We start from the raw sequence: 907,998 nt of genomic DNA, 5'->3' as shown, positions 1-907,998 counted from the left end.
ACATCCCGACCTCGATCGATGTCGATATTTTCCGGCTCACCGTCCGCGGCCACGTCAATAGACCGCTTTCGATCAGCCTTGCGCAGCTGCTCCGGTTGCCGCGCGTCGAGATGGCGGCGGTCAATCAGTGCTCGGGCAACAGCCGCGGCCTGTTCCAGCCGCGCGTGCCCGGCGCACAATGGGGCAATGGTGCGATGGGCAACGCCAAATGGCTCGGCGTCCGGCTATGCGACATCCTCGACTATGCCGGCGTAAAGCCCGGCGCGGTGCAGGTGCGCTTCGGCGCCCTCGACCAGCCCGTCGTTGCCGGCGCACCCGATTTCGAGAAGGCGCTCGACATCGACCATGCTCGAGACGGCGAGGTGATGATCGCCTTCGGCATGAACGGTGAGCAATTGCCCCTGCTGAACGGCTTCCCTTGCCGGCTGATCGTGCCGGGCTGGTATTCGACCTACTGGGTCAAGATGCTCAATGACATCGAGGTGCTGCCCGGCCCAGATGACGAATATTGGATGGCCAAGGCTTACAAGATCCCGGCGACCCCGGGCGCCAATGTGAAGCCGGGCGCAAAGGACTTCCCGACCGTCCCGATCAACCGGATGATCCCGCGGTCCTGGGTCACCAGTCTCGGCGAAGGCCAGGCCATCGCATATGATCGAACGATCCCGCTCGGTGGTATCGCCATGGGCGGCGATTGCGGGGTCGCCAAGGTCGACGTCTCCACCGATGGCGGCCGCACCTGGTATCACACCCGGCTCGGTCCCGATCACGGCAAGTACAGCTTCCGCCGCTGGGACACGCAGGTGCCGCTGGCGGCGCGCGGAAATGTCCGGCTGATGTCGCGCTGCTGGAACACGGACGGGGTCGCGCAGCCGATGGCGCCAATTTGGAACCCGGGCGGGTTCATGCGCGGCAATATCGAAACCACCAACATCACTGCGTCCTGAGGAGAGCCGAGATGAAAGTCCCTTCGATCGGCATGCTATCCTTCGGTGCGATCGGCCTTGCGGCCATAGTCCTGATCGCGATCGGCCCGCCCGGCAGCCACGTGCCCCCACCGCCGCCCGCACCCAGCGGCCCGGCACCGTCGAGCATCGCTTTTGGCGGGTTCGCGCTCACGTCGGACACGGTCGACCTGCCGATCGACGACCAGCAATATCCCGACGGCCCGCACGCCGACGTGATCAACGCCAACTGCACCTCGTGCCATTCGGCCAGCATGGCACTGACCCAGCCCGCGCTCACGGCCGACCAGTGGAAGGCGACGGTCACCAAGATGAAGGAGGTCTATAAGGCACCGGTCTCGGAAAAGGATATTCCAGCGATCGTCGACTATCTGACCGCGCTGAGCGCGAAGCAGGGCAGCGGGGCGCCGGCCGGCAAGGAATCCGGAAGTCAGGGCGCTCCCGACGCGCCGGGCGGGACTGGCTGAGTGACTTATCGCCGCGCGCCGCGTTGATCGGATGAAGGAGGCGCCTGATGCGTATCGAGAAATTCGTCCATAGCTGCTTGAGGCTGACGCTCCAGGGCAAGCGGCTGTTGTTCGACCCAGGCAAATTCTCGTTCGTCGATCGGCGTGTCGATCCTCGCGACCTCAGCGACGTGGATTTCATCCTATTTACGCACGGCCATCCCGATCATCTCGACGGCGAGGCGCTACGCACCATCGTCGGCGATGGCGAACCGCGGATATTCGGAGGCAACAAGGTCGCAGCCACGTTGCGCAGCCAGGGCTTCACCGTCAGCGAGGTAAGAGAAGAAGGGCTCGACCTTGGACCATTCACGGTCCGTGCCCTGCCGGTGCGCCATGAGCCGATCCTCGCCGAAGAAATCCCGGCCGTCCTGGCATTTGTCGTCAATGATCGCCTTCTCAATCCCGGCGATAGCTTCGATGAACGGCTCCGCCAATTTGCTGGAATTGAGGCGCTGGCGCTGCCGGTGATGGCACCGTTCCTGACCGAGATCGGCGCCCACGAGTTCGCCAGGTCCATGCGTCCAAGCCATGTGCTCCCGGTCCACGATGGCTATGCCCGCGACTGGTTCCTGACGCAGCGCTACGATACCTATGAGCCCTATTTCGAGAAGGCTGGCATGACCTTCCACCGCCTCCAGCAGCCCGGTGACGGGTTCGACCTGTGACGGACGACAAACCGGCCTGCCGGTCGCGACGGCCTGGTGCATCGACGATCCGAAGATCGCCAATGCGGCGATCGAGCAAGGCCAGTTGGACCTCGTCATGGTCGCGCGCGCGCATCTCGCCGATCCGGATTATCCCTATGTCGCGGCCCAGGTGCTCGGCAAGGACCGGCCATCATGGGTGCTCCCTGCGCCTTATGCTCACTGGCTTGAGCGCTACCGGGGGATCGGTAAAGCGGCGGCCCAGTGATCGGACACCTAGTGCACACAGGGCAGCGCAAGGGCCACGTCGGGCCCCTAAAATAACCCTCGTACAGCCGATCATTCCAAGCATTAGCGCAGACGACCGGCTGCCGAACTCTTAAATTATCAAGATCTCTGCACGATGACCGTATGGCGGGTTGTAGGATCGACGACTCCAATTGAGCGCTCATCTTGAGCGCACCGCTGCGAGACCGCTCACTGGAACGGAAATGGCATCTGTGGACGCCCCTTCGGATGCAAGCAGTAAATCGGGGTTTGTTGGCACGTAGTCGGATGCTGTCATCTGTCCGGCCTCGATGAGCAGCGCCATATGCTGCGGGCCAGTATGGGAGTTCGCGGACCGGATCCATTACAGGTTTACGCGCTTGGTTAGCGCTCTGCCATTCCCTGGTTCTTCCAGCCCCGTCTCGCCGACTGTTGTGCCATACCCTCCTTCGACCGCCTACGTCCCCGACGCCTCTGGCCGCTGCCTTGGCTTACGCCGCAACTGCTGCCGGAGCTCTGTAATCTTCATTTCTGGTGAGCAGTGCCCAGACCATGCGCGCCATCTTGTTGGCGAGCGCCACCGAGACGAGCATGCGCGGTTTGCGCGCGAGCATCCGCTCCAGCCACGAGCCGGCCGGCGCGCCGAACCGGCAGGCCTGACGCACCATCGAGCTACCTCCGATAATCAGTAGTCGCCTGATCGTCCGCTCGCCCATCTTCGATATGCTGCCGAGCCGCTGTTTGCCGCCGGTCGAGTGCTGACGGGGGGCGAGGCCAAGCCAAGCCGCGAAGTCGCGCCCCTTACGGAACGTCTCGACCGGCGGGGCCAGCGCGATGATGGCGGTCGCAGCGATAGGACCGATCCCTGGAATGGTCATTAGCCGCCTGGCCGCTTCATCCTCCTTAGCACGCCGTGCGATCTCACGGTCCAGCACGGCAATCTGCTTGTCGAGATCGGCCAGCATGTCGACCATGAGCTTGAACATGGGCCGTGCCGCTGCAGGCAGACTTGAAGTCATTTCCTCATCCTCGAGCAGGTCGGCGAGCATTGTCATATGCGCTGTGCCGCGCGGTGCTACCCAACCATACTCCGCTAGGTGCCCGCGAATGGCGTTGATCAGCTGAGTGCGCTGCCGCACCGCTAGGTCACGTGTGCGGAACACGAGCCCTGCGGCCTGTTGCTCTTCGCTTTTCACCGCCACGAAGCGCATGCCTGGGCGCTGCGCAGCCTCGGCAATCGCTTCAGCATCAATCGCATCGTTCTTGTTCCGCTTCACGAATGGCTTCACGTAAGATGGTGGGATCAGCCGCACATCGTGCCCCATCGTCTGTAACTGACGCGCCCAATGATGGGCGCCGCCGCACGCCTCGAGCGCTACTATGCATACCGGCTGACCTGCAAAGAACTCGAGCAGCTTTGCTCTCGTCAGCTTGCGGCTGAACACCATCGCACCCCGCTCGTCAGCGCCATGCGCATGGAAAACGTTCTTGGCGATATCCAGACCGATTGTGGTAACCTGTGACACGGACGCCTCCTCAGTGGTGCTTCAACACCTCCACTTTGCCATAAAGGCTGTCGGGGGGCGTCCACCCCATCAGGTTTCGACAGGATCGGCCATTGACGCGCCGGGCTGCGAACTTCTGGAAGTGGTCGCGAGTTGCCAGTCCTGGGCCGTCTGCACCTGAGCATTGGGAATCGTCGGCGGAAAGACCGGTATGGGCCGCTGGCAGTCAGAAGCACTGCCAGCGAGTGTCGCTTTTTCACCAACCACCGGCAACGGACTGAATGATGACGCCGGTGTTTCGGGAGATCAGCACGAAATTCGTTCCCGCATAGCACCAGATATGGCCGGTCGGTGCTGGGGACAGTCCATAGCCGACCGGATTGACGACGACATAATGGCGCATCGACAGGGGGAGGGTGCCACCGACGATCCAAACGCTATGCGCATGTCTGGGCGGGATGGGGTAATAGCCGTAGCCGGGCGCGAAATAATGGCCATGGCGCGGCCCGTGATAATGGACAAATCCGGGGTGGCCGCGCCACCAGCCGGGACGGCCGCGATCGACGATGACGGTGCGGCTGTGCACGACCCCGGCGCGGGGCGCGACGGTCGTATGCCGGACGACCTGCGCCTCTGCGGCGGGACTGGCCATGATGGCCATGACGGACAGGAACAGGGTCGCGCTGCCTGCAAAAGCGGCGCTGACGCTGACACCGTGCTTCGTGAGGGATTGGGGATTGAAAAACCGGGGCATGATCGGACTCCTTGGGTGGGAAGCCTGATATGGATGGCCTTTGCATCATCCGGTCGGGTGCCATGTATCAGTCCGTGTCGGTCATGCCGGTCCGGTTCCTCCTGCACTGCGGAGCAACAGGATGGCGCGAAACCCGCCTTCCGCGCGATTTTCCAGCACCAGGTCGCCCCGGTAGCGCTGGGTCAGTGCCTGGACGATCGACAGGCCAAGGCCCACGCCCCCCGTCCTGCGCGCGCGCGACGGCTCGAGCCGCTCGAACGGTTCGGTCAGGCGCGGCAGGCTGGGTTCGGGTACGCCGGGGCCGTCATCCTCCACCATGATGCGGATGAACGGGCCGTCGGGTTCGACAAGGATACGCGCCTGTCCGCCGCCGTAGCGAACCGCATTGTCCAGCAGGTTGGCCATCATGCGCTGGAAGGAAATATGGGAGACATGGGCATGGACGGCATGGGGCAGGGGCGCGACGTCCACATGCTGGTTGCGCTGTAGGCGCTCTTCGGCGACCAGCGCCAGTTCGGCGCGAATGTCGCATGTCGCCATGTCTAGGTCGGTCGCGGCCGATTCCCGTGCGAAGGTAAGCGTGTCGCTCAGCAGGTCGCGCATTTCCTCGATATCCTTGCCAGCGAGGGCACGCTGTTCGTCATCCTCAATAAATTCGCTGCGCAGGTCCATGCGGGTCAGATAGGTGCGATAATCATGTGCGATGGCCGCGAGCATGCGCGTTCGTTCATCAAGCAGCGTCCGCAGATGCTGGCGCAATTGCCGGAACGCTTCGCCCAGTTCCACGATCTCGCGCGGGCCGTCGGGCTTCAGCGCATCCAGCCTGTCCTCGCGGACAGCGCGGGCCAGCCGTTCGACAGGCCGCGTCGTCTGCGCGGCCAGCCACAGGATGACAGCGATATCGACAATCGCAACGGCGGCTAGGAACAGCATCAGATTGTTGACGATCTTGGTCAGCGGCGCTGCGACCATCTGTTCGATCATAATGGCATCGCCGCCGGACAGGGCGACCGATATCCGCACGGGGTTCATCGTGACGGCGGGGCGCATGTCGAGGTCTGCGGGGCCGATGTCGCCTGATGTTTCGATGCGGAACGGCCTGCCGCCCAAAGCCTCCTGATAGCGGGACAGGGTCGTGGGCGTGGCGGAGGATGCCTGGCCCGCAGGCAGTGCCGCCAGCATGGTGACGCGCATGGTCGCATCGGAAAAGGCGCGGACAAGATCGGGATGCGATCTGGGCGGCGTGCGTTCGAATGCGGTGACGACCAAAGCGACCTTTTCGGGAACGGGCACCCGATATAGCGGGGCCATCTTGCGCATGTCCGTCTGTTCCAGGAACAGCAGAATGACGGCAATCATGGCCAGCAGATGGAGCAGGACGATGAGGCCTATCCGCTCTCGCAACCGGGGCGGGCGCAGCTTCAGCATCGGGTGACGGCCGGTGCGAACAGATAGCCGTCGCCCCGCACGGTGCGGATCATCACGGGTTCGCGCGGATCGTCGCCCAGCTTGCGCCGAAGCCGGCTCATCTGCACGTCGATGACGCGATCGACCGGACTGGCATGACCGCCCCGTGTCCAGTCGATCAGCAGTTCGCGCGACAGGATGCGGCGTGGGTGTAGCACCAGCGCATGGAGCAGGTCGAATTCGCTGGTGGTCAGGCCCACCGGCTCGCCCGCCGGGTTGGTCAGATCGCGCGCGCCCAGGCGCAGCAGCCAGCCGTCAAACCGGAAACTGTCGCCATTCTCCTCGCTGGCGGCCGTGTCTATGTCACGGGTCCGGCGAATGATGGAGCGCAGCCGCGCCAGCAATTCCCGCTGGTTGAACGGCTTGGCGAGATAATCGTCGGCGCCGATTTCCAACCCGATGATCCGGTCGATCGGATCGTCTTTCGCCGTGACGATCAGGATCGGCAGGCGCGGCCAGCGGGCGCGCAGGCGCTGGCATATTTCCAGCCCATCCTCGCCGGGCAACATCAGGTCGAGGATCAGGCAATCGAGCCGTTCCAGCACGCCATCGACGTCGAGACCGGCCGAATTTTCCATGGCCAGAACTTCAAACCCCTCACGGGTCAGCAACATGCGCACCAGATCTCGAATGCCGGGATCATCCTCGACAATCGCGACCTTGCCATTTGATGCCTGCGTTTCGGCCACCATGCCATACCTCTTTGTCGTCAGCGCCTGTGCCGATGGTGCAGCGCCCCCGGAACCATCTAGCATGGTTCCAGGGGGAATTGATCATTTGCCACGTTTTGCGGCGGCGGCGCGCAGTTCGTCCGGTGTGACCTTGCCGTCCTTGTCGGCGTCGATCATCGCGAAACCACGATCGCGGCGACCGGCCGCCTTCCATTCTTCCAGCGACAGCGCGCCATCCTGATTGGTGTCGGCCTTGATGAACATTTCCCTGGCCTTTGCCGACGCATCCTGCGCCATGGCGGTCGGGCTCTGGGCGATGACCGCGGCGGCCAGCGACAGGGCGCTCGTCAGATATTTCATGTCATTCTCCTTGTATCAGGCCCAAAATGAGCGTGGCCGATATAGCGCGCGCCACCGCAGCATGTTCGACCCCCGGGTGAAGACAGATTACGGTTTGTAACAGCGCGATCCGGCGCCCGATCCCGCTGCAAATATCCGACACATTATGCGGCAAGGCCGTTCACGGCGCGGTGCGACATGTCCCGTCCCGCGCCTTTTGCTGACGCGGAGAAGGAGTATGCATCATGACATTGCGCCAATTCACCACGATCATCGTTTCGACCCTGGCCATCGCAGCCAGCATATCGACGGCCGAAGCCCGCAACCGTTCCTTTCAATATAGCCACAGCCGCAACGTGCAGGGGCCGAATGGGCGAGGGCTGCACAGCAGCTACAACGCCTCGCGCGGCGGCGGGCAGGCAGCCATGAGTCGCAATGTCCAGACCAATGACGGACGTGGCTTCAGCAGCCAGCGCGGGTATCAGGCGCAGGACGGGCAGTTCCACGGCTCCACCAGTCATGTGACCAACAGCGGAAAAAGCTGGGGGCGATCGACCAGCGCGACAGCCAATGGCGACGGGACCGCAACCTATCATCGCAACATGACCGGTCCCAATGGCGGGTCGGCCTCATGGTCCGGCACTATCGGCGACTGACCAGGCTGAACGCGCGCCTAGCGCCGCCAGCCTGTTACATAGCGTTACAAAGTGCGTATCAGATGGTTGCAGACCTGCTCCATTCCCTTGGCCTTGCATGAACCGGCCTGCCTCGGCGGCCTTTTTCCATGGGGATGGAATGGCACGTTTTGCCCATATCGTACCGATCGCGTTGCTGCTGCTTCCGGCCTGTCGGGATGAGCCGCAGGTCAGGGATGAACGGCGTGCCGTGGCCGTCCAGCGCATCGGCGCCGATGCCGGCATCGGCACAACCTATGCCGGCGAAATCCGGTCCGCCTTCGAAAGCCAGATCGGTTTCGAAGTGGCGGGCCGGATCGTCGAGCGCAGGATCGACCTTGGCAGCAGCGTCCATGCGGGCCAGACGTTGCTGCGTCTCGACAACAGCGATTATGCGCGGGCGCTGGACAGCGCGGCGGCGCAGAGCGGTTCGGCCCGGACCGCCGCCGCCGTGCAGCAGGCTGATCTGGCGCGGTCGCGCGAATTGCTGAAGCAGGGCTTCATTTCCCCCGCAGAGTTCGATCAGCAGAAGGCGGCGGCCGTTCAGGCGCAGGCGCAGTTGCGTGCCGCCGGCGCCCAGAGCGGAACGGCATCGGCGCAGCTGGGCCGCACCGTCCTCACGGCGCCGCGCGCCGGCGTCGTCACGCAGATTCAGGGTGAGGTTGGTCAGGTCGTGGGCGCGGGACAGGCGATCGTGACGCTGGCCGACCCGTCCCGGCCGGAAATCGCGGTGGCGCTCCCGGAAGGCAGTCTGGACCGGGTCCGGTCCGCCTCACGATTGAGCGTGAGCGTGTGGAGCAGCCCGGGCCGGCATTATGCCGCCAGACTGCGCAGCATATCGGGCGCTGCCGATCCCGCGACGCGGACCTTTGCGGCACGCCTGTCCGTCGATGCGCCGGCACAGGCGCTGCTGATGGGCGAAACCGCCGAATTGCGGGTCGAAGGCGATGCCGGCGATGCCGCCGTCCGCGTGCCGCTGACCGCCGTGCTGCAATCCAACGGACGCGCGCAGGCTTGGGTACTCGACCGGCGAACGATGGTGGTGCAGCCGCGCGCCGTGCAGATCGGCGCGGCGCAGGGCGACATGCTGACCATCCGGTCCGGCCTGAAACCGGGCGAGACCATCGTCACGGCCGGGGTGCATCTGCTGCGTGCGGGCGAGAAGGTTCGTATCGTGCAGGTGCCGCAGTCATGAGCATCGACATGAAGGGCATGAACCTGTCCCGCTGGGCGCTCACCCATCAGCAGATGGTCGGCTTCCTGCTGGTGCTGGCGGCCGTTGCGGGCCTGTTTTCCTACATGGCGCTGGGGCGCAAGGAAGACCCCGAATTCACCGTCAAGACGATGATGATTACCGTCGGCTGGCCCGGCGCGACGGCGCAGCAGATGTCGCAACAGGTGATCAAGCCGATCGAGACGGTGTTGACCGAGAATATCGCCGAGATCGATTATGTGAAGAGCAAGGCCCGACCGGGTCAGGCGACGCTCAACGTCACGCTCATATCGACGGTCAAGAGCAGCGCCGTCCCCGATATCTGGTATCGCATCCGCAAGACCGTGACCGACAATCGCGCGGACCTGCCCGACGGGGTCGTCGGACCGGCCTTCAATGACGAATTCGGCACGACCTACGGCAATATCTATGCCGTCACGGGCGACGGCTTTTCCTATCCGGTGCTCAAACGCTATGCCGAGACGCTGCGGGACCGTATCCAGGCGCTGCCCGATGTCGCCAAGACGCAGATCATCGGCGCGCAGGATGAAGCTATCTATGTCACCTATGACAGTGCGCGTCTCGCCATGTCGGGCATTTCTGCGCAGGCGATAGCCGACGCGCTCGACACGACCAACGCGGTCGCTGCATCAGGGATCGTAGAGGCCGGCGCGGAACGTGTGCGGATGCAGGTGACGGGCGATTTCGCATCGGTGGAGGCCATTGCCGCAACGCCGATCGTCGCCAATGGCAAGAGCGTTCGGCTCGACGCCATAGCCAGGGTCGAACGCAAGCCGGTCGATCCTGCGACGTTCAGGATGCGTTTTGGAGCGAAGGATGCGGTCGGTGTGGGCATCAGCCTGCGGTCGGACGGTGACGTTGCGCGTCTCGGCGAGGATCTGAAGCGCACGATCGCTGCCCTCCAGTCCGAAATGCCGGTCGGCGTGGGCATTCATACCGTGTCCGACCAGACCCATGTTGTCGACGAATCCGTCGGCGAATTCACGACATCGCTGATCGAGGCGATCGTCATCGTGCTGGCGGTGAATTTCCTGTCGCTGGGCTGGCGGCCGGGCATCGTGGTGGCGCTGTGCATCCCGCTGGTGCTGGCGATGACGTTCCTGTGCATGTTGTATATGGGCATCGACCTTCAGCGCATTTCGCTGGGCGCACTCATCATTGCGCTGGGTCTGCTGGTTGATGACGCGATCATCGTGGTCGAGGCGGTGGCGACGCATCTGGAGGCGGGATGGACCCGGACGCGGGCGGCCGTCAGCGCCTATAGCGTGACCGCGGTGCCGATGCTGGTCGGCACGCTCATCACCGTCGCCGGTTTCCTGCCGATCGCCATGTCGAAGGCGACAGCCAGCGAATATGTGATCTCGCTGTTTCAGGTGATCGCCATTTCGCTGGTCCTGTCGTGGATCGTCGCGGTCATTTTCACGCCGTTCATCGCCTATCATCTGCTGCCCCAGCGCGCGGATGCGCGTGACGACGCGGGAGAGCCCGAAGAACAATATGAAGGCCGCTTCTACGGCTGGTTCCGGCGCGTGCTCGACCGCTGCCTCGACCGGCGCAAGACGGTGGTGGCGGTCGCGCTCGCCATGTTCGTGGGGTCGATGCTGCTGTTCCAGATCGGCGTGCCCCGTCAATTCTTTCCCGCGTCCGACCGACCCGAACTGGTGATCGACCTTCAGCTGTCGCAAAATGCAAGCTTCGCCCAGACGCAGGCGGTTGCCGCCCGCATGGAAAAGCTGCTGGCGTGCGATGACCGGGTGACGTCCACCACTGCCTATGTCGGTGGCGGGTCGCCGCGCTTCTACCTGCCGCTCAATGTCCAGACGCCCGATATCACGCTGGCCGAACTCGTGCTCCAGACCAGGGATGAGGAGGCGCGCGAAGGCGTGATCGCCAGCATCCAGAGCCTGTTCGCCACGCATTTCCCCGAAGCGCGCGGCCGTGTCAGCCGTCTGGAAAATGGCCCGTCGGTCGGCCAGCCCGTGCAGTATCGTGTGGCGGGACCGGACCTTGCGCAGATCATGCCGGTCGCGAAGAAGCTGGAGGAATTGATCCGTGCGGACAGTCACGCGCGCGACGTGAACAGCGATCTGGGCGAACCGCTCAAGGCCATTCGGGTCGACCTGGATCAGGATAAGGTTCGCGCGCTCGGCCTGTCGACGCAGGCGGTGCAGCAATCGTTGCAGGCGGCGATTGGCGGGGCGGGTACCACCAGCTTTCGGGATCGCGATCTGGCCCTCGACGTGGTGCTTCGCCTGAGCGCGGCTGAGCGGACCGACCTTGGCCGCATCGCCAACCTGCCGATATCGACGCCCAATGGCGCGGTGCCGCTGGCCCAGCTTGGCCATGTATCGGCGGGCAGCGAACCGGCCGTGATCTACCAGCGCAACCGTCAGCCGACCATCACCATCTCCGCCGATGTCGAAGGCGAGCAGGCAAGCGACCTGACGAAGCGGATCGAACCACAGATCGCGGCGCTGCGCCGCGATCTTCCGTCCGGCGCCTCCATCGTCAAGGGCGGGTCGGAAGAACAGAGCAGCATCAACCAGAAGGCGACCATGGCCGCCGTGCCCTTCGCCATCTTCGTGATCGTCATCCTGCTGATGCTCCAGCTCCAGAATGTGAAGCGGATGCTGGTGGTGCTGGCGACCGGGCCGCTGGCGCTGATCGGCGTGGCGCTCATCATGGCCCTGTTCCGCATCCCCTTCGGCTTCGTCGCCATGCTGGGATCGCTGGCGCTGTTCGGCATGGTGCTGCGCAATTCGGTCATCCTGATCGCGCAGATCGACACCTTGTCGGGCCATGGCCTGGCGATGCGGGAGGCCGTGCGCGAAGCCGCCGTCCATCGTCTGCGCCCGATCCTGCTGACCGCGCTCGCCGCCATCCTCGCCATGATCCCGCTCACCCGGTCGACCTTCTGGGGGCCGATGGCTTGGGCGATCATGGGCGGCCTGATGGTCGCCACTATCCTTACCCTCATCGTCCTGCCCGCGCTCTACGAGCTGGTCTTCGACCGCCCGCAGCATCGCGCCGACAGCCAGGAGATTTCCGCATGAAACGCCTTTTCCTCTGTACCGCAGCGGCCATGCTCGCGCCGCCCGCCCATGCGACCGACCTCATGGAAGCATGGCAAGCAGCGGCGGCGCATGATCCCGATCATCTGGGCGCGCAGGCTGAGCGCGACGCGGGGCAGGAGGCCGCCGTTCAGGCGCGGGCGCTCAAGCGGCCCAGCGTACAGCTTCAGGGCGGATACCAATATAATGTCACAGAAACCAACGCCCGTTTCCCGGAAGAACTGGACCCGGTCTTTACCGGAAGCCGATCGAGCGGCCGGGCGACCGTTGGCGTGCAGGCGGTTCAGCCTTTGTATGATGCATCTAAACATGCACAGTCGATCCAGCTGCGCGAAAAGGCGGCAGGCGCCGATGTGCAGTTTGCCGGCGAGCAGCAGCAACTCATCCTTCGTGTATCGCAGGCCTATTTCAAGGTGCTGGCGGCCGAGGACAGGCTAAGCTCCTATCAGGCGCAGGTCGATGCGGCGGAACAGCAACGCCGCGGCGCGCAGGCGCGTTTCGATGCCGGGCGCGCGCGCATCACTGACGTGCGCGAGGCGGAGGCCCGCCGCGACGCGAGTGAAGCACAGCGCATCGGCGCCGAGGCCGAGTTGGCCTATGCCCGTGCCGATTTTTCCGAACTGACGGGCTTGCCGGCGGAAGGGTTGGACCGACCCGCCGGGAATTTCGCCGCGCCGTTGCCGCTCGTGACGCTGGAAGCATCCATCGAGCAGGCGGAGCGTCAGTCGCCGCTGGTGAAGGCGGCCGAGCATCAGGCAAAGGCCGCAGGAGCCGATATCGACCGCTACGGCCTTGCGGGACGCCCCGTCGTCGAAGGCGTCGCCGGTTATCAGGGCCAGTATCGGCTGGGCGGGGAAGGGGGCAATGGCATCATTCCCGACCGCATCCAGTCGGCGTCGGCCGGGCTGCGTATCACCATTCCGCTCTATGCCGGTGGGGCGATTCAGTCGAAGGAACGGGAAGCCCGCGCCAACGCCGTCAAGGCCGAGCGCGCCCTGGATGCCGCGCGGCGGGATGCTCGTCTTCAGGCGCAGCAGGCCTGGCATGCCGTATCGACCGGCGCGCGCCGCATAGCTGCCCTGAACACCGCAAACCGGTCGGCCGGCTTGCAGCAGGATGCGGCCAATACCGGGCGAGAGGTCGGCATCCGCACGCAGGATGATGTCCTGAATGCGCAGAGCCAGAGCTTTTCGACCGACCGCGACCGGCGTCAGGCCATATATGATTATATGACGGCCCGGCTCCAGCTCGCTGCCGCGACTGGCGATCTGGGCGATGAGACGCTGGCCGGAGTGAATGCGCTGATGAAATGATCGCCGCCTGACGATCAGGCGGCGATCAGGCCGGTCGAAGCGACGGCACGCTTCACCGGCTCGCCGCTGTCGATGTTAAAGGCCATGTCTATCATGATGTGCAGCGACCTGATGGCATGGCGGAAAGCGCTCGCCAGCGCGACGCTGCATTCGTGGACCAATTGGCGCTCGCGCCCTTCGATCATGTCGAGCAGTCGCCATTCATCCTCCGACAGGGCCAGGCCGGTACCGCAGCGAAACGGATGCCCCAGTACGAGTTCGGATAGCCTCATCAGGCTGTCGCAGGCGGGGGCCAGCTGTCCGCAGCCATGGCGGGCGAGCTTGCGGTAGAGATGCGGCTGGGCAGGGATGTGCAGGTGCCGCGCCCGACGCCACTGACGGGCGGCGGTCAGCACCAGCTGCTGTTGAATGCTGAAGGAAAATGTCGCAGCCATGGGCTGTCCTTTCGGGGCAAGATCATCTTATCGGGGCATGTGGGTCACGCGCTGTATGGTGTGTGCCGCACTGGAGCCCGACCATCGGATCGAAAATCGATAGCGGCATGGCGGCATGAGCAGTGCGATGTGGTGGCTGCGCTTGTGTCCGATGAGATGCAGTAACGGGAAATAGCTCATTGGCAGCGCATCTCCGTTTCCGCGGCCAGGGGATTGACCTGATGCTGGCTCAGAAATTGATAAAGGCCGCAAAGCAGCGCCTGTGCGGTCGGAATCGGCATGCCGATCCGGCCGACGATGACACGTTCCAGGCTGGGATCGGGGCGGCCATGGTCGGCCCTTGGATTTTCCAGCGTGACCGTTACGATGCCGTTGAGCAGTGACAGGCCAGTCAGGCCGCCAGCCAATATTTCCGGTGCGAACATATTGTCGACCAGCGGAATTTCGGGAAGCGGCGGCTGGATGGGGGGATGCATCTTCATTGCGGGAACCTTGCTGGCAAGAGGGGGAGGGTCAGCCCTTGTCGGATGGCCAGGGCCAGCCGGACGCGCGGTAAAATTGCCGCGTTTGCTTGACGATGAGAGCAGCGGATCGCTTGGCGCCTCTGTGCAGCCCGCTGCGGCTTCCCATCAGCAGGCCGACGCCACCACCGATGGCAAGGCGCGACAATTCGCCGGTGGCGGCCGCCACAGCGCCCGGCACGATCAGGCCGGGCTTGCGCCCATCCTTGGCGGTGGCGGAAAAGGACATGGCCGGGCCGGCTTGTCCGGCGATGTCGAACGAGGCTTTGGTGAGCAGGGCTGATCGACCCGCGCCGAAGCCGATCAGTAACCGTTCGGCACTGTTGCCGGGATCGGCCCGGACGATCTGGACTCTTACCGTGGCTCCGCCGGGAGAGGGCTGCCCGTCCGTCGTGACGGAGGCGGGGAGGCCAGCCTTGCGATAGGCCTTGACGAGTTCGGCCAGCAGACGATGTGCGGCCCTGCCCGCATCGGGATCGGACCGGATGTCCGGCGCCAGCGTCACCCGCACCCCAATGGCGCCGGGTATCTGCTGCGACCGCGCGGGCGCCATGCTGAGGTCATGGACGGCTGTGCCGGCGCACGCTGGCAACAACAGCAGGGCGCCGACCAGCGGTATCGCCGCTGCGCGCATCCGGCCGCTTCCCGCCATGGTCATTCGCCGCCACCTTCGCCGGCAAGGTCGACAGGCAATGCCTGGACGCCGGGCGCGTCCGCCCTTGCCGCCGCGGGCACGGGCGCAGGCACGCCGATGCCCGAGCGCGTCAGGCGAAATCCGAAGGCATAGACCCTGCCGTCAAAGGCGACATTGACCCTGATATCTGCCGGATGGCCGGCGTCCCGATCGATCGGCAGGATGACCATGCCACCAAAGCTGCTGCCGGGGTCGATCGTGGTCGTCTGTAAAATCTCGGTTCCCAACTGGTCCAGCGTGTAGTCGAGCTTTCGGTCGATGCCGCCGATTACCATCGCGCCGCCTGCGACCGCGGCCGTCGCGCCGATCACGCCGGGCGTATCGTCCTGCCAGTGAATGGCCTGGGTGAAGCCGCCGCGCGGGCCACGGACATGGCGATAATAGCTGCCCTGGTTCGATGCGGTGGATGCGACGCCTGCCAGCACGCCGGCGAACAGCGCAGTACCGATCTTCGCCTGACGTGCCTTCCGCTCGGCTGCTTCCGCCAGTTGCGCATAGGTGGGAACGGGTGTTGGAATGCCGTTCACGACAGCGGTGATATTTTCCATCCCCAGATTGGCGGGGCGGCCGTCATGGTTGAAGATGGCAATGGAAAAGGCGGCGCGTCCGTCTTCCACCGGCAGGGGCCGAATTTCGACGGTAGCCGTCGGTGATTTCAGGGAAATGGTCGCGCTGCCATGCTGATAGCGCGCCGTTTCCGCGCCAATCTGCTGTGGATAGAGCGTCATGGCCGGGGCAGCATTGGCGATAGTCGACACGCTGGCGAGCAATGCGGTCGCGACCGCGATCGGATAATGGTTCATGGTGAAGCCTTTCGAACAAGAAGACGCGGTGCGGATCCGGGGGCGAGGATCCGCACCGCGTCGGCGCTGGCCGTCCAGGGGGAGGAGCAAGGGACAACGGCCAGCGCAAAGGGGAAATTGCGGTATGCAATCAAGGGGACGGATCTGGCCGCAGGATGATCCGTGTCCAGCATCGCTCATCCTGCCGCATAACCGCCTCCTTGATGTCTGAGGCTGTTATCGGCTCGTCAGGCAACAGGAGTTGGCGACGATTGTAAATCTTTGTGACGCCCGGTCGGCTTTGGTGATGCGCAGGGTGCTGGCCGAGTTGGGTATCGCCATCTCGGTTGGGATCTTGATGGCACTTCAGATGGCAGGCGAGATCGTTGACGGGGAGTCCATGTTCGACTTACCGCACGCAGTGGACATCGTTGTCATGCTGGGAGGGCAGGGGTGCGCGTGCCGTCCGCGTCGACGACCGTGACATAGAACTGAGTGATCCAGGTGAACCGGTCGTTCCAGTTGCCCTTTAAAAGCAGAACCTCATTGCCGCTGCTCGCCGCATCGAAGGTGCTGGCGACCCGGAACATTCAATGTGCGACCGTGACGGTCAATCCGTGGCAGAGAAGCCCTTGCTTCAGGCGCAGGGACATATCTTCGATTTCACGATCCATCGATGGCGGCGGCCTTTTCTTGCCGATCATCTAGTAACAGTCTGAGTTGAGGCAATCATCTTGGTGAAGGTCGACCCTGGAGAGCTGCACCGGATCCTCCATCGCGACGCATCGATCAAACGCCATACCGGTGTCGCAGCGATTGTAATCCCTTGCTGGGCGGCCACGAAGGTTCGCAACGAGCAAACGGCAGGTTCCGAAATAAGCTGCCGTTAGAAGCCCGAGCGGTGAACGACGCATTTTGGTCGACACTTGCCGGATTAGCGTACGGTCTGCACGTGGGAAGCGAAATTTGGACGCTGAGCGGCTGGAAAGGGTCGGTTGTGATGCATCCGACCACCCGGCCGTGGGATCATTCCGCCGTCCCAACTGGCTTGGCCCAACGACAGCTTTTCATATCATCTGGCGTTCGCAGTCCGCCCTGCGAAGCCGGCCTCCCGTAAACGCGGCGCGGGGAAATATCGGTCGCGGCAAGGCAAAATTCCTGGCGCTAGCTAGGTCTCACATCCTTGATCGGGGAAAAATGAGCGCATCCATGGAGAAGATGCCGCCGCCACGGGCGACAAGGGGAAGCAGGATCGCGGCCCAGCTGAGATGGGTCGGCCATGCTTCGGGATAGACAAATGTCTGGATAACCAGGGTCATGCCCAGCAGGGCGAGCGCCGAAAGCCGCGTGAACAGGCCTAGCAACAGCAATATCGGGAAGAGATGCTCCGCCCAGGTCGCCACTGTTGCAGCAAGGTCGGGGGGGACGATCGGCAGGGCATATTCGGTGCGGAACAGCTCATATGTGCTGTCGGTGATAGTGATGATGCCATTCACCTTCGTGCGTCCCGACAGGAAAAATATCGCGGCAATGCCCAAACGGGCGACCAGCAGTAGCAGCGCATCAGGCAGCAGCGCCTCGATCCGCCGAACGAAGACATCGCGCATTTTCAGGGACAGACTCATCGTTCGTCTCCAGGAAGTGTGGCCGGGACGGAATGGCGCCCCGGCCGCCATGGTCAGGCCTTGGGGGAAAGCGCGCCGTTGCCCTTGGGCGTCTTGATCGACGTACAGGTGCCGGCCTTCACCAGTTTCCAGGCATTGCCTTGATAATCGACCTTCGACGTGCCCGCGCAGCTGGTGCCGGCACCGGCCGCGCAGTCATTCTTGCCGGCGAGCGAAACGCCGTAGCATTTCTCCATCTTGGGCTTCGTCTCCGCATGGGCGGAAGCGGCGAGCGTGGTCGCCGAAGCGATGGCGATGCTGGCGGCGAGCGCCGCATGAGTTGTACGCATAATGATGTCCTCTACGATCCAGCGCCTCTGCGCGCGGCCCGGACAGAGGGCCGGGCCGCGCGGTGATCGGGGAGGAGGCGGGAAGCCCGTGTCACATACGCGGGTTCGGGGAAGAACAAGCTGCGGTTACAATCGAACGGCGCAGAAATTTTCGTCGATGCTGTAACTGATGGCCGGTTCGGCCCGAACATGTGGGCGAGGAGATTGAATGCAGACCACAGAGGAGCATCTGCGCGCATTGATGATTGATGGGCTGGACGGTGATCCCGCCGCCCATGCGGCATTGCTGCGCCTGCTTGTTCCGCTGCTGCGGGGTTTCTATCGGCGCCGTGTTCGCGGCGCCGACGACGATGTCGAGGATATGGTGCAGGACACCCTTATTGCCGTTCACACCCGCCGCGCGACCTATGATCGCGGCCGTGCCTTCACCGCCTGGCTCTATGCAGTCGCTCGTTACAAGATGATCGACCATTTCCGCCGTGTCGGCAGGTTGCGGCCGATCGACGATCTAGAAGACTTGCTGGTCTCCGAAGAATTCGAGGCAAGCAGCATGGCGAAGCTCGACATAGACGATCTGCTGGAGCAATTGCCGCCCAAGCAGGCGCGGATGATCCGCGCAACCCGGCTGGAGGGATTGAGCGTCGCCGAAGCGGCAAGTGCGGAGGGCATAGGCGAATCCGACGTGAAGATTTCGGTGCATCGCGGGCTGAAGGCGCTGATGGTGCGGGTGCAGGGGGCAATGCGATGAACACGGACGATCTGATCCGGCATCTTGCCAGCGATACTCGCCCGGTGGCCCGAAACAGCGTCGCGCGGCGGCTGGCCATCGGTATCATCGTTGGCGGGATCGCATCAGCGCTTCTCATTCTGGCTTCGATCGGCATCCGCCCGGATCTGGGCACGGCCATGCAGGGTGCGTCCTTCTGGATGAAATGGGGATATACTTTCTCCCTGTCGATCGCCGCACTGGTGACGACGGCCCAACTCGCGCGCCCCAACAGCGGTCGATTGCGCGGATTGTGGGCGCTTGCGATACCCGTCCTGCTTCTTGCGGCGGTCGGCCTGCTCGAACTGGCGCGCACGCCCTCGTCGCAATGGCTGGCAATGTGGCTCGGCCATAGCTGGAAGAGTTGCCCCTGGCTGGTCCTGTCGCTGTCAGCCCCCATCTTCGCCGGTTTGCTATGGTCCTTCCGCAGGCTCGCCCCGACCCGGTTGCGCGCGGCCGGAGCGGCCGCTGGCCTGTCAGCGGGGGCCTTCGCGGCAACAGTTTACTGTATCCACTGCCCCGAAGTGTCGGCGATTTTCGTCCTGACCTGGTATTCGCTGGGAATATTGCTCGCGACCTTGCTCGGCATGCTGGTCGGGCCGCGGCTGCTGCGCTGGTGAAGCAGAAGCCGCCATTGCGCAGCATGTTGCCATCGGTTCGGTAAATTTCTGGCGCCTCTGTAACCGGGGGCCGCTGCAGGCCGAAAGACAGGGGCCAGATTGGCTCAACATTCTTTCGGAGAAATCATCATGCTCACCCATAACAGCGGTATCGGCATGGCTGCTTCGGCCGCCGCCATCGCGATCGTTTCAGCAGCAGCGGCACCGGCCGTGGCGCAAGACAGCGGGGATACGAAAGTCGTTCACTGCTACGGCATCAACAGCTGCAAGGGCACGTCGGACTGCAAGACCGCCAGCAACGAATGCAAGGGGCAGAATGTCTGCAAGGGGCATGGTTTCAAGGCCATGACCGTCAAGGCGTGCAAGGCCGCCGGGGGCAGCCTGACCGAGCCGAAATGACGTTTCAATGCCCGGCGTGCACAGGCGCGCCGGGCAGCCTTTATCAGCAGGAAGTTTACCCATGATCCCCTCCTTCTCCGGTTTCGGACTTGGCCTGCGCAAACAGCATTATGCCGACCTCCTGGACCATCGCATCGCGGTCGATTTTCTTGAGGTGATCTCGGAGAATTTCATGATCGACGGCGGTCGGCCGCGACATATTCTGCGCGATGTTCGCGCCCGCTACCCCGTCGCCCTGCACGGCGTATCCATGTCCATCGGCTCGGCCGACGGTCTTGATCGGGCCTATCTCACCCGGCTTCGCGCGCTGGTGGATGACGTCGATCCGCTGTTCGTGTCAGATCACCTGAGCTGGTCGCGGATCGAAGGCTTCAACTCGCACGATCTGTTGCCATTGCCCTACACGGAGGAGGCGCTCGATATCGTCTGCACCAATATCGACCAGGCGCAGGATGCGCTGGGCCGTGCGATGCTGATAGAGAACCCGTCGACCTATATTGATTTCGCTCCGGCAGACATGACCGAATGGCAGTTCATCGACGCCCTGTGCGCGCGAACCGGCTGCGGACTGCTGCTCGATATCAACAATGTGTTCGTCAGCGCTAGCAATCACGACTTCGATCCTGTCGCCTACCTCGACGGCGTGCCGCATGACCACGTGCGCCAGATTCATCTCGCCGGGCACAGCCATGGCGACCACCTGCTGATCGACACGCACGACCAGGCGGTGCCGCCGTCCGTGTGGCAGCTCTATGCGCATGTCCTGACAAAACTTGGGCCGGTCGCGACGATGATCGAACGCGACGATGCCATCCCGCCGCTGGCCGACCTGCTGGTGGAGCTTTCCACCGCGCGCGGGATTTCCGCCGGGAAGATGGAGGAAGCGGCATGAGCCTGCTGGCGCTTCAGCGCGACATGCGAGACTGGCTGCTACGGGAAGACATGGCTGCTGCCGATCGCATCGGTGCGGAGGCTGGGCCTGGCCTTGCCGTCTATCAGAATAATTACCGCACCCAGCTTGTCACCTGTCTGGAACTCAGCTTTCCGCGCTCCCGTGCGTGGATCGGTGAGGATTTGTTTCTTCATGCCGCCGTGCATCATATCGACAGCGTCCCGCCGAGCAGTTGGACATTGGACGCATATGGACGCGATTTTCCGACGACACTTGCACGGCTTCACGCTGACGATCCTGAGATAGCGGAAATCGCTGGTATCGAGCTTGCACTGGAAGAACTGTTCGTCGCAGCCGATAGTCCCGCCGTTGGGCTGGACGGTTTGGGCAATGTCGACTGGGATCGCGCGGTGTTGACGTTTTCATCGTCGATCGAACTTATGCACCTTCAAACCAATGGTTTTGTCATATGGTCGGCTCTGGTTGATCGGAAAGAACCACCCGCGCCGCAATATCTGGATATGCCCGATATGGTCATTTTGTGGCGTCAGGGCGAGCAGTGCCGCATCCGGACTATCGACGACGGCGAATTGCAGGCGCTGCTCAAATTGCGTCGTGGCATGACATTCGGCGCACTGTGCCGCGACGTCGCTTTGTCGCTCGGGGAAGAGGCAGGAATGATGCTTGTTGGACGGTGGCTGGGTCTTTGGCTTTCCGACCAAATGGTCGTTGCCATAAACGATCGCGGGCAAGCTGAGCCGCCGTGCTTATAGTCCGGTGTTAAGACCGCGTTTTGCAGATACGGCTAGCGCGGCTCTCTTTGCAGAACGACGAAAATCGGTCGCCAGTTTGCCGACAAAGCGGAAGGTTTGCATCTGGTGACCCGTATCCCGGCTCTGAGCGTCTCATAATGATGACGTGGACGGCTCTCCAACTTTCCCGCAGTCTGACCTGCGTATGAGTCGGAAGGAGAGCTCCAATGGGAACGGTCACGACGATTGGTTCAGACCTGGCGAAGAACATGTTCCAGGTGCACGGTGTGGATGCATGCCAATGGTGCAGCGGTATTGCGCCAGCGATTGACGCGCGATCGTTTGCTGAAGTTCTTCGCGAAATTGCCGTCTTGCTTGATCGGAATCGAAGCCTGGGCCTCATCACATTTCTGGGCGCGTTAGCCCATCGCTCTGGGTCATGATGTCAAGCTGATGCCCGCTTATTATGTGAAGCCGTACGTCAAACGCGGAAAGAACGATGCAGCGGACGCTGAGGCGATCTGCGAAGCAGCCGTGGAAATAATCGGTTTCACATTTTTAGATTGACCAGGCTTAGCACTGCGCCTGGTTTCATTGATCCTGATCAATATGATTTTCAGGAACGAGAGTCAGCCCTCCAGGATTATTCCGCCATATCATATGAAAGGACTGGATGTGGCTACGCAGCTCAAGGCTGACGGATCTCAATTTCTGCAACAGGAATTTCAGGAGGTGCTGAGCCGCTGGAATCGCGAACGGCTATCGCCCACTTTTCCAGAGGACATGTCAGCTAGTCGCTTCGACAATGATCGCCATATGCTTCGTCTGGAGATGGGATTTCTTGAGGAGTTGCGGCGGGAAGTCATGGTTGAGGCGCGCGAGGCGCCAACGGACCCTGATCGCTTCATCGCCTGGTTCGAGAATCTCAAGGCGAGTGGGCCTGGACAGCATGATCGTCTTTTCCCGTGGCTCGCTGAACAGGCGGACCGAGATGAGCTTCGATGGTTCCTGTCGCAGGAAGCTGCGGGCGAAGCAGGTTTCGACGATCTGGTCGCAATGACGCAAGTCAAGCTGCCGGCGCGCGCCAAGCTCGAACTGGCGCGCAATTACTGGGACGAGATGGGCCGGGGTAACGCGAAGGGCATGCATGGGCCGATGCTGGGCCAGCTGGTCGATACTCTGGACCTCGATACGCGTATCGAAAATACTGCCTGGGAAAGTCTGGCGCTCGCCAATGCCATGACGGCCATGGCCTCTTTACGTTGCTATGCTTGGCACAGCGTCGGCGCCCTGGGAGTGATCGAGCTTACCGCGCCCGATCGGTCCGCGTATACTGCCAGGGGGTTGAAGCGCGTCGGCCTGTCTGGGTCCGAACGACGCTATTTCGATCTCCATGCCGTACTCGATATCAAGCACAGCCGTGAATGGAATGATGAGGCAATCTACCCACTGGTCGCGGAAGATCCCCGCCGTGCAACCGCCATGGCGGAAGGAGCGCTGATCCGCCTGCGCTGCGGGGAGCGTTGTTTCGAGCGATATCGTGCTCATTTCGGATTGGCCTAAAAGATGAGTAACCGCATCCTGCTGGTCGAGGACGACCCTGCCGTCGCCGCCGTCATCGCTAACATATTGGAGGACGCCAACTATGCGGTAGACGGGCCTTACCAAACGCTCGCCGACGGTATCGCTGCCGTGGCTGAAGATATGCCGTCCGCTGCTGTCCTGGATATTCGGTTGAAAGATGGCGACGTCGGCCTTTTGGCAGGTGATCTTGATCTGTACGGCATCCCCTATGTCTTTTGTTCAGGCGCTCCGGACTTCGCGTTAATGCGCAAACATCCCACTGCCCCTTTGATCCTTAAACCGCTGCTTCCGACCGAACTTGAGCGCATGCTTCAAACTATGCTGCACTGAGCGCCGGCAGGCCGAACGCGAGGGATCGCCCACGGCGGCGACCGGCAGATTTTTGCCCTGGGAACTGGGCTGCAACCGGAGCGTCGAACTGAACAGATATGCTTGGCGATCGTCGCGCCTATTGGACCAGGCATCCGCGTTGTACCTTCCATTTCGTCTCGACGACGTGCCCATGGCTCAATGCCATCGACCGCTTTTCGCTAAGCTCACAGGTCGCGGTCGAAAAGACGGCATATTTCATTCCGTCGTCGATCTGCAGGCCGCCATCAACCTCTTTATCAAGGAGAATAACGAGGCCCCCCGCCCTTTCATCTGGAAGGTCGATCTGGACGAAATTATGCACGGGCACCAAATGTCGGATTCAACCCACTGGCCCAGACAGCTGGCGCTCTTCGCATCCCCTTCTTTGGTAGCCTCTCGGGGCGCTACGCCCACCCAGCTATTGACCAGCGTACCAGCCTGCCAGCGCCTTTGACCAAAATGGCCACTCCACCCCAATCCATCTCGATGGAAAAAAGCCAAAGTCGCTGCCTTCAGCGATTTCGAGCGCGCCTCGATCTGTAACGCCTTCCAGCTTTCCCGTGCCAGGGAGATGGAACCGCACTCTACGTGCCTCGGTTCTAACAAAGGGGAAAAGCGTAGGCGGGATCGGCATAGGAATGAGCGAAACAGTGACGAGCGGAAACGGCACCGCCGATGCTCAAAGGATTGAAGCGGAAGTTTTAGGCCTCGACGCAGGGACGGATCCCTTCGTAGCTGCGGTGCGCGCCACGCGCATGCCGATGATCATAACCAATCCACGTTTGCACGATAATCCGGTGGTGTTTGCGAATGACTCCTTCTGTCGGCTGACGGGTTACGAGCGCGACGAGATACTGGGTCGCAACTGCCGATTTCTGCAGGGGTCCGAAACGGATCCGACGGATGTCCAGGCGATTCATGATGCGGTGGAGGCGGTGCGCCCGATCGAGATCGACATTCGCAATTATCGCAAGTGCGGGGAGCCATTCTGGAACCGGCTCCTCCTTGCCCCCGTATTCGACGGGGCGGGAAAGCTCGCATATTTCTTCGCCAGCCAGGTCGATGTGACGCTGGAGCGCGAACGTCTTGAGGGACTCGAAAATTCGAACGCCGTCCTCATGGCCGAAATTACCAGCCGGCTCCAACGCCAGAACGAGCAGGAGCGCGAGCTCGATTTCGCCCTTCGCGCCGGAAAGTTCGGGACATGGAGTATCAATTTCGAGACCGGAGAGCTCGCCTCCTCTCCGGCGTGCCGGGCACTGTTTGGCGTAGATACGGAAAATCCGTTTACATATGATGACCGCCTGGCGGCTATTCATCCCGCCGATCGTGCGGCTAACATCGATGCGATCGACCTGACACGGCGTACGGGTGTGGACTTCGATGTGACCTACCGGATCGTCACGCCGGGGGGGGAAATCCGGTGGTTGACCTCTCGCGGTCAGCCGTTTCTCAATGCCGACGGCAAACCTGTTCGGCTTGCAGGCATATCTTCGGACGTTACGGAGCTGAGGCGCGCCGAGCGGATGCGCAATGCGCTGGTCGAACTCAGCAATGTCGTGCGCGACGTGCAGGACCCTGCAGACATCTCCTTTGCTGCATCCCGGATATTGGGCGAGGCGCTGGAGGTCAGCAGGGCGGGCTATGGCGTCATTGATCCGGCTCTTGAGACGATCACGATCGAGCGCGACTGGAATGCCGAAGGGATATCGTCCTTGGCCGGGGTGCTGCAGTTTCGGGATTATGGATCCTACATCGAGGATCTCAAGCGCGGGAAAGACGTCATTATTGCCGATGCCGACCTTGATCCGCGGTCGGTGGAGGGAGCCGATGCGCTCAAGGCCATAAGCGCGCAGGCTGTGGTCAATATGCCGCTCACTGAACAGGGCGGCCTTGTCGCATTGCTCTATCTCAATCATGCCACCGCACGCGACTGGCTCGACGACGAGATCGCTTTCGTCCGTGAAGTTGCGGAACGAACCCGAGTTGCTACCGAACGGCGACGGGCGGAAATCGAACTTCGCGAGCTGGCGGCCTCTCTGGAGCAACAGGTCGAGGAGAGAACGCGAGACCTGATAGCCGCCGAAGAGGCGCTGCGCCAATCGCAGAAAATGGAGGCTGTTGGGCAGTTGACCGGTGGACTGGCGCATGACTTCAACAACCTGCTCACCGGGATCACTGGTGGGCTTGAGATGATCCAGATTCGTCGGGCGCAGGGTCGGCATGAGGATGTGGACCGCTATGTACACGCTGCGCAAGGTGCTGCGCGGCGCGCGGCAGCGCTGACACACAGGCTGTTGGCTTTTTCCCGTCGTCAGACTCTTGCTCCAAAACCAACCTGCGTTGTCGACCTCGTGAATGGCATGGTCGACCTCGTCATGCGCACTGTGGGGCCGGCTATTGAGGTGGAGGCGGTCAACGGGGTAGGGCTTTGGCCAGTCCTTGTGGATCCGAGCCAGCTGGAAAACGCTCTTCTCAATCTGTGTATCAATGCGCGAGACGCAATGCCCGATGGCGGCAAGATAACGATCGAGACAGGAAACCGATGGCTGGATCGCCGGACTGCTGTTGAGCGAGACATGGAACCAGGGCAATATGTCTCCCTGTGTGTTTCGGATACCGGCACAGGGATGAGCAAGGAGACAATCTCCAAGGCATTTGATCCATTCTTTACGACCAAACCCATAGGGATGGGGACGGGGCTCGGCCTCTCTATGATCTATGGATTCACACGTCAGTCCGGTGGGCAGACCCGGATCTATTCGGAGCTCGGTCGCGGCTCAACGATATGTCTCTATCTTCCACGCCATCTGGGGGAAGCGGGCACTCCCGCAACACCGGAAGCCGAGCCGGCGCTGGCGCCTCAAGCACGCGAAGGCGAAACCGTTCTGGTGATTGATGACGAGCCCACTGTGCGGATGCTGGTCGTAGAGATTCTAGAAGGGCTTGGCTATGGTGCGCTCGAAGCCATAGACGGCGCGGCAGGGCTAAAAATTCTGGAGAGCGATACACGAGTGGACCTGCTTATCACTGATGTCGGCTTGCCTGGTGGAATGAACGGCAGGCAGGTGGCAGATGCAGCCCGTGTGAACAGGCCAGATCTCAAGATTCTCTTCATCACCGGTTATGCGGAAAACGCGGTATTGAGCCACGGGCATCTTGATCCCGGTATGCACGTCCTCACCAAGCCTTTTTCGATGGAGGCCATGAAGCAGCGCATCACCGATCTGCTTCACTGAGAAATTGGATGCGGAGAAAAGGGCCGATCGCACGTTTTCCGCGCTTTTCCACGCGATCGCCGCCGTTTACATTGAACTTATTCCGGCCAGATGACACTTACTCCCAGCTCGACCTCTGTGCGCAGCCGCTGAATTGCATGACGCTTGATGCACCCGCTTACTTCGCGCCGTGGGTCTTGTCGCTTGCGTCGCGATCCCCTCGAGCTTGGCCACCCACCACCCAAAGAAAGCGCCCGCGGTTGTGCCGACCGTGCCGGAGAGGATGACGAAAATGATATTGAGTTCGCCGTCAGCCGCCGAATATTCCGCAAGCGGCATGATAGCCTCGGACGGTATCGGCGGGAAAATATTCTCCAGCATCATCAAAACAGCGATCGCCCAATAAGCAAGCTGTCCAACAAGCTCGGTAATCCACTGCGTCATCGCCACGTCCTCGAATTTTGTCCTTCCCTGTGCAGGGATAGCAGGTATTGCACCATTGAGAGGGGTTGCGCCCGGGTCAGGCCAGCTTGAGCCCTTCCTGATTCATCCGACGCGCAAGATAATCGCCATCTGCCTTTTCCAAGGCCAACTTAAGCCGAGGAAAGAGATCATGCTCTTCGTCGCGCATATGAGTTTCGATGTCGCGGCGAAAATTTGCCAATTTAAGTTGGAAAGCGTCGTTATCCTTCACAAGGTCTGTAAGTTTATAAAGATATTGCTTCACATAACCATGCTCGGCATGGAGCGTGTAGGATTCCGCCAGAAGACCATGCTGGCGCATAGCGGGGTAAATTGCATTCTCCTCTTCCAGCGCATGTTTGCCCAATGCGTGCTTGAGCTGCGCTAGAAGGATGAGCCGTTTGGTGGACGTCGTACATAAGGCTCCCCCAATCTGGATGCTCGAACAGAATGAGAGGGGGAATCCAACCAACACAAGTTAGGCGGGCGGGAGCTGAACCGATTTTATCGGAACAGTCGCGTCGTTATCAGGTTGCTTACCGAGGGTTTAAGCGAACGCGCAGCGGTGGTTGACCACCTCCGGCAGGAACGCTTTGGACATCACAAAAGAATGCAGGAGACGATCATGGCAGACCTGACCGCTATTGTTGAACATATGGAAATGATCGGAGCGGATGGCGTCCACATCGGGACCGTGGACCGGCTTGAAGGTGACAGGATCAAAATGGTGAAGGCCGATAGCGGTTCTCATGGTGACCATCACCACTTCATCTCGACCGGTCTGGTTGCTGCGGTGGAAGACGATCAGGTTCGCCTTTCGGCTAATGCCGATTCCGCCATCCTGCTCGAAGAGGAACAGGATGGCGGTGCTATCATGGACGATGGCCGACAGCCTGGCGAAGGCTAAGGATTGGAGCATGACGCACACGGTAAGAAAAAGGCATGAGGACGATGTCGGGCTCATGACCGACAAGGAACTGATCGACAATTGGGAGGCAGCCTCCAGGGAGGAGATCGAAAACCCTTCTTCCTTCCTGCGAGCTGTCATCGATGCGATGGCCAAGCGGGACATCTCATCTTCATCGGATCCGCGGGTAGCGTGATGAAAAAGCCCCTGAGGCGCTGATGATGCGGTTTTGTGGAAAAGCCATGGTACCAAAGCGCATGGTACTGTGGTGAATAAAGTTATGGCATCAAACCATATCAAAATTCACAAATTATCACCCTCCCGGCACAACTGGGAATACATACTGAAAAGCAATAAAAGCAGGCGTAATGATCGTTTCGCCACAAATATTACAAATTGACGGTTTTAAACACAAATAAAACTTCTCAACTATGTTCGCTAGATGATATATCTCCGTCCCCACGCAATTGGCAATGGAGCATCCTGCCGATGGCGGGAATTTGGCTTTCTTGTATTATTCATTTTTTTGGCGGCTATTTCTGACACACATGGGCGTTGCCTGAAGACAAGATAGTCGTCAACAATAACGCTACTGTGCGTACCGACCCATCCTGCGATCAAAAGCCCTGATATGATCGAGTGTTCCGAAATTGACGTCGAAATTGGTATCCATGTCTCAATATTACGGTAGGAAACTCTCGTCCAATTAATCGGCTAATCAGTTAGCAATTGTTTCCTATTCTTTTTGTAATAATGCCCCCCGAGCACCCGGCGTGTCCTCCGACCAACGCGCACGCATCGCATATTGCTGCGCCATCTCCCAATGCAGCCGCTTGGCGAGAGGATTTGCAATTTTCTCGGCAGTGGCAAGCTCCTGAATCTCACGCCGGCGAAAGTAGGCCGCATCGTCCTGATGGTGCATCGTCGTCTCTCCTCATCTCGCCATGGAATGACTCCTGGTCACCCAGCCTTCCATTACATGGATCAATTTAAAGCTATCGCCAATTGAAGGCGTCTCGAGCCATGCATTTGATCAGAAAGCAAATTCTCGCTCTTCCTAACTTAAGTGGGAAAGTTTCTTGCGATCACAGCCGGACACGAACCCCTGTTGCCGTGTTGGGAAAAACAAAATGGAAGGAGAGCCAACATGCCACGTGGAGACAAGTCGAGCTATACGGACAAGCAAAAGCGCAAAGCGGAGCACATCGAAGAAGGCTATGAAGATCGGGGCGTAAGCCATGAGGAAGCCGAGCGCCGTGCGTGGGCAACAGTCAACAAGGAAACCGGTGGCGGCAAGAAATCCGGATCAGGACGTGGCAAGGCAGAAAACCACGATTCACCCAGAAAAGGCGGCCGCATTGGCGGATCAGATCAAAGTCATGCGAAGCGATCGCAAGCAGCGAAAAAAGGTTGGGAGACCCGACGCAAGCAGGCGAATGGCTGATGTCCATCCACAAGATGATATCGCTCCATCCAGACGTAGGGCAGGATTTTAATCCGCTTTTGGCCACCGCGGCACGCCACGCGATGTTCTGCGCTGAAATGTGTACCTCATGCGCAGACGCTTGCATGGCAGAGAAAATGGAGATGACGCAGTGCATCCGGTCATGCCTTGATTGCGCGGACGTCTGTACAGCGATGGGCCGGATCGCCGTGCGGCGCTCGGGCTTCAATATCGAAGTTGTCGGAGTGATGCTAGACAGTTGCGCCCGCATTTGTGATCTGTGCGCGGCCCAATGCGGTCGATATGAGCATGCGCATTGCAAACTTTGCGCTGACATGTGCCGCGAATGCGCGGCAGATTGCCGCGCAGCGCTTCCTACCGTCCAATGACGCCGAGCCACATGGTCCGGTAGTCGGAAAGTGACGGGACTTGCCAAGGATATCATCGACGGCTCATGCGGCTCAGTTGCTGACTTTGATCAGTAGGACCCGATAAGGCAGAGGCTGCCCCCACAATTATAATTGGCAAGACAGGAACCGAAGTTCTGAGCCAGGCCGTCAGGCGGCCTTGCCATTGACCGGATTTGGGCGGACATTTTCGTTTGCCGCCTCCATCTTGGGCAGAGTGACCGTCAAGCCGCCGTTCTTGAAAGCTGCGTTAGCGTTGTCACGGTCGATGTCCTCGGGCAGCCGGATACGGCGTTCAGAGCAGCTATCGCTGCGCTCGGGATAACCAAAGTCCTTGTTTTCAACTTGGACCGCCTCACTCCCCGGAGCGTGAGCGCACCGTCTTCAACGGTAATATCCACGTCCTTTTCGTCGAGACCCGGCAGTTTGGCCGTAGCGCGGATTTCCTTGTCGGTCTCGCCGAGCTCGACATGCGGCCAGCCGGCCGCGCGGTACAATCCAGCCAATGCGGGTACGCCGAAGGCGCGGAAGAGGCCATCGAACTGCCGGTCCACCTCGCGGTGGAGCGAGAGCATCGGGTGGGTATCGCTGTCTCGGCCGCCCTCGGCACTGACCGGGACGGGGAGCCGGTTTTCCTGCCGCCTCCAGGGAATGAGATCACGAAAAGCCATGATAGTCATCTCCTTTTGTGGCTGGAAGGGGTAGGCCTACCGGGCCGCTGGATGCGGCCCGGCAAACCCTTTGGTCGGGGATCAGGCTGCTTCGCGGACCTCATCCCTAGGTGCTTCGATCTGATCCTGGGCGGCCTTGCCCCCAGCGATCTCAATTCGGCGCGGTTTCATCGCCTCGGGCACCACGCGCCTGAGCGTGATGCTCAGCAAGCCGTTCTCGAAACGGGCATCGCCAGCTTCCACGAAATCGGCAAGCTGGAAGCGCCGCTCGAACGTACGCGTGGCGATGCCCCGGTGCAGATACTCGCCCTGGCCGTTGTCCTCGGCACCCTTGCCGGTCACGGTGAGCAGATTCTGCTGGGCCACCACTTCAATGTCCTCGGGGCGGAAACCTGCGACAGCGAGCGTGATGCGATAGCTGTCTTCGCCTTCTCTCAGAATATCAAAGGGTGGATAGCCATCGTCTTCGCGCGCGCCTGCCTCGAGCAGGTTGAACAGCCGATCAAAACCCACGGTTGAGCGTCGATACGGCGAAAAGTCAAAAGCAGTGGTTCTCATTTCCAAATCCTCCTGATTGAGCAATTCGGGCATGAGAAGCGCCGGAGAGAGCCGGCGCTCTCAATGTCCACCGGACCCAGGTTTCGGCGTCCGGCGAGGAAAAATTAGGAAGCAATAAACCGGTTTCAAGAGGCATTTTTAGCTAGCGCTGGCGTGCGTTCTTCATCCGCTCAGGGCGCCGATGGTCAAGACTAAAGCTGCGCTTGTCCCTGGAGCTGCTACAGGGCTTATGGAGCGTCCGTACTGGGTGTCCGGCGTCAGCACCCATGGCACAGATTATGGGTTGAGATTTAAGGAGGGTTTGGGCTTCGTCGTAGTGACGAAGGAACGCAGATGAAGCCCAAACCCTCCTTGCGAAAATCGCCGACGAAGGCCTCTGCCGAAGCCGTGGTGAAGGATATTCGCCGACAGACGCGGCGGCATTTCTCGGCCGAAGACAAGATCCGCATCGTGCTCGACGGATTGCGCGGCGAGGACAGCATCGCCGAACTGTGCCGGCGTGAAGGCATTGCCCAGAGCCTCTACTACACCTGGTCGAAGGAGTTCATGGAAGCCGGCAAGCGCCGTCTTGCCGGTGACACCGCCCGCAGTGCGACAACGGGCGAGGTTCAGGACCTGCGCCGCGAAGCCCGTGCCCTCAAGGAATGCGTGGCCGATCTGACGCTGGAAAACCGTCTGCTCAAAAAAAGCATGATCGCGGATGGGGGCGACGACGAATGAGGTACCCTGCCGCAGAAAAGCTGGAGATCATCAGGATCGTCGAGCAGTCGCACCTGCCCGCCAAGCACACGCTGGATAAGCTCGGCATTCCCCGCCGGACGTTCTACCGCTGGTATGATCGCTTCCTCGAAGGCGGCCCCGAATCGCTGGAGGATCGCCCCTGTGCGCCAGGCCGGGTGTGGAACCGCATTTCCGAGGATGTCCGCGAGCAGATCGTCGAGATGGCGCTTGATGCGACCGAACTCTCCCCCCGCGAACTGGCCGTGCGCTTCACCGACGAGAAGCGCTACTTCGTGTCGGAGGCCACGGTTTACCGCCTGTTGAAGGCGCACGACCTGATCACCAGTCCGGCCTATACCGTGATCAAGGCCGCCGACCAGTTCCACACGAAGACCACCCGGCCGAACGAGATGTGGCAGACAGACTTCACCTACTTCAAGATCATCGGGTGGGGCTGGATGTACCTTTCGACCGTGCTCGACGACTATTCGCGCTACATCATCGCCTGGAAGCTGTGCACCAACATGCGCGCCGAGGACGTCACCGACACGCTCGACCTCGCTCTCAAGGCCTCGGGTTGCGATAGTGCCACGGTGCTGCACAAGCCCCGGCTGTTATCGGACAACGGCCCCGGCTACATCGCGGGCGAACTCGCCGAGTACATCGAGGCCCAGCAGATGAGCCACGTTCGCGGAGCCCCGTTGCATCCGCAAACTCAGGGCAAGATTGAGCGCTGGCACCAGACCTTGAAGAACCGCATCCTGCTGGAGAATTACTTCCTGCCCGGCGACCTCGAGGCCCAGATCGAGGCGTTCGTGGAGCACTACAATCACCAGCGCTACCACGAGAGCCTGAGCAACGTGACCCCGGCAGACGCCTACTTCGGCAGGGCTCCCGCCATCATCAGGCGCCGCGAAACCATCAAGCGAAAGACCATCGAACATCGCCGCTTGCTTCACCGCAAGCTCGCCGCCTAACATCAAGCCCCAGACGAGGCCCGCTCTCCGCTAATCCACGATCCCATCTGTGCCAAATGTTTCGACGACGGACACGTACTGGGAACCATATACGTCGTAGGAACGGAGCAATGTCGAGAGAAGCCCCGTCTGCGTTGACGTCGCCGCTCGCGAGGAGAAGTTCCTTGTCAGTCAACATTGGTCAAGTGCATGAGCAACTCGCCGGGTGACCACGTGTAATCGACGTTACCGGCACTTGGCGCCCCCATATGCATATCCCAGGCCCAAACTCAAATTCCGGCCAATTGGTCAGCTTCTGCGAAGCGATCTTGAAAGCCGTCGAGTCTGGCCGATGAGTGAGCTTTAGTTTATGAGGCGATCCCCGCAAGGGATAAGCCATCACGATGGGCAATCCCCAGCTATCGTCAATGTCCAGTCCTTACCGCTGGATAGTCTATGCAAAAGCCGCCCTCGGCACGAAGCCGTAGCCCTATTAAAGGGCAGAAGGCGGCCTACGGCAAAGCGCCAGTCTTGATAAGTCAGCGTCTAGCCCATTTCTCCAGCCGGGCCTGATACTTTTTGCGCGCTCTGTCGCGGGCGGTCTCCAGCTTCGTCATACGCTTATCGCCTTCCGCCTGCAAAGCGCGGCGCTCCGCGTCGAGAGCACGCCGCCTTGCTTCGATGTCTGCCAGGCTCTGCTTGAGATTAGCAGCCGCTTGTTCGAGCGCTATTTGGGCTGCATCGAGTTTTGCGCGGCTGGGGCGCGGAACCTTCTTCCTTGGCGTCGGCGCGATGGGCGGCGCGTCGGCTTTCGCCACATTCTCCGTAGATATTCGTCTGCTTTTCGGGCGACTGCGATGTGGTGGCGACTTTGGCTCGGCAGCCTCGAAATGGTCAGCCGCACTGCCCCGGCTGACCTTAATTACGACTCCGGGCTTCGCGAGCGGCTCACCCATCAGCTTGGGGTCGGTGACCTTTTCTGCAATCCCGCGCGCAAAGAGGTCGGCGTCGGATCCCCACGCGGCCAGTGCAGCTTTCTGACTTGGCGCCGCTACATAGGCGTCGTGGAAGCCGGCGGGCGTACGGAAGACTTTGAGTTTCGCCATAGAGGGGAAACAGCTGTCCTGGCGCCCCCGTTCCGATCCTGGCCTTTGATGCAGATTATCGGTGCAACCCGTCTAACCCATCCGTCAACCGCCCATCGCCTCGTGATGATCCATAGTTGCTTGCTTGAACGACTGGTGACCAGATTAGCGCGTAGACTCATTACGCGTTGCACCAGAGGCGAACGCATATGAGTTTGATGGCGGCGAGGAAGTTGTCGGGATCCTTGTCGTAGCGGGTGGCGATGCCGCGGAACTGCTTGATGCGGTTGAAGAAGCGCTCGACAAGATTGCGCTGCTTGTAGAGCCATGGCGAGAAGGCGAAGCGCTGCTTGCGGTTGGATCGATTGGGAATATTGGCCCAGACGTTCCTGGCCGCAGCGGCTTCACGGATGGCGTTGCTGTCATACCCTTTGTCGCCCAGCAGGATTGCGCCCTCGGGAATGGCTTCGATCAGCGCCTCCGCCTCGCAGGCATCGTGAATCTGCCCGCCTGTCAGTCTCAGGCTGACAGGACGCCCGACAGCATCGACAAGAGCGTGGAGTTTGCTGGTGAGGCCGCCCCGGGAACGTCCCATGCCACGATCGCAGCTTCCCCCTTTTTGCCCGTCGCACCATTTTGGTGGACGCGCATGCAGGTGGAATCGATCATCACCAGTTCGCCATTATATCCGGCGGAAACCTCAGCCAGAAGCCGGTCCCACACCCCGGCTTTGCGCCAGCGCACGAACCGGTTGTAGCAGGTCGTCGATGGGCCATAGCGCTCGGGAATTTCCGCCCATGTCGCACCGGACCGGAAACGCCACATGATCCCGTTCAGCACTCGCCGGTCATCAACCCGCGCCACGCCACGCGGCTTGTTGGGCAACAACGGCTCGATGATGGCCCATTCCCGATCTGTCAGTTCATACCGCCGCCGTGCCATCAAGTCCTCCAAATCTGGAGGCTCCTGAATCACGCAAACGGTCAACCCTCAAGCCATTTTATGAGTTTACGGCCTAATTCCGTCGATCCATGAAAGAGGCCGCTTGAAAGCAGGACGGTCGCCCTCTTTCATCGCGCCTCCGTCGAGACTGACATCAGCAATTGTCCCAAAAGCGTGAGAAATCATGTCAGAGATTGATTTGGTTAAGCGTGATTTTTGCGGCGGGAATCGAAACTTCAAATGCGTCGGGAGGATTTTAGAGCGGAGAATAAGTCGAGGAGCAGATATGGCCGACGTGCAAAATGCCGCTTCTTACCCCACTTCCGTGGCTTCGGGGGGAACGAGCGATTTGAAGGCCCGGCTCATTGCCGCCGCCGAATTTCTCAAAAGCCCGAACACGGTCGGCTCTTCATTTCCAGCATCGCACTGGCTGATCGACCGAATGCTGCACGGCGTTGATTGGTCTCAGGTAACGACGATGCTCGAATATGGGCCAGGTACCGGCGCGTTCACTAGCGCCATTCTCGCTCACCTCCGACCGCATGCCAGGCTGATTGCCATCGACACCAGCCCGTCATTCACCGACCATTTGGCCTCGGCAATTCCGGACAGGCGTTTGCACGTCATCACTGGATCGGCCACAGATGCTCAGCAGTATATGGCGGATCTCGGCCTTTCGCAGGCCGATTGCATAATTTCGGGCTTACCATTTTCGACACTTGAGCCTGCAATCGCAACGCAGATCATTGATCGCAGCGTGCAGCTCTTGTCCCCTGATGGGCTCTTCATGGCTTATCAAATGCGGAAGGCTGTACGCCCACTTCTCGAGCAGCGATTTTCGTCAGTGCACGCCGCATATGAATGGCGCAACATTCCACCATGCTATCTGTTCTGGGCGTCGAAACCTAATAAATGATGGTTTAAAGAGCGACGGATCTTCCGGTCTGAGGCGTGGCGTGCCTCACGGTCGCTGATTATAGGAGGGGCCGGTATGCTCAGTCGCAACATTGTTGCCAACGGCTTGATCCTGCTCGAGCTCTTCTCCGTGCCACAGGTTTCTGCCGACAAATATGATGATGAAAATGGCGATGATAGTGCCGACAACAAAAGCACCGGCTTTCCCGAGCCGGTGTGCAGAAGGCTTTTCGTTGGGCGACATCACTTAATGCCTTCAAGAAGGATTTCGCCTTCATTCTCGCCGTCCCAATAATGGGCGCGTTCGCCAATCACCTGGATCAGAACCAGACCGGGAGTTTGAATGCCCTGCGGCCACCACCGTTCGAGCCCCTTCGTCCAATGGGCTTCAAACTGAGTCCGGTCTCTGATCAAGGCGGCTCGCCCTTCGACCGCGACGAAAAAAGGACGGTGGCCCAGCAGACCGGATTTGCCCTGATAGCTAAGATTGACAGCTGAATCGGCTTCCATGTCCGAAACCATGGAGGCGGTTTCGTCTGTGAAGAACCACGCCGTGCCGTCATAATCGACTTCGCGATTATTGCTCATCGGACGCGAACCAATGGCACCGCCTTTGGCATGAGTTGCAAGCATCGCGAAATCGATGTCCTTTATCTTCCGGGACAGGTCCACGAGCGACAATGACATGACTCTCTCCTTCCCTCCCTCAACGCATGACGCGGCTTGTCGGGCCAATGCGTTGGAAAAGACTATCGATCCGCAAGTCTATAAGCCTGAGATGGCATTTCTCCGGCAGCTTGCTGTTGGGGGGTAGACGATCTGCGACCTCCCCGAACCATTTCCTCGATCCAGGTGAGCAGCAACTGGTTGTATGCGCGCCGGCAGCCCTCGTTCCGCAACGAATGATCGGCTCCTTTGAGGATACGGTAGCTCAAGGAATTACTGTTGTGAAACGCCGACATATAGGAGCTGATTGTCTCATGCGGGACATAGTCATCATGTTCTGACTCCACGATGAGCACATCGCCTGCAAATCGCTCGCATGCTGCCAGCGCCTTGTCCTCTCGCCCCGTCCGAAAGCGTGCCCGATAGGCATTGATGAGGTCGCGATCCAGCATCGCCTTGGGGACATCCCAATGTTCGTCCGGATAGAGAGCGGGCACACGTAAGGCCAGCCAGTTGACCGGACGGACTGCGGTGAGAAGGGTGGCAAGATAGCCGCCATAACTTGTACCCACGACTGCAATCGCAGATGGGTCGACCTGGTCCTGGCCGACAAGATAGTCGTAAGCGGCTACGACATCGGCAAGACCATGGGATCGTGTCACTCTGTTGCGTTCTTCGGCGTGCCGGGCATGGCCTCGCAGATCAAAGGTGAAGCAGATACAGCCCAGCTGCGCGATCTCTTCGGCGCGCACCATGTCCTGATCGCGCGAACCGCCCCAGCCGTGAATGAAGAGTATGCCAGGAACAAGCTTGTCCGGAGACAGGATTGTCGCCTCAAGACTTTCCCCTTCGACATCGAAGCATATCTGGCTGCCTGTCATTCCAGCTCCATTGCATATTTTGTCATCGGTCCCGCGACCGCATCGATACCGCTATAATAGACGATGCTACCGATCGGTGCGGCGTCGATCTCACCATAAATCTCCATCGTGGCGCATGTAACCGCCGACAATTCGGGATCACGCGCAAAGGCTTTGAAAGCCGCTATTTCGGCGCCACTCGCGCCGCCCGCCCGCCAACTTTGTTCAAGGACGCCAATGCGTATTTCCCCGGAAGAATTAATCCCGGCAGCGACATCATAGTTGCGGCGAGAGGCAATCAGATCCGGGTAGAATTTCGAGACGATCGCATCATATGCGATCGCCTTTTTGATGCCCTGCTTCAGATCGTCTGCAAGATCGAGTCCGGCCAGTCGTTCAAAGCCACCCCTCACAACATGCAGGGTCGAGCCGCCATAGACGGTGGCTCCGTCATTGTTGGTGGCGAGACGCTGCGTGCCCCAATAGGAGATCAAGTCTCCAAAAAGGCATGTCATGCCGACGCTGTAGGTGATGACATTGTCGAGATTCTCTTCAATCACGACGCCATGACGGGCAACAGCCTCCGTATCAAGTTGGGCTATCGCTTCTTCCAGTTTCCGAGGCGAGGTAACGACAAATTGTCCGAGCCCTGCCGTCGCTTCAACTTCCTTCAGGCGGATTGCACCCTGTTTAAGCAAGTCGAGGCCGGCGGCGCGCACAGCATCTACACTGAAAGCTGACCAGCCGGAGAGAACATGAGGCGCGAGCGCAGCGCCCAGTTCCGAGTGCCATCCCACGGGCACTGCATCACTGCTTTGGAAAAGCGGATGAGTGATGACCTTGCTTCCCACGAAGGCATGGGGAACCACACCGCCGTAAATCTGGCTCTCATCGCTTATGCCCAGTTGCCGCGCCATGGCTAGGTCGATCGTGCTTGCCGGAATGAAGAGCGTCTTCTGCGCACTATCATCTAACGCCGAAAATCCTGGCGGGTCATGTTCGACGAATGTCGCTTCGCCAAGGCGGGCAATCCTTCGGGCAAGTTCGGCTCTGGCGACCCTGTCATGCTCGTTGTTCATCGCGCCGGACTGGGCGGGACAGATCTTCACGAAACGGGTCTGATGCGAACTGGCCATTAAACCTCTCAGATCCTTGAGGCTCTGCCGCTAGGCCGTTTTCAAACAACCAGGTGACACAGCTTATTATCCATATGCCTGGCGTGGCGACTCGGCGGGCCTTGCCCTAAATAGCGTTGACTGGCAGCATGAGCGGAAGATGGTGCATGCAATCGCTTTTGGGATGCCTAGCCAGTTCACCTCGTTCACACCCATGGAGCGCCCCTCCAACGTCCCGATCCTGGGGCGACCTCATTCGGACGGCTCGAAGCGCGGCAGGGACGGTTTTAGCTCGCGCTCGAAAAATTCGATGAAGCCCGCCTGATCGTCTCCAGGGCACGTCAGCACAATATGATCGAAGCCAGCGTCCACATACTGTGAGATCAACTGAATATGGGTCTGAACGTCCGGACCGGCTGACACCTTCGCTGCCAGATCTTCAGGTCGGACATACTGGCTAGCAGCCTCAAAGCCCTTGACCGAGGGAATCTCGCTGTTGACCGACCAATCGAAGGCAGAGAAGCGAAATCTGTCGCGTGTGATCTCCAACCCTCTTTCAGCGCTGGATGCATATGCGATGACGGCCTCCGCATAGCAGGCCCCACGATTGCCGGCCCTGGCTTCATAGCCTTTTACCAGATCGCTTTCCGGCGCGGTTGTCATGATCCCGTCACCTTTTTCCGCGGCAAGAGCGACAGACGCTGGACCGCTAACGCCAACGATGACAGGAATCGGTTTGGTCGGAAGATCGTAGAGCTGGGCATGGTCGATAAGGAAATGCTTCCCTTTCCAGCTATGGACGCCGCCCTCCCAGAGAAGGCGAAGAATTTCGACCGCTTCGCCGAGCATGTCGTGCCTCTCCGGCACTGAGGGCCACCGCACCCCTGTAACATGTTCATTCAGTCGTTCACCCGCTCCCACCGCCAGGGTGAAGCGATTGTCACTCATGATAGCGACAGTGGCGGCGGCCTGCGCAACGATGACAGGATGATAGCGCAGGATCGGGCAGGTGAGGCCGGTCGCGATGCCGATCCGATCGGTCGCATGGGCGATGGCCCCTAGGACGCTCCAGGCAAAGGGGGCATGCCCCTGGGATTCGAGCCAAGGATGGAAATGATCTGAGATAGAGACGAAGTCAAACCCCGCATTCTCTGCACGGATCGCGTTTTCCACGAGCGCTTTTGGCCCATGCTCCTCCGTCATCAGCTTATATCCGAACTTCGGCATGGTCTTTTCCTCGATATGTTCGGGATGTTGGCGAAAAACGTCGGATGCGAGCTCTCTTTCGGCACTGGAGCGCTCGAGTTCGGCCGCGCGCCCTTCGCAGTGCCGGCTCAGGTGGGGATCAGATTGACAGCTGTCGGTTTGGCCGCCGGCAAGCCTGCGGCCTTGGCCTGAACAACTAGCTCTTCCTTGCGTGCAAGCATCTGATCCCGCAGGACAATCAGGTCGACATCGGTCGCGCGACATTGCGCGAACATGCCTTCTCCACGCATTTCCTCTTCGTGGACATGGTGCTTAATCTCCTCAGACAACACCTTGACCTTGGCCTCGTAGAATTTGTCGTCCCAAGAGCCAGCCTCGATGTCGTTGATCAGCACCTTGGCGCCGTCATGCTCGACATAGGCTTCCTCTAGCGTATCGGCCTCGATCTTGCCCTCGAACGCGGGATAGAAAATCTCTTCCTCTATCAGCGTATGGATCTTGAGTTCGGTGCAGATCTGGTGGGCGATGTCGCCCTTTTTCTTGCCAGTCGCAGCTTTCTCGAACTGCTCGAAAAGCTCTTCAACCTTGCGATGATCGGCCTTTAGGAGGGCGATGGCATCGGAATATTCGGCCTTGGCCATGTGGGATCTCCTTAGTGGTTCTATCCGCTAAGGAAGCCGTAAATTGCCGAAGGGTTCCGAGCGCCAATTTCACCTAATCCACCTCAATAATCTGGATCAGGCGGAACACATTTTTTCGCATGGTCTGCGGCGTGTGCATTGACGATCGCTCAAAAGCGACTTCATCGCATTTCGCGCACAGAGATGCTCATTGTGACCTTTCCAGGTGGTCGCTGAACCTGCCTCGCTGCCCTGTCCATCGCGCAACGCCTGGCACGCAGCTTTACGGAGCCGCTTATTGGTCATTCTGAGCATAGAGTCCTGGCACAGCGTTTCTTGCGTCTCGCGACGGCATTTCGATGCCTCTTCGCACATCATTTGAGCCAAACCCGCACTGCTCTAAGATCATGCATCCAAGTCAAATTTGCCTTTCGATCGCCTACCAAAATAAGGGACAGAAAAAATCTTAGCTAATCGTCGGAACATGACCGATAATTTTCTAGTCGTGATCGCATATCCAAATATACTGGTACATCATCATGACTTATGCGCTTGCAGCGCTTGCAAGTTTTGGCGACCGCAATCGCTGCGTGCCAAGCAAACGATACAATTCCCCCAATCAGTATCTGCGATTTAATAGGAGGGCGACTTCCATCGCTGAAAGTCGCCCTCTTTAGCCTCACTCATCAGAATAGATTGATAAGGCCTGGGCCATCACTCCTAGCGCCAGTCAGGCGATATGCTTTCGTCATCCCCGTCACGTGACGGAGCCGCCTGCTCGCCTGCAGAAGCTTGAGAAAATTTACGCCTTACGCCGGCTTCTGTCGAACGCAGCTGATCAAGGCGATCAGACCAATATTGCATCATCTGCACGCGTTCGCCCCAATGCTCGCCGCGCACATAGGCACGCCGGACATCATTGCCTTCGATGTGGCCCAGCTGTCGTTCAATGGCATCCGGATGCCATTTGCCGCATTCGTTGAGCAAGGTCGCCGCCATAGCTCGGAAGCCATGCGCCGTCATTTCGTCCTGCTTGAAGCCCATCCGGCGAAGCGCTGCATTCAGCGTATTGTCGGATATCGCGCGTTTGTCGGATCGCGGGCTGGGAAACAGGAGCTGACCGCCCCCGGTCATACCCTCCAGCTTCTCCAACAGGCCAAGAACCTGACGGGAGAGCGGGACCTTATGAAGACGACGCATCTTCGTCCGGCTCGCCGGGATGAGCCAGATACAACTGTCCGGATCAAACTCCTCCCATTGCGCCAGCCGTAGCTCGCCTGGTCGAACGAACAGGTGGGCCGACAGCTGAAGGGCGATTCGGACCGCCCCATCGCCGTCATAGCCGTCGATGGCACGAAGCAGCGGACCCACCTTGGCCGGATCCGTGATAGCCGGCCTGTGCTTGACCTTAGGCGTCAGCAACGCCCCACGCAATTCGCTCGCCGGATCCTTGTTCGCCCTGCCGGTGGCAATGGCGTAGCGAAAGATGGTGCTCAGTGTCCCTCGAAGCCGAATCGCGGTTTCGTGATGCCCTCGCGCTTCGATCTTGCGCAGGATCTCCAGCACCTCCGGCGTCGAGATATCCCGCACCAGCTGGTTTCCGAGCGCGGGCCGTGCGTATTCGAGGATCCAGATATTCTTGCTGACCGTCTTCTCGGCTCGACCCCGAGCCTTCAAACGCGCGACATACTCGTCGGCAAGCTGATCGAACGTCCCGGTTTCAAGCAGCCGCGCCTGAGCGGCATCAGCCTTCCGTCGGCTCGACGGGTCTTCGCCTGACGCAAGAATGCGGCGCAGCTCTTCCCGCCGTTCTCGCGCCAGTGCGAGCGAGACATCGGGATACACCCCGACCGACAGCGTCTTCTGCTTCTTGAGGAAGGTGTAATAGAAACGCCAGTAGCGCGCCCCATTGGGCATCACCATCAGATACAGGCCCCGGCCGTCCGATAATTTATATGGACGGTGGATGGGCTTCGCGTTGCTCACGGCCATGGCGCTCAGCATGGGGTATCTCCTTCAGGGTACCCGCGAGAATAGCTACCAACTTTGGCCAGAAAAGGTTGCGAGATGCAACTGGACGCCCTGAGAGCAAAAGGCTCAAAAGGTCGCAGAAATCCGCCATTTCCGAGAGGCGGCTTGGGCATTTCCGAGATGTTCTGAGGGGAACAAATGGTGCCCGGGGACGGATTCGAACCGCCGACACTGCGATTTTCAATCGCATGCTCTACCAACTGAGCTACCCGGGCATCGGGTCTCGGCGGAGGTGGCCGCCGGATGGAGGCGTGCCTATAGGCGTCAATCCGGCTCGCTGTCCAGCCCATAATTATCATTTTTTTGCAGGGCTTCGTCGCCCGGCATGCCGGGCACGCGATAGCCCTCGCCCAGCCATTGCAGCAGGTCGCGATCGCGGCATCCCTTGCCGCAGAAGGGGCGGGTTTCCGGCTGTGCCGGCTGGCCGCAGACCGGGCAGGCGCCGGCCTTAGGCGACATGACCGGCCGCCAGCGACAGCGCGGAATCGGCGCGCAGCGTGACCTCGCCACCGCGACGGCGGGCGAGCTGTTCGATCCAGTCGGCACGCTTGTGCAGCAGGTCGATGATCGCCGGCGTGGCGGTGATCGTCGCCGCGCCGCCGGTGCCATGCCGTTCGGCACGGCGCAGCAGCGCCAGCGCGGCGGTCAGCACCGGATCCTCGCGCAGCAGTTCCATCAGATTGGCGCGCTCGCGGCGGCGGATGATCTGGACGAAGCCGAAGCCGTTGACCGCCGTCCGCTCGAACGGCAGCGGCAGATATTTGTCGATCTGCGCAGCCGCGACGATGCGCTCATCCTTGTTGTTCATGGTCGGCAGGTCGATGCCGATCGAGCCGGCCAGCCCCATGCGACGGATCGCCTGGGCAGAAAGCTTCGCGCCCTTGGGGCCGAGCTGGGCCGGCGGCAGGCTGCCGTCGATGTCGATCAGGATCATGGCAGGGGTCAGGAAGATGCGCAGCGCCGCATCCTCGGCGCCGACTTCGCCGGTTACCGCTTCCTCCATCAGCTCGCTCCAGCCAAGGGCTTCGAGCCGGTCCTCCTCATGGGCGGGACAGGGACGGATGGCGACATCGGTGGCGCGCAGCCGCTGCAGCAGGCTGGGGCCAGGATGGACCTTGGAACCGGGCTGGGCGATGCGGCCCTTGGCGCGCTTGCCCCGGCCTTCCTCGGCAATCGCCTCGCGGAAAATCTCGACTAGCACATTGGCGCCCTCGGCCACCTTGGGCGGGATCGGCTCGATCAGCACTTCCTCACCCGAGATCAGGCGCACGACGCCCCGCTTGCGCGGAATGATGGTCTGGACCAGACGGCCCTGAAGGATGGCCCCGGCGCGGGCAATCTCGCCTTCGCGCTCGATCAGCGCCTCGACGATGCGCCCTTTTTCGATCAGTGCGGCACGGGCCTCGCCAATGCCTTCTTCATAAAGCCATTCGGCCATCGTTCAGTTACCTACTTGTCGTGATTTCCGAGCCGCGAAATGTACCATTTCACTCGAAATCCCGACGGTCCAGTGGATAGCCCGCTGCCTCAAGCAGCGTGCGGGTTTCGTAAAGCGGCAGGCCCATGATCGCGCTATGGCTACCCTGGATGCTGCGGATGAGGCCCGCGGCACGGCCCTGAATGGCGTAGCCGCCCGCCTTGCCCAGCCCTTCGCCGCTGGCAATATAGCGGTCGATCTCGCTGCGCTCCAGCCGCTTGAACATGACGATGCTGGTCGACAGGCGATGCCGTGCCACGCCCGCAGCGTCGATCAGGGTGATGGCGCTGTAGACGCGATGCCGGCGCCCCGACAGCAGGTCGAGACAGGCACGGACCTCCGCCTCGCTTTCCGCCTTGGGCAGGATGCGGCGGCCGGCGGCCACCACGGTATCGCCCGACAGGATCAGCGCGCCGGGATGACGGGCGGCGACCAGCGCGCCCTTTTCGGCGGCGACACGCGCAGCATAGGCGGCCGGCAATTCGGCCTTGCGCGGCGTTTCGTCAATGTCCGCAGGATCGACGGCATCAGGAAGCACGCCAATCTGCCCCAGAAGGTCACGCCGTCTGGGGGAAGCCGAAGCTAGAATGAGTCGCATCGAAAATGCGGCTTATTTGAAGCGGTAGGTGATCCGACCCTTGGTCAGGTCGTAGGGGGTCAGTTCGACCAGCACTTCGTCACCGACCAGCACACGGATGCGGTTCTTGCGCATCTTGCCAGCGGTGTGGCCGAGAATTTCATGATCATTCTCAAGGCGCACGCGGAACATGGCGTTGGGGAGAAGCTCCACAACCTGTCCGCGCATTTCAAGCAGTTCTTCTTTGGCCATAATATCCCAGAATCGAAAAATCGCGCCGCCATAGCGCCAAAACGTGGAAAATGGAAGTCAGGACGCAGAACCGAAATAATCACCGGCTGCGACGAGGGCCGCGAAGACGGCATCGAGCTGCTGCGCATCGATGCAATAGGGCGGCATCAGGTAGATGGTGTTGCCAAGCGGCCTTAGCAAGAGGCCGCGTTCCAGGAAGAAGGCACGCAGGCGCGGCGCGAGGTCAGAGAGGTAGCCGGCATCGGCCGCTACCAGGTCGATCGCCATGATCGTGCCGATCTGGCGCGGGTTGGCAAAGGCGGCGTGATCGGCCAGCAAGGCCAGCCGATCGGCGATGCCCTGCGTCAGCGCAGCAATCCGTCCGCGCACATCCTCTTCAGCCCAGATGGCGAGATTTTCGGCGGCAGCAGCGCAGGCGATCGCGTTCGCGGTGTAACTGGACGAATGGTAGAAGAGCCGCGCCCGGTCGGTCGAGCGATGCGCCTCGAAGATGCGCGAGGTCGCCAGCGTCGCGGCGAGCGGGATGGCGCCGCCGGTAATCCCCTTGGCCACGGCCATGATGTCGGGCACGACGCCGGCCTGTTCGCAGGCGAACAGGGTGCCGGTGCGGCCCCAGCCAGTCATCACCTCGTCGGCGATGAACAGGACATCGTGGCGCGCGCAGATATCGGCCATCGCCCGCAGCACATGGGGCGGATAGATCAGCATCCCCCCGGCTCCCAGGATCAGCGGCTCGACGATGAAGGCTGCCGGCTTCTGCGCACAAGCCGCCTCCAGTGCGGCAAGCGTCTCCTGCTCGCGACCGGTATGCGGGAAGGGTATGGTGCCGACATCGAACAGCAAGGGCGTCCAGGCGGCATTATAGACACCGCGCTCGCCGATCGACATCGCCCCGATCGTATCGCCATGATAGCTATGTTCCAGCACCAGGATGCGGCTGCGCGCCTCACCCAGCCCGTCGAGCGCGCGATTATGCCAATAGCCGAGCGCCATCTTGAGCGCGACTTCCACCGCGGTCGACCCGCTGTCGGAAAAGAAGACATGGGCCAGGGGGTCGCGTCCCGGCGCCTGTGGCATGAGATCGACAAGGCCGCGCGCCACTGCCTCGGCCGGTTCATGGGTATAGCCCGCGAAGATCAACTGATCGAGCTGCCCGGCCTGATGCGCGATGGCAGCGGCGATGCGCGGATGGCAATGGCCATGGGTCGTCACCCACCAGCTGGAAATGCCATCAACCAGGCTGCTACCATCGGCCAGATGGAGAGTCGTGCCCTCCGCCCGGACGACATGGGGAATGGGCTCATTGAGGCCATGCTGGGTGAAGGGGTGCCAGACAGGAGAGGTCATCGGCGTCCCCTACGCCCGATCGGCGGCCAAGGCTATGGCTTGTCCTTGCGATCCACCGGGGAGATGCTGGGCAGCACGGCCGCCGTTGGCACCACGACCGTGGGCACCGCGACATGGATGTCGACCCGGCGATTCTTCGCCCGGCCTTCCGGATCGTCGCTGCCATCCTCCTTCGCATTGGCGGCCACTGGTCGGGTTTCGCCCAGCGCGATCAGGCTGATGCGATCCTTGGCAATGCCCTTTTCGACCAGATAGGCCTCGACCGCCTCGGCCCGGATGCGCGATGCCACGCGATTGTCACCGTCATTGCCCTTGCTGTCGCTATGACCGCGCAACGTGATCGCACCGCCGGTCTTGATTGCCGGGGTTTCGACCAGCGTATCGAGCGCCGCACGCGCCGCGTCGTCCAGCTTCAGCCCGGACGTGCCGAAAGCGATGGTGGCGTCGAGCGGTTCGATCTTCGGCGCTTCGGGTTCGGCCACTTCGGGGCGCAGGATCGAACGGACCGGCTCGGCGACATTATCCGCCTCGTTCGCGGCCATATCATTGCCGGACGCATTGGCTGCGTTGGCTACGTTATCAACAGCATTGCCTGCGGGCCGATCACAGGCCGCCAGCATGACGCACAGGGCCAGCGCGGGGGCGAGCCTCCTCATTCCTCCTCTCCTTCCGGTTTCTTGCGGGTCTTTGATGCGGGCGGCACATAAGACAGGATCGTGTCGCCCGGCTGTGGCGTCGGTCGCGACGCATGGGTGAAGAAGCGCATCGTGCCGTTCCTGCGGAGCAGCAGCAGCATGTCAGCATCGGCCGGCAAGTCGGCCTTGGCCGCCTCGAAATCGAACTGGTCGCTGATCCGCGTCTTGCGGAAGGTCCAGCCGGCATCCTCGCGGATCATGATTTCCTCGACGCCGAGGCCGGAGTCGAACAACGCGCGGCCACGCAGCGATTCCGGCAGCGCGCGCGGATCATGATCGTCGCTGGCGTCGCCCAGCTGATAGACATTGTCGCGGCCCACTTCGGGCGCGAACTCGTTGCAGACGAGCGCGTTATAGGCCTCATTTTCCGACGTGGCGGCGAGCACCTGGAACTGGGCGAGGTCCAGCCGCTCCTCGGTCGCCTCCGCCAATATCTCGCCATGATAGGTCGGGATGCCGCCATGGCGGGCGGGGGCCAGCCGCTGCCAGCTATTGTCGGCAATCATCACCGGCACCTCCAGCTGGCGCAACTGGGCGGCAAGGCTGAGGCTGAAGGGCGTGGCGCCGACCAGCAGCAGGCCCTTGTCCTGCGCGCCCGTGACCTTGAGCAGCCGGGCGACCGGCTTGATCGAGAAGCCATGGAACAGGATGGTCGCGACCACGATCGAGAAGGACAGGGTGACGAGGATCGCGCCGTCGCCATAGCCCAGCCGATCGAGCCGCAGCGCGAACAGGCCGGAAATGGCGACTGCGACGATACCACGCGGCGCAATCCAGGCGACCAGCAGTCGCTCGTTCCAGGGCACCGGCGAGAAAGCGAGGCTGAGCAGCACCGTCGCGGGACGGACGACGAACAGCAGCACCAGCAGATAGGCCAGGAAGCGCCATTCGAACTGGCGCAGCACATCAAGGTCGAGCGAGGCCGACAGGATCACGAACACGCCCGATATCAGCAGGACGGTGACATTTTCCTTGAACGGCTGGATGTCGCGCAGGGAATCGAACTTCATGTTGGCAAGCGCCACGCCCATCACCGTCACGGTGACGAGGCCGGTTTCCGCCTGGATGAGGTTGGAGAGAACGAAGACGCCGATCACCGCGACCAGCAGGATCGGCGCTTTCAGATATTCCGGCACATGGCCGCGCTGGAACGCCCAGCCGATCGCGCGGGCGGCAAGCCAGCCGATGAGGCCGGCGATGATCGCGGCCGCGACCAGCGACAGGATGACGGCCGCCAGCGTGCTGCCCTCGCTCGACCGGCGCAGATATTCATAGGTGGCAAGGCCGAGCAGCGCGCCGACCGGATCGTTGACGATCGCTTCCCATTTGAGGATGGCGCGCGGCCGGGCGGCGACGTTGGATTGGCGCAGCAGCGGCAGCACCACGGTCGGCCCGGTCACCACAAGAATGCCCGCGAACAGGATCGCCACCGGCCAGACGAGGCCCGCGACATAATAAAGGGCAAGCGCGCCCAACACCCATCCGATCGGCGCACCCAGCACCACCAGCCGGGTGACGGCGCCGTCGGTCTTGCGCAATTCGCGGAAATTGAGGCTGAGCCCGCCCTCGAACAGGATCAGGGCGACCGCCACCGACACCATGGGTTCGAGCAGTTCGCCAAAAGTGAGTTTGGGATCGATAAGGCCGGTCACCGGGCCACCGATGACGCCAGCGGCGAGCATCAGGGCGATGGCGGGCCAGCCGGTGCGCCAGGCAATCCATTGGGCGCCGATGCCCAATATGCCGATCAGCGCGATTACAAGGGCCTGTTCATGCATGGCCGGGACCATAGACAGGCGAAGCCGCCATGGTCACCCCCTTTATTTTCAACGATCTGGGGAACCGGATCGCAGAGCGGGAATGGCGGGCAAGGGAAAACCCGCCATTCCCGTGGCAAATATGCTTATTGCTGCGGCGGGGTTGCCGGATCAGCCGGGGTCGCCGGGCTGGCGGGCGCGGCTGGTGCCGGCGTGCCAGCGGCAGCCTGAATCCGCTGCTGCAGGGCCGGGTCGGCGGCCGCAGCCTGGCCGATGGCGTTGAACTTTTCGGGCGGAATGCCCTTCGACTGCAGCGCAGCCAGCATCTTGGGCTGCTTTTCCGCGGCGGCAATCGCATTGTCCGACTGAATCTTGGTCACTTCGACGGCGGCGGCGGCAAACTGCTTGATGTCGGCATCGCTGAAGTTGCTGGCGCCGGCGGCGGGGGCCGATGCTGCGGGGGCGGCAGGCGTCTGCGCCGACACGGAATAGGCTGCCAGCAGCGCGACGGACGCGACACCGGTCTTGATGATGTTCGAAAGGTTGAGACCCGTCATGTGCTTCTCCTTGGCTTTGCTACCGCCCAAAGCTGTGGACAAAGCAGGCCGGGGAAAAGTCCCGACAGGATGAAGCGTGGCATTAGAAAGATGGCGGAAAAGTTCCCGTCAGCCCGCCGCGAAGGGGAAACGATCGGTCGCGGGCCTCATTTCCATGCCGCAACGAAAAAGGGCCGCCCGATGAGCGGCCCTTCCCGATTCTGCTTACCAGATCTTCACCCGATCCTTGGGATCGAGATAGATCTTGCCGCCCGGTGCGGGCTTGAACGCATCATACCAGGCGTCGAAATTGCGCACGATGTCGGCGCGATATTGCGACGGCGCGTGCGGATCGGTGACCAGGCGCTGGCGCAGATTGGCCTCGCGATAATTGCGACGCCACACCTGTGCCCAGCCCAGGAAGAAGCGCTGGTCGCCGGTCATGCCGTCGATCACCGGCGCGGCCTTGCCGCCCAGCGAGGCATGATAGGCGTCGAGCGCGACGGCCAGGCCGCCCAGATCGCCGATATTCTCGCCCATGGTGAAGGCGCCCTTCACATGCGCGCCGGCGAAGGGCTCATAGGCGTCATATTGAGCGCCGAGCTTGGCGGTCAGCGCCTTGAAATTGGCGACGTCCTGATCGGTCCACCACTGGTTGAGCTTGCCGGTCTCGTCATATTTCGCGCCCTGGTCGTCGAAATGATGGCTGAGTTCATGCCCGATCACCGCACCGATGCCGCCATAATTGACTGCCGGGTCGGCATTGGGGTCAAAGAAGGGCGGCTGCAGGATGGCGGCGGGGAAGACGATCTCGACCATGCCGAAATTGGCATAGGCGTTGATCTCCATCGGGGTCATGCCCCATTCCCAGCGATAGATGGGCTTGCCCAGCTTGCCGATATTATAATCGAAATCGAACTGGTTCGCGCGCATCGCATTGCCGAACAGGTCGCCCGATTTGATGGTCAGGCCGCTATAGTCGCGCCAGCGATCAGGATAGCCGATCTTGGGCGTGAAGGCAGCCAGCTTCTTGTGGGCGCGGGCCTTGGCCTCGTCGCTCATCCACGGCAGGCCGTCGATGCGGCGGCCCATGGCCGACAGGACATTCTTGCCCAGCTGGTCCATCGCCGCCTTGGTTTCGGGCGGGAAATATTTGGCGACATAGACCTTGCCGACTTCCTCACCGAGCGATTCCTTGAGGAAGGTGACGCCGCGCTTCCAGCGTTCCTCGCGCTCGGGCGTGCCCGACAGGGTGGTGCCGAAAAAGGCGAAATCGGCGCTGGCGATGTTGTCGGGCAGATAGTCGGCATAGCTGTGGACGCTGCGCAGCAGCAGGCTGTCCTTCAGCACGCCGATCGGCGCCTTGGCGATCAGCGCGGCTTCGCCGGTAACGGCGGAGGGCTGGGCGACCAGCAGGTCGGTGGGCTTGAGGCCGACGGCGCCGAAATAGGCGGCGAAGTCGAAACCGGGCGCAGCCTTCTGCAGCGCGGCGAGGCTCATCTTGTTATAGGTCTTGTCCGCGTCGCGGCTGTCGACCTGGGTCCAGTGGACCTTGGCGATCTCGGTCTCGAACGCCATCAGCGCGGCAGCGCGGGCCTTGGCATTGGGTTCGCCCAGCAGGGTGAGCATCTGTTCGAGATGGGCGACATAGGCGGTGCGGATCGCCGCCATCTTCTCGCCCTGGTCGAGATAATAGTCGCGGTCGGGCAGGCCCAGGCCACCCTGCATCATCGAGAGGATGTAGGTTTCGGGATCCTTGTCGTCCTGACCGACATAGAAGCGGAACGGGCCGCGCACGCCCGCGCGCGCCGCCTTGCCGGACAGGGCGGCATAGGCCTTGAGATCCTTGACCGCGCCGATTTCGGCCAGCCAGGGCTTGATCGGGGCAAGGCCCTTCGCCTCAACCGCGGCCGAATCCAGATAGGTCGCATAGGCGACGCCGATCTTGCTGTTCGGATCGGTCTTGGCGCCGTCCAATATCTCGCGGGTGCGCTTCTGCGACAGTTCATCCAGAACAGTGAAGGCGCCATAGTTGGACTTGTCCGCCGGGATCGGCGTGTTCTTCAGCCAGGTGCCGTTGGCATATTCATAGAAATCGTCGCCGGGCTTGACCGAGCTGTCCATGCCGGCCGTGTCGAAACCATAGGTGCCATAGGTCGGCTTGGCGGCCGGGGCAGCGGCGGTCGTGGTGGCGGGCTGGTCGGCATAGGCCACGGTCGCGGCGAGCGCGAGGCCGGTGGCGGCAGCGCCCATCAGGAGGAACTTCATGAAGGCTATTCCCTTGCTTCGTCTGGATCGGACGTCATTCGCTCTGTCCGTTCTGGCGGGCAGTTCAACGCCCGTCAAAGCGGCATGTCCATGTCGTTGGTCGAAAATTATCGGCCGTTGAAATTATCGGGAAGGTGAATGTGCGCCCTGAAGGCCGCCGCCAGACTGTCCCGGTCGAGCGGATCGAGCAGCGGCAGGCGCCCCAGACTGGGCACGCCGGCGATGTGCGGGATGATCCGCTCATTCTCCTCATGCGCATCCCCGATGAAGGCGATGCCGACGACATGGACACCGCGCGCGCGCAATGCCTCTATGCTGAGTAGACTGTGGTTGATCGTGCCAAGGCCGGTGCGGGCGCACAGGATCGCGGGCTGGCCCCAATAGGCGAACAGGTCCGCCATCAGCAGGCTTGCGCTGACCGGCACCAGCACGCCGCCCGCGCCTTCGACCACCAGCGGTCCATCGACCCTGGGCAGGGCCAGGCGATCGAGCGAGATGTCGACGCCGTCGATCCGCGCGGCAAGATGCGGCGAGGCGGGCGTGGCAAGGCGATAGGCTTCGGGCAGGATGCGTTCGGGCGGCAGGCCGGACAGGGTGGCAACCCGTTCCTTGTCCCCCTGCGGATCGACGCCCGCCTGGATCGGCTTCCAATAATAGGCGCCGAGCGTCGCGGCGAGGCCGGCGGCGAAGACGGTCTTGCCGATGTCGGTATCGGTGCCGGTGACGATCAGCGCGGTCATCGGGCGACCCGGCGCAGCACGTCGCCCAGCGCAATCACGTCGGCGCGCCCGACATTGAGCGAGAGCGAGATGCGGAGGCGGCTGGTGCCGGCGGGCACGGTCGGCGGGCGGATGCCGCGCACGTCGAAGCCGGCCTCCTGCAAGGCGGCGGCGGCGGCCATGGTCCGCGCGTCCTCGCCCAGGATCAGCGGGATGATCTGGCTGCGCGGACGGGGCAGGCCGAGCGGCGCGCAGATCGCCTCGACCGCATCCTGGCGCAATGTGGCCAGCCGGTCGCGGCGATTGTCGGCGGTCTCGATCCGGTCGATCGCGGCGGAAGCAGCGACCGCCATCAGCGGCGAAGGCGCGGTCGAGAAGATGAAGGGCCGGGCGCGGTTGATGAGATAGTCGATATGGATGCGCGGGCCGCAGATCAGCGCGCCCTCCACGCCCATCGCCTTGCCACAGGTGTGGAGGGTGATGACATTGTGCAGCCCATCGAGGCCGGCCGACAGGCCACGCCCGCCGGGACCGAAGACGCCGGTGCCATGCGCTTCGTCCAGCAACAGCATCGCATCATGGGTGGCGGCCAGCTTGGCGAGATCGCCGAGCGGCGCCATGTCGCCGTCCATCGAATAGAGTGTCTCGACCGCAATCCAGATCCGGCCCTTGCCCCCTTCGGCGCGGAAGGCGGTGATGAGGTCGGCGAAGCTTTGCAGGTCATTGTGACGGGCGAAGACCGCGGTCGCCTTCGACAGGCGGATGCCGTCATGGACGCTGGCATGGATCAGCTCGTCCGCGACGATCAGGTCACCGCGCTGCGGCAGGGTCGCGAACAGCGCCATGTTGGCGAGAAAGCCGTTGGCCAGGAACAGCGACGCCTGGGTGCGGAAAAATTCCGCAGCCTTGGCCTCCAGCCCTTCATGTTCGGGGGCATTGCCGCGCAGCAGGCGCGAGCCGCCCGAGCCGACCGGCACGCCGCGCGCGACCGCGTCCGCCACGGCCTGGCCGATCATCGGATCGGACGCGAGGCCAAGATAGTCGTTGGAGGCAAAATCACGCCCGGCGCGGGGGATCAGGTGGCGCAGGCGCCCCCGCGATTCAAGCGCGGCGAGTTGCGTGCGGAAGGGTTCGCTGCTCATGGCCGCGGGCTATAGGCCCGCGCCCCGAGCCCGGCAAGCAAGCGCTTAACTTCGCACATTTCCCGCACATTTTGTCATCTTCATTCAAATGTGGGAAATTTCGTTACAAAGCTGTTCGATCGCCGAGGCCGGGCAATATAGGGTGATGACATGCTGTAGGACAGCATAAGCGCCATATCGGCAAAGGGCAGCGTGCCCTGTGCCCTGTGCCCTGTTGCTCGGTTGCGTCCGCGATGCGCGGTCGATAGCCTCGGCATCCTTCCTTCCCGACGAGTGTTCCCGTGTCGATGCCTTCTGTTGCCTGCCGTCTTGCCGTTTTCCTGTTCGCCCTGTTACCCGGTCTGGCCAACGCCCAACCCGCCAATCGGCCGACCCCCGGCTACACGCGGGTGGCGATCGATACGTCGGTCGGTACGATCATCGTGGCGGTCGACCAGCGTCGCGCTCCCCTGACCAGCGCCAATTTCCTGGCCTATGCCGACGACCAGCGGCTCGACGGCACGGTCTTCTACCGGGCGGCGCGGCGCAAGAGCGATCCCAAATATGGCCTGATCCAGGGTGGGATCGATACCGACCTGCGCCGGGCCTTGCCGCCGGTCCGGCATGAGCCGACCAGCCAGACCGGGCTCAGGCATCTCGACGCGACATTGTCGATGGCCCGGCCCGACCGGCCCAATTCGGCATCGGGCAATTTCTTCATCACGGTGGGACCGACGCCGAGGATGGACGCGCAGGGCAGTTCGATCGGCTATGCCGCCTTTGGCCATGTGGTGGCCGGCATGGACGTGGTGCGTCGCATCCTGGCGGTGCCGACCTGTTGCGGCACCGGGCCGATGCGCGGGCAGATGATCGTCAAGCCGATCACCATCCGGCATGTGCGAAGGCTGGACGGCAAGGCGCGGCCGACCGGCAAGGTGAAGCCCTGGCTGATCCCGCGCGCCAAGCCGCGGCCGAAGCAGTGAGGGATCAGGCGATCGCCGCTTGACCGCGCATCCAGTCGCGTCCGGCATTGCGCGGCGGCCGGGCGGTGAAGCGCTTCCAGGCCTGTTCGTGGAAGAAGAAGGCGACCGCATTGACCATGGGTTCGACGAGCGCGATGCCACCGGCCAGTGCGACCGATCCGGTCATCAGATAGGCGACGGTGAAGCCCACGGTCAGGTGGATCGACAAATAGGTGGCGGTCTTGATGAGATCGAGCGACATGGCGGAACCCCTTTGAAAGCTGTTGGCCGATAATTAAGAATTATTCGCAATAATCGCCAATGGCTTTTCCCGCTGGCTCTGATCGTTACGGGCGATCAATATGGCGCAGGGAGGATCTTCATGACGGGACGGATCAGGGTCGGCATCGGCGGATGGGTCTATGAACCCTGGCGCGGCAGCTTCTATCCCGCCGGCATGCGCCAGAAGGATGAACTGGCCTATGTCGGCGTGCAACTGACCGCGACGGAGATCAACGCCACCTATTATAGCAGCCAGAAGCCGGCGACCTTTGCCGGCTGGGCGCAGGCGGTGCCCGACGGCTTCCAGTTTGCGGTCAAGGCGTCGCGATTCTGCACCAATCGCCGCGTGCTGGCGGAGGCGGGCGAGTCGATCCAGAAATTCACCCATCAGGGGATCGTCGAACTGGGCGACCGGCTGGGGCCGATCCTGTGGCAGTTCATGCCGACCAAGAGATTCGATCCCGATGATTTCGGCGCCTTCCTGCAATTGTTGCCGGCGAGCGTCGATGGCGTGGCGCTGCGCCATGCGCTGGAGGTGCGGCACGAAAGCTTCGATGATCCGGCCTTTCTGGCGCTGGCGCGCGACGCGGGGGCGGCGGTGGTGCTGGCCGACCATGACGACTATCCGGCAATCACCGGCCATGATGTCGGCTTTTCCTACAGACGGCTGATGCGCAGTCGGGAGGGCGAGGAGACCGGCTATACCGCGACGGACATCGCCGGCTGGGCCGATCGCGCAAAGGCGCAGGCGGCGCAGGGCGACGCCTATCTCTTCTACATCGGCGGCGCCAAGGTTCGGAACCCGGCAGCGGCGCGTGCGACCATCATGGCTCTGGAGCAACAGCTGTGACATAATTGCGTTTGATGCAATTGGCATGTCAGGCTTTGCGATTGTTACAATGATGTGAAATCATCATATGGCGTTCCATCCCGATCCGGGATGTCGTTCCAATGATGGAGTCCAATATGCGTCAGGCCTTTCAGGCGACTGCGCTGGTGGTTGCGGTCAGCGTCCAGATGCTGACCTTCTACTCGGTGCTGTACGCTTAAGCGCAGATCGCGCTCATCCTTGTCCCGCCAATGCGGGGCATAAAAAGGCCGCCCAGGGCATATGCCGGGGCGGCGCTTTTGTATCCGGAAACCCTGCCTTCCGGTGGCGGCGAGGGATCAACCCTCGGCCAGCCAGCCGGCGAGCAGATAGGCCACGACGCCGATCGGGCCCAGGGCGCACAGGGTCAGCAGCGCCAGGGCAACGCGGATCAGCGTGACATCCAGCCCGGTGCGGTTGGCGATGCCGGCGCACACGCCCATGATCTTCGCGTTGCGGCGGTCGAGGGTGAAGCTGTTGTTCATGGATCTGGCCTTCAATAATATCTGTGATGGGAAAGGGGGCGGTTGCCCGATCAGGCGATCGGGGCAACCGGAACCGCCGCGCCGACGAACAGGCTGGCGAAGATGACAGCGCCGACAAAGGCAAGGGCGACGCTCTGGAACTTGGCGATGGACATGATACTCACTCCCTGGATATTTCCTGGCCGGACCGTCCGGCCTTGATGTCAGACGATATTGCAGGCGGCGTGCCAGTTTCGATTTTTGGCGGAAATCCGTGGGTTTTCCTCAACTGCCGATTTTTTCGTCATGCGAAAAAATCCGATGATTGGGAAAATTTGCCGTCAATCGGTGAAAGTTGCAGGTGGGCAATGAATAGGCCGTTGCTTTTCGTTTACGGCACGCTGCGACCGGGCTTTGACGGGCCGATGGCGCACTGGCTGGCCGATCGCGCAGAGTGGATCGGGCCGGGCTGGATCGGCGGGAAGCTCTATCAGGTGGCGGATTATCCCGGTTTCGTGCCGGGGGAGGCGGGGCGCGTGCATGGCGACCTGTTCGCGCTGCCCGAAGCGGAGGCGCTGCTGGCGCGGCTCGACGCCTATGAGGAATGCACGCCCGACGATCCACTGCCCCATGAATATCGCCGCGAACACTGCATCGTGGAAACGGCGGATGGGCCTGTCACGGCCTGGGTCTATCTGTACGCCCTGTCCGTTACCGGACATCGGGTGATCGCCAGCGGCGATTATCTGGCGGCGCGCTGATCCGCTGGAATGGATGGCTCTGGCCTCTGGACGGGCAGGGCTAGCTTGCGCCTGCCCGCCCCGGCTGACGATCAGAAATGATAGGCGAGGCCGACCAGGGTCTGGTGCCGGTCGAACTTGCCGCCGTCGCCAAGGTCACTATATCGATATTCGATACGCGCGGTGACCTTATCGGCGACGAAACGCTCGACGCCAGCACCCACGCCCCAGCCGTCGAAGCTATCATGGCCCGAAAGGGTGCCATTGGCGTCGCTCAACGCGATACGGGCGCGCATATTCTCGTAGCTGCCCCGGACATAGAGCAGGGTGTTGCCGCCGACGACATAGCCGGCGCGCGCGCCGATATCGAAGCTGTAATTGGGATCGATCAGCGCTCCGCCGACGCGGGATGCGTCATCGGCCGCGATGTCGAAACCGGCCTCCACGCCGACCACGATCCTGTCGGTAAGCTGATGATCATAACCGGCAAATCCGCCACCGAAGAAGGCATCGCGCGATTCATGCAGGTCGAGACGGCCGACATCGCTGTTGGCGCTGCCGATGCTGTCGCGGTTCCAGCCGGCCTGAACGCCGACATAGGGGCCCTGGAAGCTTTCGGCATGGGCGGTGCCGCAGGCGAGGGCAAGGCCGATAGCTGCCGCGGTGCCGATCATGTTTCTCATCATGTCTATCCCTTTTCCCATTTGTTCGAGATGGGCTCGAAATAGGGAAATGGGCGGGCATGATAAGCCGGCGGCGGCGCACCAGACTGTCTCGCGTTGCGAGACAATCCGGTGGCTATGCGTCAGTGCATCGCCACGTCGTGGCTGAGATAGACCTCTGCCACGCGGCCGTCCTTCATCGCGCAGGTGAAGCGGCGGGTGGTGCCTTCGGTGGCGCGATAGCTGGCGCGGGTTTCGACCTCGCCATCGATATTATAGCCGTCGGCGGTCGCGCGCGGCTCGTCGATGTGGCGGATTTCGGCATAGCCGGCCTGGCCCTGCGCCTCGTCCCGCGCGGCCAGCGCGCAGGCGTCGGTCAGCTGGTCATTGCTCTGGTTGGTGGCAGCGACGTCCGAAAAATCATCCGCGCGCGCGGGCGGTCCCGTGTTGTCGGCATCCGCTCCATAGTCGGTGCCACTGGTCGGAGGCGGGGCGTCATTGTCGGCATAGGGACGGTTGTCGGTATCGGCGCCGCGTGCGTCCTTGCGGTCCTTGGAGACGGAATTGGCGACCACCACGGCGGCGCCGAGCAGGGCGGCAATGCCGACCGCGTCGCCAAAGCCGAAGCCGTTGCCGCGATCATGGCGGTGATGCCAGTAGCGATCGTCATAGCGGGGCCGGGCCTGTGCCGGGGCGACGCTGCCCAGCAGCAGCCCTGCGCCGATCAGCGCACCCGTCATCCACCGCGTCCTGTTCCCGATCATCTGCCTGTCTCCTGCGATGGACAGAGCCATAGCCGCGTCGGGCTGTCCAGAGGCTGAATGGGCTCAGTCCGGTTTGCGCTGGATGTCGAGCCCGGTGAAATGGGCGGCGAAAGCATAGCTGTCGGCATATTCCTCGATCAGCTTGTCGATCGGCTTGCCCGCGCCATGGCCCGCACGATTCTCCACCCGCAGCAGATGCGGCTTGTCGCCGATCGATGCGGCCTGCAGCGCGGCGGCATATTTGAAGCTGTGCGCCGGCACGACCCGGTCGTCGGTATCCGCCGTGGTCACCAGGATCGCCGGATAATCCTTGCCGCTCAAGATGTTGTGATAGGGCGAATAGCCATAGAGCAGGGGGAAGTCGCGTTCATTGTCGGGCGATCCATAATCGTCGACCCAATAGCGGCCGGCGGTGAAGCGATCGAAGCGCAGCATGTCCATGACGCCGACCGCGGGCAGGGCGGCGGCGAACAGGTCGGGCCGCTGGTTGACCACCGCGCCGACCAGCAGGCCGCCATTGGAACGGCCCTCGATCGCCAGCCCATCCTTGGGGGTATAGCCCTGGGCCTTGAGATACTCGGCGGCGGCGATGAAATCGTCGAACACATTCTGCTTGTTGGCGCCGCGCCCGGCGTCGTGCCAGGCCTTGCCGAACTCGCCGCCGCCGCGCAGATTGGCGATGGCATAGGCGCCGCCCTGTTCCAGCCAGGCCATGCGGGTCGCCGAATAGCCGGGCGTCAGCGCGATGTTGAAGCCGCCATAGCCATAGAGGATGGTCGGCACCGCCTGTGCATGGTCGGCCAGCACTTTCTTGCGCAGGATCGTCATCGGGATCAGCGTGCCGTCCTTCGAGGGATAGCTGACCTGTTCGACGCCATAATCGGCGGGATTGAAGGGCAGGTCGGGCTGGGCGAAGAGCTGGGTCTGCTGGCTCGCCGTGTCGAAGCGATAGATGCTGGCCGGCGTCACGAAGCCGGAGAAGGAGAAGAAGGTTTCCGGGTCGCCATCGCGCCCGCCGAAACCAGCAGCGGTGCCCATGCCGGGCAGCGGCACGTCGCCGACCTTGCGCCCGTCCAGCTCGACCAGTTCGGCGACGGTTTCCGATTGGGTCATGTAAGCGAGGATGAAGCGGTTGCCGACCAGCGATCCGCCGGCAAGCGTATCGGTGCGTTCGGCCACCAGCGGCTTTTCGCTGCGCCCCGGCCGCAGGGCATCGAGCGTCACCAGCCGCATATGGGCGGCCTTGCGGTCGGTGACGAAATAGAGGGTCGATCCCCGGCTGCCGATCAGGCGCCAGTCATTGGCGAGGCCCTTGACCAGCGTCCGCAGCTTGACGGGGCCACCGTCGAGCGCGGCGACATGCAGCTCGCGGCGCGGATCCATGCCGGCAAAGCTGCTGACGATCAGCCAGCGGCCATCGCTCGTCACCTGGGCGGTGTGGCTGAGGCCGGGGCGATCGGGCGTCGCATAGATGAGCTGGTCCTGCGCCTGAGGCGTGCCGATGCGATGATAATAAAGCTGCTGGTCGCTGTTGGTCGACTGATAGGCTTCGCCGTCGACCGGGGCGGCGTAGCGGGAGTAGAAGAAGCCCTCGCCCCGGCCGTCCCAGGCGGTTTGCGAGAATTTGACCCATTCGACCTTGTCGTCGAGGATCTTGCCACTGTCGACGTCCAGCACGCGCAGGGTGCGCCAGTCGCTGCCGGCATCCTGCACGCCATAGGCGAGGAAGCGGCCGTCGGGCGAGGGCGTCCATTCGGCCAGCGCGCTCGCGCCGTCCCTGGCCCAGCGATTGGGATCGAGCAGCAGCCTTTGTTCACCGGCCAGTCCTTCGCGGACATAGAGCGGGGTCTGGTTCTGCAGCCCCTTGTTATAGCCGTAGAAATAGCGAGTGCCGGCCTTGCGCGGCACGGTGAAGCGGCCATGGGCGAAGAGCGCCTGCATCCGCGTCTTGAGCGCGTCGCGGCCGGGCAGGTCATCGATATAGCGGCGGGTCAGGTCGTTCTCGCGGCCCACCCAGTCGCGCACGGCGGGGTCGGTGCGGACGTCATTTTCCAGCCAGCGATAGGGATCGGTCACCTTCACGCCGAAATGATCCTCGACCAGATCCTGGCGACGGGTGAGCGGGTAATGAAGGCCGTTGTCCGGCGGCGTCGCGTCAATCGCGGCGGGGGTGACATCGCCTGAGGCAGCGGCCGCCACAGCAGAGGCCGGCGCGGCGGCGATCACTGCCAGCAGGGCCGGCAGCGGCCAGATCAGGCGGCGAAGCGCGCGCATCCTCTCGACCCTATTGTCCTTGAAAAGAAAACAGGCCGCAGCTTCGGATGAAGCCGCGGCCTGTTCGACTATCGTCTATCCACCGTTACCGGTGGAACCGCGATCAGGCGGCTTCGAATTCGTCTTCGTCGACGGTGTTGACCGGACCGGAGTCCTGGCCCTTGGCATCGACGTCACGGTCGACCAGCTCGATGATGGCGATCGGCGCGGCGTCCGAAGCGCGGAAACCGGCCTTGATCACGCGGGTGTAGCCACCGTTGCGATCCTTGTAACGCTCGGCCAGGACTTCGAACAGCTTGGTCAGCTGCGCATCGTCCTTCAGGCGGGCGTCGGCCAGACGACGGTTGGACAGGCCACCCTTCTTGGCGAGGGTGATCAGCTTCTCGACGTAGGGACGCAGTTCCTTCGCCTTCGGCGTGGTGGTCAGGATCTGCTCATGCTTGATGAGCGAGGCAGCCAGGTTGCGAAGCAGGGCGGTACGATGACCGGTGCTGCGCTGAAGCTTACGATGACCAACTTTATGACGCATGTCTCATTCCTTCGTTCGTTAAGGGGCCGGATGAGGTACCCCAGACCAGGCGGTTTTCATGGGGACCGCCTAATACCCCATTGACCGTCCGGCGACCGTCACGGGAGTAAATCCCGTGACGTCAGACGACGCTGCGCGTCGCTGGCCGGTCGTTCGCGTTCGCGTTGCGAACCGCCGCGCTGCTGCGCTGCGCGGCTCGCTCCGACTTAGCCCAGCAGCTCCTGTTCGAGCTTCTTGGCCATTTCCTCGATATTTTCCGGCGGCCAGCCGGGGATGTCCATGCCCAGGCGCAGGCCCATGGACGACAGCACTTCCTTGATTTCGTTCAGCGACTTGCGGCCGAAATTCGGGGTGCGCAGCATCTCGGCTTCGGTCTTCTGGACCAGATCGCCGATATAGATGATGTTGTCGTTCTTGAGGCAGTTGGCCGAGCGGACCGACAGTTCCAGTTCGTCCACCTTCTTGAGCAGATAGCGGTTGATCTGGTTGGTGTCGCTTTCGCCTTCCGACGCAGCGGCAGCGGCATGGCCGGCAGCCGGGGCAGCGGCGGGCAGCGCGTCCTCGAAGTGGACGAACAGCTGGAGCTGGTCCTGCAGGATGCGGGCTGCATAGGCAATCGCATCTTCCGGCGTCACGGTGCCGTCGGTTTCCAGCGTCAGCGACAGCTTGTCATAGTCCAGTTCCTGGCCGACGCGGGTGTTATCCACCTTGTAAGCGACCTGGCGGACCGGCGAGTAGAGCGCGTCGACCGGGATCAGGCCAATCGGTGCGTCTGCCGGGCGGTTGGCGACGGCGGGGACATAGCCCTTGCCGATGTCAGCCGTCAGTTCCATGTTCAGCGTCGCGCCCTGATCGAGGTGACAGATCACCAGATCGGGGTTCATCACTTCGATGTCGCCAACGACGGCAATGTCGCCTGCCTTCACCACGGCCGGGCCGGTGGCGGACAGCTGCAGACGCTTGGGGCCTTCGCCTTCCATCTTCAGCGCGACCTGCTTGATGTTCAGGACGATGTCGGTGACGTCCTCACGCACGCCGGCGAGCGACGAGAATTCGTGCAGGACATTCTCGATCTTGATCGAGGTGACCGCCGCGCCCTGGAGCGAGGAGAGAAGAACCCGGCGCAGCGCGTTGCCGAGCGTCAGGCCGAAACCGCGCTCAAGCGGTTCGGCAACGAAGGTCGCCTTGCGCTTGCCGTCGCCGGTCGGCTTGATCTCGAGGGCGTTGGGCTTCTTCAATTCCTGCCAGTTCTTCATGTTGACAGTCATGTACTTCCCCTGGGGATGTGGCCGTAACGGGTAGATCCTGGACCCATCAGGACGTTCCGGCCGATGCAAACGGGTAAGCGGGCGACGCGTCCGCCGCCCGCCTTCAAGCCTCTAGCGAAGCTTAATTAGACGCGGCGGCGCTTCGACGGACGCACACCATTGTGCGGGATCGGCGTGACGTCGCGGATCGAGGTGATGTGGAAGCCGACGGCCTGCAGTGCGCGCAGAGCCGATTCACGGCCCGAACCGGGGCCCTTGACTTCGACTTCGAGGGTGCGGACGCCGTGCTCGGCGGCCTTGCGGCCGGCGTCTTCGGCGCACACCTGAGCGGCGTACGGGGTCGACTTGCGGCTGCCCTTGAAGCCCATCATGCCGGCCGAGGACCACGAGATCGCGTTGCCCTGGGCGTCGGTGATGGTCACCATGGTGTTGTTGAAGCTGGCGTTGACGTGCGCGACGCCGGCCGAGATGTTCTTGCGTTCGCGGCGCTTAATGCGCTGGGGTTCGCGTGCCATTTTGCTCTAATCCTACAAAAATCGTTCAAAAGCAGAAGTCACCGGAGGGTCGGTCCAGAGGACATGACCCTCGACGATTACTTCTTCTTGCCGGCGATCGGCTTCGCCTTGCCCTTGCGGGTGCGCGCATTGGTGTGCGTGCGCTGACCGCGGACCGGCAGGCCCTTGCGATGACGCAGGCCGCGATAGCAGGCCAGATCCATCAGGCGCTTGATGTTCATCGCGGTTTCGCGACGCAGATCGCCTTCGACGGTCAGGTCGGCGTCGATGGCTTCGCGGATCTGCAGGACTTCGGCGTCCGACAGGTCCTGAACGCGGCGCGCATGGTCGATGCCCAGCTTGTCGGCGAGGTCGACGGCGGTCTTGCGACCGATGCCGTGGATGTAGGTGAGCGCGATGATTACGCGCTTGTTGGTCGGGATGTTAACACCCGCAATACGTGCCATGGTACTTAAATCTCCTGCTCCACGGGGCAGTTGGCGCCGCCCCATCTCAAAGCGTTCGGGCCTCTTTCCTGGCAAGGAAAAACAGGCCATGATGTTGCTTCCCGAGACGCAAAAAAGACGGCCAGTGCAGGAAGCACTGCCGCTGTTACGCGTGTAGGGAACGGCGGCCTTTATCGATTCGCCCCAAAACTGTCAATATCCGGCGCTTTTTTGAGCCTCTCCGTGCGATGAACGGAGCGTGGTCCATCCATGCGGGTGGCGATGGTCGTGGCCGGCCATCCGCCTCTGCCGTCGCCTTGCCCCTTTTCGGGTTGAGCGCTCCGGCCGGCTCGGGCATGGAAGCGCGATGCGTCTGACCCGATTTCTTGTGTCCGCCCCGGCCCTTGCAGCGCCGCTGACCCTGTTGGTGGCCGGCTGCGTCGCGCCGCCCTCCGCGCCGGCCCCGCGCCCCGCGCCAGCGCCCCGGCCTGCGCCCGTGCCGCCAGCCGAGCCGGCCCAGCCTGCGGCAGTCGAGTGGCAATATCGCCCTGCGACGCCGGGCAACTGGACCTATCGCGCCGATCCGGCCGGGCCGGTCGCGCTGTTCGGCGAGTCGGCTTCTGCCCCGCGTCTGACGCTGCGCTGCGACCGGGCGACGCGGCGGATCAGCCTTGGCCGGGCCGGCGGCGGGCAGGGGGCGATCACGGTGCGGACAAGCTATGGCGCGAGCAACTGGCCGGCGGTGATGGCGGGGACGCAGGTGCCGCAACTGACCGCCGTGCGCGGCGCGAGCGACGCGGTGCTGGATCAGCTCGCCTATAGCCGGGGCCGGTTCGCGGTCGAGGTGCAGGGGCAGGAGACGCTGATCGTGCCGGCCTGGGCCGAAATATCGCGCGTGATCGAGGAATGTCGGGGCTGAAAATCGGCCGGCCCAGGCTTTTCGGGCCGACGGTCGAGTATGATTCCAAAAAAGAATATTACAAGTCTTGATCCTGCAATCCGTCTGATTCACAGTCCGTCTCGTGGCCGATCGAGGGGTAGCTCAAAGCCGGTCACGCGGGCTTAATTAGCGAAAGGAGGTGATCCGATGTCTCATGGTTCAGCAATGGGGTCGGTCAAGTCCATTCGGGAAACGCGCCACTGACGACGCCGGAGCGTCGGTACAAACCCTTCATGGTGTAGAGACCAAGAGCGCCGACATACAGGCCGTCTCCGCCAGGGGCTTTAGCGCGAACTTGTCTTCCTTCTGGGCGGTTTCCGGCCGCTGACCATGCACATGATGGGCCGTCGGGCATTGCGTCCCGGCGGCCCCTCTCATGTCCGGGGTGTGGCGCCTTTTTTTGAGACATCGTGAAAGGGCGATATCTCGGTACGGTGCCGGCCCGCTCCCCCGCCCAACCACCCGACAGGATGACACTCGATCGGGCGGTTGGGCGGGGGAGCGGGCTGGAACCGGCTTTCTGAAACGGACCCTCAACGCCGACGGGTTGCGAACCAGATGACGTGGCGCGGCCCCTTGCCATTGTCGCGCGCCTTGACCGCGACTTCTTCCACCGCGAAGCCCGCATTCTGCAGCCGCCGGGTGAAGGCGGCGTCCGATCCCGCCGACCAGATCGCCAATATGCCGCCGGGCTTGAGCGCGCGCATCGCGCTGGAGAGGCCCGCATTGGTATAGAGCCGGTCATTGGCGTCGGCGGTCAGGCCATCGGGGCCATTGTCGACATCCAGCAGGATCGCGTCATAGCTGCCATGGCCGGCGGCGATCACATGGGCGACATCGTCCATTACCAGCCGCACGCGCGGGTCGTCCAGGCAGCCGGCGGCCAGGTCGACCATCGGGCCGCGCGCCCATTCGATGATTTCGGGCACCAGTTCGGCCAGCGTGATCTGCGCCTTTGCGTCCATTTCCGCGAGCGCGGCGCGCAGGGTGAAGCCCATGCCATAGCCGCCGATCAGCATATGGAGGCCGGCGCGCTTGCCCAGCCGCTCCAGCGTCATCAGCGCCAGCGCCTTTTCCGACCCGCTCATTCGGCTGCTCATCAGCTCGTTGCGGTCGAGCACGATCATGAAGTCGCCGCCGCGGCGATAGAGGCGCAGTTCCTGTCCGCCCGGAACGGCGGCGGTGCCCATCAATTCGCGCGGTGTCATGGCAATGGTCCTCAAACAGGGCGGGGAAAGCGGCCGCATGACAGGTCGCGGGCCGCTGCGCAATGGCGGCCCGATGGACGGTTCGCCGCCTATGGGCTGGCCAGCGGCGGCGCAGGGGTCTATCGGCACCCCCATCATGCGTTATTTTCTCGATACCGAATTCAACGGCTTTGGCGGCGCGCTGATCAGCGTGGCGCTGGTGCCCGAACATGGCGACGATGATTTCTATGCGTCGCTGCCGCTGCCCGATGTGATCGAACCCTGGGTCGAGCGCCATGTCATCCCCTATCTGCGCCATGTGCCGCCGGGGCTGGACCATGAACTCAGCCGGATCGAGGCGGCCGACCATATCGCCGCCTATCTGGATGGCGATTCCGACCCGGTGATCATCGCCGACTGGCCCGAGGATCTGGCCCATTTCTGCGCGCTGCTGACCACCGGGCCGGGGCAGATGGCGGCGGTCGACTATGGGCTGCGGCTGGAACTGATCAACGCGGCGGGCTTCAGCGCGGCGGCCAACAGCCGGGTGCCGCACAATGCCCTGCATGATGCGCGGGCACTGCGCGACTTCTACGTCAATAATTGAGGCGAAAGGGGCGGTGTTGCGCACCGCCTCTGGCTCTCAGAGACTGTTTGAGAAAGTCGGTTCCGGCCCGCTCCCCCGCCCAACCGCCCGACAGGATGACACTGGATCGGGTGGTTGGGCGGGGGAGCGGGCTGGTACCGCGCTGAAAAATCGCTCTTTCGCGATTTTTCAAACAGGCTCTCAGCGCTCCGTGCCCCTCGCCTTGCCCCAGGCATGGGCGGCGGTATAGCCGAGATAGGCGGTGCCGAAGAGCGCGTAGAGCGGCTCGGGCAGGGCGTCGAGATAGGCGCGCATGCCCGCGATGATCGCACCCGCCACCTCCGGCTGCCAGCCCGAGATCAGCCCCATCGGGATCGACCACAGCAGCAGCGCATAGATGACGTAGAGAAAGGCCGGCCGCGACCGCTGGGTCCACAGGTCGGTCGGCTCGGTGGGGAGAGGAATATCGTCGGTCTTCAACATGATCGCGCCTCCCTTCAGCCGATGCGGTTGGCGAGCCAGCCATAGAGAAAGGCCTCGTTGGCCGGGCGGCTTTCGGCCAGCGCCAGATAGCGTTCGCCCTGCAAGGCCTCGATCGCCTTGATCAGCACCGCGTCGCCGGCCGCGCCGCGCAGGGTGCGGAAGGCGCGCAGCGCGGCGAGCGTGCGGGCGCCGATCGCGCCATCGGCCTTGAGATCAGAATAGTCCCGCTGGTTGCGGTTGAGGGCGTTGAGCGCTCGCTGGAGAAAGGTGCTGGCGACGCCCGGCCCCATGTTGACGGCGGTGTCGAACAGTTCGGCGGCGAGCGCCATGCTCTGCTGCGCGACCGCGGCATAGCCCGGCTGATCCCAGTAAAGCTGGCGATAGATGGCGCGCGCGGTGGCGGGTGGCAGGCGGCGCATGTCGCCGGCAAAGCCGTTCGCCCGCGCGACGTCCAGCGTGATGCCCATATTGGTCAGCCCGCCGCGATCGGCTGGATGATCGACATAGCCGCCCTCCCGCGCGATCAGTTCGTCCAGCAATGTGTCGATGTCCATGATTGGCCCTTCCATGGTTCGTGGATGGCGAATCATTTATCCCATATGGTTATCTGTAGGACAGGGGGGAATGGCAGGTGCGCGTCTGTCGAAGTTCACAGTGTAAACGGGCTTCTGGGGTCGTTCGCGCCTGAAACGCGTCGGCAACGCCTCCGCTGCGCGTCGGTCATGCACTGGAACGCGTGCCGTCCAACGGGGGCTGGGCCATCGTGCCGCGTTAACGCCGCGCGCGGCCCGCGCCCCGGACGCGACACCCACGCGCCTTTCTTGCACGTGGGGCGCGCCGGTCGATTGGCGCGGGCGCATTCACTCGCATCACCAAGTGTAGAGCAGGGAGAGGGGGCGTAGGAAAGGGGGGCAGGTCCGGCATGGCGCTGCCCGGATAGCGCTCGGCCCGCATCCGAGCGGAAGGCTGCCTGGCGTGAAGCGAGCAAAAACTGCCCTAACCATCATCGTCACCCTGAACTTGTTTCAGGGTCCATTCCTCCCAACAGACCAATGGCTTGTTGGGCCTGATAGATGCTGAAACAAGTTCAGCATGACGGTGGTGGAATGGCGGGAAACCACCCCAACATGACCAAGATTTCATGATTGCGCGGATTGATCCGGCGCGGTGCCGGGTCTAGCTCCGCCCCTGTTCCAGCCGGAATATTCCACCCATCCTTTCGAGGAAATCATGTCCGACAACGACCATAGTCGAAAGACCGCGCGTTCGGGCATGGGGGCGAACTGACAGGTTCGGATCACCCGTCCGCCCCGAAGGCGCGGTTGCACGAGGTGATCCATGAATGCAGCCATCCGTTTTCTCGTCGGCTCCCTGCGCCGCGGGCCCCAGGCCCCTGATCTCAACCGCCTGTTCGATGACGGCCAGACCTATGGCGAGCGACTGGCCGACCGGGTCGCGGCGATCGGCGGCTCCTGGCGCTTCATCATCGGCTTCAGCCTGTTCCTGCTGCTCTGGGCGCTGCTGAACACGCTGGTGCTGGCGCGCCATGCCTTCGATCCCTTTCCCTTCATCTTCCTCAACCTGATGCTGTCGATGCTGGCCGCGTTGCAGGCGCCGATCATCATGATGAGCCAGAACCGCCAGGCGGCGAAGGACCGGCTGGAGGCGCGGCTCGACTATGAGACCAACCTGCGGTCGGAGGCGCAGATCGCCAGCCTGCACGACAAGATCGACCTGCTGCTGGCGATGGCGGGGGAGAGGGAGGATGCGGCAGGGGCGGCCGACTGATCTTCCGGCATTTCCGGGTCTTGTTTGACATTGTGGGCCATGGTCCCGCAATGTGGCTGCATGCTCAAGGGGGCGACATGGGGAGGGTCAGGTCGTGCAGAACAGGCTTATCATCGATCGGCGAACATGGCTGGCGGGGCTTGTGGGGCTGGCCGGGCAGGCATCACTGACCGGCCCAGCTCACGCCCTGAGCGCGCGGGTCCGCAGCCGGGTGATCATCGACAATGATTTTTCCGGCGATCCCGATGGCCTGTTCCAACTGGCGCATCATCTGTTGTCGCCTTCGGTGCAGATCCCGCTGATCATTGGATCGCATATCCATCCCAAGGATTTTCTCGACGGGTCGGACCGACAGGCCGACAATGCCGTGCAATGCGTCAGCGACATGATGGATTGCATGCGGCTGCCGCATCGACCGCCGGTGCTGGCGGGGCGCAATGCCGCGCCGGCGCCCGGCACGCCGCCATCGGCCACCCCGGCGGTGACCGCGATCATCGCCGAAGCGCAACGGACCGATAGCAAATTGCCCCTCTTCTATGTCGCGGGGGCTGGCCTGACCGACCTGGCCGAGGCGGTGCGCCTGCGGCCGGAGATCGCACGGCGGATCATCCTGGTCTGGATTGGCGGGCCGGAACATGGCCCCGAGCAGGGCAATATCGATCCCACCGTCCATGTCCGGGCAAGCAAGGAATATAATCTGACCATCGATCTGGCCGCCGCGCAGACATTGTTCAACGATTCGGCGGTCGAGATCTGGCAGGTGCCGCGCAACGTCTATCGCACGCTGATGATCAGTCATGCCGAACTCGACCGGGAACTGGCAGGGGCGGGGCGGCTCGGCCGTTATCTGCTGGATCAGTTGGAGCGGGCGATCAGGCGGATCGATGCGCCGCTCGGCGAAACCTATATATTGGGGGACAGTCCGCTGGTCACGCTGACCGCGCTGCAATCCTCCTTCGATCCCGACGCAGCGTCGAGCGATTATCTGATCCGGCCGACGCCGCGGATCAACGATCAGGCGGGCTATGTGGCACATCCGGCCGGGCGACCGATGCGCGTCTTCACCCGGATCGATAGCCGGCTGACCTTTGCGGACATGTTTTCCAAGATCCGGGCCGGCAGCGTCTGACGCGCAGGGACAGGCCCTCCGCCGAAGCGGCGAAAATCTTGGATTATGGCGATGTTCGGAAAATTTTGGTCGGGACGAGAGGATTCGAACCTCCGACCCCCACACCCCCAGTGTGATGCGCTACCAGGCTGCGCTACGTCCCGACCGGAGGGCGCCCAATAGAGGGATGAATTGGAAGTTGCAAGGGATTCGATGCAGGCTTTTTGCGGGGCGTGCAAATGACCGGCTTTCCCGCCCGCTGCCCGATGCTTTCAAAGCCCGTCATTCCGGGCGCGAAAAGCCAAGCTTGTTGCCTTGCCCCGGGCATCTGTGTTAGCCGCCCGCGCTTGATCCCATGCCCGCGCCCTGCGGGTTGGGGAGACCGAAAAACAAGGCGAAAGTCCCACCATGTTCATTACTCCAGCCTTTGCCCAGACCGCGGGCGGGCAAGCCTCCGGCGCCGGTATCCTGGTGCAGATGGCACCGCTGGTCCTCATCTTCGTCGTCTTCTACTTTCTGCTGATCCGTCCGCAGCAGAAGAAGATGAAGGAGCATAAGGGCAAGATCGACGCCGTGAAGAAGGGCGATCAGGTCGTGACCGGCGGTGGCCTGGTCGGCAAGGTCGCGCGCGTCGACGACATCTATGTCGAAATCGAGCTGGCGCCGAACATGAAGGTCAAGGCGGTCAAGTCGACCCTGGCCGACGTGATCGACCCGACCACCGCCAAGCCCGCGAACGACTGATCCAACCATGCTGAACTTCTCGCGCTGGGCCATCGCCGGCATCCTGTTGCCGCTGATCATCGGCATCTTCTGCGCCGTCCCGAGCTTCCTGCCCGATTCGACGGTGGCGAAGCTGCCCCCCTTCATGCAGACGCGGGTCAATCTGGGCCTCGACCTTGCCGGCGGCAGCCATCTGCTGCTGGAAGCGTCGACCCAGGATGTGGCCAAGCAGCGGCTCGCCAATATGGAGGAGCAGGTCCGCACGGAACTGCGCCGGGGCGAGACGAAGATCGCGATCGGCGATATTTCCAGCCGTGACGGGAAGCTCAGCTTCATGGTCCGCAACCCCAGCGAAGTGGATGCCGCCGTCGAGCGCATCCGCCCGCTGACCCAGGGGGCGGGCCTGACCGGCCAGCGCGACTTCAATGTCGAGGTGGTCAACAGCTCCACCATCGTCATCACGCCGACCCAGGCGGGAATCGACAATGCGGTCAAGAGCGCGATGCAGGTCGCGACCGAAGTCATCCGCAAGCGCATCGACGAAATGGGCACGCGCGAGCCGACCATCCAGCAGCAGGGCGCCAACCGCATCGTCGTTCAGGTGCCGGGCCTGCAGGATCCCAAGGCGCTGAAGGCGCTGCTGGGCCAGACCGCGAAGCTGGAATTCAAGCTGGTCGACATGAGCGCCAATCCGAGCGAGGTGGCCCAGGGCCGCGCGCCGGTGGGCAGCGAAGTCCTGCCCTATCCGACCAATCCGGCCGGGCCGCCGATGATCGCCGTCCACCGCCAGGTGATGGTGTCGGGCGAGGAGCTGACCGACGCCCAGCAGACCTATGACCAGCAGACCAACGAACCCAATGTCACCATCCGCTTCAACGGATCGGGCGGCAACAAGTTCGCCAAGGTGACGTCGCAGAATGTCAACCGCCCCTTCGCCATCATCCTGGATGGCAAGGTGCTGTCGGCGCCGAACATCAACGAGCCGATCCTGGGCGGGTCGGCGACGATTTCGGGCAGCTTCACCGTCGAGGGCGCCAACCAGCTGGCGATCGCGCTGCGCTCGGGCAAACTGCCGGTCAACTTCGTCGTGGTCGAGGAGCGCACCGTCGGTCCGGGCCTGGGCGCCGATTCGATCCGCGCCGGCCTGGTCGCGTCGATCGTCGCGGTCGTCGCCGTCGCCGCCTTCATGTTCGTGAGCTATGGCCGGTTCGGCATGTATGCGAACCTGGCCGTGGCCATCAACGTGCTGGTGATCCTGGGCGTGATGGGCATATTGGGCGCGACGCTGACCCTGCCGGGCATTGCCGGCTTCGTGCTGACCATCGGCACCGCGGTCGACGCCAACGTGCTGATCTATGAGCGTATCCGCGAAGAGCGGCGACGCGGGCGCGGGGTCGTGCAGGCGATCGAGTTCGGCTATAAGGAAGCCAGCCGCACCATCTTCGAAGCGAACGTGACCCATGCGATCGCCGGTGGCATCATGCTCGCGCTGGGCTCCGGCCCGGTCAAGGGCTTCGCCATCGTGCTGCTGATCGGTATCGCGACCAGCGTGTTCACCGCCGTGACCTTCACGCGCGTTCTCGTCTCGGGCTGGGTGCGTCGCACTCGTCCCACGGACATCCACATTTAAGAGGGGCGGGAGGAACAACCCATGAAACTTCTCAAGCTCGTCCCCGACAACACCAATATCGGCTTCGTCAAGCTGCGCCACTGGGCCTTTGGCCTGACGCTGCTGCTGACCGTGCTGGCGGTCGGCGCGACCTTCTACAAGGGCCTGAACCTGGGCGTCGACTTTGTCGGCGGCCTGATGATCGAGGCGAAGTTCCCGCAGGCGGTCGAGACCGACAAGGTCCGCGACACGATCGCGGGGCTGCGCGTGGGCGAAAGCTCGCTGCAGCAGTTCGGCGACCCCAAGACGGTGCAGATCCGCCTGCCGCTGCCCGAACAGGGCGGCGCCGGCGCCGCCAATGCCGTGGTCGAAAAGACCCGCAAGGCGATGGAGGCGCAGTTCCCCGGTGTCACCTTCTCGCGCTATGACACGGTGTCGGGCAAGGTGTCGGGCGAACTGATCCAGAATGGCGTGCTGGCGGTCGTGCTGGCGATCATCGGCATCGCGATCTTCTCCTGGTTCCGCTACGAATGGCAGTTCGGCGTGTCGACCTTCGTCGCGATCGTCCACGACGTGCTGATGACGCTGGGCTTCTTTGCGGTCACGCAGTTGGAGTTCGACCTCAATATCATCGCCGCCGTGCTGACCATCGTGGGCTATTCGATCAACGACAAGATGGTGATCGACGACCGTATCCGCGAGAATATGCGCAAATATCGCAAGATGGACATGAAGTCGCTGATCGACCTGTCGGTCAACGAGACGCTGCCGCGCACGGTCATGACCTCGGTCACCATCCTGCTGGCGCTGGGCGCGCTGCTGCTGCTGGGCGGCCATGTGCTGCGCGGCTTCACTGCGGCCATGATGCTGGGCATCATCGTCGGCACCTATTCGTCGGTCTATGTCTCCTCCTCGCTGCTGATCACGCTGGGCCTGAGCCCGCAGACGTCCGAGAAGAAGGCGAAGAAGGGCGGCATCGCCGCCCAGGCCGAGCGCATGGGTCCGCGCGACGGAGCCCAGCCCTGAGCGACCGTCAAACCGGAATCGAACTGCGCCGCGACGATAGCGGCCAGGGTCCGATCGTCACCGGCTTCCAGGGCCGGGGCTTCCGGGTGAAGGACGATGTATTCCCGGACGGGCTGTTGCTCAGCCCCGTCCGGGCACTGGCCTGGATGCAGGCGCCGGCGGTGTCGGCGATGAGTGTCGCGGCGCTGGGCGATTTGTTCGACCATCTGGAACTGAAGCCCGAATTCCTGCTGCTGGGCACCGGCAGCGGTCTGCAACAGCCGCCCCGCGCCTTCGTGCGGGAACTGGAAGCACGCGGCATCGGCGTCGAGGCGATGGACAGCCGCGCCGCCGCCCGTGCCTGGGGCGTGCTGCGCGCCGAGGAACGCTGGATCGTGGGCGCGCTGCTGCCGCTCTGATCAGCCCAGCTGTAGTAGGGGATAGCGCGCCGGCCACCGCTTGGCGCACACCCGCGCATCGAAGATCGCCCGCCTGGCGCCGAGAAAGGCCGGGCCGGGCACCAGCCGCAAGCCGAACAGATCATCAAGGCCGAAGGGGGCGTTGACCTCCAGCTGGTCGTCGGGCGTCAGACGGACGCCGATGGCGGTCGCCGTCTCGGTCCAGTGGCGCATCGCGTCGGCAGCATCGGCATAGGGCGCATCCCGATTGCGCAGGTGCATCCGCGCCTGATTCTTGACCGACCAGTCGATGTCCGGGCGCAGCGCGGCCAGTTGCCGCTGGATCTGCCGGTCGAGCGCAGGATCGGTCCGGGCGGGATCGAACCAGATGATGTCGATATCGCCGACGGGGATCGACGGGGCATGGCCGTGCAGATGGTCCCAGACCGCATCGCGCACGAAGCCGGCGGCGACCCAGCCATCGGGCAGGTCAAGCGAGCGAAGCAGATGCAGGATCGCCATGCGCCAGGGATCGGCGTTCAGCAGGTCGCGCAACCGCGCTTCCATGCGGATTACGACTTCATCGACCAGGCGGTCAGTTCCTCCAGGTCGAGGTCGCGCTCCAATTCCTGCAGCACATGTTCGTCAATGTCGCCGGCGCGGTGCAGGCGCAGCAGTTCGGCGCGGCCGGCGGCGATCGCCTCCAGCACCAGGTCGAAATGGGCATGGAGCCGGTCGGCGAACTGTTCTTCCTGCCCGGCATAGTTTTTCGAGATGACGGCGCGGCGCTGATAGCGTTCGAGCAGTTGCGGGTGGATGAGTTCGCCGGCTGCATCATAGGCAAGCTGTTCGACGCGCACGGCCTGGACCTTGGCGATGGCGGCTTCGGCATCGCTCATGCTGAGGCGGGGGCGATCATGGATCGGATCGGACAGGCCCGCCCAGCGGATCAGCAGGCCGAGCGTGGTGCCCTGGATCAGGACGGTGCCCAGGATCACGCCAAAGGCCGCGACCAGCAGGAAGTCGCGCCCCGGAAAGCCTTCTGGCACGGAGAGGGCGACCGCCAGCGTCACCACGCCGCGCATGCCGGCCCAGCCGAGCACAGTGGCGCCGCGCGGGCCGACCGGGCTGTAGCGGCGCAGCCCCATCGCGCGCAGCAGCATGATGATGGCGTCCGAGCCGAACACCCAGACAAAGCGGGCGGCGGTGAGGGCGAGCAGGATGAGCAGGACCGGCACCGCCATATTGTCGAGCACGACGGCAAAGCCGCCGACCCGGTCGACCACCCCGCGCAGCGACGAGCCGATCAGCATGAACACGGTGGCTTCCATGAGGAAGATCATCACCGCCCAGAAGGCGGTGCCGCGCATCCGCACCGAGGCGGACCAGACGATATGCTGATACCAGCCGCAGATGAGGCCGGCGGCGACGGTGGCGATGACGCCGGAGACATGGAAGGCTTCGCCCAGCAGATAGGCCGACCAGGGCACCAGCATGGAGGAGGCGATCATCAGATAATCGTCGCCCAGCCGCCGGACCAGCAGCACCCAGATGGCGCCGATCGCGCCGCCGACCACCAGCCCGCCGACGGCGAGCAGGATGAAGCTTTCGAGGCCGGCCACTGCGCTGAAGCTGCCGGTGGCGACGGCGGCGATGGCGAAGCGGAAGAGGACCAGGCCGCTGGCGTCGTTGAACAGGCTTTCTCCCTCCAGCAGGACCGACAGGCGGCGGGGGAGATGCACGCGTTGCAGCACGGCGCGGGCGGCAATGGCATCGGGCGGCGAGACGATCGCGCCCAGCGCGGCGCAGGCGGCCCAGGGCAGGGAGGGCATCAGCGCATGGGCGACCGCGGCGACCACGAGCGTGGTGAAGATCACCGCGCCGATCGCCAGCGACATGATGCCGATCAGGTGGCGGCGCAGATGGCCGAGCGCGATGAACCAGGCGCCGTCCATCAGCAGCGGCGGCAGGAAGATGACCAGGACCAGTTCGGGGTCGAGCGAGATGACCGGCAGGCCGGGCACGAAGGCGAGCAAGGTGCCGCCGGTCAGCAAGGCGACCGCTGGCGGCAGGCCCAGCCGATGCGCGGCATAATGAAGCGCGATGATCGCCAGCAGCATGGCCACCAGCAGTTCGAACAATTCCACCGGATGCATCGGCCTGGCCCCTGTCTGTCGATCGCCCTACCCTAATAGGGTGGCCGATCCTGTCCAGCGGTCCGCCCGATCATCGCACCGGACAGGCGGCGATGGCGGCGGCGATCGCATCATAAAGGGGTTTGGGTCGCAGGGCGTCGTCAAAGGGGTTGCCGCGCATGGGCAGGCCGTCGGACCGGCGCCTCCGGGTCGGATAGCTGTCGCGATTGAGATTGGAATAGCGATCGCTGAGGCCCCAGCAGATGATCTGGGAAACATTGCGATGGCTGAGCGTGATGTCGAGATAGCCCTTCACGAAGGCGGCGATTTCGGCATCGCGTCTGGCCGGCTCCTGGTCGCTCAGATGGCGGTCGGCGCAATCCAGTTCGGTGATCAGCACCGTCATGCCCATGGCGTCCAGTTCGGCAAGGAAGCGATTCCAGGCCCGTTCGTTGCGGCCGCGGCCCAGCGTATTGCCCAGATGGCTCTGGATGCCGATGGCATCGACCGGCACGCCGCGCTTGAGCGCCTGTTCCAGCACGCGCAGCACGGCGTCGCGATGATCGGGATTCTGCTCCCAGCTCATATTGCCATTATAGACGCGCTGCGCATGGGGGGCATATTGCGCCATCAGTTGAAAGGCGAGGTCGAAGAAGCCCATGCCGAGGATGCGGGTGTAGATCGAGTTCTTCAATTGTCCGCTCTGGACGACGAACGCCTCGTTCACGCAGTCCCATGATTCGATCTGGGGGAAGGTGGTCGCAAGATAGCGGGCATGGTCGTTCATCAGGGCGATGAGCGGCGCCCCCCCCTTCTGCGCCAGCGCAGCCTCATTGGCGATCAGCCAGCCGGGCACCCGATCATCCTGGTTCCAGACGAATGTATGGCCCCGCGGCGACATGCGATGGCGGCTGGCGAAGCGCAGGACGCGTAGCGCCTTCGCCGGGTTGCGCTGACCCTCCTTGGCTTCGAGATATTTCCATTTGAAATTATTCTCGGCGGTCAGCACCGAACATTCCCGGACGATCAACTGGGCAAAGGCCGGATCGTCCAGATGGGTGGGCGATACGGCGGTGCCAAAGCGCAGGCCCCGGCTGCGGGCGATGGCGTCGAGTCCGGAAGGCGGCGCGACGGCCAGGCCGGGCGCGCAGGACAGGGCCGGGATGGCGCCCGCCGTCAGCGACAGCATGTGCCGGCGGGACAGGGGCGGGCCATGGTCTTTCATGCTGCATTTGTCCGAGCGGAGAGGCGCAGAGGCAATCGGTAATTGGCCCGAGGGGGCTGCCCGCAAAAAAAAGGGCCGCCCCATGCGGGACGGCCCAATGCTTCTGTTGCCGGGGAGCTGCTGTCAGAAGCGGAATTTGAGCGCGGCGCGATAGCTCTGATAGCTGAGGTTGCCGCGCCAGGCGGTGGTGTCGGCCGACAGGCTGATGTCGACATTGCCGGTGCTGAGGGTCAGGCCGCCGCCCACTTCGCCCCAATTCTTGTCCGACCCGCCCAGCGCGAAGGGCGCGAGCGATCCGGTGCCGCCGACGAAATTGGCCAGGAAATAGGCCGGCTGGTCGCGGAACTCATGGACATAATTGGCGGTCAGATAGGGCTTGAACCCGCCGACATCGATCTTCGCCGTGGCCCCCAGGCGGCCCTGCGCGCTCTGGATCGCATGGTGCTGGATCACTAGCGCGGTGTCGCCGCCATATTCAGCGAGGTTGCCGCCGCTGATATAGGCGCCGCGCAGCGAGGCGCGCGGCGTGATGGTGAAGGCGTCGCCACCCAGCGGCGCGCCGATGCCGATCTCACCCGACAGGGCCAGCTGCTGGTCGCTGCCGCGCAGCGTGTAGGGGGTGGTGCCCACCGCAAAGGCGCGCTTCGTCTTGCTGGTGAGGGTGCCGGCGCTGCCGACGCCATCCAGAACCACGCCGCCCAGATCCCAATTGCCATAGACGGTGGCCTGGTAAAGGCGGGCACGGGCGGTGTCGCCGATGTCGGTATTGCCCTTCAGTTCGCTGAAGGAGGCGGCCAGGCCGATCACGGCATCGTCGCCGATCATCTTTTCGATGCCGGCCGCACCATACCAGCCGTCGAACTTGTCGCGGCCGGTGGTGATGGCGCCCCGCATCGGATCGCTCTTGCCGTCGATATAGCCGCCGGCGATGAAGGCGCTGACGTCTTCGGGCAGGGCATTTTCCTGGGTGACGGTTTCGTTGCCGCCGCCCTGATCCATGCCCAGGTTGAGATTGTTCATGCTGAGCGCGGCGAGCTGGAGCGGCTGACCGGTCATGGTCAGCGTGCCGCCCATGCTGCCGCCGCTGACGCGTGCCAGGCGGTCGCGATAGAAGCGGGCCATATTGTCGTTCAGCACTTCGGACATGGAGGTGCGGAGCGCTTCGGTGCGCGGCGCCATGGCTTCGAGCGACGCCTGGATCGCGGCGACGCTCAGCAGGTCGGCCTCACCATAAAGGGTGGCATAATTGCCGTAGAGGGCGCGGTTCTGATCGAGCAGGCGCGCAAAGCTGGTCTGCACCTGCGAGTTGCCGTTGATGACGCCGGCATAGGTGCCGGCATCGATCGTGACGCTGACACTGTTGGCGCCATAGGTCAGCACGGGCTTCAGGATGGCGCTGATGTTGGTCGGCGTGTCGAACGTGCCTTCGACGCCGCCTTCCGCGGTCAGGAAGGTATAGCGATTGCCATAGCGCAGCTTGGCGCCGGTGGCCGCGCCGAACACGACCTTGCCGCCCAGGGCGGCGATACCGTCGATCGGATCGCCGGCGGCCAGCAGCGACACGTCGCCATCCGCTTCCGCCGCCGTGATGCTGGCGACGGCGCTCTGTGCATTGTCATTGCCGCCCTCGGTCGGGGCGACGACATCGTCCTCGCCGCCTTCTTCCTCCGGCACGAATTGGGTCGCCTTGACGGCAAGCAGATCGGACGTGCCGTTGGCACCCAGGTCGATATGCAACGTGCTGCCCGACGTAAGCAGGGCATTGCCCTCGACCGTCAGCGTACCGACCGAGCCGATGCCACCGGGCGCGACCACGCCCATGATGTTGGTGAAATAACCGGCGCGCAGCGTGCCCTTGCCCGAGAGCAGACCCGAGAGCAGCAGATAGTCGCCCGGCGTTTCGACCGTGCCGTCGATATTCACCACGCCGGCCAGATGGGAAATGTCCATGAGGCTGGTCAGCGACCCGGCGCTGGTGACGTCGAGCGTCGAACCGCTGCCCGATATGGTGAAGCGATCGACGGTGGCGTCGATGTCGAGCGTGGTCTTGCCGGCGGCGCTCAGCGTGACGTCATAATAGCGGCCGACGATGCCCTGCGCGGCGACCGGGTCGATATTGTTCGGCACGAAATTGGTGGCGCCGGGCAGACCGTTGGCCAGGGTCGCGGCGGGCAGGACGGCATCGCCCTCCGCCTGGGCCTCGACGATGGCCTCGTCCGCCAGGCTGGCGGCACCATCGGACGGGCTGCGCTCGGCGATCTCGACCTTGCCCTTGTTGTTGGCGACGGTCTTGCTGCCGCTGGTGGTGGTCGCGTCGGTCGCCTCGACCGGCTCGCCATTGATCAGCAGCGTGTCGGTGCCGACGTCGTAACAGGCGTCGTCCGAGCCATCATTGGGCTGGTAGCAGACCTGGCCGAACTTCTGCGCATCATCCTCGCCAAAGGCGCCGGCGCCGGGCGTGGTCGGCACGCCGTTCACCAACGATCCGTTGCTGTCGATGACCATGTAATTGGGATCGAGCGCCGTCACCCAGTGGCTGGCGTCGCTCCACTTGCCGTCGCCAGCCTTGGCTGTGGCGTAGCGATAGGGGTTGTTCTGCGCGATCCAGTCCCAGAAGAGATAGAGCGGCTGATAGAAGGCGGAGCCGCCATAGGAGCTTTGCGGCTGTTCCAGGAAGTAGCGGCTACCGCCCGACAGGACGCCCAGCACCACCTTCTGGTCAAAGGTCTGGTCGAGGATCAGCGGGCCGCCGGAATCGCCGCCGGCGGTATTGCCTTCGTTGGGAAGCGCATCGTCCTTGAAGACGTTGAAGTCGAATTCGTTGGTCCGGGTCGGATCGTCGAAGTCGGTCTGGTAGAGATTCTGGGTGTAGCCACCGCCTTCGCCGAACAGGAAGATGTCGATATCGTCGAGCGAGCCGAGCATGCCGAGGAAATTCTCGGCCACCTTGCGGCGATAATCGATGCCATAGCTGTTGCCGGTGGTGCCGCTGCCGCTGCGGCCATAGCCGGTGATCGTTACATGATAGCCGGTGCCGGTCGTGTCGCTGATGCTTTCCGGCGCGGGCAGGGCGGAAAAGAGCATCGCCCAGGTCGGCACGTCGCTGGCCGGCGTGTCGAGCGTGGCCATCGCCGTGTCGCCATAGAGGAAGTTGAGCGCCGGCGGATCGAGCGAGTCCGGATTATAGGCGATATTGTTGACGTTGTAGACGCTGAGCGCGGTGTTGGTGCGATAGCCGTTGCTGATCCAGTTGACGAGGCCGGGGCGGGCGTTGCTCTGGAAGGCGAAGGCGACCGGAATGCCGTCATTCACCGTGCTGTAAGTGCTGGGGTCATAGTCATTGACGCAGTGGGCGGCGAAAATGACGGTGCGCGGATTGATCAGCGTGCCGGTGCAGACATAGCCGTCGGCGCGGTACATGATGCCGACGCCGTTCACATCGGTGCCATCGACGATGTCGGCCGGCGTATTATTGTCGTTCGGCACGACGGCATGGGCTGCCGGTGCGATGCTCAGAGCGGACAGAGCGGCCGATGCCAAAAGGGCAGAACGACCGGCGCGCGCCAACAGGCCCGCGCCATTCTTACGAATGCGCATGATGTAAACTCCCCAAAGACCGTTGCGGAGGCTATGCAGCTATTGGACGCAAGACAATTGCCCAAAAATGAAAGTTTCTGTCATGTATCCAAAAAGACACAATGTTCTCTTTGCGTTATGAAATTCTCATCTTGATTGTTTTGACCCGTGATTATGGCGGTGGGGATGTTGGTGATGTTGAGTATGTAATTTATGCAAATGTTGTAGCTTGACGAATTCGGGGGATTTTCGGGCGATTTTCCGCCCACTTGCGGAAGCGTGCGGTTCCGCTTAAGCATGAAGGCAAGTTCCGATCGGATTTGCGCGATCGGCGATTGATGAAGTGAGATACGGCCTTGGTGCAGCATAGCCGCCCATCGCCGCAGAGTTCCGGCCCGGTTGGCCGCGTTTCGGGCAAGTCCGCCCGTTCCGGTTCGGGTAATGGGAGCAAGGCTGCGGCCATTACGCCCCCGTCGAAGCAACGGGGCCTTTATCCCTACACGGCGCGTGACCGCCGATCCTATGCGGCAATCGATCTGGGTACCAATAATTGCCGTCTGCTGATCGCCAAGCCGTCAGCGGACGGCTTCATTGTGGTCGACGCCTTTTCCCGGATCGTGCGCCTGGGCGAGGGGCTGGCGGCCACCGGGCGGATCAGCGATGCGGCGATCGACCGGGCCATCGCTGCGCTGTCGGTCTGTGCCGACAAGCTGCGGCGGCGCCATGTGACGCTCGCGCGGTCGGTTGCGACCGAGGCCTGTCGGCGGGCGAGCAACGGCGCCGAGTTCATCCAGCGCGTCTATCGCGAGACCGGGATCGCGCTCGACATCATCAGTGCACAGGAAGAGGCGCGGCTGGCGGTGCTGGGGTGCCATGCGCTGCTGGAAGAGGGCAATGGCCCGGCGCTGATCTTCGACATTGGCGGTGGATCGACCGAACTGGTGCTGGTCGATTCCCATTGCGACGGCGCGCCGCGGATCGTCGATTGGGTGAGCGCGCCCTGGGGCGTGGTGTCGCTGACCGAGAGTGAATTGTTCGACCATGCCAATCCGACCGAGCGGCTGGCCGCCTATGGCCGGATGCGCGCGCGCGTGGCCGAGGCGTTCGCGCCGCTCGCCCGTCGCCTGCCGCAGGGTGAAGCCGGCATCAGGCTGCTGGGCACATCGGGCACGGTGACGACTTTGGCCAGCCTGCACCTTGACCTGCCGCGCTATGACAGGCAGGCGATCGACGGGCTGATCGTGCCGAGCAGTTCGATGCGCGCGATTTCCGAACGGCTGTCGACCATGGCGCTGGCGGATCGGCAGCGATTGCCCTGCATCGGCACGGAGCGCGCCGACCTGGTGGTCGCGGGCTGTGCCATTTTGGAATCGATCCTCGACATCTGGCCGGCCGAGCGACTGGGCGTCGCCGACCGCGGCATTCGCGAGGGCATATTGCGCGGCCTGATGGACCGCCATGGAGCAACGACGTGAGGGGTTCTGGCGCAGGCAAGGTCCGGGTGAAATCCGCCAAGGGGCGCACCGCGCAGTCGGTGCGCTGGCTGGAGCGGCACCTTAATGACCCCTATGTCCACAAGGCCAAGCAGGAAGGCTGGCGCAGCCGTGCCGCCTTCAAGCTGATCGAGCTGGACGAGAAATTCCATTTCGTGAAGGGATCGCGCGCGGTCGTCGACCTGGGCGTGGCACCGGGCGGCTGGGCACAGGTGATCCGCAAGATGGCGCCCAAGGCGGCGGTGGTCGGCATCGACCTGCTGCCGGTCGATCCGATTCCCGGCGTCACCCTGTTCGAAATGGACTTCATGGACGACAAGGCGCCCGACCTGCTGCGCGAGGCGCTGGGGCAGGAGCCGGATCTGGTGATTTCCGACATGGCGGCCAATACGGTGGGCCATGCCCAGACCGACCATCTGCGCACCATGGGGCTGGTCGAGGCGGCCGCCGATTTCGCCGTGCAGAATCTCCGCAAGGGCGGCACCTTCGTCGCCAAGGTCTTTGCCGGCGGCACCGATGCGGAGCTGCTGGCGGTGCTCAAGAAGCATTTCACCACGATCAAGCATGCCAAGCCGCCGGCGAGCCGCAAGGGCAGCGTCGAATGGTATGTCGTGGCGCAGGGATTCAAGGGACGGCCGGACGCGCAGGAATAACAGGGACAAGCGATCGGCCGCCTTCACGGGGGAAGAAGGGGGCGGGCCTTTGGTAGCGACGGTTTCGACGGTGGCCTATCTGGGCCTGGAGGCGCGCACGGTCGAGGTGCAGTGCCAGCTTGTTCCGGGATTGCCCGCCTTCATCGTCGTCGGCCTGCCCGACAAGGCGGTGGCCGAAAGTCGGGAGCGGGTGCGCAATGCGATCGCCGCGATCGGCCTGTCGCTGCCGCCCAAGCGGATCACCGTCAATCTCTCGCCCGCCGACCTGCCCAAGGAAGGATCGCATTTCGACCTGCCGATCGCGATCGCGCTGCTGGGCGCGATGGGGGTGATCGATGCCGAGACGCTGGCGGGCTATATCGTCGTCGGCGAACTGGGGCTGGACGGGCGCACCGCGCCGTCGCCCGGTGTATTGCTGGCGGCGCTGCATGCCGGCGAGCAGGATCTGGGGCTGGTCTGTCCGGCGGCGCAGGGGAGCGAGGCGGCCTGGGCGGGGCAGGTGGAGGTGGTGGCGACACCCGATCTCCTCAGCCTGCTCAATCATTTCAAGGGCACGGCGGCGCTGTCGCCGCCCCAGCCCGGCGCGGTCGAGCCGCCGCTGCGCACGGCCGATCTGCGCCAGGTCAAGGGGCAGGAAAGCGCCAAGCGCGCGCTGGAGATCGCGGCGGCAGGCGGCCATAATTTGTTGATGGTCGGGCCGCCTGGGGCGGGCAAGTCGCTGATGGCGAGCTGCCTGCCCGGCATATTGCCCGAGCTGACGCCGACTGAGGCGCTGGAAACATCGATGGTCGCCAGTGTCGCCGGCACGCTGGAGGGCGGACGGATCAGCCGCGCCCGCCCGTTCCGCAATCCGCATCATAGCGCGTCGATGGCGGCCCTGGTCGGTGGCGGCCTGAAGGCGCGACCGGGCGAGGTCAGCATGGCCCATCTGGGCGTGCTGTTCCTGGATGAGCTGCCGGAGTTTCAGCGGGTGGTGCTGGATTCGCTGCGCCAGCCGCTGGAGAGCGGCGAGGTCAGCGTGGCGCGGGCCAACGCCCATGTGACCTTCCCGGCGCGGGTGCAGCTGATCGCGGCGATGAATCCCTGTCGCTGCGGCCATTTGTCAGACCCGGCGCTGGCCTGTTCGCGCGCGCCGCGCTGCGCCAGCGATTATCAGGCCAAGGTATCCGGGCCGCTGCTCGACCGCATCGACCTGCATGTCGAGGTGCAGGCGGTGACGGCGGCCGATCTGGTGCTGCCGCCGCCGGCCGAGGGATCTGCGGAAGTGGCAGCGCGCGTCGCGGCGGCGCGTACGCTGCAGACCCGGCGCTATGCCGGCAGCAAGGTGCGGACCAATGCCGAGGTGGATGGCGAGCGGCTGGAGGATGTGGCCGGTCCGGACGAGGCCGGGCGGCAATTATTGGCGCAGGCCGCCGCCGCGATGAAGCTGTCGGCGCGCGGCTATACGCGGGTGCTGCGGGTGGCGCGCACGATCGCCGACCTGGCCGGCGCGGAGCAGGTCGGCCGGGTGCATGTGGCCGAGGCGCTGAGCTACCGGCGCCGCGCGCCGGTCAACTGAGCGCTTAGGCGGCGCTGTCGCTGGTGATGAGCTTGAGGTCGGCGGCCGCGACCGGGCCATTATCCTTGTGGGCAAAGCGACCCTCGACCCGGCTGCCGGCCTCGATCGTGATCCGTTCATAGGTCACGTCGCCGGTGATGCGGGCGGTGCTTTCGACCACCAGTTCCTCGGCGCTGATCGATCCGTCGACCAGGCCGGCAAGGCGCGCGCTCTGCGCGGTGACATGGCCGATGATGCGGCTGTCGGGCCCCTGGACCAGGGCGGCGCAACGAATGTCGCCGTCGATCACGCCATCGACATGCAGGTCGACGGTCGCGGCGAGATTGCCGGTGATCGTCACATCGCTGCCGATCAGCGAGAAGGGGGTGTGCTTAGCCCCGGTTGCCGACATCGGCGAGACGGGCCGTGGCGATTTGCTGGACTTGGAGAACATCTTTGCGGGCCTCGAGGAAACGGCGGGGATTGATGGGATCGCCGTTGACGCGCACCTCGAAATGAAGATGCGTGCCGGTCGAGCGGCCGGTGGAGCCCATGCGGGCGATCTGGTCGCCGCGCGCGACCTGCTGGCCGACACGGGCGTTGAAGCCGGACAGGTGAGCGTAGCGGGTCATGATGCCATTGCCATGGGTGACTTCCACGACATTGCCATAGCCGCTGCGCTGGCCGACATAGCTGACCTTGCCGGGGGCGGCGGCCAGGATCGGCTGGCCATAGCGGCCGGGAAAGTCGAGCCCGGCATGGAAGGCGGCGTGACCGTTGAACGGGTCGCGGCGATAGCCATAGGAGCTGCTGAGCATCGGCGTGCCGGTCGGCTGGCCCGACGGGATGCGCAGCAGGCTGGTTTCCAGAAATTCCATGCGGGAAAGCGCGGTGGCGAGCTTTTCCAGCTCGGCCGGCATCGCATCCTCGTCACCATGCCAGGGGACGAACGGGCCACCCTGGGCGCGGGCTGCATTGCGGGCGAGCGCGTCGGGATTGAGGCCGAAGCTGCGGATCGCGGCGGCGGCCTTCTGCGTACGGGCTTCGACGGTGCTGGTCAGCAGGGCGGCGAAGCGGCGCTGGCGGGCATCGACCTGCATCAGCGGCGCGGCTTCGGGCGCCATGCTGATCTTGGCGTCGAGCTTGCCCTGGCCGCCCTTTTCGGTGGCGGCGTCCGCCTTGCCGACCGGGGCATTGGCCGCGGCGTCGCCGGGCTCGCCGAAATGGGTCTTGTAGAGATCGTCGATGAAATCCTGGCGGGCTTCCAGGTCATGGGCGAGGTCGTTCACCGACTTGCGATAGCCGTCGACCTTGCGTGCCTTGCTGGCCACGGCCGCGCCCTTGGCGTCCAGCATCGCGCGGTCATGGGCGACGGCGGCGCTGCTGGCGAGCATCGATACGGTGACGGCGCCCCAACCGACCAAGCCGGTCGACAGGATGCCGAGCGCCAGCAACTGGGCGCGCTTGGAAATGCGGATGAACTTTACCTGGCCGCCCGAGCGCAGGAAGATTTCCCGCTCCGGGCACAAGGCACTGAGCCTGGCCCAGAGGGTGGCGACCCCCTTCTTCTTGCGCTGCGACAATTGCGACCCCGTAACTATTTATTTCGGTGAGTCGGGCCGGTAGCAAAAGAAGATCGGACGCGCGAATCCACAGCCGCGGACTCGTGACGAGTCGAAGCTAAACCGGGACGAAATGATCTTCGTCCCATTTGGTTCCCTGGCTTTGAAAATATTTTTCGCGATGCGCTTCAGCTTCGGCGGGCGAAGCGGGAGGGCTCAAGAAAGCTGGGTAATTGCGATGCCGGAACGGCAGCGCTCCAATAATGGCCCTGGCCATAATGGCAACCACCTGATCGCAAATATTCCAGTTGTTCAATCGTTTCGACGCCTTCGGCGACGGTTTTCACGCCCAGGCTGTAGGCGAGGTTGAGCACGGTGCGCACGATGGCGGCATCATCCGGGTCGGTTTCCAGGTCGCGCACAAAGCCCTTGTCGATCTTGATGACGTCGATCGGAAACTGCTTGAGGTGGGAGAGCGAGGCGTAGCCGGTGCCGAAATCGTCGAGGGCGATGGCCATGCCCGCCTGGCTGAGGCGCTGAAGATTGCGCTCCACCACATCGACATTGCGCCCGAGGAAGACGGATTCGGTGACTTCCAGTTCGATCCGGCGCGGTTCGACATCGGCATGGGCGAGACGGGCGAGCAACCGGTCGGGGAAGGCGCGGTCATGCAGTTCGACGCCGGGGACATTGACCGCGACATGGCCGAAATCGATGCCGGCGCTGGTCCAGGCCCGGCAATCGGCCAGCACCTGATCGATCATCCGCTCGGTGATCTTGCGGCCCAGTTCGGGATGTTCGAAGGCGGCCAATATCTGGTCGGGCATCATCAGCGTGCCGTCCGGACGGACGCAGCGCAGCAGCGCCTCGAAGCCGATGACGCGGCCGTCCTGCAGGTCGACCTTGGGCTGATACCAGGGCACGGGCTGGGCATGGGCGAGCGCGTCGCGGGCCCGTTCCAGCATCCGCGCCTCGGTCTGCCAGCTTTCCAGCAGGCTCGGTTCGAACAGGCAGGCGCGCCCGCGCCCGCTATTCTTCGCCTCATACAGGGCGATGTCGGCATGCTTCATTAGGTCGATCATGTCGCCGGCATGGTCGGGATAGAGGGCGACGCCCATGCTGACGCGGCAATCAATGTCCCGCCCGCCATGGCGCAGCGGCCTATGCAGGCGCGCGATCATGCGGCTGAGGATGGTGTCGAGGTCGGCCAGGCCGCGCAGGCGGGTGAGGATGACGGCGAACTCGTCGCCGCCCATGCGGGCGATCATGTCGGCGGGGCGTACCGAGTCGCGCAGTCGTTCGGCCACGGCGCACAGCAGGGCGTCGCCGGCATCATGGCCGGCGCTGTCGTTGATCCGCTTGAATTCGTCGACGTCGATCAGCACGACCGCCATCTGGCCGCCGGATCGTTCGGTCGACTGGGCCGCCTGCATCAGGCTGGCCATGAAATGGGATCGGTTGGCGAGGCCGGTGAGGGCGTCGGTCATCGCCAGATGGGCAAGATGGCGTTCGGCCTGCTTGCGGTCGGTGATGTCGACGATGCTGGCAAGGATGCACTGTTCGCCGGCGAGCAGGATCGGGCGGGCGCCCAGCAGGACATCGCGGATGATGCCTTCGTCATTGGCGAGGCAGCATTCGTCATTGTCGATGCTGTCGCCGCGCGTCAGCCGGTCGAGCAGGCGCAGCGGCGGGGCGTGATCGACGATCAGCGCCAGCCGGGCGACATGGTCCGCGGTGCCCAGGTTGCGTGTGGCGGAATCGTTCATGCGCAGGACGGTGCCGTCGTCGCGGATGATGATCAGCGGCAGCGGCACGGTCATGAACAGCCGTTCGAGCGCTTCGCCATTGGCGGCGAGGGCGACGCGGGCGGCCTGCGCGTCCTGGCTGGCGGTCCATTCCAGGCGTTGCAGCCGGTTGGTGCGGGCGATCGCGATCCACATGCCGCAATGAAGCATCAGCACCGCCATGATCATGCCGGGCATGGTCGGCGACAGAGGGGCAGGGGCCAGATAACCGATCAGCAGGGCGACGCCGCAGCCCAGGCCGCCGCCGACATTGCCGCGGAAGCTGGTCGGCACCACCAGATAGAAGACGAGCGGCAGCATCACCAGGACGAAGATGGCGATGTCGCTGCGCGAGGAGACGAGGAAGGCGACGCCGATGGCGGTGATGCATTGCCAGACGAAACAGATGCGTTCGACCGCCTTGAAGCTGTGCATGTAGCGGCACAGGCCCAGGCTGACGAGCGACCAGAAGACCACGACCAGGCGGGCGGGCACCGCGACCCAGAAATGGGCCGTGCCGACAAAGCGCCAGTCGCTCAGCAGGAAGAGGGTGTTGAGCAGCGCCGACAAGGCGAAGAGCAGATGGGCGTGGCGCCGCGATTCGGGCAGTCGATCGGCCTGGAAGGCGGCCTCGCGTTCCGGGCTGTGGAATTCGCCGCTAATGCGGGAAAGTGCAATCACGACTGGTCCATCTGGATATGGGGGCTGCGGGGAAAGATCCTATAATCTGCAGCATGTTAGCAAAATACTAAAATGTCATTCACTATGTGGGCAGGTGTGTCGCCATGGCCGTTCCGGTCCTGCGCTTGACCCTTCCGTCCCCCATCGCTATAGGGCCGCTGCCCCGCGTTCTGCGTCTGGAAGACTCGTTCTTCCCGCGCTTGCCGGGGCAAGCACTAGAGCTGAACATTATCGGCTGTCCTTGCGGCTCCGGGCGGATTGTTTCCGTCGGGGCCTTTGCTGTTTGGAGTCATTGGTTCCACGCGGCGGGGAACGCAGGTGGCGTCTGGTAAAGTAACTGAAAAGGTGAAGGGCTTCATGCCAACAATCAACCAGCTGGTCCGCAAGGGCCGCGAACTGCAGAAGACCAAGTCCAAGGTCCCTGCGATGGATGCGAACCCGCAGAAGCGTGGCGTTTGCACCCGTGTCTACACGACGACCCCGAAGAAGCCGAACTCGGCTCTCCGTAAGGTGGCGAAGGTGCGTCTGGTCAACCAGCGCGAAGTCATCACCTACATCCCGGGTGAAGGCCACAACCTCCAGGAACACAGCGTCGTGCTGATCCGTGGCGGCCGTGTGCGAGATCTTCCGGGCGTGCGCTATCACGTTCTTCGCGGCGTTCTGGATACCCAGGGCGTCAAGGATCGCAAGCAGAGCCGTTCGAAGTACGGCGCCAAGCGTCCGAAGTAAGGGGAGAACAGTAATATGTCACGTCGTCGTCGCCCCGAAAAGCGTGTTATCCTGCCGGATCCCAAGTTCGGTGATATCGTGCTGTCGAAGTTCATGAACAGCATCATGCAGGACGGCAAGAAGGCCGTCGCCGAGTCCATCGTTTACGGTGCGCTCGACACTGTCGAAGCGAAGTCCAAGAAGGACCCGATCGGCATGTTCCATGACGCGCTGAACAATGTGAAGCCCGGCATCGAAGTCCGCAGCCGCCGCGTCGGCGGTGCGACTTACCAGGTCCCCGTCGAAGTGCGCCCCGAGCGCGCCCAGGCGCTGGCGATCCGCTGGCTGATCACGGCTTCGCGCAACCGCAGCGAAACCACCATGGCCGCCCGTCTGTCGGGTGAGCTGCTGGACGCTGCCAACAACCGCGGCAATGCCGTCAAGAAGCGCGAAGATACGCACCGCATGGCGGAAGCGAACCGCGCCTTCTCGCACTACCGCTGGTAACAGCAGGGCGGGCGCTTATGTGCCCGCCTTGTTATTTGGTTTCCAAAATCGGTCCGTTCGCCGTGGGTGGCTACCCATGGCGAACGGATTGGTTTAGGGGCCACGCGCAGAATTAACGAATCCCCAACCGCCGGCGCGCCGGCAACGGAGAAGCATCATGGCCCGCAGCCATCCGCTCGAACGCTATCGCAATTTCGGTATCATGGCGCATATCGACGCCGGCAAGACCACCACGACCGAGCGTATCCTTTACTACACCGGCAAGTCCTACAAGATCGGCGAAGTCCATGACGGCGCCGCGACCATGGACTGGATGGAGCAGGAGCAGGAGCGTGGTATCACCATCACCTCGGCTGCAACGACCTGCATCTGGAACGACCACCGCCTGAACATCATCGACACCCCCGGCCACGTCGACTTCACCATCGAAGTCGAACGCTCGCTGCGCGTGCTCGACGGTGCGGTTGCCGCGTTCGACGGCGTTGCCGGCGTTGAGCCGCAGTCGGAAACCGTGTGGCGCCAGGCGGACAAGTACAAGGTTCCGCGGATGTGCTTCATCAACAAGCTCGACCGCACCGGTGCCGACTTCTATTATTGCGTGCAGACGATCATCGACCGTCTGGGCGCGACCCCGGCCGTCCTGTATCTGCCCATCGGCGCAGAGTCGGACTTCAAGGGCCTGGTCGACCTGGTCGAGAACCGCGCGATCATCTGGAAGGATGAGAGCCTGGGCGCCGAATTCTACTATGAAGAAATTCCGGCCGACCTCGCCGACAAGGCTGCCGAATATCGCGAAAAGCTGATCGAGCTTGCCGTCGAGCAGGACGATGCCGCGATGGAAGCCTATCTGGAAGGCAATCTGCCCGACACCGCGACCCTCAAGAAGCTGATCCGCAAGGGTACGCTGGGTCACGCCTTCGTGCCGGTGCTGTGCGGTTCGGCGTTCAAGAACAAGGGCGTTCAGCCGCTGCTCGACGCCGTTGTCGACTATCTGCCGAGCCCGCTCGACATCGAAGACGTCCAGGGCGTCAAGATGGACGGCGAAACCCCCGACAGCCGTCCGACCTCGGACGACGCGCCCTTCTCGGGCCTGGCGTTCAAGATCATGAACGACCCGTTCGTCGGCTCGCTGACCTTCCTGCGCATCTATTCGGGCACGCTCACCAAGGGCACCTACCTGAACTCGGTGAAGGACAAGAAGGAAAAGATCGGCCGTATGCTCCTCATGCATGCGAACAGCCGTGAAGACATCGACACCGCCTATGCCGGCGACATCGTCGCGCTGGCCGGCATGAAGGAAACCACCACCGGTGATACGCTGTGCGCCGAGCGCCAGCCGATCATCCTGGAGCGGATGGAATTCCCCGAGCCGGTCATCGAACTGTCGGTGGAACCCAAGACCAAGGCCGACCAGGAAAAGATGGGCGTCGCCCTCAACCGCCTGGCCGCCGAAGATCCCTCGTTCCGCGTCTCGACCGATCACGAATCGGGCCAGACCATCATCAAGGGCATGGGCGAACTTCACCTCGAAATCCTGGTCGACCGCATGAAGCGCGAGTTCAAGGTCGAGGCGAATGTCGGTGCGCCGCAGGTGGCCTATCGCGAATATCTCAAGAAGGCCGTCGACGTCGACTACACCCACAAGAAGCAGTCGGGCGGTACCGGTCAGTTCGGCCGTATCAAGGTCAAGCTGACCCCCGGCGAGCGTGGTTCGGGCTTCGTCTTCAAGGACGAGATCAAGGGCGGTAACATTCCCAAGGAATATATCCCCGCGATCGAAAAGGGCATGCGTGAAACCGCTGCCACCGGTTCGCTGATCGGCTTCCCGATCATCGACTTCGAAGTGCTGCTCTATGACGGTGCGTACCATGACGTCGACTCGTCGGCGCTGGCGTTCGAAATCACCGGCCGCGCCGCAATGCGCGAAGCGGCGCAGAAGTCGGGCATCACCCTGCTCGAGCCGGTCATGAAGGTCGAAGTCGTGACCCCGGAAGAATATCTGGGCGACGTCATCGGCGACATGAACAGCCGTCGTGGCCAGATCCAGGGCACCGATACGCGCGGCAACGCGCAGGTGGTCGAGGCGATGGTCCCGCTGGCCAACATGTTCGGCTATGTGAACTCGCTGCGTTCCTTCACCCAGGGCCGCGCGAACTACTCGATGATCTTCTCGCACTATGACGAAGTGCCGCAGAATGTTGCGGACGAAGTCAAGGCGAAGATGGCCTGACGAGTTTCCCTGTCCGGGCCGTGCAATCGGCTCGGATAGGGGCTGGTAATCTGTGAATATGCTGCTATGGACGCGCCTTCGCGAGGCGCGGCCGAGCGGTCAGACCCAAGCTGATTTTGATTAGAAGGTAGGATAAAATGGCTAAGGCTAAGTTTGAGCGGAATAAGCCGCACTGCAACATCGGCACCATCGGTCACGTTGACCATGGTAAGACCTCGCTGACCGCGGCGATCACCAAGGTTCTCGCCGAAACCGGCGGTGCGACCTTCACCTCGTACGACAACATCGACAAGGCTCCCGAAGAGCGCGAGCGCGGCATCACCATTTCGACCGCCCACGTCGAGTATGAGACCGAAGCCCGTCACTACGCGCACGTCGACTGCCCGGGTCACGCTGACTACGTCAAGAACATGATCACCGGTGCCGCCCAGATGGACGGCGCGATCCTGGTCGTTTCGGCCACCGACGGCCCGATGCCGCAGACCCGTGAGCACATCCTGCTCGCCAAGCAGGTCGGCGTGCCGCAGCTCGTCGTGTTCATGAACAAGGTCGACCTGGTCGACGACGCCGAAATCCTCGAGCTGGTTGAGCTGGAAATCCGCGAGCTGCTGAGCTCGTACGACTTCGACGGCGACAACATCCCCGTCATCGCCGGTTCGGCTGTCGCTGCCCTGCAGGACAAGACCCCGGAAATCGGCCACGACGCCGTTCTGAAGCTGATGGCTGCTGTTGACAGCTGGATCCCGCAGCCCGACCGTCCGGTCGACAAGCCCTTCCTGATGCCGATCGAAGACGTGTTCTCGATCTCGGGTCGTGGTACCGTCGTGACCGGCCGCGTCGAAACCGGCATCGTCAAGGTTGGTGAAGAAGTCGAAATCGTCGGCATCAAGCCCACCAAGAAGACCACCGTCACCGGCGTCGAAATGTTCCGCAAGCTGCTCGACCAGGGCCAGGCCGGCGACAACATCGGTGCGCTGATCCGTGGCGTGGGTCGTGAAGAAGTTGAGCGTGGTCAGGTTCTGGCCAAGCCCGGCTCGGTCACCCCGCACACCGAATTCGACGCCGAAGTCTATGTGCTGTCGAAGGAAGAAGGCGGCCGTCACACCCCGTTCTTCGCGAACTATCGTCCGCAGTTCTACTTCCGCACCACCGACGTGACCGGCGAAGTGATCCTCCCCGAGGGCACCGAGATGGTCATGCCCGGCGACAACGTGAAGCTCGGCGTCAAGCTGATCGCTCCGATCGCCATGGACTCGGGTCTGCGCTTCGCAATCCGTGAAGGCGGTCGTACCGTCGGCGCAGGGGTTGTCGGCACGATCTCGAAGTAATATAGGACCGCAGCGGCGCGAATCGCCCGATTCGCGCCGCTGAAGTTTTTTACCCGCCCCGGATCGCCTTTCTCCGGCTCGAATGAGCTAGAAGGGCAAAACGGGGCGGATATTTTTTGTTGGCGTGTTTTTGTAAATCAACGGCTGCTCCGGCTGATTCATGAAAATGCGCTGGTTATTGGCTCTTTCGCATCGGTACAGGAACAATGGACAGCAACATCCGCATTCGCCTCAAGGCGTTCGATCATCGCGTGCTCGATCAGGCGACCGGCGACATCGCCGAAACCGCCCGCCGCACCGGCGCCCTCATTCGCGGTCCGATTCCTCTTCCGACGCGCATCGAAAAGTTCACGGTCAACCGTGGTCCGCACATCGACAAGAAGTCGCGCGAGCAGTTCGAAGTCCGCACCTACAAGCGTATGCTTGACATTGTGCAGCCGACGCCGCAGACGGTCGACGCGCTGATGAAGCTGGACCTGGCTGCCGGCGTGAACGTCGAAATCAAGCTGGCCTAAGGTCGGCAAGTCCCCGCCTTCCGCAAGGTAGGCGGGGTATCGGGTATTCTGTTCCTCTTCTCTGGAGAGGCGGAAGCTCAAACGACACAAGGGATACCGCACGGCCCGCCGGTGAACCGGCCAAGGCGCGTGGTCCTGGTCCCCCGTCGCCTTTCCCGAGAGGGATCGGCATCCAACCCGGACGGGGTGATCTATACATTGGGTTGGGCCGCGAAGCAGAGATGCTGAGCGGTTTTTTCGTTGGATACGCCCGCTGCTATGGCGGGCCTCTATGGGAGTAATCAGTGATGCGCACTGGCGTGATCGCTAAGAAAGTCGGGATGACCCGCCTGTTCCAGGACGACGGACGTCACGTCCCCGTCACGGTCCTCAGCCTTGAGGGTACGCAGGTCGTCGCACGTAAGGAAGTCGAGCGCGACGGTTATGTCGCCCTTCAGCTGGGCGCTGGCGTTGCCAAGGCCAAGAATGTCGCCAAGCCGCAGCGCGGTCACTTCGCCAAGGCGGAAGTTGAACCCAAGGCGCGTCTGGTCGAATTCCGCGTCGCCGAGGATGCGCTCCTCGACGTCGGCGCTGAAATCGCCGCTGACCACTTCGTCGCTGGCCAGCTGGTCGACGTTGCCGGTCACACCCAGGGTAAGGGCTTTGCCGGTGCTATGAAGCGCTGGGGCTTCGGCGGTATGCGCGCCACCCACGGCGTGTCGATCAGCCACCGTGCGCATGGTTCGACCGGTAACCGTCAGGATCCGGGCCGCGTCTTCAAGAACAAGAAGATGGCCGGTCACATGGGTGATCGTGAGCGGACCCAGCAGAATCTCGAGATCGTCCGCACGGACGTCGAGCGTGGTCTGCTGTTCGTCAAGGGTTCGGTTCCGGGCGCCAAGGGCACCTGGCTGACCGTCAGCGACGCCGTGAAGGTTCCCCGTCACGCCGACGCGCCCTATCCCGCCAGCCTGAAGCAGGCTGCAAACAGCAATGCCGCGCCGGCCGAGACGCCCGCGGAAGCGGCCGCTCCCGAAGCGACCGAAGGCCAGGAGGGCTAAACCATGAAGGTCAATGTACAGACCCTCGACGCCGCAGCTGCCGGTGAGCTGGAGCTCAACGATGCCGTTTTCGGCCTCGAGCCCCGCGCCGACATTCTGCACCGCGTCGTCACCTGGCAGCTCGAAAAGCGTCGTGGCACTGCCCGCGGCACGCGCGAGCGTTCGGATGTCGCCCGCACCGGCAAGAAGTTCGGTCGCCAGAAGGGCGGCGGTACCGCTCGTCACGGCGATCGCCGCGCTCCCGTCTTCATCGGCGGTGGTAAGGCTCACGGTGCCCGCGTTCGCGACTTCAACCCCTCGCTGAACAAGAAGGTTCGCGCGCTGGGTCTGAAGATGGCGCTGTCGTCGAAGGTCAAGGATGGTTCGCTGATCATTCTCGACAATCTCGACGTTGCCGAAGGCAAGACCAAGGCGCTGGTCGCCAACCTGGCCAAGCTGAACCTGAACAAGGTTCTGTTCATCGACGGCGACGCCGTGAACGTCAGCTTCGCCAAGGCTTCGGCCAACATCGTCGGCGTCAACCTGCTGCCGGCCGTTGGTGCCAACGTCTACGACATCCTGAAGGCCGACTCGCTGGTGCTCACCCGCGCCGCGGTCGAAAAGCTGGAGGCCCGTTTCAATGGCTAAGAAAGAAGCCGCGACCGTGGACAACCGTCACTTCGACGTCGTTGTCGCGCCGGTCATCACCGAGAAGTCGACCCTTCTCTCGGAAAACAACGCCGTTGTTTTCCAGGTCGCCAACGACGCATCCAAGCCTGAGATCAAGGCTGCCGTCGAGGCGCTGTTCGGCGTGACCGTCAAGGCGGTCAACACGCTGGTGCAGAAGGGCAAGGTCAAGCGCTGGAAGGGCAAGCCCTACAAGCGCAACGACGTGAAGAAGGCGATCGTCACGCTGGCCGAAGGTCAGTCCATCGACGTCACCACCGGTATTTGAGGCGAGATAGATGGCACTCAAGCACTATAATCCGACGAGCCCGGCCCAGCGCGGCCTGATCCTCGTCGACAAGTCGAGCCTGCACAAGGGCAAGCCCGTCAAGGCGCTGACCGAAGGCAAGCGCAAGACCGGTGGTCGTAACAACAAGGGCCATGTCACTTCGCGTGGTATCGGTGGCGGTCACAAGCAGCGCTATCGTATCATCGACTTCAAGCGTCGCCTGTGGGACGTTGAAGGTACGGTCGAGCGTCTGGAATATGACCCCAACCGCACCGCCTTCATCGCGCTGGTCAACTATCCCGACGGCACGCAGGCGTACATCATTGCGCCGCAGCGTCTGGCTCCCGGTGACAAGGTCATCGCGGGCAAGAAGACCGACGTGAAGCCGGGCAATGCGATGGAACTGGGTCAGATGCCGGTCGGCACGATCATCCACAACATCGAGATGAAGCCGGGCAAGGGCGCGCAGCTCTGCCGTTCGGCAGGCACCTATGCCCAGCTGGTCGGTCGCGATCGTGGCATGGTCATGGTGCGTCTGTCGTCGGGTGAGCAGCGCTACATCCGTTCGGACTGCATGGGCACCGTTGGCGCCGTGTCGAACCCCGACAATGGCAACACCAACCTTGCCAAGGCTGGCCGCAACCGTTGGAACGGCATCCGTCCTCTGACGCGCGGTGTTGCGAAGAACCCGGTCGATCACCCGCATGGTGGTGGTGAAGGCCGGACCTCGGGCGGCCGTCACCCGGTCACCCCGTGGGGCAAGCCGACCAAGGGTGCGCGCACCCGTCACAACAAGGCAACGGACAAGTTCATCATCCGTAGCCGCCACGCGAAGAAGAAGAGGTAAGCGAGATGGCTCGTTCCGTCTGGAAAGGTCCGTTCGTGGACCTCAGCCTTCTGAAGAAGGCGGAAGTCGCGCAGGAAAGCAATGGCCGCTCGGGTCCGATCAAGACCTGGTCGCGCCGTTCGACCATCCTGCCGCAGTTCGTTGGCCTGACGTTCAACGTCTATAACGGCCGCAAGCATGTTCCGGTTCTCGTGAACGAGGATATGGTGGGTCACAAGCTGGGCGAATTCGCTCCGACCCGCTTCTTCCCCGGTCACGCTGCCGACAAGAAGGGCAAGCGCTAATGAGCAAGGAAAAGGCTCCCCGTCGCGTCGCCGACAATGAAGCGCTCGCCGTCGGCACGCAGATCCGTGGTTCGGCCCAGAAGCTGAACCTGGTCGCCACGCTGATCCGCGGCCGCAAGGTCGAGGACGCGCTCAACATCCTCGCCTTCTCGAAGAAGGCGATGGCTGTCGACGTGCGCAAGGTGCTGGCTTCGGCCATCGCCAATGCGGAAAACAACCACAATCTGGACGTCGACGCCCTGGTCGTCGCGGAAGCATCGGTGGGCAAGAGCTTCACCCTGAAGCGCTTCCACGCTCGCGGCCGCGGCAAGTCGACCCGAATCCTCAAGCCCTTCAGCCGCGTGCGCATCGTCGTGCGTGAAGCTGGCGAAGAAGCGGAGGCGTAAGCACATGGGTCACAAGAGCAACCCGATCGGTCTGCGTCTGCAGATCAACCGTACCTGGGACAGCCGCTGGTTCGCCGAAGGCGCCGACTATGGTCGCCTGCTGCTGGAAGATCTCAAGATCCGCCAGTACATCATGAAGAACCTGCCGCAGGCCGCGATCTCGAAGGTCGTGATCGAGCGTCCGGCCAAGCTGTGCCGCGTGTCGATCTACGCTGCCCGCCCCGGTGTCATCATCGGCAAGAAGGGTGCAGACATCGAAAAGCTTCGCAAGAAGCTGGGTGCCTTCACCTCGTCGGACGTGTCGCTGAACATCGTCGAAATCCGCAAGCCGGAAATCGATTCGAAGCTCGTCGCACAGGGCATCGCCGACCAGCTGGAACGCCGCGTTGCCTTCCGTCGCGCCATGAAGCGTGCGGTGCAGTCGGCTCTCCGTCTGGGCGCCGAAGGCATCAAGATCACCTGCGGCGGCCGTCTGGGCGGCGCGGAGATCGCGCGTGTCGAATGGTATCGTGAAGGCCGCGTTCCGCTGCACACCCTGCGTGCGAACGTCGACTATGCCGAAGCCACGGCGCACACCGCCTATGGCGTTTGCGGCATCAAGGTCTGGATCTTCAAGGGCGAGATCCTCGGCCATGATCCGATGGCTACCGACCGGCTGATGCTGGAGGCTCAGACCTCCGGCGTGCGCCCGGCGCGCTGAGAATAAGAAGGTAATAGCGTCATGCTGCAACCGAAGAAGATGAAGTTCCGCAAGACCTTCAAGGGTCGGATCAAGGGCGATGCGAAGGGCGGCACTGCGCTGAACTTCGGCGCCTATGGTCTCAAGGCTCTGGAGCCCGAGCGGATCACCGCGCGTCAGATCGAAGCGGCTCGCCGCGCGATCCAGCGCCACCTGCGCCGTCAGGGTCGTCTGTGGATCCGCGTGTTCCCCGACGTTCCGGTCACCAAGAAGCCGGCTGAAGTCCGCCAGGGCAAGGGCAAGGGTTCGGTCGAATATTGGGCGGCTCGCGTCGCTCCCGGCCGTATCCTGTTCGAACTGGACGGCGTTCCCGGTCCGCTCGCAGCAGAGGCCTTCTCGCGCGCCGCGATGAAGCTGCCCATCAAGACGAAGGTCGTTGCCCGCCTCGGCGACACCTCGCACCTGGAGGGTTAAGCTGTGGCCAACGTTGCAGACCTCAAGACCAAGTCGGACGACGAGCTGTCGACCGAGCTGAACAACCTGAAGCGCGAGCAGTTCAATCTGCGTTTCCAGGCGGCCACCAACCAGCTGGAAAAGCCCAGCCGCGTTCGTGAAGTCCGTCGTTCGATCGCGCAGATCAAGACCCTGCAGACCGAGCGTTCGCGCTCGGCCGCGAAGTAAAGGAAACACACGATGCCCAAGCGCGTGCTGACGGGAACGGTGGTTTCCGACAAGACCGACAAGACGGTGGTGGTTCGCGTGGAGCGCAAGGTTAAGCATGCGCTCTACGGCAAGATCATCCGCCGGTCGAAGAAGTACCATGCCCATGACGAGGGCAATGTCTACAAGGAAGGCGAAACGGTCCGCATCGAAGAGACCGCTCCGATTTCCAAGCTCAAGACCTGGAAGGTCATCGAGCGTGTGGACACCCACAAGTCGCCGGAATCCGCGGCCTAAGGGCAGTCACCGACTCTAGAGTCGAAAAAGTTCGGACGCGGGGCTGGCCTTTTCCTTCGGGAGGAGGTACAGGCCCGCGCTTCGTGCATTTCGATTCACCGGGTCGACTCACGAAATTCGGAACCGCCGGGATAGTCCCGGTAGGCCAAATAAGAAGGAACCGGATCCATGATCCAGATGCAATCCAATCTTGACGTCGCGGACAACAGCGGCGCCAAGCGCGTCCAGTGCATCAAGGTGCTGGGCGGCTCGAAGCGGCGTTTCGCCGGCGTGGGCGACATCATTGTCGTCTCCGTCAAGGAAGCTGCTCCGCGCGGTAAGGTGAAGAAGGGTGACGTGCATCGCGCCGTCATCGTGCGCACCGCCAAGGACGTGCGTCGCGCTGATGGCAGCGTGATTCGCTTCGACGGCAATGCCGCTGTGCTTATCAACAAGAACGAGGAGCCGATCGGCACCCGTATCTTTGGCCCGGTCGTTCGCGAACTGCGCGCCAAGAAGCACATGAAGATCATCTCGCTCGCTCCCGAGGTGCTGTAATGAGCGCTGCTAAGATCAAGAAGGGCGACAAGGTCGTCGTCCTGGCTGGCAAGGACAAGGGCCGTACCGGCGCCGTCCTCCAGGTGATGCCGAAGGACGACAAGGTCCTGGTCGAAGGCATCAACGTGCATGCGAAGCATCGCAAGCCCGACCAGTCGAACCCGCAGGGTGGCATCGACCGCAAGCCGGCCCCGATGCACATTTCGAACGTCGCTGTCGCCGACAAGGATGGCAAGCCGACCCGCGTCCGTTTCGAGGACCGCGACGGCAAGAAGGTCCGCGTCGCCGTCAAGTCCGGTGAGGTGCTGTAATGGCCGACAAGTATATTCCGCGCTCGAAGTCGATCTACGACGACGCCATCGTGAAGGCGATGGTCGAGAAGTTCGGCTACAAGAATGTGATGGAAATCCCGAAGATCGAGAAGATCACGCTCAACATGGGCGTCGGTGAAGCCACGCAGGACAAGAAGAAGGTCACTTCGGCCGCCGAGGAAATGGAACTGATCGCCGGCCAGAAGCCGGTCATCACCAAGGCGAAGAAGTCGATCGCGCAGTTCAAGCTGCGTGAAGGCATGCCGATCGGTGCCAAGGTCACGCTGCGCCGCGAGCGCATGTATGAATTCCTTGATCGCCTGATCAACATTGCCCTGCCGCGCGTGCGCGACTTCCGTGGTCTCAACCCGAAGAGCTTCGACGGCCGTGGCAATTATGCCTTCGGCATCAAGGAGCAGATCATCTTCCCCGAGATCAACTATGACCGCATCGACAAGGTGCGTGGCATGGACATCATCGTGACCACCACGGCGAAGACTGACGACGAAGCGCGCGAACTGCTGCGCCTCTTCGGCTTCCCCTTCCCGATTGAAGAGAAGCAGGCGGCCTAACAGGCCCCGCTTCTCTCCCAACGCTTAAGCTAAGGAAGAGAACTTAAGTCATGGCGAAACTGAGTTCGATCAACAAGAACGAGCGCCGCAAGAAGCTGGTGAAGAAGTATGCCGGCCGCTATGCGAAGCTCAAGGCGATCGCAGCCGATACCGCTCTCGACGACACCGAGCGTCTGATTGCGCGTCTGAAGATGGCGGAAGTCCCCCGCAACGGCAACCCGACCCGCATTCGCAACCGCTGCGAACTGACGGGCCGCCCGCGCGCTTACTACCGCAAATTCCGTCTCTGCCGCGTGCAGCTGCGTGATCTGGCCAACAAGGGCCTGATCCCCGGCGTCACCAAGTCGAGCTGGTAAGGATCATTTGAGATGGCATTGACCGATCCCCTGGGTGATATGCTCACCCGCATCCGTAACGGGCAGCAGGCGAAGAAGGACAGCGTTGTGTCCCCCGCCAGCAAGCTCCGTGCCCGCGTGCTCGACGTGCTGCAGCGCGAAGGCTATATCCGTGGTTATTCCGAGGAAACCCTCGGCAATCACCCCGGCCTGCGCATCGAGCTGAAGTATTTCGAGGGCCAGCCTGCGATCAAGCATGTTGCCCGCGTGTCCAAGCCTGGTCGCCGCGTCTATTCCGGTTCCAAGGAACTGCCGGTGATCCGCAACGGCCTGGGCATCACCATTGTCTCGACGCCCAAGGGCGTTCTGTCCGACGCCGAAGCGCGTGAACAGAATGTCGGCGGCGAAGTGCTGGCGGAGGTGTTCTGATGAGCCGCACTGGCAAGAAGCCGGTCACCGTGCCTGCGGGCGTGACCGCGTCGATCGCTGACGGTCAGCTGTCGGTGAAGGGCCCCAAGGGCACCCTCGCCATGCCGCTGGCCGACGAAGTGACCTACACCGTCGAAGAAGGCAGCATCGCTGTAAAGCCCGCCAACAACGGCAAGCGCGCGCGCGCTTTCTGGGGCATGCAGCGTACCCTGATCCAGAACCTGATCACCGGCGTGACCCAGGGCTTCTCGAAGAAGCTGCTGATCACCGGTGTCGGCTACCGTGCGAACTCGCAGGGCAAGACCCTGAAGTTGCAGCTCGGCTACAGCCACGACGTCGATTTCGAGATTCCGGAAGGCATCGAGATCAAGACCCCGGATAACACCACGGTCGAGATCAGCGGCATCGACAAGCAGCAGGTAGGCCAGGTCGCCGCCGAGATCCGCCGCTGGCGCAAGCCCGAACCCTATAAGGGCAAGGGTATCAAGTACGCCGGCGAATTCATCTTCCGCAAGGAAGGGAAGAAGAAGTAAGATGGCTAAGCTTTCCCTCTTCGCGCGGCGTCGTCGCCGCGTTCGCACCGCGCTCAAGGCTGTTTCGGGCACCCGCCCGCGCCTCAGCGTCCATCGTTCGGGCCGTCACATCTACGCCCAGATCATCGACGACGTCGCCGGTACCACCGTCGCCGCCGCTTCGACCTTGGACAAGGATGTTGGCTCGAAGGCTCTGGGCAAGACCGGCGCCTCTTCCGAAGCCGCTGCCGATGTCGGCAAGCGCGTCGCTGCCGCTGCTACGGCGGCCGGCGTCACCAAGGTCGTGTTCGACCGCGGTGGCTTCCTGTTCCATGGCCGCGTCAAGGCGCTGGCCGATGCCGCCCGTGAAGGCGGGCTGGAGTTCTGATCATGGCTGACGAAAACACCAACGAAGTCGTCGCGCCCGTCGAGGGTGCCGAGGCTCAGACCGAAGGTCGTGGTCCCGGCCGTGGCCGTGGCCGTGGCGGTGACCGCAACCGTGGCGAGCGTGGCGGCCGTGGCCGTCGCGACGACCGCCGTGGCGGCAACCGTGACGAGGAACAGGGCGAAGAGCTGATCGAGAAGCTGGTTCACATCAACCGCGTCTCGAAGACCGTCAAGGGCGGTAAGCGCTTCGGTTTCGCTGCTCTGGTCGTCGTCGGCGACGGCAAGGGCCGCGCCGGTTTCGGTCATGGCAAGGCGCGCGAAGTGCCTGAAGCCATCAGCAAGGCGACCGCTTCGGCCAAGAAGGCCATGGTTCGCGTTCCGCTGAAGGAAGGCCGCACCCTGCACCATGACGGCCTCGGCCACTTCGGTGCTGGCAAGGTGACTGTCCGTTCGGCTCCGGCCGGTACCGGCATCATCGCCGGCGGTCCGATGCGCGCCGTGTTCGAAAGCCTCGGCGTCGCTGACGTCGTGACCAAGTCGAACGGCACCTCGAACCCCTACAACATGATCCGTGCGACCTTCGCGGCGCTGGGCGAGCAGACCAGCCCCAAGTCGGTGGCGCAGCGTCGTGGCAAGAAGGTTGCTGACCTTCTGCGTCGCGGTGGTGCCTCGGCCGAAGTCGCGCAGGCTGACGCCGAAGCGATTGCGGAGTAACTGACATGGCGAAGATCAAGATCAAGCAGATCGGTTCGCCGATCCGTCGCCCCGAAAGCCAGAAGAAGATTCTGATCGGCCTGGGCCTTGGCAAGATGCATCGCGTGGTCGAGCTGGAAGACACGGCGGAAGTCCGCGGTGCGATCAAGAAGCTCCCCCACATGGTGGAAGTGGTCGAGGGCTAAGCCCTTTCGATCCGACGAAATGAAGCGAAAGAGGGGGGAACCCCTCTTTCGTTTTTTCAGCGGAAGCGCTAACGGGCGCTTCCTTTAGATGATCCCGCACGGGATCAGCGCGACAAAAGCGAAAGCGAGTGCGAACATGAAACTGAACGAAATCAACGACAATGCCGGTGCCCGCAAGGGTCGTATGCGCGTCGGCCGCGGTATCGGCTCGGGCAAGGGCAAGACCGCCGGTCGCGGCCAGAAGGGTGCCAAGGCACGCTCGGGCGTCAGCATCAACGGCTTCGAGGGTGGCCAGATGCCGCTCCACATGCGCATCCCGAAGCGCGGCTTCAACAACATCTTCGCCAACGATTATGCGATCGTGAACCTGGGTGAAGTGCAGGCCGCGATCGACGCCGGCAAGCTGGACGCCGCTGCCGTCATCGACCACGCTGCGCTCAAGGCAGCCAACCTGGCCCGTGGTGGCAAGGATGGCGTCCGCGTTCTCGCCAAGGGCGAACTGACCGCCAAGGTCAGCTTCCTGGTCGCCGGTGCCTCGAAGAGCGCCGTCGAAGCGGTCGCTAAGGCCGGTGGCAAGCTGGACGTGATCGAAGTCGTCCCGGCAGCCGAGAAGGCCAAGGCGAAGAAGGGCACCGCCCTTGCCGCCAAGAAGGCCGCCAAGGCCTAAGTCTCGCCCGAGACTTGCAAGCACGGCCCCGCTGCCCGATATGGGTTGGCGGGGCTATGTGTATCGGGGGGAGCATATGTTCGTCGCAACGGCGGCAACTCCCGTTCGACATGGTCTTCCCGCCCCGCTAAGGGGGTAGCGATTCCGCCACGGAGCCCGATGGCTCCGGCAAGAATGATTTGAAGGGCAGCCACAATGGCATCGAGAGCCGACCAGCTCGCATCCAATCTCAGCCTCGCGAAGTTCAGCCAGGCGACCGACCTCAAGAAGCGCCTGTGGTTCACCCTCGGCGCGCTGATAGTCTTCCGCTTCCTCAGCTTCGTGCCGCTGCCGGGTATCGATCCCACCGCGCTCGCGGCCTGGTCGCAGAAGTCGGCCGGTGGCATCCTCGACATCTTCAACACCTTCTCGGGTGGTGCATTGTCGCGCGCGAGCCTCATCACGCTCGGCATCATGCCCTATATCACCGCGTCCATCGTGGTGCAGCTGGCCGCCTCCCTCTCGCCGCAGCTCGCGGCGATCAAGAAGGAAGGCGAGAGCGGCCGCAAGAAGCTGAACCAATATACCCGCTATGGCACCGTCGGCCTGACTGCCGTGCAGGGCTATGCCGCCGCGGCCAACTGGCAGGCGCAGGGCGTGGTCGTGGATCCCGGCATGCTGTTCGTCGTCTCGGCGATCATCTCGCTGATCGGCGGCACCATGTTCCTGCTGTGGCTGGGTGAGCAGATCACCTCGCGCGGCATCGGCAACGGCACCTCGCTGATCATCATGGCCGGTATCGTCGCGCAGCTGCCGGTGACGCTGAGCAACCTGTTCAAGTCGGGCAGCGAAGGCTCGATCTCGGGCCTGGTCATCTTCCTGGTCGTCGTGCTGGGCTTTGGTCTGATTGCCTTCATCTGCTTCATGGAACGGGCGCAGCGCCGGGTGCTGATCCAGTATCCCAAGCGCCAGACGCGCCAGGGCCTGATGCAGGCCGATCGCAGCCATCTGCCGCTGAAGGTCAACACCGCGGGCGTAATCCCGCCGATCTTCGCCAGCTCGCTGCTGCTGCTGCCGCTGACCATCTCGCAGTTCATGGGCGTGAAGGCGGACGATGACAGCCGCTGGAGCAGCATCGTGCTGACGATCAACCAGTATCTGTCGCACGGCAGCCCCTTCTACATGGGCCTCTATGGCCTGGGCATCGTCTTCTTCTGCTTCTTCTACACCGCCGTGGTGTTCAACCCGGAAGAGACGGCCGACAATCTGAAGCGCAATGGCGGCTTCATTCCGGGCATCCGTCCGGGCAAGAATACCGAGAATTATCTCGATTATGTCCTGACCCGGATCACCGTGATCGGTGCCGCCTACCTGGCCTTCATCTGTCTGGTGCCGGAATTTGCCATCGCCCGGGCGGGAATTCCCTTCTACCTTGGTGGGACTAGCCTGCTGATCGTCGTCAATGTTACGGTCGATACCGTGACCCAGATCCAGAGCCATCTGCTTGCCCATCAATATGGGGATCTGATCAAGAAGGCGAAGCTGAAGGGCCGTCTGCGCTAAGGGGGCGCAGACAGGCAAGCGCAAGTACAAGGGGAGAATGCGCGCAATGAATATCATTCTGCTTGGTCCTCCGGGCGCCGGCAAGGGCACCCAGGCCACGCGGCTCGTCGACAGCCGTGGCATGGTTCAGCTGTCGACCGGCGACATGCTGCGGGCTGCGGTGAAGGCGGGGACTCCGGTCGGCCTTCAGGCCAAGGCGCTGATGGAATCGGGTTCGCTGGTGCCGGACGAGGTCGTCTCGGGTATCATCGGCGAAGCGCTTGATGCGCTGGCGGCCGATACCGGCGTGATCTTCGACGGTTATCCGCGGACCGAGGCCCAGGCCCATTCGCTCGACACCATCCTGGCCGATCGCGGCCGCACGCTCGATCATGTGATCGAGCTGGAAGTGGACGAGGATGCGCTGGTCGAGCGCATCACCGGCCGCTTCACCTGCGCGACCTGCGGCGAAGGCTATCATGATGTCTTCAAGCAGCCCAAGGTCGAGGGTACGTGCGACAAGTGCGGCGGGCACGAGTTCAAGCGTCGTCCCGACGACAATGAGGAAACAGTGCGCACCCGCATGGCCGAATATCGCGCCAAGACCGCACCGATCCTGCCGATCTACGAAGCGCGGGGCATCGTCAGCCGCGTCGACGGCATGGCCGACATGAACGACGTCAGCGGCGCGATCGTCGCCATCTTGGACGGCGTTCCGGCCTGAGCTATTCTCCCTCCCCGGCGACAAGGCGGGGAGGGGACATGGCCTATCCAATCAAATCGATACTGACAGGCGCCGGCATGGCGCTGGCGGCCGCGCCCGGACAGGGTGGGGTGGTTGCCAGCAGCGATGCCGGCTTTGTCGTGCAGGCGAGCGTGGACGTGGCGCTGGCGCCCGACGCGGCCTATGCGCTGCTGGCGGAGCCGGGGCGCTGGTGGAACAGCGCCCACACCTATAGCGGCGATGCGCGCAACATGGGGCTGGAGGCGAAGGCCGGGGGCTGCTTCTGCGAGACCCTTCCCGACAAGAGCGGAAAGGGCGCCTCAGGCAGCATCGAACATGCGCGGGTCATCTATGCCGCGCCGGGCCAACGATTGCGGCTGAGCGGCGCTCTGGGACCGCTGCAGAGCGAAGCGGTGACCGGCGTACTGGACTTCGCCATTGCGGCCGCGCCGGGGGGCAGCCGGGTAACGCTGACCTATTCCGTTGGCGGTTATATGCGCGGTGGCCTGGCGCCGATCGCGCCGATCGTCGACACGGTGCTGGTGGAGCAACTCGACGGCTATAAGCGGGCGGCCGACAGCAAGGGCTGAAGCACGACCGCGCCGGCAGGCAATAGCAAATCGGGGTGGAAGCCCGATGGCCTCCACCCCGATGGATGATGCTTAATTCTCGTCGCCCATCTGGCCCCGGTCGACAGCGATCCGGATGCCCGCATCCTCGTCCGCGACGGCGTCTCGCTCGGTCGGCGTCTGATCCTCCAATATCATGCCCGGCCCTGGTCGAACCGGCCGATCAACTGGTGTACGCGCTGAGGCCTGTCCTACATATAACCATATAGGTTATATATTGCGACATGACCTCGATCCCCGCGCCCCCTTCGCCCTGGCCGACATCGCCCGATGCGGCGGCCGCTGTCTCAACCCAGTCCAACGTCCTGGTCGATTTCCAGCCCGTCCCCCGACGCGGTCGGCACGATGGCTGGACCGTGGCGCGGCAGCGCATCTTCATCGCGGCGCTGGCCGATTCCGGCTCGGTCACCCATGCCGCGGCCCAGGCCGGCAAATCGACCGTCTCCGCCTATCAGTTGCGCCGCGCGCGCAACGCGGAATCCTTTGCCGCCGCCTGGCAGGCTGCACTGGATCAGGGCGTGCGCCGACTGGAGGATATCGCCATGGAGCGCGCCATCCATGGCGTCGAAGTACCGGTCTACAGCTATGGCAAGCTGGTCGGCACCCGGCGGGTCTATAATGACCGGTTGCTGATGTTCCTGCTGCGGTGCCGCGCGCCCGATCGCTTCACCCCATTGTCGCCGGCCCATGCCGGTCGCAAGGCCCCCACGCCCGATCCCAATAGCGGCCCCGGCAGCCCCGCAGCCATCGCTGCGGTCGAACGCGTCCTTGAGGAAATCCGGCGACGGCGCGCGCTGACGGGCACATGATCCGGCAATCGGAACCTGATCGTCCGAGGCGCGCGCGGGCTGGGATCGTACCGAAGAATCGCCGTTTCGCGATTTTCCAAACAGCCTATCAGGCCTCAGTCCGATTCATACTGAACGACCGATACCTTGGTCGGAAACGAATAAATTCACTATTATGTTGCATTGCTCCGTCTGAAAATAAATAATGATCCGTTAATCAATATTATATAATTTCACTATTCTCAGGCCAGCGGGGGAAAATTTGTGATAATATTGAAAAAATACGCGAAAATAACCGCAATTCTTCCGATCGCAGCGGCGATAATTGCACCAGAAACATCATTGTCGACTACATCCGTAACGACATCCAAACCCTCCGATGCGGAACTGCAGCGTCTATTGAAGCAGGCCAGTGATGCCCGGCTTGACGCGGAAGACGCGCTGCGACGGGCCAAGGCCACGGAAGCCGAACTGACCAGACTTTTGTCGGACCGGAACGATGCACCAGCTCTCGCCGCATCAGTTGCCCCCTCACCTGCCCCTCCATCGCCGCAATCACCTGCAAGAATGGACTGCATCGTCGGCTATGCCGGCTGCGAAGGGGTTGCGGCCGGATATGATCTGATGGCCTATCCCTACAAGGACGGCGAAGACCGATCCCAATGGGCGGAGACCCGGCTCACCAATTTCATCGAGACCGAGGCGCAGAAGAAGGCTGAGGCGCAGAATAAGAAGGAGAAGAAAAGGGAGATCAGCTTCGCCAGCATCGACCAGCCCTTCACCTCACGCATCTCGCTGGCCAAGGGGGATGAGGCAATGGATGCGCAATATAGCTTCCCCTTATCTCGACGCCGAATCTCTCAGGGCAATGGATTCCGACCGATAACGTCCAGCCTTGGCCTGGGCTTCTCTGCGGCCTTTGACCCCGACAACAAGAAAGTTGGCCTGATCGCCAGAAATGGCAGCTATTCGGACGATCAACTGGCCGTCACATTGACCTTCGGTCGCCAGCGCTATCCAGTCATTCCCAGCCACGATGCCGAGAATTCCGCTGAAAACCGGGCCCAGAATTTCGCCAACGCCCTGATCCGGCGCTGCGAAGAGGCGATGGCCGCCAAAGCCGATCATTTAGGCACCACATCGACCAAACCGCAGGGATGCAGTGATACGGACCTGCTTGCCTGGTCCTTCGATCCCGACGCGACAGACCGTTACAAGGCCAATGTCGCCGCCTATAACCAGGCCTTCTGGGAACCGAGCGCCAAGGCCCTTCCCGAGCTTGGCTGGGGCTTCACCGCCACAATGGGGATGCAGAATTTCAAATATATCCTGCCCGACAGCTTTGCACCGGGCATTGTCATCGACCCACAGACGCCCAACCTGCTGAGCACTTTGCTCGCCAAATCTGACGACGGGTCCAAACCCGATTTGGGTCAGCGCGAAGCCCGGCGCTTCTCGCCGTCGCTGGGCGCTTATGCCTTCCGCCATTTCGAAGGGAGGGCCTGGCTGTTCGATGGCTTGCTGATCCGCCCCTCCGCCACGGTCGCGCGCCGCTGGGACATTGATGACGCATTCAAAGGGCAGGAATATTGCGCCATCAAGCTTGCGACGATTGGCGAGTGCAAGACATTCAATACCATGGCGCCGAAAGCCAATTGGTCGTTCGAGCCGGCCCTGAACATACGGACCCGGTTTGACCTCGGCTGGGGCAAGGACAATCTATCCCGTTATTTTGGAACGATCGGCCTGTCCCCGACCATCACCTATAATAGTCACAAGGACAGCTATCGTCTCGCGGCCCCCGTCTATCTTGCAGCCGACAAGGATGGCAACCTGACCGGCGGCATCCAATTTGCCCGCGATTGGGGCAATGCCAATCCTGATAAAAATGAAAGCGTGTGGTCGATCTTCCTCTCGACGGCGTTCAGCATGAACGGCGCGAAATAGACCGACGCCTGATCGCGCCCGATGCCATCCCGTCACAGGGACAAGGCGTCGGGCGCCATATCATAGCCTCAGTTCTCGTCGCCCATGCGCAGGGCGGCGATGAAGGCTTCCTGCGGAATCTGGACGCTGCCATATTCGCGCATCCGCTTCTTGCCTTCCTTCTGCTTTTCCAGCAGCTTCTTCTTGCGGGTGATGTCGCCGCCATAGCATTTCGCCGTGACGTCCTTGCGCATCGCCGCGATCGTCTCGCGCGCGATCACCTTGCCGCCGATCGCCGCCTGGATCGGGATCTTGAACAGGTGACGAGGGATCAGATCCTTGAGGCGCTCGCACATGTGGCGGCCGCGCGCTTCGGCGGCCGAGCGGTGGACGATCATCGACAGCGCATCGACCGGCTCGTTGTTGACGAGGATGCTCATCTTGACGAGGTCGCCCTCGCGCGTGCCGATTTGGTGATAGTCGAAGCTGGCATAGCCACGGCTGATGCTCTTCAGGCGATCATAGAAGTCGAACACCACTTCGTTGAGCGGCAGTTCATAGGTCACCTGGGCGCGGCCGCCGACATAGGTGAGGTTCTTCTGGATGCCGCGACGGTCCTGGCAAAGCTTCAGGATCGAACCGAGATACTCGTCGGGGCAGTAGATCACCGCCTCGATCCAGGGCTCCTCGATCATCTCGATATGATTGGGATCGGGCATGTCGGCCGGATTGTGCAGGTGAAGGGTGCGACCATCCTTCATGTGCATGTCATAGACGACCGACGGCGCCGTGGTGATCAGGTCCAGATCATATTCGCGGCTCAGGCGCTCCTGGATGATTTCCAGATGCAGGAGGCCGAGGAAACCGCAGCGGAAGCCGAAGCCCAGCGCGGCCGAGGTTTCCATCTCGAACGAGAAGCTGGCGTCGTTGAGGCGCAGCTTCGAGATCGACTCGCGCAATTTCTCGAAATCATTGGCATCGACCGGGAACAGGCCACAGAACACTACCGGCTGCACTTCCTTGAAGCCCGGCAGCGGCTTGGCAGCGCCATTCTTCACGGTCGTGATGGTATCGCCGACGCGGGTCTGGGCGATTTCCTTGATCTGCGCGGTGATGAAGCCGATTTCGCCGGCGGCCAGTTCGGGCAGCGCCTCGATCTTGGGGCGCATGCAGCCGACGCGGTCGATCAGATGCTCGGTGCCGCCGATCATGAACTTGATCGCCTGCCCCTTCTTGATCACGCCGTTGACGACGCGCACCAGGATGACAACGCCCAGATAGGGGTCGTACCAGCTGTCGACCAGCATCGCCTCCAGCGGCGCGTTGCGATCGCCCTTGGGCGCCGGGATCTTGGTGACGATGGCTTCCAGGATATCGTCGATGCCGATCCCCGACTTGGCGCTCGCCAGCACCGCTTCCGACGCGTCGAGGCCGATCACTTCCTCGATTTCCGCGCGCACCTTTTCCGGCTCGGCGGCGGGCAGGTCGATCTTGTTCAGCACCGGCACGATCTCATGATCATGCTCGATCGACTGATAGACGTTGGCCAGCGTCTGCGCTTCCACGCCCTGCGCGGCGTCGACGACCAGCAGCGCGCCCTCGCACGCGGCCAGCGACCGCGACACTTCATAGGCGAAGTCGACATGGCCCGGCGTGTCCATGAGATTGAGCTCATAGGTCTCGCCATTCTTGGCGGTATAGTCGAGGCGCACGGTCTGCGCCTTGATGGTGATCCCGCGCTCCTTCTCGATGTCCATGTTATCAAGGACTTGCGCGCTCATCTCACGGTCGGTCAGGCCGCCGGTGCGCTGGATCAGGCGATCGGCCAGCGTCGACTTGCCATGGTCGATATGCGCAATGATCGAAAAGTTTCGGATATGGGACAGGTCGGTCATCGGCGCCCGATAGCAGCAGTTGCGGGCGCTGTCAGCAGGATCACGTTGTGCAGGGCATGCGAAATTGCCGTGCGATGACAAGCATCGTCATTAACCCCCTTTGCTTGGAAGCCCCTTGCGGCTGTGTTACGTTCCAGAAAAATATCCGGGGCGCACCAATTTCTCTCGACCAGACAGGAAACGGGGTTTTTGAAAATGCGTGTATTGAAGATGCTGACTGCGGCTGCGGTCTGCCTTGGTTCGGCCGCGCCGATGGCGATGGCCGCCGAAAAGGGTTCGTCGGCCCGTCAGGAACAGTCGCGAAAGCAGGCGGAAATCCCGCGCTGCACCCGCCGCCTTGGCACCGTCGCGATCGTCGAGCCCGACAATCAGTGGTGGCGCGAACTCAATCTGGGCAGCCCCGAGGCGATCCTGAAGATCTTCGTGCAGCAGTCGGGCTGCTTCGGCCTCGTCAATCGCGGCCGGTCGATGGCGAGCCGCAACATGGAACGCGCCATGGCCGACAATGGCGAATTGCAGGCCGGCAGCAATCTGGGCCGCGGCCAGGTGAAGGCGGCGGATTATTTCCTGGAGCCGGACATCGTCTCGTCCAACCGCAACAGCGGCGGCAATTCGCTGGGCGGCGTTCTCGGCGGCTTCATGGGCGGCAGCACCTGGGGCCGGATCGCCGGCGGTATCAACGTCAAGAAGAGCGAGGCCAATGTCACCCTCTCGGTCGTCAATGCCCGCACCACCGAGGAAGAGGCGCTGACCGAAGGCTATGCCCGCAAGTCGGACCTGAGCTTCAACGCCAGCGGCGGGTCGAGCTGGTGGGGCGGTTTTGCCGGCGCCGGTGGCGGTGGCTATCAGAATACCGAGATCGGCCAGGTGATCGTGCTCGCCTATCTCGACGCTTATACAAAGCTGGTGACGCAGCTGGGCGGCCTGCCCGACAATGCTGCGGCGGCGGCACCGGTCGCGCAGCCCTGATGACGAGGGGGCGCTGCCGCTGCGGCAGCGCCCTCATCCGCTCGGCGCAATCTCCGCAAGCGGGCCTGGCGCCCGTCGCCGCTTCTTCCACCAGCGCAGGATGATCTCTCCCGCCGGTCGCTCGACCAGGCGGTTGATGAGCGTGCCGAGCGTCAGCGCGACGAGGAAGGCAGCGGCAAAGCCGATCCAGGGACTATAGCCGGCCCTGGCGATTTCCAGCATGACGACGAAGCCGACATGCTGGTGGATCAGGTAGAAGCTGTAGCTGACTCCGCCCATCCAGACGAGCGGCCGGATCGCCAGGAAGCGCAGATGGTTGCGGATCAGCGCTGCGAAGGTCGCCATCAGCACAAGACCGACAATCGTGACGTCCCATGTTTCCATGGTCGCGATCGATAGCAGCGCCAGCGCGGCATAGGGCGCCTGTTGCTGCCAGCTGCGCTGTCCCGCCCAGATGCGGTAGGCCAGCATGCCGATGATGAAGAAGGGCGTATAGCGCAGCACCAGCAGCATCACGACCCGTTCGGGCACGATATCGGGCCAGAGCTGCATCACCCAGCGCAGGATCAGCCAGACCACCAGCGTCGGTTCCAGATGCCGCAGGCCGATCCATTTCCAGATCGAGACCATGCAGAAATAGAAGGCGATCTCCACCGTCAGCGTCCAATAGGCGCCGTCCACTTCGGGAATGAAGGCAAAGCCCTGGAGCATCGTCAGATTGGCGAGAATCGCAAAGGGGCCGACCAGCAACTGGGTCGCCTGCGCCAGATATTCGATCGACAGCGTCACCAGCATCGCCACCAGATAGGCGGGATAGAGCCGGGCGAAGCGGTTGACGATGAAGTCGGCGACCGTGCCGATCCGGTCCAGCGTGAAGAAGATCGCAAAGCCGGAAATGGTGAAGAACAGCAGCACGCGGTAATTGCCGCCGGGGAAGCTGAAGGGCACATGGCTGGCCTGCGGGAACTGCTCATGGAAGCGGGTCGAATAATGGAAGACCAGCACGCACAAGGCGCCGATGCCGCGCAACGCGTCCAGCTCCGTCAGCCTTGTCCGTTTCGGCTTCGTTTCAACCATGATGCTTCATAGCAATGATGGAGCAACGAATGGGATATTTTCTTGGTTAACGTGCAATGCGCAAATGGCGGATACGGGCGCTGTCGGTCCCGATCTGGAACGTCCCGCCGCGGGATCGCGGTCTTAGCCGGCCGCGCACCAGTTGATTGGCTTGGACGACCAGGGACGGGCATAGCGTTTGAGGATGAGGAGCTGGCCCAGCGAGACGCCGTCACGGAGCAGGATGCGGGCGGTTGGGTCACTGTCGGCGGGATCGGCATGGGCTTCGAAGCTGCCGCCGTTCAGCATGCCCTGCAACGCGGTGCGGCCGGCACGGGCAAGGGCGGCTTCCTGCGGGCAGGCAGCGCCTTCGAGTCGCGGCGCGCTGATGTCGGCGAGATGATAGCGACGGCCCTGATAGGCATAGGCGTCGGTGGCGAGGACACAGGCCTGGCCGTCCAGATCGTCACAAGCGGCAAAACGGGTGGATATGGTGGCGGGGGCGTCGACGGATGGTGCTGAGGCCGTCGTCGACGCGGGCAGCACATGGCGCATCAGGACCAGCAGCAGCGCCCCCATCAACAGGGCGATGAGGATGAGGCGCAGCGGCACGATGGCGCGGCGCTGATCCTGCTTGTCATTCAGCCAATGACCGGACCGGTCCCGGTCTTCGTCACCAATATCATGCAGGCTATAGGCCATGATTCATCCCCAATCGGAGGCTATCGCTAGTAAATATTGGGAAATTTTTGGTTAACCATGGTGGTTGCGCAGGGGGCGGCGGACTGCGCCTTGACGCCGCGCCGGGGGCATGGTGAAAAACCGCGGAAGCCAGATGAAGGAGGCGGCGTGAGCGAAGCATGGCTGTATGACGAGCATCCGGCGATGGTTCGGGCGCATCCCTTCCTGTTCCTGCTGCTGCTGGTTTCGGTGGTCGGTATCCTGGCGATCGGCGTGTGGTGGGTGATGCACAAGGGCGAGCGGCTGGCGCTGAGCGAGCGCGAGGTGCTGCTGGAACGTGGCTTGCTGGCCAAGCAGCGGACCGAAATCGCGCTGTCCAGCATCCGCAGCGTGCGGATCACGCAGACCTTCGGCCAGCGGCTGTTCGACGTCGGCAATGTCGAGCTGTTCAGCGCCGGTGACGTAGCGGAAATCGCGATCCGCAACATGCCGCGACCGGGCCGGATTCGGGCGATTGCGGCGGCCCGCAACCTGGACTTGCTGCCCCAGCGCTGAGCGGTCGGGCAGGGGCGGTGCGCACGGAAAGCGCACGAAATCCGCCATTTTCTTGTCGAACATAATGTCTAGGCCCTTGACTTGGGCGCATTTATTTTAACCAATAGGAGCCCAGGGGCCGGCAGAGCTTTCCACCCGCACGAGGACGCCAGGAACAAGCAACGTCGATCCGCATCAGGCGGACGGCGGGAAAAAGGGGGCGCCTTGATGGTGGGTTTGCGCGTAATGCCGCTGTTGCCGGAATTGACGGCCGATCAGCGGGCCGAGATTCGGCAGTCCTGCGGCTTTGCCTGCGTGCGCTGCGGGGTGACCATCTATCGTTATCTGGGTCTGCCAGACGGGCCGGGGGCGACGCTGCTCTGTCCGACCTGTCACGGGCTGGTGGAGGAAGGGCGGCTGACCGCGAATCAGGTCCACAGCTTCCATGCCAATCCGGTGGTGCGCCAGCGCCACTTCGCGCGCGATCGCCTGCCCTTCTCCAACGAATTGCCGCAATTGATCGTCGGTGGATCGCGGATGCTGCGCGATACGCCGATTCCCATCACCCTGGACGGCGAGCCGATCCTGATCTTCGCGCCGCCGCGCCGATCCATGGGGGCGACGCGGATCAGCGTCAGGCTGGGCGCGGCCGACGGCACGCCAATGCAGGTGATCGATGGCAATGAATGGAAGCCGCATGACGGCAGCTGGCATTTCCTGTTGCGCGGCGACCGCTATTCGATGATGGCGGCGCGGGGCGACGGATTGTGCGTTTTGCGTATCGTTGCGCGCAACCGGCTTGCGGTCGAGCATCTGCGAACCACGATCAACGGGCGCCGGCTGGAGGTGACGCCGGACTGGCTGGAGGTCGATGGCAAGCGCTATGTCGACCGGATCGGCAGCGGCACGCTGATCGGCCTGGAACTGTAGACGGCGCCTTTCGGGGCGCTATCCGGGTTCCCGATTGCAGCTATTGCGGATCGAGTCATGTCATGACTGGATTCCGTAACGGAAACAGGCGATGCCCGCAGGCGTCGCCTTTTTCGTCTCACCAATATGGATGAAGTGTATCTGATATAAATCAACGGCTTGGCCGGCATCATAAAAAATTGATCATAGAAGAAGTTTACATCCGTTCCGGGGCATGATTCCCTGTGGGCGATCAGAGGGGTTGGAATGTCGAATGCGGTTGCCAGTCTGGACGATAATCAGCGGGCATGCCTGCGGCTGGTGGCACAGGGCTATACCTCCAAGCAGATCGCGCAACGCACATCGCTGACCCCAGGCACGGTCGACCAATATGTCTATCGGGCGACCGTGGCGCTGGGCGCCAAGGATCGGCGCGAAGCCGCCCGGATATTGGTAGAGGCCGAGAAAAACGCGCAATTCAAGCAATTTGAATTAAAGCCGGAGCCGCTTGTTGAACCGGCGATGGCGGGTGAGAAGGAGGCGTCGGCACCAAGCAGACCGACCCGGACCGGCGATATCCCGGCTGGTGCAGAGCGGCAGGAAAAGGGTCGCTTGCGCCAATTGGGTAACCGGATTCTGGCAACCATGGGAGGGGAACCGCATGGGCTGAATCGATGGCAGATCCTGACGACCATCTTCCGGGTCGCGTTATGGGCAGGGGGTTCCCTGGCCGCGCTGATCACGATGGGATATTGGCTCAATCATCTGTTTGGCTGACGGTCTCCAACAATCCAACCATCTGATGGGCCAGCGAGCGCTGGCCTGAAAAGGGAGCCTTGCCATGTCCAATGCCCGCCGCGCCGAGCGCGCCGCCAAGAGCGAAATGCACATGTCGGACGACACCTTCTTCAACCTGAGCGGCCAGGTCCGCGATGCCTATGTGAAGCTGGACGATGTTCTGGCCCACACGCTGCGGATGAGCGCCGACATGATCGATACCGCCCGCACCATCGGCCTGGCCCCCGAACAGGGACAGAAGCTGTTCAAGCGCTTCCATGGCTGCATCGACACGATGATGCAGAGCCGCGAGCAGCTGCTGGGCGCCCATCTGGAGGCGACCAAGATCCGCATGAAGACCAACCAGGCCGAACGCGCCGACGGCTGCTACAGCCCGTGGAGCGCGCTGGAAGAAAAGCAGGCCGACGCCCTGCGCCTGGTCGCCTGACGCGACCGGACCGGAAGGCAGGATCGTGCAGATCTTCCTCGCTTATACGATCGCGCTGATCGCCACCTCGATCTTCGTGGTGCGTTATGGCGGCGCGACCGGGCGCTGGAGCATCGTTGGGGTCTGGGCAGGGTTCATCCTGGCCCAGACGGCGGTCCTGACCATCCGGCCGGAGGCGGTGCTGATCCGTACGATCCTGGCGATCGAATGCGCCTCGCTGCTGTTCAAGATCATCATTTCGATGCTGAGCAGCCGGCGCTGGCCGATCATCGTCGCCGCCTTCCAGCTGAATGTGGCTGCGGTTCAGGTCGCGGTGATCGTGTCGCCCGCCTACCTGACCAAATTCTTCTACGCCATGTCGACAATCTGGGCGGTGCCGGTGCTGGTCGTGATGGCCATGGGCACGCAGATGGACCGGAAACACGCGTTTCCGGCGTGAACAAGGGAAACAGGATGCGGAAATGCCCGTCATTCCCTCTTGCGGCTGCGCCGTCCGGCGAAAGGCATATCGTTTCTGTTTTTGTCCGATTGATGGAGGGCCGATAATTATGGCATCAAGGGACATGACCCAGCGCGTTACGCGCCATCTGAACCCAGTAGGGAGTGATGGAATGGAGGGAGAGGGTGGTTATCCGGCCGAAAGTCCGGTCGTCACCGCGGCCGACCTGGTCCGCGGCTTTTCCGAATGTCGCGACATGGCGACACGCACGCCGCTCTACATCACCCATCATGGCCGGGCGACCCATGTGCTGCTGGGCGTCAACGAGTTCCGGGCGCTCAAAGCCCAGTCGGGCAACGCCGGTCAGGAGAGCGCCGAGGAGAAATTGTTCGCGCTGGCCGACTGGGTCGATCAGGCGGTGATCATCTGTGACCAGGACATGCGCGTCGACTTCGTCAACCGGGTCGCCAGCGCCATCTGTCGCAAGCCGGTGGGACAGATGGTCGGCCCCAAGCTGGACGTCGTCCTGCCGTCGATCAGTGGCAGCCTGATGGAAGTGCATGTGCGCCGCACCGTGAGCGGTGGCGAGCCGAGCGCGGCCGATATTCCCTCTCCCTTTGCCGACGGCGCCTGGCTGCGGCTGCAGAGTTTTCCCCTTGGAAGGTCAACCGTCATCATGTTCCGCGACATTACCGAGGATGTGCGCCGCCATCGGCTGGCCGATGCCAAGGCCGCGATCATCGAGGCGATGACCGCCCATGGCGATGTCGGCTATGTCCGCCTGTCGGTGCGCGGCACGATCGACGCGGTCGATGTGCCCTTCACCGATATGCTGAGCCTGCCGCGCGAACGGGTGATGGGCGTGCAGCTGACCGACCTGGTGCTGACCCATGGCCGCGCGGCATTCCGCCAGGCGCTGGAGCGGGCGATGCAGGGGCAAGGCGCGCAATGCGTGCAGACCATGCTGCTGAGCAATCGCGGCGAGGCGGTGGCGGTGAAGGCCTCTATCGTCGCCCTGCACGGCGCCTATGGCGCCGAGGGGGCGGTGGTGCTGATCACCGCGCTCGATGGGAGCACGGTGGTGGAACTGCCGCGCGCCGCCGAATGAGGCGGGCGCGGGTCAGCCGCAGCGGGCGCTGGTGACGACCATCTGATCGTCATAGCTGACGGTCAGCCGGTCGGGGCGGAAGTCCATGGTCATGGCCATATTGGGGCCGCCCCAGCGCAGCGTCTTGGCGCCAGATGCCTTGAGCAGTTCCGCGCCCAGATCGGCCGTCGCCTTCTGGCCGGTGAAACGGTCGAGCCCGTCATTCCTGCACGGCCCTTGCGCCATGGCTGGCGGCGATGCGGAGCCGGGGCCTTCGCTGCTGGTTCCGGCACAGGCGGCCAGGGGCAGGAATATCATCGCCATCATCGGCATGGGCATCGCCATCCGCATCGTCCGTCTCCTTATTCGGTCCGCGTCATTTTCAGCCGGCCATTCTTGACGGCAAAGGCAAGGCGTCCTTCGACGAGGTCCACCGCGTCCCGGCCGAACTGGTCATAGCGCCAGCCTTCCAGGATCGCGAGATCGTCGCGCACGCCAGCGGCCAGCGCCTCGATATCGTCGGTGCGGGCGAGCAGGCGCGGGGCGACATTGATGTCGCGCGAGCGGATCTTGAGCAGCAGCTTCAACAGGTCGGCGACCAGCGCGCCATCCTTGCCCAGGCCCGGACGCTTGGGATCGCGCTCGGGCATCTCGTCCTTGCCGAGCGGCTTGTGCGCGCCGAGCGCGGCCATCAGCCGGCCGCCAATGTCGTTGCTCTTCCAGGTGGCGGAGAGACCGCGCACCTTGCCCAGATCCTCCTGCGCGCGCGGCGGGTGGCTGGCGATGTCGGCCAGCGTCTCGTCCTTGACGATGCGGCCGCGCGGCAGATTCTTGTCCTGCGCTTCCTTCTCGCGCCAGGCGGCCAGCGCCTTCAGGCGACCCAGCACATCGGCCTTGCGGCTGGCGATGCGGACGCGCTTCCAGGCTTCGGACGGATCATTCTCGTAATTGGACGGATCGCTGATCCGTTCCATTTCCTGGTCGAGCCAGTCGCCACGTCCGGTCTTGCGCAGTTCTTCCAGCATCTTGGGGAAGATTTCGATCAGATAGGTGACATCGCCGATCGCATAGTCGATCTGGCGCTTGTCGAGCGGGCGACGCGCCCAGTCGGTGAAACGCGCGCCCTTGTCGAGCTGCACGCCGAGCCAGGCGTCGACGAGGTTGCCATAGCCGATCTGTTCGCCAAGGCCGAGCGCCATGGCGGCGATCTGGGTGTCGAACATCGGATGCGGCGTCTTGCCGGTCAGATTATGGACGATCTCGATGTCCTGGCCGCCGGCATGGAAGACCTTGAGCACGTCCTCATTATTGACCAGCAGGTCGAGCAGGGGCGTAAGGTCGATGCCCGGCGCCTTGGGATCGATCGCGGCAGCCTCGCTGGAGTCGGCGACCTGGACCAGGCAGAGTTCGGGCCAGTAGCTATTCTCGCGCATGAACTCGGTATCCACCGCGACATAGGGGGATTTGGCCATGCGGGCGCAGAAATCGGAAAGCGTCTTGCTGTCGGTAATCAGCGGATGAATTTGCATATGGTCTTCGATCTTATTATGGGCTGGCCCGCGTCCTGCGGGCTGGTCGATAGTCGACAAGGCAAGCCCATAGCCGGGCCGCAACAATTTGTCATTTCCGTAAAACGAATTTGAAAGATCGAAACGCCATGCACGCCTATCGCACCCACAATTGCGGCGCCCTTCGTGAAGCCGATGTCGGCGCGAATGTGCGCCTGTCCGGCTGGGTGCATCGCAAGCGCGATCATGGCGGCGTTCTCTTCATCGACCTGCGCGACCATTATGGCCTGACCCAGATCGTCGCCAAGGCGGACAGCGAGCCGCTGCGCATCCTGGACGGCCTGCGTGCGGAATCGGTCGTGACGATCGACGGCACGGTCGTCGCGCGCGGCCCGGAAGCGGCCAACCCCAAGATGGCGACCGGCACGATCGAGGTCGTGGCCGATAAGGTGACCGTGCTGTCGACCGCGGCCGAACTGCCGCTGCCGGTGGCGGGCGAGCAGGAATATCCCGAGGATATCCGCCTGCGCTATCGCTTCCTGGATCTGCGCCGCGAGACGCTGCACGCCAATATCGTCACCCGCACCAAGATCATCCGCGACATGCGTCGCCGCATGGAAGATGCCGGCTTCACCGAATATTCGACGCCGATCCTGACCGCGTCCTCGCCCGAAGGCGCGCGCGACTTCCTGGTGCCCAGCCGCATCCATGCGGGCAAGTTCTACGCCCTGCCGCAGGCGCCGCAGCAATATAAGCAGCTGCTGATGGTTGCCGGTTTCGACCGCTATTTCCAGATCGCCCCCTGTTTCCGCGACGAAGATCCGCGCGCCGATCGCCTGCCGGGCGAATTCTACCAGCTTGACCTGGAAATGAGCTTCGTCACCCAGGAGGATGTCTGGAACACGATGGAGCCGGTCATCGCATCGGTGTTCGAGGAATTTGCCCAGGGCAAGCCGGTCACCCCGGCCGGCAGCTTCCCGCGCATTCCGCATGCCGAAGCCATGCTGAAATATGGCAGCGACAAGCCGGACCTGCGCAACCCGATCATCATCCAGGACGTGACCGAGCATTTCCACGGCTCGGGCTTCGGCATCTTCGCCAGCCTGGTCGAGAGCGGCAATGTCATCCGTGCAATCCCGGCACCGGGCGCGGGCGCGGGCAGCCGCAAATTCTTCGACGACATGAACAATTGGGCGCGCGGCGAAGGCTATTCGGGCCTTGGCTATATCAACATCAAGGATGGCGTCCCCGGCGGCCCGATCGCCAAAAATCATGGCGAGGAAGCGACCGCCAAGCTGATCGCGGCGCTGGGCCTTGGCCCGAACGACGGCGTGTTCTTCGCCGCCGGCAAGGAGTCGCAGGCAGCGAAGCTGGCGGGCCTGGCGCGCATCCGCGTCGGCGAGACGCTCGACCTGATCGACAAGGACCGGTTCGACCTGTGCTGGATCGTCGACTTCCCCTTCTATGAATATGATGAAGACGAGAAGAAGGTCGACTTCGCCCATAATCCCTTCTCGATGCCGCAGGGCGGGCTGGACGCGCTCAACAACCAGGATCCGCTGAGCCTCAAGGCCTATCAATATGACATGGTCTGCAACGGCTATGAGATCGCGTCGGGTTCGATCCGGAACCAGTCGCCCGAAGCGATGGTCAAGGCATTCGAGCTGGTGGGCCTGAGCCAGGCCGACGTGGAAGAGCGGTTCGGCGGTCTCTATCGCGCGTTCCAGTATGGCGCGCCGCCGCATGGTGGAATGGCCGCCGGTGTCGACCGCATCGTGATGCTGCTGTGCGGCGCGCAGAATCTGCGCGAGATCACGTTGTTCCCGATGAACCAGCGCGCCGAAGACCTGCTGATGGGGGCGCCGAGCGCTGCCGAGTTCAAGCAGCTGCGCGAACTGCATGTTCGTGTCGTGGAGCCGCAGGCGAAGGCATAAGCCTTTCCATAGGCTGGAAGGAACAGGGCTTCCGCCATCCGGCGGGGGCCTTTTTCTTTGCCGTCTTGCCTTGCTGTATTGTTATGATAACACACATGGCGACAAGGGAGCAGGGTGGATGATGCGGACGATCATGGCAATGATGGCGGCGGGGCTTGCGGCGGTGTCGGTGCAGGCGGCTGGTCCCGGTTTCGATCCGCGCGCTTTGAAGGCGGTTGCCGGGCCGCCCAATGAAGTGATGGTGCTGGGTACGCCCCACCTGTCTGGCTGGCCAAAGGATTTCGATGCGCAGGCGCTGGGGCCATTGATCGACCGGCTGGCGGCGTGGAAGCCGCAGGCGATTGCGGTCGAAACCCTGTCCGGCCTGCAGTGCGACGCCTTGCGCCGCGCGCCGTTCCGCTATGCCGAGACGGTGGAAACCTATTGCTGGGACGCGACGCCGGCGCGCCAGGCGACCGGGCTGGACGTTCCGGCTGCCACGGCCGAGGTCGAGCGGCGTCTGACCGCCTGGCCGGAGCGACCGACGGCATCGGACCGGCGCCATCTGGCGGCCTTGTTCCTGGCGGCGGAGGATCAGGGATCGGCGCTGGTGCAATGGCTGCGGCTGGACGGCGCGGACCGTCATGTCGGGGATGGGCTGGACGCCATATTGGTGGCGCGGCTGGAAACGCTGCGCCAGCGTCGCAACGAGGAGTTCCTGATTGCCGCGCCGCTGGCTGCCAGGCTGGGGCTGGAGCGGCTGGAACCGATGGACGACCACAGCGCCGACCGGCCCTATCGCAATGCCGAGGAGGAGAAGGCAGCGGGCGCGGCGATCATGAAGGCGTGGGACAATGAAGCGACGGCGCGGCGCAAGGCGGCCGATGCGGCGCTGCAGCCCGGCATCCGGACGGGGGCCGGCGTGCTGGCGCTCTATCGCGCCTATAATGCGCCGGATCAGGCGCAGACCATCTATGACAGCGATTTCGGCGCGGCGCTCAAGGAGCCTTCGCCCGAGCGTTTCGGGCGCGGCTATGCCGGCTATTGGGAGGTGCGCAACCTGCGCATGGCGGCCAATATTCGCGACGTCTTCGCCGCCGCGCCGGGCCAGCGCATGCTGGTGATCGTCGGCGCCTCGCACAAATTCTATCTCCAGGCCTATCTCGACATGATGCACGATGTGCGGCTGGTCGATACCGACGCCATACTGCACTGAGGCCGCGCTTGCTCTTGGCGGCGCGGTTCGATCTAATCAGGCGTCCCCTTGCAGGAGAGCGGCGCATGACGATCAATCTGTCGGACTATGAAACCGGGGCGAAGTATAAAGGCGATTATGATGCGGCGCTGTTGGCGCTGCAGCGTCGCCTGTCGAAGATCCAGGTCGCCCATATCCTGCATCGCCGCCGGACCGTCATCATGCTGGAAGGCTGGGATGGCGCGGGCAAGGGCGGCATCATCAAGCGGATGACCGCGGACTGGGACCCGCGTTATTATCAGGTCCATCCGATCGCCGCGCCGACGCGCGAGGAACTGGACCATCATTTCCTCTGGCGCTTCTGGACCCGGCTGCCCGCCAGCCAGAATATCGGCCTGTTCGACCGCAGCTGGTATGGCCGGGTGCTGGTCGAGCGGGTGGAGAAATATGCCACCAAGGCGGAATGGAAGCGCGGCTACAAGGATATCAACGCGTTCGAGGCGCAGCAGGTCGATACCGGCACCAACATCATCAAGCTGTTCGTCCACATCACGCAGGAGACGCAGGACGAGCAACTGGCGCAGCGGCTGGATACGCCGTGGAAGCGGTGGAAGACCGGCACCGACGATTATCGCAACCGGGCCAGGCGGGCCGAATATTGGGATGCGATGCACGACATGTTCGAGAAGACCGACACCAAGCAGGCGCCCTGGAAGGTGATCGACAATAATAACCGCAAGGCCGGCCGAATCGCGGCGCTGACCTATGTCGCGGAGCGACTGGAGAAACTGGTGCCGATGGATTTCCCGGCGGCCGATCCCGAAGTGGTCAAGCTGGCGCGCGAGGCATTTGGCTATAAGCCGCCCAAATAATTCCGCAAAAACAACGATCTGTAACAAAAGCGTCATCAAATACTAAGCGGTCATTTACCCTTTTCTTCTAGGCCGGGCGCCATGTACGCGCCCCAGATGCTCGATCGGCCCGACCCGGAGCCGCATGTTGCCGCCGGCACCGCCTTGCCCTTTGCCCAGAGCTGCGCTGCGGTCCGGCTGGGCCAGCCGCTCAGCCAGGCCGTCGACCGCTTCCAGGACGATGCGGCGCTGCGGCTGCTGCCGGTGGTGGACGCCGCCGATCGGCCGGTGGGGGCCATTTATGAGCGCGACATGCGGCGCATCCTGTTCAACCCTTTCGGCCATGCGCTGCTGCGCAATCCCAGTTTCGGCGGGCGGCTGGACGAACATGTGCGGCCGTGCGCGACGGTCGAGCAGAGTGCCAGCGTCGAACGGCTGATCGACCTTTATGCGGCGCAGGGGAGCGATTGCGAGGGGCTGATCGTGACGCAGGGCGGCCATTATGCCGGCGTGGTCGGCGGTCCGCTGCTGCTGCGGCTGGCGGCGGAGCGGGATACACGCGATGCGCTGGCCCGCACCCGGCGGCTGGAACATGTGACGCGCGAGAGCGGCGCATTTCGCGCGGATGTCGAGGCGTTGATCGCCGATCTGGTCGGCATGGCCGACATGCTGTCGGCGCGCGCTGAACAGGCGGTGGAGCGGGCGTCGGGCAATGGCGAGGCGGCGGCCGGCATGGCGGTCGCGGCGGAGCAGACGGCTGACAGCCTGCACGGCATCGCCAGCGGCGGGCAGGAACTGGGCGGGCTGTTCCAGGCGATGGAAAGCCAGGTGCGCGCGGCGGGCGAGGCGATCCGCGCGGCGGTGGCGCAGACGCAGGTCGGTGCCGAACAGACGGCGGCGCTGCGGGTCGAGGCGGACGGGATCGGCGCGGTCATCACCCTGATCGACGATATTGCGCGGGCGACCAGCATGCTGGCGCTCAATGCCAGCATCGAGGCGGCACGGGCCGGTGAGGCCGGGCAGGGCTTTGCCGTGGTGGCGCGCGAGGTCAAGACGCTGGCGAGCCAGACGCGCGAGGCGGCGGCCGAGATCGGCCAGCGCATCGGCCATGTCCGGCTGGCGGTGGAGACGGTGGCGCAGGGCCATCTGCACATGGACGCGGCGATGGCGACCGCGAATGAGGTGTCGGCATCGGTCTTCTCGGCGGTGGCGCGCCATGGCGCCTTCAGCCGGTCGATCGCCGCCAGCCTGTCGGAAGCCGGATCGTCGAGCGACCATATCCGCCAGAGTGCGCGCCAGATCAGCGACAATGCGAGCGCGGCGGCGGCGGGCGCCCATGATATCGGCGTTGCGGCGGGGCAGCTGGCGACGGTCGCGCACCGGCTGGACGATCGGGCGAGCCGGTTCCTGCAGGCGATCCAGGCAGGCTGAACCGCACAAAGCCTCTGGTAACGGCGCAAAAAGCAGCTAGTCTTGCACCCAATGGGTCCGGCACGGGCCGAAAATGGGAGAGAAGATCATGCTCGTCATGTTCGTCGGCGTCGATCGCACCGAAACCGCGGTCAACCCTACCCAGGTGACCTTCGTCTCATCCGTGACCGACGGCACCCGCATCCGCTTTGGCGAAGGCCGCAGCGTCACCGTGACCGAACCGATCGCCGAGGTGCTGGATTCGCTCAACCGCGCCCTGCGGCCGCACGAATAGCGGTCTTTTCCCTCTTCCCCTCCGTTGCGCCTGCATGGCGACAGCCCCGTCGCGCGCCCGGCAGGTAAAAGGCCCGCCGCGCCATCGCGCAACGGGCCTTTTCAGAGCGTGAAGCCAGAGGTGGACGAAAGGCAGGATCAAGCGCCCGGTTGATCCGGTCGGGCGCGGTCGCCCTGCTTAGTCGTCATCCCCCGCTTCGGGTCCGGCCATCATCCCTTCGGCGACTTCCTCGGTCTTGCCGCGGATCGCCTTTTCCAGGCGGTCTGCCATTTCGGGATTTTCCTTGAGGAAGGTCTTGGCGTTTTCGCGACCCTGGCCGATGCGGACCGAGTCATAGGAGAACCAGGAGCCCGACTTCTCGACCAGCCCGGCCTTGACGCCGATATCGAGCATCTCGCCGATCTTGGAAATGCCCTCGCCATACATGATGTCGAATTCGACCTGCTTGAAGGGCGGGGCGACCTTGTTCTTCACCACCTTCACGCGGGTCGCGTTGCCGACGATATCGTCGCGATCCTTGATCTGGCCGGTGCGACGGATGTCGAGACGGACCGAGGCGTAGAATTTGAGCGCGTTGCCGCCGGTCGTGGTTTCCGGATTGCCGTACATCACGCCGATCTTCATGCGCACCTGGTTGATGAAGATCACCATGCACTTGGAGCGGGCGATCGACCCGGTCAGCTTGCGCAGCGCCTGGCTCATGAGGCGCGCCTGCAGGCCGACATGGCTGTCGCCCATCTCGCCCTCGATCTCGGCGCGCGGCACCAGCGCGGCGACCGAGTCGACGACGAGGATGTCGATGGCGTTGGAGCGGACCAGCGTGTCGACGATTTCCAGCGCCTGTTCGCCGGTGTCGGGCTGCGACACGATCAGTTCGTCAATGTCGACGCCCAGCTTCTTGGCATAAATGGGGTCGAGCGCATGTTCCGCGTCGACGAAGGCAGCGGTGCCGCCGGCCTTCTGGGCTTCGGCGATCGCATGCAGCGTCAGCGTGGTCTTGCCCGAGCTTTCGGGGCCGTAAATCTCGATGATGCGGCCCTTGGGCAGGCCGCCGATGCCGAGCGCGATGTCGAGGCCGAGCGAACCGGTCGAGATCGATTCAATCTCGATCTTCTCGCGGCTGCCGAGCTTCATCGCGCTGCCCTTGCCGAAGGCGCGATCAATCTGGGCGAGCGCCGCCTCCAATGCTTTCTGTCTGTCCATTGTGCCTGTCTTCTTGGAATCGATGAGTGAGAGCATAGCGGTCATCGGCCTATCCCCTGTCAAGCGGATCGCGTCGAGTCACTCGGCGCCTGCCAATGATGTATCCTTTTTGTTCCTGCGGAACAAGAGGGGAACGGAAATTTCCTATCCTGCCTATTCAGTCGGCGAGAATCTTCTCCAGCGCGCGCTCCACGGCGCCGATGGTGAAGGGCTTGGCGAGCGTCGGGCGATCGGCATGGCCCGGCGGCAGATCATCCGCCATGCCGCCGGTGGCGAACAGGAAGGGGATCGACTGCTGCGCCAATATGTCGGCGACCGGCCAGCTTTTTTCACCCTGGAGATTGCAGTCGAGCAGGGCGGCGTCGAACCCGCCCTCGCGCGCCAGGGCGCACGCCTCGTCCACCGACGCGGCGGTCGCGTGGAGGCGATAGCCGAGCGCGTCGAGATAATCTTCCAGCATCATGCCGATCATTGCTTCATCCTCGACGATGAGGATGGACTTGCCGTCAGCCATGCGCCCTTGTCCCTTGTTTTTGCTTCCCATCGCTAGCCAAAGGGGCAGGCGATGCCCAGCATAATCGTTTGCCGGCGGGCAAGTTCATTCCGCCGCCGGTCGCATCGCCAGCGCGTCGCGCGCCGCTTCGGCCAACTGGTTGACGGAAAAGGGCTTGGGCAGGAAGGCGACATTGGCGATGTCGATCGACTTGCGCAATTGCTCCTCGGCATAGCCGGACATGAACAGCACGGGGAGGTCCGGGAAGCTGCGCCGCGCCTGTGCCACCATCGCCGGGCCATCCATATTGGGCATCACCACGTCGGAGATCAGCAGGTCGATCTTCTCGCCGCCGCCCAGCACTTCCAGCCCCTGTTCGCCGTCGCTGGCGGTCAGCACCTTGTAGCCCTGGCGGGTGAGGGCGCGTTCGGCCACGGCGCGGACCATATCCTCATCCTCGACCAGCAGCACCGTGCCGGTGCCCCAGGTTTCGCTGCGCTTGATCGGCGTCTTGGGCTTGGCCTGTTCGATGTCGCCGCCGGCATAGACCGGCAGATAGATGACGAAACTGGCGCCCCGGCCCAGTTCGGATTCGGCGAAGATATAGCCGCCCGACTGCTTGACGATGCCGTAGACGGTGGACAGGCCAAGACCGGTGCCCTTGCCCAATTCCTTGGTGGTGAAGAAGGGTTCGAAGATCTTGGACAAGATGTCGGGCGGGATGCCCAGGCCCGTGTCGGACACGCGCAGCGCGGTATAGTCGCTGATCGGCAGAATTTGCTGCCGCATCTCGCGCACGCGGTTCGCTGGCACGCCATAGGTCTGGATATTGAGCGTGCCGCCTTCGGGCATGGCGTCGCGGGCATTGACCGCCAGGTTGACGATGACCTGTTCCAGCTGGCCGGGGTCGGCGCGCACCGCGTCGAGGTTGCGGCCATGGCTGACGTCGAGCTTCACATTTTCGCCGAGCAGGCGCTTCAACAGGTTGGAAACGTCGGCGACGATGTCGGGCAGCTGCAATATCTGCGGGCGCAGCGTCTGCTGGCGCGAGAAGGCAAGCAGCTGGCGGGTGAGGCCGGCGGCGCGATTGCTGTTCGACTTGATCTGGGTGATGTCGTCATAGTCGCTGTCGCCCGGCGTATGGCGCATCAGCATCAGGTCGCAATGGCCGATGATGGCGGTCAGGATATTGTTGAAGTCATGGGCGACGCCGCCCGCCAGCTGGCCGATCGCCTGCATCTTGGTCGCCTGCGCGACCTGGCGCTTGAGCTTCGATTCCTCGCTATTGTCCTTGAGGCTGAGCAGCACGGCGGCCTCGCCCAGGCCGCGCACGCCGGCAAGGCTGAGCGCGATCGGTTCCTCGGGCTGTTCGCGCATGCGCACGGCGATGTCGCCCGACATTTGCGGGCCGACGGCAAAGCGGCGCACCGCGTCGGCCACCGCCGCCTGATCCTCGCGCACGACCAGGTCGCCGGGATAGCTGGGCGTTTCGGCATCCTTGATGCCGGCGGCGCGGGCGAACGCCTTGTTGACGAACAGCACCCGGCCGTCGCGATCGGCCATGGCGAGGCCGAAGGGCAGCAGCGAGAGCAGGGTTTCGATGTAGGAAAGGGCGGAGGTGCCGCCACCGCCGACCGGCTCGTCGATCAGCAGCAACAGCATCGGGCCGTCCTGCGCCCCATTCTGGATGCCGCCCGGCTGGGTGGCGCGGCGCAGCGGCACCTGCAGCAGGCGCAGCGGCAGGCCGCCGCTTTCCTCCCGCGCCAGGAACAGCCGGCCCTTGTCATCGACCCGCATATGGGCGGCGAAATCGCGGCCGGTGATGTTGGCGTCGATCCGGCCGGCGGCGCGCAGCAGGAAGGCGCCGTTGGCGGCGCGGATGCGGCCCTCGCCGCCGATCATCACCGCCATGATGCCGGCTTCGCCCAACTGCCGCCCGGCCTCGCCCGTCAGGACGCGATGGACATCGTCGAGCGCGCTGGGCTGGCGCATCGGGGTGAAGCGCCAGAGCAGATAATCTTCCGACCGGCCAGTGCGGGTGATGTCGACGTCGAGCCGCAGGGTCGCATGGGCGATCGCCTCCACCTTGGCCTCGCCATCGCGCCAGGCGGCGCGGGCGGCGGCGGTCAGGCTCTCGATCAGCGAGGCATCGGCATTGACGGCCGGGGGCGAGGGGTAGCCGGGGAACCATTCGCCGAACAGGTCGCTGGCGCAGACCAGCCGGCCGGCGCGGTCGGTGACGGCGATCGCCATGCTGGAGGCGTCGGCGGCGGCGCGCGCCACGGTCCAGTCGGGCACGGCATCACTGGCGGACAGCGGCGGGGGATAGAGGCGGCGATACCAGGCGAGCAGCGCGGCGATGGTGATGACCGTGGCGGCGAAGCCGGCGGCCAGCGCCCAGTCGCCGATGGCATAGAGGACAATCGCGGCGGAGGCGGCTGCAGCGAGCGCGAGCAGGGGCACGAAGCTGCGCGACGGGGCTTGTCCCATCCACGCCTCATCATCCCTGTTTACCCGCGCGACCATCGGCGCCGTCCCCTTAAGCCCTTACAATGGAACCATGACGCCACGGATCAGATCCGGGCGATCTCTTCCAATGCGCTGCTTTCATTGCGCTTGCCAATCCTCAATTTGCGCGCCTGCCACTTGCGCCCCATGCGGCGGCGCCAGAACCAGTCGGCGCCGACATAGCCAAGCACCGCGCTGGCGAGCGAGATGAGGAAGAGGCCGAGCAGCATGGCCGGGGCGGCTTCGGAAAAGAGCCAGGCGCACCATTGGCCGATCGAGGCATGGCCATCGACCAGCGCCATGAAGCCCGAGGCGTCGGCGCTGCGGCCGAGCATCCAGTTGCCGAGCCATACCGATGCCATCAGGATCAGCGGCGTGGTGGCCGGGTTGGACAGGAAGGTCATCGCCGCCGCCACCGGGATGTTGGCGCGGAAAGGCAAGGCGAAGATCGCGGCGCCGGCGATCTGCACGCCGGGGATCAGCAGGAAGATGCCGACGAACAGGCCGAGCGCGACGCCGCGCGGCACCGACCGGCGAGTGAAGCGCCACAGCGAGGGTTCCAGCACGCGATGGGCGACGGGGGCAAGGACGCGGCTCTTCTCCAGCGATTCACGGGTTGGCGCGTTGGCGTGCCACCAGCGGGAGAAGCGATTGTCCATGGATCAGCTATGCGCCTTCATGATGCGCTGCTGGTCGCGCTTCCAGTCGCGTTCCTTGATCGTGTCGCGCTTGTCGTGATTCTGCTTGCCCTTGGCCAGCGCCAGTTCGACCTTGGCCCGGCCCTGGCTGTTGAAATAGACCATCAGCGGCACCAGCGTCATGCCCTTGCGCGACACCGCGCTGTGCATCTTCTCGATCTCACGCTCGTGCAGCAGCAGCTTGCGCACCCGCTTGGGCTCGTGATTTTCGCGGTTGCCATGGCTATATTCGGGGATGTTGCTGTTCACCAGGAAGACCTGGTTGCCCTTCACCTCGGCATAGCTTTCGGCGATATTGCCCTCGCCGCCGCGCAGGGCCTTCACCTCTGTGCCCTGCAGCGCGATGCCGGCCTCGAACACGTCCTCGATGAAATAATCGAAACGGGCGCGCCGGTTCTCGGCGACGATCTTCTTCTTGTCGAAGGTTGCGGGGCGGGGGCGGGCCATATTCTGCTACTTAACTCAATTCATCATATAGGGACGCCGGCGCGTCAAACCAGACCGGCGATCTCCAGCGCGCGATCGACCGCGGCGCGGCTCGATTCCGACGGCCAGGTAATCGGCAGCCGAAGCTCGCCGGGCATGTCGGGTCGCACGCGGGTGAGGGCATATTTGACAGGGCCGGGTGAAGAATCGCTGAACAGGGCATCATGCAGGGGATAGAGACGATCCTGCAGCGCCAGGGCACCATCCCAATCCTGCGCGGTGCAGGCCGCCTGGAAATCGGCGACCAGGCGCGGGGCGACATTGGCGGTGACCGAAATACAGCCCCGGCCGCCCATCGCGTTGAAGCCGAGTGCGGTTTCGTCATTTCCCGAAAGCTGGCAGAAGTCCGGGCCGCAGGCGAGGCGCTGCGCGGTGACCCGCCCCAGATTCCCGGTGGCGTCCTTCACCCCGACGATCGACTGATATTCCTGGCTCAGCCGGTGCATCACCGGCACGCCGATATCGGTGATGGTGCGGGTGGGGACGTTGTAGAGGACGATCGGCAGGTCGCAGCGCTGCGCCAGATAGGCGAAATGCTGATAGACGCCGTCCTGATTCGGCTTGTTGTAATAGGGCGCGACGACCAGCGCCGCGTCGGCGCCGGCGGCCTGCGCCGCATACATATGCTCCAGCGCGATGCGGGTGTCGTTCGATCCGCAGCCGGCGATCACCGGCACGCGGCCGGCCGCCTGGTCGACGCAGATGGCGATGACGCGATTATGCTCCTCGACCGTCATGGTCGCGCTTTCGCCGGTGGTGCCGCAGGGGACCAGCGCGCTCGACCCTTCCTCGATCTGCCAGTCGACCAGGGCGCGGAAGGCGGCCTCGTCCACCGCTCCGTCGCGGAAAGTGGTCACCAGGGCTGGAATCGACCCGGAAAACATCATTAAACTCCTTCAATTCTCCGGGCGACCGGGGCATGATCGGGCAAGCGGCGCGCTATAGCGCGTCATTCAGGGCCTGATAAGGATGCAATAGCGATTATGTCCAGCATGCCGAAGCCCGGAGCTGTCGAAAGTTACCTGATCCGCATGCCTGTCATTGCTTTATTGCTCGCAACCGCCGGTGCCGGCGCCCAGACCGAAACCCCCACCGTCTATGCCCAGGCGATGGTGCAGCCCCTGCCGGGCCAGCCGGGCTCGACTCAGCCCAGCGCCTGGAATCAGGCGGCCAGCCGCGTCGGCATGCCGTCCGATCCCTCGATCGCCGGCACGATCAGCCAGTGGCGCGCCTTGCAGCAGAGCGATGGCCTGGGCTTTTCCACCTATGCCAGCTTCATCATGGCCAATCCCGGCTGGCCGGGCGAGGACCGGATGCGGCGGCTGGCCGAGACCGGGATCAATCCCGACAGCTTTGATCCGCGCCAGGTGATCGCCTTCTTCGCCCGCTTCCCGGCGCGCACCGCGACCGGCCATGCCCGCAATGCCGTGGCGCTGATGCAGACCGGCCGGATGGACGAGGCGCGGGTGGCCGCGCGCACCGCCTGGATCACCGGCACGCTGAGCCCGACCGACGAGGCGCGGCTGCTGTCGCTGTTCGGATCGGGCTTTACCGTGGCCGACCATGACCAGCGCGCCGACATACTGCTGTGGAGCAATGACACGATCGGCGCGATGCGGATGCTGGCCTATGTCAGCCCGGCGCGGCGGGCGATCTATGATGCGCGCATCGCCTTTCGCCAGAAGTCGCCGGACGCCGCGATCAAGATGCAGACGGCCGAGCCGGCCGGCGGGGCGAGCGATGCGGGCTTCATCGCCGACAAGGCGACCTGGCTGCTCAATAGCGGCAACTGGATTGCCGGGCGGCAATATCTGGCCAATCGCCAGCCGCTGACCTTCCGCCCCGGCAATGCCGAAAAATGGTATGAGACGCTGCTGACCCAGGCACGGTCGTCGGCGAACGACAGCCAGTGGAGCTTTGCCTATGGCATCGCCAGCCAGCTGGACGACGCCTATGCGCCGGGCACGGACGTATCGACCCGGCCGATCGGCGAGCGTGACGATTATACCAGCCTTGCCTGGCTGGCGGGCACGACCGCCTTCTACAATCTCAACCGGCCGACCGATGCGGTGGCGATGTTCCGCCGCTATGCCACCGGCGGCAAGTCACCCCAGGTCCAGGCCAAGGGCTATTATTGGGCCGGGCGCGCGGCGCTGCAGGCGGGCGATGCCGCCAGCGCCAACAGCTATTTCAACCAGTCGGCGCAATTCCCCGACCAATATTATGGCCAGCTGGCGCTGGAGCGGCTGGGCCGGCCGGTACCGCCGCCGCCCGAACGGGCGGTGTCGATTTCGGCCGCCGAACGCAGCGAGTTCAACAACCGGTCGGTGGTGCGTGCCGCCAAGGCGCTGGGCCAGATGGGCTATTGGGAGGACCAGAGCAAATTCGTCCGCGCCATCGCCAACGGCGCCGACAGCGATGGCGATCATTTCCTGGCCGCCGAACTGGCGCAGAATCTGGGCCGTCCCGACATGGGCGTGATGGTCGGCCGCCGGGCAGTATCCAACGGCCTGACCGGCTATGGCGCCAGCGCCTTCCCGCGCGTGCCGGTGCCGCCGACGGCGCAATATAACTGGACCATGGTCCATGCGATCGCGCGGCAGGAAAGCCAGTTCGACAAGCAGATCGTCAGCCATGCCGGCGCGCGCGGCCTGATGCAGCTGATGCCGGGCACGGCGCGGGAGCAGGCGGGCAAGCTGGGCCTGAGCTATGACGCCGGCTCGCTCAACGATCCCAGCTACAACATCATGCTGGGGTCGGGCTATTTCCAGCGCATGCTGGACTATTATGGCGGCAGCTATCCGCTGGCGGTCGCCGCCTATAATGCCGGGCCGGGCAATGTGAATCGCTGGGTCAAGGCCAATGGCGACCCGCGCCTGCCGGGCGCCGACATGCTGCGCTGGATCGAGCAGATCCCGATCTTCGAGACGCGCAACTATGTGCAGCGGGTGCTGGAAAATGCCGTCGTCTATGAAGCGATGAATCCGGAACGCGCCAAGTTCAAGGGCAGCAATGCGGTGCTGAGCCGCTATCTGGGCAAGCAGACGCCGGGCTGATCTTTCCGGTTTGCGCGTCGGCCAAGGCTGTGGATAAGGGGCGGCATGAGCGGTCCCTATCCCAATTATATCAGCCCCGAGGGCTTTGCGAAGCTGCGCGCGGAATATGACCATCTGCTGGGCGTCGAGCGGCCGCGCATCGTCGAGGTGGTGAGCTGGGCCGCGGGCAATGGCGACCGCAGCGAAAATGGCGACTATCTTTATGGCCGCAAGCGGATGCGCGAGATCGACGGGCAGCTGAAGCGCCTGTCGAAGAAGATGAAGGACGCCAAGGTCGTCGACCCGCGCCAGCAGCCCGACAAGGGCCGGGTCTATTTCGGCGCGACCGTCACCATCGCCGACGAGGATGATCATCATCGCACCGTGACGATCGTCGGCAATGACGAGACCGATGTGGACGCCGGCCGGATCGGCTGGGGATCACCGATCGCCCGTGCGCTGCGCGGGGCGGCGATCGGCGACCTGCGCCGGGTGCATCTGCCTGCCGGGGAAAAGGAATATGAGGTGATGGCGATCAGCTATCCGCAATAGGATTTCGATCGCTTAACTTCCCATATTTCCCGCACATTTCGACATTCTATTTCCAACTCCCGTAATATCGTTACGCGGGCCACCCCCATTATAGGGGCGATCAGCCCTGTAGGACAGCATCCGCCAGCCAGGCGCGGAAGGCGGCCATGGCGGGGCTGTCGGGGCGGGACAGCAGGCGGGTGAGCCAATAGCCGCCGACGTCGACGCTTTGAGGGAAAGGCTGGACCAGCCGCCCGGCCTGCAGATCGGCGGCGAACATCGCGACCGGGGCGAGGGCGACGCCAAGGCCGGCCCGTGCCGCCTCCACCATCAGCAGCGAGGTATCGAACATCGGCCCGCGCAGCGGCGGGCAGGGCGCACCGGCGGCGGCGAACCAGCGCGGCCATTCGTCGGCGCGATAGGAGCGCAGCAGCGGCTCGCGCGCGAGCGCGGCGGGATCGGCCATGCGGGCGGCGAGGGCGGGCGTGCAGAGCGGGGCGAGCGGCGCGCGCAGGATCGGTTGGGCATGGGTGCCGTGCCAGGCGCCCTCGCCAAAGCGGATCGCCAGGTCCAGCCCCTCGCCGGCCAGATCGACCCGGTTATTGTTGGTCATCAGCCGCAGGTCGACATGGGGGCAGGCACGGGCGAAATCGGCGAGGCGCGGCAACAGCCAGCCGCCGGCAAAGGTGCCGACCACGCCCAGCGTCAGCACTTCATGCAGCCGACCGCCCTCGATTCGCTCCAGCGTGCCGCCGACCCGGTCGAACGCATCGGCCAGCACCGGGAGCAGCGCCAGCCCCTCGTCGGTCAGAGCGAGGCCGCGTGGCAGGCGGCGGAACAGCGGCGCGCCGATCCGCGCCTCAAGCTGCGCGACCTGCTGGCTGACCGCACCCTGGCTGACGCAGAGTTCAAGGCCGGCACGGGTGAAGCTGAGATGCCGGGCGGCCGCCTCGAAGGCGCGCAGGGCATTGAGCGGCAATTGGGCGCGATCCATGGCTTATGCATAAGATCAGCTAATGACTGTGTCGAGAATTGATGCTTTGTCGCAAGCCCCTATCTCCCGCAATCTCTGCCCATCACCAAGCATATAGGGGTAGGGCGATGCGCAACTGGATGGACGTAGGTATCAGCATGGCTGCGATGTTTCTGGGCGGGCCGGCCTGGACGAAGGCGGCGGATGATCCGTTGCTGCGGCCGATCGCGCTCGCTTCGTCCAAGCGCTGGCTGGCCCCGCAGGCACCGATCCGGCTGCATGGCCAGACCTATCTGGTCGGGTTCGGCGGCCTCAATGTCGCGCTCATCAGGACGAGTGCCGGGCTGATCCTGATCGACGGCGCGGTGCCGCAGGCGGTGCGCGACGTGGAGGCGAACATCAGGGCGCTGGGCTTTTCGATCCGCGACGTGAAGCTGATCCTGAGCACGGAGCCGCATTTCGACCATGCCGGCGGGCTGGCCGCGCTGGCCCGCGACAGCGGCGCGACGGTGGTAGCGAGCGCGCCGGCAGCGGCGGTGCTGCGCACCGGCGGCATCGATCCGGCCGATCCGCAGGCGGCCTGGCTGGAACGCTTCCCCGCCGTCCGCCGGCTGCGCGCGGTCAAGGATGGGGAGGAGATCCGGCTGGGCGACACGGTCATCACCGCCGTCGCGACGCCGGGCCATACGATGGGCAGCATGAGCTGGCGCTGGAAAAGTTGCGAAGGGCGGCAATGCGCGACCATGGTCTTCGGCTCCAGCCTCAATCCGATCGCGGCCGATGGCTATGCGTTTTCCGATCCGGCGCACCGGCCGGTGGTCGACGCCTTTCGCGCGACCTTTGCCAAGGTGGGGGCACTGGATTGCGACCTGTTGATCACGGCCCATCCCGATCCGGCCGATCCGGCCAAGCTGGCGCGCCTGCGGGCGAAGCGCGTGCCCAATGCCTTCATCGATCCGACCGCCTGCCGCCGCTATGCCGACCGCGCCGCCGGGATGCTGGACAAGAAGCTGGCGGCGGAAGGGGAAACGCGCAGTTACAGCCGGGGCCAATAGTCCCTTTCCCTGCTCGCCTTAATTTGCAACAATACTGTCGTAAATATAAAGGAGAGCAGGATGCAGATCGCGGGCAGGACGATATTCATCACCGGGGGCGGCGGCGGCATTGGCGGCGGAATCGCGCAGGCCTTTGCCGAGCAGGGCGGGCGCATCATCCTGGCCGATATCGACGCGGGTTTTGCCGAGGCGGAGGCGGCGAAGCTGCCGGCGGGGACGGATGCGCTGGCGCTGCCGATCGACGTCACCAGCCGCGACAGCTGGGCGCAGGCGAAAGCGACGGCGGAAGCGCGCTTCGGGCCTGTGGATATCCTCTGCAACAATGCCGGGATCGCGTCGGGTTTCGCGCCGCTGATCGACATGGACCCGGCCGATTTCGACCGGCTGGTCGCGGTCAACCTGACCGGGGTCTATAATGGCATTGCCTGTTTCGCGCGGGCGATGGTCGACCGGGGCGCGGGGCATATCGTCAACACATCGTCGATGAACGGGCTCAATCCCTTCGGCCTGTTCGCCGCCTATTCGGCCAGCAAGTTCGGCGTGCTGGGCCTGTCGGATTCGCTGCGGCAGGAATTGGCGCCCCATGGCGTCGGCGTCTCCACTTTGTTTCCCGGCCTGACCCGCAGCCGCATGTCACAATCCGACAGGGTCGGGCCGGGCGCGATGGACCCGGCGCGGCTGGCGCAGATTCGGGCCAACATGATGGAGCCGATCTGGCTGGGCCGGGCGGTGGTGCGCGCGGTCGAGCAGGACCAGCCCTATATCATCACCCATCCCGAATATCGCGACGACCTGGCCCGCCGATTCGACACGATCCTGGCGGCGTTCGGCGAGCCGGCCCAGCCGGGCTATCGCACGGGGGCGTCGGCGACCGGGCGCTGACTGAGGCGCGAAAGCTCAGGCCCGATAGTTCAGGAACGGGCGGCGGCGAGGATCATCTCCGCCCCTTTTTCCGCGATCATCATGGTCGGGGCATTGGTGTTGCCGGACGTGATCGTCGGCATCACCGAGGCGTCGATGACGCGCAGCCCGGCAAGGCCATGGACGCGCAATTGCGGGTCGACCACCGCGCGCGGGCCGCTGCCCATGGCGGCGGTGCCGACGGGATGGAAGATGCTGCTGGCGATCGCGCCGATCCCTTCGAGCAGGGTGGCGTCATCCTGCCGATCCGGGCCGGGCCGGAACTCCTGCGGCGCATAGGGGGCAAGGGCCGGCTGGCCGACGATCGCGCGGGTGACGCGCACCGCTTCGATCGCGACCTGGCGGTCTTCCGCCGCCGACAGATAATTGGGGCGGATGGCGGGCGGGGCGAGCGGATCGGCGGAATGGATCCACACATCGCCCCGGCTGTGCGGGCGCAGGTTGCAGACGCTGGCGGTGAAGGCGGGAAAGGCGTCGAGCGCGCCACCGAACGCGGCCAGGCTCAAGGGCTGGACATGATATTCGAGATTGGCGGTGGCATGACGCGGGTCGGATTTGACGAACATGCCAAGCTGGCTGGGCGCCATCGACAGCGGCCCGGAGCGACTGGCGAGATAGTGCAGGCCCATCCACGCCTTGCCCAGCCATGATCCGGCGCGGCCGTTAAGGGTGGCGATGCCGCTCACCCGATAGGCGCAGCGTATCTGGAGATGATCCTGCAGATTTTCGCCGACGCCCGGCCGGTCGGCCAGCACGTCGATGCCGAGTGCGGCCAGCCGGGCGCCGTCGCCGATGCCCGATCGCTGGAGGATGGCGGGGCTGCCGATCGAGCCGGCCGACAGGATGACCTCGCCATCGGCCTGCGCGGTGCAGGCGTCGCCATCCAGCAGGAAGCGCACGCCGGTGGCGTGGCCCTGCGCGATCGTCACCCGGTCGATCGTCGCGCCGGTGACGATGCGCAGATTGGGGCGGTTCATCGCCGGGCGCAGGAAGGCGTCGGCCGCGCTCCAGCGCCGGCCGCGCCGCTGCGTCACCTGAAAATAGCCCGAGCCCAGATTGTCGCCGCCGTTGAAGTCGGCGGTTTCGGGCACGCCATATTGGCTTGCAGCCTGGCGGAAACGGTCGAGCAGATCCCAGCGCAGCCTTTGCCGCTCGACCCGTATCTCGCCGCCCGCGCCATGGGTGGCGCTGGCCCCGTCCTGATGATCCTCCGCCCGCAGGAAATAGGGCAGGACATCGTCCCAGCCCCAGCCGATATTACCGGCCTGGCGCCAGCCATCATAATCGGCCGCCTGGCCGCGCATGTAGATCATGCCGTTGATCGAGCTGCTGCCGCCGATCACCCGGCCGCGCGGATAGGCGATGGCGCGGGCGCCAAGGCCGGCCTGCGCCTCGGTCTTCAGGCACCAGTCGGTGCGCGGATTGCCCATGCAATAGAGATAGCCGACCGGGATCTTTATCCACAGCCAGTCGTCCTTGCCGCCGGCCTCCAGCAGCAGCACGCGGTTGCGCGGATCGGCGCTCAGCCGGTTGGCCAGCACGCATCCCGCGCTGCCCGCGCCCAGGATGATATAATCCCAGCGGCCATAATCCCGGTCCATCGCCTCTCCTCTTGTGCGCGGACCATGGCCCGGCGGGGGCGGCGGCGTAAAGGGGCGGGGCGGGCGCGGTGGCGATATCTGGCCGGGCCATGGCCTGCAAACTGGCCATGGGCGCGGGCGGGCAAGGGGCTATGGCAGGCGGGTGACGGCGCAGGAGGATGGCCCATGCAGATTGCAATACTGACGTTCGAGGGGTTCAACGAACTGGACAGTTTCATCGCCGCCGCCATCCTCAACCGGATGAAGCCGCAGGGCTGGGCCGCCCATATCACCGCGCCCGACGAGACGGTGACGTCGATGAACGGGGTGACGGTGCAGCGGCAGCGGCCGCTGGACTTTGCGGCGCAAGCGGACGCGGTGCTGATCGGCAGCGGCATCCGCACGCGTGAGATTGCGGCCGATGCGGCGATGCTGGGTCGGATCGCGCTCGACCCGGCGCGCCAGCTGATCGGGGCGCAATGTTCAGGCACGCTGCTGCTGGCGAAGCTGGGCCTGGTCGGCGATCTGCCGGCCTGCACCGACCTGACCACCAAGCCCTGGGTGATGGAGGCGGGGGGGCGGGTGATCGACGCGCCCTTCATGGCGCATGGCAATGTCGCGACGGCGGGCGGCTGCCTGTCGGCGCCCTATCTCGCCGCCTGGATGATCGCGCGGGGCGGATCGATGGCGGATGCGGAATCGGCGCTCCATTATGTCGCGCCGGTGGGCGAGAAGACGGACTATGTCGCGCGGGCGCGGGCGGTGATCGCGCCATTCGTGGAAGCGGTGCCGGCCTGACGATCGGCTATCTGCGCAGCAGGAATACGGCATGTTCAGCGAACAGATTGGCGTTCGCATGGGTGGTTTCCCTGTCCCCTTTCAGGAACCACTGGCCATCGATGGTCCAGCCGCGATCCTTCACCAGCGCGCGGAAATCATCCACCGTCACATGATGGATGTTGAGCGTGTCATACCAGGTGTCGGGCAATAGCCGCGTCACCGGCATGCGACCGCCCCACAGCAGCGACAGGCGCCCGCGCCAATGGGCAAAATTGGGGAAGGAGACGAAGGCCTGGCGGCCGATGCGCAGCAATTCCTCCACCACCAGGTCCGGGCGCCGGGTTGTCTGCAGCGTCTGGCTGAGAATCGCATAGTCGAAACTGGCGTCCGGATAATAGGCAAGGTCGGTGTCGGCGTCGCCCTGCACCACCGACAGGCCGCGGCCGACCGCGGCGGCGACATTAGAGCCGTCGATTTCCAGCCCGCGCGCGTCGACCTCACTCTTGTCGCGCAATGCCGCCATCAGCGCGCCGTCGCCACAGCCGACATCCAGCACCCGCGTGCCCGGCCGCACGGTGCGGGCGATCAGCGCAAGATCGGGGCGGAGGAGATCGCTCATGCCCGGCCACCGCGCAGGAAGCCGTCGACCACACGATTCAATTCCGGGCTTTCGAGCAGGAAGGCATCGTGGCCGAAGGGGCTGGACAGTTCGACGAAGCTCGCCTGCGCGCCCGAGGCGTTGAGGGCATGGACGATCGCGCGGGACTCGGCGGTGGGATAGAGCCAGTCGGTGTCGAAGCTGACCAGGCAGAAGCGCGCCCGCGTCGCGGTGAAGGCCCGTGCCAGCGATCCGCCATGATCCTCGGCAATGTCATAATAGTCCATGGCGCGGGTGATGTAGAGATAGGAGTTGGCGTCGAACCGCTCAACGAAGCTCAGCCCCTGATGGCGCAGATAGCTCTCCACCTGGAAGTCCGCGTCGAAGCCGAAGGTCTTGGCGTCACGGCCCTGCAGCCGTCGGCCGAATTTCTCGGTCAGGCCCGCTTCGGAAAGATAGGTGATATGGGCCGCCATGCGGGCGACGGCGAGGCCCGCGCTCGGCACCTTGCCATCGGCATAATAGTCGCCGCCGCGCCAGAGCGGATCGGCCATGATCGCCTGGCGCCCGACTTCGTGAAAGGCGATATTCTGGGCGCTGTGGCGTGCGGTCGAGGCGATGACGACGCAGCGTTCGACCCGGTCGGGGAAGAGCGTGGGCCAGGTCAGCGCCTGCATGCCGCCCATCGACCCGCCAATCACCGCGGCCAGCCGATCGACGCCCAGATGATCGAGCAGCATGGCCTGCGCCCGCACCATGTCGGCGATGGTCAGCACCGGGAAGCGCATCGCATAGGGATCGCCCAGCGCCGGATCGATGCTGGCGGGACCGGACGATCCCATGCAACTGCCGATGACGTTGGAGCAGATGATGAAATGGCGCGCCGGGTCGACCGGCTTGCCCTCGCCCACCATCCGCCACCACCAGCCCGGCTTGCCGGTGACGGGATGGTCCGACGCGACATATTGGTCGCCGGTCAGCGCGTGGCAGATCAGGATGACGTTGGATTTGTCCGCATTCATCTGCCCATAGGTCTCATAGGCGATGTCGACCGGGGACAGGCTGGCGCCGCTCGACAGCGGCAGCGGACCGGGAAGGCGGGCCTGGCGGCGCAGGCCGAAACGTGTGTCAGGGGAAACGCTGGCCATGACATCGGGCTAAGACGAGGGAAAGAGGCTGTCAATTGGCGGGGCGGGGTGGCGATCGGCCTGCGCCGTGCCTAGATGGAGGACATGACCGATCAGACCCGTCCGACCATCGTCGCCTATGGCCCGCTCTATCCCTATCTGACCGACCAGCTGGAGCAGCGCTTCACCGTCCATCATGTGGCGGCGGATGCGGATATGTCCGCGCTGCCGGCCGAGGTGCTGGAGGCGCGCGCGCTGGTCAGCTTCGGATCGGTCGGGGCGCCCGCCGCTATCATGGACGCGCTGCCGAAGCTGGAGATGATCGGGCTATTCTCGGTCGGTTATGACAAGGTCGATGTCGACCATGCCCGCGCCAAGGGCGTCCGCGTCACCAACACGCCCGATGTGCTGACTGACGATGTCGCGGACCTGGCCGTCGGCCTTCTCTATGCGACGGTACGCAACATCGCGGCCAATGATCGACTGGTGCGATCGGGCGGCTGGGCGCGGGGCGAAAAGCCGGCGCTGTCCGGCCGGGTGACCGGCGCGACCATCGGCATATTGGGGCTGGGCCGGATCGGCCGGGCGATCGCAAAGCGGCTGGAGCCGGTGGCCGGCGAGATCCTCTATCATAACCGCAAGCCGGCGGCCGACACGGCCTATCGCTATGTCGCCGACGCGATCGACTTTGCGCGCCAGAGCGAGGTCATCATCGTCGCCACGTCGGGCGGACCGGAAGCGGCCAAGTTGGTCGACGGCGCGATGCTGGACGCGCTCGGGCCGGACGGCGTGATCGTCAATATCAGCCGGGGCGGCGTGATCGACGAGGCGGCGATGGTCGAGCGGCTGGCCGACCGGCGAATCGCCGGCGCGGGCTGGATGTGTTCGCGCACGAACCGCATGTGCCCGAAGCGCTGTTCGCGATGGACCATGTCGTGCTGCAACCCCATCAGGGCAGCGCCACCGTCCACACCCGCAAGGCGATGGCCGACCTGGTGGTCGCCAATCTGGACGCCTGGTTCGGCGGAGAGGCGCTGCTGACGCCGGTGGTGTAGTATGGGTGGGTCGCGGACTGTCCGAAAATCCTCCCCAAGCAAGCTTGGGGAGGAATGAGAAACGTTAGCTTCTGGCCGCTAGCCGTCCTCGCAATCTCAATGGAAGTCGCGCGATTTGGGTAGAATGCGCACGTCGCGGGGGTGACGGGCGGCGGGGGCGGCCTGTATCGGCGGTTCGGATTGCGACAATCGGTTGAGGTCGGCGGTGCGGTCATGGATGCGGCTGGCCATCAGATGGACGACGCCCTCCTTGCTGCGCTGCACCTCGCCCTCGACCAGCATCAGACGGCTGGCCATGACCGGGCGGCGCTGCAGCTCGAACAGACGCGCCCAGAGCAGGATATTGGTGATGCCGGTCTCATCCTCGATGGTGATGAAGACGGCATTGCCCTTGCCCGGCCGCTGGCGCACCAGCACCACGCCGGCAGTGCGGACGCGCGCGCCATTCTTCGCCGCGCTGGTCTGGGCGCAGCTCAGCACGCCTTCGGCCGCGAACACCGGACGCAGGAATTGCATCGGATGGCCCTTGAGCGAGAGGCGGGTCACCGCATAATCATCCATCACCTGTTCCGCGAGCGGCATGGCGGGCAGCATCGCATCCGCCTCCTCCCCCAGTTCGCGGGCGGCGCGGTCGTGCCGGCGGGCGGCGGCGAACAGGGGCAGTTCGTCCGACGGGGGGCGCCGTGCTTCCCATAAAGCGGTGCGCCGGTCCTGCCCCAGCGAGCGGCAGGCATCGGCATCGGCCAGCAGCCGCAGCGCCCGCGCGGGCAGGCCGGCGCGCCGGGCCATATCCTCGATACTGGTGAAGAGGCCCCCCTGCGCCCGCGCCGCCACCATCTGCGCAGCCCATTGTTCGCGGAAGCCATCGACCTGGCGCAGGCCAAGCCGCAGCGCCAGCGCCCGGCCGGTGCCTTCGCCCTTGTCTGCGTGGCGGCTGCGCAACAGCGGTTCCAGGCCATTGTCCCAGCCGCTCATATTGACGTCGACATCATGGATGGCGACGCCATGCTCGCGCGCGTCACGGACCAGCTGGGCCGGGGCATAGAAGCCCATCGGCTGGGAATTGAGCAGGGCGCAGGCGAAGATGGCGGGCTGGTGGCATTTGATCCAGGCCGAGACATAGACCAGCCGGGCGAAGGACAGCGCATGGCTTTCGGGAAAGCCATAGCTGCCGAACCCTTCGATCTGCTTGAAACAGCGCGCAGCAAACTCCGCCTCATAACCGCGCGCGGTCATGCCGTTGATCATCTTCTCGCGGAAATGATGGATGGTGCCGACATTGCGAAAGGTCGCCATGGCGCGGCGGAGCTGATTGGCTTCGGATGAGGAAAAGCCGGCCGCGACGATGGCCAGCTTCATCGCCTGTTCCTGGAACAGAGGGACGCCATAAGTGTCCTTGAGCAATTTTCTCAGCTCGTCTGCAGGGCCGAAGTCGGGGGCAGGAGAAGGATAATCTATGGCCTCTTCACCGCATCGCCGTCGCAGATAGGGATGCACCATATCCCCTTCGATCGGCCCTGGCCGCACGATCGCCACCTGCACCGTCAGGTCATAAAGGTTGCGCGGTTTGAGACGGGGCAACATGTTGATCTGCGCTCGGCTCTCGACCTGGAAGACACCGATGCTGTCGCCCTTGCAGAGCATGTCATAGACGGCCGGATCCTTTGATTGCAGATCGACGGTCAGGTCGTGCCGCCCCAGCCCGTGCTGATTCATCAGCGCATAGGCCCGGCGAATGCAGCTAAGCATCCCCAGCGCCAGCACATCGACCTTCATCAGGTTCAGCGCGTCGATATCATCCTTGTCCCATTCGATGAAACTGCGGTCGGCCATGGCCGCATTGTGGATCGGCACAGTCTCGTCCAGCCGATCCTGAGTGAGGACGAAGCCGCCGACATGCTGGGACAGATGGCGGGGGAAAGGCGCCCTGATCAATTGTTGGACCAGGGTGCGCAGCCGCTGGATTTCACCATTGTCGAGGGCAAAGCCGGCATCCACGAAGCGGGCATCGCCCAGATCGCCCGAATAGCTGCCCCACACGGTCGCCGACAGGCGCATCACCACATCTTCGCTGAGGCCCAGCACCTTGGCGACTTCGCGCAGGGCGCTGCGTGAGCGATAATGGATGACGGTCGCCGCAATGCCGGCACGCGCCCGGCCATAGCGGCGATAGATATATTGCATCACCTCCTCGCGCCGCTCATGTTCGAAATCGACGTCGATATCGGGTGGCTCGTTGCGCTCCTCCGAGACAAAGCGGGAAAAGAGCAGGTCATGCTCCATCGGATCGATCGACGTGACCCCGAGCAGGAAACAGACGATGGAATTGGCGGCCGATCCGCGCCCCTGGCACAGGATCGGCGGCTTCTGCGCACGGGCGAAGCGTACAAGATCATGCACGGTCAGGAAATAATAAGCGTAGTTCTGGCGGCGGATCAGGCGCAGTTCCTGGCCAATCAGCGCGCGCACCTTGGGGGGAAGCTGGCGCCCATAGCGCCGCCTGGCGCGCCGCCGCACCATATCCTCCAGCCAGCCGTCTGGCGACCAGCCCGCCGGCACCGGCTCATGCGGATATTCATAGGCGAGATTCTTCAGCGTGAAGTCGATCCCGTCGATGAAGCGGATCGTCTCGGCCAAGGCATCGGGGCAGACGGCAAACAGCCGGGCCATCTCCGTCGGCGATTTCATGTGCCGTTCGGCATTGGCCTGCAATCGGGTGCCTGCCGTCTTGAGCGTTACTCCTTCACGGATACAGGTCAGCACGTCCTGGAGGGGACGAGTGCCGGACGTCGCATAGAGAATATCGTTGGTCGCGATCAGTGGGATCCCGATGTCGCGTGATACCGCCTGCATCATCGCCACATGCCGGGCGTCCCGCCCCTGATAGCGCATCGACAGCCCCAGCCAGACGCGGCCGGGCACCCTGTCCTGCAATCGCCGCGCGGCCTCCTGCCAACTGGGCGGCGAGGCTGGCGGGACCAGCCGTAAATGCCGGGATGGCACAGGGACAGCCTCATCCTCGAACGCATAATCGGGCGGCGCGTCATGTTCCTGCTGCGCCTGCGCCGTGGACAAAGGCAGGATGATCATGCGCCAGTCGTCGAGATAATCGAGCAGGTCGGCAAAATGCAGGATGCAGTCGCCCTTGATCGCCTTGATATTGCCCTTGGTCAGCAATCGGGTCAGCTTCCCCCAGCCTTGCCGCGACGCGGGATAGACGATGATGTCGGGAGTGCCATCGACAAAGACCAGCCGTGCGCCGACGATCAGGCGCAGGTCGGTTTCGCAGTCTGCTTCCTCTTCGGGCGTCATGCTTTCGGGTTCGCCCCGCGCCTTCTTGTCCTCCAGCAGCCTAGCGCGCGCCTTTTCCGGCGCATCACGTAGCGCGACATAGGCGCGGACCACTCCGGCGACGCTGTTGCGATCGGCAAGGCCGATGGCCTTGAAACCCAGGGCGATCGCTTCCCCCACCAGGTCGGCGGGATGGGATGCGCCATGGAGGAAGCTGTAATTGCTGATCGAGACCAGTTCGGCGAAGGGGGGCTCGGCCGGTGCCGGGCGCGGCGGGGCGGGTTTCGTTTTTTCTCGGGCTGCCTCGATCGCGTTCAATTCGCGCCGGTCGATCGATCGGGGTTTGGCGGGATCGGGCGGCGGGCGCCGGCCGCTCATGCGAACAGGCCGTGGATATACCAGCCGGGATGGACCGTCTCTGCGCCATAGAGGCCGTGGCGGAAGATCCAGTAGCGGCGGCCGCGGGCATCCTCGACCCGGTAATAGTCGCGGGTGCGGCCGGTGCTTTCGCCCTCGATCGCGCCGTCCCTGGCCTGCCACCATTGCGGCGCGATCCGCTCCGGCCCCTCGAACCGGGTGACTTCATGCAGGGTGCGGCGCCAACGGAAACGGTGGGGCGGGCCGTCGGGCACTTCCGCCACGACATCGATCGGCTGGGGCGGATCGAACAGATGGAGCGGGCGCATCGGTGGGTCGCCGGGCTCGCCGACCGGTGCCCAGCCTTCGGGCGCGCGATGTTCGACCGCCGGCAGTGCCAGCTGCGCCTGTTCGGGAATATGGCTGTCGCGCGGCTCCAGCCGCTGGATGCGCGCGCGCCCGGCGCGGATCGACAGGCGATCGACCAGCGCCTCCACCCCCTCGCTCTTGCGCGCCTCGCCCCCTTCGAGCGCGAGCTGGGTCGGCGCCATCGGATCGGCGCGTGGCACGGTGAGGCGCAGCATGTCGAAGCCGAAACCGGGATCGAGCGGATCGGACAGGCTGTCGATCCGTTCCTGGAACAGCCGCATGATCGCCGGCGCGTCGCGGATCGGCAGGCTGGTTTCGACCCGGATCGGGAAGGCGAGGCCGTCGCTGCGGAAGAAGACCGCCTCGAACCGGCGGCCGCCCTGGCCGCGCTCGGCCAATTGTTCGCCCGCTTCCGCCGCCATCTCCGCCACGACCTTGATCGCATGGGCGCTGCTGCCCATCGGTTCGGCAAAACGCCGTTCGACCCGGATCGCCGGGCGCGGGCGGCGGGGGGCCAGCGGGCGATGGCCCAGGCCCAGCAGCGCATGGAGCGCGTCCACAGCCTCCTCGCCGAAGCGGGCGGCGAGCGCGGCGGCCGGGCGGGCGGCGAGATCGCCGACGGTGCGCAGTCCCGCCCGGCGCAGCGCCACCGCGCTTTCCGCCTCCAGCTCCAGAGCCTCGACCGGCAGGCGGCGCACCGCCGCATCCTCGTCCGGCGCGGGGGCAGCGGGGAAACGGGCGAGCGCATGGGCGGCCTCGGGCGATGCGGCGATGGCGTGGCGCACGCGCATGCCATGCCGTTCCAGCCGGTCGGTCGCAGCCTGCGCCAGTTCCGCCTCACCATCCCACAGATGGGCGCAACCGCTGATGTCGAGCATCAGGCCATGGCCGGAATCGAGCGCGGCATTGGGGGTGTAGCGGGCGCAGCCGTCGCACAGTCGCTCCAGCCAGTCCTGGTCGCCATGGGGATCGGCCTCGAACACGCGCAGCTCCGGCTCGCGGGCGCGCGCATCGGCCAGCGTCATGCCGGCGGTGAGGCCCGCCGCCAGCGCATCGGCATCCAGCGTCGCGAGCCGCATCGCGCCGCGAACATTTTCCACCACCACCGCGGGCGCATCGCCCTGCGCGGCCCAGAGGTCAGGCCGCGCGATCCGCAGCCGATCGATCGGCAGGAAGGGAAACCAGAGCGCCAGATAGCGGCGCGCCGCCCTGCTGTCCGTCCTGTCCATGCTCATGGCGTTCATGCCGTCCGTCTCCAAAAGCCCCCTTTTCGCCATCCCATATCAGCCGCCAGGCCAGCCCGTCCGGCCCCGCCCGTCGCCGCAGCAGGCTGAGGGCGAAGGCGCTGTGCCCCGGCGCATTGCCGGGCAGCGGATCGGATGGGGCGGCCGCCACCTGCCAGCGGGTTTCCGCCGCGCTGGGCACCGGATCGCCGCCGACCCGCAGCAGTAAGGCGGTGACGCCCGATTGTTCGGCCGCCAGCGCCAGCCGCCGACTGGCGGTGAGGTCGAGCAGCGGCGCGCGCCCGCGCAATTCGATCAGCAGCGCGCCGAGGGCGGGGCAGCGCAGCCCCTCCACCGCGGCGCGCAGCAGCATCGCGTCATCGGCCATCAGCCCGATCAGCAAGCGGGCCGGGTCCAGCCCCAGCGCGGCGAGGCCGGGGCCATAGGGCGATCCGCCTGCCTTGGCCGATGCGGTGGTGCGCAGCCAGAGCAGCGGCGCGTCATCCGCCGCCAGCCGGGCGAGGATCAGCGCCAGGCCGGCCGCCGCCCCTTCCTCCTCCGCCGCGCCGAACAGTTCATGCACCCGCCCGCGCAGGAGGCCGCCGTCGAGCGCCGCGTCCAGCCCGGCATGGCCGGTCGCAAGCCGGGCACAGCCGGCCGTCGGCGCTGGCGTCCGGTCCAGCGCCGCGATATGCCGCTTCAGCGCGGCGAGACTTTTGATCGACTCGCTCATTGCATTTGTTCCTGATATGTTCTTATTTCACTTTATTGGCTGCCCGAGTCAATCCGCTTGCCAATCCAGAGGACAAAGAAGGATTTCCCGATGACCGACACCGCTCGCAAACGCGCCGATTTCCGTGCCCTGCACCAGGATGGCTTTTTCCTGCTGCCCAATGCGTGGGACGCGGGCAGCGCGGTGCGGCTGGCGAAGAAGGGCTTTCGTGCGGTCGCGTCGACCAGTGCCGGCGCGGCCTGGGCGGCGGGCAAGGATGATGGTGCACTGGGCCGCGACGCGGTGCTGGCGCATCTGGAGATGCTGGTCGCGGCGACCGACCTGCCGGTCAATGCCGATTTCGAAAATGGCTTTGCCGATGCGCCCGAGGATGTCGCCGCCAATGTGACGCTGGCGGCGCAGACCGGCATTGCGGCCCTGTCGATCGAGGACTGGTCGGGCGGCGCGCTCTATGACCTGCCGCTGGCGGTGGAGCGGATCGCGGCGGCGCGCGAGGCGATCGACCGGGTCGATCCGGCGCTGATGCTGGTCGGGCGCAGCGAGAATTTCCGCGTGCCCGGCATGGCGCCGAGTGAGAGCATCGCCCGCGCCGTCGCCTATGCGGAGGCGGGCGCCGACTGCCTGTTCGTGCCTTTCCTGCTGGACCATGGCGCCGTCGCCGAACTGGTGGCGGCGGTCGCGCCCAGGCCGGTCAATGTCGTCATCCATGACTATGACGCGGCCGGCATCGCCGCGCTGGCGGCGCTGGGCGTGCGCCGTTGCAGCATCGGCGCCAGCCTGGCCCAGATCAGCTGGGCGGCGTTCGACGATGCGGCCGCACGGTTGAAGGCGGCGGAGGGGTAAGGCTCCGGAGGTGGAGTAAGGGGCTAGGCGCCCTTACTCCACCGTCACCAATGTCACCGACTTGGACGGCAGGGTCAGCGCCACCTGCCCCTGCGTCAGCCGCGCCGGCAACGGGCCGGGCACGAAGGGATCGGCGCCCTCGAAGCGGATGCGGGTGTCGATGGTCGCGGCGGTCAGTGTCCGGGCGCTGGCCTTGCGCCAAGCGCCGCCCTTCAGGTCGATGCGCACCGGCCGGGCGGCGGCGGGGTCGAGATTGACGATGCTGAGGTGCAGAGCGCCCGCCGCATCCTTCGACGCCGACACGCTGAGCCCCGGCAGCTGCACCGCGCCCTCGACATAGTCGGGCGCCTGCACATCGACCGGGATCATCGTCGCATTCTGATGGACCTTGTAGAGGTCGAACACATGCCAGGTCGGCGTCACCACCATCTTGGCGCCCTGGGTCAGCACCAGCGACTGGATCACATTCACCATCTGCGCGACATTGGCCATGCGCACCCGGTCCGCATGATTGTTGAAGATGTTGAGGCTCATCCCCGCAATCACCGCGTCGCGCAGCGTGCTTTCGAGGTAGAGTTGCGAGGGCGCGTCCTTCTCGCTGTCGAACCAGGCGCCCCATTCGTCGACCGCGATCGCCACCTGCTTTTTCGGGTCATAGCGGTCCATGATCGCGGCATGGCGGCGGATCAGTTCGTCGGTCAGATGGGCGCGGGCGAGCGCGGAGGCCCATTGGTCGGTGCCGAACCCGATATTGCGCCCCTTGTTGCGCCAGTCATTGCCGGCGAAGCTGTAGAAATGGAGCGACAGGCCCCACATCAGCGGGCGTTCGGTATTGTAGGCGAGCGGTGTGGGATTGGGGCGCCATTTCATCGCCTGCGCCATGACCTTTTCGGTCCATTCATAATCGTCGGTATCCGCGCCCACTGCGATCAGCTTCGCCCGTTCACCCGAATAGGCGCGCAGGAAGGCGGCATAATGGCGGAAGGCGGTGGCATAGGTGTCGGCGGTCATGTTGCCGCCACAGCCCCAGCTTTCATTGCCCACACCGATGAAGGGCACGGCCCAGGGCGCGGCATGGCCATTGGCGGCGCGTTCCTTGCCCGGCTGGCTGTCGGCCGGCGCGGTCATGTAGCGCATCCAGTCGTCCGCCTCGCGCACGCTGCCCGACCCGACATTGACCGACACGAAGGCCTTGGCGCCGATCTGGTCCAGGAAATCCATATATTCATGGGTGCCGAACGCATTGGTTTCGGCCGACTTGTCCCAGGCGGCGTTGATGCCGGCAGGGCGCTGCGCGGCCGGGCCGATGCCGTCGCGCCAATGATAGCCATCGGCAAAGCAGCCACCCGGCCAGCGGATCACCGGCACCTTCACCTGGCGCAGCGCGGCGACCACGTCGCTGCGGATGCCGCGCACATTGGGGATGGGGCTGTCCGGCCCGACCCATATGCCTTCATAGACGCCACGGCCCAGATGCTCGACGAACTGGCCATAGATATTGGGATCGATGGTGGCGCCGGGCTTGCCGGTGTCAACGGTCAGGACGGCGCCGTTGCCGGGCGCAGCCGCCGGGGCCGATGCGCTGGCAAGGCCGGCGAGCAGGCCCGCCGTCGCCGCCAGCAGCGCCCGCCGCGTCCGCATCCAAGCCCGTCCCGAAAGCTGCACACCCATGCCATCCCCTTCCTCAATTTGTCTGAGTATAGGCTAGGCGGGCGGCAGGGCCGGGGTCAAGGGGCCGTAACGTCCCTGGGCTCTTCCACCCGCGTCACATGGATCGCCTGTTCGTTCATCTGGGCGCTGCCGAAGATGGTCATGAAGGCGATGTCGGTGGCATCGCGGCCAACGGCGATGCGGACCATCCCTTCGATCGGGGCCAATCCCGTCGCATCGACCATATGCCAGGCGCCGTCGAGCCACACCTCCACCACCGCGTGGAAATCGGGCGGGTCGAGATCGGCGGCATAGACCGACACCAGCCGGGCGGGAATGTCGCGCGCGCGGATCAGCGCGGCGGTGAGGTGCGCGAAGTCGCGGCACACGCCACGCTGGGCGACGAAGGTATCGGCGGCGGTGGTGGTGATGTCCGAACTGCCCGGTACATATTGCAGATTGTCATGCACCCAGCCGACCAGCGCCTGCACCAGCGGGCCACCGTCCAGCCCTTCGAAATGGCCGCAGACGAAGCTGACGAACCGGTCCGCCTCGCAATAGCGGCTGGGCCAGATGAAGGGCAGCACATCCTGCGGCAGGCTGGGCAAGGGCGAGCGGGCGAGCGAGAAGAGATCGGGCGCGGGCCGATCGACATCGACCAGCGCCCTGTAGCGGCTGAGCATCCGGCCGGTGCCGCTGCGCGTCCAGGTGCGCCGGCCGATCGCGCTGCCGCCCATCAAATTGGTCAGCGGCCCGGCATTGTCGATGATGTGCGATTGTTCGACGATGCGCTGGTCGGCCATGGCGGCGGCCTCGACGGCCATCAATACATCGGTCGGCCCGGAAAATTCATAGTCGAGGGTCGCTTCGATCGCGAGACGCATGGCCATCCTTCAGGAGAGATTCGGCAAGATGTCATCCTGCCGATGCTGCAGGCCGCTGTCGCGCTATTCCGGCAGCTTCCCGAACGGCAGCAGCTTGCGCGCCTGGGCGGCGGCCGCCTTGCCGTTGCCGGCGCGCAGCGCGGGCAGGATGGCGGCGGCATTGCGCTTCATCAACTGGTCGAGCGGGGCGGGGGCAGGGGCATTGGCCGCCCGTTCGGCCAGCGCCAGCGCGCCGGCGACATCATTATGATCGGCGCGGATGCGCATCAATGCCGCCAGGCCCGAATAGAAGGCGCGGTTGCCGCCCAGCGCGACCGCCTTGCCCAGGGCAGCCTCACCCACCTGTTCCTTCGCGCCCAGCACGGTGCGGGCGATGAAGCTGCCAAGCTGGTCGATCGCGTCGAGATGCCAGCCGGCGATCACCATCTGTGCCTCGGCATCGCGCGGATTGCGCGCGGCCAGCGCCTCGAACGCGGAAAGCGAGCTGCGTGCATCGGCTCGGCTGCGGGTCAGCTTGGCGCGATAGCCGATCGCGACCGCGCGTTGCAGCACTGCCTCATGATCATTGGGGGCGGTCATCAATATGCGGTCGGCGGCGCTGATGGCCTGGCCGATGAGGCTCAGCGCCCGCGCCTTGTCGCTGGTCTGGAAGGCCGCCGTGGTCAGCAGCTCGCGCGGGGTTTCCGCCAGCGCGGCCGGCGCTGCGGAGAGGGCGACGGCACAGATGATCGGGCGGCAGAGCGACGGGGCGAAGGGCACATATTCTCCTGTTATGGCGGCGCCACCCTGGCGCCGGATCAATAGTCCCTGGAATAACGAAGTGCGGCGGAAGATCCCGCATTGGTGCCGGTCTTCGACAGGATGCTCAGCGTCTTCGACAGGGCGACTTCCAGCTGGGTGGCGGTGAAGCCCTTCGAGTCCGTCACCACCTCCACATAGATATTGTTGGAGATATGCTGGCCGACGGCGAGCGACGTGCCGCGCCCGGTATCCTCGTCACCGCCGACGATGCCGATCCGGTCGAGGCCCGATGCGCCCTGCAGCTTGCCCATCGGGTTGAGCCCGCCGCTGCCGCCGCGCAGGCCGTTGAGCGCAGCCGCCAACTGGATCGCCTGAGTGGCGGACAGATTGGCGACATTGTCACCGAACAGGATGCGCGAGAGAATCTCGTCCTGCGGCAATGTCGGCGTCGATACGAATGTGATGTCGGGCTGCTGCGCGGTGCCGGCGACGGCGATGCCGGCGCTGACATCGTCAATCTCGGTCAGCGCCTTGATCGCCAGCGTCGGGTTCATCATGTCGCCATTGAAGGTGATGACGCCCTGATCCAGGTCGAACTGGTGGCCCGAGAAGCTGTAGCGGCCGCGGATCACCTCGATCTTGCCGCTGACGCGCGGCTTGGTCGCGGTGCCGGTGACGCGCATGTCGGTCTTCCATTCGGAATCGAGGCCCATGCCGGTCACATAGATCTGGTTGTCTGCGCGCAGGCGGATGTCGAGTTTCCAGTTGGTCGGCGATGCCGCGGCGGCCTTGCGGTCGGCGATGCGCTGCGCCAGCACATCCTGGCCCTCGCCCTTGCGGCGGACGCCCTGCAATTCGCGAATCTCGGTCCCGCCCTGCCAGGCGACGCGATAGCGGGTCTCGGGCAGCGACAGGTCGCCCTTGATCAGGCCGCCATTTTCCGCGCTGTTGGTGATAGCGAGGGTGCCGCTGACCACGCTGGTGATCGCTTCGCTGCGGGCGAGGCGGGCATGATCCATCTTGACCGCGATGTTCATCGGGAAGCCGCTGTCGGCGGCCAGGCCCACGGTGCCGCTGGCCTGGACCGTGCCGTTGCCGGCGCGGCCGGAAAAGTCGCGAATGTCGAGCCGGTCGTTGGTGAAGCGGCCGTCGAGCTTCATCTGGGTGACGCGGGTGCCGAAGCTCGTATTGTCATAGGTCAGCGCATTGGCGCGGACCAGGCCGTTGAGCTGCGGCGCGGTCAGCCGGCCGCCGAAATCGGCCGCGACCGCGATGCCGCCGCTCAGCCGCTGATCGGCAAGGCCGGCGAAGGAGAAGAGCACGTCGGCCGGGCCGGCATAGCGGATGCCGCCGCCCAGCGGCGCGGCCATCAGCTGTTCCGACCAGTTGGCGCCCGGTCCCGGCGGGGCCATGGTGGCGACGAAGCGGCCGATCGTGCTGTTGCCCTTGCGGATGAGGCCGCGCATGTCGCCGCCGGCGGAGGACAGCTTGCCCTCGACATTCATCGACACCGCGTCGGACACGGCGGCCAGGCTCGACCGGCGGAAATCGCTGATCGCCAGGCGCGTGGTCGCGGTCGGGAAGGCGGTGCCGCTCTGGCTGTAATCGACCATGCCGGTCGCCTTGCCACCGATGCCCAGGCCCGGATTGGCGACATTGGCGATGGCGAGGTCGAAATCCTTGAATCGGGCCTGCAGCGCCGTGTCCGTGCCGAAATGGCCGGCCAGATCGACCTTGCCCTGCGGCAGCACCAGGCTGACCGGTTCCAGCCGATAGCCGGTCTTTTCTGCGCGGATGATCGCCGGCTGGTTCAGGCGGAAATCGACATTGCTGGCCTTGCCCTGCAACGCGATGGCATAGAGGTCGGGGCGCAGCGCGGCATTGACCGCGACCGAGAAGGGCACGCCGCTGGAGCCGTCGGCGACCAGCTGGGCCTTGCCCCGCCCGCCCTGATAATCGAGCTTCGCCCGCGCCTTGCGCACGACATAGTCGCCATAGGCGGCGTTCGCCATCTGCACGTCGGCGATCACCTTGGGCTGGTCGCTCAGCAGCATGGAGGCGGTGACGACGGCACGGCCGATGACGATATCGGCCTCGCCCGGCAGCTTGGCATTGCTGGCGGTGGCGTTGACGTCGACGCCCTGCAGCTTGCCCACGGCATTGAGCTTCACCGCGCCGGTGATGCCCGATCCGTTCATCGCCAGCTGGCCGGTGAAGGGGCCGGCACTGGATTGCTGGATGCGGCCGTTCATGTCGACCCCGGCGAAGCGCGCCTTGGTCACGTCGATCGTCAGCGGGCCTTGCGCGGTGCGAATCAGCACATTGGCGAAGAAGGGGCCATAGGGCGACCCACCCGTGGCATCGAGGCGATAGCCGGCCGGTTCGCCATTCAGCTTGGCGACGACATCGGTCAGCTGCACCCCGACATTGGGGCGCGGTGCGCGCAGCACCGCCTGCGGCCGGTCCGCCGTGCCGCGCACGGTCAGGAACAACGGGCCATATTGTTTCGAATAGGCTTCGGTGTCGAAGGCGAGTTGGCCGTTGGTGTCATAGCTGCCCGAACCGGACTTGATCTGGAAATTGGGTGCGGCCCCCTTGAGCCCCGCCAGGGTGAACCTGCCCTCCGGCGTCATGCCGATCCGGCCGGACATCACCGCATTGCCGCCCAGGAAGTCGCGGACCGAGGCATTTTCCCAGCGCGCGGTGCGCACGCCGAACATGCCCGACAGGCCGAAGCCGCCCTTGGGGCCGGGGATCAGCTTGACGTCGGTGTTGAGGTTGACGATGCCGACGCCGTCGATCCGATAGTCGTTGACCCGGCCTTTTAGCGCGCCGCGGTAGATGGCGTTGTCGAGATCGGCGAGGATGATGGCGGTGGCGTCGATCTTGTCGCTGTCTAGCTTGAGATTGTCGCTGATCAGCTTGCCGCCGGCATAGGCAAAGTCGCCCTTCACCCGCAAATTGGTCATCAGCCCGCCGGCGGCGGCATTGAGGCCGGTCACGCGCTTCGCGGTCGCGTTGACGGGGATGCGGATGCGATCGGCATCGATCACGGCGCGGCCGCTGGCCTTCAGATTCTCGATGCCGGTGGCGTCGAAGGCGAGGGATGTGGCGCTGATGTCATAATCGATGAACGGCGTCGCCATCGGCCCGTCGAGGATGATCGAGGCGCGGACATCCTTGCCCTTCACCTTGTCCATGAAGGCGCCCGGCTGCAGCAGCGCGGCATTGATCTTGAGCGCGCTGAATGTGCTCTTGCCCAGGTCCACCAAACCCTGCGCATCGGCCGACATGGCGGGTGAGCGCAGCGACCCCTTGAGGTTGACGCGCCGTTCGTTGAGGCCGGCGAACAGGTCGACGTCGAGCTGCGGCCGCGTCAGCCGGTCGGCAATGTCGCCATAGACGAGGCCGGGGCGCAGCGGCCCCTTGGCGGTGAAGCTGCCGTCGCGGGCGGCGAGCGCGATATTGGCCAGTTCGCCCTTGGGCGTGGTGGCGATCAGCTTGCCGTTCCAGGCCTGCCACGTGCCCTTGCCGTCGAGCGAGGCGGTCATGCCGTCGGGCAAGCCGCTCATCGCCGCGATCACACCGCCCTTGGGTGCGGTCAGCGTACCGCTCATCGCCAGGCGATTCTGCGCCGGCACCGCGTCTAGCTTCGCCTGCAGCCGGTCGCCGCTGTCGACCACCGCATTGGCGGACAACTGGGCACGGCCATCGGCGACATGGACGACGCTGTCGATCGCGATCTCGCGCTTCTGGCCGATCACTGGCTTGGCGAGCAAGAAACGGTCGAGCCGCATCCGGTCGACGTCGATGTCGAGGTCGGGCAGGATCGGCGCATTGGGATCGGTCGGGGTCTGGTTGAATTGCGGGCTGCGCGCCAGCACCACCAGCGGGCTTTCCAGATTCTGGACCGAGATGTGATTTTGCAGATAGCGGAACGGGCGCCAGACGACATGCACCCTGGGGCTGACCGCGAACACGCCCTTGGGGTCGCGCATGATCAGGTCGTGGATGGTCATGTCGCTATAGATCGATCCCTCGATCCGGCCGACCTCGATCCCCATGCCCGATTCCATCTTGAGCGCGGCGATCTGCTTGATGAGGAAACTCTTGCCCGGCTGGGTATCGAGGAACAGCAGCAGGCCCGCGACCAGCACCACCAGCCCGACGATCAGGCCGGCCAGGCCGATGGCGATCTTCTGCCACAGCGGGCGGCCCTGGCGGATCACCACGGTCTCGGTCGCTTCGGGCGCGGGGGGAGGGGTATTTTCCGCCATCAGAAGGCCTGTCCGATACCGATGTAAAGGGCGAATTTGGATTCGCCGGGCTGGCGGTTGATCGGCATGGCTATATCTGCGCGGAAGGGGCCGAAATTGGTGTAGAAACGTCCGCCCAGGCCCACGCCATAGCGGATGTCGGAAAATTGCGGGATCTGGCTTTCATAGACCTGGCCCGCATCGACGAAGGCGACGACGCCATAATTGCCGAAGCGATAGCGGCCCTCGACCGCAAATTCATTGACCGATCGGCCGCCGATCGGATCATTGTTCGCGTCCTTTGGCCCCAGTTCCTGATAGCCATAGCCGCGCACCGATCCGCCACCGCCGGCATAGATGCGCCGCGAAGGGGCGACATCGTCGCGGGCGACGCCGTTGATCGTGCCGATCTTGGTCCGCGCCGCCAGCACGAAACTGTCGGAAATCGGATAATAGCCGGCCAGGTCGAAGCTGGCGCGGACATAGGGCGAGACATTGCCCTGCAGGGACGCTTCGGGCGATACGCGCAGATTGGCGCGGAAGCCGCTGGTGGGGTTGAGCAGGTCGTTGGAGCGGTCATAGCCGACCTGCACCGGCAGCGCGCCGATGAAATAGGTCAGCCGCTTGTTTTCGCCGCTTTCGTCGATCGTGGTATTTTCGTTCGAAAGCAGGATTTCGCCGCCATAGGTATAGGTCCAGCGCTTCTGGAAGATCGGTGTCGACTGGCGCGACCAGCTGGCATTGAGGCCCAGGGTGAAGGCTTCATAGGCGTCATATTTCTGATGGTTGACGCCGGCGCCGGCCTGGAAGGTCTTGTCGCGCTTGCCCGCATTGGACCGGCGGAAGGTGCCCGATACGCCCTGTTCCTGGGTGCCGGCGATGACGCTGGCGATCAGGGCGCCTTCGGGCGGGAACAGGTTGCGATGGGTCCAGCTGCCTTCGGCGCGGAAGCCCTGTCCGGTGCCATAGCCCAGTTCGCCGGCCAGCCGCCGGGCCGGGCCGGCTTCCTGATCGACATGCAGGTCGACATATTCGGTGCCATCCGGGCCGGGCTCGCCGGTCTGGACCGGATCGACCGCGACGCTGGCGAACAGGCCGGTCGCGACCAGCGCCTTGCGCAGATCGTCGACCTTGCGGCTGTCATAGAGGTCGCCTTTGTCGAAGCGGGCGATCACCGCCATATGGTCGGCGCCGAACGCCTGCTTCTCGCCGCTGGTGGTGATGGTGCGGAATGTGCCGCGCGGGCCTGGCTCGACCGGCAGCGTATAGTCGCCGGTCACGGTCGCGGGATCGAGCAAGATGTCGCGGTCGCCGATCCTGGCGAAGGCATAGCCCTGTTCCGGCAGCTTGAGCGCAACATTGGCCTCCGCCGCCTCGACCGCTGTGGCGACGATATAATCGCCGGTCTTCAAGGTCAGGCTGTCGCGGATCAGACCGGGTGGGATGGTCTCGGGCGCATGGATGACGATCTCGCCCATCTTGTAGCGCTTGCCCGGCGTCACCGATAGGATCGCCTTCAGCGTGCCATCCTGCTGCTGGTCGAGCGAGGCGAGGGCGGTGGCATCATAATAGCCCTCCGAATGGAACAGCCGCACCGCCAGTTGCTCGTCGGCCTGGGCGCGCTGCTGCACCATCGATGCGGTTTCGGCCTTGCCCTTGCCGTCGACCAGGGCGGATGCGGCGCGGAACTCATCCTCCAGACCGGTCTTGCCGAAGCCGTCGAGCTGGGTCGCGTAGCGGACCTCGGGCGTCTTTTCGTCGCTGTCATCATCGGCGACATTTTCGGGCACGGTCACGCTGTCGAGCGCGGGCAGCGGCTGGGCCAGTTCGGTTTCGACCGGCGGTTCGGTGGCGGGGGGCAGTTCGGCGCCGGTCGCGGGCGTCGTGCCGCTGGCCGGCGCGCTGCCCTGGACACCGGCCTGCGCCGGCATCTGCTGGTCCAGCCAGTCGTCGATTGAAGGCAAGGGGGCCTTGCTGTCGGTCCCGCTATTGCTGGCCTTGTCGTCGACGCTGCCGGCGCCGGGCAGGCGCGCGTTGAACTCGTCGTCGGGCAGGATCGGTTCTTCGTCGGCGGACGCTGTGGTGCTGGGCGGAACCGTCTGCGCCATCAGGGGCAGGGGAGAGGCGGCTGCCATGATCATGCCCAGCGCATGCCGAACATATCTCGCCTGCCGCTTCTTCATCTGTCTGCGATGCCCCTTTCGCACCGGGCATCCCATATGTCCGGCAAACAGGCAATACGCCCAATGACTTGCAACGGTTCCGCCTGCGTGACGATTTCGCCCGGCGGCGCGGCGCTTCCATCGGTGCCCCCGCCGGTCTAGAGCCGCACCATGACATTTGCGCTCAACATCACCCGTTCGATCACTGGCCAGCCCTGGCGCTGGCGCGGCCTGGGGGCGGACGCGCGTTCGCCCGGCTATCAGCCCGACGATCTGGTGGCGCAGCTGCTGCTGGCGCGCGGCTGTCCGCCCGACGGGGTGGAGGCGCATCGCAACCCGACCATCCGCCATTTCATGCCTGACCCCAGCCTGTTCCGCGACATGGATGCGGCGGCCGAACGGCTGGCCGATGCGGTCCAGCGCGGCGAGGATGTACGCATCTTCGGTGATTATGACGTCGATGGCGCGACCAGTGCGGCGCTGCTGATCCGGTTGCTGCGCGACATTGGCCTGGATGCCCGGCCCTATATCCCCGACCGGTTGATGGAAGGCTATGGCCCGTCGGGTGAGGCGCTGGTGCGGCTTGCGGGGGATGGCGCGCAACTGATCGTCACCGTCGATTGCGGCGCGCAGGCGTTCGAGGCGCTCGACATGGCAAAGGCGGCCGGCGTCGATGTCGTCGTCGTCGACCATCATAAATGCGCAGCGGCGCTGCCGGTGGCGCTGGCCCTGGTCAATCCCAACCGGCTGGACGAAAATGATGCCGCGGCCGTCCATGGCCATCTCGCCGCCGTCGGCATGGCCTTCCTGCTGGGTGCGGCCTTGCTGCGGACGCTGCGCGCGCGCGGCTGGTTCGCGACCCGGCCGGAACCGGCGATCATGGAGTTGCTCGACATCGTCGCGCTGGGCACCGTCGCCGACGTCGCGCAGCTCAAGGGGCTCAACCGCGCCTTCGTGGCGCAGGGGCTCAAGGTCATGGCCAAGCGGCGCAATATCGGCCTTGCCGCGCTGATGGACGCCAGTCGCCTTAATCGTGCGCCGCTCTGCCATGACCTCGGCTTTGCCCTCGGGCCGCGCATCAATGCCGGCGGGCGTGTCGGCAAGGCGGATCTGGGGGTGCGGCTGCTCACCACCGAAGATCCGGCCGAGGCCGCGCGAATCGCCGCCGAACTGGATCGGTTGAACGAGGAACGGCGCGCGATCGAATCGATCGTGCAGGAACAGGCGGAGGCCTTGCTGGCGGCGCAGGACAATCGGGCCGTGGCGCTGGTCGCCGGGCCGGGCTGGCATCCTGGCGTGATTGGCATCGTTGCCGGGCGGCTCAAGGAACGGGCCGGCCGTCCCGCCATCGTCGTCGCGCTGGACGAGGATGGCGTGGGCAAGGGATCGGGCCGCTCCATTTCCGGCGTCGATCTGGGCGCGGCGGTGCTGGCGGCCAAGGATAGCGGCCTGCTGGTCGCGGGCGGCGGCCATGCGATGGCGGCGGGGCTTACCGTGATGGCCGACAAGGTCGATGCGCTGGCCGAGTTCCTGGACGATCGCCTGTCGGCCGCCGTTGCCCGTGCGCGAGACGAGCGGGCGCTGCTGATCGACGCGGTGCTGGCGCCGGCCGGGGTCAATCCCGACTTCGTCGCCGCGATCGAGGCGGGCGGCCCCTATGGCGCAGGCTGGCCCGCGCCGTTGATCGCCGCCGGGCCGATGCGGGTGATTCGCGCCGATGTGGTCGGCAATGGCCATTTGCGGGCGATCATGGCGGGCGATGATGGCCGGTCGATCAAGACGATCGCGTTCCGCCAGGCCGAATCGGAACTGGGGCAGGCGATTCTGGGTGCGCCGCGTGACCGTCGCCTGTGGGTGGCGGGCCGTGCGAAGATCGACGACTGGGGCAGCCGACCCGCTGCAGAGCTGCATCTGGAGGACGCCGCCTGGGCGGATTGAGAAAGATTGCAATTTTCTTGGCGTTAGGGGGTTGACCCTTTCGCCGGTCCCGCCTAATTGCGCCCTCGCTTCGCAGCGCTGCCACGGCGGCGACAACGAACGGCCCCTTCGTCTAGCGGTTAGGACGCGGCCCTTTCACGGCTGAAACACGGGTTCGATTCCCGTAGGGGTCACCATATTTTTCAATGGCTTAGGCGACTGCCTGAGAAAGTTGTCAAATATAGGTCAAATAAGCATGCAGGAGCATGCTGGGAAAATCTGACACGCCTGTGGATTTCCTTTTTCAATTTTCCATATCGATAGTGTCTCGGTCTGCGTTTGGCCTGAGCTGGAAATTTCTGATTCCCTTTCCCCCGCTCAGGTAATCGGCGAGCAACTCTGCCTTGGCCGCACGCCACATCCTTCGCCGCTCTGCTTCCGGCTCGGGCGGCAGGATCATCGAAAATGGACTGGTTGAACGTAGTGTCCTCCCGGTCGGGGACTTCTGGAGCATATAGGCGATGATCTCATCGATGGATCGCCTCAATAGAAAGCGCCATGCCCTATTCCCGATGGTCGCGCGATGGCTTGCCAGCTGCCGGTCATTCTCCGCCTTCGCCTGAATGATGAGCTCCGGATTGGCCCGAAGCGCGGCGACATGACGGCGGGCAAGGATGAGCTTCCGCCTCTCGCCTATGTCGTGCGCGTTCAGCTCATAGGGCGGCGGCTCCTCGATTTCCCGCGTCCAGTACCGGCAAGGCAGATGAGCGATCCCGAAGGCGTTGATCTCGGCCTGGGGGTATCCATTTTCTATCAGCCAATCCTGCAAGCTCTGCCCCTCACCAAGAGTGAGGGGCTTGGGAAAGCCATAGCGCCAGCCATGGGGCGGATCGATCATCGTCACTTTACGCATGAGCCGCCCTCCTTCTGAAAGCTGATCCAGGCGTTCCATGCATCATGGCAGCCACTATCCGAACAGACGTCGCGTGCCTGGCCGGTAAACCCATTTATCGACAGCCGGCGTGCTGGAAGCAGGATATGGATGTGAGCGGCATTTGATGAACCCGCCAAATAGGGCAGATGGAGTACCATCAGTGCGGCCAACTGCTCCTGACGGACAAAGTAGCTTCGCACCCATGCCCGCACCTGCTCCCATCCCACATGCGGTGGCTGATCTGATGGCAGTGTCAGGGTGAATTGGGCGTATCCGGTCCGCTCAGCCGCGGGCAGCATCGCATCGTAGCGCTGCAGCAGATAGCTGAGGTCCATATATTCACCGCTGGCTGCGTCAGGCAGCAGCAAATCATGACGCGATGCCTTGTGCCCGGCAGGCGTCAGCTTCGCCATAACCATGTCGGCTATTCCGGCACGATGTACATCCTGTTTGTAGAAGTAGCGGATATATTTGAAGCTGCCGTCATCGGCAGGATCCAGCGTGAAGCAGGACAGCATCTCTGGCTGATCGGCCGTGGCAGGCTTCGATTTGGCTTTGCTCATGCCGCCTCCTGCCACTGCGTGCTGGTCTGCGCCGCCAGCGAGAGACCGGCTTCAAAGCGCCGGGCATCGGGGCAAGGCGCATGGGTGGAGAATTGCAGGCCGCGCCGGTGTGCCAGGATGAATGGCTGATCGACTTCATCGGGCGGGCAGAACCAGTAGCGGTCCTCAAACCATGCGCGCTGATAGCCGGTAAACCACTGATCGTCTTTGCAGCGATAAATGTCGTATTTCGCGACTGGACCAGAGAAGCGCGCGAGCAGCAGGTCCATGCCATACTGCCGGGTGACTGCGCTAACGTCATACAGCCCAATGTTCGGACCGGTCCGGGTCCCGACGATCAGGAGATTGGCGCCTTCCAGTAGCACGCCATGCCGCGCGCCCGGGAAGCGCTGCTCCGGGCTGAAGTCGATCGGCCCGCCAATATCCGCCGCCAGCATCATGATGCCGCGATAGGTCGCGGCTTTGATCCACGGCAAGCCGTTCGCGCTCCCGAAGGAGCGCGGTGTAACATTATTCTGCATTTGTAAGACTTTCGCGTTGAGGGCGCGCGGCAGCCGAGCGGTGCCGCGCCTTGCCCCTTTTTCATTCCATTTTTGCTCAGCTGCCTGAGCCACTTCAAACTTGGCCTTCGCCGCAGCAGCGGCGCCTACTCGTCCGAGATGTTCCCCGGCTTCATGTAAACCGTGACCACCGGCGGCCTGACTGGCTTGGAAAAGCCGTGGCCGTGGACCGGGCAGAGAGTGGCAACGATGCGATTCCGCATCAGCATTTCACCCGGATCGCCGCATTTTTGGCAGGTAAACTTGGACTGCTCTTCGGCCGCGGCGATATAGGGTCTTGCTTCGGGAACCATGGGCTCGAGATGAATCCGGAGCGATCCGAATTTTTCCTTCGCCTCGTCCACGCTGACATTGAGGCCGGCCGCCGCGAGATCAGACAGGAGGTCGCGGTAGAGCTGCGCCCAGCCAACCGGCAGGTGGTCCAGCCATAGGAGATTGTCGTTCCCGCTCATGCGTAATGTCCTCCGATGGTCAATTCCCAGTGGCGCCTAGCGGTCCAGAAGCCGAGCCTTTCTGCTTCTGCGGTTGACCAGGGCAGAGTTGGCAGCGGACAGATGCCGCCGCGATCGACCATGAATGCGCGCATCTCGTCGCCGCCATCAGGATTTGTGACCAGGTGGATCGGCCCGCCGGGTTCCTGAAGCCACATCCCGAGGCTCGTGATGATCTGAACCTCACCATCGCGCCACAGCAACAGCGTGATGTAGTTGCCGGCCTGCTTTCCTGAGACGTGGCTCGGCTCGACCAGGAGAAGATCAGTTCGACACTCGGCAACGGCTTTGATGAGGGCGGTGAGCGAGAGCTTCTTTTGCCAGTGCGCCATCACGATGTTGGCGCGGTCGGCATATTCGAAGTCCGCTAGCACGGACGGCATTGGCGATGTGCAAGGCTCGACCATCCAGCCGACCATCCCGGCGAATGCGCGAGCGGCCTCCTTCGCAAGCGCGATGCGCTTGCGGTCTTCTTCACTGACATAGATCATTTGAGGTGGGTTCTTTCTCCCCACCCTGCGGCGGCTGCAGCCGTCAGGGTGAGGATGAGATTTTCATTTCAATAATTGCAGCCACCTGCTGCTCTTCAAGCCCTTAAGACAATTTGTGTGGCTGTTTTCTGCCTGAAGCCCGATCAGGCCGATTTTATCGAATCCGCAATCGCTCGAATGAGGCAATGGCACTTGCGATCGATAAGAGCCGGATCGGCGATGTCAGCGTGTGCGGATCAGAAATGATGAGGGCTTTTACATCTCAGTGTGGTCTGCAATCACGCGAATAATTGCTTCGCCCAAAGGACTCCAGAATTGCACGATACTCGCTGTCGGTGATCGGCAAAATTGAGCCATGGCGCTTTAAAATTGAACCAAAATCGATGTCATCGGCAGCGATCCAACCTTTGGGCGATCCTGTACCGGATCATGCGAGGGTGGTGGACGCAATCGCGCGGCGCGATCCGCGCAAAGCCCGAACGAGCATGGAAATTCTCATCGCCCTCGCCCTTGAAGATATGAAGACCGTTCTGGATGGATGATCTGAAATTTCACTGTGGGGGAATGCGGAGCGTTAGTGGGGAGCATTGTTTTCACCTCCCTTTCTGGCGATGAGTTTGGCTGACCGGTGGATCGGCACAACGGCAACAAGGAGAAGAAGCGCATGCTCGGAGCAGGATCGACCAGGCCATTGCGACAAATCGCTGCGCTCTTTGGTATAGGCCTGTTGTCTGGGGCGGCGGCCCCTGCCACCAAATGGGAGCCCATATTCGACGGGAAGGATTTGTCCGGCTGGGTTCCGAAAATCACGGGCCATGCCCTGGGCGAGGATCCTCGACACACTTTCATCGTAAAAGATGGCGCTATCCACGTCTCCTACGACGAATATGAGGCCTTCAACGGAGAGTTCGGCCACCTGTTCTGGCACACGCAACTCAAGTCATTTCGGATTCGTTTTGAATATCGTTTCACTGGTCAGTCCATCGCGGGTATCAAGCCGTGGCAGGCCACCAACTCCGGGCTTATGCTTCTTGCTCAAGCGCCAGAAACGATGCGAAAGGATCAGGCGTTTCCGGTGAGCCTGGAAATGCAGTTGCTTGGCGTCCCTCGCCCGTCGGAGGAACCCAGCGGCAATCTGTGTACACCGGGAACGACCGTCGTCGTCGATGGCAATCGCGACCTGCCGCATTGCATCGCCTCCACCTCGCCTCTTATTCCCATCGGCCGCTGGACCGAGGCGGAAGTCGAAGTCCTTCCCTCTGGTCAGATTACGCATTTCATCGATGGGAAGCCAGTATTGCGTTATTCCGGGGCGCAACTGGATCCCGAAGATGATGACGCTCGCCCCTTGATTGCGACTGCGGGTGGCACGCTTCATCTCGGCAGAGGCTATGTCGCCTTGCAGAGTGAAGGGCATCCCGTCGAATTCCGGAAGATAATGTTGCAGCGTCTCGAATAGTCGGAGGTCTCTATCCGGCATCAGGGGGGGACGCCTGTATTGGATCCGACGCTAGGACTTTCGGAACGGGGCCCAGTAACGGAGGGCGAACTTCGGCAAGAAGATCGGCCAAATGACCGGCCAAATTGCCACTCCATAGCCCATCAGGCAGTGCGAAAAGTAAAGCATCAAGGCTGGAAAAACGGCTATTCTTGGGCTAATGTGAGCATAAGAGAACCGGCTAGAAGGATCGGCCAAAACTGTGGCAGTGAACGTCGAATCCCCCACTCAGATTGAGCCAGCACGGATCGATGCACCGGCCGGTGATTTGCCGGATCTCGTCGCCGAAATAGCAGCCAGGGCCGAAGGCCTCGGGCGAGCACTTCATCCGCAGACCGCACTCCATCTCGTCAGCCTCGTGCGAGTGATGAATACCTACTACAGTAACCTCATCGAGGGACACCGCACCCGTCCACGGGATATCGAGCGCGCGTTGGCCGGCGAACGCGATGACGATCAACGAGATCTCATGGCCGAAGCTGCAGCGCATTACCGCGTACAGGAAGCCATCGATCGCGCTGCCATTCATGGCGAACTTCCGGATCCTGCCGACCCCGATTTTATCCTGCAACTGCATCGAGATTTCTACGCGGATGCCTCGATCGACATGCTCACCGTGCGCGGTGGAGAGCGAAGCTTTGTAATGACGCCGGGCGAATGGCGATCAAGGGCTGAGCACGATGTCCAGATCGGCCGCCACATTCCGACATCGTCGGCCAGAGTGGCCGATTTCATGAGCTATTTCTTCTTGCGGTTTGCCTTTGAACCCGAGGATGGAATGCGCTTGACCGCAGTGGGAGCCGGGAAAGCAAAGCGCATACTGGCACTGGCAACAGCACACCACCGGTTCAATTGGATTCACCCCTTTCCCGATGGCAATGGCCGGATTAGTCGGTTGATGAGCCACGCCATGGCGCTCAAGGCAGGGATCGGCGCGCACGGGCTATGGTCGGTATCTCGAGGGCTTGCACGCGGGCTGGAGCCCGGAGATGCTGGCCGGACAGAATATCGCAAGTACATGGCCTCGGCCGATGCACCGCGTCAGGGAGATCGCGATGGCCGGGGAAACCTTTCCGAAGCGCATCTGGTGGGATTTGCTGAGTGGTTTCTCAAAGTCTGTCTCGATCAAATCAGCTACATGTCGAGCCTCTTCGAACTCGACACTCTATCGAAGCGGCTTGAGCGCCATGTGTTGATCACAGATGGCTTGTCTCCGGAGGGTAACTGGCTACTCCAGGAAGCCCTTATTCGAGGAGAATTCGAGCGGGGTGCTGCTCCGCGCCTTACGGGTCTGCCCGAGCGCAGCGCGCGACGCGTCCTAAAGGAGCTAACCGATGCTGGATTGCTGGCGTCGGATACCCCGAAGGGGCCCGTATCGCTTCGTTTCCCAAGTGACACCCAGGATACGCTTTTCCCAAAGCTCTTCGCCTAACAGCGACCCAAATTTGCCGTTCAAGGGGCGATTTTTGATCCCCAGGAGCAGACGGTCAGGTTTTCCCTTCCAACCGCGCGTCGAGCCGATCTCGGAATGTCAGCTTCCATCTAGCAATTGGTCCCAAGCTGCCCTCAAGCCTGACTGACGAATAAAGAATCGGGAATATCCGATATCTCATTGACGGGCCATATCGCATCGGATAATTTCGATGCATGGACACCGATGACGCCCTTGCCATTCTCTCCACCCTTGGCCATCCCACGCGGCTCGATGCGTTTCGGCTGCTGATCCGACATGAGCCGGATGGCTTGTCGACCGGCGAACTGGTCGAAGCGTCGGGGCTGACCCAGAGCACATTTTCGACGCATCTGGCCGTGATGGTGAAGGCCGGCCTGGTGCTGTCCGAGAAGCGTGGTCGCCAACAGATCCAGCGCGCCAACCTCGACGCGCTGCGCGGCCTCATGGTCTATCTGGCCAAGGATTGCTGCCAGGGGCGCGCCGAACTGTGCGAGCCGCTTCTGGCCGAACTTACCTGCTGCTGAAGAGGCAACAATGACCGATATCGTGATCTACCATAACCCGCTTTGCGGGACCTCTCGTAATGCCCTGGCCATGATCCGCAATGCGGGTATAGAGCCTCATGTTATCGAGTACCTGAAGACGCCGCCGAGCCGTGCGCTGCTCCTGGAACTCATTGACCGCGCCGGCATCACCCCGCGCGCTCTGCTGCGCGAGAAGGGGACGCCTTATGCCGAACTGGGCCTCCGCGACGAGACCTTGACGGACGAGGCCCTCGTCGACGCGATGATGGAGCATCCTATCCTCATCAACCGGCCGCTGGTCGTGTCGCCACTGGGCGTGAAGCTCTGCCGGCCTTCCGAAGCAGTGCTAGACCTGCTGCCGGCCGAGCAGCGCAGAACTTTCGTCAAGGAAGACGGCGAAGTCGTGGAAGCGACCCGGCGATGAGTCTTTCGGTTCGCCGGGCTGAGGTCGACGACGCGGACGCCATTGCCACCATTTATGCGCATCATGTTCTTCACGGCACGGCAACCTACGAAGTCGTGCCGCCGACCGCGGACGAGACCGTCGAGAAGATTTTGATGATCACCGGGCGGAGTTGGCCGTTCCTTGTCGCCTGCGATGGATCTGAGCTGGTGGGCTATGCCTACGCCACGCAGTTCCGGGATAGACCGGCCTATGCCTATGCTTGCGAGAACAGCATCTACGTAGCGCACGACCGGCGCGGTGGCGGCATCGGCAAGCTGTTGCTCAAGGCCTTGCTGGAGGCCGCCGATGCCTATGGCTTCCGGCAGATGGTCGCTGTCATCGGTGGCGGTGAACCGGCCTCCGTCGCACTGCACGGCTCTTGCGGCTTTGAGCAGGTCGGCTGCCTGACCGGCATGGGCTGGAAGGCCGGTCGCTGGCTCGACACAGTTTACATGCAGATCGCCTTGGGTGGCGGCACCGCGACCGCGCCTATCGCTTCCGGGAAGGACTGACGATCATGTCGCTGTTCGAACGCTATCTCTCGCTGTGGGTGGCCATGTGCATCGTAGTCGGGATCGGTCTCGGCCATTTGCTTCCCGGCGCCTTCGAGGCGATCGCAGCGCTGGAGATCGCCAACGTCAACCTCGTGGTGGCGGGCCTGATCTGGCTCATGATCATCCCGATGCTGCTACGGGTCGATTTCGGCGCCCTCCATAGCCTTCGGCAGCACTGGCGTGGTATCGGCATTACCCTCGTAGTGAACTGGGCGATCAAGCCATTCTCCATGGCATTGCTCGGCACCTTCTTCCTCGGCCACCTGTTCGCGCCGATGCTGCCTGAAGGCGTATCGTCGTCCTACATTGCCGGGCTGATCCTGCTGGCTGCTGCGCCTTGCACGGCGATGGTCTTCGTCTGGTCCAACCTCGTCGATGGTGAGCCGAACTACACCTTGAGCCAGGTGGCACTGAACGACCTGATCATGGTCCTTGCCTTCGCGCCGCTCGTAGGATTGCTGCTGGGCGTGGCATCGATTACCGTGCCGTGGAGCACGTTGGCGCTGTCGGTGGGACTCTACATCGTCGTCCCGGTGGTCATCTCGCAACTGCTCCGCCGAGTCCTACTTCGCGGGGGCGAGAAGCGGCTCCAGCATTTCCTGTCCGCCATTGGCCCGATCAGCCTTGCCAGCCTGCTGCTGACACTGGTGCTGCTGTTCGGCTTTCAGGGCGAGCAGATCATCCGGCAACCGCTGGTAATCGCGCTGATTGCCGTGCCGATCCTGTTTCAGGTCTATCTTAATGCCGGCATCGCCTATTGGCTCAGCCGCCGTTTTGGCGTGGCATGGTGCGTCGCTGGCCCTTCGGCGCTGATCGGTGCCTCCAATTTCTTTGAACTGGCTGTGGCCGCCGCCATCAGCCTTTTTGGCCTCAGTTCCGGCGCCGCGCTGGCAACGGTCGTGGGCGTGCTGGTCGAAGTGCCGGTGATGCTATCGATCGTCGCCTTGGTGAAGCGGACCCGTCCCTGGTACGAGAAAGGTATTTCCGCATGAGACTGCGCGAACTCGCCGCCCCCGATCACCTTCCTGCGCTAGACAAAGCTTTTGCGTTGGCTCGTCCCGCCAGCGGCCTTGGCCCGGATCAACCGCCTCCGCGTATTCTGCTGCTCTACGGCTCTCTGCGGGAACGCTCGTTTTCGCGCCTCGCCGTGGAAGAGGCGGCGCGCCTGCTAAAGTTCTTCGGCGCCGAGACGCGGATCTTCGATCCTAGCGACCTGCCGCTGCCCGATCAGATAGCGGGAGATGATCACCCGGCGGTGCATGAACTGCGGGAGCACGCGCTATGGTCGGAGGGCATGGTCTGGTGCAGTCCTGAGCGGCACGGCCAGATCAGCGGCATCATGAAGACGCAGATCGATCATCTGCCACTTCAGATGCGCGGGATGCGGCCGACGCAGGGAAGAACGCTTGCGGTCATGCAGGTGTCCGGCGGTTCGCAATCGTTCAATGCCGTCAATTCGCTGCGCTTGCTGGGCCGCTGGATGCGGATGTTCACAATCCCTAATCAGTCGTCAGTGGCGATGGCCTACAAGGAGTTCGACGAAGACGGCCGGATGCGGGCATCGAGCTACTACGAGCGCATCGTCGATGTGATGGAGGAACTGGTCCGCTTCACCGTGCTGATGAGGCCGCACGGGGTGCAGCTCGTTGACCGATACTCCGAACGGAAGGAGGCTGGGCTCCCGGTTGATAACGCAGCGGACCACTCCGCAATTGCAATCATGCCTCAATCCTGATTTTCGCCCTGACCATCGAATGACTGGAAAGAGCGCGTAGCGGCCATCTCCGCTGTCGACCCTTTGCCGCCGTTCAGCAGCCGATTTTTCATTCCCAGGTGCGGCCGGTCCGCTTTGCCGATCGGAACGTTCGAGACTGGCCGATTGCAGAATGACGGCTTTCAGCCCGCCGGTGAGCGATAGCTGCCGGTCGGTATAGGAGAGATAATCCTATGCAGTGGTTTGCGGTTAGGCGAGTGCAAGCTCAGCCTAGATCGGGATGAATCAACCTGTCCATCGCCTTCGCAGCGCGTTAAGCATAAAGTTCAGACATCTCACTATATATTTCGCTGACTGCTACCGATTGCGCGGAACATGCGTTTGAATTGCTCGGGAAAGCGATGCACGAGAATGAGATAAGCGATCATGGGTCGTACTCCATCGGGCGCGCGAGGGGCCAGCCCAACGCAACGCAGGTGTTTCCAGCCTCTGGAAATTCGGTCGAAACTCTCGACCGGCGTTCGATTTTTTGGAGAAGCGGCACCGGACATGCTCGGTACCGCTGATCACCAGTCAATATAGGGATCGCGGCGGCACATTATAAGACACAACGTCGGAGGCGCATCAAAATGGTGCCCATAATCGTTCGGCGTCATCGACCGCTTCAAACATGTCGCTTTCAGCCTGCATCTTATTGAGGTGAAGACGCACGGCGTCCGGGTCGCCATGCCGCGGAAATCCTCGATCCGCCTTGGCCGCCCTTGCTAGATCGCCGATCCAGCCGTCTCGGCCGTGCTGACCGATCAGCCAGGTGCCAAAGGCAATGTCCTCAAATGGGTCCTGTTCGATCGCTTCGCTATCCGTCATGGCCTGACCCGTCCCGCCAGTTGCCAGCCCCGTTTCGAAGGTTTGACCATGGGGCGACCACACAGCAGACATGCCGACATAAGCAAGCCATTTTCCACATGCTCCTCGACCGGATCGGGCCGATGCCGGCGCAGTAGATTGTGAAGGATCATCAAGGGGCTCCTGTCCCGCAATGAAGCGGACTTTGTCTTATTGAGGTTGCCTCCGCCACCCCCTCTGACACGACATGATTGGCTGGTTCTGCAGGCTCGGCCGCATCTTCGATCAGGAATTCTAGCGCGATCGCTGCATCCTCTGCGCTGAGCAAACGGCGCACGCCGGCTTCGATGTCGGCCGCCTCTACCGCCTGACGGCCCCAGGCCGCAGCCGCGCGCAGGGCAACGGCGCGAACATGGGCGAGCGGCGTCTCGGCCGCCCTCTGGCGGTGCAGTGCTTCTTGCTGCCTGCACATCAAAGCACTATTGAGTGCGATGGTCATGGTCGCCCGTCCGAACGCGCGTGGCGCACCCACAAAGGCACCCAGCGCCACGAGTTCATCGAAGAAGGGGGGCCAAGGAGATCGGAACCATCCGCCGCCATTCCTTCGATCCGGGCCTGGACTTTAGCCTGTTCGTCCCGCTTTTGCGCCTGCTCCAAGTCCTCCAGCTCGATCCGATGGCTCTCCAATCCGCTACCTGTTGGAATGTGGAGCGTCGTCGCAATCCACTGATAGACCGTCCCTGTATTGCTTGCAAAAGCCTCTTCGTCGGTATCGAGTGCATAGGTACCTGCAGGCAGGAACCCAAGTCCTGGTAACTGGAAAGGCGCCCTGAATGTCACGGATGTGCTGCTCGTACGCTTCGTCATGGACGTAGCCAGCAGGTTTTATCCAAGGGCGTGCATTGATGTTGCAGAGTCATCACTCTCTCCCGAAAGCAGGCGGGAGCACGATGGTCTCTCTGTCACGAAATGCCTGCGGCATTATATGGGTGATGCGTCATCCTAGCACATCTCCCGATAGTCCTTGCATCAATTCGGCTGTCTGAAGAATGATGTATGTCGCCGATACGGCCAATGTCCTGGAACAGAATAAATGAAGAGCGACAGGCCTGGGACACCCCGGCACCTCGGCTTGTCGGCTCCGTCCCTGGTAACCGGTTCAGCCGCCGATTTTCCATCCAAAAGTGTGACCGGTCCGCCTGCCGATTTTGGATGCGAGATAGTGGCAGATAGCTGTCTGTCCTTTTCCCGAGCTGGGAAAATGGTTGCGGGCGGAAATAGCTGCCAAATGGCTGTCGACCAGAAAGGACCTTGTTTCCTCTCCCGTTTACGGGAGGAGCATGACAGTAATCCATCCATCCCGCTCATTCAGCGCGCCGAATTCATCCACGCCCCTTAAATCAGGGGTTCGGGAGCGATCTTCGAAGCTGCGGAACGTCAATCGGATTGGTTGTGTCGCTGTGACTATGGTATGGCAGCTAATCGCTGCGCAAATCGCAGTGGCTGAGAGACACATGCGCTCCCGAAAATACAGGAGAGACGCATATGTGCCCGTCCACTTCCGCCATCGATCTTGCCGATATGCTTATCCGCGCGAAAGACAGGGTAGGTGGTAATCCGTCCCAATGCCTTGAACGTTTGACCGCGCTTCTCGGTGCAGCACGGGAGAAACTGGCTCGCGGCACGAATCTCTCCAATGCCGACATCCAAAAGCTGAACGAGGCTTTGGATGAATGGCAGAATAAATGGGCGAGCCCGCTTGAACCTCGGAAATGACGCAATACATCCCTCGACGAAAATTCGCGCGATGCAGAGTTTCTCCAAAAATTTACTTACTCTGCCAGATTGCTTTTCAAGAATTAGTTCGGTGCCCGGATTTTGACTTGAATGATGATGGAAGGGATCACCGTCATAATGCGTCAGTAGCGCCGTTCCGAAGGAGCGCAAAAAGCCTTTCCAACGGTTTTCCTGGCTTCATGACCAGCGGCAAGTCGGGATGCTGCGCGTGCAGCTCTGGAGGAAGGCCCGCAGCGCTGTACACTATGAAGGGTATTGCGGTTTCCATCAGGAAAAGTGCGAGAGGCGTGACGTCGCGATCCCGGAGATTTGCGTCTACGATGGCAGCGTCAATCTTCGCCTGAGTCAGGAAAGTTAGAGCCTCACCGACCGTTGAAAACGGCCCGGCGACTGTGCCGCCTACACTCTCCACATTATCACAAATCACCATCGCAATCAGCGGGTCGTCCTCGACGACCAGCACGCACGATCCTGACAGCATATGTCCTCCCTAGAAGCGGGAGCACGAGGTCTCTCAGCCGGTGACGCGCCACACATGTCACCGATAGACTGTAAGCGGATTGATATGGATTAAGTTCCCAAATTCATTTGTTATTTTAGCGACTAATCGTGGTGCCCATATATTGTTGGTCGAGACGCATTGGCTATTTCCCGCCAAATCGCAGTCTCCAAGGCTACACCGTGCGGTATAGCCTTCCTTGCCATGCCTCCAAAAGGCAGGCATGGTTCCGTGTCACCGCGTAATCGACGCCACTTCGGTTTACGGCGCGCTTGATCCAGAACGCGACAGGAATTCCATGAACTATAGCGGAACGCGCATTGCGCGGTCGTCGCCCCCTGCCTGCAATGACGCCTGGAATGGCAAAGACGCATCCCCAGAAAGGAAAGGAGTACAGGAAAACGGGGCAGGATCGGACAAAAGCCTCCCGATAATTACGGTCGATATTGCCGATATTCCGGGCGGTGGCCAGCTTCACCTCCTCCAGTGTGGGACAGAGTTCTCGATCCAGTTTGGCGATGATGAGTTGATGGGCAGTCGAGATCATGAATCCGAGAAGGCTCTCGCAAGGCTGACCCAAGAGCGTCTTGTTCAGCGCGATGGCAATATTTTGATTGGCGGCCTCGGCATGGGCTTCACCCTTGGGGCTGCGCTCGACGCCTGGTCACAAAGCGCGACCATCACGGTTGCCGAGCTCGTGCCCAAAATCATAAGCTGGGCGAACGGACCTTTGATGCACTTGTTCGGTACCAATCTGACAGATCCGCGAGTCAGAATTCAATTGGCCGACGTGTTTGATGTCATTACCCATGAGAAGGATCGCTTCGATGCCATTCTGCTCGACGTCGATAATGGTCCAGACGGTTTCATCAGAAAAAGCAACGACAGGCTTTATTCGACCGACGGCTTGGAAATGGCGTATGCAGCACTGAAACCGGGCGGCCTACTGTCGATATGGTCAGCCTACAGCGATGACGCATTTGCCGAAAGGCTGGAGCAGGCCGGATTCTGTCTGGATGAGATCTTGTTGCCAGCCTTTAGCGGCAGCGCCGAACGCTGGCACAATATCTGGTTCGCAGCCAAGGGCGGGGCCTGACAGTCCGTACCAGCTTTTCAAGCATGAGACTGAGCCTGCCAGGCTTCCATTCGCTACAGCGCGCGACCGGGCTTGGCAGGCATCGTCGTTCTCAGGTCAGTAAACCGGAGACTCCCATTTGATTTGTCGTGATGGCACTTGGCCGGGTTAGTTCAGAATTGCCACTGCTGTAGAGGCGATGAAGCCTCTTCGCGTTGCAACACGGAAATGATCTTCGCATAGGCACGAGCCAAATCCTCGTGTCTGGCTCTGATCGCAGGATTCTCCGCAAGCTCAGCATGCTTCAACTCGGCCAATCTCCGGCGGTTAAGATAGTCGAACCGACCCATGGCCATATTCATCGTGCTGACGGCGGATGGTGGCGGGCCACATGCGACCGGGAGCGTGTGACAGAACCTTCAATCAGCTTACCCTTCATTAAAACGCGAAGTGCATCGGCATCCCGTGGGTCAAGCAGAACGATCCGCACGCCGCCAGAGTCGAGCGCTTCGAGAACCGAAATCCTGAAGCCGTTTTTTTGGCAGACCAGCCGCACGGCGTCGGCTGATTCCATGATGTTCATGGCCCTGCTCATATCCGCTCCCCCCGCTGCTCGTTCAAAGCGAAAGGGGCTGAACCATCGGGACGCTGCGATCGATAGGGGTGCACATGCTCCCGAATGCGCTGCGCATAACCGTTGGCCAAACGCTGATGCGCATGGGAGGCAGCCCGGCAATGCGCGCTTTGGGCACGCAGCAACTCTTCCTGCTCGCGCTTGAGCAAATAATTTAGATCTTCCACGGATGGGCTCCCTCAGCTGGCAAGCGGGAGCACGTTGGTCTCTCTGTCACGGCGAATGCTTGCAGCAAATTTCGCGCAATAATTGTGTTTATCAAATAATATTCTCAAAGTCCATGATTTAATTTAGAAATCACATGAAAAACCTTAAGAATTATTGGATCGACATAGCAACGACATTTTATAAAATATAATGCATGATATTTGAGATTAAATATGTAGAACGCTCTTAATTATTTTAAAAATAATCATATTATACCATATTCACTTTGATATCTATTTAACATCATAAGACGTTTTATAGATTTTCATAATTCACCGATCTTCAGATCGTCCCCATCATCCAATATGCTGCTCCTCCACTCTGTTCGAGAATTCGGCATAATTGGTTGGCAACCAAGAAATGCGCTCGCTCACCTGGCGCTGACAGCAAATGCAGCGCCCGCTCATGACCATGGATGGCCTGGCGGGCTGCCTTCCCCTGCCCATCCACGCCTGTTTTGCCGCCGGCCCAATGGAACTGCCTTCATACCCATCGCCTTGACAGTGGAGATGACGGTGCTGGACTGCATCCCAAGCTTGTTGGCTTATGGTCGGGGTTCCGCATATTCATCAGCGCGACCTTGCGCTGTTCGTGACCCAGCCCTTGGCCATCGGGCAACGATGCGCGGATGCTTGAGCGCAAAAACATCAATGATAATCTGACAATATCTATCAGAGTTCTTCGAGAATTCGCTTTACCGCCTCAAGCCCCGAAGAGCTTTTTACCGCGATATCTAGTGGTCGGCCGCCGAGGCCGGGCTCTTCGCCGTTCAGAAATGCGATGGCGCCCTGAGAGCCCAATCGGGCTATGGCAAGTTCAAGAATATGCCCTTGGCGCTCGATCTGATCCGAAGATAGATATGGACCGTCGAACCGTCTTCCAGCCCGCTTAATCAAGATGCTCATCCTTTTTTCGCATCTTGTCCAGCGCTTGTCTTTTGCGGTCGATCTGGACCAGCAAAGCGCGATCAGACATGATCTGCCATGCAGCTTTTGACCGCAGACAGCGCTCTTTCACATTCGCCAGATTGGTTTCCTGCGCCTCTTTGTCACATTGTGCGACGCGGGCCAGGTAGAAGTCGATCGTGGCGGGCATGTCGATCTCCTGCGAGTTGGATGTCGTTGCGACGGACGTCAATCGATCATTTCAGCGACAGCCCTGCGCAATTCGCGCACGGGCAGAGTGCCCAAAGGGACGTTTTGGTAAAATGAACGCGGCGTTTTGCCAGTCGCGGGCGATAATTTGGCATGAGCCATATTCGAACGGATACTGAGATTCATGATATTCCTGAAACACGCATCTTGGCGTGTGATGTAATGAAAAAGTCTCGCTAAACGGCGCCTTGTGTCGGCGCATAAGGCGCACAAGAACAGCCGGAGCATAACCCGCCACAGCTTGGGCGGGGCCAAGTGGTCACATTTCGAGCGCTTGCGCGGTACGGTCTTGCCATCCAATGATCAGGCAAACCGGCGCGACGGGATGCCGCGCCGCTAATGCATTATAGGGGGCGCTTTGCCTCGACGACTATCTTAAGCAGTCTCAAGGTTCACAGCAGACTGTTTGCCCCTCCGATCTGCTTCTACTTCGTAACTCAGGCGCTGATCCTTATGCAGCGTTATCATTCCCGCGCGCTCGACAGCAGAAATATGGACGAAGCTGTCCGGTCCGCCATCTTCGGGCGCCAGGAAGCCATAGCCCTTGTCAGCATTGAAGAATTTTACGGTGCCGATAGGCATGAGTGTTTCCTTTCACGAAAACAGAGAATCCACCTGCGAAATTGCAGGCGAAGCTGATAGCGCAAGAAAGGAAGCGGCACCCAAATGGGGGAAAGCTCCGTCGCAGGCGACGTTAAGCATCAACAAAAATACGGTATAATTGAAAAATGTCAATCCTAAAATCAATTTCGCTACAGAAGTGAAATGAAATTTTTACTAAAAATGAAATTGCAACCTCTAATATTATCGATTTTTATATATAGATATGAATTACATGCGTTATTTTATAGCCAAGTGCGAAAGTGTGGTCGACGCGTTTATAATAGTTCGCATCTCCGTTCAATTTGGTGACCATTTTTGCACTCATGCTCAGCGCGGCCGGTTTTGGATGGTCAAAAAGCGGCAGTTGAAGTGCCCGTATGGTTGGCGCCGTGGAAGGCTCGTTTGCGATCTCCGCATGTCCGGAATCAACGATCCGGCCCTCAGGACCGGACGGTCGGGAAAGTCGAAGGGTTTCGGGCGCCGGCAGGCGTACGTAAACCCTGACATGTACGACCCGCGGATCGTCGAGAGAGGCGCTATGGGGATATCAGCTTCGGGACGACCAAGCGCCGGATACGCTGTGGTAAGTGTTGCAGATATTTGGTCGCCACCTGCGCAACATAATGGCGACTGGACGTGTCTGCGGCGCGTTGTTGAGCGGGAGACGGTCGTCGTTGTCCAGTGAACATGGCGATCGGCGCGACAGGGCCGAGCCCGCGAAGCCAGGTCTTGCAGGAGGGATTACGCTTGAGCCATGCCGGGTCATGACGCGTGTTCCCGGATCAGCAGGGCCGGCACAGGCGGCGCGCGCGGTTGCCGCCAGCGCTCGAAGGTCTCGATAATGATCATATGGCCGCCGCAGCATGGGCATGGCGGGCGCAGGTCCACCGGCTCTTGGGCGCTGGGTTCTTCAGGCTCGGGTGCGACGTGAAGCAGATCACGAGCAAGGGCCAGGCTGGCCTTGCGACTGGAGCCGGCGAGCAGGCCATAATGCCGGATCCGATGGAAGCCGCGCGGCAGGACATGGGTCAGGAACCGCCGGATAAACTCGTCAGCGGGGATAGTCATGATGCGCTCGCGATCAGCCCCATCCTTGCGGTAATCCTTGTAGCGCAGGGTGACGTCGGACCCATTGAAGGCAAGGATCCGCCTGTTCGATATCGCGACCCGATGCGTATAGCGCGACAGATAGGCCAGCACCGCTTCCGGTCCTGCGAACGGCGGTTTGGCATAGACCACCCACCGCTTCTTACGGACGGGAGCGATGTGACGCAGGAACGCCCGGCGTTCGCTCAGCGACGCGAGCGGTCCGAAGAAGGCGAGCTTCCCGGTATCGTAGAGCTGGGTCAGCCGGGTCAGAAACAGCCGGCGGAACAGCTTGCCCAGAACCCGGACCGGCAGGAGGAAGGCGGGACGCGAGGATATCCATCGTTCCCCGCCTGGCGCGATGCCCCCACCCGGCACGACCATGTGCACATGTGGGTGATGCGTCATCGACGCCCCCCATGTGTGCAGCACAGCAATGATGCCGATGCGCGCGCCGAGATGCCTGGGATCGGCCGCGATCGTCAGCATGGTCTCGGAAGCGGCACGGAACAGCAGGTCGTAGAGCAGTGCCTTATTGTGGAAGGCGATCGCCGCGATCTGCGCCGGCAGCGTGAAGACGACGTGGAAGTAGCCGACCGGCAACAGATCGGCCTCGCGTTCCGCCAGCCAGGTGCGCGCGGCCGCGCCCTGGCACTTGGGGCAGTGCCGGTTGCGGCAGCTGTTATAGGCGATCCGCCAATGTCCGCAGTCTTCGCAGGCCTCGACATGACCGCCCAGGGCAGCGGTGCGGCAGTTCTCGATCGCCGACATCACCTTGAGCTGTGTCAGGCTCAGATGTCCGGCATGGGCCGTCCGATAGGCTGGCCCGGCGGCGCGGAAGATGTCGGCGACCTCATGGTCAGCGCGCACGGCTCAGCCGTCTGGCGACACCTGTGGCTGGGGCGCCGGGAGCAAGGCCAGCTTGTCGAGCGGACTGATGACCGCCCGCGCAGTTCGGGTTGCAACCTTGGTGTAGAAGGCCGTGGTCTCCAGCTTCTCGTGTCCCAGCAATGCCTGGATCACCCGGATGTTCACGCCATCCTCCAACAGGTGGGTAGCAAAGCTGTGTCGCAGGGTGTGTGGACCGACCTTCTTCGCGATCCCGGCAGCCTGTGCCGCCTCCGCGACAATCCGGTAGAGATGGCGCGTGCTGATCGGCTTGAGATAATGCTGTCCGGGGAACAGCCAGCCATCGGCATGCATGACGCCCTGCTGCCGCCCGACCTTCCACCACTCGCGCAACAGGATCAGCAGGTCAGCCGGCAGGATCGCGTTGCGATATCGTCCGCCTTTGCCGCGTTCGACGCGGAGCAGCATACGCTCGCTGTCGATATCGCGCACCTTGAGCATCGCCACCTCGGCCACGCGCAGGCCCGCGCCATAGGCCACCGATAATGCCGCCTGATGCTTGAGCGAGGTGGTCGCGCCGAGCAGGCGTGCAACCTCATCGGGACTAAGGACCGTGGGCAACGATCGAGGGTGTTTAACGAAGTAAAGCCTGCGGGCGAGATCGGGCCGATCGAGTGTGCGTGTGAATAGGAAGCGCAGCGCTGATACAATGCTGTTCATCGTCGGCAGACCGACGCCTGCGTCCTGCTGATCAATCTGGAACTGACGCAGATCCTCCGGTGTTGCTGTGTCGGGAGGACGTCCGAGATAATAGGCAAAGCGCTCGACGTGGCGAACATAGTCGATCTGGGTCTTACGCGCGAACCGGCGCATGTTCATCTCGTCGATCATGCGCTGACGCAACGAACTGACTGGAAGGTCGGAAATAATCTCGATCATCGTTCGACTCCTTGGTTGAAAGGAGTTGCGATGGTCTGCCTACCCTTAGCGGGGCTCAATCATGGTGCGGCATCAGATCGATGGCCGACGTGGGGCCAGACGTCACTCCCGCGCAGCGGGTTCGTACATGTCCCAAAGATGGCTCGCCCGGCGACATTCCCAGACAGAATGCCAAGCTCGAAATCAGCGACTTGTTTCTACAACCTGCTGGCTGATGCTGCCAAATGGCGAGCCTTTGTCCTTAATCGCGGCCAGCGAAACGCGATCACCGAAGGCAAGGAAAGGCGTCTTTGTCTCTCCTTGCTCGATCACATCGATAGCGCGGCGCTCGGAGATGCAGCAGGAACCCAGTTTCGCATAATCGGCATTGGACACGGTGCCCGATCCGACGATGGTGCCGGCGACCAGATCGCGCGTGCGGGCGGCATGGGCGACAAGTTCGTGAAAGCCGAATGCCATTTCGCCGCCATGGGGATTTCCGAACCAGGCGCCGTTGACATGAACCTCCAGCGGCAGATGGACGCGGCCGTCCTGCCAGGCTTCGTCCAGCTCATCGGGCGTGACCGCAAAGGGCGCGACAGAGCAGGCGGGCTTGGCCTGAACCCAGCCGAACCCGGTCTTCATCTCGATCGGCGCGATCGCGCGCAGCGACCAGTCGTTGATGAGCAGGACCAGCTTGATATGGGATAGCGCGTCCTGTGCGCTGGTGCCCATCGGCACGGCATCGGTAATGACGCCGAACTCGCCTTCGAAATCGATGCCGTCAGCTTCGCTGGGAAGTCGCACATCCTGCGTTCCGGACAGGAAGCGATCGGACAGGCCCTGATACATCAGCGGCCGGTCGGTTTCGATCGGCGGCAGGTTGAACGCCTTCTGCATCAGCTCGCCATGCTGTGGGAAAGCGGAGCCGTCGAGCCATTGCCAGGCGCGGGGCAGGGGAGCGAGCAGCCGGCTTTCGTCCAGCACATCGCCTTCCCCCTGTTCCAGCCGGTCGGCTAGGAGTCGCAGCGCCGGCTCCACGCTGTCCCATCGCTCGATCGCCTGCTGCAGCGTATCTGCTACACCGTCCGCGGGCAGGCAGCGACGCGCATCGCGGGAGACGACTGCCAGACAACCGTCCGGCTGACTGAAATGGAGCGTGTTGCTGCCCTCCGGCAGAATGATTCTACAAGTTCGTGAATGACCGCTTTCCTGGGTGGGTTTCTCCGAAGGCGACAATGGCGAAAGTCCTATGTTCTGCCTCTTCTGGGCAGAGAGAATTCGGAGTTACACAATGATCGTCGTCACTCGATGGGTTGGTAACAAGTACGCAGTCACCTACCAGCTCCGCGGTGCTTCTGAGCGAGATGTTGAAGGTAGGCCAGATCATCCGCAATATGTTCAACATCTGGCAATTTTTTATCCGTCGGCTGTGGCGTTTCGTTCGAAATGTCGACCATCTTCTTCCTCGCAATTTGGGTTCCATGTGGCTCCTGCGAACGGATGGGCGTTTCACTTGTTTTACGCTGCGAGGACCTGTCAGCCATCGCAGATGGAGCAGCGATGAGTTGCTGGCCTTCGTGAAAAACTGAAAGGCCAAGACGGTTGGCTTCGATCCGGCACTGCTCGATAAATTCATGGTCACCGGTCAGATTTAAAGCTGAGCCGGGCCATTTTTGCGCAGCTCGCCTAAGCGCCAGCATGGTGCTTTCTCGCGAGATATTGAATGCAGCGATAGCCGCGCTGGATTCGGACAAAATGCGCCTGCCATCGATGTGATGGATGCGAAGGTTCGCGTCGCCCGAAACGCTATATGCGAAATTCTCGGTTTTCCATTGGTTTGGCAAGATAAACGCAGGCAATGTAACTGGAATTGCTGGCGGACAGCCCTCCGCATGCCAGCGGTCATGAGCGAGTTGATTGGCGGCGATTGTGCGCCGGGCGTCCTCGAAGGCTTTTTTTATCTGCGCTTCCACCTCATCCAGGATCATTTGGAGCCGTACTTCTGCAAGCAGAACCTCGAGCTCACTGTCAGCTTTTATTGATTGGATCGTCCGCAGATAGGCCTCGCGCGCCTCTTGAAGCGCCTTTTTCTTCTTCTCATTCACCCGTTTACGCTCGCGGGAGTATGCCTCTTTGTACCTATCGTGGGGCGTCTGCTGCGCGAGCGGGCTTGGCTGATAGGGGCCAAATTTCTGCTGTAGAGCAGGTAGGCTGAACTGCCGACCAAGCGTCGATGGTTTGTAGCTTTTCTTGCCAACGATGAGCATTGCGCCACTACCTTTCAGGCAGTATCGCGTGTCTTGCAGTAACAAAAGATGGTGGAGTTCAAACCACGAATTCGCCGCCGACATGGCGGATGCCACAGAACTCAGTTCTGGTTCGATGTTATCAAACCGTGCGTTTGTTTTGGCGTTACGTTTGTACAACCCAAGATGAGAGCCGTCCGCGCGACGAACCATTTGGCCGGTCTGAACATCGTATACGTCTCCGCCTTGCGCAGTATAAATAGCGTTGGGCTCTTTACTCCAGCCCTGCGCTTCCTCGATGACGGCAGCGAATTGGTGCAAACGATCAATTTCCCAACCCTCGGCAGGAAGGACCGGGCGACCGCTGATTAAATCAACCCGGGTTACGAGAATATGTATGTGGAAATTGGATGTGTTCGAGTGCGCTGACCAGAGTAGTTGGCAATTTTTGTAACCCATCATGGCAACAAAAATCTCAATGACCTGTTCGATCTGCGCCGCGTCCGGTATTTCGCCTTCACGGAAAGAGACGACATAATGTTCGATTGGGTCGCGCGCATTCGGAGCGAGGTGAAGTGCGGCGGCCATCTCGCGCTGGATTTCCCGCAGCTTTGTGGATCGAAGATTGCGGCTGCCGGAGACGGCTACCTTCTCTCCCGCCTCGGCATGTTCTCGCAGCTCATTGTAATGATCCAGCAAATAGGCTGGCAGCGCATGCGCCGCATGGTTTTCTGGCGTCGTGAGATCCAGGATGTAAGCGGCAGACATATGTACCGCCGTCATGACATGCTGGAGGTATCGCTTTTTCCGCCTGGCTTTACGGATGCGTTTGACAATCATCGATTATCAGTCCGCTGCAAGGAGGCGAGAGATGTGAATGTCTATGGCCTCGGCGAGTTCGGTCTGACCGAAGTTCGTGGCGCGATGGAGGGTTTGCAGAAGCGCAGCGAGAGCGGCAGTTCGGTGGTCCGTTGATGAAGCTCGTTGGAAAATGCGACGGCGGATGTATGCGGCGCGGCTCAAGCCGGCTGCCATCGCGTCTGCTTCGATAGCGGCAACCTCTTTGTTTGTTAGTCGAATTGTGACTGGCACCGTTTTCTCGAAGTCTACCCGACTCATTTTGAACTACCCACCAGGTGCGAGAAGGCGGCCGCCGAGCACCGTGACGACCGTGTGTACACGGTCCATCCTGCCTCGTTTTTTTGCCTCTGAGATGAGAAGGAAGTGAGATGCTGATGATACGAACGTAGGATGCTTCCGAGCCTCGTCTGATACTGCGAGCGGCTGCGATAGGATATTGGTGCGATTGCGCGGCAGACCTGCGGTACGACGAGCATCGCCACTGATGCGCGAATGGTCGACGCAGCATGCAAATTGGCTGCGGTCGCGCTGCGCTTGCAATAAGAGGAGTGCACGATGAACGGGATATCGCCCCGCGACGCGGACGCGACGAGGAGGGCTGCAGATGAGAGCTGCATTGGATGTTTCCTTCGTGATTTTGGATATGGTGTTAACCGGCTCTTTCGCCAGCTCGCGATCTACCGAGAGATCTGGACGCGACAAAAGCGATTGCCGCTCACGACGGTGACACGATGCCCTGCAGCCTTGCAGGCGCCGGTGCTGCGCAAATCGGCGTAAGGGTCTCGGCCTTCGCGATAATCGGCTGCGATCCTGAGAACCTCAGAAACAGATGGATCATGAGCGATAGCGACTCTGTTCCAGTCCCACCGCCGACCGGACGCCTGCGCGAATTTTTCGGCAAACTCGACTTTGCCCTGCTCGCGCGCATCGAGCCATGGGGGTATCATCCAGCCACAACTGAGAGTCCCATATACCGCCATCACCGCAGCAAACGCTGCGAAAATGGAGAAAAAGGCGTAGAATATCGTGGCACGATAGAAGGCAACCGATGACTGAGGCGCTGAAGCGTGGATACGCTTGATCGCGTCCTGCACCATCGCCCTGACCGCGGCTTCGGAATCTTGCTGGACGTTGGCGAGAATCTGCTGAGATGCATTTTCGACTGTGGTGCGTAGCTGCTCGAGCTGAAAATAGCTGACGACGACTTCGGCCACATAGGACTGGCTTTCGAGCAACTCGGGTGAGCCGGCAGCGAACATCTGGCTGAAGGCCAGATGATCGTGCTCGCTCATCGACCGCCCGAACACCCGCTCGAAAATCGCGTGGATCTCGGGCTTACCCATGGATTTTCTTCAAGACTGAGAGGATTTCGGCCCGAAACTCTTGGGTAAAGACCTGCAAATCACGCTTATGATAAGGTCGGAGGTCGGACGCCCGAGCTGCCGCGAACGAGAGGTCCTCATTTTCCAGCCGAAGGGCTAAGCTCTCTGGTAGCCGCGGAACATAACCCTCGGTTCCGCCACGTTCGAGAAATTCACGCCGCGTGGCGCTGTCCGACCAAAGACTGAGGTCGATATTCGAATCTCGTAGATTGATCATCACAACCATTTTTGCCGGGTCGACGACACTCATCCGATGACGCAAAGAATTAATGCTATCGTAGGATGGATACATCACCCAGAAAACTAGAACATTTCGTCCATTTTCTTCGTTCGACAGGAACCGGTTCCATTCTGTCGCCGCAGTCTTTCGAATTTGCGCTGGGAAATCGATGACTATTGGGGTGCGAGGATCGGTGTCCAGGATCAAATCATATGCGCGCTCCCACTCGGCCGGTTTTTGCCACTCGATGGTATCAACCATATTCGTATCGTGGTAGAAGCGCGCCAGGTTTGCGTTGCTCTCATCAAAATCAAGGCCTCGGAAGCGGCCGAATAGCGTGATAAGAAAATCACTGATCGCGCGAGCAAAAAAGCTCTTACCGACTCCACCTTTTTCACCGTCTACAACGGCCAAAATGGTTAGGCCGAGAATATTAGTTTCGATATCGATACTGTTATGATTTGCAGGTTCTTTTTTCATCTGTTTTCTCGCTTATAGGTTATCGCGCGTGCTATCTTGTATAGATATTGGCGCGCTGCGCGGAGGTAGATCCGTAATTTTGCGACTTTCGGAGGTTTTTTGCTCCGTAGGCGCAAGGCTACTGCCATTACTGTGCGAATGGCGCTGCTGGGCCGCGCTGCTTCGCGGCTGCGGGACTGCCTTCTCAGGCCGATAGATCTCCTGCTTTTCTTTGATCTTGCGCTTACTCTCCTGGCGCACCTCGCCGATGGCTTTGCGAAGCGTGTGAATGCTGACGCCATACTCAGCCATTTTTTCTGCGACCTCGGCATCACGAAGAACATTGGCAGGCAATCGGCCGGCTCTCGGGATGATGATGCGAGCCAACTCCCGGGCCCGTGCCATCTGGGTTGGCGCTTGTTCATTCGTTTTACGCGCGATGAGGTCCGCCAACGCCTTCGCTTCTGCGCTATGCTTGGCCATCGTCCTCTCCAAATGCTGGAAGGGCGTGCAGATATGCGCTGAGCGCAGACTGCAGAATCACCGTGCGCCGGCCGGCTTTTTTTCCGGAAAGTTGTTTACTCTTCAGCGCTCGGTAAATTGCCGACCGTGAAGATGCTGCGGCTGAAGCCGCTTCTTCAATCGTCATCGCGACGTCCCGCCCACCTTCGATGAGCGCGTCATTTTTCTCTTTGTCCACCAGTGTTTACCTCCATGTCTTGATGTGGCGAGACACGGTTAGCAGTCAGCCAAATGGGTGACTTGAGGGGAGGTAAAAATAATTTGGCGAGAAGACTCACCTGTTTTGCGAAAGCTTCAAAAGTTAACTCGAGGCAGAACGATTTGACGATGCAGTGATGCATTGAAGATCGTCGCTGAGGCGATCATCGCAGGAATTGGCGGTCGAGCCCCGTCGGCGCAAAATATGCCGAAGCCTTGTGGAAAAATTCGTAGACTTTCGAGGTCCTGCCAGACAACGGGGGGAGGGGCGAGTTGACCTTTGGCTGGATGATCCGATGGCGCTCACCTGTCGGTGATAAAGAGAAGCGCATCGATTTCTCGCAGGCCATGATCTTCGTCGCGATGGGCGGAAATCTCCCATGCTAAAACGCCCACTCCAGATTTTCTCAACAGGCCTCCGGTGCGGCTTGCTGGTGCCATGGGCCGTTATGTAGTTCGAGCGATCCGGTTTGCGTTGGTTCAATGAGCTTGATCTGCTCTCGTCCCAGGACTGGTTAACCGTATGATCAACATTGAGGCCCTTGCCGCATAGTATCAGTCGATCTCTTTGTCGGGGCCGAGACTGCGAGAGATTCGGCAGCTACGCCCGCACGCCAAGCGGTAATCTTATACCAAGGCGCTGAGTCGCTGGCGCATCACGCCATGGAAATGTTCCAGCGCCGCAATGGGCTAAACCAAAGCCCGATGATTAAGGCTCATCAACCTTTGGTATTGCGACGTCGCGCAGCATGTCGGCAGCAAAGGTTCCATGGTCGCCTATCCTAGGCTGTCAGCTCATACCGCCGTGCCATCTAGCCTTCTGAATCCAAAATGCACCAGGACGACATAAACGGCAAATTCTCAATGCTATTTTCGAGATAATCCCTAAATACTAGGTGGTGAGAATGATGAATTCTTATCGATGGATCTAAGAAGATCTTTGACAGATTGTGCCTTGATATCTCGTTCTAGAATTTTTCCTGCACAAAATTGTATGAATCTAACCAGAGGTCCGCCTTTGGCCGGGGATCCGACATTTTTATTGACGCTGACCGTTGGATTCGCCTTCCACCAAAACGTGTATGTGTTCCGAAGATTCACATAGAGTTCTTCTAGTGCAAGGTCTCTCATTGAAGGGCGTGATCCTGGTCCATTCGCATTTAACAAATCTACTTTGTTCTGTGCTAACCTGCGTAGTTTATAAACGCTGTCAGATAATTTAACGAACTCATCATATATGATTTCGTTACGGTTCACATTGAATATTCCGTATCCGTGGGTATGGCAGACAGGTATACTGCCAGATACACTGAGTCCCTCGTGGAGGGTCTCTTCAATTCCCAGTATCGATATAATTCTGTCCGCGGAGGAAATTAGCATTTCCATCTTCCGCTTATAATCAGCGACGGTTGGAATTCTTTCGTGCTTCAGTGAATCGGCGAAATCTGCAGGCGTGCCAAAAATAAGGGTTCGGCCAACATATTGCCAATAATGCTCGTTTAACTTTGCTTGGAGGTTGAGCCGCACTCGAGCAATGTCATCGCCAGCGCCCTCCGTGCTGACGGGTGTACCAACAAAATTTTCCAGCGCTGGAATATCATCTAATGAAAAGCGGGTCGGATCTATTCTTCTCGCTGCGTCGGTCAGGTCATCAAGTGTTCGCATTTATCAGATCCCATGGAGGAGTGGGTGAGGTAAATTAACCTTATTAACAATGGGTTGAGTGGTTTTTGAAAATGACTCTTTGAGAGCAGGATGGGCCAGATGCGGGAGTGCCCCCTATGGAGCTTGACCTCACAATCTTCCGACATTCCCGGTACATCATACTCAGCGTCAGCATTTGCCCCCAGTTGATTTCGGGCGATGGAGGGAGCGGCTCGCCTGCAATGCGCTCTCCGCATCCATTCGTGCATCTGATACTGCCCCTGAAGGCGGACATTGAATGCTGATTATCTGACTGGTTGCATCGAGCCGCCGATTAAAATGTCGATCAGCGTTGGAACGCGACCGCATCTTGGCAGCAGCGAAGAGGTTCGACGATTAAGGCAATCGCTGGATCGCGTGCGGACAGATGCTAATGGTGCCTCCATGCGCAAACTTATCCTAACCGCCATTATCCTCTCGATGACGTCACCTGCTTTTGCCTGGGGACCCATCGGCCACCGGGTGACCGGCGCCATCGCGGACCGCAATCTGAGCGGCCTGGCCCGTGCTAACGTCCAGCTTCTCCTGGGCGAGGAGGATCTCGCTGAGGCGGCGACCTAGCCCGACGACATGAAATCCGACCCTGCCGATTTCTGGCAAAAGCAGGCCAGCCCATGGCATTATGTGACCGTGCGCGAGGGCGACGCCTATACGAGCGCAGACGCGCCGCCCGAAGGCGACGCGATGAGCGCGCTTGACCGCTTCACGGCGACGCTGCGCAATCCCGCCGCCTCGATCGACGACAAGCGCCTGGCCCTGCGCTTTATCGTCCATATCATCGGCGACCTGCATCAGCCGCTTCATGCCGGCGGCGGCAACGACCGGGGTGGCAATGACATGAAGGTGAGCTGGTTCGTTCGCTCGACCAATCTCCATTCGGTCTGGGACAGCGCGATGATCGAGCAGCGGTCGCTGTCCTATTCGGAACTCGCCGACTGGCTGTCGCGCGCGATCACGCCGCAACAGATCATTGCCTGGAATGATCGCGATCCCGGTACGTGGATCCGCGAGAGCATCGCGCTGCGCAAGACCATCTATCCCACCGATACCAGCCTGTCCTGGGACTATGCCTATCAGCACCGGGTCGAGCTTGATGATCGGCTCAAGCGCGGTGGTATCCGCATCGCCGCCTATCTCAACTGGGTGTTCGAGAATCCGCAGGACCAGAACCCGTCCCAGGCTCAAACTCCCCGCAAGCCTTCAAGGCACAAATGACATGCCACGCGGCACGCGGCACGAACTGTTCGGCATCCTGCTTGGCGGCGATCCCTATACCGTGCTGCGTGTCGCCGATGGTGGGGAATGGCGGCTCGATTGCCCCAGATCCTGCCGGCATCTTCTTGGCCAGAAGGTCCGGGTCGTGGGAACGAGATCCGATTTCGACATGCTCGATGTCGAGCAGATCGAGCCGGCCTGAGCCGCACCGCCGGCTTGCCGCCTTTCAGCGAAAATCCCGTGTCTTGACCTTGATGCCCTCTGTCGGCTGGCCCGGAATGATGCCCGAGCCCAGGCGCAGATCAGGATCGTAAAGATCGCGGGGTCCGCGCCCGAGCGGCCTGTTCGCCGCATCGCGCGGATCGGGGGCCATGGCGCTCTTCACGATATCGGCGCGGCTGACCTGATAGATGCTCGCCACATCCGCCCGCTGCCCGACGCTAGCGAGGAGAGGGGAGAGGTCGTCGAGCCGCTGGGCGATGAGATGGATGACCTCGCCTTCCTTCTGGACCTGGCCGCGCACGCCCATCATCGAGGCGCCGAGCACCACGCGCCGATGCTTCTCGAAAAGATTGGGCCAGACGACGAGATTGGCGACATCGGTCTCATCCTCGAGCGTGATGAACATGGTGCCCTTGGCGGAACCCGGCTTCTGCCGCAGGAGAACGAGACCGGCGAGATTGACCCATCGCCCGTCGCGAATATCCTTGAGCGCGGCGCAGGTCACCATCTTCCGGCGCGCCAATTCGTCGCGCAGGAAGGCGAGCGGATGGGCGCGCAGCGAGAGCCCGATCGCGCGATAATCCTCGACCACTTCCTCGCCTTCGCCCATCTGCGGGAGAATGACGTTCGGCTCAATCGCTTCGGGGCGGAGCTTGCCTGCCCGCGCGTCCGCTGCGGCAAAGAGCGGCAGGGGCTCTTCGCCAAGACCCTTCACCTCCCAGAGGCCGGCGCGGCGCGAGAGCGCCAGCGAACCAAAGCCACCGGCATGGCCGATCCGGTCGAGCGCGCGGCCGCTGACGCCGGCGCGGCGCTGAATTTCCTCGACGCTGGCATAGGGGTCATTGCCCCGAGCCAGGACAATAGCGGCACCATCGGCATTTTTGAGCTCGCGCGCATAGCGCAGGCCGATCCTCAACGCATGATAGCGGCCCTGGGTCGGCTCGAGCGTGCAGTCCCAGCGGCTGTGATTGACATCGATCGGGCGGACCTCGACCCCATGCTGGCGCGCGTCCCGCACGATCTGGGCGGGAGCATAAAAGCCCATGGGCTGGGCGTTGAGAAGCGCTGCGCAAAAGACGTCGGGATGATGGCATTTCATCCAGGAGGAGGCATAGGCGATGAGGGCGAAGGAGGCGGCATGGCTCTCTGGAAAACCGTAGGAGCCAAAGCCCTCGATCTGCTTGAACGTCTGTTCGGCAAAGTCGCGTTCATAGCCACGCGCGATCATGCCGTTGATGAGCTTGTCGCGGAAATGGGACACCCCGCCGGTCAGCTTGAAGGTCGCCATCGCCCGGCGCAACAGATCTGCCTCCGACGGCGTGAAGCCCGCGCATTCGATCGCGACGCGCATCGCCTGTTCCTGGAAGAGGGGAACGCCCAGGGTCTTCTCCAGCACCCGGCGCAGTTCCTGCGTCGGATAGCTGATCGCTTCCTTCCCCTCGCGGCGGCGCAGGTATGGATGGACCATGTCGCCCTGGATCGGGCCCGGGCGTACGATCGCCACCTCGATCACCAGGTCATAGAATTTGGTCGGCTTGATCCGGGGCAGCATCGCCATCTGCGCCCGGCTCTCGATCTGGAAGACGCCCAGCGTATCGGCCTTGCGGATCATCGCAAAGGTGTCGGGATCATCATGGGGAATGGAGGCCAGGTCCATTGCGATGCCCTTGTCATCCTCGAGCAGAGCGAAGGCGCGGCGCATGCAGCCCAGCATGCCAAGGCCCAGCACATCGACCTTCATGAAGCCGAGCGCATCGATATCATCCTTGTCCCATTCGATGATCTGGCGATCGGCCATGGCAGCGGGCTCGATCGGCACCAGCTCGTCGAGCCGTCCCAGGGTCAGAACGAAGCCGCCGGGATGCTGGGACATGTGCCGCGGCGTATTGATGAGGGTGCGGGCGAGCTCGAGCGTCAGCGCCAGGCGCTTGTCGCTCGTGTCGAGGTTGAGTTCCTGTGCATGCTTCGCCTCGACCCCATCGCGCGCCCAGCCCCAGACCTGGCTTGAAAGCCCTGACAGCATGTCTTCGCTGAGTCCCAGCGCCTTGCCCACCTCGCGCACCGCGCCGCGCGCGCGAAAGCGGGAGATGACGGCGGTCAGCGCCGAACGTTCGCGGCCATAGGTCTCGTAAATCCACTGGATCACTTCCTCACGCCGCTCATGCTCGAAATCGACGTCGATATCAGGAGGCTCGCGCCGCTCGGCCGACACGAAGCGCTCGAAGAGCAGTTCGGATTTGACCGGGTCGATCGAGGTGATGCCGAGCACGAAGCAGACCGCCGAATTGGCGGCGCTGCCGCGCCCTTGGCAGAGAATATCCTTCGATCGGGCAAACTGGACGATCGAATGGACGGTGAGGAAATAGGGCGCATAGGCAAGCTCGCCGATCAGCCGAAGCTCATGGGCAAGCTGTTCGCGGACATTGTCGGGAACCCCATGAGGATAGCGGCTCGGCGCCTTTGTCCATGTGAGGCGCTCGAGTTCCTGCTGCGGGGTAAGGCCGCTTTCCCCGATCTCGTCGGGATAGGTGTAGGTGAGCTGCGCCAGGTCGAAGCGGCAGGCCCGCGCAATCTCGACGCTGCGGCGGAGCGGCGTCAGGTCGCCAAGATAGCGGGTGAAAAGCCGCTCCATTTCCGCGACGGATTTGAGATGCCGGTCGGCAAAACGCTCGCGGCGCTGGCCCAGCGTATCGACCGTGCATTTTTCGCGGATGCAGCTCACCACATCCTGCAGCAGCCGGCGCTCGGGCGCATGGTAGAGAATGTCGCCGGTGGCGACGGTCTGCACCCCGGCGCGCGCGGCGAGGCAGCCAAGATCGCGCAGCCGGATCGCATCGCGGGGCCGGCGCCGGATCGAGAGGGCGAGATAGGCGCGGGGCCCGAAGATGGCAGCAAGCCGGTCGAGCGCCTCCTCGCACGCCGCATCGGCGCGGTCGGGCACCAATATGCCGATCATTCCTTCCCCCCAGTCCGCCACGTCCGACCAGTCGAGATGGCAGCTGCCCTTGCCGCCACGGGCCTTGCCGATGCTCAAAAGCCGGCAGAGCCGCGAATAGGCCTCCCGGTCAGTTGGATAGACGAGAAGCGAGGTGCCGCAGACAAGGTCAAGGCGGCAGCCAATGATCGCGCGGCAGCCGGTGACCTTCTGTGCGTCCCAGGCCCGTACGGCACCGGCAAAACTGTTGCGGTCGGTGATGCCTAGCGCAGGCAGGCCCAGCAGCGCGGCAGCCGAGAACAGCTCCTCAGGGCTGGAGGCACCGCGCAGGAAGGAGAAATGGCTGGTGACCTGCAGCTCGACATAGCGGGCGCCCTCAAGATCGTCCTCGAGATCATGGTCGTGATCATTCTCGGACATCATGCAAAGGCACCATGGATGAACCAGCGCATCGGGCCGGTCGACGCCTGCTCACCATCCCCCATGCGGAACAGCCAGTATCGCGCGCCGCTCACCGTCTCGACCTGGAAATAATCCCGCACGGCATAGGGTGTGTCTGCCTCATGGCCGCCCTCACGCCACCATTCGCCATGCAGGCGCTCTGGCCCATCGGCCTGGGCGATCCGATGGCGCCGCCCCCGCCAGACGAACATGGCAGGCGGATGATCGGGCAGCATCGCCATCACGTCGACAGGCTCTGGCGGGACCAGCATGCGGGCAGGCCGGGGAAGATCATCGGCCCAGCCAGCGCCGCCGGCCGATGACAGCGGCGCGACATGCCCGACTTCGCGTTCGGGCATGCTGCTTGCGCGCGGCGCCGAGCGATAGAGGCTGCGCGCGCCAAAGCGATTGGCGAGCGCATCGACGATCGCGGCGAGATCCGGGCCGCGCTCTTCACCGGCAAGGACGCTCCCGACCTGGGCGGCCGCCATGGGCTGGGTGAGCGACGCGACCAGTGCCATGGCCTCGATCCCCATGCCCGGATCAATCGTCTCGATCTTCTGGGAGAGCAGCTTTGCCAAATGACGCACATCGCGCGAGGGGGAAGCAGTCCCGACCCGCACGGCCTGCCTGGCGCCATCGACCCGCTCGAAATGAAGATCGAGCCGGCGCGCGCCTGTCCCCGCGCGCAGCAGGAGGCGGGCAAGATCGGTGCACAGGTCCGCGATGACCTGGCCAATGGCATCGGCGGTACCGATCGGTTCGAGCAGGCTGCGCCGCACGCGCGGCAAGCTGGCGCGGTAGATCGGATCGATGGGTTCGGGCACCTGGCCCAGGGCCTGGTCGAGCCGTTTGTAGAGCTGCCGGCCGAACCGCTTGGCGAGGGGCGCACGCGGCGCGGCGATCAGCTGCTCGATGCGCTCGAACCCCATGCGGCGCAGTTCGCTCACGACGCCCGGCTCGATGCGCAGCGCCGACACCGGCATGATCGAGAGCGCGGCGCGCGTGGCCCCGGGCTCGATGATGTTCGGCCGTCCTGATGGCACAAACCGTGCCACCGCATGGGCGCAACCGGGCGTGTCGGCGACCGCGACCTGGCAGGCGAGGCCCGAGCCACTGACCCGGCGCATCATGTCCTTGAGGAGTGGCACTTCACCCTCGAAAAGATGGGCGCAGCCGGTAATATCGATCCACAGGCCATCAGATGGATCGGGCGCGACGATCGGAGAATAGCGCTTTCCTGCCCACAGAGCGAGCCGGCGCAGGCCCTCAAGATCTCCCTCGGGATCGGCATCCACGACGTCCAGGTCCGGCGCCAGCGACCGGGCGCGCGTTACCGTCATGCCGACGGCTATGCCAAGCCGGCGCGCCTCCTCGTCCACGGCCGCGATCAGGCGGCGGCCATGGTCGGCATGGGCGGTGACGAGGGGCGGTGCGCCGCCTTCAGGCGGCCTGCCGGCTTTGCGACGGATACGATCCGTCGACCAGCGCGGCAGGAACAGCGAGACAACCCGTCTCATCGCTTCCCTCTACGGTCCAGATTTGGGGTTCGGTGCCGCGCGCGCGCTCAAGCGCCAGCGACCAGCGCGGACGCGCGAGACCAGGATAGCCGAGCGCCTGGCTGGGCACGGCGCGCACCCGCCAGCGGGTCAAGGCGGCGCTGCCCTCTGCATAGCTTTCGGGCAGCATGGCGCGGCGAAAGACCATGGCCAATACGCCAGACTGTTCGGCGGCCAGTTGCAGCCGGCGCGAGGCGGTGAGCGACATTTTCCGCAGTTCCCCGACGACACCGCCAAGGCCGGGGTGACGCAAACATTCCTCCATCGCGATGAGGACGTTGGTGTCATTGCCCGCTTCCACGAAGATGACCCGATCGGGGTGGAGTCCGGCGAGATGCAGGGCCGGCGAGAACAGGTCGCGCCAGTGGAGGCACCAGATGATCTGGCCCTGCGACCGCGCGAGAATGCCGGCCAGGAAAATGGTCGCGGCTGCATCGTCGGAAAGGTCCGGACTGCCGGCGACCTCATGGAGCGCGCCGGTCGCTATGCCGCCGCCCGGCAGATGATCGTCAATGGCGTCGATGCCGAAGGGCAGCACCGGATGCCGACCGCCCACGGCTTCCACCTGCGCGATACGCGCACGCAGCTCGTCGAGGATGGCGGTTTTGGACATGGAGGCAGGGACTCGAAAATATATTCCCCATTTGTTCGCTCCAATCCTGCGCCAGAGTCAATGGCATTTCGTTCTTCATATGTTCCATGTTAAGGAGATGGCTTCGAGTCCCGGCAAGGAGGTCCCATCATGTCACGGCTGCATTGCGCGCGGGCGAGCATCGCCGAGATCGCGGCGCACTTCGGGGTCGATCCCTTGCCGTCGGTCGCGGTACCTGAGGAGACGGTGGAAGGGCTGCCGGGGCTGGTCGTCTTCGAGAAAGGCGGCCGGCGCCTGTTGCGGTCCATGACATGGGGTTTTCCGCGCCTGACCAAGGATATGCGCGCGCGCGGCGAAGAAGCGGGGCGGATCGGCTTGGTCGCTGATCTCACCAACCCAATGTGGGAGGAGATGGTGGTCGATCCGCGCTATCGCTGCCTCATCGTGCTCACCCATTTTGCCAATCCCGATGGCGTGCCCGGTGCCAAGACCAGGACCTGGTTTTCGGTGAAGCGCCAGCCGATCATTGCCTGGGCCGGATTCTGCCGAAACCTGCTGAGCGAGGGGCCGGTCTATGCCGGCATGACGATGGAGGCCAATGCCGCGATTCCGCCGACCAACGACCGGATGCCGGTGCTGCTTGATCCCCATGACTATGACGCCTGGCTGCATGGCGGCATCCAGGATGTGATCCGGTTCCAGTTCCGTTCGCCCTTTGCGGCAGAACGGATGGAGGTGCAGCAAACCGAGGATAGCTGGCGCAGCAAGGCGCCGCCGCCCGGAACGCAGGCGCAGGCGCTTTTGCTGTAGTCGGGGCGAGAAATTTGCCGGCTATCCTGCCAGACAGGCGGCTTTCCCGTCTTTCGCGCCATGATAGGATGAAGCTGGAATCGCCAACTGCTCCAGCCGCTTCGTTCGAACAGGAGGTCAGCCATCTGCAATCTCTACACCGAGCGTCTGAGCGCTGCCGAGGTGGCCGCCCATTTCGGCGTCGCCAACCCGGTCATGTCCAATGCCGGTGACGAGGTCTATCCCGGCACGCCGGGCCTCGTGATCCGGGAGGAAGCCGGGCAGCGCATCATGCAGTCGATGACCTGGGGCTTCCCGTTGCGCCTCAAGGGCATGGCCCCGACGGCAAAGCCCAAGCCTGTCAACAATATTGCCGATCTCGCCAAGCCGATGTGGAAAGGCCTGGCGGCCAAGCCGCAATGGCGCTGCCTCATCCCGCTGACGGCCTTTGCCGAAGCGGAGGGTCAAAAGGGCGCTAAGACCCGGACCTGGTTCAATGTGAAGGGACAGCCGATCTTTGCATGGGCGGGGCTATGGCGCGTGAGCGATGAATGGGGGCCTGTCTATTCGGGCGTAATGACCGATTGCAACGAAGCCATCCGGCCTGTGCATGATCGCATGCCGGTGCTTCTCATGCCAGATGATTATGAGCGGTGGCTTCACGGCTCATTTGATGACGCCGTGTCATTTCAGGACTGAACCGCACCGGGTCTGCCGGAGGCATTGGGTTGTGAGTCACGCTGCCATATCGATGTTGGCCGCGGCAGCATAATATTGTTCTTCGGCTTCGGCAGGAGGGATGTTGCCGATGGACTCCAGCAGCCGACGATGGTTGAACCAGTCGACCCATTCGAGCGTGGCATATTCGACTGCTTCGAAGCTGCGCCATGGTCCACGCCTGTGGATCACCTCAGCCTTGTAAAGGCCATTGATCGTCTCGGCCAAAGCGTTGTCATAGCTATCGCCGACGCTGCCGACTGAGGGTTCTATCCCGGCTTCGGCGAGACGCTCGGTGTACTTGATGGAGACGTATTGCGACCCGCGATCGCTATGATGGATGAGGCCGCCCCGATGGGCCGGCCGACGATCGTGAAGCGCCTGTTCCAGAGCATCGAGCACGAAGCTGGCATGGGCCGTTCTGCTGGCCCGCCAACCTACAATCCGCCGAGCATAGGTATCGATGACGAAGGCAACGTAGACGAACCCCGCCCAGGTCGCGACGTAGGTGAAGTCCGACACCCACAGCATGTTCGGCGCTGGCGCGTAGAACTTGCGGTTGACGTGATCGAGAGGGCATGGCGCCGCCTTGTCACTGATAGTTGTGCGCACCGGCTTGCCCCGGATCACCCCTGCCAAGCCCATCTCCCGCATCAACCGCGCGACTGTGCAGCGGGCGACCGGAAAGCCTTCCCGCATCATCTGCCGCCAGACCTTGCGCACGCCGTAGACCGCGAAGTTCTCGGCGAATACGCGCGCGACCTCGGGCTTCAGGGCGACGTCCCGCTGCGCCCGCGCCGACAGGCGTGTCGGATCCTGCCGCTTTGCGACGCGCTCGTGGTAAGTGGATGGGGCGATCGGCAGGACACGGCAGATCGGCTCGACCCCATAGGCATCGCGGTGATCGTCGATGAAGGCGATCATCGCCGGAACGGGCGGTCGAGCTCCGCCTGGGCAAAATATGCCGATGCCTTGCGCAGGATCTCATTGGCCTGTCGCAGCTCGCGGACCTCGCGCTCCAGTGCCTTCATCTTGTCGGCTACCTCGGTCGGGACGCCCGCGCGCTTGCCGCTGTCGACCTCAGCCTTCTTCACCCACTCATGCAGCGTCTGCGGAACGCAGCCGATCTTCTCCGCAATCGAAACCACCGCTGCCCAGCGAGAGGGGTAATCACGTTCGTGATCGATCACCATACGCACCGCGCGCTCGCGGACTTCCGGCGCAAACTTGTTCGTTGTCTTGCTCATACAGGCTCCACCTTCTCAGGAGTTGGAGCCTCCGGCAAACCCGGGGCGGTTCAGACCGCTGCTTTCCCGATGCGTTGATCGAGATGACGCGCACCAGCGAATTATGGGTGAAGAAGAAGTCGGTAGTGGTCGAAACTCCGTCGTTCCTGTGACGCGGGAGATGGAACGCTGGGCCGAAGCGCTGGCCGTGGATCGTCAATATGGCGCTGGGGCGGCGGAGTTCATCGCTGGACGCGTGAAAGATCTCGCCATCAAGGGTGACGAAGCCGGCGTCATGCGCTGGCTTGCAATCGCCGATTGCCTCGATGTCCTTGCGGCTGGAGGTACGATCCAGTGAGGTGGTGGCCGGGACGCATGGTTAGGCACCGAATTGCAGCTAGCTGAGCGAAGTGGACAATTCGAACGGACTGCAAATCCCTAAATTTGCCACAGACGAGGCTAGTGAGTTTGGTTTTTTACCCCTAGCCTCGTCTTCAGAAAAACGAATGCCTAAGTCATGGCATTCTAGTTTTCCTTAGGCTGCGCGCCCTTGGCTAAGGCCCGCATTATCTTTGAGGTCGCGCCTCATTCGGTTCACATAAGATTCGACATCAACCAGAATGGTGGGCGAGAAATGCTTCGCCATGTCCGCAGCCAACGCCGTCAATGACGCGTCTGTCGATTCGGCCGTCAAGATTACAGGGCTGAACGAATATTCGATCCGATGCGCATCTGGGTCGCCCACATCTACTTCGTCGCCTGCCTCGCAGAACGCGGTTTCGGCGGGCGCCTCTAGGATTTCAGCGACGGTGGAGAAACTGTGACCTGATACAAAGGAGTGGCAGATGTCCGAAATCTCCGCATCATCAGCATCTTCTTCCTCGATTTCAGCGAGGTAGGTCGTCAATTCTGGCAGCAGCTTATTCACGAGGTCGCGCGCCTCGCCTATGGTCGGTACTTCTCCGATTTGCCACATACTCATCTGGCCGTTGGCGACGTCGATCGGCATCGCACCTGGTTCGAACTGTTCGACCCAAGCTGCGCCATCGCGATGGTCGAGCAACAGATATACTGGCCAGTGGAGGCCAGGCAGGTTCGCGGGCGTGTAAAGTGCATGCACCTCCGCATCGCCAACACAATTTTCTGCTTTCATAAATTCTCCTTATCGTTTGTTAAATCACAGTTTTCTTCGGGATTGGGTTTTATCGCCGGTTTATCAAGGCGGTGGCAACAGCCCAGGCGGTAATGCGAGTGCCGGCGTTTGTTCAAACAGTGCTTCGAACTCGACAGTCGCGAATGTCCCAGGCTTTGCCTCTTCAAGGCCAGGAGAATTCGGATTTATGCGGTCACCTGTGTTTACCTCCGTGTCTTGATGTGACGAGACACTGATAGCAGCCGCGCAAATGCGGGACTTGAGGGGAGGTTAGAAAAGTTTCGGCGAGAAGACTCCCCTGTTTTCCAGGAGCTTCAGAAGTTACCGGCGGGCAGAATGAATGGGGAGTCAGAGAAGCGGTGCGCTATGAACAGCGGCAAAATCGACAATGACTCGGTGGACTGACGGGCCGACACGTTCGAGATGCTGGCCGATGATCTCCAGCGACACTGGACGCTCATCTTCAACGACTACCCCGACGTTGAGGACATACGCGTCATCGGGATAGATCTGACCCAGCGCGGTATCGACACCGGGGCGGCCAAAGCCGCGAAAGCCGCCAAGAAGGCGGCGAAGATGTCGGGGAAAATGGCGAAACCAAGCTCGGAAAAGGGTCATAAAAATGAAAGTAGCGAGGACAGTAGAAGCGCGGTGCGACCGAGCGTCACCGAACGTCCAGCTCATTGGATCGTTTGCTGAAAGCGGCCGGTCTGTAGCCGGCCAGAGCTGTGCGGCGGAGCTGGCGTAAGCGGCCCAGCGGCTACGCGCCCATCCCAGCCGTTCGGCTGAAGAAAACTCGCGCCTATGAGCGGTCAGTCCGGTTATGGCCAAGGCTGGGACAAAACCGACGTTCGCGAGCTGCGCCGGGAACGGCAGGTTCCCGTCCAACACCTGCCGTTCCTGAAGCACTGATGATCGTTTCCCGGAATGCGAGGGATGGCCGATTGCGGAATGGCAGCTTCTCGTCGGCCGAGATGCACTAGCTGCCAGTCCGGTTCCGGGTGGGAAATCATCGAGGCACGAAGCGTGCGATTGCCGTCGAGCATGGCCATCATCCCAGAGCAAGGGGGTAGCGGAATATTGGACCGATGTGCATAGCAAGTCATGCCCCGGCGCAAAGACATATGGAGATGCGGGATCGTCCATCAGCCGATGGCTGCAATCATCGCATCGGGCCGGATCGATAGCGCGTTGACATGGCTCCCGGAGGAGCCGGCATTCCAGTTTCTTGCCGATCCATTCGGATGGAGAGGTGCGGACGGAACGCTTCACATCTTTGCCGAGCATTATGATTATCGCCATCGTCATGGCACGATCATGCGCCTGTCGCTCGATGAGCATCTGTCGGTTGTCGAACGGCGCCTTTGCCTGAGTGAGCCCTGGCACCTGTCCTACCCCCAGATTTTCGCCGGCGAAGGTGCGACCTGGATGCTGCCCGAGGCGCATCGATCGGGCGCGCTGACGCTTTATCGCGACCATGGCGGCCTGGCTGACTGGCGGCCGGAACTGCGCATCGCACTGGACTGCGTTCCGGTCGATGCAACGATCCTCCATCATCAAGACCGCTGGTGGCTCTTTTATTCGCCGGCCACCTCAAAGCAGACAAAGATATCGCAGCTTCATATCGCCTGGGCCGAGCGCCTGGCGGGCCCCTGGATCGTGCATCCGCGCAATCCCGTGCGCGTCGATGTGACATCATCGCGCCCTGGTGGCTCGCCCCAGATCCTGTCCGGACATGTCGTTCTGCCGGTCCAAGACTGCAGCAGCACCTATGGCGGAGCCATCCGTCCTCTCTGGATCGACAGGCTGGATGAGGCGAATTTCAGCGCGAAAGCCGGCGACGCCATGCCGGTCCCATTGTCCGCCGGCGCCTATCGGGACGGCATGCACAGCCTGACCGCATGCGGGGAGATCAGCCTGGTCGATGTGAAGCGGATCGACCGATCCGCACGCGGGCTGGCGCTGGAAATCAGGCGTGCGCTTGGCGGATATGGGTGAGAATGGCTGTACCTGTTCTTTCGAAACGCTCTCTTGAGTAGCGCTGGTTCACCAGGTTTCGTGCGGCCTGCCCCATTTCTTCAAGCCTTGAAGGCGTAGCAAGCAGGGTCTCCAGCGCATGGGCGAGAGCATCAGTATCTGCCGGTGCGCAGGTCAGGCCGCTGACGCCCGGCATGATCGAATAGGGCATTTCCCCGACCGCTGAAGCGATCACCGGCAGCCCGGCCGCCATCGCCTCATGCGCGGCGATGCAAAAGCCTTCGGATCGTGACGGCTGAACATAGAGATGCAGTCCGGCGAGGAAGCTCTTGGGGGCATCGGTAAATCCGGCGAATTCGACATCGACCCCTGCGTTGCGAGCCAGCATCTCCAGGCGACCGCGCTCGCTCCCCTCACCCGCGATCGCCAGCGAGAATGGAGGCGTGGCAAGGCCCCGAGCCTTGATTTGCGCCAGGGCCGCGATCAAGATGTCATAGCCCTTGACCCGATGAAGCCGTCCCAAAGAACCGATGCGGATCGGCTCGCCGGCCTGCCATGGGGATGCCTGCGGCATGGCTGGATCGACGGCGTAGATGGGCCAGCAGCGTAGCCGCTCGTCCGGAACCTGGAGTCGATGCTGCGTCAGATCGGTGACGGACTGCGAATCCCCCACCCACAAAGCCGCCCTGGGCGCCAGGAGGCGCATCAGCCTTTCATTCCAGGGCTTGAGGAAGGCAGCATGCTGCCAGCAGACGACCGGAAGTCCGAGGGAAGGCCCGATAATGAGACCAAGGATCGTGGCACGGCTGAGCGACGTCCAGATATGGGTCGCGCCCCAGTCCATCAGTTCCCGCCGTAGCCACAAGGCGGCCGCCAGATGATCGCCTGTCCCGCCTTCCCGAACGCGCGGAAGCAGCCCCGCCTCGATAATCGCGGGCAAGCCGCGCCTGTCGCTTGGCCGAAGCGCGAACAACCGCACCTGCGCGCCGCCGGCGCGCAGCACGTCGGCTATGGCGGGCACGGGCTGCGCAGCGCCGCCGCCTTCGACCGAATTGATGACATAGGCAATGCGCATGCCGTTCACTGCGACAGGCTCCGGTGCCAGGCCAGGCCGCCCAGCAGGAGACTGGCAATCAGGGCCTGACCAACGGCCTGTATCCCTGCGCCCATCAGCCCGAACGACCCGAGCAACCAGGGCAGCGCCGGCAGGAAAATGAGGCTCGCAAAGAGGTTCGCGCTCATCGACAGGGCCGGATATCCCATAGCGGAAAGCGCAGAACTGCAGGGCGGTCCGACCAGCGCGATTACCCGCGCAATGATCAGAACCACCATGACCGCGCCGGCCGCCTGGAACGCGCTGCCCGCCAGCAGGGTAACCATCATGGTCGGGAAAAGCGCCGCCAGGATGACCACGGGCAAGGCCGCGGCGATCGCGATCAGAATGACGCGCACAAGCGTGCGGCGGAGCGGTGCGCCGCCTTGGCCGGAGGCAACCATCCCTGCCAGTTCGGCATAGGCGGTGTTCCCCAATATCTGTGCCGGCTGCGAGATGATCACGGTCGCGCGCTGGGCGACCGCGAAAAGCCCGGCGACGGCAGGCCCCATGACCCAGCCGACGATCAGCGGTGCGAGCCGCCCAGCCAGTTCCGCTAGCGTGACATCGGCATTGCTGGCCACCAGGAACCGCCAGATGCCGGCATTTTCGCTTGCCACATTACCCGCCTGTGGACGGATCAGGACCGCGCCCAGTCTTGTGTAGGCACAGATAAGCCCCATGCCCCAGAGTACCGCGAACTCGGCGATGGCGGCCAGCAGCCAGGCAGCGAGGAAGCCCTTGAGCCCCCAGCCGAACAGCAGCGCCAGCGAGGCTCCGCACAGGCGCACGAGCGGCTGGACCATATTGTGCAGGCCGATAAGGTCGAAGCGGTCGATCAGTTGCAGATAGCCCGCCGGCGTAGAGCGCACCGATCCCAGCACGGCGAAGCTGTAAGGAATGGCGAAAGCCATGGTTTCGGGCGGCCAGCCCAGATGTGGTCCGACCCAGGGCGCCAGCAGCATGGCGGCGATGATCGCCGCGACGCCGCCCGCCAGTTCGACCTTGGCACCGAAACGAAGCAGACGTGCGAGGCGGTGCGATGCCCCTTCCTGTCGCGCCTCCGCGCCATAGCGCACGATCGCCTGCCAGGCCGGAAATTCGACGATGCCGCATATCGCCGTCACATAGGCATGGACGAGAACCAATATGCCATAGTCATGCGGCCCCAGGGCGCGCGCGGCGATGACAAGATAGACGAGACTGATGAGCCCGGCGCCGGCCTTGCCGCCGAGCACAAGTCCCAATCCCCTGAAAATACGCCCTGTAACGGTTGCTCGTTCGATCATGGGCGTTGGGCAGGCCAGTCTTTCATGCGCAGGGCATCGCCCGTGCCGTTGCGTGCCGCAAGACGCCGGCCGAGGAAAGTGTAGAAATACCAGTCCAGGGCAAATCGCGGCGTGTAGCGGTAGATCAGCCGTTCGGCCCGTGTCCAGCTTACGGCCTTGCGGCATGATCGCCGCGCTGAGGGAAAACAGACATGATCCCGGTCGTAGATGGCGCGGCCATGCGTCATCACGCGATGCACGATTTCATGATCCTCAAGGACATAGGGCCATCGTTTGGCGTCGAAGCCGCCTGCTGCCCGCAAGGCATCCGTGCGATAGGCCTGGGCATAGCCACCGGCATGACATTTCGCCGAGAAACGTCGGCTCTTGCGCAGGATGAAATCGGTCCGTTTTCGTGACTCAGCGCTCTCCAGCGGCGCATAAAGGTCGATGGCCATCACCGAGGCCGCTTCCGGATCGCCCGTAAACAGGTCGAGGATGCGCTTTACATAGTCGATCGGATATTCCGTGTCCGCATCACAGATCGCCACAAAGGCGGTCTCAACCCTCGACAGGCCAAGCGCCATGGCGTGAATTTTCCCGGGGGTCGGGCACGACAATATCTCTGCCCTGGATCCGAGAGATCGGGCTGCCTCGCGCGCTTGTTCGGTGCCGTTGTCAGTCGAGCCATTGTCGATAAGAAGCAGTCGGAAACGAATATCACTTTGAATCGCAAGGGTCTGAACCGTCTTGTCGATCCAGCCTTCCTCATTGAAGAAAGGCAGAATGATGGTCAGCGAGGACATCAGGCAGCACGAAAATTGCTGAAGCCAACGACGTTGCCTCGGCGCTTGTCTGCAAGCTGCGTGATGACCGCCGCTGCCCGGTCTGACGACGGTCGGCCGTCCAGATCGAAGCTGTCGGCGAACAGATTCTCCTGAATGGCTTGGTAGTGATCGCGATGCAGACCATTTGCGCGGGCGAGAGCCGGGCCAAGATCCTTGGGATCCGAGATGACTTCGCCGGCTCGCCAGTGCGCAAAGTTCGGATCCCCCCGCCAGTCGATGCCATGGCTGTTGAGAAACACACAGGGTCGCGGACGCAGCAGAAATTCATAGACCTGGCTACTCGCGTCGCCCAGATAGACATCGGCGATCAGCGTATAGCTCATATCGGTCGATGCCCGGCTGCCGAGGTCAATATGGATATTGTCGCCATGCAGAAAGCGCTTCGCGATGGTCCCCGGGCGATTGACGCTCAACTTGTCTATCGTGACTACGAACGGCCTTTCGAAGAGCATTACATGGGGTGCAAAAATAAGCTCTTGCGCATCCCGCTCGACGAAATGATCGAGCACCTGTCTGCCATGCTTGTACCAGGAAGAAAGATGCGGCGAGCAGTGCGGATTATATAAAATGATCGGCCGCTCGCGGGAAAAATGCTGGGTTCTGCCCGCCTGCCGAACAAGATCGAATTTGGGATAGCCCACGATGCTGATGGTAGAGGGATCAATCCCGGCTTCAGCGATCAGCCGGCGACGGATCTTCTCGCCCGAACACAGAACATGGTCGAACCCGGCACTGGCCTTGTCAAAGCCGATCGCACGATCGCCCGCGCCATGACGCGTATGAATCATGAAGAGCTTGTCGAGGCCATAGCGCTTCTTGAGGAGCAGAGATGTCTTCTCCGCCACGACAAGCATGTCCAGGCTACGGAAAAATTCGAGATTGTCCCGATAGAGCAGCAATTTCCTGGCCGGGATCATGCTGCCCAGCATCCCGACAAGCCGCTCCGACCGCGTCGTCAGGCCGAGTTCGACATGCTGGATCCTTGATCCCAGTAACGGTCCCGCCAACCGCCGCACCTCATGGGCCAGGCGATCATTTGTTGTTGCGATGATGATCTCGCCGGCAAAACCGCCCGCAGCGAGTGAAATCGCTATGGGCAGGCTGTGGGCCAGTTGGTGGATCTGATCATGGTTGAACAGGAAGCCGATGCGCATGGGGCGCTGACGCCGTGGCACTGGAGCCACCTCAGCTCACGAACGAAAAATATTTGCGGAAGGCGCCATCCGATGAGTTTTGCGATCTGGAGCTTCGTTCTCTCCATATTCTGTACGATTGGCCCGTTGATAGCAGGGCGCTTTCAGACCTGTGGCTTGAAGGTCAGTTGCTGCGGGCAATTACCTTCAATGCCATTCCGGCGTTGCTGCTTTCCGCCATTTGCGCCGTTCGTTCCGTCCTGCAGAATATCCGGCAAGCCGTTGCGCAGACCCGACCTGATCGCATCGACGGGCGATGCCATATCATCCTTGGGGCTGAAGCGTCGGAAAGGTGACTTGCACACACATGCCGGCACTATCCTCACAGATTGTGCAATGTGCTTGATGCAAGTTCGCTATCGCGGCCACGAGCGCCAGCCCCAATCCGGAGCCCTCGGTGTTGCGACTGGCATCCAGGCGATAGAAGCGACCGAACACCTTTTCCCGCTCGTCTGCTGGTATGCCTGGGCCATCATCGCAGATCTCGATGACAGGCGAAGTATCCTGATAGCGGAGTCGTGAGGTGATCCGTGTGCCGGCAGGCGTATGAACGAGGGCGTTTTCGATGAGGTTGATCACCAATTGGGTAAGCAACTCGCCATCGCCATGGATCAGAATATTTCCGGCATGGTCGGCAAGGAGATGGTGGTCGCCATCTTCCGCAACAGGCTCATAGAGTTGCTGGATCCGATCCATGAGTTCGCTCAAATCCACGGCCTTGAACCGCCTGCGCCCAATTCCTCCCTCCACGGTGCCAATGCGCAGAAGGGCGTTGAATGTGGCAAGCAGGCCCGATGTCTGTGCCAGCGCTGCCTCCACTGCCGCCGGCTCGATCGGATCGGCATCCCGCATCTGCTCCAGTTGCTGGTGCAGCCTTGTGAGGGGGGTACGCAGGTCGTGGGCTATGTCGGTGGAAACCTGGCGGAGGGCCTCCATAGCCGCCTCGTTGCGATCGAGCATGATGTTGAGATTGTGGGCGAGCCCGTCAAATTCCGGGCCAAAGCCGATCATCGGCAATCGCTCCTCCCGCTCGCCTTCGACAATCCGGCTTACCGCCAGATTTACGCGTTCCAGGCGCCGCAGGAATAGGACGGCCGCCAGGAAACCGCCCACCAGAACGAACAGCGTAATGCCCACCCCGCTGAGCAGGGTGAAGGCAAGGAGGCGACTGCGCAGATCCAGCACATCGAAATTGTCGGTGGCGACGACCAGCGTCAGGCCGTCCGGTAGGCTCGTCCCCAGCGCCGTCAGCGTCTCCAACCGACCGCTGACCGGGCCGCTGTCATGCTCAACCATTTCGAGCGCATATGTGCCAACCCGGGCCGCGCTGACCGGCAGGTCGCCGGCAAGACGCCGCCGCTGCGCATCGACCAGCAGATAGTGAAATTGCGCGTCATCGCCCACGCTCTGGTGGCGCGCGATGGCATCGGTCAGGCCCGATTGTCCTAGCTGCGCATATTCGCCGCCAAGGATGGCAACTTCCGCCTTCAATCGGCCGCTCGTCGCCTCGGCTGCATAATGTCCAATCTGGCTCCGAACAGTGAACAGAAGTGCCCCAGCCCCGATCGCAAAGATCAGGGCCAGCAGCACGGCAAATCGAAACGCCGCGCTACGCAAGGGCGCACGCAGCACGGCTTCAAACGTCATCGATACGATATCCCGCCCCGCGCACGGTCTGGATCAGTTCCCTGCCAAATCCGCGATCGACCTTGGCGCGCAGCCGACTGACATGGCTTTCGATGATGTTGGTTCTCGGATCAAAATGGAATGACCAGACATTTTCGAGGAGCATCGTCCTTGTGACGATCTCCCCGGCATGCAGCATCAGATATTCGAGCAGCTTGAATTCCTGCGCCTGCAATTCGATCCGATTACCGCCTCGGAGCACCGTTCGCTTGATCCTGTCCAGGCTGAGATCGGAGACCTCAAGAACGGAAACTGTTTCGGCGATGGGCGGACGACGCGCCAGCGCATTGACGCGGGCAAGCAGTTCGGTCGCGGCGAAAGGTTTGGCGAGATAGTCATCTGCGCCCGCTTCAAGCCCCTCGACGCGGTCTTCGACGCCATTCATGGCGGTGAGGAACAGGGCTGGCGCTCTCACGCCAGCTGCGCGCAGCGCTTTCAAGACCGCCAATCCGTCAAGGCCCGGTACCATTCGGTCGAGAATGAGGACGGCATGGTCCCCGCTTGATCCCAGGAAGATCGCATCGCGGCCATTGTCGCACACATCCAGCACATGACCGGCAGCAGTCAGGACGCGCTCGAGATGGACGCGCGTCGTTTCATCATCCTCGAGCAGCAGCAGCTTCATCGCCCGTCCTCATCGCACGATCCTGGTCTTCAACAGAAGGATTTTGCTTCATCTTCCTTCGTCCCCGCAAGTTGGGGATTATCAATGTTCGCGTCACGCTGCGCGAAACTGGCGACCGCTAGAGCGGGTAATGCGCAGATTCGCGCAGGAGGATATCGCCATGAAAAGGATGCCAACCGCCCTGGCGGCTGCCCTGATTGGCAGCATTGCCACGATGCTGCCCGCCGCGCCCGCTGCAAAACTCAAGGGCAGCCAATATGCTGCTCAATCCAAGCTCTCGCTCGCTGCTGCGCGGATGGCGGCGCTCAAGCTGCGCCCCGGCACGATAACCGATCAGGAACTGGAAAAGGAAAAGGGCGGCAGCGGACTGCGCTATTCCTTCGACATCATGAGCAAGGGACGGGCCTATGAAGTGGGCATCGACGCCGTGACGGGCAAACCGCTCGAAAATGTGCCTGAAGGCCATAACCCGGATTGAGCGCCTGGTACCGGGCCAGGCCAACCGGCCCGGTCGCTCCATAAACAGGGGTCAGCCTTCTCATGCCACGTCGCCTTCCCATGTCTGCAAGCCTTAGCCTGCTGGCACTGTCGCTTGCTGGCTGCGCGCATTATACGCCTCTGCCGCTCGCAACCCAGGCGCCGCTCGCGCCTGATCTTCGCTCGCTGGATCCGTCCATCCCCAGCGAACCGCTTGGCGTGGAGCAGGTGGTTACCCTTGCCCTTGCGAACAATCCCGATCTCAGGGCGATCCGGTTCAAGCGCGGCATCGCCACCGGACAGACATTGCAAGCCGGCCTTCTGCCCAATCCGTCGCTGAGCGGCGCACTGCTGCCGCTGCTATCCGGCGCCGGCAGCGTACCGGCGTGGAATCTGGGCATTGCGCAGGATATCAAGAGCCTGGTCACCTACCGTTCCAGGCGCCGTGCCGCCGCCGACAGTGAACAACAGGTCGCAGCCGACATCATCTGGCAGGAATGGCAGGTTGCAGGCCAGGCGCGCCAACTCGCCTGCGACCTCATCATGGGGAACCGCGCCCGCCCGAGCTATGCTGGAGCCTACACGCTTCTGGTCGAGCGCAACACCAAGCTTGAGAAGGCATTGGCAGCGCATAGCGTGACGCTGGTGACGGTCGCGCCCGATCGACTGGCTTTGCAGTCTGCCCGCGCCGCGCTCGATGCCCTGGATCAGCGTCAACTTGGTCTCAAGCATCAGCTCAATGCATTGCTGGGCCTCACGCCCGACGCGCAGCTTCCATTGGCCGAGCAGGTCGATCTCCCACCATTCGACATGGCAGCGATCAGGGCCGATCTTCCCAACTTGCCGGCTCGCCGCCCCGATCTCATAGCCCTGCGCATGGGCTATGCCTCGTCAGACGAGCAAGTGCGCCAGGCGATCCTTTCCCAATTTCCCGACATGAACCTTGGCGGAAGCGTCGCAAGCGACAATGCCAAGGTCATCAATGGTGGCCCGAATATTCAGATCGGCCTGCCGATATTTGATCGCAACCAGGGCAATATCGCCATCGCCCGGGCTACCCGCGAACAGCTTCATGCCGATTATTCCGCGCGGCTCGCGGCCACGATGGGCACAGTCGAAGCCATGTTGAGCGAGGCAGAGCAGCTTTCAGCCCAGCTCATGACGGCCCGGCATGATCTTCCCGCCGCACGCCTTGCTGCCGAGCGGGCACAGGCCGCCTTTGGCGCGTCCAATCTCGACGAGCGCGGCTATGTCGACCTCGTTTCCAATCGCTTCACCAAGGAGCAGGAAATCATGACACTCGAACTTGCGCTCCTCGATCGCCAGATCGCCATACAGACCCTCATCGGATCGGGCCTGCCCAAGGCAGATGCGCTGACTGCGCCGGATGCGGCACGATGAAGGGCGCAGCTTTCCTTGCGCCCATCGTCCTGCTTCTTGCAGGATGCGGAAATACGCCAGTGGCGCCGAGCGATGCGCCGACGACATTGGTCAGCACAGTGACAGCGCGGCGTGGCGCACTGCCGGCAACGCTCGACTGCTATGGCACCGTGGCACCTGCCATCAATGGAACACAGAGCCTGAGCGTTGCGCAACCCGGACAGGTTACCGCGCTGCTGGTAGCGCCCGGCACGGCCGTGAAAGCGGGCCAATCCCTGGCGACTTTCATGGTCGCGCCCTCGGCCCGCAGCGCTTATGAGCAGGCCTCGAGCGGGCTGGCTGCCGCGCGCAAACAGGCTGCGACGACAGCGCAACTCCTCTCGCAACAACTCGCGACCCAGGATCAGCTCACCCAGGCGAACAAGGCGGTTTCCGACGCGCAACATGCACTCGCAGCCCTTCAGGCGGAAGGGGCGGGGCAGGCAGCCCGCACGCTTGTCGCGCCCTTTGACGGGATCGTGACCAGCATATCTGTCGCACAGGGCGATCGCCTGCAGGCTGGCGCCCCGATCGTCACGGTTGCCAGGGCCGGTGGGATTGTCGTCACCGTTGGGGTCGATCCCGCCGTCCATGGCCGCGTAGCGGTAGGCATGCCTGCATCGCTCAAGCGGCTTTCGGGCGGGCAAAGCCTGGCAGGACAAGTCGTTCGGGCAGACAGCGCTCTTAACCCACTCACCCGACTGATCGATGTTGATGTCAGCTTCCCGGCTGGCGCGCTGCTCCCCGGCGAAGCCATGCAGGTAGCCATCGAGACCGGCCAGGTTTCCGGCTGGATCGTGCCACATCAGTCGGTGGTGACGGCTGGCGGCCCGGCCCGCCTGTTTCAGGTGGCCAATCGCCAGGCCCGGGCGATCCCGATCCGCATCCTGCTTGCCTCCGACCGGGGCGATGTCGTCGAGGGCGCACTTGATCCAGGCAAGCCGCTGATCGTCTCGGGCGCCTATCAGGTCAGTGACGGCGACGCCGTGCGGTGGAGCAACTGATGCTGGAATATCTGCTCCGTACGCAAGCGCGTACATTGGTTCTCATCGCCATGGCGCTTGCGCTGGCAGGTGTCGTTGCATCGCTATCGCTGCCCACGGGACTGTTTCCCCAGGTGTCCTTCCCTCGGGTGGTGGTCGATCTCAACGCCGGAAGCCGTCCGGCCGACCAGACGGCGCTCACAATTACCCGCCCGGCAGAAGAAGCGATCCGCGCCATACCCGGCGTCCAGAATGTCCGCTCGGAAACGAGCCGCGGATCGGCGCAGATCTCGGTCGATTTTGGCTGGGGGCGCGACATGGTCGCCAGCACTTTGCTGGTCGACACGGCTTTGGGGCGGATATTGCCGTCGCTGCCCGCCGGCACCCAATATGACGTCCGTCGCATGGATCCTACGGTCTTTCCGATCATCTCCTATGCGCTGGTATCCGAGCATGGCGACCCGGTGGCCTTGCAGGATTTGGCCACCTATCAGATCACGCCCCTGCTTTCATCGATCAATGGCCTGGCGCGTGTCGGTGTCCAAGGCGGTGATACCGCCGAGGTACAGGTGCTCGCCGACCCATATCGATTAGCCGATCACGGCCTGTCGATGACCGACCTGGCCAGCGCAATCCGCAATGGCAATGTGTTGAGCGCGGTCGGCCAGGTGCAGGATCGCGGCCGTCTGTCGTTGGTCATCGCCGACCGCAGCATCATCAGTGCGGGCGACGTCGGCAACATCGTCATCAAGGCTGCAACTGCCGGGATCGTTCACGTCCGCGATGTCGCGACCGTCCAGGACGGCGCGGTTCCGGTTTGGCAGCGCATCGTCGACGACGGCAAGCCTGCGGTGCTGTTCAATATCTATGAGCAGCCCGATGGCAACGCGGTCCAGATAGCCCGTGAAGTGCAGGCAAAGCTGGCTGGCGTAAAACTGCCAGCCGGCGTCAAGCTGGTGAACTGGTATGATCAAAGCGAACTGGTCACCCAATCTGCAGCAAGCGTGCGTGATGCCGTATTGATCGGCCTTGTCCTGGCCGGCCTCGTCCTGTTGTGGTTCCTGCGCAGTTGGCGCGTGACGCTGATCGCGGTGATCGTCGTCCCCGCCACATTGGCAGCGACAATATTGCTGCTTTCGCTGCTCGGCATGAGCTTCAACATCATGACCCTTGGCGGCATTGCAGCGGCCGTCGGCCTGCTCATCGACGATGTAATCGTGATGGTCGAACATATTGCGCGGCGGGCGGGCGCCCTTGGCAGCGATGGGAAGCCACTCGGCGACGCCGCCGTCCTGCCCGCAGCGCGAGAGTTCATGGTACCACTCACCGGCTCCAGCCTTGCCACCTTGATCGTGTTTCTGCCGCTGTCCTTCCTGACCGGCGTGACCGGTGCCTTTTCCAAGGCTCTTTCCATCACCATGGCCGGAGCACTGGCTCTTTCCTGGGCGATGACGGCCTTCGTCGTTCCGATACTCGCGCGCTGGCTGATCGATTTCAACCAGTGGCATGATCCTGGACTGGCCGGTGACGGACGTATTGGGCGTCTACATGAGCGTACGCTCGATCGCCTTTCGGCTCGTCCATGGCTCCTTGCCATGATCGCAGGCCCGCTGCTGCTGATCGGCTTTGTCGGCTATTCCAATGTGCCCACCGGGTTCATGCCGAAGGTCGATGAAGGCGGCTTCATCATGGATTATTTCACGGCGCCCGGCACATCGCTCGAGGAGACCGGCCGACAGGTCGGGCAGATCGATGCGATGCTGCGTGCCAATCCCCAGGTGCTGACCTTCTCGCGTCGCCTCGGCACCGGGCTCGGGGGCGACCTCGGACAAAGCTATCATGGCGACTATTTTGTGCGACTGAAGCCGGATCACAGCACGCCGACCGAAGTGCTTGCCGCCTCGATCGCAAGCGAGATCGCCATCAAGGTTCCCGGTGTTGAAGTGGAAGTCGCGCAGTTGATGGAGGATCTCATCGGCGATCTGACGGCTGTTCCTCAACCGATCGAGGTAAAGCTTTATGCCGCTGATCCTGGCATTCTACAGAGCGAGGCACGCAAAGTTGCAGCCTTGATCGGGCAAATTCCAGGCGTCATCGAGGTGAAGGACGGCGTGCAACTCGCCGGCGACGCGCTCAACGTCCATGTCGATCCTGTTCGCGCCGGAATCGAAGGAGTCGCCCCCGCAGATGTCGAGGCGCAGCTTTCCACCGCTCTTACCGGGGCGATCGCCACGACACTGGCGCAGCCCAGCAAGGCGGTCGATGTGCGTGTCCGCTTGGCCGAGACAATGACGCTCAGCCAGGATGGCCTGTCTCAACTGCCGATCCGGGCTGGCGACGGTCATATATTTCCGCTCTCGCGGGTCGCCACGATCGAGGCCGTCACCGGCCAACCGCAGATTGCGCGCGAGAATCTCGAGCCGATGGTGGCTGTGACGGGGCGTATCCAGGGGCGCGGTATCGGCGCAGCCGTCGGTGACGTAACCAGGGCGCTCGACAGGCCGGGGGCACTTGGCACCGGCGTGCGCTACGAAATGGGCGGCCTCTATCAACAGCAGCAGATCGCCTTTGCAGGACTGATCAAGGTGTTCGCCATGGCCCTGGTCGCCGAACTCATACTCCTGCTGATCCTGTATCGGCGCTTCTGGCTGCCGGTCATCATCATCGGCTGTTCCCTGCTTTCGACCACCGCCGTCTTTACGGCCCTCTGGCTCGCGGGCGTGGACCTCAACATCACCGCTCTCATGGGCATGACGATGATCATCGGCATCGGCACCGAAATGGCGATCTTCTACGTGTCCGAGTTCGAGGAACTCTGCCGCGTAATGCCCGCCGCACAAGCCACCCGGGAAGCCAGCCGGAATCGCCTGCGACCGATCCTGATGACGACCCTGGCCGCAATGTTGACACTCCTGCCGCTGGCGCTGGCTATCGGGCAGGGATCGGGCATCCAGCAGCCGCTGGCGATAGCGATCATCGCTGGCCTGCTGCTTCAGTTCCCGCTCGTGCTGCTGGCGATGCCAGTGCTGGTGCGACTGACTTTGCCGCGCGGCGAAACGGCACAAGCCGGGACGGGAGCCCTACCGGCCACATGACCATATCAAGAGGGCCAGCGCCCCAGCAGCAATCTGCCCATCTGAAGGAACAGCCCATGAAACATGCCCTCCTCCTTCTCGCCGCCCTGGCAGGAAGCGGCAGCGCGCTCGCTGCAGCGAGCCCCCCTCCTTACCGGATCACCGATAAAATTGCCGGACCCGATGGGGGATGGGACTATGCCCGCGTCGATAGCCGGACACATCAGCTCTATGTCGCCCGTGCCCGCGAGGTGACGGTAATCGACACCCGCACCCACAAGATGATCGGCTCGCTAGGCGTCATCGCTCACGGTCATTCTGCAGTGCCGGTCTCGGACGATCGACTTCTGGTGACCAGCGGCGACGATGCAAGCGTAAGATTCCTTCAGCGTGCCAATGGCAAGCAACTGGCACGCTTGACCGTCGGATTGAAGCCGGATGCGGCGATCCTCTCCCACGATGGCAAGCGCGCTTTCGTCATGAATGCGACAAGCGGCACGATATCGGTCGTCGATGTCCAGAGCATGAAAATCGAAAGAACAATCAAGGCGAAACCGGGCCTGGAATATGCGGTACTCGACCGGACCGGCACCATGTTCGTCAATAACGAGGATTTCAGCGAGATCGAACTGCTCGACACCATCACGGGAAAGATGGGACAGTCGATCCCGCTTCCTGGATGCGAGGGCCCCAGCGGCCTTGCTCTCGACGGGAAGTCTACCCGACTGATCGCCGCCTGCGCCAATGGCAAGGCCGCGATAGTGGATGCGCGAAGCCGCCGCTTGGTCAAGCTTGTAGACATTGGGCGGGGACCTGACGCAGTCCTGATCGACGAGACCCATAGACTGGCCTTCATTCCTTGCGGCAAGGATGGGGTACTCGATATCTTTTCGCTCGAGGGCCCTGAGGTCCGCAGGATTGGCCGCGTGGAAACCGAAATTGGCGCGCGCACCGGCGCGATAGATCCGGCCACGGGGACGATCTATCTTCCGGTCGCCAACATGGTATCGCCGCCGAGCGGCAGCGGACCTCTGCAGCCCATGCCAGGCAGTTTCCATGTGCTTGTGATATCGCGCCGCCAAATTGCGGGTTGATCGTCAAATACCTCAGCGAGGAACCTCATGCCCTCTGTCCTGCAGAAATTATCCGCCAGGCATCGTATCGACAGCTATATACTGGTCATGTTCCTTGCGGCAGCAGCGGGCATATTGCTCTTCCTGAAGCTTGGATCCGAAATATTGGAGGGCGACAGCTTCGCGATAGACCGATATCTTCTCCAGTGCCTGCGTCGCAGTTCGGATAGCGCAATTCCGATCGGCCCCGCCTGGCTCCGATCGGCAATGGTGGATATTTCCGCGCTGGGTGGCATCAATCTGCTGACGCTCATCACCCTGTTGGCATCGGGCTATCTTCTTGCTGCGCGAAAGCAGGTAACCGCCCTCTTTCTCCCGATCTCCATTGCGGCTGGCGCCGCGATGAGCGCGCTTTTCAAAATTGAATATGCAAGGCCGAGACCGGATATCGTCAAGCATCTGGTGGAGGTCAGCTCTGCCAGCTTTCCCAGCGGGCACGCGATGAACTCCGCTATCGTCTATCTTACGGTCGGCGCCTTGCTGGCCAGAGCCGAGCAGGCTCCTCGAGTACGGATCTACATCATCTCCGTGGCAATCTGCCTCACCCTGGCGATCGGCAGCTCTCGCATCTACCTGGGCGTTCACTGGCCGAGCGATGTGGTAGCGGGATGGTGCGTAGGAGCGAGTTGGGCGGCCATGGCGTTGCTGATCGCACATCGGCTGCCGGGCGCCAGAGCAGGCGTTGGGCCAGAATCTCTTTCCGGTTCGTCCGTTTATCTGTCAAATCGCGATCATGAGTCTTAGCGACGATAGCGATCTTGAGCTCATTTATGGCGTTCATCGTGCTGATTTACGTCGCTTTCTGATCGCGCGCGTCGGAGATGCTGCCGAAGCAGATGATCTGCTTCAGGAATTGTGGGTGCGTGCCAGGAATGTGGCGGCAGGGCCGATCGGCAATGGTCGCGCCTATCTTTACAAGATGGCCCAGAATCTCGTTCTTGATCGACTTCGCGAGCAGCAGCGGCGCATGGCTCGGGAGCGGCGCTGGAACGATCAGGAAACCGATTTCACGGCACCGGGCATCGACCCGGTCGATCGGTCGCAAACCGCCGAGGACCAGATCATCGCGCGCGAGGAAGTGCAGCGCATCAAAACGGCGCTCGAGACGCTGCCGGAAGGGGCAAGAAGGGCATTCGAACTGCACAAGCTTCGAGGGCTGACACATGGCGAGGTGGCTGCGCAGTTGGGCATCAGCAAGAGCGGCGTCGAAAAACATATGGCCGTCGCCATGAAATATCTTCGCCGCGCGCTCACGGACTGAGGTAATGCCGTCACGATATCGTCACACAGTGATCAAACAGGTGGAAGGGCAATCGCCATGACGGCGCGTGCGGATTTTGACGAAGCGATGCTTGACCAGGCGATTGCCTGGCAGGCGGCGCTCGAGCACGACGATGCGGATTGGGACGGCTATCTCGCGTGGCTGGAGGCAAACCCCCGGCACCGGGAAGCCTTTGATTCGATTGCCCTGGTCGATGCTGCTGTCCGCGAACATCGGGACGTTCTGAGCCATGAGCCTTCTCCTCCTGTCGCCGAAATCGATCCAAGACACCGTTGGAAGCCGAGACTGGTGATGGGCGGTGCTCTCGCCGCTTGCCTGGCGCTTGCCGTTGCGCTCCCGACATTCTGGCAGACATCCAGACCCATTGCCTACAGCAACGAAGGCTCGGCGCCGCGCATGATCGCTCTGGCCAGCGGCACCAGCGTCACCCTGTCGCCGGGAAGCGCCATTCTGGTATCGGCAAAGAATGACGGGCAAATCGAGCTTGCGAAGGGGGAGGCCTATTTTGACGTCCGCCACGATCCCTCGCGCGTCCTGACCGTATCGGCCGGCAACTATCGCGTTACCGATATTGGCACCCGCTTTTCGGTCAATCTTGCAAACTCTGCCTTGCGGGTCGGTGTCGCACAGGGGGCGGTTTCCGTCGCCGGCGCGCAGACCGCTTCGGCAGTCAGGGTCGATGCCGGCCATCAGTTGGTCGGCAAGGATGGTCTATTGACACTCAGCACGGTAGAGCCCTCCCAAGTGGGAAGCTGGCGCAGTGGCCGGCTGACCTATACGAATGCGCCGCTTGCAATGGTGGCTGGCGACATCGAACGATATTCGGGCAAGAGGATTTCTGTCGATTCCGCGCTGGAGAACAAGCATTTTTCGGGCATTCTTGTCATCGGTGACGGATCGAAACTTGCCAGCGACCTGGCGGCCGTCATGGGGCTCGAAGTGCGTCAGCAAGGCGATCTTGTGCATATTGCTGCTGGCCGGTGAGATTGGCCCGGAAACGGTTCTTGCACGCGCACCGGTAGTCAGTCTCGATATCGCGCCCGGGCCGCTCATGGCCGCGATGGACAAATTCTCCGCCTCGACGGGTATCTCCATCGGCTTCAAGGCCAATGTCACACAACTGAAAACGCGTGGTGTGAAAGGGCGCTTGTCGCCCGAGGAAGCCCTGGCGCGGTTGCTCGAAGGAACCGGACTTCAAGCGCTCAGGATCGGTGATCGCCTCTATCGTATCGAGCCCAAGCCGGCGGTAATCGCAGTCCGACAATCCCCTCGCACGCCTGCCCCCACAGTGGCGCCTGCGGCAAGTGAAATCATCGTGACCGCGCAGAAGCGGCCACAGCCGCTCGCGAATATCCCCTTATCAGTATCCGTGCTGTCGCTTGATCCGCTGGGGGGAGCGAGAAGTCCGACGTCCCGCGACATCAGCCTCGACATGGAAGGCCTGGCCATGACCAACATGGGACCAGGGCGTAACCGACAGTTTATCCGCGGGGTTGCCGACAGCCCATTCAACGGCCTGAGCCAATCGACGGTTGCAGTCCAGGTCGATGAGGCAAGGGTGACATTCAATGCGCCGGATCCCGATCTCCGGCTCATCGATGTCGATCGGATCGAAGTCCTCAAGGGACCGCAAGGGCCGCTCTATGGTTCGGGCGCACTGGGTGGCATCTATCACATCGTCACCAGAAAGGCCGAACTGGATGACAGCTATGCCCTGGCGCGACTGTCAGCTCAGGCCGTTCAGCATGGCGAATTGGGCACGGGCGCCGAGGGCATCATGAACCTGCCTGTCGTCGATGGCCGCCTGGCATTACGCGCCGTGGGCTATCGTCTTCTGGAAGGCGGCTGGATATCCAATGATGGTTCCGACAAGGCGACCAATTCAACGGAGACCGTCGGCGCGCGGATAGCGCTGCGATGGCAGCCCTCAGAGCGATGGACGGTCGATGCAGGCTTCATGCTGCAGGACATCAATGCGCGCGACAGCCAATATGTGCTTCAATCCGACGAAATGCTGTCGCGTGATCATCCCATTGCCGAGCCCACCGACAATGATTTCAAGCTGTGGCATGGCACCGTCAAAGGCAATATCGGTACGCTGGAACTGACGTCGGCGACCAGCTATGTCGAGCATGGTTTCGACTATATTCTCGATGCCAGCAGCGCTGCCGACCAGTTCGGATTGACGGGCCAGGTCCGGTTCGACGATGATCGTCGATATACGGTGCTGAACCAGGAACTGCGCATCGCACCTCAAGGCGAGCAGCATTGGCTTGCTGGCCTTTCCTACCTTCGGGCGACCACTCGAGGGGAGGCTTCCGTCACCCCGGAAGGGGGCGATCCCGCCATAGTGGAAATCTACGATCGGCAGGTTGTCGAATATGCGATATTCGGTGAAGCGACCTTGCCGCTCTTCAATCGCCTGGATGCGACGATCGGCGCGCGCCTGTTTCAGAGCATCACGCGCGATGGAACCGGTGACGAACCCAGGATCACGCCCGTTCGTGCGCGCAAGACCATCCTGTCTCCCAGCGCTGCAATCTCCTATCGATTGAACGGATCAGGTATTGTCTATCTCCGCTATGCAAGGGCGATGCGTCCTGGAGGTCTGGCGCCTGCGGAAACCACGTCGGCGCGCCAATTCGATGCGGACGAATTGAGCACCTTCGATCTTGGCTTTCGCAAGACTGCCTTTGATGGTCGCTGGTCCCTTTCAGCTAGCACCTATTACACGCTCTGGAACGACATCCAGTCGGACTATCTGCTCGAAGATGGGCTGGTCTCTACCCGCAATGCAGGCAAGGGACGGATCATCGGAGCCGAGATCGCTCTGGATTGGAATCTGGGCAATGGCTTTACCATTTCCGCCGGTGGCAGCGCGCAGTCGGCCTTGCTCACGCGTGCGGCAGATGGCGTCAAGCTCGATGATCGCAGCCTTCCCATAGCCCCGGCCTTCGCTGGCCGGGCATCTTTTGGCAAATCCTTCGCCTTGGCCGGTGGCTGGCAGGCCAGGACCGGGCTGCAGGCCAATTATATCGGGAAAGCAAGATTGTCCTTCGACGATGATCTGGACCGAAGCATGGGCAATTATGCGACCGCGTCCGCCCATGCAGAGGCGACGCGAGGCCACTGGACCCTCAGCGTCAATATGGACAATCTGTTCGATATTCGGGGTGACAGCTTCTCCTTCGGCAATCCTTTCGCGATCCGGGAGGAAGCGCAATATACGCCAATCCGACCTCGCACCCTTACACTCGCCCTGGCGCGATCCTGGTAAGAGGCTGGCGATTGCGCAATTGATAGGTCGCAGAATAACCCACATGGTCAGACAGCATGGTTCCGTCCGGTTCATGGCCGAACGGGACATCGATGCTGCTCAACTCGAGGTCGGTACGTCGGCCAGGTGTGAAAAACTGCCAGTCGCGGGCGCGCTTCCTTGAAAAACGCGCATCGGCCGAAAGAGCGATGCCACGACGGGCCGCTTCTCCATAGGCGTCGTCAATATCGCCATCCTGACACCATCTGGACTGAGCCCTGGAGAGCAGCATTTGCTTGCGCGCTGGAACGCTGCCCACATTAAAGTCCCCAGCAACGATCAGGGGCCGCGATGGATCATGCGCGCTCGTAATGAAGTTGGTGAGATAATCGACCTGCAATCGGTAGGCGGCCAGCGATCGGTCATCCTGGACCCGTGACGCACGCCTGCTGTTCAGATGCGTCGTGACGATATCGACCCTGTCCCATTGCCCGGGGAGAGCGACGCTGACCAGCAGCGCGCCCTTGTTTGCCAGACAATCAAATCCTGCACAGGCAAAGGCCGGGAAGGCCATTTTCCGGACGCCCGCAATCGGATAATCGGACAGGATCTGAAGCCCGCTTCCGACATATTTGCCGAGCGTTTCACCATGATACCATGCGGCAGCGTCTGTCAGAGCATGCGAGCCGGACGGCAGATTTCCCTGTCCAGGCATCTGCGCGCCCGGACCTTCCACTACATATCGGTAGCCCGCTGCCCGGCCGATCGCCCGAGCGTCAGTCGTAAAGGCTTCCTGCAGAACGATGATGTGAGGTTGCGTCCCATCCTCGCGCATGGTCCGCAAATGCTGCACAATCTGCGCGAATGCCTGTGTCCGCCCTCTTGCGACGGGCCAGGGCAGACCATGGATATTATAGGTCAGCACGGACAAATGCCCGTCGAAAGGCAGCGGGAGCCTGGGCGTCAGATCCGGCGATGACGGGGTCGGTGCCGCAGCGCCGAGCATGCCCATGAGCGAAGCTGCGATCAGAACTGCCTTCGAGGTCCGCAAATTGTGTCTCCCGTATTCGCCGCCTGCGACGATGCGAATGCACGGGCACCTCAGTTTCCATCACGGAAAAAATTGCTGGGCTTGAAGCTGAGGTCTCCATCTCACCACGCCGTCGAGGCACGCAACGGGGAGATGTGAGCTGATGATTATATCTGCGCATCATGCGTTCGGGATCGTGACGCTGGTCTTATTCGGAGCTTTTGAAGCCATGCCGGCTCGAGCCGCCAATGAAGATCCACGCTATGCTCCCCTACTGGTAGCGAGCAATGCCAGGCTCTTGCACGGGATACCGGTTGCGCACGCCCCCAAGACCTACGCGCTTGCCGTCGCGACGCCCACCGATCATTTCGATCTGGCACGGGTCAGATCCCGTTCGCTCAATCTGCTGCTTGGTCCTTCCAGCCTGCGTCTGTCCGCCAACCGTGCCGCATCCTTTGTTCATCAGGATGGAAGCGCTGATCAGGATCGCTGGTCCTTGAGAAGCATATCCTTCAATGCGGCCATACCATTGATGGATATGCTGAACCTGTCGCTGAACGGGGATTACGCGCATATGGGGCGACGCCTCCATGTCGTGGAGATCAACCCCCGCCGGTTGTCGACCAATATTGCCAGTATCGGGCTTGCCATCGACGATGCGCGGGGCTCTCGCCTTTCCTTGGACTATCGGTCCATCTCTCGCCCGTCACGGCATGATGCCCTTACTCGCCTGGCGGAGACGCTGGGGGGCGCCCCATTGACCGGTTCTGGCCCTGAGCTTGCCCTTGCCAGTCCGGCACCGGGGGTCTCCGGATCGATCGATTGGCGCCTTTGCGTCAGTGACATGCGTCGCCCCGCAATGGATCTCACCGGCCTGGAGGGATCAGCCATTGTCAACGATGCGCGCGCCCTGGCCAGCTTTCGCTATCATCTATGAAAGAGAAGCGACTTCTATTCTCGATCCACGACGTCGGACCAGCTTTTGAGGGCCAGGTGGATCGCCTCGTCGATCATGTCGCCCCCTATGTGCGGCTTGACCGGACCGCGATGCTGGTGGTCCCCAACCATTGGGGCGATCATCCTATTTCGGCGCGCTCACCCTTTGCTGGCCGGGTTCGCCGATGGGCGGAAAGCGGCGCGGAGATTTTCCTGCATGGCTGGTTTCACCGTGACGGAGCCAGCCACGGCGGCCTTGGCGCCCGGTTCAAGGCTCAGCACATGACAGCTGGCGAGGGAGAATTTCTCGGACTGGATCTCGCCACGGCCCGTCAGCGGCTTGCAGACGGGCGGGCCCTGATCGAGGAGATTACCGGTCAACCGATTGCCGGCTTTGTTGCGCCGGCCTGGCTGTATGGAGAACCCGCCCTGACAGCGCTTGAGGAACTCGGTTTCCCAATTGCGGAAGATCATATGAAGATTTGGTCACCCATGACTGGGCAAACTCTGGCGCGTGGACCGGTCATGACATGGGCCAGCCGGAGCAAACTCCGCATGGCATCATCCCTGGCGGTCGCATATCTCCTACCGCCGCTATTGCACCGGTCGGAGAATTTCAGGGTCGCCGTCCATCCCGGTGACACGACCCAGCCGGCTATCATGCTCAGCATCAATGATGTTCTGCAGCGGGCGGTCCTGACCCGCCGGCCGAGCCGCTATGGGCATTTGCTGGACGATTGAACCGAATATGCGCGTGCTGACATTTCTTCACAGCTTCGAAGCCGGCGGCGTGGAACGTATCGCGCTGCGTCTTGTCCGCGCCTGGCGGGGCGCCGGTATTGAAGCCCCTCTCTTCATGGGTCGGTCCGATGGCCCGATGCGGAACGAACTCGCCCGCGCGCTCGAATTCCATCAGCCACGCCAGCCCCCCTTTTCCACCAGGCGGTTCGAGACGCTGTGGATGATGATTACCCTGCCGGCCGTCATTCGGCGGCTCCAGCCTGATCTGCTATTTTGTGCCGGCAACAGCTACACGGTCGTTGCGCTGGCGATGAAATTGCTGCTTGGCAGGCGTTGTCCCCCTATTGTCGCCAAGATCAGCAATGATCTCGAGCGCAGGGATATGCCCATGCCGATCCGCACGCTGTATCGGCTATGGGTGCGCCTCCATGCCCGGTTCATCGATCATTTCGTGGGTATGGAACATGCAATGGAAAGGGAGATATCCTCCGCCATCCACATCCCATCGAGATGCATCTCCATCATAGCCGACCCTGCGATCGACCAGCGCCAACTCGAGACTTTACGAGCCGGTGCCACTGGCCGTCGACGGCAGGAAAATGAGGGCCTTCAATTCGTGGCGGTCGGAAGGCTTGTCCCGCAGAAGAATTTCGGGCTCATGCTTCGCGCCTTCGCCGTCGCTGCAACAACGCGCGATTGCCTGACGATATATGGAGACGGGCCGGAGCGCGAACGCCTGGCTGCGCTGGCCCTGCAACTAGGCATAGAAGATCGGGTTCGTTTCAAGGGCCATGTGCCCGATCCGGCGAGGCACCTCACCGGATTCGATATTTTCTTGCTATCGTCCAATTATGAGGGCGTACCAGCGGTGATCATCGAAGCGCTCGGCGCCGGACTTCCGATCATCGCGACCGATTGCAGTTCCGCCATGTCCGAACTCACGCAACATGGACGTCTGGCGACGCTCGTCCCTGTCGGCAATCTCTATGATCTGGCTGCTGCGATCGCTGCAGCCCGCCGCATGGATCAATGCGAGGATGCCAGCTATTCCCAGGCGAAACGTTTCACGATCGAACAGGCATGTGGCGATTATATCACCTGTTTTAAACATGTTACATACAACTCTATCTCCGAAAATAATTGCCATCCGCAAGCTGAGGTTCGGTCCTGAGTGCGCCGTCCCATGGGTGACGCAACTATCAAGAGACGATCATGACGGACCCGAATTCAGGTGGTTCAGTCCTTTCCTCAAATCTCGTTTTCCAGCCCACGGTGCCAGCCATTGGCACCATGATCTCGCCAGAGCCGCTGATACGGACAGGGCGCAACTGGACGATATGGGCGGGGCCGATCATCTCGCTGCTGATCCTGCTGGCGGTCCTGCAGCAGTTCAGGGGCCTGGACACGGCCCACCTCCTGCAGCTTCTGCCGACAACACCCATATTCTGGACCGCGTTCGCCGCCTATTATCTTGCCGGCCCGATCTCGGAATGGGTCATTTTTCGGCGACTCTGGCATATTCCAGCGGCGGGCTTCGGCGCGCTTCTTCGCAAGCTGGTGAGCAACGAGATTCTGCTGGGCTATCTTGGCGAGGTCTACTTTTACGCATGGGCCAGGCGTAGCGCCGACATCAGGTCCGCACCCTTTGCGGCGCTCAAGGACGTCACCATCCTGTCTGCGCTCGCCGGCAACGTCGTGACGCTGATCATGATGATCTTCGCCTTCCCGCTTCTGGGCAGCGGCGTCGCGGGGATTGGCAGATGGGAGATATCGGGATCCATCTTCTTCGTCCTGCTGACGTCCATGCTTGCCATGCTTTTGCGCAATCGGCTGTTCGCGCTGCCTCGGCACGAACTGTGGCTGATTTCCGCCATTCACGTGCTGCGTATCCTGGCCACGACATTGCTGGCCGCCATGATGTGGCACCTGCTGCTCCCCTCGGTGGACCTGAGCATGTGGATCATCCTTGGAACGATCAGACAGTTGCTTTCCAGGCTGCCCCTGCTTCCCAACAAGGACGTCGTCTTTGCGGGTGTGGCCGCTTTCTTGATCGGACGGGACAGCGACATTGTTTCGGCGATGGCTTTGATGGCCACGCTGATTCTTGCCGCGCATCTTGTTGTCGGTCTGCTTCTGGGAATGAACGGCCTGATCAAGGATCGGACATGATCCTGTTTGCCATGATGTCCGCTGCGCCGATCCCTTCATCGCCAGATCTGGGCAAGGCTGAGGGGCTCTGTCGGCCAAATGAAAGCGGGTCAGCCTTTCTCGTGTCGGTCGAGGGACTGAAGGACCGCAGGGGACGCCTCAAGCTTGAGCTCTACCCAGCAAATGACGCCGATTTTCTCGCCGACGACAATATCCTGATTTCGGAAGGTAAGGTGTTTCGGCGGGTCGAGGAAACCGTCCCCTCCCAGGGGTCAGTGACGCTGTGCATCCGGGCACCAGGCCCCGGCGTCTACGCGATCAGCTTGATGCATGATCGCGATGCCAACCGGAAATTCTCGCTCTCGATCGACGGCGTAGGTTTTGCGGGCAATCCCAAACTCGGATTGTCGAAACCGTCAGCGGCAAAGGCATCGGCGCGCGTAGGCGCCGCTCCGGCCCATATTCCCATCAGGCTCAATTACCGGCGCGGCCTGTTTTCCTTCGGACCTTTGGAGCGCTAGCCCATGCGAATTGTCGACGTTTGCGCTTTTTATGCGCCGCAGGGCGGCGGGGTTAAGACCTATGTAGAGCGGAAACTGCATGCCGGCGCAGCGGCGGGGCATGACATAATCATCCTTGCGCCGGGCGAGAAACTGGCGCGGCGGCCTGCGCGCGGCGGGAGCGTCGTGACCATTCCAGCCAAGCGTTTTCCGCTGGATCGGCGCTATCATTATTTCGATGATGAGGCAGCGCTGCATCGCATGCTGGACGCGCTTGCCCCCGACCTGGTCGAAGCATCGTCGCCATGGTCGAGTGCCTCCATGGTTGCACGCTGGCGCGGCGATGTCCCGCGCGCACTGGTAATGCATGCAGATCCTCTGTCGGCTTACGCCTATCGCTGGTTCGGCAATGTTGCGCCGCGGGCAGCCATCGACCGGGGCTTTGACTGGTACTGGCGACATTTGCGACGGCTCGGACAGGCTTTCGACATGGTCGTGAGCGCAAATGACAGTCTTTCCGCGCGCCTGCGCGCCGGGGGCGTCGGTTCGGTCTGTACCGTCCCCATGGGGGTAGAGCCCCATATTTTTACCCCGTCGCATCGCGACGCAGCTTTGAGGCGGCATCTTCTCGCGCGATGCGGCCTGGATGAAAATGGCCTGCTGCTGATGGGGGTCGGCCGGCATGCACCCGAGAAGCGATGGCCAATGGTCATACAGGCTGCGACGCTCGCCGGTTACCGTCGGCCCGTCGGCCTGGTGCTCCTGGGTGATGGTCGGGACAGCGCGCGGGTGCGCCGTGCAGCCGCGCACAACCCGCATATCCATCTGCTGGCGCCGACGACCGACCGGCGGCGACTCGCGAGCCTGCTGGCAAGCGCCGATGCCCTCGTCCACGGGTGCGAGGCAGAGACCTTCTGCATGACCGCCGCCGAAGCGCGCGCCAGCGGCGTCCCCGTGATCGTGCCCGATGAAGGAGGCGCTGCCGATCATGCGCGTTCAGGAATCGGTCTCCGTTTCCGTGCAGGTGACACGGCAAGTCTGGTTGAAGCGATAGAAAATTTCGCAGCTACCGATCCGGACATTTGGCGTAGTCGAGCCGCAACCGCGGCAGCTTCAGTCACCACGATGGACGAGCATTTTTCTTGGCTGTTCGAGGCCTATTCCTCGCTGCGAACTGCTGTGCGCCATGCAGCCTGAAACCTCCGCATCGAAAATGGCGCCCTTACCCGGCCAACCGCCCGCACAGCGCGGCCGCCTCCGCCGCAGAAATCTTGTGAGGTTCGATGTGGAACCCGAAAAGAAGCATCCCGTCCTATCTTCCCTCGAACCCGCCTTCCAGCGCCAATGCACCTGTCGGTGCTGGCCCCTCATGGTCAGGATCATATGGTGGGCGCTCAGAAACGATCGTTGATAGCGTAGGGCAGGAGAGGGGGATGGCGCCCTCCAGATCGTTATCGGACCATTAGTTTCAACGAGCGCAACAGCATTTCCCATAATTTTCGCTGCACAGGCATTTCTCGACTGAGGCACCCCTTGGATGACGCCGTCCTGCCGGCACGGGCATCCAGCCTGGCAGGGGATCTTCATGCGGCTTTTCATCGTAATTGCAGTATTTTGCTGTGTCCTGCTCACGCCGCGATTTGCTCAGGCGTCCGACCGGACGTGGCGCGATACCAGTAATATCGGTCGAGACGCGCTGGTGATTGCCGCGCTCGGCACGCCCCTCGTTCAGGAGGATTGGCAGGGCGCGCTTCAGGCAAGTGGAAGTGTCGGTGCCGCGACGCTGGTGTCTCTTGGACTGAAGGATATCTTTCCCGAAACCCGCCCGGATGGCAGCGACCGGCGGAGCTTTCCGTCCACCCATACCGCCACTTCCTTTGCGGCAGCTGCAACGCTCCAGAACCGCTACGGCTGGAAAGTCGGGCTTCCAGCCCATCTGGTTGCGACCATCGTCGGAATCTCTCGTGTCCAGGGTACCAAACATCACTGGTATGATGTCGCTGCCGGGGCCCTTCTGGGCGAAGCATCAGGCCTGCTTCTCACGACCAGGCGCAACAACAATATTCGAATGCTTCCCTGGAGCGATGGGCAGGGGGGCGGGATTGCAATGGCTTTGCGATTTTGAGGGCTGTAGCCACTTTTCCAGCAAAGATGGACAAATGGTATAGTTGGCGAGATTTGGACGCCAGACAAGTTCGATAGGGCTCGAACCGATCCATTTATCGGTGAGCAGCATGATCCGAACGACCTCTCTCCTATTTCTGCCATTGAGCGCGCTCGTAATGCTCGGCGCCTGCAGTCAGCAGGGCAAGCAGTCTTCTTCGCCTCCATCCCATGGTGAGGTTGTCGCGCATGAGACCGAACTGGTCAGGCTGACGCTGAAGCCCGAAGCTGTAAAAAGGCTCGGCATCGAGACGACCAGGGTTGGTGCGGGAACGGCTGCGCTGGCGCGAGAAACGAGCGGCGAAATCGTCGTTCCCAATGGGACTGGTGGCGTACCCACCGGTGCTCTCAGCAATCTGGCACAAATTGGTGCCAGCCAGGCGAGCGCCGACGGCGAGGTCGAGCGGACGCGCGCGCAGGTTCGGCTCGCGCGCATTGCGCTGGAACGCGCCAGCAGGCTCGTTGCAGAAGAAGCTGGAAGCGTCAGGGCGCGGGACGAGGCTGCGGCAGCGCTCGCAACAGCCCAGGCCCAGGCCCAGGTTGCGATCGAGCAACGACGCTTGCTCGGGCCCGCGGTTGCGTCGTTGGGCAACCAGTCACGTCTCTGGGTCCGCGTTTCCGTCGCCGGCACAGATGTTGCTGCCATCAACCGCAATGCATCCATCATCGTCGCGCCCCTGGGAACAACGCAGGGAGGACGCAAAGGGACACCGGTTCAAGCCCCGCCGTCGGCCAATGCAGTAGCTGGTACGGTCGACCTCTATTATGCGCTCGATAATAGCGACCAATTCTGGCGCGTGGGACAGCGCGTCGGCATTCGACTTCCCCTCGGCAAGACCCAGGAAGGGCTTTCCGTCCCAGCCAGTGCGATCGTGCGGGACATTTACGGCGGAGAATGGGTCTATCTCCAGACGGCGCCGGGCAATTTCATCCGGCAGCGCATCGAAGCCCTGTCGAGCGGGCAGGATGGCGCTGTCGTCATCCGCGGCCTGGCGCCTGAAGCACAGGTAGTTTCGGTCGGCGCCATGGAACTGTTCGGCACCGAATTCGGAGTGGCGCACTGATGCTCGCCTGGCTCGTCCGCAGCGCACTTCAGCAGCGCGTCATCGTTCTTGTTCTTGCCGCTATCCTGGTCGTGCTCGGACTGCGGGCATCGACCGATGTGCCGCTGGATGTCTTTCCAGAATTTGCGCCGCCGATCGTGGAGATTCAGACCGAAGCGCCAGGGCTCTCGACGGAGGAAGTCGAAAGCCTCATTACCGTTCCGATCGAAACCCAGGTGAATGGCGTGCCTGGTATAGCCACGCTGAGGTCCAAGTCGGTCCTGGGTCTTTCGTCCGTGGTCATTCTCCTGGAGCGCGGCGCGGATGTCTTCCGTGCAAGGCAGATGGTGCAGGAGCGGGTTACCCAGGCACAGGCTCGACTGCCTGCTGCCGCACGCCCTCCGATCATGCTGGCCCCGCTTTCGTCGACCAGCCGCGCCATGAAGATCGGCATTTCCTCGAAAAAGCTCGATCAGATGGAACTGTCCGAACTGGTTCGCTGGACTATTCGACCCAGGCTGATGTCCGTGCCTGGCGTCGCCAATGTCGCCATGTGGGGCATGCGCGATCGTCAGCTTCAGGTTCTCGTCGACCCTGACAAGCTACGTGCGGCTGGGGTCACTCTCAACGAACTGCGCCTGGCAACCGGTGATGCCGTCCTGGTGGGAGGCGGCGGCTTTGTCGACAACGCCAATCAGCGCCTCGCGGTGCAGCAGCCAAGCGCCGTTCAAACAGCCGACGACCTTGCTCGGACTGTCGTCAAATTGACCGGCGATGCACCGATCCGCGTAGGCGATGTTGCCCGGGTGACCGAGAGCTATGCCGCGCCGATCGGGAACGCGATCATTGATGATGGGCCAGGCATCATGCTCATCGTAGAGAAGCAGCCGACAGGCAACACTCTCGAACTCACGCGCTCGGTCGAAGCTGCCCTGGAGGAGCTCAAGCCCGGTTTGCAGGACGTCAAGGTCGACAGCAGCATCTTCCGACCTGCGACCTTCATCGAACGCTCGATCGACAATCTCACCCGCGCACTCGCGATTGGTTGCTTCCTCGTGGCGGTCGTTCTGTTTCTTTTTACCCGGGACTGGCGGCAGGCGATTATCAGTCTGGTCGCCATTCCCCTGTCGTTGCTCGGTGCCGGGCTCGTCCTGCTCTGGAGCGGGGCGACCATCAATACCATGGTTATTGCCGGTCTGGTGATCGCGCTTGGAGAGGTCGTCGACGATGCCATCATCGACGTCGAGAATATTGCCCGGCGGCTCCGCCTCAACCGCGAGGCCGATAATCCCAGGACGCCATTCGAAGTCGTACTGGCAGCGTCGCTAGAGGTGCGCTCTGCGGTGGTTTTCGCGTCGCTGATCGTGATGTTGGTCTTTCTCCCCATCTTCTTCCTGGGCGGGGTCGCGGGCACATTCTTCCAGCCGCTCGCCATTGCCTATGTCCTGGCGATCGCAGCATCGCTGCTGGTTGCGCTCGTCGTAACCCCTGCCCTTTGCCTGTTTCTGCTACCCAATGCTCCGGTCAAACATGAAGGTGACACGCGTTTCGTACGAGCGCTCAAGGGGCGTTATGGAGCAATGCTGCCTCGTATCATTGCCGCACCGCGTGCGGTTATGATCGTGATCGGAGCGGGCCTGCTTCTGGCGGGTGTTGGCTATGCGACTTTCAAGGATCAGTTCCTGCCGGAATTCCGCGAAACCGATTTCCTCATGCACTGGCTCGAAAAACCCGGAGCCTCCATCGAAGCCATGGATCGGATCACCATCCGGGTTTCCAAGGAGCTTCGTGCGATCCCGGGCGTCCGTAATTTCGGCGCACATATCGGGCGGGCGGAAGCGGCCGACGAGGTGGTCGGCCCGAACTTCACCGAGTTGTGGATAAGTCTCGACGAGAAGGCGGACTATGACGGCAGCGTGGCCAGGATCAAGGAGGTGATAGAAGGCTATCCTGGGCTCTTCCGGGATGTGCTCACCTATCTGCGCGAACGGATCAAGGAAGTTCTGTCCGGTGCAAGCGCGACGGTTGTGGTGCGGATCTTTGGCCCCGATCAGAATGAGCTTCGTGCTGCTGCGGACCGGATCAAGCAACAGGTAGCCGGAGTGGAAGGCGTAGCGGACCTCAAGGTCGAGCAGCAGGTTCTGGTCCCGCAGATCCGCATCCGTCCCCGCAGCGGCGATCTGGCAACCTTCGGCCTGACGCCGGGCGAGGTGCGCCGCCAGGCACAATCCCTCGTTGCCGGACAGAAGCTTGGCGAGATTTACCGCGATCAGAAAGCCTTTGACGTGGCGCTCTGGGGAGAGGCAGCGACCAGAGGCGACATGCATGCCCTCGCTGATCTGATGATCCAGACGCCCAACGGCGGTGCGGTACGCCTGCGCGATGTGGCGGACGTGGCAGTGGTGCCTGCTCCCAATGAAATCAAGCGCGAGGATGGTCAACGACGCCTCGATGTGACGCTCAACGTCAGTGGTGCGGACCTGGGCACAGTCGCCCAGGCGGTTGAGTCCATCGTGGCCAGGACCCGCTTTGCTCAAGGCTATCATGCCAAGGTCCTTGGCGAATATGCAGCACTCAAGGAGTCGCGCCAGCGACTTTGGACGACCGGCCTATTCTGTCTTGTCGGGATATTGGTGCTGGTGTGGATGGAGTTCCGCTCTCACCGGATCACTGCGCTGGTTGCGGTCAGCCTTCCTTTCGCGCTGGTCGGTGGCGTTGTGGCGGTGGCGTTCACCGGCAGCCTCTTGTCGCTGGGATCACTCGTCGGCTTCGTCACCGTCATCGGCATCGCGGCACGCAACGGCATCATGCTCCTGTCGCATTATCACCATTTGCGTGTTCATGAGGGAGAGGCTTTTGGTCCATCGCTTGTTCTGCGCGGAGCAGAAGAGCGGCTGGTTCCCATCCTCATGACTGCAGCCTGCGCGGGCCTTGCGCTTGTGCCGCTGATCGTGGCGGGGAACGCGCCGGGCCATGAAATCGAACATCCCATGGCGATCGTCATTCTTGGTGGACTTGTATCATCCACGCTCCTCAATCTTTTCCTGATGCCTGCCCTCTACGCTCGGTACGGCGAGGATGCGGCTGGGCCGGCCGAGCCCTCGCCCCAAGATGCTCGCATGAAGGGAGCAGCAATATGAAAACGGCCATCCTTCACGCGTGCCTGATGACTGCTGGACTCCTGGCAAGCGGCTGTGTCTCCCAGCAAGGCGCGCCACCCGCATCGGGCCTTACCCAGGCTCCGCCTCCCTTTTCGCGTGGCGAACATGTGATCGACCGACCCTTGCCGGAAAACTGGTGGCAGCTTTTCAATGACAGCCAACTCGATGCGCTTGTTGAAGCGAGCCTCGCAGCTAATGCCGATCTTCGCGCAGCCTTTGCCAATCTCGAAGCAGCGCGCGCTGCGACCCGGCAGGCGGACGCAGCGCGACTTCCGCAACCGATCCTCGAAAGCAGCGCAGCGATCGACAATCCTGCAGGGCAGCCAAGCGCAGCCAATGTGTCGAGCAGTGATTATGATGCCGCAGCAACCATAAGCTGGGATATCGATCTGTTCGGTCGGCTGCGTGCGGGAGCGCTGGCCGCCCGCGCTGACGCGCAGGCGCAAGCGGCCGCGCTGGATGGTGTGCGCGTGGCCGTGGCGGCAGATACCGTGCTCGCTTACATCGATCTATGTGCGGCGCGTCAGAATGGGGCGGTGGCCTACAAGATTGTCGATGCGCAGGAACGCAATCTCAAGGCCGTTCGCGAACAATTGTCGGCAGGGGAAGTGTCTCCCCTTGAGGTCGCGCAAGCCGCCAGCCTGCTTGAAGCATCGAGAGCTACGATCCCGGCTTTCGATGCCGCTGCCGCCAGCGCAAGATTCCGGCTCGCAACGCTTCAGGGCTTGCCGCCTACCACCCCCCAGATGGCCAAGGTTGATTGCACGCTGCTGCCCAGAGCGAGCAGCGAAGTGCCAATAGGCGACGGTGCTGCACTGCTGGCACGTCGGCCCGATATTCGCGAAGCAGAGCGCAAGCTTGCTTCGGCAACAGCCAAGATCACCATCGCGCGGGCCGAACTCTATCCCAGGATCACGCTGGGCGGCGCATTGGGACTTCTGTCCGGCGCTTTTTCTGCCAGTGCCTCACCGCTAATTTCCTGGTCCTTCCCCAACCAGGCGCCGGCGCGCGCCAAGATCGCGCAGGCGCAGGCAGCCGAACGCGCTGCGCTGGCTTCGTTCGACAACGCCGTTCTGCGCGCCCTCAGGGAAGTCGAAACCGGACTTGCAGGCCTACAAAGCGAAGCCATCCGGAACCAGGCGCTTGATCGGGCAAGAGAGGCAGCAGGGCTTTACGCCCGTCGAACCAGTGCCCGGGCCAGGATTGGCGACGCGTCGCCATTGCTGGTGATCGATGCCGAACGAACCCTTGCAACGGCTGCTCTTCAAAAGGGACAGTCGGATCATCTGCTGGCACAATCCTATATCTCCCTGTTCCGTGCGCTGGGCGGTGGATGGCAGCGAGCACCTGAGCCGCTCGATCCGGTCAGGGTGATGGAGTAGAAGAACGCATGCATATCCTGATTATCGAAGACGATGGGGAAACACGCGAATTCCTCAGCCGAGGCCTCAAGGAAGTGGGGCATGCCGTGACCCTTGTGGAGGAAGGACGAGAGGGACTGTTCCAGGCAACGGACAGCAATTATGACGCGATCATCGTTGATCGCATGCTGCCAGGACTGGACGGTCTATCCCTGCTCAAGATGCTGCGCGCGACCGGCGACCTCACGCCCGTTCTCATGTTGACCGCAATTGGTCGAATAGCGGATCGGGTAGAGGGGCTCGAGGCAGGCGCCGACGACTATCTGGTCAAGCCCTTCGCCTTTTCCGAGCTCCTCGCCCGCTTGAATGCCCTTGGTCGACGGCAGGCACCGCAAGTCGAACAGTCCCGGCTGACCGTTGGCGACATCGATATCGACTTTCACAGGCGCACAGTGCATCGCGGAGGAAAGAAGGTCATTTTGCAACCGCGGGAATTCTCGCTGCTCGCCGAACTCATGCGCAATTCTCATCGCGTGGTTACCCGAACGATGCTGCTCGAACGCGTATGGGACTTCGACTTCGAGCCCAAGACCAATATCGTGGAGACCCATCTCAGTCGGCTTCGCTCGAAGCTGAATGCGGGCTTCGATGTCGATGCGATCGAGACGGTTCGCGGCGCGGGTTACATGATCAGGAGCAATTAATGCCCCGCCCATGGAAAACGACCTTTGGCCTTACGGCACTGGTTAGCCTGGCCTTCGTTCTGGCGACGCTTGTGATCGGGCTCTTGGCCTATGCGCTGACCCATGAGGCGATGGAGGTGCAACTGGACCATCGAACCGCCACCGAGACGAGCGCCTTGCTGGAGCGGGCGGGTGCTGGCGGAACCCCGGCACTGGCCGAACTCATTCATCAGCGCGATGCCGGGCACAGCACGGCAAGCCTCGGATATATTCTGGTCGATCCCCAAGGACGACGGCTGGCCGGCGCACTGGATGCGCAAATTCCGGCAAAGGCAGGATATTTCGAATTACTGCACTACGGGAAGGATGGCGCCATAGCCCAGGCACTCATCACCGATCTGCCCGACGGCAGCCGCCTTCTGGTGGCAGCAGATCGCACGGTGATTGACGAGATGGACATCACGATCCTGAAGCTGTTTTCGGCCTCATTTGCCGCCATGCTTCTTCTGGCTGTCGGGGGCGCCTGGACCGTTGGCGCTGTAACGCGCAGTCGATTGCGCCGATTCGACGATGCGGCCCAGGCCATTATCGGAGGAGACCTGACCCAGCGCATGCCGCTGGACGGATCTGACAACGAGTTCGACGGCGTCGCCAAGTCGCTCAATCATATGCTGGACCGCAATGCTGCCCTGGTCGAGAATCTTCGACAGGTGTCGAGCGATGTTGCGCATGACCTTCGAACGCCACTGACGCGCCTGAATAATCGTCTGGATGAAGCACTCGCCTTCAGCGGAGACAAGCGCACGCGCGCGATCGAGGCGGCAATAGCAGAATCCCATGAACTGCTCGAGGTCTTCTCGGCCATCCTTCGCATATCCGAAATCGAGGCGGGCACGCTCAAGCGAGATTTTCAGGAACTGGCGCTTGGAGATCTGGTCGAGGATGTGGTCGAAACCTATGCGCCCGATTTCGAGCTTTCAGGTCATGCGCTGCATTCGACCATCCATATGGGGCTTCGCATCCGGGGCGATGCCCGATTGCTGTCCCAACTCATCACCAACCTGCTGGATAATGCGCTGCGGCATACGCCGGCTGGCACGACGGTCGCGCTCAATCTGACTGCCAGCGAGGCTTTCGTTATTCTTGAAGTCTGCGATGATGGTCCCGGTGTTCCGGCAACCGAGCGTGATCGACTGTTCAGCCGTTTTACGCGGACCGAAGCCAGCCGCACCACCGACGGACATGGTCTGGGCCTGGCCCTTGTCTCTGCTGTCGCGCAAATCCATGGGGGCTGTGCGACCGTTCTGGACAAGCCCGGTTTTGCTGTAGAGGTTCGTCTCGCGCGATAAGTTACCGGAACATTGGGGGGCATATACAACATCCCAACCTTATCCCTGGGCCAGTTGCACGTCCCGACCGAAGCGCTAACCCCCCTCGCGAATGATAACTATTCGCATTAAATGAAGGGGATCTAACCTTGCAATATTCAGCGATTTTCCGATCGGCGCTGCTTGCGTCGACTGCGCCCGGCATCCTCCTTTCGCTGGTCTCCCCCTCACTCGCAATAGCCCAGGAGCAGGTTCTCGGGTCCGTAACGGTCACGGACACCGCGATCGATGATCGGGAAGCCGAAAGCTCCTACAAGGTCAGCCGCAGCATCAGCGCGACGCGCACGGATACGCCGCTGATCGATGTACCCCAGTCGGTCAATGTGGTGTCGGTCAAGCAGATCGAGGATCAGGCAGCCAACAGCATCGGTGACGCCATACGCTATGTCCCGGGCGTTTTCTCGGCCCAGGGCGAGGGTAATCGCGAAACGCTGGTGATCCGCGGCAATTCGACCACCGGCGACTTCTTCGTCGATGGCATGCGCGACGATATCCAGACCTATCGCGACCTCTATAACATCGAGAAGCTGGAAATCTTCAAAGGACCGAACGCGATGATCTTCGGCCGGGGCGGCGTAGGCGGCGTGGTCAATCGCGTTACCAAGGTTGCGGACTGGAATCTTCATCGTGCCTTCCGACTGGAAGGCGGAAGCTTCGAGCATAAGCGCGCCCAGTTTGATCTGGGCACGCCGATCAGCGATTTTGCAGCTGTCCGACTGACCGGTGTCTATCAGGACAGCGACAGCTATCGCGATGGCGTCAACTATAACCGCTGGGGCTTCAACCCGACCGGCTCATTCAAAATTGGTCCCGATACGACCATTTCGCTTGGATATGAGCATTTCGAGGATGAGCGCGTCGCCGATCGTGGCGTTCCCGCTCGGTTCGGCGCTTCGGCGACCAATATCGTTGGCCCGCTTCGCACGCCGCGCGGTCAGTTCTTCGGCGATCCGACCCAGAGCCCTACCGGTACGAATACCGACGCCGGTTCGCTGTTCATCGAACATAAGTTCAGCGACACGGTCTCGATCCGCAACCGCACCCGCTATGCCGACTATGACAAATATTATTCCAACGTCTTCCCCGGCGCGGTCAACGCAGCTGAAACGAGCGTGAGCATCTCGGCCTATCGTGCCACCACGCAACGCAAGAATTTCATCAACCAGACCGATTTCAATGCGATCTTCAATACCGGCTCCATTGAGCATACCCTGCTCGTGGGCGCTGAATATGGTCACCAAAAATCCGACAATATTCGGGAAGAAGGGCGTTTTGCAGGCAATGCAAGCTCGGTGACCGTGCCGATCTCGGCGTCTAATGTTCGTTTGCCCACCAGCTGGACCATGATTTCGAGCAGCACGAACAGCAACGGCGTGGCGGAGGTCGCGGCCGGCTATGTCCAGGACCAGATCGCCATCTCGCCCATGTTCGATATCGTCGTGGGCGTGCGCTACGAGCATTTCAAGACCACGCTGCACGATCGGCGCAGCCTCGCCTTCCGGACGAGCGGCAGCACCATATCTCCCGAATATTATGACGTGACCGACAATCTCTGGTCTCCGCGCGCCGGCCTCATCTTCAAGCCGGCCGAGAATGCCTCCATCTATGCAAGCTACTCGCGTACCTACCAGCCGCGTGGTGGCGACCAGTTGACCGGCCTTTCGCTTTCCAACGCCAGCCTGGCGCCGGAGAAGTTCCAGAACTACGAAATCGGTGCGAAGTGGGACATTCTCCCCACGTTCAACCTTGCCGCCGCCATCTATCAACTGGATCGCGACAATGTTCTGGCGCTGAGCGATCCCAATAATGCGGCCTCGCCGACGGTGCCGATCGGACGGCAGCGCACCAAGGGCATCGAACTCAGTGCTGCGGGCAGCATTACCAAGCAGCTCAGCATGGTCGGCGCCTACACCTATTCCGACGGCACCTTCCTCGACAATGTCTCGGGCACTGTCCAGGCAGGGAACATCCTGCCCAACATGCCCAAGCACAGCGCCTCGCTCTGGACCCGCTTCGATCCGATCGAACAGCTCGGCGCTGCGCTGGGCGTGATCTACCAGGGCAAGCGCTACGCCTCGACCGACAATTTCGTCGCGATGCCCGGCTATACGCGGCTCGATGGCGCCGTCTATTTCGACATCGCGCCAGAGCTGAGCCTGCAGGTGAATGTCGAGAATATCCTTGGCAAGCGTTACTATCTCTATGCCCATAGCAACAACAACATCACGCCAGGTTCACCGACTGCGGTGAAGGTCGGCCTCAGCGCGAAGTTCTGACCATGTCCAGCCGCTTCCTTCCTTTGAAGCGCTTCACAAGGGAGGAGCGGCTGGCAATTTGCCTTCTGCGTGGTGGCAGCAGTGCCAAAGTCGGAGAGGCCGCTATCCGGGCATTCGCAGCACTGGGTGAACACGCCACCGAGCGAGGCTTCGTGATAGCGACATTGTCCAGCCCATTTGTGAACCAGGATGAGATCCGGCTTCTTGGGGGCATAGCAGCATTCCAGCGCCAGATACCGCCGATGGACATCGGGCTGCCGGCGCACCTGCACGCATTGCTGGACGCGTGCGCAGCAGGCCTGACCCGGCGTGGCGGCAAACTTGATTTTCGTAATGTCGCCCGGTGCCCAGGTCTTCCTGAACAACGGGCAAAGAAGCGACAGGATCGTTCGATCCGGCTCATAAATCGCACATATGGCGCCCCCAAACAGGCAGTTGTCTTTGCGGTTTTGCGCGATCGTGACACGGCAACAATCGCCGATCTCGGCCGAATGGGCGTGTCTCGCTCGGTCGTCAGCAAGATGACCAAGCGTGGCTTGATCGAGAGGGTGGGCTACGGCGTTTATGCCTCGCCGGCCTCGAAGCGCCGAGGATAGTGCATATGTCGCGCCTAGAGGAACATGCGGCCGGACATTCGTCCGGCCTCACACATCAGTCTGAAGAGGTGACATAAGCAGGACCAAGTTCGTCCAGCGATTTCACGCCGACTTGCGCCATGGCGAGTTCGAACTCTGCCCGTATCATGTGAAGCATATGGGCAACGCCGGCCATGCCTGCCACCGCGAGGGCATGAAGTTGCGGCCTACCAATCATGACCGCGCTGGCACCAAGGCTAATCGCCTTGAGGACATCCGTGCCGGTACGCACACCGCTGTCGAGAAGGATCGGGCATTTTCCATCGATCGTACGCGCGATCGATGGAAGCGCTTTCATGGGCGTGATGAGACCGTCGGTGACGCGTCCGCCATGGTTCGACACGACAATGGCATCAACGCCATGATCAAGTGCCATGCGAGCGTCAGCAGGAGAAAGGATGCCTTTCAATATGATCGGCAAACTGGTCTGCTTGCGCAGCCACGCGATATCGTCCCAGGTTGGTGCGGCGTCGGCCAGCGCCGTTCCAAAGATGATCTGCCCGCCCGCAGCCGCGCTGTTCTGGACGCTGCGGGGCATTCCACGGAGATTGGCGGCCTCGACCCCTTCCGGCAGTGCGAATTCGGATCGCTTCATGGCCGCATCGATCGTTACCATGAGGACGCAATAGCCAGCAGCCTCGGCGCGTCGCACCAGTTCAAGCGAATGCCCTCGATCAGCCTGGAAATAGAGCTGGAACCAGAGCCGCGGCGTCTGGTCACGCTCCATGGCCTGGCGCGCGGCATGCGCAGCCCAGGCAATGTCCTCGAGAGGAATGCTGGAAAGAGTGCTCCCGTTCTGGGTATGTCGCTCAGATGGCAAAGCTCCGCATGGTGGGCGGCGACTTTATATTGGCAGCAGCCATGGCATGGCGGATCCTGGCAAAAGCTGTCGGTCACATCAATGACGCCAAATGTCTTGAGTTGGTCGGCACGAGCCCTATAGCAAGTCCTGCGCATCCTCGTCGGCAAGCGTTCTGCAGAAGGCCAATGTGGCCAAAGGAGAACGATCATGGAGATGCCTGAAACAGAACTCATCGCCACCAAGCGCCCGGTTTGGAATGCAGGAAGGACCGTGGGCGCCAAGCGGGCGCTGAAACCGAAGCAGATTTGGGAAATCCGTTTCTACCTCAATCAGCGCCGCCGCCTACGAGATCGGGCGCTGTTCGATCTGGCGATCGACAGCAAGCTTCGGGGCTGCGACCTCGTGCAGATCAAGATCGGCGACCTTGTAAGCGGCGGGCAGGTCCGAACGCGGGCAATCGTCATGCAGCAGAAAACAGGTCGGCCCGTTCAATTTGAGCTGCTGCCAGATGCTCGAGCGAGCTTGCTGGCATGGCTCGAACGCCGGGGCGGAACAGTGGACGATTATGTTTTCCCAAGCCGGGTTGATCACAATGGGCACCTGAGCACACGGCAGTATGCTCGGCTTGTCGACGAATGGGTGACAGGTGTCGGCTTGATGCGGAGCGAGTATGGCACGCACTCACTTCGCCGAACGAAGGCATCGATCATCTACAGGGCGACGGGCAACCTTCGCGCCGTTCAGATACTGCTCGGCCATAGCAAGATTGAGAACACGGTGCGCTATCTAGGGATCGACGTAGAGGACGCGCTTGCCCTTGCAGAAAACACGGAGATCTGAATCTGCTGGCGCCCGTGCCCAGGGCGTGCCGGGCACGGGCGCTGGGACATTCCCGACGTTCGCCTGTGACATGTTAAACGGCAGCCCTGATTACAAGCCGACGTTCCCGCACCTCCCGACGAACGGCCTCGGCATTATGCTCGGCTTGTAGATGAATGGTTGACAGGAGTTGGCCTGATGCGGAGCGAATACGGCACCCGCTCACTCCGCCGAGCGAAGGCATCGATCATATACAGGGCGACCGGCAATCTACGGGTTGTCCAGATCCTGCTCGGCCATAGCAAGATCGAGAATATGGTTAGCTATCTCGGGATCGACGTAGAAGACGCCCAAAAATACCGAAATTTGAGTGTTGGCCTCTCACCTATGGCGAGGGGCCATTTAGCGTAGCCACCAGCGGAGCATTCCGCCCACAAGCGCCAACGCGAAAACGCTAGCAGCCCAAATGCCGAAAAACCATCCAAGGCGACTCAGCCAGAGCGGCATCAATGATACCCCTCAATGCCAACCTTGCCCCGGAAAACCCAATAGGACCAGGCCGTATATGCCAGGATCACGGGCACCATGATCGAGGCTCCAACCAGCATGAACAACTGACTGCGGACGGGCGCTGCAGCTTCCCAGATCGTCACCCGCGCCGGAACGACATCGGGCCAGATCGAGACACCAAGGCCGACCAAGCATAGCCCGAACAGGGCCAACGCCCAGAAGAAAGGCTGCGCATCGCGCTTCAATCGGAGGCTACGATAAAACAGGAATGTTACGACGAGCGTGGCGAGCGGCACCTGCGCTGTCGCGACCACGCCCGGGAAACTCAGCCAGCGCTGAAAGTATTGCGTTTCGAGCCGCAGCGTTGCGAGGCTGATCACGCCGATCATGATGAGCAGGCCGATGCCAAGCCGCCCGGCATAGGTCACCGTCTGCCGTCGCAACCCGCCTTCAGTCTTCCAGTTGAGCCAACAAGCCCCGAGCAGGGCATAGCCGACTAGCAGCCCGACACCCGTCAGCAGACTGAACGGCGACAGCCATTCCCACCAACCCCCGGCATAGCTGCGCCCCTCGACCGTGATGCCCTGTAGCAGCGCGCCGAGCGCAATGCCTTGCGCGAAGGTGGCGACGACCGACCCTGTCGTGAACGCCTTGTCCCAGAAAGCACGGTGCGCCGGGTCGCGCCAGCGGAACTCGAATGCCACGCCGCGGAATACAAGGCCAAGCAGCATTGCGATCATCGGCGCGTAAAGCGCGGGAAGGATGATGGCATAGGCCAGCGGGAATGCGGCAAACAGGCCGCCCACGCCCATAACCAGCCAGGTTTCGTTTCCGTCCCAGACCGGAGCGATGCTGTTCATCGCGGTGTCCCGATCCTGCCCGACCTTGAAGAACGGAAACAGGATGCCGATGCCGAGATCGAAGCCGTCCATCACGACATAGGCGATGATAGCAAAGCCGATGATACAGGCCCAGATGACGGTGAGATCGATCATGACGAAGCTCCCTCGATGATAGCCGGCGCCGGGGTGATCCCCGCACTGCGAATGGGCGCATCACTGGGCGGCGGTTCATGTGCTTCAGGCGGCTTCTTCATGAGTTGAAGCAGATACCAGATGCCCATCCCGAAGACGGCGAAATAGACGACCACGAAGGCCAGCAGCGACGAGGCGACCGCAGGAGCATCCAGCGGTGAAGCGCTTTGGGCGGTCCTCAGCAGACCATAGATTGTGAAGGGTTGCCGTCCGACTTCCGTCACGATCCAGCCGGACAGCACTGCGATCAGTCCCGACGGCCCCATCAGCACAGCGAAGCGATGCAGCAGCGGCCAGTCGTAGAGCGCCTTGCGCCAGCGCGCGATGAGGCTCAGGATCCCGATCCCGAGCATCGCGAAACCGATCCCGACCATTACGCGAAAGGCCCAGAAGACGATACCGACGGGAGGACGATCAGCTGGTGGCACGGTGTCCAGGCCACTCAAGGGCGCATCGAGTTCGTGTTTGAGAATCAGCGACGACGCCTTGGGTATCTCGATGGCATAATACACCCGCTGTTCAGCGCTGTTGGGGATGCCGAACAGGATCAAAGGCGCACCGTGCGGGTGGCTCTGAAAATGGCCTTCCATCGCCATCACCTTCACCGGCTGGTGCTTGAGAGTATTGAGCCCGTGCATGTCGCCGGCGAAGATCTGGATCGGAGCAACGAGCGCCGCCATCCACATCGCCATAGAGAACATCTTGCGTGCGCCGGGATTGGTGCGGTCCTTTAAGAGATGCCATCCTCCGACGGCACCCACGATAAAAGCGGTCGTCAGATAGGCGGCAAGGACCGTGTGAAAGAGCCGATAGGGGAAGCTGGGATTGAAGATGATTGTCAGCCAGCTTGGCCCCGGCAGGAACTGGCCGTTGGCGCCGACCTCATAGCCAACGGGCGTTTGCATCCAGCTGTTGACCGACAGGATCCAGAATGCGGAAATAAAAGTCCCCAGCGCGACTGCAAGCGTCGCGACGAAGTGCAGCTTGCGCCCAACCTTGTTGATCCCGAACAACATGACCCCGAGGAATCCGGCTTCTAAGAAGAAGGCGGTCAGCACCTCATAGGCCATCAGCGGTCCGATGACAGGTCCCGCCTTGTCCGAGAACACTGACCAGTTGGTGCCGAACTGGTAGGACATGACAATGCCCGAGACGACGCCCATCGCGAACACGACGGCGAAGATCTTCAGCCAGTAGCGAAACAGGTTCGCATAGACGCCCTTGCCGGTCTTCAGCCACAGAGCTTCGAGCACGGCCAGATAGCTTGCCAGCCCGATGGAAAAGGCCGGGAAGAGGAAGTGAAAGCTCACCGTGAAGGCGAATTGCGCCCTTGCGAGAATGATGGCGTCCATGAATATCCCCGTTCAGCTGGCGAGTTCGGACCAGCTCTTGAATAGCATGTAGATGGCAACGACGAGCACGAAGACTGCGAAGAGGCTGTTCAACCGGCCCTTTTCGGCGGCCAGTACCTGCGATGCACGCGTGCCGATGACGCTCCCGACAATGCCGCCCACGATGAACACGCCGGCCAGACCCCAAAGGACGTAGCCCGAAAGCGCATAGTTGAGCGCTGTCGTCAGACCGAAGGCCGCGACCGCGACGAGCGAGGTGCCGATCGCGCGCAGGATGGGCATGTGGGTCGAGGCGATCAGCCCCGGCACAATGAGGAAACCGCCGCCGATCCCGAAGAAGCCGGAAAAGGCGCCGGTCCCGAGACCATAGCTGACAACCTTGCCGACATTCTCCCGATTGCATTGCGCGCCCTCGACGCCCTGGTCGCCGCGACCGCGAAACATCAAGACTGCCACAACGATCATCAGGATCGCGAACAGGAACAGCAGCTTGTGCCCATCGATGCTCTTGCCAAGCGTTGAACCGCCGAGCGCACCGACGACGCCGGCAGCAGCATAGATCCCCCCGCACCGCCAGTTCACGGTGCGGGCATGGGCATGGTTCCAGAGGCCAGTAAGCGCATTGGCCGCGACGGCCAATGCACTGGTGCCGATCGCCTCATGCGGATTGCGGACGCCTACGAGATAGAGCAGCAGCGGCACGGCGAGGATCGACCCGCCGCCCCCGACAAGCCCGAGGACAAAGCCCACCAGCGCGCCTGACAGTCCGCCGAGGGCATATTGAAGCGGCTCAAGCATGGCTCAGTGCGCCGCTTCGATCGCGTGCGGCGCGACCATCCATTCCCGGCCCTTGAGCATGCCATGCCAGTAAACCGGCGGCAGGATGGTGTCCTTGAGGAGCCAGGACAGGCGCGAGGGCCGCGTTCCGTCGATCAGCCAATTGGGAAAGCTGGGCAGCAATTTGCCGCCATAGCCGAACTCGGCGAGCACGATCTTGCCAGCCTCGACCGTTAGCGGACAGGAGCCATAGCCGTCATAGTCAGCGGTCGGCGGCTTGCCCTCGAGCACGGCAAGTACATTGACCGCGACAACCGGCGCCTGCTTGCGCGCCGCAGCGGCGGTCTTGGCATTCGAGGCGGAGCAGGCGTCGCCCAATGCAAATACATTAGGATAGCGCACATGTCGAAGCGTCGCCTCGTTGACTTCGATGAAGCCGGAGGCTGCTGCGAGGGAACTGGTGCGCACGAAATCCGGCGCGACCTGTGGCGGCACGACGTGAATCATGTCGAAGCGCTCTTCGACGCGTCCGGTGCCGTCGCTATCCTTGCGTTCGAAAGTCGCCACTTTTGCGGCGCCATCGATCGCGACGAGCTTCGATTCGAAGTTGAGGTGCGCGCCATAGCGCTCGACATATTCCATCAGTGCCGGGACATAGGCGGCAACGCCGAACAGCACCGCGCCGGCGGTGTGGAACTGGACGTCGATGTCTTTCAGGACGCCTGCCTTTTCCCAGCGATGACAGGAAAGGTACATCGCTTTTTGCGGCGCGCCGGCACACTTGATCGGCATTGCGGGCTGGGTGAACAGCGCCCGTCCGCCCTTGAATTGCTTCACCAGTCTGTTGGTGTAGGGCGCAAGATCATAGCCATAGTTGGACGTCACGCCGTTCTTGCCGATCGTATCGGCCAAGCCCGGAATAGCGTTCCAATCCAATTTGATACCCGGACAGGCAACGAGAACACGGTAGCGGACTTCGCCGCCATCACTGAGGATCACCTTGTTTTCGTCGGGGGCAAAATCCGAGGCTGCTGCGCGGATCCAGTTCACTCGGCTCGGCATGACCTGCGCTTCAGTGCGTCGTGTGAACTCTCTCTCGAAGACACCGGCGCCGACCATAGTCCAACCGGGCTGATAATAATGCTCCTCAGATGGCTCGATAACTGCAATATCGAGCTTCGGATTGCGCTTTAGAAGGCTTGCTGCCGTCGCAATCCCCGCTGCACCGCCGCCGACAATCACGACATCGTGAATATGGACTACAGGGGCCGATTGGCTCCGAGAGGAGGAGAGGTCATACAACTTCGTCGACCTCGCGCCGGAGCGGCAAAAGGCGAGAATCGGCCTAGGAAGGCGCGCTAGCGCACTTGCCATGGCCTCAACATTCGCATCGGTAATCGCCCCCGAGACTGCGGGCGCATGCGCGAACTCTAAGCCCAGTCGTTCGGCAGCTTCACGAAGCTCCGTAGCGGCAATCTGACCCTTCTCCTCGTTATCAGGTCGATTGCAGATGATCGCCTTGTAACCTTGGGCGGCGATTGCCGGAAGGTCGGCGAGATCAATCTGCGGGGAGATTGCAAAGTCCCGATTGAGCGGCTTGATGTCCATGGCTTCTCCTCGATCCCGCTCTGAAGCGGGCCTCTTTTCATTTTGTAATGATGCGGTGCGCGGTCATGCCGGCGAGCATGGCGGCGACGAAAATTCCGGCTTCAATTGGTGCGATGGCAAGGTCGGCGAGTGCGGGGCCGGGACATAGTCCCCCGATCGCCCAACCGATCCCGAACAATGACGCTCCGCCAAGCAACTTGGCATCCAGCAAGCTTGTACCGGGCAAGTCGAACGCCTCGCAGACGATCGGTCGCGGCATCCGCTTCTGGACCAACCAGGCGATCGCCATCGGCACCATCGCACCGACCATCACGAAGGCAAGCGTGGGATCCCAGGCCCCGAACAGATCGAGGAAGGCGCGCACCCGCGCGGGGTCAGCCATGCCGGATATGGTGAGCCCAGCTCCGAACAAGGTGCCCGCTAGCAACGAGATGGCAGGGACCTTCACTTCCCAGTGCCGCAGGTTGAAAGGCCGAGCGGGCGGTAGAGCGGACAGAAGCTGACCGCGCTTGTCAGAAGGAATATAACTGCGACGATCGCCAAGCCGACACCGAGGTCCCCGCTGATCGTTCCGGTCCACCAGAGATAACCGATCGCCAAGGCTGCGATGGTGCGCAGCATCCGATCGACCGTTCCCATATTCCTCTTCATGTCCGGTGTCCTCCGACTATCCGTTGATGAAACCGAAAGCGCGCATCAGCCCAACGGTGGCGAAGCCGCTGACCATGAAGGTCAGCGTTGCGACCATCGACCGGCGCGAAAGTCGGGAGAGACCGCAGACCCCGTGACCGCTCGTGCAGCCTGAACCAAGGCGCGTGCCGAAACCTACGAGCAGTCCGGCAATGACCAGTTGCAGGACTGATCCTGTAAAAAGCGGTCTGATACTGCTGGAAGACAGTATGACGAGGAGCGCACCAAGCGGCAGTCCGGCGATGAACGCGAGCGCTATGGCGCGCGGTGTGCCCGTATCGGAAATTCCCGACGCGCGGGCCAACATACCGCTTACACCAGCGATGCGACCAAGTCCGAGCAGCATGATCGCTGCCGCAAGCCCGATCAGCAGGCCGCCAACCAACCCCGCGACGGGGGTGGCATTGGGGAAGCCGGGCAGCATCATACTGCGTTGACCGGAATCTTGAGGTACGTGACGCCATTGTCCTCGGCAGGCGGGAAATGACCGGCGCGCATGTTCACCTGGACAGAAGGCAGAATGAGGCGCGGCATCGCGAGCGTCTTGTCGCGGGCCTCGCGCATCGCGACAAATTCGTCTTCGCTTACCCCGTCATGGATATGGACGTTGGCTTGGCGCTCGGCCTCTACGGTCGTTTCCCAGACATAGTCCTTGCGCCCTTCCGGAAGATAATCGTGGCACATGAACAGCCGCGTTTCCGGCGGGAGCGACAGAAGCCGCATCGCAGATTGATAGAGGGTTCGGGCATCGCCACCGGGAAAATCAGCACGTGCCGTGCCGTAGTCGGGCATGAACATGGTATCGCCGACAAAGACGGCGTCGCCGATCACATAGGCGATACAGGCCGGCGTGTGCCCCGGCACATGCAGCACGGTTACATCAAGATTGCCGATCCGGAAGTGATCACCGTCTTTCCACAAATGATCGAAGTCGGAACCGTTGCGCTCGAAATCGGTGCCCGCGTTGAAAAGCTTACCAAATGCCTGCTGCACCGTGATGATTTGCTCGCCGATGGCGATTTGCCCGCCCAACTTCTCCTTCAGATATGGCGCAGCTGACAGGTGATCCGCGTGAGCGTGCGTCTCCAGGTGCCAGTCGATAGCAAGCCCCTTCTCCTCGACAAAAGCGACAAGCGCGTTTGCCGAGGAGAAGGAGGTGCGACCCGAGGCGGGGTCATAGTCCAGCACGCTGTCGATGATCGCAGCGTGGCGGCTCTCGGGATCATGAACAACATAGGTCACCGTGAAGGTCGGCTCGTCAAAGAACGCCTTGATCTGGGGGGTGTCCGTTTGAGCGGCTGAGATCTGCGATGAGGCGGCTGCAAGAGCGGAGTCGGCCACGGAAAACCTCACAAATTCACATTTACATATATCGTGTAATCGAATAATCTTGTTGCGTCAAGAGGGAGGAGCGTCGAAGGAGACGTCATGGAAATGGCCCAAAGAATTGAATCTCGCTCACCGCGCATTGGAGAGCCCGCGCCAGACTTTCGCGCCCGTTCGACCGGGGGCGAAATTCAGCTTTCAAAGTTGCGTGGACGATGGGTGATCTTTTTTTCCCATCCCGCTGACTTCACGCCAGTTTGCAGCACCGAATTCGCTGAACTCGCCCGTCGGCAGTCGGAATTTGATGCCCTTGAAACGTCGCTGTTGGGACTGTCAGTCGACAGCCTTTACTCGCACATGGCGTGGGTCAGAGCGATCCGAGAGACGCTCGGAGCGGATGTCCGCTTCCCGATAATCGAGGATCCGAGCATGGCGATTGGGCATGCCTATGGCATGGTTGACGAGCAATCTGCTGACAGCATGGCTATGCGTTCGACATTCTTCATCGATCCCGAAGGGGTCATAAGGGCGATCACATGCTACCCCCATAATGTTGGGCGATCGGTCGATGAGATGCTGCGGTTGCTTAAAGCACTGCAAGTGGTGGGCAGTGCCCAGAAACTTGCGCCTGAAGGATGGCGGGAAGGACAGCCTTTGCTCTGCCCACCATCTGACATCGCAGAAGATCGCCAGGACTGGTTTTGCCGCTTTGCGGACGCGCTATGAACGAGGCATTTTACGAGGACCGCGAAGCTGCGACCGTCGCGTCCGAAAAGCTCAAGGTCTTTGCGCAACCACAGCGCCTCATGATCCTCTCTTGCCTGTTACGCGGGGAGCGCAACGTATCGGAGATCGGCGAAGCGACAGACATTGTCCAACCAGCACTCAGCCAGCAGCTAGGGGAGTTACGCCGGGCCAATCTCGTTCAAACGAGAAAGGAGGCCAAACTCGTTTGGTACGCGCTTGCTGACGAGGGGGTCGCTTTGTGCGTCCGAACAATGGAAGCGATTTTCGGAGGCCTGGGTAAGGTCGAAGAAATCCGGCCGTCTGCCAAACCGGAGCGTCGTCCATCATTACCTGAAGGGGTGGCCGGATTTGCTCAAGTGCTTGATTAAGATATTTACGCGCTGTTTGCCTCGTTTGGCTTTGTAGCGAGTGCTGCGGTGGTCGCTGCAAGCGACACGCTCTTAACGTCGTAGAAGAAGTTTCATGTGCGCAGCTTTTGGGCCTTTGTCCTAAATTGCTTTCCCGACCAAGCTGCCAATGCCAGCGGTCAAACCCATGGCCAACGCCCCCCAGAACACCACACGACCGACAGGTTTGAGCGGGTTTGCACCGCCAGCGGCAGCTCCCACCCATCCCAGGAGCGCCAGGAACAGGAGCGATCCCAGCGCTTCGCCTGTTACGGTGAGCGACGCCGGCAGCAAAGCCGCAAGGATGAGAGGCAGCAGGGCTCCGGCCGTGAACGTCGAGGCAGACGTCAATGCCGCTGTGATCGGGCGTGCGGCAGTCATCTCGGTGATGTGGAGTTCTTCGCGAGCATGAGCACCCAGTGCATCATGCTCCATGAGTTGTTTCGCAACCTCATGCGAGGTCTTTTCGTCGACCCCTCGCTGAACATAGAAACCAGCCAACTCTGCCAATTCCGCATCGGGATTGTCAGCGATTTCCTGCTGCTCCCGGCGCAAGTCCGCCGCTTCGGTGTCAGACTGAGAGCTTACCGACACATATTCGCCCGCCGCCATCGACATCGCGCCGGCCACCAGACCCGCTATACCAGATATCAACATGGAAGAACGGGAGGCACCGGACGCAGCGACGCCGATCATCAGGCTAGCCGTGGATACGATGCCGTCGTTGGCGCCTAGCACCGCGGCACGAAGCCATCCGATACGAGAGACGAGATGGGTTTCCCGGTGGCTGCGCATCGTAATCCCCTTTGAAGCCAAGCCATTTCTTTGACCCGCATTATAGCCTGTTCGCTATCTCGTGCCAGTCCGGCAAGCTCGATCCGCACAAATTTGGAGGCGCGACGCCGTATCGGATCACAAGCGTCAGAAGAAATTCATATGGTCAGGACGATGTCAGATCGGTTCGGTAATATGCCGGGTAAAACCATCGCCGGATGAGAGCATGCGCATTCTGATCATTGAAGACAATCGCCACCTGGCAGATCTGACGGCGGAGGGCCTTACGCGTCGGAAATTCGTATGCGATTGTGCCTATTCGGCAGCGGAGGCGGATCTGGCTCTTGGGTCGGCTCAGTATGATGCACTCATCCTCGATCTGGGCTTGCCCGATGGTGACGGCGTACATTGGATCAAGAAGAGGCGTGACGCGGGCCTTGCGGTGCCGGTCCTGATGCTGACAGCCCGCAGTTCGCTCCAGCAGCGGGTCGATGGACTGGACGGCGGCGCTGACGACTATGTCGTCAAACCGGTAGAGGCGGATGAGCTGGCAGCGAGGATTCGGGCACTACTTCGCCGTCCGGGAGCTCGGGCAGCGCCCGTGTTGGAGGTGGGCAGCCTATCCTATGACACGAGCGCTCATCGCGCGCGGTATCAGGGTAAGGCCATCGATCTGTCACCTCGCGAGACCAGCCTGCTTGAGTTACTCATGCGGGAGGCTGGTGCAGTCGTTCGTCGATCTCGTATCGAAAATGCACTGTATAGTTTTCGAGACGAGATATCCCCTAATGCAGTGGATGCCGCAATCTCGCGGCTGCGTCGTCGACTTGAGGAATGCGGAGCTCGCAACATGCTCCATACGATCAAGGGGCTAGGCTACTTGCTAGAAGACCGGGAACCGTGCTGAAGCGACTTTCGGTTGGCCATCGGCTCATCGGTGGCCTGCTGCTGGTTGGCGCCATCGGTACGGTGTCGCTGATCTACGCTGTCCTCTCGGAATATGGCATACCGTTTAGCGCCTTGCTCGATCCGACCATGCGCGACGCGGCATCGACGGAACTGTTCGATCATGTTCTCATCCCACTGGTGGTGCTGATCCTGCCAATGGGCCTTGCAACCACATGGGTCATCAGAACGGCGTTCGAGCCCCTGAGCAAAGCGGCGCGTCATATCGAAACCGCACCGACCGAACGCGGGATGCAGATCGATGAAGCCGATATGCCTGCTGAAGCGAAACCGTTCGTGCGATCCATCAACAACCTGCTTCACCGACTCGACACCTCAGCTCAGCAACAGGCGGATTTTGCGTCTGACGTCGCCCACGAATTGCGGACGCCGTTGGCCATTTTGTCTCTAGAGCTTGATCGACGCGAGGGATCGGATGGAGATCCTCTGAAGGCGCAGGTCAGCGCCATGCGCCGTCTTGTGGATCAGCTCCTGCTACTGGCGCAGATCGACGCGGACGCCACCATGCCCATGACGCCTGAGCCACTCGATCTCGAGACATTGGCTGAAGACAGTGTCTCGTCCCTGGCAGCGACCGTCATCGCGCAAGGACGCGAGATCGCGATAGAGTCCGAAGGCCAGGTGCCAAAGATATACGGCCACAGGGAAGCGATCGGGGCGGGAATCCGAAACCTTATTGAAAATGCCGTCCGCGCGACGCCCATGGGTGGCACCGTGACGATCATATCCGGGCCCGGAGCGATCATCAGGGTGCGCGACCAAGGCGCCGGCCTCAGCGAAGAGAAGCTGGCGCAACTCATCCGCCGCCATCAGCGAGCAGACCATGCCAGCCCCCATGGCGCGGGTCTCGGCCTCTCCATAACCCATCGGATTATGAGCGCACATAACGGTCATATTCGAACGAGCGAGACCTTGAGAGAACTCATCCTGGATTTCCGCCTGCAGTAATTTCCCATCGTCAAGACGCCGTCAGGTTGAACCCGATATCGCGGCGAAATGGAAAACGGACGCAAATATCTGGTGGGCGGCGCCATTGTAGCCGTCGCAGTCGCGGGCTTGGGCTGGACTATGTTTCCTCGCTCGGAAACCGTCTCGGCGGGAACGCAGGTCAAGACCGAGAAAGCTGCCGGCATGCTTGCCGTGCTGCCGGACAGGGCGAGATTGCTCGGCATCAAGGCCTCTCCGGCATTGCCTGCATCAGAAGCGCCGATCGCCGATCTCCCCGCCACGATCAGTCCGCCCGCTAACGCGCGTGTAGCGGTGACCGCGACACTTCCGGGTGTGGTGATGCGCACCATGGTTGTGGAAGGCGACAGCGTACAGGCCGGGCAACCACTGGCCGTGGTTTCGAGCCGTGACATTCTGACGCTGGGCGCCGATCTCGCGCGTGCAAATGCACGGTTGGGTGTCGCGCAGACGAGTGCCGCCAGGCTGTCCCAACTGGACAAGGAAGGGGTGATTGCCGGAGCGCGAGCCGACGAAGCCCGCGCAGTGGCCATGGAGGCGCGTGCGGACGTTCGCGAGAAAAGCCGCATTCTCAGCCTTGTCGGCGGGCATGGGAGCAGCGGCACCTACACGCTGACAGCTCCGATCGCGGGCAGAATTACGCGTGCCAAGATCCAGACAGGCGACCCGTTGGACGGGACGACTGCTCCCTATGTGATCGATGCGAATGGCCGTTACGAAGTCGTCGCGCAGGTTCCCGAGCGGCTTGTTGGACAGATCAGACCCGGCATGACGGTCAAACTCGGCGCGCTTTCTGGCACCGTCACATCTGTCGGCAGCACCATCGACGCGATGACGCGATCTGCCTCGCTGAAGGCGAGCCTTCCCGCCGCTCCAGGGGTCATCGCAGGCGCCACGGGCAATGTCACGATATTCGGGCCTGCACCGAAAGGCGCAGTCGTCCTGCCTGCCGCGGCCGTAGTGGATACTGACGGCAAGTCGGTGGTCTTCGTGGCGGTCCGGGGCGGTTATGTTCAGCGCAGGGTGACAAAGGGCGGCGCGGTGGATGGCCAGGTCCTTCTCCTGACCGGCGTCAGCGTCGGTGAGAACGTCGTCACTACGGGCACAAGCGCGCTCAAAGCGCTCGCCATCTCGAAATAGGTCGGGCCCATGCTTCAGTCACTCGTCGCGAAGGCTCTGTCCTATCGCCTGCTCGTCGTAGCGCTTGCGCTGGCTGTCGCCGGCCTCGGCGCATGGGCCTTCGTTCAGCTACCCGTGGATGCTTATCCCAATATAGCGCAGACGCAGGTCAAGATCATTCTCAAGGCTCCCGGCATGACGCCGGAAGAGGTCGAAAGCCGCGTCATTGCCCCGATCGAGATGGAGATGCTGGGCATTCCCCGGCAGTCTATCCTGCGTTCGTCCGCCAAATATGCGATTGCCGATATCACCATCGACTTCACCGATGGCACAGATATCTACTGGGCGCGTCAGCAGGTGGCGGAGCGCCTGTCCGGAGTGATGGCGGATTTGCCGGCGAGCGTGTCGGGTGGCCTGGCGCCGATTTCCACGCCTCTGTCCGATATCTTCATGTTCACGATCGAGGGGCCGCTCAGCCTCCAGCAAAGGCGAGAGCTTCTCGACTGGACCATCCGTCCCGCGCTGCGGACGGTGCCCGGTGTCGCCGACGTCAACGCACTTGGTGGATATGTCCGTACCTTCGAGGTCCGGCCCGATCCTCTCGCCTTGGCCGGAGCCCATCTATCCGTTGCCGACATCAAGACGGCCATCGACGGTGGCAATCGCAACGACGGAGCCGGCCGCCTCGTCACTGGCGAAGAATCCCTGATCGTTCGGGCTGTCGGCGCGATCCGATCCGTGGCCGATCTCCAGTCGCTGGTCATAACGAGCCGTGACGGGCGCATCGTCCGCCTGGGGGATGTGGCGAGTGTCGGGACGGGCAGCCTGACGCGCTATGGCGCGGTATCCAAGAACGGCAAGGCAGAGGCGGTCGAGGGCCTTGTGATCGCTCTTCGCGGTGCCGATGCACGGCAGGTTGTGACCGGCGTCAAAGACCGTCTGGCCGAGGTCGAGCGTGGCCTGCCAGCCGGAACGCACATCGCGGTCTTCTACGATCGGTCCGATCTGATCGGCCGAGCGGTTGGAACGGTTGAGGAGGCGTTGCTGGAAGCGACCGTCCTGGTCGTAATCCTTCTGATCGTTTTCCTCGGTGACTGGCGAGCCGCCGCGATCGTGGCGGTCACACTGCCGATGGCCGCGCTGGTGACGTTCCTGTTCATGAGCATGGCCGGGTTGTCCGCGAATCTCATGAGCCTCGGTGGACTGGCCATTGCTATTGGCATGCTTGTGGATGGTGCGGTCGTTGTGGTGGAGAACGTCGTAGAGCGTCTGTCGCACCAACAGGATGACTCCCATCCGCGCCTTCACCAGGTCTTCCGCGCAACCAGCGACGTGACGGTGCCGGTATCGGCGGGCATCATCATCATCGCGCTTGTGTTCCTTCCTCTGCTCTCGCTGCAGGGGCTGGAAGGCAAGCTGTTCGCGCCGGTTGCCCTCACCATTGTCTTCGCCCTGGCAGGATCGCTCCTGCTCGCGCTGACGCTCGTTCCCGTTCTTGCCTCGTTCGGCTTGAAAAGCGGACATCATGGGGACCCATGGGTGATGCGCTGGCTAACGCCTCGCTACCGTGCGCTTCTGAATGGCGCGTTTGCGCGCAAGCGCCTGGTCTACGGCCTCTCGGCTCTCGGACTGGTCCTCGCCGGATTGGCCTATGGAGCAGTGGGCAAAACCTTCATGCCGACGATGGATGAAGGGTCAGTCATCGTGCAGCTGACGAAGCTGCCCTCCATCAGCCTGGCCCAGTCCGTCGAGGGCGACAAGGCGGTCGAGCGCGCGTTGATGGGTGTCCCCGAGGTGCAGGAAGTCATCGCGCGGGTTGGTGCTGACGAAATCGGGCTTGATCCGATGGGACCTAATGAGACCGACACCTTCGTCCGTCTGAAGCCGCAGTCCGAGTGGCGCGGCAGCAAGGAGTTCGTCCTGGAGCAGATCCGCAAGGCCGTCGACGGCCTGCCTGGCATCCAGCCCAGTTTCACCCAGCCGATCGAAATGCGTGTCTCGGAAATGCTGACCGGCGCCCGGGGCGACCTGGCTGTCAAGATTTTCGGACCGGATTCGGCGGTCCTCGCGGATCTTGCAGGTCGCGTGCAGCATGAGTTGGGCCAGGTGCGCGGCGCGACGGAAGTGTTGACGGTCGCGAACGACAGCGTGGACTACCTGCAGCTCGACATCGACCGAGCAGCCGCAGGCCGGTTTGGCATGCCGATCGATCAGTTACAGGACACCTTGCGCGCACAGGTGGAAGGCGTTCGGTCCGGTATCGTCGCCGAAGGTCAGAAGCGGATCCCGATCGTCATCCGCGGTGACGAAAGCATCCGCAATGATGCGACCCGGTTTGAAGACCTGCAGATCATGACGCCGGGTGGAACGCTCGCCCGGGTCAGCGACATGGCGCAGGTGAAGCATACGCAGGGTCCGGTGAAGCTCGACCATGAGAATGGTTCCCGCTTCGCTCTGGTCCAGGCCTTCGTCTCTGGTCGTGATCTGGTGGGCTATGTGGACGAGGCGAAGGCCGCAGTCGCGAGCAAGGTGCCGCTCCCGCCCGGCTATCGCATCGTGTGGGGTGGCCAGTTCGAAAATCAGCAGCGTGCATCGGCTCGGCTCATGATGGTCATTCCCGTCGCGCTGCTCCTTATCTTCTTCGTCCTGCTCGCCACCTTGCGTTCGCTGCGGGCCGCCACGCTGATCCTGGTCAACATTCCCTTCGCCATGGTCGGCGGCCTGATCTCGCTCTGGGCATCGGGAGAGTATCTGTCAGTGCCTGCTTCCGTCGGCTTCATTGCTCTGCTTGGCATCGCGGTGCTGAACGGCTTGGTGCTGGTCTCCTATTTCCGCCAACTCCGTCAGGAGGGGCAGAGCATGACGCAGACGGTGCGCCTGGGTGCCGAGCGACGCCTCCGCCCCGTCCTAATGACCGCGAGTATTACCGCTTTCGGCCTGGTCCCCCTGCTGTTCGCGACCGGTCCGGGATCCGAAATACAGCGCCCGCTTGCCATTGTGGTCATCGGCGGGCTGGTCACGTCCACGTTGCTCACTCTGGTACTTCTCCCGATCCTTTTCGAAAGGTTCGGAGAGGGCCGCGGCGAGCAGGATTTCGAAGAGGTGCTGGCCAATGGCTGAGCTTCTGCTGGTCCTCCACTGTTCCCCTCCGGATGCGGGAACTCTGGTGGAGGCTATTCGAACCGTTGCGTCCGCGCCGATCCATCGCCGTGAGGAAGCCGTTCTCGGTCGCGACTTCAGCGACGCCGGAACGCATGAGCAGGTAAGAGGAGTCCTCCATCGGATCGCATTCGAGCTCGTCGTCGAGGATTCCATGATCCCCGCCATAATCGCTGCGGTTGCCTCATCGCGCCGCAAACAACCTGTGCGCTGGCACTCCTTGCCGATCATCGAGCGCGGGAGGATTTCATGAAGAAGCTGACTGCCCTCTTGCCGCTATCCATCTCGATAGCGACTGCGCTCGCAACTGCCGCGCACGCGCAAGCGACTGGTCTTCAATGGTCCTTGCCGCCTGAGGAGCAGGTGGTGAAGGCGCTTGACGGTCATCCGACCGTCGAGGCAGCGGGCAAGCGCGTCGGCGCTGCATCGGCGGCGAGCGATATGCTCCGCGTTGGCCCTCACGAGGTCCAGCTCACCGGAAGCTACATCAATCGCGACGTGCGGCTGGAGCGGAATTATACGGAGTTCGACGGCACGGTCAGCCGATCTTTTCGCTTGCCCGGGAAGGCTGCCCTGGATCGCGAGGCAGGCCAGCTTGGTGTCGAAGTCGCGCAAAACCGGATGGAAGATACGCGCCATCAGGCGGCCTTGTATCTGTCGCAGCTCTGGTACGACTGGCTGACGGCAAGCGAGCTCAACCGCACGGATCAATCGAACGTCGCATTACTCGAACGCGGTCTCGCTGCCGTGAAGAGGCGAGTGCAGTTACGCGATGCATCGATGCTTGACACCGACCAGGCCCAGGCGGCGCTCGATCAGGCCAAGGGTGTCGCGGCAGCCAGCCTGGCTGATATGAAACAGGCGCGAGCGCTGCTGCAATCGAACTTCCCCGATCTGGCCCTGCCGTCGGACGCACCATCCTTGGCTGATCCAGTCCTGCCTTCTCAGGACCTGACTGCACTTCATGATCTGGTGATCCAGCGCAGTCATGAAATTGGGGCTGCTGATCGCGAAGCTCTGCGTCTTGAAGTCGTCGCACGGCGGGCGAAGGCTGATCGCTTGCCGGACCCACAGCTGGGCGTCCGGGCCTTTAGCGAGCGTTCTGGCATTGAACGCGGTGTCGGTGTCGTCTTCTCGATCCCATTGGGAGGACGATACCGGAAATTCCAGCAGGATCAGGCGGAAGCCAATGCCTCCGCTGCCTCTATGGATCTCGCGCAAGCGCGCCGGATGGTGCTGGCGATGGCCGATACTGATATGGCGAACGCCTCTGGCCGCTACGTCGCTTGGCAGCGGCTTCAGGGTGCTGCCAGAAGTTCGCTCGACGCCGCCACACGGACGGAGCGCGGGTACGAAGGGGGCATTATCGACCTGTCCGATCTGCTCTATTCCCGACGGCAAGCACATGATGCGGACCGGCTGGCCATAGACGCGCGCAGCTCTGCGACACGAGCTATCGTGAAATTACTCATCGATTCTCATACGATATGGCAAGGTAACGAGAAGGAGCCATGAGGGCGTAGGTTGGCAATCGCTGTAGAGAATGAAGTCATCTTCCCATTCACGCGGAGGAATCTGAAATGCAGAGTTCAAAACCTGGAATCCCAGTCCGGCCCCTAAAAGACTCAGCCCGAGCAAAGGCGAAATGGGACCCCGTTGTTAAGGTGACCCATTGGTCAATCGTTCTTGCTGTCATCGGGAATGCAATTTTCACGGAAGAGGGTTCGGGGCCGCACGTCTGGGTGGGATACGCCCTCGCAACCGTTTTGGCGTTTAGACTGCTCTGGGGTTTCGTTGGACCCAAAGAGGCACGGTTCACAGCGTTCCCACCGAGTCCGCGTAAAGCGCTTGCCCATATCCCGGAGATTAGAGCCGGACACAATGAAATCCATCCATCGCACAATCCGTTAGGTGCATTGATGGTCTACGCTATTTGGGGAACGCTTAGCATCATCATAGCGACCGGCATTGGCATGGCTGGTCTGCCCTCCACGAAATGGATTAGCGAGGCTCCGTCCCACGCCGTTGGTCGGGGCACAGATGACAGGGACAGCGTCTTACTCAAAGGTTCTGAGCGGAAAGAGATAGGCGATGACGCAGAGGACGAGCCCTTGAAGGAAGTGCACGAGTCAGCGGTAAATTTGCTGTACGTTCTGATTGCCCTCCACCTTGCCGGAGTTGTTTTCGAAACGAGGAGGAGTGGGAAGTATATCCTTACAGCGATGCTTCCCGGCCGAGCACAATAGGATGGAGGTGATGCTGCAACGTGGCGATGGCGGCTCGGCTTTCCGATTAGTCGATGATTGAAGTGCTGGCCTACAGAACGGCTTGGACCGCAAGATCGGTGGCAGCTTCATGCTTTGCCTGTACAGCCTTCCGTTCGGAATAGCGGTTGACGAGCTGGCCGGCGTGCGGGCGGGTCAGGATCGTGAACCGCACCAGTTCCTCCATCACGTCGACGATGCGGTCATAATAGCTCGACGGCTTCATGCGGCCGGCCTCGTCGAATTCCTTGAACGCCATCGCCACGCTCGACTGGTTGGGGATCGTGATCATGCGCATCCAGCGGCCAAGCAGGCGCAGCGTGTTGACCGCGTTGAACGACTGCGAGCCGCCCGACACCTGCATGACCGCGAGCGTGCGACCCTGGGTCGGCCGCATGCCGCCGAACTCCAGCGGCGGATGGTCGATCTGCGCCTTCATGATGCCGGTGATCTGGCCGTGCCGCTCGGGGCTGCACCAAACCATGCCTTCGGACCAGAGCGCGTGCTGGCGCAGCTCATGGACCGCCGGATGATCGTCACCCTTCACCTGATCTGGGAGCGGCAGGTCGCTGGGATCGAATATCCGCACCTCCGCGCCGAAGAGGATCAGCAGTCGTGCCGCTTCCTCAGCCGCGAGCCGGCTGAACGAGCGTTCGCGCAGCGACCCGTACAGCAGCAGGATGCGAGGCGGCGGCTGATCGTCGCCCATGCCGGCGGCGGGCCGGGTGATCGCGATGCCGCGATCGAGTGCTGGCAGATGGTCGGCGTCGGGTACGTCACGAAGGCGCGTCATCCAAGATCCTTGACGAGATAGGTCGCGCGCGGACCGCACAGCGACGTGAACTGCGCGGTCGCTGCGATGAAGGCCGGCGCGGCGTCGCGATCGGCATCGGTGTAACCAAGCCTGCGAAAGAACTCCCCGGTGCCGCTGGTCAGGAGGTGCAGCCGCTCGACCGCGCCATCAGCAACGCCTTCAAGGCGTTCGACCAGCATCCGGCCATATCCTTTGCCGCGCCGGGTCGGCAGCACGACCAGCGAGCGGAGCAGCCGGTCGGTGCCGCTACCTTCCAGGCCGATGAACCCGATCAGCTCTTCATCGTCGGACAGGCTGAAGAACATCTGGTCGGGACCGCCGAGATCGTCGGTCGGGAGCTGCGCGGCGCCGAGCGCGAGCCGCAGGACATCATCGGCGTGGCGAGCCTCCGAGAAATATACCTGCGTCATGCCGCCGCTCCCGCTTCATACCAGGGACGGGTCCGCTTGACGATCGCCCAGCCACAAATGGAACTGGCGCAGGAGGATGCGACTTCGCGCAGTCATGCGAAGTGGCGAACCCGGCAAAACCAGGCAGCGATTATCATGATGGTAATCCTCGGCAGGCCTGGCAGCCGCAAGAGCGCGCATTGAGCCAAGCCAAATCGGACGCAGGTGCATGACAGCGAAGGAGGCGGACGCGATACACGCACCCGTCCCCTCAGCCCCTCATGCGACGACGAACGATCAGATTGCCGGAAGCCCCCTCAGGGGTGGACGCAGATAGGGTGGCGCTGTCGAAGCTCGCAGCACCAGAGGGCGCGTGCCGAGCGCCAGCACGAACAGAATCGCAGCCGCCAACAGAATTGGGTCCGCAGCAGCGAGGGACGGCGCCGACAAGCCTGAGAAGGCGCAAGGCTGTTCTGCCTTGCCCTGATGACCGTCGCTACCGGATTTCCCATGTTCAAGGCCGGGGATCGTAATGACCATCGTCATCGGCCCGGTACCCGAGCAAATGCTGACCACGATCCGCCCGTTCGAAACGGTTGGCATGAACCCCGCCGGCATGACGATCTTCATCATCAGCGCGAGTACAAGCACCGCGCAGGCAAGGGGCCGATTGGCAAGGACAAGATTGCGAAGTCGATGCACCGATTGCGCTCTTAGCTACGAGACGCGCTTCTGTCATGTGCCATTGATGGTGAGACAATCTGCCCATTTTTAAGCGTTGGCCGCTTTTGGGGAACCCGGCCGTTCGCGTTCCCGCTCATAAAAGGCAATTTCTGGTCGACTGCTGCCGGAAGCTCGTGGGACATTCCCGCCGTTCCAGAGCGGCCCTTGGAACCACCGGGCTTATCACAAGCTGACTTACAGCGTTCGCCGGGCGGGTTTCCCCATTCAGACAGAACAAGGGTTGGTAGCCGTCAGCGACACGTGCAGATCGATCGAAGCGAATTAGGTTTTGGACGGATGCTCCCTTTGTCGTGCGCCAGCTCACATCAGGAGATAACAGGTTTCATCCACCAACTTAGACCGGGTGGGGAAGGCAGAGATTGATGGCGGCGATTACGAGAAAAAGTCCCGATGCGAGCGCAGTGCTCAATGCGGTATCGAGTGAGGTGCTGCAGGCGTTTTTCGACGCCAAAGAGCAGTTTTTCTACTATCGGCAGTTCAACAACCCATCGCGGCGGCGGGACTTCGCGCCATCGTTCATCAGCACGATCGAGCGGTTTTTAGTAGAGTCCGCAGGGGCGCTCGACGCAATTTACGAACTCTATGTCCGGCCGCGTACGAAACCTGCACGCGGTTCATCGCCGCTCGCGCTCCTGAAAAGCGACTGGCCCCGGTTTTCTGAGTTTTTTGATGCAAAGGCGATTGCGGATTTGGCTGCGGCAAAAGCCGCTTACCGCAGGGCTGCGATACTTCTGCACCCAGATACCGGCGGCAATGCCGCTGACATGGTCGCCCTGAATGCTGCATTTGCGGACGTCCTCGATATTCTAATGCTTAGCGAGACAGAAGCAACGCTCCAGCCCGACGGGTGCACCGACCGCTCAGACCAGGACGGAACTCGCGGGGGATCGAGCTTCGCCTGCGGTCCGGTGAGCCCAGGATTCTGGCCTGGATCGGTTCTTCAATATCCACGTTCTGCGCACGAATTTGGAATCCTTCTACGAACTGAGGCGCTTCTCGCTGCGGCCGACATTTTCGATGAGGATCGACACGCGGGCCTTGCACTGGGGCTGAGGTTCAATCCCGCCTGGGCGGTCGATGCGGACGCGATCTGGGAAGCTTTCGACAAAGCGAACGCCTGCGAGCGTCTTGCCGATATCATTCGTATCGCGGTCGAGGCGACGAAGGACGCGGCGCTTCCCCATGGGCTGCAAGGGTTGGCGGCGTTGGGGCATGTCTGGATTGAGGCGGCGATAAAAGCTTGGATTGAGCATGGGCGACTTGCGGCGCGAGACAGTGCATCGGCCAAGAAGGTGCAGGCCCTTGAAGAGCAAGCGATTGCGGAGGGCCGCTACCCCTTCATAGATGAATGGCGAGAAACGCGGCTGCGTGCCCTGTCAGACAAGCTCGACCAGCCAGGAAGCCGGGCCGATGACAGGTTCCAGCTCAACCATACCCTCCAGGCGGAGAACGCCTTCAGACGGCAATTGATCACCGCTACCCGCTACAAGACGGCGGTGGAGAGGCTGGATGGAAAACGCAACGCGCTGGCAGTTGCCGCTGCGGGCATTGTAGATCTCGCGGCCAGTTCTGGCTTCATGCCGCTCGAGCATGATCCCGCTGAAGCCAAAAAGGCGGTCTCTGTGCGTTTTGTACCCGAGAGCATAGCCGGATCTGCGTTTGGAAATTGGATGCTCGACTCCAAGCAAGCCTGCCGTGCTTATGGCGAGGCCTATTATCGATCCGATACGGTCGACGGAAAACTCAAGTTCGTCCGCCAACGCCTGTGGATCATGCTCAGTTCGCTCGTCGCCAATCCTGATCGTTGGGACGCCGACCGGATCGGTGCTGCAGCGCGCGAAGTTGCGCTGCTGGAAAAGGCGGCGCGCGCTGGACGCGAGGGGCAAGCGGGCAACCACGCGGCAGACCTCCATAGCTTCCTGACCGCGTTGATCGGCGAAACGGAGATAGATCGCGGTGCTAGGTTGCGGTTGCTCGGCCGTTTTGCGCGGGAGGACTTCCGCGACGCCTTGCCTGTTGGCGTCGATCCTGCTCACGAAAGCATTCGGGCGCGCGGTCGCAGCAGTGATGGCTCGCCGTTGAGCCGCGTCATTCCGGCACCCGAATATTATCGCGCGGCGATGCGTCCGATCGGTGACCTCAAGACATTCAGTGCGGGAAAAGCATGGTCTGACCCTGATGCGGATGCTCGGCGGGACGGGGTCAGCTATTATTATGACCATATGCAGAAGTTATCGAACCGCATGTTCAAAGCGGTGGAAGCCGAGCCGGCCGTCAAGAAGATCGCCAAGCTTGGACCTCTTATTCGACAGGCTATCGACCAAGACGTGCCCCTGAACGCAGCCGGCGAATGGCAACTTGGCTATTATATGAACAAGCTAACCGGCGCGATGGTTCGTTCGCGGCAGTTCGCCGAGGCGGCGACTGCTCTGGCCGAGTATTTCGCGTTGCCAGATGCCTACCGCACACGGTCCGCCGCATCGGACGAAAAGGTGTTGCGCGCACGCCTGGTTCGCTGTCAGCGCGACGCGGTCGATCGCTGATCGGTCGGACGCCGACGAGTTGCTATTTGCAGACTCTATCAAACGCGGCGAAGCTGAGGGCAATGACATGGCAGTAGTTCGGGGGATTTTCATTCGCTGGCGCTGATGAAGGTGCCGCCAAAAGGTGGGCTGCTGCGAGTCGGCAGCCCGTGAGGCTGGGACGGCGGCTCTTGCCAGTTCCGGACGTTCGCGTCGGAACCAGCGAACGGCGGCATCTGGTCGGCAGCCGACACCGAGTGAGCGTCAGCTATCTCAGAAACCCAACTCGGAACCGGACGGTCGCCTACCGGCCAGAAATGGCCATTCAAGCTAATCTGATGACTGATTTTGCTCTCAGTTCCTCATGGGCGTCGATGATATATCGGGCATAATGCTTCTCGATCATCGCCACGCTTGTGTCATGTGCGGCGGCGACCATACGGATAGGTTGTCCGGCTACAAGACCGCGCACAATCGATGAATGCCGAAGCGCATAAGGCACACATCTTTCAATGCCGCATCTCTTCACTATTGCATTCCAGTTTCGGAGCATTTCCGACGGAGTTTTCCACGGGCCACGATCTACGCGCTCCCAAGCGAACTGGCTCACCTGCCTTAATCGCCACCGTTCAAGTAGCGTCGCAGTTGAAGGGCGACCTTCGATGATGGGACGGAGTGCATCGAGAATGTCATTTCCTAATGGCACAGCCGTAAATTCCACCGACTTGGTAGTAGAGCCTTTGTGGGACACTGGCACCAGCACACGGGCTTTATCGAGTTGTACATCGCGTACAAGGATCCGAGTCAATTGACTGAAACGTGCGCCGGTGGCGGCGAGAAGCAGCACTAGGAAGTAAAAATCACGTCCTTCGCTGTCCTCCTTTGCCGTCGAAATTAGCTTGCGGATATCATCGTCGGAAAGAATTTGATTTTCGCGTTGATCGGTATTGCGAGGAGCCGGGTCTGCATTCGCGGCGAGCCCATTTTTCACAATGAGACTGGCACGAGATTCAGGGGCTTCATGTAAACGGATCGCGCGATTCAGCGCGGCCTTGAAATCATTAACAATCCGGGCTCGAGCGGTCGACTTTAAGCTTGCAGCAAGCCCCTTTTTCCATTTTACGAGGGCGGCGGCCGTCACCTTGCCAAGAGGCAATTCGCACAAATCCTTACAGTTGAGGACATGACTTGTAAGTTTGTAGTGAGCATCACTTTTGGTGGGGAGTCCCTTGCGCAGGCTGTCGCGTTCATTCCGCTCTTCAATATACTCGTGAACCGCTTGTCCGACAGTGACCACCTCCACGAGGGTATCTTGCGATGGCCTGTTACGATATTCAGATACCAGCTCTCGAGCCGCCTTGCTGGCAGCCTGAAAATCGAGGTTGCCGGCAGCAATGGTATCGTCTGCAACCCCGAGCGGAGCCTGCTTGTACTTACCCGCTGAGAGATACCATCTCACAAGCCATTTTCCGCCGCGCTTCCCGCGACGGTAGCCAAGATGAACGTTTGCATCGAGACCGCGCCAGTAGGTGCCTTCAGGTAGAGACTGGCGCGCACTTCGTGAACTGAGTTGAGTTTCCTGGAGATTCTTGCTCATAAAACCATCAAATAACCGTCAAATATCCGCTCTGGCACGTGGTGGGACATCAATGGATTGTTTCACCCAATGTCTTGATAAATATATAGAATTTATGGGGTTCTTTTCAACTAAGCGCGCTGATTTTGCGCCCTTTCACGGCTGAAACACGGGTTCGATTCCCGTAGGGGTCACCATCTTCACAGTAAGGTGGTGCATCGCTCTGAGAGCGAACCTGTCCCTGTCAGGGACCATCCAGCAGCAGATATTCTCGATCGGTTCACGCACCGGCATCTGGGTTCCACGTGCGGCGCGCCCTCTTGTGGTTTATGGCCGAACCGCATGGATATCGCGAAAAAAAAGGCCCGAAGCCATATGAAGCTCCGGGCCAAGAAAAGGTTGCCCCACCGGGGCCTCCTTCGGGTCGCGCTGATTCCCTAGGGAAATCTCCTCGGCATGGCCGTGATGCAGATCACATATTTTCCGAGAATCATGCTGCCCTCCTGTTCATCCGGAGCGCATAGGCTATGCCGGTAACGGAACGATCGATCGTCACCGAGGAGTGGAGGATTGCAGGTCGAGGAACAGGTCGAGGTGCTGGCAGCGGTTTTCCGATGTGATCGGAAGGCGGCAGAGCTGCTGCGCCGCGTGCTGGTTCCGCAGCAGGTCGGCGCCAAGCAGATATTGGCCCGGCAAGGGGAGGCGTCGCACCATTGCTGGCTGATCGTCGACGGGTGCGTGGCGGTGCAGACCTTTGGCATCGATGGCCAGCGCCAGCAATTGGCGCGTCATGGGCCGGGGGAGTTTTTCGGCGCCTACCCAGCGCCCACGACGCACCGGGCCGAGATAGAGGTGCTGGTCGAAAGCCGCCTGTTGCGCGCGGAGGCACAATCGCTGGCCGCGCTGGTGGCGGGTGATGCGCAGATCGGCGCGGGCATGGCCTGGCTGCTGGCGCGCCAGCTCGATCGGGCGCTGGATAGAATGGCGACCCGGTCCACCTATAGCGCGGCCGGGCGGGTCTATAGCGAATTGCTCGCGCTGGCCGATGGTCGCGATCATATCGTGCCCGCGCCGCAGGTCACCACCCTGGCGCTGAGCGCGAATACGACCCGCGAGACCGCGTCCCGCGCGATCGCCGTGCTGATCCGGCGCGGCATCGTCAGTCGGGAAGATGGTCAGATGCAGATCCATGCGCCGCGCATGCTGGCGGACATGGTCGTCTGAAGGCGCGCGCCGTCAACTGGACGGCGGATAATAATGGCCGACCGGGCAATCGCCCTGGCGGGTCATCACTTCGCCGGCAATCTCGAACCGATAGCCGGGGCCTTGCAGTGACATGGCGGCGGCCTGTGGCCAGGGCATGCAGATGCTGCCGGCCGGTGCGGCTGGCGCCAGGAGCAACGCCAGGCATTCCTCGCCATCGATCGGATCATTTGGCATGACCGTTTGATATTCCAGCGCCAGCCCATGGTCCGGCCAGTCCCTCAGGATCAGGCTGGCCTGGAGCATGGCGGTGGCCATATCGTCGAATGCCTGGAAATGCAGGCCATTGGCGCTTTCGCGCATGGCTGGCGCGAGGCGTGTCGTCGATGCCAGCACAGCCTTGTTGGCGGCCATGGGCAGCGCATCGCCAGAGGGAGGCATTGATTGTTCGAGGATGATCTTGCGCACGGGCAATGTGCGTGACTGCCACAGCCGATAGGCGGGGGCAGGCTGATCCGAGGCGCGACCGACATGCAGCGCGATGGCCTGTGTCGCAAAGGCGTCGGCACGGCGCAGCGCCAGTCCCATGGAGATCTCGCACCCCTTGTCGATCGCCGCGTTGGACAGGCTGGTGATGGCGTCGGGCGCTTCCAGGCTGTCGGCCATGTCGATCAGGCGATCGAAGCGGGCGAGCCAATGGTCACCGAACCGGCCGACCGAGCTTTGCCGAAAGACGTCGAGACTTGTCGGCAGGACGATATGCAACTGGATGCCTCGGAAAAGGGCGCATTCGGCGATCAGGATATCGGCCCCGGCGGCGAGCGCCCCGAAGGCGGCGCCCGGCGCAATCTGGTCGAGCGCCGCCTCGATCTTGGTGCGGGCTTCCTCCTCATTGTCCGGCAGGCCGATGATGCCGCTGAAATAGAGGCTGGGTGGCGGGCGCAGCGGATCGAGGATTGCGGTCGAGCGCCCCTGCCTGGTCAATATCTCGTGGAATTGCCGCAGGGTTGCGGCATGATCTTCCCAGGCATCCGGCGCGGCCGTCATGGCCTGTGTCAGGGCGGCCTGGGCTGCGGCCTCGTCACCCAGCAGCAGATGGGCTTCGGCCGCTGTCGCCGCCAGCCAGTAGCGCGTCTCCTGCACATGATCGCCGCTGTCGAGCAGTGCCAGAACCTGGCGGGCGAGGTCGGCCGCGTCGGCGGGGCGATCATTCAGAAAGGCGAGGGTGGCGGCATTGATGAGCGGATAGGTGGCGCGGCAGTCGCTGGCCGCCTGGAGATAGGCCTGTCGCGCCTCGTCCAGCAGCGCGGCGCGTTCGGCGCCCTCGCTGCGCAGCGCCTGATCCTTGAGCAGCCGGCCCTTGAGGGTCAGCGCATCGCTGTCGCGTGACGGCAGCAGGCCCGCCGCGCCGAACATCGTCCAGGCGCGAACGGTGTCGCCGCTGCGTGCGACCCTGCGGATCTGCGCAAGGATCGGAAGGATCATGTCGCCACCACCCCGTTGCTGCGCTCAGTCTTCCTTGGGCGGTGGATTCTTGATGTCGGGATCGATCGACAGCGGGATCCATTTGGGTTCGGTGGCACTGGGATTTTGCAGCAGGTCGATATTGATATTGAAGCCGTGCCGCGTGCCATATTTGCCGCCCTGGTTGTAGCGTGCCTGGAACCGGACGGTCTTGTAGCGGTCCTGATCGGCGCGATAATCATCATAGATCAAGCCGCCGTAAAAGGAAGAGAGCGGCTCCTCGGTCGTGATGGCGTCGTAATTTTTCGAGAAGAACAGCTGATCGCCGATCAGGTTGATTTCCACGATCGAATTTTCGGTGATGGCGATATAGTCATGGTCGGTGACGCCGGGCTGTTCATAGCGCAGCGAAACCCAGCCCTTCTCACCCCTTAGCGCGACGTTGAACTGCAGCGGCGCGACGCCATCTTCCAGTTCGACCTCGATCAATGGCGCCAGGCCATATTGGGTATAATTCAGCGTCGACATTTTATTTGCTCCCCTTCGTCAATGGTTTGGCCAGCTTGCCCTGCCAGACCTGCCAGTCCTTGTTCGCCGGATCGCGCGCCACCAGGTCGGCGACGTCGGCGCGGGCTTCGGCGCGGAGCGCCTTGGCGCGATCGGTTTCACCCAGATCATAGAGCAGGTTCGACATGGAATAGCGTGCCAGCATCCAGTCCTGCAGATAGCCGGCATTTTTCGGATCACGCCGGAGCAGCGACCGCAGGATCGCGTCCTGCTTTTCTCGCTGCACCAGTGCCGCCCGGTCATCCCCCTGCAGGCGCAGCGCGTCCGCCATCCAGGCATGGCGATTGGCGAGGTCGGCGGCGATCGCCGGATCGCCGGGCACCAGGCGCTGGACCCGCATCATGGTGTCGAGCGCGCCCTTGCAGCTTTGCAATGTTCTGTCGGGATTCTTCCTGGCGAGGGCGATGGTGCAGATATTGCCCTGCGCATAGCCCAGTTCCCGCCAATAGGCGTCGTTCGCCGGTCGTAACTGCACCAGCCTTTCGGCCAGCGCCTGATAGGATTGGAAGCGTGTCAGGGCGGCGTCGTTCCGATCGCGGATAAAATCGACATAGCCGAGCCAGAATTCGCTCTGGGCATGGGCGAACAGGCGTTGCGGATCGTTCGGTGCGGCGGCCAGCAGGGTTGAAGTGACGCGATAGGCCTCGCGGAACTGGGCGATGGCCTCTGGCGTGTCGCCGCGCTTGAAATCATCCTCGCCCATGGCCTGCAGGATACGGGCGCGCCGTTCGAGCGAATCGCTCGGCAATGTCTCCAGGTCGGGCTGGTCGGCATAATAAGCGAGCGCACGCTTGTTCACCGTCTGCAGCACGTCGAGCCGGCCAACGCCCTCCAGCTTTTCCCGCAGATCGGTCAGCATGAATTCGATCAGTCCCTCTGCCTGCTGGCGCTGGCTTTCTGCCTCGCTCCTTGCCCGCGCGACAAAGACCAGCATCGCCGCCATCAATAGGACAAGAAAAAGCGCAACAAATGTGACGGCTATCACGCGGCGCAACTGGCGCTGGGCGTCGCGCTGGATGATCTGGTCGAGCGGTACGCCGGTCAGGCCGGCGACGATCTTCAACCGGGCCAGTTTGGGGCCGTCGCTGTCGGCGCGGAAATCGGCGGCGATCGGTTCACGCTCTATGCCATCGGCGTCGCGCGCGATCAGCGCGGCGGGAAAGCTGTCGACCGGCTCACCCGCGACCAGCGCGGCGATGATCGGCCGGTCGGGATGAAGTTCGCGAAACAGCGCGATTTCCGCATTGACCCAGCGCGAGGCCTTCGCCGCTGGCGAGCATAGCACCAGCAGGGCGTCCGACTGGGACAGGGCCAGGCGCACCTGTTCGTCGAGGCTGGAAGCGGCCGGCAATTCGGCGCGATCGCGAAAGATCGGGGTCAGCCGGCGCGGGACCGCCGCCCGGCCGGCCTGTATGCCGACCAGGCGCCTGGGCATCCGGTAGGTTTCCAGCCAATGATGCAGCTTTCCCGCCGCGCGCTCGTCGGCATGGCTGTAGCTCAGAAAAGCACGATATTGGCGCGCGCCGACCGTGGCAGGCGCCTCCTTGACCTTGTTCATGCGCGACCCGCACTCACTCCATTGTCCCCCACCTGTCATTGTCGGCCTGAGCCCGGTCGGCGATACATGGTCGCCATCTTGTCGGACCCCGCCGCAATCTCCTTGGGTGTGCCAGAAAAACATGATTCATCAAGGGGAAGCGTCGTATCGTCGGGATGACGCGGTCTTTGGCGGACGCCTAGACGTCGCTCATCCCGGCCGCCTCGCGATCGTCCGCGCCCAGCGCGACGAATTGCGCGATCAGCCAGGATGCGGCGGGGCCGGGCGGGGTGTCGCGGCGCCAGATGCCGGAAAAGCGATAGGTGCCGCCGGGATGATCGGGCATGGCGAGCCGCACCAATGTGCCCGCGACCAGATCCGCCTCGATCATCGGCAGTGGCATATTGCCCCAGCCAATCCCTTCGCGCAGCAGCGCATGCTTGGCGCCCAGGTCGGCGAGGCGCCAGGTCTTGGGGCTGGCGACCGAGAAATCGCGGCCTTCGGTAAAGCGCGACCGATCGGTCAGCACCAGCTGGGTATAGTCGCGACCGGCGCCCGGCGCGATCGCCTCCATCCGGCCGAGCGGATGATCGGGCGCGGCGACCGGGACCATCGGCACCAGCCCGGCGGACATGCTCTCAATCCCCTCGACCCCGGCCGACAGCGGCCCGGAAATGCCGATCACCGCGCCCCGATCCAGCACCATCGCCACGATCGCGCCCAGCGCCTCGGCATGGAGGCGCAACTGCACCGTGGGAAATTCCTTCGCGAAGGCGCGCAGCACCTTGCCCAGCCGTTCGGCCGGCAACATCACGTCGACCGCCAGATTGACCTCCGCCTCCAGCCCGTCGAGCAGGCCCTTCACCTTGGCGCGCAGGCCATCCATGCCATGGGCGATGTTGCGTGCCTCCGCCAGCAGCGCGCGGCCGGCGATGGTCAGCTGCGGCTTGCGGGTGCCTTCACGCTCGAACAACAGCACGCCTAGCTGCGCCTCCAGATTGGCGATGCCATAGCTGATGACCGACACGGCGCGATTGAGCTTGCGCCCGGCGGCGGCGAAACTGCCGGTGTCGACGATGGTGAGGAAGATGCGCAGCTGGTCGAAGGTCGGGGTACCGGGATTGTTCACTGTTCGATTTCCTGGAACGTTTCGATGGATTTTATCCATCTGAACGGAAATGCGTTCAAGCACTAATTGGGTCTTCGACAGGGCGGCCCCATCATGGATGCGCCGCCCGCAGGAGACACAAGATGATCGAACTTCGTCCTTTCGACAGCCTGGGTGGTGCCAATCATGGCTGGCTGGATGCCAAGCATCATTTCTCGTTCGCCGGCTATCATGATCCCGCCCGCGTCCATTGGGGCAATCTGCGCGTCTGGAATGACGACACGATCGCGCCGGGCACCGGTTTTCCGCCGCACCCGCACCGCGACATGGAAATCATCACCTATGTCCGCGAAGGCGCGATCACCCATCAGGACAATTTGGGCAACAAGGGCCGGACCGAGGCGGGCGATGTGCAGGTCATGTCGGCTGGCACCGGCATCACCCATTCGGAATATAATCGCGAGGATGTGACGACACAGATCTTCCAGATCTGGATCATCCCGACCCGCGACGGCGAAGCGCCCAGTTGGGGCTCGCGTCCCTTCCCCAAGGGCGAGCGCAGCGGCCAGTTCGTGACGCTGGCGTCGGGTTACGGGAATGACAATGACGCGCTGCCGATCCGCACCGATGCGCGGGTTGTCGCCGCGACGCTGAAGGCGGGCGAGAGCGCCGAATATCCGATCGGCAAGGATCGCAAAGCCTATCTGGTCCCGGCCACCGGTGCGATCCAGATCGACGATGTGCGGGCCAATGCCCGTGACGGCGTGGCGATCCAGGATCTGGATGTCATCCGCGTGACGGCGATCGAGGATAGCGAGATCGTGCTGGTCGATGCGGCCTGACGATAAAAAGGGAAGGGGCGCGGGTCATGCGCCCCTTCTTTTCCAGAATATAGAACAGAGTGGCCGATTTTATCCGGCTGATCCTGAAAGCATGATCGCGCTAGAAGGAAGCCAACGAAACGGTCCAGACGAACAGGGAGCCTTCTCATGCTGAACATCGCCACCCCGCGCCTCAGCTCCGCCGAATGGCAGGACGTGAAGGCCACCTTGAGCGCCGTTGCCGATTGCGGCTGTGGCGAACCGGCAGCGGCCGGCCCGGTCCGCTCGCGGATCGGCCATGCGCTCGACGCGATCCTGGGACCGAAAAAGGCCCAGCCGGTCACGCTCGCCCCGCATCTGCATAATGTCCGCGAATTTCTCTGCGAATCCGGCCGCACCCGCGCGATTGCCGAACGCCATGTCCCCACACTCGCTGTGCAGGGCTATAGCCGCGCCCAGATCGAGGCGCTGGCGCTGCTCGGCGCCTGACCCCATTTTCCGAAAAGAGGATAAGTCCCATGTCCATCCGCACTTCAGAAGTCGACGGCGTCGATCTGGTCATCCTGCCCCCGGTCCGCGATCTGGGCGATGGCTTCTCGGTCCGCCGCGCGCTGCCGTCCGCGCATCGCCGCATGGTCGGCCCCTTCATCTTCTTCGACCAGATGGGCGAGGCGACCTTCAACAGCGGCGAGGGGCTGGACGTGCGGCCGCACCCGCATATCGGCCTCGCCACCGTCACCTATCTGCTGGAGGGTGAAATCCTGCACCGCGACAGCGTCGGATCGGTCCAGTCGATCCGCCCCGGCGAGGTCAACTGGATGACCGCCGGCAGCGGCATCGTCCATAGCGAGCGTACCAGCAAGGAAAATCGCGCCAAGGGCGGCAAGCTGTTCGGCCTGCAGACCTGGGTCGCGCTGCCGACGCAGGCGGAGGAAGTCGATCCCGGTTTTGCGCATCACAAGGCTGACGAAATCCCGACGATCGAGGATGCAGGCACGCGCCTGACCCTGATCGCCGGCAGTTCCGACGGTCTGGTGTCGCCGGTGAAGACCTTCTCCGACATGGTCTATGCCGATATCGCGCTGCAGGACGGCGCCCGCTATCAGCTCAAGGCCGAGCATGTCGAACGCGCCATCTATGTGGTGCAGGGTGAGGTCGAGGTGGTCGGCCAGACCGGCGGCTTTGCGAGCGGTGAACTGGTGGTGTTCAAGCCCGGCGCAGAGATCATCCTGCGCGCCAGAGGCGCGCCCCGGCTGATGCTGATGGGCGGTGAGCCGCTGCCCGAAAAGCGCCATATCTTCTGGAATTTCGTCTCTTCCTCGCCCGATCGGATCGAGCAGGCCAAGGCCGACTGGCAGGCCCAGCGCTTCGCCCCGGTGCCCGACGAGCATGAATTCATCCCCCTCCCGGCATAAGGAGCAGCATCATGGCCCAGGGTAGCGCCCATATCGGCAAGGACTGGTATCGCACGGAAATCGTCGTCGGCGGTCATGCCATCACCGCCGACGAGCCGGAGGCGCTGGGCGGCGCCAATCTTGGCCCGGCCCCCTATGATCTGCTGCTGGCGGCGCTGGGTGCCTGCACCGCGATCACGCTGCGCATGTATGCGGAAAAGAAGGGCTGGCCGCTGGAATCGCTCGACGTGGCGCTGCGCCTGTCGGGCAAGGAGGAAAAGCGGATCGACCGGACGCTGACGATCGTCGGGCTGGATGCGGAGCAGCGGGCACGGCTGGCTGACGTTGCCGAGCGGACCCCGGTCACGCTGACCTTGAAACAGGGCCTGCCGATCGCGACGATGCTGGCCTGATCGCGTTGGTGGTCAGGTCTGGAGCCTAGCCACGATCGCCCTGGCGGCGCGGGTGACATCGTCCCAGGTGATGTCGAAGCCGGCGTCATTGCCATAATAGGGGTCGGTGACCCCGCTGCCCTCGCGTCCCGGCACCAGATCCATCAGCAGCGACAGGCTGGCGGTGCCGTCGGCGGGGCGGATGCGGCGCAGATTGGCGAGATTGTCGCTGTCGAGCGCGAAGATATGGGTGAAGCGGTGGAAATCCCCCGACTTCGCCTGGCGCCCGCGATAGCCACTGATGTCGATGCCATGGCGCCGCGCCACCCCCTGCGCGCGTGGATCGGGCGCATCGCCGACATGCCAGTCGCCGGTGCCGGCCGAATCCACGACAATATCAAGACCCGCCCGTTCGGCCTCCGCCCGCAGCGCGGCTTCGGCCAGCGGGGAGCGACAGATATTGCCGAGGCAGACGAACAGGACCGACGCCTGCGTCATTCGGCCGCGGCCGTGCTGAGGCCGAGCGCCGGGATGCCGATCGAGCGGCGGCCGCCGAAATCGGTGCGCGCGACGATCACGCCCAGCTTCTCCATATATTCGATCAGCCGGCGGACGCGGCCGGGCGAACTGGTGCCATAGGCGCGGGCCAGCACGGTGTCCTCGGGGCAGGGCTCGCCCTCCATCGCCGCGCGGGCGATCAGCAGGAAGGGCGCCAGCATATCTTCCGGCACCGGATCGGCGGCGCGGATCGGCTCTTCCCAGCGCGGGTCGGCCGAATCGCTCATGCCGGCGAGCGCCATGGCGAAGCGCTTGCGGAATGCGGGCAGGTCGAGCGGCGGCTTGCGCAGCCCCTTCATCCGGCAGCGGACGCCGAAATCCTGGAACAGGGCGGCGACGCTGGGCACGGCTTCGCCCAGGTCCGCGACGATCTCGTCCAGCACGGCGATCACGATCGGCTCATTCTCGCCGAAATCCAGTTCCGGCGCGGCCGGCTTGGCCGACGGCACATCGGCGAGCTGGCGCATGATCTCCTCGGCCGGGCGTGCCGGCGGTTCGGCGCGGGGCGGAGGCGGCGGCATCGATTCTTCCTCGACCCGCGCGAACAGCAATTCCTGAAAATCCTCGCCGGTGGTGATCGGCGGCGGCATCAGCTTGTGCGTGCCGCCGCGCGTGCCGGTCTTTACCGCACCGATCTTCACCGCCACCGGGCGGCGCGCAATCGCCGGGCCAAGCCCCAGGAAGCGGCCACGCTCCAGATCGCGGATCTGCTCGGCCTGGCGCCGTTCCATGCCTAGCAGGTCGGCAGCACGGGCCATGTCGATGTCCAGGAAGGTACGACCCATCAGGAAGTTGGAGGCTTCGGCCGCGACATTCTTGGCCAGCTTGGCCAGGCGTTGGGTGGCGATGACGCCGGCCAGGCCGCGCTTGCGGCCACGACACATCAGGTTGGTCATGGCCGCGAGCGACAGGCGCCGGGCCTCGTCCGACACATCGCCGGCGGCGACCGGGGCGAACATCTGCGCCTCGTCCACCACCACCAAAGCGGGATACCAATGGTCGCGCGGTGCATCGAACAGGGTCGACAGGAAGGTCGCGGCGCAGCGCATCTGCGCTTCCAGCTCCAGCGACTCGAGGCTCAGCACCACCGACGCGCGATGTTCGCGGATGCGGGCCGCCATCTTGACGATCTCGCGCTCATTATAATCGCCGGCATCGATGACGACATGGCCATATTCGTCGGCCAGGGTGACGAAATCGCCTTCCGGGTCGATCACCACCTGCTGCACCATCGGCGCGCTTTCCTCCAGCAGGCGGCGCAGAAGATGCGACTTGCCCGACCCGGAATTGCCCTGGACGAGCAGACGGGTGGCAAGCAGTTCCTCGACATCGACCAGCACGGGATTGCCCGTGCCGTCATTTCCTATGCTGATGCTGGCGGTCACGAACGTCCTTTGGCCCAGCCTGTGGCCTGCGCGCAACCCGTATTGGCGACTTTGCCAGCGTTGGCCGCGTAATATCTTGACCATCGCATTGTTGCGATGCAGCATCGATCCATCATGGAGAGCATAAACCCCGCCCAATCCGCGCCTGCGATCACGCAGAATCCCGACATCCGTTATCTGGGACGCCTGCTGGGCGATGTCATTCGGGCCTATGGCGGGGAGAAACTCTACAAGCAGACCGAATATATCCGCTCCGCCTCGGTCGACCGCGCGCGCGGGCTGCAGGGCGCGGACCTGACCGACACGGGCCTGGATGCCCTCAATCTCGACGACACGCTCAACTTCACCCGCGGCTTCATGCTGTTCTCGATGCTCGCCAATCTGGCCGAGGATCGACAGGGGGTGGCGGCGGAACCTGGCGCCGATGTCGCATCGGCGGTCGCCAGGCTCGAATCGCATGGCATCGGCAAGGATGCGGTGCTGGAATTGCTGTCGCACAGCCTGATCGTGCCGGTGCTGACTGCCCACCCGACCGAGGTGCGGCGCAAGAGCATGATCGATCACAAGAATCGCATCGCCGACCTGATGCAGCTCAAGGATGCCGGACGGACCGAGACGGATGATGGCGAGAATCTGGACGAGGCGATCTTCCGCCAGATCGCGCTGTTGTGGCAGACGCGGCCGCTGCGCCGCGAGAAATTGTTCGTGCAGGACGAGATCGACAATGTCCTGACCTATTTCCGCGACATCTTCCTGCCGACGCTGCCGGCGCTCTATGGCCGGTGGGAACGGGTGCTGGGCGCGCGGCCGCACAGTTTCCTGCGGGTCGGCAACTGGATTGGCGGCGACCGCGACGGCAACCCGTTCGTCCAGGCGCCGCAGTTGCGATCGGCGCTGGGCCGTGGCTGCGAGGCGGCGCTCGCTTATTATATGGAATCGATCCATGCGCTGGGCGCGGAATTGTCGGTCTCGACCGAACTCGCCCATGTGCCCGAAGCGGTGCTGGCGCTGGCGGAGGCGAGCGGCGACGCATCGCCCAGCCGGCAGGACGAGCCCTATCGCCGGGCTATTTCGGGCATCTATGCGCGACTGGTGACCACCTATGTCCATCTGGTCGGCAAGGCGCCGCCGCGCCCGTCGGCGCTGAAGGGCGAGCCTTACGCCGCGCCGGGCGATTTCCGCCGCGACCTCGTCACCGTGGCGCAGGGGCTGGCGAGCGAGGGCGATGGCGCGCTGTCGACCGGCGGCGCGCTCGGCCGGCTGATCCGCGCGGTCGAAACCTTCGGCTTCCATCTCGCCACCCTCGACATGCGGCAGAATAGCGATGTGCATCAGCGCGTCGTCGCCGAACTGCTGAAGGTTGCGGGGGTCGAGGCGGATTATGCCGGGCTGGACGAATTTGCCCGCATCGCCCTGCTGCGCAAGGAACTGGCGACCAACCGGCCGCTCGGCACGCGCTTTTCGGAATATTCCGAGGAAACGGCGTCGGAGCTGGCGATCGTCCATGCCGCCGCCGAGGCGCACCGCACCTATGGGCCGCAGTGCATCACTCATTATATCATTTCCAAGGCCGAAAGCGTGTCCGACATGCTGGAGGTCAATATCCTGCTGAAGGAAGCAGGGCTGTGGCGCGCGCCGGAAAATGGCGACCCGGCCAAGGCGGCGATCATGTCGATCCCGCTGTTCGAGACGATCGGCGACCTTGAGGCCGCGCCCAAGATCATGACCGCCTATTTCGGCCTGCCCGAAATTGCCGGGGTGGTGCAGGCGCGCGGCCATCAGGAAGTGATGATCGGCTATTCCGACAGCAACAAGGATGGCGGCTACATCACCTCGACCTGGAGCCTCTACAAGGCGAGCCAGGCGTTGGAGCCGGTCTTTGCCGAGGCCGGGGCGGCGATGCAGCTGTTCCATGGTCGCGGCGGCGCGGTCGGGCGCGGTGGCGGCTCCGCCTTCAAGGCGATCCAGGCGCAGCCGCGCGGCAGCGTGCAGGGGCGCATCCGCATCACCGAACAGGGCGAGGTGATCGCCGCCAAGTTCGGTACGCGCGACGTGGCGATGACCAATTTGGAGGCGATGACCAGCGCGACGTTGCTCGCCAGCCTGGAACCCGAAGGCGTGTCGGCGAAGGATGCCGCCCGCTTTGCCGCAGCAATGGATGAACTGTCGAAGAACGCCTTCACCGCCTATCGCGACCTGGTTTACGGCACGGAGGGGTTCAAGGAATTCTTCCGCCAGCTCACCCCGATCCAGGAAATCTCCGGCCTCAAGATCGGGTCGCGTCCGGCGAGCCGGACCAAGAGCACCGCGATCGAGGATCTGCGCGCCATTCCCTGGGTGTTCAGCTGGGCGCAGGCGCGGGTGATGCTGCCGGGCTGGTATGGTTTCGGCCATGCGATCGCCGCGTTCGAGGACAAGGCGCTGCTGGCAGACATGGCGCAGCATTGGTCCTTCCTGCAGTCGGCGCTGGCCAATCTGGAGATGGTGCTGGCGAAGTCGGACCTGGGCATTGCGGCGCGATATTTGCCGCTGGTCGAGGATCAGGCCAAGGCGGAAACGCTGTTCGGGCGTATCCGCGAGGGCTGGTCGCTGACCCATGACGGGCTGCTGGCGGCCACCGGCCAGTCGCGCCTGCTGGAACGGAGCCCGACGACCGAGACGTCGATCCGGCTGCGGCTTCCCTATATCGAGCCGCTCAATCTGCTGCAGGTCGAACTGCTCAAGCGCTATCGCGCCGGCGAGGATGATGCCCGGATCAAGGAAGGCATCGAACTGTCGATCAATGCGATCGCGACCGCGCTGCGCAACAGCGGCTGAGTTGGAACGCTACGGAGCGGGTGGGGATGGCCGACCCGCTCTGTAGGATTTGCCGCGCTTAACTTCGCACATTTCCCGCACATTTTGATCGTATCGATCAATTGTGGGAAATCATGTTGCGAGCGGCCAGCCGGTCCATCCCCCTTATAGCATCGCCCTGCTGGGTAGGACAGGCGCGGTCAGGGGAGGAGGGCGACGCGCCAGGTCTCGCCCTCGATCGGGTCGCCGAAGACGGTGTGGACGTCGCTCGACACGCAGACGAAGCCGTGCCGGGCATAGATGCGGCGGGCGGGTTCCAATATCTTGTGCGTCCAGAGCGTGACGGCGCGATAGCCCTTGTCGCGGGCGAATTGCAGGCAGGTGGCGACCAGCGCGTCGCCGATTCCGCGCCGCCGCGCAAAAGGCTCGACATGGAGCAGGCGCAGCCGGGCAAGACCGTCGCCCTCGTCGGTCAGGAATATCGCGCCGGCCATGACCCCGTCGATCTCCGCGATCCAGCATTGTTCGCGATCCGGCTTGAAGTCGCGCAGGAAGGCGGCGACGGTTTCGGCCTCCAGCGTTTCGAGCGGCCGGCCCCAGCCATGGCTGGCGGCGTAGAGGATCGACTGGCGGGTGACGACCTGGCTGACCTCGCCGGTGCGGAAGGGGCGAATGGTGAAGGGGCCGCCGCTGGCGGGATCGAGCAACAGCCGCGCGCGGGTGAGCGCCTGGAGCAGATCCTGCTGCTCGACGCTGTCGAGCCGGTCCAGATCCTGGGCGACGACGGCGCGCTGGCGGCTGTCGATCTGGTCGAAGGCGGCGCGGCCGGCGGTGGTCAGGCGGATCGGCCGGGCGCGGGCGTCGGCCGCTTCCTGGTCGCGGACGATCCAGTCCTTCTTCTCGAAGCGCGAGATCATGCGGCTCAAATAGCCGCGATCCAGGTCCAGTTCGGCCTGGAGCGTGCTGGCCAGCACCGGTTCCAGCCGGGCAATCTCGAACAGCAGCCGCGCCTCGGGTAGGTTGGCGTCGCTGTCGAGGAAGCGCGCGTCGATCGCCCCCACATGGCGGGTGAAGAAGCGGTTGAAGGTGCGGATGGTTGCAATGGCCTGTTCCATGCCGACGCTTCAGCATGGATTGTTGACGCAGTCAACTATATTGGAACAGGCGAATGCGGGACGGCCGCAGTCCATGGCCGTCCCGCACCCCAGATCCCTTTATGGAAAGGGATGAAGGCTGGACGGGCGGGCCGATCAATGGCCGGCCCACCCGTTCATGCGATCAATATTTGACGACGACGCCGGCCATCGGGCGGATCGAATGGAAATTGCCGGTCGTGTCGGCCTGGACGCGCAGGCGGACATTGCTGCGCTCGGCCGAGCTGCCAAGGTCGGCGGGCGACAGTTCCAGGCCCGCACCATAGGTCATGCCATGATAGTCGCGGCTATCCTTGCCCAGCGCGTCGAAATTGGTCCACTGATAGCCGACCTTGCCGAAGAACATGCTGTCCTTGCCGGCCTTCACGCCGACGCGGCCGGCCGCGCCATATTCCCAGTCGATGTCGCCGCTGACGCCCTTGGACACGGTGCCTTCGACGCCCAGCACGAGCGGGCCGGCGACATTATAGTTCACGCCCGCGACGCCTTCGACCATGCGGCCCTTGTAGCCGACGGGGGGAATGCCCTCCTTGCTGGTCTCGCTGTCATAATTATGCACGCCCGCCATCACGCCGACATAGGGTTCGATGCGGCGGGTGGAGCTGCTGTCTTCCTGCGCCATGGCGGCGGCAGGCAACAGGGTGGCGGCAGCAACTGCCGTGAAAAGCAGTGTCTTCATGGGGGTGACCCTTTATCTGTTTCTGAAAATTAGGCCGGGGTGTGGACCCGCCGGCATGTCCCGTGCGCTGCAAGCGTCTGCGAGGACATGGGGCATCAATGGTCGGGGCCGGCGGAAGGTTTCCTGAACGAAATGCGAAATATTGCCCGGGCCATGATTATGTGTTGGAAACGACACGGTTTCTGTCAGGGGGATGAACGAAAGTCGCTTTTTCTGAACCGCAGATAAATGCCCGATCTTGAACCGCTTTTCATTCACCACCAATTCAACCGCGCGGCGTTAACCGGGGTCATGAAGCATATGAGGAGACAGGCAATGACGCGGACCGGATCACGATTCCTGGCTGCGCTTGGTCTCGCGAGCGCGATGGCCCTGGGGGGCTGCGCCTATGATGACGGCTATGGCTATGGCGGCGTGAGCGTCGGCACCGGCTATTATGGCGGTGGCGGCTATTATGGCGACGGCTATTACGGGCCCGGCTATAATTATGCGCCTGGCTATTATGGCGGCTGGTACAACGACTTTTATTATCCGGGACGCGGCTATTATGTCTATGACCGCGCCGGGGCGCGGCATCGCTGGAATGACAGCCAGCGCCGCTACTGGGAAGCGCGCCGCAAGGACCGGCCGGGCAATGGTCGGCCCGGTGACGGCAGGCCCGGTTATGGGCGACCCGGTGACGGACGTCCGGGGGATGGTCGGCCGGGCTGGGATCGTCCCGGTGACGGGCGCCCCGATGGCAATCGGCCGGGGGATGGACGCCCTGGCGGTCGCCCCGGCTGGAATGGCGGCGATGGTCGGCCCAATGACGGCAATTGGAGCCGTCCGCGTCCGCCGCGCGGCAATGACACGCCCGGCCGCGGGCGTCCCGGCGCCAGCGGCGGCGACCAGCGCTATGTGCCGCAGCCCGGCCAGCGCCCGCCCCAGGCGGCGCGCCCGCCGCGTGACATGGGCGGGAGCGCCCGTCCGGCGCCGCGCATGCGGTCGGACGCCGGGACAAGAGGCAGTGGGCGCGATCCGGTTCGGACCCGGCCCCAATAATGCGGGAGACGTTCATGAGGGGGATGGCTGGCATGAGGGGGATGGCTGGCGCCGCGTTGTTGCTGGGTCTGACGAGTCTGGCCGCCTGTGACGGGCGGGAGGAAAGCGCGATCGACAATCTGGCCAATGGCGCCAATGCCAGCCAGGTCGAGAATAATGTCCGGGCCGAGGCGCAGGCGCTGATGGAGCCGCTGGCGCCGCCGGCGCCCGGCACGCCCGGCGGGCTGCCGGTCGAACCGGCGCCGGCCGAGGAAGGCGCGATCGACCCCGACAGCGCGCAGGGCGCGGCGCAGGTGGTGCAGGGCTATTATGGCCTGCTGGAGGAAAAGCGCTTCAGCGACGCGCAGGATCTGTGGAACGACAAGAGCGCGATCGGCGCGCAGGATGATGCGCATTTTGCCGCGCGCTTCCGTGGCTTCAGCGAGATCCATGCCAATATCGGCAGCCCGGCCGAGATCGAGGGCGCGGCCGGATCAAGCTTCGTGACGGTGCCGGTGCAGGTCTATGGCCGGCTGAAGGCGAACGGCAAGCCCTGGTATCGGCTGCGCCAGGTGGTGTTGCGCCGGGTCGATGCGGTGCCGGGCGCGAGCGAGGCGGACCGGCGCTGGCATATCGAATCGATCGGCGCCTATGTCGCGCCGCCGGCGGACGAGGCGGAGAATGCGACCCAGACCGCGCAGCTGATTTCCGCGACCGACGGCATGGCCCGGAAACACTGACCCGGAAACGCAGACACCGGCGCGGCGGGGCCGCACCGGTGTCGGGGCTTGGCCTGCCGCCAGTCCCGTCGCGGGGCTGGCAGCGGCCGGAAGGAGAATGTCGCTTAGGCGACGGTCGCCTTGACGATCTTGCCCGGAGTCTTGGGCGGCTCGCCCTTGGGCAGCGCGTCGACATGTTCCATGCCCGAGGTGACTTCGCCCCAGACGGTATACTGGCCGTCGAGGAAGGTGGCGTCGTCGAAGCAGATGAAGAACTGGCTGTTGGCGCTGTTCGGGTTCATCGCGCGGGCCATCGAGCACACGCCGCGGACATGCGGTTCGCGGCTGAATTCGGCCTTGATGTCGGGCAGCTTGGAACCGCCCATGCCGGTGCCGGTCGGATCGCCGCCCTGCGCCATGAAGCCGGGGATGACGCGGTGGAAGACCACGCCGTCATAGAAGCCGTCCTTGGCAAGGGTGGTGATGCGTTCGACATGGCCGGGCGCCAGATCGGGGCGCAGCTTGATCACGACGTCGCCGCCGCTGTCGAGGGAAAGGGTAAGGGTTTCGTCGGCCATGAAAGATCCTCTCATTGGGGAAGGCGTTGATCGCCTCATATAGAGGCTTGGGATGGGGATGGAAGCGGCTGTTTGGCAAAGCCTGTCCCATCTGTTGCCAAAGCGCGTCCAACCCCATTGCAATTATATTGTGCATCGGCGAAAGCATCGAAATGTTACAGGAACCGGACAGTTGCGCGCGCCATGACCGAACGTGGCGATTTGGCCGAGCCGCGGCCGCACGAGGAACTTGCTGACGAGAGTCTGATCTCGGCCGGTATGGAGCAGGCCGAGTCGAGCCTGGACGAGGATGACCGGCTGAAGCCCGAATTCCTGTCCGCCGTGCTGGATGCGGTGGACGAGGGCGATATCGACCATGCGCGCGAACTGGTTTCGCCGCTGCACCCCGCCGACATCGCCGACCTTCTGGAACTGACGCCCGCCGAGCAGCGTGGCGAAGTGGCCGCCGCGCTGGGCGATCTGGTCGGCGCGGAGGTTCTGTCCGAACTCAATGATTATGTGCGCGACGACCTGATCGGCGCGCTGGCGCCCGAACAGGTCGCCGAATTCGCCTCCGAACTCGATACCGACGACGCCGTCGCGATCATCGAGGACATGGAGGAGGCCGACCAGCAGGCGGTGCTGGAGGCGATGGAGCCGGAGGATCGCGCCGCGATCGAGTCCGCGCTGTCCTATCCCGAAGAATCCGCCGGCCGCATGATGCAGCGCGACCTGGTCGCGGTGCCCGAGCATATGACGGTCGGCCAGGTGATCGACTATCTGCGCGACAATGGCGACCTGACCCGCGATTTCTGGGAAATCTTCGTTGTCGATGAAGGGCATAAGCCGATCGGCACCTGTCAGCTGAGCTGGGTGCTGACCTGTCCGCGCGGCATCGCCATGGCCGACCTGATGAAGCGCGAGCAGACGCTGATCCCGGTCGACATGGACCAGGAAGAAGTGGCGCTGCGCTTCCAGAAATATGCGCTGATTTCCGCCGCGGTGGTCGATGGCAGCGGCCGGCTGGTCGGCATGATCACGGTCGACGACATCGTCCACATCATTTCCGAGGAAGCGGGCGAGGATATTCTTCGCCTGTCGGGTGCCGGCGAAGGCGACATCAACGAGCCGGTGATGGACAGCTATCGCGCGCGCGTGCGCTGGCTGCTGACCAATTTGCTGACGGCGCTGGTGGCGTCGACCATCATCGGCATTTTCGAGAATACGATCGAGAAGATGGTGGCGCTCGCCACGCTGATGCCGATCGTCGCGGGCGTGGGCGGCAATGCCGGCAGCCAGACCATGGCGGTGACGGTGCGCGCGCTGGCCACCAACCAGATTACCGGGTCGAACGCCCGCCGCACCATCTTGCGCGAAATACGCGTGGCGCTGCTCAACGGCTGCACCGTGGCGCTGGTGCTGGGGCTGGGCGTGGGGCTGGTGTTCCACAATGTCGCGCTGGGCGGCGTGATAGCCGCGGCGATGATGACCAATATCGTGACGGCCGGGCTGGCGGGCGCGGCGGTGCCGCTGGCGTTCGACCGGATGAACCTCGACCCGGCGGTGGCATCCTCCATCTTCGTCACCATGATCACGGATTCGATGGGCTTCTTCGCTTTTCTGGGGCTGGCGACGGCGGCGGGATTGACCGGCTGAACCGCCGTCCCATCTAGACGCCAATGCCGCTGCACCTGACCAAGATCGCCTTTCAGAGCGAAAGCCCCGCGACCCTCAAGGCCTGGCTGGAAAGCCATGCGGACGAGGCGCGCCTGACCACCCGTTACCTGCCCAAGCGGCTGGAGGAGATGGAGGGCGGATCGCTCTACTGGATTCACGGCCATGCGCTGGTCGGCCGCAGTCCGATCCTGGGATTTCAGGAGACCGGGCAGGGGCGCTACTGGATCCGGCTGGCGCCGCGGCTGATTCCGGTGCGGACGGCGCCCAAGCGCGCGCATCAGGGCTGGCGCTATCTGGAGGACAAGGATGCGCCGCCCGATCTGGGCGGGGGCGAGGCGGACGATCTGGAAGCGATGCCGCCCGCCATGCTGAACGAACTGGCGCGGCTGGGGCTGGTCTGACGCCAGCCCCAGCGCTCGATCAGATCATCGGCTTGCCGTCGGCCTTGACCACGGCGCCGCCCTTCATGACGAAGCCGACCTTTTCGAGCTGGCGGACATCGGCCAGCGGATCGCCGTCGACCGCGATCAGGTCGGCATAGCGGCCGGCCTGCAGCGTGCCGACATCGGCGCTGCCCAGCAGGTCGGCGGCATTGGCGGTGGCGGCCTTTATCGCCTCCATCGCCGGCATGCCCGCCCGCACCATCAGCGCGAATTCCTGCGCATTTTCGCCATGGTCGGACAGGCCGAACGTGTCGGTGCCAAAGGCGATCTTGACCCCGGCGGCATAGGCGTCACGCAGATTCTTCTGCAGCAGCGGGCCGATCACCAGCGCCTTTTCGGCGGTCGAGGGATTGAGCTGTTCGGGATGTTCCCTGGCGCGCTGATAGACGCGCTCGCCCACCAGCATGGTCGGCACCAGATAGGCGCCATATTGCTTGAAGATCTTGTAGCTGCCGGCGTCGGCATAGGAACCATGTTCGATCGAATCGACGCCCAGCGCGATCGTGTGGTCGATCGCTTCCTTGCCATGGGCATGGGCCGCGACCTTCATGCCCAGACTATGGGCGGTATCGATCACCGCCTTGATCTCCTCGTCGGTCATCAGCTGATGCTTGGGATCATCGCCGATCGACATGACCCCGCCCGATGGCATGATCTTGATGAGGTCGGCGCCCTCGCGCTTGAGCCGGCGCACGGCGATGCGGGCGGCTTCCGGGCTGTCGATCACATTGTCGCTGATGTGGGGAATGTCGGCAAATTCGACGCGCAGGCCGTTGACCGCGTCGCCATGGCCGCCGGTCGGGCCGAGCGGCGTGCCGGCCACCCACAGGCGCGGGCCGGGGATGACGGCGCCGTCGATCGATTTCTTCAGCGCGACGATCACCTGGGTGTCGGCGCCGCAGTCGCGGACCGAGGTGAAGCCGGCGAGCAGCGTGTTGCGCACGAAGCCGGTCGCCTCGATCGCGTCCTCATAGGCGCTGCGCGTCACCGCGTTGCGGATCGGGTCGCCGGCATGCCAGCCGGCGGTGATATGGTCATGTGTGTCGATCAGGCCGGGCAGCACGGTCTTGGCCGACAGGTCGATCACCTCCGCACCGGCGGGCGTGACGAATCCCGACTGGATCGCGGCGATGCGATCGTCATGGATCAGGATCGACACTTTCTCGCGCGCGGCGGCGCCGGTGCCGTCGATCATCCGTCCGGCATGGACCACGACATCCTTGGCCATTGCGGCCGGCGCCGACACCGCGGCCAGCGCCGCCATGCTGCATGCGGCCAGCGCCGCTGCCTTCCCCCAGATCATGTAACCCCCTGTTTAATTTGATAGCGGCAGCGTCGCGCGCAGCGGGCCGGCCGTCAACGCATTTATATCAGGTCCGGGCATGGAGCCGTTCGCCGACCATCCGCAGATCGGCGACGAAGCGGGCCTGTTCCTGCGCCTGGCGATCGGGGTCGGGCAGGCGCAGCAGGTAGCTGGGATGGACGGTGATCCAGGCTTCGACGCCGTCGTCGAGCGGGATCGGGCGGCCGCGCATCTGGCTGATCGTCACCGGCTTGCCCAGCAGGGCACGGGCGGCGGTGGCGCCCAGGGCGACGATGATGCGCGGGCGGATCAGGTCCAGTTCCTGCTCCAGCCACCAGCGGCAGGCCTTGATCTCGGGCACGTCGGGCGTCTGGTGCAGGCGGCGCTTGCCGCGCTGTTCATATTTGAAATGCTTGACGGCGTTGGTGACATAGGCGCGTGCCCGATCCACGCCGGCCTCCGCCAGCGCTGCGTCGAACAATTGCCCGGCGGGGCCGACAAAGGGGCGGCCGGCCAGATCTTCCTGATCGCCCGGCTGTTCGCCGATGAAGAGCAAAGATGCGTCGAGCGGACCTTCGCCGAACACGGTCTGCGTGGCCGGCCCGTGCAGCGGGCAGCGGGTGCAGGCCATCGCTTCGTTTCGCAACACCTGCCAGGCGGCGCGGCTATTGCCGGAGCGAGCGGCCGGGCGTGGCGCAGTGGCGATCATCGCCGCCTCGCGCGCCTGGGCGCCGGCGACCAGATCGGGGATAAGGGCAGCTTCGGGCAGATTGCGCCAATATTTGCGCGGCATTTCCGACAGCATTGCTCCGGTCTTCAGCCGGGCCGGGTTGAAGATGGCGGCATAATAGCCCTTCCACACATCTTCGACCGGATCTTCGGCCGGGGCGTCGCCGCGCCGCGCGCCGGGGCCTTCGGTCAATATGTCGCCATTCCAATGGATGCTGACCTCCGGCGTCAGGATCGACCAGCGCATCGAGGCGAAGCGGCAGGTGAAGAAGCCGGCATTGGCGCGGACGATATGATGGTCCGGCTCGAACCAGGCGATGAAGCGCGGGCCGTCGCCTTCATCCAGTTCACGGAAGCGGACGAAGGCCCGCATCTTGTGGATATCGCGCCGCACCGCCTTGGCCAGATCCTCGACCCGGCGCAGCAGCGGATCGGCGCGATCCTCCATCCGGCCGGGCACCGCTCGCACCACCAGCAACAGGCTGTAGAGCAGGGCGAAGCGGGCGGGGTCGCGATGGAGGATCGCGCTTTGCGCCAGTTCGACAAAGGCGCGCGGCACGGAGAAGGCCGCATCCACCGGAGCCGGGGGCAGGGGTGTTGCGTCGCTGCCGAACAGGTCTGGCGCGGCGCTGCCCGCAACGTCCCAGAGAATGGCGTCGGCGGGAATGGCGGCCAGGGCCAGCGCGCGGGCCGCATCGCGCCAGCCCTCAAAATCATCCGGCCCTGCCAGCGTCACCCGATGCATGGCCGTCCGGTCAGTCCTCCGCCTCGGCACGGGCCAGTTCGGCGGGCTTGCGGCGCGCGAACAGCTTCGCGAGCTTGTCCTCCTCGGCGGCGCTCAGTTCCTTCGCGGCGTCGGGGAACATCTCTTCCTCTTCCTCCTCGATATGGTGGAGGTAGCGCTTCTTCAGCTGGTCGAAGGTGCGGCGCCAGGCATCGCCGTTGAATTTCAGGCCGTCCAGCTCCTCCAGGAAATCGTCGATTTCCTTATGTTCGGACACGCTGTGCTGCGCATCCTCGCGCAGGTCGGGCTGGGCGAGCATGGTGGCGTAGAGCGTCTCTTCCTCGGCGGCGGCATGGGCCGTTACCTCGACCTTGAACTGGTCGAACAGCTTTTCCAGCCGGTCGTCATCCTTTTCGCGCGTCGCCTCCGCCATCTTGTCGAACAGCTGGCGATGGGCATCATGATCCTGTTTCAGGCGATCGAAAATGCTGGCCTTGGCCATGGGCAATCCTCCTTCATGCGATGAAGGGGAAAACGATGGCCCAGTAAAAAGGGTCCGGCGCTTAGCCGAACAGCGCGTGGAAGATGATCGCGACCGGCACCCAGAGCAGCGCGCCCAGCAGGCTGGTGCCCCAGAGCTGGAGCAGGTCGCGGCGGAAGCGCAGGCGCAGGCCGGCATGGGACAGGCCGCTATGATCCAGCATCTGCCAGCGATGTTCGAGCGCACGGGCGGCGATGGCGAAACCGCCGATCGCGATGATGACGCCAAGGTGCAGGACCAGCGAGCCGCCCATCTTGGCGACGATGAAGATCTGAAGCAGGCAGAAGACGACAAGGGCGGCCGCAAGATGCGTGCTGATGCGCTTGGCAAAGTCTGCGCCCTGCCGCTCCATGGCCTGATTGTCGAAAAGTGTCGCCAAAGTCCCGATCCCCTTGCTGATCGTGTTACAAGAGTTTCATGAACCGTGCTTGCGATCAACCGCAAAATTGCCTCGGCTCCCCTTAAAAAAGTTCGAGCTGGGCGGTGGGACGCCGCAATTGTGCGGACAGATCGACTCGGTCGGCCAGTTGCACCGGGCGCCAGTCGGCGGCGATCAGGAAGGGGCGCAGCTTGACGATCGACGTGGTCAGGCGCGCGACATCTTCCAGCCGCAGCCGGCGATGGCGGCGACTAGCCAGGATACGGTCGACCGCCTTCACCCCCAGCCCCGGCACCCGCAGCAGCATTTCGCGCGGCGCATGGTTGACGTCGACCGGGAAGCTGGCGCGATGCTGCAAGGCCCAGGCGAGCTTGGGATCGATGTCGAGCGGCAGGCATCCACTGTCCCGGTCGGCGGCGGCGGCGACCTCGGCCGCGGAATAGCCGTAGAAGCGCATCATCCAGTCCGACTGATAGAGCCGATGTTCGCGCATCAGCGGCGGGCGCTTGAGCGGCAGCACGCTGCTGGGCGAGGGGATGGGGGAGAAGGCGCTGTAATAGACGCGGCGCAGCCGGTGCCGGTCATAAAGGCTGCTCGCCCGCTTGATGATGGCGCGATCGTCGGCGGCATCGGCACCGACGATCATCTGGGTCGACTGGCCCGCCGGGGCAAAGCGCGGGGCATGGCGATATTTGCGGCGGGCGTCGCCCATATCGTCCATCTGGCTGCGCATCTGCGCCATCGCGCCCTCGATCCGGCGGCCGTCCTTTTCCGGCGCCAGCCGCTTGAGGCCGGGTTCGGTCGGCAGCTCGACATTGATCGACAGCCGATCGGCATGGAGGCCGGCCTGATGCAGCAGCTCCGGATCGGCGTCGGGAATGGTCTTCAGATGGATATAGCCGCGAAAATCATGATCCTCGCGCAGGCTGCGGGCGACCTCGACCATCTGCTCCATCGTATAGTCGGACGAGCGGATGATGCCGGAGGAGAGGAACAGCCCCTCAATATAGTTGCGGCGGTAGAAGCTGAGCGTGAGGTCGACCACTTCGCGCGCGGTGAAGCGGGCGCGGCGGACATCGCTCGACCGGCGGTTGATGCAATAATGGCAGTCGAAGATGCAGCTGTTGGTCAGCAGGATTTTCAGCAGCGAGATGCAGCGGCCGTCGGGCGCATAGGCATGGCAAATGCCCATGCCCTCGGTCGAGCCTATTCCCTTGCCGTCGCGCGAATCCCGCTTGGTCGTGCCCGACGAGGCGCAGGACGCGTCATATTTGGCGGCATCGGCGAGCATTTCGAGCTTTTCACGGGTGGACAGGGCGGACATATGTTCATGTTACGTTCCTGATCTCGGCTTGTCCATAATCCAGATCAGGCCGGCTCCTCGTCCAGCACCTGGCGCACCTTGCCGGCGAGCTGGTCCATGGTGAAGGGCTTGGCCAGGAAGGCGACGCCGGGATCGAGCATGCCGTTATGGACGATGGCGTTGCGGGTATAGCCGGTGGTGTAGAGGACGCGCAGCTCCGGCCGGTCGGCACGGGCGCGGTCGGCCAGGATGCGGCCGTTGATGCCGGGCATGACGATGTCGGTGAAGAGCAGGTCGACCCGCGGTTCGATCGCCAGCATCGCCAGCGCTTGTTCGCCATCGGCCGCCTGGACGATGGTGTAGCCCAGTTCGCGCAGGGAATCGACCGACATGTGGCGCACCCGGTCCTCATCCTCGACCACCAGGATGATCTCGTCCCCCTGGGCACGGGGCAGGTCGAGGGCGATGGCGGGCGCCACCGGATCGGCGACCGGCACGCCATAATGGCGGGGCAGATAGATTTTGATCGTGCTGCCCTGACCGGGTTCGGAATAGATTTTCACATGGCCGTGCGACTGGCGGACGAAGCCGAACACCTGGCTGAGGCCCAGGCCCGTGCCCTTGCCCACGCCCTTGGTGGTGAAGAAGGGGTCGAAGGCGCGCTCGACCACGTCGGGCGTCATGCCGGTGCCGCTGTCGCTGACCGACACCAGCACATATTGGCCGGGGATCACCTCCGCATGGGCGGCGGCATAGGCATCGTCGAGATAGGCATTGCCGGTTTCGACCGTCAGCCGGCCGCCATCGGGCATGGCGTCGCGGCCATTGACACAAAGGTTCAGGATCGCCGCTTCCAGCTGGCCGGGATCGATGCTGGCCCGCCACAGGCCGCCGGCCAGCACGCTTTCCACCCGCACCCGCTCGCCGATCGTCCGGCGCAGCATGTCCGACATGCCGCCCACCAGCTTGTTCACGTCGGTCGATTGCGGCGCCAGCGGCTGCTGGCGCGAGAAGGCGAGCAGCCGCGCGGTCAGTTGCGCGGCGCGCTGCGCGCCCTCGGTCGCATTGTCGAGGCCGTTGCTGATGCGCCGATCGATGTCGGCCGGCAGGCGCCGCCGCGCCATGTCGAGCGAGCCGATGACGACCGCGAGCATATTGTTGAAGTCATGGGCGATGCCGCCGGTCAGCTGGCCGATCGATTCCATCTTCTGCAATTGGCGGACCTGCGCCTCCATCGCCGTGCGCTGTTCCGCTTCGCTGACCAGCCGGTCATTGGCGTCGGCGAGTGCGCGCTTGGCGGCGATCGCCTCCACCATGCGGCGGCGGGCGTTGCGCAGCGCCAGCAGGCCCAGGATGATGACCAGCGCGCCGCTGACCGCCAGGCTGGCCGTCACCATGGTGGTCAGGCGGTTGGCCTCGGCACTGCGCAGGCGCAGCAGTTGCTCCTCGCGCGCCTTCATCCCGGCGATATGGGAGTGAATCGTCGCCATCGCCATCAGGCCGGGGGCGAAGGCGTTGGGATCGACCGGCAGGCCGCGCCGGCGCAGTTCGATGCCGCCCTCCAGCAGGGTCAGTCGCTGGTCGAGCATCCGCCCCAGCGCATCGACGGCTGCAGCCTGATCCGCATTGTCCTGCACGTCGGCGCGCAATTGCGCGATCTCGCGCGGCCAGTCCGCCTTGAACGTGTCGAACGGCCCCAGAAAGGGATCCTGCCGGGTCAGCATATAGCCGCGCTGGGCGCTTTCGGCGGCCTGCACCCGCGACAGGATCACCGACAGGCGGTTTTCGACGCGCAGCGTGTGGTTGACCCAGCCGATCTCGGCTTGCTGGCTGCGATAGAGCCAGATGGTGCCGCCTACCGCAACGATGACGGTGGCAAGCGCGAGCAGCAGAACGACGATGGATCGTTCGGGGCGGAGCGCATTCATCTGGTCTTAATGGGCAATTAACAACGGTGGGGCAACCCGATTGTGTCTGTCATGCGACGGGTCGTTGCGGTTATGTCCGGGCACTTCGTTGAACCGGTCGGCAGATAGGGGGCGGGATGATGGACAGACGCGATTTTCTGGCGCGGGGCCTGGGCGGGCTGGGCGCCCTGTCGCTGGCGGCGGGGGCCGAAGCGGCCAGCCTGTTCGATCCGCTGGCCGGGCTGGAGCCGATCCGCGCGACGCCCGACCGCATCTTCCGCATCACCGTCTGCCTGCGGCCCTTCCGCGCCGCCGGGCCGCGCATCGCGGTGGAAGAAGTCGGGCGCAAGCGGGTCGTCCATCATTATGGCCATGGCGGCAGCGGCTGGTCGCTGTCCTGGGGATCGGCCGAGATCGCGGTCGGCATGGCGCTGGCGGAGGGGATGACGGATATTGCCGTGATCGGCGCCGGCGCGATCGGCCTCACCACCGCGCTCACCGCCCAGCGTGCCGGGGCGAAGGTGACCATCTATGCCAAGGAGCAATTTCCCGACGTGCGATCGGCGCGGGCGACCGGCACCTGGTCGCCCGATTCCCGGATCGCGATGGAGGGCGGCGTCGATGCCGGCTTTGGCGATCGCTGGGAGGCGATGGCGCGGCGATCCTTCGCTTTCTATCAGGGGCTGCTCGGCCTGCCGGGCGATCCGGTGGAATGGACCGACCGTTACATGCTGTCGGACGGTCCGGCCGTGGCGCCCGCCGTCGAGAGGGTGACGCCCGAACGACCCGATCGCTTCATCCGTCTGGAAGACCGGCTGCACGACATCATGCCGCGATCGGTCGAGCTGGCGCCGGGCACCCATCCCTTCCGCACCGAGCGGGCCCGGCGCAGCAGTTCGCTGACCTTCAATGTCGCCGACCTTGCCCATCAGCTGACCAATGATTTCCTCGTCGGCGGCGGCCGGATCGTGCCGATGGAATTGCACGAACCCCAGGACGTGACGCGGCTGAAGCAGAAGACGGTCATCAACTGCACCGGCTATGGCGCGCGGGCTTTGTGGCGGGACGAGAGCATCGTGCCGGTGCGCGGCCAGATCGCCTGGCTGATCCCGCAGGCGGGCGCGACCTATGGCGTCTATCATGACAAGCTGGCGATGCTGGCGCGGCGCGACGGCATCGTGGTGCAGGAGGTCGGGGAGGACGACTGGTTCGGCTATGGCGACGCCAACGAAGCCCCCGACCGTGCCGCCGCCGAGGCATCGGTGCGAAAGCTCGCCGGTTTCTGGAAATAGCGCGCCGCCGTCCAGGCCCTCCGTCCCCGCCCGTCAGGCGAAGACCAGCGACTGGTGCGCGCCGACCCCGGCCTTGACGCCCGATGCAGATGCGAAGGTCGCATTGTGCATGGGGGAGGTGGCGTCGCCGGCGGCATAGACGCCGGGCACCGAGGTCAGGCCCCAATTGTCGATGCTGATGAAGGGACCGGTCGGGCCATCCTCCAGCGCGCAGCCAAGCTGGACCGCGACATCGCTGCTGAGCCGGGTTCTGGGGGCGGTGAAGAGGGCCGATACTTCGATCGTCCGGCCGTCGGCCAGTTGCACGGCGCTCAGCGCGGGCGCATCGCCGATCAGCGCGACGACGGGCACCCGCTCGATCGCGACGCCGCGCGCTTCCAGCCGGGCGCGGTCGGCATCGTCCGGCTCATATTGGCCCTGGGTGAAATAGGTGGATGGCCCCCAGTCGGGGATCAGCGCGGCCTGATGCGCGGACATCGGGTGGTTGGCGATGATGCCCAGCGGATGGTCGCGCACTTCATAGCCATGGCAATAGGGGCAGTGCAGCACCGTCTCGCCCCAGCGTTCGGCCATGCCGGGGATCGGCGGCAGCTCGTCGCTCACGCCGGTCGCCAATATCAGCCGCCGGGCCAGCCGGGTTTCGCCACTGGCCAGGGTCAGGGCGAAGCCGTCGCTGGCGTGGGTGGCATGGCGCACTTCGCCAGCCAGCATCCGGGCGGTGGGATAGGCGAGCAACTGGCGTTCGGCATCGCGGATGATGGCGCGGGGCGTGCGGCCATCCTGGCCCAGGAAACCATGGGCGGCGTCGGCAAAGCGGTTCCGCGGCAGGCCGGCATCGATCAGCAGCACATCCTGCCGCGCGCGGGCGAGCTGCATTGCCGCCGACTGGCCGGCAAAGCTGCCGCCGATCACGATCACGTCATGCATGGGTCTTCCTTTCAATGGCTGCGCCGAATCACGATACTTTATAAGTTACATAATCCGGCCAACCTGATTTGCAACAATTGATGTTGCGTGATAGGCGGGCGGGAAAGGAGACGCCTGCGATGCAGCTGGATGCGCGCCTGTCGAGAATGCTGCATATCCTGATCCACATGGATCGGCTGGACGGCCCGATGACGTCGGAGCTGGCGGCGCAGATGCTGCGCACCAATCCGGTGGTGGTGCGGCGGACCATGGCGGGCCTGCGCGACGCGGGCTATGTCCGCTCCGAAAAGGGGCATGGCGGTGGCTGGACCCTGGCCCGGCCGCTCGATGCGATCCGCATCCTCGACATTTATCGCGCGGTGGGCGAGCCGCGCATCTTTTCGATCGGGCCGGCCGACCCCAATCCGCAATGCCTGGTCGAACAGGCGGTCAACGCCTCCATGGCGGCAGCGATGCAGGAGGCGGAGGCGATGCTGATCGCCCGGCTGGGGCAGGTGACGCTAGCGCAGATCGCGGCGGATTTCGACCAGCGCTATGCCGCGCTGCTGGCGACCGGTGCGATCGAGCCGCTGACCGGCCATTGAGCCAAGCGGCTTGCCAACCGCCTGTGGCGCGGCCATCAGGCGGGGCATGCAATGGCAATTCTGGATCGACCGCGGCGGCACCTTTACCGACGTGGTGGCACGCGACCCGCAAGGGGTTCTTCACACCGCCAAGCTGCTGTCGAGCGACCCCGAGCGCTATGCCGACGCGGCGGTCGAGGCGATCCGGCGGCTGACCGGCGCGGGCGACGGACCGATCCCGCCCTGCACGCTGCGGATCGGCACGACCATCGCCACCAATGCGCTGCTGGAGCGCAAGGGCGAGCCGGTGCTGCTGGCGATTACGAAGGGATTCCGCGACGCCATCCGCATCGGTTATCAGGACCGGCCGGACCTGTTCGCGCGGCGGATCGACCTGCCGCCGCCGCTCCATGCCGATGTCGTGGAGATGGACGAGCGGGTGATGCAGGACGGCACCATCCTGACGCCGCTGGACGAGGCGGCGGCGCAGGCGGCGTTGCAGCGCGGCTATGATGCCGGGCTGCGCGCGGTCGCGATCGTGCTGATGCACGGCTATCGTTATCCCGCCCATGAGCAGGCGCTGGCGCGCATCGCCCGACAGATCGGCTTCACCCAGATATCGGTCAGTCATGAGGTCGCGCCGCTCATAAAGCTGGTCGGGCGGGGCGATACGGTGCTGGCCGATGCCTATCTCTCGCCGGTGCTGCGCGCCTATGTCGACGGGCTGGGTGCTGCGCTGGGCGAGGATGCCGACATGCTGTTCATGCAGTCCAATGGCGGGCTGACGCGGGGCGACCTGTTCCGCGGCAAGGATGCGGTATTGTCCGGCCCGGCCGGCGGCATCGTCGGCCTGGCCCGCACCGCCGAGCAGGCGGGCTTTGGCGAGGTGATCGGTTTCGACATGGGCGGCACGTCGACCGACGTGTCCCATTATGGCGGCAGCTATGAACGCGACAATGAGGCGCGGGTGGCGGGCGTCCGGCTGCGCGCGCCGATGATGCGCATCCACACCATCGCGGCGGGCGGCGGCTCCATCTGTTCGGTGGTCGACGGGCGTTTTCGCGTCGGCCCGGAATCGGCCGGCGCGGTGCCGGGACCGGCCTGCTACCGGCGCGGCGGGCCGCTGACCATCACCGACTGCAATGTCATGCTGGGCAAGGTGCAGCCCGATTTCTTCCCCAGCCTGTTCGGCCCCAATGGGGACCAGCCGCTGGACCGGGACGCGGTCGAGGCGCGCTTTGCTGACATCTGTGCGCAGGTGGAGGCGCAGACCGGCCGGGTGATGAGCGCGCAGGAGGCGGCGCAGGGCTTCATCGCCGTCGCCGTCGCCAGCATGGCCAATGCGATCAAGCGCATCTCGGTCGCGCGCGGCCATGATGTGGCGCGCTATACGCTGGCGAGTTTCGGCGGGGCGGGCGGGCAGCATGCCTGTCTGGTCGCCGACGCGCTGGGCATGGACCGGGTGATGATCCATCCGCTGGGCGGCGTCCTGTCCGCCTATGGCATGGGCCTGGCCGACCGGCGCGCGGTGCGCGAGCGGACGCTGGCACTGCCGCTGGACGATGCGGGCGCCGACGCGCTGGCGGCGGCGATCGCCGAGCTGGCAGAGCAGGCGTACGCCGACCTGCCGGAGGCGGAGCGGAGCGAGACGGTGCTGCGGCTGCGCTATGATGGCACCGACAGCCTGTTCGACGTGATGCTGGGCGATCGGGCGGCGATGCTGGCCGATTTCGAGGCACAATATCAGGCGCGCTTCGGCTATGGCGGCACCGGCACCATATTGGTCGACATGGTGCGGGTCGAGGCAATCGCGCCGACCGCCGAGGATATGGGCAAGGTGGCGACCATCGCGACCCAGAAGGCCGCGCCGCTGGCGCAGGTGATGCTGGCGGGCGCGCAGGCACCGGTGTTCGACCGGGCGGGACTGACGCTGGACAGCATCGTCGATGGCCCGGCGCTGATCAGCGATCCGGTGTCGACCACGGTGGTCGAGCCGGGCTGGCGCGCGCGGCTCGATGCGATCGGCAATCTGGTGCTGACCCGTCATGCGCCGCGCCCGGCGCCGGCCGCCGATGACGGCACCGCCGTCGATCCGGTCCGGCTGGAGGTGATGGGCGGCCTGTTCATGGCGATCGCCGAGGAAATGGGCGCCGCGCTCCAGCACAGCGCCTCCTCGGTCAATATTCGCGAGCGTCTGGATTTCTCCTGCGCCCTGTTCGACGCGGCCGGCAATCTGGTCGCCAATGCGCCGCACATGCCGGTTCACCTCGGCAGCATGGGGGAAAGCATCCGCGCGGTCATGCGCCGGCGCGGGATCGGCGCCGATGGCCGGGCGATCGACGGGCGCGGCATGTTGCCGGGCGACGTCTATGCGCTCAACGCGCCCTATGATGGCGGCACCCACCTGCCCGACGTGACGGTGGTGATGCCGGTATTCGTCGATCAGACGGCGCACGTGCCCGCCTTCTATGTCGCGGCGCGCGGCCATCATGCCGATATTGGCGGCATTTCGCCCGGCTCCATGCCGCCCGATAGCCGCAGCATCGAGGAAGAGGGCATCGTCCTCGACAATGTCCTCGTGGTGGATCAGGGCCGCTTTCTGGAGGGCGATCTGCGGACGCTGCTGGGGTCGGGCTGCTGGCCCTCGCGCAATGTCGACCAGAATATCGCCGACCTGTCCGCCCAGATCGCCGCCTGCGCCAAGGGCGCGGCCGAGTTGCAGCGGATCAGCGGCGATTATGGCGCCGATGTCGTGGCCGCCTATATGGGCCATGTGCAGGATCAGGCCGAGGCGGCGGTGCGCCGGCTGATCGATCGCCTGTCCGACGGGCACTATCGCTATGCGATGGACAATGGCGCGGAGGTGGTCGTCAATGTGACGATCGACCGGGCGGCGCGCGGCGCGACGGTGGATTTCACCGGCACGTCGGACCAGCTGCCGGGCAATTTCAACGCACCCCTGTCGGTTGCGCGCGCGGCCCTGCTCTATGTCGTGCGGACGCTGGTGGACGAGGCCGTGCCGATGAATGACGGCTGCCTCAAGCCCATGACTCTGGTGGTGCCGGAGGGATCGCTGCTGCGGCCGCTTTATCCCGCGGCGGTGGTCGCCGGCAATGTCGAGACCAGCCAGGTCGTCACCGACGCGCTGTTCGGTGCGCTGGGCGTGATGGCGGGCGCGCAGGGGACGATGAACAATTTCACCTTCGGCAATGCGCGCCACCAATATTATGAGACGATCTCGGGCGGATCGGGCGCCGGGCCAGATTTCGACGGCGCCGATGTGGTGCAGACCCACATGACCAACAGCCGCCTTACCGACCCCGAAATATTGGAAAGCCGATTCCCGGTGCTGCTGGAGGAATTTTCGATTCGGGCCGGATCGGGCGGCGCGGGCGCGCATCATGGCGGCAATGGCGCGCTGCGCCGCATCCGCTTCCTGGAGGATATGACCGCCGGCATCCTGGCCAACCGACGCAGCGTGCCGCCCTTTGGCCTCGACGGCGGCGCACCCGGCGGGCTGGGGCGCAACTGGGTCGAGCGTGGCGATGGCCGGGTCGAGAGGCTGGGCGCGACCGGATCGGCGCAGATGGCTCCGGGCGACGTCTTCGTGATCGAGACGCCGGGCGGCGGCGGATTCGGCAAGGGCTGATCCGCCTCCGTCCGCGGCAAGCGGACAGAGGCGGGGAAGGCAGGGCGCTAGTCCCGCCAGCTCCTGTCGGTGCGGTCGATCAGGCGGACCATCGCCTGGAAATCGGGCACGCCGACGCCGACCGGCAATTGCACGCCGGCAAGATCGCGCTGATGCACGGCGATGACGTCGGCGGGGATCTCCACCGGCGTGCCGGCGGCGCAGGCGGCAACCTGAATCTCGCAGGCGCGCTGGAGCATCCATTGCATCAGGAAGGCTTCGGGCAGGCTCTTGGCCATCACCAGCGTGCCATGATTGCGCAGCATCATGATCCGCCGCGCGCCCAGATTGGCGATCAGCCTTTCCCCTTCCTCCGGCCGGATCGTGACGCCTTCGAAGTTATGATAGGCGATCCGCCCGGCAAAGGCGGCGGCGTAGAAATTGATCGGCCGCAGCCCTTCCTGCGTGGCGCTGACGGCCATGCCCGCCGTGGTATGGGTGTGGATGATGCAATGGGCGTCGGCCAGGTGGCGGTGGAACACGCTATGCTGGGTGAAGCCGGCGCGATTGACCGGATAGGGGCTGCCGTCCAGCACATGGCCGTCAATGTCGATCTTGACCAGGTTGGACGCCGTCACCTCGCTGTAGAGCAGGCCGAACGGGTTGATGAGGAAGGCATTTTCCTCATCGGGCACGCGCAGGGTGATATGATTGTAGATCAGTTCCGACCAGCCGAAATGGTCGAAGATGCGGTAGCAGGCGGCGAGCTGCTGGCGCGCCTCCCATTCGGCAGGCGACATGTCGGGCTGTCTGGCGGCACTTGCCATGGCCATCCTCCTTTATATTATGGGCGCCACTATCCTCCGCTCGACGCATTCTGTCGAGGGAAAGGGCGTGAAAGCCCTGCAGGGGTTGAATTTGCGCGACTCTGCTGGTAGGGCGCGCCCCACATGCCTCAGGGTGACCTGTGGCGACTCACGGATTTTTATATTCGGTCGGCCCGTCGGGAGGGTTTCTTTCCTGGCGATCCGCCCGTTTTCGATTGGAGATTGACGGACTTATGCAGATCATCGTTCGCGACAACAATGTCGACCAGGCCCTCCGCGCGCTCAAGAAGAAGCTGCAGCGTGAAGGCGTGTATCGCGAAATGAAGCTGCGTCGTCACTACGAGAAGCCCTCGGAAAAGCGTGCGCGCGAAAAGGCGGCTGCTGTCCGCCGCGCCCGCAAGCTGGAGCGCAAGCGCGCCGAGCGCGACGGCGTCCGTTAAGGACTGCCGATATCAGGACGGCCGGTTCGCGGTCGTCCTGACTCTTTGCTGATTTCCCGTTCTTCATTGCGAGGCGTTCGCCCATGTCCACGACGGCTGTCCCCCTTCGTCCTATCGCCAAGGGGTCGCTGACGCGACTCTGGATCGGTGTCGCCGCGATCGCGCTGGCGGCCGGTGGTCTGGCCTGGGCAGGGCAGCAGGGCGTGGAAGCATCGCCTGCCGCCTTCCTGACGCAGAACGCCCATGCCAAGGGCGTGGTGACGACCGAGTCGGGCCTGCAGTACCAGGTGCTGGAGGAAGGCAGCGGGCCGAGCCCGACGACCGCCGACGTTGCGCTGGTGGGCTATAAGGGCACGCTGCTCGACGGCACCGTGTTCGACGAGAATCCGCAGACGCCGATGCCGGTCGACGGCGTGGTGCCGGGCTTCTCCGAAGGCCTGCAGAAGATGAAGAAGGGCGGCAAGTATCGCCTGTGGATCCCGCCGCAGCTTGGCTATGGCGAACAGGCCGCCGGCCCGATCCCGGCCAATTCGGTGCTGGTGTTCGATGTCCAGCTGCACGACTTCAAGTCGCGCGCGGAAATCATGCAGATGCAGCAGCGGATGCAGCAGATGCAGGGTGGCATGCCGCAGGGCGCCGTTCCGCAGGGCGTGCCGGGCAACTGATCCGAACGATCCGAGAGTAGAGAAGGGCCCGGTTTCCGGGCCCTTTTTCTTTGCTGGTCAGAGGGCTGTCTGAAAAATGCGCGAAAGGGCGCATTTTTGATGCGGCACCGGCCCACACCCCCACCCGACCACCGGTGCGGATGCGCCAGAGGCGCAGTCCGGACAAATGCTCAGAGGCTGGCCTGGTCGCCGGGGGCCGATGGCGGGAAGGCCAGGCCTTCGGCGCTGCCAATCTTTTCCTCACCGGTGAACAAGCGGTCGAGTCGCGCCTTCACGTCGCGCCGATATTCGACGCAGGACACCGAACGCGGCGCGCCAATGTCGATATCGTCGGCGATGGCCGACTTGATCCGTTCCAGCGCGTCATTGTCGAGGATGCCGGCCCGATGCAGTTCCCGGCAGAGCTGGACCATGCCGGCGGCGGTTGCCTGGGCCCGCATGCCGACATTGGTCAGTTCGAAATGCAGCTTCTTCTGCTGCTCCATTGCCACGGTCATGCCATTCTCTCCTTTCGCTTTAGGATAGAAGCGCAGGAGCAATCGTTACGTTCCGGGACGCATTCGTCAATCGCCGTTTTTGTCGTCGCTTTTCAGGATGGTCTGCCCTGCCAGAGCCTTGGACCGTTCCTCCAGATAGACCTTGATCATCGCGACGATCGGATCGGCCAGGAACAGGCCGAGGATACCGAACAGCGCGCCCAGCAGGATCTGCGCCGCCAGCACCAGCGCCGGGGCCAGATCGGTCGCGCGCTTGGCCACCATCGGCACGATCAGATAGCCGTCGATGATCTGCACCGCCATGTAGACGCCAAAGGCATAGAGGCCGGTATGGGTGCCGCCCGAAAAACCGACAAGGACGATCAGCACGCCGGAGATGATCGCGCCGATATTGGGCAGGAAGGCGAGCAGGCCGGTGAGGATGCCGAGCAGACCCGCCATCGGCACGCCGCCCGCCCACAGCAGCAGCCAGACGCCCACGCCCTCCACCGTCATGCCGATCAGCCGGCCGAACATCAGCCGGCGCAGGGTGAAGGCCATCTTGTCGGCGACGGTGTAGAAATGGGCGCGCTTGTCCATCGGCAGCATCCAGGCGACGCCGCGCTCGTACAGCTTGGGTTCGACCGCGATGAAGATGGCCAGCACCAGCATCATGACGCCGCTGGTGATCGCGCCGACGGCGGTGCCGACGGCGGCGGTGACCCGGCCCATGGAACTCATCGCCTGCTGGGCCAGGCCCTTGAGGTCCTCGGGCGTGGTGGTGATGCCAAGCTGCTGCATCCAGCCGCCGACCCGCTCCACCTGCGCCTCGACGATGGTGCGCATCGCCTGCGCCTGGGCGGCCAGGCTGGAGCCGGTGAGGTAGAAGGTATAGGCGAGGAAGGCGACGACGGCGAGCAGCACGATCGTCAGCCGCCAGCCCCGGCCGATCGGCAGCACCCGGCCCAGGAGGCGGGTGCCGCCATCCATCATGGTGGTAAAGACCAGCGCGCCCAGGATCAGCATGATCGGCTGGGCCAGCAGCACGATCAGCGCGATGCCGATCGCCATCGCGAACCAGACGCCCGCCCGCTTGATCTCATGCTGGACCAGCGGGCTGCGCAATTCGCTGGGGCCGGGTTGCTCGATATGCTGCTGCGCGTCGCTCAAACCCGGAACCCCCATTAATCGCTGTGAACTATTTCGCCTCGGTAACGCTCTGGGGGCGCAGGCTGTTCCCGGCACGGCCGCCACGGAAGGCATGGAACCAGCTGAGCGGGTTCCAGCTCGAATCGCCGTCCAGGCTGAAGGTGATGAATTCGGCGCGGCCGCCGATCGCTTCCCACGGCACCGGGCCGCCCAGGCCATTTTCCTCCAGCGGGGCACGGCTGTCGGCGCTGTTGTCGCGATTGTCGCCCATCAGGAAGACATGGTTGGCGGGCACGCGGACCGGGCCATACCAGTCGAGCGCGCTCGGCCCCATGTCGATCGTGACATAGGTCTTGCCGTTGGGCAGCACTTCCTGCCGCACCGGCAGTTCGCACCAGCTCTTGCCCGCCTTGTCGGTCACCAGCGCGCCGGGGAACTGCATCGGCGGGCAGGGGGCGTTGCCGTCGACCGCTATGCGCAGGGGCTTGAGCACCTTCTGCGGCACCGGCACGCCGTTCAGGATCACCTGACCGCCGCGCACCTCGACAATGTCGCCGGGCAGGCCGATGACCCGCTTGATATAATCCTCGCGCCGGTTCTGGGGCGAGACGATGACGATGTCGCCGCGCTCGGGCAGATGGCCCAGGATGCGCCCCTTCAGGAAGGGCAGCGGATGGAAGCTGGGGCTGACATAGGACCAGCCATAGGGGAATTTGCTCACCACCAGCCGGTCGCCCTTCAGCAGAACCGGCATCATCGATTCCGACGGGATGTAGAAGGGCTTGGCGACGAAGCTGTGGAAGGCCAGCACGGCGAGGATGAGCAGCACGATGCTCTTCACCTCATGCCACCAGTTCACCCCGCTGCCGCCGGCCCCGCTGGTGCCTGCCTCCTTGTCGTCGGCTGCCGTTTCGGGCGCGGCGGGGGGCAGGGGGTCGGTTTGGGTCATGTCGACTGCCGTCATGGAAGGGCTATGCTCGGATGGGGAGGGCGGCCCGCTCAAAGCGGCAGCGCCTCGATGATGACGAAGGCCTGGGCCCATGGATGATCGTCCGTGAGCGTCAGGTGAATGACCGGCTTGTAGCCCGCCGGAACCATCGATGCCAGCCGCTGTGCCGCGCCGCCGGTCAGCGCCAGCGTGGGCGCGCCGCTGGGTGCGTTGACGACGCCGATATCCTTCATGAAGACGCCGGCCTTGAAACCGGTGCCGACCGCCTTGGAAAAGGCCTCCTTGGCGGCGAAGCGCTTGGCCAGCGTGCCGGCTTTCGTGAACGGCCGGCGTTCCGCCTTGGCCTGTTCGACATCGGTGAAGACGCGCTGGACGAACCGATCCCCGAAGCGGTCGAGCGAATTCTGGATCCGCTCGATATTGCAGAGGTCGGAGCCGAGGCCGATGATCACGCTTCGGCGGCCTTCAACGCGCCAGGTCCATCTGGCGCCGCATCTCGCGGATGCTGGCTTCCAGCCCGCCGAAGATCGCCTCGCCGATCAGAAAATGGCCGATATTGAGTTCGGCGATCTGCGGGATGGCGGCGATCGGCGCGACATTGTCGAAGGTGAGGCCATGGCCGGCATGCGGCTCGATGCCGTTCTTGGCGGCGAGCGCGGCGGCGTCGGCAATGCGGCGCAGCTCGACCGCGCGGGCCTCGCCGGTCAGATGGGCATAGGCGCCGGTATGGAATTCGACCACGGGCGCGCCGAGCTGGATCGCGGCCTCGATCTGGGCGGCGTCGGCCTCGATGAACAGGCTGACGCGGATGCCGGCATCGGTGAGTGCGGCGACGATCGGGCGCAGTACCGCGATCTGGCCGGCGGCGTCGAGGCCGCCCTCGGTCGTGCGCTCCTCACGCTTTTCCGGCACGATGCAGGCGGCATGCGGCTTGTGCTTGAGGGCGATGCCCAGCATTTCCTGCGTCGCCGCCATTTCCAGGTTCAGCGGCACGTCGAGCGCCGCCATCAGCATCGCGATATCCTCGTCGCGGATATGGCGGCGATCCTCGCGCAGATGCGCGGTAATGCCGTTGGCGCCGGCCTTCACCGCCAGCAGCGCGGCCTTGACCGGATCGGGATGTTCGCCGCCCCGCGCGTTGCGGATCGTCGCCACATGGTCGATATTGACCCCCAGGCGCAGCGGAACGGCGGCCATCTTACTGCTTCCGGCTGCCGGGCTTGATCGCCGGCACTGCTTCCAGTTCGGGCGGCAGCTGATCGGCGTCATAGACCGGGAAATTGATGCTCACGAGCGGGTAGAAGGGGACGCCCAGGTCCACTTCGCCGGCCGAACGATCGACCAGCGCCACTTCGGCGACGACGATGCCGCCTTCGCGCTCGACCGCCTCGATCGCCTGGCGCGAGGACAGGCCGGTGGTGACGACGTCTTCCACCATCAGCACTTTTTGCCCCGGCGATATGGCAAAGCCGCGGCGCAGTTCGAACACGCCCTCGGGCCGTTCCAGGAACACCGCATCCTTGTCGAGCGCGCGGCCGACTTCATGGCCGATGATCAGGCCGCCCATGGCGGGCGACACGACCAGATCGATCTCCTGGCGCAGCTCGCGCGGCAGCTGCTGCACGGTGGCGCGGGCCAGCTTGCCGGCGCGTTCGGCATTCATCAGCACGCGGGCGCACTGCAGGTAATTGGCGCTGCGGCGGCCCGACGACAGGATGAAATGTCCTTCGAGCAGCGCACCTGCTGCCCGGAATTCTGCCAATACTTCTTCGTCGGTCATTCCGCCCTGTTCCACTATTCCGTTGCGGGAGGTCGCGCAAAAACGGCGCCCGGCCCGCCCATATCGCACGGGCATGACATGCCCATGATCGCGCACCTGTGCGCGAGGTGCGAGATAGGCGGGAGCGGGAGGCGTTGCAACAGCGAAGAAAATCTGGTCCACACTGACTTGAGGCAGAAAAATTCGTTGCCTATAAGCCGCCACATAGACCGAACGGGCGGGCACGACGCGAAAGTGGACGTTCCCGTTGCAGCGGCAACAAGGGGTTAGGGGTAGATGAGGCTATGAAAAAGGTGAGATCGCTCATTCTGGCCGGCTTGCTGGCAATGGCACCGGCAACGGTGATGAGCCCGATGGCATTGGCGCAGGAGAATGTCGCCGCTGCCGCCCCCGCTGCTGACAATGCAGCTATATCGACCGAATCACCCGACAATGCGACGGCCCCTGCGGCCGAAGCCGCGCCCGCCGCCAAGGTCGCCGCGCCGCCGCGGATGAAGCCGACCGAAGGCATTGGCATGCCCAAGCCCGGCGAGATCACGCTGCAGGAGCAGTTCACCTCCACCGGCCACACCGCGCGCTGGCTGCACGACAAGATGCTGCTGCCGCTCATCACCATCATCTCGGTCTTCGTGCTGCTGCTGATGCTCTATGTGATGGTGCGCTATCGCCGCTCCGCCAATCCGGTGCCGTCCAAGACCTCCCACAACACCGTCATCGAAGTGGTGTGGACGCTGGTCCCGGTCCTCATCCTGCTGGTGATCGCGATTCCCTCGATCGGCCTGCTGGCCGACCAGTATAAGCCCGCGCCCAAGGATGCGCTGACCGTGAAGGTCACCGGCTATCAATGGTATTGGGGCTATGAATATCCCGACAACGGCATCCCCGAATTCGTGTCGAACATGCTGCCCGAGGACAAGGCGAAGGAAAATGGCGAGCCCTATCTGCTCGCGCCCGACAATCGCCTGGTCCTGCCGGTCGGCCGCCCGGTCAAGCTGATCATCACCGGCGCCGACGTGATCCACAGCTTTGCCGTGCCTTCGCTCTGGGTGAAGATGGACGCCGTGCCCGGACGCCTGAACGAGAAGAGCTTCACCATCGAGAAGCCGGGCGTCTATTATGGCCAATGTTCGGAACTGTGCGGCGCGCGCCACGGCTTCATGCCGATCGCGATCGAGGCGCTGCCCCCGGCCCAGTTCGACCAGTGGGTCCAGTCGCAGGGCGGCACGCTGAAGGGCGCAGCGGCGGAGAAGACGGCTGAAGCCGCTGCCGCTACTGCTGAAAAGAAGATCTGAGGGGTAGGAACGTCATGACCACCATCACCGCCGACCATCATGGCGACCATGCCCATGATCATCATGATGCCGACCACAAGCCGGCCTTCTTCCAGCGCTGGTTCATGTCCACCAACCACAAGGACATCGGCACCCTCTATCTGATCTTCGCGATCATGGCCGGCCTGATTGGCGGCGCCATTTCCGGCCTGATGCGCATGGAATTGCGCGAGCCGGGCATCCAGTTCCTGCATATCTGGGCGCAGTGGAGCGACGGTCCCGCCGCGACGCTGGACCAGGCCTATCACCTCTGGAACGTGCTGATCACCGCCCATGGCCTCATCATGGTCTTCTTCATGGTGATGCCCGCGATCATCGGCGGCTTTGGCAACTGGTTCGTGCCGATCATGATCGGCGCGCCGGACATGGCCTTCCCGCGGATGAACAATATCAGCTTCTGGCTGCTCATCCCCGCCTTCCTGCTGCTGCTTGGCTCCACCTTCGTGCCCGGCGGCACCGGCAATGGCGCGGGCACCGGCTGGACCGTCTATGCGCCACTGTCGACCAGCGGGTCGGCCGGCCCGGCCGTCGACATGGCGATCCTGTCGCTGCACATCGCGGGCGCTAGTTCGATCCTGGGCGCGATCAACTTCATCACCACCATCCTCAACATGCGTGCGCCGGGCATGACCCTGCACAAGATGCCGCTGTTCGTCTGGTCGGTGCTGGTCACCGCCTTCCTGCTGCTGCTGGCGCTGCCGGTGCTGGCCGCTGCGATCACCATGCTGCTGACCGACCGCAATTTCGGCACCACCTTCTATGATGCGGCCGGTGGCGGCGATCCCGAACTCTACCAGCATCTCTTCTGGTTCTTCGGCCACCCCGAAGTCTATATCATGATCCTGCCGGGCTTCGGCATCGTCAGCCAGATCGTCTCGACCTTCAGCCGCAAGCCGGTGTTCGGCTATCTCGGCATGGCCTATGCCATGGTCGCGATCGGCGTGGTCGGCTTCGTCGTCTGGGCGCACCACATGTTCACCACCGGCATGTCTGTGAATGTGAAGATGTATTTCACCGCCGCCACCATGGTCATCGCGGTGCCGACCGGCATCAAGATCTTCTCGTGGATCGCGACCATCTGGGGCGGGTCGATCAGCTTCAAGACGCCGATGGTATGGGCGCTGGGCTTCATCTTCCTGTTCACCGTGGGCGGCGTGACCGGCGTGGTGCTGGCCAATGGCGGCGTCGATGACGTGCTGCACGACACCTATTATGTGGTCGCGCACTTCCACTATGTGCTCTCGCTGGGCGCGGTCTTCTCGCTGTTCGCGGGCTTCTATTACTGGTTCCCGAAAATGACGGGGCGCATGTATAATGAAGTGCTGGGCCAGCTCCATTTCTGGGTCTTCTTCATCGGCGTGAACCTGCTGTTCTTCCCGATGCACTTCCTGGGCCTGAGCGGCATGCCGCGCCGTTATCCCGACTATCCCGAGGCGTTCGCCTATTGGAACAAGATCGCGACCCACGGCTATGAGATCATGGCGGTCGGCGTGCTGATCTTCCTGGTCAACGTCTTCTGGTCGCTGTTCGCCGGCAGACGCGCTGAGGGCAATCCCTGGGGCGAAGGCGCGACGACGCTGGAATGGACGCTGACCAGCCCGCCGCCCTATCACCAGTTCGAGACCCTGCCGGTCATCGACTGATCGCCATGCGGGTGCCCGGCCTGGACCGGGCACTCCGTCCCCCTGCGGCGGAGCAGATGGGTAGGACCGTCTGTCCATTTGCCGGAATCGGTCAGGGCCTGTATGGGGCGCCGGCTGATCGAAGAGGAGTTTATGGCCAGTTCGCCGCTTTCGTCCGGGGCTAATGCCCCCGTCCTGCCCGCTCATTGGCGCGATTTCGTCGCGCTGACCAAGCCGCGCGTGATGACGCTTGTGGTGTTCACGGGCCTGTGCGGGCTGCTCGCCGCGCCCGGCCATATCCATCCGGTGCTGGGCTTTACCGCGATATTGTGCATCGCGCTGGGCGCCGGCGCGGCCGCCGCGCTCAACCAGTGGTGGGAAGCCGACATCGACGCCAAGATGAAGCGCACCGCCAGCCGGCCGCTGCCCGCCGGGCGGATGGAGCGGCAGACGGCGCTGCATTTCGGCGTCGGCCTGTCCTTCTTCTCGGTGATCCTGATGGGGATGGCGACCAACTGGCTCGCCGCTGCGGTGCTGACCGTCTCGATCCTCTTCTATGTCTTCATCTATACCATCTGGCTGAAGCCCCGGACGGCGCAGAATATCGTCATCGGCGGCGCGGCCGGCGCCTTCCCGCCGGTGATCGGCTGGGCGGCGGTGACGGGCGACATCACCGCGCTGCCGATTGCGCTGTTCATGCTGATCTTCTTCTGGACGCCGCCCCATTTCTGGGCGCTCGCGCTGTTCGTGAAGACCGATTATGCCGCCGCCGGCATTCCGATGCTGCCCGTGGTTTCGGGCGAGGTCGTGACCCGGCGCCAGATCCTCTTCTACACCTTCATCATGGCGGTTGCGGCGCTCGCCCCGGTCGCGCTGCACCTGACCGGCGCGATCTATGGCACGGCGGCGCTGGTCGGCACCGCGATCTTCGCGGCCATGGCCTTCCAGGTCTATCTGCGCCGCGAGACCGATCCCGCGCGCATGGCGCCGGAAAAGCGGCTGTTCAAATATTCGATCCTCTATCTTTTCCTGCTGTTCGGGGCAGTGGTCGTCGACCGCTGGCTGCTGGCATGACCTCGGAAGAAAAGGGGCCAGATCAGGATCAGGTGCGCGCGCGGCAAAAGTCCCGTGCGCTGGTGACCGGGCTGCTGCTCGGCTTCCTTGCCATCCTCTTCTTCGCCATCACTTTGGCGAAGATCGGCGCGAGCCATAATATCTGATGGCCTCGCTCCCGCCCTCGCCCTTTGACCGCGACCGCCGCAACCGGCGGACGCTGGTGGCGATGGCGGGCATCGGCCTGGCGATGCTTGCCCTCGGTTTCGCCTCGGTCCCGCTCTATCGCATCTTCTGCCAGACCACCGGCTTTGGCGGCACGACCCAGCGCGCGGCAGCCGATGTGAAGCTGACCCCGGTGGCCGGGCGGACCATGTCGATCCGCTTCGATTCCAATGTCCAGCCCGGCATGCCCTGGGAATTTCGGCCCGAACATCGCACCGACACGGTGACCGTGGGCGCCCGCGACATGGCGATTTTCATTGCGAAGAACCTGTCCGACAAGCCGGTGACCGGCACCGCCAGCTTCAACGTCACGCCGACCCAGGCCGGCGCCTATTTCACCAAGATCCAGTGTTTCTGCTTCACCCAGCAGACGCTGCAGCCCGGTGAGGAAGTGCGCATGCCGGTGATCTATTATGTCGATCCCAAGATATTGCAGGATCCCGACAACAAGGACACGCAGCAGATAACGCTCAGCTACACCTTCTATCCTGTTGAGCAGGGGAAGCAGCCAAGCTAAGCTGACGAGAATAACCGAAAAACAGGGAAGAGGTAGAAACCGTCATGGCAGGCGCCAAGAACCACGATTATCATATCCTTCCGCCCAGCATCTGGCCGCTGTTCGGCTCGATGTCGGCGCTGGTGATGGCGATGGGCGCGATCATGTGGATGCATCCCGACGCGATGCCTGCCGGCGGTGGCTGGATCTTCCTGATCGGTGTGGCCGGTGTCCTCTTCACCATGTTCAGCTGGTGGAGCAATGTGATTGCCGAGGCGCATGCCGGCGATCATACCCCGGTGGTCCAGCTGCATCTGCGCTATGGCATGATCCTGTTCATCGCGTCGGAAGTCATGTTCTTCGTCGGCTGGTTCTGGGCCTTTTTCGACTTCTCCCTCTTCCCCAGCGAACTGGCGCCGATCGAGGGGATGTTCCCCTCCAAGGGCATCGAGGTGATGAACGCGTTCGAGCTGCCCTTGCTCAACACGCTGATCCTGCTCTGCTCGGGCACCACCGTCACCTGGGCGCATCATGCGCTGATCCACGGCGATCGCGAAGGGCTGAAGAAGGGCCTGTGGTGTACGGTGATCCTGGGTGCGCTGTTCAGCTGCATTCAGGCCTATGAATATATGCACGCGCCGTTCCCGTTCGGCGGTTCGCCCTATAGCTCGGCCTTCTACATGGCGACCGGCTTCCATGGCTTCCACGTGCTGGTCGGCACCATCTTCCTGGTCGTGAACCTGATCCGCGCCTATAAGGGCGACTTCACCCCGCGCCAGCATTTCGGCTTTGAAGCGGCCGCCTGGTACTGGCATTTCGTCGACGTGGTGTGGCTGTTCCTGTTCGCCGCCATCTATGTCTGGGGCGGCTGGGGTGCGCCGATCCACGGCGGCTGATGGTTCAAGCATGACGGCGAAGGCGACAGGCATGGACCTGCTTGCGGCCTCCGCCCGCGGCCTTTGCCCCCGTTGCAGCGCACCGACCCTGTTCGAAGGGCCGGTGCGTTTTGCGTCGGCCTGTCGCCAGTGCGGGCTGGACTATGGCCAATATAATGTCGGCGACGGGCCGGCGGCTTTCCTGACGCTGATCATCGGCGCGGTCATGGTCGCGCTGGCGCTGACGCTGGAACTGACGGTCCATCCGCCGCTATGGCTGCACCTGCTGCTATGGGCGCCGTTGACCGCCGGCGCCGTGGTCGGCAGCCTGCGCATTGCCAAGGGCGCGCTGCTGACGGTCGAATATCGCAAGGATGCCCGCGAGGGGCGGGTGGTGGAGAAGAAGGACGCATGAGCGGACGGCGCATCCCGATTGTCCCGACCCTGCTGGTCTGTGTCGCGATCGTAGTCATGATCGCGCTCGGCATCTGGCAGTTGCAGCGCCGGGGCGAGAAGGAATCCATGCTGGCGCTGGCCGCCAGCAATGTGTCGCGCTCGGCCGTCGCCTTCCCCAAAATGCCGCCGGTGCCCGACGAACTGCTGTTCCGCCCGTCCTCGGTCCATTGCCTGCGCGTCGTCGGCTGGCAGGTGGAGGCCGGGCGCGCCGCCGACGGATCGACCGGCTATCGCCATATCGCCCAATGCGCGACCGGCGCCGAAGGGCCGGGCGCGCTGGTCGCGGTCGGCGTCGGCCAGAAGCCGGATGACAAGCCGGCCTGGACCGGCGGACAGGTCGAAGGCTGGATTTCGCAGGAGCCCGATCATCGCTCGCTGCTGTCGCGCGCCAGCGGCAAGACCATGCCACTGCGGCCGATGCTGGTCGCGCGCGCCGCGCCGCCGGGCCTGAAACCCATGGCGCCGCCCAGCACCGCCGACGTGCCCAACAATCATCTCGCCTATGCGGTGCAATGGTTCATTTTTGCCGCGTTGGCAGCAATAATCTATCTGCTTGTCCTGCGTCGGCGCAATGCGGAGCCGCCAAGGCCGTCGTAAACACTTGCCCCGGCGCGCCCGCGTCGCTACCGCGCTTTCCCATTATGCAATATGTCAGCACCAGGGGAAGCGCACCGGCGCTCGGTTTTGAAGATGTCACGCTGGCGGGCCTGGCGTCCGACGGCGGGCTTTATGTGCCGGAGAGCTGGCCGCAATTTTCCGCTGCCGACATTCGCGCGCTCGCTGGTCTTTCCTATGTCGAAACCGCCGTGCGCGTCATGGCGCCGTTCGTCGCCGGATCGCTGAGCGAAGAGGAACTGCGTGACCTCTGCGCCGCCGCCTATGGCCGGTTCAGCCATGACGCGGTGACGCCGCTGGTGCAGCTCGACAATCGCCACTGGATGCTGGAGCTGTTCCATGGTCCGACCCTGGCGTTCAAGGATGTCGCGCTCCAGCTGCTCGGCCAGCTGTTCGAGCGCTTCCTGTCGCGCCGCGACGACCATCTGACCATCGTCGGCGCCACATCGGGCGACACCGGTTCGGCCGCGATTGACGCGGTCGCCGGCCGCGAGAAGGTCGACATCTTCATGCTGCATCCCGAGGGCCGCGTGTCCGACGTGCAGCGCCGCCAGATGACCACGGTGCTGGCGCCGAACGTTTATAACATCGCGATCGACGGCAGCTTTGACGATGCGCAGGCGCTGGTGAAGCGCATGTTCAACGATGCGGATTTCAAGGCGCGCTTCAACCTGTCGGCGGTGAACAGCATCAACTGGGCGCGGCTGATGGCGCAGGTCGTCTATTATTTCTACGCTGCCGTGCGGCTGGGCGCGCCCGATCGCCCTATCGCCTTCTCGGTGCCGACCGGCAATTTCGGCGATGTCTTCGCCGGCTATGTCGCGTCGAAAATGGGCCTGCCGGTCGCCAGGCTGGTGGTCGCCACCAACGTCAACGACATATTGCACCGCGCCCTGTCGGAGGGCGACTATAGCCAGGGCCAGGTCGTGCCGACCGCCACGCCCAGCATGGACATTCAGGTCAGCTCCAATTTCGAGCGGCTGCTGTTCGATGCCGGCGGCCGGGACGGCATCGCGCTCGCCCAGCAGATGCAGGGTTTCGAGGCGAGCAAGGCGATGCGCCTCACCAATGCCCAGCGCGAAGGTGCGGCCAACCTGTTCACCTCCGCCCGGATCGATGCCGATGGCATGACCATGGCGATGCGCTGGGCGTTCGACGCCGCCGGGCAGGTGATCGATCCGCACAGCGCCATCGGCCTTGCCGCCGCGCGCGAGGCGGACATCGACCCGTCGATCCCGGTGGTGACGCTGGCGACGGCCCATGCCGCCAAGTTCCGCGACGCGGTGGAACGGGCGACCGGCACGCGGCCGCCGCTGCCCGCACGGGTCGGCGACCTGTTCGCGCGCGAGGAAAGCTATGCCAAGCTGCCCGGCACGTTCGAGGCGGTGACCGCCTATGTCGCGGAGCGGGCGACGCCGCGCGGCTGATCGCGGGTTGATCCCCTCTCGACAGGAGCGGCGCAAGAGACGATGAGGCCGGAATGGAACTCAAGACTCTCATCGGCGAACCCTGGTCCGACTATGGCCTGATCGACTCGGGCAACGGCCGCAAGCTCGAACGCTATGGCCGTTTCCGCTTCATCCGCCCCGAACCGCAGGCGATGTGGGCGCCGGCGACCGAAGATTGGCGCGCCGACGGCGAATTCATCCCCGGCTCTGACGAGGATGGCGGCGGCCGCTGGTATTATGACAAGCCGGTCCCGGCCGAAGGCTGGCCGCTGCACTGGAAGGAAGTGACCTTCCAGTCGAGCTGCACCCCCTTCCGCCATCTCGGCTTCTTCCCCGACATGGCGCCGGTGTGGGATTTCATGCGCGCCAGCACCGCCGACAAGCCCGAGGCCGAGGTGATGAACCTGTTCGGCTATACCGGCGTGGGCACGCTGGGCATGTCGGCGGCCGGCGCCCGCATGGTCCATGTCGATGCGTCGAAGAAATCGGTGGCGCAGGCGCGGGCGAACGCTGACCTGTCGGGCATGGGCGACCGGCCGATCCGCTGGATCGTCGAGGATGCGGCCAAGTTCGTCGCGCGCGAAGTGCGGCGTGGCCGCCGCTATGACGGCATATTGCTCGACCCGCCCAAATATGGCCGCGGCCCCGACGGCGAAGTCTGGCGCCTGGAGGAGGATCTGCCGGGCCTCATCGCCAATTGCCGCCAGTTGCTCGACGCCGACAGTCGCTTCCTGTTCCTCACCGTCTATGCGGTGCGCATGTCGGCGCTGGCGATCGGCGAATTGCTGCGCCAGGCCTTTGCCGACCTGCCCGGCGAGGTCGAGGCGGGCGAACTGACCGTGCGCGAGGAGGCCCGCGGCCTGCTGCTCCCCACCGCCATCTGGGCGCGCTGGAAGCGGTAAACGGAAGGGCGAGGCCTATAAACCCTCTCCCGCAGGCGGGAGAGGGCTTTCAGCTGCGCGCTTGGCTATTTCCCGACCTTGATCTCGAACAGCTTGGGCCAGTTCTTGCCGGTGATGAAGACGCGGTCGCTCTTCGCATCATATGCGATGCCGTTGGCGACGGCTTCGCCGTCGGTGACGCCGGCCTGCTTGCGCAGCGGGGCGACGTCGATCCAGTCGATTACACCGCCGCTGCGCGGGTCGATCCGGGCGATCTTCGTGTCGTACCAGACATTGGCCCAGATCTCGCCCTTGACCCATTCCAGTTCGTTGAGCCGATCGACCGCGCGGCCGTTCCAGGTGACGGTGATGCGGCGCTGTTCGTTCAGCGTCTCGGGATCGAGGAAGCGCAGTTGCGCGCTGCCGTCGCTCATGATGATCGACCGGCCATCCTGGGTCAGGCCCCAGCCTTCGCCTTCATAGCGGAAGGTGGAGAGGGGCGAGAAATCGTCCAGTTTCCAGACGAAGCCCTGGCGGTGGCGCCAGGTCAGGCTGACCAGCTTGTCGCCCCAGTTGACGATGCCCTCGCCGAAATAGGGCTGCTCGACCACGCGGCGCTGCTCGACCTTGCCGGTCTTGAGCGCGACCTTGCGAATCTCCGACTGGCCTTCGAGGCCGGTGCTCTCATAAAGCGCGCCGTCGAGGTAGAAGAGGCCCTCGGTGAAGGCCGCCGGGTCATGCGGATAGGCCTTGACCAGTGTCCAGGGCGTTTCCGCCCGCGCCGGCATGGTCAGGGTGAAGGCGCAGGCAAGCGCCAGCAGCCATTGCCTCATTCGGCGGCCTGCGCGGCGATCGCGGTGGCGAGCCAGGCGGGCAGGGTGGCGGGGTCGATCGCCTCCACCCGTTGCAGTTCGATCGACAGATTGAGGTCGGGCAGGGCGGCGCGCTGGCGCTTCTCGTCGGCCTGCTCCAGCGGCACCGCGACCAGCCGCCGGTTCACCTTGTTGCGATAATGCATGCGGGCGGTGTTTTCCTGGCCGACATAGCAGCCCTTGTCATAATCGACGCCGTGCAGTTCCTCGGCATTGGTTTCCAGCCACAGCGTCTGGTCCTGCCCCAGTTCCGCCGCGCCTTCGAACACCCCAAGCGACAGCCGATGCGCGCGGAACGCGGCGGAGGCGTCGCCATCGCTCGCCGGCGCCAGCCAGCGCGCGCCCAGGTCTGGCAGGCGCGGGTCGCGCGGCTTGTCGGCCGCATCGATCGCCCAATGCACCGCCAGCGACTCATCGCGCGCGATCACCACCTTGCGCCGCAGCCGGTAAAGGGTCAGCCGCTTCGCCAGCGCATCGGCCTGCGCCGCCTCGCAGTCGATCAATATATCGCCGTCGTCGCCCCACAGGATGAAGTCGAACAGCGCCTTGCCCTGCGGCGTCAGCAGCGCGGTCCAGCGCGCTTCGCCGTCTTTCAGCGTCAGCACGTCGCGGGTCAGCAGCCCCTGCAGGAAGGGACGCGCCTCTTCGCCGGAAATGCGCAGCACCGCGCGGTCGGTAAGGGTGGTATCGGTCATCGGCTTTAGGTAGGACGGCGGCACGACTTCGCCAAGCGGTTCGCGCGAACAGCAGACAGGAATATCGCCATGACCCAGACCTTCGACATGATCCTCAAGAACGGCACCGTCCATACGCCGGGCGGCGCGGAGCAGGTGGATGTGGGCGTGCGCGGCGGCAAGATCGTCGCCATCGGCACCAGCCTGGGCGATGCGGGCGAAGTGATCGACTGCACCGGCCTCGACGTGCTGCCCGGCTGCATCGACAGCCAGGTGCATTTCCGCGAGCCGGGGCTGGAATATAAGGAGGATCTGGAATCGGGCAGCCGCGCCGCGGTGCTGGGCGGCGTCACCGCCGTGTTCGAAATGCCCAACACCAATCCCAATACCGACACCGCCGAGCGGGTGCATGACAAGCTGAAGCGCGCCCATCACCGCATGTGGTGCGACCATGCCTTCTATGTCGGCGCGACGGCGGAAAATGCCGAGCAGTTGAAGGAACTGGAGCGCATTCCCGGCACCTCGGGCGTCAAGATCTTCATGGGCGCGTCGACCGGCAGCCTGCTGGTGGATGATGACAATGCGCTGGCCCGCGTGCTGGCGTCGGGCACCCGCCGCGTTGCCATCCATGCCGAGGACGAGACGCGGATGAACGCGCGCAAGGATTATCGGGTCGAGGGCGATCCGTCCTCGCATCCCGTGTGGCGCGACGATGAAAGCGCGATGATCGCGACGAAGCGGATCATCGCGCTCGCCCGCAAGGCGCGCCGCCGCATCCATATCCTGCACGTCACCACCCCGGCGGAGCTGGAATATATCGGCCAGAACAAGGATGTCGCGACCTGCGAAGTCACGCCGCAGCATCTGACCCTGGCCGGCGAGGATGCCTATCCGCGCCTGGGCACCTATGCCCAGATGAACCCGCCGATCCGCAGCGCGGCGCATCGCGACGGCCTGTGGTTCTGGCTCAACCAGGGCGTGCCCGACGTGCTGGGCAGCGACCATGCGCCGCACACGATCGAGGAAAAGGCCAAGACCTATCCCGCCTCGCCCAGCGGCATGCCGGGCGTGCAGACGCTGGTGCCGCTGCTGCTCAACCATGTCGCCGAAGGGCGGCTGACGCTGCGCCGCTTCATCGAACTGACGTCTTCGGGGCCGCAGCGCGTGTTCGGCCTGACCTGCAAGGGGCGCATCGCGCTCGGCTATGATGCCGACTTCACTGTGGTCGACCTCAAGAAGAAATGGACCGTCGGCAAGGACTGGCTCGCCTCGCGCTGCGACTGGTCGCCGTTCGACGGCATGGACCTGACCGGCAAGGCGATCGGCACCATCATCCGTGGCAACCGCGTGATGTGGGAAGACAGCCTGGCCAATCAGGCGGTCGGCGAGCCGGTCCGGTTCGAGGCCACCGAATTCAACTGATCGGGATTATGCCGTCGCCAGCCGGTTGCGGCGGGCGGCGGCATAGCTGTCGCTGGCGAAGAGGATGAGGCCGAGCCAGATCAGGCCGAAGCTCAGCATCTGCCCCCGGCTCAGCGTCTCGCCCAGCAGCACCACGCCGCACAGGAATTGCAGCGTCGGCGCCAGATATTGCAGCAGTCCCAGCGTCGCCAGCGGCAGGCGCTGGGCGGCGGTGGCGAACAGCACCAGCGGCACGGTGGTGACGCCGCCGGCCAGGATCAGCAGGCCGGTGGTCGGCACGTCCTGGCCAAAGCTGATGCCGCCATGGCCAGCCAGCCAGACAAGATAGCCGATCGCGGGCGCGACCAGCAGCAGCGTCTCGACGCCCAGGCCGGTCATCGGCGCGACCGGGGTGAGCTTGCGGATCAGGCCATAAAGGGCGAAGCTGATCGCCAGCGCCAGGCTGATCCACAGGGTGGTGAGCGCAGCGGCGGCCAGGATGGCGACGCCGATCGCGGCGATCGCGATCGCCAGCATCTGTCCGCGCCGCAGCCTTTCCTTGAGTATGACGACGCCCAGGCCCACGCTGACCAGCGGGTTGAGGAAATAGCCCAGGCTGCAGGCGACGACATGGCCATCATTGACCGCCCAGACATAGACCAGCCAGTTGATCGCGATCATTACCGCCGATGCCGCCAGCGGCAGGACCAGCCGGGGCGTGCGCAATGCCGCGACGAAAGCCGCCAGTCCCTTGCGCGCGGCCAGCAGCACCAGGATCAGGATGACCGACCAGATCACCCGCTGGGTCACGATCTCGATCGGGTCGACATGATGCAGCAGGCGGAAGAAGAGCGGCAGCATCCCCCAGATGCTGTAAGTGCCGATCGCGGCGATGACGCCCTTGCGGGCTTCGCTTTCCGCTATGGTCACAGGATTCCGCCGCCCAGGAACAGGCGCAGCGCGCCGAAGGCGGCGACGATCAGGCAGAAATTCTGCCCGCCCTTTTTCGACGACATCAGGCCGATGAAGGCGCCGAACAGGGCCATCGGCACCAGCAGCCAGTTGAGCGCGCCGAGCAGCGGAAACACCGCCGGGATCATCAGGACAAGGGTGACAAGACCGATCAGGGCTGACAGAAGGTTGAGCATAGTCCGACTGATGGCGGCTTTGCTGTCCCGGAACAAGACAAGCGACCATGCCACCCGGCAGAAACTGGCCCTGCGATGGGGTAGGGGCGTCTATGCACCCTGAATGCGAACGGAAAGTCCCGCTATCCGTTCTATGTGCCGGGTTATGAAGGAGCGAGGCGGATGGCGATTTCCCGACAAGTTGGTGCGATGGCGTTGCTGCTGGCGCTCGCGGCCTGTGGCAAGGGCGGCAAGGACGGCAATCTTGCCGCGCTGGACGACCAGTTGACCAACAATGCCGCGGACCCGGCGGTCAAGGGCGCGCTGGCCGATGATATCGTCGTCGATCCCAATCTGGTCGGCCAGTCGAACCGCAATGCCGTGCGCAGCGCCGATCGTGCCGCCAATGGCGCACTGCCGGTGCTGAGCGGCGACGCCGGCAAGGCGCAGGCGGAAGCGGCCAAGCTGGTCGGCGGCAAGCTGCTCTCCGCGCCCGCACCGGTCAGCGGGCCGATCAAGAACAGTCCGATGACGCTGGGCGGGCTGGCGCGCGAACAGGCGCAACTGGGCGGCGGCGGCAATGCCGGCTGCGCCAAGAAGCTGGTCTATGGCATGCAATGGGCCAGCCGCATGCCCGATCCCTTCACCCTCTATCCCGGCGCGCAGCTGACCGAGGCGGCGGGTGCGGAGAAGGACGGCTGCACCCTGCGCGCGGCGAGCTTCGTGACGGCGGTGCCCAAGCAGGGCGTGATCGATTATTATTATACCCAGGCGCGCCGCGCCGGCTTCGATGCGGAACATCGCATCGTCGAGGGCGACAATGTGCTGGGCGGCACGCGCAAGGCCGATGGCAGCGCCTATTTCATCGTCTTCACCAATGCGCCGGGCGGCAAGACCGGCGTCGACATCATCGCCGATCACGGTCGATAAAAGGGGGCCATAAGGGGGAGAGGGCATCGCCCCCCTTTGCTGAACTGGAGCGCTTTGTTTCCAAAACGGAAACGATCTGTCGTCCTTTTGCCGGCTACAAGCCCGACCCGTGCATCGCTACATCCCCTGCAACAACAGGTGGGATCAAGGCGATGCAACACTCCGTCTTCAACCGGGCCGATACGGCCAATGACAATGTCGGCGAACCCTTTGACGCGCAGGAGCGCCAAGTGCTCTGGCTGGCCGACAGCGATCCGGCCAGTTCCGTGCCTTCGGTCCGCGCGCCGCTCGGCCGGTTGCGCAGCTTCCTGCGGGGGCCGGAGCCGACCTACACCTTGGCCAATCCGCGGCTCGAAACGCTGCGCCAGAGCGCGATCATCCTGCGCACCGGCCGGTCGCTGACCGGCGAGGAGCTGGACGCGTTCGATGCGGCGGGTTTCTCGCGCGAGCAGCTCGACCTGCTGCGCGTGCTCTACATGACCGGGGATGCCCGGCGGGCGGTGGTCCGTGCGGCCTGATCCTTCCGGCAGCGCGTTGCGCCAGCCGCCGATGCAGGCGCTGGAGATGTTGCGCGCATTCCATCTGGCGCATCCGCGTGTCGTCACGCGGCTGGCGCTGTTCTTCCTGATCCTGTTCGTGGAGATGGCCTTGTTCAGCGGCATCAACGGCATGGTCGATGATCTGCTGGTATCCTTCGTGGCGACGGTGGCGGCGTCGCTCTTGTTCCTGCCGATGATGGTCAGCGGCCAGGCGCGGTGATTGCGGATGCCGCGCCCGGCTGGCGCCAGCCGGGCGGAGCGTGTAGCACCGGTCCGACGCGGCAGGAGAGCGGACGGGACGGCGCCATGGATCTGGATGATTTGCGCAGCTTTGCCCAGGTCGTGCGCCATGGCGGCTTCAGCGCGGCGGAGCGTGCCACGGGCGAACGCAAGGCGAAGCTCAGTCGCCGGGTTGCGCGGCTGGAACAGGTGTTGGGCGTCCGCCTGATCGAGCGATCGACCCGCAATCTGCGCGTGACCGATGTCGGCCGCGAAATCTATCGCCAGTGCGAGACGATCGCCGAGGGGATCGACGCCACCCAGGCGATTGCCGCGCGCGCCCGGTCACAGATCAGCGGCAATCTGCGCATCGCCTGCCCGCCGGGGCTGGCCCGCTATCTGCGCACCGATGTCTTTGCCCGGTTCCTGCTACTCTATCCCGACGTGCATCTGGAAATGCATATCAGCAGCCAGCGGATCGACCTGATCCAGGAACGGTTCGATGCCGCTTTTCGCGTGGATATCGACACCGTGCATGATCAGGCGCTGACGATGCATCAGCTGGGGCGGCTGGACCGCATCCTGGTGGCCGCGCCGGCGGTGGCGGCGCAGGGTGCGGCAACGACCATCGCCAGCCTTGCCGACCTGCCGACGCTGAGCGTGGGCGAGCATGTCGAACATGATGAATGGCTGTTGATGAACGGGCAGGGGCGACAGCATGTCGTCGCCCATCATCCCCGCTTCTGCAGCAATGATTCAGCGACGGTGCGCGATGCGGCAGTGGCCGGGCTGGGCGTGGCGCTGCTGTCGTCAGCGGCCTGTTCGGTCGAGCTGCAACAGGGACGGCTGGTGCATGTCCTGCCCGACTGGCGGACCAGCGAGGGCATCGTCCATGTCCTCTTCACCGCACGCACCGGCATGTCGCCGACCCTGCGCGCGTTCATCGACTATGTCGCGGAAAGCTTTCCGTCGCTGACGGGTAGCACGCTGGCCTGAACGGCCTTCAGCGCAAGCCGGCTTCCTTGGTCAGGCTGTACAGCCCGCCGACGATCAACCCGAGCGCCAGCATGTGCGCCGAAAATTCGAAAACAATATCAACCATAATCGATCCCCACCGATTGGAAGCGATCCTTGTGCGGCAGGGCGCCTAACAAGCCGTTAATGCTGATGGGAAAGAAGAGGCGTGCTTGACGCTGTTCTGCGCCGACAATAGCATTCCGTCCCACGCAGGTATGGTGTTGGGAGACATGTGTCCATGGAGGATATCGCCCAGGAACGTGGCCCCGGCTATCGTTACTCGCGGCGTGCCACCCTGCCGCTGATCCGGCAATTGTCGGTCGTGCCCAACTGGCGCAACGCGCTGCTGCTGGCGCTGCAATGGGCGGTGATGATCGCCGCCTGCGTGATCGCTATCCGGGTCGATCGCTGGCCGGCCTATCTGATCGCCGGCATCGTCATCGGCACGCGGATTCAGGTTCTGGCGGTGATGATGCATGAGGCCTGTCACGGGATGCTGTTCAGCAACCGGCGCGTCAACGACCTGATCGGCGACCTGTTCGTTGCCTATCCGCTGGCGCTGAGCATCGATCTCTACCGCGTCGCCCATATGGTGCATCATCGCCATACCAACACGATGCGCGACTATGATTATCGGGTGCAGCGCAAGGATGCCGACCAGCATTTCCCGAAAAGCGGGCGTGCCATGGTCGTGCTGTTGCTGCGCAGCCTGTCCGGCCTGAACTATTATCGGGCGGCGCGGGCGGCGCGAATCTGGTCGCCGTTGTCCAATTTTCACAATCCGATGCGCTTCGGCTTCGATTTCCGGCTGGCGCTGCGCGTCCGCTACATCGTCTGGGCGGTGCTGGTCTATGGCGCGATCCTGTGGTCGCCCTGGCGCTGGCAGATATTGGGGCTGTTCATGATTCCCCAGTTCATCTGGGCCAATGTGTTCAACCGGTTGCGGGCGATGGCGGAGCATAATGGCGTCACGGACGAGACGGAAATACGCGGCACGCGCACCGTCATCCCGACCCTGATCGACCGGATACTGATCGGGCCGCTCAATGTCAGCTATCATCTGGAACATCATCTGTTCCCGTCGGTGCCCTGGCATAATCTGCGCCGGTTGCACCGGCATCTGATGGCATCCGATCCGCTCTATGCGCGCGATGCGCATGTCACGCAGGGCTATTGGGGGGTGATCCGCGAACTGATGCCACCGCCCGCGGTCAGCGGTCCCGATCGGCAGCAGGTTCCGGTCGAGGCGAACCCATAACCCCAAGTGCGGGGATGAATCAGGGAATGACCAGTTCCATCCCCGCCTTCACCCGGTTGAGCGCCAGATAGCTGTGATAGCTGGCGACCGATTCATTTTCCGCGAACAGGCGGCGGGTGATCGCTTCGTAACTGCGCATGTCGGGCGCGACGATCAGCATGATGAAGCTGCGGCCGCCGGTGACATAATAGCATTGCTGCACTTCGGGCGCGTCGCGGAACAATTGCTTGGCCTTGTCGACGCGCGCCGCCTTTTCATCGACCAGATTGACCTCGACGATCGATGTGACGCCCAGGCCCACCTGATCGGGATCGACGATCGCGACATTGCGCACGATCACGCCGCTGCGCTCCATCACGGCGATGCGGCGCTGCACGGCGGCGGTCGACAGGTTGACCGCCTCGGCAATTGCGCGCTGGGGCATGCGGGTGTCGCGCTGGATCAGGCGCAGAATCGCCCGGTCGAAATCGTCGATCTTGGTGGTCTGGCTCATGAAATGAGTAATTGTTGCATTTGACCGGTCAATCAAGAGCGCCTTTCTCATGTCGATGATGATATTTCCCGTCACCTGAATTTTCGACAGGCGGAATGCGAGCATGAACCAGTCACGAGCATCCGGCGCGATCCTGGCCGGCATCTTTTGCGGCATGGGGGCGGGGGCGCTCTGGGGCCTCGTCTTCCTGGCGCCCGAGATCGTGCCGGGCTTCAGTCCGCTGGAGCAGGCGATCGGTCGTTATCTGGCCTATGGGCTGATGTCCGTGCTGCTGGTCGCGCCGCGCTGGCGGGCGATCCGGCCGCTGCTGACGCCGCGCATATTGTGGGCGCTGGCCTGGCTCGCGCTGGCGGGGAACCTCTTTTATTATGTGCTGCTGGTGAGCGCGGTGCAGATGGGCGGCATCGCCATGACCTCACTGGTGGTCGGCTTCCTGCCGGTGGCGGTGACCATCGTCGGCAGCCGGCAGGCGGGCGCGGTGCCGCTGCGGCATCTGGCGCCGTCGCTGCTGCTCTGTGTCGCGGGTGCGCTGTGCATTGGCTGGCAGGCGATCGTCATGCCGGGCGGGGGCGCGGTGGCAACGCGGATCATCGGTTTTGCCTGCGCGGTCGGCGCGCTCATTTCCTGGACCGCCTTTGCGATCGGCAATGCCCATTGGCTGCGGCGGATGGACGGTATCACGTCGCAGGACTGGAATTTCCTGATCGGCCTCGCCACCGGGGCGCAGGCGCTGCTGTTCCTGCCGTTGGTGCCGTGGCTCGGCAGTGGCACGCATGACGCGGCCGACTGGACCCGCTTTGCGGCTGTCGTGATCGCTGTCGCCCTGTTCGCCTCGATCGTCGGCAATGCGCTGTGGAATCGCATGACCCGGCTGCTGCCGCTCACCATGGTGGGACAGATGATCCTGTTCGAAACCGGCTTTGCCCTGCTCTATGGTTTCCTGTGGGAAGCGCGGCTGCCGACGCCTTTGGAGGGCACGGCATTCGTGCTGGTGATCCTCTCGGTGCTGAGCTGCATCGCCGCCCATCGCCGTCCCGTCCCGGCAGAGGCCGGCATCGCCGCCTGAATGCGTCCTTTCCCCTTTGGCGGAATCGCGATAGGGCGAAAATCATGACCAATATCTTCCTTGTTATGGGCGGCGGCGCGGTTGGCGCGGCGCTGCGCTATCTGCTGGGGCGGTTCGCCGGGCAGATGGCGCCCGGCGCGGCCTGGCCCTGGGGCACTTTTGCCGCCAATCTGATCGGCGGTTTCGCCATGGGGCTGCTCGCCGGATGGCTGGCGCGTGGCAGCACGGCGTCGGGCGAACCGATGCGGCTGCTGCTCGGCGTCGGCGTGCTGGGCGGTTTCACCACCTTTTCCTCCTTCAGCCTGGAGACGATGCTGATGATCGAGCGCGGCCAGATCGGCCTGGCGCTTGGCTATGCGCTCTTCTCGCTGGTCGGCGCGGTGGCCGCGCTGGCGCTGGGTCTCACGGTTATGCGGAGTGTTGCGGCATGAAGGGGCGTCCTCCCGGCAAATCCGGCGGTCCGGCACGGGGCGGCAAGCCCGGCGGTAGCAAGCCAGCAGGGCGCAGCGGCGCGCCCGGTCGCGCCCGCGGCGGCGCCAAGGCGGCGAGCGCGCGCAAGCAGGATGGCGACCGGCCGTTCAAGTCAGGCGGCAAGCCCGGCACCAAGTCAGTGGGCAAGCCCCGCACCAAAGCCCCCGTCGCCAAGGCGGCCGCACCGGCCCCGGCGGTCGCGGCCAAGCCCAATCCGGCCAAGGGCGTCAGCCTGGACGTGCGGCAATATCGCGTGCAGGCCGATGACGATGGCATCCGCCTCGACCGCTGGTTCCAGCGGCATCTGCCCGATGTCGGTTTCAACATCGTGTCGCGCTGGTCGCGTACCGGCCAGTTGCGTGTCGATGGCGCCCGCGCCGCGCCGGGCGACCGCATTGCCGAAGGCCAGATGATCCGCGTGCCGCCGGCCGAGCCCAAGGTGGCGGCGGCCGACAAGCCCAAGCGCGTCCGCGTCATCGACCTGACCGAGGACGAGATCGCCTATGTCCAGGACATGGTGATCCACCGCGACAAGCAGGCGATCGTCATCAACAAGCCGCCGGGCCTCGCCACCCAGGGCGGGACCAAGACCGACGAGCATGTCGACCGTCTGCTCGACGGGCTGATCTTCGACGCGGAATCCCGGCCCAAGCTGGTCCATCGCCTCGACAAGGATACGTCGGGCGCGCTGCTGCTCGCCCGCTCCAGCCGCTCGGCCGCGCATTTCGCCAAGGCATTTTCCAGCCGCACCGCGCGCAAGGTCTATTGGGCGATCGTCATCGGCGTGCCCAGCATCGACGATGGCATGATCGAACTGCCGATCACCAAGCAGCCGGGCACCGGCGGCGAGAAGATGCATGTGGACGAGGAAGAGGGCCTGCCCGCCCGCACCCGCTATCGCGTGATCGAACGGGCCGGCAATCGCGCCGCCTGGGTCGAGTTGCAGCCCTATACCGGCCGCACCCACCAGTTGCGCGTCCATATGGCGGCGATCGGCCACCCGCTGGTCGGCGACGGCAAATATGGCGGCAAGGACAGTTTCCTGTCCGGGTCGATCAGCCGCAAGATGCACCTCCATGCCCGTCGCATCCGCGTCGACCATCCCGATGGCGGCCGCATCGACATGAAGGCGGAACTGCCCGAACATTTCCTCAACAGCCTGATCGCGCTCGGCTTCGACCTGTCGCTGGGCGATATGCCGCTGGATGACGAGATCGACCGGACGCCGACCCGCGAGGACGAGAAGAAGGCGGCCCGCGCCCATGCCAAGCAGATCCGCAAGGGGCGCCGCGGCGAACGGCGTGGTCGCGGCGAGAAATAAGGGGCGGGGGCATGAGCAACCGCCTTGCCGTCTTCGATTGCGACGGCACGCTGGTCGATAGCCAGCACAGCATCTGCACCGCGATGGCCCATGCCTTCGAGGGCGAGAAGCTGGTGCCGCCCGATCGGCTGGCGATCCTGTCGATCGTCGGCCTGTCGCTGCCCCATGCGATGGCCCGGCTGCTGCCCGATGCGGAGCCGGACTATCATCAGTTGCTGACCGATCGATACAAGGCGGCCTTCCACGCCCTGCGCAGCGCCAATGCCGTGTCCGAACCGCTCTATCCCGGCATGGCAGACCTGGTGCGGGCACTGGACGGCGATGGCTGGCTGCTGGGCGTCGCTACCGGCAAGTCCGATCGCGGCCTCAACCTGTGTCTTGCCCATCATGACCTGGCGCAGCATTTCGTGACCCTGCAGACCGCCGATCGCCACCCGTCCAAGCCGCACCCTTCGATGCTGCTGCAGGCGATGGCGGAGGCGGGCGCGGTGCCCGAAACCACGGTGATGATCGGCGATACCCATTTCGACATCGACATGGGGCTGGCCGCTGGCACCCGCGCGATCGGCGTCGGCTGGGGCTATCATGCGCCAGCCGAACTGGTGCAGGCCGGCGCCCATGCGGTGGCGATGGACAGCGACGAGTTGCGCCGCCATATCGACGCGCCATGAACGACATGCCTCCCATCCCGCCGGTCGACCCGGAGAAGATCGCGCGCCAGCGCCATTTCGCGCTTGGCCTGTTCCGCCTGTCGGGTGCCTTCCTCGTCATGTTCGGTTTCCTCGCCATCATGCAGCGCTTTGCCTGGGTGCAGGGCGACAAGGCCAAGGCGTTCGGCCTGATCATGGTCGTCGCCGGCCTGTTCCAGTTCATCATCGTGCCGCGCCTGATGCTGGCCCTGTTCAAGCGGAGCCGCCCGTGAAGCGTTTCTACAAGGATGTGACGGTCGAGCCGGTCGAGGGCGGCTTCGCGATCCGGCTGGATGGCCGCCCGGTGCGTACGCCGGCCCGTGCCGAACTGGCGCTGCCCAATGCGGTGCTGGCCGAGGCGGTGGCGCAGGAATGGCGCGACCAGGGCGAAACGGTCGATCCGGCGACCATGGCCTTTACCGGCCTTGCCAATGCGGCGATCGACCATATCGCCGGCAACCGCGCGAAATTCGCCGCCGACATCGCCGAATATGGCGGTACCGACATGCTCTGCTATCGGGCCGAGGGGCCGGAGGCGTTCGTCGCGCGTCAGGCGGCCGCTTGGGATCCGCTGCTCGACTGGGCGCGCACCCGCTACGATGTCGCCTTCGTCACCACCCAGGGCATCATCCATGTTGCCCAGCCCGACGCGACGCTGGAACGGCTGGCGACGGCGGTGGACGGACTTGATCCCTTCACCCTGGCCGGCCTGTCGCGGCTGGTGACCTTGAGCGGCTCGCTGGTCTGCGGCCTGGCAGTGCTGGAAGAGGCCTTCGACGCGGATGCCGTATGGGAAGCGGCCGAGATCGACGAGCGCTGGCAGGCCGAACAATGGGGCGAGGATGCCGAAGCGCTGGCCCGTTCGGCGCGCCGCGCGGGCGAGTTTGCCGTGGGTCGAGCCTTTTGCGGGATGGCACGAGCCTAAGGGGCTGGGAACGGGACCGCTCGTTCGTTCATTCTTGTGTTGGCGGATGCCCTGACTGCATCCGCCACATTGGATCAACGACCAGGGAGACCCTGACCTTGCAGTCCCGCCTTTTGGTTCCTGCCTTTCTTGCCCTTTCCACCCTCGCCGCACCGGCCCTGGCACAGGATGCCCCCGCAGCCAGCGCTGCCCCCGCCGCCGGCCAGATGACCCCCGAACAGATCAACGCCTTCAACCAGGCGGTGACCGATTTCACCGCCGGCCAGACCGCGCTGCAGGCGGGCGACAATGCCACCGCCGCGACCAAATATGAGGCGGCGATGCCCGCCATCCGCACCGCGGTGGAAGTCGACCCGGCCAAGATCGACAATGTCAATTTCCTCGCCAACGCGCTTTATGCCGATGCCGCTGCCCAGGGCGCGCTCGGCAAGATGGACAAGGTGATCGCGCTCTATGGGGAATCGCTGCCGCACTGGCGCAAGGTGGTGGAGGCCAAGCCCGCCGATGCCACCAGCCGCAACATCCTGGCCGGTATCCTGATCCAGCTGGGCAACCAGAAGCTGGGCGCACAGGACAAGGCCGGCTCCGCGCCGCTCTATCAGGAAGCGCTGGGCCTGGCCCGCAAGTCGGCGGCGGCCAATGCGGCCGATTCGGTGACGAAGAACATCCTGCTGTCGGCGCTGATCGGCGCCAGCCAGGCGACCGACGATGCCGCGCTCAAGACCGAAGCGGCAACGATGAGCAAGGCGATGCTGGCCGACGGTTCGGTCGATGCGTCGAACAAGCCTGCCGCTCAGGCGCTGAGCGGCGTCAAGGCCGGCTGACGATGAAGATGAGGCCTCGCCCGGCGGTCCGGGCGGGGCCTTTGCCGGTCAGGCTTCGACCATGCCGGTAATCTTGTTTGCATAGACCATGCGGCCCGGCCCGAGCATGCCCAATACCTGCGGCACCATGTGGCGGGCGAGCGCGAAACAGCCCTCGCTGCGGCCGCACTTGCCCCAGGCGGCGACATGGTCCTCGCTGACATAGTCGGCGCCATGGATGACGATGGCGCGCATTTCGGCATTGTTGTTTTGCGGATCGAGCCCCGCCAGCCGCATCGACCGGCCATGCTGGCCATCATAAACGGTCAGCGTCTTGTAGGCGCCCGACGAGCTGGCGAGCGAATTGGGCTCGTTGGAAAAGCTCTGCAGCCAGCCCGAATGGCCCGGATCGGACCCGCGGCCGTGCGACACCAGATAGCTGTTGGCCTGGCCACCGATCAGGTCGACGATATGGAACCGAAATTCCTTCGACGGCGCGTTGAAGTCGGCGATCGCGATGCGGTCGCGCAAAGTGAAGTCGCGCGCATGCTGGTCGAGCGCGGCCTTCGCCTCCTCCAACAGCAGCGCATAGGGCTTGCGCGAAAAAATCGGTGCGGCCGATGGAGTCGCGGGAACCGGAGGGCGGTTCGCGGGTTCAGGCGCTACCGGAAGTGCGGCCTTGCCAACACTGTCGGTCAAAAACGAGAAGGCGAGTCCGCTCAAAGCGAACTTCGTGAATTTGCGGCGATCCATGTGCCGTCTATAACAAATCAACGCCCCCGCTCCAAGACGGGGGCGCCCTTCGTCACAGGCTGCTATTGCCCGCTTCGTCCGCTCCCTGGCTCCCCTCGCCGTTTTCGCGCAGGCGCGAGGTCATGCCGCTGGCTTCGGCATCATCCAGAATCTGCTGCTGTTCCGACACGGACGGCGGCGGTGCCGGAGTCGGGGTGACGACATTTTCCGGCTCGGGCGGCAGCGCTTCCGGCTCGTTCACGATGACATTCTCGACCGGCGGTTCGACCAGATTATTGGTCGCCGGGGCTTCCTCTTCCTTCTTGCCGCAGGCGGCAAGAAGCAGCGCGCCCGACAGGGCGGCGAAGGTCAGGGGGCGGGCAAAATGGCGCATGGGGATCAGTCCTTGGCTGCGGGGGCGGTCGAATTGACCGCAGTGGGGTCGACGCGGCGGCTGGAGGCCTCGATCTTCTGGGCCAGCAGCTTGTCCCAGTCATAGGGATCGGCGCGGAAGTTCATGGTGCCGTTGCTGCTGGCAAAGGCGGTCCAGTAGAGCAGATAGACCGCGACCTGCGAGGGCAGCGACACGCGCTGGGTCTTGTTGGTGTCGATCAGGCTCTGGATTTGGCCCGACAGGCTGGGATCGCTCGCCACCATCAGTTCGGCCAGCGATACCGGCTTTTCCAGGCGGATGCAGCCATGGCTGGCGAGCCGATCATAGCTGGAGAATTTCCCGCGCGAAGGCGTGTCGTGCAGATAGACGGCGAAGGGATTGTTGAAATCGAACTTCAGCCGGCCGAGCGCGCTGTTGGGACCGGCGGGCTGGACGATGCGCTCGCCGCCCTCGGGCGTCTTCACGATCTTGTAGCCCTGCTTGGCCAAGGTCGCGCGGCCCTTGGGAAACAATTCCTTCCTGGCGATCGACATCGGCACGTTCCAGGGCGGATTGACCACGATGGAATGGATGTTCGACGACAGCATCGGCGTCTGGTTGGTCGGGCTGCCGGTGACGGCGCGCATCGATGTGACGGGTTCGTCGCCCTGGAACACGGTCAGCACGGCGGCGGCGATGTTCACCTGGACGCGGTTGACCGGCAATTCGCGCGGCATCCAGCGCCAGCGTTCCATATTGGCCATGATCGCGGCGATGCGATCATCCACCGACACGTTGAGCGCGGTCAGGGTGCGCGCGTCGAGCAGGCCGGTGGGGTTGAGGCCATAGCGGCGCTGGGCGCGTTGCAGCGCGGCGGTCAGCGGCTCGCTGCCGGTGACGCTCTTGTCCTCCAGCGCCAGGCGGGCGCGCACGACATCGGCCGAGGCGCCGGCCGACAGGCTGGGCCAGCCGCCGGTGTCGCGGATCTTCTCATAGGTGGCGAGGCCCTTGCGCAGCCCGTCATAGCCCGAATAGGGCGGGGTCAGGCTGGCCGCCCATTGCGGCAGCCGATCCTCGGCAATCGCCTTGGCGAGCGAGGGGCGCGGATCGAAGGCCGCGGGGCGCAGCGCCCAGACCTCCAGGAAGTCGGCGGTATCGACCCGGCCGGTGCTGAGCGCGCGGCCGCGATCCAGCAATGCGTTCAGCAATTGCTGCCCGTGCATCGGCGCGGTCGGCTTGCTGCGCGCCATCAGCCCTTCGGCCATGCCGCTTTTCAGCCATTCATTCGCCCAGTCATCCTGCGCCTGCGACAGGGCGGGCAACGGCACGGGCGGGGGCATCACCGCCATCGGCGGTGGCAGCACGACCTGGCCGGCCGGCGGCGCGCTCTGGGTCGGTGTCATGGCCGGGGGCTGCGCGACGGCCGGGATGGCGGCGGCGGCCAGCAGGGGCAGGGCGAGGAAACGGATCAAATCGGGACGGTTCATGTTGGACCAGATAGCGCAAAGCGGCCATCTATCAAATCGCGATAGCGGGAAAAGATCATGCTGCACGTCGTTCACCATCCCGCCTATGTCTCCCCGGCCACAGACGGCCAGCAGGCGCGCTTCGACAAATATGGGCTGGTGATGGACGTGCTCGCCGACAGTGGCGCGCCGATGACCGTTCATGCGCCCGATCCGATGCCCGCGTCCTGGATCGCGGCGGTGCATGATCCTGCCTATGTCGAAGAGGTGCTGACGCTGGCCGTGCCGCCCGACAAGGAACGGCGGATCGGCTTTCCGGTAACCGAGCGGGTGATGCGCCGGGCGCTGCTGTCGCCCGGCGGCACCTGGCTGGCGGCGAAGCTGGCGCTGGTCCATGGCTATGCCGCCAATGCGGCGGGAGGCAGCCATCATGCGCTGGCCGACAGCGGCGCGGGCTATTGCGTGTTCAATGATCTCGCGATCGCGGCCAACCGGCTGATCGCGGAGGGGGATGCGCACCGCATCCTGATCCTCGACCTCGACGTGCATCAGGGCGATGGTACGGCGTCGCTGATGGCGGGGCGGGGCGATGTCTTCACCATGTCGATTCATGCGGAGAAGAATTTCCCGGTACGCAAGGCGCGCTCGAGCCTGGATCTGGGCCTGGCCGACGATACCGGCGACGCGCAATATCTGGCGGGGCTGGGCGAGATGCTGCCGCGGGTGCTGGAAGATTTTGCGCCGGACCTGATCCTGTATCAGGCCGGGGTGGACGGTCATGTGGACGATCGGCTGGGCCGGCTGGCGCTCAGCGACGAGGGACTGGCCGCGCGCGACGGGCTGGTGATGCGTCAGGCGCTGGCGCGCGCCATCCCGGTCGCCAGTTGCATGGGCGGCGGCTATGGTCCGGACCGGATGGCGGTCGCGCGGCGCCATGCCGCCTGCATGTTGCGGATGGCGTCAGTGGAGCGTGCTGTCTGAGGCGCTGGGCTTTGCGGCGCGCCCTTCCATCAGCTTCGCGGCGATCAGCCCGGCCACGCTCAGCGCGACCAGATCGCTCAGCGCCAGATAGAGGCTGTAGCCCCAGGGCGCATGGTTGAACACGGCCTGGCCGATATGCAGCCACAGCACGGTGGCGAGCGCGAACAGGATCGACACCCGCGCCCGGCTGTTGAAGTCGCCGGTGACTAAGCGCAGCGCCAGCGCGATCAGCACGCCGGTGGCCAGCGCCAGCAGCAGCCCGCCGATCAGGCTGGAGCCGTCCATCACCGGGAAGCCGCCATTATTGTAGAAGATCATCGCCACCGGCCCCTTGCCATAGAGGATGGTGCCCTGCGCCGTGGCGGGATCGGGGATGACATAGACGCCGGTGCCGCTGCGGGCCAGCGCCTGCGCCATTGCGGCCTGCAGATTGGCGCTTGCCTGCGGATCGGCACGACTGAGCGCCAGCGCGCTCAGGGGCGTGCCCCAGAAGAGGAAGCCGATGATGAACATGGCGAAACCGCCAAGCAGTCCGCCCAGGATGGTCCGCAGCATCATGCCTTCACTCCCCGTTCCAACGCGCTCCGACACTGGAGGCTGATCTACAAACGCCGGGAAGGCAATGTCTTTCCGTGGAGCGGATCAATCCTTTGGACGGGCGGCCTTTTCGACTAGGCCCGACAGGCCTTCGCGCCGGTCCAGTTCGTCGAGCACATCGTCGAAGGGAATGCCGCAATCGGCCAGCAGCACCAGCAGGTGGAAGAGCAGGTCCGCGCTTTCGCCGACCAGTTCGGCCCGATTGTCGGCCATGGCGGCGATCACCGCCTCGACCGCTTCCTCGCCGACCTTCTGGGCGATCTTGCCCCGGCCGCGGGCGGTCAGCTTCGCCACATAGGATGCCGATGGATCGGCCTTCCGTCGCTCGGCAATGGTCTGTTCGAGGGTTTGAAGGGTCGCGCGCATGGGCTGCATCAAGCGTCCCGCGCGCGACCCGTCAAATGAATTTTACTTCTGCTTGCGGCGCGCGAAGAAGACGCGGCCGGCCAGGACGGCGGCGCCCATGCCGAACAGCGCCATCTGTTCGGGTTCAGGCACCGGGGTCGGCGTGCCACCGCTGCTGCCGCCCGACGAAGTGCCGCCGCCGCTGGAGCCGCCGCACTTGAACCAGCAGAAGGTGGCGTTGGCGGGGGAAGGGATGGCGAGGCCCATCAGGCTGGCCGAACCCGCTACGAGAAGAAGTTTGCTGATCTGCATAAAAGTCACCCTGTTTCAAAATGGACAAATCGCTTCGAAACGACCCTGCGCCCTGTCTACGCAGTAACCGTGCCAATTTTGCCAAGTGACGCTTTTCTGCGGCTGGCGACCAATGGCCGCCAAAAGCCCTATATGGTTAATGTCAATTAACCCGACATTTTGGCGCTTTTCCGCGCTTTAATGGCCCCGAACGGGGATGCCGGCGCGGGCCAGCGCCTGATGCGCTTCAGCAATAGTATGTTGACCAAAGTGAAATATCGAGGCGGCCAGCACCGCGCTGGCATGACCCTCGACCACGCCTTCGACCAGATGGTCGAGCGTGCCGACGCCGCCGCTGGCGATCACCGGGATCGACACGGCATCGGCGATCATGCGGGTCAGCGCCAGGTCATAGCCCTGCTTGGTGCCATCGCCGTCCATCGAGGTGACGAGCAATTCCCCTGCGCCAAGCTCCGCCAGGCGCAGCGCATGTTCCAGCGCGTCGATGCCGGTCGGCTTGCGGCCGCCATGGGTGAAGATTTCCCACTTGCCTTCGCCCACCTTGCGCGCATCGACCGAGCCGACGATGCACTGCGCGCCGAAGCGGTCGGCGATGTCGGCCACCAGTTCGGGCCGGGCGACGGCGGCGCTGTTGACCGCGACCTTGTCCGCGCCCGCCAGCAGCAGGGCGCGGGCATCCTCCGCGCTGCGCACGCCGCCGCCGACGGTGACGGGCATGAAGCAGACTTCGGCGGTGCGGCGCACCACGTCCAATATGGTGCCGCGCGCCTCATGGGTGGCGGTGATGTCGAGGAAGCAGAGTTCGTCGGCGCCGGCCGCGTCATAGAGCTTGGCCTGCTCGACCGGATCGCCGGCATCCTTGAGATCGACGAAATTGACGCCCTTCACCACGCGGCCATTGGCAACGTCGAGGCAGGGAATGACGCGGGTGCGGACGGTCATGCTTCCTCCCCTGCAAGGGGAGGGGGACCGCCGGCGCAGCCGGTGGTGGAGGGGGATTTCCGCATAGGGACGCGTGAAGGGATAGCCCCCCCCACCATGCTTCGCATGGTCCCCCTCCCTGTGCCGGGGAGGAACTGGCCGGCGCCGTTCACGCCGCCGCCTGCGCGACCGCGAGCGCGGTCTTGAGGTCGAGGCGGCCATCATAGATGGCGCGGCCGGTGATGACGCCTTCGATCCCGTCATCGGCATGGAGGCTGAGGACGCGGATATCCGCGATCCCCGCAACGCCGCCGCTGGCGATCACCGGCATGTCGGTGGCGCGGGCGAGATCGACGGTCGCATCGATATTCACGCCCTTGAGCAGACCGTCGCGGCCGACATCGGTGAAGAGCAGGCTGGCGACGCCCGCATCCTCGAACCGGCGGGCGAGGTCGATCACCGGCATGTCGCTCTTTTCCGCCCAGCCGTCGGTGGCGACGAAGCCGTCGCGCGCATCGACCGCGACGACGATGCCGCCGGGGAAGTCGCGCGCGGCCGCCTTGACGAAGGCGGGATCTTTCAGCGCGGCGGTGCCGATCACGATGCGCGACACGCCCAGGTCAAACCAGCGTTCGACCGACTCCCGGTTGCGGATGCCGCCGCCGAGCTGAACATGGCCGGGAAAGGCCTCGACGATGCGTTCGACCGCTTCGGCGTTGACCGCATGGCCGGCAAAGCTGCCATCCAGATCGACGACATGGATATGCTGGGCGCCCGCTGCGGCAAAGATCAGCGCCTGCGCGGCGGGATCATCGCCATAGACGGTGGCGCGGTCCATGTCGCCCTCGGCCAGGCGGACGACCTGGCCGCCTTTGAGGTCGATGGCGGGGAAGACGATCAGGGACATTATCCGATTTCCGTTCGGTTCGAGCTTGTCGAGAACCCACGCGCAACGGTTCTCGACTGGCTCGAACCGAACGGGGGTAGGGGTGGTATCACGGCTTCCAGTCCAGAAAGCGCGCGAGGAAGGAGAGGCCGTAGCGCTGGCTCTTTTCCGGGTGGAACTGGCAGCCGATGATGGTGTCGCGCGCGACGGCGGCGACCAGCGGCCCGCCATGGTCGGTGACGGCGGCGACATGGGCCGGGTCGGCGGCTTCATAATGATAGCTGTGCAGGAAATAGGCTTCGCCGGCCTCGATCAGGGGCGGCTGGCCGTTCAGCACCACATCGTTCCAGCCCATATGCGGCACCTTGATCGAAGCATCGGTCGGTTCGATCAGCCGCACCGTGCCGGGAATCCAGCCCAGCCCCTCATGCCGGCCGAACTCCTCGCCGGCGTCGGCGAGCAACTGCATGCCGACGCAGACGCCCAGAAAGGGAATGCCGCGCTGGTTCACGGCCTCGTTCATCGCGTCGACCATGCCGGGGATCGCGACCAAGGCATCGCGGCAGGCGCGGAAGGCGCCGACGCCGGGCAGGACGATGCGGTCGGCCCTGGCCACGACATCGGCATCGGCGGTAATGATCACATCATCGGCGCCCGCCTTGCGCAGGGCATTGTGGACCGAGTGGAGGTTGCCCGCGCCATAATCGATCAGGGCAATGGTCATGGCAGCAACGTGTCCAGATTGACGCTGGCGGCGCGCGCCGGGAGGAACTCTATCAGGTCGAACGAGGCCGCGCCGTTGACGACGAAGGGATCGGTCGCTGCCTTGGCCGCGATCTCGTCACGTTCGCCGCGCGCCAGCAGGATGCCGCCGGTGCGCGGTTCGCGCCGGCCGGCGAGCAGCAGCCAGCCATCGGCGATGCCCTGGTCCAGCCAGGCCCGATGATCGCTCAGATGGCCGTCCAGCACATCGATCGGCGCCGTATAGGTCAGCGAAATGATGAACATGGGGTCGGCCTTTCTATGGAAGTGATGCTTAGAGCATGCCCTTGGTCGAGGGGATGGCGTCGGCCTTGCGCGGGTCGATCTCCACCGCTTGGCGCAGCGCGCGGGCCAGGCCCTTGAAGGCGCTTTCGACGATATGATGGTTGTTGCTGCCATAGAGCAGCTCGATGTGCAGCGTGATGCCGGCGGCCTGGGCCAGGCTGTGGAAGAAATGCTCCACCATTTCCGTGTCCCATTCGCCGATCTTGGTGACGGTGAAGGGCAGCTTGCACACCAGCCAGGGGCGGCCGGAAATGTCGAGCGCGACGCGGCTCAGCGTTTCGTCCATCGGCGAATAGACGCTGCCGTACCGGCTGATGCCGCGCTTGTCGCCCAGCGCCTTGGCCAGCGCCTCGCCGATCGCGATCGCCGTATCCTCGGTGGTATGATGCTGGTCGACATGCAGGTCGCCGACGGTCTTGACGGTCATATCGATCAGCGAATGGCGCGACAACTGCTCGATCATATGGTCGAGGAAACCGATCCCGGTGGAGACGGTGTAAAGACCGGTGCCGTCGAGGTTGACGGTCACGTCGATCTGCGTTTCCGCAGTGTTGCGGTGAATCTCGGCCGTGCGCATGCGCGCCCTATAGCGCGTCGCGCGCGCCATGCAATCTGATGATGTACCTCTCGGGCGGGGGTTGACCGCCGCTTTCGCGTCGTTAGGACATATGCCCCATGAGTGAAGACCTGCCCGACAGCCTGATTCCCTATGACGAAATCGTGCAGGAGGCCCTGCGCGCGGTCGTCGGCCGCGTGCTGGGCGAAGTGCAGCAGACCGGCGGCCTGCCGGGCGCGCATCATTTCTACATCACGTTCAAGACCCATGCCGCCGGGGTGGATATCCCCAAGCATCTGTCGGAGCGTTTCCCGGACGAGATGACCATCGTCCTCCAGAACAAGTTCTGGGATCTCAAGGTCAGCGACCGCCATTTCGAGGTCAGCCTGACCTTCAACCAGGTCGCGGCGCATCTGGTCATTCCCTTCAGCGCGATCACCGCCTTCGTCGATCCCGCCGTCAATTTCGCGCTGCAGTTCCAGGTTCAGGCCGATGAAGAGCCCGAACCCCATGACGTAGCCGAAAATGACGCGCCGCTGGTCACGACCGAGGATGGCTCCAACGTCGTCACGGTGGATTTCGGCAAGAAGAAGTGAGCCCGGCGGCCGGGATCGGCCGCAGACTCAGAATTCGTGGCGATAGGAGAAGCGCAGCTTCTGGCTCGTCCCGAAACTATTGTCGACATAGCTGATATTGGCGCCGACCGTGTCGCGACGCGTAAGATGGTAGGACAGGCCGCCACCCAGCGCCACGCCTGAAAAATCATGGGTGCCCCTGGTCACATTGCCGCCCGCCATCGCGGTCAGCTTCGGCCCCAGCGGCCGCAACAGGAACAGGCCGACATAGCCGCTATTGCTGCTGAGCGCGATCGGCAGGCCATCGCTCTGGTCGATATCGCTGACCGGGCCATGCCCCTTGGTGTAGCTATAGCCGAACGGCACGAACATCTGCAATTTGCCGGTCTTCAGCCCGGTTTGCGACAGCGGCACGAAGCCGCCGAGCGAATAGCGTGTCTGTTCCACCCCCGAATCGAAATGGCTTTTGCCGGCCGAGAAGGTCAGGATCGCGACCGGAAACAGATAGGATGCGCCGACCGACCAGAGGCCCGATTCCGAGACGCGGGCATTGAATTTCAGCTTGGGGCCGACCGCGACCGATCCGGACAGTGAAAATTCGTCGGAGGCGCGGGTGATGCCGACCTTGGTCGCGATCTTGGTGGGATCGTCGGACGATTTTTCCTCTTCTGCTGCGTGGACCGGAGCGGTCGTGGCGGCAAGGCAGAGGAGGAGGGCAAGGACGGGGCGATCGGACATGCGGTTTTCCTCCAGGATGCCGGGCAGGATATCGGGCCGCGTGCGCCGATCAATTGCGGTAAACCCCGGTAAAGGCGCAGATCCTGCGGCTGCATGACGGCGGCGGCCTGTCATGGGGATGGGCTGCGGGGATATGCGATATTCGCAAGTTTCGCCTTGGAATTTCCCGCCCCGGGCCTACATCGGGACCAGTTTTGCGATTGATTCTTAACTGGGAGTTCTGAATGTCCGCTACCCGCACCGAAACCGACAGCATTGGCGCCATCGAGGTGCCCGCCGACGCCTATTGGGGCGCCCAGACCCAGCGCAGCATCGAGAATTTCCCCTTCGGCGCGACCGAGCGGATGCCGATCGGCATCGTCCATGCGCAGGCGATCGTGAAGCAGGCGGCGGCGCGGGTGAATGCGAAACATGGGCTCGACGCGACGATCGTCGCGGGCATCGAGAATGCCGCGCAGCAGATCGTCTCCGGCGCGCTCGATGACCAGTTTCCGCTCGTCATCTGGCAGACCGGCAGCGGCACCCAGACCAACATGAACGTCAATGAGGTGATTGCCGGCTATGCCAATGAGCAGCTGGCCGGCACGCGCGGCGGCAAGAGCCCGGTCCATCCCAACGACCATGTGAACATGAGCCAGTCGTCGAACGACAGCTTCCCGACCGCGCTGCATGTCGCGACCGTGCTGGCGACCCGCGACAAGCTGATTCCGGCGCTGGAGAAGCTGACCGGCGCGCTGACCGCCAAGGCGGAAGGCTGGGGGCATATCGTCAAGATCGGCCGCACCCATACGCAGGATGCGACGCCGCTGACCTTGGGCCAGGAATTTTCCGGCTATGCTGCGCAGCTGGTCAGCAGCAAGGCGCGCATTGAGGGCGCGCTGAACGGCAATATCCGCAAGCTGGCCATCGGCGGCACGGCGGTCGGCACCGGTCTCAACGCACCCGATGGCTGGGCGGACGACATGACGGCCGCGATCAGCGACATTGCCGGCACGCCGTTCGAAAGCGCGCCCAACAAGTTCGAGCAGCTGGCCGCCAAGGACGGCCTCGTCTTCTTCTCCGGCGCGCTCAACACGCTGGCGGTGGCGCTGACCAAGATCGCCAATGACATCCGCTTCCTGGGCTCCGGCCCGCGCTCGGGCCTGGGTGAGCTGGACCTGCCCGCCAATGAGCCGGGCAGCTCGATCATGCCGGGCAAGGTCAACCCGACCCAGTGCGAATCGCTGACCATGGTGGCGGCGCAGGTGATCGGCAATCATCAGGCGGTGACCGTCGGCGGCATGCAGGGCCATTTCGAACTCAATGTCTTCATGCCGCTGATCGGCGCCAATGTGCTGCGCTCGATTCATCTGCTCAGCGTCGGCATGGAAAGCTTTGCCGAACGCTGCGTCGAAGGGATGCAGGCCAATGAGGGCCGGATCGCCGAACTGGTCGAGCGCTCGCTGATGCTGGTGACCGCGCTGGCACCGGAGATCGGCTATGACAATGCCGCGACCATCGCCAAGCATGCGCACAAGAATGGGCTGACGCTCAAGCAGGCCGGCCTCGAACTGGGGCTGGTCGATGAGCCGACCTTCGACCGGCTGGTGCGGCCGGAAAATATGGTCTGATCCAGATCAACTGGCGGAACCGGGGCGGGTGCGATACATTAATCCCCTATGAAGAAAACGCCCGCCCCGACCGCCGCAAAGCTTCCGTCCACCGCGACGCGCGTTCGCAAGTCGAGCCTGTTTCGCAAGGCGGCGCGGCTCGGCGCGACGGTGGTGGCCGCACGGGTCGCCGCCGACACGGGCAAGAAGGGCGTGATCGGCCTGATCGCCGGGGCCGGGGCCAAGCGCCTCATCATGCGCTATCCGGTCGGCGCCATGGTCCTCACCGGCGCCTATCTGGCGGGCAAGCTCTATGAGGCGAAGCGCGAAGCGGACCGCAAGATGGCGACCAAGCTGCTGACCGACGCCAGCGCCAAGCCGATCCTGATCGACGAGGCACGGGCCGCCCGCAAGAAGGCAGGCTAGAGCGCACCCTGCCAGGCCTTGATCGCGTCGATCGGCCAGGCGAGCATCAGGACATTGAGTGTCAGATTGTCGCGGATCACCGCCAGTGCCAGCAATTCGAAACCGATCGCGACGATAACCGTCAGCCAGACGGGCGCGCGCGACGCGAACAGGAATCCCAGGGCCATCATGCCGATATCGCTCATCGAATTGAGGATGGAATCGCCCGAATAGCCGAGCGCGATCGTCGCCGTGCGGTAACGGTCGATGATGATCGGTGAATTTTCAAGGATTTCCCACGCTGCCTCGATCGTCACCGCCACCGACAGGCGGATGCCGAGCGGCCGGCGGCGCATCAGCAAATGGGTCGCGCCATAGAAGAGGAAGCCGTGGATGATGTGGCTGAGGCTGTACCAGTCGGACAGATGCTGGCTGTTACCGCTGTCGATCGGCCCATGCCATAGCGCGATCGTGCCGCAGGTGCAGATCGGTGGACGCCCCATCAGATAGAGGATCGCCGCAGCCCCCAGCGCGATCAGCAGGGCGAGGATAAAGCCTCGCCGATTCATTCTGTTACGCGCTCGCGCCAAGCCTCTTCTCCCCCAACCTCTTGCAAAATGCTGTCCACGACGCCACTAGCGGCCATGGCCGACAACATTCCCACCGACACCCCCGATTTCAAGCGCCGCGGCGTTCTCTTTGTCCTGTCCTCGCCCTCGGGCGCCGGAAAGTCGACGATTGCACGCAAATTGCTGGCCTGCGAACCGGACCTGTCGATGTCGGTGTCGGCGACGACGCGGACGATCCGGCCGGGCGAAGTCGATGGCAAGGATTATCATTTCGTCGACCTGGAAGAGTTTCGTCGCATGGCGAACGACCATGAGTTCCTGGAATGGGCGCATGTGTTCGGCCAGCGCTATGGCACGCCGCGCGCGCCGGTCGAGGCGATGCTCAAGAGCGGCAAGGATGTGCTGTTCGACATCGACTGGCAGGGCGCGCAGCAGCTGCATCAGATTGCGGGCGGCGACGTGGTCCGCATCTTCATCCTGCCGCCCTCGATGGAGGAACTGGAAAAGCGTCTGCGTGGCCGCGCGACCGACAGCAATGAAGTGATCGAGGGCCGCATGGCGCGCGCCGCGGGCGAGATCGCCCACTGGGACGGCTATGACTATGTGCTGTGCAATGTCGACGTCGAGGAATGTTTCGAGCGCGTTCGCACCATCCTGCACGCCGAACGGATGAAGCGCAGCCGCCAGACCGGCCTCATTGGCTTCATCCGCCGCCTCAGCCGCTATCATCAGGAAGATTGAGGTCTAGCGGCTGACGGGGCCGCTATTTCTCGAATCCTGCCGGGTCGGCCCAGTCGGGGTGGACCCAGGCCATCACCTTGAACAATGTCCCCATCTCCGCTTCGTCGGTGAGGCGGTGGCGTTGCGCCTCCAGTTCGGCGGCGCGCTGCGGGCTGCCCTTGGCCAGCACGGATGCGCGCACGTCGATGCCCAGATGCTGGAGGAAATGGCCCTGCGTCACCGCGCCATGGACGCGCAGCCCGGCCTGGCGCGCGACATTGGCCAGCATCGTGAAATCGACATGGGTGGTAAGGTCGCTTTCGCCCGGATCGGTGAAGGGATCGGTGAACTGGTGGTTCTTCACCGCCTGCAGCGTGTCGCCCAGGGCCGGGCCTTCATAGCCATAGTCGATGATGATCGCGACGCCGCCCTGGCGCGCGATCCGGCTGGCAAGGGCATAGCCCGCGGTGGCGCCGGCCTGCGCCACTTCGATGATCGCGCCTTCGGGTGCCTGCGCGGCGATCGGCGGCAGGCCCGATTCGATCCGGCGATAGCCCGGCACCGCCATGAAGCGGCCCTCTTCCTCGCGCCGGATCACCACCCGTTCACGCCATTCGTCGCCGACGCGGATCATCTGCCGCACGGGCAGGGCATCGAAAAATTCATTGGCGACCACCAGCAGCGGCGACTGGTCGGGCAGGCTTTCCACGCTGTCATGATGGACGACATGGGGAATCTGGGCGCGCTGCCGCTCGCGCAGGGTCGGGCTGGTCTCGACGAAATGGATGCGCGAGGTGACGTCGGCCCCCTCCATCGCGCGCAGCGCATCACCCGCCAGCGTGCCGCGACCCGGCCCCAGCTCGACATAGAGCGGATCGGCGCGCCGGCCCGATCGCAGCCAGACATCGGCCAGGCACAGGCCGATCAGTTCGCCGAACATCTGGCTGATTTCCGGGGCGGTGGTGAAGTCCCCCTCCAGCCCCAGCGGATCGCGCGTGCCATAATAATGCTGGTTCGCCTCGCCCATATAATGGGCGACGGAGATCGGCCCGCCGGCATCGATCTGGCGGGCCAGGCGCTCGGGCAGGCCCATCGCGCCGGGCAGGGCGTCAGCTGACACTGGCGCTGCCCGCGATCGGTTCGACGCGCACGCGCCGGCCCTTGGCGGTGACGATCAGGTAGAGGCCGCCCAGGATCATCGGCACGCACAGCCACTGGCCCATGTGCAGGCCGGTGCGGGCGGCAAATTCCATCAGCTGGGCGTCGGCCTCGCGGAAATATTCGACGCCGAAGCGGAACACGCCATAGAAGAAGACGAACAGGCCGACCAGCATGCCCGGCTTGTAGCGCGCCTTGGTCTTCCAGAAGGCGAAGGCGAGAATGCAAAACAGGATGATGCCTTCGAAAAAGGCTTCGTAAAGCTGGCTTGGATGACGGGCGAAGGGGCCGCCGGTCGGGAAGATCATCGCCCAGGGCACATCGGTTTCCTTGCCCCACAGTTCGCCATTCACGAAATTGGCGAGGCGGCCGAAGAACAGGCCGAAGGGCACGACGCAGGCGACATAGTCATGGATGCGCAGCCAGCTCAGCTTCTCCTTGCGCGCCATGTAGAGGATGCCGAGCGATACGCCCGCCGCGCCGCCATGGAAGGACATGCCGCCATTCCACAGCTTGAAGATGTCCAGCGGATGCTGGAGGATTTCGGGCTGGTAGAAGAAGACATAGGCGAGCCGGCCGCCGATGATGATGCCCAGCGTCGCATAGAAGATCATGTCGTCGGCGTGGCGCCGGGCCATCGGCGAACCGGGCTGGGCAATGAGCTTCAGGAGATACCAGTAGCCGATCAGGATGCCGGCCAGATAGGCCAGGCTATACCATTTGAGCGTGAAGAAGCCCAGGTCCAGGGCGACGGGGCTGAGCCCCAGCTGGTCGAAGCGGATAGCGCTCGAAGCGGCGGCGACAAGGTCCAGGATCAAAATGGCATTCCCTCGGCAATCAGGCCTGTGGCCATAGAACAAGCGACCGGCAAGATGAAGGGGGGCGATCCCGATTGCAGGATGATCGGGGCAAATAGGCCGGACATGCCCGGCGCGGCGCGGTCAGGCCGCTTCGCTACAGTCCAGCAGCGCCGCGCGATCCCGGATTTCCACCATGCGGCGGCCGGGCAGGGCGATGATGCCGATCCGCTTGAGGTCGGTCAGCTGCCGGCTCACCGTCTCGATCGTCAAACCCAGCACATCGGCAATCTGCTGGCGCGACAGCGGCAGGTCGAACCGGTCGAGCGGGGCCTGGCCTTCGCGGGCCAGCCGGCGCGACATGTCGAGCAGGAAGGTCGCGATCTTCTCGCGCGCATTCTTGCGGCCGAGCAGCAGCATCCAGCTGCGCGCTCGGTCGAGATCGTCGAGCGTGCGTTGCAGCAGTCGATGCTCCAGCTCGGGATGCTCGCGGGCAAAGCCGTCAAAGGCGCCACGGGTGAAGAGGCACAGGCGCGCATCGGTGAGCGCCGTGACGCTGTGCGGCGTGCTGCGGCCGAAGGGGCGGCCGATGAAGTCGGACGGATAGACCACGCCGACAATCTGTTCGCGCCCATCACCGGTCGAGGCTGACAATTTGAGCGTGCCGTCGATCACATTGGCGACGATGGTGGCGTCGTCGCCTTCCCACATCACCGTCTGCCCCGCCGCGATCGTGACGCGCCGGCCGAGGCGATTGAGCGCGCCGCGCTCATCCTCTTCCAGCGTGGCGCAGATGGCGCGGTCGCGCACCTCGCAGCGCTGGCAGAAGCTGGCGTCGGAGCAGGGGGCAGGAACGGGCATGCCGCCGGGCAGGGTTTGCGCGAGATCAAAATGCATGTTCATGACCGCTGCTTGGCGCGGCGGCGGGGCGGGCACTATCCGTAAATCCCCTATGGGACTTTCTGTCCTATTCGAGCCCCGCCTGGAAGGCGATGCGCAGCGTTTCCGACAGGCTATGGACCTGTAGCTTCTGCATCAGGTTGGCGCGATGAATCTCGACCGTGCGCGGGCTGATGCCCAGGTCATAGGCGATCGTCTTGTTGGGCAGGCCGTCGACCAGGCCCTTGAGCACTTCGCGTTCCCGATCGGTCAGGATGTTGAGCCGGGCGCGGGCAGTCTCGCGCTGGCTGTTGCGGCCCTGGTCGGCGCTTGCCTGCGCGCAGGCGGCCTCGATCGCGGCGAGCAATGCCGCCTTCTCGAACGGCTTTTCGATGAAATCGGTGGCCCCCGCCTTCATCGCGGCGACCGCCATGCCGACATCGCCATGGCCGGTCATGATGATGACCGGCAGCATCATGCCGCGCGCGCGCAGTTCGCGCTGCACTTCCAGTCCATCAATGTCGGGCATGCGCACGTCCAGCAGCACGCAGCCGCCCTCCAGCGTCCCGACTTCCTTCAGGAACTCGGTGCCGCCCGAGAAGAGCCGCACCGAAAAGCCGCTGGTCTTGAGCATGAAGGAGAGAGACCGGCGGATCGCCTCGTCATCATCGACGACATGGATGGGCTGGTCGGTGGGCAGGCTCATGGCAGGCGGTCCGCAGAATCGAGAGTGAAGTGGAAGGCGACGCCGCCCCAGTGCGAGGCGTCGGCCCAGATCCGTCCGCCATGCCCCTCGACGATGGTGCGGCTGATCGACAGGCCCACGCCCATGCCGGCGGGTTTGGTCGTGCTGAACGGGGTGAAGAGCGATCGCGCGACCGCCGGATCGAGGCCGGGGCCACTGTCGGCGATGATGAGTTCGACCTGTCCGTCCTCGGCCGGCACCGCCGACAGGCGCAGGATGCGGCGATTGCGGCCGTCCATCGCCTCGACCGCGTTGCGCACCAGGTTGATGATGACCTGCTGCACCTGCACCCGGTTGGCGATCACCCGGCCGACGCGCGGATCGACGACGATGTCCATGTCGATGCCCCGGCTGTCGATGCCGATGAAGGCCAGCGCGACCCCCTCGGCCAGCAGCGTGGCCGCCGGTTCGGCCTGGCGATCGGCTTCGCCACGACGGATGAACTCCCGCAGCGACCGGATGATCTGGCCTGCGCGCATCGCCTGGCGCGCGGCTTCGTCCATCGCCTCGCCCAGCAAGTCGCGGTCGACCGGTGCATCGGTGCGCAGCAGGTCGCGGCCCGCCTCCATATAATTGGCGATCGCGGTCAGCGGCTGGTTCAATTCGTGCGCCAGCGCCGCGGCCAGCGTCCCCATCGCCGTGACGCGGGCGGCATGGCTGAGTTCCGCCTGCAGATCCTGCAGGCGGCGTTCGGCCTTCTGCCGATCGGTCAGGTCGCGCACGAATCCGGTGAACAGCTTCTCGCCATGGTCCTGCACTTCGCCGACCGCCAATTCGATCGGAAAGGTGGAGCCATCGCGCCGGCGCGCGGTGGTCAGCCGGCCGATGCCGATGATCCGCTTCTCGCCGGTGTCATGATAATGTTGCAGGTAGGAATCGTGGCGCTCGCGATCGGGCGAGGGCATCAGCATCGCAACATTGCGGCCCAGCACATCGGCTTCTGCATATTGGAACATGCGCTGGGCGGCCGGGCTGAACGAGACGATATGCCCGGTCGCGTCGATCACGATCAGCGCATCGGGCACCGTTGCCAGGATCGATCCCAGCAGAGCCTGTTCCCGGCTGGTCGCATTATCCTGCGGATCGCCATCGTTGAACGCCATGTCCGATCACTGACCGTAAATCAGTGCGCCAGCAAGAGCGGAACCCGTGTTTCGGCCAGAATATAGCGGGTTACGCCGCCAAAAATAGTTTCCCGCAGCCGGCTGTGGCCAAAGGCACCCATCACCATCCAGTCGATCGACAGTTCCTGGCAGGCATGGGACAGCGCTTCTTCGACGCTGCGATCCTTGCGCGGCCATTCGTGAATCTCGACCGCAATGCCGTGGCGCGAGAGATATTCGGCGGCGTCGGTCGGCGGGAAATCGCGCTTCGATCGCTCGTCGACGGTGACGACATGGACCTCGCTCGCCACGCGCAACAGGGTGCGGCTCGCGGTCAGCGCCGACGCCGCCTCATGCGATCCGTCCCAGGCGACCATCGCGCGGCCGGTGCAGCGAAAGCCCTTGGCCATGCTCGGGATCGCCAGCACCGGGGCGCGGCTGTTGACCGCCAGGTCGGCGACGATCGGCGCCGGATCATCGGTCTGCCGGCGGCCCGGCGGCGGCAGGGAAACGAGCATCGCGTCGGCCAGGCGACCGGTTTCCAGCAGCCCCTGGACCAGGTCGCCGCTGCGATAATGCCAGTCCCACGCCATGCCCTCGCGCCGCAGGCGCTCTTCCAATCCGAGCCGGATTTCCTCGTCCTGGCGGCGCACCGCATCGATTGCCTCGGGCACCAGATAGCCGCTGCCATAGAGATCGGCGGCGACCAGTTCGGGCAGCGGCGCGATCTGCAGGCAACTGATATGGGCGCCGGTCGCGCGCGACAGGTCGAACGCGGCCTGCAGCCGGCTTTCCATGCCGTTGTCTGCGCGGATGTGCAGCAATATGGTCTTCATCGAACATGTCCCGACAAGAGGGCGCCGATGCAGCGCCGCATGATCGTCATCCTGACTAGTAGCCCGCTCGGCTCGTCTCTATCCGCAAATTTCCCTATTTCGATTGCCGATCCGATGGCACATTCGGGGGGCAACGATCATAGCAAGGATGCCTTCTTCATGACCGACAAGGATATTCTGGAAACCCGCACCGGTATTCGCGTCCAGGTGCGCCCGGCGCAGGATGGCGATGCCAAGGCGCTGGCCCATTTCTTTTCGGCCGTATCCGATGATGATCGCCGCTTCCGCTTCCTCAGCAGCGCGCCGGGCGTCAGCGCCGGGCAGATTCATGATCTGATCCATGGCGACCCCGACAATTGCGAGACCTTCCTGGCGACCGACGAGAAGGGGGCCATACTGGCCGCCGCGACCCTGGCCGCCGATCCCGACCGGACCCGCGCCGAAGTCGCGATTTCGGTGCGCGTCGACCATCGCGGTAAGGGCGTGGGCTGGAGCATGCTGCGCCACGCCACCGACCGCGCGCAGGAAATGGGCGTCGGCCTGCTCCAGGCGATCGAGAGCCGCGCCAATCATGCCGCGATCGAACTGGAGCGCGAACAGGGCTTTGTCGCCCGCAGCGTCGATGACGAGCCGTCGCTGCTGATCCTGGAAAAGCGTTTCTGATCGCATCGCTGGTGAAATAATGAAGGGGCCGGAGCGGCGATCCGCTCCGGCCCCTTCCTTCTGGTCCACCCCCCGGAGGATCAGAAGCGCATGCCGACACCCACGCCGAACACGAAGGGATCGAGCGATACCTTGACGTTCTGGGTGCCGGCCGCGGCCGTGGTCAGCCGCACCTTGGTGTCGATGTCGATATATTTGACGTCGAGGTTGAGGAAGATCTTGTCGTTGAGGTCGATGTCGACGCCGACCTGGCCGGCCCAGCCGAAGCTGTCGGACATATGGACCTTGGTCTTGCCGACCGCATCCTCCAGCCCGCTTGACGCATCCTCGTTGTAGAACAGCGTATAATTGACGCCGGCGCCGATATAGGGGCGGACATGGCCCTCGACGATCGGGTGATATTGCATCGTCAGCGTCGGCGGCAGCACCCAGGTGGAGGCCAGCTTGCCGATCCCGCCGGTGGTGCCGCTGCGGCCACTGGCGCTATGCTTGGTGGTCGCGGCGATCAGTTCGAAGCCGATATGGTCGGTCGCCATGTAGGTGACGTCGACTTCGGGCGCGATGCCGTTGTTCACCGACACCTTCTCGCCGGGGAAGCCGGGCAGGATGCTGCCGCTTTTTTCGGTGGGGGCGACCATGATGCCGCGCACGCGCACCAGCACGTCGCCCTGCTTGGCCTGGGCCGGGGCGGCGGCCAGCGCCGTGCCCATGGCGCCCATCGCGGCGACAATCATCATCTTTTTCAAGTGCATGTCTTTTCTCCATCCCTGATCGTGGGTCAGTGATGGCGCTCTGCTCCCGATCGGAGCGGCCTTCCTTGATGCGGCGCAATCGGCGATTTGATCCTGCGCAATGTTCGGCATCGGGCGCCATGGCAGGCGGGACGCCATGTTCCGCTATCATCCCGACCTGCTCGCCGCGCCGGTGCCGCGCTACACCAGCTATCCGACCGCCGCCCAGTTCGGCGAGGATGTCGGGGCGGCCGACATGGCGCAGCGGCTGGATGCGATGCCGGCGGACGCGCGCCTGTCGCTCTATGTCCATATCCCCTATTGCCATGACATTTGCTGGTATTGCGGGTGCAACACCGGAGCGGCAACGCGGCCTCGTCGCCTGTCCGCCTATGTCGATGCGCTGGAGCGGGAAATGGCGCTGGTTTCGGCGCGGCTCGGCGGACGGGGGCGCGTCACCCATGTCGCCTTTGGCGGCGGCAGTCCCAATTCTCTGCCGCTGATCGACTGGGTCCGGCTCAATCATCAGTTGCTGCTCTGCTTCGACGCCAGCGCGGCGGCGATGGCGGTGGAACTGGACCCGCGCCGGATCGACCGGGCCTGGATCGACGCCATGGCCAAGGTCGGGGTGACGCGCGTCAACCTGGGGGTGCAGACTTTCGCCACCCATGTGCAGCAGCGGATCGGCCGGGTGCAGCCGGCCGAGACGGTGGCGATGGCGGTGGGCGCGCTGGCCCGTGCGCGCATCCAGGTCGGGTTCGACCTGATGTATGGCCTGCCGGGGCAGAGCGAGGCGGATCTGGCCCGGACCCTGGAGGACAGCATTCGCCTGTCCCCCTCGCGCATCGCGCTGTTCGGCTATGCCCATATGCCGCGCCTGCTGCCGCGCCAGCGGCGGATCGATACGACCGAATTGCCGGGTGTCGAACAGCGCTTTGCGATGGCGAAGCTTGGCCATGCGATGCTGACGGCGGCCGGCTATCAGGCGATCGGCTTCGATCATTTCGCGCTGCCCGACGATCCGCTCGCGGTGGCCGCTGCAACCGGACGGCTGCGCCGCAATTTTCAGGGCTTTACCGAGGATGACAGCGATGCGCTGATCGGCATGGGCGCGAGCGCGATCAGCCAGTTCCCCGACCTGATCGTCCAGAATGAGAAGAATGCCGGTGCCTATCGCGACGCCTTGTCGAACCATCGGCTGCCCGCGGCCCGTGGGGTGCGGCGCAGTGTCGACGACCAGCGGCGGGGCGCGTTGATCGAACGGCTGCTGTGCGATGGCCGGGCGGCTTGTGGCGACCTTGCTGAACCGGCGCTGCTCGATCGGTTCGAGCGGATCGGCTTGCTCCGGCGGGAGGGGGACGAGTTGCTGCTGCAACCCGGTGCGGCGCCTTATGCCCGTTCCATCGCCGCCTGTTTCGATGCCTATCTGCGCCCGGCCGAAACGCGCTTCAGCGTCGCGGTCTGATCGCCGGCCCGGCCCTCGCCGGGCCGGCGATCGCACGTCGGATCAGAAGCGCACGCCCACGCCCATCCAGACACGGGCCGGATCGATCAGATAGCCCGCCGCGTCATAGTTGAGCCGCTTGTCGAGCAGGTTCTGCACACCGGCATGGACGGTGAAGGCGGGCGTGATCTTGTAGGATGCGCCCATGTCCACCACCGTATAGTCGGGCGACACGATATTATTGCCGCTGATCTGCGCCTCGGTGACGGCTTCCTCGCCGCGATAGACGGCGCGCACGAAGGCGGAGAAGCGCTTGTCCGGGCGCCAGTTGAGCGAGGCGCTGGCCTGCTGCTTGGGCGTGTCGTTGAGCGCCGCGCCGATATTGGCGCCGCTCAGCTGTTCCGAATCCGTCAGCGTGCCGGTGGCGTTGAGCCGCAGCGTGTGGGTCAGCGGCACGTCGATCGACACTTCCACGCCGCGCACCCGTGCCTTGTCGACATTGACATAGGTCGTGGGCGGACGGCCGATCGAGCTGAGCGGTTCATCGACGCACCAGGCCCCCGCCACTTCGCAGGTCACGCGCGTGATCTTGTCGTTGAAGCGGGTGTCATAGGCAGTGACGCTGGCGTTGAAGCCGCCACGCGAGAAAAGCAGGGCCGCTTCGAGCGTGCGGGAGGTTTCGGCTTCCAGGTCGGGATTGCCATAGATGGTGCCGCCACGGCTGGTCTGGCCCCAGTCGGGAATGGTCTGGCGCAGGCTCGGCGCGCGGAAGCCCTGCGAATAGCCGCCCTTCAGCGTCAGGGACGGGGTGATGTTCCACACCGCATAGACGCGCGGGGTCCAGTGGACGCCATATTGTTCGTCATGGTCCATGCGGATGCCGCCGGTCAGCGCCAGCCCGTCGAGCAGCTTCAGCTCATTTTCGGCGAACAGCGCCCAGCTGGTGCGGGTGGTGCCGGTGGTGGTCGATCCCGACAAAAGGTTGCCGGTCAGGTCGGACAGATCCTCATAGCGATAGAATCCGCCGACGGTCAGCGTGTTGGACGGCAGCGGGATCACCCACAGGCTCTGGCCGAGCGTGTTCTTGATCCGCTTCTGCGCCTCGACATGTTCGGCATCCTCATATTGCAGATAGGATTCGGAACTGGCGAAGCCCCACTGGCCGCTATGGCTGATCGATGCGACCTTGCGCTTCTGGGTCTGGGTGGTTTCGGTGCCGAGCGGCGCGGTTGCCGACGTTTCGGTCGTCTCGCCGGCAACCTCGATCACCTTCTGCCGATAATAGCCGCCCTCCAGCAGGATCTGGTGGTTGGCGCTGAGGTTGAAGCCCAGTTTGCCGGCCAGGCTGTCATCATGCCGCTCGGGCGTGCCACCGATTTCCGTGTCGCCCTCGCGCCGGTTCATCGATCCCTGCAATTGCAGACCGATGCCGCTGGTCACAGGGCCGGACAGATAGAAATTGCCGTCGGTATAATTGCCGAAATTGTCCGCCAGCTGCATCGTGCCGTTGACGCGCGCGCTGCCGCGCCAATGGTCGCTGATCCGGCGGGTGATGATGTTGACGACGCCGCCCATCGCGTCCGATCCGTAGAGCGAGGACATCGGGCCACGCACCACCTCGATGCGCTCGATCGCTTCGAGCGGCGGCAGCAGGCCACCTTCGCTGACATTGCCGCCATTGGTGCGGGATTCGCGCGACGACAGCCGCTTACCGTCGACCAGGATCAGCGTATATTGCGGCGCCATGCCGCGGATCGAGATGTCGCGGCTATTGCCTTCGCCCGGCGTGACGGTAACGCCGGGGATTTCCATCAGCGCATCGGTCACTTCGCGATAGGGCATGGCGTCCAGCGTCTCGCGGGTGATGACGCTGATCGAGGCTGGCGCGTCGCGCACCTCCTGTTCGCGGCCGGCGGCGGTGACGACGATCTGGTTGGAATCCTGATCGGCCTCGGCGGCCAGTGCCTGTTGTGCGCTGGTCAGCGCGACAAGGGCCGCGGTTGCCCGCAGCATATGGATGGATGGCATGGAAATCCCCTGTTCTGGATAGATGGGCACCCGCCAGCCACCCGGCCGGACGGGCGCCGGAAATCAGTGGTGCGGGCCTGGCCCGATCGGTGGAGCGAATATCATGGCGGGTTCATTTTGCGATCGATTGTCAATTGCAAATGGCCGTTGCCAGAAGCGCGGGGCGGCGCCAAATATCGATATCGGATAAGGCTTATGCGGCCTTGCTATGGGGCAGGGCTGCGCCGCTGCCGCAATGGTCGGCGAACATGTCGCACAGCCAGGCGATGGCCGGGTCGCGATGCGACCGCTCGTTCCACAGCAGCCGATAGCCGAAGGTGCCGACCAGGTCCGGCGCGGGCAGGCAGGCCAGGTCATGGGTCCGGGCGATCGCTTCGGCCGCGCGGGTCGGCAGCGTCATCAGCGCGTCCGATCCCCGGATCATGTGCGGTGCCGCCTGGAAATAGGGCAGGCGGGCGATCACCCGCCGGCGCGGCGCCAGTGTGCCCAGGCGCAGTTCGATCCGGTCGAAGCCGCTGTCGCTGACAACGAAGCTGATATGCGGGCAGGACAGGAAATCCTCGACCGACAGGGATCGGTCGGTCGGATGCGCCGCCAGCTTGTGATGGCGATCGACGACGCAGCTGAACGTTTCGGTGAACAGGAAACGCTCATAGGTCTGGGCCGGATCGGGATCGAGCCCGCTGATGATGAGGTCGATCTCGCCCGCGGTCAGCCGCGCCACCATGTCGCCGGTCAAAGGCACGATGTCGATCGCCGCCAGCGGCGCCGCGCGGCCGATATGCGGCAGGGTCGGTGCCACCACGGCGGCGACGCCGAAATCGGTCGATGCGACGCGGAATCGGCGATCGAGCGTCGCCGGATCGAAACGGGGCGGTTCCAGCAGGCCGGCGGTCGTCGCCAGCCAGTCCTGCAAGGACGGCGCCAGTTCCTCCGCCCGCCGGGTCAGTTCCATGCCGCCGGCGGTCCGCACCAGCAGCGGATCGCCCAGCAGGCTGCGCAACTGCGCCAGCGACCGGCTGACCGACGGCTGGCTGACGCCCAGTTGCTGCGCCGTGCGCGTGACGCTTTTCGTGCGCAGCAACAGGCCCAGTATCACCAGGCTGTTGAGATCGAAATGCACGCCGCCAAGCAAGAGAGACCGGTCCGTTCCTTAAGGATAATGCGGACCATTCTTAACTTCAGGGGTGGTCAGGGTCCAGTCCCGTTGCATTTCCGGACTGTTGCGCGGCGCGATCGGCGCCGATTGACAGGCCCCTCCTCCGGATTTATGAAATAACCTGTATCACATCTTCGTCGATCAAGAGGCTGTGCGTCTGCAATCATTGTGTCCGGGGCAACAGGTGCGACGATGATGAAAGGGATGGGCGCCGTCTGTGCGGCGCTCGACGCCGTGACGGTCGACCCAGCATATAAGGGCCGCGCGGTCTGGATGGGAGGATGCCATGACACGCCGTTTCCGGACGTTGCTTTTCTGCGCCTGCGCGACTCTGCCCACCCTGCCGATCGAGGCCCAGGCGCAGGATAAGGCGCAGGACAGGGCCAGCGTGACCCAGGACATCATCGTCACTGCCCGCCGGACCGAGGAACGGCTGCAGGACGTGCCGATCTCGATCACTGTCTTCAACCAGGAAGAACTGGCCAACCGCAATGTCGTCAATGCGCAGGATCTGGCCGCCTATACCCCCTCGCTGTCCGCCAATGGCAATTTCGGCAGCGAAAATAGCAGTTTCGCCATCCGTGGCTTTGCCCAGGACATCGGCACCGCGCCCTCGGTCGGCGTCTATTTCGCCGATGTGGTCGCGCCGCGCGGCGCCTCCAACGGCCTGCCCTCGGGCGATGGCGCCGGGCCGGGCGCCTTTTTCGACCTGCAGAATGTCCAGATATTGAAGGGGCCACAGGGCACCCTGTTCGGCCGCAACACCACCGGCGGCGCGATCCTGCTGGTGCCGCAGAAGCCGACCGACGAATTTTCCGGCTATGTCGAAGGATCGGTCGGCAATTATGACATGTGGCGCGGCCAGGCGGTGGTCAACGCGCCGCTCGGCGACCGGGCGCGGATGCGCATCGGCGTGGATCGGCAAAAGCGTGATGGCTATATGCGCAACGGCAGCGGCATCGGCCCCGACCGGTTCGGCGATGTCGACTATATCGCGCTGCGCGCCAGCCTGGTCGTCGACCTGACCCCCGATCTCGAAAACTACACCATCGTCTCCTACAGCGATTCCAGCAATAACGGCCCGATCCAGAAGCTGGTTGCGGCCGCGCCGGAGGGGCTGGGCCAGCTCGCTTATGGCCAGTTGCTGCGCCAGGGCAGCGGCTTCTACGACGTCATGCAGTCCCTGGAAGACCCCTATTCCAGAACCGAGCAGTGGCAGGCGATCAACACCACAAGCTGGCAGGCGAGCGACACGCTGACGGTCAAGAATATCGTCAGCTACGCCCAGTTGAAGCAGCGCATGAATGCGCCGCTGTTCGGCACCGATTTCGTCGTCGATTTCGCCGCGATCAATCCCTTCCTCGCCGCGCTGGGCAGCTATCATCTGCCCTTCACCACGGTGACGTCGATTCCGGGCGGCTATACCGCCAACCAGTCGACCTTTACCGAGGAACTGCAATTGCAGGGGCGCTCGGGCGATGACCGGCTCAACTGGCAGGCAGGGGCCTATCTGGAGGTCAGCGAACCGCTGGGCATGAGCGGCAGCCAGTCGCCTTTCCTCGCGTCCTGCACCGATTCCGCCACCCTGCAATGCACCGATCCGCTGGGCTTCCTGTCCAATCTCGATCCGACCATCCCGGCGTTTGCCAAGCCGATCCATGCCGGCACCGTCAATTACACGGCGGGGCGCACCAATTTCCACAATGTCGGCCTCTATGCGCAGGCGACCTATGCGCTGACCGATCAACTGAAACTGACCGGCGGCTTCCGCTACACCTGGGATCATTCGCGCAATGTCAGCGACCAGCGCACCTATATCGTCGCCTATCCGCCGCAATATGGCGCCTTCAATCCGGCCGCGGCCTATCGCTGCACCAATCCGCAGGCGGCGGCGACCAATTGCGTGTCGCATTATTATCAGTCGTCGGAAAAGCCGACCTGGCTGGTCGACCTGGATTACAACCCGACCCAGGACATATTGCTCTACGCCAAATATGCGCGCGGCTATCGCGCCGGTACGATCGTCCCCAATATCACCGCGCCGCTCAACATCGTCGAGCCGGAGAAGGTGGACAGCTATGAGCTGGGCCTCAAGACCAGCTTTGGCGGGGCGCTGCGCGGCACCTTCAACCTGGCCGGCTTCTACAATGATTTTTCCAACCAGCAATTGCAGGTCGGCTTCAATGCGCGGCCGCTGTCGGGGCAGGCGTCCACCGCCGCGCCGGTCAATGCCGGCAAGTCGGAGATATGGGGGGTGGAGGCGGATGCCTCGCTGACCCCGTTCCAGGGACTGGTGCTGACCGGCGGCTACAGCTATCTGCGCACCAAGATCAAATCGGTGCCCGATTTCTCCAGCTTCAATGACCCCAATTATATCCTGGCCGCGCCGTTTCAGCCGGGCGATCCCGAAGTGCTGTCGCCGCGCCACAAGGTCACGGTCAGCGGCACCTACACCCTGCCGCTGGACGAGGAGAAGATCGGCCGCATCTCCTTCGGCGCGACCTTCACCCATCGGTCCTCGATGCTGGTCAACTATACCGACCGTACCAATCCCGATCCGTCGATCGCCGCGCTCAGCACGCTGGCGCCACTCGATCTGCTGAACCTCAACGCCAGCTGGAACAATATCGCCGGCGCGCCCATCGACCTCAGCCTGTTCATGACCAATGTGACCAAGGAAAAATATTACAGCTTCATCGCCGGGCTGGGATCACCCAGCGTCAATTTCGAGACGGCGACGCTGGGCGAGCCGCAAATGTATGGCGCGCGCCTGCGCTTCCGCTTCGGCGGATAAACGGGCACCGGCGACTGCGAAAATTGATCCATGTCTAGGACGGCGCTTCCGGCGGCTGATAGGTTGCATGGCAATCAAGCGGAGTCGGTTCGATGGACGTGATCACGGATGCTGCCTATCTGTTTCGCCGGTCGCGCGACGAGACGCGCAAAGCCGACGAAGCCCGCGAACGCGGCGACGCGGTGTGCGTGATTGCTGCGCACAATGAACTGGCGCTGCGCTACAAGGTTCGCGCCCTGTCGCTGTCCAGTGGCGCGGTCCCCTGCATCGATGCGACCGGGCGGCGATCGGCTTAATCCTGTTCGCCCTGCAGGCTGATGCGGCCGGGTTTCAGCCCCGGCGCGCTGACCTGTAGCGTGATCGCGCCCGGCTTGCCGGTGCCGCGCAGGAAGGCGACCGCCTTGCCGCCCACCGCCGCGCGCTGTGGTGAGGAAAAGGCGGTGTGATCGGTGACGCTGCCATTGTCGAAGGCGACGACGCGGCCCGGCCCCGATACCGTCGCGTTCAGCAGCGGCGTGGCGCCGGGCACCAGCACGCCTCTGGCATCCACCACCTCGGCCCGCACCGCGACGACATCGTCGAAGCCGCCGCCGACCGCCTTGGCCTCCGGCACCAGCCGGATCGCGGCCGGCGCACCGGCGCTGCGCAGCATGTCTTCTGCCACCTTCGCGCCGCCGCGATAGCCGACCGCGCGCAGTTCGCCCGGCGCATAGTCGACGTCCCATGTGATCGCGCTGTCGTCCGCGTTGCGCGGCTTGCGGCCCAGTGACTTGCCGTTGAGGAACAGCTCGACCGCGTCGCTATTGCTGTAGACCTCGACCTTTTCCTTGTGCGCGGCGCGATTGTCGGGCGACCAGTCGGTCAGCGCGCCCGGCCCCTTGGGCTGGGGCAGGGCGATGCCGACCATGGTCGGCATTTCGCTGATGTCGATCACTTCGGTCACGCGCCGGGCCAGCTTCACGACCGGCTTGTCCGACCACCAGCTCGCCCGTTCCCAGCCGATCGGCTTCACCCCGTCGACCCGGTCGACCAGCCCCGACGGGTTGCTGATCGCCGGCCAGCCCGCCCGGTCCGCCTCGCCCAGATAATCGACGCCGGTCCACAGGAACATGCCGGCATAGGCCGGGTCGTCCCGCACCACGAGCCAGCTTGACCGGTTCTTGCTGTTTTCGGTGCCGATGATCTTGCGGCTGGGCTTGTCGGCATGGGCCTTGGCCAGTTCCTTCTCGCGATAATTCTGGCCCACCACGTCCAGCAGGTCGGCGGTGCCATTGTCATAATCATGGGTGGTGTTGGGGCGGAACAGCGCCATCGTCACCGGCCGGGTCGGATCTTCGGCATGGAAGATGTCCTGCAAGCGGGTGATGATCGACTGCGCCACCAGCGGATAGGGCGTGTCGTGAATCTCGTTGCCGATCGACCAGATGACGATGCTGGGATGGTTGCGATCGCGCCGCACGAAATCGCGCGCATCGATCGACGACCAGTCGGTGAAATAGAGATGATAATCCTGCGGATTCTTCGCCACCGTCCACATGTCGAAGCCCTCGTTCATGACGATCAGGCCCAGCCGGTCGCACAGGTCGAGAAATTCGGGCGAGAAGGGATGATGGGCGGTGCGCACCGCATTGACGCCCAGCGCCATCAGCCCCTTGAGCCGCCGTTCATAGACGGCCAGCGGCACTGCCATGCCGAACGGTCCGCCATCGGCATGGATGGCCACGCCCTTCAGCTTGATGTTGCGGCCATTGAGCCAGAAGCCGCTCGCCGCCTCGAACCGGGCATCGCGAATGCCGAAGGGGACGCGCTCCTCATAAAGCAGCCGCCCGTCGGTCGCGCGCACGCGCAGCAGCGCCTGGTGCATCGCCGAGTCGCCAATGTCCCAGCGGCGCGGATTGGCGAGCGTGCCGGTGACATCCATCTGGGTCGCGCGCCCGGCGGGCAGGCTGATGCTCTGGCCGGTGAAGGTCGCGATGCTGCGGCCGTCCGGCCCCTCGATCACCGCCTCCAGCCGCGCCTCGACCGGGGCGCTGCCCTGGTTCATCACGCTGCTGCCGATGGTCAGGTCCGCGCTCTTCGCGTCCAGCTTCGCCACGCGCACCGTGCTGCCCCATGTTTCGGCATGGACATCGCCCAGGGTGAGGATGCGGACATGGCGATAGATGCCGCCGCCCGCATACCAGCGCGAGGCTGGCTGGGCGGAGGTGTCGGCGCGCACCGCCAGCACATTCTCCTGTCCGGCGGGTTTCAAATGCTGGGTGACCTCGTAGCGGAAGCTGGCATAGCCGCTCGGCCGATGGCCGACATGCTGGCCGTTGATCCATACGCCCGACCGCTCCATGATGCCGTCGAATTCGACGAAGACGCGCTGGCCGGCGCTGGCGGGCGGCAGGGTGAAATGCTTGCGATACCAGGCGACACCGGTGGGCAGGAAGCCGCCCGATCCGGTCGCTGGCGCATGTTCGTCGAACGGTCCGGCAATCGCCCAGTCATGCGGCAGGTCGACCGGCTGCCAGCCTGCATCGGCAAAGCCGGGCTGTTCGGCGGTCGCGACATCGCCCTGATGGAAGCGCCAGCCCGCATCGAAATTCTGCGCGCCGGTCGGCTGGGCAAAGGTGGGGGCGGGCAGGGCGATCAATAGCGCCAGCGCCAGGCCGGCGGCACTCCGCCCGATCATCCTGCGCATCCGTGCGGTCCGTCCCGTCGCCATATCGGCCCCCTCTCCAGAATATGTCCACTATGTGGCGCTATGGCGCCCTATGTGGGTATATGGCTACAGGAGTGGCGGGCCGATGCCAAGCGGCTTTGCTGGCCCTGCGGGCGGGCGGCGACGCGACAGTCAAATCTCCTACGAAGTTCACAGTGTCGTGCGCGGATTCGGTCGAAATGCGCCGCAAACGCCCCCATGACGCGCCTGCCACGCGACAGCGACGCGTCGGTTGGGTCATGATGCGGGTCGTCCCGACGCGTCGCCGACGCGACATCCAGGCGACAGCGAAGCGACAGATTGGCGCCGCTGATGCACGTGAACGCGGGGAGGCATGGAGGAGGCGGACCATCCCACAGGATAGATCAGAGAAAGGCCGAGTAGGAAAGCCGATGGCCGGAAGCGTCCCGAAGCGGACCTGTTCCCCCTCCCGCAGGCGGGAGGGGTTGATGGGAGGCGCGTGACTCCCATCAAGGGGGTGGGCTGGACGTCGCGATAGCCCACCCCGCTGCGACTAACGCGCTGCGCGCGCAAGTCTCGCTACCCCTCCCGTTTACGGGAGGGGAATGGCAGGAAACCACCCATTTCGGACCTGAAGGGGCTCGTTGAGCCGGGTAATTGTCCCCTTTCAGCGCACCTTGAAACTATATGTGCCGCTGACCGGCTGATGATCATTGCCCATCACCGTCCATTGAAGATCATAGCTGCCGGTCGGCAAGGCGCGGGGCAGGGTGATGACCAGGCCCTTGCCGTCGGCGGCCGCGGCGGTGGTGAAGCCCTTGATCGGCATCGGCGGATGATCGGCCATGCCCGGCATGCCGGTCATGGTGAGCGTGATGCTGCTATGATCGGCCTGCAGCGTCTCGGAAAAGCCCAGGGTCAGCCGGGTCGGCTTGGCGACGCTGGCATTGGCGGCGGGGCTGGCGGCAACGAGCTGTGGTTTGGCGAAGGCAGCGCCGGGCAGGGCGGTGAGGGCAAAGGCTGCGGCGATCAGGGGCAGGCGGGGCATAGGGAACTCCGGAAAAATGCGCGTCTTGCAGGGGAATACGCATTGTCCTGTCGCATCCCTCACCCCTCACGCTATTTTGTGCGAGGGATGGGCCGGCCGGATGCGTATCGTCAGGCAGGACATGAAGGACGGGACGATGGACGATCTGGATGACATGCTGGCCGGACTGCGCGACGCGCCGGCGGCGGCGCGCTTCGACGGGCTGGAGGCGGCGGTGATGCAGGGGCTGGACCGCCGCCGCGAACGCAGCGTCGCGCGGCGCAGCCTGATGCTGGCCGGCGTGATGGCGATCGGCATCGGCTGGATCGGCAGTAGCGTGCCCGCGCAGCCGGCGCAGGCCGCTCCCGGCCCGCTGCTGATCGGCATGTCCGACTATGCGCCCTCGCGCCTGCTGGAGCGATAGATATGGGCAAACGCTATTGGCTGGTGGCGCTGGTCGCCTTTGCCGCGGCGCTGGCCGCCGTGCTGGTTGCGCGCACCTGGCTCGCGCCCGTGCCGCCGGTGGAGAATGAGGTTCATGCCCTGCTCCATGATCGGCTGACGCTGGACGCCGGCCAGAAGCAGCGCATCGCCGATCTGGAAGCCGCCTTCGCCCAGCGCAAGGCGGCGCTCGACGCGGAAATGCGCGCCGACAATCAGCGGTTGGCCGCCGCGATTGCCGCCGAACATGGCTATGGCCCGCGCGTCGCCCAGGCGGTCGACCGGTCGCACCAGGCGATGGGCGAATTGCAGAAGGAAACATTGAAGCACATCTTCGCGATGCGCGGCGTGCTGCGCCCCGATCAGGCCGCGCTGTTCGACGCGGCGGTGGTCAAGGCGCTGACCCAGCCTGTCGGGTGATAGCCGACGATCCTGATGATGCCACGCTAGCGGCGCAGGCGCTGGCCGGGCGGCAGGCCGCCTATGGCGCGCTGATGCGGCGGCACCGCGATGCCGTCTATCGGCTGGCGCGTGGCCATGTCGGCGATGCCGACGCGGCAATGGACATCGTGCAGGAAAGCTTCGTCGCCGCCTTCGCCTCGCTCGCCCGCTATGATGGGCGCCGGCCCTTTCGCGGCTGGATCGCGCGGATCACGATCAACAAATGCCATGACTGGGCGCGCCGCCGTGCCGTCCGTCGCTTCTTCAGCTTCGCCCGGCCGATCGAGGACGCCGCCCATGTCGCTGATGTCGCGCCCGATCCCGAACAGGCGGCCCAGTCCCGCGCCGGCGTCGCCCGGATCGAGGCGGCGGTAGCGGCGCTGCCGGTGGCGCTGCGCGAGGTGGTTTTGCTGCGCGGGATCGAGGGCATGAGCCAGGCCGAGGTCGCGCAGATATTGGGCGTCACCGAAAAGGCGGTGGAAACCCGCCTCTACCGCGCCCGCCGGCAATTGCAGGAGATGTTGAGGGAAAGCGACGGCGCGCGCGTATAGAGCAGCATGACCGATCTGCCTTCCCTCCCTCTCGACCGCCGCAGCCTGATCCGGGGCGGCGCCGCGCTTGCACTGGCGCAGGCCTTGCCCGGCTGGGCCGCCACCGGCACGCAGGGCGTTGCCCAGGGCGCGCTGTCGGGCGAGACGATCGCGCTCGGCATCGGCGACGGGCATTTTGCGACCGGCGGCCGATCGGCCCATGCGATCAGCGTCAATGGCGGCACGCCCGCCCCGCTCATCCGCCTGCGCGAGGGACAGAGTGTCAACATCGCCGTCACCAACCGGTTGAAGGAGGATAGCTCGATCCACTGGCACGGGCTGATCCTGCCCTTCCAGATGGACGGCGTACCGGGCATCAGCTTCCCCGGCATCGCGCCGGGCGAAACCTTCATTTATCGCTTCCCGGTGCGGCAGGCGGGCACCTACTGGTATCATAGCCATTCGGGCATGCAGGAGGCGATGGGCCTTTACGGGCCGATCATCATCGATCCCGCCGGCGCCGATCCGGTGGCCTATGACCGGGAACATGTGATCCTGCTCGCCGACTGGAGCCCGGTTCATCCGCACAGGTTGCTGCAACGGCTCAAGCAGATGGGCGGCTATTACAACATGCAGCGCCAGACGCTGGCGGGGTTGCTGGCGGGGAAGGATCAGGGCCTCAAGGACCGGATCGACTGGGGCGCGATGCGCATGGACCCGACCGATATTTCCGACGTCACCGGCGCGACCTACAGCTATCTGGTGAACGGCATGGGCACGGCCGAAAATTGGACCGGCCTGTTCGCGCCGGGGGAGCGGGTACGGCTGCGCATCATCAACGCGTCGGCGATGACCAATTTCAATATCCGCCTGCCCGGCCTGCCGATGACCGTCGTCCAGTGCGACGGGCAGGATGTCCAGCCGGTCGAGACCGACGAGTTCCAGATCGGCATTGCCGAAACCTATGACGTGATCGTCCAGCCCGGCGAGGCCAAGCCCTATGCGCTGATTGCCGAGGCGATCGACCGGTCGGGGCTGGTCCGCGCCACCTTGGCGCCGCAGATCGGCATGGTCGCGCCGGTGCCGGATCGACGCGCCCGGCCGCTGCTGGGCATGAAGGATATGGGCATGGACATGGGCGGCATGGACATGGGCCATGGCGGCGTGATCGACCTCAGCCAGCCGGCCAATGACGCCATGACGGGGCATAGCATGAAGATGCGCGACAAGTCGGTCGCGCCGGGCGTGAAAATGGGGCCGGGCGTTGCCACCCTGTCGCCGATGCCGGCCGATCGCACCGCTGACCGGCCGACGGGGCTGGAGGATGTCGACCATCGGGTGCTGACCTATGCCGATCTGCGGTCGCTGACGCCGAACACGGACCTGCGCACGCCGACCCGGTCGCTCGACATCCACCTGACCGCGAACATGGAACGCTATATGTGGTCGTTCGATGGGGTGAAGCTGTCGGAAGGGGCCGAGCCGATCGCCTTCCGTCATATGGAACGGGTGCGCGTGACCCTGATCAACGACACGATGATGCCGCATCCCATCCATCTGCATGGTCATTTCTTCGAACTGGTGACCGGCGAGGCTGCGCATAATCCGCGCAAGCATACGGTGAATGTGCTGCCGGGCGGCAAGCTCAGCTTCGACCTTACCGCCGATGCGCTGGGCGACTGGGCGTTCCATTGTCATATGCTGATGCACATGCATGCCGGGATGATGCGGGTCGTAACGGTGCGCCATGGGGAGGATGCGGCATGAGGCTGCTCGCGCTCCTGCTGCTCGCCGCCGCTGCGCCGGTGCAGGCCCAGACGATGGACCACAGCCAGATGGACCATGGCGCGATGGGCCACAGCATGCCCACCACCGACGCCGCCATCCCGCAAGGCACGGCCCCGGCGGTGCCGACCGACCATGCCGCCGACGCGCTCTATGACCCCGCCGTCATGGCCCGCGCCCGCGCGGCGATGATCGCGGAAGGGGGCGGCATGACCTATTCGCAATGGATGCTCGATCGGCTGGAATATCGCGCCGGCAAGGGCGCGGATCGCTATGCCTGGGAGGGCGAAGGCTGGATCGGCGGCGACATCAACCGCTTCGCGGTCAAGAGCGAAGGCGAGGGGACGTTCGGCGGATCGCTCGAACGGGCCGAGGTGCAGGCGCTCTACAGCCGGGCGATCGACCCCTGGTTCAACCTGCAGGCGGGCGTGCGGCAGGATTTCGGCGAAGGGCCGGACCGCAGCTATGCGGTGATCGGCATCGATGGCCTGGCGCCTTACTGGTTCGAGGTCGGGGCCGAAGCCTTTCTGTCGACCAGGGGCGACGCCCATCTGCGGCTAGAGGCGAGCTATGACCAGCGTATCACCCAGCGACTGATCCTGCAGCCCGCCGCCGAGTTCAATCTGGCGGCGCAGGATGTGCCCGAACTGGGGATCGGCGCCGGCCCGTCCGATATCGAGCTGGGGCTGCGGCTGCGCTACGAGATCGCGCGCGAGTTCGCGCCCTATGTCGGCGTGCATTGGGAACGCAAGCTCGGCGATACGGCCGACCATGCCCGTGCCGCCGGCGATAAGCCATCCGCCACCAGCCTGGTCATCGGCCTGCGCGCCTGGTTTTGAGACCGGCTTGCAGCCCGCCTGATATTCGATTATCGATCCCGCCGATCCCGCGCCGTAGGGCCTGGGATCATGATCGCGCCGGTGTCCCGAAAGGGGCTTAATAGGGAACACGGTACGGATGGTTCACCATCCCAAGCCGAGGCTGTCCCTGCAACTGTAAGCGGTGAGCGCGATGTACATGTGCGGACGGCAGAGTGCCCGATCCGCCAGCCACTGGGCCGGACGCTAAATCCTGCGAGGCCTGGGAAGGCCGTGCATCAAGCGATGACCCGTGAGCCAGGAGACCTGCCGGCGTCTGGTCGCTCTTGCCTTGGTCCAGGGGATGGCCGCGGCACGGTACCTTCCGTCTGAGCGACGAACGAGCGGCTGGGGCCGCTGCGACGACGCGCGTCGGTTGCCCTTGGGCGCCCGGCCGGCGCGTGTGTCGGACGTTCGCGCGCGTGCCGCTCGTGAAGGTTGCCCCCGCCCGTCGAACGCGGCGCCAGATGGGGGAATAAATGAAGTCCAATATCGTTTCACGGGCCGCACTGGCCCTTTCGCTTGCCATCGCATCGCCGGCTCTGGCTGACGAAGGAGAAGGCGACAGCATCGTCGTCACCGGCACCAGCCTGGAAGAGACGCTGCCGCAGCAGCTGTCGCGTTATGGCCATGCGATCGAGATCGTCACCGACACGCAGATCCGCGATGCCGCCGCGATCGACACTGCCCGCGCGCTCGAAGCGGTGCCGGGCCTGTTCATCCGGTCGCAGTCCGGGCCGTTCAGCTATGTCGACATTGCGCTTCAGGGTTCGCGCACCAAGGATGTGCTGTGGACGATGGACGGCATCCGCCTCAACAACCGCCTCTATGGCGGCACGTCGCCCAACGACACCATGGCCGCCAGCATGATCGAGCGGATCGAGGTGCTGAAAGGCGGCGAAAGCCTGTTCTACGGCACCCAGGCGGCGGCCGGCGTGATCAATGTCGTCACCCGCGATTTCAGCGATGCTCTGGGCGGCCAGGTCAATGCCAGTCTCGACAGTTTTGCCGGCACCAGCCTGGACGGCTATCTACGCGGCGCGATCGGCCAGCATCGCTTCGTGGTCTGGGCCAATCGCAGCCAGTCGGACGGCTATCGTCCCTATGATGTGATGCAGCCCAGCGCGACCGATCGCGCGCGCGGCTATGACCTCTGGTCGGCGGGCATCAAATATCAATATGATATCGCGCCGGACCTGCGCCTCAACGCGCTCTACCAGCATACCAAGGCCGATCTCGACAATATCAGCGCGACGCGGACGAAGGAGAGCCGCAACGACCGCAATGAGGAAGTGGCCAGCCTGCGCCTCGACTATACCGGCGAGGATGGGGTGCAATTCTTCCTCAAGGGCTATTTCCACGACTGGAAGACCGCCTATGTCCAGATCCGCAATCCCATTCCAGCCGGCCCGCCGCAGGTCATCTACCCGGCCGGCACTTTCTGGGGCTATCAGGATTATGGCGGCAGCGCAGTGGTGCAGCTCAACATGCTGCGCGGCATCGACACGCTGATCGGCTATGATTTCCAGAGCTTCAACGGCCGCGACGACGTCCTGCTGATCGCGCCGACCGATGAACAGGTCCATGCCGGCATCTTCCAGCTGCGCACCAATGACGAATTGTCGAGCAAGGCGCGGATCGCCGCTGGCCTGCGCTACAACAAGGCGAAGGGATCGGAAAAGACGATCTGGAACGTGTCGGGCCGCTATGATGTCAGCGACGCCCTGTTCGTGGAGGCCAATGGCGGCACCTCCTTCGTGCTGCCCGACGCCTCGCAGCTTTATGGCAATGATCCCTGTTGCGAGGTCGGCAACCCGAACCTGAAGCCCGAGGAGAGCCTGAACCTCAACGCCGCGCTAGGCGGCGCGCTGGCCGGCGGGGCGATCCGGTGGAAAGCGACCTATTTCAACCGGCGCATCACCGACCTGATCGACACGACCTATGATGATCCCGCCTTTCCGGAAGGCACCTATATCAACGTCAGCGACAAGGTGCGGGCCAGGGGCGCCGAACTGGAGCTGAACGCCGACCTGACCGGCGGCTGGGGCCTGTCTGCCAGCTACACCTATTCGCGCGTCCGCAATCAGGGCAGTTCGGTGCAGCGCGATCGCAATCCGGAACAATATGGCCGCGCCGCGATCGTCTATGCGCCGGAAACGGGCCGCTTCGGCGCCAATCTGTCGGCCAATTGGGTGGGCGATGTCTGGTCGACCGCGTCGGGCTTTGGCCGGATGAACTATGGCAATTATGCCGTGGTCGATGCGGGCGCGCATCTGTGGCTGGACCAGGCGCGGCGCAACCGGTTCGGCGTCAATGTCGAAAATCTGTTCGACAGGGATTATGCCACGACGGGCTATCGCTCGGCGGTCAGCGATGCAGGGGTATTGGACGGCAGCAACAGCCGCTTCCTCTACTTCTACCGGGGCGTGCCGCGCACGCTGCGGGTCAGCTATGGCCTGAGCTTCTGATCATGTTGCGGCCGGTCCTGCTGCTGCATCGCTGGCTGGGCATCATCATCGGCGCCGTCATGACGCTGTGGTGCCTGTCCGGCTTCGTGATGCTTTATGTCGACTATCCGCGCCTGACACCGGCCGCGCAGCTTGGGGGGCTCACGCCCCTCACGCTGTCGCCGGGGCAGGCGGGGGCATTGCCCGACACCATGATGCTGTCCGCCGCCCGGATCGAGATGATGGCCGGGCGGCCCGTGCTGCGGGTGACGCCCGCGCTCGATCCGACGCGCACCATCCCGCAGATGCGGATATTCGCCGGCACCCATGACTGGGCGTCGGGGAAACCGGTCGAGCAGGTCGATCCGCAAAATATCCACAGGATCGCGACCGAGTTCGGCCGCAACAGCGCCATCGCCGGCCCGGTCGGGCAGGTCGCGCAAACGGAGATGGACCAGTGGACGGTCCAGACCTTCCGCCGCAATGCGCCGCTCTACCGTGTCGATTATGCCGATGCGGCCGGGACGCAGGCCTATGTCTCGGGCAAGAGCGGGGAGGTGGTGCAGCTGACCACCCGCTTCCAGCGCTTCTGGGGCTGGCTCGGCGCGGTGCCGCACTGGCTCTATCCCACGATCCTGCGGCAGGATGGCGCGCTTTGGAGCCAGGTCGTCATCTGGACCTCGCTGATCGGCTGCTTCCTGACGATCACCGGCCTGTGGGTCGGCATCGCCCGGCTGCGCCGCCGCCGCGATGGCAGCATCGGATCGCCCTATCGCGGCCTGTGGTGGTGGCATCATATGGCCGGGCTATTCTTCGGCATAGTGACGCTGACCTGGGTGGCGAGCGGGCTGTTGTCGATGAATCCCTGGGGGCTGCTGGACAGCGAGGCGATGATGACGCAGCGCCAGCGGCTGAACGGCGACTTTGCCTGGGGCGATGCGCGCCGGGCGATCGCGGCGCTGCCTGCCTTGCCGACGGGTATCGTCCGGCTGGAGGCGGTGCCCTTTGCCGGTGCCGTCCATCTGGTGGCGATCGATCGCGCGGGCAAGGCGCAACGCTTCGACGCTGCTGGCCGGCCCGCTTCCCTCTCCGAAGCGGCTTTGCGCGCCGCGCTCCATGACGGTCCACCGATCGCCTCGCTCGACCTGCTGCGCCAGGAAGACGCTTATTATTATGGTCACAAGGCCAGCGTCGCCCTGCCGGTGTGGCGCGTCATCCTGGCCGATGAGCAGGCGACACGCCTCTATGTCGATCCCGCGTCCGGCCGTCTGATCCGCGCCTTCGACCGCAATGGCCGCGCCTTCCGCTGGTTGCAGGACGGGCTGCACCGGCTCGACTTCCCGCTGCTGCGCACCCGTCCCTGGTGGGATCTGATCGTCCTGCCGCTGCTCGCCATGGTCACGCTCGTTTGCGGGACGGGGACGTGGATGGGCCTTTCCAAGCTGCGGCGCGACCTACGCCGCGTCCGCAATCGCCGTCGGCGCGCCCGCGCCGTGCGGCCCCTGATCGGAGAAACCGCATGACTGCCCCCCCTTTGCAGGCGTCGCTTCGGCGACGCAGCGTGCCGCTGATCGCGGCGCTCGTTATTGCCAATCTGGCCGTCTGGGGCTGGGCCTTCGCCCTGTGCGGTGATCGCCCGGTGATGATGGGCACGGCCCTGCTCGCCTGGGGCCTTGGCCTGCGCCATGCGGTCGATGCCGATCATATCGCCGCGATCGACAATGTGACGCGCAAGCTGATGCAGGATGGGCAGAGGCCGCTGACCGTGGGCCTGTGGTTCGCGATCGGCCATAGCGCGATCGTGCTGATCGCCGCGCTGGGCCTCGCCTATGCGGTCAGTGCGCTGGCCGGGCTGGAGCGGTTCCGCGCCGCCGGCGGCGTGGTGGCGACGCTGATTTCCGCCACCTTCCTGTTCGCCATCGCGATCATGAACCTCGTGATCCTGCGCCAGGTCTGGGCGACCTTCCGCCGCGTGCAGGCGGGCGGCAGCTATGTCGAGGCGGATCTCGACATGCTGACCGGCGGGCGCGGGCCGCTGTCGCGCCTGTTCCGTCCGGTCTTCCGCCTGATCTCGCGCCCCTGGCAGATGGCGCCGCTCGGCTTCCTCTTTGGCCTGGGCTTCGACACCGCGACCGAAGTCGCGATCCTCGGCCTGTCCGCCGCGCAGGCGAGTGACGGCTTCGCGCTCGGCCCGGTGCTGGTGCTGCCCCTGCTGTTCGCCGCCGGCATGGCGCTGGTCGATACGGTCGACGGCATGCTGATGATGGGCGCCTATCAATGGGCGTTCGTGAAGCCGCTGCGCAAGCTCTACTATAATATCGTCATCACCGCCCTGTCGGCGGCGGTGGCGATCGGCATCGGCACGATCGAGACGCTGGCGCTGCTGGGCGACAAGCTGGGGCTCTCCGGCGGCATCTGGGATGTCGCCGCGACGCTGGGCGAGCATTTCAACGATCTGGGCTTTGCGATCATCGGCCTGTTCATCGCCTGCTGGATCGCCAGCGCGCTCTTCTATCGCTGGAAGGGCTATGACGCGATCGAACTGACCCCGGCCGGGGAAGTGCGGGCTTAGCCTATTCCGTTCGGGCTGAGCTTCGGTTTCGCCCAGCCCGAACGGCAGTTTTTACCCCTCGCGCGCGACCTGGAAGCCGGCGAAGGACTGGCTGACCGGCATCAGTTCCAGCGTGTTGATGTTGAGATGCGCGGGCTGGTTCGCGACCCAGAGCAGGGTGGCGGCGATATCCTCCGCCGTCATCGGATTGGCATTGCCGTAAAGCGTGTCGGACGCCTTTTGGCTGCCGGTGCGGACCAGCGTGAATTCGGTCTCCACCATCCCCGGCTCGATCGATGTGACGCGCACGCCGGTCCCGTGCAGGTCCGACCGCAGGCCGAGCGAGAATTGGCGCACGAACGCCTTGGTGCCGCCATAGACATTGCCGCCGGCATAGGGATAGGTCGCCGCCACCGAACTCAGATTGATGATCCCGCCCTTGCGCGCGACCAGGCCGGGCAGCAGCTTGTGGGTGACGGTGACGAGGCCGGTGATGTTGGTCTCGATCATCTGCTGCCACTGGGCAAGGTCGGCCGACTGGGCCGGCGCGGTGCCGAGCGCCAGGCCGGCATTGTTGACCAGCATGTCGATCGCGCGGAAGGCTTCGGGCAGGCTGGCCAGCGCCGCATCGATCGCGGCCTCGTCGCGCATGTCGAACACCAGTGGGCAGAAGGCGTCACCGATTTCGGCGGCCAGCTTTTCCAGCCGATCGGCGCGACGGCCGGTGCCGATCACCTGCCAGCCATCGGCGGCAAAGGCGCGGACGGCGGCTTCGCCGATGCCGGCGGTCGCGCCGGTGATGAGGACGGTCTTGGTCATGGGGCGCTCCTGTCTTTTGTCGTCAGCCCAATAGCGAGATCAGGCGGCCCCGCCCAGCGCCTTCACCAGCGCGACGCTGGCGCGCATCCGCTGGGTCTGCGCGATCAGAACCGCGCGCTGGGCGTCGAGCGCATCGGTCTGGGCCGTCACTACCTCCAGATAGTCAGACGCACCGTCGCGATAGCGGGTCAGCGCCAGATCGCTGGTGCGCTGGGCAGCATCGGCGGCGCTGCGCTGATGGCCGATCTGGTCGGACAGGTGATGATTGGCGGCAACCGCATCCTCGACCTGGCGGAAGGCGGTGAGCACCGTGTCACGATAGCCGGCGGCCAGTTCCTCATATTCGGCACGCGACATCTTCACCTGTGCGCGACGCTTGCCGCCGTCGAACAGGTTGAGCAGCGCCGATGCCGGGCCCAGGCCCCAGAAGCTGTTGGGGGTGGAGAACAGGTCGCCATGGGTGGTTTCCCATCCGCCGGTGAGGCCCAGCGTCAGCGTCGGGAAGAAAGCCGCCTTGGCGACGCCGATGCGCGCATTGGCGGCAAACATGCGCCGTTCGGCCGCGGCGATGTCGGGCCGACGCTCCAGCAGTTGCGAGGGCGCGCCGGTCGGCACGTCCGGGGCGGCGAGCGGCTGGGTGCGGGCGGCGATGCTGAAGTCTGACGCGATCGCGCCGACCAGCGCGGCGATCTCATGCTCGGTCGCGGCGCGCTCGTTGGCGATGGCTGAGATGTCCGCCTTCGCATTGTCCAGCACCGTCTTGGCGCGATTGACGTCGATGCCCGACGACACGCCGCCCTTGTGGCGCCGGTCGGTCAGGTCATAGGCCTTGCCGAAGGCTTCGACCGTCTGGTGCAGCAGTTCCGCCTGCGCATCCAGCCCGCGCAGCCGCGCATAGGCGTCGGCGACGGCGGCCTGCAGGCTGAGCCGGGCGGAGGCGAGGTCGGCATTGCTGGCGTCGGCATCGGCCCGCGCCGCCGTCACGCTGTTGCGGATGCGGCCCCACAGGTCGAGTTCATAGTCGAGGCTGCCGCCCACCACATAGTCATTATAGGTGACGGCGCTGCCATTGCCCTGGAATCGGTTGCCCGACACGCGGCGCCGGCCGGCATCGGCGCCGGCACTGATCTGCGGGAACAGATCGGCATTTTCCACCCGCGCGGCGGCGCGCGCCTGGTCATAGCGGGCGAGCGCAGCAGCCAAAGTCGGGCTGGCCTGCGCGGCGCGGGTTTCCAGGTCATTGAGGATGGGATCGTTGAACGCCTCCCACCAATTGCCGCGCGGCGTCGCGTCGGCCGGCTGGGCGGCGGTCCAGCCGGCCACTTCCTTATATTCGGCGGGGGCGCTGGTCTGGGGCGGCTGATAGGCCGGCGCCATCGAGCAGCCGGCCAGCAAGACCGCAGCCAATGTCACGCCCGCGCCGCCGATCCGGTGGTCAGCGCGCATGCGTCGCACCCTTTCCGCCGGCGGGCGCCGACGCCTGCACCTTCACCATGTCACCGGTGCGGATCGCGTCGGGCGGGGTGTCGACGATCCGGTCATTGGGGCTGACGCCGCTGGCGATCTGCACCGTGGCGCCCTCGTCGCGCGAAATGGCGACTGACTTCATCGTCACGCGATTGTCTGCGCCCACCACGGCGACGCTGGGGCCGTTGTTGCTGTAGAGGATCGCGCTGCCCGGCAGGGTCATGCCATTGCCCTGGCCGGCGCCGACCTTGAAGCTGACCTGGGCGAAGGCACCCGGTTTCAATGCGCCGTCGGGATTTTCCGCCTGCAACTGGACCAGCACGGCACCCGACTGCGCATCGACCGCGCCTGAACTGCTGGTCAGGGTCGCGTTGAAGCTGCGGCCGGGATATTCGGGCAGGGTCAGGGTCGCGCCCATGCCCGGCCGGACCGAAGCCGAATAGCCCTGCGGCACGCGGACATAGATGCGCATGCGATGGATGTCGGACACGGTGAACAAAGGCTGGGCGGCGGCATTACCGGATACCACCAGCGCGCCGATCTGGGCCGAGCGGCTGGTGACGACGCCGTCGAACGGCGCGGCGAGGCGGGTGAAGCCCTGCTGGGCCTTCAGCCGCTTGACGTTGGCGAGCGCCGCGTTGGAGACGGCGGTGCGGGCGGCGAGATCGCCGGCCTTCTCGTCGGCCTCCTGCCGCGAGACGGCGTCCTGCGCCAGCATCGCGCTCCAGCGCTTCGAGGTGGTTTCGGCGAGGCGCTGGTTGGCCAGCGCGGTCTGATAATCGGCCTGCGCGGCGGCGACCTGCTGGTCGAGATCGGGTGCATCGAGCACGGCGAGCGGTTGGCCCGCGCGCACCCGGTCGCCGATATCGGCCAGCCAGCGGCGGACATAGCCATTGGTGCGGGCATAGATGGCGGCGCTGTTATAGGCCTGCACATTGCCGGGCAGGACCAGGTCGTTGCCCTCGCCATTCATCGTCGGCTTCACCACCGCGACGGTCGGCACCGATGCGTCGGCGGCGGTTTCGCGCAGTTCGTTGGTGGCGCTGATGCGCGAGGCGACGCCCACGCCGACCACGGCGAGCGCGACCACCGCCGCGCCGATGCCGATCTTCTTCAGCGTGCCGCTGTCGGGGCCGGCCTGCTCGGGATTTTCGATGCTGTTATGGTCAGACATGGCTCGGCTGCATTTCCATGTTGTTGGCCTTCGCAGCCTTGCGGCTATGGACGAAGGCGAAGACGGTGGGGACGAAGAAGAGGGTGGCGATGGTGGCGCAGATCAGGCCGCCGACGACGGCGCGGCCCAGCGGGGCATTTTGTTCGCCGCCTTCGCCCAGGCCGAGCGCCATGGGGCCCATGCCGATGATCATGGCGAGCGCGGTCATCAGCACCGGGCGGAAGCGGACCATGCCGGCCTCCAGCGCGGCCTTGGTCGCGTCGCCCAGTTCGGCGAGCCGTTCGCGGGCGAAGCTGACGACCAGGATCGAGTTGGCCGTCGCCACACCCATGCACATGATCGCGCCGGTCAGCGCCGGCACCGACAAAGTGGTGCCGGTCATGAACAGCATCCAGATGATGCCGGCCAGCGCCGCGGGCAGGGCGGTGATGATGACGAACGGGTCGACCCAGCTCTGGAAGTTGACGACGATCAGCAGGTAGATGAGCACGATCGCGCCGGCGAGGCCGAAGCCAAGGCCCGAGAAGGCGGTGTTCATCGTCGCATATTGGCCGCGAATGGTGATGGTGGCGCCCTTGGGCTCCTCCGCCTTCAGCGACTTGATCGCCCGGTCGATGTCGCCCGCCACCGCGCCCAGGTCACGGCCCTGCGTGGTCGCGAAGATGTCGAGCACCGGCGCGATATTATAGTGCGACACGACCGGCACGGTGTTGGAGCGGACGATGGTGGCCAGGCCGCCCAGCGGCTGAACCGCGCTGGCGCCCGCACCCGAAACCGGGACGTTGGACAGGTCGCTCATCGACCCGACCAGATATTCGGGTGCCTGCGCGACGACTGGATATTGGACGCCGTTCTGCGGGTTCACGAAGAAGACCGGCGCGGTCTGCGAGGTGCCGGCCAGCGAGCTGGCAAGGCTGGTGGTCACGTCGCGTTCGGTCAGGCCATATTGGCCGACGCGGGAGCGATCGACATCGACGTCCAGCTGCGGCGCACGGCCGGGCTGCTGGATGCGGGCGTCGGCCAGGCCCGGAATGGTCGAGATCTTCGCGAGCAGCTTCTGCGCATAGGCGCGGTTCGCCTCCGCATCCTTGCCCGCGATCTGGATGTCGATCGGCGCGGGCGCGCCGAAGTTCAGGATCTGGCTGGTGATGTCGGCGGGCAGGAAGGCGAAGGTCGTGCCGGGGAAGCGGCGCGGCAGTTTACGGCGCAGCTGCGAGACGAACTCGTCGGTCGGACGATGGCCCTTGTTGAGCGCGATCAGCATGTCGCCGTCCTGCGGACCGATGGTGCCGCTATTATTGTAGACGGTGTTGATGGAGCTGACCGGCAGGCCGATATTGTCGGTGATCGATCCCAGCTGGTCGGCCGGGATGATCTTGCGCACTTCGCGTCCGATCTGGTCGAAGCGGGCGGCCGTATCCTCGATCCGGGCGCCGACCGGCACGCGGATATGCATGGCGATCTGACCGGAATCGACCGACGGGAAGAAGTTGCTGCCCAGGAACGGCAGCAGTCCGAAGGACAGGACGACAACCGCCATGAAGCCGATCAGGAAGGGCTTGCGGGCGCCCAGCGCGCGGTGAAGCATCCCGACATAGGATGTGCGGACCTTCTCGAACCGATATTCAAAGCCGCGCTGGAAGCGGACGAGCGGGTTCCTGGACGTCGCGGTGCCGGCCAGATGCTCGTCCTCGTCACCGACATGGTGTGGTTTCAGCAGATACATCGCCATGGTCGGCACCAGCGTGCGCGACAGGATGAAGGACGCGATCATTGCGAACACCACCGACAGCGCCATCGGCACGAACAGGAAGCCGGCGACGCCGGGCAGGAAGAACATCGGCACGAACACGATGCAGATGCAGAGCAGCGAGACGAAGGCCGGCGTGACGATCTGTGCCGCGCCGTCCAGGATCGCCTCGATCACGCCCTTGCCCTGTTCCAGGTGCCAGTTGATATTCTCGATCGTCACGGTCGCGTCGTCGACCAGGATGCCAACCGCCAGCGCGAGGCCGCCCAGCGTCATGACGTTGAGGGTCTGGCCGAACATCGCCAGCGCCGCGATCGCGGCCAGAATGGCGAGCGGGATCGACAGCGCGATGATGACGGTCGAACGCCAGCTGCCCAGGAACAGCAGGATCATCAGCGAGGTGAGGGCGGCGGCGATCGCGCCTTCATGGATGACGCCCTCGACCGCGGCCTTCACGAACAGCGACTGGTCGCCGATCGGCAGGATCTTGAGCGTGTCGGGCAGGGTAGCCGAAATCTTCGGCAGAGCCTGCTTCACCCCGTCGACGATGGCGAGGGTGGAGGTGCTGCCATTTTTGAGCACGGTCAGCAGGGCCGAACGGCTGCCTTCCACATGGACGATATTCTGCTGCGGACCGGCGCCGTCGCGGACATAGGCGACATCGCGCATATAGATGGTCGCGCCGTTCACCACCTTGACCGGCAGGTCGTTGAGCGCGGCGATCGATTCCGGCGCATTGTTCAGGCGGACGCTATATTGGGTCGCGCCGATCTTGACGAAGCCGGCCGGGTTGATCTGGTTCTGCGCGGCGATGGCGTTGCCGACATCCTGCGCCGACAGTCCCTTTGACTGGAGCGCCAGAGGATTGAGGTCGATCTGCACCTGGCGCTGCTTGCCGCCCGAGGGGAAGGGCATGGCGAGGCCGGGGATCGTCACCAGCTGCGGCCGGATCTGGTTCTGGCCAAGGTCGAACAATTGCTGTTCCGACAGGCCCTTGCCCGACAAAGCGAGCTGCAGGATCGGCACCGTCGACGCGCTATAGTTCAGGATCAGCGGCGGGGTGACGCCCGGTGGCATCTGGCGCAGCACGGTCTGCGAGATCGACGTCACCTGCGCGGTGGCGGTGCGGATGTCGGCGCCGGGCTGGAAATAGATCTTGATGACGCCAATGCCCTGCAGCGACTGGCTTTCAATATGTTCGATATCGTTGACCGTGGTGGTCAGCACCCGCTCATAGGGGCCGACGATGCGGCCCGACATGTCCTCGGGCGACAGGCCGGCATATTGGAAGGCGACCGCGATCACCGGGATGCGGATATTGGGGAACATGTCGACCGGGGTGCGCGCGGCGGACAGGATACCCACGATCGCGATCAGGATCGCCATGACAATGAAGGTCAGCGGGCGATGCAGGGCAACCTTGACGATACCGATCATTCACGACTCCCGGCGCATCTCCCGGCGGAACGATGCCGGGGTGCGAAAATTTGGCGCCTCTCCAGAAGGAATGCCCTTATTTTACGGGTTCTGCAGCCGGGTTGCCAGAGCGGCATGGCGGCATGAGCCTATGAACGGCATTCATGAATGTGACGGCAATCCGCTGGTCGGCCGCAATATGACACGCGCAGCGGGATCGGGGGCGAATCCGCGCACAATGCCATGGGACGATGAGGACCACCGCCACATCCGCGATGGGCCATGCGCCCTTGGACATTCTGCGTCTAATATATAATATGGCATAATCGATATTTCTAACGAATGGATCAATGGATCTCCGCCATCTCCGCTATTTCCTGACTGTTGCCGAGGAAATGCATTTCGGCCGGGCCGCACTGCGCCTGGGCATATCGCAACCGCCGCTCAGCCAGCAGATCCGGGCGCTGGAGGAGGAACTGGGCGTGCGCCTGTTCGACCGCACCAGCCGCCGCGTCCGCCTGACCGAAGCGGGGCGGCTGTTCGAGCCGGAGGCGCGGGCGACATTGGTGCAGGCGGATCGTGCCAGCCAGACCGCGCGCCGGGCGCAGCGTGGCGAGATCGGCCATCTGGGGCTGGGCTTCACCGCGTCCGGCCCGTTCGTGCCGCAGATCGCCAGCGCCCTCTATCGCTTTCGTCAGACCTATCCGCAGGTCGAATTGATCCTGCGCGAACAGGGGCGGGACGAGCAGATCGAGAATGTGCGCAACCATCAGCTCGACATCGGCCTGGTGCGCGACTTCCTGCCGCCGGTCCTGCCCGAGGACATGGTGTCGCACTGCCTGTTGACCGAGGATATGCTGCTGGCACTGCGCGACGATCATCCGCTGGCGCTGCGCAAGGAGGATCCCAGCATCACCGATCTCGCCGGCGAGCCGCTGGTCCTTTATGGCGCGCCCAATGGGGCGGGCTTTACCGAGCATTTCTTCGCCCAGTGCGAGGCGGCGGGCTTCGTGCCGCGGATCGCGCATGAGGCGCGCAGCCTGGCGACCTTGCTGGGGCTTGTCTCCGCCGGCTTCGGCCCGACCGTGATCGCGCGGTCGATGGCGCGGCTGCATGTCGACAATGTCGTCAACCGCCGCTTCACCTCGCCCGTCACCAGTTCGCTATGGATGATCCACCATCGCACCCTGTCGCCCCCGGCCGAGGCGTTCCGCGCGACCGTGCTGGAGGACAGCCCGGCGCGCTGACATGGCTCAGGGCGTCGGGGTGGCACCATCCTGCGCGAACCAGGGTTCGGCCAATTTGGCAGGCGTCGGCCAGATTTCATCCAGCGTGGCGGGATCGTAAAGCCGGCCATTCTTCATCACCGCGCCGATCTTCTGCGCATTGGCGATGTCGGCCAGCGGGTCGGCGTCCAGGATCAGCAGGTCGGCAAACTTGCCCGGCTCCAGGCTGCCGACATCGTCGCTATGGCCGATCACCTCGGCCGACCCGATCGTCGCGGCCTTCAGCGCCTCCATCGGCGTCGCGCCGCCAGCGGCGAAGGCCTGCAATTCCCACTGATAGCCCAGCCCCTGAATCTCGCCATGGCTGCCAAGGCCGACGAGGCCGCCAGCGCGCTGGATCTTCACCGCATCGGCCGCGATCTTCTGCCAGCTCTGCGCTTCGGGCGGCATCCAGTGGCGGTTGCGCAGCTTGTCGCTGACGATCCCCGCCGGCACGAAATGGGTCCATTTCGCATCGTCCTGCGGGCGCTTGTTGATGATGAAGTCGAACAGCGCCGGGGTGGTGCCATAGGCGACCAGGATGGTCGGCGTGTAGCTGGTGCGGCTCTGCGCGAACAGGCGGACGATATCCTCGCGCAGCGGCGACACCGGGATGCTGTGCTCATTGCCGGAAAAGCCGTCGATCGCGTGGGTCAGGTTCAGCACCATGTCGCTCGCGCCCTCGGTCGTGGGCATCATGCCCAGTTCCGCCGCTGCCTCGACCATATATTGGCGCTGGGCGCGGTCGCCGATCATGTAGCTCTTGATGTTCCGCGTGCGATAATGGTCGCGATAGCGGGTGAGGACGTCGACTGCATCCTGTTTGCTGTGGATTTCCGCATTCACGAACACGCCCGGCCCGGTCGACCAGGCGCGCGGCCCCCGCATCATGCCGGCATCGATCATGTCCTGATAGGCGAAGATGTCGGTAGTGAAGGGCTGCGGGTCGAGCGCCGACGTGACACCGAAGGCCAGGTTTGCGGCAAAGTCCCAATGGCCGCGTTCCTGGATGCCGCGCCGTATCTCGAACCAGTGGGCATGGGTGTCGACGAAGCCGGGAACGATGAACTTGCCGCCGACATCGCGGATCGCCGCGCCCTGCGGCACGGCGACCGATCCGCTGGCGCCGACCGCGACGATGCGGTTGTCGGTGATGACGATATCGGCATTGCGGATCACATCCTGTCCGCCGGCCATCGGCATGACGGTCGCGCCGCGCAGCACGACGCTGCCGCGGGGCACATCGCGCGGCAACTCGACCGGCAGGGCGAAGCTCTGCGCCGCCGTCTCGGCCGCGCCCGGTGCCGCGTTCAATGCCTGATCGATCGGCAAGCGGCGGAAGGTCGACCCGACCGACCAGGTGATGGTCGCGCCCTTGTCGGCCCAGTCGATGAAGTCGGCGCCGACCCGTGTCAGCTTGCGCCGCGCCACCGCCGGCGTATAGAGATTGACGGTCGCCGGCTCGCCGCCATTGGCCGGCGGAATGTCGACCAGATAGGCCTGGCTGAACGACTTGATGAGCGCGCGACTGCCGTCCGGGCTGATCCGCACATCCTCGACCGGTGCCGGACCGGGGAAATATTGTCCCAGCCCATGGGCCAGCACGCGCAGCAGCGGCTGCGGATCGCCGCCTGCCAGCGGCACGGAGGACAGGCCGCCCGCGCCATAGAAATAGAGGGTGTCACTTTCGCTGCCGAACTGCGGCTGGCGCGCGCCCATGGCATGGGTGATCAGCCGCGCCGCGCCGCCGCCGACGGGCATGTGGATGATGTCGGTCGGGCGCGCGGGATCGATCTCCGACGCGGTGCGCAGCCGGTCATATTGGTTCGCGCGCAACGCCACCACGCCCTTGCCGTCGGGGGTGAAGATGGGTTGGCTGTAATAGGCCGCGACCTGCGTCAGCCGGCGCGGCGTGCCGCCCGTCGCCGGGATCGTCCAGACATGCCCGCCCTCCTTGGCGGTCCAGCTGACATAGGCGATGCTCTTGCCATCGGGTGACCAGCTCGGCTGGAAGGCATCGGCCGCGACAATGCGTCTGGGTGTCATGTTCGCTGTCAGCTTCTGGACATAGAGGCCGCCCAGAGCGGTGAAGGCGACGCTGCCGCCATCGGGCGACTGGCGCGGCGCCTGCACCACGCGGACGCGGACCGGGCCGGTCTCTTCCGTCTGCCGCACGCGGGTCAGCGGGCCGAGGCCCAGTTGCACCGGCGCGGTGAAGGGGATGTCGCTGATCTTGCTTGACGCAATGTCGAGCCGCCTGATCCCGCCGCCGATGCTCATCAACATCGCCTTGTCGCCCGGCATGAAGCTGAAGCGCGGCAGCAGGTCGGCATAATAGCCGCCATCCTGGCCGTCCCGGTCGATCGGGAAGGCGATCCATTTGTCCTCGCCGGTCTCCAGATTGCGGAGCCTGAGACCGTCCTTCTGGCCCTGCCGGCTGGCATAAGCGAGCAGCTTGCCGTCATGCGAGAGCGCCGGGCGCATCGCGCCGCCGGCCGACTGGATGATCGTCTCGTCCTGCCCGCTCTTGAGGTCGCGGCGCGCGATCGACCAGTTGGGCAGGTCATTCTCGGTCCAGGTATGGCCGCGCTTGGTCGCATAATAGAGATAGCGGCCATCGGGCGTCGCGACCGCGCCCATGGCATTCATCTTCGCGTCCCAATTGTCGGGCGATCCCGCCTTGGTGATCTGGATGCCGCTGCCGCCGTCACGGTCATACATGAACAGCTCGAACGCCAGGATCGAATGGACCGTGCGCGAGACATAGACAGAGCGGCCATCGGGCGACCAGGCCGGCGAGGAATAGATGGCGAGCGACTGGTCCTGCGACAGCTGTTTTAGGCCGGTGCCGTCGACATTGGCGATCCAGAGATTGGTGACGCCCGACCGGTCGGAGAGGAAGGCGAACTGCTTGCCATCGGGCGAGAAGACCGGATTGCGCTCGAACGCCATGCCGGTCAGCAGCGGCCGCGCCGTGCCACCGCCGGCGTCGAGCGCATAGATGTCGCCGAGCAGGTCGAACAGGATCGTCTTGCCGTCCGGCGACATGTCGGGCTGCATCCAGGTTGCCTCATGCGCGTCATAGCGCAGCGTCCGGGTGGGCGTCAGGCTCAGCCCCTTGCTGTCCTGCGCCAGCGCGGGATGGGCACAGAGCAGGGACGCACCCAGCAGCAGGGAGGCAAGAGAACGCATTGCGGCCTTTCGGTCAGAAGCTAGGAAGGCAGATAAGGAACGGGGCCGCAGCCTTGCGGATGCGGCCCCGTTCTTCAAGGCGGTTAGAGGCTCCAGTCGGCACGCAGGCCGATGGTGCGCGGCCGGATGATCGAGCCCTGCGGCGTCGCCGCGTCGTTCGCGAACGGGGCGTTCAGCACGCCATATTTGTCGAACACATTGTTGGCGAAGGCCATCAGCCGGACCTTCTCGCCCAGGCTGACCGAGGCGCGCAGGTCGAACACGTTGAAGTCGCCACGGCGCGAGACATCGTCGAAGCTGGTCGGCGCCGACGAGAGGTAGCGATGGGCAATGTCGAAGCTGGGCGCGCCGGTCACATCGGCGAAGCTGAGCGTCAGATTATTGGCGATCGACCATTTGGACGAACCCGGCAGCGTCGTGCCCTTGGCATAGCCGCCCAGCCCCGCGACGTCGAACGGATAGGGCAGGAATTCGGTCAGTTCCGCATCCTGCCAGGTGACGTTGGTGGTGAAGTGGACGATCTTGTTGACATTCACCGTGCCGGAAAATTCCACGCCGTCGACGCGCGCGCCACCAGCATTGACGACATAGGAATAATAGGAGGGCGCCGGGCCGAACAGACGCGCCTGGATATTGTTCCAGTCGAGGTGGAAGCCGGTCAGGTCGATGGCGAAGCGGCCGTCGGGCGTCTGCGCCTTCACGCCGATTTCGTAATTCTTGACCTTGTCGCTCTCATAGGCCTCCGGAATGCTGGGCAGCAGGCCGGCATTGGGGTTGATGCCGCCGACGCGATAGCCCTGCGAATAGGTGGCATAGACCATGACATCCTTCGAGGGACGCCAGGCGATCGTCGCCTTGGGCAGGAATCCGTCTTCCTTCTGGTTGACGCTGCCGCTGCTGTCGGTCGGCGTATAGCCGCCTTCATAGCCGCCCAGCGCACCGGCCTGGTTCAGCACGTCGGCCTTGGCGGTGGTGTCATAATAGCGACCGCCCAGCGTGATCTCGATCTGCTCCACCGGCTTGTAGGACAGTTCGCCGAACACGCCGAAATCCTCGTTCGTGCTCTTGGTGAAATAGCCATAGAGGCGGTCGCCCGGCGTCAGCTGCGCACCGGAATAGCCCCCGAACAGGTCGGGATTGGCGTCGATATAGTCGGCGGCACCGGCCTGGAAGATCTGGTCATAGCTGTTCTTCTTGGCCTGCAAATAGCTGACGCCGACCAGCCATTTGAACGGACCGTCGCCGGCCGAGGCGAGGCGGGCCTCCACCGTCTTGATGAGCGCATCGGCCTCGCCCAGCGAATAGGCCGCACCATCGCCGGTGGTGACGCCGGTCACATAGGCATAGGGGTAGGAGAAGATGGTGGTGTTGGTCTTCTTGGTGATCGACCCCAGCACCGTCAGATTGGCGATGTCGCTCACTTCCTGGTCCAGCCGCAGGCTGTTCATCCAGAACTTCGTCTTCTGGGTTTCGGCGCGCGGCAGGTTGCGGACATAGGGGTTTGGCAGGTCGAGATAGGTCTGGTCGTCCAGCTTGCTGTCCTGCCAGCTCGACAGATAGGTGACCTTGGTCGTCTCGCCCAGATTGGCGACGATCGATCCGCGCAGGCCGCGGGTGCGATAATCGTTCGAGCCGTTCACGCCGATGCCAGGATTGTCGAGATAGCCCGCGTCCGACCGCTGCAGCGCGACCAGGCGCAGCGCCAGCTGATCGGCGACCAGCGGGATGTTGATCATCGCCTTGGCGGCATAGTTGAGTTCGCCCGAGGCATTCTTGGTGGTGCCGATCAGGCCCGATGCGGCGGCGTCGACCTTGGAAGGATCGGCGACATTGGCGACATAGTTGACGAGGCCGCCCAGCGTAGAGGAGCCGAACAGCGTGCCCTGCGGCCCACGCAGCACTTCGACGCGCTGCAGGTCGAACGTGTCGACGTCGGGGATGCCGATCGGGAAGCCCGGCTCCACCACCGGCACTTCGTTGAGATAATAGCCGACCGTGGTCTGGCCCTGCTCATGATAGGTGGTGGCGGCGACGCCGCGGATCACGACTTCGGAAATGCCGGGCTGGTAATCGTTGAACACCACGCCGGGCAGGCGGACGATATAGTCCGACAGGCTGTTGGCGTTCATCTTCTTGAGCTGCTCGCCGGTGACGGCGCTGATCGGCAGGGCGACCTGGCGAATATCCTCGTCGCGCTTGCCGGCGGTGACGATGATCGTCTCGCTGTCGCTGTCGCTGGCGGCCGGGGCCTGGGCAAGGGCGGTGCCGGACAAGATGGTCGCGGCCGCGATGGCGGTGAAACTCACAGTCTTGAGATGCGTCAGTCTGTTCATTGTCATTCCCCTTATAATGTGAGAACCGGCCTTGTTCCGGCCGGCTTGCTCCCTTGCTCGGTTATTAGATGTCGCTCCCTTCGCCGAAGCGCTGGCGACCGCCGACGATCGTGCGCAGCACCTTGGTCGCGCCGATCTTCGCCGGATCGATCGCGAACAGATCGGCGTCCAGCACCGCGAAATCGGCCAGCATGCCGGGCTTCAGCAGGCCCATCCGGTCATCGCTGAAACCGGCAAAGGCGTTGGTCGCGGTATAGGCGTGCAGCGCCTGGAGCAGGCTGATCTTCTGCTCGGGCAGCCAGCCGCCCGGATTGGCGCCGTCGATCGTCTGGCGCAGCACGGCGGCGGCGACCCCGGTCAGCGGATCGAGCGGCGCCACCGGCCAGTCCGATCCGAAGGCGACCTTCGCCCCGGCGTCGAGCAGCGACTTGAACGCATAAGTGCCCTTCAGCCGCTCGGCGCCGACGCGCTGGATCGCCCAGCGTCCGTCGTCGATCGCATGATAGGGCTGGACCGATGCGATGACCTGCTGCTGCGCGAAGCGCGGGATCGCGGCCTGGGTCAGATGCTGGGCATGTTCGATGCGGAAACGGCGGTCGCGCTTGCCATTCTTCGCGGCAGCGGCGGCAAAGATGTCGAGCGCCTCGTCATTCGCCTTGTCGCCGATGCCGTGGATGGTGATCTGCAGGCCCGCCGCGTCGGCATCATTGGTCCATTGCTGCACGTCGGCGCGCTTGTGGATCGGGAAGCCTACATTGTCGGGCGCATCGTCATAGGGCTTGTAGAACATCGCCGTGCGCGACCCTAGCGACCCGTCATATTGCAGCTTCAGCCCACCCCAGCGGACCCAGTCGTCGCCGCGTCCTTCGGCATCGATCAGCGTCTTGAGCTTCGACCAGTCCTGCAACGGTACGAAGGAATAGAAGCGCATGTCGGTCTCGCCCTTGGCACGCAGGCGGCGCAGCGTGTCATGGGTGATCCAGTCCAGTTCGGTGGTGTGGACCTGGACCACGCCCTTGGACAGGCCATGGGCGATGCCCTGGCGCGCGGCATCCTCCTTGTCGGCGTCGGTCGGCGCGGGGATGGCGCGCTTGACCAGATCCATCGCCGCATCCTTCAGGATGCCGGTCGGGTTGCCATCCTTGTCGCGCACGATCATGCCGCCGGCTACATCGGGGGTGTTGCGGTCGATCCCGGCCAGTTTCAGCGCCAGCGAATTGAGCGCCAGCATGTGCAGGTCCAGCCGCTGCACCGCGACTGGGGTATGGGGCGTCACCGGGTCCATCCAGCTGCGGTCGGGCAATTCGCCGCCCCATAGCTCCGCGTCCCAGCTGCCGCCCTGCAACCATTGGCCGGGCTTCAGGCTCTTGGCCGCCTCGCCGACGATGCGGGCAAATTCCTGCGGGCTCTTCGCCTCGCGCAGATTGGGCTGGCTCAGCAGATAGGAGCCGGTGAGGAAATGGGTGTGGGCGTCGGTGAAGCCGGGCATGACGAAGGCGCCGCCCAGATCGATGATACGGGTGGTCTTGCTCGACTGCGCCTTGACCGCCGCCGCGCCGATCGCGGCGATGCGTCCATCGGCGATGCCGATCGCCGATCGCGCCGTCGGCATGCCCTCGCCGGTCCAGACCGTCGCGTTGACATAGGCGGTGTCCAGCACCTGTCCCTTCGCCCACAGGCTGCTGCTCAATGCCAGTCCGGCCAGGCCGGTCGCACCCCCGGCCAGCATTTCGCGTCGGCTGAACATCATTGCTCTGCTCCCTCGTGGCTGGTTTCGTCCAGCCGGTCCTCATTGTAGATCTGCATCCAGTCGCGCAGCCCGCCGGGGGCCAGGCTGCCGACAATCTCGTTGATGCCCTGGCGGCTTTCGTCGCGGCCCAGCTTGAATCGGCCGTCGATCGCGCGGACATGGGCGCGAAAGCCGATGATATGCTTCATCATCGGTTCCAGCCGCGCGCCGGCATCGTCGATATGCCAGGGGGCGGCGCGGCCCGCCTCCATCCGGTCGGTCAGCGTCTCGATCGATTCGCGCGTCGCCTCCGGCAACAGCTCGACATCGACGGTCAGCACCGCCATCGCATAGTTCCAGGTCGGCACCCATGTCGGGTTCGACTGCATTTCGGGTGAGATATAGCCCTGCGGCCCGTTCACCAGCACGGTGGCGCGGGGCGCCGCGCGCAGTTGCGCGACCTGGGGGTTCGACAAAGCGAAATGGCCCAGCAGCGACACCAGCGCACCGTCCACGTCGCATTCGGCCAGCAGCGGCAGCGGCGTCGCGCCGAAGCCGGCCTCGCTATGGGAAACGATCCAGCAGAGCGGATGGTCGCCGATCAGGGTGACGATGTCGTCCGGGGAACGGGGCGCATATTTCATATGCATGACACTGCGCCGGCATTGGACCCGCCCGAAACATCCAATTCAGGAAAGTGAAGGGGTCCAAGTAAGGATCAGGGTTCGGCGCAGCGGCGCAACGCCTGCAACACCTCTTTCGCCTCCTCCTCGGTCAGGCTGGCAAAGCCGATGCGCAGCCCCCGCTCGGCCCCTTCCTCGGCCGCATAGCTGTGCGAGGAGGCGAAGCTGAGGCCGATCTCGGGTGCCCGCGCTTCCAGCCGGTCGAGCGCCGCCATGTCCTTGAACTGCAACCAGAAGGCGAGGCCGCCATCGGGCAGGCGATAGTCGATCAACCTGTCCATTTCGCTGTCAAGATTGCGCGCGAAGGCGTCGCGCCGCCGGGCGTAGATTTGCGCCGTCTTGCGCACATGGCGGCGCACCTCGCCGCTCTCCAGCAGTTCGGCGGCGGCCTCCTCCGTCACGGTATTGCCCATGCCGTCGATCAGCGAGATCTGATAGGCCAGCGCGTCGACGACCTTGGGCGCGGCAGCGATATAGCCGATGCGCAGCGCCGGCACGAGCAGCTTGGACATCGACCCGGCATAGATCACCCGCGCCGGCGCGTAGCTCGCCATCGGCAGCAGCGGCTGCGCGCCGAAGTGGAACTCATGGTCATAATCATCCTCGATGATCGCGAAGGCGAATTGCCGCGCCAGTTCCAGCAGGCGCAGCCGCCGCTCGGGCCGCATCGACACGGTGGTCGGGAACTGGTGGTGCGGCGTCACGAAGATGGCGCGGACGCGATGCTTGCGACAGGCCCGCTCGACATCGGCGACATCGACCCCGTCTTCGTCCAGCCCGACCGTGACGATCTTGGCCCCACAGGCGCGGAAGGCGGCGACCGCCGGCTCATAGGTCAGCCGTTCGACCAGCACCGCGTCGCCCGGCCGGATCAGGATGCGCGCGGTCAGGAACACGCCCATCTGGCTGCCGCGGGTGATGCAGATATTTTCCGCGCCGACCATCAGCCCGCGCTGGCGCCGCAACATGCTGGCGATCTCCTGGCGCAGCCGGGGCGATCCGCGCGGGTCGCGATAGTGGAGCGCGTTGGCGCGCGAGGCCCCCTCCGCCGCCTTGCGATAGGCGCGGGCCAGCAGGTCGGCGGGGAAGAGGCGCCCGTCGGCGACGCCCTCGTCCAGCTTGCGCCATTTGCCCGCCGGGATGGCGATCAGCCGGTCGGGCGCGGCAAGGAAGGGATATTCGGTTTCGTCCGGCTGGCGGGTGTCGGGGGCGATCGGCGGGGCAGGGGCATCGTCACTGCTGGGCAGGGAGGTCGACACGATCGTGCCGCGCGTGCCTGCGCTCACCAGCCAGCCTTGCGCGATCAGTTCCTCATAGGCGGTGACGATGGTCTTGCGATTGACCTCCAGCGCGACCGCCAGTTCCCGGCTGCTTGGCAGGAACTCGCCGGGCAACAGCCGGCCGCGCTCGATCTCGTGGATCAGCCCATGGGCGATCTGCATGTAGCGCGGGCTGTCCGGCGCGATCCGCACCCGTTCCTTGAGCGGCAGGGTCCAGGGGCGCAGCATCCGTGTGGCGATCAGCGCTGCGATGCCGCCAGGGCCATGTCGGCAAGGGCGATCGTCCCGAGCGGCCCGGCGCGGTCGCCCAGTGCCGGGTGGGCGACATAGTCGTCCATCGATGCGATCGTCGCGGCCGCGCCATAGGCCGCCAGGCTGGCGGTCAGTCGATCGCGGATCAACGGCATCAACTGGGGCTGGCCCATGGCGACGCCGCCGCCGATCAGGATACGCTGGGGCAGGCTGGTCAGCGCCAGATTATGGCACATCGCCGCCAGTGCATGGGCGACGAACGACCATTGCGGATCATCAGCGGACACATCGCGTCCGCGCTGGCCGGTCCGCGCCTCGATCGCGGGACCATTGGCCAGTCCCTCCAGACAATCGCCGTGGAAGGGGCAATTGCCTGCAAAATCGTCTCCGGCGGTGCGCGGCACGCGCATATGCCCGGCCTCGCTATGGCCCAGTCCGCGCACGGGCATGCCGGACACGATGCTGCCCACGCCGATGCCGGTGCCGACCGTGACATAGGCCCAGCTGGTCAACCCCTGCGCCGCGCCCCAGCGACCTTCGGCCAGCGCCGCACCATTGACGTCGGTATCGACCATGAAGGGGCGTCCGGCCGCGAGGTGGGTGATGTCCGTTCCGCTCCAGCCCGGCTTGGGCGTGCTGACGATCGAGCCGAAACTGGCCGACGCCGGATCAAGATCAAGCGGTCCGAAGCTGCCAAGGCCCAGCGCGGCGAAATCCCATCCGGCCAATGTCGCGGCCACCGCCGACAGGGTCTCTGTGGGCGTGGTGGTCGGAATATCCACCTGCGCCCGGATATCGTCCGGTCCGGTGCCCAAGACGCAGATGCACTTGGTACCGCCCAGTTCTACGCCTGCCAGCATCGGTTCATGCTCCCCAGATGGTTTGCGCATAGGCAAGGAAATTGCCGCCCAATATCTTCTCGATACGGGCCGTCGAATAGCCCTTGGCGCGCAGCAGGCCGGCCAGCTTGCGGAACTGGTCTGGTCCGCGCAGGTCGACGACGAAGGGATAGGTGTCGGACCGTTCGCCCTTGGCGCTGATCCCGGCGGCCTGGCGCGCGGCGATTTCCTTGGCCAGCACCGCCTCATAGGCCTTGAGGTCATCAATCTGGGTCACCGTGCCGTCGGTGCCAATGCCGACATGATCCTCGCCGCACAGCTTCACTGCATGGTCGATATGGGCGACGACATGTTCGGCGCGGGCATGGCCGGACAGATCAAGGAAGGGCATGAAATAGATGCCGACGAAGCCGCCGCGATCGGCGACCAGCTTGAGTTCCGCATCGGTCTTGTTGCGGGGCAGGTTGGTGACCGCGCGGCAGCCGGTGTGATTGATCGAGATCGGCTGTTTCGAGATACGCGCCGCCTCCAGGCAGGTCTGCTCGCCACTGTGCGACAGGTCGACCATCACCCGCTGCGCATTGCAGCGCGCGACAACCTCGCGCCCGAACGGGGTCAGGCCGCGATTACCCGGCGCCATCGATCCGTCGCCCAGTTGATTGGCGGGATTATAGGTCAGCTGGAAGATGCGCACGCCCAGATTGGCGAAGATATCGACCCGGCTGGCGTCCTGGCCCATCATCGCGCCATTCTGGAATCCGTAGATCAGGCCGACTTTCCCCTCCGTCTTGGCGCGACGGATATCGGCGGCGGTCAGGATCTTCATCAGGTCGCGGCTGTTGGCGCGCACCTGCGCATCGGTTTCGGCAACTTCGCGCACGCTCTGCTCGAACGGGTCATCCGATCCGGAGACATAGCCGATGGTGATGTTGACCGCGGTCAGGCCCGAGGCATGGGCTTCGGCCAGAACGCGCGGGCTGAACTGCGGAACGAGGGAATCGGCCGGCTGGTTGGGATCGCCCAGGCCGCCGAGCGCATTGATGACGATCATGTCCTTGATCGGATCGGCGTCCACGCCCGCTGCCCGCGCGCCGCTCGCCGCCAGCATCGCGGCCGATACGCCCATGAAATTGCGCCGATCCAGCTTCATTCGTCGTCCCCCATCTCTTGCTTGGTCACCGGCACATAGGCGGTGCGGGCATAGGCTTTGCCGCGCTTCACCACCGTCTCGATCGTCTGGATATTGGCGATGTCGGCGACCGGATCGCCTTTCAGCACCACGAAATTGGCGAGCTTGCCCGGTTCGATCGAGCCCATTTCCTTGCCCTGTCCCGCTGCCTGCGCGCCGACCAGCGTGGCGGACCGGATCACCTCGACCGGCGGCATGCCGACATTGCGGGCCAGGAAGAGCAGTTCCTCATGGACGGCAGGCCACGGATCCTCGGCCTCGCCAACGAAGTCGGTGCCGGTGGAGATGGGGACACCCATCTTCCACGCCTGACGGGTCAGGCGGATGGTGAGGTCGCCGGTGCAGCGCAGCGGCTTCGCCTTGGGATCGGCCTTGCGCCTGGCCTCATATTTCACGAACAGCGCGCCGGTCGCGTCGAGGATCGTGCCCTGTTTCAGCATCGCGCGGAACAGGTCGGCCATCACCGGATCATCATCGCCCGGCGCCAGCAGATTTTCATGCACCGGCGTCCGGTCCTCATAAGCCGCCAGCATCACCGGCTCGCGCTGATAGGCGAGATAGCAGACATGGCTGATCGCATCCGGCCCGGCGGCGATCACATCGGCCGGGCGGGTGGGGAAGACGGAACTATGCGCCCAGACCAGCATATGCTGGCGATGGGCGGCGGCGGTCACGGCTTTGACCTGGCGCGGAGTGAGGTCGGCATAGACCTTGATCGCGCTCGCTGACGTGCCACGCGCCAGGGTGATGGCTTCCTTGAGATCAGTCTTGTCGTCGATCGCCTGCATCCAGGGCGCGGTGCCCGGCGCCACCCCCTGGCTGGCGGCGGCGACGCGCGGATCGGCAAAAAAGGGCCGGCCGGCCATGATCGCGGCATAATAGATGTCGGGCGCCGGAATTTCCGCCATGCGCGCCTCGCGTGCCAGTTCGCCGACCGATCGCAGATCGTCGGCCATGTCGCGCACTGCCGTCACCCCGCCATAGAGATTGCGGCGCAGCATCGCCCTGGCCTGAACCGCGTTGGGCGGGGTCGCCATATGGACATGGCTGTCGATCAGGCCGGGGATGACATAGCGCCCGGCCAGATCGACCTGCTTGGCGCCCGCGACATCGGCGGCGGGCAGGCTGCCATGCGGCGCCAGCGCGAGGATCCGATCGCCGCGCACCAGCATGTCCTGATTGCCGCGCGGCGCCGCGCCGGTGCCGTCGATGATGGTCGCGCTGCTATAGAGCACCACTTCCTCCGCCGCTTTGGGCGGCTGGGCGAAGGTGGTGAAGGGCAGGGCGCAGGCGATCAGGGCAGCAAGGCGGGCGCTTCTCATCATCTATCCTTATTCGCCGGGCCGGTAGGTGCGGACGGCATGGGCCTTTATGTCTTCGGGGTAGAAATAGACCGGGCGCAGATCGCCCCTGGCATAGAGATCGACCTGATCGGCGAAATGGGGCGAGTGGGGATCGCCGCTTTCGCCGCCAGCGCTGACCGCGCGGGCAACGACCTTCGGCCCGAACTCGACCGCCGCGACGAAGCTGTTGCCCTTGGTGCCATAATAGCGCTTCGTCCCCGGATACCGCGCCGCGCCGAAGGCCGCGAGCGATCCCCATTGCGACGAGGCGAAGGGGATGGGGGTGCTGGGCTTGGCATCGTCGAAGGTCTGGACGATCGCGCCGTCATTGCGCTGGTAGCGGTTGATCTCGCCCCAGGGCACGGCGATGCTGCCGAAATCGGCGGTCAGCCGCTCGACCGCCTCGCGCAGCGCCGCCAGCTTCTGCGCGTCGGTCGCGCGGGTCGCCATATAGTCGATGGTCGACAGGCCCGCTTCCTTGGCGGCCGGGGCGACCGTCTTCCACAGCGCCTCGCCCCAGAAGACCGCGAGCGAGGTCTGGCTCGAGGTCAGGCTCCATTTATAGTCCCAACCGCGCAGGCTCTGCACCGCATCGGCCAGCGCCGGATCGGGCGCTCTGTCCTGCGCCGCGATCAGGCCCGGAACCAGCCGGGCAAAGCCGGTCAGATAGGGATCATAGGCCGCGCCGATCAGGCTATCGAGGGTGAAATGCTCATTGGCCGACAGCACGATCTGGGCATGGGGGCCACGCGGATTTTCGCCGGCCTGGTCCATATAGCGGGGGAAGGCCGCGCGCTGGGGGCTGTCCGCGCCGGCCGCCGTCCAGGGCCAGTTATTGGTGTTCATCGCCCAGCCGCCCTTGGGGTTCACCGCCTGGGGCAGGCTCGACAGGTCGTGCAGGCCGCGCCAGTCGGTCGCCGGATCGCTGCCGTCCACGGGCTTCGTATAATCGAAGCGATCGTCGCGGATCGGCACGAATTGCGGGTGGAGATAGGCGATCTCGCCCTTGTCGTCGGCCAGCAGCGTGTTGTTGCTGCTGTTCGCCTTATTCTCCGCGATTTTGAGGAAGCTCGCATAATCGCTGGTCTTGGTGCGCAGATAGCTTTGCTCCAGCGCCGGCACCGGCTTGTTCATCAGCGCGAAGGCGATCCACTTGTCGCCCTCGGTCCGCACGATCGGGCCATGATGGGTGGAGTAGCCGGTGAAGGCGCGCTGGGCGAGCTTGCCGTCTTCGGTGCGGTAGGAAATGGCGATGGTCTTTTCGGTGACCGGGCGCAATTCCTTGCCATAGCGGTAGAAGAGGCGATCGCCCTGTTGCACGATCGTCTCGGCAAATTCGTCGACATTGTCGATGCCGCTCGACGTGTGCATCCAGCCGATATGGCGGTTGAAGCCCTGATAGATGAAGAACTGGCCCCAAGTGACCGCGCCATAGGCGTCCAGCCCTTCGTCGCTGCTCATCTGCAGTTCGGATCGGAAGAAGAAGCTGGTGTGCGGGTTGATCATCAACAGCGCATGGCCGTCCTGCGTTCGGGATGGCGCGATGGCAAAGCCGTTCGACCCCTGCGGCTCGCGATAGGCGAGGCCCTGTTCCAGCATGGTCAGCGCCACCGGTTTCTTCTCGTAAAAGGCCTGCAGCTGGGTCAGCGGCACCCGCTCGATATCGCCGCCGATGCTGCCTTCGGTGAAGCTCAGTGCCATCCACGGCTCGAACCGGGTGATGACGCGCGGCTTCACCATCGGATGGGTGGAGAGATAATAATTCAGGCCATCGGCCCAGGCCTGCATCAGCTTCTTGAGCCAGGCCGGGCTGCGGGCATAGTCGGCCTGCAACCGGGCAGGATCGATGAACAGGCGCTGGCGCAGATCCTGCCAGATCGCCTTTTCGCCCTCGGCTTCGGCGAGGCGGCCCAGATTGACCAGATAATTGGTCTCGATCCGGTTGAAGTCGTCTTCGGCCTGGGCATAGACCATGCCGAAGACCGCGTCGGCATCGGTCGCGCCATGGACATGGGCGATGCCCCACTGATCGCGCGTGATGGTGACCTTGGCCGGCGAGAGCGCGGTCGGCGATTGGGCAAGGGCAGGGCAGGCGGCAAGAGCGACCAATGCCCCCGCAAGGGAGGTGGCGCGCGGCAGGAATTTCGTCATAGAGAGGGGGAGTAATGAAGGGGGCGGGACGGCGCAAGCAGCCTCCCGTCAAGGGGGATGATATCGATGCACAGGCTTTTGATCCTGCTGGCCTTTCTGTTCGTCGCGCCGATGCCGGCCGTGGCACAGGAGGCCGCGCCGGCGCTCTATCTGCTGCGCCCCGATGCCGTGTTCGACGGCGCGGCGTCGCATCGCGGATGGGCGGTGCTGGTGCGTGGCAATCGGATCGAGGCGGCAGGACCGGGCATCGCGGTGCCGGCTGGAGGGACCGTCATCGACCTGCCCGGCAAGACTCTGCTCCCCGGCTTGATCGAGGGCCATTCGCATCTCTTCCTGCATCCCTATAATGAGGCGAGCTGGGACGATCAGGTGCTGCACGAGCCGCTGGCGCTGCGCACCGTGCGGGCCACGGTGTCGGCGCGGGCGACGCTGATGGCGGGCTTCACCACCGTGCGCGATCTGGGCACGGAAGGGGCTGGCTATGCCGATGTCGGCCTCAAGCAGGCGATCGATCAGGGCATCATCGCCGGGCCGCGCATGCTGGTCGCGACCCGCGCGCTGGTGGCACCGGGCGCTTATGGTCCGCGTGGTTTCGAGCCGGGCGTCGCCGTGCCGCTGGGCGCGGAGGAAGCCGGCGGTCCCGATCTGGTAACGGCGGTGCGGCGACAGATCGCGGCCGGCGCCGATGTCGTGAAACTCTATGCCGACTATCGCTGGGGCAAGGGCGAGCCGAGCCGGCCGACCTTCACCCAGGCGGAAATGGCAGCGGCAGTGGAGGCGGCCCACAGCGCCGGGCGCAAGGTCGCGGCCCATGCCGCCACCGACGAAGGGATGCGCCGGGCGATCCTGGCCGGGGTCGACACGATTGAGCATGGCTATGAGGGCAGCGCCGCGACCTTCGCGCTGATGAAGGCGCATGGTGTCGGCTATTGTCCGACCCTGGCGGCGTCCGATGCCACCGCCCGCTATCGTGGCTGGACCGGGGCGGAACCGGCGCCGGCGGCGGTGACGCAGGCGCGCCAGGCGCTGGATCGCGCGCGGGCGGCGGGTGTAACCCTCTGTCTGGGCGGGGATGTCGGCGTGTTCGCCCATGGCGACAATGCGCGCGAGGCGGAACTGATGGCGGCCGCCGGCATGGCGCCCCGCGACGTGCTGGTCGCCGCGACCAGCGGCAATGCGGCACTGTTTGGCATAGCCGACCGGCTTGGCGCGGTGAAGCCGGGCCTGCTCGCCGATCTGGTCGCGGTCGAGGGCGATCCGACCCGCAGCATCGGCGCACTGCGCCAGGTCGGCTTCGTGATGAAGGACGGCGTCATCTATAAGGGGCCGGGCGCGCAGCTATGAGCCAGGGCGATCACGCGTTCCTGGGCCATCCGCGGGGCCTCGCCTATCTGCTGTTCACCGAAGCGTGGGAGCGTTTCTCCTATTATGGCATGCAGTCGCTGCTGGCCCTCTATCTGGTCAAGTATCTGCTGCAGCCGGGACAGGCCGACGGCCTGCTCTTCTTCGACGCCTTTCGTCGCCTTTATGGCGGGCTGGACGGCCAGCCGCTCGCCTCCGCCATTGTCGGCACCTATTTCGCCAGCGTCTATGTGACGCCAATCCTGGGCGGGCTGGTCGCCGACCGGCTGCTGGGCCGGCATCGCACGGTGCTGCTGGGCGCGCTGACCATGATGGCGGGCCATTTCCTGATGGCGGTCCAGGCCGCCTTCCTGCCGGCGCTCGGCTTGCTGGTGCTGGGCAGTGGCCTGTTCAAGGGCAATCTCGCCAGCCAGATCGGCGCGCTCTATCGCCATGATGACCCGCGTCGCGACGGCGCGTTCCAGCTTTATTATCTGGGGATCAATATCGGCCTGATCGCCGCGCCGCTGGTGATCGGCACGCTGGCGGAAACGCGGGGCTGGCATGTCGGCTTTGCCGTCGCCGGCGTCGGCATGGGGATCGCCACGATCATCTATCTCGCCGGACGCAGGCATCTGCCGGTTGATGAGCGCGGACCACGATCGGAGGGGCGCATGCGCATGACCGGGCAGGATTTGCGCGGCCTGCTTGGCCTCATCCTGCTGATCCCGCTGCTGGCGGTGGCGCTGCTACCCAACAACCAGATATTCAACGCCTATCTGATCTGGGGCGACGCGCATCTGGAACTGACGCTGGGCGGGCTGCGCGTACCGACGAGCTGGCTCATCACCCTCGACGCAGAGCTGGGCCTGGCCATCCTTGCCGCCCTGCCCTTCGTCTATCGCCGCTATGCGCGCCACCGGCCCGAGCCCGGCGATCTTGCCAAGCTGACGATCGGGTCGCTCTTTGCGACCGGCGGCATGCTCTGCCTGGCACTGGGATCGGCGCTGGCGGGTGCGGACGGCAGGACGGGGCTGGGCTGGGCGATCGCCTTCCATCTGCTCAACGGCATCGGTTTTGCCCATATATTGCCGGTCAGCCTGGCGCTGTTCACCCGCGCCGCGCCGCCGCGGCAGGCCGGGTTGGCGATCGGCCTCTATTATCTCGTCTTCTTCCTGGGCAATATTCTGGTTGGCTGGGTGGGGGGCTTTTATGCCCGCATGCCGGCGACCGCCTTCTGGCTGCTGCATGCCGGGATCGCTGCGGGATGTGGCGCAATTTTCCTGATATTGACGCTACGGAAAGCGATTTTTCGGTCGGATTGACGCTTTTTTCACGTTCGACCGACGCCTGGCCTCACACTGGCCATGCCATTCCCGATCCTGCGAGCGCGGGCATCCGACGCGCGCCGACAGGAGGGAATGATGACTGCCGATTTCGATCCCGCCGATTTTGACGGCGACAGCGCGCTCGATACCGACATGGCCGGTTTCGACATCGACCCCAAGCTGCGGCCGGTGCGGCACCTGCCGCTGCTGGTGCAGGCCAGCGGCCGCTACAATTTCGTGCGCTCGCCGCGCTTCCCGATGCCGCGCGCGCTGCCCGGTGCGGTCGATCGCTTCGACGACGATATCAATGCGCTGGCGCTCTACACGCGCGAGGAATTGCGGCTCGACGTCGATGGCCGCTATCCGCAGATGACGGTCAGCGGCACGCGCGCCGGCCCGCTGGGGCCGGTCGTCAGCTGGGTTGCGGCGCTGACCCGGACCGGTGCCAATCATTATAGCGGCCAGATCTGGTTCAAGGATGGCCAGGTCGGCGCCATCCCCCATACCCAGATCAGCCTCAAGGTGACGAAGAGCCTGCTCGCCGCCCAGCGCAAGGTCGAAGCGACCTTCAGCGGCGGCGGCGCGGCGAGCTTCGTGCGCACCTATATTTTCAGCTCTTCGAGCTTCCGTCCGGCCGAGTTCGAATATGACACGGTGGCCGGCGCGACCCGCGTGACGGAAATCGGCACGCACGACCATCCCAATCATCCCGCGACCATGGCCAGCGAGACGCTGAGCCTCGACACCGTCTATCGGCGGGCGGGATTCAACGTCAGCGATGCGCCCAGCAATGGCGCCATCCCGCTCGGTGCGGCCGGCGCCGACCAGCGCTGGACCGACCAGGAAATGCATGATGCGATGCAGATCTACTGGTCGCGCTTTGCCGACAAGCCGCAATGGTCGCTGTGGGTGCTGTTCGCCTCGCTCCATGTGCAGGGCAGCAGCCTGGGCGGAATCATGTTCGATGATATCGGGTCGAACCATCGCCAGGGGACGGCGATCTTCACCGACGCCTTCATCGCCCATCCGCCGGCAGGGGATGCCGATCCCGACGCCTGGGTGCGGCGAATGCGCTTCTGGACCGCTGCGCATGAGGTCGGCCATGCCTTCAACCTGGCGCATAGCTGGCAGAAGTCGCTGGGCACGCCCTGGATTCCGCTGGCCGACGATCCCGAAGCGCGCAGCTTCATGAACTATCCCTACGCGGTGGCGGGCGGCCAGGCGGCCTTCTTTGCCGATTTCGACTTCCGTTTTTCCGACCCCGAACTGCTGTTCATGCGCCATGGCCCCGAACGCTTCGTGCAGATGGGCAATGCCGACTGGTTCGACCAGCATGGCTTCTCGCAGGTGGCGTTGGACCCCAATGAGGAGTTCGGCCTGACCCTGTCGGTCAATGCTCGTGACAATCGCCTGCCCTATCTGTTGCCGCCGGTGGTCGAGATGGCACTGGTCAACCGCAGCGGCCGGCCCAAGCTGGCATCGGCGGCGCGCCTGTCGGAACGGGCCGGCCTGACCCTGATCATCAGCAAGGATGGTCGGCCCGCGCGCCAATGGTCGCCCTATTCGCGCCATTGCGGCGAGAGCCTGGAAATCATTCTGGGTCAGGGTGAGGCGCTCTATGACAGCGTGCTGGTTGGCGCCGGCCGCAATGGCTGGGACATGGCCGAACCGGGCCGCTACACCATCCAGGCGATGCTGGTTGTCGATGGCCGGGCCGTCATCTCCAACCCGCTGGAGGTGAAGGTGGAGCCGCCCGAAAGCCGCGAGGAAGAGCGGCTGGCGCAGGATATCTTCACGCCGGAAGTTGGCCAGGTGCTGGCCGTCAACGGCACGCGCGGCGTCCAATCGGCGGTCGATGCGCTGCGGGCGGCCACGCGGATGCGCCAGCATCCGCTCGCACGGCAGGCGGCGATCGCGCTCGCCGGCCCGCTGGCCGACGAATATAAGCTGCTGCAGGTGGATGAGCGGGCACGGCCCGGTGAGACCCCTGCCGCTGCCGCCCGCCGCATCGAGGTTTATGACGCCGATCTCAAGGAAGCACGCCACCTGCTGGCGATCGCGACCGAGGGTAGCGCCGATGCCGCCGTCAATGCCGTCGGCCATACCCGCTTCCTGCGCGAGGCGGGTAAGCTCGCTCGCGCGCTGGATGGCGGGGTTGCCCCGGCGCTGCGCCAGACGGGGCTGGGCTTCGACGCGGTGCGGGCGGGCGATGTCATCGGTGGCTTTAACCTCGGCCAGGACATGCGGCGCATGCTGGCCCTCAAGGCGAATGGCCTCAGTATCTGATCCATGCAGGCGCATCGCCTGTCATGGCGGTGCGCCCCATCATTCCGAAAGGGGACCAACAATGTCGGAATTTCGCAAAATCACCATCGCACTCGAACAGGGATTCAAGGATGACAGCGTCCGTATCTCGATCGGCGATCGGCTGGTGCATTGGCTCGACCATGTGAAGACCCGCGCCAAGATCGGCGTCGCCCACACGCTGGAACTCAGCCTGCCGGCCGGCAATGATCCGGTGCAGGTGGAATTGCCGAGCAAGGATGTGCGCATCTCGATCGAGCCGGGGATGGGTGAGGCATGCTATTGGGGCGTGTCAGTCAGCCCGAACGGCAAGGCCATGTATGTGAAGCGCTCGGTCGAGCCCTTCGCTTATGTCTGATATGCTCCGTGCGGCGTTGATAGGGTTTTCCCTTATTGTCCTCGCCCTGCTGGTCATTACGGTCCCGCAACCTATTTTTGATCCATCACGAACTGTGGGGGTATATATGGCTGAATCCTACGACACCGACGCCAATTATGTCATCAAGCTGACCGACCCGGCCGATCCGGCCAAGGTCGTTGGCTATGCCTTTGTCGAGCAGGTCCATTATCTGGCCGCCGACGATGACAGCGATGATGCTAAGGCGGCGATCGCCGGCGTAGCCGGCCTGTTCACCGATGGCCCGGTTCTGGACGCGGTCGCCCTGCCGGGGCAGCAGCGCGCCACCCGCGCCTATTTTGCCGAGATCGGGTCGGGCAAGGCCGACTTCGCCTGAGGCCGATCGCGCCCATGAAGATGTTCCGGCGCGGGGCGCATCGCTCCCGCCGTCCTGCCGACACCCTCGCACGGATCGCGCCTGTGGCCCGTGCGCTGGGTGTCACGCGGCTGGCCGATGTGACGGGGCTGGATCGCATCGGTATCCCCGTATTCCAGGCGGTCCGTCCCCTGTCACTTTCGCTGTCCGTGTCGCAGGGCAAGGGCGCCACGCCCGATGCCGCGCGCGTCTCCGCGCTGATGGAAGCGATCGAACTGCATCATGCCGAAACCTGCTCTGCCAGCAGCCATGGCATTGCGGAGGCCGACGAAACCCGGCTCTGGAGCCAGATAGCACGGGCTGACAAGCAGGACGCTTCCTTTGATCCGGCCCGTCCGCGCGGCTGGGTCGAGGCGATCGACCTGCTGAGCGGCCGACCCATGCGGATACCCCATGGGCTGGTGACGATGGATTTCACCGTGCCCGCCGAACCCGATCTGTGGCCCAACAGCAATGGGCTGGCATCCGGCAACACCCCGGCCGAGGCGCGCTGTTCGGCGCTGTGCGAACTGATCGAGCGCGAGGATCATGCCCGCTGGCTGGAACAGGGGCTGCGCGCGCGCCGGGCAAGCGCGATCGACCCGGATAGCGTGACCGATCGGCTGGGCCGCAGCCTGATCGCACGGGTCCGGCGCGCGGGCCTGTCGCTATCCTTGTGGGACATGACCGGTTCGATCGGCGCAGCGGTGATCGGCTGCGCCATCACGGAACGCGGTGCGGCCCGCAGCGTGCAATTGCCGCCGGCAATGGGGGCAGGATGCCATCCCGATGCCGGCGTCGCACTCGCCCGCGCCATTTGCGAGGCAGCGCAGACCCGTGCCGCGCTGATCGCCGGCGCGCGCGACGATATCGATCCGGCGCGCTATCGCGATGCCGGGCAGCAGCGGCAGGGCTTCCTGCTGGCGATGCTCGATTTCGCGCCGGCCACCCGGCCCTGGGCGGCGGTCCCCTCCGTGGCGCATGACGGGGCGGAGGATGATCTGGCCTGGTTGCTCGATCGATGTGCGATGGTGGGGGCAGGGCCGGTCGCCTGTCATGACCTGACCCGGCCCGACCTCGGCATCGATGTGGTGAAACTGCTGGTGCCGGCCTTTGGCGATCATGACCGGCCATCGCGCACGGGCGCGATGCAGGTGGCGATGGAGCCGGCATGAGCAGGCATGCGATCGTCTTTGCCGGGCCGAGCCTGGGCGGTTCCGCGATGGCCTTGCCCGATGGCGTCGAACTGCGCGGGCCAGCACGGCGCGGCGACATGCTGCGCGCCGCGATCGAACGACCGGCCGCGATCGGCCTGATCGACGGACTGTTCGAAACCACGCCGTCGGTCTGGCACAAGGAAATCATCCAGGTGATGGCCGAGGGCATTGCTGTCTATGGCGCGGCGAGCTTGGGCGCATTGCGCGCGGCGGAACTGGCGCCGTTCGGCATGGTGGGCATCGGCGCGATCGCACAGGCTTACGGGACGGGGCAGATCGAGCGGGACGATGCGGTGATGGTCAGTCATGCGCCGGCAGAATTGGGCCATCGCGCGATGACGCTGGCGCTGGTCGATGCCGAACATGCGATCGCGCAAGTGGAGATGGCAGCGGGCGACCGTGCGCTGCTGCTGCGGCTGGCGCGGCGGATGAATTTCCGGGATCGCAGCTGGGCGCTGATCGGCGACGCCTTCCGCCAGGCGACCGGGCGCGACCTGCCACCGATCGATCAGGGGCTTAGCCTCAAGCGCAAGGATGCGGAGCTGTTGCTGCGGACGATAGCGGGACCGGTGGTGGCACCGCGTGTCGCGCCGCCGCCGCAAAGCTTTTTCCTGCGCAGCCTGCGCACGGAAATCAGCGCGGCGTGATGCGCAATCCGGCCTGTTCCAGCCCTGTCAGGAACAGGCTGCGTTCGGCCCGCCCCTGCAGCGGCAAGAACTGGATCATGGTGTCGACCAGATCGGCGTCACGGGCCGGAGCATCGCCCTGCCACAGGCTGGCGAAACGCTGGCGCAGTTCGTCGATCACCGACGCGGCGCGCTTTGCGCCCCCCAGCATGCCCAGATTGGCGCCCCGCACCGCCAGATAATGGATCGATCGGTTGCGCCCGATCTCGAACTGGGTTTCCGCCGCCTCATGCTCGCCCGACAGGGCATAGAGCACTGCCAGATCGGAAAAATATTCGTCCGACGGGAAAGGGTTCAGTTCGAAGGCGCGGGCGATCAGGCGCTGCGCCTCCTTCATCTCGCCCAGATGGACGAGGCCGAAGCCGATCTCGTTGATGCCGTCGGCGTGAAAGGGCGTCAGGTCGAGCGCGGTCATGAAGCCCTGCATCGCCTGTTTCATGTCGCCGCGCCGCAAATAGCACCAGGCCAGGCGCGACTGCACGCCGCCATGGGTGGGTTCCAGCGCGACCGCACGGGTGCAAAGATCGAAGGCGCGGGCGCGCAGCGGCGCGGCGTCATGGCCCGCCATCAACTGCATGAAGTCGGTGTTGTAGAGGCGCGCCAGTTGCAGATAGGCATTGGTCAGGCGCGGCTCCAGCAGGATCGCGCGTTCCAGCAGGTCGGCGCCTTCCTGCACCTCGGCCAGGCTGGCGGCGGCCAATATCTTGGCACGGGCGGTGAAATAGAGCGGATAGGCGTCCGACCCGCTGGGCACGCGTCCTTCCATCAGCTTGCCGACATCGCGTTCGACCACCGGCAGGATGGCGCCGGCGATCCGGGCGACCAGATCGTCGATCGCGGCGAGCAATTCGCCCTGGCGCACGGTCAACTGGCGCGTCCAGACCAGGAAGCCGCTGTCGATCCGGGTCATGCGCAGATTGATGCGCCAGCCATCGCCGTCGGCGCGGACCGACCCGTCCAGCGCATAGCTGGCGATCGAGGCGGGGGCGGCGGCCTTCATCCGCTCGGCCGATGGCGCGTCGACCGACAGGATGCGCAGGTCGCGCATGCCGCCCAGGGCGGTCTGCAGATCGTCATGGCAGATGCTGGTCAGCAGGGCGCCGTCCGGGCCGCCATCGCCGATCAGGCTGAACGGCGCGATCACCAGGATCGGCGGCTCGACATTGGCCTGCGGGATTGTGGCAATCGCGGGCGCGGCGGCCGCGCGCGGGGTGGGGGCGATCACCGATCCGACCGTCGTCAGTTCGCGCAGCAGCCTTTCGGTGTCGGGCGACACGCGGGCATCCAGATCGCGTTGCAGCCCGGTCTCCAACTGGCGGTAGCGGCGGTGGAGCGCGACATGGTCACCGGCCTTCTGGTCAAGCGCCATGCCGAGCCGGGCGATCCGTTCATCGCCGGTGTCGAGCCGCTGCAATTGGGTCAGGATCGCCCGGCGCAGGTCGAGCAGATCGTGTTGGCCATTGCGCTCGACGGCGTGCAGCACATCCTGGACGATGCGCTCGCGCCAGCGTTGCCGTTCGATCATCAGCCAGTCGTCGAAGCTGCGGTCCAGTCCCTCCAGCCCGTCCAGTATCGCGCTGCCCGCGCCATCCAGGATGCGAGCCAGTCCGGCCAGGTCGTTGGCGGCGGCGCAGGCCAGTATCTCGCCCAGGTCGCTGGAAAAGCCACCCTCTGCCAGATGCAGGTCGCGCCGTTCGATATGGATGAGCGGGGCGGCCGGATGCGCGCGCAGGTCGGTCAGCGCCTGGCGCAGGCTGGCGCGCGCCTGCACCTCGCCCCGGTCGCTCCACAACAGGCCGACCAGCCGATCGCGGCTGGCGCGGCGGTCGGGCTCCAGCGCAAGATGGGCGAGCAGGGCACAGGCCTTGCGGCTGCGCGGGCTATGGTCGCGTCCGTCCGCCTCGTCGATCAGGCGGAAATCGCCGAGCAATCGAAAGCGAAACCGAAGCTCGCCAGCCGCTGTCACCATCATGCCCTTTATTGCTGGCGGCCTGCAGTGCCGGGCCGCCGATCGATCCGCCCTAACACAGCTTGCTGAACAGGGCGACGGTCCGTTTAGGCTGCGTCACGATCCAGGGCCATAGCCAATTCAGCGGTCGAACAGCTTGATCTCCGCCAGCCGGATCGCCTTGCCCTGGGGCTGGCGCATCAGCACCCGCCACTGGCGCGCGGCGCGGCCGGCAAAGCGCAGGTCGGTCACGCCATTGGCGAGTGGCGCGCCCTTTGGTGTCGCGACATCGCGCCACTGGCCATCGACCATGGCCTGCAGGCGATAGGATTGCGGCACTGCAAACTGCTTGCCGTCGGCGAAGAAGGCGAGTTCGGCGCGGCCGATGAACACTGGTTTGCCCAGGTCAACGGCATACCATTGGTTGGCCTCTCCGGGCGCGGAGGACCAGCCATTGGGCAGCTCGGGGAAGAACCAGGTGCGGCCGTCGATCGCGTCATGGACATTTTCGGGGGCGGTGTTGCTGGATGCGCTGCCGATGGGGAACTGGCTGCGCACCAGTTGCACGGCGCGGTTGATCGGCCGGGCGACGGGCGCATTGGCGACGCGCGCCACCGGCAGCTCGATCCGGCCCAATGTCTCGCGCCGGGCGACTTCCTTGCCGTCGACCTCGACCGACAGGCCCTTGCCCCGGCCATAATGGCTGCCGTCCGCGTCCCATGTCACGGCGATGCGATGGCCATGATAGGGCACGTCCTGCGCCCGGAACCAGGCCAGCGCCTGCGGATCGCCGGCGTCGGGCAGCAGCGGGTTCACTTCCAGCACATCGTCCGCGCGCGGACGGATGCCGACCAGCCCGCCCAGGATCAGGTCATTATAGCCCGAATGGAAATAATGATGGCTGCGATCGAGGCCGACGATCGGCTTGCCGGTTTCGGGATGATAATCCTCCTCCAGGTCGAGCCGGTCGCCCTGATAGTGGAGCGCAGTATATTGGCGCAGCAGCCGCATATAGTCGCTGCGGCTGACCGGCCCCTGCTGGCTGTGATGATCGAGCAGATTGGCCATGGCGATCAGCACCTGTGTCGTCTGATAGGGCCAGATCGGGCCGTTCCACTGGCATTCGGGCGCGTCGCCCAGATAGCGATATTGCCGCATATAATATTCGTAATTCGCTTCGACCGTGCGCATGCCCGCCTTGCCGGCGAGCGAGGCGGGGTCGAGCAGATGCGTCCAGGCGCCGGCATATTTCGCCTCGTCCGGGACCAGGTCGAACATCCAGGGGAGGTAGCCGACCAGTTCGCGGTTGCGGATCGGATCCCAATATTTGACGTGCGGATTCTTGCGGCTCTGGTGCCGGTCGATGAAATGGCCGAGCTTCTCGCTCCACAGGTCGGCAAGGACATGATCCTTCAGTGTCTGCGCGCGGGCTTCATATTCCTGCGCCATGGCGGTGTCGCCGGCCATGGTCGCCATCTTCGCCAGCGCGCGGGCATTGGCATACATGTAGCTGTTGACCGAGGGGCGGAAGGCGTCGCCGCCCCGGAAGCCGTCCTTGCCGCCCGAGGCGTCGATCGAGGATACGGTATATTCGGTCGCGTCGAGCAGCGGTTCGACGAAATAGAGGCCCTTGTCGAAGTCGAACTTCTCGTCCCACAGGCGATAGATGTGGCGCATCACCGGCAGATGTTCGAGCACGCCCGCCTTGTCGCCATCGACCAGGTACCGGCCCCAGACCGAGTCCGCCATATAGTCGGTGAAGTGGCGGTCATTGCCGCCGCGATACATGAATCGGATATAATCGTCGGCAAAGCGCCGATCGTTCAGCCAGCGTCCTTCGGCTAGGTGAAAGCCTGTCGCGTCGTTGAGGCTGGCATAAGGATGGCGCTGCCAGTCGACATCGTCGAAAAATTCGGTGGTGATGTACCCTTCTTCGCCCAGATCGCGCTGATGCCCGCGATAGAGCTGCCAGCGATAATAATAGACGGCGTCGATCTTCGGGTCGGCGGATTCGAAGAAGGGGATGCGATCCTGATACCAGGGCGCGTCATTGCCGAAGCGCTGCACCGCGATGGCATGGGTATCGAGGCCGGCGGAGCGGGGAGGGGGCGAGGCGGCGCCCATGCCGATCATGGCAGCCCCTGCCAGCAGAAGCATCCTCATCGCGCGCATCGTCCGTCTCCCTGTATCCTGAAACAAATATGGCGGCCGTTCCGGGGAGTTGGAGAGGGTTCCCGGAACGACCGCCATGAAAATGGGGCGCAGCGAGGAGACGCCACGCCCCATCGGGCACTTATTTGAAGGTGTAGCGGACACCCAGCGCAAAGGTGCGCGACAACAGGGTGGTGCCCAGGTTGAACTGATCCGGGCCGCCGACATCTTCGAACTTATAGTAGGTCTGCTGCTTCGACTTGGTGAGGTTCACCGCGTCGAAGGTCACACCCAGGCGATCATTGACGTTCCAGGTGAGCTGGAGATCCAGGCTTTCCTCCGGGTTACGCCACACGCCGATCGGATTGGCGAACAGGCGTGCCTCGTTATTGGCGAGGAATTCCTTGCGCCAGATATAGGACAGGCGCGCGCCGATCGGACCATTATCATAGGCCAGGGTGGCGTTGTAGCTGAGGTCAGACACGCCGAAGAAGGACGAGCTTGCCTGACCGGTCACTTCGCCGGCCGAATTGGTGAGCGGGATATTCTGCTTGGAGTCGAGGACCGTGACGCTGCCCACGAAGCCCAGACCCTTGAGCGGACCCGGCAGATAGCTGGGGAAGTAGGTCAGGCCCAGTTCCAGCCCCTTGAGCACGCCGTCCGACGCATTGACCGGGCGGGTAATGGCGAAATAGTCCGTCGCGCCGGCTTCGATGCCGTTGTTCGGGATATATTCCATGACGGTCAGCGGAACGACCAGGCCGCTGATCTCGCGGCGGAAGCCCGTCAGCGTGATCGCGCTGTTGCGTTCGAAATACCATTCCAGCGCCACGTCGAAATTCTTCGAATGGGTCGGCGCCAGGCTGGCCGTGCCGGCGCTGCCGCTGCCATAGCCGACATTGGTGAGGTCACCGGTCAGGTTATAGTTCGGGTTGATATCGCCGAAGTTGGGACGACGCAGCGTTTCGCCATAGTTGAAGCGCAGGCGCAGATTGTCGAAGATTTCGTAGCGGGCGGTGAAGCTGGGCAGCCACTTGTCCGAGCCCTGCGACACACCAGTATGCGCGCCACCATTATAGCGGTCGAAGAAGTTGTAGTCGGTGTCGACCGTCACGTAGCGGACGCCAGCCTGCAGCTTGAGCGGACGGCCGAAGATCGAGACCTCGCCATCGGCCTGCACATACATGGCGATGGTGCTTTCATCGATGTCGAAGGTCTTCTGCAGCGACAGCTGGTCGGAGGTCGGCAGGCCATAGAGGCCACGCACCAGATCCGCATTGTCATGCAGCCAATAACCGTTGGCCAGCGTCCAGCTGGACGGCACGTCGGCGCGGCCCTGGTAGAAGTCCTTGTTGGTGAAGGCGGCGCCTTCGCCCAGGCCGGCCAGGGTGGTCGCCACCAGCGGTGCGCCACGATCCTGAGTGCGCACGGCGTTCGATGCCTTGCGCTGGTCGATGCGAATGCCGGCCTTCAGCTGGCGGATGAAGCCTTCGTCCCAGGTGTAATAGCCATCGAGCGTGCCGGTGATGGCGCTGCCCTTGTCGCGATTGGCATTGTCGTACATCTGCACGACGTTCCAGATGCTGGGATCGTTCAGCAGGCTGTCGTCGCTGAAGTGGTAGGACGGGATGCCACCACCGGCGTTGAAGTCGACGTCGATCGAGCTGGCGACGCGGTCGGTGCGCATCGCGATGAAGGACGATTTCACCTTGCTGGTCTGGTAGGCGAGGTCGCCGACGATCTTGCCGCGATCGCCCAGATCCCACTTGCCGTTCAGGGCATAGACGAAGCTGTCGGTCTTCGACTTGTTGAAGTCGCCGCTGTTGAAGCCATAGACGTCGGCCACGCCGGTGCGCGACTTGACGATGTTGGTGCCTTCATAGGTTTCGACGGTGCCGGGGTTACCCCACCAGTCGACGAAGCTGAACTGCAGGCTGTTGAAGGTTTCGCCGCGATAGCCGGCATAGAAGACTTCGGCGGTGTAGACCGAGCTGCTGTTCGGTGCCCACTGCAGGGCGACGTTGAAGGACGGGCGCTCGCGCTTGCCATAGAGGTCGGAGCTGAACACGGCGTCGCGCGACAGGAGATAGGGAACCTGCGCGCCGTTGATGTCGAGCGTCGAGCCAGCGGCGGTGGGCAGGCCGCGGTCGAGGCCGGGCTGCCAGTTCACATTGTCCGGGCCGGGGAAGATGCGTTCCAGACGCGAGAAGCCGTTGCCGGCTTCGGCGGCGAACGGCACCAGCGCGCCGGCCGTGACGGTCTGGTCGCGATATTTGGTGCGGGTGTAGCTGCCATTCACCAGAATGCCGATGTCGCCGATGCCGGTTTCCCAGCGGTCGCTGACCAGCAGTGCGACGTTCGGATTATAGGTGTCGGCCTGCTCGTTATAGATGCCGCGGGCCAGGCCCGAAATGGCGAAGCCGTCGAAATCGAACGGGCGGCGGGTCTGGACATCGACCTGGCCGGCGAGGCCGGTTTCGATCTGGTCGGCCGAGCGGGTCTTGTAGACGTCGACGCGGTTGACGAGGTTGGCGGAGATATCCTGCAGCGAGAAGGACTGGCCGGCAGCGGTGAAGATGTTGCGACCGTTGAGGGTGGTCAGCGCGTCGGGCAGGCCGCGGATCGAGATGCCAGCCGCTTCGCCGCCGGCGCGGTTGGTGACCTGGATGCCGGTCACGCGCTGCAGCGCTTCAATGACGTTATTGTCCGGCAACTTGCCGACATCTTCCGAGACGATCGAGTCGACGATCTGGGTCGAGTTCTTGCGGACGTTCAGGGCACCGACGATCGATGCGCGCACGCCGGTGACGACGATGTCGGCGGATTCATCTGCCGGCGCGTCCTGCGCGATGGTCTGCGGAGCGGCGTCGGTCTGCGCGAAGGCGGCGCCCGACAGGGTCAGCGCGACAAGCGACGCAGAACAGAGTGCGATCGGCCGGATAGCCATTTTCAAGTCCTCCCCAAGGGGCTGGCCCGTTGCCATGCCCACGAATTACTCGGACTAATTATTTCCACATGCTGAGAAGCGCAAGTGAAATATTGGGTCGGGGTTGCGCTACGTGGCACCCATGTTGCAATTTTGCCGCAGCGATTTTGGCCCGGTTTTTCGGGCGTTTCAGGCCATAAAAAGCCGAAAGGCCATGGGCTTGCGCGGCTTTTGGCAGCGCGAGCCCATGGCCCTATTTGTCAGACTCGGCGAGTCGCGGTCAGTCGGCGTACCATTGCGTGCGCGGATCCTTGCTGCGCGCGAGGCCGATGCGCCCGTCGATCGCGGCAAGATGTTTGCCGGCGACGGCGATAGTCGCGAAGCGCACCGTTCCCTGGGCCGCATCCTCGAACCGGACGAACTGGCTGCGCAGCGCGAAATCGGCGCTGCGATCATCCTTCATCAGGCTGACCGTACCGTCCTTGGCCGCGACCAGATAATGGTCGGGCAGCAGGATGGGGGAGAGCATCACGCTCTTCGCGCCGGCGCGGCCGGGCGACTGGCGGAACTGGGTCTGGGCGAGCGCGGGATTGCCCGCGATCAGGTCGGTGCCCTTATGGGCCAGTAGCGCCTTGGGATCGGCAGCCGAGACGAACCGTTCGGGCATGGCGCCATTGCCCACGGGCACGCCGAAGTCCGGGGTGCCGTCGGCCTGGAAATAGAGGCGCTGGACGCGGGTATGGCGGTCCGGGTTGAACAGCGGGTCGCCCTGGATCGCCTCATAGTCGCGGCCATGATAGACGAGGATGTCGCGGCCCTTCTCGTCCACGGTGAAGCTGTTGTGGCCGGGGCCATAGACGCTGGTTTCGGTGCAGGTCTTGAACACCGGCTGGGGCGACTTGGTCCAGCTCTTGGGATCGAGCAGGTCGGCATTCTCGTCCGCGGTCAGCATGCCCAGGCAATAGCGCGCGTCGGTGGCGCTGGCCGAATAGGTCATGAACAGACGGCCGTTGCGATGCAGGACGGCGGGGGCTTCGGCCACCTTGTAGCCGCGCACTTCCCAGTCGAGCGTGGGCACGGTCAGGCGGGTCGCCTTGCCGGCCAGCTTGAGCGGCGATTCGAGCTTGGCGATGTAGAGATTGCTGTTGGTGTCGATGCCCGGTTCCTTCTGGGCCCAGGCGAAATAGCGCACGCCCTTGTGGACGAAGCTGGTGGAATCGAGGTTGAAGCTGTCCCAGGGAGCCTGGAATTCACCCAGCACGCTCCACTTGCCGGTCATCGGATCGGCGCCGTCGCACACCACGGCATAGGTGCGGATGCGGAATACATCGTCGCCGCCGCCGCTCGGGCCGGCGGCGAAATACATATACCATTTGCCGTCGATCTGGTGGAGTTCGGGCGCCCAGATGAAGCCGGAGCGCGGGCCGCTTGCCTCATGGCGCCACAGCACGGCTTCCTCGGCGGTGGCAAGGCCAGCCAAGGTCTTGGAGCGGCGCAGCACCAGACGGTCATATTCGGGCACTGATCCGGTCATGTAATAATAGCCGTCGTCGTGCTGGAAGACCTGCGCGTCGGCGCGCTGCTTGACCAGCGGATTGACCGGCACCGGGGCGGCCGTGGCCGGGGCGGCGGCACCGGCGCGCGCGGCAATCGGCGCGGCGGACAAGGCGGCGGTGCTGGCAAGGAAACCACGGCGGGACAGGGCGAAATTCATTCTTCTCTCTCCTGATGCCGCGGCGGGACGCGGCGATAGTCAGACAATTGGATCAATAATCGGCGACAGGCCAGCCGTCAGCCCCCCAGCGCACCGGCGCAATGCGCAGGGTCGGGGCGCCGTTCGCCTGTTTGTCATAGGCATGGTAGACGACATAGTCCTTGCCATCGCGATCATGCAGCCAGCCGGCATGGCCGGGGCCGCGGAAGCGCTGCTGTTCCTGCAGGTCGGCGCGCAGGAAGATGCTGCCGCCGCCTTCCATCAGCGGGCTGCCGTCCTTGCCCAGATAGGGGCCAGTGATCGCCTTCGAACGGCCGATCACGGTATAATAGGTGCTGTTCACGCCCTTGCAGCAATAGTCATAGCTGACCATCAGCCAATAATAGCCGCCATGGTCGATGATGAAGGGCGCTTCGACCGGGGCGGGGCCGCCGGCGGGGGCGGGGCGGCGCGCGATCGAATAGGGCTTGGCCTTGGGATCCTTGGGCTTGCCGGTCCTGGGATCCAGCTCGAACAGCTTGATCCCGGTCCAGAAGCTGCCGAGGCTCAGCCAGTGGCGACCATCGCGGTCGATGATGAAATTGGGATCGATCGCGTTATAATCATCCTCCCTGGTCGACATGACGACCAGCCCCTCGTCGCGCCAGCCGAAATTCTTCGCCTTGGGGTCCAGTGTCGGGCTGGTGGCCAGGCCAATCGCCGAACGGTTCGATCCGAAGGTCGAAACCGAATAATAGAGGCGATAGCGGCCGTTCACATAGGAGATGTCGGGCGCCCACATGCCGTTGCTGCCGGGTATCGCCTGCTTGGCCCAGTCGGGCAGGGCGGTGAAGACGGGCTTGCCGGCGGTCCAGTGGACAAGGTCGGGCGAGGTCCGCGTCTCGATCAGCCGGTCGCCATGGCCGGTGCTGAAGACATGATAGGTGCCGCCTTCGCGGATGATGACCGGATCATGGGTGGGAACGAGGTCGCCGGTCAGCCGGTCGTTGAGCGTGGTCGCGGTCGGCGCAGTCGGTGCCTGCGCGATCGCGCTGCCGGCCAGCAGGGCACGGCTTGCCAAGGTGATGATGGTCTGCCGCATCTGCCGGCCTCTCCCCAAATTATCGAAAACGAAAAATGGGCGGGCAGCCCCGAGGAGCCGCCCACCCAGTTGGCGAAAAGCCTTATTGCAGTTCGAGCACGACCACCGACTTGGGCGGCAGCGCGACGGTCAGCGTGCCGCCGCTGACCTGTGCGCCGGTGAAGGCGACGGGCTTGACGGTTTCGGGCGCGTCGAACGTGTTGTGCGAATTGATCGCCGACGCCGTCAGGATACGACCGGTGACGCTGCTGGCGCTCAGGCCATCGAGCTTCACGGTGACGGTATTGGTCTGGTTCGGGTCGAGGTTCGACAGGCCGACATGAACCTTGCCGTCCTTGCCCTTGACCGCCGAGCCGCTGACAGCCGGCATGGTGTACTGATCCTTCGCATACCAGGGCGTCTGGATGTCGATCGGCAGCACGGTGGCGTCCTGCCAGGGCTTGTACATCTCGAAAACATGATAGGTGGGCGTCAGCACCATCTTCTTGCCGTCGGTCAGGATCATCGCCTGCAGCACGTTCACCATCTGCGCGATCGCGGTCATGCGGACGCGGTCGGCATGCTTGGCGAAGATGTCGAGATGGATCGAGGCGATCAGCGCGTCGCGCAGCGTATTCTGCTGGCGCAGGAAGCCGGGATGGGTGCCCGGATCCTGGGCATACCAGCTGCCCCATTCGTCGACCGCCAGGAAGACGCGCTTCTTGGGATCGTACTTGTCCATGATCGCGCTGTGCTTGGTGATCAGCTCGTCCATGTGCATCGCGCCGTTGAGCGCGTCGGCCCAGCCATTTTCGTCGAAGTCGACGGCGGGGGCGCGCGGCGGCCAGCCACCGGCGGGATGAACATAATAATGGAGCGAGACGCCATCGAGCTTGTCGCCCGCGACGCGCATCATGGTTTCGGTCCAGTTATAGTCGTCGACATTGGCGCCGGCGGCGACCTTCATGATCTTGGTGCCGGCGGGCGCCTTGACGAAGGTGGCGTAGCGACGGGTTTCGTCGGCGGCGAATTCGGGGCGCATGTTGCCACCGCAGCCCCACAGCTCGTTGCCGATGCCGAAATAGGGAACGGCCCAGGGTTCCTTATGGCCGTTCTTGGCGCGCAGTTCGGCAAGGCTGCCGGCGGGCGCGGTCATATATTCGACCCACTCGGCCATTTCCTGCGGCGTGCCATTGCCGACATTGCCGGCGATATAGGCTTCGGCGCCGACCTGGCGCAGCAGCTCGAAAAATTCGTGCGTGCCGACGGTGTTGGGTTCGGTCACGCCGCCCCAATGGGTGTTGACCTTGACCGGGCGGTCCTTCTTCGGGCCGATGCCCTCACGCCAGTGATATTCGTCGGCGAAGCAGCCGCCGGGCCAGCGGATCACCGGCACCGACAGGTTGCGCAGTGCGGCGACGACGTCGTTGCGGAAGCCGTTGGTGTTGGGGATGGACTTGTCGTTGCCGACCCACAGGCCACCATAGATGCCATTGCCCAGATGCTCGGCAAACTGGGTGAAGACGCGCTTGTCATAGACGGCGCCGGGCTGGTCGGCATGGATCGTCGCCGTGGTCGGCTTGCCGCCGGTCTGGGCATGCGCGGCCGGGGCGAGCGCGGTGGCGCACAGCAGCAGCGCGGCCGTGGTACGGCGCAGGGCTTTCAACATTCCTCTCTCCTCTCGAATGTCAGTCGTGAAATGCGTCGGTGGTTTCCCGCTTGCCGCGCAGGAAGGCGTCGGCGACCAGGCGCAGCGGGTCGGTGTCGACATCGCTGCGGCCGCCGCGGATCAATGTGGCGAAGCGGCTGTAGAGGCCGGCATATTCGATATCCTCGCCATGTTCGGTGCCGCTGGGCAGCGACAGCACGGCGCCGCCATGGCTGAGCTTCAAGGGGCCGGCATCGGTTTCGACGATGATGTCCCAGCTTTGCGGGCCGGTCTGGCGCCAGTCGAGATCCATGTGGATTTCGGCGCCGGCGGTGTCGCGGAACAGGATGTCGGCGGCGATCGGCGCTGCGCGGTTTTCCGGCAGCACCAGGGTCGCGTCCTTCAGGAAGAAGGGGCGCGGCAGGATATGGGTCGCGATCGACAGGGCGTTGATGCCGGGGTCGAACACGCCCAGGCCGCCGGGCTGCCAGATCCAGGCCTGGCCCGGATGCCAGACGCGGACATCTTCACGCCAGATGATCGACACCTTGTCGATCCGCCGTTCGGCGAGCCAGGCGCGGGCCGGAGCGACGCCGGCGGCAAAGCGCGAATGCCAGGCCGCGAACAGGCTGGCCCCGACCTTGTCGGCACGGGCGCTGAGCGCGGCCACTTCAGCCAGGGTCGCGCCGGGCGGCTTTTCCAGGAAGACATGGATGCCCTTGGCCAGGGCCTGCGCCGCCAGGTCGTAACGGACCTGGGGCGGGGTGCAGAGCGCGACCGCATCGACGGCCGGACCCTGTTCCAGCAATTCGTCCAGGCTGGCATGGTGCGGCACGCCGTCCAGCCCGGCATCATGCGGGCTGACCGTCGCGGCAAGACTGAACGCGCTGTTCCCACGGATGGCGGGGACATGCTGGTCGCGTGCAATCTTGCCGATGCCGATGATCGCGATGCGGATCGGGTCCATCGCTTCAGAGTGCCTGTACGGTCACTTCGACAGGTTCGGCGCGCTTGAGCGCATTGCGCACCGGCAGGGTGAAGGGCGCGGCGATGATTTCGAACACGTCGCCTTCCTGCGTCTGCACGCCGTCGCTGAAGGACAGGGTGGCGGTGCCGAAGAAATGGACATGGACGTCGCCGGGGCGGCGGAACAGATCATATTTGAAATGATGATGTTCCAGGTTGGCGAAGCTGTGCGACATATTGCCTTCGCCCGACAGGAACGGCTTTTCCCAGATGGTCTGGCCGTCGCGCAGGATGCGGCTGGTGCCTTCGATATGCTCGGGCGGGGTGCCGACCAGCAGCTCCGGGCCAAGCGAGGCCTGGCGCAGCTTGGAGTGGGCGAGCCACAGATAATTGTGGCGCTCGGTCACATGGTCGCTGAACTCGTTGGCGAGCGCGAGGCCAAGGCGATAGGGCATGCCGTCGGGGCCGATGATGTAGATGCCGGCGATTTCCGGTTCCTCGCCGCCATCCTTGGCAAAGGCGGGCATGGTGAGCGGATCGGTCGGGCCGACGAGCTGCGAGCCGTCGCCCTTGTAGAACCATTCGGGCTGCTGGCCGGTCTGGCCGGCGGCGGGCTTGCCGCCCTCCAGCCCTTCCAGGAACATGCGCATCGAATCGGTCTGCTTTTCGACGGCGGCCGCCTCGCGGTGCATCTTGTCGCGACCCTCGGCCGAGCCGAGATGGGTGAGGCCGGTGCCGGTCAGCTGGATATGGGCGCCATCCTCATGGTCGATCGGGGCGAGCAGTTCGCCGGCCTCGAAAGCGACACCGATGTTGACAGCATCACCCTTGCCCGCGGCGGCGACCGCTTCGGCCAGGCTGATCTTGCGGTCGATGGCATGCAGCGCGAGCGCGCGGATGCTGTCGAAACCAGGAACGAAATGGGCGGTGTCACCTTCGGCCGCGATCACGGACCGGACGCCATTTTCGGCGCGGTGCTGCAACAGACGCAATGTCATGAAAAACTCTCCTCCCGCGCGCCGATCCGTGGCGCTGGTATTGGCTAGACAATCCCGCTTTGCGCCATGCTGGCGCGCTGCCTGGAAAGGTCGGGCAATCAGCCGAATGGCGGCCGCCTTTTCCCTTTCCATCCCTTAATTACTCCGACATATTACAGGAAGATGGTAATGGCAATGATTGTCTTTTAAGAAGAGCTATGCCTGATGAGGGGCAGGCCGAGAGGAGCGTGAATGGAACAGGGGAAGCCGCCCGGAAATGGGGCAGGGGCGGACAATGGCGGAGGGGCGGCCAAGCCGACGCGCGGCCCCGGTCGCCGGCTGCATGGCGCGATCGCGCACAAGCTGGGCATGGCGATCTTGTCCGGCCAATATCAGCCCGGCGACACGCTGTCGGGCGAAGTCGCCTTTGCCGAGGAACTGGAAGTATCGCGCAGCGCCTATCGCGAGGCGATCCAGGTGCTGACCGCCAAGGGGCTGGTGGAAAGCCGGCCCAAGGCGGGCACCCGCGTGCTGCCGCGCAATCGCTGGAACCTGCTGGACCCCGAAGTGCTGGCCTGGGCCTTTGCCGGCGAACCCGACATCCAGTTCGTGCGCGACCTGTTCGAGCTGCGCGCTATCGTCGAGCCGGCAGCAGCGCGGCTGGCGGCAATGCGGCGCGACAAGGAGGATCTGCGCATCATGAAGGATGCGCTGACCGCGATGCGCCGCCATACGCTGGCGACCGAGGCAGGGCGCGCGGCCGACCGCGATTTCCACAATGCGATCCTGAACGCGACGCGCAATGATGCCTTGCTGACGCTGACTGCCAGCATCGGCGCGGCGGTCAACTGGACCACCCAGTTCAAGCAGCGCGCCCGCGCCCTGCCGCGCAACCCGATTCCCGACCATGTCCGCGTCTATGACGCGATCGCGGCGGGCGATCCGGTCGCGGCGGCCGAGGCGATGGGTGTGCTGGTCGACCTGGCGCTGGAGGATACGGCGAGCACGATGGGGCGCTGAGGGGAGGCGCCGTAGGCGCCTAGCAAAACAACCCAAACAGAAAAGGCCGGGGTGGCGATCCACCCCGGCCTTTTCTGTTTGGGTCCAAGCCTGACGCTTAGTGCAGTTCCGGCTCTGGCAGCGCCTGCGTCGTCTTCGATCCCCACAGGGCGTAGAAGAGGACATAGAGTTCGCAGGCGGCGGTCAGCAGGAAGCTGGTCTGCAGGCCATAATGGTCGGCCATCCAGCCCTGCACCACGACCAGTGCGCCACCGGCAATCGCCATCACCAGCAGGCCCGAACCTTCTTCGGTCAGCGGGCCGAGGCCCTTGATGCCGAGGGTGAAGATGGTCGGGAACATGATCGAGTGGAACAGGCCGACCAGGATCAGCGACCACATGGCGACCGGGCCGGTGGTGAAGACGGTGACCATCATCACGATGAAGGCGCCGACCGAGAAGGCGGCGAGGACATGGCCCGCGTCGAACTTCTGCATGATCGCCGAACCGGCGAAGCGGCCGACCATCATGCCGCCCCACAGCAGCGACAGATAATTGCCGGCCTGCTCATGGGTCAGGTTGGCGATGGTGGGCTGGCTGACGAAATTGACGAACAGGTTGGCGACGCCGATTTCCGCGATCAGATAGATGAAGATCGCCGGGATGCCGAACACCAGGTTGCGGTGCGACCAGAGCGAATGCTTCTTGCGCTCTTCCTTGGCGAGGCGCGAGGTTGCGCTGCCCATGGCGGGCAGGGGGAAGCGGGCGATGACGAAGGCCAGCACCACCAGCACGATCGCGACCAGCACATAAGGCAGGATCACCGACTGGGCGTCGGCCAGGCGTTCGGCCTGGGTCAGGACGACTTCGCCCTGCGCCGTGCCGGCCTTCGACCGGCCGAGGATCAGATAGGCGCCGAACATCGGGGCCAGCATCGTGCCGGCGGAGTTCATCGCCTGCACCAGGTTGAGGCGCGACGAGGCTGTTTCCGGCTTGCCGACGACCGCGACATAGGGGTTGGCGGCGACCTGCAGCAGGGTGATGCCGCTGGCGATCACGAACAGCATGACCAGGGTCACGCCATAGGAGGGGATGGAGGCGGCGACCGTCATGCCCAGCGCGCCGGCGGCCATGATCAGCAGGCCGATCACCAGCGACTTCTGATAGCCGACCCGCTCGATCAGCTTGGCCGAGGGAATCGAGGCGACGAAATAGGCGATGAACCAGACCGATTCGATCAAGGTCGTCTGGGTATAGCTCAACTCGAACACGCTGCGCAGATGCGGCAGCAGCGTGTTGTTGATGACGGTGATGAAGCCCCACATGAAGAAGAGGCTGGCCAGCAGCGCGAGCGCGGGCCCATAACGCGTGCCGGGGTTATGCGTTGCGACCGGCGCAGCGCCTGAGGAAATCGGTCCTGCCATTCATCCTTCTCCAGTGCAGTTCCACTAGCTGACGAGACCGATCTAGGGTTGCGTCCGCTTATTTTGTCGGAGTATATCCCCCGTAACCGCCCGTCAATGGGCGTAGGTTTCACGAGAGGAAGTCCATGCGAAAGGTCGTCGATTTGAAAACAGCGCTGTCATACGCACTGGCCCTGTCGCTCGCAAGCGGCACGGCGATGGCGGCGGATGCCAGCCGCGCCCCGGCCGGCAAGCTGGCCGACGGCACCGCGATCGAGGCGATCACGCTGAGCAACAGCCATGGCGTGTCGGCCAAGATCCTGAGCTATGGCGCGACGCTCCAGTCGCTGTCCGGCCCGGACAAGGACGGCAAGAGCGCCGACGTGCTGCTGGGCTATGACGATCTGGCCGGCTATGTCGACCATCCCAACTTCTTCGGCGTGACCGTGGGCCGCTATGCCAACCGCATCGCCGGCGGCAAGTTCAGCCTCGACGGCAAATCCTATCAGCTGCCGCTCAACGACAAGGTCAATTCGCTGCATGGCGGCGGCAAGGGCTTCGACAAGCAGGTGTGGAAGGTCGTGTCGGTCAAGAGCGGCCCGGTCGCGACGCTGGTGCTGTCGCTGGTCAGCCCCGATGGCGATTCGGGCTATCCCGGCAAGCTGGACGTCACCGTCACCTATACGCTGGACGAGAGCGGCAATCTGGGCATCGCGTTCGACGCGAAGACCGACAAGCCGACCATCGTCAACATGACCAACCATGCGATCTTCGACCTGGGCGGCGAAGGCTCGACCGACGGCGCGCTGGGCCATGTGCTGACGATTCCGGCCAAGGCCTATACCCCGGTCGATGCCAATCTGATCCCGACCGGCGAACTGAAGCCGGTGGAAGGCGGGGTGTTCGACTTCCGCAATGGTCGCCGCGTCGCCGACGGCATTCGCGACGGCCATGATGCGCAGATCATTGCGGGCCGCGGCTATGACCATAATTTTGCGCTCGACAAGGGGCTGACCAAGACGCCGGGCCTGGCCGCGCGTCTGGAAGATCCGGCATCGGGTCGCGTGCTCGAAGTGCTGACCACCGAGCCGGGCGTGCAATTCTATACCGGCAATTTCCTGGATGGCACTTTCATCGGCAAGAACCAGCATGTGTATCGCATGGGCGACGGCATCGCGCTGGAACCGCAGAAATTCCCCGACTCGCCCAACCAGCCGAGCTTCGTTTCGGCACGGGTCGATCCGGGCAAGCCCTATCATCACCAGATGGTCTATCGCCTGTCGGTGAAGCGCTGACATGGCCGCCTGGCGCAAGATTGAACGCGGCGACATCCGCGACACGCTGGGGGAGGGGACGCTCTGGTCCGCCCGTGACAATGCGGTCTATTGGGTCGATATCCTGGCCACGGCGCTCAACCGGCTCTCGCTCGACGATGGCCAGGTGTCGCGCTGGGCCATGCCCGAACCGCTTGGCTGGGTGGCCGAGCGGACGCAGGGCGGCTTCATCGGCGGCTTCCAGAGCGGCTTTGCCAGCTTCACGCTGGACCCGCTGGCGATCACCCCGATCCATGATCCCGAACCGCATCTGCCCGGCAATCGCATGAACGATGGCAAGGCGGACAAGGATGGCCGCATCTGGTGCGGCACGATGGACATGGCCGAAGGGCAGGATGTCGGCGCGCTCTATCGCCTCGATCCCGATGGTTCGGTCACGGTGATGGACGATGGCTATCGCGTGCCCAACGGCCCGGCCTTCTCGGCCTGTGGCGACTATCTCTATCATAGCGATACCGGCCGCCGGATCATGTATCGCTTCCGCCGCGGCCCGGACGGAACGATTCATGATCGCCAGCCCTTCATCACCTTCACCGAAGCAGATGGCCATCCCGATGGCATGACGGTGGATGCCGAAGGCTATTTGTGGGTGGCCCATTGGGGCGGTTCGCGGATCAGCCGCTTCTCGCCCGAGGGCGAGCTCGATCGGGCGATCGAACTGCCGGCGAAGCAGGTGACCAACATCACCTTCGCCGGTCCCGACCTCGACCGCATGTTCGTCAGCTCGGCGGCGATCGGCCTTCCCGAATCCGACTATGACGGCGCCTTTTTCGAGGTGGAATGCGGCGTGAAGGGTCTGCCGACCAATCTCTACGCCGGCTGATCCTGCAGCCGCGACAGAAAAGTAGCCGCCGATCCGCCAACGGATGGGCGGCTTTTTTCATGTCCTGCGACGAGCCGTGGCGAATCGCTGTTGCAACCCCTGCGGCGACGCGCTAATGCGCAGGACAACGTTGTCACTCCCCCTCTCCAAAAGGGGTGGCAATGCTTCATCCCGGTCGATGGCAGGCGACTGCACGCGCTACGCTGTCGGCCGGGATGTGCCTCTCTCTAAAATCGCTGGAAAATCAGGCGGGACGGCGCAGGCGCAATGTCGCGCGCAGGCCGGGCGCGGCGTCGCCCAGCAGCAGAACGCCATGATGCAGCCGAGCCACTGCCTCAACCAACGACAGACCAAGGCCCGATCCGGGCTTGCTGCGCGATGGATCGAGTCGGCCGAAGCGTTTCATCGCCGCTTCATGCTGGTCGGCGGGAATGCCCGGCCCATTGTCGCTGACGCTGATGGTGAGGGCGTCGCCCTCCATCGCCGCATCAAGCGCGATGCGGTTGCCGCCCTCTGCATAGTTGAGCGCATTCTCGATCAGGTTGGCGATCGCCTGGCTCACCAGTTCGCGATGCAGCGGGAAGGTCAGGCCAGCCGGTGCCGCGACATGGAGGGTGAAACCGCTATCCTCGATCAGCGGGCCATAAACCTCGGCCAGATCCTCCAGCAGCTCGGCGATCGGCGTGTCGCGCATCCGGTCGCTGCCAAAGCCTGCTTCGGTGCGGCTGATCAGCAGGGCGGTCGAGAGCATGGCTTGCAGCGTCTGCGCCTCACGATGGACCTTTTCCAGCGCGTCGAGCGCTTGGTCGTCGCGGGTTTGAGTGCTGGCCTGCTCGACGACAGAGAGCAGGCGGGTGACCGGGGATTTGAGGTCATGGGCCAGGCCGTCGGTCATCATCCGCAACTGGCTGACCAGCGCGTCGATCCGCTCCAGCATGGCGTTGATCGAGAGGCCGAGCCGATCGAAGGCGTCGCCGCTGCCGTCGGTGGCGACCCGGCGATGGAAGGCGCCGACCGCGACTGCATTGGCGGTGTCGGCGATCGCGGAGATCTGGCGCGTCAGCACCCGGCCCAACAGAATCGCGATGATGAGGGTGAGGAGAAGGCTCATCAGGAAGGCGATGGTCAGCGCCTCCTCATAGATGCGGGTCAGTTGCAGGCTGTGCGAAGTGACAATCCCGGTCAGCAGCCGTCCGCCATCGGGCAGGCGCGTGGCGGTCACGCCGATCGGTTCAGGTTGCTCGCTGCCAATGCGATAGAGTTCGATCGTGCGCCAGGGCGTGTCGTCGGGAATGGTGGCGGGCCAGGCGCCGAGATTGCCGGCGATGATCCGCCCATCCCGGGCGGTCAGCAGCAAAACCAGCCGTTCGCTCCGCACACTGGGCAGGCGTCGTTCGATATCCTGCTTCAGGCCTGCCGCGCCATGATAGCGAAGCACGCCCAGCAATTCGTCGCGCAGGTCGCCGACGGCGTCGCGATCGGCCGCGACGATGGTGCGCTGGCTTGCCTGCTGCACGAACAGCAGCACGCCGCCGGTCACCAGGAACTGGCAGAGGAAAGCGAGGCCGACGAACCGGCCGATGGTCGATCGCGCAAAGCCCCGCCAGTGGGACAGCAGGCTAGGTTTCAAGGCCAAGCCGATAGCCCATGCCGCGCACCGTGTGCAGCAGGGGGCGTTCCGACCCGTCGTCCAGCTTGCGCCGCAGCCGGCTGATATGGACATCGATCACATTGGTGCCGGGATCGAAATGATAGTCCCATACGCCTTCGAGCAGCATGGTGCGCGTCACCACCTGATCCGGGTGGCGCAGGAAAAATTCGAGCAGGCGGAATTCGCGTGGCTGCAGGTCGATCACCTTGCCGGCCCGCTTCACCCGGCGGGCGAGCAGGTCCATGTCGAGATCGTCATAGCGCAGGCTGGTGACCACGGCGGCATTGCCGCCCGCCTTGCGCAGCAGCAACTGCACCCGCGCCAGCAGTTCTGCAAAGGCGAACGGCTTGGTCAGATAATCGTCCGATCCGCTGGTCAGCCCCTCGACCCGATCTTCGGGCGTGCCGAGCGCGGAGAGGAAGATCACCGGTGTCTCGATGCTGGCAGCACGCAGTGCCTTCAGCACTGCCATACCATCCATCGCCGGCATCATCCGGTCGAGGATGATCGCACCATAGCTACCGTCGCTTGCCAGGAACAGGCCGTCGCGGCCATTGTCGGCCTGGTCGACGGTAAAACCCGCTTCGGTCATGCCCTTGGCGATATAGGCGGCGGTGGTGGCATCATCCTCTACCACCAGTATCTTGTGGCTCATGCGCCCGGGCCCCTAATCCTGCGAACGGTCGAAGCGCACCATGCGGATGGCATCCCGATGCCGCAAGCCCAATGTGACGCGCGGATCGCGATGCTCGGTCAGGAAGGCGCTGGCCTGGTCCAGCGTGGCTACCGGGACATTGTCGATCCGGACCAGATCGTCGCCGACGGTGATGCCGGCGCGGGCGGCCTGGCCGCTCGATTCCATGCTGGTGATGACCAGGCCGGTGCCGGGTGGTTCGGCATTTTCCAGAGTCAGGCCAGGCAGCAACTGCGTGCGAGCGCCCGCGATGCTGGCATGATCCTCGGCATCGCGGCGGACATGGACGAAGAAGGCACCACTCATCAACGCCGCGCACAGCGCCAGGCCTATCAGCAGGCGGCTGGTTGCGCTCTTGTCGATGGTGGGGGCCTCCATATTCCTGGCCATGTCCTTGGCTGTCGTCGTGGGCAGAATGATCGAGCGGGGTTCGTGAGTCATGTTACACTTTGTTCATGCCTGGGCGCGGTGACGGACACGCGGCCCGACCGCTCCAGCTTGCCCCAGCCCACCACCCAGCCACCAATGGCCGAGGCGATCGCGCGCACCACCACCCAATACATGATCTGGCGATAGACGAAGCGCTGGGCGACCAGCAGATGGGCGGGGTAGCGCACCTTGTTGCCGTCGAGCCGATAGGCCATCGCGCCACAGGCGATGTCGATGCCGGTGAAGACCAGCCAGTAGAGCGCCATGGTCGCGACGTCGCCGCTGGTCTGGTCCCAGCCATGCTGTTGTACGCGCAGGATCGTGCCCGCGATCGACAGCAGCAGCGCCAGGTCGATCAGCGGCGAGATGGCGGCAAAGACGATCTGGAACAGCCAAGCCTGCGGCATGCCCACTAGGGCAAGGCCGGTTGGCTTGCGGCTGCGCAGGATGGCGGCGTGCTTCCACAGACATTGCAGCGTACCGAATGCCCAACGATAGCGCTGCTTCGACAGTGCCTTGAAGCTTTCGGGCGCTTCGGTCCAGGCGACCGCCTCGGGATCGAAGGTGACGCGCCAGCCGGCGCGCTGGATCGCGATGGTCAGATCCTGATCCTCGGCCAGCGTATCTTCGGGATAGCCGCCGACCGCGTCGAGCGCCGCCCGGCGCCAGGCGCCAACGGCGCCGGGCACCACGGTCATGGCGTCGAAGCCGGCGAGCGCGCGCCGCTCCAGATTCTGCGCAGTAATATATTCCAGCGCCTGCCAGCGGGTGACGAGATTGACCCGGTTGCCGACACGGGCGTCGCCCGCCACCGCGCCGATGGCGGGATCGGCAAACCAGCGCGCCAGCCGCGCGATCGTCAGCGGCTCGAACTGGGTGTCGGCGTCGAGCGCGATCAATATCTCGCCGGTGGCTTCGGTCAGGGCGCGGTTGAGCGCCGCCGCCTTGCCACCATTTTGCAGCGTGAGCAGGGTGACGCGCGGATCGTCGGCAAAGGCGCGGGCGACGATCGCGCTGGTCTCGTCCTTCGACCCGTCATCGGCGACGATCAACTGCAATGCGGGATAGTCGCTGGCCAACACGCGCCGTACCGATGCTTCGATAACACGCGCCTCATTATAGGCGGGAATGATGACCGAAACGGTCGGCTGATAGATGGGCGGCGCCGGGCGGTCACGGCGGGTCTGGAACCAGGCGAGGAAGGTCATCAGCAGCGCGCGGGCAATGCCGAGCGAGATGGCGACATAGAAGATCCAGCCGAGCAGGGCGGAGATGACGGCCAGGGTGATGAACATGCCGACATCGACGCGCACGGCGGTCAGGTCGTCGGCACGGACCGGCGGCATCGCCGCTTCGCGGGACAGGCCGGCAAGGCGCGACACCGGTACGAAACGATAGCCTTCCTTCTGCAAAGTCGTGATGATCTGCGGCAGGGCGGCGACCGTCTGCGACCGTTCGCCGCCACCATCGTGCAGCAGGATGATATTGCCCGACCGGTCGGCATCGGCATTGTGAACCTGATCGATCACCTGGCGGACGATCGTGTCGGTGCCCGGCCGCTGCCAGTCATTGGGATCGACGTGCAGGCCGACGACCGTATAGCCGGCCTTCTGCGCGGCCAGCGCCGGCCCCAGTTCGTCCGCCGTGGTCGGTTCGGCGTCGCCGAAATAGGGCGCGCGGAACAGCTTCATGCTGCGCCCGGTATAGGCCTGGACCAGCCGTTGGGTGGCGTTGAGTTCCAGCCGGGTGCTCTCGTCCGACCAGGTGGCAAGGTTGGGATGGCTGTAGCTATGGTTGCCGATTTCGTCGCCGTCGGCGACGATCCGCTGCAAAAGGCCGGGATGCTCCAGCGCATTCTCGCCGATGACGAAGAAGGTGCCGGGCACATGATGCTGTTCCAGCACCGACAGGATTTTCGGCGTCCAGGTCGCGTCCGGGCCGTCGTCGAAGGTGAGCGCCAGCATCTTGGGCTGGGCGCCGCCAGTCCGCCGCACCTGATAGGGGGTGGGCAGGACATGATAGGTTTCGCGCAGGATCGTCCCCTGCGGACCGAAGGCGATCGAGCGGCTGCCGTCGGTCGGCGTGGCGGTGATGCGCAATATCTCGCCCGATCCCTCGACATCGGTGTCGAGCTTGCTCGCGACCTGGCGCAGGTCGGGCCGGCTGCCGTTGCGGAAGGCGGTGAGATCGGACCAGATGCCCGGATCCTCGCTGCCCAGCCGCCACAGCGCCACGCCCTGGATGCCGAGGCGACGGAGCGCCTGCAACTCGTTCCAGCTGGCGGCGGCGTCGAGCATCCAGACCTGATGGCGATGGCCGTCATCATCATAGGCGAAGCCGGCATTGCCGCTGGCGGGATCGAAGCTGACCGGGGCGTCGCTGTCATGGGCGGCGAGCCAGGCCTCGTCGAGCGACAGGGCGTCGGCGCCGCCATCATGCCAGTCATAGGCATAGCTGCCGAGCGCAACGATGATGCGATCGCGGCCGACGCGGCGACTGGCATCCTCGACCGCGCGGGCGAACCAGTCCTGCGCCGCGATCGGGCCGGGGGTGCCGCCCTGCCAATGCTGGTCATAGGCCATGAAGATGACATGGTCGGCAATTTGGCCGAGGCGGGTGAGCGGCCATTCCTCGCCGGCGGGCGCGGTGACCGCCAGCTTGGCGCGGGCGGGCAGGTCGCTGCGCAACTGACGCAGGAAATGGAGATAGGCAGGTAGCGCGCCGGACGGCAGCGATTCAAAGTCCATCACCAGCCCGGCATCATGATGCGCCGCGACCGAGGCGGCGAGCCGCTGGGCCAACTGGCGGGTGGCGGCCGGATTGGCGAGCAGGCGGGCGGTGCCGGCGCCGTTCCAGCCATGGGCATCGAGATTCTGGACCATCGGCAGCAGCTTGGGCGGTCGGCCCATGCTGGCGATCATCTGGTCTAGGCGCGGGTCGGCATGGAATCGGGGCGCGGGATCGCTGCCCGGCACGGTCACCAGGGCGGGCACGACCCAGTCGAGCTGGCCGACATGACGGCGCAGCGAGGCGATGCTGCTTTCGTCATCGGGGACATAGAAGCCGACATTGAGCGGACGGGCCTGTGCGACATGGCCGGGCCAGCGCGGCAGCCATTTGGACAGGTCATGGCGCAGCCGCGACATGCCGGTCAGATGCGCGGCGCGGGGCTGGGGCAAAGGCAGCGCCAGGTCGCCTTCCGACGGGACGGCGATCAGCGTCGTCGCAAAGGCGATGGTGGCGGCGATGATGGCGCACAGCAGCGCGGCGAGGGCGCGCCGCGCCCAGATGCCGCGCCGGCCGGTGGGATCGAAGAAAATGGGTCTGGTCATGGCCTGTGGTCCGCGCGTCGCTACTCCTCTGCGACGATGACGCGGCAATAGGCCGGCCCGGCTTCCCGCCGGATGATCCCATCATGAAATCTTGGTCATGAACCTCATCGCGCGGTCCAGCGATCGGCCAGGCGTACCGGCTTCCACAGGTCGGGCCCCATCAACAGCAGCGCCATCCCGCCGCTGGCACATAGAAAGGCCAGCGCGGCGAGCGACAATTGGCCGATGGTGACCGCTGGATGGCCATGGGCGAGCGCAGTAAGGGCGCGCCCTTCGGGCCAGAGCGTGGCCAGCAAGGCGAGGCCGAGCAGGCGCAGGCCGATCTTCAAGGTCCAGCGGGGACGCCAATCTTGCATCATGTGCCGCCTCCGTTGCGGCGGCATCGCAATTAAGCGGACGGGCATAGGGATGCGAGACAGGGAACCGGCAGATTGCGTAGGGATTTCATAGCATTTGAGGCGCATACGGGCCGTGCGGGCCGGAATCATATGCGAATCCTATGCCGGGGAGGGCAGACCCCTATGGTTTTCAAATGGCCTTTCATGGCATGGCGGCCCGATAGAAAGACGAAGGGCACGCATAGATGACTGAACAGGGGGATCCGGCCGCAGGCCAGGATCGCACGCCGCATGGCCGACCGGCTGCGCTTGCGCTCGGTGCGCTGGGCGTGGTGTTCGGCGACATCGGCACCTCGCCGCTCTATGCGCTCAAGGAAAGCTTCGTCGGCCATCATCCGCTGGCGGTCGATCCGCTGCATATCTATGGCGTCCTCTCGCTGATCTTCTGGACGATGACGCTGATCGTCACCGTCAAATATGTGTTCATCGTCATGCGCGCCGACAATGATGGCGAAGGCGGCAGCATGGCGCTGCTGGCGCTGATCGGCCGGCGGCTGGGCGAGACCCGCTGGACCCCGGCGATCGCGATGCTGGGGGTGCTGGCGACCGCGCTCTTCTATGGCGACGCGATCATCACGCCGGCCATTTCGGTGCTCTCGGCGGTCGAAGGCCTGACCATCGTGCAGGCGAGCCTGGCGGATATGGTGCTGCCGATCGCGATCGTCATCCTGATCGGCCTGTTCCTGATCCAGCGCTTCGGCACGGCGATGGTCGGCATGGCCTTCGGTCCGATCATGGCGATCTACTTCATCACGCTCGCCGCGCTCGGCATCGCCAATATCGTCCAGCACCCCGAAATCATCGGCATCGTCAATCCGCTCTGGGCGATCCGCTTCTTCGCGATCGACCCCAGGCTCGCTTTCCTGGCGCTTGGCTCGGTCGTGCTGGCGGTGACCGGGGCGGAGGCGCTCTATGCCGATATGGGCCATTTCGGGCGCAAGGCGATCAGCATCGCCTGGCTCTATGCCGCCTTCCCCTGCCTGATGCTCAACTATCTGGGGCAGGGGGCGCTGCTGCTCGACAATCCGGCGGCGGCACAGAATCCCTTCTTCCTGATGGCGCCGGACTGGGCACGGCTGCCGCTGGTGATCCTGGCCACCATGGCGACGATCATCGCCAGCCAGGCGGTGATCTCCGGGGCCTTCTCCGTCACGCAACAGGCGGTGCAGCTTGGTTTCCTGCCGCGCCTGCGCATCCTGCACACCAGCGCGTCGGCGGCGGGACAAATCTATGTGCCGCTCATCAACTGGCTGCTGCTGATCTTCGTCATCCTGCTGGTGCTGGGCTTTGGCAACAGCAGCAATCTGGCGGCCGCCTATGGCATCGCGGTGACCGGCACGATGGTCATCACCGCCTGCATGCTGGGCGTGCTGACCTTCAGCGTATGGCGCTGGCCGCTGCCGGCGGCGGCGGGCGTCACCGGCCTGTTCCTGATTATCGACGGCGCCTATTTCGCGTCGAACGTGACCAAGATCCCCGATGGCGGATGGTTCCCGCTGCTGGTGGCCGCCGTGGTGTTTACGGTCCTCACCACTTGGGCGACCGGGCGGCGGATCATGCGCCATTATCTGCGCGAAGGGGCGATGGAACTGGACCTGTTCGTGCGATCGACGCTGGCCTCGCTCAAGCGCGTGCCGGGGACGGCGATCTTCCTTTCCTCCACCACCGACGGTGTGCCGCCGGCGCTGCTGCACAATGTGAAGCATAACAAGGTGCTGCACGAACGGGTCATCATCCTGACCGTGCGCACCCAGGGCGTGCCGCATCTGCCGCTGCAGGGCCGTACGACGGTGGAGGATCATGGATCGGGCTTCTACCGGCTGATCCTGCGCCACGGCTTCATGGAGGATGTCGATATTCCGGCGGCGATGAAGTCGGTCCACGATTGTGGCGGGCCGATCAGCGTCAAGGACACCAGCTATTTCCTCAGCCGCCAGACGCTGATCCCGTCGGAGCGGCCGGGCATGGCGATGTGGCGCGAAAAGCTGTTCGCCTGGATGATCCGCAATGCCGAAAGCCCGATGGCCTTCTTCAACCTGCCGACCAACCGCGTCGTCGAGCTGGGGTCGCAGATCGAGATCTAGAGCCTGATCGTCTGAGGCGAAAGCGCTCTGCGCTTTCACCGATGGCGTGAATCAGGCTCTATTTTGATGTCAGTCTGCACCCTGTTTCAGGCGGTAGCCGATCCCCAGTTCATTGCTGATGATCTGGGGCCGCTGCGGGTCGGCCTCCAGCTTCTGGCGCAGGCCGCGCACCAGCACGCGCAGATATTCGACATGATGGGCATGTTCGTTGGGCCAGACATGGTCCATGATCTGCTTGTGGGTGATGACCCGGCCGGGAAAGCGCGCCAGCTGCTCCAGCACGCCATATTCCTTGGGCGTCAGATGCACTTCGACCCCGCCCTTCGTGACGATATGGGCGACCAGGTCGATCGTCAGGTCGCCGGCCGTCACCTTGGTCGATCCGCCGTCGCGCGTCATCCGGTTGCGCAGCGCCACCCGCACGCGGGCAAGTAGTTCGTCGGTGTCGAACGGCTTGGTCAGATAATCGTCGGCGCCCAGGTCCAGCGCGGCGACCTTCTCGTCGGTGGCATCGCGCGCCGACACGATGATCAGCGTCGTGTCGCTTTCCTTCTTGATGATCGGCACCAGTTCCAGCCCGTCGCGGTCGGGCAGGCCCAAGTCCAGCAGGGTGATGTCGGGCCGCTCGCTGCGCAGCTTGTCCAGTGCCTCGCGCGCGGTCTGCGCCTCGATCGTGGCATAATCGGCGCGGACCAAGGCGGCCTGGATCAGCCGGCGGATCTGCGGTTCGTCGTCGACGATCAGCAGGCTGTGGCGCGGCTTCATGCGATGTCCTTTTCCATGATGTCGGTGAGGATGAGGGATTGGGGAATGTGCAGGGTGAAGCAGGCGCCGGGCGGGGCGGCAACAGTGCGCGCCGATACGCTGAGCCCCATCGCCTCGGCAAAGGCCTTGACGATGGCCAGGCCCAGGCCTGTGCCGGTCTTCGACCGATCCGATCCTTCCAACCGGGTGAAGGTGTCGAACACGCGCGCTTCCATGCCGGCCGGGATGCCCGGCCCCTGGTCGATCACCGACAGGCTGATGGCGTCGGGCTCGCGCAGGCTGCGCACGGTCACGGGCGTGCCCGGATCACCATAGCGGCCGGCATTGTCGAGCAGGTTGATGAGGATGTGGTGCAGCAACACCGGATCGACCCGGACCAGCGGGATGTCGGGCGGGATCTGCACGTCGAGCTGGCGATCGGCCAGCGCGCTGCGGCTGTCATGGGCGGCGCTGGCGACCGCATCGAACAGGTCGGTCGCCTCCGCCCGCATCGGCAGTGCGCCGGCCTCCACCCGCGCCATGTCGAGCAGATTGGCGACGAACCGGGACAGGCGCTGGGCCTCGCCATCCAGCGTATCGATCAGCTCGGGCGAGGGGTGGGTGCGCAGCTCGCGCGTCGCCGAAATGATGGTGGTGAGCGGCGTGCGCAAATCATGGCTGACCGAGGAGAGCAGGGCGGAACGCAGCCGGTCGCGCTCGCGAATCTGCCCGGCTTCGAGCATCGCCTCCTCCAGCGCCATGCGGTCGAGCGCGATCGCCGCCTGATCGATCAGGCTCATCAGCAGCGGGAACTGATCGGATCGGACCGGTTCGCCAGCATCCTCGCGGGCCAGACCGATCACGGCCAGCACCGCGTCCTTGGCGGTCACCGGCAGGAACAGCCAGTCCGACGCGGTGAGGGTGGAGGAGCCGCGCCCGGCCGGCTCGCCATGGTCCATCGCCCAGCGAGCGGCGGCGCGCTCGATCTCGTCCAGCCGGTCCTCGGGCGGATAGGCGGCGCGTAATTGCGGCCCTTCGTCCGACGGGATCATCAGCACGGTGCGCACGTCGAACAGCCGGGCGATCTCGGCACAGATGGCGTGGCGGATTTCCTCCAGGCTGGGGGAAGCCGTGAGCTGGCGCGAGAAGCCCGCCAGCGTCGCGTTCTGCCGGGCGCTGGACTGGGCAAGGACCGACTGGGCGTGCATCCGCGCGGCAAACTGGCTGGTCACCACTGCCACCCCCAGGAAGACGAGGATGGAAATGACATTTTCCGGATTGCTGACGGTCAGCGTGCCGGTCGGCGGCAGGAAGAAGAAATTATAGGCAAGGCTGGAGGCCAGGCCGGTGGCAAGACCCGTGCGCAGGCCATGGCTGGCCGCCGCGAACATCACCGGCACCAGATAGAGAAGGGCGATATTGCCGAGGTCGATCACCTCCAGCATCAGCCGGCCGAGCAGGGTCATGCCGATCACCGCCAGCATCGACCAGACATAGCCGATCGGATCGCCCCAATGGCCGCCGCCGGCGGTGCGCGTGCGCGGCGCGCTGTCCTCGCCGGGCATGACATGGACGGCGACCGGGCCGATGTCGCGCACCAGCCGGTCCACCACCGACCCATGGCGCAGCTCGAACCACCAGCTGCGCGCCGATTTGCCGATCACGATTTGGGTGGCGCGCGCCTCGGCGGCGAAGCTGCGCAGCCCGTTGGCGACGCTGGGGGCGGGGATGGAGGCGGTTTCGGCGCCCAGGCGCGAGGCGAGGGCAAGTGTATCGGCCAGCCGTTGCCGGTCCTCGTCCGACAGCTGCGGCCCACGCGGGGTTTCGATATGGATGGCGGTCCAGGGCGCGCGCAGCGCATCGGCCAGCCGCTTGGCGGAACGGACCAGGCCGGCGGCGCTCGGCTGTTCGCTCACCGCCACGATCACCCGCTCGCCTGCTGCGAAGCTGCCCGCCAGCGCATGGGCGCGGACATAGTCGAGCATCTGGGCATCGACCGCCTGAGCGGCGCGGCGCAGCGCCAGTTCGCGCAGTGCGGTCAGGTTCGACTTTGAAAAGAAATGGTTGAGGGCGCGGCTGGCTTCCTGCGGGATATAGACCTTGCCGTCCTTGAGCCGCTCGATCAGCTCGTCGGGCGGAATGTCCACCACTTCGATCTCGGCATGTTCCAGGATCGAATCGGGCACCGTTTCCCGCACGCGGACGCGGGTGAAGGAGGCGACGACGTCGTTGAGGCTTTCGACATGCTGGATGTTGATCGTCGAATAGACGTCGATGCCGGCGGCCAGCAATTCCTCGACATCCTGATAGCGTTTGGGGTGGCGACTGCCCGGCGCATTGCTGTGCGCCAGCTCGTCGACCAGCACCAGCTGCGGATGGCGCGCCAGGATCGCGTCGATATCCATCTCGCCCAGGCTGTGGCCCTGATGATCGACGGTGCGGCGGGGGATGATCTCATGGCCATGGACCAGCGCTTCGGTCTCGCGCCGGCCATGGGTCTCCACCACGCCGACGACGACATCGACGCCTGCTTCGCGCCGTTGTCGTCCTTCGGTTAGCATCTCCCATGTCTTGCCCACCCCCGGCGCAGCGCCGAGAAAGACCTTCAGGCGGCCACGGCCTTCCTGCGCAGCTGCGCGCAGGAAGGCTTCTGGATCAGGGCGATGCTGTTCGTTCACTGGGTCCGTTTAGCGTCAATTGCATCCAGCCGTCGATTGATCACTTCGTGATCGAGCTGACGGTTCAAGTCGAACAGATTGACGCGGGGTTCGCCGATGAAGCCTAGCAGCGGCTGCTCGACGCTCTGTTCTACCAGGCTGCGGACGCGCGCCGCGTCGATCCCGCGCGCGGCGGCGACGCGATCGACCTGATAAAAAGCTGCCTCGGGGCTGATATGGGGGTCAAGCCCCGAGGCAGAGGTGGTCACCAGATCGGACGGAACAAAACGACCAGGTGTAGCAGCTTGAAGAGTCTCGACGTCGGTCTTGACGCGGTCGGCCAGCGCCTGGCTGGTCGGACCAAAATTGGAGCCGGAGGAGGCAAGGCCGTCATAGCCCTTGCCCGCCGCCGACGGACGGCTGTGGAAATAGATGTCCGAGGTGAAGGCCTGACCAATGATGGTCGAGCCGACGACCTTGCCCTGATCCTCGACCAGGCTGCCATTGGCCTGGGACGGGAACACCGCCTGGCCGATGCCGGTCAGCGCCAGCGGATAGGCAATGCCCAGCAGCAGGGCGAAGAGCAAAGTCATGGTCAGGGCCGGACGCAGAGCGGATTTGAAATCGGTAAACATGGATTTGTCCCTCCTCAGGCGAGGCCAAGGCCGTTGACGGCAAGGTCGATCAGCTTGATGCCCACGAACGGCGCGATCAGGCCACCCAGGCCATAGATGGCGAGGTTGCGGGCCAGCAGCGGACCGGCGCCGATCGGGCGATAGGTCACGCCCTTGAGCGCCAGCGGCACCAGACAGGGAATGATCAGCGCGTTGAAGATGATCGCCGACAGGATCGCGCTTTCCGGCGTGGCCAGCCCCATGACGTTGAGGATGCCAAGGCCCGGATAGAGCACCACGAACATGGCCGGGATGATCGCGAAATATTTGGCCACGTCATTGGCGACCGAGAAGGTCGTCAGCGCGCCGCGCGTCATCAGCAACTGCTTGCCCAGACCGACCACCTCGATCAGCTTGGTCGGATCGCTGTCCAGGTCGACCATGTTGCCGGCTTCGCGGGCCGCCTGGGTACCGGTGTTCATGGCGACGCCGACATCGGCCTGCGCCAGGGCAGGGGCGTCGTTGGTGCCGTCGCCGCACATCGCGACCAGGCGACCGCCCTGCTGTTCCTTGCGGATCAGGGCCAGCTTGTCCTCCGGCGTTGCCTGCGCCAGGAAGTCGTCGACCCCGGCCTCGGCCGCGATGCTGGCGGCGGTCAGCGGGTTGTCGCCGGTGATCATCACCGTGCGGATGCCCATCTGGCGCAGTTCACCGAACCGCTCCCGAATGCCGGCCTTGACGATGTCCTTGAGGAAGATCGCACCCAGCAGCTTGCCGTCCTTGGCCACCGCCAGCGGGGTGCCGCCGGCACGGGCGATCTCGTCGGTGATGCGGCGCAGTTCGTTGGCGACCGGGGTGGAACCCAGGCCCGGATTGGCCTTCAGCACCGAATCCACGGCACCCTTCTGGATCGTCGATCCATCGATGGTGACGCCCGAAATACGGGTCTGTGCGGTGAAGGGTATGATCTCCGCATTGGCGGGCAGGGCGTCTACCGACTGGTTGAAGCCTTCGCGCGCCAGCAGCACGATCGAACGGCCCTCGGGCGTCTCGTCGGCCAGGCTGGCGAGCAGCGCGGCTTGTGCGAGTTGGGCCGGGGTGGCACCGCCGACCGGACGGAATTCGGTCGCCTGGCGATCACCCACGGTGATGGTGCCGGTCTTGTCCAGCAGCAGCACGTCGATGTCGCCCGCCGCCTCGACCGCGCGGCCCGACTTGGCGAGCACGTTGAAGCGCACCAGACGGTCCATGCCGGCAATGCCGATCGCCGACAGCAGGGCAGCGATGGTGGTCGGGATCAGGGTGATCAGCAGCGCGGCCAAGATCGCCACCGGAATGGCGCCGCCGGCATAGCTGGCGAAGCTGGGGATGGTGCCGACCGCGATAAGGAAGATGATGGTCAGGCCGACCAGCAACAGGGTGAGGGCGATCTCGTTCGGCGTCTTCTGCCGCTCGGCACCCTCGACCAGCGCGATCATGCGATCGAGAAAGCCCTGGCCAGGATTGACGGTGACGCGGACGCGGATCTCGTCGGAAATGACGCGGGTGCCCGCCGTCACGGCCGAACGGTCGCCGCCTGCCTCGCGGATCACCGGCGCGGATTCGCCGGTGATGGCCGCTTCGTTGACGGAGGCGACGCCGGAGACGACCTCGCCATCGGACGGGATCAGATCGCCGGTCTGGACCAGCACCACGTCCCCCAGCTTCAGCGCGCTGGCGGCGACATTTTCATAGCTTTCGCCATGGCCCTTCAGCCGCTTGGCGGTCAGGTCCGCCTTGGTGGCGCGCAGCGAGGCGGCCTGCGCCTTGCCACGGCCTTCGGCCAGCGCCTCGGCAAAGGTGCCGAAGAGGACCGTGAGCCAGAGCCAGATCACCAGCTGCAGCTTGAAGCCGGTGGCCAGGTTGTCCTGCCCGACAAGCAGCAGGACGGTCAGCAGGACCGCGACGATCGCGGTGGTGAACATCACCGGGTTGCGGATCAGTTCCTGCGGCTTGAGTTTGCGGAAGGCGTCTCGACAAGCCGGGACGATCAGGTCCGTCGTAAAGAGCGATTTTTGTTCGGATCGGGCCATGTGGATGGATCCTTAGAAAAGCTGGCCACGGATCATCGCGAGATGATCGGCGATGGGGCCAAGGGCGAGGCTGGGCAGGAAGGTCAGGCCACCCACGATCAGCACGATGCCGACCAGCAGACCGGTCCACAGCGCCCCGGTGGTGGGGAAGCTGCCGGCGGTTTCGGGCGTATATTTCTTCGCGGCCAGGCTGCCCGCGATGGCCAGCATGGGAATGATGATGAAGAAGCGGCCGATCCACATCGCGACGCCCAGCATGCCGTTATAGAAGGGGGTGTTGGCGGTCAGGCCGGCAAAGGCCGAACCATTATTGCCGACGGCGCTGGTGAAGGCGTAGAGGATCTCGCTGAAGCCATGCGGTCCCTTGTTGAGCGGCCCGGCCAGGCCCGCATCGGTGACGCTGGCGATGGCGGTGAAGCCCAGGATGGTCAAAGGCAGCACGGCAATGGCGAGCACGGCCAGCTTGACTTCGCGGCTCTCGATCTTCTTGCCGACATATTCCGGCGTGCGGCCGACCATCAGGCCCGCGACGAACACGGCCAGGATGGCGAACAGCAGGAAGCCATAGATGCCTGCCCCGACGCCGCCGATCACGACTTCGCCCAGCTGGATGTTGAACAGCGGGATCATGCCGCCCAGTGCGGTGAAGCTGTCATGCATGGCGTTGACCGCGCCGCAGCTTGCCGCCGTGGTGACGACCGAGAACAGGGCAGAGGCGGCGATGCCGAAGCGGACTTCCTTGCCCTCCATATTGCCACCGGCGACGCCCAGATTGTGGAGCACCGGGTTGCCGGCGGCTTCCTGCCAATAGGTGACGGTGACGCCGGCGAGGAAGATCACCAGCATGGCAGCCAGGATGGCCCAGCCCTGGCGCGGGTTGCCGACAGCCTTGCCGAAGGTCCAGGTCAGGCCAAAGCCGATCACGAAGATCGACAGCATCTGCACCAGGTTGGTGAGCGCGGTCGGGTTCTCGAAGGGATGGGCGCTGTTGGCGTTGAAGAAGCCGCCACCATTGGTGCCCAGCATCTTGATCGCTTCCTGGCTGGCGACGGGGCCGAGCGCGAGAGTCTGTTTCACGCCTTCCAGCGTGGTCACGTCGACTGACCCGGCCAAGGTCTGCGGCACGCCGCTCGCGATCAGGAACAGGGCATAGACGATGCAGATCGGCAGCAGCAAATAGAGGGTCACGCGGGTGACGTCCGCCCAGAAATTGCCGATCGTCGATGCGCTGCGCCGGGCAAAGCCGCGGAACAGGGCGAAGGCGAGGGCAATGCCGGTGGCGGCCGACAGGAAATTGTGGATGGTGAGGCCCAGCATTTGGGCCAGGTTCGACATGGTCGACTCGCCCGAATAGCTTTGCCAGTTGGTGTTGGTGGTGAAGCTGACCGCCGTGTTGAAGGCGAGGTCGCCGCTGGTGCCGGCAAAGCCTTGCGGATTGAGCGGCAGCAGCCCCTGCAGGCGCAGCACCGCATAGGTGAAGAGCAGCAGCGCGACGTTGAAGAGCAGCATGTGAACCGCGTAGCGGCGCCAACTCTGCTCGGCGTTCGGATCGATCCCCGACAAGCGGTAGAAGCCCCGTTCGATCGGGCCGAACACGGCATGAAGCGGCGTGCGGCGGCCCTCATAAAGCGCGAACAGCCACAGGCCCATCGGCTTGGTCAGCGCCAGCAAGATGCCGACAAAGGCTGCGATCAGCAGCCATCCCTGGAAGGTCATGTGCGGCCCCCCTTAAAAGCGTTCAGGCCGTGCAAGCACGGCGACGAGATAGACGAGAAGCCCGGCGGCGGTGATTGCCGCAAGCCAGAGGTCGATGGTCATGGCATCCCTCCTTCAGGCGTCGCCGCACAGCCGGACATAGCCGAGGCTAGCCGCCGTGAGCGTCAGGATGATGCCGATCCACAAGAGATCCTGCATTGGGGGTAACTCCCGCATCACGCCCGCCGCGGGAGGCGGACGGGGTCGTTAGCGAGCGCCCGATTAGGCCCCTCTTCCGTTTGAATGCGAGACGCGGGCCGGGGCGGCTGCATAGTATTTGCGTATGATTTTTCAGCGGGCCGGTGCGGATGCGCCGGAGGCGCATTTCCAAACAGACTCCAAGACGGATAGCTTTTCTACCGCGACGGCCAGCATTGCTTGGGGGACGATTCTCTATACCATCGGTAGATAAGCCGCCCGAGTCGGCAGAGAGGACGCACATATGGCCTATCAGGATCAGGACGGACCGTTGACGCGCCTGCGCGATCGGCTGGCGCAGGCCCTTTTCAGGGAGCCTGCCGTCGTGCTGTTCGAGCGCGATGCCGACGATCGTGGCGCACCGGTGTCGCGTGCCGATCGCGAACGCCAGCCACAGGATGCCTGCGCCTGATCGAAGGAAACCCTGTGTTTCCAGGGCGAAAGCCAAACGCCTCTTCGCAGCGGCGGAACATCCGCTAGATAGATTTCCAACAGCATGGCGCGCCGATCGCGCCATCGCCTTGAAGGAGATCCAGATGGCCACCAGCCCGCGCGAAGTTACCCGTCCCGTCGATCCGCTGATCCTGGAGCGCTGGTCGCCCCGCGCCTTTGACGGTTCCGCCATCCCCCAGGCCGATATCGATACGCTGTTCGACGCCGCCCGCTGGGCGCCTTCGGCCTTCAACTACCAGCCCTGGCGCTTCCTCTATGCCCATCGTGACAGCGCCGACTGGGCGCGCTTCCTCGACCTGCTCTTCCCCTTCAACCAGGGCTGGGTGCAGCATGCCGGGGCGCTGGTCTTCGTCATTTCCGACACGCTGATGGCCGCGCCGGGATCGGAAGATTACAAGCCTTCGCACAGCCACAGCTTCGATGCGGGCGCCGCCTGGGCGACGCTGGCGCTGCAGGCGACGCGGCTCGGCTATCACACCCACGCGATGACTGGCGTCGATTTCGACAAGGCCCGCGCCGAACTGGCGGTGCCGGATCGTTTCCGGATCGAGGCGGCGATCGCGATCGGGCGTCAGGGCGACAAGGCCAGCCTGCCCGAAGCGCTTCAGGCGCGCGAGGCGCCGAGCGGCCGGCATGAGATCGAGACATTCGCCCATCAGGGCAATTTCATCGTCTGACAAAAAAGGCGGCGTTTTGAAACGCCGCCCTTTCCGTGTCAGGTCGTGGTCCAGCCGCCACCCAGGGCGCGGAACAGATCCACCTGGGCAAAGGCGACGGCGCGGTTGGCGGTCGCCAGGTCCGCGTCGGCCGATGCCTGGGTGCGCAGCGCGTCCAGCACGGTCAGGAAGTCGATCTGCCCCTCGCGCTGGCGTGCCAGGCTGATCCGCGCAGCCCGAGCCGCCTCGTCCCGCGCCGATTGCAGCGTCGCCCGCCGCTCCAGTGCATTGGCATAACTGGACAGCGCCGTCTCGGTTTCCTCCAGCGCCTGCAGCACCGTGCCGTCAAAGGCGGCGAGCGATGCGTCGCCATCCGCCTTGGCCGCTGCGATCTTCGCGCGATTGGCTTCCTGATTGGGGAAGGCCCAACTGATCAGCGGCCCCAGCAGGAAGTTGAGCGGCCCGGCGCCGAACAGATTGCCGCCGCCGACCGCGGTGGTGCCGATCGATCCGCCCAGCGTGATGCGCGGATAGAGGTCGGCCGTCGCGACACCGATACGCGCGGTGTCGGCCGCCAGCCGCCGTTCGGCCGCGCGCACGTCCGGTCGCCGGGCGAGCAGTGCCTGGCCGTCGCCGACCGGGATCGGCTGTGTCACATTCGGTGTCACGGTCGCATTCTGGACGGATGCGGGCAGCTCCTGCGGCGTGCGCCCGGTCAGCGTCGCCAGCCGGAACAGGGCGGCATTGCGATCGGCGACCAGATTGGGGATCAGCGCCTGCTGCTGTTCGCGCAGGGTGGTCACCCGGATCACGTCCAGCCGGTCGGACCGGCCAGCATCGAAGCGGGCGCTGGTGATGCGGATCGACTTGTCGAGCAGGTCGACCGTCTCCTTCGCGACGGCAAGCCGCTGGGCCGAGGCGGTGGCGTCGACATAGGCGCGCACCGTATCGGCCACCACCGCAACGCGGACGGCATCGGCATCGGCCTGGGCCGCGCCGACATCGCCACGCGCGGCCTCTATGCTGCGCTTTACTCGGCCGAACAGGTCGACCTCATAGGCGACGTCCAGCCCCATATCGACGGTCCAGTTTTCCCGGTCCATGCCGGGCAAGGTCTGGGCCTGCGACACCCGGCCATAGGTCGGGGAGCCGCTGATATTGGTGCTGGGCAACCGGTCGGAGCGGGCGCCGCGCAACTGGGCGCGGGCGCGTTCCAGCCGGGCGACGGCGACGCGGATGTCGGTATTGGCCTTCAGCGCATCGCCGACCAGCCCGTCGAGCAGCGGGTCATTATAGAGCCGCCACCAATGATCGTCGGCGGCGCTCTGTGCGACCGCCGGGCTCGCCGCCCCGATGAAGGGGGCGGCGGCGGTGGCCGGGGTGGCGGGCGCCTTGTAATCCGGCCCGGCGGCGCAGGCCGTCAGCGCACTGGCGCCGAGCAACAGGGCAATCAGGTTCCTTGTCATGGCTTTTGTCCTCATTCGGCCGGCTGCAATGCCGCAGCATCGTCAGCCTCCGGGCGCCGGCGGCGGGCGAAACGATCGCCCAGCGCGCGGCACACGACATAGAAGGTGGGGGTGAAGAGCAGGCCGAAGGCCGTCACGCCGGTCATGCCGAAGAAGACTGCCGTGCCCAGCGCCTGGCGCAGTTCGGCGCCGGCCCCGCTGGCGATCACCAGCGGCACCGCCCCCAGGATGAAGGCGAAGCTGGTCATCAGGATCGGGCGCAGACGGGTCTGGGCAGCCTGAACCGCGGCTTCGACCGGACTCAGCCCCTGTTCCTCTTCCGCCTGCTTGGCGAATTCGACCACCAGGATGGCGTTCTTCGCTGCGAGCGCAATCAGCACGACCAGGCCGATCTGGGTCAGGATATTATTGTCCATCCCGCGCAGGTTCACGCCCAGCATGGCTGCGAACAGGCACATTGGCACGATCAGGATGATCGACAGCGGCAAGGTCAGGCTTTCATATTGCGCCGCCAGCACCAGGAAGACGAAGAAGACCGCCATGCCGAAGACGATGCCTGCGGTATTGCCGGCAATCTTCTGCTGATAGGCAACGCCGGTCCATTCGCTGGCATAGCCGGCAGGGGCGGCGTCGGCGAGCTTCTCCATCGTGCTGAGCGACTGGCCCGACGAATAGCCCGGTGCCGTGTCGCCATCGATTTCCACCGCGGGCAGCAGGTTGTAGCGGACCACGCGATAGGGACCGGTCTTGTCGCGGAAGGTGGAGACCGAACCGATCGGCACCATCTGGCCGCTGTTCGACCGGGTCTTCAAGTTGGCGATGTCGGCCACCGTGCCGCGATGTTCGGCATCGGCCTGTGCGGTCACGCGATAGGTGCGGCCGAGCAGGTTGAAGTCGTTGACGAAGGCAGAGCCGAGATAGACCTGCATCGCTTCGAACACGCGCACGGGCGGCACGCCCAGCAGGTCGGCCTTGCGGCGATCGACATCCGCGAAGATGCGCGGGGTGCCGACGTCGAACAATGTATAGACCTGCGCGAGGCTGGGGCTCTGATTGGCCTTGCCGATCAGTTCGCCGGCGACCTTGTTGAGTTCCGCATAGCCGCGATCCTCCCGGTCCTCCAGCATCAGGCGATAGCCACCGGCCGAGCCGATGCCCTGGATCAGCGGCGGCGGCACCAGCAGGATGCGCGCCTTGTCATAGCCCGCGACCGCCTTGTTCGCCTGATCCATGATCCCGGCATAGGTGGCACCTTCCGCCTTGCGCTCGGCAAAGCTCTTGAACGGGAAGTAGATCGCCGCGCTGTTGGGCGCCTGCGTCTGCGACGGGCCGTGGAAGCCGGCGAACATCACTGCGCCGCGCAGCCCCTTGATCGGCAGGATCTTCGCCGCGACCTCGCGCGTCACCTTGTCGGTGCGCTCCAGCGACGCGCCCGAAGGCAGCTGGACGACGGCCAGGAAATAGCCCTGGTCCTGCGCCGGGATGAAGCCGCCGGGCGTCACCCAGAACAGGGCGATGGTGGCGGCGATCAGGCCGGCATAGGTCAGCAGCATCTTCTTGGGCCGGGCGACGAGGAAGCGGGTGAGGCGCGCATAGCCCGCGCTCATCCGATCAAAGCCCTGGTTAAAGCGATCCGCCGCTTTGGCCGCGACCTGGCGCCAGCGCGGCGCATTGTCGAGGTCATGGGCGCCATGTTTGGGCTTCAGCAGCAGGGCGGCTGCAGCCGGCGACAGGGTGAGCGAGAGGATCAGCGAGATGACCGTCGCGGTCGAGATGGTGACCGCGAACTGCTGGTAGAAGGCACCGGAAATGCCGGTGATGAACAAAGTCGGCACGAACACGGCGCACAGCACCAGCACGATCGCGATCAGCGCGGTCGACACTTCGTCCATCGACACGCGGGCCGCCTGCAGCGGGCTCATGCCATTCTCGATATTGCGTTCGACATTCTCGACCACGACGATCGCGTCATCGACGACGATGCCGATCGCCAGCACCAGGCCGAACAGCGACAGGTTGTTGAGCGAGTATCCTACCGCCGCCAGCATCGTTGCCGTGCCGATCAGCGAGACCGGGATCGCGATGATCGGGATGACCGCCGCGCGCCAATTCTGCAGGAAGATGAGGATGACGATGACGACCAGGATCACCGCTTCGAACAGCGTGTGATAGACGGCGTCGATCGACTGGCTGATAAATTCGGTGGGGTTGTAGATGATGCTATATTCCAGGCCCTTGGGGAAGCGCTTGGACAGTTGCTCCATCTCCGCCTTGACCTTCTCCGCCGCGTCGAGCGCGTTGGAGCCGGGGCGCTGCATCGTCGCGATCACGACCGTCGGCTTGTTGCTGAGATAGGTGTTGGTGCCATAATCCTGCGCGCCCAGCTCGACGCGGGCGACATCGCGCACGCGCACCTGATGGCCATCGGCGTCGGAACGGATGACGATGTCGGAAAACTGATCGGGCGTGGTCAGGCGACCCTGCATCTCGACGCCAAGCTGGAAGGCTTCGCCCCGGTCATAGGGGGGCTGGCCGATCGAACCGGCCGACACCTGAACATTCTGTGCGCGGAGCGCCGAGACGATCTCGCCGGCGGTCAGGTCCAGCGCAGCGGCGCGATCGGGATCGATCCAGATGCGCATCGCATAGTCGCGCGAACCGAACAGCTGCACGTCGCCCACGCCATCCAGACGAGCCAGTCTGTCGCGCACCTGGGTCAGGGCATAGTTGGAGATATAGTCGCGATCATAGGTGCCGTCGGGCGACTGCAAATTCACGACCATCAGGAATTCGGGCGTGGTCTTGCGGGTCACGACGCCCAGCCGCTGCACTTCCTCGGGCAGGCGGGGGATGGCGACGGCGACGCGGTTCTGCACCAGAACCTGCGCGGCATCCAGGTCGGTGCCGATCTTGAAGGTGACGGTGATGACGACCTTGCCGTCGCCGGTCGACTGGCTGCTCTGGTAGAGCATGTCGTCGACGCCGTTGATTTCCTGTTCGATCGGCGCGGCCACGGTCGACGCGACCGTTTCGGCCGAAGCGCCGGGATATTGGGCGGAAACCGTGACCGTGGGGGGCACGATGTCGGGATATTGCGACACCGGCAGGCCGACGAAGGCGAGCGCACCGACCACGGTGATGACCACCGCGATGACGGCGGCAAAGATCGGCCGGTCGATGAAGAAACGGGAGAAACGCATCGGATCATCCTTTGCGAACGAGCGAAAGGGATACCGCGCGATCCGGCCGGGCCGGATCACGGGCTTGGGATTTCGTTTGATTGACCCCACCCGTGTGAAGGGTGGGGCCAGTGCTTACCGGGCGAAGGTGGCCTGGGCAGCGACCGGGGCGGCGCTGTCGACCGGGGTGACGGGCGCCGGGGTCGGGGTGATCCGGGCCGGCTTCACCGCAACCTTGGCACCCGGCATCGCTGCCTGGATATTGGTCACGACCACCCGGTCCTTGGGATCGAGGCCGCTGCGGATGATGCGCAGCCCGTCGACGATCGGGCCAAGCTCGACCGGCTTCACCGCGACGCTGTCATCCTTGTCCACCACCAGCACGGTCTTGCGTGCCTGGTCGGACTGGATCGCCTCGTCCGGGACCAGCAGGGCATTGGCCTTGCCGCCATTGGCCAGGCGCATATTGCCGAACAGGCCGGGGGTCAGGAAATTGCCCGGATTGTCGAATATGGCGCGGATGCGGATCGTGCCCGACCGGGGATCTAGCCCATTGTCGGTGAAGTCGAGCCGGCCCTTGTGGTTATAGTCCGCCTCATCCTGCAGTCGCACTTCCACCGCGCCGCCATTCTCCTTGTCGCGCTGCGACTTGAGGTAGAGCGCTTCGGACGCATCGAAGTTGAAGTAGATGGGGTCGAGCTTGTTGACCGTGGTTAGCAGCGACGCGGTGCTGCCTTCGCCGCCCGACACCAGATTGCCGATGTCGACGCGGCGATCCGACACGCGGCCGGAAATCGGCGCGCGGACCTGGGTGAATTCGACGTCCAGCGCCCGGCTGCGTTCGCGGGCCTGCGCGCCGGCCAGGGCGGCCTGCGCCGCCTGCAGACGCGAGCGGAGCGAGTCCACTTCGCTGGCCGACACGGCTTCGTCGCCGGTCAGTCGCTGGACGCGGCCATAGTCATTCTGGGCCAGCAGCAGCGCACTGCGGGCGGAGGCGACGCTGGCGCGCGCTTCGGCTAGGGCGGCCTGGAACGGGCGCTGGTCGATGGTGAAGAGCAACTGCCCGTGGCGGACGAAATCGCCGTCGCGGAAATGGATGGCGGTCACCGCGCCCGATACGCGGGGGCGGATCTCGACCGTCTGGCTGGGGGCGAAGCGGCCGACATAGTCATCCCACTGCGTCACGCTGCGGGCGAGCGGCGCGGATACGCCGACCGCTGCGAGCGGGGCGGCCGCAGCCTGGGCCGACGGGCGGTCGACCAGCTTCCAGCCGATGCCGAACAGGGCGATGAGCGCGACGGCGGCGATGCCGCCATGCTTGCGCGACCATCGGCTTCCTGGTGGCGCGTGAATGTCCGACGCGGTGCCGTCGGCTGTGATCTTGGTGAACTGGTTCATGGATTAGCTCCGGGGGACGCGGGCGGTGCGGCCCGCGCTGATGGTGGCGAGCAGCAATTCGAGCTGCGCGGTGGAAAAGCCGGCTGCACGGAAGGCGGCGAGGGCGGAAAGCGACACGGCATAGCCCTTGTGCCAGGCCTCGACGGCCAGACGGCGCAGCGCTTCCAGCCGTTCGCTGGCAAGCGTGGGGCTATGTTCCTCGCCCCAGATCCACTGGCGCAGACGGGCGAAAGAGCCGGGGCCGCGCAGCGAGCGCAAACCGTCGGTGCGGGCAAGGTCGACGATCTGCCATTCCTGGGCAGAAAAGTCTGTCGCCTGTGCCTCGACACTGATGGCGGGTACGGCGGGAGTGGGGCGGGTGGCGCCGACCGCCATCTGCGGACCGGCAAGTGCCTGGGCGAAATCAAGGAAAGCCATGGCTTGTTCCTTCCTGCGATCTGAAGCGGGCGCACGGCCGCACGCGGAAAAGCGCGGGTCGCGTCCCGAAAAACTCGCCCGAAGATGCGGGCATGCGTCCTTGCGGCGCGAACGACACAAACCGTCGCGAAGAGGGCGCAAAGATGGTGAATCAGGAGGAACCCGTTACCGGGAAACCGCCCCTTTGGGTGACGCTATCGTCGACAGCGCCGATGGTGGAATTGCTGCATGATGACCTCCCTGGGCTATACACCCAGCATCATTGTGTACCGCATGGTATATATTAACGGGGGCTGTCCCGTCAACCGTCTTTTTGTACCGGGAGGTATTTTATTTGCAGTGCGGCAATTTCAAGGGGCGGACGCACGCAAAAGCGAAATAAAACCCGCTATTTGCTGGGCCACATGGTGAGGGTGGTGTCGATCAGCTGTTCCAGCCGATCGCGCGGCACGCCGGCGCCGGCCTGCACGGCCATGCCCTGGATCACCGTCGAGAGGTAACAGGCGAGCGCCTGCGGCTCGACTCCGGCGGGCAGGTCGCCCTCTGCCTGGGCGCGTTCGAACCGGTCGAGCAGGGCGCGGTCGGACGAGGCACGACGGGCCAGCACCTCGTCGCGGATACATTCGGAATGGGCGGTGCCGCCGACCGAACTGATGACGCCCATGCACCCCTGCGGATCTTTGTTGCCGGTCTGGATCGCCAGCGATCCGCGCAGCATGCGCTCGGCCACGGCCTTGGCGGTCGGTGCCTCCAGCGACGACTTCACATAGCAGAGTTTGTCGCGCTCATAGAGGTCGAGCGCCTTGCGGAACAGGGCTTCCTTGTTGCCGAAACAGGCATAGAGGCTGGGCTTGGTGATGCCCATCGCTTCGGTCAGTTCCGCCAGCGACGCGCCTTCATAGCCGCGCCGCCAGAAGACCTGAAGCGCAGCCGCCAGGGCTTCCTCGGGATCGAACTCCCGCGGGCGGCCCCTGCCACTCTGTGTTGCCGTGATTTCCATACCGACCGGTATATAGGGATGATGGCCTTCGACGTCCATAGGGCGCGCGACATCATCACTAGTCAGCTTTTATCTGATGGGGGGAAGATTTGGATGCCCGACAAGGATTCGAACCTTGATTGACGGAGTCAGAGTCCGCTCTCTTACCATTAGAGGATCGGGCATCATCAGCAGGGCTTGCCCCGCTTGGGAGGCCGCAGATAGGCGGGGATTCAGAGTCGGTCAAGCGCTTTGTGCAGCCTTTCCGCAGTTTTTTGTCGATCCTCCCGATCGCTGACCGGCTGCCTTCACCGGACAAAGAAAAGCCCGCCGGATCATCGCTGATCCGGCGGGCAATATGTCGGTCTCTCTCAAAACCGGGCTGGGAGCCGCTCCCGATGTAGGAAGCGGCTCCCGCCTTTTCAAAGTCAGTCCATGTCCTGCGTGGTGAAATCATCACCCTGCACGGCACCCAGCGGATCGTCGCCGATCGCGGCTTCCGGACCCTGGGCCAGTTCGGCCGCATGTTCCTCGGCCGCGCTCTTCGGCGCGATCAGGTCGACCTGGGCCGAAGCGCGCAGCGCGGCCCGCATCGCCGCGTCACGCGACGAGGCGGCAACGCGCAGGCGGTTCATGCCGGCACCGGTGCCCGCCGGGATGAGGCGGCCGACGATGACGTTTTCCTTCAGGCCAACCAGCGTGTCCTTCTTGCCCTGGACCGCCGCTTCCGTGAGGACGCGGGTGGTTTCCTGGAAGGATGCCGCCGAGATGAACGAACGGGTCTGCAGCGAGGCCTTGGTGATGCCGAGCAGCACCGGCTTGCCGGCAGCAGGGGCGAAGCCCGGCTGCAGCTTGCTGTTGATCTCGTCCATTTCCTCGCGGTCGACCTGCTCGCCGACCAGCAGGGTGGTGTCGCCGGACTCGATGATCTCGACCTTCTGCAGCATCTGACGAACGATCGTCTCGATGTGCTTGTCGTTGATCTTCACGCCCTGCAAGCGATAGACTTCCTGGATTTCGGCGACCAGATATTCGGCCAGCGGCTCGATGCCGAGCACTTCCAGAATGTCGTGCGGATCGGGCGAACCACCGATCAGGTTGTCGCCACGCTTCACGTAGTCGCCTTCCTGAACGTCGATCACCTTGCTCTTGGGGATCAGATATTCGACCGGCTCGCCGCCATCCTCGGGATTGATGGCGATCTTGCGCTTCGCCTTGTAATCCTTGAGGAACTGCACGCGGCCCGAGACCTTGGCAATGATCGCATTGTCCTTGGGCTTGCGGGCTTCGAACAGCTCGGCAACGCGCGGCAGACCACCGGTGATGTCGCGGGTCTTGGCCGCTTCACGGCTGACACGCGCCAGCACGTCACCGGCCTGAACCTCGGCACCATCGTCGACCGACAGGGTCGCACCGACCGCCAGCATGTAGCGGGCGGCTTCACCGCTATTGTCGTCCATCAGGGTCAGGCGCGGACGCAGATCTTCCTTCGTCCGGGCGGCACCACGATGCTCGATGACGACGCGCTGGGCGATGCCGGTTGCTTCGTCGGTCTGTTCGGTCAGCGTCTTGTTGTCGATCAGGTCGACATACTTAACGATACCCGGCTTTTCCGTGATCACCGGCATGGTGAAGGGATCCCACTCGGCGAAACGGTCGCCCTTCTTCACGGCATCGCCATCTGCGAACAGGATGGTGGCGCCATAAGGCAGGCGGTGCGTTTCGCGTTCGCGACCTTCGCTGTCGATGATCGCGACTTCGCCGTTACGGGCGAGCGACAGGCGACGACCATTCTTGTCGGTGATGGTCGGCATGTCGCGCAGCTCGATCGTGCCGTCCGACAGGGCTTCCAGGTTCGACGTTTCGTTGAAGTTCGCCGCGCCGCCGATGTGGAAGGTACGCATGGTCAGCTGCGTGCCCGGTTCACCGATGGACTGCGCCGCGATGACGCCGACGGCTTCACCGATGTTCACCGGCGTACCACGGGCGAGGTCACGGCCGTAGCACTTGCCGCAAACGCCCATGCGGCTTTCGCAGATCAGCGGGCTGCGGATCTTCACGGCCTGCGTGCCGATCGCCTCGATCTGGGTGATCATGGCTTCGTCCAGCAGGGTGCCGATCGGGATGATGACGGTGCCATCCTTGCTGTCGACGATATCCTGCGCCGTGGTACGGCCCAGAATGCGCTCGCCCAGCGAGGCGATGACCGAACCACCCTGAACGATGGCCTTCATCTCCAGCGCCTTTTCGGTGCCGCAATCATCCTCGACGATGGTGCAGTCCTGCGACACGTCGACCAGACGGCGGGTCAGGTAACCCGAGTTCGCCGTCTTGAGCGCGGTGTCGGCCAGACCCTTACGGGCACCGTGGGTCGAGTTGAAGTACTCGAGAACGGTCAGACCTTCCTTGAAGTTCGAGATGATCGGCGTTTCGATGATCTCGCCCGACGGCTTGGCCATCAGGCCGCGCATACCGGCCAGCTGCTTCATCTGGGCCTGCGAACCACGGGCACCCGAGTGCGCCATCATGTAGATCGAGTTGATCGGTGCCAGACGGCCGGTCTTGGGATCCTTGGGCTGGGCACGGATCTCGTCCATCATGGCGTTCGCGACCTGGTCGCCGCAACGGCTCCAGGCGTCGATCACCTTGTTGTACTTTTCCTGCTGCGTGATCAGACCGTCCTGATACTGCTGCTCATAATCCGCGACCAGTGCCTTGGTCTCGTCGACCATCGTCACCTTGCTGTCGGGGATGACCATGTCGTCCTTGCCGAAGCTGATGCCGGCCTGGAACGCGTGGCGGAAGCCCAGCGACATGATGGCGTCGGCGAACAGCACCGTGTCCTTCTGGCCGGTGTGACGATAGACCTGGTCGATGACGTCACCGATTTCCTTCTTGGTGAGAAGGCGGTTGACGACGTCGAAGGGCACCTTGTGCGACTTGGGCAGGCATTCGCCCAGCAGCATGCGACCCGGCGTGGTCTCGAAGCGCTTCATATACTGCTGACCATTTTCGTCGGTCTGCGGCACGCGGCTGATGATCTTCGAGTGCAGGGTGACCGCCTTGGCATAGAGGGCCTGATGGACCTCCTGCATGTCGGACAGCAGCATGCCTTCGCCCGGCTCGCCTTCGCGTTCCATCGACAGGTAATAGATACCCAGGACCATGTCCTGCGAGGGAACGATGATCGGCTTGCCGTTGGCGGGCGACAGGATGTTGTTGGTCGACATCATCAGCACGCGCGCTTCCAGCTGGGCTTCCAGCGAGAGCGGCACGTGGACGGCCATCTGGTCACCGTCGAAGTCGGCGTTGAAGGCCGAGCAGACGAGCGGGTGCAGCTGGATCGCCTTGCCTTCGATCAGCACGGGTTCGAACGCCTGGATGCCCAGACGGTGGAGCGTCGGCGCGCGGTTCAGCATGACCGGGTGCTCGCGAATGACTTCGTCGAGGATGTCCCAGACTTCCTTGCGCTCCTTCTCGACCCACTTCTTGGCCTGCTTCAGGGTCATGGACAGACCCTTGGCGTCGAGGCGGGCGTAGATGAACGGCTTGAACAGTTCGAGCGCCATCTTCTTGGGCAGGCCGCACTGATGCAGCTTCAGCTCCGGACCGGTCACGATGACCGAACGACCCGAATAGTCGACGCGCTTGCCGAGCAGGTTCTGACGGAAGCGGCCCTGCTTGCCCTTGAGCATGTCGGACAGCGACTTGAGCGGACGCTTGTTGGCGCCGGTGATGACGCGGCCGCGACGGCCGTTATCGAACAGGGCGTCGACGGCTTCCTGCAGCATGCGCTTTTCGTTGCGGACGATGATGTCCGGCGCACGCAGCTCCATCAGGCGCTTCAGGCGGTTGTTACGGTTGATGACGCGGCGATACAGATCGTTGAGATCCGAGGTCGCGAAGCGGCCACCGTCCAGCGGCACCAGCGGGCGCAGTTCCGGCGGGATGACCGGCACGACGTCCAGGATCATCCATTCGGGGCGGTTGCCCGATTCCAGGAAGCTCTCGACGACCTTCAGCCGCTTGATGATCTTCTTGGGCTTCAGTTCCGACTTGGTGACGGCCAGCTCGTCCAGCAGCGCCTGCTTCTCGCCTTCCAGGTCGAGATCCATCAGCATCTGCTTGACGGCTTCGGCGCCGATGCCGGCCGAGAAGGCGTCCTCGCCATATTCGTCCTGCGCGTCGAGCAGTTCGTCCTCGGTCAGCAGCTGATATTTCTCCAGCGGGGTCAGGCCCGGCTCGGTGACGATATAGCTTTCGAAATAGAGGACGCGCTCAAGCTGCTTGAGTTGCATGTCGAGCAGCAGGCCGATGCGCGAGGGCAGCGACTTCAGGAACCAGATGTGGGCAACCGGCGCGGCCAGTTCGATATGGCCCATGCGCTCGCGGCGGACCTTCGACACGGTCACTTCCACGCCGCACTTTTCGCAGACGATGCCCTTGTACTTCATGCGCTTGTACTTGCCGCACAGGCACTCATAGTCCTTGATCGGACCAAAGATGCGGGCGCAGAACAGGCCGTCACGCTCGGGCTTGAACGTGCGATAGTTGATGGTTTCCGGCTTCTTGATTTCGCCGAAGGACCAGCTGCGGATGCGCTCCGGGGAGGCGAGGCCAATCTGGATCTGGTCGAAGGTTTCCGGCTTCTGGATCGGATTGGCGAAGTTCGTCAGTTCGTTCATATCTCAAGTCCCTCTAGAGGGTGTAATTTTCGGGCGAAGCAGGGGAGGGGGCGCTGCCGGAGCAGCGCCCGCGCATCCCTTATTCCGCCGCAGCCGCCATGCCGTCGTCGTCAATCTCGTCCATCGCGGCGAGTTCGACGTTGAGGCCCAGCGAACGCATTTCCTTGACCAGCACGTTGAAGCTTTCGGGAATGCCGGCCTCGAACGTGTCGTCGCCCTTGACGATCGCCTCATAGACCTTGGTGCGGCCGACCACGTCGTCCGACTTCACCGTCAGCATTTCCTGCAGCGTGTAGGCGGCGCCATAGGCCTGGAGCGCCCACACTTCCATTTCACCGAAGCGCTGGCCACCGAACTGCGCCTTACCGCCCAGCGGCTGCTGGGTGACGAGCGAGTAGGGGCCGATGGAACGTGCGTGGATCTTGTCGTCGACAAGGTGATGCAGCTTCAGGACATATTTGTAGCCAACGGTCACCTTGCGGTCGAACACGTCGCCGGTACGGCCGTCGAACAGCGAAACCTGGCCGGATTCGTCCAGGCCCGCCAGCTTCAACATCGCCGAGACGTCGGATTCGACAGCACCGTCGAACACCGGCGTCGCCATCGGCACGCCTGCACGGACATTCTGCGCCAGCTCGACGATCTGCTCGGGGCTGCGCGCCTCGATTTCGGCGACATAATTGTCGCCATAGATCGTCTTGAGCAGTTCCTTCACCGCCTCGGGGGGCTGGCCCGCCTCGGGGTTCGGATTGGCTTCACGCCATGCGTCCAGAGCCTGGCCGATCTGGGCGCCCAGGCCGCGTGCGGCCCAGCCCAGATGGGTTTCGAAGATCTGACCGACGTTCATGCGCGACGGCACGCCCAGCGGGTTCAGCACGAAGTCGACGGGGGTGCCGTCTTCCAGGAAGGGCATGTCTTCGGCCGGCAGGATGCGGCTGATGATACCCTTGTTACCGTGACGACCGGCCATCTTGTCGCCCGGCTGCAGCTTGCGCTTCACCGCGACGAACACCTTGACCATCTTCAGCACGCCCGGCGGCAGCTCGTCGCCGCGCTGCAGCTTGTCGACGCGATCCTCGAACTTCTCGACGATCAGCTTCACCGCTTCGTCATACTGGGCCTTGACGGCTTCGATGCCGGTCTGACGGACATCGTCCTCGACCGCGAACTTCCACCATTCGTGACGCTCGACTTCGCCCAGCAGAGCCTCGTCGATCACAACGCCCTTCTTGACACCCTTGGGGGCGGCAGTGGCGGTCTGGCCGATCAGCATTTCCTGCAGGCGGTTGAAGGTCGCACGGTTGAGGATGCCGCGTTCGTCTTCACGGTCCTTGGCGAGACGGTCGATTTCCTCCCGCTCGATCGCCATGGCGCGTTCGTCCTTGTCGATGCCGTGACGGTTGAAGACGCGGACTTCCACGACGGTGCCGGCAACGCCCGGCGGCAGACGCAGCGAGGTGTCGCGCACGTCGCTTGCCTTCTCACCGAAGATCGCGCGGAGCAGCTTTTCTTCCGGGGTCATCGGCGATTCACCCTTGGGGGTGATCTTGCCGACCAGGATGTCGCCCGGCTCCACTTCGGCGCCGATGTACACGATGCCCGCCTCGTCGAGGTTGCGCAGCGCTTCTTCACCGACGTTCGGAATGTCGCGGGTGATGTCTTCCGGACCCAGCTTGGTGTCGCGGGCCATGACCTCGAACTCCTCGATATGGATCGAGGTGAAGACGTCATCCTTCACGATCCGCTCGGAGATCAGGATGGAGTCTTCGTAGTTGTAGCCGTTCCAGGGCATGAACGCGACGAGCACGTTGCGGCCCAGCGCCAGCTCGCCGAACTCGGTCGACGGGCCGTCGGCGATGACGTCGCCGGCCTGCACCAGTTCGCCCACCTTCACCAGCGGACGCTGGTTGATGCAGGTGTCCTGGTTGGAGCGCTGGAACTTCTGCAGCGTGTAGATGTCGACGCCCGACTGGCCGGGTTCGACATCGCCGGTGGCGCGGATCACGATACGGGTCGCGTCGACCTGGTCGATGATGCCGGCGCGCTTGGCGGCGATCGCCGCGCCCGAGTCACGGGCCACGGTGCCTTCCATGCCGGTGCCGACGAACGGCGCCTCGGCACGGACCAGCGGCACCGCCTGACGCTGCATGTTCGATCCCATGAGCGCGCGGTTGGCGTCGTCATTTTCCAGGAACGGAATGAGCGAGGCCGCGACCGACACCAGCTGCTTGGGGCTGACGTCCATCAGGGTGATGTTGTCGCGCGGCGCCATCAGGAATTCGCCGGCTTCACGGGCGGAGATCAGGTCTTCCGCCAGCGTGCCGTCGGCATTGGTTTCGGCGTTGGCCTGCGCGATCGTGTGCTTGGCCTCTTCCATCGCCGACAGATAGACGACGTCGTTGGTCACCTTGCCGTCGATCACCTTGCGGTACGGGGTTTCGATGAAGCCATATTTGTTGACACGGCTGAAGGTGGCCAGCGAGTTGATCAGACCGATGTTCGGGCCTTCGGGCGTTTCAATCGGGCAGATACGGCCATAATGGGTCGGGTGAACGTCGCGGACTTCGAAGCCAGCGCGCTCACGGGTCAGACCACCCGGCCCAAGGGCCGACACGCGGCGCTTGTGGGTGACTTCCGACAGCGGGTTGGTCTGGTCCATGAACTGCGACAGCTGCGAGCTGCCGAAGAATTCACGCACCGCGGCCACGGCCGGCTTCGCGTTGATCAGGTCGTTCGGCATCACGGTCGATACGTCGACCGAGCTCATGCGCTCCTTGACCGCACGTTCCATGCGCAGCAGGCCGACGCGATACTGGTTTTCCAGCAGCTCACCGACCGAACGGACGCGACGGTTGCCGAGATTGTCGATATCGTCGATCTCGCCCTTGCCGTCCTTCAGGTTCACCAGTTCCTTGACGACCGCCAGGATGTCCTCGACGCGCAGGGTGGTGACGGTGTCCTCGGCATCCAGGTCGAGGCGCATGTTCATCTTCACGCGGCCGACCGCGGACAGGTCATAGCGTTCCGGATCGAAGAACAGGCCGGCGAACAGCGCTTCGGCGGTTTCCTTCGTCGGCGGCTCGCCGGGGCGCATGACGCGATAGATGTCGCTCAGGGCCTGGTCGCGTTCTTCGGCCTTGTCGGCCTTGAGCGTGTTGCGGATCCAGGGACCGGTGGTGACATGGTCGATGTCCAGCAGTTCCAGGCGGTCGATGCCCGCCTTGTCCAGCTTTTCGAGGTTTTCGGGGCTGACTTCGTCGCCGGCCTCGATGTAGATCTCGCCGGTCTTCTCGTTGATGAGGTCATAGGCGCTGTAGCGGCCATAGACTTCCTCGGTCGGGATCAGCAGGGTGGCCAGGCCATCCTTCTCCGCCTTGTTGGCAGCGCGCGGGCTGATCTTGTGGCCGGCGGCGAACACGACTTCGCCCGACTTGGCGTCGACGATGTCGAACGCGGGCTTCAGGCCGCGCCAGGCTTCGGCGGTGTAGGGGATCTGCCAGCCGCCTTCGCCACGGACGAAGGTCACCTTGTTGTAGAACTGGCCCAGGATTTCCTCGGCGGTGAGGCCGAGCGCGTACAGCAGCGCGGTGACCGGCAGCTTGCGCTTGCGGTCGATACGCACGTTGACGATGTCCTTGGCGTCGAACTCGAAGTCGAGCCACGAGCCACGGTACGGAATTACGCGGGCAGCGAACAGATATTTGCCCGACGAGTGGGTCTTGCCACGGTCATGGTCGAACAGGACGCCCGGCGAGCGGTGCATCTGCGACACGATGACGCGCTCGGTGCCGTTGACGATGAAGGTGCCGTTCTGCGTCATGAGCGGCATGTCGCCCATGTACACGTCCTGCTCCTTGATATCGAGGACCGAACGGGTTTCGGTGTCGGCATCGACCTCGAACACGATCAGGCGCAGGGTGACGCGCATCGGCGCGGCATAGGTGATGCCACGCTGGCGGCATTCCTCGACGTCGAACTTGGGATCTTCCAGCTCATAATGGACGAAGTCCATTTCGGCGGTGCCGGCGAAGTCGCGGATCGGGAAGACGCTGCGCAGGGTCTTTTCCAGGCCCGACACATAGCCGATCGCGGGGTTGGAACGGAGGAACTGTTCGTAGCTCTCCCTTTGAACTTCGATCAGGTTCGGCATCTGCACCACTTCGTGGATGTCGCCGAACACCTTGCGGATGCGCTTCTTAGCGCCGGTGTTGATCGTTGGGAGAGCCTTGGTCGCCATGCGGTTCCTGCCTGTCGTCTGTTCGTCGTGTTTTTCCGCATTGCAACGGAAATTCAGTCCGGATGCTCTGGAATCCGGGGTGATTCGCACCCCATATTCCACGCAAAAAAGTGCGGGCCGGGACTGTCCGATCCGCACTGTCAGCGTCTTGTTGCCCGCCAAACTCGCCCAATTCCGCCGGTTTCGTGCGCCATGCGAACCGGACCCCGAGCGATGAGGGGGACGGACCGTCCCATCCGGGGAGGACAGGAACAGACCGATTTCGAACCGCCCATATAGGAAAAGCGGGCGGCTTTGTGAAGGGGCAGGATCAATCCATGTCGATCGTCAGATGGCGGACATCCCCTTCCAGCCGACCATGGGGTGTCGCATAGTCGATGACGGCCACGCCAATGTCCTGGCCGATGTCCAGCGTCTCGCCGTTGCCAGCCGGCATCAGGAAGCTGACCGGCAGCGAAAGCTGCGCCAATTGTGTTTCGCCGGAACTGAGCGTGACCTCTGCCGGCTTGCCAAAGCCGCTGGTGACAAAGCGCAGCCGTATCGACGTGCTGCCGGCGGGAAGAGGCTTGGCCGCTGCGACCCGTGCAACCTCCTCGGGCTTGGTCGACCGGGCGAAGACGAAGCTCGGTCGGCCATGGTCGAGATGGAGGCTCCAGCCGCCGAAATGGCTGCCCAGCGCCATGATGGCGCCTGATGCGTCCGGCTTGTCGAGGTGCAGTTGGGCAGTGATGGAGAAGGATCGGCCGACCAGGAAGGGCTGGCCGACCGCTGGCAGGCTGATATCCTTGCCCCAATATTCATAATGGCGTCTGCCGCCGCCGATAAAGGCCGCCATGCCTTCCGCCCGGCCGGCGCCGAAACGGTGATCCAGCGGGAAGACCTGGTTGCGTTCGGCCTCCGCCTGCCATGTGGCCTGCATCGCCTTGAGCCGGTCGGGCTGCGAGGTCGACAGGTCGGTCGACTGCGAAAAGTCGCGTTCCAGGTCATAGAGCGTCCAGGTGACGGGGGGATTGGCGCCGCCCGGTGGCATCGCGGCCCAGGGCGCACGGCCATCGTCCATGCTGGCAAACCAGCCATCCTGATAAAGGGCAGCCTTGCCCCCGATCTCGAAATATTGGGTACGCGGCGCCTTGGGCTGGCACTGGCTCAGGCTGGGGAGCAGGCTTTTCCCATCGATCGGCTTCTGCGTGATTCCGTTGACGCTCGTCGGCGCGGGCAGGCCGGCGGCTTCCAGCACGGTCGGCACGATATCGTTGAGATGGCCGAACTGCGCACAGATGCTGCCCGGCTTTGCGACATGCCCCTTCCAGGCCATGATCATGCCGTTGCGAATGCCGCCCAGCATCGACGCCACCTGCTTGGTCCAGCGGAACGGCGTGTCCATCGCCCAGGCCCAGCCGGCGGGATAGGTGCCATAGGTCATGGGTCCGCCCATGCGGTCGATATTCGATGCCAGCCATTGCGGGCTTTCATTATGGCGCCCGACCGTCTGCATCTCGTTGACGGTGCCTTCGACACCGGCTTCGGCAGCGGCGCCATTATCGCCCAGTATCACGCTGATCAGCGTCGTCTCCAGCAGGCCCATGCGCTCCAGTTCGTCGAGCACCCGGCCGAACTGTTCGTCCTGATAGACCAATTGCGCAGCAGCGACCTCCATCGTCCGCGCGGCAAAGGCCCTTTGTTGCGGATCGAGGCTGTCCCAGGCGGGAATTTCGGCCGGCCGGGCGGTCAATTGCGTGCCCTTAGGAAGGATGCCCATGGTCAGTTGCCGGCGATAGCTTTCCTCCCGCATGCGGTCCCACCCCTGGTCGAACCGGCCCTTGAAGCGGGCGATATAGTCGGCGGGCGCCTGATGCGGGGCATGGGTGGAGCCGGGCGCATAATAGATCAGGAAGGGCTTGTCGGGCGCGGCTGCCTTCTGGTTGTGGACATAGCGGATGATCTCGTCGGCCAATCGCTTGTCGAGCAGGTCGCCCTTATTCTCCTCCGGCGCGACCCGGCTGATCCCCCGGAACAGGGTAGGGGAATATTGATCATTATCCCCGGCGATGAAGCCATAATAATATTCGAAACCCCGGCCGGTGGGCCAGTTGTCGAACGGTCCCGCCTCGCTCTGCTCGCTCTTGGGCACATTATGGTCCTTGCCGAACATTGCGCTGTTATAGCCGTTGAGCCGCAGCATCTGGGCAATCGTGGCGGTGTCCGGTCCCATCCGGCCCATATAGCCGGGGAAGCCCGCCGGCAGGTCGCTCAGATAGCCATTGCCCGCAGCATGATGGTTGCGCCCGGTCAGCAGCGCCGCGCGGGAGGGCGAGCAGATGCCCGTGGTGTGGAAGCGGTTGTAACGCTGGCCCATGGCCGCCAGTCGCTCGAAATTGGGTGTGGGCACCGGGCCGCCAAAGGCGCTGGACATGGCAAAGCCGACATCGTCGCTCATGAACAGCAAAACATTGGGCGCGCTGGCTGGCGCGCGAACCGGCTGCACCGGCATCGGGCGTGAATTGGCGACATCGGGCGCAATGACCCCGTCGAAGGGCGCGGGGGGAATCGGCAGGGTGGTGCGCACCGTCTGCGCCGGGCTGGCGGCGGCGATCATCAGCGCAGCGGCGCCGGCGCTGGCATAGAGGAATGCGTGCATGGTCTCTCCCTGTCGTCCGTTCAGGAACGGTTGGCTTAAGGGTGCTGTGTGTGACGCATATCGTCCAATGCATATTGGATGCGATTAGGATAACATTTGTGCATGGATATTCTTCGCCTTCGCCACATCCTGACCGTCGCGCAGGCCCGCAGCTTTTCGCGAGCCGCCGAGCAGCTCAACATCACCCAACCGGCGCTCAGCCGCTCGATCGCCGCGTTCGAGACGCGCTATGGCGTGCGGCTGTTCGATCGCAGCCGCAGCGGGGTGATCCCGACCGCGATCGGCCGCCAGATCATCGATCAGGCGCGCGATCTGGTCGGACTGGCATCAGGTATGGATCGCGACCTGCGGCTCCTGGCACGCGGTGAGGCGGGAGAGGTCGCGATCGGCTTTGGGCCGTTGATGGCCAGCCTGCTACTGCCCGATCTTGGCGCCTATGTGCAGCGCACCCGCCCCGGCCTTCTGCTGCGGACCATGATCCGCACGCCCGACCAGTTGGTCCAGGCGCTGATGGACGATCAGATCGAACTGATCTTCGGCAATAGTTGGCCGCTGGCCGATGTGCAGGGGCTCAGCGTGCAGATGGTTGGGGCGATCGAGGTCGGATTGCTGGTGCGCAGCGGGCATCCGCTGGCCGGGCGCACCGGGCTTGGTCGAGCGGATCTGGGGCCTTTTGCCATTGCCAGCGCGTCCGATCTGGTTCTCGCCGGCTTGCCGGACATGACCGGTGCTTTCATCTGCGACAATTTCCATATCCTGCGGGATCTGACGCTGCGCTCGGACGCAGTCTGGGTTGGGGCGCCGGCGGCGGCGCAGGCCGACATCGCGGCCGGTGCGCTGGTCATGCTCGATCTGGTTGACCGCCCGCCCATACAGAGCGAGATCGCGCTGGTGCGACGGGCCGGCCGGTCGCTCTCACCCGCCGCAATCGCGGTGACGGACGAAGCCCGGCGCTTGCTCGCACAGGCGGCGGACCGTCTTAGCTGAACAGTTTCCGCTCCGCCCTGATCGCCGCGACCAGCCGGTCCAGCTCGGCGCTGCTGTTGAACAGGGCGGGCGTCACGCGCAGCACTGGCCCGGATGCAAGCCCGGCCTTAGCCACCACCAGCAGGCGATATTTGTCGAGGAACAGCTTGGCCGCCTGTTTGGCGCCATCCGGGCCTTTCATCCCGGACAGGCGGAAACCGGTGACGGCGCCGAAGCGGCCGACCTCCTGTGGCAGCAATATTTCCAATCCGGCGATGTCGCGAACCCGCTCGACCCAATAGTCGCGCAGCCGGACGAGATGGCGATATTTCGCCTCCAGTCCGATCGCATCCTGCACCGCGATCGCGCGCGGGATGGTCAGGCGGGCGGCGAAGTCGACCGTGCCGGTCGGGATGCGCGCGCGAATATCTTCCGGCCCATGGATGCGGTTGCCGAGCCAGGGGGAAATGTCCTGCAGCCGGTCCTTGCGGATATAGATGCCGCCGGTGCCGAGCGGTGCTGCGAGCCATTTGTGCAGCGAGAAGCCGATGAAGTCGGCGCCCGTGTCCTCGACCGTGAAGGGCAGGTGGCCGACGGCCTGGGCGCTGTCCAGGATCACGTCGACACCGCGCGCCTTGGCCATGGCGACGATCGCCTTGACCGGCGGCACCAGCCCGTTGCGGTTGGACAAATGGGTGAGCAGCAGCAGCTTCGCGCGCGGCGTTTCCTTCAATATCCTGTCATAGGCGGCCAGGATATTCGCTTCCGTATGCGGCTCGGGCAGGCTGAAGCGAACGATGCGGGCGCCCCGGCTCTGCTCCAGATAGTCGCAGGCATATTGCATCTCGTCATAGTCGACATCGGCATAGATCACCGCGTCACCGGCCTTGAGTAGCGCGTAGTTGGCGATCAGCGCATAGAGCGCCTCGGTGCCGCCGCCCGACAGCGCGATCTCCTCGGTCTGCGCGCCGAGCAGCTTTGCCACGGCCGCGCGCGACCGGTCCAGCTCCGTATCGCGCGGATGGCCGGGCGCGGCATTGCGCAGGAACAGCGAATTGTTGCGGTTGACCCATTGCGAATAGGCGCGATAGCTGGCCGCCACCGGCCGGGTCATCGCCCCATAATAGGCCGCGTCGAAGGTCGCGAAATCGCGCTCCACGTCATAGAGGGGCAGCAGTGCGCGCTGTGCCGCCTCGAAATCCGTCATGTTGCCGCTGAAGCGGAAGGGGGCCTCGTCGGGCCATCTGTCGGCGGTGGCGGAAGATGCTACTGCGCCGTCGAGCGCGATTCCAGCCACAAGGGTAGCGCCCAGCGCGTTTCTAGCTCGTCCAAGAAAGTCCCGCCGCGTATCCATCATATCCTCGGGCAATGTGGTATTTTATACCATAACGTTGTTCAGATGAGAATCCGCAACGCCATTCGATGTTTTGTTCCGCTTAAGTCACGAGCCAGAAGGGAGGGGATGGGTCGCGATCGTTGTCTCTGACGCTGGTCCCCGCTCGCTCTTTGTCGAAATCGGCGGCGGCGTGATTTTTACCGTCTCAAACCGCTCTTTGCGTCGTACGCCGCTAAGCTGCGGGAGTTGGGTTGCTGTTGGCGGCATCACGACGGGTAACCGATCACGCATGCATTCGCTTTTGTTGGAGCGAGGGGTGGCGGTGCAATTCCATAGCGCGCGCTGCAAACCATTCTGGACATCATGGATATAGGAAAAGCGCATCGACATCAGATTATCGAGTGACAGCGGCAGTTGCTTGGGCGCGTCGCTTCCGACCCAACCCATGATCCGGCATTGGGGACGACCTGCGCAAAAGGTTTGCGCACTCATCGGCCAACTGTCGGGGCGGCTACCACGCGGCAGTTCAACTAGGAAACTGCGCGCGTCGGCGAGAGCGATCAGGCGTACGCCAGCAATGCTTTTGCCGATCAGGTCCAGCCCGATCGCCTGGCGAGCTTGCGCTACAATCGCCTCGGCACTGTCGCCTACGGGTGTTAGCCGGCCGGGCAGGGGCAGGGCGCCGCCCAGATGTGCCGGGGAGAACCGCCCGATCTTGGCGATCAACGGCTCACTACCTTCATCGCCGCGACGAAAGGCCGGGGGAGTGCCCCACCAGCCGCGCCAGCGAAAGAAAAGGTGCGGACCAACTGCTGTGATCTTGTCGAGGCTGCTGCTCCAATAGGGCACGACCCAGTCGGTATGATAATGGGTGGCGTAGCCGATCGGCTGGAATACCTTGCCCGCCAATGCCGCTTGTGCGATCTCGCGCGCCCTTTCCCAAGCTGCGGTGGAGGGCATCCGGGCCAGCGCACCGTCACAGGTGAAGGTGAATTGGCAGCCTGTAGCCCGTTCCTGTCCTTGAAACACAACGCCGCATACAGTCTTAGGGAAGGCGGGGTGGCGAACGCGGTTCAAAACCACCTGGGCGACCGCTTGTTCGCCCTTCGCGTCGTCTCCTGCTTCATAAAACTGCGCGGCGGCAAGGCAATCTGTTGCTCGAGCAAGGTCGATCGCTGATCCGCGGAAGATGAAAGGCAGAGCGGCGGGATTGGGATCGGCCGAAAAGGGGATCTTGGCGTTGAGATCACGGGCCTGATTGGCGTCGAGCGTAAATATCTCGACCGGTTCGACCTTCGGCGGCGGCAGAACAGGGCGATCTCGTCGGGACGCTTTATTTGCGTCCATCGTGCCGGAATGTAGGCCATTTTCGGCGTATGGCCGGCTTTCCCAGCCAGCCACTGCCATGGGCAGGCCGACGAACAGCAACAGCCATATCAGCCACATCGCAGGATGTGGCTGGGGGAAGGGAGTGTTGCTGCTCATGCCTAGTGCGTGCGTCCGTTTATTCGGGCAGGAAGTCGGGCACCGAGAGATAGCGTTCGCCGGTGTCATAATTGAAGCCCAGAACGCGGCTGCCTGCCGGCAGTTCCTTCAGCTTCTGCGCGATCGCGGCGAGCGTGGCGCCCGACGAGATGCCGACCAGCATGCCTTCCTGGCTGGCGGCGCGACGGGCATAGTCCTTCGCATCGGCCGGATCGACCTGGATCACGCCATCGAGAATCTGGGTGTGCAGGTTCGCCGGGATGAAGCCCGCGCCAATGCCCTGGATCGGGTGCGGGCCGGGCTGGCCGCCGCTGATGACCGGCGACAGGGTCGGCTCAACCGCATAGACCTTGAGGTTCGGCCACTGCTTCTTCAGCACCTCGGCAGTGCCGGTGATATGGCCGCCCGTACCCACGCCGCTGATCAGCACGTCGATCGGCGCATCGGCGAAATCGGCGATGATTTCCTGCGCGGTGGTGCGGACATGCACGTCGATATTGGCGGGATTCTCGAACTGCTGCGGCATCCAGCTGTCGGGCGTCTGCGACACCAGTTCCAGCGCCCGTTCGATCGCGCCCTTCATGCCCTTTTCGCGCGGGGTCAGGTCGAAACTGGCGCCATAGGCCAGCATCAGCCGGCGGCGTTCGATCGACATGCTTTCGGGCATGACCAGGATCAGCTTGTAACCCTTGACCGCGGCGACCATGGCCAGGCCCACGCCGGTATTGCCCGACGTCGGCTCGATGATCGTGCCGCCCGGCTTCAGATCGCCCGATGCCTCGGCCGCCTCGATCATGGCCAGCGCGATGCGGTCCTTGATCGACCCGCCGGGGTTCGACCGTTCCGACTTGATCCACACTTCAGCGTCCCCGAACAGCCGGTTGACCCGGACATGGGGGGTATTGCCGATGGTATCGAGAATAGTGGCAGCTTTCATTGGGCCGTCTCCTGGCTGATGTCCGCCTCCCTTAAGTCGGGTGGGTCGAAAGTGCGTGCAAGGCGCAGTTCGGGAAAGAGCCGCGCCCAGAATATCGTGACGAGAATGGCACCCACGCCACCCCCGATGACCGCAGCGATAGGCCCAACGAGCGCCGCAAGGAAGCCCGATTCCGCTTCGCCCAATTCATTGGAAGCGGAAATGGTCAGCTGCGACAGGCTGGAGACGCGGCCGCGCATGGCGTCGGGCGTGTGCAACTGCACCAGCGACTGGCGCACGAACACCGACACCATGTCGGCGCCGCCCAGCACGATCAGCGCGGCGATGCCAGCCTCCACTGCGATGTCGCGCGGCAGGAAGGCGGTGCAACCAAACGCGATCGTGGCCAGGCCGAACAGGATGACCGCCGCCAGCATCTTGAGGCCGACCTGCGTCTTCATCGGGCGGAAGGAGAACCAGAGCGCGGTCAGCGCCGCGCCGATCCCCGGCGCGATCGCCAGATGGCCATAGCCGGTCGACCCGACATGCAGGATGTCGCGGGCATAGACGGGCAGCAGCGCGGTCGCGCCGGCGAGCAGCACCGCGAACAGGTCCAGCGTGATCGTCGCCAGCACCAGCCGGTTGCTCTTGAGGTAGGTGAAGCCGTCGATCATCTGCCGGATGGGATGGCGGCCCTGCTGGCGTGGCGGCTGTGGCACGGGGCCAATCATCATCATCGATATGAGGCCGACGCCGAACAAGGCCGCTGACAGTGCATAGGCGGCCCAGGGCTCGATCGCATAGGCATAGCCACCCACCGCCTTGCCGAGGATGTCGCCGGTCTGCCAGGCGACCGATGACAAGGCGATGGCGGTCGGCAGCACGGCGGGCGGCACCAGATTGGGTGCCAATGCCCCATAGGCCGGCCCGTTGAAGGCGCGGGCGATGCCGACGATGACCGCGATGCCAAATATCAGCGGCAGGCTGACCCAGCCCTCATAGGTGGCGAAGGCCAGCACGGCTGCGGCGAGCATCAGCAGCGCCAGCGTCAGCCGGGTGATGATCCGCCGGTCGAAATGATCGGCCACCCAGCCAGTCACCGGCGTCAGGAAGAAGAGCGGCAGGAACTGCGCCAGGCCGATGAGGCCAAGCTGCGCCGACGCCGCGCCCGTGCTCATCGTCTCCCGCGCGACATTATAGGCCTGCCAGGCGAGCAGGATCATCATGCTGTACTGCGCCAGCGTGGCGCAGAAACGGCCGACCAGATAGGCGCGGAAATTGCCGAAATGGAGCGGGTGGGGCGCGGCTGCAGAGGAAGACATGGCCGCGCTCTAGCCTTATCCCGTGGCGGATAGCAACGGGCCGGACATAATCGACCGGCCCCTTCCTATCCTTATTTGAACAGGCTGCCCAATATGCCGCGCACCAGCTGGCCGGCGATGCCGCCGCCCGAGGATCTGCGGCTCGATCCGCCGAACACGGCACGGCCCAGTTCATTGGCGACCTGGCGGCCGACCGAGGAGGCGGCGGAGCGGGTCGCCGACTGCACCGCCTTGTCGAAGCCGCTGGGCTTGGCCGCCTCGCGTGCGGCGGCGGCGTCGCGACGGGCCTGCTCCTTCAACTCCTGTTCGCGCTGCTTCGCCTCGACCTTGGCCTGGGCGGCGGCGGCCTTGTCGGCTTCGGCCTTGGCCTTGGCAGCCTGGGCAGCGGCAGCGGCGGCCTCGCCGCGCGCGGCCAGGATTTCCTCGGCAGATTCGCGATCGACGGCGGTGTCATATTTGCCTTCGCAGGGCGAGATCGACTGGATGATCGCCCGCTCCTTGGCATCGACCGGACCCAGACGTGACCGGGGCGGGGCGATCAGCGTGCGCTGGACCACGCCCGGCGCGCCATCTTCCTGCAACAGCGATACCAGAGCCTCACCGGTCTTGAGCTCGGTGATCGCGGTCTCGATGTCGAGATCGGGGTTGATGCGGAAGGTGTCGGCCGCGGCCTTGATCGCCTTCTGGTCGCGCGGGGTGAAGGCGCGCAGCGCATGCTGCACCCGGTTGCCGAGCTGGCCGGCAATGGCTTCGGGAATGTCGATCGGGTTCTGGGTGACGAAATAGACGCCGACGCCCTTGGAGCGGATCAGGCGTACGACCTGCTCGATCTTGTCCTGCAATGCCGCTGGCGCGTCGTCGAACAGCAGATGGGCCTCGTCGAAGAAGAAGACCAGCACCGGCTTTTCCGGATCGCCCACCTCGGGCAGTGTCTCGAACAATTCGCTGAGCAGCCACAGCAGGAAGGTGGCGTAGAGCTTCGGGCTCTGCATCAGCTTGTCGGCGGCGAGGATGTTCACATAGCCGCGCCCCTTGTCATCCACCTTCAGGAAGTCGTGGATGTCGAGCGCGGGCTCGCCGAAGAAATGGTCGCCACCTTGGGTTTCGAGCTGGAGCAACTGGCGCTGAATCGCGCCGACGCTGGCCTTGGTCACATTGCCGAAGCGGGCGGAGAGCGTATCGGCATTCTCCGCGCAATAGGCGAGCATTGCCTGCAGATCGCCCAGGTCGAGCAGCAGCAGCCCTTCCTCGTCAGCATATTTGAAAGCGATGTTGAGCACGCCTTCCTGCGTGTCGTTTAGGCCCATCAGCCGGGCCAGCAGCAGCGGCCCCATCTCGCTGACCGTGGTGCGGATTGCATGGCCCTGTTCGCCATAGAGATCCCAGAAGATCGCGGGATTGTCGGCATAGCTGTAATCGGCGATGCCGATTTCCTTGGCGCGCGAGACCAGCTTGTCGGCATTTTTGGCGGTCGGCGAACCGGCCATCGAAATGCCCGACAGGTCGCCCTTCACATCGGCCACGAACACCGGGACGCCGAGCGCGGAGAAGCTTTCGGCGATGCCCTGCAACGTCACCGTCTTGCCGGTGCCGGTCGCGCCGGCGATCAGGCCATGGCGATTGGCCCGGCGCAGGTTCAGATATTGGGGGATGCCGCCGTCCTTTTCGGGCGCGCCCAGACCAAGGAAGATGCCGTCGCTCATGGGCTTATGCTCCTCAAAAACGGGTCGGGCCGCGCCCGCCGGACTGTCTGCTCCTTCTTAGAAGGGAGGCAGGCAATCCGGCAAGCGCGGCCCGTAACGATTGTCGCTTTCGCTGACTTACTTGTCGCGCAGGCGGATGGGCAGGAACAACGGCGCCTGGCCGCGACGCAACACCTGCAGCAGGATGGCGTTGCGCCCCTGGGCCGATACCGCCTTCACCTGTGCATCCAGATCCGCCTGAGTCAGCACCGGCCGGTTGTTGGCCGACAGGATCACGTCGCCGCGACGCAGGCCCTTGGCACCGGCGTCGGTCGATCCGTCAACGGCGGTGATGACGATGCCGCGGGTGTCGCCGGCAACGCCCAGCTGGCGGGTGATGCTGGGGGTCAGCGGGATGGCGGAGATGCCCAGCGACTTCTGGGCCGCCTGGGTGTCGCTGCCCTGATCGCCCTGCTGGCTGAAATCATCATCCTGCTGCTGCGCGAAGTTGTTCAGTTCGTCTTCGCTCGGGCGCTCGCCCACGACCGCGTTCAGGGTCATGCGCTGGCCGTTGCGCAGCAGCACGATCGGCACGCTCGACCCGATCTTGCTGTTGGCGACGATCGACGACAGATTCTGGTCCGGCGTGACTTCCTGACCGGCGACGCTGACGATCACGTCGCCTGCCTTGATGCCGGCCTTTTCAGCGCCCTTGCCAGGCTCGACGCCCTGCACGAACTCGCCACGATTCTTCGCGAGGCCCAGCGAGTCCGCCATATCCTCGCCCAGCGGGCTGATCTGCACGCCCAGATAGCCGCGCTTGATGCTTTGGCCCTGGCGCAGCGTGTCGACGATCGGCGCCGCCTGTTCCGAGGGGATGGCGAAGCCGATGCCGACATTGCCGCCCGAAGGCGACAGGATCTGGCTGTTGATGCCGATCACATTGCCGCGCATGTCGAACATCGGGCCGCCGCTATTGCCCTGGTTGATCGACGCGTCGGTCTGGATGAACTTGTCATAGGTGCCACCGGTGCCGCGATGCACGGCGGAGATGATGCCAGCGGTCACGGTGCCCGACAGGGCGAAGGGGTTGCCGATCGCGACGACCCAGTCACCCACGCGCGCCTTGGTGCTGTCGCCGAACTTGACGAAGGGCAGGGGCTTCTTCGCGTCGATCTTGAGCACGGCGAGGTCGGTTGCGGGATCGCGGCCGACCAGCTTGGCGGGATATTCTTCCTTGTTGGTCATGGTGACCGTGATGCTGTCGACGCTGGCGCCTTCCGCACCGGCCGACACAACGTGATTATTGGTCACGATATAGCCATCGGCCGAGATCAGGAAGCCCGAGCCCAGCGACTGGGCCTGACGGGTCTGCGGCTTGCCGCCGCCGCCCTGGCCGAACAGGTCGCCAAAGGGCGTGCCGGCGAAGGGATTCTGCACGGTGACGCGCTGCTTGGTCGAGATGTTGACCACGGCCGGCTGCAGCTTTTCGACCATGTCGGCCAGGCTGGCGGGCGCGCCGGCGGGGGCAGCGGCCTGCAGGCCTTCATTCTGGGCGGTCTGCGCGCCGACATTGGAACTGGTCGTGACGGCGATGGCGGTGCCGCCGAGCAGCAGGGCGCCGGTGATGGCATAAGCGTAACGCACTCGTGACGGTCCTCTTCAGAAATTCGGGAGCGGGAAGGGCGGGACTCTCGGGGAGCCTTATCGATGCGCCGCCCTGCCTTAACCGATATTGAATGACACTGGTTCCGTAATGATCCTGAAACCTGCTGTTAGCGGCCCTGGAACTGCTTCAGGAACTCATTGTCCTTCGACAATACCATCGTCGTGCCGCCCGCCCGATCCGGGGCGAAGGTATAACGATAGGCCTGCATGGCGCGATAGAAGTCATAGAAATTCGCGTCCTTGCCAAAGCTTTCCGCATAGATGCGGGCGGCATTGGCGTCAGCCTCGGCGCGAATGATCTGTGCCTGCTTCAGGCCCTGGGCGCGGATCGTCAGCGCTTCCTGCTGGCGCGCGGTGCGCATGCGGGTGAAGGCGCTTTCCAGCGGCGTGCCATCGGGCAGGTCGGCGCGCTTGATCCGCACATCGACGATCTCGGCGCCATATTGGCGGGCGACCCGGTCAAGCCCGGCCTCGATATTCTGCATCACCTGGCCGCGCTCGGGGCTGAGCAGCGCGGCGAAGGGCCGCTTGCCCAGTTCGTTGCGCAGCGCCGAACCCAGGATCGGGCGCAGCGCGTCCGACACCTTCTCCTCGCTGCCGGCCGAAATATACATCCGCAGCGGATCGACGATGCGGTAGCGGGCAAAGGCATCGACCTGCAGGCGCAACTGATCGGTCGAAAGCACCTGCTGGCGCTCCATCTCGACCGAGAGCACGCGCTTGTCGATCCAGACGATCTGGTCGAAGAAGGGCACGCGCAGGATGACGCCGGCGCCGGTCTTGCCGAAATCCTCGTTCGGACGATAGCGGTTGATGATCTGCTTGGGCTCGCCGAAGCGGACGATCACGCCCTGCCGGGTTTCCGGCACGATGGTGACGGTGCTGCCGACCAGGATCAGCAGGATGATCGCGCCGATGGCGAGGGCGATGGGATTGCGCAAGCTCACTGGCCTTCCTCCGTCGCATTGGCAGCCGACTGGGGTGTGCCCTGGGCGCGGCGCTTGAGTTCGGGAAGGGGCAGGAAGGGGGTGACGTTGCCGCTTTCGACGATCGTCTTGTCGACGGTGGACAGGACGCCCTCCATGGTTTCGTAATACATGCGCCGGCGGGTCACGTCGGGTGCCAGCCGATATTGTTCATAGACCTTGTCGAAGGCTGCGGCTTCGCCCTGCGCCTTGGCCGTGACCTGCTGTGCGGCGGCGCGCGCCTCGTTCAGATAGGTCTGGGCGGTCTGCTGCGCGGCCGACACTTCCTTGAAGGCGTCGTTGACGGCAGCCGGCGGATCGGCCTGCTTGATCGCCACGCCCTGGACGCGGATGCCCGACTTGTAGCCGTCGAGAATCTCCTGCATCCGCTGTTCGACCTGCTGCTCGATCTCGGTGCGGCCCGCACCCAGCGCATCGTCCAGGCTGACGCTGGCGACCACCGAGCGCATCGCGCTTTCCGCCACTTCGCGGATCGATGCGTCCGGGTCGGCCAGCTGGAACAGATAGAGTTCCGGATTTCGGATGTTCCAGCGCACCGAATAGGCCAGGTCGACGATATTCTGGTCGCCGGTCAGCACCAGATTTTCGCTCTCCGCGCTGGCCGATCCGATGTCGATCGTGCGGATTTCCTCAACATCGACCGTGCGCACCGCCTCGAACGGGGCGGGCAGGGTCAGGCTGATGCCGGGCGAGAGGGTGCGGCTATATTTGCCGAGCAGGGTGACGACGCCGCGTTCCTGCGGGCCGACCCGGTGGAAACTGGTCAGCACCAGCCACAGGACGACGACAATGCCGACGGCGATCGGCCACAGCGCCCGGCCGTTCGCACGCGGCGGCAGGCCACCGAAGCCGCCGCCCTGACCAAAGCTTTCGCGGCTCTTGCGCAGCAATTCCTCGATCGCGGAGGGAGATTTGCTCCCGGCCGGCTTGCCGGGCTGGGTCCAGGGATTGCGCGGGCCATCACTGCCCCCGCCGGACCCGTTCTTGCCCGGTCCGTCATTGCCCTCAGGCCCGTCACCCTTGCCGCCCCAGGGACCCTGGGCCATGGCGCTCGCGATGCCGGGCATCCACCCGAATAATCTTCTCATGTCATCTCTATAGGAATGGCTGCACGCGAAAAACAGTGCCCTTAACGACGATTATTGCCTAGAGGGCCCAGTCATGACCGATATCGATGATTTTGCCGCCCGCCTGAAGACGCTGACCGATGGCCGTGCCAGCGCGCCGCGGGTGAAGGATGGCGTCATGACCCTGGCGCTCGACGTGGGCGGTCTGGCGCCCGAACGGCGCGATGCCGTGGCGGCCGCCATCCGCGAGGGCGGCCTGATGCTGCCGGGTGTCACCGATGTGCGCATTGCCATGACCGCCGAGCGCCGCGCGCCGCGTATCATCGCCGTGGCGTCGGGCAAGGGGGGGGTGGGCAAGTCGACCCTGTCGGCCAATCTCGCCATCGCTTTGTCGCGGCTGGGTCACAAGGTCGGTCTGGTCGATGCCGACATCTACGGTCCGTCGCAGGCGCGTCTGCTCGCCAGCGAGGACCAGAAGCCGCAGGCGCGCGAAAAGCGCCTGTTCCCGGTCGAAAGCCCGCTCGGCATTCCGATGCTGTCGATGGCGCATCTGGTCGATCCGGGCAAGGCGCTGGCCTGGCGCGGGCCGATGGTCGGCAATGCGCTGGGGCAGTTGATCGACGCCGACTGGGGCGACACCGACCTGTTGGTGATCGACTTGCCGCCGGGCACCGGCGACATTCAGTTGACCATGCTCCAGAAGCACAAGCCGGCCGGCGCCGTGATCGTCTCGACGCCGCAGGATCTGGCGCTGATGGATGCGACCCGTGCGATCAGCCTGTTCGAACAGGCGCAGGTGCCGATGATCGGCTTGGTCGAAAATATGGCCGGCTATGCCTGCCCGCATTGTGGCGAAGTGTCCGATCCGTTCGGCTGTGGTGGTGCGGAAGCGGCGGCGGGCGAGCTTGGCCTGTCCTTCATCGGCCGCATTCCGCTGGCGATCGACATTCGCAAGCGCTCCGACGCGGGCGATCCGCCGGCGGCTGGCGAAGGGCCGCATGCCGATGCCTTCCGCGCCGTCGCCGAAAAGGTCGCGGCCTGGCTGGCGAAGGCCGCCTGATCAGAGGCCGAGGTGCAGGAACTGGTTGAAGGCGCTCGCGCGATAATCGCCGAACGCCTCGCCATTGCCGAAACCATTCCGGCGATAGAGCGTCAGCGCCGGATCGAAGGCCGGGCCGCTGCCGGTTTCCAGGCTGAGGCGGGTCATGCCGCGCTGCCGTGCCTGCCCGATGATATGGCGCAGCAGCGCTGCAGCCACGCCCCGGCGCAGATGATCGGGATGGGAGCGCATCGATTTGAGTTCGCCCTGGCCTCCGCCCAGGTCGCGCAGCGCGGCGACGCCGGTGATCTCGTCGCCATCCCAGGCGGTCCAGACGCAAATGTCCGGCTGCTGCAATCCTGACAGGTCGAGCGCGAAGACGCTTTCGGGCGGCGATTCCGCCTGCATGCCGGCCAGATGGATGGCCAATAGCGCGCGGGTCGGCGCGCCGCTCAGATCGTCTTCGCGAATGTCGAACATGGACAGGGTCTAGCCGTGGCGCGTGCGGTGCGCCACGACCAAGTCCGGCTTATTTGACGTTGATCTCCAGCGACGGGTCGACCATCGACCGACGGGGTGCTGGCCGGGCGGCCGGCAGCGGCGCGGCGCGGGGTGCGGGCGTATAGCTGGCGGGGATCGGTGCCGGCTGGCCCAGTATGGGCGCGGGGCGGCGCGGCGGCGCCAGCGCGATTTCATTCTGGGTGAAGGCCTGCAGTTCCCGGCCCGCCGGGATGATAGCCGTCTTGCCGGTGATGAAGCCCGCGAACACGCCGGCCGCGATCACGCCACCGATGGTCGCGGCGGTATTGCCTTCGCCCTCCTGGCGGAAGCTGCCCTTGATCGGGATGCGGCGCCCGGCGACTTCGATATAGCGCAGCTCGATATTCATCTTGCCCGATTTGCCGAAGGCGCCCTTGCCGGTCAGCCAGGTCACTTCGCCCACGGCGCGGGCATTCATCGGGATGACGACATAGCCATCGACCATCACCGGATCGGCGACCGACAGGTCGAACATCGACCCTTCCTTGGCGGTCTTGCTCGACAATTCGCTGTTCATGCGCAGCATGACGGCGGTGTTGGCGGGCAGGACCATGGCCGGACTGGCCTCGGGCGGCTGCATGACGGGCAGCGGTGCATCGGCCTGTGCCAGCAGCGGCTGGGCAGTCGCGGACATGATGGCAAGCGCGGTAATGACAGACTTCATCTCAGACCCCCTGAATACGGCCCGTCCCCACCGGCCGGCGCGAATCGCGCATTGCCCGGCCTAGCCGGATGCTGCTTAGGAATTGGTTAGGAGCGGCGCGCGCCAGGCCCCTTGTTCGCGCCTTCGCCCTGCCCATATCGGGGATTAGAACAGGAGGACCGCCATGCCGCTCACCGCCGCGCAGGATATTGCCGATCTGCTCAACGAAACCCGGACGATCGCGCTGGTCGGCATTTCCGATCGCCCCGACCGGCCGAGCTACAGCGTGATGAAGACGCTGCAGGATCATGGCTATCGCGTGCTGCCGGTCAATCCGCAGATCGCCGGCGAACATGTCCATGGCGAATTTGTCTGGGATCGGCTGTCGGACATCGGCGTGCGGATCGACATGGTCGACATCTTCCGGCGCAGCGAGGCCGCGGGCGAGGTGGTGGACCAGGCGATCGCCGCCGGCGCCAAGTCGGTCTGGATGCAATTGGGGGTGATCGATGCCGATGCCGCGGCGCGGGCCGAAGCGGCGGGGCTCAAGGTCGTGATGGACTATTGCCCTGCGATCGAGATCCGGCGGCTTGGGCTTGCGCCGATCGCGGCGGATTAGCCCTAGGCAGCACGGTCCAGCGCCTCTATCAGCAAGGCCATGGCGCGGGCACCGTTGAAACGACGCAAAGACAGAGGTTTGAGCGACACGGGTGTGAGCCGTCGCACGCTGCTGGTCGGTGGCGGCGCGGCAGCGGGACTGGTTCTGGCCTGGGCGGCCTGGCCGCGCAGCTATCGCCCCAACCTCAATGTCGGGCCGGGCGAACAGGTTTTCGACGCCTTCCTCAAGATCGATCGGGCCGGGCAGGTGATCGCCATCGTGCCGCAAACCGAAATGGGGCAGGGGGTGACCACCATCCTGCCGCAGATTTTGGCGGACGAACTGGGCGCCGACTGGCGCACCGTCGCGGTGCAGAGCGCGCCGATCAGCCCGCTCTATACCAACGGCCTGCTGGCGCGTGACTGGCTGGCAAGCGACTGGACCCGCGTGGCGGGCGATGCCGGCACCTGGGCAATCGACCAATATGCGACGCGCAGCGCGCTGATGCTGACCGGGGCGGGCACGTCGGTGCCGATGTTCCATGATGCCTATCGTCGGGCCGGTGCGGCAGCGCGTGTGCTGCTGTGCAAGGCGGCGGCGGCGCGCTGGGGCGTGCCCTGGGAAAGCTGCGACATCCAGAATGGCATCATCACCGACGGGGCCGAGCGCAAGCTGCGGCTGGGCGATGTTGTGGAGGATGCCGCCGGTTTCACCCTGCCCGACATCCTGCCCTATCGACAGGGCAATGACGGCCGGCTGACCGGGCAGGATCTGCCGCGGCTCGATACCCCGTCCAAGATCGACGGCAGCCATAATTTCGCCGCCGACATCCGCCTGCCCGACATGGTCTTCGCCTCGATCCGGCAGGGGCCCATCGGCGACGCCGTGCTGAAGGATGCGCGCGATGCCGAGGCGCAGAAGGTCACCGGCTTCCTGAAACTGGTGCGCACCGAGCGCTGGATCGCGGCGGTCGGCACCAACTGGTGGGCGGCGAACCGGGCGCTCGACCTGATCGACCCCAGCTTCACCCTGCGCGGCACGCCGGTCGACAGCGGCCGCATCGATGCTGCGCTGGAGGATGCCTTTTCCGGGGATGCCGGCCGGCGTCTCTATGTGCAGGGCGACCTGCTGCCGGTGTTCGAGAAGGCGACGATCCTGGCCAGCGAATATCAGGTCGATCCCGGCCTGCATCTGGCGCTGGAGCCGATGTGCGCGACGGCACGGGTGACGGAGGAGGGCGCCGAGGTCTGGATGGCGACGCAGGCGCCCGCGCTGGCCCGCGCCGCGATCGCCGATGCGCTCGGCCTGTCTGACAGTGCGGTGACGCTCTACCCGCTCCATGCCGGCGGCGCGACCGGACGGCATATGGATTGGGAGGCGGGCGTGCAGGCCGCGCTGATCGCGCGTGATGTTGGCCGCCCGGTGCAACTGCTCTGGTCGCGGCTGGAGGATGTGATTCAGGACCGGCCGGGCGCGCCGGCCCATGCCCGCATGGCGGCCAAGCTGGGCCGTGGTGGGATGGTCGAGGGGTGGCTGGCCAAGGTGGCGGCTCCCTGTGCCATGACCCAGACCTGGTCGCGCATCGCCCATGGCAAGCTGCCGCATGAGGCTGCCGCCGAAGCGGGCGACAAGGCGACCCGGCTGGCGGTGGCCGGCATGGTGCCGCCCTATGCCATTCCGAACTGGGCGGTGGATCATTATCCCGCTGACGTTGGCCTGCCGCTCGGCTTCATGCGCGGCAATGCGCATCTCCATGGCGCCTTCTTCACCGAATGCTTCCTGGATGAACTCGCCCATCTGGCGGGGATCGAGGCGATGTCCTTCCGCATCCAGATGCTGGGCAGCAATCCGCGCTTGGCGCATTGCTTGTCCACCGCCGCAGCCATGGGCGGCTGGCAGGGTGGCATTGCCGGCAGCGGGCAGGGGATCGCTGCGCATATGATGAACGGCGCCTATGCCGCCGTGATGGTCGAGGCGGGGATCGAGGGCAGCAAGCTCAGCGTCCGGCGGATGGTCGCGGCGGTGGATTGCGGCGATCAGGTCAATCCCGATATCGCGCGGCAGCAGATAGAAAGCGGGCTGATCCATGGCCTGGCGCTCGCCATGGGGGCTTCGGTGCCTTATGCCGGTGGCATGCCGGCGCGCGCGATGCTGGGGCGGATGAACCTGCCGCGGCTGGGCGACATCGGGGAGGTCAGCGTGGAACTGATCCGCAGCACGGCCGATCCGGCCGGCGTCACCGACCTTGGTGCGCCGCTCGCCGCGCCGGCCATCGCCAATGCGCTCTTCACCGTCACCGGGCAGCGATTCCGCAGCCTGCCGATCATGGGAAATGGCTGATGCCTGACAGCGAAGTTGACACTCGAACGCCATCGCGCGTCGGCGTGCTGCTGATCAATCTCGGCACGCCCGACGCGCCCGATGCCAAATCGGTGCGCCGTTATCTGGCGGAATTCCTGTCCGACCCGCGCGTGGTGGAAATTCCGCAGATCATCTGGCAGCCGATCCTGCGCGGCGCGGTGCTGACGACGCGGCCGAAAAAGTCGGCCCATGCCTATCAGCAGGTGTGGATGCCCGGCGGATCGCCGCTGGCGGTCTATACCCGCGAGACGGCGGAGGCGTTGCAGCAGGCGATGGGGCCGGACCTGATCGTCGACTGGGCGATGCGCTATGGCAATCCGTCGATCGCCAGCCGGCTCCAGGCGATGATGGTGCAGGGGTGCGATCGCATCCTGCTGGCGCCGCTCTATCCGCAATATTCCGGCGCGACCACCGCGACTGCACTGGACAAGGCCTTTGCCGCGCTGGCCGACATGCGGCTGCAACCGGCGATCCGCACCCTGCCGCCTTATTATGCCGATCCCGCCTATATCGCCGCGTTGAAAACATCGATCGACGGCCATCTGGCACGGCTCGACTTCAGGCCCGATGCGCTGCTCGCCAGTTTCCATGGCATGCCGGAACGGACGCTGAAACTGGGCGACCCCTATTATCACCAGTCGGTGGAGACGGTCCGGCTGCTCGATGCGGCGATGGACCTGCCTGTCCATATGAGCTTCCAGTCGCGTTTCGGCCGGGCCAAATGGCTGGAACCGGAGACCGAAGCGACGCTCACCAGATTGGTGAAGGAAGGTGTCCGGAACATTGCTGTCGTGACACCCGGATTTTCGGCAGATTGTCTGGAAACCCTAGAGGAAATCGGGCTTCGCGCGAAAGAAGTTTTTTTAGCGGAAGGTGGCGAAAAATTTGCCTTTTTGCCCTGTCTAAACGCATCCCCCGAAGCTATCACCCTCTACCAGCGGCTGGTCGGCCGCGAGCTTTCAGGATGGGTGGACCAGAGGGTCTAGCACAGGAGAGGACAGGCGCATGTCGAGAGTAGCGATCGTGACCGGCGGAACCCGCGGTATCGGGGAAGCCATCAGCCTGGCACTCAAGGAAATGGGATATACGGTTGCCGCCAACTATGCCGGCAACGAGGAAAAGGCCAAGGCCTTCACCGACGCCACCGGCATTGCCAGCTTCAAATGGGATGTCGGCGATCATCAGGCCTGCCTGGACGGTTGCGCTGCGGTGGCGGAAGCGCTCGGCCCGGTCGACATCGTCGTCAACAATGCGGGCATCACCCGTGACGGCGTGCTCGCCAAGATGAGCTTCGACGACTGGAACGAAGTCATGCGCATCAACCTGGGCGGTTGCTTCAACATGGCCAAGGCGACCTTTGGCGGCATGCGCGAGCGCGGCTGGGGCCGGATCGTCAATATCGGTTCGATCAATGGCCAGGCCGGCCAATATGGCCAGGTCAATTATGCCGCCGCCAAGTCGGGCATCCATGGCTTCACCAAGGCGCTGGCGCAGGAAGGCGCCAAATATGGCGTCACCGTCAATGCGATCGCGCCCGGCTATATCGACACCGACATGGTCGCCGCCGTGCCGGCGCCGGTGCTGGAAAAGATCGTCGCCAAGATCCCGGTCGGCCGTCTGGGCCAGGCGCATGAGATCGCCCGTGGCGTCGCCTTCTTCTGCAGCGACGAGGGCGGCTTCGTGACCGGCAGCACGCTGTCGATCAACGGCGGCCAGCACATGTATTGATGGCCAAGGGCGACGCTTCCGATGGCGCAGCCGCGTCCGGGGCGTCGCCCTTTGCCCCTCCGGTCAAGCGCAGCGTGACCATTGCCGGGCACCAGACCGCGATCAGCCTGGAGCCGATTTTCTGGCAGGCGCTGCGCGATGCCGCGGCCGAGGCCGAATTGCCGATCAATGCGCTGATCGCCCGGATCGACGTGACGCGGATGGCGGCCGACGATCCCCCCAATCTGGCCAGCGCGATCCGCTGCTGGCTCTTCGCCCGCGTCCGGACACAGGATTCGCCGCCGGGCTGAGCGTCTCCCGCCGCTTTCCCTTATTGCTATAGCGTTTCTTCCGCACTTCTGCGCCGGGGCGAAATAGGCTAGGGCGCTGCGAATGAAATTGATTCGCATTATGGTCCGCTGTATCGCGGACCGGGGCTGACGGACGGAGGACGGGCAATGCTGCAGGCGGCACAGGGCAGGGCGGAGGTCTATGCGACCGATTTCGCCGATGTCGGTGACGATCGTCCGATGCCCGTTGCCAGCGGGCGTGCCATCGCTGTTCCAGCCGAACGCTATGGCGCCCGGCGCGGTCCGAACCTGCCCGCCATTGCCGGCATCCTGGTCGTGCATGCGCTGCTGATCGGCGCGCTGATCCAGGTGCGCAACCATGTCGTCCGGGCCGAAGAGGCGAAGCTGACGGTAGTGAACCTGTCGCCACCCCCGCCGCCGCCCGCCGCCGAAGCGCCCCCGCCGCCGCCATCCCAGCCGCAGGTCGTGGCGCCGCCGCCGATCGTCCAGACGCCGGTCCCGCCGGTGCAGATCGCCACCACGCCCGATCCGGTCCCCGCGCCATCGCCGGTCGCGGTGTCGGCCCCGCCATCGCCGCCAGCCCCTGCCGCGCCGGTCATGGCTGCCGCGGCGCCCTCGGTCGTGCAGGCCGGCGATATCGGCGCGCAGATGGTGTCGGGCAAGCCGCCCCGCTATCCGATCGACAGCCGGCGCAAGCGTGAGCAGGGCACGGTCGTCCTGGCGCTGGTGGTCGGCACTGACGGCGGCGTCGAGAGCATCGGCATCGCCCGCAGCAGCGGTTTTGCACGACTGGATGATGCCGCGCGCGATGCGGTGAAACATTGGCGCTGGCGCCCGATCATCCGTGACGGTCAGGCCGTGCGGGTGAAGGGCGTGGTCGAAATCCCCTTCGTCATCCGCACCGACAAGACCTGACAGACAGCGCCTCACCGGCGCGCCTTGCGCGACCGCAGGCCCAGGCCATCCCGCCCCGGAGTATCCTTCATGCTGATCGTCATTCCCGACCTGATCGACGCCGCCGGCGTCGCCCACATCCGCGCGCTGATCGATGCCGCGCAATGGGTCGATGGCAATGTCACCTCCGGCCATCAGTCGGCACTGGCCAAGCGCAACCTGCAATTGCCCGAAAGCGCGCCGGAAGCGCGCCAGGCGGGGCAGATGATCCTCGATGCACTCGGTCGATCGCCCCTGTTCATCGCCGCCGCGCTGCCGCTCAAGATCTTCCCGCCTTTGTTCAACAGCTATGCCGGGGGGCAGGCGTTCGGCACCCATGTCGACAATGCCGTGCGCATCCAGGCCGGCACCGGCTTCCGCGTCCGGTCCGACCTGTCGATCACCGTCTTCCTGGAGGAGCCGGAAAGCTATGAGGGCGGCGAACTGACGATCGAGACCCATTTCGGCGTGCAGCAGGTGAAGCTGCCGGCGGGGCAGGCGGTGCTCTATCCCTCCTCCTCGCTGCATCGGGTAGAACCGGTGACGCAGGGGCGCCGCGTCGCCAGCTTCTTCTGGATGCAGTCGATGATCCGCGACGACGCCGCGCGGCAGATGCTGTTCGATCTCGACAGTTCGATCCAGCAACTGGCGCTCGATCGCGGCCATGACGATGCGCAGGTGATCCGCCTGACCGGCGTCTATCATAATCTGCTGCGCCGCTGGGCCGATGCCTGAGCCTGCTGTCAGCTTGTGACTATGGCTAACTGACTGGCAATTATAGCGAATCTATAACTGTTGTGCCGCGCGTACGCACGCTGGCCCGCCGCACATGTCGTTCGTCGGCGCTGGTTGGCCTTTGGTCGAAACCCCGCATGCCACGCCCTGTCGCCTCGAAAAGCCGTTTGACCTCATCTGTCCGGCTCGCAATGATCCGCGCCATCCACGCGGGGGTGCCAAGGGGGTGGCCTTCGCGACAAGACAGACCCGCGATCTGCGGGCATTCCAGTGGAGGCTATCTTGCATAGACGCGACTTCCTGGCCTTTGGCACCATGGGTGTCGGCGGGCTCGTCCTGCCGTCCTTTTTCGGCAAGGTCATTGCAGCAGAGGATCTGAACAGCGCGCTCGACGTCGGCTTCAAGAAGGGGCTGGCCGACGCCGCGATGAACGCGGCCAAGAGCGCCGGCGCCAGCTATTGCGACGTGCGCGTCGGCCGCTATCTGCGCCAGTTCGTCATCACCCGCGAAAAGAATGTCGAGAATATCGTCAACACCGAATCCACCGGTGTCGGCATCCGCGTTCTCGCCAATGGCGCCTGGGGCTTTGCCGCCACCAATGAACTGAGCAAGGAAGCGGTCGCCAAGGCCGCGCAGCAGGCGGTCGCCATCGCCAAGGCCAATGCGCCGCAGCAGAGCGCCCCGGTCCAGCTCGCCCCGGTCAAGGGCGCGGGCGAGGTCAGCTGGAAGACGCCGATCGTCAAGAACAGCATGGCCGTGCCGATCAAGGACAAGGTCGAGCTGCTGATGGGCGTGAACGCCGCCGCGATGGAGGCGGGCGCCGACTTCGTCAATTCGATCCTGTTCCTGGTCAATGAGCAGAAATATTTCGCCAGCACCGATGGCAGCTATATCGACCAGGATGTCCACCGCATCTGGGCGCCGATGACGGTCACCGCGGTCGACAAGACCAGCGGCAAGTTCCGCACGCGCGAGGGCCTGTCCTCGCCGATGGGCCTGGGCTTCGAATATCTCGATGGCGTCGCCAGCGGCAAGACCGTGCTGCCCAATGGCGTCACCGTCTATGGCAACAGCTATGACATGAAGGAAGACGCGATCGCGGCCGCCAAGCAGGCGCGTGCGAAGCTCAAGGCGCCGTCGGTCAAGCCGGGCAAATATGATCTGGTGCTCGACCCGTCGCACACTTGGCTGACCATCCACGAATCCGTCGGCCATCCGCTCGAGCTGGACCGCGTGCTGGGCTATGAGGCGAACTATGCCGGCACCAGCTTCGCCACGATGGACAAGCTGCAGGCCCATTTCCAATATGGCAGCGACAAGGTGAACATCGTCGCCGACAAGGTCCAGCCCGGCAGCCTGGGCGCCGTCGCCTATGATGACGAAGGCGTGAAGACCAAGAAGTGGGATCTGATCCGCGACGGCAAGCTGGTCGGTTACCAGGCGATCCGTGACCAGGCCCATATCGAGGGCAAGAAGGAATCGGACGGCTGCGCCTATGCCGACAGCTGGTCCAATGTGCAGTTCCAGCGCATGGCCAATGTCAGCCTGGAACCGGGCAAGACCAAGCAGAGCGTTGCCGACATGATCGCGGGTGTCGAGGACGGCATCTACATCATCGGCGACGGTAGTTTCTCGATCGATCAGCAGCGCTACAACGCCCAGTTTGGCGGCCAGCTCTTCTACGAGATCAAGAACGGCAAGATCACCCAGCAGATCGAGGATGTCGCCTACCAGATCCGCACCCCGGAATTCTGGAATGCCTGTGTCGGCGTCTGCGACCAGAGCGACTATCGCCTGGGTGGCTCCTTCTTCGACGGCAAGGGCCAGCCGGCCCAGGTCTCCGCCGTGTCGCACGGGTCTTCGACCGCGCGCTTCAACGGTATCAACGTCATCAACACCGCGCGTTCGCTCGGCTGATCGCTTAGGGAGACAAGAACATGAGCATCCTTACCGAAGCGCAGGCCAGGGCCATCCTGACCAAGGTCGTCGCCCTGTCGAAGGCCGACGAATGCACCGCGCAACTGACCGGCAAGATCCAGGGCAATATTCGTTTCGCCCGTAACGACGTGTCGACCGCGGGCCTGACCGACGATATCGAGCTGGCGGTCCAGGTCGCCTATGGCAAGAAGGTCGGCACCGCCACCATCAACCAGTTTGACGACGCCTCGCTGGAACGCGTGGTGCGCCGGGCCGAAACGCTGGCCAATCTGGCCCCGGACAATCCGGAATTCATGCCGGCGGTGGACAGGCAGGCCTATAAGGCCAGCCCGACCTTCGCCCAGTCGACCGCCGACATCACGCCCGAATATCGCGCCCAGGTGGCGTCGACCTCGATCACTGCCTGCAAGTCGCAGAAGCTGATCGCGGCCGGCTATCTGGAGGATAATCAGAGCTTCGTCGCGATCGCCAACAGCAAGGGCAATTTCGGCTATCAGCGCTCGACCATGCTGGATTACACCTGCACCGTCCGCACCGAGGATGGCCGGGGCTCCGGCTGGGTCGGCACCGACACGCAGGACGCCACCCGCTTCAAGGCGGACAGCGACATCCAGATCGCGATGCGCAAGGCATCGGCCTCGTCCGAGGCCAAGGCGCTGGAGCCGGGCAAATATACCGTGATCCTGGAACCGATGGCCGCTGCCGGCCTCATCGGCTTCATGTTCTACTTCTTCGGCGCGCGCGAGGCGGACGAGGGCCGCAGCTTCCTGTCGAAGAAGGGCGGCGGCAACAAGCTGGGCGAACAGGTGTTCGGGCCGCAGGTCAATTTCTACACCGACCCGTGGGATCCGGTCGCGCCTTGCCTGCCCTGGGATGATGATGGCCTCGCGCGCCAGCGCGTCGACATGGTCAAGGACGGCAAGGTCACCAACCTCAATTACAGCCGTTACTGGGCGAGCAAGCAGGGCAAGCCTGCGATCGGCCAGATGGGCAATATCCTGATGACCGGCGGTACCAAGACCACCGCCGACCTGGTCCGCTCGACCGAGCGCGGCGTGCTCGTCACCCGCACCTGGTATATCCGCATGGTCGACCCGCAGACCGTGCTGCTGACCGGCCTGACCCGTGACGGCACCTTCTATGTCGAGAACGGCCAGATCAAATATCCGATCAAGAATTTCCGGTTCAACGAGAGCCCGGTGATCATGCTCAACAATGTCGAAGAGCTGGGTCGCCCGGTCCGCGTGCCGCCAGACGAAGTGTCGATGAACATCGTCGTGCCGCCGATGAAGCTGCGCGACTTCACCTTCACCTCGCTCTCGGACGCGGTGTAAGATAGGAAGCAACCCATAATCCTCCCCTGTGAAGGGGAGGTGGCTGGCCGTAGGCCAGACGGAGGGGTGTCACCCCATCGATGGCGGGACACCCCTCCACCATTTGCTGCGCAAATGGTCCCCCTCCCCCAATGGGGGAGGATTATGCAGATTGGGCGTTCGATTAGCTTTGATGACACGCGGCGAGTTTCTTCGGTTGATGGCGGGCGGTCTGGCTGGCGCAATGCTGGCCCGTCCCCTTGCCGCCGCGGGAGGCTATGATTTCTGGTTCACCCGGCTGCGCTATGACTCGGGCGACTGGGACGTCGACCAGCGCATGCCGTCCAACCTCATCACCTCGCTGATCGATTATACGACGTTGCGGGTCGATCCGAAGGAGCATGTCATTGCCCTTTCGGACCCGAAAATGCTGACCGCGCCCTTCTGCTACATGGCGGGGCACAAGCTGGTCGAGTTCTCGGAGGTCGAGCGGCGCAATTTCGAGCGCTATGTTCGCAATGGCGGCTTCGTCCTGGTGGATGATTGCAACCATGACATAGACGGCCTGTTCGCCCGCTCGTTCGAGGCGCAGATGGCCAAGATTTTCGGCCCCAAGGGCTTGAAGACGCTGCCCAGGACCCATCCGGTCTATCGCAGCTTCTTCAAATTCGACGGGCCGCCCAATACCGCGCTGGAACTGAACGGCTGGGGCGATGATCTGGTCCACGACTATCTCAAGGGGATAGAGGTGAACGGGCGCCTGGGCGTTCTCTACAGCAACAAGGATTATGGCTGCGAGTGGGACTATGACTGGCGCAACAAGCGCTTCCTGGCCGAGGATAATACCAGGTTCGCGGTCAATATCGTGATGTACGCGCTGTCGTCGTGACGCCTGCCGTCCGCCGCCTTTTCTACGTCATTCCCGCGAAGGCGGGAATCCACCTCCCAACCTCGCACCCGTGGAGAGCGTCGGAGATGGATCCCCGCCTGCGCGGGGATGACGGCATTTGCTAGGAACTATCATGACCGATATCAGCGAAGCGGAAATCCAGCAGAAACTGGCGCGCCTGGGCGAATTGCGCGGGGCGATCGGCCAGGCGATCGTGGGGCAGGGGGCCGTGGTCGAGCAGTTGCTGATCGGCCTGCTTGCCGGCGGCCATTGCCTGCTCGAAGGGGTGCCGGGCTTGGGCAAGACCTTGCTGGTCCGCTCGCTCGGCGAAGCGCTCAAGCTCGACTTCCGCCGGGTGCAGTTCACGCCGGACCTTATGCCCAGCGACATTCTCGGCACCGAATTGCTGGAGGAGGATCATGGCACGGGCCATCGCAGCTTCCGATTCCAGAAGGGGCCGATCTTCACCAACCTGCTGTTGGCCGACGAACTCAACCGCACCCCGCCCAAGACCCAGGCGGCGCTGCTGGAGGCGATGCAGGAACGCACCGTCAGCTATGGCGGCACCACCTATCAGCTGCCATCGCCCTTTTTCGTGCTGGCGACGCAGAATCCGCTGGAACAGGCCGGCACCTATCCGCTGCCCGAGGCGCAGCTCGATCGCTTCCTCCTCCATATCCGCGTCGATTATCCGACCGAGCAGGAAGAGCATGACATCCTCGCCCAGACCACCGGCGCCAAGCCGGGCGCGGTGCCGGCGGTGATGCAGGGCGAGGAGGTGCTGGCGCTGCAGAAACTGGTGCGCGACGTGCATTTCGGCGAGGATCTGCTGCGCTGGGTGACGCGCATCGTGCGCGCCAGCCGTCCCGGCGAGGGCGCGCCGGACGAGATCCGCAAATATGTGAAATGGGGCGCCGGCCCACGCGCCGGCCAGTCGCTGATCCTGGCGGCCAAGGCGCGTGCGCTGCTGCAGGGCCGTCTGGCGGCGACGCGTGAGGATATCGTCGCGCTGGCCGGGCCGGTGATGCGCCACCGCCTGCTGCTGTCCTTCGCCGCCGAAGCGGAAGGGAAGAGCGCCGATGATGTCGTCGCCGCGCTTGTCCGCGCCGTGCCGCTCGGCTGATCCGGACGCGCAGCCATGGCCGATTTCATTCCCCCAGATGTGCGGAGCCGGCTCAAAAGCCTGCGCCTGCTCACGCGCCGGGCGGTGGGATCGCATGGCCTCGGCCTGCATCACAGCCACAGCCGGGGCGCGGGCCTCGAATTCGCGCAATATCGCGCCTATGAGCCGGGCGACGAGCTGCGCCAGATCGACTGGAAACTCTATGCCCGGTCGGACAAATTCTTTGTCCGGGAAGCTGAACGGGAAAGCCCGGTCGCGGTCTGGATCATGATGGATGCCAGCGCGTCGATGGGGCAGGCGGACGCGATCCGGTCCGATTATAGCCGGCTCGACGCGGCCAAGGGGATTGCCGCCAGCATCGCCGAACTGGCGATGCAGCAGGGCGATCGCTTCGGCTGGATGGCGCTGTCCGACGCCGGGCTGCGGCTGTTGCCGCCCGCCACCGGCCTGCGCCAGCGCGACCGGCTGCTGCTCGACATGCTGCCGCTGCGGGCCGAAGGCGGCTTTGCCGCCGAAGCGCAATTGGGGCCGGTCTGGGAACGGATCGGCGCGCATGATCTGGTGATCCTGCTCAGCGACTGTTTCGAGCCGGGCGCGATCGAGCTGGTCGAGAAATTGTCAGCCGCCGGGCGCGAGGTTCTGGTGATCGAGATGCTGACCGTGGGTGAGCGGGATTTCCCGTTCGACGGCGGTTATCGTTTTCGCGATCCGGAGACGGGCGAGGAACTGCTGGGCGACGGCGCCGCGCTGCGCGCCGAATTTCTGCGCCGCTTTGGTGAGGCGCGGGCGGAGCTGCATGCCCGGCTCGATGCGGTCGGCATCCGCCGCGCGACCCATGTGCTGGACGAGCCGATCGACCTGCCGCTGCGCCGCCTGTTCGGCGCCCATGACGCGGCCGAATATTCATGACGCCGGCCTTGCTGCTTCCCGCCGCGCTGGCCGGCCTGCTGGCGCTGCTGATCCCGCTCGCGATCCATATCGCCCGGCGCAGCGAGCAGTTGCCGACCGATTTCGCCGCGCTGCGCTGGCTGCGGCAGAAGCCCAAGCCCCGTTCCCGCCTGCGGTTCGACGAATGGCTGTTGCTCGTCCTGCGCCTCGCCCTGCTGGCGCTGGTCGTGCTGTGGCTCGCCCATCCGGTGCTGTTCGGCGCGGCGAGCAAGCAGGCTTATGTGGCGCTGACGCCCGGCCTCGATCCGGCGGTGGTGAACGACAAGGCACTGGCCGATGGCAGGGCGCATTGGCTGGCCCCCGGCTATCCCCGCGTCGAACCGGGCAAGCCGATCACGGCCGAGGCCATCCCGATCGGCAGTCTGGTGCGCCAACTCGACGCCGAGCTGCCGCAGGGCGCGCCGCTCACCATCATCGTGCCGCAGATCCTTCAGGGCGCCGATGCGGAGCGGCCGCGCCTGTCGCGCAAGGTCGACTGGCGCATCGTCCCCGGCGCGATGTCGGCGGGCAAGCCGGTGCCAGTGAAGCTGCCGTCGATCGCGATCCGCGCCGACGCGGGCCATGCTGCCGGAGTGCGGTATCTCAATGCCGCTGCACTTGCCTGGCAGCCGGCGGGCAAGCCGGCCGATGTCGACAGCGGCCCGCTCAACGCCCCATTGCCGCCGTCGGACAAGATCTTGTTCTGGATGAGCGCGGGCAGTCTGCCCGAAGCGCTGCAACGCTGGATCGCGCAGGGCGGGCAGGCGATCGTCGCCTCCAATGCGCTGCTGCCCCAAGGCACGACGTCCGCGCCCCTATGGCAGGATGATCTGGCCCGGCCGTTGGTGGAGGCGGTGCCGATCGGCAAGGGCCGGCTGCTCCGCTTCACCCGCCCATTGCAGCCGGCGCAGATGCCGCAATTGCTGGAGGCGGATTTCCCCATCCATCTGCGCGCGCTGATCCAGCCGCCGAGCATGGCGCCGCAGCGCGCCGATGCCGCCGCCTATGCGCCGCTGACTGGCGGACGCACCTATCTGCAACCGCCGGCCGAGCAGCGGCCCTGGCTGGCGCTGCTGATCGCGGCGCTGCTGCTGGTCGAACGCTGGTTCGCCACCAGCCGCAAACGGGCGATCGCGCCATGAGCGCCGACGCCTTGCTCTCCACCTGGCTGACGCCCAGCCGCCGGCGCGTGCGCATCGACACGCTGCTGCTCGGCCTGCCGATCCTGCTGCTGGCGGGCGCGCTGGTCTGGCGTTCCGCCGGACTGGTGCCGGCCGCCATCCTGCTGCTGCTCGGCGCTGGCCTGCTCGGCACCCTCGTCATCCGCCGCGCCCGGCGTTTCGATCAGGCCTGGCTGGTCCGCCGCCTCGACGCCAGCCGCGCCGATCTGGAGGATAGCAGCGCTCTGCTCTTCGCCGATCCGCAGGGCTTGGGGCCGCTGCAGCGGCTGCAACGATCCCGCCTTGACCAGCGGCTAGGGCAGGGCGTGCCGCAGGATCTGGCGCCGGACTGGTCGCGCCGCGCGATCTTGGCACTCTGGACCGTGGCCCTGCTCGGCATCGTGGCCCTGCTGTTCTGGCCGCGCGGCAGCGACAAACCCGTCGTGCTGGCTCCCGCCGCCGAAGGCATAGCCGCCAAGCCCGGTATCCCGCGTCTTGTCGCGCAGAATCTGCGCATCATCCCGCCCGCTTATACCGGCCTGCCGCTGCGCGACGAGGCGAAGCTCGACGCCCGCGCACCGCTCGGATCGCGGCTCGAATGGACCTTCCGCTTCGATCCGCAGGCAAGCGCGCCGGCGTTGCTGCCGCTGGGCGGCGCCGCCGTGGCGCTGCGCCGTGACGGCGATCACTGGATCGCCAGCCGCACGCTCGACGCCTCCTTCCTCTACCGGGTAGACCCTGCATCGGGGCGCGGCCCCTTGCCGCCGCTGCACCGGATCGACGGCGTCGCCGATGCGCCGCCGCAGGTGAAGCTGATTGCGCCCGCCGCCAGCCTCAACATGGTGACTCCCGGCCAGCGCAGCTGGACGCCGGTCTTCGCCGCGACCGACGATTATGGCGTCGCCGCCACCGCCCGGCTGCGCATCACCCTGGCGATTGGCGAGGGCGAGAATATCCGCTTCACCGAGCGCGAGATCGCGGTGTCCGGCACCGGCCCGGCGCGCGACCGCCGCTTTGCCCCGCGCCTCGATTTCGGCGCGCTCGGCTTTTCGGCCGGCGGCGACATGGTGGTGCAGATCATCGTGCGCGACAATCGCGCGCCGTCGCCACAGGAGGTGCGCGGCCCCAGCGTGATCCTGCGCTGGCCCGCGGCCAAGGCGCCGGAAAGCGGCGGCCTGCAGGGCATGGTCAACACCACTTTGCCGGCCTATTTCCGCAGCCAGCGCCAGATCATCATCGATGCCGAGGCGCTCTTGAAGCGCAAGCGCAGCCTGTCGGCCGACAAATATCTGTCGCAATCAAACGGCATCGGTAATGACCAGAAAATCCTGCGCGGCCGCTACAGCCAGTTCCTGGGCGGCGAGAGCGAAGGCGAACCCAGCCTGCCGACCGCCGATGCGGATGGCCATGGCGAGGGTGACGGCCATGATCATGGCCCGCCGGTCGCGGCGCCCAATGTGTTTGGCGAGAAGGAGGATGTGCTGGCGGAATTTGGCCATCCGCACGATGAATCCCCCGCCTCCAGCCTGGACCCGGAAACCCGCGCGATCCTGAAACAGGCGGTCGATGAAATGTGGCAGTCGGAAATGCAGTTGAAGCAGGGCCGGCCGGACCTGGCCTTGCCCTTCGCCTACAAGGCGCTGCGCTTTATCAAGGAAGTGCAGCAGGCGACCCGCATCTTCCTGTCGCGCGTCGGCCCGGAACTGCCGCCGATCGATCCCGCCCGGCGCATGACCGGCAAGCGCGAGGGGATTGCCGGCCATTTCGAGCCGCTGGTCGCGGTCGAGGGCGATGACGGTCCGGCCGCCGCTGCTTGGCGCGGGCTGGCGCAGGGATCGGTGCCGCTCGACGCGCTGGAGGGCTGGGCCCGCACCAATGCAGCGCGCCTGCCCGATCCGCTGGCGTTGCGCGGTGCGATCGACGCGGCGCGACGCGATCCGGCCTGCGCCGCCTGTCGCGACAAGCTGCGTGCGCAATTGTGGATGGCGATGGAGCGGCCACAGGGCGGCGTGGCGCGACGGCGCCCGGCCGATGCCGCTGGCATCCGCTATCTCGGCGCGATCGGGGGACGGCCATGAATGCGCAACTCATCACCGCGCTGCTCCTCGGCGCGGCCATGCTGGTCGGCTGGGCCAGGCTGCTGCTGTGGCAGCGTTCGGCCGCCGATTTGGGCGCACGGCCCTGGCGTCTCGCGACGCTGCTGCTGCTCCAGCCGGTCGTCGCGCTGCTCCTCTATTTCGGCCTGTTCCCACCCGCGCTGCCGGTGGCAGGCGGCACGCTCACCGTCGCGACCCAGGGCAGTTCGCGCTTCGCATCGGCGGGCAAGGGCGGGCATCTGGTCGCGCTCCCCGAAGCGTCGGCTGTGACCGATGCCGAAGCGGCGCCGGATCTGGCGACCGCGCTGCGCCGCTATCCCGACACGCGCCGCCTGATCATCCTGGGGCAGGGGCTCGTCGCCCGCGACCGCGATGTCGCACGGGGACTGGCGATCGATTACACGCCGCCACCGGCCCGTCCTGGCCTGATCGCGCTAGCCCGGCCCGACAGGGTTGCGCCGGGCGCAACCTTCGTCGTGGGTGGACAGGTGGCGGGCCTCTCCAAGGCGCAGGTCGAACTGCTCGATCCCGCCGGTCGCGTCACCGATGCCGCCCCTGTGGATGGTGCGGGCCGCTTCAGCCTGACCGGCACCGCGCGCGCCGCCGGCACCGCCGAATTCACCCTGCGTCTGCGCCGTGCCGATGGCGGGCTGGTCGAACAGACGGTGGTGCCCCTGCGGATCGAGGGCGATGCCGCGCCGCGCCTGCTGATCCTCGCCGGTGCGCCGGGGCCGGAGGTCAAATATCTGCGCCGCTGGGCGACCGATGCCGGCTATGCCGTCACCGTCAATATGAGCGCGGGCGGCGGCATTGCGCTGGGCGACGCACCGGTCGCGATCAACGCCGCCAGCCTGCGCCGCTATGACCTGCTGGTCGCCGACGATCGCGCCTGGTCCGGCCTGGGTGGCGGACGCGGCGCGGTGCTGGAGGCGGTGCGCGGCGGCATGGGCCTGATCCTGCGCGGCAGCGGCCCGGCTGACGGCGCGCTGCGCGGCCAGTGGCGCGCGCTGGGTTTCGATCTGTCCGGCGGCAATGGCGTCGCGCCGATCGCCCTGCCGGCGCCGCTGGCCGCCGATCGCGCCCGCACCCGTGCAGGCATCGGCAGCGCCGACATCCCTGCGGACCTCAATATCGGCGACGACCTCCTGCCCGAAGCGACCCGCATGGACGGCGTCCCGGCCGGCCGCGACGCGGTGCCACTGGTGCAGGACGCCGGCGGCACGCCGCTCGCCGCCTGGCGCGCGCTTGGCGCGGGCCGGGTCGCGGTCTGGACCGGCCTCGACAGTTTCGGCCTGGTGCTGAGCGGCCGGGGCGATCTTTACGGCGAGTGGTGGGGGCGGATGATGGCCGCCGTCGTGCGCCCGGCACCGGGGTCTGTTCCCGCCTTCACCGGCCCGGCCTGGGTTGGCGAGCGGATCAGCTTGTGCGGCCTGAAGCCGGGCGCCCATATCGATGGCGCGCCCTTGGCGATCGATCCCGCGACCGGCGATTGCGCCGCCTGGTGGCCCGATCGGGCGGGATGGCATCAGTTGCGCCGGGCGGATGGCGCATTCGCCGCCTTCTACATCTATCCCGCCAATGCCCTGCCGGCCTTGCGCATCGCGCAGATGCATCAGGCCATGGCCCTGCTGCAGGGCGCCGATAAAAAGAGCGACGTCATGATTGGCGGACGATCCGTTCCCGGTCCGTCCTGGCCCTGGCTTCTCGGATGGCTGATCGCCAGCGCCCTGCTCTGGTGGTTCGAGCGGTCCCGGATCGGCCGCGCGGCGGCCCCGCAGTCCTAACCCACGCCCAGCATCATCGGTCGCAACCGCTCGCTGGTCGCGACCAGCCAGCCGACAAACTGGTCGATCCGGGCAATGCCGCGCAGGTCGCGGGGCACCACCAGCCAGAAGCTGCGCTGGATATCGACCGCCTCGGGCAGCACGCGGACCAGCCCCGGCATGGCGTCGCCGATGAAGCAGGGCAATATGCCGCAGCCCGCACCGCTGGCGATGATCTCCGCCTGGGCATTGATGCTGCTCGACCGGATCGCCGGTTCCAGCCGGGCGTCGACTTCCGCCAGATAGCGCAGTTCGGGCGCATAGATCTGATCGGGGACATAGCCGACCAGCACATGGCGCAGCAGGTCGCCCTTGGCCTTCAACGGCGGTGCACCCTCCAGATAAGCGGGTGTGGCATAAAGCCCCAGATGATAGTCGGTCAGCTTGCGGGTGATCAGCGGGCCGGTCTTGGGCCGGGCCAGCATCACCGCGATGTCCGCCTCGCGCCGGGAGGGGTTGAGGAAGCCGCTCGACGCCACCAGGTCGATCTCGATTCGGGGATGATCGGCGGTGAAGCTGCGCAGATGCGGCGCGATCACCCGGCTGCCAAAGCCTTCCGACGCGCTCAGCCGGATCGTCCCGGCCATCTGCGCGCCCGCCGCGCTGCCGCTCCGCTGCACGCCCAGCGCCGCCGCCTCCATCCGTTCGGCCTGTTCCAGCAAGCGGGTGCCATGGTCGGTCAGCACATGGCCGGCCGGCGTATGCTCGAACAGGCGTTGCTCCAGCGCCTGCTCCAGCCGCTTGATCCGCCGCGAGATGGTGGTGGCGTCCATCCTGGTCATCGCCGCCGCCGCACTCAGCCGCTCGGTACGTGCCACCGCCAGGAACAGGCGCAGGTCGTCCCAGTTCATCGATGCGGCATTTTTGCAGGGTGGATATGCATATCCGTCAGCTTGCCTGCATTTCTGATATCCTGCAAGGCGGGGTGAAAGCATCGTGCGGAAAAGTGGGAACCGGTTTTCCGCTTCAAACGATGCGACAAAAGAATTTGGAGCACGCGACTTGCGTCAGGGTGATCGCAGCGTGCTCCAAAGCATATTGGAGAGGATGAGCCATGCGTATCATCGATCATGTCATCAGCGGTCATTCGGCAGGTGATGGCGGCCGCACCAGCGACGTCTTCGACCCCAATAATGGCACCGTGCAGGCGCAGCTGCGCCTCGGCACCCAGGCCGATCTTGACGCTGCCATGGCCGCCGCGCTTGCCGCCCAGCCGGCCTGGGCCGCGACCAATCCGCAGCGCCGCGCCCGCGTCATGTTCGCGTTCAAGACGCTGGTCGAACAGAATATGGACGAACTCGCCCATCTGCTCAGTTCCGAACATGGCAAGGTGATCGCCGATTCAAAGGGCGATATCCAGCGCGGCCTTGAGGTGATCGAATTCGCCTGTGGCATCCCTCATGTGCTCAAGGGCGAATATACCCAGGGCGCCGGCCCCGGCATCGACGTCTATTCGATGCGCCAACCGCTGGGCGTGGTAGCCGGCATCACCCCGTTCAACTTCCCGGCGATGATCCCGATGTGGATGTTCGGCGTCGCCATCGCCTGCGGCAATGCCTTCATCCTCAAGCCCAGCGAGCGCGACCCCAGCGTCCCCGTGCGCCTCGCCGAACTGATGCGGGAGGCCGGCCTGCCCGACGGCGTGCTACAGGTCGTCCATGGCGACAAGGAAATGGTCGATGCGATCCTCGATCATCCGGAAATCCGGGCGGTCAGCTTCGTCGGCTCGTCCGACATTGCCCATTATGTCTATCGCCGCGGCGTCGAGGCGGGCAAGCGCGTCCAGGCGATGGGCGGCGCCAAGAATCATGGCATCGTCATGCCCGACGCCGATCTCGACCAGGTGGTGAATGACCTTGCCGGCGCAGCCTTCGGCTCGGCCGGCGAGCGCTGCATGGCGCTGCCGGTAGTGGTGCCGGTGGGCGAGGCGACGGCGATCGCGTTGCGCGAGAAGCTGATCCCGGCGATCGACGCGCTGCGGGTCGGCGTCTCGACCGATGCTGACGCCCATTATGGCCCGGTCGTCACCGCCGCGCACAAGGCGAAGATCGAGAGTTATATCCAGATGGGCGTCGATGAAGGCGCCGAACTGGTGGTCGACGGGCGCGGCTTCACGCTGCAGGGCCATGAACAGGGCTTCTTCGTCGGCCCGACTTTGTTCGACCGGGTGACGCCGCAGATGCGCAGCTATCAGGAGGAGATTTTCGGCCCCGTGCTCCAGATGGTGCGCGCCGAAAGCTTCGAGGATGCGCTGCGCCTGCCGAGCGACCATCAATATGGCAATGGCGTCGCCATCTTCACCCGCAACGGCCATGCCGCGCGCGAATTTGCCGCGCGGGTCAATGTCGGCATGGTCGGCATCAACGTGCCGATCCCGGTGCCGGTCGCCTATCACAGCTTCGGCGGCTGGAAGCGCAGCGCCTTTGGCGACACCAACCAGCACGGCATGGAAGGGGTGAAGTTCTTCACCAAGGTGAAGACCGTCACCCAGCGCTGGCCGGACGGCGGCGCCACCGGCGACAGCGCCTTCGTCATCCCGACCATGGGGTGAGAGGAGCGGGGAGGCGATGATGCCTCCCCGGACAGGACGCGGCAGGTTGACGCTGCATATCCCCTTCGCGCTAATGGGTGCCGGAGCAAGTCCGGCATGACGCCAATAAGGAAAAGACAAACCCCATGACCCAGTTCGACCTCACCGACGAGCAGCGCGCCGTGCAGGAACTGGCGCAGCGCTTCACCGCCGATGCGATCACGCCCCATGCGGCCAGGTGGGACGAGGATCATCATTTCCCCCGCGACACCATCCGCCAGGCCGCCGAACTGGGCTTTGGCGCTATCTATGTGTCGGAAGAGAGCGGCGGCATCGGTCTTGGTCGGCTTGAATCCGCGCTCATCATGGAAGCGATGGCCTATGGCTGCCCCTCCACCTCGGCCTTTATCTCGATCCACAATATGGCGGCCTGGATGATCGACCGCTTCGGCGACGATACGGTGAAGCAGCGCTATCTCCCCGCGCTCGTCACCTGCGAGACGATCGCCTCCTACTGCCTGACCGAACCCTCCGCCGGTTCCGATGCGGCGTCGCTGCGCACCCGCGCGGTGCGGGACGGCGACCATTATGTCGTCACCGGTTCCAAGGCGTTCATTTCGGGCGGCGGCGAAAATGACATCTATGTCGTCATGGTTCGCACCGGCGAGGATGGCCCCAAGGGCATCAGCTGCCTGGTGATCGAGAAGGACATGGAAGGCGTCAGCTTCGGCGCGCAGGAGCGCAAGCTCGGCTGGCATTCGCAGCCCACCGCCCAGGTCAATTTCGACGGCGTCCGCGTGCCGGTCGCCAACCGGGTCGGGGCAGAGGGGCAGGGCTTTGCCATCGCCATGGCCGGGCTCGACGGCGGCCGTCTCAATATCGGTGCCTGCTCGCTCGGCGGTGCCCAGCGCGCGCTGGACGAGGCGGTCGGCTACACCCGCGAACGGCGCCAGTTCGACCGCGCGATCGCCGATTTCCAGAATACCCAGTTCACCCTGGCCGATATGGAGACCGAGCTTCAGGCCGCGCGCGCGCTGCTCTATCTCGCCGCCGCCAAGGTGAGCGAAGGCGCACCCGACAAGACCAAATTCGCCGCCATGGCCAAGCGCTTTGCAACTGACACCGGATCGGCCGTGGCCGACCGCGCGCTGCAACTGCATGGCGGCTATGGCTATCTGATGGACTATCCGGTCGAGCGCATCTGGCGCGACCTGCGGGTCCACCGCATCCTGGAGGGCACGAACGAGATCATGCGCATGATCACCGCCCGCGAATTGCTGAAGGCCTGAAGGGGGTGACCATGACCGAGGATGTGCTGATTGCGGTGGAGGGCGGCGTCGGCCGTCTGCGGTTGAACCGGCCCAAGGCGATCCATGCGCTGACCCGCGCCATGTGCGCGACCATGACCGACGCGCTGCTGGCCTGGCAGGATGATCCGGCGATCCGTGCGGTGATGATCGATCATGCCGAAGGGCGCGGCTTCTGCGCCGGCGGCGACATCCGCCTGATCGCGGAGAGCGCGGCGGGCGACAATCTCGCCGCGCGCGATTTCTTCGCGACCGAATATCGCCTGAACCATCTGCTCTTCACCTATGGGAAGCCGGTGATCGCCTTCATGGACGGCATCACCATGGGTGGCGGCGTCGGCATCGCCCAGCCGGCGCGCTATCGCGTCGCGACCGAACGCACCGTCTATGCCATGCCGGAAACCGGCATCGGCCTGTTCCCCGATGTCGGCGGCGGCTGGTATCTCTCGCGCTTGCCGGGCCGGTCGGGCCGCTATCTCGCCGTCACCGGCGCGCGGATCGACGGGGCGGACGCGATCGCGCTCGGCCTTGCCACCGACTATCTGCCGAGCGACCGGCTGGAAGAGGCGAAGGCCGCGATCATCGCCGACCCCTCCGATATCGGCGCCGTGCTGGCGCGCTTTGCCGCTACGCCGCCCGACAGCCATTTCGCCGCCCGCCTGCCGGACATTGACCGGCTGTTCGCCAGCGACCGGCTGGAGGATATCTATGCCGCGCTGCGCGCCGATGGATCGGACTGGGCGCAGGCGCAGCTCGCGGCGCTCGACACCAAGTCGCCCCAGACGATGAAGGTCGCGCTGCGGCAACTGGCGCAGGCCAGCCGCCTGACCCGCTTCGTCGACAATATGGCGATGGAATATGATCTCGCCTGCCGCATCATCGCCCGGCCCGACATTGTCGAAGGGGTGCGCGCGCTGATCGTCGACAAGGATAATCAGCCGCGCTGGAATCCGCCGACGGTGGAGGCGGTGACCGACCAGCTGGTCGACGCGATCTTCGCGCCGCTGCCGGACGGCGAGCGCTGGACCCCGCTGCCCCAGGCAGCGGTCGACGCCTGAGAGTGTATTTGGAAATGCGCCGTTGGCGCATCCGCACCGGCCCGCACCCCCACCCGACCGCCCAGACATGGTACCCTGATGGGTGGTCGGGTGGGGGTGCGGGCCGGTGCCGCATCGAAAATGCGCTCTTCCGCGCATTTTCCAGACAGGTTCTGACATATAAAAGGAGAGGACGGACATGAGCAGCATCGGCTTCATCGGCCTTGGCAATATGGGCGGCGGTATGGCCGCCAATCTGGTGAAGGCGGGCCATGTTGTCACCGCCTTCGACCTGTCCGAAGCCGCGCTGGCCCGCGCCGAGGCGGCCGGTTGCACCCGCGCCGCGTCTGCCGCGGAAGCGGTTAAAGATGTCAACATCGTCGTCACCATGCTGCCCGCCGGCAAGCATGTCCGCGCCGTCTATGGCGAGCAATTGCTGGGTGCGGTCGGGCCGGACACGCTGCTGATCGACTGTTCGACCATCGACGTCGCCTCCGCCCGCGCCGTCATCGAACAGGCGGACCAGCATGGCCTCGCCATGGTCGATGCGCCGGTCTCGGGTGGCATCGCGGCGGCCAATGGCGGTACGCTGACTTTCATGGTCGGTGGCGAGGATGCCGCCTTCGCCCGCGCCGAACCGATCTTGCAGGCGATGGGCAAGGCGGTGATCCATGCCGGCGCGGCGGGTGCGGGGCAGGCGGCTAAGATCGTCAACAACATGCTGCTGGGCGCCACCATGGTCGCCACCTGCGAGGCCTTCGCCCTCGCCGAAAAACTGGGTCTCGATCTCCAGACCTTCTTCGACATCTCGTCCAAGGCGTCGGGGCAGAGCTGGTCGATGACCAGCTATTGCCCGGTGCCCGGCGTCGGCCCCGAAACGCCAGCCGACCGCGACTATGAAGGGGGCTTCGCCAATGCGCTGATGCTCAAGGATCTGAAGCTCGCGGTGGAGGCCGCCCATGGGGTCGACGCCAGCGTGCCGATGGGCGCGGCGGCTGAATCACTCTACCAGGCGCTCGTCAACACGGGCGCCGGGGGCAAGGATTTCTCGTCCATGATCCGCTTCCTCCAGGGCGCGACGGCCTGACATCGCCGACTTGACCGCAACCACATATGATCTACTGTGTATCATATGTGGTTGCGCGATCGCTCCTGCGCGCGTGACGGCAGCATGGGAGAGAGATGATGGTGGCACTGGAGGCGCGCGACTATTTCACCGATCGCGGCATATTGCAGGATCCCTACGCCTTTTTCGAGGCCGTCCGGGCACATGGCCCGGTCTATCAGCCGCCGGGGCGCGACTATCTGATTGTCACGGGCTTTGAGGAAACGCTCGAAGTCCTCGCCAATGCCCAGGATTTTTCCGCCGTCAACGCGCTGCAGGGGGCGGCGGCGCCCTTGCCCTTCGTGCCGCAGGGCAGCGACATCAGCGCGCAGCTTGAGGCGCATCGTCCCGATTTTCCTGGTGGCACGATGCTGGTCGGGCTGGACGACATGCCCCACACCATGCTGCGCGGGCTGGTCAACCGGCTGTTTACCCCGTCCCGCCTGAAGGCGAATGAGCGTTTCATATCGGACTATTCGGACCATCTGGTGCGCCGGGCGGTGGCGCGGGGGCGGACCGAACTGATCCGGGACATCGCCACCCCCTTCGTCACGCTGGTGATCGCCGACCTGCTGGGCGTGCCGGCGGAGGATCGCCAGCGCTTCATGGACGTGATCGATGCGGCGCCACCGCCCGGCAGCCTGGACGCGGCGGACAATGACTATGCGGGGGAGGGGCATCCGCTGATCGTCATGGGTTCCTATTTTGCCGCCTATGTCGAGGATCGGCGGCGTCATCCGCGCGAGGATATATTGACCGAACTGGCGCTGGCCAAATATGCCGACGGGACCACGCCCAGCGTGGCGGAGATCGTCAACCTCGCCACCTTCCTGTTCGGCGCCGGGCAGGACACCAGCGCCAAGCTGCTGGGCAACGCCATGCGCCATATTGTCGATCAGCCGGGCCTTCAGGACCAGCTGCGCGCCGATCCGGCGCTGATCCCGGCCTTGATCGAGGAAGTGCTGCGGATCGAGGGATCGAGCAAGCAGACAGCGCGGGTCGCGCGGCGCGATACCCGGATCGGCGATCGGCTGGTGCCGGCGGGCACCTGTATATTGCTGGCGCTGGCGGCGGCCAATCGCGATCCTGCGCGCTGGGACGCGCCGGCAGAGTTGCAACTGGATCGCCCCCGCATCCGCGAGCATGTCGCCTTCGGCCGGGGCAAGCATGTCTGCGCCGGTGCGCCGCTCGCCCGTGTCGAGGTGCGGATCATTCTGGAGAAGTTTCTGGAGCAGAGCAGCGCGATCGAACTCGACCCGGCCCGCCATGGCGCGCCCGGTGCCCGCGACCTGCATTTCGAGCCGAGCTTCATCATTCGCGGGCTGGCCGACCTGCACCTGACCCTGACGCCATCGGCCGCCGCATTGGCCGATCGGGGTGAGGCGGGCAGCTTCCCCGTTGCGGGGCAGGCGCCGCAAGTGCAGGTGGAACCACAGGATGAAATGCTGTCGACCGCTCGCACGAAGATCGGCGTGCTGCTGGCCGATCCGCAGGCGCGCAGCCTGCTCGATCGCTATTTTCCCGGCGTGGCGGATGACCAGCGCATTGCGATGGCGAGGGGCATGACGCTCCGCGCGATCCAGCCCTTTGCCCCGTCGCAGTTCACCGATGCGGCGCTCGACGCGCTGGACGCGGAACTGGCGGCGCTCGCCGCATGAGGCGGCGGCGCGGGTCGATGGCCCGCGCCGCTTCGGTCTCAGTTATTGACGAAGGTCAGCGTGGCGATGTTGTAGAGTGTCGCCACCTTGGCGCCGCGCAGGCTGAGGTCGCCCTTTTCCTCCTGCGTCGCGGTCAGGATGTAGCGGCCCTTTTCCCTGATCGGCAGGGTCACGCGGCCCTGGGCGTCGGTGACGAAGCCCTTCGACCATTTGTCGGGCGAGATCGCGGTTACCTTGACCCCGGCGAGCGGCTTGCCGTCGCGGACCAGCGTGAAGCTGCTGGCGCCCGCAGCGGTCGGCACGATTTCCAGCGGCATACCGGCCTTGGCCTCGCTGCGGCCGGCGCGCGCATAATAGATCACGCCTTCCTTCTTGCCTTCCTCGCCCCAGGGATCGAACACGCTGTCGTCGATCACGCGCACGTCGCCGGCGGGCACGGCGACCTCGATATAGCCGGCCTTGCGCACCTGCGCGGCGGAGGATGCGGGCACCAGCTTGGGCGCCTTCAGCTTCTCGAACTCGGGATCGCCACCCTCGGGCAGCGGGTCGCCCGGTTCGCCCAGATAGATGCGCGCCGGGCCGGCGCCGTCACGCTCGACCCACACTTCATGCGCCTGCGCCATTGCGGGCAGGCAGGCGATCGCCAGCAGCGCACTAGTCCATTTCAGCATAGTCTCTCTCCTCAGAAACGGAAGCCGACCGTGCCCATGACGTTGCGCGGCGCGCCCATGAAGCAGTCGCCACGCGCCAGGCAGGACGCGTAGAATTTCTTGTTGAGCAGGTTGGTCGCATTGAGCGCGAAGCGCCAGTCCTGCCAGGTGATTTCCGCCAGCGCGTCGACGGTGGTGCGCGACGGCGTGACGATCGACCAGATCGCGCTGGTCGACACGCTCTTGCCGCTATAGACGACGCCGCCGCCCAGGCGCAGCTGCGCCTCGTCTGCCAGGCCGAAGGTCTTGGTGGACCAGAGCGATGCGGTGTGGCGCGGCATATAGTCGAGGCTGGTGTTGGTTTCCGACTTCAGCTTCGAATAGCCATAATTGGCCAGCAGTTCGAAATTGCCGGGCAGGGTGTGGCTCGCCTCGATCTCGAAGCCCTTGGTATTGAGCACGCCCGACTGTTCGGTGCCGCCCGCCGCGAGGTAGAGGACGCGGTTGCGCTCCTTGATCTTGAACACGGTGGCGGTGACCAGGGTGCTGGGGGCGGGCTGCCACTTCACGCCGGCTTCATATTGGGTGCCGGTCTGCGGCTTGTAGGCATCGCCATAGCTGCCATCGCCATTGTCGATCCGGCCGGCGACCGGCAGGAAGCTTTCGGTGTAGCTGAAGAAGGGCGAGATGCCGGCGCCGATTTCGCCGATGATGCCGGCGCGGAAGGTGGTGGCATTGTCCTTCTGGCCCGAAGAACCGGTCACGCGATCGCGGCGGGCGCCCAGCACGACCGATACCCGGTCGTAGAAGCGGATCTGGTCCTGGACATAGACGCCCAGCTGCTTCTGGCTGTCGCTGGTGAACGGACCGGTCGGATCATAGGTCGCCAGCGCATCATAATCGATGTCGTAAAGGTCGACCAGTTCATAGCCGCCGGCATAACGCTTGGACACCTTGTTCCAGCTATAGTCGATGCCGACCAGCAGTTTGTGCTCGATATTGGCGCCGGTGTTGAAATTGAACTGGACGTTGTTGTCGGTCGAAAAGACGTTCATCCGCGCGTCGCTGGCATCGGCCGTCAGCGCGATGGTGCGCCCGTCGGTGCCATAGACCGAGAAGGGATCCTGCGGGTTGGTATAGCTGTCGGCATAATGGGTGTTATATTCCAGGTCGCTGTCAATATAGCGCGCCTTGAGGCTGAGCTTCACATTGTCGGAGAAGCGGTGGGTGATCGAGCCGCCACCCTGCAGCGACCGGCCATCATAGCGATCCCAGCCGGCCTTGCCGACGAAGGTGTAGCGATCCAGCTGCTCGCCCGCGACATTGTTGGGCATGAAGGTGCCGACGATCGGCAGGAACTGCGACGTCGAACCGGTATCATCTTCCTGATAGAGGCCGGTCAGCACGATGTCGGTATCCGGGGTCGGCTGCCAGCGGATCGAGGGCGCGAACATCACGCGGTCGTCGGGGACATGGTCGACATAGGTGTCGGCGTCGCGGACGCGGCCGACGAAGCGCACCGCCAGATTGTCGGCGAGCGCGACATTGACGTCGCCCATCGCTTCCTTGCGGTCATAGCTGCCATAGACGAGGTTGAGTTCGCCGCGCGTGGTGAAATCGGGCGTCTTGCTGACCAGGTTGACCAGGCCGCCGATCGACCCCTGGCCGAACAGCACCGATGCCGGGCCGCGCAGGATTTCCACGCGCGAGAAATTATAGGGGTCCGACGTGATCGACGCATAATAGCTGAAGATGTCGCGCATGCCGTCGCGGAACTGCAGCGCGTCCAGGCCACGCACGTTGAAGCCGTCGACACGGGTATCGCGGCCATAGGGGTTGGCCAGCACGCCGGCGGCATATTTCACCGTGTCGCTGATGCTGATCGCACCCTGCGACAGATATTGTTCGGACGTGATGACCTTGATCGGCTGGGGCAGTTCGACCAGCGCCGTGTCGGTCTTCGACCCGGTGGTCGCGGCGGTGACGACGATGCTGTCTTCGTCAGTGCGGGGGGCGTCCGCAGCGGCCGCCTCTGCCGACCAGGCGGTGCCATGGCACAGCGCTATCAGGGCCGCGCCGCTCAATGCGATGAACTTCTTCATATGGGATCCCCCGTGACTCGTTTATGGGGCGCCCATAGCGATATTGATATTCGTTCGCAATTCTGTTGACTTGCATTTGCGAAAGGCATGACGCGCAAATGCAACCGGCCGCCCCAGACGGAGCGGCCGTGCGCTGGTTGGAAACCGGCAGTGGCCTTATAATTCCTCGGGCCAGTAGAGCCGCATGGGGTTGTCGATCAGCAGCTTGCGCTGCAATTCCACCGTCGGGGCGATGCGCGGGATCATGTCGACCAGATGGCCGTCGTCGGGGATCGCATCCTGCATGTTCGGGTGCGGCCAGTCGGTGCCCCACAGCACGCGGTCCTGATAGTCGGCGACCAGCGGCGCGACCGCATCGGCAAAGGCGTTCCACGGATCACCTGTCGGATCGAGCCGGTCGGGGCAGGTCGCCTTGAACCAGATGTCGTCACGGCTGTCGAGGAAGGCGCGGAACGCCTTCATGTCGGCGCCGTCCGGCCCCTGGGTCACGTCCGGGCGGCCCATATGGTCGATCACCAGCGGCACCGGGATCGCGTCCATGAAGGGGCGCAGTTCTTCGAGGATGTCGGCCTCGAAATAGATGACGACATGCCAGCCCTTGGGCAGGCGCTTGGCCACTTCCAGAAACTTGTCCTTGGGCGCGTCATCGACCAGGCGCTTGAGGAAATTGAAGCGGATGCCGCGCATTCCGCCCTCATGCAGGGCGGCGAGATCGGCCTCCGAAATGGCCGGATCGACCACGGCGACGCCGCGCGCCTGCCCGTTCGACCTGGCGATGGCATCCAGCGTCGCGGCATTGTCTGTGCCGTGGCAGCTTGCCTGGACGATGACGTTGCGGGCGAAGCCCAGATGATCGCGCAGCGCGAACAGCATGTCCGGGCCGGCATCCTCGGGCAGATATTTCGCCTTCGCGCTGAAGGGGAATTGCGCCATCGGGCCGAACACATGGCAATGGGCGTCGATCGCGCCGGCCGGCGGCGTGTAGCGCGGTTTGGACGGATTGCCGTGCCAGCTGATGATGCGGCCAGGTTCGGGGGCGGTCATGCGAAAATCTCTCCATCCATCAGCTTGCGCGCGGTGCGCAGCATGGCGGCGCTGATCACCGCGCCACTCTCGTCCAGTTCCATCACGCAGGTCGTCTCGCCGGTGGGATGCTCGACCGAGAGTGTCTTGCGGTTGCCCGAAGATATCGAGGCGACTTCGGCTGCGGGCGATCCCTCGATCAGGCAGGCGGTGGCGACGCTGACCGCGCCGAGCACGCCGATCGAGGCATGGGCGCGATGCGGGATGAAGCTGCGCACCGTGACCGCGCCGCCATCGCGGGGCGGGGCGACCAGCATCATCTTGGGCACCGACTTTTCCTTGACGTCGCCCAGGTTCATCCGTTCGCCGACAGCCAATCGGATCGCCTCGATCCGGGCCTTGAGCGCCACGTCCTTGTCCAGCGTGTCGCGGTCCTCATAGCCGGTGATGCCGACATCCTGCGCCTTCATGACGACGCAGGGCATGCCATTGTCGATCAGGGTGACGCGCACGCCCTCCACCTCGTCAAAGGCGTTGCCGGTCGGCAGCAGCGCGCCGCAGGAGGAGCCGGCGGTATCGCGAAATTCCAGCGGGATCGGCGCGGCGCTGCCGGGCACGCCGTCGATCTTGGCCTCGCCATCATAGCGGACCTTGCCGCCGGGCGTCTGCACCGTGGCGATCGCGATCTGGCCGGTATTTTCCATGAAGATGGCGACGCGGGTCTCGCCGTCCTGCGCGGCGACAAGGCCACGCTCGATCGCGAAGGGGCCGATGCCGGCGAGGATATTGCCGCAATTCTGCGCATCGCTGACGATCGCCTGATCGACGAAGACCTGGAGGAAGAGATAGTCGACATCGACGCCCTCCCGGTCGGATTTCCTGACGACCGCGACCTTGCTGGTCAGCGGATCGGCGCCGCCCATGCCATCGATCTGGCGCGGATCGGGCGACCCCATGACCCGCAGCAGGAAGGCGTCGCGCGCGGCGCTGTCGGCAGGCAGGTCTTCCGAAAGGAAATAGCCGCCCTTGGACGTGCCGCCCCGCATCCACATGACGCGGGCGCTGGTCTGGACGTCAGACATATTTCAGGCCCATTTCCTGCAGGCGTGGGCGCATATTATAGATGTCGAGGCCCAGTTCGCCGGCGGCCAGGCGGACGCGCTTGGCTTCCTCGGCGGCTTCGCGGGCCTGCGCCTTTTCCAGCACGGCGGCGGCGTCAGCGCGCGGCACGATGCACACGCCATCATCGTCGGCGATGATCACGTCGCCCGGATTGACCAGCGCATTGGCGCACACGACCGGGATATTGACCGATCCCAGCGTGCCCTTGATCGTGCCCTGGGCATGGATCGCCTTGGACCAGACCGGGAAGTTCATCTGCTTGAGGTCGCGCACGTCGCGGACGCCCGCGTCGATGATGAGGCCGCGGCAGCCGCGTGCCTGGGCGGAGGTGGCGAGCAGGTCGCCGAAATAGCCGTCGGTGCAGGGGCTGGTCGGGGCGAGCAGCAATATGTCGCCTTCCTTCAGCTGTTCGATCGCGACATGGACCATCCAGTTGTCGCCCGGCGGGGCGGAGATCGTCACCGCGCTGCCGGCGATGCGGGCGCCCGGATAGATGGGGCGCATATAGGGGGCGAGCAGGCCCTTGCGGCCCTGCGCTTCGTGGACGGTGGCGACGCCCGCCTTGGCGAGGCCATCGATGACGGCGAGGTCCGCCCGTTCGATATTCTGGACGACAATGCCGGACATCAAGCCTTCTCCTAGCGCATAAGTTGACAGCGATGTGGACAGGTGCAGCGCGATGCTCAAATCCGAACTGGAACCAGTGCATAAATTTTTGCTAAGTGTTGGACATGAACCCCGACCAGTTCAATATCCGTCATCTCGCCGCGATGGCGGCCGTGGTGGAGCTTGGCAGCGTCAGCCTGGCGGCGCGCGCAGTCAACCTGACCCAGCCGGCGGTGACCCAGGGGATCGCCAAGCTGGAGGCGCAACTGGGCCTGCCGCTGTTCGCGCGCCAGCCCGGCGGCATGGTCGCGCTGGAGCCGGCGGAGCGGCTGAAACCCCGGATCGATGCGGCGCTGCGGCTGATTGGCAGCAACCGCGTGACGGCGGCGCAGGTGCGCGCCTTCGTCGCCCTGGCGCGCGGCGGGAGCTATGCGGCGGCGGCGGTGGCGACCGGCGTGGCCGAACCCTCGCTGCATCGGGCGGTCGGCGATCTGGGGCTGGCGCTGGGACAAAGGCTGGTCGACCGGCGCGGGCGCGGCGTGATGCTGACCAGGGCGGGGACGGTGCTGGCGCAGCGGCTGCGGCTGGCGCTGGCGGAATTGCGGCAGGGGCTGGAGGATCTGGCCGACCTGCGCGGGCAGGAGGGCGGGCGCATCCTGGTCGGCGCGATGCCGCTGTCGCGCGCGCGCCTGATCCCCGATGCGATCGCCCGGTTCCGCACCGATTTCCCGCTGGTCGACATCAGCGTGCATGAAGGATCGCATGCCGAACTGGTCGGCCCGCTGCGCGATGGCGAAATCGATATGATGGTCGGTGCGCTGCGCGATCCCGCCATGGCGCTGGACCTGGCGCAGCGGCCCCTGTTCGAGGATCGACCGACCATCCTGGCGCGGCGCGGCCATGCGCTGGCGGCGGGCTGGGACGCCGATGCGCTGCGCCGCTATCCCTGGATATTGCCGCCGGAGGGCACGCCGCTGCGCCAATTGTGGCAGGCGATGTTCGCGGCGCTCGGCGGGGATCTGCCGGCGGTGCCGATCGAATGCGGATCGGTGATGACGATCCGGCAATTGCTGGTCGGCGGCGAGTATCTGACCTTGCTGTCGCACGATCAGCTGGCGCTGGAGCTGGAGGCGGGGCTGCTGATCGATATCGGCCCGGCACCCGGTGCGATCAGCCGGACCATCGGCCTCACGACGCGGGCCGACTGGCGCCCGACCCGGTTGCAGCAGCAATTCATGGCCGCGATCGATCAGGCTGCGGCACATATGAATTCGTAAAATCTTATACTGGTCCAGCGGATTCGATTGGCGGCATCAGACATGATCCGTCATCCAACCCGCCATGGAGCAGGAAATCGGTCTGATCGGATTTGGCGAGGCAGGGGCCACCTTTGCGATGGCGGGGGACTGGATCGACGCGGCCCGCGTCTATGATATCCAGACGGATGCCGGCGCCACCCGCGATGCGATGCTGGCGCGCTGTGCCAGGGCCGGCGTCCGGGCCGTGCCGACGCTGGCCGATGCCGTCGCGCCCGTCACCTTCATCCTGTCGCTCGTCACCGCCGACCAGGCGCTGGCGGTGGCGCAGGCTGCCGCCGCTCATATCGCGCCCGGCGCCCTCTATTGCGATCTCAACAGCGTCGCGCCGCAAACCAAGCAGGCGGCAGCCCGCGCGATCGAGGCGGCCGGTGGCCATTATGTCGATGTCGCCGTCATGGCGCCGGTCGATCCGGCCCGGCTGAACGTGCCGCTGCTGGTCAGCGGCGCTCATGCCGACGCGGCGCGGGCAGGGCTGGCCCGGCTGGGCTTCACCAATATCCGCGTCGTCGGGGAGGCCGTCGGCCGGGCGTCGGCGATCAAGATGATCCGGTCGGTGATGGTCAAGGGGCTGGAAGCGCTGACCGCCGAATGCATGCTGGCGGCCGATGCGGCGGGCGTGCTGGACGAGGTGATTGGATCGCTCGACGCCAGCGAGAAGCCGCGCCCCTGGGATATCCGGGCCGACTATAATCTCGACCGCATGATGGTCCACGGGCTGCGCCGCGCAGCCGAGATGGCGGAGGTGGTCAAAACGCTCGACGGCTTTGGCACTGGTTCCGCGATGACGCGCGGCACGGTCGAGCGCCAGCAGGCGATCGGCACGCTGGGCCTCAAGGCACCGCCCGCAGGGCTGGGCGCCAAGATCGACAGCATCATCCAAGCAAGAGCAGAACAGACAGGAAAGGCCGACGCGGCATGACCATGATTATCGACTGCCACGGCCATTATACCGTGCTGCCCAAGGGGCATGACGCCTGGCGCGAGGAGCAGAAGGCGGCGTTCAAGGCGGGCGTGCCTGCCCCCGCCTATCCCGACATCAGCGACGCCGAAATCCGCGAGACGATCGAGGCGAACCAGCTGCGCCTGATCAAGGAACGCGGCGCCGACCTCACCATCTTCTCGCCGCGCGCTTCCGCCATGGCCCCCCATGTCGGCGACGCGGCGGTGGCGAAGGAATGGGCGATGCGCTGCAACGACCTGATCGCGCGCGTCGTCGGCCTGTTCCCCGAAACCTTCGTCGGCGTGTGCATGCTGCCCCAGTCGCCCAAGGCGGACATGGCGAACAGCATTGCCGAGCTGGAACGCTGCATCGACATGGGTTTCATCGGTTGCAACCTCAATCCCGATCCGGGCGGCGGTCATTTCCAGCATCCGCCGCTGACGGACACGTATTGGTATCCCTTCTACGAAAAGATGGTCGAGCTGGACGTGCCGGCGATGATCCATGTGTCGGGCAGCTGCAATCCGGCGATGCACGCGACCGGCGGCTATTATATCGCGGCCGACACCATCGCCTTCATGCAGTTGCTGGAAGGCGACCTGTTCAGGGACTTCCCGACGCTCAAGTTCATCATCCCGCATGGCGGCGGCGCGGTGCCCTATCATTGGGGCCGCTATCGCGGTCTGGCCGACATGCTGAAGAAGCCCGACCTGTCGACCCATCTGATGAACAACATCTTCTTCGACACCTGTGTCTATCATCAGCCCGGCGTCGACCTGCTGGCCGACGTGATCGACAACAAGAATATCCTGTTCGGGTCGGAAATGGTCGGCGCGGTGCGCGGCATCGATCCCACCACCGGCCATTATTTCGACGATACCAAGCGCTATGTCGATGCGCTGGACATCAGCGAGGGCGAGCGTGCCGCGATCTTCGAGGGCAATGCCCGCCGGGTCTTCCCCCGGCTCGACGCGCAATTGAAGGCGCGCGGCCTGTAACCCTATCCCCGCGGAGGGGCGCGTTCATCCCCCGGTCCTTTGTTGGAAGGAAGGGCCGGGGGATGGATGCCAAGAGAGGATGAGATGAGCATCGATATCCACGAATATCTCGCCGAGTTCGACGATATCCCCGGCACCCGCGTCTATACCGCGGCGCGGGCGCGTCAGGGCTATTGGATGAACCAGTTTGCGATGAGCCTGATGAAGGCGGAAAACCGCGTCCGCTGGCTGGCCGGCGAGCGCGCCTATATCGACGAATGGCCGATGACCGAGGCGCAGAAACAGGCGATCCTGGACCGCGACTATAATCGTTGCCTGGACCTGGGCGGGAACATCTATTTCCTCGCCAAGGTGTTCTCGACCGACGGCCTCAGCTTCCTGCAGGCGGTCGGCACCATGACCGGGATGAGCCCGGAAGATTATCAGGCGATGATGATCGCCGGCGGCCGCTCGCCTCAGGGCGTCCGCTCCATCAAGGAGAAACGCTGATGGCCCGCATCACTGCCGGCGTCGCCACCAGCCATGTGCCCGCCATCGGCGCTGCCATGGATCTGGGCAAGACCGCCGAGCCTTACTGGCAGCCTTTGTTCGCCGGCTATGACTGGTCGCGGCAATGGATCGCGCAGGAAAAGCCCGATGTCGTGATCCTGGTCTATAATGACCATGCCTCCGCCTTCGACATGAAGATCATCCCGACCTTCGCGATCGGCTGTGGGGAACGCTACAAGCCGGCCGACGAGGGCTGGGGGCCGCGCCCGGTGCCCGACGTAATCGGCGAGCCAGACCTGGCCTGGCACATCGCCCAGAGCCTGATCCTCGACGAATTCGACATGACCATCATCAACGAAATGGATGTCGACCATGGCCTGACCGTGCCGTTGAGCCTGATGTTCGGCCAGCCCGACGCCTGGCCGTGCCGGGTGATCCCGGTGGCGGTCAATGTCGTCACCTATCCGCCGCCGTCGGGCAATCGCTGCTGGCGGCTGGGCGAGGCGATCGCCCGCGCGGTCGACAGCTTCCCCGAGGATCTCAACGTCCAGATCTGGGGCACGGGCGGCATGAGCCACCAGCTTCAGGGGCCGCGCGCCGGCCTCATCAATGCCGAGTGGGACAATCGTTTCCTCGACCTGATGAGCCAGAGCGACGATGGCGAGGCGCTGCGCGCGATCGAGCATATCGAATATCTGCGCGAGACCGGGTCCGAAGGGATCGAGATGGTCATGTGGCTGATCATGCGCGGGGCGCTGGGCGACAAGGTCCGGCCGCTGCACCGCCATTATCATGTTCCCGCTTCCAACACCGCAGTCGGGCACCTGGTGCTCGAACCCGCCCGCTAACCTGTCCTAGGAGAATAGCATGCGTATTGCCCTCGCCGGTGCCGGCGCCTTTGGCGAAAAGCATCTTGATGGCCTCAAGAATATCGACGGCGTCACCGTCACCTCGATCATCGGCCGCGAACTGGAGGCGACGAAGAAGGTCGCAGAGAAATATGGCATCGGCCATGTGACGACCGATCTCAACGAGACGCTGGCGCGTGACGATGTCGATGCGGTGATCCTGTGTACGCCGACCCAGATGCACGCGGAACAGGCGATCGCCTGCATGAACGCGGGCAAGCATGTCGAGGTGGAAATCCCGCTGGCCGACAGCTGGGCCGATGCGCAGGCGGTGCTCGCCAAGCAGCAGGAAACCGGTCTTGTCTGCATGGTCGGCCATACCCGCCGCTTCAACCCGTCGCACCAGTTCGTCCACAACCGCATCCAGGCGGGCGAATTCAACGTCCAGCAGATGGACGTGCAGACCTATTTCTTCCGCCGCAAGAACATCAATGCCAAGGGCGAGCCGCGGTCGTGGACCGACCATCTTCTGTGGCATCATGCCGCGCATACGGTCGACCTGTTCGCCTATCAGGCCGGCAAGATCGTCGCCGCCCATGCGATGCAGGGGCCGATCCATCCGGAACTGGGCATCGCCATGGACATGTCGATCCAATTGAAGAGCGAGACCGGCGCCATCTGCACCCTGTCGCTGAGCTTCAACAATGACGGGCCGCTTGGCACCTTCTTCCGCTATATCGGCGACACCGACACCTATATCGCCCGCTACGACGATCTGGTGAACGGCAAGGAAGAGCCGATCGACCTGGCCGGCGTCGCCATCTCCAACAATGGCATCGAGCTGCAGGACCGCGAGTTCATCAGCGCCATCCGCGAGGGCCGCGAACCCAACAGCTCGGTCGCCAAGGTGTTCGACTGCTATCGCGTGCTGGGCGAACTGGAAACGCAGCTCGCCGGCTGATTCCGATCCCTTCGGGGTCGCAAGGGGGCGTGGATGGCGACCGGCCGTCCGCGCCCTTTGTTTTTGACAAGGTGCAGTGATGCTGGCGCATCAGCACCTTGCAACGCTCAAGCGCCGCGCGGGCTTGGTATTACCGATCGATCAGCGGATGGCGCAGGTGCAGATCGTCGAGCAGCGTCTCGATCACCGATATCTCGCCCGGCGTGCCGCTCGGCGTGAAGGCCCAGTTGCAATGGGGATGGGTAGCGCGGCTGTAGATTCGGACCGGACCGATCGCCTTGCGCCAATGATGCTTGCTCTTGCCATGGGCGATCACCAGCCGCGCGATCATCATGTCGATCAGCCGGTCAGACGTCATCGTCCCACCCTTCGATCCCGTCCGCATCGCGATTGCCCGACCAACTGACCGGGCTGTCCAGATAGGCTTCCAGTTCCCGCCAGTGCCGGTCCCAGCCGGGGCCGCGCCGCGCTTCGGGCACCTGCCGTTCCACCAGCCAGCGGGCGCGGGCCACGGGATTGCCCGCCGGGGCGCGCAGCCGGTCGAGGATGGCGCGGATGCTCTGCTGATCGTCGGTCATGATGACCGCCTGATAGGCGGCGACTTTCCGTCGTTCAAGCGAGCATCCGCGCGGCCCCTGCTTATTGTTCGGCCGACAGCGTGACCGGCCCGATCAGGCCCGACGGACGCAGCGGCGCATCGGGGCGATAGGTGGGGGCGGCGGTGAAGGTGATCTTCTGTGCGCCGGGCTGCTGGTCGCCGATCAGGCGATTGACCCACAGGTTCGCGACCTTCACCTCGATCGCGTTGCGGCCGGGCTTCACCAGCCTGCCGACATCCAGCCGATAGGGGGCGAACCAGCTTGTGCCCGCGACCTGGCCATTGACCCGCACCTCCGCGACATCGCCGACGCTGCCGAGATCAAGCCAGAGCGGAGCGCCGGCTTTGGCGCCCCTGGGCAGCGTAAAGCTGCTGGCATAGGTCGCCTCGCCCGAGAAATAGCGCACGCCCGGATCGCTGCTCTTGTCGAGCGCCGTCAGCGTCGGCATCGCGATCTCGGCCGGCGCGCCGCGACCCGGCTGGAAGCGCACGGTCCAGGGCTGCGACAGGGTGGCGACCGGCTTCACCGCCGCCGGCGCGATCGTCCGGCTGGGGGCCTTCGCCGGCTTGCGGAACAGGATGAAGACGGCGTCCTCCGGCCCGACATCGAGCGGGACGATCGTGTCGCTGCCCTCGGTCCGGTAGGATAGCGGCGCGGCGCTGCCGTCGATCGCACGCCAGATTTCCGGCTGGCGGCCGGTGACGCGGAAGCGCGCTTCGATATGCTCGGCCTGCGCCTTGCCATTGGTCACATAATAAAGGTCGCCATCGGGCAGGGCGCGATGGAGGAAGCGATAGGCACCGGCATCGCTGCTGCCGGTCACGCGAAAATCGGCGCCGATGCCCGTGCCGGCGAGCGCGGTGTCGACATCGGCGCTGGCGATCACCTTGCCCCTGCCGACCGGCTGACCGCTCCACAGCTTCGCCACCAGCGCGCGGAAGGCGGCGGGATCATCCTGCAGGCCGGGCGCGCGGTCGGGTGCGGTGCCGATCAGGGTAGCGCCAGCCTCGACCAGTGCGGCGATGCGCTGCAGCGTGGCGAGCGTCATCACCTTGCTCGATCCGCCCAGATACAGCGCCTTGTAGCGCGCCTTGCCGGCGATCAGGTCGCCATCCTGCACCGACGCCTTGGTCGCCAAAATCTCGGCATTGACGAAGTCATAGGCATAATCGCTGGGCAGGTCGGCCGGCACGCCATGTTCGAACAGCGCGGTGATCGGCGCATCCTCGCCATAGAAATAGGCGATGTCGGCATGGTCGCGGCCCTGCTGCAACAGGAAGCCGGTGCGCGCCATATAGTCGACCCAGGGCTTGGCCATATTGGCCCAGCTTTCGTGGCGATTGAAATATTGGCCGAAGATCATGAGGCTGAGGCCCGGCACCTTGTCATCCACCGGCTGGTGGACGGAGGTGTGGACGATCGGCCGGTTGACGCCCGACACGAATTCCAGGTCGATCACGCGCTTGAGGTCTGCCGGCGCGAAGGCCCAAGGGGCGAAGGCCGAGGTCATGCTTTCGGCCGACACGATATTCTGGCCATAGATATGGGCAACCGATGCCGCGCCCTTCATGTCGCCGATCAGCGTCGGGCGCGGCGCGCTGCCGCGGTTGAAGGTCCACATCGCCGCCATCGGCACATCGGTATGCGCGCGCATGGCCAGGTCGTCGCCCAGCACCGGCCGGCCATTTTCCAGCGCCTCGCCATAGACGGTCAGGCCATGCTCATGCGCGACCTGCGCTACCGTGCCATAATGGGCATCGGCCAGCAGGTCGGCCAGGGTCTGGCGATAATCATGCAGGAAGGCGTCGCTGCGCGCCGCCGATCCCACCACCGCGCCGGTCAGGGTCGGCAGGAAGGGGACGGGATCATAGCCGCGCCGCGCCTTGAACTCCTCCACCATGCGCGGCGTCCAGTTGGATGCGCCCACCTCGATACTGTCGGTCAGCAGCGCGCTGATGCCCTTCCTGCCGATCCAGTCGGCGCCGACCGCATCGCGATACATGGCGAGATAGGTTTCGAGATAGCGGCGCACGGCGGCCGCATCATATTTGTCGACCTCCAGCCCGGTGGCTTCGGGCGTGGCGGGGTGGTTGGTCTTGCCGGTCAGCGACCAGCCCATGCGGACGATGCGCCAGCGCGTGCCCCTGGGTGCGGTCCAGTCGAGCGTGCCGTCGGGGCGCAGCCGGTCGGTCAGGTCGATGACCCTGGCCGGATCGATCGCCGGGGCATCGGCCGGACCCATATCCAAACGGTTATAATCGGATGCGATGGCATAGCCGGCCTTCGCTTCAAACTGGTCGATCCGCGCCTCGGCCGACAGGCGCAGGTCGCCAATGCCCAGGGTCGGGCTGGCCGGACGGCCGAACACGTCGATCATCACCGCGCCGGGCGCGCCATCGCCCAGGCCCGGCGACTTGGCGGCGTCATTGGGCGACAGGACCAGTCGGAAGCGCTGCGCCGTGACCGGCGCAAAGCTGGTGGTGGAGGCGACTTCGGTCAGCGAGAAGCGGCCGAGCGGCTGCCAGCCCTGCGCCGTCTCCGCCTCGATCGTCGGGCGATAGGCGGGGTCGCCGAAGGGCGGGCGGGCATGGGGCACGAACAGGCTGGCCGATCGCACCGTGACGGGCTTGCCATAATCGAGGATCAGCGTGCCGGGATGCGCCGCATCGCCCTTGGTCATCTGCGCCACGCTTTCCAGATCGCTGTCGCCCAGCGCCGCGGCGCCCGCGATCGGCTGGCCATCGGCGTCGAGGATGCGGGGCGTCGGCAAGGGCGCCGCTGCAATCGGATAGGCCAGCACCCGCGCCTCGCCATAGGCGCGCGGCTGGTCCGGTATCTCCGCGTCGCCCGCCAGCGGATCGCTGAACTTCGCGCTCTGGAACGCGCCGGTCACATTGGACGGGGCGGGCAGGGCGCCCTTTATCCGCTTGCCGCCTTCGACCTCGGTTTGCGCCCAGACCAGCTTCTTCATCGCATCCTGCGGCTTGACCCAGGGGCCGCCGGTCTCGCTCCAGCCCGGCGAGGCGGCGATGGCGAATTCCAGCCCCTTGGCATCGGCGGTCTGGACGGCGTGGCGGAAGGCGTCCTTCCAGCCGTCGGTCATATAGACCAGCCGTTCCTTGACGATCTGCGGCGTCTGCAGATTGGCGTCGAAATTCTGCACCCCGCCAATGCCGATGCGCGCCAGCCAGTCGAGATCCTTGTCGATCCCGTCCTTGGTCACATTGCCGTTCAGCCAGTGCCACCACACCCGCGGCCGGGCCGACTGGGGCGGATTGTTGAAGCCGTCGGCCAGATCGTCGGCCTGGGCCGGCATGGCGAGAACAGTGCCGGCCAGCAGCATGGCGAGACGCAGGGAACGGAAGGTCATCGGGGCAATCCTCATGTCAGATGATAGGGGCGGACGAGAGCATCCGCCGCAGCGCCAGGCTGGCGACCAGCGCACCGAGCGCGCCGCCATAGGCGATCTTGATGGCCAGCGCGGCGCCCCAGCCGATCGGCGGCAGGCCACCGGTCGCGAGCGACAGCAGCCCGCCCAGCGCGGCACCGGCCAGCGCAAAGCCGGCGGCGCGCAGCAGGATCGTCCGCAAGGCGCCACCCACCCGTTTGCGCGCGATCAGTGCCGGGACGAGCGCGCTCATCAGCGCAACGGCAATGCTCTGCGGCACGAAATCCAGCGCCAGCCGATCCGGCGCGGCCCAGGCCAGCAGGCGCGGCTGGGTGCCGAACAGGGCAAGGAAAAAGGCCAGGCTCAGCGCGCCATTGATGCCGACGCTGATCGCCGCCTCCCGCCGAATCGAGACGGCGCCGGTCATTGTCCCGCCTTCGTGAGCAGGCCGCGCATGTCCATCCAGCTCAGAAATTGCGGCAGCAGGCCCATGGTCGTCGTGCCCGGCTTGCCCATGCCGAAGCCATGGTCGCCGCGCTCATAGGCGTGGAGTTCGACCGGCACATGCGCCCGGCGCCAGCTTTCCACCAGCGCATAGGAGGGATTGGGAAACAGGCTGTCGTCATTGGCGATCGCCGCGAACATCGGCGGCGCGTCGGCGGGGACATTGCGCGCCAGCATCGGACCATAGACATAGCCGATGAAGGACGGGCGATCCGCACCCTTGCCCTCCAGCGTGGCGTTCATCACGGTCATCGCGCCGGCGGAAAAGCCGATCATGCCGACCCTCTGGGGATCAACGCCCCATTGGCCGGCGCCTGACCGCACCCGCTGTAGCGCGGCGAGTGCGTCCAGCGTGGCGCGGGGCTCGCTGATCGTCGGCGGGACGCTGGGATCGCTGAGCGATTCCGCCATGCGCTTGCCCATATAGGCGGATGCCTCGGCCGTGTCGGCCGGGGTCTGGTTCAGCCGATATTTGAGGACGAAGGCGGCGACGCCATGATCGGCCAGCCAGCGCGCGACATTCCAGCCCTCATGGTCCATCGCCAGCAGCATGAAGGCGCCGCCGGGCGCGACGATCACCGCCGCGCCGGTGGCCTTCGCCGGATCGGGCAGGACCGGGGTGATGGTCGGCACGGTGACGTTGCGCACGGCGAGGTCGTCGCCGAAGCGCACCCAATTTTCGGCCGATCCCTTGGGCGCCTTGAGATCGGGATAGAGCGGGATGGCATCGGGTTCGGCCGGAGCCTGCGCCGGCACGGGCGTCGGCATCTGGGCGATGCCGGGCGAGGCCAGCAGCAGCGGCAGCAGGACAAGGCGCTTCATGGCGATCCTCCCCCGTCAGAGCGCGTTGCGGCGGGCGATTGCGCCATAGACGGCGGCGCTGGGCTTGGGCGTGCGGGCGAACGTCACCGGATCGACGCTGTGCAGGCCGAATTTGGGCTTGTAGCCGAAGATCCACTCGAAATTGTCGAGCAGCGACCAGTGGCAATAGCCCAGCACCGGCACGCCATCGTCGATCGCGGCCTTGAGCCCGGCGAGCGCTTCGGGAATGAACTTCGCGCGGACTGCATCATCATCGCTGCCCACGCCATGTTCGGACACCAGGATCGGCACGCCGGTCGCCTCATGGGCAAAGCGCACGGCGCCGCCGAGCGAAGGCGCCCAGACTTCGGTGCCGGACCAGTTGACGGCCGAACCCTTGGGCGCGGGCAGGCGGCCCTTGTCGCCCCACAGGGCGCGCTCGTAATTCTGGACGCCGATGAAATCGTCGCCCTTCGCGATCTCCAGCCAGTTGCCGTAGAGCTGCTTGCGCATGGCATCGCGCACTGAATGGGCACCGACCGCCTGATCGTCCATCAACGCCAGCGAGAAGCCGACCGGCAGGTCGCCACGCACCGCCTTGATCGCCGCCTTGCCGGCCTTGTGCGCCGCTTCGAGGCCGGTCTGGAGCGCGGGCAGATCGTCGAAGCCCGCGACATTGGCGCAGACATATTTGGGCACGCCCAGCCGCTTGGCCGCGGTTTCCAGCGTCAGTTTCTGGATATCCCACACCTGCTGGGGAAGCATGGGCTTCAGGAGCAGCAGGATATTGGGTTCGTTGAGGGTGATGGCGCTGGCGATGCCCTGGCCCAGCGCGCGCATCGCCTTGTCGCAATAGCGGGCGAAAAGCTGCGCGCTTTCCGGGTTGGTCCAGCCGCCCTGCGCGCTGAACCAGCGCGGCGCGGTGAAATGGCTGAAGGTGACGATGGGGGCCAGGCCACGCGCATGGCAGCCGTCGATCACCGCCTTGTAATGATCGAGCATCGCCTGAGAGAAGAGGCCCTTTTCCGGCTCGATCCGTGCCCATTCGATGCCGAAGCGATAGGCGTTGAGGCCCATGGCCTTGACCAGATCGAGGTCGGTTTCCCACAGCGCGAAGCTGTTGCAGGCGTCGCCCGAAGGCTGGGCAAAGACGGTCGGCTGCTGATTCTCCACGAACCACAGGTCGCTGGCGATATTATTGCCCTCCACCTGATGCGGCGCAGTGGCCGCGCCCCAGTAGAAGCTCTTGGGGAAATTGGGGGTGGCGCTCTTGCGCGCGGCGATGGCAGGGGCGGCCATCAGCGCGGCGCCGGTAGCCAGAAGGGTGCGGCGATCCAGCATGTTCCGTCTCTCCTATTATAATTGTCAGGCAGTGGTTTCGCGCACGAAGGCGCAGATTTCTTGCAACAGCCGCCGGTCGGCGGTGCCCAGATGCATGGCCATGCTATAATGATTATGGCCCGACTGGATGAAGGCGCGCGGCATGGCGCCATGGCGCGCCAGCCGGTCCTGCAACAGGCTCAGAAACTCGGCCTGGAAGCGGGGCGGGTCGAACTCGGCGCAGGCGATCAGCAGCGGCAGGTCGGTTGCGGCAACGGCCTCCAGCGGCATGCGCTCCGGGTAGAGCGCGGGATCGCCATAATAGAGCGTGTCGCGCGGATCGAGCGGGGTATAGCCGTAAAGACCCGACAGCAGCACGGCGGCGCGCACCGCATCGGCACCTGCCAGTTTCAGATAGCCCGCAACATGGACGGCGCCGGCCGACGTGCCCATCAGGACGATGCGATCGGGGGCACCGCCATGCTCGGCGGCATGATCCTTGAGCCAGTTGACGACCGCCGCGACATCCTCGGCCCCCGCCGGCCAGCCATGGTCGGGGGCAAGGCGATAATTGATGACGACGCCCAGGAAGCCGGCCTGCGCCGCCATCCGGCCGACATTGGCATTGGGCCAGGCGTCGGCGCTGCCCTTGTCGCCTTTCAGGAAGCCGCCGCCATGGACGAAGACCAGAATGGGCGCGGGGGCATCGCCCTTGGGGGCATAGAGGTCGAGCCGATGGCGGGCGTCCGGGCCATAGGCGATGTCGGCCTGCGTCACCGGAACCGCCGCCGCCAGCGCTGCCTGCTCGGCATCGAACAGCGCCCGGCACTGGCCGAGTATGTCCGGTCCCAGATCGGTGCCCAGTGCGGCGATGGTGTCCCTGATCGGCTTCATATGTCCCCTCTGGCCAGAAGGATTAGGAAAAAAGACGGGACGCCACCAGCGGCGCCCCGCCCCAGGAGGATCAGAATTTCGCGTCCAGACTGATGCCGATCTGGCGGAAGGACTGCGGACCATAGATGGCGCCGATATTGGCGGTGCCGTCGGACGGGAAGTCGCTCTGCATCAGCGAGGGCTCATGCACGTTGAACAGGTTGCGACCGAAGATCGCGACGCTGTAGCGATCGTCATCGGTGCGCAGGCCGATGCGGCCACCGACCAGCCAGTGCGGGCGGAACGTCGTTTCCTCGCGCGAGTTGGCTTCATAACGGATGCGCGACTTCCACACCGTATCCGCTGCCAGGAAGCCCTTCAGGCGGCTCGTGACCGGCGCTTCATATTCGCCCGACAAAGTGAACTTGTATTTGGGCGCATAGGCGAGCTGGGTGCCGCCGATATTGGTGCCGTCGGTGCCCAGATAGCCACCCGGATAGGTCGCCTTGGAATAGATGAAGCCGGTGTTGAGCGACAGGCCGTCAAAGACCTTGCCGAAGAAGCTGACTTCCGCGCCGCGCGATTTCACGCCGTCGATATTCGTCTGGGCGCAGGAAATGACGACATCCTCGACGGTGCATTGCTGCGCCTGGAAATTGTCGATCTTGCTGTAGAAGATGCTGAGATCCGCGACCCAGCCGCCGAACAGCGTGCTCTTCAGCCCCGCTTCGTAGGAGGTCGGGATTTCGGGCAGCACGACATAGGGATTGGCGCCGGTTGGCGTAGCGATCTGGCCGCCCTTGAAGCCGCGCGCGGCAGTCGCATAGACCATCATGTTGCGTGCCAGGTCATATTGCGCGCCAAACTTCCACGATGCCTTGGCGACATCCAGCACGGTGCTGGTGCCGACCGTGCCGAAAGTGTCGAGGGACAGGCGGTCGACCGTGTAGCGGCCGCCCGCGATCAGGCGCAGTGCCGGCGACAGGTGAAAGGTACCCTGGCCGAAGAAGGCGAGCGATTCATCCACCACCTTGTTGGCGTCGGTGGTCGTGCTGGCGATCGGGACGATGAAGTCGGGCAGGTCGAGCTGGACCGTCACGGTTTCCGCATCGCGCTTCTGCACCTGCTTCGAATAGAAGGCGCCGGCGGTATATTCGAAGAACTGGTCGGCGGGCGAACTAATGCGCAATTCCTGCGTGAACAGGCTGGTGCGGCGGTTCACCGGGGAGTTGTAGACTTCCAGCGCATGGGAGTCGGCACGGAACACGTTGCTGGCGGCGCCATAACCGGTCTCGGTCGATCCGCGATAGGCGGTCACCGACGTCAGGGTGAAAGGATCGGCCTCATAATCGAGCTGCAACGAGCCGCCATAGCTTTCCGAATGGCCGACATAATGGTCGCTGGTGCAATAGGTGCGATTGCCTTCGCCCGCAGTCACGCCACAGCTCGACAGTTCGTCGGCGAAGTCGCTCTTGACGAAGGTGAAGAAGTCGCCGCCGTTGACGATCTTGCTCTTGGCATAGTCGCCATTGAGGTTGACTGTGACCCGGTCGGTCGGCTCCCACAGCAGCCGGCCGCGCACGCCATAACGGTTGGTGTCGTTATAGTCGCCGGTGGTGGCGTTGCGGTTCGGCCCCTGGCGGAAATTGGTGACGCCCGACAGGCGCAGCGCGGCATTGGGGGCCAGCGGCACGTTGATCATGCCCTGCACGATCTGGTTGCCGAACTTGGACCCGGCGGTGCCGGCGTCGGACAGTTCGGTGCGGACGCGGGCGGCAAAGCCGGTCGGATCGGGCGCATTGGTGGTGATGTTGATGACGCCGGCCGATGTGGTGAGGCCGAACAGCGTACCCTGCGGCCCCTTGAGCACTTCGATCCGGCTGACATCGAACAGGTCGGAGATATTCGCGTTGCCCTGGCTCACCTGGTCGACGACCACGCCGACCGAGGCGACGGCGCCGGACGAGAAGGTCTGGGTGCCGATGCCGCGGATCGACCCGCCGCCGCCGGTATTCTGGCCCGGCGCCGACTGGATTTCCAGGCTCGGCGCGACGCGGTTGAGGTCGTTCATCGTGTTGACCTGCTGCCGCTCCAGCTGGGCGGCATTGGCCACGGTGATGGAAATCGGCACCTCGGTCACCTTCTCCGCCTTGCGCTGGGCGGTGACGATGATGTCCGAATTGTCCGCCGGCTGTGCCGCCTGTTCGGGCGCGGGCGCGTCCTGTGCGAAGGCCGGCGCGGCGATCGCGATGGCGCTCGCGCTGGCGAGGGCCGCAATGGTGATGTGGATGTTACGCATGGTCTGTCCTCCCCCGGTATGCGGGTTCATGATTGTTATTGTTCGTCGATGATGCGGTTGCTGAGCGTGCCGATGATGCCGATGGTCACTTCGACCTTGTCACCGGCCTTCATGTAGAGCGGCGGGGTGCGCTTATCGCCGACGCCGCCCGGCGTGCCGGTGGCGATCACGTCGCCGGGGCTCAAGGGCGTGAAGGCGGTGACATATTCGATGACCGTGGGGATATCCCAGATCATGTCGCTGACCGGCTGGTCCTGCACCAGTTCGCCATTGAGGCGGGTCTGGACGCGCAGCGCGGCAAGATCCTCAATCTCGTCGGGCGTCACCAGCGCCGGGCCGAAGCCGCCGGTGCCGGGAAAGGTCTTGCCCGGCGTGAACTGGATATTGTGGCGCTGCCAGTCGCGCGCGCTGCCGTCGTTGAACGCGGCATAGCCGGCGACATAGTCCCAGGCGTCGGCGGCGGCGACCTTGTGCGCGGGCTTGCCGATCACCAGCGCCAGTTCGCCCTCATAGTCGAACCGTTCGGTCACGGCCGGCTTCACCATCGGCTGGCCATCGGCGATCAGGCTGTCGGCATAGCGCACGAAGATGGCCGGATGCGCCTTCTGCTCGCGGCCGGTTTCCTTGACATGCTCGGCATAGTTGAGGCCGACGCACAGGATCTTGGCAGGGTCCGGGATCACCGGCAGCAGCACGACATCGGCGGCGGCATAGGATGCGCCGTCGGCCAGGCCCGACAGGCTGCCGTCGGTCAGCGCGGCCTTCAGGCTCGGCGCTGCATCGGTCGCCAGCTCGACGATCGTCTCGCCCTCGATCCGGCCGAAGCTGGGGGTGCCGTCGGGACGGCGGAAACTGACATAGCGCATCAGGCTTGTTCCTCGTTGATCAGGTCTAGCGGCCGGGCATCCCAGTCGCGGCGATGGCGGAATTTCTCTTCGGCGGCGCGCAGGCCGGCGAAATCCTTGTCGGACATGCCCCACTGGTCGATCCGGCGCTCGGGCCAGGTCCAGTCCTCCGGCGCGCCGGGCTGATAATCGTCGGCCACCTTTTCCACGGCGGTCGAAAATTCGATGACGGGGCCAAAGGGGGCGATGAAATAGGCGAAGACATTGGCGCCCGGACCATGGCGACCCGGCCCCCAGGCGGGGACCATGCCATGGTCGCGCAACCGGCCGATGCCGCGCATCACCGCGTCCATGTCCGCCATTTCGAAGGCGATATGGTTGAGGCTGGCAAAGCCGGCGCGGGCGAAGGCGGTCGAATGGTGCGAGTCATTGCAGCGCACGAACACCATGCCCTTGGTCCGGTCCGAGACGCGAAAGCCCAGCGCCTCCTCGACCAGATGGCCGGTCGCTTCCGCGTCGGCGCTGTTGAAGACGACATGGGTCAGCTTGACCGGCAGGTCGGCGCCCGCGATCGGCGCGACCTCCTCGGCATCGATCAGGAAGCGCAGCAATTCGCCCTCGGCCAGTTCGACGATGATGCCATGGCCGCCGCCCAGATCGGCCGAGACGGTCGGCGTCGCGGGCAGGCCGGCGGCGGTGACGCTGCGCTTCAACTGCTCCAGCCGGTCGGCGGTGCAGACGAAGGTGGTGGAGCGGACATAGGCGTCGGCCGATTCCGTCAGCGCCACGAGATAGGGATAGCTGCCCGATCCGCGCAGATAATGGGTTTCGCCTTCTTGCGCCGCCGGGGCCATGCCCCAGATGTCGGTCAGGAAGGCGGCGGCCTCACCCGCATGGGGCAGCGCCAGTTCGATGCTGCGCAGCTTCATTTTCTGTCTCCGTGGAAAAGTCCGGCGGCGTCAATGCCGGCGATGGCGCAGGCCTCGTCGCATTCGCCGGTGTCGCCGCTGATGCCGACTGCGCCGATCAGCGTGCCTGCCGCATCGCGGATCAGTACGCCGCCCGGCGAAAAGGCGATCTGGCCGGTGGCCGCCGCGATGCTCTGGAAAAAGACAGGGTTGGACGCGGCGCGGGTGGCCAGCACCCGCGTATCCGCGCCCATCCCCAATGCGCCCGAGGCTTTGGCCTTCGCGATGTCGAAACGGAACAGGCTGGCGCCATCCTCACGCACAAAGGCGACCGGATGGGCGCCGGCATCCAATATGATGACGGCCAGCGGCTGGGCGCCATCGGCGCGCGCCTTGGCGAGCGCGGCGTCGATGATGGTACGGGCCTGCACGAGCGAGAGGGTCATGCCGCAATCTCCTGCCGGGCGGTGCCGGCGATCAGCGCGTCGCGCCGGGCGATGAGATCGGCGGGCTTGCCAGTGCCGAAGACATAATGGTCGGGGCGGACCAGCACCGCCTCGGCGCCGCGCGCATCGAGCCAGTCGGCGACATGGCCGTCATCGCCCAGCTCCGCCACATCGACGACGGTCACGTCGCCGCCGACAACCGGCTGGCGGGTGAACAGGCGCCAGCCATCGCCGGTCACATCGTCCAGCAGCCGGTCGCCGACGCGCGGCTGGATGAAGCGTTCGCCCGCACCCGGCGTCCCGGTGGCGATGATGCCGGTGGCGATGGCGGGGATCAGGTCGGCAGCGGTGCCGCTCTGGGCGCCCTTGGCGGCTTCGCGCAACTGATGGTCGCGCGCGGCGGCGGCGTCGGGGTCGAGCACGCAGATATAGCGGCCCGCGCCCACGGCGGCGGAGATGACGGCGCGGACATGGGGATCGCGCTCGGGCTGATAGCTGTCGAGCAGGCTCTCGGGCGCCTTGCCCGCCAGCACCAGTTCCAGCTTCCAGGCCAGGTTCGCGGCATCGCGCAGGCCATGGCACATGCCCTGGCCGAAAAAGGGCGGCGTCTGGTGCGCGGCATCGCCGGCCAGGAAGACGCCGCCCTGCCGCCACCGCTCGGCGATCAGTCCATGGAAACGATAGGTGGCCGCGCGCACCACCTGGTGCGGCACGCCGTCGAGATAGGGGGCGACGAGTGCGGCCACGGCATCGGGCTGCATCATCGCCTGGTCATCTTCGCCGGGCAGCAGCATGAATTCCCAACGACGATGATTGCCACGACCCGGCACGATGGTGGCCGGTCGCCTGGGGTCGCACATCATCACCGACAATTTCTGCAGGTCGGCAGCTTCGGGCACGCCCCACAGGTCGGGGAAGCGGACCGGGCCATCGACCTCGGCATCGACCACCAGCCAGGGTTCCTCGAAATCCAGATCATCGAGGCCGATGTCGAGCGCCTTGCGCACCGCGCTGCGCGCGCCGTCGCAGGCGATGACATAGCGGGCGCGGACCTGTTCCTCGCCGGCGTCCGACCGCAGCGTCAGCGTGACGCCGTCCTCGTCCTGCGCCAGCGCCTCGAACGCGGTGCCGAGCGACAGCTCGACATTGGGATAGACGTCCAGCGCGTCGCGCAGATGGTCTTCCAGTTCGGGCTGGTAGAAGAAATAGTCGTTGGACCAGCTATAGGGGCGGGGACGGCCGACCGTGCCCATGTAGCGGATCACGCCATGATCGGCGCCGACATGCAGATGGCCTTCGGTATCGCGCATGTCCGGGGCGACCCGGTCGATGACGCCGGCCGACTGGAACAGGCGCATCATCTCATGGTCCAGATGGACCGCGCGGGGCAGCGGATAGGGATTGGCCTCGCGCTCGATCACCAGGACCGAGACGCCCGCTTTCCCAAGTAAATTGGCCGCAAAGGCCCCCACCGGCCCGCAGCCGATGATCGCAACGTCGAACATGAAAGCGTCTTTCCGGTCAGACCGTCAGGGGCTCGGGCACGGGGGATTTGTGCATCCGCCCGCCCAGCATGATCATCTTGATATTGGCCGCATCCTGCAGCAGGCGGACGTCCGTCGTCGGATCACCCTCGACCAGCAGCAGGTCGGCGAGATAGCCGGGCTTCACCTGGCCGACGGGCTGGTCCATCAGCTCGCCGCCCAGCATGGTGGCGGCGTGCAGCGCCTCGGCCGGGGTGAAGCCATAATAAGTGACGAAATGCTCCAGGTCGCGGGCGTTGCGGCCATGCGGGTTGAAGGGGAAGCCATAGTCGCCGCCGGGCAGGACACGCACGCCGCGCGCCTTCAATTTGGGCACCAATGTCTTTTCCAGTTCCAGCCGCTCGGCTGCGCTCGCCTTCATCGACGCCATATTGATATGGGGCGGCGGATTGGCCTCCAGCGCGGCGACCGATACGCCGGGGCCGGGGGCGTAGAAGATGGCGTCCTTCTTCGCCGCCATGGCGTCGACCGCCGCATCGTCGGCGAAGGAGCAATGATAGAGGATGCGGGCGCCGGCTTCGAGCGCCAGATTGATGGCGCGCGGGCTATAGGCATGGGTGGCGATCCACAGGCCCGCCTCCTTCGCCGCCTCGCCGGCCGCGATCATTTCCGCGTCGGTGTAGAGGATATCCTGCGACGATCCGGGCTTGAGCGCATCCTCGCCCGAAATCACCAGCTTGAGCGATTTGACGCCCTCCGCCGCGCAATAGGCGACGAAGGCGCGCATCGCTTCGGGCCCCCGCCCGTTGAACACATCGCCGGTTTCGACCCCTTCCTCGCCTTCCGGGCTGCGCTCCAGCGTGGAGGGCACCAGCCGCGGGCCGGGGGTTTCACCGGCCGCAATGGCGCGGGCCAGTTCCGGTTCGATCTGGTCGCCCAGCGCGCCGGCTGAATAGAGGCTGGTATAGCCATGGTCGAGCAGCACGCGGGCATTGCGCCAGGCGGCGACCTTCAGCTCCTCGGGCGGCAGGATGAACTGATGATAGATTTTCTCGACCGAACTGCCCCAGGTCAGATGGGTATGGGCGTCGACCATGCCGGGCATCAGCGTCGCGCCCTGGCCGTCGATCACCATGTCGGCCTGGGCCGCATCGATCGTGGCTTCGTCGCGCAGAATGTCGGCGATGCGATCGCCCTCGATCAGGACCGCGCCGGGGAAGGGCGCACTGCCGGTCCCGTCGAAAATCGCAATATTGCGGATCAGCTGCCGCACGAGGGCTCTCCCGAAGTCTCTTGTTGAATGCCCTTATGCGCCGAATTTATACGCAAGAATAATAATGATTTTTGGGAACGTCATAGTTTGGAGCTATGGATCATGATGTCCAGCAGCGCCTCGCCCAGCCGCGACAGGCGCGCATCCTTCAGCTTGCGGATGCCGATACTGCGCTGGAAGGTCGCTTCGCGGATCGCGATCGCGCGCAGCACGCCGATCGACAGTTCGGCCGCCGCCACCTTCATTGGCAGGATGGTCAGCCGGCTGCTGTTCCGCACCATCGCCTTGGTCGTCAGCAGGGAGTCGCACCGGATCACGTCCTGCGGCACCGGCACGCCCGCCGCCATGAACAGGGCGTCGATCTGCCGGCGAAAGGCGCCGCGCGCCTCCGGCAGCACCCAGCGCCTGGCCATCATGTCGCGCAGCGACACCTCGGCGGGCAGATGGTCGTTGCGGCGCCCGACCACCAGCGCGAACGGATCCTGCGCGAAGGTGATTTCCTCGATCCCCTCGGGCGGCTCCTCCAGCCCCGTGGTGACGAAGGCCAGCTCGATCTCGCCCCGGTGCAGCATGTCGGCCAGGTCATGGTCGGGCCGCTCCACCGCGTGCAGCGCGAAATGGCCCATCTTGTCCTCCAGCCGCCGCACCGCGTCGGGCAGCAGGCTGACGAGGGCGCCCGGCGTGCCGCCGACCCGCAGCGGCCCGGTCACGCCCACGCGCGCCAGCCGCAATTCCTCCTCCGCGCCGCTGATCAGGCTGTCGACCGCCTCCGCCCGGCGCAGCAGCACCTCGCCCTCCGGCGTCAGGCTGATGCCGCTGCGCGACCGGGCGAACAGGGCTGCGCCGACCGACTGTTCCAGCTGCGCGATCGCATTGGACACCGATGGCTGGGAGATGTTGAGCAGCCGCGCGCCGCCGCTGATCGAGTTGGCACGGCAGACGGCGAGGAAGGTGCGAAGCGCGCGGGGATCGATCATCGGCCTAGATAGCCCGACCATCGCCGCGCACAACAAGACAATCTAGCCCTCGGTGCCGCTCGCCTCCCGCACCAGGGCGATCAGGGCGGCGGGGCTGCTGGCGCCGGTCTTGGCGACGATCGCGGCGCGATGATCCTCGATCGTCTTGGGGCTGAGCGACAGGGCGGCGGCGACCATCTTGTTGCTCATCCCCTCGGCCAGGCAGTGCAGCACCTCGCGCTCGCGCGGGGTCAGCGGCGCCAGCCGGGCCAGCGCCCCGCGCCGCTGCCGGCTCCAGCGCGCACCCTCCGCCACCGCCGCCAGCAGCCGGCCCTCGTCGATCGGCTTTTCCAGATAGTCGAGCCCGCCATAGCGGCGCACCGAATCCACCGCGCTGCTGGTGGTCGGCCAGGCGGTCATGAAGATGATCGCCACCGCCGGATCCTGCGCCCGCATCCGCTCGGCAAAGGCAAAGCCGTCCATGTCCGCCATCATCACGTCGGTGACCAGGCAATGGGCCGGCTCGTCGGCCTGGGCGCGCAGCATCGCGCGGGGCGTGTCGAACGCCTGGGTGCGATAGCCGTGCCGCCCCAGCAGCCGCGCCACCGCCCGGCCCAGATCAGGATCGTCATCGACCACATGGATGATGGCGGGATCGGCCGGGTCAGTCATGGCTGGGCTCCGTGCGGGGCAGCGACAGGCTGGCGCGCGCGCGGCCCTGCGCGATGTCGCGGGTCAGCGTGCCGCCATGGGCGTCGGCGATGGCACGCGCCACCAGCAGGCCGATGCCCATCCCGCCATAGTCGGGGGAGGGGGAAGGGACCGGGTTGGCGACATGGATCGTCACCTGATCGGCCTGGCTTTCCAGGGCAATCTCGATGGTCGATCCGGGCGCCGCCAGCATCGCGTTGCGCAGCAGGTTGAGCAATATCTGGGTCAGTTCGATCTCATGCCCGGTGACCTGCAAGCGTGCATCCATCGGCGGCAGGCTGATGGCGCAGCCCAGGCTGCGCGCCTCGCCGCCGACCATGCCGGCACAGTCGCGCAGCATCTGGCCAACGATGATCGGCGATGGCTCATCGACGGCGCGCCCGCCAAAGCTGCGCAGCCGTCGCACCATGTCGGCCAGCAAAGCCGCCTTGCGATCGACCAGTTCGATGCTCTCGCGCATCTCCGCCAGGTCGGGCTGCGGATCGCGCGACAGGGCGGACAGATGCCGGGTCTCGATCGCCAGCGTCGACAGTGGCTGGCTGATCTCGTGGATGATCGCCACCGACATGGCGCGCAGCGTCTTGAGCCGTTCGGCCTGGAACAGGATGCGGTCGCGCCGGGCGATATCCTCGCGGGCGCGTATCTGCGCCTCGGCAAAGCTGCCGGCAAGATAGGTGGCGATCGCCATGGCGGCGAGGCCCATGTGCAGCGCGAAGCGGGTGGCGCTGGCCGACAATGGTGCCGACCAGGGCAGGATGATCGCGGCCGACAGGATGATCGCAATCCAGGCGCCCAGCCGGCCACAGCGCAGCCCCATCCAGATCGCGCCGATCAGCACCGGCGTGACCGCGATCTGGGGTTCGACCCGCGCGAGCCCCCAGGCGAGCAGCCAGGCAAAGACGAAGACGGCGGCCGCCTCGACCGCGCGCCCGCGCCCGATCTGCATCAGCCGCCGCGCCTCTTCATTGCGCGTGCCGATCCACAGCAGGGGCGGCGCGACCAGCAGCACGCCCAGCAGGTCGCCGACCAGGAAGGCGGCGATGGTGGTGGCGACCGGCTGGCTGGGCAGGGTGCCGGACACGCCGGGCCACAGCCATTCCCAGAAGCCCGCGGTGAAGGACACCAGCGTCGGCGCCAGCACCGCGGCCAGGCCGAAGGGCATCGGCGCGATCGCCAGTTCCGACCGGCTGCGCCGTTCGATGAAGCGCACCAGCGCGATCATCAGGCCATAGGCGGCGGGCGCGCGCGCCACCCCGCCCAGCTGGTTGAGAAATTCGGGACCGCCCCACACGATCGTGCCGGTCAGCAACTGGATCACGCATTCCTCGACGATCAGGACCGGCGTGAAGCGCGCGCCGATCCGCCACAGCAGCGCCAGCCGCACGCCGGCGGCGGGATACCAGAGGCTGAAGAAATGGGCGCCGCCCCACGGGCTGGCCGCCATATGCGCCAGCTTGAACGCGAAGGGATAGGCCAGCAGCAGCGCCACCAGCCGCCAGTCGATGGCGCGCGCCTCCAGGCGAAAAGGGCGCGGCCGGGCGCTCATGGGGGACAGGGTGGCCATGGCCCTGTCCTAGCCCGGATCACCCGCCTGCCAAGCCGGGAAATTCCCTGCCGTTTCAATCTTATCCGGGAATTAACCGGATAGGCCGGGCGCTGTGACGCGGCCATCACGGGGGCGACCGTTTGGGGGCAACGCCCTTCGGTTGCCGGGCGGCGCACTGCGACCCGCGTCGCCCGGCCCCACAGACGCCGGCATCTTCCTGCCTGGCATGGATGGAGGACATCCTATGAGCGTGATCGGAACCAACAGCGCGGCGCTGCGCGCGCAGCGGGCGATCGAGGCGGCCACCAAGGCCCAGGGCCAGGCAAGCGAGAAATTGTCGACCGGCAAGCGGATCAATTCGGCCAAGGATGATGCGGCCGGCATGGCGATCGCCCAGACCATGACCAGCCAGCTGCGCGGCATGGAAGTGGCCAAGCGCAACGCGGCCGACGCCATATCGCTGACCCAGACCGCCGAAGGCGTGTTGGGCGAGGTTCAGAACAGCTTGCAGCGGATGCGCGAATTGACGCTCCAGGCGGCCAATGGCGTCAACCGGCCGGAGGATCGCGCCGCGCTCCAGACCGAAATGGACCAGACCGTCGCCCATATCAACGCGCTGCTGCAGAATAGCGAGTTCAACGGCGTGAACCTGTTTTCCAACACCGCGCAGGGAGTCGCCGCCCGCGATTATAATGCGGATGGCGATTTCCTCGATCACAACGGCTATGTGAATTATCGCAACGAGCTCATTCACAGTGCCGGCAGCACCGTCATCAATGTCCAGGCGGGCGCCAATGCGACCGACAATGTCGCCATCACCCTGCCGACCCTGCGCAGCAACAGCGACGATTTCACCCTGCTGGGCACCGACCTTGCGGTGAACGGCACGATGCGCTTCGTGGGCATCAGCAATATCGACCTGACGCTTGACTATGATGTCGGTGTGGCTGCCGTCGAGCGCACCAATGATCTTGGCGGATTTGGCTGGATGGACCCGGAAGGCTATGTCGCCTTCACCGATTCCGACTATAAATCCTACGCCCAGATCGGCGTGACCGCGCAGCAGGGGCTGGCGGTGATCGACGCCGCGCTGGCGCAGATTTCGACCGCCCGCGTCAATCTGGGCGCGGCGCAGAGCCGGCTGGAATCCATCTCCAGCCAGCTCGACACCAATATCGTCAACCTGACCGACGCCCGCTCGCGGATCGAGGATGCGGACTTCTCCACCGAATCCACCGCTCTCGCCAAGAGCCAGATCCTGTCGCAGGCGGCAACGGCGATGCTGGCCCAGGCCAATGCCCGGCAACAGGATGTGCTGAAACTGCTCGAATGATCCCCGCGACCCGGCTAGGACCGCTGCGGACATTCAGCGGGAGAGGCAGGAATGATGAAGCGGGCCATGGCCCTTTGCCTGCTGCTGGGCAGCGCAGCGGCGGCGCAGGCGGGCGATCCGCCCCGGTTCGATGTCGCGATCACGGTCGATGATCTGCCTGCCCATGGCCAGTTGCCGCCCGGCACCACCCGCGCCGACATCGCCCGCCGCTTCCTGGCGACGCTGAAGGCGCATCATGTCGCGCAGGCCTATGGCTTCGTCAATGCGCGCGGACTGGCGGAGGATCCGGCGTCGGACGCGGTGCTGACGCTCTGGCGCCAGGCCGGCTATCCGCTCGCCAACCATAGTTACAGCCATTTGAATCTCGACGGCGCGCCCTCGCTCGACGCCTGGCAGGCGGATGTGATCGCGGGCGAGCCGGCGCTGGAACGGCATATGGGGAAAGGGGACTGGCACTGGCTGCGCTTCCCCAACCTGTCGAGCGGCAAGGACGCGACCCGCCATGACGGCGCCGCCGCCTTCCTGAAACGGCGCGGCTATCGCATCGCCAGCGTCAGCCTGGCTTTCGAGGACTGGGATTATAGCGACGCCTATGCCCGCTGCCGCGCGCAGGGCGACGATCGCATGATCGCGGCGATGAAGCGCCACTATCTGGCCGTGGTCGATCAGGCGATCGCGCGGGCAAAGGCCAATGCCCAGCGCGTCCATGGCCGCCCGATCCCGCATGTGCTGCTGCTCCATGTCGGCGCCTGGACCGCCGACACCCTGCCCGATGTCATGGCCCGGCTCGATGCCGCCGGCGCGCGCTATATTCCGCTGGCAAAGGCGGAGGCCGACCCGGCCTATGCCCAGGCCGAAGCCCTGCCGGGCGGCGGTGGCATCATCGAACGGGTGGCGCAGGCACAGGGCATCGCTCTCCCCGCTGCCCCATCCCCGGCACCCGAAATCGACCTGCGCCAGGCCTGCCGCACACCCGGCTGAGGCGACTTCACCTTGCATTCAGCGCGCGACCGATAGAATGGCGCGCAATATGATCATGGGTAAAAGCCGGCATGGCCGGGCGCTGACAATCTTCCTGCCTTTCCTGGTCCTGACCGCGGGTGCGACATCCGCGGCGCAGGCGACGACCTATTATGTCAACAGCGCCACCGGCAATGATCGCGCCGCCGGCACCACCGCCGACCAGCCCTGGCGCAGCCTGGCGCGGGTGCGCGACTATCCGCTGATGCCGGGTGATCAGGTGCTGCTGATGGCCGGATCGCGCTGGCAGGAGCCGCTCACCATCACCCGCTCGGGCCGATCCGGCGCGCCGATCAGCGTCGCCGCCTTCGGTACCGGCGCACGGCCGCGCATCGATGCGGGCGGCGTCTCGCCCCATGGCGTGGGCGTCATCAACGCCGAATATGTCAGCGTCAGCGGGCTGGAAGTCACCAACGACAATCCTGCCCCGGCCCAGCGTTTCGGCGTGCTGGTCTCGGCGGTCGACCGGGGCGTGACGCGCGGCATCCGCATCAGCGACATGTATATTCACGACGTGCGCGGCGTGAATGATCGCAAGGATAATGGCGGCATCGTCTTCAGCGCGACCGGCAAGAAGCTGCCGACCCGCTTTCAGGATCTGGTGATCGAACGCAATATCGTCTGGAAGGTCGACCGGTCCGGCATTGCCGGCATCGCCGACCGGATCAGCGCCAAGGACTGGTTCCCGAGCGAAAAGATCGTGATCCGCGACAATCTGGTCGAGGATATTGGCGGCGACGGCATCGTCCCGCGCGGCACCGACGGCGCCCTGATCGAGCATAATATCGTGCGCTATGCCGGTGCCCGAGCACCCGGCTATAATGCCGGCATCTGGCAGTGGAGCACCGACAACAGCCTGATCCAGCTCAACGAGGCCGCCTATACCCGCACCCGCTATGACGGACAGGGCTTCGACAGCGACTTCAATTCGCGCCGCACGACATTGCTCTACAATTACAGCCACGACAATGCCGGCGGCTTCCTGCTGATCTGTTCGCCCGGTCGCAACGACAAGGATAATCTGGGCAATCGGGGCACCGTCGCGCGCTATAATGTCAGCCGCAACGACGCGCTGCGCATCTTCCAGCTCGCCGGCAATGTTTCCGACGTGCTGGTGGAGAAGAATGTGATCCATGTCGGCAAGGGCATGGATGTGCAGATGGTGGTGGCGACCAACTGGGATGGCTGGGCGCAGGATGTCCGCATCGTCGAAAATGACTTCAAGGTCGCCGGCACCGCCCGCTATGGCAGCGAGAGCGGCCGGTCAGGCCCCGATTATCTCATCAAGGCGGGCTTTGCCCCGGCCCAATTTATCCGCTTCCGCGACAATCGCTACTGGGGCAGCCATGTCGACCTGCCGGCCGAGGCGGCGGGCGACGTGATCCCGCCCTATCTCGATCAGCCGGCCGACTGGCAGGTGCCGGTGTTCGACCCGGCCAAGGCAGAGGGTTTCCCCGAATTCATGGCCCGGCACCGCGCCTGGATGCTGGCCATGCTGCAACGCGAACTGGGCCAGGCGGTGCAGCCGCGCCAGCCGCGCCGCATCTCCATCTTCGAAGCGCGCCGTTGACCGGCGGCGCGGGCGGCATGCACCGCCCGCGCCTGGCCATCACCCGCCCGTTACAGGGTGAGCGAGATGCGCCCGTCCACCTTGCCGGCGCGCAATTCGTCCAGCACGGCGTTCACATCGTCGAACGGCCGGGGCGTCACATGCGCCTTCACCTTGCCCTCGACCGCGAAGGCGATCGCTTCGGCCAGGTCGCGCCGCGTGCCGACGATCGACCCGCGCACGGTCACGCGCTTGAGCACCACGTCGAAGATCGGCGTCGGGAAATCGCCCGGCGGCAGGCCGACCAGGCTGACGGTCGCGCGCCGGCGGGTGCAGGCGATCGCCTGGGCAAAGGCGGGGGGCGACACCGCCGTCACCAGTACGCCATGGGCGCCGCCGCCGGTCGCATTCTGCACTTCCGCCACGACATTGTCGGCCCGCGCATCCAGCGCCAGGTCCGCGCCCAGCGACCGGGCCAGCTCCAGCTTGCTCTCGCCAATGTCCAGCGCGACGACATGCAGGCCCATCGCCTTGGCATATTGCACGGCGACATGGCCCAGCCCGCCGACGCCGGAAATGGTCACCCATTCGCCCGGCTTCGCCTCGGTCTCCTTCAGCCCCTTGTAGACGGTGACGCCCGCGCACAGGATCGGCGCCATCGTCACGAAGTCGACACTGTCGGGCAGGCGGCCGGCAAAGGGCGCGCTGGCGATCGCATATTCGGCATAGGTGCCGTTGACGCTGTAGCCGGTATTATGCTGCCGCTCGCACAGCGTTTCCCAGCCGGTCTCGCAATATTCGCAGGCGCGGCAGGCATCATGCAGCCAGGGGATGCCGACGGCGTCGCCCTCCTTCAGGTCGGTGACGCCCGCGCCCAGCGCCACGACATGGCCCACGCCCTCATGGCCGGGGATCAGCGGCAGGGTCGGCTTCACCGGCCAGTCGCCATCGATCGCGTGCAAATCGGTATGGCACACGCCACTGGCGGCGATCTTCACCAGCACCTCGCCGGGCCCCGGCTCGGGTATCGCTATCTCCTCGATCGTCAGCGGCGCCTTGAACGTCCGGGCAATCGCGGCTCGCATGGTCGTCGGCATGATTTCCTCCTTCTTCTGCGGCTGTTGGACTGTGGATAATGGCGGTCAGATATCCTCGAACCAGGCGAGCCGATGGGCGGCCAGCTTTTCGAGTTCCAGCACGGCGAACATCGCCGCGCCCAGGCCGATGATCATCAGCCCGTCGGTCAGCGACAGCGGCCGGCTGTCGAAAATATCGTGCATGAACGGCGCATAGGTGAAGAGCAGCTGGGCGATCACCACCGCCACGATCGCCGCCAGCACGATCGGCGTGCCCATCGCGCCGCGCAGCGTCAGCGATCGCATGTGCAGGAAGCGGACATTGAACAGATAGAATATCTCGCCCACGATCAGCATGTTGACCACCATGGTCCGGGCCGTGTCGATGTCGTGGCCGACATGCTGGGCATAGAAGAATATCCCCAGCGCCATCGCCCCCATCAGCACCGATACCAGCATGATGCGCCACAGCAGGAAGGGGGAGAGCAGGGGGGCACCGGCGGCACGGGGCCGCCGTTCCATCGTTCCCGGCTCGGTCGGCTCGAACGCCAGCACCAGCCCCAGCGTCACCGTCAGCACCAGGTTGATCCACAATATCTGCGTCGCCGTCATCGGCAGGGCAAAGCCGGCGATGATCGCGATCACCACCGCCAGCGTCTCGCCGCCATTGGTCGGCAGCGTCCAGCTGATGACCTTGCGGATATTGTCATAGACGGTGCGCCCTTCGCGCACGGCCGCCACGATCGACGCGAAATTATCGTCCAGCAACACCATCTCGGCCGCTTCCTTGGCGGCCTCCGTGCCCTTGATCCCCATCGCCGTGCCGACATCGGCCTGTTTCAGCGAAGGCGCGTCGTTGACGCCGTCGCCGGTCATGGCGACGACCAGCCCGTGCGACTGGAGCGCGCGGACGATGCGCAGCTTGTGCTCGGGGGAGGAGCGGGCGAACACGTCGACATCGCGCACCCGCGCCGCCAGCGCCTCATCATCCAGCGCCTCGACCTCGGCGCCGCTCATCGCCTGGGGATCATCGTCCAGCGCCAGTTGCCGGGCGATGGCGATGGCGGTGCCGACATGGTCGCCGGTGATCATCTTGACCGCGATGCCGGCCGACCGGCACTGGGCGATCGCCTGCCGCGCCTCGTCGCGTGGCGGATCGATGAAGCCCATCAGCCCCAGCAGCTCGACCCCGTTCTTCAGATCGTCGAAGCCGATCCGGTCGGGCGCTCCCGTGATCCGCTTGACGGCAAAGCCCAGCAGGCGCTCGCCCCGGTCGGCGGCGGCCGACAGCCGCGCGTCCCAGGCGGCGACATCCGCCCCGGCCATCGCCAGCAGCGCTTCGGGCGCACCCTTGATGAAGATGGCGCTGCTGCCATCGGGCGCGCGATGCAGCGTCGCCATGAAGCGATAGGCGGCGTCGAACGGGATTTCGTCGATCCGCGGCCATTCGTCGCGCACATGGTCGGCGCTCAGCCCCGCCTTCATCGCCAGCGCCACCAGAGCGCCCTCCATCGGGTCGCCCTGCACGGTCCAGCCGTCATCCGCTTGGCGCAGCAGGGCATCGTTGCACAACAGGCCGCAGCGCAGGATTGGCGCGGCATCGGCCAGCGCCTCGGCATCGTCACCGCCCTCGGCCGCGCTGATGGCGCCCGTCGGCGCATAGCCCGACCCACTGACATGCAGGTCCGCGTCGGGCAGCAGCAGGTGACGCACGGTCATCTCGTTGCGGGTCAGCGTGCCGGTCTTGTCGGTGCAGATCACCGATGTGGCACCCAGCGTCTCGACCGCCGGCAGGCGCCGGATCACCGCCTGGCGCGCGGCCATGCGCTGCACGCCGATCGCCAGCGTGATGGTGATGACGGCGGGCAGCCCCTCCGGCACGACGCCGACCGACAGGGCGACGATCGCGATCAGTGCATCGACCCAGTGGAAGCCACGCGCCAGCACTGCGAACAGGAACAGGACGACCGCACCGGCCAGCACCGACCAGGTCATCAGTCGGGCGAAATCGTCGATCTGCCGCACCAGCGGCGTCTTGCCGACCTCGACCGCCTTGAGCATGCCGCTGATCCGGCCGATCTGGGTATGGCTGCCGGTTTCGACCACCAGCCCGGTCGCCTGGCCGGCGGCCACCAGCGTGCCGGAAAAGGCCATGTTGCTCTGGTCGGCGATGCCGGCGTCGGCGGTGATCAGCGTCTGATGCTTTTCCGCCGCGACCGATTCGCCGGTCAGAGCCGCCTCGTCGATCAGCAGGCCGCGGGCGCGCAGCAGCCGGATGTCGGCCGGCACCCGGTCGCCCGCTTCCAGCAGCACGATGTCACCCGGCACCAGTTCCGGCACCGCCACCACCCGCCGTTCGCCGCTGCGCAGCACCATGGCATGCGGCGCGATCATGTCCTGGATCGCGCCCAGCGCTTCTTCGGCCTTGCCCTCCTGGATGAAGCCGACCACCGCATTCACCAGCACCACGGCCAGGATCACGGCAGCATCGATGCCGTGGTTCAGCAGCAGCGCGATCAGCGCCGCACCCAGCAGGAAATAGATCAGCACGCTGTTGAAATGCGCCAGGAATCGCAGCAGCGGATGCTGGCGCGGCGCTTCGGGCAGGGCATTGGGGCCATAGCGCCGCAGCCGGGCCTCGGCATCGCGCTGGTCCAGCCCGGTCGCTTCGACGGACAGCGTTGCCAGCGCCTCTTCGGGCGGCAGCGCATGCCAGGCAACGGGCGGGGCAGAGGACATCGGCTTCCCTTTCAGTCGCGTCGAGCGGCCGGGGGCAAGCCACCCGGCGGTCAGCGCACCAGCGCGAAGCCGATCCGCAATCTTGTTATGGAACGATTATAGTCCAATAGGTTCTCGCCATATCCGGCAAATCCCTGAGCGAACAAATAGAGATCGGGGCCGCCGCCCAGCAGGCGTGGCAGCGGATAGGACAGGTCGGCGTTGATCGCGCCCTTGCCCGATCCGAAATTGAATCGGCTGTTGGTCGACAGGCGCAGCCCGTCATCATCGCCGACCTGCAGGAACAGGCCGGCATGGCCGCGATAGCGGACGATATCGGGATTGTCGGACTTGTCGCCGACATAGAAGGTCAGGCGCGGTGCCACCAGCAGCCGCCGCTCCTCGCCCAGCGAGAAGGCCGCCATCGGCGCGACATAGACGCTGTTGATGCTGCGCGACGCATCGCCGTCCCGGCCATTGGATTCGTGCCGAAGCCCGCCCTGCAGCGCCAGCGACATGCCGTTCTTCAGCATCCGGGTCGGCATCACATAGATGAGCTCGGGCTGATAATCGATGTTGCGGAAGGGCATGGAGTTGGCGCCCAGATCCCAGAACATGCGCTGGGTATAGGCGAAATGCAGGCCGTCCCGCCAGGAACTGGGCAAATGCGCGGCATCGCGCGATCCGAACAACCGATATTCGAAACTCAGCTGCAACCGGGCATCGGTATTGGTGCCGGGGCCATAGACCGCATAGATCGGCTCATAGGGCGCCAGATTGCCGATAAAGGCATTGCCCGCGCTGCGATCGGCCGGCGGCGCGACCGGCGGCGGCACCGGGGTTCCGGGTGGCGGCGGCGGTGGTGGAACAGGCACAGGCGAAGCGGCCGCCATCCGCGCGGCCGCCTCGCCATGCAGCGCCACCTGCGGCGAATTCCAGGCCGGGATCGACAGCAATGCCCCCTCGGCCATGTCGCTCGCCGCCAGTTGATAGCGCGCCTGGGCAAAGCCGCCCGGCGCAATCTCCACCGTCTCCGGCACGCCCGGCGCCCGGCGCAGCCACAGCCGACGCGCCGCGCCATCCTGTTCCACCTGCGCCTCGACCCGGTCGGGCAGCGGCATGGCGGCGGGCGCCGTGCCCATGTTGAGGAAGCGCAGTTCCACGCTCGCCATATTCTGGTCATCGGGCAGGGCGATCCGCCCTATCAGGGTTTCTACGGGTTCCCCGGCCAGGGCGCTTGTCGCAAAAGAAGGCGACAGGACAACCAGCAGCCATGCCAGGCTCGACCAGGGGGCGGGCAAGTGTCGTGGTTGCGCGCGGCGGTTGCGGATCATCCTGCGTCCCTTGTCGCGTTGCGCCCCTCGCAACGGCGCGAGCGGTCAGGTCAGGTGCGATTGACGATACTGGTTGTGGTAGATAAACACAAATATATTAAAGGCATAAGTTATTCGTGAGTCCTTGTGATGTTCTGAAGCATCATGTCTCACAAAATCGAGAATAGATGAAGTCGGTCGATGCTATATCGATTGAATAGGGGTCCATGTTGCTCGAAAAGGGGTGCTTGGTGTCGCTTGGAAATTCCGATTTTGCGATAGGTCATGGCGTGAAGGGGAGGGTTATCCCTGAGGCCTTGGCGATGCTTCTGGCTCTTTCCCTGACCGGTTGTTCCTTTGCTCCCGATTATGTTCAGCCGTCCCTGCCGGTGCCCGACAGCTATGCCGTAGCGACGCCGGCCGGGACTTCGCTGGCCGGGCGCGACTGGGAGCAGGTTTTCCCCGATCCCGAATTGCGCAGGCTGGTCGCCCAGGCGCTGGCCAATAATCGCGACATTCGCATCGCCGCCGCCCGCGTGGCGCAGGCGCGCGGCGCCTGGCGGATCGAGGGTGCCTCGCTCTATCCCCAGCTCGATGCGGTGGCGACGGGCACGCGCGGTCAGGCCTTCTACAGCCTGCCGGTGATCGGCGACCAGATCGTCGACGTGAAATCGATCACCGCCCAACTGAGCGCCAGCTGGGAAATCGATTTCTGGGGCCGGCTGCGCAATCTGAAGGAGGCCGCCCGCGAACAGTTTCTGGCGTCCGAGGAATCGCGCCGGGCGGTCGCGACCGACCTGATCGCGCAGGTGGCGCTCGGCTATCTGCTGGAGCGCGAATATGAGGAGCGCGCCGCCCTTACCCAGCAGTCGATCACCACCCGGCAGGAAACGCTGCGCATCATGCGCCGCCGCTATGAGGTGGGGTCGGGGTCGAAGCTGGACCTGGCCCAGTCCCAGGTGCTGCTGGCGCAGGCGGACACCACCATGCATGTGCTGAACCTCGACCGCGCGGTCAATCGCAACGCGCTGGCGCTGCTGGTCGGCCAGCCGGTGGAGATCGCGCCCGGATCGCTGCGGCTGGCCGGACCGGGCGGCGATTATCAGGTGCCCGCCGGCCTGCCGTCCGAACTGCTCACCAACCGGCCGGACATCGTCGCCGCCGAGTATCAGCTGCGCGCCGCCAATGCCAATATCGGTGCCGCCCGCGCCGCCTTCTTCCCCAATATCAGCCTGACCGGCGCCTATGGCACGACCAGCCCGGACCTCGACGGGCTGTTCGGCGGCAATAGCGAGGTGTGGAGCTTTTCGCCGACGATCCGACTGCCCCTGTTCAACGCCGGCCGGCTGAAGGGCAATCTGGACGTGGCGCAGGCGCGCCGGGACGAGGCCGTCGCTACTTATGAAAAGACGATCCAGTCGGCCTTTCGCGACGTGTCCGACGCGCTGGTCCGGCGGCGCCAGATCGCCTTGCAGATCGGCACCACGCGCCAGCTGGTCGATGCCCAGCGGGAACGGGCGCGCCTCGCCCAGTTGCGGTTCGACAATGGCCGCTCCACCTATCTCGAAGTGCTCGATGCCCAGCGCGACCTGTTCGATGCGGAACAGGCGCTGGTCCAGCTTCGCCGGGGAGAACTCTCCAGCATCGTCAGCCTCTATGCCGCCCTGGGCGGCGGCTTTGTGGTCAATCGCGGCATCGCGGCCGCCCCGTCCGGGAACCAGGGGGAACCATGAGCATGAACAAGCGCTGGATCGTCAGGGGGCTGATCGTGGCGGCGGTGGCCGGCATCGCCTTCCTGCTCTGGACGTTGCTGAAGCCGGCCGGCCTGCCCGAAGGCATTGTCGGCGGCAATGGCCGGCTGGAAGCGACCGAGATCGACGTCGCCTCCAAGTCTGCCGGACGGATCAAGGATATCGTCGCGGATGAAGGGCAGCTGGTGAAGGCCGGCGAGATCGTTGCCCATATGGATGTCGACGTGCTGGACGCACAGCGGACCGAGGCCGTCGCGCAACTGGCCGAGGCGCAGAATGCCGTCCTCGTCGCCCAGACCCAGGTCGCCCAGCGCGAGAGCGAGAAGGCCGCCGCCCAGGCCGTGGTGCGCCAGCGCATCGCCGAACTCAACGCCTCGCGCAAGCGCCTTGCCCGGTCTGAAACCCTGGCCCGCGAAGGCGCGACCGCGGTGCAGGAACGCGATGACGACGCCGCCCAGACCGAAGGCGCCGCCGCTGCCGTGGAGGCAGCCCGTGCCCAGCTCGCCTCGGCCGAGGTCGCCATCACCAATGCCCGCAACCAGGTGATCGGATCGCGATCGCGCGTGGAGGCCGGCCGCGCCACCATCCAGCGGATCGAGGCGGACATCAACGACAGCAGTCTGCGCGCGCCACGCGACGGCCGCGTCCAGTATCGCGTCGCCCAGCCCGGCGAGGTGGTGACGGCCGGTGGCCGGGTGCTGAGCCTGGTCGACCTGTCCGACGTGACGATCAGCTTCTTCCTGCCCGCCACCGCCGCCGGCCGTGTCGCCATCGGCAGCGAGGCGCGGATCGTGCTCGATGCCATTCCCGACTATCCGATCCCGGCACGGATCAGCTTCGTCGCCGACGTCGCCCAGTTCACACCCAAGACGGTGGAAACCCAGAGCGAGCGCGAGAAGATGATGTTCCGGGTCAAGGCCCGGATCGATCCGGCGCTGCTGCGCAAGCATATCGCCCAGGTGAAGACCGGCCTGCCCGGCATGGCCTATGTCCGGATCGATCCGGGCGTTGCCTGGCCCGCCTCGCTTGCGGTCCGCGCCCTTCCCGAAGGATCGCGGGCGGTCCAGTGAATCAGCCCGACCCCATCGGCGCGCCGACGGTCGATCCGGTCGTCCGCCTGTCCGGCGTCCGTCTCCATTATGGCAAGACGCAGGCGCTGCGCGGCATCGATCTCGACATACCGGGCGGGCGGATGATCGGCCTGATCGGCCCCGATGGCGTGGGCAAGTCCAGCCTGCTCTCCCTCGTCGCCGGTGCCCATGTCATCCAGGATGGCGATGTCCATGTGCTGGGCGGCGACATGCGCGACAAGCGCCATCGCAGCGATGTCTGCCCGCGCATCGCCTATATGCCGCAGGGACTGGGCAAGAATCTCTATCCCACCCTGTCGGTCGAGGAGAATCTGCAGTTTTTCGGCCGCCTGTTCGGCCATGACGGGGCGGAGCGGCGACGGCGGATCGATGCGCTCACCCGCGCGACCGGCCTTGACCCGTTCCTTGCCCGGCCGGCGGGCAAGCTGTCGGGCGGCATGAAGCAGAAGCTCGGCCTGTGCTGCGCGCTGATCCATGATCCCGACCTGTTGATCCTGGACGAGCCGACCACCGGCGTCGATCCGCTGGCCCGCGCCCAATTCTGGGATCTCATCAACGACATCCGGCAGACCCAGGCGCAGATGAGCGTCATCGTCGCCACCGCCTACATGGATGAGGCGCAGCGTTTCGACTGGCTGGTGGCGATGGATGACGGGCAGATCCTCGACATCGGCACCCCGGCCGAGATTTTCGCGCGCACCGGCACCAGTTCGCTGGAGGAGGCCTTCATCGCGCTGTTGCCCGAGGAGAAGAAGCGCGGCCACGAGCCGGTCGTCATCCCGCCGCTCGAAGCCAGCGAGGATGATATCGCCATCGAGGCGCAGGGCCTGACCATGCGCTTTGGCGATTTCACTGCGGTCGATCATGTCAGCTTCCGCATTCGCCGGGGCGAGATATTCGGTTTCCTGGGGTCCAATGGCTGCGGCAAGTCGACCACCATGAAGATGCTGACCGGCCTCTTGCCCGCGACCGAGGGCAAAGCCTGGCTGTTCGGCAATGCAGTGGACCCGGACGACATGTCCACGCGCAAGCGGGTCGGCTATATGAGCCAGGCCTTCTCGCTCTACACCGAACTCACCGTCCGCCAGAATCTGGAATTTCACGCCCATCTCTTCCATGTCCCGCGCGAGGATATTCCCGCCCGCGTCGCGGAAATGGCCGATCGGTTCGATCTTGGCCCGGTGATGGAGGAATTGCCCGACAGCCTGCCGCTCGGCATCCGCCAGCGCCTCAGTCTTGCGGTGGCGATGGTCCACAAGCCGGAACTGCTGATCCTGGACGAGCCGACCTCCGGCGTCGATCCGGTGGCGCGCGACGGCTTCTGGCGATTGCTGGCGGAGCTGTCGCGCCGCGACAAGGTGACGATCTTCATCTCCACCCATTTCATGAACGAGGCGATGCGCTGCGACCGCATGTCGATGATGCATGCCGGCCATGTGCTCGACAGCGATGCGCCCGCGCGCCTGATCGAGAAACGGGGCGCGCCCGATCTGGAACAGGCCTTCATCGGCTATCTGGTCGATGCCGGCGGCGACACCCGCCCGCCCGACGAGGAAAGCGCGCTCAAGGACATGGCGCAGGCGGAACATGGCACGATCAGGCGCGGCTTCAGCCCGCAACGCGCGCTTACCTATGCCTGGCGCGAGACGCTGGAACTGCAACGCGATCCGGTCCGTGCGACGCTCGCGCTGATCGGCTCGCTGATCCTGATGCTGGTGATCGGTTTCGGCATGACCACCGACATCAACGAACTGAACTATGCCGTGCTGGACCGCGACAACAGCATCCTCAGCCAGAATTATGCGCTCGACATTTCCGGCTCCTCCTATTTCGTCGAACATGCGCCGATCCGCGATTATGATGATCTCGACCGGCGCATGAAGGATGGCGAACTGGCGCTGGTGATCGAGATTCCACCGGGCTTTGGCCGGGATATCGCGGCCGGGCGGCAGGTCACGGTCGGCGCCTGGTTCGACGGCGCCAATCCGCAGCGCGCCGAAACGGTGCAGGGCTATATCCAGGGGCTGCACCAGCATTGGCTGAGCCAGCAGGCGGCCGCGCGCGGCAGCGCGGTCGGCAGCAGCTTCTCGATCGAGAACCGCTATCGCTACAATCCCGATGTGCAGAGCCTGCCGGCGATGGTGCCGATCGTCATCCCGTTGCTGCTGCTGATGCTGCCGGCGATGCTGACCGCGCTGGCGGTGGTGCGCGAAAAGGAGATCGGGTCGATCATCAACCTCTATGTGACGCCGGTCAGCCGCAGCGAATTCCTGCTCGGCAAGCAGCTTCCCTATGTCGTGCTGGCGCTTGTCAACTTCCTGCTGATGGTACTGATGGCGATCTTCATCTTCGGCGTGCCGGTGAAGGGCAGCTTCCCGACCTTGCTGCTCGCCGCATCCATCTATTGCGTCACTGCGACCGGCATGGGCCTGCTCGCCTCGGCCGTGACGCGCAGCCAGATCGCCGCGATGTTCCTGGCGATGATCGGCACGATGATCCCGGCCACCACCTATGGCGGTATGACCGACCCCGTCTCCTCGATGGAGGGCAGCGCGCGGATCATCGGCGACATCTATCCCGCCAGCCACATGTTCACCATCAGCCGCGGCGTCTTTGCCAAGGCGCTGGGCTTTTCGGATCTGGCCGGCTCCTTCCTGCCACTCGCCATTTCCGCGCCGCTGATCGTCGGGATCGCGATCATGCTGCTCAAGAAGCAGGAGGCCTGACGCCGATGCTCGCGACGATTTCCAACATCTACCGGCTGGGCGTGAAGGAGCTGTGGAGCCTGTGGCGCGACCCGATCATGCTGGTGCTGATCCTGTTCGTCTTCACCGTCTCCGTCTATACCTCGGCCAATTCCAAGCCGGAAACGCTGCACAATGCAGCCATCGCAATCGTCGATGAGGATGAATCGCCCCTGTCGCAGCGGATCGTCGCCGCTTTCTATCCGCCGCAATTCACGCTGCCCCGGATGATTGCGCCGGCGCAGATCGATCCGGGCATGGACGCGGGCGACTTCACCTTCGTCCTCCACATACCCCATGGCTTCCAGCGCGACGTGCTGGCGGGGCGTTCGGCGGAAATCCAGCTCAACACCGACGCCACGCGCATGAGCCAGGCTTTCTCGGGCAGCAGCTATGTGCAGCAGATCGCAACCGCCGAAGTGAATGAATTCGTCAACCGCTATCGCGCCAACAGCGTGCCCAAGGTCGACCTGGCGGTGCGGGCGCGCTTCAACCCGACGCTCAACCATACCTGGTTCGGCGCCCTGGCACAGATCATCAACCAGATCGCAATGCTGTCGATCATCCTGACCGGCGCGGCGCTGATCCGCGAGCGGGAACATGGCACGATCGAGCATCTGCTGGTGATGCCGGTCACCCCGTTCGAGATCATGCTGTCAAAGGTCTGGTCGATGGGGCTGGTCGTGCTGCTCGCCTCGTCCCTGTCGATCAATCTGGTGGTGCAGGGGTTGATGCACGTGCCCGTCGCCGGATCGCTGGCGCTCTTCTTCGCGGGCGCTGCGCTGGTGCTGTTCTCCACAACCTCGATGGGCATTTTCCTCGCGACGCTGGCACGCAACATGCCGCAATTCGGCATGCTGATGATCCTTGTCCTGCTGCCGCTGCAGATGCTGTCGGGCGGCACCACCCCGCGCGAATCCATGCCCAAGCTGGTGCAGGATGTGATGCTGTTCGCGCCGACCACCCATTTCGTCGAACTGGGTCAGGCGATCCTGTTCCGGGGCGCCGGCATAGGCGTCGTCTGGCCGCAATTCGCCGCCACCGCCGCGATCGGCATCGCCTTCTTCCTGATCGCACTCACCCGCTTCCGCCGGACGATCAGCGCCATGGCCTGATCGTCCGGCCGCTCTTCACGGCGCCAGCCGGTCCACGCTCAGGCGCTGGCCGCCATATTCGGCAAAGCCCCGGCTGCGCGGCTGGCCATCGGCTTGGGGCATGAAGTCGATCGCGGCAGGCTTGGGGCCGCCCAGCGGTCCGAACGTCATCTGCAGCTTCATGATGCCGGGCCGGGGACCGGTCAGGCGGATGTCCGCTTCGTAGCTGGACTCGCCGCGCATGTTGATCTGCGTCGTCTCGCGCCCGCTATAGACCTGCTTTCCGTCGTCGCTGAAATCGACATAGATTTTCTCGATGGCGCCGCTCGTGCGCCGATAGAGAATATGCCCCGACCGCCGGCCATAGACCTTCACGTCGATATTCTGGCTCTTGCCCGCCAGCGCCGACAGGGTGGACAGGTCGCTATCGCCATAGGGCAGGCTGTCGGGCACGGCATGCGGGGCGACCGCCGGCCCGGCCTTGTATCCGGGCAGGGTGACGATCTGGACCCGCTTGCTCTCGCTGCCGCGCAGCCCCTCGATCCAGGTCGCCCGGCGGCTGTCGGGATGCCAGGACATGGGCGAATGAAATACCCAGTCGGCCTGGCTACTGAGGTTCGCGCCCTGATAGCCGTCCTCGCGCTGGGATCGGGCGATGTCGATCAGCGCCGGCCCGACATTGCCCGGCCGTGCCGTGCGCACGCCGGTGACGGCATAGGTATAGGCGAACATGCTCAGCCCCATGTTCAGGCTGTCGGGATAGGGGCGGGGCATCAGCCCCAATATCGCCGGGTCGGTCTGCGAAAAGCGGGTGGTCATCACCATGCCCAGCCGCTCGTCGGGCGAGAAGATCGTCGTCTCGGTATAGCCGGGCGTATCGGTGATCGGCGTCACCTTGCCGCTTGCCAGGTCCATCACCACCGAATCGGGCAGGTCGCGCTTCACCGCGCCGACCAGCGACAGGGCGCTGCCGCCATGGACGAACTGCTTCACCTCGCCGCCGCGGATCGGCGCCGGGATGACGCCATCGGCATGGGCCGGATCGGGGCGGAAGGGATCGTTGCTGCTGATGATCTGCGGCCGGGTGACGACATAGCCGTCCGGGCCGCGCGTCAGTTCGCCGGTCAGCACCGCGGCGGAGTAATTGGCGAGCAAGGTCGTCCAGGCGATATGGCGATTGTCCGGCGCCACCACCATTTCCGACCAGCGATGCCAGATATGCGCGCCATCGGCCACCTGCGGCGGATAGGTGACCGGCACCAGTTGCGCCTGCGTGCAATCGTCCAGGCTGGTCGGGCATTCGATCACGAAATCGCCCAGGAAGATGCGCTTATTGTCGGCAAACACCATGTAGCGGATGCCATTATCCTTCGGCCGGGCGGGAATCGTTCCACTGAAGATCTGTCGGATATGACTGCCATCATCGTCCATGATGGCGAGGTTGATCTGCCGCGGATCGCTCTCGCCGGGCCGGGCATAGGTCAGCAATATCCGGCCCGACGGCGTGTAGGTGGCGCTTTGCGGCCGCATGTCGGCCGGCAATGTCAGGGTGCGGATCACCGGCTGGCCGAACAGCGCGCCATTCGCCCCAGGCCGGGCCAGGGTCGGTCCGCCATCCAGCGCCAGTCCGCCGATCAGGATGGGCAGCATGGCCAACATAGGCAGCCGGCGGGAAGGGGGCTTGGTCACCAAATTCTCTCCTCATCGCGGCCTAGGTCAAGGGGCAGCGGGCGGCCGTCCGCTCTGCTGATGGCACCTGCCCGCCGGCCGGCAAGCGCCAATCCGTTACGCGGAAAGAGGGCTTGCCAATGTCCCGCAAAACCGGGCATTTTCCAGCCGGCGCTTCGCGAACGGGCAGGGCGACAGGCGGGGCGGAGAGGGGAATAGCCGATTTTCAACCGACGCATCTTGCTGGAGCTATGGGCGATGCTGCTGCTGGCTGGCATCATCGGCTTCATGGGGCCGTTCGGCACCTATATGCGCGACGGTCTGCCGGGGCGGATCGGCCATTGGTGGCTGCTGCTGATGGGCGCCTATATCCTCGTCCGGCCGGCGATCTGGCTGCTGCGCCGGCTAGCGCTGCGGATCGACCTGTCGGTGTCGATCACCGTGTTTTCCGGCGTGTCGCTGTGCGTCGTGCCGCTGGCATTCCTCTGGCGCAATGTCGGCCGCACCGCCTTTCGCGATCTGGACGGCTTTACCGGCCTGCTGCCCTTTTCCTTCCTCTGCGCGCTCACCGTGCTGGTCGTCACCCACTGGGCCGAACAGACCGACCGGCGGCTGGCCCAGCGAGGTATCCTGCCCCCGCCCGCCGATGCCCCGCACCCCGAAGGCGCCGCCGCCACATCCCCGGCCGAGCCCGCCCTGCGCCATCGCCTGTCGGCCGGATTTGCCGGGCCGATCCTGGCGCTGCAGAGCGAGGATCATTATGTCCGCGTCCATGGCGCGGGCGGCAGCGAATTGCTGCTGATGCGGCTGCGCGACGCGATTGCGGAGATGGAGGGGGTGGCCGGCGCGCAGGTGCATCGCAGCTGGTGGATCGCCCATCGCGCCATCCTGCGCTGCGATCCCGCCGGGCGCAGCTGGCTCATCACCCTCGATGGCGGGCTCAGCGTCCCCGTCGCGCGCGATTCGGTCGCCCGGCTGCAACGCGCCGGCTTCCTGCCCGCATCCTGACCCGCATCCTGCCCCGATCTGGCGGGCAAAAGAAAACCCCGCCGGAGCAAGCTCGACGACGGGGCCAGGTTCAGGGAGGTGTCACTCCAAAGGGGGGGAAGAGTGACAGGACCAATCTAGGAAAGTGCGCGTGGCTTTCAAGCATCAGCCGCATATTTTTGTCGGCGGCTGCGCCCATGCCATCGGTCCTATCACACGGCTGAACCCGCTATTTCGGCCATTTCCGCTACGGTAACCGGCCATGTCGTGAATATGGCTGAATACGTATGCTGGAATCTGTGCAGAGGGACGGGGGCGGCGCTATTTGAACCAGACCGACACATGTCGGCAAGAAACGCTCAAGATGCGTCCTGGGGAGGATCACTGTCATGCATCAATTCCGTCATACCGTCCTGCGCGCTGCGCTGCTGGCAGGGGCTTCCTTCTCGCTCGCCGCGGTCGCCCATGCGCAGACCGACGCCGAAACCGCGACGCCCGCCGCGCCCGCCGCCGGCGAAACCGAAGGCATCGTCGTCACCGGCATCCGCGCCTCGCTCGCCTCCGCCGCCAAGGTGAAGCGCGATTCCGTGCTGATCGTCGATTCCATCTCGGCCGAAGATGTCGGCAAGCTGCCCGACGTGTCGATCGCGGACTCGCTCGCCCGCCTGCCCGGCGTCACCGCCCAGCGCCTCGAAGGGCGCGACCAGCGCCTGTCGATCCGCGGCCTTGGCCCGGACTTCTCGACCACCCTGCTTAACGGCCGCGAACAGGTCACCGTCGGCGACAATCGGGGCGTCGAATATGACCAATATCCCTCGGAATTCTTCCAGAACGTCAATGTCTACAAGAGCGCCGACGCCGCGCTGATCGCCGCCGGCATTTCCGGCACGGTCGACCTGCGCATGCTGCGTCCGCTCGACAAGAATGACCGCATCCTCGCCGTGTCGCTGCGCGGCCAGATGAACGGCATGGACAAGCTCAATCCCGATGGCGAACGCTATGGCTATCGCGCCTCGGCCACCTATGTCGATCAGTTCGCCGACGACACGCTGGGCCTGTCGCTGGGCTTCGCCGCCTCGCAGACCCCGTCGCAGAATGAGCGCTTCAACGCCTGGGGCTATCCCACCGATGCCGACGGCAATCTGATCATCGGCGGCGCCAAGCCCTATGTGCAGTCGAACCTGCTCAAGCGCTACGGCATGGTCGGCACGCTGGAATGGCAGCCGAGCGACAATTTCCACTCGACCTTCGATGTCCTCGCCTCGCATTTCGAGGAGGTGCAGCGCCTGCGCGGCATCGAATTCCCGCTCGTCTGGGGCACCGACGTTGGCGTCAGCGATGTGACGGTCGAAAATGGCTTCGTCACCGGCGCCACCTTCTCCAACGTCTATGGCGTCCAGCGCAACGACTATAACAAGCGCAAGGCCGACACCATCTCGCTCGGCTGGAACAACGACATCCGCCTGAACGATCGTCTCAAGCTCAATGTCGACGCCAGCTGGTCGCGCGCCAAGCGCACCGACTTCCTGCTCGAAACCTATTCGGGCACCGGCTATCTGCGGTCGGGCGTGTCCGACACGGTGCGCGTCGAGCGCCAGTCGAACGGCCTGTTCAGTATCGTGCCGACGCTCGACTATGCCGACACCAACGTCATCAGCCTGACCGACCCCAATGGCTGGGGCTATAACGGCACCACCGCCGTTGTGCAGGCGGGCTTCCTCAACCGGCCCAAGTTCATCGACGACATGAAGTCGTTCCGCGCCAACCTGGTCGGCGACATTTCGGGCAGCATCTTCAGCAACTGGGAAGTCGGCGGCAATTACAGCCGGCGCAAGAAGACCAGCGCCTATACCAGCTATTTCCTCTGCCCCACCGGCGGCACGGATTGCACCATCGCCAATGGCACGCCCGGCTCTGCGCCGGTGCCGCAGGAAGCGCTGCTCGGCAAGAATGTCTCGCTCGACTATCTGGGCGTGCCGGCGATGCTGACGCTCGACCCGCTCTATCTCTACAACAATGTTCTGGATGCCGTGTATGACAACCGGCCGTCCTCGCTGGTGCGCGACAATGTCGTGAAGGAAGATGTCTTCACCGGCTATGCCAAGATGACGCTGGACGGCGATCTGGGCGGCAAGCCGCTCAAGGGCGCGATCGGCGTGCAGGTGATCCACACCCGCCAGGCATCGACCGGCACCATCTCCAACTTCTCCAACGGCGTCGTCACCGTCGTCCCGGCCTCGGGCAAGGAAAGCTTCACCAATTTCCTGCCCAGCGCGCAATTCTCGGTCGAGCTGGAGCCCGGCTTCTTCGTGAAGATGGGCGCGGCCCAGACCATGGTGCGTCCGCGCATGGACCAGGAACGGATCAACCAGGAATATAATTTCAACCTGGCCAATGTCGGCCTTGGCTCCGACCCGCAGTACAGCCCGTTCAGCTCGAACGGCGGCAACATCGCGCTGCGTCCCTATCAGTCGACCAATATCGACCTGTCGATCGAGAAATATTTTCCGGGCGGCGGCTATGTCTCGCTCGCGGGCTATTTCAAGAATCTGACCGACTTCGTCGATCCCAACAACAATATCGCCTATGATTTCTCGGACGTGCTGGCCTCGCTGCCTGCCGACATCCGCAACCAGATCATCGCCGACGGCAGCTATATCGGCCTGCTGAAGGCCCCGGCCAACACCGGCAAGGGCACGATCATGGGGGCGGAAGGCACTGTCTCGCTGCCGTTCAAGGTATTCAGCGAAACGCTCGACGGCTTCGGCATCTTCGCCAGCGGTTCCTACACCCACAGCGAAGTCAAATATGGCAGCAACCCGACCGATGTCGTCACCCTGCCGGGCCTGTCCAAATGGGTCGCCAGCGGTACCGCTTATTATGAAAAGAGCGGTTTCCAGGCGCGCGTCTCCTATCGCTATCGCTCTTCCTTCCTGGGCGAAGTCGCCGGCCTCTCGGCCGCGCCGACCTTCCGCACCGCCAAGGCCGAGGGCATTCTCGACGCGCAGATCGGCTATGAATTCCAGTCGGGGCCGCTCACCGGCCTGTCGATCCTGCTGCAGGGCAAGAACCTCACCGACCAGCCCTTCGTCACCTATCAGAATGGCGATAAGCGCCAGGTCATCGACTATCAGCGCTACGGCCGCGATTATTATCTGGGCCTGACCTACAAGTTCTGATCGGCCTGCGGCCGATCGGGCAAGTTCTGACCGGCCTTTGCGCCGGTCGGGCAAGTCCTGAAATTCCTCCCCGGATTGCCCGACTGCACGCGGGTAATCCCCCTCCCCGGACCGCCACCCCTTAGAGGGGAGGGCGGTCCGTTTTTCTTTGGAGGGAAGGGGGAGGCGCGTGTCGCTCCTCGCTCGTCATGCCAGCGAAGGCTGGCATCCCACTGCCTTGTTTGCGCCCAAGAAAAGAGAGATCCCAGCTTCCGCTGGGATGACGAATCTGGGCGGGGCTTGGGCAATCCTCTAGGGGCGATCGACATTCAGATGATGACGTGACGAAAATGGTGGTTTTCCGTGACCCGGAGCGCAGCGTACTCAAAGTACGTGAGCACCGGAAGCGCGGAGAACCGCCATTTGCAGGCCGTCAGGGCTGAATGTCGATTGTCCCTAAGCCGTCATCCGCGTGATCAGTCGCGGCGCCAGCAGCGTCGGCGTCACCGGCTTGCGGTCGATCTGGCCGATCAGCGCATCGACCAGCACCTCGCCCGCGTGGAGATAATCCTGCGCCACGGTGGTCAGCGGCTGTCGCGTCAGGCTGGCGGCGGGGATATCGTCGAAGCCGATCAGGGCGACGTCGCCGGGCACCGACAGCCCATGTTCGTCCAGCGCCCGCATCGCGCCGATCGCGATCAGGTCGGACCCGGCAAAGATCGCGTCGAATGTCACGCCGCGCGCGATCAGGCGGCTCGCCGCCTCATAACCCGACTGCTCGGTCGACAGCGCATCGACATGCAGGCCGGGGTCGACCGCATGGCCGGCCTCGCGCAGCACGTCGGACAGGCCGGCATAACGGTCGCGAAATTCGGGATAATGGCTCGAGGCGTCACCGAGAAAGGCGATCCGGCTGCATCCGCGCGCGATCAGGTGGGCGCCCGCGTCGCGCCCGCCGCGCCGGTTGTCGCAGCCGATCGTCATCCCCAGCGCATGCCGGTCGACCGACCCCCAGCGCACGAAATGCGTGCCCTGCGCCACCAGTTGCTCCAGCCGGGTGCGATAGATTTCATAGTCGCCATAGCCCAGAAGGATGATGCCGTCGGCCTTGCGGCTATCCTCATAATCGACATGCCAGTCGGTCGACAGCTGCTGGAAACTGGTCAGCAGGTCATAGCCGCGCTTGGCGCAGGTCTGCAGGATCGGCCCCAGCATCGACAGGAAGAAGGGGTTGATCCAGCTTTCGTCGGGCAGCAGATCCTCGAAGAACAGCAGGGCCAGCGTATTGCTCTTGCCCCGCCGCAGCGACGAGGCATTCTTGTCCACCGTATAGTTGAGCTGCCGGGCGATCGCCTCGACCCGCAGCCGCGTCGCTTCGCTCACCGTCTTGTCGCCGCGCAGCGCGCGCGACACGGTCGGCTGGGACACGCCGGCCAGCGTGGCGATGTCGAAGGATGTCACTTTGTCGTTGGCGGCCATGGCGCGACCCTACGCCAGCGAGTCTCCATTGGGAATAGAAGGGTTTGAAACCGGTCTGAATACGTATGCCGCTCCCTTGGCCCGCCCTGTCCCCGCCGACTAAGAAGGGGCCAAGCCGCGGCAATCGGGCACAAGCGGCAATGGGAGGGATGAAGGCCATGCGCGGACGAACGGCAATGCTGCTGGCTGCGCTCTGCGCGCTTCCCGCTCCGGCCATGGCACAGGATGACGGCTTTCGCGCCCGCCTGCCCGAAGATGAAGTCATCTATTTCGTCCTGCCCGACCGGTTCGACAATGCCGACTCCGCCAATGACAAGGGCGGCCTCAAGGGCGACCGGCTCCAGACCGGCTATGATCCCGCGTCCAAGGGCTTCTACCATGGCGGCGACATCCAGGGGCTGATCCGCCGGCTCGATTATATTCAGGGGTTGGGCGCTACCGCCATCTGGGCCGGGCCGATCTTCCGCAACAAGCCGGTGCAGGGCCCCAAGGGGCAGGAAAGCGCCGGCTATCACGGTTACTGGATCACCGATTTCGAGCATGTCGATCCGCATTTCGGCACCGACGCGGATTTTGCCGCGCTGGTGAAGGCCGCCCATGGCCGGGGGATGAAGGTCTATATGGACATCATCGCCAACCATACGGCCGACGTGATCCAATATCGCGAATGCGCCGACCGGCCCTGTCCCTATCGCTCGCGCGCCGACTATCCCTATCAGCGGCGCGGCGGCGTGGCCGGCCCGGCGATCAATCCGGGCTTTGCCGGCGACGCCGATCATAGCGCCGCCAATTTCGGCAAGCTCACCGACCCGGCCTATGCCTATACCCCCTTCGTGCCGAAGGGCGAACAGGCGGTGAAGAGCCCGGCCTGGCTCAACGATGTGCGCTATTATCATAATCGCGGCGAGACGACCTATTCGGGCGAGAGCGCGACCATGGGCGATTTTGCCGGGCTCGACGATCTGATGACCGAACATCCGCGCGTGATCGCCGGCATGATCGACATTTTCGGCGGCTGGATCGACCGCTTCGGCATTGACGGCTTTCGCATCGACACCGCCCGCCATGTCGACCCGCATTTCTGGCAGCAGTTCGTCCCCGCCATGCAGGCGCGGGCCAAAGCGCGCGGCATCCCCAATTTCCATGTCTTCGGCGAAGTCTATGTCGAGACGGTCGATGCCGGCCCGCTCGCCTGGCACACCCGCGAAGGCGGCTTCCCCGCCGTGCTCGACTTCGCCTTCCGCCAGGCCGCGCTGGAAACCGTCGCGGGCAAGGCGGCGACCGCGACCTGGGAACGCATGCTGACCGGCGACGCCCTCTATCAGGGTGGCGCCGCCACCGCGCGCCAGTTGCCGACCTTCGTCAGCAATCATGACGCCGGCCGTTTCGCCACCTTCGTCCGCCGCGCCTTCCCGCAGGCTGGCGAGGATGAGGTGCTGCGCCGGGTGATGCTCGCCAACGCCATGCTGCTGACGCTGCGCGGCGTGCCGACCATCTATTATGGCGATGAACAGGGTTTCGTCGGCGATGGCGGCGATCAGGACGCGCGCGAGGATATGTTCGGCAGCCAGGTGGCGAGCTATAACGACAATCGCCTGCTCGGCAGCGATGCGACCACCGCCACCCCGCGCTTCGACCCCGCCCATCCGCTCTATCGCGAGATCGCGGCGCTCGCCCGCCTGCGCACCAGCCATGCCGCGCTGCGCCGGGGCAGCGAGACGATCCGCGCGCGCGGCGACGAGCCGGGCCTGTTCGCCGTCTCCCGCTTCGATCCCGACACGGGCGCGGAATATCTGATCGCCTTCAACACATCGACCGCGCCGATCAGGGCGCAGGTTCAGGTGGGCGCTGCCTCCACCGCTTTCGATACCCTTGCCGGCGCGGCCTGTGCCCCGCGCGCGTCCGCGCCCGGCAGCCTCGCCCTCGACCTTCCTCCCCTTGGCTACAGCGTCTGCGCTGTACGGAGCGCTAATCCGCAATGACCGACGCACTGACCGATATGGCTCCCTGGTGGCGCGGCGCCACCATCTACCAGATCTACCCGCGCAGCTTCGCCGACTCCAATGGCGACGGTATCGGCGATCTGGCCGGCATCACCGCCCATCTTCCCTATGTCGCCTCGCTCGGCGTCGACGCCATCTGGCTCTCGCCCTTCTTCAAGAGCCCGATGCGCGATTTCGGCTATGACGTGTCGGATTATTGCGATGTCGATCCGATCTTCGGCACGCTCGCCGATTTCGACGCGCTGATCGCCCGTGCCCATGACCTCGGCCTGCGCATCATCGTCGATCAGGTCTGGGCCCATACCTCCGACGAACATCCCTGGTTCATCGAAAGCCGTTCCAGCCGCCAGAACGACCATGCCGACTGGTATGTCTGGGCCGATGCGAAGCCCGACGGCACGCCGCCCAACAACTGGCAGTCGGTGTTTGGCGGCCCGGCCTGGACCTGGGACGCGCGGCGCGGCCAATATTATATGCACAATTTCCTGAAGGAGCAGCCACAGATCAACCTGCACAATGGAAAGGTGCAGGCGGCGGTGCTGGATATCGTGCGCTTCTGGCTCGATCGCGGCGTCGATGGCTTCCGTATCGATGCGATCAACCATTCGATGCCCGACCCGCAACTGCGCGACAATCCGCCCGCGCCCGAAGACGGCCGCATCCGCACGCGCCCCTATGATTTCCAGATCAAGCGCTACAGCCAGAGCCACCCGGACATTCCACTGTTCCTGGAAAAGGTGCGTTCGGTGTTCGACGAATATCCCGATCGCTTCACCGTCGCCGAAGTCGGCGGGGATGACAGCGATGCGGAGATGAAGGCCTTCACCCAGGGCGATCATCGCCTCAACACCGCCTATGGCTTCGACTTCCTCTACGCCCCCAAATTGACCGCGCCGTTCCTGAAAGACGCGCTGTCGCGCTGGCCGGCGGAGCAGGGGATTGGCTGGCCCAGCTGGGCGTTCGAAAATCATGACGCGCCGCGCGCCGTCTCGCGCTGGGCCGGCGACATCGACGCCCATGCCTATTGCCGGATGAAGATGCTGCTGCTCGCCTGCCTGCGCGGCAATATCTTCCTCTATTATGGCGAGGAACTGGGCCTGCCGCAGGTCGATATCGCGTTCGAGGATCTGCAGGATCCCGAAGCGATCGCCAACTGGCCGCTGACCCTGTCGCGCGACGGCGCCCGCACGCCCATGCCCTGGACCGGCGCGGCGCCCTGGCTCGGCTTCTCCGACGCCAGGCCCTGGCTGCCGGTGGGGGAGGCGCATCGCCCGCTCGCCGTCGATGTGCAGGAAGCCGACCCCGTCTCGCTGCTCCACTGGACGCGCGAGGTGCTGGCCCTGCGCAACGCCACCCCGGCGCTGCGCAGCGGCACGATCACCTTTCTCGATACGCCGGACGATCTGCTCGCCTTTGAACGGACGCAGGACGGGCACCAGCGCCTCTGCGTCTTCAACCTCGGCACCAGCCCCGTCGCCTGGCGCCCGGCCGATGCGGACCGCTGGCAGGTCGAACTGTCGACCGGCAGCATCGCCGACTGGAATTTCGCCCCCGCATCCGGCCTCGTCGCCGCCTTTGACCATTCAGAATGACATTCTCCCTCGTCATTGCGAGCGTAGCGAAGCAATCCAAATGGACTGCCCATGGATTGCTTCGCTGCGCTCGCAATGACGCGCCGAAAGACAAGGATTCTTCCATGACGCGACTGACCGCGCTCGCCCTCCCGCTCATTGCCCTGGCGCTCGCGCCCACCGCCGCGCGCGCCGATGTGGTGGCCAGGGCCGCCTCGCCCGATGGCCATATCATCCTCACCATCAGCCTCGATGGCGAGGGGCGCCCCAGCTACGCCGTGCAGCGCAATGGCAAGCCGCTGATCGCCGACAGCCGTTTGGGCTTCATGTTCACCGACGCGCCGAAGATCGAGCGCAACCTGACGCTGGCCGATGCCAGGCAGGCGAGCAGCGACACGAGCTGGACCCAGCCCTGGGGCGAATGGACCAGGATCCGCGACCATCATAATGAGCTGAAGCTGGTCTTCCGGGAGAAGGGCGATCTCCAGCGCGAGATGGATGTGACCTTCCGCCTGTTCGATGACGGCGTCGCCTTCCGCTATACCTTGCCTGACCAGGCCAATCTCCATCACGCCAACATTGCCGAGGAACTGACCCAGTTCGCCTTCGCGCAAGGGGGCACGGCCTGGTGGAAGCCCGCCTATGAGTGGAATCGCGAGGAATATCTCTACAACCGCACCCCGCTCGACGCGGTCGGCACCGCCCAGACGGTGATGACGGTCAAGCTGGCCGACGGCACCCATGTCGCCCTGCATGAAGCCGCGCTGGTCGATTATGCGGGCATGAATCTCGCCCGTGCCGAGGGCAACACGTTCCGCGCCGATCTGACGCCGGGGGCAGGCGCGCCCAAGGTGTCGCGCGACGCCGGCTTCTCCACCCCCTGGCGCACCATCGCCGTCGCCGACGATGCCGCCGGCCTCTACATGAACCACATGATCCTGAACTTGAACGAGCCCAACAAGCTCGGCGATGTTTCGTGGATCAAGCCGGGCAAGTTCGTCGGCGTCTGGTGGAACATGATCAAGGGCGAATGGAGCTGGGCGCGCGGCCCCAAACATGGCGCCACCACCGCCAATGTCCGCCGCTATATCGATTTCGCTGCTGCCAGCGGCATCCCCGCCGTGCTGGTCGAGGGCTGGAATGTCGGCTGGGACGGCAACTGGTTCGGCAATGGCAAGGATATGAACTTCTCGCAGCCGACCGAGGATTTCGACGCAGACGGCCTGGCCGCCTATGCGAAATCCAAGGGCGTCACCCTGATCGGCCATCATGAAACCGGCGGATCGGCCAGCCATTATGACGGCCAACTCGACACCGCCTTCAAATGGGCGGCCGACCATGGCGAGCAGGTGGTGAAGACCGGCTATGTCACCGACGCCGGCCAGATCGAGCGGGTCGACGCCGATGGCGCGAAGCATCGCGAATGGCATGAAGGCCAGTGGATGGTGAATCATTATCTGCGCGTCGTGCAGACCGCCGCCAAATATCATGTCAGTATCGACAGCCATGAACCGGTCAAGGACACGGGCCTGCGCCGCACCTATCCCAACTGGGTCGCGCGCGAAGGCGGCCGGGGCATGGAATATAATGCCTGGGTCGGCGGCAAGAACCCGCCCGAGCATGAGGCGAACCTGGTCTTCACCCAGTTGCTGGGCGGCCCGATGGACTTCACGCCGGGCGTGCTCAGCCTGTCGGGTTCGGAAGGCAGCACCATCCACTCGACCATCGCCAAGCAGCTCGCCCTCTATGTCGTCCTCTATTCGCCGGTGGTGATGGCGGCCGACACGCCGGAAAATTACGCCAGATATCCCGGCCCCTTCCAGTTCATCAAGGACGTGCCGACCGACTGGTCCGACACCCGCGCCTTGAATGGCGAGGTCGGCGACTATGTCACCATCGCGCGCAAGGCGAAGGGCAGCGACGACTGGTATCTGGGCGCGGTCGGCGATGAACAGGCGCGTTCCAGCAAGGTGACGCTCGACTTCCTCGATGCCGGCCGCAGCTACACCGCGCAAATCTACCGCGACGGCCCCGGCGCCGACTATCGCACAGAGGCACGCCACGCGATCGTGATCGAGAAAAGACAAGTGAAGAAGGGCGACGTCCTCGCCATCGACCTTGCGCCCGGCGGCGGCCAGGCGATCCGCTTCGTCGCCAGCGGCGGCAAGCGCAAGCGGTGACAGTCCAGTGAACCTCGTCATTGCGAGGGCCGCAGGCCCGCGGCAATCCCGTGGATTGCTTCACCCGGCTATCGTCGGGTTCGCAATGACGAAGCGGCTATGGCCTGTCCTACAAGAAGGCGCTCCTCTATGCTGCGGATTGCAAAGGCCCGGCACAAGGCAGACTTTCCGATAGGATCAGGCGCTCGCAACTTAATGTCAAAATGTGCGGGAAATGTGCGAAGTTAAGGTGAAGGATGGGGATGGCCGGGATGAATGAGATGGGGCTGGAAACGGGCGCGACGACGTCCGACGGTCGGCCGCGCCAGGGCTTCTGGGGGCTGTGGAATATCAGCTTCGGCTTCTTCGGCATCCAGATCGGCTTCGCGCTGCAGAACGCCAACATGTCGCGAATCTTCCAGTCGCTGGGGGAAAATCTCGACAATCTCGCCCTGCTGTGGATCGCCGCGCCGCTGACCGGCCTGCTGGTGCAGCCGGTGATCGGCCATTATAGCGATCGCACCTGGTGCCGCCTCGGCCGGCGTCGGCCCTATTTCTTCGCCGGTGCGCTGTTTGCGGCACTCGCTTTGTTCGGCATGCCCAATGCGCCCGGCCTGATGGCCGCCGCGCTGATGCTCTGGATTCTCGACGCCTCGCTCAACGTCTCGATGGAGCCGTTCCGCGCCTTTGTCGGCGACATGCTGGCGAAGGAACAGCATATGGCCGGCTATGCGATCCAGACCGCCTTCATCGGCACCGGCGCGGTGATCGGCTCCTCCACCCCCTGGCTGCTCGACCAGATGGGCGTCTCCAATGTCGCGCCCGCCGGCATGATCCCCGACACGGTGCGCATCAGCTTCTATATCGGCGGCGCCGCGCTGTTCCTCGCCGTGCTCTGGACCGTGCTCACCACCCGCGAATATTCGCCCGATCAGATGGCCAGCTTTGCCCAGGCCAGCGACGCGGCAAGCCAGGAGGCGGCGGCGCCGGTCCCCGCCGGTGGTCCGCTCTGGATCGTCGCTGGCCTCGCCATCATCGCCGCTGTCTGGGGCTGGGCGCTGGAAAAGGAGCTGTATCTGCTGGGCGGGCTGCTTGCTGCCTATGGCATCGCCCGCATCGTCGCGCGGGCCCTTCATGCGCAGGGTCGGACCGACAATCTGCTCAGCCATGTGGTCGGCAATTTCGCGACCATGCCGGCGATGATGAAGAAGCTGGCGCTGGTCCAGTTCTTCACCTGGTCGGCGCTGTTCATCATGTGGATCTACACCACGCCGGTGGTCGCCCAATATATGTTCGGATCGGCCGACCCGACCAGCGCCGCCTATAATGAAGGGGGCAATTGGGTCGGCATCCTGTTCGCCACCTATAATGGCGTCGCCGCCTTCGCCGCGCCCTTCCTGCTCCAGCCGCTCGCCCGCCGCATCGGCCAGGCCCGGACCCATGCGCTGGCGCTCACGCTCGGCGCGCTCGGCTTCCTGTCCTTCCTGGTCCTGCGCGATGCACAGGCGCTGCTATTGTCGGAAGTGGCGATTGGCATCGCCTGGGCCTCGACCCTCGCCATGCCTTATGCGATGCTCGCCTCCAGCGTGCCGCAGACCAAGCTCGGCATCTATATGGGGCTGTTCAACGCCTTCGTCGTCATCCCGCAATTGCTGGTGGCGACGGTGATGGGCACGATCATGCGCCATTTCTTCCCGACCGAACCGATCTGGACCATGGCCTTTGCCGGCGCCGTCATGCTGCTGGCCGCGTTCGCCACCCTGCGCTGCCGGGACTGACCGGCAGCGCAGAGGGGAAGGGGGACTATCAAGCCGCTGATGCGCAGCATCACTGCGGCTTGCGATTACGCCGCCTGGCGTTCGGCCTCGCCGATGATGGCCTCGGCCATTTCGTCGGCGACCAGCGCGGGGGAGCGCTCCTCGCGCTTGGCCTGGTCCAGTATCTGGGCGACCCGGCCGCCGATCTGGTCGACGCGGGCGGCGACGCTGGCGCGGTCCTCGCCCAGATATTCGGCCGACACGCTGATGATACCACCGGCATTGGCGACATAGTCGGGCACATAGACGATGCCGCGCGCCCGCAGCAGCTCCGCCACATCGGGCGTCGCCAGCTGGTTGTTGGCCGCGCCGCAGACCAGGCGCGCCTGCATCGCCGCCACGCTCTGCGGATCGAGCGCGCCGCCCAGGGCGCAGGGGGCAAAGATGTCCGCCTCGACCGCGGCGATGTCGGCCACGTCCACCACATTCGCGTTCAGCACGGCGGCCAGCGTGTTGCGGCGGCGCGGATCGATGTCGGCGATCACCAGGCGGGCGCCGGCATCGGCCAGGCGACGGCACAGCGCCGCGCCGACATTGCCGGTGCCCTGCACAGCAACGGTCAGGTCGGACAGTTCGGCGCCCAGCGACTGGCGGGCGGCCGCCTGCATCGCCTCGAACACGCCCAGCGCGGTCCAGGGCGACGGATCGCCGCCGGCCGCGCCCTCGGCGACATCCAGGCCCGCGACATGACGGGTCTGGCTGGCCACCGCCTGCATGTCGGCGACGCTGGTGCCGACATCCTCGGCCGTGACATAGGTGCCACCCAGTTCCTCGACCGCGCGGCCGAACGCCTGGAACAGCGCGACCCGGTCGAATTCGCCTTCGGGCCGGCGCAGCACCGCCTTGGCGCCGCCGAAGGGCAGACCGGCCATGGCATTCTTGTAGCTCATGCCCTCGGCCAGGCGGCAGGCATCGTCCAGCGCCGCGCCGATATCGGCATAATGCCAGAAGCGGCAGCCGCCGGCGCCCGGCCCGATCGCGGTGCTGTGGATGGCAATCACGCCGTCCAGCCCGCTGGCGGGATCAAGCAGCCGCACCGACTGCATCGGCGGGTTCAGGCGGGCAGGACGGGAAACCATATTCTTCTCCTCGGGATGATGCCGCCTTATCGCCGGTCGCCAGAGAAGAATCTTGCCTGATTTGAAGCCCGATATCGCCAATATGAGGATGAATTATCCTGCCATCGGCGATATGTAGGAAAATATGATCGAACTCGACCATTTCGAGCGGAAGATTCTCCGCGAATTGCAGCGCGATGCCAGCCAGACCACGGCGGAGATTGCGGACAAGGTCGGGCTGACCCCGTCGCCCTGCTGGCGCCGCATCGACCGGCTGGAAAAGGAAGGGCTGATCCGCAAGCGGGTGGCCTTGCTCGACCGGCGCAAGGTCGGCCTCAATGCCCAGGTCTTCGCCCAGGTAAAGCTCAACGCCCATGGCCGTGCCAATCTGGACGAGTTCAGCGCCGCGATCGGCGGCTTTCCCGAAGTGCTGGAGGCGTTCGTGCTGCTCGGCACGATGGATTTCATGCTGCGCATCGTGGCCAAGGATATCGAGGCCTATGAACGCTTCTTCTTCGAACGGCTGAGCAAGCTGCCCGGCGTGCAGGAAATCAACTCGACCGTCGCCCTGTCCGAAATCAAGTCGACCCACGAACTGCCGATATGACATGGCGGCCGGTAGGCACCGGCCGCCACGCCTCACATCTTATTTGCGCTGCGCCTGGCTGGCGTCGCGGGCCGCGCGGAATTCGCTGTCGCTCGACCAGTTGGGCCAGTCATGGCCGTCGGCCACGCGGCGACCGACATTGTAGAGCAGGGTCATGTCGCCCTCCCAGCTGCTGGTGTTCCAGCTGTCGTCATATTGGTCGGCCGGCTGGTGATAGCGATCGCGAGTATAGATATCGCCCAGTTCCTTGCCGCGCGCCGCGCCGCCATTCACCAGTTCGCGGCCCGGATTGAACGAGATGGCGGGCACGCCGCGCTTGGCCATCGGGAAATGGTCAGAACGGTAGAAGCTGCCCGCTTCGGGGCGCGCATCCGGCGTATAATGGCGGCCCAGCTTCTCGCCTTCCTGCGTCAGCAGGGTCAGCAGGTCCAGCTTGGCCGCGCCGGAGATGGAGAAATTGACCGTCTTCTCGGCGGCGAAGGGACCGTCCATGTTGATGACGCCGGCCGTGGTCGCCAGCGGGCGCAGCGGATTGTCGGCATAATATTCCGACCCCAGCAGGCCCTTCTCCTCGGCCGTCACCGCCAGGAAGAGGACGGAACGTTCGGGCTTCGGTCCCTTGGCATAGGCGCGGGCCAGTTCCAGCAGCGCGGCGGTGCCCGACGCATTGTCGCGCGCGCCATTATAGATGGTGTCGCCCTTCGCGTCCGGCGCGCCGATGCCCAGATGGTCCCAGTGGGCGGAATAGATGACGGTCTCGTCGGGATATTTGCTGCCCGGCAGGATTCCCGCGACATTGTGCGAGGTGATGATTTCCGACTTCACCGCATAGTCGGCGCTCATCGTCGCTTTCAGGGGAATGGGCTTGAAGTCCTTCTTGCGCGCGGCCGCCTTGGCCGCTTCGAAATCGACGCCCGACGCGGCCAGCAGCTTGGCGGCCAGATCCTTCTGGATCCAGCCTTCCATCTGGGTGTGGGCGCTCTTGGGATCGGCGCGGACAATGTCGAACATGGTGTTGGTGTTGCTGTTCTTGACCGTCGCCCAGCCATAGGATGCCGGCTCGCTTTCATGCACCACCAGCACGCCGGCCGCGCCCTGGCGCGCGGCTTCTTCATATTTGTAGGTCCAGCGGCCATAATAGGTCATCAGCTTGCCGCCGAAATCGCCTTCGCCGCCCTCGAAATCGGGGTCGTTGACCAGCACGACCATGATCTTGCCTTTAAGGTCCACGCCCTTGAAATCGTCCCAGCCGCGTTCGGGCGCCTTCACGCCATAGCCGACGAAGACCAGCGGCAGGTTGGCGAACTTGACCGCCGACTGGCCGGTCTCGGCCGCGCGCACGGCGATTTCCGTGCCCTGGGTCAGCGGCTGGGCCGCGCCGCCCACGGTCATCGACAGGCTGGGCGTGCCGGTGATGTTCGACATGCGCAGCGGCACGTCCTGGAACCATGTGCCCTTGTCGCCGGCGGGCTTCAGCCCGGCCGCCGCCATCTGCTTGGCGATATAGTCGATCGTCTTGGTCTCGGCGCGGGTCGCCGGGCCACGGCCTTCAAACTCGTCGCTGGCCAGGATCTTGATGTCGTTGACGATGCGCGCGACGTCGAATTGCGGCGCGGTCGTGGCCGCCACGGCCAGGGCGGAAGCGGACAGCAGCCCGGCACAGGCCAGCGTCCGCCATGCGGCGCGGGAGGCACGGGACAGCGGCGACATCGTCATGGGTAACTCCTTATCTCTCTTGGATATTGCGCGGCGCGAGTCAGCGGCCTGCAATGCGAGGGGATAATGCCCATGCGACGCCATATGTCGATATGGCGTGGAATTTTAGGTCGTCGCCGCCATCCGCAAGGGGATGGCGGCGGCGCTCGGGTCACACCAGCTTGTTGGTGCGCACCAGTTCGCGATACCAGTCGGCGCTGAGCTTGGGCGTACGCTTCTGGGTCTTGAAGTCGACATGGTGGATGCCGAACAGCTTGGTATAGCCATCCTCCCACTCGAAATTGTCCATCAGGCTCCAGACGAAATAGCCCTTCACCGGCAGCCCCTCGCGGGTCGCGCGCTGCAGGTGGGTCAGGTAATTGCGCAGGTACATGACGCGGTCGGTGTCATAGACCTTGCCGTCTTCGGCCACCTTGTCGTCCGCCGAGCAGCCATTTTCGGAGATATAGAGGCCCTTGGGCTTCCAGTTCTCGGCTATGGCGCGCATGCCCCAATAGATGACCTCGGGCGTGACATAGAGCCAGGGGGAGGGCATGCGCGGCGCCTGGCCCGGATGGGGCAGGATCTTGTAGCCCGACGGCGCAGTTTCGTCGGCGCGAACGGTGTTGCCGGTATAGACATTGACCGACAGGAAATCGAGCGGCGCGCCGATCAGCTTCATGTCGCCTTCCTTGACCACCGGGGCGTCCTTGCCCTGCGCGGTCAGGTAGCTGTCGATATAGCGGCCTTCCATGATCGCGGTCAGGAACATGGCGTTCTCCTCGCGCACGGCCTTCTTCACCGCCTCGATATGTTCGGGCGTCTCGATCGCGGGAACATAGATGTTGGGATTGTCGGCAATGCCGACCTGCGTGCCCGACTTGGTCGCGGCGCGGATCGCCTGCACGCCAAGGCCATGGGCCAGCACGCCATGGTGGCGCACCTGGTTCACTTCCTTCATCGGCAGCTTCAGGCCCGGCGCCTTGCCACCGGTCATGTAGCTGAGGTCGGTGAAGCAGCGCAGTTCGTTGACCGTCATGAAGTGATTGACGCGGTCGCCCAGCTTGCCGGCGGTGTAGCCGGCATAATCGGCAAAGGCGTAGCTGGTGTCGCGATTCTGCCAGCCGCCCGGCAGGGCATGGGGCAGATCCCAGTGGAACATGGTGACATGCGGGGTGATGCCCGCCGCCAGCAGCCCGTCGACCAGACGGTTATAATAGTCCAGCCCCTTGGCATTGGGCTTGCCCCGGCCATTGGGGAAGATGCGCGACCAGGCGATGGAGAAGCGATAGGCCTTGACCCCCAGCGCCTTGAGCAGGGCGATATCGTCCTGATAGCGGTTATAGCTGTCGCAGGCGATGTCGCCGGTGTCGCCATTGGCGACCTTGCCGGGCGTGTGGGAAAACACGTCCCAGTTGGTCTGGCCGCGGCCATCGGCGTTCACGGCGCCCTCGATCTGATAGGATGCGGTGGCGCAGCCCCACAGGAAGTCGGCGGGGAAGGCGAGGCTGCCCTGCGGCGCGCCGGCGGCCGCCGCTGCGGCCTGCGCATTCGCACCGGTGCTGCCGGCCAGGCCCGCGCCCAGCGCGGCGGCGCCCAGGCCCAGGCCCAGTTCGCGGCGATTGATACCCGTCATCTTCTTTGTCTCCTTATTGACCGACGATCTGCACCAGGCCGCTGATGGCCTGGCCGGTGGGCAGCTTCGTCTTGCTCGTCAGCGTCTTTGCCTTGTCGTCCCAGACCAGCTCGGCCTTCATGCCACCCTTGCGATAATCATTGGTCTTGCCGTCATCGTCATAAAGGGTGAAGCGCGCATCGGCACCCGGATAAACCCGGATGCTTTCCAGGGCCTGCTTCTCGGCCGTGCTCTTCACCTGCACGCCCATCGGCACGATCGAACCGGCCTTCACGAACAGCGGCATGCGGTTGATCGGGGCATCCACCTCGATCGTCTGGCCGCCCTCATATTTCTGGTTGGTCCAATAATCATACCAGGCGGTGCCGGCCGGCAGATAGACCGACCGCTTGGTCTGGCCCTGCTTGGTCACCGGGGCGACCAGGAAGGCGGGGCCGAACATATATTGGTCGCCGATATCCGACACCTTGGGATCGTTCGGGAAGTCCATGAACAGGCCGCGCATGAACGGCGCGCCGGTGTCATAGGTGTGGCGGCCCAGCGCATAGATATAGGGGATCAGCGTGTAGCGCAGGCGCAGCCAGTCGGCCAGGATTGGCTCGGCCGCCTTGCCATAGGTCCACAATTCCGTGTCCGGGCGCTGGCCATGGATGCGCAGCGTCGGCGTGAACACGCTATACTGGAACCAGCGCACGAACAGTTCGGGATAATCGGTATAGTCCGCACCCGCCGCCGTCATGCCGGCCGGATCGAGCAGCACCGGATGCTGCGCCTTGGGGCCGTTCGGCCACTGCCAGCCGCCAATGTCGCTGCCCCAATAGGCCAGGCCCGACGCGGTGAAGTTGAGGCCGGCGGGCACCTGCCGGTCGAGCGCTTCCCAGGTCGACTTGATGTCCGACGACCAGAACAGGCCGCCATTGCGCTGCGAGCCGAGATAGGCGGCGCGGGCCAGGATCATGTTGCGGAAATTGGGGCGGTCGCGCTCCGAGCCTTCGGCCACGCCCGACGTATGCACCAGCGGGAACAGGTTATGATAGCGGTCGCCCGAACCGATCGAATAGAAATAGCCGTCGGGCACCAGATCCGGCTCGGTCTCGTCCAGCCAGAACCAGTCGAAGCCCTGGCTCGCGATATTATCGCGCAGCTTGCCCCAGAACCATTCCCGCGCTTGCGGATTGGTGCTGTCGATCAGCGCGCCGGCCCGGTCGGACCGCATAGGCAGGCCGTCGACCGGATTGCCGTCCTTGTCCTTCAGGAACCAGCCCTTGGACTTGAGATACTCGAAATAGCGGCCTTCGCGCTCGAACCGCGGCCACACGCTGATGATCGACCGCATGCCCATGGCGTTGAGCTGGTCGTTCATCCCCTTGGGGTCGGGATAATAGGTGCGGTCGATGTCGAGCTGGCCCATGCGGGTCCAGTAGAACCAGTCGAGCACCATGATATCGAGCGGCAGATTGCGCTGGCGATAGCCATTGGCGACCTCGAGCAGCTCCTTCTGGCTCTCGTAGCGCGCCTTGCTCTGGATCAGGCCGAAACCGGCCTTGGGCGGCAGCGGCGTCGCGCCGGTCAGCTTGGCATAGCCGGCATAGAGGTCATCGGTTGTCTTGCCGGTGATGACGAAGAAGGACACGCGTTCACCGACCTGGCTCTGGAAGCGGGTCGAATTGTGCAGGCCCGGCCACACCAAAGTGCGCGCCGGATTGTCCCAGACGATGCCATAGCCCTTGTTGGTGACCAGGAAGGGGACGCAGACGGTCTCGCCGGCCGGCGCGTCATAGCTGTGCGAACAGTCGATCTGCTTGCCGCGCAGATCCATATAGCCTTCCTGGTTCTGGCCCAGGCCGTAATAATGTTCGTCCAGCGGCGCGTCGAAGCTGGCGCCGACCTTGAAGGTCTTCTCGCCATTGACGGTCACGGGCGCCATTTCCCAGCCGGTCATCTTGGTGAGGACGGTGCCGCTGGCATCCTTCACCGAAAGGCTGACAGGCGGCAGGGCCGGGGCGAAATAGCGCTGCATCTGGGTCGGCGCGCCGGGCCAAGGCTGGGCATCGATGGTCAGCGAGATCGCCGAGGAGGTGAAGATGTCGCCGGTCGCATCGCTGCTATGGGTCCAGCCGCTGGCATCGGCCTTGGCATTGGGGCCTTCGCCCGGTGCCGCCTGCGCCAGGTCCGGGTCCATCGCGATGGTGACGCGCACGATATTGGGGGCATAGGGTTCGATCGCGACCCGGCTGCCATTGCGATCCAGCAGCGCCATCGGTGCGGCCAGCGCCGGTGCGGCGATGGCGATGCAGGATGCACCCAATGCGATCCCCGCCAGTCTTGCCTTGAAGCCCTTTGCGATCATCCCAGTCATTCCCTGTACTTGCATTAAACCAGACCCCGGCCGTCGATTCGGACGGCGGGGACGAAATCGATGCCGTGCGGCATGGTGAAGTGGAGGCCCGCGCCATCCTGACGGAAGGCAAGCTGGCCGCCGCCAAGCAGCGTCACTCGTTCGATTGTGCCAGTCCCTTGGCCGCGCGCCAGTGAGCGGATGGTCGTAGATCCGGCCGGCTTGCCCAGGAACAGCGCATAGAGCGCGCCCTTGTTGGTGGTGAAGCGGATGTCCTGCGCGGTGAAGGGCTTGGCCTTCTCCTCATTCTGCATGCCGACGATCGCCTGGGTCGGCCCTTCGCCATAGCGCTTCCACGGCCGCGAACCGAAGATCGCCTCGCCGCCATGCACCATCCATCCGGCCATCGCGTCCAGTATCTTCTCCGCCTCGCTGTCGATGGAGCCATCGCCGGGCTGCGGAATGGACAGCATCAGATTGCCGTTCTTCGACACGACATCGGCCAGCCGCTGGATCACCTGCTCGGCGCTCTTGTAGCTTTTGTCGGTCAGGCGGGCGATATTGTAGAACCAGTCGCCGATGCAGGTATCGGTCTGCCAGGGCTCGTCCCAGATATGGTCGGTATAGCCGCGCTCGACATCCTGGACGATGCCGAACCGGGCATAGGGTTTCAGCTGCTTGCCGGTCATGACCACGTCGATCTTGCCGTGCCATTCGATCGAGCGGTTATTGTCCGTCGTCGAAACATTTGGCACAGATGGGATCGTGGATTAGCGGAGAGCGGGCCTCGTCTGGGGCTTGATGTTAGGCGGCGAGCTTGCGGTGAAGCAAGCGGCGATGTTCGATGGTCTTTCGCTTGATGGTTTCGCGGCGCCTGATGATGGCGGGAGCCCTGCCGAAGTAGGCGTCTGCCGGGGTCACGTTGCTCAGGCTCTCGTGGTAGCGCTGGTGATTGTAGTGCTCCACGAACGCCTCGATCTGGGCCTCGAGGTCGCCGGGCAGGAAGTAATTCTCCAGCAGGATGCGGTTCTTCAAGGTCTGGTGCCAGCGCTCAATCTTGCCCTGAGTTTGCGGATGCAACGGGGCTCCGCGAACGTGGCTCATCTGCTGGGCCTCGATGTACTCGGCGAGTTCGCCCGCGATGTAGCCGGGGCCGTTGTCCGATAACAGCCGGGGCTTGTGCAGCACCGTGGCACTATCGCAACCCGAGGCCTTGAGAGCGAGGTCGAGCGTGTCGGTGACGTCCTCGGCGCGCATGTTGGTGCACAGCTTCCAGGCGATGATGTAGCGCGAATAGTCGTCGAGCACGGTCGAAAGGTACATCCAGCCCCACCCGATGATCTTGAAGTAGGTGAAGTCTGTCTGCCACATCTCGTTCGGCCGGGTGGTCTTCGTGTGGAACTGGTCGGCGGCCTTGATCACGGTATAGGCCGGACTGGTGATCAGGTCGTGCGCCTTCAACAGGCGGTAAACCGTGGCCTCCGACACGAAGTAGCGCTTCTCGTCGGTGAAGCGCACGGCCAGTTCGCGGGGGGAGAGTTCGGTCGCATCAAGCGCCATCTCGACGATCTGCTCGCGGACATCCTCGGAAATGCGGTTCCACACCCGGCCTGGCGCACAGGGGCGATCCTCCAGCGATTCGGGGCCGCCTTCGAGGAAGCGATCATACCAGCGGTAGAACGTCCGGCGGGGAATGCCGAGCTTATCCAGCGTGTGCTTGGCGGGCAGGTGCGACTGCTCGACGATCCTGATGATCTCCAGCTTTTCTGCGGCAGGGTACCTCATTCGTCGTCGCCCCCATCCGCGATCATGCTTTTTTTGAGCAGACGGTTTTCCAGCGTCAGATCGGCCACGCATTCCTTGAGGGCACGGGCTTCGCGGCGCAGGTCCTGAACCTCGCCCGTTGTCGCACTGCGGGCGGTGTCACCGGCAAGACGGCGCTTGCCGGCTTCCATGAACTCCTTCGACCAGGTGTAGTAGAGGCTCTGGGCAATGCCTTCACGCCGGCACAGTTCGGCGATGCTGTCCTCGCCGCGCAATCCGTCGAGCACGATGCGGATCTTGTCTTCGGCCGAGAAATGCCGCCGCGTCTGTCGGCGAATATCCTTCACCACGGCTTCGGCAGAGGCCTTCGTCGGCGATTTTCGCAAGGAGGGTTTGGGCTTCATCTGCGTTCCTTCGTCACTACGACGAAGCCCAAACCCTCCTTAAATCTCAACCCATAATCTGTGCCATGGGTGCTGACGCCGGACAAATGGCAACAGCTATGAATATGAAGTGACGTCCTACAACAATGTCGCCAAGGGCAAGGTGAAGGGCTTCGAACTCGCCTATCAGCAGTTCTTCGACTTCCTGCCCGGTCCGTTCGACGGCCTCGGCATGCAGGCGAACTTCACCTATGTGGACTCGCAGGCACCGTCGCCCGCCACCAGCGGTCCGGTCACCAACGTTCCGCTCGAACTGCTGTCGAAATATAATTACAACATCGTCGGCATCTACGAGAAGGGCGGCCTGTCGGCCCGCGTCGCCTATAACTGGCGCAGCAAATATGTCGTGACCACGGCGGGCAACGGCACCGGCAGCCTGCCGGTGTTCAACAAGCCCTTCGGTCAGCTCGATGCGTCGATCAGCTATAATGTGACTCCGCAGTTCGCGCTGGCGCTGGACGGCACCAACCTGACCAACACCCGTCGTGCGACCTATTTCGGCATCGACAGCCGTCCGCGTGACGTGGTGGTCAACGACCGTCGCATCAGCCTGACGGCCCGGATCACCTACTGATCCGCATGGGAGGCGTATAACCTCCCCCGACTGCGCAGGCCCGATCCCAACAGGGACGGGCCTGCCATGTTCGCCAATAGAGAGGATGGGTGATGCAGGCAGATGCCAGGGTAGACAGACAGGAAGATAGCGGCGCCACAAAGATGGCGGTCATGCTGACGATCGGCCTCTTCTTCCTCTGGGGCCTTGCCAATAATCTCAACGACGTGCTGATCGCCCATTTCCGGCACGCCTTCGCCCTTTCGGACTTCGCCTCGGGCCTGGTCCAGTCGGCCTTTTATCTGGGCTATTTCTGCTTCGCCATTCCCGCCGCGCTGACGGCGCAGCGCTTCGGCTACAAGGCGACGGTGATCCTGGGCCTGCTGCTGTTCGCGCTCGGCGCCTTGCTGTTCCTGCCGGCCTCCGCCGCAGTCAGCTATCCCTTCTTCCTGTTCGCCCTGTTCGTGATCGCCAGTGGCCTGGCTTTCCTCGAAACCGCCGCCAATCCGATGGTCGCGGTGCTGGGCGATGCCGCCGGTGCCGCCCGCCGCCTCAATCTCGCCCAGGCATTCAATCCGCTCGGCTCGATCACCGGCGTGGCGCTGGGCGCAACGCTGATCCTGTCCGACGCCCCGGCACAGGGCGCCGCTGCTGCCGCGGCCGTGCGCCTGCCCTATCTGCTGATCGCGCTGGTCGTGCTGGCCTGGGCGGCTCTGCTCGCGCGCACGCCCTTCCCGAAGGCGGCGGTGGAGGGCCATGCCGGCGCCACCTCGCCGCTGGCCGGCTATCGCCAGTTGCTGCGTCGTCCGCGCTATCTGGCCGGGGTCGCCGCCCAATTCTTCTATGTCGGCGCCCAGGTCGGCATCTGGAGCTATCTCATCCGCTATGCGCAGGCGGCGCTGCCGGGCATCACCGCCCAGCATGCCGCCTGGCTGCTGACCCTGTCGCTCGGCCTGTTCATGGCCGGCCGCTTTGCCGGCGCGGCGCTGCTCTCCCGCTTCGATGGTGCGCGGCTGATGCGGCTGTTCGCGCTCGTCAATCTCGGCCTCGCACTGGTCGGCTCGATCTGGCTCGGCCTGCCCGGCGTCGTCGCGCTGGTGGCCGCCAGCTTCTTCATGTCGATCATGTATCCGACCATCTTCGTCCTCTCGCTCGACGGCCTCGGCCCGCTGACCAAGCCGGGCGCGTCGATGATCGTCATGGCCATCATCGGCGGCGCGGTGCTGACCGCGCTCATGGGCCTGATTTCCGACATGGCCGGCACGATCAACGCCGCAATGCTGGTGCCCGCACTCTGCTTTCTGGTGGTCGCGGCCTATGCCCATCGCATGCGTGGCAAGGGCGGGGTGGCATGATCGACGCCCATGTCCATCTCTGGCAGCTCGGTCGCAACGATTGCAGCTGGCCCGGCGCCGACCTGCCGGCGATCCATCGCGACTATGGGCTGGATGATCTGTTCGCGCAGCTCGATGCCAACAAGGTCGACGCCGCGATCCTGGTGCAGAGCCAGGAATCGGACGCCGACACCCATTGGCTGCTCTCGCTGGCGGCCGAAACCGATCGCATCGCCGGCGTCGTCGGCTGGGTCGATCTTACAGGAGACGTCGCCGCTCGCGTCGCCGCGATGCAGGTCGCCGGCCCACTGGTCGGCATCCGCCCGATGATGCAGGGCCGCGCACCCGATTGTTTCGACGATCCGGCGCTGGCGCCCGGCTTCGCGGCGCTGGCCCGCCACGGGCTGGTGCTCGACGCGCTGGTGCGGCCGCAGCATCTCGCCTCGCTCGCCCGGCTGGCCCGGCGCCAGCCCGACCTCAGCATCATCATCGATCACGCCGCCAAGCCGCTCGTCGGCGACGCGATCCCGGCGGACTGGCGCGCCGCCATGGCCGATCTCGCCGTCTGCCCCAATGTCGCGTGCAAGCTGTCGGGCCTGCTCACTGAGCTGGCGCCGGGGACAGGGGAGGGCGCAGCCGCTCCCTTCATCGCCGAACTGGTCGCCCTGTTCGGCCCGGACCGCCTGCTCTGGGGCAGCGACTGGCCGGTGCTGACCCTCGCGTCCGACTATGCCGCCTGGCTCGATCTCGCCCGCGCCTCGCTACCGGTCGCGGCCCATCGCGCCATCTTCGCCGACAATGCCGCGCGCCTCTATCGCGTCAGGCAGGGAGCCGCCGCATGATCGATTTCCCGACCCTGGGCATGGGCACCGCGCCCATCGGCAATCTCTATCGCGTCGTCAGCGATGCGGAGGCGCGTGCGACCCTCGACGCCGCCTTCGCCGCCGGCATCGCCTATTTCGACACCGCCCCCCATTATGGCTTTGGCCTGGCCGAACGGCGGCTCGGCGCGGCACTCGCTGAGCATGACCCGCAGGGCAGGGCGCGGGTCTCGACCAAGGTCGGCCGCCTGCTGCGCCCCACCGACGCGCAAGGCGAACGCCATGGCTTCGTCGATGCCGACCCGTTCGAGCCGCATTTCGATTATGGCCATGACGCCGTGCTGCGGTCCTTCGAAAGCAGCCAGAAGCGCCTGCGCCGCGACCGGATCGACCTGCTGCTCGCCCATGATATCGGCCGCCTGACCCATGGCGATGCGCATGCCGATCATCTCGCCGCCTTTCTCGACGGCGGCTATCGGGCGATGCGCGACCTCAAAGACGCCGGCGCGATCGGCGCGATCGGCATCGGCGTGAACGAGGTCGCGATCTGCCATGAACTGCTCGACCGGGTGGAACTGGACGCGATCCTGATCGCCGGCCGCTACACCTTGCTCGATCGCGGCGCGGAGCAACTGCTCGACCGCTGCGCCAGCGCCGATGTGCGGGTCATCGTCGGCGGTCCCTATAATAGCGGCATCCTCGCCCGCGATCTCAGCGGGCCGCTCCATTTCGACTATGCCGCCCCGGACCCGGCGATCCTCGCCCGCGCTCAGGCCATGGCGACGCTCTGCCGCGATGCCGGCGTCGCGCTGCCCGCCGCCGCGCTGCAATTTCCGCTGCGCCACTCGCAGGTCATGGCCGTGATCCCCGGCCTGGTCGGCGCGGATCAGGTCCATGACACGATCGCCCGCCTGGGCGCCTCCATTCCAGCCACGCTCTGGTCGGCGCTCGACGCCGCCGCCCGTGCCCATCCTCTTGCCAAGGCCCACAGCCATGCTTGAACATGACAGCCGCCTCATCCTGCTGCACCCTAACGACAATGTGCTGATCTGCGTCAGCGCGATCGAGGCGGGCGATATCCTGCCTGTCGCCGGCGGCACCATCCCCGCGCGCGAAGGCATCGCGATCGGCCACAAGATCGCCCGCATCGCACTCGCGCAAGGCGACAAGGTCATCAAATATGGCGCGCCGATCGGGTCGATGACCGCGCCGGTCGTGGCCGGCCAATGGGTCCATATGCACAATATGAAGAGCGATTATATCAGCAGCCACACCCGCACCGCGCTGGAGCAGGGCGCATGATCCAGGGCTGGCTCCGATCCGACGGGCGCAAGGGCATCCGCAATGTCGTCGCCGTCGCCTATCTGGTCGAATGCGCGCACCATGTCGCGCGCCGCATCGTCGACAAGGCCGATGATCCCGATGTCCAGCTGATCGGCTTCCCCGGCTGCTATCCCAATGCCTATGCGGCCAAGGTGATGGAGGCGATTGCCACCCATCCCAATGTCGGTGGCCTGGTCATCGTTTCGCTCGGCTGCGAAAGCTTCAATCGAGAGAAGCTGCGCGCCGTTGTGGAGGCGAGCGGCCGTCCGGCCGAGCTGCTGGTGATCCAGGAAAAGGGCGGCACCGCCGCCACCATCGCCGCCGGCCTGGAAGCGGTCGATCGGGTGCGGGCACAGATCGCGTCGGTCGAGCGCGTGCCGATGGGCGTCGAGGAACTGGTCGTCGCCACCATCTGCGGCGGGTCGGACGGCACCAGCGGCATCACCGCCAATCCGGCGGTCGGCCGCGCCTTCGACCGGCTGGTGGCGGAAGGGGCGGCCTGCATCTTCGAGGAGACGGGGGAACTGGTCGGCTGCGAGAAGATCATGGCCGACCGCGCCGCCACGCCCGAACTCGCCGCCGCGATCGAGGCGTGCGTGCAGAAGGCGGAGGCCTATTATACCGTCATGGGCTTTGGCAGCTTCGCGCCGGGCAATGCCGAAGGCGGCCTCACCACCCAGGAGGAAAAATCCATGGGCGCCTACAGCAAGTCGGGCAGCTCGCGGATCGACGGCATATTGAAGCCGGGCGATATTCCCCCGATGGGCGGCCTCTATCTGCTCGACGTCGTGCCCGACGGCGAGCCGCGCTTCGGCTTCCCCAACATCTCCGACAATGCCGAGATCGTCGAGCTGATCGCCTGCGGCGCGCATGTCACCTTGTTCACCACCGGGCGCGGATCGGTGGTCGGATCGGCGATCTCGCCGGTCATCAAGATCTGCGCCAATCCCGAAACCGGCCGCCGCTTGGCCGCCGACATGGACGTCAATGCCGGCCGCATCCTGGAGGGGGAAGCGACCCTCGATCAGGTCGGCCAGGAAATCTATGATGCCATCCTCGCCGTCGCGGCGGGCGAGCGCAGCCTTTCCGAACAACTGGGCCATCAGGAGTTTATTTTGACCTACAAGGCTTTCGATCCCATCGGTCCCGAATGTCTGCCGATGGTGGCGCGCGCATGAGCGCCCCGCGCAACGGCCGCCTCGCCGGCAAGACCGCGCTCATCACCGCCGCCGCTCGCGGCATCGGCCGGGCTTCGGTCGAGCGTTTCGTGGCGGAGGGCGCCCGCGTCTTCGCCACCGACCGCGATCTCGACGCGCTCGACGGGCTGGAGGGCTGCGAGCGCCTTGCCCTCGACGTCACCGACGGCGCCGCCGTGCGCGCGCTGGCCGCAGACATCGGCCCGATCGACATCCTCGCCAACATTGCCGGCGTCGTCCATGCCGGCAATATCCTGGAATGCAGCCAGTCCGACTGGGACTTTGCCGTCGCGCTCAACATGACCGCCCAATATCACACCATTTCGGCCTTCCTGCCGGGCATGGTGGAAAAGGGCGCGGGCGCGATCGTCAACATGTCCTCCATCGCCAGCTCGGTGAAGGGCATCCCCAACCGCTTCGCCTATGGCGCGACCAAGGCGGGCGTGATCGGCCTGACCAAGGCGGTCGCCGCCGATTTCGTCGGGCAGGGCATTCGCTGCAACTGCATCTGCCCCGGCACCGTCGACACCCCCTCGCTGCAGCAGCGGCTGCACGACACCGGCGATTATGAAGCCGCCCAGACCGCCTTCGTCGCGCGCCAGCCGATGGGACGCCTCGGCAAGGCGGAGGAGATTGCCGGCCTGGTCCTCTATCTCGCCAGCGAAGACGCGGCGTTCACCACCGGCGCGGTCCATGTGATCGACGGCGGCTGGGTGATGTGATGCGTCATGTGTTGCTGATCGACCTGGCCGACGATGCGGCCGCCATCGCCCAATATGAGGCTTGGCATGCGTCCGGCGCGCTGCCGCCGGCCATCGGCGCCAGCATCCGCGCCGCCGACGTTCGGGCGATGGACATCTATCGCAGCGGCAACCGGCTGGTCATGCTGATGGAGACCGGCCCGGATTTCGACCCGGCGGCCAAGGCGGCGGCCGACGCCGCCGATCCGGCGGTGCAGGCCTGGGAAGCGCAGATGGATGGCGTTCAGCGGCCATTGCCCTGGTCCGTTCCCGGCGCCAAATGGACCGCCGCCACCCGCATATTTTCCTTAGACGAACAGCCCTGAGAGACCCGATCTGATGCGCAATCTTCTTCCCCTGCTCACGGGCGCCATGCTGCTCGCCACCCCCGCGCTCGCCCAGAATGGCGGACAAGTGCCGCATATCGAAAGCAAGAATGGCCGCCACGCCCTGATCGTCGATGGCGCGCCCTTCCTGATGCTGGGTGGCCAGGTCAATAACAGCAGCAATTATGCCACCCCCCTGAAGCAGGTCTGGGACCGGCTCGACAGCATCCATGCCAATACGGTCGAAGTGCCGGTCGCCTGGGAACAGCTGGAACCCAAGGAAGGCCAGTTCGACTACAGCTTCGTCCAGACCCTGCTTGACGAGGCGCGTGCCCATGACAAGCGCATCGTCCTCCTCTGGTTCGGCGCCTGGAAGAATACCGGCCTTGCCTATACGCCGGACTGGGTGAAGCTCGACAATCGTCGCTTCCCGCGCATGAAGACCGCCGATGGCAAGGATCATGGCGTGCTCTCGCCCCATGGCGCGGCCACGCTGGCGGCGGACAAGCGCGCCTTTTTGAAGCTCATGACCTATGTGCGCGATCATGATGCGCAGAATACGGTCATCATGGTGCAGCCCGAAAATGAGGTCGGCAGCTACCAGAATCCCCGTGACTTCAGCGCCACCGCGCAGAAACTGTTCGACGGCCCGGTCCCGGCCGAACTGACCCGTGCGCTGAAAAAGCCGGCGGGCAGCTGGAAGAGCGTGTTCGGCGATACCGCGGACCGCACCTTCAACAGCTGGTACACCGCCCGCTATATCGAGGAACTGGCCAAGGCCGGCAAGGCAATCAAGCCGCTGCCCATGTATGTGAACGCCTCGCTGACCGATCCCTACAAGCCGGTCGACCCGATGACCGTGTCGAGCGGCGGGCCGCAGGGCGACGTGATCGACATCTGGAAGGCGGCGGCCCCCTCGCTCGATTTGGCCGCGCCCGACATTTATGACCGGGGCAGCCGCAACGTCTTCAAGCATCTCGATCTCTACACAAGGCCCGACAATGCGCTGATGGTGCCCGAAATCGGCAATGCCGCCGAATATGCGCGCTATTTCTGGTCGGCGCTGGGGCGCGGCGCGATCGGCTTCGCGCCCTTCGGCATGGATGATGCCGACTATTTCAACTATCCGCTCGGCGCCAAGAGCTTCGACGATGCGACCATCCACGCCTTTGCCTCGAAATTCGGCGTACTCGGCGCGGCGATGCGTCCCTGGGCGAAGATCGCCTTCGCCCATCCGACCTGGGGCGCGGCACGGCCGGACGACGGCACGCCGCTCAGCACCACCATGGGCGACTGGACGGTCACGGCCAGCTTTGGCCAGTGGCAGTTCGGCCAGCGCGAATGGTTCCCCAATGCCGACACCCCGGCTTGGGACAAGGCGATGGTCGGCGGCATGGTCGTGGCGCAGCTGTCGGCCAATGAATTTCTCTTCACCGGCGACCATGTCCGGGTCCAGTTCGGCGCGCGCGAAGGCGCCCCGGCCAACGGCATGATCGTCAAGGTCGAGGAAGGCCATTTCGAAGGCGATAACTGGGTGTTCGATCGCATCTGGAACGGCGACCAGACCGATTATGGCCTCAACATCATCGACCAGCCGGTCTGGCTCAAGGTGACGATGGGCCGCTATCGCTGAGCCGCACGCGACCCAATTCCTCCCCAAGCTTGCTTGGGGAGGGGGACCGCCGCAGGCGGTGGAGGGGCACAAGCCCAATAGCGCAGCACTAATAGGCTCCTGCCCCTCCGTCAGCGCTTCGCGCTGCCACCTCCCCGTTCCGGGGAGGAATGTCCGACATTGATCGCCTGCGGTCGTCTGGCGGCGCTTTCCTACTTGGTCTTTCTCTGATCTATCCTGCCGGATGGAACAGACCCCTCTTCCGCCATCACGCCTTTCTCCGGTTCGCTATTCGGCGTCGCGCGCGCCGCCCGGTGCCGGTCCGACTGTCGCCTTGCTGTCGCTTCACTGTCGCCTGATTGTCGCGTCGGAAGCGCGCCAGTGTCGCGTCACTGTCGCTTCGTCGGCGCGTGGCAGGCGCATTACGCCCATTTTCGGCCCGCTATCGCTGGCTATCGACACTATGAACTTTCAACTGTCGCGTCGGTGTGACCCTATCCCAGCCAGGCTAGATCCCAGCCAGGCCAACGCCCGGTCGCGCAGCTCGCTCGCCGGGACATTTGTGGTCAGGATCATCGCGCCTTCCTCTGGCAGCGGCGGTTCCAGCGTGGCGAGCTGGCTGTCGAGCAGGCTGGCGGGCATATAATGGCCCGGCCTATTGCCCAGCCGCGCCAGCAGTTCGTCGCGGTCATTGTCGAGCAGGATGAAATGCACCGGCACGCCGATCGCCGCGCGCAGCCGGTCGCGGTAGGTGCGCTTCAATGCCGAGCAGGCGGCAACCGCCACGCCCTGCGCCGCCACCGTGCCCGCGATCGCCGCGCCCAGCCGGTCGAGCCAGGGCCAGCGATCCGCGTCGGTCAGCGCTTCCCCGCCGCGCATCTTTTCCACCGCCGCCGCCGAATGATAGCTGTCCCCCTCCAGGAAGGGGCAGTCCAGCGCCTGCGCCAGCATCGCGCCCAGCGTCGACTTGCCGCAGCCGCTGACCCCCATGACGATGATGGCGCGTCCCACGGCTTTGGGCGAAACGGGGGCAGGGTCGGCGGAAATCGGCAAGCGGGCGTCCTTGGTCGCTGGGGCAGGGGGATTGGTTTTCCCGCTATAAGGCCGCGCCACCCCACAGGAAAACTACGACCTTTGTCGCAAGTGCCAAGCCGCGACCGCTCCCCTAGCCATGCACCATCTATAAAAATGAGGATGGGAGGCGGACATGATCGGACGCAACATGATTGCGGCTTTGCTGGCGGCAACAAGCATTGGCGCACCGGCCTTCGCCGCGACGACCTCGGTTTTCCCCGTGGCACCGGCCGAGCCTCATGCCGTGACGGTGAAGGCCGTCGGCGATGGCCGTGCCGACGACAGCGCCGCCATCCAGCAGGCACTCGATCAGGCCCGCGACGCGACCGGCCATGGCATCGTCTTCCTGCCATCGGGCACCTATCGCATCACCCGTTCGCTGATCGTGCCGGCGGGCGTGCGCGTCTATGGCGTCGGCCCGACCCGGCCGGTGCTGTTGCTGGGCGCCAATACGCCGGGCTTCCAGCAGGGCGTGTCGACCATGGTGATCTTCGCGGGCGGCGATCAATATCAGGTCGGCAAGGTGCCGGTCCCGGTGCCGACCGTCGTGCCCCGCGACAAGATCGTTCGCGATGCCAATTCGGGCACCTTCTATTCGTCGATGAGCAATGTCGATATCGAGATTGGCGCGGGCAATCCGGCCGCCGCCGGCGTGCGCTTCCGCATGGCCCAGCATGCTTTCTTGAGCCATATGGAATTCCGCCTCGGCACCGCCTTTGCCGGCGTCTATCAGGCCGGAAACGTGATCGAGAATGTCCATTTCCAGGGCGGTCGATATGGCATCGTCACCGAAAAGACCTCGCCCGCCTGGCAGTTCACCCTGCTCGATTCGACCTTCGACGGTCAGCGCGACGCGGCGATCCGCGAGCATGAGGTCGACCTTACCCTTGTCAATGTCGCGATCAGGAACACCCCGGTCGGGATCGAGATCGACCGCGGCTACAGCGACAGCCTCTGGGGCAAGGAGGTCCGGTTCGAAAATGTGTCGAAGGCCGGGGTCATCATCTCGAACGAGAAGAATGTCTTCACCCAGATCGGGTTTGACAATGCGCTTGCCGTGAACAGCCCGGTCTTCGCCCGCTTCCGCGACAGCGGCAGGACGGTCGACGGCAAGGGCAAGGCCTATAAGGTCGCCAATTTCTCCTATGGCCTCGCCGTCCCCGCACTCGGCCACACGGGCGACTATGCCACCACCGCCGACATCCAGCCGCTCTCCGCCATGCCGGCGCCGCGCGCGTCCGCGATCCGCGACCTGCCGCCGATGGACCAGTGGGTCAATGTCCGCACCCTGGGCGCGGTCGGCGACGGCAAGGCGGACGACACCGCCGCCCTGCAAAAGGCGATCGACGCCAACCGCATCCTCTATTTCCCGACCGGCTTCTACAAGGTGACGGACAGGCTGACCCTGCGCCCGGACAGCATCCTCATCGGTCTGCACCCGGCCATCACCCAGCTCTTCATTCCCGACAACAATCCCAATCATGCCGGCGTCGGCGCCGTCCTGCCGATCCTCGAAAGCCGCAAGGGCGGCGACAATATCCTCTCGGGCCTCGGCCTTTTCACCGGCCGGGTGAACCCGCGCGCCTCCGCCCTGCTCTGGCGGTCTGGCGAACAGAGCCTGGTCGAGGACGTCAAGATCATGGGCGGCGGCGGCACGCCGACCGCCGATGGCAAGATGCTCGGCACGCTGCGCGTCAACACCGGCGACCCGGTCACCGACAGCCGGCTCGACGCCCAATATCCCAGCATCTGGGTGACGGACGGCGGCGGCGGCACCTTCGCCGACGTGTGGAGCCCCAACAGCTTTGCCCAGGCGGGCTTCTACATCACCGACACCGACACGCCCGGCCATGTCTATGAAATGTCGGTCGAACATCATGCCCGCAACGAATTCGTGCTCGATAACGTCCACAACTGGGAGTTCCTGGCCCCCCAGACCGAACAGGAAGTGGATGACGGCCCCGACGCCATCTCGCTCGACATCCGCAACTCCAGCAACCTGCTGTTCGCCAACTATCATGGCTATCGCGTCACCCGCACCTATGCGCCGGAAAAGAGCGCGGTGAAGATCACCAATTCGGGCAATATCCGCTTCCGCAACGTCCATGTGAATGGCGAGAGCGGCTATGCCACCTGCGACGATGAGGGCTGCGGCACCTTCCTGCGGGCCAGCAAATATCCGTTCGACAATGCGATCGAGGATGTCAGCCGCAAGCTGCTGGTCCGCGAACGCGAATTTGCCGCACTGGACATCGGCCCGGCCGGCAGTGCCGTTCCGGCGGTCGCACCGTCCGGCACCAAGGTCGAGAAGCTGGAGGATGGCTTCTGGTCCATCTCCGGCGCGGCGGTGGACGCGCAAGGGCAGCTCTATTTCATCGACCGCCGCTTCCAGCGCATCCACCGCTGGAGCGAGGGCAAGGGGCTGGAGATCGTCCGCGACCATGCGCTCGATCCGGTCAATCTCGCCATCGACGCCTCGGGCCATGTCCTGGTCCTGTCCTCGCTCGGCGCGAAGGGGGGCGCCTATTCGTTCGACCCGGCCGGCCCCAAGGACGCGCTGACGCTGATCCAGCCGACCCCGGTGCGCAGCACTGGCGCGGCCAAGACGCTGCTGCCGGTCAACTGGTGGAATAATGGCGAGTTTCGCGACCAGCTCGACCCCAAGACCTACGAGTTCACGACGCTGGCAGAAATGTTCGCCCGCGACGTCGGCACGCCCAAGGCCAAGGAATATCTCTCCCCCGACGGCAGCCTGTCCCTGCCGGCCTTCCGCGTCTGGCAGCAGGGGCCGATCGACCATACCGGCTGGCGCTGGTCCGATGGCCTCAACGCCAATGGCTTCGTTTCCGGCAAGATCGGCGATCGCCTGTTCGTCACCAACGGGTCGGAAAATATCACCTATAGCGGCACGGTGGGCGCAGGCGGCACGCTGACGGCGCTGAAGCCCTTCGCCAATCGCGGCGGCGAGAGCGTCGCGGTGGACGGGCAGGGCCGGGTGTTCGTCGCCAATGGCCAGATCTTCGTCTACGGCGCGGACGGCAAGGAAACCGGCCGCATCGACGTGCCCGACCGGCCGCTCCAGATCCTGTTCGGCGGCCCCGACAAGCGCACGCTTTTCATCCTGACGCACCACGCGCTTTACGCCGCAAAGCCCTGAAATAGCGACGGTTCGCCGCCGCCTACGACCTATGTCGTAAGTGCGGTGGCGACCGCTCGGGATTAATACTCACACAATAGCCCGCCATGGGCGCGCCGACGCCGGGAGGGCGCCTGGTGACAAGAGGGGAAGAGGAATGAACGTGCAGATCGCAATCCATCGGCATATGGCGGGCGTCAGCCTGGCCGCCGTCGCCATCATGGCGCTGGCCGGCACCGCCCAGGCCCAGACCGAACCGGCACCCGAACCTGCGCCGCAGGCCCAGACGAGCGAAACGCCGGCATCGCAGAGCGCCGACATCATCGTCACCGGATCGCGCATCACCACCAGCGGCTTCAATGCGCCGACGCCAACCACCGTCATCGGTGAGGAGCAGATCGCCAACAACGCCCAGCCGAACATCTTCAACACCATCGCCCAGTTGCCCTCGCTCCAGGGTTCGACCGGCGCCGCCACCGGCACCTTCTCCACCTCCAGCGGCCAGCAGGGCCTCAGCTCCTTCTCGCTGCGTGGCCTGGGCGCGATCCGCACCCTGACCCTGCTCGACGGCCAGCGCGTCGTCGGCGCCAATGTCACCGGCGTGCCCGACATCTCGATGTTCCCGCAACTGCTGGTGAAGCGCGTCGACGTCGTCACCGGCGGTGCCTCGGCCTCCTACGGCTCGGATGCGGTTGGCGGCGTGGTCAACTTCATCACCGACACCCATTTCGAAGGCTTCAAGGGCAATGTCCTGGGCAGCATCACCAAATATGGCGATGACGAAACCGCGCTGGTCCAGGCCGCCTATGGCAAATCCTTCATGGACGATCGCCTGCATGTCGTGGTCAGCGGCGAATATGACCATGAAGGCGGCGTGGGCGCCGGCGACTTCGGCACCGACCTGGCCGGCAGCCGCAACTGGTATCGCGCCACCACGCTGATGAATACCGGCCAGACCAACAATGGCCTGCCGCAATATAATTACCGCGATTATGCCCAGCCCTATCAATATGCCCGCTACGGCCTGATCAATAATGGCCCGTTGCAGGGCATCGCCTTCGACCAGAATGGCAATCCCTACCAGTTCAACTATGGCTCGAACGGCACGCCGACCGGGACCGGCGCGGTCACCAACTGCTATCGCGGCAACAGCTTCTGCGAGGGCGGCGACCTGTCGGGCGCGCCCGGCTCGGGCGCCTCGCTCAAATCCTCGCTGGAGCGCATCAACGGCTATGGCCGGATCGGCTATGATTTCGCCGACAACAACGAAGCCTATGTCACGGTCAATGTCGCGCAGGTGAAGACCAACAACCAGCCCAGCCCCGGCTATGGCCGCGCCAACCTGACCGTCCAATGCTCCAACCCCTATCTGCCGCAGCTGGTGCGTGATCGTTGCGCCACCGCCGGCATCACCTCCTTCGGCTTCGGTTCGTCCAACGCCGCCTTCCCCGATCCGCAGGTCTATACCGATCGCAAGCAATATCGCTTCGTCGCCGGTGCCAAGGGCAAGTTCGGCGCGGCCGGCACCGACTGGAATTATGACGCCTATTATGAACATGGCATCACCATCTCGGACATCCGGGTGAAGGATATCGTGCTGCAGAACCGCTATGCTGCGGCGGCCAATGCGATCACCCTCAACGGCGCGATCGTCTGCGCCGATCCGGCCGCTCGCGCGCTGGGTTGCCAGCCGATCAACATCTTCGGCGGCTTCACCCCCTCGGCGGCCGCGCTCGCCTATGTCGCGCCGCATGACAATGGTCCGTTCCAGCACACCAAGCTGACCCAGGACGTCGCCAGCCTCAACTTCTCGGGCAATCCGGTGGAATTGTGGGCAGGGCCGCTTTCGGTCGCCTTCGGTGCGGAATATCGCCGCGAATTCTACCGCGTGAACGCCGATCCCTATGGCGCGGGCGTGTCCGATCTCAGTCCGAACAGCGCCGATTATCCGGCCGACCCGCTGCTCAATGGCGCACAGGGCAGCAACTGGGCAGCCGGCAACTACAAGAACGGTCGCGGCAAATATGAAGTCTATGAAGGCTTCGTGGAAATCGACATGCCGCTGTTCGACAGCGAAGCGGTCGGCCGCGCCAATTTGAACGCCGCGGGCCGTGGCACCCATTACAGCACGTCGGGCACGGTCTGGGCGTGGAAGGTCGGCGGCACCTGGGACACACCGCTCGACGGCATCCGCTTGCGCGCCGTTACCTCGCGCGACGTCCGGGCGCCCAACCTGTCGGAACTGTTCGCAGCGCCGACCGTCACGACCCTGCCGAACTTCAGCGATCCCTTCCAGGGCGCAGCGGTTCAGGCATTCCAGAACACCATCGGCAATCCCAATTTGAAGCCGGAAATTGCCCGCAACACCGAAATCGGTATCGTGCTGGCGCGTCCCTCCTGGCTGCCGGGGCTCAGCCTGTCGTTCGACTATTATGACATCAAGCTGAAGGGCGTCGTCTCCAGCCTGTCGGCACAGCAGATCGTCCAGTTCTGCTATGACGGCAATCAGGCCTTCTGCGGCGGCTTCAGCCTCGACAATGCTAACCCCAGCCTCAACTATATCAATGTCCAGCCGTTCAACCTTGCCTCCTGGCGGACCAGCGGCTTCGATATCGAGGCGAGCTATCAGTGGCAGCAGCCCTTGGGCCTGCCGGGCAATTTCACCGTCCGCGCACTTGGCACCCATATCCGCAAGTTCATCGTCAACGCCGGCATTGCCGGTGTCGATCCGGTCGACCAGGCTGGCGCCAACAACGGCAACACGCCCGACTGGAAATGGCTGGCGGTGCAGACCTATGACAGCGGCAAGTTCAGCCTGACGGTGCAGGAACGCTGGATCAGCGACGGCACCTTCGGCAATCAATATGTGGTCTGCCAGTCGTCCTGCCCGACCTCGACCGCGAACCACCCGACCATCGACTATAACAAGATGAAAGGGGCCTTCTATGTCGACATCGGCGCCACCTTCAAGTTCAGCGACCGTGTGTCCCTCTATGGCAAGGTCGACAATCTGTTCGACAAGGATCCGGTCGCCTCGCCCCAGACCAACACCGGTCTCGATATCAACCCGGCGCTCTACGACACGCTGGGCCGCATCTACCGCGCCGGTGTCCGCTTCAATTTCTGATAAAACATAACATCTCTCCCCCCAAACTTGTCCCGGTCCTGCACGGCCGGGACATCTTCTTTTTACGGAGCCTGATAGATGTATCGTGGATTGAGCGGAGCCTGCGCATCCGTCCTGCTGTGCCTTGCCGCAGCACAGCCCGCCGCCGCTTCCCCGTCCGTCTATACCGCCATGCCCGACGATGCGCGCGCCGTGACGGTGAAGGCCGTGGGCGATGGCCGCGCCGATGACAGCGCCGCGATCCAGCAGGCGCTCGATGCCGCCGCCGCGACGCCCGGCGGCGGCATCGTCTTCCTGCCCCAGGGCACCTATCGCATCAGCCGCACCCTGTTACTGTGGCCGGGTGTGCGCATCTTTGGCATCGGCGCCCAGCGCCCGGTGATCCTGCTCGGCGCCAACACGCCCGGTTTCCAACGCGGCGTCGCCCATATGCTGATCTTCACCGGCGGCAAGCGCCAGACCGACAAGGAAAGCTGGCCCGCGGCCTTCCCGCCGGCCGGCAGCGTGCCGTTCGACAAGACAATTGCCGACGCCAATCCGGGCACCTTCTATTCCGCGCTCGGCAATATCGATTTCCGCATCATGGACGGCAATCCGGCGGCGACCGCGATCCGCTTCCATTCCGCCCAGCACAGTTTCGTCAGCCATGTCGATTTCGACATCGGATCGGGCCTCGCCGGCCTCTACCATGTCGCCAACGAGGCGGAGGATCTGCACTTCAAGGGCGGCCGCTATGGCATCCTCGCGGAAAAGACCTCGCCGGCCTGGCCCTTCGCCCTGGTCGATGCCACGTTCGAGGGACAGCGCGACGCCGCCATTCGCGAGCATGAGGCGGGGCTGACCCTGCTCAATGTCGCTTTCCGCAATGTGCCGGTCGGGATCGAGATTGACCGGGGCTATGGCGACTGGCTCTGGGGCCAGGATGTCCGGTTCGAAAATGTGTCGAAGGCCGGCGTCATCATCTCCAACGAGAAGAATGTCTATACCCAGATCGGCTTCCAGAATGTGCTGGCCGCCAACACGCCCACCTTTGCCCGCTTCCGCGAAAGCGGCCGGACGGTGGCGGGGCAGGGGAAGGCTTACAAGGTCTCCTCCTTCACCCATGGCCTGACCCTGCCGGGCCTTGGCCGGATCGGCGACTACAAGACCGACATGCAGGCGCAGCCGATCGCCGGCCTGCCGGCGCCCGGCGCGCCCGCCATTCGCCCGTTGCCGCCCGTCGCCGAATGGGTGAATGTCCGCACCTTGGGGGCGAAGGGCGACAATAGCACGGACGACACCGCCGTGCTGCAAAAGGCGATCGACGGCCATCGCGTCGTCTACCTCCCCGCCGGCTTCTACAAGGTCAGCGATACGTTGCGGCTGCGCGCCGACACGGTGCTGCTTGGCCTCCACCCCAGCCTGACCCAGATCGTCCTGCCCGATGGCACGCCTGCCTTCCAGGGCGTCGGCGCACCCAAGGCGCTCATTGAAAGCGCGCAGGGCGGTGACGCGATCGTCGCCGGCCTGGCGCTCGACACCAATGGCGCCAATCCGCGCGCGACCGGCCTGTTGTGGAAGGCCGGCGCCAGTTCCATGGTCAACGACGTCAAGTTCCAGGGCGGCCATGGCACCGATGCCTTCGACGGCAGCCGGCGCACCCCCTACAACAACAACGCCACCGCCGATCCCGATGCATCGCGCCGCTGGGGTGGCCAATATGCCAGCCTCTGGGTGACGCAGGGGGGCGGAGGCACCTTCGCCAATATCTGGAGTCCCAGCACCTTCGGCCATCCGGGCATCTTGATCTCCGACACGGACACGCCGGGCCGGTTGATCCAGGCCTCGGTCGAACATCATGTCCGCACCGAAATCGGCCTCAACCGCGTCGCAAACTGGGAATTGCTGGCGCCCCAGACCGAGGGGGAGGCGGGCGAGAGCGGCGATGCCGTCGCGCTCGAAATCCGCGACTCCCGTAACATCCTGGTCGCCAATTTCCACGGCTATCGCGTCACCCGCACGCGCAAGCCTGCGCCGACCGCCGTGTCGCTCTACAATTCCCACGACATCCGCTTCCGCAACGTCCATGTGAACGCGGAAAGCGGGGTCGGCACCTGCGATGAAAATGGCTGCGGCACCTTCCTGCGCCTCACCAAATATCCGTTCGAGAATGCGATTCAGGACATCACCCACGGCCTGGAAGTGCGCGAACGCGAATTCGCTGTGCTGGACGTGCCGGCGAAACCCGATCCGGTCGCCCCCTCGACCTTCGGCGGCGCCAGCGTGGAGAAGCTCGCTGACGGCTTCTATGGCCTGGGCGGCGGCGCGGTGGACGCACAGGGCCGGCTCTATTTCATCGACCGTTTCTTCCAGCGCATCTGGCGCTGGTCCGACGCGGGCCGGCTGGAGATGATCCGCGACGCCGCGCTCGATCCGATCAACCTGACCATCGACAAGTCGGGCAATCTGCTCGTTCTCTCTTCCTATGGCCGCAACGGCACCGTCTACAGCGTCACCCCCGGTGCGCCCGACACGCAGGTCAGCGTCATCCCGGCGACGCCTGCGGGGCAGGGCGCTGTCGCCACCATCTTCCCGGTCAACTGGTGGGTGAATGGCGAGTTCAGAGACCAGATCGATCCCAAGACCTATCAGTTCACCACGCTTGCCGACATGTTCGCCCGCGATACCGCCCAGTCCAATGCGCAGGCCTATGTCTCGCCCGACGGCAGCATCGCCCTGCCGGCCTGGCGCGTCTTCGCCCAGGGACCGGTCGACCATCGCGGCCTGCGCTTCTCCCACACGCTCGACAGCTATGGCTTCGTTCAGGGCAAGCCGGGCCAGCGCATCTATGTCACCAACGGATCGGAAAACCGCACCTATAGCGCGCTGGTCGCCGGCAACGGTACGCTGATCGACCTCAAGCCCTTCGCCGATCGTGGCGGGGAGGGCGTGGTGAGCGACGCGCAGGGCCGGGTCTATGTCGCCAATGGCCAGGTCTTCGTCTACGCGCCCGACGGCAAGCCGATCGGTCGGATCGATGTGCCCGAACGGCCGCTACAGCTGCTGTTCGGCGGCCCGGACGGCAAGACCCTGTTCATGCTGTCGCACCACGGCCTTTACGCGGCGCGGGTGGAATAGGGGATCAAACTATCAGTCCGGGGATGATCTTGTTCGTCTCCAGACTGCCTGTGCCCCAACGGTCGACCGGCACGCCCATCGCCTGTTGCAGGGTCAGGCCGACCCGGCTGACCGGCGATCCGTCGCCGGTGATATATTGGCCGGTATGGATGCGTCCGCCGGCCGATCCGGCCGTCATCATCGGGATATTGTCGATGGTGTGGAATTTGGCGAACTCGGTCTCGCTATGGGCAAAGACCAGGCTGTTATCCAGCAGGGTGCGGTCGCCTTCCTTCACCGCATCCATCGCCTTGATGAAATAGGTCCAGGCCTCCATGCACTTGTCGACATAGAAGGTGACTTCGGGCTGATAGCCCAGCCGGTTGTCCAGCACCTCCTCATGGGTCAGCTGATGATGGGTGATGGTGCTGCCCACGCGCGTCAGCGACGATGCGCCATTGTTGAAGTTCATGTTGAACAGGCGGACATTGTCGCAGGCCATCGCCATTACCAGCAGGTCGGTCATGATCTCGTGATTGCGCATGACATTCTCGATCTCGGCATTGACGGGCAGGTCGGGCACCTTGGGCGGGACGACACAGGCCTGCATCGGTGCCGGCTTGGTCAGTTGCACGTCGAGCTGGTTTTCAAGCTGCCGCAGCGAGGTGAAATACTGGTCGAGCCGCTGCCTGTCGGCCGCGCCCAGCCGCGCCTCCAGCGCCTGCCGCTGGTCGGACACGCCGGACAGGACACTGCGCCGCGCCATGACCGCCGGATCGGGGGTGAAGGTCGCGCTGTTGGGATCATGGAAGCCCGCGCCGAACAGCCTTGTATACAGGGCGGCGGGCGACACTTCCGCCGGGTTGAGATTGCCATTGCCGCGCCCGGACAGCGAATTGCGCGGATCGCCGGTCGCCGACAGTTCGATCGAGCGGAAACGGGTACGGGTGCCGATCACATCGCCGATCGACACGTCGAAGGACGGCCCCGGCAGGCCCCGGTCGGAATCGATCGCCATGCCGGTGCGGATGCCGATGCCGCCGCTGATGTGCGGCAGGTTGGGCTTGCCATCGAGCGGCAGGGTGAAATCGCCCAGGATATTGACCTTGTGCTTGAGCGCCTCGATCGAGGCCAGCTCGACCTTCAGCTCATAATCCTTGCCGGCGGCGCTGGGAAACCAGCGCGGCGGATTGACGCCCAGCCCCCAGAACCAGGTGCCGAAACGGATCGGCATCGGCGCGCCGGTCGCCGCCATGGCGGTGCCGTTGCCGTCGAGGAAGATATCGAGCAGCGGCAGGCCGACGGCCACGGCCATGCCGTTGACCATGCCGCGCAGCGCAGTGCGGCGATCGAGGGTGAAGCTCATGGGCGGTCTCCTTCGCGGATATGCGGGCTGGTCATCATCGCGACCTGCGGCTTGGCCAGCGGTGGGGTGCTGACGCGATAGGCATCGGCCATGGTCGCGACGCGCAGGAACAGCGCCTGGATGCGATAGCCGTCGGCGGCGAAGCCCTGTTCCAGCGCCATGGCCGTCGCCTCCTCATCTTCCGGCATACGCCCGGTCGCATATTGGAAGGCGCGGCCGGCGACGCATTCGGTGGTCGACTTGCTCGCCGCCAGCGCCTGGCCCAGGCCGACATTGCCCTGAAAGGCCGTGCCCTCAAACACGCCGGCGGTATCGATCGGCGCGTCATTCTCGGTCCGGCGGAAGGCGCCGATGCCGTCGAACCGCTCCAGCGGCAGGCCTAGCGGGTCGGTGATCTTGTGGCAGGCGGCACAGACCGGATCGCTGTTATGGGCGTTCAGGCGAATGCGCGCGGTCGGCATCGCCTTGTTGCCGACATCCTGCACGGCGGTGAAATTGACGTTGCCTGGCGGGTTGGGCACCGGCTGGCACAGCAGCAGCTCGCGGATCGCCCGGCCGCGCAGGGTCGGCGAACTGCGGCCCGAATGGGAATAGAGCGCCAGGAAACCGGCCTGGCCCAGCAGCCCGGCGCGATCGTCGCCATCGGCAAATTCATAGGGCATCCAGCCCTGCATGCTGGACACCTTGGCCTGATAGAGCGGCCCCAGCGCCCGGTTGATGAAGGTCCGCCGGGTGGTGAACAGGTCGCGATAATCGCCCTGCCGCGTCACCAGCTGGTCGACGATCATGCGCAGCATCTGTTCGGACAGGGCCGACGCCACATCGGGGTTGAAGCGGGGATAGACGATCTGGTCCTTGGCCATTTCGTCGAACTTCTCGAACAGCAGCATGTCGGCGAAGAAGGCGCGCACGCCATCCTCCAGCCGGGGCGAACGCACCATCTTCTGCGCGATCGCCGCAAGCTGGGCCGGATCGGTCAGCTTGCCCTCGTCGGCCGCGCGCAGCAGCGCCTCATTGGGCGTCGTGTTCCACAGCAGATAGCTCAGCCGCGCGGCGCGGGCATGGTTGTCGAGCCGCAGGCTGCCGGGCGCCTCCGGGTCGGGCTCGGCGCTCTCGATGATGTAGAGGAATTGTGGCGATACCAGCATGGCGGCGAGGGCCAGCTGCATCCCGTCATAGAAGCCCTGGCCATCGCCAGCGCCCTTGCCGGCCATCATGACGAAGGCGCCGATCTCCTCCTGAGTCATCGGCCGGCGAAACAGGTAGCGACCGATCGGCATCAGCGTCCGTGCGGCGCAATCGGCATCGGGCGCGGCCGCATCGCGCGGGACGCAGGGCATGAACTGGGTGCGGCGATCCGGCGCGAACACCTGCGCGGCGATGTTCCGCGCCATCGCGTCGAACTGCTCCAGCCCGGCGGGCGATATGGTCGATGCGCTGGCGCCGGTCGCGATCAGCTCATGCACCGGCCGCACGATCGGCTCGAACCGGCCGGCGACCTTGATGTCGGGGCCGAAAATATCCGCGATGCTGTTGCGATATTGCGCTTCGGTCAGGCGGCGCATCCCCGCCACCTGGCCCAGCGGCGTCTTCAAGGGCGCGAAGCTGGCGTCGGGCGTGGCGGCGGTCTGCGGCGCCTTCTCGACCGTGCAGGCGCTCAGCAGCAACCCGGCGAGCAGCGTCCAGCGCGCCCTGTGGCGAAACGGCCGGCTCATCGCTGCGCCACCTTGGCCTGGGGCAGGCGGTCGGTGACGAAGGCGGGCACGGCCCAGGCCTCCATGCCGCTGGAAATGCGGCGGCATTGGCCGGTCGCCGGATCGCGATCGCCATCGGCCATTGCCTTCAAGGCGGCATACATGGCGGCGCAGTCATAGCCTGCCGTGGTCGCCGCGCCCTCGCCACCGACCGAGGCGCTCGCCATCACGTTCCAGATCGGCTGATAACCGCCGACGATGCCCTTGATCGATCCGTCCGACTGGAAGGTGAAGCGCAGCCGCGCTTTGGTGAAATCATATTCGTTGCGCCGGCCACGAATGTCCCGCTCCGACCCTTGCCCCCAATTCTGCTTCAGACGGATATGGGCCGGTTCGGTGGTCAGCACGCCGTTGACGATCCGCCCTTTCAGCATATTGCGATGATCGGCATTGGCGGTGACGCTGTAGCTGGCGCCGGGAATGAAATTCTGGCGCGAATCCACCACCGCCCGATCCTCGGTATTGGCGTAGATCACCGTCACGTCGGGATCATTCTCCAGACTGTCGACGCCGGTCAGCAGCAGCACCTGGCTATGTTCGCCGCTGACCAGAAACTGGGTCAGGCCCTTGACGATATCGCCGCCCGTGCCGTCGACCCCGCGCCAGGTCCGCACGCAGCCCATTGCCCGCCACATCTGGTTGTCGACGCCCGGCTCGCCGGCTGGCCCGGTAAAATTGGCATGGCCGCAGCTGTCGTCCGCCGCCGCGCCACCCGCATCATCGTCCAGGTTCAGTCCCTGTGCGACCTTGCCTTGAACCATGCGCTGGGGCGGCCGGTCGAACTTGTCGGGATGGGTGCAGATGTTGAGATTGTCGGGTCCGAAGGCATAGCCGGTCCAGCGCGCGGTCAGTTCCTTCTCGTTCGCCTTTTCCAGCAGCCGCGTCCGCTCGCCCGCCGGCTGGGTCTGGAGATAATTTTCGCGTAGGGTGGCGGCCAGGCCCTGCGGGCAATCCTCCTTGCCCTGATAGATGGCGGGCGCGAAATGGCTGACGACGAAACCCATCTCGCCATTGGCCGGCGGGGCGGGCAGTGCTGCGGGTTTTGCGGGGGCATCCCCCTGCGCTGACACCGATGCCGGCACCGACGCCGCGAGCGGCAGCGCGCCCAGCAGCAGGATCAGTTTGCGATGATTCTGCACGATCATCCTCTCCTTGCGAAATGTCATGGGATCAGCGGTTCGGCCTCGGCGGGAATGTCCGCCGGGTCGTCGCCCGCGATGGTGAAGACCGGCCGGTCGCGATAGGCCCATTGGGCGCGGTCGCCATCGGGCCGCACGGTCCAGGCGCCCATGCCCCGTCGCGCCATGCCCGCCGGGAAGACGCGCCAGTTGGCGCAGGCCGAACCGCAAGCCTTGCCCTTATGCGTCACCAGCAAATTGCCCTGGCCATCGACCAGCAGATAGCGCCCGTCCACCAGCCGCGCCGTCACATCGGCCGGCGCCTCGATTTTGGGCGCGGCCGGCATATATTTGAGGCTGTTCCAGACGAGGCCGTCCTCGCCCTCATGCCCGATCGTGCCGGGCCGTTCGCCGGCACGGGTGAAGACCAGATTTACCCGCTTATAGACCCATTGCGGCCCGCTCGGCCCCTGCATCACGATCCAGTCGGCGCCGTCCTGCTTCAGTCGGGGCGCCTTGCGATCGCCGCCGAACTCGGGCGGTGCAGGCACGATCTCCGCCTTGGCGGGCGCGGCCAGCGGCGTCCATTGGGTCAGGCAATCACCCGAACACCAGAGCGGCTGATGCCCGGTCCTCCCCGTCACGGCGCGCATATCCATGCCATAGAGGGTGCGGCCATGGGCATCGACATAGATGTTCTGCTCGCCGACCTTGCGGACGCTGACGCCGGCCGGCAGCGGCTCGCCGCTCGCCGCCTCGGGCGGCAGGTCGGCGGCCTGCGCCCAAAGCGCGGCCGGCTGCACCAGCCACAGGATCGCGGCCGCCCCGCGCCACATCAGCGTTTCTCCTCGACGCGGAAGCTGCGGTGGCAGGTGCCACAGCTTTGCCCCAGCGTCTTGGCCGCCGCCCGCATCTTCGCCACGTCGCCGCTCGCCGCGACGGTGGCGAAGCTGTTGGCCTGCGCGGTGAAGCCGTCCTGCGCCGCCTTGAATGCGGCCGGCTGGCTCCAGATTTCCGGCTTGGCCGCCGTCTTGACGCCGGGCTTCGGGCCGCTGCCGGCCGGGAACCAGCCCTGCTGCTGGCGCGCATAATCGCGGATCTGCCGCGCCGAAATCTGGATTACATAGGTTTGCGGCGTGGGCGATTTCAGCTCGTCATTGATATTCTTGAACGCCGCGCCGACCTCGCGGAAACCCGCGATCCGGGTGGCGACGATATCGCCGGGCGCCGCCGCCAGCGGCGCCGCGCAGAGCAGCGCCAGCATCGCGATCGGCCGTTTCATCCGCGCTGTATCGTGTATCCTCATCCTCGTCCCTTTCATGTCTGTCACAGCATCGGATCGGCAAAGACCCACCAGGCAAGCGTGCCCGCCAGCAGGATGGCGACAGCGAAGGCGACAGGTGACGCGCGCCGCACCGCCACCGGCTCGCCGGTCACTTTCGCCCTGCCGCTGACCATCGGCCCGATCAGGTTGCGGCGGCGCACCAGCAGGTAGAACAGCACCGCCAGGACATGCAGGCCGATCAGCATCTGCAGGATGGTGAAGCTGATGCCATGGATGTCGGAGGCGAGCCGGCCCTGATCGAAATCGACCAGATGCGACAGCGGCCCGGATTCGATGCCGTCGATATCGACCGCGAACAGGCCGGTGCCGACCTGCACCGACAGCGCCAGCAGCATCGCCACCACGCTCCAGCCGCCCAGCGGATTATGGCCCGGCGCAGCAGGCGTACGGCCGGTCAGATAGGCGATGATTGCCCGCGGCCCGCGCAGGAACTGGGCAAAGCGCGCCGGCCCCGATCCGATCAGGCCCCAGATCAGGCGAAAGGCGATCAGGAACAGCACGGCCTGACCCGACAGGCGATGCCAGTCCATGTGATAGGTTTCCGCGCTCCACCAGGAAAAGCCGATCAGGCCGACCAGCGCCCAGTGAAACAGGCGGATGGGCAGATCCCAGACATATTGGCGCGCGGGGTTCGCCATCAGCTCTTCTTCGCCCAGCTGTCGCACACGCCCTCGGCCGGCACGATGCCGCCGCTCAGCAGCGCGCATTTGCCGCAACCCGGCTGCGCGGCGGTGAAGAAGGCGCACAGGCCGCAGCGCTTGGTCGCATCGTTCGACGTGCGAAAGCCCAGCGACTTGCGCATGCTCTTCTGCGCGGCCGAAAGGCTGGCCGGATCGACGCACTCGGCGGCATTGGCCATGCTCGCCAGCCCCAGCGGCACGCAGGCGATAAGGCCCAGCGCCGATCGGCGGCTCCAGTGACGGACATGATGATGGCTTGCCGCCATGCGGCCCACTCCTCTTCCCTGCCGGCCCGGTTGCTCCGGTCCTCTTGTGCGATCCTTCTAGCAGGGGGGCGGCGGATTAATTTGTCAGCGCCGACAAAATCGGCGCAGAATGCGGGCGCTTATTCCGCCCTTTGTGTCGATCCTGACAAAATCCGGCGCGGGCCGGCGGCTAGAAGGGGCGGAATGGGAAGAGGAGAGATAAGGGTGACAGCGAAGCTGACAGGCGACAGCGCGCCGGGCGACACGCATATCCTGATCGTCGATGACGATCCGTCGCTGCGCGCGCTCGTCCGCGCTTTCCTGATGCAGGAAGGCTATGTCGTCAGCGAAGCGGCCGATGGCCCGGCGATGCGGGCCATCCTTGCCCATCAGCCGGTCGACATCATCGTCCTCGACGTCATGATGCCGGGCGAGGACGGGCTGTCGATCGCCCGTTCGCTCGCGGGACAGCAGGATGCCGGCATCATCATGGTGTCGGCACTGGGGACGGAGGGGGACCGGATCACCGGCCTGGAAATGGGCGCCGACGATTATCTGCCCAAGCCGCTGTCGCCGCGCGAGCTGCTCGCCCGCATCCGTGCGCTGCAGCGCCGCCGCCGTCCGGTCGCCGACACCCGCCAGCCGGTGCTGGCCCATTATCATTTCGAAGGGTGGCAGCTCGATCCGGTGCGCCGGGTGCTGCGCGATCCGGCTGGCATCATCATCAGCCTGTCGGAAGGGGAGTTCGCCCTGCTGCTCGCCTTCATCGAGCATCCCCAGCAGATATTGAACCGCGACGCGCTGGTCGAACTGGCGCGCGGCGAGGATGCCGATGTGTTCGACCGGGCGATCGACACCCAGGTCAGCCGCTTGCGCCGCAAGCTCGGCACCCGCGCGCGCGGCGAACTGATCCACACCGTCCGGTCCGAAGGCTATATCTTCCAGGCGCCGGTGCAGCGCGGATGAAGGCGGGCTTCCTGCGCTGGGCCAATTCGATCCACGCCCATCTGCTGGCGCTGGCCCTGGTCGTGATCCTGACGCTGACCGCCTTCAGCCTCACCCTGCTGCTCTATTTCATTCCGCCCGAACGGGTGCCGCTGTCGGTCTATGAGATTGCCCGCATCGTCCATGGCCAGCCCCTGCTGCGCGACGAGCCGGTGGTGCATGAGGTGCGGCAGGCCGCCGCGCCGCCGGCATCGACCGACCCGGCCGATCGGCTGATCGCCGCGCTGCTGGCCCGGCGCCTCAGCCTGCCTGCGGCCGATGTCCGCATCCGCCTCGACCCCGGCGATCGCGAGCGGATCGGGCAGTTCGTCGAGGAGATGCAGCTCTACGGCCCCGATGGCGTTGCTGATCCCTTCATCCTGGGCACCTTCACCGCCGCGATCCACCAGCCCGACGGTCAGTGGCGGATGATCACGCGGGAAGCGCGGGGCGGTCGGTCGCTCTGGCGTCTGCTCGGCCAATATGCCTTCCTCGTCGGCATACTGCTGGTGGTGCCGCTCAGCCTCTGGTTCAGCGCGCGGCTGACCCGCCCGATCCGCGCCTTCGCCGCCTCGGCCGAGCGGATGGGGGCAGGGCAGGAGGAACAGCCGATCCCGCTCGACGGGCCGAGCGAGATCCGGCTGGCGGCGCAATCGATCAACGAGATGCAGGCGCGCATCGCCCGCTATGTGCGCGAACGAACCTCGGTCGTCGGCGCGATCGCGCATGATCTGCGCACGCCGCTGTCGCGCCTCCATTTCCACCTCACAGCCGCGCCCGCGCCGGTCCGGATCGCGGCCGAGGAGGAAATCCGCCAGATGGAGGCGCTGATCGGCACGACGCTGGACTTCGTCGACAATGAAAACCGCCCCCGCCTCAAGGAACCGCTCGACCTTGGCCTGCTGGTCGAGGGACTGGTCGATGATTTCGCCGACATGGGCCGCGACGTGACCCTGCTGGGCGCGGAGCCTGTCATCATCGCGGGCGACATGATTCTGCTCAAACGGTTGTTCACCAACCTGATCGACAATGCGATCAAATATGGCGACCGCGCGCGGGTGCGGGTGATGCGCGACGAGGGGCGGGCGATCGTCACGATCGAGGATGACGGGCCGGGCATGGAGCAGGCCGATATCGCCCGCGCCTTCGAGCCCTTCTATCGCGGCGAACCCTCGCGCAACCGCAGCACCGGCGGCGTGGGTCTGGGGCTGTCGATCGTCCAGTCGGCAGCGCAGGCGCATCAGGGCCAGGTGTCGCTGGCGCGCGCGCCCGATGGCGGGCTGCGCGCGCAGGTCGAGCTGCCGGTTTAGAGCGTTTTCTAATCAGGTGGAATCACCTCATGACTCGGAAAACGCGTTAAACCAAAAACTTAGAGCAACCGATCTGACGCAGTCGGATCGGAATTTGCACTAAAGCCCTTCCGCCTCCACCCATTGCGCGCCGGTCAGCGCGCGCGCCATGTCCCAGCTATGGCGGCGAATATCGGGCACGGCGACGATCTCCCAATGGGCGCCGCGCGTCATCGGCCCGACCACCAGCAGCCGCTCCTGCGCGCTGCCGTCGCGTGCGATGGCATGGCCCTGCCGGTTGGTGTCGATGCCGATCGCCAGCGCATCCGGCCGGATCGCGCCGCGATCCGCCAGCCGGCGCAGCAGCACGTCGTCGGTCCGGCCAAGGTCGGCCAGCGGCCCGGTGCAATTGACCACCCGCGCCACCCGGATTTCCTGCACCTGTTCGCCGCCGCGCGGCCGCCATTGCACGATCAGCCCTTGGTCGGCGTCCTGCGCGCCGATGATCCGGCCCGCCGCGATCCGCAGCCGCCCGCTCGCCTGCATCGCGGCGATCCGTTCGGCCACCTGCGGCGCGATGCGGTGGCGATGCACGTCCCAATAGGGTCGGGCGTGGCGCAGGAAGCGCGCCCGTTCGACCGGGGAGGCCGCCCGCCATATATCCTGGGTGAAGGGGCGCAGCTCATCGACCGCGCGGCGCCAGCCGACCGCATCGGCCCGCTGGCGGATGGTGCGGACCAGCCCAGCGCAATGGGCGGCGGGCCGCTCGCGCAGGGCGGGGAAGGGCATGGCCGGCGCATGGCTGTGCGGCACCAGCCCGCGCCGCGACAGCGCCAGGATCGATCCGCGAAAACCCGCGCTGTCCAGCGTCTGCGCGCAATCCACCGCGGTCAGGCCCGTGCCCAATAGCAGTATCTTGTCGCTCGGCGTCAGCCCCTCGGCAATGCCCGCGCCCCAGGGTTCGGACACATAGAGCGGGGGCGCCTTGTCCCGAAATGGCGGCAGGTCATGCGGCGGCAGATTGCCGGGCGCCAGCGCCACCGCATCGGCCGCCAGCGTCTTGCCCGACGCGAGTTCGACGACACAGCCATCGCCGGTCATGCGGATGTCGACCGCCGCATCATCGATCACGTCCAGCCGGTCACCCGCCTCGGCGCGGGTCTTGTCCAGCAGCGCGGAAAGATAGCGGCCATAGGTCGCCCGCGTCGCGAAGCTGGCGTCCGATCCGCCGCTCGTCTCCGCCAGCCATTGCGCGAAATGGCCCGGCTGGTCGGGAAAGGCGCTCATGTTGCCGGCGCGGACGTTGAGGATATGATCGGGCAGGGCGCTGCCGAACGCGACACCCTTGCCCAGCCGTTCGGGCCGCCGCTCGACCAATGTCACCCGCATCGTCCCGTAGCGCAGCAGGTTGATCGCCAGCAGCGTGCCGCTGAACCCGCCACCGACGATGACCAGGTGGGAAACTTGGAACATGGGGGAAATCTCTCCGGGCAGGGCAGGGGCTGTCAGATAGAGCAGCCCGTCGGGTCGCTGTCGAGGGGCTGGCACAGGTCGCGTCTCATGCCCGCCTCGTCCCGCAGACGGGGCGATCCGACCGAAGGTCCAATTGCACCGGCGGCCTGCTTTGCCATCTTCTGAAGGCTGAAAGACGATCACAAAATCGACCCAGGAGACAAGATGATGCTGCAACAGGCGCTGGATAAATTTGCCGGCCAGACCCTGATCCGCGACCGCTACGACAATTATATCGGCGGGCAGTGGACGGCACCGGCCAGGGGCCAGTATTTCGACAATATCTCGCCGGTCACCGGCCAGGTCGTGTGCCAGGTCGCGCGCGGCACGGCGGAGGATATCGAGGCCGCGCTCGACGCTGCCCATGCCGCCAAGGACGCCTGGGGCAAGATGTCGTCGACCGAGCGGTCCAACATCCTGCTCAAGATGGCCGATCGCATGGAGGCCAATCTTGACCTCATCGCGCTGGCCGAGACGATCGACAATGGCAAGCCGATCCGCGAAACCACCCATGCCGACATTCCGCTCGCCATCGATCATTTCCGCTATTTCGCCGGCTGCGCCCGCGCCCAGGAAGGATCGATCAGCGAGATCGACCATGACACCATCGCCTATCATTTCCACGAGCCGTTGGGCGTCGTCGGCCAGATCATTCCCTGGAACTTCCCGATCCTGATGGCGGTGTGGAAGCTGGCGCCCGCGCTCGCCGCCGGCAACTGCATCGTGCTCAAGCCTGCCGAGCAGACGCCGATGTCGGTGCTGGTGCTGGCCGAGATCATCGGCGACCTGCTGCCACCGGGCGTGCTCAACATCGTCAACGGTTTCGGCGTGGAAGCGGGCAAGCCGCTGGCGTCGAACAAGCGGATAGCCAAGATCGCCTTCACCGGCGAGACCACGACCGGCCGCCTGATCATGCAATATGCGTCGGAAAACCTGATCCCCGTCACGCTGGAACTGGGCGGCAAGTCGCCCAACATCTTCTTCGAGGATGTGATGGATGCGGACGATGATTATTTCGACAAATGCCTCGAAGGCTTCGCCATGTTCGCGCTCAACCAGGGCGAGGTCTGCACCTGCCCCAGCCGCGCGCTGATCCAGGAATCGATCTACGAAAAGTTCATCGAACGGGCGATCGCGCGGGTAAAGGCGATCAAGCAGGGCAGCCCGCTCGATCCTTCGACGATGATCGGCGCCCAGGCGTCGAACGACCAGCTCGAAAAGATACTCTCCTACATCGCGATCGGCAAGGAAGAGGGCGCACAAGTGCTGACCGGCGGCGATCGCGCCACCCATGACGGCGAACTGGCCGATGGCTTCTATGTGACGCCCACCGTGCTCAAGGGCCATAACAGGATGCGCATTTTCCAGGAGGAGATTTTCGGCCCGGTGCTGGCCGTCACCACCTTCAAGGATGAGGCGGAGGCGCTCGCCATCGCCAATGACACGCTCTACGGCCTGGGCGCAGGCGTGTGGACCCGCGACGGCGCCCGTGCCTATCGCATGGGTCGGGGCATCCAGGCCGGTCGCGTCTGGACCAACTGCTACCACGCCTATCCGGCCCATGCGGCCTTTGGCGGCTACAAGCAGTCGGGCATCGGCCGCGAAAATCACAAGATGATGCTCGACCATTATCAGCAGACCAAGAATCTGCTGGTCAGTTACAGCCCCAAGGCGCTGGGCTTCTTCTGACGGATCCACAGCGGAGCGCCCCTTCTCTCTCCTTTCTTGGCGCTCCGCACCTTTGGCGGGCATCCTCCCCCGGATGCCCGCCAGCTTTGCTTCTGCCTGTTTTGCCTTTGGCGGTTTTGGTTCTGAAGGATCGGATCGATGGCCGATTGTCCTGCCCGCATTCTCGCCACGCCCGCGGCCGACGCGCTGATCGCGCGCCTGACCGACCAGCATGGCCCACTGATGTTCCACCAGTCGGGCGGCTGCTGCGATGGTTCCGCGCCGATGTGCTTCCCGCGCGGCGAGTTCCGGGTCGGCCCGCAGGATGTGCTGCTGGGCCATGTCGCGGGCGATGTGCCGGTGTGGATCGGCGCGGCCCAGTTCGAATATTGGCGCCATACCCAGGTGACGATCGACGTGGTGCCGGGGCGGGGCGCCGGCATGTCGCTCGAAAGCCCTGAGGGGCAGCGCTTCATCGTCCGCTCGCGCGTCTTCACCGATGCGGAGGCGGATCTGCTGGAAGCCGCTGGAGAGCCGGCGCGTGGTGGCTGAGCGGCGCTTCACCGAACATGCGCTGCGCTCGCAGGTGGTGGGTGAGATGCAGTTGCGCCGCGAACCTGCGCTGACGGTCCCGGCACGGATGATCCAGCTTGTCCGCCTGCTCGATGCGGACGCGCGCACGGCCGAACTGGCGGCCGTGCCCGCCATGCCGGGCGATCTGCGTCCAGGGCATGACAGCCGCCATCGCGAGACCCGGCTGGGCGCCGACATCCATCTTCACTGGGAACAGCATAGCGAGGCCAGCACGGTCACCCTGGTGCGCGGCGGCAGCGATCCGGTCGGCTGGGATTTTCCCGACGCGGCCGACGCCCGTGCCGCGATCGCCTGGGCCGAATATCTGCCGGGTGCGGTGATCCGCGCCGTGCGGCTGGCGATCGTCGCGGATGAGGGCGCCGCCGCGGAGCTGGTGGCCAGTGCCGGTTTCCCGGCGGGCCAGCTCGTCACCTGCCATGTCGGTGGCGGCGCGCGCATCTGGACCGATTTCCGCATCCATGATGATGGCTATGGCCGGATGGTGGTGGCCGCCAATGGCCTGCTGCCCGGCGACCTCGCCCGCTGCGTCCAGCGGCTGCAGGAACTGGGCAATTATCGCAATCTGGCGCTGCTCGGCCTGCCGCCCGCGCGCACGGCCTGGGCCGATCTCGACTGGCTGGAACAGGCGCTGGAGCAGGTCGGCCGGGCGCTGGCCGCCGGCGAGGTGCGCGACGATGTGCTGCTGGGGCGACTGATCCAGTTGTCCGCCGACATATTGTCGATCGACAGCGGCTGCGCCTATCGGATGAGCGCGACCGCTGTCTATGGCCGGATCGTCGCCAGTCGCCTCGCCGAACTGGATGTCGTGCCGATCGCCGGCCATCGTTCGCTCGCCGACTTCACCGAAAGGCGGCTCTGGCCTGCCGTGCGTACCTGCGCGGCGCTGACCGATCGGCTGGCGCTGCTCAACGGCCGCGCGGCGCAGTTCACCGCCCTGCTGCGCACCCGGATCGAAACCCATATCGAAAACCAGAATGGCCGCCTGCTCGCCTCGATGGACCGCAGCGCGCGGATGCAGCTCCAGCTTCAGCAACTGGTCGAGGGGCTGTCGACGGTTGCCGTCAGCTATTATGCGCTCGGCCTGCTCTCCTATCCGCTCAAGGCCGTGGAAAAGCACTGGCCGCGCCTGTCCGCGACGCTGCTGCTGGGGCTTGCCATGCCATTCGTCGCATTGCTGGTCTTCCACCTGATCCACGGCGCCAGAAGCCGGCTTGTTTCGCGTGACAGGCCAGCGGAACCCGCTACATGATAATGCCCCAAAGCATAAGAAAATGGGCGATGGGGAGAGACAATGGCGACAGGCGCAGGGGTAAGGGCAGGGATAGGATTTGCGTCCTCCCATGCCGACGATCCGTTCGAGGCGATGGCGGATCTGGTGGATCAACTGGGTACGGAGCCGCTGGCCGGCGCCGTGATCTTCTGTTCCCAGCATTATGAACGGGACAGCCTGGCGCGGGCGATCAACCTGCATAGCGAATGCACCACCGTGATCGGCTGCACCAGCTCGGGCGAACTGACCGATGCGGGCTATGATCATGATAGCCTGACCGTGATCGGCTTTCCCGCCGCCGATTTCTGCATGACCTCCCATTGTTTCGACGACATCGACAATTTCGATCCGGTCGCCGCGCGCGAAATCGTGCGGGCGCTGGCGGCGCAGGCGGAACGGGACAGCCGCCGGCTGGGCGGGCTGGTCAATCATGTCGCGCTGTTCCTGGTCGACGGCCTCTCGCACCGGGAGGAATTGCTGACCATGACGATCCAGGACGCACTGGGTGATATTCCGCTGATCGGCGGGTCATCCGGCGACGATCTCGCCTTCCGCCAGACCGCGATCTTCGATGGCGGCCGCTTCCATGCCCGCGCCGCCGTGGTGGCGATCCTCTCCTCGACCCGGCCGATGCACGTCTTCAAGGCGCAGCATTATCAGCCCGGCGCGGCCAAGATGGTGATTACCGGCGCGATCCCGCACGAACGCATCGTGACCGAGATCAATGCAGAGCCGGCCGCGGCCGAATATCTGCGCCTGGCCGGCCATGCCGGCGAGGAACTGGGCATGGAGTTTTTCGCGGCGCATCCGCCGATGGTCCGGGCCGGCGGCGAATATCATGTCCGTTCGATCCAGAGCGCCAATGCCGACGGCAGCCTGACCTTCTATTGCGCGATCGACGAGGGGATCGTGCTCAACATCGGTGAGCCGGTCGATCGGATCGCCGGCATGCGGCAGCTCTTCTCCGACCTGCACGCCCGCGTGGGCGAGGTGGACCGGATCATCGCCTTCGACTGCGTGCTCAACCGCATCGATGCGGAGCAGCGCCAGATTTCGCGCGATGTTTCCGCCCTTTATGCCGGCAACCGGGTCATCGGCTTCAACACCTATGGCGAGCAATATCATGCGTTGCACGTCAACCAGACCTTCAGCGGATTGGCGATCGGCCGATGAGCGAGCTGCGCACCGCCCTTGAAACCGACGCGGAGCTGGATGCCCTGCGCGAGGAGGTACGCAAGCTGCGCAAGATCAACGGCGCACTGATGGACCGGGTGGAACGTTCGACCGACATGTCGGCCAACGCCTTCTCCATGTTCGAAACCGCCATCTCGCTTGAAGCCAAGGTGCGCGACCGGACGCTCCAGCTGGAGGATGCGCTGGGCCGCCTCGCCAAGGCCAATGCCGATCTGGCCGAGGCCCATGCCGATGCGGACGCCGCGCAGGTGCGCCTGCGCGATGCGATCGAATCGATCAACGAAGGCTTCGTGCTGTTCGATGCCGAAGACCGGCTGATCCTCTATAATGAAGCCTATCTCGGCTTCTGGCCGCAGGTCGCTGAGCGGCTGGACCAGAATCTGACCTTCCACGACATCGCCCGCATCGCCGCCCACAGCCAGGGGCCGGCCGGGGCACAGGTCGCGCCCGATCGCTGGGTGTCGGATCGCCTGGCCAAACATGGCATCGCCGATGGTGGCCAGGTGCAGCGGCTGGCCGATGGTCGCTGGATACAGATCAACGAACTGCGCACCAGCGAAGGCGGCATCGTCGGCATCTATACCGACATTACCGAGGCGAAGGCGGAGGATGCCCGCGCCCGTGCCCGCGAACTGGCCGAACGCAATGTCGTGCTGCAGTCCACGCTCGACAATCTGTCGGAGGGGGTCTGCGTGTTCGACGGCAGTGGACAGCTGGCCGCCTGGAACGATGCGCTGCGCCGGTTGCTCGCTTTGCCGGAAAATTTCGCCGGCGCGCTTGGCAGCCATGCCGAATTGCAGCGCTGGTGCCGCGAAACGCTGGCGATGGACGATCAGGGCTGTCTCGACTGGCGCGGCGGCGGCGCGGACCAGCAGGCGATGGTCTGCCTCTGCACCGCCGGGGAACGGCATTTCGAATTGCGCAGCAACGCCATGGCCGATGGCGGCCAGGTGTTCGGCTTCACCGACGTCACCGACATGCTGCGCGCCCAGGCCAGCCTTCAGGAAACGGCCGAGACGCTGGAACGGCGCGTGTCGGAACGCACCGGCGAACTGGTCGATCTCAACCGTAAGCTGGAAGGCGAAGTGACCGAGCGCCGGGCGATCGAGGCGGCGCTGATCGATGCCAAGATCGTCGCGGAAAAGGCGAACCTGTCCAAGACCCGCTTCCTTGCCGCCGCCAGCCATGACCTGCTCCAGCCGCTCAATGCCGCGCGGCTGTTTGTCGCGGCACTGGGCGACCGGCGGCTGGCGCTGCCGACCCGCGCGCTGGTCAACCAGACCTCGACCGCGCTCGACTCGGTCGAGGATCTGCTGGAGGCGCTATTGGAAATCTCGCGCCTCGACGCCGGTGCGATCCAGCCGGAAATCGGCCCGTTCCGTATCGACCGGCTGCTCCAGACGCTGAATGTCGAATTTGCCCCCATGGCCCGATCGGCTGGCCTTGCCTTCCGGATCGAGGCGCAGCCGCTCTGGGTCGAGACCGACCTGCGCCTGCTGCGCCGCATCCTCCAGAATTTCATCTCCAACGCCATCCGCTACACGCCGCGCGGGACGGTCTCGGTCGCCTGCATCCAGCATGACGACCGGGTGGAAATCAGCGTGACCGACAGCGGCCCCGGCATCGCGCCCGAGCAGCAGGCGCTGATCTTCGAGGAGTTTCGCCGGCTCGACACCCGCAGCCAGGGCAAGGGGCTGGGCCTCGCCATCGTCAAGCGGGCCAGCGACATGCTCGGCCATCCCATCAGCCTGCGTTCGCAGCCGGGGCAGGGGGCGACCTTCGCCATCGCCCTGCCCATCGGCCAGCCCCAGCGCGAGGAGGATGGCGATACCGGCCAGCCGACCCGCGACCGGTCGATGCGCGACCTGTCGGTGCTGGTGGTTGACAATGAAAAGCAGATCCAGTCGGGCATGCGCACACTGCTCACCGGCTGGGGATGCAGCGTCGTCACCGCCGACGGCTATGACCAGGCGGCCGCGCTGTTCGCCGATGGCCGCCGGCCCGACATCATCCTGGTCGACTATCATCTGAAGGACGGGGAAACCGGCGATACGGTCATCACCCGCCTGCACGATCATTTCGGCGCCCGCATCCCCGCCGTCATGATCTCGGCCGATCGCGGCGAACCGCTCAAGACCCAGCTCGCCGCTGCCAACATCCCCCTGCTCAACAAGCCGGTAAAGCCCGCCCAGCTGCGCGCGCTGCTGCGGACCATGCTGGCCTGAAAGGGGACGGGGGCAGGGCGTGCCGCGCCATCTTCCCCCGCAGGCCGAATCCCGGTAAGGGCTGGCGATGACTTCATCGCCCGCGCCGCTGACCCGCTCCCTCTTCGTCTTTTCCATCCTCTATGGCGGCATGGTCTGCATGGCCGGCGTGCTGGGGGTGAAACAGGTCGCCCTGGGGCCGCTCGCGGTGGAGGCCGGCATCTTCGCCTTCCTGCTGCTGGTCATCATTTCCAGCGCCGTGTCGGAACTGCACGGGCAAAAGACCGCGACCGCGCTGGTGCGGCTGGGCTTCGTGCCGCTGCTGGTGTCGGCCGCGCTCATTCATATCGTCATCGCCCTGCCGCATGATCCGGGCATGTATCCGCCCGCGGTCGATGCCTTCCCGATCGTCGTGGGACAGGGATCGCGCATGATGCTGGCGGGCCTCATTTCCTATGGCACGTCGCAGACGCTCAACGTCTTCATCTTCTCGCGACTGGCCGGTGGCGAGGGCCGTCTGGTCTGGCTGCGCGGCATGGTGGCCAGCGTCGTGTCGCAGATCGTCGACACCCTGCTGTTCATCACCATCTCCTTCTATGGCGAGCGGCCGATCATGGACCTGATGGTCGGGCAGATGATTACCAAGGTGCTGCTGTCGATCATCCTGGTGCCGCCGCTCATCTCGGCCGCGGTCGCATTGGGCCGTCGCCTCGATCGATAACTTGCCGTAGCGCGCATATGGGCTTATGCGCGCGCGCATGACCAGCAACTACGCCCCCGATCCCGCGCTCCTCGCGAAGGCCGAAACCCTTGTCGAGGCGCTGCCCTATATGCAGCGCTATGCGGGCAAGACCTTCGTCGTGAAATATGGCGGCCACGCCATGGGCGATCCGGAGGCTGCACGCGACTTCGCCGAGGACGTCGTCCTGATGAAGGCGGTCGGCATCAATGTCGTCGTCGTCCATGGCGGCGGGCCGCAGATCGGCGCGATGCTCAAGAAGCTGGGCGTCGAATCGCAGTTCGTGAACGGCCTGCGCGTCACCGACAAGGAAACCGCCCAGATCGCCGAAATGGTGCTGGCCGGCTCCATCAACAAGGAAATCGTCGGCTGGATCAGCGGCGCGGGTGGCCGCGCGGTCGGCATCTCGGGCAAGGATGGCGGCCTCGTCCTGTGCGAGAAGGTCGGCCACAGCCGCGCGCCCGATCCCAATTCGGGCATTGAGCGCCATGTCGATCTGGGCTTCGTCGGCGATCCGGTCTCGGTCGATCGTCGCATCCTCGACACGCTGACCCAGGACGGCATCATTCCGGTGGTCGCGCCCGTCGGCATCGGTGCCGACGGCCATACCTATAATGTCAACGCCGACACCATGGCTGGCGCGATCGCCGCCGAGCTTCAGGCGTCGCGCTTCTTCCTGCTGACCGACGTGCCGGGCGTGCTCAACAAGGACAAGGAATTGCTGACCGATCTCGATCCGGCGGCGATCCATGCGCTGCAGGTCGACGGCACCATCACCGGCGGCATGATCCCGAAGCTGGAAACCTGCGTCAAGGCGGTCGAGAGCGGTGTCGACGCCGCCGTCATCCTCGACGGCCGGGTGCCGCACGCCATGCTGCTGGAAATCTTCACCGATCGCGGTGCGGGCACGCTGATCCGCAAATAAGCCCCGATTTATCGGAGCAGGATTGCCGGATCAGCCCAGTAGATGCGCTTTTCCGGCAGGGTCCGGCCGTCCGGGCCGGGCTTGTCCCAATCCTCGACCTCGACCCCGCCGCGCGAGGCATAGAAGCCGCGCGCGGCCAAATTGTCGCTGTAGCACCACAGGAACAGGCCGGTCTGGGGCCAGCCCTCGATCGCCCATTGCGCCCCGCGCGCCAGCAATGCCGTGCCAAGGCCCGTTCCGCGCGCAGCAGGCAGGGCGTGGAGATTATCGACCAGCGTGCCCCAGCGATCATCGGCCCCGCCGATGATGCAGGTGAAGCCCATCGGCTGCCCGTCCCGTTCGGCGATGATGATGCGCTGTCCCGGCGCCGGATGTTCGAGCCGCTGCGTCCAGGTGGCCAGCCGCTCGGCCTCGATCCCGCCCGCCAGATAGGCCGGGTCCATGATATGGGCATAGGCGATGCGCCAGCTTTCCACATGCATGGCGGCGATCAGCGGGGCATCGGCGGGGGAGGCGTCACGAAAATCCATGGCCCAGCTATAGCGCGACAGGCTGGTCCCGCTACCCCTTCCTGTCGAACCGGCTTTTGCAGAACTATGGCGTCCTTTGGTGGAATAAGGGACTGTCTCGACTTGTGGCCGGCCCCATGCCTCGGCTAGAGCGAGCGCCAACCGCTCTTTCGGAGACCGCATGGCCTACGCCCTCTATCAGACCATCGTCATCCTGCTCGACGTGCTGTGGTGGATCATCATCATCCAGGCCGTCATGAGCTGGCTGATCGCCTTCAACGTCGTCAACATGGGCAGCGATTTCGTGCGCACCGTGATGGTCGCGCTCGATCGGATGACCGCGCCCATCTATAATCCGATCCGCCGGGTCATGCCCGACCTCGGCGCGCTCGACCTGACGCCGATGGTCGTCCTGCTGGGCATTCTCATCATCCGCCAGGCGATCCTGCCGCCGCTCTTCTCCAGCCTGATGTGACCGGCTGTTTGAAAAATCGCGAAAGAGCGATTTTTCAGCGCGGTACCAGCCCGCTCCCCCGCCCAACCACCCGACAGGATGACACTGGATCGGGTGGTTGGGCGGGGGAGCGGGCTGGTACCGGCTTTCTCAAACAGTCTCTGACCGGGTGGCGCCGGGACGGGGATGACCTCATTCTGGCGGTCCGCCTGACGCCCGGCGCCACGCGCGAGGATGTCGGCGGGCGCTGGACCGACGAACATGGCGCGCACTGGCTGTCCGCCCGCGTGCGCGCCGTGCCGGAAAAGGGAAAGGCCAATGCGGCGCTGATCGCGCTGCTGGCCAAGCGGCTGGATTGGCCCAGGGGCGCGATTTTGCTGGAATCGGGTGATACCAACCGGCTAAAGCGATTGCGGATACAGGGCGGGGCGCAGGCGTTGGACCGGCTGACCGCCATCATCGAGACATGGATAGACGCGACATGACGATCGGCAAGATTATCGACGGCAAGGCTTTTGCGGCCGGACTGCGGGACAAGGTGGCCGATGGCGTCGCCGCCTTCGTGGAACAGACGGGCCGCAAGCCGGGCCTGGCCGTGGTGCTGGTGGGGGAAGATCCCGCGAGCAGCGTCTATGTCCGCAACAAGGGCAAGATGACCCTGGCCGCCGGCATGGAAAGCTTCGAGTTCAAGCGTCCCGACAGCATCGGCGAGGACGACCTGCTCGACCTGATCGAGGAGCTGAACCATGACGACCGGGTCGACGGCATATTGGTCCAGTTGCCGCTGCCCAGGCATATCGATGAAGCAGCGGTGATCGCCGCGATCGACCCGGCCAAGGATGTCGATGGCTTCCATGTCGTCAATACGGGGCGCCTCGCCACCGGGCAGGAGGCTTTGGTGCCCTGCACGCCGCTCGGCTGCATCATGCTGCTGAAGGACGAACTGGGCGACCTGTCGGGCATGGAGGCGGTCGTGGTCGGCCGTTCCAACATCGTCGGCAAGCCGATGGCGGCGTTGCTGCTGGCCGAAAATTGCACCGTCACCATCGCCCATAGCCGCACCCGCGACATTGCCAGCATCGTCCACCGCGCCGACATCGTCGTCGCCGCCGTCGGCCGCGCCGAAATGGTGAAGGGCGAATGGATCAAGCCGGGCGCGACGGTGATCGATGTCGGCATCAACCGCGTGGTCGATACCGAAGATGGCAAGGGCCGGATCGTCGGCGATGTCGCCACGGCCGAAGCGCTGTCGCATGTCCGCGCCATCACCCCGGTGCCCGGCGGCGTCGGCCCGATGACGATCGCGGTGCTGCTGCGCAACACGCTGGTCGCCGCCCATGCGCGCGCGGGCCTCGCCAAGCCGGAGGGGCTGTGAAGGGGCGCGGCGCGCTCCTCGCCCTCAGCCTGGTGATGCTGGTCGCGGCCAAGCCGCCGATGCGTTACCAGCCCGATCCCAGCTCGGTGATCGCGGCCGAAATCGCCTTCAACCGGCTTGCCCAGCAAAAGGGACAATGGACGGCCTTTCGCGAGACGGCGGCGGACGATGCGGTGATGTTCGTGCCGCAGCGGGTGGTGGCGAAGGACTGGCTGAAGAAGCAGGCGGACCCGCCGGCCTCGGTCAGCTGGTCACCCTCGATCGTCTATGTCTCCTGCGACGGCCTGCTCGCCGCCAGCACCGGCAACTGGAAACGGCCTGACGGATCGGTCGGCTATTTCACCACGCTGTGGCGGCGCGACAAGAAGGGCCGCTGGCAATGGATCCTCGATCATGGCGATCGTCTGGTGACCGAACGGGACACGCCGGAATTTCTGACCGGCAAGGTCGCGACCTGCAAGCGCGGCGCGCGGCCCGAAGGTCCGCCCCCGGCAAAGGGGGAGGCGCCGCTAGTGCCGCAGGATGACAGCCTGATCTGGTCCGCTGATGTCGCGACCGACGGCAGCCGCCGGGTCACCGTCCGCATGTGGAACGGGACCGGCTATGATGTGGTGATCGACGACAAGGTGGGGGCGCCGTCATGATGGAATTGTTCATATCCGCTTTCGTCACCCTGTTCGTGGTGATCGATCCGCCGGGCTGCGCGCCCATCTATGCCAGCCTGACCAGCGGGGCGAGCATCGCCCAGCGCCGGTCGATGGCGATCCGTGCGGTCGGCATTGCCGCCGCCATCCTGCTGGTTTTCGCCCTGTGGGGCAAGCAGCTGCTGGGCGTGCTCGGCATCGAACTGGACAGTTTCCGCATTGCCGGCGGGATCATGCTGTTCATGATCGCGATGGACATGGTGTTCGAAAAGCGCACCCAGCGGCGCGAGGATCGGGCGCAGAAGATCGCCGAGACGCCGGAGGTGGAGGATGTCTCCGTCTTCCCGATGGCGATGCCGATGATCGCCGGACCGGGCTCGATCGCGACCGTCATGCTGCTGATGTCGCGTGCCGATGGCATGGTCGACCGGCTGGTCGTGCTGGTCGCGGTGGCGGTGACTTTGGTGCTGATGCTGGGCGCCTTGCTGGCGGCCGGGCCGCTGATGGCGATCCTGGGCACCAAAATCGAGGCGGTGATTACCCGCCTGCTGGGCGTGCTGCTCGCCGCGCTCGCGGCGCAGTTCGTGATCGACGGGCTGAAGGCCAGCTTCTGACCCGTCCCTGCCTGTCCTACAGCCCCTGTTCCATGCTAGTCGGGAACAGGGGACGATAGGAATGGGGCGCGCAACATGATTTCCAACATCGGCATCAAAATGTCGAAATGTACGGGAAATATGCGAAGTTAAGCGCGGGATTTCCTATTTTGCGCGGTCAGTTGTCGCCGTCGAAATGGACCCTATTGGCCAGGATTACCGCCTGGGTCCGGCTGAAGACGTTGAGCTTCTGCAGGATCGCGGAGACATGCGCCTTCACTGTGGTCATCGACACGCTCAGGTCATGGGCGATCTGCTTGTTCAGCCGGCCATGGACCAGATGGGTCAGCACGATCCGCTGCTGCGGTGTCAGGCTGCCGATCCGGGTCAGGATATCGGCTTCCTCGGCGCTTTCCTGCGGCGCCTCGTCGATCGCGTCGGGCATGTAGATTTCGCCTGACACCACCCGGTGCAGCGCATCGACGATCGCGCTGCGCTTCATCGACTTGGGGATGAAGCCGGCCGCGCCGGCGCCCAGCGCCTCGCGCACGATTCCCCGGTCGAACGCGCCCGACACCATCACCACCGGCAGGATCGGGTGGCGGCTGCGCAGCAGTTTCAGGCCGTCGAGCCGCTTCACGTCGGGAATATTGAGATCGAGCAGCACCAAGTCGAAATTGGACTGTTTCTCCAGCGTCGCCAGCGCTTCCTCCAGGCTGGCCGCCTCGAAAATCTCGCAGCCGTCGAAACTGACCGCGATCACGCTGCGCAGCCCGTCGCGCACCAGCGGATGATCGTCGACGATCAGCACCCTTTCCATCATCGCATCACTGTCTTCGACCTGCATGTCCGCCCCCTGGCCATGATGATGGATCATAGGCGGGGGCGCGGCAAATTGCCCGCGATTTCCGCCGTGCATATTCTGTCCGCGCCCCATGACGATCATCGTCCTCGCCTCCTTATTTGGCCAGCTTGAACACCCAGAGCGAACCGCCCTGATTGATATCCTTGAAGGATTTGGCCACTTCGCCGCCCCACAGCGGCACCGCGCCGCCCCAGCCGGACATGACGGCGACAAACTGTTCGCCATCCTGTTCCCAGGTGACCGGCGATCCGACCACGCCCGACCCGGTCTGGAACTTCCACAATTCCCTGCCGGTCTTGGCGTCGAAGGCCTTCAGATAGCCTTCGGGCGTGCCGGTGAAGACTAGGTTGCCGGCGGTGGACAGCACGCCGCCCCACAGCGGCGCCTTGTTCTTATATTCCCAGACGATCTTACCGGTCTTGGGGTCCATCGCCCGCAGCGCGCCGATATGATCCTCGGCGATCGGCTTGATGGTGAAGCCCGCGCCCAGATAGGCGGCGCCCTTCTTGTAGGCGATCGGCTCGTTCCAGATGTCCATGCCCCAGTCGTTGGACGGGATGTAGAACAGGCCGGTGTCCTTGCTATAGGCCATCGGCATCCAGTTCTTGCCGCCTAAGAAGCTGGGCGAGGAGAAGACGGTGCTGCCCTTCTCGGTCGCGCTCGGCGCGCCGGGACGACCGGCCGGGATCACGATCGGCTTGCCATTCTTGTCATAGCCGCTGGCCCAGGTGGTCTGCATGACGAAGCGGTTGGCGCTGACGAACTTGCCGTTGGTCCGGTCGAGCACGAAGAAATAACCGTTGCGGTCCGCCTTGGCGCCCAGCTTCATCGGCTTGCCGTTGATCGTCGCGTCGAACGGGATGAACTCGTTGACCCCGTCGAAATCCCAGCCGTCATGCGGGGTGGTCTGGTAATGCCATTTGATCACGCCGGTTTCGGGATCGATCGCCAGCGTCGACGCGGTGTAGAGATTATCGCCGGGCCGCAAATGGCTGTTCCAGGGGGCCGGGTTGCCGGTGCCGAAATAGAGAAGATTGGTTTCCGGATCATAGGTGCCACCCAGCCAGGTTGCGCCGCCGCCGGTCTTGTAGAGATCGCCCTGCCAGGTCGCATTGAGCTTGCCGGTGATGCCGTTATCCTTGCCGCGCAGGGTGCCCATATTGCCTTCGATCACCGGGCGGTGCCAGATCAGCTCGCCGGTATCGACGTCGCGGGCCTCGACCGCGCCGACGATGCCGAACTCGCCGCCCGAATTGCCGGTGATGACCATGGACTTGACGATCAGCGGCGCGGCGGTCGCGCTATAGCCGGCCTTGTAGTCGGCGATCTGCTTGTTCCACACCACCTTGCCGGTATGGCGATTGAGCGCCACCAGCCGCGCGTCGAGCGTGGCGAAGATGATCTTGTCGCCATGGATCGCCGCGCCGCGATTGACGACGTCGCAGCAGGGCATGATGTCGTCGGGCAGGCGGGCATTATATTCCCATTTCTCCTCGCCGGTGCGGGAGTCGAAGGCATAGAGCCGCGAATAGGAACCGGTGACATAGATGGTGCCGTCATAGACCAGCGGCTGGGCCTCCTGGCCGCGCTGCTTCTCGCCCCCCAGTGACGAGGCGAAGGCGGGCACCAGCTTGCTGACGGTGTCGGTGTTGATCTGGTTGAGCGTGCTGAAACGCTGCGCCTGCGGTCCCATGCCATAGGTCAGCACGTCGCCGGTCGATGCGGCATCGTTCATCAGGTCGGCATCGGTCGGCCCGCCCGCCGCATCGGCCGCGAGCAGTGGCGCAGCCCCGGCCACCAGCGCGATCGCGGCTGCCCCCAGGAACGAACGCGTGAAACGTCCCGTCATAGTCATCCTCCCTTGTTTTCCGGCGTGATCAACGCCGTCGATGCAGCACCTTATGGGGCATGGCGGCCGTGCCAATTGGACCTTGGGTCGCCCGTTCAGCCCGCCGCGACGGCCGGCGCATAGACGACGCCATGGCGCTCGAAGATCGCCTTGAGCGCACCCGATTGCGTCATGTCGGCCAGGATGGTCTCGACCGCATCGCCCAGGTTCCGGCTATTCTCCTTCACCGCCATGCCGATGTCCCACCCGGCCGAGGTAAAGGCGGGCAGGGGGTTGGTGCGACGGACGATGTTGGTGGCGCCGCTGTCGTGCAGCACCGCCTCGATCTGCGCCCGGCTGGCGAGCGCGCCATCGGCCCGGCCATCGATCAGCGCGGTGACGGCTTCTGTCCCGCCGGGGAAATGGACGACATCCCTGGCCAATATGCCGCCGAATGTGCCGATCAGGTAGAAATCGGGAATGGAGTCGATCTCGACCGCCAGCCGCTTGCCGCGATATTGGGTCGGCGGCGCGTTGACGTCGATCTCGCCTTTGACCGCCGCAAACTGGAAGCTTTCGCGATAATAAGGCGCGATGATCGCGACCTGATCGTTGCGTGCGGCGAAAGTCCGGTCGAACGGCACATGCAGCATGATGTCGGCCGGCTGGAAGCCCAGAAGGCCGCCCTTCCACACCCCGTTGCGCAGGTCGTCGTCGGCGCTTTCGTCCGCGACCAGTTCGGCAATGTCGGCGCGCACGCCCAGCCCCTTGGCCAGCGCCTGGGCCAGATCGACGTCGATCCCTGTCAGCTTGCCATCCTTGCGCCAGGACCAGGGGCGATTGTCCTTATAGACTGCGACCCGAAGGACACCCAATTCCCTGACCTTGCCGAGCGGTGCGGCCTTTGCGGCCTGCCCACCCGAAATATAGCCAACCAGCGCGGCGGCCGCCGCGCTGCTCAAGAAGGCGCGGCGATCCATCACGATCACTCCTGATGCTTGGTTTCGAGCCAGGCGCGGATCGCCCATCCGGCCTTCTGTCCCAGCACGTCGCCGAAGGGCGGCATATAGACCTTGCCGTCATGGCTGGAGCCATGCTGGTAACGCTGGATGAACCATTCATCGCCGCTGTCGCCGACTTCCAGATAGCGCAGGTCCGGCGCGATGCCACCGCTTTCCGCGTCCAGCCCGTGGCAGCGCGCGCAATTCTGGCCATAGGCGGATTCGCCGATCTTGGCCGCCGTGGCATTGCCGCGATAGGGATTGTGCTGCACCCAGTCGGCACCGATTTCCGGCAGGGCCGATGTGTCGACCGCCTGCGGCGTGACATTGCCATGCGCCATCAGTGCCGATGTGATCGATGCGCCCGCCAGGCAGGCCGCGCCGAACAATGCGATCCGTCCGTAATTCCTCATCCCAAACCCTCGTCTGTGCCGCGTGCCTGTGCTGGCCGCATGTCGTCCCTGTCGCTGACGACTGTAGGGGAGGGCGGGGACGGCCCCCATTGGCCATTGGTACAATCCCGCCGCGACGGGCCGGGGGCTAATCCGCTATCAGGCCAAAAGGACGAGAGGATGCGGGCATGATGAAGGGCGTGATTGCGGGGCTTGCGCTGGCGGCGGCGATCCCGTCCGTCCGGGCCGAGACGCTCTATGTCTCCAACGAACGCGGCAACAGCATCAGCGTCATCGATGCCGCCACGATGCAGACGGTCGCGACCTGGCCGGTGGGCGGACGGCCGCGCGGTATCACCCTCACCAAGGACGGCAAATATATCCTGCTCTGCGCCAGCAACGACCATGCGGTGCAGATGATCGACCGCGCGACCGGCAAGGTCATCGCCGACCTGCCTTCGGGCCAGGATCCCGAGCAATTCTTCCTGTCGCGCGATGGCCGGACCTTGTTCGTCGCCAATGAGGATAATGCCGCGCTGACCGCTATCGACCTCGACAGCCGCAAGGTCGCCTTCCAGGTCGATGTCGGCAAGGAGCCCGAGGGCGTGGCGCAGAGCCCGGACGGCAAATGGGTGGTCGTGACATCGGAGGATGATGGCGTCGTCAACTGGATCGACCTGTCGACCAAGACGATGGTCGACGCGACCGAGACCGATCAGCGCCCGCGCCATGTGGAATTTACCGCCGATGGCAAGGAGTTGTGGATCGCGGCGGAGATGGGCGGCACGGTGCAGATTGCCGATCCGGCCACGCGCAAGATCGTCGAGACGCTGCATTTCGCCATTCCTGGCGTGCAGGATTATCAGCTATTGCCCTGCGGCATCCGCTTCACGCCGGACGGCAAGACGGCGGTCGTGGCGCTCGGCCGCGCCAATCATGTCGCGCTGGTCGATGTCGCCACCCGCAAGGTCCGCGCCTATGTGCCGGTCGGCAAGCGGGTCTGGCATGTCGCGGTCAGCCCGGACGGCGCGCGTGCTTTTGCCGCCAATGGCCTTTCGGACAATGTCTCGGTGATCGATCTGGCCGTCGGCAAGGTCGTCGGCACGGTAGCGGTCGGCGCCGGGCCGTGGGGCATCGCCGTCGCGCCCTGACCAAAAGTATAGCGAGGTGCGCGGGGGGAGGACGAGAACCAAAGTCCAATTTCGGCCGTCATCGCCGCCGCCCACTCTTCCCGACAGCCGGCACGACCGGCGCACAAGAGGGAGGATGAGATGGCACGGGGAACATTCCTCGGCAGCGCCGCCATGGCGTTGCTGTTCGTCGCAGGGGCAACGCCGGCTAGCGCCGGGACGACGACGGAGCTGCTAAAAAGGCTGCATGAAAAGGGGATCCTCACCGACGAGGAATATGCCCAGCTGGCAAAGGAAGATGCTGCGGCGCCGGCCGCTGCCGCTGCGCCCGCCGCCTCGGACGGGAAGCCAGTGGTGCGCGTCGCCGACAGCGGCGTCGGCTTCGAGGTGGGCGATGTCACGGTCAAGATGTCCGGATCGGTCAATGGTTTCTACACCCATGAAAATGGCCAGGCGGCCGGGCCGAATACCGATGTCGTCGGCGGCGTGGTGCCGGTCGGCGGCAATAGTTCGGCGATCCGCAACGGGCTGTTGCCCGGCTATCTGAAGTTCGACGTCACCACCAACCAGGGCGGCTGGGACGTCGGCGCCCATTTCGGCATGTATCCCGGCATCAACAGCGCGGATTATTCCGTCGGCGGCGGCGCCAATGCCGGTGGCCGGCCGGTGGCGCTGCAGACCGCCGGCATCGATTTCCGCCAGACCTACATGACCATCGGCCGTTCGGGCCTGGGCGAGTTCAAGCTGGGTCGCGACATCGGCCTGTTCGGCTCGGAAGGTATCTTGAACGACATCACTTTGCTGTCGGTCGGGTCGAGCGGCGGCAATGTCGCGCCGTCCAACACTTCGCTGGGCCGCATCGGCATCGGCTATATCTACACGGACTTTCAGCCGCAGATCACTTATACCTCGCCCAGCCTGTCGGGCTTCCAGGTCTCGGTCGGCGTCTTCCAGCCGCTCGAATCGCTGACGGGACCGGGTGAAAGCAACAAGTCGCCCGGCTTTCAGGGCAAGATCGTCTATGACGGCAAGTTCGGCGACTTCTCGGCCCGCGCCTGGCTGTCCGGCATTACCCAACGGCATAATCGCGACGACGGCATTTCCTATACCGGCAGCGGTTTCGATACCGGCGCCAAGATCGGCTACGGCCCGATCGTCCTTACCGGCTATTATTATAATGGCTCGGGGCTGGGCACGACGGCGCTCAACCTGTTCGACACGGATGCGGTGGGCAACAAGCGCGACAGCGACGGCTTCTATCTTCAGGGGCTGGCGACCTTCGGCAAATTCTCGGTCGGCGGCAGCTATGGCGAGAGCAATCTCCATTATGCCAATGCCGCCGATGCACTCGCCAACCCGACGCTTATCCGCAAGAACAGCAGCTGGGTGGGGCAGGGCCGTTATGGCCTGACCAGCTGGGTGACGCTGATCGGCGAATATATCCACAGCACGTCCAAGGCGCATAATGGCAATGAGGCGCAGGGCGACACGATCGCCGCCGGCGCGATCCTCTTCTTCTGAGCGGAAGAAGGGCCATCGGCCCAAAGGCCAATGTTCCGGCAAGGGGCGGCATCCTATCGAAGGGATGCCGCCCCTTCGCATGACGGGGCGGCAGGGGAGGATATATGCGCAGAACAAAATGGCTCGCGCTCGGCATGGCAATGGCGCCCTTTGCGGCGCAGGCGGAAGCGCCCGATGACGCGGGCGAGGTGATGGCCGCCGCGTCAATCGTGGTGACGGGCACGGGCCTCGCTCTGCCGCCTGGGACGCCGGCCTATGGCTCTGTGGTGATCGACCGGGACCGGCTTGAGGATGCGGCATCGGGGCGGATCGAGAGCGTGCTGGCCGATGTCGCGGGCTTCCAGCAATTCCGCCGCTCTGACAGCCGCGCGTCCAATCCCTCGAACCAAGGCGCCACGCTGCGCGCGCTGGGTGGCAATGCGTCGAGCCGGACCCTGGTGCTGCTCGATGGCGTGCCGGTGGCCGATCCCTTCTTCGGCTATATCCCCTTCTCGGCTTTGGTGCCCGACCGGCTGGCGCTGGTGCGGGTGACGCGTGGCGGGGGCAGCGGCGCGTTCGGGGCGGGCGCGGTCGCCGGCACGATCGAACTGGCCAGCGCCACCCGCGACCAGATGCCGCACTTCGGCGCCAGCGCCTTCTATGGCAGCAGGGACGCGACCGAGCTGTCCGCCAGCATCGCGCCGGATCTGGGCCAGGGCTATGTCTCGCTCTCGGGTCGCTGGGATCGGGGTGACGGCTTCCAGACCACGCCCCGTGACCAGCGCGTCGCCGCCACCGTGCCCGCCGCCTATGATAGCTGGTCGACCAATTTGCGCGCCGTCGCGCCGATCGACGCGACCTCGGAAATCCAGTTTCGCGGTACCCTGTTCCAGGACAACCGTACCCTGCGCTTTGCCGGCGCCGACAGTGTGAGCCAGGGCCAGGATGCCAGCATCCGCTATATCAGCCGCGGCCGCTGGCAGGTCGATGCACTTGCCTATCTCCAGGCGCGCAATTTCTCCAATATCGTCATCTCTTCCACCAGCTTCCGCAAGTCGCTCGACCAGCGCAACACCCCCTCGACCGGGATCGGCGGCAAGATCGAGCTGCGCCCGCCGGTGGGCGAGGACCATGTGCTGCGCATCGGTATGGATACACGCTTTGCCACCGGCGACATGTATGAGGACGCCTATAATGCGGGCCTCGCCACCAACCCGCTGACATCGCGTCGTCATGCCGGTGGCGACCAGATCAGCAGCGGCATCTTTGCCGAGGATGACTGGACGATTGGCAATCTTGTCCTGACCGGCGGGGTGCGCGCCGATCGCTGGTCGATCCGCAACGGCTTCTACAAGGCGGTCAGTGCGGCGGGCGTGGTGACGCAGGACAGCAGCTATGCCAATCGCTCCGACTGGGAATTTTCCGGCCGGGCCGGCGCGCTCTTCCATATCAGCGATGCGGTGGCGCTGCGCGGCGCGGCCTATAGCGGCTTCCGCCTGCCCACGCTCAACGAGCTGTATCGCCCCTTCGTCGTCTTCCCGATCACCACCCAGGCCAATGCGGCCTTGAAGCCAGAGAAGCTGAAAGGCGTGGAGGGCGGCATCGACCTCAACCCAGCATCGGGCGTGCAGCTTTCGGCAACGCTCTTCTACAACCGGCTCGATGATGCGATCGCGAACGTCACCATCGATAGTGTCACCCGCAAGCGCCAGAATGTGAACGCGATCGTGGCCAAGGGCGTGGAACTGACCGCCAGCGCGCAACTGCCGGCCAATTTCTCGCTGCTCGCTTCCTATGCCTATAGTCACAGCAAGGTCGATGCGCCGGGCATGGCATTCGACGGCTTCGCGCCGGCGCAGGTGCCGCGCCACTCGGCCAGCGCGACGCTGGCCTGGGCACCCAAGGCCGGGCCGGAACTGTCGGCGACGCTGCGCTACACGGCCAAGCAATATGAGGATGACCTGCAGAGCGATGTGCTGCCCGATGCGCTGACGCTGGACGCCATCGCCCGGCTGCCGATCGGCCATGGCATCAGCCTGGTCGCGCGCGGAGAAAATCTGTTCGACGAGGATATCGTCACCCGCAATGCCGGTGGATCGATCGATCTGGGCACGCCCAGGACGCTCTGGATCGGCGTGCGGTTCGGCCAATGAAGGGAGCCATCATGTCCGAAGACCTGTTTCCGATACCTGCCGACTGGGCGGCCCATGCCCGCATGAATCAGACGGCGCGCGCCGCCGATTATCGCCGGTCGCTTGATGACGGCGATGCCTATTGGCTGGAACAGGCGCAGCGGCTGGACTGGATCACGCCGCCGACCCGCGCGTCGGAAAGCAGCTTCGACGAAGCGGATTTCGGCATCCAGTGGTTCGCCGACGGCACGCTCAACGTGTCGGCCAATTGTCTCGACCGGCATCTGGTCGAACGCGGCGATGTCACCGCGATCCTCTGGGAGCCCGATGATCCGTCGGAAGCACCGCGCAGCCTGACCTATCGTGAATTGCATGCCGAGGTTTGCCGCTTCGCCAATGTGCTCAAGGATGCTGGCGCGCGGCGCGGCGACCGCATCACCATCTATATGCCGATGATCCCGGAGGCGGCGGTGGCACTGCTCGCCTGCGCCCGGATCGGCGCGATCCACAGCGTCGTGTTCGGCGGCTTTTCGCCCGAGGCGCTGGCAGGCCGCATCACCGATTGCGATTCCAGCATCGTCGTCACTGCCGACGAGGGGCGACGCGGCGGCAAGCGCGTGCCGCTCAAGGCCAATGTCGACGCGGCGCTGGCGCTCGACCATTGCACCAGCGTGCGCCGTGTATTGGTGGTGCGCGCAACCGGCGGGGCGGTGGCGATGCAGCCGGGCCGCGACAGCTGGTATGACGAGGCGATGGCCGGCGTCGCGCCCGATTGTCCGGCCGAGGTGATGAATGCGGAAGACCCGCTGTTCCTGCTCTACACCTCCGGCTCCACCGGCAAGCCCAAGGGCGTGGTCCATTCGAGCGGCGGCTATCTGCTCTGGGCCAGTCTCACCCACGCGCTCTGCTTCGACTATCGGCCCGGCGACATCTGGTGGTGCGCCGCCGATGTCGGCTGGGTCACGGGGCACAGCTATATCGTCTATGGTCCGCTGGCCAATGGCGCGACGACCCTGATGTATGAAGGCCTGCCGAGCTGGCCCACGCCCAGCCGCATCTGGGAGGTGGTCGACCGGCATCAGGTCCACACCCTCTTCACGGCGCCGACCGTGCTGCGCGCGCTGATGAAGGAGGGCGACCATCATGTCGCGAAGACCAGCCGCGCGTCGCTCCAATTGCTGGGCAGCGTCGGCGAGCCGATCAATCCCGAAGCCTGGCGCTGGTATCATGGCGTCGCGGGCGAGGGGCGTTGCCCGATCATCGACACCTGGTGGCAGACCGAGACCGGCGGCGCGATGATTGCGCCGATGCCGGGCGCCACGGACCTCAAGCCCGGCAGTGCGACCTTCCCGATGCCCGGTGTCGAGGCGCAGATCGTCGATGGCGAAGGCGCGGTGCAGGATGGCGCGAGCGAGGGGAATCTGGTGATCGCCCGGTCCTGGCCCGGCCAGATGCGCACCGTCTGGAACGATCATGAGCGCTTCTTCCAGACCTATTTCACCACTTTCCCCGGCAGATATACCACCGGCGATGGCGCTAGGCGCGACGACGACGGCTATTACTGGATCACCGGCCGGGTCGACGATGTCATCAACGTGTCGGGCCATCGCATGGGCACGGCCGAGGTCGAGAGCGCGCTGGTGCTGCATGCGACCGTGGCGGAGGCGGCGGTGGTCGGCATGCCGCACGACATCAAGGGGCAGGGCATCTATGCCTATGTCACGCTGAATGTGGGCGAGGAGCCGAGCGAGGATCTGCGCCGGACCCTGACCCAATGGGTGCGCAGCGAGATCGGCCCGATTGCCACGCCCGACGTGATCCAGTTCGCGCCGGGCCTGCCCAAGACACGATCGGGCAAGATCATGCGCCGCATATTGCGCAAGATCGCCGAGGGGGAGGTGTCGGCACAGGCGCTGGGCGATGTCAGCACGCTGGCCGATCCCAGCGTGGTCGCGGACCTGGTGCGCAGCCGCGCCGGGGTCGCGGCCTGATTGTCGCATGCGACCCAAGGTATAATGGAGGCGATGGCCAGCCCTCCCTAGCGTTCCTCCGATAAACAGAGATGGGAGTGGGATATGCGGGGCAAGGGCTGGCTTTGCGCGGGTCTGGCGGGCGTGGCGCTGATGCCGGGATTGGCGCAGGCCGAGGAACTGGAGGCCGGGCCCGCGCAGACGATCATCGTCACCGCGCCGGGCGGGGCGATCGATGTCGATGACGCGCTGTCCATTTCCGGCCGGGATATCGGCATCGGCGGCACGCCCGACCTGCTCGGCGCGCTGACCCGCAATATCGCCGGCATCACGCTGCAGGACGCGCAGAATAACCCCTGGCAGCCCAATCTTCTCTATCGCGGCTTCGTCGCCTCGCCGCTGCAGGGGCAGGCGCAGGGGCTGGCCGTCTATATGGACGGTGCCCGTTTCAACCAGCCGTTCGGCGATACCGTCCAGTTCGACCTGATCCCCGAGGCGGCGATCCGCAAGCTCAGCCTGCTCGACGCCAGCCCGGTCTATGGCCTCAATGCGCTGGGCGGGGCGATCCTGCTGGAGACGAAGGACGGGCGCAGCGATCCGGGGCTGGAGGCGAGCGCGACCGGCGGCCGTTTCGGCTATGCCGAGGCGAGCATCGCTGGCGGTTTTGCGCGTGGCAATTTCAGTGCGTTCGGGGCGTTCCAGTATAGCCATGACGATGGCTGGCGGGATCATAGCCCGTCGCATCTCTATAATGGCTATGCCGACCTCGGCTTCGACACGGAGAAGGGCGGGCTGCACATGAAGCTGGTCGGGGCAAAGACCAACCTGACCGGCAATGGCGTATCGCCGGTCGAACTGCTGGCAGCGGACCGGCGCGCCGTCTTCACCTGGCCCGATAATAGTCGCAGCCGCTATGGCCGGATCAGCCTGCACCCCTGGGTCGCGCTTTCCGACACGACCCGGATCGAGGGAACGCTCTATGCCCAGCGGCTGACCCTGCGCACGGTCAATGGCGATGCTGCCGATATCGAAGGGTGCGAGGATGAGGATGACGCCGGGCTGCTGTGCCTGGAGACGGTGGGGGGCGATGATGAGGATGAGGCGCAGTCGGTCCTGACCGACGCGAACGGCAATGCCATTGCCGACAGCCTGGGCGGCGAAGGCTATGGCGTGCTCAATCGGGGGCGGACGCGGACCGATGCGATGGGCGCGCTGGTGCAGCTAATCGACGATCGCGCGCTGATGGGCGGCACCAATCATTTTGCGATCGGCATGAGTTACGACACGAGCCGCACCCGGTTCGACACATCGACCGAACTGGGCGCGATGACGGACGAGCGCAGCGTCGAGGGGCTGGGATCGATCATCGTCCAGCCGGACGGCGCGATCGCGCCGGTCGGGCTGGTCGCGCATACCGATTATTGGGGTATATTCGTTCAGGACCGGTTGCCGCTGGCGCCGGGGCTGACGGCGGAGCTGGGGCTGCGCTGGAACCATGCGCGGATCGAACTGGTCGACCAGATCGGCACGGCGCTGAACGGCCGGCACAATTTCCAGCGACTCAATCCCGGCGCGGAGCTGGACTATCGGGTTTCGGACGGGCTGTCGCTGCGGGCCGGCTATGCCGAGACCAACCGCGCGCCGACCCCGGCGGAATTGTCCTGCGCCGACGAGAATGCGCCGTGCAGCCTGACCAATTTCTTCATCGCCGATCCGCCGCTCAAGCAGGTGGTGGCGAAAAGCTGGGAGGCGGGCGGTTCGGGTCGCTTCGCCGTCGGGGGATGGACCGCCGACTGGCTGGTTTCCGCCTATCGCACCGGCAATCATGACGACATCCAATATATCGCGTCGGACATTCGCGGCCGGGCCTATTTCCAGAATATCGGCAAGACCCGGCGCCAGGGTGTCGAGGCGTCGGTCAAGGCGGCGCGGGGCGGTTTCAGCGCGGGCCTGAGCTATGCCTTCACCGATGCCACCTATCGCGGTGCGCTGACACTGAGCAGCCCGGCCAATCCGGAGGCGAATGAGGACGGCACGATCACCGTCGGCAAGGGCGATCGCCTGCCCGGTATCCCTCGCCATAGTGCGACCCTGACGCTGGATTATGCTGGCACCTTGGGCGGTCAGCGCCGTTGGTCGATCGGCGGCGACTTGATCGCCCGATCCGGCCAATATCTGGTCGGCGACGAGGCCAACCGGAATGCCAAGGCGCCCGGCTATCTGATCGCCAATATCCGCGCCGGCATCGACATCATCCCCGACGTCACCCTGTTCGGCGAGGTTCGCAACCTGTTCGACCGCCACTATGCGACCTTCGGCACCTTTACCGAGGTGGACGAGATCGATCTGGAGGAGGCGCCGGGGGCGAGCGATCCGAGGGCCTATGGCGCGGGGGCGCCGCGCCGCTGGTATGCCGGGGTAAAGGCAAAATTCTGAAGCGTGGCGGCACCCGCGATCGGGCGCGCGTCTGCCGAAGTTCACAGTGTAAACGGCCTATCGGGGCCATTTGCACCTGTCGCGCACCTGCGACGCGTCGGTAACGCGCCTGTGCCGCGCCGGGGGTAATGGGGGCAGGGGCATGGAAGCGCGTCGCCCTTGCCCCTGTCGCGCGCCCATGACACGACAGCCGCGCGCCATATAGGCGCCTGCCACGCACCGGGCGGCCGGGTTGGGCGAGGGGGAGCAGCCTCTGTCGCATCGCGAGGGATAGATCAGAAAAGCGGCGCGTTACGTCACTGGTTGGTCGACGGAAACATTTGCCGCAGGGACGCGGGCGCATGGCATTTGCGGATCGCGGTTTCGACATGGCGGGCGCGTTCGGCGGTCAGCGAGGCGGCGGACAGGGCGAAGCGCCGTTCATGGGCGACTTCGTCGGCAGTGAAGGGCGTGCTGCCTTGCGGCACGCTGCCGCCGCCCAGGCCGAAGACGACGAAGTTCATCATGTCGGCGAGCTGCTGATTATCCTTGATCCGGCTAAGCGCGACATTGGGCAGGCGGATGAGATAGGCGCGGGTTTCCGGCGTGCAGAGGAACCAGCCGACCCGGCCGCGCAGTTCGGGCAGGGCCGCAGGCGCGGCGCTGCCCTGCACCCCGTGGCAGCCGCCGCAATTTTCGACATAATCGGACCGGGCGAGATCGGGATCGGTGATCGCGCTGGGCAACAGGCCCATCGGCGGCAGGGCGGCGCGGCCGATGCCGACCGCGCCGAGCAGCGCCAGCGATCCGATCAGCAGCGCATGCCGCATGCCCTGCTGGCCTCAGCTGGCCGCGCCGACCAGCACGGCGGTCGAACAATGATATTCCATGCTGCTGGTGCCGAAGCACCAGATCACGTCATTGTTGAGCTGGGGCATGTAGAGCTGGGTCTCGCGGTCGGTATTGTCGCAGCCGCACTGGCCGCAGGCTGGCTTGCCGCAACAGTCGCGATAGGCGATCAGATAGGCCTTGCCGTCGTCCGGGTTGATGCAGGTGCCGACCCAGGAGACGGGCGAGGGCTCCGCGCCCGCCGGGCAGCTGTGGATGCCGCCGCCACAGCAGGTGCAGAGCGCGCCGTCGATCGCGCAATAGCGCCAATAGTCGCATTTGGTCTCGTCCTTGCTTTGCGCGGTGCGGGCAAAGGCGGTCTTGGCTTCGGGCGAGCGGTCGGGCTTGGCCGCTTCGGCGCGGCTGACCGGCAGCAGCGGGAAGGCGGGCGCAGCGACCAGGGCGGCTCCCAGGCGCGAGAGCATCGATCGGCGCGATGTCCCCCCGGCGAGGCGTCGCAGCAGCTTTTCCCCCATGGCGTCGGCGTCGAACTTCTTCATGTCACGGACCCCCTTTGAACTTGCGATCAGGCCGCCTGGGCCTTGAGCGAGCCGATATAATCCTGCACCGTGGCGATCCCCATTTCATGGGCGACGACCAGGCTTTCGAGATGCTCGCGACTGTTGACCAGTCCCTTGGACAGGATGGTGCCCTCGGCATCGAGCAGCACGGCGAAGGGCAGCTTGGCGACGCCATAGGCCTGGCCCGCCTCCGGCCCGTTGACGAAGGCATGGCCATCCAGCCCGTGCTGGGCGATCATCGCGCGCTGGGCGGCGACATCATCGTCGCCCACGAAGGTCAGCGCGACCCGCTCGTCCCGCGCGAAGGATTTGGCCATCGGGATGATATTCTTGCACAGCGGGCATTGAGCGGAGACGAACATCAAGAGGCGTAGCGCCGTGCCATGAGCATGGCCGCCGATCGTGACGGGCGCGCCGTCGATGGTGCGGGTATCGATCTTGACGATGGCGTCGCCCACGGCCGGGCCGCCGCTGGTGGCGAGCGCGCCGGCGGGCGCGACGCGGATGTGCAGCACGCCGACCTGTCGCGCGACCGCCAGCAGGGCGATGCCGAGCGCAAAGATTGCGACCCAGGACAGGATCTGCGCGATGATGAGCGAGGTCAGCATAGGTCTATCTCCGGTAGGCGGCGGCGGGCGTGGCGATCAGCGCCAGGATGGCGCCGAGCAGATGGAAGGCGAGGAACAGGGCGATGCCGCCCGCGGCCGCGGTGGTGATGTCCAGCGCGGACAGCGGCGGGGTGGGCAGCAGGCGCGGCGCAACCAGCGCGATCAGCAGCAGGTTGCGGATCACCAGCGGCCAGCCGATCGGATGGCGTAACTGTGAACGTCCGCAGCCGCAGTCGATATGGCTACGCCCGCGCGCGATGTTGATCGCCATCGCCCCGGCAAAGAGGCTAAGCAGCAGCATGGCAAGCAGCACCGGCACCGGGGCAAGGCCGGCGATCAGCGTGGCGCCGATGGCGATCTCCGCCAGTGGCAGCAGGATGGCGGCGGGGGCGACCAGCGCCGGCGGCAGCAGCCGGTAATTGGCGATCACGCCGGGCAGCAGGATGCGGTGGCGCAGCTTCGACAGGCCCGCCTGCAACAGGATGAGGCCGATCCCGATGGCAGCCGCCAGCGCGGCGATCGCCAGACCCAGTGCCATGGTCAGGACGGGTCCGCGACCGTGATGGTGCTGCCGCCGGCCTTCTCGATCTTGTGCTTTTCTTCCCAGGTGGCGAGGTCGATGACAAGGGCGGTGCCCTTTTCGCCGTCCATGATGAGCAGCGGCTTGTCCGACTGGGTGACCTCGATATTGTTCATCGGCTCTTCCAGCGGGCGGCGCTTGACCACCTTCTGCGTGGCGAGATCGACTTCCCAGACTTCCGTGCCGGACGCCTTGTGCGACCAATATTCGCCCATGTGCATCAGCACGAACAGATGGCCGGTCGCGCGGTGAAGCGCCATCGGCTGGCGCCCGCCGGGATACCAGTTCAGCTCCAGCGGCTTGGTTTCGCCGGGACGGATACCGGCGGCGGCCTGGATCGAGAAGGGGGCGGAGATGGTCGGCGCCGGGCCAAGCTTCGCGGTCCAGATCTGGCCGGTGTAGCTGAGGAACGTCGTTTCCTTCTTCTTCCGGTCATAGGTGAAATTGTCGAAGATCGGATCGTCGGTGGCCGAGAAGAAGGGGGTGCTATGGGTGATATCGGCCTTGCTGCCAGTCAGCTTCACGGTGGCGAGCGATCCGTCGGCGCACAGCGCGGAAAAGCCGACGCCCGGATTGGGCATCATGCTGGCGCAGCCGGGCACTTCGACATTGGCGACGAATTTGCGCTTCACCAGATCGACGATGTTCACCGAGGAGGCGGGGCTGAGATTATAGACGAAGCCGGTCTTGCCATCGTCGCTGATGATGAAGTTGTTCTTGCGCGATCCGATCAGGATGCGGTCGGGAATGGTGATTTCGGTGACCAGCTTCAGCTCGCGCGTGTCATAGACGGATACCATGTCCTGCCGCGTGCCGCGATCGCCCTTCGACCAGATCGTCTCGGCGACATAATAATATTGGCCGGCCGGATCGATCGCCATGTCAGCGAGGCGCCGGGTTTCGACCATGCCCACCATCTTGCCGCTGTCGCCGTCGAAGATGCTGGTGCCCGGCATGTCCCATCCGCCGTCGACGAAGAACCAGTTGGGCTTGGGCGGTTCCATCGTCACGACATCGGACGTTTCCGGTTCCAGCGCGGCCGTGGTGTCGGCGGGCGCGGCATGGGCTGTGATGGCTGCGCACAGGGCGAAACCCATGGCGGCGGTGGCGAAAAATCCCCTGACGGCGGCGCTCGACATCTGGCGTGATCCCCCTTGATCGGTGCGGCGGCGCTGGACTCATCTGGTCCGCGTTTCGCCGCTGGAATGAAGGCTGGACAAGTGTCAAGGATTGGTCAAGAGGGTGGAGGCGCTTCCCGCAAAATATTTTTGCGCCGCAGCAAAACTAAGCGATAATCTCGTGAACGCCCTCGATCCGGGGCAGGCGCAGCCTGTCGGGTGCAGCAGCGATCAGCAGCGCGAAACAGCCGCCGGTGAGGGCAACCAGCGCGCCATCGACCAGCCCCTGTTGCCCCAGCGCATCGGACAGCAGCGATCCCGCCACCGGCCCGGCGATCATGCCCAGGCTGTGGACGCAGGCGACGAAGCGGCGGAATAGCGGACTGCTGCCGCCCGCTGCCGTGGCGAGGCCCGAAAAGCGGATGATCGTGGCGGTCGACCCGATATTGAGCAGGCCGATCGCCAGGATGAACAGGGTCGGTGCGCCGGGGCGAGTGAGGGCGAGCGGGGCGAGCAGGCAGAAGGCGCACAGCAGGCCGGTCAGCGGCAGCGGCACGATGCTCTGTTCGCGCATCAGCGCAATCGCGGTGAGCGCGCCGATCACCGACCCGATCGCCACGGCTTCGCCGATCACGCTGTCATCGATGCCGGCGGCCAGCGCCAGCGCGCCGGAAAAGCTCCAGATCATCATGGTCGCGGCGATAAAGCAGAACAGGGCGACGGCCAGTGCCCAGGCGCGCGGCGGGGTAGGGGCGCGTTCATCGGCCTCGTGGCCCCGTGTGTGTGCCGGATCGGCGGCCGGCATCAACAGGCTGAGCAGCAGCACGCCGATCGGCGCGAGGGCCAGCAGGCGCAGCGCAGCGGCCGGCCCGGCGCTGTCGCCGATCGCCGGCAGCGCCAGCGCGACCAGGGTGGACAGCAGCAACTGGACCAGGAAGACGGCGGCATAGGCGCCGGTCGGGCGCTGCGAGGCGGCGGCGCTCATCGCATGGGTATAGGCGACGCCCATGCCGACGCCGAACAGGCCGCGCGCGACGACCAGCGTTGCCAGCTCGTCGAGCGCCGGCGTTATCAGGCTGGCGGCCAGCGCGATCAGCGCGGCGAAGGCCGGCGCGCCGGTCGGCAGATGCGCGCCGCCGCGCCAGACCAGGATCGCGCCGATCGCCATGCCGCCCTGGGTCGCGCCGACGATCCAGCCATGGTCGGACGGATCAAGCCCGGTGGCGGCGGTCAACAAGGTGAGGAAGACGGGATCGATGCCGGGCTGCAGCAGCGCGAGCGCGGCGGCGGCGATGCAGGCGATGGTCCGGTCCGGTGCCCATCCGGGCAATATACGGCTTTGCGTCATGATGGCCCCCACAGCATGAACAGGCGCCGGTGGCGCCCCTGCCGTTCAGACCATCTCTCCCCCTTGGGGCGGCGTCAGGCCGCTTCTGTCATCAGCCCTGCAAGATCGCGTGAAGTCACCGTCTTGGCAAGATGCACGAACGACATTGCGGCGAGCGCGGTAAAGACCGGCATCTTGGCCGCCCAGGGCTTCTGATGCCCCAGGAACGGCGTCGATCCTTCCATCGATGCGCTGATGAACAGGGCGACGCTATGCACCTCGTCCGGGGTCAGGGCCGGATTGATCTGCGCGACATATTCGCCGATCACCTCATGCACCTTGCTGTAGAACAGGCGCACCCGGTCGGCGACGAACTCGCTCTGGTTGGCGAGGGCCCAGAGCTCGGTGAACAAATGGGTGGTGCGCTTGGTCTGGATATCCTCCAGGCACAGGATGATGACCAGCTTGAGCCGTTCCTCGGCGGTCAGGCCGGGCTTGCGCACCATCTCCTCCAGCAGCTTGTCATAGGATTCCAGCATCTCGTCCAGCATCACCTGGATGAGCATTTCCTTGCGCGGGAAATGATAGCTGACATTGCCGACCTTCATGTCGCAGCGCGCGGCGATGCGGCGCAGGGTGAAGGCATCGGCACCCTCGTCGATCAGCACGTCCAGCGCCGCCTTGAGGATCTGGTCCACCGTTTCGGACCCGCGGGCATAGATGCCGGGCCGTGAGGGAGCGAGTATCATATCACATCTGCCTTGGCGGCCCTCCTACCACGGCGCGGCCCGTTTCGCCACCCTTTGCGCATCGCTCGCAACGGCGGGCTTGACGAATATTTGAAGACTGTCCAGTATTCACTCATCCACATAATCTTGGGAAGAGGCGTGAAATCCGGTGCGGCACCCTGGCGGGGGCGGCTTCCGGGGCAAACGTCCATATGTGCGGGGACATTTCAGGCGATGATTCAGGGTATCAAGCGCGTCACATTCTCTCTGCTGGCGGTCGGGGCGATCGCGTTGTCTGGGGCTGCACAGGCGACCGGTCCGCAGACCTTCGCCAATCGCTGCTCCATGTGTCACCAGCCCTCGGGCGCGGGCCTGCCGGGCCAGTTTCCGCGTCTCAATGGCCGGGTGGCGCAGATCGCGACCAGTCCGGAAGGACGGCGCTATCTCGCCATGGTGCTGCTCTACGGCATTTACGGCCCGATCACCGTGGACGACAGGAAGATCACCGGCCTGATGCCCGGCATGGGCACCATGTCCGACCAGGATATTGCCGATGTGCTCAATCATGCGGTGTCGCTCAAGAAGGCGGCCAAGCCCGCCGCGCCCTTCACCGCGGCGGAGGTCGCCAAGGTGCGCGCCGGCGGCAAGCAGACCGCGGCGCAGGTCGCGGCCGAGCGCGGCCGGCTGGCGGGCAAGGGGCTGATCCCGTCCTGATCCGGGCGCCCATCCTATAACTCTATGCTATGGGATAGTCGGTCTTGAGCGGTTAAATGGCGGTGCCGGGCTGTGGGATAAGGGGACTCCAAGGAGATCCCCCATGTCCAACGCCATCGCCACCGTCTCGCTGCGCGGCACGCTTGAAGAGAAACTGCGCGCCGCTGCCGCGGCCGGCTTTGCCGGGGTCGAGATATTCGAAAATGACCTGATCGGGTCGGAACTGGCGCCGCGGGACGTGCGGCGCATGCTGGACGATCTGGGCCTTGCCTGCATGCTCTACCAGCCCTTCCGCGATTTCGAGGGGATGCCGGGCGCGCTGCGCCAGCGCGCCTTCGACCGGGCCGAGCGAAAGTTCGATCTGATGGGCGAACTGGGCACCGATCGCATCCTGGTCTGCTCCAACTGCTCGCCCGCCTCGCTGGGGGAGCGGGAACGGATCGTCGACGATTTCCGGGACCTGGGCGAGCGGGCGGCCAGGCGCGGCCTATTGGTGGGCTATGAGGCGCTGGCCTGGGGCCGGCATGTGTTCGATCATCGCGATGTCTGGTCGATCGTCGAGCAGGTCGATCATCTCCATATCGGTATCATCCTCGACAGTTTCCATTCGCTGTCGCGCAAGATTCCGAGCGAAAGCATCCGGGCGATACGCGGCGACAAGATTGTCTTCGTCCAGCTGGCCGATGCGCCGCTGCTCGACATGGACCTGCTCTATTGGAGCCGCCATTTCCGCAACCTGCCCGGTCAGGGCGGGCTGGATGTCTCCGGCTTCGTCGCGGAGATATTGGCCACTGGCTATGACGGGCCACTGTCGCTGGAAATCTTCAACGACCGGTTCCGCTCCAATGCGGCGACGCTCGTGGCGGAGGACGGGCATCGTTCGCTCGACTATGTGCGCGATGCGGCGCTGCGGCAGTTGGGGCGCCCGTCGACCATGCCCGCGCCGGAGCCGGTGCTGGGCGCCGAGTTCGTGGAATTCACCACCGCCAGCGCCGATTCCGCGCGGCTGGGTCGCACGCTGGCGACACTGGGCTTCAGTCTTGCCGGCGAGCATCGCCAGAAGAAGGTGACGCGATGGCGCCAGGACGGCGTCAATCTGGTCGTCAATGCCGAGCCCAAGGGCTTTGCCAGCGCTTATCGTGCGGCGCATGGATCGTCCATCTGCGCGATCGGCGTGCGGGTGAGGGACAAGGCGGCGGTGCAGGCGCGCGCGGCGGCGCTGGGGATCAAGGCCTATAGCGCGGAAGGGCGCCCCGGCCGCATGGCGATGCCGGCGCTGCGCGGGGTCGGCGGCAGCCTGGTCTATCTGATCGACGATAATGAGGTCGAAGGGCTGTGGGCGCGCGAGTTCCAGCCGATCGAGGCGGAGCCCGATGCGCCGGTCCATGCCCATGGCTTCGACCATCTTGCCGCCGTCGTCCATAATGACGAATTCCTGTCCTGGCAGCTTTACTGGCGTGCCCTGTTCGGGCTGGAGGCCAAGGCGGCGCAGGATGTGATCGATCCGTCGGGACTGGTACATAGCCAGGCCTTGCAGGCGCCCGACGGCGCCTTCCGCGTGACGCTCAATGCGTCGGATGCGCGCGAGACGCTGTCGTCCCGCTTCCTCGACCAGGGGATTGGCGGCGGCTATCAGCATGTGGCGCTGGCGACCGACGATATCTTCGCGACCGCGCAGGCATTGCGGGATGAGGGCGCGGCGGTGCTGACCATTCCGGCCAATTATTATGCCGACATCGCCGCGCGCTTCGGCTTTGACGACGCGCTGGTGGCGCGGATGCAGGCGCTGGGCATCCTCTATGACGAGGATGCCGATGGTCACGGCTTCTGGCAGCTCTACAGCCGCGCCTTCGACAAGCTGTTCTTCTTCGAGTTCGTCCAGCGCGATAGTGGCTATATGGGCTATGGCGCACCCAATGCCGGCGTCCGGCTGGCCGCACAGAACCGGTTCCGCGACGAGAATCCGGTCGATTGAGCGGGGTCAGAGGATCAGCTTGATCGTCATGCCGGCCACCACCGCATCGGGATAGCGGCTCGTCGCCCCGACGCGGTGGATATATTGGAGGTTGGGGCGCAGCAGCAATGCGCGGGTCGCCTGCCAGCCATAGAAGATTTCGCCGCTTGCCTCCCAGCGCTGCGGATCGACATCCTGTCCCAACGACTGCTGGTCGCGCTGGCGATCGGCGATGCGCGGATTGACCCTGGCATAGACGAGGCCGAGACCGAAATTGTCCTTGGGCCGATTGTCCCACAGGCCGCGCGCGACGAAGCCGCCGCTCAGGAACAGGGGCACGCGCGCGGTCGCCCGGTCGGACAGGGTCATGGTGCCGAACAGCGACAGGCCGCGTTCGCCGGGGCCGAAGCGGACGATCATCTTTTCCGCCATGGCCCAGGCGCTCCACCGTTCGCGCCGGGTGGCCGGGGCGAGGCCGGACAGGGCGTAGGAATTGCCATTGGCGTCGGCATAGACATCGGGCTTGTCGGTGGTATCGATCAGGCCGCCGACCCGGACCAGGCCGGGCAATTGGCCCGCGCCCTGGCCCGATTTCCAGCCCAGTTCGACCGGCAGGACGACACTGTCGAAGCGCGGCGCCAGTTGCCAGCCATTGCCGGTCTGGGCGCGGATGCTGTTCACTTCGAAGGCGGCGACGCTGATGCTCAGCCCATGGCCGATGTCCTGCCGGGCGCGAATGCCCCAGCGCGGGATCGGGAAGCCGGAAAAGCCGCTATTGTAGAAGAGCGTGGTCGGGCGCGGGCAGAAGGCGAAATTCTGGAACTGGCAGCCCGAGGGCAAGGTCGCGAAATCGTCGCCCGTATGATAGAGGCCGATCTTGAGCGCGGTCCTGCCATCATTCAATTGCTGCTCATAGCTGAGTTCCGCCGGCCGCAGATCCTGCCCGCCGCCGAACAGTTCCTGCACCTCGAACAGATTGGCGATGCGGGTGGCGGTCAGATCCTCGCCCTTGCGATGGATGATCGTCGCGATGATCTTCCCGCCTGAAAGGCCGAACGCCTTGCCGGTGTCGACGACCGCCGATGCCAGCAATTGCTGGGTATAGGCTGCGCCCTGATCGCGCCCGCCGCTGATCGATGCGGCGCTTTCGGAGACATAGGAGAAGGTGAGGTTGACGCCGCTGTCCTTCAGCCGTGTGCGCCAACCGGGCTGGGGCGCGGCCGGCGGCGGGGGTGGGGGCGTCTGTGGTCCGGCGGGCGGCCCCTGCAATTGCGGCGCGGGCTTCACCGCTTCGGCGACCTGGACGGGCAGGACGATGGCGGGCGGGCTGTCGGCGATCATGGCGCGACAGCCGCATCGGTGGCGCGGGCGAAGTCCGCCAGCATGCGGTTGCTGTCCGGTGCGACCGCTGTGAACAGGGCGAAGGCATGGGCTGCCTGCATCACCGCCATGCCGCCGCCGGTCAATATGGCGCAGCCCTTGGCCTGCGCCGCCGCCAGCAACGGGGTGTGCAGCGGGAAATAGATGATGTCCGACACCCATTGATCGGGCGTCAGCAGATCGGGATCGAAGGGCAGGCCGGGATGGCTGAGCATGCCGATCGGGGAGGTCTGGACCACGCCATCGGCGCCGGCGATGGCATCGGCCGCATGGGCCATGGCCTGCACCCGCGCCGCCGGGAAGAGCGCGCCAAGCCGATCGGCCAGCGCCGCCGCGCGCTCCTGTGCCGGATCGACGATGGCAAGATGCGTCGCGCCAAGGTCGAGATGGGCATAGCCGACCGCTGCCGCCGCGCCGCCCGCACCGATCATCGCGATCCGGCCGCGCGGGCGATCGGCAAGGCCAGCGAGGAAATGGGCGCGATAGCCCGACCAGTCCGTATTGTCGCCATGCGCCCGGCCGTTGCGGAACAATATGGTGTTGACCGCGCCCAATGCCCGCGCCGCGTCGGACAGGCTGTCGAGCAAGGGGATGACCGCCTGCTTGAAGGGATGGGTGACGTTGATCCCGTCAAAGCCCATCGCGCCCAGCATCGGCAGCAGGCGGGGCAGGTCGTCCGCGCCATAGCCCATCCGATCGGCATCGAGGATGCGGTAGACGAGGGTCAGGCCGAGCGCCTTTGCCTCCGTCTCGTGCATGTGCGGGCTGCGCGATCCGGCAATGCCCTGGCCGATCAGGCCGCAGAGAATGGACGCGCGGGGGCGATCCGCGACGGGCGCGGGCGACTGGAACATGGCATTATCCTTGGAAGAGGGGCGGTCAGTCGGCCTTGGGCAGGCGGATCATCGCGGCGCAGATGCCCGCGATGACGGCCGGCACCGCGAAGACACCGAAGATGACAGGCAGTGAGACTTTCGCCGCGAGCAGGAAGCCGCCCAGCATCGGCCCGATCACCGCGCCGATCCGGCCGACGCCCATGGCCCAGCCGATGCCGGTGCCGCGTGCTTCGGGCGGATAGAGGCTGGCGGCGAGCGGATAGCAGCCGTTGAAGCCGCCCTGGACGAAGACGCCGATCAGGAAGGCGGTGGCGAGCGTCGCGACCAGCGGCATCGCGACCGATCCGAACAGGACCAGTGTGACGGCAGCGGCCGACATATAGCCCAGGATGAGGCGGCGCAGGTCGAAATGGGTGCCGGCGATGCCGATCAGGGTCACGCCGACAAAGGCGCCGATATTGTAGATGGCGCCGGCATAGATGGCGTCCTTGGCCGGCAGGCCGGCCTCGACCGCCAGCTTGGGAATCCAGCTGATGACGAAATAGAGCGTCATGAAGCCCGAGATGGTGGCCATCCACAGCAGGATGGTGCCGGTCGCGCGGCCATCGGCCAGCAGGCCGCGGACGCCGGCCTTGTTGGCTTCATGCACCTTCTTGGCGGGCAGCGTATCGACCGCCGGCTGGCCCATCGAGCGGAGCAGGCGGTTGGCCTTTTCCAGCGCGCCCCTGGGCTGGCGGGTCAGCAGGAAGTCGATGCTTTCGGGCAGCAGCAGCCAGACGAAGGGCAGGGACAGGGTGCAGAGGATCGCCGCGCCCAGCAGCATCGCCTGCCAGCCATAGATGGGCAGCAGGTTGGCGACGACGAAGCCGGTGATGGTGGCGCCGACCGGATAGCCGGCCTGGAGGAAACCGACCGCGAAGGTGCGGTGCCGGGGCGGGGCATATTCGGCGGTCAGCGCCGCCATGCTGGCCAGCACCGTGCCGATGCCGATGCCGACGATGAAGCGGCTGACGATCAGTTCGCCGATATTGGCGGCCATGGCCGAGCCGAACATGGCGCCGGCCATCATCACCAGCGAGGCGAGGATCAGCTTGCGGCGGCCGAACCTGTCCGCCATCGGCGCGATCAGCAGGCCACCGGCGGCCATGCCGGCCAGCCCGGCGCTGAACACCACGCCCAGCCGTTCGGGCGTCACCTGCCAGTCGGTCGACAGGGCGGGAGCGATATAGGACAGGATCAGCACGTCCATGCCGTCGAGCATGTTGAGGATGAAGCAGATGGCGACGACCAGTATCTGGCGCGCGGTCCATAGGCTGTCCGACGCGACGGGCGCAGCCTGGCCGTCAACGGTCACATAGGGCCGCACGGACACGCTGCCGGTGGCGGAATAGCTGGCCATTTCGAATAATGCCTTTCATCCTCTCGCGGCGCCCTGCGCCCTTGCCTTGCTTGTCCGGTGGCCTGTCGGCTTCTATTCTGCGGATAGCTATGCCTCATCCATTCAATAGGTAATTTCCACCGCTCCAGATGCGCTTCGCTATATCGCTATGTTATGGCTTTGGCGGGCGCGGCAGGGCGAGCATCGCACTGCGGGCAATCTCCTCGAAGGTTTCGCCGATGATGGCGCGCGGCGATTCCATATTGCGGTTGATATAGACCGGAAGCACGCCGGGGTCTTCAAATTCCAGGAAGCGGACGGTGTCGGCATGGGGCTGCATCGCGGTGAAGCTGTCGACCAGCGCCACGCCCATGCCGTTGGCGACGAAGGCGACCGCGGTTTCGGCGAAGCGGATATAGGTGGAAACGTCCGGCTCCTGCCCGGCGCGGGCGAACATGTCGGCGATGATCCGGCCATGGGGCGTGTCGGGGCGGAAGGATTGCAGTTGCGCGCCGGCAAGGTCCGCCACGCCGATCCGGTCGCGATCCGCCAGCGGATGATGGCTGGGCACGGCGCAGACCATGCGCCCCGCGCCGATCCGGCTGGACAGGATGTTGGGATGGTCGATCGGAAAGACGGTCAGCGCATATTCGCCACGCTGGAGTGCGAGATAATCGATTGCCTGCTCGACCGAGAGAATGTCGAACTGGATGGTGAGGCCGGGATAATTGGCGCTGAGGCGCGCCAGCATCTGGGGCAGGATCGAATGGCCGAGCGAGGGTGATGCGCCGACGCGAAAGGTCTTGTCCTCCCCCTTGGCCAGCCGGCGGATGACATGGGCGAGGTCGTCGAAGCCCTTGTAGATGCGTTCGATCTCCTCGAACAGCACGCCGGCTTCCTGGGTCGGCACCAGCCGGCCGCGGGTGCGGTCGAACAGGCGGAACTGCAGCCTGTCCTCCATATGGCCGAGCATCCGGCTGAGGCCGGGCTGGGACGTGCCGAGCATCCGCGCGGCGCCGCTGACCGTCTTGGTAATCATGACGGCGCGGAAAATTTCTATCTGTCGAACCGTGAGCATCGAACGTCCATGATCCTGCACCGGATGGATAGCGCGTGCTAGCCCAGCGGAGCGGCGCATGAAAGCCCGCCGCGTGGGTGCCGGTCGTTCGAAGGCGGGTTTTCAATGTGCGCGGGCAGGGGGCAAGGGGGTGCCCGCGCACATCGATCAGCCAGGGATCAGAAGCGAACCTTGGCACCGACCGTCATGTAACGGCCGATCGTGTCATAGTGGATCGCGCCATAGGTGGTCAGCGGCGGATCGCGGTCGAACAGGTTGTTGACGTTGGCGAACAGGGTGAACTTGTCGACATTCACCTGGGCACCGAGGTCGACATAGACGCGGGCGGCGATGTCGTTGTTGGCGATGTCCAGCGCATGGTTGAACTTGCCGCCGCCGACATAGCGGACGCGGGCGTCGACCGAGACGTCCTGGCTGCTGTAGTTGATCGACCCGGTGGCGCGCCAGTGCGGCGTGCCGAAGCTGACATTGTCGCCCACGTCACCGGCGCGGTCGACGCTGGTCATGCCGTCGTTGATCAGCACCTTGTCGACATAGGTGGCAAGGCCGCGGAAGCGCATCGTGCCGCCCAGGCCGCCGCTCACCTTGCTCAGCGGCAGGGTGTAGCTGGCCTCGATATCCACGCCGGCGGTCTTGTATTCGGCCAGGTTGATATAGGTGGTGTAGATGGTGGTCGGAGCACCCGAGCTGTCCCGCACGATCTGGCTGCACAGGTCGGTATTGCCGTTGGCGCAACCACTGATGACGTCCTGCGCCCCCAGCGAGGTGATCGCGTCCTTGAGCTTGATGTTGTAATAGTCGACCGACAGGTTGAAGCCCGGCAGGAAGGTCGGCGTGAACACCGCGCCGGCGGTCAGCGTGCTGCCGATTTCGGGCTTCAGGTTCGCATTGCCGCCGCCATAGCGGGTGATCGAGTAGGTGCTGCCATTTTCCGCGACCGTGGTGAAGCTGGTCGTGGTGGTGGTGTAGAGTTCCGCCAGGCTGCCCGAGCGGATGTCACGCGAACGCGACACGCGCAGCAGCAGATTGTCGAAGATGCGATCGGTCACGCCCAGCTTCCACGACCAGATGCCACCGCTGGTGCTGTAGCGGCTGTAGCGGGCCGCGCCGTTGACATCGAGCTTGCTGAACGGCTGGTCGAGCAGCGGGATGGCGACTTCGCCGAACGCTTCCTGGACGTTGAACCCGCCGTCGAGCGGCGAGAAGTTGAAGCGGCTGAAGCCCTTGGCGGCCGAGGTGGCGTCGAGGCTGTTGGTGACCTGCTCTTCCCAGCGGGCTTCCGCACCGAAGGCGACCGAAACCGGACCGGCCCAGGTGGAGAAGGGGTCGCCGCGCAGGCTGGCGCCGGCGCTGTCGAGCTTGGTGGTGTAGACGACGCGGGCGACATTGCCGAACACATAGTCGATCGCGTCCTGGCTGGCGGCGCCTTCGCCCAGGATGTTGAGCGGGCGGCAGGCGGTCGTCGGATCGGTGAGCGCGGTGCGGCAGACGATATTGCCGCTGCTGTCGGTCACGGCATCCAGCGCGGCGGTCAGGTTCGCGCCGGTGATCTGGTTGTCATAGCTCTGCATGTTGCGGTTTTCGCCATGGCTGTAATAGGCCGAATAGCGCCATTTGCCGTCCGCGAAGCTGCCATCGACGCCGATCGCGCCTTCCACATTCTGGCGATAATAGCCGAAGGTGCGATAGCCATAATCCTCGAAGAAGCGGCCGACCTTGATGCTGGTCTCGCCGGCGGCGGCGAGCTGATCGCGGATCGACTGCGACAGATAGGGATTGCTGGCCGACAGGGTGTAGGTGCCATTTTCCGCATAGAAGGGATATTTGGCCCAGATGCGGCTGTAGCTGCCGTCCGCCCAGAAGGTGGCGTCGCCAACCTCGAAGCTGGCGCGGGCATAGCTGTTGACGCGCTGATAGGGGTTGGTCAGCGCATATTCGTCGTTGGTGGCCACGCCTTCGCCGCCGACCATGGTCGAACCGCTGATCTGGCTGCCGTACTGGAAGGCGCGCAGCGTGCCGTCCGAATTGAAGGTCTGGCCCTTGAGCGTGCCCGAGGTGATCAGGCCGCCGAGGCTGGTGGTCGAGCTGTTGACGTCGCGCACCAGAATATAGTCATGGTCGCCCGTGGTCGGCGAGAAGAGGTTGGCGCTGCCGACATTCTTGCGCGAGTTGCGGTCGAGAATGCCCTCGTCATTCTGATATTCGGCGCCGATCATGAAGTGGCCGCGGCCGTCGGCGAAATGGGTGCCGAAGGTGCCGTCGAAGCTGTAGCGATAGCCGTCGCCGCGCGACGACACGCCGTTCTGCGCGCCGATGGTCAGGCCTTCCAGATCATCGTCGAGCATGATGTTGACGACGCCGCCGATCGCGCCCGAGCCCCAGGCTGCGCTGGCGCCGCCGGTGACGATCTCGACCCGCTTCACCAGGCCCTGCGGCACGGTGTTGAGGTCCGACGAGCCGGTGAAGCGGCGGTTGTTGAGCAGGGTCAGGGTGCGGGTGACGCCCAGGCCGCGAAGGTCCATCGCCGACGAGGAGGAGTTGGTGTTGGCGACGGTGCTGGCCGGCGACTGGGTTGCGCGGAACTGCGGCAGGTCGTTCAGCACCTGCGCGATGCTGGGACGGGCGCCCTGGCGCAGTTCGCTCTCGCCCACGACGGTGGTCGGGGTCGGCGCGTCGAAGCCCTTGCGGTCGATGCGCGAACCGGTGACGACGATCGAACCGGCGTCATCGTCGGCGGCGGGCGTGCTGTCCTGTGCCATGGCGACCTGCGCCGTGGCGAGCGACAGGACCAGAGCGGCCCCGGCGCTGCCCGCCATCAGCAGGCGGCGAAATCCAGTGTCTTCAATACGCATTTCCAATAGTCCCCTTTTGCTCTTGCTTATGTTGTGGCCGCGACCCGAGCGGCTCTTGTGTGATGGCTGAAAATCAGTCGGCGACGCGGCGGAAGGCGACGTCGTAGGCACGCCCTTCGCCAAAGCGCAGCGCGGTGACCGCGCCCGATGCGTCGCGTTCGAACTTGACGGTGATGCGCCCGGCGCCCGGCGCGGCCTCGCCGGTGAAGACGTCGGCATAAGCGGGGCTGAGCGGCGTGTTGTACCAGCGCGGGCCGCTATAGGTCAGCGTGTCGCCCTGCTGCTTGAAGCTGAGGCAGGCGAAGGTGTCGACGCCGCAGAAACGGCCGACATAGGGCTTGGCGTCGAAGGCGGTGACGGCATCGACCTTGCGATAGGCGATCTTCTCGCCCTCGCGATGTTCCAGCGTCAGGCCGGTCTTGCCGAAGGCGAAGATATCCTCGCGCTGCGCCCAGCGGCCCGGACCCACCGGGGTCAACACCCGGCCGTCGGCGCGCAGATTGCCCTTGTCGTCGCTGTCGAAGCGGACCGGGAAGCCGGTCATGCCGTCGGCATAGGTGCCCGAGGGTAGCGGCCCCTTGGGGGTATAGGCCTTGGCCTTGTAGGCGGGCAGGAAGATGTCGGCGACATCGCGGCCCAGCACCGGCGTATCGGCATTGCCGCTATTGCAGAGCAGCGACACGGCCAGCTTGTGCTGCGGATAGCGGGCCATCCAGGCGCGGTAGCCGCCGGTCGAACCGCTGTGGCTGACTTCCTGCTGGCCATGATGGTCGAGGTTCACCAGCGCCAGCGCATAGGCGATCGGCGTGCCGTCATTCAGCTTGGTCGGCGTCTGCATCTGCGCGGTGAAGCCGGTACCGAACGTGTCGGCGTCGAGCGCCGCCTGCCACTTCACCAGATCGCCAACCGTGGTCAGCAGGCCGCCATTGCCATAGGCGTCCTCGATCACCTGGTCGTTGCGATAGACCCCATCGTCAAATTCATAGGCGCCGGTGCGGCCCGGCACGACATCGCCATGATCGTCGCGCCAGCGTGTGTGGGTCATGCCCAGCGGCTTGAAGATATGGTCCTGGGTGAAGTCGGCGAGTGACTGGCCGCTGACCCGCGCGACGATGATGGCGAGCAGGTTGTAGTTGCTGTTGCTGTAGAGATAATGGCTGCCGGGCGCGAAGTTCAGTTCCTTCTGGCGCGCGACGATGTTCAGCATGTCCTGATTGTCGGCGGTGCGGCTGTTGCGCGGCCAGCCCTCGATCGCGGCGACCGAACCCCAGTCGCGCAGGCCGCTGGTGTGGTGCAGCAGGTGGCGGATCGTGACCGGGGTGCCGTAATCGGGCATTTCCGGCACGACCTTGCGGATGTCATCGTCCAGCGACAGCTTGCCGGCATGGGCCAGCATCAGGGTCGCGGCGGCGGTGAACTGCTTGGAGTCCGATCCGGCCTCGAAGATGCTGTCCGGGGTGAGGGGGACGCCCAGTTCCAGGCTGGCCATGCCATAGGCGCGGGTGGCGATCGCCTGCCCATTGCGCGAGACGGCGACGGCGCAGCCGGGGGCGGTCTTGCTGTTCCAGCGCGCGAACAGCGCGTCGAGGCGGGCGAGCGACGCGGCATCAGCCGGGGCAGGAGCCGGGCCGGCCGATTGCGCCATGGCGGCAGCGGGCAGTGCCGCAGCCATGCAGATGAGCGCCCCCGCGAGCGAGGACCGAACGGTCGTCATATCTATTTTCCCCTTGTGCGCCCGAAGCGCTCTTGCCGCGCTGCGATCTGTTTTTTCTGGCGGCGCGTACGGCGGAAAATCCGTCGTCGTCCGTCTTTCCTGGCGAGTCCTAACCGGAGTCGCTGTCACGAACCTGACACAGAGAGGGGTGAGGCGGCCGATCTTGCAATCAACGGCAAGATAAGGGCTTTTTATTTGGTATTTGCATTCCTGCTGTGGATGCGTATCGCAATTTAATGTCGATCGAGGGTGCCTGCCGGGATCGGTAGGAGTGCTGTAATGCGTTTGTTGCTGGTGGAAGATGATGAGCGTCTGGCGCGGGGAATCATGGCCTCGCTGGAAGGCGCGGGCTTTGCCGTCGACATATTGACCAGCGGCGAGGATGCGCTGCGGCTGGCCGATCAGGAACCCTATAGCGCAATCATCCTGGATCTGGGCCTGCCCGATCTGGACGGCCTGGAAGTGCTGAGCCGGCTGCGCGCGCGCGGCGCGCGGACGCCGATCATCATCCTGACCGCACGCGACATGATCGACGACCGGATCAATGGTCTGGATCGCGGGGCCGACGATTATATGGCCAAGCCGTTCGATCCGCGCGAACTGGAATCGCGGGTCCGCGCGCTGGTGCGGCGCAGCCAGGGCACGCTCGATCCGGTGCTGCGCATCGGCACGCTGAGCTTCGACCGGTCCAGCCGCACCGTCTATCTGGAAGGCAGCATGATCGACCTGCGTCGGCGCGAACTGGCGGTGCTGGAGACGCTGATGGGCCGGCCGGGCAAGGTGGTGGCCAAGGAAAGGCTGTCGGCCGAAGTGTTCAACTTCGACGATGCGGTCACGCCCAATGCGCTGGAGGTCTATGTTGGCCGCCTGCGCCGCAAGTTGCAGCCGTCAGGACCGTCGATCCGTACGATCCGCGGTCTGGGCTATATGATCGAAGCGGCCTGAGCGCCGAACTGATCGACAGCCAGACACATGCGCAGATTGTCTTCCTCGCTGCGGCTGCGCCTGACCGGCGCGGTGATGATGCCGCTGACGGCGCTGGTGCTGGTCTTTTCCGTCATCACCGCACTGGTCAATCACAATACCGAGGCGGACACGGTCGACCGGGTGCTGGTGGGGTCGGTCCGCACGCTCAGCCTGGCCTATAACAGCCCGCCGGCCGACCAGAAGCGGCTGGTGCCGCTGGTCATCCACCTGCTCCAGCGTCGCGCCCGGCCGGTGGTCCATTACAGCGTTTATCGTGGCGATACGCTGGTCGCCGGCGATCCCAGCCTGAAGCCGCCCGCCGACTATCGCGCGGACTGGGACGGCGTGACCGATCGCCATCCGCCTGCAACCTTCAAGAATGCCTATCGCAAGACGCCGCTGGTGCGCGGCTATCTCGATCCGGCGGACGCCCATTATGTCACCCAGGCGGCCTATCTGCGCAGCGGCACGCTGCACGGCAAGCCGGTGCGGATCGCGACCGAGATGCGCCGCGCCTATGGCGATGACAGGCTGATCGCGATCCAGATTGCCGACTATCTGGATGATCGGTCCGCCTATGAAAGGCTGTTCCTGCGCCAGGTGCTGCTGGTCGGCGTCGCGGTGCTGCTGGTCACCGGGCTGCTCTTCTGGTGGGCGATCCGCTGGGGGCTGCGGCCGCTGTCGGACCTGACGGGGCAGGTGGAGGCCGCCCGGCGCGAGGCGTCGCCGGCTTTCCGCATGGAAATGGCGGACGCCACGCCGGTCGAGATCAAGCCGTTCGTCGCGGCCTTCAACGGGCTGATGGCGCGCCTGGAGCGGGCGACCAATTCGCTGCGGCAGTTCACCTCCAACGCCTCGCACCAGATGCGCACGCCGCTTGCCGTGGCGCGGGTCCATCTCGACGTGCTCGATCGCTATGGCGCGGCCTCGCCCCAGGGCAAGGCGGCGTTGCAGGATATTCCCCACGCCATCGACAGCCTCGAACAATTGCTGCGCCAGCTGATCGCGCTCGCCCGCAGCGAGGAGGATGGCGACATGCGCATGGGGCCGTTCGACCTGTCCGAAGTCGCCGCGGACGTGATCGCCGATCGCGCTGCCCAGGCGCCGGCCGATATCGAGATCGGCTATGACAAGGCGATGGTCGGTCCGGCCATGGCGGTCGGCCAGCCGGGGCTGGCGGCGGAACTGATCGGCAATCTGCTCGACAATGCGATCCGCTACAACCGTCCGGGCGGCACGGTCACCGTCCATCTCTATCGCCGCGAGGGGCAGGCGATGGTCGATATCGACGATGATGGTCCGGGTATTCCGGAGGCCCAGCGCGAAAAGGTGTGGGACCGTTTCTATCGCATGCCGGGCAACAGCGCGACGCCGGGCACCGGCCTTGGCCTGCCGATCGCCCGCGCGCTCGCCGACCGGATGGGGGCGCAGATCAGCCTCGCCGACGGCCGGACCGGCCGGGGGCTGTGCGTCACCATCGCATTTCGCGCCGAATAGGCCCACCGAACAGAAAAGCCTGTCCCGGCGACAGGTTCATGTCAGCCCGGCCGGCTATCCCCGACATAAAGTTACAAAGGGGAAGTCCGTTGATGATGTCCAATATCCTTCGCCGCCGCGCAGTGCGTAGCCTGTCGCTGGCCGGCGCCGCGCTGATGCTGACCGCGCCGATCGCGGCCCATGCCGAGGAAGAGGAAAGCGGTGGCCAGCTGTCGACCAGCCGCGTGCCGACCAGCCCGATCGCCGGTGATTTCAGTTTCGCGGCGGTGGGCGACCTCATCTATCTGCGGCCGATGCTGGCGACGATCGAGCAGCAGTCGCCCGACATGCTGCGCATCCTGCGCGGTGCGGACGTGACCTTCGGGAATTTCGAGACGACCGCGCTCGACCTCAAGACCTTCAAGGGCTCGCCCCAGGCGGAGTCGGGCGGCACCTGGATGCTGGCCGATCCCGCCGTCCCGGCCGATGTGGCGAAGATGGGCATCGACATTGTCGGCCATGCCAACAACCACGCCACCGACTGGGGCGTGGAGGGGCTGTATGATACGCTGGCGCTGCTCGATGGCGCGCATATCGTCCATGCCGGCACCGGCCGTTCGATGACCGCGGCCCGCGCCCCGGCCTATTATGACGGGCCGCATGGCCGCGTCGGACTGGTGTCGGCCACCACCAGCTTCACGCCGATGTCGCCGGCCTCCGATCCGCTGGGCCAGGTGCCCGGCCGTGGCGGCGCCAACGCCATCCGCAGCGTCGAGGTCGGTCTGGTCTCCGACGCCGATCTGGCGACGATCGCGCGGCTGGCGGGCACCAAGGCGGGCGCGCCGGTCAAGATGAAGGGCCGCGAATATCGGGCGACGACAAGCCCGACCGCACCGATGACGATCGAATATGATCTCAATGCCAGGGATGTCGCCGCGAACATGCTGGCCGTGCGCCAGGCCAAGCAGAATGGCAATTTCGCTGTCTTCTCGCTGCATAATCATGAGCCCGGCAATGCCAACCAGACGCCAGCCAATTTCGCCCAGGGTCTGGCGCATCAGGCGATCGATGCCGGCGCGGATGCCTATGTCGGCCATGGCCCGCACCAGCTGCGCGGGATCGAGATCTACAAGGGCAAGCCGATCTTCTATTCGCTCGGCAACTTCGCGATGATGAACAACAGCCTGGATGACCTGCCGGCCGACATGTACGACCAGTTCGGCATCACGCCGGGCAGCGTGACCGCGCCCGAACTGCTGCAGGCGCGCGGCGCGAAGGAATTTGGCGATCCCAACCTCTATGAAACGGTGATCGCGGTGAGCCATTACAAGGATGGCCAGCTGAGTGAAATCCGCCTCTATCCCGTCGACCTGGGCGTCAACGCGACGGGCGCGGGCAAGGGCGTGCCGCACCTGGCCGATGCCACCGTGGGCGCGCGCATCCTGGAGCGGCTGCAGCGCCTGTCCGCGCCGTTCGGCACGAAGATCGAGACGGTCAAGGGCGTGGGCGTGATCCGCGTGGCAGCGTCGCGCCCCTGATCGAATGGCGGCTTCAGGGGCGCGGGACGGTGCCCCTGAAGCCGGCCTTTCCTATTCCGCGCTGTCGAGCGCGAAGAGGTCGAGCCGTTCGGCCAGCGCGGCATCGTCCAAATGTTGCGGGTTGGCGGCGCGCATCTGGGTGCGGGCGTGGGGCTTGATGCGGACGGCTTCGGCGCTGGCATTGTCGCCATGGCGGAACACGTCGATCACGCTGTCGAGATTTTCATAGACGACCGCGCGCTTTTCCGATGGCGCAGCGATCACCACCTGCAGCCCGATATCGTCGTAAAATTCGAGCAGGGTGCGCTGGTTGGGACCGTCCATCTTGCTGAACGCCTCGTCGAACACGGCAAGGCCCAGGCCCAGTTCCGACCGCTCATATTGCCGGCGCGCGCCATGATAGATGCTGGCCAGCGCCGCGCCGATCACCACATAATAGGGCACCTGCCGCTCCGCGCCGCTCGCCGTGCCCTTGCGCTTGTCATAGCTGGTGGTGCGCCCCTTGTTCACATCCTCCATGCGCAGGTCGAAGGTGAAGTAATTGCGGTAGTCCTGATAGGCAGAGAAATCGAGGGACTCGTCGCTCAGCAGCCGTTCGACCTCCGCCAGTGCCTGGGCATGTTCGGCGTCGCGCGGCGCGGCCCGGCCAAAGAGGGCGTCGAAGGTCAGTTCGTCATGCTCGCTCTCCCGCGCCAGCCGGTGGAGCGCGGCGAACTCCTCCTTGGGACGGGCATGGAGCGTGTAGATCTCGCCATGGAGCGGCCGCATCCGCAGCGCGCGGGTGAGGTTGTCCAGCTCTGAACGCAGATCGTTGAAGCGGGCGTTCAGCTCATGGATGAAGGCGGTGCGGAACAGCTGGCCGATCTGCTCGGCGGCTTCGTCGGCCTGGCGCCGATACTGGATCAGCTCATTTTCTTCCAGCGCCGCGATATTGGCGGCGAGCCAGGGCTTCACCTCGGTCGCGATCGCGCCGGGCAGGGCAATGGGCGCGCTATTGTCGAAATCGGCGCGGTAATGGCCCAGCGTCTCGCGAATTTCGCCCTGCAACGCCTGATAGGCGTCGCGGGCCTCGTCCGCGCGCTTCATCATCTCCTGCACCAGTCGGGGCAGGGGACGTCCGCGCTGCTGGCGATAGGCCTCGCGCAGGATCGAGAGGCTGGCCGATGAGCGCACCCGATCCTTGAACAGGGCGCGCCGCGAGCGCAGGCAGAGCCAGGAGCCGGGCTGGGCATCGCCCGCATCCAGCCGCCGCTGGATTTCGATCCTGGCCTGGCCAAGCTGGCCGCGCCGGCCGATCAGTTCTTCCTTTTCCTCGGTGGCGCTGCGCAGTTGCAGCTTCACCTTGTCAAGATTGTGCTGGATCGCGGGATCGACCGTCATCGCGATCTTGTCGATCCGGTGCCGCAATTCGGTGCGGCTTTCCTCATGCTGGTCGATCGCGGCGACCAGCAGGTCGAGCCGGTCGGCCGGATCGACATCGGCCATCAGCGGCAGCAGCTTGCGATGAATATCGTCGTGGAACCGCTCGGTTTCGGCATGGACGGCGATCAGCGCCTGCCGATCCTCGATCCGGGCAAGCAGTTCGGCCTCCATCAGCGGGGCTGCGGCCCGGCCGATCTTGAGGTCGCGGGTGCGCAGCACCTCGACCACGATGCCGCTATTATAGGCGCCATCGCGCATGATCGCGCGGCCGCCGGCCAGCAATTCCGCCTGGGTGCCGGCGAGGCGCACCTGGCCGGTGCGGAAGCGCAGGAAGGCGATCGCCAATGGGTCGTCGCTGGCAAAGACGGTGGCGAGGGAATCGGTGTCGAAGCCGGGCGGCTGTTCGGCGAGGCGGCGGCTGTTGATGACCCGGCATCCGCGGAAGCCGTCGCGGTTGGCGCGCACGATCTCGACCGCGCGGGACGCATGTTCGGGATCGACCAGGATCGCCTCGCGGTCGCGCCCAAGCAGTGCTTCCGCCGCTTCGCGCCATTGCGGATCGACGATTTCGGCCACCTGGCAGAGCGTGCGCGGACGCATATTCTCGCGCTCCAGCGCGGCCATCAGGCGGGTGGTGCGATCGTCCAGGCTCACCTGGCCGGCGCGCGCCTTGTCGCGGCGCGCGACCAGATCGGCCAGCTCGTCCTGCAGACCGCGCCGCTGGGCGATCGCCTGGTCGCGCCGTTCCTGGATCTTGGCGACGCTATCGATGGCGCTGCGGCGGGCGGTGGCGATGAGTTCCTCCATCGCCAGCGGATCGCGCGGCCATGTCGGCGGCTCCAGCCCATCGCTCTGCTGGCGCAGCGCCTCCAGCGCCTGGAACAGGGGGGCGAGCTTCAGAGGCGCGAGCCGCTCGCGATGGTCGAGCAGGCTGGCGCCGAGCGCGGCCGCACGGAAACGGGCTTCGAGCCGTTGCACCACGCCGGTGCGGGCCAGGTCCACGGCCTTGAGTTCGCTGGCGACCACGGCACGCTTGCCGGCGGCGCCCTCCGCCACGGACTGGGCGAGCAGGCTGTCCTGCCGCTCGCCGAGTGCCGCGATCTCCGCATCGCAGCGGCCGATATCCTGCTGGATGTCGTCCAGTTCCGCCAACGTGTCGCGCCGTTCGCGCAGATTGGCGATCAGCGCGGCGCCCGCCTCGATCATGGCGGCGAGGCGGGCGGTGCCACGGGCGACATCCTCCCGTTCCAGCAAGGTGACGAAGCGGGACACGAGTTCGGCCAGCGCCCGCAGCGCGTCGAGCCGCCGTTCCAGCTCATGCACATCCTTCTGGATGTCGCGATAGCGCTGGATGCCTTCGCGCAGTTCGCCGATGTCGATGTCGTTCCGGGCGAGCAGGAAATTATGCACGAAGCCCTCGACCGAGCGCATATCCTCGAACGACAGGGCCATGACGAAGGCGCGGATGAAGCGATCCGGATCGCTGTGGCGCCGGCCGGTGAACAGCTGGCGCATATATTCGCGGATATGGTTGCGCGGGCCGTCGGGGCGAATGAGCTGGGTGCCGGCCGCTGCGCAGGCCTGCTCCAGCCGTTCGCGCACCAGGCTCCAGGGCGCCGAGCGCTGCTGCCCGCCATCCAGATGCTCGATCAGCAGGTCGGTATTCACTCGCACGCCGGGCGCGATATAGCGGCCGACCACCTGTGCATCCTCGATCGCGGATGCCTCGACGCACAGGCCCACGCTCACCGGTGGGCGCATGCCGTCGGGGTCGTCGAACGTCAGCACGATGTGGGTGACGGATTCCTGGCGCAGAAATTCATGTTCGTTGAGCTGGCCGAGGCAATAGCCGCGCAGCGTGCGTTCCGACTTGCGGCTGCCGGTTTCGCCGGCGGAACGATTGAACTGATACCAGCGCCGCGAGCCGCCGGTCATCACCGCCTGGATGAGGTCGATCAGCGTCGACTTGCCGGAGCGGTTCTGGCCCAGCACGGCGGTGTCGCCGCCAACGGCCAGGTCTTCGCGACCGAACAGATGCCATTGCACCAGTGCGATATGGGCAAGCTGCATCATGCGACCTCCTCCTCGTCGGCGTCATCCAGATCGATGACGGGCTCCTCCGTCTCGCTTTCCTGATAGTCGCCGCCGGCCAGCAATTGTTCGAGATGGGCCATGAACTCCTCGCCCGCGACGGTGGCGATCAGTGCGCGGATGGTGATCGGCATGTCCTCCAGCTCTTCGTCGATGTCGCCCATATGGACGATCGCCCGGCGGTCGAGCGCGGTGACCAGCGCCTTGAACTCGTTGATGCCCAGCGTCGCGCGGCGGGCGCGGGCGACCATGTCCTGATAGGCGTCATAGGCGGCGTTGAGCGTCACCATCACGCTGCCATAGCGTTCGACATCGCCTTCCTGGATGCCTTCTTCCCACAATCGGCGGAACAGCAGCAGCACCAGCGTTTCGTCGATCCGCATGCGCGGATGGCCGATCTGTTCGGTGTCGGGCAGGATGCCGGCCCAGCCCTCGCTTTCGCGCACCACCAGCCGATAGCCGGCGACTTCGAAATAATCCGCCACCAGCCGCTCGACATCGGGGCGGAGCAGGACTTCGAGCAGCGCCGATGAGCCGCGATCCTGCACATGCAGGAACTGATGGCGCAGCAACTGGCTGATCGCCTGGGTCACGCGGTGCATCCGGCGCGGATCGCGCGCCTCCAGGGTCTGAAATTCACTGAGCATCTTGTATCTCTGGGGTCACGGCGTCGCCAATGCGCGAGACGGTGAAGCCCGCGCAGTGCAGCCAGTCATTGTCGATGGTCGATCCGGTATCGACCGAGAAGCGGAAATGGGGCGCCAGATGGTTGGCGATGGCATTGCCCCGGCCATCGGCATCGGCGGCCAGCACCGACAGGCGCAGGGCTTCGAGCGTCAGGAAATCATCGACCGTCTCGATCGGAAAGCGGCTGGCCTCGCCGGACCCAAAGGGCGCCACGCGCCGTTCGAGGAATCGGCTGACCTGTTCGGGCGTGACGGCCAGGCGGGCCAGATAGTCGCGGTCCAGCCGCTTGCGCCATTCGCGCAGGGGATCGGGCGGCGGCAGGACCAGCAGCCCGCCCGAAACCGTCGAACGATAGGTGCGCGGCCGCGCGAGCAGGGCGGGGGACCAATAGGACCGGCGCGGTTCCAGCAGGCCGGACATGGACGGCGCCATATCCTGCTCATCCGTGCGGGCGAGCAGCCGGTCGAGTCGCAGCAGCATCGGCTCGCTGCGCTGGAGAAAGCTGTTGCCGCGCCGTCCGGCATAGCGGACGGTGTTGCGCAGCCGCGTTTCCAGCCGGCTGCGATGCTGCTGGATGCGCTCGAAAGCCTCCTCGATCTGGTCGAACACGCGCCGCACCTTGTGCAGATCGTCATAGACCAGATCACGGGCGGCAGACGGATCGGGCGCCAGCCGGGCCTCATGATAGGCTTCGGCGATGGCGGCGACGTCGGCGATCGAATCCTCGATCGCGTCCAGCGCGGTGAAGATGCGATGGCGGAAGCGATAGGGGTGGGAGGTGGTCGAGATGGCCGCATAATCCTGCAGCAACAGTTTCTCGACGAAATCCTCGAAATAATGGCGCAGCCGGCGGCCCACGCTGTCGCTTTCCACCACCCGCTTGTCGATGTCGCGCAGCGCGCTCAGCACGCTGCGCAGATAGCGGCCGAAGCTGGCGGCGTCGCGCGCCGCCTTGTGCAGGCCGGGGGCATTTTCCCGCGCATTGCGCTGCAGCGCTTCCAGCTCGTTCTTCACCTGGATGACAAGGCCGCCAAGCTGGTCGGACAGGCCTTCGCGCAGGCTGCAGAGAAATTCGGCCAGGCGCATGGCGCCGGCCGGCATGTCGACCGTGACCTTCAGACCATAGCGGCTTTCCTCGATCCAGCCGGTTGCCTGCAGCCGGTTGTAGATGTGCCGGGCGCGCATCATCGCCGCGCTGGTCGCCTGTGCGTCGGCGGCTTCCAGCTTGCGCCGGCGCACGCGGCGGCCGGGGCGCGCGGCCAGCTTGTCCAGCACCACCGGGCTTTCATCCTCGCGCCACAGCTCCGCATTGTCGCCCAGCAGCGTATAGATCAGCTGGACGACCTCACCCTGGGTCGGGAAATGCAGGTCGGAACGGTAGAAGCCCTCATAGAGGCCGATCAGCACGCGCTCGTAGAGAAAGCGGTTCGACCCGGCGAACAGCGCGAAGATATCGGAATGAAGCTGGCCGAACAGCATCAGGCGGCATCATGCGCAGCCGGGCGGGACGCGCGATCCGGCGCGGTCGCGGCGATGGAGTCATCGCCGGTGCGCTGATGGTCGGACAGGGACGGATGACGGGCAGGCTGGCGCATTGTCCTCGGCGATGCCGGAGAAGCGCCTCCAAGGGCCGGGCGCAGCGTTGTGCACGACCATAGACAGGGGCTCGTCCGGCAAAAATATGGGTTCGGGCGGCGCAGATGCCATGTTCGGGCGAGCCGGGCAAGCCGATGCCGGAATTGCAGAAAAGAGTGCGCGGTTGACGTATAACTTGTAAATTATGCCGCCAATCCAAGCCCGTTTTCTGTAATTTCATATGTAAATATTGGGCGTGTCGAGAAAGGCAGGCGATCATTTTGCGAACAGAACAGGCAAAGGCCTCTTAACCATTGTAAAATGCTTCCATGGCTTAATAATGCGATGGATGAGGCAGGGTTGCTCAAGGGTTTGAACCGTCCCGCGCGCGCGGGCAGCATGGACGCGTCCTGCGCCATGTCCGCCTATTTGCCTGCGGCTTTGCTGCTGCTGGCGGGGCTGGTCGGGCTGGCGGCCGCCTGGATCATGAGCGGCAGCGGCTCGGGACGCTATCTGGTGATCGCGCCCTGGGGGGCGTCGCGGGCCGAGGCGATCAACCTGGTGCGGGCGGCCGACGGGGGGCTGGTCGGCATGGGGCGCCTGTCCAACATCATCATTGCCGGGTCGAACCGGCCGGATTTCGCGGCGGCGTTGCGCAGGGCGGGGGCCTGGGGCGTGATCGCGACGCCGTCGCGGATCGAATGCGGCGAACCATTGCCGGGGGGGCAGGCATCATGATTATCGAGCTGGACAAGCTGCGTTTCCATTTCGGCCGCTTCCTCGTGCCGCTCTTCTGGGCGCATGTGCCGTTGCTGGCGACGGTGGCCCTGCTCACGGGCCATTCGCCGATCGCGGCGGCGCTGGGCGGCACATTGCTGGCGGGGGCCTATCATCTGACCTGGTGGCGGCAGGGGATCGCCCCTGCGACCCGCTATCTGTCCGCCGTCGCACTGATGGGCGAGCCGGCGATCCTGCTGTTCCTGCTGCGCGGCCATGCCTGGCAGATGGACATGCACATGTATTTCTTCGCCATGCTGGCGCTGACCATCGCCTGGTGCGACAAGCGGGCCATCCTGGCGGCGGCGACGGCGACGGCGCTGCATCATCTGCTGCTGCTCTATCTGCTGCCCTATGCGGTGTTTCCGGGGCAGGGCAATCTGGAACGGGTGCTGCTGCATGCCGGCATCGTCGCCTTCCAGACGGCGGTGCTGGTCTGGCTGAGCGACAAGCTGGTCGAGAGTTTCCAGCGCAACCAGAAGATGGGCGAGGAGATATTGGCCAAGAATCAGGCGCTGGAGGCGCGGACCCGCGAGGCGGAGGAGGCCAATCGCGCGAAGAGCCTGTTCCTGGCCAATATGAGCCATGAAATTCGCACGCCGATGAATGCCATATTGGGCTTTTGCCATCTGGTCGCCCGGACCGACCTGGACCCCAAGCAGCAGGATTATATCGGCAAGATCAACCAGGCCGGCGTATCGCTGCTACGGCTGATCAACGACATCCTCGATTTCTCGAAGAATGAAGCGGGCAAGCTGACGCTGGAGGCGCATCCTTTCACCCTGCGCAGCGCGATCGAGAACCAGATCCAGCTGGTCGCGGCCAATGCCGAGGCGAAGCAGGTCAGGGTCGTCTCACGGGTCGATGCCGATGTGCCCGAGCGGCTGATCGGCGACGAAATGCGCTTCTGCCAGGTGGTGCTCAACCTGATGAGCAATGCCGTCAAATTTTCCGAGGAAGGCACCGTCACCATCGGCCTGTCGGCGTCCGAGCAGAATGGCCGGGTGCGGCTGAAGCTGACGGTGCGCGACACCGGCATCGGCATGACGCCCGAGCAGCAGAAATCGCTGTTCCATTCCTTCACCCAGGCGGACAGTTCGACCACGCGGCGGTTCGGTGGCACCGGCCTTGGCCTCGCCATCTGTCGCCAGATCGTGGAGCAGATGGGCGGCGACATTGCGGTCGAGAGCGCACCCGGCCAGGGCAGCAGCTTCATCTGCCACATGCTGATGGATGCGGACGACCGGGCGATGGGACTGGAAATGCCGATGTCGGCGCATGTCCGCCGGCTGCGGGTACTGGCCGCCGACGACAATCCGGCGTCGCGCCAGATCATCCATGACGTCTTTGCCGGCTGGGGCATGGCGGTGGATCTGGTGGCGTCGGGTGGCGAGGCGATCGCTGCGATCGAACATGCCGACGAACGGGGCGAGCCCTATGACCTGGCCCTGCTCGACTGGAAGATGCCCGGCCTGGACGGCATGGAGACGGTCGATGCGCTGCGCGCCAGGGCGCTGCGCCATCCCCAGCCCAAGGCATTGATCATCACCGCCTATGGCGCCGACGATCTGTTGCAGGGTGTCGATACCGACAAGGTTGCCGCCTTCCTGACCAAGCCGGTCGTGCCCAAGATATTGCTGGATACGATCACCGAGATTTTCGCCGAGGAACATGCGCCCGTCGTCCATGTCGCCGCGCCGGCCACGCCCGCTTTGCCGATGGTGGCCGAAGCGCTGCGCGGGCTGCGCGTGCTGCTGGTCGAGGATAATGAGATCAACCGCGAGATTGCGGCCGAACTGCTGGACGATGCCGGGTTGAAGGTGGATTTCGCGGAAAATGGCCGCATCGCCTGCGACATGGTGCGCGAGAAGGGGGCGGGTTATGCCGCCGTGCTGATGGACGTGCAGATGCCCGAAATGGACGGCATCAGCGCCACCCGCATCATCCGCGAGCAATGGAACGCCGAGGATCTGCCGATCATCGCCATGACGGCCCATGCCTATGAGGAGGAAAAGCAGCGCTGCAAGGCCGCGGGCATGAACGATCATATCGCCAAGCCGGTCGAGCCGCCGGTGCTGGTCAGGGTGCTGGATCGCTGGCTGAAGGCGGGACGAGTGACCACGCCGCTGCCGTCGCCGGTCGTGCCGACGGTTGCCGGTTCGTCGCTGCCCGATCGGCTGCCGCCCTTCGACCTGCCCGCCGCACTGGCGCGGGTCAATGGCAAGACCGGGCTGCTGCGCAAGCTGATCGTCACCTTCGGTGACAGCTATGACCATGTCGGCCGGGATTTGCGGGCGCATTTGGCGGCAGGGTTGCTGCCCGATGCGCGGCGCCTGGCCCATAGCCTGAAGGGCGTGGCCGGATCGCTGGAACTGCCTGGCGTCCAGCAGATCGCGTCGGATATCGAACGGATGCTGGCGGCGGATGAAACCGGGCCGGCGCTGGCCGCGATCGTCGATCTGGAGGTGGCGATCGCACCGGCCATTGCTGCCGCGCGCAGCCTGACGGGGGGGGCAGAGGCATCGGACGTCGCGATCGTCACCGTCCAGGATGATGACGCGGTCGAACAGGCGCGCACCGAGTTGCGCGGGCTGCTCGCGCGCCGGAGCCTCAGCGCCCGCGCCGGGTTCGAGCGGCTGGCCCAGGCGATGGGGCTGACGGCCGATCAGCGCGCCGGCCATCCGGTTCAGCGGGCGCTGGAGCAACTGGATTATGAAACCGCCCTCGCGCTGATCGATGCGCCGGGCGCGGGCACAGCAGGCCGGTCGATCGATCCGGCAGGAGCGACATCATGAGCAAGGCCACCATCCTGATCGTCGATGACGAGATTTCGAACATCGAAATCATGAACGCCGTGCTGGAGGATGATTATGAGATCTGCTTCGCCACGTCGGGCCAGCAGGCGCTGGACATTGCACGCACGGTGCAGCCCGACCTGATCCTGCTGGATGTGCTGATGCCGGGCATCGACGGGTTCGAAGTCTGTCGCCAGATCAAGGCGGACATCATGCTGGTCGACATACCGATCATCTTCACCACCGGGCTTGGCGATACGGAAGATGAGATGCGCGGCCTGTCGCTGGGCGCGATCGACTATGTGACCAAGCCGATCCAGCCGGCGATATTGCGCGCGCGGGTCGGCAACCATGTCGAACTCAAGCGCCTGCGCGATCAGCTCGCGACGCTGGCCGTCACCGATGCGCTAACGGGCCTGAGCAATCGTCGCCACATGGAACGGTCGCTGCAGGCGGAAAGCGCGCGCCTGACCCGGACCGGGGAATGGATGTCGGTCATCATGCTTGACATCGATTTCTTCAAGCAGTTCAACGATACCTATGGACATCCCGCCGGGGATCGCTGCATCGCGATGGTCGGCGCCGCGCTGACCCGCGCGGTCAAGCGCGCGACCGACCTGCCGGCGCGCTATGGCGGCGAGGAGTTTGCCTGCATCCTGCCCGGCGCGGACCCCCAGGGGGCCGAACTGGTCGCGCAGGAAATCCGGCTGCAGATCCAGTCGCTCAACATTCCCCATGCCCAGTCGCAGGTCAGTCCCTTCATCACCGTCAGCATCGGCGTCGCCAGTGCCCGTTGCCATGCCGACCTGCCCGCCGAGCTGTGGATGGCGGAAGCCGATCGCCAGCTTTACGCCAGCAAGCAGCGCGGCCGCGATTGCATCACGACCACCCAGTTCGACGCGCAGACCTGCCATGGTTATTCCCTGGCAGCCAATGAATAGGCGCTGTTCAGAGCCGCCTGATCAGAAGATGACCGTGACCAGCACCGTGTCCGAATAGCTGCCCGGCGGGACATTCTGCCCGGCCGGGATGCGGCCATAGACGGTCGTGGTCTGGTCCAGGTTGAGCAGCGCGATGAAATTGCTGGTCACCGTCTGCGATCCGCCGGTCCCATCGCCCCAGACCTGGTTGCGCGCATTGCTGGTGTAGAGATTATAGGCGAGCGTCGAGCCGCCACTGGTCAGGACGCGTGGCGCATAGGTGGACGATGTCCCCTTGCTCAGCTGGATCGTGTAGCTGCCGCCCAGCGCGACCACCAGCGAGCAGCGCACGCGCACCGTTCCCGATGAATCATTATCCCCGCTGGCGACAGGGTTGTAATTGCCGAAGCTCAGGCCGCTTGCCGATACGGTACAGGTGCACAGGGCCAGGGGATCACACGCTGCCTGCGCGGGTGTCGCCATGAACAGGGCCGCCAGCGCGACCGCAACGGCGTAGAGGGCATGGCCAGTGCGCATCCTCATCCTCCTTATGGCACGCATGTCAGCGGCCCGATCACTGGTAGCATTTCGTCCGGCACGGCGTCGACCCGAACATGGCAGGGGCCGTGTGCCGTATCGACGGTCAGCATCATGCCGGGGTGAAGGCTACGGATGAAGACGGCACCATCATTGCCGACGAAGGATTTTTCATCTTCCGCGGTGACGCTGGCGCCGATTTCGGCCGGCGCGCCGTCCGGCATGACGATGCGCAATGTCGCCGGATGCTCCCGGACCGCGACGAAACGTGCGCTGACGGCGCCCCGGTAGCGCGGCACCACCCTGATCTGGTCATTGGGCATCCGGATGTCGATCGGCACGTCCGCCGCCGCGATGCTGAGGCGATTGACTTCATAGGGGCGCAGGTCGGGAATGACGGCCATGCCACGGGCGTCGGTCCGCGCGACCAGTCGGTTTTCCTGATAGATGCGCACATCTGCCTGGCCGGGCACGCGCACCACGGCAAAGCCGCTTTCCACCCGGCGGGTCGGGAACAGCGCGCCATCGGCCAGCAACAGCCCGCCCTGGCCGGTGACACGCCAACCGGTTTGTCCGCCGGCACGGTCCACCTGCGCGGTCATCTCCGCCGCATTGCCGCGCCACAGAATCTCGCCCTGCTGCTGCGCATTGCTGCCGGTCGAAATCGCCGCCCGATAGCCCCAGCCTCCGCTTTGCGGCGGAGTGCTGCGCATTTCCGCCCGCACGCCACCCCGATCGGCCTGGAGATAGGCGCTGCTGCGCGGGCCGAAGGGGATGGTCAGATTGAAGCCGATGCTGTTTTCATGGCCGCTTTCCGAAAAGCGACTGCGGATCGCGTAGGCGCTGACAAAGGCCTTGTCGCGCAGGGACAGGCTGTAATTGCCCGACAGGACGCGGGCGGACTGGCTGTCGGCATAGGTCAGGCTGGTATAGGATGCGCCGATCGTGCCCATGGTGCCCAGGCTCCATCCGGCAGAGCCCTGCACCTGTTCCACGATCCGCTCGCTGTCGCGCTCCACGCCGATTTCGCGATAGCGGTTCGACGCCCGCTGGTAACTGAGAGCGACGTTCCAGGTCGGCGCGTTGCGGGCGAAGGCTGCCCGATACAACAGGCCCTCACCGGCCTGGCTCGTCGATCCCGCTGCCGCCAGGCTGATCTCGCCGATCGGAACGATGATCATGTTGACGCCGCCGCCGGCCATGGTGACGTCGGCGCTGGCTTCGGCCCGTCCCTCGATCGTCAGCCGGTCGGTCAGGCCGCGGCGATAGGTGCCGGCCAGGAAGGGATTGTCATAGCCGAAGCTGCGCAGCCCATAGCCGCGCCGTTCGGCTCCTGCCTCCATAGACCAGGATGCCAGGCCCGCGCGCAGCAGGTGGGAACTCACATAGTAGCTCGACGTGACGCGCCGCTCCACGCCCAGCGGATCGCGGATCACCAGCGTCACTTGGCCGGCGCCCGTGACCAGCGGCACCTGGTTGATGGAGAAGGGCCCCTGGCCGACGTCGGTCTGGAAGCGTTGGGTGCCGTTCACCAGCAGCTCCACGTTCGACGGCACGGCGGCGCTGCCGGCAAGGGACGGCGTCGGAAAGGTCAGGAGGCTTGGCTGCAGGGCGAACTCGGTGCCGAAGCGCACGCCGCCAAAGCGGATCTGCCGCGTCCAGTCGCGCGCATCCGTTACGCCATCGCCGATGACGAGGCGCGTCAGGTTGATCGGATCGTCACGCAGATAATAGCTGTCCAGCCGGGTCGCCCGGCCATAGACCGTGCCGTTGCCCAGCAGCATGCTGTTCGACACCACGCCCCAGTCATCGGACAGCCCGGCCTCCACGAAGGCGCCCAGGCGCGCCTTGCCGGCATATTCGGCAGAAATGTCATAATTGAGGAAGGCGGCGAGCATATTGTCGCTGGGCGCGGCGACGGCGCTGGCCGGCGCAACGCTGGTCGCTTCGAAGGCTTCGGGCGACACCGTCAGCAACAGGGCCTGGCTGGGCTCGTCGAAGGCGGCCGCGACGCCGCCGAGCGAGGATAGCGCGACAAAGGCGTCGCCATCGATCATCATTGCCGTGCCGGTCGGCGGGCGCATCCGCCAGGCGGCCAGATCCTTCACGCGCACCAGGAATGCGCCGGCGCGCCGCGCAAGCAGATAGTCGCCTGGCAACAGCCGGCCATTGAGCGTGACCGAGGCCAGCATCATTGTCGGCGTCGCCGTCGCGTCTGCCGTCGTCGCAATCGCGCCTGTCGTCGGCGCGCTGTCCTGCGCGCTGGCAATGCCGCAACTGGCCACGACGCAGGGCAGGACAAGAAGGGTGCTAGCGCGTCCCACCGGCATGGGATGCCGACTGGAGGACGAGCTCCGCGGTCAGGCTGCGCTGGCCGGTGGCCGCCTCCAGCGTCAGCTTCTCTCCGCCGCCCACCGGTCGTTGCATGTCGAACAGGAAGCTGCGTGTCGCGCCGGGGAGGATGTAGATCGATTCCTGCCTCGTCGCCAATGGCGTGCCGTCGGCCCGCTTCAGGTCGAGGCGATTGAGGTGGACGTGCGCGCTGCCTTCATTGCGTGCGGTCAGCGTGAGCTGCCGGTCACTGGTGGCGGTCAGCTGCCACGCCAGGGATGCCTGCGCACCGGGCGCGGTCACGAAGATCGGGATGCTGACGCGCAGCAATGTGCGGATCTCGCCAGCGGCGGTCGGGCGATCGGTCGGGATCTCCTCCAGGAAGACGCGATAGCTTTTCTCGGTCGGCGTGGCGGCCGTGCGCAGGCCGAAGCGCGCAATCTGCTGCCCGCCTGCGGCTATTTCGAACAGCGGCGGATTGGCCAGGATGTCGCGTGTTTCCTCGAACAGATCCTGCCCATTATCCTGCCGCCATGCCACGACCCGCACCTGCATGCGGGCCGGCGCATCGCCGCTATTTTCGATCGTCATCGTCTCGACCGGGGTCTTGTCGTCAAGCGCGACCAGGACCGGATAGATTTTCAGCGTCGCGGCCCAGGCGGTGGTTGGCTGTGCCAGGGCGAGCAGGGCCGCTGCCGCGCGTCGTGCGAACATCTTGGGCATGGCCGCCTCGCTCCGGATCGATCAATAGACGACGTTGACGGTGATGGTGTCGCTATAGGAACCGATCGGGACATTCTGGCCGGCCGTGATCCGGCCATAGACGGTCAGGGCATTGGTGCCGACCGGGGCCGTCGCGGCGGCGGTGTCGGTTGCAGGCGTGTTGCCCCAGTTCGTCGTATGCGCCGAATCCTGATACAGCGCATAGCTCAGCAGATTGCTTCCGCTCGACATCTTGCGCGTGGTCACGGTCGCCCCCGATGCCGTGCCCGCGGTCAGGCCGACCGTGTAGGTGGTGCCGACCGTGCAGAGAACCGACAGGGTGGAGGTGGCGTCGGTCGGCGCGGTTGCGGTCGGGTCATAATTGCCGAACGCCAGCGCCGTCGCCGACACGACGCAGGCCTTGATCACGGTTGCGGTAACCGGGAAGGTCGTGGTGGTGGTGGCTGCCTGGGCCGTGCCTGCAAGACCCGTCAGCAGGGCCGCGGCTGCGAGGGATGCGGCCAGTTTGAAACGAAACATGTGTCCTCCAACACCTCAAGCTTTGATGGAGGGAGTATCGTCAATGTCGGTTAATAACGCGCTTTTGGGCAAAAGGCGGCTTTACCAATATTTTGCGTAAATCGCGTTCGTCGCAAGATAACGGAGCGATCCGTCAGAATTCATAGGACAGGATGTCGTCCTGCCGGCTGTGATCCATATTGCCGCTGCGAAGGGAGACGACTGTTCCGTTGTCGCTGGACGATTTCACCATGCGATAATGATATTGTCCGCAATTTACAGCAGCCTGGTCGCTGGAAATGCGGCAGGGCTGCACGACCACCGCGCCGACCAGCAGCGAGCCATGCGCGGCCTGCTGCGCAGGCGCAGCAGTGCCGATGGCCATCGATCCTGCAATCAGGAGGGGGCGGCCGGAATGGCGCAACATGCAAATAACTCCGTTCATCGCGCCCTCCTAACGGATCGAAGCGGCAACTGACAGCGATTCCTGACTGGCGGCCGAAGGGCAGACGATGCGTCGAATAGGGAATCTATGCATAGTCCATGAAGGGGGAGACGCTGACGGCGGAGCGCAGTGGGGCGTCAAAGCGGCTCGGACCGGTCGATCCGGCCGCTGTCGAGCAGCGGTGCGGCATCGATCGAATCTGCGTCCATCAGCATCGCCAGCCTTTCCGTCGCGGCAAGGATCATGGCCTGTTCCCAGGTAGGCAGGGCATCGAAGCGATCGGTGAAGCGCTTCTGCAGCGGGTCGGGGGCGTCGGCCAGGGCTTCACGGCCGGCGGGCAGCAGGGTCAGGTGGATCTGGCGCTTGTCACGTTCGCCGCGTTGGCGCTGGACGAAGCCGAGCGCGACCAGCCGGTCGACGATCGCGGTGATCGTCGCCTGGCTGAATTGCAACGCCTGCGCCACGGCGGAGGGGGTGACGGACAGGCGCGTGTCGATTTCCCGTAGCACCAGCAATTGTGAGGGGGTGAGCCCGGTCGTCGTCGCCAGCTGACGGCTGCCGATTTCGGTCGCGCGCAGGACGCGGCGCAGCGCGCGCAGGGTCAGGGAGGCAATTTCGGAATCCATGGGAAGGCGCATAGCGCGAAGTCCCGCAAAGCGCCAACGGGGCCAAAAGTTCCTCATCATATACTTCATCACATGAAATATAATTTCGACTTTGGGGTTGAAGGTGGCGCCGATAATCGGCATATGACCGCCCGTCTCGCCGGAGAATCTGCTTCTCCGAGTAAAATATAATTCGGGAGATGAACAATCTTCGATTCCCAAGCTACAGCGGCTGCTTCGCCGCCACGGGCTTCTGCGCGCTCTCGATCGGGCGAGGGGCAGGACATCGTCTTACGCAAGCCCGTCGCCACGGACGGGCCAGCCATCAGCGGATTGATTGCGGCCTGTCCGCCGCTTGATCCCAATTCGGCCTATTGCAACCTGCTGCAATGCACGGACTTTGCCGGCAGCTGCATCGTCGCCGAGCGCGGCGGTGCGGTGGTCGGCTGGGTGTCGGGCTATCGCCCGCCGGCAGCGCCCGACAATTTCTTCGTGTGGCAGGTCGCGGTGTCGTCCGCCGCGCGTGGCCAGCGCCTTGCCGGGCGCATGATCGAGGCGCTGCTGGCCCGGCCCGAGCAGGCCGGCGTCACCCATCTGACGACGACCATCACCGACGATAATCGCGCCTCCTGGGCCTTGTTCCAAGGGCTGGCGCGGCGTTGGGGCGTTCGGATCGAAAAGACCGCCCGCTTTGAAGAACAGGCCCATTTTGCCGGCGCCCACGCCACCGAATGGCAGGCGCGCATCGGCCCGCTGCCGACCCCGGCACAGAGTTGAGAGAGATTGAAACCATGACCGTCACGACCCAGCCCAAACCCACCAGCGCCATGCCCGACACGGCCATTTATGAGCGACGCGAGTCCGCCGTGCGCAGCTATGCCCGCGCCATGCCGCGCCAGTTCAACCGCGCGGAAGGCGTGTGGATGCACGACAATCAGGGCGGCCGCTATCTCGACTTCCTGTCGGGTTGCTCCACGCTCAATTATGGCCACAATCACCCGGTCCTGAAGGCCGCGCTGGTCGACTATATCGCCGGCGACGGTATCACCCATGGCCTCGACCTGCACACCGATGCCAAGGCCGACTTCCTTGCCACGCTGGAGGATGTGATCCTGCGTCCCCGCGGGCTTGATTATCGCGCCATGTTCACCGGGCCGACCGGCACCAATGCGGTCGAGGCCGCGATCAAGCTGGCGCGCAAGATCACCGGTCGCGAACTGGTGATCGCCTTCACCAACGGCTTTCACGGCATGACGCTGGGCGCGCTCGCCTGCACCGGCAATGCCGCCAAGCGCGGCGGCGCGGGCGTGCCGCTGAGCCATGTCGCCCATGAACCCTATGACGGCTATCATGGTCCCGATGTCGATACCGCCGCCCTGCTGGAACGGCGCCTGTCCGATCCGTCGAGCGGCCTCGACGCGCCGGCCGCCATCCTGGTGGAGACAGTGCAGGGGGAAGGTGGCCTCAATGCCGCCTCGCCGCAATGGCTGCGCCGGATCGCCGAGATCGCCAGGCGCCACGGCGCGCTGATGATCGTCGACGATATCCAGGCCGGTTGTGGCCGCACCGGCAATTTCTTCAGCTTCGAAGGCATGGGCTTCACCCCCGACATCGTCACCATGGCGAAGTCGCTGTCGGGCATGGGCCTGCCCTTCGCACTAACCCTGTTCCGACCGGAACTGGATCAATGGGCGCCGGGCGAACATAATGGCACCTTCCGGGGCAATAACCATGCCTTCGTCACCGCCACCGCCGCGCTGCGCCATTTCTGGGGCGATGCGCAGTTCGAACAGGATATCGCCCGTCGCGGCGCGCTGCTGGAACGGCGGCTGGACGCGATGGCGGCCGAACATGGCCTGTCGACGCGCGGCCGCAGCATGATGCGCGGCATCGACGTCGGATCGGGCGAAGTCGCTCAGGCCATCACCGCCGCCTGCTTTGCGCAGGGGCTCGTCATCGAAACCAGCGGCGCGCATGACGAGATCGTCAAGATATTGGCGCCCCTCGTGATCGAGGACGCCGTGCTGTCGGCCGGGCTCGACATTCTCGAGGAGAGCATCCGGTCCGCGCTGACCGTCACCTATGGCGTCGCCGCAGAATAAGAGGAGATTTCAGACATGATCGTTCGCAAGCTTCAGGACATCCGCAAGTCCGACCGCAATGTGAAGTCCAAGGGCTGGGAAAGTGCCCGCCTTCTGCTGAAGGACGACAATATGGGCTTTTCCTTCCACGTCACCACCATGTACGCGGGCGAGGAATTGCACATGCACTACCAGAACCATCTGGAGGCGGTGCTGGTGCTCAAGGGCACGGGCACGATCGAAGATCTGGGCACCGGCATCACCCATCAGCTGGCGCCCGGCGTCATGTATGCGCTCAACGCCCATGACCAGCATATCGTGCGGCCGGAAACCGATATATTGTGCGCCTGCACCTTCAATCCGCCGGTCACTGGCAAGGAAGTGCATGACGAGAATGGCGCCTATCCCGCCGATACCAGCGCCGCGCGCGAACCTGCGCTGGCCGACTGATGCGTGACGCTCCAGCATTTTCAAAGCAGATAGCCACATCTGCTGACTCGGAAATGCGGACAACAACGAAAATTGGAGCTTGATCCGATTCAGTATGAACGGATCAAGCTCTGGCTTGGGGCTGCCCGAGCCAGCCACGCCTTTCTTACCTTAGATTGAAAAAGGGGGAGTCCCATGAAAGACCTCTACCCGTCCCGCCATGCCGACATGGCGGAATTCTTGCCGCGCCACGATCCGGTCGTCCATGCCGACTGGAGCGCTGGCGCGCCGATCAGCCGCGACCAGGCCGATGCCTTCGAGCGCGACGGCTATCTGGTGCTGGAAGACATTTTCTCAGACGCGGAAGTCGCCTTCCTCCAGCACGAGGCCCGCAAGCTGCTGGCCGATCCCGATGCGCTGGAAGGCGAAACGGTCATCACCGAACCGGGCGGCAAGGAAGTCCGTTCCATCTTCCGCATCCATGCCCAGAGCCGGGTGATCGAGCGGCTGGCGGCGGACAGCCGCCTGGCCGGCGTGGCCCGCTTCCTGCTGGGTGACGATGTCTATATCCACCAGTCGCGGCTCAACTATAAGCCCGGTTTCCAGGGCAAGGAATTCTACTGGCACAGCGATTTCGAGACCTGGCATGTGGAGGATGGCATGCCGCGCATGCGCGCGCTGTCCATGTCGGTGCTGCTGGCCGAAAACACGCCGCATAACGGTCCGCTGATGCTGATCCCCGGATCGCATCGCCAGTATCTGACCTGCGTCGGCGAGACGCCGGAAGACCATTATCGCCAGTCGCTCAAGCGCCAGGAATATGGCGTTCCCGACGAGGACAGCCTGGCCGAGTTGGCGCATCATCATGGCATTGTCGCGCCGACCGGCAAGCCCGGATCGGTGGTGATCTTCGACTGCAACATCATGCACGGGTCGAACGGCAACATCACGCCTTTCCCGCGCGCCAATGCCTTCCTGGTCTATAATGCGGTGTCCAACCGGCTGGAGGCGCCCTTTGGTGTCGACCGGCCGCGCCCTGCCTTCATCGCCGCGCGCGGCGAACCGCCGGTCATCACGCCCATCACCGGCCCCCTGATGCAGGAGGCGCTGGCATGAGTAGCCTGCATAGCGTCGAGAAGATCGGCGGAACCTCCATGGCCGCGACCGCGACATTGTTCGACAATGTGCTGATCGCCGGCCGCAAGGGCGCGGACCTCTATCATCGCATCTTCGTCGTGTCGGCCTATGCGGGCATGACCGACCTGCTGCTGGAGCACAAGAAAAGCGGCGAACCGGGTGTCTATGCCCGTTTCGTGGCGGACGAGGATGCGGACGGCTGGCGCCAGGCGATGGAGGCGGTGCGCCGCGCCATGCAGGAGCGCAATGCGACGATGTTCGTCCGCGCCGACCGGCTGGCGGAGGCCAATGCCTTTGTCGACATGCGGATCGATGCGGTCGCCGCCTGTCTTGACGATCTGGCGCGGCTGCGCAGTCATGGTCGCTTCTGCGTCAAGGAACAACTGGTGACGGTGCGCGAACTGCTGGCGGGTCTGGGCGAAGCGCATAGCGCGCATTCGACCGCGCTGCTGCTGCGCGACCGGGGCGTCAATGCGCAGTTTGTCGACCTGACCCTGTGGGACCAGCAGGACATGCGCGAACTGGACGATCGGATCGGCCAAGCCTTTGCGCCGATCGATCTGGCAACCACCCTGCCGATCGTCACCGGCTATGCCGGATGCAGCGAGGGCATGGTGCGCCTCTATGCCCGTGGCTATTCGGAAATGACCTTTTCGCGCATCGCCGTGCTGACGAAGGCGCGCGAGGCGATCATCCACAAGGAGTTTCACCTGTCGAGTGCGGACCCGCGCCTGGTCGGCACGGACAAGGCGCGCAAGATCGGCAGGACCAACTATGACGTGGCGGACCAGCTTGCCAATCTGGGGATGGAGGCGATCCATCCCGGCGCGGGCAGGGGGCTGCGCCAGACCGACATTCCGCTGCGGGTGCGCAACACCTTCGACCGGGAAGATGGCGGGACGCTGATCTGCGGCGCCTATGTCTCCGACACGCCGCGCGTCGAGATCGTCACCGGCGTGCGCCAAGCGCAGGCGCTTCAGTTCTTCGAGCAGGATATGGTCGGCGTGAAAGGCTATGACGCGGCGATATTGGACGCGCTGGCCCGCCATGGCGCCTGGATCGTCAGCAAGGCGTCGAACGCCAACACCATCACCCATTATCTGTCCGCCGATGCGGCGACGGTGAAGCGGGTGATCGCGGATTTGCAGGCGCGCTATCCCGACGCTGCCATATCGGCCCAGCCGGTGGCGATCGTGTCGGTCATCGGCAGCGACATCGCGCGGCCGGGGCTGGTGCCCGATGCCCTTCGGGCGCTGGCCGATGCCCATGTGCCGATCGTCGCGATGCAGCACCAGATCCGCAATGTCGACGTCCAGTTCATCGTCGATGTTGATCATTATGAAACCGCCGTGGGCGCGCTGCACCGCGCCCTGGTGGAGGACGGGGCGGAACCGGCGGAGGATCGGCGCGCGGCCTGATCCGCCCCCGGTCATCCTCCATGTTCGCCGCGATTCACCCCGTCCGCAGCCTGCTGCTCGCCATCTTCATGCTGATGGCGGGCAGCGGCTTCCTGTCCACGCTGATCGGCCTGCGGCTGGAGCGGGCGGGGGCAGGCACGATGGCGATCGGTGCGGTCGCCACCGCCTATTTCGGCGGGCTCGTGGTCGGCGCGCTGCGCGCCGGGGCGATCGTGCGGCAGGTTGGGCATATCCGCGCCTTCGCCGCCTTCGTCTCGCTGCTGTCGGCCAGCACGCTGGCCTATGCACTGGTCCAATATCCGCTCTTCTGGGCCTGCCTGCGCCTGATCGACGGCATCTGCGTCGCGGGCGTGTTCATCTGTCTGGAAAGCTGGCTCAACGACCGGGCGGAGGCGGAAACGCGCGGCAGCGTGCTCGCCGCCTATATGGTCGCCCTTTATTCGGGGCAGGCGGTCGGGCAATTGCTGCTGGGCGCCAGCGGTGCCCTGCCGGCGGTGCCATTCCAGATCGCCTCCATCCTCATTTCCCTGGCCATCATCCCGCTCTGCCTGACGCGCAGCAGCGCCCCCGCGCCGGTCGATGCGCAGGCCTTCACCATCCGCGCCCTCTATGCCGCCTCACCGCTCGGCACGGTCGGCTCGGTCGCGACCGGGCTGATGCTGGGCGCCTTCTATGGCATGGCGGCGGTGCATGTGCGCCGGCTGGGGCTGGACCTTGGCGCGACCGCCAGTTTCATGATGATCGTCATCCTGGGCGGCGTCGCGCTGCAATGGCCGCTGGGGCGCCTGTCGGACCGGCTCGACCGGCGGCGGGTGATCGTCGGCTGCTTTGCCGCGACGCTGGCTGTCTGCACGGCGCTGGCGATGCTGGTGTCGGGCGGCCCGTGGCTGCTGGCGCTTGGCGCCCTGTTCGGCGGCCTCAGCTTCGCCCTCTATCCGCTCTGCGTCGCGCACTGCAACGACCGGCTGCTGGCGACCGAGCGGGTCGCGGCGAGCGGGCGGCTGGTGCTGCTCTATTCGGTTGGCGCGGCGATCGGTCCGCTCGGCGCTGCGCTGCTGATGAGCCTGGCGCCGACGAGCGGCCTCTTTCTCTTCATTGCCCTGTGTGCCGGCGCGACGCTGGCCTTCGGCCTCTGGCGCCAGACGGCGACCCCGCCCGTGCCGGTGCCCGAACAGCAGGACTTCCAGATCGTGCCGCGCACCACGCCGGTGGCCTCGCTGCTCGATCCCAATACTGTAGACGGACTGACCGAATGACCGCTTCCGCCGTTCCTGCCACCGCTGCTGCCCCGATGCAGGCCGACAAGGCCACCTTGCGCCGGGCCATCGCCGCGTCGGCGCTGGGCAATGCCACCGAATGGTTCGACTATGGCATCTATGCCTATGGCGTGACCTATATTTCCGCCGCGCTCTTTCCCGGCGCGGTGGACGATGCCATTCTGTTCGCGCTGGCGACCTTCGCCATTTCCTTCCTCGTCCGGCCATTGGGTGGCCTGTTCTGGGGACCGCTGGGTGACCGGCTGGGGCGCAAGTCGGTGCTCGCGCTGACCATCTTGCTGATGTCGGGCGCGACGCTGGCCGTCGGCCTCATCCCCTCCTACGCGCAGATTGGCTGGGCGGCGCCCGCGCTGCTCATCATCCTGCGCATGGTGCAGGGTTTTTCGACTGGCGGCGAATATGGCGGCGCCGCGACCTTCATGGCCGAATATGCGCCCGACGCCCGACGCGGCTTCTATGGCAGCTTCCTGGAGTTCGGCACGCTCGCCGGCTTCTCCTTCGGCGCGGCGCTGATGCTGGGCTTTTCGCTGCTGCTGGGGGACGCGGTCATGCATGCCTGGGGCTGGCGCATTCCCTTCCTGGTGGCCGCGCCCATGGGCCTCATCGGCATGTATCTGCGGTCGCGGATGGAGGACACGCCGGTCTTCCGCGAGCAGGCGGCCGAAGGCAGCGGATCGCCGTCCCTTTCCCGGCTGCTGCGTGATCATAAGCGGCCGATGCTGGTCGTGGGCGGGCTGGTCGTGGCGCTCAACGTCGTCAATTATACGCTGCTCAGCTACATGCCGACCTATTTGCAGCGCCGCATCGGCCTGTCCCCGGACGAGGCGCTGGTGGTGCCGATCATCGGCATGCTCTTCATGATGGTCTTCCTGCCGATCGCCGGCCATATGTCCGATCGGGTGGGCCGGCGTCCGATGTGGCGGCTGTCGCTCATTGGTCTGCTGGTCGCGGTGGTCCCGCTCTACATGCTGATGGCGACGGGGCTGGCCGGCGCGATCATCGGCTTTGTCCTGCTCGGCCTGCTCTATGTGCCGCAACTGGCGACGATTTCGGCGACCTTCCCGGCGCTGTTCCCCACCATCGCGCGTTTCGCCGGTTTCGCGATCGCCTATAATCTGTCGACCTCGCTGTTCGGCGGCACCGCGCCGGCGATCGGCAGTGCGCTGATCGGCGCGACCGGCAATGAACTCATGCCGGCCTTCTACATGATGGCGGCCTGCATCATCGGCCTGATTGCGCTGCGCTTCATGCCGGAAACGGCAGGCCGGTCGCTCCGCGACGATCCGTTCGGACGGGAGCGTGCAGCATGATCAGCCAGCTCTATATCGCGTCGGACAGCCTCCAGATCCTGACCCGCGGCTATGTCGAGAATGTCTGGTTGCAGGCCGTGACGGGATTGCTGCTGCTTGGCGCATTCGCCTGGGCGGCCAACTGGGTGGCCAAGCGTATCGTCCTGACCCTGTTGCTGCGACTTATCGATCATCTGCCGTTCCGGGTCGAGGCCGCGCATATTGGTGCCGTCGTCGCGCGCTTCGGCCTGCTCCGGACCTATCTGCACGACAAGCAGGACGATCTGTCCCGCTGGAATGTGGACCATGCGGCGGACAACAGGCTGGATAGCCGGCGGCTGACCAATATCGGCACCTTTCGCGCCTATGTGCTGGCCTATCTACGCGCGAATCCCAATATCCGCCCCGACCAGACCCTGTTGGTGCGCCAACTGGCGCCCAGCGAACATGGACTGCCGCTGGAAATCTACGCCTTCGCCAACACCATTGTCTGGGCCGAATATGAAGGCATACAGGCCGATATTTTCGACCATCTGATCGCGATCCTGCCCGAATTCGGGCTGCGCCTGTTCCAGCGGCCCGCGGGAAGCGATCTGGGGCAGCTCATGTCGGGCACTCGGCTATGGAACGGGCAGGGCGCGCTCGAAGCGCAAGCGCTGTGTCAGGTGGGGTGAACGGCGCGGGTTGTTCCGTTCGGTCTGCTGCCGGATACTGCAATATCTGGTATGAGAAATAGTTTTTCTCGTTCAAAGCATGCCGGCATCGCTCGATGCATTGCCGATCAGCAGCAGCATTTTCGAACGTGCATCCTCACCGTCTCCTCGCATGATCGCGTCGAAAACGGCGTCATGGTCGGGCATCGGATCGCGCGACTCCTGGCGCTCATCGCGCGCAAAGCGCGTGGTCCAGGCAACTACCGCCGTGACCGATGTCGCGAGCGTGATGAGGGATTCATTGCGGGTTGCGAGCAGGATCTGGCGGTGAAAATTCTGGTCGGCTGCGCGTCCCTCCATCGTCTGGAGTCCGCAGCGCCGCATTTCCTCGAGCGCATGACCCATGCGTGAAATGTCCTGCGTATCACGGCGCAGCGCTGCAAACTGGGCTGCGGCCGGCTCCACCACGATACGCAATTCGAAGATGTCGCGGAGAAACTCGGGCGTGGGTCCGGCTTCGAACATCCATGCAAGAACGTCCAGGTCCAGCATGTTCCAGCGAAGCCGGTCGTTGATGCGCGTGCCGCTCTTCGTCCGGCTATGGACCAGCCCCTTGGCTGACAGGACGCGGACCGCCTCACGATAGGCGGTCCGCGAGATGCCCTGTTCGGCGCTATAGCGCTCCTCGCCTGGCAATATGTCTCCCGGCTGATAGCGGCCGCCCACGATGGCGATGCCCAGGTCATGCGCGATCCTGTCGTGCACGGCGCGCTGGGGCTGGCTGGCGGGGCGGGATAGTGGGTGCTCATCTGCTTGCGTCATAGGTTCTCGTCCGATTTGCGGCTGCGATCGTCAAGCCTGATCCGACATTTGCCAGAACTGGTATGAGGAAAAATGGAGAATTTTCGACATATCCCTATTACTCCGTCAAAGTATCGCTTGAAACCACGTTTAATTCGCATAGTCTAGTATGAGAAATAAAAATGACTCGGAGGGATTGCTGTGATAAAAGGCGCTATGAAGCTGTCCATCTCATTGGTCGCGTTGCTGGCGGCGCAAGAGGCCGTGGCACAGGGTGATGCGGAGGCGAGCGGGACGGGCGTGAGCGATGTCGACATCATCGTCACCGGCATGCGAGCCAGCCTTTCGTCGGCGCAAAACATCAAGCGCAATGCGCAGCAGTTGGTGGATTCTGTCGTTGCCGAGGATATCGGCAAGCTACCCGACAACAATGTGGTCGAGGCGCTTCAGCGCGTGCCCGGCATCCAGGTTTCGCCCCGCGCGCGCGGCGAATCCGCGACCGTGCTGATCCGTGGCCTTCCCGACGTCGTGACATTGGTCAACGGCCGCAACATCTTCAGTACCACCGGCCGTTCCCTGTCGCTGGCCGATGTGCCGGCAGACCTGGTTGCCGGCGTCGACGTCTACAAATCGCGTTCCGCCGATCAACTGGAAGGCGGCATTGCCGGGCTCATCAACGTGCGCACCCGCCGGCCCTTCGACTTCAAGGGGCTGGAAGTTGCGCTGGCCGGACGCGAAGTCTATAGCGAGCAGCCCGATAAGATCGATCCCTATGCCAGCGCGCTCATCAGCAATCGCTGGTCGACCGGCATCGGCGAGATTGGCGCATTGGTGAGCGTCTCCTACCACAAGACCCGCTATCGCGACTTCACGGTCTATAGCGGCGGATATTTCGGCTATAATCTCGACAATAGCCGCGCGCCCTACACCCCGGGCGTCCCGCTCGACCCGCGCGGTAACGGCGCAAATGACCCTGCCGTGTTTCGGACCGACGTTATCGGTGCCTTCGACCGGATCGGCACTCGGACCCGCCCGGCCGTCAATGCCACGCTGCAATGGGCGCCGGATGATCGCCTGACCATTCATGCCGACGGCCTTTTTTACGGCTATCGCGAACGCGGCAACGGCAATCAGAATTTCACGTCGATGAATGGCACATTGCGCTCGCCGCTCGCATTCGTGGGCGATACCAAGCTGGTAGAATCGCTCAGCATCAGCGGCGGGCGTGTCGCCAATTTCGGCACGGCCTACCGAAACAAGGCGGATCGCTGGCAAGGGGCGATCGGTGCGGATTGGGAGGTCAACGACTGGAAGGCCGCGACGGAACTGTCCTACACAAGGTCTAAGGCCACCGACGTCGGCAATAATCTGGACGTCGACTTCATCGCGTCCCGCACCGATGCCGTCTTCAATGATGGATCGGGCACCCCCTATTTCTCCCTACCCAATGACGACATTGCCGATCCGGACCGCTATTATCTGTCTCGCCTGTCCACCACGCGCACGATCGGCGACGGCAGGGAATGGGCCTGGCGGGGCGATCTCTCCTACCGCGCGCCTTTCCTGATCTTTTCCGGGCTGGATACGGGCCTTCGGCTCAGCCAGCGCGATGCGCAGTCGGACAGTTTCACCCAGACCGTGAATTGCGGTCCGGCGGTTGCGGTCAAATGCTATGCTGTCAAGGCGGCCAGCCTGCCGGGGCTGATGACGGTGACACCTGGCGGATTCGATACGGGAACCGGCAAGTTCGTGGAGCAATGGGCAACGCCGGGCACCGACTATCTGCTGAACAATGTCGGATCGCTACGGCAATTATTCGGTCTCGCGCCCGGTGATCCGGCTTTCCAGGATACCCAGCACTTCGACATCAAGGAGAAAAACCAGGCCGGCTATGGCCAGGCCAATATCGAGGTCGGACAACTGGACGGGCAGGTCGGCGTGCGCGTGATCCGCACCGACATCACATCCAATGCCTTCTTGGTTCTGCGCGGCGCCACCTCACCCGTCACGATCCGGAACAAGAGCACGGATGTGTTGCCCAGCCTGGCGCTGCGCTACAAGCTGAAGGACAATCTCTTCCTGCGCTTCGCTGCCAGCAAGACGATCACGCGCCCGAGCTTCGCACAGCTCAATCCGGCGCTCACTTTGACGCCACCGGTACCCGGTCAGCAACCGTTCGGCCGGGGAACGAGCGGCAACGCCGATCTGAAACCGATCCGCTCCGACAATTACGACCTGTCGCTCGAATGGTATATCGACCGTTCCAGCTCGATCACCGCCACGATCTTCCGTCGCGACGTCAAGGGCTTCATCCAGTCGGTTACCAGCAATTTCGACATCGATTATCTGGGCGACGACAATGGCGTCTATCAGATCACCCGCCCGGAAAATTCCGGTTCGGGACGCCTGCAGGGAATCGAGGGCGGCTTCACCTTCTTCCCCAAGGGACTGCCGCAATGGCTGGACGGCATCGGCATCAGTGCCAACGGCACCTATATCGATGGCAACAACAAGGCGCTCTCGCCGCTGCCTGGCGTTACCGGCTATATGGACATCCCCTTCCAGAATGTGTCCAAATATTCCGGTACCGCCACGCTCATCTATGAGAAGGGCGGCTTTTCCGGTCGCGCCTCCTATGTCTGGCGCGACAAATATAATGCTGGCCTGCATTTTACTGGGGTCAATCCCAATTTCATTACCAACGGTGCGATCAGCAATCTGGACCTGTCTTTGTCCTACGAGATCAATCCCCAGTTCACGGTCGTATTCGACGCGACCAACATTCTGAAAAATCTCTATCAAACCTCTTTCAACGACCCCAGTCTCTATCCGCGCGACACGGTTCTTTACACGCGCACCTTTGCCCTTGGTTTCCGGGCAAAGCTTTGAACAAGTCCATATCGAGAGGATGTTCCATGACCATTTCCCGAGTGATCGCCGCCCTGTCGGTGCTGCTGGCGCTGCCGCAACTGGCCCATGGCCAGACAGTGCCGGCGCGGCAGGTCGCGATCAGCGTGGACGCGGCCAAGCCAGCAGGCAAGCTGCCGCCCATCTGGCGCTTCTTCGGCGCGGACGAGCCCAATTATGCGACCATGAAGGACGGCCGGAAATTGCTGGTCGAACTGGGCGAACTGAAGAAGGGCGAGGTCTATTTCCGTGCCCATAACCTGTTGAGCAGCGGCGATGGTACCGCCGCCTTCAAATGGGGCAGCAGCAACGCCTATATCGAAACCAGGGACGGCAAACCCGTCTATGACTGGAAAGTTGTCGACGGCATCATCGACACCTATCTGGCTCGCGGCGTCCGACCCTATCTGCAGATCGGCTTCATGCCCGAAGCCATGTCATCCGCGCCGGCCGGCACGCCCTATCAGCATAGCTGGCGGCCCGGGTTCGATTACAAGCTGATCGCGACGGGCTGGACCTATCCCCCCAAGGATTACGAAAAATGGGCGGAACTGGTCTATCAGTGGACGCTCCACAATATCGAGAAATACGGCAAGGCCGAGGTCGAGAAATGGTATTTCGAGGTCTGGAACGAGCCGAACTCGCCCTTCTACTGGACCGCTTCGCCGGAGGAATTCTACAAGCTGCATGACTATGCGATTGGCGCGGTGCGTCGGGCGCTGCCGACCGCGCGGGTCGGTGGTCCGGACGTCGCGGGCGCTGGCGGCGCTTTCATGGACGGCTTCCTGAAGCATGTGTCGTCCGGCAAGAATTATGTGACCGGCCAGACCGGGACGCCCACCGACTTCCTGTCCTTCCATGCCAAGGGCCGGCCGGAGTTTGTCGATGGCCATGTCCGCATGGGGATCGCGACCCATTTGCGGGAAGCGGATCGCGGCTTTACCAAAGTGCTGTCGATCCCGTCGCTGGCCGGGAAGCCGGTGGTGATCGGCGAAAGCGATCCCGAAGGCTGCGCGGCCTGTCCGGGACCGCAAAACGACTATCGCAATGGCACCATGTATTCGAGCTACACCGCCGCCAGCTTCGCGCGCATCTGGGAATTGGCGGAACGGAGAAAGGTCAATCTGGAAGGCGTCCTGTCCTGGTCGTTCGAATTCGAGGATCAGCCCTGGTTTGCGGGCTATCGGCAGCTTTCCACCAATGGCGTCGACCTGCCGGTTCTCAATGTCTTCCGCATGTTTGCGCAGCTTGGTGAAACGAAGCTCTCGACCGTCAACAGCGCACAGATCCCGCTCGATCAGGCGATGACGAAGGGGATTCAGGGCGACGCCGACATCGGATCGATCGCCACCCGCACAGCGGACGGCAAGGTCGTCTTGCTACTCTGGCATTATCATGACGATGATGTCGCCGGGCCGGATGCGCAGCTGAAGATCGGCTTGAAGGGACTGAAGGCTGCGCCGTCCTCGGCGACACTGTGGCGAGTGGATGGCGATCATGCCAATGCCTTTGCCGCCTGGAAGAAGATGGGCTCGCCCCAGTCGCCCGATCAGGATCAATATGCGCAGCTGGAGGCCGCGTCGGTCATGAAGGCGGAGACGGTCGCTGTCGCCGGCCCGCGTGGCGCGGCCAGCATCGATCTTGCGCTTCCGCGCCAGGGTGTCGCCCTGCTGATCCTGGACGCGCAATAGGATGGCCGTTGTGGCCGCATCAGGGCCGTACCGGGGACGCTGGGCGATTGCGGCGATGATCACCGTCGCCATCGCCATCTCCTACCTTGATCGCCAGACGCTTCCCTGGGCGATCAAATATATCGAAGCCGACATTCCCATTGGAAACCAGACCAAGGCCTTTCTCGATTCCGCCTTCCTCGCCACCTACGGCCTCATGTATCTGGGCGGCGGTTGGTTGCTGGACCGGGTGGGAACGCGGCGCGGCTTTCTGGCGATCATGATCTTCTGGTCGCTTGCCTGCGCCAGCCATGGTGTGGCCGGTGGCATCGCCGCGCTGGTAATCAGCCGCCTCTTGCTGGGCATAGGGGAGGGCGGCGGCTTCCCCGCCGCCACCCGCGCCATTGCCGAATGGTTTCCGCCTGAACGCCGCGCGGCCGCCATGGGCCTCGTCAATGCCGGGACGGCAGTGGGCGCCGTCGTCGCACCGCCCTTGATCGCGGGCATTCTAGCCTACGGGCACTGGTTCGATCTGGCGAGCTGGCGGTGGGTTTTCTTCATCACCGGCGGGTTCGGCCTCGCTTGGGCGCTCTGGTGGTTCCTGACCTATCGCACGCCCGCTGGGGAGGCGGCGTCCGCTACCCAGAATACAGGGCCGGCGCCGACCGTGGCCACGCTCCTTGCCCGTCGTGAAGTGCGTGGTCTCGTCGGCGCCAAGTTCCTCAGCGACGGCGCCTGGTATTTCTACCTCTTCTGGCTGCCCAAATATCTGTTCGAGGCGCACGGATTCGATCTCAAGCAGGCGGCGACCATCGGCTGGATTCCCTATGCGGCATCGGGTGTCGGCAGCCTGTGCGGCGGCTGGCTCTCCAGCCGCCTCCTTTCCGCCGGCCGTTCGGTCGATGCCGCCCGCAAGATTGCACTGGGCCTGAGCGCCGCCTGCATGCCCTGGGTCATGCTGGCGCCCGCGACTGCCTCGGTCGCAGCGGTCATTGCCATCTTCAGTCTCGCCTTCTTCGGGCAGCAAAGCTGGTCGACCCTTGTCATGACCCTGCCGACCGACCTTGCGCCGCGCAGCGCCCTGGGACGTCTTGCCGGGCTGGTCGGCCTTGGTGGCGCCTTTGGTGGCATCGTCATGGGGCAGGCGGCTGGCTGGGCACTCGACGCCGGGCTTGGCTACGCGCCGGTGCTCACCGTTGCTGCCACCTTGCACCTGATCGCCTTCGCGCTGATCTGCCGCTCGATTCCCCGCATTTCGCCTCTCAGCTTTACTCGAAAGGTCGTCCCTTGAAAATCACCGAAATCCGCACCCGCGTCGTCCAGTGGGAAGGCGAAACCGTCCCGCTGCCGCCGCACTTCTGCACCAATCCCATGGATATGGTGTCGCCAATGCTGTCGCCCGAAACCATGGGCACCTTCACCTTCCATGGCTGGCTGATTGTCGAAATCTTCACCGACCAGGGGCTGGTCGGGATCGGCAATGCCGCGCTCGCGCCGCTTGTGACCAAGCAACTGATCGACCAGTATCTTGCCCCCTTGTTGATCGGCCAGGATCCGTGGGACAGCGAGTTTCTGTGGCAGCATATGTATCGCAAGACCATGGCATTCGGGCGCAAGGGCGTAGCGCTGGTTGCGATTTCCGCGCTCGACATCGCGATCTGGGATCTGATGGGCAAGGCTGCGAAACAGCCCGTCTTCCGCCTGCTGGGCGGCCGGACCAAGGCGAAGATCCCGGTCTATGCCAGCCGCCTCTACTCGATCCCGCTCGACGAGCTGGCGCAGGAAGCCGCCAATTACAAGGCGCAGGGCTACAAGGCGATGAAGCTGCGTTTCGGCTGGGGGTCGATCGACGGGGCGGAGGGCATGGCACGCAATGTCGAACTGATCCGCACCGTGCGCGAAACGGTGGGTGACGAAATCGACATCATGGCGGACGCCTATATGGGCTGGAGTCTCGACTATGCGAAGCGCATGATGCGCCTCATCGAACCCTTCAACCTGCGCTGGCTGGAGGAGGCGATCATTCCCGACGATATCAACGGCTATCATGAACTGCGCCGGTTCGGCACGACGCCGATCGCGGCGGGCGAGCATGAATTTACCAGCTATGGCTTCCGCCAGATGATCGAGGCGAAATCGCTCGACTATTTCCAGTTCGACACCAACCGCGTCGGCGGCATCACCGCCGCGCGAAAGATACAGGCGCTCGCCGAGGCCTATTCCATCCCCGTCGTCCCTCATGCCGGCCAGATGCACAATTATCATGTGGTGATGGCGAGCCTCAACAGCCCCATCGCCGAATATTTCCCAATGGTCGATGTGGAGGTGGGCAACGAGCTCTTCTGGTACATCTTCAAGGGCGAGCCCCAGGCAGTCGATGGCCATATCGATCTTGACGATAATCTTCCGGGCCTGGGGCTCGAAATTGACGAGGCCGCGCTCGCGCGTTTCAAGGTGATCGGATGATGAAGATGAAAGTGGCGGTACTTGGTCTGGGCATCATGGGATCGGGCATGGCGCGCCAGTTGCTGTCGGCCGGTTTCGACGTGACGGTGTGGAACCGTAGTGCCGATAAGGCGGCAATATTGGGGGAGGCTGGCGCCCATATCGCCGCCTCGCCGGCGGAGGCGGCGACAGATGCCGACATCGTCATCGCCATGCTGGCGAATGACGACGTGTCTAAGATGGTCTGGACCGGAGCGGATGGCGCGCTCGCCGCGATGAAGGCGGGCGCGATCGCGATCGAATCCAGCACGCTGACCGGCGATTGGGTATTCGGTCTGGCGCGCGAAGCCGTCGCCCGGGGCATAGGTTTCCTGGAAGCGCCCGTTACCGGCAGTCGCGATCAGGCGGCGCAGGGTACGCTCCGCTTCCTCGTCGGCGGCGACGCGGATGCGATCGAAGCCGCTCGCCCAGCCTTTGATGCCATGGGCGGGGCGCTTGTCCATCTCGGCCCCGTCGGCAGCGCCGCTACGGTCAAGCTTGCCAATAATTACCTGTGCGGCGTGCAGGCGGCCAGCCTGGCAGAAGCCATCGCCTTGTTCGAGAAGCATGGACTGGACGTCGAGCAGGCGATGTCCATCCTCTTCGACGGTGCCCCCGCCAGTCCGATGGTGAAGGGCGTGGGCCGACGGATGCTCGATCGCGATTATGCCCCGCATTTCCTGGTGCCGCTGATGGCAAAGGATCTGGGATATGCTGCGCAGGCGTTGGCCGATGTCGGCATCACCTCTGCTATCGCCCAGGCCGCACGGCAGCGCTTCGTCGAGGCCGACTCTGCCGGGGAAGGACATCGCGACATCGCCGCGATCGTGGAGCCGCTCAGAAACGCGTGAAACGTGCCGGATTGGGAGAGGGCGGAATGATCAAGCGCTCCATATTGTCCATCGGGTTGCTGGCGACGGCGATCATGACGCCGCATGCATCAGTAATGGCGCAGGAAAGTCCGGCAGCCGCCACGATCCTGAACGTGTCGGCGACGCTTCATGCCGACCAGCCCGGTGCGACAATAGATCGTAGGATATTCAGTCAATTTGCCGAACATCTGGGTTATGGCATTTATGGTGGCATCTGGGTCGGTCCGGAATCGAAAATCCCGAACACGCGGGGCTATCGCAATGATGTGGTCGCCGCCCTGAAGCATTTGAACGTGCCGCTGGTGCGTTGGCCGGGCGGCTGCTTTGCCGATGAATATCATTGGCGCGAGGGGATCGGCCCGCGTGGCAAGCGTCCGGTCAAGATCAACACCCATTGGGGCGGCGTCGCGGAACCCAATAGTTTTGGCACGCATGAGTTCATGGATTTCGCCGAACTGATCGGCGCGGAAGCCTATGTGTCGGGCAATGTCGGCAATGGATCACCGGCGGAAATGGCGGAGTGGGTCGAATATATGACCGCGCCGGCCGGTACGCTGGCGCAGGAACGCGCGAAGAACGGCCGCAAGGAGCCCTGGAAACTTCCGATGTTCGGTATCGGCAACGAACTGTGGGGATGCGGCGGTAACATGCGCGCCGAATATGCGGCTGACGTCACACGCCGTTACGCGACCTTCGTGAAAGCACCGCGTGGCACGAAGATCCTCAAGATCGCGAGCGGGGCGAACAGCCGCGATTATGATTGGACCGACGTGATGATGCGCGTCGCCGGCAAGTCGACCGACGGTATCGGCCTGCATTATTACACGCACCCCACGCGCGGCAAGGTGAAGGGATCGGCGACCCAGTTCACCGAAACGAACTATGCCCGCACGCTTGCCAGCACCCTGGTCATGGAGGAACTGCTGGAAAAGCATGGCGCGATCATGGACAAATATGATCCCGAAAAGCGCGTCAACCTGGCGGTGGACGAATGGGGCATCTGGACCGATGTTGAACCCGGCACCAATCCCGGATTCCTCTATCAGCAGAATAGTATGCGCGATGCGATCATCGCCGCGCTCAACATCAACCTGTTCGCCCGCCATGCCGACCGGGTGCGCATGACCAACATCGCCCAGATGGTGAATGTGCTCCAGGCCATGATCCTGACCCGCGACGACAAGATGGTGCTGACGCCTACCTATCATGTGTTCGACATGTACAAGCCCTTCCAGGATGCGACCTTCCTGCCCTTGGAATTGGCATCCCCTTGGTACAGCAGGGATCAATGGGCGATGCCTGCGCTCAGCGCAGCGGCGGTGCGCGACAGGGTAGGCATTGTGCATATCGCCCTTACCAACACCGACCCCAATCGACCGATGACAGTGACCGCGAAACTGGAGGGGGTAACCGCCTCTATGGTCGAGGGGCGTATCCTGACCGCGCCGAGTGTCCAGTCGCACAATGATTTCGGATCGCCCGATGTGGTGAGGCCTGTCCCGTTCAGTGGCGCGACCCTCTCGCAAGGCGCTCTGACCGTGACGTTGCCCCAGCACAGTGTGGTGATGCTCACGCTGGGGCAGGTCACGCGCAATTGATGTCGCCGTGTCCTTTGCGGTCATTCCTTATTTATCAAGAATTCACTGATTGTATTGGTGGGGTGGTGTATTTAATGGTCTAGATAAAATCGGTTAAAGTCAAATATATTATTTTAGCTATATTCAAGTGATGGTGCAATAATTAGTGTGTGCATCTCTTGTAATCATCAAATCACCATGTTTTATAATTCTGAATTTACCTTTCTGTAATGCTCATGAAGTGTGTGAAAATATTTGAAACCTGTCAGATTTTTCTGTCGATGTGATCTTTACTTTTGGCGTCTCCGCCTCTGGCGGACCACGCCCTATGGCGCCCTAGCGCCCTGGCACCTCCGAGACGGCTTTGCCTATCTCGTCCCATATAGGTGACGGCCGCTGACGCATTGCAGCCTTTTGGGCTGTTGGCTGCGGCCAGCGCGACTGCACCGGCTCCTTCCCTTGCGTTGCGGCCCTGCGGGTGCAGCCCGCCTTATGGGCACGGGCCTGCCGTGGGCCTCCTTGCCGCCCATCCCCGCGGCCGGTGCTGGAGAGGCAGGAGAAAGGACATGGGTACGGGGAACGGATCGCTCTATGACGATGTGACGCAGCACATCATCGCACAGCTGGAAGAGGGGCGGTTGCCATGGGTGCAGCCCTGGGACACGAGCCTCACTGTCACGGGGCTTCTCCGCAATGCGGCAACGGGCCGCTGCTATTCAGGCATCAATATCCTGATCCTGTTGGACCGTCTGTTCGAGCGGGGCTATGGCGCACAGCGCTGGATCGCCTATCGGCAGGCGCAGGCGCTGGGCGGCAATGTCCGCAAGGGCGAGGTAGGACCAGCGTCTGCTATGCCGACCGTTTCACGCCGAAGGATGAGCAGGAGAAGGCGGCGAGGGCCAAGAAACTTGGCGACTTCCAGAGAAATCTGTTGATCCGCCATGGATGAAACGGGATGAGACTGGTCATGCGTCTCTTGCTGATTGAGGACAATAGTCGACTGGCCGGACTGCTGATTGCCGGCCTCGAGCGGCGGGGGTTCCATTGCGACCATGCCGAAACGCTGACCATTGCGACAGAGGCCGTCGCAGCGGAAGTTCATGATGTACTGATTGTCGACCGGGGACTGCCCGATGGCGATGGTATCGCTTGGCTGCGCGGCATGCGCCGGGCTGGCTTCATGCAGCCGGCGCTGATCCTGACCGCGCGCGACGCGCTGGAGGATCGGATCACCGGCCTTGATGCCGGCGCCGACGATTATGTCGTGAAACCCGCCGAGGTGGACGAGATCGCGGCCCGCATCCGCGCGCTGATGCGTCGGCCGGGGCCGCGTGCCCAGACCGAATTGCGCTTCGGTCCGCTGCTGGTCGATTCGGCGCGGCGCATGACACTGTGCGCAGGGCAGGCGATCGACCTGTCCCGCCGCGAGACCGACTTGCTGGAACTGCTGCTGCGCCAGGCCGGCGCCGTGGTCCGGCGCGAAAGCATCGAAAGCGCGCTCTATTCCTTTGCCGAGCCGGTCACCCCCAATGCTGTCGAGGCCACGGTGTCGCGCCTGCGCCGCAAGCTGGAGGAAGCTGGTGCGCGCGGCATGCTCCATACCGTGCGCGGCGTTGGCTACATGCTGCGTGAGCCGGCGGCATGAGCCAGCGTCGCTCGATCGCCCGGCGGCTCTTCATAGGCCTCTCTATCGTGGGCTTCATCGGCACCACGCTGCTGCTCTTCTTCATCATCAACGAACATCGGCAAAGCTTCACCGCGCTGGGCGACCCGGCCGCTGCGCGCCATGCCTTCCGCGAATTGTTCGAGCATGTGATCCTGCCGATCCTGGTGCTGATCATCCCGATGGGCATGGCCAGCCTGATCGTGATCAGACAGGCGCTGGCGCCATTGGGGGAGGCGGTCGCTCAGTTGCAGGTGGCCGAACGTCATCAGCGCGGCGTGTTGATCGATCATGCCGCCTTCCCGACCGAGGCCGTGCCCTTCGCCCAGGCGGTCAATCGCCTGCTTGGCCAACTCGATCAGGCGGCGCGCGATCATGAGGCGTTCGCCGCTGACGTCGCGCATGAACTGCGCACGCCGCTCGCCGTGCTGGCGCTGGAACTGGACGGGCTCGACCATCCCGACGCGCCGCGTCTGCGCGCCGAGGTGATCGCGATGCGCCGGCTGATCGACCAGTTGATGCTGCTCGCGCGGGTCGAGGCGCAGAGCGTGGCCCAGTCGATCCGCGACAGCGTCCGGCTGGAGGATGTGAGCGCCGACGTCGTCAGCCTGATGGCGCCCGGCGCGATCGCCGCCGACAAGAGCCTGTCGCTGACCCGCGTCGGCGATGTCGCGCCAATCATGGGGCAGCGCGAGACGGTCGCGGCGGCGCTGCGCAACCTTGTCGAAAATGCGCTGCGGGTGACGCCGGCGGGTGGCGCCGTCACGGTGATCGCTGGCCCCGGTCCGCGCTTGCGGGTGAAGGATGGTGGCGCTGGGGTGACGCCCGAGCGGCTGGCCGAACTGGTCCAGCGCCATCGCCGCGCAGATCATGCCAGCAGCGAAGGCGCCGGACTGGGGCTGGCGATCGTCGCCCGCATCATGGCCGCGCATGGCGGCACCCTCTCCAGCGTGGCCGATGCACAGGAACTGGTGCTGGATTTCGCGCCGCCACGTTGATCGTCCGAAAACCCCTCGTCAGGGTCTCGTCAGTTTGATCCCATAGGGCAGGGACATGGTCCCGCTATTCCGATTCGTGCGCCTGCCCGGCGCCCTCGCTCTCCTGTCGCTTGCCGCCTGTTCGGGGGAGCAGGCCGCGCCCGCCAATGACAGCGCTGCGGCGCAGCCGGCGGATGGATCGATCCCGCTGACGGCGGACAATATCGCCCGGCTGGGTTTGAAATTCGGCGCGGCCGTCGCTGCTACCGAAGCGCCGATCGCGGTCGTGCCCGCGCTGATCGCGCCGCCGCCCAACGCCCGTGTCGCGGTCGCCGCCACCTTGCCCGGCGTCGTTACCCGCATTCTGGTGGTCGAGGGCGAGGAAGTGCGGGGCGGCCAGCCGCTGGCGATCGTTTCCAGCCGTGATGTCCTGTCCATGGGCGCGGACCTCAATCGCGCGAGCGCGCGGCTGGGCGTGGCGCAATCGAGCGCCAGCCGCCTGTCGCAACTGGAACGCGAAGGCATCATCGCCGGCGCCCGCGCGGACGAGGCCCGCGCCGTGCTGGGCGAGGCCCGCGCGGACGTGTCGGAAAAGAGCCGCATCCTGACGATGGTGAACGGATCGGGCGCCAGCGGCACCTACACGCTGACCGCGCCGATCGCGGGTCGCGTGACCAGCGCCGCCATTCATGCCGGCAGCGTCGTCGACGGCACCACCGCCCCCTATGTGATCGATGCGGCCGGCCAATATGAGGCGCAGGCGCAATTGCCCGAGCGGCTGGCGGGCCAGGTGAAGCCCGGCATGACCGTGGCGCTGGGCGATGATCTGCGCGGCACGGTGACGGCAGTTGGGTCGACCATCGATCCCGCCACCCGATCGGTAACATTGAAGGCCAGGCTGCCGGCCGGCCCCGGCGCCATGGCCGGCCGCGCCACCAGCCTGTCGATCTTCGGCCCGGCCCCGACCGGTGCCGCCATGGTGCCCGCCGCCGCCGTCACGACGCTGCCCGGCGGTGACGCAGTGTTCGTGCGGACCCGCGCCGGCGTTGTTGCACGTCCGGTCAGGACCGGCGGCAAGGATCGCGATTATGTCCTGATCCTCTCCGGCGTGAAGCCGGGCGAGCAGGTGGTCGTGGCCGGCACCAGCGCGCTCAAGCCGCTGGCGATGGGCGAGTAAGGCCGGATGCTCAAATCGCTGGCCGCCTGGGCGCTCTCCTATCGCCTGATCGTCATCGCGCTCGCCCTGCTGACCGCCGTGCTGGGGGCCTGGGCCTTCGTCAACCTGCCGGTCGACGCCTATCCCAACATCGCCCAGACCCAGGTGAAGGTGATCCTCAAGGCGCCCGGCATGACGCCGGAAGAGGTGGAAAGCCGCGTCATCACCCCGATCGAGATGGAGATGCTGGGCATTCCGGGGCAGGCGATCCTGCGCTCCTCGGCCAAATATGCGATCGCCGACATCACCATCGATTTCGTCGATGGCACCGACATCTACTGGGCGCGTCAACAGGTCGCCGAACGCCTGTCGGGCGTGATGGGCGATCTCCCGCCGGCGGTATCGGGAGGCATGGCGCCGATCTCGACGCCATTGTCTGACATCTTCATGTTCACGATCGAAGGGCCTTTGAGCCTGGAGGAAAAGCGCACCCTGCTCGACTGGACGATCCGGCCGGCGCTGCGCACCGTGCCGGGCGTCGCCGACGTCAATGCGCTGGGCGGCTATGTCCGCACCTTCGAAGTCCGCCCCGATCCGATCGCGCTCGCCAGCGCGGGCCTCAGCATCGCCGACCTTCAGGAAGCGATCGAACGCGGCAACCGCAATGACGGCGCCGGTCGCCTGTCCCAGGGCGAGGAATCGCTGATCGTCCGCGCCGTCGGCGCGATCCAGTCGGAAGCGGACCTCCAGTCGATGGTGATCGCCACCCGCAATGGCCGCATCGTCCGCATGGGCGATGTCGCGACCGTCGGCACCGGCAGCCTGACCCGCTATGGCGCGGTCACCGCCAACGGTAAGGGTGAGGCGGTGCAGGGGCTGGTGATCGCGCTGCGCGGTGCCGATGCCCGCGCCGTGGTCGATGGCGTCAAGGCGCGCGTCGCCGAACTGGAAAAGACCCTACCACAGGGCACGACGATCGCCGTCTTCTATGACCGATCCGACCTAATCGGCCGCGCCGTCGGCACGGTGGAAAAGGCGCTGATCGAGGCGACCATCCTGGTCATCATCCTGCTGATCCTGTTCCTGGGCGACTGGCGCGCGGCGGCGATCGTGGCCGCCACCCTGCCGATGTCGGCGCTCGTCACCTTCCTGATGATGCGCGGCATGGGCCTGTCGGCCAACCTCATGAGCCTGGGCGGTCTGGCCATCGCCATCGGCATGCTGGTCGACGGCGCGGTCGTGGTGGTCGAGAATATCGTCGAACGGCTGAACCATGCGAAGGATGACGGCCCGCCGCGGCTGCACCATGTCTACCGCGCCACCGGCGAAGTCGTGGTGCCGGTATCGGCCGGCATCGTCATCATCGCGCTCGTCTTCCTGCCCCTGCTCTCGCTCGAAGGGCTGGAGGGCAAGCTGTTCGCCCCGGTCGCGCTCACCATCATCTTCGCGCTGGCGGGATCGCTGCTGATCGCGCTCACCCTGGTGCCGGTGCTGGCTTCGCTCGGCCTCAAGGCCGGCCATCATGGCGAACCCTGGATCATGCGCAAGCTGACGCCGCGCTATCGGGCGCTGCTCGACGGTGCCTTTGGCCGCAAACGGCTGGTCTATGGCCTGGCTGCGCTCGGTCTGGTGCTGGCGGGCCTGGCCTATGGCGCGGTCGGCAAGACCTTCATGCCCTCGATGGATGAAGGTTCGGTGATCGTCCAGACCGCCAAGCTGCCGACCATCAATCTCGACCAGTCGGTGCTGGGCGACACGGCGGTGCAGCAGTCGCTGATGAAGGATGTGCCCGAAATCGCCCAGATCATCGCCCGCGTCGGCACCGACGAGATCGGCCTTGATCCGATGAGCCCGAACGAGACCGACAGTTTCGTGGTGCTCAAACCGCAGAAGGAATGGCGCGGCGACAAGGCATTCATCGTCGATGAAATCCGCAAGTCGCTCGACCGGCCGCCCGGCATCGAGCCGACCTTCACCCAGCCGATCGAGATGCGCGTCTCGGAAATGCTGACCGGATCGCGCGGCGACCTTGCCGTCAAGATTTTCGGCCCGGACCTCGCCACCCTGTCGGACCTGGCCGGGCAGGTGCAGAAGATATTGTCGAAGACGCGCGGCGTTTCGGAGGTGACGACGGTCGCCAACGACCATGTCGACTATCTCCAGCTCGATATCGATCGCGCCGCCGCCGGCCGTTTCGGCATGCCGATCGACCAGATGCAGGACACGCTGCGTGCCCAGATCGAGGGCGTGCATGCCGGCGTCGTCGCCGACGGGCAGAAGCGCGTGCCGATCCTGGTCAAGGGCGACGAGACAATCCGCAGCGACGCGACCCGCTTTGCCGACCTGCCGCTGCGCACGCCCGACGGCACCGTCGCGCGGGTCAGCGACATGGCGCGGGTCGAACGCACCGAGGGGCCGGTCAAGCTCGACCATGAAAATGGCTCGCGCTACGCGCTGGTCCAGGCCTTCGTCTCGGGCCGCGATCTGGTCGGCTATGTCGATGAGGCGCGCGCCACCGTCGATCGCGAGATCAAGATGCCGGCCGGCTATCGCATGGTCTGGGGCGGCCAGTTCGAAAATCAGCAGCGCGCCTCCGCCCGTCTGATGCTGGTCATCCCGGTCGCACTGCTGTTGATCCTGCTGGTGCTGCTCATGACCCTGCGCTCGATGCGCGCGTCGCTGCTGATCCTCGCCAACATCCCCTTCGCCATGGTCGGCGGCATCATCTCGCTCTGGGGCTCGGGCCAATATCTCTCCGTGCCCGCCTCGGTCGGCTTCATCGCCCTGCTGGGCATCGCGGTGCTGAACGGCCTCGTCCTCGTCGCCTATTTCCGCCAGTTGCGCGAAGAAGGGCAGAGCATGGCCCAGGCCGTGCGACTGGGCGCCGAACGGCGGCTGCGCCCGGTGCTGATGACCGCCAGCATCACGGCCTTCGGCCTTGTCCCGCTGATGTTCGCGACCGGACCGGGGTCGGAAATCCAGAAGCCGCTCGCCATCGTGGTGATCGGCGGGCTGATCAGTTCGACCCTGCTCACCCTCATCCTCCTGCCCATCCTGTTCGAGCGCTTCGGTGAAGGCGCCACGGAAGCCCAATCATGACCGACATGTTGCTGACCTTCTATTGCGCCGCGATCGACCGCGATGGTGTGGCCGATGCCCTGCGCAGCCGCACCCCGGCGCCACTCCATCTGCGCGACGAGCAGGTGCTGGGCCGCGATTTCGGCGATGCCGGCGCAGGCGAGCAGGTGCGCGGCACGCTGCGCCGGGCGGCGATCGACCTGATCGTGCCGGCGGACGATATCGATCCGCTGGTCGCCGCCGTCACCGATGCGCGGCGTGGCCATCCGGTCCGCTGGCACGCCTGCCCGGTCGCGGCACGGGGGCGCATCGCATGATCCGCGTGCTCCTCCTGTCGGCCACGGCCCTCATTACCACGCCGGCTTTCGCCCAGCGCACCGACCTGCCGCCCGAACCCCTGGTGGTCGAAGCGCTCGATACCCATCCCGCCGTGGCTGCAGCACAGGCGCGGGTGCGCTCGGCCGAGGCTGGCGCCGCCATGCTCCGCCGGGGCAGTCACGAATTTACCTTCCAGGGCACGGTTTCCCGCCGCTCGGCCGAGGGGGAGGGCGATTATGGCGAATATGATGTCAACCTCACCCGCCCGTTCCGCCTGCCCGGCAAGGCGTCGCTGGACCGCAAGGCCGGCGAACTGGGCGTCGAAGTCGCCCATAATCTGATGGAGGATGTGCGGCATCAGACCGCGCTCGCCTTTTCCGATCTCTGGCATGACTGGCTGGTCGCCAGTGCCCAGCATCGCACCGACCTCGATTCCGCTGCCAGCCTGACGCAGGACATGGCGGCCGTGCGCCGCCGTGCCCAGTTGCGTGACGCGTCGCTACTGGACGTCGACCAGGCTGAAGCCGCGCTGGCTCAGGCGCAAGCGCAGGCCGCGACCTCCCGCGCGGCGCGGGATGAGGCGCGGGTGAAGCTCGCCGCCGGCTTCCCCGGCCTCGCTCTGCCCGAAGAGGCACCCTTGCTTGCCGATCCGGCCATGCCCGCCACGGCGCTGGAGGATCTGCGCAATCTGGTGATCGAGCGCAGCCATGAAATTCGCGCGTCGGAGCGGGAGGCGCAGCGGCTGGCCATGGTCGCTCGCCGGGCTGGGGCCGATCGCATCGCCGACCCGTCCTTCGGCGTGCGCGTCTTCAGCGAACGGGGCGGGCTGGAAAAGGGCGTCGGTCTGGTCGGCTCGATTCCGCTGGGCGGTGGCTATCGCCGCGCCGCTCATGACCAGGCGACCGCAGACGCCAGTGCGGCGGAACTGGAACTCGCCCGCGTGCGGCGCGAGATAGAGGCGACCGCCGCCGCCGACCTCAGCAATGTCCGCGCCCGCGAAGCGGTCTGGCGCAGCATGGAAAGCGCCGCCGTCAGTGCCGCCACCGCCGCGACCCGGACGAAGAGAGGCTATGAACTGGGCCAGATCGACCTTGCCGATACGCTGCTCGCCCGCCGCCAGGCGAACGAGACGCGCCGCCAGGAAATCGACGCCCGCGCCACGCTGCTGCGCGCCATCCTGCGCATCCAGATCGACGCGCATGAGGTCTGGACCTCGCAGGAAGGGCATGAGGACTGAAGTCTACAATGGGCGCGAATCTGCCATCGACGACTGGCTGCGCAATCCCATGTTCTGGACGGTCTAGGATTTCGGCAAGTGGCAGAAGGCATCGTCATCATAACGTCATCGCTGCGCACCGTAGCCGGCCCGCCGCTCCTCCCCTGTGGAGCGGCCCTCCCTGAATTCTGGTCCCGCCGCGGAGATCTTTCCGGTGGGGTCACTTTTATCTGCATCTGATAGGTTTTGGACCAGCGAATAATGGCGAACGATGGGACATGTACGAACCCGCTGCGCGGGAGTGACGTCTGGCCCCACGTCGGCCATCGATCTGATGCCGCACCATGATTGAGCCCCGCTAAGGGTAGGCAGACCATCGCAACTCCTTTCAACCAAGGAGTCGAACGATGATCGAGATTATTTCCGACCTTCCAGTCAGTTCGTTGCGTCAGCGCATGATCGACGAGATGAACATGCGCCGGTTCGCGCGTAAGACCCAGATCGACTATGTTCGCCACGTCGAGCGCTTTGCCTATTATCTCGGACGTCCTCCCGACACAGCAACACCGGAGGATCTGCGTCAGTTCCAGATTGATCAGCAGGACGCAGGCGTCGGTCTGCCGACGATGAACAGCATTGTATCAGCGCTGCGCTTCCTATTCACACGCACACTCGATCGGCCCGATCTCGCCCGCAGGCTTTACTTCGTTAAACACCCTCGATCGTTGCCCACGGTCCTTAGTCCCGATGAGGTTGCACGCCTGCTCGGCGCGACCACCTCGCTCAAGCATCAGGCGGCATTATCGGTGGCCTATGGCGCGGGCCTGCGCGTGGCCGAGGTGGCGATGCTCAAGGTGCGCGATATCGACAGCGAGCGTATGCTGCTCCGCGTCGAACGCGGCAAAGGCGGACGATATCGCAACGCGATCCTGCCGGCTGACCTGCTGATCCTGTTGCGCGAGTGGTGGAAGGTCGGGCGGCAGCAGGGCGTCATGCATGCCGATGGCTGGCTGTTCCCCGGACAGCATTATCTCAAGCCGATCAGCACGCGCCATCTCTACCGGATTGTCGCGGAGGCGGCACAGGCTGCCGGGATCGCGAAGAAGGTCGGTCCACACACCCTGCGACACAGCTTTGCTACCCACCTGTTGGAGGATGGCGTGAACATCCGGGTGATCCAGGCATTGCTGGGACACGAGAAGCTGGAGACCACGGCCTTCTACACCAAGGTTGCAACCCGAACTGCGCGGGCGGTCATCAGTCCGCTCGACAAGCTGGCCTTGCTCCCGGCGCCCCAGCCACAGGTGTCGCCAGACGGCTGAGCCGTGCGCGCTGACCATGAGGTCGCCGACATCTTCCGCGCCGCCGGGCCAGCCTATCGGACGGCCCATGCCGGACATCTGAGCCTGACACAGCTCAAGGTGATGTCGGCGATCGAGAACTGCCGCACCGCTGCCCTGGGCGGTCATGTCGAGGCCTGCGAAGACTGCGGACATTGGCGGATCGCCTATAACAGCTGCCGCAACCGGCACTGCCCCAAGTGCCAGGGCGCGGCCGCGCGCACCTGGCTGGCGGAACGCGAGGCCGATCTGTTGCCGGTCGGCTACTTCCACGTCGTCTTCACGCTGCCGGCGCAGATCGCGGCGATCGCCTTCCACAATAAGGCACTGCTCTACGACCTGCTGTTCCGTGCCGCTTCCGAGACCATGCTGACGATCGCGGCCGATCCCAGGCATCTCGGCGCGCGCATCGGCATCATTGCTGTGCTGCACACATGGGGGGCGTCGATGACGCATCACCCACATGTGCACATGGTCGTGCCGGGTGGGGGCATCGCGCCAGGCGGGGAACGATGGATATCCTCGCGTCCCGCCTTCCTCCTGCCGGTCCGGGTTCTGGGCAAGCTGTTCCGCCGGCTGTTTCTGACCCGGCTGACCCAGCTCTACGATACCGGGAAGCTCGCCTTCTTCGGACCGCTCGCGTCGCTGAGCGAACGCCGGGCGTTCCTGCGTCACATCGCTCCCGTCCGTAAGAAGCGGTGGGTGGTCTATGCCAAACCGCCGTTCGCAGGACCGGAAGCGGTGCTGGCCTATCTGTCGCGCTATACGCATCGGGTCGCGATATCGAACAGGCGGATCCTTGCCTTCAATGGGTCCGACGTCACCCTGCGCTACAAGGATTACCGCAAGGATGGGGCTGATCGCGAGCGCATCATGACTATCCCCGCTGACGAGTTTATCCGGCGGTTCCTGACCCATGTCCTGCCGCGCGGCTTCCATCGGATCCGGCATTATGGCCTGCTCGCCGGCTCCAGTCGCAAGGCCAGCCTGGCCCTTGCTCGTGATCTGCTTCACGTCGCACCCGAGCCTGAAGAACCCAGCGCCCAAGAGCCGGTGGACCTGCGCCCGCCATGCCCATGCTGCGGCGGCCATATGATCATTATCGAGACCTTCGAGCGCTGGCGGCAACCGCGCGCGCCGCCTGTGCCGGCCCTGCTGATCCGGGAACACGCGTCATGACCCGGCATGGCTCAAGCGTAATCCCTCCTGCAAGACCTGGCTTCGCGGGCTCGGCCCTGTCGCGCCGATCGCCATGTTCACTGGACAACGACGACCGTCTCCCGCTCAACAACGCGCCGCAGACACGTCCAGTCGCCATTATGTTGCGCAGGTGGCGACCAAATATCTGCAACACTTACCACAGCGTATCCGGCGCTTGGTCGTCCCGAAGCTGATATCCCCATAGCGCCTCTCTCGACGATCCGCGGGTCGTACATGTCAGGGTTTACGTACGCCTGCCGGCGCCCGAAACCCTTCGACATTGCGGGCCGGAATTGAGCCACCTGTTAGCTGCCTTCTGTTCATGATAACCTGATGGGGCTGGGACGGGCCTTCGATGGCTTTGTCGAGCATGCCGAGCGGGTCTCACCGACCTGCCTGGTACCGGCAAGAACCACATCGCCACGGCGCTACTCCCATAGCTGCCAACGGGAGCAGACGGACAATCGCTCCTATGGGAACCACTCGCGCCAACAGCCCTTATCGCCCAATCAACCCATTTATGAGCTCACGGCCCAATCTGCATGGCGAGCGGGCTTGTTGATCGCCGGTGTTCAGAAACGCTCGGGGACTTTGCCGATCGTCGGCGAATTGACCCGGAATTTTTCCTCGATTTCCGCTTCTCGCGACGGATTGAGTTGATTTCGCGCCCGAACAGAGCGGTCGATATCGCGGAACCGGCGCTGAAGGTGTAGCTTCATGGCAAGCGACGAGGGCAATCGGTCGCAAAATTCATACAGCCCTGCGCAAATGCGACGACCACTGACGGGTGAGTTCGAGTTTGCTTATGCGTGGGGTGTATATGCGGGTGGTGATTGCCAGCGAAATTCGACTGCTTGGCGAATGCGTGGCTCATTCCTTGATGACGCGCGATTCAGCGCTCGATGTCTTGCTGACGGGTACGATTGCGGATCTGAGCGACCTCATGGCGCGCGGCCTGCGGTTCGATGTTGCCATTCTGGATCTGACGCAGGGCGTGGATCTCGACGCCGTGCGCGCCTTTCATCGTCGCTATCCCGATCTGGCGTTGCTCGCCCTCGGCCTGGAGGAGCAGGAGCAGGCCGTAGTGGCGCATGGCAGTGCCGGCTTTGGCTGCTACGTGCGCCGGGAGGACGGGATCGAGCGGCTGTACGCCACGGTGCGCGATGCGATTGCAGGACGAATGACCTGCTCGCCGGAAATTGCCGGCTCGATCATGCGCGCCCTGTTTCGCGCTCCCGGATCGGCTAGCGCGGACCCGGGCCATGGCAGGAACGCGACGCTGACCACCCGTGAGGAGGAGGTCGCAAGGCATGTCGCCGATGCGCTGTCTAACAAGGAGATCGCGCTGCTGCTCGACCTGAGCGAGTCCACCGTCAAGCATCACGTTCATTCTATCCTTAGCAAGCTGGAGCTGCCCACCCGCCGACAGTTGATGCGGCGGACGCGGATGTTCGACATGGAGACCGAGCCGACCCGTGCGTCGAGCTGAGGCCGACTTCGCAATCCACTGACTTAGCTTTTCTCGCCGGTCTTGCTCGCCCGCCGCCGAAAATCCTCGCGCAGTGCCGCCAGGCGATCGGGGAAGGCGGCGAGCTTGTCTTCCACGTCGACCCCAGCGGCGTTCAGCCGCTTCTGAACGTGAGACAGATTGCTTTGCGCGGTCCGGAGCTTCTCCGGGTCGCCGGACAGCGAGCCGAGAATTGCGCCGGGCAGCGCTTTGGCGAGGGCCAGAAGTGCAGGCAGGGCGTCGGCCGTGACGGCACTGTCCGAGGCGATCGGCGTATCGCGGGCCGCCTTGAGCGCGGCGCGAGTGCGGCCGATCTTGCGGTCGATGCGCTGGCGGATGTCGGAGAGCGCGGCCCCGAATTCCTGTTTTGCCCATTCATGGGCCTGGGCTTCGGTGACTTCGAAGCTGGCGAGCCAATCAGCGTCTGCCGTTGCCGTTCTGCCATCCAGAGCTGCGATAGCGATCGTGCCTGGTTTTGGGGTTTCGTTGTCAGGCAGAATGAACTGGCGTCGCCGGTTCTCGGTCCACCAAAGTTGCTCCGCAAGGTTCATTGGCTTCACTCCTTCGGCGGTATCGGGGCGATATAACGCACAGGGTGACCAGCCAGCGCCTCGATGGCCTTGATCGATCCAGGTTCTGGCTTGCGTAGCGGGCTATCGGTCAGTTCTAGGAGCCAGCCATTTCCCAGAGGTGCGGAAAGATATACGGGTAGGGTCGATAAGGCGTCGCGTTGCGCACCGGTCACCTCATCAGCGCCGAGATAGGTCCATGCCATAAGCGCGCTTGGAAAGCCTCGATCGCCGTCTCGTTGTGATGGTAACGCCGTATCTTCCACATCAACAGGCTTCGCAGACATGAAGGCGCGCATCGGTTTAAGCGCTTCAACCAGCCGCGCCGACAGGGTGCGCCCCATCTCCCATTGCTGAACGATCTCATCCGTATCGGTTCGGTTGACGAACAGCATTGCGATGTCGGTTTCGCTTGACCGGATGGACCGAACGGCAAGCGACAGTGACAGCACCGGCCGACCATCAGTGTTAGAGAAATCGGGGTGGACGAGGGTGATACGTGCCCCTGATCCCTCGCCGCGCAGCACGGCGGCAGCACGGCTGGTGCCCGCTTCGAAGGGCTTGCTGTTCCAGTCGCCGAGAGCCGCCGCGGCATGCCGAAGCAGCTCGCCGTCGGCCGCCTGCCGGTCTCTCTCGATCAGCAGCATCAGGTAGACCGCATAGGATTGCGTCGCTTCCATGATCGTTCCTACAATCGCGTGAAGATGACTTTGATGTCGAACCGCCTACCCATTTCGCGCGCATCCTCGATCACGCCTTTGAAATCGGCTTGCGACGCGGCGTCGAGTTGGTTGAAGGCCGGCCAGCGGATGATCAGCACCTTGAAGCGTCCTGCGCCCCCTGAGATATGCCGGGCCAACTGGTCCTCCAGGTTTTCCGCGAGCAGTAGCGCGCGGCCTTCAGGCAGATTGCCGGTCCAGTGCTTGTACTCGACCATGACGTCCTGCGTCTTGCCGTCTATTTTTATCCTCGCGACGTAGTCGATCCTGCTCTGAGGGATCGTCACCTCGATCCCGCGGATGTCCGTGCCGGTATGGATCGCTTGGATGATAGCTTCCATCTGCTTGCGGACGCCTCGATTGAACTGCCGTTTCTTGTTCTGACTGTTCTTCAGATTATTGGGTAGGCTGTCGGCACCCGAGGTCGTCCAGATCGTCGGCGCGCCGTCCACGCCTTGGAAGGAGCCGCCAGCCTTGACTTTCAGGGGCCGGATCGCCTGCTCATATTTGCGGATAACCTCCCAGTCAGACCGCAAAATGTCTGCCCCCTCCTGCACCAAGCCACCTTGATCGACATGGACTTTCGGGATTTTCTTGGTATCCGCCGAGCCATATCCGCCGGCGCGCTGAATCTCGCGATTGTCGTAGGTGTCGCCATATTCGTAAACGCCGTTGTCTTGCCAAACATCATAGCCGAGCGGGGTCGCCTTGTCGTCGATGGTGTCGACGCCTTTGCCGATATAGCGCTGAATCGATCGAGACTGGCTCTGAAATATTTCCGCTAGCACGGACACGAGCGCCTTCTCGTCCTCGGTGAGCGCCTTGTTTTTGGCGTCGGCTTTGCCGGTGGCAGGCGCCTTGTCGTCAGTAGATGGCTTTGCAGCGATCTTCGCCAGTTCGTCTGCGGCTTTGTCCGTCTTGCCCAACAACGTCTTTGCGCGCTTCGCCTTCGCGGCCATTTCGCCGCCATCCTGTTCCACCTCGTTGAGGAACGCTGCGACGGTTTGCTGCTTGCTCGCGACCATGAGCGTGGCGTTGCCGCCTGATACGTCCACCCAGACATGGTGCGCTTCCCCGCCTGCCTCAAACGGTATGTCCTCGCCAATAGCCACATCCTGATTGGGATTTTTCTTCTTATCCTTGTCCTTCTTCCCCCCGATCCCGAGGGCCGCCAGCAGCGCCTTGCCCTTCTCGATCAGCCAGTCGAACGCCTTCTCGATGATCCCGAGTATCCATTTCTGGAAGCTCTTGATCTGCTTGGCGACCGCCTTGGGCAGGTCGCCAAAGCCGAGATAGTCCGCGATGAAGCCCAACACCGGCGCGATCAGCATCGCCAGTCCCTTCTCCACGGCATTGGCGAAGCCCGCGACATTGCCCGCGATGATGTCCGCCAGACCGTTCACGATCGTCTCGATAAGCGTGAAGATGCGCGCGGCGTTCTCGAAAACCCATTTCAGCACCTTGTAGATCGCTTCGATCGCCTGAAGGATCGCGCCCGCCGGGTTGAACAGCAGGATCAGGCGCGCGGCGGCCGCCTTCACGATGGCCGTCACCATATAGTCGACCGCCATCTGGATCACCTGGTCGAGGATCGACTGCGGGTCGAGTTTCTCCCGGATCATCTCGAAAATACCTTCCGGCCCCTTGTCGATGAGCATTGAGACGAGCGACCAGACCTGCTCGATCAGCGCGACATTCTTCTCGCCGATCTTCTTGGCGATGATCTTGCGGATATTGGGCCAGGTGATGCCCATGATCTGGAGGAAGAAGGTGATGACGCTCTTAAGCGAGAAGTCCTTGGGAACCTGCACGTCCTTGAGGTCGCCCAGCAGCCAGCCGAGGAAGCCCTTGATCATGTGGGTGGGGAAATTGTCGAAGAACTGGCTGAAGCCCTGGCCGATGCCCTTCAGGAGGTTGTTGGCGAAGTTCACCGGGTCGTCGATGATGTCGCGCACCACCTTCTTGATCTTCGCGACCACCGCCCAGAAGGCGGGCGGGGAAATGCCGAGCAGTTCCAGCAGCCCCTCGATGATGAACTTGACGGGATCGTCGACGAAGCGTTTGACGGCGTCCACGATGCGCCCGACGAGGCCGCCCGCCTTCTTGCGCAGTTCAGCGATCTCGGCGCGCACCTCGTCCACTGCCTGCGCCGCGCGCTGGCCCAGATCCTTGTTGAATGCGTCGCGGGCCTGGTGGACTTCTTGCCCCAGCTTGTCGAGCTGGGTGTCGAAGCCGGCCTGTTCCTTGGTGGCCCACTCCTTGAGCGAGGCGGGCAGGGCGTTGAAGATGACCGCGATCTCGTCGCGCGCCTGCTTGATGCGCGCCTCGCACGCCTTGATGATCGCGTCGACTTCGGTCGAGATTTCGCGCAGTTTCTTGATGACGCCGTCGGCGAAGTTCTTCTCCGCCCGGTCATAGCCCTCGGTCGCCCAGTCGGGCAGGCCGGTGAAATAGTCCGCGATCGCGGCGAGCGTGCTTTCATGGCGCTTCTTGACCTGATCGGCGACGCCCTTGAGGTCCGCTTTGAAAGTAGTGGTGAGGTCGGTCTTCGCCGCCTCCCATTTGTTCATGGCGTTGGGAACAAGGTCTTTGAGAAGGCCTTGCACATCCTCCTTGGCGCTGGTGAAGGCGGCGCGCGCCTGCGTGCCCGCCTCTTCGCGCATCTGCGCCTCGGTGCCGACCATCGCGGTCTGGCGTTGCGTCGTCTTGCCGACCGTGCCGGCGCGATGCGCGGTGAGGGCGGCCAGCGCTCGGACCTGGAGCGCGCCCATGTCTTCATTGGCCTTAGCAAGCGCTTCCTTCTGCTGCGCGACGATCTTGGCGGGGTCTTCCTTCGCGGTCTGGTCCAGCTCGCCCTGCGCCTCGCGCGCCTCCGCGACAGGGCCGGACTGGACGAGCGCGGCCGCTGGCTTGTTCATGCCGGCGTCATCGGCCTTCTTGCGCGCCTCCTCTGCGTCCTTGTCGAGCGAGAGCTTGTCGGCGCCGACCGCATCGGGAACGGCCGCCTTTGCGCCGGGTGCGGCTGCTGCTGCGGCGGCGGGCTGCGGGGCGAGCGGCGGCGCGGGCGCGCCGGGCACCGGCTCGGGCGGCTTGTCCAGCGGCCCATAATTGTCGGTGACCTTCTTGCTTTGCGTCTCGACCGTGGAGTTGAGCGTCGCGCCTGCTTCCATCGCCTCCTTGGCGGGTTCGGCCTTGTCCAGCGCGTCCTCGTCGGGCGGGCGGCGGCGGCGGATGGCGTCCGCGATGTCGGTGCAGAGCTTCTCGATTTCCGGACTGGGCGCGGCGTGCATCTCCGCAATGAGCTGCGCGCGGGCTTCGGCGATGCGCTGCGCGTCCGGTTCGGTCACCGCCTTCTGTGCGTCGGCCACCTGTTTGTCGGCGGCGGGGAGCGTCCCTTGCGCGGCGGCCGCGCCGCCCGCCCGCTTCTGCACCCCCGCGATCCGGCCCATGGTGGCCTTGGACGGCTTGGTCGGCGGCTCCGGCATGTGGAGCGTGACGCCGCCCGCATCCTTGCCTTCCGCGCCGGCCGCCATCGGCGCTTCGCCCTCGGGGACGGCCTCCCGCGCCTTGCCGGGGGCACCGTCGGCGTCCTTCTTCGCCTTTGCGGCGTGCGGCCCCTTGGGTTGCGGAGCTTGATCATTGGATGCGTGGCGAGAGGGGGCGCCGGGCGTGGCGGCCGGCGCCTTGCCGCCGCCCGAGCGCGCTGCGATCAGCTTGCCGACGCCCGCCGCGCCGATCCGGCTTTGCAACAGAGCCGCCTGTGACAGCGGAACCTGCGCGGCCTTTGGCGGCGCCTTCGCCGGCGTCGGCGGAGGCAGCGTCTTGGCGGGCTTGCGGACTGGCTCCACGCCGCGTCTCCCCTGTCTCCCGTGGACGTCAGGACAAGATGGGGTCGGGGATCAGCGCGGGGCGGACGAAGCGGCGCACGCCCTTGTGGCGCACCTGCCAGCCATTCTGCCCGTCATTCTCCACCCAGCGCACCTCGGCGAGCAGGACGCAGCAGCCACAGGAACAGGCGGAGCCGCAGCCGCAATCCTCCGGACAGGCGGGATCATAATTGTGCTTGTCGTAACAGTCCGTCACGCGGTCGGGCGGGGTGTCGACTTCGATATCGCCGCTGCCGATCTCCCCTTCGCTCCCGCCTTCCTCGTCGCCATGCTGATTGCTGAAATCCATGCAGCCGCAGGCGCAGGTCGGCGGGGCGATGGTCACTGAGATTTCGGTGTTGAGGCGCGCCCGCGTCGCCTGCGTGCGGTCGTCCAGGGAGTCGTCGCAGACGGTGGGGCGGGGGCGGCACTTGCCGTCCTTCGCGCAGGCCAGAACCCAGAATTGGGTGAAGCGCGGCGCGCCATTGGTTCCGGCGGGCGAGAGGACGCCGTCGCGTTCCTCCAGCTTGATCACCGCCGAGCCAGGCAGATGCAGCGGGTCGCCGCAGCCGTCGAGCGCAAGGCCGGGGGCGACGGTGACGATGAGGCCGCAATTCTCCCTGATCGAAACGGTGAGGCCGCACAGCACGCCGCAGCCGAACAGCGTGCGGAATAGCAGCCGGTTCAACTCGCGGGTATAGTCCACCGCGGCCGTCAGGTCGCTATCCTGCAGGATGAGGCCAGGCGCGTAGAGCGGGCGTTCGAGGCTGCCGGGAACGATGGTCGCCAGCCGGTGGTCGCCGCCGCCGTGGCAGTTGCAGTCATGGGTCATTTCAAGCCTCCTGCGCTGGCGGCGTGGCCGCTCGCTGCGATGGGTCGTCCTGCTTCTTCACGTCCGGCGGACCTGCCGGCACATTGTCCCTGTCTCCGCCGTCGGTTTCTCCGCCGTCAGGTTCCTCCGGCGACGGTTCGACGACGAAGCTGCTGAGGAAGCGGTCGCCGGGCGTGCAGTCGTCGCTGGGGACGTAGCGGCCGCCGCCCGCGACCTTCTGGCCGAGCGCGTCGATGATGAAGGCGGTGCGCACCTCGATCTCGACCAGCGTCTCCTGCTCGAAGCCGGAGCTGTTGTCGGGATTGATCTCGCCGTTCCAGAAGCGGAAGCTGACCCGGGGACGGCAGGCGCGGGTGGTGCCGTCGGGATCGCCCGCGGTCTGCGGCGCGACGTCGATGGCGCGCACCGGCATCCGGCGCACCTCGCCCACATCCTCATTCTCGTCGCGCTGGACGAGGGTGATGGCAAAAATGTCCGGCGTCAGCGAGGCGGTCTGCACCGGCCCGGTGAAGCAGAGCCAGAAGTCGGTCGCGACCGGCTCGCCTTTGTAGCGCTTGGCCTTGGGGTTGCTGACCGGAGGCGGGGCCGAGAACTTCTTCGCAAAGGCGTTGAACGGCACGACGCGTCGGTCGTGGGGCAACCATTCGGCCCAGCCGACATCCTTGATGCGGGTGAGGTCGCAGCCGCGGATCAGGTCGAACAGGGTCGGGTTGGGACTGGCGAGCCGGCGCGGATACCAGCTGTCGTCCACGCTCATGACATAGGGCTTGCCGCAGTCGAAACCGACGGTGACGCAGGCGAGCGGCACGCCGTCGTCGAGCGCGACGAGGAGCGGGCCGAGGCGGTCCAGGCAGTCGATGCGGCACAGCCCCTTGTCGAGCCGTTCCAGGCTCCATTTGGCGAGTTGGCGATGCGTGCCCCGGTCGCTGATCCGGGCGATCGCGGGATCGGCGCCGGGGGCCGGCTCCGGCACGCTCCACCAGTGATCATCGACGGAAGGGCAGTCGCCGCGCGGCCAGAACGGGTCGGGGCAGGGGGCGAGGCCGGACGGGCAGGTTTCGATGCGGATGAGCGAATAGACCACCGTCTCGCAGATGTGCGTCGCCTCGCAGCGGGCGGGCGTGCAGTCTTCGCCGATGCTGACCGAGTCCACTGACCGTTCGGCGTAATGGGCGCTGAGGAGATAATGACGCGGCGCGGCGTCGCCTTCCTCCTGCTGCGGCGGTTCGGCAGGCTCCGGGCAGCCCTTGGTGTGTTCAAGCCAGAGGATGTCGCAGGCGGAGCGAAGCTCCACCGCGTCGCAGGCGACCAGTTCGCGGCCGCGCGGGTCGAGCGCGAAGCCGGGGCCGACGACGATGACGCGGTTCTTCTCCGCGTCCTGCGTGACCGGCTCCACCGCCAGCCCCTCGACCACGCCCCAGCCGAGCATGGCGCGGTTGATGAGGCGGCGGCGTTCGATCAGGTGGCGCTGTTCGAGCTGATAGTCGGCGACGCTGAGCCGCCGGCCGGGGAAATAGCGGTTGCGCTCGGACGCGCTGCACGGGCCGCAGGTGGTCGCGGCCTTTGGGGCTGGCGGGTCGCAGCTCATGATGATGTCTCCTGCTGGATCATGGCAATGTCACCGGGATGGACGAGCCCGCGCCGCCGATCAGGCTGTCGTCGCCGCCGAGCGGCGCGATCCCGAGCGGACGGGCGTCGCCGAGAATGATGGGGCGGCCGTCGTCGAGGACGGCGAGGATGTCCGCGCCCGTCGCCGCCGCCAGCGCGGTCCAGCGGGTCCGAAGGCGGACGCCAGCGGGGACGAGGCTGGCGAGCATCGCCTCGATCGCCTTGCGGTAGCGGCGGGTTTCGGCGGGGGTGGCGGGGATCTCCACGAACAGCTCCGGCGCCCGGCTGACGCTCGGCGCGCCGGGGCAGCCAAGCGGAGTGCGGCCGAGGATCAGGCGGGCGTTCAATTGCGGGCTGGCGGCGGAGGGGCCGGCGAGGAAGCCGGGCAGCGCTGAGCCGCTGAGGGTTACGGGAGCGAATTCGCCGGTGCGGTCGATGACGCGATAGGGGCGGTCGTCGAGCGTGGCCGCGAGCAGCGTCAGGATCGCCGTGCGGGCGCCGCGCTGTAGCAGCAGATGCGGGGCGGCGGCGATGATGGCGCGCTGCGCCGCTTCGGGCAGCGTCTCGTCAAAGGGCAGGTCGAGGAGACCCGCGAGACGGGGGAGCCAGGCGGCGGACGCGGCCTTCGGATCGAACAGGAGGGCGAGCGCGTCGATGGCGTCGTCCAGTTCCCCGCCGACCGCCTGGAACAGGCCGACGAGACGGCCGAGGGTTCCGTCGAGATCGCCCTGCGGCGTGGAGTAGACCGCGGGGAGCCATTGCATCAGGCCGGGCTGATCATGGCTGACCACGAGGCTGTGGAGGATGGGCGCGCTGGCGGCGTTGTTGCGGTCGAGGCGGACTTCCAGCCAGAGGAAACTGCCGTTCGCGCCGGTGAGGGGGAAGCTATGGGGGGCGGGCTTATGCGCGCTATGCGCGCATCCAGAGAAGGTTCGGGTGACCGGCGACCAATCCAACAGGTTGCCGAGGATGCGCGCGCGCTGGCCGAGGAGGAGGCTGTCGTCATCCAACAGGGCGTCGGCCGAGAGGCGCAGCGCGGCGTCGCGGCTGGCGGCCCATCGCAGCGACAGCGTCGCGCCCTCGGGTAGGGTTGCGGCGATGCTGGCCTGCAGCCAGTCGCCCGCCAGCGTGTCGCTCTCCAGCGCGGGCGTCAGCCAGAGCTGGCCGCCGAGCGCGGCCGCGCCGGGGAAACGCAGCAGGCTGGCGACGGAGCCGTCCTGATAGACCGCATAGAGCGCGTCGCCCTGCGCGGCGAAGGCGGTGGGCGCGGCGTCGAACAGGCCCCATGCCCCCGGTTCGCCATTGGCGTCGAGCATGAGATAGCCGGGCACGCCGTCCCAGTCGCCGCCAAGAAGGAAGCCGGCCGGGGCGGGCTGGATGTCGTGGGCGAGGAAGGCGGGTTCGCCGACGCCGAGCAGGGGCGCGAGATCGAGCGCGAAATCGGGCCTGTCCGGCCGTTGCAGGATGAGGCGGTTTGCCGCGCGGTCGAGCAAAGCGAGGCTGTCGCCATGAATGGCGATGCGGTCGATGGCGCCGCCGGCAGGCAGGGGACGGCGGAGCGGCTTGCGGCCGATGCGCAGAAGACCATCGGACAGGAGCAGCCAGACGCCGTCGGCACCGATGGCGATGTCGGCGGCGCCGTTGGCGTCCAGCATCTCCATGAGCTGCAATGTTTCATTATCGAAATGAAACATTGCAGCATCGGAGAGGAGCCAGAGGGCGCGCTTGCCCCCCACCATGCGGCGCACGGAGCCGACCCGCGTTCCGGCGCAGGCGTCGGCGCGCAGGGCGCCGTCCGCGTCGATCCAGACAGGCCGGCCGCCGAGCGCCATCAGGAAGGCGCTGACGGCGCCGGACAAGGTCGCGACGACCTCTCCATCAACGCGGCCCAGATCATGGCGTTCCGGCGCGGCCATGACGAGGCAGAGCGCCTGCTGCGTCGCGGTTTCGAAGCGATAGGTGAGGCCGTCGCTGCTCATGCCGCGCCCGCGATGCTGATGGCGGCGGGCGCGCTCAGCCGGGGCAGTTCGCCGCGACCGACCGGGAGACGCTCGACAAGGCCGTCATCGGTGATGATTCGCACCATGACCGGCGCGGCCACGCCGCCGATCCGGCGGACCCAGCCGGCGATGGCGGCGGCCTCCACATCGCGACCGAGCGGCCAGCGCGCGTCGCCCAGGGCGAAGCGATCCGCGATCATCTGCGCGACGGCGGCCTTGACGGCCGCCCCGTCCTGCCCCGGCGCAAGGCCGGCGGCTATGGTAAAGGTGAAGGAGCGGTAGACCGGCGCGACGACGAGCAGCCGTTCGCCGATGGCGATGCGGGGGCGCAGCGCGGCGGCGATGCGGGCGAGCCAGTCCGGCGTCTCCCGCCCCGGCAGCCGGTGGCCGACGATGAGCGTGCGGGTGGCGGCGATGGCGGGCGATGTCCGGCCGCGCTGCCAGCCTTCCTCGACGGTCGCGCGGGCGACGCCCAATGCTGTGCCGAGGGTGAGGGCGGCCTCTGCGAGCTGAGCCGATGTGGCGAGCAGGCGGCCGTCATCCAGCATGGCGCGGATGCCGGCCAGCGCGTCCTCGACCGTCTGCGCGTCCGCGCCGCCGCCGATCGCCTCCCGGTTGCGCCAGAGCGTGCGCGCGCCGTCCAGCACCCAGTCGACCGGCTGGCGGGCCATGCCGCCATCGCCGCAGGTGAGGCGGAGCGTCACGCCGAGCGGTTCGCCGAGCGCCGGTTTGCGCCCGTTGACGCCATTGCCGAAGCGGATGCGGATGAGTGCGCCGTCCGTCCGTTCCTCATAAGCGAAGCGGAGGTCGGCGGGGCCGGCGGGATCGAGCGGGCCATTGTTCCATGCCGCGCGGGGAACCGTATCAAGGCTTTCGACCACAGGCGCGTCGATGAGTCGCCAGATCGGGCCGTCGCCATGCTCGTCCGCCGGAAAGAGCGTGGAGGGATCGATCTCTATGGTCTGGCCGGGGCGGTTGTTCCCGTCCCGCACCGGCAGCGCGATCGTGGCGCGTTGTTCGACGGGCAGCGCGTTGAGCGCCACGCGGATGAGGCGCGGGGTCAGCACATAATGCTGGGACGGGCGCAGGATGATCGCGGGCGGGACCGCGCCGGCGGGCAGGCTGAGGATCAGCGCGCCGCTGCGCTGGAGGCCCGCCGTGCCGTCCAGCGCGACGGCGATCGGGGCGCCCGCCGCGTCGGTGACGCTGAGCGTCCCCAGGTCAAGCGTCGGCTGGAATGGCGGCGCGCCCTCCACCTCGAAGCCCAGCGACAGGCGGACGGCCGCGCCGGCGGGAAGTGTGGGGCCGGTCAGGCTGATGCGCAGCGCGCCGTCATTGGCGTCGCCAAAGGGCGAGAAGCCGGCGCGGGCGCGATCGTTGATCTGCGTCTGGTCGATTGCGCGGCCATCCGGCGCGACGGTGGCGATGCGCGAGATGGCGTGGGGCAGGAGGGTGATGGCCTGCGTCGTCTCGACGCGCTGAACCGAGCTGGTCCGGGGCAGGAGGACCATGCCGGCGTCTATGGCCTGCGCGGCGGTGGGCGCCTCCACGGGATAGACGACGCCGCTGGCGGGGATGGCGCCGCGGGGCGGGGCGTCCAGCAATCGGGTCATGGCGAGGCGTTCGTCGAGCCGGTCGCGCGCGACCGAATAGATCTGGGTGTCGACCAGCCAGGCCAGCAGTTCGATGAGCATGATGCCCGGATCGTGGATGTTATAGTCGGTCCATTCCGGCGCGAGCGCGGGCAGGCGGCTGCGCGCGGCCGCCATCAGCCGGTCGAAATCGGTATCGTCAAGATTGGTGGTGAGCGGGATCATGCGCCGGCCTCCCCAAACTGGTGGACGGTCACGGCGGCGCGCGCGACGAGGACGAGCACATCGGCGGGCAGCAGATCGGGCAGCGGTGCGCGGGTGTCGGCGCGGGCGACGACGATGGCGCTGATGACCGCGCGGTCGCGAAGGTCCGCCAGCGCGGCGGCGACGTCCGCAGCCGTGGGCGCCGCGCCGACCGGCCAGCCCTGCCCGGCATGGCCGCCGGTTTCGGGATGGAAGAAGGCGGCGAGCGCGCTCTTGGCGTCCTGCTCCACGCCCGAATAATCGACGCCCGGGTCGACATCGACGCTGAGGTCGATGCTGGCGTTGAGCAGGCGCGGCGGCGCGATGACGAGCCGTCCGGGAGCGAGGAGGCCGAAGCTGGCGACGCCGTGCAGCCGCGCGGCGACCGCCTTCAGCGCGGCGGGCGGCGGGATGAGCACGTCGCCCCGGCCGACCACGACGAGGCGGCTGGCGCCGCGCCACGGGGCGGCGCTGGCCTGCGCCACGGTGGGGAAGCGGGCGCGGACGTAATTTTCGACATCGCCTAGCGTGACGATGCGGCCGCCGTTCAGCAGTTTGATGGGCGCGCGGGCGCGGGCCTGCTCCGGCGCCTCGACATCGGTTCCGCCCTGCGCGCCGTCGAGCGCGATCACCTGATCCACACCGGCGATGGGCGAGATGGGTTGCAGCTTGTCGCCCGGCGCCACGGCGTTGGCCGCCGTTCCGGTGACATGGCGATAGCTGCGCGCGAGGATCGCGCTGCCCATCGGCGGTGCCAGCGCGTTGCGGCCATTGCCGAAGCTGACGAGGCCGCTTTGTTCGTCCACGGCATAGAAGCGCGCGGGCGCATCCTGATCTTCGGACGGAAATTCGCGGACCTGCGTCCACCGAACCCAGGGGCCGGGCATGCCGGAAATGGCGGCTTCCGCGCCGAGGGCGGCGCCTTCGTCTTCGCCGACCTGTTCGGACAACCAGAGGTCGAGGCTGGCGCCGTCCACCGGATCGGCGAACAGGCGGAAGCTCTGGTCGGGCGAGCCGTCCGACGTGCCGATCGTCTCCATCGACCGGGTTTCGACCGAGGCGGCCATGACGCCGTTCAGATAGACGCCGCGCAGCCGGGGCGACCAGTTTTCCGCATCATCAGGGACCGGCGAGAGGCGCAACCAGCAGGCGCTGGCCCCGAGCAGCTGCGCGCGGTCGGGCGGCTCCAGCATCTCAATGGCGATGACGCCGCTTTCGCCGAGGCCGCTGCTGCTGTCTGTAATGACGAGGGCGGGGGTGAAGCGGCCTTTGCGATAGACCTCCGCCGTCACCGTCCAGTCGCCGCTGACCGGGACCGCGTCGACATAGAGTGACAAGGGCGAGCCGCGCACGGGCTGGTCGAAGCCGATCAGGATCGTGCGCGCGGCGACGGGCGCGGCCGCCGCGTCTTCGGCCTCGCAGGCACAGGGCGGTTCGGGATCCGGTTCCGGAGAAGGCGGGGGCGTCGGGCGGCAGCAGTCCGCGATGACCGCATCCGTTTCGACCGGTTGCGGCGCGGGGGCGAGCGCATCCGCCACGGTCTGGAAAATGCGGACGGGAAGGCCCTGCTTGTTCGCCTCACTCTGGTCCAGCGCATCCAGATTGTCGGCGGTCAGCACGACGTCTGGCGGGGTAGGGGCGCTCGCGCAATAGCCGATGCGCAGGCGTACCACATAAGGCGCGCGGATCGCGCTGAGATCGCGGGTGATCGTCTGGGTCTGGTCGTCGGGCGGGCCGACCGTGTGCACGCTGACGCGCGCCTCGCCATAATCGCCGCCGACCAGCCGGGCACGGATCCAGCGGTTCTTGCGCCCGCCCACTTCCGTCTCCTGAAGGTCGGCGGGGACGCGGAAATAGACGCCGCCGTCGACCAGCAGATTGCCGGTGCGGTCGAGAAAATCCGAGGCCGCGCTGTCGAGCGCCCACCAGGAGGAGCCGTTCCAATATTCCCACGACAAGGCGGGATTGGCCGGTTCGTCGGGGCCGAGCGTGGACCATGCGGTCTGCGGCAAGGCGAGGGTGATGAGCGCGCCGGCGACCTCGTCATGGTCGATGGCGATGGCGGAGACGCCGTCGAATAGTTCGATCGCGGTGACGGGCCGGTCGCCATAATAGGTGCTGAGCGGGCCGGCGGCGAGACGGGCGTCGAGACGCAGAAGGTCAGTGCTGTCGGGCGCGAAATAGTCGAGCGCGGGGATGGTCGCGAGGCTGTCGTTCGGGGCGTAGCGCAGAAGGGTGAAGTCGGTTGCGGTGGCGGGCAGGACCGGCGAGCCTTGCGGAAGCGTCCAGCCATTGGCGGCGGTGTAATCGAGCGCCCACAGGCCGAGCGGCTGGTGGTTGGCGTTCGCCAGCGCGAGGATGACGGACCGTTCGACATCGGAGGCCTGGCCCGTCATGACGGCGAGGCTGATGGTTCCGGCGACTTGCCTGATCGAGCCGGTGACGTTCGTGGGCGCAAGGAAGCGGCCGCGCAGGCGGCCCTGCGAAGTGGGGGGGCTGATGTCGCCGATGAGGGGCAGGAGCAGGGCGTTTCCGCCGGCGCTGACGGCGAGGACGAAGCCTTCGCCATTGGCGCCATTGGCCGCGATGAACCATGTCGCGCCGATCGGGATGTCCGCGGGGGCGACGGCGGTGCGCTTGACCCCGTGGAAGCGATCGACGGCGAGCAGGCCGCCGGCCGGGCTACTGCGGTAGAGAAGGCCCTGATCGGCGTCCTGCACGACCGTCCAGCCCGCGTCGAGAAAGCGGCGCTGGCCGTTCGCGCTGGCGCCGATGCCGGTGACGCCGCCGGCGCGGGTGTATCGGCTTCCGCGCGCGAGGAAGCGGATCGGCTCCGCATCGGCGATGAGGATGGTGGGCAGCGTCCCTATGCCGGCCTCGAAGGAGATCGGCAGCGGCGGGGCGTCGCTGTCGTCCACGGTCGGCCGCGATGCGGGCGCTTCGGCGTCGATGCGGCGGACGGCGAGATGCGTGCTGGCGTCGGTGCGCTTCTCATAGCCGGCGACGACGATCTCCGCCCGCGTCAGGTCGCTCTGCGAGGCCCAGGCGGCGCGCTGGAGGCTGGGGAGCGCATTGGCTTCGAGCGAGCCGAGCGGGTGGAGCGCCGTGACGGAGGCGATCTTGGCCTCCACGGTCAAGGAGCCGTCCTTCGCCGCGCTGATGAGGAGGGCGGCGTCTGCTCCCGGTCCCTGAAGCGGGAGGAGGTCGACGGCGTTCGGGATCGGCGGCCGCGCGGTCAGTTCGCCCCGTGGCCCACGCGTCCAGATGAGGATGCGGTCGCCGACCAGGGCGTGGACGCTGCCCGCGTCGTCCGTGCTGACGAACAGGGCGCGGACCGGCTTGGCGGCGTCGGCCTCCTCCAGCGCGAGGCTGCGCCATGGGATGAGGCCGTCGGTGAAGGGGCCGGCGAAGGGAAATTCGGCGACATGGATCGCGCCGTCGCCCGCGACTGCGAGGCGGACCATGCCGTCGAAGGTCGCGCTGGCGGAGAGCGGGGCCTGCGAGGCGAGGAAGACGGGTTGGCCGGCGAGCTTCGGCCCGGGCATCGGTGCGAAGCTGGGACGATAGGGCGTGAAGCGGGCGAGGTAGAGCTGGCGGTCGGTGCCCACCCCGAAGACGAGCGCGCTGCGGCCGGCGAACACCGCGGTGAGCGCGCCGAGCGAGGCGCCGCCGATGGTGAAGCACAGGCTCGCCTCCGCCCCCGCCTTGCCGAACGCCTCCGCGCAGCCGATGTAGAAGGCGTCGAACAGCCGGGGTTCGCGGCCGAAGGGATAATAAGGCTTGTTGGGCACGACCGGCGTGGTGACGGCGACCGCCTCATAGTCGATCGCGTCGACCTTCGCTGCCTCGCAGCGGTCGTGATGATCGACTTTGCAGACCTCGCTCGCGACCGCCAGGGTGATCTGGCCGACGCTTTCGGTCCGGGCGGGAAGGGAGGTGAGGCGGCCGCGCAGCCAGAGGCCATTGCGCGCGTTGACGTCGGTCTTCTCCGGCTTGCCCTTCGCCTTGGTGAGGCGCCACGCGCCGGCCACAAATTCGGATTTGTCGAAATCCTGCCAGTCGGGCGCGGATCCTTCGGGATCGGTGGCCTTGCGGCCGAACCAGCGCCAGTCGATCGTCTGCGTGCTGGCGACGCCGCCGACGCTGATGGTGAGCGCGGCGGGGACGTCGAGCAGGGTCGGGTGGCTGAGATAGAGGCTGTGCGACTGGCGATCGCGGGCGCCGGGCGCGAAGGGCGCGAAGCTGGCGACTTCGGTGACGGGCGCGTGTTCGGCCACCGCAGCCTCCAGCGCGGGGGTGATGGTGACGACGTCGTTCTCGACCTTTGTGACGTCATATTCGGGCGAGGCCGGATCGGAACCGAAACGCAGGGTCATGCCGGGAGCGAGACCCTGCGCCGGGTCGATCTGGAGCATCGTCGCGCCCGCGCCGGCGGCGCTGCGCACGAAGCGGGAGACGGCGACGGGGCGGGGCAGGACGGGCGTGACGACCGCGCCGGCCGCGAGGAAGATGCGGTCCCCGGTCAGATCGGCGGCGGTCAGCGCCGTCACCTTGCCGCGCGCGAGGGCGATCCCGGCCTGCGTCTCGAAGATCGCCGGATCGCCGCCGACATCGGCGGTCAGCTTCGTGCCGGCCTCCGCGACCAGACCGTCCGGCGCATTGTCCGAAAGCGCGATGGCGACCGGGACGCCGGCCGGCTGCGCAGGGTCGCGGCCGAGGCCCATGGCGGTGTAGAAATTGTCCGCCTGCTTGTCCGGCGCGCGGTCGAGGCGGCGCGTCACCTCCTCGAACAGGCGCGCGGCGCTGGCGATGATCGCGCCGCCGATGCGGCCCGGCTCCACCGGCTGGCCATTGGGGCCAAGGAGCGCGGCGGCGTCGCGCAGCAGCTGCTGCGCGATGTCCGCCTGCGAGCGTCCGTCGAGCTTCGGCGTCATGGCGCTCCGCTCTCCTTGAAGTAGAAGGGATAGACGAGATTGTCGGTCTGGTTGGTGCGCCGGACGCGATAGTCGATGGCGATCAGCAGCACGCCGTCGAGCGCGCCGATCGGGTCCACCGCGACGCTGATGAGGTCGATGCGCGGTTCATAGACGGTGAGCGCGTCGCGCACGGCCGCCTCCACCGCGAACAGCACGGTGGTGCTCATCTCCTCGAACACCAGATCATGTATCCCGCAGCCGAAGCGGGGCCGCATGACGCGCTCGCCGGGCGCGGTCAGGAGGATGATGCGGATCGCCTCCTTGAGGTCGCGCGCATAAGCGGACAGCGCGATGTCGCCCGTGGCGGGGTCGGTCGCCACCGGGAAGCGCCAGCCGACGCCGAGGAAGTCGCGTTGTCCCTGCCGGTCCATCCTCATCCTCCGATCAGCACGGTTGGGGCGCCGATGGCGATGGGATTGGGCGCGCCCGCCTCCACGATCATGTCGCCCTGCCGCGCCGCCGGCAGCCCGGCGATCAGTACGGTCGCGCTCCCCTTCGCCACCACGCCGCCGACATGCGGCTTCACCCCATCGACCAGCGGGCAGACATGCACGTCCGCCGCCGCGCGCCAGGCGGGCATGCCGGCGATCAGCACCGTGGGCGCGCCGGGGCCGGGGCCGAGCGGCGTGCCATGGCCGGTGGTGTCGCCGACGCGGGCTGCGGGCTGGCCCATCAGTTTATCCTCGCCATCAGTTTATCCTCACCACGCCGGCGGACGCGCTGAGGCTCGACCCGCCCTTGAGGTCGAGCGTGCCGGACGCCTCGATGCTGATCTGCGGAGCCTTGAGCGACAGCGAGGTCTGCGCGCTGACGCTGATCGATCCGCCCTTGGTGTCGATGGTGATGCTGTTGCTCTTGTCGGTGATGCGGATGCCGTCGTCATCCACCTCGATCTTCTTGCCGTCGCTCAGCTGGATGGTGATGACGCCCTTCGCGTCAGCGTCGTCGAAGCGCAGCATATGACCCTTGCGCGACTTGATGACGCGAATGTCGTTCTTCTTGCTCGAATTGGCCTCGGGCGGCTTGTCCGCGTCGCTCCACAGCGCGCCCAGCACATAGGGGTAGCGGATGTCGTCGCGGTCGAAGGCGACGAGCACCTCATCCCCCACTTCGGGCAGGAAATAGGCGCCGCGATCCTTGCCGCCCATGGGGGCGAGGACGCGCACCCAGTCCGAGGTGAAGCTCTTGTCGCGCCACGGGAAGCTCAGCTTCACCCGGCCAAGCCCCTGTGGATCGTCATTGGCGGTGACGGTGGCGACCGCGACGCCGGCGACCGCGCCGCCGACCTCGCGGTTCACCTCTGTCTCGAAGGCGAGCGCGCTCATGCGACCGGCCTTTCGACGGAGAAGCGCGTGCGATAGCCCGAGGTGTCGTAGCGGTGCACGGTCTTGGCGACATAATAGCAGGTCGAGAATTGCTGGCCGATGCCGGTCAGTTCGATGCAGCTGTCGGGCAGCAGGTCGGGCCGGCCGAACGTCTCCCCTTCGCCCTTCAGCAGATCGTTGGAGCGGTTGGCGAAGGCGGCGGCGGCGCGCTGGTCCGCCTCCTGCTGGGTCTTCACCGGCAGGCGCAGCTCCAGCACCGCGTCGCGGCCGAAGGCGCTGCGCAGGATGTCGCCGCCGGAGGGTTCGCTTTTCGGACCCGACGCGGTGGGCGCCGTCCCGATGATCTCCTTCTTCTTCACCTCGTCCCAGCCATAGACCTTCACGCTCTGGACCTGATTGCCGAGGTTGATCTCCGGCTTGAAGCTGATGAGGTCGCCGCCCCAGACGAGGGTGAGCAGCGGATGCTTCAGTTCGGTACGCGGCCGGACCACGAGCATGTCCCGCCCAAAGGAGGAGCGTGCGAAAAACTCCCATTTCGCGCCCGACTTGGAGAAGATCTCCACCACCTTGCGCAGGAAGTCGAGGTCCGACTGGAGGTTGGAGTCGAGCGTGATGTTGGCGGGCGCATTGCCGGAGAAGTCGAGCGAGAGGCCGTTCTTCTGCGCGACCTCCTGCACCGCGTCCTGCACCGTGCGGTTTTCCAGCCGATGCTCGCTTGTGCCCAGCGTCATCACGAAGGTGGCGTCCATGCCCGTCACCTCTATGTCGGGCGCGCCGCCCTCCGCGAAGCCGGTGGAGACGGCGGTGATGTAGCCGGAGATGAGCGGCGTCGTAGCGCGCAGATCGCCATAGCCCATGCGGATCCAGACCCGCGCGCCCAGCTTGATGAGCGGCATCAGCGGATCGCCCGAGGGGGTGAAGAAGTCGCTGCGTTCATTGTCGAAGGCGCGCGGGATGGTGAAGCGGAAGGTGCCCTGCACGCTCACTTGCAGGTCCACCTCCACCTGCGTGAAATGCAGGCCATAGCGTTCCCGCATGTTCGCGCCGTCCATGCCGATGCAGATCGACGCGCCGGGGACGTAGAAGTCGCCGGGGGCGCTATTGCGTTCGGTTAAGAGCATTGCTCACCTCCAGCGGGGGGACGCGCAGCCAGTCGCCCGGGCGCAGCGATCGCGGATCGTCCACGTCGCTGGCGGCGGCTATGACGCGCCAGCGGCGCGGATCGCCAAATTCCTTGTCGGCGATGGTCCAGATGGATTCGGACACGTCGATCTGGCGACGCTTGGTCTTGTCCGGCGATTCCAGGCGGATGTCGAAGGCGGCGCGAAATTCCTTGAAGGAAATCGAGAGCGAAGCGCGCGCCGGCGTGCCGTCCGGACGGAACAGGCTGGTCTTGCGGCCGATCTTCTCGATCACCGCCTCGAAGCGCAGCGGCCCCCAGACGAAGCGCACCGGCGGCGGCGCGTGCAGCGTCCGGTCGATGTCGAGCAGCGCGATGATCTCGTCGATGCGGTCCTTGATGCTCTTGGCCCCGTCGGCGCCGCCGAGGAGCGGAATGTCGCTGGGCGGGCCGTTGGGATCGGTCCAGTCGTCGAGAAACAGGTCCATCGACAGGGTAGCGGCGTCGCCGTTGACGAACTGGATGAGCGGGCTGCCAAGGCCGGGAAGGGCGGTCGCCTTATAGGCGTTGGCGCGTTCGAGGCTGTATTCGGCGGGGTTGAAAAGCACCTTGATGCGCGCTCCCTGCCGAACGCCCGCCAGCACCTCTATATAGGCTTTTTCAAGGGATCTTCCGAACATCTACAGACCCCTTCTCAGCTTTTCGGTGCGGCCATGGCGTTCGATGCGGCGCATCACCTCCGTGACGAGGCGGTCGACGTCGGGCGGCGGCGCGGACGGGGGCGGCGCGAAGGCAGGCGCGTGCGGCGGCGCGAGCGGGGCGGAGGCGGTCGCAGGCGAGAAGGCGGGCTGGAAGGCGGTTCCGAAGCCGGGGAGCGCGCCACCAGATTTCGGATCGGCCCAGATGAGGTCTGCGCTCGCCCGGCGGCCGGCGGTGACGCGGGGGCGTTCGGCGGGCGCATGAGCGCGGTGGACGAGGCGGAGCGGGGCGCGGGGCTGGGCGGGGCTTGCCTGGGTCGGACGGGTGGGCTGTTGCGGCATGGCGGCCGGGGGCGGCGCGAGCGGGCGCATGGTCGGGGCGGCGTAGGGCAGAGCGAGGCGCGCGCGCCGTGCGGGAGCGGACGGGGCAGGCTGGGACGTGGCGAGGTGGGGCTGCGGCAGGACGGCGACGATGCGGCGGCGCTTCTCACGATGAATGAGGGTCGCGGCGGTGGCCACGGAGCGCCGTTCGGTGCGGTGCGTCAGCGTGGCGAGGCGCAGGGTCGTGCAACTGTTCGGGGCGTGGGCCTCTACGGCCGGGCGCCAGAGGATCGCAGCGGGCGAGGGGAGACGCGGTGCGGCTCGCCGGGGCCGGGCGTGCGGCGCGGCCGCGTCGGGCGCCGGGGTCGTCCGGGCGCCGTGTGGAGCGGGCGTGGTGAAGGTGGCTGCCGGGAAGCGAAGGTCCGGCGTGCGTAGCCAGTGCAGGCGGACGGTGGCGACGGGCGATGCGGGCGTCGGCTGGATGCGATCCGGCGCGGGCGTGGACGGGATCGGCGCGGCGTGGACATGGGTGCGGCAATGGAGGTGGATCGCGATCCGCCAGCTTTGCGTCACGGCGACCGGCGCCGTCCGCTCTGCGCGATGGCGGGCGATGCGGCGCCAGCGAAGCACGATGCCCCGGCGCGGCTGGGGCGCAGCGCGGCCGTCCGGCAGGGGCATGACCGGGGGCAGCGGGCGGACGAGGCCGAGGGGCGGGCGCGGCGTCATCAAAAGGCGCTCGTCAGACTGCCGAGGCCGGGCCGAAGCAGATAACCATGATGGGCGAACTCCACCGATTCCGCCGCGACCTGCCCCGAATTGGCGTCGAAGTCCGCCACCGACCATTTGACCGGATAGGCGTTCAGGATGTTCCAGCTCCAGGCGTCCTTGCCCTGCGGATCCTTGAGCGTGACGGTGATGACCGCGCGCTTGATGACGCCCTCCACCACCGCCTGATGCCAGATGTAGAGAAAGGGGTCGGCGAGGCCGCGCTCCAGCACCAGATTGCCATAGCTGGTGAGCGAGGCGAACTTGTGCTCATGGTCGTTGACGCCGCCCTCGCGGAAGCTCTCCACCTTCGTCTCGCGGGTCAGGCCGCGTACCTTGGTGAAGCCGCCCTTGACGATCTGGTCCACCAGAACCGTGAAGCGGAAGCCCGCATAGGGATCGTGCAGCGCCATCGCCTACAGCCCCGCGAACGGATCGTCGGGCGCGCCGCCGAGACGGCGGTTGATGCCGGAAATCTCCCGGCACCAGCGGCGGCGCTCGCCATGCTCCATGGTCATCAGCGTCTCGCTGCTCCAGTGGAAATGCGCGGCGATGAACGCCATTTCCCCGTAAAGTTCGGCCACGGGGTAGGCCATCAGGCTTCCCCCAGCACGGGCATCCCGCCGACCGTGCGGCCATTGGAGGATGCTGCGGCGGCCGCGACGGGGACGCCGTCCGGTTCCTCGGCCGAATTGATGTCCTCGTAGAGCTGACGCAGATATTCGATGTCGCAGGCGAACAGCCCCTCGATCAGCCCGGTGTCGACATGCGGCATATTACCGAGCCGGGTGATGACGCGCGCGAGGATGATGACGGTGAGATAGGCCGGGTTCGACTGCACGCGCGGATCGCGCAGCGGCAGGATCTCGTCCGCCGCCGTGGCGAGGCGCATGACGCCGCGCTTGTGGAGAAGGCCGGTCTCGTCGATATAGCCCTTGGGCAAAGTGAACTCGACTTCGGTGCGGAAGCCGGCGGCGGATATGCGGTCCATGTCTGCTCTCCTCTCGCGGCCGTCAGCGGGTCCGCTCGATGCCTTCGTTCACCAGCTCGAGAAGCTCGATGAACACCTCATTGCCCTTGGCGTTGAGGTCGCTGGGATCGTATTTGGTGGGCCAGGCCTCCGAGACGAGGAAGCTCGCCTTGTCCGCGCCGGATTCGTCGATGACGATGATCTTCACGGATTTGCGGCCTTCCTTGATGCCGCCGCCGGCGATCTTCTTGTGCCACTCGTAGAGTTCCTGCGAGTCCGTGACGCCCCATTTGAGGGTGATGTTGCCGTACTTGGTCAGGCCCGGCAGCTTGCGGACATGGGTGGGGTCGATGCCCTCGCGATAGTCGATGGCCTCGTTGGTGGTCTCGCCGATCATCACCTCGCTGAAATAGGCCTGGGTGATCTGGTCGATCTCCACCCGGAAGCGCATGTTCCGGATCGGGTCGTTGCGTGCCATGCTGCGTCTCCTTGCGCGCCGGTCAGCTCTGGGCTTCGGCGGTGTTCTGGAAGATGCGGAAGATCACGAATTCGGCGGGGCGCACGGGCGCGATGCCGATCTCGCAGATCAGGCGGCCGTTCAGGATGTCGTCCTGCGTCATCGTCGAGCGGTCGCAGGCGATGGTGAAGGCCTGCTCCTCCGTCACGCCCATCAGCGCGCCGGCGCGCCACTGGGTGCGCAGGAATAGGCGGATGGTGTCCTTCACCCGCTCCCACAGGCGTTCGTCATTCGGCTCGAACACCACCCATTGCGTGCCCTCGTAGATCGAACGCTCGAGGAAGATGAACAGGCGCCGGACGCTGACATATTTCCACAGCGAGTTGGACGAGAGCGTGCGCGCGCCCCAGACGCGGATGCCGCGGCCGGGAAAGCGGCGGATGGCGTTGACCCCGCGTGGGTTCAGCACCTCCTGCACATTGTCGTCGACCAGATATTCAAGGTCGAAGACGCCGCGCAGCGTGTCGTTGGCGGGCGCCTTCCACACGCCGCGGTCGGTGTCCGTGCGGGCGTAGAGGCCGAGCGTGTGGCCGCCGGGGGGGACGAGCTTGCGCTGGCCGCTCTGCAGATCCGACACCCAGATCCACGGATAATAAAAGGCGGCGTATTGCGTGTCCCACTTGCTGCGCGGATCGACCGAATTGGGGTCGCCCATATTCTTGGCGGTGTCGACGACGGCGAAGCGGAACTGGCTCTTTTCGCAATGGGCGATGACGGCGGCGACGACGTCGTCGGGCGCGGCGGGCGCCTGCACCAACGCGACCTCGCGATAATCGTCGAGGTCGAGCGCCGAGAGGCCGGTGCGCAGATTGCTGTCGGCGTCCTCGCCCTTGAACTGGTTGACGCCGGGCGCGGCGCTGGCGTCCGCGCCGCCGGTCAGCTTGTCGAAGCCGGCGGAAGGCAGCGTGGTGAGCGGCGCCGGCGCGGTGACGGTGACGAGCGCGCTGTTGTCCTGAAGCCGTTTCTCGAAATAATCGGGCGAGGTGCGGTCGTCCCAGACGAGATTGTCGAAATCCTCCGCGAGCGTGGGCAGCGGCAGGCGCGGCGGCTGGGTGCGGTCGAACGGATCGGAGTAATTGCCGTCGGGCGAGGGCGTCTGCCAATAGGCGACCTGCAGGCGGAAGCCGATCGGCGTGTCGCCCTTCTTGGTGCTGCTCTCCACGATCTTCACGAACACCCGGTCGCCCCAGGAGCCGGGACCGATCGCGTCGATCTGCAGCCCGCCCGCGGTCCGCGTGGAGACGGTCGCGTCGGGACCGACGATACGGCAGATGAAGGCGCGTCGGCCGCCATTTTCGAAGAAGCCAGACACCGCGTCGGGCATATATTTGCCGTCCGCGAAGACCGAACCGAAATGCCGGCGATAGTCGTTGAAGCTGGTGACGAGCCGGGGCTTGGTCCGCCCGCGCTCCGTCTCGCCCAGAAAGGCGGAGGTGCTGGTCGCGACGCCCTCTATGGGGCGGGGACCACGCTCGATTTCCTCGATAAAGACGCCGGGCGCCAGATATTCTGCCATGTCAGCCTCCGTTCAATCTCAGGATGCGGGAGTGAGCGACGCCTTGGCGTCCTTGATCCAGACGTCGCCTTTCAGCTTGTCCCACGCGGCCTTGAGCGTCGCGATGTCGTCGGGGTCGAGCTTGAAGTCATAGTCGGCGGCGGCCTGCGTCTCGGCGGCGGCCTTCCAGCCGGCGAAGACGTCCTTGCGCTTCTGGTCGAGCGCGTCCGGGTCGATTAGATGGACCGCGCCATTGGCCTGGCTCTTGGCGGGGTCGAGCCAGTCGGCGAGATCATCATAGCCGGCGGTCTTGAGCGCGCCCGTCACCTTGTTGAGCGCCGATTTGGCGTTGGCGCTCAGGGTTCCGTCGCTGATCTGAAGATGTCTGGGCGCGACCTCCAGCCAGAAGCTCAGGATCGGGGCGTCCGTAGTGTCCGCGGTGTTGATCGCGGCGCTGAGCGTGTTGATCTGCGGCAGATAGCCGTCGACGATCTTGCCGATCGCGGCTTCGGGCGCGGACCAGTCGGCGTGGCGCGCGGCCCAGTCCTTGGTCGCCTGCTGCGCGTCGGTGCGCGCCTTTTCCTTCGCGCCGACGAAGGTGGCCATTTTCGTCGCCAGCGCGGCGCGGGCCTTGAGCAGCTTGCCGAGTGGTTTGGTCACATCGCCGATCAGCGGCGTCCAGTTGTCGAGCGCGACCAGCATGTCGGCCGCCGCGCGGTCGAACTCTTTGTCCGCCTGCTTCATCTTGACGCGCAGCGTGCCGTCGGACGCAAAGGCGGCGCGATAGGATTTGACGATGGCGTCGCGCGCGGCCTGCTTCTCCAGCGCGAACAGGTCCGTCGCCGCCGTTTCGATGGGCTTCATCAGGTCGGCGAGCGCGCGGCTGATCGCGATGTCGCGGACATAATCAAGCGGAGGCGGAGGGGCGGGCGCCGCAGCAGCGCCTCCCCCGGCCGCTCCGGGGGGCGTAACGGTCTGATCGCCGCCCGCGGGGAGGGCGGTCGTTGCGGAGTCGATGGTGTCAGTGTCGCCGGTCATGCGAATTCTCCTCATCGCCTCACGGTGCCGGAGGCAGGGTTGGCTCGGTGGCGGAAAGGGCGGCCCAGCCGAACGGGGCGGGGGCACGAAACAGTTGGTTGCGGCGCATCGGCAGTAGGGCCGAGAAGCGGGGCGCGCCGGCGCGCTCCACGCTGATCCAGCCGATGATCGCGCCGTCCGCGACGCGAGGGTCGGCGGTCGTGGGGACGCGCGGCATCGGCGCGTCGTCGCCCAGCGATCCGACCATCGCGACGAAGCCGCCGCGGACGTCGGTGACGCCGGTATAGGCGCCGTCGAGCGGGCCGGCGTCGCTGGCGGACTGGAGCATGATCTTCACCTTGGCGTCGGCGACGGGGACGGGCGGATCGACGGCCGCATCCTCCACCAGCATGCCCGCCACGCCGAGCCGGCCGGCCGGCGGCTCGTAAAGGCCGGTGGGCGTCAGCGTGGCGCGCTGGACGAGGACGGGAGTCTGCGGCGCGCGCATCGGCACCGCGACGGTGGCGCTATAGGGGGCGAACTGGCCGCGCGTCGCAACCGCCTCTATCGTCACGGTCCGGTTGGCAGGTGGCTCCGGATCGATCCAGACGAACTGGCCGAGTTTCGTGATGGTGGGCGGCCGGAAGCCCGGCGCCGTGACCGTCATCTGCTCGCCGGCCAGCTGGCCGGTGACGGGATCGACCAGTTCCAGCGCGAGCAGCACGCGCCGCTTGACGCGGTCCGCATGCGCGAGGGGGAAGAGCGCGGTCATGCGCTTTCCATCCAGGCGTGGCGCATGTCGCCGTCCGTGACCGGCGCGGCGGACGGGGCCGGCGCGCGCGGGTCAATCCAGACCGGGCTGGCGCGAAAGGCGATGGAGGAGCGGCAATTTTCATTGGGGAACAGGCCCCAGATGCGCGCCATCTCGTCCGAATTAAGCGAGAGGAGCGACAGCCACACTGCCTCCTGAAAGGCGAGGGGCACGGCGAGGGGCGATCCCGTCTCGATCGCGCGCACCGCGTCGGCCAGACGGCCGAGCCCGTCCGCGCCCGCCGGCGCGCCGGCGCCGACGGTGAGCAGATAGTGCAACTCCAGCGGAACGGCGGGTTCGAGCAGCACCGGGCTGTCATTGGCGGTGGGCCAAGGGCGGATGCGCTGCGCGTTGCGCAGGTCGGCGGCGGGCGTCACCAGGTAGAGGAACAGCACGAGGTCGGCGTCCGCCGCGCCTTCATTGGGTGAGGCGAGGCTGATCTTATAGGCGCTGGGCGGCACGCCAGGCTGATTGGCGAGCGACAGCCGCAGCATGTCGATGATCGCTGCGGTGACGAGGTCGAGCGCCATCACGCCGCCTCCCTGCCGTACGCCGCCTCTATGGCGTCGACGCGGGCGAGATCGGCGAAGCGGCCGAGCCGCACGAACTGGCTGCGCGCGCCGGCCAGCACGTCCTCCATGCGGATCAGTCGATCCGCCTCGGCGGCGAGCATGGCGGCGTGCAGCGCCATCTGGCGAATGACGCCGCCGGTGACGTCGAGGGCGAGGGCGAGTGGGCGCAGGGCGAGCGGCTTGGCGCGCAGGGGAACGGGGATCGACTGTTCCCAGATCAGCAGCCGGTCGCCGGCCGAGGGCCGCGGAAACTCCACCTTGAAACGCAGGCGGCGGGTGAAGGCGGCGTCGATTGATTCCGCATGGTTGCTGGTGAGGATGGCGAGGCCCGTGAAGCGCTGAATGCGCTGGAGGAGATAGGCGACCTCGATATTCGCGTAGCGGTCGTGGGCGTCGGTGATGCTGCTGCGCTTGCCGAACAGGGCGTCGGCCTCGTCGAACAGCAGCACGGCGCCGGCGTCCTGCGCATCGCCGAAGATGAGGTCGAGATTTTTCTCCGTCTCGCCGATATATTTGCTGACCACCTGCGCCAGTTCGATGACGTAGAGGTCGGCGCCGAGTTCGGTCGCGACGGCGTGGGCGGCGGTGGTCTTGCCGGTGCCGCTTTCGCCGGAAAACAGCGCCGCGACGCCGCGGCCGTCGGTGAGTTCGGCGAAGCCCCAGTCCTCCAGCACTTCGCGCGTGTGGCGAACATGGCTGACCAGTTCGCGAAGCTGGCCGCGCTGGATGGCGGGCAGGACGACCGCCTCGATTGCCGGCGGGGCGCCCGCGACGCGGGGCGCAGGCTCGACGCGGTGAGCGAGGCTGGGCAGGCGCGCGCCCGCCATGCGGCGGAAGCCGCCGAGCCAGTCATCCGCCTCCGGTCTGCTGGGCCGGCCATTGGCAGCCGCCAGCGTCTGCGCGAGCGCAATCGCCTGGGGAATGCGATCGAGTGCGATGGGGAAGGCGTCAGCAATATGTTCGGCCAGCGCGTCGTCTTCGACATTGTGACTCGACAAGGCGTTGGCAATGACTTCCTGCCGATCATGACGCGTCACCACAGGTAGGTCCGCGGAGACGATGTGGGATTCGGCCATGCCAGCGAGCCGCTCGGTCGCATTGGCGGCGATGAGATAGGGCGGCTGCGCGAACTGCGGCCAGGTAGCATTCAGCGCGCTCCACAACGCATCGCTTTCCGGACTTTTCCCGCCCAGATCGAAGATCAAGGTCCATCCCGCCAGTCGCGCGGCGCTGGCGAGCTCGGCAAGAGTCTCTGCGAGCATTTCGGGCGCGAGCGGGCTCGCGGGCGGCGCCAGGACGAGTGGCTTATCGGCGATGGCGACCGCTTCGACCACTGTCCAGCCGGGCGACGATCCGGTCAGGAAAATCGCGGATACCAGATCGCGGCCGATCAGCGCATGGCGCACGGCCGCACGGATCCGCCGTTTGCGGTCGGCAGAGAGCAAAGCAGCGGCGTCTTCGGGCGCGAGCCGATACAGCCGCCGGATCTCAGCGCCCAGCAGGGCATCGGAATCGCCGGTTACTAGCCAGTCGGCCAAGGCCTGCGGCAGGCGCAGCGGCATGTCGCCCGCCAAAGTGGCCGGCCCGGCACGCGGAACGATGCCGAGCCGGCGCAGCGGGTCGTTCAGCGCAAATGCGCCGCGAATGCTCGCAGGCGTCGTCTTGCGAATGCCCGCGGCGATGATCGCACAGGCCAGCCCGACTGACGGATAACGCCGCGAGAGATCGTCGTGTAGCGTGCCGAACAGGCGGTGGAAGCGAATGTCGAAATCGCTCGCGCCTGCGAGCAGCAAGAATTTGAGCGCCTGCTGATCATCATCGATCTTGCGGAACAGGATAGCGAGCGGCGCTTGAGCGTTCTCGGGGGCACGCAGCGACGCGACCAGCTTACGGAACAGCTTTTCGGGCCGCTCCGGCGCTTCGCCGAACAGGCTGACGAAGCCCTCGAGAAGCCGTTCCAACAGTTCCAGGTCTGGGACAAAGCCGGGTGCCTCATCCTTCCGGGGCGACCAGACATCAAGCAGCACGCGCGTCGCCGCTTCAACCCAGTCGAGCGACTGATCAATCAGGTCCGCGATCCGCCCGTCCACTTCGACGGCTAGCGGGGCGGGGGGATAGGCGGCCTGCGCGGCCTCTTCCGCTTCTTCGGCATCGTTCGGTTCGGTGCGCAGATGAAAGCGAAGGACACGCCCTTCGTTCGCGGGAGCCGCGGGGCGGGCGAGCATGTGAATGATGCGGCTGAGCTGATCGAAACTGAGATTGCGCATCGACAGGTTGGTGATGCCGGTCTCGATGGAAACGGCCAGCATGTGAACGTCGCTACGGGCCGCACGGATGGCCGACACGATCGCCGGAATGGCGGATTCCTGCCCGATGATGAGGATGACAGCGATCTCGGGTTGCTCCCAGATCATGACGACGGCCTGCTCCACGCTGACGGGGGCCTCGCTCGCCAGGGTGACATTGGGGTCGAGCGCAAGTCGTTGCCCGATAGCGTCGAACGGATCTTGCGGCCCATCTTTCACGAGAAGAACGTTGCAGGTCTCCAAGAGCGCGGCCTCCCTGGTCAAGGCTGTCAGGGTAGCGCGCCGGTGCCCAGACGATATGGCTCACGACGGATCAGACCATTCCGGCCCATCCTGCATGGCTGGGCCTCCATCGAAAGGATCAGGACGTAGGCTTGGCGGATGGATCGGAGACAGACCTTTTGGTTCAGAAAAGGTCTATCCACTGCCTTGCGAGGATCAGCTTGCAGACCGTCAAGACGCTGCTCGCCCGGCTCGTTAACAAGGGCGTTCGCCCATGAGGTGGAGGGGCGGCGCTATCTCTATCGGTCCCTCGTGGCGCGAGGCCTATGTCGCGGGAGAATCCCGGCGGCTGGTCGAAAGACTGCTCGGCGGTCGGGTTGGACCGCCGGTGGAGCATTTCGCCGAGGTCCCAGCAACTCACCGATGAGGATATCGTCGAAACCCATATGAGCCGACTGCGCACCAAGTTGAACGAGGGTGGACGTGGGGATGCGATCCGCACGGTCCGGGGATCGGGCTATATGGTGCTGAGCAGCGGCACGGCGCAGGGGATCATCGAGGGGGACTATGCCCCCCGCGTGCCGGTCGATGGATCGAGCAGCGAGTTCGACCGGATATCGACCATCCTCAACCAGATGCTCGGCCGGATCGAGGAACTGATGGGTTCCCTGCGGCAGGTATCAAGTGATCTTGCGCATGACATGCGCACCCCGCTCGGCCGCATCCGCCAGGATATGGAGCGGCTCGCTACCGCGACGAACGAGCCGGACACCAGCCAATCGGCGGAACGCGCCACGGTCGACATCGACGCGCTGCTCGATCTGTTCGCTGGCCTGTTGGGGGGGGCGCGAGGTGCGCGGCTTTGCAGCCCGGAAACGCTTTGTCGGATTGCAATTGGACGAGATGGTGACCGATGTTGTCGATACCTATCGGCCAGCCTTCGACGATGACGGTCTGACAGTCGACCTGCAGGCGGTAGAGGTGCGGGGCGATGCGCAATCGCTCAAGCACCCAGTCGCCAATCTGCTGGAAAACATCCTGGCCCATGCCGGTAAAGGCATGGCTGCGAAATGCCCTTCTTGCTTGGGTTGTCGCGGCAGCCCCTTGGTGATCGCGCGCATGGGTGCTTCAGTCTGGCGATAGTCCGACGCATATGTCCAATGGAGAACAGTGCCGATCCGTTGCCGGACCCGTCGCGCCGTCTCGGGCTTGGCGAGCCTGATATCCGCCAGCGCGTTGCGGATCATGGGCCCTGTAATCTCATTGGCCCGCACATGGCCGATGTGCGGGAACACATAAGCCTCGAGCGTCTGGAGCCACTGTTTCTCGTGCTTCTGGTTCCGCCTGTCTTGCTGTGCGCCGCGATCACCTTGGCAGCCGCCTGACGAAATGTGGGGATGCCCTGTGCCTTGCGCCGCTCGAAGATTGGATCCAGCCCTAGCTCCACCCAGGTTCGGATTTCTCGCGCCCGCTCCCGAGCGGTTGCCAGCGAGACTTTCGACGCGCTCCCCAAACCAAAATCGCCTCGATTCCCATCCTTCTGCGCCCGGCACATCCAGCTTTTCCCACCGCCGGGTTTGATGAAGAGGAACAGGCCATCGCCATCGCTAAGCCGCCCAGGTCATGTTGCTGCTTTCACAGCGGTTGCGGAAAGTTTTCCCATGCCACCAAATCTCCCACATTTCCAATCGGTCACCGGTGGACTGGCAGGGATGAACGTGGATGCGAAGCACGCTGAAAGCCGCAGAAAAGCTGGGCTTTTCTGATTCGAAACGGATGTGAAAGGACAGGATGATGGCGGAGCGGGAGGGATTTTTCGGCAGCCATAAGGCCATGAAAAACAGATGGAAAATTATTCTATGCCGCTCAGCCCCACACTTAGGCCCACATGCCCTTATAGCCCCCATGTTTCGCCGTGGAGATCTAGCTTCGGTCGAAGGCACCGTTTGGACGACGTGCATCGACTACTAAGCCTCAGCGGGCTTGCGTTGTCGCATCCGCCATTCGTGTGCCTTGTCCAGCCGGCTCTCGACATACTCGCCGAGCGCTTCGACCTCGCCGATCGCTCTAAGTAGTGCTTCGGCCGTGACCTTGATAGTTGGCATAAGAAAGGAGGCGAACGAGCCGTCTTCTGACGTCAAGGTCGAAATCTCATCGTCGCCAATGAAGTATGGCCGCGGGTGCTTTTCCAAAGTCGCCTTGTCATGGCTAACGGTGAGCGTAGTCAGGCACTCACCATGCTGCCCGCGGTTGCGGGCAAGCACGATTTGCTCGATCAATGCGCGGTCGACCTTGCAGTCGTTCCAGTCTGTTTCGAGAATCTCGCCGAGCGCCTCGAAATAGGCGGGCACAAATCCTCCAGCGAACGCCTTTTTCTGGTTTTCGAACGAGAAGCCAATGACGCGGTCAGACAGCGTCTTGAAATAGAGCTTGAGCGTATCCGATAGCATCGAGACACAAGTGATTCCCAGTACTGATAGCGCCTGCTCAGCGTCCATCCACTCCTCAAGATAGGCCGGCTCCGGATCTTCGCTATAGGGCGGGTCATCGAATGGCGGCAATTCGTTCTCGATGCGGTGCTTCACATCGACGAACGCCTTGGCACTCTCCGCAAAGAAGAAGCAGATGAACGCGGTGCGGCTTTTCAGGAAATAAAGCGCGTCCATCGACTGTTCCTTTCTAGCGCTGCGGCCTCGGCGGGTTCTCGACACCGAATAGGCGCCAGAACCCTTCGACGAGGGGCTGCAGCGAATCCTCGGACATCGCGTCGTCGATGATCTCACCAAGATACGCCGAATCCTGCCAGGCCGCATCCGTCCAGTGATGGTCCGACATGATCAGGCGGAAGTCCTTCAGCCCGGTCACGCTCGCCATCACGATCCACGGACCTTCGACGCCAACGCTTCGCAGGATTGTCGTCGTGCTGCGGACGGCCCCCGGCAGGTGGTCGACGACATATTTGGGCCAGATGATCTTCTGTCCGTCGGCGAGACGCCCGATCGCCCACGCGAAATCAAGATAGCCCCGTCGGTGGTTTACTGACCATGCGCGTGCGCCTTGCTCTTCTCGGTTCGCAATCACGATGAGTCCGTCTAGACCAACGATCCAGTCGATCCCGCCCATCGGATCGGGTGGCATCACTGCGTTGTCCCGGGTAATCCTGACATCGCGCGCCTTGCGAAGCACCGACAGTGGCGCAACGGTGACGATTAGTGTCGGGCGATCATGAATGCGGCAGGGCATGTCCTTGCCGCCGATCGCGACGACCGCCTTGTGGTGGAGGTCGCGAACTTTCTCAGGAAGATCAGCGGAGGCAGCGAATGCCTGGCGGATCTCGGCTGTACTCATCTCGAAATTGCCTCGGTTCGCACGCCGATAGAAGCGGCTGCTCTTCTCATAGACCACTCGGTGTGGCGCTATCAGGCTCGCGCCCACCCGCATGATAAGGACGACCTTGTCGCCCCGCCATGCTATCTCCTGAACTCGGAACAGCGGCACGCGAGGGTCGATGCAGCTTCGCAGCTGATCGTCGATCCGGCGGAGCCCTTCATCGAGACCGGCTTTGTCGATGCCGACGATTTCCTGCGCGGTGCCGTTCTTGTCTTCGCGCAAGCCCACGATGATGTCCCCACCATCGGTGTTCGCGAATGCTGTAACATCGGCCAGGAAGTCCCGGACACCCTTGTGGTCGCCGGGGGGGAACGCCTCCTTGAAATCGAGCGTCGCACCTTCGCTCCGCCGGTAGGTCACCAGCGCTTCGATATCGGCGAGCGTGATCTGATCGAGCGCACGTTCGATCACATTAGTGACCCAGGATCGTCCGCATACGGCCCTGAAGCGCTTGGCTCAGCGCGGCGCGGCCCTCATTGTTGTTCAGATAAGGAATGTAACGAAGGTGCTGAAGGTCAAACGGCACGTCCTGGCGGTTCTGGGCGATGATGATCACTTCGCGGCCCAGCGTGTGCGCGATGCCGGCTTCGTAGAACACGTTCGGATTTCTGCCGGTTAGGTCGCACACGACGATGCGCGCGCGGTCGAGTAGGCTCACCACATCCTGAATGATGCCGGGCGCTTCCCAGATCTCGTCGGCACGCCGCGGCAAGAGGCCACAGGCCGCACTAGCCTCTTGGATCGTCGCATAGACGGGTGCGAACGCGGCATCGAACGGCATCATGACCGAGACGAGCTGCGGTTCGATGGCTTCATGTTCGGGGATAGCAAAAACCGATGGCCGCTGGCGGCGCGGGTTCACGCTCCGATAGAGGACGCGATAAAGGTCGACATCCTTGAGCGCCCAGTGGTTTCGACTCCAATCCCAGTCATGCCGGTGCCGGTCCATGTCGAGCCGAGCCTTCTGCGCGAACAGGAAGCTGTTCGTCATTGGGGGCACGTCGGGATCGAGCGCATATTCGAACCGCACCTCGCCGTTGGCTATGCGCGCGGCCGTTACCGTTCCCACGCGGCAAATTTCGTTGCCGATACCCTCGGGAATGAACAGACAAGGGAACGCTCGCAGCCGGTCTAGCGCGGGAAGGCCGCCCTCGGTGAACTGCGCGGCGAGGTTGGGGTCAGTATATTCGAATACCCGCCCGACCTCTATCGATGCTGTCGGGTCGTTCCAATCATAGTGACGCATGATGACATTGAACATGACGGTCGCACTCCCCCCAATGAGTCCTTCTTGCCCATAGCAACAGGCCGTCATCAAGAGGGGCATTGCCAGCGTCGTCGTTTCTCTCGCTTATTTTCTCCGCCATGCTTGCGGGAAGTCATCGCAGAGCCGCGAACCACTCCGCATAAGGCGTGTTGCGCGCCATATAGCGATTATAATCCGGGACGCCGTCATCCGCTGCAATTTCTGCGCGCCGAGCTGGACGGCATGCGCATCGTCAAATGCGCCGATCTCCCGAACATTCGAGACGGTCGCAATGTCGAGGTCGCCGGCGTCATCCTCGTGCGCCAGCGCCCCGGATCGGCGAAGGGCGTGTTGTTCGTGACGATCGAGGATGAGACCGGCGTTGCTCAGGGCATCCTCTGGCCAGATCGCTTTGAAACCTATCGCCGCCAGGTCATGTCCGCCTCGATGATCGCGATGCGGGGCAAGCTCCAAAAGGAAGGCGAGGTCATCCATATCATCTGCGATCGCATCACCGATCACGACGCGATGCTGCGCTCGATCGCCGGGCGCGATTTCCGGGTGATGCCGGGCCATGGCGATGGGGCGACCAGTGGTGGTGGCCCTGATCCCCGCGACGCCGGCTTCCCGAAGGGACGAACGCTATCCTACCGTCCATTCAACTTGGTGCCCGATGAGGAAGAGACGATGCGCATCCGCAGCCATGACTTCCATTAAGTCCGATGCGCGCGCTGCCGGCACCATCACAAGAGCCCTCAATGTTTTGCGCGAGGCAGCCTCCGCTGGCGAACAGATGCAGACGCGCGGCGTCGCGCTAGCGCTCTGGGATCTGCGTCAATGGTGCCCGGATGACTGGCTCGTTGCCTTCTGGGACGCGGCGGGTTCGGACCACGATATCGGGCGCAGCCAGGGGCTGCACGCGGCCTACAACGGCATCGTCCGCCAACTCAGAACGAACGGGCGGATACCTATAAAGCATCCGACATGACGGCCAACTCGAAGCCGATCTCGCGCACATGAAAATCCATGTTTGATCTCCTAACCGCTGATGCCTGCCATTTTCTGTGCGCGCGCTCGACGACGCTGCTCGCGACGGACGTAATTGTCAGAAAGACGCGCGAGATCGGCGACGTCGATGCCGGGGTCACGTCCAATCAAAAACTTGCTGGCGAAATGGTCAATCAGCCACTGTGATGCCTGAAACTTGTGCCGAATTTCGCGTCGTGCCTGCGCCAGCTGCTGATTGGTCGCCGCGAAAATGCCACGCCCCTTCAGCACCGCTGTTACCGCATCCTCTTTCCGCTTGCGTCCGGATGCCCCGCGACAATTCACCGCGACATGGTGCGCGAGCGATTCAGCGAAGATCTTCTTGCACAACAGGATGTCGAGATCGGGCCTGAGCACGCGGTCATAGGCCTGGGTGATATTCGCGCTCGCAAAGACCTCACGATAGAACGCCGCGGTTCTATCCTCGAGCACGCCGACGCTAATCTCGTTCTCGGGAGCGATTGTGAGATACCACGGCGTGGGTAGAGAGAGACGAAGCTGGGTTGCGAGCCACATCCCGAAGCAGGCTGCGAAAACGCAGCACAGGTTGTTTTGCGTCGCGACGTTGATGACCCGGAGTCGGGCGGCGAGATCCCCCCAGCTGCAGAATTCGTTGGCTGGTCTGACGTGGAGACCATCAGCGGCCGAGCCGTGGCAGTCGAAGTGCAGGATTGGCCGGAGCCCCGTACTAGCAGCAGATGCAACGCTATCCAGAAGGATAAACAGTTCGGCGCGGTTGCGAACCACCTTCTCCTCGAAGGCGAAGTGTCCAGCATTCGCCATCACGGTCAAATCTTCAACCATCCTACGCGACGGATTGAGCTCGTGATCGCCGAGTGAGCGGATCCAGATGACACTGTTGATGAGGACAGTGTCAGTGAGGCTGATGCCGCTTGGCGAGCGCGAGACCGTATCAACCATCAGCGCTCAAGCGCCACACGCAGGCGCTTCGCGCGTTGCTTGAACGCGTTCTCGCCGCCTTCCAGGATGTTGCAAACCTGCTGACGCATCGCATCTTGGTCTAGACCGCCTGAGACGTAGGAAATTGGCGGCAATTGACCTGGCGTGTGGGCTCCCGCCGTCGCAACGATAATCTGATCCGCGTCGGTATTGACGACAAGGTTGGCATTGTGGGTCACCATGATGACCTGTCGCTTGGTCTTCGCTGCGATAAACAAATGGACCAGCTCGTCAAAGATCGATTTCGGGTCGAGGTTCTCCTCCGGCTGGTCGATGATGAGCGGCCGATCATCAGCGTCGTCGAGCGCCAAATATAGGAGTAGTAAGACGATACCGCGCGTACCCGGCGACAGCTTGGTGATATCAGTGCCTTCGTACTCGATGCCGTACTGAAGCGAGATATGGTCGGTGCTGTAGAGCCATTTGGCGAAGCGGCGCAGCCAGCCGCGATAGGCAGTCACGTCTTCCTTCTTCACGTTGGCGACCTCTACCAGCTCATCCTGCCATTCGTCGGCGAAATGCTGAAGCGCATGTTCGATCGCCGACGCGTCGCCCGTTTCCCACGCATGGCGCATATTGGTCCCGGCCCAGGTTTCAATCTTTCCCTTGCCCTTGAAATCACCGGCCCGCCGAAGATCGAAAAGCTGCTCGCCCTCGGATGCCCACGCGCTGACATCGGCTTTGCGAGCCGCGGTGAAAGAGAGCTTTTCCAACGAGCCCTTGCCGTTGTGCAGGCGGTCCATCAGTGGTTTGTAAAGCTCGTTGAGGACCGACTCTTCCGCAATCACGGACTGGAAGACGCGGATGTAGGCTGACCGCCGGTTTTTGTCGTGCTCCTTTGATCGCTCATTCCAGCCTTCGGCCTCGGTCAGGGCGGTCCGAGTGTTTTCCAGATCCGTGTTTTCCGCGGCGATACGCTGGCTGAGATTCACGAGTTTGCGGCGTGCATCCTCGTCAATGTTGATGAGCGACTGTAGACGATCGCGCTCGGCCTCAAGACGGCTGAGCGTTTGCTTGTTCGGGTCGGCACCGTCGGGAAGATATGACTGCGTCTTGTCGGTGAGTGCCGATGGTGCTTGGCCGCGCCAGCCGTCAGCATCCTTCTGGGCTTTGGCTATCTGGGCCGTGAGCGCTGTGTCCACGTCGCCGGCATAACGTTGTAGGAAATCTTCCCAATCGGCATCTTCGAGACGAGCAGCGGCATAATTCGCCTTCGTTTCGCGCAGGTTCTCCGGCGCGGTGAAGGCTCGGAAGCCTTCCACTTCGTCCTGAAGCCGGAGGAGTGCCTCCTTCTTGGACACAAAGTGATTGATGTTGCGATTGACCTTCTCGATCGCGTTGATGATGAGCGCCAGCGCGTTCGCTCGGGTCTCGGTGTCCTTGCTGGTAACGAGCTTCTTCCGGTCGTCTTCGAAACCTTTGACCAGCTTCTCCTTCTGCGCGATCCTACCCTTCAGGGTGACGATCTGACCCTTCTTTTCGCGCTCGAGGCCGATGGCGTCGGAAAGATTAATGACGGCGGCCGCGTCACGTTCTCGTGCGGCCCGAAAGCGGCTGGCTCGCAGGTCGCGAAGTTCGTCGAAACTCAGGCAACCGTCGGTCGCGGGCTGCGCGTCGAAAATGACGCGCTCGATTTCTTCCATCAGTTCGTCGGTCATGCCGTCTGCCGAGCAAAGCTTTTCAACGAACTTCTGCGACAGATAGCGAGCGCTCGGATAACGACCGCCAAAGTCAGGATCGTACTCGTAATCGAGCAGCTCGCGGGCGACCGTGTCGCCAGATCCCCAAGTCAAACGAACCTCGGCATCGCGCAATAGCGGTCCAGCGCGGAAGATGAAGGACGCCTCGGTCAGATGTTCAGCGGCTGCATCGCAGCCGGTTGCAATAGCGTCGGCAAGGGCGGTCTTTCCCGAGCCACGCGCGCCGATTATGGTAACGAGCCCAGGATTCAAATCCATGACCGAAGTCGTCGCCCATGGTGCGTTCACGAACTCGATGCGCGAGATCACTCGCGACGGCGGCGCCTGCATCGGTGGAGTGGCCCCGACATAGGCTCGGCCCTCTGGGTCAATGACGGCTTGGCGCAATGCGTCGAACGTTGGTTCACCCTTGATCCAGCACAGCCGATCTTCGTCCGGAGCGCCGACCTTGTCGATTTCATGGGCATCGCTGCCGTGGATGCACGGCTTCAGGTCGCCGTAGCGCTGACGGATCTGGTCGGGGCTCAGGCTTTTCTTGCCCAGCCAGAAATCGCGTTGCGCGGGGCTGCTCGCGAAAATGGCATGCGCAAACCGCTCGACTTCCTGTCTGGTCTTCCCCTCGGCCTCTCCCTGAAGTCCCGACGTTCCATCGGTCTTGCTGCCGGCGATGGCGATCAGGATGTTTCGATCCTTTGATGCCCAATGCATGTCGCGGTAGACGTCTTGCAGCTGCTGAAAGTTCACCTTGAACTGCGTTGCCCCCATAGCGATGGCGGCCTTGCCATCCAGCTTTGCGTCCACCGAGCGACCCAAACGGATGAGACCATCCTCGTTACAACTGTAGAGCGTGCCGTCCGCTCGGAAGGTAAGTTGCGAAAGGAGGTTTCTAGTTTCCAGAAGATGATTGGGATCATCTGGGCAAACCAGCAGATGCGCGTTTATCCAGCCGCCCTTGGGGAGGCCAAAGTCAAGCCGAAGTTCGACGTTCGGAAAGACGAGATCGACGGTCGCGAGCCGGCCATCGTCCGCTTTGGCCTTTCTCACGCGCTCGTAGGTATCGAGCAGGTAATAGTCAGTTATGCCGACCGCGCGGATGATCGGCGCCGAAGCTTCGATTTTCTTGAGATAGTCGTCGAAGTCTGATTCCTGTGCGCCAAATTGATCGTTGAGTGCGGTCCCGGGCGCGTGGAAATGAGGGTCCCAGCGCAGCCAGCGCGAGCCAGAGTTTGCGGTACTGGTTTCTTTGATGGCCACAATATTCCACCGACTTGGTCATGTTGATGAACAGGATCGTCTTCGCTCTCGGGGGTACACGTCAACAGGGATTATTGAAGCTGGCGATAGTGACCTCATTCTACGAGATCGTCGGTCCAGTGCGACTTCTGCCAAACTGCCAGTTAATGCCGTCAGCTCGCAGAATTCCGGAGGCTGCCTTCCCAAAATTCCGTTCGAGCACATCGCGCCACGGCACGAGCGTAAAATCCCGCGACCGTTCGACCATGGCAAAGCTACCGCTTTCCAGATCGATGCGACGCGCGATTACGCCCTCGATCCGATCACCAATTCTCGCTGGCTCAAACCGCTTGCCGACATCGCCCCCCAGCCGCTCTCCAACCTGCTGCAATTCGGGCCGGTGCAGGGTATCCAGCGCACTCCCCCGATACCGAAAGGCCGTTCCCTCGACATCCGCAAGTTGCTGCTCGATTAGCCACTGCCGCCGCGCCGCCAAGGCGGTTCGCACTTCGCGCCCGTAGCCGACATCGCGTGCCGCACTATGACCGCCCTCGACCAGTTCGCGATCGAGCCAGGTCGACGCCTCCTTCACGGCGAGCTCCGCGACCGGCGACCGCGACAGGACCGACAGCGTCACCGGCCGACCGCGCTGCTGACGCGCGGCATAGGCTTCGGCGCGGGCGAGATGATCGTCGGGGATGGTCCAGGTGCCATCGACCGAACGCTCCGGGCCGGCGCTTGCGCGCCGCATCGCTTCGAGCCGCCGGACATGGCTGGTCGCGAACGCCTCGCTGGCTTGTGGGTCATGCCGCAAATGCAGATCGACCGAATAGCGCCCGCCATTGGCGCGGGCGACGGCATCGACCGTGCGATCGGCCTGGGTCGCCTCGACCCGCGATGGCGCGATCTGCACCGTTGCGCCCTCGGGCACGGATGGGATCGCATCGCCTCGGCCGATATCGACATAATGCACCCGCCCGTCGACTCCATCCACCATCAGATAGTGCCGGTCGCGATGCTCGTCGGAAAAGCCGCGCTGGATCACGCGACCCAAGAGGGGCTCGCGCAGGTCATTCGACACTACCTGCTCGACACCAGCACGGTCGAGCCGCCGCGCAGTCAGTTCGCGCTGCATGAGCCGTATGACATCGCCGCGCTCGCCCATGCGGCGCAGCGTATCCTCCAGCCCGTCGGCGAGCTGGTAGCGGCCACCGCCGACATCCTCAGCGAGATCCATCGCCTTCAATTTTCGAAGCCGCCCGGCGGCGACCGATTGCTGGAGGGGATCATTGTCGGTCGCGGCGACCGTCCGGTCGGCATCCATCCGCCGCAACAGCCGCCGGTCGATCGCGGTCAACCGCTCCTGATCGACATCATGGCGTAGGCGCGCCTCGATCTCGTGATCGGTGCGAGGCCCCAGGTCGAGCGTGGCCAGTTCGGACGCGCGCTCGCGTAGCCCGTGCGCAATATATTCGCGGGCGATGATCAGATTGTCGCCGCGACCATCGACGCCGCGCAGCACAATATGGGTGTGCGGTCGCTCGGTGTTGAAATGATCGACCGCGACCCAGTCGAGCTTCGTTCCCAGATCCTGTTCGACCTGCGTCATCAGCCGCCGGACATAGGGTTTGAGGTCGGGATACTCGGCGCCGTCCTCGGCCGACACGATGAAGCGGAACTGATGCCGGTCACCTGCCGTGCGCTTGAGGAAATCGTCGCCATCGGCGCGGTCGGTGTCTGGGCCATAGAGTTCGCCCGGCAGCCCCTCGCGCGTGACCCCGTCGCGCTGGATGTAGCGCATGTGCGCGCGGGCGACCTGTCCAGCCTTGCCCTGCAACCGGATCAGGCTCGCCTTCACGACCGCGCGGCGGCCACGAAAACCGGCAAGCCGATCGCGGCTCGACAAGAGCCGTCCCATGCTCGCGCCGCGCCCGATGCGGCTGCCGTCGAAGCGACGAACCTTCAACCCGGTCTTGGTGCCGGCGAGGCGCGCGGCGGCGAGGATGCGCCCGCCATATTTGACCACGCGCTTGCCGTCCCTGTTGCGCTTGCCGCCGAGCCGGGGCTTGAAGTCGTCATCCGGCATCGCAGCACCCGGGAATCTCGCGATCTCGGGGCAGGAATGGCGGATTTTCACCATTTCTTGCGTGACTGTCTCGCAGCCGCAGGCTGCTGTCTCTCAAAAAAAAGATGTGTAGACAAAGGCTTACCATGTGTCGCGAGGCACTGCCTTTATCTTGTTTCCCCTCTCTTCCTTTCTCCCCACCCTCACGGCTCAAAAAAAGGGGAGAGACGACGCAGAACCGACGCCGCCTCTCCCCGGGAAATGCGCTGCGATCAGTGCGCATGGAGCATCGCATCCCGCGCCCTGACCAGCGACCGAAACTGCCGGCACCCCATCATCCCGTGCGCCCGACCATCGCCATCCACGAGCATGGTGGCGCAGAACCACTTCCCGTCGAGCCGCCCGCAAATCGCTATCCGATCGAGTTCGAAATCCTCATCGTCGGCACTGTCATATGATCCGATCCAGCGCTCCTCGACCCGCGCATCCCAGCGAAAATCCGTTTCCTCAGCCTCCAGAAACCGATGCGCCAATGCCTCTCCGGCACCGCGCCCGAATTCCAGTTCAAGCCCAGCGACCAGCGCTTCCATCACGCGATCCGACGCCGTTCCAATGCTCTGATACATGCTCATGATGACCTCCAACGTTTGCGTCCTCATCATCGAGAACGGCGTCCGAGGGACGGGTGGCGGAGCGGCTGTCAGGGCCGCGGAGCGAAGCGCAGCGCCGCGAAGCGGACGTGGGGGGCACCGATTTTCGAAGAAAATTGGGGGGCACCCGCGGGCCTTGATAGCCGTTCCGCCAGCCGTCATGCTGGGTCTATCGAGACGAGCTTCCACCCTCTCGGGTGTGCGCAACATCGCCTCAATTCCCCTGCGACAGTGCGACGAACAGCGACGATGCGGCGGTGCCTGCCGGCGCCTCGATCTCCGCCCGGCGCGCGTCATTCCGCACGACAAACAGCGTGGCCGGCGGCGCCTGTATGCGGGCGATCGTCACCGAGGATGGGGCAGTCGGCGTGACCTTGGCAAGGTAGACGACGGTCTCAACCGATAGCGTGCGGCGTCCGGCAAGATGCTCGGCGTAGCGGCCGGGGCCGGCATTGTACGCACCGAAGAGACCAGGATAGTCGAACCGGTCGTACATCAGGCGAAGGTAGAGAGTGCCGGCGAGAATGTTGTCGCGCGGATCATCGGGATTGAAACCGAGGCCGAGACGTGATCGCATGTCGGCCCAGGTCGCGGGCATCAGCTGCATCAGCCCCATCGCTCCCTCCGAAGACCGGATCGGTCGGCCGTTGAGGGTCGTCTGACCGTTGCTTTCGGCGCGCATGACGCGCTCGATCCATGCTGTCGGCACACCGAAACGGGCGGATGCTTCGGCGACATAGGGATGCCAGTCGGCGACGGATTCGGCGTTTGCAGGTGCGGCCAGCGCGAAACCGGCAGCGGCGACAGCGATCCTCAGCGCGCCCATAGCAGCCGCGCCTTTCCAATGATGTCAGCGCCGCCTGTGGGACCAAAATAGCGCCCGTCGAACGACGCCGAATTGTCCATAAGCAGGAAGAGCTGGCGGCCGCGCAGGCGCACGCAGCCCGACCACATCGGCATCGGCCGGCCCTTGGCATCGGCCACGCGGCGCTGGGTGACCCAGCGTCCGTTGATGAAGATTTCCTGCCCGAGCGCGCACACGTCATCGCCGGCGGCGGCAGCGACGCGCTTCACCAGCGGCACGTTAGCGGGCAGATAATGACGGCGCGCGGCAAGGTCGCGCCATGGCTGCGGCACCCGCGCGATCACCATGTCGCCGGGATCGGCGGGCACGCCGGGCGACACCGAGTAGAGGCCGGTCGGGGCGCTGGCGCTGGCGTTCCAGACGAGGCGCGGCAGCGGCGGGAAGATCGCGGGAGACAGGGTCAGCCCGACGAAAACCCCGAGCGCGGCGATGCGGCGATTGAGCTTGGTGCGTCGTGCTTTCTCGGCGCGCAGGGCGTCGCCCCAGTCGAACAGCGGCCCGATCATGCGCCGATCCCCCGGGCGCTGTTCTCGCTGCTCCAGGCGTCGAGGTCGTCGATATGATATTGGACGTAGCGGCTGTGCCGGCGAAAGACCGGGCCTTTTCCGGCACGGCGCAGGCGCTTGAGCTGCCGGACCGAGAGCTTGAGGTAGGCGGCGGCCTGATCGGTATTGAGGAAGGGAGAACCGCGTTTGGCGCGGTTGGCGCGCGTTATGTCGTCGTTGTCGTCCATAAAGATGGTGTCCTGTCGCGGGGGAATCGCAGGGCGCGATCGCGGCACCGCAGATGCCGGGCGGGACACCGGGCGAAGAGTGTCGAAGTGCCGATGGGCAAATCGACACCCCTATCGAGGGAAAGCCCCGCGCCGTTGGGCGCGGGGCGTGAAGGTCAGTCGACCGGGTTCCAGATCAGGGCGTAGGCATCGTCATCGTCCTGCCCGGCGGAGCGGCCGAGATTGGCCCAAATGGTGCGGGGAAGCTCGGGCGCCGAGAGGCTGACGCGGACATATTCGCGCTGTGAAACCTCGCCGGTCCGGATCCAGCCCGCGCCGAGTTCGATGTCGCCGGCACGCACGATGTAGTCGGGCTGATCTTCGTTCGCCTTGCGGCGATTTGGGACGATCTGAAGGTCGCAGCGCAGCGATGCCATCTTGAGCTGGCCCGTATAGGCGCCGTCCTGCTGCCTCTGCACATATCCGATTGCGGGCATTTGAAGTCTCCTTTGATGCTCGCGCGAGCGGCCGTTCCGCCCGGGCGTGCAGACCGTCAGGCGATGCGATTGGACACCCGAACCGGATGGCCGGAGCGGCAGCGGAGGACCGGAGCCGCAGGCTTATTTGGAGCGAAGCGGCCGCGAGGAGCCCGTGGCACACGGGCGGGGAAATAAGCTGAAGGCGATGGTTTCGGGAGGCCGGGCGTCGTTGCCAGGTCGCTGCACATGCCTCGGCCGGACGGCCTGCCCATCAGCTGACAGGGACTTCGTTTGCCTTCGCTATTGTCGCACAGCAGGTGGTGCCGTAGCACCGTCAGCATGGCAGCCGGAAAGAAGCGATCGGAGCAACACCTAATCGATCAGGACGGGATAGCCCTCCTTCGATCGAAGCTCCCGCGCCATTGGCTCCTGCGGGAATATCGCCCGGACTACGGTCTGGATTTCACGATCGAGACGTTCAGAACCCTCGAGTCGGAAACGACCGACGGGCGGCGGCCAACCTTCGAAACGCTGGGCGAACATGTTTTCGTACAACTTAAGAGCGTGGCCGAGCCGAGCGTCCACACGCTCGAAATCTACAACCGGGGCAATGTCGAGAAGGCTCGCGAGACGCTCGACCTGACCGACAAGATCGCCGAAATCGAGACCTATCGATTCCAGCTGGAAATGTCGGAACTGGTTACGATCGAGCGGATGGGTATCGGCGTGCCGGTGCTGCTGGTGATCGCCGATCTGGCGCGCCAGCGCTGCTCGTTCGTGTGTTTGAACGACTATATCGACAAGATTCTGATCCCCCAGCACGACGATTATCGGACGGCCGGATCGCGCACGATCCACATTCCGCTGTGGACTGAGATCGGGTCCGACGCCGGGATGATCGGGCTGCGCTGGTACGCCAAGCGCGCCAAGCTGCTTGCCGCGTTTCAGCGGTTCGCGTTCCAATATTCCGAGCTGCAATGGCCGGACAATGGCGATTGGCGAACGCTGGCGCGCTATTTCGGCGAGCGGATCGTCCAGTATGATTTCTGGGACGACACGGAGATGTGCGAGCCGATCCGCTATCACGCGGCGGGGCTGAGGCGTTTCCTGGAGACTGGGCAGCCCGGCTATTTCAAAGTGCCGGCAGACTTGCCCGATGGCTTCGATCCAGATGCTTTCAGAGAGCATTTCGAGAAGCAGGACGTGTTCGAGCTATGGCGGCTTCTGGCGCTGCTGCCGAAGACCTATGAGGATATCTGGCGGGAGTGGTTTCTCCCGACGTCGCTCGGGCAACTGACCTCCGCGCCATAATGCCGCGCGCCGACGCCGGAAGGCGGAGGCGCGCGGCGCGATTTTTTCAGGTTCGGAATGCGAGCGGGCCGAAGCCCGCCCGCATCACATCATGCCGCCTCGGCGAACGGCACCTCCATATCCTCGGGGTCCGGCTGCGCCGCCTGATCGCGCGCGGCCATGACCTTGGCGTGGGCCGTGACGGTCGCGACACCGCCGCGCGCGGTGTAGGCGTTCGGCGGGAACGCAATCCACCGGGGCACCCAGCGTTCAACCTGCTTGCGCCCGTCATTGCCCGCCAGATGGTCGGTGATGATGCGCTTCAAGGTCTCGGATTTCTCGCCCGCATTGGCGCTGGCGATCGTCTTTCCCGCGATCTCGGCGACGATACAGCCCAGCACTTCGCGGTCGCGGATCAGACCGAACAGCGCGTCGTCGGCCTGCCACCAATCGGCCATGTCGATGCCGATCTCGGTGCCCACCGCCTCGACGGCGGCACCGCCAGAGGCCAGCGTCTCGCCCATGACGACCGTGACCACCTCCATGATGGCGGGGTCCGGGAGTTCGATCAAGCGCAGAAACACGCCGGTCACGCCATAGTCGTCGCCGTTGCCGCCGGTGACGGTCGGTTCCTCGGCGGAGAAACCCAGCATGTCGAGAACGGCCCGGCGGCGCTCGTCGAACACCGCTTCGCCCCGCGCGGTTTCGATGCTTTCGCGCACCTCGTCGTTGCGCGTCGATTGCGGTTCGGGCCGCACGGTCCACAGGTGCGAACCAACGATGGCATGGGCAACCATCAACCGGAGCGCGATGCCCGGATGGGCGAGCAATCCGGCGCGCACGGCGGCATGACGGTGCAGATCGACATAGGTTTGCAGGGTCGAGGTGATCTCGGGTCGCTGCGGCTTTGCCGCATTCGACGCCTCGCCGCGCTCGGCCCGGCGCGCTTCCTTCCGGCTGAGATAGCCCTCATGGAAGGTCACCTCTCCGGTCCCGCGCACATCGATATAGACGCGCCCGCCCTTGCGCTTGGCGGCTTTCTCGAACTCCCATGAATGGAAGTGATCGGAAGGCGGCACGATTACGACATCGCTCCAACCCTGTTCCAGATAGGTGTCCTTCGCGGCATCGATGGCGGCGTTCTGCGCGTCCCAGAACGCATCCGCATCGGCGAAATAGCGGTCGTCGCCGAACAGGTCGGCGATGGTCGCGCCCTTGAAATCGTCGAGGCTGAACAGCGCGAAGCGCGAGGGGATCGACTGCCCGCCGAACAGCCACGCCTTCAACTGGCGGCCGGTCGGCACGTAGCTGTCGGGATCGTCATAGAGCCCGAGCCACGCCTTTTGCTGGCTCTTGCTGGCAAGGGTCAGGTGGCGGACGGTGGCGCGGTCGATCTTCTCGGCGCGGTAGAGGTCGCGGATGCGCGGCAGCAGATTACCGAGCGCGAGGATGCGCCGGATCATCAGATCGGGATGCCCGAAGGTAGCGGCGATGTCGTCCACCTCGCGGCCCTCCTTCACCAACCGGGTGAAGGTGTTCCACTGCGTCACCTCGTCGGCATCGAGCCGCGCCAGATTTTCGATCATAGAGGCTTCTACGGCGGCGGCATCGTCGGTTTCGGCGAGGACGCGGCAGGGCAGCGGCTCGGCTTCGCCGGTTTCCTGCGCCACGATCAGCGCGGCATGATAGCGCCGCGCGCCTGCGACGATCTCGAAATGCCCCTCCTGACAATTGGGGCGGACCAGTAGCGTCTGGATGATGCCGCGCTTGCGGACAGTCGGCAGGATATCGGAGACATCGGGGGCTTTCTTACCATAGCGCATGTTGGTTTTGCTGACGGAAAGCTTGTCTTGGGCGATAAAAACGAGTGTCATGGCACAACTCCTTGTGAGTGCCGGTCCGTCGTTCTTTGCGGGAGGGCGGATCGGCTTACGGGGTGGTGGCGAACGGCCGCCTGCGTCATCCGCGTGGGCGCGGAAGCTCGGTGGCCGCGCGGCTCGCGGCGCGGCGGAATTCGTATTGAGCGTCAAGGATCGAGCCGCATCGACGTGCGGCATCGGCCCAGAGAGACAGCCGGTTGGGAGTTTCGAAACCCAGATCGCGCTCAATTCCAAGGCCGAACGGCAGGCGCACGGATGCGATTTCGGACAGGCTGAAATAGCCGAGTTCCGGACTTCCGAAGCCAAGGTCTGCAAGGCCAAACAGGGCATCGCCATCCTCCGCCAGTTCGGTCGCGAGCCATGTGGCGGGACCGAGCGGATTGAAGAGTTTCAGCACCGGCACCGGGTCGGGTTCCGGCTTGCCGTCACGCTGTGCCGCGCGGCGGTTGATGTCGTTGGCGCGCAGCGCGAAACGAATGTCGGGGGGCAGGAGGATCATGTCGCCATGCTCCCGACCATGCGGGCGTCTTGGGCTTCGCGGTGACGGGTCAGCAGCCAGTCGGCGGCTTTGGTCGCGGCGCTCGCCGCGCAGAAGATCGCGCGACTGTCCTCGCGCAGCACCGCGAGCCATGAGCCGATATAGTCGGCGTGGCGCACGGTCGGGGCGATGTCGAGCGCGGCACACAGGAAGGCCGATCCCATCTCGGCGACCAGTTCCTCCCGCGCATAATCCTTGCTGCCGAAGGCGTTCTTGAGGTCACGGCCGAGCCGCTTGGGGTGGCCGGTGGCGTGGGTCAGCTCGTGGAGACAGGTCCGATAATAGTTGATCTGCTCGAAGAAAGCGGGTTGCGGCGGCACCTGCACGAAATCAGGGTCCGGGGCGTAGAACGCGCGGTCGCCGCCGATGCGGAAATCCACGCCTGACGCGGCAATGACGTCCTCGGCAACGGGCACGATCTCGCGTTCTGGCAAGGGGGCTGGATCGCTGGCCAAGCCGGGCCGCAACCCCTCGCATTGGGCGACATTGAAGACGGTGAAGCGTCTGAGGAATGGCACGGCGCGCGCGTCGTCACCGTCGCGTCTGGCGCGCTCCTTTTCGGCTTCGGGAGTGAAGCGATCAGCATAGACGACGGTCACGCCGTGTTCGCCTTTCATTACGCAATCGCCCGCCTCCTGCGCCTGCCGGAAGGTCAGCCACGATTGCGTCGGGAGACCGTGTTCGATAACCGCGCCCCACAGGATCAGGACATTGACCCCGGAATAGTTGCGCCCGGTCAGGGCATTGCGCGGCAGGCCGGGGCCGGTGGTTCCGGTCCGCCCCCACGGCTGGACCCAAGGCAGGCGTCCCGCCTCCAGTTCGGCGATGATGCGGGAGGTCACCTCGTCATAGAGATTGCCCTTGTCCTGCGGCTTCGTTTCGCTGCCCTTGCGACGGGCGCTGCGGCTGGTTGGTTTCGGCACGGCTCGTCTCCAAGCCACCCCAAAAAGGCACAAAGCCTCCCCGCGAAGGCGGGGGTGGGCGGCGAGACGCGACCAAAAGGCCCGGCACGAGCGGACGACGACACCGCCAGGGTGGAACGACAGTGGAGCACCCCGAAGGGGTTGGCGGCGGCCGCAACGGGCCTAGCCGGGAGCGCCGCCCACTCCCGCCGCAACGGGAGAGGCTACAAACCAACGCCGCCGCGCCGACAGGGCGCGGCGTCCATGGCCCCGCCAGCGATCGTTACCGCCAGGCCGAGACCCGGTCCGGGGCTCGGCGGCAAGCCAGCCTGCTGGCGCGCCGTAGAGCGCGGTCGCGCGGTAGCGGGAGGCTGCACGATTCAGGCGCCTGAGGGCGCGATGCGGACAGCGCATGCTGTTGCCGCATGGCTTCCTTCCCGTAGCTGGGACCGACTTTCTAGTCCTCCGGACGATAGCGAATGCGAGCCCTGGGAATCGGCGAGCACGCGCTTCGACCGGTTAGGGCCGCCCAGCGCGCTCCACATCCGCTCGCGACGACGCGCGGAGGCGAGCGATAGCTCCATGATATGGGCGATCGTCATTGCCGATTTTCCAGCGTCGAGTAGCTGGTAGCAGGTCTCGACGCCCTTCGGGGTCAGTCTCCCGCGGTTGTAGCGGTTATCAGGGCAGCGCGGATCGGCGAGGCCCGTGAGCTCCGTTCCATCGAGCGACAGCTCACTATTGAGAGCGGCGATATCGTCGCGCCGCTTGCGGACCAGCTTGCGGATACGGCGATCAAGAGCCTTGAGATCGGCGTCAAGCGCGCGCTCGGTCGCGTCGAAGAACAGCGAACGAAGGCCAATCTCGCCCACATAATGCTTGGCTATCATGCGATCCGAAAGGAGCCGGCGCGCAGCGCGCAGTTGATCAAGGGTCTCGTAATCGTGGCTCTTGCGATCGGGGAAAAATGGCAGGGTCTCGCGCACGAAACGATCGGTGGAGAGATCGGCGGTCACTTCGTCGAGATGATGGGCGATGCCGTTGCGGCGATCGATCAGTGCGACCATGTGCTTTTTCTCGCCGGGCGTCAGCACGCCGTCTTCAATCAGATAGGCGAAAGCTCGCTTGAGCTTCTTGGTGTCCTTGGCCGGTTCGTCTTCGCCGTCCGGCGGCTGGTTCTCGGTCGTGCGCCAGCGCCGCTGAGCGGCGGCCCCGCTCAGGATGTCACGCTTCAGCTCTTCGGCGTGGTATATGATGAGGACCATCTGAAGGGCGCGGTGCCGGATCATGCAGCGCTCGAGTTCAGGCAGTCGCCGTCCCAATGGATCGGTGTAGTGCCGTTGACGGCCGCCGTAGGCCTGTTCTTCGGCGGTCATGGCTTCGGCACCTGGACGGTATAGTCCATATCTTCGACCGAGCCCGCGTCGAGCTGAGCTTGCAGCCGGGCTGCGGTATCGGGCGAGGTGCAGAAGGCATCTATGTTGAATTCGAAACCGGGCAATGCCCGGCCGAGGTCCGGATCGGCTTTGACGGCCTCTTCCAGCGCGGCATCGGCGGCATCGAACAAGGCCTGATAGCGCGCGCCGATCTCATCGATACGGACCTCGATCAAGGTCGCGAGTCTGGCGGAAAAGCCGATCCTGTGCTGGGCGCGAGTGGTGTAGGCACCGATCTGCTTCTTGGGCCGTCCCTTGTCGTTGTACAGGCTGAGCAAGACCGCTTCCTTGACGAGCGGTCCGTCGCTGAAGGCTTCGCCCCGGCCGAAATGCGCGATCGCCTTGTTCCGATAATCCATCGCCTCGTCATGGATAGCACGCTGTTCGACAGTAAGCTTGGCCTCGCCGAGGAGCGGCCGGCGGTCGCCGGTTGTGGCGGTTGCCCGGGCGTACAGGACGACAGCCTGAACGAAGAGCCCGCCGGTGATCGTGGTTTCGTCGAACCACCCTGGCGTGCCGTCGGGGGCGGCATCGGACTGCTCCTGAATCCGAACGATCTGATCGAGCGAGGCGAGCGCGCTGCGCAGATCCTCGCGGATCGAACCTGCCGCCGCGGCGCGCTCGATCGCTTTCACCAGTGTCGGATGACCTCCGGTGTCGGTGAGATGACGCGCGAGGCGTATGAGGTCAATGCGGGCGACGAGGTGCATGGTTCCTCACGGCGTGCGCGGTTGGGCGAGCAGATGGAATGGCGACGGCTCAGGCGGTCCATCACCGATGCCAGTGATAGCCTGGGTCGCCATCTTCATCCATGAACAACATATGGTTCGGCAGCGGCTCGGTATTGCGACGCCCGCGAACCGGATAGATTGCGGTCGTCTCGGAGAGCGCCGCAGACTCGTTGCGATCCACGCTGTGTTCGGGGGTCATGTAGTTGCCATAGACCCATTGCAGGCGGGAGGCTCCGGGCTGGAAGGTCGCGATCTGCGCGAGATTGAGTCCGTGGCGCCGGCCGTCGACGCTGTTGCCGCCGGTTGTCTCGTAGCCGACATGCACGACGCCAGGGCAGTCGCCGGGAAGCTGGGACGCCGCCCCTGAAACCATCGATCTGAAGTGGCGAGCCTTGCGGCGGGCCGCCTCGTCGGAGACGCTGAGCCAGCTGACGACACTGACGCGGCCGAGCGTGGTGGCATGGAAAGGGCGTTCCGCGCCGGGCTCCCAATCACCGCGCACGTCATAATCGACGGCCATGTGATAGTCGCCGATCAGAAGCTCGATCATGCGGCTCGATCCAAAATAGACGTCGTCGTGTCGAAGAACGGCATCGATCTGCGCGCGATCGATATGCGCGAGGAACCCTTCGCCAAAGGCGTCCTTCCAATGCGGCGGACCGCCGTCGAGGAAGGCGGCGACATGATTGGCGAGATAGGCTTCGTCGATGCGGGAGAGTTCGTCGAGATAAGCGATCTTGATGTCGAGCGAGGCTGCGGCCTGTTCGCATACTGCATGCGCCAGGCCCGACATCAGCTCCGCCCGGTCGCGCTCCAATCCCGAGTATTCCGATTGCCCGACTCGCTTGCACTCAACCGCCCACCGCGACCGCCCGCGCCGGACGTCGAGGTCCGGGGTTCGGGCCACGCCGGGCTGCTCGGGGACGAAAGTGACGTGGCGCCAGCCGCGCCGGGCATAGGCACCAGCGACTAGTAGCTCGTAGATGCCGTTGTCCGGGGTGGATCGTCCTCCGCGCATCAACGTGGCAACGCGCTGCTCGACACCCGCAACCTTGCGCAGGTCGGGCAGCAATTGACCGAGGCGTCGGAATACCGGGGCTATGCGGAACGCCTCATGCTCGACCCAATTCCCCCGCTCGGTCGCCGTGGCGTAGGCTGCGCCCTGAAACACATACCAGGCGATGAGGTCAGAAGGATCGAACAAGGCAATGCGGTCCCCTGCGGCCCATCGATCCCGCGCGGCGAAGAAGGTCTGGCGGACCCGGTCGAGGCGGGATTGCCACTCGGCGGGCGGCGTCTGCGCGACCATCCATTCGATCGCAGCGATCGACTCCGCGTCGTTCCAGTCCTGACCGTGACGTTGGGCAATCCAGAGAGGGTTTCGAGCCATGGCGCATTCTTAGCTGATGCGTGTCGCGCTGACAGCAAGAATGAGCCGCCTGTCTATCGCTCAAGAAGTCAGCTGCGCGCCAGCAGCACCCGCTTGCCGAACGAGACCAGCGTGGTGGCCATGCCGTCACCGACGATCCACTGCGCGCGTTCGAGATGGGAGCGCCAGCATGGCTCAGAGGCCGGGTGCTCAGGGTCGAGACCCATGATGTCTGCGGCCGCCGCGCGCCAATCGACCGCGGCATCGTGGGCTTCGAGCAATGCTGCATATAGAGCGAGACTGCGCTGATCATAGTCGACCACCGTTTCCCCCGTCGGCGCTATCGCCTCCAATCCAGTCATGTCGATCGCCTGCCCTGAGAATGGCACCAGTTCGGACCCACCCTAACGTTTAGGAACTATCGTTCCTAGAACTTTCGTTCCTGCTCGGTGATCCAATTTTCTATGGATCTAAAGCATGTTCTTGCGACCAATCTGCGTCGGCTTCGGCACGACCGCGATTTGACACAAGAGGATGTGGCGGAGTTGACCGGGCTCAGCATGCGCTATGTCGGATCGATCGAACGAGCCAGGGTGTCGGCGACCGTGACCACATTGGGCAAGCTCGCGGCGGCGCTGAAAGTTCATCCAACAAAACTGCTCGAAAGCTGATTCAGCAAGCTCGAACCGATCCGGCAACCGGGCGATCTGAATCAAGCAGCGACCTGTACCCGCCGCTGCCCATGTAACGAGCGAAGGCTATCAATCGGCGAGACGTCGACTTGAGAGCATCGCCAGGTGCGAGCCATTCATCTCGAACACGCGCATCGCCAAAGAGCATAATGCCGACATCACGAATGCTGGCGCCGTCGGCGAGCGCATCAAAGGTGCGAAGAGCTGCAATCTGGCGAAGATGCGCCTGATCGGGCACTCGGGCAGGGTGACCGGCATCGCGGTTCACGAGCGTATCTCTTAACCGACGAAGATTGTCAGCCGCCTGGCATCCGGCATCGTTGTTCAGAACATCCAGGAAGATACGAACCGGCCCCTTCATGACGGTGCCGTCGCATACATCGAAGCGTAGCTTACCTCTCTCTGTGTGGACGAGAACATGCTCGCAGTCTGCTCCCCTGACGATCGTCGCTCGGTCTCGCCACTGGCTCAAATCAAAGGCTACATCCGGCGCAGTTGGCGCAGATATAGCAGCAACGGTCAGAACTGATCGATCAACATCGCGCGTCCACAGATGTTGAGTTGCGTCCGCGCCGAGGGCCGGGGCGGCGACATTGAGGCATCCCCAGCGCGATTGCACATGCGGCGGCGCCGGGACGAAGATCGTGCAGCCAGATGGACCGCGCCGCGAAAATGACGGAGCGAGCCGGCGATAGGCGTCATCGCGGCGCATCCATTCCCACGCCAAGCCGGCGACATCGACGTGATCGAGATAGGCGTATCTGGATCTTTCGAAGGATCCACGATGCCGGGCGCCCGGCATCGCTGGTTCGTTGCCTCAAATGCCCTCAGCCCATTTCACCGAGTTGGGCGCGAACGAACAGGTTGGCGGCCTCGGCCTGGTCCGGGCGCAATGCGTCGATTGCGGGAAAGAAGTCAGGCACTGTGTCGCCGAGCAGGATCGACGGGCACTGGTCAGCACCGGCGGCACGGCGTTGCCTTCGATGCGCTGGACCTATCCTCAGGACGAACTGATCGCGCTGCGTCGCAAGGCCGAAGCGGTGCAGGCCGCGGCGCCGATCGCCAGCGGGCTTGCGATCGAACAGCTGCACTTCAACTATGCGATCCGCGGCGACCGGCCGGCCTGGCGGCCTCTACGCGTGTTCGACGACGGGTCGAAGACCTATGTCGAGTTTCCGGCGTCGCTGGCGACGGGCGAGGCGCCGCCGCTGTTCCTGATCGGCGCGGGCGGCAAGGCCGAGTTGGTCAACTATCGGCTGCGTGAGCGCTTCTATGTCATCGACCGGATCTTCGACGCCGCCGAACTCCGGCTCGGCACGAAGCCGCAGCAGGTGGTACGCATCGATCGCGTGTCTTCTACCGCCAAGCGGAGGGGCGCATGACCGATCCCGTCGCAGCTTCCCCGGCGCCTGCCGCGCCGCCGAAAGTCGATCCCGAGACCCTATCCATCCGCTCGCGGCCGGCTCGCGCCATTCGGTTCAAGCGCGGCGCGATCATCGGTGCGGCGGCGCTTGGGTCGGCAAGCCTGATGGGCATCGCCTGGATGGCATTGAAGCCGCAAGTCTTCCGGCAGGTTGCCCAGGATAGCGAACTGTCGCAGCCGATGGCGAAGCCTGCTTCCGACGTGCTGTCCGGGCTTCCCACCAGTTATGGTGATGCGCCCAAGCTCGGTCCGCCACTGCCCGGCGATCTCGGGCGTCCGATCCTGCGCGCGCAGCAGCAGGCGGAAGCGACGACCGCGCCTCAGCGCGTTTATACCGCAGAGGCGGCCCGGAAACAGCGCCTTGCCGATCTCAAGGCGGCGCGAGAGTCGGGATTGATGGCGCAGGTGACAGGCGGCCGAGCTGCTGCCGCCGCTCAGTCCATCGATCCGGCTGTTGCCGCCTCGGCCGTACCGGCTGCGTCGCAAGCCCCGCCCGGCACGCGCAAGGAGCAATTCGCATCGGCGCGAAACACCGATGGCGATCTCAACTCAGGTGGATTGGTTGCTCCGGTGTCGCCCAACAGCTTGCTCGCCGGCAGCGTGATCGCGGCCAGTCTCATCACCGGGCTAAATTCCGACCTGCCGGGCATGGTCACTGCACAGGTGACGCAAAATGTTTTCGACACGGTCACCGGCGACATCCTGCTCGTGCCGCAGGGCACCAGGCTGATCGGCAAATATGACAGCGTGGTCGCGTTCGGACAGCGACGGGCGTTGGTCATCTGGCAGCGGCTCATCCTGCCCAATGGCAGCTCGGTCCGTCTCGACAATATGCCGGCGACTGATGCGTCGGGCTATGCGGGCCTTTCTGACAAGGTCGATTTCCACACATGGACGTTTCTCAAGGGCGTGGCGATCGCGACCATGCTCGGCGTCGGCTCCGAATTGTCAATCTCCGGCGAAAGCGATCTCGTGCAAGCGATCCGCGAGTCCTCACAATCTAACGTGGCGCGGGCCGGTGACCAGATCACCCAGCGCAATCTCGACATCCAGCCGACTATTACGATCCGCCCCGGCGCGCAGGTTCGGCTTCTCGTGACTCGCGATCTGGTCTTTGCGCCCTGGCGCGTTCCGGGGGCACGATAGAATGGAAGACTGGTGAGCTGGGTCAGGCTTCAGCGTGCTTGTCGATCGCTTCGAGCGCGCTGAGGTCAAGCCAGCCTCGCATGGCTGCGGAGATGGTGCTGATCGGCTTCCATGCTGCCATCCATTCCTCCGTCACATAGAATTCGGCCTCGGTGATCGCCTTGACGTCCTGCCCCAGAATGAAGCCATAGGCTTCGTAGCCGGCGGTTTCCTTCACGACGATGATCTTCCAGAAGCGATCGGGGATTTGGATACGTGCCGCGCCTGTCTGGTCCTTGCCGCGGAACCAGCGGTCGGTCTTTCCAAAGATCGGCCCTGCAAAGATGCAGGCCGCCTCGACTTCCTTCTCTGTCACTTTCTCGATTGCGGTTTCGAGGTCGCCCCAATTCTCCTCGCCGTAGGTGCCCTGGTTAAATGGCTTGATCTGTGGCGAGCAGTTGGTGGCGTGGAAGGTGTCGCCGTTTGCCATCTGGATTTCTTCGAAGTGCTCGCCCCAGCACACATCGTCGCGCCGGACGATGTGCCCCTTGTCGAACGCGCCGCGATCTTCGGAGTAGAAGACGTCGGGTAGCTGGAACCGCGAGTCCATCCGCGGGTCCTCGACCCACTGCTCCATGAACTTGTTGTCGGGCGGCCATCCGGCGAGAGAGTCGCGGTTGGTCGGCTTGCCATCGACGATCTTCTTGCGGCGACGCCAGTCGATGTTCGAGGCCGTATAAAGAGCCAGCCGTCGCTCGCGGTGCATCCAGATCGAGAAATGCCGATATTTGAGCTCGAACCCGTCATCATTGAGAAGCGGCGCCAGAATGCGTTCTCCGGTGGCCGTCACCTCCGGTCCGGGCACGTCGCTGTTCTGATCGAGGAAACGGGTGTTGAAGCCGGGCCGCTCATCAAGGCCGTCATAAATGAACGGAATTTGCAGCTGGAGCGCTTCGGTCTCGAGCGGGCTGGCCGGCGCTATGGTCGAGGGTCCGACTACCCGGGCGGCCTGACCGACGGCTTCCAGCGAAATCCGCAGCTGCAGCGGTATGACGAGCTCGCCAGCCGAGCTGCGCGTCGGCGATGCGGGTTGATCGTCGATCATGGCTTCCTTCTCCATTTGCGATTTGGGGGCCTGCGGCGTGCCCGATGATGGACGATCGGCATCGGCGTCGCGGTTCTCAAGAACCCTGATCGTCGCCGACATGACGTCGCCGCCGCGCATCGCCGCTTCGATGTCCGGCAGCCTTTCGGGCCAGTCGATTTGTGCAAGTTCGAGCAGGCGCGCGGATATCCGGCTGATGCGGAAGCCGACATTGGCCTCCCAGACCACTTCGTTTTCCTCAAGACCGTCGAGCGTGTCGGTGGTGCCGCCGGCGGCCAGCACGAACCTACCGTTGTCACGCTTGATGCGCCCATTGGCGTGCAATGCGACGACCTGGAAGCTGTCGTTGAATACCGGCGCCCCAGAGGAGCCATGCGCGGTGTCGGCCCGATACCAGATATACGGCTCGCCATCGCCGGCCCGGATCACCTGGTTTTCCCGCAGCGCAACCTGCATCGGCACGCCGTCGGGATGCTGGAGGATCGTGACAAAGTCGGTCTGCTCCCTGACCTTGCCGGTCTCGGGGATGAGGCGCAGATATCCGCGGCCGTCAATATCGGCCCCGGCGGCGGAGTTGCCGCGAACCGCGACGACCGCGAAATCAAGGTCGGGGTCTGAGGCGTAGAACTGGTCTGCGCGCAGATCGAACTCGTCGGGATCGGCCGGTGGATGGCCGGCGACGTCGAACCAATAGTCGAAACCGACCGTCGAACTCGCGACCGACGCGCTGGTCGGAAAGACATGATGGTTGGTGAGTAGGAGGCCTGGCGCGATCAAGAAACCGGTCGCCCAGCCTGTCCGGCCTCCGCCGCGCACCCGGATGCGGCCGACGCATTGGCGGGCGAGCATGCAGCGATCGATAAAATGAACATCGAGCAGGTCGTTGGTGCCCATCACCGCTTCTTGTTCGAGCGGTGTGGCGACCTGGCCGTCGGCGGTGAGGAACTTGAAGCGTCGCGCGACCAGTTCGGCGGAAGCGCCTCCTGAGGGAACCGGCTCAGCGGTGGGAGCGTCCTGCATGAACAGGCCGAGATCGAGCGCGCTGAGTTTCATCGACCTGGCCTCCCGAACATGATCGCGATGCTGGATTCGTTGCTATCGCAACCGTGCCGACTTAATATTGCGCCGCTTCGTGAAAGCCGCATGGCCATGACGGGAAGCGACCCGACTGGCCGAGGATGTCCTTGGCCCTCGCTCACTGGAACAGCGAGAAGGACTTGCCCACGAAGATGCCGAACTTGAACTCGTCGCCTTCGGTTAGATAACCGAAGCGAAAGCCGCCGATCAGGCCATCCTTGTCGTCGGCGGCGAAATAGATCGGCAGGTCGAAGGCAATGCTGTCCGCGAGGAGATCGAATTCGACGCGCGGTGCGAAGCCGAGATCGCGGATTAGGCCGCTCTCGGAGAGCGGCTGGATGTAGCGCAGTTCAGGCGCGAGGATCAGCTTGCTGGTGAGCTCCGGCCCCATCAAAGGCCCCGGCACGCAAGTGACAAAGGTCGCGCCGGCGGCCGCCACGGGACATGTCGCCTGCGCCTTGCGAGCCTTGAATGCGCGCTGATAGTCGAGATTGAGGGAGGCCGAGGAGCGGTCGAATGGGAATAGGGCGAGCCCGCCGCCGACACTCCACGAGACCTTACGATCGGTCGCTTTGGTTAGCGATGGTGCCGGATAATAGCTGAACTCATCATAGCCGACAGCGGCGCGCAGCGACCAGGCGAGGCTTTGCTGGATGGTCTGGCGGGCATAGTCGCGCTCATAGGCGTCGAGTTCGGTCGGCGTGAAGAAGAGCCGCTTGAAGTCATCGTCCAGCCGCACGCAGCCGGGCTTGTAGGCTGGCACCTGTTCGCGGCAGCGTTGACGCGCGCGAATGAGCAGCGGGTGTCGGCTGTCTTGCGCCTGAGTGAGGACGCGGCCGCGAAACTGCGTGTACCCGAATTCGAGTTTCGAGCCTGTCGCGAGGCCATCGAGCGTAGCGAAGCTCGTATCGCCGTCCTTGGCAAGCGGCGCTGAGAGCGACAACGTGAAAGTGTCGTTATAAACTGCGGTTGCCGTCGCACCCGGCGCGTCTCCACGATCCTTCGACTGGGAGAAGGTGAAGGAGGCACGGCCGCTGCCGGTGCCGGCGAGCAGTTCGAACGCTGCGGCATGGCCATTGCCGACCGGACGAAGTGGTTCGTCTATCGGCCCTGGTGGCGCTAGTGTCCAAGACCGGCTCCCACCTGCTACGGGAAGGCCGTTTTGTTCGTTGGCTCTGGGTAGGTCGGCTAGATCGATGGCATCGTCGCTATCTTTGGCCGCAGGCGGCGCGGCTGCAGCGGCTTGCGCCACCGGAGCCGCAGCGGCGACGGATGCGGCCGGTGGCGTGTGCCCCTCCACCACGTTCAACCGAGTTTCGAGTTGCTCGATATGGGCGAGCGCCGCTTCGAGCTTGGCGCGGAGAATATCGAGCTCGGAGTCGCGGGTCTGGGCCTGGACGGGCGTGGCGGCTGCGGTCGCGAGCAGAACGATCAGGAGGGCGGCACGGCGCATCAGGCAGCATCGACCTTGAAGACGTCGCTCGAATGCGTGACGCCATAGTCGGTTTTCACAGTCGCCTTGAGCGGTTCGATGACCTTGCCGCCAGCTTTCTCGACCTTCACGGTCGCGCTCGCCCCCTTCGGCCCCTCACAATAAAGCGTGATGCCGTGTTCATCCCCGGCTTCCACCATGACGTTGATTTCATCGCTGTTTTTAAATCGCAGCACCCGGTCGTCGATGAGGACGAGCGCCCGCTTGGCGCTTGCATTCTTCTCGCGTGTAACCTTGATCTTGACCTTTGCCATCGCAGTTCCCCCGAAGCGATATACAGTCAACGATGATTGATTCTACGGAAGTCTGCCCGAAGACTATCATATCCGGTCGGTGCGCGAAGTAGAAATCTTGAATTGATCTAAATTGGCGGTTTTTGTGACAACCATAACTTTGAGCATCACGCTTCGCTCGGTGCGGCGAACAGATGACCTAGCGCACTTTTCTTCAGAAACTTGAGAAGCGGACGGCCGGCGCCGAAGCCGAGCGGTATGGCCCTAGCGAGGCCCTTGGCGTCACTCGCGAGCCTCTGACGTAATTCGCTGAAATGGGGGACATTCGGCCTTCTACCGCAGCGGCGAGAGCCGTTGGTTTTAAGTTCACACCGGAGGGCGAAAATGGTCGAATTGAAACTGAACAAGCTCCCGGATCGGACGCCGGTCAAGATGGCGATCACGCCGGACTTGCATGACACGCTGCGCGAATATGCGCGCTGCTATGCGCAGGTCTATGGCAGCGAAGAGCCTGTTTCCGATCTGGTCCCGCACATGCTCGCTGCATTTCTCGCGGCAGATCGTGGGTTCGCAAAGGCCCGTGAGACCTTGAAAGATAAGCGCGTATGAAATCGCGTTGTGGCAGCGATCGACCGCCGCTGACCGTTCGTGTCGCCGAGGCCACCCATATGCTCGGTATCGGCAAGACCAAGCTCTACGAGCTGATCGCGCAGCGCGAGATCGACACTCTGAAGGTCGGCCGGGCAACGCTCATCGTAGTAGGGAGTGTCCACGCATTCATCGAGCGCGAATGTGCGTTGTCGCGAATGGCGAACGTTCCGAGAAGGAAGCATGGTCGTCCACGCAAATCCTTTGTAGATCTCGCGGCCTCTTCTCGTCCCTAGCGGCCCACCACATGCGAGGCCGCGCTACCAGGACTTCATTTTGAAGAGGCGGCCATTGTCGCCCTCATCGTGGAGCAACACCACGATCTCAGAAGGCTCGAACACGGGCTCGTCGGCATCGCGCGGGGGCAAGTCGGAGTCGATCAGCGTGATGATGGATTGGATCCCGAGGCCCGTGTAGCGGCGGATGACGGCGAGAAGGTTCTCTTTCTTGCGATCGTCGAGCGATTCGAACACGCCGTCGTGGAAGGCGAAGCGCGGAAACGCGTCGTCGAGATGCGCCCGCAAAAGGGCGAGATCGAAGGCGATGCAGAGCAGCTTTTTGTAGCTGAAGCCGCGGTCCGCACTGGTCGCGATACCGGCGTCGTTGAGCAATTCGGCCCGGAAATCGAGGTGCCCCAAGTGATTGACCACAACGCTGAGCAGCGCCTGCTGGTCGATCACCTCCTCGACGATCTCGTTGAAGAAGATTCGGATGCGCGAGAACAGGCTGCCAACATCCGCATTCTTGGCCTCGACATCGGCTTCGATGGCCGCCTGGAGATGGGTTTTCTCCTCGTCGAGATTGCGGATGTCGGTGCGCAGCTGCTGCAGGCGTTGCACGAAGGTTCGCTGGCGCTCCAACCCCTCGATATCGGCGCGCAATGTGACCAGTTCGCTCGAAAGCCGCTTATATTTGGCGAACGAGTCCGTGCTGCTCAGGAACGCCAGCATTTCCGAACGACGCTTGCCGAGACTGTTGAGTTCGGAATTGACGGTCTTGAGTTCCACCTCGATTTCGGCGCGCTCCTCAACCAGATAGCCGCGCCGCTCGTCGGTTATCGCCTTGTTGAACGCGATCAACTGCTGGAAATCGCGTTTGATCTGGCCGGAGAAGAGGACGCCGGCCTCTCGGAACAGTTCGGTCGCGTCCTCGGGGTCGAACAGTATCTGGTCCTCTTCGAGTGACGCGATCACCTTCTTGCGGTTCTGGTTCAGCGAGTAGCGACGCTGGTTGAGTGCGGCGATCCGCTCGTCGACCTGATCGACAAGCTGCTTCGTGTCGCTCTTGTCCTGGCTACGGAAATCGAAAGCGTCGAGCAGTTGCTGCTTCTTGTCGACTTCCTGCCGCTTGAGCAGCAGCAAGCCATCGACCTTTCCGGCGTCCTCGATCTCGCCGCCCAACTCCTGCCGGATCGTGAGAGCCTTCTGCTCTTTCTCCTTAAGTTCATCCTCCTTGGCGTAGTGCCTGGTGATGAGTTCTGCGTCGAACCCTAGGATGTGAGCCAGGAACGGCTTCCAGTCGGCATGCGAGTTGGCAAATTTGCGGAGCTGGAAGACGTCGCGAAAATCCTCCTGCGAGCGCAGAAAATAGCCCAGGCCCTTGCGGTAGTGCCATGGTTTGACCGCCCGCCAGTCGAGCAGGCTGTCCAGCAGTTCCTTAGCCCGATCAAAGGGGACGTCGATATGGTCCCATTCGCGATCGGGCAGCGTGGAGAAATCCTGATGCCGCGCGACATGCTTCTTGAACGCGATCTTCGTGGCCTCGGCGACGCTCCGGCGCACGGTGACATAGCCGCCGTCGAGCAGCTCGATCTCGAGGAAGAAGACGAAATCCTCAAAGCGATCGAGATGCTTGAACAGGAAAAACTTCGCGTCGCGTCCTGCCAGGAAGCCGAAGTCCAGCAACCGGCCAAGAGTTGTCTTGCCCAGATTATGGGTATCGCGGTCACGGTTCTCGGGCAGGCGGATCTCCGCAAGCACGACGTTGAGGTCGGGTTCGAATTCGACGGCGGCGAACGCGGCGGGCCGGCTGGAATAAAGCTTAGACGGCTTCATTCTGCCCCACATATTCGATGGCGTCGGTCTTGGGATGATATTCAATCAGACCGAGGAGGAAGAGGAAGTTAAGCGAGGGCAGGAACAGGACGTCGCCCCCGACGACGTTCTTGCGCACGAAGGCGAGTAGCGCATCATAGTCGCACAGCCGCAGGGCGCGCAGGCGCGTCACCATCAGCAGCGCCACATTGACGACGGTGCGGTCGGGGTGTGCGTGTTTGCTAGGCCTCAGCATCGGCGACCTCCCCGATGTCGCAGTTCCAGTACATGTAGAACAACACCGCGCGAGTCAGGCGCTTGTGCTGCTTCTGGCGCAGGATTGGATCGCGCTGGAACAGGAGATCAAGTAGATACTCCATGACCGCGTCGAAATTCTGAAAATCCTTCCGCTTGGCGATGATCTTCATCTGAAATTCCTCGGCCGTGGCCTCATAGGATTTCAGGATTTCGAGATTCTCGGGCGCCGCCAGAAACGCCCGGATTTGCGCCGTATCCTTGAGGTAGCGCTTGCGCAGTGCCTTGGCGTAGTCGGCCGTCATGTTGTTGAGCGAATTCTTCTCCTCATAGGAGGTGCGCTCGCCCGGCGGGGTGTCGAGCACGGCCGACAGATCGGCTTCGTGGCTGGCGATCGCCTCGACGACGATGGCCAGCTCGTCGGGCGAGACGATCAAAGGAGAGTCCACAGGATCGAGATCGGCGAGCGCCGGCACCTCGGGAAACTGCTTCATGTAGAGTTCGAGCTGTTCGAGACCGCACAGATAGATCGAGCCCTCGGGAAGATCGCAGGTCTTGGCGATATGCTGGGTGATCGTCTGGTCGGCATTTCCAGCCAGGCGGCGATTGGCGAACAGCATATAGTGGTCGAGCTGATTAGCCTGCCGCAGCTTGGTGATGCGCGGCAGTTCCTTGCCGATCACCGTGTCGCTCGATTTGGCGCTGTGGAAGTCCGCCTCGCCAAAATGACGATTATAGCCGTTGGTGTGCTTTGCCTGGACGACGACCGTGCCCGTCCATGGCGCGGCCTTGCTCGGATGCAGCTCGGCCGTGCCCACGAATTTCGCGTCCCGGCCGCCGTCCGGCCCTTTTGCGAAACCCTTGACCGACAGTCCCAGGAGGCTCTGGCAGAGAAGGACGATCAGTTTCTCGAACTGGTCCTCGCTCAGATCTTCATAGGCGAACTTCATAGGGCGGCCGTCCTTTGACGGCGCGGCGCCTGTCTGGCGGAGGGAGCCGATGCGGTCGGCTTCTGGGCCGTCTTCGCCGAACGTCGTACTCGGCTCTGGGGCTTGGCCTTCTGCGCCGGCGAGCAATAGTCGGCCCATTGCTGCATCAGGTCGCGACGCTTCTTGAAAAAGTCGGTGCGCAGATAGGCGGCCTTGGTCTTACCTTCGACCGCATGGGCGAGCGAGGCTTCGGCAACAGCGTCGGCGACATCGGTTTCCTCAGCAACCCAGTCCCGGAAACTCGATCGAAAGCCATGGACGGTAACGGGCAGGTCCATGCCCCGCACCAGTTCCAGCAGCGCCATGTCGGAAAGGCTCGATTCCCCGATCGCCCCAGGGAACACCAGATCGCAGTCGGCGCGACGAAGAGCCCGAGCCCGGCGAAAAACGTCTGCCGCCTGACGGGACAAGGGCACGACATGTTCGATGCCCATCTTCATCCGGTCCTCCGGGATGGTCCACAAGGTCAGCGCCTCATCGAACTCGGACCATGCAGCGCCACGGATTTCGCCAGAGCGGACGGCGGTGAGGATGAGGGCTTCGAGCGCAAGCGTGCTGGCGCAGGGCGCTTTGGCGCGAAGGCGATCCAGAAATTCGCTGACTCGCGCATGCGGCAGGGCGGCGAAATGGCCTTTCTTCTTCGGCTGCCGCGGAAGGCCTTTGGAGATGGAGCGCATCGGCGCCTCGCTGTCGCGAAACCCGTTGGAGTATGACCAGTCGAGCACGGTTCCGATGCGCTGGCGCACACGCCGCGCCGTTTCGGGGATTTCCAGCCAGATTTCGGCGAGGACATCCCTGATCAGGGGGCCATCGATCTGATGGACCTTCAGCTTGCCGAGCTTGGGGAAAGCGTAGAGTTCAAGCGTCTTGAGCCACTGGTTGGTGTGCTTGCCGTTCTTCCAGCCCTTGAGAAGCTCTGCATGGGCGTCCTTCGCGGCCTTTTCGAAGGTCGGGATGACGATCTCGACCTTTCGGCGTTCCTCCAGGGGATCGACGCCTGACGCTGCGAGCTTCTTGATCGCGGCGGCCTCTAGGCGCGCATCACGGAGTGTCACATGCCGCGCTTCGCCGAGGCCGATGTCGCGCCGATTGCCGTTGACCTGGACCCGCATGATCCAGCTCTTCCCGCCCGAAGGCGAGATTTTGAGCATGAGCCCGTCGCCGTCGACATAGCGTCCCGGCTCGGACAAACCCTTCACGATCGCAGGGGTAAGCTTTCCCATGTGGAAAAATTAGCACGGCGGAAGCTGATTTTGAAGCCCCTGAGTCCCTCACAGACCCACACTGAGGCCCACAGTCATTTTCGGCCGACCGCGAACGGCCACGAGCTCAGGCGGCAATAAATCCATTTTTTCCAGTGATTTATGGGGGTTTTTCGGTCGTTGGCGAACGCTGAGAAACAGCGAAATGGCGGAGCGGGAGGGATTCGAACCCTCGATACGCTTTTGACGTATACTCACTTTCCAGGCGAGCGCCTTCGACCACTCGGCCACCGCTCCGCAGGAACCCCATCGTCGCTGTAAGCGGCGTGAATCGGGTTCATATTCCATCGCACTGGAGGCGGCTCCCTATCGCGCGACAACGCACTAGGCAAGGGGTGCTTTACTTTCTTGCGCAGCAATTGTTTGATCGCGTCATGACCCTTCGCCGCCGTGCCGCGCTGCTTGCGCCCTTCATCGCCATCCTGCCCCTTGCCGCTGCCGATGCGGCCGATCCGCCGGCCACGCCCAGCGCGGTCGTGGCGCAGGCGCCGGCCAGTGCCTGGCGCACCGTCCCGGCGCAGGATTTGCTGGTGATGATGATCGAGGGCGGCAAGCGCGTGGTGATACAGCTGGCGCCGCAATTCGGTCCGCGCCATGTCGCCAATATCCGCGCGCTCGCCACCGCCCATTGGTGGGACGGCACCAGCATCAACCGGGTGCAGGACAATTATGTCGTCCAATGGGGCGACGCGACCGAGAAGAAGCCGCTGCCCGCCGGCCTCGCGCCGACCAGTCCGGCCGACTATGTCCGGCCGCTTGGGGGCATGAAGGCGAAGCTGACGCCGCTGCCCTATCCCGATCCCTATGCGTCGGCGACCGGCTTCATCGATGGCTGGCCGGTGGCGATCGACGGGGACGCCGCCTGGCTGCCGCACTGCTATGGCATGATCGGCGTCGGCCGCAACATGTCGCCCGATGCCGGCACGGGCGCGGAACTCTACACCGTGATCGGCCAGGCGCCGCGCCAGCTCGATCGCAACATCGCGGTCGTCGGCCGCGTCGTCGAGGGGATGGCGGCGCTCACCAGCCTGCCGCGCGGCAGCGGTGAGCTGGGCTTCTACACCGACGCCGAACGCAAGCTCCCGATCATCTCGGTGCGTCTGGCAAGCGATCTGCCGCAGGCGGAGCAGCCGCATGTCCAAGTGATGGATACCGGCTCGGCCAGCTTCGCCGATTATCTGCGGCTGCGCGCCAACCGGAAGGATGATTTCTACGATCGGCCTGCCGGGGGCGTTGATCTTTGCAACGCGCCGGTGCCGGTGCGCCTGGCGCCCTAAATAGGTAGGTCGCGCAGCCGATAGCCGCGCCAGTCGCGGATGCGGCGGATGGCGAAGCTGGTGCGGATCGCCGACACGCCGGGCAGGCGGGCGAGGCAGTCGCGGTGGACCGCGTCGAAGCCCTTGAGGTCGGCGGCGGCGACCCGCAGCAGATAGTCGGCCTGGCCCGCCATCAGATGGCATTCCAATATTTCCGGGAAGCCCGCGACCGCCGTCTCGAACCGTTCCATCGCCTCGCGGCTCTGGCTGGTCAGCGAAATCTCGACAAAGGCCTGGAGCGTCAGGCCCAGCGCCGCCGGATCGAGCCGGGCGGCATAGCCCTCGATCATGCCGGCATCCTCCAGCGCGCGGATGCGGCGATGGCAGGCGGAGGAGGAGAGGCCGATCTGCTCGCCCAGCTCGTTCATCGACCGGCGGGAATCGCTCTGCAGCGCCTCCAGCAACGCGATGTCGAACCGATCCATGCAATGTCATCCCGATAAAATAATATTTTGCGATATATCATCCTGCATGCGGGCGATCGCAAGCGCAAATCAGGGAACAATCGCCACCCGCTTGGCGATATGATGGGGCCACAACCGGCGGGGCTGCGTTGTCCTTTCAGGATGGGCCATCCCGCTGCAAAATGGAGAGCGTCTCATGATCGTCGGCACCGTCAAGGAAATCAAGAATCACGAATATCGCGTCGGCCTGACCCCCGAGAGCGTCCATGAACTGACGGCCCATGGCCATGAGGTTCTGGTCGAGACCGGCGCGGGTGAGGGCATCGGCGCGCATGACGCGCTCTATGAGCGGGCCGGCGCCACCATCATCGCGACGGCCGCCGAAGTGTTTGCGCGCGCCGAGATGATCGTCAAGGTGAAGGAGCCCCAGGCTGTCGAGCGCGCGATGCTGCGCCCCGGCCAGATCCTCTACACCTATCTCCACCTCGCGCCCGATCCGGAGCAGACCCGCGACCTGATCGCCTCAGGTGCGACCTGCATCGCCTATGAAACCGTGACCGACGCCAGCGGCGGCCTGCCGCTCTTGAAGCCCATGAGCCAGGTCGCTGGCCGCATGTCGATCCAGGCCGGCGCGACCGCGCTGGAAAAGGCGCATGGCGGCCGCGGCGTGCTGCTGGGCGGCGTGCCGGGCGTGCTGCCGGCCAAGGTTGTCGTCATCGGCGGCGGCGTCGTCGGCTTCAACGCGGCACAGATGGCGGCCGGCCTTGGCGCCGACGTCACCATCCTCGACCGCAATCCCGAAGTGCTCGAAAAGCTGGGCATGTATTTCGAGGCGCGCGCCAAGACCCGTTTCTCGAACCGCGCGAACCTGGCCGAATGCGTGGCCGAGGCGGATCTGGTGATCGGTGCGGTGCTGATTCCGGGCGCCGCCGCGCCCAAGCTGGTCAGCGCCGACATGCTCAAGACCATGAAGAAGGGCGCGGTGCTGGTCGACGTCGCGATCGACCAGGGCGGCTGCTTCGAAACCAGCCATGCCACGACCCATGCCGACCCGACCTACATCATCGACGGCATCGTCCATTATTGCGTCGCCAACATGCCCGGCGCGGTCGCCCGCACCAGCACCTATGCGCTCAACAATGTGACCCTGCCGCACGCGCTGCGCATCGCCGAACTGGGCTGGAAGGACGCTCTGCGCCGCGATCCGCACCTGCTCGCGGGCCTCAATGTCTGGGACGGCAAGGTCACCTACAAGGCCGTCGCCGACGATCTGGGCCTGCCCTACACCCCGGCGGAAGACGCGATCGCCTGATCGTCCCGCCTCTATTTCCCGGCGCCCCGACAGCGGCCGGGCAAAAGGACGCCAGCCCTCCCTTGCGGGGCTGGCGTCCTTTTATTTTGCCCCGTTATTTCCGCTGGGGTGACGCCGCGTTGCCCGGCTTTGTTTCCCGATTGTCAAATAAACGCCATGGATTCTCTTGCGGGTTCCAAGATCTCGTTCGTCTAGTCGGGCAGGGGGACATGACCACATGCCCCCCATGCATCCTGGTTCCGCCGAAGAGAGGCATGGTTTAACATCATGGTCGATTTCCCCACATTCGCCGCCTTGATCCAAAAAGGCGATCGCTCCATCATGCGCGCCGGTCGCGCACTGCAGAAAGGGGCGTGCTGATGTCCGGTGATATCATGACCTGGCTCGTGCCGCTGGTTGCCATGCTGGCCGCAGGCCTGCTCGCCGGCTTTGCCGCCGGCATCTTCGGCATCGGCGGCGGCTTCGTCGTCGTGCCGGCGCTGCTGGTCGTGCTGCCGCTGCTGGGCGGGACGAAGGACGGCATCGCCCATGTCGCGATCGGCACGTCGGCTGCGACGATCATCCTGACCTCCATCCGATCGCTGCTGGCGCATTCCAAGCGCGGCGCGGTGGAGTTCGACGTCCTCAAGACATGGGCGCCCTGGATCATATTGGGCTGCGGCGCAGGCGTCGTGCTGGCGGGCCATGTCGATGGCCGCACGCTCAAGATGATCTTTGGCGCAGGCGTCATTCTGATGTCGCTCAACTTCCTGATCCCGGTGCTGAACGGCAAGGTGATCAGCGACCAGATGCCGTCGGGGCTGGCGCGCATCGGCATTGCAGGCGGGCTGGGCACCTTTTCCTCGCTGCTGGGCATCGGCGGCGGCACCATTGCCATCATGACGATGACGCTGTGCGGCCGCACCATCCACCGCGCCATCGCCACCGCATCGGGCATCGGCACGCTGATCGCCATCCCGACCACCATCGGCTTTGCCATCATCGGCTTCCGCGAAGGTGGCCTGCCCTGGGGTTCGCTGGGCTATATCAACATCCCCGCGACGATAGCGATCGCATCGATGTCGATGCTGACCGCGCCGCTGGGCGTGGCCGCTGCCCACAGCCTGCCCGCCGGGCCGCTGAAGAAGATTTTCGGCGTCTATCTGCTGATCATCGGTGCGCTGATGCTGCGCGCGGGGCTCAAGATCTGATAATGATCTGATAATCTGGCTGTTTGAGAAAGCTGGTACCAGCCCGCTCCCCCGCCCAACCGCCCGACAGGATGACACTGGATCGGGCGGTTGGGCGGGGGAGCGGGCTGGTGCCGTAACCAAAAATCGCTCTTTCGCGATTTTTCAAACAGGCTCTTAACGGCCGCCAGTGACCGCTTTAACAGGCTTTGTCACTGGCGGCCGTTCGCGCTATCTGACAGGCGGTGAAGATGGCGCAAACCGACCCGATTTCCGTGCTGCTGGTGGAAGATGACCCGGCGGCCCGCGCCAATATCGCCGAAATCCTCGTCCGCGCCGGCATGGTCGTCGACCTGGCCGAGGATGGCGCGGAGGGGCTCAAGCGCGCCGCATCGGGCCGCTATCATGTCATCATCCTCGATCGCACCCTGCCGCATCTTTCGGGCATCGACGTGGTGACGCGCATGCGCGTCGCCGGGATCGAGGCGCCGGTGCTGATGCTGTCCGCGCTTGGCCGCAGCGAGCATCGGGTCGAGGGGCTGGAAAGCGGCGTCGATGACTATATGGCCAAGCCCTTCGAGCCGGACGAACTGGTCGCCCGCGTGCGCGCTTTGTGGCGCCGGGCGGGGCGGTTGCAGCAGGATTCGGTGTTGCTGTTCGGCGACCTGGAATGCCATGTGAAGGCGCGCACGGCCCATCGCGCGGGCCGCCATGTACCGCTGTCGCCCAAGGAATTTGCGCTGTTCCGCTACCTCATGGAACATGCCGGCGAAGTGGTCACGCGCGAGATGCTGTTGCGCCATGTGTGGAAACTCAGCTTCGATCCCCAGACCAATGTCGTCGACGTCAATGTCGGGCGCCTGCGCCGCAAGCTGGAGGAAGGGTTCGACAGCGCCGTCCTGGAGACGGTCTGGGGCACCGGCTATCGGTTGATCGCCGCCCATGGCTAGGTTCGGCCTGCTGCGCTCGGTCTTTGGCCGGGTCACGCTGTCGGCCCTGCTGGTCAGCCTGGCGTCCACGCTGGTGCTGTTCCTGGTGGTCGAACGGATCGTCGAGACTGACGGGCGCGTGATGCTGGGGCGAGAGGTCGATACCGATCTGGCGGGCCTGGCCGACATCTATGTCAGCAGTGGCGAGGCGGAACTGAGGGCGCGCATCGCCGATCGGCTGGCGATGGAGCGCGGCGACAGCGAAAAGGCCTATTATCTGCTCGCCGATGCGGCCGGGCGCCGGGTGGCGGGCAATATCGATCACTGGCCCGCCCTGGCGTCCGAAGTGTCCGAGGCCCGGCTGATCCGCCTGCCCGGCGGCGACCGCATGTTCGCGCGGGCGACGCTGCTTGGTCCCGACACCCGGCTGATCGTCGGGCGCAGCAACATTCGGGCACGGGCGCTGCAGACCCGGCTCGCCATCGCCTTTGCCATTGCCGGCGCCATCGTCGCCCTGCTCAGCCTTGCTGCCGGCCATTTCGCGGCGCGCCGCCTGCGGCGTCGGGTCGAACGGATCAACCATGTCTTCGACGCGGTGCGTGCCGGCGATATCGGTGCGCGCGCACGCGCCACCGGGGCGAGCGACGAACTGGCCGAACTGGCGGCGAACACCAACGCGATGCTGGATCAGGTGCAGCGGCTGATGGAGGCCCAGCGCTCCGTGTCGGATCAGACCGCGCACGAGATCCGCACCCCGCTGATGCATCTCGACACGCGTATCCTGAAAGCGATGGAGCGGACCGGGGATGAGGGGCTGTTGCGGACCCTGGGCCGGTCGCGCGACGAGATACGCAGTGTCGTCCGGCTGCTCGATTCCCTGCTCGACATTGCCGGCACCCAGGCGCTGCGCGGCGATCGCCGGGGCCTTGCCGATGTCGACCTCAGCGAGATCGCCGACAATCTGGCGGACCTTTATGGCGCCAGTGCAGAGGATCTGGGCATCGCCTTCAACGCGATGGTGGCGCCGGGCATATCCTTCCGCGCCGATCCGATGCAGATCACCCGGCTGCTGTCCAACCTGCTCGACAATGCGTTCAAATATGTGCCGCGCGGCGGCAGCGTGCTGCTCAGCCTGGCGCCGGGCCCGCTGATCATCGTGCAGGATAATGGCCGGGGCATACCGGCCGATGCGCGCGAACTGGTCTTCGACCGCTATGTCCGGCTCGATCCGTCGCCCGGCAGCGGCCATGGTCTGGGGCTGGCGCTGGCCCGTGCGATTGCCGAACGCCATGGCCTGACCATCCATGTCGAGGATGCCGCGCCCGGCGCCCGCTTCGTCGTGCAGCCGGAGATGGCGGATGATTAGGCTCTTCCTGCCCCTGCTGATGCTGGGCGTCGGCCCGGTCGCGGTGGTCGAGGAGCCGATGCCGACCGATGCGCTGATGCGCACCCTGGCGGAGGGGGATCTGGCGCAGGCGCGCGGCGATCAAGCCGCGCTCGCAGCGGCGGCCGACACTCTCAAGCTGCTCGGCGCGCGCCCGGCCGAGGGGCAGGATGACCTGTCCTCCCTCTGGTCGCAGCAGGCGCAGGCCGGCGGCGCGGTCCATGCCGGGCCGGTCTATCGCGGCCGCGCGCTCGGCCCCGCCTATCGCCGTGGGTCTCTGGCGGCGGGCGGGCGGGTGACGCTGCGCCAGCTGTTCCTTGCCGGCCAGCGCGCGCAGATTTCGGTGGCACGCGCCACCGGCATCGCCGCATCCCTGTCGGTCCGGGTGCGCAATGCCGATGGCGGCACGCTCTGCGCCAAGCCGGTGGCCGCGCCGCAGGCCGATTGCGCCTGGTTGCCGCTGTTCACCGAACGCTATGCGATCGAGATAGAAAATGGCGGCAGCGCGCCGGCGACCTTCTATCTGGTGATCCGCTGATCTGATCCCAATCATCTGAAAACAGGGCGGAAAATCCCGATATTCGGCCCTTTTGGGCGCTACGGCCTGCCGTTGCCGCGCCTCGCTTCGTCCATTCTGCACATCCGTTCAGGCGCAAAATGCCGGTCCCGGTGCGTTATTGCCGCAGGTTCGATGAGGAAAGAGGAGAAACGTCATGAACCGTTCGATGCTTCTGACCGCCATCGCCATGGTCGGCATGACCCCGATCGCCGCCATGGCCCAGCCCCAGGCGCGTGGCCCGGCTCCGGGTGAAGGCCCGGTGAGCTATGAGGAACAACTGGCGTCGGTCGAGGACCAGCTTGTTTATGAAGCGCCGATCGCCGGCGTGGAGAATAATTACTGGTTCAATTACCAGACCGACCTGGCCGAGGCGCGCAAGGAACTGACCAAGGATCTGCGCCATTCCAGCGATGCGGAGGATAATCGCGACGCCTGGGAGGAATATCGCACCGAACTGGCCGATGCCCGTGGCGACTATGCCAAGGAAATGGCCGAGAAGGGCTATCCGGTCGGCGAAGTCCGGGTGCTGGGCAGCAGCGGCCGCTGATCCGCGCGGCGCTGATCCAAATATAGAAAGGGCTGGTCCGGTCATCCGGGCCAGCCCTTTTCGCATTACTGGGTATAGGCCTTGGTCAGGCGATAGAGGAAGGCGCGGCCGTCGAGCAGCGACTTGACCCGGATGCGCTCATTGAGGCCATGGACCCCCTGGCCATCGGGGTCGGCGAACATGCCCGACACGCCATAGGTGGGGATGCCCGCCGCATTGGTGAAGCGCCCGTCGGTCGCCCCGGTGGCGAGCCGCGGGATCACCGGCACGCCCGGCCACATTTCCTTGGTCAGCGCCTCGATCGGCGCCATGATCTGCGGCGTCAGCTGCGGCGCCGACGATTTGGGCTGCGGCGGATCGGCCAGCGTCACCTTGACCTTCTCGTCGCCGCCCACCTGCGCCAGCTTCGCGCGCACCGCCTCGACATCCTCGCCCGGAATGATGCGGCAATTGACGTTCGCGGTCACCGACTGGGGCTGGGCATTGGGGGCATGGCCGCCATTGATCAGCGTCGGGATGCAGGTGGTGCGCAGGGTCGCGTTCCAGCTCGGATTGGCGGCCGAGATCGCGGCATAGTCCGCCTCGGTCGCCTTGCCCGCGCCGACCGCCGCCATCGGCTGCGACAGCTTGGGATAGAGCGGCGCCGACGCGCCGAAATAGGCCTTGGCCGCCGGGGTCAGGTTCACCGGGAAATCATAGGCATTCACATTGGCCAGCGCCTGCGCCATCCAGCCGATCGCGTTGAAATGCGGCTCCTGCCGCGAACTGTGGCCGCCCGGCGCGGTCGCGGTGAAGGTGAAGTCCTGATAGACCTTCTCGCCCGCCTGCACGCCATGGCTGACCGGCTTGCCATTTTCGTCCAGCGACCCGCCGCCGCCTTCGTTGAGCGCCCATCCGGCCGCCATCGCATCGGACTTGTTCTTCAGCAGATATTCGACGCCGTTCAGCGCCTTCTCCGTCTCCTCGCCACAGGTCAGCGCCATCTTGATCGTGCGCTTGGGCTTATAGCCTTCCTGCTTGAAGCGGATCATGGCGTCGGCGAAGCTCGCGGCCATCGCCTTGTCGTCCGACGTGCCCCGGCCATAGAAATAGCCGCCTTCCTCGATCAGGGTGAAGGGATCGCGGGTCCAGTCGGCGCGCTTGGCCGCGACCACGTCGATATGGGCGAGCAGCAGCAGCGCGGGCAGCTTGGCGTTCGAACCGCGCAGCACGGCGGTCAGATTGCCTTCCTTGGGATGGGCCGGATCGACCACGACAGCGATGTCGCCATCGGCATAGCCCGCCGCCTTCAGTCGCGCCGCAATCTGTTCGGCGGCGAGCGTGCAGCTGCCATTGGGCCAGCTCGAATCGGTCTCCACCAGTTCCTTGTAGAGGGTGCGGAAGGCGGCTTCGCCGGCGCGGGCCTGCGTGTCGGCCGCGGTAGCGGCGTGCAGCGGGCTGAGGCTGGCGGCCAGCAGCGCGGCGGCGGGCAAGGCGGCAACTAAGCGACGGGATGGCATGGGGCGATGTCCTTGTTCTGATTGTGCGACGCTTGGAAATGCGTCTCCCTGGCCCGGCTGGGCGGCGCGACTGTGCAGAAAGCCGGGGGCGGCGGCAAGGGGATGATTGATACCCGCTGGCCCGGTTTGGTTGTGCATATCATGCACAATGACTGTGCCTTGGGCTCATATTGTTTCGCCACATGGACAGGCGCATAGAGGGCTTGCCTGAAGCTCCAGCAATGCGCGCCCGATCCGGCGTGGCGGGCCGACGCGTCCGGCTTTCATTCTCCCGACCGGCGTCGCCGCCCTGCCTGGCCCCGCCCGATGATGCTGGATGTGCCGCGTGACGCCTGCCCTGCCTCAAGCGCGCTGGATGGCCGATCGCTACGGCGGCCATGACGCGCTGTTCACGCTCAAGGCCTTTCTCGCGGCGATGCTGGCCTATTATATCGCGCTGCGGATCGGGCTGGACCGGCCCTATTGGGCGATCATCACCGCCTATATCGTCGCCCAGCCGCTCGCCGGCGCGGTGTCGTCCAAGGCGATGTTCCGCCTGCTCGGCACCGTCATCGGCGCGGGTGTGGCGATCCTGCTGGTGCCATTGCTCGGCAATGCCCCCGAACTTCTCTCGCTCGCACTGGCGCTGTGGCTTGGCCTCTGTACCTTCGTCGCGCTGCTCGACCGGACGCCGCGCGCCTACACCTTCCTGCTGGCGGGCTATACCGCCGGGATCGTCGCCTTCCCGGCGGTCGAGGCGCAGGCGACGATCTTCACCGCCGCCAGCCTGCGGGCCCAGGAAATCGGCATCGGCATCGCCTCGGCCACGCTGGTCCACAGCCTCGTCTTCCCGCGCACCGTGTCGGCTCGCCTCCAGGCGCGGATCGATGCGATCATGATCGACGCCGAACGCTGGTCGCGCGATTCCCTGCGGGTCGACCATGGCGATGCGGTCGTGACGCGCGACCGCCGGCAATTGGCGACCGACATCCACGAACTGCACCAGCTTGCCACCCATTTGCCGTTCGAAAGCAGCGCGCTGCGGCTGAAGGCCGGGGTGCTGCGCGCGCTGGAGACGCAGCTTTGCCTGCTGCTGCCGCTGGCCAGCGCGGTCGAGGATCGCTGTCGCCAGTTGCAGCGGGCCGATGCCTTGCCGCCGGCAGTCCATGCCCTGCTGGACGATGTCGTCGCCTGGCTGGGCGCGCCGGACGGGGAGGGCGGGGCGGCCGAAGCACTGCGCGCCCGCGCTCGCGCCTGCGAACCCGATTGCCGCTTGCCCTTCGCCTGGCACGCGGCATTGCAGCTCAGCATGCTCGACCGGCTGGCCGAACTGGTCGCCGTCCATGCCATCTGCCGCGAGTTGCAGGCGGCGATGGGCGCCGATCGCATCCCCCTGTCACCGCCCGCGCGGGAAGCGATCCGCAACGCCCGCCGCCGCGTCCTGCACCGCGATTATGGCCTGGCGCTGCGCGGCGCGCTGGCGACCAGCCTCACCGTGCTGATCGGCTGCCTGCTCTGGATATTGTCGGCCTGGCCGGCCGGGGCAGGGGCGGTCGTCATCGCCAGCATCATCTGCGCCCTGTTCAGCAATATGGATGATCCCGCGCCTGCTGCCTGGAAAGTGTGGCAGGGCACTTGCTGCGCGGTGCTGGTGGCCGCGCCCTATGCCTTTGCCATCCTGCCGCGCGTGTCCGACTTCCCGGTGCTGGTCGCGGTGCTGGCGCCGGCCTTCCTGCTGGTCGGCGCGATGATGGTGCGGCGGCGGCTGGCGGCGATGGCGATCGGCATGATCCTCTCGCTGCCCGGCCTGATGGGCCTCGATGGCTATTATACCGGGCAGTTCGACAGTTTCGCCAATGCCGCCATTGCCCAGATGCTGGGCGCCTTGCTCGCGGTCTGGGCGCTCAAGATGGTTCGCACCGTGGGCGCCGAACAATCCGCGCTGCGCCTGCTCCGGGCGGGCTGGCGCGATCTTGCCCTGCGCACCGATCCGCGCCAGCAGCCCGACACGGTCAAATGGATCAACACCATGCTCGACCGTATCGGCCTGTTGACCCCGCGCCTTGCCGAGCTGGGCAGCGACACCACCGCGCCCTTGCTCGATATCCTGCGCGACACGCGCGTGGGCATGTCGCTCGACGATCTCCACCGCTTCCGGGTGCGCGCCCATGCCCGCGACGACCGGCTGCTCGACGTCGTGCTGGGGCGGGTGCGCCAGCATTTCGATCGGCTTGGCGCCAGGGGGCAGGGCGATCCCGATCCTGCGCTGGTGCGGGCCATCGACACGGCGCTCGCCACCATCGGCCGGAACGGCGCGGTTGATGATCGGCGGCTGGCGCTGCTGGCGCTCACCAGCCTGCGCCGCAACATCGCGCCCGACGTTCCGCTCAGTCCGCGTCGGGATCGCGAAAATTCAGCCGCCGCGTGACGGTATAGTCCAGCACGCCGACCAGCAGATAGCTGATCCACTGCTTGATCAGCGTCAGGCCGGTGCGGCTGGCGCGATAGGTCTCCAGCGAAATCTGCCGGCTCTCGCCCGTCCGCTGGGTGATGAAGCTGCGCATCGCCTCGGCAAAGCCGGCATCCTCCACTCGCAGCATCAACTCCAGGTTGAGGAACAGGCTGCGCATGTCGAAATTGGCCGATCCGATATAGACCGCATCGTCGATCACGATCAGCTTCATGTGCAGCTTGCAGGGCTGATATTCATATATCTCGACCCCGCGCCGCAGCAGCGGGCCATAGAGCAGCCGTGCCGCCGCGATCGTCGCGCCATTGTCCGACAGGGCCGGCAGGATCAGGCGCGCGCCCTTGCGCCGGGCGGCGCGGGCTATCCGCTTCATCATGCCCCGGCCGGGCGAGAAATAGGCTTCGACCATGTCCAGCCGCTGCGCCCGGTCCATGTCATGCTTTACCACCTGCGCCCAGGGGCTCAGCCGCCGTGTCGGTCCGCCGATCAGCCAGCGGAACGGATCGGCCGGATCATGATGCAGCGATGGGTGCCAGTGCCGCACCATCGCGCGCAGCGTGCGGAACCTTTGCCCCTTGCTCGTGACCCAGCGCCATAGCTGGCCATACCAGCGCGCCATCGCCTCGGCCTGCGGCCCTTCCAGCAGCAGCCCCAGGTCGCGCCAGCAATCGTCGGCGGGAATGCCGAAATAGCCATCCTCGACATTGAAGCCGCCGATCATCAGCCTTTTGTCGTCGGCCAGGGCGATCTTCTGATGGTTGCGGATCAGATAGCGGGTCGACCGGCGCGTCCCGAACCGGGCGAAATGGCCACCCGCCGCGATCAGCGGGGCGAACAGGCTGTCGGGCGTATCGGACGATCCGAAGCCGTCGATCATCAGCGTCACCGCCACGCCGCGTGCCCGCGCCGCCACCAGCCGCTCGCAGATCAACCGGCCGCTGCCATCGTCGGCGAAGATATAATAATAGAGTTTCAGGCTCGTGCGCGCACCGTCGATCAGTCTGACCAGCGCATCGCGCAGCGCCGCGCCTTCTTCGATGACGGTCAGTCGGTTGCCGTTCAGCGTGACGCTGATCGGGCTGGTCGGGGCTTCCTGTTGTCGCGACGCCATGGCCCCTTCATGCGCCGCTTTGCCGCGGCGCGCCATGGCTTTATGGGCTTTTCATTGACTCGACAGGCCGCCACTGCTAGGCGCCAAGTTCAAGATTCCCTATTGATTTTTCAGGAGGCCCGATTGGCCCGCGTCACCGTCGAAGATTGCGTCGACAAGGTTACCAACCGTTTCGATCTCGTCCTGCTCGCCGCCCAGCGCGCGCGTGAAATTTCCGGTGGCGCCGAGCTGACGCTTGAGCGTGACCGCGACAAGAATCCGGTCGTCGCCCTGCGCGAAATCGCCGAGGAAACCATTCTGCCCGCTGACCTGCATGATTCGGTCGTTGCGTCGCTGCAGAAGGTCCAGATTGACGACGACGATACGCCCGATGAAATCGGTTCGATCGCCCAGTCGGCGGAGGCCCTGCGCCTGACCGCTGCGGCTCCGCCGCGCAACCAGAATATCGGCGGCGATTACGACGGCTGATTTTTCCACTTTCCGGTTTGGAGAGGGAAGGGGTCCGGCCCGCGCAAGCGGGACCGGGCCTCAATGATTCTGGGCACTGGATTTAGGGGCGTTATTTCCAGGCCGTCGCCAGCATCGCGTCGAGCATGTCGGCATAGGACCAGCCATCGGCCCGCGCAGCGATCGCCGACAGGCAATCCTGGTCTGCGCGGCCCGGCCGGCCCGCACCGGTCATGTTCGGTTTCATGTTAAGGTCGAACAGCTTGAACTGGCCGCTGGCATCGGCGCGGCAGTCGATGCGGATCACTGCGCGCGATTCCACCAGCTCCGCCGCCTTCACACAGGCATCCAGCATCGCCAGCACCGGGGCTTCCTCCATCCGTTCCGGGCTGATCGCGACGCTGTTCTGCGTCACCGCGACATCGCCATTATAGGGGGCGACACCGTCCTTCTGGTCGAAGCGCAGCACCGGGCGCAGCGCGAAATGGCGGTCGCCCCTTTCGCCTGACGGGCGCGGCGCGGTGGGCGGCAGGACGGTGATGGTCATTTCCTCGCCGTCCAGAAATTCCTCGACCATAAGCAGCGTGCCGAACTTGCCCTCGTCGATCAGGCTGCGGGCCGCGGCGTTCAGCGCATCACCATCGCGCACCAGCGTCACGCCCTGGCTGCCCCGGCCACGCACGGGCTTCACGATCAGCGGGAAGGGAATGGCCAGATCGTTCAGAACTTGCCCGACATCGGCCAGCGCATGCACGCCTTCGCTCGGCCGATCAGCCAGCAAAAAGCCGCGCGCCACCGGCAAGCCGGCCTGTTCCAGCATCCGGTTGGTGGCGAACTTGTCGTCATATTTCTGCGTGGCGGCCGGGGTCTGGCCGACGATCGCGACCTGGCCCATCACGGCCTCGATCGGATGCCCCTCGAACAGCACGCTATTGGCCCAGATCGTGTCGGCGCCTGCCGCGATCGCGGCTGCTATGCCGTCGGCCGTGTCGGGGAATACCCATTGCATCGCCTGCGCCGGATCGGGCGCGGGCACCGGCGTTACCACCGTGCGGCCCAGGCCCTTCAATGCAAAGCCGATATCGGCCCCACCGTCGGAATAGCCGCCGGGCTTGGCATCCTTGCGCAGCCCGTCGATCACCGGTGGCGGCAGCGCCTGATAGAGCAGGGCGACGGCTGGCCCGCTCATGCCACCGGCTCCGGCAGGCGCCAGTCGATCGCGCCGCGCCCCTTGGCCTCCAGAAAGGCATTGGCCTGCGAGAAATGGCGGCATCCCAGAAAGCCGTTATGCGCCGACAATGGCGAAGGATGGGCAGCCTTCAGCACCAGATGGCGCCCGGAATCGACGAAGCCGGCCTTGCGCTGGGCATAGGCGCCCCACAGCAGGAACACGACCGGCTCCTCCTTCTGCGCCACCAGCCGGACGATCGCGTCGGTGAACGTCTCCCAGCCCTTGCCCTGGTGCGACGCGGCCCGGCCCATTTCGACCGTCAGCACGCTGTTGAGCAACAGCACGCCCTGCCGCGCCCAATGCTCCAGAAAGCCGTGCCGCGCGCGCGGCAGGCCAAGGTCGCTTTCCAGCTCCTTGTAGATATTGACCAGAGAAGGGGGCGTCCGCACGCCGGGCTGCACCGAAAAGCACAGGCCATGCGCCTGGCCCTCGCCATGATAGGGGTCTTGTCCCAGCACCACCACCTTCACCTGGTCCAGCGGCGTCAGGTCTAGCGCGCGGAAATATTCATTCCCCTTGGGGAAGATGCGCTTGCCCGCCGTCTTTTCCGCTTCGATGAACTGTTTCAGGCCCTGCATATGGGGGCTGGCGAACTGGTCGCGCAGCGGCGCGCGCCAGCTTTCGTGCAGCTTGATGGTGTCGTTCATGGCCGGCGTGATGAACCCCCGGCATGTCTGCGTCAACCGCGGGAAAAGCCGATCAAATATCTTGCCACCCGACCCATGATGGGCGACAGACGGGCCATGCCGTCTCTCCGTCAAATTGGCGCCAGCTGCGCCGCCCTTGGCCTGTTCTTTGCGCCCTTGCCGAGCGCCGATGCCTTCGGTCCGCCGCCCCGGCCACAGGTGCTGCTGACGGCGGAGGCGCATCTTCTGGCCGAGTTTGACCGCTTCGCCGCTTTGTCGGACGGCACGGTCGGCGTCGCGGTGCAGGATCTGCAGACCGGTGAGATTCAGTCGCGCAATGGCGACACGCTCTTCCCCATGGCCAGCGCCTACAAGGTCGCGGTCGCGGGCCGTATCCTCTCGCTGGTCGATGCTGGCAGCCTGAAGCTCGACGACCGGCTCGCCCTCGATCCCGCGCTGGCGAGCGAGGGCGGCATCGCCTGGATGTTCTCGCGCCCCGGCGCGACCCTGCCGGTCAGCCAGTTGCTCGACCTGATGCTGACGCGCAGCGACAATAATGCGACCGACGTGCTGGTCGCCCGCGCCGGCGGGCCAAAGGCGGTCAGCGATTTCGTCGCCGGCCTCGGCATCCATGGCCTGCGCGTCGACAGCGATACCGCGCATCTTCTCTACCGCGCCATGGGCATCAATCCCCAGTCCGGCACCTTCCAGCAGAATGCCGGCGCCGCCCGCCGCGCCGATCCGATGATCCAGCGGCGTGACGTGCGCGACCTGCCGAACATGGACTTCATGCTCGATCCGCGCGACACGGCGACGCCGCTGGCGATGAACCAGCTGCTGGTCGCCTATGAATCGGGCAAGGCATTGAAGCCGGAAAGCACGCAACTGCTCTTCACCATCATGGGCCATTGCCAGACCGGCAAACTGCGCCTGTCGGGCATGTTGCCGCCCGGCACCCCGGTCGCGCACAAGACCGGGTCGCTCAACGGCGTCGGCAATGATGTCGGCATCATCGGCCTGCCCGATGGCCGCCGCTTCGCCATCACCGTCTTCGTGATGAAGGACAGCCGGGGTCATGTCTCGCGCGACCAGATCATGGCCCAGGCCGCCCGCGCGGCCTATGATTATTTCCTCTTTGCGCCCAAGCGGCGCGTGGCGCTTAACAAGTTGAACGTCCACGTATAAAAGATGGGGCATAACAGAGAGGATGCCCCTTATGACCCAGATCACCCGGTTCCGGGACTTCTGGCCCTATTATCTGCAGGAACATGCCCGGCCCGCGACGCGCGCCATGCATTATGCCGGGACCAGCCTGGTGGTCGGCATCGCGGCCACTGCGGCCATTACGGGTCGATGGTGGCTGGCCGCTGGGCTGCCGGTCGCCGGCTATGGCTTCGCCTGGGTCAGCCATATGCTGATCGAGCGCAATCGCCCCGCCACCTTCCGCTATCCGCTCTGGTCGCTGCGCGCCGATTTCGTGATGCTTCAGCGCTTCCTGACCGGCCATATGCGCCGCGATCTGGCCCGTGCCGGCATCCGCGCCGACGGCACGGTCGATCCGCAGCGTCGCATTCGAGGGTGATCCACAGCACACCCGCTTGATTCCCGCCGCCGCTCTGTCACAAGAGAAGCGCGATGGGGCTCACCGCGACATTCTCCCTGCCGACCGACCGGTCGGCGCTGGCCGCCCGCTGGCAGGCGCTGGAGGCGCGCAGCGATGCGTCCTTCTTCCTGCGCTGGAGCTGGGTGGGCGCCTGGCTCGACAGCTATGGCGTCCGGGCCGAACTGCTCGCCGTCACCGATGAAAGCGGACAGGATGTCGCGCTGGCGCTGGTCGGCCATGCGATGCGCCCGCGCCTGCTCGGCCCGGTGGCGACGCTCAGCCTCAACCAGTCGGGCGACCCGGCGATCGACCGGCCCTATGTCGAATATAATGGCCTGCTCGCCGCGCGCGGGCAGGAGGTGGCGGCCGTCGCTGCGGCGATCGACGCCATCGCCCGGCGCCGTGACTGGCGTGTGTTGCGGCTGAGCGGCATCGCCCCGGATTCGCCGCTGCTTGGCCTGCCGTCCCGGCGGAAATTGCGGGTCGATGCCTCGCCCGTCTACCAGGTCGATCTCGATGCCGTGCGCGCCGCCGACGGCGACTATCTTTCGCTGCTCAGCAGCAATACGCGCAGCCAGATTCGCCGCGCGATGAAGGATCATGGCGGGCCGTTGCCCGATGTCGCCGTCGGCACGCTGGATGACATCGCCCCCTGGCTGGACGAGATGGCGGCGCTCAACATGGGGCGCCATGTCGACAATGCCTGGGACGATCAGGGGTTTCGCCAGTTCGTCGCGACCATCGCGGCGCGGGGCCTGCCCTCGGGCGCGGTCGAACTGCTGCGCTTTGCCGATGCCGGCGGCGCGGTCGGCCTGCTGGTCAATTTCGTGCAGGACGGGCAGGCGATGAACTATCAGTCCGCCTTTGCCCAGCCGCGCACCGCCAAGGACAAGCCGGGCCTGCTCTGTCACGCCGCTGCCGTCGGCCATTATGCCGCGCAGGATTTCCGGCTCTATTCGCTGCTCGCCGGCAAGGATCGCTACAAGCAGAGCCTCTCCACGCGCGAGGAAGCGCTGGAATGGTGGCATGTCGAGCGTTTCAGTCCCCGGCTGGAGGCCGAGGCGCTGGCGCGCAGGATCCTTAAACGCCCAGCTTCCGCATGACCCGATAGACGAAGCGGCGAATGCCCTGTTGCTCGGGGCGTTCGCTCACCGCGCCGGTCGGCAGGCCGCGCTTGCGCAGCAGGGCGTTGAAACTGTGCAGTTCGCCTTCTGCCACGCTGCGGTCGGACCGCCAGGTGATCGACAGGCTGATCGACACGGCCGGGCCATTTTCCACGAAATGCGGCGCCTTGACCGGCACGTGCACGGCCTCGCCGGGGCTGAGCGGGAAGGGGGTGCCACGCGCCTTGAACCCGTCCTGCCAGATCAGGTTGCGATGGCCGCCATTGTGAAATTCCTCGCTCTTGCGCGCCGGCACCAGTTCCTCGTCGCGCGCCGGGAACACAGTCATCATCTTGGTCCCCATGATCTGCAGCAGGATATTATGCTCCGGGTCCATGTGGAACGGGGTGACGCTGCCGGGGGAGGTCAGGAAGATGAACGCCTCGCGGTGCAGCATCGGTCCGGTGCTGCGCGCGACGATCGGCTCCAGCTCCGCCAGCGCCGCGTCCAGCAACGCGCCATAGGCCGGGTCGCGCTCGACATTCTTCAGCACCGCCCAGCTGCCATTGCTCTCGATCGTGCGGATCGTCTCGCCCAGGCTCAGCCCGTTGGACGGCGTATCCTCCGGCCGCACGCCCAGCGGCAGCTTGCCCAGATTATATTCGACCGCGCTCGCCGGCATCCGCTCGGCCAGCGTCGCGAGCGCATCCAGCGTCAGCAACTCATGCCCGACCAGTTGATGCGTCAGCTTGGTTGGCTGGTCGGGATAGGCGGCGGCAAAGGCGGCGCGCGCGCTGTCCGAAAAATGCGGCGCGTCGGTGGCGGGCGCCATCGGGCTATGCACGGTCATTCCTGTCCTTTCATGCGGCTGGCGATCCGTTCGACCCCGCCGGCCAATGCAAAGGCCGCTGCCCGGCGCAGGCGCGTCGCGCCCTTGCCCTGCAGGGCGATACGATATTGCACGATGCTGCGGCGTTCGGCCCACAGGCTGTCGATCATCGGATGATCGGCGGCGGCGCAACTGTCCATCCAGCCGATCGCCGGATCATCCTGCACCGCGTGCAGATTGGCGATCTCGATCAGTACGCCGGGTGAAAAGCGGCCCATCTCCTCGTCAAAGGCGATCTTGAACGAGAAGGCGCCGTCGCCATGGCGGAAATTGACCAGCATCGCGATCGCCCGGCCATCCAGGTCGATGCGCAGGAAATGCAGCCGACCCGTAGCAAAGGCGGCGGCGCAGGCGGCGCGGAAGAAGGCGATGTCATCCGGCCTGCTCGCCAGTGCGCTGCCCTCGCGGCCCTTCCACCCGGACGCCTCCAGCGCCAGGAAGTCGCCACACCAGCGCGGCAGGTCGGCGCCATCGTCCAACAATCGCTGCTCGACCGACCCCAGTTCCGCCAGTCGCTTCTGCAGGCGGCGGATTTCCTTGCGCTTCTTGGCGCGGACATGGGTTTCCCAATAGGCGTCGGCCGACAGGTCGGATCGCAGCATCGCCCGGTCATGGCGATGCACCTCGCGCCGGCCGCGCCCTTGTTCGACGCACAGTGCTTCCAGCGCGGCGGCATTGGCGCCGGCCGCGTCCAGCGCGCGCAGGTGCAGGAAATGCGGCGCCCATTCGGCCGCGTCCAACTGCGCCAGCAGGCTGCGCCACGCCGCCATCTCCTGGCCCCGCCGGATCAGCGGCGCGCCGAAGAAGCAATGGTCGTGCATCCAATTGGCGACGCAGCCGATCGGCAAGCGGCCATGGCGCGCCTGCACCGTCACCGGCAACAGGCCGATCAGTTCGCCATCCGCCTGCGCCTCGATCAAACGCACGTCACCACTGCCGGCCAGATGGTCGATCGCCGCTGCCAGCAGGTCGGGCGCGTAGAAGGCATTGGGTTCGGCCGCACCCTCCGCCAGCGCCGCCCAGCGCGCGCGCGGGTCCGTCAGCGCCAGGCTGTCGGATGCAAAGGGGGGAGATGGGTACGCTGCCATGTCCATCGCCTCGCCTTAGCCGGGAAAGATTAGGGAATGCCTAAGTATTCCGCCGCATGGAAGCCTGTATCGAACGGCTTATGAGGGAAAGGGCTTTACATCGCGCGTCGGATTGTCTGTGAACCGCCATGGCTCTGGCGGCGACGCGCCTGTCGGCCCGATCAAGGAGGATGACGCTTTGACGATCCTGGTAACCGGCGCGGCCGGCTTCATCGGCATGGCGGTGGCCGACCGGCTGTTGGCCGATGGGCGCGCCGTGATCGGCATCGACAATCTCAACGACTATTATCAGGTCTCGCTCAAGCGCGACCGGATCGCGGCGCTCGAACAGCGCCATGGCAAGCTGTTCACCTTCGCCGAGCTGGACTTTGCCGACATGCCCGCGCTTCAGGCGCTGCTCGCCGATCATCCGATCGAGGCGATCGTCCATCTCGGCGCCCAGGCCGGCGTGCGCTATTCGCTGATCAATCCCCATGCCTATGTCCGCTCCAACCTTGCCGGCCATGTGAACATGCTCGAACTGGCGCGGGAACGGCGGGTGCGTCATCTGGTCTACGCCTCCTCCTCATCCGTCTATGGCGGCAATGAGAGCTTGCCCTTCCGCGTGGAGGATCGCACCGATCATCCGGTCTCCCTCTATGCCGCGACCAAGCGGGCCGACGAGCTGATGAGCGAGACCTATGCCCATCTGTTCCGCGTGCCGATGACGGGACTGCGCTTCTTCACCGTCTATGGTCCCTGGGGCCGGCCCGACATGGCGATGTGGATCTTCACCCAGAAGATCCTCGCCGGCGAACCGATCCCGGTCTTCAACCATGGCCGGATGCAGCGCGACTTCACCTATATCGACGACATTGTCGCCGGGGTGATCGGCTGCCTTGATTCCCCGCCGGGCGACGACGGCGCGCTCAAGGCGGGCGGCAGCCGGGCGCCGCATCGGCTCTACAATATCGGCAATAACCGGCCCGAGGAGCTGATGCACCTGATCGCCGTGCTGGAGGAGGCTGTGGGGCGCAAGGCGCAGCTGGACTTCCAGCCGATGCAGCCGGGCGACGTGCCGGCGACCTTCGCCGACATCAGTGCGATTGCCCAGGATATCGGCTTTGCGCCCACCACCGGGATCGAGTCGGGCGTACCCCGATTCGTCAGCTGGTATCGCGACTATCATGGCCGATGACTATTTCGGCATGTGTCGAAAGGCGGAAAAGTTCCTCGGCTTGTCTCTAATTTTGGGCGTTTCATCGGAAATTTTCGGGAAATTCGCCCGGCGCGCAATGCTGCGAGCCTTTTTTGCACTTGCGAAACGCATTGCCATAAGTGCCTGAAACGGCGTAGACAGTTGCCGGGTGCTGATTGCAAAATCGGCTTGGGGTCGCGGAACAAGGGATGGACGTTGCGCTGGTCAAGGCGCATCGACACCGCGGGCGTCAGTCGGAACATATCGGCGACGATGCGCGGAAAAAAGGGCAAGAAGCGTGTCGACAGTTTCGAAGATCGTACCGTTCGGCTCGGGTGTACATATTGTGGAGACAGCGTGCAGCAGTCTCGCCCTGGCAGCCAGGGGGCTCAATACACTCGAAGCCAAATTTTCCGACCGGGAATTTTCCGCTGCCTTTCTGCGGCTCGTCGGAATCATCATCAATGTCCGTGGACGCGTGATCGTTACCGGTATCGGCAAGAGCGGCATCGTCGCGCGCAAGATGACGGCGACGCTGACCTCCACCGGCACGCCGGCGCTGTTCCTGCATCCGGCTGATGCCGGCCATGGCGATCTGGGCATGGTGACCCCGGACGATGTGGTGCTGATGCTGTCCCACTCGGGTGAATCGACCGAACTCGGGCCGATCATCCATTATTGCAAGCGCTTCGGCATCCCGCTGCTGGCGATGACGGCGCAGGCGCAGAGCACCGTGGCCGAGGCCGCCGATGTCTGCATGCTGATGCCGGCTGTGCGTGAAGCCTGCCCCAATATGCTGGCGCCGACCACTTCGACCACCTTGCAGATGGCCTTTGGCGACGCTCTGGCGATGTCGTTGATGGAAATGCGCGGCTTTTCGGCTGACGATTTCTACAAATTCCACCCCAATGGCCGGCTCGGCGCACAGCTCGTCAAGGTGCGCGAGCTGATGTCGGCGGGCAGTGACGTGCCGCGGGTGTGCGAGGATTCCTCGCTACTCGACGCCACGATCGAGATGACGCGTGCGCGGTTGGGCGGCACGGCCGTCGTCAACCAGGGCGGTCAACTGATCGGCGCCTTCACCGATGGTGATCTGCGCAGGGCCGTGACCGGCAAGCAGAATCTGACCGACGCGGTCGGCCGTTTCATGACCGTGACGCCGCAGACGATCGGTCCGGATGAACTGGCGTCGGAAGCGCTGCGCATCATGCACGATCGCAACATCACCTTGTTGTTCGTGTGCGAGGATGGCGATCTGGTCGGGGCGCTCCACATGCACGACCTGCTGCACGCCGGGGTCGCCTGACCATATTGGTGGTCATTCCGGCGCGGGCGGGGTCGTCCCGCCTGCCACGCAAGCCGCTGCGCCTCATTGCGGGGCGCAGCCTGTTGCATCGCACGATCGCCATGGCACGCGCGGCGATCGGCGTGCGCGCCGGCGTGGCTCTGGTCGTCGCCACCGATGATGACGAGATTGCAGCCCATGCGCAGGCCGCCGGCTGCGACGCGGTGATGACCGATAGCGCGATCGCCACCGGCTCGGGCCGCGCTCTCGCCGCCGCCCGCGCGCAGACCACCCAGCCCGACTTCGTCGTCAATCTCCAGGGGGATTCTCCCTTCCAGCCCGAAGGGGCGCTGGGCGCGGTGATCGAGGCGCTGGATGCCGGCGCGCAGGTCGCGACCCCGGTGATCGGGCTCGACTGGGCCGCGCTCGATGCGCTGCGCGAGCATAAGCAACGCTCGCCCTTCAGCGGCACGACCTGCGCGCGCGGTGCGGATGGCCGGGCGCTCTGGTTTTCCAAGACGATCATTCCCGTCATCCGCGATGAGGACAGGCTGCGTGCCGCCGGCCCCATATCCCCCGTCTGGCGCCATGTCGGCCTTTATGGCTATGCCTATGACGCGCTCGCCCGGTTCGAGGCATCGCCGCCCACGGCGCTCGAAAATCTGGAGGGGCTGGAGCAGTTGCGGCTGCTGGAACTGGGCATCGATATCATGACCGTCCCGGTCGATCCGCCCGTCTTCGACAGCAGCGGCATCGATACCGAGGCCGATATCCAGCGGGTCGAGGCGCTGATCGCCGCCCATGGAGACCCGACGCCGGCCCTGTCATGAGCCGGCGCATCTTCGTCATCCGCCACGGCAACACCTTCGCCTCCAGCGCCGATGCGCGCCGGGTCGGGGCCGGCACCGACATTCCGCTGGTCGACAGCGGCATGGCCCAGGCCCAGCGTCTCGCCAGCCATTTCGCGGCCCAGTCGCTCGGCACCGTGCGTCTCTACAGCGGCCCGTTGCAGCGCGCGCGCCAGACCGCGGCGCCGATCGCGGCCGCGCTCGACCATCCGGTCGACGCCATCCTGCCCTGGCTGGACGAGATCGACCATGGCCCGGACGAGGGGCAGCCCGAGGCGACCGTCGTGGCGCGTCTTGGCGAAGCGGCGATCGCCGCCTGGGACCGGGACGGCATCGTGCCCGATGGCTGGACCGTCGACGCCCCCGCGCGCATCGCTGCCTGGCGCACCTGGTTCGCCGCAGAAGGGGAGGGGACGGAATTGCTGGTCACCAGCAACGGCGCCGCCCGCTTCGCCCTGCTGGCGCTGGGCCTCGCCCATGGCCAGCTCAAGCTGCGCACCGGGGCCTTTGGCGAACTGGTCGTCGATGCGCCGGGCCAGGTGCGGCTGTTGCGCTGGGACGAGCGCCCCTAGGGATTATTCCCGGCCGATCTCCGCAAAGCCCGCGATTGGCCGCCGCTCTCGATCGGGTCATTCTGTCCCCGCGCAGAATGTTCGAAAGGGGAAGGCGCTTGGCCATGCAGACGGGATATCATCGCAAGATCGCCTGGCTCGCGGGCCTGTTCGCCATGGCGCCGCTGCCGGCGATCGCGCAGGATGCGGGATCGCCGGCAGCGCCTGCCATCACCTCCGGCCCACCGCCGGCGGGCGGCAGCGACCAGGATCTGGCGCTGCAATTGTCCAACCCGGTCGCCTCCCTGATCAGCGTGCCGTTCCAGGAAAATCTCGATTTCGGCGCCGGGGATGATGGCATCAAGTCGACGCTGAATATCCAGCCGGTGGTGCCGATCAGCGTCGGCAAGGACTGGAACATGATCGTGCGCACCATCGTGCCGGTCGTCGCGCAGAATAGCTATCAGGGACCGGGCACGGATGCCTTCGGCCTTGGCGATATCACCCAGAGCTTCTTCTTCTCGCCCAAGGCGAACAAGGGCATCATCTGGGGCGTGGGGCCCGCCATCCTCTATCCCTCGGCAACCGATCGCTATCTGGGTGGGGACAAATGGAACGCCGGCCCGACCGTCGTGCTGCTCAAGCAGATGGGCCAGAACACGGTCGGTTTCCTCGGCAACCATATCTGGTCGATCGCCGGCAAGGATGACCGTTCCGAAGTCAGCGCCAGCTTCATGCAGCCCTTCTTCAGCCACACTACGTCCCACGCCACCACCTATGGCATCAACGCCGAAGCGGCCTATGACTGGAAGGGCAAGGACTGGCTGATCCCGGTCAATCTCACCGTCACGCAACTGACCAAGGTCGGCGATCAGGCGGTGCAGGTGGGCCTTGGCGGCAAATATTATGCCGTCTCGCCCGACGGCGGCCCCGAATGGGGCATCCGCATGATCTTCACCCTGCTGTTCCCGAAGAAATAACGGATTTCGCAGCCACGCAGCCAAAGGCCGGCGTCCCTGGTGCGGAGCAAGCAACATCCGGGGCCATGGGGCGACTGTCCCGGATATGGGACGGCATCGGCACGATGCCAGCTAAATGGCCAGGAGGGTGGGAAGTAGACATTCCTCCCCGGCACGGGGAGGGGGACCGCTCGCGTAGCGAGTGGTGGAGGGGCACAGGCCGGATAGCGCAGCGCCAAGAGGCACCTGCCCCTCCGTCAGCGCTTCGCGCTGCCACCTCCCCGTTCCGGGGAGGAATGCCCACTTCTGGGTGGAAACAAGACATAGCCCCTCCCTTCCAGGGAGGGGTTGGGGTGGGTTGCGAGCGCAGCGAGCTTCTGCCCTATCGACCGTAGACCGCCGCTACGCGGCGCACCCACCCCCGGCCCCTCCCTGGAAGGGAGGGGAGTAGGAAACGTCAGATTCTGGTCGTTAGCCGCCAAAGCCCGCCATCAATGACGAGAATCGATAGCCGTTGGACCGCCTGAAACGCGTCGCCCGGCCTCCCGAACCCCGGATCAGTTCTTGCGCTGCGGCACCGTGAAGGTGCCCGACACGCGGCCGCTGGGGCTGGTCGATGTGCCGGCGCCGCCGGTCGAGCGGCCGTCGACCGTGGTGCGGCCGCTGTTGAGGTCCATCACCAGCCGTCCGCCGGTCAGGCGGTTGACGCCCTGGGTCAGCGAGACATTGCCGACCATGGTGATCAGCTTGGCATTGAGGTCATAGATGGCGACATTGCCGCGCGCGGTCTGGTCGGCCTTGGTGATGACGACATTGCCAGACGCGTCGATGCGCTGGATTTCCACGCCATTGCCGGTGTTCGCCGCGCCATTGGGCTGCTGCTTGTAGGCGACGGTCATGCGGGCGGCGTTCAGCGTCATGCCGGCCTGCGTCACCTCGACATTGCCCGATACCACCACCCGGTCGGCGCGGTCCTGCACCTCGATCCGGTCGGCGGTGAAGTTCACCGGCGCATTGCTGTCATGATTCTTGAACACCTGCGCATCGGCGCCGGCGTAGAGGAGGCCGGTCGCGCCCAGCGCAACGGTCGACAACAGGATGAGGGTGCGTTTCATCACTTTTGCCCTTTGAGGCCATTTTGTTCGATGCGCAAGGTCGCCCGGCCGTTGAGCGTGACCGTGCGTGCATTCATGTCCGCTTCCAGATGGTCGCCGCTGAACGTGCCGATCGGGATGCGCCCGTCGACCCGGCCCGCACTCTTCATCCGCCGCGTCTGCAAATCGATGCCGACGTCGCGGGTGACCAGGCGATATCCGCCGGCCGCCTCGAACTGGACCGGGCCGACGATCGCGACTCGCTCGGTCTCCATGTCGTAACGGCCCTTCTGCGCGTTCAGCACCGCCGGCCCTTCGGGCAGCAGGATGCGCGCGGCCATGTCGTTCAGGTCGACGATCGGCTCGCGTGAGCTTTTCTGCACGGCCGAACCGGCCCGCAGCGAGAAGGGCTGGCCCTTGCTGTCCTGCCCGCGATAGAGCGCCTCGGACACGCGCATCCGCTCCTTCGCCACCTCGACCTTGTTCTTGTCGAGCACGAAGCTGACCTTGTCGCCGCCGGTGAAGGGGGCCATGGCCAGCAGGGCGGTCAGCACGCCGACCGCCACCGGCAGATAATTTTTGAGCAGGCGCACCAGCTTGTCATGGCTGCCACCGGGCCGGGCCCAATGGCGGCGGACGTTGCGCTGTTGCTCGGCCTGGATGGACATGTCTGCCTGCCGCCCTGTCGCTTACATGTGCGAGAAGATGTCGTTCTCGGGCCAGCCCGCCAGGTCCAGCGCCGCGCGATGGGGCAGGAAGTCGAAACAGGCCTGGGCCAGTTCCATCCGTCCTTCGCGGGTCAGGCGCTTGTCCAGTTCGGTCTTCAGCTGGTGCAGGAAGCGCACGTCGGACGCGGCATAATCCTTCTGCGCGTCGGACAGGTTCGGGCCGCCCCAGTCGCTCGACTGCTGCTGCTTGCTGATGTCCTGGCCCAGCAGTTCGCGGACCAGCTCCTTCAGGCCGTGGCGGTCGGTATAGGTGCGCACCAGCTTCGACGCGATCTTGGTGCAATAGACCGGCGCTGCCACCACGCCCAGATAATGCTGGATCGCGGCGATATCGAATCGGCCGAAATGATAGATCTTGATCCGCTCCGGATCGGCCAGCACCGCCTTCAGGTTCGGCGCAGCATAATCGCTGCCGGGGTTGAAGCGGACCAGATGCTCATCGCCCTTGCCGTCGCTGATCTGGACGACGCACAGGCGATCGCGCGGGGTGATGAGCCCCATGGTTTCGGTATCGACGGCGATCGGGCCGGGGGCAAGGACGCCCTCGGGCAGATCTTCTTCATGGAAATGGACGGTCATGACTTTTCCCTCTATGGGGAAACGGGCCATATCGCAATCAAGGCTTTGGCAGATAGGGCCTGTAAATCGGCGCTGCGGGCGCTCTTTTTGCCCGATATGCGAAATCATTCGCGCTGCCCGGAAAACTTGATATAGTGATTCCCAAACCGCGACTTTGCGGTGGATTGTGCATGTCATTCGCCCGACATGTTTGTCCAATGTGTCTTGGGGCGAAGCGAAAGTGACTAACAGGGCATGAGTTTTGACAGAGGGCGCCGCGGCGGGCGCGGCAAGGACAAGCGCGACGGTTTCGGCGACGACAATTTCTACGACCAGGGCAGCGGCGGCGGCTTCGGCGGCGGTGGCTTTGGTGACCGCGGCGGCTTCGGTGGCGGCTTCGGCGGTGGTGATCGTGGTCGTGGTGGCTTCGGCGGTGGTGATCGCGGTGGCTTCGGCGGCGGCGGCGGTGGTTTCGGCGGCGGTGGCCGCGGTGGCTTCGGCGGTGGCGGCTTTGGTGGCGGCGGCGGCGGTGGTCGCGGCATGCCGGCCCAGGTCGTTGGCGAAGGCAAGGGTGTCGTCAAGTTCTTCAACGGCCAGAAGGGTTTCGGCTTCATCGTTCGTGACGATGGCGGCGAAGACGTGTTCGTTCACATCAGCGCGGTCGAGCAGGCCGGCCTGACCGGTCTGGCCGAAGGTCAGCCGCTCGGCTTCACCCTGGTGGATCGTGGTGGCAAGGTGTCGGCGACCGATCTGGTCATCGACGGCGAACCGCTCCCCGTGACCGATCGTGCGCCGCCGCGTGAACCGCGCGAGCCCCGCGCCGGTGGTTTCGGTGGTGCAGAGCGTGGCCCGCAGCGTCAGCTGACCGGCGAACGCGCCAGCGGCACGGTCAAGTTCTTCAACGCCATGAAGGGCTTCGGCTTCATCCAGCGTGATGACGGCCAGCCGGACGCTTTCGTCCACATCAGCGCTGTCGAGCGCGCCGGCATGGGCGCCCTGAACGAGGGTGACCGTCTGGACTTCGAACTGGAAGTCGATCGTCGCGGCAAGTACGCGGCCGTCAATCTCCAGTCCAAGGCCGACTGATCGGCCGTCGCCCGTTCGCCGTACGGGCGACGTGACAGGAATATCGAAGGGGGTCGCCTGCCCGGCGGCCCCTTTTTCGTTTCTGCCGTTCATCTCGATCAGCCGACATGTTGCCATATATCGTCAAAGCGATGCGCCTTGATGTGGTGCATGAATCGTGAATATCGGCGAAAATATCCGATGATATTCAGATCAAAAATGCCGTAAATTCGGCGCTTATCTGCAATTGATCAACATGTTGATCTGCATGTTTTTCTGATGATCATTTGCCCCATCGGTCAATTCGGCGAATTTGCCTGACCATTGGCCTCGGATCATAATCATCCCGAATGGAATGAGCCTTGCGGCATTGTCGACAAGGCCTGACCCAATGGGAGGATGATATGAAGCAGGCCCTGATCGGCCGTCTGCTGGCGACTGTTGCTGCCGGCCCGGCCCTGATGCTCGCAACCGCACAGGCGCAGGATGCCGCCGCACTCGCGCCCCAGGCTGACGCCGGGGCAGGGGAGATCATCGTCACTGCCCGCAAGCGCGACGAGCGGCTGATCGACGTACCGGTTGCCGTCTCGGCGCTCTCGACCGACCAGATCGAACGCTATGCCACCACCAGCTTCCAGGCGATCAGCCAGCAGGTGCCGCAACTGGTCATCGCCGAATCGCAGAATCAGGTCGGCGGCTCGATCAACCTGCGCGGCATCGGCGCCGGCATCTCCAACCCCTCGACCGAAACCGCCGTGACCCTGAATTTCGACGGCGTGCCGATCAGCTATGGCAACGCCATCCGCCTCGGCCAGATCGACCTTGGCCGGGTCGAGGTGCTGAAGGGACCGCAGGCGCTCTTCTATGGCAAGAACAGTCCGGGCGGCATCGTCTCGCTCATCTCCCAGGATCCGGGCAAGGATTTCGAGGCGAAGCTGCGCACCGGCTATGAATTCATGGCCGACCAGCGCTTTGTCGAGGCCAGCGCCTCGGTGCCGCTGACCGACGGCCTCGCCGCCCGCGTCGTCGGCTATTATTCCAAGGAGGATGGCTGGTTCCGCAATGTCGCCGAACCGATCGCCGGCATCACGCCGGGGCGCGGCGCCGACAGCCTCAATTCCGAAGATGTCTTCGTCCGCGGCACGCTGGCCTATGATGCGGGCGGATCGACCCGGATCAAGGCGAAGGTCAATTATGGCCAGCGCGAACGGGACGGCGTCGGCCCCACCGGCCTCAGCCAGATCATCTACTGCCCCGCCGGCGTCAGCCGCTATGGCTCGACCGACTGCACGCTCAACCGCAATTTCTACGATGCCATCCTCGCGCCGGCGACCGCCGCCAGCGATCCCAGCTATGGCGATGGCGTGCCCTTCATGAAGTCGAAGCAGTTCCTCGCCTCGCTCAGCATCGACCAGGATCTGGGCGACGCCTATACCCTGTCCTCGGTCACCGGCTATTACCGTCTGCGCGAACGCTCGGTCGACAGCTTCACCTTCTCCAACAATCCCTATTTCGGCGCGTCGAACGACATCACCGCCAAGGGCTTCAGCCAGGAACTGCGCCTCGCGTCCGACTATGACGGGCCATTGAACTTCCTCGTCGGCGGTTTCTTCCAGGACGCCCATTTCCTCACGCGTCAGGCCTTCACCACCAATTTCGGCACGCCCTTCGTGGTCGGATCGACCTATTATGACGTCCATACCAAGGCGACGTCGGTCTTCGGCCAGCTGCGCTACAAGATCGCCGATCCGCTCGAACTGGCCGTCGGCGGCCGCTATAGCTGGGAAGACAAGTCGCTGACCGGCACCTCGCTCGGCAGCCCGATCCAGATTCTCGGCCCGAAGCAGAATTATACCGATTTCTCGCCCGACGTGACGCTCACCTGGCGCCCCGACAGCGACCGCACCGTCTACGCCGCCTATCGCGAGGGCTTCACCTCGGGCGGCTTCAACACCGTGCCGACGCGGCTGCGCACCGATGCCGACCAGAGCCGCGCCGCGATCGACCTCTCCTATGACCAGATGACCGCGAAGGGCGGCGAGATCGGCACCAAGGGCTATGTCGCCGATCGCCAGATCCTCTACGATCTGGTCGGCTATTATTATAAATATAGCGGGCTCCAGTTGTCGCGCTACGACAACGCCTCCTTCACCCAGCTGACCCAGAATGCGGGCGGGGCGGAGATCAAGGGCGCGGAACTCAGCCTCACCATCCGGCCGCGCACGCTCGCGGGCCTGACGTTCAATACGGCGATCGCCTACAACAACGCCCGCTACACCGATTTCATCGGCGGCTGCTATGCGGGCCAGTCGATCGCGCAGGGCTGCAATCTCAATCCGCTCAACCCCAATCTGCCGCAATCGACCTGGGGCACGGCCGCCAATCCCTATCAGAATCAGGACCAGACCGGCCAACGCCTGTTCCGCGCGCCCGAAATCGCGATCACCGGCGGCTTCACCTATGATCACAGCTTCGCCGACCGGCTCGGTGGCTCGCTGTCGGTCGATTTCAATTACAGCAGCGCCTATGTCACCCAAACGGAGGGCAATCCCAGGACGCTGCAGGATGATTATGTCCAGCTCAACGCCGTCCTCTCGATCAATGGCGGCGCGGGCAAGCCCTGGGAATTGTCGCTGATCGGCCGCAACCTCACCAACAAGCTGATCATCGTCGGCGGGTCGGTGGTGGGCGCGAGCGCGGCCGGCACCGGCACCAACGCCGTGCGCGAAGGCGACATATTGGGTTCGCTCGGCGCCCCGCGTGCGGTGATGCTGCAACTGACGGTGAAGAGCGGCCTGCTGGGCGGCCGCTGATCATCCCTATGCAAATACTATGAAAACGGGCCGGAGGTCGGCTGGAATTTGACCGACGGGGGCCATTAAGTCCCTTGTCCCATGACCCACCGACCTCCTCCTGCCGCCTCTGCTGATGCCGGGCGGCGCAGCGATCGGCCACGGCTCACCGGACGCCTGTCGATCCGGCCGCGCGCCGCCCCGGCTCCTCCGGCATGGCAACGGAGCCGGGCATCATGACCCGGCGCGACCTCGCCTGGCGTGGCCTGGGCCTGCTGCTCGTCGGCGCGGCGGCCGGCAGTTCGCTGCTGCATCGCGCCCTGACCCTGGACGGCCCGGCGTCGGCGCCGCTTGAAATGGCGCTGGCCCTCGCCAGCTTCAGCTTCGCCAGCCTCGGCATATTGCTGCTCTGCCAGGGCGTGCGCCTGCGTGACGGCTGGCGCCGCGACCTCGACCGGCGCCAGGCGCAGCGCGATGGCCATCGCGATCCCCTGATCCTGACCGAAGATCGCGCCCCGCTCGCGGCCTTTCTGGCCGCCCGCGCCCGGCGCGACTGAACCCCTTCCCATATTCCCAGAGGACAAATTTGTGAGCGAACGCGACCTGCATTTCGTGATCCCGACCTATCGCCTGCGCGACGTCGGCGCGACCGTCGAGGCCTATGACGAGAATTTCGCCCGTAGCGGCCAGACCGCGCCGATCATCGTCTTCGATGATTCCTCGGTCGCCAATCATGACAAATATTTCGGCGCGCTGGAGGCGACCAAGACGGTCAACGACCTCTGGTATGTCGGCCCCGCCGAAAAGGAGCAGTTCGTCTCCTACATCTGCAAGCGGCTGCGCGATCGCAAGCTCGACGTGCTGGTCCGCAACCTCTTCCGCCCCAGCTATGGCGGCAATCGCAACTTCACCCTGATGTACACACTGGGCGACCTGATGGTCAGCGCCGACGACGACATGCGCCCCTATGCCCTGATCGAGGACAGCCCGGAAACGCTGGGCGAACGGGAAATCAGCCGGGGCAAGACCATCCCGCGCGGCGCCAATGGCCACACCCGCAAATCCTACGACATCCTCGAATCCTTCCGCGACATATTGGGCAAGACGGTGGCCGACGCGCCGGCCAATTACGACCAGGGCGAACTGGTGATCGACAGCGCGATGGATCTGGAATCCAACAATTCGCTCGGCTTCGCGCGGGAAAACAGCCTGACCCTTCAGGAGGGGCGGTTGCCCCGCTCGGCGGTGGTGAAGATGGCGCAGACCTTCCGCACCGGCACCAACGACATCGACGCGGTCGATTTCGTCGACAAGTTCCTCGACGATCCGGACGAGGTCGATGCCGAACGGCTCAACGATACCTATGTGCTGGTCAATTTCCGCCCCTGCCTCACCAATCTCAACTGGCGAATGGATTGCGGCGTCGCGGGCTATGATAATCGCACCGGCCTGCCGCCCTTCTTCCCGACGCGCTTGCGGTTCGAGGATTATATTTATCGCCTCTGGATTCAGCAGTCGAACATGGTCTCGGCCCATGTCGATTCCGCCCAGACCCACATCAAGAACAGCTATATGCGCAATCCGCTGGCGTCGGAGGTGTTCAACGAGGCGATCTGCGGCCTGCTCAAGCGCAAGATCCGCACCAGCCTCAAGCGCACCGACGAATGGTCGATCGCCTTCGACTATGACGGCGCGGTCAGCCTGCAGGACAGCGAGGAGATATTGGACAGCGCCCGCGCCTTGCATGACCGGGTGCTCAAGAGCATGGCCGACGCGCGCACGACCGAGCGGCGCGACGCGCTCGGCCATTTTGCCGCCGGCCTGTCACGCACCTTCTATGATTTCGAGCCGGATTTCTTCCAGCAGAATGTCAGCCGCATGGTCGATGACGAGGTCGGACTGATCCGCTCCTCGCTCGAAATCTGGCCGACCCTGCTGGAGATCGTCTATTTCAAGCGCCATTGCCGCAACCTGCCGATGCGCCGCGTGAAGAACCGCTCCGCCCGATCGCCCCAACCCAGACCCGTAGCTGCCTGAGGGTTGGCGGCAGGCGCTCCGTTTCCGCCCCCTTCATCCCGGCGACGGCCGGGGCCCCTCTCAGTGACGGGGGCGGGGCGGAGCGCCTATCATACCCGCCGGAACGGGAAGGGGCTGGCGGTCCGCTCATAGCTGTGCAGGTCGAGTGCGCGCGTCACCGGCGGCAGCGCCCGGTCCGGGCAGTCGCGCCGCTCGCACAGATGGCAGGTCGGCCCCACCGTCACCGCGTCGTCGCGCTCGGTATCGATGCCATCGGCATGGATGATCCGCCCGGCATGTTTCGCTTCGCAGCCCAGCGCAATCAGCTGCCGCCCGCGCGCGCCATCGGCACGGGGCAGGGCGATCGCCAGCGTGAGGAAGCGCCGCTCGTCCAGCGTCTCGATCAGTTGCGGCAGCACGATGTCGGGCGCGTCGGCCGTATGCACGTCCCAGCGCGGGCAGGTGCCGCCATAGCGGGCAAAGGGATAGGCCTCGCCATCGAAGCGCTTGGACACGATCCCTGCCCGGTCTATCCGCACCATGAAGAAGGGGATACCGCGCGCGCCGGTGCGGTTGAGGCTGGTGAGCCGGTGCGCCAGCTGCTCGGTCGACACGCCGAAGCGCGCGCGCAGCAGGGGAAGGTCGTGCCGGCTTGCCTCCGCCGCCTGGCGGAACCGGTCATAGGGCATGATGAGCGCCGCTGCGGCATAGTTGGTGAGCGCAATGACGGCGAGCCGCCGGCTGTCCTCGTCCGGCGGCGCAGTACGCGTCACCTGTGCCGCGATCAGGTCGGCCATCTCCTGCGCGCAGAGCTGATAGGCCATGGCGAACAGCCGCCCCGATGCCGGCAGTCGCTCGCTCAGCATCAGCCGCCGCCGGTGCATGTCATAATGGCGCACTGTCCCGGCCAGCACATCGGCACGCACCATCTGCACCGCCATGCCATGCCGCTCCTTCAGGCGCGCGCGCAGTCCGACCTGCAACAGCGCCGGGTCTTCCTCCAGCTGCGCGGCGATCCCTTCGGCTGCGGCGTCGATTTCGGCGAAATGATTGCCGGCCTTGGCCACCGTCTCGCGCCACCAGTCGACCGGCGCGACCAGCGGGGCAGGGGCGGCGCCGCGCCCGCTCGCCTGCATCTGCTCGGGCAGGCGGCGCAGGTCGGCCAGCGCGCGATAGAAGCGGCCGATCGCCTCGCTGACGCCGGGATAATTTTCCGCGACTTCCAGCACTTCGTCGCGCGCAATGCCGATGTCGCGCACCAGCGCATCGGACAATATCTCGGCCAGGTCGCTCGCTGCGCCATCCTGGCTGCTGGCGGTGAAGTCGCGAATGTCGATGTCATAGGTATTGGCCAGCCGCAGCAGCATCTGTGCCGTCAATGGCCGCTGGTTGCGCTCCAGATGGTTGAGATAGCTGGGCGACACGCCCAGTTCCTCGGCCATGCGCGTCTGGTTCAGCCCCAGTTCGCGGCGCAGCACGCGCAGCTTGGGGCCGAGATAGAGCTTCCGGTCGGTCACATCTGCCATAAGGTCATATTGTCATGATTTGACAATATGAACAAGTCGCGGCGTGACTTGCGGCCACTCATCGCCCTTCCGCTTTGCCTTCGACCTGTCAATATCGCTGTCATCAACCAGCACAGCCACAAGGCAGGAAGGACAGGAAGATGACGACCGATACGATGGAAGCGCCCCAGCCCGCCCGCTCGCGCGCGGTCTTCAGCCAGGAGGATTTCGGCCTGATCCGCACCGCCATCGCCCACTATCTCAAGGAAGTGCAGGACCAGCCGGAATCGGTCAAATACGCCAATCTCTACCACCGCCTTGGCCGCGTGGCGTGATCTGGCTTCAGCCTAGCTGAAGCAAACGGCACCGGCCCGCGCCCCCACCCGGCCTCCCATCCAGGATATACTGTGGGAGGCCGGGTGGGGTTCGAGTGAGTCACGTGCCTCGCTCGAAGGCCGGTGCCGCATCCCGCGTGAGCGGGCAAAAGACTCAGAACAAACGCGTCAGGCCATAAAACAGCGCGCCGATCGCGGCCGCTGCCGGCAGGGTCACGACCCAGGCGACGATGATGCTCGACGCGACGTTCCAGCGCACCGCCGACAGCCGGCGGGATGCGCCCACGCCGACGATGGCGCCGGTGATGGTATGGGTGGTCGATACCGGCACGCCCAGATGGGTGGCCATGAACAGGGTGATCGCGCCGCCCGTTTCCGCGCAGAAGCCCTGCGCCGGGGTCAGGCGGGTGATCTTCGATCCCATGGTGTGGACGATCTTCCAGCCGCCCAGCAACGTGCCCAGGCCCATCGCCGCCTGACAGCTCAGCACCACCCACATCGGCACATGGAAGCCGCCGGTCAGCAGCCCCTGCGAATAGAGCAGTACCGCGATGATGCCCATCGTCTTCTGCGCGTCATTGCCGCCATGGCCCAGCGAATAGAGCGAGGCGGACACCAGCTGCAGCTTGCGGAACACCCGGTCCGCGCCCTGCGGCGTGAACTTGCGGAAGATCCAGCTGATCGCCAGAACCAGCATCAGCGCCAGGAACAGGCCGACGGCGGGGGATATCACGATCGCCGCGCTGGTCTTGAACACGCCGCTCCACACGATCGCCGACAGGCCCGACTTGGCCGTACCCGCGCCCAGCAGGCCGCCGACCAGCGCATGGCTGGAGGAGGATGGGATGCCCAGGCCCCAGGTGATGAGGTTCCAGGCGATCGCCCCCATCAGTGCGCCGAAGATCACCGAGGCGTCGATGATGTCCGCGCTGACGATGCCCTTGCCCACCGTCTCGGCGACATGCAGGCCAAAGAAGAGGAAGGCGATGAAGTTGAAGAATGCGGCCCAGGCGACCGCATATTGGGGTTTCAGGACCCGCGTCGACACGATGGTCGCGATCGAGTTGGCGGCGTCGTGCAGGCCGTTCAGGAAATCGAACAGCAGCGCAACGCCGATCAGCGCGATCAGCAGCGGGAAGGCGAGATGGGCTTCCATATCCGGTCAGGCCTGTCAGGCGTGGTCGATGACCAGGCCGGAAATCTCGTTGGCGACGTCCTCGAACCGGTCCGTCACCTTTTCCAGATGGCTGTAGATTTCGTTGCCGACGATGAAGTCCATCGGGTTGCCGGCGCGGGCTTGCTGGTACAGGGCCTTGAGGCCCGCCTCATGCAATATGTCGGCATGGCCTTCCAGCTTGACCAGCCGCTCGGTCAGCTCGTGCAGGCGCGCCGAATTGATGTTGAGCGAGCGCAGCAGCGGCATCGCCTCCGCCGTGATCCGCGCGCATTCGACGATCAGCGCGCTCATGTCCTGCATCTGCGGCGCGAAATCCTTGACCTCATAGAGCGCGATCGCCTTGGCGGTCTGGTTCATCTGGTCGATCGCGTCGTCCATCACGCCGATCAGGCCGGTGATGGCACTGCGGTCGAACGGGGTGACGAAGATGCGGCGGACATCCTGCAGCACCTCGCGGATGATGTCGTCCGCCTCATGCTCGCGGTCCGAAATCTCCTTGATATGCGCGTCCATGTCCGGGCCGCCCTTGAGCAGCTTGGCCAGGGCGTCGGCGCCGGCGACCAGGGTCGCGGCATGGTCTTCGAATTGCTCGAAGAAACGCCCCTGCTTGGGCATCAGCGCGTGAAACCAGCGCAGCATTCCAGTCCTTTCACTTTGCTTCTCGCGGATCGACAGCAGCAACCGGAGGAACCAGCCCGGATCCGCGGGCGGTTCGCGGAAAGCCGCGATGATCGATTGCAGTTCGGGTTCGTCGACGGCCTTTGCGGCTTCGGCGACGGAAAACCAGCGCAGCTCGCGCTGCCCTTTTTCGGGCCATTGCGTCAGATGGCCGGTCACGGCAAGCGGAAAAACCTCGACATTCGCCTCGCGCGACTTGCCGCTGCGCTTGCGCTTGTCATAGCTATATCGGCCGATCGGCGCGGGACAGGCGATGCCATGGATGCCCGCTTCCTCGAACGCCTCGACTTCCGCGGCGCGATGGCCGGCCAGCCCCTTGATGCGATTGCCCTTGGGAATCACCCAGCGCCCGGTGTCGCGCGACGTGATCAGCAGGATCTGCATCGACCCGTCGATCGGGTCGCTGGTATAGGGGAGAGCGGCAATCTGGCGCATTATCGGCGGCTTACGGGCGACCTGCCCGAATCCTCATGCTCTGCCGCAGCGCGTTCCATCGGCGCTATGTAACGAAAATGTCATTTTTTGCAATCGCTCCCTTCGCCCAGAGGGGCAGGCGAAGGGAGCGACCGGCGCCCCGCTGGGCGAGGCCGGGAGGCGGATCAGATCGAGATGCGCGCCGTCAGGCGGATGTCGCGCCCGGCGAGCGGGGCGAAATCCTTCAGGAAGCTGGCATGGCGCCGGGCTTCCACGTCGAAGATATTGTTGGCTGACAGCATCAGCGTGGTGCGGTCATTGCCGGCCAGCGGCTTGAACGAGATCGATGCGTTGACCATGGTGAAGCCATCGGTCGGCGTTTCGAAATCGGTCACCCGATCCTGCTCGAACACATGTTCCAGCTCGGCGCGGGCGCTCAGCCGTGCGCCCTGCGCCTCGATCCCGCCCAGCAGGCGGAGCGGGGGAATGCGCGGCGCCGGGCCATTGCCCTTGATCGTGGCGCGGACATAGTCGGCGACGCCGTCGATGTTGATCGCATAGCTGCCGACCTGCGCCAGCTTCACCGACGCTTCGGCTTCGAAGCCATAATAGCGCGCATCGGCCTGGGCATAGGCATAGCAGGGGAATTCCATCTCGGCCCCGCCATTGGCCGCCTGGCAGACGCTGTCGTCGACCACGCTTTCATAGATGAAGCCGCTGAACCAGTTATGATAGGCGGCCAGGCTGAAGCTGTAGCCATTGCCCGATCCGCGCAGCGTGCCTTCCACGCCCCAGCTCTTTTCCTTGCCGAAATCGGGATTGCCCAGCTCGAACGCCTGGGTGCCGGCATGATTGCCGCGCGCGAACAGCTCCTCGGCCGACGGCGCGCGCTCGCTGCGCGACAGGTTCAGGCCCACGCGCCAGCCGGGCATGATCGCCTGGCTGATGCCCAGCGATCCGGACAGGGCGTTGAAGCTGCGCTGGCTGGCTTCGGCAAACAGGTCGGCATCGGGGTCCGCCTGCAGCTTGCTATGTTCATAGCGCGCGCCCGCTTCCAGGCGGGTGTCGCCCAGGTCCAGCGACTGCAGCGTGAACAGGCCGAACTGGTCGGTCTGGTTCTTGGGCAGGAATTTCTCTTCGCCATCGGCCTGGAAACGACGGGTAAAGAACTGCGCGCCCGATGCGCCCTGCCAGCCATTGCGGTCGGCCTGGACGAATTCCAGCCGGCTTTCCATCGACTGGTTCTTGAAGGTGGTGCCGACCTCGCCCGACGGTTCGATTTCCTGATGCTGGTAATCGGCCCAGCCCGCGCGCAGGCGGATGCTGTCGAGGAAGCCGCCATTGACCGCGACCTCGCCGCGCAGGTCGGCGCGGGTCTGCTTCATCGCCAGCGTCACATTCTCGTGGCTGTGGCCCTCTTCCTCATGATCGTGGTCATGATCGTGATCATGGTCATGTTCCTCGGCCACTTCCAGGCGCGACGGCACGCCATAAGTGTTCTCGCTGTGCGAGATCGACATGCCCAGATTGCCGCCATCGCCGATATAGGCAAAGCCGCCGGCCACTTCCCACACTTCCGCCGCGGTATTGGCCAGCTTGCCCTTCAGTCGCGCATTGTCCTGGATTTCCTCCTCGTCGGAGGCGGCGGCGATGTCGCGCATCGCCTTGGACAGGATGTAGCCGCCGGTGCGCAGATTGTCGGTCTTGCTGTAGCTGCCATCGACATGGACGACGAAATTCTCGGTCAGCGGCACCTCGATCTCGCCCGAACCGCTGCGTTCGTTGGCGGCGCTGCCATAGGTGCCGATCGCGTCGATATGGATCGCCTCGTCCGGCACGCGGCGCGGGATGCGGCTGTCGATCACATTGACCACGCCGCCGATCGCCGACGATCCATAGAGCAGGGCGGACGGGCCGCGCAGCACCTCGATCCGGTCGGCGGTCAGCGGGTTGATCGCGACCGCATGGTCGACCGAGGTATTGGACACGTCGAAGCTGCCGATGCCGTCGGTCAGGATGCGCACGCGCTCGCCCTGGAAGCCGCGCAGGATCGGGCGCGATGCGTTGGGGCCAAAGGATGTGGCCGACACGCCGGGCTGGCGCGCCAGCGTCTCGCCGATGGTCGGGCGCAGGCTGCGGGTCAGTTCCTCGCCAGTGACGATCGATGTGCCGGACAATATGTCGCCCTGGCTGCGGGGGATCAGGGCGGTGACGACGATGTCGCTGCGCGGGTCATGATAGCTGCCATCGGCCTGGGTGTCGGCGGGGGCTGCGGTCTGGGCGGCGACGGGCCATGCCAGGCAAAGGGCCGTGAGGGCACAGCCGGCGCGCAGCGACGGGGAACGAAGCATCAGGCTTTTTATCCTTGCAGAATATGTGGGTCGGCTTCCGCGTATCGGTCATGATACATCATATCAATATATGATCGGCGAAATGAAGGCCGTTTCTGCCGCATTCACCACCAACTGTTGCATTTTTGCACGGCATGGCGCGCAGCATATTACCCGCCGCCAAGACGGATCAGCCGCGCAATTCCGCCATCATTTGCCGGTCAGAGGAAGAGGAAATCCGCCAGCGCCTGCACGCCAGGGCGCGACAGCGATCGTTCGTTGACGGTCTGGCGCACCTCGATCGCGGGCAATGGCACGTCCAGCGCCAGCCGGCGAATGCCGCTCATCCGGCCCAGGTCGCGGGCCATCGGACCGAACGCTGCGAAACATCCCGCGCCTTCGCGCAGGGCGGTGATGATGTCGAACATATTGTCGGTTTCCAGCATCACCGGACCCAGCCGGGCGCCGCCGCGCGCCAGCGCCGCGTCGATGATCGGGCGCAGCCCGTTGCGCGGATCGACCGCCAGTTGCGGGGTGATGGTCAGGTCGCCGCGCGATACGCTGCCCGCGCGCGCCAGCGGATGGTCCGCCCCGGCATAGAGATTGACCTGTTCCGACCAGCCATAGCGCGACGGCAGGCCGGCCGGCTCCTCCAGCGCATAGAAATAGGCGATGTCGGCGCGCAGCGATTCGATCGCCCGCGCCGCCTCGACCGCCGACTGGACGCTCAGGTCCAGGGTGATGGCGATATCGTCATTGGCCGCCTCGAACGCGGTCAGTGCGTCCTGGAAATGGCCGAACACCGGCGCCGGCGTCGCCAGGATGATGGCGCGATTGGCGGGCGGCGGCGTGGCCGGCAGCGACGGCAATTGCGCATCCGCATCCAGCAGCAATTCCGGCAGCGCGGGCGGCGGGGCTGGCGATGGATCAGGTTGCGGGGTGGGGGCGGGCGTGGCTTCCTCGGCCCAATCTTCGGGATCGTCCTGCGCCAGCAGGGTCATCGCCTGCGCCGTGCGCCGGCCCGCCGGGGTCAGCCGCGCCGCGCCGCGAATATCGTCGAACAGGCGATAGCCCAGCCGCATTTCCAGCGACGCCATGTCGCGCTCGATCACGGCGGATGAAACGCCCAGCGTCTGGGCGCAGCGCGACAGGCTGCCCGCGGCCACCATCTGCGCGAAAATGTCGAGTTGGCGCAGGGACGGGTTGGTCATGGCCGAGCGATAGAACAAAGACGAGGCCGGGTTAAGAGGCGTTCTCGCGCATTTACCATCAATGGGCTGTTGACGAGCCCCGGTGAATGATGGCAGGGCGCGTCACCTGACGGGCGGGTATAGCTCAATGGTAGAGCACTAGCCTTCCAAGCTTGTGATGCGGGTTCGATCCCCGCTACCCGCTCCAGTCCGTCATCCCCGACATATCAGCGGCACCGCAGCTTGATCCGCAGGATCGGGCCGGGTGCCGCTGCGGCGTTCAATCCTCCTTCGTCCAGCCCATCGCCTTCAGCATCACGTCGAACAGGCGGGTGTTGGCGAAGAAGCCATGGACCTGATCGGCGCCCGGCCCGGCGGCCGCCGCAATCACTTCCTCGCCGGTGTGACTGTCTTCGACGCCGATGATCGCATTGCTGGCGACCGTTGCCCCCGGCTTGGCGGCGGCGGCCGCATATTGCTGGGCCATCGGCGCGGTGCGCTTGCCGCTGGTCATGCGCAGGCCGAAACTATGGTCGGCGGTGAACAGGATCAGCGTATCCTTGCCCGCGATCGCGCTCACCCGGCGGATCATCTCGTCCATCTCGATCACATGTTTCAGGCCATTTTCCGGCTTGTCGGTGTGCATGTCCCATTCGACCATCAGGAAATAGCCCTTGGGATTGCGCGCCAGCTGGCCGATCGTCGCTTCGACCGCCGGGATCGGCGCATAATCCGCATCGCGCAGCACCGCCGCCCGGCCGCTATCCTTCACCAGTGCCGGATCATCCCCGAACCGATAGCCCGCCCTGGCAAAGGCCGCCTGCGGCGTGGTGCCATCCTTGGCGAAGGACGCGACCGCATCGGCCTGCCCCTTGCCGATCAATATGTCGACACCATTGCCGAAGCGGGGGGTCAGCATCTGGCGAAAGATCTGGTCCTTGTCCTTGCGCGTGGCGACATGGGCGAAGCAGGCGGCCGGGGTCGCGTCCCAGATCGGCATGTTGGTGACGACGCCGGTGGAAAGGCCGCGCTGCTCGGCATATTCCAGGAAGCTCTTGACCGGGGTTATCGCCCCATCGGCCGCCGGCAGCGCGGAGATCATGCCGCTGTTGGTCTTGTGCCCGGTCATGATCGCGCTCATGCCCGCCGCCGAATCCGTCACCCAATTGTCGAGTGCCGACGTATCGGACAGGCCGACATGGGGCATGGACTGGATGAACAGCGACTGCGGCCGGTCATGCGCCATGATGCCCGCAGCGTTCAGCGTCGGCACGCCGCCGGCATCGCCCAGGAACAGGATGATGTTGCGCGCCCGTTGTGGCGTGGCCCCATCCTTTGCCTTGTCCTGGGCCTGCGCCGGAGCGGCGGCGAGCATTGCGCCCGCCGCCAGCATGATCCCGATCGATCGCATCGTCATTGCCGTCCTTCCGTTCAGAAACGGGCCCGCAGGCCGGCCATCAGCGTGGTGCCATAATCGGTGTAGCCCGCGAAGCGATCGTCCCGGACATATTGCCACTGGACGCCGCCGGCCACGTTGATGCCCTGCACCACGAATGTGACATTGGGCGTGACCTTGTAGGAAATGTCGAAGTCCAGGCTGCCGAACGCCGCGTCGTTATTGGCGGCCAGCCCCGCGCCGCCGACATCGCGCAGCACCTTGCCGCGCCAGCTATAGCTGGCCCGTGCGCCGACCGGCCCCTTTTCGTAGAAGGCGGTCAGGTTGAAGCTGTCGCCGGCCACATCGGTCAGGTCGTCGCGGAAGGTGGTGCCATCGGACAGGGCATAGGTGCCCTTGCTCTTGGTATGGGTGTAATTGGCCTGGAAACCCAGGCCATCGAACGGCGCCGGCAGCATCTTGAACAGTTGCTGATAAGCGATCTCGATCCCCGCGACATAGGCATTGCCGCCATTTTGCGGCGCGGTCAGGCGATAGATCTGGCCATCCAGGTCGAAATTGCGGGTCTGCTGGAAGACGAAGGTCGTGATGTCCTTGTAGAAGGCGCCCCCGATCAGCGCGCTGCCCGGCGCGAAATACCATTCGACCGTGCCGTCATATTGCCACGCCTCGAACGGCCGCAGTTCGGGATTGCCGCCCACCGCCGTCAGCACGGTCGGGTTGGAATTGATCGTCAGGCGCGGCGCCAGGTCGGCCAGCGACGGCCGGGTGATAACCTTGGACGCGGCCAGATGCATTTGCAGGTTCGACGTGAACTCCGCGACCAGGTTGAGCGAGGGAAGAAAATTCCCGTAATTGCGCTCATAGCTGACCGGCAGCGCCGCGCTGCCATTGTCGGCATAGCCCGACGATGTCTGGCGGGTATGGGCGTAGCGCAGGCCCGCGTCGCCGCGGATGGTCATGCCGCCCAGCGGCAGGCTGAACTCCGCCATGCCATAGCCGCCGATGATCCGTTCATCGATGGCATAGCTGTTGCGCCGGTCGCCACGGGTCAGCGGCGCGTCGAGCAGCGCCTCCTTGCCGGTCGCCGCGTCCCAGAAACGGTCGGGATCGGGCATAACCCAGTTCGTCGGCAGGTTGCCGCCCACGCCGCTCAGGAAGTCGTCGACCGGGAAGGCCTCGAAATAGCTGTCGTCGAAGCGCTGGCCGGCGATGCCGCTGGTGAAGTTGATATCGCGGCGATTATAGGTGCGGTCGCGCTTTTCATATTTGGCGCCGAAGCGCAGCGCCTGCACCACGCCGCTCAGTTCGCGCTTGACGTCGAAGGTGGCCGCCCGCTGGCGATCGAGCGAGTCATTGACGCGATATTCGATCCGGCGGCCCGGCAAGGTGGTCGATTGCGTCAGGTCGGCGGTCAGGAACTCCAGGTTCGGCAACCGCTCGCCCACCTTGCCATAATCGAACGCGACCTGGCCGACGCTGCCGAGCAGGCGGGTGCGATAGATGGGCGTGGGCGTGTTGGAATAGGCCCGGCCCAGGCTCGCATCGGCGGCCAGCGTCCAGCCATTGGCGGACCATTTGGCGTTCGCGCCGATCAGCCAATTCTCATATTCCAGCCGCGACGTCTCGCGCCCGATCTGGGTCGATGTGTTGACGGTCGCGGCGGTCAGCACGCCATTTTCGATCACCGCCGTGCCCGGCACGATCGCGCCCGGCGTGGTCGCGGAAAAATCGGTCGAATAGGTCAGCTCGTCATAATCGATGTTGAGCCGGCTCCACAGGCCATCGACATTCAGCTCGAACCGGTCGTCGGGCTTCCACTGGATCGCGCCATTGAGGCCGATGCGGTCGCGATTCTCGCGCTCCAGCGTCGGGCGCGTGCTGGTCGGCACCAATATGGTGTCGCTGTCCAGCGTGCCGTCGCCATCCGCATCGATCCGCCCGTCGGCCCAGCCGACGCCGGTGACACGGTCCTGCCGCGTGGTGCGCTCGTCATAGACCGCCGCGATCAGCGCGCCGAACGTGCCCTCCTCATTGACCCAACTGGCCATGCCGGACAGGCGCGGATCGACCGTGTCGGCCAGGCGCGGCGAACTGGCGGTGGCGGACAAAGCCAGCACCGGCTTCTTGAGGTCGATCGGACGGAAGGTCTGCAGGTTCACGATCCCGCCGATGCCGCCTTCGGCCAGGTCCGCGCGCGGGCTCTTGATGACTTCGACCGCCGACATGAGTTCGGACGGCAGCGTGTCGAAGCGGAACTGGCGCCCGCTCTGGCCGCTGTCGCGCACATTCTCGTTCACCGCGGCCGACCGGCCATTGAGCGTCACGACCTGGAAATTGGCGCCCAGGCCGCGGATGCGGACAAACACGCCTTCGCCGCGATCGCGCACGATCGATACGCCGGGCACGCGCTGCAGCGCTTCGGCGATGTTCTGGGCGGGGAATTTGCCGATATCCTCGGCCTTCACCACGTCGACGACATTGGTCGCCTTGCGCTTTTCGGCCAGCGCGCCGGACAGGCTGGCGGCATAGCCGGTGACGATGATGTCGGGCGCGACTTCGACGCCGCCGCTGGCCACCGTCTCCTGCGGCGCGGCCGGCGCCGCCACGATCAGCAGCGCGCCATTGCCCTGCCGCCGCACCGCCAGCGGCTTGCCCTGGATCAGCCGCTCGACCGCCGCCATCGCGTCCATCCGGCCGCTCAGCGACGGACCGCTCATCCCGGCCACCAGCTGCGGCGCGAACAATATGTCGGTGCCGGTCTGGCGCGCCAGCGCCTCCAGCGCGGTCCCCAGCGGCTGCGCGGCGATCTGGACGGTCGCCTGGCGCTGCTGCGCCTGGGCCGGAACCGCACAGAAGGCGGCAAGAGCGGCGCCCAGCACCAGAGAGCGGCGCAAAGTGCGCGAAGAAGAAACGGTCACGATCATCCCCCGTGGACAGCGGCAGAAGGCGCCGCGCCTCCCCGACGCGCCAGCGGGATTTTACCCCACCCCGGCATCGGCGATTTTTTTCAGCCGCCCAGCAGCACCCGGTCGTCCATCTGGCGGACGGGCACGGACAGCAATTGCGACAGCGCCTGGCCCAGCGCGACATTGTCGCCCATCCGGTACATGCCGCTCACCCGCAGCGCGGCGGTGGCGGGATCGGCGATCACCAGCCGGGTCAGGCTGTAGCGATTGGCCTCCGCCGCCACCGCATCCAGCCGGTCGTCATGAAAGGCCGCCCGGCCGCTCAGCCAGGCCTGGGTGGTTTCGACATCGGGCCGATCAAGCTGCACGACATCGGCGGCATCGGTGCGGATGCGCTGCCCGGCCGACAGGCTGCGTTGCCCGCCGGCGACCGCGACATCGGCCTGTCCCGCCAGCGCCGTCATCGCCAGCCGGTCATCGCTGTCGCGCCGCACATCGAACCGGCCGCTGCCGGCGACGAAACGCCCCCGGCCGGCATCGATCGCAAAGGGCACGGCGGACGGCTTCACCGTCAGCGCGACGCGCCCCCGTTCCAGCCACAGCCGCCGCCGGCTGGCGCTCGCCAGCACCCGGACATCGGTATCGGTATCCAGGAACAGCGCCGATCCTTCCGGCAGGGTCAGCCGGCGCTGCTCGCCAATCCCGGTGCGATAGCGGGTGCCCGCCATCGCCGTCTGCATGATCGCCATGCCACCGCCGCCCACCACCAAAGTGCCGGCGCAGGCCGCCATCATCCGCCGGCGCGAAAGGGGGCGTGCGGATGCCGGCGCAGGGCGCGCCGCCGCATCGGTGCCGGGCACCAGCGCCCAGATATCGGTCGCCCGCTCGAAATCGGCCGCATGCGCAGGGTCGGCGGCGATCCAGGCGCGAAAGGCCTGCTCGTCGTCCACCGTCCGTTCGTCCGCATTCAGCCTTGCAATCCACTCGGCGGCGGTCCGGGCCATGGGGCGCTCACCGGGCATGTCGGGGCTCACCAATCCTTCGTCCATTCGCCAAGGAAACTCATCGCCCTGGCCATATGCTTCTCGACCGCGCTCTGGCTGATGTCCAGCCGTTCGGCAATCTCGCGATATTTGAGATTGTCGATCCGCTGCAGCAGGAACACCTCGCGGGTCCGTGGCGGCAACTGGTCGATCCCTTCCGACACGCGCCGCAGCCGCGCCTGTGCCATCAGCGCCTCGTCCTGCAACGGCGCGCCGTCACGCAACAATGCCAGCGCATCCTCGCCGCCCGCCGGCCCGCGCACCTTTTCCCGCCGATAGCTGTCCTTCGCCCGGTTGACCGCCGCGCGGACCAGAAAGGCTTCCTCATTGTCGGGCCGTTCGGGCCGGGCCGCCATGCGGACATAGGCATCGTGCAACAGATCCTCGCTGTCGGAACGCCGCGTCATCCGCTCGACCTGCGCCAGCAGCCCGGCCCAGCCGGTCCATAGCCGCCGCGGCGCCCGCAGCGCCTGTTCAGAAGGATGCTCGCTCATGCGACCGGCCGCTTAGCGGGCGCTGCGGTCAGTTTGATGACCAAGGCATTTCAATTGGATGACGCTGCGATCTTGTGACTTGCCGCGTGAATACGGGGATTGTCCGAAGCGTCGCCAGCGGCAATATGCCGTCTTGCTGGACATGGCGCCCCCGCGCGCCGCATGTCCGATCTGACGAAAGGGGCAAGGCCGGGCGATGGATAGGGTGGAGAATGCGGCGGCAATTGACCGGATCATCGAAAGCTGTCGCGCACTCTGCCTGGATGTGCGCTGGCATGATGTCTACACGCTGGCGACCTCGGTGGAACTGGAGGAGGTCAATCCCGCGCTGTTGCGGATGAAGGTCACGGCCGCCTGCGCCCTTAACGACAAGACGCTGCTTGCTGCACTCGCACCGGAAATCATCGACCTGCCGGACGGCCATGCGCTTTTCTATCCGTTGGTCGGACAGATACAGCGCAGCGGCCATGGCGATATTGGGGCCGACATGCTGCTGGCGCGCGCCAATGCGGCGGCCGATCCGCGCTATGCCGTTTTCCTGCGCCGCGCGATCAGCCTCAATCGTGGTGACGAGGCGCGCACGGCCACGCTGGAGGCCGCGCTCAATGCCGCGACCAATGGCGGTTGGGACATGAAGGGCGAACCTTCGTCCCATCATTTTCCCGCGCCGCTGCCGGCCCTGATGGGACCGCCGGTGCAGATCGTTCCCGCGCCGGGCGTGGATCGCCGGCATATCGACCGGCTGACCGGGGACACCGCGAAATTCCTCGCCAGGATGCGGAAGCCCGCGCCCGGCTATGTCGTCGAAGAAGCTTTCCGCCATTTCCGATGCCGACTTGCCGTCGCGCGACCGGGTATAATCGTCCCGCTTCCACGCTTCCCAGCGCACCTGGCCAAACTCGCGGGTCCAGTAGGTCCGCTCCATCTGCCGCGCGTCAAGCCGGATGGATCGACCTGCGAATAGGGGGGCAATATGGTGTTCAGTCGCTTGCCCGAACTGTAATTGAAATCGCCCCTGGTCCACAGCGTCAGGACTTTCGAAGGATAATCGTCGGGACATCCCCCCGATATTGCCACAGGATATTGTCGCGGATCGTCCGCCGGGCGCCGCAGTCCACAGCGTTCTGGGGCACCACCTTGGTCAGGTGATAGGGGATCCGGTCCGCCGACGTCAGGTCGCGCCGGTTCTTGCAGCGCGCATCGGTGGCGATCATGCCCATGATGATGCTCCAGGCAGGTCGACGGGGCAGGGCGCGCATGAACGATAGGGGGGGCGAATGAGCATGACGGCCCGCGCCGCTTTCGGTTCCCTGCGTCGGGGAGGACGGACGGATTTTTCGCTGGCAATGCCGGGCCTTGCCTTCGTCTTACGGCGTCGCTGCTCCCGTGCTGCCGCGCGCGACCAGCGAGAAGGTGAAGCGCGGCGGTTCGCCCGGACCGTTGATCAGCGCGTCGATCGCGGCGCGGCCCATATGGTCCAGCGGCTGGCGCACGGTGGTCAGCGGCGGCCAGCTGGTGCGGCTCGCGGGCGTATCGTCGAACCCGGCCACCGACAGATCCTCGGGCACGCGCAGGCCCAGGTCATGCGCCAGCGTCAGCACGCCCAGCGCCATCGGGTCGTTGGTCGCAAAGATCGCGGTCGGCCGGTCGTCCCGCTGCAGCAGCGCCTGGGCACAGGCGATGCCGGACGCGAAATCGAAACTGCCCTGCATGAACAGGCTGTCGTCGATCGGCAGGCCGGCCGCCGCCATCCCCTCGCGAAAACCTTCGACGCGCTGCAGCGCCGCCTTGTGGGTCGGGGGCGGGGTGATCACCGCGATCCGCTTATGGCCCAAGGACGCCAGATGATCGGCCACCATCCGCCCGGCGGCATGTTCGGGCGTCGGCATGTTGATGCCGCCCCTGGATGCGTCCGCCGTGCCGGCGATCCGTGCGCAGGGCAGGTTCATTTCCGCCAGTCGGTCGAGCAGCAGCGCATCGTCGGACAGCGGCGGCACCAGGAACACGCCGTCGGGGCGCAGCGCCGCGACCAACCGGTCCAGCACTTCGATCCGCTCCTCGCCGCCGTCGGAAATCGGCTCCACCACCAGATGATAGCCAAGGTCGCGGCAGCGCGCCGCTGCGCCCGACTGGATGCCGCCGGTATAGGCGGGGGCGGGGTTGCTGTAGAGATAGGCGATCATGAAGGACCGGCCACCGGCCAGCCGCCGCGCCGACTGGTTGGGGCGATATCCCAGCTGCTCGATCGCTGTATTCACCCGCTCGCGCAGTTCGTCGCTGACGTTCGGCGCCTTGTTGACAACGCGGGACACCGTCTTGATCGAGACTTTGGCGAGGGCGGCGACGTCATGGATGCTGGGCATGATTTTCCTGTATGGCCGGGCCGAAGGCGACTGGTGCTGCCCCGGATCTTTGTGGCACTATTCCCCATAGGACCAAGGATGGAAGATGAGCAACGTCATTAATTTTCGTCTGGCGCGCAAGGCCAGGGATCGGGCCGACAAGGCGCAGGCGGCAGACAGCAACCGCGCCAAGTTCGGCCGGACCAAGGCACAGAAACTTGCCGATCAGCAAGAAGAACGTCGAAAGGCGGCTCTGCTGGATGGCGTGCGTCTTGAGTGCAAGGAAGAGTCCAGCGACGATGTCTGATGCCGTGAAGTCATGATATAAATCTGTTGTTCATGTTTGAAATGAAAATCCGTTCATATTGAAGCGGGATTTTTCAATTCATCGATATTGAAAAACAGATCGTCCCGCATTTGACGATATGTTTGAGGCCAATGGAGATGGTCGGCGGTTGATCTATCGCTATGACCAAGAATATTCGATCCATCCGTCCCGCCTCGGCCGCGATCGCCGCTGTCCTGGCATTGTCCGCAACGCCCCTGTTCGCGCAGGAGGTGATGACGCCCCCGCCGGCCGCGCCCGCAATGGCGCCGACCGCGCCGGTCGACATCGCTCCTGCGGCGCCGGCGGCAGAGTCCGCACCCGCAGCGCCTGCCACACCGGCTGCTACCCCGGCGGCGCCGGTCTTCGCGCCCAGCCAGCCGGTCGTGCAACAGACGCCGCCGACCCCGGAGCCGCAGCCTGAACCGCCCGCCGCGCAGGAAAGCCGCGCTGCCCCGGCCACCCCGGCACCGCGCCGCGCGGAAGTCCGCCAGTCTGAACCTGCTTCTGAACCTACCCCGGCACCTGCTCCGACCCCGGTCGCGGCTGAACGTACCGAAGCGCCGGCACCCGTAGCCCCGGCCGCAACGCCGGCTCCGGAACCGGCTGCCGTCACCCCGGTTGCCGAACCCGCCCCGGCTACCGCGCCGGCCGAACAGCCTTCGGCCCTGATCGATCCGGCGCTGCTGCTGGCACTGGGCGGCGGTTCGCTGCTGCTGGTCGGCCTTGGCGCCACCGCCGTCGTCCGTCGCCGCCGCCAGCGTGTCGAAGCCGAGCGTGAAGCGATCGCGCCGATCGAGGCTGGCCCGGCCCCGGCACCCATGCCGCTGGCCCCTGCTGCTCCGGCCGCTGCTCCCATTGCCGCGCGCACCCCGCTGGCCGCGGCTACGGCACCCACCAGCGATGTCGACGCGATGGTCGCCGCTGCCCCCAGCCGCGACAATCCCTTCCTCACCCAGCGCAACCGCCGTCGCCGCGCCCATTTCCTGCTTGCCCAGCGACAGGCGCTCCGCACGGCCGATCCGGTCGCCCGCGCCGCGCCGGTCGCGACCCCGGCCAGTGCCGCGGCGACCGATCGCAGCCAGACCGTCTATCGCTTCGGCAGCGACCGCGCCCGTCCGGGCCTGTTCAAGCCGCGCACCAGCTGATCGACGCCCTGAGCTGACAATGAAGGGGACGGTGGCCCGCCATCGTCCCCTTTGTCTTGCCTGTCCTACAGTCTGCTTTGCCTGATAGAAGCAGGGGCACGGAAGTCCATTGAGCTTTCCGATAGGATCAGCGTTCAGCAAGATTATGTCAAAATCTGCGGGAAATATGGGAAGTTAAGGCCCGCAGCTTCCAACAGGCGCCCCCGCGCTGTTGCGCTTGCCCGTCCCGCCTGTTACCGGCGCGCGGTTTATATCCCACGCCATCATTGGCCTGCAGAAGAGTCGCCCACCATGTCCGACAAGATCAATCGTATCGTCCTCGCCTTTTCAGGCGGCCTCGACACCAGCGTGATCCTGAAATGGCTGCAGCAGACCTATCAGTGCGAAGTCGTCACCTTCACCGCCGATCTCGGCCAGGGCGAGGAACTGGAACCCGCCCGTGCCAAGGCCCGCCTGATGGGCGTCAAGGAAGAGCATATCTTCATCGACGACCTGCGCGAGGAATTCGTGAAGGATTATGTCTTCCCGATGATGCGCGGCAATGCGCTCTATGAAGGCCTCTATTTGCTCGGCACCTCGATCGCCCGTCCGCTGATCGCCAAGCGCCAGATCGAGATCGCCAAGCAGCTGGGCGCCGACGCCGTCAGCCATGGCGCCACTGGCAAGGGCAATGACCAGGTCCGCTTCGAGCTGGGCTATTACGCCCTGCAGCCCGACATCAAGGTGATCGCCCCCTGGCGCGAATGGGATCTGACCAGCCGCACCAAGCTGATCGAATTTGCCGAACAGCACCAGATTCCGATTCCGCGCGACAAGCGTGGCGAAAGCCCCTTCTCGACCGACGCGAACATGCTGCACACCAGCTCCGAGGGCAAGGTGCTGGAGGATCCGTGGGAGGAAACCCCCGACTTCGTCTATTCGCGCACCGTCAACCCGGAAGACGCGCCCGACGCGCCCGAATATATCACGGTCGATTTCGAGCGTGGCGACGGCGTCGCGATCAACGGCATCGCCATGTCGCCCGCGACCCTGCTCGAAACCCTCAACGAATATGGTCGCAAGCATGGCATCGGCCGTCTCGACCTGGTCGAAAACCGCTTCGTGGGCATGAAGTCGCGCGGCATGTATGAAACGCCGGGCGGCACCATCTATCACCTCGCCCATCGCGGCATCGAGCAGATCACGCTCGACCGTGGCGCTGCCCATCTGAAGGATGAGCTGGCCCCCAAATATGCCGAGCTGATCTATAACGGCTTCTGGTTCTCGCCCGAGCGCGAGATGCTCCAGGCCGCGATCGACCACAGCCAGGAAAAGGTGACCGGCACGGTTCGCCTGAAGCTGTACAAGGGCGGCGTCTATGTCGTCGGCCGCAAGTCGCCCTATACGCTCTACAGCGAGAAGGTCGTGACCTTCGAGGACGACGCCGGTGCCTACGACCAGCGCGACGCCGCAGGCTTCATCAAGCTCAACGCGCTGCGCCTGCGCCTGCTGGGTCGCCGCGACGGTCTTTGATCTAGCGCAGCATTGATGTTTCGGGGAAGGCCCCGGTCCGCACATGAGCGGGCCGGGGCCTTTCTCGTTTGTCCCCGCGATACAAATTGCGACAAACTATTGGGTGACATGACAAAGTTGCGGGACAAGTCTTGCCGATAAGCGACGTCAAGGATGGTCGACACGCCATCCACGACTGAACTTGGAAGGAAAGACCCAATGCTCCGCAAATTCTTCACCACCGTCGCGGTCGGTTCGCTGTTCGTCGGCGGTCTGGCGGCCACCCATGTCGCCTTCGCGCAGGATGGTGGTCCGGGGCCGCGCGGCATGCGCGGTGGTCCCATGATGATGGCTGATGCCAACAAGGATGGCACCATCACCAAGGCGGAACTGACCGCCTCGCTCGAAGCCCGCTTTGCCCAGCTCGACGCCAACAAGGATGGCAAGCTGACCAAGGAGGATCGTGACATCCGCCGCCAGCAGCGTCTGGACGAACGCTTCGCCGCGCTCGACACCGACAAGAATGGCCAGATCAGCAAGGCCGAATATCAGGCCGGCCACCAGCCCCGCGCCGATCGCGGCCCGCAAGCCGGCAAGCCCGGCGGCCCCGACGGCAAGCGCTGGGGCGGGCGTGGCCATGGCGGTCCCGGTCGCGGCATGATGCACCGCGGTCCCGGCTTTGGTGACGCCGACAAGGACGGCACCGTGACGAAGGCAGAGTTCATGGCCGGCCCGCTCGCCATGTTCGACAAGGCCGACGCCAACAAGGATGGCAAGGTCACGGCCGAGGAAATGAAGGCCGCCCGCCAGGCGATGCGTGGTCCGGGTCGCGGACATGATCGTGGTCCGGGTCGTGGCCCCGGCGCCGACCAGGCACCGCCGCCGCCGCCGGCCAACTGATCGGCTGACAGCGCCGACGATCCGGAGCGGGGCTTTTCCCCCTAGCGCCCCGCTCCAGTCGATCGTCCCAAGGGGGAAGGGCGAAGGTTCCCCTGCCTTCGCCCTTCCAACCCGTCCCCCGGCATGACAGACAGGCAAAATGAGCGAACGACCCCATCTCCTGCTCGTCGATGACGAGCGATCGATCCGCGAGCCGCTGGCCCAATATCTCTCCCGCAACGGCTTCCGCGTGACCGCCGTCGAGAATGCGGCGGAGGCGCGGCTGCGTCTGGCCGCCAATGCCATCGATCTCGTCATCCTCGACATCATGATGCCCGGCGAGGACGGCCTGTCGCTGTGCCGCCATATCCGCGAGACCAGCGAGATTCCGGTGATCCTGCTCACCGCCCGGTCGGAAGAGACCGATCGCATCGTCGGACTGGAAATGGGCGCGGACGATTATGTGCTCAAACCCTTTTCGCCGCGCGAACTGGTCGCCCGCATCAAGGTGATCTTCCGCCGCGTCGCCACCGGCGGTCAGCGCGTCACCGCGCCCGACGGCGCCACCTATGCCTTTGCCGGCTGGCTCTTGAAGACGCAGGAACGCACCCTGGTCGATGCCGAGGGCGTGTCGCTGCCGCTTTCCACCGCCGAATATAATCTGATGCTCGCCTTCGCCACCCGGCCCAATCAGGTGCTCAGCCGCGACCAGTTGCTCGACATCACCCAGGGGCGTGAGGCCAATGCCTTCGACCGGGCGATCGACAACCAGATCAGCCGCCTGCGCAAGAAGATCGAGCCCGATGCGAAGAACCCGACGCTGATCAAGACCGTTTGGGGCGGCGGCTACACCCTGTCGTCGGAGGTTCGCAAACTGTGAAGCAACTGCGCCTCTGGCCGCAAAGCCTGGTCGGACAGATCATCATCCTGGTCGCGATCGCGCTGTTCGTGGCGCAGGCGATCAATTTCGGCCTGCTGCTGCGCGAACGCAATCGGGTCGAACTGACCAGCCAGACCGCGCCGGTCGTCTATCGGGTGATCAACGCACTCGATATCCGGCCCGATCGTCGGCCACGGCGCGGCGATCACGAGCAGGAAGAGGAACGTGACCGACGCAATGTGGAATTTTCGACGACGCGGCCCGTCCTTGCTGGCAAGCCTCGACCAGATGTCGAGACACGAGCCGTCGCCATGTTCGAGGATATCGGCCTGACCGTCCATTCGGTGGTCGCGACGGAAGATAGTCGCATCATGCCGCAGCGTCGCTGGGAACAGATACGCCGTCGCGCGACGGGAGAGCAGCCGGGCGATCGTCGTCTCGGCCGTCTCTCTCTGGCGGTCGAATATGAACCGGGCAAATGGGTGACCGCGATGGCCCGCATCGGCAGCCGCCCGCCGCGTTTTGGCGGCTGGCTGGTGGCCCAGACGCTGATCCTCTACGTCATCGTCCTCATTCCGCTGCTCTGGATGGGCCGCCGCTTTGCCCGCCCGCTCAAGCAACTGACCGGCTCCGCCCGCCAGTTCGCGAAGACCGGCGCGGCCGATCCGGTCGAGGAAAGCGGGCCGGGCGACGTGCGCCAGCTCACCACCGCCTTCAACGCCATGCGCGCGCGCATCATTGCCATGCTGGACGAGAAGGACCGGATGCTGGGCGCGATCGGCCATGACCTGCGCACCCCGCTCGCCTCGCTGCGGGTCCGCACCGAATCGGTCGAGGATGAGGGCGAACGCGCCCGCATGTCCGAAACGATCGAGGAAATGAACCGGATGCTCGACGACATCCTCTCGCTCGCCCGCGCCGGCCGCAGCAGCGAGACGGCGCAGAAGGTCGATCTGACCTCGCTCGCCGACGCTGTGGTCGAGGATTTCATCGAACTGGGATCGCCGGTCGATATGATCGACAGCGATCGCGCCGTCGCCTTCGTCCGTGCCCAGCAGATCCGCCGCGCGCTGCGCAACCTCATAGAAAACGCGATCGTCTATGGCGACCGCGCCCATGTCAGCGTCCAGCATCAGGACGGCATGATCCGCATCATCGTTGCCGATGAAGGGCCGGGCATTGCCGAGGACAAGATGGGGGAGATGATGGAGCCCTTCACCCGGCTCGAAGGCTCGCGCAACCGCGAGACCGGCGGCGCCGGCCTCGGCCTGGCCCTCGTCCGCGCGATTATGGCCGAACATGGCGGCGCGCTCCAACTCGCCAACCGCCCCGGCGGCGGCCTCGAAGCCAGCCTCGTCCTCCCGGCCTGATGGAGCGAGAGAGCGTGCTTCTACTACCTCATCCTCCCCTGTAAGGGGAGGTGGCAGGCGCGTAGCGCCTGACGGAGGGGTGTTTTGCTCACGAGAGGGCGACACCCCTCCACCGTCTTCGGCGGTTCCTCTCCCCTTGCAGGGGGAGGAAAATGTGGCCCTAGCTCGCCAGCGGCCGGATCATGCCCGGCGTCTCGACCGCGACCGGCGCGACCGGCGGCAGGTCGGGCAGTGCCTTGTCCACCGTCACCGGCTCGCCGCTTTCGACCAGCGCGATCGCCTCGGCCTCATTCGCCACCGCCGGCGGCGATCCGCGTAGCGGCATGCCCGCCGTCTCGCGCACCGTCAGCATGGTCAGCAGGCCGATCAGCGCCGCGCCCATCAGATAATAGGCCGGCACCAGCGGATCGCCGGTCTTCTGCACCAGCCAGGCGGTGATCAGCGGCGTCGTGCCGCCGAACAGCGAGACCGAGATGTTGAACGCGATCGACAGCGCGCTGTAGCGCACCGGCGTATAGAAGAGCGCGGGCAGGGTGGAGGGCATGGAACTGGTAAAGCAGACCAGCGCAATCCCCAGCAGCATCAGCCCCAGGAAGATCAGCGCGTCATTGCCCGTGCCGATCAGCAGCATGCACGGCACCGACAACAGCATCAGCGCGATGCAGGCGCCGATGATCATCGGCCGCCGGCCCAGCCGGTCGCTGAACAGCCCGCCCACGACATTGAGCGGCATCATCACCAGCATCACGATGATGATCAGCAGCAGCCCCTTGGTCTCGGCATAGCCCATGGTCACGCTGAGATAATTGGGCATGTAGGTCAGCAGCATATAGTCGGTGACGTTGAACACCAGCACCAGCCCGACGCACTTCAGCAACTGCCGCCAATGCACGCGGAACAGGGTACCAAGCCCCGGCCGTTCGCTTTCGCGCGCATCGATCTGTTCGCTATAGGCCTGGAATGCCGGCGTCTCCTCCAGCTTCAGCCGCATATAGAGGCCAAGCAGGCCCAGCGGCCCGGCGACCAGGAAGGGAATGCGCCAGCCCCATTCGAGCATCTGCGCATCGCTCAGCGACATTTGCAGGGCGGTGACGGTGCCGGCGCCGGCGATATAGCCGCCCAGCGTCCCGAACTCCAGCCAGCTGCCCATCAGGCCGCGCTTCCGGTCGGTCGAATATTCCGCGATGAAGGTCGCCGCGCCGCCATATTCGCCGCCGGTCGAAAAGCCCTGCACCAGCCGCGCGGCCAGCAGCATCAGCGGCGCGCCGATGCCGATCTGCGCATAGGAGGGGATGAGACCGATGGAAAAGGTGCCGACCGCCATCAGGATCATGGTCATCGCCAATATCTTGTGCCGGCCATAGCGATCGCCCAGCGGCCCGAACACCAGTCCGCCCAGCGGCCGGACCAGGAAGGCGACGGTGAAAGTGGCGAAGGTCGCGATCAGCTGCACTGCCGGATCGCTCGACGGGAAAAAGACATGGCCCAGCGTAACGGCGATATAGCCGTAGACGCCGAAATCGAACCATTCCATCGCATTGCCGAGCGCGGCGGCGCCAACCGCGCGGTTCAGCAGGGACCGGTCGACGACGGTGACGTCATCGACTTCCAGGTCGCGGCGGCGCTTGAACCAGCCGAAATGGGTGTGGCGCGCGGCATGCGCGGCAGATGTGGACACAGTAATCTCCCGGCCCGTCCAGGCGGGCACGCGGGGCGCGCCTCACAGCCATCGGACAGGCAATGTCGGCCAATAATCAGGGCCTTGGAACGTTGCGACGCCGCATGGGGCATCAAGCGAGGAGGAGCCCATATAGGCAATCGCCCGCAAAAAGGTGCAACAAAGGGGCAGGCCGTGCCGCCACGGGGGTGAGCCGACCCCGGCCTGTCCTATTGGCGCATCATGGCTTATGCTGCGTCGCGATGGAATTGCGGGCGGACATGACGAAGCAGGGGTTGGAAACAAGATTTCCAACCCCTGCATCAAAATTGCCGAATATGCGGGAAATATGGGAAGTTAAGGCGGCGATTTCCTATTTTGCCGCCCCGACTGTCCGCCTCAATGCTTGCCCGGCTTGGACGATGTGCCCGCCGCCGTCGGGTTGATCAGTGCCGCGCCGCTGGGCAGGCCGGTGCCGCCCATGTCCAGCTTCTGCGCCTGTTCCCGCGCGACCCGCTGCGGATCGTCCCGCTCCTTGATCGCTGCCTGGGTTTCGGGATCCTGCGCGTCATCCTCGTCGGCCGAGGCATTGCCGCCACGGGTCCAGCCCAGGATGACCGACATGCGCCGGTTGCGCGGATCATAGGCGTCACTCTTCACGAAGGGCTCGCGATCGGCGACCCCCTCGATCCGGGCGAAGCGGGCATTGGGAATGCCGGTTTCGGCGAGCGCCTTGCGGGTCGATTCCGCACGGGCCGACGACAGCATCCAGTTGTTCATGCTCCGGCCCGAAGCATAGGGCAGGCCATCGGTATGGCCGCGCACGATCAGCGGGTTGGGCATGGTCGCCAGTGCGTCCGCGACCTCGGCGATCAGCGCCTTGGCTTCGGGCAGCAACTGGTCGGTGCCCGACCGGAACATCGCGAAATCCGCCTCGTCGATCAGGTCGATGCGCAGCCCTTCGCGGGTTTCGGTGAAGCGGACATTCTTGCGCAGCCGGGCCAGGCCCTTCTTGGACATGCGGTCCTCAAGCTGCTTCTTGATATTCTCGAACTTCTGCCGGTCGGCCGCGCGCAATGCCTTGCCGCCCTGGTCCTTGGTGCCGGTGGCATCGCGCGGGATGGTGATGGCCAGGTTGCCCTGACCGCCCGTCGTCGGATAATTTTCCTTCGCCATCAGGCTGTCGCCGCCGAACATGCCGGTGGACCCCGCCGAATTCATCTTCAGCTCGACCAGCGTCGGCGTGAAATAGTCGGCCAGCGCCTTGCGCTGCTTTTCGGTGGTCGCACCCAGCAGCCACATCAGCAGGAAGAAGGCCATCATCGCCGTCACGAAGTCGGCATAGGCCACCTTCCAGGCGCCGCCATGATGGCCGCCATGCCCTTCGACGATGATCTTCTTGACGATGATCGGCCGGGGTTCCGGCTCGTTCGCGCCGCGCTTCTTCTCAGCCATGGCTTATTTGTTCCGCATGCCGTCGAACACTTCGGCAAAGCCGGGCTGGTTCGCATGGATCAGGCTGGAACGGGCGGCCTCGATCACCAGCGGCTGCGGATGGCCGTGCAACGAGGCGATGATGATCTGCTTGACGACATGATAGATGGCGCCGTCCTGCTCGATCACCGCGCGGCAGCGATTGGCGAAGGGATTGACCATGCCATAGGCGAGCAGCACGCCCAGGAAGGTGCCGACCAGCGCCGAGCCGATCATCGCACCCAGCACCGAAGGCGGCTGGTCGATCGATCCCATCGTCTTCACCACGCCCAGCACCGCGGCGACGATGCCGAGGGCCGGGAGAGCGTCGGCCAGGCCCTGCAGATTGTCGGCGGGCTTGAGCGCTTCATGATGATGGGTCTTGAGGCTGTTATCCATCACTTCCTCGACCGCATGCGGATCGAGCGTGCCGGACGACACCACGACCAGGCGCAGCGTGTCGCTGATCAGGTGGATCAGCGTCTTGTCCTTCATCAGCTTGGGATATTCGCCGAAGATGGGCGAGGTACCCGGATCCTCGATATGCGGCTCCAGCGCCACCGGGCCTTCGACGCGCAGCGTCTTCATCAGCTTGCTGACCAGGAAGATGCAGTCCAAGAAGTCCTGCTTCTTGTACTGCGGTCCCTTGAACACCTTGCCCAGGCCGCCGCCCAGCGCCTTCAGGTCGGAACCCGAATTGCCGATGATCAGCGCGCCCACGGCGGCGCCGCCGATGATGATCATTTCGTGGGGCAGGGCGTGCAGCACCGGTCCGATGTCGCCCCCGGTGAAGATGAACCCACCGAAGACCATGCCCAAAAGCACGACAAGGCCGATGATTGCAAACATGTTGATCCCCGAAAATGCGCCTGGAGGCGGTGGCTCCGTCGGCGCCCCGTGGCGCCAGTCCCTTTCTGGTTAATACGGACTGGTTACCGTCCCCTTTAGGACGGCGACGCTTTTTCGCCGCCTTTAACTGATCAGGTCGAACAGGGTCTGCTGGTTGATCCGCGCAAAGGCGGACTGGGCCGCCTCCAGCTGCAGCAGCTGCGCCTTCACGTTCGAAATGACCGTGGTCAGATCGGCCGATTCCAGCGTGTCGCGCCGTTCCGACAGGTTGATGTCGACATCGGTCAGACGCGTGCCGATCACCTCCAGCCGGTCGGCGCGCACGCCCTGCTTGGCGCGCTCCACCACGACCCGATTCTGGCCGATCTGGATCGCATCCAGCGAACTGGCGAGGTCGGTGTCATTGCCGCCCTCGACCGCGTCGATCGCCTTGCCCAAGATATCGTCCAGCGACATCGATGTGCCGTTGACGTCGATATTCTCGGAAATTTCCTGCTTGGTGCCGACCACTGCCAGGTTGAGGCCGCGGCTCACCGGCACCAGCACGCTCTGGCCGTCGTCGAACACCGACACGCCCTGATAATCCTTCTGGTTCAGCAATTCGCCGACCGTGGTGCGGATCGTCTTCAATTCCTCGGCGATGGCGGCGGCGCTGGTATCGTTCAGCGCGCCGTTGCGCGCCGACGTCACCAGTTCCTGCGCCCGCGTCATCAGATTGTTGATTTCTTCCAGATTGGCTTCGGCATTGCCGGCGCGGGTCGTGCCATAGCTGACATTGGTCTGCCAGGCTGACTGCTGCGCCTGGGCGCGGCCGATGTCGGACACCTGGACCCAGGCGAGCGCGTCGTCCGACGGCTTGTTCAGGGTGATGCCGGTCGAAATCGAGGTCTGTCCGTCGACGATGCTCTGCGACAATTGCTGTTGCCGACGGATTTCGGCGAGCATGATCTTGTTGGTGATGCCTACCATGTCTCAGCGTCCTTCCGTCACATGATCTGCAGGATCGAATCGACCGTGTCCTTGGCGACCTGCAGGATCTTGGCGCAGCCCGAATAGGCCTGCTGGATCCGCAGCAGGTCTGCCGCCTCCATGTCGAGATCGACCCCGCTCACCGCTTCGCGCGCGGCGACCGCCTGGTCGCTGCGGCTCTGGGCCGTGGTCTTTTCCGCCGTGCTGGCGGTCAGCAGATTGGCGTTGCTGGTGATCAGGGTCGTCCAGCCCTGTTCGACACTGCCGCTGCCGCGCAGGGTCGATGATACCGTCAGCAGATTGCCGTTCAGCGTGCCGTCGGCCGACTTGGTCGCGAGAGCATCCGGCTCCACGTCCAGCGCGACCAGCGTCGCGGCGCTGCCACCATAGGACAGCAGCGGCACGCCGCTGGCGCCGGTATCGGTATAGCCCTGCGCATGCCACTCATTGACGTCGGTGGCGAACTGCTCGGCCAGCGTGTCGAGGCTGGCACGGCGTTCGGCGGTGGTGTCGGCCGATGCGAACAGCCCGCCCAGCGTGCCGTTCGACGGGGCGGCAAGTGCCGTGCCGTCGGACAGGGCCAGCGACAGGCGGCCATCGGTGGCGGACGCGGTCACCGCGACCGACGCGGCGGTGTCGCCCGATACCAAAGTGGTGCCGTTATAGCTGACCTCGGCGCTGTCATGCGCGCCGAAGCTGATCGTCACATTCAGGTTGGAAGACAGCGTCTGCAGCGCGGAATCGCGGCTGTCGAGCAACTGGGCATAGGCCGACGTGCCCGGCTGCGCGCGCAGCAGGCTGTTGTTGATCGCGGCCAGCGACGACAATTGCTGGTTGATCGTCTGGGCCGATGCCTGCGCCTCGGTATTGATGCCGGTCGAGATGGTTTCCAGGTCGGCGGCGGTCTGGCGGAAGGATTCGGCGACGCGGCCGATGCTGTCCAGCGTGGTGACGCGCAGCGACGTGTCGCTGGGGCTGGCCGCCAGCTTGTCCAGATTCTGGTACATCGTCGTCATCAGCTGGCCGACGCCGGTGGCGGTGTCATTGAGCGCGGTTTCGATGTCGGTCTGCCAGCGCACGCGTGCGTTCGCGCTGCCCAGCGCCATGGCGGTGATGCGCACCGACGCATCCAGATAGGGGTCGGTGCCGCGATTGATGCTGGCGACCTGGGTGCCGCCGAAATTCGCCTTGGCGACATAGGTCGCCATGGTCGCGGTCGACGATCCCGATTCCACCGTCGTCACCGACCGGCGGGCATAGCCGTCGGTGCTGGCATTGGCGATATTCTCGGAAATGGCGGCCATCGCCGTGCGATAGGCCTTGGTGCCCGACGCACCGATGATGAACAGGTCGCTCATGCGCCCTCAGCCGTGGTTGCCGTGCCGGTCGCGGCCGTGCTGCCGGTCTGGGCCGGGCTGTCGTCCTTCACGCGGGCACCGAACTGGTGCATCAGCAGTTCGGCGATGCCCATCGCGCCCTTGGTCGACATGGCGTCGGCGGTGCGCGCATCGGCCATGTCCTGGAATTGCTGGGTCGCGCTCGAATCGGTGATGCCCTCGGCCAGACTGGCCGATCGCATCGCGCCGATCATCTGGCGCAGGAACACCGCTTCGAACTGCTGCGCCGCCTTCTGCAGGGCAGCCTTGGTCTCGAAGGGGTTGGACGTGCCGCTCGCCGCGGTTGCGTTCGATACCTGCATCACAACACCACCAGTTCCGCTTTCATCGCGCCCGCCTGTTTCAGCGCCTCAAGGATCGCGACCATGTCCGCCGGGGATGCCCCGATGGCGTTGACCGCCTTGACTATATCGGCCAGCGACGCCCCACCTTTAAAATTGACCATCGGTTTTTTCTGTTCGTCGATGCTGATGTTCGACGATTGCTCGACGGCGGTCTGGCCCTGGCTGAAGGGCGCGGGCTGAACCACGCGCGGGCTTTCATTGACGCTGACGGTCAATTTGCCATGGGCGACGGCGGCCGGATGGATCTTCACCGCGCCGTTGATGACGACGGTGCCGGTGCGGGCGTTGACGATCACGCGGGCCGGGGCATCGGCGGGCGTGATCTCGATATTCTCGATCATGCCCATCATCAGGATGCGTTCCTCGGCACCCGGCGTCGCGTCGATCGCGACCGACACGGCATCCATCGCGCGGGCGCGGCGATCGCCGAAGGTCTTGTTGATGCCGTCGGCCACGCGCAGCGCGGTGGTCAGGTCGGCTTCGGACAGGTTGAAGGTCAGGGTCGGCGCGGTGTCGAAGCCGGTGGCAACCGCACGCTCGACCGTCGCCCCTTCCGGGATGCGGCCGGCCGACGGGATGTTCACTGACACCTGGCTGCCATCGGCACCGGACACGCCCAGGCCGCCAACGGCCAGATTGCCCTGCGCCATCGCATAGATTTCGTTATCGGCGCCGCGCAGCGGCGTCATGATCAGCGTGCCGCCACGCAACGACTTGGCCTTGCCCATCGCCGACACGGTGACGTCCAGCCGCTGGCCGGGCTTGGAAAAGGCGGGCAGGTCGGCCGTCACCAGCACGGCGGCGGCGTTCTTGAGCGCCGGGTTGACGCCGGCAGGCAGGGTCAGGCCAAAGCGCGAGACCACGCCCTTCATGCCCTGCACCGTATATTCGATGCTGTCGTCGCCGGTGCCGGCCAGGCCCACGACGATGCCATAGCCGGTCAGCTGGTTGGGACGGACGCCCTGGAAGGTGCCCAGATCCTTGACGCGTTCGGCATGGGCCGGCGCGGCGATCAGCGCCAGCAGCGGCAGGAGGAAGCGGAACAGGCGTGTCATGGCGGTCCGGGTCTCCATCAGAAGGGGCTGATCATCGAGAAGAAGCGCTGCAGCCAGCCCTGGCGGCTGGCGCGGGCGATCTCGCCCTTGCCGGTATAGATGATCTTGGCGTCGGCCACGCGGGTCGACAGGATGCGGTTGTCCGGGCCGATATCGGCCTGGCGGACCAGGCCGCTGATCTGGATGAACTCGTCGCCGCGATTGAGCGTCAGCGCCTTCTCGCCCTTCACCAGCATGGTGCCGTTGGGATAGGCGGCCGCAACCGTCACGGTGATCTCGCCGTTCAGCGCGTTCGACTGGGTCGCCGCGCCCTTGCCGGTGAACGTGTTGTTGCCACCCATCGCGATGTCGCTGGACGAGAAGAGCTTGGACAGCGGGCCGGTGGTCGGCGGGTTGAGGCCGATCGAGCCGCTGCGGTTGGTGTCCGCGCTGTTGCTCTTGGTCGCCTGGGTCCGTTCGACCAGCACGATGGTGATGATGTCGCCAACATTGCCGGCACGCGCGCCGCTGGTCAGCGGCGTGTAGCCGGTCGACACCTGGAAGATCGATCCATTGGCCTGCGGGGCCTGCGGCTGGGCGATGACGGTCGGCGCATAATATTCGCGCTCGACCTCGCGCTTCTTCTTGGCAGCGAAGGCGGGCGACGCGGCCATGGAGACCATGGCGAGGGCGACGAGCGAAGTGGAGAGCGCGCGCATCAATCGGCTCACATATTCTGGTTGGCGTACTGGAGCATTTCGTCCGTCGCCTTGATCATCTTGGAATTGACCTCATAGGCCCGCTGGGTCTCGATCATGTCGACCAGTTCCTCGACGATGTTGACGTTCGAGGTTTCCAGATTGCCCGAGCGGATGAGGCCGCGGCCTTCCAGGCCTGCGGTGCCGACCTGCGGCGTGCCGCTGGCGGCGGTTTCGACCAGCAGGTTGCCGCCGATCGACTGAAGCCCTGCCGGGTTCATGAAGCTCGCCAGTTCGATCTGGCCCAGCTGGGTCGGTTCGCTCTCACCCTGCAGCGTCGCCGACACGGTGCCGTCATTGCCGACGGTGACCGACGTCGCGCCCTGCGGCACGGTGATCTGCGGGATCAGCGGCAGGCCGTCGCTGGTGACGACGGTGCCTTCGGCGGTGACGCTGAAATTGCCGGCGCGGGTATAGGCGGTCGAACCGTCGGCCTGCTGCACCTGGAAATAGCCCGATCCCTCGATCGCCATGTCCAGCGCATTGCCGGTTTCCTGCAACGTGCCCTGCGTGTTGATCTTGCTGGTGCCCTGCAACGAGACGCCCGAACCCAGATTGAGGCCGGTGGCGAACTTGTTCTGGCTGTCGCTGTTGGCGCCGGCGGCGACGATCTGCTGATAGGCCAGCGTCTCGAAGTCGGCCCGGTCCTTCTTGAAGCCGGTCGTGTTGACGTTCGCCAGGTTGTTGGCGATCACGCGCATCTTCGTGTTCTGCGCGTCAAGGCCGGTGCGGGCGACATGAAGGGCGGCGTTGGTCATCGTTCAATCTCCGTGCGGCTCCCCGAAGGGATGCTCATGCGTCGTTCACAGCAAGATGCGTGCCAAAATTAACCATCCAGTTTCATGAGCGATGCGCCGCCGTCATCCATCTGCTTGGCGGTGTCGATCATCTTGATCTGGGTTTCCCAGGCGCGGCTGGCCTCGATCATCTGGACCAGCGCGGCGGTCGCGTTGACGTTCGATCCTTCCAGCGATCCCGATGTGACGGTCGCGATCGGATCTTCGGGCAGGGCGCCGCCATTCACTTCGCGGAACAGCCCGTCGGTGCCCTTGGCGATGCTGGAACCGGCGGCATTGACCAGCTTCAGCTTGTCGACCTGCTGCGGATTGGCCGGATCGCCGCCCTGGGGCACGCCCCAGATGCTGCCATCCTGGGCGATCGACACGCTGTCCATCTGGGGCAGGGTGATCGGGCCGCCCTGGCCCAGCACGGCCAGGCCGTCGCCGGTGGTCAGCAGGCCGCTGTCATTGACCTTCAGGTCGCCACGGCGCGTATAGGCTTCCTGTCCGTCCGGGGCCTGAACGGCGAGCAGTGCGTCGCCGTTCATTGCCACGTCCAGCGGATTGCCGGTTTCGGTGACCGCCCCCTGCGCCATGTCGGCGGCGATCACCTGTTCGGATGCCTGGGCTCGGGTATCGAAGGTATCGCCCTTGATCCAGCGCGTCTCGGCATTGGCGATTTCGGCACGAAAGCCGACCGTGTTGGCGTTCGCGAGATTGTTCGCGATCGACGCCTGGCGGGCCATCGCACCGCGCATCGCGGTCAGTGCCGTGTTGACGAGCCGGTCCATGGGCTACCCCTTCTACCCTAAGCCTTAGCTACGGATGTTGACGATGGTGGTGGTCAGCGTGTTGGCCGCCTCGATCGCCTTCGAGTTCGCCTGGAAGTTGCGCTGGGCAGCGATCAGCTGGACCAGTTCGTCGGTGATGTCGACGTTGGAACGTTCCAGCGAGCCCGAGTTGACGGCGCCGAACATGCCCTGGTTGGGCGTGCCGATGATCGCGCTGCCGCTTTCCACGGTCGAGGTCCAGTGCGCGTCGCCCTGCTGGCGCAGCCCTTCCAGGCTGTTGAACGACGCCATCGCGACCTGGCCCAGATAGACGGTCGAACCGTCGGCATAGATGGCCGACACCAGGCCGTCCTTGCCCACGCCCACGCTGGTCAGCTGCGCGCCATCGGCCTCGCCCTTGTAGGTGGTCGGGATCTGCAGGTCGGTCAGGTCGTTGGGCGTCGTCGAATTGGTCGGCGGGGTGGTGATCTCGCCGGTGTCGGGGTCGACCGCGAACACCTGGATGCGCGAACCGGTGGTGTCGACGGCATAGCGGTCATTGTCGACCGAGAAGGCGCCGTTGCGGGTATAGCTGATGGTGCCGTCTTCGCCCTTCACGGTGAAGAAGCCTTCGCCCGAGATCGCCATATCCAGCGTCTTGTCGGTGGTTTCGATCGTGCCCTGGGTGAACTGCTGGGTGATGCCCTGCACGCGCACGCCCTGGCCGGCGACCTGGTGGGTGGTCTGCATCGGCGCAGCGGCGAAGATGTCGCCGAACTGGGCCTTGCTCTTCTTGAAGGCGGTCGAGTTCACGTTGGCGACGTTGTTCGAGACGGCGGACAGGTCGGCCTGTGCGCCCTTGAGGCCGGAAAGCGAAACATAGAAGGACATGGCGTAGCTCCTTGGGTGAAAAGGATGGGTGAAATTACATCAGGCTGATCGCGTCGGTCGGCGCATAGCTGCCGAGCGCGGTGATCAGTTTGGAGGAGGAACCGTCGGCGGGTGACTGGACGGCGGCGATGGTGGCCCAGGTCGCGACCTGGCTGGTGGTGCCGCCATTGACCTTGACCTGCAGGGCGGAGGAGGAAACGGTTTCGCCCGCATCATCCTTGCCGTCCCAGTAGAAGGCGACTTCGCCGGCGCTCTGCGCGCCCAGGTCGATCGACTTGACGACATTGCCGTCGCCATCGACCAGGTCGACGCTGACGGCATCGCTGGCGCCGCTCAGCGTAATCTGGCCGGCATAATAGCCGCTGGAATCGGGCACCGCGACATTGCTCTGGACCAGCATCGACTTGCCGATCCAGCTGGCTGCATCGCCAAGCCGCGTGCCACTCAGTTCCGAAGCCAGCGATTTCAGCGACTGGTTCATTTCGGCAATGCCGGTCGACTGGGTGATGGTCGCCATCTGCGACACCATCTCGGTATTGTCGACCGGTTCGAACGGATCCTGATACTGCATCTGCGCGGTCAGCAGGGTCAGGAAGCTCGACTGATCCATGGTCGCGCTGCCCGTGCCGACATTGGCATTCGGGTTGTAGACCGAAAGGCCTGCGCTATCGGTGACGGTAGACGTCGTCGTCATTTGCCGATCCTTATGGTTTCGAGCATCAGGGATTTGGCGGTGTTGAGCACCTGCACATTATTCTGGTACATGCGGGCGGTCTCGATCATGTCGACCATCTCCGCATTGCTATCGACCGCCGATTCCCAGACATCGCCATTGGCGTCGGCCAGCGGATGATTGGGGTCGTGGCGCTTGGTCGGTTCCGCATTGGTGGTCACGACATTGGCGACCTTGACCGTCGACACGCCGGGACTGTCGGTAACCGACTGGAAAACCGGCTTGATCGCGCGATAGGCTTCGGCGGCGCTGCCGGTGACATTGCCGGCATTGGCCATGTTCGATGCGGTGGCGTTCAGACGCACCAACTGCGCGCTCATGGCGCGGCCGGCGATGTCGAACACATTCATGGGGCCTGAACCGCTCATGCTCATTCTCCCTTCAGCGCGCGGTTGATGGTGTTGATGCGGCCCTCCAGGAAGGAGAGGGTGGTGCGATATTTCACCGCATTTTCCGCAAACAGGGTCTGTTCGGTGCTCAGTTCGACGGTGTTGCCGTCAAGGCTGGGCTGCAACGGCACGCGATAGCCCATGGCATCGTCCACTGCCTGGCCGACATCGGCCGGGCCGCGGTCGCTCTGGGCGGTCGCTTCCTTGAGCGCGGCATCGAAGTCGATGTCGCGCGCCTTGTAATTGGGGGTCGAAGCGTTCGCGATGTTGGACGCGAGCAGGGACAGGCGCTGCGAGCGAAGCGCCAGCGCCTTTCCATGGATCCCGAACAAACCGTCTTCCAGCGACATTTCCCGTCAGTCCCTTTTTGCCCATTCGGGCCTAAAGCTTTCGATCGTCCCGCCGTTCTCCTGCCTGATGGCGTTCGATGCGAGCGATCCAGCCGGATATCCGCAAGGACCGTGCCAATTTGCGTGGGTGACGCAGGATGGCGCGGCAAACTGCCGGAAATCCGGGCTTTCGCGGCATCGGGCGGCAAGGGCGGCAAAAATTTGCCGGGTGGCGGCAATCTTTTGCCGCCTGGTCAGCATGGCGGAACGGAAGGTGGCATGATCGGGATTTTGGCGCATCTGTTCGATCCGCTCACGCTCGCCGCGATGCTGGGTGGCGTCGCGGTCGTGGCGCTGGCGCAAAATGGCGTCCAGGCGGTCGGCCGGGCCTGCGTGGCGTTGCGGCCTTTGCTGCGCGCCGATCCGCTGCGCGACCGGGATGCGGCGCGCACGACTCTGCTCCAGATTGACCAGGTGGCCCAGTTGCGCGGCCTGATGTGCATCGACCGGGTGAAGAGCGACAGTGGCTTCATGGTCGATGCCGCGCGGCGCCTCGCCAATTGCGATCGCGTCGAACAATTCGAAACCTGGGCGTCGCAGGCGCTGGCCGATCGGGCCCAGCGCCACGCCAGCGTGCGCAATGTCTGGCTGTCGGTCGCCGATGCGGCGCCGGCGCTGGGCATGGCCGGCACGATCATCGGGCTGGTCGGCATGTTCGCAGCGATGGATGATCCGTCCGCGCTCGGTCCTTCCATGGCGCTTGCGCTGCTCACAACCCTTTATGGCGTGGTCATCGCCAATCTGCTCGCCGCGCCGATCGCTGCGCGTCTGGCGACCCTGTCCGAACAGGAACTGGCCTGGCAGCAGGAGGCGGTGGCACGCATGCTGGCGATCGCACGGCGCGAAAATGCGCCGCTGCGCCGCGCATCGATCCGCGAAGTCGCATGACCGCGCCTGCAATCCCATCGGCAGCAACGGCGGCCCGGCGCAATCGCTGGGCCGTCAGCTTTGCCGATCTGCTGATGCTGCTGCTCGGCTTCTTCGTGCTGCTCCAGGCGACCGGCAGCCAGCGCCGCGATGCGATGCTGGCCGAGGTCAGTCGCCAATTTGGCGGCCGTCCCGCCCGCACCGCGATCGAGCTGCGCGCGGCAGAGCTGTTTGCGCCGGGCGAGGCGATGCTGACGCCGCAGGGGCAAATGCGTCTGCGCGCGGCGGTGCGGCCCTATATGCAGGATGACCGCATGATCGAACTGCGCAGCCAGGGGCAGGACCGGGCGCGACAGCGTTTCGACGATTGGGATCTGGCGGCAGCGCGGCTTGGCGCCGTGGCGCGCGCGCTCAAGGCGCAGGGCATAGGGAGCGATCGCCTGCTCATCCGCGGCCTGGATCAGGCGGACAGCGCCGACGGGCAGGGGCAGCTGATCCGCATCGCGCCGGGTGAGGCCGTGAAGTCCTGATCCTTAACTGGCACGGTAATTGCTTTTAACCATGGCGAAAGTCCGCATTTTCGGAGAAGCGCCGTGACCAGACCCGTCCAGTTCCTCGCCATCGCCCTGGCCTGCGCCGCTGCGCAGCCTGCGCTGGCGCAGCAGAAGTTCGAGAATCTGGATCGCATCGACAGCCTGGTCGCGATGACCGTCGGCGCGAACATGGGTGAGCCCGGTGGCCCGCTGGCGCCGGTCGATCGTCGCCTCCGCCTCGCCGCCTGCCCGACCACGCCCAGCGTCGAAGGGCCGATCTTCGGCGCCGCCATGGTCAAGTGCGATGCACTGGGCTGGCGCATCCGCGTGCCGCTGGTCGCGGGCGCTGCTGCCGCGGCCTCCGGTCCGGTCGGCCGCTATGCCCCGGCCGCGCGGCCGGTCGCCAAGGAATCGGTCGTCAAACGCGGCGATCCGGTCCAGCTCATGGCCGGTAATGCCAGTTTCAGCGTATCGCGCATGATGATCGCCGATGAAGATGGCGCAATTGGCGAGACGATTCGCGTGCGCGAAGACAAGAAGTCATCGCCTGTACTTGCCCAGATCGTGGACATGGGCGTAGTGCGCATTCCGGGATTTAATAATTTTTGAACTTGTCCGTTATAGCGTTCAAGGGACGAGTGAAGGAATGAACCAATGATCAACTCAGTCGGCCAGAGCATCAGTTCGGCAATCGAGGCTAACCGCTTGCGCGAAGGGGGCAAGACCCGCGCCGCATCGGCAACCGGATCGACCGGCACCACCGCGTCGGCATCGACGTCGGCCAGCCCGGCGGCGCGTATGGCGGCCGAAGGCGCGCCTGTCGACATGGACCGCATCGCCGCCATCAAGGCTGCGATCGCTTCGGGCAATTACCCCGTCAACCCGTCGGTGATCGCCGACCGGATGATGGCGCTCGATCTTCCCGCCTAAACAGGACATTCCTTCATGCCCCTCGGCCTTGCTGCACTGGATGGTCTCTTCGCCGCCTTTGACGACCTGCGCGCTGCGCTGGACGGCAATGATGCGGCCGCGATCGAAGCTGCCAGCACCAGGGTCAGCACGGCGGCGGCCGCTGCCCGTGCGATCGGCGCCTGGCGTTCCGAACCCGATGTGGTCGAACGGCTCAACCGCCTCCTGCCGCTGATCGAAGCGGCGCGCGTGCGCACCAATGTGCTGGCGGACTATACCAGCCAGCGACTCGCGATCCTGACCTCCAACGGCGCTCGCAATGCGCCGCTCACCTACGGTCGGCGCTGACAAAAATAAATTTTGCTTTCGGGCTAAAGCGGCGCCAATCGGCGCCGTTTTTCGTTTTACGCAGAATCTTGTTTAACCGCGTTAACCAAATCTTGGCACAAGCATTGCTCTAATAGCCCACGGTACCAAATGGGGATTGTGGGTCAGTGTCGGCACTTGCAGACATTTCAGCAACGGGAGCTTCGGCCGGTAATCGCGTCACCAACGCGATTGCGATGGCGAGCCGTCGTACCGGCGTGGACTTCTCCTACCTGCTTGGTCAGGCCAAGATCGAATCCAGCCTGAACCCCAGCGCGCGTGCCGCCACCTCTTCCGCCACCGGCCTCTATCAGTTCGTCGACCAGAGCTGGCTCGCCGTCGTCGACAAGCATGGCGCCGAATATGGGCTGGGCTGGGCGGCTGACGCGATCAGCAAGGGCAGCAATGGCCGCTATTATGTGTCGGACCCGGACCTGCGCCAGCAGATCCTCGACCTGCGCAAGCATCCCGAGACCGCCTCGGTCATGGCGGCGGAACATGCCGCCGACAACAAGGCCTATCTGGAAAGCCGCTTGGGCCGTGAGGCCGAGCCGGTCGATCTCTACCTCGCCCATTTCCTGGGCGTGGGTGGTGCTTCCAAATTCCTGTCGATGAATGATCGCGCGCCTGGCGCAACGGCTGCCTCGATCTTCCCGGCGGCGGCCCGCGCCAATCGCTCGATCTTCTATGACAAGCAGGGCAATGCCCGCAGCTTCGCCGATATTCGCGATCGCTTCGCCAGCAAGCTGCAAAAGGGTGTCGATTCGATCGGCACCGGCAATGTTCAATATGCCGATGCTTCGTTGCCCAGTGGCGCGAAGACCGTCGCTCCCGCCGATTATGTGCGGATCGAAACCCAGCGCCTTGCGACCCAGGCCGACGTCACCGTCCGCCCGGAACCGCAGACCGCGCGTCTCGCCTATCTCATGCTCGCCACCCTCGGAAGGTAACGGCCTCTCATGACTCCCACCCAAGTCAAAGCGAAGATCTGGATGAGCGCCGCCAAGGGGGCGGTGTTGCCGTTCGCCACGCTGATGGTCGTGCTGTTCATGATGGTGCCGGTGCCGGCGGTGATGCTGGACATCGGCTTCATCACCAACATCATGATCAGCCTTGCCGTGCTGATGGTGGCGTTGAACGCTGCCAAGCCGCTCGACTTTTCCAGCTTCCCGACGGTGCTGCTGTTCGCGACCCTGCTGCGCCTGGCGCTCAACGTCGCCTCGACCCGCGTCGTGCTGGTGTCGGGCCATGAGGGATCGGACGCGGCCGGCCAGGTGATCGAGGCATTTGGCCACTTCCTGATCGGCGGCGATTATGTCGTCGGCATCTTCGTCTTTGCGATCCTGATGATCATCAACCTGGTGGTCATCACCAAGGGCGCCGGCCGCGTGTCGGAAGTGTCGGCCCGCTTCACCCTGGACGCCCTGCCGGGCAAGCAGATGGCGATCGACGCCGATCTCAACGCTGGCCTGATGACGCCGGAAGAAGCCAAGTTGCGCCGTGCTGAAGTCGCGACCGAGGCGGATTTCTACGGTTCGATGGACGGTGCGTCCAAGTTCGTGAAGGGCGACGCGATCGCCGGCATCCTGATCCTGGCGATCAACATCATCGGCGGCATCATCCTGGGCGTGGTCAGCCATGGCCTGGCGATGGGCGATGCGGCCCAGACCTATATCCTGCTCGCCATCGGTGACGCGCTGGTCGCGCAGATCCCGGCGCTGCTGCTGTCGATCGCCGCCGCCTCGATCGTGACCCGCGTCAAGTCTGAACAGGATCTGTCGGCGCAGGTCGCCGGCCAGTTCGGTACCGGCAAGGCCTGGGTGCCCGTTGCCGCGATCCTCGGCTTCCTCGGCATCCTGCCGGGCATGCCGCATCTCATCATCCTGACAGCCGCCGCCATCGCCGGTGGTATCGCCTGGCAGCTGCGCAAGGCCGGCCAGCGCAAGGCCGCCGAACCCGAACCGGTCGCGCCGCCGCCCAACCCGGCGATCATCGAATGGAACGACGTGTCCGATGGCGCGATCCTGGGTCTGGAGATCGGCTATGGCCTGATCGGCCTGGTCGACGAGCGCAAGGGCGCGCCGCTGATGGCCCGCATCACCGGCATTCGTCGCCAGCTGTCGAAGGAACTGGGCTTTGTCGTGCCGATGGTCCGCGTGAAGGACAATCTGGCGCTTGAACCCAATCAGTATCGCATCACCATCGCCGGCGTCGTCGTGGGCGAGGATGATATCTGGCCCGACGATCTGCTGGCGCTGGACAGCGGCATGCTGGAAGGCACGGTCGCCGGTCGCCCGGCCAAGGATCCGACCTTCGGCCTCGACGCTGTCTGGATTTCCCCGGCCAAGCGCAGCGAGGCGGTGGTCGCCGGCTATACCGTGGTCGATCCGCCGACGGTGGTCGCCACCCATCTTAACCAGCTGATCGCGATGAACGCGGCCGAGATGTTTGGTCTGGACGAAGCCCGCAAGCTGCTCGACAATCTCAAGGATGTCGCGCCGCAGCTGGTCGATGGCCTGACCCCCGGCACGCTCAGCCTGACCCAGATTTCCACGCTGTGCCGCGCGCTGCTGTCGGAAGGGATCGCGCTCAAGGATTTCCGCCGTATCTGCGAGGCGATGGTCGACGCGGCCCGCCCCGACATGAACCACGAACAGCTTGTCGAAGCGGTGCGCCAGCGCATCGGCGCGCTCATCATCCAGGGCCTCGTCCCGGTGAAGATGCCGCTGCCGGTCATCACCCTCGACGGCGATCTGGAAGCGATGCTGGCGCAGGCGATGCGTGTCGCGGGCGACGCCAAGCATCCGATCGAGCCGAGCCTGGGCAATCGCATCGTCGAATCGGTCGTGCATGCCGCCCGGCCGATGCTGGGCCAGGCGCGCAATTTTGCCATCGTCACTTCGCCGGTCGCGCGCCGCGCGCTCGCCCGGCTGTTCAAACCCCATCTGCCCGAGACCCCGGTGCTGTCCTTCCTGGAAATCCCGGACGGCAAGGGTGTCGAGGTTGTCGCCGTCGTCGGTGGCGAGCAGCGTCCCACGCCCCGGCACGATCCGCTGCCGCGTGAACGCGTCGCCTGAGGAGACTGACCAATGTATATGAATAAGGTCGCTGCAGGCTCGGATGTCCTCACTTATGGACGGGCAGGGCTTGCCAATTCCCCCGAACAGCTGGCGCGCCGCTACATGCCGCTCGTGCGCAAGATCGCCTGGCATGTCCATGGCCGCGTTTCCAGCGCGATCGAGGTGGAGGATCTGCTGCAGATCGGCATGGTCGCGCTGGTGGAATCTGCCAACAGTTTCGAGGATCGCGGCCTCGGCTTCGCCTCCTATGCGCAGCTGCGCGTGCGCGGCGCGATGATCGATCACCTGCGGCGCCATTCGACCCTGTGCCGCTCCGCCATGGCGACCCGCAAGAAGCTGGCCGCCACCCGTGCGAAGCTGGAACAGAAGCTAGGCCGGACGCCGCTGGAAGCGGAAATGGCCGCTGAACTGGGCATGGATGCCGCCGACTATCGCGAGGCGGCCGATGGCGCCGAGATGGTCCAGCACACCAGCATGGACGAGGTCTATTCCGACCAGTCCATGTGGTTCGCCGATGTCGAGGATCGTGCCGACGACATCATGGAGCGCGAATCGCTCAAGGGCGCGCTCGCCAAATGCATCGGCGAACTGCCCGAGCGCGAGGCGCTGGTGCTGCAACTCTATTTCGTCGAGGAACTCAATCTGGAGGAAATCGGCCAGACGCTGGACATTGGTGCCGCGCGCGTCTGCCAGATCAAGAAGTCGGCGCTCGACAAGCTGCGCGGCAAGCTCAGCGACTGGAACTGACCGGCCCGCGCGCCCGTCAACCGTCGTTGGCGGGGCGCGATACCGATGCCTTGCGACCCGGAACCGGCCAGCGGAAACGCAGCGGCCGGTAATTCTGTGTCCGCCACCAGGGTTCGGGCACCTGGAACAGGCCGCTATTTTCCGCCCGCTGGCCCAGATCCTTGCGTGCGGTCAGCGCGGCCAGGATGGGCGCGGCGAACAGGCCGGCCAGCACCGGGCTCATCCAGCCGATCGCATTGGCGCGCACCGCCAGCACGGCCAGGCCGACGCCCAGCAAGATATGCCATTTGAACAGCCAGATCGCGCCCAGGATCGCCATGCCGTCGCGGTCGCGGGTCTGGCCGTTCCAGCTCGCCTTGCGGCCCATCAGGATGGAAAACAGGTTGATCGTCTGGGTCAGCATCGCGACCGGCGCCATCAGGATCGACAGGATTATGTCGGCGATCACGCCGCGCGTCATCCGCACCGCGCCGCCAAAGCCGATCCGCCGTGACGGGTCGGCCATGGCCCAGCCGATCGCCAATATCTTGGGACCGAACAGCAGCACGGCGGTCACCGTCAGCAGCGTGCTGGACGGCAGCACGGCGGCCGGCGGCCAGACGCCGGTGGCGACGCCGCCCAGAACAACCAGCATCATCGCCAGCCATAGCGGCGAGGTGCAATAGGCCGAGGCGCCGACGAACAGCTGGAACCGGCTGACCGGGTGCAGCCCCTTGATCTTCGCCAGCAGCGGGACATGCTGGATATTGCCCTGGCACCAGCGACGATCGCGGGTGAACAGGTCGGGCATGGCCGGCGGAAATTCCTCGAAACTGTCGTCGGCGGTGACCATGTGGACGTCCCAGCCGCGCCGGCGCAGCAGGGCCGCTTCCAGCATGTCATGGCTCAATATATGGCCGCCAAAGGGCGCACGGCCCGGCAGTTCGGGCAGGCCGCAGCTTTCGGCGAAGGCGCGCACCCGGACGATCGCATTATGGCCCCAGAACATGCCTTCGGACCCGGCCCACCAGATCATGCCGGCGGCCGAGATCGGCCCGAACAGGCGGCTGGCAAATTGCTGCCAGCGGGCGAACAGCGTGGCGGCGCCCATCACCGTCGGCACGGTCTGAATGAGGCCCAGATGTGGGTGGCGTTCCATGTCGACCGACAGGCGCGCCATGGTCTGGCCGCTCATCACGCTGTCGGCATCCAGCACGATCATATGGTCATATGCGCCGCCGAAACGGGTCACCCACTCCTCGATATTGCCTGGTTTGCGGCCGATATTGCGGGCGCGGCGGCGATAATGGACCGGGCGCGAGAAGGCCTTGCGCATTTCCAGATAGGCCTTGCGCTCGGTTTCTCCATTTTCCGGGTTGGAATCCGACAGGATGAAGAATTCGAAGCGCTCGCCGCCCATCACCTGCGACAGCGATCGTTCCATGATCGACAGGCGGCCGAGCACGCCCAGGAAATCTTCATTACAGACCGGCAGCAGGATCGCGGTGCGCGCCTTGAGCGGTGTGCGGTCGCGCGGGATATAGGGGCGAACGCCCTTGCCCTTGCCGACCGTCAGCAGCAGGAAGCCGATCGCGGCAGTGGCAAAGCCGAAGGCGATCCAGGCAAAGAGCGGGATGAACAGGGCAAGATAGACGCCCTCCCAGAAGGAAATGCCGTCCAGGCCGATCGACCGGCGCATCTCGTGCGCGGCAAGCGCGGCGGGCAGCAGCGCCAGCAGCACGACCAGCAGCCGGCGGGCCCACAGGTCGATGTTCAGCGGCCGATGGATCCGACCCGGCGCGGTCGCGAAATCCTGCACCGGCATGGCAAGCGGCGCCTCTGCCGGCACGCTTTCGAACGCCCGGACAAGCGCTTGCGACCCCGTGGCCCCATCGGCCACGTTCGTGCCTCCTGTCGATGTCATGTCAGACCCATTCCTGGTTAACCCGAGCGCTAGAACCTTTCGCTACCCGCGTGGTTCCCTTCATGCGCCTATCGGATAATGCACATATTCACTGAACGCGCGATTGCCAGAGCGAAGTTGGACCCGGATATCCGCCGCCCTGTCGCCCGATTTGCGGATGTCGATCGCCACGCGATACAATCCCGCCTGGCCCAGCACCGGATATCCGCCCTTCTTGACGATGGTGCCATTGCCGATGTCGGTCCACAGGTCGGGCTTCGCGTCGGCGGGCAGGCCGGCAAAGTCGATCACCAGTCGCTCGACCCCGGCTTCGTCACCACGACCGCGCCAGACCGCCTGCACGATCGCCAGATTGCTGCCGGCGGGTGCCCGGTCCGCGGTCCAGTCCAGGCGATAGGCGGCGTCGATCCGGCTGCCGGGACGCGCGGCCTTGGCCGGCGTCCAATAGGCGCAGACATTGTCGGTATATTCGCTGTCGGTCGGGAAGGTGTAGAGCCGTACCTGTCCCGCGCCCAGCGGCGCAGACGGGGTCGCCCATAGCGAGGGGCGACGGTCATAATAGACGCCGTCATCCTGATAATGGTCGAAATTGCGGTCGCGCTGCAACAGGCCAAAGCCCTTGGGGCTGGTCTCGGTAAAGCCATCGACGCGCGGGACGGACGGGTTCACCAGCGGACGGGCCTGCGCGCTACCATCGACGCTGGCGATGGAGAGCAGGTCGGAGTCATGGATTTCCGGGCGCCAGTCGGTGCCCTTGGTCCGGTGCGCCTCATCATACCAGAACATGCTGGTCATCGCCATCAGGCCCAGTTCGGGGATCGGCCGTCGCGGGAAGAGGGCGGCGGTCACGTCCTGCGTCACCCCCTTGGGGCCAAGCCGGTTGACGAAGCGAAAGGCGCCGGTGATCGAAGCCCCGTCCAGCAGGGCATAGACGGTGACGCTGTTGTCGCCGGTTCGTTCCAGCCAGAAATGGGTGAAGCGGGGAAATTCCTCCTTGCCCGGAATGCTGGTGTTGATCGCGATCGCGCGGGCGGACAGGCCGAACTGCTTGGTCGGGCCGGGCGCGCGGAAATAGCTGGCACCCAGGAAGGACAGCCAGTCGCCGTCGCGCCTGGCATTCATGATGCGGAAGCCGGCATAGCCCGCGTCCGGGCCAAGGTCCGCGACGGCATTGCCGTCGGGCGTCTCGAACATGGCGGGATCATAACGCAGCGGCGTCGCCACGCCCTTGTCCACCAACGCGATCTGCACCGGCTGCTGGGCCGTGCCGCTCAGCGGGAACAGGCGGACGCCGGTATCGCCGGGCAGGTCGCCCCAGATCGTCTTCTCGTCGCGGAACCGGGCCTGGTGCATCTGGTCATAACCGACCTTGGCGGCGACCGGATTGGGCGGGGTTTCGGCAAAGGGCGCGCGCGCCAGCTTTTGCGCCATGGCGATGATGCCGTCCCACGAGAAACGGTCGTTTCGGGTTTGGGAAAGGGCAGGGCGGGGGAGCAGCAGCGCTGCGCCCGAAGCAGCGATCAAGGCGCGCCGGTCGATCATGGTCATGCGTCCATCATGGGTGCTGATCGCGCCATTGCAAGATGTGCCTGTAATCAAACGCGATGAAGCCCCCGCCCGGGGGGACGGAGGCTTCGAATTTGGCCGTTTGATCGAAGGTGTTACCCCCGGCACGGTGGGGACTGTTGATGTGCCGGGGGTGACATGGCGGGTTGCCGGTGACCAATACCTCAACCCGTCATTTTCGGTGTCCGATCCGGATTACTGGATCAGCTTCATGACGTTCTGCTGGCTCTGGTTGGCCTGGGCCAGCATCGCGGTCGATGCCTGGCTCAGGATCTGGGCCTTGGCGAGCGCGGTGGTCTCGGTCGAGAAGTCGGCGTCCTCGATGCGGCTGCGGGCGTCGGTCAGGTTGGTGACGTTCGCGGTCATGCTGTTGACCGTCGATTCCAGGCGGTTCTGTGCCGCACCGAGATTGGCACGAGAGGTGTCGATCTGCTGAAGCACAGAGTCATAAGCCTTCAACACCGTGTCGAGGTCGAACTCAGTGGCCACGACCGGGGTGGCGCCAGCCGGGGTTTTCGTCACATCGGTTTCAACTGTGACAGTTCCGGCACCGATCTTGACGATATCGCCCAAGCTGGCGGCAACCTCTGCGCCCGCAGTATCGTTGAAAGTCTGCGTGGTCAGGTTGCCCAGATCGATCTCGATCGCATCGCTCGAATTGGTGCCGGCCTGGATGCTGATCTTGCCGGCATTGCCGCCGCTACCGTCAAAAAGCTTGATGCCATTGAAGCTGGTGTCGGAGATGACCTTGCTGATCTGGGTCGACAGGGCCGAAATTTCCGACTGGATGTTCGTCTTGGCAGTGTCGTTGTTCGTGCCATTGCCGGCCTGGACGGTCAGTTCACGCATGCGCTGCAGCATGTTGCTGACTTCGCCCAGAGCGCCTTCTGCGGTCTGCGCCAGGCTGATGCCGTCATTGGCGTTGCGGATGCCCTGGGTCATGCCCTTGATCTGCGAGGTCATCGACGAAGCGATGGCGAGGCCGGCGGCGTCGTCCTTGGCCGAGTTGATGCGCTTGCCGGTCGACAGGCGCTCCATGGCGGTGGACAGAGCCTTGCTGGAGGCGGCCGAAGCATTGGTGGCCCGCAGCGCCGACGAGTTGGTTCCGATAACAGTCATGATATTCCCTTTCCGTTCATCAGGTCGCTGTCGTCTGACGCTTGCGGCCTCGAAAGGGGATAACGGCGGGCCGCGAAAAGCTTTTAGGGGCTGATGCGATTTTTCTGGAAAAAGACGGAAAAACAGCCCTCTACGCGTGCGCGTATATATAGAGTGCGATTTTTCTGCCGGCGGAGCGGAAAAAAATTGCCGGTCACCGGCAAGTTAATGGCCGCGTTAACCATCTAATAACCACGTAGGCGTAAATTTAAGTCATCGAAGGGGGTAGGGGCGTGCGGGGGCACAAACCTGCCAAGACACTGGGGACAGTTCATGTCATCGCTTGACGTGAGCCGTGGGGTCTGCGCGCTCGTTCCGGGCTTGCAGCACTGGCTCGAAAATGCCTTGTACACGGTGCGGATCGTGGATGCGCAGAGCCCGCGGGAGCGGGATAGCCGCCGCGTCCTTCTCGCGACCGAGATCGGCCATGCCACCCATCGCGATATCCTCATCAATCTGGTCGACGGCAAGCCGTCGCTGGTGCCGGCGGCCAATGGCCTGCCCGCCCGCGTCGCCTTTGGCCTCGAAGACATGGGCTTTGCCTTCGCGCTGATCGCCGAACTGGCCCGTCCGGCTTCGGTCCCGGCGGTTGGCGATGCCGCCAGCGCCCGCCTGATGACGCTCGCCGGCCGCGTGGCCCGCAGCGATGCCACCGTCCTGATCCAGGGCGATACCGGCACCGGCAAGGAAGGCATGGCGCGCTTCCTTCATACCCAGTCCGGCCGGGTCACCCATGACTTCATCGCCGTCAACTGTGCCGCGCTGCCCGAAACCATGATGGAAGCCATGCTGTTCGGTCACAAGAAGGGCAGCTTCACCGGCGCATCCAATGCCTCGGATGGCCTGTTCCTGGCCGCGGACGGCGGCACCCTGTTCCTCGACGAAATCGCGGAGCTGCCCCTCGCGCTCCAGGCCAAGCTGCTGCGTGCCCTCCAGGAAGGCGAAGTGCTGCCGGTCGGCGCCACCCATCCGGTGCCGGTCAATGTCCGCATCGTCGCCGCCTGCAACCGCAACCTGGCCGACGAAGTCGCCGCCGGTCGCTTCCGCGAAGACCTTTACTGGCGCCTCAATGTCATGGCGCTGGAACTGCGCCCGCTGGCCGAACGTCCCGGCGACATCGCCGCGATCGCCGCCGCCATGCTGCTGCGCCACCAAGATGCCGGCAAGGACGGCTTTGTCTGGCCGACTGCCGCCGCGCTCGACAAGCTGGCCGCCCATCGCTGGCAGGGCAATGCCCGCGAGCTGGGCAATGTGCTGCAGCGCGCGCTGGTGCTGCGCGACGGTGAACGTATCGAGGCCGACGACCTGCATGTCGCTGGCGCGCCGCAGCCGCTGCGTATCGTTTCGGCCGCGCCGGTTGCCGCAGTCGCTGCCGCGCCGGCCGAACCGATCCGCCTGCGCGACGTTGCCCATCATTCCAAGCTGGAAGCGATCCGCACCGCCCTGCGCGAGACCGACGGCCATCGCGCCGCCGCCGCCCGCAAGCTGGGCATTTCCGAACGCACGCTGCGCTATCGGCTCGCCGAGATGCGCGAGCTGGCTGCGGCTTAAGGAGGGTTAGGGCATGACCGGTATCTCTCCCACCGACAGCGTGATGGCGATGCGCAATGCCATCCTGCAGAAGAACGCCGCGCTGCGCGACGTCGCCTCGACCGGCAATGTCGGTTCGGCTGGCGGCGCTGGCGCAACGCAGGGCACGGCGCCTGGCGGCTTCACCGATGCGCTCAACAACGCGCTCCAGCAGGTCAACGGCCTGCAGACCCAGGCCGGCGATGCCGCCTCGGCGTTCGAGCGGGGCGAAACCACCGATATCGCTGCGGTCATGCTGGCCAAGCAGCAGGCGTCGGTCAGCTTCGAGGCGACCCTCCAGGTCCGCAACAAACTCCTGTCCGCCTACAAGGACATCATGAGCATGCCGGTCTAACCCATGAGCGAGAACGCACTCACCATCGATGGCGGCTCGGCCGCTGCCCCGGCCCTCCCGGCCGTCACCGGTGTCAGCTTCGGCAATGCCAAGGGCGTGGACGCGCTCAAGGCGCGCTTCGCCGGCTTCATCAAGCAGCCGGCCGTGGCCAAGAGCCTGCCGCTGCTCGGCCTGCTCGGCACCGTTGCGGTGGCTGGCGCGGCCTGGCTGGCCCTGCGCGAACCGCCGCAGCGCGACCTGTTCCGCGGCCTGCCCGATGGCGACAAGTCTGCCGTCGCCCAGGTGCTCGACCAGAATGGCATCAAGTACGACTTCGACAATGCCGGCGGCATGACCGTTGGCGAGGGCGACTATTTCAAGGCGAAGATGATGCTCGCCGCCCAGGGGCTGCCCAAGAGCGCGCCTGACGGCAACAGCATGATCGACAGCCTGCCGATGGGCGCCAGCCGCGCGGTCGAGAATGAGAAGCTGCGCGGCGCCCGCGAGACCGACCTCGCCCGCACGATCGAGGCGATCGACAGTGTCGAGAGCGCCAAGGTTCATCTCGCGGTCGAAGCGCCCAGCGTCTTCCTGCGCGAACGCACCAAGCCCTCCGCCTCGGTGATGCTGCGCCTGTCGCAGGGCCGCACGCTCACCGACGCACAGGTCAGCGCCATCGTTCATCTCGTCGCCTCGTCGATCCCGGAACTGAACCCGGAAGATATTTCGGTCGTCGACCAGAATGGCCGCCTGCTGAGCAATAATGACGGCAATGCCGCCGACGATCGCCAGCTCGCCATCCAGACCCGGATCGAGGATCGCTATCGCCAGTCGGTGGTCGCGCTGCTGACCCCGATCCTGGGCGACGGCAAATTCTCGGCCGAAGTTCATGCCGAACTGAATTTCGCCGAACGCCAGGCGACCCGCGAAAGCTTCCCCCAGGACGAGGCGCGCCTGCGTGCCGAGCAGGGCAGTTGGTCGTCGGACGAGCGGGGCCAGAAGGCTGGCGAGGCATCGGGCATCCCCGGCGCGCTCAGCAACCAGGCGCCGGTCAACCCGACCGTCACCCAGACCAATCCCAATGGTCAGGCGGTGCAGCAGGGCCAGACCGCCGAGCAGCAGCCGGCCACCCCCGGCCTGCCGCCGATGAAGACCGAAGAGACCTTCAACCGCAGCTTCGAACTGGGCCGTGAAGTGTCCGTCACCAAGGACGCTGTCGGCACCGTCAAGCGCCTGTCGGTTGCGGTCGCGCTCGACACCGGGGCTGATGGCAAGCCCCGCTCGGCGCAGGAAATCGCCGCGCTGGAGGCCCTGGTGAAGGGGGCCGTCGGCTTCGATCAGGCCCGTGGCGACGTGGTCGCTCTGTCGGCCCGCAGCTTTGCCAAACCCGAAGAGGTCGTCGCCCCCTGGTATGAGGCCGACTGGATGTCGCCGCTGGTCCGCAATGTCTCGGCTCTGCTGGTGGCGCTGCTGGTGATCTTCGGCATCGGTCGCCCGCTGCTCAAGCGCCGCGCCGCCGCGCAGGAGGCACAGGCTGCGCAGGCGGCCGAAACCGGCCAGCGCATCGGTCGCGAAATTTCCGGCGAACTGCAGAAGCAGGCCGTCGTCAATCCCGATCCCAGCCGTCCGGTGACGCTCGACATGATCTCGTCCACCTATGACTATGCCCAGCGCGCCGACCTGATCCGCAATTTCGTCAAGCAGGATCCCGATCGCGCCGCCCTGGTGGTCCGCGACCTTCTGAAGGAAGGGAAGAAGGAAAATGCCTGAGATCGTCCCCGGCCGTCCCGAGGCGCTCAAGGGCAGCGCCGCCGCCGCCGTCCTGCTGATGCTGTTCGATGAGGATGAAGCCGCCCAGATCCTGTCGCGCCTGGAGCCCGAAGAAGTCCGTCAGCTCGGCTATGCCATGTATGATGTGCAGGATGTCGATCCCGAGGAAGTGAACGAGGCGCTCGACCATTTCGTCACCAAGGCCAAGAAGCGCACCACCATCGGATATGGCGCGACCCGCCATATCCGCGGCGCGATGACCAAGGCGCTGGGCGAGGAACGGGCCGAAACCATCCTGGCGCGCATCACCCCGCCGACCCGCTCCACCCAGCTGGAAATGCTGAAGTGGATGGATGCGAAGGAAATCGCCGTCCTGATCGAGATGGAGCATCCGCAGATCATGGCGATCGTGCTCGCGCATCTGGAAGCGCCGGTTGCCGCCGACGTGCTGCAACTGCTGCCGACCGAATATCAGGAAGAGATCGTCTATCGCATCGCCACGCTCGGCCCGGTGTCGAACGAGGCGCTGGACGATCTGGAGCAGTTGCTGCTGCGCGGTCCGGTCAACAAGCAGGGTGCGGCGTCGCAGCGCGGCGGCACGGTCGAAGCGGCCGCGATCATGAACAATGTCCGCAAGGACAATGAGCAGCGCATCATGAAGGCCGTCGCCAAGCGCGACAAGATGATCGCCCAGACCATCGAAGAGGAAATGTTCGTCTTCGATAACCTGATCGACATGGATGACAAGAATCTGGGTACGCTGATGCGCACCGTCGACAGCCAGGTGCTGGTCGTGGCGCTCAAGGGTGCGAACGACATGCTCAAGGCCAAGATCTTCAGCTGCATGTCGGCCCGCGCCGCACAGGCGATCGCCGACGAGATCGAGGAACGCGGCCCGATCCGCCTGGCCGAAGTCATCGACGCGCAGAAGCTGATCATCGCCACCGCCCGCCGCATGGCGGATGCCGGCACCATCATGCTGGGTGGCAAGGGGAACGACTTTGTCTAAGATCTGGGCCGCCGAAGCCAGCCACGACGTATCGAGCGTGCCGATGATCGGCGTTGGCCAGGTGGCCAGCAACGGCTTCCGCAGCCTCTATTCGGCGCTGCCCGGCGACGTCGTCGCGGCGCCCGCCCGCGCCCCGATCCATGCCGAACCGGAAACCGACCCGATCGACGAAGCCCATATGGCGGGCTTCTCGCAGGGTTTCGAGGAGGGCTATCGCGCCGCCGGGGAAGATCAGGCGAACGAGATCGAGGCGCGCAACCGCCTGACCGCCGCGCTTGAAATGCTGGCACCGGCGCCCAGCGGCAGCCTGTCGACCATGTTGTCGGCCACGGTCGTCCGCCTGGTCGAACAGATTGTCGGCGAAGTGGAGATCGATCTCGACCGGCTGACCCAGCGCTGCGAAGCGGTCGCCGCCTTCATCGACGACAGCAGCGACAAGAGCGCGCTGCATCTGCATCCTGACGACGTCGCCTTGCTCGAAGGCGAGCAGATCGGCGTGCCGCTGGTGTCGGACAAGAACATGCAGCGTGGCTGCGTGCGCCTCGAAACCGCCGACGGCTGGGTCGAGGATGGCCCGGACGTTCGTCTGGCGCGCCTGCGCGCCCTGATGGACGACATGGAGGGTAAGGCATGATCCGCGCCGAACTGGCGCAGGCCGAAACCCTGTTCGAGCATCTTCAGGTCCAGAACCGCCAGCCGCGCCATGTCGGCCGTCTGGTCAGCCATGATGCCGGCATGCTGGAAGTCACCGGCTTCCGCCGTCCGATTGGTTCGGGCGCCCGTGTCCTCGCCAGCGACGGATCGGTCTGCCGCGCTGAAGTCGTCGGCTTTCGTGGCGAGCGCACTTTGCTGGTGCCGCTCGACGCTGACGCGCCGCTGGAAAACGGCATTCGTGTCGAACCCGACAGCCAGGCCAACATGGTGCAGGTGGGCGAGGGGCTGATCGGCCGCGTCATCGACGCCATGGGCCAGCCGCTCGATCGCAAGGGGCCGATCATCGCCGGCGGCGTCTGGCCGCTCAACGGGGTGAAGGGCAATGTCCTCGATCGCGGCCGCGTGACCGAGCCGTTCGACCTTGGGGTCCGCGCCGTCAACGCGCTGCTGACCGCCGGGCGCGGCCAGCGCATCGCCATCATCGCCGGTTCGGGCGTCGGCAAGTCGGTGCTGATGGGCCAGATGATCGCCGGCGCGGAAGCCGATATCGTCGTCACCGGCCTGATCGGCGAGCGTGGCCGCGAGGTCAGCGACTTTCTCGAAACCAAGCTCAAGCATGCGATGCACAAGAGCATCGTGGTTGCCGTGCCGGCCGATCATCCGCCGGTGCTGCGCCTGCGCGCCGCCGCGCGCGCCACGGCCATCGCCGAATATTTCCGCGCTCGCGGCAAGAAGGTGCTGCTGCTGATCGACAGCCTCACGCGCTGCGCCCATGCCCAGCGCGAGATCGGCCTGGCGCTCGGCGAACCGCCGGCGATGAAGGGCTATCCGCCCTCGGCGCTGGCGCTGATCCCGCGCCTGGTCGAACGGGCCGGCGTCGACGCCCGCACTGGCGGCTCGATCACTGCGCTCTACACCGTTCTCGCTGATGGCGACGACACCGACGATCCAATCGTCGACGCCGCCCGCGCGATTGTCGACGGCCATTTCGTCCTGTCGCGCAGCCTGTCGGAACAGGCAATCTTCCCGGCGATCGACATCGGCAAGTCCCTGTCGCGCGTCATGGCCGACGTCGTGCCCGACGAGCATCGCCAGGCCGCTGCCGCCTATCGCCGCCTCTGGGCCGCCTATGAGGAAAATCGCGACCTCATCCTGATGGGCGCCTATCGTCCCGGCAATGATCCGGTGATCGACGAGGCGGTGCAGCGTCGCCAGGAAATTCTGAATTTCATCCGCCAGGACCAGAAGAGCCGGATCGACCTTGATACCAGCGCCAACGCGCTGATCGCGGAGTTCGGCGCGTGAAGGGGCTGGTGTCCCGCCGCCATCGCGTGCTGCGCGTGCGCCATGTCCAGCATGCCATGGCCATGGCCGAGACCGCGCGCGCCCGTGACGAGGCGGAGGGGATCGCCACCAACCTGGAACGTCTGCGCCGGGTGCGGGGCGAGCTGTTCGGTGTCCAGGGCGGCGCCACCGGCGCCTCCTTCGCCTCGATGCAGGAACTGGCCAGCCGTCTGGAGCAGGCCGGTCGCCAGCTCGACGGCGCGCTCTACGACGCTCGCCGCAAGGTGGAGGCGAAGGAAGGGCTCAGCATCGCGGCCAACCGCGAGAAGGAAATTGCCGCGCGCCTGAAGGATCGGGCCCGCGTCGCGCTGGAAGAATGGCGCGAGAACAAGCTTGCCGCGTTGCCGCGCTATCGCCGCATGCAGCGCACGGGGGACAATTGACATGACCATGCTCGCCAGCCTCAAATCGCTGCTCTTCTCCTCGACGCCGCTGGCCGGTGCGACGACGGCCGCTGCTTCGGCGGTTGCCGAGGGTGCGGCCGACTTCGCTGCACTGCTGGGCGATGTCGATGGCGCGTCGCAGCCGGCTGCGCCTGCCACGACCGTGGGCGCGCCAGCCCTGCCGGTGGAAGCGACGATCGAGGGTGATGCGCCGGTCGTGACGCCCGAAGCAATCGAGGCGCCGGCTCTGCCGGACACCGCCGAATTTCTGACCCAGCGGGCCATGCCGGTCCAGCCGGCCGCAGAACCGGCGTTGCCGGTCGTTGCGGCCGCTTTGCCGGTTGCAGAGCCGGTCCTGCCCGTCGCTGCGCCGGTCCAGGATCAGGCGGCCGTTGCGCCCGTATCGGCCGAGCCCGCGCCGATCGTCCTGCCCGAAGGCGAGGCTGTCGCCGAAGCCCTTCCGCTGCCTCTGCCGATCCCGGCGGTCGCGCCTGCGCCTGCCGATATCCGGACGCCGGCGCCGGTTCCGACCGCCGATGTGGCCCTGCCGCTGCCGGTCGACGCTGAAGGCGCGATCGCGCTCGCCCTTGCTGATGCTCCGATCAAGACCACGCTGACGCACGCGCCGCAGCCTCTGCCGGCTGCGATGGCCGCGCCCGAGGCTGACGACATCGTCGATGCTGACAGCGAAGCTGACACGGTGACAGCCGATGCGCCCGTCGACAGCGATGCGCCGATTGTCGCCGATCCGATTGCCCATTCCTTGCCTGCTGCACTCCCCCCCTTGCCGCAGGCGCCGATCGATGCCCCCGCATCTTCGGCTCCATCCGCGCCGACCCGGGAGATGCCTTTGAGTGTGTCTCCTTCGCTGTCACCTTCATTGTCCCAAACCCAGGCCCCTTCGAAACCGGCCGTGGGACAGGAAGCGGTGATGGCCCCGGTGGTCGGCGCGGATGGGCAGGATGACCAGATCGTTGCAACGCCCGTGGCGGCGCCTGCAACGACGCCTGAAATGACGCCCGAACTGGTCGCTGCGATGATCCCGGCCCAGCCTGCGCCAGCCGCCAACGCGGCCCCGAATGTCGTGCAGGCCCCGGTCCAGGCCGCCCCGCAGCCCGCGATGGCACCGCGCCCGGTCGAGCAGGTCATGCCCGCCGTCGCTGCGGCGCCGGAGGTCAACCCTGACACGCCCGCCGAAATGGTCGTGGCGAGCGCCAAGCCGACCGAGAAGACCGCGCCTGCGGCTACGACCAGCAGCCCGGATGAGGGAGATGTCGAGATCGCATCCGCCAGCACCGACATCCCGGCCGCGCCCGTGGCCGCCAAGCCGGCCAAGGCGGAAGCCCTGTCGCTGCTGCAACTGGTGCGCGACCATATGAACCGCCGGACGACGCCGGTGCGCGACAGCGCCGAAGCGGCAGCGCCGATCAGCGATCACACGCCGGACAAGGCGGCCACGGCCGTCGATCCGCTGGTCGCCGCCACCCCCGCCGCGGCCCATCGTGGCGCGGACATGGCCGTGCCCCAGGCAGCCACGCCCCAGACCCCTTCGGTCACCCCGGCGGCGATGCCGACGGTTGACCTGTCGGCCAGCCTTGGCCAGCAGGTGGTCGATATGGGCGTGTCGGGACAGTGGATTGATGGGCTGGCCCGCGACATTGCCGGCCTGTCGGCCAATGGCGCGCAGGGCCGGTTCCAGATCAACGCCGACCAGCTTGGCCCGATCCAGGTCGATATCCGCCAGGATGGCGATGGCGCGGCGGTCAGCCTGACCGTCGCCAGCGAGGCGGCGGAAATGGCGCTGCGCCAGGATAGTGACCGGCTGAAGCTGGACGCCGGCCTTGCCGCCGTGCGCATCCATGAAGTGAAGATCGAGCGCGCGCCGCATGTTGCCGAAACAGCCAAGGCCGATGCCAATGGCCAGGCCGGCAGCCAGTCGAACGGCCAGCAGGGCAATGCATCCCAGCAGCAGGGCGCCTGGCAAGGTGCCGGCCAGATGGCGGGCCAGTCGATGGGCCAATCCTCGTCGCAGGGCCGCTGGCAGGGCCGTGAAAATAATGGCCTTGGCCATAAAGCCGGGAGCGATCCGGCCGTTCTTAACCATGGTGACACCGGCGATAGCGCCGGTGACGTCCGCCGCGCGCGCTACGCCTGACGGCCGGGACGGGATATTCCAGGGGACGTGAACGATGAGCGATGAACCCAAGGCGAAGAAGAAGAAGGGTGGGGGGATGAAGCTCATCCTGCTGGTCGCCGTCGCCATGGTGGTGGGTGGTGCCGGCGCTGCGGGCGGGCTGTACGCCGCCGGCTTCTTCAGCCCCAAGGCCGAGGGCCCCAAGGAAGATCCCAACAAGCCCGTGCTCGTCCTGGCGGGCGAGGATGCGCAGGCTGTCGCCACCGCCCATGGCTGGGCCGGTGAAGGCGGCGGCGGTGGTGGCGAAGGCGGTGGCCATGCGAGCGCCGGTGGCGAGGGGCATGCCCCGTCGGCCGCCCATGCGCCGGGCAAGGGCATCGACCTGCCGGCACCAAGCAATCCGACCGCCTATCAGGCCACCTATTTCCAGCTCCAGGCGCCCTTCACGTCGAACATGACGGACACCGACGCCTTCGCCCAGATCACCGTCGCGGTGTCGACCTATTATGACTATCGCGTGATCGCCGCGATCAAGATGCACGAGATGGCGATTCGCAGCCAGGTGCTGATGATGCTCGCCGAACAGCCGGAGGAGCAGCTGGTCACGCCCGACGGCAAGCGCATGCTGCAAGGAAAAATCCGGGGCATCATCAACGATGTACTCAAGCAGAAGACCGGCTATGGCGGTGTCGATAACGTTTATTTTACCAATTTCGTTATTCAATAGCGCTGCCTGAACGCTGGGAAGTCCCCTGGCCGAGGGCAGGGGACAGACATGAATCACGTTCAATCCTTCGCCTTCGGGCGGGGAGACGCGCAAGCTCCGGTAATGCTGTCGGGCCTCGACCGGCTGGGTGAAAAGCTCGGCCGGCGTATCCGTGCGCTGATCGAACCCATTTCCGGCATCCGCCCGCATGTCGCGGCCGAGGATGCACGGGTCGTGGAGTTTGGCGCCTGGTCGGCCGGCGCGCCCAATTTCTGCAGCCTGTCCATCTATCGCCTGCTGCCCCTGAAGGGGCAGATGCTGCTGTGCATGGACGCTACCATGATCTCGACCCTGGTCGACTGTTTCTATGGCGGCCTTGGCAACCGGGCGCTGCCCGCGCGCGGCGAATTTACTCCGACCGAGGACCGGCTGATCGCCCGCCTGTCCGAAACCATCATGGCCCGCATGGTCGAATGCTGGTCCGAAGTCCTGCCCCTGGAACCCGGCCTGCTGCTGCGTGAAACCGGCATCGGCTTCGCTGCCGCTGCCCAGCCCGCCGACCAGATGGTGGTGCAGCGCTTCCGCGTCGGCCTGGACCGGGATCGCGAATGGTCGATCGACATGGTCTTCCCGCTGGCGGCGCTGCGCGGCGTCGAGGCGCTGATGGGCAGCAAGGTCGCAAGCGACGACGAGCATGTCGATCCGGTATGGCAGGCTCGTGTGGCGCGTCGCATGCGCGACATCCGCCTGCCGGCCCGCACCGTGCTGGCGCGCCCCAATCTCTCGCTGGCGGAGCTGATGCAGCTCAAGGCCGGGGACATCATACCCGTGACGATCGGCCGCAGCCTGCCGCTGATCGTCGGCGACAGGATCGTCGCGCACGGCACGATCGGCGAACAGGATGGCCGTGCCGCCTTCCAGATTGAAAAGATTGCACAGGGACCGGAACAATGAGTGATATGAGCGACGCCCCGATGATGGATCCCCGTGGGGAAGACAGCGCCAGCCGCATGGCGGCGAACCGCCAGTTCAAGCTGCTGGCCGATATTCCGGTGCGCATGTCGGTGGAGGTCGGATCGACCTCGCTGCGCCTGGCCGAAGTCATGGACCTGGCCGAAGGCAGCATCGTGGAACTGGATCGCCAGGCCGACGAACTGCTCGACATCATGGTCAATGGCGCGCTGATCGCGAAGGGCGAGGTCGTGACGGTGAACGGCCGCTATGGCATCCGCATCGTCGATATCGCCGCCACCGAAACCCGCATGGCCGGGGTCGAACGGCGCGGCTGATCGCAGGGCCGTGCTTTTGCGCTTGCCTTGCGGCCCATTCTTGCGGATCGGATGACGCATTAACCTAAACGCGGGGCGCGTGCATGTTCTGGTATTTCGTCAAATTGCTGATCCTGCTGCCGCTTGTGGGCGGCATGGCCTTTGGTGCCTTGTGGCTGTGGCGCAAATATCAGCCCGGCATGATGGTCGGCCAGAATGACCGGTCGCTGAAGCTGCTGGAAGCGCTGCCGATGGGCACGTTCGGCAAGCTGGCCGTGGTCGAGTTCGAGGGCAAGAAGATCCTGTTGTCGGTTACCCGTGGTCGGATCGAGAAGATCGCGGAAGGCGACCCCTATCGTGCGCGCTAGTCACTGGCTGGTCGGCGGCATCCTGCTGACCGTCGGGCTGATGCTGGTCGATCCTGCGCTGGCGCAGGCGGTGCCGGCCGCGCCGGCGCCGGTCGACAATGGCGGCGCGCTGACCCGCGCGATGGGACAGATTTCGGGCGACGGCCGCTCGCTGTCGCTGTCGTTGCAGATCCTCGTCCTCATGAGCCTGCTGTCGGTCCTGCCGTCGCTGATCCTCATGATGACCAGCTTCACCCGGATCATCATCGTCCTGTCGCTGCTGCGCCAGGCGCTGGGCCTGCAACAGACGCCGCCTAACCAGGTGCTGGTGGGGCTTGCCCTGTTCCTGTCGCTGTTCGTGATGCGGCCGGTGATCGACCAGATCAACGGCCAGGCCTATGATCCCTATGGCAAGGGCCAGATATCGATCGAGGAAGCGGTCGGCCGTTCGGGCAAGGTGCTGCACGGCTTCATGGCCAAGCAGACGCGCGAGAGCGACCTGAAGCTGTTCGCCAACATGGCCGAGGCCCCGGCCTTCCGCACGCCTGACGATATTCCCTTCACGATCCTGCTGCCGGCCTTCGTCACCAGCGAGTTGAAGACCGCGTTCCAGATCGGCTTCATGATCTTCCTGCCCTTCCTCATCATCGACCTGGTGGTCGCATCGACCCTGATGGCGCTGGGCATGATGATGCTGTCGCCCACGATCATCTCCATGCCCTTCAAGCTGTTGCTGTTCGTGCTGGTCGATGGCTGGGCGCTGACGATGGGGTCGCTCGCCGGCTCCTTCGCGACATAGGAGGGCGGCAATGGAGAATGCGGATTTCTTCATGGGCCTGGCACAGCATGCGCTGTGGATCACGGCGCTGGCGACGGCGCCGATCCTGATTCCGGCGCTGGTCGCGGGTGTGCTGATCGGCATGGTCCAGGCCGCGACGTCGATCAACGAACAGACGCTCAGCTTCATTCCCAAGATTCTGGTCGTGGGGGCGATGCTGACCCTGTTCGGCGGGTCGATCATGGTGCTGATCGCCGACTTCACGCGCGAGATATTCGAGCGGATACCGGACCTGCTGCAATGATCGCACCCGGCTTCGCAGGCGTCGAGACGCAATTGTGGATCTGGCTGATAGCCATGATCCGCCCTGGTGCGGCCTTTCTGGCCGCGCCCGTCTTCGGTGCGCCCGCGATGCCGCTTCAGTTGCGCCTGATCCTCTCGCTCGCGCTTGGCATGGCCGCCCTCAACAGCGTCACCATCCAGTTGCCGCATGACGGCGTCGCCAGTTTCGAAGGCGTAATGCTGGTCGCCGGCGAAGTGCTGACGGGCCTTGCCATGGGTTTTGCCGTGCAGATCGGCTATTCCGCCGCCTTTGTCGCTGGTGAGGCGATTGCCAACACCATGGGGCTGGGCTTTGCCGCGATGGTCGATCCGGGGTCGGGGCAGGGGACGCAGGCGGTCGGCCAGTTCCTGTCGATCCTCTCGACCTTCCTGCTGCTGGCGATGGACGGCCATCTGCTGCTCGTCAGCTTCGTGGTGCAGAGCTACAAGGCGCTGCCGCCGGGCGCGGCGATGCTCAGCAATGATGCGGTCTGGCACATGATCCAGTTTGGCGGCTCGCTGCTGGGAGCCGGGGTCACGATCGCGCTGCCGGTCGGCTTTGCGCTGGTGCTGGTGCAGATCGTCATGGGCATGCTGGCGCGCACCGCGCCCGCGCTCAACCTGTTCGCCGTCGGCATGCCGATGGCAGTGATGGCGGGACTGGTGCTGCTGGCGATGGCGGTGCCGGTGATGGGCGAGGGGATTACCATCGCGCTCAAGTCGGGGCTGGAACAGGCCCGCGCCATCTCGGAAGGACGCTGAGCCATGGCGGGCGGATCCGAGGGCGGCGAAAAGACCGAAAAACCGACACAGAAGAAATTGCAGGATGCCGCCAAGGAAGGCGATATCCTCCAGTCCCGCGAACTGGGGACGGCCCTGGTGGTGATGGCCGGCATCGGCTGGCTGGCGGTCGCGGGGCCGGGCCTGATCGACGCGCTGTCGGGCATGCTGACGCGGGCGTTGCGCTTCGGGCGCGAGGATATCGTGAACTTCTCGCCGGTAACGCGCGGCACCGGCCTGTTGGCGGACATCGCGCTGCCGGTGGGCGGCGTATTGCTCGCGACCTTCTTTGCCGCGATCGCGGCGCCGGCGCTGCTCGGTTCGCTGGGCTTTCGTCCCGGCGCCTTCGCGCCCAAGGCGTCGAAGATGAATCCGGCTTCTGGCCTCAAGCGCATGTTCGGCGCACAGGGGCTGATCGAACTGGTCAAGTCGATCGCCAAGGTGGGGCTGCTGGGCGCGGTCGGCTTCTGGATGATCTGGGACCGGCTGACCGCGATCATCGGCCTGGGCAAGGCGGGGGTCGGCAATGCGGTCAGCGACCTTGGCAACATGTTCATCCTGGTCTGCCTGGTAATGGCAGGCGGGCTGTTCGTGATCGCCGGCATCGACGTGCCCATGCAGATTTTCCAGCGCGCCAAGCGGCTGGGCATGAGCAAGCAGGACATCAAGGACGAGCATAAGGAAAGCGAAGGCTCGCCCGAACTCAAGGGCCAGATCCGCCGGCGCCAGTTCGAGGTGCTGAACGGATCGACCCGCCAGGCGGTGGCGGAGGCCAGCGTCATCATCACCAACCCGACCCATTTCGCGGTGGCGCTGCGCTATCGGCCCGGCGTGGATGCCGCACCGGTCGTGGTCGCGCGCGGCTGTGACGCGATCGCCGCCTCGATCCGCGAACTGGCCGAGGATCATGGCGTGTCGGTGCTGCAATATCCCGAGCTGGCGCGCGCCATCTACTTCACCTCGCGCGCTGGCGAGATCGTCAATGAAGGCCTCTACATGGCGGTGGCGACGGTGCTGGCCTTCGTCTTCCGGGTCGAGAACAAGATGGCGACGGAAATGGACCGTCCGTTCATTACCGTGCCCGAAGATCTGCGTTTCAATCCGGATGGAAAGAAATTGTAGAGAATTTGCTGATACTTGGCAGTTGATCGAAGAATTAGGGCGATGGTGAATTAAAGTTTAGCCACGCTTGTCCGTATTCTGTTTACGGGGACGCATTAGGATGGTGCGTCATGAACGAGTATTTTTCGCGTAGCGAGATTTCGCCAGTGGATCGGAGCGTCGTTCGCGCGCCGGTGCCGGCTGCGGCCGTTCAGCCGGTTTCAGCGACGGAATCGGCAACCGAGCAGGGCAACATGTCTGCCAGCGATGCGCGCAGGCAGGAGAGTTTTGCGGTCGATATCGTTGCGGTCGACGAGGATGCCGCCGGCGCCGCCGAATATGCGCGCATCCATGCCCGGATCGCCGATATCCTGGCCGATATGCGCGCCGGGCAGGGGGATGTGTCGGTCGATGGCGCATCGGCCGCCGTCCAGGCGATGATGCCGCAGCCCTTCATCTACATTCCGCTGCCGCCCGCCACCCGCGAGGCGGTGGAGCAGGCCGCCGATCTGGCCAAGCGGATCGCCCAGCAGGCCAGCTATGCCTATGCGGCCCAGGCGCATGTCGCGCGCGGAACCGTCGACCAGATCCTGTCCGCATCGGCGATCTGATCGCGGCCATGCCCGCTTTTTTGCGGGCTTTGCCATCAGCTTGAAAATCATTCCTAAACATCTTCGCGCTACGGCCGTTCTCTCATTTGAAAGGACGGCCCATGGCAACGACGACGACATCGGTAGGGAGCAGCATCCTGTCGGCGCTGGGTGCCAATTCGGGCATCGACACGAGCGCGCTCGTCACCAGCCTGGTCAGCGCCACCCGCGACCCGCGCCAGTCCGCGATCACCACCCAGCAGACGACCAACAATGCCCGCATCTCGGCGCTGGCGTCGGCCATCAGCTCGCTCGACACCTTCGCCGATGCGCTCACCAGCGTCCTGTCGGGTGCCGAATATACCGGCACGCCCAATTCGACCAACACCAACATCGCGTCGGTCAGTCTGCTGAGTGGCGGCACGCCGACCGGCATGCCGGCACAGCTGGTGGTGAAGTCGCTGGCGACCGCCCGCATCTTCGCCTCGACCTCGACCAGCGGCGCCACCAGCAGCACGGCGGTCGGTACCGGATCGCTCACCATCACGACGGCGGGTGGCAAGACCGCGACGATCACCGTCGATTCGAGCAATAACAGTTTTTCCGGCCTGGCTTCGGCGATCAACGCGGCCGACATCGGCGTGACCGCGAGCGTCGTCACCGATGCGCAGGGCACGCGGCTGGTGTTCAAGGGCGAAACCGGCGCGGCCAATGATTTCACCATCACCAGCTCGGCCAGCAGTTCGACCAGCGTCCTTGCCGGCCTCAACAGCAGCGCGATGACCTCGACGTCGGACCCGGCCAATGCGAAGATCACGCTCGACGGCACCGATTATGAATATGCCAGCAACACCATCGACGATGCGATCCCCTATCTGCGGATCGAACTGACCGCGGCGGACGTCAACAGCACGGTCAACCTGACCATGACCCAGCCGACCGCGACGATGAAGGATCTGCTGCAGGAATTTGTCGACGCCTATAATACGCTGATGAAGGCGCTGAACACGTCGACCTCGACCGGGACGGATTCATCGACCGCGGGCGTCCTCAACGGTGTGTCGGCGGTGCGCGACATGAAGTCGCAGCTCTCGAAGATCACCTCGACCCAGCTGGCTTCGACCGGCAGCTACAAGACGCTGGCCGATATCGGCATCGCGACCAACCGCGACGGCACGCTGACGCTCAACACCGACACGCTGGACAAGGCGCTGGCCGCCGATCCGGCGGGCATCACCAAGATGCTCAATCCCGCCAAGTCGACCGCCGACAATCTGGGCCTGTCGGGCCTGATGGACAGCGTGCGCGACAATATCGAGCTGGACAACGGCCCGATCAAGGCGGCGCAGGACCGTTATGAGAAGCTGGCCGACAGCCTGACCGAACAGCTCGAAAAGCTGGACGAGGACATGGCCGACTATGAGACGCGCCTGACTTCCATCTATTCGGCAATGCAGACCAAGCTGTCTGCGCTCAACGCAACCCAAAGCTATCTCCAGCAGCAGATCGATGCCTGGAACAAGAGCGACAGTTAATCGGGGACTTTGAAACATGTTCTATAATCACAGCTTTGCGGGTACGGCAGCGGCACGGCGCTATGCGGCGGTGCATTCGGGCAGCCGGATCGAGGGCGCCACGCCCCACGCGCTGGTCAAGATCCTGTTCGACGAACTGCTGATCGCGCTCGATGCCACGGCGCTGGCCGAACGCAATGGCGACCGGCTGAAGGTGTCCGACAAGCAGGCGCGCGCCATGTCGATCCTGTTCGCGCTGGAAGCGAGCCTCGACTTCGACAAGGGCGGCGACATCGCCACCGGCCTGGCGCGCATCTATCGCGAGGCCCGCCGGCTGCTGCTGGTCAGCGCCAAAGAGCATGATGCTGCGCCGGTCGAGCAGGCCCGCGCCATGGTCGGCGAGATTGCCGATGCCTGGAGCCAGATCGGCCAGCCCTGATCGCTCACGGGACGATCAGTCCATAGGCTGCCGACTGGCCCGGTTGCGGGGTTGCACCCCCTTCCGGTGGCCTGTATAGGCGGCACTCGCACAAGGGCGGCCCGGCGGGGGCCGCCTTTTTGCGTTATATCCAATGCGCACGGACGCGCAGCATCAACCCAGAAAGGGAAGGCACATGTCGATTACGCCGCTCATGCCCGTTTACCCCCGGTGCGATGTGCGTCCGGTCCGAGGCGAGGGCTGCTACCTGATCGGGGAGCGCGGCGAGCGCTATCTCGACTTCGCCAGCGGCATCGCCGTCAATCTGCTGGGCCATGGCCATCCCAAGCTTGTGCAGGCCATCGCCGATCAGGCCGCGACGCTGATGCACACGTCGAACCTCTATGGCTCGCCGCTGGGTGAATCGTTCGCGCAGAAGCTGGTCGATAACAGTTTCGCGGACACCGTCTTCTTCACCAATTCGGGTGCCGAGGCGGTCGAGTGCGCGATCAAGACCGCGCGCCGCTATCATTATGCCAATGGGCAAGCGCACCGGCACAAGATCATCAGCTTCGACAACGCCTTTCACGGCCGCACGCTGGGCACTATTTCGGCGACCAGCCAGCCCAAGATGCGCGATGGTTTCGAGCCGCTGCTGCCTGGTTTCCAGGTCGTGCCCTTCAACGATCTCGACGCGGCACTGGCGGCGATCGACGACAATACCGCCGGTTTCCTGCTGGAACCGGTGCAGGGCGAAGGCGGCGTGACCCCGGCAACCCAGGCCTTCCTGGCCGGCCTGCGCAAGGCGTGCGACGAGCATGGCCTGCTGCTGATCCTGGACGAAGTGCAGTGCGGCTATGCCCGCACCGGCACCTTCTTCGCCCATGAGCAATATGGCGTGAAGCCGGACATCATGGCGGTGGCCAAGGGCATCGGCGCGGGCTTCCCGCTCGGCGCCTGTCTCGCCACCGAGGAAGCGGCCAAGGGCATGGTGTTCGGCACCCATGGTTCCACCTATGGCGGCAACCCGCTCGCCATGGCGGTGGGCATCGCGGTGCTGGAAGAGGTGCTGGCGGACGGCTTCCTGGAGCAGGTGACGGCCATGGGCGCGCGTCTGCGTTCCGCGCTGGAGCAGATGATCCCGAACCATGACGACATGTTCGAGGATGTGCGCGGCATGGGGCTGATGCTGGGCGTCAAGATGAAGGACGCTTATGACGCGCGCGCCTTTGTCGGTCATCTGCGCGACCATCATGGTTTCCTGTCGGTATCGGCGGGTCAGAATGTGCTGCGCATCCTGCCGCCGCTCGTCATCGACGAAAGCCATATCGCCGAGTGCATCGAGAAGATTTCCGCCGGTGCGCGGAGCTTCGCGGACGCCAAGGCGGCCTGACCATATATTGCCCCGTTCGTGCTGAGTAGGGGCTGAGCGAAGTCGAAGCCCCGTATCGAAGCATCCTTCGATACGCCATTTCGACTTCGCTCAATGGCTACTCAGGACGAACGGTGGTTGGAAGCGGGGAAAACTTCCAATGACCAAGCATTTCCTGAATCTCACCGATGCGGGCGGCGACGCGATCGCCGCGATGATCGCCGACGCCATCGACCGCAAGGCGGCGCGCGCGGGCAAGCCCAAGGGTTGGGTCGACGCCGATGCGCCGCTGGCCGGTCACACGCTGGCGATGATCTTTGAAAAGAACAGCACGCGCACCCGCGTCAGCTTCGACATGGCGATCCGCCAGCTGGGCGGCAATTCGCTGATCCTGGACGGCGCGACCAGCCAGTTGGGACGCGGCGAGACCGTCGCCGACACGGCCCGCGTGCTCAGCCGCATGGCCGACGCGATCATGATCCGCACCGACGATCATGCCAAGATCGAGGAAATGGCCGAATATGCCAGCGTCCCGGTCATCAACGGCCTGACCGACTTGTCGCATCCCTGCCAGATCGTCGCCGACCTGCTGACCGTGGTCGAACATGGGCTGGCGCTGCCGGGCAGCCAATGGGCGTGGCTGGGCGACGGCAATAATGTTCTCCACTCGATCGTCGAGGCCGCCGGCCTGATGAAGTTCGACGTGCGCATGGGCATTCCTGAGGGCTATGATCCCGATCCGTCCTTTGCCGCGGCGGCGCAGGCGGCCGGTTCGACCATCACCCTGACTCGCGACGCGGCGCAGGCGGTGGCCGGCGCCGACGTCGTCGTCACCGACACCTGGATCTCCATGGGCCAGGCCCATGCCGAGGCGAAGCTGGCGGCGATGATGCCCTATCAGGTGACGCCGGAACTGATGGCGGGCGCCAAGGCGGACGCCAAATTCCTCCACTGCCTGCCCGCCCATCGCGGCGAGGAAGTGGTCGAGGCGGTGATCGACGGTCCGCAGTCGCTGATCTGGGACGAGGCGGAGAACCGCATCCATGCCCAGAAGTCGGTTCTGCTCTGGGCGCTTGGAAAGCTGTAAGCTCACCCTATATTCGGGCGAAATTTTCCGTTCGCCCTGAAAGATGACGGGGCCTGTCCTGCGCTGCGGAGCGGAGGACGGGCCCTCGCGGCTTTCGGGGCGGGTGGATCGGAAGGAAATATCGTGACCAGTTCCAATGTCGATCAGGCCCTTGGCTTCACCATCCCCTCGCGCCATGTGCGCGGCCGTTTCGTGCGGCTGGGGCCGGTGCTGGACCAGGTGCTGTCTGCCCATGCCTATCCCCCGGCGATCGAGCGGGTGCTGGCGTCCTCGCTGGTGCTGGGCGCGCTGCTCGGCAGCCTGCTCAAGGATGCCGGCGGCCAGCTGACCCTGCAGGCGCAGACCGAAAATGGCGTCGTCAGCCTGCTGGTGGCCGACTACAAGGGCGGCGAGCTGCGCGGCTATGCCAAGTTCGATGCCGAGCGGCTGGCGGAAATTGGCAGCGACCCGACCCTGTTCGGCCTGTTCGGCAAGGGCTATCTGGCGATCACCTTCGACCAGGCGGCGACCGGGGAGCGCTATCAGGGCATCGTGCCGCTGGATGGATCGTCGCTGGCCGAGGCGGCGGAGCATTATTTCTTCCAGTCCGAACAGATCCCCAGCATCGTCCAGATCGCGACCCGGCATGAGCCGGGCGAAGGCTGCATCGCGGCGGGCCTGCTGCTTCAGCATCTGCCCGAGGGCGAAGTGGGACGCGAGCGCCTGCATGTGCGCCATGACCATCCCGAATGGGAACATGTGCAGGCGCTGGCCGGCACGCTGCGCGACGAGGAACTGACCGATCTCGACCTGCCGCTGACCGACATCGCCTGGCGCCTGTTCCATGAAGAAGAGGAAGTGCGCGTCACCGAGACGACGGCGCTCGCCAAGGGCTGTCGCTGTGACCTTGCCCATATTCGCGATGTGATCGGCCGCTTCCCGGCGGACGAGCGGGTGGCGATGGCGGACGAGAAGGGCATTATCGGCGTCGATTGCGCCTTCTGCTCGCGGCTGTTCCCGCTCGCGCTGGACAGTTTCGTGACCCATTGAAAGCCGGCGCGGGGCAATTGCGGCACGGCCGTTCGCCCCGCGCTATCAAATTGCCGCAATTGCGCGGCACAACAGGATGAAGCATGGCGCCGCTCCCCGGCGCCGATGACAAGGTCTGGACGCAAGATGGCAAGGCTGGGGCTGCAGGCGCTGGGCGCCGCGGCGGCAATGATGATGGCAAGCTGGGCCGGGGCGGCGAACGCGCCGCAACTGGCTGCGCTCGCCAAGCTGGAAACAGGCGAATGGGAATTGCGCCTGCGCGACGATCCGTCTGCGCCGCCCCGCCGCCTGTGCGTGACGATGCCGCATCAGTTGCTGGAGCCGGCCAATGCCGGCCCCGGCTGCAAGCCGTTCGTGGTCAGCGACGCGCCTGCTGCCGCCACCGTGACCTTCGATTGCGGGGCGGCCGGCAATGCGCGCACCGACCTGCGCGTCGAAACGCCGCGTCTCATCCAGATACGATCGCAGGGGATCAGCGACGGTGCGCCCTTTTCCAACATGGTCGAAGGGCGCCATGTCGGGGCATGCCGCTGACCGGCGGCCCCCTTGCACTGCAACATAACGAGGTCTAGCGCAGCATCATGGTCGCACAGAATGGAAAATTCGCCGTCGTCTTGCTTTCGGGCGGGCTGGATTCAATGGTCGCGGGCGGGCTCGCGCGTGAAGCGGGCTATCGCGTCCTGGCGCTGACGATCGATTATAATCAGCGCCATCGCGTCGAACTGCGCGCCGCTGCCAAGGTCGCGACGGCGCTCAATGCCATGTCGCATATCGTGCTGCCGCTCGACCTCACGGCCTTTGGCGGGTCGGCGCTGACCGCCGACATCGAAGTGCCCAAGGGCGGCGTGGGCGACGAAATCCCGGTCACCTATGTGCCGGCGCGCAACACCATCTTCCTGTCGCTGACGCTGGGCCTGGCCGAAGTCGCGTCGGCCAGCGACATCTATATCGGCGTCAATGCGCTCGATTATTCGGGCTATCCCGACTGCCGTCCCGAATTTATCGACGCGTTCCAGAAAATGGCGACGCTGGCGACCAAGGCGGGGGTGGAGGGCCATCCGATCCGCATCAACACGCCGCTGCAGTTCATGACCAAGGCGGACATCGTGCGCGAGGCGCATCGCCTGGGCCTGGATGCCGGCCTCAGCTGGTCCTGCTATGATCCGACGCCCGACAACAAGCATTGCGGCCTGTGCGACAGTTGCCGCCTGCGCTCCAAGGGCTTCGAGGAAGCGGGCCTGCCCGATCCCACCGTCTATGCGACGCGTCCCGGAAAGGCCTGACACATGACCTATGCGGTCAAGGAAATGTTCCTGACCCTGCAGGGCGAGGGCGTGCAGGCGGGGCGGCGCGCGGTATTTCTGCGCTTTGCCGGCTGCAACCTGTGGAGCGGGCGCGAGCAGGACCGGCGCGATGCCGTCTGCCGCTTCTGCGACACCGATTTCGTGGGCACCGACGGTGATGGCGGCGGCAAGTTCGCGACCGCCGACGCGCTGGCCGATGCGGCATTCGCCTTCTGGGGCGAGGGGGAAGGCCCCTATATCGTCCTGACCGGTGGCGAGCCGATGCTGCAGGTCGACGATGCGCTGATCGATGCGCTCCACGGCCGTGGCTTCACCATCGCGATCGAAAGCAACGGCACCTTGCCGGCGCATCCGGGCATCGATTGGGTCTGCATCAGCCCCAAGGCGGGCAGCGACGTGGTCCAGGTGAAGGGCAATGAGCTGAAGCTGGTCTGGCCGCAGCCCGATGGCGGCCACAGCCTGGCCGATGTCGAGGCGATGGAAGGCTGGGGCTTCGACCATCTGCTGGTCCAGCCGCTCGACGATGCCCATGCCGTGGACAATGCCCGCGCGGCCATCGATCTGGTGATGGCCCGGCCGCGCTGGCGGCTGACGGTGCAGGCCCATAAATATCTGGGCCTGCGTTAAGCGTCTGTCAGATCAGGGCTGGACGCCCGCCTTCTGGTTCCACTGCTGGTGGCATTCGGGCAGCAGCACGCCCTTCTTCCAGCATTTTGCGTCGAGCGAAGGCAAAGCGAGCTGATAGTTCCAGCCCGGATCGCCATAATATTGCTCGCCGGCATGGACGAGCGACTTCTTGATCGAAGCCAGGCCCTGGCGGGCGACGACGTTGAGCTGGCCGCGATCGGCGAAGATCGCCTGGCGACCGACCGCCGCTGCCGCCTGGCAGAAGCCGCGCTGCGCCTGGACCGTCGAATAGCCCGAATAGATGCGGGTATTATACATGTCGGACGCCGACTGGCCGGGCTTGCCCTTGCCCTTGGTGCGCTGGAAATAGCTGAGCAGCGTCGCCTGCGCTGCGTCAAGTTCGGCGTCATGATGGGCGATCATGGCGTTGTAGTTGCTGACCGACAGCAGGGTCGGTTCGAACTGGCACTGCAGCGCGGCCACGTTGATTGCGGCGCGCAGGTTCCAGGTGAGGCCAGCCTTGATTTCGTCGGCCGTGGCGCCGGGCAGGCCCAGCGCGGTGGCGGCGGCTTCGTCGGTCAGGGCCGGGGCCGACATGTCGGGCGGCGACCAGAAGAATTGCGCGGCGGCCGGCTGCGCGGCGGCGAGCGACGCGGCGGCGATCGTCAGGGCGGCAAAGGCCTGGCGCGAGCGAAAACGGAACGTCATTGAATAAACCCTCTCAGCCGGGGTCTTGACGGCGCGAACGCCCAATTCCCCCATAACGGCATCGACTATAGCGCGGCTGTATCGGAAGTGAACGGCAAAAGCCTCACTGATCCGACACGACTTCCTCATCATTGGCGGGTGCGGTCGCATTGTCCGCCTTGGCCGGGGCAGCGGCCTTGGGTTCGGTACGGTTTTCCGGCAGGGCCAGGCTGGTGCCTTCGCTCTGTACGCCGTCCAGATCGGTCATGGCGTCGGTGGCGGTGCCATCGACCACTTCCATATCCTTCATCTGCACCGTGTTGCCGCTCTTTTCGCCGCCACCGCCGCAGCCTGCCAGCGGCATGCAGCCGATCAACAGGGCGGCAGTCATCATCCTTGCGTCAAGGCGCATCCGGGTCTCCATAACATGGCTCAACATGCCCGGCGGCCCCCCACCTGGCGAAGTGGCGGACCCTAGCGGGCGGTCCCGCATTGCTCAAGTCCCGTGCCGTCGCCCGATCCGCAGCGCCGCAGCCGACCGAGAAAGGCGGGGAAATGCGCCTTGAGCGCGGCATCAAGGGCTTCCATCGAGGCATTGCCGCCCAGTGCGGCGATGCTGGTCACCGGAAACTCGCTGATCCCGCACGGCACGATGCCGCCAAAATGGGACAGGTCGGGATCGACGTTGATCGAAAAGCCGTGCAGCGTCACCCAGCGGCGGACGCGAATGCCCAGCGCACCGATCTTCGCCTCGCGCCCCTGCCTGTCGTCGGTCCAGATGCCGATGCGGCCTTCGGCGCGGCGGGCGGCAATGCCCAGGTCGGCGAGCGCGTCGATCATCCAGCCTTCGAGATGATGGACGAAATTGCGCACATCCTTGCCGCGCTCGCGCAGGTCGATGTTGAGATAGCCGATGCGCTGGCCCGGCCCATGATAGGTGTAGCGGCCACCGCGCCCGGCATCATGGACAGGAAAGCGCGGATCGATCAGTTCGGCCGGATCGGCGCTGGTGCCCGCGGTATAGAGCGGCGGATGCTCCAGCAGCCAGACGCGCTCGCGCGCCTCGCCCTCATAAATGGCGGCGGCTCGCGCCTCCATATCGGCAAGGGCGGTCGGATAGTCGACGGGGGCGGCATCGCTGCGCCACTCGACGTCAGGAAAGGGCAGGGGATCGGTCATGGCGCTTCCTTGACTTGAGCGGGGCGAGCGATCAAGTCTCGGGCCGCATTTCGCAGGACAGGGGTAGGCATTAGATATGGCGGCAGTCTCGATCGGCAAGGCGTGGGAGGAGGCGGTTGCCTTCGTTGCCCGCGAAGCGTCGCTGCTCTTTCCCGTCGCGCTGCTGTTCCTGGCCCTGCCGGGGCTGATCCTGCAGGAAATGACGCCGCCGCAACTGGCCGAATGGATGGCCAATCCCCAGCGCACTGGCCTGCCCGAAATTCCGCCGGGCTTTGCGCTGGCGATGCTGCTGGGCGTTATCATCATCTGGTTCGGATCGCTGACGCTGTTCGCTCTCGCGCTGCGGCCGGGCATCAGCGTTGGGGAGGCGTTGCGCCTGGGCTTCGCGCGACTGCCGGTGCTGCTGGGCACCGCCTTGCTCGCCATGTTCCTGATTGGCGGGGTGATGCTGGCCGCGATTCTGGTCGCCGTCCTGGCCAGCCTGGTCTCGGAGTCCGTGGGCACCAGCATCGGCGCCATCCTCGGCGCCTTTGTCGGCGGCGCCACCATCTTCGCCAGTGTCCGGCTGATGCTGCTCAATCCGGCGGTGATCGACGGCAATCAGGGCGTGGTGCCCTCGCTGCGCCATGCCTGGGCGCTGACGCGCGGCTGTTTCTGGCGGCTGCTGGGCTTCATCATCCTGATCACCCTGCTGTCGGGCATTGCCAGCATGGCGGCGCAGACGATCTTCGGTGCGCTCGCCGGCCTTGCCGCCGGGCCGGAGGCCGCCCGGCTGGTGGGCGGCGTCGCCTCGGCGGCGGTGTCGACCGTGATCCAGGTCTATATGCTGGTGATGCTGGCCCGCATCTATCGTCAGGCGTCGGCGGGCTGACCGAACATCGGGATCTGCGGCGCCGCTCCGGGCGGCAGCAGGCCCAGCAGGCGCGGATCGGCAAAGGTCTCGATCTCCCGGCCATAGGGGGTGAAGCCCGACTTGATGTAGAAGCCGAGCGCCGCCGGACTGTCGAGCGTACAGGTATGAACCCAGAAGCGCTCCACTCCCTTGCGCCAGGCGAGCGACTTGGCCTGCGCCATCAGCCATTTGCCAAGGCCCTTGCCGTTGAGCGAGGGCACCAGCCCGAAAAAGGCCAGCTCGCATTGTGCCGGGCTGCGGAAATCCAGCTCCAGCAGGCCGACCTCGACCCCGCGCGGGTCGGTGACGGCATAGACCTCGATCAGGGGATCATGCAGGATGGCCGCGAGCTGATCGTCCGGCATCACCAGCCGCGAGAACCACAGCCACGGCTCGCCCACGCGGCGGAACAGGGCGCGATAGGCGGCAAGGTCCGGCGTCTTCCATGGCACCAGCCGCAGCGGCGCGGGCGGGATCGGCGCGGGCCTGGGCCGCTCGCGCATTTCCAGATGGGTGACGATGGTCGCGATCTCGCGCGGATCGACCGGGGTCAATGCCACGCGATCAGCTCCAGCTCGCCATCGGCGGCAGGCTCATCAGGATCGCGTCGATATTGCCGCCGGTCTTGAGCCCGAACAGGGTGCCGCGGTCATGGACCAGGTTGAATTCGGCATAGCGGCCGCGCCATTCCAGCATGGTGCGATAGTCTTGCTCGCTCCACGCCTCGTTCATCCGCCGCCGCACGATCGGCGGGAAGGCGGCCAGGAACGCGTCGCCGACAGAGCGGGTGAAGGCGAAATTGGCGTCGAACGCGGCATCGTCCGCGCATTCGAGATGATCGTAGAAGATGCCGCCGACGCCGCGATGCACGCCGCGATGGGGGATGAAGAAATAGTCGTCGGCCCAGGCCTTGAAGCGCGGATAATAGGCCGGATCATGGGCGTCGCAGGCGGCCTGCAATACCGCGTGGAAATCCGCCGTATCCTCGTCGCGCGGCAGGGGCGGATTGAGGTCGGCGCCGCCGCCGAACCAGTTCTTGGTCGTGTTGAGGAAGCGGGTGTTCATGTGGACGGCCGGCACATGCGGGTTCGCCATATGCGCGACCAGGCTGATGCCGGTGGCGAAAAAGGCCGGATTGTCGGCCGCGCCATGGATGGTCTGGGCAAAGCCGGGGGCAAGATCGCCGGTCACCGTCGAGACATTGACGCCCACCTTCTCGAAGACCTTGCCTTTCATCACCCCGCGCACGCCGCCGCCGCCTTCGCCCGGCGCTACGCCTTCGGCCTCGCGATCCCAGGGGGTGTAGGCGAAGCTGGCGTCGCTGCCGGCCTCGCGCTCGATCGCCTCGAACTCCGCGCAGATCCGGTCGCGCAGCGATTCGAACCAGGCACGGGCCGCCTGCTGCTGCGGGTTCAGGGGAAAGCGGATGTCAGGCGTCATGCAGGGAAGCTCCCGGTCTGGCGAAGGGCCTCGGCAACGGCGATGCCGGTGGAAACGGCGATGTTGAGCGAGCGGAAGCCCGGCGCCATCGGAATGCGCACGCGAATATCGGCCAGATCGCGGACATGATCGGGCACGCCCGCGCTTTCCGATCCCATCAGCAAGACATCGTCACTGCGAAATGTCACATCGGGCAGTCGTTCCGACGCGTGGCTGCTCATCAGCAGCAGGCGGCGGCCGGCGGCCCGTCTTTCCGCGTCGAACGCCTCGAAATTGGCGTGGCGCACGACTTCGGCCGCTGCGCCATAATCCATTGCCGCGCGCTTCAGCCGGGCATCGGAAAAGGCGAATCCGGTCGGCATGATGATGTCGACGGGCACGGCAAAACAGGCGGCGAGGCGCAGGATGGCGCCGACATTGCCGGCGATTTCGGGCTGGTAGAGAGCGATACGCATGGCTGTCGCATAATGCAGCGCGGCGATTTGTCATAGTCTGGATGACTTTGCGGTTGGCAAAGCCCTGACAGTCCGGTTATCAGACCTTTGACCCACGCCGGGGGGAGGCGGGGTATACCCTAACTCCCTTGATAATCAGGATCACTCAAGGCATTCCGGCGTGAATAGGGAAGTCTTGCAAGGGTAGAGGTGCATGGCGAACTCAGAACAAGTTGACGGGCAGGGTCTATCCGGCGAAGACGGAGTGCGTCGCCGCGATTTCATCAATATCGCTGCGGTGAGCTTCGCAGGGGTGGGCGCCGTCGGCGTCATTCTCCCGCTCATCGATCAGATGAACCCCAGCGCCGACGTATTGGCGCTCGCATCGACCGAGGTCGATCTTTCCGCGATCCAGCCGGGCCAGGCGATCAAGACCACCTTCCGGTCGCAGCCGCTGTTCGTTCGCCAGCTCACCGAAAAGGAAATTGCCGAGGCCGACAAGGTCGACCCGTCCACGCTGCGCGATCCGCAGACGCTGGCGGAACGCACCGTCGACGGCAAGAAGCAGTGGCTGATCACCATGGGCGTCTGCACCCATCTGGGCTGTGTGCCGCTGGGCGCGGGCGAGGGTGAGAATCGCGGCGAATTCGGCGGTTATTTCTGCCCCTGCCACGGTTCGTCCTATGACACGGCCGCCCGCATCCGTAAGGGGCCTGCCCCCAAGAATCTGGAAGTGCCGAAGTATAGCTTCACTTCCGACACTGCCATTCTTGTGGGTTGAGGGGGACCGTCATGAGCTTTCCATGGGCTGAACATTATACCCCCAAGCATCCGCTGATGCAGTGGGTCGACGAGAAGCTGCCGCTGCCGCGCCTCGTCTACAATGCCGTCGGTGCCGGCTATCCGGTGCCGCGCAACCTCAATTATTTCTGGAATTTCGGTGTCCTCGCCGGCCTGGCGCTGCTGATCCAGATCGTCACCGGCGTGGTCATGGCGATGCATTATGGCGCCAACACGCTGGTCGCCTTCGGCACTGTCGAACAGACGATGCGCGACGTGAATGCGGGCTGGCTGATGCGCTATGCCCATGCCAACGGCGCCAGCTTCTTCTTCATCGTCGTCTATCTCCATATTTTCCGCGGTCTCTATTTCGGTAGCTACAAGGCGCCGCGCGAAATGGTCTGGCTGCTCGGCCTCGTCATCTTCCTGTTGATGATGGCGACCGCCTTCATGGGCTATGTCCTGCCCTGGGGGCAGATGAGCTATTGGGGCGCCAAGGTCATCACCGGCCTGTTCGGCGCGATCCCGGTGGTGGGCGAGCCGATCCAGACCTGGCTGCTGGGCGGCTTTGCGCCCGGCAATGCCTCGCTGAACCGCTTTTTCTCGCTCCACTTCCTGCTGCCTTTCGTGATCGCAGCGGTGGTGATCCTGCATATCTGGGCGCTGCATATTCCCGGTTCCTCCAACCCGACCGGCGTCGAGGTGAAGGGCCCGCAGGATACCGTGCCCTTCCATCCTTATTATACCGCGAAGGACGGTTTCGGGGCGGGCGTCTTCCTGATCCTGTTCGCGATCCTGCTGTTTTTTGCGCCCAATTATCTGGGTCACCCGGACAATTATATCGAGGCGAACCCGCTCTCGACCCCCGCGCATATCGTGCCCGAATGGTATTTCTGGCCCTTCTACGCGATCCTGCGCGCCTTCACCGTCGACTTCTTCTTCGTGCCGGCCAAGCTGCTGGGCGTGCTGGCGATGTTCGCATCGATCCTGCTGCTCTTCTTCCTGCCCTGGCTCGACACCTCGCCGGTGCGCTCGGGCAGCTATCGCCCGACCTTCAAGACGTTCTTCTGGATCCTAGTGCTCGACGTGCTGATCCTGGGCTATTGCGGCGGTGCGCCGGCGGAAGAGCCCTATGTGATGATCAGCCAGGTCGCCGCGGCCTATTATTTCGCGCATTTCCTGATCATCCTGCCGATGATCGCGCGCTTCGAAAAGCCGCTGCCGCTGCCCAATTCGATCACCGAGGCGGTGCTGGCCAAATATGCCAAGGCTGACGGCGAACCCGCCGCAGTCCCGGCCGAATAAGGGGGAAGACAAGCATGGTACGCATCGGCGCATTCCTTGTCGGCCTCTTCTTCGCCGGCTGGCTGCTCATCTCCTTCCTCGTGGGTGCCTATTCCTACGTGGTGGAGCCTCCGGCCAAGACGGTGGAGCATGAGTTCCACCTGGCCCCAAAACATGTCTCCTTCTCGTTCGACGGGCCGCTGGGCCGCTATGACAATCAGCAGCTCCAGCGTGGCTTCCAGGTGTTCAAGGAGGTCTGCTCGGCCTGCCACAGCCTGAAGTTCGTCGCCTTCCGCGATCTGGCCGGCATTGGTTATAACGAGGCGGAGATCAAGGCGATCGCCAAGAACTGGGCGATCAAGACCCCCAGCGTCGATCCGGCGACGGGCGAGGCCTCGACCCGCGACGGCATTCCGGCCGATTATTTCCCGTCTCCCTTCGCGAACAATGTCGCGGCGGCGGCGGCGAACAATAATGCGATCCCGCCGGATCTGTCGCTGATGACCAAGGCGCGCCATCATGGCTCGGCCTATGTCTATTCGCTGCTGACGGGCTTCCAGGAACAGCCGGCCGAACTGCTCAAGCATTTCCCGGATGCCAAGACGCCCGAGGGGCTGCACTTCAACCCCTATTTCGCCAACCTGAACCTTGCCATGGCGCCGCCGCTGTCGGCCGATGGCCAGGTGACCTATGGCGACGGCACCAAGCCGACCATCGACCAGATGTCGCAGGACGTGGCCGCCTTCCTTACCTGGACGGCCGAGCCGAAGCTGGAAAATCGCCGCCGCGCGGGCGTGGCGACGATCCTCTTCCTGCTGATCGCCACGGGCCTTGCCTATATGGCCTATCAGAATATCTGGGCGGACAAGAAGAAGGCGGCCTGACCGCACTTCTGCCCGACGGCATGAAAGAAAGGGCGCGCTTCCTTGTCGGGAGCGCGCCCTTTCCTTATGGGGCTTCAACCATGAGCATCGACAGTTTGACCGCGCTGGTCCGCACCATCCCCGACTTCCCCAAGCCGGGCATCCAGTTCCGCGACATCACGACCCTGCTGGCCGATGGGCCGGGTCTGGCCGAACTGATCGACCAGATGGCGAAGGTGGCAGGACCGCTCGACCCCGACCTGATCGTCGGCGTGGAGGCGCGGGGCTTCATCCTGGGCGCGGCGCTGGCGCTGAAGCTGGGCAAGGGTTTCGTGCCGGTCCGCAAGAAGGGCAAGCTGCCGGGCAAGACCGTCGGCATCGACTATGTGCTGGAATATGGCACCGACCGGCTGGAACTGCATGAAGGGCAGGTGCCACAGGGCGCGCGCGTGCTGCTGGTCGACGACCTGATCGCCACCGGCGGGACGGCGCAGGCGGCGGCGCGGCTGCTGCGCGAGCAGGGCGCGCAGGTCCTGATGGCGCTGTTCGCGATCGACCTGCCGGATCTGGGCGGGCTTGCCGCGCTGGAGCAGGACGGTGTCCCCTCGCGCGCGATCCTGTTGTTCGAGGGCGACTGATCCGGTCCAGGCGCCGGTTGTCGCCGGCGCCCTTTCGCGTCATGATGCGCCGATCCGATGACGAGGAGCATATGGCCGCTACTTCCCGCTTCCTCAGCCGGTTCGGTGCCTGTGTGGCGCCGCTGCTGCTATCGGCCTGTGCGACGCCGGCCCCCTATCGCGAATTGTCCTGTGGCGCGACAGTCGCGCCTGCGCTCGCCGCCTCGGATGCGCAGCGGATCACCACCACCCTGTCGGTGCTGACCTATAATATCGAGGGGCTGGGCTGGCCGGCACGCAGCGGGCGTGGGCCGTCACTTGACCAGATAGCGGAGCGACTGGCCGCCATGCGCGCGGCGGGGACGGCACCCGACGTGGTGCTGTTCCAGGAAATGTTCAGCGGATCGGCAAAGCAGGCGGTGGCCGATACCGGCTATCCGGCAATCGCCGCCGGTCCGCATCGTACGACCCGCGCGCGCGGGTCGACCAAGGACAAGCTGCCGGGCAAGTCGCATATCAATCGGGGCGAGATTGGCATCCATTTTTCCGGCAGTGGCCTGGCCGTCGCCTCGCGCTATCCGATTCTCCTGACGCAGAAGCGGGCCTATGGCCGCAAATCCTGCGCTGGCCTCGATTGCCTGTCGAACAAGGGAATCGTGCTGGCCCGCATCGCCATGCCCGGCGTGCCGACGCCGATTGACATTTATGACACGCACATGAACTCGCGCGGGGCTTCCCGCGCGCCCGGACCGCGCAATCTCGCCGCGCATGAACGGCAGGCGCTCGAAGCCTCGGCCTTCATCGATGCAAGCCATGACGACGCCTATCCGCTGATCTTTGGTGGCGATTTCAACATGCGCCATTCCGAACCGCGCTGGGAGAATTTCTCCCGCTATCAGGCGCTCAACCTGGTCCATCGCGTCTGCGCCGATGCGGCGTCAGGCTGCGATGTACGCATGTCCTGGGATGGCGACGAGCCGTGGATGGATACGCAGGATCTGCAATTCTTCTGGCCGGGCGATCGGGTGTCGGTCCGCCCGATCCGGGTGGAGGCGATGTTCGATGGTGGGCCGAGCGGGCCGGAATTGTCCGACCATGACGGCTTCCTCGTCACCTATGAACTGTCCTGGCCGCGCGACGCCGCGCGCCAGCCGGGCGGCTGTTAAAGCGCCTCGCCCAGGGCATCGACGGCCACCGCCAGCTTCTCGTCGATCAGCGAGAGCAACTGCGTCCAGCCGAGCATGTCTTCAAGCTCGCCCGGCCCATCGGAAATGCCGCGCAACCCCATCAGCGGCACGCCGAAACGCTGGCAGGCGCGGGCGATCGCAAAAGTCTCCATGTCGACCATGTCGGCATCGATCGCGGTATATTCCTCGCCGCCCACGACATTGGCGCCGGTCGACAGGCGCAGGGCGCGGATTTCGAGCGGCGTGACCAGCGGAATGTCGACCGGATGGTCGATCAGCGGCGTCACCCCCTTGGTGAAGCCCAGACGAGAGGCATCCATGTCCCGCCAGGAGACGCTGGCGACCTGATAGACCTCGCCCAGCATGCCCACCCGCGACCCGGCGGAGCCCAGCGACACGACCAGATCGGGCAGGGTGCCCGCCTGCGCCATCCGGTCGAGCGTCACGGCCATGGCCAGCGCCGCCTCGACCGGGCCGACGCCGGTCATCAGCGGGCTGATCCGGGCTTGCAGATGCGGGCCATATTCGGCGTCGATCGCCATCACGAACAGCACCCGCCGTCCGCCCATCACTACACATGTCGCCGTCATCTGCTGGTCTCCGTCTCGCTGCTGCGCGTCATAGCCGGAAAAGGGCAAAAAATAAGGCCTCGGAAATCCGGAGACTTCCAAGGCCTTATCATGGTGGGCGTGGCAAGGATTGAACTTGCGACCCCTGCGATGTCAACACAGTGCTCTACCACTGAGCTACACGCCCGCCGTGGAGGGGGCCAATAACGGGGGTCGGTGACTCGCGCAAGCGCTAAATGACACTTTTTTGTAGAAACTTTTCCAACCCGCTGGACAGGGGGTGGGGAGGCCATATGCTGCGGTGCAAATAAGGGGGGACGCAAAAACATCATGTTGCCTACGCCATCGACGCCGACGGAACCGGTTCGGCCGCTCCCCTTCTATCGCCATCTCTATTTCCAGGTGCTGGTGGCGATCGCGCTGGGCGTGCTGCTCGGCCATTATTTCCCGGCGACGGGCGAAGCGATGAAGCCGCTGGGCGATGCCTTCATCGCGCTGGTGCGGATGATCATCGCGCCGGTCATCTTCCTGACGATCGTCACCGGCATTGCCGGCATGAAGGAACTGGGCGCGATCGGCCGGGTCGCGGCCAAGGCCTTTGCCTATTTCCTGACCTTCTCCACCCTGGCGCTGATCGTCGGCCTGATCATCGCCAATGTCGTTCAGCCTGGCGCCGGGCTCAACATCGATCCGGCGACCCTGGATGCCAGCAAGATCGCCGATTATGCGCAGCAGGCGCATGACCGCACGCTGGTCGCCTTCCTGCTGAACGTCATTCCCGCGACCCTGGTGTCTGCGGTGGCCGACGGGCATAATATCCTGCAGGTGCTGTTCGTCGCGATCCTGTTCGGCATCGCGCTCAGCATGATCGGGGAAAAGGCCGAGCCGCTGATGACGGTGCTGGAATCGGCCAGCCTCGCCATCTTCAAGCTGGTGTCCTTCCTGATGAAGGCAGCGCCCTTTGGCGCGTTCGGCGCAATGGCCTTCACCGTGGCCAAATATGGCGTCGGGACGCTCGCCAACCTCGCCGGGCTGGTCGCGACCTTCTACCTCACCTCGCTGCTGTTCGTGCTCGTCGTGCTGGGGACGGTCGCCTGGTTCGCCGGCTTCAACATCCTGCACCTGATCCGCTACCTGCGCGCCGAACTGCTGCTGGTGCTGGGCACATCCTCGTCGGAAGCGGCGCTGCCCAGCCTGATCGAGAAGATGGAACAGGCGGGGTGCCGCAAGTCGGTGGTCGGGCTGGTCGTGCCGACCGGATACAGCTTCAACCTCGACGGCACCAATATCTACATGACGCTGGCGGCGCTGTTCATCGCGCAGGCGACCAATGTGCATCTGAGCCTGGAGGAACAGATATTGCTGCTGCTGGTGGCGATGCTGTCGTCCAAGGGCGCGGCGGGCGTCACCGGCGCGGGCTTCATCACCCTGGCCGCCACCCTGTCGATCGTGCCGTCGGTGCCGGTCGCAGGCATGACCCTGATCCTGGGCGTCGATCGCTTCATGAGCGAATGCCGCAGCCTTACCAACTTCGTCGGCAATGCGGTGGCGACGGTGGTGGTGTCGGTCTGGGAAAAGGGCCTGGATCGCGAGCGCTTTGCGGCGGCCATGGCGGGCAAGCCGCTGCCGCCGCTGGGGCAGGTCGCGGATGAGGCCGAAGCGCTCAGCTAAGGCCGGTCAGCGTCTCGCTGCCGAACATTCGTTCGACTTCCAGCACCAGGTCGCGCAGGTGGAAGGGCTTTGACAGCACCTTCGCCTGCGGCACCGCCTTGCCGGCTTTCAGCGTCACGGCGGCAAAGCCGGTGATGAACATGATGCGGGTCTGGGGCGCGACATTGGCCGTGTGCTGCGCCAGTTCGATGCCGTCCATTTCGGGCATGACGATGTCGGTCAGCAGCAGGTCGAACCGATCCGATTCGATATGCGGCACGGCCTGGGTGCCGGTGGCGACCGCCACCACCTCATAACCCGACTTTTCCAGCGCCCGCGCCAGATAGGCGCGCATGCTGTCATCATCTTCCGCCAGCAGGATTCGAACCATTGACCCCAAATTTCCTGTAAGCCGTCTTCCGCGGCGCCCCTTGCCTTGCCCACAGACTGGCAAGCCGTTCGGATATATGCGACAAGGATTAAAGATTATCCAGCCGACCATATTTTTCCACGGCCGGTGAAAGGAATGGCGTTGGATCATTTTGGTACGTGTCCGCCAACCGAATCGACGGCGGCCTATGATCTTCATGGTCCTGCTCTTCCCAATGGTCCGCTGATTGTGTCCGTGCCCCATGCCGGGCGCGACTATTCCCCTGATTTGCTGGCTCTGGCGCGGGTGCGGCCGGAGGTGCTGCGCCGGCTGGAGGATCGCTGGGCCGACATGCTGGCAGGGCCGCTGGTCGCGCGGGGCTACAGCGTGCTGGTCGCCCGCGCGCCGCGTGCGATGATCGACCTCAACCGGCATGAGCGGGAGCTGGATCCGGTGATGGTGACCGGTCTGCCCCGCGATCAGCCGCTGCAGAGCAGCGCCAAATTGCGCGGCGGGCTGGGCCTCATTCCCCGTCGCCTGCCCGGCGCCCTGGAATTGTGGCAGCGTCCGATCCCCTGGGAGGAAGCGCGGCGGCGGATCGAGGCGGTGCATCGGCCCTATCATGCCCGGCTGGCACAGATGATGACGGCCGCGCGGGAGCGGCATGGTCATGCCATCCTGATCGACCTGCATTCGATGCCGCCGCTGCCGCCGCCGGCCGCCGGACAGGCTGCCCCGGCGCTGGTGCTGGGCGATCGCTTCGGCCGCAGCGCCGCGACACGGCTGATGATGCTGGCAGCCGATGTCGCGGCCGGGCATGGCGTGCTGACGTCGCAGAACCATCCCTATGCCGGCGATCATTTGATCGAGCGGCATGGCCGGCCGGAGCGTGGTTTCCATGCGCTGCAGCTGGAGGTGGACCGTGCCCTTTATCTCGACGTCACGCTCGATCGGCCGGGGCCGGGGCTGACGCGCATGCAGGGCGTGGTGGCGGCCATTGCCGAGGCACTGGCGAACGAACTGCCGCGCAGCTACGCGATGGCGGCGGAATAGCCTATTCGCCGATCACCAGCCGGGCGCCGGCAAGGCTCAGATGATGGGAATCGAAATAGAGCGGCTTGCCGTCATGGATGATGGTGCAGCGGCGGGCATCGCATAGCCGCGCCATCGGATCGATCAGCGTCACGCCCCGTGCCTGCCAGCGGGCAAAGAGTGCGCGCAGATTGCGGGTGCGGGCCTCGATCGTGGCGCGTTCCACGCCCTGCGCCTGCGCAAGATCGCCGGCGCGGGCGAGATGGGCCAGATGGCGTGGCACGTCAAAGGGCTGGGGCGGCACCGGTCCGATCAGGATGACCTGCCGTTCTTCAGCGCGCAGGGCGCGGATGGTGGCATCCAGCTTCGCGACGAAGGCGGGATCGTCAAATTCGCCATTGGCCCAGAAGGCGGCGAGATAGACGCGGCGGATGCCCGGATCGGCACGGATGGCTGCAAGGGCGGCCTGGTTGGCGCGGGCGCAGCGGGCATCCTTGGGCGCGTCATAGCCCAGTACCGGCGGGCAACTGGACGTGGTCCGCTCGATCAGGGCGCGGCCTTCTGCCCTGGCCCTGAGCGACAGGGCATAGGCCATTTCGACGCCATGGCTGTCGCCCCAGAGCAGGGCGTCGGGTCGGACCTTGGCACCGAGAATGCAGGGCTGGGCACCGCGGGCGAACGTGTCGTGGCAGGCCTTGCGCGCGGGGCTGATGTCGGTGCGGCCGGCGGCGAGTTGCAGCACCTGCGGCGCAAAGCGCTGCGGCCAGCCGCCCATCGCCAGCAGAGCCAACGACAGGAGGCACAGTAGCGCCATGGCGCCGCCGGTGAACTGGAAGATGCGCAGGGCGGGGATGCGGCGGGCATCGCGGAAGGGGCGCTCGACGAAGCGCCAGGAGAGGATGGCGGCGACCAAGGAGGCTGTCACGACCGCGATGGCCGTCGATCCGGTCAGGGCCGCATCGGTCGCATATTCGGTGAAGACGATCAGCGGCCAGTGCCACAGATAGAGGGAGTAGGAGATGAGGCCCACGCCGACGAAAGGGGGCAGGCTGAGCAGGCGCCCGACGCTGGTACCCGGCGCGCTGTGCAGCAGCAGCGCCGCGCCCAGCACCGGGGGCAGGGCGGTGATGCCGGGGAAAACGGTCTCGCGCGTATAGAAGATGACAGCGAAGGTGACAGATAGAAGGCCACTCCACGCAAGCGCCTCCCGCAGCCAGCGCGCCCGTGTCGCCGGGATGGCGCCGAGCGCCAGCAAGGCGCCCGCAAATAATTCCCAGGCGCGGGTGGGCAGCAGGTAGAAGGTGAAGCCGCTGGTGTCGCGCTGAAGCGCGATCGCCAGTGCCAGCGAAATCGCGGCGATCGCGCCGACGATCAGGCTGCGCCAGCGGGCGGCAAAGCGCGCGATCAGCATGAGCAGGATCGGGAAGCCGATGTAGAATTGCTCCTCCACCGCCAGCGACCAGCTGTGGAGCAAGGGCTTTACGTCCGCGCCGCCAGCGAAATAGCCGGTATCGGTGAAGAACCAGAGGTTGGAGGCGAACAGCGTGGCGGCGAGCGCGGATTTCGGCACGCCTTCTATATCGCCGGGCAGATAGAGCCAGCAGGCCGCCGCCAGCACGGCCAGGATCATCAGGCTGAGCGCCGGCATGATCCGGCGGAAGCGGCGTTCGTAGAAATGGACGAGCGAGAAGCGCTGTTCATCCACCTCGCGTGCGATGATGCCGGTGATGAGGAAGCCGGAGATCACGAAGAAGATGTCGACGCCGACATAGCCGCCGGAAAAGCCTGGCACATGGGCATGGAAGAGCAGCACCGGCAGGATGGCGATGGCGCGCAGCCCGTCAATGTCGCGGCGATAACGACCCGCCCCGATCATGCTGCTTTCCTGTGGTGCCGACCCATGCATGGCGCTGTCCTAGCGCGAAAGCCCTGCGATTTGCTTTACCATTTTGCCGTCGTTGACAGCGGCAGGGTGGATGATATGATCCAATGTATATCATAAATGGGTGAGGATCATGCGCGATTACGCCACGGCGGACTTCTACAAGGATGTGGATCTGGTTGATGATCCCCATGCCTATTTCGACTTTCTGCGCGCCCAGGGGCCGGTGACGCGGCTGCCCCATCGCAATGTGGTGGCGGTGACGGGCTATGAGGAAACGGTGCAGGTGATGCTCGACACCGAGCATTTTTCCAGCATCAACGCCGTGACCGGGCCGATGACGGACTTGCCCTTCACGCCGCAGGGCGACGACATCGCGGCGGAACTGGAGGCCGCCCGGCCCAAGATCGCCTTCGCCGACCAGATCGTGACGGAAAGCGGCACCCGCCATGCCAAGTTGCGATCGGTGATCGGCAGCCTGTTCACCCCCAGCCGGTTGAAGGCGCTGGAGCCATCCCTCTATGCGACCGCCGACAGCCTGATCGACGAGTTTGCCGCCGACGGTAAGGTCGATCTGGTGCGCCAATATGGCGGCCCCTATGCGACGCTGGTGATCGCCGATCTGCTGGGCATCCCGGCCAAGGGGCGCGCGGCCTTCCGCGTCCTGCTGGAAGGGGCGGTGCCGGCCCAGATCGACGGATCGCCCGAGGATCTGAAGCACAATCCGCTGGTCGGCCTTGGCAAGCATATGTTCCGCTACATCGCCTGGCGCCGCTTCCTGAACCATCCGGCGGTGCTGCCGGTACGCCGGCTGCTGGGCGCGGACACGGAGAAGAAGGACATATTGACGACGCTGGCGCTGGCGAAGTTCCCTGATGGGACGAGCCCGACCCTGGTCGACCTGACGGCGATGGCGGCCTTCCTGTTCGGCGCGGGGCAGGACACGACCAACCGGCTGCTGGCCAACGCCTTCCGCATCATCGCGATCCGGCCGGATATCCAGGCGCAGTTGCGCGCCGACCCCAAGCGCATCCCCAATTTCCTGGAGGAAGTGCTGCGCTATGACGGGTCGGTGAAGAGTGGCGGGCGCATCTGCACGCGGACGACGGAACTGGGCGGGGTCGAGATCAAGGCGGGGACGACGATCCTGATGTCGCACATGGCCGCCAATCGCGATCCGCGCCGCTTCGACAATCCGGCGCAGTTCGACATGGATCGGCCGCGCGCCAAGGAGCATCTGGCGTTCGGCCGGGGCGCCCATACCTGCATCGGCGCGCCGCTCGCCCGGCGCGAGGTAGCGGTCAGCATCGAACGGCTATTGGCACGGATGGGCAATATCCGCCTGTCGCCGGCTCATCATGGGGCGGGTGAGGCGCTGCGCTTCGATTATGAGCCCACCTATATATTGCGGGCGCTGCGGCACCTGCATCTGGAGTTCGACCCGATCGCAGATCCCGGCTGAACAGGGGGCAGAAGCCGGCTGGGCCGGCCCCTCCTTGCGATTCGGAGGGGCCGGTTCCTTTTTCGTCAGGCCGCGGCGCGGCGTTCCTTCAGTTCCTCGTTCAGCATTTCTGCCAACAGGAAAGCCAGTTCCAGGCTCTGCGCCGCGTTGAGGCGCGGATCGCAATGGGTGTGATAGCGATCGGCCAGACCTTCGTCGGTGATCGCGATCGCACCGCCGGTGCATTCGGTGACATTCTGACCGGTCATTTCGGCATGGATGCCGCCACCGAACGTCCCTTCGGCGCGATGCACGGCAAAGAAGCCGCGCACTTCGGCCAGGATGCGGTCGAACGGCCGCGTCTTGTAGCCATTGGCCGCCTTGATGACATTGCCGTGCATCGGGTCGCAGGACCAGACCACCGAATGCCCCTCGCGCTTCACCGCCCGCACCAGCTTGGGCAGGCCGGCCTCGATCTTGTCATGGCCATAGCGGGTGATGAGCGTGATGCGACCGGCTTCCCGCTTCGGGTTCAACAGGTCGAGCAGGCGCAGCAATTCGTCCGGCTCCAGGGTCGGGCCGCACTTCATGCCGATGGGATTGCCGATGCCGCGCAGATATTCGACATGCGACGACCCTTCGAAGCGGGTGCGGTCGCCGATCCACAACATGTGCGCCGAGGTGTCATACCAGTCGCCGGTCAGGCTGTCCTGACGGGTCAGCGCCTGTTCGAACGGCAGCAGCAGTGCCTCATGGCTGGTGTAGAAGCTGGTGCCGCCAAGCTGCGGCACGCTGTCCGCGTCCAGACCACAGGCGCGCATGAAGTCGAGCGCCTGGCCGATCTGGTCGGCCATCGCCTCGAACTTCGCGGCCCAGGGGCTGCGACCCATGAAATCGAGCATCCAGCCATGCACCCGGTCGAGGCTGGCATAGCCGCCGGTCGAGAAGGCACGCACCAGGTTCAGCGTCGCCGCCGACTGGTTATAGGCGCGGATCATCCGCTGCGGATCGGGCTCGCGCGCTTCGGGCGTGAAGGCGATGTCGTTGACATTGTCGCCGCGATAGCTGGGCAGTTCCACGCCGCCGATCGTCTCGGTATCGGCCGAGCGGGGCTTTGCGAACTGGCCCGCCATGCGGCCGACCTTCACCACCGGCAGCTTCGAGGCGAAGGTCAGGACGACCGCCATCTGCAGCAGCACGCGGAACGTGTCGCGGATATTGTTCGGATGGAACTCGGCAAAGCTCTCGGCGCAGTCGCCGCCCTGCAGCAGGAAGGCTTCGCCGTTCGCGACGCGGCCAAGATCGGCCTTCAGATTCCGTGCCTCGCCCGCAAAGACGAGGGGCGGAAACTGGCCAAGCTGGGCCTCTACCGAGGCAAGCGCCTCCTGGTCCCGATAAAAGGGCATCTGGATGCCCTTATGCTCCCGCCAGCTTTCCGGCGTCCACTTCGCCGCCACGTCGAGTCTCCTTCACGTCAAAAAAATAGGGGCCGCATCTACGCGCAACCGCCCGGCAGGGCAAGTTTATAGCGGTTGCAGCGCCTCTTTGCGCAAGGATACTATCGATCAGACTGATCGAGCGGCTTTATTTCTGGCAGGGATAGCGATCGTTGAGGGCGATGCTGACCAGCGCCGACGCCGCAGCACCACGCTGATCGGGGTAGCGCTCCAGATAGGCGACGACGGTGTTTTTCACATCCTCGGCCGCCATCCGCTTGGGCCAGCAGACGGTGCGGGCGCGGCCCAGGAACATCTCCTTGCGGATGCCGTCGGTCGCTCCGGCGATATATGCGGTGCAGGCCAGCTTATATTCCGGCGCCTTGTTGCGGCATTTGGCGAGCAGGCTGGAGCCGGTCTCGAACATGTAGATGCCGCCTTCGTCCGATGCGGGCGGTGGCGGCGGAACCTTGCTGGATGATGCGGCGGCGATCGCCAGCAGAAGCGCAAACATGGGGGCGGGGCACTCATATCGGATCGTTGAGGATGCGACGCAAAGTGCCGTCTTTGGGATAGCCTGTCCAACCGGACTGGCCGACATGTAAAACGGACTGGCTCAGTATATGCCGCGGCTTGACGATGGCGGGCGGGCGGGCACTATGGCGCCATGCGCATCGCGATCTTCGGCACCAAGGGCTATGACCGGCATTTCCTGTCGGCCGCCAATCAGGGACATGAATTGCATTTCCTGGAACCCCGTCTGGACGCGGACACCGCGAGCCTGGGCGAAGGGTTCGAGGCGGTTTGCGTGTTCGTCAACGACCGGCTGGACGCAGCCGTGCTGGCCAAGCTGGCGGCCGGTGGCACGCGGCTGATCGCGCTGCGCTGTGCCGGCTATAATAATGTCGATCTGGTCGCGGCGGCGGACCTGGGGCTGACGGTGGTGCGGGTGCCGGCCTATTCGCCCCATGCGGTTGCGGAATTCACCGTCGCGTTGCTGATGGCGCTCGACCGGCGCATCCATCGCGCCTGGGCGCGGGTGCGGGAAAATAATTTCGCGCTCGACGGGCTGATCGGCCGCAACCTCCATGGCCGGGTGGCGGGCGTGATCGGCACCGGGCGGATCGGCGCGCTGGTCGCCCGCACGCTGAAGCTGGGCTTTGGCTGCGAGGTGCTGGCGAGCGATGTGGCGGAAGATCCCGAGCTGCTGGCGATGGGCGTGCGCTACGTGCCGCCACGTGACCTGCTGGAACAGGTCGACATCGTCTCGCTCCATTGCCCGCTGACCCCGGATACGCGCCATATCATCAATGCCGACGCGATCGGCCGGGCGCGCGATGGACTGGTGATCGTCAATACCAGCCGCGGCGCGCTGATCGATACGCAGGCGCTGGTGGCGGGGCTCAAGTCGCGCAAGATCGGCGGCGTCGCGCTCGACGTCTATGAGCAGGAGGCGGACCTGTTCTTCGAGGATCTGTCCAACGAGATCATCGAGGATGATCTGTTCCAGCGGCTGCTGACCTTCCCCAACGTGCTGGTCACCGGGCATCAGGCATTCCTGACCGAAGAGGCGCTGGCCAGCATCGCCGAGACGACGATGGCCAATATCAGCGATTTCGCCGCCGGTCGTCCGCTCGCCAACCGGGTCGATCCGCAAGCGGCTATTGCCCCACGAGGATGAAGGGCGCCCAGACATAGGGCTGCACCGCGTCCGGCTTGCCGGACCGGATCAGCTTCAGCATCGCCCGTTGCAGCGCCACCCCGCGATAGGTGCCGCGCCGGTTGGCCTTGACCGTCTCGACCGTGATGAAGGTGCCGGCATCGTCCCGCACCGGCCAGTGCGACACCAGCAGGGCGCCGGCACCAGCATAACGGAATGCCTGGGCCAAGCCGGAATAGGTCGGCGCCTGGGCGCTGCTGCCGGCGGCGGTGTTGCAGGCGGACAGGATCACCCAGTCGGCGCCGATCCGCATCTGCGCCACTTCCGATGCCGTCAGTATCCCGTCATTGCCGGAATCCGTATCGGGGGGCGACAGCAGCAGGGCCGGTTCGTCCAGTCCCTCCATCTGGCCGCCGACCAGCCCATGGGTGGCGAACAGCATGACCGAATAGGGGCGCAGGTCGCTGGTGCGCAGGATCGCCTCGCTGGCGTTCGCGCCGATCAGCAGCCGGGCATGATCGGGGCCGAAATAGCGCGCGACCGATCGCAATTCCTCGGCCGATCCGGGCAGGGGCGGCAATTGCGCCAGCGTGGCCGCGCCGCCGCCACGCTGCTTGAGGGCGATGGCCTGCGTCTCCTGCGAAAAGGGCAGGGGCGCGCCGATGCCCAGCATCCGGTCATCCTGCGCCGCCAGCTTTTGCGCCACGACCGGGCGGAAGCCGCTGTCGATCCGCAGCGCATAGCGCCGGATCAGCCAGGGCGTGTTGCGGTCGATATGCTGCACCGGCCTTTGCGGCAGCATGGCAAAGGGCAGGGCGGCGAAAGTGCCGGTCGGCACGACCCGCAGGCGCTGCGCCTTGCCCAGCGCGGCTTGGACATCGGGCGTGAAGATCTGGGTGTAGAGGATATGGGCGCCTTGCTGGTCGAAGCCGGTGGCGCTCAGCGATGCGCGCAATCGCGCGATCCGGCCGACCAGATCGGCGCGCGTCTCCTGCGCCCGGATGATGGCGGTCCGTTCGCGGCTGACGGCCAGGATATAGACGCCGTCAAAGGCCGGCGTCACCGCCAGCAGCGCCTCGTCCGCCGCCAGATTGGCTTGCAGCGATGTCAGGTCGGGCAGGGCGCCGCCGCGCGCCTCCAGCCATCGGGGAAAATCATGGGCGATGGCGGTGCGGTCGGCATCGACCTGCTTGGCGAGCGTAGCACGGCTGGCGCGTGCGGCGGCGACGCCTTCGTCGCGGGCGAGCGCCTGCAGCAACAGGCTGTCGGCGGACTGTAGCGCGCGGGTCCGGTCCTGCAGCGCGCGGACCCGGTTGCCCAGTGCGGGGTCGTCCACCATCCGCTGCGCGACCAGATGATTGGCCTGGACGATGCCCGACCCGGCGAGCAGGGCCATGGCGTCCATCGCCAGCCCGGCATCGCGCGCCTGTGTCGCGATCGCCAGCACGCTGTCCAGCGCGGCGCGCTGATCCTCGGTCAGGGCGCCGTCCTCCTGCAGACTGAGGCTGGTGCGCAGCAGCGCGATCAGCCGGCAGGCCGCATCGACGCTGTCGCCGCCATTGGCCCAGGCGGACAGCATGCCGGCATTGGCGATGGCGAAGCCGGGCAGATTGTCGAGTTGGCGGGTTTCCCGGTCGAAATCGGCGGCGGCAGCGCGCGCCTCGTCCATCCGGCCGGCCTGGATCAGCGCGGGGATCAAAAAGGGATAGACGCGCTGCCCCATGTCGCGATCCTCGGCGCTGCCGGTGCGGCCACGCGCCAGCGCGGTCTGTAGCCGGCTGATCGCTTCTTCCCTGCGTCCCTGGGCGAAAGCGGCGACGCCGGCAAAGGCCAGCGCGCGTGCGGACTGCGGACTGGTGTCACCTTCGATGTCACGAAAGCCGCGCTCGGCCTCCAGGAACAGCGGTTCGGCCTCGTCATAGCGTTCCAGCGGCAGCAGCAGATTGCCGAGATTTTGCAGCGCGAAGTCAAAGGCCAGGCTCTTCGTGCCGCTGGTCTCGCGCTTGATCGCGATCGATCGTTCCAGATAGGCGAGGCTTTCGTTGCGCCGCCCGGTGCGTGAGAGCAGCAGGCCCAGCGCTTCGAGCGCGCGGGCATAATTGGGATGCTTGCGATCGACATGGTCGGTCGCGGTATCCACCGCCAGACGGGCATAGATTTCCGCCTCGGCATCGCGATCCGCGCGCGAGAGCATCTGCGCATACATATAATAGGCGCCGACCGCGTCCGCGCTGTTCTGGCCGCTGGCGGCGACCCGCGCCTCCATGCTGCGGCGCTGCGCTTCGACCGCCTCGCTGTTGCGGCCGAGGCGGGACAGTGCCTGGGCATGGGCGAAGGCGATGTTGGACTTCAGCATCATCGCCGATTCATCCAGCGCCTTGGGATCGGTGCGGGCGAAATAGCCGTCGATATAGCGGCTCGCTTCGGCCAGCGTCTCGACCCCGGCGCCGATCTGGTTCAGCGTGACCTGGACATAGCCTTTGATCGACAGGCCCTGCATCCAGTAGATCGGATAGGCGTCGCGGAAGGGCGACAGCAGGGCAAGGCCGCGGTCCGCATGAGCGAGCGCGTCGGGGTTGCGACCGTCGATCTGGTCCATCGACGACAGGTTGATGAGCGCGACCCCCGCCAGCGGATGGGCCTGGCCCTGCACCTTGTTGTGGGATGCCGCCGTTTCGAGCGCTGTCCAGGCATCGCGCGTCTTCTGCGACATGGACAGGGCATAATCGTCGCTCTCGAACAGCGCATCGGCCTTGTCCTCCAGCGCGTAGAGCCGGGCATAGCGCGGATCATCGGTGCGGAAGGCGGGCTGCGGGGCGGCGGCAGCGGGCAGCAACGCGGGGCCGGCCAAGGCCAGCAGCAACGCGCCCGCGCGCGTGGAAAACAGCATGATGCGCCCCACTTTTCTCGACCCGATATCGTCTTGGGTCGAACCCAGGACGGCGTCAAGCCATCAGGCCAGTGTCAGGCGCCAGTCCCAGCGCAGCGGATCGCCGTCCATCACCTCCACCCCGCGCGCGATCAGCGCGTCGCGTATCTCGTCCGACAGGGCGAAATCCTTTTCGGCGCGAGCGGCGGTGCGGCGTTCCAGTTCGGCCTCGATCTCCTCGGGCGTGATCTGCGCATCCTTGGGCTGCACCCGCAACTCGGCGCGGGTGAGGTCCAGCAGGCGCAGGCCCAGCGCCTGGTCGAAGGCGGCGATCAGGCACAGCTTCTCGTCGACCGGCACCTTCTTCATGGCGATCGCTTCCTCCAGCAGCGGCAAGGCGCGCGGCGTCATCAGGTCGTCGGCGATCGCGGCGTCGAACTGCTCCAGCAGCGGCACCAGCTTGGGGTGGAGATTGGCGCGCAGATAATCGAGCGTGACCGACTGCCAGGTGATGCCCTCGGCCCGGCTTTTCAGCCCCTCGACGCCCATGACCAGCCGCTTGAGGCGGGTCAGCGCGGCGGCCAGATTGTCGGCGCTGAACTCCAACTCGCTGCGATAATGGGCGCCCAGGCACAGCAGGCGATAGGCGATCGGATGCACGCCGGCGTCGACCAGGCTGAACAGGGTGGTGAAGCCGCCCTTCGACTTCGACATCTTCCCCTGCCGGTCGACCAGGAAATTATTGTGCATCCACCAGCGCGCGCCGGTGAAATCGGGCTGCGCATCGGTGCAGCCGCAATAGGCCTGGTTCTGGGCAATCTCGTTGGGATGATGGATCTCGCGATGGTCGATGCCGCCGGTATGGATGTCGAATGGCTGGCCCAGGCGCGCTTGCGACATGACCGAGCATTCCAGATGCCAGCCCGGCGCGCCCTTGCCCCAGGGGCTATCCCATTCCATCTGGCGCTGCTCGCCCGGTGGCGACTTGCGCCAGATCGCGAAGTCGCTCGGGTTGCGCTTGCCCACCACCGGATCGATGCGGGCATGGGCGGCATCGTCGCGACCGCCGGCCAGCGCACCATAATTGGGCACGGTCGAGCTGTCGAAATAGAGGCCGCTGTCCAGTTCGTAGCAATGCACGTCGGCGATCTTCTGCGCGAACGCGATCATCTGCGGCACATAGTCGGTCGCAACCGTCCATTCGCTGGGCGCCATGATGTTGAGGTCGGCGATATTGGCCTTGAAGGCTTCGGTGTAATGGGCCGCAATGTCCCAGATGCTCTTGGCGCTGGCGCGGGCGGCGGCCTCCATCTTGTCGTCGCCGGCGTCGGCATCCGACGTCAGATGGCCGACATCGGTGATGTTGATGATCTGGGTGACGTCCAGCCCCTTCCACAGCAGGGTCCGGCGCAGCGTGTCGACGAACACATAGGCGCGCAGATTGCCGATATGGGCATAATTATAGACGGTCGGGCCGCAGCTATAGACGCGCGCATGGTTGGGCTCGATCGGCGCGAACGGCTCGATCGACCGGGTCAGGCTGTTGAACAGGCGCAGGGGCGCGTCGCTATGCTGGTCTTGGCTCATGGCGCCAGCCATGTCGCGAGACGGCGCGATCGTCAACGGGGCGGGCACCGCAAAAAAGCGCTTGAACTTGACCTTGGGTCAAGCGGTAGCAAGGGGCATGACCGAGATTCTGGATATTGCCGCCGTCGCCCGCGCCACCGGCCTCACCAGCCGGGCGCTGCGTTTCTATGAGGCGCGCGGGCTGATCGCGCCGCTGCGCACCGCGTCGGGGCGGCGCCTGTTCGGCCCGGCCGAGTTGGCGCGGCTGCACGAATTGCTGGCGCTCAAGCGCGCAGGGCTGAGCCTCGCCCAGATCAAGACATTATTCGAAGGCCGGCCAATCGACCTTGGCGCGCTGCTGCGCGCGCAGGTCGCGGCGATCGACGCGCAGGCGCAGGAACTGGCGCAGGCGCGCAGCCATCTGGAAATCGCCTTGTCCCGCATCGACCGTGGCGAGCCGCTCGATGCCGCGACCCTTTGCTCGCTGATCCGCAGTGGAGAAAGCATGACCATGCAAGAAGAATGGAAGGCGGTCAGTGGCCGCTATATCAGCGCCCAGGCCGAGGCCGATTTTGCCGAGACGATGCCCAGGATGCCGGGCAATTTCGATCAGGCGGCCTATAGCGCGCAATGGGCGGACCTCACCGCCCGGATCGAGGCGGCGCTGCCACTCGACCCGGCCAGCGCCGCAGCCGGGGCCTTTTATGACGAATGGCAGGCGCTGCTCGCGCCCTTCACCGCCATCGCCACGCCGGCGATGATGGAGGGGGTGACGCGCATGTACGATCATGTCGACGAGTGGAAGGACGAGCGGCAGCCGCCCTTCGCCTCGGAAGTGTGGGACTTCATCCGCAGCGTCGGCGCGGCGCGACGAATGTAATAAATTGTTGCTCGGGCGGTGGCGCCTTGCGCGATCGTCCGGGCCACCCGATATTGCTGGAGCGGACCGGGCCCCTCTGGCGACATGGATCTCTTCCCCCTTGATCCAGGTCGCGATGTCGGACCGCATCGGGTGCGCCCGGTGCAGGTTTTGTGGCAATTCCCCCCTCTTTTTGCCGCAGGAGACCGCACCGGGCTCACTCGAACCACATTTATGATGGAGTGAGTGAAGCCGTGAACAATCCCGTACGCATGCCGGGCTATGGTGCCAGCCAGACGGCGCAGACCGATGCTGGCCTGCGCGCGCACATGCTCGGCGTTTTCCGCAACATGGGCATCGGTCTGGTCATCACCGGCCTGGTCGCCGCCCTGGTCGGCAATACCCCGGTGCTGGCCGCTGCCATCTTCGGCACGCCGCTGAAGTGGGTCGCGATCTTCGCGCCGCTGGCCTTTGTCTTCTTCTTCAGCTTCCGCATCGACAAGATGACGACCGCTGGCGCACGCACCGCCTTCTACGCCTTCGCGGCGGTGATGGGCGTGTCGCTGGGCAGCGTCTTCCTGGTCTTCACCGGCGGCAGCATCGCCCAGGCCTTCTTCTCGGCAGCGGTGATGTTCCTCGCCATGGCGCTCTGGGGCTATACCACCCAGCGTGACCTGACCAAGATGGGCAGCTTCCTGATGATGGGCCTGATCGGCATCGTTGTCGCCAGCCTGATCAACATCTTCATCGGCTCGTCGGCCATGGGACTAGTGATCTCGATCATCGGCGTGGTGGTCTTCACCGGCCTCACCGCCTGGGACGTGCAGCGCATCAAGTCGGAATATTTCTATTATGCCGGCCATGAGGTGGCGCAGAAGATGCAGGTGATGGGCGCGCTGTCGCTCTACCTCAACTTCGTCAACCTGTTCCAGATGCTGCTGAGCCTGACCGGCGAGCGCGAATAAGCATGCGGGACCAGGCCACCGTGTCGGCCATGCTCTGCCCGGTCTGCCATGTGGGGCTCCACATGAGCGACCGGCAGGGGGTGGAGATCGACTATTGCCCGCAATGTCGCGGCGTCTGGCTGGACCGGGGCGAACTCGACAAGATCATCGAGCGCTCGGTTCAGCCAGCCCCGGCGCCCGCCGCGCCGCAGATGAGCTACCGCCCGGACCGCGAATATCGCGACGATGGGCGCGGCTATCCCAAGAAACGCAGGAAGAGCTTTCTGGAAGAGCTGTTCGATTGAGAAAAAGGCCGGTCCCGATGGGGCCGGCCTTTTTCAATTGTGGCTTGTATGGATAGTGATCGAATCTGCGAGTTCGAGCGCGACAAATTGGCGGAAATCATCCGCGACAAAGCAATCCGGCGATCCACCAATAAGTGCGATCTTGCCCCGGTTTTCTCCTTCGGAGCAGCAAATCGCCCATGCGTAACACCAGATCAAAAAATCCGAGAATATCAGATATTTGTCTGATTCTTCCTCTATCAGAGGATTGATATCGCCCGGCGATGTCGGGCATTCGTCCGGGATATTCTTGATGTTCTTGATCGACCACCATGTGACCCCGATATCATCCATGAAGTCTTCATTCGGCGCGACATCGCCAAGATAGTCACGGAAATCCTCGGGTATGCGGATGCCATACCGCTCTTCAAGCGCCTCTATTTGGCTCCAGGCGTCCGATGGCGGCGGCTCATAAAACTCGCCGCCGGCCCACGCGGTGCGAAGCCATTGTTTTGGCGTGGCGCCATCTTGCAGATAAGAAGCGGTACGTGCTTGCGCTGCCGCTTCTTCTGCCTTTGCGTTGCGCGGCAGCCGTAATTTGGATTTGAGCCAGCGCCACATGGCATCAACCTTTAGTGCGCCGCGCCCCAGCTTGGGCCGGTGCCGATTTCCACGCCCAGCGGCACGGACAGGCTGACCATTGGTTCGGCGGCGCTTTCCATGACCTGGCGGATCACCTTGCTGGCGGCTTCGACATCGGCTTCGGGCAGTTCGAACACCAGTTCGTCATGCACCTGCAGCAGCATGCGCACGCGGGGCAGGCCGGCGGCTTCGAGTGACGGGCCCATACGCGCCATCGCCCGCTTGATGATGTCGGCGCTGGTGCCCTGGATCGGCGCGTTGATCGCGGCGCGCTCGGCGCCCTGCCGTTCGTGCTGGACCGCGGCCTTGATGCGCGGGAACCAGGTCTTGCGACCGAACAGGGTTTCGGTGAAGCCGTTGGCGCGCGCTTTCTCCAGCGTCTCGTTGATATAGACGCTGATGCCGGGGAAGCGCTCATAATAGCGGCTGATCATGTCCTGCGCCTCGTCGGCGCTGATTTCCAGCCGGCCGGCCAGGCCCCAGCGCGAAATGCCGTAGAGGATCGCGAAGTTGATCGTCTTGGCGCGGCCGCGCGTGTCGCGATTGACCTCGCCAAACAATTCCATGGCCGTACGGTTATGAATATCCTCGCCCTGCTCGAACGCATCCTTGAGCGCGGGCACGTCGGCCATGTGTGCGGCCAGGCGCAGCTCGATCTGGCTATAGTCCGCCGCCAGGATGACATTGCCGGGTTCGGCGACGAAGGCATGGCGGATCTGCCGGCCGATCTCGGTGCGGATCGGGATATTCTGCAGGTTGGGATCGGTCGAGGACAGGCGGCCGGTCTGGGCGCCGGTCAGCGAGTAGCTGGTATGGACCCGGCCGGTGTCGCGGTTGATCTGCTGCTGCAGCGCGTCGGTATAGGTCGACTTGAGCTTGGAAAGCTGGCGCCATTCCAGCACCAGTCCGCAAATGGCCGAGCCTTCGGCCTTGAGCTTCTCCAGCACGGTGACGTCGGTGGAATAGGTGCCGCTCTTGCCCTTCTTACCGCCTTTGAGGCCCATCTCGTCGAACAGCACGACGCCCAGCTGCTGCGGCGATCCGATGGTGAAGGGGTGGCCGGCGAGTTCGTGGATTTCGGCTTCCAGGCCGGCGATCGACTGCGAGAAGCTGCCCGAGAGACGGGACAGGGCTTCGCGGTCGACCTTGATCCCCTGCCGCTCCATGCCGGCCACCACCGGGATCAGCGGCCGATCGACCAGCTGATAGACCCGCGTTGCGCCCTCGGCCGGCAGGCGGCCCGACAGCTTGTGCCACAGGCGCCAGGTGACTTCGGCATCCTCGGCGGCGTAGGCGGTGGCCTTGTCGAGCGGCACATGGGCGAAGCTGATCGCCTTCTTGCCGGTGCCGGTCACGTCCTTGAAGCTGATGCATGTATGATTGAGGTGGACGCTCGCCGCCTCGTCCATGCCATGGCCGCCCAGCGACTTGCCGGCGTCGAGGTCGAAGCTCATCACCATCGAATCGTCGATCGGCGTCACCTCCAGCCCGACGCGGGCGAGGACGTTGAGGTCATATTTGATATTATGGCCGACCTTGAGCACCGCATCGTCGGCAAGCAGGGGCTTGAGCAACCGGATGGCGTCGTCGAGCGGGATCTGCTGCGGCACTTCGCCGAACATGTCGTCCGCGGAGCGATGGGCGAGCGGGATGTAGCAGGCGCGGCCGGGGCCAGTGGCCAGGCTGATGCCGACCAGGCCCGATTCCATGCTGTCGAGCGCATCGGTCTCTGTATCGACCGCGACCACGCCCAGCGCGCGGGCTTCGTCGATCCAGACTTGCAGCGCCTCGACCGTGGTGACGGTTTCATAGAGGGCGCAGTCGATCGGCGGATGCTCGACCTCGATTACCGGGGGCGGCGGTGGCGCGTCGGCGCCGTTGGTCGCAGCGGCAGCACTGGCCACGGCAACCGCAGCGGCCGGCGCGCCCAGGCGGTTGAGCAGGGTCTTGAAGCCATGATGCGACAGGAAGGCCTGCAACGGCTCCTTGGGAATGCCCTTCAAGGTCAGGTCGTCCAGCGGCTCGGGCAGGTCCATGCTGTCATGCAGCGCGACCAGCCGGCGCGACAGCCGCGCCATGTCGGCATGGGCGATCAGATTTTCCTGCATCTTCGACTTCTTCATCGCAGGGGCCGCGTCCAGCGCCGCTTCCAGCGTGCCATATTCGGTGATCAGCTTGGCCGCGGTCTTGGGGCCGATGCCCGGCACGCCCGGCACATTGTCGACGCTGTCGCCCATCAGCGCCAGCACGTCGCCCAACTGCTCGGGCAGGACGCCGAACTTACCCATGACATAGTCGGCGCCGCGCCGCTCATTCTTCATCGTGTCGTACATGTCGACGCCGGGCTGGATCAGCTGCATCAGATCCTTGTCGGAACTGACGATGGTGACATGCCAGCCGGCGCGCACGGCGGCCTGGGTGTAGCTGGCGATGATGTCGTCCGCCTCGAACCCGGCTTCTTCGATGCAGGGGAGCGAGAAGGCGCGGGTGGCATCGCGGATCATCGGGAACTGGGGCACCAGATCCTCGGGCGCGGGCGGCCGGTTCGCCTTATACTGGTCGTACATGTCGTTGCGGAAGGTGTGGCTGCCCTTGTCCAGCACGACCGCCAGATGGGTCGGCCCTTCGGCCTTGCCCAGCTCCTCGGCCAGCTTCCACAGCATGGTGGTATAGCCATAGACCGCGCCGACCGGCTGGCCATGCTGGTTGGTGAGCGGCGGAAGCTGGTGATAGGCGCGGAAGATATAGCCGCTGCCATCGACCAGATAGAGATGATTCTGCTGAGACATGGGGCAGGGGATAGCGGGGATTGGCGCGCCGCTCCAGTGCCCGACGCTCCTGTATCCGCACTTACACGCCGCCGCTCTCGCCGCTGGCCGGGGCGGTCACTTCGTCGGCGCGCCGGCGGCTCAGCAGATGGCCGACCAGCAGCACTGGCATCAGCACGGCCATGCCGATGAAGATCGCCATCAGCCGCTCGACGCCCGGTTCCAGCACCAGCTGGTCATACCGGTCGGGCACCAGCATCACCAGCACGGCCAGGGTGAACTGGGTGCCGACATAGCGATGGGTCGGATCGCCATTTTCCAGATGCCGGCCCAGCATCACGCCGATCGCGGTGGCGCCGAGCAGCAGCGCCATATTGTCGGCACCCGCGACCAGGAAGAAGGCCGCGAACAGGGCGCCGCCGATGCAGCCGATCATGCGTTGCAATATGCGCTGGCTGACCGGGGCGAGGCCGCTCGACCCGATGCCGGTGACCGGCAGCAGCATCACCGCCATGATCATGATCGCGCCCTGCGCCAGCGCGGGTACGGGAATCCAGGCATTGAGCGCCACCAGCAGCGCCAGCGCCACGCCGGCCTGCAGCGCGTGGCGCAGTGAATCCCCGTGCCAGCCCGCGCCGGTCGCGGCGGGCGTGCGCTTGGCCGGCCAGCGGCGGCGCAGGGTCAGGGTGGAGGCGAGGCTGACGATCAGGCTGGCGGCGATACCGGCGAGCGTTTCGAGCACGCGGGTCTGGACGAATTCGGGCAGGGCGATCGCAGGATGCTCGATCTTGTCGAGCACGACCATCGCATAGGTCAGTCCGAAGAAGAGCCAGGCATAGGAGCGGCGCGAGGTGATCGCGGCATAGAGGCTGATCGTGCCCATCAGCGCCAGCGCCGCGGCGGCGGCGGGCCGGTAGCCGACGATGAAGGGCGCGCTGCCCAGCGCGATCAGGCCGCCCGCGACCGTGCCGACAATCCGCAGCACGCCGCGCGCCAGCGTCTCGGCGGCATGGCCACGCATCACCATATAGCCGGCAAAGGCGGCCCAGGAGACATGGGTGGCGCCGAGCAAATGGGCGAGCAGGATCGCGCCCAGCACCGACAGCGCACATTCCAGTTCATCGATGGTGCGCGGCGTCACCCGGTCGAGCAGCGAGGAAAAGGGGCGCGGCATAGGAACTTAGTGCCGCAGCGGGACAGCAAAGGCCAGTGCGGGATATTTGCTGCTTCCTATCCGTTTCGTTGCGCTGGAAACGGATTGGGAAGGGGAGGGCATGTGATGCGGGCATGGGGCGCAGCGATGCTGCTGGCGATGGCGGCGCAGGGTGGCGTAGCCTGGGCGCAGGACGCGCGGGAATTCTGCGCCGACCGGCCGGGTCTGGACACGCCGCCCTGCACCATGGCGCCGGGCAAGGTTCAGGTCGAACTGGGGCTGGGCGACTGGACCCGCGAGCAGGATACGGAGAGCCGCATCGACACTGTGAACTTCGGCGACGCACTGCTGCGCATCGGCCTGACCGACAGCCTGGAAGCGCAACTGGGCTGGACCGCCTTTGGCCATGTGCGCACGCGCGATCGCGTGACCGGTGCGGTCGAGAAGGACAGTGGCATCGGCGACATGCGCGTCGCGCTGCGGCAGAATCTGCGCAATCCGGATGGTTCGGGCTTTTCGATCGCGGTCATGCCCTATGCCAGCCTGCCGACCGGCGGCGATACGATCGGTGAGGGCGACTGGAGCGCCGGGATGCTGGTGCCGATCAGCTATGATCTGGGGCAGGGTTTCAATCTGTTGGCAACGCCGGAAGTGGATGCGGCGGTCGATGAGGATGGCGATGGCCGGCATCTCGCCTATGGCAGCGTCGCCGGGCTGGGCTTCGACATCAGCGACAGCCTGTCCGGATCGATCGAAGCGTCGCTGATGCGCGACGATGATCCCGACGGCCATGCCACCCAGGCGCTGGCCGGCCTGTCGTTGGGCTGGCAGGCGGGCGACGACATGCAGTTCGATGCCGGCGCCAATCTGGGCCTCAACCATGAAAGCCCCCATGCAGAACTCTATGTCGGCGTCGTCAGGCGCTTCTGACCCTTAGAGGATCCTCCGATTAGGGTGAATCGGAGGATCCTCTAATTTTCTTCAAAATGCTCTAGCGTTTCTCATGATTGGCGACCACCGCGCGCGACACGGCCTGCATCAGCTGCCAGCGTTCGGGGATCGACACGGTTGTGCTGCCGATCATCACCGCGACCGCATAGCTAGTGCCGTCGGGGGCGGTCATGATGCCGACATCATTATAGCCGGTCGATCGCGGCGGCAGATCCTGCCCGGTGCCGGTCTTGTGCATATAGGTCCAGCTATGGGGGACGCCGCCCTTGATCCGTTGCGGCCCGGTCTTGGCTTCCTCCATGAAGTTCATCAGCACGCGGGCCGATGCGGAAGAGAGCATGTCGCCTTCCTTGAGCTTGGCCAGCGCCTGCACGATCGACGCCGGCGCGGCGCCATCGGGCGGGCTGGCGAGATAATTGTCGAGCGCCTTCTGCCGCACCGACATGGGCAGCGCGGCGCGGGCGGCGTAGAAATTGCGGCCGATCGAATAATCCTGCCGCCAGTCGAGGCCGGCGGTGGTCGATTGCAGCAGGCGTTCGCCTGGACCAAAGCGGATATTGGCGATGTGGCGGCGCGCCAGATAGCCGCGCACCGCGTCCGGCCCGCCGACCGCGCGCAGCAGCGTGTCGTTGGCGGTATTGTCGCTCTGCGTCATCGCGCGGCGCATCAGGTCGGAATAGGTGGTGGTCCAGCCGCCCGATCCCACCATCGCCGCGCTCGGCTGGTGGAACAGGGTCAGATCCTTCTTCGTGATGGTGGTCGAATCGGCGAGGCGGATCTTGCCGCGATCGACCGCGTCGAGGAAGGTCATCGATACCCACAGCTTCGACACGCTCTGCTGCGGGAACAGGGCATTGCCATTATAGGCGACGGTCCAGTCCGCCCCGACCCGGCGCACCGCGATGCCGACCTTGCCCCGGAAGCTCTGGCCCAGATTCTGGATCACGCTGACGAGTGCGGGCGAGGGTTGCTCGCGCTGGTCGATATCCTTGAACGGGGCGGGGGGATTGGCGACCTGCTTGATCGGCCATGTGTTGGTCGTGGGCTGCACCGTCTGGCGCGGCGGATTATTCGGTCGCGCGCTGCTGGCCTGGGCGCCCGGCTGGGGGGGCGCGCCGACGCAGGCGGACAAGGCAACCACCGCAAGCACAAGGCGCGACGAGACGCGCCTGCTATCATTCGAACTCATCACTAACCCCGCACTTCAAGCCGTTACAAGGCGCGGCGACCCGCATTGTAGGCAAGGACGATGCGACGAATGATTCCACAATTGCGATGTAAGGAGTCTGAACGGCGGAACGGCGCTCAGTTGCGGTTCAGCGGCGAGGCGGCAATAGGGAGCGGATGACGGATGGACTGATGGATCGACGCGGCCTGCTCTGCGGCGCGGGCGCACTGGCGGCGGGATGGGCGATGCCGGCACTGGCGGCGGATTTTGCCTCGCGCCGGATCATGGTGACGGTGCGCGGCAGTGGCCGGGACGTGCTGCTGATCCCCGGCCTTGCCAGTGGTCCGGGCATCTGGAACGGCGTGACGGGGCAGATGCCGGGCTATCGCTGGCATCTGGTCCATGTCCGCGGTTTTTCTGGACTGGCTGCCGACGCCAATGGTAGCGGGCCGGTGGTGCAGCCGGTGGCGGACGAGATTGCCCGCTATATTGCCGCCGCGGGACTGCGGCGACCGGCGGTGGTCGGGCACAGCATGGGCGGCACGCTGGCGATGATGCAGGGCATCAAAGGCCTCGCCAGCCGGGTGATGGTGGTCGACATGCTGCCGGCCGGGGCGGCTATGGTCGGCGGCACCGCCAATGGCATGGGTTATCTGGCGGACCAGCTAAGCCAATATTTCACCGGCACGGCGGCCGGGCGCCGCTACCTCGCCCAGATCGTCGCGCAGGCGCCGGGGGCGGAGGGCAGCAATCCGGAGGTGATCGCCACCGCGCTGCGTGACCTGGCCAATACCGATCTTGGCCCGCAACTCGGCCGGATCGGGGTGCCGATGTCGGTGGTCTATGCCGTCGGCGCGGATCAGGCCCAGTCGGTCGAGATCACCCGGCGCTTCCGGGCCGCCTATGCGGCCAAGAAGGACGCGAAGCTGATGCCGATCGGGCCGAGCGGCCATGTCGTGATGGCCGACCAGCCGACCCGGTTCAATGCGGCGCTCGGCAATTTCCTCAAAGGCGTTTGACCTCGATGAAAGCGCCGGCCTGCGTCGGCGCTAATTTGGTCGGCGAGACGACGCCCCTGGCGTTTGCTCCTCCTCCCTTCAAAGGCGCGGCTGCCCGGCCGCGCCTCTTTTTTTGGTCAGGGCGCCAGCACCGTGTCGACCGCTTGCGCCAGCGTTTCGGGATAGTCGAGCGTATAGTGCAGGCCCCGGCTTTCCTTGCGATGGAGCGCCGAGCGGACCACCAGCCGGGCGACTTCGAGCAGGTTTCGCAGTTCGATCAGGTCCGGCGTCACGCGGAAATTGCCGTAATATTCATCGACTTCCTTTGACAGCAGGTCGATACGATGCTGGGCGCGCTCCAGCCGCTTGGTGGTGCGGACGATGCCGACATAGTCCCACATGAAGCGGCGGATTTCCTTCCAGTTATGCTGGACGATGACCTCTTCGTCGCCATTGGTAACGCGGCTTTCGTCCCATGGCCGGATTGGCGGCGGGGCGGGCAGTTCGTCCCAATGGGCGCGGATATGCTTGGCCGCCGCCTCGCCGAAGACGAAACATTCGAGCAGCGAGTTGGAGGCGAGGCGATTGGCGCCGTGCAGGCCGCTCTCGGTCACTTCGCCGGCGGCATAGAGGCCGGGCAGGTCGGTGCGGCCGTCCAGGTCGATGATGACGCCGCCGCAGGTATAATGCTGCGCCGGGACGACCGGGATCGGCTCCTTGGTGATGTCGATGTCGAGGTCCAGCAGCCGGGCATAGATGGTCGGGAAATGCTGCTTCACGAACTCGGGCGGCTTGTGGCTGATGTCGAGATGGACATAGTCGAGGCCGAGGCGCTTGATCTCATGGTCGATGGCGCGGGCGACCACATCGCGCGGCGCCAGTTCGGCGCGGGCGTCGAACCGGGGCATGAAACGCTCGCCGCCGCCCGGCACGCCGGGCGGGAGCTTCAGGTGGCCGCCTTCGCCGCGCACGGCCTCGGTAATCAGGAAATTCTTGACCTCCAGATTATAGAGGCAGGTCGGGTGGAACTGGTTCATCTCCATGTTCGACACGCGGCAGCCCGCGCGCCAGGCCATGGCGATACCGTCGCCGGTGGCGCCACGCGGCGCGGTGGAGAAGAGATAGGTACGGCCCGCGCCGCCGGTGCACAGGATGGTCGCGCGGCCGAGGATCGCGTCGACATGGCCAGTCTGCTTGTTGAAGGCATAGACGCCCCAGACATGGCCATCGCCCGAATAGCGTTCGCCATGGCGCGAGGTGATGAGGTCGACCGCGACCATATCCTCCATCAGGGTGATGTTGGGATTGGCGCGCGCGGCCTTGAGCAATGCGACCTGCACGGCGTGGCCGGTGGCGTCGTCGACATGGACGATGCGGCGATGACTGTGACCGCCCTCGCGCGTCAAATGCCAGCGTTCGCCGAACTCGTCGCCATCCCCCTCTTCATTGGGATTGAAGGGCACGCCCAGTTCCGCCAGCCGCTCGATCGCGGCGGGGGCTTCGGAGACGACGAATTCGACCGTGTCCTGATCGTTGAGGCCGGCACCTGCGACCATCGTGTCATGGACATGGGCCGCGAAACTGTCACCCGCATCGAGTACCGCGGCGATGCCGCCCTGCGCCCAGTTGGTCGATCCGCCATCCAGCGCGCCCTTGGCCAGCACCACCACCTTGCGGTCCTGCGCGAGGTTGATGGCGGCTGTCAGCCCGGCCGCGCCGGAACCGATGATGACGACGTCATGGGTGATGGTGGGCATATATATTCACTCTCCGGGCTTTTGCCCTATCCCGTTCGGTTCGAGCTTGTCGAGAACCCTGCGCACCGGTTCTCGACAGGCTCGAACCGAACGGGGTGTCTTCAGGCAGCCGCCGTCAGGTTGAGGAAGACATCCTCCAGGTCGGGGTCGCGGGTGACCACGTCGACGATGGCGAGGCCGCCGGCCTGCACCGCACTCAGCACCTGGCCTGCATTGGCGCGGTTCTTCATATAGGTGATGGTGAGGGTGCGCTCGTCGGTCAGCTCGACCTTCTCGAAACTGGGATCGCTGGGCGGGGTGGCGATGTCGCGGTCGACGGTCACCTGCACCACCTTTTCCTGCGCCATCGCGATCAGCTCGCGGGTCGGCTTGTCGGTGATGACCCGGCCATGGTTGATGATGCCGATACGGTCGCACAGCTCCTCGGCCTCTTCGAGATAATGGGTGGTGAGCACGATCGTCACCCCCATGGCATTGAGTTCCTTCACATAGGCCCAGAGCTGCTGGCGCAGTTGCACGTCGACGCCGGCGGTGGGTTCGTCCAGCACCAGGATCGGCGGCGAATGGACCATCGCCTTGGCCACCAGCAGCCGGCGCTTCATGCCCCCGGAGAGCGTGCGGGCATAGGCATTGGCCTTGTCCTCCAGATGGACCGCGCGCAGCAGTTCCATCGAGCGGCGCCTGTCCTTGGGCACGCCATAATAGCCGGCCTGGTTCTCCAGCGTCTCGAACGGCGTGAAGAAGGGATCGAAGACGATCTCCTGCGGCACGATGCCGATGCTGTTCTTGGCATTGCGCGGATTGGCGTCGATGTCGAAGCCCCAGATGCTCGCCGAGCCGCTGCTCTTGTTGACGAGGCCGGCGAGGATGTTGATCGTGGTCGACTTGCCGGCGCCATTGGGGCCGAGCAGGCCATAGATCTGGCCGCGCGGGATGCTGAGGTTGATCCCGTCGAGCGCGCGCTTGCCGCCCTTATAGACCTTGGTCAGGTCGCGGATTTCGATGGCGGCTTGCGCAGGCTGGTCGGTCATGGCTGATCTCTATGGGGATCGAAGCGGGGGAAGGGAAGGGGCTGAAACGACGCGACAGTTGAAAGTTCACACCGTTCTGCGTCGCGATTTCCGGGCGATTTCGGCGGAAACGCGCCTGTAACGCGCCGGTGACGCGACACTAAGGTCACGCCGAAGCGACAGTCAGGCGACAGCGAAACGACAGTGAGGCGACATTTATCGGCCGATCGGACCCCGGTGCGGGCGGATCGGCGCGAGCGGATCAGCCCGCCGGGCGGCGTGGAGCGCCAGCGCGCTGGCCCAGCTGCGGTCGAAGCCGGTCCCGGCCAGCCGATCGCGCAGCCGGTGTGCGCTGGAGCGGGACATGCCCACCATCTGCGCGGCATGGCTGATATTGCCGGTTTCGAGCAGAGCGGTGAGGAAGCGGCGCTGGCGATCGGGCGTCCATTGGCGGCGGGCGTGCCGGGTTGCAGGGACGGGCGGATTGGGGCGGGGCTGGTCCATCCGTCAGGATAGATCAGGAAAAGCGCGTGTAGGAAAGACGGGACGCTCGCCTGCCCGTGACGGTCCAGGCGAGGCCCGGCTGGCCTATTTGAAGGACGCCAGGCATTCCACTTCGAGCGGGGCGCCCAGCGCCAGGCCGTCGGCACCGAAGGCGCTGCGGGTGGGCAGGCGCTTGCCCTCGAAATAGCTGACATAGGTGGTGTTGAAACGCGGCCAGTCGGCCATGTCGTCCAGCATCACCGTGCATTTGACGACATGGCCGAAGTCGAGGCCATTGTCCTTCAATATCTTGCCGATCGAATCCATCGCGTTGCGGACGGCGGCGTCGAACCCTTCCTTGTGCGGGTCCATGCCGTCGGGCACCTGGCCGATCTGGCCCGACATATAGAGCATGTCGCCGACCCGGATCGCGGGCGAGAAGGGCAGCTTGGCCGGCAGCGGCTTCTGCGCGGCGGCGGGGGCGGCGATCATGAGGCTGGCGAGAAGGGCGGGGGCGAGCAGCTTTTTCATCATAAGGCTCCGAAAAGGATCAGACGCGGGGCAGGGCGGCGATCAGCCGTTCGACATCCCTGTCATCGTTGAACAGCGATGGCGAGATGCGGAAATAATTGTCGTGGACGGACATGCGGACCTGCGCCCGCGCCAGCGGATCGGTGAGCAGGCCCTTCGCATTGGGCAGGACGCAGCTCAAGAGCGGGCTGGTCGTGCCCGGCGGGGTGATGAGGCGATAGCCCTTGCGCGGCAGCTCGTCGCGCAACTGGCCGATCAGTTGCTGGGCATGGGCCTGGATCGCCGGCACGGTGATGGTCGAGATGTAGCTGATCGAATGATCGAGCATGGCGCTGATCGCCTGGGCATAGGTGCCGGTGGCGAAATGGCCGAGCGCGCCGGGGCGGGCGACATAGCTGGTCGGCGCATCGCCGGGCGGATCGAGCGGGAAGACATGGGTCTGCGGTGGGGACAGGCCGATGCCGGGCGGCGCACCGGGCGCGGCAAAGCCATAATAGCCATATTCGCTGCGGGGCAGTCGGTCGGCGACGTCGCGCCGGACATAGAGGAAGCCCAGGCCAAAATCGCCCATCAGCCATTTATAGGTGGCGCAGGCAGCGAAATCGACGCCGCTGTCATGCAGGTCGATCGGCACCGCGCCGGCGGCATGGATGATGTCGGCATAGACCAGCGCGCCGACCTTGTGCGCCATGGCGCTGATCGCCTTCAGGTCATGCTGAAAGCCATTATAGGTGGAAACGCCTGAGACGCTGACCAGCTTCGTCCCCGGCGTGATGGCGCGGGCCATGTCCTCGGGCGCGATGCGGCCCTCGCGCGCCTGTACCCAGGCGACATCGACGCCCTGTTTCGCCATTTCCTGATACATGGGGAAGGCGGCGTAGAAATGGAGCGTGTCGGTGACGACGCGGCCGCCATCATGCGGGAAGCCCAGTGCGCGCAGCACCGCCTGCTCGCCCATGGTGGTGGACTGAACCCAGGTGATCTCGTCCGCATCGGCGCCCATCAGCGCGGCGAATTTTGCGATCGGCGCGGCGCGGTCCACCGGCTTGCGCGCGGCGGCGATGGGATCGAGCGTGCGGCCGGCGAGATAGGCGTCGGCGGCGGCCTTGGCGCTGAGGCTCACCGGATGGGTGGAGGCGCTGTCGAGATAGGCGACCGGGGTGGCTGCGAAGCTGGCCTTGTCGGGCAGCGATGGCGGTGCGGCGACGGCGCGAGCGGCCTGTGCCGCCAGCGGCACGGCGAGCGCTGCCCCCAGTGCCTGACGCCGGCTGAGGCTCATGCCATGATCCGGGCGAGCGCGGTCTTGAACGCCTGCATCTCGGCCGGCGTGCCGAAGGAGACGCGGACCCAATCGTCCATATGCTTGCGCGGGCCGCCGATGAAGATCTTCTCTTTGGCGAGGGCGGCGGTGACATCGGCGCCGGGGCGGCCGACATGGATCATCGCGAAGCTGGTCTGCGAGGGGAGATATTTGAGGCCGCGGGCATCGAGCCAGGCGAAGAGATCGTCGCGCACCGCCTTGTTATAGGCCTTGCGCTGGGGCAGCAGCGTGGGATCGAGCAGGCTGGCTTCGGCCGCGACCACGGCGGGCATCGGCGTGATGTTGACGCCATAGTCGGCCATGCCGTCGAGCAGATCCTTGCGCCCGGCGATCAGGCCGCAGCGCAGGCCGGCCAGGCCGTAGATTTTCGAGAAGGTGCGGGTGACCAGCACGTCCGCGCCCTTCGCCACCAGGTCGAGACAGCTCTGCGCGTCGCTATAATGGATATAGGCTTCGTCGACGAGCAGCACGGAGCCGGCCGGCTTGTTGGCGAGCAGCCATTCGATGTCGGCGCGCGGGATGGGCAGGCCGGTCGGGTTGTTGGGGTTGCAGAGATAATAGACGCCAGCGTCGGGCGCGGCGGCCAGCAGCTTGCGGACATCGGCGGTGAAGTCGCCGGCCAGCGGCAGGGCGACGGCGCGGGTGACCGGCTGGTTGCCCTTGCCCAGGAAGCCCTGATCGAAGGTCGGCTCGAAATAGGCGATCGGGCGGGTTTTCGACGAGTAGGTCAGCGCGACCGAGCGCAATGGCATGAAGGAGCCGGGATGGACCTGAACCTGGTCGGGTGCCAGGCCGTTCTGGCGAGCGAACAGGCTTTCCAGCTTCGAGGCGAAGGCCATACCATAGCGGCCGGCGAGCGGATCGAGCCCGGACAGCGCCTGCAGCGCGGCGGGCGCGGGGCCGAGCGGGTTTTCGTTGCTGTTGATGAAGATGCCGTCGGTCAGCGTGGCGACCATGGCCTTGGGATCATCGCTCATCGCCACCTTGCGGTCGCGCTGGGCGAGGGCGGGTGCCGCGCCGGCTATTGCCGCCGCGCCCATGACGCCGCGCATTAGCATGCGGCGGCTGAGAGTGTCCGGACGGTCGGTCATGGTTTTCGCTTCCCCCTGATGGGGATCGAGGCATCGATCCACATCCCTATCATTGTTGCCGCGTCCTGCGAGCCGCCGGTCATGCCGACCGGCTTCAGACCGCGAACAAAGCAAAAGGGCCGGTCTCCTGGGAGACCGGCCCTTCAGTTCTAGCCTATCAGAACTTGAAGTCTACGCGGGCGTAGTAATAGCCACCGGCCGAGCCATAGGCACCGTGACCATAATAGGAGTTCCAGCTGGTGGAGCCGTTCTCATAGGGCGACTGGCCGGGGAGGACGGTCACGCCGCTGAGCAGCTTGGGCTTTTCGGGGCGCTTGTCGAACAGGTTGTTCGCGCCGATCGAGAACTTCACATAATCGGTGAAGTCATAGCCCAGCTCCAGATCGGTGATGCCGGTCGCCTTGACCACGCCGTCACGTTCAAGCGGCTGGCCGTTCATCGCCGCTGCCGAAAGGGCCGAGCGGACGAGGATGCTGGTCTTGCCGTAGAAGGTCTGGCGCAGATTGGCCGAGAAGGGGCCGCTGGCGAAGTTGATGCCGGCGACGATCTTGTAGTCGGGCGAAGCGTCTTCGATGTAGCTTTCCGACTGCGCACTGAACAGGCTGGTGTTCTTGTTGTCGGTGATCTTGGTCTTGTTGTAGTTCGCGTTCAACGACAGGTTGAGCTTGCCGAAGTCGAGCGGCACGACATAGTTGGCCGAGAAGTCGACACCATAGGTTTCCGTGTCGATCAGGTTGGTGAAGCTCGCCACGCCCAGCGTCTGCAGGCCGGTGTCGAGCACCAGGCCGGTGGACGCGATCGCCGCGAGAATATCTTCCGCACCGGCGACGGGCAGACCGCCCTGAATGGCCGGCAGCGAAGCCGTTGCCGAGATACGATCCTTGATCTTGATATAATAGCCATCGATCGTGATCGCGAGCTTGGGAGCCGGACGCAGGACGATGCCTGCCGAGAAGTTGGTCGACTTTTCCGGACGCAGGGCATTGAAGCCCAGCAGCATGGCGGCTGGCGAACCGGCCGGCAACTGGAGCACCGCGCTGGTCGGGCCGACATTGACGGTCGAGTAGAAGGATTCCGCAAGCGTGGGCGCACGGAAGCCGGTGCTGGCCGTGCCACGGATCGCGAAGGCATCCGAGAAGTCGTAGCGGGTGGTGATCTTGCCGATCGTGGTGTCGCCGAAGTCGCTATAATCTTCGTAGCGGCCGGCAAGGTCGATGGTCCAGCCTTCGACCGGGCTGGCGATCAGGTTGATGTAACCAGCCTTCGAACTGCGGCTGTGCTTGCCGGCATCGACATCCTTGTAGCCGGGGAAGGACTGGACGCCTTCCTTGTAGGTCGATGCGAAGTCGCCGGCGACGATTTCATAGGTATCGCGACGATATTCGCCACCGAAGGCCAGGGTCAGCGGTTCGGCCATGCCAACGTCGAATTCCTTGCGGATGTCGAGGGTGTTGGTCAGCTGGCTAAGCTTGAAGCCGCCGTCATAGGCGTCGGTCGGCGTGTAGGGCGTGATGCTGGAGTCATTCTGTGCGGCCGTGTAGCTTTCGATCCACATGGCGCGATGCGCGGATTCGATCGTCCAGATCTTGTTCTGGTCATAGCCATAGGTGGTGCTGACGTCATAGTTCCAGCCGCCGCCAAATTCGCCCTTGGCGCCAACCGTGAAGCTATATTCCTTCTGCTCCACCTTCTGCTGGGGGACCATGCCGAACGTGCCGGTGTCACCAAAGCAGGTGCTGGTGTCGGTGGTGCTGGCGCAGATGCGGTTGGGCGGACGATAGCCCTGCTTGGCATAGCCGACGCGACGCGACACGTCGCCGAAGCTGTAGAGTTCGACGCCGCCGAAATCATAGCCCATATTGTAGAAGAGCAGGTTGAGCTGCGACTTGGCCTGGCCGCCGTTGATGCCGTTGAGGTCGAGGCCAGCCCAGGCGGGGTCATAATAATTGTTGGTCGATCCGAACGAGCCCGGATAGGTGCCGGCCGTCGGCACATAGGGATTGCCATCAATGTCCGACATGGTCACCTGGCCGGTGCCGGTCGAGGTGTAGTTCTGGCGACGATGGAAGCCGGTCAGGTTGAAGAAACCGTCTTCGCCCAGCTTGAAGCCGACATTGCCCGAAGCCGAGAACAGTTCGCCCTCGCTGTTGTAATATTGGCCGCCAGTGACCTTGAAGCTGCCGCCTTCGCTGTCATCCTTGAGGATCATGTTGATGGCGCCGGCGATCGCGTCGGTGCCGTAGACGGCGGCGGCGCCATCCTGCAGCACTTCGATGCGGGATACGGCATCTGGCGGAATGAGGTCGATGCTGGGGGCGGCCGAACCCTGGAACGGACCGGCGATGACCTGAAGAATGGCCGAGCCATGGCGACGCTTGCCGTTCACCATCACCAGCGTGTGGTTGGGGCTCAGGCCACGCAGACGGGCCGACAGCGAGAAGTTCGACATGTCGGTGCCCTGGGTCTGGGCGGTGAAGCTTGGCACCATCTGGGTCAGGGCCTGGTTGAGGTTAGGCTGGCCGACATGGCTCAGCGCTTCCTCGCCGAAGACCTGAACCGGCGCGGCGCTTTCCGCGGCCTGCATGCCGGTTGCGCGGGTGCCGGTAACGATGATGGCTGCACCTTCATCGGCCTGCGGTTCCTGCGGTGCTTCCTGCGCCATGGCGCAGGCCGACCAGGATGATGCGGCGATCAGAGAAATTTTTAGAGCAGATAGTCTATTCATTCGATGCCCCCTGATTTTGTCATTATATCGACATAGGGGGTGACGAATGATCTGCGAACTATCCTCTATTGCGCCGCACAAAATTTAAGTAAAAATGAAATGTTTCTGCAATTTTTCCGTGTCAGGATTCATTAGCTTATTGCGGTGCTGCCGGACTGTGCAATTATATGTAATGCATCGACATTGATGCGTTTTGCAATCAACTGGAATGGAGGATTTTTGATCCTGGTTCGTTGTTGATTTACTTGTGCCTCATTCGCCCTTGGCCATGGCGATGAGCTTGCGGGCCTCTGCGCCGGTCCAGTCCATGGCTCCGACCACGCGCGCAACCTCCTTGCCCTTGGCATCATAGAGGACGGTGGTCGGCAGGACGCCGGTGGCATAGCCCAGGCCGAGCTTGTTCTCCGGATCGGTCCAGCCCTTGAGGTGGGGCAGCTTGTGCTTGGCGAAGAATGGCTTGATTGCGGCCTGGCCCTGCACGTCCTGCGAGATCGTCAATACCGCCAGGCTCCTGTCACCTTCGCTGTCACTTTGTGCGGCGAGGGCGTCGAGCGTCGGCATCTCCGCGACGCAGGGTGCGCACCAGGTCGCCCAGAGATTGACCAGCAGCGGCCGGCCGGCAAAGTCCTGCAGCGTCGCCGTGCCGCCCTGCGGATTTTCGAACGCGAAGGTCGGCGCGGGCGTGCCCGCCTTGCTGCGGTCGATCGTGTAGTTGAAATCACCCTTGGCGCTGCCGCCGGCAGCGGGTTGCACCTCGTCGCCCGTCACCTTGCCGCTGGCGCTCGCATTGGCTTGCCCCGCGGGCGGGGATTGCCTATCGCATGCCGCCAGCCCAGCCAGCAGGAGCAGTGTCATTACCGAGCGCAAGGACGATATCATGGAAGCAGGCTCCAACAGCATGTGGGGTGGCCGGTTCGCGGCCGGCCCGGCATCGATCATGCGTGAGATAAATGCCTCCATCCCCTTCGACAAGCGCTTGTGGAAACAGGATATCGCCGGGTCCAAGGCGCATGTCGCGATGCTGGCCAAGCAGGGCATCGTCGATGGCGAGGATGCGCAGGCGATCACCGAGGGGCTGAACCGGATCGCGGCGGAATATGAAGCCAATGGCGTTCCGGTCAATCTGGACCTGGAAGATATCCACATGGTCACGGAGTCGCGGCTGGCCGAACTGATCGGCCCGGCCGCCGGACGCCTGCACACCGCGCGCAGCCGCAACGACCAGGTGGCGACCGATTTCCGCCTGTGGGTCCGCGACGCCATGGATGAAGTTATGGCGGGCCTGGCCGGCTTGCAGCAGGCGCTGCTCGCCCGCGCCGAGGAACATGCCGATGCGGTGATGCCGGGCTTCACCCATCTCCAGTCGGCGCAGCCGGTGACGCTGGGCCATCATCTGATGGCCTATTATGAAATGGTGCGGCGTGACCGTAGCCGTTTTGCCGATGCGCGCGTGCGGCTGGACGAATGCCCGCTGGGCGCCGCCGCGCTGGCCGGCACCGGCTTCCCGATCGATCGCCATGCCACGGCGGCGGCGCTGGGCTTTGCCAAGCCGACCGACAACAGCCTGGACAGCGTGTCCGACCGCGACTTCGCGCTCGACTATCTGATGGCCGCGACCCAGGCGTCGCTGCACCTGTCGCGCCTGGCCGAGGAATTCATCATCTGGGCGAGCCAGCCCTTCGGCTTCGTCAAGCTGCCCGACGCCTATTCGACCGGCAGCTCGATCATGCCGCAGAAGCGCAATCCGGACGCGGCCGAACTGGTGCGCGGCCATGCCGGCCGCATCATGGGCTGCATGAATGCGCTGTGCGTGACGATGAAGGGCCTGCCGCTCGCCTATTCCAAGGACATGCAGGACGACAAGCCGCCGGTGTTCGAGGCGCACGACCTGCTGGGCCTGTCGATCGCCGCGATGACCGGCATGATCGAGACGGTGACGTTCCGCACCGACCGGATGCGCGGCCTCGCCGAAAGCGGCTTTGCCACCGCGACGGACCTGGCCGACTGGCTGGTGCGCGAGGGCGACATTCCCTTCCGCGAGGCGCATCATATCACCGGTCGTGCCGTGGCGGCGGCGGAAGAGGCCGGCGTGCAGCTGGCCGACCTGCCGCTCGAAACGCTCAAGGCCATTGATGCGCGTATCGACGATCGCATCTATGCGGTATTGACGGTCGATGCGTCGGTCGCCAGCCGCAAGAGCCATGGCGGCACGGCGCCCGATCAGGTGCGCGCGCGGATCGCCGCGGCGCGCGCGACATAGGAGTGAGGCAGATGGCACGGCATGTCCGCAACGGGCTGATGATCGGGGCAATGGCGCTGGCGCTGGCCTCCTGTGGTGGCCGTGAATCGCTCAAACCCGTGGCGGGCCAGAAATTGCCCGCCGTGCCGGTGGGGGCGGCGACCGCGCCGACCGCCGCCGACATGATGGATCCGGGCACCCAGGCCCGCCCGGAACGTAATGTCGAACTGCTGACCCAGTCGCGCCAGCGCGGCAATGACGAGTTCGACCTGCCGCCGGAAAGCCGGCCGCAACAATAGTCCCTATTCCCGCAAGGATCAGACCTTGGACCATTTCGATTATGTAGACGGCACCATGCATGTGGAGCAGGTGCCGATGACGGAAATTGCGCAGCAGGTCGGCACCCCGGTCTATGTCTATTCGACCGCGACGCTGGAACGCCATGTCGGCGTGTTCCGCGAAGGGCTGTCCCAGCTCGACAATCCGCTGATCGCCTTTGCCGTGAAGGCCAATCCCAATGCGGCCGTGCTGGCGACGCTGGCGAAGCTGGGGCTGGGCGCGGACGTGGTGTCGGGCGGCGAATTGCAGCGCGCCGTGGCCGCGGGCATTCCGGCCGATCGCATCGTCTTTTCCGGCGTCGGCAAGACCGCCGAGGAAATGAAGCTGGCGCTGGAGCTGGGCATTTTCCAGTTCAACCTGGAAAGCGAACCGGAAGCGGAAATGCTGTCGGAGGTCGCGCTGTCGATGGGGAAGAAGGCGCCGGTCGCCTATCGCATCAACCCCGATGTCGACGCCGGCACCCATGCCAAGATTTCGACCGGCAAGTCGGAAAACAAGTTCGGCATCCCCTATGACCGGGCGCTGGAAAGCTATGCCGCCGCGCGCGACCTGCCGGGTCTCGATGTGCAGGGCGTCGCCGTGCATATCGGTAGCCAGCTGACCGACCTGGCGCCGCTGGAGGCGGCCTTCGTCAAGGTCGGCGCGCTGATCAAGCAGCTGCGCGCGGCGGGCCATGACATCCGCACCGCCGATCTGGGCGGTGGCCTGGGCGTGCCCTACGACCCGTCGCAGCCGCTGCCGCCGAGTCCGGCCGACTATGGCGCGATGGTCACGCGAGTGACGCAGGGCTGGGATGCGCGGCTGATGTTCGAGCCGGGCCGGGTGATCGTGGGCAATGCCGGCGTGCTGTTGTCGAAGGTGATCCGCGTCAAGCAGGGCGCGCAGGCGCCGTTCGTGATCGTCGATGCGGCGATGAACGACCTGATGCGCCCCAGCCTTTATGACGCATGGCACGATATCCGCGCGGTGGCGCCGGACGGCAACCGGATCGCGTCGAACGTGGTCGGGCCGGTGTGCGAAACCGGCGATACCTTTGCCATGGGCCGCGACATGGACGTGGTGGCGGCCGGCGACCTGCTGACCTTCATGACGGCCGGCGCCTATGGCGCGACCATGGCGGGCACCTATAACAGCCGATCGCTGACCCCCGAGGTGCTGGTGTCGGGCGACAAATGGGCGGTGGTCCGCGCGCGCCCGCCGATCGAGGCGCTGATCGCGGGCGACCATATCCCCGATTGGGTGGCTGGCTGATGCACAGCCTGCCCGTCTTTCTGCGGCTGGAGGGGCGGGCGGTCATCCTGACCGGACAGGGCGAGGCGGCCGATGCCAAGCGCCGGCTGCTGGAGCGCGCCGGCGCGCGCATCGTCGGCGAGGATGATGCGGATGCGCGGGTCGCGATCGTGTCGGATGGCGACGCGGCGGTCGTGGCGCGACTGCGCGCGCGCGGCGTGCTGGTCAATGCGACCGACAAGCCGGACCTGTGCGATTTCACCCTGCCGGCGATCGTCGATCGCGATCCGGTGCTGATCGCGATCGGCACGGGTGGGGCGTCGGCGGGGCTGGCGGCGGCGCTGCGGCAGCGGATCGAGGCGCTGTTGCCGAGCGGGCTGGGCGATCTGGCGCGGGCGCTGTTTGCGGCGCGGGGGCGGTTGCGCGACCTGTGGCCCGATGCCGGCGCGCGGCGGCAGGCGATCGGCAAGGCGCTGGCGCCGGGCGGAGCGATCGATCCGCTGGGGTTTGATCCGGATGTCGACTTCTGGCTGGCGGAGGGCCCGGAGGCGGACAATGGCGAGCTATATCTTGTCCGGCTGTCGTCGGCCGATCCCGACGACCTGACCGTGCGCGATGCGCGGATGCTGGCGCTGGCCGACCGGGTCTATCATGATGGGTCGGTGGCGCCGGCGATATTGGACCGGGCGCGGGCGGATGCCGAGCGGATCGCGGCGGATGGTCCGCCCGAACGGCTTGAAACCGGCCTCAGTCTGTGGGTCAGTTCTGCCGCGCGCTGAGGCGGGCGACTTCATCCTGCAAGGCCTGGATCGAGGAGACGAGGCGGGCGCGGTCGAGCTGCATTTCCTGCAGGGCGTCGCGGGTTTCACCCAGTTCCACCGCGCGGCGGGCGATGCGGGCATCGAGTTCGGCATTGTGCCGGCTGAGCATGCCGAGCCGTTCGGCGCGCGCGCACAGATGGCGCAGCCGCGCATCGAGCAGGTCGAAATCGAATGGCTTGACGATATGGTCGTCGGCGCCGGCTTCCAGCACTTCGACGGCGGACTGGCTGTCGATGCGGCCGGTCAGCATGACGATGCAGGCATGGGGGGCGAGCGCGGTGGCGCGAATGCGCTTCATCGTCGCCACGGCGGGCAGCATCAAAAGGTCCATGTCGATCAGGATCAGGTCGACCGGACGCGTGACCAGCAGGTTGAGGGCGATGAAGCCGTTTTCGGCCAGCACCACGTCATAGTTAAGCCGCGACAGGCGGCGGGCGATGACGGCGCGGGCGGTCGCATTCTCGTCGATCAGCAGCACGCGCAGCCGACGCGAGGCCGTGGCCCCGCTTTCGGGCTGCTGCGCGATGATCTGATGAAGGGGCTTGCGCTTGAAAAACGGCATTGGATAGCAACTCCTGCGATCGGCAGGATAGAAGCTGGCGGCAAAGAAATGGTTAACGCGCCATGCCTTCGGCGCCATAGGCGCGCAGGAAAATGTCGACGGCGAAGGCGGCGTCGCTTTCCATCTGTTGCGGCGTGACCCGTTCGATCTGGCTGAGCAGCAGCAGTTCATGGCAGCCCGATGTCGTCAGGCGCATCAGCACACGGGCGGCCTTGTCCGGGTCGTCGCGGCGCAACTGGCCGCGGTCCATCGCCCCTTCGAGGAAACGGGCGAGCAGCATCCGGGTATGGCTGGGCGCCATTTCATAGAAAATGCGGCTCATTTCCGGGAAACGGCCACCTTCCGACGCGATCAGCCGGTGCAGGGCGATCGCTTCGGGCGATGTCACCTTTTCGAGCAGGCTGAGCGCGGTGCGATGCAGCGTCGAGGGGAGGTCGCCGCCGGGGTCCAATATTTCCGAAAGCCGCGCGCGATAGGTGCTGGTCGCATTTTCGAGAACCGCGCGAAACAATTCCTCCTTGGAAGGGAAATGATTCCACAACGTGCCCTTCGACCCGCCCAATATGGCGGCGATGGCGGACATGCTGGTCGCGGCATAGCCATTTTCCAGAAAATGCCGGGCAGCCACCTCCAATATCGTCTGGCGCCGGTCGAGGCGGCGGGCCTCCCGACGACTGGGGGCTAAAGCTTTTTCCGGGCATGTCATATAAGCGTACCATAGAGTACGCTATTTATATTGACAAGGGTGGTACGGCGGGGCAAAGGCGATTTTCATACTGGATGGTACGGTTTGGATATGTCCGTGAGTCGCATCAGTTTTTCCATTCGCACCGGCGGTATTGCAGTGACAGCGCTGCTTCTGGCCGGCTGTGCTTCAATACCCGATCTGGGCGACAAGCCCGAGATTCGCGCGCCGCAGAGCGTGGAGGCTGGGCGCAGCCTGAGCGCCGACACGGTCGCCTGGCCCAGCGAAAATTGGTGGAGCGCCTATGGCGATCCGCAGCTGACATCGCTGATCGAGGAGGGGCTGCGCAATTCGCCCGACATGGCGGTGGCGCTGGCGCGCTTCCGCCAGGCGACGGCGATGGCCCAGCAATCGGGCGCGGCGCTGCTGCCCACGGTCGACGCCACGGCCAATGCCGGCGTGACCAAGCAGAGCTATAATATGGGCATGCCCAAGGATTTCGTGCCGCAGGGCTGGCTGGGCACCGGCAAGGTCGGGCTGGACTTTGGTCTGGACATCGACCTGTGGGGCAAGAACCGGGCGTCGCTGGCGGCCGCCACGTCGGAGGCCCGCGCGGCCGAGATCGACGCGCAGCAGGCACGCCTGGCGCTGACCACTGCGATTGCCGATGCCTATGCCGACCTGGCCCGCCTCTATGACGAGGCGGAAATCCAGGAGCGCACGCTGGAAATCCGCACGGCCAGCCAGAAGCTGGTCGCCGACCGGCGACAGAATGGCCTGGAAACGCGTGGCAGCGTGCGCCAGGCCGACGCCACCGTGTCCTCGGCCAAGGCGCAACTGGCGGCCGCCCGCGTGGCGATCGAACTGCGCCAGCATCAGATCGCCGCGCTGATCGGCGCCGGGCCGGACCGCGGCCTGGCGATGACCCGGCCGCAGATCGGCCAGTTGGCGCCGCTGGGTCTGCCAGCGGACGTCACCACCAATCTGGTGGCGCGTCGCCCCGACGTCGCCGCCGCGCTGGCCCGGACGCAGGCCGCAGCCAGCCGGATCAAGGTGGCGCGGGCATCCTTCTATCCGGCGGTGAGCCTGAGCGCCCTGATCGGCGTCCAGTCGCTGGGGTATGAAACGCTGTTCACCGGCACCGGTGCTTCGGGTGGTTCGACATCCTTCGCGGACAATCTGTTCAAGAAGGATTCGCTGTTCGGCAGCGCCGGCCCGGCGATCAGCCTGCCGATCTTCCATGGCGGGCAGTTGCGCGGCCAGTATCGCGGTGCGCGCGCGACCTATGACGAGGCGGTCGCCAGCTATGACAAGACGGTGCTGGGCGCCTATCAGGACGTCGCCGACGCTGTGACCAGCCGCCGGACGCTGGACCAGCGGCTGACCGACGCCAAGGCGGCGCTGACCGCGTCGCAGGATGCCTATGGCGTCGCCCAGCAGCGCTACAAGGGCGGGCTTTCCACCTATCTCGACGTGCTGAACGTCGAAGACCAGCTGCTCGCGGCGCGTCAGTCCGTCGCGCAGCTGGAAGCGAGCGCCTTCTCTCTCGATATTGCCCTCATTCGCGCGCTCGGCGGCGGCTTTGCCGCGAGCGACGCTCAGTCCAAGGATCGACCCAATGGCTGATGCCGCCACCGAAACTTCCCCCGAACTGGCCGAGCAGCGCGGCAATGCCCGCAAGACCTGGCTGACCCGTCTGGCGATCGCCGTGCTGGTGGTCGGTGTCCTGTGGGCGGCCTGGTATTTCCTGATCGGCCGCAACCATGTCAGCACCGACAATGCCTATGTGAATGCGGAGGTCGCTCAGGTGACCCCCTTGCTGTCGGCGCAGGCGATCGAGGTCAACGTCACCGACACCCAGACGGTGAAGCGTGGCGATATCCTGGTGAAGCTGGACCCGACCGATGCGCAGATCGCGCTGCAGCAGGCCGAGGCCGATCTGGCCGATGCCCGTCGCCGCTTCCGCCAGACCAGCGCGACCAGCGGTTCGCTGTCGGCGCAGGTCGAGGCGCGTGGCGCCGACATCGTCCAGGCCCGTGCCCAGCTGGCGACCGCGCAGGCCGATTTCGACAAGGCCCGCATCGACCTGCAGCGCCGCGAGGCGCTGGTCGCGGGCGGCGCGGTTTCGGGTGACGAAGTCACCGCGGCGCGCAAATCCTATGCGGCTGCCAAGGCGGCGCTGGACCTGGCCCGTGCCGGTGTCGAGACCGCGCAGGCGACCCGCAATGCCGCCACCGGCCAGCTGGCCGCCAATGACGCGCTGATCCGCGGTTCGACCGAGGAAAGTGATCCCGCGGTAATGATCGCCAAGGCGAAGCTGGACAATGCCAAGCTGGACCTGGAGCGCACGATCATCCGCGCGCCCGTTGATGGCGTGGTGACCAAGCGTGCGGTCCAGATTGGCCAGCGCGTGGCGCAGGGCAGCCCGATCATGAACATCGTCCCGCTGTCGCAGGTCTATGTCGACGCCAATTTCAAGGAGCGCCAGCTGCGCCATGTGAAGGTGGGCATGCCCGCCACGGTCGTGGCCGACATCTATGGCGGCGACGTCGTCTATCATGGCAAGGTCGTGGGCTTCTCCGGCGGCACCGGTTCGTCGCTGTCGCTGATCCCGGCGCAGAACGCGACCGGCAACTGGATCAAGGTGGTCCAGCGCCTGCCGGTGCGCATCGCGCTCGACCCCAAGGAACTGGCAGAGCATCCGCTGCGCGTGGGCTTGTCCACCGAAGTCGAGATCGATCTGGCCGGCAAGTAAGGGAGCGAGCGCGTGAGCGGTCCCGAAACCTTCAATCTGCTTTCGCCACGCACCCGCACGCTTGCCGGGCTGGTGCTGGCGCTGAGCAACTTCATGGTCGTGCTCGACCTGACCATCGCCAATGTCTCGGTGCCGCATATCGCCGGCAATCTGGGCATCTCCGGCGACCAGGGCACCTGGATCATCACATCCTATGCGGTGGCGGAGGCGATCTGCGTGCCGCTGACCGGCTGGCTGGCGCTGCGTTTCGGCGTGGTGCGGACCTTCATCTGGGCGATGATCGGCTTCGGCTTCTTCTCGATGATGTGCGGCCTGTCGACCACGCTGGGCATGATCGTGGCCGCGCGCCTGGGGCAGGGCATTTGTGGCGGGCCGATCATGCCGATGTCGCAGACCCTGCTGCTGCGCATCTTCCCGCCGGAAATGCGACCGCGCGCCATGGGCCTGTGGGCGATGACGACGCTGCTGGGGCCGGCCATGGGGCCGATCGTCGGCGGCTATATCAGCGACAATTGGAGCTGGCACTGGATCTTCTTCATCAACCTGCCGATCGCGGCGCTGTGCGTGTTCGCGGCGATGGCGATGCTGCGGCCGGTGGAAACCGATACGGCGCACCAGCCGATCGACAAGATCGGCCTGTGCCTGCTGATCTTCTGGATCGGCTGCCTGCAGGTCATGCTGGACATCGGTCGCGACCATGACTGGTTCTCCGACCCGCTGATCCTGACGCTCGCCATCCTGGCCGGCATCGGCTTCATCGTCTTCATCATCTGGGAGCTGACCGAGGAGCATCCGATCGTCGACCTGCGGGTGTTCCGGCATATCGGCTTCTCATCGGGCGTCTTCACGCTGGCTTTGGCCTTCGGCGCCTATTTCTCCAGCATCGTGGTCATCCCGCAATGGCTGCAGATGTCGATGGGCTATACCGCGACCTGGTCGGGCATCGTCACCGCCTTCACGGCGATGGCGGCGGTGATGAGTGCCCCCTTCGCCGCGCGTTTCACCGGCAAGGTCGATCCGCGCATCATGATTTCGGGCGCGGTCTTCTGGCTGGGCTGCATGACCTTGTGGCGGGCGCACTGGACCAGCGGCATCGACTTTTTCGGACTGGCGCTGCCGCAGTTCGTGCAGGGCTTTGCCATGCCCTTCTTCATGATCCCGCTGACGACGCTGACCCTGGGGTCGGTGCCGCCGAGCGAGACCGCGTCGGCCGCCGGCCTGCAGAACTTCCTGCGGACCATGGCGATCGCGATCGCGACGTCGTTGGTGCTGACCGGGTGGAGCGACAGCCAGCGCGTGTCGCGCAACGAACTGGCCGGCGCCTTGCAGCCCGACGATGCGCAGCGCGCGCTGTCGGGCATGGGGATGACGACCGAGCAGATCCGCCAGACCATATCCAATCTGGTGGAGCAGGAGGCGATCGCCATTTCGGTCGACTATGTCTTCTTCATCTCCGCGTTGGTGCTGTTTGCGGCGGCGGTGATCGTCTGGTTGGCGCCCAAGCCCAGCGGGCCGGTGGACACGTCGGCGGCGCACTGAGCGCTGCCCTGTTCGAGGCAAAGAAAAAGCCTCCCGTTGCTGTCGCGACGGGAGGCTTTTTCTTTGTGCGGACCTTGGCCCTAGCGGGCGGCTGAGGCGCGCTTCTGGCCGTAGAGGAAATAGACGGCGAGGCCGATCGCGTTCCAGATCAGGCAGGCATAGATGGTCTTCATCGGCAGGCTGAGGAACAGATAGGCGCAGCCGAGCACGGCGCCCAGGCCCACCAGCGTCGCTGCCGGGGTGCGGAAGGGGCGCTTGAGGTCCGGCGCGCGGCGGCGCAGGATCAGCAGGCAGGCGCCCACTGCGGTGAAGGCGATCAGCGTGCCGGCATTGGCGAGCGCGGCGATCTGGTCGATCGGCAGCACGCCGGCGATGACCGCGACCAGCACGGCGGTGACGGCGGTGATGCGCGCAGGGGTGCCGCGCTTCGAGATGCGGGCGAGCGATTGCGGCAGGAAGCCGTCGCGCGCCATCACCAGGAAGATGCGGCTCTGGCCGTAGAGGAAGCCCAGCAGCACGGTGGGAAGCGCAATGACGGCGGCGATCGCGACGATCCGGGCGATCGACCCCTGGCCCATTTCACGCAGGATGAGGGCAAGCGGTTCCGGGCTGTCGGCAAAGCGGGTGAAGGGCATGGCGCCCACCGCTGCGGCGGCGACCAGCACATAGATGAGGGTGCAGACGATCAGCGAGCCGACGATGCCGATGGCGAGGTCCCGGTCCGGATTCTTGGCTTCCTCGGCCGCGGTCGAGATCGCGTCGAAGCCGTAGAAGGCGAAGAAGATGATCGCGGCGGCGGCCATCACGCCGCGCTCGATGCCGTCAGGCCCCATATGCTTGGCAAAGCCGAAGGGCATGAAGGGTTCGAGATGCTGGGCGTCGAAGGCGGGCAGGGCGACCCAGACGAAGAGGCTCAAGGTCGCGATCTTGATCAGCACCAGCAGCGTGTTGAGCCGGGCGCTTTCGCGCGTGCCGAACATCAGCAGGGCGGCGACGACGCCGATGATGAAGATGGCGGGGATGTTGATGAGGCCGCCAAGCTCCGGCCCCTTGGTCAGCGCCTCGGGAAAGCCGAGCGGGGTGAGGAGGGGAGCGGCATAACCCGACCAGCCGACCGCCACGGTCGAGACGACCAGCGAATATTCGAGGATCAGGCTCCAGCCCACGATCCAGGCAATGCCTTCGCCCAGCACGACGTAGGAGTAGCTGTAGGCGCTGCCCGCCGCCGGCATCATCGTCGACAGTTCGGCATAGGCGAGCGCGGCGCAGGCGCAGATCGCGCCGGCAATGGCGAAGGAGATGAGGACGGCCGGGCCGGCGCGATCGGCGCCGACGCCGATCAGGGTGAGGATGCCGGTGCCGACGATCGCGCCGACGCCCAGCGCCAGCAGATGCGGCCAGGACAGGGTGCGCGCCATGCTGTGGCCGCCTCCCTGGGGCGTCATCGCCTCCATCGGCTTGCGACGTGTCCAACTCATAGAAAAGCTCCCCCTGTTATGCGGTCTGTGGCGGGTTTGCTGGCGCAAACGACGGGCGGGCGCAAGCGCCGAGCCGGAACGTGGCGACTTCTTACAATATTGGGCGTGGTTGCTGCGCTATTGTTGCCAAAGAGCGGGAGGTCGACGCAATGGCGACGGCAATCGGTGCAGTGGAGCGACAGGCGCGGGAACGGCGCATCTTTACCGGCATGGCGGCGCTGGTCGCCGTCACCGTGGTTGGCGGCTTCGGCAGCTTTGCCCTGCGCGGCTATGTCGACGTGGCGACCGTGCCCTGGTGGGTGCATGTCCATGCGCTGTCGCTGCTGGCCTGGACGCTGCTGTTCCTGGCGCAGGCGCTGCTGGTGGCGCAGCGGCGGACCGATCTCCATCGCCAGTTGGGCTGGGTTGCGGCCGGGCTTGCCTGTTTCCTGATCCCCTGGGGTATCGCGACGTCCATCCTGGCGGTGCAGATGGGGCGGGCGCCGCCCTTTTTTCCGCCGGGCATATTCCTGGTGCTGGGGCCGCTCGACATGCTGGCCTTTGGTGCGCTGACGCTGGCGGCGATCCTGCTGCGGCAGCGGAGCGACTGGCACAAGCGGCTGATATTGTGCGGGACCATCGCGATGATGGAGCCGGCATTCGGCCGGATATTGCCGATGCCGCTGCTGGGGCCATGGGCGGGCGCCTGCGCGACGCTGATGCAGTTGCTCTATGTCGGGATCGCCATGCGCGCCGATGCCGGGCTGCGCGGCGCGGTGCATCCGGCCTATCGCTGGGGGCTGGCGGTGATCGCCGGGCGATTGCTGCTGGTCGAGTTGCTGGGGCGCACGGCGATCGTCACTGGGGCGGCTGCCGCGCTGGCTGCGGGATAGCGCACTTGCGCTTGCGGCCGCTTTGGCTTAAGGGGCGCCCTGCATCCGGGACTCTGGTCCTGGAAACCTGACGACTCCAGGATATCCAAGAGGGATATCGAATGGACGCTGGCCGGCGAGTTTTCGCCCGCCGGCGATTTTGTCGTTTTGGGGTGGTGCATGGATTTTCCGGGCCTTGGCCCGAATTGAGGTGATGATGTTCGATTCGCTAAGCGATCGTCTCGGTGGGGTATTCGACAAGCTGCGTGGGCGCGGTGCGCTTACGGAGGACGATGTCCGTGCCGCGATGCGCGAAGTGCGAGTCGCACTGCTGGAAGCCGACGTGGCGCTGCCCGTGGTTCGCCAGTTCGTCGATCAGGCGACCGAAAAGGCCGTCGGCAGCGATGTGCTGCGGTCGATCACGCCCGGCCAGATGGTCGTCAAGATCGTCTCCGACACGCTGACCGAGACGCTGGGCGCCGAAACCAGCGACCTGCTGATCGACGTGACCCCGCCCGCCGTCATCATGATGGTCGGCCTGCAGGGTTCGGGCAAGACGACCTCGACCGCGAAGATCGCCAAGCGCCTGAAGGACAAGGAGCGAAAGAAGGTGCTGATGGCGTCGCTCGACGTCCAGCGCCCGGCCGCGCAGGAGCAGCTTGCCGTCCTTGGCACCCAGATCGATGTCGCGACCCTGCCGATCGTCGCCGGCCAGCAGCCGGTCGAGATTGCCAAGCGCGCGCTGCAGTCGGCCAAGCTGCAGGGCTTCGACGTGGTCATGCTCGACACCGCCGGCCGACTGCATGTCGACCAGGCGCTGATGGACGAGATGAAGGCGGTTGCCGACGTCGCCAATCCGGCGGAAATCCTGCTGGTGGTCGACTCGCTGACCGGCCAGGACGCCGTCAATGTCGCGACCAGCTTTACCGCGCAGGTGCCGCTGACCGGCGTCGTGCTGACCCGCATGGACGGCGATGCCCGTGGCGGCGCCGCGCTGTCGATGCGCGCGGTCACCGGCCGTCCGATCAAGTTCGCCGGCACCGGTGAAAAGCTGGACGCACTTGAACCCTTCCATCCGGCCCGCGTTGCCCAGCGCATCCTGGGCATGGGCGACGTCGTCAGCCTGGTCGAGAAGGCCGCTGAGACGATCGACGCCGAGGAAGCTGACAAGCTGGCCAAGAAGATGGCCAAGGGTCAGTTCGACATGAACGACCTGCGCAGCCAGCTTAACCAGATGCGCCGCATGGGCGGTCTGGGCGCGCTGGCCGGCATGCTGCCGGGCCTCAAGAAGGCGCAGGCGGCGATGGCCAATAGCGGTGCCAACGACAAGACGCTGCTGCATCTGGACGCGATGATCGGGTCGATGACCCCCAAGGAGCGCGAGAAGCCCGCGCTGATCAACGCCAAGCGCAAGATCCGTATCGCCAAGGGCGCCGGCCGCACCGTGCAGGACGTCAACCGTCTCCTGAAAATGCATCAGGAAATGGAATCGGCGATGAAGAAGATCCGCAAGATGGGCGGCCTCAAGGGGCTGGCCAAGATGTTCACCGGCGGTGGCATGGGTGGATTGGGCGGCCTGGGTGGACCGGGCGGCGCGGATGGGCAGGGCGGTCCGCCCGACCTGTCGGGTCTGGGTGGCCTTGGTGGCCTGGGCGGCAACATGCCCAAGCTTCCGCCCGGCTTTCAGAATTTCATGAAGAAATAAGCAATTTCCGTAATTTGGTTTGAATAGAAAGGTCTAGTTCCATGGCAACCTCCATCCGTCTGTCGCGCGGCGGCTCCAAGAAGCGCCCCTATTACCGCATCGTCGTGGCCGACAGCCGCGCCCCGCGTGACGGCAAGTTCATCGAGCGCATCGGCAGCTACAACCCCGTCCTGCCCAAGGGCGACGAAAAGCGCGTCATCATCGACGTCGAGCGTGCGAAGCACTGGGTTGCCGCCGGCGCCCAGGCGACCGACCGCGTTGCCCGCTTCCTGGACGCCGCCGGCGTGAAGGAGCGCGCTGCCCGCAACAACCCGAAGAAGGCAGAGCCGGGCCAGAAGGCCAAGGACCGCGCTGAAGACCGCGCTGCGAAGGCTGCCGAAGCTGAAGAAGCTGCGCGCGAAGCCGCTGCCGCTGCCGCTGCTCCGGCCGCTGAAGAAGCCGCTCCCGCCGAGGAAGCTGCTGCCGAGCAGGCCGAGGGCTGATCCTCTTGACCGACAAGCCCGTCACCCTGGCCGCGATCATCGGTGCCCATGGCGTGGCGGGCGAAGTCCGTCTGAAGCTGTTTGGCGAAGGGGCCGAGGCCCTGAAAAGCTACAAGAGCTTCGATGCGGCGGGGCGCACATTGACGTTGAAGTCGGTGCGCCCCGGCCCCAATGGCGCGGTGGCCCGCTTTGCCGAGATCGGCGATCGCGGCGCGGCCGAAGCCTTGCGCGGCACGGCGCTGACCGTCCCGCGTTCCGCCCTGCCGGCCTTGCCCGAGGGCGAATATTATCATGCCGACCTGGTCGGCCTTCCCTGCACCAGCAGCACCGGCGAAACGCTGGGCGAGATCATCGCGGTCGAGAATTTCGGCGCCGGTGACATCATCGAGGTGCAGCGTCCGTCGATCGAGGGCAAGCCCGGCAAGCGCTTCATGGCGCCGATGCATGTGGTGGTGCTGAGCGAGGACGGCGCCGTGATTGACGCGGCTTTTACCGAATAGTATATACGCTCCGTATATACGGAGCTTCTCCATGGGCGAAGAATATCGGGCCAAGGTCTTCAAGTCGGGCAACAGCCTGGCCTTGCGGCTGCCCAAGAGCCTGGGGCTGAATGACGGCGAGGAAGTCGTCATGATACCGCATGCCGATGGCAGTTTTTCCTTCTGGAAGCAGGGTCAGCAGCGCGACATCCTTTTGTCCCTGTTCGGCAGCATGTCGGCCGGCTTCATGGCGGAAGGGCGCGGCGATATCGATCAGGGGGATCGCGATTGGACCGGGCCGGCGTCGTCTGCGGCATGACGCAGGTCGCTTATCTGCTCGACACCAATGTTTGCATTGATTTCCTGCTCGGACGGAGCGCCCGTCTGGCCGAGCGGATGGCGGCCGAGTTCGATCGCCTGTCGGTTTCCGCTGTCACCGCTGCCGAATTGCGGGTCGGCAATCGCGGCTCGAGCGATCCGGTCGGCGACCTGCGGCGCGTCGATACATTTCTGGCGCTGCTGAATATCTTGCCGTTCGATGATGCGGCGGCGCACACCTATGCCGAGATGGTGCGCCTGGTGGGGGTGCGTCGTCGGGGGTTCGATCGGTTGATCGGAGCGCAGGCGATGGCGTCGGCCATGGTGCTGGTGACGCGCAACGAAAAGGATTTCGCCGATATTCCCGGCCTGACAGTGGAGGATTGGAGCGCATGATGACCATGGCTGTGCGCATGGTGGCCCTGTCGGGACTTCTGTCCATCCTGTCTGCGCCGGCGGTTGCTGCCGATGCCAGGAAGATCGATGCTGCCATCCCGGAGATCGACCGTCTCTTTGCCGATTTCCAGGTCGATAGCCATGCGCCGGGCATGGTCTATGGCATCGTCGCCGATGGCAGGCTGGTCCATGTGAAGGGCTTTGGCGCGCAGGATCTGGTGCAGAAGCGGCCGGTGACGGCCGACAGCCTGTTCCGCATCGCATCCATGACCAAGGCGTTCACCGCCCTGTCGATCCTGAAGCTGCGGGAGGAGGGCAAGCTCTCGCTCGATGATCTGGCCGAGGCTTATGTGCCGGAAATGCGCGGCTGGACCTATGCGACCAAGGATAGTCCGCGAATCCGCATCCGCGACCTGCTGACGCACAGCGCGGGCTTTGTCGACGATAATCCGTGGGGCGACCGGCAGACGCCGCTGCCCGACGCGGACTTCACCCGGATGCTGGAGCAGGGCGTGCCGATGAGCAGCGCGCCGGCGACCCATTATGAATATTCCAACTTCGGCTATGCGCTGCTGGGGCGGATCATCGCCAATGTCTCGGGCATGCCCTATCGCCGCTATGTCGAGCAGAGCCTGTTGACTCCGCTGGGTATGGCGTCGAGCGGCTATCAGCTGAGTGAATGGCCGATTGCGCGGCGGTCGCTCGGCTATCGCTGGGAAGATGGGCGCTGGAAGCGCGAGCCCGACATGGCCGACGGCGCCTTTGGCGCGATGGGGGGGCTGCAGACCAGTGCCAATGACTATGCCCGCTGGGTGGCCTTTCTGCTGTCGGCCTGGCCGCCGCGCGACGATGCGGAGAGCGGTCCGGTCAGCCGGGCGTCGGTGCGGATGCTGGCGGAGGGTAGCAATTTCATGAGCGTCGGCCAGCGCAACGGCAAGAGCGGGGCGACCGCCTGCCGTCAGGCGGCGGCCTATGGCTTTGCCATGCGGATCGCGCAGGATTGCGACCTGGGGCTGACCCTGTCCCATGGCGGCGGCTATCCCGGCTATGGCAGCCATGTGATGCTGATGCCGGATTATGGTGTCGGCATCTTCGTCTTCACCAATCGCACCTATAATGGCGGGGCGGGCGCCGCCTGGGATGCGGCGATGCTGTTGCAGAAGGCGGGAGCGCTGATCGCGCGGGACGTGACGGTCAGTCCGCTGCTGGCGCAGGGCTATGCCGCGGCGGGGCGCATCTATGCGTCGGGCGATGTGCTGGCCGCCCGCGACAATCTGGCGATGAATTTCCTGATGGATGCCGATGCGGTGCATTGGGGCAAGCGTCTGGCGGCGTTGAAGGGTGAGGTCGGTAGCTGCGCGGTCGATGCACCGCTGAGCGCGACGGGCAATCTGTCGGGCAAGTTCACCTGGACCTGCGAGAAGGGGCGGGTGGCGGGCAGCCTGCTGCTGGCGCCGACGGCCGACGCGGAAATCCAGGAGCTGAAGCTGGAGGTCAAGGCGCCCTGAGCGGGGCGCGATCGACAGTTCCCCCTGCGGCGAAAATGCTCTAGGCGCGCAGCCATGGCGCAAATTTTGACCGCAATCTATCTGCTGATGATGCTGGCCGGGGGCTGGCGGCTGTTCGGCCTTGGCTGGCCGCTCTGGGTGAAGGGGCTGGTGGCGATCGGGCTGGTCTGTCCCCTGCCGCTGCTGGTGCTGCTGCCAGGTATGCTGCATCCCGAACGGCCCTTTGCCGACATGCTGCGGATGATCGGCTTCGTGATGATGGGCTGCGGTGCACTCTGCCTGGTTGGCGGCCTGTCCGCCGCCCGACTGGGGGCGCGCCGGCGATGAGCTTTGCGGCCCAGATCCTGACCCTTTATCCCGAGATGTTTCCCGGGCCGCTGGGCGTGTCGCTTGCGGGACGTGCGCTGACCGAGGGGAAATGGTCGTGCGATCCCATCCAGATGCGCGGCTTTGCGACCGACAAGCATCGCACCGTCGACGACACGCCGGCCGGGGGCGGCGCGGGCATGGTGCTGAAGCCCGACATCTTGGCGCGCGGTATCGACCATGCGCTGGCGCAGCGGCCCGCCCTGCCGATCCTGGCGATGACGCCGCGCGGCACGCCGATCACCCAGGCACGGATCCGGGCGCTGGCGGACGGTCCCGGCGTGACCTTGCTGTGCGGGCGGTTCGAGGGCTTTGACGAGCGGATTTTCGAGGCCCGGCCGATCGAGCAGATATCGATGGGCGACATCATCCTGTCCGGCGGGGAAATGGGTGCGCTGATGCTGCTGGATGCTTGCATCCGCCTGCTTCCCGGTGTAATGGGCGCCGCTTCCAGCGGTGTCGAGGAATCCTTTGAAACGGGGCTTCTTGAATATCCGCATTATACCCGACCGGTCGAATGGGAGGGGCGCAGGATTCCCGAAGTGTTGCGATCGGGGGATCATGCGAAGATCGCCGCCTGGCGGAAACAACAGGCGGAGGCAGATACACGGCTAAGGCGGCCGGACCTTTGGGAACGCCATATCGGTGTTCGGGACCAGTCGCCCTCTGGTGCGCAACGCGAAAATAAGGACTGAGTTACATGAACTTGATCCAGCAGATCGAGGCCGAAAACATTGCCGCCCTGGCGAAGGAAATCCCCGATTTCCGTCCCGGTGACACCCTGCGCGTCGGCGTGAAGGTTGTCGAAGGCGAGCGCAGCCGCGTCCAGAACTATGAAGGCGTCTGCATTGCCCGTTCCAACAAGGGCATGGGCAGCAACTTCACCGTTCGCAAGATTTCGTTCGGCGAAGGCGTGGAGCGCGTGTTCCCGCTCTACTCGCCCAACCTCGATTCGATCACCGTCGTTCGTCGCGGTGTCGTGCGTCGTGCCAAGCTCTATTATCTGCGTGGCCGCACCGGCAAGCGCGCTCGTATCGCCGAGCGCCGCGATACCCGCACCGAAGGTTGATCCTTCAAAACTGTCCTTGACAGTTGTAAAAATGAAACAGGCGGTGGCCCCCGGGGCTGCCGCCTTTTTCTTTGTGTTACAATGATTTGACACATTGTTTTACGGCATGAATTATTGCGCTTGCGAACAAATTTTTGCGGCCGCCCAAAGGGCCATTTCGCAGTCGATGCAATTATGCCAGCCTGATATTTCCAGATGTTACTGAGTGAAACGCACTGAAATTTCCGATTTCAGGAACGGATAGTTGCGTCCATTCCGATCTCATCCGGCAACAAGAAGAGGGGGGTGTCGAAAGGTCTCTAAAAAAAGAAATAGGGGGCTTTTTGATGAAGTATCAGGGTCTGTTTTCATGCAGTGCGATTGCCATTGCACTGTCCTATTCAATGCCTGTTCTTGCGCAGGATGTTGCGCCCCAGGCGGCCGCAGCGGAAACGCCCGGCCAGACGATCATCGTCACCGGCACGCGGCGTACCGACCGTACCGTCGCCGAATCGCCGACGCCGATCGATGTCTATTCCGGCGAGGAACTGCAGAAGCAGGGCGTCGCCGACATGAACCAGGTGATCCAGAACCTGGTCCCGTCCTTCTCGGTGGCGCGCTATGCCATTGGTGACGGCTCCTCCTTCGTCCGGCCGCCCAACCTGCGCGGGCTGGCGCCCGACCAGACGCTGGTGATGGTGAACGGCAAGCGCATGCACCGCTCCGCGCTGGTGCAGATCGGCGCGAACGCCCAGTCCGCTGGCGCCCATTCGGCCGACCTTGCGCAGATTCCGGCGATTGCGGTGCGCAGCGTCGAAGTGCTGCGCGACGGCGCTTCGGCCCAATATGGTTCCGACGCGATCGCGGGCGTCATCAACATGGCGCTGCGCGACGATACCGACGGCATTTCGGGCTATGCCCGCTATGGCCAATATTATCGCGGCGATGGCGAGGATTATCAGGTCGCACTGAACGGCGGTTTCAAACTGGGCGACAATGGCTTCATCAACATCAGCGGCGAATATGTGAACGCCGGCAAGACCAGCCGCGGCGTCACCCGACCCGGCGCGCTGGAACTGTCGCAGGAGCAGCCCGACATCGGCGTGCCCAAGCTGGCGCAGCGCTACGGCAATCCGAAGATGGAATCCTATCGCTTCTTCGTGAATGGCGGGTTCGACCTGGGCGACGAAAGCAGCATCTACTTCTTTGGCAATTACGGCCACAGCTTCCAGGAAGAGAGCTTCAACTATCGCCAGTCGGTCAATTCCGCCAATTTCGGCCTGAACGGCATCTTCAACGACTATTTCACCGATTTCGACAACACTACGCCGGGCATCCAGACCGGCGCGGCGGGCGGCAATGTCTATGCGCCCAACGATTATGACCCCACGACGCGGGATTATACGCAGGTGTCGGATTGCTCCGATCCGCTGGTGCAGAACTGGAGCTGCGTCTATTCGGGCGGCTTCACGCCGATCTTCTTCGGCAAGATCGACGATATTTCGGGCACCGTCGGCTACAAGGGCACGCTCGGCTTTGGCCTGAACTATGACCTGTCGGGCAGCTATGGCCAGTCCACGCTGAAATATACGATGAACGGCACGATGAACCCGTCGCTGGGCATCACCTCGCCGACCGAATTCTACCTCGGCAAGCTGGAACAGCGCGAAACGCTGTTCAATGCGGACTTCAGCTATCCCTGGGAAGTCGGGCTGGCGAGCCCGATCACGATTGCGTTTGGTGGGCAGTATTTCCGGGAATCCTATGAACTGGGCCTGGGCGACGCGGCCTCCTATGCGATCGGGCCCTATACCGGGAACCTGGTCTTCCATCAGGATGGCACGCCGGTGCTGAACGCGGATGGCAGCCAGCTCTCGGTCGCGCTGCCGGTCGGCGCCAATGGCTTCCCCGGCTATGGTCCGGCGATCGCGGGTGAGAGCAGCCGCAATTCCAAGGGCCTCTATATCGACGTGGAAGGCGACATCACCGAAGCCTTCTCGCTTGGTTTTGCCGGCCGCTACGAGCATCTGTCCGACTTCGGCAATTCGACCACGGGCAAGGTGTCGGCACGCTACGCCATCGTGCCGGATGTGTTCGCGGTTCGCGGCACGCTGTCGACCGGCTTCCGTGCGCCGACGCCGGGCCAGACCAACACCAGCAGCATCGCGACCACCTTCAATCCGGGTAATCCCAACGCGATCGAGTTCATGACGCTGCCGGTCGCCAGCCCGGTCGCCCAATATCTGGGCGCGGTGCCGCTGAAGCCGGAAGAGTCGGTCAGCTTCTCGGCCGGTACGGTGTTCACGCCGGCGCCCGGCGCGTCGCTGACGATCGACTATTACAACATCAAGGTGAAGGACCGCATCGGCACCACCGGATCGCGGGTGATCACCGACGATCAGCGGCCCGAACTTCAGGCGCTGGGCCTGGCCAACTATGCCACGGTCAACGAGGTGCAGTTCCTGACCAATGCCTTCGATACCCGGACCCAGGGTGTCGACGTGGTTGGCAGCTATCGCTTCTCGACCGACAGCATGGGGACGTTCAACACCACGCTGGCCTTCAACTACAACAAGACGAAGGTCATCCGCGTCGGACTGGATCCCGATACCGGATCGCCGATCATCAGCGACACGCGCATCATGCAGCTGCAGAATACGCTGCCCAAGACGCGCGTGATCCTGACCGAGAACTGGACCAGCGGTGCGCTGTCGGTGCTCGGCCGGGCGAACTGGTATGGCAAGTACAAGGTCTATGACGACGGCACTGGTGCGAACGGCGAAAGCTATGTCAATCAGAGCTTTGGCAGCGAGTTCGTGTTCGATCTGGAAGTCAGCTATCAGCTCAATGACAATTTCACGCTGAGTGCCGGCGCGCAGAACCTGTTCAGCAACTATCCCGACAAATATGACAATCGCGCCGGCGGGCTGGGGCCGGTTTATGCGTCGACGGGTGGTCGCTTCACCGGTGACATCTATCCCGACGTATCGCCCTTCGGCTTCAACGGCGGCTTCTGGTATGCGAAGGTCGGATTCAAGTTCTGATCCCGCATCATCATGATCCGATCGGCCGGTCCCTTGCGGGGCCGGCCGATTTCGTTGCAGGAGGGGCCATGTCCTTGACCAACCGCCTGGCGACCGCCGCCGACGAAACCGCTTTGTCCACCCTGATGACGCTGGCCATCGACCAATTGCAGTCGGCCTATCTGACCGCGGCGCAGGTACAGGCCAGCCATGGCTTCATGGGGTTGGACCGGCGGCTGATCGGTGACCGGACCTATTTCGTGGTGGAGGCGGATGGTGCGATCGCCGGATGCGGCGGATGGAGCCGCCGGGCGACCGCCTATGGCGGCGACCACACGGCCGGGCGCGATGACCGCATGCTCGATCCCGCGACCGAGGCGGCGAAGGTGCGGGCGATGTACACCCATCCCGACCATGTCCGCAAAGGCGTCGGCACGACCATCCTGGCGCTGTGCGAGGCTGCCGCCCGGCAGGAGGGCTTTGCCGCGCTGGAATTGTCGGCGACGATGGCCGGCGTGCCGCTCTATCGCAGCTTCGGGTTCATCGATGTCCGCCCGTTCGAGGATAGTGGCGTCCCGATGATCCTGATGCGCAAGGCAATCTGATTCAGTTGCGACTGGTCCACCACAGGCCGGCGAGGCTGATGAGCGCGGCCGCCGCCATATAGAGGCCGACGAGCGCGACGCCCTGCATCCCGATCAGCCAGGTGGCAACGATCGGCGCCAGCGCGCCGCCCAGGATGCCGCCCAGATTGAAGGCGAAGGACGCCCCGGTATAGCGGAGCTGGGTCGGGAAGAGGGCGGGCAGATAGGCGCCTAGCGGGCCGTAGATGAAGCCCATCACGAACAGAGCGAGGCTGAGCGCCACGAAGATCGGCAGCAGCGCCGCGGTGCCGATCAGCGGGCCGAAGACGATGCCCATGACCAGCGTGCCGGCACAGCCCCAGGCGAGGACGCGGGTGGGGCTGCTCTTGTCCGACCACCAGCCGGCGATCACGATGCTGAGCGCCATGAACATGATGGCGCCAAGCTGGATCGCGAGGAAGATTTCCCGGTCGATCTTGAGTGCGGTGGTGCCATAGCCCAGCGCAAAGGCGGTCGCGATATAATAGACGGCGAAGCAGGCGGCGCAGGCGAAGGTGCCGGCGATGGCCGCGCCCAGATGGGTCGAGAGCAGGGTGGCAAGCGGCACGGCGGGCGGTGGTGCTTCCCGCTGCGCGGCGGCAAATTCGGGCGTCTCGGTGAGCTTGAGGCGGACCCAGAGGCCGAGGATCACGAGGACCGAACTGCCCAGGAACGGCAGGCGCCAGCCCCAGGCGAAAAATTCCGCATCGGTCAGGAAGGCGCCGAGCAGCAGGAACAGGCCGTTGGCGGCGATGAAGCCGACCGGGGCGCCCAGCTGCGGGAACATGCCGAAGCGGGCGCGCCAGCCTTCGGGTGCATTCTCGACCGCCAGCAGCGCCGCGCCACCCCATTCGCCGCCCAGGCCAAAGCCCTGGCCGAAACGCAGCACGCACAGGATCAGCGGCGCCCAGAAGCCGATCATGAGATAGGTCGGCAGGAAGCCGATCAGCAATGTGCAGCCGCCCATCAGCATCAGCGAGGTGACGAGCGTCGCCTTGCGCCCGATGCGGTCGCCATAATGGCCGAAGACGGCGGCGCCGAGCGGCCGGGCGAGGAAGGCGAGGGCGAGGCTGCCATAGGAAGCCATCAACTGCGCCGAGGGCGAGGAGGCCGGGAAGAAGAGCGAGGGGAAGATCAGGCTGGCGGCGGTGGCGTAGATATAGAAGTCGTAAAATTCGACCGCCGTGCCGATGAGGCTCGCTGCCAGCACCCGCTTGTGCAGCCACATTGCGCCCATGCCGCTCGTCTGTGTCATCGCCCCCATCCTTCTCAATCCCTTCGCGCCGCCATCCTCCCCTGCAAGGGGAGGGGGACCATTTGCCTGGCAAATGGTGGAGGGGTGTTGCCGCGCGCGATAGGGCGACACCCCTCCGTCAGGGCTTCGCCCTGCCACCTCCCCTTACAGGGGAGGATGATGACATTCGCCTCTATTTCCGTCGTTTCTGGTTCAGCAGCTCATAGGCCATGACGGCTGTCGCGACCGCGGCGTTCAGGCTGTCGGCCTTGCCCAGCATCGGCATCTTCACCAGCTGGTCGCATTCGGCTTCGTAGCTTTCGGGC

838 protein-coding genes, 7 tRNA genes, 10 pseudogenes, 1 riboswitch and 1 other annotated feature (2 of these 857 only partly in view) are annotated in these 907,998 nt (G+C 64.8%); of the genes and pseudogenes, 423 read left to right on the top strand and 432 right to left on the bottom strand.

The window, feature by feature from the left end:
• The 4 genes in view from ACI6S0_RS17065 to ACI6S0_RS17050 are tightly spaced (at most 47 nt apart) and all read left to right on the top strand, a layout consistent with a single transcriptional unit that may run on beyond the window.
• Window positions 1-947, top strand: partial view of a molybdopterin-dependent oxidoreductase gene (locus ACI6S0_RS17065; RefSeq protein WP_066768137.1) — the 3' portion only. 292 nt of this gene lie to the left of the window's left edge; 947 of the gene's 1,239 nt are visible here — the last part of the coding sequence; the start codon falls outside the window, past its left edge; its stop codon occupies window positions 945-947.
• 11 nt (window positions 948-958) lie between these two features.
• Window positions 959-1,432, top strand: a complete 474-nt coding sequence (locus ACI6S0_RS17060; protein ID WP_088185277.1) for a c-type cytochrome — start codon at window positions 959-961, stop codon at window positions 1,430-1,432.
• A 47-nt stretch (window positions 1,433-1,479) separates the two neighbouring features.
• A complete protein-coding gene (locus ACI6S0_RS17055; RefSeq protein WP_434403718.1) occupies window positions 1,480-2,139 on the top strand; it encodes an MBL fold metallo-hydrolase in 660 nt (219 codons plus the stop codon).
• Window positions 2,120-2,386 carry a hypothetical protein gene (locus ACI6S0_RS17050; RefSeq protein WP_434403717.1) on the top strand — a complete coding sequence of 89 codons (267 nt, stop codon included), beginning with the start codon at window positions 2,120-2,122 and terminating at the stop codon, window positions 2,384-2,386. Before ACI6S0_RS17055 ends, ACI6S0_RS17050 begins: the two co-directional genes overlap by 20 nt.
• A gap of 490 nt (window positions 2,387-2,876) precedes the next feature.
• On the opposite strand, the gene ACI6S0_RS17045 is transcribed toward ACI6S0_RS17050, so the two are convergent.
• The 5 genes from ACI6S0_RS17045 to ACI6S0_RS17025 all read right to left on the bottom strand — a co-directional run bounded on the left by ACI6S0_RS17045 (window position 2,877) and on the right by ACI6S0_RS17025 (window position 7,142).
• On the bottom strand, window positions 2,877-3,911 hold the full coding sequence (locus ACI6S0_RS17045) for an IS110 family transposase (protein ID WP_423283039.1): 1,035 nt from the start codon (window positions 3,909-3,911) through the stop codon (window positions 2,877-2,879).
• 235 nt (window positions 3,912-4,146) lie between these two features.
• Window positions 4,147-4,644: an RcnB family protein gene (locus tag ACI6S0_RS17040; protein ID WP_051887035.1), complete on the bottom strand. Its 498-nt coding sequence runs from the start codon at window positions 4,642-4,644 to the stop codon at window positions 4,147-4,149.
• Between the two features lie 81 nt (window positions 4,645-4,725).
• Window positions 4,726-6,072, bottom strand: a complete 1,347-nt coding sequence (locus ACI6S0_RS17035; protein ID WP_048938950.1) for an ATP-binding protein — start codon at window positions 6,070-6,072, stop codon at window positions 4,726-4,728.
• Window positions 6,066-6,803, bottom strand: coding sequence for a response regulator (locus tag ACI6S0_RS17030; protein ID WP_048938951.1), 738 nt, complete (start codon window positions 6,801-6,803; stop codon window positions 6,066-6,068). Before ACI6S0_RS17030 ends, ACI6S0_RS17035 begins: the two co-directional genes overlap by 7 nt.
• 81 nt (window positions 6,804-6,884) lie before the next feature.
• On the bottom strand, window positions 6,885-7,142 hold the full coding sequence (locus tag ACI6S0_RS17025) for an EF-hand domain-containing protein (protein WP_053094351.1): 258 nt from the start codon (window positions 7,140-7,142) through the stop codon (window positions 6,885-6,887).
• 224 nt (window positions 7,143-7,366) lie between these two features.
• Between ACI6S0_RS17025 and ACI6S0_RS17020 the strand changes: the two genes are divergently transcribed.
• The 4 genes from ACI6S0_RS17020 to ACI6S0_RS17005 all read left to right on the top strand — a co-directional run bounded on the left by ACI6S0_RS17020 (window position 7,367) and on the right by ACI6S0_RS17005 (window position 13,413).
• A complete protein-coding gene (locus ACI6S0_RS17020) occupies window positions 7,367-7,777 on the top strand; it encodes a hypothetical protein (RefSeq protein ID WP_048938952.1) in 411 nt (136 codons plus the stop codon).
• 139 nt (window positions 7,778-7,916) lie between these two features.
• Window positions 7,917-8,990 carry an efflux RND transporter periplasmic adaptor subunit gene (locus ACI6S0_RS17015; RefSeq protein ID WP_434403715.1) on the top strand — a complete coding sequence of 358 codons (1,074 nt, stop codon included), beginning with the start codon at window positions 7,917-7,919 and terminating at the stop codon, window positions 8,988-8,990.
• Window positions 8,987-12,082 (top strand): efflux RND transporter permease subunit, encoded by a 3,096-nt coding sequence (locus ACI6S0_RS17010; protein ID WP_434403714.1) that lies wholly within the window; start codon window positions 8,987-8,989, stop codon window positions 12,080-12,082. The genes ACI6S0_RS17015 and ACI6S0_RS17010 overlap by 4 nt, the downstream gene beginning before the upstream one ends.
• Window positions 12,079-13,413, top strand: coding sequence for a TolC family outer membrane protein (locus ACI6S0_RS17005; RefSeq protein WP_120253631.1), 1,335 nt, complete (start codon window positions 12,079-12,081; stop codon window positions 13,411-13,413). The genes ACI6S0_RS17010 and ACI6S0_RS17005 overlap by 4 nt, the downstream gene beginning before the upstream one ends.
• Window positions 13,414-13,427: 14 nt before the next feature.
• Here the strand turns inward: ACI6S0_RS17005 and ACI6S0_RS17000 are convergent, their stop codons facing one another.
• From ACI6S0_RS17000 to ACI6S0_RS16970, 7 genes are all read right to left on the bottom strand, one after another.
• Complete coding sequence (locus ACI6S0_RS17000; RefSeq protein ID WP_120253630.1) at window positions 13,428-13,847, bottom strand: hypothetical protein; 420 nt, start codon at window positions 13,845-13,847, stop codon at window positions 13,428-13,430.
• Between the two features lie 176 nt (window positions 13,848-14,023).
• Window positions 14,024-14,329, bottom strand: coding sequence for a hypothetical protein (locus ACI6S0_RS16995; protein WP_051887045.1), 306 nt, complete (start codon window positions 14,327-14,329; stop codon window positions 14,024-14,026).
• A gap of 31 nt (window positions 14,330-14,360) precedes the next feature.
• Window positions 14,361-15,026: a DUF4410 domain-containing protein gene (locus ACI6S0_RS16990; RefSeq protein ID WP_080727357.1), complete on the bottom strand. Its 666-nt coding sequence runs from the start codon at window positions 15,024-15,026 to the stop codon at window positions 14,361-14,363.
• A complete protein-coding gene (locus tag ACI6S0_RS16985) occupies window positions 15,023-15,865 on the bottom strand; it encodes a hypothetical protein (RefSeq protein WP_120253629.1) in 843 nt (280 codons plus the stop codon). Before ACI6S0_RS16985 ends, ACI6S0_RS16990 begins: the two co-directional genes overlap by 4 nt.
• 413 nt (window positions 15,866-16,278) lie before the next feature.
• Entirely contained in the window at window positions 16,279-16,434 is a 156-nt protein-coding gene (locus tag ACI6S0_RS16980) for a hypothetical protein (RefSeq protein ID WP_155276513.1), read from the bottom strand.
• Window positions 16,435-17,019: 585 nt separating this feature from the next.
• Window positions 17,020-17,469: a DoxX family protein gene (locus ACI6S0_RS16975; RefSeq protein WP_048938959.1), complete on the bottom strand. Its 450-nt coding sequence runs from the start codon at window positions 17,467-17,469 to the stop codon at window positions 17,020-17,022.
• Between the two features lie 53 nt (window positions 17,470-17,522).
• Window positions 17,523-17,798, bottom strand: a complete 276-nt coding sequence (locus ACI6S0_RS16970; protein ID WP_048938960.1) for a BufA1 family periplasmic bufferin-type metallophore — start codon at window positions 17,796-17,798, stop codon at window positions 17,523-17,525.
• Between the two features lie 208 nt (window positions 17,799-18,006).
• Between ACI6S0_RS16970 and ACI6S0_RS16965 the strand changes: the two genes are divergently transcribed.
• From ACI6S0_RS16965 to ACI6S0_RS16920, 10 genes and pseudogenes are all read left to right on the top strand, one after another.
• A complete protein-coding gene (locus tag ACI6S0_RS16965; RefSeq protein ID WP_048938961.1) occupies window positions 18,007-18,546 on the top strand; it encodes a sigma-70 family RNA polymerase sigma factor in 540 nt (179 codons plus the stop codon).
• Entirely contained in the window at window positions 18,543-19,184 is a 642-nt protein-coding gene (locus tag ACI6S0_RS16960; protein ID WP_048938962.1) for a DUF1109 domain-containing protein, read from the top strand. Before ACI6S0_RS16965 ends, ACI6S0_RS16960 begins: the two co-directional genes overlap by 4 nt.
• A 129-nt stretch (window positions 19,185-19,313) precedes the next feature.
• Complete coding sequence (gene bufA2 / locus ACI6S0_RS16955; protein WP_004208798.1) at window positions 19,314-19,583, top strand: BufA2 family periplasmic bufferin-type metallophore; 270 nt, start codon at window positions 19,314-19,316, stop codon at window positions 19,581-19,583.
• A 61-nt stretch (window positions 19,584-19,644) separates the two neighbouring features.
• On the top strand, window positions 19,645-20,475 hold the full coding sequence (bufB, locus tag ACI6S0_RS16950; protein WP_048938963.1) for an MNIO family bufferin maturase: 831 nt from the start codon (window positions 19,645-19,647) through the stop codon (window positions 20,473-20,475).
• The gene (locus ACI6S0_RS16945; RefSeq protein ID WP_048938964.1) at window positions 20,472-21,248 is read left to right on the top strand and encodes an HvfC/BufC N-terminal domain-containing protein; all 777 of its coding nucleotides are present in this window, start codon (window positions 20,472-20,474) and stop codon (window positions 21,246-21,248) included. The genes bufB and ACI6S0_RS16945 overlap by 4 nt, the downstream gene beginning before the upstream one ends.
• Before the next feature lie 206 nt (window positions 21,249-21,454).
• Window positions 21,455-21,758 (top strand): annotated as a pseudogene (locus ACI6S0_RS16940) (IS110 family transposase); the annotation flags it as partial.
• 129 nt (window positions 21,759-21,887) lie between these two features.
• Window positions 21,888-22,790, top strand: a complete 903-nt coding sequence (locus ACI6S0_RS16935) for an iron-containing redox enzyme family protein (RefSeq protein WP_048938974.1) — start codon at window positions 21,888-21,890, stop codon at window positions 22,788-22,790.
• Window positions 22,791-22,793: 3 nt separating this feature from the next.
• On the top strand, window positions 22,794-23,141 hold the full coding sequence (locus tag ACI6S0_RS16930; protein ID WP_004208794.1) for a response regulator transcription factor: 348 nt from the start codon (window positions 22,794-22,796) through the stop codon (window positions 23,139-23,141).
• Between the two features lie 113 nt (window positions 23,142-23,254).
• Window positions 23,255-23,505, top strand: a pseudogene (locus ACI6S0_RS16925) (IS630 family transposase); the annotation flags it as partial.
• 295 nt (window positions 23,506-23,800) lie between these two features.
• Window positions 23,801-26,401: a GAF domain-containing hybrid sensor histidine kinase/response regulator gene (locus ACI6S0_RS16920; protein ID WP_048938966.1), complete on the top strand. Its 2,601-nt coding sequence runs from the start codon at window positions 23,801-23,803 to the stop codon at window positions 26,399-26,401.
• Window positions 26,402-26,467: 66 nt separating this feature from the next.
• Here ACI6S0_RS16920 and ACI6S0_RS16915 read toward each other — a convergent pair whose 3' ends face one another.
• Complete coding sequence (locus ACI6S0_RS16915; protein WP_199909694.1) at window positions 26,468-26,824, bottom strand: DedA family protein; 357 nt, start codon at window positions 26,822-26,824, stop codon at window positions 26,468-26,470.
• A 76-nt stretch (window positions 26,825-26,900) separates the two neighbouring features.
• Window positions 26,901-27,317 carry a hemerythrin domain-containing protein gene (locus tag ACI6S0_RS16910; RefSeq protein WP_080993684.1) on the bottom strand — a complete coding sequence of 139 codons (417 nt, stop codon included), beginning with the start codon at window positions 27,315-27,317 and terminating at the stop codon, window positions 26,901-26,903.
• Between the two features lie 150 nt (window positions 27,318-27,467).
• On the opposite strand from ACI6S0_RS16910, the gene ACI6S0_RS16905 reads away from it, so the two are divergent.
• Together ACI6S0_RS16905 and ACI6S0_RS16900 are read left to right on the top strand one after the other, a co-directional pair.
• Window positions 27,468-27,749: a DUF2171 domain-containing protein gene (locus tag ACI6S0_RS16905; protein WP_080993687.1), complete on the top strand. Its 282-nt coding sequence runs from the start codon at window positions 27,468-27,470 to the stop codon at window positions 27,747-27,749.
• A 10-nt stretch (window positions 27,750-27,759) separates the two neighbouring features.
• On the top strand, window positions 27,760-27,945 hold the full coding sequence (locus tag ACI6S0_RS16900; protein ID WP_037490583.1) for a hypothetical protein: 186 nt from the start codon (window positions 27,760-27,762) through the stop codon (window positions 27,943-27,945).
• A gap of 540 nt (window positions 27,946-28,485) precedes the next feature.
• On the opposite strand, the gene ACI6S0_RS16895 is transcribed toward ACI6S0_RS16900, so the two are convergent.
• Complete coding sequence (locus tag ACI6S0_RS16895; protein ID WP_048938969.1) at window positions 28,486-28,671, bottom strand: hypothetical protein; 186 nt, start codon at window positions 28,669-28,671, stop codon at window positions 28,486-28,488.
• Between the two features lie 225 nt (window positions 28,672-28,896).
• Here ACI6S0_RS16895 and ACI6S0_RS16890 point away from each other — a divergent pair, with 225 nt between their 5' ends.
• Window positions 28,897-29,193 carry a plasmid stabilization protein gene (locus ACI6S0_RS16890; protein ID WP_107917549.1) on the top strand — a complete coding sequence of 99 codons (297 nt, stop codon included), beginning with the start codon at window positions 28,897-28,899 and terminating at the stop codon, window positions 29,191-29,193.
• A 557-nt stretch (window positions 29,194-29,750) separates the two neighbouring features.
• Here ACI6S0_RS16890 and ACI6S0_RS16885 read toward each other — a convergent pair.
• From ACI6S0_RS16885 to ACI6S0_RS16875, 3 genes are all read right to left on the bottom strand, one after another.
• Complete coding sequence (locus tag ACI6S0_RS16885) at window positions 29,751-29,888, bottom strand: Hsp20 family protein (protein WP_434405959.1); 138 nt, start codon at window positions 29,886-29,888, stop codon at window positions 29,751-29,753.
• On the bottom strand, window positions 29,825-30,271 hold the full coding sequence (locus tag ACI6S0_RS16880) for an Hsp20/alpha crystallin family protein (RefSeq protein WP_434403713.1): 447 nt from the start codon (window positions 30,269-30,271) through the stop codon (window positions 29,825-29,827). Before ACI6S0_RS16880 ends, ACI6S0_RS16885 begins: the two co-directional genes overlap by 64 nt.
• 81 nt (window positions 30,272-30,352) lie before the next feature.
• Window positions 30,353-30,829, bottom strand: a complete 477-nt coding sequence (locus tag ACI6S0_RS16875; RefSeq protein WP_063141738.1) for an Hsp20 family protein — start codon at window positions 30,827-30,829, stop codon at window positions 30,353-30,355.
• 333 nt (window positions 30,830-31,162) lie between these two features.
• Between ACI6S0_RS16875 and ACI6S0_RS16870 the strand changes: the two genes are divergently transcribed.
• Window positions 31,163-32,526 (top strand): IS3 family transposase gene (locus ACI6S0_RS16870; protein WP_139278864.1). Its coding sequence is split into 2 segments (ribosomal slippage): window positions 31,163-31,510 and window positions 31,513-32,526, totalling 1,362 coding nucleotides; the frame shifts between segments, so codons are not numbered across the junction.
• A 518-nt stretch (window positions 32,527-33,044) separates the two neighbouring features.
• On the opposite strand, the gene ACI6S0_RS16865 is transcribed toward ACI6S0_RS16870, so the two are convergent.
• Together ACI6S0_RS16865 and ACI6S0_RS16860 are read right to left on the bottom strand one after the other, a co-directional pair.
• Window positions 33,045-33,611 (bottom strand): hypothetical protein, encoded by a 567-nt coding sequence (locus ACI6S0_RS16865; RefSeq protein WP_122928373.1) that lies wholly within the window; start codon window positions 33,609-33,611, stop codon window positions 33,045-33,047.
• A 160-nt stretch (window positions 33,612-33,771) separates the two neighbouring features.
• Window positions 33,772-34,532, bottom strand: a pseudogene (locus tag ACI6S0_RS16860) (IS5 family transposase).
• A gap of 286 nt (window positions 34,533-34,818) precedes the next feature.
• Between ACI6S0_RS16860 and ACI6S0_RS16855 the strand changes: the two are divergent.
• Window positions 34,819-35,448: a class I SAM-dependent methyltransferase gene (locus ACI6S0_RS16855; protein WP_240626741.1), complete on the top strand. Its 630-nt coding sequence runs from the start codon at window positions 34,819-34,821 to the stop codon at window positions 35,446-35,448.
• A 45-nt stretch (window positions 35,449-35,493) separates the two neighbouring features.
• Here ACI6S0_RS16855 and ACI6S0_RS16850 read toward each other — a convergent pair whose 3' ends face one another.
• From ACI6S0_RS16850 to ACI6S0_RS16760, 19 genes are all read right to left on the bottom strand, one after another.
• Complete coding sequence (locus ACI6S0_RS16850; RefSeq protein WP_004208783.1) at window positions 35,494-35,691, bottom strand: hypothetical protein; 198 nt, start codon at window positions 35,689-35,691, stop codon at window positions 35,494-35,496.
• Window positions 35,691-36,134, bottom strand: a complete 444-nt coding sequence (locus tag ACI6S0_RS16845; protein ID WP_122928371.1) for a pyridoxamine 5'-phosphate oxidase family protein — start codon at window positions 36,132-36,134, stop codon at window positions 35,691-35,693. The genes ACI6S0_RS16850 and ACI6S0_RS16845 overlap by 1 nt, the downstream gene beginning before the upstream one ends.
• Before the next feature lie 62 nt (window positions 36,135-36,196).
• Window positions 36,197-36,994 (bottom strand): alpha/beta hydrolase family protein, encoded by a 798-nt coding sequence (locus tag ACI6S0_RS16840; RefSeq protein ID WP_048939675.1) that lies wholly within the window; start codon window positions 36,992-36,994, stop codon window positions 36,197-36,199.
• Window positions 36,991-38,109, bottom strand: coding sequence for a DUF3182 family protein (locus ACI6S0_RS16835; protein ID WP_048939677.1), 1,119 nt, complete (start codon window positions 38,107-38,109; stop codon window positions 36,991-36,993). The genes ACI6S0_RS16840 and ACI6S0_RS16835 overlap by 4 nt, the downstream gene beginning before the upstream one ends.
• Window positions 38,110-38,340: 231 nt before the next feature.
• Window positions 38,341-39,315 carry a TIGR03557 family F420-dependent LLM class oxidoreductase gene (locus ACI6S0_RS16830; protein ID WP_048939425.1) on the bottom strand — a complete coding sequence of 325 codons (975 nt, stop codon included), beginning with the start codon at window positions 39,313-39,315 and terminating at the stop codon, window positions 38,341-38,343.
• A 107-nt stretch (window positions 39,316-39,422) separates the two neighbouring features.
• Window positions 39,423-39,935 (bottom strand): hemerythrin domain-containing protein, encoded by a 513-nt coding sequence (locus ACI6S0_RS16825; protein WP_004208777.1) that lies wholly within the window; start codon window positions 39,933-39,935, stop codon window positions 39,423-39,425.
• A 699-nt stretch (window positions 39,936-40,634) separates the two neighbouring features.
• Window positions 40,635-41,918 (bottom strand): tyrosine-type recombinase/integrase, encoded by a 1,284-nt coding sequence (locus tag ACI6S0_RS16820; RefSeq protein WP_048939424.1) that lies wholly within the window; start codon window positions 41,916-41,918, stop codon window positions 40,635-40,637.
• Window positions 41,919-42,084: 166 nt separating this feature from the next.
• A tRNA-Phe gene (locus ACI6S0_RS16815) sits at window positions 42,085-42,160 on the bottom strand.
• Window positions 42,161-42,209: 49 nt separating this feature from the next.
• Window positions 42,210-42,404: a DNA gyrase inhibitor YacG gene (locus ACI6S0_RS16810; RefSeq protein WP_037521277.1), complete on the bottom strand. Its 195-nt coding sequence runs from the start codon at window positions 42,402-42,404 to the stop codon at window positions 42,210-42,212.
• Window positions 42,394-43,383, bottom strand: coding sequence for a ribonuclease (locus tag ACI6S0_RS16805; RefSeq protein WP_434403712.1), 990 nt, complete (start codon window positions 43,381-43,383; stop codon window positions 42,394-42,396). The genes ACI6S0_RS16810 and ACI6S0_RS16805 overlap by 11 nt, the downstream gene beginning before the upstream one ends.
• 49 nt (window positions 43,384-43,432) lie before the next feature.
• A complete protein-coding gene (locus tag ACI6S0_RS16800) occupies window positions 43,433-44,020 on the bottom strand; it encodes a Maf family protein (protein ID WP_434403711.1) in 588 nt (195 codons plus the stop codon).
• Window positions 44,021-44,032: 12 nt separating this feature from the next.
• Window positions 44,033-44,251, bottom strand: coding sequence for a translation initiation factor IF-1 (infA, locus tag ACI6S0_RS16795; RefSeq protein WP_003049127.1), 219 nt, complete (start codon window positions 44,249-44,251; stop codon window positions 44,033-44,035).
• Window positions 44,252-44,308: 57 nt separating this feature from the next.
• Window positions 44,309-45,598 (bottom strand): adenosylmethionine--8-amino-7-oxononanoate transaminase, encoded by a 1,290-nt coding sequence (locus ACI6S0_RS16790; protein WP_434403710.1) that lies wholly within the window; start codon window positions 45,596-45,598, stop codon window positions 44,309-44,311.
• A 32-nt stretch (window positions 45,599-45,630) separates the two neighbouring features.
• Window positions 45,631-46,254: an OmpA family protein gene (locus ACI6S0_RS16785; protein ID WP_434403709.1), complete on the bottom strand. Its 624-nt coding sequence runs from the start codon at window positions 46,252-46,254 to the stop codon at window positions 45,631-45,633.
• Window positions 46,251-48,083 (bottom strand): cation:proton antiporter, encoded by a 1,833-nt coding sequence (locus tag ACI6S0_RS16780; protein WP_434403708.1) that lies wholly within the window; start codon window positions 48,081-48,083, stop codon window positions 46,251-46,253. The genes ACI6S0_RS16785 and ACI6S0_RS16780 overlap by 4 nt, the downstream gene beginning before the upstream one ends.
• Before the next feature lie 113 nt (window positions 48,084-48,196).
• On the bottom strand, window positions 48,197-48,607 hold the full coding sequence (locus tag ACI6S0_RS16775) for a DUF4168 domain-containing protein (protein WP_004208769.1): 411 nt from the start codon (window positions 48,605-48,607) through the stop codon (window positions 48,197-48,199).
• 204 nt (window positions 48,608-48,811) lie between these two features.
• Window positions 48,812-50,854 carry a M13 family metallopeptidase gene (locus ACI6S0_RS16770; protein WP_434403707.1) on the bottom strand — a complete coding sequence of 681 codons (2,043 nt, stop codon included), beginning with the start codon at window positions 50,852-50,854 and terminating at the stop codon, window positions 48,812-48,814.
• 107 nt (window positions 50,855-50,961) lie between these two features.
• The gene (gene bioD / locus ACI6S0_RS16765) at window positions 50,962-51,594 is read right to left on the bottom strand and encodes a dethiobiotin synthase (protein WP_434403706.1); all 633 of its coding nucleotides are present in this window, start codon (window positions 51,592-51,594) and stop codon (window positions 50,962-50,964) included.
• On the bottom strand, window positions 51,591-52,715 hold the full coding sequence (locus ACI6S0_RS16760) for an 8-amino-7-oxononanoate synthase (RefSeq protein WP_017499660.1): 1,125 nt from the start codon (window positions 52,713-52,715) through the stop codon (window positions 51,591-51,593). The genes bioD and ACI6S0_RS16760 overlap by 4 nt, the downstream gene beginning before the upstream one ends.
• Window positions 52,716-53,002: 287 nt before the next feature.
• Between ACI6S0_RS16760 and ACI6S0_RS16755 the strand changes: the two genes are divergently transcribed.
• On the top strand, window positions 53,003-53,677 hold the full coding sequence (locus ACI6S0_RS16755; RefSeq protein WP_434405958.1) for a peptidylprolyl isomerase: 675 nt from the start codon (window positions 53,003-53,005) through the stop codon (window positions 53,675-53,677).
• 4 nt (window positions 53,678-53,681) lie between these two features.
• On the opposite strand, the gene ACI6S0_RS16750 is transcribed toward ACI6S0_RS16755, so the two are convergent.
• Window positions 53,682-53,918 carry a DUF2061 domain-containing protein gene (locus ACI6S0_RS16750; RefSeq protein ID WP_017499658.1) on the bottom strand — a complete coding sequence of 79 codons (237 nt, stop codon included), beginning with the start codon at window positions 53,916-53,918 and terminating at the stop codon, window positions 53,682-53,684.
• A 120-nt stretch (window positions 53,919-54,038) separates the two neighbouring features.
• Here ACI6S0_RS16750 and ACI6S0_RS16745 point away from each other — a divergent pair, with 120 nt between their 5' ends.
• Window positions 54,039-54,788, top strand: a complete 750-nt coding sequence (locus ACI6S0_RS16745; protein WP_434403705.1) for a DUF72 domain-containing protein — start codon at window positions 54,039-54,041, stop codon at window positions 54,786-54,788.
• A gap of 317 nt (window positions 54,789-55,105) precedes the next feature.
• Here ACI6S0_RS16745 and ACI6S0_RS16740 read toward each other — a convergent pair whose 3' ends face one another.
• Window positions 55,106-55,291: a PspC domain-containing protein gene (locus ACI6S0_RS16740; RefSeq protein WP_434403704.1), complete on the bottom strand. Its 186-nt coding sequence runs from the start codon at window positions 55,289-55,291 to the stop codon at window positions 55,106-55,108.
• A gap of 347 nt (window positions 55,292-55,638) precedes the next feature.
• Between ACI6S0_RS16740 and ACI6S0_RS16735 the strand changes: the two genes are divergently transcribed.
• On the top strand, window positions 55,639-56,031 hold the full coding sequence (locus ACI6S0_RS16735; RefSeq protein WP_434403702.1) for a gamma-glutamylcyclotransferase family protein: 393 nt from the start codon (window positions 55,639-55,641) through the stop codon (window positions 56,029-56,031).
• A 71-nt stretch (window positions 56,032-56,102) separates the two neighbouring features.
• Here ACI6S0_RS16735 and ACI6S0_RS16730 read toward each other — a convergent pair whose 3' ends face one another.
• The 7 genes from ACI6S0_RS16730 to rpsM all read right to left on the bottom strand — a co-directional run bounded on the left by ACI6S0_RS16730 (window position 56,103) and on the right by rpsM (window position 62,468).
• Window positions 56,103-56,696, bottom strand: coding sequence for an outer membrane protein (locus ACI6S0_RS16730; RefSeq protein ID WP_434403701.1), 594 nt, complete (start codon window positions 56,694-56,696; stop codon window positions 56,103-56,105).
• Window positions 56,697-56,815: 119 nt separating this feature from the next.
• Window positions 56,816-57,436 (bottom strand): hypothetical protein, encoded by a 621-nt coding sequence (locus ACI6S0_RS16725; protein WP_434403700.1) that lies wholly within the window; start codon window positions 57,434-57,436, stop codon window positions 56,816-56,818.
• Between the two features lie 63 nt (window positions 57,437-57,499).
• A complete protein-coding gene (locus tag ACI6S0_RS16720) occupies window positions 57,500-59,710 on the bottom strand; it encodes a prolyl oligopeptidase family serine peptidase (protein WP_434403699.1) in 2,211 nt (736 codons plus the stop codon).
• A gap of 103 nt (window positions 59,711-59,813) precedes the next feature.
• Complete coding sequence (rplQ, locus tag ACI6S0_RS16715) at window positions 59,814-60,239, bottom strand: 50S ribosomal protein L17 (RefSeq protein WP_004208754.1); 426 nt, start codon at window positions 60,237-60,239, stop codon at window positions 59,814-59,816.
• 206 nt (window positions 60,240-60,445) lie between these two features.
• A complete protein-coding gene (locus ACI6S0_RS16710; protein ID WP_004208753.1) occupies window positions 60,446-61,507 on the bottom strand; it encodes a DNA-directed RNA polymerase subunit alpha in 1,062 nt (353 codons plus the stop codon).
• Window positions 61,508-61,632: 125 nt separating this feature from the next.
• Complete coding sequence (gene rpsK / locus ACI6S0_RS16705; RefSeq protein WP_004208752.1) at window positions 61,633-62,022, bottom strand: 30S ribosomal protein S11; 390 nt, start codon at window positions 62,020-62,022, stop codon at window positions 61,633-61,635.
• A gap of 77 nt (window positions 62,023-62,099) precedes the next feature.
• Window positions 62,100-62,468 (bottom strand): 30S ribosomal protein S13, encoded by a 369-nt coding sequence (rpsM, locus tag ACI6S0_RS16700; protein ID WP_004208751.1) that lies wholly within the window; start codon window positions 62,466-62,468, stop codon window positions 62,100-62,102.
• A 346-nt stretch (window positions 62,469-62,814) separates the two neighbouring features.
• On the opposite strand from rpsM, the gene ACI6S0_RS16695 reads away from it, so the two are divergent.
• Window positions 62,815-63,366, top strand: coding sequence for a hypothetical protein (locus tag ACI6S0_RS16695; protein WP_434403698.1), 552 nt, complete (start codon window positions 62,815-62,817; stop codon window positions 63,364-63,366).
• Window positions 63,367-63,920: 554 nt separating this feature from the next.
• On the opposite strand, the gene ACI6S0_RS16690 is transcribed toward ACI6S0_RS16695, so the two are convergent.
• Window positions 63,921-64,595 (bottom strand): MnmC family methyltransferase, encoded by a 675-nt coding sequence (locus ACI6S0_RS16690; protein ID WP_004208749.1) that lies wholly within the window; start codon window positions 64,593-64,595, stop codon window positions 63,921-63,923.
• A 136-nt stretch (window positions 64,596-64,731) separates the two neighbouring features.
• On the opposite strand from ACI6S0_RS16690, the gene ACI6S0_RS16685 reads away from it, so the two are divergent.
• Window positions 64,732-65,181, top strand: coding sequence for a hypothetical protein (locus ACI6S0_RS16685; protein WP_026108855.1), 450 nt, complete (start codon window positions 64,732-64,734; stop codon window positions 65,179-65,181).
• A gap of 180 nt (window positions 65,182-65,361) precedes the next feature.
• On the opposite strand, the gene ACI6S0_RS16680 is transcribed toward ACI6S0_RS16685, so the two are convergent.
• Window positions 65,362-65,643: a 3TM-type holin gene (locus ACI6S0_RS16680; RefSeq protein WP_017499646.1), complete on the bottom strand. Its 282-nt coding sequence runs from the start codon at window positions 65,641-65,643 to the stop codon at window positions 65,362-65,364.
• A gap of 14 nt (window positions 65,644-65,657) precedes the next feature.
• Complete coding sequence (locus tag ACI6S0_RS16675; RefSeq protein ID WP_434403697.1) at window positions 65,658-66,197, bottom strand: glycoside hydrolase family 108 protein; 540 nt, start codon at window positions 66,195-66,197, stop codon at window positions 65,658-65,660.
• A 784-nt stretch (window positions 66,198-66,981) separates the two neighbouring features.
• Between ACI6S0_RS16675 and ACI6S0_RS16670 the strand changes: the two genes are divergently transcribed.
• A complete protein-coding gene (locus ACI6S0_RS16670) occupies window positions 66,982-67,431 on the top strand; it encodes a DUF1003 domain-containing protein (RefSeq protein ID WP_434403696.1) in 450 nt (149 codons plus the stop codon).
• A gap of 94 nt (window positions 67,432-67,525) precedes the next feature.
• Entirely contained in the window at window positions 67,526-68,560 is a 1,035-nt protein-coding gene (locus ACI6S0_RS16665; RefSeq protein WP_434403695.1) for a nucleoside hydrolase, read from the top strand.
• A 66-nt stretch (window positions 68,561-68,626) separates the two neighbouring features.
• On the opposite strand, the gene ACI6S0_RS16660 is transcribed toward ACI6S0_RS16665, so the two are convergent.
• Window positions 68,627-68,703 (bottom strand) — tRNA-Pro (locus ACI6S0_RS16660).
• A gap of 244 nt (window positions 68,704-68,947) precedes the next feature.
• Between ACI6S0_RS16660 and yajC the strand changes: the two genes are divergently transcribed.
• The 4 genes from yajC (at window position 68,948) to ACI6S0_RS16640 (ending at window position 72,295) form a co-directional block, all read left to right on the top strand.
• Window positions 68,948-69,283: a preprotein translocase subunit YajC gene (gene yajC, locus ACI6S0_RS16655; RefSeq protein ID WP_017499642.1), complete on the top strand. Its 336-nt coding sequence runs from the start codon at window positions 68,948-68,950 to the stop codon at window positions 69,281-69,283.
• Window positions 69,284-69,290: 7 nt separating this feature from the next.
• Window positions 69,291-70,892 (top strand): protein translocase subunit SecD, encoded by a 1,602-nt coding sequence (gene secD, locus ACI6S0_RS16650; RefSeq protein ID WP_004208742.1) that lies wholly within the window; start codon window positions 69,291-69,293, stop codon window positions 70,890-70,892.
• 21 nt (window positions 70,893-70,913) lie between these two features.
• A complete protein-coding gene (gene secF, locus ACI6S0_RS16645) occupies window positions 70,914-71,897 on the top strand; it encodes a protein translocase subunit SecF (protein ID WP_004208741.1) in 984 nt (327 codons plus the stop codon).
• 86 nt (window positions 71,898-71,983) lie between these two features.
• Entirely contained in the window at window positions 71,984-72,295 is a 312-nt protein-coding gene (locus tag ACI6S0_RS16640; protein ID WP_017499639.1) for an MTH938/NDUFAF3 family protein, read from the top strand.
• Here the strand turns inward: ACI6S0_RS16640 and ACI6S0_RS16635 are convergent, their stop codons facing one another.
• The 4 genes from ACI6S0_RS16635 to ACI6S0_RS16620 all read right to left on the bottom strand — a co-directional run bounded on the left by ACI6S0_RS16635 (window position 72,296) and on the right by ACI6S0_RS16620 (window position 79,231).
• Window positions 72,296-72,841 (bottom strand): nucleotidyltransferase family protein, encoded by a 546-nt coding sequence (locus ACI6S0_RS16635; protein ID WP_434403694.1) that lies wholly within the window; start codon window positions 72,839-72,841, stop codon window positions 72,296-72,298.
• 5 nt (window positions 72,842-72,846) lie between these two features.
• Complete coding sequence (locus tag ACI6S0_RS16630; RefSeq protein WP_434403693.1) at window positions 72,847-74,430, bottom strand: Na+/H+ antiporter; 1,584 nt, start codon at window positions 74,428-74,430, stop codon at window positions 72,847-72,849.
• A 70-nt stretch (window positions 74,431-74,500) separates the two neighbouring features.
• Entirely contained in the window at window positions 74,501-75,634 is a 1,134-nt protein-coding gene (locus tag ACI6S0_RS16625) for an endo-1,4-beta-xylanase (protein ID WP_434403692.1), read from the bottom strand.
• A 123-nt stretch (window positions 75,635-75,757) separates the two neighbouring features.
• The gene (locus ACI6S0_RS16620) at window positions 75,758-79,231 is read right to left on the bottom strand and encodes an autotransporter domain-containing protein (protein ID WP_434403691.1); all 3,474 of its coding nucleotides are present in this window, start codon (window positions 79,229-79,231) and stop codon (window positions 75,758-75,760) included.
• Window positions 79,232-79,566: 335 nt separating this feature from the next.
• Between ACI6S0_RS16620 and ACI6S0_RS16615 the strand changes: the two genes are divergently transcribed.
• Genes ACI6S0_RS16615 through ACI6S0_RS16605 form a run of 3 tightly spaced genes read left to right on the top strand, consistent with a single transcriptional unit; the run spans window position 79,567 to window position 82,914 of the window.
• Entirely contained in the window at window positions 79,567-80,685 is a 1,119-nt protein-coding gene (locus ACI6S0_RS16615; RefSeq protein WP_037490575.1) for a Ppx/GppA phosphatase family protein, read from the top strand.
• Window positions 80,682-81,356: an RlmE family RNA methyltransferase gene (locus ACI6S0_RS16610; protein WP_004208734.1), complete on the top strand. Its 675-nt coding sequence runs from the start codon at window positions 80,682-80,684 to the stop codon at window positions 81,354-81,356. The genes ACI6S0_RS16615 and ACI6S0_RS16610 overlap by 4 nt, the downstream gene beginning before the upstream one ends.
• A gap of 49 nt (window positions 81,357-81,405) precedes the next feature.
• On the top strand, window positions 81,406-82,914 hold the full coding sequence (locus ACI6S0_RS16605) for a YifB family Mg chelatase-like AAA ATPase (protein ID WP_270091488.1): 1,509 nt from the start codon (window positions 81,406-81,408) through the stop codon (window positions 82,912-82,914).
• Between the two features lie 4 nt (window positions 82,915-82,918).
• On the opposite strand, the gene ACI6S0_RS16600 is transcribed toward ACI6S0_RS16605, so the two are convergent.
• The 3 genes from ACI6S0_RS16600 to ACI6S0_RS16590 all read right to left on the bottom strand — a co-directional run bounded on the left by ACI6S0_RS16600 (window position 82,919) and on the right by ACI6S0_RS16590 (window position 86,920).
• A complete protein-coding gene (locus ACI6S0_RS16600) occupies window positions 82,919-83,305 on the bottom strand; it encodes a bactofilin family protein (protein WP_010337288.1) in 387 nt (128 codons plus the stop codon).
• Window positions 83,286-84,476, bottom strand: a complete 1,191-nt coding sequence (locus tag ACI6S0_RS16595; protein ID WP_434403690.1) for a peptidoglycan DD-metalloendopeptidase family protein — start codon at window positions 84,474-84,476, stop codon at window positions 83,286-83,288. The genes ACI6S0_RS16600 and ACI6S0_RS16595 overlap by 20 nt, the downstream gene beginning before the upstream one ends.
• A 167-nt stretch (window positions 84,477-84,643) precedes the next feature.
• Window positions 84,644-86,920, bottom strand: coding sequence for a putative bifunctional diguanylate cyclase/phosphodiesterase (locus tag ACI6S0_RS16590; protein ID WP_434403689.1), 2,277 nt, complete (start codon window positions 86,918-86,920; stop codon window positions 84,644-84,646).
• 357 nt (window positions 86,921-87,277) lie between these two features.
• On the opposite strand from ACI6S0_RS16590, the gene rpsL reads away from it, so the two are divergent.
• The 30 genes from rpsL to ACI6S0_RS16440 all read left to right on the top strand — a co-directional run bounded on the left by rpsL (window position 87,278) and on the right by ACI6S0_RS16440 (window position 107,593).
• Entirely contained in the window at window positions 87,278-87,649 is a 372-nt protein-coding gene (rpsL, locus tag ACI6S0_RS16585) for a 30S ribosomal protein S12 (RefSeq protein WP_004208728.1), read from the top strand.
• Window positions 87,650-87,664: 15 nt separating this feature from the next.
• On the top strand, window positions 87,665-88,135 hold the full coding sequence (rpsG, locus tag ACI6S0_RS16580) for a 30S ribosomal protein S7 (protein WP_004208727.1): 471 nt from the start codon (window positions 87,665-87,667) through the stop codon (window positions 88,133-88,135).
• Between the two features lie 157 nt (window positions 88,136-88,292).
• Window positions 88,293-90,365 (top strand): elongation factor G, encoded by a 2,073-nt coding sequence (gene fusA, locus ACI6S0_RS16575; RefSeq protein WP_004208726.1) that lies wholly within the window; start codon window positions 88,293-88,295, stop codon window positions 90,363-90,365.
• Window positions 90,366-90,502: 137 nt separating this feature from the next.
• A complete protein-coding gene (gene tuf, locus ACI6S0_RS16570; protein WP_004208725.1) occupies window positions 90,503-91,693 on the top strand; it encodes an elongation factor Tu in 1,191 nt (396 codons plus the stop codon).
• Between the two features lie 206 nt (window positions 91,694-91,899).
• The gene (gene rpsJ / locus ACI6S0_RS16565; protein WP_004208724.1) at window positions 91,900-92,208 is read left to right on the top strand and encodes a 30S ribosomal protein S10; all 309 of its coding nucleotides are present in this window, start codon (window positions 91,900-91,902) and stop codon (window positions 92,206-92,208) included.
• A 287-nt stretch (window positions 92,209-92,495) separates the two neighbouring features.
• Window positions 92,496-93,248: a 50S ribosomal protein L3 gene (gene rplC, locus ACI6S0_RS16560; RefSeq protein WP_004208723.1), complete on the top strand. Its 753-nt coding sequence runs from the start codon at window positions 92,496-92,498 to the stop codon at window positions 93,246-93,248.
• Between the two features lie 3 nt (window positions 93,249-93,251).
• Complete coding sequence (gene rplD / locus ACI6S0_RS16555) at window positions 93,252-93,875, top strand: 50S ribosomal protein L4 (protein WP_004208722.1); 624 nt, start codon at window positions 93,252-93,254, stop codon at window positions 93,873-93,875.
• Complete coding sequence (locus ACI6S0_RS16550; protein ID WP_004208721.1) at window positions 93,868-94,182, top strand: 50S ribosomal protein L23; 315 nt, start codon at window positions 93,868-93,870, stop codon at window positions 94,180-94,182. Before rplD ends, ACI6S0_RS16550 begins: the two co-directional genes overlap by 8 nt.
• Before the next feature lie 10 nt (window positions 94,183-94,192).
• The gene (rplB, locus tag ACI6S0_RS16545) at window positions 94,193-95,029 is read left to right on the top strand and encodes a 50S ribosomal protein L2 (protein WP_004208720.1); all 837 of its coding nucleotides are present in this window, start codon (window positions 94,193-94,195) and stop codon (window positions 95,027-95,029) included.
• A 5-nt stretch (window positions 95,030-95,034) separates the two neighbouring features.
• Window positions 95,035-95,313 carry a 30S ribosomal protein S19 gene (gene rpsS / locus ACI6S0_RS16540; protein ID WP_004208718.1) on the top strand — a complete coding sequence of 93 codons (279 nt, stop codon included), beginning with the start codon at window positions 95,035-95,037 and terminating at the stop codon, window positions 95,311-95,313.
• Window positions 95,313-95,699, top strand: coding sequence for a 50S ribosomal protein L22 (rplV, locus tag ACI6S0_RS16535; RefSeq protein ID WP_004208717.1), 387 nt, complete (start codon window positions 95,313-95,315; stop codon window positions 95,697-95,699). The genes rpsS and rplV overlap by 1 nt, the downstream gene beginning before the upstream one ends.
• A gap of 4 nt (window positions 95,700-95,703) precedes the next feature.
• Entirely contained in the window at window positions 95,704-96,399 is a 696-nt protein-coding gene (gene rpsC / locus ACI6S0_RS16530; protein WP_004208716.1) for a 30S ribosomal protein S3, read from the top strand.
• 21 nt (window positions 96,400-96,420) lie between these two features.
• Window positions 96,421-96,852 (top strand): 50S ribosomal protein L16, encoded by a 432-nt coding sequence (gene rplP / locus ACI6S0_RS16525; RefSeq protein WP_004208715.1) that lies wholly within the window; start codon window positions 96,421-96,423, stop codon window positions 96,850-96,852.
• A gap of 3 nt (window positions 96,853-96,855) precedes the next feature.
• Entirely contained in the window at window positions 96,856-97,059 is a 204-nt protein-coding gene (gene rpmC, locus ACI6S0_RS16520; protein ID WP_004208714.1) for a 50S ribosomal protein L29, read from the top strand.
• 12 nt (window positions 97,060-97,071) lie between these two features.
• The gene (rpsQ, locus tag ACI6S0_RS16515; protein ID WP_004208713.1) at window positions 97,072-97,335 is read left to right on the top strand and encodes a 30S ribosomal protein S17; all 264 of its coding nucleotides are present in this window, start codon (window positions 97,072-97,074) and stop codon (window positions 97,333-97,335) included.
• Window positions 97,336-97,503: 168 nt separating this feature from the next.
• Window positions 97,504-97,872, top strand: a complete 369-nt coding sequence (gene rplN, locus ACI6S0_RS16510; protein WP_004208712.1) for a 50S ribosomal protein L14 — start codon at window positions 97,504-97,506, stop codon at window positions 97,870-97,872.
• The gene (gene rplX / locus ACI6S0_RS16505; protein WP_004208710.1) at window positions 97,872-98,183 is read left to right on the top strand and encodes a 50S ribosomal protein L24; all 312 of its coding nucleotides are present in this window, start codon (window positions 97,872-97,874) and stop codon (window positions 98,181-98,183) included. The genes rplN and rplX overlap by 1 nt, the downstream gene beginning before the upstream one ends.
• Window positions 98,183-98,755 carry a 50S ribosomal protein L5 gene (rplE, locus tag ACI6S0_RS16500; RefSeq protein WP_004208709.1) on the top strand — a complete coding sequence of 191 codons (573 nt, stop codon included), beginning with the start codon at window positions 98,183-98,185 and terminating at the stop codon, window positions 98,753-98,755. The genes rplX and rplE overlap by 1 nt, the downstream gene beginning before the upstream one ends.
• Before the next feature lie 50 nt (window positions 98,756-98,805).
• Window positions 98,806-99,111, top strand: coding sequence for a 30S ribosomal protein S14 (rpsN, locus tag ACI6S0_RS16495; protein WP_004208708.1), 306 nt, complete (start codon window positions 98,806-98,808; stop codon window positions 99,109-99,111).
• Between the two features lie 12 nt (window positions 99,112-99,123).
• The gene (gene rpsH, locus ACI6S0_RS16490; protein ID WP_004208707.1) at window positions 99,124-99,519 is read left to right on the top strand and encodes a 30S ribosomal protein S8; all 396 of its coding nucleotides are present in this window, start codon (window positions 99,124-99,126) and stop codon (window positions 99,517-99,519) included.
• A complete protein-coding gene (gene rplF, locus ACI6S0_RS16485) occupies window positions 99,519-100,052 on the top strand; it encodes a 50S ribosomal protein L6 (protein WP_004208706.1) in 534 nt (177 codons plus the stop codon). The genes rpsH and rplF overlap by 1 nt, the downstream gene beginning before the upstream one ends.
• Window position 100,053: 1 nt before the next feature.
• A complete protein-coding gene (rplR, locus tag ACI6S0_RS16480; protein ID WP_004208705.1) occupies window positions 100,054-100,419 on the top strand; it encodes a 50S ribosomal protein L18 in 366 nt (121 codons plus the stop codon).
• Between the two features lie 2 nt (window positions 100,420-100,421).
• Complete coding sequence (gene rpsE / locus ACI6S0_RS16475) at window positions 100,422-101,132, top strand: 30S ribosomal protein S5 (protein WP_004208704.1); 711 nt, start codon at window positions 100,422-100,424, stop codon at window positions 101,130-101,132.
• Window positions 101,133-101,137: 5 nt separating this feature from the next.
• Window positions 101,138-101,317, top strand: a complete 180-nt coding sequence (gene rpmD / locus ACI6S0_RS16470) for a 50S ribosomal protein L30 (RefSeq protein WP_010337294.1) — start codon at window positions 101,138-101,140, stop codon at window positions 101,315-101,317.
• 136 nt (window positions 101,318-101,453) lie between these two features.
• Window positions 101,454-101,984, top strand: a complete 531-nt coding sequence (gene rplO / locus ACI6S0_RS16465; RefSeq protein ID WP_004208702.1) for a 50S ribosomal protein L15 — start codon at window positions 101,454-101,456, stop codon at window positions 101,982-101,984.
• 195 nt (window positions 101,985-102,179) lie between these two features.
• On the top strand, window positions 102,180-103,526 hold the full coding sequence (secY, locus tag ACI6S0_RS16460; protein WP_004208701.1) for a preprotein translocase subunit SecY: 1,347 nt from the start codon (window positions 102,180-102,182) through the stop codon (window positions 103,524-103,526).
• A 46-nt stretch (window positions 103,527-103,572) separates the two neighbouring features.
• Window positions 103,573-104,229 carry an adenylate kinase gene (locus ACI6S0_RS16455; RefSeq protein WP_004208699.1) on the top strand — a complete coding sequence of 219 codons (657 nt, stop codon included), beginning with the start codon at window positions 103,573-103,575 and terminating at the stop codon, window positions 104,227-104,229.
• 38 nt (window positions 104,230-104,267) lie between these two features.
• Window positions 104,268-104,819, top strand: coding sequence for an ATPase (locus ACI6S0_RS16450; protein WP_434403688.1), 552 nt, complete (start codon window positions 104,268-104,270; stop codon window positions 104,817-104,819).
• A 263-nt stretch (window positions 104,820-105,082) separates the two neighbouring features.
• A complete protein-coding gene (locus ACI6S0_RS16445) occupies window positions 105,083-105,667 on the top strand; it encodes a hypothetical protein (RefSeq protein ID WP_434403687.1) in 585 nt (194 codons plus the stop codon).
• Between the two features lie 243 nt (window positions 105,668-105,910).
• On the top strand, window positions 105,911-107,593 hold the full coding sequence (locus tag ACI6S0_RS16440) for a hypothetical protein (RefSeq protein ID WP_434403686.1): 1,683 nt from the start codon (window positions 105,911-105,913) through the stop codon (window positions 107,591-107,593).
• A gap of 68 nt (window positions 107,594-107,661) precedes the next feature.
• Here the strand turns inward: ACI6S0_RS16440 and lepA are convergent, their stop codons facing one another.
• A complete protein-coding gene (lepA, locus tag ACI6S0_RS16435) occupies window positions 107,662-109,467 on the bottom strand; it encodes a translation elongation factor 4 (RefSeq protein WP_037510832.1) in 1,806 nt (601 codons plus the stop codon).
• A gap of 195 nt (window positions 109,468-109,662) precedes the next feature.
• On the opposite strand from lepA, the gene ACI6S0_RS16430 reads away from it, so the two are divergent.
• Entirely contained in the window at window positions 109,663-110,436 is a 774-nt protein-coding gene (locus tag ACI6S0_RS16430; RefSeq protein ID WP_434403685.1) for a CsgG/HfaB family protein, read from the top strand.
• A gap of 33 nt (window positions 110,437-110,469) precedes the next feature.
• On the opposite strand, the gene ACI6S0_RS16425 is transcribed toward ACI6S0_RS16430, so the two are convergent.
• The gene (locus ACI6S0_RS16425) at window positions 110,470-111,513 is read right to left on the bottom strand and encodes an acyltransferase family protein (RefSeq protein WP_434403684.1); all 1,044 of its coding nucleotides are present in this window, start codon (window positions 111,511-111,513) and stop codon (window positions 110,470-110,472) included.
• A 123-nt stretch (window positions 111,514-111,636) separates the two neighbouring features.
• Window positions 111,637-112,194 (bottom strand): nuclease, encoded by a 558-nt coding sequence (locus ACI6S0_RS16420; RefSeq protein WP_270091480.1) that lies wholly within the window; start codon window positions 112,192-112,194, stop codon window positions 111,637-111,639.
• 147 nt (window positions 112,195-112,341) lie between these two features.
• Here ACI6S0_RS16420 and ACI6S0_RS16415 point away from each other — a divergent pair, with 147 nt between their 5' ends.
• The 6 genes from ACI6S0_RS16415 to ACI6S0_RS16390 all read left to right on the top strand — a co-directional run bounded on the left by ACI6S0_RS16415 (window position 112,342) and on the right by ACI6S0_RS16390 (window position 116,388).
• A complete protein-coding gene (locus tag ACI6S0_RS16415) occupies window positions 112,342-112,728 on the top strand; it encodes a PH domain-containing protein (protein WP_037510835.1) in 387 nt (128 codons plus the stop codon).
• A gap of 225 nt (window positions 112,729-112,953) precedes the next feature.
• Window positions 112,954-113,637: a hypothetical protein gene (locus tag ACI6S0_RS16410; RefSeq protein ID WP_010337301.1), complete on the top strand. Its 684-nt coding sequence runs from the start codon at window positions 112,954-112,956 to the stop codon at window positions 113,635-113,637.
• A 246-nt stretch (window positions 113,638-113,883) separates the two neighbouring features.
• On the top strand, window positions 113,884-114,393 hold the full coding sequence (locus ACI6S0_RS16405) for a helix-turn-helix domain-containing protein (RefSeq protein WP_010337302.1): 510 nt from the start codon (window positions 113,884-113,886) through the stop codon (window positions 114,391-114,393).
• Window positions 114,394-114,457: 64 nt separating this feature from the next.
• On the top strand, window positions 114,458-114,841 hold the full coding sequence (locus ACI6S0_RS16400; protein WP_004208690.1) for a hypothetical protein: 384 nt from the start codon (window positions 114,458-114,460) through the stop codon (window positions 114,839-114,841).
• Between the two features lie 25 nt (window positions 114,842-114,866).
• Window positions 114,867-115,280 carry a hypothetical protein gene (locus tag ACI6S0_RS16395; protein WP_004208689.1) on the top strand — a complete coding sequence of 138 codons (414 nt, stop codon included), beginning with the start codon at window positions 114,867-114,869 and terminating at the stop codon, window positions 115,278-115,280.
• A gap of 172 nt (window positions 115,281-115,452) precedes the next feature.
• Window positions 115,453-116,388, top strand: coding sequence for a PAS domain-containing protein (locus ACI6S0_RS16390; protein ID WP_017499618.1), 936 nt, complete (start codon window positions 115,453-115,455; stop codon window positions 116,386-116,388).
• A gap of 12 nt (window positions 116,389-116,400) precedes the next feature.
• Here the strand turns inward: ACI6S0_RS16390 and ACI6S0_RS16385 are convergent, their stop codons facing one another.
• Together ACI6S0_RS16385 and rnd are read right to left on the bottom strand one after the other, a co-directional pair.
• Window positions 116,401-116,718 (bottom strand): I78 family peptidase inhibitor, encoded by a 318-nt coding sequence (locus tag ACI6S0_RS16385; RefSeq protein WP_434403683.1) that lies wholly within the window; start codon window positions 116,716-116,718, stop codon window positions 116,401-116,403.
• Between the two features lie 11 nt (window positions 116,719-116,729).
• On the bottom strand, window positions 116,730-117,896 hold the full coding sequence (rnd, locus tag ACI6S0_RS16380; protein ID WP_010337305.1) for a ribonuclease D: 1,167 nt from the start codon (window positions 117,894-117,896) through the stop codon (window positions 116,730-116,732).
• A gap of 128 nt (window positions 117,897-118,024) precedes the next feature.
• Here rnd and aspS point away from each other — a divergent pair, with 128 nt between their 5' ends.
• The 5 genes from aspS (at window position 118,025) to ACI6S0_RS16355 (ending at window position 123,539) form a co-directional block, all read left to right on the top strand.
• Window positions 118,025-119,809: an aspartate--tRNA ligase gene (gene aspS, locus ACI6S0_RS16375; RefSeq protein ID WP_434403682.1), complete on the top strand. Its 1,785-nt coding sequence runs from the start codon at window positions 118,025-118,027 to the stop codon at window positions 119,807-119,809.
• 118 nt (window positions 119,810-119,927) lie between these two features.
• Window positions 119,928-121,004, top strand: a complete 1,077-nt coding sequence (locus ACI6S0_RS16370; protein WP_434403681.1) for a DUF5694 domain-containing protein — start codon at window positions 119,928-119,930, stop codon at window positions 121,002-121,004.
• A 65-nt stretch (window positions 121,005-121,069) separates the two neighbouring features.
• Window positions 121,070-121,855 carry a polyphosphate kinase 2 family protein gene (locus tag ACI6S0_RS16365; RefSeq protein ID WP_434403680.1) on the top strand — a complete coding sequence of 262 codons (786 nt, stop codon included), beginning with the start codon at window positions 121,070-121,072 and terminating at the stop codon, window positions 121,853-121,855.
• Window positions 121,856-121,936: 81 nt separating this feature from the next.
• Window positions 121,937-123,265, top strand: a complete 1,329-nt coding sequence (locus ACI6S0_RS16360; protein ID WP_434403679.1) for a methyl-accepting chemotaxis protein — start codon at window positions 121,937-121,939, stop codon at window positions 123,263-123,265.
• Window positions 123,266-123,353: 88 nt separating this feature from the next.
• Window positions 123,354-123,539, top strand: coding sequence for a hypothetical protein (locus tag ACI6S0_RS16355; RefSeq protein WP_004208680.1), 186 nt, complete (start codon window positions 123,354-123,356; stop codon window positions 123,537-123,539).
• A gap of 177 nt (window positions 123,540-123,716) precedes the next feature.
• Here the strand turns inward: ACI6S0_RS16355 and recA are convergent, their stop codons facing one another.
• The 6 genes from recA to dapA form a co-directional block, all read right to left on the bottom strand.
• Window positions 123,717-124,787, bottom strand: a complete 1,071-nt coding sequence (recA, locus tag ACI6S0_RS16350; protein WP_004208679.1) for a recombinase RecA — start codon at window positions 124,785-124,787, stop codon at window positions 123,717-123,719.
• Window positions 124,788-124,899: 112 nt separating this feature from the next.
• On the bottom strand, window positions 124,900-125,256 hold the full coding sequence (locus ACI6S0_RS16345) for a response regulator (RefSeq protein WP_434403678.1): 357 nt from the start codon (window positions 125,254-125,256) through the stop codon (window positions 124,900-124,902).
• A gap of 84 nt (window positions 125,257-125,340) precedes the next feature.
• Window positions 125,341-127,725: an ATP-binding protein gene (locus ACI6S0_RS16340; protein WP_434403677.1), complete on the bottom strand. Its 2,385-nt coding sequence runs from the start codon at window positions 127,723-127,725 to the stop codon at window positions 125,341-125,343.
• A gap of 83 nt (window positions 127,726-127,808) precedes the next feature.
• Entirely contained in the window at window positions 127,809-128,402 is a 594-nt protein-coding gene (locus ACI6S0_RS16335; RefSeq protein ID WP_004208676.1) for a DUF2062 domain-containing protein, read from the bottom strand.
• Window positions 128,403-128,405: 3 nt separating this feature from the next.
• Window positions 128,406-128,888, bottom strand: coding sequence for an SsrA-binding protein SmpB (smpB, locus tag ACI6S0_RS16330; RefSeq protein ID WP_010337314.1), 483 nt, complete (start codon window positions 128,886-128,888; stop codon window positions 128,406-128,408).
• A 44-nt stretch (window positions 128,889-128,932) separates the two neighbouring features.
• Entirely contained in the window at window positions 128,933-129,811 is an 879-nt protein-coding gene (gene dapA / locus ACI6S0_RS16325; RefSeq protein WP_434405957.1) for a 4-hydroxy-tetrahydrodipicolinate synthase, read from the bottom strand.
• Window positions 129,812-129,910: 99 nt separating this feature from the next.
• Between dapA and ACI6S0_RS16320 the strand changes: the two genes are divergently transcribed.
• On the top strand, window positions 129,911-131,983 hold the full coding sequence (locus ACI6S0_RS16320; RefSeq protein WP_434403676.1) for a transglycosylase SLT domain-containing protein: 2,073 nt from the start codon (window positions 129,911-129,913) through the stop codon (window positions 131,981-131,983).
• Window positions 131,984-132,028: 45 nt separating this feature from the next.
• On the top strand, window positions 132,029-132,514 hold the full coding sequence (gene greB / locus ACI6S0_RS16315) for a transcription elongation factor GreB (protein WP_004208672.1): 486 nt from the start codon (window positions 132,029-132,031) through the stop codon (window positions 132,512-132,514).
• 100 nt (window positions 132,515-132,614) lie between these two features.
• Here greB and ACI6S0_RS16310 read toward each other — a convergent pair whose 3' ends face one another.
• On the bottom strand, window positions 132,615-133,487 hold the full coding sequence (locus ACI6S0_RS16310) for a LysR family transcriptional regulator (protein WP_434403674.1): 873 nt from the start codon (window positions 133,485-133,487) through the stop codon (window positions 132,615-132,617).
• Window positions 133,488-133,594: 107 nt separating this feature from the next.
• Here ACI6S0_RS16310 and bla (ACI6S0_RS16305) point away from each other — a divergent pair, with 107 nt between their 5' ends.
• Complete coding sequence (gene bla / locus ACI6S0_RS16305; RefSeq protein ID WP_434403673.1) at window positions 133,595-134,521, top strand: subclass B3 metallo-beta-lactamase; 927 nt, start codon at window positions 133,595-133,597, stop codon at window positions 134,519-134,521.
• A 60-nt stretch (window positions 134,522-134,581) separates the two neighbouring features.
• A complete protein-coding gene (locus ACI6S0_RS16300; protein ID WP_434403672.1) occupies window positions 134,582-135,403 on the top strand; it encodes an SDR family oxidoreductase in 822 nt (273 codons plus the stop codon).
• A 29-nt stretch (window positions 135,404-135,432) separates the two neighbouring features.
• Here ACI6S0_RS16300 and ACI6S0_RS16295 read toward each other — a convergent pair whose 3' ends face one another.
• On the bottom strand, window positions 135,433-137,043 hold the full coding sequence (locus ACI6S0_RS16295) for a GMC family oxidoreductase (protein ID WP_434403671.1): 1,611 nt from the start codon (window positions 137,041-137,043) through the stop codon (window positions 135,433-135,435).
• Between the two features lie 165 nt (window positions 137,044-137,208).
• On the opposite strand from ACI6S0_RS16295, the gene ACI6S0_RS16290 reads away from it, so the two are divergent.
• On the top strand, window positions 137,209-137,820 hold the full coding sequence (locus ACI6S0_RS16290; RefSeq protein ID WP_434403669.1) for a DJ-1/PfpI family protein: 612 nt from the start codon (window positions 137,209-137,211) through the stop codon (window positions 137,818-137,820).
• A gap of 7 nt (window positions 137,821-137,827) precedes the next feature.
• On the opposite strand, the gene metW is transcribed toward ACI6S0_RS16290, so the two are convergent.
• Both metW and metX read right to left on the bottom strand, forming a co-directional pair.
• On the bottom strand, window positions 137,828-138,421 hold the full coding sequence (gene metW, locus ACI6S0_RS16285; protein ID WP_434403668.1) for a methionine biosynthesis protein MetW: 594 nt from the start codon (window positions 138,419-138,421) through the stop codon (window positions 137,828-137,830).
• On the bottom strand, window positions 138,418-139,548 hold the full coding sequence (gene metX / locus ACI6S0_RS16280; RefSeq protein WP_214865664.1) for a homoserine O-acetyltransferase MetX: 1,131 nt from the start codon (window positions 139,546-139,548) through the stop codon (window positions 138,418-138,420). The genes metW and metX overlap by 4 nt, the downstream gene beginning before the upstream one ends.
• Before the next feature lie 75 nt (window positions 139,549-139,623).
• Between metX and ACI6S0_RS16275 the strand changes: the two are divergent.
• Window positions 139,624-140,582 (top strand): annotated as a pseudogene (locus ACI6S0_RS16275) (2-hydroxyacid dehydrogenase).
• Between the two features lie 96 nt (window positions 140,583-140,678).
• Here the strand turns inward: ACI6S0_RS16275 and ACI6S0_RS16270 are convergent.
• Genes ACI6S0_RS16270 through ACI6S0_RS16260 form a run of 3 tightly spaced genes read right to left on the bottom strand, consistent with a single transcriptional unit; the run spans window position 140,679 to window position 146,555 of the window.
• The gene (locus ACI6S0_RS16270) at window positions 140,679-144,251 is read right to left on the bottom strand and encodes an error-prone DNA polymerase (RefSeq protein WP_434403667.1); all 3,573 of its coding nucleotides are present in this window, start codon (window positions 144,249-144,251) and stop codon (window positions 140,679-140,681) included.
• On the bottom strand, window positions 144,248-145,843 hold the full coding sequence (locus ACI6S0_RS16265) for a Y-family DNA polymerase (RefSeq protein WP_434403666.1): 1,596 nt from the start codon (window positions 145,841-145,843) through the stop codon (window positions 144,248-144,250). Before ACI6S0_RS16265 ends, ACI6S0_RS16270 begins: the two co-directional genes overlap by 4 nt.
• Window positions 145,737-146,555 (bottom strand): ImuA family protein, encoded by an 819-nt coding sequence (locus ACI6S0_RS16260; RefSeq protein WP_434403665.1) that lies wholly within the window; start codon window positions 146,553-146,555, stop codon window positions 145,737-145,739. The genes ACI6S0_RS16265 and ACI6S0_RS16260 overlap by 107 nt, the downstream gene beginning before the upstream one ends.
• A 90-nt stretch (window positions 146,556-146,645) precedes the next feature.
• Between ACI6S0_RS16260 and ACI6S0_RS16255 the strand changes: the two genes are divergently transcribed.
• Window positions 146,646-147,398 carry an isocitrate lyase/PEP mutase family protein gene (locus tag ACI6S0_RS16255; RefSeq protein ID WP_434403664.1) on the top strand — a complete coding sequence of 251 codons (753 nt, stop codon included), beginning with the start codon at window positions 146,646-146,648 and terminating at the stop codon, window positions 147,396-147,398.
• Between the two features lie 33 nt (window positions 147,399-147,431).
• Here ACI6S0_RS16255 and ACI6S0_RS16250 read toward each other — a convergent pair whose 3' ends face one another.
• The 5 genes from ACI6S0_RS16250 to ACI6S0_RS16230 form a co-directional block, all read right to left on the bottom strand.
• On the bottom strand, window positions 147,432-149,069 hold the full coding sequence (locus ACI6S0_RS16250; protein ID WP_434403663.1) for an alpha-N-arabinofuranosidase: 1,638 nt from the start codon (window positions 149,067-149,069) through the stop codon (window positions 147,432-147,434).
• Between the two features lie 56 nt (window positions 149,070-149,125).
• Window positions 149,126-149,932: a transglutaminase-like domain-containing protein gene (locus tag ACI6S0_RS16245; RefSeq protein ID WP_434403662.1), complete on the bottom strand. Its 807-nt coding sequence runs from the start codon at window positions 149,930-149,932 to the stop codon at window positions 149,126-149,128.
• Window positions 149,933-149,995: 63 nt separating this feature from the next.
• Window positions 149,996-150,691, bottom strand: a complete 696-nt coding sequence (locus ACI6S0_RS16240; protein ID WP_099233764.1) for a hypothetical protein — start codon at window positions 150,689-150,691, stop codon at window positions 149,996-149,998.
• Between the two features lie 38 nt (window positions 150,692-150,729).
• Entirely contained in the window at window positions 150,730-154,950 is a 4,221-nt protein-coding gene (locus ACI6S0_RS16235) for a translocation/assembly module TamB domain-containing protein (RefSeq protein ID WP_434403661.1), read from the bottom strand.
• Window positions 154,950-157,112 carry an autotransporter assembly complex protein TamA gene (locus ACI6S0_RS16230; RefSeq protein WP_434403660.1) on the bottom strand — a complete coding sequence of 721 codons (2,163 nt, stop codon included), beginning with the start codon at window positions 157,110-157,112 and terminating at the stop codon, window positions 154,950-154,952. The genes ACI6S0_RS16235 and ACI6S0_RS16230 overlap by 1 nt, the downstream gene beginning before the upstream one ends.
• A 150-nt stretch (window positions 157,113-157,262) precedes the next feature.
• Here ACI6S0_RS16230 and recJ point away from each other — a divergent pair, with 150 nt between their 5' ends.
• On the top strand, window positions 157,263-159,029 hold the full coding sequence (gene recJ, locus ACI6S0_RS16225; RefSeq protein ID WP_136185614.1) for a single-stranded-DNA-specific exonuclease RecJ: 1,767 nt from the start codon (window positions 157,263-157,265) through the stop codon (window positions 159,027-159,029).
• A gap of 101 nt (window positions 159,030-159,130) precedes the next feature.
• Window positions 159,131-159,205, top strand: a tRNA-Glu gene (locus ACI6S0_RS16220).
• Window positions 159,206-159,312: 107 nt separating this feature from the next.
• Here the strand turns inward: ACI6S0_RS16220 and ACI6S0_RS16215 are convergent.
• The 5 genes from ACI6S0_RS16215 to ACI6S0_RS16195 are packed head-to-tail and all read right to left on the bottom strand — an operon-like array spanning window position 159,313 to window position 162,047.
• The gene (locus ACI6S0_RS16215) at window positions 159,313-159,921 is read right to left on the bottom strand and encodes a hypothetical protein (RefSeq protein WP_185704710.1); all 609 of its coding nucleotides are present in this window, start codon (window positions 159,919-159,921) and stop codon (window positions 159,313-159,315) included.
• Window positions 159,909-160,505 carry a hypothetical protein gene (locus ACI6S0_RS16210; protein WP_017182823.1) on the bottom strand — a complete coding sequence of 199 codons (597 nt, stop codon included), beginning with the start codon at window positions 160,503-160,505 and terminating at the stop codon, window positions 159,909-159,911. Before ACI6S0_RS16210 ends, ACI6S0_RS16215 begins: the two co-directional genes overlap by 13 nt.
• Complete coding sequence (locus tag ACI6S0_RS16205; RefSeq protein ID WP_206379284.1) at window positions 160,502-161,119, bottom strand: hypothetical protein; 618 nt, start codon at window positions 161,117-161,119, stop codon at window positions 160,502-160,504. Before ACI6S0_RS16205 ends, ACI6S0_RS16210 begins: the two co-directional genes overlap by 4 nt.
• A 32-nt stretch (window positions 161,120-161,151) precedes the next feature.
• A complete protein-coding gene (locus tag ACI6S0_RS16200; RefSeq protein WP_017182821.1) occupies window positions 161,152-161,517 on the bottom strand; it encodes a hypothetical protein in 366 nt (121 codons plus the stop codon).
• Window positions 161,514-162,047, bottom strand: a complete 534-nt coding sequence (locus ACI6S0_RS16195; RefSeq protein WP_017182820.1) for a hypothetical protein — start codon at window positions 162,045-162,047, stop codon at window positions 161,514-161,516. The genes ACI6S0_RS16200 and ACI6S0_RS16195 overlap by 4 nt, the downstream gene beginning before the upstream one ends.
• A gap of 335 nt (window positions 162,048-162,382) precedes the next feature.
• On the opposite strand from ACI6S0_RS16195, the gene ACI6S0_RS16190 reads away from it, so the two are divergent.
• The 8 genes from ACI6S0_RS16190 to arsH (ACI6S0_RS16155) all read left to right on the top strand — a co-directional run bounded on the left by ACI6S0_RS16190 (window position 162,383) and on the right by arsH (ACI6S0_RS16155) (window position 168,256).
• Window positions 162,383-162,589 (top strand): hypothetical protein, encoded by a 207-nt coding sequence (locus ACI6S0_RS16190; protein WP_153039521.1) that lies wholly within the window; start codon window positions 162,383-162,385, stop codon window positions 162,587-162,589.
• An 86-nt stretch (window positions 162,590-162,675) separates the two neighbouring features.
• A complete protein-coding gene (locus ACI6S0_RS16185) occupies window positions 162,676-163,506 on the top strand; it encodes a 3-keto-disaccharide hydrolase (RefSeq protein ID WP_201039033.1) in 831 nt (276 codons plus the stop codon).
• 241 nt (window positions 163,507-163,747) lie between these two features.
• Window positions 163,748-164,977 (top strand): Fic family protein, encoded by a 1,230-nt coding sequence (locus ACI6S0_RS16180; RefSeq protein WP_202902498.1) that lies wholly within the window; start codon window positions 163,748-163,750, stop codon window positions 164,975-164,977.
• 215 nt (window positions 164,978-165,192) lie between these two features.
• Window positions 165,193-165,522: an ArsR/SmtB family transcription factor gene (locus tag ACI6S0_RS16175; RefSeq protein ID WP_048938527.1), complete on the top strand. Its 330-nt coding sequence runs from the start codon at window positions 165,193-165,195 to the stop codon at window positions 165,520-165,522.
• Window positions 165,523-165,532: 10 nt separating this feature from the next.
• The gene (arsC, locus tag ACI6S0_RS16170) at window positions 165,533-165,946 is read left to right on the top strand and encodes an arsenate reductase (glutaredoxin) (protein WP_037523022.1); all 414 of its coding nucleotides are present in this window, start codon (window positions 165,533-165,535) and stop codon (window positions 165,944-165,946) included.
• On the top strand, window positions 165,943-166,479 hold the full coding sequence (locus tag ACI6S0_RS16165) for a GNAT family N-acetyltransferase (RefSeq protein ID WP_037523024.1): 537 nt from the start codon (window positions 165,943-165,945) through the stop codon (window positions 166,477-166,479). The genes arsC and ACI6S0_RS16165 overlap by 4 nt, the downstream gene beginning before the upstream one ends.
• A 5-nt stretch (window positions 166,480-166,484) precedes the next feature.
• The gene (gene arsB, locus ACI6S0_RS16160; RefSeq protein ID WP_037523025.1) at window positions 166,485-167,513 is read left to right on the top strand and encodes an ACR3 family arsenite efflux transporter; all 1,029 of its coding nucleotides are present in this window, start codon (window positions 166,485-166,487) and stop codon (window positions 167,511-167,513) included.
• Complete coding sequence (arsH, locus tag ACI6S0_RS16155; protein WP_037523027.1) at window positions 167,510-168,256, top strand: arsenical resistance protein ArsH; 747 nt, start codon at window positions 167,510-167,512, stop codon at window positions 168,254-168,256. The genes arsB and arsH (ACI6S0_RS16155) overlap by 4 nt, the downstream gene beginning before the upstream one ends.
• A gap of 603 nt (window positions 168,257-168,859) precedes the next feature.
• Here the strand turns inward: arsH (ACI6S0_RS16155) and ACI6S0_RS16150 are convergent.
• From ACI6S0_RS16150 to ACI6S0_RS16140, 3 genes are all read right to left on the bottom strand, one after another.
• Entirely contained in the window at window positions 168,860-169,102 is a 243-nt protein-coding gene (locus ACI6S0_RS16150; protein WP_010339352.1) for a hypothetical protein, read from the bottom strand.
• 151 nt (window positions 169,103-169,253) lie between these two features.
• The gene (locus tag ACI6S0_RS16145; RefSeq protein WP_234831478.1) at window positions 169,254-169,580 is read right to left on the bottom strand and encodes a hypothetical protein; all 327 of its coding nucleotides are present in this window, start codon (window positions 169,578-169,580) and stop codon (window positions 169,254-169,256) included.
• Entirely contained in the window at window positions 169,577-169,948 is a 372-nt protein-coding gene (locus ACI6S0_RS16140) for a hypothetical protein (RefSeq protein WP_037523030.1), read from the bottom strand. The genes ACI6S0_RS16145 and ACI6S0_RS16140 overlap by 4 nt, the downstream gene beginning before the upstream one ends.
• A 678-nt stretch (window positions 169,949-170,626) precedes the next feature.
• Between ACI6S0_RS16140 and ACI6S0_RS16135 the strand changes: the two genes are divergently transcribed.
• A complete protein-coding gene (locus ACI6S0_RS16135) occupies window positions 170,627-170,857 on the top strand; it encodes a hypothetical protein (RefSeq protein ID WP_125999339.1) in 231 nt (76 codons plus the stop codon).
• A 133-nt stretch (window positions 170,858-170,990) separates the two neighbouring features.
• Here ACI6S0_RS16135 and ACI6S0_RS16130 read toward each other — a convergent pair whose 3' ends face one another.
• The gene (locus ACI6S0_RS16130) at window positions 170,991-171,341 is read right to left on the bottom strand and encodes a response regulator (protein ID WP_037523031.1); all 351 of its coding nucleotides are present in this window, start codon (window positions 171,339-171,341) and stop codon (window positions 170,991-170,993) included.
• Window positions 171,342-171,675: 334 nt separating this feature from the next.
• Here ACI6S0_RS16130 and ACI6S0_RS16125 point away from each other — a divergent pair, with 334 nt between their 5' ends.
• Entirely contained in the window at window positions 171,676-172,473 is a 798-nt protein-coding gene (locus ACI6S0_RS16125; RefSeq protein WP_125999340.1) for a spermidine synthase, read from the top strand.
• A 152-nt stretch (window positions 172,474-172,625) separates the two neighbouring features.
• On the opposite strand, the gene ACI6S0_RS16120 is transcribed toward ACI6S0_RS16125, so the two are convergent.
• The 15 genes and pseudogenes from ACI6S0_RS16120 to ACI6S0_RS16050 form a co-directional block, all read right to left on the bottom strand.
• Entirely contained in the window at window positions 172,626-172,802 is a 177-nt protein-coding gene (locus tag ACI6S0_RS16120) for a hypothetical protein (RefSeq protein WP_206364610.1), read from the bottom strand.
• Window positions 172,803-172,810: 8 nt separating this feature from the next.
• Window positions 172,811-173,035 carry a hypothetical protein gene (locus ACI6S0_RS16115; protein WP_234831964.1) on the bottom strand — a complete coding sequence of 75 codons (225 nt, stop codon included), beginning with the start codon at window positions 173,033-173,035 and terminating at the stop codon, window positions 172,811-172,813.
• 8 nt (window positions 173,036-173,043) lie between these two features.
• Window positions 173,044-173,253 carry a hypothetical protein gene (locus ACI6S0_RS16110; RefSeq protein ID WP_080572788.1) on the bottom strand — a complete coding sequence of 70 codons (210 nt, stop codon included), beginning with the start codon at window positions 173,251-173,253 and terminating at the stop codon, window positions 173,044-173,046.
• A gap of 711 nt (window positions 173,254-173,964) precedes the next feature.
• The gene (locus ACI6S0_RS16105) at window positions 173,965-174,198 is read right to left on the bottom strand and encodes a hypothetical protein (RefSeq protein ID WP_072893435.1); all 234 of its coding nucleotides are present in this window, start codon (window positions 174,196-174,198) and stop codon (window positions 173,965-173,967) included.
• Entirely contained in the window at window positions 174,182-174,388 is a 207-nt protein-coding gene (locus tag ACI6S0_RS16100; RefSeq protein ID WP_004209707.1) for a hypothetical protein, read from the bottom strand. The genes ACI6S0_RS16105 and ACI6S0_RS16100 overlap by 17 nt, the downstream gene beginning before the upstream one ends.
• Before the next feature lie 434 nt (window positions 174,389-174,822).
• Window positions 174,823-175,029, bottom strand: coding sequence for a cold-shock protein (locus ACI6S0_RS16095; protein WP_010335983.1), 207 nt, complete (start codon window positions 175,027-175,029; stop codon window positions 174,823-174,825).
• 783 nt (window positions 175,030-175,812) lie between these two features.
• A complete protein-coding gene (locus ACI6S0_RS16090; protein ID WP_434403406.1) occupies window positions 175,813-177,006 on the bottom strand; it encodes an IS91 family transposase in 1,194 nt (397 codons plus the stop codon).
• Window positions 177,007-177,009: 3 nt separating this feature from the next.
• Window positions 177,010-177,924, bottom strand: coding sequence for a tyrosine-type recombinase/integrase (locus tag ACI6S0_RS16085; RefSeq protein ID WP_037513378.1), 915 nt, complete (start codon window positions 177,922-177,924; stop codon window positions 177,010-177,012).
• Window positions 177,925-178,107: 183 nt separating this feature from the next.
• A complete protein-coding gene (locus ACI6S0_RS16080) occupies window positions 178,108-179,082 on the bottom strand; it encodes a fumarylacetoacetate hydrolase family protein (protein WP_122130081.1) in 975 nt (324 codons plus the stop codon).
• Window positions 179,083-179,237: 155 nt separating this feature from the next.
• Window positions 179,238-180,992, bottom strand: coding sequence for a relaxase/mobilization nuclease domain-containing protein (locus tag ACI6S0_RS16075; RefSeq protein WP_122129880.1), 1,755 nt, complete (start codon window positions 180,990-180,992; stop codon window positions 179,238-179,240).
• Between the two features lie 141 nt (window positions 180,993-181,133).
• A pseudogene (locus ACI6S0_RS16070) lies at window positions 181,134-181,271 on the bottom strand (plasmid mobilization protein); the annotation flags it as partial.
• Between the two features lie 419 nt (window positions 181,272-181,690).
• The gene (locus ACI6S0_RS16065) at window positions 181,691-182,356 is read right to left on the bottom strand and encodes a hypothetical protein (protein WP_037522666.1); all 666 of its coding nucleotides are present in this window, start codon (window positions 182,354-182,356) and stop codon (window positions 181,691-181,693) included.
• On the bottom strand, window positions 182,349-183,095 hold the full coding sequence (locus tag ACI6S0_RS16060) for a hypothetical protein (protein WP_017183557.1): 747 nt from the start codon (window positions 183,093-183,095) through the stop codon (window positions 182,349-182,351). Before ACI6S0_RS16060 ends, ACI6S0_RS16065 begins: the two co-directional genes overlap by 8 nt.
• A 12-nt stretch (window positions 183,096-183,107) precedes the next feature.
• Window positions 183,108-183,557 (bottom strand): hypothetical protein, encoded by a 450-nt coding sequence (locus ACI6S0_RS16055; protein ID WP_017183556.1) that lies wholly within the window; start codon window positions 183,555-183,557, stop codon window positions 183,108-183,110.
• The gene (locus ACI6S0_RS16050) at window positions 183,544-183,774 is read right to left on the bottom strand and encodes a DNA-binding protein (RefSeq protein WP_234780574.1); all 231 of its coding nucleotides are present in this window, start codon (window positions 183,772-183,774) and stop codon (window positions 183,544-183,546) included. Before ACI6S0_RS16050 ends, ACI6S0_RS16055 begins: the two co-directional genes overlap by 14 nt.
• A 257-nt stretch (window positions 183,775-184,031) precedes the next feature.
• Between ACI6S0_RS16050 and ACI6S0_RS16045 the strand changes: the two are divergent.
• Window positions 184,032-184,181 (top strand): annotated as a pseudogene (locus tag ACI6S0_RS16045) (IS5/IS1182 family transposase); the annotation flags it as partial.
• Between the two features lie 498 nt (window positions 184,182-184,679).
• Here ACI6S0_RS16045 and ACI6S0_RS16040 read toward each other — a convergent pair.
• Entirely contained in the window at window positions 184,680-185,459 is a 780-nt protein-coding gene (locus tag ACI6S0_RS16040; protein WP_157784805.1) for a hypothetical protein, read from the bottom strand.
• A 423-nt stretch (window positions 185,460-185,882) separates the two neighbouring features.
• Between ACI6S0_RS16040 and ACI6S0_RS16035 the strand changes: the two are divergent.
• Both ACI6S0_RS16035 and ACI6S0_RS16030 read left to right on the top strand, forming a co-directional pair.
• Window positions 185,883-186,713 (top strand): annotated as a pseudogene (locus tag ACI6S0_RS16035) (S1/P1 nuclease).
• 1 nt (window position 186,714) lies between these two features.
• Window positions 186,715-186,915 carry a DUF5818 domain-containing protein gene (locus ACI6S0_RS16030; protein WP_037522664.1) on the top strand — a complete coding sequence of 67 codons (201 nt, stop codon included), beginning with the start codon at window positions 186,715-186,717 and terminating at the stop codon, window positions 186,913-186,915.
• Window positions 186,916-186,939: 24 nt separating this feature from the next.
• Here ACI6S0_RS16030 and ACI6S0_RS16025 read toward each other — a convergent pair whose 3' ends face one another.
• The 3 genes from ACI6S0_RS16025 to ACI6S0_RS16015 are packed head-to-tail and all read right to left on the bottom strand — an operon-like array spanning window position 186,940 to window position 192,483.
• Entirely contained in the window at window positions 186,940-190,293 is a 3,354-nt protein-coding gene (locus tag ACI6S0_RS16025; RefSeq protein WP_434403659.1) for an error-prone DNA polymerase, read from the bottom strand.
• Window positions 190,290-191,831, bottom strand: coding sequence for a DUF6504 family protein (locus ACI6S0_RS16020; RefSeq protein WP_080727362.1), 1,542 nt, complete (start codon window positions 191,829-191,831; stop codon window positions 190,290-190,292). The genes ACI6S0_RS16025 and ACI6S0_RS16020 overlap by 4 nt, the downstream gene beginning before the upstream one ends.
• Window positions 191,755-192,483 carry an ImuA family protein gene (locus ACI6S0_RS16015; RefSeq protein WP_037522660.1) on the bottom strand — a complete coding sequence of 243 codons (729 nt, stop codon included), beginning with the start codon at window positions 192,481-192,483 and terminating at the stop codon, window positions 191,755-191,757. Before ACI6S0_RS16015 ends, ACI6S0_RS16020 begins: the two co-directional genes overlap by 77 nt.
• A gap of 129 nt (window positions 192,484-192,612) precedes the next feature.
• Between ACI6S0_RS16015 and ACI6S0_RS16010 the strand changes: the two genes are divergently transcribed.
• The gene (locus tag ACI6S0_RS16010) at window positions 192,613-193,272 is read left to right on the top strand and encodes an SOS response-associated peptidase family protein (RefSeq protein WP_037522658.1); all 660 of its coding nucleotides are present in this window, start codon (window positions 192,613-192,615) and stop codon (window positions 193,270-193,272) included.
• 123 nt (window positions 193,273-193,395) lie between these two features.
• A pseudogene (locus ACI6S0_RS16005) lies at window positions 193,396-193,947 on the top strand (SOS response-associated peptidase); the annotation flags it as partial.
• A 39-nt stretch (window positions 193,948-193,986) separates the two neighbouring features.
• Here the strand turns inward: ACI6S0_RS16005 and ACI6S0_RS16000 are convergent.
• Window positions 193,987-195,215 (bottom strand): IS3 family transposase gene (locus ACI6S0_RS16000; RefSeq protein WP_120249343.1). Its coding sequence is split into 2 segments (ribosomal slippage): window positions 193,987-194,927 and window positions 194,927-195,215, totalling 1,230 coding nucleotides; the frame shifts between segments, so codons are not numbered across the junction.
• Window positions 194,818-194,934, bottom strand: a sequence feature (AL1L pseudoknot). (Overlaps the previous gene by 117 nt.)
• Window positions 195,216-195,318: 103 nt before the next feature.
• On the opposite strand from ACI6S0_RS16000, the gene ACI6S0_RS15995 reads away from it, so the two are divergent.
• Window positions 195,319-195,552 carry a DUF6961 family protein gene (locus tag ACI6S0_RS15995; protein WP_434403658.1) on the top strand — a complete coding sequence of 78 codons (234 nt, stop codon included), beginning with the start codon at window positions 195,319-195,321 and terminating at the stop codon, window positions 195,550-195,552.
• Window positions 195,553-195,729: 177 nt separating this feature from the next.
• Here ACI6S0_RS15995 and ACI6S0_RS15990 read toward each other — a convergent pair whose 3' ends face one another.
• Window positions 195,730-196,347: a hypothetical protein gene (locus tag ACI6S0_RS15990; RefSeq protein ID WP_037522652.1), complete on the bottom strand. Its 618-nt coding sequence runs from the start codon at window positions 196,345-196,347 to the stop codon at window positions 195,730-195,732.
• Window positions 196,348-196,695: 348 nt separating this feature from the next.
• Window positions 196,696-197,235: a hypothetical protein gene (locus tag ACI6S0_RS15985; RefSeq protein WP_155276518.1), complete on the bottom strand. Its 540-nt coding sequence runs from the start codon at window positions 197,233-197,235 to the stop codon at window positions 196,696-196,698.
• Between the two features lie 264 nt (window positions 197,236-197,499).
• On the opposite strand from ACI6S0_RS15985, the gene ACI6S0_RS15980 reads away from it, so the two are divergent.
• A complete protein-coding gene (locus ACI6S0_RS15980; protein ID WP_010335866.1) occupies window positions 197,500-198,345 on the top strand; it encodes a glucosamine inositolphosphorylceramide transferase family protein in 846 nt (281 codons plus the stop codon).
• On the opposite strand, the gene ACI6S0_RS15975 is transcribed toward ACI6S0_RS15980, so the two are convergent.
• From ACI6S0_RS15975 to ACI6S0_RS15945, 7 genes are all read right to left on the bottom strand, one after another.
• On the bottom strand, window positions 198,317-199,399 hold the full coding sequence (locus tag ACI6S0_RS15975; protein ID WP_017183057.1) for a glycosyltransferase family 4 protein: 1,083 nt from the start codon (window positions 199,397-199,399) through the stop codon (window positions 198,317-198,319). The two genes, ACI6S0_RS15980 and ACI6S0_RS15975, sit on opposite strands and share 29 nt — an antisense overlap.
• A gap of 5 nt (window positions 199,400-199,404) precedes the next feature.
• A complete protein-coding gene (locus ACI6S0_RS15970; RefSeq protein WP_010335868.1) occupies window positions 199,405-200,655 on the bottom strand; it encodes a lipopolysaccharide biosynthesis protein in 1,251 nt (416 codons plus the stop codon).
• 47 nt (window positions 200,656-200,702) lie between these two features.
• Complete coding sequence (locus tag ACI6S0_RS15965; RefSeq protein WP_010335869.1) at window positions 200,703-201,491, bottom strand: glycosyltransferase; 789 nt, start codon at window positions 201,489-201,491, stop codon at window positions 200,703-200,705.
• Window positions 201,491-202,687, bottom strand: coding sequence for a hypothetical protein (locus ACI6S0_RS15960; RefSeq protein ID WP_010335870.1), 1,197 nt, complete (start codon window positions 202,685-202,687; stop codon window positions 201,491-201,493). Before ACI6S0_RS15960 ends, ACI6S0_RS15965 begins: the two co-directional genes overlap by 1 nt.
• Window positions 202,688-202,830: 143 nt before the next feature.
• On the bottom strand, window positions 202,831-202,989 hold the full coding sequence (locus ACI6S0_RS15955; RefSeq protein WP_017183059.1) for a hypothetical protein: 159 nt from the start codon (window positions 202,987-202,989) through the stop codon (window positions 202,831-202,833).
• 1 nt (window position 202,990) lies between these two features.
• Entirely contained in the window at window positions 202,991-204,373 is a 1,383-nt protein-coding gene (locus tag ACI6S0_RS15950; RefSeq protein ID WP_010335871.1) for a sensor histidine kinase, read from the bottom strand.
• A complete protein-coding gene (locus tag ACI6S0_RS15945) occupies window positions 204,363-205,037 on the bottom strand; it encodes a winged helix-turn-helix domain-containing protein (RefSeq protein ID WP_010335872.1) in 675 nt (224 codons plus the stop codon). Before ACI6S0_RS15945 ends, ACI6S0_RS15950 begins: the two co-directional genes overlap by 11 nt.
• Before the next feature lie 160 nt (window positions 205,038-205,197).
• Here ACI6S0_RS15945 and ACI6S0_RS15940 point away from each other — a divergent pair, with 160 nt between their 5' ends.
• The 9 genes from ACI6S0_RS15940 (at window position 205,198) to ACI6S0_RS15900 (ending at window position 216,682) form a co-directional block, all read left to right on the top strand.
• The gene (locus ACI6S0_RS15940) at window positions 205,198-205,515 is read left to right on the top strand and encodes a PepSY domain-containing protein (protein WP_010335873.1); all 318 of its coding nucleotides are present in this window, start codon (window positions 205,198-205,200) and stop codon (window positions 205,513-205,515) included.
• Window positions 205,516-205,595: 80 nt separating this feature from the next.
• Entirely contained in the window at window positions 205,596-206,915 is a 1,320-nt protein-coding gene (locus ACI6S0_RS15935; RefSeq protein ID WP_010335874.1) for a TolC family protein, read from the top strand.
• A complete protein-coding gene (locus ACI6S0_RS15930) occupies window positions 206,912-207,937 on the top strand; it encodes an efflux RND transporter periplasmic adaptor subunit (protein WP_017183061.1) in 1,026 nt (341 codons plus the stop codon). Before ACI6S0_RS15935 ends, ACI6S0_RS15930 begins: the two co-directional genes overlap by 4 nt.
• On the top strand, window positions 207,937-211,011 hold the full coding sequence (locus ACI6S0_RS15925; RefSeq protein WP_017183062.1) for an efflux RND transporter permease subunit: 3,075 nt from the start codon (window positions 207,937-207,939) through the stop codon (window positions 211,009-211,011). The genes ACI6S0_RS15930 and ACI6S0_RS15925 overlap by 1 nt, the downstream gene beginning before the upstream one ends.
• A gap of 56 nt (window positions 211,012-211,067) precedes the next feature.
• Window positions 211,068-212,084, top strand: a complete 1,017-nt coding sequence (locus tag ACI6S0_RS15920; protein WP_010335878.1) for a YncE family protein — start codon at window positions 211,068-211,070, stop codon at window positions 212,082-212,084.
• Window positions 212,085-212,111: 27 nt separating this feature from the next.
• The gene (locus ACI6S0_RS15915) at window positions 212,112-212,867 is read left to right on the top strand and encodes a phosphatase PAP2 family protein (protein WP_017183063.1); all 756 of its coding nucleotides are present in this window, start codon (window positions 212,112-212,114) and stop codon (window positions 212,865-212,867) included.
• The gene (locus ACI6S0_RS15910) at window positions 212,857-213,384 is read left to right on the top strand and encodes an RNA polymerase sigma factor (protein ID WP_010335880.1); all 528 of its coding nucleotides are present in this window, start codon (window positions 212,857-212,859) and stop codon (window positions 213,382-213,384) included. Before ACI6S0_RS15915 ends, ACI6S0_RS15910 begins: the two co-directional genes overlap by 11 nt.
• Before the next feature lie 57 nt (window positions 213,385-213,441).
• Window positions 213,442-214,389: a FecR family protein gene (locus ACI6S0_RS15905; RefSeq protein WP_017183064.1), complete on the top strand. Its 948-nt coding sequence runs from the start codon at window positions 213,442-213,444 to the stop codon at window positions 214,387-214,389.
• Window positions 214,373-216,682, top strand: coding sequence for a TonB-dependent receptor domain-containing protein (locus tag ACI6S0_RS15900; protein ID WP_017183065.1), 2,310 nt, complete (start codon window positions 214,373-214,375; stop codon window positions 216,680-216,682). Before ACI6S0_RS15905 ends, ACI6S0_RS15900 begins: the two co-directional genes overlap by 17 nt.
• Here ACI6S0_RS15900 and ACI6S0_RS15895 read toward each other — a convergent pair.
• Window positions 216,654-217,712: an endonuclease/exonuclease/phosphatase family protein gene (locus ACI6S0_RS15895; protein ID WP_037509330.1), complete on the bottom strand. Its 1,059-nt coding sequence runs from the start codon at window positions 217,710-217,712 to the stop codon at window positions 216,654-216,656. The genes ACI6S0_RS15900 and ACI6S0_RS15895 overlap by 29 nt on opposite strands.
• A 142-nt stretch (window positions 217,713-217,854) precedes the next feature.
• Between ACI6S0_RS15895 and ACI6S0_RS15890 the strand changes: the two genes are divergently transcribed.
• The 14 genes from ACI6S0_RS15890 to ACI6S0_RS15825 all read left to right on the top strand — a co-directional run bounded on the left by ACI6S0_RS15890 (window position 217,855) and on the right by ACI6S0_RS15825 (window position 234,687).
• Window positions 217,855-218,628: a hypothetical protein gene (locus ACI6S0_RS15890; protein WP_037509331.1), complete on the top strand. Its 774-nt coding sequence runs from the start codon at window positions 217,855-217,857 to the stop codon at window positions 218,626-218,628.
• A complete protein-coding gene (locus ACI6S0_RS15885) occupies window positions 218,625-219,368 on the top strand; it encodes a DUF2334 domain-containing protein (protein WP_037509333.1) in 744 nt (247 codons plus the stop codon). The genes ACI6S0_RS15890 and ACI6S0_RS15885 overlap by 4 nt, the downstream gene beginning before the upstream one ends.
• 7 nt (window positions 219,369-219,375) lie before the next feature.
• Window positions 219,376-220,539 carry a glycosyltransferase gene (locus ACI6S0_RS15880; protein WP_051887075.1) on the top strand — a complete coding sequence of 388 codons (1,164 nt, stop codon included), beginning with the start codon at window positions 219,376-219,378 and terminating at the stop codon, window positions 220,537-220,539.
• 41 nt (window positions 220,540-220,580) lie between these two features.
• A complete protein-coding gene (locus ACI6S0_RS15875; protein ID WP_230588555.1) occupies window positions 220,581-221,537 on the top strand; it encodes a hypothetical protein in 957 nt (318 codons plus the stop codon).
• Window positions 221,534-222,037, top strand: a complete 504-nt coding sequence (locus ACI6S0_RS15870) for a DUF2141 domain-containing protein (RefSeq protein WP_037509337.1) — start codon at window positions 221,534-221,536, stop codon at window positions 222,035-222,037. The genes ACI6S0_RS15875 and ACI6S0_RS15870 overlap by 4 nt, the downstream gene beginning before the upstream one ends.
• Window positions 222,038-222,040: 3 nt before the next feature.
• The gene (locus ACI6S0_RS15865; RefSeq protein ID WP_037509339.1) at window positions 222,041-223,213 is read left to right on the top strand and encodes a glycosyltransferase; all 1,173 of its coding nucleotides are present in this window, start codon (window positions 222,041-222,043) and stop codon (window positions 223,211-223,213) included.
• A 388-nt stretch (window positions 223,214-223,601) separates the two neighbouring features.
• Complete coding sequence (locus ACI6S0_RS15860) at window positions 223,602-224,141, top strand: phosphatase PAP2 family protein (RefSeq protein ID WP_010338368.1); 540 nt, start codon at window positions 223,602-223,604, stop codon at window positions 224,139-224,141.
• Between the two features lie 109 nt (window positions 224,142-224,250).
• A complete protein-coding gene (locus ACI6S0_RS15855) occupies window positions 224,251-225,243 on the top strand; it encodes an efflux RND transporter periplasmic adaptor subunit (protein ID WP_010338369.1) in 993 nt (330 codons plus the stop codon).
• A complete protein-coding gene (locus tag ACI6S0_RS15850) occupies window positions 225,243-228,362 on the top strand; it encodes an efflux RND transporter permease subunit (RefSeq protein ID WP_010338370.1) in 3,120 nt (1,039 codons plus the stop codon). Before ACI6S0_RS15855 ends, ACI6S0_RS15850 begins: the two co-directional genes overlap by 1 nt.
• Window positions 228,359-229,765, top strand: coding sequence for an efflux transporter outer membrane subunit (locus ACI6S0_RS15845; protein ID WP_029547837.1), 1,407 nt, complete (start codon window positions 228,359-228,361; stop codon window positions 229,763-229,765). Before ACI6S0_RS15850 ends, ACI6S0_RS15845 begins: the two co-directional genes overlap by 4 nt.
• Window positions 229,766-229,773: 8 nt before the next feature.
• Window positions 229,774-230,448, top strand: a complete 675-nt coding sequence (locus ACI6S0_RS15840) for a response regulator transcription factor (protein WP_010338372.1) — start codon at window positions 229,774-229,776, stop codon at window positions 230,446-230,448.
• Window positions 230,448-231,776, top strand: a complete 1,329-nt coding sequence (locus tag ACI6S0_RS15835) for a sensor histidine kinase (RefSeq protein WP_010338374.1) — start codon at window positions 230,448-230,450, stop codon at window positions 231,774-231,776. The genes ACI6S0_RS15840 and ACI6S0_RS15835 overlap by 1 nt, the downstream gene beginning before the upstream one ends.
• 128 nt (window positions 231,777-231,904) lie before the next feature.
• Window positions 231,905-234,091: a TonB-dependent receptor gene (locus tag ACI6S0_RS15830; RefSeq protein ID WP_037509342.1), complete on the top strand. Its 2,187-nt coding sequence runs from the start codon at window positions 231,905-231,907 to the stop codon at window positions 234,089-234,091.
• A gap of 2 nt (window positions 234,092-234,093) precedes the next feature.
• The gene (locus ACI6S0_RS15825; protein WP_037509343.1) at window positions 234,094-234,687 is read left to right on the top strand and encodes a type IV toxin-antitoxin system AbiEi family antitoxin domain-containing protein; all 594 of its coding nucleotides are present in this window, start codon (window positions 234,094-234,096) and stop codon (window positions 234,685-234,687) included.
• Window positions 234,688-234,742: 55 nt separating this feature from the next.
• On the opposite strand, the gene ACI6S0_RS15820 is transcribed toward ACI6S0_RS15825, so the two are convergent.
• Window positions 234,743-235,546: an alpha-hydroxy acid oxidase gene (locus ACI6S0_RS15820; RefSeq protein WP_137405280.1), complete on the bottom strand. Its 804-nt coding sequence runs from the start codon at window positions 235,544-235,546 to the stop codon at window positions 234,743-234,745.
• 189 nt (window positions 235,547-235,735) lie between these two features.
• Between ACI6S0_RS15820 and ACI6S0_RS15815 the strand changes: the two genes are divergently transcribed.
• Both ACI6S0_RS15815 and ACI6S0_RS15810 read left to right on the top strand, forming a co-directional pair.
• Window positions 235,736-236,368 carry a tyrosine-type recombinase/integrase gene (locus ACI6S0_RS15815; protein WP_010338379.1) on the top strand — a complete coding sequence of 211 codons (633 nt, stop codon included), beginning with the start codon at window positions 235,736-235,738 and terminating at the stop codon, window positions 236,366-236,368.
• 129 nt (window positions 236,369-236,497) lie between these two features.
• Window positions 236,498-236,758, top strand: a pseudogene (locus ACI6S0_RS15810) (hypothetical protein); the annotation flags it as partial.
• Here ACI6S0_RS15810 and ACI6S0_RS15805 read toward each other — a convergent pair.
• The 9 genes from ACI6S0_RS15805 to ACI6S0_RS15765 are packed head-to-tail and all read right to left on the bottom strand — an operon-like array spanning window position 236,750 to window position 243,659.
• Complete coding sequence (locus ACI6S0_RS15805; RefSeq protein ID WP_080572849.1) at window positions 236,750-236,854, bottom strand: DUF2474 family protein; 105 nt, start codon at window positions 236,852-236,854, stop codon at window positions 236,750-236,752. The pseudogene ACI6S0_RS15810 and the gene ACI6S0_RS15805 sit on opposite strands and share 9 nt — an antisense overlap.
• Window positions 236,854-237,852: a cytochrome d ubiquinol oxidase subunit II gene (gene cydB, locus ACI6S0_RS15800; protein WP_010338381.1), complete on the bottom strand. Its 999-nt coding sequence runs from the start codon at window positions 237,850-237,852 to the stop codon at window positions 236,854-236,856. Before cydB ends, ACI6S0_RS15805 begins: the two co-directional genes overlap by 1 nt.
• Window positions 237,849-239,243, bottom strand: a complete 1,395-nt coding sequence (locus ACI6S0_RS15795; RefSeq protein WP_010338382.1) for a cytochrome ubiquinol oxidase subunit I — start codon at window positions 239,241-239,243, stop codon at window positions 237,849-237,851. Before ACI6S0_RS15795 ends, cydB begins: the two co-directional genes overlap by 4 nt.
• A gap of 12 nt (window positions 239,244-239,255) precedes the next feature.
• Window positions 239,256-240,041 carry a sulfite exporter TauE/SafE family protein gene (locus ACI6S0_RS15790; RefSeq protein ID WP_010338383.1) on the bottom strand — a complete coding sequence of 262 codons (786 nt, stop codon included), beginning with the start codon at window positions 240,039-240,041 and terminating at the stop codon, window positions 239,256-239,258.
• 3 nt (window positions 240,042-240,044) lie between these two features.
• Complete coding sequence (locus ACI6S0_RS15785) at window positions 240,045-241,628, bottom strand: bifunctional protein tyrosine phosphatase family protein/NAD(P)/FAD-dependent oxidoreductase (protein WP_029547838.1); 1,584 nt, start codon at window positions 241,626-241,628, stop codon at window positions 240,045-240,047.
• A 37-nt stretch (window positions 241,629-241,665) separates the two neighbouring features.
• Complete coding sequence (locus tag ACI6S0_RS15780; protein WP_010338385.1) at window positions 241,666-242,076, bottom strand: DUF6691 family protein; 411 nt, start codon at window positions 242,074-242,076, stop codon at window positions 241,666-241,668.
• Window positions 242,073-242,279 (bottom strand): YgaP family membrane protein, encoded by a 207-nt coding sequence (locus ACI6S0_RS15775; RefSeq protein ID WP_010338386.1) that lies wholly within the window; start codon window positions 242,277-242,279, stop codon window positions 242,073-242,075. The genes ACI6S0_RS15780 and ACI6S0_RS15775 overlap by 4 nt, the downstream gene beginning before the upstream one ends.
• Before the next feature lie 16 nt (window positions 242,280-242,295).
• Window positions 242,296-242,745, bottom strand: coding sequence for a YeeE/YedE family protein (locus ACI6S0_RS15770; RefSeq protein ID WP_010338387.1), 450 nt, complete (start codon window positions 242,743-242,745; stop codon window positions 242,296-242,298).
• The gene (locus ACI6S0_RS15765) at window positions 242,742-243,659 is read right to left on the bottom strand and encodes an MBL fold metallo-hydrolase (RefSeq protein ID WP_010338389.1); all 918 of its coding nucleotides are present in this window, start codon (window positions 243,657-243,659) and stop codon (window positions 242,742-242,744) included. The genes ACI6S0_RS15770 and ACI6S0_RS15765 overlap by 4 nt, the downstream gene beginning before the upstream one ends.
• An 87-nt stretch (window positions 243,660-243,746) precedes the next feature.
• Here ACI6S0_RS15765 and ACI6S0_RS15760 point away from each other — a divergent pair, with 87 nt between their 5' ends.
• Both ACI6S0_RS15760 and ACI6S0_RS15755 read left to right on the top strand, forming a co-directional pair.
• The gene (locus tag ACI6S0_RS15760; RefSeq protein WP_010338390.1) at window positions 243,747-244,370 is read left to right on the top strand and encodes a peroxiredoxin; all 624 of its coding nucleotides are present in this window, start codon (window positions 243,747-243,749) and stop codon (window positions 244,368-244,370) included.
• Entirely contained in the window at window positions 244,367-244,759 is a 393-nt protein-coding gene (locus ACI6S0_RS15755; protein WP_010338391.1) for an ArsR/SmtB family transcription factor, read from the top strand. Before ACI6S0_RS15760 ends, ACI6S0_RS15755 begins: the two co-directional genes overlap by 4 nt.
• A gap of 120 nt (window positions 244,760-244,879) precedes the next feature.
• Here the strand turns inward: ACI6S0_RS15755 and ACI6S0_RS15750 are convergent, their stop codons facing one another.
• Window positions 244,880-245,572 (bottom strand): VIT1/CCC1 transporter family protein, encoded by a 693-nt coding sequence (locus ACI6S0_RS15750; protein WP_010338392.1) that lies wholly within the window; start codon window positions 245,570-245,572, stop codon window positions 244,880-244,882.
• Window positions 245,573-245,777: 205 nt separating this feature from the next.
• On the opposite strand from ACI6S0_RS15750, the gene ACI6S0_RS15745 reads away from it, so the two are divergent.
• The 7 genes from ACI6S0_RS15745 (at window position 245,778) to ACI6S0_RS15715 (ending at window position 254,007) form a co-directional block, all read left to right on the top strand.
• Complete coding sequence (locus ACI6S0_RS15745) at window positions 245,778-246,458, top strand: response regulator (RefSeq protein ID WP_010338393.1); 681 nt, start codon at window positions 245,778-245,780, stop codon at window positions 246,456-246,458.
• Window positions 246,452-247,465 carry a sensor histidine kinase gene (locus ACI6S0_RS15740; protein WP_010338394.1) on the top strand — a complete coding sequence of 338 codons (1,014 nt, stop codon included), beginning with the start codon at window positions 246,452-246,454 and terminating at the stop codon, window positions 247,463-247,465. Before ACI6S0_RS15745 ends, ACI6S0_RS15740 begins: the two co-directional genes overlap by 7 nt.
• 48 nt (window positions 247,466-247,513) lie before the next feature.
• A complete protein-coding gene (locus ACI6S0_RS15735) occupies window positions 247,514-248,623 on the top strand; it encodes an efflux RND transporter periplasmic adaptor subunit (protein ID WP_036530305.1) in 1,110 nt (369 codons plus the stop codon).
• A 9-nt stretch (window positions 248,624-248,632) separates the two neighbouring features.
• The gene (locus ACI6S0_RS15730; RefSeq protein WP_036530303.1) at window positions 248,633-251,722 is read left to right on the top strand and encodes an efflux RND transporter permease subunit; all 3,090 of its coding nucleotides are present in this window, start codon (window positions 248,633-248,635) and stop codon (window positions 251,720-251,722) included.
• A complete protein-coding gene (locus ACI6S0_RS15725; protein ID WP_010338397.1) occupies window positions 251,715-252,014 on the top strand; it encodes a DUF3240 family protein in 300 nt (99 codons plus the stop codon). Before ACI6S0_RS15730 ends, ACI6S0_RS15725 begins: the two co-directional genes overlap by 8 nt.
• Window positions 252,011-253,276: a TolC family protein gene (locus ACI6S0_RS15720; RefSeq protein WP_010338398.1), complete on the top strand. Its 1,266-nt coding sequence runs from the start codon at window positions 252,011-252,013 to the stop codon at window positions 253,274-253,276. The genes ACI6S0_RS15725 and ACI6S0_RS15720 overlap by 4 nt, the downstream gene beginning before the upstream one ends.
• Window positions 253,277-253,341: 65 nt before the next feature.
• Entirely contained in the window at window positions 253,342-254,007 is a 666-nt protein-coding gene (locus ACI6S0_RS15715) for a cytochrome b/b6 domain-containing protein (protein WP_036530300.1), read from the top strand.
• Window positions 254,008-254,077: 70 nt separating this feature from the next.
• Here ACI6S0_RS15715 and arsH (ACI6S0_RS15710) read toward each other — a convergent pair whose 3' ends face one another.
• Window positions 254,078-254,818: an arsenical resistance protein ArsH gene (gene arsH, locus ACI6S0_RS15710; protein ID WP_036530299.1), complete on the bottom strand. Its 741-nt coding sequence runs from the start codon at window positions 254,816-254,818 to the stop codon at window positions 254,078-254,080.
• Window positions 254,815-255,249, bottom strand: coding sequence for a GNAT family N-acetyltransferase (locus ACI6S0_RS15705; protein ID WP_010338401.1), 435 nt, complete (start codon window positions 255,247-255,249; stop codon window positions 254,815-254,817). The genes arsH (ACI6S0_RS15710) and ACI6S0_RS15705 overlap by 4 nt, the downstream gene beginning before the upstream one ends.
• 36 nt (window positions 255,250-255,285) lie before the next feature.
• Here ACI6S0_RS15705 and ACI6S0_RS15700 point away from each other — a divergent pair, with 36 nt between their 5' ends.
• Window positions 255,286-255,432, top strand: coding sequence for a hypothetical protein (locus ACI6S0_RS15700; protein WP_155276474.1), 147 nt, complete (start codon window positions 255,286-255,288; stop codon window positions 255,430-255,432).
• Between the two features lie 93 nt (window positions 255,433-255,525).
• On the opposite strand, the gene ACI6S0_RS15695 is transcribed toward ACI6S0_RS15700, so the two are convergent.
• A complete protein-coding gene (locus ACI6S0_RS15695) occupies window positions 255,526-255,930 on the bottom strand; it encodes a hypothetical protein (protein ID WP_036530295.1) in 405 nt (134 codons plus the stop codon).
• Between the two features lie 404 nt (window positions 255,931-256,334).
• On the opposite strand from ACI6S0_RS15695, the gene ACI6S0_RS15690 reads away from it, so the two are divergent.
• Window positions 256,335-258,515 (top strand): hypothetical protein, encoded by a 2,181-nt coding sequence (locus ACI6S0_RS15690; protein WP_434403657.1) that lies wholly within the window; start codon window positions 256,335-256,337, stop codon window positions 258,513-258,515.
• Window positions 258,516-258,819: 304 nt separating this feature from the next.
• On the opposite strand, the gene ACI6S0_RS15685 is transcribed toward ACI6S0_RS15690, so the two are convergent.
• Window positions 258,820-260,091, bottom strand: coding sequence for a tyrosine-type recombinase/integrase (locus ACI6S0_RS15685; RefSeq protein WP_037513984.1), 1,272 nt, complete (start codon window positions 260,089-260,091; stop codon window positions 258,820-258,822).
• A 549-nt stretch (window positions 260,092-260,640) separates the two neighbouring features.
• Here ACI6S0_RS15685 and ACI6S0_RS15680 point away from each other — a divergent pair.
• Complete coding sequence (locus ACI6S0_RS15680; RefSeq protein WP_004208652.1) at window positions 260,641-261,294, top strand: Crp/Fnr family transcriptional regulator; 654 nt, start codon at window positions 260,641-260,643, stop codon at window positions 261,292-261,294.
• A gap of 12 nt (window positions 261,295-261,306) precedes the next feature.
• Here ACI6S0_RS15680 and ACI6S0_RS15675 read toward each other — a convergent pair whose 3' ends face one another.
• The 4 genes from ACI6S0_RS15675 to ACI6S0_RS15660 form a co-directional block, all read right to left on the bottom strand.
• The gene (locus tag ACI6S0_RS15675) at window positions 261,307-262,758 is read right to left on the bottom strand and encodes a TRAFs-binding domain-containing protein (protein ID WP_434403655.1); all 1,452 of its coding nucleotides are present in this window, start codon (window positions 262,756-262,758) and stop codon (window positions 261,307-261,309) included.
• Between the two features lie 24 nt (window positions 262,759-262,782).
• Entirely contained in the window at window positions 262,783-263,265 is a 483-nt protein-coding gene (locus ACI6S0_RS15670; RefSeq protein ID WP_434403654.1) for a nucleotide synthetase, read from the bottom strand.
• Between the two features lies 1 nt (window position 263,266).
• Window positions 263,267-264,862: a TIR domain-containing protein gene (locus ACI6S0_RS15665; protein ID WP_434403653.1), complete on the bottom strand. Its 1,596-nt coding sequence runs from the start codon at window positions 264,860-264,862 to the stop codon at window positions 263,267-263,269.
• 178 nt (window positions 264,863-265,040) lie between these two features.
• A complete protein-coding gene (locus ACI6S0_RS15660) occupies window positions 265,041-265,970 on the bottom strand; it encodes a LysR family transcriptional regulator (RefSeq protein ID WP_434403652.1) in 930 nt (309 codons plus the stop codon).
• A 122-nt stretch (window positions 265,971-266,092) separates the two neighbouring features.
• Here ACI6S0_RS15660 and ACI6S0_RS15655 point away from each other — a divergent pair, with 122 nt between their 5' ends.
• From ACI6S0_RS15655 to ACI6S0_RS15640, 4 genes are all read left to right on the top strand, one after another.
• Window positions 266,093-266,791 (top strand): pirin family protein, encoded by a 699-nt coding sequence (locus ACI6S0_RS15655; protein ID WP_004208647.1) that lies wholly within the window; start codon window positions 266,093-266,095, stop codon window positions 266,789-266,791.
• A 147-nt stretch (window positions 266,792-266,938) separates the two neighbouring features.
• Window positions 266,939-267,259 carry a hypothetical protein gene (locus ACI6S0_RS15650; protein WP_434403651.1) on the top strand — a complete coding sequence of 107 codons (321 nt, stop codon included), beginning with the start codon at window positions 266,939-266,941 and terminating at the stop codon, window positions 267,257-267,259.
• Between the two features lie 29 nt (window positions 267,260-267,288).
• Entirely contained in the window at window positions 267,289-268,185 is an 897-nt protein-coding gene (locus ACI6S0_RS15645) for a pirin family protein (RefSeq protein ID WP_434403650.1), read from the top strand.
• 11 nt (window positions 268,186-268,196) lie between these two features.
• Window positions 268,197-268,577 carry an OsmC family protein gene (locus ACI6S0_RS15640; protein ID WP_434403649.1) on the top strand — a complete coding sequence of 127 codons (381 nt, stop codon included), beginning with the start codon at window positions 268,197-268,199 and terminating at the stop codon, window positions 268,575-268,577.
• A gap of 12 nt (window positions 268,578-268,589) precedes the next feature.
• Here the strand turns inward: ACI6S0_RS15640 and ACI6S0_RS15635 are convergent, their stop codons facing one another.
• Window positions 268,590-269,054: a low molecular weight protein-tyrosine-phosphatase gene (locus ACI6S0_RS15635; protein WP_434403648.1), complete on the bottom strand. Its 465-nt coding sequence runs from the start codon at window positions 269,052-269,054 to the stop codon at window positions 268,590-268,592.
• On the bottom strand, window positions 269,051-270,499 hold the full coding sequence (locus tag ACI6S0_RS15630; protein ID WP_004208642.1) for an ATP-binding protein: 1,449 nt from the start codon (window positions 270,497-270,499) through the stop codon (window positions 269,051-269,053). Before ACI6S0_RS15630 ends, ACI6S0_RS15635 begins: the two co-directional genes overlap by 4 nt.
• A 114-nt stretch (window positions 270,500-270,613) precedes the next feature.
• Here ACI6S0_RS15630 and ppc point away from each other — a divergent pair, with 114 nt between their 5' ends.
• Window positions 270,614-273,316: a phosphoenolpyruvate carboxylase gene (gene ppc / locus ACI6S0_RS15625; RefSeq protein ID WP_434403647.1), complete on the top strand. Its 2,703-nt coding sequence runs from the start codon at window positions 270,614-270,616 to the stop codon at window positions 273,314-273,316.
• 179 nt (window positions 273,317-273,495) lie between these two features.
• On the opposite strand, the gene ACI6S0_RS15620 is transcribed toward ppc, so the two are convergent.
• Complete coding sequence (locus ACI6S0_RS15620) at window positions 273,496-274,410, bottom strand: bifunctional helix-turn-helix transcriptional regulator/GNAT family N-acetyltransferase (protein WP_434403646.1); 915 nt, start codon at window positions 274,408-274,410, stop codon at window positions 273,496-273,498.
• 163 nt (window positions 274,411-274,573) lie between these two features.
• Complete coding sequence (locus tag ACI6S0_RS15615) at window positions 274,574-275,128, bottom strand: outer membrane protein (protein WP_004208639.1); 555 nt, start codon at window positions 275,126-275,128, stop codon at window positions 274,574-274,576.
• Between the two features lie 315 nt (window positions 275,129-275,443).
• Here ACI6S0_RS15615 and ACI6S0_RS15610 point away from each other — a divergent pair, with 315 nt between their 5' ends.
• Window positions 275,444-276,169 carry a peptidase gene (locus ACI6S0_RS15610; RefSeq protein WP_097384601.1) on the top strand — a complete coding sequence of 242 codons (726 nt, stop codon included), beginning with the start codon at window positions 275,444-275,446 and terminating at the stop codon, window positions 276,167-276,169.
• A 32-nt stretch (window positions 276,170-276,201) separates the two neighbouring features.
• Window positions 276,202-276,888, top strand: a complete 687-nt coding sequence (locus ACI6S0_RS15605) for a hypothetical protein (RefSeq protein ID WP_434403645.1) — start codon at window positions 276,202-276,204, stop codon at window positions 276,886-276,888.
• A 104-nt stretch (window positions 276,889-276,992) separates the two neighbouring features.
• On the opposite strand, the gene ACI6S0_RS15600 is transcribed toward ACI6S0_RS15605, so the two are convergent.
• Window positions 276,993-277,445, bottom strand: coding sequence for a peptidylprolyl isomerase (locus tag ACI6S0_RS15600; protein ID WP_004208636.1), 453 nt, complete (start codon window positions 277,443-277,445; stop codon window positions 276,993-276,995).
• Window positions 277,446-277,628: 183 nt separating this feature from the next.
• Here ACI6S0_RS15600 and mgtE point away from each other — a divergent pair, with 183 nt between their 5' ends.
• A complete protein-coding gene (gene mgtE, locus ACI6S0_RS15595) occupies window positions 277,629-279,080 on the top strand; it encodes a magnesium transporter (RefSeq protein ID WP_010339599.1) in 1,452 nt (483 codons plus the stop codon).
• Window positions 279,081-279,103: 23 nt separating this feature from the next.
• Entirely contained in the window at window positions 279,104-279,502 is a 399-nt protein-coding gene (locus ACI6S0_RS15590) for a DUF1489 family protein (protein WP_010339600.1), read from the top strand.
• 19 nt (window positions 279,503-279,521) lie between these two features.
• On the opposite strand, the gene ACI6S0_RS15585 is transcribed toward ACI6S0_RS15590, so the two are convergent.
• From ACI6S0_RS15585 to ACI6S0_RS15560, 6 genes are all read right to left on the bottom strand, one after another.
• The gene (locus ACI6S0_RS15585) at window positions 279,522-280,847 is read right to left on the bottom strand and encodes an amidohydrolase family protein (protein WP_434403644.1); all 1,326 of its coding nucleotides are present in this window, start codon (window positions 280,845-280,847) and stop codon (window positions 279,522-279,524) included.
• 67 nt (window positions 280,848-280,914) lie between these two features.
• Window positions 280,915-282,321, bottom strand: a complete 1,407-nt coding sequence (locus ACI6S0_RS15580) for a UdgX family uracil-DNA binding protein (RefSeq protein ID WP_434403643.1) — start codon at window positions 282,319-282,321, stop codon at window positions 280,915-280,917.
• 10 nt (window positions 282,322-282,331) lie between these two features.
• Window positions 282,332-282,802, bottom strand: coding sequence for a hemerythrin domain-containing protein (locus ACI6S0_RS15575; RefSeq protein ID WP_434403642.1), 471 nt, complete (start codon window positions 282,800-282,802; stop codon window positions 282,332-282,334).
• 61 nt (window positions 282,803-282,863) lie between these two features.
• On the bottom strand, window positions 282,864-283,220 hold the full coding sequence (locus ACI6S0_RS15570) for a hypothetical protein (RefSeq protein WP_434403641.1): 357 nt from the start codon (window positions 283,218-283,220) through the stop codon (window positions 282,864-282,866).
• Between the two features lie 82 nt (window positions 283,221-283,302).
• Window positions 283,303-284,544, bottom strand: a complete 1,242-nt coding sequence (locus tag ACI6S0_RS15565; protein ID WP_434403640.1) for a putative DNA modification/repair radical SAM protein — start codon at window positions 284,542-284,544, stop codon at window positions 283,303-283,305.
• 44 nt (window positions 284,545-284,588) lie between these two features.
• Window positions 284,589-286,451 carry a CHASE3 domain-containing protein gene (locus ACI6S0_RS15560; protein WP_434403639.1) on the bottom strand — a complete coding sequence of 621 codons (1,863 nt, stop codon included), beginning with the start codon at window positions 286,449-286,451 and terminating at the stop codon, window positions 284,589-284,591.
• A gap of 116 nt (window positions 286,452-286,567) precedes the next feature.
• Between ACI6S0_RS15560 and ACI6S0_RS15555 the strand changes: the two genes are divergently transcribed.
• Window positions 286,568-287,722, top strand: a complete 1,155-nt coding sequence (locus ACI6S0_RS15555) for an FAD-dependent oxidoreductase (RefSeq protein WP_434403638.1) — start codon at window positions 286,568-286,570, stop codon at window positions 287,720-287,722.
• A 33-nt stretch (window positions 287,723-287,755) separates the two neighbouring features.
• On the opposite strand, the gene ACI6S0_RS15550 is transcribed toward ACI6S0_RS15555, so the two are convergent.
• Entirely contained in the window at window positions 287,756-288,649 is an 894-nt protein-coding gene (locus tag ACI6S0_RS15550; protein ID WP_434403637.1) for an NAD(P)/FAD-dependent oxidoreductase, read from the bottom strand.
• A gap of 119 nt (window positions 288,650-288,768) precedes the next feature.
• On the opposite strand from ACI6S0_RS15550, the gene ACI6S0_RS15545 reads away from it, so the two are divergent.
• Window positions 288,769-289,233, top strand: a complete 465-nt coding sequence (locus tag ACI6S0_RS15545) for an Rrf2 family transcriptional regulator (RefSeq protein WP_004208622.1) — start codon at window positions 288,769-288,771, stop codon at window positions 289,231-289,233.
• Between the two features lie 46 nt (window positions 289,234-289,279).
• Complete coding sequence (locus ACI6S0_RS15540) at window positions 289,280-292,861, top strand: hydantoinase B/oxoprolinase family protein (protein ID WP_434403636.1); 3,582 nt, start codon at window positions 289,280-289,282, stop codon at window positions 292,859-292,861.
• A gap of 47 nt (window positions 292,862-292,908) precedes the next feature.
• Here ACI6S0_RS15540 and ACI6S0_RS15535 read toward each other — a convergent pair whose 3' ends face one another.
• A complete protein-coding gene (locus tag ACI6S0_RS15535; protein ID WP_434403635.1) occupies window positions 292,909-293,667 on the bottom strand; it encodes a class II aldolase/adducin family protein in 759 nt (252 codons plus the stop codon).
• A gap of 233 nt (window positions 293,668-293,900) precedes the next feature.
• Here ACI6S0_RS15535 and rpsU point away from each other — a divergent pair, with 233 nt between their 5' ends.
• Window positions 293,901-294,107 (top strand): 30S ribosomal protein S21, encoded by a 207-nt coding sequence (gene rpsU, locus ACI6S0_RS15530; protein ID WP_004208618.1) that lies wholly within the window; start codon window positions 293,901-293,903, stop codon window positions 294,105-294,107.
• An 83-nt stretch (window positions 294,108-294,190) separates the two neighbouring features.
• Entirely contained in the window at window positions 294,191-294,772 is a 582-nt protein-coding gene (locus tag ACI6S0_RS15525) for an FKBP-type peptidyl-prolyl cis-trans isomerase (RefSeq protein ID WP_004208617.1), read from the top strand.
• Between the two features lie 170 nt (window positions 294,773-294,942).
• Here ACI6S0_RS15525 and ACI6S0_RS15520 read toward each other — a convergent pair whose 3' ends face one another.
• The 6 genes from ACI6S0_RS15520 to pyrE form a co-directional block, all read right to left on the bottom strand.
• Window positions 294,943-295,269, bottom strand: coding sequence for a hypothetical protein (locus tag ACI6S0_RS15520; RefSeq protein ID WP_004208616.1), 327 nt, complete (start codon window positions 295,267-295,269; stop codon window positions 294,943-294,945).
• Window positions 295,270-295,335: 66 nt separating this feature from the next.
• Window positions 295,336-296,418 carry an AI-2E family transporter gene (locus tag ACI6S0_RS15515; protein WP_010339611.1) on the bottom strand — a complete coding sequence of 361 codons (1,083 nt, stop codon included), beginning with the start codon at window positions 296,416-296,418 and terminating at the stop codon, window positions 295,336-295,338.
• A 28-nt stretch (window positions 296,419-296,446) separates the two neighbouring features.
• Entirely contained in the window at window positions 296,447-297,361 is a 915-nt protein-coding gene (gene lepB, locus ACI6S0_RS15510; protein ID WP_434403634.1) for a signal peptidase I, read from the bottom strand.
• A gap of 35 nt (window positions 297,362-297,396) precedes the next feature.
• The gene (gene acpS / locus ACI6S0_RS15505) at window positions 297,397-297,798 is read right to left on the bottom strand and encodes a holo-ACP synthase (protein ID WP_004208613.1); all 402 of its coding nucleotides are present in this window, start codon (window positions 297,796-297,798) and stop codon (window positions 297,397-297,399) included.
• 13 nt (window positions 297,799-297,811) lie between these two features.
• A complete protein-coding gene (locus tag ACI6S0_RS15500; RefSeq protein WP_125997341.1) occupies window positions 297,812-298,543 on the bottom strand; it encodes a pyridoxine 5'-phosphate synthase in 732 nt (243 codons plus the stop codon).
• A gap of 1 nt (window position 298,544) precedes the next feature.
• Window positions 298,545-299,126 carry an orotate phosphoribosyltransferase gene (pyrE, locus tag ACI6S0_RS15495; RefSeq protein WP_004208611.1) on the bottom strand — a complete coding sequence of 194 codons (582 nt, stop codon included), beginning with the start codon at window positions 299,124-299,126 and terminating at the stop codon, window positions 298,545-298,547.
• A gap of 284 nt (window positions 299,127-299,410) precedes the next feature.
• On the opposite strand from pyrE, the gene coxB reads away from it, so the two are divergent.
• From coxB to ACI6S0_RS15445, 10 genes are all read left to right on the top strand, one after another.
• Window positions 299,411-300,418 carry a cytochrome c oxidase subunit II gene (coxB, locus tag ACI6S0_RS15490; RefSeq protein ID WP_037508389.1) on the top strand — a complete coding sequence of 336 codons (1,008 nt, stop codon included), beginning with the start codon at window positions 299,411-299,413 and terminating at the stop codon, window positions 300,416-300,418.
• Between the two features lie 14 nt (window positions 300,419-300,432).
• On the top strand, window positions 300,433-302,100 hold the full coding sequence (gene ctaD / locus ACI6S0_RS15485; RefSeq protein WP_434403633.1) for a cytochrome c oxidase subunit I: 1,668 nt from the start codon (window positions 300,433-300,435) through the stop codon (window positions 302,098-302,100).
• A 132-nt stretch (window positions 302,101-302,232) separates the two neighbouring features.
• Entirely contained in the window at window positions 302,233-303,153 is a 921-nt protein-coding gene (locus ACI6S0_RS15480) for a heme o synthase (RefSeq protein WP_026108937.1), read from the top strand.
• Window positions 303,150-303,299, top strand: coding sequence for a hypothetical protein (locus ACI6S0_RS15475; RefSeq protein ID WP_434403632.1), 150 nt, complete (start codon window positions 303,150-303,152; stop codon window positions 303,297-303,299). Before ACI6S0_RS15480 ends, ACI6S0_RS15475 begins: the two co-directional genes overlap by 4 nt.
• Window positions 303,299-303,874, top strand: coding sequence for a cytochrome c oxidase assembly protein (locus tag ACI6S0_RS15470; RefSeq protein WP_004208606.1), 576 nt, complete (start codon window positions 303,299-303,301; stop codon window positions 303,872-303,874). The genes ACI6S0_RS15475 and ACI6S0_RS15470 overlap by 1 nt, the downstream gene beginning before the upstream one ends.
• 44 nt (window positions 303,875-303,918) lie before the next feature.
• Window positions 303,919-304,749 (top strand): cytochrome c oxidase subunit 3, encoded by an 831-nt coding sequence (locus tag ACI6S0_RS15465; protein WP_004208605.1) that lies wholly within the window; start codon window positions 303,919-303,921, stop codon window positions 304,747-304,749.
• Between the two features lie 10 nt (window positions 304,750-304,759).
• Window positions 304,760-305,143 carry a DUF983 domain-containing protein gene (locus ACI6S0_RS15460; RefSeq protein WP_434403631.1) on the top strand — a complete coding sequence of 128 codons (384 nt, stop codon included), beginning with the start codon at window positions 304,760-304,762 and terminating at the stop codon, window positions 305,141-305,143.
• The gene (locus tag ACI6S0_RS15455) at window positions 305,140-305,781 is read left to right on the top strand and encodes an SURF1 family protein (protein WP_434403630.1); all 642 of its coding nucleotides are present in this window, start codon (window positions 305,140-305,142) and stop codon (window positions 305,779-305,781) included. The genes ACI6S0_RS15460 and ACI6S0_RS15455 overlap by 4 nt, the downstream gene beginning before the upstream one ends.
• Before the next feature lie 44 nt (window positions 305,782-305,825).
• Entirely contained in the window at window positions 305,826-307,226 is a 1,401-nt protein-coding gene (gene thrC, locus ACI6S0_RS15450; RefSeq protein WP_434403629.1) for a threonine synthase, read from the top strand.
• Between the two features lie 53 nt (window positions 307,227-307,279).
• Window positions 307,280-308,149 carry a class I SAM-dependent methyltransferase gene (locus ACI6S0_RS15445; protein WP_017500086.1) on the top strand — a complete coding sequence of 290 codons (870 nt, stop codon included), beginning with the start codon at window positions 307,280-307,282 and terminating at the stop codon, window positions 308,147-308,149.
• Between the two features lie 65 nt (window positions 308,150-308,214).
• Here the strand turns inward: ACI6S0_RS15445 and ACI6S0_RS15440 are convergent, their stop codons facing one another.
• Window positions 308,215-308,961: a glutaminyl-peptide cyclotransferase gene (locus ACI6S0_RS15440; protein WP_434403628.1), complete on the bottom strand. Its 747-nt coding sequence runs from the start codon at window positions 308,959-308,961 to the stop codon at window positions 308,215-308,217.
• Window positions 308,958-309,695, bottom strand: coding sequence for a YgfZ/GcvT domain-containing protein (locus ACI6S0_RS15435; protein WP_434403627.1), 738 nt, complete (start codon window positions 309,693-309,695; stop codon window positions 308,958-308,960). The genes ACI6S0_RS15440 and ACI6S0_RS15435 overlap by 4 nt, the downstream gene beginning before the upstream one ends.
• A 69-nt stretch (window positions 309,696-309,764) precedes the next feature.
• On the opposite strand from ACI6S0_RS15435, the gene ACI6S0_RS15430 reads away from it, so the two are divergent.
• Window positions 309,765-311,096 carry a dihydroorotase gene (locus tag ACI6S0_RS15430; protein ID WP_037521186.1) on the top strand — a complete coding sequence of 444 codons (1,332 nt, stop codon included), beginning with the start codon at window positions 309,765-309,767 and terminating at the stop codon, window positions 311,094-311,096.
• A 6-nt stretch (window positions 311,097-311,102) separates the two neighbouring features.
• Here ACI6S0_RS15430 and rarD read toward each other — a convergent pair whose 3' ends face one another.
• Together rarD and ACI6S0_RS15420 are read right to left on the bottom strand one after the other, a co-directional pair.
• The gene (gene rarD / locus ACI6S0_RS15425; protein ID WP_434403626.1) at window positions 311,103-312,005 is read right to left on the bottom strand and encodes an EamA family transporter RarD; all 903 of its coding nucleotides are present in this window, start codon (window positions 312,003-312,005) and stop codon (window positions 311,103-311,105) included.
• Entirely contained in the window at window positions 312,002-312,223 is a 222-nt protein-coding gene (locus tag ACI6S0_RS15420; RefSeq protein WP_004208594.1) for a hypothetical protein, read from the bottom strand. Before ACI6S0_RS15420 ends, rarD begins: the two co-directional genes overlap by 4 nt.
• Before the next feature lie 162 nt (window positions 312,224-312,385).
• Between ACI6S0_RS15420 and ACI6S0_RS15415 the strand changes: the two genes are divergently transcribed.
• The 5 genes from ACI6S0_RS15415 (at window position 312,386) to ACI6S0_RS15395 (ending at window position 316,165) form a co-directional block, all read left to right on the top strand.
• Window positions 312,386-313,132 (top strand): hypothetical protein, encoded by a 747-nt coding sequence (locus ACI6S0_RS15415; protein WP_303762198.1) that lies wholly within the window; start codon window positions 312,386-312,388, stop codon window positions 313,130-313,132.
• Window positions 313,133-313,284: 152 nt separating this feature from the next.
• On the top strand, window positions 313,285-313,650 hold the full coding sequence (locus ACI6S0_RS15410) for a hypothetical protein (RefSeq protein ID WP_004208592.1): 366 nt from the start codon (window positions 313,285-313,287) through the stop codon (window positions 313,648-313,650).
• Window positions 313,640-313,891, top strand: coding sequence for a hypothetical protein (locus ACI6S0_RS15405; protein ID WP_434403625.1), 252 nt, complete (start codon window positions 313,640-313,642; stop codon window positions 313,889-313,891). The genes ACI6S0_RS15410 and ACI6S0_RS15405 overlap by 11 nt, the downstream gene beginning before the upstream one ends.
• Window positions 313,892-313,977: 86 nt before the next feature.
• Window positions 313,978-314,886 carry a LysR substrate-binding domain-containing protein gene (locus ACI6S0_RS15400; protein WP_037508442.1) on the top strand — a complete coding sequence of 303 codons (909 nt, stop codon included), beginning with the start codon at window positions 313,978-313,980 and terminating at the stop codon, window positions 314,884-314,886.
• 259 nt (window positions 314,887-315,145) lie between these two features.
• Window positions 315,146-316,165: a fatty acid desaturase family protein gene (locus ACI6S0_RS15395; RefSeq protein WP_434403623.1), complete on the top strand. Its 1,020-nt coding sequence runs from the start codon at window positions 315,146-315,148 to the stop codon at window positions 316,163-316,165.
• Window positions 316,166-316,184: 19 nt separating this feature from the next.
• On the opposite strand, the gene ACI6S0_RS15390 is transcribed toward ACI6S0_RS15395, so the two are convergent.
• On the bottom strand, window positions 316,185-316,763 hold the full coding sequence (locus ACI6S0_RS15390) for an Lrp/AsnC family transcriptional regulator (protein WP_434403622.1): 579 nt from the start codon (window positions 316,761-316,763) through the stop codon (window positions 316,185-316,187).
• Here ACI6S0_RS15390 and ACI6S0_RS15385 point away from each other — a divergent pair.
• The 7 genes from ACI6S0_RS15385 to ACI6S0_RS15355 all read left to right on the top strand — a co-directional run bounded on the left by ACI6S0_RS15385 (window position 316,762) and on the right by ACI6S0_RS15355 (window position 321,954).
• Window positions 316,762-317,724: a DMT family transporter gene (locus ACI6S0_RS15385; RefSeq protein WP_434403621.1), complete on the top strand. Its 963-nt coding sequence runs from the start codon at window positions 316,762-316,764 to the stop codon at window positions 317,722-317,724. The two genes, ACI6S0_RS15390 and ACI6S0_RS15385, sit on opposite strands and share 2 nt — an antisense overlap.
• 44 nt (window positions 317,725-317,768) lie before the next feature.
• Complete coding sequence (gene crcB / locus ACI6S0_RS15380) at window positions 317,769-318,155, top strand: fluoride efflux transporter CrcB (RefSeq protein WP_010339636.1); 387 nt, start codon at window positions 317,769-317,771, stop codon at window positions 318,153-318,155.
• Window positions 318,152-319,516 (top strand): RluA family pseudouridine synthase, encoded by a 1,365-nt coding sequence (locus ACI6S0_RS15375; protein ID WP_434403620.1) that lies wholly within the window; start codon window positions 318,152-318,154, stop codon window positions 319,514-319,516. The genes crcB and ACI6S0_RS15375 overlap by 4 nt, the downstream gene beginning before the upstream one ends.
• Before the next feature lie 11 nt (window positions 319,517-319,527).
• Window positions 319,528-320,187 (top strand): HAD-IA family hydrolase, encoded by a 660-nt coding sequence (locus tag ACI6S0_RS15370; protein WP_434403619.1) that lies wholly within the window; start codon window positions 319,528-319,530, stop codon window positions 320,185-320,187.
• Window positions 320,184-320,438, top strand: coding sequence for a hypothetical protein (locus ACI6S0_RS15365; protein ID WP_434403618.1), 255 nt, complete (start codon window positions 320,184-320,186; stop codon window positions 320,436-320,438). The genes ACI6S0_RS15370 and ACI6S0_RS15365 overlap by 4 nt, the downstream gene beginning before the upstream one ends.
• Window positions 320,435-321,130: an ATP12 family chaperone protein gene (locus ACI6S0_RS15360; RefSeq protein WP_434403617.1), complete on the top strand. Its 696-nt coding sequence runs from the start codon at window positions 320,435-320,437 to the stop codon at window positions 321,128-321,130. The genes ACI6S0_RS15365 and ACI6S0_RS15360 overlap by 4 nt, the downstream gene beginning before the upstream one ends.
• A gap of 98 nt (window positions 321,131-321,228) precedes the next feature.
• The gene (locus ACI6S0_RS15355) at window positions 321,229-321,954 is read left to right on the top strand and encodes a hypothetical protein (RefSeq protein WP_434403616.1); all 726 of its coding nucleotides are present in this window, start codon (window positions 321,229-321,231) and stop codon (window positions 321,952-321,954) included.
• Between the two features lie 48 nt (window positions 321,955-322,002).
• On the opposite strand, the gene ACI6S0_RS15350 is transcribed toward ACI6S0_RS15355, so the two are convergent.
• From ACI6S0_RS15350 to ACI6S0_RS15340, 3 genes are read right to left on the bottom strand one after another with little or no spacing between them, the layout of a single operon-like run.
• Window positions 322,003-322,686 (bottom strand): murein L,D-transpeptidase catalytic domain family protein, encoded by a 684-nt coding sequence (locus ACI6S0_RS15350; RefSeq protein ID WP_010339641.1) that lies wholly within the window; start codon window positions 322,684-322,686, stop codon window positions 322,003-322,005.
• A 52-nt stretch (window positions 322,687-322,738) separates the two neighbouring features.
• Complete coding sequence (locus ACI6S0_RS15345) at window positions 322,739-323,059, bottom strand: hypothetical protein (protein ID WP_004208577.1); 321 nt, start codon at window positions 323,057-323,059, stop codon at window positions 322,739-322,741.
• Between the two features lie 5 nt (window positions 323,060-323,064).
• On the bottom strand, window positions 323,065-324,525 hold the full coding sequence (locus ACI6S0_RS15340) for a L,D-transpeptidase family protein (RefSeq protein WP_434403615.1): 1,461 nt from the start codon (window positions 324,523-324,525) through the stop codon (window positions 323,065-323,067).
• Between the two features lie 57 nt (window positions 324,526-324,582).
• Here ACI6S0_RS15340 and ACI6S0_RS15335 point away from each other — a divergent pair, with 57 nt between their 5' ends.
• A complete protein-coding gene (locus tag ACI6S0_RS15335) occupies window positions 324,583-325,485 on the top strand; it encodes a histone deacetylase family protein (protein ID WP_434403614.1) in 903 nt (300 codons plus the stop codon).
• Here the strand turns inward: ACI6S0_RS15335 and ACI6S0_RS15330 are convergent.
• The 8 genes from ACI6S0_RS15330 to hisB form a co-directional block, all read right to left on the bottom strand.
• A complete protein-coding gene (locus ACI6S0_RS15330) occupies window positions 325,465-326,043 on the bottom strand; it encodes a hypothetical protein (protein WP_434403613.1) in 579 nt (192 codons plus the stop codon). The genes ACI6S0_RS15335 and ACI6S0_RS15330 overlap by 21 nt on opposite strands.
• An 84-nt stretch (window positions 326,044-326,127) precedes the next feature.
• On the bottom strand, window positions 326,128-326,448 hold the full coding sequence (locus ACI6S0_RS15325) for a phosphoribosyl-ATP diphosphatase (RefSeq protein WP_029548007.1): 321 nt from the start codon (window positions 326,446-326,448) through the stop codon (window positions 326,128-326,130).
• Between the two features lie 42 nt (window positions 326,449-326,490).
• Complete coding sequence (locus ACI6S0_RS15320; protein ID WP_037521159.1) at window positions 326,491-326,739, bottom strand: PEP-CTERM sorting domain-containing protein; 249 nt, start codon at window positions 326,737-326,739, stop codon at window positions 326,491-326,493.
• 177 nt (window positions 326,740-326,916) lie between these two features.
• A complete protein-coding gene (hisF, locus tag ACI6S0_RS15315) occupies window positions 326,917-327,681 on the bottom strand; it encodes an imidazole glycerol phosphate synthase subunit HisF (RefSeq protein WP_004208571.1) in 765 nt (254 codons plus the stop codon).
• 148 nt (window positions 327,682-327,829) lie between these two features.
• Complete coding sequence (gene hisA, locus ACI6S0_RS15310) at window positions 327,830-328,567, bottom strand: 1-(5-phosphoribosyl)-5-[(5-phosphoribosylamino)methylideneamino]imidazole-4-carboxamide isomerase (protein WP_004208570.1); 738 nt, start codon at window positions 328,565-328,567, stop codon at window positions 327,830-327,832.
• An 88-nt stretch (window positions 328,568-328,655) separates the two neighbouring features.
• Entirely contained in the window at window positions 328,656-329,270 is a 615-nt protein-coding gene (gene hisH / locus ACI6S0_RS15305; protein ID WP_434403612.1) for an imidazole glycerol phosphate synthase subunit HisH, read from the bottom strand.
• Entirely contained in the window at window positions 329,267-329,554 is a 288-nt protein-coding gene (locus tag ACI6S0_RS15300) for a YciI family protein (RefSeq protein ID WP_434403611.1), read from the bottom strand. The genes hisH and ACI6S0_RS15300 overlap by 4 nt, the downstream gene beginning before the upstream one ends.
• A gap of 28 nt (window positions 329,555-329,582) precedes the next feature.
• Window positions 329,583-330,170 (bottom strand): imidazoleglycerol-phosphate dehydratase HisB, encoded by a 588-nt coding sequence (gene hisB / locus ACI6S0_RS15295; protein ID WP_004208567.1) that lies wholly within the window; start codon window positions 330,168-330,170, stop codon window positions 329,583-329,585.
• A 98-nt stretch (window positions 330,171-330,268) separates the two neighbouring features.
• Between hisB and ACI6S0_RS15290 the strand changes: the two genes are divergently transcribed.
• Window positions 330,269-330,745, top strand: a complete 477-nt coding sequence (locus ACI6S0_RS15290; protein WP_004208566.1) for an SspB family protein — start codon at window positions 330,269-330,271, stop codon at window positions 330,743-330,745.
• Window positions 330,746-330,772: 27 nt separating this feature from the next.
• Here the strand turns inward: ACI6S0_RS15290 and ACI6S0_RS15285 are convergent, their stop codons facing one another.
• Complete coding sequence (locus tag ACI6S0_RS15285) at window positions 330,773-331,462, bottom strand: hypothetical protein (RefSeq protein ID WP_434403609.1); 690 nt, start codon at window positions 331,460-331,462, stop codon at window positions 330,773-330,775.
• Between the two features lie 224 nt (window positions 331,463-331,686).
• Between ACI6S0_RS15285 and fumC the strand changes: the two genes are divergently transcribed.
• Both fumC and ACI6S0_RS15275 read left to right on the top strand, forming a co-directional pair.
• Entirely contained in the window at window positions 331,687-333,072 is a 1,386-nt protein-coding gene (gene fumC / locus ACI6S0_RS15280; protein ID WP_434403607.1) for a class II fumarate hydratase, read from the top strand.
• A 48-nt stretch (window positions 333,073-333,120) separates the two neighbouring features.
• A complete protein-coding gene (locus tag ACI6S0_RS15275) occupies window positions 333,121-333,477 on the top strand; it encodes a hypothetical protein (RefSeq protein WP_004208562.1) in 357 nt (118 codons plus the stop codon).
• Here ACI6S0_RS15275 and ACI6S0_RS15270 read toward each other — a convergent pair.
• Window positions 333,474-334,025, bottom strand: coding sequence for a DUF2585 domain-containing protein (locus ACI6S0_RS15270; RefSeq protein WP_434403605.1), 552 nt, complete (start codon window positions 334,023-334,025; stop codon window positions 333,474-333,476). The two genes, ACI6S0_RS15275 and ACI6S0_RS15270, sit on opposite strands and share 4 nt — an antisense overlap.
• Before the next feature lie 75 nt (window positions 334,026-334,100).
• Here ACI6S0_RS15270 and gmk point away from each other — a divergent pair, with 75 nt between their 5' ends.
• On the top strand, window positions 334,101-334,766 hold the full coding sequence (gene gmk / locus ACI6S0_RS15265; RefSeq protein WP_004208560.1) for a guanylate kinase: 666 nt from the start codon (window positions 334,101-334,103) through the stop codon (window positions 334,764-334,766).
• A gap of 22 nt (window positions 334,767-334,788) precedes the next feature.
• On the opposite strand, the gene ACI6S0_RS15260 is transcribed toward gmk, so the two are convergent.
• The 6 genes from ACI6S0_RS15260 to ACI6S0_RS15235 form a co-directional block, all read right to left on the bottom strand.
• The gene (locus tag ACI6S0_RS15260) at window positions 334,789-335,865 is read right to left on the bottom strand and encodes a class I SAM-dependent methyltransferase (protein ID WP_017500115.1); all 1,077 of its coding nucleotides are present in this window, start codon (window positions 335,863-335,865) and stop codon (window positions 334,789-334,791) included.
• Window positions 335,855-336,721 (bottom strand): prolipoprotein diacylglyceryl transferase, encoded by an 867-nt coding sequence (gene lgt, locus ACI6S0_RS15255; protein WP_004208558.1) that lies wholly within the window; start codon window positions 336,719-336,721, stop codon window positions 335,855-335,857. The genes ACI6S0_RS15260 and lgt overlap by 11 nt, the downstream gene beginning before the upstream one ends.
• Window positions 336,722-336,844: 123 nt before the next feature.
• Window positions 336,845-337,603, bottom strand: coding sequence for a Crp/Fnr family transcriptional regulator (locus ACI6S0_RS15250; RefSeq protein WP_099231708.1), 759 nt, complete (start codon window positions 337,601-337,603; stop codon window positions 336,845-336,847).
• A gap of 64 nt (window positions 337,604-337,667) precedes the next feature.
• Window positions 337,668-338,285: a response regulator FixJ gene (fixJ, locus tag ACI6S0_RS15245; RefSeq protein WP_017500116.1), complete on the bottom strand. Its 618-nt coding sequence runs from the start codon at window positions 338,283-338,285 to the stop codon at window positions 337,668-337,670.
• Complete coding sequence (locus ACI6S0_RS15240) at window positions 338,282-339,427, bottom strand: sensor histidine kinase (RefSeq protein ID WP_004208555.1); 1,146 nt, start codon at window positions 339,425-339,427, stop codon at window positions 338,282-338,284. Before ACI6S0_RS15240 ends, fixJ begins: the two co-directional genes overlap by 4 nt.
• Before the next feature lie 20 nt (window positions 339,428-339,447).
• Complete coding sequence (locus ACI6S0_RS15235; RefSeq protein WP_434403603.1) at window positions 339,448-340,263, bottom strand: universal stress protein; 816 nt, start codon at window positions 340,261-340,263, stop codon at window positions 339,448-339,450.
• Between the two features lie 159 nt (window positions 340,264-340,422).
• On the opposite strand from ACI6S0_RS15235, the gene ACI6S0_RS15230 reads away from it, so the two are divergent.
• Window positions 340,423-340,926 (top strand): GNAT family N-acetyltransferase, encoded by a 504-nt coding sequence (locus tag ACI6S0_RS15230; protein WP_434403602.1) that lies wholly within the window; start codon window positions 340,423-340,425, stop codon window positions 340,924-340,926.
• An 80-nt stretch (window positions 340,927-341,006) separates the two neighbouring features.
• On the opposite strand, the gene ACI6S0_RS15225 is transcribed toward ACI6S0_RS15230, so the two are convergent.
• The gene (locus tag ACI6S0_RS15225) at window positions 341,007-341,678 is read right to left on the bottom strand and encodes an OmpW/AlkL family protein (RefSeq protein ID WP_004208552.1); all 672 of its coding nucleotides are present in this window, start codon (window positions 341,676-341,678) and stop codon (window positions 341,007-341,009) included.
• Window positions 341,679-341,814: 136 nt separating this feature from the next.
• Between ACI6S0_RS15225 and hemN the strand changes: the two genes are divergently transcribed.
• Window positions 341,815-343,122, top strand: a complete 1,308-nt coding sequence (gene hemN, locus ACI6S0_RS15220) for an oxygen-independent coproporphyrinogen III oxidase (RefSeq protein WP_434403601.1) — start codon at window positions 341,815-341,817, stop codon at window positions 343,120-343,122.
• Window positions 343,123-343,164: 42 nt separating this feature from the next.
• Here hemN and ACI6S0_RS15215 read toward each other — a convergent pair whose 3' ends face one another.
• Window positions 343,165-345,129 (bottom strand): TonB-dependent receptor domain-containing protein, encoded by a 1,965-nt coding sequence (locus tag ACI6S0_RS15215; RefSeq protein WP_434403600.1) that lies wholly within the window; start codon window positions 345,127-345,129, stop codon window positions 343,165-343,167.
• Between the two features lie 193 nt (window positions 345,130-345,322).
• Window positions 345,323-346,252, bottom strand: coding sequence for a LysR family transcriptional regulator (locus ACI6S0_RS15210; protein ID WP_434403599.1), 930 nt, complete (start codon window positions 346,250-346,252; stop codon window positions 345,323-345,325).
• A 322-nt stretch (window positions 346,253-346,574) separates the two neighbouring features.
• Here ACI6S0_RS15210 and ACI6S0_RS15205 point away from each other — a divergent pair, with 322 nt between their 5' ends.
• Together ACI6S0_RS15205 and ACI6S0_RS15200 are read left to right on the top strand one after the other, a co-directional pair.
• Window positions 346,575-349,082, top strand: a complete 2,508-nt coding sequence (locus ACI6S0_RS15205; protein WP_434403598.1) for a TonB-dependent receptor — start codon at window positions 346,575-346,577, stop codon at window positions 349,080-349,082.
• Window positions 349,083-349,174: 92 nt separating this feature from the next.
• Entirely contained in the window at window positions 349,175-349,378 is a 204-nt protein-coding gene (locus ACI6S0_RS15200) for a hypothetical protein (RefSeq protein ID WP_004208544.1), read from the top strand.
• Here ACI6S0_RS15200 and ACI6S0_RS15195 read toward each other — a convergent pair.
• Window positions 349,375-351,759 (bottom strand): glycoside hydrolase family 2 TIM barrel-domain containing protein, encoded by a 2,385-nt coding sequence (locus tag ACI6S0_RS15195; protein WP_434403597.1) that lies wholly within the window; start codon window positions 351,757-351,759, stop codon window positions 349,375-349,377. The two genes, ACI6S0_RS15200 and ACI6S0_RS15195, sit on opposite strands and share 4 nt — an antisense overlap.
• A gap of 658 nt (window positions 351,760-352,417) precedes the next feature.
• Entirely contained in the window at window positions 352,418-352,798 is a 381-nt protein-coding gene (gene copC, locus ACI6S0_RS15190) for a copper homeostasis periplasmic binding protein CopC (protein WP_099232476.1), read from the bottom strand.
• 100 nt (window positions 352,799-352,898) lie between these two features.
• Here copC and ACI6S0_RS15185 point away from each other — a divergent pair, with 100 nt between their 5' ends.
• The 8 genes from ACI6S0_RS15185 to ACI6S0_RS15150 all read left to right on the top strand — a co-directional run bounded on the left by ACI6S0_RS15185 (window position 352,899) and on the right by ACI6S0_RS15150 (window position 361,850).
• Window positions 352,899-353,201: a hypothetical protein gene (locus ACI6S0_RS15185; protein WP_017500954.1), complete on the top strand. Its 303-nt coding sequence runs from the start codon at window positions 352,899-352,901 to the stop codon at window positions 353,199-353,201.
• Between the two features lie 2 nt (window positions 353,202-353,203).
• Window positions 353,204-353,638, top strand: coding sequence for a periplasmic heavy metal sensor (locus ACI6S0_RS15180; RefSeq protein ID WP_434403596.1), 435 nt, complete (start codon window positions 353,204-353,206; stop codon window positions 353,636-353,638).
• The gene (locus ACI6S0_RS15175) at window positions 353,635-354,210 is read left to right on the top strand and encodes an RNA polymerase sigma factor (RefSeq protein WP_434403595.1); all 576 of its coding nucleotides are present in this window, start codon (window positions 353,635-353,637) and stop codon (window positions 354,208-354,210) included. Before ACI6S0_RS15180 ends, ACI6S0_RS15175 begins: the two co-directional genes overlap by 4 nt.
• Window positions 354,211-354,216: 6 nt before the next feature.
• Window positions 354,217-355,956, top strand: coding sequence for a copper resistance system multicopper oxidase (locus ACI6S0_RS15170; protein WP_434403594.1), 1,740 nt, complete (start codon window positions 354,217-354,219; stop codon window positions 355,954-355,956).
• Window positions 355,953-356,813, top strand: a complete 861-nt coding sequence (locus ACI6S0_RS15165; protein ID WP_434403592.1) for a copper resistance protein B — start codon at window positions 355,953-355,955, stop codon at window positions 356,811-356,813. The genes ACI6S0_RS15170 and ACI6S0_RS15165 overlap by 4 nt, the downstream gene beginning before the upstream one ends.
• 62 nt (window positions 356,814-356,875) lie before the next feature.
• Window positions 356,876-357,120: riboswitch (cobalamin riboswitch) on the top strand.
• Between the two features lie 190 nt (window positions 357,121-357,310).
• Window positions 357,311-359,299 (top strand): TonB-dependent receptor plug domain-containing protein, encoded by a 1,989-nt coding sequence (locus ACI6S0_RS15160; RefSeq protein WP_434403590.1) that lies wholly within the window; start codon window positions 357,311-357,313, stop codon window positions 359,297-359,299.
• Between the two features lie 2 nt (window positions 359,300-359,301).
• On the top strand, window positions 359,302-360,801 hold the full coding sequence (locus ACI6S0_RS15155; RefSeq protein WP_434403589.1) for a PepSY domain-containing protein: 1,500 nt from the start codon (window positions 359,302-359,304) through the stop codon (window positions 360,799-360,801).
• Window positions 360,798-361,850, top strand: coding sequence for a HoxN/HupN/NixA family nickel/cobalt transporter (locus tag ACI6S0_RS15150; protein WP_434403588.1), 1,053 nt, complete (start codon window positions 360,798-360,800; stop codon window positions 361,848-361,850). Before ACI6S0_RS15155 ends, ACI6S0_RS15150 begins: the two co-directional genes overlap by 4 nt.
• Before the next feature lie 51 nt (window positions 361,851-361,901).
• Here ACI6S0_RS15150 and ACI6S0_RS15145 read toward each other — a convergent pair whose 3' ends face one another.
• The 4 genes from ACI6S0_RS15145 to ACI6S0_RS15130 are packed head-to-tail and all read right to left on the bottom strand — an operon-like array spanning window position 361,902 to window position 368,476.
• Entirely contained in the window at window positions 361,902-362,648 is a 747-nt protein-coding gene (locus ACI6S0_RS15145) for an SDR family NAD(P)-dependent oxidoreductase (protein ID WP_434403587.1), read from the bottom strand.
• Between the two features lie 39 nt (window positions 362,649-362,687).
• Complete coding sequence (locus tag ACI6S0_RS15140) at window positions 362,688-364,094, bottom strand: efflux transporter outer membrane subunit (protein ID WP_434403585.1); 1,407 nt, start codon at window positions 364,092-364,094, stop codon at window positions 362,688-362,690.
• Window positions 364,084-365,289, bottom strand: coding sequence for an efflux RND transporter periplasmic adaptor subunit (locus ACI6S0_RS15135; protein WP_434403584.1), 1,206 nt, complete (start codon window positions 365,287-365,289; stop codon window positions 364,084-364,086). The genes ACI6S0_RS15140 and ACI6S0_RS15135 overlap by 11 nt, the downstream gene beginning before the upstream one ends.
• Complete coding sequence (locus ACI6S0_RS15130) at window positions 365,282-368,476, bottom strand: efflux RND transporter permease subunit (RefSeq protein WP_434403583.1); 3,195 nt, start codon at window positions 368,474-368,476, stop codon at window positions 365,282-365,284. The genes ACI6S0_RS15135 and ACI6S0_RS15130 overlap by 8 nt, the downstream gene beginning before the upstream one ends.
• A 329-nt stretch (window positions 368,477-368,805) precedes the next feature.
• Here ACI6S0_RS15130 and ACI6S0_RS15125 point away from each other — a divergent pair, with 329 nt between their 5' ends.
• A complete protein-coding gene (locus ACI6S0_RS15125; RefSeq protein WP_010339681.1) occupies window positions 368,806-369,702 on the top strand; it encodes a LysR substrate-binding domain-containing protein in 897 nt (298 codons plus the stop codon).
• Between the two features lie 6 nt (window positions 369,703-369,708).
• Here ACI6S0_RS15125 and ACI6S0_RS15120 read toward each other — a convergent pair whose 3' ends face one another.
• From ACI6S0_RS15120 to ACI6S0_RS15080, 9 genes are all read right to left on the bottom strand, one after another.
• Window positions 369,709-372,912: an amidohydrolase family protein gene (locus tag ACI6S0_RS15120; RefSeq protein WP_434403582.1), complete on the bottom strand. Its 3,204-nt coding sequence runs from the start codon at window positions 372,910-372,912 to the stop codon at window positions 369,709-369,711.
• Between the two features lie 83 nt (window positions 372,913-372,995).
• Window positions 372,996-375,245, bottom strand: a complete 2,250-nt coding sequence (locus tag ACI6S0_RS15115; protein ID WP_434403581.1) for a TonB-dependent receptor — start codon at window positions 375,243-375,245, stop codon at window positions 372,996-372,998.
• A 64-nt stretch (window positions 375,246-375,309) separates the two neighbouring features.
• Window positions 375,310-376,995, bottom strand: a complete 1,686-nt coding sequence (locus ACI6S0_RS15110) for an amidohydrolase (RefSeq protein WP_434403580.1) — start codon at window positions 376,993-376,995, stop codon at window positions 375,310-375,312.
• A complete protein-coding gene (locus tag ACI6S0_RS15105; protein ID WP_434403579.1) occupies window positions 376,992-377,624 on the bottom strand; it encodes an FMN-binding negative transcriptional regulator in 633 nt (210 codons plus the stop codon). The genes ACI6S0_RS15110 and ACI6S0_RS15105 overlap by 4 nt, the downstream gene beginning before the upstream one ends.
• Window positions 377,625-377,692: 68 nt before the next feature.
• Entirely contained in the window at window positions 377,693-379,165 is a 1,473-nt protein-coding gene (locus ACI6S0_RS15100; protein ID WP_434403577.1) for a PLP-dependent aminotransferase family protein, read from the bottom strand.
• 11 nt (window positions 379,166-379,176) lie between these two features.
• Window positions 379,177-380,049 carry an ROK family protein gene (locus tag ACI6S0_RS15095; RefSeq protein WP_434403576.1) on the bottom strand — a complete coding sequence of 291 codons (873 nt, stop codon included), beginning with the start codon at window positions 380,047-380,049 and terminating at the stop codon, window positions 379,177-379,179.
• Between the two features lie 4 nt (window positions 380,050-380,053).
• A complete protein-coding gene (locus tag ACI6S0_RS15090; protein WP_434403575.1) occupies window positions 380,054-381,178 on the bottom strand; it encodes a dipeptidase in 1,125 nt (374 codons plus the stop codon).
• The gene (locus tag ACI6S0_RS15085) at window positions 381,175-382,539 is read right to left on the bottom strand and encodes an amidohydrolase family protein (protein ID WP_434405956.1); all 1,365 of its coding nucleotides are present in this window, start codon (window positions 382,537-382,539) and stop codon (window positions 381,175-381,177) included. The genes ACI6S0_RS15090 and ACI6S0_RS15085 overlap by 4 nt, the downstream gene beginning before the upstream one ends.
• Window positions 382,540-382,548: 9 nt before the next feature.
• On the bottom strand, window positions 382,549-384,711 hold the full coding sequence (locus ACI6S0_RS15080) for a penicillin acylase family protein (protein WP_434403574.1): 2,163 nt from the start codon (window positions 384,709-384,711) through the stop codon (window positions 382,549-382,551).
• 66 nt (window positions 384,712-384,777) lie between these two features.
• Between ACI6S0_RS15080 and ACI6S0_RS15075 the strand changes: the two genes are divergently transcribed.
• From ACI6S0_RS15075 to ACI6S0_RS15045, 7 genes are all read left to right on the top strand, one after another.
• Window positions 384,778-386,055 carry an amidohydrolase family protein gene (locus ACI6S0_RS15075; RefSeq protein ID WP_434403573.1) on the top strand — a complete coding sequence of 426 codons (1,278 nt, stop codon included), beginning with the start codon at window positions 384,778-384,780 and terminating at the stop codon, window positions 386,053-386,055.
• Complete coding sequence (locus ACI6S0_RS15070; RefSeq protein ID WP_434403572.1) at window positions 386,052-387,377, top strand: peptide MFS transporter; 1,326 nt, start codon at window positions 386,052-386,054, stop codon at window positions 387,375-387,377. Before ACI6S0_RS15075 ends, ACI6S0_RS15070 begins: the two co-directional genes overlap by 4 nt.
• Window positions 387,378-387,473: 96 nt before the next feature.
• Window positions 387,474-389,666: a hypothetical protein gene (locus ACI6S0_RS15065; protein ID WP_434403571.1), complete on the top strand. Its 2,193-nt coding sequence runs from the start codon at window positions 387,474-387,476 to the stop codon at window positions 389,664-389,666.
• Between the two features lie 61 nt (window positions 389,667-389,727).
• Entirely contained in the window at window positions 389,728-390,042 is a 315-nt protein-coding gene (locus ACI6S0_RS15060) for a hypothetical protein (protein WP_004208507.1), read from the top strand.
• Window positions 390,043-390,148: 106 nt separating this feature from the next.
• Entirely contained in the window at window positions 390,149-390,418 is a 270-nt protein-coding gene (locus ACI6S0_RS15055; RefSeq protein ID WP_004208506.1) for a hypothetical protein, read from the top strand.
• Between the two features lie 14 nt (window positions 390,419-390,432).
• Complete coding sequence (locus ACI6S0_RS15050) at window positions 390,433-391,611, top strand: YcaO-like family protein (protein ID WP_434403570.1); 1,179 nt, start codon at window positions 390,433-390,435, stop codon at window positions 391,609-391,611.
• Window positions 391,608-392,300 (top strand): TfuA-like protein, encoded by a 693-nt coding sequence (locus ACI6S0_RS15045; protein ID WP_434403569.1) that lies wholly within the window; start codon window positions 391,608-391,610, stop codon window positions 392,298-392,300. Before ACI6S0_RS15050 ends, ACI6S0_RS15045 begins: the two co-directional genes overlap by 4 nt.
• Here the strand turns inward: ACI6S0_RS15045 and ACI6S0_RS15040 are convergent.
• From ACI6S0_RS15040 to araD1, 8 genes are all read right to left on the bottom strand, one after another.
• Window positions 392,287-394,311, bottom strand: coding sequence for a trifolitoxin synthesis, TfuA (locus ACI6S0_RS15040; RefSeq protein ID WP_434403568.1), 2,025 nt, complete (start codon window positions 394,309-394,311; stop codon window positions 392,287-392,289). The two genes, ACI6S0_RS15045 and ACI6S0_RS15040, sit on opposite strands and share 14 nt — an antisense overlap.
• A 117-nt stretch (window positions 394,312-394,428) precedes the next feature.
• Window positions 394,429-396,450 (bottom strand): MGH1-like glycoside hydrolase domain-containing protein, encoded by a 2,022-nt coding sequence (locus ACI6S0_RS15035; protein ID WP_434403567.1) that lies wholly within the window; start codon window positions 396,448-396,450, stop codon window positions 394,429-394,431.
• 130 nt (window positions 396,451-396,580) lie between these two features.
• The gene (locus ACI6S0_RS15030; protein WP_434403566.1) at window positions 396,581-399,385 is read right to left on the bottom strand and encodes a TonB-dependent receptor; all 2,805 of its coding nucleotides are present in this window, start codon (window positions 399,383-399,385) and stop codon (window positions 396,581-396,583) included.
• 259 nt (window positions 399,386-399,644) lie between these two features.
• The gene (locus ACI6S0_RS15025) at window positions 399,645-401,078 is read right to left on the bottom strand and encodes a family 43 glycosylhydrolase (protein ID WP_434403565.1); all 1,434 of its coding nucleotides are present in this window, start codon (window positions 401,076-401,078) and stop codon (window positions 399,645-399,647) included.
• Window positions 401,079-401,130: 52 nt separating this feature from the next.
• On the bottom strand, window positions 401,131-402,159 hold the full coding sequence (locus tag ACI6S0_RS15020; protein ID WP_434403564.1) for an arabinan endo-1,5-alpha-L-arabinosidase: 1,029 nt from the start codon (window positions 402,157-402,159) through the stop codon (window positions 401,131-401,133).
• Window positions 402,160-402,241: 82 nt separating this feature from the next.
• Window positions 402,242-403,807 (bottom strand): alpha-N-arabinofuranosidase, encoded by a 1,566-nt coding sequence (locus ACI6S0_RS15015; RefSeq protein WP_434403562.1) that lies wholly within the window; start codon window positions 403,805-403,807, stop codon window positions 402,242-402,244.
• 19 nt (window positions 403,808-403,826) lie between these two features.
• The gene (locus tag ACI6S0_RS15010; RefSeq protein WP_069337959.1) at window positions 403,827-404,753 is read right to left on the bottom strand and encodes a Gfo/Idh/MocA family protein; all 927 of its coding nucleotides are present in this window, start codon (window positions 404,751-404,753) and stop codon (window positions 403,827-403,829) included.
• A gap of 4 nt (window positions 404,754-404,757) precedes the next feature.
• Window positions 404,758-405,750 carry an AraD1 family protein gene (araD1, locus tag ACI6S0_RS15005; protein ID WP_097385737.1) on the bottom strand — a complete coding sequence of 331 codons (993 nt, stop codon included), beginning with the start codon at window positions 405,748-405,750 and terminating at the stop codon, window positions 404,758-404,760.
• A gap of 231 nt (window positions 405,751-405,981) precedes the next feature.
• Here araD1 and ACI6S0_RS15000 point away from each other — a divergent pair, with 231 nt between their 5' ends.
• Window positions 405,982-406,749 (top strand): FadR/GntR family transcriptional regulator, encoded by a 768-nt coding sequence (locus tag ACI6S0_RS15000; protein WP_010338088.1) that lies wholly within the window; start codon window positions 405,982-405,984, stop codon window positions 406,747-406,749.
• A gap of 97 nt (window positions 406,750-406,846) precedes the next feature.
• Here ACI6S0_RS15000 and ACI6S0_RS14995 read toward each other — a convergent pair whose 3' ends face one another.
• A complete protein-coding gene (locus tag ACI6S0_RS14995) occupies window positions 406,847-408,151 on the bottom strand; it encodes a sugar MFS transporter (RefSeq protein ID WP_004208494.1) in 1,305 nt (434 codons plus the stop codon).
• 125 nt (window positions 408,152-408,276) lie between these two features.
• On the opposite strand from ACI6S0_RS14995, the gene ACI6S0_RS14990 reads away from it, so the two are divergent.
• Both ACI6S0_RS14990 and ACI6S0_RS14985 read left to right on the top strand, forming a co-directional pair.
• Entirely contained in the window at window positions 408,277-409,425 is a 1,149-nt protein-coding gene (locus tag ACI6S0_RS14990) for an aldose epimerase family protein (RefSeq protein WP_434403561.1), read from the top strand.
• Window position 409,426: 1 nt separating this feature from the next.
• On the top strand, window positions 409,427-410,287 hold the full coding sequence (locus ACI6S0_RS14985; RefSeq protein ID WP_434403560.1) for an SMP-30/gluconolactonase/LRE family protein: 861 nt from the start codon (window positions 409,427-409,429) through the stop codon (window positions 410,285-410,287).
• Between the two features lie 244 nt (window positions 410,288-410,531).
• Here ACI6S0_RS14985 and ACI6S0_RS14980 read toward each other — a convergent pair whose 3' ends face one another.
• The 5 genes from ACI6S0_RS14980 to ACI6S0_RS14960 all read right to left on the bottom strand — a co-directional run bounded on the left by ACI6S0_RS14980 (window position 410,532) and on the right by ACI6S0_RS14960 (window position 416,752).
• Window positions 410,532-411,923, bottom strand: coding sequence for a sensor histidine kinase (locus tag ACI6S0_RS14980; RefSeq protein WP_434403559.1), 1,392 nt, complete (start codon window positions 411,921-411,923; stop codon window positions 410,532-410,534).
• The gene (locus ACI6S0_RS14975; RefSeq protein WP_434403558.1) at window positions 411,907-412,593 is read right to left on the bottom strand and encodes a winged helix-turn-helix domain-containing protein; all 687 of its coding nucleotides are present in this window, start codon (window positions 412,591-412,593) and stop codon (window positions 411,907-411,909) included. Before ACI6S0_RS14975 ends, ACI6S0_RS14980 begins: the two co-directional genes overlap by 17 nt.
• A gap of 12 nt (window positions 412,594-412,605) precedes the next feature.
• Window positions 412,606-413,073: a PDZ domain-containing protein gene (locus tag ACI6S0_RS14970; RefSeq protein WP_434403557.1), complete on the bottom strand. Its 468-nt coding sequence runs from the start codon at window positions 413,071-413,073 to the stop codon at window positions 412,606-412,608.
• Complete coding sequence (locus ACI6S0_RS14965) at window positions 413,070-416,393, bottom strand: glycosyltransferase (protein WP_434403556.1); 3,324 nt, start codon at window positions 416,391-416,393, stop codon at window positions 413,070-413,072. The genes ACI6S0_RS14970 and ACI6S0_RS14965 overlap by 4 nt, the downstream gene beginning before the upstream one ends.
• 104 nt (window positions 416,394-416,497) lie before the next feature.
• Window positions 416,498-416,752 (bottom strand): hypothetical protein, encoded by a 255-nt coding sequence (locus ACI6S0_RS14960; protein ID WP_434403555.1) that lies wholly within the window; start codon window positions 416,750-416,752, stop codon window positions 416,498-416,500.
• Window positions 416,753-416,976: 224 nt separating this feature from the next.
• Between ACI6S0_RS14960 and ACI6S0_RS14955 the strand changes: the two genes are divergently transcribed.
• Window positions 416,977-418,875, top strand: coding sequence for a potassium transporter Kup (locus ACI6S0_RS14955; protein WP_434403554.1), 1,899 nt, complete (start codon window positions 416,977-416,979; stop codon window positions 418,873-418,875).
• Between the two features lie 69 nt (window positions 418,876-418,944).
• Here ACI6S0_RS14955 and ACI6S0_RS14950 read toward each other — a convergent pair whose 3' ends face one another.
• Genes ACI6S0_RS14950 through kdpF form a run of 6 tightly spaced genes read right to left on the bottom strand, consistent with a single transcriptional unit; the run spans window position 418,945 to window position 426,780 of the window.
• A complete protein-coding gene (locus ACI6S0_RS14950; protein WP_434403553.1) occupies window positions 418,945-419,640 on the bottom strand; it encodes a response regulator in 696 nt (231 codons plus the stop codon).
• Window positions 419,637-422,297: a DUF4118 domain-containing protein gene (locus ACI6S0_RS14945; RefSeq protein WP_434403552.1), complete on the bottom strand. Its 2,661-nt coding sequence runs from the start codon at window positions 422,295-422,297 to the stop codon at window positions 419,637-419,639. The genes ACI6S0_RS14950 and ACI6S0_RS14945 overlap by 4 nt, the downstream gene beginning before the upstream one ends.
• Complete coding sequence (gene kdpC, locus ACI6S0_RS14940; RefSeq protein ID WP_434403551.1) at window positions 422,294-422,911, bottom strand: potassium-transporting ATPase subunit KdpC; 618 nt, start codon at window positions 422,909-422,911, stop codon at window positions 422,294-422,296. The genes ACI6S0_RS14945 and kdpC overlap by 4 nt, the downstream gene beginning before the upstream one ends.
• A 14-nt stretch (window positions 422,912-422,925) precedes the next feature.
• Window positions 422,926-424,962, bottom strand: coding sequence for a potassium-transporting ATPase subunit KdpB (gene kdpB / locus ACI6S0_RS14935; RefSeq protein ID WP_434403550.1), 2,037 nt, complete (start codon window positions 424,960-424,962; stop codon window positions 422,926-422,928).
• Window positions 424,963-424,974: 12 nt separating this feature from the next.
• A complete protein-coding gene (gene kdpA / locus ACI6S0_RS14930) occupies window positions 424,975-426,678 on the bottom strand; it encodes a potassium-transporting ATPase subunit KdpA (protein WP_434403549.1) in 1,704 nt (567 codons plus the stop codon).
• Window positions 426,679-426,690: 12 nt separating this feature from the next.
• Window positions 426,691-426,780, bottom strand: coding sequence for a K(+)-transporting ATPase subunit F (gene kdpF, locus ACI6S0_RS14925; protein ID WP_004208480.1), 90 nt, complete (start codon window positions 426,778-426,780; stop codon window positions 426,691-426,693).
• 379 nt (window positions 426,781-427,159) lie between these two features.
• On the opposite strand from kdpF, the gene ACI6S0_RS14920 reads away from it, so the two are divergent.
• Window positions 427,160-427,327: a hypothetical protein gene (locus tag ACI6S0_RS14920; RefSeq protein WP_004208479.1), complete on the top strand. Its 168-nt coding sequence runs from the start codon at window positions 427,160-427,162 to the stop codon at window positions 427,325-427,327.
• A 124-nt stretch (window positions 427,328-427,451) separates the two neighbouring features.
• Window positions 427,452-428,045, top strand: a complete 594-nt coding sequence (locus ACI6S0_RS14915) for a nitroreductase family protein (RefSeq protein WP_434403548.1) — start codon at window positions 427,452-427,454, stop codon at window positions 428,043-428,045.
• Window positions 428,046-428,083: 38 nt separating this feature from the next.
• On the opposite strand, the gene ACI6S0_RS14910 is transcribed toward ACI6S0_RS14915, so the two are convergent.
• The 9 genes from ACI6S0_RS14910 to ACI6S0_RS14870 form a co-directional block, all read right to left on the bottom strand.
• Window positions 428,084-429,490 (bottom strand): efflux transporter outer membrane subunit, encoded by a 1,407-nt coding sequence (locus tag ACI6S0_RS14910; RefSeq protein ID WP_434403547.1) that lies wholly within the window; start codon window positions 429,488-429,490, stop codon window positions 428,084-428,086.
• 11 nt (window positions 429,491-429,501) lie between these two features.
• Window positions 429,502-432,690, bottom strand: coding sequence for an efflux RND transporter permease subunit (locus tag ACI6S0_RS14905; RefSeq protein WP_434403546.1), 3,189 nt, complete (start codon window positions 432,688-432,690; stop codon window positions 429,502-429,504).
• 114 nt (window positions 432,691-432,804) lie between these two features.
• Entirely contained in the window at window positions 432,805-434,067 is a 1,263-nt protein-coding gene (locus ACI6S0_RS14900; protein ID WP_434403545.1) for an efflux RND transporter periplasmic adaptor subunit, read from the bottom strand.
• A gap of 3 nt (window positions 434,068-434,070) precedes the next feature.
• Window positions 434,071-434,484 (bottom strand): hypothetical protein, encoded by a 414-nt coding sequence (locus ACI6S0_RS14895; RefSeq protein ID WP_434403544.1) that lies wholly within the window; start codon window positions 434,482-434,484, stop codon window positions 434,071-434,073.
• Window positions 434,485-434,872: 388 nt separating this feature from the next.
• Entirely contained in the window at window positions 434,873-435,523 is a 651-nt protein-coding gene (locus ACI6S0_RS14890; protein ID WP_434403543.1) for a TetR/AcrR family transcriptional regulator, read from the bottom strand.
• A gap of 51 nt (window positions 435,524-435,574) precedes the next feature.
• A tRNA-Gln gene (locus tag ACI6S0_RS14885) sits at window positions 435,575-435,648 on the bottom strand.
• A gap of 243 nt (window positions 435,649-435,891) precedes the next feature.
• The gene (rpoC, locus tag ACI6S0_RS14880; RefSeq protein WP_004208472.1) at window positions 435,892-440,148 is read right to left on the bottom strand and encodes a DNA-directed RNA polymerase subunit beta'; all 4,257 of its coding nucleotides are present in this window, start codon (window positions 440,146-440,148) and stop codon (window positions 435,892-435,894) included.
• Window positions 440,149-440,227: 79 nt separating this feature from the next.
• A complete protein-coding gene (rpoB, locus tag ACI6S0_RS14875; RefSeq protein ID WP_004208471.1) occupies window positions 440,228-444,385 on the bottom strand; it encodes a DNA-directed RNA polymerase subunit beta in 4,158 nt (1,385 codons plus the stop codon).
• A 310-nt stretch (window positions 444,386-444,695) separates the two neighbouring features.
• Window positions 444,696-447,023, bottom strand: a complete 2,328-nt coding sequence (locus ACI6S0_RS14870; RefSeq protein WP_434403541.1) for an arylsulfatase — start codon at window positions 447,021-447,023, stop codon at window positions 444,696-444,698.
• A gap of 102 nt (window positions 447,024-447,125) precedes the next feature.
• Between ACI6S0_RS14870 and ACI6S0_RS14865 the strand changes: the two genes are divergently transcribed.
• Window positions 447,126-448,010: a LysR family transcriptional regulator gene (locus tag ACI6S0_RS14865; RefSeq protein ID WP_434403540.1), complete on the top strand. Its 885-nt coding sequence runs from the start codon at window positions 447,126-447,128 to the stop codon at window positions 448,008-448,010.
• Here the strand turns inward: ACI6S0_RS14865 and ACI6S0_RS14860 are convergent.
• The 8 genes from ACI6S0_RS14860 to hflK form a co-directional block, all read right to left on the bottom strand.
• Window positions 448,003-449,343: an aminotransferase class V-fold PLP-dependent enzyme gene (locus ACI6S0_RS14860; protein WP_434405955.1), complete on the bottom strand. Its 1,341-nt coding sequence runs from the start codon at window positions 449,341-449,343 to the stop codon at window positions 448,003-448,005. The genes ACI6S0_RS14865 and ACI6S0_RS14860 overlap by 8 nt on opposite strands.
• Before the next feature lie 87 nt (window positions 449,344-449,430).
• A complete protein-coding gene (locus ACI6S0_RS14855; RefSeq protein WP_434403539.1) occupies window positions 449,431-450,810 on the bottom strand; it encodes a cell wall hydrolase in 1,380 nt (459 codons plus the stop codon).
• 19 nt (window positions 450,811-450,829) lie between these two features.
• Window positions 450,830-451,747, bottom strand: a complete 918-nt coding sequence (gene cysK, locus ACI6S0_RS14850; RefSeq protein ID WP_010338110.1) for a cysteine synthase A — start codon at window positions 451,745-451,747, stop codon at window positions 450,830-450,832.
• Window positions 451,744-453,048: an MFS transporter gene (locus ACI6S0_RS14845; protein WP_037508247.1), complete on the bottom strand. Its 1,305-nt coding sequence runs from the start codon at window positions 453,046-453,048 to the stop codon at window positions 451,744-451,746. The genes cysK and ACI6S0_RS14845 overlap by 4 nt, the downstream gene beginning before the upstream one ends.
• A 71-nt stretch (window positions 453,049-453,119) precedes the next feature.
• Window positions 453,120-454,751: a helicase HerA-like domain-containing protein gene (locus tag ACI6S0_RS14840; RefSeq protein WP_434403538.1), complete on the bottom strand. Its 1,632-nt coding sequence runs from the start codon at window positions 454,749-454,751 to the stop codon at window positions 453,120-453,122.
• Window positions 454,752-454,868: 117 nt separating this feature from the next.
• Complete coding sequence (locus tag ACI6S0_RS14835; protein ID WP_017500403.1) at window positions 454,869-456,377, bottom strand: Do family serine endopeptidase; 1,509 nt, start codon at window positions 456,375-456,377, stop codon at window positions 454,869-454,871.
• A gap of 128 nt (window positions 456,378-456,505) precedes the next feature.
• Window positions 456,506-457,345, bottom strand: a complete 840-nt coding sequence (gene hflC, locus ACI6S0_RS14830; protein ID WP_004208464.1) for a protease modulator HflC — start codon at window positions 457,343-457,345, stop codon at window positions 456,506-456,508.
• Window positions 457,342-458,472 carry an FtsH protease activity modulator HflK gene (hflK, locus tag ACI6S0_RS14825; RefSeq protein WP_172438714.1) on the bottom strand — a complete coding sequence of 377 codons (1,131 nt, stop codon included), beginning with the start codon at window positions 458,470-458,472 and terminating at the stop codon, window positions 457,342-457,344. The genes hflC and hflK overlap by 4 nt, the downstream gene beginning before the upstream one ends.
• Before the next feature lie 73 nt (window positions 458,473-458,545).
• Here hflK and ACI6S0_RS14820 point away from each other — a divergent pair, with 73 nt between their 5' ends.
• On the top strand, window positions 458,546-459,511 hold the full coding sequence (locus tag ACI6S0_RS14820) for an Mrp/NBP35 family ATP-binding protein (protein ID WP_037508243.1): 966 nt from the start codon (window positions 458,546-458,548) through the stop codon (window positions 459,509-459,511).
• Here ACI6S0_RS14820 and ACI6S0_RS14815 read toward each other — a convergent pair whose 3' ends face one another.
• A complete protein-coding gene (locus tag ACI6S0_RS14815; RefSeq protein ID WP_434403537.1) occupies window positions 459,512-459,970 on the bottom strand; it encodes a GNAT family N-acetyltransferase in 459 nt (152 codons plus the stop codon).
• Window positions 459,971-460,019: 49 nt separating this feature from the next.
• Window positions 460,020-460,694, bottom strand: coding sequence for a hypothetical protein (locus tag ACI6S0_RS14810; RefSeq protein ID WP_434403536.1), 675 nt, complete (start codon window positions 460,692-460,694; stop codon window positions 460,020-460,022).
• 163 nt (window positions 460,695-460,857) lie between these two features.
• Here ACI6S0_RS14810 and ACI6S0_RS14805 point away from each other — a divergent pair, with 163 nt between their 5' ends.
• The 15 genes from ACI6S0_RS14805 to ACI6S0_RS14735 all read left to right on the top strand — a co-directional run bounded on the left by ACI6S0_RS14805 (window position 460,858) and on the right by ACI6S0_RS14735 (window position 478,548).
• Window positions 460,858-461,292, top strand: coding sequence for a CoA-binding protein (locus tag ACI6S0_RS14805; protein WP_017500408.1), 435 nt, complete (start codon window positions 460,858-460,860; stop codon window positions 461,290-461,292).
• A 39-nt stretch (window positions 461,293-461,331) separates the two neighbouring features.
• Window positions 461,332-463,611, top strand: a complete 2,280-nt coding sequence (locus tag ACI6S0_RS14800; RefSeq protein WP_434403535.1) for a molybdopterin cofactor-binding domain-containing protein — start codon at window positions 461,332-461,334, stop codon at window positions 463,609-463,611.
• Window positions 463,611-464,618: a ferrochelatase gene (gene hemH, locus ACI6S0_RS14795; protein ID WP_434403534.1), complete on the top strand. Its 1,008-nt coding sequence runs from the start codon at window positions 463,611-463,613 to the stop codon at window positions 464,616-464,618. Before ACI6S0_RS14800 ends, hemH begins: the two co-directional genes overlap by 1 nt.
• Window positions 464,619-464,637: 19 nt before the next feature.
• Complete coding sequence (gene phbB / locus ACI6S0_RS14790) at window positions 464,638-465,360, top strand: acetoacetyl-CoA reductase (protein WP_004208456.1); 723 nt, start codon at window positions 464,638-464,640, stop codon at window positions 465,358-465,360.
• Complete coding sequence (locus ACI6S0_RS14785) at window positions 465,360-465,650, top strand: ribbon-helix-helix domain-containing protein (protein WP_004208455.1); 291 nt, start codon at window positions 465,360-465,362, stop codon at window positions 465,648-465,650. Before phbB ends, ACI6S0_RS14785 begins: the two co-directional genes overlap by 1 nt.
• A 147-nt stretch (window positions 465,651-465,797) precedes the next feature.
• Window positions 465,798-466,565, top strand: coding sequence for an energy transducer TonB (locus ACI6S0_RS14780; RefSeq protein WP_434403533.1), 768 nt, complete (start codon window positions 465,798-465,800; stop codon window positions 466,563-466,565).
• 69 nt (window positions 466,566-466,634) lie between these two features.
• Complete coding sequence (locus tag ACI6S0_RS14775) at window positions 466,635-467,318, top strand: Fe2+-dependent dioxygenase (RefSeq protein WP_037509245.1); 684 nt, start codon at window positions 466,635-466,637, stop codon at window positions 467,316-467,318.
• 282 nt (window positions 467,319-467,600) lie between these two features.
• Window positions 467,601-469,235, top strand: coding sequence for a TldD/PmbA family protein (locus ACI6S0_RS14770; RefSeq protein ID WP_434403532.1), 1,635 nt, complete (start codon window positions 467,601-467,603; stop codon window positions 469,233-469,235).
• A gap of 20 nt (window positions 469,236-469,255) precedes the next feature.
• Window positions 469,256-470,590, top strand: coding sequence for a TldD/PmbA family protein (locus tag ACI6S0_RS14765; RefSeq protein ID WP_434403530.1), 1,335 nt, complete (start codon window positions 469,256-469,258; stop codon window positions 470,588-470,590).
• Window positions 470,591-470,762: 172 nt separating this feature from the next.
• Entirely contained in the window at window positions 470,763-471,458 is a 696-nt protein-coding gene (locus ACI6S0_RS14760; protein WP_434403529.1) for a DUF4159 domain-containing protein, read from the top strand.
• Window positions 471,459-471,591: 133 nt separating this feature from the next.
• Window positions 471,592-472,581, top strand: a complete 990-nt coding sequence (locus tag ACI6S0_RS14755; RefSeq protein ID WP_278393639.1) for an AAA family ATPase — start codon at window positions 471,592-471,594, stop codon at window positions 472,579-472,581.
• A 15-nt stretch (window positions 472,582-472,596) separates the two neighbouring features.
• Window positions 472,597-473,490 (top strand): DUF58 domain-containing protein, encoded by an 894-nt coding sequence (locus ACI6S0_RS14750; protein ID WP_434403528.1) that lies wholly within the window; start codon window positions 472,597-472,599, stop codon window positions 473,488-473,490.
• Entirely contained in the window at window positions 473,487-474,650 is a 1,164-nt protein-coding gene (locus ACI6S0_RS14745; protein WP_434403527.1) for a BatA domain-containing protein, read from the top strand. The genes ACI6S0_RS14750 and ACI6S0_RS14745 overlap by 4 nt, the downstream gene beginning before the upstream one ends.
• Window positions 474,647-476,746 carry a DUF4175 domain-containing protein gene (locus ACI6S0_RS14740; protein WP_434403526.1) on the top strand — a complete coding sequence of 700 codons (2,100 nt, stop codon included), beginning with the start codon at window positions 474,647-474,649 and terminating at the stop codon, window positions 476,744-476,746. Before ACI6S0_RS14745 ends, ACI6S0_RS14740 begins: the two co-directional genes overlap by 4 nt.
• Window positions 476,743-478,548, top strand: a complete 1,806-nt coding sequence (locus ACI6S0_RS14735) for a carboxypeptidase regulatory-like domain-containing protein (RefSeq protein WP_434403525.1) — start codon at window positions 476,743-476,745, stop codon at window positions 478,546-478,548. The genes ACI6S0_RS14740 and ACI6S0_RS14735 overlap by 4 nt, the downstream gene beginning before the upstream one ends.
• Here ACI6S0_RS14735 and ACI6S0_RS14730 read toward each other — a convergent pair.
• Window positions 478,545-479,438, bottom strand: coding sequence for a LysR family transcriptional regulator (locus tag ACI6S0_RS14730; protein ID WP_434403524.1), 894 nt, complete (start codon window positions 479,436-479,438; stop codon window positions 478,545-478,547). The genes ACI6S0_RS14735 and ACI6S0_RS14730 overlap by 4 nt on opposite strands.
• Before the next feature lie 203 nt (window positions 479,439-479,641).
• On the opposite strand from ACI6S0_RS14730, the gene ACI6S0_RS14725 reads away from it, so the two are divergent.
• The 5 genes from ACI6S0_RS14725 to ACI6S0_RS14705 all read left to right on the top strand — a co-directional run bounded on the left by ACI6S0_RS14725 (window position 479,642) and on the right by ACI6S0_RS14705 (window position 486,224).
• The gene (locus ACI6S0_RS14725) at window positions 479,642-481,138 is read left to right on the top strand and encodes a CoA-acylating methylmalonate-semialdehyde dehydrogenase (protein ID WP_434403523.1); all 1,497 of its coding nucleotides are present in this window, start codon (window positions 479,642-479,644) and stop codon (window positions 481,136-481,138) included.
• A 125-nt stretch (window positions 481,139-481,263) separates the two neighbouring features.
• Complete coding sequence (locus ACI6S0_RS14720; RefSeq protein WP_434403522.1) at window positions 481,264-482,406, top strand: acyl-CoA dehydrogenase family protein; 1,143 nt, start codon at window positions 481,264-481,266, stop codon at window positions 482,404-482,406.
• 11 nt (window positions 482,407-482,417) lie between these two features.
• The gene (locus ACI6S0_RS14715; RefSeq protein ID WP_434403520.1) at window positions 482,418-483,482 is read left to right on the top strand and encodes an enoyl-CoA hydratase/isomerase family protein; all 1,065 of its coding nucleotides are present in this window, start codon (window positions 482,418-482,420) and stop codon (window positions 483,480-483,482) included.
• A gap of 178 nt (window positions 483,483-483,660) precedes the next feature.
• Window positions 483,661-484,548 carry a 3-hydroxyisobutyrate dehydrogenase gene (mmsB, locus tag ACI6S0_RS14710; RefSeq protein ID WP_434403519.1) on the top strand — a complete coding sequence of 296 codons (888 nt, stop codon included), beginning with the start codon at window positions 483,661-483,663 and terminating at the stop codon, window positions 484,546-484,548.
• A 98-nt stretch (window positions 484,549-484,646) separates the two neighbouring features.
• Entirely contained in the window at window positions 484,647-486,224 is a 1,578-nt protein-coding gene (locus tag ACI6S0_RS14705; protein WP_434405954.1) for a cytochrome P450, read from the top strand.
• Window positions 486,225-486,262: 38 nt separating this feature from the next.
• Here the strand turns inward: ACI6S0_RS14705 and ACI6S0_RS14700 are convergent, their stop codons facing one another.
• From ACI6S0_RS14700 to ligK, 5 genes are all read right to left on the bottom strand, one after another.
• A complete protein-coding gene (locus ACI6S0_RS14700) occupies window positions 486,263-486,895 on the bottom strand; it encodes a DUF4198 domain-containing protein (RefSeq protein ID WP_434403518.1) in 633 nt (210 codons plus the stop codon).
• Between the two features lie 11 nt (window positions 486,896-486,906).
• Window positions 486,907-488,976 (bottom strand): TonB-dependent siderophore receptor, encoded by a 2,070-nt coding sequence (locus ACI6S0_RS14695; RefSeq protein WP_004208437.1) that lies wholly within the window; start codon window positions 488,974-488,976, stop codon window positions 486,907-486,909.
• A 156-nt stretch (window positions 488,977-489,132) separates the two neighbouring features.
• A complete protein-coding gene (locus tag ACI6S0_RS14690; protein WP_434403517.1) occupies window positions 489,133-490,020 on the bottom strand; it encodes an amidohydrolase family protein in 888 nt (295 codons plus the stop codon).
• Window positions 490,017-491,081 (bottom strand): 4-oxalomesaconate tautomerase, encoded by a 1,065-nt coding sequence (locus ACI6S0_RS14685; protein ID WP_434403516.1) that lies wholly within the window; start codon window positions 491,079-491,081, stop codon window positions 490,017-490,019. The genes ACI6S0_RS14690 and ACI6S0_RS14685 overlap by 4 nt, the downstream gene beginning before the upstream one ends.
• Window positions 491,074-491,748, bottom strand: a complete 675-nt coding sequence (gene ligK, locus ACI6S0_RS14680) for a 4-carboxy-4-hydroxy-2-oxoadipate aldolase/oxaloacetate decarboxylase (RefSeq protein WP_434403515.1) — start codon at window positions 491,746-491,748, stop codon at window positions 491,074-491,076. The genes ACI6S0_RS14685 and ligK overlap by 8 nt, the downstream gene beginning before the upstream one ends.
• Window positions 491,749-491,852: 104 nt before the next feature.
• On the opposite strand from ligK, the gene ACI6S0_RS14675 reads away from it, so the two are divergent.
• From ACI6S0_RS14675 to ACI6S0_RS14650, 6 genes are all read left to right on the top strand, one after another.
• A complete protein-coding gene (locus ACI6S0_RS14675) occupies window positions 491,853-493,004 on the top strand; it encodes a LysR substrate-binding domain-containing protein (RefSeq protein WP_434403514.1) in 1,152 nt (383 codons plus the stop codon).
• A gap of 64 nt (window positions 493,005-493,068) precedes the next feature.
• Window positions 493,069-493,965 carry a DUF1932 domain-containing protein gene (locus ACI6S0_RS14670; protein WP_434403513.1) on the top strand — a complete coding sequence of 299 codons (897 nt, stop codon included), beginning with the start codon at window positions 493,069-493,071 and terminating at the stop codon, window positions 493,963-493,965.
• Window positions 493,962-494,984, top strand: coding sequence for an amidohydrolase family protein (locus ACI6S0_RS14665; RefSeq protein ID WP_434403512.1), 1,023 nt, complete (start codon window positions 493,962-493,964; stop codon window positions 494,982-494,984). Before ACI6S0_RS14670 ends, ACI6S0_RS14665 begins: the two co-directional genes overlap by 4 nt.
• A gap of 84 nt (window positions 494,985-495,068) precedes the next feature.
• Window positions 495,069-495,473, top strand: a complete 405-nt coding sequence (ligA, locus tag ACI6S0_RS14660; protein WP_004208430.1) for a protocatechuate 4,5-dioxygenase subunit alpha — start codon at window positions 495,069-495,071, stop codon at window positions 495,471-495,473.
• On the top strand, window positions 495,473-496,321 hold the full coding sequence (locus ACI6S0_RS14655) for a class III extradiol dioxygenase subunit beta (protein ID WP_048937639.1): 849 nt from the start codon (window positions 495,473-495,475) through the stop codon (window positions 496,319-496,321). The genes ligA and ACI6S0_RS14655 overlap by 1 nt, the downstream gene beginning before the upstream one ends.
• 19 nt (window positions 496,322-496,340) lie before the next feature.
• Window positions 496,341-497,282 (top strand): Gfo/Idh/MocA family oxidoreductase, encoded by a 942-nt coding sequence (locus tag ACI6S0_RS14650; protein WP_097384488.1) that lies wholly within the window; start codon window positions 496,341-496,343, stop codon window positions 497,280-497,282.
• Between the two features lie 130 nt (window positions 497,283-497,412).
• On the opposite strand, the gene ACI6S0_RS14645 is transcribed toward ACI6S0_RS14650, so the two are convergent.
• From ACI6S0_RS14645 to ACI6S0_RS14570, 16 genes are all read right to left on the bottom strand, one after another.
• Window positions 497,413-497,640 (bottom strand): hypothetical protein, encoded by a 228-nt coding sequence (locus ACI6S0_RS14645; RefSeq protein WP_004208427.1) that lies wholly within the window; start codon window positions 497,638-497,640, stop codon window positions 497,413-497,415.
• Window positions 497,630-497,860, bottom strand: coding sequence for a hypothetical protein (locus ACI6S0_RS14640; protein ID WP_004208426.1), 231 nt, complete (start codon window positions 497,858-497,860; stop codon window positions 497,630-497,632). The genes ACI6S0_RS14645 and ACI6S0_RS14640 overlap by 11 nt, the downstream gene beginning before the upstream one ends.
• Before the next feature lie 61 nt (window positions 497,861-497,921).
• Window positions 497,922-501,251, bottom strand: a complete 3,330-nt coding sequence (locus ACI6S0_RS14635; protein WP_434403511.1) for a glycosyl hydrolase — start codon at window positions 501,249-501,251, stop codon at window positions 497,922-497,924.
• Window positions 501,252-501,267: 16 nt separating this feature from the next.
• A complete protein-coding gene (locus tag ACI6S0_RS14630) occupies window positions 501,268-501,696 on the bottom strand; it encodes a hypothetical protein (RefSeq protein WP_434403510.1) in 429 nt (142 codons plus the stop codon).
• Window positions 501,693-502,595, bottom strand: a complete 903-nt coding sequence (locus tag ACI6S0_RS14625) for an alpha/beta hydrolase (RefSeq protein WP_434403509.1) — start codon at window positions 502,593-502,595, stop codon at window positions 501,693-501,695. Before ACI6S0_RS14625 ends, ACI6S0_RS14630 begins: the two co-directional genes overlap by 4 nt.
• A 15-nt stretch (window positions 502,596-502,610) precedes the next feature.
• A complete protein-coding gene (locus ACI6S0_RS14620) occupies window positions 502,611-503,915 on the bottom strand; it encodes a family 1 glycosylhydrolase (RefSeq protein WP_434403508.1) in 1,305 nt (434 codons plus the stop codon).
• Window positions 503,916-503,939: 24 nt separating this feature from the next.
• Window positions 503,940-504,788 (bottom strand): alpha/beta hydrolase, encoded by an 849-nt coding sequence (locus ACI6S0_RS14615; RefSeq protein ID WP_434403507.1) that lies wholly within the window; start codon window positions 504,786-504,788, stop codon window positions 503,940-503,942.
• Window positions 504,789-504,858: 70 nt separating this feature from the next.
• Window positions 504,859-507,066 carry a TonB-dependent receptor gene (locus tag ACI6S0_RS14610; protein ID WP_434403506.1) on the bottom strand — a complete coding sequence of 736 codons (2,208 nt, stop codon included), beginning with the start codon at window positions 507,064-507,066 and terminating at the stop codon, window positions 504,859-504,861.
• Between the two features lie 35 nt (window positions 507,067-507,101).
• Complete coding sequence (locus ACI6S0_RS14605) at window positions 507,102-507,932, bottom strand: fumarylacetoacetate hydrolase family protein (RefSeq protein WP_434403505.1); 831 nt, start codon at window positions 507,930-507,932, stop codon at window positions 507,102-507,104.
• A complete protein-coding gene (locus ACI6S0_RS14600; protein ID WP_434403504.1) occupies window positions 507,932-508,840 on the bottom strand; it encodes a VOC family protein in 909 nt (302 codons plus the stop codon). The genes ACI6S0_RS14605 and ACI6S0_RS14600 overlap by 1 nt, the downstream gene beginning before the upstream one ends.
• Window positions 508,837-509,265, bottom strand: a complete 429-nt coding sequence (locus ACI6S0_RS14595) for a GlcG/HbpS family heme-binding protein (RefSeq protein ID WP_434403503.1) — start codon at window positions 509,263-509,265, stop codon at window positions 508,837-508,839. The genes ACI6S0_RS14600 and ACI6S0_RS14595 overlap by 4 nt, the downstream gene beginning before the upstream one ends.
• Entirely contained in the window at window positions 509,262-510,770 is a 1,509-nt protein-coding gene (locus tag ACI6S0_RS14590; protein ID WP_434403502.1) for a bifunctional 3-(3-hydroxy-phenyl)propionate/3-hydroxycinnamic acid hydroxylase, read from the bottom strand. Before ACI6S0_RS14590 ends, ACI6S0_RS14595 begins: the two co-directional genes overlap by 4 nt.
• 16 nt (window positions 510,771-510,786) lie before the next feature.
• Window positions 510,787-512,022 (bottom strand): amidohydrolase family protein, encoded by a 1,236-nt coding sequence (locus tag ACI6S0_RS14585; RefSeq protein ID WP_434403501.1) that lies wholly within the window; start codon window positions 512,020-512,022, stop codon window positions 510,787-510,789.
• A gap of 80 nt (window positions 512,023-512,102) precedes the next feature.
• Complete coding sequence (locus tag ACI6S0_RS14580; RefSeq protein ID WP_434403500.1) at window positions 512,103-512,999, bottom strand: LysR family transcriptional regulator; 897 nt, start codon at window positions 512,997-512,999, stop codon at window positions 512,103-512,105.
• Window positions 513,000-513,041: 42 nt separating this feature from the next.
• Window positions 513,042-513,650: a response regulator transcription factor gene (locus tag ACI6S0_RS14575; RefSeq protein ID WP_434403499.1), complete on the bottom strand. Its 609-nt coding sequence runs from the start codon at window positions 513,648-513,650 to the stop codon at window positions 513,042-513,044.
• A complete protein-coding gene (locus tag ACI6S0_RS14570) occupies window positions 513,643-515,253 on the bottom strand; it encodes a sensor histidine kinase (protein WP_434403498.1) in 1,611 nt (536 codons plus the stop codon). The genes ACI6S0_RS14575 and ACI6S0_RS14570 overlap by 8 nt, the downstream gene beginning before the upstream one ends.
• 226 nt (window positions 515,254-515,479) lie before the next feature.
• On the opposite strand from ACI6S0_RS14570, the gene ACI6S0_RS14565 reads away from it, so the two are divergent.
• Genes ACI6S0_RS14565 through ACI6S0_RS14555 form a run of 3 tightly spaced genes read left to right on the top strand, consistent with a single transcriptional unit; the run spans window position 515,480 to window position 519,158 of the window.
• Window positions 515,480-516,568 carry a flagellin gene (locus ACI6S0_RS14565; RefSeq protein ID WP_434403497.1) on the top strand — a complete coding sequence of 363 codons (1,089 nt, stop codon included), beginning with the start codon at window positions 515,480-515,482 and terminating at the stop codon, window positions 516,566-516,568.
• Between the two features lie 51 nt (window positions 516,569-516,619).
• On the top strand, window positions 516,620-517,549 hold the full coding sequence (locus ACI6S0_RS14560) for a polysaccharide deacetylase family protein (protein WP_434403496.1): 930 nt from the start codon (window positions 516,620-516,622) through the stop codon (window positions 517,547-517,549).
• A 49-nt stretch (window positions 517,550-517,598) separates the two neighbouring features.
• On the top strand, window positions 517,599-519,158 hold the full coding sequence (locus ACI6S0_RS14555) for a right-handed parallel beta-helix repeat-containing protein (RefSeq protein WP_434403494.1): 1,560 nt from the start codon (window positions 517,599-517,601) through the stop codon (window positions 519,156-519,158).
• Window positions 519,159-519,208: 50 nt separating this feature from the next.
• Here ACI6S0_RS14555 and ACI6S0_RS14550 read toward each other — a convergent pair whose 3' ends face one another.
• The 3 genes from ACI6S0_RS14550 to ACI6S0_RS14540 are packed head-to-tail and all read right to left on the bottom strand — an operon-like array spanning window position 519,209 to window position 524,265.
• Window positions 519,209-520,234, bottom strand: coding sequence for a zinc-dependent alcohol dehydrogenase (locus ACI6S0_RS14550; protein ID WP_069335445.1), 1,026 nt, complete (start codon window positions 520,232-520,234; stop codon window positions 519,209-519,211).
• Window positions 520,235-520,279: 45 nt separating this feature from the next.
• Window positions 520,280-522,952, bottom strand: coding sequence for an HAD-IC family P-type ATPase (locus tag ACI6S0_RS14545; protein WP_434403493.1), 2,673 nt, complete (start codon window positions 522,950-522,952; stop codon window positions 520,280-520,282).
• Window positions 522,953-523,002: 50 nt separating this feature from the next.
• The gene (locus ACI6S0_RS14540; RefSeq protein ID WP_434403492.1) at window positions 523,003-524,265 is read right to left on the bottom strand and encodes a phospholipase A; all 1,263 of its coding nucleotides are present in this window, start codon (window positions 524,263-524,265) and stop codon (window positions 523,003-523,005) included.
• 302 nt (window positions 524,266-524,567) lie between these two features.
• Here ACI6S0_RS14540 and ACI6S0_RS14535 point away from each other — a divergent pair, with 302 nt between their 5' ends.
• From ACI6S0_RS14535 to ACI6S0_RS14520, 4 genes are read left to right on the top strand one after another with little or no spacing between them, the layout of a single operon-like run.
• Complete coding sequence (locus ACI6S0_RS14535; protein ID WP_434403491.1) at window positions 524,568-525,977, top strand: efflux transporter outer membrane subunit; 1,410 nt, start codon at window positions 524,568-524,570, stop codon at window positions 525,975-525,977.
• A complete protein-coding gene (locus ACI6S0_RS14530; RefSeq protein WP_004208404.1) occupies window positions 525,974-527,065 on the top strand; it encodes an HlyD family secretion protein in 1,092 nt (363 codons plus the stop codon). Before ACI6S0_RS14535 ends, ACI6S0_RS14530 begins: the two co-directional genes overlap by 4 nt.
• Complete coding sequence (gene rbbA, locus ACI6S0_RS14525; RefSeq protein ID WP_434403490.1) at window positions 527,062-529,812, top strand: ribosome-associated ATPase/putative transporter RbbA; 2,751 nt, start codon at window positions 527,062-527,064, stop codon at window positions 529,810-529,812. Before ACI6S0_RS14530 ends, rbbA begins: the two co-directional genes overlap by 4 nt.
• 5 nt (window positions 529,813-529,817) lie before the next feature.
• Entirely contained in the window at window positions 529,818-530,945 is a 1,128-nt protein-coding gene (locus ACI6S0_RS14520; protein WP_434403489.1) for an ABC transporter permease, read from the top strand.
• Between the two features lie 15 nt (window positions 530,946-530,960).
• On the opposite strand, the gene ACI6S0_RS14515 is transcribed toward ACI6S0_RS14520, so the two are convergent.
• On the bottom strand, window positions 530,961-532,613 hold the full coding sequence (locus tag ACI6S0_RS14515; RefSeq protein WP_434403488.1) for a hypothetical protein: 1,653 nt from the start codon (window positions 532,611-532,613) through the stop codon (window positions 530,961-530,963).
• A 237-nt stretch (window positions 532,614-532,850) separates the two neighbouring features.
• Here ACI6S0_RS14515 and ACI6S0_RS14510 point away from each other — a divergent pair, with 237 nt between their 5' ends.
• Window positions 532,851-533,600: a LytTR family DNA-binding domain-containing protein gene (locus tag ACI6S0_RS14510; protein WP_434403487.1), complete on the top strand. Its 750-nt coding sequence runs from the start codon at window positions 532,851-532,853 to the stop codon at window positions 533,598-533,600.
• 368 nt (window positions 533,601-533,968) lie between these two features.
• On the top strand, window positions 533,969-536,758 hold the full coding sequence (locus tag ACI6S0_RS14505; protein ID WP_434403486.1) for a TonB-dependent receptor: 2,790 nt from the start codon (window positions 533,969-533,971) through the stop codon (window positions 536,756-536,758).
• Between the two features lie 435 nt (window positions 536,759-537,193).
• On the opposite strand, the gene ACI6S0_RS14500 is transcribed toward ACI6S0_RS14505, so the two are convergent.
• On the bottom strand, window positions 537,194-538,216 hold the full coding sequence (locus ACI6S0_RS14500; protein WP_434403484.1) for a LacI family DNA-binding transcriptional regulator: 1,023 nt from the start codon (window positions 538,214-538,216) through the stop codon (window positions 537,194-537,196).
• A gap of 158 nt (window positions 538,217-538,374) precedes the next feature.
• On the opposite strand from ACI6S0_RS14500, the gene ACI6S0_RS14495 reads away from it, so the two are divergent.
• From ACI6S0_RS14495 to ACI6S0_RS14480, 4 genes are all read left to right on the top strand, one after another.
• On the top strand, window positions 538,375-540,198 hold the full coding sequence (locus ACI6S0_RS14495; RefSeq protein WP_434403483.1) for an alpha-amylase family glycosyl hydrolase: 1,824 nt from the start codon (window positions 538,375-538,377) through the stop codon (window positions 540,196-540,198).
• Window positions 540,195-541,811 (top strand): alpha-glucosidase, encoded by a 1,617-nt coding sequence (locus ACI6S0_RS14490; RefSeq protein WP_434403481.1) that lies wholly within the window; start codon window positions 540,195-540,197, stop codon window positions 541,809-541,811. Before ACI6S0_RS14495 ends, ACI6S0_RS14490 begins: the two co-directional genes overlap by 4 nt.
• 104 nt (window positions 541,812-541,915) lie before the next feature.
• Window positions 541,916-543,970 carry a glycoside hydrolase family 97 protein gene (locus tag ACI6S0_RS14485; RefSeq protein ID WP_434403480.1) on the top strand — a complete coding sequence of 685 codons (2,055 nt, stop codon included), beginning with the start codon at window positions 541,916-541,918 and terminating at the stop codon, window positions 543,968-543,970.
• 251 nt (window positions 543,971-544,221) lie between these two features.
• Window positions 544,222-545,727 (top strand): MFS transporter, encoded by a 1,506-nt coding sequence (locus ACI6S0_RS14480; protein WP_434405953.1) that lies wholly within the window; start codon window positions 544,222-544,224, stop codon window positions 545,725-545,727.
• A 65-nt stretch (window positions 545,728-545,792) separates the two neighbouring features.
• Here ACI6S0_RS14480 and ACI6S0_RS14475 read toward each other — a convergent pair whose 3' ends face one another.
• Entirely contained in the window at window positions 545,793-546,845 is a 1,053-nt protein-coding gene (locus ACI6S0_RS14475) for a Leu/Phe/Val dehydrogenase (protein ID WP_004208391.1), read from the bottom strand.
• A 124-nt stretch (window positions 546,846-546,969) separates the two neighbouring features.
• Here ACI6S0_RS14475 and ACI6S0_RS14470 point away from each other — a divergent pair, with 124 nt between their 5' ends.
• Window positions 546,970-547,431, top strand: a complete 462-nt coding sequence (locus tag ACI6S0_RS14470; protein WP_004208390.1) for an Lrp/AsnC family transcriptional regulator — start codon at window positions 546,970-546,972, stop codon at window positions 547,429-547,431.
• Between the two features lie 39 nt (window positions 547,432-547,470).
• Here the strand turns inward: ACI6S0_RS14470 and ACI6S0_RS14465 are convergent, their stop codons facing one another.
• The 5 genes and pseudogenes from ACI6S0_RS14465 to ACI6S0_RS14445 all read right to left on the bottom strand — a co-directional run bounded on the left by ACI6S0_RS14465 (window position 547,471) and on the right by ACI6S0_RS14445 (window position 555,268).
• On the bottom strand, window positions 547,471-549,147 hold the full coding sequence (locus ACI6S0_RS14465; RefSeq protein WP_069337403.1) for a M28 family metallopeptidase: 1,677 nt from the start codon (window positions 549,145-549,147) through the stop codon (window positions 547,471-547,473).
• 151 nt (window positions 549,148-549,298) lie between these two features.
• Window positions 549,299-550,762, bottom strand: coding sequence for a GH1 family beta-glucosidase (locus tag ACI6S0_RS14460; RefSeq protein WP_434403478.1), 1,464 nt, complete (start codon window positions 550,760-550,762; stop codon window positions 549,299-549,301).
• A 13-nt stretch (window positions 550,763-550,775) separates the two neighbouring features.
• Window positions 550,776-553,112: a TIM-barrel domain-containing protein gene (locus tag ACI6S0_RS14455; protein ID WP_434403477.1), complete on the bottom strand. Its 2,337-nt coding sequence runs from the start codon at window positions 553,110-553,112 to the stop codon at window positions 550,776-550,778.
• A 23-nt stretch (window positions 553,113-553,135) separates the two neighbouring features.
• Window positions 553,136-553,828: pseudogene (locus ACI6S0_RS14450) on the bottom strand (alpha-L-fucosidase); the annotation flags it as partial.
• Between the two features lie 76 nt (window positions 553,829-553,904).
• Window positions 553,905-555,268, bottom strand: a protein-coding gene (locus tag ACI6S0_RS14445; RefSeq protein ID WP_139278864.1) for an IS3 family transposase whose coding sequence is annotated in 2 segments (ribosomal slippage) — window positions 553,905-554,918 and window positions 554,921-555,268 — 1,362 coding nt in all. Because the reading frame shifts where the segments join, the coding sequence is not laid out codon by codon here.
• A gap of 109 nt (window positions 555,269-555,377) precedes the next feature.
• Here ACI6S0_RS14445 and ACI6S0_RS14440 point away from each other — a divergent pair.
• The 9 genes from ACI6S0_RS14440 to ACI6S0_RS14400 all read left to right on the top strand — a co-directional run bounded on the left by ACI6S0_RS14440 (window position 555,378) and on the right by ACI6S0_RS14400 (window position 563,233).
• A complete protein-coding gene (locus tag ACI6S0_RS14440; RefSeq protein WP_434403476.1) occupies window positions 555,378-555,881 on the top strand; it encodes a TonB-dependent receptor domain-containing protein in 504 nt (167 codons plus the stop codon).
• A 152-nt stretch (window positions 555,882-556,033) separates the two neighbouring features.
• Window positions 556,034-557,215, top strand: a complete 1,182-nt coding sequence (fucP, locus tag ACI6S0_RS14435) for an L-fucose:H+ symporter permease (RefSeq protein WP_434403475.1) — start codon at window positions 556,034-556,036, stop codon at window positions 557,213-557,215.
• Window positions 557,212-558,036 (top strand): amidohydrolase family protein, encoded by an 825-nt coding sequence (locus ACI6S0_RS14430; RefSeq protein WP_434403474.1) that lies wholly within the window; start codon window positions 557,212-557,214, stop codon window positions 558,034-558,036. Before fucP ends, ACI6S0_RS14430 begins: the two co-directional genes overlap by 4 nt.
• Window positions 558,033-559,016 carry an aldo/keto reductase gene (locus ACI6S0_RS14425; RefSeq protein WP_434403473.1) on the top strand — a complete coding sequence of 328 codons (984 nt, stop codon included), beginning with the start codon at window positions 558,033-558,035 and terminating at the stop codon, window positions 559,014-559,016. The genes ACI6S0_RS14430 and ACI6S0_RS14425 overlap by 4 nt, the downstream gene beginning before the upstream one ends.
• Window positions 559,009-559,317, top strand: a complete 309-nt coding sequence (locus tag ACI6S0_RS14420) for a UxaA family hydrolase (protein ID WP_434403472.1) — start codon at window positions 559,009-559,011, stop codon at window positions 559,315-559,317. The genes ACI6S0_RS14425 and ACI6S0_RS14420 overlap by 8 nt, the downstream gene beginning before the upstream one ends.
• Window positions 559,314-560,516 carry a UxaA family hydrolase gene (locus tag ACI6S0_RS14415; RefSeq protein WP_069337393.1) on the top strand — a complete coding sequence of 401 codons (1,203 nt, stop codon included), beginning with the start codon at window positions 559,314-559,316 and terminating at the stop codon, window positions 560,514-560,516. The genes ACI6S0_RS14420 and ACI6S0_RS14415 overlap by 4 nt, the downstream gene beginning before the upstream one ends.
• Window positions 560,489-561,256, top strand: a complete 768-nt coding sequence (locus ACI6S0_RS14410; protein ID WP_434403471.1) for an SDR family oxidoreductase — start codon at window positions 560,489-560,491, stop codon at window positions 561,254-561,256. Before ACI6S0_RS14415 ends, ACI6S0_RS14410 begins: the two co-directional genes overlap by 28 nt.
• Window positions 561,256-561,600 (top strand): L-rhamnose mutarotase, encoded by a 345-nt coding sequence (locus ACI6S0_RS14405; RefSeq protein WP_007712318.1) that lies wholly within the window; start codon window positions 561,256-561,258, stop codon window positions 561,598-561,600. Before ACI6S0_RS14410 ends, ACI6S0_RS14405 begins: the two co-directional genes overlap by 1 nt.
• Before the next feature lie 13 nt (window positions 561,601-561,613).
• The gene (locus tag ACI6S0_RS14400; protein WP_434403469.1) at window positions 561,614-563,233 is read left to right on the top strand and encodes a DUF5597 domain-containing protein; all 1,620 of its coding nucleotides are present in this window, start codon (window positions 561,614-561,616) and stop codon (window positions 563,231-563,233) included.
• A gap of 450 nt (window positions 563,234-563,683) precedes the next feature.
• Here the strand turns inward: ACI6S0_RS14400 and ACI6S0_RS14395 are convergent, their stop codons facing one another.
• Window positions 563,684-564,265, bottom strand: a complete 582-nt coding sequence (locus ACI6S0_RS14395) for a gluconokinase (protein WP_434403468.1) — start codon at window positions 564,263-564,265, stop codon at window positions 563,684-563,686.
• A gap of 154 nt (window positions 564,266-564,419) precedes the next feature.
• On the opposite strand from ACI6S0_RS14395, the gene ACI6S0_RS14390 reads away from it, so the two are divergent.
• From ACI6S0_RS14390 to ACI6S0_RS14380, 3 genes are all read left to right on the top strand, one after another.
• The gene (locus ACI6S0_RS14390) at window positions 564,420-567,443 is read left to right on the top strand and encodes a glycosyl hydrolase family 28-related protein (RefSeq protein WP_434403466.1); all 3,024 of its coding nucleotides are present in this window, start codon (window positions 564,420-564,422) and stop codon (window positions 567,441-567,443) included.
• A gap of 136 nt (window positions 567,444-567,579) precedes the next feature.
• Window positions 567,580-570,549 carry a TonB-dependent receptor plug domain-containing protein gene (locus ACI6S0_RS14385; RefSeq protein WP_434403465.1) on the top strand — a complete coding sequence of 990 codons (2,970 nt, stop codon included), beginning with the start codon at window positions 567,580-567,582 and terminating at the stop codon, window positions 570,547-570,549.
• A gap of 78 nt (window positions 570,550-570,627) precedes the next feature.
• The gene (locus ACI6S0_RS14380) at window positions 570,628-573,666 is read left to right on the top strand and encodes a glycosyl hydrolase family 28-related protein (protein WP_434403464.1); all 3,039 of its coding nucleotides are present in this window, start codon (window positions 570,628-570,630) and stop codon (window positions 573,664-573,666) included.
• A gap of 4 nt (window positions 573,667-573,670) precedes the next feature.
• Here ACI6S0_RS14380 and ACI6S0_RS14375 read toward each other — a convergent pair whose 3' ends face one another.
• From ACI6S0_RS14375 to ACI6S0_RS14345, 7 genes are read right to left on the bottom strand one after another with little or no spacing between them, the layout of a single operon-like run.
• On the bottom strand, window positions 573,671-575,011 hold the full coding sequence (locus tag ACI6S0_RS14375) for a DUF1552 domain-containing protein (RefSeq protein ID WP_010338474.1): 1,341 nt from the start codon (window positions 575,009-575,011) through the stop codon (window positions 573,671-573,673).
• Window positions 575,008-576,726 (bottom strand): DUF1592 domain-containing protein, encoded by a 1,719-nt coding sequence (locus ACI6S0_RS14370; RefSeq protein ID WP_434403463.1) that lies wholly within the window; start codon window positions 576,724-576,726, stop codon window positions 575,008-575,010. The genes ACI6S0_RS14375 and ACI6S0_RS14370 overlap by 4 nt, the downstream gene beginning before the upstream one ends.
• A complete protein-coding gene (locus tag ACI6S0_RS14365) occupies window positions 576,723-577,910 on the bottom strand; it encodes a hypothetical protein (protein ID WP_434403462.1) in 1,188 nt (395 codons plus the stop codon). The genes ACI6S0_RS14370 and ACI6S0_RS14365 overlap by 4 nt, the downstream gene beginning before the upstream one ends.
• 17 nt (window positions 577,911-577,927) lie before the next feature.
• Complete coding sequence (locus ACI6S0_RS14360; RefSeq protein WP_434403461.1) at window positions 577,928-578,719, bottom strand: hypothetical protein; 792 nt, start codon at window positions 578,717-578,719, stop codon at window positions 577,928-577,930.
• Window positions 578,719-579,189 (bottom strand): c-type cytochrome, encoded by a 471-nt coding sequence (locus ACI6S0_RS14355; protein ID WP_434403460.1) that lies wholly within the window; start codon window positions 579,187-579,189, stop codon window positions 578,719-578,721. The genes ACI6S0_RS14360 and ACI6S0_RS14355 overlap by 1 nt, the downstream gene beginning before the upstream one ends.
• A 20-nt stretch (window positions 579,190-579,209) precedes the next feature.
• Complete coding sequence (locus ACI6S0_RS14350; RefSeq protein ID WP_434403459.1) at window positions 579,210-579,866, bottom strand: cytochrome b/b6 domain-containing protein; 657 nt, start codon at window positions 579,864-579,866, stop codon at window positions 579,210-579,212.
• On the bottom strand, window positions 579,866-580,174 hold the full coding sequence (locus tag ACI6S0_RS14345) for a high-potential iron-sulfur protein (protein ID WP_037509087.1): 309 nt from the start codon (window positions 580,172-580,174) through the stop codon (window positions 579,866-579,868). The genes ACI6S0_RS14350 and ACI6S0_RS14345 overlap by 1 nt, the downstream gene beginning before the upstream one ends.
• A gap of 204 nt (window positions 580,175-580,378) precedes the next feature.
• On the opposite strand from ACI6S0_RS14345, the gene ACI6S0_RS14340 reads away from it, so the two are divergent.
• Together ACI6S0_RS14340 and ACI6S0_RS14335 are read left to right on the top strand one after the other, a co-directional pair.
• On the top strand, window positions 580,379-581,119 hold the full coding sequence (locus ACI6S0_RS14340; protein ID WP_004208361.1) for a response regulator: 741 nt from the start codon (window positions 580,379-580,381) through the stop codon (window positions 581,117-581,119).
• Complete coding sequence (locus tag ACI6S0_RS14335) at window positions 581,116-582,447, top strand: sensor histidine kinase (protein ID WP_434403458.1); 1,332 nt, start codon at window positions 581,116-581,118, stop codon at window positions 582,445-582,447. Before ACI6S0_RS14340 ends, ACI6S0_RS14335 begins: the two co-directional genes overlap by 4 nt.
• Window positions 582,448-582,546: 99 nt before the next feature.
• Here ACI6S0_RS14335 and ACI6S0_RS14330 read toward each other — a convergent pair whose 3' ends face one another.
• Window positions 582,547-583,899 (bottom strand): FAD/NAD(P)-binding protein, encoded by a 1,353-nt coding sequence (locus ACI6S0_RS14330; protein WP_434403457.1) that lies wholly within the window; start codon window positions 583,897-583,899, stop codon window positions 582,547-582,549.
• Window positions 583,900-584,106: 207 nt separating this feature from the next.
• Here ACI6S0_RS14330 and adh point away from each other — a divergent pair, with 207 nt between their 5' ends.
• The 7 genes from adh to argB all read left to right on the top strand — a co-directional run bounded on the left by adh (window position 584,107) and on the right by argB (window position 592,532).
• Window positions 584,107-585,627 carry an aldehyde dehydrogenase gene (gene adh, locus ACI6S0_RS14325; RefSeq protein WP_434405952.1) on the top strand — a complete coding sequence of 507 codons (1,521 nt, stop codon included), beginning with the start codon at window positions 584,107-584,109 and terminating at the stop codon, window positions 585,625-585,627.
• A gap of 138 nt (window positions 585,628-585,765) precedes the next feature.
• The gene (locus ACI6S0_RS14320) at window positions 585,766-586,158 is read left to right on the top strand and encodes a DUF779 domain-containing protein (RefSeq protein ID WP_004208356.1); all 393 of its coding nucleotides are present in this window, start codon (window positions 585,766-585,768) and stop codon (window positions 586,156-586,158) included.
• Window positions 586,148-587,449 carry a DUF3422 family protein gene (locus ACI6S0_RS14315; RefSeq protein ID WP_434403456.1) on the top strand — a complete coding sequence of 434 codons (1,302 nt, stop codon included), beginning with the start codon at window positions 586,148-586,150 and terminating at the stop codon, window positions 587,447-587,449. The genes ACI6S0_RS14320 and ACI6S0_RS14315 overlap by 11 nt, the downstream gene beginning before the upstream one ends.
• A gap of 42 nt (window positions 587,450-587,491) precedes the next feature.
• Window positions 587,492-588,643: an FIST N-terminal domain-containing protein gene (locus ACI6S0_RS14310; protein ID WP_434403455.1), complete on the top strand. Its 1,152-nt coding sequence runs from the start codon at window positions 587,492-587,494 to the stop codon at window positions 588,641-588,643.
• On the top strand, window positions 588,640-590,889 hold the full coding sequence (locus ACI6S0_RS14305; protein WP_434403454.1) for a NahK/ErcS family hybrid sensor histidine kinase/response regulator: 2,250 nt from the start codon (window positions 588,640-588,642) through the stop codon (window positions 590,887-590,889). Before ACI6S0_RS14310 ends, ACI6S0_RS14305 begins: the two co-directional genes overlap by 4 nt.
• A gap of 67 nt (window positions 590,890-590,956) precedes the next feature.
• Window positions 590,957-591,589 carry a queuosine precursor transporter gene (locus ACI6S0_RS14300; RefSeq protein WP_010338459.1) on the top strand — a complete coding sequence of 211 codons (633 nt, stop codon included), beginning with the start codon at window positions 590,957-590,959 and terminating at the stop codon, window positions 591,587-591,589.
• A gap of 25 nt (window positions 591,590-591,614) precedes the next feature.
• Window positions 591,615-592,532, top strand: coding sequence for an acetylglutamate kinase (gene argB / locus ACI6S0_RS14295; protein ID WP_004208351.1), 918 nt, complete (start codon window positions 591,615-591,617; stop codon window positions 592,530-592,532).
• An 8-nt stretch (window positions 592,533-592,540) separates the two neighbouring features.
• Here argB and ACI6S0_RS14290 read toward each other — a convergent pair whose 3' ends face one another.
• On the bottom strand, window positions 592,541-593,062 hold the full coding sequence (locus tag ACI6S0_RS14290) for a GNAT family N-acetyltransferase (RefSeq protein ID WP_037520209.1): 522 nt from the start codon (window positions 593,060-593,062) through the stop codon (window positions 592,541-592,543).
• A gap of 160 nt (window positions 593,063-593,222) precedes the next feature.
• Here ACI6S0_RS14290 and ACI6S0_RS14285 point away from each other — a divergent pair, with 160 nt between their 5' ends.
• From ACI6S0_RS14285 to ACI6S0_RS14265, 5 genes are all read left to right on the top strand, one after another.
• Complete coding sequence (locus ACI6S0_RS14285; RefSeq protein ID WP_004208349.1) at window positions 593,223-593,516, top strand: YggT family protein; 294 nt, start codon at window positions 593,223-593,225, stop codon at window positions 593,514-593,516.
• Between the two features lie 140 nt (window positions 593,517-593,656).
• Window positions 593,657-593,980 (top strand): DUF167 family protein, encoded by a 324-nt coding sequence (locus tag ACI6S0_RS14280; RefSeq protein ID WP_029547849.1) that lies wholly within the window; start codon window positions 593,657-593,659, stop codon window positions 593,978-593,980.
• Window positions 593,977-594,870, top strand: coding sequence for a bifunctional methylenetetrahydrofolate dehydrogenase/methenyltetrahydrofolate cyclohydrolase FolD (gene folD / locus ACI6S0_RS14275; RefSeq protein WP_434403453.1), 894 nt, complete (start codon window positions 593,977-593,979; stop codon window positions 594,868-594,870). Before ACI6S0_RS14280 ends, folD begins: the two co-directional genes overlap by 4 nt.
• Window positions 594,867-595,514, top strand: coding sequence for a hypothetical protein (locus ACI6S0_RS14270; protein ID WP_434403452.1), 648 nt, complete (start codon window positions 594,867-594,869; stop codon window positions 595,512-595,514). The genes folD and ACI6S0_RS14270 overlap by 4 nt, the downstream gene beginning before the upstream one ends.
• Entirely contained in the window at window positions 595,511-596,128 is a 618-nt protein-coding gene (locus ACI6S0_RS14265; protein WP_004208345.1) for a MarC family protein, read from the top strand. Before ACI6S0_RS14270 ends, ACI6S0_RS14265 begins: the two co-directional genes overlap by 4 nt.
• 157 nt (window positions 596,129-596,285) lie before the next feature.
• Here ACI6S0_RS14265 and ACI6S0_RS14260 read toward each other — a convergent pair whose 3' ends face one another.
• From ACI6S0_RS14260 to pedF, 4 genes are all read right to left on the bottom strand, one after another.
• A complete protein-coding gene (locus tag ACI6S0_RS14260; protein WP_434403451.1) occupies window positions 596,286-597,053 on the bottom strand; it encodes a response regulator in 768 nt (255 codons plus the stop codon).
• Between the two features lie 13 nt (window positions 597,054-597,066).
• Window positions 597,067-598,821 (bottom strand): methanol/ethanol family PQQ-dependent dehydrogenase, encoded by a 1,755-nt coding sequence (locus ACI6S0_RS14255; RefSeq protein WP_434403450.1) that lies wholly within the window; start codon window positions 598,819-598,821, stop codon window positions 597,067-597,069.
• 95 nt (window positions 598,822-598,916) lie between these two features.
• On the bottom strand, window positions 598,917-599,780 hold the full coding sequence (locus tag ACI6S0_RS14250; protein ID WP_434405951.1) for a substrate-binding periplasmic protein: 864 nt from the start codon (window positions 599,778-599,780) through the stop codon (window positions 598,917-598,919).
• A gap of 5 nt (window positions 599,781-599,785) precedes the next feature.
• The gene (gene pedF, locus ACI6S0_RS14245) at window positions 599,786-600,214 is read right to left on the bottom strand and encodes a cytochrome c-550 PedF (RefSeq protein ID WP_004208341.1); all 429 of its coding nucleotides are present in this window, start codon (window positions 600,212-600,214) and stop codon (window positions 599,786-599,788) included.
• A 167-nt stretch (window positions 600,215-600,381) separates the two neighbouring features.
• On the opposite strand from pedF, the gene ACI6S0_RS14240 reads away from it, so the two are divergent.
• The 5 genes from ACI6S0_RS14240 (at window position 600,382) to ACI6S0_RS14220 (ending at window position 609,361) form a co-directional block, all read left to right on the top strand.
• The gene (locus ACI6S0_RS14240; protein WP_434403449.1) at window positions 600,382-601,344 is read left to right on the top strand and encodes a PQQ-dependent catabolism-associated beta-propeller protein; all 963 of its coding nucleotides are present in this window, start codon (window positions 600,382-600,384) and stop codon (window positions 601,342-601,344) included.
• A gap of 120 nt (window positions 601,345-601,464) precedes the next feature.
• A complete protein-coding gene (locus ACI6S0_RS14235; protein WP_434403447.1) occupies window positions 601,465-602,844 on the top strand; it encodes a porin in 1,380 nt (459 codons plus the stop codon).
• A 104-nt stretch (window positions 602,845-602,948) separates the two neighbouring features.
• On the top strand, window positions 602,949-604,976 hold the full coding sequence (locus ACI6S0_RS14230) for a TonB-dependent receptor (RefSeq protein WP_434403446.1): 2,028 nt from the start codon (window positions 602,949-602,951) through the stop codon (window positions 604,974-604,976).
• Window positions 604,977-604,987: 11 nt separating this feature from the next.
• Window positions 604,988-606,946 carry an acetate--CoA ligase gene (gene acs, locus ACI6S0_RS14225; protein ID WP_434403445.1) on the top strand — a complete coding sequence of 653 codons (1,959 nt, stop codon included), beginning with the start codon at window positions 604,988-604,990 and terminating at the stop codon, window positions 606,944-606,946.
• A gap of 84 nt (window positions 606,947-607,030) precedes the next feature.
• Window positions 607,031-609,361, top strand: coding sequence for a TonB-dependent receptor (locus ACI6S0_RS14220; RefSeq protein ID WP_434403444.1), 2,331 nt, complete (start codon window positions 607,031-607,033; stop codon window positions 609,359-609,361).
• 296 nt (window positions 609,362-609,657) lie between these two features.
• On the opposite strand, the gene ACI6S0_RS14215 is transcribed toward ACI6S0_RS14220, so the two are convergent.
• The 7 genes from ACI6S0_RS14215 to ACI6S0_RS14185 form a co-directional block, all read right to left on the bottom strand.
• Window positions 609,658-610,170: a c-type cytochrome gene (locus tag ACI6S0_RS14215; RefSeq protein ID WP_434403443.1), complete on the bottom strand. Its 513-nt coding sequence runs from the start codon at window positions 610,168-610,170 to the stop codon at window positions 609,658-609,660.
• A 12-nt stretch (window positions 610,171-610,182) separates the two neighbouring features.
• Window positions 610,183-610,728, bottom strand: a complete 546-nt coding sequence (locus ACI6S0_RS14210) for a methylamine dehydrogenase light chain (protein ID WP_017498892.1) — start codon at window positions 610,726-610,728, stop codon at window positions 610,183-610,185.
• A 26-nt stretch (window positions 610,729-610,754) separates the two neighbouring features.
• Window positions 610,755-611,357: a methylamine utilization protein MauD gene (locus ACI6S0_RS14205; RefSeq protein WP_434403442.1), complete on the bottom strand. Its 603-nt coding sequence runs from the start codon at window positions 611,355-611,357 to the stop codon at window positions 610,755-610,757.
• A 4-nt stretch (window positions 611,358-611,361) separates the two neighbouring features.
• Entirely contained in the window at window positions 611,362-611,895 is a 534-nt protein-coding gene (locus ACI6S0_RS14200) for a MauE/DoxX family redox-associated membrane protein (RefSeq protein ID WP_434403441.1), read from the bottom strand.
• A gap of 2 nt (window positions 611,896-611,897) precedes the next feature.
• On the bottom strand, window positions 611,898-613,076 hold the full coding sequence (locus tag ACI6S0_RS14195; RefSeq protein ID WP_434403440.1) for an amine dehydrogenase large subunit: 1,179 nt from the start codon (window positions 613,074-613,076) through the stop codon (window positions 611,898-611,900).
• Window positions 613,077-613,221: 145 nt separating this feature from the next.
• A complete protein-coding gene (locus tag ACI6S0_RS14190) occupies window positions 613,222-614,403 on the bottom strand; it encodes an MFS transporter (RefSeq protein WP_434403439.1) in 1,182 nt (393 codons plus the stop codon).
• Between the two features lie 74 nt (window positions 614,404-614,477).
• Complete coding sequence (locus tag ACI6S0_RS14185) at window positions 614,478-615,131, bottom strand: TetR/AcrR family transcriptional regulator (protein ID WP_010338492.1); 654 nt, start codon at window positions 615,129-615,131, stop codon at window positions 614,478-614,480.
• A 213-nt stretch (window positions 615,132-615,344) separates the two neighbouring features.
• On the opposite strand from ACI6S0_RS14185, the gene ACI6S0_RS14180 reads away from it, so the two are divergent.
• Both ACI6S0_RS14180 and ACI6S0_RS14175 read left to right on the top strand, forming a co-directional pair.
• Window positions 615,345-615,824, top strand: coding sequence for a c-type cytochrome (locus tag ACI6S0_RS14180; protein WP_270091266.1), 480 nt, complete (start codon window positions 615,345-615,347; stop codon window positions 615,822-615,824).
• 103 nt (window positions 615,825-615,927) lie between these two features.
• On the top strand, window positions 615,928-617,799 hold the full coding sequence (locus ACI6S0_RS14175) for a bifunctional sugar phosphate isomerase/epimerase/4-hydroxyphenylpyruvate dioxygenase family protein (RefSeq protein ID WP_434403437.1): 1,872 nt from the start codon (window positions 615,928-615,930) through the stop codon (window positions 617,797-617,799).
• Window positions 617,800-617,805: 6 nt separating this feature from the next.
• On the opposite strand, the gene ACI6S0_RS14170 is transcribed toward ACI6S0_RS14175, so the two are convergent.
• The 6 genes from ACI6S0_RS14170 to ACI6S0_RS14145 form a co-directional block, all read right to left on the bottom strand.
• Window positions 617,806-619,119: a carbohydrate porin gene (locus tag ACI6S0_RS14170; protein WP_434403436.1), complete on the bottom strand. Its 1,314-nt coding sequence runs from the start codon at window positions 619,117-619,119 to the stop codon at window positions 617,806-617,808.
• On the bottom strand, window positions 619,116-620,012 hold the full coding sequence (locus tag ACI6S0_RS14165; protein ID WP_434403435.1) for a shikimate dehydrogenase: 897 nt from the start codon (window positions 620,010-620,012) through the stop codon (window positions 619,116-619,118). The genes ACI6S0_RS14170 and ACI6S0_RS14165 overlap by 4 nt, the downstream gene beginning before the upstream one ends.
• Window positions 620,013-620,037: 25 nt before the next feature.
• Window positions 620,038-621,393, bottom strand: coding sequence for an MFS transporter (locus tag ACI6S0_RS14160; RefSeq protein ID WP_434403434.1), 1,356 nt, complete (start codon window positions 621,391-621,393; stop codon window positions 620,038-620,040).
• Window positions 621,394-621,544: 151 nt separating this feature from the next.
• Window positions 621,545-622,450, bottom strand: coding sequence for a LysR family transcriptional regulator (locus ACI6S0_RS14155; protein ID WP_010338498.1), 906 nt, complete (start codon window positions 622,448-622,450; stop codon window positions 621,545-621,547).
• Between the two features lie 158 nt (window positions 622,451-622,608).
• Complete coding sequence (locus tag ACI6S0_RS14150) at window positions 622,609-625,302, bottom strand: TonB-dependent receptor domain-containing protein (RefSeq protein ID WP_434403433.1); 2,694 nt, start codon at window positions 625,300-625,302, stop codon at window positions 622,609-622,611.
• A 73-nt stretch (window positions 625,303-625,375) separates the two neighbouring features.
• Window positions 625,376-627,016 (bottom strand): serine hydrolase domain-containing protein, encoded by a 1,641-nt coding sequence (locus ACI6S0_RS14145; RefSeq protein ID WP_434403432.1) that lies wholly within the window; start codon window positions 627,014-627,016, stop codon window positions 625,376-625,378.
• Window positions 627,017-627,295: 279 nt separating this feature from the next.
• Between ACI6S0_RS14145 and ACI6S0_RS14140 the strand changes: the two genes are divergently transcribed.
• The 3 genes from ACI6S0_RS14140 to ACI6S0_RS14130 all read left to right on the top strand — a co-directional run bounded on the left by ACI6S0_RS14140 (window position 627,296) and on the right by ACI6S0_RS14130 (window position 630,996).
• Complete coding sequence (locus ACI6S0_RS14140) at window positions 627,296-627,961, top strand: response regulator (protein WP_004208320.1); 666 nt, start codon at window positions 627,296-627,298, stop codon at window positions 627,959-627,961.
• A 27-nt stretch (window positions 627,962-627,988) separates the two neighbouring features.
• Window positions 627,989-629,479, top strand: coding sequence for a sensor histidine kinase (locus ACI6S0_RS14135; RefSeq protein WP_004208319.1), 1,491 nt, complete (start codon window positions 627,989-627,991; stop codon window positions 629,477-629,479).
• Window positions 629,480-629,571: 92 nt separating this feature from the next.
• Window positions 629,572-630,996, top strand: coding sequence for a CapA family protein (locus tag ACI6S0_RS14130; protein ID WP_434403431.1), 1,425 nt, complete (start codon window positions 629,572-629,574; stop codon window positions 630,994-630,996).
• Window positions 630,997-631,047: 51 nt separating this feature from the next.
• On the opposite strand, the gene ACI6S0_RS14125 is transcribed toward ACI6S0_RS14130, so the two are convergent.
• Genes ACI6S0_RS14125 through ACI6S0_RS14115 form a run of 3 tightly spaced genes read right to left on the bottom strand, consistent with a single transcriptional unit; the run spans window position 631,048 to window position 636,675 of the window.
• Entirely contained in the window at window positions 631,048-634,491 is a 3,444-nt protein-coding gene (locus ACI6S0_RS14125) for an SbcC/MukB-like Walker B domain-containing protein (RefSeq protein WP_434403430.1), read from the bottom strand.
• Window positions 634,488-635,156, bottom strand: a complete 669-nt coding sequence (locus tag ACI6S0_RS14120) for a DUF4194 domain-containing protein (protein WP_037520296.1) — start codon at window positions 635,154-635,156, stop codon at window positions 634,488-634,490. Before ACI6S0_RS14120 ends, ACI6S0_RS14125 begins: the two co-directional genes overlap by 4 nt.
• The gene (locus ACI6S0_RS14115) at window positions 635,146-636,675 is read right to left on the bottom strand and encodes a Wadjet anti-phage system protein JetA family protein (protein WP_434403429.1); all 1,530 of its coding nucleotides are present in this window, start codon (window positions 636,673-636,675) and stop codon (window positions 635,146-635,148) included. Before ACI6S0_RS14115 ends, ACI6S0_RS14120 begins: the two co-directional genes overlap by 11 nt.
• 513 nt (window positions 636,676-637,188) lie before the next feature.
• On the opposite strand from ACI6S0_RS14115, the gene ACI6S0_RS14110 reads away from it, so the two are divergent.
• Genes ACI6S0_RS14110 through ACI6S0_RS14100 form a run of 3 tightly spaced genes read left to right on the top strand, consistent with a single transcriptional unit; the run spans window position 637,189 to window position 641,284 of the window.
• Window positions 637,189-637,509, top strand: a complete 321-nt coding sequence (locus ACI6S0_RS14110) for a hypothetical protein (RefSeq protein ID WP_230588499.1) — start codon at window positions 637,189-637,191, stop codon at window positions 637,507-637,509.
• Window positions 637,506-640,343 carry a response regulator gene (locus ACI6S0_RS14105; protein ID WP_434403428.1) on the top strand — a complete coding sequence of 946 codons (2,838 nt, stop codon included), beginning with the start codon at window positions 637,506-637,508 and terminating at the stop codon, window positions 640,341-640,343. The genes ACI6S0_RS14110 and ACI6S0_RS14105 overlap by 4 nt, the downstream gene beginning before the upstream one ends.
• On the top strand, window positions 640,340-641,284 hold the full coding sequence (locus ACI6S0_RS14100) for a diguanylate cyclase (RefSeq protein WP_037507622.1): 945 nt from the start codon (window positions 640,340-640,342) through the stop codon (window positions 641,282-641,284). Before ACI6S0_RS14105 ends, ACI6S0_RS14100 begins: the two co-directional genes overlap by 4 nt.
• 21 nt (window positions 641,285-641,305) lie before the next feature.
• Here ACI6S0_RS14100 and ACI6S0_RS14095 read toward each other — a convergent pair whose 3' ends face one another.
• From ACI6S0_RS14095 to ACI6S0_RS14070, 6 genes are all read right to left on the bottom strand, one after another.
• Window positions 641,306-641,800, bottom strand: coding sequence for a Csu type fimbrial protein (locus ACI6S0_RS14095; RefSeq protein ID WP_279606448.1), 495 nt, complete (start codon window positions 641,798-641,800; stop codon window positions 641,306-641,308).
• An 11-nt stretch (window positions 641,801-641,811) separates the two neighbouring features.
• The gene (locus tag ACI6S0_RS14090; protein WP_434403427.1) at window positions 641,812-644,124 is read right to left on the bottom strand and encodes a fimbria/pilus outer membrane usher protein; all 2,313 of its coding nucleotides are present in this window, start codon (window positions 644,122-644,124) and stop codon (window positions 641,812-641,814) included.
• Complete coding sequence (locus tag ACI6S0_RS14085; protein WP_434403426.1) at window positions 644,111-644,854, bottom strand: fimbrial biogenesis chaperone; 744 nt, start codon at window positions 644,852-644,854, stop codon at window positions 644,111-644,113. Before ACI6S0_RS14085 ends, ACI6S0_RS14090 begins: the two co-directional genes overlap by 14 nt.
• 21 nt (window positions 644,855-644,875) lie before the next feature.
• On the bottom strand, window positions 644,876-645,373 hold the full coding sequence (locus ACI6S0_RS14080; RefSeq protein ID WP_279727876.1) for a Csu type fimbrial protein: 498 nt from the start codon (window positions 645,371-645,373) through the stop codon (window positions 644,876-644,878).
• Between the two features lie 133 nt (window positions 645,374-645,506).
• A complete protein-coding gene (locus ACI6S0_RS14075) occupies window positions 645,507-645,779 on the bottom strand; it encodes a hypothetical protein (RefSeq protein ID WP_434403425.1) in 273 nt (90 codons plus the stop codon).
• A 155-nt stretch (window positions 645,780-645,934) separates the two neighbouring features.
• Window positions 645,935-646,423, bottom strand: a complete 489-nt coding sequence (locus ACI6S0_RS14070) for a MarR family winged helix-turn-helix transcriptional regulator (protein ID WP_279727874.1) — start codon at window positions 646,421-646,423, stop codon at window positions 645,935-645,937.
• 264 nt (window positions 646,424-646,687) lie between these two features.
• Between ACI6S0_RS14070 and ectA the strand changes: the two genes are divergently transcribed.
• From ectA to ACI6S0_RS14030, 8 genes are all read left to right on the top strand, one after another.
• Window positions 646,688-647,179, top strand: a complete 492-nt coding sequence (gene ectA, locus ACI6S0_RS14065) for a diaminobutyrate acetyltransferase (RefSeq protein ID WP_434405950.1) — start codon at window positions 646,688-646,690, stop codon at window positions 647,177-647,179.
• 14 nt (window positions 647,180-647,193) lie between these two features.
• Window positions 647,194-648,504, top strand: coding sequence for a diaminobutyrate--2-oxoglutarate transaminase (ectB, locus tag ACI6S0_RS14060; protein ID WP_434403424.1), 1,311 nt, complete (start codon window positions 647,194-647,196; stop codon window positions 648,502-648,504).
• A 15-nt stretch (window positions 648,505-648,519) separates the two neighbouring features.
• Window positions 648,520-648,933, top strand: a complete 414-nt coding sequence (locus ACI6S0_RS14055; RefSeq protein WP_007712251.1) for an ectoine synthase — start codon at window positions 648,520-648,522, stop codon at window positions 648,931-648,933.
• A gap of 174 nt (window positions 648,934-649,107) precedes the next feature.
• Window positions 649,108-650,028: an ectoine hydroxylase gene (thpD, locus tag ACI6S0_RS14050; protein WP_434403423.1), complete on the top strand. Its 921-nt coding sequence runs from the start codon at window positions 649,108-649,110 to the stop codon at window positions 650,026-650,028.
• Window positions 650,025-651,467 (top strand): aspartate kinase, encoded by a 1,443-nt coding sequence (locus ACI6S0_RS14045; protein ID WP_270091247.1) that lies wholly within the window; start codon window positions 650,025-650,027, stop codon window positions 651,465-651,467. The genes thpD and ACI6S0_RS14045 overlap by 4 nt, the downstream gene beginning before the upstream one ends.
• A 20-nt stretch (window positions 651,468-651,487) precedes the next feature.
• Window positions 651,488-652,723 (top strand): MFS transporter, encoded by a 1,236-nt coding sequence (locus tag ACI6S0_RS14040; RefSeq protein WP_434403422.1) that lies wholly within the window; start codon window positions 651,488-651,490, stop codon window positions 652,721-652,723.
• A complete protein-coding gene (locus ACI6S0_RS14035; RefSeq protein WP_434403420.1) occupies window positions 652,720-654,054 on the top strand; it encodes an MFS transporter in 1,335 nt (444 codons plus the stop codon). The genes ACI6S0_RS14040 and ACI6S0_RS14035 overlap by 4 nt, the downstream gene beginning before the upstream one ends.
• Window positions 654,051-654,707 carry a hypothetical protein gene (locus ACI6S0_RS14030; RefSeq protein WP_434403419.1) on the top strand — a complete coding sequence of 219 codons (657 nt, stop codon included), beginning with the start codon at window positions 654,051-654,053 and terminating at the stop codon, window positions 654,705-654,707. The genes ACI6S0_RS14035 and ACI6S0_RS14030 overlap by 4 nt, the downstream gene beginning before the upstream one ends.
• 72 nt (window positions 654,708-654,779) lie before the next feature.
• On the opposite strand, the gene ACI6S0_RS14025 is transcribed toward ACI6S0_RS14030, so the two are convergent.
• The gene (locus tag ACI6S0_RS14025) at window positions 654,780-655,508 is read right to left on the bottom strand and encodes a FadR/GntR family transcriptional regulator (RefSeq protein ID WP_017498927.1); all 729 of its coding nucleotides are present in this window, start codon (window positions 655,506-655,508) and stop codon (window positions 654,780-654,782) included.
• A 195-nt stretch (window positions 655,509-655,703) separates the two neighbouring features.
• Between ACI6S0_RS14025 and ACI6S0_RS14020 the strand changes: the two genes are divergently transcribed.
• From ACI6S0_RS14020 to ACI6S0_RS13940, 17 genes are all read left to right on the top strand, one after another.
• Complete coding sequence (locus tag ACI6S0_RS14020) at window positions 655,704-658,376, top strand: TonB-dependent receptor (RefSeq protein WP_434403418.1); 2,673 nt, start codon at window positions 655,704-655,706, stop codon at window positions 658,374-658,376.
• 26 nt (window positions 658,377-658,402) lie between these two features.
• Window positions 658,403-660,085, top strand: a complete 1,683-nt coding sequence (locus ACI6S0_RS14015) for a GH39 family glycosyl hydrolase (RefSeq protein WP_434403417.1) — start codon at window positions 658,403-658,405, stop codon at window positions 660,083-660,085.
• 55 nt (window positions 660,086-660,140) lie between these two features.
• Window positions 660,141-661,355, top strand: a complete 1,215-nt coding sequence (locus ACI6S0_RS14010) for an MFS transporter (protein WP_434403416.1) — start codon at window positions 660,141-660,143, stop codon at window positions 661,353-661,355.
• Window positions 661,352-662,530: an L-rhamnonate dehydratase gene (locus ACI6S0_RS14005; protein WP_434403415.1), complete on the top strand. Its 1,179-nt coding sequence runs from the start codon at window positions 661,352-661,354 to the stop codon at window positions 662,528-662,530. The genes ACI6S0_RS14010 and ACI6S0_RS14005 overlap by 4 nt, the downstream gene beginning before the upstream one ends.
• Window positions 662,527-663,399 (top strand): NAD(P)-dependent oxidoreductase, encoded by an 873-nt coding sequence (locus ACI6S0_RS14000; RefSeq protein ID WP_081331709.1) that lies wholly within the window; start codon window positions 662,527-662,529, stop codon window positions 663,397-663,399. The genes ACI6S0_RS14005 and ACI6S0_RS14000 overlap by 4 nt, the downstream gene beginning before the upstream one ends.
• 26 nt (window positions 663,400-663,425) lie before the next feature.
• Complete coding sequence (locus ACI6S0_RS13995; RefSeq protein ID WP_434403414.1) at window positions 663,426-665,018, top strand: alpha-N-arabinofuranosidase; 1,593 nt, start codon at window positions 663,426-663,428, stop codon at window positions 665,016-665,018.
• A gap of 545 nt (window positions 665,019-665,563) precedes the next feature.
• Window positions 665,564-665,932: an ArdC-like ssDNA-binding domain-containing protein gene (locus ACI6S0_RS13990; RefSeq protein ID WP_434403413.1), complete on the top strand. Its 369-nt coding sequence runs from the start codon at window positions 665,564-665,566 to the stop codon at window positions 665,930-665,932.
• Between the two features lie 32 nt (window positions 665,933-665,964).
• Window positions 665,965-666,642, top strand: a complete 678-nt coding sequence (locus ACI6S0_RS13985) for a winged helix-turn-helix domain-containing protein (protein ID WP_434403412.1) — start codon at window positions 665,965-665,967, stop codon at window positions 666,640-666,642.
• Complete coding sequence (locus ACI6S0_RS13980; RefSeq protein WP_434403411.1) at window positions 666,639-667,658, top strand: sensor histidine kinase; 1,020 nt, start codon at window positions 666,639-666,641, stop codon at window positions 667,656-667,658. The genes ACI6S0_RS13985 and ACI6S0_RS13980 overlap by 4 nt, the downstream gene beginning before the upstream one ends.
• 55 nt (window positions 667,659-667,713) lie before the next feature.
• Window positions 667,714-668,814, top strand: a complete 1,101-nt coding sequence (locus ACI6S0_RS13975; RefSeq protein ID WP_434403410.1) for an efflux RND transporter periplasmic adaptor subunit — start codon at window positions 667,714-667,716, stop codon at window positions 668,812-668,814.
• A 6-nt stretch (window positions 668,815-668,820) separates the two neighbouring features.
• Complete coding sequence (locus ACI6S0_RS13970; protein WP_434403409.1) at window positions 668,821-671,892, top strand: efflux RND transporter permease subunit; 3,072 nt, start codon at window positions 668,821-668,823, stop codon at window positions 671,890-671,892.
• Window positions 671,889-672,188 (top strand): DUF3240 family protein, encoded by a 300-nt coding sequence (locus tag ACI6S0_RS13965; protein WP_434403408.1) that lies wholly within the window; start codon window positions 671,889-671,891, stop codon window positions 672,186-672,188. Before ACI6S0_RS13970 ends, ACI6S0_RS13965 begins: the two co-directional genes overlap by 4 nt.
• Window positions 672,185-673,426, top strand: a complete 1,242-nt coding sequence (locus ACI6S0_RS13960; RefSeq protein WP_434403407.1) for a TolC family protein — start codon at window positions 672,185-672,187, stop codon at window positions 673,424-673,426. Before ACI6S0_RS13965 ends, ACI6S0_RS13960 begins: the two co-directional genes overlap by 4 nt.
• A gap of 386 nt (window positions 673,427-673,812) precedes the next feature.
• Window positions 673,813-674,727, top strand: a complete 915-nt coding sequence (locus ACI6S0_RS13955; RefSeq protein WP_037513378.1) for a tyrosine-type recombinase/integrase — start codon at window positions 673,813-673,815, stop codon at window positions 674,725-674,727.
• Between the two features lie 3 nt (window positions 674,728-674,730).
• Window positions 674,731-675,924, top strand: a complete 1,194-nt coding sequence (locus ACI6S0_RS13950; protein WP_434403406.1) for an IS91 family transposase — start codon at window positions 674,731-674,733, stop codon at window positions 675,922-675,924.
• 563 nt (window positions 675,925-676,487) lie between these two features.
• On the top strand, window positions 676,488-676,658 hold the full coding sequence (locus tag ACI6S0_RS13945; protein WP_434403405.1) for a hypothetical protein: 171 nt from the start codon (window positions 676,488-676,490) through the stop codon (window positions 676,656-676,658).
• A 107-nt stretch (window positions 676,659-676,765) separates the two neighbouring features.
• Complete coding sequence (locus ACI6S0_RS13940; protein ID WP_434403404.1) at window positions 676,766-677,434, top strand: LuxR C-terminal-related transcriptional regulator; 669 nt, start codon at window positions 676,766-676,768, stop codon at window positions 677,432-677,434.
• Between the two features lie 23 nt (window positions 677,435-677,457).
• Here the strand turns inward: ACI6S0_RS13940 and ACI6S0_RS13935 are convergent, their stop codons facing one another.
• The 23 genes from ACI6S0_RS13935 to ACI6S0_RS13825 are packed head-to-tail and all read right to left on the bottom strand — an operon-like array spanning window position 677,458 to window position 706,017.
• Window positions 677,458-678,003 carry a hypothetical protein gene (locus tag ACI6S0_RS13935; RefSeq protein ID WP_434403403.1) on the bottom strand — a complete coding sequence of 182 codons (546 nt, stop codon included), beginning with the start codon at window positions 678,001-678,003 and terminating at the stop codon, window positions 677,458-677,460.
• A 5-nt stretch (window positions 678,004-678,008) separates the two neighbouring features.
• Window positions 678,009-678,701, bottom strand: coding sequence for a hypothetical protein (locus ACI6S0_RS13930; RefSeq protein ID WP_434403402.1), 693 nt, complete (start codon window positions 678,699-678,701; stop codon window positions 678,009-678,011).
• 8 nt (window positions 678,702-678,709) lie between these two features.
• Complete coding sequence (locus ACI6S0_RS13925) at window positions 678,710-682,588, bottom strand: hypothetical protein (protein WP_434403401.1); 3,879 nt, start codon at window positions 682,586-682,588, stop codon at window positions 678,710-678,712.
• Window positions 682,589-682,616: 28 nt separating this feature from the next.
• Window positions 682,617-683,438, bottom strand: coding sequence for a hypothetical protein (locus ACI6S0_RS13920; protein WP_434403400.1), 822 nt, complete (start codon window positions 683,436-683,438; stop codon window positions 682,617-682,619).
• A 1-nt stretch (window position 683,439) separates the two neighbouring features.
• A complete protein-coding gene (locus tag ACI6S0_RS13915) occupies window positions 683,440-685,026 on the bottom strand; it encodes a hypothetical protein (protein WP_434403399.1) in 1,587 nt (528 codons plus the stop codon).
• A gap of 19 nt (window positions 685,027-685,045) precedes the next feature.
• On the bottom strand, window positions 685,046-687,025 hold the full coding sequence (locus tag ACI6S0_RS13910) for a phage tail protein (RefSeq protein ID WP_434403398.1): 1,980 nt from the start codon (window positions 687,023-687,025) through the stop codon (window positions 685,046-685,048).
• Window positions 687,022-688,863: a hypothetical protein gene (locus ACI6S0_RS13905; protein ID WP_434403397.1), complete on the bottom strand. Its 1,842-nt coding sequence runs from the start codon at window positions 688,861-688,863 to the stop codon at window positions 687,022-687,024. The genes ACI6S0_RS13910 and ACI6S0_RS13905 overlap by 4 nt, the downstream gene beginning before the upstream one ends.
• Window positions 688,860-693,815: a baseplate J/gp47 family protein gene (locus ACI6S0_RS13900; protein WP_434403396.1), complete on the bottom strand. Its 4,956-nt coding sequence runs from the start codon at window positions 693,813-693,815 to the stop codon at window positions 688,860-688,862. The genes ACI6S0_RS13905 and ACI6S0_RS13900 overlap by 4 nt, the downstream gene beginning before the upstream one ends.
• A complete protein-coding gene (locus ACI6S0_RS13895; RefSeq protein ID WP_434403395.1) occupies window positions 693,812-694,228 on the bottom strand; it encodes a GPW/gp25 family protein in 417 nt (138 codons plus the stop codon). The genes ACI6S0_RS13900 and ACI6S0_RS13895 overlap by 4 nt, the downstream gene beginning before the upstream one ends.
• Window positions 694,229-694,230: 2 nt before the next feature.
• On the bottom strand, window positions 694,231-694,530 hold the full coding sequence (locus tag ACI6S0_RS13890; protein WP_434403394.1) for a PAAR domain-containing protein: 300 nt from the start codon (window positions 694,528-694,530) through the stop codon (window positions 694,231-694,233).
• Window positions 694,531-694,546: 16 nt separating this feature from the next.
• Window positions 694,547-695,182: a phage baseplate assembly protein V gene (locus tag ACI6S0_RS13885; protein ID WP_434403393.1), complete on the bottom strand. Its 636-nt coding sequence runs from the start codon at window positions 695,180-695,182 to the stop codon at window positions 694,547-694,549.
• Window positions 695,179-696,303 (bottom strand): phage late control D family protein, encoded by a 1,125-nt coding sequence (locus tag ACI6S0_RS13880; RefSeq protein ID WP_434403392.1) that lies wholly within the window; start codon window positions 696,301-696,303, stop codon window positions 695,179-695,181. The genes ACI6S0_RS13885 and ACI6S0_RS13880 overlap by 4 nt, the downstream gene beginning before the upstream one ends.
• On the bottom strand, window positions 696,281-696,982 hold the full coding sequence (locus ACI6S0_RS13875; RefSeq protein WP_017498954.1) for a CIS tube protein: 702 nt from the start codon (window positions 696,980-696,982) through the stop codon (window positions 696,281-696,283). Before ACI6S0_RS13875 ends, ACI6S0_RS13880 begins: the two co-directional genes overlap by 23 nt.
• Window positions 696,983-698,047 carry a hypothetical protein gene (locus ACI6S0_RS13870; protein ID WP_434403391.1) on the bottom strand — a complete coding sequence of 355 codons (1,065 nt, stop codon included), beginning with the start codon at window positions 698,045-698,047 and terminating at the stop codon, window positions 696,983-696,985.
• Complete coding sequence (locus ACI6S0_RS13865) at window positions 698,047-698,499, bottom strand: phage tail protein (protein ID WP_434403390.1); 453 nt, start codon at window positions 698,497-698,499, stop codon at window positions 698,047-698,049. The genes ACI6S0_RS13870 and ACI6S0_RS13865 overlap by 1 nt, the downstream gene beginning before the upstream one ends.
• Before the next feature lie 3 nt (window positions 698,500-698,502).
• Window positions 698,503-698,682, bottom strand: coding sequence for a DUF6760 family protein (locus ACI6S0_RS13860; RefSeq protein WP_017498956.1), 180 nt, complete (start codon window positions 698,680-698,682; stop codon window positions 698,503-698,505).
• Window positions 698,682-699,077, bottom strand: coding sequence for a hypothetical protein (locus ACI6S0_RS13855; RefSeq protein ID WP_017498957.1), 396 nt, complete (start codon window positions 699,075-699,077; stop codon window positions 698,682-698,684). The genes ACI6S0_RS13860 and ACI6S0_RS13855 overlap by 1 nt, the downstream gene beginning before the upstream one ends.
• A 22-nt stretch (window positions 699,078-699,099) precedes the next feature.
• Entirely contained in the window at window positions 699,100-699,534 is a 435-nt protein-coding gene (locus ACI6S0_RS13850; protein ID WP_434403389.1) for a phage tail protein, read from the bottom strand.
• 22 nt (window positions 699,535-699,556) lie between these two features.
• Complete coding sequence (locus ACI6S0_RS13845) at window positions 699,557-701,089, bottom strand: phage tail sheath family protein (RefSeq protein ID WP_434403388.1); 1,533 nt, start codon at window positions 701,087-701,089, stop codon at window positions 699,557-699,559.
• Between the two features lie 18 nt (window positions 701,090-701,107).
• The gene (locus ACI6S0_RS13840) at window positions 701,108-702,106 is read right to left on the bottom strand and encodes a hypothetical protein (RefSeq protein ID WP_434403387.1); all 999 of its coding nucleotides are present in this window, start codon (window positions 702,104-702,106) and stop codon (window positions 701,108-701,110) included.
• Window positions 702,107-702,125: 19 nt separating this feature from the next.
• Window positions 702,126-702,857 carry a hypothetical protein gene (locus tag ACI6S0_RS13835; RefSeq protein WP_214867049.1) on the bottom strand — a complete coding sequence of 244 codons (732 nt, stop codon included), beginning with the start codon at window positions 702,855-702,857 and terminating at the stop codon, window positions 702,126-702,128.
• Window positions 702,854-703,426: a Pvc16 family protein gene (locus tag ACI6S0_RS13830; protein WP_214867047.1), complete on the bottom strand. Its 573-nt coding sequence runs from the start codon at window positions 703,424-703,426 to the stop codon at window positions 702,854-702,856. Before ACI6S0_RS13830 ends, ACI6S0_RS13835 begins: the two co-directional genes overlap by 4 nt.
• Window positions 703,426-706,017, bottom strand: coding sequence for an ATP-binding protein (locus ACI6S0_RS13825; protein ID WP_434403386.1), 2,592 nt, complete (start codon window positions 706,015-706,017; stop codon window positions 703,426-703,428). The genes ACI6S0_RS13830 and ACI6S0_RS13825 overlap by 1 nt, the downstream gene beginning before the upstream one ends.
• A gap of 305 nt (window positions 706,018-706,322) precedes the next feature.
• Here ACI6S0_RS13825 and ACI6S0_RS13820 point away from each other — a divergent pair, with 305 nt between their 5' ends.
• Window positions 706,323-706,946 carry a winged helix-turn-helix domain-containing protein gene (locus tag ACI6S0_RS13820; RefSeq protein WP_434403385.1) on the top strand — a complete coding sequence of 208 codons (624 nt, stop codon included), beginning with the start codon at window positions 706,323-706,325 and terminating at the stop codon, window positions 706,944-706,946.
• Here ACI6S0_RS13820 and ACI6S0_RS13815 read toward each other — a convergent pair.
• The 5 genes from ACI6S0_RS13815 to ACI6S0_RS13795 all read right to left on the bottom strand — a co-directional run bounded on the left by ACI6S0_RS13815 (window position 706,923) and on the right by ACI6S0_RS13795 (window position 710,647).
• The gene (locus tag ACI6S0_RS13815) at window positions 706,923-707,291 is read right to left on the bottom strand and encodes a phage integrase central domain-containing protein (RefSeq protein WP_434403384.1); all 369 of its coding nucleotides are present in this window, start codon (window positions 707,289-707,291) and stop codon (window positions 706,923-706,925) included. The genes ACI6S0_RS13820 and ACI6S0_RS13815 overlap by 24 nt on opposite strands.
• Window positions 707,240-707,551, bottom strand: coding sequence for an Arm DNA-binding domain-containing protein (locus ACI6S0_RS13810; protein ID WP_251007880.1), 312 nt, complete (start codon window positions 707,549-707,551; stop codon window positions 707,240-707,242). Before ACI6S0_RS13810 ends, ACI6S0_RS13815 begins: the two co-directional genes overlap by 52 nt.
• A gap of 412 nt (window positions 707,552-707,963) precedes the next feature.
• Window positions 707,964-708,662 (bottom strand): hypothetical protein, encoded by a 699-nt coding sequence (locus ACI6S0_RS13805; RefSeq protein WP_434403383.1) that lies wholly within the window; start codon window positions 708,660-708,662, stop codon window positions 707,964-707,966.
• Between the two features lie 13 nt (window positions 708,663-708,675).
• On the bottom strand, window positions 708,676-709,797 hold the full coding sequence (locus tag ACI6S0_RS13800) for an AlbA family DNA-binding domain-containing protein (RefSeq protein WP_434403382.1): 1,122 nt from the start codon (window positions 709,795-709,797) through the stop codon (window positions 708,676-708,678).
• A 1-nt stretch (window position 709,798) separates the two neighbouring features.
• Window positions 709,799-710,647 carry a hypothetical protein gene (locus tag ACI6S0_RS13795; RefSeq protein WP_434403381.1) on the bottom strand — a complete coding sequence of 283 codons (849 nt, stop codon included), beginning with the start codon at window positions 710,645-710,647 and terminating at the stop codon, window positions 709,799-709,801.
• Window positions 710,648-710,875: 228 nt separating this feature from the next.
• Here ACI6S0_RS13795 and ACI6S0_RS13790 point away from each other — a divergent pair, with 228 nt between their 5' ends.
• Both ACI6S0_RS13790 and ACI6S0_RS13785 read left to right on the top strand, forming a co-directional pair.
• The gene (locus tag ACI6S0_RS13790) at window positions 710,876-711,349 is read left to right on the top strand and encodes an OB-fold nucleic acid binding domain-containing protein (protein ID WP_434403380.1); all 474 of its coding nucleotides are present in this window, start codon (window positions 710,876-710,878) and stop codon (window positions 711,347-711,349) included.
• A complete protein-coding gene (locus tag ACI6S0_RS13785; RefSeq protein WP_434403379.1) occupies window positions 711,336-711,620 on the top strand; it encodes a hypothetical protein in 285 nt (94 codons plus the stop codon). Before ACI6S0_RS13790 ends, ACI6S0_RS13785 begins: the two co-directional genes overlap by 14 nt.
• 50 nt (window positions 711,621-711,670) lie before the next feature.
• On the opposite strand, the gene ACI6S0_RS13780 is transcribed toward ACI6S0_RS13785, so the two are convergent.
• The 8 genes from ACI6S0_RS13780 to ACI6S0_RS13745 form a co-directional block, all read right to left on the bottom strand.
• Complete coding sequence (locus ACI6S0_RS13780; protein ID WP_434403378.1) at window positions 711,671-712,600, bottom strand: hypothetical protein; 930 nt, start codon at window positions 712,598-712,600, stop codon at window positions 711,671-711,673.
• Window positions 712,600-715,593: a TrlF family AAA-like ATPase gene (locus ACI6S0_RS13775; RefSeq protein WP_434403377.1), complete on the bottom strand. Its 2,994-nt coding sequence runs from the start codon at window positions 715,591-715,593 to the stop codon at window positions 712,600-712,602. The genes ACI6S0_RS13780 and ACI6S0_RS13775 overlap by 1 nt, the downstream gene beginning before the upstream one ends.
• Before the next feature lie 100 nt (window positions 715,594-715,693).
• Window positions 715,694-717,658, bottom strand: a complete 1,965-nt coding sequence (gene rlxS / locus ACI6S0_RS13770) for a relaxase/mobilization nuclease RlxS (RefSeq protein ID WP_434403375.1) — start codon at window positions 717,656-717,658, stop codon at window positions 715,694-715,696.
• A 251-nt stretch (window positions 717,659-717,909) separates the two neighbouring features.
• Entirely contained in the window at window positions 717,910-718,281 is a 372-nt protein-coding gene (locus ACI6S0_RS13765; RefSeq protein WP_434403374.1) for a hypothetical protein, read from the bottom strand.
• 220 nt (window positions 718,282-718,501) lie between these two features.
• Entirely contained in the window at window positions 718,502-719,113 is a 612-nt protein-coding gene (locus tag ACI6S0_RS13760; protein WP_434403373.1) for a lytic transglycosylase domain-containing protein, read from the bottom strand.
• On the bottom strand, window positions 719,101-719,658 hold the full coding sequence (locus tag ACI6S0_RS13755; protein WP_434403372.1) for a S26 family signal peptidase: 558 nt from the start codon (window positions 719,656-719,658) through the stop codon (window positions 719,101-719,103). Before ACI6S0_RS13755 ends, ACI6S0_RS13760 begins: the two co-directional genes overlap by 13 nt.
• A complete protein-coding gene (locus ACI6S0_RS13750) occupies window positions 719,655-719,885 on the bottom strand; it encodes a helix-turn-helix domain-containing protein (RefSeq protein WP_434403371.1) in 231 nt (76 codons plus the stop codon). Before ACI6S0_RS13750 ends, ACI6S0_RS13755 begins: the two co-directional genes overlap by 4 nt.
• A 155-nt stretch (window positions 719,886-720,040) precedes the next feature.
• Window positions 720,041-720,361 carry a DUF736 domain-containing protein gene (locus ACI6S0_RS13745; RefSeq protein ID WP_434403370.1) on the bottom strand — a complete coding sequence of 107 codons (321 nt, stop codon included), beginning with the start codon at window positions 720,359-720,361 and terminating at the stop codon, window positions 720,041-720,043.
• A 321-nt stretch (window positions 720,362-720,682) separates the two neighbouring features.
• Here ACI6S0_RS13745 and ACI6S0_RS13740 point away from each other — a divergent pair, with 321 nt between their 5' ends.
• Window positions 720,683-721,654, top strand: a complete 972-nt coding sequence (locus tag ACI6S0_RS13740) for a DUF4365 domain-containing protein (protein ID WP_434403369.1) — start codon at window positions 720,683-720,685, stop codon at window positions 721,652-721,654.
• 89 nt (window positions 721,655-721,743) lie between these two features.
• Here ACI6S0_RS13740 and ACI6S0_RS13735 read toward each other — a convergent pair whose 3' ends face one another.
• The 7 genes from ACI6S0_RS13735 to ACI6S0_RS13705 form a co-directional block, all read right to left on the bottom strand.
• A complete protein-coding gene (locus ACI6S0_RS13735) occupies window positions 721,744-723,507 on the bottom strand; it encodes a ParB/RepB/Spo0J family partition protein (RefSeq protein WP_434405949.1) in 1,764 nt (587 codons plus the stop codon).
• Window positions 723,508-723,592: 85 nt separating this feature from the next.
• On the bottom strand, window positions 723,593-724,012 hold the full coding sequence (locus ACI6S0_RS13730) for a DUF2958 domain-containing protein (RefSeq protein WP_434403368.1): 420 nt from the start codon (window positions 724,010-724,012) through the stop codon (window positions 723,593-723,595).
• Window positions 724,009-724,974, bottom strand: coding sequence for an ArdC family protein (locus ACI6S0_RS13725; protein ID WP_434403367.1), 966 nt, complete (start codon window positions 724,972-724,974; stop codon window positions 724,009-724,011). The genes ACI6S0_RS13730 and ACI6S0_RS13725 overlap by 4 nt, the downstream gene beginning before the upstream one ends.
• Window positions 724,975-725,333: 359 nt before the next feature.
• Window positions 725,334-726,329 (bottom strand): hypothetical protein, encoded by a 996-nt coding sequence (locus ACI6S0_RS13720; RefSeq protein WP_434403366.1) that lies wholly within the window; start codon window positions 726,327-726,329, stop codon window positions 725,334-725,336.
• Window positions 726,326-727,099 carry a hypothetical protein gene (locus ACI6S0_RS13715; RefSeq protein WP_434403365.1) on the bottom strand — a complete coding sequence of 258 codons (774 nt, stop codon included), beginning with the start codon at window positions 727,097-727,099 and terminating at the stop codon, window positions 726,326-726,328. The genes ACI6S0_RS13720 and ACI6S0_RS13715 overlap by 4 nt, the downstream gene beginning before the upstream one ends.
• A gap of 61 nt (window positions 727,100-727,160) precedes the next feature.
• Window positions 727,161-728,510 carry a hypothetical protein gene (locus tag ACI6S0_RS13710; RefSeq protein WP_434403364.1) on the bottom strand — a complete coding sequence of 450 codons (1,350 nt, stop codon included), beginning with the start codon at window positions 728,508-728,510 and terminating at the stop codon, window positions 727,161-727,163.
• A 68-nt stretch (window positions 728,511-728,578) separates the two neighbouring features.
• Complete coding sequence (locus ACI6S0_RS13705) at window positions 728,579-728,851, bottom strand: hypothetical protein (RefSeq protein WP_434403363.1); 273 nt, start codon at window positions 728,849-728,851, stop codon at window positions 728,579-728,581.
• Window positions 728,852-728,953: 102 nt separating this feature from the next.
• On the opposite strand from ACI6S0_RS13705, the gene ACI6S0_RS13700 reads away from it, so the two are divergent.
• On the top strand, window positions 728,954-729,160 hold the full coding sequence (locus ACI6S0_RS13700; protein WP_434403362.1) for a helix-turn-helix domain-containing protein: 207 nt from the start codon (window positions 728,954-728,956) through the stop codon (window positions 729,158-729,160).
• A 1-nt stretch (window position 729,161) separates the two neighbouring features.
• On the opposite strand, the gene ACI6S0_RS13695 is transcribed toward ACI6S0_RS13700, so the two are convergent.
• Window positions 729,162-729,983: a DUF2285 domain-containing protein gene (locus ACI6S0_RS13695; RefSeq protein WP_434403361.1), complete on the bottom strand. Its 822-nt coding sequence runs from the start codon at window positions 729,981-729,983 to the stop codon at window positions 729,162-729,164.
• 19 nt (window positions 729,984-730,002) lie between these two features.
• Between ACI6S0_RS13695 and ACI6S0_RS13690 the strand changes: the two genes are divergently transcribed.
• Window positions 730,003-730,563, top strand: a complete 561-nt coding sequence (locus ACI6S0_RS13690) for a TrbG/VirB9 family P-type conjugative transfer protein (protein WP_434403360.1) — start codon at window positions 730,003-730,005, stop codon at window positions 730,561-730,563.
• The gene (locus ACI6S0_RS13685) at window positions 730,560-731,750 is read left to right on the top strand and encodes a TrbI/VirB10 family protein (RefSeq protein WP_434403358.1); all 1,191 of its coding nucleotides are present in this window, start codon (window positions 730,560-730,562) and stop codon (window positions 731,748-731,750) included. Before ACI6S0_RS13690 ends, ACI6S0_RS13685 begins: the two co-directional genes overlap by 4 nt.
• Window positions 731,751-731,772: 22 nt before the next feature.
• Here the strand turns inward: ACI6S0_RS13685 and ACI6S0_RS13680 are convergent, their stop codons facing one another.
• The 3 genes from ACI6S0_RS13680 to ACI6S0_RS13670 all read right to left on the bottom strand — a co-directional run bounded on the left by ACI6S0_RS13680 (window position 731,773) and on the right by ACI6S0_RS13670 (window position 735,657).
• Window positions 731,773-733,887 (bottom strand): DNA/RNA non-specific endonuclease, encoded by a 2,115-nt coding sequence (locus tag ACI6S0_RS13680; RefSeq protein ID WP_434403357.1) that lies wholly within the window; start codon window positions 733,885-733,887, stop codon window positions 731,773-731,775.
• Window positions 733,888-734,029: 142 nt separating this feature from the next.
• The gene (locus tag ACI6S0_RS13675) at window positions 734,030-735,364 is read right to left on the bottom strand and encodes a hypothetical protein (RefSeq protein WP_434403356.1); all 1,335 of its coding nucleotides are present in this window, start codon (window positions 735,362-735,364) and stop codon (window positions 734,030-734,032) included.
• On the bottom strand, window positions 735,364-735,657 hold the full coding sequence (locus tag ACI6S0_RS13670; RefSeq protein ID WP_434403354.1) for a hypothetical protein: 294 nt from the start codon (window positions 735,655-735,657) through the stop codon (window positions 735,364-735,366). Before ACI6S0_RS13670 ends, ACI6S0_RS13675 begins: the two co-directional genes overlap by 1 nt.
• Before the next feature lie 363 nt (window positions 735,658-736,020).
• Between ACI6S0_RS13670 and ACI6S0_RS13665 the strand changes: the two genes are divergently transcribed.
• A complete protein-coding gene (locus tag ACI6S0_RS13665) occupies window positions 736,021-736,245 on the top strand; it encodes a DUF2274 domain-containing protein (protein WP_434403353.1) in 225 nt (74 codons plus the stop codon).
• Complete coding sequence (locus ACI6S0_RS13660) at window positions 736,242-736,520, top strand: helix-turn-helix domain-containing protein (RefSeq protein WP_434403352.1); 279 nt, start codon at window positions 736,242-736,244, stop codon at window positions 736,518-736,520. Before ACI6S0_RS13665 ends, ACI6S0_RS13660 begins: the two co-directional genes overlap by 4 nt.
• 24 nt (window positions 736,521-736,544) lie before the next feature.
• On the opposite strand, the gene ACI6S0_RS13655 is transcribed toward ACI6S0_RS13660, so the two are convergent.
• The 5 genes from ACI6S0_RS13655 to ACI6S0_RS13635 all read right to left on the bottom strand — a co-directional run bounded on the left by ACI6S0_RS13655 (window position 736,545) and on the right by ACI6S0_RS13635 (window position 741,060).
• Window positions 736,545-738,383, bottom strand: a complete 1,839-nt coding sequence (locus ACI6S0_RS13655; RefSeq protein ID WP_434403351.1) for a DUF2326 domain-containing protein — start codon at window positions 738,381-738,383, stop codon at window positions 736,545-736,547.
• On the bottom strand, window positions 738,325-738,573 hold the full coding sequence (locus tag ACI6S0_RS13650; RefSeq protein WP_434403350.1) for an ABC-three component system middle component 8: 249 nt from the start codon (window positions 738,571-738,573) through the stop codon (window positions 738,325-738,327). Before ACI6S0_RS13650 ends, ACI6S0_RS13655 begins: the two co-directional genes overlap by 59 nt.
• Entirely contained in the window at window positions 738,560-739,522 is a 963-nt protein-coding gene (locus tag ACI6S0_RS13645; protein WP_434403349.1) for an ABC-three component system protein, read from the bottom strand. Before ACI6S0_RS13645 ends, ACI6S0_RS13650 begins: the two co-directional genes overlap by 14 nt.
• Window positions 739,519-740,760, bottom strand: coding sequence for a tyrosine-type recombinase/integrase (locus tag ACI6S0_RS13640; protein WP_434403348.1), 1,242 nt, complete (start codon window positions 740,758-740,760; stop codon window positions 739,519-739,521). Before ACI6S0_RS13640 ends, ACI6S0_RS13645 begins: the two co-directional genes overlap by 4 nt.
• 209 nt (window positions 740,761-740,969) lie before the next feature.
• Window positions 740,970-741,060: transfer RNA gene (locus ACI6S0_RS13635), tRNA-Ser, on the bottom strand.
• Between the two features lie 137 nt (window positions 741,061-741,197).
• Between ACI6S0_RS13635 and ACI6S0_RS13630 the strand changes: the two genes are divergently transcribed.
• Complete coding sequence (locus ACI6S0_RS13630; RefSeq protein ID WP_434403347.1) at window positions 741,198-742,100, top strand: peptidylprolyl isomerase; 903 nt, start codon at window positions 741,198-741,200, stop codon at window positions 742,098-742,100.
• Here ACI6S0_RS13630 and ACI6S0_RS13625 read toward each other — a convergent pair.
• Window positions 742,097-742,564 (bottom strand): Lrp/AsnC family transcriptional regulator, encoded by a 468-nt coding sequence (locus tag ACI6S0_RS13625; protein WP_017498975.1) that lies wholly within the window; start codon window positions 742,562-742,564, stop codon window positions 742,097-742,099. The genes ACI6S0_RS13630 and ACI6S0_RS13625 overlap by 4 nt on opposite strands.
• Window positions 742,565-742,739: 175 nt before the next feature.
• On the opposite strand from ACI6S0_RS13625, the gene ald reads away from it, so the two are divergent.
• The 6 genes from ald to ACI6S0_RS13595 all read left to right on the top strand — a co-directional run bounded on the left by ald (window position 742,740) and on the right by ACI6S0_RS13595 (window position 748,443).
• Entirely contained in the window at window positions 742,740-743,855 is a 1,116-nt protein-coding gene (ald, locus tag ACI6S0_RS13620) for an alanine dehydrogenase (protein ID WP_017498976.1), read from the top strand.
• Window positions 743,856-744,214: 359 nt separating this feature from the next.
• Window positions 744,215-745,045, top strand: coding sequence for a sulfite exporter TauE/SafE family protein (locus ACI6S0_RS13615; protein ID WP_004208288.1), 831 nt, complete (start codon window positions 744,215-744,217; stop codon window positions 745,043-745,045).
• Between the two features lie 230 nt (window positions 745,046-745,275).
• Window positions 745,276-745,974 (top strand): response regulator transcription factor, encoded by a 699-nt coding sequence (locus ACI6S0_RS13610; protein WP_069338082.1) that lies wholly within the window; start codon window positions 745,276-745,278, stop codon window positions 745,972-745,974.
• Window positions 745,967-747,319 carry a sensor histidine kinase gene (locus ACI6S0_RS13605; protein WP_004208286.1) on the top strand — a complete coding sequence of 451 codons (1,353 nt, stop codon included), beginning with the start codon at window positions 745,967-745,969 and terminating at the stop codon, window positions 747,317-747,319. Before ACI6S0_RS13610 ends, ACI6S0_RS13605 begins: the two co-directional genes overlap by 8 nt.
• Entirely contained in the window at window positions 747,312-747,875 is a 564-nt protein-coding gene (locus ACI6S0_RS13600) for a hypothetical protein (protein WP_004208284.1), read from the top strand. Before ACI6S0_RS13605 ends, ACI6S0_RS13600 begins: the two co-directional genes overlap by 8 nt.
• A 175-nt stretch (window positions 747,876-748,050) precedes the next feature.
• On the top strand, window positions 748,051-748,443 hold the full coding sequence (locus tag ACI6S0_RS13595) for a hypothetical protein (RefSeq protein WP_004208283.1): 393 nt from the start codon (window positions 748,051-748,053) through the stop codon (window positions 748,441-748,443).
• 65 nt (window positions 748,444-748,508) lie between these two features.
• On the opposite strand, the gene ACI6S0_RS13590 is transcribed toward ACI6S0_RS13595, so the two are convergent.
• Window positions 748,509-749,942: a M20/M25/M40 family metallo-hydrolase gene (locus ACI6S0_RS13590; protein WP_434403346.1), complete on the bottom strand. Its 1,434-nt coding sequence runs from the start codon at window positions 749,940-749,942 to the stop codon at window positions 748,509-748,511.
• A gap of 355 nt (window positions 749,943-750,297) precedes the next feature.
• Here ACI6S0_RS13590 and ACI6S0_RS13585 point away from each other — a divergent pair, with 355 nt between their 5' ends.
• Window positions 750,298-752,349: an FUSC family protein gene (locus ACI6S0_RS13585; RefSeq protein ID WP_434403345.1), complete on the top strand. Its 2,052-nt coding sequence runs from the start codon at window positions 750,298-750,300 to the stop codon at window positions 752,347-752,349.
• Here the strand turns inward: ACI6S0_RS13585 and ACI6S0_RS13580 are convergent.
• Entirely contained in the window at window positions 752,309-753,538 is a 1,230-nt protein-coding gene (locus ACI6S0_RS13580) for a phospholipase D-like domain-containing protein (protein WP_434403344.1), read from the bottom strand. The genes ACI6S0_RS13585 and ACI6S0_RS13580 overlap by 41 nt on opposite strands.
• A gap of 87 nt (window positions 753,539-753,625) precedes the next feature.
• Here ACI6S0_RS13580 and rpoZ point away from each other — a divergent pair, with 87 nt between their 5' ends.
• Window positions 753,626-753,970 carry a DNA-directed RNA polymerase subunit omega gene (gene rpoZ / locus ACI6S0_RS13575; protein WP_004208279.1) on the top strand — a complete coding sequence of 115 codons (345 nt, stop codon included), beginning with the start codon at window positions 753,626-753,628 and terminating at the stop codon, window positions 753,968-753,970.
• 91 nt (window positions 753,971-754,061) lie between these two features.
• Here rpoZ and ACI6S0_RS13570 read toward each other — a convergent pair whose 3' ends face one another.
• Together ACI6S0_RS13570 and ung are read right to left on the bottom strand one after the other, a co-directional pair.
• Window positions 754,062-755,138, bottom strand: coding sequence for a biotin carboxylase (locus ACI6S0_RS13570; RefSeq protein ID WP_434403343.1), 1,077 nt, complete (start codon window positions 755,136-755,138; stop codon window positions 754,062-754,064).
• On the bottom strand, window positions 755,135-755,827 hold the full coding sequence (gene ung / locus ACI6S0_RS13565; RefSeq protein ID WP_434403342.1) for a uracil-DNA glycosylase: 693 nt from the start codon (window positions 755,825-755,827) through the stop codon (window positions 755,135-755,137). The genes ACI6S0_RS13570 and ung overlap by 4 nt, the downstream gene beginning before the upstream one ends.
• 96 nt (window positions 755,828-755,923) lie before the next feature.
• Between ung and bla (ACI6S0_RS13560) the strand changes: the two genes are divergently transcribed.
• From bla (ACI6S0_RS13560) to ACI6S0_RS13550, 3 genes are read left to right on the top strand one after another with little or no spacing between them, the layout of a single operon-like run.
• Window positions 755,924-756,991 carry a class A beta-lactamase gene (gene bla / locus ACI6S0_RS13560; protein ID WP_010338315.1) on the top strand — a complete coding sequence of 356 codons (1,068 nt, stop codon included), beginning with the start codon at window positions 755,924-755,926 and terminating at the stop codon, window positions 756,989-756,991.
• Between the two features lie 31 nt (window positions 756,992-757,022).
• The gene (locus ACI6S0_RS13555; RefSeq protein ID WP_434403341.1) at window positions 757,023-757,388 is read left to right on the top strand and encodes an Mpo1-like protein; all 366 of its coding nucleotides are present in this window, start codon (window positions 757,023-757,025) and stop codon (window positions 757,386-757,388) included.
• Window positions 757,389-757,441: 53 nt separating this feature from the next.
• On the top strand, window positions 757,442-758,512 hold the full coding sequence (locus tag ACI6S0_RS13550) for a GNAT family N-acetyltransferase (RefSeq protein ID WP_434403340.1): 1,071 nt from the start codon (window positions 757,442-757,444) through the stop codon (window positions 758,510-758,512).
• On the opposite strand, the gene ACI6S0_RS13545 is transcribed toward ACI6S0_RS13550, so the two are convergent.
• Window positions 758,490-759,362: a transcriptional regulator gene (locus ACI6S0_RS13545; RefSeq protein WP_434403339.1), complete on the bottom strand. Its 873-nt coding sequence runs from the start codon at window positions 759,360-759,362 to the stop codon at window positions 758,490-758,492. The two genes, ACI6S0_RS13550 and ACI6S0_RS13545, sit on opposite strands and share 23 nt — an antisense overlap.
• The gene (locus ACI6S0_RS13540) at window positions 759,359-760,495 is read right to left on the bottom strand and encodes a GNAT family N-acetyltransferase (protein WP_434403338.1); all 1,137 of its coding nucleotides are present in this window, start codon (window positions 760,493-760,495) and stop codon (window positions 759,359-759,361) included. Before ACI6S0_RS13540 ends, ACI6S0_RS13545 begins: the two co-directional genes overlap by 4 nt.
• A 172-nt stretch (window positions 760,496-760,667) precedes the next feature.
• Here ACI6S0_RS13540 and ACI6S0_RS13535 point away from each other — a divergent pair, with 172 nt between their 5' ends.
• The 6 genes from ACI6S0_RS13535 (at window position 760,668) to ACI6S0_RS13510 (ending at window position 765,330) form a co-directional block, all read left to right on the top strand.
• Window positions 760,668-761,666, top strand: coding sequence for an NAD-dependent epimerase/dehydratase family protein (locus ACI6S0_RS13535; protein ID WP_279731111.1), 999 nt, complete (start codon window positions 760,668-760,670; stop codon window positions 761,664-761,666).
• Window positions 761,656-761,814: a hypothetical protein gene (locus ACI6S0_RS13530; protein WP_434403337.1), complete on the top strand. Its 159-nt coding sequence runs from the start codon at window positions 761,656-761,658 to the stop codon at window positions 761,812-761,814. Before ACI6S0_RS13535 ends, ACI6S0_RS13530 begins: the two co-directional genes overlap by 11 nt.
• A gap of 150 nt (window positions 761,815-761,964) precedes the next feature.
• Window positions 761,965-762,972 carry a KpsF/GutQ family sugar-phosphate isomerase gene (locus ACI6S0_RS13525; RefSeq protein WP_136187969.1) on the top strand — a complete coding sequence of 336 codons (1,008 nt, stop codon included), beginning with the start codon at window positions 761,965-761,967 and terminating at the stop codon, window positions 762,970-762,972.
• A gap of 8 nt (window positions 762,973-762,980) precedes the next feature.
• Window positions 762,981-763,781: a 3-deoxy-manno-octulosonate cytidylyltransferase gene (locus ACI6S0_RS13520; RefSeq protein WP_434405948.1), complete on the top strand. Its 801-nt coding sequence runs from the start codon at window positions 762,981-762,983 to the stop codon at window positions 763,779-763,781.
• Window positions 763,778-764,371 (top strand): histidine phosphatase family protein, encoded by a 594-nt coding sequence (locus ACI6S0_RS13515; protein ID WP_434403336.1) that lies wholly within the window; start codon window positions 763,778-763,780, stop codon window positions 764,369-764,371. The genes ACI6S0_RS13520 and ACI6S0_RS13515 overlap by 4 nt, the downstream gene beginning before the upstream one ends.
• A gap of 104 nt (window positions 764,372-764,475) precedes the next feature.
• Window positions 764,476-765,330, top strand: coding sequence for a hypothetical protein (locus ACI6S0_RS13510; RefSeq protein ID WP_434403335.1), 855 nt, complete (start codon window positions 764,476-764,478; stop codon window positions 765,328-765,330).
• Between the two features lie 536 nt (window positions 765,331-765,866).
• On the opposite strand, the gene ACI6S0_RS13505 is transcribed toward ACI6S0_RS13510, so the two are convergent.
• From ACI6S0_RS13505 to ACI6S0_RS13495, 3 genes are read right to left on the bottom strand one after another with little or no spacing between them, the layout of a single operon-like run.
• On the bottom strand, window positions 765,867-766,424 hold the full coding sequence (locus ACI6S0_RS13505) for an LptA/OstA family protein (protein WP_004208265.1): 558 nt from the start codon (window positions 766,422-766,424) through the stop codon (window positions 765,867-765,869).
• Complete coding sequence (locus ACI6S0_RS13500) at window positions 766,424-767,071, bottom strand: hypothetical protein (protein WP_004208264.1); 648 nt, start codon at window positions 767,069-767,071, stop codon at window positions 766,424-766,426. The genes ACI6S0_RS13505 and ACI6S0_RS13500 overlap by 1 nt, the downstream gene beginning before the upstream one ends.
• Window positions 767,072-767,092: 21 nt before the next feature.
• Window positions 767,093-767,710, bottom strand: coding sequence for a ribonuclease D (locus ACI6S0_RS13495; RefSeq protein WP_010338324.1), 618 nt, complete (start codon window positions 767,708-767,710; stop codon window positions 767,093-767,095).
• Between the two features lie 234 nt (window positions 767,711-767,944).
• On the opposite strand from ACI6S0_RS13495, the gene ACI6S0_RS13490 reads away from it, so the two are divergent.
• The 4 genes from ACI6S0_RS13490 to ACI6S0_RS13475 all read left to right on the top strand — a co-directional run bounded on the left by ACI6S0_RS13490 (window position 767,945) and on the right by ACI6S0_RS13475 (window position 773,583).
• Entirely contained in the window at window positions 767,945-768,775 is an 831-nt protein-coding gene (locus tag ACI6S0_RS13490) for a cold-shock protein (RefSeq protein ID WP_010338325.1), read from the top strand.
• A 383-nt stretch (window positions 768,776-769,158) separates the two neighbouring features.
• A complete protein-coding gene (locus ACI6S0_RS13485) occupies window positions 769,159-771,567 on the top strand; it encodes a TonB-dependent receptor (RefSeq protein WP_434403334.1) in 2,409 nt (802 codons plus the stop codon).
• Window positions 771,568-771,782: 215 nt separating this feature from the next.
• Window positions 771,783-772,103 carry a hypothetical protein gene (locus tag ACI6S0_RS13480; RefSeq protein WP_313231730.1) on the top strand — a complete coding sequence of 107 codons (321 nt, stop codon included), beginning with the start codon at window positions 771,783-771,785 and terminating at the stop codon, window positions 772,101-772,103.
• A 31-nt stretch (window positions 772,104-772,134) separates the two neighbouring features.
• Window positions 772,135-773,583, top strand: coding sequence for a hypothetical protein (locus ACI6S0_RS13475; RefSeq protein ID WP_434403333.1), 1,449 nt, complete (start codon window positions 772,135-772,137; stop codon window positions 773,581-773,583).
• An 89-nt stretch (window positions 773,584-773,672) separates the two neighbouring features.
• Here the strand turns inward: ACI6S0_RS13475 and ACI6S0_RS13470 are convergent, their stop codons facing one another.
• Window positions 773,673-775,088, bottom strand: coding sequence for a helix-turn-helix domain-containing protein (locus tag ACI6S0_RS13470; protein WP_434403332.1), 1,416 nt, complete (start codon window positions 775,086-775,088; stop codon window positions 773,673-773,675).
• A gap of 140 nt (window positions 775,089-775,228) precedes the next feature.
• Between ACI6S0_RS13470 and ACI6S0_RS13465 the strand changes: the two genes are divergently transcribed.
• Entirely contained in the window at window positions 775,229-775,402 is a 174-nt protein-coding gene (locus tag ACI6S0_RS13465) for a hypothetical protein (protein ID WP_004208258.1), read from the top strand.
• Window positions 775,403-775,556: 154 nt separating this feature from the next.
• Here the strand turns inward: ACI6S0_RS13465 and ACI6S0_RS13460 are convergent, their stop codons facing one another.
• The 4 genes from ACI6S0_RS13460 to ACI6S0_RS13445 form a co-directional block, all read right to left on the bottom strand.
• On the bottom strand, window positions 775,557-776,558 hold the full coding sequence (locus ACI6S0_RS13460; RefSeq protein WP_004208257.1) for an inorganic phosphate transporter: 1,002 nt from the start codon (window positions 776,556-776,558) through the stop codon (window positions 775,557-775,559).
• 15 nt (window positions 776,559-776,573) lie between these two features.
• Entirely contained in the window at window positions 776,574-777,692 is a 1,119-nt protein-coding gene (locus ACI6S0_RS13455) for a DUF47 family protein (RefSeq protein ID WP_004208255.1), read from the bottom strand.
• A gap of 164 nt (window positions 777,693-777,856) precedes the next feature.
• A complete protein-coding gene (locus ACI6S0_RS13450) occupies window positions 777,857-780,022 on the bottom strand; it encodes a TonB-dependent receptor (RefSeq protein ID WP_434403330.1) in 2,166 nt (721 codons plus the stop codon).
• Window positions 780,023-780,222: 200 nt separating this feature from the next.
• Complete coding sequence (locus tag ACI6S0_RS13445; RefSeq protein WP_434403329.1) at window positions 780,223-781,212, bottom strand: LysR family transcriptional regulator; 990 nt, start codon at window positions 781,210-781,212, stop codon at window positions 780,223-780,225.
• 113 nt (window positions 781,213-781,325) lie between these two features.
• Here ACI6S0_RS13445 and ACI6S0_RS13440 point away from each other — a divergent pair.
• Window positions 781,326-781,399, top strand: a tRNA-Gly gene (locus ACI6S0_RS13440).
• A 72-nt stretch (window positions 781,400-781,471) separates the two neighbouring features.
• On the opposite strand, the gene ACI6S0_RS13435 is transcribed toward ACI6S0_RS13440, so the two are convergent.
• The 4 genes from ACI6S0_RS13435 to ACI6S0_RS13420 form a co-directional block, all read right to left on the bottom strand.
• Window positions 781,472-782,608: an alkaline phosphatase gene (locus tag ACI6S0_RS13435; RefSeq protein WP_434403328.1), complete on the bottom strand. Its 1,137-nt coding sequence runs from the start codon at window positions 782,606-782,608 to the stop codon at window positions 781,472-781,474.
• Between the two features lie 14 nt (window positions 782,609-782,622).
• A complete protein-coding gene (locus tag ACI6S0_RS13430; RefSeq protein ID WP_434403327.1) occupies window positions 782,623-785,514 on the bottom strand; it encodes a TonB-dependent receptor in 2,892 nt (963 codons plus the stop codon).
• Window positions 785,515-785,597: 83 nt separating this feature from the next.
• Complete coding sequence (locus ACI6S0_RS13425) at window positions 785,598-786,500, bottom strand: FecR family protein (protein WP_434403326.1); 903 nt, start codon at window positions 786,498-786,500, stop codon at window positions 785,598-785,600.
• Window positions 786,501-786,526: 26 nt separating this feature from the next.
• Entirely contained in the window at window positions 786,527-787,033 is a 507-nt protein-coding gene (locus tag ACI6S0_RS13420) for an RNA polymerase sigma factor (protein WP_069336701.1), read from the bottom strand.
• A 196-nt stretch (window positions 787,034-787,229) separates the two neighbouring features.
• On the opposite strand from ACI6S0_RS13420, the gene ACI6S0_RS13415 reads away from it, so the two are divergent.
• On the top strand, window positions 787,230-787,997 hold the full coding sequence (locus ACI6S0_RS13415; RefSeq protein ID WP_434403325.1) for a hypothetical protein: 768 nt from the start codon (window positions 787,230-787,232) through the stop codon (window positions 787,995-787,997).
• 64 nt (window positions 787,998-788,061) lie between these two features.
• Here ACI6S0_RS13415 and ACI6S0_RS13410 read toward each other — a convergent pair whose 3' ends face one another.
• Window positions 788,062-788,253, bottom strand: a complete 192-nt coding sequence (locus tag ACI6S0_RS13410) for a hypothetical protein (RefSeq protein WP_434403324.1) — start codon at window positions 788,251-788,253, stop codon at window positions 788,062-788,064.
• A 147-nt stretch (window positions 788,254-788,400) separates the two neighbouring features.
• Complete coding sequence (locus ACI6S0_RS13405) at window positions 788,401-789,396, bottom strand: LacI family DNA-binding transcriptional regulator (protein ID WP_434403323.1); 996 nt, start codon at window positions 789,394-789,396, stop codon at window positions 788,401-788,403.
• An 85-nt stretch (window positions 789,397-789,481) separates the two neighbouring features.
• On the opposite strand from ACI6S0_RS13405, the gene ACI6S0_RS13400 reads away from it, so the two are divergent.
• The 6 genes from ACI6S0_RS13400 to ACI6S0_RS13375 all read left to right on the top strand — a co-directional run bounded on the left by ACI6S0_RS13400 (window position 789,482) and on the right by ACI6S0_RS13375 (window position 795,468).
• Window positions 789,482-789,682 carry a DUF4169 family protein gene (locus ACI6S0_RS13400; RefSeq protein ID WP_434403321.1) on the top strand — a complete coding sequence of 67 codons (201 nt, stop codon included), beginning with the start codon at window positions 789,482-789,484 and terminating at the stop codon, window positions 789,680-789,682.
• 161 nt (window positions 789,683-789,843) lie between these two features.
• Window positions 789,844-790,848 carry a hypothetical protein gene (locus ACI6S0_RS13395; protein WP_434403320.1) on the top strand — a complete coding sequence of 335 codons (1,005 nt, stop codon included), beginning with the start codon at window positions 789,844-789,846 and terminating at the stop codon, window positions 790,846-790,848.
• A gap of 291 nt (window positions 790,849-791,139) precedes the next feature.
• Entirely contained in the window at window positions 791,140-792,360 is a 1,221-nt protein-coding gene (locus ACI6S0_RS13390) for an argininosuccinate synthase (protein ID WP_004208222.1), read from the top strand.
• Window positions 792,361-792,558: 198 nt separating this feature from the next.
• On the top strand, window positions 792,559-793,239 hold the full coding sequence (locus tag ACI6S0_RS13385; protein ID WP_434403319.1) for an EF-hand domain-containing protein: 681 nt from the start codon (window positions 792,559-792,561) through the stop codon (window positions 793,237-793,239).
• A 139-nt stretch (window positions 793,240-793,378) separates the two neighbouring features.
• Complete coding sequence (locus tag ACI6S0_RS13380; protein ID WP_004208220.1) at window positions 793,379-794,098, top strand: response regulator; 720 nt, start codon at window positions 793,379-793,381, stop codon at window positions 794,096-794,098.
• On the top strand, window positions 794,095-795,468 hold the full coding sequence (locus tag ACI6S0_RS13375; RefSeq protein WP_434403318.1) for a HAMP domain-containing sensor histidine kinase: 1,374 nt from the start codon (window positions 794,095-794,097) through the stop codon (window positions 795,466-795,468). The genes ACI6S0_RS13380 and ACI6S0_RS13375 overlap by 4 nt, the downstream gene beginning before the upstream one ends.
• A gap of 160 nt (window positions 795,469-795,628) precedes the next feature.
• Here the strand turns inward: ACI6S0_RS13375 and proP are convergent, their stop codons facing one another.
• The 15 genes from proP to ACI6S0_RS13300 form a co-directional block, all read right to left on the bottom strand.
• Window positions 795,629-797,146: a glycine betaine/L-proline transporter ProP gene (gene proP, locus ACI6S0_RS13370; RefSeq protein ID WP_434403317.1), complete on the bottom strand. Its 1,518-nt coding sequence runs from the start codon at window positions 797,144-797,146 to the stop codon at window positions 795,629-795,631.
• A 378-nt stretch (window positions 797,147-797,524) separates the two neighbouring features.
• On the bottom strand, window positions 797,525-798,580 hold the full coding sequence (locus ACI6S0_RS13365) for a flagellar motor protein MotB (protein ID WP_010338869.1): 1,056 nt from the start codon (window positions 798,578-798,580) through the stop codon (window positions 797,525-797,527).
• Window positions 798,581-798,583: 3 nt separating this feature from the next.
• Window positions 798,584-799,447 (bottom strand): flagellar motor stator protein MotA, encoded by an 864-nt coding sequence (motA, locus tag ACI6S0_RS13360; protein WP_010338868.1) that lies wholly within the window; start codon window positions 799,445-799,447, stop codon window positions 798,584-798,586.
• A gap of 123 nt (window positions 799,448-799,570) precedes the next feature.
• Window positions 799,571-800,416: a flagellin gene (locus tag ACI6S0_RS13355; protein ID WP_284113781.1), complete on the bottom strand. Its 846-nt coding sequence runs from the start codon at window positions 800,414-800,416 to the stop codon at window positions 799,571-799,573.
• Between the two features lie 17 nt (window positions 800,417-800,433).
• Complete coding sequence (gene flgK, locus ACI6S0_RS13350; protein WP_004208214.1) at window positions 800,434-801,774, bottom strand: flagellar hook-associated protein FlgK; 1,341 nt, start codon at window positions 801,772-801,774, stop codon at window positions 800,434-800,436.
• Window positions 801,771-802,115, bottom strand: coding sequence for a rod-binding protein (locus tag ACI6S0_RS13345; RefSeq protein ID WP_004208213.1), 345 nt, complete (start codon window positions 802,113-802,115; stop codon window positions 801,771-801,773). Before ACI6S0_RS13345 ends, flgK begins: the two co-directional genes overlap by 4 nt.
• Window positions 802,115-803,230 (bottom strand): flagellar basal body P-ring protein FlgI, encoded by a 1,116-nt coding sequence (locus ACI6S0_RS13340; protein WP_004208212.1) that lies wholly within the window; start codon window positions 803,228-803,230, stop codon window positions 802,115-802,117. The genes ACI6S0_RS13345 and ACI6S0_RS13340 overlap by 1 nt, the downstream gene beginning before the upstream one ends.
• The gene (locus ACI6S0_RS13335) at window positions 803,230-803,910 is read right to left on the bottom strand and encodes a flagellar basal body L-ring protein FlgH (protein WP_004208211.1); all 681 of its coding nucleotides are present in this window, start codon (window positions 803,908-803,910) and stop codon (window positions 803,230-803,232) included. Before ACI6S0_RS13335 ends, ACI6S0_RS13340 begins: the two co-directional genes overlap by 1 nt.
• A gap of 8 nt (window positions 803,911-803,918) precedes the next feature.
• Complete coding sequence (flgG, locus tag ACI6S0_RS13330; protein ID WP_010338863.1) at window positions 803,919-804,707, bottom strand: flagellar basal-body rod protein FlgG; 789 nt, start codon at window positions 804,705-804,707, stop codon at window positions 803,919-803,921.
• 68 nt (window positions 804,708-804,775) lie between these two features.
• Window positions 804,776-805,519: a flagellar basal body rod protein FlgF gene (locus ACI6S0_RS13325; protein WP_004208209.1), complete on the bottom strand. Its 744-nt coding sequence runs from the start codon at window positions 805,517-805,519 to the stop codon at window positions 804,776-804,778.
• A 24-nt stretch (window positions 805,520-805,543) separates the two neighbouring features.
• Window positions 805,544-806,389 carry a flagellar hook-basal body complex protein gene (locus ACI6S0_RS13320; RefSeq protein ID WP_004208208.1) on the bottom strand — a complete coding sequence of 282 codons (846 nt, stop codon included), beginning with the start codon at window positions 806,387-806,389 and terminating at the stop codon, window positions 805,544-805,546.
• A 34-nt stretch (window positions 806,390-806,423) separates the two neighbouring features.
• Window positions 806,424-807,083 (bottom strand): flagellar hook assembly protein FlgD, encoded by a 660-nt coding sequence (locus ACI6S0_RS13315; protein ID WP_004208207.1) that lies wholly within the window; start codon window positions 807,081-807,083, stop codon window positions 806,424-806,426.
• Window positions 807,080-807,490 (bottom strand): flagellar basal body rod protein FlgC, encoded by a 411-nt coding sequence (gene flgC / locus ACI6S0_RS13310; RefSeq protein WP_004208206.1) that lies wholly within the window; start codon window positions 807,488-807,490, stop codon window positions 807,080-807,082. Before flgC ends, ACI6S0_RS13315 begins: the two co-directional genes overlap by 4 nt.
• Window positions 807,491-807,492: 2 nt before the next feature.
• Complete coding sequence (gene flgB / locus ACI6S0_RS13305) at window positions 807,493-807,861, bottom strand: flagellar basal body rod protein FlgB (protein WP_004208205.1); 369 nt, start codon at window positions 807,859-807,861, stop codon at window positions 807,493-807,495.
• 6 nt (window positions 807,862-807,867) lie between these two features.
• Window positions 807,868-808,140, bottom strand: coding sequence for a hypothetical protein (locus tag ACI6S0_RS13300; RefSeq protein WP_434403316.1), 273 nt, complete (start codon window positions 808,138-808,140; stop codon window positions 807,868-807,870).
• On the opposite strand from ACI6S0_RS13300, the gene ACI6S0_RS13295 reads away from it, so the two are divergent.
• The 8 genes from ACI6S0_RS13295 to ACI6S0_RS13260 all read left to right on the top strand — a co-directional run bounded on the left by ACI6S0_RS13295 (window position 808,120) and on the right by ACI6S0_RS13260 (window position 814,402).
• On the top strand, window positions 808,120-808,788 hold the full coding sequence (locus ACI6S0_RS13295) for a motility protein A (RefSeq protein WP_434403315.1): 669 nt from the start codon (window positions 808,120-808,122) through the stop codon (window positions 808,786-808,788). The genes ACI6S0_RS13300 and ACI6S0_RS13295 overlap by 21 nt on opposite strands.
• Window positions 808,785-809,297: an OmpA/MotB family protein gene (locus ACI6S0_RS13290; protein WP_434403314.1), complete on the top strand. Its 513-nt coding sequence runs from the start codon at window positions 808,785-808,787 to the stop codon at window positions 809,295-809,297. The genes ACI6S0_RS13295 and ACI6S0_RS13290 overlap by 4 nt, the downstream gene beginning before the upstream one ends.
• 63 nt (window positions 809,298-809,360) lie before the next feature.
• Complete coding sequence (locus tag ACI6S0_RS13285) at window positions 809,361-809,909, top strand: flagella basal body P-ring formation protein FlgA (protein WP_010338857.1); 549 nt, start codon at window positions 809,361-809,363, stop codon at window positions 809,907-809,909.
• A gap of 45 nt (window positions 809,910-809,954) precedes the next feature.
• Window positions 809,955-810,230, top strand: a complete 276-nt coding sequence (flgM, locus tag ACI6S0_RS13280) for a flagellar biosynthesis anti-sigma factor FlgM (protein WP_004208201.1) — start codon at window positions 809,955-809,957, stop codon at window positions 810,228-810,230.
• Window positions 810,231-810,245: 15 nt separating this feature from the next.
• Window positions 810,246-810,557 carry a hypothetical protein gene (locus tag ACI6S0_RS13275; protein ID WP_004208200.1) on the top strand — a complete coding sequence of 104 codons (312 nt, stop codon included), beginning with the start codon at window positions 810,246-810,248 and terminating at the stop codon, window positions 810,555-810,557.
• Window positions 810,558-810,703: 146 nt separating this feature from the next.
• A complete protein-coding gene (locus ACI6S0_RS13270; protein ID WP_004208199.1) occupies window positions 810,704-811,525 on the top strand; it encodes a hypothetical protein in 822 nt (273 codons plus the stop codon).
• Between the two features lie 9 nt (window positions 811,526-811,534).
• Window positions 811,535-813,652 (top strand): flagellar biosynthesis protein FlhA, encoded by a 2,118-nt coding sequence (gene flhA / locus ACI6S0_RS13265; protein WP_434403313.1) that lies wholly within the window; start codon window positions 811,535-811,537, stop codon window positions 813,650-813,652.
• Window positions 813,653-813,664: 12 nt separating this feature from the next.
• Complete coding sequence (locus ACI6S0_RS13260) at window positions 813,665-814,402, top strand: FliA/WhiG family RNA polymerase sigma factor (protein WP_097384312.1); 738 nt, start codon at window positions 813,665-813,667, stop codon at window positions 814,400-814,402.
• A 16-nt stretch (window positions 814,403-814,418) separates the two neighbouring features.
• Here the strand turns inward: ACI6S0_RS13260 and mdoH are convergent, their stop codons facing one another.
• The 3 genes from mdoH to ACI6S0_RS13245 all read right to left on the bottom strand — a co-directional run bounded on the left by mdoH (window position 814,419) and on the right by ACI6S0_RS13245 (window position 818,990).
• On the bottom strand, window positions 814,419-816,305 hold the full coding sequence (mdoH, locus tag ACI6S0_RS13255; RefSeq protein WP_026109019.1) for a glucans biosynthesis glucosyltransferase MdoH: 1,887 nt from the start codon (window positions 816,303-816,305) through the stop codon (window positions 814,419-814,421).
• A gap of 60 nt (window positions 816,306-816,365) precedes the next feature.
• The gene (locus ACI6S0_RS13250; protein WP_434403312.1) at window positions 816,366-817,853 is read right to left on the bottom strand and encodes a glucan biosynthesis protein; all 1,488 of its coding nucleotides are present in this window, start codon (window positions 817,851-817,853) and stop codon (window positions 816,366-816,368) included.
• Window positions 817,854-818,066: 213 nt separating this feature from the next.
• Window positions 818,067-818,990, bottom strand: coding sequence for a flagellin (locus ACI6S0_RS13245; protein WP_434403310.1), 924 nt, complete (start codon window positions 818,988-818,990; stop codon window positions 818,067-818,069).
• Between the two features lie 312 nt (window positions 818,991-819,302).
• Between ACI6S0_RS13245 and ACI6S0_RS13240 the strand changes: the two genes are divergently transcribed.
• From ACI6S0_RS13240 to queE, 25 genes are all read left to right on the top strand, one after another.
• Window positions 819,303-820,580, top strand: a complete 1,278-nt coding sequence (locus tag ACI6S0_RS13240; protein WP_004208193.1) for a sigma 54-interacting transcriptional regulator — start codon at window positions 819,303-819,305, stop codon at window positions 820,578-820,580.
• 13 nt (window positions 820,581-820,593) lie between these two features.
• Complete coding sequence (gene fliE, locus ACI6S0_RS13235; RefSeq protein ID WP_010338848.1) at window positions 820,594-820,953, top strand: flagellar hook-basal body complex protein FliE; 360 nt, start codon at window positions 820,594-820,596, stop codon at window positions 820,951-820,953.
• 3 nt (window positions 820,954-820,956) lie between these two features.
• Window positions 820,957-822,702, top strand: a complete 1,746-nt coding sequence (fliF, locus tag ACI6S0_RS13230) for a flagellar basal-body MS-ring/collar protein FliF (RefSeq protein ID WP_434403309.1) — start codon at window positions 820,957-820,959, stop codon at window positions 822,700-822,702.
• Window positions 822,695-823,711 carry a flagellar motor switch protein FliG gene (gene fliG / locus ACI6S0_RS13225; RefSeq protein WP_004208190.1) on the top strand — a complete coding sequence of 339 codons (1,017 nt, stop codon included), beginning with the start codon at window positions 822,695-822,697 and terminating at the stop codon, window positions 823,709-823,711. Before fliF ends, fliG begins: the two co-directional genes overlap by 8 nt.
• Complete coding sequence (locus tag ACI6S0_RS13220; RefSeq protein WP_434403308.1) at window positions 823,704-824,345, top strand: FliH/SctL family protein; 642 nt, start codon at window positions 823,704-823,706, stop codon at window positions 824,343-824,345. Before fliG ends, ACI6S0_RS13220 begins: the two co-directional genes overlap by 8 nt.
• Entirely contained in the window at window positions 824,342-825,670 is a 1,329-nt protein-coding gene (locus ACI6S0_RS13215) for a FliI/YscN family ATPase (protein ID WP_010338846.1), read from the top strand. The genes ACI6S0_RS13220 and ACI6S0_RS13215 overlap by 4 nt, the downstream gene beginning before the upstream one ends.
• Window positions 825,667-826,092, top strand: a complete 426-nt coding sequence (locus ACI6S0_RS13210; protein ID WP_010338845.1) for a hypothetical protein — start codon at window positions 825,667-825,669, stop codon at window positions 826,090-826,092. The genes ACI6S0_RS13215 and ACI6S0_RS13210 overlap by 4 nt, the downstream gene beginning before the upstream one ends.
• A 1-nt stretch (window position 826,093) precedes the next feature.
• A complete protein-coding gene (locus ACI6S0_RS13205; protein ID WP_434403307.1) occupies window positions 826,094-828,247 on the top strand; it encodes a flagellar hook-length control protein FliK in 2,154 nt (717 codons plus the stop codon).
• A 34-nt stretch (window positions 828,248-828,281) separates the two neighbouring features.
• Window positions 828,282-828,953, top strand: a complete 672-nt coding sequence (locus ACI6S0_RS13200) for a flagellar basal body-associated FliL family protein (RefSeq protein ID WP_004208185.1) — start codon at window positions 828,282-828,284, stop codon at window positions 828,951-828,953.
• A gap of 48 nt (window positions 828,954-829,001) precedes the next feature.
• Window positions 829,002-829,886, top strand: coding sequence for a flagellar motor switch protein FliM (locus tag ACI6S0_RS13195; RefSeq protein ID WP_004208184.1), 885 nt, complete (start codon window positions 829,002-829,004; stop codon window positions 829,884-829,886).
• Entirely contained in the window at window positions 829,883-830,221 is a 339-nt protein-coding gene (gene fliN / locus ACI6S0_RS13190) for a flagellar motor switch protein FliN (RefSeq protein WP_004208183.1), read from the top strand. The genes ACI6S0_RS13195 and fliN overlap by 4 nt, the downstream gene beginning before the upstream one ends.
• 83 nt (window positions 830,222-830,304) lie before the next feature.
• On the top strand, window positions 830,305-830,568 hold the full coding sequence (locus tag ACI6S0_RS13185) for a FliO/MopB family protein (protein WP_004208182.1): 264 nt from the start codon (window positions 830,305-830,307) through the stop codon (window positions 830,566-830,568).
• A gap of 40 nt (window positions 830,569-830,608) precedes the next feature.
• Window positions 830,609-831,346: a flagellar type III secretion system pore protein FliP gene (fliP, locus tag ACI6S0_RS13180; protein ID WP_169863187.1), complete on the top strand. Its 738-nt coding sequence runs from the start codon at window positions 830,609-830,611 to the stop codon at window positions 831,344-831,346.
• Window positions 831,347-831,356: 10 nt separating this feature from the next.
• Window positions 831,357-831,629, top strand: a complete 273-nt coding sequence (gene fliQ / locus ACI6S0_RS13175; protein ID WP_004208180.1) for a flagellar biosynthesis protein FliQ — start codon at window positions 831,357-831,359, stop codon at window positions 831,627-831,629.
• Window positions 831,626-832,408 carry a flagellar biosynthetic protein FliR gene (gene fliR / locus ACI6S0_RS13170; protein ID WP_004208179.1) on the top strand — a complete coding sequence of 261 codons (783 nt, stop codon included), beginning with the start codon at window positions 831,626-831,628 and terminating at the stop codon, window positions 832,406-832,408. Before fliQ ends, fliR begins: the two co-directional genes overlap by 4 nt.
• Window positions 832,409-832,411: 3 nt before the next feature.
• Window positions 832,412-833,548: a flagellar type III secretion system protein FlhB gene (gene flhB, locus ACI6S0_RS13165; protein WP_434403306.1), complete on the top strand. Its 1,137-nt coding sequence runs from the start codon at window positions 832,412-832,414 to the stop codon at window positions 833,546-833,548.
• Window positions 833,549-833,658: 110 nt separating this feature from the next.
• Complete coding sequence (locus ACI6S0_RS13160; RefSeq protein WP_010338839.1) at window positions 833,659-834,138, top strand: hypothetical protein; 480 nt, start codon at window positions 833,659-833,661, stop codon at window positions 834,136-834,138.
• A 101-nt stretch (window positions 834,139-834,239) separates the two neighbouring features.
• The gene (gene fliD, locus ACI6S0_RS13155; protein ID WP_004208176.1) at window positions 834,240-835,652 is read left to right on the top strand and encodes a flagellar filament capping protein FliD; all 1,413 of its coding nucleotides are present in this window, start codon (window positions 834,240-834,242) and stop codon (window positions 835,650-835,652) included.
• Window positions 835,653-835,668: 16 nt separating this feature from the next.
• Window positions 835,669-836,070 (top strand): flagellar export chaperone FliS, encoded by a 402-nt coding sequence (fliS, locus tag ACI6S0_RS13150; RefSeq protein ID WP_004208175.1) that lies wholly within the window; start codon window positions 835,669-835,671, stop codon window positions 836,068-836,070.
• A gap of 175 nt (window positions 836,071-836,245) precedes the next feature.
• Window positions 836,246-837,442, top strand: a complete 1,197-nt coding sequence (locus ACI6S0_RS13145; protein WP_434403305.1) for an aspartate aminotransferase family protein — start codon at window positions 836,246-836,248, stop codon at window positions 837,440-837,442.
• Window positions 837,443-837,581: 139 nt separating this feature from the next.
• Complete coding sequence (gene argF, locus ACI6S0_RS13140; RefSeq protein ID WP_037507687.1) at window positions 837,582-838,508, top strand: ornithine carbamoyltransferase; 927 nt, start codon at window positions 837,582-837,584, stop codon at window positions 838,506-838,508.
• Window positions 838,509-838,631: 123 nt separating this feature from the next.
• Window positions 838,632-839,537, top strand: a complete 906-nt coding sequence (locus ACI6S0_RS13135; protein WP_434403304.1) for an Hsp33 family molecular chaperone HslO — start codon at window positions 838,632-838,634, stop codon at window positions 839,535-839,537.
• A gap of 126 nt (window positions 839,538-839,663) precedes the next feature.
• The gene (locus ACI6S0_RS13130; protein WP_159366946.1) at window positions 839,664-840,071 is read left to right on the top strand and encodes a DUF3617 domain-containing protein; all 408 of its coding nucleotides are present in this window, start codon (window positions 839,664-839,666) and stop codon (window positions 840,069-840,071) included.
• A 47-nt stretch (window positions 840,072-840,118) separates the two neighbouring features.
• Window positions 840,119-840,820 (top strand): 7-cyano-7-deazaguanine synthase QueC, encoded by a 702-nt coding sequence (gene queC / locus ACI6S0_RS13125; protein ID WP_004208170.1) that lies wholly within the window; start codon window positions 840,119-840,121, stop codon window positions 840,818-840,820.
• A gap of 3 nt (window positions 840,821-840,823) precedes the next feature.
• A complete protein-coding gene (queE, locus tag ACI6S0_RS13120; RefSeq protein WP_004208169.1) occupies window positions 840,824-841,468 on the top strand; it encodes a 7-carboxy-7-deazaguanine synthase in 645 nt (214 codons plus the stop codon).
• Between the two features lie 12 nt (window positions 841,469-841,480).
• Here queE and ACI6S0_RS13115 read toward each other — a convergent pair whose 3' ends face one another.
• The 3 genes from ACI6S0_RS13115 to lipB all read right to left on the bottom strand — a co-directional run bounded on the left by ACI6S0_RS13115 (window position 841,481) and on the right by lipB (window position 843,334).
• A complete protein-coding gene (locus ACI6S0_RS13115; protein WP_004208168.1) occupies window positions 841,481-842,176 on the bottom strand; it encodes a hypothetical protein in 696 nt (231 codons plus the stop codon).
• Between the two features lie 103 nt (window positions 842,177-842,279).
• The gene (locus ACI6S0_RS13110) at window positions 842,280-842,567 is read right to left on the bottom strand and encodes a hypothetical protein (RefSeq protein ID WP_029547898.1); all 288 of its coding nucleotides are present in this window, start codon (window positions 842,565-842,567) and stop codon (window positions 842,280-842,282) included.
• Between the two features lie 62 nt (window positions 842,568-842,629).
• A complete protein-coding gene (lipB, locus tag ACI6S0_RS13105; RefSeq protein ID WP_069335739.1) occupies window positions 842,630-843,334 on the bottom strand; it encodes a lipoyl(octanoyl) transferase LipB in 705 nt (234 codons plus the stop codon).
• 76 nt (window positions 843,335-843,410) lie between these two features.
• Here lipB and ACI6S0_RS13100 point away from each other — a divergent pair, with 76 nt between their 5' ends.
• Window positions 843,411-844,205, top strand: a complete 795-nt coding sequence (locus ACI6S0_RS13100; RefSeq protein WP_434403302.1) for a hypothetical protein — start codon at window positions 843,411-843,413, stop codon at window positions 844,203-844,205.
• Here ACI6S0_RS13100 and ACI6S0_RS13095 read toward each other — a convergent pair.
• Genes ACI6S0_RS13095 through ACI6S0_RS13085 form a run of 3 tightly spaced genes read right to left on the bottom strand, consistent with a single transcriptional unit; the run spans window position 844,187 to window position 846,121 of the window.
• Entirely contained in the window at window positions 844,187-844,786 is a 600-nt protein-coding gene (locus ACI6S0_RS13095; protein ID WP_434403301.1) for a GNAT family N-acetyltransferase, read from the bottom strand. The genes ACI6S0_RS13100 and ACI6S0_RS13095 overlap by 19 nt on opposite strands.
• 4 nt (window positions 844,787-844,790) lie before the next feature.
• Entirely contained in the window at window positions 844,791-845,666 is an 876-nt protein-coding gene (hemF, locus tag ACI6S0_RS13090; RefSeq protein WP_434403300.1) for an oxygen-dependent coproporphyrinogen oxidase, read from the bottom strand.
• The gene (locus ACI6S0_RS13085) at window positions 845,663-846,121 is read right to left on the bottom strand and encodes a tRNA (cytidine(34)-2'-O)-methyltransferase (RefSeq protein ID WP_004208162.1); all 459 of its coding nucleotides are present in this window, start codon (window positions 846,119-846,121) and stop codon (window positions 845,663-845,665) included. Before ACI6S0_RS13085 ends, hemF begins: the two co-directional genes overlap by 4 nt.
• 193 nt (window positions 846,122-846,314) lie before the next feature.
• Between ACI6S0_RS13085 and petA the strand changes: the two genes are divergently transcribed.
• The 5 genes from petA to ACI6S0_RS13060 all read left to right on the top strand — a co-directional run bounded on the left by petA (window position 846,315) and on the right by ACI6S0_RS13060 (window position 850,810).
• Window positions 846,315-846,881, top strand: a complete 567-nt coding sequence (gene petA, locus ACI6S0_RS13080; protein ID WP_026109474.1) for a ubiquinol-cytochrome c reductase iron-sulfur subunit — start codon at window positions 846,315-846,317, stop codon at window positions 846,879-846,881.
• An 11-nt stretch (window positions 846,882-846,892) separates the two neighbouring features.
• Window positions 846,893-848,185 (top strand): cytochrome b, encoded by a 1,293-nt coding sequence (locus tag ACI6S0_RS13075; protein WP_069335742.1) that lies wholly within the window; start codon window positions 846,893-846,895, stop codon window positions 848,183-848,185.
• Between the two features lie 14 nt (window positions 848,186-848,199).
• Entirely contained in the window at window positions 848,200-849,048 is an 849-nt protein-coding gene (locus ACI6S0_RS13070) for a cytochrome c1 (RefSeq protein ID WP_037507701.1), read from the top strand.
• An 80-nt stretch (window positions 849,049-849,128) separates the two neighbouring features.
• Window positions 849,129-849,665 (top strand): adenine phosphoribosyltransferase, encoded by a 537-nt coding sequence (locus ACI6S0_RS13065; protein WP_004208158.1) that lies wholly within the window; start codon window positions 849,129-849,131, stop codon window positions 849,663-849,665.
• A gap of 71 nt (window positions 849,666-849,736) precedes the next feature.
• Window positions 849,737-850,810, top strand: a complete 1,074-nt coding sequence (locus tag ACI6S0_RS13060; protein ID WP_434403299.1) for an endonuclease/exonuclease/phosphatase family protein — start codon at window positions 849,737-849,739, stop codon at window positions 850,808-850,810.
• On the opposite strand, the gene ACI6S0_RS13055 is transcribed toward ACI6S0_RS13060, so the two are convergent.
• Both ACI6S0_RS13055 and ACI6S0_RS13050 read right to left on the bottom strand, forming a co-directional pair.
• Window positions 850,807-851,421: a 5'-methylthioadenosine/S-adenosylhomocysteine nucleosidase gene (locus ACI6S0_RS13055; RefSeq protein WP_434403298.1), complete on the bottom strand. Its 615-nt coding sequence runs from the start codon at window positions 851,419-851,421 to the stop codon at window positions 850,807-850,809. The genes ACI6S0_RS13060 and ACI6S0_RS13055 overlap by 4 nt on opposite strands.
• A 91-nt stretch (window positions 851,422-851,512) precedes the next feature.
• A tRNA-Val gene (locus tag ACI6S0_RS13050) sits at window positions 851,513-851,587 on the bottom strand.
• 143 nt (window positions 851,588-851,730) lie between these two features.
• Between ACI6S0_RS13050 and ACI6S0_RS13045 the strand changes: the two genes are divergently transcribed.
• Window positions 851,731-853,071, top strand: a complete 1,341-nt coding sequence (locus ACI6S0_RS13045; RefSeq protein ID WP_125986273.1) for a dicarboxylate/amino acid:cation symporter — start codon at window positions 851,731-851,733, stop codon at window positions 853,069-853,071.
• Here the strand turns inward: ACI6S0_RS13045 and cpdR are convergent.
• Window positions 853,064-853,441, bottom strand: coding sequence for a cell cycle two-component system response regulator CpdR (cpdR, locus tag ACI6S0_RS13040; protein WP_004208143.1), 378 nt, complete (start codon window positions 853,439-853,441; stop codon window positions 853,064-853,066). The two genes, ACI6S0_RS13045 and cpdR, sit on opposite strands and share 8 nt — an antisense overlap.
• Window positions 853,442-853,576: 135 nt before the next feature.
• On the opposite strand from cpdR, the gene ACI6S0_RS13035 reads away from it, so the two are divergent.
• Complete coding sequence (locus ACI6S0_RS13035; protein ID WP_434403296.1) at window positions 853,577-854,473, top strand: N-formylglutamate amidohydrolase; 897 nt, start codon at window positions 853,577-853,579, stop codon at window positions 854,471-854,473.
• Window position 854,474: 1 nt separating this feature from the next.
• On the opposite strand, the gene ACI6S0_RS13030 is transcribed toward ACI6S0_RS13035, so the two are convergent.
• Window positions 854,475-856,328 carry an acyltransferase family protein gene (locus ACI6S0_RS13030; protein ID WP_434403295.1) on the bottom strand — a complete coding sequence of 618 codons (1,854 nt, stop codon included), beginning with the start codon at window positions 856,326-856,328 and terminating at the stop codon, window positions 854,475-854,477.
• Between the two features lie 139 nt (window positions 856,329-856,467).
• On the opposite strand from ACI6S0_RS13030, the gene ACI6S0_RS13025 reads away from it, so the two are divergent.
• Entirely contained in the window at window positions 856,468-857,796 is a 1,329-nt protein-coding gene (locus ACI6S0_RS13025; protein WP_214863035.1) for a cytochrome P450, read from the top strand.
• 65 nt (window positions 857,797-857,861) lie between these two features.
• Here ACI6S0_RS13025 and ACI6S0_RS13020 read toward each other — a convergent pair whose 3' ends face one another.
• Window positions 857,862-859,232, bottom strand: a complete 1,371-nt coding sequence (locus tag ACI6S0_RS13020; protein ID WP_004208138.1) for a class II 3-deoxy-7-phosphoheptulonate synthase — start codon at window positions 859,230-859,232, stop codon at window positions 857,862-857,864.
• A 127-nt stretch (window positions 859,233-859,359) separates the two neighbouring features.
• Window positions 859,360-859,725 carry a Rap1a/Tai family immunity protein gene (locus ACI6S0_RS13015; protein WP_099231356.1) on the bottom strand — a complete coding sequence of 122 codons (366 nt, stop codon included), beginning with the start codon at window positions 859,723-859,725 and terminating at the stop codon, window positions 859,360-859,362.
• Between the two features lie 153 nt (window positions 859,726-859,878).
• Between ACI6S0_RS13015 and ACI6S0_RS13010 the strand changes: the two genes are divergently transcribed.
• The gene (locus ACI6S0_RS13010) at window positions 859,879-860,892 is read left to right on the top strand and encodes a 2-hydroxyacid dehydrogenase (RefSeq protein WP_125986264.1); all 1,014 of its coding nucleotides are present in this window, start codon (window positions 859,879-859,881) and stop codon (window positions 860,890-860,892) included.
• On the opposite strand, the gene ACI6S0_RS13005 is transcribed toward ACI6S0_RS13010, so the two are convergent.
• Together ACI6S0_RS13005 and cysS are read right to left on the bottom strand one after the other, a co-directional pair.
• On the bottom strand, window positions 860,873-863,761 hold the full coding sequence (locus ACI6S0_RS13005; RefSeq protein ID WP_434403294.1) for a CHAT domain-containing protein: 2,889 nt from the start codon (window positions 863,759-863,761) through the stop codon (window positions 860,873-860,875). The two genes, ACI6S0_RS13010 and ACI6S0_RS13005, sit on opposite strands and share 20 nt — an antisense overlap.
• 63 nt (window positions 863,762-863,824) lie before the next feature.
• Complete coding sequence (cysS, locus tag ACI6S0_RS13000) at window positions 863,825-865,327, bottom strand: cysteine--tRNA ligase (RefSeq protein WP_434403293.1); 1,503 nt, start codon at window positions 865,325-865,327, stop codon at window positions 863,825-863,827.
• 97 nt (window positions 865,328-865,424) lie between these two features.
• On the opposite strand from cysS, the gene ACI6S0_RS12995 reads away from it, so the two are divergent.
• The 3 genes from ACI6S0_RS12995 (at window position 865,425) to ACI6S0_RS12985 (ending at window position 867,414) form a co-directional block, all read left to right on the top strand.
• Window positions 865,425-866,186: a MerR family transcriptional regulator gene (locus tag ACI6S0_RS12995; protein WP_434403292.1), complete on the top strand. Its 762-nt coding sequence runs from the start codon at window positions 865,425-865,427 to the stop codon at window positions 866,184-866,186.
• A gap of 251 nt (window positions 866,187-866,437) precedes the next feature.
• The gene (locus tag ACI6S0_RS12990; RefSeq protein ID WP_159368029.1) at window positions 866,438-867,130 is read left to right on the top strand and encodes a Bax inhibitor-1/YccA family protein; all 693 of its coding nucleotides are present in this window, start codon (window positions 866,438-866,440) and stop codon (window positions 867,128-867,130) included.
• A gap of 2 nt (window positions 867,131-867,132) precedes the next feature.
• Window positions 867,133-867,414, top strand: coding sequence for a zf-TFIIB domain-containing protein (locus ACI6S0_RS12985; RefSeq protein WP_017503181.1), 282 nt, complete (start codon window positions 867,133-867,135; stop codon window positions 867,412-867,414).
• A gap of 33 nt (window positions 867,415-867,447) precedes the next feature.
• On the opposite strand, the gene ACI6S0_RS12980 is transcribed toward ACI6S0_RS12985, so the two are convergent.
• From ACI6S0_RS12980 to ACI6S0_RS12970, 3 genes are all read right to left on the bottom strand, one after another.
• Window positions 867,448-868,014, bottom strand: a complete 567-nt coding sequence (locus ACI6S0_RS12980) for an SMI1/KNR4 family protein (protein WP_434403290.1) — start codon at window positions 868,012-868,014, stop codon at window positions 867,448-867,450.
• A gap of 11 nt (window positions 868,015-868,025) precedes the next feature.
• Window positions 868,026-870,824 carry a DNA polymerase I gene (polA, locus tag ACI6S0_RS12975; protein WP_434403289.1) on the bottom strand — a complete coding sequence of 933 codons (2,799 nt, stop codon included), beginning with the start codon at window positions 870,822-870,824 and terminating at the stop codon, window positions 868,026-868,028.
• Window positions 870,825-870,885: 61 nt separating this feature from the next.
• Complete coding sequence (locus ACI6S0_RS12970; RefSeq protein WP_099231349.1) at window positions 870,886-871,977, bottom strand: FUSC family protein; 1,092 nt, start codon at window positions 871,975-871,977, stop codon at window positions 870,886-870,888.
• Between the two features lie 105 nt (window positions 871,978-872,082).
• On the opposite strand from ACI6S0_RS12970, the gene ACI6S0_RS12965 reads away from it, so the two are divergent.
• The gene (locus tag ACI6S0_RS12965; RefSeq protein ID WP_434405947.1) at window positions 872,083-872,886 is read left to right on the top strand and encodes a transporter; all 804 of its coding nucleotides are present in this window, start codon (window positions 872,083-872,085) and stop codon (window positions 872,884-872,886) included.
• A gap of 61 nt (window positions 872,887-872,947) precedes the next feature.
• Here ACI6S0_RS12965 and ACI6S0_RS12960 read toward each other — a convergent pair whose 3' ends face one another.
• Window positions 872,948-874,096: a serine hydrolase gene (locus ACI6S0_RS12960; RefSeq protein WP_037517655.1), complete on the bottom strand. Its 1,149-nt coding sequence runs from the start codon at window positions 874,094-874,096 to the stop codon at window positions 872,948-872,950.
• A 155-nt stretch (window positions 874,097-874,251) separates the two neighbouring features.
• On the opposite strand from ACI6S0_RS12960, the gene ACI6S0_RS12955 reads away from it, so the two are divergent.
• Complete coding sequence (locus ACI6S0_RS12955) at window positions 874,252-875,094, top strand: alpha/beta fold hydrolase (RefSeq protein WP_434403288.1); 843 nt, start codon at window positions 874,252-874,254, stop codon at window positions 875,092-875,094.
• 116 nt (window positions 875,095-875,210) lie between these two features.
• On the opposite strand, the gene nadB is transcribed toward ACI6S0_RS12955, so the two are convergent.
• The 8 genes from nadB to ACI6S0_RS12915 form a co-directional block, all read right to left on the bottom strand.
• Window positions 875,211-876,830: an L-aspartate oxidase gene (nadB, locus tag ACI6S0_RS12950; RefSeq protein ID WP_010338445.1), complete on the bottom strand. Its 1,620-nt coding sequence runs from the start codon at window positions 876,828-876,830 to the stop codon at window positions 875,211-875,213.
• Between the two features lie 101 nt (window positions 876,831-876,931).
• Window positions 876,932-877,861 carry an ABC transporter ATP-binding protein gene (locus ACI6S0_RS12945; protein ID WP_434403287.1) on the bottom strand — a complete coding sequence of 310 codons (930 nt, stop codon included), beginning with the start codon at window positions 877,859-877,861 and terminating at the stop codon, window positions 876,932-876,934.
• Window positions 877,862-878,056: 195 nt separating this feature from the next.
• Window positions 878,057-878,344, bottom strand: coding sequence for a LysR family transcriptional regulator (locus ACI6S0_RS12940; protein WP_434403286.1), 288 nt, complete (start codon window positions 878,342-878,344; stop codon window positions 878,057-878,059).
• An 84-nt stretch (window positions 878,345-878,428) separates the two neighbouring features.
• A complete protein-coding gene (locus ACI6S0_RS12935) occupies window positions 878,429-878,854 on the bottom strand; it encodes a RidA family protein (RefSeq protein ID WP_004208119.1) in 426 nt (141 codons plus the stop codon).
• A 19-nt stretch (window positions 878,855-878,873) separates the two neighbouring features.
• Window positions 878,874-880,133 (bottom strand): aminotransferase class V-fold PLP-dependent enzyme, encoded by a 1,260-nt coding sequence (locus ACI6S0_RS12930; protein WP_434403285.1) that lies wholly within the window; start codon window positions 880,131-880,133, stop codon window positions 878,874-878,876.
• A complete protein-coding gene (locus ACI6S0_RS12925; protein WP_434403284.1) occupies window positions 880,130-881,266 on the bottom strand; it encodes an aminotransferase class I/II-fold pyridoxal phosphate-dependent enzyme in 1,137 nt (378 codons plus the stop codon). Before ACI6S0_RS12925 ends, ACI6S0_RS12930 begins: the two co-directional genes overlap by 4 nt.
• Before the next feature lie 157 nt (window positions 881,267-881,423).
• Complete coding sequence (locus ACI6S0_RS12920) at window positions 881,424-883,991, bottom strand: TonB-dependent receptor plug domain-containing protein (RefSeq protein WP_029547592.1); 2,568 nt, start codon at window positions 883,989-883,991, stop codon at window positions 881,424-881,426.
• Window positions 883,992-884,243: 252 nt separating this feature from the next.
• Complete coding sequence (locus ACI6S0_RS12915; protein WP_434403283.1) at window positions 884,244-884,846, bottom strand: TlpA family protein disulfide reductase; 603 nt, start codon at window positions 884,844-884,846, stop codon at window positions 884,244-884,246.
• Window positions 884,847-884,889: 43 nt separating this feature from the next.
• On the opposite strand from ACI6S0_RS12915, the gene argH reads away from it, so the two are divergent.
• The 4 genes from argH to ACI6S0_RS12895 are packed head-to-tail and all read left to right on the top strand — an operon-like array spanning window position 884,890 to window position 888,578.
• Window positions 884,890-886,251 carry an argininosuccinate lyase gene (gene argH, locus ACI6S0_RS12910; RefSeq protein WP_434405946.1) on the top strand — a complete coding sequence of 454 codons (1,362 nt, stop codon included), beginning with the start codon at window positions 884,890-884,892 and terminating at the stop codon, window positions 886,249-886,251.
• An 11-nt stretch (window positions 886,252-886,262) separates the two neighbouring features.
• Window positions 886,263-886,529, top strand: coding sequence for a hypothetical protein (locus tag ACI6S0_RS12905; RefSeq protein WP_004208112.1), 267 nt, complete (start codon window positions 886,263-886,265; stop codon window positions 886,527-886,529).
• 25 nt (window positions 886,530-886,554) lie between these two features.
• The gene (lysA, locus tag ACI6S0_RS12900) at window positions 886,555-887,820 is read left to right on the top strand and encodes a diaminopimelate decarboxylase (RefSeq protein ID WP_097384273.1); all 1,266 of its coding nucleotides are present in this window, start codon (window positions 886,555-886,557) and stop codon (window positions 887,818-887,820) included.
• The gene (locus ACI6S0_RS12895) at window positions 887,820-888,578 is read left to right on the top strand and encodes a siroheme synthase (RefSeq protein ID WP_434403282.1); all 759 of its coding nucleotides are present in this window, start codon (window positions 887,820-887,822) and stop codon (window positions 888,576-888,578) included. The genes lysA and ACI6S0_RS12895 overlap by 1 nt, the downstream gene beginning before the upstream one ends.
• Here ACI6S0_RS12895 and ACI6S0_RS12890 read toward each other — a convergent pair.
• On the bottom strand, window positions 888,559-889,182 hold the full coding sequence (locus tag ACI6S0_RS12890) for a response regulator transcription factor (protein WP_010336807.1): 624 nt from the start codon (window positions 889,180-889,182) through the stop codon (window positions 888,559-888,561). The genes ACI6S0_RS12895 and ACI6S0_RS12890 overlap by 20 nt on opposite strands.
• Window positions 889,183-889,234: 52 nt before the next feature.
• A complete protein-coding gene (locus ACI6S0_RS12885) occupies window positions 889,235-889,888 on the bottom strand; it encodes a TetR/AcrR family transcriptional regulator (protein WP_026109325.1) in 654 nt (217 codons plus the stop codon).
• A gap of 90 nt (window positions 889,889-889,978) precedes the next feature.
• Between ACI6S0_RS12885 and ACI6S0_RS12880 the strand changes: the two genes are divergently transcribed.
• Genes ACI6S0_RS12880 through ACI6S0_RS12870 form a run of 3 tightly spaced genes read left to right on the top strand, consistent with a single transcriptional unit; the run spans window position 889,979 to window position 894,161 of the window.
• Entirely contained in the window at window positions 889,979-891,493 is a 1,515-nt protein-coding gene (locus ACI6S0_RS12880; RefSeq protein ID WP_017501881.1) for an efflux transporter outer membrane subunit, read from the top strand.
• The gene (locus ACI6S0_RS12875; RefSeq protein WP_434403281.1) at window positions 891,486-892,622 is read left to right on the top strand and encodes an EmrA/EmrK family multidrug efflux transporter periplasmic adaptor subunit; all 1,137 of its coding nucleotides are present in this window, start codon (window positions 891,486-891,488) and stop codon (window positions 892,620-892,622) included. Before ACI6S0_RS12880 ends, ACI6S0_RS12875 begins: the two co-directional genes overlap by 8 nt.
• 12 nt (window positions 892,623-892,634) lie before the next feature.
• Entirely contained in the window at window positions 892,635-894,161 is a 1,527-nt protein-coding gene (locus ACI6S0_RS12870) for a DHA2 family efflux MFS transporter permease subunit (RefSeq protein WP_004208105.1), read from the top strand.
• A gap of 80 nt (window positions 894,162-894,241) precedes the next feature.
• Here the strand turns inward: ACI6S0_RS12870 and ACI6S0_RS12865 are convergent, their stop codons facing one another.
• Window positions 894,242-895,639 carry an amino acid permease gene (locus ACI6S0_RS12865; RefSeq protein WP_004208103.1) on the bottom strand — a complete coding sequence of 466 codons (1,398 nt, stop codon included), beginning with the start codon at window positions 895,637-895,639 and terminating at the stop codon, window positions 894,242-894,244.
• A 149-nt stretch (window positions 895,640-895,788) separates the two neighbouring features.
• Between ACI6S0_RS12865 and ACI6S0_RS12860 the strand changes: the two genes are divergently transcribed.
• From ACI6S0_RS12860 to ACI6S0_RS12805, 12 genes are all read left to right on the top strand, one after another.
• Window positions 895,789-896,511: a hypothetical protein gene (locus ACI6S0_RS12860; protein WP_434403280.1), complete on the top strand. Its 723-nt coding sequence runs from the start codon at window positions 895,789-895,791 to the stop codon at window positions 896,509-896,511.
• A 193-nt stretch (window positions 896,512-896,704) separates the two neighbouring features.
• Entirely contained in the window at window positions 896,705-898,195 is a 1,491-nt protein-coding gene (ffh, locus tag ACI6S0_RS12855) for a signal recognition particle protein (protein WP_037490422.1), read from the top strand.
• Window positions 898,196-898,236: 41 nt separating this feature from the next.
• Window positions 898,237-898,677 carry a 30S ribosomal protein S16 gene (gene rpsP / locus ACI6S0_RS12850; protein WP_004208098.1) on the top strand — a complete coding sequence of 147 codons (441 nt, stop codon included), beginning with the start codon at window positions 898,237-898,239 and terminating at the stop codon, window positions 898,675-898,677.
• A 5-nt stretch (window positions 898,678-898,682) separates the two neighbouring features.
• Window positions 898,683-899,177 (top strand): ribosome maturation factor RimM, encoded by a 495-nt coding sequence (gene rimM / locus ACI6S0_RS12845; protein WP_004208097.1) that lies wholly within the window; start codon window positions 898,683-898,685, stop codon window positions 899,175-899,177.
• A 31-nt stretch (window positions 899,178-899,208) separates the two neighbouring features.
• Window positions 899,209-899,475 carry an antitoxin gene (locus ACI6S0_RS12840; RefSeq protein WP_004208096.1) on the top strand — a complete coding sequence of 89 codons (267 nt, stop codon included), beginning with the start codon at window positions 899,209-899,211 and terminating at the stop codon, window positions 899,473-899,475.
• Window positions 899,445-899,870 carry a type II toxin-antitoxin system VapC family toxin gene (locus ACI6S0_RS12835; protein WP_185703993.1) on the top strand — a complete coding sequence of 142 codons (426 nt, stop codon included), beginning with the start codon at window positions 899,445-899,447 and terminating at the stop codon, window positions 899,868-899,870. Before ACI6S0_RS12840 ends, ACI6S0_RS12835 begins: the two co-directional genes overlap by 31 nt.
• Entirely contained in the window at window positions 899,867-901,378 is a 1,512-nt protein-coding gene (locus tag ACI6S0_RS12830) for a serine hydrolase domain-containing protein (protein ID WP_434403278.1), read from the top strand. Before ACI6S0_RS12835 ends, ACI6S0_RS12830 begins: the two co-directional genes overlap by 4 nt.
• A gap of 54 nt (window positions 901,379-901,432) precedes the next feature.
• Complete coding sequence (locus ACI6S0_RS12825) at window positions 901,433-901,705, top strand: hypothetical protein (protein ID WP_434403277.1); 273 nt, start codon at window positions 901,433-901,435, stop codon at window positions 901,703-901,705.
• Window positions 901,702-902,439, top strand: a complete 738-nt coding sequence (gene trmD / locus ACI6S0_RS12820) for a tRNA (guanosine(37)-N1)-methyltransferase TrmD (RefSeq protein ID WP_434403276.1) — start codon at window positions 901,702-901,704, stop codon at window positions 902,437-902,439. Before ACI6S0_RS12825 ends, trmD begins: the two co-directional genes overlap by 4 nt.
• 5 nt (window positions 902,440-902,444) lie before the next feature.
• Entirely contained in the window at window positions 902,445-902,813 is a 369-nt protein-coding gene (rplS, locus tag ACI6S0_RS12815) for a 50S ribosomal protein L19 (RefSeq protein WP_004208091.1), read from the top strand.
• A gap of 326 nt (window positions 902,814-903,139) precedes the next feature.
• Complete coding sequence (locus ACI6S0_RS12810) at window positions 903,140-905,836, top strand: TonB-dependent receptor domain-containing protein (RefSeq protein ID WP_161734285.1); 2,697 nt, start codon at window positions 903,140-903,142, stop codon at window positions 905,834-905,836.
• A 68-nt stretch (window positions 905,837-905,904) separates the two neighbouring features.
• Complete coding sequence (locus ACI6S0_RS12805) at window positions 905,905-906,420, top strand: GNAT family N-acetyltransferase (RefSeq protein ID WP_434403274.1); 516 nt, start codon at window positions 905,905-905,907, stop codon at window positions 906,418-906,420.
• 1 nt (window position 906,421) lies between these two features.
• Here the strand turns inward: ACI6S0_RS12805 and ACI6S0_RS12800 are convergent, their stop codons facing one another.
• Both ACI6S0_RS12800 and ACI6S0_RS12795 read right to left on the bottom strand, forming a co-directional pair.
• Window positions 906,422-907,693: an MFS transporter gene (locus ACI6S0_RS12800; RefSeq protein ID WP_434403273.1), complete on the bottom strand. Its 1,272-nt coding sequence runs from the start codon at window positions 907,691-907,693 to the stop codon at window positions 906,422-906,424.
• Between the two features lie 172 nt (window positions 907,694-907,865).
• On the bottom strand, window positions 907,866-907,998 hold the 3' portion of the coding sequence (locus tag ACI6S0_RS12795) for a TrmH family RNA methyltransferase (RefSeq protein ID WP_037507764.1). The gene runs 665 nt beyond the window's last position; only the last 133 of its 798 coding nucleotides appear in the window; the start codon falls outside the window, past its right edge; the stop codon is at window positions 907,866-907,868.

The organism is Sphingobium sp. DN12 (assembly GCF_051058005.1).
GTDB classification, from domain to species: Bacteria; Pseudomonadota; Alphaproteobacteria; order Sphingomonadales; family Sphingomonadaceae; genus Sphingobium; species Sphingobium yanoikuyae.
Note: the sequence above shows the minus strand (reverse complement) of the source record. Positions and strands in the feature narration are given on the sequence as shown.

Excerpts from the sequence above, each read along its gene's own strand:
- ACI6S0_RS17060 (WP_088185277.1), top strand. The coding sequence starts at position 959 with ATGAAAGTCCCTTCGATCGGCATGCTATCCTTCGGTGCGATCGGCCTT.
- ACI6S0_RS17055 (WP_434403718.1), top strand. The coding sequence starts at position 1,480 with ATGCGTATCGAGAAATTCGTCCATAGCTGCTTGAGGCTGACGCTCCAG.
- ACI6S0_RS17040 (WP_051887035.1), bottom strand. The coding sequence starts at position 4,644 with ATGCCCCGGTTTTTCAATCCCCAATCCCTCACGAAGCACGGTGTCAGC.
- ACI6S0_RS17035 (WP_048938950.1), bottom strand. The coding sequence starts at position 6,072 with ATGCTGAAGCTGCGCCCGCCCCGGTTGCGAGAGCGGATAGGCCTCATC.
- ACI6S0_RS17030 (WP_048938951.1), bottom strand. The coding sequence starts at position 6,803 with ATGGTGGCCGAAACGCAGGCATCAAATGGCAAGGTCGCGATTGTCGAG.
- ACI6S0_RS17025 (WP_053094351.1), bottom strand. The coding sequence starts at position 7,142 with ATGAAATATCTGACGAGCGCCCTGTCGCTGGCCGCCGCGGTCATCGCC.
- ACI6S0_RS17020 (WP_048938952.1), top strand. The coding sequence starts at position 7,367 with ATGACATTGCGCCAATTCACCACGATCATCGTTTCGACCCTGGCCATC.
- ACI6S0_RS17015 (WP_434403715.1), top strand. The coding sequence starts at position 7,917 with ATGGCACGTTTTGCCCATATCGTACCGATCGCGTTGCTGCTGCTTCCG.
- ACI6S0_RS17010 (WP_434403714.1), top strand. The coding sequence starts at position 8,987 with ATGAGCATCGACATGAAGGGCATGAACCTGTCCCGCTGGGCGCTCACC.
- ACI6S0_RS17005 (WP_120253631.1), top strand. The coding sequence starts at position 12,079 with ATGAAACGCCTTTTCCTCTGTACCGCAGCGGCCATGCTCGCGCCGCCC.
- ACI6S0_RS17000 (WP_120253630.1), bottom strand. The coding sequence starts at position 13,847 with ATGGCTGCGACATTTTCCTTCAGCATTCAACAGCAGCTGGTGCTGACC.
- ACI6S0_RS16995 (WP_051887045.1), bottom strand. The coding sequence starts at position 14,329 with ATGAAGATGCATCCCCCCATCCAGCCGCCGCTTCCCGAAATTCCGCTG.
- ACI6S0_RS16990 (WP_080727357.1), bottom strand. The coding sequence starts at position 15,026 with ATGACCATGGCGGGAAGCGGCCGGATGCGCGCAGCGGCGATACCGCTG.
- ACI6S0_RS16985 (WP_120253629.1), bottom strand. The coding sequence starts at position 15,865 with ATGAACCATTATCCGATCGCGGTCGCGACCGCATTGCTCGCCAGCGTG.
- ACI6S0_RS16980 (WP_155276513.1), bottom strand. The coding sequence starts at position 16,434 with ATGTTCCGGGTCGCCAGCACCTTCGATGCGGCGAGCAGCGGCAATGAG.
- ACI6S0_RS16975 (WP_048938959.1), bottom strand. The coding sequence starts at position 17,469 with ATGAGTCTGTCCCTGAAAATGCGCGATGTCTTCGTTCGGCGGATCGAG.
- ACI6S0_RS16970 (WP_048938960.1), bottom strand. The coding sequence starts at position 17,798 with ATGCGTACAACTCATGCGGCGCTCGCCGCCAGCATCGCCATCGCTTCG.
- ACI6S0_RS16965 (WP_048938961.1), top strand. The coding sequence starts at position 18,007 with ATGCAGACCACAGAGGAGCATCTGCGCGCATTGATGATTGATGGGCTG.
- ACI6S0_RS16960 (WP_048938962.1), top strand. The coding sequence starts at position 18,543 with ATGAACACGGACGATCTGATCCGGCATCTTGCCAGCGATACTCGCCCG.
- bufA2 (WP_004208798.1), top strand. The coding sequence starts at position 19,314 with ATGCTCACCCATAACAGCGGTATCGGCATGGCTGCTTCGGCCGCCGCC.
- bufB (WP_048938963.1), top strand. The coding sequence starts at position 19,645 with ATGATCCCCTCCTTCTCCGGTTTCGGACTTGGCCTGCGCAAACAGCAT.
- ACI6S0_RS16945 (WP_048938964.1), top strand. The coding sequence starts at position 20,472 with ATGAGCCTGCTGGCGCTTCAGCGCGACATGCGAGACTGGCTGCTACGG.
- ACI6S0_RS16935 (WP_048938974.1), top strand. The coding sequence starts at position 21,888 with ATGAAAGGACTGGATGTGGCTACGCAGCTCAAGGCTGACGGATCTCAA.
- ACI6S0_RS16930 (WP_004208794.1), top strand. The coding sequence starts at position 22,794 with ATGAGTAACCGCATCCTGCTGGTCGAGGACGACCCTGCCGTCGCCGCC.
- ACI6S0_RS16920 (WP_048938966.1), top strand. The coding sequence starts at position 23,801 with ATGAGCGAAACAGTGACGAGCGGAAACGGCACCGCCGATGCTCAAAGG.
- ACI6S0_RS16915 (WP_199909694.1), bottom strand. The coding sequence starts at position 26,824 with ATGACGCAGTGGATTACCGAGCTTGTTGGACAGCTTGCTTATTGGGCG.
- ACI6S0_RS16905 (WP_080993687.1), top strand. The coding sequence starts at position 27,468 with ATGGCAGACCTGACCGCTATTGTTGAACATATGGAAATGATCGGAGCG.
- ACI6S0_RS16900 (WP_037490583.1), top strand. The coding sequence starts at position 27,760 with ATGACGCACACGGTAAGAAAAAGGCATGAGGACGATGTCGGGCTCATG.
- ACI6S0_RS16895 (WP_048938969.1), bottom strand. The coding sequence starts at position 28,671 with ATGCACCATCAGGACGATGCGGCCTACTTTCGCCGGCGTGAGATTCAG.
- ACI6S0_RS16890 (WP_107917549.1), top strand. The coding sequence starts at position 28,897 with ATGCCACGTGGAGACAAGTCGAGCTATACGGACAAGCAAAAGCGCAAA.
- ACI6S0_RS16880 (WP_434403713.1), bottom strand. The coding sequence starts at position 30,271 with ATGGCTTTTCGTGATCTCATTCCCTGGAGGCGGCAGGAAAACCGGCTC.
- ACI6S0_RS16875 (WP_063141738.1), bottom strand. The coding sequence starts at position 30,829 with ATGAGAACCACTGCTTTTGACTTTTCGCCGTATCGACGCTCAACCGTG.
- ACI6S0_RS16865 (WP_122928373.1), bottom strand. The coding sequence starts at position 33,611 with ATGGCGAAACTCAAAGTCTTCCGTACGCCCGCCGGCTTCCACGACGCC.
- ACI6S0_RS16855 (WP_240626741.1), top strand. The coding sequence starts at position 34,819 with ATGGCCGACGTGCAAAATGCCGCTTCTTACCCCACTTCCGTGGCTTCG.
- ACI6S0_RS16850 (WP_004208783.1), bottom strand. The coding sequence starts at position 35,691 with ATGTCGCCCAACGAAAAGCCTTCTGCACACCGGCTCGGGAAAGCCGGT.
- ACI6S0_RS16845 (WP_122928371.1), bottom strand. The coding sequence starts at position 36,134 with ATGTCATTGTCGCTCGTGGACCTGTCCCGGAAGATAAAGGACATCGAT.
- ACI6S0_RS16840 (WP_048939675.1), bottom strand. The coding sequence starts at position 36,994 with ATGACAGGCAGCCAGATATGCTTCGATGTCGAAGGGGAAAGTCTTGAG.
- ACI6S0_RS16835 (WP_048939677.1), bottom strand. The coding sequence starts at position 38,109 with ATGGCCAGTTCGCATCAGACCCGTTTCGTGAAGATCTGTCCCGCCCAG.
- ACI6S0_RS16830 (WP_048939425.1), bottom strand. The coding sequence starts at position 39,315 with ATGCCGAAGTTCGGATATAAGCTGATGACGGAGGAGCATGGGCCAAAA.
- ACI6S0_RS16825 (WP_004208777.1), bottom strand. The coding sequence starts at position 39,935 with ATGGCCAAGGCCGAATATTCCGATGCCATCGCCCTCCTAAAGGCCGAT.
- ACI6S0_RS16820 (WP_048939424.1), bottom strand. The coding sequence starts at position 41,918 with ATGCTGAGCGCCATGGCCGTGAGCAACGCGAAGCCCATCCACCGTCCA.
- ACI6S0_RS16810 (WP_037521277.1), bottom strand. The coding sequence starts at position 42,404 with ATGTCGCCTAAGGCCGGCGCCTGCCCGGTCTGCGGCCAGCCGGCACAG.
- ACI6S0_RS16805 (WP_434403712.1), bottom strand. The coding sequence starts at position 43,383 with ATGGCCGAATGGCTTTATGAAGAAGGCATTGGCGAGGCCCGTGCCGCA.
- ACI6S0_RS16800 (WP_434403711.1), bottom strand. The coding sequence starts at position 44,020 with ATGCGACTCATTCTAGCTTCGGCTTCCCCCAGACGGCGTGACCTTCTG.
- infA (WP_003049127.1), bottom strand. The coding sequence starts at position 44,251 with ATGGCCAAAGAAGAACTGCTTGAAATGCGCGGACAGGTTGTGGAGCTT.
- ACI6S0_RS16790 (WP_434403710.1), bottom strand. The coding sequence starts at position 45,598 with ATGACCTCTCCTGTCTGGCACCCCTTCACCCAGCATGGCCTCAATGAG.
- ACI6S0_RS16785 (WP_434403709.1), bottom strand. The coding sequence starts at position 46,254 with ATGAGGAGGCTCGCCCCCGCGCTGGCCCTGTGCGTCATGCTGGCGGCC.
- ACI6S0_RS16780 (WP_434403708.1), bottom strand. The coding sequence starts at position 48,083 with ATGGTCCCGGCCATGCATGAACAGGCCCTTGTAATCGCGCTGATCGGC.
- ACI6S0_RS16775 (WP_004208769.1), bottom strand. The coding sequence starts at position 48,607 with ATGACGGGTCTCAACCTTTCGAACATCATCAAGACCGGTGTCGCGTCC.
- ACI6S0_RS16770 (WP_434403707.1), bottom strand. The coding sequence starts at position 50,854 with ATGAAGTTCCTCCTGATGGGCGCTGCCGCCACCGGCCTCGCGCTCGCC.
- bioD (WP_434403706.1), bottom strand. The coding sequence starts at position 51,594 with ATGACCGCGCTGATCGTCACCGGCACCGATACCGACATCGGCAAGACC.
- ACI6S0_RS16760 (WP_017499660.1), bottom strand. The coding sequence starts at position 52,715 with ATGAGCAGCGAACCCTTCCGCACGCAACTCGCCGCGCTTGAATCGCGG.
- ACI6S0_RS16755 (WP_434405958.1), top strand. The coding sequence starts at position 53,003 with ATGCCTTCTGTTGCCTGCCGTCTTGCCGTTTTCCTGTTCGCCCTGTTA.
- ACI6S0_RS16750 (WP_017499658.1), bottom strand. The coding sequence starts at position 53,918 with ATGTCGCTCGATCTCATCAAGACCGCCACCTATTTGTCGATCCACCTG.
- ACI6S0_RS16745 (WP_434403705.1), top strand. The coding sequence starts at position 54,039 with ATGACGGGACGGATCAGGGTCGGCATCGGCGGATGGGTCTATGAACCC.
- ACI6S0_RS16740 (WP_434403704.1), bottom strand. The coding sequence starts at position 55,291 with ATGAACAACAGCTTCACCCTCGACCGCCGCAACGCGAAGATCATGGGC.
- ACI6S0_RS16735 (WP_434403702.1), top strand. The coding sequence starts at position 55,639 with ATGAATAGGCCGTTGCTTTTCGTTTACGGCACGCTGCGACCGGGCTTT.
- ACI6S0_RS16730 (WP_434403701.1), bottom strand. The coding sequence starts at position 56,696 with ATGATGAGAAACATGATCGGCACCGCGGCAGCTATCGGCCTTGCCCTC.
- ACI6S0_RS16725 (WP_434403700.1), bottom strand. The coding sequence starts at position 57,436 with ATGATCGGGAACAGGACGCGGTGGATGACGGGTGCGCTGATCGGCGCA.
- ACI6S0_RS16720 (WP_434403699.1), bottom strand. The coding sequence starts at position 59,710 with ATGCGCGCGCTTCGCCGCCTGATCTGGCCGCTGCCGGCCCTGCTGGCA.
- rplQ (WP_004208754.1), bottom strand. The coding sequence starts at position 60,239 with ATGCGTCATAAAGTTGGTCATCGTAAGCTTCAGCGCAGCACCGGTCAT.
- ACI6S0_RS16710 (WP_004208753.1), bottom strand. The coding sequence starts at position 61,507 with ATGACTGTCAACATGAAGAACTGGCAGGAATTGAAGAAGCCCAACGCC.
- rpsK (WP_004208752.1), bottom strand. The coding sequence starts at position 62,022 with ATGGCACGCGAACCCCAGCGCATTAAGCGCCGCGAACGCAAGAACATC.
- rpsM (WP_004208751.1), bottom strand. The coding sequence starts at position 62,468 with ATGGCACGTATTGCGGGTGTTAACATCCCGACCAACAAGCGCGTAATC.
- ACI6S0_RS16695 (WP_434403698.1), top strand. The coding sequence starts at position 62,815 with ATGCGTCTGACCCGATTTCTTGTGTCCGCCCCGGCCCTTGCAGCGCCG.
- ACI6S0_RS16690 (WP_004208749.1), bottom strand. The coding sequence starts at position 64,595 with ATGACACCGCGCGAATTGATGGGCACCGCCGCCGTTCCGGGCGGACAG.
- ACI6S0_RS16685 (WP_026108855.1), top strand. The coding sequence starts at position 64,732 with ATGCGTTATTTTCTCGATACCGAATTCAACGGCTTTGGCGGCGCGCTG.
- ACI6S0_RS16680 (WP_017499646.1), bottom strand. The coding sequence starts at position 65,643 with ATGTTGAAGACCGACGATATTCCTCTCCCCACCGAGCCGACCGACCTG.
- ACI6S0_RS16675 (WP_434403697.1), bottom strand. The coding sequence starts at position 66,197 with ATGGACATCGACACATTGCTGGACGAACTGATCGCGCGGGAGGGCGGC.
- ACI6S0_RS16670 (WP_434403696.1), top strand. The coding sequence starts at position 66,982 with ATGAATGCAGCCATCCGTTTTCTCGTCGGCTCCCTGCGCCGCGGGCCC.
- yajC (WP_017499642.1), top strand. The coding sequence starts at position 68,948 with ATGTTCATTACTCCAGCCTTTGCCCAGACCGCGGGCGGGCAAGCCTCC.
- secD (WP_004208742.1), top strand. The coding sequence starts at position 69,291 with ATGCTGAACTTCTCGCGCTGGGCCATCGCCGGCATCCTGTTGCCGCTG.
- secF (WP_004208741.1), top strand. The coding sequence starts at position 70,914 with ATGAAACTTCTCAAGCTCGTCCCCGACAACACCAATATCGGCTTCGTC.
- ACI6S0_RS16635 (WP_434403694.1), bottom strand. The coding sequence starts at position 72,841 with ATGGAAGCGCGGTTGCGCGACCTGCTGAACGCCGATCCCTGGCGCATG.
- ACI6S0_RS16630 (WP_434403693.1), bottom strand. The coding sequence starts at position 74,430 with ATGCATCCGGTGGAATTGTTCGAACTGCTGGTGGCCATGCTGCTGGCG.
- ACI6S0_RS16625 (WP_434403692.1), bottom strand. The coding sequence starts at position 75,634 with ATGAAAGACCATGGCCCGCCCCTGTCCCGCCGGCACATGCTGTCGCTG.
- ACI6S0_RS16620 (WP_434403691.1), bottom strand. The coding sequence starts at position 79,231 with ATGCGCATTCGTAAGAATGGCGCGGGCCTGTTGGCGCGCGCCGGTCGT.
- ACI6S0_RS16600 (WP_010337288.1), bottom strand. The coding sequence starts at position 83,305 with ATGTCGGCAACCGGGGCTAAGCACACCCCCTTCTCGCTGATCGGCAGC.
- rpsL (WP_004208728.1), top strand. The coding sequence starts at position 87,278 with ATGCCAACAATCAACCAGCTGGTCCGCAAGGGCCGCGAACTGCAGAAG.
- rpsG (WP_004208727.1), top strand. The coding sequence starts at position 87,665 with ATGTCACGTCGTCGTCGCCCCGAAAAGCGTGTTATCCTGCCGGATCCC.
- fusA (WP_004208726.1), top strand. The coding sequence starts at position 88,293 with ATGGCCCGCAGCCATCCGCTCGAACGCTATCGCAATTTCGGTATCATG.
- tuf (WP_004208725.1), top strand. The coding sequence starts at position 90,503 with ATGGCTAAGGCTAAGTTTGAGCGGAATAAGCCGCACTGCAACATCGGC.
- rpsJ (WP_004208724.1), top strand. The coding sequence starts at position 91,900 with ATGGACAGCAACATCCGCATTCGCCTCAAGGCGTTCGATCATCGCGTG.
- rplC (WP_004208723.1), top strand. The coding sequence starts at position 92,496 with ATGCGCACTGGCGTGATCGCTAAGAAAGTCGGGATGACCCGCCTGTTC.
- rplD (WP_004208722.1), top strand. The coding sequence starts at position 93,252 with ATGAAGGTCAATGTACAGACCCTCGACGCCGCAGCTGCCGGTGAGCTG.
- ACI6S0_RS16550 (WP_004208721.1), top strand. The coding sequence starts at position 93,868 with ATGGCTAAGAAAGAAGCCGCGACCGTGGACAACCGTCACTTCGACGTC.
- rplB (WP_004208720.1), top strand. The coding sequence starts at position 94,193 with ATGGCACTCAAGCACTATAATCCGACGAGCCCGGCCCAGCGCGGCCTG.
- rpsS (WP_004208718.1), top strand. The coding sequence starts at position 95,035 with ATGGCTCGTTCCGTCTGGAAAGGTCCGTTCGTGGACCTCAGCCTTCTG.
- rplV (WP_004208717.1), top strand. The coding sequence starts at position 95,313 with ATGAGCAAGGAAAAGGCTCCCCGTCGCGTCGCCGACAATGAAGCGCTC.
- rpsC (WP_004208716.1), top strand. The coding sequence starts at position 95,704 with ATGGGTCACAAGAGCAACCCGATCGGTCTGCGTCTGCAGATCAACCGT.
- rplP (WP_004208715.1), top strand. The coding sequence starts at position 96,421 with ATGCTGCAACCGAAGAAGATGAAGTTCCGCAAGACCTTCAAGGGTCGG.
- rpsQ (WP_004208713.1), top strand. The coding sequence starts at position 97,072 with ATGCCCAAGCGCGTGCTGACGGGAACGGTGGTTTCCGACAAGACCGAC.
- rplN (WP_004208712.1), top strand. The coding sequence starts at position 97,504 with ATGATCCAGATGCAATCCAATCTTGACGTCGCGGACAACAGCGGCGCC.
- rplX (WP_004208710.1), top strand. The coding sequence starts at position 97,872 with ATGAGCGCTGCTAAGATCAAGAAGGGCGACAAGGTCGTCGTCCTGGCT.
- rplE (WP_004208709.1), top strand. The coding sequence starts at position 98,183 with ATGGCCGACAAGTATATTCCGCGCTCGAAGTCGATCTACGACGACGCC.
- rpsN (WP_004208708.1), top strand. The coding sequence starts at position 98,806 with ATGGCGAAACTGAGTTCGATCAACAAGAACGAGCGCCGCAAGAAGCTG.
- rpsH (WP_004208707.1), top strand. The coding sequence starts at position 99,124 with ATGGCATTGACCGATCCCCTGGGTGATATGCTCACCCGCATCCGTAAC.
- rplF (WP_004208706.1), top strand. The coding sequence starts at position 99,519 with ATGAGCCGCACTGGCAAGAAGCCGGTCACCGTGCCTGCGGGCGTGACC.
- rplR (WP_004208705.1), top strand. The coding sequence starts at position 100,054 with ATGGCTAAGCTTTCCCTCTTCGCGCGGCGTCGTCGCCGCGTTCGCACC.
- rpsE (WP_004208704.1), top strand. The coding sequence starts at position 100,422 with ATGGCTGACGAAAACACCAACGAAGTCGTCGCGCCCGTCGAGGGTGCC.
- rpmD (WP_010337294.1), top strand. The coding sequence starts at position 101,138 with ATGGCGAAGATCAAGATCAAGCAGATCGGTTCGCCGATCCGTCGCCCC.
- rplO (WP_004208702.1), top strand. The coding sequence starts at position 101,454 with ATGAAACTGAACGAAATCAACGACAATGCCGGTGCCCGCAAGGGTCGT.
- secY (WP_004208701.1), top strand. The coding sequence starts at position 102,180 with ATGGCATCGAGAGCCGACCAGCTCGCATCCAATCTCAGCCTCGCGAAG.
- ACI6S0_RS16455 (WP_004208699.1), top strand. The coding sequence starts at position 103,573 with ATGAATATCATTCTGCTTGGTCCTCCGGGCGCCGGCAAGGGCACCCAG.
- ACI6S0_RS16450 (WP_434403688.1), top strand. The coding sequence starts at position 104,268 with ATGGCCTATCCAATCAAATCGATACTGACAGGCGCCGGCATGGCGCTG.
- ACI6S0_RS16445 (WP_434403687.1), top strand. The coding sequence starts at position 105,083 with ATGACCTCGATCCCCGCGCCCCCTTCGCCCTGGCCGACATCGCCCGAT.
- lepA (WP_037510832.1), bottom strand. The coding sequence starts at position 109,467 with ATGACCGACCTGTCCCATATCCGAAACTTTTCGATCATTGCGCATATC.
- ACI6S0_RS16430 (WP_434403685.1), top strand. The coding sequence starts at position 109,663 with ATGCGTGTATTGAAGATGCTGACTGCGGCTGCGGTCTGCCTTGGTTCG.
- ACI6S0_RS16425 (WP_434403684.1), bottom strand. The coding sequence starts at position 111,513 with ATGGTTGAAACGAAGCCGAAACGGACAAGGCTGACGGAGCTGGACGCG.
- ACI6S0_RS16420 (WP_270091480.1), bottom strand. The coding sequence starts at position 112,194 with ATGGCCTATAGCCTGCATGATATTGGTGACGAAGACCGGGACCGGTCC.
- ACI6S0_RS16410 (WP_010337301.1), top strand. The coding sequence starts at position 112,954 with ATGCCGCTGTTGCCGGAATTGACGGCCGATCAGCGGGCCGAGATTCGG.
- ACI6S0_RS16405 (WP_010337302.1), top strand. The coding sequence starts at position 113,884 with ATGTCGAATGCGGTTGCCAGTCTGGACGATAATCAGCGGGCATGCCTG.
- ACI6S0_RS16400 (WP_004208690.1), top strand. The coding sequence starts at position 114,458 with ATGTCCAATGCCCGCCGCGCCGAGCGCGCCGCCAAGAGCGAAATGCAC.
- ACI6S0_RS16390 (WP_017499618.1), top strand. The coding sequence starts at position 115,453 with ATGGAGGGAGAGGGTGGTTATCCGGCCGAAAGTCCGGTCGTCACCGCG.
- ACI6S0_RS16385 (WP_434403683.1), bottom strand. The coding sequence starts at position 116,718 with ATGCGGATGGCGATGCCCATGCCGATGATGGCGATGATATTCCTGCCC.
- rnd (WP_010337305.1), bottom strand. The coding sequence starts at position 117,896 with ATGCAAATTCATCCGCTGATTACCGACAGCAAGACGCTTTCCGATTTC.
- aspS (WP_434403682.1), top strand. The coding sequence starts at position 118,025 with ATGCACGCCTATCGCACCCACAATTGCGGCGCCCTTCGTGAAGCCGAT.
- ACI6S0_RS16370 (WP_434403681.1), top strand. The coding sequence starts at position 119,928 with ATGATGCGGACGATCATGGCAATGATGGCGGCGGGGCTTGCGGCGGTG.
- ACI6S0_RS16365 (WP_434403680.1), top strand. The coding sequence starts at position 121,070 with ATGACGATCAATCTGTCGGACTATGAAACCGGGGCGAAGTATAAAGGC.
- ACI6S0_RS16360 (WP_434403679.1), top strand. The coding sequence starts at position 121,937 with ATGTACGCGCCCCAGATGCTCGATCGGCCCGACCCGGAGCCGCATGTT.
- ACI6S0_RS16355 (WP_004208680.1), top strand. The coding sequence starts at position 123,354 with ATGCTCGTCATGTTCGTCGGCGTCGATCGCACCGAAACCGCGGTCAAC.
- recA (WP_004208679.1), bottom strand. The coding sequence starts at position 124,787 with ATGACCGCTATGCTCTCACTCATCGATTCCAAGAAGACAGGCACAATG.
- ACI6S0_RS16345 (WP_434403678.1), bottom strand. The coding sequence starts at position 125,256 with ATGGCTGACGGCAAGTCCATCCTCATCGTCGAGGATGAAGCAATGATC.
- ACI6S0_RS16340 (WP_434403677.1), bottom strand. The coding sequence starts at position 127,725 with ATGGGACAAGCCCCGTCGCGCAGCTTCGTGCCCCTGCTCGCGCTCGCT.
- ACI6S0_RS16335 (WP_004208676.1), bottom strand. The coding sequence starts at position 128,402 with ATGGACAATCGCTTCTCCCGCTGGTGGCACGCCAACGCGCCAACCCGT.
- smpB (WP_010337314.1), bottom strand. The coding sequence starts at position 128,888 with ATGGCCCGCCCCCGCCCCGCAACCTTCGACAAGAAGAAGATCGTCGCC.
- dapA (WP_434405957.1), bottom strand. The coding sequence starts at position 129,811 with ATGTTTTCCGGGTCGATTCCAGCCCTGGTGACCACTTTCCGCGACGGA.
- ACI6S0_RS16320 (WP_434403676.1), top strand. The coding sequence starts at position 129,911 with ATGTCCAGCATGCCGAAGCCCGGAGCTGTCGAAAGTTACCTGATCCGC.
- greB (WP_004208672.1), top strand. The coding sequence starts at position 132,029 with ATGAGCGGTCCCTATCCCAATTATATCAGCCCCGAGGGCTTTGCGAAG.
- ACI6S0_RS16310 (WP_434403674.1), bottom strand. The coding sequence starts at position 133,487 with ATGGATCGCGCCCAATTGCCGCTCAATGCCCTGCGCGCCTTCGAGGCG.
- bla (WP_434403673.1), top strand. The coding sequence starts at position 133,595 with ATGCGCAACTGGATGGACGTAGGTATCAGCATGGCTGCGATGTTTCTG.
- ACI6S0_RS16300 (WP_434403672.1), top strand. The coding sequence starts at position 134,582 with ATGCAGATCGCGGGCAGGACGATATTCATCACCGGGGGCGGCGGCGGC.
- ACI6S0_RS16295 (WP_434403671.1), bottom strand. The coding sequence starts at position 137,043 with ATGGACCGGGATTATGGCCGCTGGGATTATATCATCCTGGGCGCGGGC.
- ACI6S0_RS16290 (WP_434403669.1), top strand. The coding sequence starts at position 137,209 with ATGCAGATTGCAATACTGACGTTCGAGGGGTTCAACGAACTGGACAGT.
- metW (WP_434403668.1), bottom strand. The coding sequence starts at position 138,421 with ATGAGCGATCTCCTCCGCCCCGATCTTGCGCTGATCGCCCGCACCGTG.
- metX (WP_214865664.1), bottom strand. The coding sequence starts at position 139,548 with ATGGCCAGCGTTTCCCCTGACACACGTTTCGGCCTGCGCCGCCAGGCC.
- ACI6S0_RS16270 (WP_434403667.1), bottom strand. The coding sequence starts at position 144,251 with ATGAGCGGCCGGCGCCCGCCGCCCGATCCCGCCAAACCCCGATCGATC.
- ACI6S0_RS16265 (WP_434403666.1), bottom strand. The coding sequence starts at position 145,843 with ATGAACGCCATGAGCATGGACAGGACGGACAGCAGGGCGGCGCGCCGC.
- ACI6S0_RS16260 (WP_434403665.1), bottom strand. The coding sequence starts at position 146,555 with ATGAGCGAGTCGATCAAAAGTCTCGCCGCGCTGAAGCGGCATATCGCG.
- ACI6S0_RS16255 (WP_434403664.1), top strand. The coding sequence starts at position 146,646 with ATGACCGACACCGCTCGCAAACGCGCCGATTTCCGTGCCCTGCACCAG.
- ACI6S0_RS16250 (WP_434403663.1), bottom strand. The coding sequence starts at position 149,069 with ATGGGTGTGCAGCTTTCGGGACGGGCTTGGATGCGGACGCGGCGGGCG.
- ACI6S0_RS16245 (WP_434403662.1), bottom strand. The coding sequence starts at position 149,932 with ATGCGTCTCGCGATCGAAGCGACCCTCGACTATGAATTTTCCGGGCCG.
- ACI6S0_RS16235 (WP_434403661.1), bottom strand. The coding sequence starts at position 154,950 with ATGGCGGAAAATACCCCTCCCCCCGCGCCCGAAGCGACCGAGACCGTG.
- ACI6S0_RS16230 (WP_434403660.1), bottom strand. The coding sequence starts at position 157,112 with ATGAAGAAGCGGCAGGCGAGATATGTTCGGCATGCGCTGGGCATGATC.
- recJ (WP_136185614.1), top strand. The coding sequence starts at position 157,263 with ATGACATTTGCGCTCAACATCACCCGTTCGATCACTGGCCAGCCCTGG.
- ACI6S0_RS16215 (WP_185704710.1), bottom strand. The coding sequence starts at position 159,921 with ATGCGTAAAGTGACGATGATCGATCCGCCCCATGGCTGGCGCTATGGC.
- ACI6S0_RS16210 (WP_017182823.1), bottom strand. The coding sequence starts at position 160,505 with ATGAGCAAAGCCAAATCGAAGCCTGCCACGGCCGATCAGCCAGAGATG.
- ACI6S0_RS16200 (WP_017182821.1), bottom strand. The coding sequence starts at position 161,517 with ATGAGCGGGAACGACAATCTCCTATGGCTGGACCACCTGCCGGTTGGC.
- ACI6S0_RS16195 (WP_017182820.1), bottom strand. The coding sequence starts at position 162,047 with ATGATCTATGTCAGTGAAGAAGACCGCAAGCGCATCGCGCTTGCGAAG.
- ACI6S0_RS16175 (WP_048938527.1), top strand. The coding sequence starts at position 165,193 with ATGGACACCGATGACGCCCTTGCCATTCTCTCCACCCTTGGCCATCCC.
- arsC (WP_037523022.1), top strand. The coding sequence starts at position 165,533 with ATGACCGATATCGTGATCTACCATAACCCGCTTTGCGGGACCTCTCGT.
- ACI6S0_RS16165 (WP_037523024.1), top strand. The coding sequence starts at position 165,943 with ATGAGTCTTTCGGTTCGCCGGGCTGAGGTCGACGACGCGGACGCCATT.
- arsB (WP_037523025.1), top strand. The coding sequence starts at position 166,485 with ATGTCGCTGTTCGAACGCTATCTCTCGCTGTGGGTGGCCATGTGCATC.
- arsH (WP_037523027.1), top strand. The coding sequence starts at position 167,510 with ATGAGACTGCGCGAACTCGCCGCCCCCGATCACCTTCCTGCGCTAGAC.
- ACI6S0_RS16150 (WP_010339352.1), bottom strand. The coding sequence starts at position 169,102 with ATGACGGATAGCGAAGCGATCGAACAGGACCCATTTGAGGACATTGCC.
- ACI6S0_RS16145 (WP_234831478.1), bottom strand. The coding sequence starts at position 169,580 with ATGACCATCGCACTCAATAGTGCTTTGATGTGCAGGCAGCAAGAAGCA.
- ACI6S0_RS16140 (WP_037523030.1), bottom strand. The coding sequence starts at position 169,948 with ATGACGAAGCGTACGAGCAGCACATCCGTGACATTCAGGGCGCCTTTC.
- ACI6S0_RS16135 (WP_125999339.1), top strand. The coding sequence starts at position 170,627 with ATGTGCCCGTCCACTTCCGCCATCGATCTTGCCGATATGCTTATCCGC.
- ACI6S0_RS16125 (WP_125999340.1), top strand. The coding sequence starts at position 171,676 with ATGAACTATAGCGGAACGCGCATTGCGCGGTCGTCGCCCCCTGCCTGC.
- ACI6S0_RS16120 (WP_206364610.1), bottom strand. The coding sequence starts at position 172,802 with ATGGGTCGGTTCGACTATCTTAACCGCCGGAGATTGGCCGAGTTGAAG.
- ACI6S0_RS16115 (WP_234831964.1), bottom strand. The coding sequence starts at position 173,035 with ATGAACATCATGGAATCAGCCGACGCCGTGCGGCTGGTCTGCCAAAAA.
- ACI6S0_RS16105 (WP_072893435.1), bottom strand. The coding sequence starts at position 174,198 with ATGAGCATCTTGATTAAGCGGGCTGGAAGACGGTTCGACGGTCCATAT.
- ACI6S0_RS16100 (WP_004209707.1), bottom strand. The coding sequence starts at position 174,388 with ATGCCCGCCACGATCGACTTCTACCTGGCCCGCGTCGCACAATGTGAC.
- ACI6S0_RS16095 (WP_010335983.1), bottom strand. The coding sequence starts at position 175,029 with ATGCCTATCGGCACCGTAAAATTCTTCAATGCTGACAAGGGCTATGGC.
- ACI6S0_RS16085 (WP_037513378.1), bottom strand. The coding sequence starts at position 177,924 with ATGATCGAGATTATTTCCGACCTTCCAGTCAGTTCGTTGCGTCAGCGC.
- ACI6S0_RS16075 (WP_122129880.1), bottom strand. The coding sequence starts at position 180,992 with ATGATTGTCAAACGCATCCGTAAAGCCAGGCGGAAAAAGCGATACCTC.
- ACI6S0_RS16065 (WP_037522666.1), bottom strand. The coding sequence starts at position 182,356 with ATGGGTAAGCCCGAGATCCACGCGATTTTCGAGCGGGTGTTCGGGCGG.
- ACI6S0_RS16060 (WP_017183557.1), bottom strand. The coding sequence starts at position 183,095 with ATGAAAAAAGAACCTGCAAATCATAACAGTATCGATATCGAAACTAAT.
- ACI6S0_RS16055 (WP_017183556.1), bottom strand. The coding sequence starts at position 183,557 with ATGGCCAAGCATAGCGCAGAAGCGAAGGCGTTGGCGGACCTCATCGCG.
- ACI6S0_RS16040 (WP_157784805.1), bottom strand. The coding sequence starts at position 185,459 with ATGCGAACACTTGATGACCTGACCGACGCAGCGAGAAGAATAGATCCG.
- ACI6S0_RS16030 (WP_037522664.1), top strand. The coding sequence starts at position 186,715 with ATGCCACGCGGCACGCGGCACGAACTGTTCGGCATCCTGCTTGGCGGC.
- ACI6S0_RS16025 (WP_434403659.1), bottom strand. The coding sequence starts at position 190,293 with ATGATGTCCGAGAATGATCACGACCATGATCTCGAGGACGATCTTGAG.
- ACI6S0_RS16020 (WP_080727362.1), bottom strand. The coding sequence starts at position 191,831 with ATGAGACGGGTTGTCTCGCTGTTCCTGCCGCGCTGGTCGACGGATCGT.
- ACI6S0_RS16015 (WP_037522660.1), bottom strand. The coding sequence starts at position 192,483 with ATGTCCAAAACCGCCATCCTCGACGAGCTGCGTGCGCGTATCGCGCAG.
- ACI6S0_RS16010 (WP_037522658.1), top strand. The coding sequence starts at position 192,613 with ATGTCACGGCTGCATTGCGCGCGGGCGAGCATCGCCGAGATCGCGGCG.
- ACI6S0_RS15995 (WP_434403658.1), top strand. The coding sequence starts at position 195,319 with ATGGGTGAAGAAGAAGTCGGTAGTGGTCGAAACTCCGTCGTTCCTGTG.
- ACI6S0_RS15990 (WP_037522652.1), bottom strand. The coding sequence starts at position 196,347 with ATGAAAGCAGAAAATTGTGTTGGCGATGCGGAGGTGCATGCACTTTAC.
- ACI6S0_RS15980 (WP_010335866.1), top strand. The coding sequence starts at position 197,500 with ATGGCTGCAATCATCGCATCGGGCCGGATCGATAGCGCGTTGACATGG.
- ACI6S0_RS15975 (WP_017183057.1), bottom strand. The coding sequence starts at position 199,399 with ATGCGCATTGCCTATGTCATCAATTCGGTCGAAGGCGGCGGCGCTGCG.
- ACI6S0_RS15965 (WP_010335869.1), bottom strand. The coding sequence starts at position 201,491 with ATGTCCTCGCTGACCATCATTCTGCCTTTCTTCAATGAGGAAGGCTGG.
- ACI6S0_RS15960 (WP_010335870.1), bottom strand. The coding sequence starts at position 202,687 with ATGCGCATCGGCTTCCTGTTCAACCATGATCAGATCCACCAACTGGCC.
- ACI6S0_RS15955 (WP_017183059.1), bottom strand. The coding sequence starts at position 202,989 with ATGGCATCGCCCGTCGATGCGATCAGGTCGGGTCTGCGCAACGGCTTG.
- ACI6S0_RS15950 (WP_010335871.1), bottom strand. The coding sequence starts at position 204,373 with ATGACGTTTGAAGCCGTGCTGCGTGCGCCCTTGCGTAGCGCGGCGTTT.
- ACI6S0_RS15945 (WP_010335872.1), bottom strand. The coding sequence starts at position 205,037 with ATGAAGCTGCTGCTGCTCGAGGATGATGAAACGACGCGCGTCCATCTC.
- ACI6S0_RS15940 (WP_010335873.1), top strand. The coding sequence starts at position 205,198 with ATGAAAAGGATGCCAACCGCCCTGGCGGCTGCCCTGATTGGCAGCATT.
- ACI6S0_RS15935 (WP_010335874.1), top strand. The coding sequence starts at position 205,596 with ATGTCTGCAAGCCTTAGCCTGCTGGCACTGTCGCTTGCTGGCTGCGCG.
- ACI6S0_RS15930 (WP_017183061.1), top strand. The coding sequence starts at position 206,912 with ATGAAGGGCGCAGCTTTCCTTGCGCCCATCGTCCTGCTTCTTGCAGGA.
- ACI6S0_RS15925 (WP_017183062.1), top strand. The coding sequence starts at position 207,937 with ATGCTGGAATATCTGCTCCGTACGCAAGCGCGTACATTGGTTCTCATC.
- ACI6S0_RS15920 (WP_010335878.1), top strand. The coding sequence starts at position 211,068 with ATGAAACATGCCCTCCTCCTTCTCGCCGCCCTGGCAGGAAGCGGCAGC.
- ACI6S0_RS15915 (WP_017183063.1), top strand. The coding sequence starts at position 212,112 with ATGCCCTCTGTCCTGCAGAAATTATCCGCCAGGCATCGTATCGACAGC.
- ACI6S0_RS15910 (WP_010335880.1), top strand. The coding sequence starts at position 212,857 with ATGAGTCTTAGCGACGATAGCGATCTTGAGCTCATTTATGGCGTTCAT.
- ACI6S0_RS15905 (WP_017183064.1), top strand. The coding sequence starts at position 213,442 with ATGACGGCGCGTGCGGATTTTGACGAAGCGATGCTTGACCAGGCGATT.
- ACI6S0_RS15890 (WP_037509331.1), top strand. The coding sequence starts at position 217,855 with ATGATTATATCTGCGCATCATGCGTTCGGGATCGTGACGCTGGTCTTA.
- ACI6S0_RS15885 (WP_037509333.1), top strand. The coding sequence starts at position 218,625 with ATGAAAGAGAAGCGACTTCTATTCTCGATCCACGACGTCGGACCAGCT.
- ACI6S0_RS15880 (WP_051887075.1), top strand. The coding sequence starts at position 219,376 with ATGCGCGTGCTGACATTTCTTCACAGCTTCGAAGCCGGCGGCGTGGAA.
- ACI6S0_RS15875 (WP_230588555.1), top strand. The coding sequence starts at position 220,581 with ATGACGGACCCGAATTCAGGTGGTTCAGTCCTTTCCTCAAATCTCGTT.
- ACI6S0_RS15870 (WP_037509337.1), top strand. The coding sequence starts at position 221,534 with ATGATCCTGTTTGCCATGATGTCCGCTGCGCCGATCCCTTCATCGCCA.
- ACI6S0_RS15865 (WP_037509339.1), top strand. The coding sequence starts at position 222,041 with ATGCGAATTGTCGACGTTTGCGCTTTTTATGCGCCGCAGGGCGGCGGG.
- ACI6S0_RS15860 (WP_010338368.1), top strand. The coding sequence starts at position 223,602 with ATGCGGCTTTTCATCGTAATTGCAGTATTTTGCTGTGTCCTGCTCACG.
- ACI6S0_RS15855 (WP_010338369.1), top strand. The coding sequence starts at position 224,251 with ATGATCCGAACGACCTCTCTCCTATTTCTGCCATTGAGCGCGCTCGTA.
- ACI6S0_RS15850 (WP_010338370.1), top strand. The coding sequence starts at position 225,243 with ATGCTCGCCTGGCTCGTCCGCAGCGCACTTCAGCAGCGCGTCATCGTT.
- ACI6S0_RS15845 (WP_029547837.1), top strand. The coding sequence starts at position 228,359 with ATGAAAACGGCCATCCTTCACGCGTGCCTGATGACTGCTGGACTCCTG.
- ACI6S0_RS15840 (WP_010338372.1), top strand. The coding sequence starts at position 229,774 with ATGCATATCCTGATTATCGAAGACGATGGGGAAACACGCGAATTCCTC.
- ACI6S0_RS15835 (WP_010338374.1), top strand. The coding sequence starts at position 230,448 with ATGCCCCGCCCATGGAAAACGACCTTTGGCCTTACGGCACTGGTTAGC.
- ACI6S0_RS15825 (WP_037509343.1), top strand. The coding sequence starts at position 234,094 with ATGTCCAGCCGCTTCCTTCCTTTGAAGCGCTTCACAAGGGAGGAGCGG.
- ACI6S0_RS15815 (WP_010338379.1), top strand. The coding sequence starts at position 235,736 with ATGGAGATGCCTGAAACAGAACTCATCGCCACCAAGCGCCCGGTTTGG.
- ACI6S0_RS15805 (WP_080572849.1), bottom strand. The coding sequence starts at position 236,854 with ATGCCGCTCTGGCTGAGTCGCCTTGGATGGTTTTTCGGCATTTGGGCT.
- cydB (WP_010338381.1), bottom strand. The coding sequence starts at position 237,852 with ATGATCGATCTCACCGTCATCTGGGCCTGTATCATCGGCTTTGCTATC.
- ACI6S0_RS15795 (WP_010338382.1), bottom strand. The coding sequence starts at position 239,243 with ATGGACGCCATCATTCTCGCAAGGGCGCAATTCGCCTTCACGGTGAGC.
- ACI6S0_RS15790 (WP_010338383.1), bottom strand. The coding sequence starts at position 240,041 with ATGCTTGAGCCGCTTCAATATGCCCTCGGCGGACTGTCAGGCGCGCTG.
- ACI6S0_RS15785 (WP_029547838.1), bottom strand. The coding sequence starts at position 241,628 with ATGGACATCAAGCCGCTCAATCGGGACTTTGCAATCTCCCCGCAGATT.
- ACI6S0_RS15775 (WP_010338386.1), bottom strand. The coding sequence starts at position 242,279 with ATGAAGAGGAATATGGGAACGGTCGATCGGATGCTGCGCACCATCGCA.
- ACI6S0_RS15770 (WP_010338387.1), bottom strand. The coding sequence starts at position 242,745 with ATGATGCTGCCCGGCTTCCCCAATGCCACCCCCGTCGCGGGGTTGGTT.
- ACI6S0_RS15760 (WP_010338390.1), top strand. The coding sequence starts at position 243,747 with ATGGAAATGGCCCAAAGAATTGAATCTCGCTCACCGCGCATTGGAGAG.
- ACI6S0_RS15755 (WP_010338391.1), top strand. The coding sequence starts at position 244,367 with ATGAACGAGGCATTTTACGAGGACCGCGAAGCTGCGACCGTCGCGTCC.
- ACI6S0_RS15750 (WP_010338392.1), bottom strand. The coding sequence starts at position 245,572 with ATGCGCAGCCACCGGGAAACCCATCTCGTCTCTCGTATCGGATGGCTT.
- ACI6S0_RS15745 (WP_010338393.1), top strand. The coding sequence starts at position 245,778 with ATGCGCATTCTGATCATTGAAGACAATCGCCACCTGGCAGATCTGACG.
- ACI6S0_RS15735 (WP_036530305.1), top strand. The coding sequence starts at position 247,514 with ATGGAAAACGGACGCAAATATCTGGTGGGCGGCGCCATTGTAGCCGTC.
- ACI6S0_RS15730 (WP_036530303.1), top strand. The coding sequence starts at position 248,633 with ATGCTTCAGTCACTCGTCGCGAAGGCTCTGTCCTATCGCCTGCTCGTC.
- ACI6S0_RS15725 (WP_010338397.1), top strand. The coding sequence starts at position 251,715 with ATGGCTGAGCTTCTGCTGGTCCTCCACTGTTCCCCTCCGGATGCGGGA.
- ACI6S0_RS15720 (WP_010338398.1), top strand. The coding sequence starts at position 252,011 with ATGAAGAAGCTGACTGCCCTCTTGCCGCTATCCATCTCGATAGCGACT.
- ACI6S0_RS15715 (WP_036530300.1), top strand. The coding sequence starts at position 253,342 with ATGCAGAGTTCAAAACCTGGAATCCCAGTCCGGCCCCTAAAAGACTCA.
- arsH (WP_036530299.1), bottom strand. The coding sequence starts at position 254,818 with ATGACGCGCCTTCGTGACGTACCCGACGCCGACCATCTGCCAGCACTC.
- ACI6S0_RS15705 (WP_010338401.1), bottom strand. The coding sequence starts at position 255,249 with ATGACGCAGGTATATTTCTCGGAGGCTCGCCACGCCGATGATGTCCTG.
- ACI6S0_RS15690 (WP_434403657.1), top strand. The coding sequence starts at position 256,335 with ATGGCGGCGATTACGAGAAAAAGTCCCGATGCGAGCGCAGTGCTCAAT.
- ACI6S0_RS15685 (WP_037513984.1), bottom strand. The coding sequence starts at position 260,091 with ATGAGCAAGAATCTCCAGGAAACTCAACTCAGTTCACGAAGTGCGCGC.
- ACI6S0_RS15675 (WP_434403655.1), bottom strand. The coding sequence starts at position 262,758 with ATGATCCTTCCGATCCTTGCGCAGATCCGCAGGGTCGCACGCAGCGGC.
- ACI6S0_RS15670 (WP_434403654.1), bottom strand. The coding sequence starts at position 263,265 with ATGTCGACGCTGAATTATACCCAATATGGCCTGGCGCCATTGATCGAG.
- ACI6S0_RS15665 (WP_434403653.1), bottom strand. The coding sequence starts at position 264,862 with ATGAACAAGGTCAAGGAGGCGCCTGCCACGGTCGGCGCGCGCCAATAT.
- ACI6S0_RS15655 (WP_004208647.1), top strand. The coding sequence starts at position 266,093 with ATGATCGAACTTCGTCCTTTCGACAGCCTGGGTGGTGCCAATCATGGC.
- ACI6S0_RS15650 (WP_434403651.1), top strand. The coding sequence starts at position 266,939 with ATGCTGAACATCGCCACCCCGCGCCTCAGCTCCGCCGAATGGCAGGAC.
- ACI6S0_RS15645 (WP_434403650.1), top strand. The coding sequence starts at position 267,289 with ATGTCCATCCGCACTTCAGAAGTCGACGGCGTCGATCTGGTCATCCTG.
- ACI6S0_RS15640 (WP_434403649.1), top strand. The coding sequence starts at position 268,197 with ATGGCCCAGGGTAGCGCCCATATCGGCAAGGACTGGTATCGCACGGAA.
- ACI6S0_RS15635 (WP_434403648.1), bottom strand. The coding sequence starts at position 269,054 with ATGACGCAGGCGTCGGTCCTGTTCGTCTGCCTCGGCAATATCTGTCGC.
- ppc (WP_434403647.1), top strand. The coding sequence starts at position 270,614 with ATGGAGAGCATAAACCCCGCCCAATCCGCGCCTGCGATCACGCAGAAT.
- ACI6S0_RS15620 (WP_434403646.1), bottom strand. The coding sequence starts at position 274,410 with ATGGAACAGGCCATTGCAACCATCCGCACCTTCAACCGCTTCTTCACC.
- ACI6S0_RS15615 (WP_004208639.1), bottom strand. The coding sequence starts at position 275,128 with ATGAAGACACTGCTTTTCACGGCAGTTGCTGCCGCCACCCTGTTGCCT.
- ACI6S0_RS15610 (WP_097384601.1), top strand. The coding sequence starts at position 275,444 with ATGACGCGGACCGGATCACGATTCCTGGCTGCGCTTGGTCTCGCGAGC.
- ACI6S0_RS15605 (WP_434403645.1), top strand. The coding sequence starts at position 276,202 with ATGAGGGGGATGGCTGGCGCCGCGTTGTTGCTGGGTCTGACGAGTCTG.
- ACI6S0_RS15600 (WP_004208636.1), bottom strand. The coding sequence starts at position 277,445 with ATGGCCGACGAAACCCTTACCCTTTCCCTCGACAGCGGCGGCGACGTC.
- mgtE (WP_010339599.1), top strand. The coding sequence starts at position 277,629 with ATGACCGAACGTGGCGATTTGGCCGAGCCGCGGCCGCACGAGGAACTT.
- ACI6S0_RS15590 (WP_010339600.1), top strand. The coding sequence starts at position 279,104 with ATGCCGCTGCACCTGACCAAGATCGCCTTTCAGAGCGAAAGCCCCGCG.
- ACI6S0_RS15585 (WP_434403644.1), bottom strand. The coding sequence starts at position 280,847 with ATGATCTGGGGGAAGGCAGCGGCGCTGGCCGCATGCAGCATGGCGGCG.
- ACI6S0_RS15580 (WP_434403643.1), bottom strand. The coding sequence starts at position 282,321 with ATGCATCGGGTGACGCTGGCAGGGCCGGATGATTTTGAGGGCTGGCGC.
- ACI6S0_RS15575 (WP_434403642.1), bottom strand. The coding sequence starts at position 282,802 with ATGGCCAAGGCCAGCATTTTCGATCGCCTGAAACAGGATCATGATGCC.
- ACI6S0_RS15565 (WP_434403640.1), bottom strand. The coding sequence starts at position 284,544 with ATGTCCGCCCTGTCCACCCGTGAAAAGCTCGAAATGCTCGCCGATGCC.
- ACI6S0_RS15560 (WP_434403639.1), bottom strand. The coding sequence starts at position 286,451 with ATGAATGCGCTCCGCCCCGAACGATCCATCGTCGTTCTGCTGCTCGCG.
- ACI6S0_RS15555 (WP_434403638.1), top strand. The coding sequence starts at position 286,568 with ATGATGGACAGACGCGATTTTCTGGCGCGGGGCCTGGGCGGGCTGGGC.
- ACI6S0_RS15550 (WP_434403637.1), bottom strand. The coding sequence starts at position 288,649 with ATGCATGACGTGATCGTGATCGGCGGCAGCTTTGCCGGCCAGTCGGCG.
- ACI6S0_RS15545 (WP_004208622.1), top strand. The coding sequence starts at position 288,769 with ATGCAGCTGGATGCGCGCCTGTCGAGAATGCTGCATATCCTGATCCAC.
- ACI6S0_RS15540 (WP_434403636.1), top strand. The coding sequence starts at position 289,280 with ATGCAATGGCAATTCTGGATCGACCGCGGCGGCACCTTTACCGACGTG.
- ACI6S0_RS15535 (WP_434403635.1), bottom strand. The coding sequence starts at position 293,667 with ATGGCAAGTGCCGCCAGACAGCCCGACATGTCGCCTGCCGAATGGGAG.
- rpsU (WP_004208618.1), top strand. The coding sequence starts at position 293,901 with ATGCAGATCATCGTTCGCGACAACAATGTCGACCAGGCCCTCCGCGCG.
- ACI6S0_RS15525 (WP_004208617.1), top strand. The coding sequence starts at position 294,191 with ATGTCCACGACGGCTGTCCCCCTTCGTCCTATCGCCAAGGGGTCGCTG.
- ACI6S0_RS15520 (WP_004208616.1), bottom strand. The coding sequence starts at position 295,269 with ATGACCGTGGCAATGGAGCAGCAGAAGAAGCTGCATTTCGAACTGACC.
- lepB (WP_434403634.1), bottom strand. The coding sequence starts at position 297,361 with ATGACGGCAGTCGACATGACCCAAACCGACCCCCTGCCCCCCGCCGCG.
- ACI6S0_RS15500 (WP_125997341.1), bottom strand. The coding sequence starts at position 298,543 with ATGGCCGCCGTTCCGCTGCGCCTGGGGGTCAATATCGACCATGTGGCG.
- pyrE (WP_004208611.1), bottom strand. The coding sequence starts at position 299,126 with ATGACCGACGAAGAAGTATTGGCAGAATTCCGGGCAGCAGGTGCGCTG.
- coxB (WP_037508389.1), top strand. The coding sequence starts at position 299,411 with ATGAAAAAGGTGAGATCGCTCATTCTGGCCGGCTTGCTGGCAATGGCA.
- ctaD (WP_434403633.1), top strand. The coding sequence starts at position 300,433 with ATGACCACCATCACCGCCGACCATCATGGCGACCATGCCCATGATCAT.
- ACI6S0_RS15480 (WP_026108937.1), top strand. The coding sequence starts at position 302,233 with ATGGCCAGTTCGCCGCTTTCGTCCGGGGCTAATGCCCCCGTCCTGCCC.
- ACI6S0_RS15475 (WP_434403632.1), top strand. The coding sequence starts at position 303,150 with ATGACCTCGGAAGAAAAGGGGCCAGATCAGGATCAGGTGCGCGCGCGG.
- ACI6S0_RS15470 (WP_004208606.1), top strand. The coding sequence starts at position 303,299 with ATGGCCTCGCTCCCGCCCTCGCCCTTTGACCGCGACCGCCGCAACCGG.
- ACI6S0_RS15465 (WP_004208605.1), top strand. The coding sequence starts at position 303,919 with ATGGCAGGCGCCAAGAACCACGATTATCATATCCTTCCGCCCAGCATC.
- ACI6S0_RS15460 (WP_434403631.1), top strand. The coding sequence starts at position 304,760 with ATGACGGCGAAGGCGACAGGCATGGACCTGCTTGCGGCCTCCGCCCGC.
- ACI6S0_RS15455 (WP_434403630.1), top strand. The coding sequence starts at position 305,140 with ATGAGCGGACGGCGCATCCCGATTGTCCCGACCCTGCTGGTCTGTGTC.
- thrC (WP_434403629.1), top strand. The coding sequence starts at position 305,826 with ATGCAATATGTCAGCACCAGGGGAAGCGCACCGGCGCTCGGTTTTGAA.
- ACI6S0_RS15445 (WP_017500086.1), top strand. The coding sequence starts at position 307,280 with ATGGAACTCAAGACTCTCATCGGCGAACCCTGGTCCGACTATGGCCTG.
- ACI6S0_RS15440 (WP_434403628.1), bottom strand. The coding sequence starts at position 308,961 with ATGAGGCAATGGCTGCTGGCGCTTGCCTGCGCCTTCACCCTGACCATG.
- ACI6S0_RS15435 (WP_434403627.1), bottom strand. The coding sequence starts at position 309,695 with ATGACCGATACCACCCTTACCGACCGCGCGGTGCTGCGCATTTCCGGC.
- ACI6S0_RS15430 (WP_037521186.1), top strand. The coding sequence starts at position 309,765 with ATGACCCAGACCTTCGACATGATCCTCAAGAACGGCACCGTCCATACG.
- ACI6S0_RS15420 (WP_004208594.1), bottom strand. The coding sequence starts at position 312,223 with ATGCTCAACCTTCTGTCAGCCCTGATCGGTCTTGTCACCCTTGTCCTG.
- ACI6S0_RS15415 (WP_303762198.1), top strand. The coding sequence starts at position 312,386 with ATGGCGATTTCCCGACAAGTTGGTGCGATGGCGTTGCTGCTGGCGCTC.
- ACI6S0_RS15410 (WP_004208592.1), top strand. The coding sequence starts at position 313,285 with ATGCAACACTCCGTCTTCAACCGGGCCGATACGGCCAATGACAATGTC.
- ACI6S0_RS15400 (WP_037508442.1), top strand. The coding sequence starts at position 313,978 with ATGGATCTGGATGATTTGCGCAGCTTTGCCCAGGTCGTGCGCCATGGC.
- ACI6S0_RS15395 (WP_434403623.1), top strand. The coding sequence starts at position 315,146 with ATGGAGGATATCGCCCAGGAACGTGGCCCCGGCTATCGTTACTCGCGG.
- ACI6S0_RS15385 (WP_434403621.1), top strand. The coding sequence starts at position 316,762 with ATGAACCAGTCACGAGCATCCGGCGCGATCCTGGCCGGCATCTTTTGC.
- ACI6S0_RS15390 (WP_434403622.1), bottom strand. The coding sequence starts at position 316,763 with ATGCTCGCATTCCGCCTGTCGAAAATTCAGGTGACGGGAAATATCATC.
- crcB (WP_010339636.1), top strand. The coding sequence starts at position 317,769 with ATGACCAATATCTTCCTTGTTATGGGCGGCGGCGCGGTTGGCGCGGCG.
- ACI6S0_RS15375 (WP_434403620.1), top strand. The coding sequence starts at position 318,152 with ATGAAGGGGCGTCCTCCCGGCAAATCCGGCGGTCCGGCACGGGGCGGC.
- ACI6S0_RS15370 (WP_434403619.1), top strand. The coding sequence starts at position 319,528 with ATGAGCAACCGCCTTGCCGTCTTCGATTGCGACGGCACGCTGGTCGAT.
- ACI6S0_RS15365 (WP_434403618.1), top strand. The coding sequence starts at position 320,184 with ATGAACGACATGCCTCCCATCCCGCCGGTCGACCCGGAGAAGATCGCG.
- ACI6S0_RS15350 (WP_010339641.1), bottom strand. The coding sequence starts at position 322,686 with ATGGATCGCCGCAAATTCACGAAGTTCGCTTTGAGCGGACTCGCCTTC.
- ACI6S0_RS15345 (WP_004208577.1), bottom strand. The coding sequence starts at position 323,059 with ATGCGCCATTTTGCCCGCCCCCTGACCTTCGCCGCCCTGTCGGGCGCG.
- ACI6S0_RS15340 (WP_434403615.1), bottom strand. The coding sequence starts at position 324,525 with ATGAACCGTCCCGATTTGATCCGTTTCCTCGCCCTGCCCCTGCTGGCC.
- ACI6S0_RS15335 (WP_434403614.1), top strand. The coding sequence starts at position 324,583 with ATGCTGCACGTCGTTCACCATCCCGCCTATGTCTCCCCGGCCACAGAC.
- ACI6S0_RS15330 (WP_434403613.1), bottom strand. The coding sequence starts at position 326,043 with ATGATGCTGCGGACCATCCTGGGCGGACTGCTTGGCGGTTTCGCCATG.
- ACI6S0_RS15325 (WP_029548007.1), bottom strand. The coding sequence starts at position 326,448 with ATGCGCGCGACCCTTCAAACCCTCGAACAGACCATTGCCGAGCGACGG.
- ACI6S0_RS15320 (WP_037521159.1), bottom strand. The coding sequence starts at position 326,739 with ATGCAGATCAGCAAACTTCTTCTCGTAGCGGGTTCGGCCAGCCTGATG.
- hisF (WP_004208571.1), bottom strand. The coding sequence starts at position 327,681 with ATGACCGTCCGCACCCGCGTCATTCCCTGCCTCGACGTTGCCAATGGC.
- hisA (WP_004208570.1), bottom strand. The coding sequence starts at position 328,567 with ATGTCCCTGATCGTCTTCCCCGCCATCGACCTCAAAGGCGGCCAGGTC.
- hisH (WP_434403612.1), bottom strand. The coding sequence starts at position 329,270 with ATGACCATTGCCCTGATCGATTATGGCGCGGGCAACCTCCACTCGGTC.
- ACI6S0_RS15300 (WP_434403611.1), bottom strand. The coding sequence starts at position 329,554 with ATGTTCATCATTTCGCTGACCTATACGGCGCCGATCGATGTGCTGGAC.
- hisB (WP_004208567.1), bottom strand. The coding sequence starts at position 330,170 with ATGCGCACGGCCGAGATTCACCGCAACACTGCGGAAACGCAGATCGAC.
- ACI6S0_RS15290 (WP_004208566.1), top strand. The coding sequence starts at position 330,269 with ATGAGTGAAGACCTGCCCGACAGCCTGATTCCCTATGACGAAATCGTG.
- ACI6S0_RS15285 (WP_434403609.1), bottom strand. The coding sequence starts at position 331,462 with ATGTCCGATCGCCCCGTCCTTGCCCTCCTCCTCTGCCTTGCCGCCACG.
- fumC (WP_434403607.1), top strand. The coding sequence starts at position 331,687 with ATGTCCGCTACCCGCACCGAAACCGACAGCATTGGCGCCATCGAGGTG.
- ACI6S0_RS15275 (WP_004208562.1), top strand. The coding sequence starts at position 333,121 with ATGAAGAAAACGCCCGCCCCGACCGCCGCAAAGCTTCCGTCCACCGCG.
- ACI6S0_RS15270 (WP_434403605.1), bottom strand. The coding sequence starts at position 334,025 with ATGAATCGGCGAGGCTTTATCCTCGCCCTGCTGATCGCGCTGGGGGCT.
- gmk (WP_004208560.1), top strand. The coding sequence starts at position 334,101 with ATGGCCGACAACATTCCCACCGACACCCCCGATTTCAAGCGCCGCGGC.
- ACI6S0_RS15250 (WP_099231708.1), bottom strand. The coding sequence starts at position 337,603 with ATGAACATGCATTTTGATCTCGCGCAAACCCTGCCCGGCGGCATGCCC.
- fixJ (WP_017500116.1), bottom strand. The coding sequence starts at position 338,285 with ATGAGCCTGCCCACCGACCAGCCCATCCATGTCGTCGATGATGACGAG.
- ACI6S0_RS15240 (WP_004208555.1), bottom strand. The coding sequence starts at position 339,427 with ATGGCGTTCAACGATGGCGATCCGCAGGATAATGCGACCAGCCGGGAA.
- ACI6S0_RS15235 (WP_434403603.1), bottom strand. The coding sequence starts at position 340,263 with ATGAAGACCATATTGCTGCACATCCGCGCAGACAACGGCATGGAAAGC.
- ACI6S0_RS15230 (WP_434403602.1), top strand. The coding sequence starts at position 340,423 with ATGACCGACAAGGATATTCTGGAAACCCGCACCGGTATTCGCGTCCAG.
- ACI6S0_RS15225 (WP_004208552.1), bottom strand. The coding sequence starts at position 341,678 with ATGCACTTGAAAAAGATGATGATTGTCGCCGCGATGGGCGCCATGGGC.
- hemN (WP_434403601.1), top strand. The coding sequence starts at position 341,815 with ATGTTCCGCTATCATCCCGACCTGCTCGCCGCGCCGGTGCCGCGCTAC.
- ACI6S0_RS15215 (WP_434403600.1), bottom strand. The coding sequence starts at position 345,129 with ATGCCATCCATCCATATGCTGCGGGCAACCGCGGCCCTTGTCGCGCTG.
- ACI6S0_RS15205 (WP_434403598.1), top strand. The coding sequence starts at position 346,575 with ATGACACGCCGTTTCCGGACGTTGCTTTTCTGCGCCTGCGCGACTCTG.
- ACI6S0_RS15200 (WP_004208544.1), top strand. The coding sequence starts at position 349,175 with ATGGACGTGATCACGGATGCTGCCTATCTGTTTCGCCGGTCGCGCGAC.
- ACI6S0_RS15195 (WP_434403597.1), bottom strand. The coding sequence starts at position 351,759 with ATGATCGGGCGGAGTGCCGCCGGCCTGGCGCTGGCGCTATTGATCGCC.
- copC (WP_099232476.1), bottom strand. The coding sequence starts at position 352,798 with ATGCCCCGCCTGCCCCTGATCGCCGCAGCCTTTGCCCTCACCGCCCTG.
- ACI6S0_RS15185 (WP_017500954.1), top strand. The coding sequence starts at position 352,899 with ATGCGTATCGTCAGGCAGGACATGAAGGACGGGACGATGGACGATCTG.
- ACI6S0_RS15180 (WP_434403596.1), top strand. The coding sequence starts at position 353,204 with ATGGGCAAACGCTATTGGCTGGTGGCGCTGGTCGCCTTTGCCGCGGCG.
- ACI6S0_RS15170 (WP_434403594.1), top strand. The coding sequence starts at position 354,217 with ATGACCGATCTGCCTTCCCTCCCTCTCGACCGCCGCAGCCTGATCCGG.
- ACI6S0_RS15165 (WP_434403592.1), top strand. The coding sequence starts at position 355,953 with ATGAGGCTGCTCGCGCTCCTGCTGCTCGCCGCCGCTGCGCCGGTGCAG.
- ACI6S0_RS15160 (WP_434403590.1), top strand. The coding sequence starts at position 357,311 with ATGAAGTCCAATATCGTTTCACGGGCCGCACTGGCCCTTTCGCTTGCC.
- ACI6S0_RS15155 (WP_434403589.1), top strand. The coding sequence starts at position 359,302 with ATGTTGCGGCCGGTCCTGCTGCTGCATCGCTGGCTGGGCATCATCATC.
- ACI6S0_RS15150 (WP_434403588.1), top strand. The coding sequence starts at position 360,798 with ATGACTGCCCCCCCTTTGCAGGCGTCGCTTCGGCGACGCAGCGTGCCG.
- ACI6S0_RS15145 (WP_434403587.1), bottom strand. The coding sequence starts at position 362,648 with ATGACCAAGACCGTCCTCATCACCGGCGCGACCGCCGGCATCGGCGAA.
- ACI6S0_RS15140 (WP_434403585.1), bottom strand. The coding sequence starts at position 364,094 with ATGCGCGCTGACCACCGGATCGGCGGCGCGGGCGTGACATTGGCTGCG.
- ACI6S0_RS15135 (WP_434403584.1), bottom strand. The coding sequence starts at position 365,289 with ATGTCTGACCATAACAGCATCGAAAATCCCGAGCAGGCCGGCCCCGAC.
- ACI6S0_RS15130 (WP_434403583.1), bottom strand. The coding sequence starts at position 368,476 with ATGATCGGTATCGTCAAGGTTGCCCTGCATCGCCCGCTGACCTTCATT.
- ACI6S0_RS15125 (WP_010339681.1), top strand. The coding sequence starts at position 368,806 with ATGGATCTCCGCCATCTCCGCTATTTCCTGACTGTTGCCGAGGAAATG.
- ACI6S0_RS15120 (WP_434403582.1), bottom strand. The coding sequence starts at position 372,912 with ATGCGTTCTCTTGCCTCCCTGCTGCTGGGTGCGTCCCTGCTCTGTGCC.
- ACI6S0_RS15115 (WP_434403581.1), bottom strand. The coding sequence starts at position 375,245 with ATGAACAGACTGACGCATCTCAAGACTGTGAGTTTCACCGCCATCGCG.
- ACI6S0_RS15110 (WP_434403580.1), bottom strand. The coding sequence starts at position 376,995 with ATGATGTTCAGCCGACGCGAAATGCTGGCCGGGGGTGCGACCGGCCTG.
- ACI6S0_RS15105 (WP_434403579.1), bottom strand. The coding sequence starts at position 377,624 with ATGCATATGAAATATGCGCCCCGTTCCCCGGACGACATCGTCACCCTG.
- ACI6S0_RS15100 (WP_434403577.1), bottom strand. The coding sequence starts at position 379,165 with ATGCTGCGCCCCTGGACCCTGCCGCTCAAGGAACGGGTGCGGATCGCG.
- ACI6S0_RS15095 (WP_434403576.1), bottom strand. The coding sequence starts at position 380,049 with ATGCTGGCAGGCGTAGAACTGGGCGGTACCAAGTGCATCTGCGTCTTG.
- ACI6S0_RS15090 (WP_434403575.1), bottom strand. The coding sequence starts at position 381,178 with ATGAAGCTGGATCGGCGCAATTTCATGGGCGTATCGGCCGCGATGCTG.
- ACI6S0_RS15085 (WP_434405956.1), bottom strand. The coding sequence starts at position 382,539 with ATGAGAAGCGCCCGCCTTGCTGCCCTGATCGCCTGCGCCCTGCCCTTC.
- ACI6S0_RS15080 (WP_434403574.1), bottom strand. The coding sequence starts at position 384,711 with ATGACGAAATTCCTGCCGCGCGCCACCTCCCTTGCGGGGGCATTGGTC.
- ACI6S0_RS15075 (WP_434403573.1), top strand. The coding sequence starts at position 384,778 with ATGCACAGGCTTTTGATCCTGCTGGCCTTTCTGTTCGTCGCGCCGATG.
- ACI6S0_RS15070 (WP_434403572.1), top strand. The coding sequence starts at position 386,052 with ATGAGCCAGGGCGATCACGCGTTCCTGGGCCATCCGCGGGGCCTCGCC.
- ACI6S0_RS15065 (WP_434403571.1), top strand. The coding sequence starts at position 387,474 with ATGATGACTGCCGATTTCGATCCCGCCGATTTTGACGGCGACAGCGCG.
- ACI6S0_RS15060 (WP_004208507.1), top strand. The coding sequence starts at position 389,728 with ATGTCGGAATTTCGCAAAATCACCATCGCACTCGAACAGGGATTCAAG.
- ACI6S0_RS15055 (WP_004208506.1), top strand. The coding sequence starts at position 390,149 with ATGGCTGAATCCTACGACACCGACGCCAATTATGTCATCAAGCTGACC.
- ACI6S0_RS15050 (WP_434403570.1), top strand. The coding sequence starts at position 390,433 with ATGAAGATGTTCCGGCGCGGGGCGCATCGCTCCCGCCGTCCTGCCGAC.
- ACI6S0_RS15045 (WP_434403569.1), top strand. The coding sequence starts at position 391,608 with ATGAGCAGGCATGCGATCGTCTTTGCCGGGCCGAGCCTGGGCGGTTCC.
- ACI6S0_RS15040 (WP_434403568.1), bottom strand. The coding sequence starts at position 394,311 with ATGATGGTGACAGCGGCTGGCGAGCTTCGGTTTCGCTTTCGATTGCTC.
- ACI6S0_RS15035 (WP_434403567.1), bottom strand. The coding sequence starts at position 396,450 with ATGAGGATGCTTCTGCTGGCAGGGGCTGCCATGATCGGCATGGGCGCC.
- ACI6S0_RS15030 (WP_434403566.1), bottom strand. The coding sequence starts at position 399,385 with ATGGCTATCCGGCCGATCGCACTCTGTTCTGCGTCGCTTGTCGCGCTG.
- ACI6S0_RS15025 (WP_434403565.1), bottom strand. The coding sequence starts at position 401,078 with ATGAATTTCGCCCTGTCCCGCCGTGGTTTCCTTGCCAGCACCGCCGCC.
- ACI6S0_RS15020 (WP_434403564.1), bottom strand. The coding sequence starts at position 402,159 with ATGCGGCAGACCATCATCACCTTGGCAAGCCGTGCCCTGCTGGCCGGC.
- ACI6S0_RS15015 (WP_434403562.1), bottom strand. The coding sequence starts at position 403,807 with ATGTTGAAAGCCCTGCGCCGTACCACGGCCGCGCTGCTGCTGTGCGCC.
- ACI6S0_RS15010 (WP_069337959.1), bottom strand. The coding sequence starts at position 404,753 with ATGGACCCGATCCGCATCGCGATCATCGGCATCGGCAAGATTGCACGC.
- araD1 (WP_097385737.1), bottom strand. The coding sequence starts at position 405,750 with ATGACATTGCGTCTGTTGCAGCACCGCGCCGAAAATGGCGTCCGGTCC.
- ACI6S0_RS15000 (WP_010338088.1), top strand. The coding sequence starts at position 405,982 with ATGGAACAGGGGAAGCCGCCCGGAAATGGGGCAGGGGCGGACAATGGC.
- ACI6S0_RS14995 (WP_004208494.1), bottom strand. The coding sequence starts at position 408,151 with ATGGCAGGACCGATTTCCTCAGGCGCTGCGCCGGTCGCAACGCATAAC.
- ACI6S0_RS14990 (WP_434403561.1), top strand. The coding sequence starts at position 408,277 with ATGCGAAAGGTCGTCGATTTGAAAACAGCGCTGTCATACGCACTGGCC.
- ACI6S0_RS14985 (WP_434403560.1), top strand. The coding sequence starts at position 409,427 with ATGGCCGCCTGGCGCAAGATTGAACGCGGCGACATCCGCGACACGCTG.
- ACI6S0_RS14975 (WP_434403558.1), bottom strand. The coding sequence starts at position 412,593 with ATGAGCCACAAGATACTGGTGGTAGAGGATGATGCCACCACCGCCGCC.
- ACI6S0_RS14970 (WP_434403557.1), bottom strand. The coding sequence starts at position 413,073 with ATGACTCACGAACCCCGCTCGATCATTCTGCCCACGACGACAGCCAAG.
- ACI6S0_RS14965 (WP_434403556.1), bottom strand. The coding sequence starts at position 416,393 with ATGACCAGACCCATTTTCTTCGATCCCACCGGCCGGCGCGGCATCTGG.
- ACI6S0_RS14960 (WP_434403555.1), bottom strand. The coding sequence starts at position 416,752 with ATGATGCAAGATTGGCGTCCCCGCTGGACCTTGAAGATCGGCCTGCGC.
- ACI6S0_RS14955 (WP_434403554.1), top strand. The coding sequence starts at position 416,977 with ATGACTGAACAGGGGGATCCGGCCGCAGGCCAGGATCGCACGCCGCAT.
- ACI6S0_RS14950 (WP_434403553.1), bottom strand. The coding sequence starts at position 419,640 with ATGAAGCCGCGCCACAGCCTGCTGATCGTCGACGACGAACCGCAGATC.
- kdpC (WP_434403551.1), bottom strand. The coding sequence starts at position 422,911 with ATGTTTACCGATTTCAAATCCGCTCTGCGTCCGGCCCTGACCATGACT.
- kdpB (WP_434403550.1), bottom strand. The coding sequence starts at position 424,962 with ATGGCCCGATCCGAACAAAAATCGCTCTTTACGACGGACCTGATCGTC.
- kdpA (WP_434403549.1), bottom strand. The coding sequence starts at position 426,678 with ATGACCTTCCAGGGATGGCTGCTGATCGCAGCCTTTGTCGGCATCTTG.
- kdpF (WP_004208480.1), bottom strand. The coding sequence starts at position 426,780 with ATGACCATCGACCTCTGGCTTGCGGCAATCACCGCCGCCGGGCTTCTC.
- ACI6S0_RS14920 (WP_004208479.1), top strand. The coding sequence starts at position 427,160 with ATGGCCTATCAGGATCAGGACGGACCGTTGACGCGCCTGCGCGATCGG.
- ACI6S0_RS14915 (WP_434403548.1), top strand. The coding sequence starts at position 427,452 with ATGGCCACCAGCCCGCGCGAAGTTACCCGTCCCGTCGATCCGCTGATC.
- ACI6S0_RS14910 (WP_434403547.1), bottom strand. The coding sequence starts at position 429,490 with ATGACAAGGAACCTGATTGCCCTGTTGCTCGGCGCCAGTGCGCTGACG.
- ACI6S0_RS14905 (WP_434403546.1), bottom strand. The coding sequence starts at position 432,690 with ATGCGTTTCTCCCGTTTCTTCATCGACCGGCCGATCTTTGCCGCCGTC.
- ACI6S0_RS14900 (WP_434403545.1), bottom strand. The coding sequence starts at position 434,067 with ATGAACCAGTTCACCAAGATCACAGCCGACGGCACCGCGTCGGACATT.
- ACI6S0_RS14895 (WP_434403544.1), bottom strand. The coding sequence starts at position 434,484 with ATGGCTTTCCTTGATTTCGCCCAGGCACTTGCCGGTCCGCAGATGGCG.
- ACI6S0_RS14890 (WP_434403543.1), bottom strand. The coding sequence starts at position 435,523 with ATGGACGTCGAAGGCCATCATCCCTATATACCGGTCGGTATGGAAATC.
- rpoC (WP_004208472.1), bottom strand. The coding sequence starts at position 440,148 with ATGAACGAACTGACGAACTTCGCCAATCCGATCCAGAAGCCGGAAACC.
- rpoB (WP_004208471.1), bottom strand. The coding sequence starts at position 444,385 with ATGGCGACCAAGGCTCTCCCAACGATCAACACCGGCGCTAAGAAGCGC.
- ACI6S0_RS14870 (WP_434403541.1), bottom strand. The coding sequence starts at position 447,023 with ATGCACGCATTCCTCTATGCCAGCGCCGGCGCCGCTGCGCTGATGATC.
- ACI6S0_RS14865 (WP_434403540.1), top strand. The coding sequence starts at position 447,126 with ATGGATATTCTTCGCCTTCGCCACATCCTGACCGTCGCGCAGGCCCGC.
- ACI6S0_RS14860 (WP_434405955.1), bottom strand. The coding sequence starts at position 449,343 with ATGGATACGCGGCGGGACTTTCTTGGACGAGCTAGAAACGCGCTGGGC.
- ACI6S0_RS14855 (WP_434403539.1), bottom strand. The coding sequence starts at position 450,810 with ATGAGCAGCAACACTCCCTTCCCCCAGCCACATCCTGCGATGTGGCTG.
- cysK (WP_010338110.1), bottom strand. The coding sequence starts at position 451,747 with ATGAAAGCTGCCACTATTCTCGATACCATCGGCAATACCCCCCATGTC.
- ACI6S0_RS14845 (WP_037508247.1), bottom strand. The coding sequence starts at position 453,048 with ATGTCTTCCTCTGCAGCCGCGCCCCACCCGCTCCATTTCGGCAATTTC.
- ACI6S0_RS14840 (WP_434403538.1), bottom strand. The coding sequence starts at position 454,751 with ATGAGCGACGGCATCTTCCTTGGTCTGGGCGCGCCCGAAAAGGACGGC.
- hflK (WP_172438714.1), bottom strand. The coding sequence starts at position 458,472 with ATGAGAAGATTATTCGGGTGGATGCCCGGCATCGCGAGCGCCATGGCC.
- ACI6S0_RS14820 (WP_037508243.1), top strand. The coding sequence starts at position 458,546 with ATGACCGATATCGATGATTTTGCCGCCCGCCTGAAGACGCTGACCGAT.
- ACI6S0_RS14815 (WP_434403537.1), bottom strand. The coding sequence starts at position 459,970 with ATGTTCGACATTCGCGAAGACGATCTGAGCGGCGCGCCGACCCGCGCG.
- ACI6S0_RS14810 (WP_434403536.1), bottom strand. The coding sequence starts at position 460,694 with ATGAAGTCTGTCATTACCGCGCTTGCCATCATGTCCGCGACTGCCCAG.
- ACI6S0_RS14805 (WP_017500408.1), top strand. The coding sequence starts at position 460,858 with ATGCCGCTCACCGCCGCGCAGGATATTGCCGATCTGCTCAACGAAACC.
- ACI6S0_RS14800 (WP_434403535.1), top strand. The coding sequence starts at position 461,332 with ATGGCGCGGGCACCGTTGAAACGACGCAAAGACAGAGGTTTGAGCGAC.
- hemH (WP_434403534.1), top strand. The coding sequence starts at position 463,611 with ATGCCTGACAGCGAAGTTGACACTCGAACGCCATCGCGCGTCGGCGTG.
- phbB (WP_004208456.1), top strand. The coding sequence starts at position 464,638 with ATGTCGAGAGTAGCGATCGTGACCGGCGGAACCCGCGGTATCGGGGAA.
- ACI6S0_RS14785 (WP_004208455.1), top strand. The coding sequence starts at position 465,360 with ATGGCCAAGGGCGACGCTTCCGATGGCGCAGCCGCGTCCGGGGCGTCG.
- ACI6S0_RS14780 (WP_434403533.1), top strand. The coding sequence starts at position 465,798 with ATGCTGCAGGCGGCACAGGGCAGGGCGGAGGTCTATGCGACCGATTTC.
- ACI6S0_RS14775 (WP_037509245.1), top strand. The coding sequence starts at position 466,635 with ATGCTGATCGTCATTCCCGACCTGATCGACGCCGCCGGCGTCGCCCAC.
- ACI6S0_RS14765 (WP_434403530.1), top strand. The coding sequence starts at position 469,256 with ATGAGCATCCTTACCGAAGCGCAGGCCAGGGCCATCCTGACCAAGGTC.
- ACI6S0_RS14760 (WP_434403529.1), top strand. The coding sequence starts at position 470,763 with ATGACACGCGGCGAGTTTCTTCGGTTGATGGCGGGCGGTCTGGCTGGC.
- ACI6S0_RS14755 (WP_278393639.1), top strand. The coding sequence starts at position 471,592 with ATGACCGATATCAGCGAAGCGGAAATCCAGCAGAAACTGGCGCGCCTG.
- ACI6S0_RS14750 (WP_434403528.1), top strand. The coding sequence starts at position 472,597 with ATGGCCGATTTCATTCCCCCAGATGTGCGGAGCCGGCTCAAAAGCCTG.
- ACI6S0_RS14745 (WP_434403527.1), top strand. The coding sequence starts at position 473,487 with ATGACGCCGGCCTTGCTGCTTCCCGCCGCGCTGGCCGGCCTGCTGGCG.
- ACI6S0_RS14740 (WP_434403526.1), top strand. The coding sequence starts at position 474,647 with ATGAGCGCCGACGCCTTGCTCTCCACCTGGCTGACGCCCAGCCGCCGG.
- ACI6S0_RS14735 (WP_434403525.1), top strand. The coding sequence starts at position 476,743 with ATGAATGCGCAACTCATCACCGCGCTGCTCCTCGGCGCGGCCATGCTG.
- ACI6S0_RS14730 (WP_434403524.1), bottom strand. The coding sequence starts at position 479,438 with ATGAACTGGGACGACCTGCGCCTGTTCCTGGCGGTGGCACGTACCGAG.
- ACI6S0_RS14725 (WP_434403523.1), top strand. The coding sequence starts at position 479,642 with ATGCGTATCATCGATCATGTCATCAGCGGTCATTCGGCAGGTGATGGC.
- ACI6S0_RS14720 (WP_434403522.1), top strand. The coding sequence starts at position 481,264 with ATGACCCAGTTCGACCTCACCGACGAGCAGCGCGCCGTGCAGGAACTG.
- ACI6S0_RS14715 (WP_434403520.1), top strand. The coding sequence starts at position 482,418 with ATGACCGAGGATGTGCTGATTGCGGTGGAGGGCGGCGTCGGCCGTCTG.
- mmsB (WP_434403519.1), top strand. The coding sequence starts at position 483,661 with ATGAGCAGCATCGGCTTCATCGGCCTTGGCAATATGGGCGGCGGTATG.
- ACI6S0_RS14705 (WP_434405954.1), top strand. The coding sequence starts at position 484,647 with ATGGTGGCACTGGAGGCGCGCGACTATTTCACCGATCGCGGCATATTG.
- ACI6S0_RS14700 (WP_434403518.1), bottom strand. The coding sequence starts at position 486,895 with ATGCTGAAATGGACTAGTGCGCTGCTGGCGATCGCCTGCCTGCCCGCA.
- ACI6S0_RS14695 (WP_004208437.1), bottom strand. The coding sequence starts at position 488,976 with ATGAAGAAGTTCATCGCATTGAGCGGCGCGGCCCTGATAGCGCTGTGC.
- ACI6S0_RS14690 (WP_434403517.1), bottom strand. The coding sequence starts at position 490,020 with ATGACCGCCCCCGAACCTGGCCGCATCATCAGCTGGCACGGCAATCCG.
- ACI6S0_RS14685 (WP_434403516.1), bottom strand. The coding sequence starts at position 491,081 with ATGTCTGACGTCCAGACCAGCGCCCGCGTCATGTGGATGCGGGGCGGC.
- ligK (WP_434403515.1), bottom strand. The coding sequence starts at position 491,748 with ATGTCCGGCATTGTCGTCCAGAATATCGAACGGGCGGACCTCGCCGTC.
- ACI6S0_RS14675 (WP_434403514.1), top strand. The coding sequence starts at position 491,853 with ATGAACCCCGACCAGTTCAATATCCGTCATCTCGCCGCGATGGCGGCC.
- ACI6S0_RS14670 (WP_434403513.1), top strand. The coding sequence starts at position 493,069 with ATGGAGCAGGAAATCGGTCTGATCGGATTTGGCGAGGCAGGGGCCACC.
- ACI6S0_RS14665 (WP_434403512.1), top strand. The coding sequence starts at position 493,962 with ATGACCATGATTATCGACTGCCACGGCCATTATACCGTGCTGCCCAAG.
- ligA (WP_004208430.1), top strand. The coding sequence starts at position 495,069 with ATGAGCATCGATATCCACGAATATCTCGCCGAGTTCGACGATATCCCC.
- ACI6S0_RS14655 (WP_048937639.1), top strand. The coding sequence starts at position 495,473 with ATGGCCCGCATCACTGCCGGCGTCGCCACCAGCCATGTGCCCGCCATC.
- ACI6S0_RS14650 (WP_097384488.1), top strand. The coding sequence starts at position 496,341 with ATGCGTATTGCCCTCGCCGGTGCCGGCGCCTTTGGCGAAAAGCATCTT.
- ACI6S0_RS14645 (WP_004208427.1), bottom strand. The coding sequence starts at position 497,640 with ATGACGTCTGACCGGCTGATCGACATGATGATCGCGCGGCTGGTGATC.
- ACI6S0_RS14640 (WP_004208426.1), bottom strand. The coding sequence starts at position 497,860 with ATGACCGACGATCAGCAGAGCATCCGCGCCATCCTCGACCGGCTGCGC.
- ACI6S0_RS14635 (WP_434403511.1), bottom strand. The coding sequence starts at position 501,251 with ATGACCTTCCGTTCCCTGCGTCTCGCCATGCTGCTGGCCGGCACTGTT.
- ACI6S0_RS14630 (WP_434403510.1), bottom strand. The coding sequence starts at position 501,696 with ATGACCGGCGCCGTCTCGATTCGGCGGGAGGCGGCGATCAGCGTCGGC.
- ACI6S0_RS14625 (WP_434403509.1), bottom strand. The coding sequence starts at position 502,595 with ATGAAGCGCCTTGTCCTGCTGCCGCTGCTGCTGGCCTCGCCCGGCATC.
- ACI6S0_RS14620 (WP_434403508.1), bottom strand. The coding sequence starts at position 503,915 with ATGCTGGATCGCCGCACCCTTCTGGCTACCGGCGCCGCGCTGATGGCC.
- ACI6S0_RS14615 (WP_434403507.1), bottom strand. The coding sequence starts at position 504,788 with ATGAAGCCGATCAGGGACACCATCGCCGCACTGGGCACCGATCTGGGA.
- ACI6S0_RS14610 (WP_434403506.1), bottom strand. The coding sequence starts at position 507,066 with ATGCGTAACATCCACATCACCATTGCGGCCCTCGCCAGCGCGAGCGCC.
- ACI6S0_RS14605 (WP_434403505.1), bottom strand. The coding sequence starts at position 507,932 with ATGCGCTATGTCAGTTTCCGCCGTCCCGACGGCACCCCCAGCTTCGGC.
- ACI6S0_RS14600 (WP_434403504.1), bottom strand. The coding sequence starts at position 508,840 with ATGAAGCTGCGCAGCATCGAACTGGCGCTGCCCCATGCGGGTGAGGCC.
- ACI6S0_RS14595 (WP_434403503.1), bottom strand. The coding sequence starts at position 509,265 with ATGACCCTCTCGCTCGTGCAGGCCCGTACCATCATCGACGCCGCGCTC.
- ACI6S0_RS14590 (WP_434403502.1), bottom strand. The coding sequence starts at position 510,770 with ATGTTCGACGTTGCGATCATCGGCTGCGGGCCGGTGGGGGCCTTTGCG.
- ACI6S0_RS14580 (WP_434403500.1), bottom strand. The coding sequence starts at position 512,999 with ATGATCGATCCCCGCGCGCTTCGCACCTTCCTCGCCGTCTGCCGTGCC.
- ACI6S0_RS14575 (WP_434403499.1), bottom strand. The coding sequence starts at position 513,650 with ATGACTGACCCGGCCGATCCCGCCATCATCCATGTGGTCGATGACGAT.
- ACI6S0_RS14570 (WP_434403498.1), bottom strand. The coding sequence starts at position 515,253 with ATGGCCACCCTGTCCCCCATGAGCGCCCGGCCGCGCCCTTTTCGCCTG.
- ACI6S0_RS14565 (WP_434403497.1), top strand. The coding sequence starts at position 515,480 with ATGAGCGTGATCGGAACCAACAGCGCGGCGCTGCGCGCGCAGCGGGCG.
- ACI6S0_RS14560 (WP_434403496.1), top strand. The coding sequence starts at position 516,620 with ATGATGAAGCGGGCCATGGCCCTTTGCCTGCTGCTGGGCAGCGCAGCG.
- ACI6S0_RS14555 (WP_434403494.1), top strand. The coding sequence starts at position 517,599 with ATGATCATGGGTAAAAGCCGGCATGGCCGGGCGCTGACAATCTTCCTG.
- ACI6S0_RS14550 (WP_069335445.1), bottom strand. The coding sequence starts at position 520,234 with ATGCCGACGACCATGCGAGCCGCGATTGCCCGGACGTTCAAGGCGCCG.
- ACI6S0_RS14545 (WP_434403493.1), bottom strand. The coding sequence starts at position 522,952 with ATGTCCTCTGCCCCGCCCGTTGCCTGGCATGCGCTGCCGCCCGAAGAG.
- ACI6S0_RS14540 (WP_434403492.1), bottom strand. The coding sequence starts at position 524,265 with ATGATCCGCAACCGCCGCGCGCAACCACGACACTTGCCCGCCCCCTGG.
- ACI6S0_RS14535 (WP_434403491.1), top strand. The coding sequence starts at position 524,568 with ATGCTTCTGGCTCTTTCCCTGACCGGTTGTTCCTTTGCTCCCGATTAT.
- ACI6S0_RS14530 (WP_004208404.1), top strand. The coding sequence starts at position 525,974 with ATGAGCATGAACAAGCGCTGGATCGTCAGGGGGCTGATCGTGGCGGCG.
- ACI6S0_RS14520 (WP_434403489.1), top strand. The coding sequence starts at position 529,818 with ATGCTCGCGACGATTTCCAACATCTACCGGCTGGGCGTGAAGGAGCTG.
- ACI6S0_RS14510 (WP_434403487.1), top strand. The coding sequence starts at position 532,851 with ATGCTGCTGCTGGCTGGCATCATCGGCTTCATGGGGCCGTTCGGCACC.
- ACI6S0_RS14505 (WP_434403486.1), top strand. The coding sequence starts at position 533,969 with ATGCATCAATTCCGTCATACCGTCCTGCGCGCTGCGCTGCTGGCAGGG.
- ACI6S0_RS14500 (WP_434403484.1), bottom strand. The coding sequence starts at position 538,216 with ATGGCCGCCAACGACAAAGTGACATCCTTCGACATCGCCACGCTGGCC.
- ACI6S0_RS14495 (WP_434403483.1), top strand. The coding sequence starts at position 538,375 with ATGCGCGGACGAACGGCAATGCTGCTGGCTGCGCTCTGCGCGCTTCCC.
- ACI6S0_RS14490 (WP_434403481.1), top strand. The coding sequence starts at position 540,195 with ATGACCGACGCACTGACCGATATGGCTCCCTGGTGGCGCGGCGCCACC.
- ACI6S0_RS14485 (WP_434403480.1), top strand. The coding sequence starts at position 541,916 with ATGACGCGACTGACCGCGCTCGCCCTCCCGCTCATTGCCCTGGCGCTC.
- ACI6S0_RS14480 (WP_434405953.1), top strand. The coding sequence starts at position 544,222 with ATGAATGAGATGGGGCTGGAAACGGGCGCGACGACGTCCGACGGTCGG.
- ACI6S0_RS14475 (WP_004208391.1), bottom strand. The coding sequence starts at position 546,845 with ATGGTTTCCCGTCCTGCCCGCCTGAACCCGCCGATGCAGTCGGTGCGG.
- ACI6S0_RS14470 (WP_004208390.1), top strand. The coding sequence starts at position 546,970 with ATGATCGAACTCGACCATTTCGAGCGGAAGATTCTCCGCGAATTGCAG.
- ACI6S0_RS14465 (WP_069337403.1), bottom strand. The coding sequence starts at position 549,147 with ATGACGATGTCGCCGCTGTCCCGTGCCTCCCGCGCCGCATGGCGGACG.
- ACI6S0_RS14460 (WP_434403478.1), bottom strand. The coding sequence starts at position 550,762 with ATGACGGGTATCAATCGCCGCGAACTGGGCCTGGGCCTGGGCGCCGCC.
- ACI6S0_RS14455 (WP_434403477.1), bottom strand. The coding sequence starts at position 553,112 with ATGATCGCAAAGGGCTTCAAGGCAAGACTGGCGGGGATCGCATTGGGT.
- fucP (WP_434403475.1), top strand. The coding sequence starts at position 556,034 with ATGCTGACGATCGGCCTCTTCTTCCTCTGGGGCCTTGCCAATAATCTC.
- ACI6S0_RS14430 (WP_434403474.1), top strand. The coding sequence starts at position 557,212 with ATGATCGACGCCCATGTCCATCTCTGGCAGCTCGGTCGCAACGATTGC.
- ACI6S0_RS14425 (WP_434403473.1), top strand. The coding sequence starts at position 558,033 with ATGATCGATTTCCCGACCCTGGGCATGGGCACCGCGCCCATCGGCAAT.
- ACI6S0_RS14420 (WP_434403472.1), top strand. The coding sequence starts at position 559,009 with ATGCTTGAACATGACAGCCGCCTCATCCTGCTGCACCCTAACGACAAT.
- ACI6S0_RS14415 (WP_069337393.1), top strand. The coding sequence starts at position 559,314 with ATGATCCAGGGCTGGCTCCGATCCGACGGGCGCAAGGGCATCCGCAAT.
- ACI6S0_RS14410 (WP_434403471.1), top strand. The coding sequence starts at position 560,489 with ATGTCTGCCGATGGTGGCGCGCGCATGAGCGCCCCGCGCAACGGCCGC.
- ACI6S0_RS14405 (WP_007712318.1), top strand. The coding sequence starts at position 561,256 with ATGCGTCATGTGTTGCTGATCGACCTGGCCGACGATGCGGCCGCCATC.
- ACI6S0_RS14400 (WP_434403469.1), top strand. The coding sequence starts at position 561,614 with ATGCGCAATCTTCTTCCCCTGCTCACGGGCGCCATGCTGCTCGCCACC.
- ACI6S0_RS14390 (WP_434403466.1), top strand. The coding sequence starts at position 564,420 with ATGATCGGACGCAACATGATTGCGGCTTTGCTGGCGGCAACAAGCATT.
- ACI6S0_RS14385 (WP_434403465.1), top strand. The coding sequence starts at position 567,580 with ATGAACGTGCAGATCGCAATCCATCGGCATATGGCGGGCGTCAGCCTG.
- ACI6S0_RS14380 (WP_434403464.1), top strand. The coding sequence starts at position 570,628 with ATGTATCGTGGATTGAGCGGAGCCTGCGCATCCGTCCTGCTGTGCCTT.
- ACI6S0_RS14375 (WP_010338474.1), bottom strand. The coding sequence starts at position 575,011 with ATGAGCTTCACCCTCGATCGCCGCACTGCGCTGCGCGGCATGGTCAAC.
- ACI6S0_RS14370 (WP_434403463.1), bottom strand. The coding sequence starts at position 576,726 with ATGAGCCGGCCGTTTCGCCACAGGGCGCGCTGGACGCTGCTCGCCGGG.
- ACI6S0_RS14365 (WP_434403462.1), bottom strand. The coding sequence starts at position 577,910 with ATGATCGTGCAGAATCATCGCAAACTGATCCTGCTGCTGGGCGCGCTG.
- ACI6S0_RS14360 (WP_434403461.1), bottom strand. The coding sequence starts at position 578,719 with ATGTGGCGCGGGGCGGCCGCGATCCTGTGGCTGGTGCAGCCGGCCGCG.
- ACI6S0_RS14355 (WP_434403460.1), bottom strand. The coding sequence starts at position 579,189 with ATGAGGATACACGATACAGCGCGGATGAAACGGCCGATCGCGATGCTG.
- ACI6S0_RS14350 (WP_434403459.1), bottom strand. The coding sequence starts at position 579,866 with ATGGCGAACCCCGCGCGCCAATATGTCTGGGATCTGCCCATCCGCCTG.
- ACI6S0_RS14345 (WP_037509087.1), bottom strand. The coding sequence starts at position 580,174 with ATGGCGGCAAGCCATCATCATGTCCGTCACTGGAGCCGCCGATCGGCG.
- ACI6S0_RS14335 (WP_434403458.1), top strand. The coding sequence starts at position 581,116 with ATGAAGGCGGGCTTCCTGCGCTGGGCCAATTCGATCCACGCCCATCTG.
- ACI6S0_RS14330 (WP_434403457.1), bottom strand. The coding sequence starts at position 583,899 with ATGTTCCAAGTTTCCCACCTGGTCATCGTCGGTGGCGGGTTCAGCGGC.
- adh (WP_434405952.1), top strand. The coding sequence starts at position 584,107 with ATGCTGCAACAGGCGCTGGATAAATTTGCCGGCCAGACCCTGATCCGC.
- ACI6S0_RS14320 (WP_004208356.1), top strand. The coding sequence starts at position 585,766 with ATGGCCGATTGTCCTGCCCGCATTCTCGCCACGCCCGCGGCCGACGCG.
- ACI6S0_RS14310 (WP_434403455.1), top strand. The coding sequence starts at position 587,492 with ATGGCGACAGGCGCAGGGGTAAGGGCAGGGATAGGATTTGCGTCCTCC.
- ACI6S0_RS14305 (WP_434403454.1), top strand. The coding sequence starts at position 588,640 with ATGAGCGAGCTGCGCACCGCCCTTGAAACCGACGCGGAGCTGGATGCC.
- ACI6S0_RS14300 (WP_010338459.1), top strand. The coding sequence starts at position 590,957 with ATGACTTCATCGCCCGCGCCGCTGACCCGCTCCCTCTTCGTCTTTTCC.
- argB (WP_004208351.1), top strand. The coding sequence starts at position 591,615 with ATGCGCGCGCGCATGACCAGCAACTACGCCCCCGATCCCGCGCTCCTC.
- ACI6S0_RS14290 (WP_037520209.1), bottom strand. The coding sequence starts at position 593,062 with ATGGATTTTCGTGACGCCTCCCCCGCCGATGCCCCGCTGATCGCCGCC.
- ACI6S0_RS14285 (WP_004208349.1), top strand. The coding sequence starts at position 593,223 with ATGGCCTACGCCCTCTATCAGACCATCGTCATCCTGCTCGACGTGCTG.
- folD (WP_434403453.1), top strand. The coding sequence starts at position 593,977 with ATGACGATCGGCAAGATTATCGACGGCAAGGCTTTTGCGGCCGGACTG.
- ACI6S0_RS14265 (WP_004208345.1), top strand. The coding sequence starts at position 595,511 with ATGATGGAATTGTTCATATCCGCTTTCGTCACCCTGTTCGTGGTGATC.
- ACI6S0_RS14260 (WP_434403451.1), bottom strand. The coding sequence starts at position 597,053 with ATGATCGTCATGGGGCGCGGACAGAATATGCACGGCGGAAATCGCGGG.
- ACI6S0_RS14255 (WP_434403450.1), bottom strand. The coding sequence starts at position 598,821 with ATGACGGGACGTTTCACGCGTTCGTTCCTGGGGGCAGCCGCGATCGCG.
- ACI6S0_RS14250 (WP_434405951.1), bottom strand. The coding sequence starts at position 599,780 with ATGGATCGCCGCGCCTTCTTGAGCAGCGCGGCGGCCGCCGCGCTGGTT.
- pedF (WP_004208341.1), bottom strand. The coding sequence starts at position 600,214 with ATGAGGAATTACGGACGGATCGCATTGTTCGGCGCGGCCTGCCTGGCG.
- ACI6S0_RS14240 (WP_434403449.1), top strand. The coding sequence starts at position 600,382 with ATGATGAAGGGCGTGATTGCGGGGCTTGCGCTGGCGGCGGCGATCCCG.
- ACI6S0_RS14235 (WP_434403447.1), top strand. The coding sequence starts at position 601,465 with ATGGCACGGGGAACATTCCTCGGCAGCGCCGCCATGGCGTTGCTGTTC.
- ACI6S0_RS14230 (WP_434403446.1), top strand. The coding sequence starts at position 602,949 with ATGCGCAGAACAAAATGGCTCGCGCTCGGCATGGCAATGGCGCCCTTT.
- acs (WP_434403445.1), top strand. The coding sequence starts at position 604,988 with ATGTCCGAAGACCTGTTTCCGATACCTGCCGACTGGGCGGCCCATGCC.
- ACI6S0_RS14220 (WP_434403444.1), top strand. The coding sequence starts at position 607,031 with ATGCGGGGCAAGGGCTGGCTTTGCGCGGGTCTGGCGGGCGTGGCGCTG.
- ACI6S0_RS14215 (WP_434403443.1), bottom strand. The coding sequence starts at position 610,170 with ATGCGGCATGCGCTGCTGATCGGATCGCTGGCGCTGCTCGGCGCGGTC.
- ACI6S0_RS14210 (WP_017498892.1), bottom strand. The coding sequence starts at position 610,728 with ATGAAGAAGTTCGACGCCGACGCCATGGGGGAAAAGCTGCTGCGACGC.
- ACI6S0_RS14205 (WP_434403442.1), bottom strand. The coding sequence starts at position 611,357 with ATGCTGACCTCGCTCATCATCGCGCAGATCCTGTCCTGGGTCGCAATC.
- ACI6S0_RS14200 (WP_434403441.1), bottom strand. The coding sequence starts at position 611,895 with ATGGCACTGGGTCTGGCGATCGCCGCGCTGGCGGCTGCCATCGGGATC.
- ACI6S0_RS14195 (WP_434403440.1), bottom strand. The coding sequence starts at position 613,076 with ATGTCGAGCGCCGCCGTCAGGGGATTTTTCGCCACCGCCGCCATGGGT.
- ACI6S0_RS14190 (WP_434403439.1), bottom strand. The coding sequence starts at position 614,403 with ATGACGCAAAGCCGTATATTGCCCGGATGGGCACCGGACCGGACCATC.
- ACI6S0_RS14185 (WP_010338492.1), bottom strand. The coding sequence starts at position 615,131 with ATGATACTCGCTCCCTCACGGCCCGGCATCTATGCCCGCGGGTCCGAA.
- ACI6S0_RS14180 (WP_270091266.1), top strand. The coding sequence starts at position 615,345 with ATGATTCAGGGTATCAAGCGCGTCACATTCTCTCTGCTGGCGGTCGGG.
- ACI6S0_RS14175 (WP_434403437.1), top strand. The coding sequence starts at position 615,928 with ATGTCCAACGCCATCGCCACCGTCTCGCTGCGCGGCACGCTTGAAGAG.
- ACI6S0_RS14170 (WP_434403436.1), bottom strand. The coding sequence starts at position 619,119 with ATGATCGCCGACAGCCCGCCCGCCATCGTCCTGCCCGTCCAGGTCGCC.
- ACI6S0_RS14165 (WP_434403435.1), bottom strand. The coding sequence starts at position 620,012 with ATGTTCCAGTCGCCCGCGCCCGTCGCGGATCGCCCCCGCGCGTCCATT.
- ACI6S0_RS14160 (WP_434403434.1), bottom strand. The coding sequence starts at position 621,393 with ATGGCCAGCTATTCCGCCACCGGCAGCGTGTCCGTGCGGCCCTATGTG.
- ACI6S0_RS14155 (WP_010338498.1), bottom strand. The coding sequence starts at position 622,450 with ATGCTCACGGTTCGACAGATAGAAATTTTCCGCGCCGTCATGATTACC.
- ACI6S0_RS14150 (WP_434403433.1), bottom strand. The coding sequence starts at position 625,302 with ATGCGTATTGAAGACACTGGATTTCGCCGCCTGCTGATGGCGGGCAGC.
- ACI6S0_RS14145 (WP_434403432.1), bottom strand. The coding sequence starts at position 627,016 with ATGACGACCGTTCGGTCCTCGCTCGCGGGGGCGCTCATCTGCATGGCT.
- ACI6S0_RS14140 (WP_004208320.1), top strand. The coding sequence starts at position 627,296 with ATGCGTTTGTTGCTGGTGGAAGATGATGAGCGTCTGGCGCGGGGAATC.
- ACI6S0_RS14135 (WP_004208319.1), top strand. The coding sequence starts at position 627,989 with ATGCGCAGATTGTCTTCCTCGCTGCGGCTGCGCCTGACCGGCGCGGTG.
- ACI6S0_RS14130 (WP_434403431.1), top strand. The coding sequence starts at position 629,572 with ATGATGTCCAATATCCTTCGCCGCCGCGCAGTGCGTAGCCTGTCGCTG.
- ACI6S0_RS14125 (WP_434403430.1), bottom strand. The coding sequence starts at position 634,491 with ATGATGCAGCTTGCCCATATCGCACTGGTGCAATGGCATCTGTTCGGT.
- ACI6S0_RS14120 (WP_037520296.1), bottom strand. The coding sequence starts at position 635,156 with ATGCTCAGTGAATTTCAGACCCTGGAGGCGCGCGATCCGCGCCGGATG.
- ACI6S0_RS14115 (WP_434403429.1), bottom strand. The coding sequence starts at position 636,675 with ATGCTGTTCGGCCAGCTTCATTCCGATATCTTCGCGCTGTTCGCCGGG.
- ACI6S0_RS14110 (WP_230588499.1), top strand. The coding sequence starts at position 637,189 with ATGTCCGCCTATTTGCCTGCGGCTTTGCTGCTGCTGGCGGGGCTGGTC.
- ACI6S0_RS14105 (WP_434403428.1), top strand. The coding sequence starts at position 637,506 with ATGATTATCGAGCTGGACAAGCTGCGTTTCCATTTCGGCCGCTTCCTC.
- ACI6S0_RS14100 (WP_037507622.1), top strand. The coding sequence starts at position 640,340 with ATGAGCAAGGCCACCATCCTGATCGTCGATGACGAGATTTCGAACATC.
- ACI6S0_RS14095 (WP_279606448.1), bottom strand. The coding sequence starts at position 641,800 with ATGCGCACTGGCCATGCCCTCTACGCCGTTGCGGTCGCGCTGGCGGCC.
- ACI6S0_RS14085 (WP_434403426.1), bottom strand. The coding sequence starts at position 644,854 with ATGCCCAAGATGTTCGCACGACGCGCGGCAGCGGCCCTGCTCGCCCTG.
- ACI6S0_RS14080 (WP_279727876.1), bottom strand. The coding sequence starts at position 645,373 with ATGTTTCGTTTCAAACTGGCCGCATCCCTCGCAGCCGCGGCCCTGCTG.
- ACI6S0_RS14075 (WP_434403425.1), bottom strand. The coding sequence starts at position 645,779 with ATGTTGCGCCATTCCGGCCGCCCCCTCCTGATTGCAGGATCGATGGCC.
- ACI6S0_RS14070 (WP_279727874.1), bottom strand. The coding sequence starts at position 646,423 with ATGGATTCCGAAATTGCCTCCCTGACCCTGCGCGCGCTGCGCCGCGTC.
- ectB (WP_434403424.1), top strand. The coding sequence starts at position 647,194 with ATGACCGTCACGACCCAGCCCAAACCCACCAGCGCCATGCCCGACACG.
- ACI6S0_RS14055 (WP_007712251.1), top strand. The coding sequence starts at position 648,520 with ATGATCGTTCGCAAGCTTCAGGACATCCGCAAGTCCGACCGCAATGTG.
- thpD (WP_434403423.1), top strand. The coding sequence starts at position 649,108 with ATGAAAGACCTCTACCCGTCCCGCCATGCCGACATGGCGGAATTCTTG.
- ACI6S0_RS14045 (WP_270091247.1), top strand. The coding sequence starts at position 650,025 with ATGAGTAGCCTGCATAGCGTCGAGAAGATCGGCGGAACCTCCATGGCC.
- ACI6S0_RS14040 (WP_434403422.1), top strand. The coding sequence starts at position 651,488 with ATGTTCGCCGCGATTCACCCCGTCCGCAGCCTGCTGCTCGCCATCTTC.
- ACI6S0_RS14035 (WP_434403420.1), top strand. The coding sequence starts at position 652,720 with ATGACCGCTTCCGCCGTTCCTGCCACCGCTGCTGCCCCGATGCAGGCC.
- ACI6S0_RS14030 (WP_434403419.1), top strand. The coding sequence starts at position 654,051 with ATGATCAGCCAGCTCTATATCGCGTCGGACAGCCTCCAGATCCTGACC.
- ACI6S0_RS14025 (WP_017498927.1), bottom strand. The coding sequence starts at position 655,508 with ATGACGCAAGCAGATGAGCACCCACTATCCCGCCCCGCCAGCCAGCCC.
- ACI6S0_RS14020 (WP_434403418.1), top strand. The coding sequence starts at position 655,704 with ATGAAGCTGTCCATCTCATTGGTCGCGTTGCTGGCGGCGCAAGAGGCC.
- ACI6S0_RS14015 (WP_434403417.1), top strand. The coding sequence starts at position 658,403 with ATGACCATTTCCCGAGTGATCGCCGCCCTGTCGGTGCTGCTGGCGCTG.
- ACI6S0_RS14010 (WP_434403416.1), top strand. The coding sequence starts at position 660,141 with ATGATCACCGTCGCCATCGCCATCTCCTACCTTGATCGCCAGACGCTT.
- ACI6S0_RS14000 (WP_081331709.1), top strand. The coding sequence starts at position 662,527 with ATGATGAAGATGAAAGTGGCGGTACTTGGTCTGGGCATCATGGGATCG.
- ACI6S0_RS13995 (WP_434403414.1), top strand. The coding sequence starts at position 663,426 with ATGATCAAGCGCTCCATATTGTCCATCGGGTTGCTGGCGACGGCGATC.
- ACI6S0_RS13990 (WP_434403413.1), top strand. The coding sequence starts at position 665,564 with ATGGGTACGGGGAACGGATCGCTCTATGACGATGTGACGCAGCACATC.
- ACI6S0_RS13985 (WP_434403412.1), top strand. The coding sequence starts at position 665,965 with ATGCGTCTCTTGCTGATTGAGGACAATAGTCGACTGGCCGGACTGCTG.
- ACI6S0_RS13980 (WP_434403411.1), top strand. The coding sequence starts at position 666,639 with ATGAGCCAGCGTCGCTCGATCGCCCGGCGGCTCTTCATAGGCCTCTCT.
- ACI6S0_RS13975 (WP_434403410.1), top strand. The coding sequence starts at position 667,714 with ATGGTCCCGCTATTCCGATTCGTGCGCCTGCCCGGCGCCCTCGCTCTC.
- ACI6S0_RS13970 (WP_434403409.1), top strand. The coding sequence starts at position 668,821 with ATGCTCAAATCGCTGGCCGCCTGGGCGCTCTCCTATCGCCTGATCGTC.
- ACI6S0_RS13965 (WP_434403408.1), top strand. The coding sequence starts at position 671,889 with ATGACCGACATGTTGCTGACCTTCTATTGCGCCGCGATCGACCGCGAT.
- ACI6S0_RS13960 (WP_434403407.1), top strand. The coding sequence starts at position 672,185 with ATGATCCGCGTGCTCCTCCTGTCGGCCACGGCCCTCATTACCACGCCG.
- ACI6S0_RS13955 (WP_037513378.1), top strand. The coding sequence starts at position 673,813 with ATGATCGAGATTATTTCCGACCTTCCAGTCAGTTCGTTGCGTCAGCGC.
- ACI6S0_RS13945 (WP_434403405.1), top strand. The coding sequence starts at position 676,488 with ATGGCGAGCGGGCTTGTTGATCGCCGGTGTTCAGAAACGCTCGGGGAC.
- ACI6S0_RS13940 (WP_434403404.1), top strand. The coding sequence starts at position 676,766 with ATGCGGGTGGTGATTGCCAGCGAAATTCGACTGCTTGGCGAATGCGTG.
- ACI6S0_RS13935 (WP_434403403.1), bottom strand. The coding sequence starts at position 678,003 with ATGAACCTTGCGGAGCAACTTTGGTGGACCGAGAACCGGCGACGCCAG.
- ACI6S0_RS13930 (WP_434403402.1), bottom strand. The coding sequence starts at position 678,701 with ATGGAAGCGACGCAATCCTATGCGGTCTACCTGATGCTGCTGATCGAG.
- ACI6S0_RS13920 (WP_434403400.1), bottom strand. The coding sequence starts at position 683,438 with ATGACCCATGACTGCAACTGCCACGGCGGCGGCGACCACCGGCTGGCG.
- ACI6S0_RS13915 (WP_434403399.1), bottom strand. The coding sequence starts at position 685,026 with ATGAGCTGCGACCCGCCAGCCCCAAAGGCCGCGACCACCTGCGGCCCG.
- ACI6S0_RS13910 (WP_434403398.1), bottom strand. The coding sequence starts at position 687,025 with ATGAGCAGCGACGGCCTCACCTATCGCTTCGAAACCGCGACGCAGCAG.
- ACI6S0_RS13905 (WP_434403397.1), bottom strand. The coding sequence starts at position 688,863 with ATGATCCCGCTCACCACCAATCTTGACGATACCGATTTCGACCGGCTG.
- ACI6S0_RS13900 (WP_434403396.1), bottom strand. The coding sequence starts at position 693,815 with ATGACGCCGAAGCTCGACGGACGCTCGCAGGCGGACATCGCGCAGCAG.
- ACI6S0_RS13895 (WP_434403395.1), bottom strand. The coding sequence starts at position 694,228 with ATGGACCGGCAGGGACAACGCGACTTCCTCGGCGTCGGCTGGCGCTTC.
- ACI6S0_RS13890 (WP_434403394.1), bottom strand. The coding sequence starts at position 694,530 with ATGGGCCAGCCCGCAGCCCGCGTCGGCGACACCACCGGCCATGGCACG.
- ACI6S0_RS13885 (WP_434403393.1), bottom strand. The coding sequence starts at position 695,182 with ATGAGCGCGCTCGCCTTCGAGACAGAGGTGAACCGCGAGGTCGGCGGC.
- ACI6S0_RS13880 (WP_434403392.1), bottom strand. The coding sequence starts at position 696,303 with ATGCTCTTAACCGAACGCAATAGCGCCCCCGGCGACTTCTACGTCCCC.
- ACI6S0_RS13875 (WP_017498954.1), bottom strand. The coding sequence starts at position 696,982 with ATGTTCGGAAGATCCCTTGAAAAAGCCTATATAGAGGTGCTGGCGGGC.
- ACI6S0_RS13870 (WP_434403391.1), bottom strand. The coding sequence starts at position 698,047 with ATGACGCCGCGCCCGCCCCTCGGCCTCGTCCGCCCGCTGCCCCCGGTC.
- ACI6S0_RS13865 (WP_434403390.1), bottom strand. The coding sequence starts at position 698,499 with ATGGCGCTGCACGATCCCTATGCGGGCTTCCGCTTCACGGTTCTGGTG.
- ACI6S0_RS13860 (WP_017498956.1), bottom strand. The coding sequence starts at position 698,682 with ATGGCCTACCCCGTGGCCGAACTTTACGGGGAAATGGCGTTCATCGCC.
- ACI6S0_RS13855 (WP_017498957.1), bottom strand. The coding sequence starts at position 699,077 with ATGGACCGCATATCCGCCGCCGGCTTCCGCACCGAAGTCGAGTTCACT.
- ACI6S0_RS13850 (WP_434403389.1), bottom strand. The coding sequence starts at position 699,534 with ATGGCACGCAACGACCCGATCCGGAACATGCGCTTCCGGGTGGAGATC.
- ACI6S0_RS13845 (WP_434403388.1), bottom strand. The coding sequence starts at position 701,089 with ATGGCAGAATATCTGGCGCCCGGCGTCTTTATCGAGGAAATCGAGCGT.
- ACI6S0_RS13840 (WP_434403387.1), bottom strand. The coding sequence starts at position 702,106 with ATGACCGGCGACACTGACACCATCGACTCCGCAACGACCGCCCTCCCC.
- ACI6S0_RS13835 (WP_214867049.1), bottom strand. The coding sequence starts at position 702,857 with ATGACCGCGCTCTTCCCCCTCGCGCATGCGGACCGCGTCAAGCGGCGC.
- ACI6S0_RS13830 (WP_214867047.1), bottom strand. The coding sequence starts at position 703,426 with ATGGCGCTCGACCTCGTCACCGCAGCGATCATCGACATGCTGCGGCTG.
- ACI6S0_RS13820 (WP_434403385.1), top strand. The coding sequence starts at position 706,323 with ATGTCGCGGGAGAATCCCGGCGGCTGGTCGAAAGACTGCTCGGCGGTC.
- ACI6S0_RS13810 (WP_251007880.1), bottom strand. The coding sequence starts at position 707,551 with ATGTGCCGGGCGCAGAAGGATGGGAATCGAGGCGATTTTGGTTTGGGG.
- ACI6S0_RS13805 (WP_434403383.1), bottom strand. The coding sequence starts at position 708,662 with ATGGACGCGCTTTATTTCCTGAAAAGCCGCACCGCGTTCATCTGCTTC.
- ACI6S0_RS13795 (WP_434403381.1), bottom strand. The coding sequence starts at position 710,647 with ATGTTCAATGTCATCATGCGTCACTATGATTGGAACGACCCGACAGCA.
- ACI6S0_RS13790 (WP_434403380.1), top strand. The coding sequence starts at position 710,876 with ATGCGCATCGTCAAATGCGCCGATCTCCCGAACATTCGAGACGGTCGC.
- ACI6S0_RS13785 (WP_434403379.1), top strand. The coding sequence starts at position 711,336 with ATGACTTCCATTAAGTCCGATGCGCGCGCTGCCGGCACCATCACAAGA.
- ACI6S0_RS13780 (WP_434403378.1), bottom strand. The coding sequence starts at position 712,600 with ATGGTTGATACGGTCTCGCGCTCGCCAAGCGGCATCAGCCTCACTGAC.
- rlxS (WP_434403375.1), bottom strand. The coding sequence starts at position 717,658 with ATGCCGGATGACGACTTCAAGCCCCGGCTCGGCGGCAAGCGCAACAGG.
- ACI6S0_RS13760 (WP_434403373.1), bottom strand. The coding sequence starts at position 719,113 with ATGGGCGCGCTGAGGATCGCTGTCGCCGCTGCCGGTTTCGCGCTGGCC.
- ACI6S0_RS13755 (WP_434403372.1), bottom strand. The coding sequence starts at position 719,658 with ATGATCGGGCCGCTGTTCGACTGGGGCGACGCCCTGCGCGCCGAGAAA.
- ACI6S0_RS13750 (WP_434403371.1), bottom strand. The coding sequence starts at position 719,885 with ATGGACGACAACGACGACATAACGCGCGCCAACCGCGCCAAACGCGGT.
- ACI6S0_RS13745 (WP_434403370.1), bottom strand. The coding sequence starts at position 720,361 with ATGCCCGCAATCGGATATGTGCAGAGGCAGCAGGACGGCGCCTATACG.
- ACI6S0_RS13740 (WP_434403369.1), top strand. The coding sequence starts at position 720,683 with ATGGCAGCCGGAAAGAAGCGATCGGAGCAACACCTAATCGATCAGGAC.
- ACI6S0_RS13735 (WP_434405949.1), bottom strand. The coding sequence starts at position 723,507 with ATGACACTCGTTTTTATCGCCCAAGACAAGCTTTCCGTCAGCAAAACC.
- ACI6S0_RS13730 (WP_434403368.1), bottom strand. The coding sequence starts at position 724,012 with ATGATCCTCCTGCCCCCCGACATTCGTTTCGCGCTGCGCGCCAACGAC.
- ACI6S0_RS13720 (WP_434403366.1), bottom strand. The coding sequence starts at position 726,329 with ATGACCGCCGAAGAACAGGCCTACGGCGGCCGTCAACGGCACTACACC.
- ACI6S0_RS13715 (WP_434403365.1), bottom strand. The coding sequence starts at position 727,099 with ATGCACCTCGTCGCCCGCATTGACCTCATACGCCTCGCGCGTCATCTC.
- ACI6S0_RS13710 (WP_434403364.1), bottom strand. The coding sequence starts at position 728,510 with ATGGCTCGAAACCCTCTCTGGATTGCCCAACGTCACGGTCAGGACTGG.
- ACI6S0_RS13705 (WP_434403363.1), bottom strand. The coding sequence starts at position 728,851 with ATGACTGGATTGGAGGCGATAGCGCCGACGGGGGAAACGGTGGTCGAC.
- ACI6S0_RS13700 (WP_434403362.1), top strand. The coding sequence starts at position 728,954 with ATGGATCTAAAGCATGTTCTTGCGACCAATCTGCGTCGGCTTCGGCAC.
- ACI6S0_RS13695 (WP_434403361.1), bottom strand. The coding sequence starts at position 729,983 with ATGCCGGGCGCCCGGCATCGTGGATCCTTCGAAAGATCCAGATACGCC.
- ACI6S0_RS13690 (WP_434403360.1), top strand. The coding sequence starts at position 730,003 with ATGCCCTCAGCCCATTTCACCGAGTTGGGCGCGAACGAACAGGTTGGC.
- ACI6S0_RS13685 (WP_434403358.1), top strand. The coding sequence starts at position 730,560 with ATGACCGATCCCGTCGCAGCTTCCCCGGCGCCTGCCGCGCCGCCGAAA.
- ACI6S0_RS13680 (WP_434403357.1), bottom strand. The coding sequence starts at position 733,887 with ATGAAACTCAGCGCGCTCGATCTCGGCCTGTTCATGCAGGACGCTCCC.
- ACI6S0_RS13675 (WP_434403356.1), bottom strand. The coding sequence starts at position 735,364 with ATGCGCCGTGCCGCCCTCCTGATCGTTCTGCTCGCGACCGCAGCCGCC.
- ACI6S0_RS13670 (WP_434403354.1), bottom strand. The coding sequence starts at position 735,657 with ATGGCAAAGGTCAAGATCAAGGTTACACGCGAGAAGAATGCAAGCGCC.
- ACI6S0_RS13665 (WP_434403353.1), top strand. The coding sequence starts at position 736,021 with ATGGTCGAATTGAAACTGAACAAGCTCCCGGATCGGACGCCGGTCAAG.
- ACI6S0_RS13660 (WP_434403352.1), top strand. The coding sequence starts at position 736,242 with ATGAAATCGCGTTGTGGCAGCGATCGACCGCCGCTGACCGTTCGTGTC.
- ACI6S0_RS13650 (WP_434403350.1), bottom strand. The coding sequence starts at position 738,573 with ATGCTGAGGCCTAGCAAACACGCACACCCCGACCGCACCGTCGTCAAT.
- ACI6S0_RS13645 (WP_434403349.1), bottom strand. The coding sequence starts at position 739,522 with ATGAAGTTCGCCTATGAAGATCTGAGCGAGGACCAGTTCGAGAAACTG.
- ACI6S0_RS13630 (WP_434403347.1), top strand. The coding sequence starts at position 741,198 with ATGACCCTTCGCCGCCGTGCCGCGCTGCTTGCGCCCTTCATCGCCATC.
- ACI6S0_RS13625 (WP_017498975.1), bottom strand. The coding sequence starts at position 742,564 with ATGGATCGGTTCGACATCGCGTTGCTGGAGGCGCTGCAGAGCGATTCC.
- ald (WP_017498976.1), top strand. The coding sequence starts at position 742,740 with ATGATCGTCGGCACCGTCAAGGAAATCAAGAATCACGAATATCGCGTC.
- ACI6S0_RS13615 (WP_004208288.1), top strand. The coding sequence starts at position 744,215 with ATGTCCGGTGATATCATGACCTGGCTCGTGCCGCTGGTTGCCATGCTG.
- ACI6S0_RS13610 (WP_069338082.1), top strand. The coding sequence starts at position 745,276 with ATGGCGCAAACCGACCCGATTTCCGTGCTGCTGGTGGAAGATGACCCG.
- ACI6S0_RS13605 (WP_004208286.1), top strand. The coding sequence starts at position 745,967 with ATGGCTAGGTTCGGCCTGCTGCGCTCGGTCTTTGGCCGGGTCACGCTG.
- ACI6S0_RS13600 (WP_004208284.1), top strand. The coding sequence starts at position 747,312 with ATGATTAGGCTCTTCCTGCCCCTGCTGATGCTGGGCGTCGGCCCGGTC.
- ACI6S0_RS13595 (WP_004208283.1), top strand. The coding sequence starts at position 748,051 with ATGAACCGTTCGATGCTTCTGACCGCCATCGCCATGGTCGGCATGACC.
- ACI6S0_RS13590 (WP_434403346.1), bottom strand. The coding sequence starts at position 749,942 with ATGCCATCCCGTCGCTTAGTTGCCGCCTTGCCCGCCGCCGCGCTGCTG.
- ACI6S0_RS13585 (WP_434403345.1), top strand. The coding sequence starts at position 750,298 with ATGGCCGATCGCTACGGCGGCCATGACGCGCTGTTCACGCTCAAGGCC.
- ACI6S0_RS13580 (WP_434403344.1), bottom strand. The coding sequence starts at position 753,538 with ATGGCGCGCCGCGGCAAAGCGGCGCATGAAGGGGCCATGGCGTCGCGA.
- ACI6S0_RS13570 (WP_434403343.1), bottom strand. The coding sequence starts at position 755,138 with ATGAGCGGGCCAGCCGTCGCCCTGCTCTATCAGGCGCTGCCGCCACCG.
- ung (WP_434403342.1), bottom strand. The coding sequence starts at position 755,827 with ATGAACGACACCATCAAGCTGCACGAAAGCTGGCGCGCGCCGCTGCGC.
- bla (WP_010338315.1), top strand. The coding sequence starts at position 755,924 with ATGCCGTCTCTCCGTCAAATTGGCGCCAGCTGCGCCGCCCTTGGCCTG.
- ACI6S0_RS13555 (WP_434403341.1), top strand. The coding sequence starts at position 757,023 with ATGACCCAGATCACCCGGTTCCGGGACTTCTGGCCCTATTATCTGCAG.
- ACI6S0_RS13550 (WP_434403340.1), top strand. The coding sequence starts at position 757,442 with ATGGGGCTCACCGCGACATTCTCCCTGCCGACCGACCGGTCGGCGCTG.
- ACI6S0_RS13545 (WP_434403339.1), bottom strand. The coding sequence starts at position 759,362 with ATGACCGTGCATAGCCCGATGGCGCCCGCCACCGACGCGCCGCATTTT.
- ACI6S0_RS13540 (WP_434403338.1), bottom strand. The coding sequence starts at position 760,495 with ATGGACATGGCAGCGTACCCATCTCCCCCCTTTGCATCCGACAGCCTG.
- ACI6S0_RS13530 (WP_434403337.1), top strand. The coding sequence starts at position 761,656 with ATGGCCGATGACTATTTCGGCATGTGTCGAAAGGCGGAAAAGTTCCTC.
- ACI6S0_RS13515 (WP_434403336.1), top strand. The coding sequence starts at position 763,778 with ATGAGCCGGCGCATCTTCGTCATCCGCCACGGCAACACCTTCGCCTCC.
- ACI6S0_RS13510 (WP_434403335.1), top strand. The coding sequence starts at position 764,476 with ATGCAGACGGGATATCATCGCAAGATCGCCTGGCTCGCGGGCCTGTTC.
- ACI6S0_RS13505 (WP_004208265.1), bottom strand. The coding sequence starts at position 766,424 with ATGAAACGCACCCTCATCCTGTTGTCGACCGTTGCGCTGGGCGCGACC.
- ACI6S0_RS13500 (WP_004208264.1), bottom strand. The coding sequence starts at position 767,071 with ATGTCCATCCAGGCCGAGCAACAGCGCAACGTCCGCCGCCATTGGGCC.
- ACI6S0_RS13495 (WP_010338324.1), bottom strand. The coding sequence starts at position 767,710 with ATGACCGTCCATTTCCATGAAGAAGATCTGCCCGAGGGCGTCCTTGCC.
- ACI6S0_RS13490 (WP_010338325.1), top strand. The coding sequence starts at position 767,945 with ATGAGTTTTGACAGAGGGCGCCGCGGCGGGCGCGGCAAGGACAAGCGC.
- ACI6S0_RS13485 (WP_434403334.1), top strand. The coding sequence starts at position 769,159 with ATGAAGCAGGCCCTGATCGGCCGTCTGCTGGCGACTGTTGCTGCCGGC.
- ACI6S0_RS13480 (WP_313231730.1), top strand. The coding sequence starts at position 771,783 with ATGACCCGGCGCGACCTCGCCTGGCGTGGCCTGGGCCTGCTGCTCGTC.
- ACI6S0_RS13470 (WP_434403332.1), bottom strand. The coding sequence starts at position 775,088 with ATGGCAGATGTGACCGACCGGAAGCTCTATCTCGGCCCCAAGCTGCGC.
- ACI6S0_RS13465 (WP_004208258.1), top strand. The coding sequence starts at position 775,229 with ATGACGACCGATACGATGGAAGCGCCCCAGCCCGCCCGCTCGCGCGCG.
- ACI6S0_RS13460 (WP_004208257.1), bottom strand. The coding sequence starts at position 776,558 with ATGGAAGCCCATCTCGCCTTCCCGCTGCTGATCGCGCTGATCGGCGTT.
- ACI6S0_RS13455 (WP_004208255.1), bottom strand. The coding sequence starts at position 777,692 with ATGCGCCAGATTGCCGCTCTCCCCTATACCAGCGACCCGATCGACGGG.
- ACI6S0_RS13450 (WP_434403330.1), bottom strand. The coding sequence starts at position 780,022 with ATGCTTCGTTCCCCGTCGCTGCGCGCCGGCTGTGCCCTCACGGCCCTT.
- ACI6S0_RS13445 (WP_434403329.1), bottom strand. The coding sequence starts at position 781,212 with ATGACCAACCCGTCCCTGCGCCAACTCGACATTTTCGCGCAGATGGTG.
- ACI6S0_RS13435 (WP_434403328.1), bottom strand. The coding sequence starts at position 782,608 with ATGACGATGCGATCGATCGGGATCATGCTGGCGGCGGGCGCAATGCTC.
- ACI6S0_RS13430 (WP_434403327.1), bottom strand. The coding sequence starts at position 785,514 with ATGATCGTGACCGTTTCTTCTTCGCGCACTTTGCGCCGCTCTCTGGTG.
- ACI6S0_RS13425 (WP_434403326.1), bottom strand. The coding sequence starts at position 786,500 with ATGGCCCGGACCGCCGCCGAGTGGATTGCAAGGCTGAATGCGGACGAA.
- ACI6S0_RS13420 (WP_069336701.1), bottom strand. The coding sequence starts at position 787,033 with ATGAGCGAGCATCCTTCTGAACAGGCGCTGCGGGCGCCGCGGCGGCTA.
- ACI6S0_RS13415 (WP_434403325.1), top strand. The coding sequence starts at position 787,230 with ATGGATAGGGTGGAGAATGCGGCGGCAATTGACCGGATCATCGAAAGC.
- ACI6S0_RS13410 (WP_434403324.1), bottom strand. The coding sequence starts at position 788,253 with ATGGGCATGATCGCCACCGATGCGCGCTGCAAGAACCGGCGCGACCTG.
- ACI6S0_RS13405 (WP_434403323.1), bottom strand. The coding sequence starts at position 789,396 with ATGCCCAGCATCCATGACGTCGCCGCCCTCGCCAAAGTCTCGATCAAG.
- ACI6S0_RS13400 (WP_434403321.1), top strand. The coding sequence starts at position 789,482 with ATGAGCAACGTCATTAATTTTCGTCTGGCGCGCAAGGCCAGGGATCGG.
- ACI6S0_RS13395 (WP_434403320.1), top strand. The coding sequence starts at position 789,844 with ATGACCAAGAATATTCGATCCATCCGTCCCGCCTCGGCCGCGATCGCC.
- ACI6S0_RS13390 (WP_004208222.1), top strand. The coding sequence starts at position 791,140 with ATGTCCGACAAGATCAATCGTATCGTCCTCGCCTTTTCAGGCGGCCTC.
- ACI6S0_RS13385 (WP_434403319.1), top strand. The coding sequence starts at position 792,559 with ATGCTCCGCAAATTCTTCACCACCGTCGCGGTCGGTTCGCTGTTCGTC.
- ACI6S0_RS13380 (WP_004208220.1), top strand. The coding sequence starts at position 793,379 with ATGAGCGAACGACCCCATCTCCTGCTCGTCGATGACGAGCGATCGATC.
- ACI6S0_RS13365 (WP_010338869.1), bottom strand. The coding sequence starts at position 798,580 with ATGGCTGAGAAGAAGCGCGGCGCGAACGAGCCGGAACCCCGGCCGATC.
- motA (WP_010338868.1), bottom strand. The coding sequence starts at position 799,447 with ATGTTTGCAATCATCGGCCTTGTCGTGCTTTTGGGCATGGTCTTCGGT.
- ACI6S0_RS13355 (WP_284113781.1), bottom strand. The coding sequence starts at position 800,416 with ATGGTAGGCATCACCAACAAGATCATGCTCGCCGAAATCCGTCGGCAA.
- flgK (WP_004208214.1), bottom strand. The coding sequence starts at position 801,774 with ATGAGCGACCTGTTCATCATCGGTGCGTCGGGCACCAAGGCCTATCGC.
- ACI6S0_RS13345 (WP_004208213.1), bottom strand. The coding sequence starts at position 802,115 with ATGCAGGTATCGAACGCAACCGCGGCGAGCGGCACGTCCAACCCCTTC.
- ACI6S0_RS13340 (WP_004208212.1), bottom strand. The coding sequence starts at position 803,230 with ATGGAGACCCGGACCGCCATGACACGCCTGTTCCGCTTCCTCCTGCCG.
- ACI6S0_RS13335 (WP_004208211.1), bottom strand. The coding sequence starts at position 803,910 with ATGCGCGCGCTCTCCACTTCGCTCGTCGCCCTCGCCATGGTCTCCATG.
- flgG (WP_010338863.1), bottom strand. The coding sequence starts at position 804,707 with ATGACCAACGCCGCCCTTCATGTCGCCCGCACCGGCCTTGACGCGCAG.
- ACI6S0_RS13325 (WP_004208209.1), bottom strand. The coding sequence starts at position 805,519 with ATGGACCGGCTCGTCAACACGGCACTGACCGCGATGCGCGGTGCGATG.
- ACI6S0_RS13320 (WP_004208208.1), bottom strand. The coding sequence starts at position 806,389 with ATGTCCTTCTATGTTTCGCTTTCCGGCCTCAAGGGCGCACAGGCCGAC.
- ACI6S0_RS13315 (WP_004208207.1), bottom strand. The coding sequence starts at position 807,083 with ATGACGACGACGTCTACCGTCACCGATAGCGCAGGCCTTTCGGTCTAC.
- flgC (WP_004208206.1), bottom strand. The coding sequence starts at position 807,490 with ATGAGCGGTTCAGGCCCCATGAATGTGTTCGACATCGCCGGCCGCGCC.
- flgB (WP_004208205.1), bottom strand. The coding sequence starts at position 807,861 with ATGTCGCTGGAAGACGGTTTGTTCGGGATCCATGGAAAGGCGCTGGCG.
- ACI6S0_RS13295 (WP_434403315.1), top strand. The coding sequence starts at position 808,120 with ATGATCGGGATTTTGGCGCATCTGTTCGATCCGCTCACGCTCGCCGCG.
- ACI6S0_RS13300 (WP_434403316.1), bottom strand. The coding sequence starts at position 808,140 with ATGCGCCAAAATCCCGATCATGCCACCTTCCGTTCCGCCATGCTGACC.
- ACI6S0_RS13290 (WP_434403314.1), top strand. The coding sequence starts at position 808,785 with ATGACCGCGCCTGCAATCCCATCGGCAGCAACGGCGGCCCGGCGCAAT.
- flgM (WP_004208201.1), top strand. The coding sequence starts at position 809,955 with ATGATCAACTCAGTCGGCCAGAGCATCAGTTCGGCAATCGAGGCTAAC.
- ACI6S0_RS13275 (WP_004208200.1), top strand. The coding sequence starts at position 810,246 with ATGCCCCTCGGCCTTGCTGCACTGGATGGTCTCTTCGCCGCCTTTGAC.
- flhA (WP_434403313.1), top strand. The coding sequence starts at position 811,535 with ATGACTCCCACCCAAGTCAAAGCGAAGATCTGGATGAGCGCCGCCAAG.
- ACI6S0_RS13260 (WP_097384312.1), top strand. The coding sequence starts at position 813,665 with ATGTATATGAATAAGGTCGCTGCAGGCTCGGATGTCCTCACTTATGGA.
- mdoH (WP_026109019.1), bottom strand. The coding sequence starts at position 816,305 with ATGACATCGACAGGAGGCACGAACGTGGCCGATGGGGCCACGGGGTCG.
- ACI6S0_RS13250 (WP_434403312.1), bottom strand. The coding sequence starts at position 817,853 with ATGACCATGATCGACCGGCGCGCCTTGATCGCTGCTTCGGGCGCAGCG.
- ACI6S0_RS13245 (WP_434403310.1), bottom strand. The coding sequence starts at position 818,990 with ATGACTGTTATCGGAACCAACTCGTCGGCGCTGCGGGCCACCAATGCT.
- ACI6S0_RS13240 (WP_004208193.1), top strand. The coding sequence starts at position 819,303 with ATGTCATCGCTTGACGTGAGCCGTGGGGTCTGCGCGCTCGTTCCGGGC.
- fliE (WP_010338848.1), top strand. The coding sequence starts at position 820,594 with ATGACCGGTATCTCTCCCACCGACAGCGTGATGGCGATGCGCAATGCC.
- fliF (WP_434403309.1), top strand. The coding sequence starts at position 820,957 with ATGAGCGAGAACGCACTCACCATCGATGGCGGCTCGGCCGCTGCCCCG.
- fliG (WP_004208190.1), top strand. The coding sequence starts at position 822,695 with ATGCCTGAGATCGTCCCCGGCCGTCCCGAGGCGCTCAAGGGCAGCGCC.
- ACI6S0_RS13215 (WP_010338846.1), top strand. The coding sequence starts at position 824,342 with ATGATCCGCGCCGAACTGGCGCAGGCCGAAACCCTGTTCGAGCATCTT.
- ACI6S0_RS13205 (WP_434403307.1), top strand. The coding sequence starts at position 826,094 with ATGACCATGCTCGCCAGCCTCAAATCGCTGCTCTTCTCCTCGACGCCG.
- ACI6S0_RS13200 (WP_004208185.1), top strand. The coding sequence starts at position 828,282 with ATGAGCGATGAACCCAAGGCGAAGAAGAAGAAGGGTGGGGGGATGAAG.
- ACI6S0_RS13195 (WP_004208184.1), top strand. The coding sequence starts at position 829,002 with ATGAATCACGTTCAATCCTTCGCCTTCGGGCGGGGAGACGCGCAAGCT.
- fliN (WP_004208183.1), top strand. The coding sequence starts at position 829,883 with ATGAGTGATATGAGCGACGCCCCGATGATGGATCCCCGTGGGGAAGAC.
- ACI6S0_RS13185 (WP_004208182.1), top strand. The coding sequence starts at position 830,305 with ATGTTCTGGTATTTCGTCAAATTGCTGATCCTGCTGCCGCTTGTGGGC.
- fliP (WP_169863187.1), top strand. The coding sequence starts at position 830,609 with ATGCTGGTCGATCCTGCGCTGGCGCAGGCGGTGCCGGCCGCGCCGGCG.
- fliQ (WP_004208180.1), top strand. The coding sequence starts at position 831,357 with ATGGAGAATGCGGATTTCTTCATGGGCCTGGCACAGCATGCGCTGTGG.
- fliR (WP_004208179.1), top strand. The coding sequence starts at position 831,626 with ATGATCGCACCCGGCTTCGCAGGCGTCGAGACGCAATTGTGGATCTGG.
- flhB (WP_434403306.1), top strand. The coding sequence starts at position 832,412 with ATGGCGGGCGGATCCGAGGGCGGCGAAAAGACCGAAAAACCGACACAG.
- ACI6S0_RS13160 (WP_010338839.1), top strand. The coding sequence starts at position 833,659 with ATGAACGAGTATTTTTCGCGTAGCGAGATTTCGCCAGTGGATCGGAGC.
- fliD (WP_004208176.1), top strand. The coding sequence starts at position 834,240 with ATGGCAACGACGACGACATCGGTAGGGAGCAGCATCCTGTCGGCGCTG.
- fliS (WP_004208175.1), top strand. The coding sequence starts at position 835,669 with ATGTTCTATAATCACAGCTTTGCGGGTACGGCAGCGGCACGGCGCTAT.
- ACI6S0_RS13145 (WP_434403305.1), top strand. The coding sequence starts at position 836,246 with ATGTCGATTACGCCGCTCATGCCCGTTTACCCCCGGTGCGATGTGCGT.
- argF (WP_037507687.1), top strand. The coding sequence starts at position 837,582 with ATGACCAAGCATTTCCTGAATCTCACCGATGCGGGCGGCGACGCGATC.
- ACI6S0_RS13130 (WP_159366946.1), top strand. The coding sequence starts at position 839,664 with ATGGCAAGGCTGGGGCTGCAGGCGCTGGGCGCCGCGGCGGCAATGATG.
- queC (WP_004208170.1), top strand. The coding sequence starts at position 840,119 with ATGGTCGCACAGAATGGAAAATTCGCCGTCGTCTTGCTTTCGGGCGGG.
- queE (WP_004208169.1), top strand. The coding sequence starts at position 840,824 with ATGACCTATGCGGTCAAGGAAATGTTCCTGACCCTGCAGGGCGAGGGC.
- ACI6S0_RS13115 (WP_004208168.1), bottom strand. The coding sequence starts at position 842,176 with ATGACGTTCCGTTTTCGCTCGCGCCAGGCCTTTGCCGCCCTGACGATC.
- ACI6S0_RS13110 (WP_029547898.1), bottom strand. The coding sequence starts at position 842,567 with ATGCGCCTTGACGCAAGGATGATGACTGCCGCCCTGTTGATCGGCTGC.
- lipB (WP_069335739.1), bottom strand. The coding sequence starts at position 843,334 with ATGACCGATCCCCTGCCCTTTCCTGACGTCGAGTGGCGCAGCGATGCC.
- ACI6S0_RS13100 (WP_434403302.1), top strand. The coding sequence starts at position 843,411 with ATGGCGGCAGTCTCGATCGGCAAGGCGTGGGAGGAGGCGGTTGCCTTC.
- hemF (WP_434403300.1), bottom strand. The coding sequence starts at position 845,666 with ATGACGCCTGACATCCGCTTTCCCCTGAACCCGCAGCAGCAGGCGGCC.
- ACI6S0_RS13085 (WP_004208162.1), bottom strand. The coding sequence starts at position 846,121 with ATGCGTATCGCTCTCTACCAGCCCGAAATCGCCGGCAATGTCGGCGCC.
- petA (WP_026109474.1), top strand. The coding sequence starts at position 846,315 with ATGGCGAACTCAGAACAAGTTGACGGGCAGGGTCTATCCGGCGAAGAC.
- ACI6S0_RS13075 (WP_069335742.1), top strand. The coding sequence starts at position 846,893 with ATGAGCTTTCCATGGGCTGAACATTATACCCCCAAGCATCCGCTGATG.
- ACI6S0_RS13070 (WP_037507701.1), top strand. The coding sequence starts at position 848,200 with ATGGTACGCATCGGCGCATTCCTTGTCGGCCTCTTCTTCGCCGGCTGG.
- ACI6S0_RS13065 (WP_004208158.1), top strand. The coding sequence starts at position 849,129 with ATGAGCATCGACAGTTTGACCGCGCTGGTCCGCACCATCCCCGACTTC.
- ACI6S0_RS13060 (WP_434403299.1), top strand. The coding sequence starts at position 849,737 with ATGGCCGCTACTTCCCGCTTCCTCAGCCGGTTCGGTGCCTGTGTGGCG.
- ACI6S0_RS13055 (WP_434403298.1), bottom strand. The coding sequence starts at position 851,421 with ATGACGGCGACATGTGTAGTGATGGGCGGACGGCGGGTGCTGTTCGTG.
- ACI6S0_RS13045 (WP_125986273.1), top strand. The coding sequence starts at position 851,731 with ATGTTGCCTACGCCATCGACGCCGACGGAACCGGTTCGGCCGCTCCCC.
- cpdR (WP_004208143.1), bottom strand. The coding sequence starts at position 853,441 with ATGGTTCGAATCCTGCTGGCGGAAGATGATGACAGCATGCGCGCCTAT.
- ACI6S0_RS13035 (WP_434403296.1), top strand. The coding sequence starts at position 853,577 with ATGGCGTTGGATCATTTTGGTACGTGTCCGCCAACCGAATCGACGGCG.
- ACI6S0_RS13030 (WP_434403295.1), bottom strand. The coding sequence starts at position 856,328 with ATGATCGGGGCGGGTCGTTATCGCCGCGACATTGACGGGCTGCGCGCC.
- ACI6S0_RS13025 (WP_214863035.1), top strand. The coding sequence starts at position 856,468 with ATGCGCGATTACGCCACGGCGGACTTCTACAAGGATGTGGATCTGGTT.
- ACI6S0_RS13015 (WP_099231356.1), bottom strand. The coding sequence starts at position 859,725 with ATGTTTGCGCTTCTGCTGGCGATCGCCGCCGCATCATCCAGCAAGGTT.
- ACI6S0_RS13010 (WP_125986264.1), top strand. The coding sequence starts at position 859,879 with ATGCGCATCGCGATCTTCGGCACCAAGGGCTATGACCGGCATTTCCTG.
- ACI6S0_RS13005 (WP_434403294.1), bottom strand. The coding sequence starts at position 863,761 with ATGCTGTTTTCCACGCGCGCGGGCGCGTTGCTGCTGGCCTTGGCCGGC.
- cysS (WP_434403293.1), bottom strand. The coding sequence starts at position 865,327 with ATGAGCCAAGACCAGCATAGCGACGCGCCCCTGCGCCTGTTCAACAGC.
- ACI6S0_RS12995 (WP_434403292.1), top strand. The coding sequence starts at position 865,425 with ATGACCGAGATTCTGGATATTGCCGCCGTCGCCCGCGCCACCGGCCTC.
- ACI6S0_RS12990 (WP_159368029.1), top strand. The coding sequence starts at position 866,438 with ATGCCGGGCTATGGTGCCAGCCAGACGGCGCAGACCGATGCTGGCCTG.
- ACI6S0_RS12985 (WP_017503181.1), top strand. The coding sequence starts at position 867,133 with ATGCGGGACCAGGCCACCGTGTCGGCCATGCTCTGCCCGGTCTGCCAT.
- ACI6S0_RS12980 (WP_434403290.1), bottom strand. The coding sequence starts at position 868,014 with ATGTGGCGCTGGCTCAAATCCAAATTACGGCTGCCGCGCAACGCAAAG.
- polA (WP_434403289.1), bottom strand. The coding sequence starts at position 870,824 with ATGTCTCAGCAGAATCATCTCTATCTGGTCGATGGCAGCGGCTATATC.
- ACI6S0_RS12970 (WP_099231349.1), bottom strand. The coding sequence starts at position 871,977 with ATGCCGCGCCCCTTTTCCTCGCTGCTCGACCGGGTGACGCCGCGCACC.
- ACI6S0_RS12965 (WP_434405947.1), top strand. The coding sequence starts at position 872,083 with ATGCGGGCATGGGGCGCAGCGATGCTGCTGGCGATGGCGGCGCAGGGT.
- ACI6S0_RS12960 (WP_037517655.1), bottom strand. The coding sequence starts at position 874,096 with ATGAGTTCGAATGATAGCAGGCGCGTCTCGTCGCGCCTTGTGCTTGCG.
- ACI6S0_RS12955 (WP_434403288.1), top strand. The coding sequence starts at position 874,252 with ATGACGGATGGACTGATGGATCGACGCGGCCTGCTCTGCGGCGCGGGC.
- nadB (WP_010338445.1), bottom strand. The coding sequence starts at position 876,830 with ATGCCCACCATCACCCATGACGTCGTCATCATCGGTTCCGGCGCGGCC.
- ACI6S0_RS12945 (WP_434403287.1), bottom strand. The coding sequence starts at position 877,861 with ATGACCGACCAGCCTGCGCAAGCCGCCATCGAAATCCGCGACCTGACC.
- ACI6S0_RS12940 (WP_434403286.1), bottom strand. The coding sequence starts at position 878,344 with ATGGACCAGCCCCGCCCCAATCCGCCCGTCCCTGCAACCCGGCACGCC.
- ACI6S0_RS12935 (WP_004208119.1), bottom strand. The coding sequence starts at position 878,854 with ATGAAAAAGCTGCTCGCCCCCGCCCTTCTCGCCAGCCTCATGATCGCC.
- ACI6S0_RS12930 (WP_434403285.1), bottom strand. The coding sequence starts at position 880,133 with ATGAGCCTCAGCCGGCGTCAGGCACTGGGGGCAGCGCTCGCCGTGCCG.
- ACI6S0_RS12925 (WP_434403284.1), bottom strand. The coding sequence starts at position 881,266 with ATGACCGACCGTCCGGACACTCTCAGCCGCCGCATGCTAATGCGCGGC.
- ACI6S0_RS12920 (WP_029547592.1), bottom strand. The coding sequence starts at position 883,991 with ATGAATAGACTATCTGCTCTAAAAATTTCTCTGATCGCCGCATCATCC.
- ACI6S0_RS12915 (WP_434403283.1), bottom strand. The coding sequence starts at position 884,846 with ATGACACTGCTCCTGCTGGCTGGGCTGGCGGCATGCGATAGGCAATCC.
- argH (WP_434405946.1), top strand. The coding sequence starts at position 884,890 with ATGTGGGGTGGCCGGTTCGCGGCCGGCCCGGCATCGATCATGCGTGAG.
- ACI6S0_RS12905 (WP_004208112.1), top strand. The coding sequence starts at position 886,263 with ATGGCACGGCATGTCCGCAACGGGCTGATGATCGGGGCAATGGCGCTG.
- ACI6S0_RS12895 (WP_434403282.1), top strand. The coding sequence starts at position 887,820 with ATGCACAGCCTGCCCGTCTTTCTGCGGCTGGAGGGGCGGGCGGTCATC.
- ACI6S0_RS12890 (WP_010336807.1), bottom strand. The coding sequence starts at position 889,182 with ATGCCGTTTTTCAAGCGCAAGCCCCTTCATCAGATCATCGCGCAGCAG.
- ACI6S0_RS12885 (WP_026109325.1), bottom strand. The coding sequence starts at position 889,888 with ATGACATGCCCGGAAAAAGCTTTAGCCCCCAGTCGTCGGGAGGCCCGC.
- ACI6S0_RS12880 (WP_017501881.1), top strand. The coding sequence starts at position 889,979 with ATGTCCGTGAGTCGCATCAGTTTTTCCATTCGCACCGGCGGTATTGCA.
- ACI6S0_RS12875 (WP_434403281.1), top strand. The coding sequence starts at position 891,486 with ATGGCTGATGCCGCCACCGAAACTTCCCCCGAACTGGCCGAGCAGCGC.
- ACI6S0_RS12865 (WP_004208103.1), bottom strand. The coding sequence starts at position 895,639 with ATGAGTTGGACACGTCGCAAGCCGATGGAGGCGATGACGCCCCAGGGA.
- ACI6S0_RS12860 (WP_434403280.1), top strand. The coding sequence starts at position 895,789 with ATGGCGACGGCAATCGGTGCAGTGGAGCGACAGGCGCGGGAACGGCGC.
- ffh (WP_037490422.1), top strand. The coding sequence starts at position 896,705 with ATGATGTTCGATTCGCTAAGCGATCGTCTCGGTGGGGTATTCGACAAG.
- rpsP (WP_004208098.1), top strand. The coding sequence starts at position 898,237 with ATGGCAACCTCCATCCGTCTGTCGCGCGGCGGCTCCAAGAAGCGCCCC.
- ACI6S0_RS12840 (WP_004208096.1), top strand. The coding sequence starts at position 899,209 with ATGGGCGAAGAATATCGGGCCAAGGTCTTCAAGTCGGGCAACAGCCTG.
- ACI6S0_RS12830 (WP_434403278.1), top strand. The coding sequence starts at position 899,867 with ATGATGACCATGGCTGTGCGCATGGTGGCCCTGTCGGGACTTCTGTCC.
- ACI6S0_RS12825 (WP_434403277.1), top strand. The coding sequence starts at position 901,433 with ATGGCGCAAATTTTGACCGCAATCTATCTGCTGATGATGCTGGCCGGG.
- trmD (WP_434403276.1), top strand. The coding sequence starts at position 901,702 with ATGAGCTTTGCGGCCCAGATCCTGACCCTTTATCCCGAGATGTTTCCC.
- rplS (WP_004208091.1), top strand. The coding sequence starts at position 902,445 with ATGAACTTGATCCAGCAGATCGAGGCCGAAAACATTGCCGCCCTGGCG.
- ACI6S0_RS12810 (WP_161734285.1), top strand. The coding sequence starts at position 903,140 with ATGAAGTATCAGGGTCTGTTTTCATGCAGTGCGATTGCCATTGCACTG.
- ACI6S0_RS12805 (WP_434403274.1), top strand. The coding sequence starts at position 905,905 with ATGTCCTTGACCAACCGCCTGGCGACCGCCGCCGACGAAACCGCTTTG.
- ACI6S0_RS12800 (WP_434403273.1), bottom strand. The coding sequence starts at position 907,693 with ATGACACAGACGAGCGGCATGGGCGCAATGTGGCTGCACAAGCGGGTG.